General features: G+C 71.7%; 761 protein-coding genes, 15 tRNA genes, 3 rRNA genes, 2 other RNA genes, 12 pseudogenes and 3 riboswitches (1 of these 796 only partly in view). Of the genes and pseudogenes, 428 read left to right on the top strand and 365 right to left on the bottom strand.

Going from position 1 to position 922,746, the window contains the following annotated elements:
• Positions 1-67 precede the first annotated feature (67 nt).
• The gene (locus QT196_RS15935) at positions 68-1,162 is read left to right on the top strand and encodes a MurR/RpiR family transcriptional regulator (protein ID WP_168479517.1); all 1,095 of its coding nucleotides are present in this window, start codon (positions 68-70) and stop codon (positions 1,160-1,162) included.
• Positions 1,163-1,469: 307 nt separating this feature from the next.
• On the opposite strand, the gene QT196_RS15930 is transcribed toward QT196_RS15935, so the two are convergent.
• The 5 genes from QT196_RS15930 to QT196_RS15910 all read right to left on the bottom strand — a co-directional run bounded on the left by QT196_RS15930 (position 1,470) and on the right by QT196_RS15910 (position 6,197).
• On the bottom strand, positions 1,470-2,807 hold the full coding sequence (locus tag QT196_RS15930) for a diaminopimelate decarboxylase (protein WP_168479515.1): 1,338 nt from the start codon (positions 2,805-2,807) through the stop codon (positions 1,470-1,472).
• Positions 2,808-3,323: 516 nt separating this feature from the next.
• Entirely contained in the window at positions 3,324-4,148 is an 825-nt protein-coding gene (locus QT196_RS15925; RefSeq protein ID WP_168483775.1) for an ABC transporter permease, read from the bottom strand.
• Positions 4,149-4,327: 179 nt separating this feature from the next.
• On the bottom strand, positions 4,328-5,209 hold the full coding sequence (locus QT196_RS15920; RefSeq protein WP_168483774.1) for an ABC transporter ATP-binding protein: 882 nt from the start codon (positions 5,207-5,209) through the stop codon (positions 4,328-4,330).
• A 98-nt stretch (positions 5,210-5,307) separates the two neighbouring features.
• On the bottom strand, positions 5,308-5,694 hold the full coding sequence (locus QT196_RS15915) for a transcriptional regulator (protein WP_168479513.1): 387 nt from the start codon (positions 5,692-5,694) through the stop codon (positions 5,308-5,310).
• Positions 5,691-6,197: a DUF1097 domain-containing protein gene (locus tag QT196_RS15910; protein ID WP_211117360.1), complete on the bottom strand. Its 507-nt coding sequence runs from the start codon at positions 6,195-6,197 to the stop codon at positions 5,691-5,693. The genes QT196_RS15915 and QT196_RS15910 overlap by 4 nt, the downstream gene beginning before the upstream one ends.
• 218 nt (positions 6,198-6,415) lie before the next feature.
• Between QT196_RS15910 and hutU the strand changes: the two genes are divergently transcribed.
• Genes hutU through hutI form a run of 4 tightly spaced genes read left to right on the top strand, consistent with a single transcriptional unit; the run spans position 6,416 to position 11,866 of the window.
• Complete coding sequence (gene hutU, locus QT196_RS15905; RefSeq protein ID WP_168479511.1) at positions 6,416-8,086, top strand: urocanate hydratase; 1,671 nt, start codon at positions 6,416-6,418, stop codon at positions 8,084-8,086.
• A 17-nt stretch (positions 8,087-8,103) separates the two neighbouring features.
• Entirely contained in the window at positions 8,104-9,321 is a 1,218-nt protein-coding gene (locus QT196_RS15900; RefSeq protein ID WP_248001612.1) for an allantoate amidohydrolase, read from the top strand.
• A complete protein-coding gene (locus tag QT196_RS15895; protein ID WP_168479507.1) occupies positions 9,312-10,667 on the top strand; it encodes a formimidoylglutamate deiminase in 1,356 nt (451 codons plus the stop codon). The genes QT196_RS15900 and QT196_RS15895 overlap by 10 nt, the downstream gene beginning before the upstream one ends.
• 17 nt (positions 10,668-10,684) lie before the next feature.
• Positions 10,685-11,866, top strand: a complete 1,182-nt coding sequence (gene hutI, locus QT196_RS15890; RefSeq protein ID WP_290355112.1) for an imidazolonepropionase — start codon at positions 10,685-10,687, stop codon at positions 11,864-11,866.
• A gap of 159 nt (positions 11,867-12,025) precedes the next feature.
• Here the strand turns inward: hutI and QT196_RS15885 are convergent, their stop codons facing one another.
• Positions 12,026-12,964 carry an RNA polymerase sigma factor SigF gene (locus QT196_RS15885; RefSeq protein WP_168483772.1) on the bottom strand — a complete coding sequence of 313 codons (939 nt, stop codon included), beginning with the start codon at positions 12,962-12,964 and terminating at the stop codon, positions 12,026-12,028.
• 261 nt (positions 12,965-13,225) lie between these two features.
• On the opposite strand from QT196_RS15885, the gene QT196_RS15880 reads away from it, so the two are divergent.
• The 6 genes from QT196_RS15880 (at position 13,226) to QT196_RS15855 (ending at position 19,015) form a co-directional block, all read left to right on the top strand.
• Positions 13,226-13,594, top strand: a complete 369-nt coding sequence (locus QT196_RS15880) for an STAS domain-containing protein (RefSeq protein ID WP_018093152.1) — start codon at positions 13,226-13,228, stop codon at positions 13,592-13,594.
• A 170-nt stretch (positions 13,595-13,764) separates the two neighbouring features.
• Positions 13,765-14,265 (top strand): ATP-binding protein, encoded by a 501-nt coding sequence (locus tag QT196_RS15875; RefSeq protein WP_168479503.1) that lies wholly within the window; start codon positions 13,765-13,767, stop codon positions 14,263-14,265.
• Between the two features lie 249 nt (positions 14,266-14,514).
• Entirely contained in the window at positions 14,515-15,228 is a 714-nt protein-coding gene (locus QT196_RS15870; protein WP_168479501.1) for an LPXTG cell wall anchor domain-containing protein, read from the top strand.
• A gap of 105 nt (positions 15,229-15,333) precedes the next feature.
• Complete coding sequence (locus QT196_RS15865; protein WP_266738858.1) at positions 15,334-16,320, top strand: hypothetical protein; 987 nt, start codon at positions 15,334-15,336, stop codon at positions 16,318-16,320.
• Positions 16,317-17,573, top strand: coding sequence for a hypothetical protein (locus QT196_RS15860; protein WP_290355110.1), 1,257 nt, complete (start codon positions 16,317-16,319; stop codon positions 17,571-17,573). Before QT196_RS15865 ends, QT196_RS15860 begins: the two co-directional genes overlap by 4 nt.
• On the top strand, positions 17,573-19,015 hold the full coding sequence (locus QT196_RS15855) for a hypothetical protein (RefSeq protein WP_290355109.1): 1,443 nt from the start codon (positions 17,573-17,575) through the stop codon (positions 19,013-19,015). Before QT196_RS15860 ends, QT196_RS15855 begins: the two co-directional genes overlap by 1 nt.
• A gap of 82 nt (positions 19,016-19,097) precedes the next feature.
• Here the strand turns inward: QT196_RS15855 and QT196_RS15850 are convergent, their stop codons facing one another.
• Positions 19,098-20,603, bottom strand: coding sequence for an oligopeptide:H+ symporter (locus tag QT196_RS15850; RefSeq protein ID WP_266738856.1), 1,506 nt, complete (start codon positions 20,601-20,603; stop codon positions 19,098-19,100).
• Between the two features lie 504 nt (positions 20,604-21,107).
• Here QT196_RS15850 and QT196_RS15845 point away from each other — a divergent pair.
• Positions 21,108-21,788 carry a response regulator transcription factor gene (locus QT196_RS15845; RefSeq protein WP_033266590.1) on the top strand — a complete coding sequence of 227 codons (681 nt, stop codon included), beginning with the start codon at positions 21,108-21,110 and terminating at the stop codon, positions 21,786-21,788.
• A gap of 16 nt (positions 21,789-21,804) precedes the next feature.
• Positions 21,805-23,052: an ATP-binding protein gene (locus QT196_RS15840; RefSeq protein WP_168479493.1), complete on the top strand. Its 1,248-nt coding sequence runs from the start codon at positions 21,805-21,807 to the stop codon at positions 23,050-23,052.
• 35 nt (positions 23,053-23,087) lie between these two features.
• On the opposite strand, the gene QT196_RS15835 is transcribed toward QT196_RS15840, so the two are convergent.
• Both QT196_RS15835 and QT196_RS15830 read right to left on the bottom strand, forming a co-directional pair.
• A complete protein-coding gene (locus QT196_RS15835; RefSeq protein ID WP_168479491.1) occupies positions 23,088-23,594 on the bottom strand; it encodes a GtrA family protein in 507 nt (168 codons plus the stop codon).
• A gap of 137 nt (positions 23,595-23,731) precedes the next feature.
• Positions 23,732-24,157 (bottom strand): hypothetical protein, encoded by a 426-nt coding sequence (locus QT196_RS15830; protein ID WP_248001166.1) that lies wholly within the window; start codon positions 24,155-24,157, stop codon positions 23,732-23,734.
• A gap of 165 nt (positions 24,158-24,322) precedes the next feature.
• Here QT196_RS15830 and QT196_RS15825 point away from each other — a divergent pair, with 165 nt between their 5' ends.
• From QT196_RS15825 to QT196_RS15815, 3 genes are read left to right on the top strand one after another with little or no spacing between them, the layout of a single operon-like run.
• Positions 24,323-25,462 carry a 5-(carboxyamino)imidazole ribonucleotide synthase gene (locus QT196_RS15825; protein WP_078885875.1) on the top strand — a complete coding sequence of 380 codons (1,140 nt, stop codon included), beginning with the start codon at positions 24,323-24,325 and terminating at the stop codon, positions 25,460-25,462.
• Positions 25,459-26,025, top strand: coding sequence for a 5-(carboxyamino)imidazole ribonucleotide mutase (gene purE / locus QT196_RS15820; RefSeq protein WP_168479489.1), 567 nt, complete (start codon positions 25,459-25,461; stop codon positions 26,023-26,025). Before QT196_RS15825 ends, purE begins: the two co-directional genes overlap by 4 nt.
• Positions 26,022-27,158: a dipeptidase gene (locus QT196_RS15815; RefSeq protein WP_266738855.1), complete on the top strand. Its 1,137-nt coding sequence runs from the start codon at positions 26,022-26,024 to the stop codon at positions 27,156-27,158. The genes purE and QT196_RS15815 overlap by 4 nt, the downstream gene beginning before the upstream one ends.
• Positions 27,159-27,476: 318 nt before the next feature.
• On the opposite strand, the gene QT196_RS15810 is transcribed toward QT196_RS15815, so the two are convergent.
• Positions 27,477-27,851, bottom strand: a complete 375-nt coding sequence (locus tag QT196_RS15810; RefSeq protein ID WP_168479485.1) for a VOC family protein — start codon at positions 27,849-27,851, stop codon at positions 27,477-27,479.
• Between the two features lie 74 nt (positions 27,852-27,925).
• Between QT196_RS15810 and QT196_RS15805 the strand changes: the two genes are divergently transcribed.
• A complete protein-coding gene (locus QT196_RS15805) occupies positions 27,926-28,480 on the top strand; it encodes a CGNR zinc finger domain-containing protein (protein WP_168479483.1) in 555 nt (184 codons plus the stop codon).
• A 10-nt stretch (positions 28,481-28,490) separates the two neighbouring features.
• Here the strand turns inward: QT196_RS15805 and QT196_RS15800 are convergent, their stop codons facing one another.
• Complete coding sequence (locus QT196_RS15800) at positions 28,491-29,831, bottom strand: UDP-glucose/GDP-mannose dehydrogenase family protein (RefSeq protein WP_266738854.1); 1,341 nt, start codon at positions 29,829-29,831, stop codon at positions 28,491-28,493.
• Positions 29,832-30,091: 260 nt separating this feature from the next.
• On the opposite strand from QT196_RS15800, the gene QT196_RS15795 reads away from it, so the two are divergent.
• Positions 30,092-31,267: an acyl-CoA dehydrogenase family protein gene (locus QT196_RS15795; protein ID WP_085927948.1), complete on the top strand. Its 1,176-nt coding sequence runs from the start codon at positions 30,092-30,094 to the stop codon at positions 31,265-31,267.
• A gap of 91 nt (positions 31,268-31,358) precedes the next feature.
• Here QT196_RS15795 and QT196_RS15790 read toward each other — a convergent pair whose 3' ends face one another.
• On the bottom strand, positions 31,359-32,693 hold the full coding sequence (locus QT196_RS15790; RefSeq protein ID WP_266738853.1) for an LCP family protein: 1,335 nt from the start codon (positions 32,691-32,693) through the stop codon (positions 31,359-31,361).
• Positions 32,694-32,965: 272 nt separating this feature from the next.
• Between QT196_RS15790 and QT196_RS15785 the strand changes: the two genes are divergently transcribed.
• Positions 32,966-33,520, top strand: a complete 555-nt coding sequence (locus QT196_RS15785) for an acyl-CoA thioesterase (protein WP_168479477.1) — start codon at positions 32,966-32,968, stop codon at positions 33,518-33,520.
• Here the strand turns inward: QT196_RS15785 and QT196_RS15780 are convergent.
• The 3 genes from QT196_RS15780 to QT196_RS15770 form a co-directional block, all read right to left on the bottom strand.
• Positions 33,471-34,052, bottom strand: coding sequence for a VanZ family protein (locus QT196_RS15780; protein WP_266738852.1), 582 nt, complete (start codon positions 34,050-34,052; stop codon positions 33,471-33,473). The two genes, QT196_RS15785 and QT196_RS15780, sit on opposite strands and share 50 nt — an antisense overlap.
• Before the next feature lie 56 nt (positions 34,053-34,108).
• On the bottom strand, positions 34,109-34,567 hold the full coding sequence (locus QT196_RS15775; protein WP_266738851.1) for a hypothetical protein: 459 nt from the start codon (positions 34,565-34,567) through the stop codon (positions 34,109-34,111).
• 94 nt (positions 34,568-34,661) lie between these two features.
• Positions 34,662-36,125 carry an LCP family protein gene (locus tag QT196_RS15770; protein WP_266738850.1) on the bottom strand — a complete coding sequence of 488 codons (1,464 nt, stop codon included), beginning with the start codon at positions 36,123-36,125 and terminating at the stop codon, positions 34,662-34,664.
• A 287-nt stretch (positions 36,126-36,412) separates the two neighbouring features.
• Here QT196_RS15770 and QT196_RS15765 point away from each other — a divergent pair, with 287 nt between their 5' ends.
• Complete coding sequence (locus QT196_RS15765) at positions 36,413-37,444, top strand: glycosyltransferase family 2 protein (protein ID WP_290355108.1); 1,032 nt, start codon at positions 36,413-36,415, stop codon at positions 37,442-37,444.
• A gap of 221 nt (positions 37,445-37,665) precedes the next feature.
• Here QT196_RS15765 and QT196_RS15760 read toward each other — a convergent pair whose 3' ends face one another.
• The 4 genes from QT196_RS15760 to QT196_RS15745 form a co-directional block, all read right to left on the bottom strand.
• The gene (locus tag QT196_RS15760; RefSeq protein WP_168479469.1) at positions 37,666-39,363 is read right to left on the bottom strand and encodes an LCP family protein; all 1,698 of its coding nucleotides are present in this window, start codon (positions 39,361-39,363) and stop codon (positions 37,666-37,668) included.
• Positions 39,364-39,429: 66 nt separating this feature from the next.
• Entirely contained in the window at positions 39,430-41,199 is a 1,770-nt protein-coding gene (locus QT196_RS15755; RefSeq protein WP_168479467.1) for an LCP family protein, read from the bottom strand.
• Positions 41,200-41,421: 222 nt separating this feature from the next.
• The gene (locus QT196_RS15750) at positions 41,422-42,663 is read right to left on the bottom strand and encodes an LCP family protein (protein WP_266738848.1); all 1,242 of its coding nucleotides are present in this window, start codon (positions 42,661-42,663) and stop codon (positions 41,422-41,424) included.
• 160 nt (positions 42,664-42,823) lie between these two features.
• Complete coding sequence (locus QT196_RS15745; protein ID WP_290355107.1) at positions 42,824-43,585, bottom strand: TIGR03089 family protein; 762 nt, start codon at positions 43,583-43,585, stop codon at positions 42,824-42,826.
• A 129-nt stretch (positions 43,586-43,714) separates the two neighbouring features.
• On the opposite strand from QT196_RS15745, the gene QT196_RS15740 reads away from it, so the two are divergent.
• The 3 genes from QT196_RS15740 to QT196_RS15730 all read left to right on the top strand — a co-directional run bounded on the left by QT196_RS15740 (position 43,715) and on the right by QT196_RS15730 (position 47,561).
• Positions 43,715-45,061 carry an N-acetylmuramoyl-L-alanine amidase gene (locus tag QT196_RS15740; protein ID WP_266738846.1) on the top strand — a complete coding sequence of 449 codons (1,347 nt, stop codon included), beginning with the start codon at positions 43,715-43,717 and terminating at the stop codon, positions 45,059-45,061.
• A 268-nt stretch (positions 45,062-45,329) separates the two neighbouring features.
• The gene (locus tag QT196_RS15735) at positions 45,330-46,412 is read left to right on the top strand and encodes an NDP-sugar synthase (protein ID WP_290355106.1); all 1,083 of its coding nucleotides are present in this window, start codon (positions 45,330-45,332) and stop codon (positions 46,410-46,412) included.
• 243 nt (positions 46,413-46,655) lie between these two features.
• A complete protein-coding gene (locus QT196_RS15730) occupies positions 46,656-47,561 on the top strand; it encodes a DNA-3-methyladenine glycosylase 2 family protein (RefSeq protein ID WP_266738844.1) in 906 nt (301 codons plus the stop codon).
• 44 nt (positions 47,562-47,605) lie between these two features.
• On the opposite strand, the gene QT196_RS15725 is transcribed toward QT196_RS15730, so the two are convergent.
• Genes QT196_RS15725 through QT196_RS15715 form a run of 3 tightly spaced genes read right to left on the bottom strand, consistent with a single transcriptional unit; the run spans position 47,606 to position 50,438 of the window.
• Positions 47,606-48,937 carry a coenzyme F420-0:L-glutamate ligase gene (locus QT196_RS15725; protein WP_266738843.1) on the bottom strand — a complete coding sequence of 444 codons (1,332 nt, stop codon included), beginning with the start codon at positions 48,935-48,937 and terminating at the stop codon, positions 47,606-47,608.
• On the bottom strand, positions 48,934-49,890 hold the full coding sequence (gene cofD, locus QT196_RS15720; protein WP_168479455.1) for a 2-phospho-L-lactate transferase: 957 nt from the start codon (positions 49,888-49,890) through the stop codon (positions 48,934-48,936). Before cofD ends, QT196_RS15725 begins: the two co-directional genes overlap by 4 nt.
• A 38-nt stretch (positions 49,891-49,928) precedes the next feature.
• Complete coding sequence (locus QT196_RS15715; RefSeq protein WP_168479453.1) at positions 49,929-50,438, bottom strand: cysteine dioxygenase family protein; 510 nt, start codon at positions 50,436-50,438, stop codon at positions 49,929-49,931.
• Positions 50,439-51,132: 694 nt separating this feature from the next.
• Between QT196_RS15715 and QT196_RS15710 the strand changes: the two genes are divergently transcribed.
• From QT196_RS15710 to QT196_RS15700, 3 genes are all read left to right on the top strand, one after another.
• On the top strand, positions 51,133-51,396 hold the full coding sequence (locus tag QT196_RS15710) for a WhiB family transcriptional regulator (protein WP_003983763.1): 264 nt from the start codon (positions 51,133-51,135) through the stop codon (positions 51,394-51,396).
• Between the two features lie 317 nt (positions 51,397-51,713).
• Positions 51,714-55,535, top strand: a complete 3,822-nt coding sequence (locus tag QT196_RS15705) for a glycosyltransferase (protein WP_290355105.1) — start codon at positions 51,714-51,716, stop codon at positions 55,533-55,535.
• A complete protein-coding gene (locus QT196_RS15700; protein WP_168479451.1) occupies positions 55,532-57,115 on the top strand; it encodes a DUF5719 family protein in 1,584 nt (527 codons plus the stop codon). The genes QT196_RS15705 and QT196_RS15700 overlap by 4 nt, the downstream gene beginning before the upstream one ends.
• A gap of 33 nt (positions 57,116-57,148) precedes the next feature.
• Here QT196_RS15700 and QT196_RS15695 read toward each other — a convergent pair whose 3' ends face one another.
• Positions 57,149-57,607: a metallopeptidase family protein gene (locus tag QT196_RS15695; protein ID WP_266738840.1), complete on the bottom strand. Its 459-nt coding sequence runs from the start codon at positions 57,605-57,607 to the stop codon at positions 57,149-57,151.
• A 259-nt stretch (positions 57,608-57,866) separates the two neighbouring features.
• Between QT196_RS15695 and QT196_RS15690 the strand changes: the two genes are divergently transcribed.
• The 6 genes from QT196_RS15690 (at position 57,867) to QT196_RS15665 (ending at position 63,924) form a co-directional block, all read left to right on the top strand.
• Complete coding sequence (locus QT196_RS15690) at positions 57,867-58,307, top strand: DUF3499 domain-containing protein (protein WP_168479449.1); 441 nt, start codon at positions 57,867-57,869, stop codon at positions 58,305-58,307.
• Between the two features lie 153 nt (positions 58,308-58,460).
• Positions 58,461-59,819, top strand: a complete 1,359-nt coding sequence (locus QT196_RS15685; protein ID WP_168479447.1) for a phosphomannomutase/phosphoglucomutase — start codon at positions 58,461-58,463, stop codon at positions 59,817-59,819.
• Positions 59,820-60,004: 185 nt separating this feature from the next.
• Positions 60,005-60,193, top strand: coding sequence for a Trm112 family protein (locus QT196_RS15680; RefSeq protein ID WP_042156554.1), 189 nt, complete (start codon positions 60,005-60,007; stop codon positions 60,191-60,193).
• A 76-nt stretch (positions 60,194-60,269) separates the two neighbouring features.
• The gene (locus QT196_RS15675) at positions 60,270-61,406 is read left to right on the top strand and encodes an SIS domain-containing protein (RefSeq protein WP_168479444.1); all 1,137 of its coding nucleotides are present in this window, start codon (positions 60,270-60,272) and stop codon (positions 61,404-61,406) included.
• A 118-nt stretch (positions 61,407-61,524) separates the two neighbouring features.
• Positions 61,525-62,742, top strand: coding sequence for a mannose-6-phosphate isomerase, class I (gene manA, locus QT196_RS15670; RefSeq protein WP_168479442.1), 1,218 nt, complete (start codon positions 61,525-61,527; stop codon positions 62,740-62,742).
• Between the two features lie 222 nt (positions 62,743-62,964).
• Positions 62,965-63,924 carry a cation diffusion facilitator family transporter gene (locus QT196_RS15665; RefSeq protein WP_168479440.1) on the top strand — a complete coding sequence of 320 codons (960 nt, stop codon included), beginning with the start codon at positions 62,965-62,967 and terminating at the stop codon, positions 63,922-63,924.
• Between the two features lie 674 nt (positions 63,925-64,598).
• Here the strand turns inward: QT196_RS15665 and QT196_RS15660 are convergent.
• The gene (locus tag QT196_RS15660) at positions 64,599-66,836 is read right to left on the bottom strand and encodes a fructose-specific PTS transporter subunit EIIC (RefSeq protein WP_290355104.1); all 2,238 of its coding nucleotides are present in this window, start codon (positions 66,834-66,836) and stop codon (positions 64,599-64,601) included.
• Positions 66,837-67,290: 454 nt separating this feature from the next.
• On the opposite strand from QT196_RS15660, the gene ahcY reads away from it, so the two are divergent.
• Positions 67,291-68,748, top strand: a complete 1,458-nt coding sequence (gene ahcY, locus QT196_RS15655; protein ID WP_168479436.1) for an adenosylhomocysteinase — start codon at positions 67,291-67,293, stop codon at positions 68,746-68,748.
• Between the two features lie 171 nt (positions 68,749-68,919).
• Positions 68,920-69,534 (top strand): hypothetical protein, encoded by a 615-nt coding sequence (locus QT196_RS15650; RefSeq protein ID WP_168479434.1) that lies wholly within the window; start codon positions 68,920-68,922, stop codon positions 69,532-69,534.
• Between the two features lie 567 nt (positions 69,535-70,101).
• On the opposite strand, the gene QT196_RS15645 is transcribed toward QT196_RS15650, so the two are convergent.
• Positions 70,102-71,229, bottom strand: coding sequence for an RDD family protein (locus tag QT196_RS15645; RefSeq protein ID WP_266738838.1), 1,128 nt, complete (start codon positions 71,227-71,229; stop codon positions 70,102-70,104).
• Between the two features lie 113 nt (positions 71,230-71,342).
• On the opposite strand from QT196_RS15645, the gene QT196_RS15640 reads away from it, so the two are divergent.
• From QT196_RS15640 to rrf, 4 genes are all read left to right on the top strand, one after another.
• Positions 71,343-72,350: a stage II sporulation protein M gene (locus tag QT196_RS15640; protein WP_168479430.1), complete on the top strand. Its 1,008-nt coding sequence runs from the start codon at positions 71,343-71,345 to the stop codon at positions 72,348-72,350.
• 758 nt (positions 72,351-73,108) lie between these two features.
• Positions 73,109-74,637 (top strand): 16S ribosomal RNA (locus tag QT196_RS15635).
• A 303-nt stretch (positions 74,638-74,940) separates the two neighbouring features.
• A 23S ribosomal RNA gene (locus QT196_RS15630) occupies positions 74,941-78,063 on the top strand.
• A gap of 74 nt (positions 78,064-78,137) precedes the next feature.
• A 5S ribosomal RNA gene (rrf, locus tag QT196_RS15625) occupies positions 78,138-78,254 on the top strand.
• The 16S, 23S and 5S rRNA genes sit together here, the layout of an rRNA operon.
• A 357-nt stretch (positions 78,255-78,611) precedes the next feature.
• On the opposite strand, the gene QT196_RS15620 is transcribed toward rrf, so the two are convergent.
• From QT196_RS15620 to QT196_RS15600, 5 genes are read right to left on the bottom strand one after another with little or no spacing between them, the layout of a single operon-like run.
• The gene (locus QT196_RS15620) at positions 78,612-79,922 is read right to left on the bottom strand and encodes a DUF58 domain-containing protein (RefSeq protein WP_290355103.1); all 1,311 of its coding nucleotides are present in this window, start codon (positions 79,920-79,922) and stop codon (positions 78,612-78,614) included.
• Between the two features lie 9 nt (positions 79,923-79,931).
• Complete coding sequence (locus tag QT196_RS15615) at positions 79,932-80,897, bottom strand: MoxR family ATPase (protein ID WP_168479426.1); 966 nt, start codon at positions 80,895-80,897, stop codon at positions 79,932-79,934.
• Positions 80,878-82,107 carry a DUF4350 domain-containing protein gene (locus QT196_RS15610; RefSeq protein WP_168479424.1) on the bottom strand — a complete coding sequence of 410 codons (1,230 nt, stop codon included), beginning with the start codon at positions 82,105-82,107 and terminating at the stop codon, positions 80,878-80,880. Before QT196_RS15610 ends, QT196_RS15615 begins: the two co-directional genes overlap by 20 nt.
• Positions 82,104-82,757, bottom strand: coding sequence for a DUF4129 domain-containing protein (locus QT196_RS15605; RefSeq protein WP_356948472.1), 654 nt, complete (start codon positions 82,755-82,757; stop codon positions 82,104-82,106). Before QT196_RS15605 ends, QT196_RS15610 begins: the two co-directional genes overlap by 4 nt.
• Positions 82,758-82,800: 43 nt before the next feature.
• A complete protein-coding gene (locus QT196_RS15600) occupies positions 82,801-84,387 on the bottom strand; it encodes a hypothetical protein (protein ID WP_168479420.1) in 1,587 nt (528 codons plus the stop codon).
• A 152-nt stretch (positions 84,388-84,539) separates the two neighbouring features.
• On the opposite strand from QT196_RS15600, the gene mtnA reads away from it, so the two are divergent.
• The 7 genes from mtnA to QT196_RS15565 all read left to right on the top strand — a co-directional run bounded on the left by mtnA (position 84,540) and on the right by QT196_RS15565 (position 93,243).
• The gene (gene mtnA, locus QT196_RS15595; RefSeq protein WP_168479418.1) at positions 84,540-85,709 is read left to right on the top strand and encodes an S-methyl-5-thioribose-1-phosphate isomerase; all 1,170 of its coding nucleotides are present in this window, start codon (positions 84,540-84,542) and stop codon (positions 85,707-85,709) included.
• Positions 85,706-86,383 carry a two-component system response regulator MtrA gene (gene mtrA, locus QT196_RS15590; protein ID WP_088797934.1) on the top strand — a complete coding sequence of 226 codons (678 nt, stop codon included), beginning with the start codon at positions 85,706-85,708 and terminating at the stop codon, positions 86,381-86,383. Before mtnA ends, mtrA begins: the two co-directional genes overlap by 4 nt.
• A 64-nt stretch (positions 86,384-86,447) precedes the next feature.
• Positions 86,448-88,499: an MtrAB system histidine kinase MtrB gene (mtrB, locus tag QT196_RS15585; RefSeq protein WP_248001164.1), complete on the top strand. Its 2,052-nt coding sequence runs from the start codon at positions 86,448-86,450 to the stop codon at positions 88,497-88,499.
• Entirely contained in the window at positions 88,489-90,372 is a 1,884-nt protein-coding gene (locus QT196_RS15580) for an LpqB family beta-propeller domain-containing protein (RefSeq protein ID WP_211117358.1), read from the top strand. The genes mtrB and QT196_RS15580 overlap by 11 nt, the downstream gene beginning before the upstream one ends.
• 166 nt (positions 90,373-90,538) lie before the next feature.
• Positions 90,539-91,267, top strand: a complete 729-nt coding sequence (locus QT196_RS15575) for a phosphoribosyltransferase family protein (RefSeq protein WP_168479416.1) — start codon at positions 90,539-90,541, stop codon at positions 91,265-91,267.
• A gap of 294 nt (positions 91,268-91,561) precedes the next feature.
• Positions 91,562-92,248 (top strand): ribosome-associated translation inhibitor RaiA, encoded by a 687-nt coding sequence (raiA, locus tag QT196_RS15570; RefSeq protein WP_042155330.1) that lies wholly within the window; start codon positions 91,562-91,564, stop codon positions 92,246-92,248.
• 233 nt (positions 92,249-92,481) lie between these two features.
• The gene (locus QT196_RS15565; protein WP_168479414.1) at positions 92,482-93,243 is read left to right on the top strand and encodes a response regulator transcription factor; all 762 of its coding nucleotides are present in this window, start codon (positions 92,482-92,484) and stop codon (positions 93,241-93,243) included.
• 50 nt (positions 93,244-93,293) lie between these two features.
• Here QT196_RS15565 and QT196_RS15560 read toward each other — a convergent pair whose 3' ends face one another.
• Entirely contained in the window at positions 93,294-94,520 is a 1,227-nt protein-coding gene (locus QT196_RS15560) for a crosslink repair DNA glycosylase YcaQ family protein (RefSeq protein ID WP_168479412.1), read from the bottom strand.
• Between the two features lie 135 nt (positions 94,521-94,655).
• Positions 94,656-95,297 (bottom strand): GNAT family N-acetyltransferase, encoded by a 642-nt coding sequence (locus tag QT196_RS15555; protein ID WP_168479410.1) that lies wholly within the window; start codon positions 95,295-95,297, stop codon positions 94,656-94,658.
• 250 nt (positions 95,298-95,547) lie between these two features.
• On the opposite strand from QT196_RS15555, the gene secA reads away from it, so the two are divergent.
• Positions 95,548-98,379 (top strand): preprotein translocase subunit SecA, encoded by a 2,832-nt coding sequence (gene secA, locus QT196_RS15550; RefSeq protein WP_290355102.1) that lies wholly within the window; start codon positions 95,548-95,550, stop codon positions 98,377-98,379.
• 95 nt (positions 98,380-98,474) lie between these two features.
• Here the strand turns inward: secA and QT196_RS15545 are convergent, their stop codons facing one another.
• Positions 98,475-99,350 (bottom strand): Rv3235 family protein, encoded by an 876-nt coding sequence (locus tag QT196_RS15545; RefSeq protein WP_290355101.1) that lies wholly within the window; start codon positions 99,348-99,350, stop codon positions 98,475-98,477.
• 297 nt (positions 99,351-99,647) lie between these two features.
• On the opposite strand from QT196_RS15545, the gene QT196_RS15540 reads away from it, so the two are divergent.
• The 3 genes from QT196_RS15540 to QT196_RS15530 all read left to right on the top strand — a co-directional run bounded on the left by QT196_RS15540 (position 99,648) and on the right by QT196_RS15530 (position 106,337).
• Positions 99,648-100,154: a hypothetical protein gene (locus tag QT196_RS15540; protein ID WP_235468197.1), complete on the top strand. Its 507-nt coding sequence runs from the start codon at positions 99,648-99,650 to the stop codon at positions 100,152-100,154.
• Positions 100,155-100,212: 58 nt separating this feature from the next.
• On the top strand, positions 100,213-100,911 hold the full coding sequence (locus tag QT196_RS15535; protein WP_248001161.1) for an HAD family hydrolase: 699 nt from the start codon (positions 100,213-100,215) through the stop codon (positions 100,909-100,911).
• 464 nt (positions 100,912-101,375) lie between these two features.
• Entirely contained in the window at positions 101,376-106,337 is a 4,962-nt protein-coding gene (locus QT196_RS15530) for an NAD-glutamate dehydrogenase (RefSeq protein WP_168479404.1), read from the top strand.
• A gap of 93 nt (positions 106,338-106,430) precedes the next feature.
• Here QT196_RS15530 and QT196_RS15525 read toward each other — a convergent pair whose 3' ends face one another.
• Both QT196_RS15525 and QT196_RS15520 read right to left on the bottom strand, forming a co-directional pair.
• Positions 106,431-107,240 (bottom strand): ABC transporter ATP-binding protein, encoded by an 810-nt coding sequence (locus tag QT196_RS15525; protein ID WP_168479402.1) that lies wholly within the window; start codon positions 107,238-107,240, stop codon positions 106,431-106,433.
• Positions 107,227-108,162, bottom strand: a complete 936-nt coding sequence (locus QT196_RS15520) for an ABC transporter permease (protein WP_168479400.1) — start codon at positions 108,160-108,162, stop codon at positions 107,227-107,229. The genes QT196_RS15525 and QT196_RS15520 overlap by 14 nt, the downstream gene beginning before the upstream one ends.
• A 138-nt stretch (positions 108,163-108,300) precedes the next feature.
• Here QT196_RS15520 and QT196_RS15515 point away from each other — a divergent pair, with 138 nt between their 5' ends.
• Positions 108,301-108,924, top strand: a complete 624-nt coding sequence (locus QT196_RS15515; protein WP_168479398.1) for a TetR/AcrR family transcriptional regulator — start codon at positions 108,301-108,303, stop codon at positions 108,922-108,924.
• A 212-nt stretch (positions 108,925-109,136) separates the two neighbouring features.
• Here the strand turns inward: QT196_RS15515 and QT196_RS15510 are convergent, their stop codons facing one another.
• Positions 109,137-111,536 (bottom strand): bifunctional glycosyltransferase/CDP-glycerol:glycerophosphate glycerophosphotransferase, encoded by a 2,400-nt coding sequence (locus QT196_RS15510; RefSeq protein ID WP_290355100.1) that lies wholly within the window; start codon positions 111,534-111,536, stop codon positions 109,137-109,139.
• A gap of 402 nt (positions 111,537-111,938) precedes the next feature.
• Between QT196_RS15510 and QT196_RS15505 the strand changes: the two genes are divergently transcribed.
• From QT196_RS15505 to QT196_RS15490, 4 genes are all read left to right on the top strand, one after another.
• Positions 111,939-113,933, top strand: a complete 1,995-nt coding sequence (locus tag QT196_RS15505; RefSeq protein WP_290355099.1) for a glycosyltransferase — start codon at positions 111,939-111,941, stop codon at positions 113,931-113,933.
• A gap of 197 nt (positions 113,934-114,130) precedes the next feature.
• Positions 114,131-114,511, top strand: a complete 381-nt coding sequence (locus QT196_RS15500; protein ID WP_168479394.1) for a hypothetical protein — start codon at positions 114,131-114,133, stop codon at positions 114,509-114,511.
• A gap of 122 nt (positions 114,512-114,633) precedes the next feature.
• The gene (locus QT196_RS15495; RefSeq protein WP_211117357.1) at positions 114,634-114,906 is read left to right on the top strand and encodes a DUF1876 domain-containing protein; all 273 of its coding nucleotides are present in this window, start codon (positions 114,634-114,636) and stop codon (positions 114,904-114,906) included.
• Positions 114,907-114,961: 55 nt separating this feature from the next.
• Positions 114,962-115,621 (top strand): class I SAM-dependent methyltransferase, encoded by a 660-nt coding sequence (locus tag QT196_RS15490; RefSeq protein WP_168479390.1) that lies wholly within the window; start codon positions 114,962-114,964, stop codon positions 115,619-115,621.
• A gap of 118 nt (positions 115,622-115,739) precedes the next feature.
• Here QT196_RS15490 and galE read toward each other — a convergent pair whose 3' ends face one another.
• The 3 genes from galE to QT196_RS15475 all read right to left on the bottom strand — a co-directional run bounded on the left by galE (position 115,740) and on the right by QT196_RS15475 (position 122,301).
• Positions 115,740-116,717 carry a UDP-glucose 4-epimerase GalE gene (gene galE, locus QT196_RS15485; RefSeq protein ID WP_168479388.1) on the bottom strand — a complete coding sequence of 326 codons (978 nt, stop codon included), beginning with the start codon at positions 116,715-116,717 and terminating at the stop codon, positions 115,740-115,742.
• 51 nt (positions 116,718-116,768) lie between these two features.
• The gene (locus QT196_RS15480) at positions 116,769-118,421 is read right to left on the bottom strand and encodes a glycosyltransferase family 2 protein (RefSeq protein WP_290356661.1); all 1,653 of its coding nucleotides are present in this window, start codon (positions 118,419-118,421) and stop codon (positions 116,769-116,771) included.
• A 265-nt stretch (positions 118,422-118,686) separates the two neighbouring features.
• A complete protein-coding gene (locus QT196_RS15475) occupies positions 118,687-122,301 on the bottom strand; it encodes a CDP-glycerol:glycerophosphate glycerophosphotransferase (RefSeq protein ID WP_290355098.1) in 3,615 nt (1,204 codons plus the stop codon).
• Between the two features lie 248 nt (positions 122,302-122,549).
• On the opposite strand from QT196_RS15475, the gene QT196_RS15470 reads away from it, so the two are divergent.
• Positions 122,550-123,236, top strand: coding sequence for a class I SAM-dependent methyltransferase (locus QT196_RS15470; protein WP_266731363.1), 687 nt, complete (start codon positions 122,550-122,552; stop codon positions 123,234-123,236).
• Positions 123,237-123,284: 48 nt separating this feature from the next.
• Here the strand turns inward: QT196_RS15470 and QT196_RS15465 are convergent, their stop codons facing one another.
• From QT196_RS15465 to QT196_RS15445, 5 genes are all read right to left on the bottom strand, one after another.
• Complete coding sequence (locus QT196_RS15465; protein ID WP_290355097.1) at positions 123,285-124,229, bottom strand: class I SAM-dependent methyltransferase; 945 nt, start codon at positions 124,227-124,229, stop codon at positions 123,285-123,287.
• Positions 124,230-124,614: 385 nt separating this feature from the next.
• Positions 124,615-125,526, bottom strand: a complete 912-nt coding sequence (locus QT196_RS15460) for a carbohydrate ABC transporter permease (RefSeq protein ID WP_290355096.1) — start codon at positions 125,524-125,526, stop codon at positions 124,615-124,617.
• Positions 125,523-126,884, bottom strand: coding sequence for a sugar ABC transporter permease (locus QT196_RS15455; RefSeq protein ID WP_248001158.1), 1,362 nt, complete (start codon positions 126,882-126,884; stop codon positions 125,523-125,525). Before QT196_RS15455 ends, QT196_RS15460 begins: the two co-directional genes overlap by 4 nt.
• Positions 126,885-127,038: 154 nt before the next feature.
• Positions 127,039-128,343, bottom strand: a complete 1,305-nt coding sequence (locus QT196_RS15450) for an ABC transporter substrate-binding protein (RefSeq protein WP_290355095.1) — start codon at positions 128,341-128,343, stop codon at positions 127,039-127,041.
• A gap of 550 nt (positions 128,344-128,893) precedes the next feature.
• Complete coding sequence (locus tag QT196_RS15445) at positions 128,894-132,565, bottom strand: FHA domain-containing protein (RefSeq protein WP_290356660.1); 3,672 nt, start codon at positions 132,563-132,565, stop codon at positions 128,894-128,896.
• Between the two features lie 515 nt (positions 132,566-133,080).
• Between QT196_RS15445 and QT196_RS15440 the strand changes: the two genes are divergently transcribed.
• The 4 genes from QT196_RS15440 (at position 133,081) to QT196_RS15425 (ending at position 138,673) form a co-directional block, all read left to right on the top strand.
• Complete coding sequence (locus QT196_RS15440; protein WP_266731356.1) at positions 133,081-134,736, top strand: serine/threonine-protein kinase; 1,656 nt, start codon at positions 133,081-133,083, stop codon at positions 134,734-134,736.
• A gap of 239 nt (positions 134,737-134,975) precedes the next feature.
• Positions 134,976-136,244 carry a serine/threonine-protein kinase gene (locus QT196_RS15435; protein ID WP_085926707.1) on the top strand — a complete coding sequence of 423 codons (1,269 nt, stop codon included), beginning with the start codon at positions 134,976-134,978 and terminating at the stop codon, positions 136,242-136,244.
• Positions 136,245-136,400: 156 nt separating this feature from the next.
• Entirely contained in the window at positions 136,401-137,507 is a 1,107-nt protein-coding gene (prfB, locus tag QT196_RS15430; RefSeq protein WP_168479376.1) for a peptide chain release factor 2, read from the top strand.
• A 323-nt stretch (positions 137,508-137,830) separates the two neighbouring features.
• The gene (locus tag QT196_RS15425; protein ID WP_290355094.1) at positions 137,831-138,673 is read left to right on the top strand and encodes a hypothetical protein; all 843 of its coding nucleotides are present in this window, start codon (positions 137,831-137,833) and stop codon (positions 138,671-138,673) included.
• Positions 138,674-138,772: 99 nt separating this feature from the next.
• Here QT196_RS15425 and QT196_RS15420 read toward each other — a convergent pair whose 3' ends face one another.
• Complete coding sequence (locus tag QT196_RS15420; protein ID WP_042155281.1) at positions 138,773-138,967, bottom strand: hypothetical protein; 195 nt, start codon at positions 138,965-138,967, stop codon at positions 138,773-138,775.
• Positions 138,968-139,216: 249 nt separating this feature from the next.
• Between QT196_RS15420 and ftsE the strand changes: the two genes are divergently transcribed.
• The 5 genes from ftsE to ssrA all read left to right on the top strand — a co-directional run bounded on the left by ftsE (position 139,217) and on the right by ssrA (position 143,146).
• The gene (ftsE, locus tag QT196_RS15415; RefSeq protein WP_168479372.1) at positions 139,217-139,906 is read left to right on the top strand and encodes a cell division ATP-binding protein FtsE; all 690 of its coding nucleotides are present in this window, start codon (positions 139,217-139,219) and stop codon (positions 139,904-139,906) included.
• A 32-nt stretch (positions 139,907-139,938) separates the two neighbouring features.
• Positions 139,939-140,850, top strand: a complete 912-nt coding sequence (gene ftsX, locus QT196_RS15410) for a permease-like cell division protein FtsX (RefSeq protein WP_168479370.1) — start codon at positions 139,939-139,941, stop codon at positions 140,848-140,850.
• 68 nt (positions 140,851-140,918) lie between these two features.
• Positions 140,919-142,136, top strand: coding sequence for a S41 family peptidase (locus QT196_RS15405; protein ID WP_290355093.1), 1,218 nt, complete (start codon positions 140,919-140,921; stop codon positions 142,134-142,136).
• An 18-nt stretch (positions 142,137-142,154) separates the two neighbouring features.
• Positions 142,155-142,652, top strand: coding sequence for an SsrA-binding protein SmpB (smpB, locus tag QT196_RS15400; protein ID WP_085926712.1), 498 nt, complete (start codon positions 142,155-142,157; stop codon positions 142,650-142,652).
• 124 nt (positions 142,653-142,776) lie between these two features.
• Positions 142,777-143,146, top strand: a transfer-messenger RNA (tmRNA) gene (ssrA, locus tag QT196_RS15395).
• Between the two features lie 93 nt (positions 143,147-143,239).
• Here ssrA and QT196_RS15390 read toward each other — a convergent pair.
• Positions 143,240-144,538, bottom strand: coding sequence for an MFS transporter (locus tag QT196_RS15390; protein WP_290355092.1), 1,299 nt, complete (start codon positions 144,536-144,538; stop codon positions 143,240-143,242).
• A 121-nt stretch (positions 144,539-144,659) separates the two neighbouring features.
• On the opposite strand from QT196_RS15390, the gene QT196_RS15385 reads away from it, so the two are divergent.
• Together QT196_RS15385 and QT196_RS15380 are read left to right on the top strand one after the other, a co-directional pair.
• The gene (locus QT196_RS15385) at positions 144,660-145,634 is read left to right on the top strand and encodes a LysR family transcriptional regulator (protein WP_290355091.1); all 975 of its coding nucleotides are present in this window, start codon (positions 144,660-144,662) and stop codon (positions 145,632-145,634) included.
• Positions 145,635-145,843: 209 nt separating this feature from the next.
• Complete coding sequence (locus QT196_RS15380) at positions 145,844-146,293, top strand: DUF4232 domain-containing protein (RefSeq protein ID WP_290355090.1); 450 nt, start codon at positions 145,844-145,846, stop codon at positions 146,291-146,293.
• Between the two features lie 6 nt (positions 146,294-146,299).
• Here the strand turns inward: QT196_RS15380 and QT196_RS15375 are convergent, their stop codons facing one another.
• Together QT196_RS15375 and QT196_RS15370 are read right to left on the bottom strand one after the other, a co-directional pair.
• Entirely contained in the window at positions 146,300-146,626 is a 327-nt protein-coding gene (locus tag QT196_RS15375; RefSeq protein WP_266731338.1) for a DUF397 domain-containing protein, read from the bottom strand.
• Positions 146,623-147,450, bottom strand: coding sequence for a helix-turn-helix transcriptional regulator (locus QT196_RS15370; protein ID WP_290355089.1), 828 nt, complete (start codon positions 147,448-147,450; stop codon positions 146,623-146,625). The genes QT196_RS15375 and QT196_RS15370 overlap by 4 nt, the downstream gene beginning before the upstream one ends.
• 270 nt (positions 147,451-147,720) lie before the next feature.
• Here QT196_RS15370 and QT196_RS15365 point away from each other — a divergent pair, with 270 nt between their 5' ends.
• Together QT196_RS15365 and QT196_RS15360 are read left to right on the top strand one after the other, a co-directional pair.
• Positions 147,721-149,148 carry a nitrate/nitrite transporter gene (locus QT196_RS15365; protein ID WP_290355088.1) on the top strand — a complete coding sequence of 476 codons (1,428 nt, stop codon included), beginning with the start codon at positions 147,721-147,723 and terminating at the stop codon, positions 149,146-149,148.
• A gap of 196 nt (positions 149,149-149,344) precedes the next feature.
• On the top strand, positions 149,345-150,541 hold the full coding sequence (locus QT196_RS15360; protein ID WP_168479357.1) for a uroporphyrinogen-III synthase: 1,197 nt from the start codon (positions 149,345-149,347) through the stop codon (positions 150,539-150,541).
• Between the two features lie 157 nt (positions 150,542-150,698).
• Here the strand turns inward: QT196_RS15360 and QT196_RS15355 are convergent, their stop codons facing one another.
• Positions 150,699-151,475: a class I SAM-dependent methyltransferase gene (locus QT196_RS15355; protein WP_168479355.1), complete on the bottom strand. Its 777-nt coding sequence runs from the start codon at positions 151,473-151,475 to the stop codon at positions 150,699-150,701.
• A gap of 262 nt (positions 151,476-151,737) precedes the next feature.
• On the opposite strand from QT196_RS15355, the gene QT196_RS15350 reads away from it, so the two are divergent.
• The 7 genes and pseudogenes from QT196_RS15350 (at position 151,738) to QT196_RS15320 (ending at position 159,817) form a co-directional block, all read left to right on the top strand.
• Positions 151,738-152,391 (top strand): ABATE domain-containing protein, encoded by a 654-nt coding sequence (locus tag QT196_RS15350; protein ID WP_290355087.1) that lies wholly within the window; start codon positions 151,738-151,740, stop codon positions 152,389-152,391.
• A gap of 118 nt (positions 152,392-152,509) precedes the next feature.
• A complete protein-coding gene (locus QT196_RS15345) occupies positions 152,510-153,031 on the top strand; it encodes a sigma-70 family RNA polymerase sigma factor (protein ID WP_042155262.1) in 522 nt (173 codons plus the stop codon).
• Entirely contained in the window at positions 153,028-153,768 is a 741-nt protein-coding gene (locus QT196_RS15340) for a zf-HC2 domain-containing protein (RefSeq protein ID WP_168479351.1), read from the top strand. The genes QT196_RS15345 and QT196_RS15340 overlap by 4 nt, the downstream gene beginning before the upstream one ends.
• A gap of 254 nt (positions 153,769-154,022) precedes the next feature.
• Positions 154,023-156,587 (top strand): UvrD-helicase domain-containing protein, encoded by a 2,565-nt coding sequence (locus tag QT196_RS15335; protein WP_290355086.1) that lies wholly within the window; start codon positions 154,023-154,025, stop codon positions 156,585-156,587.
• Between the two features lie 428 nt (positions 156,588-157,015).
• Positions 157,016-158,449: an NAD-dependent malic enzyme gene (locus tag QT196_RS15330; protein ID WP_290355085.1), complete on the top strand. Its 1,434-nt coding sequence runs from the start codon at positions 157,016-157,018 to the stop codon at positions 158,447-158,449.
• A 307-nt stretch (positions 158,450-158,756) separates the two neighbouring features.
• Entirely contained in the window at positions 158,757-159,038 is a 282-nt protein-coding gene (locus tag QT196_RS15325; RefSeq protein ID WP_006605312.1) for an HU family DNA-binding protein, read from the top strand.
• A 312-nt stretch (positions 159,039-159,350) separates the two neighbouring features.
• A pseudogene (locus tag QT196_RS15320) lies at positions 159,351-159,817 on the top strand (maleylpyruvate isomerase N-terminal domain-containing protein).
• Between the two features lie 150 nt (positions 159,818-159,967).
• Here the strand turns inward: QT196_RS15320 and murA are convergent.
• Positions 159,968-161,314, bottom strand: a complete 1,347-nt coding sequence (gene murA / locus QT196_RS15315; protein ID WP_168479347.1) for a UDP-N-acetylglucosamine 1-carboxyvinyltransferase — start codon at positions 161,312-161,314, stop codon at positions 159,968-159,970.
• 296 nt (positions 161,315-161,610) lie between these two features.
• On the opposite strand from murA, the gene QT196_RS15310 reads away from it, so the two are divergent.
• The 9 genes from QT196_RS15310 (at position 161,611) to QT196_RS15270 (ending at position 175,931) form a co-directional block, all read left to right on the top strand.
• The gene (locus QT196_RS15310; RefSeq protein ID WP_168479345.1) at positions 161,611-162,282 is read left to right on the top strand and encodes a YqgE/AlgH family protein; all 672 of its coding nucleotides are present in this window, start codon (positions 161,611-161,613) and stop codon (positions 162,280-162,282) included.
• A gap of 201 nt (positions 162,283-162,483) precedes the next feature.
• The gene (locus tag QT196_RS15305) at positions 162,484-163,164 is read left to right on the top strand and encodes a hypothetical protein (protein ID WP_290355084.1); all 681 of its coding nucleotides are present in this window, start codon (positions 162,484-162,486) and stop codon (positions 163,162-163,164) included.
• Positions 163,165-163,301: 137 nt separating this feature from the next.
• Positions 163,302-163,595 (top strand): DUF3039 domain-containing protein, encoded by a 294-nt coding sequence (locus QT196_RS15300; protein WP_078568732.1) that lies wholly within the window; start codon positions 163,302-163,304, stop codon positions 163,593-163,595.
• Between the two features lie 389 nt (positions 163,596-163,984).
• Complete coding sequence (locus tag QT196_RS15295; RefSeq protein ID WP_266731314.1) at positions 163,985-165,640, top strand: beta-N-acetylhexosaminidase; 1,656 nt, start codon at positions 163,985-163,987, stop codon at positions 165,638-165,640.
• A gap of 325 nt (positions 165,641-165,965) precedes the next feature.
• Positions 165,966-166,862, top strand: a complete 897-nt coding sequence (locus QT196_RS15290; RefSeq protein ID WP_085928300.1) for an FAD binding domain-containing protein — start codon at positions 165,966-165,968, stop codon at positions 166,860-166,862.
• A 100-nt stretch (positions 166,863-166,962) separates the two neighbouring features.
• Entirely contained in the window at positions 166,963-169,176 is a 2,214-nt protein-coding gene (locus tag QT196_RS15285) for a 2Fe-2S iron-sulfur cluster-binding protein (RefSeq protein ID WP_266731311.1), read from the top strand.
• 100 nt (positions 169,177-169,276) lie between these two features.
• Positions 169,277-171,607: a xanthine dehydrogenase family protein molybdopterin-binding subunit gene (locus QT196_RS15280; RefSeq protein WP_168479338.1), complete on the top strand. Its 2,331-nt coding sequence runs from the start codon at positions 169,277-169,279 to the stop codon at positions 171,605-171,607.
• 713 nt (positions 171,608-172,320) lie between these two features.
• Positions 172,321-174,405: an ATP-binding protein gene (locus QT196_RS15275; RefSeq protein WP_290355080.1), complete on the top strand. Its 2,085-nt coding sequence runs from the start codon at positions 172,321-172,323 to the stop codon at positions 174,403-174,405.
• Entirely contained in the window at positions 174,402-175,931 is a 1,530-nt protein-coding gene (locus QT196_RS15270; RefSeq protein WP_290355079.1) for an ABC transporter substrate-binding protein, read from the top strand. Before QT196_RS15275 ends, QT196_RS15270 begins: the two co-directional genes overlap by 4 nt.
• 152 nt (positions 175,932-176,083) lie before the next feature.
• Here QT196_RS15270 and QT196_RS15265 read toward each other — a convergent pair.
• Positions 176,084-176,158: transfer RNA gene (locus QT196_RS15265), tRNA-Cys, on the bottom strand.
• Between the two features lie 225 nt (positions 176,159-176,383).
• Complete coding sequence (locus QT196_RS15260) at positions 176,384-177,247, bottom strand: alpha/beta hydrolase (RefSeq protein ID WP_168479334.1); 864 nt, start codon at positions 177,245-177,247, stop codon at positions 176,384-176,386.
• 138 nt (positions 177,248-177,385) lie between these two features.
• Here QT196_RS15260 and QT196_RS15255 point away from each other — a divergent pair, with 138 nt between their 5' ends.
• From QT196_RS15255 to QT196_RS15240, 4 genes are all read left to right on the top strand, one after another.
• Positions 177,386-179,128: an MFS transporter gene (locus QT196_RS15255; RefSeq protein ID WP_290355078.1), complete on the top strand. Its 1,743-nt coding sequence runs from the start codon at positions 177,386-177,388 to the stop codon at positions 179,126-179,128.
• A gap of 619 nt (positions 179,129-179,747) precedes the next feature.
• Positions 179,748-181,544 carry a DEAD/DEAH box helicase gene (locus QT196_RS15250; RefSeq protein WP_290355077.1) on the top strand — a complete coding sequence of 599 codons (1,797 nt, stop codon included), beginning with the start codon at positions 179,748-179,750 and terminating at the stop codon, positions 181,542-181,544.
• 387 nt (positions 181,545-181,931) lie between these two features.
• Positions 181,932-182,573, top strand: a complete 642-nt coding sequence (locus tag QT196_RS15245; RefSeq protein WP_168479332.1) for a helix-turn-helix domain-containing protein — start codon at positions 181,932-181,934, stop codon at positions 182,571-182,573.
• Positions 182,574-182,680: 107 nt separating this feature from the next.
• The gene (locus QT196_RS15240; protein ID WP_290355076.1) at positions 182,681-183,460 is read left to right on the top strand and encodes a S16 family serine protease; all 780 of its coding nucleotides are present in this window, start codon (positions 182,681-182,683) and stop codon (positions 183,458-183,460) included.
• A 23-nt stretch (positions 183,461-183,483) separates the two neighbouring features.
• Here QT196_RS15240 and QT196_RS15235 read toward each other — a convergent pair whose 3' ends face one another.
• The 5 genes from QT196_RS15235 to QT196_RS15215 form a co-directional block, all read right to left on the bottom strand.
• Complete coding sequence (locus tag QT196_RS15235) at positions 183,484-184,377, bottom strand: glycine betaine ABC transporter substrate-binding protein (RefSeq protein ID WP_248001609.1); 894 nt, start codon at positions 184,375-184,377, stop codon at positions 183,484-183,486.
• A gap of 113 nt (positions 184,378-184,490) precedes the next feature.
• Entirely contained in the window at positions 184,491-185,288 is a 798-nt protein-coding gene (locus QT196_RS15230) for an ABC transporter permease (protein ID WP_290356659.1), read from the bottom strand.
• A gap of 89 nt (positions 185,289-185,377) precedes the next feature.
• A complete protein-coding gene (locus QT196_RS15225) occupies positions 185,378-186,652 on the bottom strand; it encodes a betaine/proline/choline family ABC transporter ATP-binding protein (protein WP_290355075.1) in 1,275 nt (424 codons plus the stop codon).
• A complete protein-coding gene (locus tag QT196_RS15220; protein WP_290355074.1) occupies positions 186,645-187,292 on the bottom strand; it encodes an ABC transporter permease in 648 nt (215 codons plus the stop codon). Before QT196_RS15220 ends, QT196_RS15225 begins: the two co-directional genes overlap by 8 nt.
• A gap of 14 nt (positions 187,293-187,306) precedes the next feature.
• Positions 187,307-187,774, bottom strand: a complete 468-nt coding sequence (locus QT196_RS15215) for an Lrp/AsnC family transcriptional regulator (protein WP_018091280.1) — start codon at positions 187,772-187,774, stop codon at positions 187,307-187,309.
• Positions 187,775-187,903: 129 nt separating this feature from the next.
• Between QT196_RS15215 and hppD the strand changes: the two genes are divergently transcribed.
• The 8 genes from hppD (at position 187,904) to QT196_RS15175 (ending at position 197,555) form a co-directional block, all read left to right on the top strand.
• The gene (gene hppD, locus QT196_RS15210; protein ID WP_211117356.1) at positions 187,904-189,058 is read left to right on the top strand and encodes a 4-hydroxyphenylpyruvate dioxygenase; all 1,155 of its coding nucleotides are present in this window, start codon (positions 187,904-187,906) and stop codon (positions 189,056-189,058) included.
• Between the two features lie 77 nt (positions 189,059-189,135).
• Positions 189,136-190,500 carry an FAD-linked oxidase C-terminal domain-containing protein gene (locus QT196_RS15205; protein ID WP_168479321.1) on the top strand — a complete coding sequence of 455 codons (1,365 nt, stop codon included), beginning with the start codon at positions 189,136-189,138 and terminating at the stop codon, positions 190,498-190,500.
• Between the two features lie 315 nt (positions 190,501-190,815).
• Positions 190,816-191,643 carry an FAD binding domain-containing protein gene (locus QT196_RS15200; protein WP_290355073.1) on the top strand — a complete coding sequence of 276 codons (828 nt, stop codon included), beginning with the start codon at positions 190,816-190,818 and terminating at the stop codon, positions 191,641-191,643.
• A complete protein-coding gene (locus tag QT196_RS15195; protein WP_290355072.1) occupies positions 191,640-194,366 on the top strand; it encodes a molybdopterin-dependent oxidoreductase in 2,727 nt (908 codons plus the stop codon). Before QT196_RS15200 ends, QT196_RS15195 begins: the two co-directional genes overlap by 4 nt.
• Positions 194,363-195,334 (top strand): antibiotic biosynthesis monooxygenase, encoded by a 972-nt coding sequence (locus QT196_RS15190; protein ID WP_168479315.1) that lies wholly within the window; start codon positions 194,363-194,365, stop codon positions 195,332-195,334. The genes QT196_RS15195 and QT196_RS15190 overlap by 4 nt, the downstream gene beginning before the upstream one ends.
• Before the next feature lie 66 nt (positions 195,335-195,400).
• Positions 195,401-195,724, top strand: coding sequence for a hypothetical protein (locus QT196_RS15185; protein WP_168479313.1), 324 nt, complete (start codon positions 195,401-195,403; stop codon positions 195,722-195,724).
• Positions 195,725-195,733: 9 nt separating this feature from the next.
• Complete coding sequence (locus QT196_RS15180; protein WP_290355071.1) at positions 195,734-196,027, top strand: ribosomal protein L7/L12; 294 nt, start codon at positions 195,734-195,736, stop codon at positions 196,025-196,027.
• Between the two features lie 82 nt (positions 196,028-196,109).
• Positions 196,110-197,555 (top strand): NAD(P)/FAD-dependent oxidoreductase, encoded by a 1,446-nt coding sequence (locus QT196_RS15175; RefSeq protein ID WP_168479311.1) that lies wholly within the window; start codon positions 196,110-196,112, stop codon positions 197,553-197,555.
• A gap of 108 nt (positions 197,556-197,663) precedes the next feature.
• Here QT196_RS15175 and QT196_RS15170 read toward each other — a convergent pair whose 3' ends face one another.
• Positions 197,664-198,140 carry an SsgA family sporulation/cell division regulator gene (locus QT196_RS15170; RefSeq protein ID WP_168479309.1) on the bottom strand — a complete coding sequence of 159 codons (477 nt, stop codon included), beginning with the start codon at positions 198,138-198,140 and terminating at the stop codon, positions 197,664-197,666.
• Positions 198,141-198,375: 235 nt separating this feature from the next.
• On the opposite strand from QT196_RS15170, the gene QT196_RS15165 reads away from it, so the two are divergent.
• Entirely contained in the window at positions 198,376-199,965 is a 1,590-nt protein-coding gene (locus tag QT196_RS15165) for an RDD family protein (RefSeq protein ID WP_168479307.1), read from the top strand.
• Between the two features lie 90 nt (positions 199,966-200,055).
• Complete coding sequence (locus tag QT196_RS15160; RefSeq protein ID WP_266731280.1) at positions 200,056-200,901, top strand: RDD family protein; 846 nt, start codon at positions 200,056-200,058, stop codon at positions 200,899-200,901.
• On the opposite strand, the gene QT196_RS15155 is transcribed toward QT196_RS15160, so the two are convergent.
• Complete coding sequence (locus QT196_RS15155) at positions 200,893-201,231, bottom strand: hypothetical protein (RefSeq protein WP_168479305.1); 339 nt, start codon at positions 201,229-201,231, stop codon at positions 200,893-200,895. The genes QT196_RS15160 and QT196_RS15155 overlap by 9 nt on opposite strands.
• 397 nt (positions 201,232-201,628) lie before the next feature.
• Here QT196_RS15155 and QT196_RS15150 point away from each other — a divergent pair, with 397 nt between their 5' ends.
• Both QT196_RS15150 and QT196_RS15145 read left to right on the top strand, forming a co-directional pair.
• Complete coding sequence (locus QT196_RS15150) at positions 201,629-204,019, top strand: immune inhibitor A domain-containing protein (protein ID WP_290355070.1); 2,391 nt, start codon at positions 201,629-201,631, stop codon at positions 204,017-204,019.
• Between the two features lie 122 nt (positions 204,020-204,141).
• A complete protein-coding gene (locus QT196_RS15145) occupies positions 204,142-204,525 on the top strand; it encodes a hypothetical protein (RefSeq protein WP_248001151.1) in 384 nt (127 codons plus the stop codon).
• A gap of 8 nt (positions 204,526-204,533) precedes the next feature.
• Here QT196_RS15145 and QT196_RS15140 read toward each other — a convergent pair whose 3' ends face one another.
• Positions 204,534-205,130: an isochorismatase family protein gene (locus QT196_RS15140; RefSeq protein WP_290355069.1), complete on the bottom strand. Its 597-nt coding sequence runs from the start codon at positions 205,128-205,130 to the stop codon at positions 204,534-204,536.
• 171 nt (positions 205,131-205,301) lie between these two features.
• Entirely contained in the window at positions 205,302-206,630 is a 1,329-nt protein-coding gene (locus QT196_RS15135; RefSeq protein WP_168479297.1) for a nicotinate phosphoribosyltransferase, read from the bottom strand.
• A gap of 152 nt (positions 206,631-206,782) precedes the next feature.
• Here QT196_RS15135 and clpS point away from each other — a divergent pair, with 152 nt between their 5' ends.
• From clpS to QT196_RS15095, 8 genes are all read left to right on the top strand, one after another.
• Positions 206,783-207,136 carry an ATP-dependent Clp protease adapter ClpS gene (clpS, locus tag QT196_RS15130; RefSeq protein ID WP_018091297.1) on the top strand — a complete coding sequence of 118 codons (354 nt, stop codon included), beginning with the start codon at positions 206,783-206,785 and terminating at the stop codon, positions 207,134-207,136.
• Positions 207,133-207,726 carry a DUF2017 domain-containing protein gene (locus tag QT196_RS15125; RefSeq protein WP_168479295.1) on the top strand — a complete coding sequence of 198 codons (594 nt, stop codon included), beginning with the start codon at positions 207,133-207,135 and terminating at the stop codon, positions 207,724-207,726. Before clpS ends, QT196_RS15125 begins: the two co-directional genes overlap by 4 nt.
• 321 nt (positions 207,727-208,047) lie before the next feature.
• Complete coding sequence (locus tag QT196_RS15120; protein ID WP_168479293.1) at positions 208,048-209,487, top strand: amino acid permease; 1,440 nt, start codon at positions 208,048-208,050, stop codon at positions 209,485-209,487.
• A gap of 102 nt (positions 209,488-209,589) precedes the next feature.
• The gene (locus QT196_RS15115; RefSeq protein WP_168479291.1) at positions 209,590-210,015 is read left to right on the top strand and encodes a M67 family metallopeptidase; all 426 of its coding nucleotides are present in this window, start codon (positions 209,590-209,592) and stop codon (positions 210,013-210,015) included.
• Positions 210,016-210,099: 84 nt separating this feature from the next.
• The gene (locus tag QT196_RS15110; RefSeq protein WP_318297597.1) at positions 210,100-210,276 is read left to right on the top strand and encodes a putative leader peptide; all 177 of its coding nucleotides are present in this window, start codon (positions 210,100-210,102) and stop codon (positions 210,274-210,276) included.
• Between the two features lie 132 nt (positions 210,277-210,408).
• Positions 210,409-210,741: a MoaD/ThiS family protein gene (locus QT196_RS15105; protein ID WP_290355068.1), complete on the top strand. Its 333-nt coding sequence runs from the start codon at positions 210,409-210,411 to the stop codon at positions 210,739-210,741.
• Positions 210,741-211,691: a cysteine synthase gene (locus tag QT196_RS15100; RefSeq protein ID WP_235468591.1), complete on the top strand. Its 951-nt coding sequence runs from the start codon at positions 210,741-210,743 to the stop codon at positions 211,689-211,691. Before QT196_RS15105 ends, QT196_RS15100 begins: the two co-directional genes overlap by 1 nt.
• A gap of 345 nt (positions 211,692-212,036) precedes the next feature.
• Positions 212,037-212,789 carry an MBL fold metallo-hydrolase gene (locus QT196_RS15095; protein ID WP_168479284.1) on the top strand — a complete coding sequence of 251 codons (753 nt, stop codon included), beginning with the start codon at positions 212,037-212,039 and terminating at the stop codon, positions 212,787-212,789.
• A 92-nt stretch (positions 212,790-212,881) separates the two neighbouring features.
• Here QT196_RS15095 and QT196_RS15090 read toward each other — a convergent pair whose 3' ends face one another.
• Positions 212,882-214,153: a PTS transporter subunit EIIC gene (locus QT196_RS15090; protein ID WP_168479283.1), complete on the bottom strand. Its 1,272-nt coding sequence runs from the start codon at positions 214,151-214,153 to the stop codon at positions 212,882-212,884.
• A 270-nt stretch (positions 214,154-214,423) separates the two neighbouring features.
• Entirely contained in the window at positions 214,424-215,734 is a 1,311-nt protein-coding gene (locus QT196_RS15085; protein ID WP_290355067.1) for a PTS transporter subunit EIIC, read from the bottom strand.
• A 239-nt stretch (positions 215,735-215,973) separates the two neighbouring features.
• Here QT196_RS15085 and QT196_RS15080 point away from each other — a divergent pair, with 239 nt between their 5' ends.
• From QT196_RS15080 to rdgB, 5 genes are all read left to right on the top strand, one after another.
• Positions 215,974-216,207: a PTS glucose/sucrose transporter subunit IIB gene (locus QT196_RS15080; protein ID WP_018091307.1), complete on the top strand. Its 234-nt coding sequence runs from the start codon at positions 215,974-215,976 to the stop codon at positions 216,205-216,207.
• 87 nt (positions 216,208-216,294) lie between these two features.
• On the top strand, positions 216,295-217,026 hold the full coding sequence (gene rph / locus QT196_RS15075) for a ribonuclease PH (protein ID WP_168479281.1): 732 nt from the start codon (positions 216,295-216,297) through the stop codon (positions 217,024-217,026).
• Between the two features lie 185 nt (positions 217,027-217,211).
• Positions 217,212-217,349: an SCO1431 family membrane protein gene (locus QT196_RS15070; protein ID WP_107429536.1), complete on the top strand. Its 138-nt coding sequence runs from the start codon at positions 217,212-217,214 to the stop codon at positions 217,347-217,349.
• A 129-nt stretch (positions 217,350-217,478) separates the two neighbouring features.
• Positions 217,479-217,886, top strand: coding sequence for a hypothetical protein (locus QT196_RS15065; protein WP_168479280.1), 408 nt, complete (start codon positions 217,479-217,481; stop codon positions 217,884-217,886).
• A 27-nt stretch (positions 217,887-217,913) separates the two neighbouring features.
• Positions 217,914-218,549, top strand: coding sequence for an RdgB/HAM1 family non-canonical purine NTP pyrophosphatase (gene rdgB / locus QT196_RS15060; protein ID WP_266731256.1), 636 nt, complete (start codon positions 217,914-217,916; stop codon positions 218,547-218,549).
• Positions 218,550-218,621: 72 nt separating this feature from the next.
• On the opposite strand, the gene QT196_RS15055 is transcribed toward rdgB, so the two are convergent.
• The 4 genes from QT196_RS15055 to QT196_RS15040 all read right to left on the bottom strand — a co-directional run bounded on the left by QT196_RS15055 (position 218,622) and on the right by QT196_RS15040 (position 221,780).
• Positions 218,622-218,705: transfer RNA gene (locus QT196_RS15055), tRNA-Leu, on the bottom strand.
• 43 nt (positions 218,706-218,748) lie between these two features.
• Positions 218,749-219,411: an HNH endonuclease gene (locus QT196_RS15050; protein ID WP_290355066.1), complete on the bottom strand. Its 663-nt coding sequence runs from the start codon at positions 219,409-219,411 to the stop codon at positions 218,749-218,751.
• The gene (locus QT196_RS15045) at positions 219,408-220,070 is read right to left on the bottom strand and encodes an HNH endonuclease signature motif containing protein (protein ID WP_168479277.1); all 663 of its coding nucleotides are present in this window, start codon (positions 220,068-220,070) and stop codon (positions 219,408-219,410) included. The genes QT196_RS15050 and QT196_RS15045 overlap by 4 nt, the downstream gene beginning before the upstream one ends.
• A 171-nt stretch (positions 220,071-220,241) precedes the next feature.
• Positions 220,242-221,780 carry an MFS transporter gene (locus QT196_RS15040; RefSeq protein WP_290355065.1) on the bottom strand — a complete coding sequence of 513 codons (1,539 nt, stop codon included), beginning with the start codon at positions 221,778-221,780 and terminating at the stop codon, positions 220,242-220,244.
• Positions 221,781-222,121: 341 nt separating this feature from the next.
• Here QT196_RS15040 and QT196_RS15035 point away from each other — a divergent pair, with 341 nt between their 5' ends.
• Positions 222,122-222,628 (top strand): hypothetical protein, encoded by a 507-nt coding sequence (locus QT196_RS15035; protein ID WP_168479275.1) that lies wholly within the window; start codon positions 222,122-222,124, stop codon positions 222,626-222,628.
• Positions 222,628-223,899, top strand: coding sequence for a HAMP domain-containing sensor histidine kinase (locus tag QT196_RS15030; protein ID WP_168479274.1), 1,272 nt, complete (start codon positions 222,628-222,630; stop codon positions 223,897-223,899). Before QT196_RS15035 ends, QT196_RS15030 begins: the two co-directional genes overlap by 1 nt.
• 164 nt (positions 223,900-224,063) lie before the next feature.
• Here QT196_RS15030 and bcp read toward each other — a convergent pair whose 3' ends face one another.
• Positions 224,064-224,531 (bottom strand): thioredoxin-dependent thiol peroxidase, encoded by a 468-nt coding sequence (gene bcp / locus QT196_RS15025; protein ID WP_168479273.1) that lies wholly within the window; start codon positions 224,529-224,531, stop codon positions 224,064-224,066.
• Between the two features lie 304 nt (positions 224,532-224,835).
• On the opposite strand from bcp, the gene QT196_RS15020 reads away from it, so the two are divergent.
• From QT196_RS15020 to QT196_RS15010, 3 genes are all read left to right on the top strand, one after another.
• Positions 224,836-225,153 carry a DUF3618 domain-containing protein gene (locus QT196_RS15020; protein WP_168479272.1) on the top strand — a complete coding sequence of 106 codons (318 nt, stop codon included), beginning with the start codon at positions 224,836-224,838 and terminating at the stop codon, positions 225,151-225,153.
• Positions 225,154-225,260: 107 nt separating this feature from the next.
• The gene (locus QT196_RS15015; protein ID WP_042155576.1) at positions 225,261-225,563 is read left to right on the top strand and encodes a co-chaperone GroES; all 303 of its coding nucleotides are present in this window, start codon (positions 225,261-225,263) and stop codon (positions 225,561-225,563) included.
• A 66-nt stretch (positions 225,564-225,629) separates the two neighbouring features.
• Positions 225,630-225,695, top strand: a riboswitch (guanidine-III (ykkC-III) riboswitch).
• A gap of 31 nt (positions 225,696-225,726) precedes the next feature.
• Positions 225,727-226,047, top strand: a complete 321-nt coding sequence (locus QT196_RS15010; protein WP_168479271.1) for a multidrug efflux SMR transporter — start codon at positions 225,727-225,729, stop codon at positions 226,045-226,047.
• Positions 226,048-226,085: 38 nt separating this feature from the next.
• Here QT196_RS15010 and QT196_RS15005 read toward each other — a convergent pair whose 3' ends face one another.
• Positions 226,086-228,287, bottom strand: coding sequence for a transglycosylase domain-containing protein (locus tag QT196_RS15005; protein ID WP_266731245.1), 2,202 nt, complete (start codon positions 228,285-228,287; stop codon positions 226,086-226,088).
• A gap of 292 nt (positions 228,288-228,579) precedes the next feature.
• Between QT196_RS15005 and QT196_RS15000 the strand changes: the two genes are divergently transcribed.
• The 4 genes from QT196_RS15000 (at position 228,580) to QT196_RS14985 (ending at position 231,995) form a co-directional block, all read left to right on the top strand.
• Entirely contained in the window at positions 228,580-229,377 is a 798-nt protein-coding gene (locus QT196_RS15000; protein ID WP_266731243.1) for an ABC-2 family transporter protein, read from the top strand.
• A gap of 88 nt (positions 229,378-229,465) precedes the next feature.
• On the top strand, positions 229,466-230,230 hold the full coding sequence (locus QT196_RS14995; RefSeq protein ID WP_248001606.1) for an ABC transporter permease: 765 nt from the start codon (positions 229,466-229,468) through the stop codon (positions 230,228-230,230).
• Between the two features lie 49 nt (positions 230,231-230,279).
• Positions 230,280-231,305 carry an ATP-binding cassette domain-containing protein gene (locus QT196_RS14990; RefSeq protein ID WP_168479268.1) on the top strand — a complete coding sequence of 342 codons (1,026 nt, stop codon included), beginning with the start codon at positions 230,280-230,282 and terminating at the stop codon, positions 231,303-231,305.
• A gap of 9 nt (positions 231,306-231,314) precedes the next feature.
• Positions 231,315-231,995, top strand: coding sequence for a DUF1707 domain-containing protein (locus tag QT196_RS14985; RefSeq protein ID WP_168479267.1), 681 nt, complete (start codon positions 231,315-231,317; stop codon positions 231,993-231,995).
• A gap of 83 nt (positions 231,996-232,078) precedes the next feature.
• Here QT196_RS14985 and QT196_RS14980 read toward each other — a convergent pair whose 3' ends face one another.
• Positions 232,079-233,389, bottom strand: coding sequence for an SGNH/GDSL hydrolase family protein (locus QT196_RS14980; RefSeq protein ID WP_168479266.1), 1,311 nt, complete (start codon positions 233,387-233,389; stop codon positions 232,079-232,081).
• 281 nt (positions 233,390-233,670) lie between these two features.
• Here QT196_RS14980 and QT196_RS14975 point away from each other — a divergent pair, with 281 nt between their 5' ends.
• The 4 genes from QT196_RS14975 to QT196_RS14960 all read left to right on the top strand — a co-directional run bounded on the left by QT196_RS14975 (position 233,671) and on the right by QT196_RS14960 (position 237,724).
• Complete coding sequence (locus tag QT196_RS14975) at positions 233,671-235,017, top strand: DUF445 domain-containing protein (RefSeq protein WP_248001150.1); 1,347 nt, start codon at positions 233,671-233,673, stop codon at positions 235,015-235,017.
• A gap of 66 nt (positions 235,018-235,083) precedes the next feature.
• Positions 235,084-235,872 (top strand): class E sortase, encoded by a 789-nt coding sequence (locus QT196_RS14970; protein ID WP_290355064.1) that lies wholly within the window; start codon positions 235,084-235,086, stop codon positions 235,870-235,872.
• Positions 235,873-235,904: 32 nt separating this feature from the next.
• Positions 235,905-236,138, top strand: a complete 234-nt coding sequence (locus tag QT196_RS14965; RefSeq protein ID WP_266731236.1) for a DUF3311 domain-containing protein — start codon at positions 235,905-235,907, stop codon at positions 236,136-236,138.
• Positions 236,135-237,724 carry a sodium:solute symporter family protein gene (locus QT196_RS14960; RefSeq protein ID WP_168479265.1) on the top strand — a complete coding sequence of 530 codons (1,590 nt, stop codon included), beginning with the start codon at positions 236,135-236,137 and terminating at the stop codon, positions 237,722-237,724. The genes QT196_RS14965 and QT196_RS14960 overlap by 4 nt, the downstream gene beginning before the upstream one ends.
• Here the strand turns inward: QT196_RS14960 and QT196_RS14955 are convergent.
• The 3 genes from QT196_RS14955 to QT196_RS14945 form a co-directional block, all read right to left on the bottom strand.
• Entirely contained in the window at positions 237,702-238,670 is a 969-nt protein-coding gene (locus tag QT196_RS14955) for an SCO0930 family lipoprotein (RefSeq protein WP_290355063.1), read from the bottom strand. The genes QT196_RS14960 and QT196_RS14955 overlap by 23 nt on opposite strands.
• Positions 238,671-238,860: 190 nt before the next feature.
• Positions 238,861-240,405, bottom strand: a complete 1,545-nt coding sequence (locus QT196_RS14950; protein ID WP_168479263.1) for an NADH-quinone oxidoreductase subunit NuoF family protein — start codon at positions 240,403-240,405, stop codon at positions 238,861-238,863.
• Positions 240,402-241,154 carry a hypothetical protein gene (locus QT196_RS14945; RefSeq protein WP_168479262.1) on the bottom strand — a complete coding sequence of 251 codons (753 nt, stop codon included), beginning with the start codon at positions 241,152-241,154 and terminating at the stop codon, positions 240,402-240,404. Before QT196_RS14945 ends, QT196_RS14950 begins: the two co-directional genes overlap by 4 nt.
• 578 nt (positions 241,155-241,732) lie before the next feature.
• Between QT196_RS14945 and QT196_RS14940 the strand changes: the two genes are divergently transcribed.
• Positions 241,733-242,533 carry a helix-turn-helix domain-containing protein gene (locus QT196_RS14940; RefSeq protein WP_085925429.1) on the top strand — a complete coding sequence of 267 codons (801 nt, stop codon included), beginning with the start codon at positions 241,733-241,735 and terminating at the stop codon, positions 242,531-242,533.
• 258 nt (positions 242,534-242,791) lie between these two features.
• Here the strand turns inward: QT196_RS14940 and QT196_RS14935 are convergent, their stop codons facing one another.
• The 3 genes from QT196_RS14935 to QT196_RS14925 all read right to left on the bottom strand — a co-directional run bounded on the left by QT196_RS14935 (position 242,792) and on the right by QT196_RS14925 (position 247,276).
• A complete protein-coding gene (locus QT196_RS14935) occupies positions 242,792-244,267 on the bottom strand; it encodes a DUF1996 domain-containing protein (RefSeq protein WP_290356658.1) in 1,476 nt (491 codons plus the stop codon).
• 250 nt (positions 244,268-244,517) lie between these two features.
• Positions 244,518-245,165, bottom strand: a complete 648-nt coding sequence (locus tag QT196_RS14930) for a DUF4142 domain-containing protein (protein ID WP_168479261.1) — start codon at positions 245,163-245,165, stop codon at positions 244,518-244,520.
• Positions 245,166-245,377: 212 nt separating this feature from the next.
• Positions 245,378-247,276 carry an AMP-dependent synthetase/ligase gene (locus tag QT196_RS14925; RefSeq protein ID WP_168479260.1) on the bottom strand — a complete coding sequence of 633 codons (1,899 nt, stop codon included), beginning with the start codon at positions 247,274-247,276 and terminating at the stop codon, positions 245,378-245,380.
• A 165-nt stretch (positions 247,277-247,441) separates the two neighbouring features.
• Between QT196_RS14925 and QT196_RS14920 the strand changes: the two genes are divergently transcribed.
• The 3 genes from QT196_RS14920 to QT196_RS14910 all read left to right on the top strand — a co-directional run bounded on the left by QT196_RS14920 (position 247,442) and on the right by QT196_RS14910 (position 249,960).
• Complete coding sequence (locus QT196_RS14920) at positions 247,442-247,747, top strand: DUF6412 domain-containing protein (protein ID WP_168479259.1); 306 nt, start codon at positions 247,442-247,444, stop codon at positions 247,745-247,747.
• A gap of 99 nt (positions 247,748-247,846) precedes the next feature.
• Positions 247,847-248,965, top strand: coding sequence for a YidC/Oxa1 family membrane protein insertase (locus QT196_RS14915; RefSeq protein WP_290355062.1), 1,119 nt, complete (start codon positions 247,847-247,849; stop codon positions 248,963-248,965).
• A gap of 137 nt (positions 248,966-249,102) precedes the next feature.
• On the top strand, positions 249,103-249,960 hold the full coding sequence (locus QT196_RS14910; protein WP_290355061.1) for a fumarylacetoacetate hydrolase family protein: 858 nt from the start codon (positions 249,103-249,105) through the stop codon (positions 249,958-249,960).
• Here QT196_RS14910 and QT196_RS14905 read toward each other — a convergent pair.
• The 4 genes and pseudogenes from QT196_RS14905 to QT196_RS14890 form a co-directional block, all read right to left on the bottom strand.
• Entirely contained in the window at positions 249,947-250,324 is a 378-nt protein-coding gene (locus tag QT196_RS14905) for a hypothetical protein (protein ID WP_266731224.1), read from the bottom strand. The genes QT196_RS14910 and QT196_RS14905 overlap by 14 nt on opposite strands.
• Positions 250,325-250,562: 238 nt before the next feature.
• The gene (locus QT196_RS14900) at positions 250,563-251,759 is read right to left on the bottom strand and encodes a helix-turn-helix transcriptional regulator (protein ID WP_266731222.1); all 1,197 of its coding nucleotides are present in this window, start codon (positions 251,757-251,759) and stop codon (positions 250,563-250,565) included.
• A gap of 70 nt (positions 251,760-251,829) precedes the next feature.
• A pseudogene (locus tag QT196_RS14895) lies at positions 251,830-252,072 on the bottom strand (heme-binding protein); the annotation flags it as partial.
• Between the two features lie 17 nt (positions 252,073-252,089).
• Complete coding sequence (locus tag QT196_RS14890; protein ID WP_290355060.1) at positions 252,090-253,214, bottom strand: Gfo/Idh/MocA family oxidoreductase; 1,125 nt, start codon at positions 253,212-253,214, stop codon at positions 252,090-252,092.
• Between the two features lie 173 nt (positions 253,215-253,387).
• On the opposite strand from QT196_RS14890, the gene QT196_RS14885 reads away from it, so the two are divergent.
• From QT196_RS14885 to QT196_RS14805, 17 genes and pseudogenes are all read left to right on the top strand, one after another.
• Positions 253,388-254,557, top strand: coding sequence for an ROK family transcriptional regulator (locus QT196_RS14885; RefSeq protein ID WP_290356657.1), 1,170 nt, complete (start codon positions 253,388-253,390; stop codon positions 254,555-254,557).
• Between the two features lie 682 nt (positions 254,558-255,239).
• Entirely contained in the window at positions 255,240-256,007 is a 768-nt protein-coding gene (locus QT196_RS14880; RefSeq protein ID WP_290355059.1) for a GntR family transcriptional regulator, read from the top strand.
• An 87-nt stretch (positions 256,008-256,094) separates the two neighbouring features.
• A pseudogene (locus QT196_RS14875) lies at positions 256,095-256,481 on the top strand (DUF4158 domain-containing protein); the annotation flags it as partial.
• Between the two features lie 454 nt (positions 256,482-256,935).
• Positions 256,936-257,457: a Tn3 family transposase gene (locus QT196_RS14870; protein ID WP_290355058.1), complete on the top strand. Its 522-nt coding sequence runs from the start codon at positions 256,936-256,938 to the stop codon at positions 257,455-257,457.
• 212 nt (positions 257,458-257,669) lie between these two features.
• Positions 257,670-259,079, top strand: coding sequence for a hypothetical protein (locus QT196_RS14865; RefSeq protein WP_290355057.1), 1,410 nt, complete (start codon positions 257,670-257,672; stop codon positions 259,077-259,079).
• Between the two features lie 22 nt (positions 259,080-259,101).
• Positions 259,102-259,329: an ArsR family transcriptional regulator gene (locus QT196_RS14860; RefSeq protein ID WP_290355056.1), complete on the top strand. Its 228-nt coding sequence runs from the start codon at positions 259,102-259,104 to the stop codon at positions 259,327-259,329.
• A gap of 209 nt (positions 259,330-259,538) precedes the next feature.
• Positions 259,539-260,687 (top strand): TIGR03364 family FAD-dependent oxidoreductase, encoded by a 1,149-nt coding sequence (locus QT196_RS14855; RefSeq protein WP_290355055.1) that lies wholly within the window; start codon positions 259,539-259,541, stop codon positions 260,685-260,687.
• Between the two features lie 92 nt (positions 260,688-260,779).
• Entirely contained in the window at positions 260,780-261,448 is a 669-nt protein-coding gene (locus tag QT196_RS14850) for a phosphonatase-like hydrolase (protein ID WP_290356656.1), read from the top strand.
• Position 261,449: 1 nt separating this feature from the next.
• Positions 261,450-262,619, top strand: a complete 1,170-nt coding sequence (locus QT196_RS14845; RefSeq protein WP_290355054.1) for an ABC transporter ATP-binding protein — start codon at positions 261,450-261,452, stop codon at positions 262,617-262,619.
• Positions 262,612-263,664, top strand: a complete 1,053-nt coding sequence (locus QT196_RS14840) for a 2-aminoethylphosphonate ABC transporter permease subunit (RefSeq protein ID WP_290355053.1) — start codon at positions 262,612-262,614, stop codon at positions 263,662-263,664. The genes QT196_RS14845 and QT196_RS14840 overlap by 8 nt, the downstream gene beginning before the upstream one ends.
• Positions 263,651-264,448, top strand: a complete 798-nt coding sequence (locus tag QT196_RS14835; RefSeq protein WP_290355052.1) for an ABC transporter permease subunit — start codon at positions 263,651-263,653, stop codon at positions 264,446-264,448. Before QT196_RS14840 ends, QT196_RS14835 begins: the two co-directional genes overlap by 14 nt.
• Before the next feature lie 40 nt (positions 264,449-264,488).
• Complete coding sequence (locus tag QT196_RS14830; protein ID WP_290355051.1) at positions 264,489-265,562, top strand: 2-aminoethylphosphonate ABC transporter substrate-binding protein; 1,074 nt, start codon at positions 264,489-264,491, stop codon at positions 265,560-265,562.
• Positions 265,563-265,602: 40 nt separating this feature from the next.
• Complete coding sequence (locus QT196_RS14825; RefSeq protein WP_290355050.1) at positions 265,603-265,935, top strand: hypothetical protein; 333 nt, start codon at positions 265,603-265,605, stop codon at positions 265,933-265,935.
• Positions 265,936-266,049: 114 nt separating this feature from the next.
• Positions 266,050-266,829: an HAD-IIA family hydrolase gene (locus QT196_RS14820; RefSeq protein ID WP_168479255.1), complete on the top strand. Its 780-nt coding sequence runs from the start codon at positions 266,050-266,052 to the stop codon at positions 266,827-266,829.
• Between the two features lie 219 nt (positions 266,830-267,048).
• Positions 267,049-267,528 (top strand): hypothetical protein, encoded by a 480-nt coding sequence (locus tag QT196_RS14815; RefSeq protein ID WP_168479254.1) that lies wholly within the window; start codon positions 267,049-267,051, stop codon positions 267,526-267,528.
• Positions 267,518-268,492: a hypothetical protein gene (locus tag QT196_RS14810; RefSeq protein WP_266731211.1), complete on the top strand. Its 975-nt coding sequence runs from the start codon at positions 267,518-267,520 to the stop codon at positions 268,490-268,492. Before QT196_RS14815 ends, QT196_RS14810 begins: the two co-directional genes overlap by 11 nt.
• Positions 268,493-268,715: 223 nt before the next feature.
• Positions 268,716-269,792 carry a glycoside hydrolase family 6 protein gene (locus tag QT196_RS14805; RefSeq protein WP_266731209.1) on the top strand — a complete coding sequence of 359 codons (1,077 nt, stop codon included), beginning with the start codon at positions 268,716-268,718 and terminating at the stop codon, positions 269,790-269,792.
• A gap of 61 nt (positions 269,793-269,853) precedes the next feature.
• On the opposite strand, the gene QT196_RS14800 is transcribed toward QT196_RS14805, so the two are convergent.
• The 3 genes from QT196_RS14800 to QT196_RS14790 form a co-directional block, all read right to left on the bottom strand.
• Positions 269,854-271,806 (bottom strand): kelch motif-containing protein, encoded by a 1,953-nt coding sequence (locus QT196_RS14800; protein WP_168479251.1) that lies wholly within the window; start codon positions 271,804-271,806, stop codon positions 269,854-269,856.
• Positions 271,803-273,833 (bottom strand): cellulose synthase catalytic subunit, encoded by a 2,031-nt coding sequence (locus QT196_RS14795; RefSeq protein WP_168479250.1) that lies wholly within the window; start codon positions 273,831-273,833, stop codon positions 271,803-271,805. The genes QT196_RS14800 and QT196_RS14795 overlap by 4 nt, the downstream gene beginning before the upstream one ends.
• Positions 273,834-274,906: 1,073 nt before the next feature.
• Positions 274,907-274,980: transfer RNA gene (locus tag QT196_RS14790), tRNA-Lys, on the bottom strand.
• A 457-nt stretch (positions 274,981-275,437) separates the two neighbouring features.
• On the opposite strand from QT196_RS14790, the gene QT196_RS14785 reads away from it, so the two are divergent.
• The 3 genes from QT196_RS14785 to QT196_RS14775 all read left to right on the top strand — a co-directional run bounded on the left by QT196_RS14785 (position 275,438) and on the right by QT196_RS14775 (position 278,313).
• Positions 275,438-275,857 (top strand): SsgA family sporulation/cell division regulator, encoded by a 420-nt coding sequence (locus tag QT196_RS14785; RefSeq protein WP_248001149.1) that lies wholly within the window; start codon positions 275,438-275,440, stop codon positions 275,855-275,857.
• Positions 275,857-277,446 (top strand): hypothetical protein, encoded by a 1,590-nt coding sequence (locus QT196_RS14780; protein WP_290355049.1) that lies wholly within the window; start codon positions 275,857-275,859, stop codon positions 277,444-277,446. Before QT196_RS14785 ends, QT196_RS14780 begins: the two co-directional genes overlap by 1 nt.
• 273 nt (positions 277,447-277,719) lie before the next feature.
• Positions 277,720-278,313, top strand: coding sequence for a lytic polysaccharide monooxygenase auxiliary activity family 9 protein (locus QT196_RS14775; protein ID WP_168479249.1), 594 nt, complete (start codon positions 277,720-277,722; stop codon positions 278,311-278,313).
• A gap of 128 nt (positions 278,314-278,441) precedes the next feature.
• Here the strand turns inward: QT196_RS14775 and QT196_RS14770 are convergent.
• The 6 genes from QT196_RS14770 to ehuB all read right to left on the bottom strand — a co-directional run bounded on the left by QT196_RS14770 (position 278,442) and on the right by ehuB (position 282,786).
• Positions 278,442-278,515: transfer RNA gene (locus QT196_RS14770), tRNA-Lys, on the bottom strand.
• A gap of 108 nt (positions 278,516-278,623) precedes the next feature.
• Positions 278,624-279,382, bottom strand: a complete 759-nt coding sequence (locus tag QT196_RS14765; protein ID WP_150522342.1) for an IclR family transcriptional regulator C-terminal domain-containing protein — start codon at positions 279,380-279,382, stop codon at positions 278,624-278,626.
• Positions 279,383-279,691: 309 nt separating this feature from the next.
• Positions 279,692-280,507 carry an ectoine/hydroxyectoine ABC transporter ATP-binding protein EhuA gene (gene ehuA, locus QT196_RS14760; RefSeq protein WP_167536099.1) on the bottom strand — a complete coding sequence of 272 codons (816 nt, stop codon included), beginning with the start codon at positions 280,505-280,507 and terminating at the stop codon, positions 279,692-279,694.
• Positions 280,497-281,114, bottom strand: a complete 618-nt coding sequence (gene ehuD / locus QT196_RS14755) for an ectoine/hydroxyectoine ABC transporter permease subunit EhuD (protein WP_229894353.1) — start codon at positions 281,112-281,114, stop codon at positions 280,497-280,499. Before ehuD ends, ehuA begins: the two co-directional genes overlap by 11 nt.
• Before the next feature lie 32 nt (positions 281,115-281,146).
• The gene (ehuC, locus tag QT196_RS14750; RefSeq protein ID WP_290355047.1) at positions 281,147-281,878 is read right to left on the bottom strand and encodes an ectoine/hydroxyectoine ABC transporter permease subunit EhuC; all 732 of its coding nucleotides are present in this window, start codon (positions 281,876-281,878) and stop codon (positions 281,147-281,149) included.
• A complete protein-coding gene (gene ehuB / locus QT196_RS14745) occupies positions 281,875-282,786 on the bottom strand; it encodes an ectoine/hydroxyectoine ABC transporter substrate-binding protein EhuB (protein WP_290355046.1) in 912 nt (303 codons plus the stop codon). The genes ehuC and ehuB overlap by 4 nt, the downstream gene beginning before the upstream one ends.
• A 137-nt stretch (positions 282,787-282,923) precedes the next feature.
• On the opposite strand from ehuB, the gene QT196_RS14740 reads away from it, so the two are divergent.
• The gene (locus QT196_RS14740) at positions 282,924-283,424 is read left to right on the top strand and encodes a DUF3830 family protein (RefSeq protein WP_168479246.1); all 501 of its coding nucleotides are present in this window, start codon (positions 282,924-282,926) and stop codon (positions 283,422-283,424) included.
• Here QT196_RS14740 and QT196_RS14735 read toward each other — a convergent pair.
• Both QT196_RS14735 and QT196_RS14730 read right to left on the bottom strand, forming a co-directional pair.
• On the bottom strand, positions 283,421-284,836 hold the full coding sequence (locus QT196_RS14735) for an amidase (protein ID WP_168479245.1): 1,416 nt from the start codon (positions 284,834-284,836) through the stop codon (positions 283,421-283,423). The genes QT196_RS14740 and QT196_RS14735 overlap by 4 nt on opposite strands.
• A gap of 83 nt (positions 284,837-284,919) precedes the next feature.
• The gene (locus QT196_RS14730) at positions 284,920-285,885 is read right to left on the bottom strand and encodes a D-2-hydroxyacid dehydrogenase (RefSeq protein WP_168479244.1); all 966 of its coding nucleotides are present in this window, start codon (positions 285,883-285,885) and stop codon (positions 284,920-284,922) included.
• A gap of 210 nt (positions 285,886-286,095) precedes the next feature.
• Between QT196_RS14730 and QT196_RS14725 the strand changes: the two genes are divergently transcribed.
• The 3 genes from QT196_RS14725 (at position 286,096) to QT196_RS14715 (ending at position 289,149) form a co-directional block, all read left to right on the top strand.
• Positions 286,096-287,007 (top strand): decarboxylase, encoded by a 912-nt coding sequence (locus tag QT196_RS14725; RefSeq protein ID WP_168479243.1) that lies wholly within the window; start codon positions 286,096-286,098, stop codon positions 287,005-287,007.
• Between the two features lie 146 nt (positions 287,008-287,153).
• Positions 287,154-287,879: a decarboxylase gene (locus tag QT196_RS14720; protein WP_290355045.1), complete on the top strand. Its 726-nt coding sequence runs from the start codon at positions 287,154-287,156 to the stop codon at positions 287,877-287,879.
• Between the two features lie 145 nt (positions 287,880-288,024).
• Positions 288,025-289,149: an LLM class flavin-dependent oxidoreductase gene (locus QT196_RS14715; protein WP_211117354.1), complete on the top strand. Its 1,125-nt coding sequence runs from the start codon at positions 288,025-288,027 to the stop codon at positions 289,147-289,149.
• 12 nt (positions 289,150-289,161) lie between these two features.
• Here the strand turns inward: QT196_RS14715 and QT196_RS14710 are convergent, their stop codons facing one another.
• On the bottom strand, positions 289,162-290,976 hold the full coding sequence (locus QT196_RS14710; RefSeq protein ID WP_290355044.1) for an EAL domain-containing protein: 1,815 nt from the start codon (positions 290,974-290,976) through the stop codon (positions 289,162-289,164).
• Between the two features lie 359 nt (positions 290,977-291,335).
• On the opposite strand from QT196_RS14710, the gene QT196_RS14705 reads away from it, so the two are divergent.
• Positions 291,336-292,577, top strand: coding sequence for a M6 family metalloprotease domain-containing protein (locus QT196_RS14705; RefSeq protein ID WP_266731191.1), 1,242 nt, complete (start codon positions 291,336-291,338; stop codon positions 292,575-292,577).
• A 59-nt stretch (positions 292,578-292,636) separates the two neighbouring features.
• On the opposite strand, the gene QT196_RS14700 is transcribed toward QT196_RS14705, so the two are convergent.
• The 6 genes from QT196_RS14700 to QT196_RS14675 form a co-directional block, all read right to left on the bottom strand.
• A tRNA-Lys gene (locus QT196_RS14700) sits at positions 292,637-292,710 on the bottom strand.
• Positions 292,711-292,766: 56 nt separating this feature from the next.
• On the bottom strand, positions 292,767-293,402 hold the full coding sequence (locus tag QT196_RS14695; RefSeq protein ID WP_290355043.1) for a bifunctional DNA primase/polymerase: 636 nt from the start codon (positions 293,400-293,402) through the stop codon (positions 292,767-292,769).
• Positions 293,403-293,585: 183 nt separating this feature from the next.
• Positions 293,586-293,969, bottom strand: coding sequence for a hypothetical protein (locus tag QT196_RS14690; protein ID WP_211117353.1), 384 nt, complete (start codon positions 293,967-293,969; stop codon positions 293,586-293,588).
• A 104-nt stretch (positions 293,970-294,073) separates the two neighbouring features.
• Positions 294,074-295,459, bottom strand: coding sequence for an AAA domain-containing protein (locus tag QT196_RS14685; protein WP_266731187.1), 1,386 nt, complete (start codon positions 295,457-295,459; stop codon positions 294,074-294,076).
• Positions 295,460-295,499: 40 nt separating this feature from the next.
• On the bottom strand, positions 295,500-297,044 hold the full coding sequence (locus QT196_RS14680; RefSeq protein ID WP_290355042.1) for a hypothetical protein: 1,545 nt from the start codon (positions 297,042-297,044) through the stop codon (positions 295,500-295,502).
• Positions 297,035-298,291 carry a hypothetical protein gene (locus QT196_RS14675; protein WP_266731183.1) on the bottom strand — a complete coding sequence of 419 codons (1,257 nt, stop codon included), beginning with the start codon at positions 298,289-298,291 and terminating at the stop codon, positions 297,035-297,037. The genes QT196_RS14680 and QT196_RS14675 overlap by 10 nt, the downstream gene beginning before the upstream one ends.
• A 242-nt stretch (positions 298,292-298,533) precedes the next feature.
• On the opposite strand from QT196_RS14675, the gene QT196_RS14670 reads away from it, so the two are divergent.
• Positions 298,534-299,127: a histidine phosphatase family protein gene (locus QT196_RS14670; protein ID WP_168479238.1), complete on the top strand. Its 594-nt coding sequence runs from the start codon at positions 298,534-298,536 to the stop codon at positions 299,125-299,127.
• 69 nt (positions 299,128-299,196) lie between these two features.
• Here the strand turns inward: QT196_RS14670 and QT196_RS14665 are convergent, their stop codons facing one another.
• Positions 299,197-300,639: a tetratricopeptide repeat protein gene (locus tag QT196_RS14665; protein WP_290355041.1), complete on the bottom strand. Its 1,443-nt coding sequence runs from the start codon at positions 300,637-300,639 to the stop codon at positions 299,197-299,199.
• A 245-nt stretch (positions 300,640-300,884) separates the two neighbouring features.
• On the opposite strand from QT196_RS14665, the gene QT196_RS14660 reads away from it, so the two are divergent.
• Positions 300,885-301,352, top strand: coding sequence for a hypothetical protein (locus tag QT196_RS14660; RefSeq protein ID WP_168479236.1), 468 nt, complete (start codon positions 300,885-300,887; stop codon positions 301,350-301,352).
• Between the two features lie 158 nt (positions 301,353-301,510).
• Here the strand turns inward: QT196_RS14660 and QT196_RS14655 are convergent, their stop codons facing one another.
• The 4 genes from QT196_RS14655 to QT196_RS14640 all read right to left on the bottom strand — a co-directional run bounded on the left by QT196_RS14655 (position 301,511) and on the right by QT196_RS14640 (position 305,836).
• Positions 301,511-302,764, bottom strand: coding sequence for an NAD(P)-binding domain-containing protein (locus QT196_RS14655; RefSeq protein ID WP_290355040.1), 1,254 nt, complete (start codon positions 302,762-302,764; stop codon positions 301,511-301,513).
• A gap of 377 nt (positions 302,765-303,141) precedes the next feature.
• Positions 303,142-304,416 (bottom strand): glycosyltransferase, encoded by a 1,275-nt coding sequence (locus QT196_RS14650; protein WP_266731178.1) that lies wholly within the window; start codon positions 304,414-304,416, stop codon positions 303,142-303,144.
• Positions 304,413-304,604 carry a hypothetical protein gene (locus QT196_RS14645; protein ID WP_168479233.1) on the bottom strand — a complete coding sequence of 64 codons (192 nt, stop codon included), beginning with the start codon at positions 304,602-304,604 and terminating at the stop codon, positions 304,413-304,415. Before QT196_RS14645 ends, QT196_RS14650 begins: the two co-directional genes overlap by 4 nt.
• Entirely contained in the window at positions 304,601-305,836 is a 1,236-nt protein-coding gene (locus tag QT196_RS14640) for an exopolysaccharide biosynthesis polyprenyl glycosylphosphotransferase (RefSeq protein WP_356948501.1), read from the bottom strand. The genes QT196_RS14645 and QT196_RS14640 overlap by 4 nt, the downstream gene beginning before the upstream one ends.
• Between QT196_RS14640 and QT196_RS39380 the strand changes: the two genes are divergently transcribed.
• Entirely contained in the window at positions 305,828-306,106 is a 279-nt protein-coding gene (locus QT196_RS39380) for a hypothetical protein (RefSeq protein WP_356948471.1), read from the top strand. The genes QT196_RS14640 and QT196_RS39380 overlap by 9 nt on opposite strands.
• A gap of 41 nt (positions 306,107-306,147) precedes the next feature.
• On the opposite strand, the gene QT196_RS14635 is transcribed toward QT196_RS39380, so the two are convergent.
• On the bottom strand, positions 306,148-307,233 hold the full coding sequence (locus QT196_RS14635) for a hypothetical protein (protein ID WP_290355039.1): 1,086 nt from the start codon (positions 307,231-307,233) through the stop codon (positions 306,148-306,150).
• Positions 307,234-307,478: 245 nt separating this feature from the next.
• Between QT196_RS14635 and QT196_RS14630 the strand changes: the two genes are divergently transcribed.
• The gene (locus tag QT196_RS14630; RefSeq protein ID WP_168479231.1) at positions 307,479-307,796 is read left to right on the top strand and encodes a chaplin; all 318 of its coding nucleotides are present in this window, start codon (positions 307,479-307,481) and stop codon (positions 307,794-307,796) included.
• A gap of 187 nt (positions 307,797-307,983) precedes the next feature.
• Complete coding sequence (locus QT196_RS14625) at positions 307,984-308,844, top strand: fused MFS/spermidine synthase (RefSeq protein ID WP_168479230.1); 861 nt, start codon at positions 307,984-307,986, stop codon at positions 308,842-308,844.
• Positions 308,845-308,868: 24 nt separating this feature from the next.
• Here QT196_RS14625 and QT196_RS14620 read toward each other — a convergent pair whose 3' ends face one another.
• Entirely contained in the window at positions 308,869-309,423 is a 555-nt protein-coding gene (locus tag QT196_RS14620) for a hypothetical protein (protein ID WP_290355038.1), read from the bottom strand.
• Between the two features lie 120 nt (positions 309,424-309,543).
• Between QT196_RS14620 and QT196_RS14615 the strand changes: the two genes are divergently transcribed.
• From QT196_RS14615 to QT196_RS14605, 3 genes and pseudogenes are all read left to right on the top strand, one after another.
• Entirely contained in the window at positions 309,544-310,230 is a 687-nt protein-coding gene (locus tag QT196_RS14615; RefSeq protein WP_168479228.1) for a response regulator transcription factor, read from the top strand.
• Positions 310,227-311,660 carry a HAMP domain-containing sensor histidine kinase gene (locus QT196_RS14610; RefSeq protein WP_290355037.1) on the top strand — a complete coding sequence of 478 codons (1,434 nt, stop codon included), beginning with the start codon at positions 310,227-310,229 and terminating at the stop codon, positions 311,658-311,660. Before QT196_RS14615 ends, QT196_RS14610 begins: the two co-directional genes overlap by 4 nt.
• A 347-nt stretch (positions 311,661-312,007) precedes the next feature.
• Positions 312,008-312,904 (top strand): annotated as a pseudogene (locus tag QT196_RS14605) (chitinase); the annotation flags it as partial.
• Positions 312,905-313,226: 322 nt separating this feature from the next.
• On the opposite strand, the gene QT196_RS14600 reads toward QT196_RS14605, so the two are convergent.
• The 4 genes from QT196_RS14600 to QT196_RS14585 form a co-directional block, all read right to left on the bottom strand.
• A tRNA-His gene (locus QT196_RS14600) sits at positions 313,227-313,302 on the bottom strand.
• Positions 313,303-313,464: 162 nt separating this feature from the next.
• Positions 313,465-314,082, bottom strand: a complete 618-nt coding sequence (gene orn, locus QT196_RS14595) for an oligoribonuclease (protein ID WP_085928481.1) — start codon at positions 314,080-314,082, stop codon at positions 313,465-313,467.
• Between the two features lie 5 nt (positions 314,083-314,087).
• A complete protein-coding gene (locus QT196_RS14590) occupies positions 314,088-315,368 on the bottom strand; it encodes a helix-turn-helix domain-containing protein (protein ID WP_266731164.1) in 1,281 nt (426 codons plus the stop codon).
• A gap of 370 nt (positions 315,369-315,738) precedes the next feature.
• The gene (locus tag QT196_RS14585; RefSeq protein WP_168483749.1) at positions 315,739-315,990 is read right to left on the bottom strand and encodes a hypothetical protein; all 252 of its coding nucleotides are present in this window, start codon (positions 315,988-315,990) and stop codon (positions 315,739-315,741) included.
• 398 nt (positions 315,991-316,388) lie between these two features.
• On the opposite strand from QT196_RS14585, the gene QT196_RS14580 reads away from it, so the two are divergent.
• A complete protein-coding gene (locus QT196_RS14580) occupies positions 316,389-316,910 on the top strand; it encodes a universal stress protein (RefSeq protein WP_093646379.1) in 522 nt (173 codons plus the stop codon).
• Positions 316,911-317,267: 357 nt separating this feature from the next.
• Here QT196_RS14580 and glmS read toward each other — a convergent pair whose 3' ends face one another.
• Together glmS and QT196_RS14570 are read right to left on the bottom strand one after the other, a co-directional pair.
• Entirely contained in the window at positions 317,268-319,097 is a 1,830-nt protein-coding gene (glmS, locus tag QT196_RS14575) for a glutamine--fructose-6-phosphate transaminase (isomerizing) (RefSeq protein WP_168479226.1), read from the bottom strand.
• 66 nt (positions 319,098-319,163) lie between these two features.
• Entirely contained in the window at positions 319,164-319,454 is a 291-nt protein-coding gene (locus QT196_RS14570; protein WP_168479225.1) for a hypothetical protein, read from the bottom strand.
• Positions 319,455-319,643: 189 nt separating this feature from the next.
• Here QT196_RS14570 and QT196_RS14565 point away from each other — a divergent pair, with 189 nt between their 5' ends.
• Positions 319,644-321,248: a beta-N-acetylhexosaminidase gene (locus QT196_RS14565; RefSeq protein ID WP_168479224.1), complete on the top strand. Its 1,605-nt coding sequence runs from the start codon at positions 319,644-319,646 to the stop codon at positions 321,246-321,248.
• Positions 321,249-321,297: 49 nt separating this feature from the next.
• On the opposite strand, the gene QT196_RS14560 is transcribed toward QT196_RS14565, so the two are convergent.
• The 7 genes from QT196_RS14560 to QT196_RS14530 form a co-directional block, all read right to left on the bottom strand.
• Positions 321,298-322,173, bottom strand: coding sequence for a geranyl diphosphate 2-C-methyltransferase (locus tag QT196_RS14560; RefSeq protein ID WP_168479223.1), 876 nt, complete (start codon positions 322,171-322,173; stop codon positions 321,298-321,300).
• 32 nt (positions 322,174-322,205) lie between these two features.
• Positions 322,206-323,267 carry a family 2 encapsulin nanocompartment cargo protein terpene cyclase gene (locus tag QT196_RS14555; protein WP_290355036.1) on the bottom strand — a complete coding sequence of 354 codons (1,062 nt, stop codon included), beginning with the start codon at positions 323,265-323,267 and terminating at the stop codon, positions 322,206-322,208.
• A gap of 19 nt (positions 323,268-323,286) precedes the next feature.
• The gene (locus QT196_RS14550; RefSeq protein ID WP_290355035.1) at positions 323,287-324,729 is read right to left on the bottom strand and encodes a family 2B encapsulin nanocompartment shell protein; all 1,443 of its coding nucleotides are present in this window, start codon (positions 324,727-324,729) and stop codon (positions 323,287-323,289) included.
• A gap of 400 nt (positions 324,730-325,129) precedes the next feature.
• On the bottom strand, positions 325,130-326,287 hold the full coding sequence (locus tag QT196_RS14545; protein WP_266731160.1) for an acyl-CoA dehydrogenase family protein: 1,158 nt from the start codon (positions 326,285-326,287) through the stop codon (positions 325,130-325,132).
• A gap of 5 nt (positions 326,288-326,292) precedes the next feature.
• Complete coding sequence (locus tag QT196_RS14540; protein ID WP_168479220.1) at positions 326,293-327,234, bottom strand: hydroxymethylglutaryl-CoA lyase; 942 nt, start codon at positions 327,232-327,234, stop codon at positions 326,293-326,295.
• Positions 327,234-329,243: an acetyl-CoA carboxylase biotin carboxylase subunit gene (locus QT196_RS14535; protein WP_290356655.1), complete on the bottom strand. Its 2,010-nt coding sequence runs from the start codon at positions 329,241-329,243 to the stop codon at positions 327,234-327,236. Before QT196_RS14535 ends, QT196_RS14540 begins: the two co-directional genes overlap by 1 nt.
• 17 nt (positions 329,244-329,260) lie before the next feature.
• Entirely contained in the window at positions 329,261-330,892 is a 1,632-nt protein-coding gene (locus QT196_RS14530) for a carboxyl transferase domain-containing protein (RefSeq protein WP_168479219.1), read from the bottom strand.
• Positions 330,893-331,026: 134 nt separating this feature from the next.
• Between QT196_RS14530 and QT196_RS14525 the strand changes: the two genes are divergently transcribed.
• The 3 genes from QT196_RS14525 (at position 331,027) to QT196_RS14515 (ending at position 333,866) form a co-directional block, all read left to right on the top strand.
• The gene (locus tag QT196_RS14525) at positions 331,027-331,668 is read left to right on the top strand and encodes a TetR/AcrR family transcriptional regulator (RefSeq protein ID WP_168479218.1); all 642 of its coding nucleotides are present in this window, start codon (positions 331,027-331,029) and stop codon (positions 331,666-331,668) included.
• A gap of 129 nt (positions 331,669-331,797) precedes the next feature.
• On the top strand, positions 331,798-332,955 hold the full coding sequence (locus QT196_RS14520) for an acyl-CoA dehydrogenase family protein (protein ID WP_168479217.1): 1,158 nt from the start codon (positions 331,798-331,800) through the stop codon (positions 332,953-332,955).
• 20 nt (positions 332,956-332,975) lie between these two features.
• On the top strand, positions 332,976-333,866 hold the full coding sequence (locus tag QT196_RS14515) for an acyl-CoA thioesterase II (protein ID WP_290355034.1): 891 nt from the start codon (positions 332,976-332,978) through the stop codon (positions 333,864-333,866).
• 222 nt (positions 333,867-334,088) lie between these two features.
• On the opposite strand, the gene QT196_RS14510 is transcribed toward QT196_RS14515, so the two are convergent.
• Together QT196_RS14510 and QT196_RS14505 are read right to left on the bottom strand one after the other, a co-directional pair.
• Positions 334,089-334,286 carry a hypothetical protein gene (locus QT196_RS14510; protein WP_190840585.1) on the bottom strand — a complete coding sequence of 66 codons (198 nt, stop codon included), beginning with the start codon at positions 334,284-334,286 and terminating at the stop codon, positions 334,089-334,091.
• Positions 334,283-334,477, bottom strand: coding sequence for a hypothetical protein (locus QT196_RS14505; RefSeq protein WP_290355033.1), 195 nt, complete (start codon positions 334,475-334,477; stop codon positions 334,283-334,285). Before QT196_RS14505 ends, QT196_RS14510 begins: the two co-directional genes overlap by 4 nt.
• A gap of 442 nt (positions 334,478-334,919) precedes the next feature.
• On the opposite strand from QT196_RS14505, the gene QT196_RS14500 reads away from it, so the two are divergent.
• From QT196_RS14500 to QT196_RS14490, 3 genes are all read left to right on the top strand, one after another.
• Entirely contained in the window at positions 334,920-336,203 is a 1,284-nt protein-coding gene (locus QT196_RS14500; protein WP_290355032.1) for an XRE family transcriptional regulator, read from the top strand.
• On the top strand, positions 336,194-336,733 hold the full coding sequence (locus QT196_RS14495; protein WP_290356654.1) for a GNAT family N-acetyltransferase: 540 nt from the start codon (positions 336,194-336,196) through the stop codon (positions 336,731-336,733). Before QT196_RS14500 ends, QT196_RS14495 begins: the two co-directional genes overlap by 10 nt.
• Before the next feature lie 164 nt (positions 336,734-336,897).
• Positions 336,898-337,218 carry a hypothetical protein gene (locus tag QT196_RS14490; protein ID WP_290356653.1) on the top strand — a complete coding sequence of 107 codons (321 nt, stop codon included), beginning with the start codon at positions 336,898-336,900 and terminating at the stop codon, positions 337,216-337,218.
• Between the two features lie 80 nt (positions 337,219-337,298).
• Here QT196_RS14490 and QT196_RS14485 read toward each other — a convergent pair whose 3' ends face one another.
• On the bottom strand, positions 337,299-338,096 hold the full coding sequence (locus tag QT196_RS14485; protein WP_290355031.1) for a phosphatase: 798 nt from the start codon (positions 338,094-338,096) through the stop codon (positions 337,299-337,301).
• Positions 338,097-338,356: 260 nt separating this feature from the next.
• Here QT196_RS14485 and speB point away from each other — a divergent pair, with 260 nt between their 5' ends.
• Positions 338,357-339,343: an agmatinase gene (speB, locus tag QT196_RS14480; protein WP_266731151.1), complete on the top strand. Its 987-nt coding sequence runs from the start codon at positions 338,357-338,359 to the stop codon at positions 339,341-339,343.
• 155 nt (positions 339,344-339,498) lie between these two features.
• Here the strand turns inward: speB and QT196_RS14475 are convergent.
• Positions 339,499-340,059, bottom strand: a pseudogene (locus tag QT196_RS14475) (SDR family oxidoreductase); the annotation flags it as partial.
• On the opposite strand from QT196_RS14475, the gene QT196_RS14470 reads away from it, so the two are divergent.
• Entirely contained in the window at positions 340,060-340,761 is a 702-nt protein-coding gene (locus QT196_RS14470) for a helix-turn-helix transcriptional regulator (protein WP_290355030.1), read from the top strand.
• Between the two features lie 15 nt (positions 340,762-340,776).
• On the opposite strand, the gene QT196_RS14465 is transcribed toward QT196_RS14470, so the two are convergent.
• The 5 genes from QT196_RS14465 to QT196_RS14445 form a co-directional block, all read right to left on the bottom strand.
• Entirely contained in the window at positions 340,777-342,981 is a 2,205-nt protein-coding gene (locus tag QT196_RS14465) for an SUKH-4 family immunity protein (protein WP_290355029.1), read from the bottom strand.
• 216 nt (positions 342,982-343,197) lie between these two features.
• On the bottom strand, positions 343,198-345,339 hold the full coding sequence (locus QT196_RS14460; protein ID WP_290355028.1) for an SUKH-4 family immunity protein: 2,142 nt from the start codon (positions 345,337-345,339) through the stop codon (positions 343,198-343,200).
• 314 nt (positions 345,340-345,653) lie between these two features.
• On the bottom strand, positions 345,654-347,936 hold the full coding sequence (locus QT196_RS14455) for an SUKH-4 family immunity protein (protein ID WP_168479206.1): 2,283 nt from the start codon (positions 347,934-347,936) through the stop codon (positions 345,654-345,656).
• A 13-nt stretch (positions 347,937-347,949) separates the two neighbouring features.
• Entirely contained in the window at positions 347,950-353,505 is a 5,556-nt protein-coding gene (locus QT196_RS14450; RefSeq protein ID WP_290355027.1) for a toxin glutamine deamidase domain-containing protein, read from the bottom strand.
• 69 nt (positions 353,506-353,574) lie between these two features.
• Positions 353,575-353,958, bottom strand: coding sequence for a hypothetical protein (locus tag QT196_RS14445; protein ID WP_168479205.1), 384 nt, complete (start codon positions 353,956-353,958; stop codon positions 353,575-353,577).
• A gap of 312 nt (positions 353,959-354,270) precedes the next feature.
• Between QT196_RS14445 and QT196_RS14440 the strand changes: the two are divergent.
• Positions 354,271-354,550 (top strand): annotated as a pseudogene (locus QT196_RS14440) (thiamine pyrophosphate-dependent enzyme); the annotation flags it as partial.
• Between the two features lie 25 nt (positions 354,551-354,575).
• On the opposite strand, the gene QT196_RS14435 reads toward QT196_RS14440, so the two are convergent.
• Genes QT196_RS14435 through QT196_RS14425 form a run of 3 tightly spaced genes read right to left on the bottom strand, consistent with a single transcriptional unit; the run spans position 354,576 to position 358,109 of the window.
• A complete protein-coding gene (locus QT196_RS14435; RefSeq protein WP_266731140.1) occupies positions 354,576-355,256 on the bottom strand; it encodes a TetR/AcrR family transcriptional regulator in 681 nt (226 codons plus the stop codon).
• Positions 355,253-357,331 carry a YhgE/Pip domain-containing protein gene (locus tag QT196_RS14430; RefSeq protein ID WP_168479204.1) on the bottom strand — a complete coding sequence of 693 codons (2,079 nt, stop codon included), beginning with the start codon at positions 357,329-357,331 and terminating at the stop codon, positions 355,253-355,255. The genes QT196_RS14435 and QT196_RS14430 overlap by 4 nt, the downstream gene beginning before the upstream one ends.
• On the bottom strand, positions 357,303-358,109 hold the full coding sequence (locus QT196_RS14425) for an ATP-binding cassette domain-containing protein (RefSeq protein ID WP_290355026.1): 807 nt from the start codon (positions 358,107-358,109) through the stop codon (positions 357,303-357,305). Before QT196_RS14425 ends, QT196_RS14430 begins: the two co-directional genes overlap by 29 nt.
• A 221-nt stretch (positions 358,110-358,330) precedes the next feature.
• On the opposite strand from QT196_RS14425, the gene QT196_RS14420 reads away from it, so the two are divergent.
• The 3 genes from QT196_RS14420 to QT196_RS14410 all read left to right on the top strand — a co-directional run bounded on the left by QT196_RS14420 (position 358,331) and on the right by QT196_RS14410 (position 366,959).
• Entirely contained in the window at positions 358,331-361,243 is a 2,913-nt protein-coding gene (locus QT196_RS14420; protein WP_290355025.1) for a discoidin domain-containing protein, read from the top strand.
• Between the two features lie 191 nt (positions 361,244-361,434).
• Complete coding sequence (locus tag QT196_RS14415; protein ID WP_290355024.1) at positions 361,435-365,364, top strand: ABC transporter ATP-binding protein; 3,930 nt, start codon at positions 361,435-361,437, stop codon at positions 365,362-365,364.
• A 176-nt stretch (positions 365,365-365,540) separates the two neighbouring features.
• Positions 365,541-366,959 (top strand): S28 family serine protease, encoded by a 1,419-nt coding sequence (locus QT196_RS14410; RefSeq protein WP_168479202.1) that lies wholly within the window; start codon positions 365,541-365,543, stop codon positions 366,957-366,959.
• A gap of 107 nt (positions 366,960-367,066) precedes the next feature.
• On the opposite strand, the gene QT196_RS14405 is transcribed toward QT196_RS14410, so the two are convergent.
• The 3 genes from QT196_RS14405 to QT196_RS14395 all read right to left on the bottom strand — a co-directional run bounded on the left by QT196_RS14405 (position 367,067) and on the right by QT196_RS14395 (position 371,308).
• Positions 367,067-368,908: a glycoside hydrolase family 3 protein gene (locus QT196_RS14405; protein ID WP_266731131.1), complete on the bottom strand. Its 1,842-nt coding sequence runs from the start codon at positions 368,906-368,908 to the stop codon at positions 367,067-367,069.
• 442 nt (positions 368,909-369,350) lie between these two features.
• Positions 369,351-370,217, bottom strand: coding sequence for a sugar phosphate isomerase/epimerase (locus QT196_RS14400; protein WP_168483744.1), 867 nt, complete (start codon positions 370,215-370,217; stop codon positions 369,351-369,353).
• 110 nt (positions 370,218-370,327) lie between these two features.
• Positions 370,328-371,308 carry a helix-turn-helix domain-containing GNAT family N-acetyltransferase gene (locus QT196_RS14395; protein WP_290355022.1) on the bottom strand — a complete coding sequence of 327 codons (981 nt, stop codon included), beginning with the start codon at positions 371,306-371,308 and terminating at the stop codon, positions 370,328-370,330.
• 165 nt (positions 371,309-371,473) lie between these two features.
• Here QT196_RS14395 and QT196_RS14390 point away from each other — a divergent pair, with 165 nt between their 5' ends.
• The 5 genes from QT196_RS14390 (at position 371,474) to QT196_RS14370 (ending at position 378,551) form a co-directional block, all read left to right on the top strand.
• Positions 371,474-372,625 (top strand): Gfo/Idh/MocA family oxidoreductase, encoded by a 1,152-nt coding sequence (locus tag QT196_RS14390; RefSeq protein ID WP_168479199.1) that lies wholly within the window; start codon positions 371,474-371,476, stop codon positions 372,623-372,625.
• A gap of 68 nt (positions 372,626-372,693) precedes the next feature.
• Complete coding sequence (locus QT196_RS14385; RefSeq protein ID WP_290355021.1) at positions 372,694-373,767, top strand: dihydrodipicolinate synthase family protein; 1,074 nt, start codon at positions 372,694-372,696, stop codon at positions 373,765-373,767.
• Positions 373,764-374,624, top strand: coding sequence for a sugar phosphate isomerase/epimerase family protein (locus QT196_RS14380; protein ID WP_290355020.1), 861 nt, complete (start codon positions 373,764-373,766; stop codon positions 374,622-374,624). Before QT196_RS14385 ends, QT196_RS14380 begins: the two co-directional genes overlap by 4 nt.
• A gap of 247 nt (positions 374,625-374,871) precedes the next feature.
• Positions 374,872-377,085, top strand: a complete 2,214-nt coding sequence (locus tag QT196_RS14375) for an ATP-dependent RecD-like DNA helicase (RefSeq protein WP_290355019.1) — start codon at positions 374,872-374,874, stop codon at positions 377,083-377,085.
• A 176-nt stretch (positions 377,086-377,261) separates the two neighbouring features.
• Positions 377,262-378,551, top strand: a complete 1,290-nt coding sequence (locus tag QT196_RS14370; RefSeq protein WP_168479195.1) for a citrate synthase — start codon at positions 377,262-377,264, stop codon at positions 378,549-378,551.
• A gap of 425 nt (positions 378,552-378,976) precedes the next feature.
• On the opposite strand, the gene QT196_RS14365 is transcribed toward QT196_RS14370, so the two are convergent.
• Positions 378,977-381,259 (bottom strand): heavy metal translocating P-type ATPase, encoded by a 2,283-nt coding sequence (locus QT196_RS14365; protein ID WP_290355018.1) that lies wholly within the window; start codon positions 381,257-381,259, stop codon positions 378,977-378,979.
• A gap of 4 nt (positions 381,260-381,263) precedes the next feature.
• Entirely contained in the window at positions 381,264-381,551 is a 288-nt protein-coding gene (locus QT196_RS14360) for a heavy-metal-associated domain-containing protein (RefSeq protein WP_168479193.1), read from the bottom strand.
• 256 nt (positions 381,552-381,807) lie between these two features.
• Between QT196_RS14360 and QT196_RS14355 the strand changes: the two genes are divergently transcribed.
• Positions 381,808-382,458 carry a VTT domain-containing protein gene (locus tag QT196_RS14355; RefSeq protein ID WP_168479192.1) on the top strand — a complete coding sequence of 217 codons (651 nt, stop codon included), beginning with the start codon at positions 381,808-381,810 and terminating at the stop codon, positions 382,456-382,458.
• A gap of 45 nt (positions 382,459-382,503) precedes the next feature.
• Here QT196_RS14355 and QT196_RS14350 read toward each other — a convergent pair whose 3' ends face one another.
• Positions 382,504-383,535 carry a Gfo/Idh/MocA family oxidoreductase gene (locus tag QT196_RS14350; protein ID WP_168479191.1) on the bottom strand — a complete coding sequence of 344 codons (1,032 nt, stop codon included), beginning with the start codon at positions 383,533-383,535 and terminating at the stop codon, positions 382,504-382,506.
• Between the two features lie 236 nt (positions 383,536-383,771).
• Here QT196_RS14350 and QT196_RS14345 point away from each other — a divergent pair, with 236 nt between their 5' ends.
• Positions 383,772-384,914 (top strand): LacI family DNA-binding transcriptional regulator, encoded by a 1,143-nt coding sequence (locus QT196_RS14345; protein ID WP_168479190.1) that lies wholly within the window; start codon positions 383,772-383,774, stop codon positions 384,912-384,914.
• An 86-nt stretch (positions 384,915-385,000) separates the two neighbouring features.
• On the opposite strand, the gene QT196_RS14340 is transcribed toward QT196_RS14345, so the two are convergent.
• The 5 genes from QT196_RS14340 to QT196_RS14320 form a co-directional block, all read right to left on the bottom strand.
• A complete protein-coding gene (locus QT196_RS14340) occupies positions 385,001-385,195 on the bottom strand; it encodes a MerR family transcriptional regulator (protein WP_018093041.1) in 195 nt (64 codons plus the stop codon).
• Between the two features lie 424 nt (positions 385,196-385,619).
• Positions 385,620-385,988: a peptidoglycan-binding domain-containing protein gene (locus QT196_RS14335; protein WP_248001143.1), complete on the bottom strand. Its 369-nt coding sequence runs from the start codon at positions 385,986-385,988 to the stop codon at positions 385,620-385,622.
• 177 nt (positions 385,989-386,165) lie between these two features.
• Positions 386,166-387,587 (bottom strand): sugar porter family MFS transporter, encoded by a 1,422-nt coding sequence (locus QT196_RS14330; protein ID WP_290356652.1) that lies wholly within the window; start codon positions 387,585-387,587, stop codon positions 386,166-386,168.
• A 245-nt stretch (positions 387,588-387,832) separates the two neighbouring features.
• The gene (locus QT196_RS14325; protein ID WP_290355017.1) at positions 387,833-388,852 is read right to left on the bottom strand and encodes a Gfo/Idh/MocA family oxidoreductase; all 1,020 of its coding nucleotides are present in this window, start codon (positions 388,850-388,852) and stop codon (positions 387,833-387,835) included.
• Positions 388,853-388,982: 130 nt separating this feature from the next.
• Positions 388,983-389,903: a sugar phosphate isomerase/epimerase gene (locus QT196_RS14320; protein ID WP_168479187.1), complete on the bottom strand. Its 921-nt coding sequence runs from the start codon at positions 389,901-389,903 to the stop codon at positions 388,983-388,985.
• A 455-nt stretch (positions 389,904-390,358) separates the two neighbouring features.
• On the opposite strand from QT196_RS14320, the gene iolC reads away from it, so the two are divergent.
• The 10 genes and pseudogenes from iolC (at position 390,359) to QT196_RS14270 (ending at position 404,118) form a co-directional block, all read left to right on the top strand.
• The gene (iolC, locus tag QT196_RS14315) at positions 390,359-391,351 is read left to right on the top strand and encodes a 5-dehydro-2-deoxygluconokinase (RefSeq protein ID WP_168479186.1); all 993 of its coding nucleotides are present in this window, start codon (positions 390,359-390,361) and stop codon (positions 391,349-391,351) included.
• Between the two features lie 95 nt (positions 391,352-391,446).
• Positions 391,447-392,334, top strand: a complete 888-nt coding sequence (locus QT196_RS14310) for a deoxyribose-phosphate aldolase (protein WP_167536097.1) — start codon at positions 391,447-391,449, stop codon at positions 392,332-392,334.
• 30 nt (positions 392,335-392,364) lie between these two features.
• Complete coding sequence (gene iolB / locus QT196_RS14305; RefSeq protein ID WP_290355016.1) at positions 392,365-393,258, top strand: 5-deoxy-glucuronate isomerase; 894 nt, start codon at positions 392,365-392,367, stop codon at positions 393,256-393,258.
• On the top strand, positions 393,255-395,171 hold the full coding sequence (gene iolD / locus QT196_RS14300) for a 3D-(3,5/4)-trihydroxycyclohexane-1,2-dione acylhydrolase (decyclizing) (RefSeq protein WP_168479184.1): 1,917 nt from the start codon (positions 393,255-393,257) through the stop codon (positions 395,169-395,171). The genes iolB and iolD overlap by 4 nt, the downstream gene beginning before the upstream one ends.
• A 37-nt stretch (positions 395,172-395,208) precedes the next feature.
• Positions 395,209-396,702 carry a CoA-acylating methylmalonate-semialdehyde dehydrogenase gene (locus QT196_RS14295; protein ID WP_168479183.1) on the top strand — a complete coding sequence of 498 codons (1,494 nt, stop codon included), beginning with the start codon at positions 395,209-395,211 and terminating at the stop codon, positions 396,700-396,702.
• A 135-nt stretch (positions 396,703-396,837) separates the two neighbouring features.
• Positions 396,838-398,028, top strand: a complete 1,191-nt coding sequence (locus QT196_RS14290; protein ID WP_290355015.1) for a hypothetical protein — start codon at positions 396,838-396,840, stop codon at positions 398,026-398,028.
• A 346-nt stretch (positions 398,029-398,374) separates the two neighbouring features.
• Positions 398,375-398,872, top strand: coding sequence for a GNAT family N-acetyltransferase (locus QT196_RS14285; protein WP_290356651.1), 498 nt, complete (start codon positions 398,375-398,377; stop codon positions 398,870-398,872).
• A 398-nt stretch (positions 398,873-399,270) separates the two neighbouring features.
• Positions 399,271-400,382: pseudogene (locus tag QT196_RS14280) on the top strand (HAMP domain-containing sensor histidine kinase).
• A 179-nt stretch (positions 400,383-400,561) separates the two neighbouring features.
• Positions 400,562-403,261: an alpha/beta fold hydrolase gene (locus QT196_RS14275; protein WP_290355014.1), complete on the top strand. Its 2,700-nt coding sequence runs from the start codon at positions 400,562-400,564 to the stop codon at positions 403,259-403,261.
• Complete coding sequence (locus QT196_RS14270; protein WP_290355013.1) at positions 403,258-404,118, top strand: ABC transporter permease; 861 nt, start codon at positions 403,258-403,260, stop codon at positions 404,116-404,118. The genes QT196_RS14275 and QT196_RS14270 overlap by 4 nt, the downstream gene beginning before the upstream one ends.
• Positions 404,119-404,203: 85 nt before the next feature.
• Here QT196_RS14270 and QT196_RS14265 read toward each other — a convergent pair whose 3' ends face one another.
• The gene (locus QT196_RS14265; RefSeq protein WP_290355012.1) at positions 404,204-405,223 is read right to left on the bottom strand and encodes an alpha/beta hydrolase-fold protein; all 1,020 of its coding nucleotides are present in this window, start codon (positions 405,221-405,223) and stop codon (positions 404,204-404,206) included.
• Positions 405,224-405,491: 268 nt separating this feature from the next.
• Here QT196_RS14265 and QT196_RS14260 point away from each other — a divergent pair, with 268 nt between their 5' ends.
• The 3 genes from QT196_RS14260 to QT196_RS14250 all read left to right on the top strand — a co-directional run bounded on the left by QT196_RS14260 (position 405,492) and on the right by QT196_RS14250 (position 410,072).
• A complete protein-coding gene (locus tag QT196_RS14260; protein ID WP_290355011.1) occupies positions 405,492-407,606 on the top strand; it encodes an FUSC family protein in 2,115 nt (704 codons plus the stop codon).
• 153 nt (positions 407,607-407,759) lie between these two features.
• Positions 407,760-408,839, top strand: a complete 1,080-nt coding sequence (locus tag QT196_RS14255; protein WP_266731104.1) for a rod shape-determining protein — start codon at positions 407,760-407,762, stop codon at positions 408,837-408,839.
• Positions 408,840-409,016: 177 nt separating this feature from the next.
• Positions 409,017-410,072 (top strand): alpha/beta hydrolase, encoded by a 1,056-nt coding sequence (locus QT196_RS14250; protein WP_290355010.1) that lies wholly within the window; start codon positions 409,017-409,019, stop codon positions 410,070-410,072.
• A gap of 114 nt (positions 410,073-410,186) precedes the next feature.
• Here the strand turns inward: QT196_RS14250 and QT196_RS14245 are convergent, their stop codons facing one another.
• Positions 410,187-410,972, bottom strand: a complete 786-nt coding sequence (locus QT196_RS14245; RefSeq protein ID WP_290355009.1) for a TetR/AcrR family transcriptional regulator C-terminal domain-containing protein — start codon at positions 410,970-410,972, stop codon at positions 410,187-410,189.
• Positions 410,973-411,068: 96 nt separating this feature from the next.
• Between QT196_RS14245 and QT196_RS14240 the strand changes: the two genes are divergently transcribed.
• Positions 411,069-412,397, top strand: coding sequence for an FAD-dependent monooxygenase (locus QT196_RS14240; RefSeq protein WP_290355008.1), 1,329 nt, complete (start codon positions 411,069-411,071; stop codon positions 412,395-412,397).
• 444 nt (positions 412,398-412,841) lie between these two features.
• Positions 412,842-413,660, top strand: coding sequence for an IPT/TIG domain-containing protein (locus QT196_RS14235; protein WP_168479174.1), 819 nt, complete (start codon positions 412,842-412,844; stop codon positions 413,658-413,660).
• 95 nt (positions 413,661-413,755) lie between these two features.
• Here the strand turns inward: QT196_RS14235 and QT196_RS14230 are convergent, their stop codons facing one another.
• Positions 413,756-414,805, bottom strand: coding sequence for a tyrosine-type recombinase/integrase (locus QT196_RS14230; protein WP_266731098.1), 1,050 nt, complete (start codon positions 414,803-414,805; stop codon positions 413,756-413,758).
• A gap of 766 nt (positions 414,806-415,571) precedes the next feature.
• On the opposite strand from QT196_RS14230, the gene QT196_RS14225 reads away from it, so the two are divergent.
• The 5 genes from QT196_RS14225 to QT196_RS14205 all read left to right on the top strand — a co-directional run bounded on the left by QT196_RS14225 (position 415,572) and on the right by QT196_RS14205 (position 425,376).
• Positions 415,572-416,165 carry a hypothetical protein gene (locus tag QT196_RS14225; protein ID WP_290355007.1) on the top strand — a complete coding sequence of 198 codons (594 nt, stop codon included), beginning with the start codon at positions 415,572-415,574 and terminating at the stop codon, positions 416,163-416,165.
• A 256-nt stretch (positions 416,166-416,421) separates the two neighbouring features.
• Entirely contained in the window at positions 416,422-416,628 is a 207-nt protein-coding gene (locus QT196_RS14220) for a DUF5988 family protein (RefSeq protein ID WP_235468172.1), read from the top strand.
• Between the two features lie 79 nt (positions 416,629-416,707).
• Positions 416,708-418,042, top strand: coding sequence for a beta-ketoacyl synthase N-terminal-like domain-containing protein (locus QT196_RS14215; RefSeq protein WP_168479172.1), 1,335 nt, complete (start codon positions 416,708-416,710; stop codon positions 418,040-418,042).
• A gap of 36 nt (positions 418,043-418,078) precedes the next feature.
• Positions 418,079-424,423, top strand: a complete 6,345-nt coding sequence (locus QT196_RS14210) for a type I polyketide synthase (RefSeq protein ID WP_290355006.1) — start codon at positions 418,079-418,081, stop codon at positions 424,421-424,423.
• A gap of 428 nt (positions 424,424-424,851) precedes the next feature.
• Positions 424,852-425,376, top strand: a complete 525-nt coding sequence (locus QT196_RS14205) for an ATP-binding protein (protein WP_248001138.1) — start codon at positions 424,852-424,854, stop codon at positions 425,374-425,376.
• 184 nt (positions 425,377-425,560) lie between these two features.
• On the opposite strand, the gene QT196_RS14200 is transcribed toward QT196_RS14205, so the two are convergent.
• Together QT196_RS14200 and QT196_RS14195 are read right to left on the bottom strand one after the other, a co-directional pair.
• Positions 425,561-426,955, bottom strand: a complete 1,395-nt coding sequence (locus QT196_RS14200; protein WP_290355005.1) for a transcriptional regulator — start codon at positions 426,953-426,955, stop codon at positions 425,561-425,563.
• A gap of 313 nt (positions 426,956-427,268) precedes the next feature.
• A complete protein-coding gene (locus QT196_RS14195) occupies positions 427,269-428,768 on the bottom strand; it encodes a glutamate synthase subunit beta (protein WP_168479170.1) in 1,500 nt (499 codons plus the stop codon).
• A 545-nt stretch (positions 428,769-429,313) separates the two neighbouring features.
• On the opposite strand from QT196_RS14195, the gene QT196_RS14190 reads away from it, so the two are divergent.
• Positions 429,314-430,786, top strand: coding sequence for an amino acid permease (locus QT196_RS14190; RefSeq protein WP_168479169.1), 1,473 nt, complete (start codon positions 429,314-429,316; stop codon positions 430,784-430,786).
• A 109-nt stretch (positions 430,787-430,895) separates the two neighbouring features.
• On the opposite strand, the gene QT196_RS14185 is transcribed toward QT196_RS14190, so the two are convergent.
• Positions 430,896-432,119, bottom strand: coding sequence for an MFS transporter (locus QT196_RS14185; RefSeq protein WP_266731086.1), 1,224 nt, complete (start codon positions 432,117-432,119; stop codon positions 430,896-430,898).
• Between the two features lie 157 nt (positions 432,120-432,276).
• Between QT196_RS14185 and QT196_RS14180 the strand changes: the two genes are divergently transcribed.
• Positions 432,277-433,098: a helix-turn-helix transcriptional regulator gene (locus tag QT196_RS14180; protein ID WP_266731084.1), complete on the top strand. Its 822-nt coding sequence runs from the start codon at positions 432,277-432,279 to the stop codon at positions 433,096-433,098.
• Between the two features lie 139 nt (positions 433,099-433,237).
• Here the strand turns inward: QT196_RS14180 and QT196_RS14175 are convergent, their stop codons facing one another.
• The 3 genes from QT196_RS14175 to QT196_RS14165 all read right to left on the bottom strand — a co-directional run bounded on the left by QT196_RS14175 (position 433,238) and on the right by QT196_RS14165 (position 435,962).
• Positions 433,238-434,344 (bottom strand): zinc-binding dehydrogenase, encoded by a 1,107-nt coding sequence (locus QT196_RS14175; RefSeq protein ID WP_168479166.1) that lies wholly within the window; start codon positions 434,342-434,344, stop codon positions 433,238-433,240.
• On the bottom strand, positions 434,341-435,153 hold the full coding sequence (locus tag QT196_RS14170; protein ID WP_168479165.1) for a phytanoyl-CoA dioxygenase family protein: 813 nt from the start codon (positions 435,151-435,153) through the stop codon (positions 434,341-434,343). Before QT196_RS14170 ends, QT196_RS14175 begins: the two co-directional genes overlap by 4 nt.
• A 74-nt stretch (positions 435,154-435,227) precedes the next feature.
• A complete protein-coding gene (locus QT196_RS14165) occupies positions 435,228-435,962 on the bottom strand; it encodes an SDR family oxidoreductase (RefSeq protein WP_168479164.1) in 735 nt (244 codons plus the stop codon).
• Between the two features lie 182 nt (positions 435,963-436,144).
• Between QT196_RS14165 and QT196_RS14160 the strand changes: the two are divergent.
• A pseudogene (locus tag QT196_RS14160) lies at positions 436,145-437,345 on the top strand (transposase); the annotation flags it as partial.
• A 98-nt stretch (positions 437,346-437,443) separates the two neighbouring features.
• Here QT196_RS14160 and panD read toward each other — a convergent pair.
• The 7 genes from panD to QT196_RS14125 form a co-directional block, all read right to left on the bottom strand.
• Entirely contained in the window at positions 437,444-437,860 is a 417-nt protein-coding gene (gene panD / locus QT196_RS14155; RefSeq protein ID WP_266731082.1) for an aspartate 1-decarboxylase, read from the bottom strand.
• An 80-nt stretch (positions 437,861-437,940) separates the two neighbouring features.
• Entirely contained in the window at positions 437,941-438,459 is a 519-nt protein-coding gene (locus tag QT196_RS14150) for a flavin reductase family protein (protein WP_168479161.1), read from the bottom strand.
• Positions 438,453-439,643: an acyl-CoA dehydrogenase family protein gene (locus QT196_RS14145; RefSeq protein ID WP_168479160.1), complete on the bottom strand. Its 1,191-nt coding sequence runs from the start codon at positions 439,641-439,643 to the stop codon at positions 438,453-438,455. The genes QT196_RS14150 and QT196_RS14145 overlap by 7 nt, the downstream gene beginning before the upstream one ends.
• 45 nt (positions 439,644-439,688) lie before the next feature.
• Complete coding sequence (locus QT196_RS14140) at positions 439,689-440,849, bottom strand: acyl-CoA dehydrogenase (RefSeq protein ID WP_168479159.1); 1,161 nt, start codon at positions 440,847-440,849, stop codon at positions 439,689-439,691.
• Entirely contained in the window at positions 440,846-441,109 is a 264-nt protein-coding gene (locus tag QT196_RS14135; protein ID WP_052718961.1) for an acyl carrier protein, read from the bottom strand. Before QT196_RS14135 ends, QT196_RS14140 begins: the two co-directional genes overlap by 4 nt.
• Positions 441,106-442,680 (bottom strand): amino acid adenylation domain-containing protein, encoded by a 1,575-nt coding sequence (locus tag QT196_RS14130; protein WP_290355004.1) that lies wholly within the window; start codon positions 442,678-442,680, stop codon positions 441,106-441,108. Before QT196_RS14130 ends, QT196_RS14135 begins: the two co-directional genes overlap by 4 nt.
• Entirely contained in the window at positions 442,677-443,450 is a 774-nt protein-coding gene (locus QT196_RS14125) for an alpha/beta hydrolase (protein WP_290355003.1), read from the bottom strand. The genes QT196_RS14130 and QT196_RS14125 overlap by 4 nt, the downstream gene beginning before the upstream one ends.
• Positions 443,451-444,052: 602 nt before the next feature.
• Here QT196_RS14125 and QT196_RS14120 point away from each other — a divergent pair.
• A complete protein-coding gene (locus tag QT196_RS14120) occupies positions 444,053-444,907 on the top strand; it encodes a LysR family transcriptional regulator (RefSeq protein WP_290355002.1) in 855 nt (284 codons plus the stop codon).
• A 116-nt stretch (positions 444,908-445,023) separates the two neighbouring features.
• Here QT196_RS14120 and QT196_RS14115 read toward each other — a convergent pair whose 3' ends face one another.
• Genes QT196_RS14115 through QT196_RS14100 form a run of 4 tightly spaced genes read right to left on the bottom strand, consistent with a single transcriptional unit; the run spans position 445,024 to position 447,768 of the window.
• A complete protein-coding gene (locus tag QT196_RS14115) occupies positions 445,024-445,857 on the bottom strand; it encodes an HAD family hydrolase (protein WP_168479155.1) in 834 nt (277 codons plus the stop codon).
• On the bottom strand, positions 445,854-446,348 hold the full coding sequence (locus QT196_RS14110) for a hypothetical protein (RefSeq protein WP_290355001.1): 495 nt from the start codon (positions 446,346-446,348) through the stop codon (positions 445,854-445,856). Before QT196_RS14110 ends, QT196_RS14115 begins: the two co-directional genes overlap by 4 nt.
• Positions 446,349-446,359: 11 nt before the next feature.
• Positions 446,360-447,073, bottom strand: coding sequence for an SDR family NAD(P)-dependent oxidoreductase (locus tag QT196_RS14105; RefSeq protein WP_290355000.1), 714 nt, complete (start codon positions 447,071-447,073; stop codon positions 446,360-446,362).
• Entirely contained in the window at positions 447,070-447,768 is a 699-nt protein-coding gene (locus tag QT196_RS14100) for a phosphoribosylaminoimidazolesuccinocarboxamide synthase (RefSeq protein ID WP_168479152.1), read from the bottom strand. The genes QT196_RS14105 and QT196_RS14100 overlap by 4 nt, the downstream gene beginning before the upstream one ends.
• A 199-nt stretch (positions 447,769-447,967) precedes the next feature.
• Between QT196_RS14100 and QT196_RS14095 the strand changes: the two genes are divergently transcribed.
• The 5 genes from QT196_RS14095 to QT196_RS14075 all read left to right on the top strand — a co-directional run bounded on the left by QT196_RS14095 (position 447,968) and on the right by QT196_RS14075 (position 452,352).
• Entirely contained in the window at positions 447,968-448,372 is a 405-nt protein-coding gene (locus tag QT196_RS14095) for a cupin domain-containing protein (protein ID WP_168479151.1), read from the top strand.
• Between the two features lie 32 nt (positions 448,373-448,404).
• Positions 448,405-448,941, top strand: coding sequence for a GTP cyclohydrolase I (locus QT196_RS14090; protein ID WP_168479150.1), 537 nt, complete (start codon positions 448,405-448,407; stop codon positions 448,939-448,941).
• 119 nt (positions 448,942-449,060) lie between these two features.
• Positions 449,061-449,678 carry an NUDIX hydrolase gene (locus QT196_RS14085; protein ID WP_266731071.1) on the top strand — a complete coding sequence of 206 codons (618 nt, stop codon included), beginning with the start codon at positions 449,061-449,063 and terminating at the stop codon, positions 449,676-449,678.
• 110 nt (positions 449,679-449,788) lie between these two features.
• Positions 449,789-451,372 (top strand): MFS transporter, encoded by a 1,584-nt coding sequence (locus QT196_RS14080; RefSeq protein WP_290354999.1) that lies wholly within the window; start codon positions 449,789-449,791, stop codon positions 451,370-451,372.
• Positions 451,373-451,503: 131 nt separating this feature from the next.
• On the top strand, positions 451,504-452,352 hold the full coding sequence (locus QT196_RS14075) for an AfsR/SARP family transcriptional regulator (protein WP_290354998.1): 849 nt from the start codon (positions 451,504-451,506) through the stop codon (positions 452,350-452,352).
• A 151-nt stretch (positions 452,353-452,503) separates the two neighbouring features.
• On the opposite strand, the gene QT196_RS14070 is transcribed toward QT196_RS14075, so the two are convergent.
• From QT196_RS14070 to QT196_RS14055, 3 genes are all read right to left on the bottom strand, one after another.
• Positions 452,504-453,652, bottom strand: coding sequence for an alpha/beta fold hydrolase (locus QT196_RS14070; RefSeq protein WP_356948470.1), 1,149 nt, complete (start codon positions 453,650-453,652; stop codon positions 452,504-452,506).
• A 160-nt stretch (positions 453,653-453,812) separates the two neighbouring features.
• On the bottom strand, positions 453,813-454,718 hold the full coding sequence (locus tag QT196_RS14060) for an NADP-dependent oxidoreductase (protein ID WP_168479147.1): 906 nt from the start codon (positions 454,716-454,718) through the stop codon (positions 453,813-453,815).
• 87 nt (positions 454,719-454,805) lie between these two features.
• The gene (locus tag QT196_RS14055; RefSeq protein ID WP_290354997.1) at positions 454,806-455,885 is read right to left on the bottom strand and encodes an alkene reductase; all 1,080 of its coding nucleotides are present in this window, start codon (positions 455,883-455,885) and stop codon (positions 454,806-454,808) included.
• Between the two features lie 249 nt (positions 455,886-456,134).
• On the opposite strand from QT196_RS14055, the gene QT196_RS14050 reads away from it, so the two are divergent.
• Complete coding sequence (locus QT196_RS14050) at positions 456,135-456,677, top strand: MarR family transcriptional regulator (RefSeq protein WP_266731064.1); 543 nt, start codon at positions 456,135-456,137, stop codon at positions 456,675-456,677.
• A 345-nt stretch (positions 456,678-457,022) separates the two neighbouring features.
• Here the strand turns inward: QT196_RS14050 and QT196_RS14045 are convergent.
• A tRNA-Arg gene (locus QT196_RS14045) sits at positions 457,023-457,098 on the bottom strand.
• Between the two features lie 302 nt (positions 457,099-457,400).
• Between QT196_RS14045 and QT196_RS14040 the strand changes: the two genes are divergently transcribed.
• From QT196_RS14040 to QT196_RS14010, 7 genes are all read left to right on the top strand, one after another.
• Positions 457,401-459,455: a GTPase domain-containing protein gene (locus QT196_RS14040; protein ID WP_290354996.1), complete on the top strand. Its 2,055-nt coding sequence runs from the start codon at positions 457,401-457,403 to the stop codon at positions 459,453-459,455.
• Between the two features lie 761 nt (positions 459,456-460,216).
• On the top strand, positions 460,217-462,292 hold the full coding sequence (locus QT196_RS14035) for a YfjP family GTPase (protein WP_290356649.1): 2,076 nt from the start codon (positions 460,217-460,219) through the stop codon (positions 462,290-462,292).
• A 306-nt stretch (positions 462,293-462,598) separates the two neighbouring features.
• Complete coding sequence (locus QT196_RS39375; protein ID WP_323139123.1) at positions 462,599-463,618, top strand: single-stranded DNA-binding protein; 1,020 nt, start codon at positions 462,599-462,601, stop codon at positions 463,616-463,618.
• A 226-nt stretch (positions 463,619-463,844) separates the two neighbouring features.
• Complete coding sequence (locus tag QT196_RS14025) at positions 463,845-465,242, top strand: LAETG motif-containing sortase-dependent surface protein (RefSeq protein ID WP_168479144.1); 1,398 nt, start codon at positions 463,845-463,847, stop codon at positions 465,240-465,242.
• Between the two features lie 534 nt (positions 465,243-465,776).
• Positions 465,777-467,441 carry an energy-dependent translational throttle protein EttA gene (gene ettA, locus QT196_RS14020; protein WP_266731057.1) on the top strand — a complete coding sequence of 555 codons (1,665 nt, stop codon included), beginning with the start codon at positions 465,777-465,779 and terminating at the stop codon, positions 467,439-467,441.
• Positions 467,442-467,446: 5 nt separating this feature from the next.
• A complete protein-coding gene (locus QT196_RS14015; protein WP_327226550.1) occupies positions 467,447-467,881 on the top strand; it encodes a thioesterase family protein in 435 nt (144 codons plus the stop codon).
• Complete coding sequence (locus QT196_RS14010) at positions 467,878-468,609, top strand: hypothetical protein (protein ID WP_290354995.1); 732 nt, start codon at positions 467,878-467,880, stop codon at positions 468,607-468,609. Before QT196_RS14015 ends, QT196_RS14010 begins: the two co-directional genes overlap by 4 nt.
• Before the next feature lie 22 nt (positions 468,610-468,631).
• Here QT196_RS14010 and QT196_RS14005 read toward each other — a convergent pair.
• The 10 genes and pseudogenes from QT196_RS14005 to QT196_RS13960 all read right to left on the bottom strand — a co-directional run.
• Positions 468,632-468,757 (bottom strand): annotated as a pseudogene (locus tag QT196_RS14005) (ABC transporter ATP-binding protein); the annotation flags it as partial.
• Between the two features lie 148 nt (positions 468,758-468,905).
• Positions 468,906-470,159 (bottom strand): hypothetical protein, encoded by a 1,254-nt coding sequence (locus QT196_RS14000; RefSeq protein ID WP_356948469.1) that lies wholly within the window; start codon positions 470,157-470,159, stop codon positions 468,906-468,908.
• A gap of 137 nt (positions 470,160-470,296) precedes the next feature.
• A complete protein-coding gene (locus QT196_RS13995) occupies positions 470,297-470,701 on the bottom strand; it encodes a globin (RefSeq protein ID WP_168479142.1) in 405 nt (134 codons plus the stop codon).
• Between the two features lie 116 nt (positions 470,702-470,817).
• The gene (locus QT196_RS13990) at positions 470,818-472,521 is read right to left on the bottom strand and encodes an FHA domain-containing protein (protein ID WP_266731051.1); all 1,704 of its coding nucleotides are present in this window, start codon (positions 472,519-472,521) and stop codon (positions 470,818-470,820) included.
• Between the two features lie 60 nt (positions 472,522-472,581).
• Positions 472,582-473,931, bottom strand: a complete 1,350-nt coding sequence (locus QT196_RS13985) for a VWA domain-containing protein (protein ID WP_168479141.1) — start codon at positions 473,929-473,931, stop codon at positions 472,582-472,584.
• A gap of 138 nt (positions 473,932-474,069) precedes the next feature.
• Positions 474,070-475,536 (bottom strand): PP2C family serine/threonine-protein phosphatase, encoded by a 1,467-nt coding sequence (locus QT196_RS13980; protein ID WP_266731047.1) that lies wholly within the window; start codon positions 475,534-475,536, stop codon positions 474,070-474,072.
• A gap of 1 nt (position 475,537) precedes the next feature.
• Entirely contained in the window at positions 475,538-478,162 is a 2,625-nt protein-coding gene (locus QT196_RS13975; RefSeq protein ID WP_290354994.1) for a serine/threonine-protein kinase, read from the bottom strand.
• Entirely contained in the window at positions 478,159-479,484 is a 1,326-nt protein-coding gene (locus tag QT196_RS13970; RefSeq protein ID WP_290354993.1) for a hypothetical protein, read from the bottom strand. The genes QT196_RS13975 and QT196_RS13970 overlap by 4 nt, the downstream gene beginning before the upstream one ends.
• A gap of 149 nt (positions 479,485-479,633) precedes the next feature.
• Positions 479,634-480,647 (bottom strand): glutamate ABC transporter substrate-binding protein, encoded by a 1,014-nt coding sequence (locus tag QT196_RS13965; protein WP_168479139.1) that lies wholly within the window; start codon positions 480,645-480,647, stop codon positions 479,634-479,636.
• 26 nt (positions 480,648-480,673) lie between these two features.
• Positions 480,674-482,047 (bottom strand): hypothetical protein, encoded by a 1,374-nt coding sequence (locus QT196_RS13960; RefSeq protein WP_290354992.1) that lies wholly within the window; start codon positions 482,045-482,047, stop codon positions 480,674-480,676.
• Positions 482,048-482,347: 300 nt separating this feature from the next.
• Here QT196_RS13960 and QT196_RS13955 point away from each other — a divergent pair, with 300 nt between their 5' ends.
• Entirely contained in the window at positions 482,348-483,007 is a 660-nt protein-coding gene (locus QT196_RS13955) for an FCD domain-containing protein (RefSeq protein ID WP_248001134.1), read from the top strand.
• Positions 483,008-483,883: 876 nt separating this feature from the next.
• Here the strand turns inward: QT196_RS13955 and QT196_RS13950 are convergent.
• From QT196_RS13950 to QT196_RS13935, 4 genes are all read right to left on the bottom strand, one after another.
• Positions 483,884-484,981, bottom strand: coding sequence for a BadF/BadG/BcrA/BcrD ATPase family protein (locus QT196_RS13950; RefSeq protein ID WP_290354991.1), 1,098 nt, complete (start codon positions 484,979-484,981; stop codon positions 483,884-483,886).
• Positions 484,972-486,291, bottom strand: a complete 1,320-nt coding sequence (locus tag QT196_RS13945; RefSeq protein ID WP_211117346.1) for a 6-phospho-beta-glucosidase — start codon at positions 486,289-486,291, stop codon at positions 484,972-484,974. The genes QT196_RS13950 and QT196_RS13945 overlap by 10 nt, the downstream gene beginning before the upstream one ends.
• A 322-nt stretch (positions 486,292-486,613) precedes the next feature.
• Complete coding sequence (locus QT196_RS13940; RefSeq protein ID WP_290356647.1) at positions 486,614-487,750, bottom strand: ROK family protein; 1,137 nt, start codon at positions 487,748-487,750, stop codon at positions 486,614-486,616.
• A gap of 325 nt (positions 487,751-488,075) precedes the next feature.
• Positions 488,076-489,164: a mechanosensitive ion channel family protein gene (locus QT196_RS13935; RefSeq protein ID WP_211117345.1), complete on the bottom strand. Its 1,089-nt coding sequence runs from the start codon at positions 489,162-489,164 to the stop codon at positions 488,076-488,078.
• A 290-nt stretch (positions 489,165-489,454) separates the two neighbouring features.
• Between QT196_RS13935 and QT196_RS13930 the strand changes: the two genes are divergently transcribed.
• Positions 489,455-489,991 carry an HNH endonuclease gene (locus QT196_RS13930; RefSeq protein WP_018538909.1) on the top strand — a complete coding sequence of 179 codons (537 nt, stop codon included), beginning with the start codon at positions 489,455-489,457 and terminating at the stop codon, positions 489,989-489,991.
• Positions 489,992-490,063: 72 nt separating this feature from the next.
• Here the strand turns inward: QT196_RS13930 and QT196_RS13925 are convergent, their stop codons facing one another.
• Positions 490,064-493,129 (bottom strand): beta-N-acetylglucosaminidase domain-containing protein, encoded by a 3,066-nt coding sequence (locus QT196_RS13925; RefSeq protein WP_266731478.1) that lies wholly within the window; start codon positions 493,127-493,129, stop codon positions 490,064-490,066.
• 467 nt (positions 493,130-493,596) lie between these two features.
• Between QT196_RS13925 and QT196_RS13920 the strand changes: the two genes are divergently transcribed.
• The 6 genes from QT196_RS13920 to alc all read left to right on the top strand — a co-directional run bounded on the left by QT196_RS13920 (position 493,597) and on the right by alc (position 500,022).
• Complete coding sequence (locus QT196_RS13920) at positions 493,597-493,866, top strand: hypothetical protein (protein ID WP_042154838.1); 270 nt, start codon at positions 493,597-493,599, stop codon at positions 493,864-493,866.
• Between the two features lie 6 nt (positions 493,867-493,872).
• Positions 493,873-496,098 carry a 4-alpha-glucanotransferase gene (malQ, locus tag QT196_RS13915; protein WP_266731031.1) on the top strand — a complete coding sequence of 742 codons (2,226 nt, stop codon included), beginning with the start codon at positions 493,873-493,875 and terminating at the stop codon, positions 496,096-496,098.
• Positions 496,099-496,271: 173 nt separating this feature from the next.
• Positions 496,272-496,520, top strand: coding sequence for a hypothetical protein (locus tag QT196_RS13910; RefSeq protein WP_042154835.1), 249 nt, complete (start codon positions 496,272-496,274; stop codon positions 496,518-496,520).
• Between the two features lie 237 nt (positions 496,521-496,757).
• The gene (locus tag QT196_RS13905; protein ID WP_168479134.1) at positions 496,758-497,735 is read left to right on the top strand and encodes an acyl-ACP desaturase; all 978 of its coding nucleotides are present in this window, start codon (positions 496,758-496,760) and stop codon (positions 497,733-497,735) included.
• Positions 497,736-497,806: 71 nt separating this feature from the next.
• The gene (locus QT196_RS13900; RefSeq protein ID WP_266731028.1) at positions 497,807-498,769 is read left to right on the top strand and encodes a LysR family transcriptional regulator; all 963 of its coding nucleotides are present in this window, start codon (positions 497,807-497,809) and stop codon (positions 498,767-498,769) included.
• Positions 498,770-498,876: 107 nt separating this feature from the next.
• The gene (gene alc, locus QT196_RS13895) at positions 498,877-500,022 is read left to right on the top strand and encodes an allantoicase (RefSeq protein ID WP_168479133.1); all 1,146 of its coding nucleotides are present in this window, start codon (positions 498,877-498,879) and stop codon (positions 500,020-500,022) included.
• 135 nt (positions 500,023-500,157) lie between these two features.
• Here the strand turns inward: alc and pepN (QT196_RS13890) are convergent, their stop codons facing one another.
• The gene (pepN, locus tag QT196_RS13890) at positions 500,158-502,758 is read right to left on the bottom strand and encodes an aminopeptidase N (RefSeq protein WP_266731025.1); all 2,601 of its coding nucleotides are present in this window, start codon (positions 502,756-502,758) and stop codon (positions 500,158-500,160) included.
• A gap of 197 nt (positions 502,759-502,955) precedes the next feature.
• Here pepN (QT196_RS13890) and QT196_RS13885 point away from each other — a divergent pair, with 197 nt between their 5' ends.
• Entirely contained in the window at positions 502,956-503,477 is a 522-nt protein-coding gene (locus QT196_RS13885; protein ID WP_266731023.1) for a DUF1203 domain-containing protein, read from the top strand.
• Between the two features lie 73 nt (positions 503,478-503,550).
• Here the strand turns inward: QT196_RS13885 and QT196_RS13880 are convergent, their stop codons facing one another.
• Both QT196_RS13880 and QT196_RS13875 read right to left on the bottom strand, forming a co-directional pair.
• The gene (locus QT196_RS13880; protein WP_168479130.1) at positions 503,551-504,582 is read right to left on the bottom strand and encodes an aspartate-semialdehyde dehydrogenase; all 1,032 of its coding nucleotides are present in this window, start codon (positions 504,580-504,582) and stop codon (positions 503,551-503,553) included.
• A 141-nt stretch (positions 504,583-504,723) separates the two neighbouring features.
• Positions 504,724-505,326 carry a TetR/AcrR family transcriptional regulator gene (locus tag QT196_RS13875; RefSeq protein ID WP_266731020.1) on the bottom strand — a complete coding sequence of 201 codons (603 nt, stop codon included), beginning with the start codon at positions 505,324-505,326 and terminating at the stop codon, positions 504,724-504,726.
• Between the two features lie 149 nt (positions 505,327-505,475).
• Here QT196_RS13875 and QT196_RS13870 point away from each other — a divergent pair, with 149 nt between their 5' ends.
• Positions 505,476-505,730 (top strand): hypothetical protein, encoded by a 255-nt coding sequence (locus QT196_RS13870; RefSeq protein WP_248001132.1) that lies wholly within the window; start codon positions 505,476-505,478, stop codon positions 505,728-505,730.
• Between the two features lie 299 nt (positions 505,731-506,029).
• Positions 506,030-507,769, top strand: coding sequence for a TIGR03767 family metallophosphoesterase (locus QT196_RS13865; RefSeq protein ID WP_168479129.1), 1,740 nt, complete (start codon positions 506,030-506,032; stop codon positions 507,767-507,769).
• Positions 507,770-507,785: 16 nt separating this feature from the next.
• On the opposite strand, the gene QT196_RS13860 is transcribed toward QT196_RS13865, so the two are convergent.
• Positions 507,786-508,808 (bottom strand): hypothetical protein, encoded by a 1,023-nt coding sequence (locus QT196_RS13860; protein ID WP_266731017.1) that lies wholly within the window; start codon positions 508,806-508,808, stop codon positions 507,786-507,788.
• A 124-nt stretch (positions 508,809-508,932) separates the two neighbouring features.
• Positions 508,933-511,521, bottom strand: coding sequence for an aminopeptidase N (gene pepN / locus QT196_RS13855; protein ID WP_266731015.1), 2,589 nt, complete (start codon positions 511,519-511,521; stop codon positions 508,933-508,935).
• Between the two features lie 124 nt (positions 511,522-511,645).
• On the opposite strand from pepN (QT196_RS13855), the gene QT196_RS13850 reads away from it, so the two are divergent.
• Positions 511,646-512,281, top strand: a complete 636-nt coding sequence (locus QT196_RS13850) for a DsbA family protein (RefSeq protein ID WP_168479126.1) — start codon at positions 511,646-511,648, stop codon at positions 512,279-512,281.
• 143 nt (positions 512,282-512,424) lie between these two features.
• Here QT196_RS13850 and QT196_RS13845 read toward each other — a convergent pair whose 3' ends face one another.
• The 3 genes from QT196_RS13845 to QT196_RS13835 form a co-directional block, all read right to left on the bottom strand.
• Positions 512,425-513,066 carry a superoxide dismutase gene (locus QT196_RS13845; RefSeq protein WP_266731012.1) on the bottom strand — a complete coding sequence of 214 codons (642 nt, stop codon included), beginning with the start codon at positions 513,064-513,066 and terminating at the stop codon, positions 512,425-512,427.
• A 174-nt stretch (positions 513,067-513,240) separates the two neighbouring features.
• Positions 513,241-514,683, bottom strand: coding sequence for an amino acid permease (locus QT196_RS13840; RefSeq protein WP_290354989.1), 1,443 nt, complete (start codon positions 514,681-514,683; stop codon positions 513,241-513,243).
• Positions 514,684-514,980: 297 nt separating this feature from the next.
• Positions 514,981-516,393 carry an amino acid permease gene (locus QT196_RS13835; RefSeq protein WP_168479123.1) on the bottom strand — a complete coding sequence of 471 codons (1,413 nt, stop codon included), beginning with the start codon at positions 516,391-516,393 and terminating at the stop codon, positions 514,981-514,983.
• Between the two features lie 330 nt (positions 516,394-516,723).
• Here QT196_RS13835 and QT196_RS13830 point away from each other — a divergent pair, with 330 nt between their 5' ends.
• Positions 516,724-517,308 carry a biotin transporter BioY gene (locus QT196_RS13830; RefSeq protein ID WP_168479122.1) on the top strand — a complete coding sequence of 195 codons (585 nt, stop codon included), beginning with the start codon at positions 516,724-516,726 and terminating at the stop codon, positions 517,306-517,308.
• Positions 517,309-517,456: 148 nt separating this feature from the next.
• On the opposite strand, the gene QT196_RS13825 is transcribed toward QT196_RS13830, so the two are convergent.
• Complete coding sequence (locus tag QT196_RS13825) at positions 517,457-518,911, bottom strand: amino acid permease (RefSeq protein WP_168479121.1); 1,455 nt, start codon at positions 518,909-518,911, stop codon at positions 517,457-517,459.
• Between the two features lie 211 nt (positions 518,912-519,122).
• Here QT196_RS13825 and QT196_RS13820 point away from each other — a divergent pair, with 211 nt between their 5' ends.
• Complete coding sequence (locus tag QT196_RS13820) at positions 519,123-519,608, top strand: ribose-5-phosphate isomerase (RefSeq protein ID WP_042154804.1); 486 nt, start codon at positions 519,123-519,125, stop codon at positions 519,606-519,608.
• A gap of 70 nt (positions 519,609-519,678) precedes the next feature.
• Positions 519,679-520,500: an Fpg/Nei family DNA glycosylase gene (locus tag QT196_RS13815; RefSeq protein WP_168479120.1), complete on the top strand. Its 822-nt coding sequence runs from the start codon at positions 519,679-519,681 to the stop codon at positions 520,498-520,500.
• 41 nt (positions 520,501-520,541) lie between these two features.
• On the opposite strand, the gene QT196_RS13810 is transcribed toward QT196_RS13815, so the two are convergent.
• Positions 520,542-521,771, bottom strand: coding sequence for a GNAT family N-acetyltransferase (locus QT196_RS13810; protein WP_168479119.1), 1,230 nt, complete (start codon positions 521,769-521,771; stop codon positions 520,542-520,544).
• A 126-nt stretch (positions 521,772-521,897) separates the two neighbouring features.
• Between QT196_RS13810 and QT196_RS13805 the strand changes: the two genes are divergently transcribed.
• On the top strand, positions 521,898-523,043 hold the full coding sequence (locus tag QT196_RS13805; RefSeq protein ID WP_266730982.1) for a PP2C family protein-serine/threonine phosphatase: 1,146 nt from the start codon (positions 521,898-521,900) through the stop codon (positions 523,041-523,043).
• 174 nt (positions 523,044-523,217) lie between these two features.
• Here QT196_RS13805 and QT196_RS13800 read toward each other — a convergent pair whose 3' ends face one another.
• Positions 523,218-524,381, bottom strand: a complete 1,164-nt coding sequence (locus tag QT196_RS13800) for an acyltransferase family protein (protein ID WP_290354988.1) — start codon at positions 524,379-524,381, stop codon at positions 523,218-523,220.
• Between the two features lie 595 nt (positions 524,382-524,976).
• On the opposite strand from QT196_RS13800, the gene QT196_RS13795 reads away from it, so the two are divergent.
• A complete protein-coding gene (locus QT196_RS13795) occupies positions 524,977-525,171 on the top strand; it encodes a hypothetical protein (RefSeq protein WP_042154793.1) in 195 nt (64 codons plus the stop codon).
• Positions 525,172-525,215: 44 nt separating this feature from the next.
• Here the strand turns inward: QT196_RS13795 and QT196_RS13790 are convergent, their stop codons facing one another.
• Together QT196_RS13790 and QT196_RS13785 are read right to left on the bottom strand one after the other, a co-directional pair.
• Entirely contained in the window at positions 525,216-525,593 is a 378-nt protein-coding gene (locus tag QT196_RS13790) for an arsenate reductase family protein (protein WP_085925661.1), read from the bottom strand.
• 112 nt (positions 525,594-525,705) lie between these two features.
• A tRNA-Gly gene (locus tag QT196_RS13785) sits at positions 525,706-525,776 on the bottom strand.
• Positions 525,777-525,958: 182 nt separating this feature from the next.
• Between QT196_RS13785 and QT196_RS13780 the strand changes: the two genes are divergently transcribed.
• The 5 genes from QT196_RS13780 to clpX all read left to right on the top strand — a co-directional run bounded on the left by QT196_RS13780 (position 525,959) and on the right by clpX (position 530,769).
• Positions 525,959-526,035: transfer RNA gene (locus tag QT196_RS13780), tRNA-Pro, on the top strand.
• A 234-nt stretch (positions 526,036-526,269) separates the two neighbouring features.
• On the top strand, positions 526,270-527,682 hold the full coding sequence (gene tig, locus QT196_RS13775) for a trigger factor (protein WP_266730977.1): 1,413 nt from the start codon (positions 526,270-526,272) through the stop codon (positions 527,680-527,682).
• 288 nt (positions 527,683-527,970) lie between these two features.
• Positions 527,971-528,573: an ATP-dependent Clp protease proteolytic subunit gene (locus QT196_RS13770; protein WP_030283915.1), complete on the top strand. Its 603-nt coding sequence runs from the start codon at positions 527,971-527,973 to the stop codon at positions 528,571-528,573.
• 64 nt (positions 528,574-528,637) lie between these two features.
• On the top strand, positions 528,638-529,315 hold the full coding sequence (locus tag QT196_RS13765; RefSeq protein ID WP_168479116.1) for an ATP-dependent Clp protease proteolytic subunit: 678 nt from the start codon (positions 528,638-528,640) through the stop codon (positions 529,313-529,315).
• A 170-nt stretch (positions 529,316-529,485) separates the two neighbouring features.
• Complete coding sequence (clpX, locus tag QT196_RS13760; RefSeq protein ID WP_168479115.1) at positions 529,486-530,769, top strand: ATP-dependent Clp protease ATP-binding subunit ClpX; 1,284 nt, start codon at positions 529,486-529,488, stop codon at positions 530,767-530,769.
• Between the two features lie 93 nt (positions 530,770-530,862).
• Here clpX and QT196_RS13755 read toward each other — a convergent pair whose 3' ends face one another.
• Positions 530,863-531,867, bottom strand: coding sequence for a hypothetical protein (locus QT196_RS13755; RefSeq protein ID WP_290354987.1), 1,005 nt, complete (start codon positions 531,865-531,867; stop codon positions 530,863-530,865).
• A gap of 164 nt (positions 531,868-532,031) precedes the next feature.
• Between QT196_RS13755 and QT196_RS13750 the strand changes: the two genes are divergently transcribed.
• The 10 genes from QT196_RS13750 to rodA all read left to right on the top strand — a co-directional run bounded on the left by QT196_RS13750 (position 532,032) and on the right by rodA (position 545,575).
• Positions 532,032-534,680 (top strand): valine--tRNA ligase, encoded by a 2,649-nt coding sequence (locus QT196_RS13750; RefSeq protein WP_168479113.1) that lies wholly within the window; start codon positions 532,032-532,034, stop codon positions 534,678-534,680.
• A 234-nt stretch (positions 534,681-534,914) separates the two neighbouring features.
• Positions 534,915-536,372, top strand: coding sequence for a penicillin-binding transpeptidase domain-containing protein (locus QT196_RS13745; protein ID WP_266730971.1), 1,458 nt, complete (start codon positions 534,915-534,917; stop codon positions 536,370-536,372).
• 142 nt (positions 536,373-536,514) lie between these two features.
• Positions 536,515-538,068 carry a folylpolyglutamate synthase/dihydrofolate synthase family protein gene (locus QT196_RS13740; RefSeq protein WP_266730969.1) on the top strand — a complete coding sequence of 518 codons (1,554 nt, stop codon included), beginning with the start codon at positions 536,515-536,517 and terminating at the stop codon, positions 538,066-538,068.
• A 2-nt stretch (positions 538,069-538,070) separates the two neighbouring features.
• Complete coding sequence (locus tag QT196_RS13735; RefSeq protein WP_168479110.1) at positions 538,071-538,436, top strand: DUF4233 domain-containing protein; 366 nt, start codon at positions 538,071-538,073, stop codon at positions 538,434-538,436.
• Positions 538,437-538,547: 111 nt separating this feature from the next.
• The gene (gene ndk / locus QT196_RS13730; protein ID WP_085925624.1) at positions 538,548-538,961 is read left to right on the top strand and encodes a nucleoside-diphosphate kinase; all 414 of its coding nucleotides are present in this window, start codon (positions 538,548-538,550) and stop codon (positions 538,959-538,961) included.
• A 294-nt stretch (positions 538,962-539,255) separates the two neighbouring features.
• Positions 539,256-540,275, top strand: coding sequence for a rod shape-determining protein (locus tag QT196_RS13725; RefSeq protein ID WP_003985182.1), 1,020 nt, complete (start codon positions 539,256-539,258; stop codon positions 540,273-540,275).
• Between the two features lie 243 nt (positions 540,276-540,518).
• Entirely contained in the window at positions 540,519-541,451 is a 933-nt protein-coding gene (gene mreC / locus QT196_RS13720) for a rod shape-determining protein MreC (RefSeq protein ID WP_168479109.1), read from the top strand.
• A gap of 3 nt (positions 541,452-541,454) precedes the next feature.
• Positions 541,455-542,165, top strand: coding sequence for a rod shape-determining protein MreD (gene mreD, locus QT196_RS13715; protein ID WP_168479108.1), 711 nt, complete (start codon positions 541,455-541,457; stop codon positions 542,163-542,165).
• Positions 542,166-542,213: 48 nt separating this feature from the next.
• Positions 542,214-544,364, top strand: a complete 2,151-nt coding sequence (gene mrdA, locus QT196_RS13710) for a penicillin-binding protein 2 (RefSeq protein WP_168479107.1) — start codon at positions 542,214-542,216, stop codon at positions 544,362-544,364.
• On the top strand, positions 544,361-545,575 hold the full coding sequence (gene rodA / locus QT196_RS13705; protein ID WP_168479106.1) for a rod shape-determining protein RodA: 1,215 nt from the start codon (positions 544,361-544,363) through the stop codon (positions 545,573-545,575). Before mrdA ends, rodA begins: the two co-directional genes overlap by 4 nt.
• 7 nt (positions 545,576-545,582) lie before the next feature.
• On the opposite strand, the gene QT196_RS13700 is transcribed toward rodA, so the two are convergent.
• Complete coding sequence (locus QT196_RS13700; RefSeq protein WP_168479105.1) at positions 545,583-546,029, bottom strand: ATP-binding protein; 447 nt, start codon at positions 546,027-546,029, stop codon at positions 545,583-545,585.
• Positions 546,030-546,211: 182 nt separating this feature from the next.
• Between QT196_RS13700 and QT196_RS13695 the strand changes: the two genes are divergently transcribed.
• The 9 genes from QT196_RS13695 (at position 546,212) to obgE (ending at position 559,194) form a co-directional block, all read left to right on the top strand.
• Positions 546,212-547,840: a CYTH and CHAD domain-containing protein gene (locus QT196_RS13695; RefSeq protein WP_290354986.1), complete on the top strand. Its 1,629-nt coding sequence runs from the start codon at positions 546,212-546,214 to the stop codon at positions 547,838-547,840.
• A gap of 191 nt (positions 547,841-548,031) precedes the next feature.
• Entirely contained in the window at positions 548,032-549,957 is a 1,926-nt protein-coding gene (locus tag QT196_RS13690; RefSeq protein ID WP_290354985.1) for a TIGR03960 family B12-binding radical SAM protein, read from the top strand.
• An 81-nt stretch (positions 549,958-550,038) separates the two neighbouring features.
• Entirely contained in the window at positions 550,039-550,599 is a 561-nt protein-coding gene (locus tag QT196_RS13685; protein ID WP_168479103.1) for a GNAT family N-acetyltransferase, read from the top strand.
• 40 nt (positions 550,600-550,639) lie between these two features.
• Positions 550,640-551,866, top strand: coding sequence for a hypothetical protein (locus QT196_RS13680; RefSeq protein WP_290354984.1), 1,227 nt, complete (start codon positions 550,640-550,642; stop codon positions 551,864-551,866).
• A 48-nt stretch (positions 551,867-551,914) separates the two neighbouring features.
• Positions 551,915-552,715: a TIGR03936 family radical SAM-associated protein gene (locus QT196_RS13675; protein WP_168479102.1), complete on the top strand. Its 801-nt coding sequence runs from the start codon at positions 551,915-551,917 to the stop codon at positions 552,713-552,715.
• A gap of 219 nt (positions 552,716-552,934) precedes the next feature.
• On the top strand, positions 552,935-556,729 hold the full coding sequence (locus QT196_RS13670; protein ID WP_290354983.1) for an Rne/Rng family ribonuclease: 3,795 nt from the start codon (positions 552,935-552,937) through the stop codon (positions 556,727-556,729).
• 276 nt (positions 556,730-557,005) lie between these two features.
• Entirely contained in the window at positions 557,006-557,326 is a 321-nt protein-coding gene (rplU, locus tag QT196_RS13665; protein ID WP_085925634.1) for a 50S ribosomal protein L21, read from the top strand.
• Positions 557,327-557,340: 14 nt separating this feature from the next.
• A complete protein-coding gene (gene rpmA, locus QT196_RS13660) occupies positions 557,341-557,598 on the top strand; it encodes a 50S ribosomal protein L27 (RefSeq protein ID WP_085925635.1) in 258 nt (85 codons plus the stop codon).
• A 159-nt stretch (positions 557,599-557,757) separates the two neighbouring features.
• On the top strand, positions 557,758-559,194 hold the full coding sequence (gene obgE / locus QT196_RS13655) for a GTPase ObgE (protein WP_168479099.1): 1,437 nt from the start codon (positions 557,758-557,760) through the stop codon (positions 559,192-559,194).
• 130 nt (positions 559,195-559,324) lie between these two features.
• Here the strand turns inward: obgE and QT196_RS13650 are convergent, their stop codons facing one another.
• A complete protein-coding gene (locus QT196_RS13650; RefSeq protein ID WP_266730950.1) occupies positions 559,325-561,412 on the bottom strand; it encodes a hypothetical protein in 2,088 nt (695 codons plus the stop codon).
• A gap of 433 nt (positions 561,413-561,845) precedes the next feature.
• Here QT196_RS13650 and proB point away from each other — a divergent pair, with 433 nt between their 5' ends.
• From proB to QT196_RS13625, 5 genes are all read left to right on the top strand, one after another.
• Entirely contained in the window at positions 561,846-562,964 is a 1,119-nt protein-coding gene (gene proB, locus QT196_RS13645) for a glutamate 5-kinase (protein ID WP_085925666.1), read from the top strand.
• 240 nt (positions 562,965-563,204) lie between these two features.
• Positions 563,205-563,696: a hypothetical protein gene (locus QT196_RS13640; RefSeq protein ID WP_168479097.1), complete on the top strand. Its 492-nt coding sequence runs from the start codon at positions 563,205-563,207 to the stop codon at positions 563,694-563,696.
• A 72-nt stretch (positions 563,697-563,768) separates the two neighbouring features.
• Complete coding sequence (locus tag QT196_RS13635; protein ID WP_290354982.1) at positions 563,769-565,037, top strand: glutamate-5-semialdehyde dehydrogenase; 1,269 nt, start codon at positions 563,769-563,771, stop codon at positions 565,035-565,037.
• Between the two features lie 61 nt (positions 565,038-565,098).
• Positions 565,099-565,749: a hypothetical protein gene (locus QT196_RS13630; RefSeq protein WP_168479095.1), complete on the top strand. Its 651-nt coding sequence runs from the start codon at positions 565,099-565,101 to the stop codon at positions 565,747-565,749.
• A 107-nt stretch (positions 565,750-565,856) separates the two neighbouring features.
• Positions 565,857-566,981 carry a hypothetical protein gene (locus QT196_RS13625; protein ID WP_168479094.1) on the top strand — a complete coding sequence of 375 codons (1,125 nt, stop codon included), beginning with the start codon at positions 565,857-565,859 and terminating at the stop codon, positions 566,979-566,981.
• A 29-nt stretch (positions 566,982-567,010) separates the two neighbouring features.
• Here the strand turns inward: QT196_RS13625 and QT196_RS13620 are convergent, their stop codons facing one another.
• Complete coding sequence (locus QT196_RS13620; RefSeq protein ID WP_168479093.1) at positions 567,011-568,102, bottom strand: M48 family metallopeptidase; 1,092 nt, start codon at positions 568,100-568,102, stop codon at positions 567,011-567,013.
• A gap of 151 nt (positions 568,103-568,253) precedes the next feature.
• On the opposite strand from QT196_RS13620, the gene QT196_RS13615 reads away from it, so the two are divergent.
• From QT196_RS13615 to QT196_RS13575, 9 genes are all read left to right on the top strand, one after another.
• Positions 568,254-568,403, top strand: coding sequence for a hypothetical protein (locus QT196_RS13615; RefSeq protein ID WP_167536093.1), 150 nt, complete (start codon positions 568,254-568,256; stop codon positions 568,401-568,403).
• A 120-nt stretch (positions 568,404-568,523) separates the two neighbouring features.
• On the top strand, positions 568,524-568,685 hold the full coding sequence (locus QT196_RS13610; protein ID WP_085925667.1) for a hypothetical protein: 162 nt from the start codon (positions 568,524-568,526) through the stop codon (positions 568,683-568,685).
• 52 nt (positions 568,686-568,737) lie between these two features.
• Entirely contained in the window at positions 568,738-569,349 is a 612-nt protein-coding gene (gene nadD / locus QT196_RS13605; protein WP_168479092.1) for a nicotinate-nucleotide adenylyltransferase, read from the top strand.
• A gap of 26 nt (positions 569,350-569,375) precedes the next feature.
• Positions 569,376-571,217 (top strand): LytR C-terminal domain-containing protein, encoded by a 1,842-nt coding sequence (locus QT196_RS13600; RefSeq protein ID WP_290354981.1) that lies wholly within the window; start codon positions 569,376-569,378, stop codon positions 571,215-571,217.
• A 254-nt stretch (positions 571,218-571,471) separates the two neighbouring features.
• Complete coding sequence (gene rsfS, locus QT196_RS13595) at positions 571,472-571,906, top strand: ribosome silencing factor (protein WP_168479090.1); 435 nt, start codon at positions 571,472-571,474, stop codon at positions 571,904-571,906.
• Positions 571,903-572,556 (top strand): histidine phosphatase family protein, encoded by a 654-nt coding sequence (locus QT196_RS13590; RefSeq protein WP_190842543.1) that lies wholly within the window; start codon positions 571,903-571,905, stop codon positions 572,554-572,556. Before rsfS ends, QT196_RS13590 begins: the two co-directional genes overlap by 4 nt.
• A gap of 113 nt (positions 572,557-572,669) precedes the next feature.
• A tRNA-Ala gene (locus QT196_RS13585) sits at positions 572,670-572,742 on the top strand.
• Between the two features lie 200 nt (positions 572,743-572,942).
• On the top strand, positions 572,943-573,188 hold the full coding sequence (locus tag QT196_RS13580; RefSeq protein WP_168479089.1) for an NADH pyrophosphatase zinc ribbon domain-containing protein: 246 nt from the start codon (positions 572,943-572,945) through the stop codon (positions 573,186-573,188).
• A 3-nt stretch (positions 573,189-573,191) separates the two neighbouring features.
• Positions 573,192-573,425: a hypothetical protein gene (locus QT196_RS13575; protein ID WP_030413843.1), complete on the top strand. Its 234-nt coding sequence runs from the start codon at positions 573,192-573,194 to the stop codon at positions 573,423-573,425.
• A gap of 185 nt (positions 573,426-573,610) precedes the next feature.
• Here the strand turns inward: QT196_RS13575 and QT196_RS13570 are convergent, their stop codons facing one another.
• A complete protein-coding gene (locus QT196_RS13570; protein ID WP_266730939.1) occupies positions 573,611-574,954 on the bottom strand; it encodes a glycosyltransferase 87 family protein in 1,344 nt (447 codons plus the stop codon).
• 183 nt (positions 574,955-575,137) lie between these two features.
• Between QT196_RS13570 and QT196_RS13565 the strand changes: the two genes are divergently transcribed.
• The 9 genes from QT196_RS13565 to QT196_RS13525 all read left to right on the top strand — a co-directional run bounded on the left by QT196_RS13565 (position 575,138) and on the right by QT196_RS13525 (position 588,829).
• Positions 575,138-575,210 (top strand) — tRNA-Ala (locus tag QT196_RS13565).
• Positions 575,211-575,567: 357 nt separating this feature from the next.
• Positions 575,568-577,526 (top strand): S53 family peptidase, encoded by a 1,959-nt coding sequence (locus QT196_RS13560; protein ID WP_168479087.1) that lies wholly within the window; start codon positions 575,568-575,570, stop codon positions 577,524-577,526.
• A 312-nt stretch (positions 577,527-577,838) separates the two neighbouring features.
• Positions 577,839-580,760: a class I tRNA ligase family protein gene (locus QT196_RS13555; protein WP_290354979.1), complete on the top strand. Its 2,922-nt coding sequence runs from the start codon at positions 577,839-577,841 to the stop codon at positions 580,758-580,760.
• Positions 580,761-581,019: 259 nt separating this feature from the next.
• Positions 581,020-581,826: a hypothetical protein gene (locus QT196_RS13550; RefSeq protein ID WP_290354978.1), complete on the top strand. Its 807-nt coding sequence runs from the start codon at positions 581,020-581,022 to the stop codon at positions 581,824-581,826.
• 303 nt (positions 581,827-582,129) lie between these two features.
• The gene (locus tag QT196_RS13545; RefSeq protein WP_290354977.1) at positions 582,130-582,975 is read left to right on the top strand and encodes a DegV family protein; all 846 of its coding nucleotides are present in this window, start codon (positions 582,130-582,132) and stop codon (positions 582,973-582,975) included.
• A gap of 628 nt (positions 582,976-583,603) precedes the next feature.
• On the top strand, positions 583,604-584,317 hold the full coding sequence (locus QT196_RS13540) for a ComEA family DNA-binding protein (protein ID WP_323139121.1): 714 nt from the start codon (positions 583,604-583,606) through the stop codon (positions 584,315-584,317).
• Positions 584,314-587,538 carry a ComEC/Rec2 family competence protein gene (locus QT196_RS13535; RefSeq protein WP_290354975.1) on the top strand — a complete coding sequence of 1,075 codons (3,225 nt, stop codon included), beginning with the start codon at positions 584,314-584,316 and terminating at the stop codon, positions 587,536-587,538. Before QT196_RS13540 ends, QT196_RS13535 begins: the two co-directional genes overlap by 4 nt.
• Positions 587,535-588,020 carry an Rrf2 family transcriptional regulator gene (locus tag QT196_RS13530; RefSeq protein WP_168479083.1) on the top strand — a complete coding sequence of 162 codons (486 nt, stop codon included), beginning with the start codon at positions 587,535-587,537 and terminating at the stop codon, positions 588,018-588,020. Before QT196_RS13535 ends, QT196_RS13530 begins: the two co-directional genes overlap by 4 nt.
• Complete coding sequence (locus QT196_RS13525; RefSeq protein ID WP_290354974.1) at positions 588,020-588,829, top strand: arylamine N-acetyltransferase; 810 nt, start codon at positions 588,020-588,022, stop codon at positions 588,827-588,829. Before QT196_RS13530 ends, QT196_RS13525 begins: the two co-directional genes overlap by 1 nt.
• A 96-nt stretch (positions 588,830-588,925) precedes the next feature.
• Here the strand turns inward: QT196_RS13525 and QT196_RS13520 are convergent, their stop codons facing one another.
• Positions 588,926-589,201, bottom strand: a complete 276-nt coding sequence (locus QT196_RS13520; protein ID WP_266730928.1) for a hypothetical protein — start codon at positions 589,199-589,201, stop codon at positions 588,926-588,928.
• 97 nt (positions 589,202-589,298) lie between these two features.
• On the opposite strand from QT196_RS13520, the gene holA reads away from it, so the two are divergent.
• Positions 589,299-590,282 (top strand): DNA polymerase III subunit delta, encoded by a 984-nt coding sequence (holA, locus tag QT196_RS13515; protein ID WP_168479081.1) that lies wholly within the window; start codon positions 589,299-589,301, stop codon positions 590,280-590,282.
• 283 nt (positions 590,283-590,565) lie between these two features.
• On the opposite strand, the gene QT196_RS13510 is transcribed toward holA, so the two are convergent.
• Both QT196_RS13510 and rpsT read right to left on the bottom strand, forming a co-directional pair.
• The gene (locus tag QT196_RS13510) at positions 590,566-591,447 is read right to left on the bottom strand and encodes a hypothetical protein (protein ID WP_248001128.1); all 882 of its coding nucleotides are present in this window, start codon (positions 591,445-591,447) and stop codon (positions 590,566-590,568) included.
• A gap of 489 nt (positions 591,448-591,936) precedes the next feature.
• A complete protein-coding gene (gene rpsT, locus QT196_RS13505; RefSeq protein ID WP_085925657.1) occupies positions 591,937-592,203 on the bottom strand; it encodes a 30S ribosomal protein S20 in 267 nt (88 codons plus the stop codon).
• A 393-nt stretch (positions 592,204-592,596) separates the two neighbouring features.
• On the opposite strand from rpsT, the gene lepA reads away from it, so the two are divergent.
• From lepA to QT196_RS13480, 5 genes are all read left to right on the top strand, one after another.
• Positions 592,597-594,471 (top strand): translation elongation factor 4, encoded by a 1,875-nt coding sequence (lepA, locus tag QT196_RS13500; protein WP_168479080.1) that lies wholly within the window; start codon positions 592,597-592,599, stop codon positions 594,469-594,471.
• 338 nt (positions 594,472-594,809) lie between these two features.
• Positions 594,810-596,699: a long-chain fatty acid--CoA ligase gene (locus QT196_RS13495; protein ID WP_266730921.1), complete on the top strand. Its 1,890-nt coding sequence runs from the start codon at positions 594,810-594,812 to the stop codon at positions 596,697-596,699.
• Between the two features lie 269 nt (positions 596,700-596,968).
• Positions 596,969-599,071 (top strand): ATP-binding SpoIIE family protein phosphatase, encoded by a 2,103-nt coding sequence (locus QT196_RS13490; RefSeq protein WP_290354973.1) that lies wholly within the window; start codon positions 596,969-596,971, stop codon positions 599,069-599,071.
• A gap of 52 nt (positions 599,072-599,123) precedes the next feature.
• Complete coding sequence (gene hemW, locus QT196_RS13485) at positions 599,124-600,356, top strand: radical SAM family heme chaperone HemW (protein ID WP_290354972.1); 1,233 nt, start codon at positions 599,124-599,126, stop codon at positions 600,354-600,356.
• A gap of 110 nt (positions 600,357-600,466) precedes the next feature.
• The gene (locus tag QT196_RS13480) at positions 600,467-601,045 is read left to right on the top strand and encodes a Uma2 family endonuclease (RefSeq protein ID WP_290354971.1); all 579 of its coding nucleotides are present in this window, start codon (positions 600,467-600,469) and stop codon (positions 601,043-601,045) included.
• On the opposite strand, the gene QT196_RS13475 is transcribed toward QT196_RS13480, so the two are convergent.
• Complete coding sequence (locus QT196_RS13475) at positions 601,023-601,856, bottom strand: DUF3097 domain-containing protein (RefSeq protein WP_168479075.1); 834 nt, start codon at positions 601,854-601,856, stop codon at positions 601,023-601,025. The genes QT196_RS13480 and QT196_RS13475 overlap by 23 nt on opposite strands.
• A gap of 35 nt (positions 601,857-601,891) precedes the next feature.
• On the bottom strand, positions 601,892-602,626 hold the full coding sequence (locus QT196_RS13470) for an MBL fold metallo-hydrolase (RefSeq protein ID WP_266730917.1): 735 nt from the start codon (positions 602,624-602,626) through the stop codon (positions 601,892-601,894).
• 194 nt (positions 602,627-602,820) lie between these two features.
• On the opposite strand from QT196_RS13470, the gene hrcA reads away from it, so the two are divergent.
• The 4 genes from hrcA to QT196_RS13450 all read left to right on the top strand — a co-directional run bounded on the left by hrcA (position 602,821) and on the right by QT196_RS13450 (position 606,900).
• A complete protein-coding gene (hrcA, locus tag QT196_RS13465; protein ID WP_168479074.1) occupies positions 602,821-603,837 on the top strand; it encodes a heat-inducible transcriptional repressor HrcA in 1,017 nt (338 codons plus the stop codon).
• Positions 603,838-604,974 (top strand): molecular chaperone DnaJ, encoded by a 1,137-nt coding sequence (dnaJ, locus tag QT196_RS13460; RefSeq protein WP_168479073.1) that lies wholly within the window; start codon positions 603,838-603,840, stop codon positions 604,972-604,974.
• 97 nt (positions 604,975-605,071) lie between these two features.
• Positions 605,072-606,160: a nitronate monooxygenase gene (locus QT196_RS13455; protein ID WP_168479072.1), complete on the top strand. Its 1,089-nt coding sequence runs from the start codon at positions 605,072-605,074 to the stop codon at positions 606,158-606,160.
• Complete coding sequence (locus tag QT196_RS13450; protein WP_168479071.1) at positions 606,157-606,900, top strand: 16S rRNA (uracil(1498)-N(3))-methyltransferase; 744 nt, start codon at positions 606,157-606,159, stop codon at positions 606,898-606,900. The genes QT196_RS13455 and QT196_RS13450 overlap by 4 nt, the downstream gene beginning before the upstream one ends.
• A gap of 322 nt (positions 606,901-607,222) precedes the next feature.
• On the opposite strand, the gene QT196_RS13445 is transcribed toward QT196_RS13450, so the two are convergent.
• Positions 607,223-609,700, bottom strand: coding sequence for a hypothetical protein (locus QT196_RS13445; RefSeq protein WP_290354970.1), 2,478 nt, complete (start codon positions 609,698-609,700; stop codon positions 607,223-607,225).
• Between the two features lie 180 nt (positions 609,701-609,880).
• Positions 609,881-610,309 carry an OsmC family protein gene (locus tag QT196_RS13440; RefSeq protein ID WP_042155497.1) on the bottom strand — a complete coding sequence of 143 codons (429 nt, stop codon included), beginning with the start codon at positions 610,307-610,309 and terminating at the stop codon, positions 609,881-609,883.
• A gap of 221 nt (positions 610,310-610,530) precedes the next feature.
• Here QT196_RS13440 and QT196_RS13435 point away from each other — a divergent pair, with 221 nt between their 5' ends.
• Both QT196_RS13435 and QT196_RS13430 read left to right on the top strand, forming a co-directional pair.
• Entirely contained in the window at positions 610,531-610,890 is a 360-nt protein-coding gene (locus QT196_RS13435) for a histidine triad nucleotide-binding protein (RefSeq protein WP_290354969.1), read from the top strand.
• 6 nt (positions 610,891-610,896) lie between these two features.
• Positions 610,897-611,802 (top strand): ribonuclease Z, encoded by a 906-nt coding sequence (locus QT196_RS13430; protein WP_168479069.1) that lies wholly within the window; start codon positions 610,897-610,899, stop codon positions 611,800-611,802.
• Positions 611,803-611,869: 67 nt separating this feature from the next.
• Here the strand turns inward: QT196_RS13430 and QT196_RS13425 are convergent, their stop codons facing one another.
• Positions 611,870-612,685 (bottom strand): HAD family acid phosphatase, encoded by an 816-nt coding sequence (locus tag QT196_RS13425; RefSeq protein ID WP_168479068.1) that lies wholly within the window; start codon positions 612,683-612,685, stop codon positions 611,870-611,872.
• A 205-nt stretch (positions 612,686-612,890) separates the two neighbouring features.
• On the opposite strand from QT196_RS13425, the gene QT196_RS13420 reads away from it, so the two are divergent.
• The 3 genes from QT196_RS13420 to QT196_RS13410 all read left to right on the top strand — a co-directional run bounded on the left by QT196_RS13420 (position 612,891) and on the right by QT196_RS13410 (position 616,098).
• Positions 612,891-614,228, top strand: a complete 1,338-nt coding sequence (locus tag QT196_RS13420) for a glucarate dehydratase family protein (protein ID WP_290354968.1) — start codon at positions 612,891-612,893, stop codon at positions 614,226-614,228.
• Between the two features lie 155 nt (positions 614,229-614,383).
• The gene (locus QT196_RS13415) at positions 614,384-615,469 is read left to right on the top strand and encodes an S-(hydroxymethyl)mycothiol dehydrogenase (RefSeq protein WP_290354967.1); all 1,086 of its coding nucleotides are present in this window, start codon (positions 614,384-614,386) and stop codon (positions 615,467-615,469) included.
• Complete coding sequence (locus QT196_RS13410; protein WP_168479065.1) at positions 615,469-616,098, top strand: MBL fold metallo-hydrolase; 630 nt, start codon at positions 615,469-615,471, stop codon at positions 616,096-616,098. Before QT196_RS13415 ends, QT196_RS13410 begins: the two co-directional genes overlap by 1 nt.
• Positions 616,099-616,222: 124 nt before the next feature.
• Here the strand turns inward: QT196_RS13410 and QT196_RS13405 are convergent, their stop codons facing one another.
• Both QT196_RS13405 and QT196_RS13400 read right to left on the bottom strand, forming a co-directional pair.
• A complete protein-coding gene (locus QT196_RS13405) occupies positions 616,223-616,471 on the bottom strand; it encodes a hypothetical protein (protein ID WP_168479064.1) in 249 nt (82 codons plus the stop codon).
• An 85-nt stretch (positions 616,472-616,556) separates the two neighbouring features.
• Positions 616,557-617,291, bottom strand: a complete 735-nt coding sequence (locus QT196_RS13400) for a DUF4232 domain-containing protein (protein ID WP_168479063.1) — start codon at positions 617,289-617,291, stop codon at positions 616,557-616,559.
• Positions 617,292-617,786: 495 nt separating this feature from the next.
• On the opposite strand from QT196_RS13400, the gene QT196_RS13395 reads away from it, so the two are divergent.
• Positions 617,787-618,107: a hypothetical protein gene (locus QT196_RS13395; RefSeq protein WP_168479062.1), complete on the top strand. Its 321-nt coding sequence runs from the start codon at positions 617,787-617,789 to the stop codon at positions 618,105-618,107.
• 68 nt (positions 618,108-618,175) lie between these two features.
• On the opposite strand, the gene QT196_RS13390 is transcribed toward QT196_RS13395, so the two are convergent.
• Entirely contained in the window at positions 618,176-619,498 is a 1,323-nt protein-coding gene (locus tag QT196_RS13390) for a 6-phospho-beta-glucosidase (protein ID WP_290354966.1), read from the bottom strand.
• Between the two features lie 66 nt (positions 619,499-619,564).
• On the opposite strand from QT196_RS13390, the gene QT196_RS13385 reads away from it, so the two are divergent.
• From QT196_RS13385 to QT196_RS13370, 4 genes are all read left to right on the top strand, one after another.
• Positions 619,565-620,710 (top strand): PfkB family carbohydrate kinase, encoded by a 1,146-nt coding sequence (locus QT196_RS13385; protein WP_168479060.1) that lies wholly within the window; start codon positions 619,565-619,567, stop codon positions 620,708-620,710.
• 195 nt (positions 620,711-620,905) lie between these two features.
• A complete protein-coding gene (locus tag QT196_RS13380; RefSeq protein ID WP_168479059.1) occupies positions 620,906-621,910 on the top strand; it encodes a PhoH family protein in 1,005 nt (334 codons plus the stop codon).
• A 94-nt stretch (positions 621,911-622,004) separates the two neighbouring features.
• Entirely contained in the window at positions 622,005-622,502 is a 498-nt protein-coding gene (ybeY, locus tag QT196_RS13375; RefSeq protein ID WP_085927059.1) for an rRNA maturation RNase YbeY, read from the top strand.
• Positions 622,503-622,513: 11 nt separating this feature from the next.
• On the top strand, positions 622,514-623,857 hold the full coding sequence (locus tag QT196_RS13370; protein ID WP_168479058.1) for a hemolysin family protein: 1,344 nt from the start codon (positions 622,514-622,516) through the stop codon (positions 623,855-623,857).
• 245 nt (positions 623,858-624,102) lie between these two features.
• On the opposite strand, the gene QT196_RS13365 is transcribed toward QT196_RS13370, so the two are convergent.
• Positions 624,103-625,596 (bottom strand): MFS transporter, encoded by a 1,494-nt coding sequence (locus QT196_RS13365; RefSeq protein ID WP_290354965.1) that lies wholly within the window; start codon positions 625,594-625,596, stop codon positions 624,103-624,105.
• Positions 625,597-625,686: 90 nt separating this feature from the next.
• On the opposite strand from QT196_RS13365, the gene QT196_RS13360 reads away from it, so the two are divergent.
• The 3 genes from QT196_RS13360 to era all read left to right on the top strand — a co-directional run bounded on the left by QT196_RS13360 (position 625,687) and on the right by era (position 628,136).
• Positions 625,687-626,577 (top strand): helix-turn-helix transcriptional regulator, encoded by an 891-nt coding sequence (locus QT196_RS13360; protein ID WP_168479056.1) that lies wholly within the window; start codon positions 625,687-625,689, stop codon positions 626,575-626,577.
• Positions 626,578-626,695: 118 nt separating this feature from the next.
• Positions 626,696-627,061, top strand: a complete 366-nt coding sequence (locus tag QT196_RS13355; protein WP_168479055.1) for a cytidine deaminase — start codon at positions 626,696-626,698, stop codon at positions 627,059-627,061.
• A gap of 136 nt (positions 627,062-627,197) precedes the next feature.
• The gene (gene era / locus QT196_RS13350) at positions 627,198-628,136 is read left to right on the top strand and encodes a GTPase Era (RefSeq protein ID WP_026169382.1); all 939 of its coding nucleotides are present in this window, start codon (positions 627,198-627,200) and stop codon (positions 628,134-628,136) included.
• Positions 628,137-628,200: 64 nt separating this feature from the next.
• Here era and QT196_RS13345 read toward each other — a convergent pair whose 3' ends face one another.
• From QT196_RS13345 to QT196_RS13330, 4 genes are all read right to left on the bottom strand, one after another.
• The gene (locus tag QT196_RS13345; RefSeq protein WP_290354964.1) at positions 628,201-629,451 is read right to left on the bottom strand and encodes an MFS transporter; all 1,251 of its coding nucleotides are present in this window, start codon (positions 629,449-629,451) and stop codon (positions 628,201-628,203) included.
• Entirely contained in the window at positions 629,448-630,821 is a 1,374-nt protein-coding gene (locus QT196_RS13340) for a GH1 family beta-glucosidase (RefSeq protein WP_168479053.1), read from the bottom strand. The genes QT196_RS13345 and QT196_RS13340 overlap by 4 nt, the downstream gene beginning before the upstream one ends.
• 102 nt (positions 630,822-630,923) lie before the next feature.
• Entirely contained in the window at positions 630,924-631,190 is a 267-nt protein-coding gene (locus QT196_RS13335; RefSeq protein WP_168479052.1) for a protealysin inhibitor emfourin, read from the bottom strand.
• 108 nt (positions 631,191-631,298) lie between these two features.
• A complete protein-coding gene (locus QT196_RS13330; protein WP_290354963.1) occupies positions 631,299-632,387 on the bottom strand; it encodes a M4 family metallopeptidase in 1,089 nt (362 codons plus the stop codon).
• A gap of 326 nt (positions 632,388-632,713) precedes the next feature.
• On the opposite strand from QT196_RS13330, the gene leuA reads away from it, so the two are divergent.
• The 3 genes from leuA to QT196_RS13315 all read left to right on the top strand — a co-directional run bounded on the left by leuA (position 632,714) and on the right by QT196_RS13315 (position 636,766).
• Complete coding sequence (leuA, locus tag QT196_RS13325) at positions 632,714-634,492, top strand: 2-isopropylmalate synthase (protein WP_168479050.1); 1,779 nt, start codon at positions 632,714-632,716, stop codon at positions 634,490-634,492.
• A gap of 190 nt (positions 634,493-634,682) precedes the next feature.
• Positions 634,683-635,711, top strand: coding sequence for an SGNH/GDSL hydrolase family protein (locus QT196_RS13320; protein ID WP_290354962.1), 1,029 nt, complete (start codon positions 634,683-634,685; stop codon positions 635,709-635,711).
• 347 nt (positions 635,712-636,058) lie between these two features.
• Positions 636,059-636,766 (top strand): TerB family tellurite resistance protein, encoded by a 708-nt coding sequence (locus QT196_RS13315; RefSeq protein ID WP_168483722.1) that lies wholly within the window; start codon positions 636,059-636,061, stop codon positions 636,764-636,766.
• 145 nt (positions 636,767-636,911) lie between these two features.
• On the opposite strand, the gene QT196_RS13310 is transcribed toward QT196_RS13315, so the two are convergent.
• From QT196_RS13310 to QT196_RS13275, 8 genes are all read right to left on the bottom strand, one after another.
• Positions 636,912-638,147, bottom strand: a complete 1,236-nt coding sequence (locus tag QT196_RS13310) for a cytochrome P450 (RefSeq protein ID WP_290354961.1) — start codon at positions 638,145-638,147, stop codon at positions 636,912-636,914.
• Positions 638,063-639,439 carry a cytochrome P450 gene (locus QT196_RS13305; protein WP_290354960.1) on the bottom strand — a complete coding sequence of 459 codons (1,377 nt, stop codon included), beginning with the start codon at positions 639,437-639,439 and terminating at the stop codon, positions 638,063-638,065. The genes QT196_RS13310 and QT196_RS13305 overlap by 85 nt, the downstream gene beginning before the upstream one ends.
• Positions 639,436-640,014, bottom strand: a complete 579-nt coding sequence (locus tag QT196_RS13300) for an ATP/GTP-binding protein (RefSeq protein WP_290356643.1) — start codon at positions 640,012-640,014, stop codon at positions 639,436-639,438. The genes QT196_RS13305 and QT196_RS13300 overlap by 4 nt, the downstream gene beginning before the upstream one ends.
• Positions 640,015-640,042: 28 nt before the next feature.
• On the bottom strand, positions 640,043-640,405 hold the full coding sequence (locus tag QT196_RS13295) for a DUF742 domain-containing protein (protein ID WP_085927072.1): 363 nt from the start codon (positions 640,403-640,405) through the stop codon (positions 640,043-640,045).
• Positions 640,402-640,830 (bottom strand): roadblock/LC7 domain-containing protein, encoded by a 429-nt coding sequence (locus QT196_RS13290; RefSeq protein WP_042154637.1) that lies wholly within the window; start codon positions 640,828-640,830, stop codon positions 640,402-640,404. The genes QT196_RS13295 and QT196_RS13290 overlap by 4 nt, the downstream gene beginning before the upstream one ends.
• A 2-nt stretch (positions 640,831-640,832) precedes the next feature.
• On the bottom strand, positions 640,833-642,278 hold the full coding sequence (locus tag QT196_RS13285) for an ATP-binding protein (protein ID WP_290354959.1): 1,446 nt from the start codon (positions 642,276-642,278) through the stop codon (positions 640,833-640,835).
• Positions 642,279-642,520: 242 nt separating this feature from the next.
• Positions 642,521-642,811: a DUF397 domain-containing protein gene (locus tag QT196_RS13280; RefSeq protein WP_290354958.1), complete on the bottom strand. Its 291-nt coding sequence runs from the start codon at positions 642,809-642,811 to the stop codon at positions 642,521-642,523.
• On the bottom strand, positions 642,793-643,626 hold the full coding sequence (locus QT196_RS13275) for a helix-turn-helix transcriptional regulator (RefSeq protein ID WP_290354957.1): 834 nt from the start codon (positions 643,624-643,626) through the stop codon (positions 642,793-642,795). Before QT196_RS13275 ends, QT196_RS13280 begins: the two co-directional genes overlap by 19 nt.
• Before the next feature lie 118 nt (positions 643,627-643,744).
• Here QT196_RS13275 and QT196_RS13270 point away from each other — a divergent pair, with 118 nt between their 5' ends.
• The 3 genes from QT196_RS13270 to QT196_RS13260 all read left to right on the top strand — a co-directional run bounded on the left by QT196_RS13270 (position 643,745) and on the right by QT196_RS13260 (position 645,670).
• Entirely contained in the window at positions 643,745-643,957 is a 213-nt protein-coding gene (locus QT196_RS13270; RefSeq protein WP_290356642.1) for a hypothetical protein, read from the top strand.
• Positions 643,958-644,048: 91 nt separating this feature from the next.
• Complete coding sequence (gene recO, locus QT196_RS13265) at positions 644,049-644,795, top strand: DNA repair protein RecO (RefSeq protein ID WP_168479043.1); 747 nt, start codon at positions 644,049-644,051, stop codon at positions 644,793-644,795.
• A 56-nt stretch (positions 644,796-644,851) separates the two neighbouring features.
• Positions 644,852-645,670, top strand: coding sequence for an isoprenyl transferase (locus tag QT196_RS13260; protein ID WP_168479042.1), 819 nt, complete (start codon positions 644,852-644,854; stop codon positions 645,668-645,670).
• Positions 645,671-645,744: 74 nt separating this feature from the next.
• On the opposite strand, the gene QT196_RS13255 is transcribed toward QT196_RS13260, so the two are convergent.
• The 4 genes from QT196_RS13255 to QT196_RS13240 all read right to left on the bottom strand — a co-directional run bounded on the left by QT196_RS13255 (position 645,745) and on the right by QT196_RS13240 (position 648,998).
• Entirely contained in the window at positions 645,745-646,173 is a 429-nt protein-coding gene (locus QT196_RS13255) for a transcriptional repressor (protein ID WP_168479041.1), read from the bottom strand.
• Positions 646,174-646,324: 151 nt separating this feature from the next.
• Positions 646,325-647,224 carry a metal ABC transporter permease gene (locus QT196_RS13250; RefSeq protein WP_168479040.1) on the bottom strand — a complete coding sequence of 300 codons (900 nt, stop codon included), beginning with the start codon at positions 647,222-647,224 and terminating at the stop codon, positions 646,325-646,327.
• Entirely contained in the window at positions 647,224-648,003 is a 780-nt protein-coding gene (locus QT196_RS13245) for a metal ABC transporter ATP-binding protein (RefSeq protein ID WP_168479039.1), read from the bottom strand. The genes QT196_RS13250 and QT196_RS13245 overlap by 1 nt, the downstream gene beginning before the upstream one ends.
• 32 nt (positions 648,004-648,035) lie before the next feature.
• A complete protein-coding gene (locus tag QT196_RS13240) occupies positions 648,036-648,998 on the bottom strand; it encodes a metal ABC transporter substrate-binding protein (protein ID WP_168479038.1) in 963 nt (320 codons plus the stop codon).
• A gap of 210 nt (positions 648,999-649,208) precedes the next feature.
• Between QT196_RS13240 and QT196_RS13235 the strand changes: the two genes are divergently transcribed.
• Entirely contained in the window at positions 649,209-650,591 is a 1,383-nt protein-coding gene (locus QT196_RS13235; RefSeq protein ID WP_168479037.1) for a glycine--tRNA ligase, read from the top strand.
• 244 nt (positions 650,592-650,835) lie between these two features.
• Here QT196_RS13235 and QT196_RS13230 read toward each other — a convergent pair whose 3' ends face one another.
• Complete coding sequence (locus QT196_RS13230; RefSeq protein WP_266730886.1) at positions 650,836-651,273, bottom strand: hypothetical protein; 438 nt, start codon at positions 651,271-651,273, stop codon at positions 650,836-650,838.
• A 176-nt stretch (positions 651,274-651,449) separates the two neighbouring features.
• On the opposite strand from QT196_RS13230, the gene QT196_RS13225 reads away from it, so the two are divergent.
• Both QT196_RS13225 and QT196_RS13220 read left to right on the top strand, forming a co-directional pair.
• Positions 651,450-652,676, top strand: coding sequence for a sensor histidine kinase (locus QT196_RS13225; protein ID WP_290354956.1), 1,227 nt, complete (start codon positions 651,450-651,452; stop codon positions 652,674-652,676).
• An 8-nt stretch (positions 652,677-652,684) separates the two neighbouring features.
• Positions 652,685-653,323, top strand: coding sequence for a response regulator transcription factor (locus tag QT196_RS13220; protein ID WP_168483719.1), 639 nt, complete (start codon positions 652,685-652,687; stop codon positions 653,321-653,323).
• A 137-nt stretch (positions 653,324-653,460) separates the two neighbouring features.
• Here the strand turns inward: QT196_RS13220 and QT196_RS13215 are convergent, their stop codons facing one another.
• Positions 653,461-653,916, bottom strand: a complete 456-nt coding sequence (locus tag QT196_RS13215; RefSeq protein WP_290354955.1) for a nuclear transport factor 2 family protein — start codon at positions 653,914-653,916, stop codon at positions 653,461-653,463.
• A 228-nt stretch (positions 653,917-654,144) separates the two neighbouring features.
• Here QT196_RS13215 and QT196_RS13210 point away from each other — a divergent pair, with 228 nt between their 5' ends.
• The 3 genes from QT196_RS13210 (at position 654,145) to QT196_RS13200 (ending at position 655,426) form a co-directional block, all read left to right on the top strand.
• A complete protein-coding gene (locus QT196_RS13210; protein WP_042154618.1) occupies positions 654,145-654,348 on the top strand; it encodes an SCO3870 family protein in 204 nt (67 codons plus the stop codon).
• A gap of 98 nt (positions 654,349-654,446) precedes the next feature.
• Positions 654,447-654,809, top strand: coding sequence for a helix-turn-helix domain-containing protein (locus QT196_RS13205; RefSeq protein ID WP_290354954.1), 363 nt, complete (start codon positions 654,447-654,449; stop codon positions 654,807-654,809).
• 116 nt (positions 654,810-654,925) lie between these two features.
• A complete protein-coding gene (locus QT196_RS13200; RefSeq protein WP_290354953.1) occupies positions 654,926-655,426 on the top strand; it encodes an anthrone oxygenase family protein in 501 nt (166 codons plus the stop codon).
• 104 nt (positions 655,427-655,530) lie between these two features.
• On the opposite strand, the gene QT196_RS13195 is transcribed toward QT196_RS13200, so the two are convergent.
• The 3 genes from QT196_RS13195 to QT196_RS13185 all read right to left on the bottom strand — a co-directional run bounded on the left by QT196_RS13195 (position 655,531) and on the right by QT196_RS13185 (position 659,189).
• On the bottom strand, positions 655,531-656,118 hold the full coding sequence (locus tag QT196_RS13195; protein WP_085927086.1) for a TetR family transcriptional regulator: 588 nt from the start codon (positions 656,116-656,118) through the stop codon (positions 655,531-655,533).
• Between the two features lie 368 nt (positions 656,119-656,486).
• Positions 656,487-657,491: an aldo/keto reductase gene (locus QT196_RS13190; RefSeq protein ID WP_290354952.1), complete on the bottom strand. Its 1,005-nt coding sequence runs from the start codon at positions 657,489-657,491 to the stop codon at positions 656,487-656,489.
• Between the two features lie 186 nt (positions 657,492-657,677).
• Positions 657,678-659,189 (bottom strand): MFS transporter, encoded by a 1,512-nt coding sequence (locus QT196_RS13185; RefSeq protein WP_168479029.1) that lies wholly within the window; start codon positions 659,187-659,189, stop codon positions 657,678-657,680.
• Between the two features lie 122 nt (positions 659,190-659,311).
• Here QT196_RS13185 and QT196_RS13180 point away from each other — a divergent pair, with 122 nt between their 5' ends.
• The 3 genes from QT196_RS13180 (at position 659,312) to QT196_RS13170 (ending at position 661,518) form a co-directional block, all read left to right on the top strand.
• Positions 659,312-660,235: a helix-turn-helix transcriptional regulator gene (locus QT196_RS13180; protein ID WP_248001126.1), complete on the top strand. Its 924-nt coding sequence runs from the start codon at positions 659,312-659,314 to the stop codon at positions 660,233-660,235.
• A gap of 195 nt (positions 660,236-660,430) precedes the next feature.
• Positions 660,431-661,156, top strand: a complete 726-nt coding sequence (locus tag QT196_RS13175; RefSeq protein WP_290354951.1) for a DUF6232 family protein — start codon at positions 660,431-660,433, stop codon at positions 661,154-661,156.
• Positions 661,156-661,518 (top strand): hypothetical protein, encoded by a 363-nt coding sequence (locus QT196_RS13170; protein ID WP_168479028.1) that lies wholly within the window; start codon positions 661,156-661,158, stop codon positions 661,516-661,518. Before QT196_RS13175 ends, QT196_RS13170 begins: the two co-directional genes overlap by 1 nt.
• Before the next feature lie 49 nt (positions 661,519-661,567).
• Here the strand turns inward: QT196_RS13170 and QT196_RS13165 are convergent, their stop codons facing one another.
• The gene (locus QT196_RS13165; protein WP_168479027.1) at positions 661,568-663,022 is read right to left on the bottom strand and encodes an MFS transporter; all 1,455 of its coding nucleotides are present in this window, start codon (positions 663,020-663,022) and stop codon (positions 661,568-661,570) included.
• A 154-nt stretch (positions 663,023-663,176) separates the two neighbouring features.
• On the opposite strand from QT196_RS13165, the gene dusB reads away from it, so the two are divergent.
• Together dusB and QT196_RS13155 are read left to right on the top strand one after the other, a co-directional pair.
• Entirely contained in the window at positions 663,177-664,304 is a 1,128-nt protein-coding gene (gene dusB, locus QT196_RS13160; RefSeq protein ID WP_168479026.1) for a tRNA dihydrouridine synthase DusB, read from the top strand.
• A gap of 280 nt (positions 664,305-664,584) precedes the next feature.
• Positions 664,585-665,157: a MarR family winged helix-turn-helix transcriptional regulator gene (locus QT196_RS13155; protein WP_168479025.1), complete on the top strand. Its 573-nt coding sequence runs from the start codon at positions 664,585-664,587 to the stop codon at positions 665,155-665,157.
• 85 nt (positions 665,158-665,242) lie between these two features.
• Here the strand turns inward: QT196_RS13155 and QT196_RS13150 are convergent, their stop codons facing one another.
• On the bottom strand, positions 665,243-666,154 hold the full coding sequence (locus QT196_RS13150) for a helix-turn-helix transcriptional regulator (protein ID WP_266730876.1): 912 nt from the start codon (positions 666,152-666,154) through the stop codon (positions 665,243-665,245).
• Positions 666,155-666,256: 102 nt separating this feature from the next.
• Here QT196_RS13150 and QT196_RS13145 point away from each other — a divergent pair, with 102 nt between their 5' ends.
• The 3 genes from QT196_RS13145 (at position 666,257) to ppdK (ending at position 671,713) form a co-directional block, all read left to right on the top strand.
• Positions 666,257-667,774 carry an MFS transporter gene (locus QT196_RS13145; protein WP_290354950.1) on the top strand — a complete coding sequence of 506 codons (1,518 nt, stop codon included), beginning with the start codon at positions 666,257-666,259 and terminating at the stop codon, positions 667,772-667,774.
• 146 nt (positions 667,775-667,920) lie between these two features.
• Entirely contained in the window at positions 667,921-668,625 is a 705-nt protein-coding gene (locus QT196_RS13140; protein WP_290354949.1) for a gamma-glutamyl-gamma-aminobutyrate hydrolase family protein, read from the top strand.
• 394 nt (positions 668,626-669,019) lie between these two features.
• Positions 669,020-671,713, top strand: a complete 2,694-nt coding sequence (gene ppdK, locus QT196_RS13135) for a pyruvate, phosphate dikinase (RefSeq protein ID WP_290354948.1) — start codon at positions 669,020-669,022, stop codon at positions 671,711-671,713.
• A 148-nt stretch (positions 671,714-671,861) separates the two neighbouring features.
• Here the strand turns inward: ppdK and QT196_RS13130 are convergent, their stop codons facing one another.
• Positions 671,862-672,071 carry a hypothetical protein gene (locus QT196_RS13130; RefSeq protein WP_018088149.1) on the bottom strand — a complete coding sequence of 70 codons (210 nt, stop codon included), beginning with the start codon at positions 672,069-672,071 and terminating at the stop codon, positions 671,862-671,864.
• Between the two features lie 558 nt (positions 672,072-672,629).
• On the opposite strand from QT196_RS13130, the gene QT196_RS13125 reads away from it, so the two are divergent.
• The gene (locus QT196_RS13125; protein ID WP_168479022.1) at positions 672,630-673,475 is read left to right on the top strand and encodes a winged helix-turn-helix domain-containing protein; all 846 of its coding nucleotides are present in this window, start codon (positions 672,630-672,632) and stop codon (positions 673,473-673,475) included.
• A gap of 87 nt (positions 673,476-673,562) precedes the next feature.
• On the opposite strand, the gene QT196_RS13120 is transcribed toward QT196_RS13125, so the two are convergent.
• From QT196_RS13120 to QT196_RS13095, 6 genes are all read right to left on the bottom strand, one after another.
• Positions 673,563-674,528 (bottom strand): TauD/TfdA family dioxygenase, encoded by a 966-nt coding sequence (locus tag QT196_RS13120; RefSeq protein ID WP_168479021.1) that lies wholly within the window; start codon positions 674,526-674,528, stop codon positions 673,563-673,565.
• A gap of 124 nt (positions 674,529-674,652) precedes the next feature.
• On the bottom strand, positions 674,653-674,793 hold the full coding sequence (locus QT196_RS13115) for a hypothetical protein (RefSeq protein ID WP_158092687.1): 141 nt from the start codon (positions 674,791-674,793) through the stop codon (positions 674,653-674,655).
• A 40-nt stretch (positions 674,794-674,833) separates the two neighbouring features.
• Complete coding sequence (locus QT196_RS13110; RefSeq protein ID WP_168483716.1) at positions 674,834-675,670, bottom strand: carbohydrate ABC transporter permease; 837 nt, start codon at positions 675,668-675,670, stop codon at positions 674,834-674,836.
• Positions 675,671-675,699: 29 nt separating this feature from the next.
• Positions 675,700-676,662 carry a sugar ABC transporter permease gene (locus tag QT196_RS13105; RefSeq protein ID WP_290354947.1) on the bottom strand — a complete coding sequence of 321 codons (963 nt, stop codon included), beginning with the start codon at positions 676,660-676,662 and terminating at the stop codon, positions 675,700-675,702.
• Between the two features lie 98 nt (positions 676,663-676,760).
• A complete protein-coding gene (locus QT196_RS13100) occupies positions 676,761-678,020 on the bottom strand; it encodes a sugar ABC transporter substrate-binding protein (RefSeq protein ID WP_211117343.1) in 1,260 nt (419 codons plus the stop codon).
• 198 nt (positions 678,021-678,218) lie between these two features.
• Positions 678,219-678,560, bottom strand: coding sequence for a hypothetical protein (locus tag QT196_RS13095; RefSeq protein ID WP_290354946.1), 342 nt, complete (start codon positions 678,558-678,560; stop codon positions 678,219-678,221).
• A 171-nt stretch (positions 678,561-678,731) separates the two neighbouring features.
• Here QT196_RS13095 and aac(6') point away from each other — a divergent pair, with 171 nt between their 5' ends.
• Positions 678,732-679,253 carry an aminoglycoside 6'-N-acetyltransferase gene (gene aac(6') / locus QT196_RS13090; RefSeq protein ID WP_266730867.1) on the top strand — a complete coding sequence of 174 codons (522 nt, stop codon included), beginning with the start codon at positions 678,732-678,734 and terminating at the stop codon, positions 679,251-679,253.
• A 103-nt stretch (positions 679,254-679,356) separates the two neighbouring features.
• Here the strand turns inward: aac(6') and QT196_RS13085 are convergent, their stop codons facing one another.
• The 15 genes from QT196_RS13085 to QT196_RS13015 all read right to left on the bottom strand — a co-directional run bounded on the left by QT196_RS13085 (position 679,357) and on the right by QT196_RS13015 (position 702,520).
• The gene (locus QT196_RS13085; RefSeq protein ID WP_248001123.1) at positions 679,357-679,677 is read right to left on the bottom strand and encodes a hypothetical protein; all 321 of its coding nucleotides are present in this window, start codon (positions 679,675-679,677) and stop codon (positions 679,357-679,359) included.
• Between the two features lie 14 nt (positions 679,678-679,691).
• Entirely contained in the window at positions 679,692-680,003 is a 312-nt protein-coding gene (locus tag QT196_RS13080) for a hypothetical protein (protein ID WP_168479018.1), read from the bottom strand.
• 127 nt (positions 680,004-680,130) lie between these two features.
• Positions 680,131-680,481 carry a hypothetical protein gene (locus QT196_RS13075; protein ID WP_168479017.1) on the bottom strand — a complete coding sequence of 117 codons (351 nt, stop codon included), beginning with the start codon at positions 680,479-680,481 and terminating at the stop codon, positions 680,131-680,133.
• Between the two features lie 2 nt (positions 680,482-680,483).
• Complete coding sequence (locus QT196_RS13070; RefSeq protein ID WP_290354945.1) at positions 680,484-690,011, bottom strand: toxin glutamine deamidase domain-containing protein; 9,528 nt, start codon at positions 690,009-690,011, stop codon at positions 680,484-680,486.
• Between the two features lie 117 nt (positions 690,012-690,128).
• The gene (locus tag QT196_RS13065; RefSeq protein ID WP_248001122.1) at positions 690,129-690,623 is read right to left on the bottom strand and encodes a hypothetical protein; all 495 of its coding nucleotides are present in this window, start codon (positions 690,621-690,623) and stop codon (positions 690,129-690,131) included.
• Positions 690,624-690,746: 123 nt separating this feature from the next.
• Positions 690,747-691,115 (bottom strand): hypothetical protein, encoded by a 369-nt coding sequence (locus QT196_RS13060; RefSeq protein ID WP_168479015.1) that lies wholly within the window; start codon positions 691,113-691,115, stop codon positions 690,747-690,749.
• A gap of 201 nt (positions 691,116-691,316) precedes the next feature.
• Positions 691,317-692,114 (bottom strand): maleylpyruvate isomerase family mycothiol-dependent enzyme, encoded by a 798-nt coding sequence (locus tag QT196_RS13055; protein ID WP_266730861.1) that lies wholly within the window; start codon positions 692,112-692,114, stop codon positions 691,317-691,319.
• A 36-nt stretch (positions 692,115-692,150) separates the two neighbouring features.
• A complete protein-coding gene (locus QT196_RS13050) occupies positions 692,151-694,130 on the bottom strand; it encodes an APC family permease (protein ID WP_290354944.1) in 1,980 nt (659 codons plus the stop codon).
• 205 nt (positions 694,131-694,335) lie between these two features.
• Positions 694,336-695,067, bottom strand: coding sequence for an RDD family protein (locus tag QT196_RS13045; protein ID WP_168479012.1), 732 nt, complete (start codon positions 695,065-695,067; stop codon positions 694,336-694,338).
• Positions 695,068-695,094: 27 nt separating this feature from the next.
• The gene (locus QT196_RS13040) at positions 695,095-696,039 is read right to left on the bottom strand and encodes an oxidoreductase (RefSeq protein ID WP_266730854.1); all 945 of its coding nucleotides are present in this window, start codon (positions 696,037-696,039) and stop codon (positions 695,095-695,097) included.
• Positions 696,040-696,284: 245 nt separating this feature from the next.
• Complete coding sequence (locus QT196_RS13035) at positions 696,285-696,590, bottom strand: metalloregulator ArsR/SmtB family transcription factor (RefSeq protein ID WP_168479010.1); 306 nt, start codon at positions 696,588-696,590, stop codon at positions 696,285-696,287.
• A gap of 110 nt (positions 696,591-696,700) precedes the next feature.
• Complete coding sequence (locus tag QT196_RS13030) at positions 696,701-697,180, bottom strand: SRPBCC family protein (RefSeq protein ID WP_168479009.1); 480 nt, start codon at positions 697,178-697,180, stop codon at positions 696,701-696,703.
• A gap of 119 nt (positions 697,181-697,299) precedes the next feature.
• Positions 697,300-697,701, bottom strand: a complete 402-nt coding sequence (gene nirD / locus QT196_RS13025) for a nitrite reductase small subunit NirD (protein WP_168479008.1) — start codon at positions 697,699-697,701, stop codon at positions 697,300-697,302.
• Positions 697,701-700,355, bottom strand: coding sequence for a nitrite reductase large subunit NirB (gene nirB, locus QT196_RS13020; RefSeq protein ID WP_290354943.1), 2,655 nt, complete (start codon positions 700,353-700,355; stop codon positions 697,701-697,703). Before nirB ends, nirD begins: the two co-directional genes overlap by 1 nt.
• Positions 700,356-700,504: 149 nt before the next feature.
• Positions 700,505-702,520: a glycoside hydrolase gene (locus QT196_RS13015; protein WP_290354942.1), complete on the bottom strand. Its 2,016-nt coding sequence runs from the start codon at positions 702,518-702,520 to the stop codon at positions 700,505-700,507.
• 377 nt (positions 702,521-702,897) lie between these two features.
• On the opposite strand from QT196_RS13015, the gene QT196_RS13010 reads away from it, so the two are divergent.
• Entirely contained in the window at positions 702,898-703,605 is a 708-nt protein-coding gene (locus tag QT196_RS13010; protein WP_168479006.1) for a hypothetical protein, read from the top strand.
• A gap of 134 nt (positions 703,606-703,739) precedes the next feature.
• Here QT196_RS13010 and QT196_RS13005 read toward each other — a convergent pair whose 3' ends face one another.
• The 6 genes from QT196_RS13005 to QT196_RS12980 form a co-directional block, all read right to left on the bottom strand.
• Complete coding sequence (locus tag QT196_RS13005; protein ID WP_290354941.1) at positions 703,740-704,420, bottom strand: DUF899 family protein; 681 nt, start codon at positions 704,418-704,420, stop codon at positions 703,740-703,742.
• 119 nt (positions 704,421-704,539) lie between these two features.
• Positions 704,540-704,827 (bottom strand): DUF1360 domain-containing protein, encoded by a 288-nt coding sequence (locus tag QT196_RS13000; RefSeq protein ID WP_168479004.1) that lies wholly within the window; start codon positions 704,825-704,827, stop codon positions 704,540-704,542.
• A 56-nt stretch (positions 704,828-704,883) separates the two neighbouring features.
• Positions 704,884-705,042 carry a hypothetical protein gene (locus QT196_RS12995; RefSeq protein WP_168479003.1) on the bottom strand — a complete coding sequence of 53 codons (159 nt, stop codon included), beginning with the start codon at positions 705,040-705,042 and terminating at the stop codon, positions 704,884-704,886.
• 520 nt (positions 705,043-705,562) lie between these two features.
• The gene (locus QT196_RS12990; RefSeq protein WP_282189750.1) at positions 705,563-705,685 is read right to left on the bottom strand and encodes a hypothetical protein; all 123 of its coding nucleotides are present in this window, start codon (positions 705,683-705,685) and stop codon (positions 705,563-705,565) included.
• A gap of 39 nt (positions 705,686-705,724) precedes the next feature.
• Complete coding sequence (locus tag QT196_RS12985; protein WP_168479002.1) at positions 705,725-706,078, bottom strand: DUF397 domain-containing protein; 354 nt, start codon at positions 706,076-706,078, stop codon at positions 705,725-705,727.
• Positions 706,075-706,911 carry a helix-turn-helix transcriptional regulator gene (locus QT196_RS12980; protein ID WP_168479001.1) on the bottom strand — a complete coding sequence of 279 codons (837 nt, stop codon included), beginning with the start codon at positions 706,909-706,911 and terminating at the stop codon, positions 706,075-706,077. The genes QT196_RS12985 and QT196_RS12980 overlap by 4 nt, the downstream gene beginning before the upstream one ends.
• A 152-nt stretch (positions 706,912-707,063) precedes the next feature.
• Between QT196_RS12980 and QT196_RS12975 the strand changes: the two genes are divergently transcribed.
• Together QT196_RS12975 and QT196_RS12970 are read left to right on the top strand one after the other, a co-directional pair.
• Positions 707,064-707,351: a hypothetical protein gene (locus QT196_RS12975; protein WP_168479000.1), complete on the top strand. Its 288-nt coding sequence runs from the start codon at positions 707,064-707,066 to the stop codon at positions 707,349-707,351.
• Positions 707,352-707,503: 152 nt separating this feature from the next.
• Positions 707,504-708,292 (top strand): TSUP family transporter, encoded by a 789-nt coding sequence (locus QT196_RS12970; protein ID WP_290354940.1) that lies wholly within the window; start codon positions 707,504-707,506, stop codon positions 708,290-708,292.
• Positions 708,293-708,375: 83 nt separating this feature from the next.
• On the opposite strand, the gene QT196_RS12965 is transcribed toward QT196_RS12970, so the two are convergent.
• A complete protein-coding gene (locus tag QT196_RS12965; protein WP_168478998.1) occupies positions 708,376-708,741 on the bottom strand; it encodes a cupin in 366 nt (121 codons plus the stop codon).
• Between the two features lie 325 nt (positions 708,742-709,066).
• Here QT196_RS12965 and cutA point away from each other — a divergent pair, with 325 nt between their 5' ends.
• The gene (cutA, locus tag QT196_RS12960) at positions 709,067-709,432 is read left to right on the top strand and encodes a divalent-cation tolerance protein CutA (protein ID WP_290354939.1); all 366 of its coding nucleotides are present in this window, start codon (positions 709,067-709,069) and stop codon (positions 709,430-709,432) included.
• 1 nt (position 709,433) lies between these two features.
• Complete coding sequence (locus QT196_RS12955) at positions 709,434-710,474, top strand: hypothetical protein (protein WP_168478997.1); 1,041 nt, start codon at positions 709,434-709,436, stop codon at positions 710,472-710,474.
• Positions 710,475-710,490: 16 nt separating this feature from the next.
• Here the strand turns inward: QT196_RS12955 and QT196_RS12950 are convergent, their stop codons facing one another.
• Entirely contained in the window at positions 710,491-711,195 is a 705-nt protein-coding gene (locus QT196_RS12950) for an ElyC/SanA/YdcF family protein (protein ID WP_248001120.1), read from the bottom strand.
• Positions 711,196-711,345: 150 nt separating this feature from the next.
• Here QT196_RS12950 and QT196_RS12945 point away from each other — a divergent pair, with 150 nt between their 5' ends.
• From QT196_RS12945 to QT196_RS12910, 8 genes are all read left to right on the top strand, one after another.
• On the top strand, positions 711,346-711,786 hold the full coding sequence (locus QT196_RS12945) for a gamma-glutamylcyclotransferase family protein (RefSeq protein WP_168483709.1): 441 nt from the start codon (positions 711,346-711,348) through the stop codon (positions 711,784-711,786).
• Positions 711,787-711,937: 151 nt separating this feature from the next.
• Entirely contained in the window at positions 711,938-712,963 is a 1,026-nt protein-coding gene (locus QT196_RS12940) for an adenosine deaminase (protein ID WP_211117342.1), read from the top strand.
• Between the two features lie 125 nt (positions 712,964-713,088).
• Positions 713,089-713,970 (top strand): CbiX/SirB N-terminal domain-containing protein, encoded by an 882-nt coding sequence (locus QT196_RS12935; protein ID WP_290354938.1) that lies wholly within the window; start codon positions 713,089-713,091, stop codon positions 713,968-713,970.
• A complete protein-coding gene (locus QT196_RS12930; protein ID WP_168478995.1) occupies positions 713,967-715,280 on the top strand; it encodes a deoxyguanosinetriphosphate triphosphohydrolase in 1,314 nt (437 codons plus the stop codon). The genes QT196_RS12935 and QT196_RS12930 overlap by 4 nt, the downstream gene beginning before the upstream one ends.
• A gap of 302 nt (positions 715,281-715,582) precedes the next feature.
• Complete coding sequence (locus tag QT196_RS12925) at positions 715,583-716,848, top strand: FAD-dependent oxidoreductase (protein ID WP_266730830.1); 1,266 nt, start codon at positions 715,583-715,585, stop codon at positions 716,846-716,848.
• A gap of 9 nt (positions 716,849-716,857) precedes the next feature.
• A complete protein-coding gene (locus QT196_RS12920) occupies positions 716,858-717,862 on the top strand; it encodes a pyridoxal-phosphate dependent enzyme (RefSeq protein ID WP_290354937.1) in 1,005 nt (334 codons plus the stop codon).
• 67 nt (positions 717,863-717,929) lie between these two features.
• On the top strand, positions 717,930-719,846 hold the full coding sequence (gene dnaG, locus QT196_RS12915) for a DNA primase (RefSeq protein WP_168478993.1): 1,917 nt from the start codon (positions 717,930-717,932) through the stop codon (positions 719,844-719,846).
• 143 nt (positions 719,847-719,989) lie between these two features.
• On the top strand, positions 719,990-721,213 hold the full coding sequence (locus QT196_RS12910; protein WP_290354936.1) for a sigma-70 family RNA polymerase sigma factor: 1,224 nt from the start codon (positions 719,990-719,992) through the stop codon (positions 721,211-721,213).
• A gap of 96 nt (positions 721,214-721,309) precedes the next feature.
• Here the strand turns inward: QT196_RS12910 and QT196_RS12905 are convergent, their stop codons facing one another.
• The gene (locus tag QT196_RS12905) at positions 721,310-722,791 is read right to left on the bottom strand and encodes an FGGY family carbohydrate kinase (protein ID WP_168478991.1); all 1,482 of its coding nucleotides are present in this window, start codon (positions 722,789-722,791) and stop codon (positions 721,310-721,312) included.
• A 61-nt stretch (positions 722,792-722,852) separates the two neighbouring features.
• Positions 722,853-723,152 carry a YtxH domain-containing protein gene (locus tag QT196_RS12900; protein WP_168478990.1) on the bottom strand — a complete coding sequence of 100 codons (300 nt, stop codon included), beginning with the start codon at positions 723,150-723,152 and terminating at the stop codon, positions 722,853-722,855.
• A 219-nt stretch (positions 723,153-723,371) separates the two neighbouring features.
• Between QT196_RS12900 and QT196_RS12895 the strand changes: the two genes are divergently transcribed.
• The 3 genes from QT196_RS12895 (at position 723,372) to QT196_RS12885 (ending at position 723,775) form a co-directional block, all read left to right on the top strand.
• Positions 723,372-723,444, top strand: a tRNA-Asn gene (locus QT196_RS12895).
• A gap of 5 nt (positions 723,445-723,449) precedes the next feature.
• Positions 723,450-723,522 (top strand) — tRNA-Asn (locus QT196_RS12890).
• A 179-nt stretch (positions 723,523-723,701) separates the two neighbouring features.
• A tRNA-Ile gene (locus tag QT196_RS12885) sits at positions 723,702-723,775 on the top strand.
• 1,125 nt (positions 723,776-724,900) lie between these two features.
• Here QT196_RS12885 and QT196_RS12880 read toward each other — a convergent pair.
• Entirely contained in the window at positions 724,901-726,220 is a 1,320-nt protein-coding gene (locus QT196_RS12880) for a VanZ family protein (protein WP_168478988.1), read from the bottom strand.
• A 1,137-nt stretch (positions 726,221-727,357) separates the two neighbouring features.
• Between QT196_RS12880 and QT196_RS12875 the strand changes: the two genes are divergently transcribed.
• Positions 727,358-728,311 (top strand): DUF5996 family protein, encoded by a 954-nt coding sequence (locus QT196_RS12875; RefSeq protein WP_266730822.1) that lies wholly within the window; start codon positions 727,358-727,360, stop codon positions 728,309-728,311.
• Positions 728,312-728,478: 167 nt separating this feature from the next.
• Here QT196_RS12875 and QT196_RS12870 read toward each other — a convergent pair whose 3' ends face one another.
• A complete protein-coding gene (locus tag QT196_RS12870) occupies positions 728,479-729,354 on the bottom strand; it encodes a glycosyltransferase family 2 protein (protein ID WP_168478986.1) in 876 nt (291 codons plus the stop codon).
• Between the two features lie 221 nt (positions 729,355-729,575).
• Here QT196_RS12870 and QT196_RS12865 point away from each other — a divergent pair, with 221 nt between their 5' ends.
• From QT196_RS12865 to QT196_RS12855, 3 genes are all read left to right on the top strand, one after another.
• Positions 729,576-729,932: a cupin domain-containing protein gene (locus QT196_RS12865; protein ID WP_168478985.1), complete on the top strand. Its 357-nt coding sequence runs from the start codon at positions 729,576-729,578 to the stop codon at positions 729,930-729,932.
• Between the two features lie 269 nt (positions 729,933-730,201).
• Positions 730,202-730,609, top strand: coding sequence for a thioredoxin (trxA, locus tag QT196_RS12860; RefSeq protein WP_168478984.1), 408 nt, complete (start codon positions 730,202-730,204; stop codon positions 730,607-730,609).
• Positions 730,606-731,202, top strand: coding sequence for a histidine phosphatase family protein (locus tag QT196_RS12855; protein ID WP_266730818.1), 597 nt, complete (start codon positions 730,606-730,608; stop codon positions 731,200-731,202). Before trxA ends, QT196_RS12855 begins: the two co-directional genes overlap by 4 nt.
• 152 nt (positions 731,203-731,354) lie before the next feature.
• Here QT196_RS12855 and QT196_RS12850 read toward each other — a convergent pair whose 3' ends face one another.
• The 11 genes and pseudogenes from QT196_RS12850 to QT196_RS12800 form a co-directional block, all read right to left on the bottom strand.
• Positions 731,355-732,386, bottom strand: a complete 1,032-nt coding sequence (locus tag QT196_RS12850) for a rod shape-determining protein (protein WP_290354935.1) — start codon at positions 732,384-732,386, stop codon at positions 731,355-731,357.
• A 188-nt stretch (positions 732,387-732,574) separates the two neighbouring features.
• The gene (locus QT196_RS12845) at positions 732,575-733,186 is read right to left on the bottom strand and encodes a hypothetical protein (protein ID WP_290354934.1); all 612 of its coding nucleotides are present in this window, start codon (positions 733,184-733,186) and stop codon (positions 732,575-732,577) included.
• A complete protein-coding gene (locus QT196_RS12840) occupies positions 733,164-733,979 on the bottom strand; it encodes an FkbM family methyltransferase (protein ID WP_266730814.1) in 816 nt (271 codons plus the stop codon). Before QT196_RS12840 ends, QT196_RS12845 begins: the two co-directional genes overlap by 23 nt.
• The gene (locus QT196_RS12835) at positions 733,976-734,200 is read right to left on the bottom strand and encodes a Trm112 family protein (RefSeq protein WP_168478980.1); all 225 of its coding nucleotides are present in this window, start codon (positions 734,198-734,200) and stop codon (positions 733,976-733,978) included. Before QT196_RS12835 ends, QT196_RS12840 begins: the two co-directional genes overlap by 4 nt.
• Positions 734,187-735,146, bottom strand: coding sequence for a DMT family transporter (locus tag QT196_RS12830; protein WP_266730812.1), 960 nt, complete (start codon positions 735,144-735,146; stop codon positions 734,187-734,189). The genes QT196_RS12835 and QT196_RS12830 overlap by 14 nt, the downstream gene beginning before the upstream one ends.
• Positions 735,124-735,861, bottom strand: a complete 738-nt coding sequence (locus tag QT196_RS12825; RefSeq protein WP_266730810.1) for a class I SAM-dependent methyltransferase — start codon at positions 735,859-735,861, stop codon at positions 735,124-735,126. The genes QT196_RS12830 and QT196_RS12825 overlap by 23 nt, the downstream gene beginning before the upstream one ends.
• Positions 735,858-737,425: pseudogene (locus QT196_RS12820) on the bottom strand (condensation protein). Before QT196_RS12820 ends, QT196_RS12825 begins: the two are co-directional and overlap by 4 nt.
• A 275-nt stretch (positions 737,426-737,700) precedes the next feature.
• A complete protein-coding gene (locus QT196_RS12815; RefSeq protein WP_290354933.1) occupies positions 737,701-742,125 on the bottom strand; it encodes an alpha-(1->3)-arabinofuranosyltransferase family protein in 4,425 nt (1,474 codons plus the stop codon).
• Positions 742,122-742,847 carry a class I SAM-dependent methyltransferase gene (locus tag QT196_RS12810; protein WP_168478979.1) on the bottom strand — a complete coding sequence of 242 codons (726 nt, stop codon included), beginning with the start codon at positions 742,845-742,847 and terminating at the stop codon, positions 742,122-742,124. The genes QT196_RS12815 and QT196_RS12810 overlap by 4 nt, the downstream gene beginning before the upstream one ends.
• Before the next feature lie 7 nt (positions 742,848-742,854).
• Positions 742,855-744,042, bottom strand: a complete 1,188-nt coding sequence (locus QT196_RS12805) for a glycosyltransferase family 4 protein (protein ID WP_290354932.1) — start codon at positions 744,040-744,042, stop codon at positions 742,855-742,857.
• Between the two features lie 402 nt (positions 744,043-744,444).
• Positions 744,445-745,434: a DUF3068 domain-containing protein gene (locus QT196_RS12800; RefSeq protein ID WP_290354931.1), complete on the bottom strand. Its 990-nt coding sequence runs from the start codon at positions 745,432-745,434 to the stop codon at positions 744,445-744,447.
• 247 nt (positions 745,435-745,681) lie between these two features.
• On the opposite strand from QT196_RS12800, the gene QT196_RS12795 reads away from it, so the two are divergent.
• Complete coding sequence (locus tag QT196_RS12795) at positions 745,682-745,828, top strand: hypothetical protein (protein WP_168478977.1); 147 nt, start codon at positions 745,682-745,684, stop codon at positions 745,826-745,828.
• A gap of 42 nt (positions 745,829-745,870) precedes the next feature.
• The gene (locus tag QT196_RS12790) at positions 745,871-747,103 is read left to right on the top strand and encodes a helix-turn-helix domain-containing protein (protein WP_290354930.1); all 1,233 of its coding nucleotides are present in this window, start codon (positions 745,871-745,873) and stop codon (positions 747,101-747,103) included.
• Here QT196_RS12790 and QT196_RS12785 read toward each other — a convergent pair.
• Positions 747,096-748,052 carry a GntR family transcriptional regulator gene (locus QT196_RS12785; RefSeq protein ID WP_290354929.1) on the bottom strand — a complete coding sequence of 319 codons (957 nt, stop codon included), beginning with the start codon at positions 748,050-748,052 and terminating at the stop codon, positions 747,096-747,098. The two genes, QT196_RS12790 and QT196_RS12785, sit on opposite strands and share 8 nt — an antisense overlap.
• Positions 748,053-748,222: 170 nt before the next feature.
• Between QT196_RS12785 and QT196_RS12780 the strand changes: the two genes are divergently transcribed.
• A complete protein-coding gene (locus tag QT196_RS12780) occupies positions 748,223-749,860 on the top strand; it encodes an MFS transporter (protein WP_290354928.1) in 1,638 nt (545 codons plus the stop codon).
• Here the strand turns inward: QT196_RS12780 and QT196_RS12775 are convergent.
• Complete coding sequence (locus tag QT196_RS12775) at positions 749,830-750,261, bottom strand: MarR family transcriptional regulator (protein WP_168478974.1); 432 nt, start codon at positions 750,259-750,261, stop codon at positions 749,830-749,832. The two genes, QT196_RS12780 and QT196_RS12775, sit on opposite strands and share 31 nt — an antisense overlap.
• Before the next feature lie 88 nt (positions 750,262-750,349).
• Between QT196_RS12775 and QT196_RS12770 the strand changes: the two genes are divergently transcribed.
• The 7 genes and pseudogenes from QT196_RS12770 (at position 750,350) to QT196_RS12740 (ending at position 758,643) form a co-directional block, all read left to right on the top strand.
• On the top strand, positions 750,350-751,369 hold the full coding sequence (locus QT196_RS12770; protein WP_290354927.1) for an NADP-dependent oxidoreductase: 1,020 nt from the start codon (positions 750,350-750,352) through the stop codon (positions 751,367-751,369).
• Positions 751,370-751,652: 283 nt separating this feature from the next.
• Positions 751,653-752,081, top strand: a complete 429-nt coding sequence (locus tag QT196_RS12765; protein ID WP_168478972.1) for an organic hydroperoxide resistance protein — start codon at positions 751,653-751,655, stop codon at positions 752,079-752,081.
• Between the two features lie 328 nt (positions 752,082-752,409).
• On the top strand, positions 752,410-752,535 hold the full coding sequence (locus QT196_RS12760) for a hypothetical protein (RefSeq protein WP_018088072.1): 126 nt from the start codon (positions 752,410-752,412) through the stop codon (positions 752,533-752,535).
• A gap of 331 nt (positions 752,536-752,866) precedes the next feature.
• Positions 752,867-753,868 carry a LacI family DNA-binding transcriptional regulator gene (locus QT196_RS12755; protein ID WP_168478971.1) on the top strand — a complete coding sequence of 334 codons (1,002 nt, stop codon included), beginning with the start codon at positions 752,867-752,869 and terminating at the stop codon, positions 753,866-753,868.
• 148 nt (positions 753,869-754,016) lie between these two features.
• Complete coding sequence (locus QT196_RS12750) at positions 754,017-755,675, top strand: sugar ABC transporter ATP-binding protein (RefSeq protein ID WP_266730790.1); 1,659 nt, start codon at positions 754,017-754,019, stop codon at positions 755,673-755,675.
• Positions 755,665-757,652: pseudogene (locus QT196_RS12745) on the top strand (substrate-binding domain-containing protein). Before QT196_RS12750 ends, QT196_RS12745 begins: the two are co-directional and overlap by 11 nt.
• A gap of 70 nt (positions 757,653-757,722) precedes the next feature.
• Positions 757,723-758,643, top strand: coding sequence for a ribokinase (locus QT196_RS12740; protein ID WP_290354926.1), 921 nt, complete (start codon positions 757,723-757,725; stop codon positions 758,641-758,643).
• A gap of 72 nt (positions 758,644-758,715) precedes the next feature.
• Here the strand turns inward: QT196_RS12740 and QT196_RS12735 are convergent, their stop codons facing one another.
• Both QT196_RS12735 and QT196_RS12730 read right to left on the bottom strand, forming a co-directional pair.
• Complete coding sequence (locus QT196_RS12735; RefSeq protein ID WP_290354925.1) at positions 758,716-760,110, bottom strand: nitrilase-related carbon-nitrogen hydrolase; 1,395 nt, start codon at positions 760,108-760,110, stop codon at positions 758,716-758,718.
• A gap of 121 nt (positions 760,111-760,231) precedes the next feature.
• Positions 760,232-761,533, bottom strand: coding sequence for a pyroglutamyl peptidase (locus tag QT196_RS12730; protein WP_290354924.1), 1,302 nt, complete (start codon positions 761,531-761,533; stop codon positions 760,232-760,234).
• Positions 761,534-761,729: 196 nt separating this feature from the next.
• On the opposite strand from QT196_RS12730, the gene QT196_RS12725 reads away from it, so the two are divergent.
• Positions 761,730-762,596: a hypothetical protein gene (locus tag QT196_RS12725; protein ID WP_290354923.1), complete on the top strand. Its 867-nt coding sequence runs from the start codon at positions 761,730-761,732 to the stop codon at positions 762,594-762,596.
• A 64-nt stretch (positions 762,597-762,660) separates the two neighbouring features.
• On the opposite strand, the gene QT196_RS12720 is transcribed toward QT196_RS12725, so the two are convergent.
• Positions 762,661-763,404: a TetR/AcrR family transcriptional regulator gene (locus QT196_RS12720; protein WP_248001118.1), complete on the bottom strand. Its 744-nt coding sequence runs from the start codon at positions 763,402-763,404 to the stop codon at positions 762,661-762,663.
• 140 nt (positions 763,405-763,544) lie between these two features.
• Here QT196_RS12720 and QT196_RS12715 point away from each other — a divergent pair, with 140 nt between their 5' ends.
• On the top strand, positions 763,545-766,073 hold the full coding sequence (locus QT196_RS12715; RefSeq protein ID WP_290354922.1) for a glycoside hydrolase family 3 C-terminal domain-containing protein: 2,529 nt from the start codon (positions 763,545-763,547) through the stop codon (positions 766,071-766,073).
• 88 nt (positions 766,074-766,161) lie between these two features.
• On the opposite strand, the gene QT196_RS12710 is transcribed toward QT196_RS12715, so the two are convergent.
• The 3 genes from QT196_RS12710 to QT196_RS12700 form a co-directional block, all read right to left on the bottom strand.
• Positions 766,162-766,857 (bottom strand): DUF4097 family beta strand repeat-containing protein, encoded by a 696-nt coding sequence (locus QT196_RS12710; RefSeq protein WP_168478964.1) that lies wholly within the window; start codon positions 766,855-766,857, stop codon positions 766,162-766,164.
• Positions 766,858-766,986: 129 nt separating this feature from the next.
• Complete coding sequence (locus tag QT196_RS12705) at positions 766,987-768,033, bottom strand: aldose epimerase family protein (RefSeq protein ID WP_168478963.1); 1,047 nt, start codon at positions 768,031-768,033, stop codon at positions 766,987-766,989.
• A 50-nt stretch (positions 768,034-768,083) separates the two neighbouring features.
• Positions 768,084-768,998 carry an SGNH/GDSL hydrolase family protein gene (locus tag QT196_RS12700; protein ID WP_168478962.1) on the bottom strand — a complete coding sequence of 305 codons (915 nt, stop codon included), beginning with the start codon at positions 768,996-768,998 and terminating at the stop codon, positions 768,084-768,086.
• Positions 768,999-769,320: 322 nt separating this feature from the next.
• Between QT196_RS12700 and QT196_RS12695 the strand changes: the two genes are divergently transcribed.
• Together QT196_RS12695 and QT196_RS12690 are read left to right on the top strand one after the other, a co-directional pair.
• Entirely contained in the window at positions 769,321-769,815 is a 495-nt protein-coding gene (locus tag QT196_RS12695) for a DUF3145 domain-containing protein (protein ID WP_085926170.1), read from the top strand.
• Positions 769,816-769,884: 69 nt separating this feature from the next.
• On the top strand, positions 769,885-770,775 hold the full coding sequence (locus QT196_RS12690) for an NAD(P)-dependent oxidoreductase (protein WP_290354921.1): 891 nt from the start codon (positions 769,885-769,887) through the stop codon (positions 770,773-770,775).
• A 65-nt stretch (positions 770,776-770,840) separates the two neighbouring features.
• Here QT196_RS12690 and fabF read toward each other — a convergent pair whose 3' ends face one another.
• From fabF to QT196_RS12665, 5 genes are all read right to left on the bottom strand, one after another.
• A complete protein-coding gene (gene fabF / locus QT196_RS12685) occupies positions 770,841-772,106 on the bottom strand; it encodes a beta-ketoacyl-ACP synthase II (RefSeq protein WP_168478960.1) in 1,266 nt (421 codons plus the stop codon).
• Positions 772,107-772,182: 76 nt separating this feature from the next.
• Positions 772,183-772,431 (bottom strand): acyl carrier protein, encoded by a 249-nt coding sequence (locus tag QT196_RS12680; protein WP_030991425.1) that lies wholly within the window; start codon positions 772,429-772,431, stop codon positions 772,183-772,185.
• Positions 772,432-772,536: 105 nt separating this feature from the next.
• Entirely contained in the window at positions 772,537-773,583 is a 1,047-nt protein-coding gene (locus QT196_RS12675; RefSeq protein WP_168478959.1) for a ketoacyl-ACP synthase III, read from the bottom strand.
• Positions 773,584-773,596: 13 nt separating this feature from the next.
• Entirely contained in the window at positions 773,597-774,538 is a 942-nt protein-coding gene (locus tag QT196_RS12670) for an ACP S-malonyltransferase (protein ID WP_168478958.1), read from the bottom strand.
• 89 nt (positions 774,539-774,627) lie between these two features.
• Positions 774,628-775,812 carry a helix-turn-helix domain-containing protein gene (locus QT196_RS12665; protein WP_168478957.1) on the bottom strand — a complete coding sequence of 395 codons (1,185 nt, stop codon included), beginning with the start codon at positions 775,810-775,812 and terminating at the stop codon, positions 774,628-774,630.
• 57 nt (positions 775,813-775,869) lie between these two features.
• Here QT196_RS12665 and QT196_RS12660 point away from each other — a divergent pair, with 57 nt between their 5' ends.
• The gene (locus QT196_RS12660) at positions 775,870-776,541 is read left to right on the top strand and encodes a pirin family protein (protein WP_211117340.1); all 672 of its coding nucleotides are present in this window, start codon (positions 775,870-775,872) and stop codon (positions 776,539-776,541) included.
• Positions 776,542-776,589: 48 nt separating this feature from the next.
• On the opposite strand, the gene QT196_RS12655 is transcribed toward QT196_RS12660, so the two are convergent.
• Positions 776,590-777,411: a serine hydrolase domain-containing protein gene (locus QT196_RS12655; RefSeq protein ID WP_266730769.1), complete on the bottom strand. Its 822-nt coding sequence runs from the start codon at positions 777,409-777,411 to the stop codon at positions 776,590-776,592.
• Positions 777,412-777,558: 147 nt separating this feature from the next.
• On the opposite strand from QT196_RS12655, the gene QT196_RS12650 reads away from it, so the two are divergent.
• Positions 777,559-778,047, top strand: a complete 489-nt coding sequence (locus tag QT196_RS12650) for a MerR family transcriptional regulator (protein ID WP_168478954.1) — start codon at positions 777,559-777,561, stop codon at positions 778,045-778,047.
• Between the two features lie 6 nt (positions 778,048-778,053).
• Positions 778,054-779,070 carry an aldo/keto reductase gene (locus QT196_RS12645; RefSeq protein WP_168478953.1) on the top strand — a complete coding sequence of 339 codons (1,017 nt, stop codon included), beginning with the start codon at positions 778,054-778,056 and terminating at the stop codon, positions 779,068-779,070.
• A 59-nt stretch (positions 779,071-779,129) separates the two neighbouring features.
• On the opposite strand, the gene QT196_RS12640 is transcribed toward QT196_RS12645, so the two are convergent.
• The 6 genes from QT196_RS12640 to QT196_RS12615 all read right to left on the bottom strand — a co-directional run bounded on the left by QT196_RS12640 (position 779,130) and on the right by QT196_RS12615 (position 785,951).
• Positions 779,130-780,380: an acyltransferase gene (locus QT196_RS12640; RefSeq protein ID WP_290354920.1), complete on the bottom strand. Its 1,251-nt coding sequence runs from the start codon at positions 780,378-780,380 to the stop codon at positions 779,130-779,132.
• Positions 780,381-780,538: 158 nt separating this feature from the next.
• A complete protein-coding gene (locus QT196_RS12635) occupies positions 780,539-781,219 on the bottom strand; it encodes a response regulator transcription factor (RefSeq protein ID WP_042154348.1) in 681 nt (226 codons plus the stop codon).
• Positions 781,216-782,607, bottom strand: a complete 1,392-nt coding sequence (locus tag QT196_RS12630) for a sensor histidine kinase (protein WP_168478952.1) — start codon at positions 782,605-782,607, stop codon at positions 781,216-781,218. Before QT196_RS12630 ends, QT196_RS12635 begins: the two co-directional genes overlap by 4 nt.
• Before the next feature lie 130 nt (positions 782,608-782,737).
• Positions 782,738-783,619 (bottom strand): DUF4429 domain-containing protein, encoded by an 882-nt coding sequence (locus tag QT196_RS12625; RefSeq protein ID WP_290354919.1) that lies wholly within the window; start codon positions 783,617-783,619, stop codon positions 782,738-782,740.
• A gap of 207 nt (positions 783,620-783,826) precedes the next feature.
• On the bottom strand, positions 783,827-785,041 hold the full coding sequence (locus QT196_RS12620) for an alpha/beta hydrolase (protein ID WP_290354918.1): 1,215 nt from the start codon (positions 785,039-785,041) through the stop codon (positions 783,827-783,829).
• Between the two features lie 256 nt (positions 785,042-785,297).
• Entirely contained in the window at positions 785,298-785,951 is a 654-nt protein-coding gene (locus QT196_RS12615; protein ID WP_290354917.1) for a TetR/AcrR family transcriptional regulator, read from the bottom strand.
• A 115-nt stretch (positions 785,952-786,066) separates the two neighbouring features.
• Here QT196_RS12615 and QT196_RS12610 point away from each other — a divergent pair, with 115 nt between their 5' ends.
• Both QT196_RS12610 and QT196_RS12605 read left to right on the top strand, forming a co-directional pair.
• Positions 786,067-787,668 carry an MFS transporter gene (locus tag QT196_RS12610; RefSeq protein WP_290354916.1) on the top strand — a complete coding sequence of 534 codons (1,602 nt, stop codon included), beginning with the start codon at positions 786,067-786,069 and terminating at the stop codon, positions 787,666-787,668.
• A 553-nt stretch (positions 787,669-788,221) separates the two neighbouring features.
• Positions 788,222-788,635: a peptidase inhibitor family I36 protein gene (locus QT196_RS12605; protein WP_266730755.1), complete on the top strand. Its 414-nt coding sequence runs from the start codon at positions 788,222-788,224 to the stop codon at positions 788,633-788,635.
• Positions 788,636-788,760: 125 nt separating this feature from the next.
• On the opposite strand, the gene aceE is transcribed toward QT196_RS12605, so the two are convergent.
• Positions 788,761-791,493: a pyruvate dehydrogenase (acetyl-transferring), homodimeric type gene (aceE, locus tag QT196_RS12600; protein WP_168478946.1), complete on the bottom strand. Its 2,733-nt coding sequence runs from the start codon at positions 791,491-791,493 to the stop codon at positions 788,761-788,763.
• 515 nt (positions 791,494-792,008) lie between these two features.
• Here aceE and QT196_RS12595 point away from each other — a divergent pair.
• The 6 genes from QT196_RS12595 (at position 792,009) to QT196_RS12570 (ending at position 796,583) form a co-directional block, all read left to right on the top strand.
• A complete protein-coding gene (locus QT196_RS12595) occupies positions 792,009-792,440 on the top strand; it encodes a DUF3052 domain-containing protein (protein WP_006605843.1) in 432 nt (143 codons plus the stop codon).
• Positions 792,441-792,587: 147 nt separating this feature from the next.
• Positions 792,588-793,046 (top strand): peroxiredoxin, encoded by a 459-nt coding sequence (locus QT196_RS12590; protein ID WP_085926184.1) that lies wholly within the window; start codon positions 792,588-792,590, stop codon positions 793,044-793,046.
• A 162-nt stretch (positions 793,047-793,208) separates the two neighbouring features.
• Positions 793,209-793,784, top strand: coding sequence for a TerD family protein (locus tag QT196_RS12585; RefSeq protein WP_085926185.1), 576 nt, complete (start codon positions 793,209-793,211; stop codon positions 793,782-793,784).
• A gap of 191 nt (positions 793,785-793,975) precedes the next feature.
• A complete protein-coding gene (locus tag QT196_RS12580; RefSeq protein ID WP_085926186.1) occupies positions 793,976-794,551 on the top strand; it encodes a TerD family protein in 576 nt (191 codons plus the stop codon).
• Positions 794,552-794,604: 53 nt separating this feature from the next.
• Entirely contained in the window at positions 794,605-795,741 is a 1,137-nt protein-coding gene (locus tag QT196_RS12575) for a DUF475 domain-containing protein (protein WP_168478945.1), read from the top strand.
• Between the two features lie 83 nt (positions 795,742-795,824).
• A complete protein-coding gene (locus QT196_RS12570; protein ID WP_211117339.1) occupies positions 795,825-796,583 on the top strand; it encodes a Tellurium resistance in 759 nt (252 codons plus the stop codon).
• Between the two features lie 110 nt (positions 796,584-796,693).
• Here QT196_RS12570 and QT196_RS12565 read toward each other — a convergent pair whose 3' ends face one another.
• Positions 796,694-797,779: a TerD family protein gene (locus QT196_RS12565; protein ID WP_290354915.1), complete on the bottom strand. Its 1,086-nt coding sequence runs from the start codon at positions 797,777-797,779 to the stop codon at positions 796,694-796,696.
• 217 nt (positions 797,780-797,996) lie between these two features.
• Between QT196_RS12565 and QT196_RS12560 the strand changes: the two genes are divergently transcribed.
• Genes QT196_RS12560 through QT196_RS12550 form a run of 3 tightly spaced genes read left to right on the top strand, consistent with a single transcriptional unit; the run spans position 797,997 to position 802,639 of the window.
• A complete protein-coding gene (locus QT196_RS12560) occupies positions 797,997-799,169 on the top strand; it encodes an HpcH/HpaI aldolase/citrate lyase family protein (protein WP_168478941.1) in 1,173 nt (390 codons plus the stop codon).
• A 15-nt stretch (positions 799,170-799,184) separates the two neighbouring features.
• The gene (locus tag QT196_RS12555) at positions 799,185-801,818 is read left to right on the top strand and encodes a phosphoribosyltransferase (RefSeq protein WP_290354914.1); all 2,634 of its coding nucleotides are present in this window, start codon (positions 799,185-799,187) and stop codon (positions 801,816-801,818) included.
• Complete coding sequence (locus tag QT196_RS12550) at positions 801,818-802,639, top strand: HAD family hydrolase (RefSeq protein WP_290354913.1); 822 nt, start codon at positions 801,818-801,820, stop codon at positions 802,637-802,639. The genes QT196_RS12555 and QT196_RS12550 overlap by 1 nt, the downstream gene beginning before the upstream one ends.
• Here QT196_RS12550 and QT196_RS12545 read toward each other — a convergent pair.
• Complete coding sequence (locus tag QT196_RS12545; RefSeq protein ID WP_290354912.1) at positions 802,602-803,240, bottom strand: DedA family protein; 639 nt, start codon at positions 803,238-803,240, stop codon at positions 802,602-802,604. The genes QT196_RS12550 and QT196_RS12545 overlap by 38 nt on opposite strands.
• Before the next feature lie 108 nt (positions 803,241-803,348).
• Here QT196_RS12545 and QT196_RS12540 point away from each other — a divergent pair, with 108 nt between their 5' ends.
• The 3 genes from QT196_RS12540 (at position 803,349) to QT196_RS12530 (ending at position 805,909) form a co-directional block, all read left to right on the top strand.
• Positions 803,349-804,488 carry a histidine kinase gene (locus QT196_RS12540; protein ID WP_168478937.1) on the top strand — a complete coding sequence of 380 codons (1,140 nt, stop codon included), beginning with the start codon at positions 803,349-803,351 and terminating at the stop codon, positions 804,486-804,488.
• A complete protein-coding gene (locus tag QT196_RS12535; protein ID WP_168478936.1) occupies positions 804,479-805,138 on the top strand; it encodes a response regulator transcription factor in 660 nt (219 codons plus the stop codon). The genes QT196_RS12540 and QT196_RS12535 overlap by 10 nt, the downstream gene beginning before the upstream one ends.
• A 147-nt stretch (positions 805,139-805,285) precedes the next feature.
• Positions 805,286-805,909 carry an O-methyltransferase gene (locus tag QT196_RS12530; protein ID WP_190142065.1) on the top strand — a complete coding sequence of 208 codons (624 nt, stop codon included), beginning with the start codon at positions 805,286-805,288 and terminating at the stop codon, positions 805,907-805,909.
• 67 nt (positions 805,910-805,976) lie between these two features.
• On the opposite strand, the gene QT196_RS12525 is transcribed toward QT196_RS12530, so the two are convergent.
• The 7 genes from QT196_RS12525 to QT196_RS12495 form a co-directional block, all read right to left on the bottom strand.
• Entirely contained in the window at positions 805,977-806,201 is a 225-nt protein-coding gene (locus QT196_RS12525) for a zinc ribbon domain-containing protein (protein WP_290354911.1), read from the bottom strand.
• A 25-nt stretch (positions 806,202-806,226) separates the two neighbouring features.
• Entirely contained in the window at positions 806,227-807,339 is a 1,113-nt protein-coding gene (locus tag QT196_RS12520; protein WP_168478934.1) for a sugar kinase, read from the bottom strand.
• Positions 807,336-807,956, bottom strand: coding sequence for a bifunctional 4-hydroxy-2-oxoglutarate aldolase/2-dehydro-3-deoxy-phosphogluconate aldolase (locus tag QT196_RS12515; protein ID WP_168478933.1), 621 nt, complete (start codon positions 807,954-807,956; stop codon positions 807,336-807,338). Before QT196_RS12515 ends, QT196_RS12520 begins: the two co-directional genes overlap by 4 nt.
• A 159-nt stretch (positions 807,957-808,115) precedes the next feature.
• Positions 808,116-809,261, bottom strand: a complete 1,146-nt coding sequence (dgoD, locus tag QT196_RS12510) for a galactonate dehydratase (protein WP_290354910.1) — start codon at positions 809,259-809,261, stop codon at positions 808,116-808,118.
• Positions 809,262-809,541: 280 nt separating this feature from the next.
• Positions 809,542-810,243 (bottom strand): FadR/GntR family transcriptional regulator, encoded by a 702-nt coding sequence (locus tag QT196_RS12505; RefSeq protein ID WP_168478931.1) that lies wholly within the window; start codon positions 810,241-810,243, stop codon positions 809,542-809,544.
• A 125-nt stretch (positions 810,244-810,368) separates the two neighbouring features.
• On the bottom strand, positions 810,369-811,100 hold the full coding sequence (locus QT196_RS12500) for a DUF4383 domain-containing protein (protein ID WP_266730727.1): 732 nt from the start codon (positions 811,098-811,100) through the stop codon (positions 810,369-810,371).
• Positions 811,101-811,295: 195 nt separating this feature from the next.
• Positions 811,296-812,675: a hypothetical protein gene (locus QT196_RS12495; RefSeq protein ID WP_356948468.1), complete on the bottom strand. Its 1,380-nt coding sequence runs from the start codon at positions 812,673-812,675 to the stop codon at positions 811,296-811,298.
• A gap of 143 nt (positions 812,676-812,818) precedes the next feature.
• Between QT196_RS12495 and QT196_RS12490 the strand changes: the two genes are divergently transcribed.
• A tRNA-Val gene (locus tag QT196_RS12490) sits at positions 812,819-812,890 on the top strand.
• Between the two features lie 246 nt (positions 812,891-813,136).
• On the opposite strand, the gene QT196_RS12485 is transcribed toward QT196_RS12490, so the two are convergent.
• Positions 813,137-813,766, bottom strand: coding sequence for a hypothetical protein (locus tag QT196_RS12485; protein ID WP_168478930.1), 630 nt, complete (start codon positions 813,764-813,766; stop codon positions 813,137-813,139).
• Positions 813,767-814,037: 271 nt separating this feature from the next.
• Positions 814,038-814,937, bottom strand: coding sequence for a LysR family transcriptional regulator (locus QT196_RS12480; RefSeq protein WP_168478929.1), 900 nt, complete (start codon positions 814,935-814,937; stop codon positions 814,038-814,040).
• A gap of 240 nt (positions 814,938-815,177) precedes the next feature.
• Here QT196_RS12480 and QT196_RS12475 point away from each other — a divergent pair, with 240 nt between their 5' ends.
• The 7 genes from QT196_RS12475 (at position 815,178) to QT196_RS12445 (ending at position 822,053) form a co-directional block, all read left to right on the top strand.
• Complete coding sequence (locus tag QT196_RS12475) at positions 815,178-815,624, top strand: ATP-binding protein (protein WP_290354908.1); 447 nt, start codon at positions 815,178-815,180, stop codon at positions 815,622-815,624.
• Between the two features lie 190 nt (positions 815,625-815,814).
• On the top strand, positions 815,815-817,119 hold the full coding sequence (locus tag QT196_RS12470; protein WP_290354907.1) for an MFS transporter: 1,305 nt from the start codon (positions 815,815-815,817) through the stop codon (positions 817,117-817,119).
• Positions 817,120-817,205: 86 nt separating this feature from the next.
• Positions 817,206-818,576 carry a M20/M25/M40 family metallo-hydrolase gene (locus QT196_RS12465; RefSeq protein WP_168478927.1) on the top strand — a complete coding sequence of 457 codons (1,371 nt, stop codon included), beginning with the start codon at positions 817,206-817,208 and terminating at the stop codon, positions 818,574-818,576.
• A gap of 48 nt (positions 818,577-818,624) precedes the next feature.
• Positions 818,625-819,851: a CoA transferase gene (locus QT196_RS12460; RefSeq protein WP_168478926.1), complete on the top strand. Its 1,227-nt coding sequence runs from the start codon at positions 818,625-818,627 to the stop codon at positions 819,849-819,851.
• The gene (locus QT196_RS12455) at positions 819,848-820,642 is read left to right on the top strand and encodes an enoyl-CoA hydratase/isomerase family protein (protein WP_266730717.1); all 795 of its coding nucleotides are present in this window, start codon (positions 819,848-819,850) and stop codon (positions 820,640-820,642) included. The genes QT196_RS12460 and QT196_RS12455 overlap by 4 nt, the downstream gene beginning before the upstream one ends.
• Before the next feature lie 165 nt (positions 820,643-820,807).
• The gene (locus tag QT196_RS12450) at positions 820,808-821,359 is read left to right on the top strand and encodes a DoxX family protein (protein WP_290354906.1); all 552 of its coding nucleotides are present in this window, start codon (positions 820,808-820,810) and stop codon (positions 821,357-821,359) included.
• Between the two features lie 193 nt (positions 821,360-821,552).
• Positions 821,553-822,053, top strand: coding sequence for a VOC family protein (locus tag QT196_RS12445; RefSeq protein ID WP_085928497.1), 501 nt, complete (start codon positions 821,553-821,555; stop codon positions 822,051-822,053).
• A 124-nt stretch (positions 822,054-822,177) separates the two neighbouring features.
• On the opposite strand, the gene QT196_RS12440 is transcribed toward QT196_RS12445, so the two are convergent.
• The 3 genes from QT196_RS12440 to QT196_RS12430 all read right to left on the bottom strand — a co-directional run bounded on the left by QT196_RS12440 (position 822,178) and on the right by QT196_RS12430 (position 825,189).
• A complete protein-coding gene (locus QT196_RS12440; protein WP_290354905.1) occupies positions 822,178-823,326 on the bottom strand; it encodes a HoxN/HupN/NixA family nickel/cobalt transporter in 1,149 nt (382 codons plus the stop codon).
• A gap of 19 nt (positions 823,327-823,345) precedes the next feature.
• Positions 823,346-823,594: riboswitch (cobalamin riboswitch) on the bottom strand.
• A gap of 114 nt (positions 823,595-823,708) precedes the next feature.
• Entirely contained in the window at positions 823,709-824,557 is an 849-nt protein-coding gene (locus QT196_RS12435; RefSeq protein ID WP_266730708.1) for an alpha/beta hydrolase, read from the bottom strand.
• The gene (locus tag QT196_RS12430) at positions 824,554-825,189 is read right to left on the bottom strand and encodes a MarR family transcriptional regulator (RefSeq protein ID WP_168478921.1); all 636 of its coding nucleotides are present in this window, start codon (positions 825,187-825,189) and stop codon (positions 824,554-824,556) included. Before QT196_RS12430 ends, QT196_RS12435 begins: the two co-directional genes overlap by 4 nt.
• Positions 825,190-825,414: 225 nt before the next feature.
• Between QT196_RS12430 and QT196_RS12425 the strand changes: the two genes are divergently transcribed.
• The gene (locus tag QT196_RS12425) at positions 825,415-825,828 is read left to right on the top strand and encodes a hypothetical protein (RefSeq protein ID WP_168478920.1); all 414 of its coding nucleotides are present in this window, start codon (positions 825,415-825,417) and stop codon (positions 825,826-825,828) included.
• Here QT196_RS12425 and QT196_RS12420 read toward each other — a convergent pair.
• On the bottom strand, positions 825,791-826,447 hold the full coding sequence (locus QT196_RS12420; protein ID WP_190840807.1) for a nucleoside/nucleotide kinase family protein: 657 nt from the start codon (positions 826,445-826,447) through the stop codon (positions 825,791-825,793). The genes QT196_RS12425 and QT196_RS12420 overlap by 38 nt on opposite strands.
• Positions 826,448-826,599: 152 nt before the next feature.
• Complete coding sequence (locus QT196_RS12415) at positions 826,600-827,058, bottom strand: cupin domain-containing protein (protein ID WP_290354904.1); 459 nt, start codon at positions 827,056-827,058, stop codon at positions 826,600-826,602.
• A 141-nt stretch (positions 827,059-827,199) separates the two neighbouring features.
• Between QT196_RS12415 and QT196_RS12410 the strand changes: the two genes are divergently transcribed.
• A complete protein-coding gene (locus QT196_RS12410; RefSeq protein ID WP_290354903.1) occupies positions 827,200-827,775 on the top strand; it encodes a TetR/AcrR family transcriptional regulator in 576 nt (191 codons plus the stop codon).
• Between the two features lie 15 nt (positions 827,776-827,790).
• On the opposite strand, the gene QT196_RS12405 is transcribed toward QT196_RS12410, so the two are convergent.
• The 7 genes from QT196_RS12405 to QT196_RS12375 all read right to left on the bottom strand — a co-directional run bounded on the left by QT196_RS12405 (position 827,791) and on the right by QT196_RS12375 (position 836,113).
• Entirely contained in the window at positions 827,791-828,984 is a 1,194-nt protein-coding gene (locus QT196_RS12405) for a class I SAM-dependent methyltransferase (RefSeq protein WP_290354902.1), read from the bottom strand.
• A 194-nt stretch (positions 828,985-829,178) separates the two neighbouring features.
• Positions 829,179-829,763, bottom strand: a complete 585-nt coding sequence (locus QT196_RS12400; RefSeq protein ID WP_356948467.1) for an N-acetyltransferase — start codon at positions 829,761-829,763, stop codon at positions 829,179-829,181.
• A 91-nt stretch (positions 829,764-829,854) separates the two neighbouring features.
• A complete protein-coding gene (locus tag QT196_RS12395; RefSeq protein ID WP_290354901.1) occupies positions 829,855-830,508 on the bottom strand; it encodes a VTT domain-containing protein in 654 nt (217 codons plus the stop codon).
• A 309-nt stretch (positions 830,509-830,817) separates the two neighbouring features.
• Entirely contained in the window at positions 830,818-831,282 is a 465-nt protein-coding gene (locus tag QT196_RS12390) for a DoxX family protein (protein ID WP_290354900.1), read from the bottom strand.
• Between the two features lie 60 nt (positions 831,283-831,342).
• Positions 831,343-833,385, bottom strand: coding sequence for an FAD/NAD(P)-binding protein (locus QT196_RS12385; RefSeq protein ID WP_290354899.1), 2,043 nt, complete (start codon positions 833,383-833,385; stop codon positions 831,343-831,345).
• Positions 833,386-833,642: 257 nt separating this feature from the next.
• A complete protein-coding gene (locus QT196_RS12380) occupies positions 833,643-835,337 on the bottom strand; it encodes an alkaline phosphatase D family protein (protein ID WP_290354898.1) in 1,695 nt (564 codons plus the stop codon).
• Positions 835,338-835,468: 131 nt separating this feature from the next.
• Positions 835,469-836,113, bottom strand: a complete 645-nt coding sequence (locus tag QT196_RS12375) for an HNH endonuclease family protein (RefSeq protein ID WP_085928508.1) — start codon at positions 836,111-836,113, stop codon at positions 835,469-835,471.
• Between the two features lie 208 nt (positions 836,114-836,321).
• On the opposite strand from QT196_RS12375, the gene QT196_RS12370 reads away from it, so the two are divergent.
• Positions 836,322-837,080 (top strand): ABC transporter permease, encoded by a 759-nt coding sequence (locus QT196_RS12370; protein ID WP_168478913.1) that lies wholly within the window; start codon positions 836,322-836,324, stop codon positions 837,078-837,080.
• Positions 837,081-837,306: 226 nt separating this feature from the next.
• On the top strand, positions 837,307-837,888 hold the full coding sequence (locus QT196_RS12365; RefSeq protein ID WP_290354897.1) for a TMEM165/GDT1 family protein: 582 nt from the start codon (positions 837,307-837,309) through the stop codon (positions 837,886-837,888).
• A 165-nt stretch (positions 837,889-838,053) separates the two neighbouring features.
• On the opposite strand, the gene QT196_RS12360 is transcribed toward QT196_RS12365, so the two are convergent.
• Together QT196_RS12360 and QT196_RS12355 are read right to left on the bottom strand one after the other, a co-directional pair.
• Entirely contained in the window at positions 838,054-838,716 is a 663-nt protein-coding gene (locus QT196_RS12360; RefSeq protein WP_290354896.1) for an HAD-IA family hydrolase, read from the bottom strand.
• A 248-nt stretch (positions 838,717-838,964) separates the two neighbouring features.
• Positions 838,965-840,101, bottom strand: coding sequence for a peptidoglycan-binding protein (locus QT196_RS12355; protein ID WP_290354895.1), 1,137 nt, complete (start codon positions 840,099-840,101; stop codon positions 838,965-838,967).
• Between QT196_RS12355 and QT196_RS12350 the strand changes: the two genes are divergently transcribed.
• A complete protein-coding gene (locus QT196_RS12350) occupies positions 840,092-842,485 on the top strand; it encodes an MFS transporter (RefSeq protein WP_356948466.1) in 2,394 nt (797 codons plus the stop codon). The two genes, QT196_RS12355 and QT196_RS12350, sit on opposite strands and share 10 nt — an antisense overlap.
• Positions 842,486-842,525: 40 nt before the next feature.
• Here QT196_RS12350 and QT196_RS12345 read toward each other — a convergent pair whose 3' ends face one another.
• From QT196_RS12345 to QT196_RS12325, 5 genes are all read right to left on the bottom strand, one after another.
• On the bottom strand, positions 842,526-843,050 hold the full coding sequence (locus tag QT196_RS12345) for a GNAT family N-acetyltransferase (RefSeq protein WP_168478907.1): 525 nt from the start codon (positions 843,048-843,050) through the stop codon (positions 842,526-842,528).
• A 66-nt stretch (positions 843,051-843,116) separates the two neighbouring features.
• Positions 843,117-843,449 (bottom strand): antibiotic biosynthesis monooxygenase, encoded by a 333-nt coding sequence (locus QT196_RS12340; protein ID WP_235470819.1) that lies wholly within the window; start codon positions 843,447-843,449, stop codon positions 843,117-843,119.
• 149 nt (positions 843,450-843,598) lie between these two features.
• A complete protein-coding gene (gene proP, locus QT196_RS12335; protein WP_168478899.1) occupies positions 843,599-845,098 on the bottom strand; it encodes a glycine betaine/L-proline transporter ProP in 1,500 nt (499 codons plus the stop codon).
• 448 nt (positions 845,099-845,546) lie between these two features.
• Positions 845,547-846,578: a CU044_5270 family protein gene (locus tag QT196_RS12330; protein WP_168478898.1), complete on the bottom strand. Its 1,032-nt coding sequence runs from the start codon at positions 846,576-846,578 to the stop codon at positions 845,547-845,549.
• Entirely contained in the window at positions 846,571-847,209 is a 639-nt protein-coding gene (locus QT196_RS12325; protein ID WP_266730666.1) for a sigma-70 family RNA polymerase sigma factor, read from the bottom strand. Before QT196_RS12325 ends, QT196_RS12330 begins: the two co-directional genes overlap by 8 nt.
• Positions 847,210-847,324: 115 nt before the next feature.
• On the opposite strand from QT196_RS12325, the gene ctaD reads away from it, so the two are divergent.
• Together ctaD and QT196_RS12315 are read left to right on the top strand one after the other, a co-directional pair.
• Complete coding sequence (ctaD, locus tag QT196_RS12320) at positions 847,325-848,971, top strand: cytochrome c oxidase subunit I (RefSeq protein ID WP_266730664.1); 1,647 nt, start codon at positions 847,325-847,327, stop codon at positions 848,969-848,971.
• Positions 848,972-849,051: 80 nt separating this feature from the next.
• Entirely contained in the window at positions 849,052-849,387 is a 336-nt protein-coding gene (locus tag QT196_RS12315; protein WP_168478896.1) for a hypothetical protein, read from the top strand.
• Between the two features lie 51 nt (positions 849,388-849,438).
• Here the strand turns inward: QT196_RS12315 and QT196_RS12310 are convergent, their stop codons facing one another.
• The 4 genes from QT196_RS12310 to QT196_RS12295 all read right to left on the bottom strand — a co-directional run bounded on the left by QT196_RS12310 (position 849,439) and on the right by QT196_RS12295 (position 852,968).
• Positions 849,439-850,137 (bottom strand): hypothetical protein, encoded by a 699-nt coding sequence (locus QT196_RS12310; protein WP_266730660.1) that lies wholly within the window; start codon positions 850,135-850,137, stop codon positions 849,439-849,441.
• Between the two features lie 134 nt (positions 850,138-850,271).
• Positions 850,272-850,679, bottom strand: coding sequence for a DUF6114 domain-containing protein (locus tag QT196_RS12305; protein WP_266730658.1), 408 nt, complete (start codon positions 850,677-850,679; stop codon positions 850,272-850,274).
• A complete protein-coding gene (locus QT196_RS12300) occupies positions 850,670-851,290 on the bottom strand; it encodes a DUF6230 family protein (RefSeq protein ID WP_290354894.1) in 621 nt (206 codons plus the stop codon). Before QT196_RS12300 ends, QT196_RS12305 begins: the two co-directional genes overlap by 10 nt.
• Positions 851,291-851,735: 445 nt before the next feature.
• On the bottom strand, positions 851,736-852,968 hold the full coding sequence (locus tag QT196_RS12295; protein ID WP_168478892.1) for a cytochrome P450: 1,233 nt from the start codon (positions 852,966-852,968) through the stop codon (positions 851,736-851,738).
• 239 nt (positions 852,969-853,207) lie between these two features.
• Between QT196_RS12295 and QT196_RS12290 the strand changes: the two genes are divergently transcribed.
• Both QT196_RS12290 and QT196_RS12285 read left to right on the top strand, forming a co-directional pair.
• Positions 853,208-854,377 (top strand): steroid 3-ketoacyl-CoA thiolase, encoded by a 1,170-nt coding sequence (locus QT196_RS12290; protein ID WP_168478891.1) that lies wholly within the window; start codon positions 853,208-853,210, stop codon positions 854,375-854,377.
• 344 nt (positions 854,378-854,721) lie between these two features.
• Positions 854,722-855,963: an alpha/beta hydrolase gene (locus tag QT196_RS12285; protein WP_266730652.1), complete on the top strand. Its 1,242-nt coding sequence runs from the start codon at positions 854,722-854,724 to the stop codon at positions 855,961-855,963.
• Between the two features lie 146 nt (positions 855,964-856,109).
• Here the strand turns inward: QT196_RS12285 and QT196_RS12280 are convergent, their stop codons facing one another.
• The 6 genes from QT196_RS12280 to QT196_RS12255 form a co-directional block, all read right to left on the bottom strand.
• Entirely contained in the window at positions 856,110-857,003 is an 894-nt protein-coding gene (locus QT196_RS12280; protein WP_290354893.1) for an ECF transporter S component, read from the bottom strand.
• On the bottom strand, positions 857,000-858,628 hold the full coding sequence (locus tag QT196_RS12275; protein ID WP_290354892.1) for an ABC transporter ATP-binding protein: 1,629 nt from the start codon (positions 858,626-858,628) through the stop codon (positions 857,000-857,002). The genes QT196_RS12280 and QT196_RS12275 overlap by 4 nt, the downstream gene beginning before the upstream one ends.
• Complete coding sequence (locus tag QT196_RS12270; RefSeq protein WP_290354891.1) at positions 858,625-859,791, bottom strand: CbiQ family ECF transporter T component; 1,167 nt, start codon at positions 859,789-859,791, stop codon at positions 858,625-858,627. The genes QT196_RS12275 and QT196_RS12270 overlap by 4 nt, the downstream gene beginning before the upstream one ends.
• Positions 859,788-860,486 carry an SCO2322 family protein gene (locus tag QT196_RS12265; protein ID WP_168478889.1) on the bottom strand — a complete coding sequence of 233 codons (699 nt, stop codon included), beginning with the start codon at positions 860,484-860,486 and terminating at the stop codon, positions 859,788-859,790. Before QT196_RS12265 ends, QT196_RS12270 begins: the two co-directional genes overlap by 4 nt.
• Entirely contained in the window at positions 860,486-861,775 is a 1,290-nt protein-coding gene (locus QT196_RS12260) for a prenyltransferase/squalene oxidase repeat-containing protein (protein WP_266730643.1), read from the bottom strand. Before QT196_RS12260 ends, QT196_RS12265 begins: the two co-directional genes overlap by 1 nt.
• Positions 861,776-861,963: 188 nt before the next feature.
• A riboswitch (cobalamin riboswitch) is annotated at positions 861,964-862,123 on the bottom strand.
• A 115-nt stretch (positions 862,124-862,238) separates the two neighbouring features.
• The gene (locus tag QT196_RS12255) at positions 862,239-863,330 is read right to left on the bottom strand and encodes an MBL fold metallo-hydrolase (RefSeq protein WP_290354890.1); all 1,092 of its coding nucleotides are present in this window, start codon (positions 863,328-863,330) and stop codon (positions 862,239-862,241) included.
• 299 nt (positions 863,331-863,629) lie between these two features.
• Between QT196_RS12255 and QT196_RS12250 the strand changes: the two genes are divergently transcribed.
• Entirely contained in the window at positions 863,630-865,081 is a 1,452-nt protein-coding gene (locus QT196_RS12250; protein ID WP_290354889.1) for an aldehyde dehydrogenase, read from the top strand.
• Positions 865,081-865,314, top strand: a complete 234-nt coding sequence (locus tag QT196_RS12245) for a ferredoxin (protein ID WP_168478885.1) — start codon at positions 865,081-865,083, stop codon at positions 865,312-865,314. The genes QT196_RS12250 and QT196_RS12245 overlap by 1 nt, the downstream gene beginning before the upstream one ends.
• 216 nt (positions 865,315-865,530) lie before the next feature.
• Here the strand turns inward: QT196_RS12245 and QT196_RS12240 are convergent, their stop codons facing one another.
• Positions 865,531-866,163 (bottom strand): TetR family transcriptional regulator, encoded by a 633-nt coding sequence (locus QT196_RS12240; RefSeq protein WP_168478884.1) that lies wholly within the window; start codon positions 866,161-866,163, stop codon positions 865,531-865,533.
• A 239-nt stretch (positions 866,164-866,402) separates the two neighbouring features.
• Between QT196_RS12240 and QT196_RS12235 the strand changes: the two genes are divergently transcribed.
• From QT196_RS12235 to QT196_RS12220, 4 genes are all read left to right on the top strand, one after another.
• Entirely contained in the window at positions 866,403-867,803 is a 1,401-nt protein-coding gene (locus QT196_RS12235) for a glycosyltransferase family 4 protein (RefSeq protein WP_290354888.1), read from the top strand.
• Positions 867,804-867,873: 70 nt separating this feature from the next.
• A complete protein-coding gene (locus QT196_RS12230) occupies positions 867,874-868,797 on the top strand; it encodes a class I SAM-dependent methyltransferase (RefSeq protein ID WP_290354887.1) in 924 nt (307 codons plus the stop codon).
• A complete protein-coding gene (locus QT196_RS12225; protein WP_266730635.1) occupies positions 868,794-869,864 on the top strand; it encodes a prenyltransferase/squalene oxidase repeat-containing protein in 1,071 nt (356 codons plus the stop codon). Before QT196_RS12230 ends, QT196_RS12225 begins: the two co-directional genes overlap by 4 nt.
• A 194-nt stretch (positions 869,865-870,058) precedes the next feature.
• On the top strand, positions 870,059-870,862 hold the full coding sequence (locus QT196_RS12220) for a maleylpyruvate isomerase family mycothiol-dependent enzyme (protein ID WP_168478880.1): 804 nt from the start codon (positions 870,059-870,061) through the stop codon (positions 870,860-870,862).
• Positions 870,863-870,876: 14 nt separating this feature from the next.
• Here QT196_RS12220 and QT196_RS12215 read toward each other — a convergent pair whose 3' ends face one another.
• The 4 genes from QT196_RS12215 to QT196_RS12200 form a co-directional block, all read right to left on the bottom strand.
• Positions 870,877-871,887, bottom strand: coding sequence for an LLM class F420-dependent oxidoreductase (locus QT196_RS12215; RefSeq protein ID WP_168478879.1), 1,011 nt, complete (start codon positions 871,885-871,887; stop codon positions 870,877-870,879).
• 153 nt (positions 871,888-872,040) lie between these two features.
• Entirely contained in the window at positions 872,041-872,901 is an 861-nt protein-coding gene (locus tag QT196_RS12210; RefSeq protein ID WP_168478878.1) for a DUF5336 domain-containing protein, read from the bottom strand.
• A gap of 200 nt (positions 872,902-873,101) precedes the next feature.
• Positions 873,102-874,016, bottom strand: coding sequence for an N-acetylmuramoyl-L-alanine amidase (locus QT196_RS12205; protein ID WP_168478877.1), 915 nt, complete (start codon positions 874,014-874,016; stop codon positions 873,102-873,104).
• 19 nt (positions 874,017-874,035) lie between these two features.
• On the bottom strand, positions 874,036-874,695 hold the full coding sequence (locus tag QT196_RS12200) for a class I SAM-dependent methyltransferase (RefSeq protein WP_290354886.1): 660 nt from the start codon (positions 874,693-874,695) through the stop codon (positions 874,036-874,038).
• Positions 874,696-875,255: 560 nt separating this feature from the next.
• Here QT196_RS12200 and QT196_RS12195 point away from each other — a divergent pair.
• The 3 genes from QT196_RS12195 (at position 875,256) to QT196_RS12185 (ending at position 880,488) form a co-directional block, all read left to right on the top strand.
• A complete protein-coding gene (locus QT196_RS12195; RefSeq protein WP_290354885.1) occupies positions 875,256-877,460 on the top strand; it encodes an acyl-CoA dehydrogenase in 2,205 nt (734 codons plus the stop codon).
• Between the two features lie 34 nt (positions 877,461-877,494).
• On the top strand, positions 877,495-878,688 hold the full coding sequence (locus QT196_RS12190) for a lipid-transfer protein (protein ID WP_168478875.1): 1,194 nt from the start codon (positions 877,495-877,497) through the stop codon (positions 878,686-878,688).
• Positions 878,689-879,048: 360 nt separating this feature from the next.
• Entirely contained in the window at positions 879,049-880,488 is a 1,440-nt protein-coding gene (locus QT196_RS12185; RefSeq protein WP_248001597.1) for an MFS transporter, read from the top strand.
• 102 nt (positions 880,489-880,590) lie between these two features.
• Here QT196_RS12185 and QT196_RS12180 read toward each other — a convergent pair whose 3' ends face one another.
• Genes QT196_RS12180 through QT196_RS12165 form a run of 4 tightly spaced genes read right to left on the bottom strand, consistent with a single transcriptional unit; the run spans position 880,591 to position 884,434 of the window.
• Complete coding sequence (locus QT196_RS12180; RefSeq protein WP_168478873.1) at positions 880,591-881,196, bottom strand: response regulator transcription factor; 606 nt, start codon at positions 881,194-881,196, stop codon at positions 880,591-880,593.
• The gene (locus tag QT196_RS12175) at positions 881,193-882,716 is read right to left on the bottom strand and encodes a histidine kinase (RefSeq protein WP_290354884.1); all 1,524 of its coding nucleotides are present in this window, start codon (positions 882,714-882,716) and stop codon (positions 881,193-881,195) included. The genes QT196_RS12180 and QT196_RS12175 overlap by 4 nt, the downstream gene beginning before the upstream one ends.
• A gap of 6 nt (positions 882,717-882,722) precedes the next feature.
• Complete coding sequence (locus QT196_RS12170; RefSeq protein ID WP_168478872.1) at positions 882,723-883,451, bottom strand: ABC transporter permease; 729 nt, start codon at positions 883,449-883,451, stop codon at positions 882,723-882,725.
• Positions 883,451-884,434, bottom strand: a complete 984-nt coding sequence (locus tag QT196_RS12165) for an ABC transporter ATP-binding protein (RefSeq protein ID WP_266730621.1) — start codon at positions 884,432-884,434, stop codon at positions 883,451-883,453. The genes QT196_RS12170 and QT196_RS12165 overlap by 1 nt, the downstream gene beginning before the upstream one ends.
• 457 nt (positions 884,435-884,891) lie before the next feature.
• Between QT196_RS12165 and QT196_RS12160 the strand changes: the two genes are divergently transcribed.
• From QT196_RS12160 to QT196_RS12150, 3 genes are all read left to right on the top strand, one after another.
• A complete protein-coding gene (locus QT196_RS12160) occupies positions 884,892-885,767 on the top strand; it encodes a MaoC/PaaZ C-terminal domain-containing protein (protein ID WP_168478870.1) in 876 nt (291 codons plus the stop codon).
• 79 nt (positions 885,768-885,846) lie between these two features.
• Positions 885,847-886,923, top strand: a complete 1,077-nt coding sequence (locus QT196_RS12155) for a Zn-dependent alcohol dehydrogenase (protein WP_266730619.1) — start codon at positions 885,847-885,849, stop codon at positions 886,921-886,923.
• A 63-nt stretch (positions 886,924-886,986) separates the two neighbouring features.
• Positions 886,987-887,928, top strand: coding sequence for a 3-oxoacyl-ACP reductase (locus QT196_RS12150; RefSeq protein WP_266730617.1), 942 nt, complete (start codon positions 886,987-886,989; stop codon positions 887,926-887,928).
• Positions 887,929-888,018: 90 nt separating this feature from the next.
• Here QT196_RS12150 and QT196_RS12145 read toward each other — a convergent pair whose 3' ends face one another.
• Entirely contained in the window at positions 888,019-888,186 is a 168-nt protein-coding gene (locus QT196_RS12145) for a hypothetical protein (RefSeq protein WP_168478867.1), read from the bottom strand.
• Positions 888,187-888,284: 98 nt separating this feature from the next.
• The gene (locus tag QT196_RS12140) at positions 888,285-889,814 is read right to left on the bottom strand and encodes a hypothetical protein (protein ID WP_290354883.1); all 1,530 of its coding nucleotides are present in this window, start codon (positions 889,812-889,814) and stop codon (positions 888,285-888,287) included.
• 264 nt (positions 889,815-890,078) lie between these two features.
• Here QT196_RS12140 and QT196_RS12135 point away from each other — a divergent pair, with 264 nt between their 5' ends.
• The 3 genes from QT196_RS12135 to QT196_RS12125 are packed head-to-tail and all read left to right on the top strand — an operon-like array spanning position 890,079 to position 892,885.
• On the top strand, positions 890,079-890,945 hold the full coding sequence (locus QT196_RS12135) for a Nif3-like dinuclear metal center hexameric protein (protein WP_190145400.1): 867 nt from the start codon (positions 890,079-890,081) through the stop codon (positions 890,943-890,945).
• Complete coding sequence (locus QT196_RS12130; RefSeq protein WP_211117581.1) at positions 890,942-891,685, top strand: C4-type zinc ribbon domain-containing protein; 744 nt, start codon at positions 890,942-890,944, stop codon at positions 891,683-891,685. The genes QT196_RS12135 and QT196_RS12130 overlap by 4 nt, the downstream gene beginning before the upstream one ends.
• Positions 891,686-891,688: 3 nt before the next feature.
• A complete protein-coding gene (locus QT196_RS12125; RefSeq protein ID WP_266730609.1) occupies positions 891,689-892,885 on the top strand; it encodes a bifunctional RNase H/acid phosphatase in 1,197 nt (398 codons plus the stop codon).
• 95 nt (positions 892,886-892,980) lie between these two features.
• Here QT196_RS12125 and eda read toward each other — a convergent pair whose 3' ends face one another.
• Positions 892,981-893,640: a bifunctional 4-hydroxy-2-oxoglutarate aldolase/2-dehydro-3-deoxy-phosphogluconate aldolase gene (gene eda / locus QT196_RS12120; protein ID WP_266731451.1), complete on the bottom strand. Its 660-nt coding sequence runs from the start codon at positions 893,638-893,640 to the stop codon at positions 892,981-892,983.
• A 90-nt stretch (positions 893,641-893,730) separates the two neighbouring features.
• Positions 893,731-894,528: a peroxide stress protein YaaA gene (gene yaaA / locus QT196_RS12115; RefSeq protein WP_168478863.1), complete on the bottom strand. Its 798-nt coding sequence runs from the start codon at positions 894,526-894,528 to the stop codon at positions 893,731-893,733.
• Between the two features lie 194 nt (positions 894,529-894,722).
• On the opposite strand from yaaA, the gene QT196_RS12110 reads away from it, so the two are divergent.
• Positions 894,723-896,228 carry an RNB domain-containing ribonuclease gene (locus QT196_RS12110; protein ID WP_168478862.1) on the top strand — a complete coding sequence of 502 codons (1,506 nt, stop codon included), beginning with the start codon at positions 894,723-894,725 and terminating at the stop codon, positions 896,226-896,228.
• Here the strand turns inward: QT196_RS12110 and QT196_RS12105 are convergent.
• Positions 896,215-896,847: a hypothetical protein gene (locus QT196_RS12105; RefSeq protein ID WP_168478861.1), complete on the bottom strand. Its 633-nt coding sequence runs from the start codon at positions 896,845-896,847 to the stop codon at positions 896,215-896,217. The two genes, QT196_RS12110 and QT196_RS12105, sit on opposite strands and share 14 nt — an antisense overlap.
• Positions 896,844-897,656: a MerR family transcriptional regulator gene (locus QT196_RS12100; protein ID WP_168478860.1), complete on the bottom strand. Its 813-nt coding sequence runs from the start codon at positions 897,654-897,656 to the stop codon at positions 896,844-896,846. Before QT196_RS12100 ends, QT196_RS12105 begins: the two co-directional genes overlap by 4 nt.
• 120 nt (positions 897,657-897,776) lie before the next feature.
• Between QT196_RS12100 and rnpB the strand changes: the two genes are divergently transcribed.
• Positions 897,777-898,178, top strand: an RNA gene (rnpB, locus tag QT196_RS12095) — RNase P RNA component class A.
• Between the two features lie 69 nt (positions 898,179-898,247).
• Here the strand turns inward: rnpB and QT196_RS12090 are convergent.
• Together QT196_RS12090 and QT196_RS12085 are read right to left on the bottom strand one after the other, a co-directional pair.
• On the bottom strand, positions 898,248-899,015 hold the full coding sequence (locus tag QT196_RS12090; RefSeq protein WP_168478859.1) for an SDR family oxidoreductase: 768 nt from the start codon (positions 899,013-899,015) through the stop codon (positions 898,248-898,250).
• Between the two features lie 144 nt (positions 899,016-899,159).
• A complete protein-coding gene (locus tag QT196_RS12085) occupies positions 899,160-899,942 on the bottom strand; it encodes an SDR family NAD(P)-dependent oxidoreductase (RefSeq protein ID WP_168478858.1) in 783 nt (260 codons plus the stop codon).
• A gap of 197 nt (positions 899,943-900,139) precedes the next feature.
• Here QT196_RS12085 and QT196_RS12080 point away from each other — a divergent pair, with 197 nt between their 5' ends.
• Positions 900,140-900,574, top strand: a complete 435-nt coding sequence (locus QT196_RS12080; protein ID WP_168478857.1) for a nuclear transport factor 2 family protein — start codon at positions 900,140-900,142, stop codon at positions 900,572-900,574.
• 33 nt (positions 900,575-900,607) lie between these two features.
• Here the strand turns inward: QT196_RS12080 and QT196_RS12075 are convergent, their stop codons facing one another.
• Positions 900,608-901,555, bottom strand: coding sequence for an aromatase/cyclase (locus QT196_RS12075; RefSeq protein ID WP_168478856.1), 948 nt, complete (start codon positions 901,553-901,555; stop codon positions 900,608-900,610).
• A 177-nt stretch (positions 901,556-901,732) separates the two neighbouring features.
• Complete coding sequence (locus tag QT196_RS12070) at positions 901,733-903,286, bottom strand: FAD-binding protein (protein WP_290354882.1); 1,554 nt, start codon at positions 903,284-903,286, stop codon at positions 901,733-901,735.
• Between the two features lie 314 nt (positions 903,287-903,600).
• Between QT196_RS12070 and QT196_RS12065 the strand changes: the two genes are divergently transcribed.
• A complete protein-coding gene (locus QT196_RS12065) occupies positions 903,601-904,347 on the top strand; it encodes a cyclase family protein (protein WP_168478854.1) in 747 nt (248 codons plus the stop codon).
• A 70-nt stretch (positions 904,348-904,417) separates the two neighbouring features.
• On the opposite strand, the gene QT196_RS12060 is transcribed toward QT196_RS12065, so the two are convergent.
• Positions 904,418-905,110: an AfsR/SARP family transcriptional regulator gene (locus QT196_RS12060; RefSeq protein WP_248001105.1), complete on the bottom strand. Its 693-nt coding sequence runs from the start codon at positions 905,108-905,110 to the stop codon at positions 904,418-904,420.
• A 559-nt stretch (positions 905,111-905,669) separates the two neighbouring features.
• Between QT196_RS12060 and QT196_RS12055 the strand changes: the two genes are divergently transcribed.
• Positions 905,670-906,248 carry a flavodoxin family protein gene (locus QT196_RS12055; protein ID WP_168478852.1) on the top strand — a complete coding sequence of 193 codons (579 nt, stop codon included), beginning with the start codon at positions 905,670-905,672 and terminating at the stop codon, positions 906,246-906,248.
• Positions 906,249-906,371: 123 nt separating this feature from the next.
• On the opposite strand, the gene QT196_RS12050 is transcribed toward QT196_RS12055, so the two are convergent.
• Positions 906,372-907,298, bottom strand: a complete 927-nt coding sequence (locus tag QT196_RS12050) for an alpha/beta hydrolase (protein WP_266730598.1) — start codon at positions 907,296-907,298, stop codon at positions 906,372-906,374.
• Positions 907,295-907,735, bottom strand: coding sequence for a lipocalin-like domain-containing protein (locus QT196_RS12045; protein ID WP_290354881.1), 441 nt, complete (start codon positions 907,733-907,735; stop codon positions 907,295-907,297). Before QT196_RS12045 ends, QT196_RS12050 begins: the two co-directional genes overlap by 4 nt.
• A 182-nt stretch (positions 907,736-907,917) precedes the next feature.
• Here QT196_RS12045 and QT196_RS12040 point away from each other — a divergent pair.
• Positions 907,918-909,141, top strand: a pseudogene (locus QT196_RS12040) (transposase); the annotation flags it as partial.
• 171 nt (positions 909,142-909,312) lie between these two features.
• Here the strand turns inward: QT196_RS12040 and QT196_RS12035 are convergent.
• Positions 909,313-910,461, bottom strand: a complete 1,149-nt coding sequence (locus QT196_RS12035; protein ID WP_290354880.1) for an acyl-CoA dehydrogenase family protein — start codon at positions 910,459-910,461, stop codon at positions 909,313-909,315.
• 300 nt (positions 910,462-910,761) lie between these two features.
• Here QT196_RS12035 and QT196_RS12030 point away from each other — a divergent pair, with 300 nt between their 5' ends.
• From QT196_RS12030 to QT196_RS11990, 9 genes are all read left to right on the top strand, one after another.
• Complete coding sequence (locus QT196_RS12030) at positions 910,762-912,030, top strand: beta-ketoacyl-[acyl-carrier-protein] synthase family protein (RefSeq protein WP_168478849.1); 1,269 nt, start codon at positions 910,762-910,764, stop codon at positions 912,028-912,030.
• Positions 912,027-913,262 carry a ketosynthase chain-length factor gene (locus tag QT196_RS12025; protein WP_168478848.1) on the top strand — a complete coding sequence of 412 codons (1,236 nt, stop codon included), beginning with the start codon at positions 912,027-912,029 and terminating at the stop codon, positions 913,260-913,262. The genes QT196_RS12030 and QT196_RS12025 overlap by 4 nt, the downstream gene beginning before the upstream one ends.
• Positions 913,263-913,321: 59 nt before the next feature.
• A complete protein-coding gene (locus QT196_RS12020; protein WP_266730590.1) occupies positions 913,322-913,579 on the top strand; it encodes an acyl carrier protein in 258 nt (85 codons plus the stop codon).
• Positions 913,580-913,595: 16 nt separating this feature from the next.
• Positions 913,596-914,075, top strand: a complete 480-nt coding sequence (locus QT196_RS12015) for a flavin reductase family protein (protein ID WP_168478846.1) — start codon at positions 913,596-913,598, stop codon at positions 914,073-914,075.
• 24 nt (positions 914,076-914,099) lie between these two features.
• The gene (locus QT196_RS12010; RefSeq protein WP_168478845.1) at positions 914,100-916,025 is read left to right on the top strand and encodes an NAD(P)/FAD-dependent oxidoreductase; all 1,926 of its coding nucleotides are present in this window, start codon (positions 914,100-914,102) and stop codon (positions 916,023-916,025) included.
• A 107-nt stretch (positions 916,026-916,132) separates the two neighbouring features.
• Complete coding sequence (locus tag QT196_RS12005) at positions 916,133-917,293, top strand: acyl-CoA dehydrogenase family protein (RefSeq protein WP_168478844.1); 1,161 nt, start codon at positions 916,133-916,135, stop codon at positions 917,291-917,293.
• Positions 917,290-918,315, top strand: coding sequence for a methyltransferase (locus QT196_RS12000; protein WP_290354879.1), 1,026 nt, complete (start codon positions 917,290-917,292; stop codon positions 918,313-918,315). Before QT196_RS12005 ends, QT196_RS12000 begins: the two co-directional genes overlap by 4 nt.
• A 29-nt stretch (positions 918,316-918,344) precedes the next feature.
• Positions 918,345-918,743 (top strand): nuclear transport factor 2 family protein, encoded by a 399-nt coding sequence (locus tag QT196_RS11995; RefSeq protein ID WP_168478842.1) that lies wholly within the window; start codon positions 918,345-918,347, stop codon positions 918,741-918,743.
• An 11-nt stretch (positions 918,744-918,754) separates the two neighbouring features.
• Positions 918,755-919,687, top strand: coding sequence for an NADP-dependent oxidoreductase (locus tag QT196_RS11990; RefSeq protein WP_168483692.1), 933 nt, complete (start codon positions 918,755-918,757; stop codon positions 919,685-919,687).
• Positions 919,688-919,810: 123 nt separating this feature from the next.
• On the opposite strand, the gene QT196_RS11985 is transcribed toward QT196_RS11990, so the two are convergent.
• From QT196_RS11985 to QT196_RS11975, 3 genes are all read right to left on the bottom strand, one after another.
• Complete coding sequence (locus tag QT196_RS11985) at positions 919,811-921,109, bottom strand: LuxR C-terminal-related transcriptional regulator (protein ID WP_290354878.1); 1,299 nt, start codon at positions 921,107-921,109, stop codon at positions 919,811-919,813.
• 63 nt (positions 921,110-921,172) lie between these two features.
• Entirely contained in the window at positions 921,173-922,207 is a 1,035-nt protein-coding gene (locus QT196_RS11980) for a peptidase (RefSeq protein WP_290354877.1), read from the bottom strand.
• 221 nt (positions 922,208-922,428) lie between these two features.
• Positions 922,429-922,746, bottom strand: the 3' portion of a protein-coding gene (locus QT196_RS11975) for an SDR family oxidoreductase (RefSeq protein WP_266731450.1). It continues 573 nt past the right edge of the window; only the last 318 of its 891 coding nucleotides appear in the window; its start codon lies off the right edge, out of view — the gene reads right to left on this strand; it ends in the stop codon at positions 922,429-922,431.

Raw genomic sequence — 922,746 nt, 5'->3', positions numbered from 1 at the left:
GGCCAGGAATTCCGTACAGTCGGTCGACACAGGACAAGGCCCCCGACCGGGCCGGGAAGAAGAGGCGATGAGCGGGGACGCGGACAACGGCGGCGGCATCGGCGGAGCGGCCGGCGACGGGCCGCGGGACCGGGCCGGTACGACGCGGGGCACGCGGGCGGACGCGGGTGCGGATGCCGGGCGGGACGCCGGTGTGGAGAGCGGGCAGAACCCGGGTGCGGACGGTGGACGCGATGCCGGTGCGGGCGTCGGGCGGGATGCCGGTGCGGCCCCTGGCGTGGATGCGGGCGTGGCCCCTGGTGTGCAGGCCGGTGCGGAGACCGGTACGGACACCGGCACCGCCGCCCGGCTCCAGAAGCTCTTCGAGGGGCACCGGCTGACCCCCACCCAGCGGCGGATCGCCCACTGCATGGTGCGCCGGGCCGCCGACGCGCCCTTCCTCTCCAGCGTCGAACTGGCCGAACTGGCCGGTGTCAGCCAGCCGTCCGTCACCCGCTTCGCCGTCGCCCTCGGCTTCGACGGCTACCCGGCGCTCCGCCGCCATCTGCGCGAGGTCGCCCCCACGGACAAGCCCGACGACACCGGCTCCTACAACGAGTACCAGCAGGCCGTGCAGGCCGAGATCGACAACCTCCGCCATCTCGCCGCCGCCCTCGCCGACCCGTCCCCGGTGATCGAGGCCGGCCGCCTCTTCGCCGCCTCCCGCCCGCTCCCCGTCCTCGGCCTGCGCGCCGCCACCGCCCAGGCCGCCGGCTTCAGCTACTTCGCCCGCAAGGTCCACCCCGACGTCCGGCTGCTCGACGAGGGCGGCACCATGCTCACCGACCGCATCGACGCCGCCGTACGCGCCGGGGCGAGCGCCCTCCTCTGCTTCGCCCTGCCCCGCCATCCCCGCGAGGTCGTCGACGCGCTGGAGTACGCCCGCACCGCCGGTCTGACCGTCGTCACCGTCGCCGACAGCGCCTTCGCCCCCGTCGCCCACCACACCGACCTCCTCCTCCCGGCCCCCGTCGGCACCGGCCTGGCCTTCGACACGGCCTGCGCCCCCATGCTCCTGGGCCGCGTCCTCCTGGAAGCCATGTGCGACGCCCTGCCCGACGCCCAGGCCCGCCTGGAACAGTTCGACGCGAGGGCGGCGGCCCGGGGGTTGTTCGTGGAGTGAGGTAGGGGAGTGGGCGGGGCCGGGCGGGGCCGGGCTCACCCGTTTCGGTGGCGTCCCGTGGGGTGTGGGTGCTGTCCCCGATCCTGGATGTTGCCGGGTACGCCGCTCCCGGAAGCGGCTCCGGAACGTTGCTCCCGGACGGCAACCGCTGCTGGTCGGCGGGTGCCCGGCGTCGGCCTCCGGCCTCGGTCCCTGGGCCTCAGATCCCGGCTCTCGCTCCCCGGCTTTCGGTCCTGTCTCCCGGTCACGCCTCTCGGCGGCGACCCTTGGCCGTGGCTCCCTACCGTCCCTGCCGCCAGGGGCTCGGCTACGGCCGTCGGCCGAGGTCGTCGAGGGCTGCCGCGTGGTCCGAGCCGCTCTCCGTCGTGAGTTCCTCCAGGGTCTGCGGGGTGCGGATGGTCGCGAAGCGGATGGCGCCGTCGGAGTCCGGGGCGTAGCCGTAAATCCCGGGGCGGGGGAGGGAGTTGTAGGCGAAGTGGGTGGAGAAGTAGTACGCGCCGGTGTCCAGGAGGGCGGCGTGGTCGCCGGCCTCCAGGAGGGGGAGCGGCCGGTTCTCGGCGACCAGGTCACCCGCGAAGCAGCACGGCCCCGCGATGTCCTGGCCGACCGGAGTGCCCGTCTTGGGGCGCCCCTCGGCGTCGTAACCGGCGACCCGGATCGGCCAGGCCTCGGGGACGAAGACCGTACGGGTGGCGACCTGCGCGCCGGCGTGGGTGACCGCGATCGGCCGGCCGCCGGCCGACTTCGCGTACTCGACGCGGGCGAGGACCGTGCCGTGCTTGGCCAGCAGTGAGCGGCCGAACTCGGTGACGAGGCCGTAGCGTCCGGACAGCAGCCCCGGCACGGCCGAGTGCAGCAGCGCGGCGTACTCGCGGTAGGTCGGCGTCTGGGCGTCCGAGGAGAAATTCACCGGCAGACCGCCGCCGATGTCGAGGGTGTCGATCTGGCGCCGGCCGGCCTTCTCGTTGATCTCTTCGGCCAGCAGGTACAGAGCCCGTACGCCCGCGGTCATCAGCTCCAGCGGCATGCCCTGGGAGCCGACATGGGCGTGCAGCCGGGTCAGCCAGGGGCGGGCGAGGAAGGCGTTGACGACCCACTCGCGGGCGCCCTCGTCACGCAGCGCGACCCCGAATTTGGAGGTGTCGGTGGCGGTGCTCATCGCCCCGATGGTGCCGCCGCCGATCTGCGGATTGACCCGCACGCCGATGGGCGCGGAGCTCGGCGCGGAGGCCATCAGCGCGTCGATCCGCGCCAGTTCCTCCGGGTTGTCGGCATTGACGGCGATCCCGAGGGCCAGCGCCTCACGCAGCTCGGCGAGGGTCTTGGCGGGTGAGTCCAGGACGGTCCGCGCGACCGGCACCCCGGCGGCACGGGCCAGCGCCAGCTCACCGGGACTGGCTACCTCGCAGCCCAGCCCTTCCTGCGCGAGCAGCTTCAGTACGGGCACGAGCGAGGCGGCCTTCACCGCGAAGGCGTGCAGGACCGGGGTGCCCGGTGCGGTGAACTCCTCGAACGCGGCGCGGAGTTCACCTGCCGAACGCCGGATCCCGGCAATGTCCAGCAGCCCGGCCACGGGCTCCCCGGCCCCCACCAGCCCCCGCGCAACGGCTGCCTCTACGGCTCGGTCCCGGTCCGTGAACGTCATGACTCAACTCCATCATTGGCTGGGGGTACGACGCCAACGCACACCGGTGTCCTGCCAGCGGCGCCGGAGAAGACGCTGGTCAGGCCACTCCCGAGCCTCCGCGCGGGCCGCCGCCTCCGGCTTCGGTCCGGGCCCTGCCCCACCCGGCACCACTCCGGACCCGCCCGGCGTCCGCCTGTCTGGCCCCGGGAGCGCGCTGGGGCCGCCTGGCCAGGACCTGGCCGTCCGGGTCTCCGGAGCCGGTTCTGGCTGCGAGGAGGCGGCCCGGGCCCCAGCCACCCCGGCGCCAGGCTCCCGGCCCCGGGCTTCCGCCGCCCATCCCCCGCTCGGCCGCCCAAGCCACCGCTGAGACCGTCCGCCCCCCGTACGGACGGTCCCCGAGCCGCCCAGGCCGCCAGGCAGCCGCCGAGACCGTCCGCTCCCCCCCCCGTGCAGACAGTCCCCGCGCCGCCCAGGCGCCCGCAGCCTCGGTCGCAGGCCGCCCGGTCGGCGACACGGTCTGGGTGGGCGCTCTCCTCAGGCCCCCCGCCCCCCGCTCAGCGACGCCTTGCGGTGGCGTTCGGCGAGGCGGGAGCCGGATTCGCGGCGGGCGGCGCGGCGGAGGAGGGGGATGGCGAGGAGGAAGCCGAGGACGGCCCAGGCGGTGAGTATCAGGGCCACGGTCGGGAGTTCCCAGGAGCCGGCTGGTTCCGCGGCGCGGGCGGCGTCCGGCAGGAGGGCCGAGCGCAGGCCCTGCGCCATCCACTTCAGCGGGAAGACGGAGGCGATCTTCTGGACCGTCTCGGGCAGCGCGCTGAGCGGGAACATCGCCCCGGAGGTGATCAGCAGTGTCATGACGGGCAGCATGATCAGGGCAAGCGCCTCACGGGGGTTCGGGAGCACGGCGCCGATGGCCGCTCCCAGCGGCACCACGGCGAGCAGGCCGAGCACACTGACCCAGAGCAGCGTCAGCCAGCCTCCCGGCCCGTGCGGCAGCGGGCCGTCCACCAGCAGTGCGGCCGTTCCCAGCAGCAGGACCAGCGTGCCGAACGCCATCGCGACCACCAGCAGAGACTTGGCGACGAGGTAGGCCGGGATGCCGCCGGGGGTGGCACGCAGCCGCAGCAGCGCGCCCTCCTCGCGCTCGGTCACCAGGATCTGCGGGAGGTTGACCAGCCCGATCTGGAACAGCAGATAGGCGGCGAAGCCCGAGAGCGTCAGATGGGCCATCGGGACCTGGGTACCGGGCACCTTGTCGCTGAGGTAGCCGGCGAGCACCAGGGCCACGACGACATTGACCAGATGGCCGCTCAACTCCTTGGGGTTGCGCAGGAGATGGCGCAGCTCGATGCCGCCGCGCAGGACGCCGGCGCGCCAGTAGCGTCGGCGGGGGCGCGGGGCGGCGGCGTCCCCGGGCGCCGCCGCAGTCGGGCGGGCCGGGCCGGTGGTGCCCGCCGGGGGCGTGGTGCGTGTGGTGCCGGCCCCCTCGGTCGTGCCTGTCGTTGCTGTCGTGTCCGTCCCGGCTGTCACGTCGGTCCCCCTCATGCGGCTCGCTTCTCCCCGTCCGAGGCCCCGGCCTCGCTCGCGTCCGTGGTCCCGGTGCCGTCCCCGGCGTCCCGGTGGACCATGTGCAGATAGGTGTCCTCCAGCGTCGGCCGCCGGACCTCAAGGTCGGCGACCGGTCCCCCCGTCTCCTGGTGGAGTTCCCAGACCAGCTGGGACGGGTCCTCGGTGCGTTCGCGCCGGGCCGTACCGTCGGGTGCCGTCCAGCGGACCTCGGCCTGGGCGGCGGCCCTGCGGGCCAGTTCCGACGGCGTGCCGTGGGCCCGGATCCGGCCGTTGACCAGCATCGCTATCCGGTCGGCCAGCCGCTCGGCCTCGGCCAGATCGTGCGTGGTGAGCAGGATGGTGACGCCCTCGTCGCGGGCGAGCCGTTCGACCAGATCGTGGAAGTCGCGCCGGGCCTCGGGGTCGAAGCCGGTCGTCGGCTCGTCCAGGAAGAGGAGTTCGGGGCGGCCGACGATGGCGAGTGCGACGTCCAGACGGCGGCGCTGGCCGCCGGAGAGCCGGTCGACCTGCTGGCGGGCCTGCTCGGTGAGGCCCACCAGGGCGAGGAGTTCGGCCGGGTCGCGCGGCTGCGGGTAGTAGGTGGCGAAGTGCGTCAGCAGCTCGGCGACCTGCCAGCGGCGGTGGTCGCGCCAGGACTGGAGGACCAGGCCGATCCGCGCCCGCCAGGCGTCGTCGCCGCGCGCCGGGTCCGTGCCCAGGACGGCGACCTCGCCGGCGGAGCGCTGCCGGAAGCCCTCCAGGATCTCGACGGTGGTGGTCTTCCCGGCGCCGTTGGGGCCGAGCAGCGCGAAGATCTCGCCGCGGTGGATGTCCAGGTCGATGCCGTGCAGGACATGCGCGCCGCCGTACGACATCCGCAAGTCGCGTACCCGGATGACGGGTTGGGGGGTGGGTGAGCCCGTGGGCGCCGGAGTCGTCACGGCCTGGTCTGCGGGCTGGTGGTCGGTCGTCGTCATCGGCCCGCCTTCGCGTGGTGTTGCCGTTGCTGGGTGGTTGCTGCCGTCGCGTCGGCGGCCTGCGGCGTCTGCCCGGCAGCGGCGGCGGGCCCGGCGCCCTCGACGATGGCGCGGAGCGCGGCCACATGTCCCTCGAAGGCGGTCCGGCCGCGGCTCGTCAGCCGTACCTTGGTGCGGCGTTTGCGGCCGCCGCCCTCCTTGCGGATCTCCAGATATCCGGCTTCTTCCAGCGTGTGCAGCTGCTTGGAGAGCGCGGAGTCGCTGAGCGAGAGGCTGTCGCGGATGAAGGGGAAGTCGGCCCATTCCGTGGCGGCGAGCAGCGCCACCACGGACAGCCGGGTGGAGGGGTGGATCAGTTCGTCGAAGCCGCTCGGGGTGCTCATCGGACCCCCTTCTCGTGGGTGGCTCTGCCGGCCCGGTCGCGGAGCGTGCTGACCGCCCAGCGGTTCGCCGGGCCAATGAAGAGCAGGAAGGTGGCCGCCGAGACCGTGGCCTGGATCAGGCTGCCGAACGGCAGCGCCAGCCACTCGACCAAAAGGCCGGAGAGCAGGATGGCCACGAGAGTCACCACCATGCCCGCGAAGAAGGTCGCGAACGACCGCCAGCTGTGGCGCGAGCGGTGCAGCCGGATCCGCGTGCGGCGGTTGTAGACCACCGCCAGGGTGCCCAGCACGGCGACATAGGCGGTCAGCGTCAGCCAGAACGCCCACCCGGGCAGATCCAGGCCGGAGACGGCGAGGAACACCCACATGATGGCGGCGGTGGTGTACGACGCCCTGGTGTCGTCCTGGGCGGTTCTCTCGATTTCGTCGTACACCCGCTCCTGCGGCACCCGGATGCGCTGTAGATCCTGCCAAGCCTGTTCGGCATCCACGGTCGTGGTCATGGTCATCGCCTCCCCAAGGCGGTCGAGCCTTCCCCGTTAACTTGCCCACTAGGAAAGTTAACGCAGACTTTCCCGGTGGGCAAGTCGAAAATCTCGGACGGCTCGGCCGGTTCGCGCCGGTCGCCGGGAGTGGCGCGCCGCGCCCTGTTGACTAGCGCTATTCATCGACCCCAGTATGTGAATAGCTCAATCCAATCGACGTCAGGGAGGCACGGCCCATGTCGGGACCGCGACCCGTGCGGGCACCGCGCGGTACGGAGCTGAGTGCTCTGGGATGGCAGCAGGAAGCCGCGCTGCGCATGCTTCAGAACAACCTCGATCCGGAGGTGGCCGAACACCCGGACCAGCTCGTCGTCTACGGCGGCACCGGCAAGGCCGCGCGTGACTGGCGCTCCTTCGACGCGATGGTGCGCACGCTCACCACGCTCAAGCAGGACGAGACGATGCTCGTCCAGTCCGGCCGGCCGGTCGGCGTGATGCAGACGCACGAATGGGCCCCGCGGGTGCTCATCGCCAACTCCAACCTCGTCGGCGACTGGGCCAACTGGGAGGAGTTCCGCCGCCTGGAGGCCCTCGGCCTGACCATGTACGGGCAGATGACCGCCGGTTCGTGGATCTACATCGGCACCCAGGGGATCTTGCAGGGCACCTACGAGACCTTCTCGGCCGTCGCGGCGAAGAAGTTCGGCGGCACGCTGGCCGGGACGATCACCCTCACCGCCGGCCTCGGCGGCATGGGCGGCGCCCAGCCGCTCGCCGTCACCATGAACGACGGCGTCGCGATCTGCGTCGACGTCGACCCGCGCGCCATCGAGCGCCGGATCGAGCACCGCTACCTGGACGTGAAGGCGGACAGCCTCCAGCACGCCCTCCAGCTCGCCGTCGAGGCCCGTGACCAGCGCAAGCCGCTGTCCATCGGTCTGCTCGGCAACGCCGCCGAGCTGCTGCCGCAGATGCTCGCCGAGGGCGCGCCGATCGACATCGTCACCGACCAGACCAGCGCCCACGACCCGCTGGCCTATCTGCCGGTCGGTATCGACTTCGACGACATGGCCGCCTACGCGGCGGAGAAGCCCGCGGACTTCACCCAGCGGGCGCGCGAGTCGATGGCCCGGCACGTCGAGGCCATGGTCGGCTTCATGGACGCCGGCGCCGAGGTCTTCGACTACGGCAACTCGATCCGCGGCGAGGCCCAACTCGCCGGATACGGGCGGGCCTTCGACTTCCCCGGCTTCGTCCCCGCCTACATCCGGCCGCTGTTCGCCGAGGGCAAGGGCCCGTTCCGCTGGGCCGCGCTGTCCGGCGACGCCCGGGACATCGCCGCCACCGACAAGGCGATCCTGGACCTCTTCCCGGAGAACGAGTCGCTGGCCCGCTGGATGAAGATGGCCGGGGAGCGGGTCCACTTCCAGGGCCTGCCCGCCCGGATCTGCTGGCTCGGCTACGGCGAGCGCGACAAGGCCGGCGAGCGCTTCAACGAGATGGTCGCCGACGGCACCCTGCGCGCCCCGCTGGCCATCGGCCGCGACCACCTCGACTGCGGCTCCGTCGCCTCGCCCTACCGCGAGACCGAGGCCATGAAGGACGGCTCGGACGCGATCGCCGACTGGCCGCTGCTCAATGCCATGGTCAACGTCGCCTCCGGCGCCTCCTGGGTCTCGCTGCACCACGGCGGCGGCGTCGGCATGGGCCGCTCGATCCACGCCGGGCAGGTCACCGTCGCCGACGGCACCCCGCTGGCCGGCGAGAAGATCCGCCGGGTGCTCACCAACGACCCCGGCATGGGCGTCATCCGGCATGTCGACGCGGGCTACGAGCGCGCCGACGAGGTGGCCGCCGAGCGCGGCGTCCGCATCCCGATGCGCGAGGGCGAAGGCGAGGGCGCGTGACCTCCTCGTTCCACGAGATGTGGGAGGAGCTGCGGCCCCTGGGCCGTGACTCCTCCTCCGGGGGCTACCGCCGCTACGCCTGGACCGGCGCCGACGCCGACTGCCGCGCGTGGTTCCGGGCCCAGGCCGAGGCCCGCGGGCTCAGCTACGAACTGGACCGCAACGGCAACCAGTGGGCCTGGCTCGGCGCCGCCGGCTACCAGGACGTGGCCCCCGGCGACGCCGTCGTCACCGGCTCCCACCTGGACTCCGTACCGGACGGCGGCGCCTACGACGGCCCGCTCGGTGTTGTCTCCTCCTTCGCCGCGCTGGACGAACTGCGCGGCAGGGGAGCGGAGTTCGACAAGCCGCTGGCCATCGTCAACTTCGGCGACGAGGAAGGCGCCCGCTTCGGCCTGGCCTGCGTCGGCTCCCGGCTCGCCGCCGGGGCGCTGACCACCGAGGCCGCCCACCAACTGCGGGACGGCGACGGCACCACCCTCCCGCAGGCCATGGAGCGCGCCGGATACGACCCCGAGGCCATCGGCCCGGACCCCGAACGGCTCGCCCGGATCGGCGCGTTCGTCGAACTCCACGTCGAGCAGGGCCGCGCCCTGGACCTGTCCGGCGACCCGGTCGGCATCGCCTCCGCCATCTGGCCGCACGGCCGCTGGCGGTTCGACTTCCGGGGCGAGGCCAACCACGCCGGCACCACCCGGCTGGAGGACCGCCGGGACCCGATGCTCAGCTATGCCGCGACCGTGCTCGCCGCCCGCGAACAGGCCCGGCTGGCCGGGGCGCTGGCCACCTTCGGGAAGATCAGCGTGGAGCCGAACGGCGTCAACGCCATCCCCTCGCTGGTCCGCGGCTGGCTCGACTCCCGCGCCGCCGACCAGGAGACCCTCGACACGGTGATCACCGGTATCGAGCGGGCCGCCGCCGAGCGCGCCGCCCGCGACGGGGTGGACCTGACCGTCGTCCGGGAATCCTTCACCCCCGTCGTGGAGTTCCAGCACGCCCTGCGGGACGAGCTGAGCGCCATCCTCGGCAAGACGGGGGAGCGGGCCGTGCCCGTCCTGGGCACCGGCGCCGGGCACGACGCCGGTATTTTGTCCGGCACCGTCCCCACCGCGATGCTCTTCGTCCGCAACCCCACCGGGGTCTCGCACTCGCCCGCCGAAGCGGCCGACGAGGACGACTGCGTCGCCGGGGTCACCGCACTCGCCGACGTACTGGAGGGGCTGGCGTGCCACTGACGCCGCAGGCAACACCGACGACGTACTGGCTCGAACACGCCTGGCTCGGCACCCATGTCGAGCCGGGCGTGGCCGTGGACACCGCGGACGGACGGATCACCGCCGTCCGCACCGGGGTGGACACCCCGCCGCCCGGCGCCACCGCGCTGCGCGGCCTGACCCTCCCCGGTCTCGCCAACGCCCACTCGCACGCCTTCCACCGCGCCCTGCGGGGCACCGTCCAGGTCGGCACCGGGACCTTCTGGACCTGGCGCGAGATCATGTACAGCGTCGCCGACCGGCTGACCCCCGACACCTATTTCGCCCTCGCCCGCGCCGCCTACGCCGAGATGGCGCTGGCCGGCATCACCTGCGTCGGCGAATTCCACTACCTGCACCACGCGCCCGGCGGCACCCGCTACAGCGACCCCAACGCCATGGGCGAGGCGCTGCTCGCCGCCGCCGCCGAGGCCGGTATCCGCATCACCCTCCTCGACACCGCCTATCTCTCGGCCGGCTTCGGGGCCGCGCCCAACCACCACCAGCTGCGCTTCTCCGACGGCACCGCCGACCGCTGGGCCGAGCGGGCCGACGCGCTCAAGGAGCGCCCGCACGCCCGGATCGGCGCCGCCATCCACTCCGTACGCGCCGTCCCCGCCGGGCAGCTGGACACCGTCGCGGACTGGGCCCGCGGACGGCAGGCGCCGCTGCACGTCCACCTCTCGGAGCAGACCGCCGAGAACGACGCCTGCCGCGACGCCCACGGCGTCACCCCCACGCAACTGCTGGCCGACCACGGCGCGCTGGGCCCCCGCACCACCGCCGTGCACGCCACCCACCTCACCGATGAGGACATCGCGCTCCTCGGCGGCTCCCACACCGGCGTGTGTATGTGCCCCACCACCGAACGCGACCTCGCCGACGGCATCGGCCCGGCCGTCCGCGTCCAGCAGCAGGGCAGCCCGCTCTCCCTCGGCAGTGACAGCCACGCCGTCATCGACCTGCTCGAAGAGGCCCGCGCCATGGAGCTGGACGAACGGCTGCGCACCCGCACCCGCGGGCACTGGACGGCCGCCGCCCTGCTGCGCGCCGCGACCGCCGACGGTCACGCCGCCCTGGGCTGGGACGACGCCGGAAGCCTCGAAGCCGGGTCGCTCGCCGACCTCACCACGATCGCGCTGGACTCCGTACGCACCGCCGGGCCACCGCCCCGGCTGGCCGCCGAGACGGCAGTATTCGCCGCCTCCGCGGCGGACGTACGACACACCATCGTCGGCGGGCGGCAGATCGTCCGGGACGGTGTGCACACTCTTGTCCCCGACGTACCCACCGCCCTCGCCGCATCCATCGCCGCCGTACGCGGCTGAAGGAGAACACCCCCGCGATGACGACGACCTCCGCGCCCACCACCGCCATCACCCACATCGCCCAGCTCGTCACCAACGACCCCTCCCTCGGCGAAGGCCCCCTCGGTCTGATCCAGGACGCGGCGGTCGTCATCGACGGCGACCGCATCGCCTGGGTCGGTCCCTCCAGCAAAGCACCCGCCACCGACAACGCCGTCGACGCCGGCGGCCGGGCAGGCATCCCCGGTTTCGTCGACTCCCACTCCCACCTGGTCTTCGCCGGTGACCGTACCGCGGAGTTCAACGCCCGGATGTCCGGCCGCCCTTACTCCGCCGGCGGCATCCGCACCACCGTCGCCGCCACCCGCGCCGCCACCGACGAGGCCCTGCACGCGAACATCGCCCGCTACCTCGCCGAGGCGCTCCGCCAGGGCACCACCACCCAGGAGACCAAGTCCGGCTACGGGCTCACCGTCGACGACGAGGCCCGCGCACTGCGTATCGCCGCCGAGCACACCGACGAGGTCACCTTCCTCGGCGCGCACATCGTCTCGCCCGACTACGCCGACGACCCGGCCGGCTATGTCGACCTGGTCACCGGCCCGATGCTGGACGCCTGCGCCCCGCACGCCCGCTGGGTCGACGTCTTCTGCGAGAAGGGCGCCTTCGACGGCGACCAGGCCCGCGCCGTCCTCACCGCGGGCCGGGCCAAGGGCCTGGTGCCGCGGGTGCACGCCAACCAGCTCGGCCACGGCCCCGGCGTCCAGCTCGCCGTCGAACTCGGCGCCGCCTCCGCCGACCACTGCACCCACCTCAGCGCGGCCGACATCGACGCCCTCGCGCAGTCCGACACCGTCGCCACCCTGCTGCCGGGCGCCGAGTTCTCCACCCGCGCCCAGTGGCCCGACGCCCGTCCGCTCCTGGACGCCGGCGCCACCGTCGCGCTGTCCACGGACTGCAACCCCGGCTCGTCCTTCACGAGTTCGATGCCGTTCTGCATCGCGCTGGCCGTCCGCGACATGGGAATGATCCCCGACGAGGCCGTGTGGGCGGCCACCGCGGGCGGCGCACGCGCACTGCGCCGCACGGACGTCGGCCGGATCACTCCCGGCGCCCGCGCCGACCTCGCCCTCCTGGACGCGCCCTCGCACGTCCACCTCGCCTACCGGCCGGGCGTCCCGCTCGTATCGGCCGTGTGGCACAAGGGAGTGCGCGTCTGACGCCCTCGCAGCCCGTATGACGTCCGCCCCGGCTGCCACCAGCCGGGGCGGACGTCGTGCGGGCACCAGCAAAGGAGGGCCCGTCCCGAGTACCCCGGGGCAGGCCCTCCTCTGCGCGGGCGACTGCCGGCCGCGTGGGCCGGCAGGGACCGCGGTCCCTCACTCGTCGATCATCAGCCCCTTGCGGAGCCGGACGAGGGTGCGGGAGAGCAGACGGGAGACGTGCATCTGGGAGATGCCCAGCTCCTCGCCGATCTCGGACTGCGTCATATTGGCGACGAAGCGCAGCGAGAGGATCTTCCGGTCGCGCGGCGGCAGTTCGGCGATCAGCGGCTTGAGGGACTCCACGTACTCGATGCCCTCGAGCCCGTGGTCCTCGTAGCCGATGCGGTCCGCCAGCGCGCCCTCGCTGTCGTCCTCCTCGGGCTGGGCGTCCAGCGAGCTCGCGGTGTACGCGTTGCTCGCGGCCATCCCCTCGACGACCTCGTCACGGCTGATGTCGAGGCGCGTGGCGAGCTCGTGCACCGTGGGGGCGCGGTCCAGCTTCTGCGCGAGTTCATCGCCGGCCTTGGCGAGGTCCAGCCGCAGTTCCTGAAGCCGCCTCGGTACCCGCACCGACCAGCTGGTGTCGCGGAAGAAGCGCTTGATCTCGCCGACGATGGTCGGCATCGCGAACGTCGGGAACTCGACGCCACGGCTGAGTTCGAAGCGGTCGATCGCCTTGATCAGGCCGATCGTGCCGACCTGGACGATGTCCTCCATGGGCTCACTGCGGGAGCGGAACCGGGAGGCCGCGAACTTCACCAGCGCGAGGTTGAGCTCGACCAGGGTGTTGCGGACGTACGCGAATTCGTGGGTGCCTTCCTCGAGCGTTTCGAGTCGCTCGAAGAGGGTCTTGGACAGAGCCCTCGCGTCCACCGGGCCCACCTCGTCGAACGGCGGGATCTCGGGCAGATCATCGATCTCAGTCAGTCCTGCCAGATCTGATTCGGCAGGCTGCGGCTGGGAAGGGATCTGTCCGGTCGGGTCGGACGGGGGTGTCGACGATGCGGACTGCCGGGTGTCGTCGGTGCGCAATTCGTCGAGCCGGGGTGACATGGTCTCCTCCATCGTTCTCGGCATATGGCTGCCGATGCCTCTACGCGAAGCTGCGGTGTGCGGCGCCTCCAAAGCCGGCCGTTTCGAATGTGTGCTTCTACGCCTACCTGGCTTTGGCTGAAGATGGCAAGTGCGTGTTGTCCGTATATTGAGCAATATGCGGATTGTTCGGCTACCGAGGGGCGTCGGGAAGGCGTAGGGTTCGACGGAGCGCAGTCGGTAAGCAAACAGTCGTCTAGACAGCAAGAGGGGTGCGCGCGCATGGACCGCGGGACGGTCGGCAGTGCAAGCCGGGGCCGGCTTCACGTCGAGATCCGCCATCACGGCGCCAGCGCGGTGGTGACGGTCTCCGGTGAGCTGGATCACCATACGGCTGATCTGTTGCGTGAGTCACTGGAAGGCTGTGTGGACGACGGCTACGCACGCCTGGTGGTGGACTGCTCACCCCTTGAGTTCATGGACTCCACCGGTCTCAATGTGCTGCTCGGCGCGCGCCTGAAGGCGGAGGCCGAGGGGGGCGGGGTGCATTTGGCGGGGATGCAGCCGGTGGTGGCCCGGGTCTTCGAGATCACGGGCGCCGAGGCGGTCTTCACGGTGCACGACTCGCTCGACGCGGCGCTGGCCGACTGACGTGACAGCGGAGCCCGGAACGTTGCATTCCGGGCACGTAGTACGTGTCACAACTTCCGTACCCAAGAAGTGGGTGTTCTCACCGCCCGGTCGGGCAGGAGACATCTGAATCCTTGAATCAGTCAGTATCTGTTTTCCGTGAACAGGCGAATCGGTGAGGTGAAGCGCTGATGAGCACCACCCGGCCGTACCCGCCGGGCGATCTCGGCCCGGAGCCGGGCGGCGCCGGCGCTTCCGCCGCCCCGGCAGCAGCCCTTCCGGCGGGCCAGATCCGCCGGCTGCGCCTGGCGGGCGCCCGAGGGGCCGTGGCGCGCGGCCGTGACTTCGCCCGGCAGGCCCTGCACGACTGGGGCTGGCTGCCGGCGGCCGGTGCGGACCGGCGGGCCGCGGCGGAGGATGTGCTGCTCGTCGTCTCGGAGCTGGTCACCAACGCCTGTCTGCACGCCGAGGGGCCCGAGGAGCTGCGGCTGCGCTGCACCGGCAAAGTGCTGCGCTTGGAGGTCAGTGACCTCGGCGCGGGCCAGCCTGCGCCGCGCAGCCCCCACCGTCCGGGCCGTCCGGGCGGTCACGGCATGTTCATCGTGCAGCGGCTGTGTCTGGACTGGGGCGTGGTGCGCCACGCCGACGGTGCGGGCAAGACCGTATGGGCGGAGCTCGCCGCGCCGTCCTGAAGGGGCGGCTTCGCCGAGGAAGAGTTGAGCGCGGGCCGGTGGGCCCGCGCTTCGTCGTGTGCGGAATCCTCCGTTCGGCACCTCCGGGCCGCCGCGCTCCGGGCCGGTTTTCCCCGCCGCCCCGGCCCCGCGCCGATCGGGGCTGCGCATTGCCTTCCCTCGGCAAGGTCCCCGGCGTACCTTGAGCGCCCAATCTGATGTGCCGTCAGTTTCCTCCGGCGGCGCGCTCACGGGAGAAGGGGAACCGAGGTGGCCCGCTTCTACGAACAGCACGGCAGGCGCCCGGGCCGGGCGGCCGGTCTCGCGGTGGCCGTGGCGATGGCGGCGGGGTCCGCGGTGATGCTCACCGCACCGGCCGCCCATGCCCAGGTCGTCGACGTCAACTACCAGTGCAAAACGCCGATCGGCAACAAGGGCGCGGTCTCGCCCATCGACATCAAGAGCACCGCGAGCGGCGGCGCGTACAAGCTCGTCATGTCCTTCCAGAAGGGCGTCTCCTCCAGCCCGGTCGAGCTGGGCAAGGGCGCCATGAAGCCGACCGCGCTGATCCAGCTGGGCGGCGCGGAGAGCGGTACGGTGCCGGTCTCCGGGCCGCCGAACGACCAGGCCATTCCGGCCAACACCCCCATCAAGATCAGTGACTTGAGCGGCACCTACACGCCCAAGGGCAGCGGGAAGGTCACCTTCACGGCGTCCACCCTCACCATCAAGGCGCTGGGCACCACCACGACCTGTACGCCCAGCAACCATCCCCAGCCCGCGCTGAGCCTGGACGTGAAGGGGTCCGGCGGCGCCTCGGGGAGCACCGGCGGTTCCGCCACCGGCGGCGCCTCCGCCGGCGGGCAGCTGCCGCAGACCGGACCCGCGGACTCCGCCGTCGCGCTGGGCACCCTCGGCGGCACGGTGCTGCTGGCCGGTGCGGCCGGTGCGCTCTGGCTGACCCGCCGTCACCAGCGGGTGTGACCCGCCGCGCGGGAGGCCAGGACCCGCGCGGTGCCCCGCCGTTCCCCGTACGCCCCGCTTCCCCGGCCGGCACGGGGAGGTACCCCCTCGTACCAGGAGCCGCCGATGCCGTTCCGTACCCGCACAGCGGTCAGCGGTGCGATCCTCGCGACCGCCGCCGTGCTGCTGTGCCCCGCCGCGGCCCGGCCGGCCGCCGCACCGGGGGCGCCGCCGGGCTGGTCCGCCGCGCCCGCGCCCGCCGACGGCGCCGCACCGAGCGCCCGGGACCGCCCGTACTTCTACCTGGCGGGCGCGCCGGGCACCGTCATGAACGACCGGGTGTCCCTGCGCAACCCCGGCGGCCGGGCCGTCACGGTACGGCTGCGCGGCTCCGGCGGATGGCTCGCGTTCGCCGCCAAGGAGGTGACGGTCCCGCCGCGCACCCGGGCGACCGTCCCGTTCACGGTGACCGTGCCGCCGGACGCGGCCCCCGGTGAGCACTCCGCCGCGCTGGTCGCGACCGCGGGCGGCACGGGGCGCGGCGCGGCCGGGCGGGACACCGTACCGGTGCATCTGCGGGTGACCGGGCCGATGCTGGCCGCGCTGACCGTGGAGAACGTGGTGGTGCGCGGCCGGGGCGGGGCGGCGGTCATCCGGTACACGCTGGTCAACCGCGGCAACACGGTGCTCACCCCACGGCTCGCGGTGCGCGCCGACGGGTTCTTCGGCCCGGTGCTGCGGCGGGCCGCCCGCACCCTGCCGCACCGGCTGGCCCCCGGGCAGAGCGCCGATCTGACGGAGACCTGGGCCGATCCGCCCGGGCTGGACGCGGTGACGGTGCGGCTCACGGTGACCGCGGGCGGCGGTGCGCACGGGTCCGCCACCGCCTCGTACACCGCGCTCCCCTGGGGCGTCGTCGCCGGGCCGGTGTTCCTCCTGGCGGGCGCGGGTGGCTTGGTGGTCGTCCGCCGCCGACGCCGTGCCAAGGGGACGGGCGACGGGCAGGGCGGCGAACCCGTGGGCAGCGGGGACGGCGCGGCGCGGCCGCCCGCAGGAGAAGCGGCGGGCCCGGCAGCGGAGTTGGCGAGCAGCGGATCAGGAGCGCGCGCGTGAACGGTGAGACGGGTACGGGCAGGTGGGCGGGCAGCGGCGGGGCCCGTGTGGGGGCGCTCCGGGCGGCGGGGCGTGTCATACCGTTGGGGAGACGGCGGGCCGCGGCCGCGCTGGTGCTGGGTCTGGCCCTCGCCCCCGCCCTGCTGCCGGCCGCCGCGGCGCAGGCCGCCCCGTACGCCACCGCCGACGCCCGGTATGCGTCCGCCCAAGTCCCGTATGCCTCCGCCCCGTACGCCAGCGCCGCCGATGCCAAACCCAGCGTCCGGCTCTCCGCCAAGGAGGCGGGCAAGGGCGGCAGCGTCACCGTCACCGGCCGCGGCTGGCGGCCCAAGGCGCTGCTCACGCTGCTGATCTGCGGACAGAACATGATCGGCGGCACCAACGCCTGCGCCAACGGCGAGGGGCGGGCCGTCACCACCGATGCGCATGGCGCGTTCCGCCGGAAGCTTCCGGTCGCCGAACCGCCCAAGCCCTGCCCCTGTGTGGTGCATGTGGCGACCGTGACCGGTGCGGCGGCCGACGCGGAGGCGCCGTTCACCGTGGCCGGCCACCCGGTGGCGCCGCTGCCCAAGGAGCCCACCGGTGGCCGGCTGGCGGTCGTCGCCCAGCCCCGGCTGACGGGCAGCAGCAACCTGCTGACCTGGTTCGGCGCCCCGGCGCAGCGCGAGTTGCGGTTCACCGTCGGCAATCTCGGCCCGGCGCCGGCCAAGGACCCGGTCTTCCAGGTCGGCACCTCCCACGGGGTCTTCGCGCCCCAGTGGGCGGAGCAGCAGTGGCGGGGGACCGTCCCCGCCGGGAAGAAGGCCGAGGTCAGGCTGCCGGTCGAGCTGCCTGCCGGTGCGCACGGGGACTATCTGGTCTCCCTCAAATACGGCGGCAAGGTCCTGGTCGAGCAGCCCTGGGGGGCCGGCAGGCCCTGGGGCGTGACGCTGTTCTGGGTGCTGCTCTGCGTGGTGGTCCCGACGGCGGTGTTCCGCATCGGGATGGCCGTCGTGGACCGGGTCCGCCCGCACCTGCCGGGCCGGGACCACGGGTGCTCCGCGGGCCGGCCGCGGAGCGCCGGACGCACCCATGCCGCCGGCCGGCCGCCCGGCGCGGCCGGAAAACGCATCAGGAACCGAACCGCGCGGGAGCGCGCCGGGGACGGCACCGGTACGCCGGACGACTCCGCCGCGCTGCCGTGGTTCACCCCGGACACCGCACCGTCCACCACCACATCAACCGAACGACCTACGTCGAAAGGTTCTGCGTGATGAGGCAACGGAGGAGAGCCGCGGTGGCCGCGACGGCCGCGCTGGTGCTCGCGGGTGCGGGCATCATGACCGCGGCCGGGACCGCCCAGGCCGCGGAGGTGTCGTACAAGACGGAGTGTCTGCCGCCGCCGATATCCGGGCTGCCGCCGATCCAGGGCACCACGAAGGTGGCGGTCAGCGCGCCGGCGACGGCGAAGGTCGGCGAGGAGATCGAGGTGGTCTGGAAGACCGTCGAGGGGGCCTCCAAGAACCCCGACATCCTCGATCTGGGGGAGAACACCGTCCAGCCGACCGGCACGATCAAGGTGGCCGGGGCCCAGACCGGCGATCTGGCGATGCAGGGACCGCGGGAGAATCCGCCGATCCCCAAGGGCGGCGCGATGAAGCTGTCCGACATGAAGGGCAAGCTCAAGCTGGCGAAGCCGGGTGAGGTCACCCTGACGCCCGGCTTCTACAACATCAACGTCAACCAGCCGATCTCGACGGACACCAAGTGCTCGCCCAAGGAGACGGTGCAGCCCGCGGTGACCATCAAGGTGACCGACGGCGGGGGCGGTTCCGGCGGCACGACCGGCGGCAGCACGTCCGGGACCACGTCCGGCACCACGTCGGGCACCACCGGCGGCAGCACGACGGGGACGACCGGCGGCACCACGGGCGGCACCACCACGGGCGGCGGTTCGGCCGGGACGTCCTCCGGGGGCGGCACCGACGGCGGTACGTCCGCCGGCTCGTCCGGCGGTTCGACCTCCGGAGGCTCCGGCGGCGACCCCGACGGCACCGCGTACCAGGGCAAGGAGGTCGAGGTCCCCTACGCCTGCAAGACGCCGATCGGCGACAAGAAGGCGACCTCACCGGTCCGGATCAACGCCGTGAAGAAGGGCGGCGGTTACGACCTGACGGTCAAGTTCAGCAAGTCCGTCATGGACAGCCCGGCGGACATCCCCAAGGGCTCGGTCAAACCGTCGATGGCCGTCAAGGTCGGCGGCGCGGACAAGGGGTCGGTGAAGGTCGAGGGGCCGACGAACGCCGGGCCCATCAAGTCGGGCCAGCCGATCGAGATCCCTGACCTGAAGGGCACCTACAAGCCGGGGGCCACCGGCAAGGCCACGCTCACGCCGGGCGTGCTCACCGTCAACGCCCTCGGGACGACCACTACCTGCACCCCGGAAAAGGACCCGGGCGTCTCACTCGCCCTGGACACCTCGGCGCAGCCGGGCGGTACGTCCGGCGGTTCGGCGGGCGGCGCCGGCGGCGCGGCGGCCGCCGGCGGCAGCGCCGGACCGGCCAGTGTCTCGGGCGGCAGCAGCGGCGGCCTCGCCGAGACCGGTGCGAGTGACCACGGCGCGCTCACCGCGCTCGGTCTCGTCGCCGGCACCGTGATCCTGCTGGGCGGCGCGGTGTTCACGTTCCTGCCGCGGCGCCGGACACAGGTCCGCTGACCCGGTACCTCCACGGCACGCACGAAGGGGGCGCCGCACCGGTGGTGCGACGCCCCCTTCCGTTGTGCGGGGCCGGCCGGCGTCAGTTGACGCTGCCCATCATCTGCTTGACCCGCTTACGGGACGTCCAGATGCCGACGCCGGCGAGGACCGCGAGGCAGGCCTCCACGGCGACCGAGAACGAGGTGTTGAGGTCGACGTTCAGCTGCGGCGAGGTCAGCAGACCCGCCACCGAGTCGCCCGCGGTGACCGCGAGGAACCAGACACCCATCATCTGCGAGCCGTACTTGGCGGGCGCCATCTTCGTGGTGACCGACAGGCCGACCGGGGAGAGGCACAGCTCACCGACGGTCTGGACGAAGTAGATCGCCACCAGCCACATCGGGCTGACCTTGCCGCCGTTGGCAGCGGTGTCGATCAGCGGGATGAGGAAGACGCCGAACGAGACGCCGATCAGCGCGAGGCTGGACGCGAACTTGACGGCGGTGCTCGGCTCATTGCCGCGCTTGTTCAGCCACAGCCACGCCGAGGCGACCAGCGGGGCCAGCGCCATGATGAAGACCGGGTTCAGCGACTGGTACCAGGACGTCGGGAAGTGGAAGCCCAGCAGGTCGTTCGTCGTGGATTTCTCACCGAAGATCGACAGCGTCGAGCCGTTCTGGTCGTAGATCATCCAGAAGACGGCGGCGACCACGAAGAACCAGATGTAGCCCGAGAGCTTGGACTGTTCGAGGTCCGTGAGCTCCTTGTCGCGCTTCATACGGGCCAGCACCGCGACCGGGATGACCAGACCGGCGATGGTGATCGGCATCAGCGCCCAGTTGGCGAAGTTCCCGGTCAGCGCGAGCGCGGTGTAGAACACGGCCGCGACGATCAGCCAGATCAGGCCCTTGCGCAGTGCGGACGCCCGCTCCTGGGGCGTCGCGGGCTGGGCGACGACGCTGCTCTCCGCGCTCAGATGGCGGGTGCCGAGCAGGAACTGGGCGAGGCCGAGTGCCATGCCGACGGCGGCAAGCGTGAACCCGAAGTGCCAGTTGACCTTCTCGCCGACGGTGCCGATGCTCAGCGGGGCCAGGAAGGCGCCGAGGTTGATGCCGATGTAGAAGAGCGTGAAGCCACCGTCACGGCGCGGGTCCTCCGGGCCGTCATAGAGGTGGCCGACCATCGTGGAGATGTTCGCCTTCAGCAGGCCGGAGCCCAGCGCGACCAGTATGAGACCGGCGAAGAAGCTCGCCGAGGTGGGCAGGGCCAGCGTGATGTGGCCCGCGATGACCACACCGGCGCCGATGGCGACCGTCTTGCGCGGTCCCCAGAAGCGGTCGGCCATCCAACCGCCGGGCATGGCCAGCAGATAGACCATCGCCATGTACACGGAGTAGATCGCGGTGGCCGTGGTGGCCGGCATATGCATGCCGCCGGGCGCGATCAGATACAGCGGGAGGAGTGCTTTCATGCCGTAGAAGCTGAAGCGCTCCCACATCTCGGTCATGAAGAGAGTGGCCAGTCCGCGGGGGTGGCCGAAGAAGGTTTTGCCGCCCTGCGCAGGGTTCCCCTGCTGAGCAGCGTCCTTCGTCAGGCTGGACGCCATGGATGCTTCCTTGCTGCTACGGGACGCGTTCGCAGGGCGATACGCGCCCGGGTGGGGGGTGACCGGCACCGGGTAGTCCCGCCCGCCTCCACGTCCGGGAGGTTCGGCACCCTCAAGGGCCGGCAGGACGGTCATACCCCAGAATCCACGCCCCCGTGGGGCAAGCGCGCCGGACCCGGTCGGCAGGTCGATCACTGTGTGACGGGGCCGTTGGTGGCGGTCCCGGACACAACGAGGGACCGATGACGTCAGTTGAGAGTCAAAGGTCCCGGAATGTGCGACGGACGTTCATCCACCATACGACTCGTTGTGTCAGGGAGGGGCCGCGTGAGACAACGGTCACACCGCCCCGGGGAACCATCGGCGCCGGCCGTTCGCTCACGCGCTCTCGCGCGCGCCCGGGGCTTGTGCAGCTCAGGGCGCTATCGGTGCAGGAACGGTCCGTCGTCGGCCATCCGCGCTGGTCCGCCCCTCGGCGCCGGTGCATCGGACTACCATCGGGCCATGACCCGTGTACTGCTCGCCGAGGATGACGCGTCCATCTCGGAGCCGCTCGCCCGCGCACTGCGCCGCGAGGGTTACGAAGTCGAGGTGCGTGAGGACGGCCCGACCGCCCTCGACGCCGGTCTCCAGGGGAACATCGACCTCGTCGTCCTGGACCTGGGGCTGCCCGGAATGGACGGCCTGGAGGTCGCCCGCCGGCTGCGCAACGAAGGCCACTCCTTCCCCATCCTGGTGCTGACCGCCCGCGCCGACGAGGTGGACACCGTGGTGGGCCTGGACGCCGGCGCCGACGACTACGTCACCAAGCCCTTCCGGCTCGCCGAACTCCTCGCCCGCGTACGGGCCCTGCTGCGCCGCGGCTCCACCGCCGAGCCCCAGCAGCCGCCGGCCACCCACGGGGTGCGGATCGACGTCGAGTCGCACCGCGCCTGGATGGGCGAGGAGGAACTCCAGCTCACGGCCAAGGAGTTCGACCTGCTGCGGGTCCTGGTGCGGGACGCCGGCCGGGTCGTCACCCGCGACCAGCTGATGCGCGAGGTCTGGGACACCACCTGGTGGTCCTCCACCAAGACGCTCGACATGCATATCTCCTGGCTGCGCAAGAAGCTCGGGGACGACGCCGCCAACCCCCGCTACATCGCCACCGTCCGCGGGGTCGGCTTCCGCTTCGAAAAAAGCTGAAAAGAGCCGCTGACCCGTGCGCCGCCGCCTGATCAACTCCACGCTCGCCGTGGTGCTCGTCGTGATCGCCGTCTTCGGTGTCTCGCTCGTCATCGTCGAGACCCGCACCATCGAGGCCGGTGCGCAGGAGAGCGTCGCGTCCGAGGCGATCCGGCTCGTCGGGATAGTGGAGAGCCGGCTGGGCAGCGGCGAGAAGATCACCCCGGACATCCTCTCCGAGCAGATCACCGCCAAGCGGTACGCGCGGATCTCGGTGCCCGGCAAGGCGCCGATCGAGATCGGGAAGCGGCCCTCGGGCGATGTCATCGAGTCCCGGGTGCGCGGCGACCGCGGTGAGTCCGTCGCGGTCCAGGAGTCCCGCTCCATGGTCAGCGCGGAGATCGGCCGGACGTTGCTGGTCATTCTCGCCGTGGCGCTGCTGGCGATCATCGCGGCGGTGATCCTGGCCGTCCGCCAGGGCCGCCGGCTGACCGCGCCGCTCACCGACCTCGCGGAGACCGCCGAGCGGCTGGGCTCCGGCGACCCCCGCCCGCGCCACCGCCGCTACGGCGTCCAGGAACTGGACCGGGTCGCCGATGTGCTGGACGCCAGCGCGGAGCGGATCGCCCGGATGCTGACCGCCGAGCGGCGGCTGGCCGCGGACGCCTCCCACCAGCTGCGGACGCCGCTGACCGCGCTGTCCATGCGGCTGGAGGAGATCACCCTCACCGACGATCCGGACACCGTGAAGGAAGAGGCCACCATCGCGCTGGCGCAGGTGGAGCGGCTGACGGATGTCGTCCAGCGGCTGCTGACCAACTCCCGGGACCCGCGCAGCGGCTCGGCGGTCGCCTTCGACCTGGACGAGGTGGTCAAGCAGCAGATCGAGGAGTGGCGGCCGGCCTACCGCAGCGCGGGACGGGCCATCGTGCGCTCCGGCAAGAAGGGGCTGCGGGCCGTCGGCACCCCCGGCGCGGTCGCCCAGGTACTGGCCACCCTGATCGAGAATTCCCTGATGCACGGCGACGGGACGGTCGCGCTGCGGACCCGGGTCACCGGCAACCAGGCGGTCGTCGAGGTCACCGACGCCGGGCCCGGAGTGCCGGCGGACCTCGGCTCGCGGGTCTTCGAGCGGACCGTGTCCGGCCGCAACTCCACCGGGCTGGGACTGGCCGTCGCACGGGATCTGGCCGAGGCGGACGGCGGCCGGCTGGAGCTGCTCCAGCAGCATCCGCCGGTCTTCGCGCTGTTCCTGGCCCGGGAGGCGGAGCCCACCGAGGAGTGAGCGGCGGGCGCGCGGCCGGGCCGGAGCGCGCCGGGCTACTTGCGGGAGGGGCTGCGCGGGCGCCGGGAGCCGTCGGCGAGGAAGGACTCGGCCGTCTCTATGGCCTCGCGCGCGGGCAGCGTACGGAAGACCCAGGTGCGGTAGGACCAGAAGCGGAAGAGCGTGGCGACGCCGATGCCGAGGAACTTGAAGACGTTGTTCTGAAGCGGGCTGTCCCAGTGGAAGCCGTAGGTCGCGACGTAGAGCAGGCCGTTCTCGATCACCAGGCCGATCGCGCTGAACAGCAGGAAGAGCGTCAGCTCCTTGGTGCGGCCCCGCTTGTCGCGGTCGCGGTAGGTGAAGTAGCGGTAGCCGAGGTAGTTGGTGCCGGTCGCCACGACCGTCGCGATGATGCTGGCCCGGACGACGGGCACCTCGGTCAGCTGCCGTACGAGGTTGAACACCGCGAAGTTGACCACGACCCCCGCGCCGCCGACCGCGCCGAACTTCACCAGTTCACGAGTGAGCGCCTCCAGCCGCGACCGCAGTGCCCGTTCACTCATGGTGATCGTTCAGCTCCCCGTCGTATGCGGTCTCCGCGGGCCGTCGACCCGGGTCCGCTCCCTCATGCTAACCACGCCCCGAGGCGGGCGCCTGCCACACGACGGGCCTGTGGACAACTCCCCGAGGGCCGTCCGGGTCAGCCGACGGTGACGCGGAAATTGAGGCTCCGGGCGCCCGCCTCGTCGGCCGCGCCGGGGCCGCAGCGCCGGCAGCGCAGCAGCCGTAAGTCCGTACGGCCCGCACGGACGGCCTCGAAGGCCAGGTAGCGGGCGGGCCCGGCGGGCGGCGGACCGCCGGTGGCCAGGTGTCCGCCGGTGGCCTTGAGGACGGCCGGGTCGGGGCGCGGCTCGGCGATGATCCAGCGGTAGCCGCCGGACGGGTCGTCGGTGACCCGCACGCTGAAGCGGTCACCGGGGGAGACCGCGATCTCGGTGTCGTCCGCGTCATAGACCTCCGGCGCGGACAACTGGCTGAAAACGGAGTGCAGGGCGATCAGCAGCGCGGTGATCGCGACGACGATCACCAGCGTCCTGGTGCCCCTCGGTATGCCGCTGTGCTCCATCCGGCCTCCCCTTGTGCCGGGCCCGCTCCGGGCGCCGGTCCCGCACCCCGGCACGGGCGCCGGGGCCGGTGTCGATCTTCCATCGACCCGCTTCGAACGCGCGAACTCAGAGGATCATCCAAGCCGGTATCGGGGCGGCGGAGCCGGGCGGATACCCTGGGGGGCGTGACATTCCCGGTAGTCGGCATGGTCGGCGGCGGTCAGCTCGCCCGTATGACCCACGAGGCGGGTATCCCCCTCGGCATCAAGTTCAAGCTCCTCAGCGACACTCCGCAGGATTCCGCGGCTCAGGTGGTCGGTGATGTCGTCATTGGCGACTACCGCGATCTGGACACGCTGCGCGCCTTCGCCCGTGGTTGCGATGTGATCACCTTTGATCACGAGCACGTTCCCACCGAGCATTTGCGGGCACTGGAGGCCGACGGCATCCCCGTCCGGCCCGGTCCCGACGCGCTGGTGCACGCCCAGGACAAGGGGGTGATGCGGGCGAAGCTGGACGCGATCGACGTGCCCTGCCCACGGCACCGCATCGTCTCCGACCCGGCGGATGTGGAGCGCTTCGCGGCCGAGGGTGACGGCTTCCCCGTGATCCTCAAGACCGTGCGCGGCGGCTATGACGGCAAGGGGGTCTGGGTCGTACGATCCTCTAAGGACGCCGCCGAGCCGTTCCGTGCCGGGGTGCCCGTCCTCGCGGAGGAAAAGGTCGATTTCGTCCGCGAACTGGCGGCCAACATCGTCCGCTCCCCGCACGGCCAGGCCGTCGCCTACCCGGTCGTGGAGTCCATCCAGGTCGACGGCGTCTGCGACACCGTGATCGCGCCCGCCCCCGGCCTCGACTCCGAGCTGGCCGGCCAGGCCCAGGAGCTGGCGCTGCGCATCGCCCAGGAGCTGGGAGTCGTCGGTCATCTGGCCGTCGAGCTCTTCGAGACCGCCGACGGCCGGATCCTCGTCAACGAGCTCGCCATGCGCCCGCACAATTCCGGCCACTGGACCCAGGACGGCGCGATCACCTCGCAGTTCGCCAACCACGTCCGGGCCGTGCTCGACCTCCCGCTCGGCGATCCGCGCCCCCGCGCCCGCTGGACGGTGATGGCCAACGTCCTCGGCGGCGACTACCCCGACATGTATTACGCGTACCTCCATTGCATGGCGCGGGACCCGCAGTTGAAGATCCATATGTACGGCAAGGACGTGAAGCCCGGCCGCAAGGTCGGACACGTCAACACCTACGGCGACGACCTGGCCGACGTGCGCGAGCGCGCCGCTCATGCCGCCGGCTACCTGCGAGGAACAATCACCGAATGACCTCCAGCCCCTCGCCCGAGACCCGCCCCACCGACCCGTCCCCCGTGGTCGGCATCGTCATGGGCTCCGACTCCGACTGGCCCGTCATGGAGGCCGCCGCCCAGGCCCTCGCCGAGTTCGAGATCCCCTACGAGGTCGATGTCGTCTCCGCGCACCGGATGCCGCGCGAGATGATCGCGTACGGCGAGGAGGCGGCCGGGCGCGGCCTGAAGGCGATCATCGCGGGCGCCGGGGGTGCGGCCCACCTCCCCGGGATGCTCGCCTCGGTCACCCCGCTGCCGGTCATCGGCGTCCCCGTCCCGCTCAAGTACCTGGACGGCATGGACTCCCTCCTCTCCATCGTCCAGATGCCGGCCGGCGTCCCGGTCGCCACCGTCTCGGTCGGCGGAGCCCGCAACGCCGGACTGCTGGCCGCCCGGATCCTCGCCACCCAGGACGCCGAACTCACGGCCCGGATGCGGGAGTTCCAGCAGGAGCTGAACGACCAGGCCACCGAGAAGGGCAAGCGGCTGCGCAGCAAGGTCGCCACCCCGAGCGGGTTCGGCTTCGGCGGCGCCAAGTGAGCTCCTCCCAGGAGGCGGCACGGGACCTGCTCGCCCGCTGGCCCGTCGTCGACGGTCACAACGACCTGCCCTGGGCACTGCGCGAGCAGGTCAGCTACGACCTCGACCAGCGCGATATCGCCACCGACCAGTCCGCGCACCTGCACACCGATCTGCCGCGGCTGCGGGCCGGCGGCGTCGGCGCGCAGTTCTGGTCCGTCTACGTCCGCTCCGACTACGCGGGCGACAAGGCCGTCACCGCCACCCTCGAACAGATCGACGTGGTCCGGCAGCTGGTCGCCCGCTACCCCGACGCGCTGCGGCTCGCCCGCACCGCCGACGACATGGAGGCGGCCCGCGCCGAAGGCCGGATCGCCTCCCTCATGGGCGCCGAGGGCGGCCACTCCATCAACAACTCGCTGGGCACCCTGCGCACGCTCCACGAGCTGGGCGTGCGCTACATGACGCTCACCCACAACGACACCATCGACTGGGCGGACTCCGCGACCGACGAGCCGCGCCACCACGGCCTCTCGCCCTTCGGCGAAGAGGTCGTCCGGGAGATGAACCGCTGCGGGATGCTGGTCGACCTCTCGCACGTCTCGGCCGACACCATGCGGGACGCGCTGCGCGTCAGCACCGCGCCGGTGATCTTCTCGCACTCCTCCGCGCGTGCGGTCTGCGACCACCCGCGCAACATCCCCGACGACGTGCTGGCCCAGCTGCCCGCCAACGGCGGCGTCGCGATGGCCACCTTCGTGCCGAAGTTCGTGCTGCCCGCCGCCGGTGAGTGGACGCTGCGCGCCGACGAGAACATGCGCGCCCACGGGCTGCACCACCTCGACACCACCGCGGCGGGCATGGCCGTCCAGCGGGCCTTCGAGGCGGCCAACCCCCGCCCGAAGGCCACCGCGGCGACCGTCGCGGACCACCTCGACCACATGCGGGAGGTCGCCGGCGTCGACCACCTCGGCATCGGCGGCGACTTCGACGGCACCGCGTTCACGCCTGACGGCCTGGCCGATGTCGCGGGCTACCCGAACTTGATCGCCGAACTCTTGGACCGGAAGTGGTCCGAGGAGGATCTGGCGAAGCTGACTTGGCGGAACGCGGTGCGGGTGGTGCGGGCGGCGGAAGCGGTAACCCTCGGCTGATTCCCACGTTTTTGGCTTTCCCGCCAGTCCGCTGCGCTTTGCCTACGGCCCACGTTTTCGGCTGTCCCGCCGTGGTGGTTTCTCGCCGTTGCGCCTGCGGCGGGCGGGTGGTTGTCGGGTGCGGTGACGGGCCTCCGGGGCCTGGTGTGTGGACTGCTTCGCTTTACGTCCACACACCAGGCCCCTCCGGCCCGTCCCCTCCCGTTGGGGGAAGTGTGACGGTGGGTGGGGGCTGGCCGCCGTGAGCTGTTTCGGTACGACCGCGAGGCAAGCTCGGCCACCTACGGGTCCCGAAGGCAAACGGCGGCGCCGGTGGGGTTACTTAAGGCAAAGACAGAACGGGTGCCCCGCCGGGTCCAGGTACACCCGCCAGTCGCGTCCCTCCGCGTCCCCCTGGACAAGCTTCGCGCCCAGGGCGACCACCTTGCGCTCGGCCTCGTCGATGTCTGCGCGGCGGACGTCGAAGTCGAGATGGAACTGCTGCGGCATCTCCTGGCCGGGCCACTGCGGTGGGCGGTAGTCCGCCTCCGGTACCTGCTGGAAGGCGAGGGTGCGACCCGTGGGGCCGGCGATTTCGATCCACTCGTCGTCGCCGCCGGTCACCTGCCAGTCGAGCACCTGGGCGTAGAAGTTGGCGAGTGCCCGGGGGTCGGGGCAGTCCAGTGCGACGACGCCCAGCTTGATCAGGCCCATGGCGTTACCTCCTCATCGACTCAACCGGTAACTTTGTTACCGCATGATGGCCGCGTATCGGTAACGTGGCAAGGGTGGCATCCCGAACAGCTCCGGATTTCCTGCGGTGTGTGCAGGATCTGGTGAACACCCTCGACATCGAGACCGGTGCGGACGCGCTGAGCGCGGACGGCGGTCCCGGCGCCCTGCTGCGTGCGTACGGGGTGGACGAACCCGGGCCGGGGGAGGGGGAGTTGGAAGCGCTCCAGGAGTTGCGGGAGGCGCTCCGGGAGGTGTGTCTGGCGCATACCGCCGGCACCGGCGTGCCGGAGCGGACGGCGCGGACGCTGGAGCGGCTGTTCGCCGCCGCGCCGCTGGTTCTGGCGGTGCGTCCCGAGGGCGGCGCCGCGCTGCGGCCGGCTCCGGGGCTCGGTGGCGCCGGGCAGTTCACCGCCCGGATCGCGGCGGGCATCGCGAGCGCGGTCGCGGACGGCACCTGGACGCGGCTCAAGGCCTGTGAAGCCCATGACTGCCGCTGGGTCTTCTACGACCGGAGCCCGGCCGGCCGCAGCCGCTGGTGCACCATGGCGGTCTGCGGCAGCCGGGCGAAGATGCGGACCTACCGCGCCCGGCGCGCGGAGTCCGAATAGGCGGGGCCGCTTACGCCTGGGGGCGGCCCAGTGCGCGGTACGTCCAGCCGGCCTTGCGCCACAGCGCCGGGTCCAGGGCGTTGCGGCCGTCCAGGATGCGGCGCTCGGCGACCACCTCGCCCAGGGCCGCCGGGTCCAGCTCACGGAACTCGCGCCACTCCGTCAGATGCAGCACGACGTCCGCGCCGCGCACCGCCTCCAGCGCGGTGTCCGCGTACGCCAGCGTCGGGAAGAGCCGCCGGGCGTTCTCCATGCCCTTGGGGTCGTAGACGGTGACCTGGCCGCCCTGGAGGTGGATCTGGCCGGCGACGTTGAGGGCGGGGGAGTCGCGGACGTCGTCCGAGTCCGGCTTGAAGGTCGCGCCCAGTACGGCGACCCGCTTGCCGAGGAAGCCGCCGCCGACCGCGTCCCGGGTCAGCTCGACCATGTGGCCGCGGCGCCGCATGTTGATGGAGTCGATCTCGCGGAGGAAGGTCAGGGCCTGGTCGGCGCCCAGCTCACCGGCGCGGGCCATGAACGCCCGCAGATCCTTGGGCAGGCAGCCGCCGCCGAAGCCGATACCGGCCCGGAGGAACTTCTTGCCGATCCGGTCGTCGTGCCCGATGGCCTCGGCCAGCTTCACCACATCGCCGTCGGCGGCCTCGCAGATCTCCGCCATCGCGTTGATGAAGGAGATCTTGGTCGCCAGGAAGGAGTTGGCGGAGGTCTTCACCAGCTCGGACGTCGGGTAGTCCATGACGATGAACGGCGAGCCCTCGGCGATCGGCTTGGCGTACACCTCCCGCAGCAGCCCCTCGGCCCGCTCCCCGGCCACACCGGCGACGATCCGGTCGGGGTGCAGGGTGTCCTTGACGGCCAGGCCCTCGCGCAGGAACTCCGGGTTCCAGGCCAGCTCGGCGGCCTCGCCCGCGGGGGCGGCCGCGGCCAGCCGCGCGGCGAGCCGGGCCGCGCTGCCCACCGGCACCGTGGACTTGCCGACCACCAGCGTGGGCCGGGTCAGATGCGGCGCCAGCGCGTCGAAGGCGCTCTCCACGTACGACATGTCGCAGGCGTACTCGCCGTGCTTCTGCGGGGTGTTCACGCAGACGAAGTGCACATCGCCGAAGGCCCCGGCCTCCTCGTAGGAGGTGGTGAAGCGCAGCCGGCCGCTGGACCCCTCGAACCCGGCGACATGGCGGCGCAGCAGATCCTCCAGACCGGGCTCGTACATGGGGACCTCGCCCCGCTGAAGCATCTCGATCTTCTCGGGGACCACGTCGAGACCCAGCACCTCGAAGCCCAGTTCGGCCATGGCCGCGGCGTGGGTGGCGCCGAGGTAGCCGGTGCCGATCACGGTGATCTTGAGGGGCATGGAGGCTCCAAACAGGGGGTGCGGCGCGAAGCGCCGGCGTTGAGGGGTGGTGGTCGGGCGACGGGCAGGCGGGAAAACGGCGCTGACCGAGCATAGTCGGGAGGGGAATGGCCTACTCCAGCCGCTTGCGGGCTGCGTGCGTAACTGTCGGCAACCTCACGTATCCGCAGCCGGGATCGGCGCCTAGAATCCGGAGAGGAATACGGGTTACTTAACGGTAGTTAGCACTAGTAGTTCAGCTCACAGGGGAGTGAGAAACCTTGGCGGGAACCGCTGATTTCGATCTGTACCGGCCGTCGGAGGAGCACGACATGCTCCGCGAGTCGGTGCGCTCGCTCGCCGAGGCGAAGATCGCGCCGTTTGCCGCCGCGGTGGACGAGGAGGCGCGCTTCCCGCAGGAGGCGCTCGACGCGCTGGTCGCCAACGACCTGCACGCCGTCCACGTACCGGAGACCTACGGCGGGGCCGGCGCCGACGCGCTGGCGACCGTCATCGTCATCGAGGAGGTCGCCCGCGTCTGTGCGTCGTCCTCCCTCATCCCGGCGGTCAACAAGCTCGGCTCGCTGCCGGTGATCCTCTCCGGCTCCGAGGAGCTGAAGGCGAAGTACCTGGGCCCGCTGGCCAAGGGCGACGCGATGTTCTCGTACTGCCTGAGCGAGCCGGACGCCGGTTCGGACGCGGCCGGGATGAAGACCAAGGCCGTCCGCGACGGCGACCACTACATCCTCAACGGCGTCAAGCGCTGGATCACCAACGCCGGCGTCAGCGAGTACTACACGGTGATGGCCGTCACCGACCCGGAGAAGCGCTCCAAGGGCATCTCGGCCTTCGTCGTCGAGAAGGGCGACGAGGGCGTCTCCTTCGGCGCCCCGGAGAAGAAGCTCGGCATCAAGGGCTCCCCGACCCGCGAGGTCTACCTCGACAACGTCCGGATCCCCGCCGACCGCATGATCGGCGCGGAGGGCACCGGCTTCGCCACCGCCATGAAGACCCTGGACCACACCCGCATCACCATCGCGGCCCAGGCGCTCGGCATCGCCCAGGGCGCCCTGGACTACGCCAAGGGCTACGTCCAGGAGCGCAAGCAGTTCGGCAAGCCGATCGGTGACTTCCAGGGCGTGCAGTTCATGCTCGCCGACATGGCCATGAAGGTCGAGGCGGCCCGTCAGCTGACCTACGCCGCGGCCGCCCGCTCGGAGCGGATATCGGCCGGCGGCAAGGGCGAGGACCTGACGTTCTTCGGCGCGGCGGCCAAGTGCTACGCCTCGGACGCGGCCATGGAGATCACCACGGACGCCGTCCAGCTGCTCGGCGGCTACGGCTACACCCGTGACTACCCGGTCGAGCGGATGATGCGGGACGCCAAGATCACCCAGATCTACGAGGGCACCAACCAGGTCCAGCGGATCGTGATGGCGCGCAACCTGCCGCAGTAGGCACACGGACAGGCAGAAGGGCCCCGGACCGCTACGGCGGTCCGGGGCCCCTTTGTCTCGCAGCCTCCGCGGTCTCCGTGGCCGGCCGTGGTCAGTTGCTGCTGACCGTGACCTTCTCGTCGTTGTTGAGCTGCTGCACCAGCTGGCGGAGCTTGGTCTTGTCCCAGACCAGGTTGCCGCCGTTGCTGCCGGAGACCGGCATGTTCATGGACTTGCCCTCGCCGCCGGTGACGCCCTTCATCGCGAAGAACATGTTGCCCAGGGACCACAGGCCCATGTCCTTGTCGACGATGAGCGTGTCCAGGCCGGCGCCCATCGTCGGGTAGAGCTTGAAGGGGTTGAGGACCGTGGCGGGGGTGGCGGTCTGGCTCGCCAGCGTCGCCAGGAACTTCTGCTGGTTCTTCGTCCGGTCCAGGTCCTGCTGGGCGAAGGCGTGCCGGGTGCGGACGTAGGCGAGCGCCTGCTGGCCGTTGAGGGTCTGCTTGCCGGCCGGGAAGTCGGCGCCGGAGTCCTTGTCCTTGATCGCCTTGGGGAGGTCCATCTCGACCCCACCGATGGCGTCCACGATGTTGGCGAAGCCGGCGAAGCCGATCTCGACGTAGTGGTCGATGTGCAGCTTGGTGTTGTACTCGATGGTGCGCACCAGCAGCTCCGGGCCGTCCTCGGCATAGGCCGCGTTGAGCTTGGTGTGCCGCCCGGTGCCCGGGTACTTCTTGCCGGAGTCGGAGCCGACGTAGGTGGGTATCTCCACGTCCGAGTCACGCGGCAGGGATATCAGCGTCGGGCCGTTGCTGCCGTCGTGCAGGATCATCATCGAGTCGGTGCGCTTGCCCTCGGCGGAGCCGGTGTGCAGCTTGCGCTTCTGCTCTGCGGTCATGCCCGCGCGGCTGTCCGAGCCGACGATCAGGTAGTTCGTGCCGTCGCCGGTCTCCGGGCGGTCGATGACCTTGCTCAGGTCGACCTTGCGGCGGAGCTTGCCGTCGGCCCAGAAGTAGGTGGCGACCGAGGTGACCGCCAGCACCGCGACCAGGGTGATGACCGTCCACTTGATGCGCTTGCCCCAGCGGGGGCGCGGCCGGCCGCGGTCGCCCGGGCCGTAGCCGTCGTCGTAGCCGCCACCGCCGCCGCGGCCGCCGCCGTAGACCTGGCCGGTGTTGTAGCCGTCGTCGTATGAATCGTCGTAGCCCTGGGACTGCTGCGGCGGTACGGACGCCCCCCTGCGCGGGGACATCGACGACGGCATCGGAGGCTCGTGCCGCTGATAGCCGGGGCCTGCGTCACGCCGCACCTGGGGCATGGCGCGCGCACCCTCCGGCTCGGCACTGCCGCTGCCGTATCCGTACCGGTTGCCGCTCTGGTCGCCGGACCACCCGCCCCCGTTCTCGGCTCCGCTCGAACGGGAGGTACCCCCTTGCCACTGATTCATAGGAGGAAGTGTGCACGCCGCAGGGGGGTGCTCCATAGGGCGGGTGCCGGATCGGGCCATTGCTGTTGCAGAGCTGATGCAAAGCTACGGCGGCCTTCCGCCGCATACCGCAAGCGCCCATGACCATTCCGACCTGCACTAATGGAAGCAACCATTCCGGATGGATTCCGGCGGCGGCCATGAGACCTGTGTCACGGACCTGCGCATATGGCGAGACCAGTCTCACGACGGGGGCGGGGTGGGGTCCTGTGGGTGCCGCTTAGGCTGGTTCCATGACCGAACTCGTCACCGACAACCCCGAGGACGAGGTGGTGGGCAAGCCCACTTCCGTGTCCCGCATCACACTCAGCCACATCATGACGGCCGGGGACACGAACCTCCTGGGAACGGTGCACGGCGGCGTGATCATGAAGCTCGTCGACGACGCGGCGGGCGCGGTGGCCGGCCGGCACTCCGGCGGGCCGGCCGTGACCGCCTCCATGGACGAGATGGCCTTCCTCGAACCGGTCCGGATCGGCGACCTCGTGCATGTCCGCGCCCAGGTCAACTGGACCGGGCGCTCCTCGATGGAGGTCGGCGTACGGGTCCTGGCCGAGCGCTGGAACGAATCCATCCCGGCCCAGCAGGTCGGCTCCGCCTACCTCGTCTTCGCCGCCGTCGACGAGCAGGGCAAGCCGCGCCGGGTGCCGCCGGTGCTCCCCGAGACCGAGCGTGACAAGCGCCGCTACCAGGAGGCTCAGATCCGCCGGACGCACCGCCTCGCCCGCCGGCGCGCGATCATGGAGCTGCGCGAACGGCGCGCCGCGGAAGGCCTCGACGACGCATAGCGGCGACCCCGAGCTGCGCCGCCAGCGCCAGCCCCGTACCGATGACGGTGCCGGCCGCCGCGCAGATCACATCGTCGATATCGGCGATCCGCCCGGCCCGCATCAGCAGCTGAGCCGTCTCGATGACCAGGCACAGCCCCACGCCCAGCAGGAACGTCCCGGCGGCCGACGTGCGGGGCGCGGCGAACCGCAGCAGCAGCGGTGCGGGCACGAACAGCGCGGCATTGGCGATCTGCCGCCGCACCAGCATCGCCAGCTCCCCGGGCTCCAGCTGGGCGCCCAGGTCGAACAGCCCCTCACCGGGCCGCCACCACACCGTCGCGTCCCCGGAGCCGACTGGCTGGCTCGGCGCGAGCGTCGCCAGCAGGAACAGCAGCAGCCAGCCGGCCAGCAGCGCGCGGGCTGTGGTCCGCGGTGCGCCGCTGTCGGGGGCGAGCGCCGTCCACAGGGCGAGCGCCACCGCGGCTGCCAGCGCCAGGACCAGGAAGAGCGCCACCGTGGTGGGGGTGATGCCCAGCACAACCTGCCACACAGTGCGCCCCTTTCAGGCAATCCCGTACATCGCATGCATCTCGCACGTCACGGGCATCAATCGCAGGTCCATTTTGTGACGTAGAGCGTCTCTCCCCGCTCCATGACGCCCCGGATGCACTCCTGCGCGAGCATCTCCACCCGGCCGCTCAGCCCGACCGCGCCGCCCTGGGTCCGCCGGGTGCCGAACCAGCCGGGGAAGGCGGTGATCCGGTCGTTCTTGCGCTGGTAGCCGAGCCGCACGGCGATCTCGCCGAGACCGGCCGCCGACCCGTTCCGCCGGTAGGTCGCCGTATACATCCCGTCGGCCCCCACCGGCCCCTGGAGACACAGCTGGCCGCGCACCAGCTCCCCGCAGCCGGTCGGCGCGGGGGGCGCCGGCGGCGCCGCGGCGGCGGTGGCCGCGACCAGGCACAGCGCGGCGGTGGCCACCGTGACCCGGCGGGCGCGGCGGCGGGCGGCCGGGCGGCGCACGGGCGGCCGGGGCGCGGTACGGCGGGGCGCGGGGACACTCATGCCGGACCCTCGCTTCGCCCGGCCCCGCAGGCGCGAGGCACGCACCCTCTGCTGACGGTCCCCCGGCCCGGGGGGACCCCCGTGCTCCGCTCATTCATGGGCACACCGCCTCGTCCCCGGTGATCGCCGAGATCCGGCCCGGCTTCTGCGGCGGCTCCTCGGCCCGCACCCGCTGCACCGCCCCCTGGCCTTGGCCCACCGTCACCTGCATCACCGGACCCCGCCCGGCCGCAGGGCGCAGCTCCGCGCCGGGCAGCGCGGCGGCCAGCGAGCGGGCCGAGCGGTCCCAGCGCGGGTCGTAGACGATGACGGTCCGGGGCACCGTGCCGTGGGCGGCGTTGCCGGGCACGCCGGTGGTGGCGAAGCCGGTGGCGTGCAGCTCCGTCGCCACCGTGGCGGCGAGACCGGTCCGGTCACTGCCGTTGTCGACCCGCACCTGGACCTGGCCCGGCGGGATGTCCACGACCCTGGCCCGCGGCTCGTCCCGGTCCCGGGGCACCGTGATCGGCTGGTCCTCGCGGATCGCCCGGAACAGCTTCGGCGCCTGCACCGGGTCCCAGCGCACGGTCGAGCCGACCCCCGGCACCGGCTGGGCCACATCGCCCAGCGGCACGGACGTGAACTCCGAGGACGACGGGGTGAAACCGCGCATCGCCTGCCCGAGGTCGACCAGGTCGTTGGCCCCGAAGCCCGAATCGGCCCGTACGGACCGGAGCATCGTGTCGGCGACGTCCCTGAAGCGGATGGGGTTCATCAGCACTCCGGAGGAGGTGATCTTGTGGATGAGAGCGGCCAGGAAGCGCTGCTGGCGCTGCATCCGGCCGAGGTCGGCGGAGCCGTCGACATGCCGCGAGCGCACGTACTGAAGCGCCTGGCCGCCGTTGAGCCGCGACTTGCCGACCGGCAGATCCAGCCCCGTGAAGCTGTCGCGCAGCGGCCGTACGGTGCAGATCTCCACCCCGCCGACCGCGTCCACGCTGCGCATGAAGCTGGTGAAGTCGACCTCCAGGTAGTGGTCGATATGCACCCCCGTCATGTGCTCGACGGTCCGCACGGTGAGGCTGGGGCCGCCCTCGGCATAGGCCGCGTTCAGCTTGATGGGGTGCTTGGCGCGCTGGCGGCCGGTGACGGCGTCCGTATGTGCGGGGACCTCGGCGTAGGAGTCGCGGGGCAGGCTGATCACGCTGGCGCGGTCCCGGTCGGCGGAGAGGTGCACCAGCATCAGAGTGTCGGTGCAGTGACAGGGCGCCCCGCCCAGGTGGTACTTCTGCTTCTCCGCGGCGCTGAGCCGGTCGCGCCCGTCCGTGCCGACGACCAGGAAGTTCAGCCCGTCGCCGCCCCCGGGCCGGTTGCTCATGCCCTTGAAGGCGTCCACCCGGCCGATACCGCTCTCCACCCCGGTGACCACGGCGTGCCCGACGCCGCTCGCGGCCAGCAGCAGCACGGACACGACCGCGCCGATCCGCGGCCCCCAGCGCGGGCCCGGCGGGCGCCGGCGCGTACCGGGCCGGGCGGCCCGGCGCCGGGCCGGACGGGGGGAGCGGAACGGCGCGGTCACGGGGGACACCTCCGCGGCTGGACGGCGTGAGCGGGGCCCGGCGGGGAGCGGGGCCGCACGGGAACGGGGCAGCAGGGGAGCGGGGCAAGCCGGGATCAATCGGACGAGGACACCGTAGGTCCATATGATCGGCTGCAAAGCACCACACGCCGGGCATCCGGCATCCGGCCACCCGGCTGCGTCCGAGGGCACCCCCCATTCGCGGTAACGTGGGCGCGATTCTGCAGTCTCCCGGCGGGCGCTGCCGTCGCTGGCGGCTCCGCCGCGGGCCGTACCCCCGAGGAACCATGCCGCAGCAGCAGCCCCCGGCCGTCTCCGTGATCATGCCGGTGCTCAATGAGGAACGTCACCTGCGCAATTCGGTCCGGCACATCCTGGAGCAGGAGTACGCCGGTGAGATGGAGGTGGTGATCGCCCTCGGCCCGTCCACGGACCGTACGGACGAGATCGCCGCCGAGCTCGTCGCCGAGGACGCCCGGGTGCACACGGTGCCCAACCCCACCGGCCGCACGCCCGCCGCGCTGAACGCCGCGATCAAGGCCTCCCGGCACCCGGTCGTGGTGCGCGTCGACGGCCACGGCATGCTCTCGCCGAATTACATCGCCACCGCCGTGCGCCTCCTGGAGGAGACCGGCGCCGCGAACGTCGGCGGCATCATGCACGCCGAGGGCGAGAACGCCTGGGAGGACGCGGTCGCCGCGGCGATGACCTCCAAGATCGGCGTGGGCAACGCCGCCTTCCACACGGGCGGGCAGGCCGGTCCCGCCGAGACCGTCTTCCTCGGCGTCTTCCGCCGCGAGGTGCTGGAGCAGCAGGGCGGCTACAACGAGGAGTTCATCCGCGCCCAGGACTGGGAGCTGAACTTCCGCATCCGGGAGGCCGGCGGCGCGATCTGGTTCTCGCCCGAGCTGAAGGTCCAGTACCGTCCGCGGCCGAGCGTCAAGGCGCTGGCCAAGCAGTACAAGGACTACGGCAAGTGGCGCCATGTCGTCGCCCGCTACCACGCCGGTTCGATCAACCTGCGCTACCTCGCGCCGCCGGCCGCGGTGTGCGCCATCGCGGCGGGCCTGGTGGTCGGCGCGGCCGTCACCCCCTGGGGCCTGGTCGTCCCGGCCGGCTATCTCGCCGCCATCACCGCGGGCTCGGTGCCGGCCGGCAAGGGACTGTCGCTCAAGGCCCGCGTCCAGATCCCGGTCGCCCTGGCCACCATGCACATGGCCTGGGGCGCGGGCTTCCTGACCAGCCCCCGCTCCCTCGCCAAGCGGGTCATCGCCAGCCGCCGCCCGGCGGTCATGGCCCCGGTGGCGGAAGCCGAGTAAGCGAGCATCTCGCACGGGGCGCCTGCCCTTTGCGGGGCCTGCGCCTCAGGCGACTGTGCTCCAGCGAGCCCAGCCCCAGGGGCTGCGCTTCGGCGCACCCCTGCCCTCTACACCCGCCCACCCCCCGAAGGGGGGTGGGCGGCGGGGAAAAAACCAACTGGGCCGCCGCGCAACGCCGACCGAGGCAGACCCGCCCCCGGCCTGGAAGCGGCCGCCCCCGCCTAGAAGGCGTACGACGGATTCACCTTCATACAGGCCTTGGTGTCCTCGCCGTTGAGCGCGTCGGCGCTGTCGGGGGCCTTGTCCGTGCCCTTCTCGTCGCCCGGCTGCTCCGGGTACGCCGAGCCGGTGCGCCAGTCGTTGCCGACGACCAGTCGCATGCCGGTGGCCGAACTCGACTCCCGGACCGCGTCCTTGGGGAGTCCGAGCGCCTTCGCCAGGGCCAGGGCGTCGCCCCGCTGGGCCTTGTCCCGGTACGTGACCGTGGTGTCGGCCTGGGTGGTGAGCGCGGAGTCGGTGCCGGCCGCGGTGTAGCCCAGCCCGGACAGCTGCTGCTGAAGGGCCGACGCGCGGCCGGAGACCGGGCCGTTCACGGTGCTGTTGGTGCCGTTCTGCACGACAACCTTCAGCTGGTCCTTGGGAGTTGACGGCTTGGGGGCCGGGGCGGCTTTCTTCTTCTTGTCCTTGCCGTCCAGCGCGGTGTCGTTGCGCAGCAGCCCGAAGGTCGCCTCCGCGTCGCCGGGCTTGGGCATGACATACGACTCGCCGGGGCCGTACTGCCAGGGCATGGTGACCATCGTGATGCGCTTGGTCGGCACCCGGCTGAGATCGCCGCCGAGGTCGTAGAGCTTCTTGACGGTGTCGAGCCCGTCGTCGACGGTCAGCGCGTTGGTCGCCGCCTCCGCCAGATCGCGCAGCTCCCCGGGGTTGGTGAGCTTGGCGTCCTTCTTCAGCTGACGGACCATCGAGTTCATGTACATGTGCTGGGCCTTGGCCCGGCCGATGTCGGTGTTGTCCTCGAAGCCGTAGCGGGTGCGCAGCCACTGGAGGGCCTGGACGCCCTTGACGGAGTGCGTGCCCTTGGTGAGCTTCAGCCCGCTGCCGTGGCCCTTGCTGTCGTGCGAGTAGACGTTCCCGTCGACGCAGACCGGTACGCCGCCGATGGCGTCCGCCATCTCCACCACGCCGCCGAAGTCGACCATCATGAAGTGGTCGATGTAGATGCCGGTCAGCTCCTGCCAGGTGGCGAGGGTGCAGCCCGGACCGCCGTGCTGGAGCGACTGGTTGATGGCCGCGGAGGTCTGCGGAAAGACCTCGTGGGTCTTCGGGTCGGTGCACCGGGGGATCGTCACCCGGGTGTCCCGCGGGATGGAGATCACCGACATGTTGCTGCGGTCCGCCGAGACGTGCAGCAGCATCTGCACATCGGCGAGCGGCTTGCGGTCCGCGTCCTGGCGGGCGCCGCCCAGCTCTATGTTCTTGGCGTTGTTCCGGCCGTCGGAGCCCAGCAGCAGGATGTTCAGCGGGCTCTGCCCGAAGGCGTTGGGGTCCGGCTTCTGCAGACCGCCGCCGCCCAGGGACCGCGGCGCCTTGCGGAGGTTGGCGTTGAGGTGCTCGTAGTACCAGTAGCCGGCACCCGCGCCGCCCACTATCAGGACGGCGAGGGTGAGGGCGGTCCACCGCAGCACCTTGCGGCCCTTGCGGCGCGGCTGTCCCCCTCCGCGGTGCCCGCCGCCGTCGGCGGGCACGTCCCCGTCCCCGTCCGCGGCGGGCACGGCGCCGCCTTCGGGCGGCGTCCAGCCGGGTGCGTCCGGGGGCAGCCCCTGGTCCTGGTAGCCGCCGTCGTCCCGGCCGGTCTCCGCTGCTTCCGGCCTGCGTCTCCGACGCGACCGGTCCCCGCGCACACTGCTCTGCCCCATTCGGCCCTCTCCCCGTTGTCAGTCGTGCGCTCGGCGCCTCGGCGGGGCGGCCGGATCCTGCTCAGATCACTTTGCGCAGACGTTCTTGTCATCTGCATTGACGTTCTGTACCCCGTCCGGGGTTTCGGTCGGCGCCTCGATCGGTGAACCCGGTGCCTTGAAGTCCTTGCCGAGGACCAGCTTCATCGGCTGGCGGTCACCGGCGTTCTGCCCGGACTTCTTCAGCGCGCTCTTGGGCAGCCCCATCCAGTCGGCCAGAGTGGATGCCTGGTCGGCCTGGTTGGGAGCGTATTCGAGGCGGGTGGCGGCCAGCTTCGCCGGCGCGTTGCCGGCGTTGGTGGAGAGCTTGGCGGCCTTGGTGTTCTGGAGCCAGTCGACGGTTTCCTGGGCCGAGCCGATCGGTCCGCCGCCGTTGGTGACATCGACCCGCACCTGCTCGGGCGGGGCCTTCTTCACCGGCGCGGACTTCTTGCCCTTGCCCTTCTTGCCCTTGGCCAGGGTGTGGTCCGCCCGCACCATCGCGAACAGCGGGTCCGCCGCGGTCTTGTTGAGGATGACGGTGGCCGGGTCCTTGGGGTTGTCCAGCACCGGCACCGTGGCGAAGGTGATCTTGTCGATGTCGACCTTCTTGAGGTCGTTGCCGAAGTCCAGCAGCTTGCCCGCCGTGCCGATACCGGTGTCGACGGTGAGCGCCTTGGTCGCCGCCTGGCTGACGTCGTAGAGCTTGCCCGGGCTGCTGAACGCGCTGGACTTCAGCTTGCGGATCAGCGAGCTGAGGAACTGCTGCTGCATCTTGATCCGGTCCAGGTCGCTGCCGAATCCGATGGCGTGCCGGGTACGGACGAACGCCAGCGCCTGCTCACCCTTGACGGTGTGCCGGCCGGCCTTCAACTTCAGGTGCGACTTGGGGTCGTTGAGGTCCTTGGCCGCGCACACCTCGACGCCGTCCACCGCGGTGGACAGCTCCTTGACGGCGTTGAAGTCGGCCATCATGAAGTGGTTGATCTTCAGCCCGGTCATCTTCTCGACGGTGCGCCAGGTGCAGCCGGGGTCCCGGCCCTCCTGGCCCAGGCTGGTGTTGAAGCGCACCTGGCTCTCGGCCCGGATGGTCTTCTTCGAGCCGTCCTTCTGCGTCGTGGGGCAGTTGGGGATGTCGGTGATCATGTCGCGCGGGATGCTCAGCGCGGTGGCGTTCGTCCGGTCCTTGGAGATGTGCATCAGGATCGTGGTGTCCGCGTGCCCCACGCTGCCCGCGTCGCCGTAGCCGTCGTTGCCCTTCCCGGAGCGGGAGTCGGTGCCGATGATCAGGAGGTTCACCGGGCCTTCGGACACCGCGTCGTTCTCCACGCCGACATCGACCTTGGAGATGTTGCCGTCCAGCTCTTGGTAGACGTAGTACGCGGCGCCGCAGCCGGCGACGAGCACGAAGCCCACCACACCGGCGGTCCAGTGCAGCGCCCGCTTCTTCCCCGACTTCTTCGGCTTGCGCTTCCGGCGGCCCGCCGGGCCCGCCTCCGCCGCCGTCGCTGTCGCCGTGCGGGCCGCGGCAGCACGGCGCGCCGCCCGGCCGCCGGCCGGGCGCTCACCGTCCCCGTCCGCGGCACTCTCGTCCCGGCGGCTGCGCTGGGTCGGCAGCGGCCGGGTGTCGGTGTCGCCGACCTCGGCGGCCCGCTTACGGGCGGCGCGTCTGCCGGCCGCAGTGCGGTCGGAGGGCCGAGCGGCGGCTTGACCAGGGTCAAGCCGCAGTTCGTAGTTGCCGGTGTCCGGATCGAACACCCACTGATCGGCGGGATCGACGTTGTTGTCGCCCGCCCGCCCACGGCCTTGCGCGTCCACGGTGCCTTGAGTCCTCCGTCGGTGCCACGCGGCGCCATCCCCTCAAGGCGCTCGGTAGGTCGATCGAGATTGCTGGTTCATCGGTCGGCTTGGTCGAGCGACCGGATCGCTCACACTATCCGCCCAGTTCAGCGCCCCGCGACGCTCGTGACAAATTCCACTTACCTACAACTGGGCAATCCGCCCAATCCATTCGAGTCGTCGGCTTGTTTTGCGGCCTCTTTATTCGCAGACCCCGTGTTCCGCCGTCGTCCCCGGAAACGCCGGACCCGAACTCGGCGCGGGCGCGGACGGGGAGTCCGGCCGGCCGTCCGATGATCCGTTTCCGGTGCGGACCGGTTCCTCCCCGGTGTCCTGCGGGGGCGTCACGGTCACCCGGAGATCCCTGTGCAGCCGCGCGAAGAGCCGCTCGGCGTCCGGCTGCCGCAGCTCATCGCGATTCGGGTCCAGGTGGTACTCCTGCCGCGGCACGGTCATGAACTGAACCCGGTCGGTAGGAATGCGGCGGGTGCTGCGCACCAATTCGTACAGCCCCCTCAGGGAAGCGAGCCCGCTGTCCGTGGTCAGTGAACTCGTCGCGGCATCCAGCACCGGATACAGCCGCGTCGGATTGAGTAGGACACCATTGCTCTGCACTTTCTTCACGAGTGCGCCAAGAAATCGCTGTTGCCTCTCCATGCGCTGGGTATCGCTGCCGTTGCCCAGACTCTTTCGTGCCCGTACGTAACCGAGCGCATCCTCACCGTGCAGGGTCTGCCGGCCCGCGGGCAGGGTGAGCTGCGCCTCGGGATCGTGCACCGGATGCGGCAGGCAGACCTCGACGCCGTCCACCGCGTCCACCATCTTCGTGAAACCGACGAAGTCGATGATCAAGTAGTGGTCGATCCGGATCCCGGTCAGCTTCTCGACCGTACGGATCGTGCAGGCCGGGCCGCCCGCCGCGAACGCCTCGTTGAACGGGGCCGGCAGGGGTGCGGTCTCCGTGCCGTTCGGGCGCTTGCAGTGCGGCAGCTCGACCATCAGATCGCGCGGGATGCTCACCGCGGTGGCGCTCTGCCGGTCCGCCGCGAGATGCAGCAGCATCGTGGTGTCCGAGCGCTGGCCGCGGCTGTGGCCGTAGCGGACATTGCCGCCGGTGCGGCTGTCGGAGCCGATCAGCAGCACGTTCCCGGCGTTCGGCGGGCCGGCCGGCGGCCGCTCGGACTCCCACTTCCGCAGCTCCCGCTCGGTGGCGCTGTCGGTGTGGATATTGCCGTTGAGCTTGGCGTACACCGCCCAGCCCGTGCCGGCCCCGGCCAGCACGAAACCGGCGATCCCGAGCGCGGCCCAGCGGCGCCAGTGCCACCGGTGCGGCGGGATGCGCGGCGGCCCCGGCCCGTCCGCTCCCCGGCGGCCCCCGGCCGGGCGCGCGGCCCAGCCGGTGAACCTGGGGGGTTCGGGGGTCTCGGTCACCTGTGCGTCCATCCCTCACGGAGTCGGCGTCGCGCCCGCACGCAGGCTCGGACGGAACAAGAGACGGACGAAACCCGCGCATGGTTGTACGTACTCAAGATCCTGGCCTGAAACGGACGTACCGGCCCGCCCTGAGGGCGTCCGGTCCGCCGGACGGGGGAGCTCCGCTTCCTCAGTGCGGCAGCGGCACCCGGAACGTGATCTTCTCGCTGTTCTCCCGGTCGGCCATGGCCTCGGCGCCCAGCCGGTCCAGGTGGCGGCACAGCACCACGGAGCCGCCCGTCGCCAGCGGCGCGTACAGCCCGTACGTCAGGCCCTGCCAGGTGTCGTAGCCCAGCCCCGACAGCACCCGCGGTGCCGCCGGCAGCCCGGCCGCTTCCGCGTCCGCCAGCGCGCGGGCCACCGTCCCGGCCCCGGTCAGCTCCTCGCCGCCGACGGCAAGCGCCGCGGCACCCGCGTCCACCGGCGCGAACGGCGCGAACCGGTCACCCTGGCCCGGCACCTCGACGGCGTAGTCCGCGAAACCCGCCGGCGGCTGCGGGAAGCGGCCGCCCAGCGGACGCAGCGCCAGCGCGACCCGCTCCCCGGAACAGGCCAGCGCCGCGTCCAGCCGGTCCGGCCCGGCGACCACGAGATCGGCGGCGGCCGTATCGCCGTCCACCTCCGCCACCACGCCCACGGACGAACAGGCCAGCAGCCAGACGGCGGTCTGCCAGTGCGCGGGCAGCAGCAGCGCGAGCCGGTCACCGGGCTCGGCGGCCAGATCGCCCTGGAGGTAGTTGGCGGTCTTGGCCACCCAATTGGCGAAGGTCGCGACGGACAGTTCCACGCGTTCGCCGGTGGCGTCGTCGTAGAAGGTCACCAGCGGGCGGGCCGGGTCCGCGGCGAGCGCGGAACTCAGCAGGTCGGCGGGGGTGCGATCGGTGGCGTTCATCGCGGCCAGGGTACGCGCGGCGGCGGTTTGCGGCGGGCCGGGCCCGGCGGGCCCGCGCCACCGGATCGGCCGATGCCCCGTCAGATCACCGTTGGCGCGTTCGGTCCGGACATGTCCAGGATTTTGACCATGCGCCCCTTCCTTGCGACCTGTCTCGGAGCCGTGTGCACCGCCGCCCTCGCCCTGCCCCTCGTGCCGGTGGCCGGTGCGAGCGCCGCCCCCGCCGCCGCGCCGCGCCCCACCCGCTCCGGTGAGCTGCCGGGCAGCACCCAGTCCCTGCCGGTGGCGGCGCTCGGCGCACCCGCCCCGAGCCCCGACGCCCGGGACGCCACCCCGGCGCCCACGCCCCAGTCGCTCGGCCTGCCGGCCCGCACCGTACGGCCGTTCTCGCTCCTCGGGGTCGTCTGGGACGACGCCGCCGCCGAACTACGGGGCCGGGTCCAGGTCCGCGCCCGCGCCACCGGCAGCGGCGACTGGTCCGGCTGGCAGGACGTCCAGGTCCACAACGACGACGCCCCCGACCTCGGCTCCGCCGAGCGGCGCGACAGCGCGGTACGCGGCAGCACCGCACCGCTGTGGGTCGGCGACTCCGACGCCGTCCAACTGCGCATCACCCCCGAGACCCGCCACCGCGCCCGGGCCACCCTCCCCGGCGGACTGCGGCTGGAACTCGTCGACCCCGGCAGGCCCCCGCGCGCCGTCCGCGGCGCACACGCCGACCCCCCGGCCCCGCTCACTCCCGAGGCCACCGCCGCCTCCGCCGCCAACACCAAGCTCGCCCCGCTCGGCGCCACCGAGATCCCGGCCCTCGACCAGGCCGCCTCCCAGGGCGATATCGACGCGGTGGACGGGTCGCCGCCGGCCCACACCTACGTCGGGCCGCGCCCCCGCATCGTCACCCGGGCCGGCTGGGGCGCCGACGAGCAGCTGCGCGAAAAGGCCTTCACCTACACCCGTACCGTCCGCGCCGCCTTCGTCCACCACAGCGGCTCGGGCAACAACTACGACTGCGCCCAGGCCCCTTCACTGATCCGCGCCATGTACCGCTTCCACGTCAAGAGCAACCACTGGCGCGACATCGGCTACAACTTCCTCATCGACAAGTGCGGAACGGTCTACGAGGGCCGCGCGGGCGGCGTCGCCAAAGCCGTCATGGGCGCCCACACCCTCGGCTTCAACACCGACAGCACCGGAATCGCCGTCCTCGGGACCTTCACCGACGACGAGCCGCCGCAGCCCGCCGTCGAGGCCATCGCCCGTCTGACGGCCTGGAAGCTCGGCCTCTACAGCGTCGATCCGCGCGCCACCACCCAGCTGCTGTCCGGCGGCGGCAACCGCTTCCCCAAGGGCACCAAGGTCCCGCTGCACGTCATTTCCGGCCACCGGGACGGCTTCACCACCGACTGCCCCGGCGTCCACCTCTACGACAAGCTGGCCGCCACCCGCCTCGCCGCGGCCGGACTTCAGGGCCGCTGAGCCGCTTCCCGTCCGGACACGACGGCATCTTCGACACCTTCGGCATCTTCCGGGTTTGCGCGGGTCTGTCACGGTGCAGGCTGCGGGGACCACTCAACCGTTCCCGCGGCCGGCTCGTCCCAGCTGCCACGACGTCCGCCCTCCCGGCCCGCGAGCCCCCGTGGCCTGAACGGCACGGGAGCGTCCCACCACCGGGGCCGCCCGGGAGCCCGTCTGCCTACACTGGTCCGCCGATCGGCCGACCCCAGCAGGAAGCAGAGAAGACAAGGTGACTGAAGCGATCCTCCTGGTCGGCGGCAAGGGCACCCGGCTGCGCCCGCTGACGGTGCATACGCCCAAGCCCATGGTCCCGGCGGCGGGCGTGCCGTTCCTCACCCACCAACTGGCCCGTGCCAGGGCGGCCGGTGTCGAGCACATCGTCCTCGCCACCTCCTACCTGGCCGAGGTCTTCGAGCCGTATTTCGGCGACGGCTCGGCGCTCGGCCTGCACCTGGAGTACGTCACCGAAGAGGAGCCGCTGGGCACCGGCGGCGCCATCCGCAATGTCGCCTCGCGGCTGCACTCCGCGCCCGACGACCCGGTGCTGATCTTCAACGGCGACATCCTCACCGGCCTGGACATCGCCGCCCTCGTCGGCACCCACCGCACCTCCGGCGCCGATGTCTCCCTGCACCTCACCCGGGTCGAGGACCCGCGCGCCTTCGGTCTGGTGCCCACCGACGACACCGGCCGGGTCACCGCCTTCCTGGAGAAGCCGCAGACCGCCGAGGAGATCGTCACCGACCAGATCAACGCCGGTGCCTATGTCTTCAACCGGTCGGTCATCGACACCATCCCGGCCGGCCGCCCGGTCTCCGTGGAACGCGAGACCTTCCCCGGCCTGCTCGCCGACGGCGCCCACCTCCAGGGCATGGTCGACTCCACCTACTGGCTCGACCTCGGCACCCCGCAGGCCTTCGTCCGCGGCTCCGCCGACCTGGTCCTCGGCCGCGCCCCGTCCCCGGCGGTGCCCGGCCGCTGCGGGGACCGCCTGATCCTGGAGACGGCCGAGGTCGCCACCGACGCCAAGCTCACCGGCGGCACCGTCGCCGGTCCGCGCACCGTCATCGGCGCCGGCGCCGAGATCGACGGCAGCGCCGTCCTCGACGGCGCGGTCATCGCACCGGGCGCCCGCATCCGTGACTCGCTGATCGGCGCCGGCGCACACATCGGGGCCCGCACGGTCCTGGACGGCGCGGTCATCGGCGACGGCGCCCGGATCGGCCCCGACAACGAACTGCGCGACGGCATCCGCATCTGGTGCGACGCCGACCTCCCCGCCGCCTCGGTGCGCTTCTCGTCGGACCAGTAGGCAGCTCCGGTCTTCCGGCCAGTGGGCGGCGTCCGGTGGCTCCGGGCGCGCCGTCACTCGTGGCGCGCGCCCCTCCGGCCCCGTCGCTCCTGCCGCACCCGCGGAGCACCACCCCCCCCGGGAATACCTCCCCACCCCACCCCGTTGTCGGCCCCGAGGGGGCGCTCCGTACCCCTACGGGATGTGTTCGCCCACCCCCTACGGCCCGCCCCCGCTGTCACCCCCATCGCCTAACCTGGCCGCATGCCCGCCCGTACCTGGGACCCGCCCGGCCCGCTCGACCTGCACCGCACGCTCGGTGTGCTCCAGCGCGGCCCGGGCGACCCCGCGTTCGGGGTGCGCGACGGTGAGTTGTGGCGCGCCTGCCGTACGCCCGAGGGGCCCGGCACGCTCCGTGTCGCGGCCCGTCCGGCCGCCGGCCAGGTCGAGGCCGAGGCCTGGGGGCCGGGCGCCGACTGGCTGCTGGACCGCCTCCCCGAGCTGCTGGGGGAGTCCGACGATCCGGCGCGGCTGACCGCCCGGCACCGCATCGTCCATGAGGCCCGCCGCCGCCACCCCGGCGTCCGGCTGGCGCGGACCGGCCTGGTCCTGGAGTCGCTGATCCCCTCGATCCTGGAGCAGAAGGTCACCAGCGACGAGGCCTACCGCGCCTGGCGCCTGCTGCTCCAGCGGCACGGCGAGCCCGCCCCCGGCCCCTGGGAGCGGATGCGGGTGATGCCGGATCCGCGCGGCTGGGCGCTGATCCCCTCCTGGGAGTGGCACCGCGCGGGCGTCGACGCCAAGCGCTCGTCCGCGATCCTGCGCGCCGTACGGGCCGCCCGCCGGATGGAGGAGGCCGCGCGGATGGACCTCGCGGACGCCACCCGACGGCTCATGGCGCTGCCCGGCATCGGCCCCTGGACCGCCGCGGAGACGCTTCAGCGCACCCTCGGCGCCCCGGACGCGATCACGGTCGGCGATCTGCATCTGCCGAAGATCATCGGCTATGCCCTCACCGGCCGCCGCGGCACCACCGACGAGGAGATGCTCGAACTCCTCGCGCCCTACGAGGGCCAGCGGCACCGCGCCGCCCGGCTGATCCTGCTGTCCGGCCGCACGCCTCCGCGCCGCGCCCCGCGCTTCCCCGTAGGGGACATAGCCCGGCTGTGACCGGGGCGCGGGGGCGCGGAGCCGCGGGGTCGTGGGGCCGTGCGTCAGCGCACCACGACGAAGTCGTCGGCGGCCCGCGCCGGGCGCGGCGGCGGTGCGGTCGCCGGACGCCCGATGGCCACCGCCCCCATCGGCTCCCACTCCGCCGGCAGCCCGAGCACGTCCCTGACCACCTCCCGGCAGAACATCGTCGACGACACCCAGGCGGAGCCGAGCCGTTCGCCGGCCAGCGCGACCAGGAAGTTCTGAATCCCCGCGCCGTGGGCCACCAGGAACATCTCGCGTTCCGCCGTGCTCCGCCGCGCGTCGGGGTAGGGGTGCGAGCCGTCCGTCACCATGCACGGCACCGCCAGATACGGCGCGGCCCGCAGCACATCGCCGCGCCGGATCCGCTTGGCGATGGACTCCTCCGACTTGCCGTCCCGGCGCAGATCCGCGATCCAGGCGTCCCGCATCGCGTCCAGCAGCCGCTCCCGCGCCTCCGGTGTCTCCAGGAGCACGAACCGCCAGGGCGTGGTGTGGTGCGGCGCCGGCGCGGTGACCGCCGCCGCCACCGCGCGCCGGACCGCCCCCGGATCAACGGGGTCGTCGGTGAAGGCACGCACCGTACGCCGCGCCGTGACCGCTTCCCGTACGGCCTCCGAGGTGCCCAGCCGGAACATGTCGTCCTCGGGGCTGCGCACCATGACGCGCGCCCCGTCGCTCCCGCCGGTCTCCCCGACGACATGACCGAGCCCCCGCACCACCGCGACCGGCAGTCCGGCGGCCTTGCCCTTCACCAGGTCGCCCGCGGCGGCCAGTTCATCGGCGGTGGCCACCACCGTCGCGCTGAGCGGATTGCCGTACGCGTCCGTGCCGCCGCGCAGATCGTCCAGCACCCGCACCCCGGCCGCGCCGATGGCGACATCGGTGAGCCCGTTGCGCCAGGGCCGGCCGAAGGTGTCGCTGATGACGACGCCGACGTCGACGCCGAGCGCGCTGCGCAGGCCCGCGCGCAGGGCCCGCGCCGAGGCGTCCGGGTCCTCCGGCAGCAACAGCACCGTCCCCGAGGGGGTGTTGGAGGCATCGACACCGGCCGCGGCCATCACCAGCCCCTGCCGGTTCTGCACGATCCGCAGGGTGCCGCGGCGCGCCACCACCCGCACCGTCTCCTGATCGATCGCCGCCTCCCGGTCGGCGGCCTCGACCACCCGGCCCTCGGCCTTGCTGACGATCTTCGACGTCACCAACAGCACGTCGCCGTCGACGAGTTGGGGCACTCCGTCGGCGCTCACCGCGGCCACGATCAGCTTGACGAGGTCGTCGCCGGGCCGCACCTCGGGGACCCCCGGCAGCGCCCACACCCGGTAGGCGGGCGCCCCGTCGGCGTCGTTCACGCCCGGACCTCCGCGGCCAGCTCCAGCGCCTCGCGCACCATCGCGGCCGTGGCGTCCAGGTCCGTCATCATCAGCGGCACGGCCCGGCAGCGGATTCCGGCCGCCTCGACCTCGGCCACCGCCGCCGCGTCGACGGAGTCGACCAGCCAGCCGTCCAGCAGCCCGGACCCGTAGTGGCGGGCGACGGCCGCGGCGGTCGCCTCCACCCCTACGGCCGCCAGCACCTTGTCGGCCATACCGCGGACGGGGGCGTCACCGACGATCGGCGAGAGCCCGACCACCGGCACCCCGGCCTCCGCGATGGCCTCCCGGATACCCGGCACCGCCAGGATCGTGCCGATACTGACCACCGGATTGGACGGCGGGAACAGCACCACATCCGCCTCGGCGATGGCCTCCAGCACGCCCGGCGCGGGCTCGGCCTGATCGGCGCCGACCGGCACCACGGCATGGGCGGGCACCGAGGCCCGCAGCCGCACCCAGTACTCCTGGAAGTGGACCGCCCTGCGCTCGCCCTCCTCGTCGACGGCCACATGGGTCTCGACCCGGTCGTCGGACATCGGCAGCAGCCGCACACCGGGCTTCCAGCGCGCGCACAGCGCCTCGGTGACGGCGCTGAGCGGATACCCGGCGCCGAGCATCTGGGTTCGCACGATGTGGGTGGCGAAGTCCCGGTCGCCGAGGCCGAACCAGTCGGGGCCGACGCCGTAGGCGGCCAACTCCTCCTTCACCCGGAAGGTTTCGTCGGTGCGGCCCCAGCCCTGCTCCTCGTTGATGCCGCCGCCGAGCGTGTACATCACGGTGTCGAGGTCGGGGCACACCTTGAGCCCGAACAGATGGATGTCGTCACCGGTGTTCCCGATGACGGTGATGTCCGCGTCCGGAGCCGCTGCCTTGAGTCCCCGCAGAAAGCGGGCGCCGCCGATACCGCCGGCCAGAACCACGATTCGCATGGCCCCAGCATGGCAGGGCGGTGCGGGGCGGCGTGGCGTCAGGGGGCCGGTACCCCGGGCGGGGTGGTGGCGGCCCCGGCGTCCGTGGCCTGGCTGGGGTGCATCGGCATATCGGTCAGCCCCGGGAAGTACACATGCAGGCTGACGGCCGGTGTCAGGGCGTCGTTGACAACCTCGTGGACGTAGCCGGGGGCGAACACCCGCTGGGCGCCGGCCGTGAGCGTACGGGGCCCGCCCCCGACGTGCTCGGTCAACTCGCCTTCCAGGACGGTCAGCACACCGGAGGACGCCCCGTGGTCGTGCCGGCCGCTGCCCTGCCCGGGCACCCAGCTCAGCAGCCACACCTCGTAGCCCGGCCCGGTGCGGAGCCGGTGGTACCAGCGGGTGGTGGCGTCGTAGCGGACCAGCGGGGCCCAGGCGGCGCGGTCGGCGGCGATCGAGCGGGCCAGTCCCGCGAAGCCGGCGACGGTGGCCGGGTGGGCGGGGACGGGCGGCAGCAGGTGGGGGATGGCGAGCGGGTCGCCGGCGATCTGGACGTCGCTGTTCATGGCGTTTCGGTTCCTCGGCAAAAGTGCTGGGGTGACGCGGGGGAGGGCTGCGGCGCGGCGCGGGCTCTCCCTGTGGGGGGCACGGCGCGGCGGCGCGGAGCAGGGGCGCTGCGGGGTGGTGCGAGCGAAAAGGCTGGAGCTCAGTGGCTTCGACAGCTGGAACAGCGACAGCGGGCCTGCGCAGCGCAGAGCAACCCGTAGGCACGGGTCAGTCGGAGCGCGGCAGTCACTGGCATGGGGTCAAGGAGACCGGGTCGACGACGCGATGTCAACCGGATGTCTGGTTTGACGTAAATCTTTCACCTCATCCGGTTACTCCGCCCGGCGAAAGGTTTGTGCAGCTTCCGGCGCGGAGACATCGACCGGCAACCGCGCTTTCAAACGCCGTTGCGGTGCCGTGATCCGTCTGTGATCTCCCCCGCTTCGGCGGCGTGCGGTGCAACGTGAACGCCGCCTGGTCGCGTCTTGGTGAGTGAAGAGGACGTGCCGGGTGGCACGCCCGGGAAAGTGTCCTGGTTTTTACTGATTTGAACACTTTCTGCATCCGCTTGGTTCCGCCGAGTGAATAAGAGGCTCAATAGCAGATCTCGGCTTGACTGGCCCGGATCACCACACTTGTAATTTCACTCGTGTCGTTCAGCCGAAATCGATCACGGCTTGATCACGGGGACGTAAAGACAGACGAGGGGCGCACATGACCGAGCTGTTCCAGGAATTGCTGGTCGAGGAGGCGGATGAGGAGCTCGGCTGGCAGGAGCGCGCACTGTGCGCCCAGACCGACCCCGAGTCCTTCTTCCCGGAGAAGGGTGGCTCCACCCGCGAGGCCAAGAAGGTCTGTCTCGCCTGCGAAGTCCGGTCCGAATGCCTTGAGTACGCGCTCGCCAATGACGAGCGCTTCGGTATTTGGGGCGGGCTGTCCGAGCGCGAGCGGCGCCGGCTGAAGAAGGCCGCCGTCTGACGATGACAGCGCAGCCGGCCGGACCGACGGCGGGCGGCTCCGTGGACCACGCCGCCGCACCCCCTCAACTCCCCATATCCCCCTATAGCGAACACTCCGCCTCCTGCGACCCGCTCGCCGGAGGCGGACTGCTGTGTACGGACCCGGTCGGGGCACCGGCGCGAACCATTAGTGTGGGGCCCCGTCCGAGATGCGCCGCCGCCCCGCAGGCCGCGCGCGTCGCCTCGTAGTCCGTCGCAGTGTCTTCCGGGGGCGGGGGCCCAGCGCGACTTCGCCGCGGGCCTTCGAACTCCCGGGTCCGGAGGGCCCGTACCTCGATGTCCGTGCACAGCCAGTCGGCGGCCCAGGCCGCCTCATCCGCAGCCGCAGCCCCAGAGTTCCCACGGCACGTCGTCACCGCCGTGATCGTCTCCCACGACGGTGCCCGCTGGCTGCCCGACGCGCTCACCGGCCTGCTCGGCCAGGAGCGCCCGGTGCAGAACGTCATCGGCGCCGACACCGGCAGCGCGGACCACTCCGCCCAGCTGCTCGCCGAGGCCATCGGGGACCAGCGGGTGCTGCACCTCGCCCGCCGGTCCGGATTCGGCACCGCCGTCGACGAAGCGGTCCGCACGGCCCCCGTGCTCACCCCCGACGATCTTCCGTATCTGCGCCGGCCCAGCGGCTGGGACCCGGTCACCCGCACCTGGCGCGACGAGGCGTACGAGATGCCGGAGTTGCCGCACGGCGAACCGGTCCAGTGGCTGTGGCTGCTGCACGACGACTGCGCGCCCGAGCCGGACGCGCTCGCCGAGCTGCTGCGGGTCGCCGACGCCAGCCCCTCCACCGTCATCGTCGGCGCCAAGCTGCGCAGCTGGTACGACCGCCGGCAACTCCTGGAGGCCGGGGTCAGCATCGCGCGCAGCGGCCGCCGTTGGACCGGCCTGGACCGCCGCGAACAGGACCAGGGCCAGCACGACCAGGTGCGCTCGGTGCTGTCCGTCTCCACCGCCGGCATGCTCATCCGCCGTGACGTCTACGAGGAGTTGGGCGGCTTCGACCGCAGGCTGCCCCTGATGCGGGACGACGTCGACCTGTGCTGGCGCGCCCAGGCCGCCGGCCACCAGGTCCTGATCGCGCCCGAGGCCATCCTGCGGCACGCCGAGGCCTCCGCCCGCGAACGCCGCCCCATCGACTGCGTCGGCCGCTCGGTCGCCAACCCGCACCGCGTCGACAAGGCCGGCGCGGTCTACACCCTGCTCGCCAACACCCGCGGCGCGACCCTCCCGTACGTCCTGCTGCGGCTGCTGATCGGCACCTTCCTGCGGGTGCTCGCCTACCTCGTCGGCAAGGTCCCGGGCCAGGCGCTGGACGAACTCGCCGGACTCTTCGGCACGCTGCTGCGCCCCGGCAAGATCCTCGCCGCGCGCAAACGGAGAGGCCGGCCCGCGGTCGACGCGAGTGAGCTGCGGCCGCTGTTCCCGCCACCCGGCGCCACCGTCCGGGCCACCGTCGAGCAGGTCGCCGGCAACCTCGCCGGGCGGGCCGCACCGGATGTCGCGTCGGCCGGCCGGCACGGCGCGGTCGAGTCCGGGCCCGGCGGCGATGACGCCGACTTCCTGGAGATCGAGCAGTTCGCCCGGCTCAAGCGGATCGCCCGCAAACCGGCCCCGCTGCTCTTCCTCCTGCTGCTGGTGGTCTCGCTGGTCGCCTGCCGCGGACTGCTCGGCGCCGGCGCGCTGACCGGCGGGGCGATGCTGCCCGCGCCCGGCAGCGTGTCCGACCTGTGGTCGGCGTACCTCGACAGCTGGCATGCGGTCGGCGTCGGCGGCAGCGCCTCCGCGCCCCCCTACCTGGCGATCGTCGCCCTGGTGTCGAGCATCTTCTTCGGCAGCACCGGCTTCGCCGTCACCCTGCTGCTGGTCTGCTCCGTCCCACTGGCCGGACTCACCGCCTACTTCGCCTCCCGCCCGCTCGTCGCCTCCCGGCTGCTGCGGGCCTGGGGCAGCATCGCCTACGCCTTCCTGCCCGCGGCCGCCGGCGCGCTGGCGGGCGGCCGGCTGGGCACCGCGGTGCTCGCCGTCCTGCTGCCGCTGATGGCGCGTGCCGCGCTCGCCGCGAGCGGACTGCGGCTGCCCGTGGGCACCCGGCCCAGCTGGCGCGCCACCTGGGCGTATGCGCTGCTGATCACCTTCACCATGGCCTTCACCCCGGTCGTCTGGCCGATCGCGGTGCTGCTCGGCATCGGTCTGCTGGTGCTGCGCCTCCTGGATGGCAGCCGCGACCAACTGCTCGCCTACGGGCTGCGCTTCCTCGTCGTGGCCGTGGTGCCGTTCGTGGTGCTCGCGCCCTGGTCGCTGTCGTTGCTGAGCCGGCCGTCCGCCTTCTTCCAGGAGGCCGGGCTCGACTACGGCGCCGGATCCGCCTCCGTGCTCGACCTCATCGGGCTCAGCCCCGGCGGTCCCAAGGCCGCCGGCGGCGTGCTGCTCTTCGGCGTCGTCCTGGCCGCGCTCGCCGCGACACTGCGCGACGAGCGGCAGCGCGCGATCCGTACCGCCTGGGCGGTGGCGCTGACCGGGCTGCTGTTCGCGGCGCTGGGCAACGGCTCCGGCTGGACCGGGCCCGCGATGCTGGTCTACGGGCTGGCGCTGCTGTGTGCCGCGGCGATCGGCGCGGAGGGCATCCGGACCCGGATGGCCAGCCTCGGCTTCGGCTGGAAGCAGCCGGTCGCGGTGCTGATCGCGCTGGCGTCCGTGCTCGCCCCGCTCTACGCCGCGGTCAGCTGGATGATCACCGGCGCGTCCGGCCCGCTGGAGCGGCGTGACCCGGAGCAGGTCCCGGCGTTCGTCGCCGAGGAGTCCGGCTCCGCCGACCGGCCCCGCACCCTGGTCCTCGACGGCTCGCCCGGCCATGTCGACTACACCCTCGTCCGCGGCTCCGGCGCCCGGCTCGGCGACGCCGATCTGGCCGCCGCGGCGGGCGAGGACAAGCGGCTCGGCGGCATCGTCGCCCACCTGGTGGCCGGCTCCGGCGCCGACCAGTCCAACCAGCTCGGCGGCTATGCGGTCCGCTACGTCCTGGTCAGGGACGGGGCGCCGCGCGAAATGGGCCGGGTGCTGGACGCGACGCCGGGCCTGACCCGGCTCAGCCAGGACGACGGCAGCGCCCTGTGGCGCGTCGACCGCCGGGTCTCGCGGGTCTCCATCGTCCCGGGCGCGGCCAAGGACGGCACCAGCGCGGGCGAGGCCGCCGCGCCCATCGCCGTCCCCTCCGGCCCCGTCGAGGCGCACACCAAGGTGCCCGGCGGCGACAACGGCCGGGTGCTGCGCCTCGCGGACACCGCCGACGAGGGCTGGCAGGCCACCGTCGACGGCACCCCGCTCAAGCCGGTGACCGTCGACGGCTGGGCGCAGGGCTTCGCGCTCCCCGCGGGCGGCGGCACCCTCGACCTCACCCACGAGAACCCGATCGGCCACACCCTCTGGATGTGGGCCCAGGGCCTGCTCGCCGTTGTCCTGGTGGTGCTGGCGCTGCCCGGCCGCCGCCGGGAGATCGACGACGACCTGCCGGAGGACACGGCCGCCGCGCAGGCCGCCGCGGTGTCCGGCGACGGCCGCCGGGCGCGGCGCCTGCGGGCCCAGGCCGAGGCGGCCGGTGCCCCCGAGGCGGCCGGGCCCGGCGCCCCCGCCGCGCGCTCCGGCGAGCAGCCGTTCGACCCGGCCGACGACCCGGCGGCCGCACCGGTCCCCGGCCGGGACGCGGTCCAGGGCGCCGTCCCCGCCGCTCCCGGCGACCCGTATGCGGCGGTGCCGCAGCAGCCGTCCTACGAGGAGTGGCAGGCCGCCCAGCAGGGCGTACCGGACGGCACCGTGCCCCCGGGCGACCCCGGCGGACAGCAGCCCTACGCCCCCGCCGACCCGTTCCAGGCCGGGCAGTACGGCCAGCCGTACCCGCCGGCCGATCCCTACCAGGCCGCCGACCCGTACGCGGACCCCTACCAGGCGGGCGTCTACGACCCGTACGGGTACGGGCAGCAGCAGCAGCAGCAGTACGGCGACGGCGGGCCGCAGCACCAGCAGCCCTACGACGACGGCACCGAGTACCCGGGGTACTCCGGCTCCTACCCCGAGCCGCGCCGTGACGGGAGCGACCAGCAGTGAAGCGCACCATGATGTCCCTGATCGGCGTGGCCGTCGCGCTGGCCGCGGTCTCCGGCGTCGCCGCCGTGGCCGCCCCGGACGACGGCGGCCGGGACGCCCCGCGCGGCAGCAGCCGGCTGCCCGTCCAGCGCTCCGCGCTGCTCTGCCCGGCCCCGACCTCCTCCGAGGTCGGCGAGACCGCCTACACCGCCTTCGTTCCCAAGGGCGCGGCGGCCGGTGCGGACGGCAAGAAGGGCACCGCCGAGCTGCGGCCCGCCGGGACCGTGCGGGCCGCCGGCGACGGGGCCGGCGGCAAGGGCGGGAAGAAGGGCAAGGACAAGGGCAAGGGCGCCGCGGACGCCGCGGCCGGGCAGACCGTCGCCCCCCGCGACACCAAGCCCGTGGTGCCCCTCCAGGAGCCCGGCAAGCCGGTCGTCGCGACCACCGACAAGCCCGACGCCCCCGCCCTCGTGGGCTCCGCGGACGGCATGTTCGCGCCCGGCTGGACCGTGCAGCAGACCACTTCCGTCGCCGCCGGCGCGGGCCGCGGCCTCCTCGGGCTGAGCTGCACCACCCCCGACACCACGTTCTGGTTCCCCGGTGTCAGCACCGCCGCCGAACGCCAGGACTACGTCCACCTCACCAACCCCGACGGGGTCCCGGCCGTCGTGGACCTCGAACTCCACGGCAAGGACGGATCGTTGGCGGGCTCGGCGGGGGAGGACATCTCCGTACCGCCGCACACCACGGTCCCGGTGCTGCTCTCCACGCTGACCACCACCCCCACCACCAACGCCTCGCTGCATGTCGTCGCGCGGGAGGGCCGGGTCGGCGCCGCCGTCCAGGCGAGCGACGGCAAGCTCGGCAGCGACTGGCTGCCGCCCGCCGCCGACCCTGCGCCGAGCGTGGTGCTGCCCGGCATCCCGAAGGACGCCACCTCCGTGCGGCTGGTCGCCCTCGCGCCCGGTGAGTCCGACGCCGATCTGAAGGTCCAACTGGCCACCCCGACCGGGCTGATCACGCCCGCCGGGCTGGAGAGCCTGCACCTCAAGAGCGGGATGACCACCGCCGTGGACCTCAAGGACCTCACCAAGGGCGAGGCCGGTTCGCTGGTGCTCACGCCCTCCGACGGTGACTCCAGGGCCCCGGTCACGGCCGCGCTGCGGGTCACCCGCGGCAAGGGCGCCAAGCAGGAGATGGCGTTCATCCCCGCGACCCGGCCGGTCGAGAAGCGCGCCACCGCGGCCGACAACCGCGACCGCGGCAGCACCCTCTCGCTGGTCGCGCCGGAGAAGGGCAAGGACGCCAAGGTGAAGGTCACCGCCTCGGCGGGCAGCGGCGGCGGCACCCCGGTCAGCAAGACCTACATGGTCAAGGGCGGCCGCAGCCTCGATGTCGAGCCGCCCCGCCCGCAGGGCCTGAAGGGGACCTACGCCCTGACCGTGGAGCCGGAGCCCGGCAGCGGTCCCGTCTACGCGGCCCGGATGCTGGCCCGCCCCCAGGGCGGCGTGCCCGCGTTCACCGTCCAGCCGCTGCCCGACGACCGCGGCTCGGTCCTCGTCCCGGCCGCGGGCCAGGATCTGTCGCTGCTCACGGACTGAACCGCGCACCGCCCCCGGACCCGCGCGGCGGCCTCACTCCTGGCCGTAGCGCGGGTCCACCGACTCCGGGGACAGCCCCAGGAGTTCGGCGACCTGCTCGACCACGACCTCATGGACGAGCAGCGCCCGCTCGTCGCGGCCCTTCGTACGGATCTCCACAGGCCTGCGGTAGATCACGATCCGGTCGCGATGTCCGCCCGCGGCCGGCAGCATCCGCCCCAGCGGCACGGTCTCCGCGTCGGCGGTCGCGTCCGGCCCGTCGTCCGGGCCGAAACCGGGCACCTCCAGGATCAGGAAGTCGACCTGGGAGAGCTGCGGCCAGCGGCGCTCCAGCCGGTCCCGGGAGTCATACACAAGATCCACGAAGGCCTCGGCCCGGGTCACCGACAGCGGCACCTGGGGCGGCGCGATCGGGCCGCGCATGCCGCGGCCGTGGCGGTCGCGGCGGCGGAGCCGCGGCTCCGGCGGTCGGGGAGGTACAGGGCTGTCCATCAGCATCGAGCGTAGCCGTCACGGACCCGCGGGCACCGGGGAGCGCGGCAAGACGTGGCATGTCGTCGGCTGACCGTACCTGTCCGCGATGTGTTCGTTTGCATCCCTGCATGAGATCGCAGATCGACGCCGGAATGGCAGGAAATGCATCGAGTCGTGACGGGTTTCCGCGCCGCACACGGTCCGTCCCGGACCGGCCGGTCCAGGTCAGGTCGAGCGGGTGCAGGTCAGACGCATCGGACGAAGCGGGACGACACGGTTGGGTGAGCCGGGGGAGAGTCGTCGCGGCCCGCTCAAGAGTGCGGTACCGTCCAACGTCGTGAGCCCTGTACGTCGCTGTTCGCGCACTGCGTGCGGCCGCCCCGCCGTCGCAACGCTGACGTACGTCTATGCGGATTCGACCGCTGTGCTCGGTCCGCTCGCCACCTACGCCGAGCCGCACTGCTACGACCTGTGCGCCGAGCACTCCGAGCGGCTGACCGCGCCCCGCGGCTGGGAAGTCGTCCGCCTCGCCCTCGACTCCGGACCGGCCCGCCCCAGCGGCGACGATCTCGAAGCCCTGGCGAACGCCGTACGCGAAGCCGCCCGCCCCCAGGAACGTGCCGCCGGCGGTACCCACACCCCCGGCGACCGCGACACCCATCCCATGGAGGTCGCCCGCCGCGGCCACCTCCGGGTGCTGCGCTCACCGGATTCCTGAACCGCCCCGGCAGTCCCCGGCCCGTCACCGCACCCGCCCGCCGCATCCGGCCAACTACGGCGCCGCGGCGGCGTGCACACGGGGACAGCGGGCCACCGCACAGGGCCGCCCGGTAGGTTGGGAGGACATAGAGACTCTCCAGGAGGGCTGGCTGTGACTGATCTGTCGCAGATCGTGAAGGCGTACGACGTACGCGGTGTCGTCCCCGCCCAGTGGGACGAACCCCTGGCCGAGCTGTTCGGGGCGGCCTTCGTCGAGGTCACCGCCGCGGACGCGATCGTGATCGGACACGACATGCGGCCCTCCTCGCCCGGCCTGTCGGACGCCTTCGCCCGCGGTGCGGCGGCCCGCGGCGCGGACGTCACCCAGATCGGCCTCTGCTCGACCGACGAGCTGTACTTCGCCAGCGGCTCCCTCGGGCTGCCCGGCGCCATGTTCACCGCCTCGCACAACCCGGCCCAGTACAACGGCATCAAGATGTGCCGGGCCGGCGCGGCCCCCGTCGGCCAGGACACCGGCCTCGCCGACATCCGCGCACGGGTCGAGCGCTGGTCGGACGAGGGCGCCCCGGAACCGGCCGCCGCGCCCGGAACCATCACCCAGCGCGATGTCCTCGGCGACTACACCGCCCACCTGCGCGGCCTGGTGGACCTCAGCGGCATCCGCCCGCTCAAGGTCGTCGTCGACGCGGGCAACGGCATGGGCGGCCACACCGTACCGACCGTCTTCGCGGGCCTGCCCCTCGAACTCGACGCGATGTACTTCGAGTTGGACGGCTCCTTCCCCAACCACGAAGCCAACCCGCTGGACCCCAAGAACATCGTCGACCTCCAGGCCCGCGTCCGCGAGACCGGCGCCGACCTCGGCCTCGCCTTCGACGGCGACGCCGACCGCTGCTTCGTCGTCGACGAGAACGGCGACCCGGTCTCCCCGTCCGCGATCACCGCCCTGGTCGCGGCCCGCGAACTGGCCAAGCACCCCGGCGGCACGGTCATCCACAACCTGATCACCTCGTGGTCGGTACCGGAGGTCGTCAGGGAGAACGGCGGCGAGCCCGTCCGGACCCGCGTCGGGCACTCCTTCATCAAGGAGGAGATGGCCACCACCGGCGCCATCTTCGGCGGCGAGCACTCCGCGCACTACTACTTCCGCGACTTCTGGAACGCCGACACCGGCATGCTCGCCGCCATGCACGTCCTGGCGGCCCTCGGCGGCCAGCAGGGCCCGCTGTCGCAGCTGGTCGCGCAGTACGACCGGTACGCCGCCTCCGGCGAGATCAACAGCACCGTCGACGACCAGACCGGCCGGCTCGCCGCGATCAAGACCGCCTACCAGGGCCGCGACGGCGTCACCCTCGACGAGCTGGACGGGCTGACCGTCACCGCCGACAACTGGTGGTTCAACGTCCGCGCCTCCAACACCGAGCCGCTGCTCCGGCTGAACGTCGAGGCCCGCGACACCGCCACCGCCGACCGGATCCGCGACGAGGCCCTGGCGATCATCCGCGGCTGAGCCCCCGTGCCCGCCGCACAAAGGCCGCGGCGGGTGTCGGAGCACGTCGCCGAGGGGGCGGGCGGCAGCGGCATCCCCGCCGCCCGCACCCCCGTGCACCACCCGGAATCACCGCCGAGCACGCCTCCTGCCCCCGCCCGGCGGTACGCTGGCCAAGCCGCAACCGCCCCGAAGGAGCAGCCTCCATGCCGGTCGAAGCCAGCTTGATCCAGATCCTTGCCTGCCCGGCATGCCATGCCCCCCTCCAGGACCGGACCGCGGACTCCGCGTCCGACCCCGAGCTGATCTGCACCTCCGGCGACTGCGGCCTCGCCTACCCCGTCCGGGACGGCATCCCCGTACTCCTCGTCGACGAAGCACGCCGCCCCGCCTGACCGGTGCCGCCGGGCCCGCCCCGGCGCCACCCGGCACACCCCCGCCCGATCCGGCGATTCGGAGGCCGCGCCCACCATGCTCGACGAGTCACTCCTCGACACCCCTGACGCGCTGGCCGGAGCCGACCGCTTCGGCCTGCTGCGCGGCGTCGCCGAATCCGGCGCCCGGGTGCGCACCGCCGCCCGCAGCGCCGCCGAATCCGGCATCCCCGAGCTGACCCCCGACGGGCGGCCGCGCGCCGTCCTCGTCGCCGGCCCCGGCCCCGCCGCGGCCGGTGTGGCGGACCTCCTCAGGGCGCTCGGCGGCGGCAACTGCCCCGTCACCCTCATCCAGCCCACCGGCGTCGCCCCGCTGCCCGGCGCGCTGCGCTGGGCGCTGCCCGGCTGGGCCGGACCCCTGGACCTGCTGCTGCTCCCCGGCCCCGACGCCGCCGACCCCGGCCTCGCCGAGCTGGTCGAGCAGGCCTCCCGCCGCGGCTGCGCCGTCGTCGCCGTCACCCCCGCCGGCGGCCCGCTCGCCGACGCCGTCACCCAGGCCCGCGGCCTCGCCATCCCCCTGGCGACCACCCCCTACGACGCCGAATTCGACGTCGAGGGCGCGCCGCCGGCCGCCCCCGGCACCCTCTGGTCGGTGCTCATCCCGCTGCTCTCGCTCGCCGACCGGATCGGCCTGCTGAGCGCCCCGCCGGAGGCCCTGGGCAAGCTCGCCGACCGCCTCGACCAGCTCGCTGAGCGCTGCGGCCCTGCTATCCCCACGTACACCAACCCCGGCAAGACCCTGGCCGCCGACCTCGCCGACTCGCTCCCGCTGATCTGGACCGAAGGCACCATCGCCGGCGCCGTCGGCCGGCACTTCGCCACCGAGCTGGCCGGGCTGGCCGGCCGCCCCGCGCTCGCCGCCGAGCTGCCCGAGGCGCTCGCCACCCACCGCACCCTGCTGGCCGGCGCCCTGGCCGCCGGCGCCGACCCGGACGACTTCTTCCGCGACCGGGTCGAGCAGCCCGCCGCGATGCACGCCAGGGTCGTGCTGCTGCGCGAGGACGAGCCGGGGGCGCTGTCCGCCACCCGCGCCGCCCAGGCGCTCGCCGAGGAGCGCGACACCGCCGTCAGCGAGCTGGAGGCCGACACCGGCAGCGACCTGGAGAAGGCCGCTGAACTACTCGCCATCGTGGATTTCGCCGCCGTTTACCTGGCGCTCGCCGGGACCGAGTGATCTTTGACGGTCGGGCCCGCAGCCGCGGGCCCCTGGGAGTGAGCGCCGAGCCCCGCCCGGCTCGCGACGCCCCGGCCCCACCCCGCAGCACGTACCACCGTCAGGAAGCAGCCGCCCCATGGACCGCCTCGCCAATACCGTGCGCCCCTACGCCTGGGGCTCCACCACCGCCCTCCCGGAGCTCCTGGGCACCGCGCCGACCGGCGAACCCCAGGCCGAGATGTGGCTGGGCGCCCACCCCGGCGCCCCCTCCCGTATCGACCGCGGCGCCGGCCCCGTCTCCCTGGCCGAGGTCATCGACGCCGCCCCCGAGGCCGAACTGGGCGCCGACGCCGTCCGCGCCTTCGGCCCCCGGCTGCCCTTCCTGCTCAAGCTGCTCGCGGCCGGCTCCCCGCTCTCCCTCCAGGTCCACCCCGACCGGGCGCAGGCCGCCGAAGGCTTCGCCGACGAGGAGCGGCGCGGCATCCCGATCGACGCCGGCCACCGCAACTACAAGGACGCCAACCACAAGCCCGAACTGATCGTCGCGCTCACCCTCTTCGACGGTCTGTGCGGCTTCCGGCACCCGGCGCAGGCCGCGGACCTCCTGGCGGGCCTGGGCGTCGACGACCTCAAGCCGTACGTCGACATCCTGCGCGCCAGCCCCGAGGAGGACGCCCTGCGCGAGGTGCTCACCGCCGTCCTGAGCGCCGAGCACCACGCGATCGCCGGCACCGTCGAGCGCGCCGCCGTCGCCGCCGACCAGCTGGCCGCCCAGGGCGGACCGCACGCCGACGCCTACGCCGCCTACGCCGTCCTCGCCCACCACTACCCGGGCGACCCCGGCGTCCTCGCCGCCATGCTGCTCAACCACGTCCAACTCCAGCCCGGCGAGGCACTGTTCCTCGGCGCCGGCATCCCGCACGCCTACCTCGGCGGGCTCGGGGTCGAGCTGATGGCCAACTCCGACAACGTGCTGCGCTGCGGACTCACCCCCAAGCACGTGGACGTCCCGGAACTGCTGCGGGTGGTCCGCTTCGAGGCCGGTGACGCGGGCGTGCTGCGCCCCGAGGATGTCAACGGCGAGGAGGTCTACGAGACCCCCATCGACGAGTTCCGCCTCTCCCGCTTCGTGACGGCCCCCGGCGCCGCACCCCACGCACTCCCGTCCCGGACGCCGCAGATCCTGCTGTGCACGGGGGGCAGGGTGTGGCTGCGGGAGGCCGAAGGGGAGGCGGAGGCCGGTGACGTTGACGGGCTGGCTCTGGCGCCTGGCGAGTCCGTGTTCGTACCGGCCGGGGAGCGGATCACGCTCTCCGGAGACGGCACGCTGTTCCGCGCGACGGTGGTCGCGTAGCGGTCTCGGCAAGACCCCGTCCAGCTGGCGCCGCTCGCGCCCCGGTCCTCGGTCACGGTGCGGAGGCCGGGATAGCGCCACCGGCGGGCTCGTTTCTGGCGGCCGGAAACCGTCCGCCAGGTGGCCTCCTGGTCGCCGCCCCGGGCAGGGCTGCAACAATGACCGCCGCACAGCATTAAAGGGGCGGTAAAGCCCGGACGACGGAAGGGGTATGCGGCACCTATGAGCGCATCAGGCGGGACAAAGGCGATCGTTGCGGCGCTGGGCGCCAACCTGGCGATCGCCGCAGCGAAGTTCGTGGCCTTCGCCTTCAGCGGCTCGTCCTCGATGCTGGCGGAAGGCGTGCACTCCATCGCGGACTCCGGCAACCAGGGCCTGCTGCTGCTCGGCGGCAAGAAGGCGAAGCGCGCGGCGACCGCCGAGCACCCCTTCGGCTACGGCCGTGAGCGCTACATCTACGGCTTCCTGGTCTCCATCGTCCTCTTCACCATCGGCGGCGTCTTCGCGCTCTACGAGGGCTACGAGAAGATCCACGAACCGCATGAGCTGGACAACTGGTACTGGCCGGTCGGCGTCCTCGTCTTCGCGATCATCGCCGAGGGCTTCTCCTTCCGTACGGCCATCAAGGAGTCCAACGAGCTGCGCGGCCAGCAGACCTGGGCCCAGTTCGTCCGCCGCGCCAAGGCCCCCGAGCTGCCGGTCGTGCTGCTGGAGGACTTCGGCGCCCTGGTCGGTCTGGTCCTGGCGCTGGGCGGCGTCGGCCTGACCATGGCCACCGGCGACGGCGTCTGGGACGGCATCGGCACCATGTGCATCGGCGCGCTGCTGGTGCTGATCGCCCTGGTCCTGGCCGCGGAGACCAAGTCGCTGCTGCTGGGCGAGGCGGCCGGCCCCGAGCAGATCGCCAAGATCCGCGCCGCGGTCGTCGACGGCACGGTCGTCACCCGCGTCATCCACATGCGCACGCTCCACCTCGGCCCCGACGAACTGCTGGTCGCCGCCAAGATCGCGGTACAGCACGACGACACCGCCACCGAGATCGCCAACGCCATCAACGCCGCCGAGGCCCGCATCCGCGAGGCCGTCCCGATCGCCCGCGTCATCTACCTGGAACCGGACATCTACAACGAGGCCACAGCGGCCGCGGGGGCGGACCCGTCGAAGACACCGGGCGGGGAGTGAGCTGACCCGGCTTCCGGCCGGGGGCGCGGGCCGGGTAGTCCGGGTGACCGGTCACCGGTGGCCGGGTGGACTGCCGGGCGGCTGAGCCTCGGGCCCACGGGACGGCTGAGGCCCCAGCCTTACGGGACCGCAGGTCTCCAGCCCCACCGGACCACCGGACCCGCCGCAGGCCCACCCGCCCCCACCGCCACAGAGCGCGGCAAGGCCCCCACACTCCCCAGGAGTATGGGGGCCTTCGCTGTACGCCCCACGAGTACGGAGACCGACGCTGCACTCCGGGGGTATGTGGGGCCTCCGCCGTACTCCTGGGGCGCGTAGGGCCCTCGCCGCACGAGCCGAGCCTCACCAAGCTGCCCGGCCCCGTCCCGCCGATCACGCTGCGAGCCCCCGGGATCTCGGTGCCCCAGGGAGTCTCGGCGCCACGGAGGGGCTAGGTGCGGCGGGCAATCTGGGCGCCAAGGGGAATCTGGGCGTCCCGGGGAACTGGGGCGTCAGAGGGACCAGGGATGCCACGGGTACCGCGAGTGCCACGGGAATACCGCCCCCGGCCACCACACGGGAATACCGCCTCGGCCCACCACGTTGTGGGCCCCGAGAGGGCCCGCGCCACCCCTACGGGATGCGTTCGCCCCCGCCCTACTGGATCCCCCCGGTAACTACCGGATTCACGGCAACTACCGGATCTCCCCGAGAACGCGCAGAATCCCCAACTCGCCCTCCGCCCCCTGAAGCCGGGCCCGGAAGTCCGCGTCCATCAGCTTCCGCGACAGCAGCGCCAGGATGCGCAGATGCTCGTCCCCGGCCGCAGCCTCGGGCACCGCGATCAGGAAGACCAGCCGGGTACGTGTGCCGTCGAGCGAACCCCAGTCGATACCGTCCGCCGACCGTGCGAAGCCGACCAACGGAGCGGTCACCGCGTCCGTCTTGGCGTGCGGGATGGCGATCTCCTCACCGAGCCCGGTCGTGCCCTGCGCTTCACGGGCCAGCGCCACCCGGACCAGCTCGTCGACATCCGCCACCTTGCCGGTAGCGGCCACCAACTCGGCCATCTCCCGGATCGCCGCCTCCTTCTCGTGGGCGACGAGCTGGGTCTTGACGGTCTGCCCGGTGAGGTAGCCGGAGAGCACCTCAGGGCCGGGGTCCTCGTCGTGGCTGGCATCGCCGCCACCGCCGTCAACGCTGCCCTCGGCATCGACGTCGTCCCCGCCCGCACCCGCGTCCCGCCCCGGACCACCATCGGCCGCACGAACGGAACCCGCCGCCGCACCCGCACGCGACCCCACCCCGGCACCGCCACCACCGGCACCGCCGCCAACACCGACACCACCACCCACACCAACCCCAGCCACGACCGCCTCCACACCAGCGCCCACAACCGACCCCCCAGCGGCGGCAGCACCCGCACCCCCACCGGCACCCGGTTGCCCACCGCCCTTGCGCCGCTCCGCGACATCCACCAGCATCACCGTCGTCAGCGCCGTGACCACCGATCCCGCCACTACGGCGAGGAAGAACGCCGGCACCCCGCCGACGGCGCCCAGCACCGCCACGATCGGCCCGCCGTGCGGCACCGCGTCCGTGACCCCGATCGTCCCCGCGAGCGCACCGGCCACCGCACCGCCGAGCATGTTCGCCGGTATGACCTGCGCGGGCCGCGCCGCGGCGAACGGAATCGCGCCCTCCGAGATCCCGAAGAGCCCCATGAACAGCGCCGCCATGCCCGTCTCCCGCTCCTGCTCGGAATACAGGCGGCGGCGGACCAGCGTGGCCAGCCCCTGACCGAGCGGCATCACCGGGATCGCCGCGGCGCACATGCCCATCACCGTCTGGTTGCCGGACGCGATCAGCCCCGCACCGAACAGGAACGCGGTCTTGTTGACCGGACCTCCCATATCGAACGCGATCATGAGGCCGAGGAGCGCGCCGAGCAGAATCGCGCTGGACCCGGTCATCCCGCCGAGCCAGTCGGTGAGATGGGTGAACACCCAGGAGATGGGCTTGCCGATCACGTAGATGAAGAACAGCCCGAGCGCTGTCGTCGCCACGATCGGGATCACGATGATCGGCATGATCGGCCGGGCGAACCTGGGGACCTCCACCTTCTTGATCCACAGCACCAGATAGCCGGCCAGGAACCCGGTGACGATCGCGCCGATGAAGCCCGCGCCCGCCTTGGAGTCGTACAGCGAGCCGGTGTTGGCGATCCAGCCGCCGATCATGCCCGGCACCAGCGCGGGCCGGTCGCCGATCGCGTAGGCGATATAGCCGGACAGGATCGGCACCATCAGCGTGAAGCCGATGACGCCGATGTCGTTGACGTGCTTCCAGAACGAGCCGTCGGGGATGACCAGACCGCCGTCCGCCTGCGGATTCCCGCCCAGCGCCAGCGAGATCGCGATCAGCAGACCGCCGACGACCACGAACGGGATCATGTAACTGACGCCGTTCATCAGCGCCTTGTAGGCGACGCTGCGTTCCTTGCCGCCACCGGAGCCCCCGGGAGCCGGCGTGCCCTCGGAACCCGTACCGGCCCCGTCGCCCTCCGCGCGCCCGTACACCGGTGCGCTCCGCGCCCGTTCCATCAGCTGCTCGGGGTGGCGAATGCCCTCCGCGACCCCGACCGCCAGGACCCGCTTGCCGACGAACCGGCTGCGGTCGACGTCCTTGTCCGCGGCGATGATGATGGCGTCCGCGTCTCTGACATCGTTGTCAGAGAGGAGATTCTCAGCCCCGATGGAGCCCTGCGTCTCCACCTTGATCTCGTGCCCGAGGGACCGGGCCGCCTCGGTCAGCTTCTCCGCGGCCATGTACGTGTGGGCGATGCCGGTCGGGCAGGCGGTCACTGCGAGCAGCTTCAGCCCCTGCCCGCTCGTCCCCGCGTCCTTGAGGGGCTCAGCTGGACTGGTGGTCACGTGGCTCTCCTTCTGAACGTATGCGCGGTCGTGCCGGTGGTCCGCGCTCCCGGCATCCTGCATGACGGCACGGCGCCCGCAAAGCCCTCCGACGACGCCCTCCACGGCACCCGGAACGCCGGTCGCGGGGCCGCCGGACCCCAAGAATCACGTGCCGTCCCCGCGCCCCTCCGTGGCCGGGACCGCACTGGACCAGCCCCTCCGGGCTGTGGTGCACGGGGCTGATCGGTGTAGATTCGTGACCAGTGCCAGACGTCGCTGCTGATGGCGGTCGGGCGGCCCGCACCGCGGACCGGCCGAGGGAGAGAGGGCCTCCGACGGACTGCGCTGCGGCCGGGGGGAGAGGTGCGTCCGCTTCCGCGTACGCTCGATCTCGTCCAGTGGTAGCTGGGAGACCCCAGCCCGCGCCGCAGACTGCCCGCCCATCCACCTCGACGCTCGAGGAGCAGCCCGCATGACGACAGCAGCCACCGGTCAGGACTTCAAGGTCGCCGACCTGTCCCTCGCCGCTTTCGGCCGCAAGGAGATCACCCTCGCCGAGCACGAGATGCCCGGTCTGATGGCGATCCGCAAGGAGTACGCCGCCACCCAGCCGCTGGCCGGTGCCCGAGTCACCGGTTCTCTGCACATGACCGTGCAGACCGCGGTCCTGATCGAGACCCTGGCCGCGCTGGGTGCCGAGGTCCGCTGGGCCTCCTGCAACATCTTCTCCACCCAGGACCACGCCGCCGCGGCCATCGCGGTGGGCCCGAACGGCACGCCCGACGCGCCCCAGGGCATCCCGGTCTTCGCCTGGAAGGGCGAGTCCCTGGAGGAGTACTGGTGGTGCACGGAGCAGGCGCTGACCTGGCCCAACTCGCCCACCGGCGGCCCGAACATGATCCTCGACGACGGTGGCGACGCCACCCTCCTGGTCCACAAGGGCGTTGAGTACGAGAAGGCCGGCAAGGTCCCCGCGATCGAGACCGCGGAGAGCGACGAGCACCGCGCGATCCTGGAGCTGCTCACCCGCACGCTGGGCGAGGCGCCGCAGAAGTGGACGAACCTGGCCTCCGAGATCCGCGGTGTCACCGAGGAGACCACCACCGGCGTGCACCGTCTCTACGAGATGCACCGCGACGGCGACCTGCTCTTCCCGGCGATCAACGTGAACGACGCCGTGACGAAGTCGAAGTTCGACAACAAGTACGGCTGCCGCCACTCCCTGATCGACGGCATCAACCGCGCCACCGACGTTCTCATCGGCGGTAAGACCGCCGTGGTCTGCGGCTACGGCGACGTCGGCAAGGGCTGCGCCGAGTCGCTGCGCGGCCAGGGCGCCCGCGTCATCGTCACCGAGGTCGACCCGATCTGCGCCCTCCAGGCGGCGATGGACGGCTACCAGGTCACCACCCTGGAGGACGTCGTCGAGACCGCCGACATCTTCATCACCACCACGGGCAACAAGGACATCATCATGGCGTCCGACATGGCCCGGATGAAGCACCAGGCGATCGTCGGCAACATCGGTCACTTCGACAACGAGATCGACATGGCCGGTCTGGCCCAGCTCGACGGCATCGTCAAGGACGAGGTCAAGCCGCAGGTGCACACCTGGACCCACCCGGACGGCAAGGTCCTGATCGTGCTGTCCGAGGGCCGTCTGCTCAACCTGGGCAACGCCACCGGTCACCCCTCCTTCGTGATGTCCAACTCGTTCGCGGACCAGACGCTGGCCCAGATCGAGCTGTTCACCAAGCCCGCGGAGTACCCGACCGACGTCTATGTGCTCCCCAAGCACCTCGACGAGAAGGTCGCCCGGCTCCACCTCGACGCGCTCGGCGTCAAGCTCACCGAGCTGCGCCCCGAGCAGGCCGCCTACATCGGCGTCGAGGTCGAGGGCCCGTACAAGCCCGACCACTACCGCTACTGATCCAGCGGCGATCACCGGCCGGTCAGCTCCCCTGACCAGCTGGTGCTCACCCACAGCAGTCGGTGACACCAGGCCCTCGCCCTCCACGGCGGGGGCCTGGCCCATAAGGTCTCCATACAGCCCCGCCATCCCCAACGCACCGGCCCGTCGCCGGCCGAAGGACTGCCCCCGATGCCCCGCGGCCACTACTCCCTCCACGACCCGCACGATCACACCCCCCTGGGTGAAGAGCACTTCCACTGCGCCACCGGCCCCTCCGGCTGGCGCTATGTCTCCCAGATCGTCAACCCCGCCGGCGACCACACCGGCTCCGTCGACCTCACCCTCGACGAACTCGGCCGCCCCATCCGCCTCGAACTGCACGCCTCCGCCTGGCAGGTCCGCGGCGCCGCCCTGGACGGCGTCACCTGGGTACGCACCGACCCGACCGGTGAACACGCCACCGAAGGCAACGTCCCCGCCCACGCCTTCACCGGCGCGTCCCCCGCGTTCCTCATCGCCACCGCCCGCCTGCTGCGCCCCGCCCTCGGCGCCGGCGCCGTCCGCACCCGCCTCGTCGCCTTCACACCCCCCGTCCTCGCCCCCCGCACGCTCGACCAGTCCTGGGCCCTGCTGAAAAGCACACCACACGCCACTGACAACGCCCCGCTCGTCGCCGACGAATACCAGGTCAACGACCTGGAAACCGGCGAACAGCACACCGTCCACATCGCCGGCGACGTGGTTCTGTCCGCCCCAGGCATCGAACTCGAATCCCTCGAGTCCCCGCCGTCGACGTTCTCCTGACCCACTCCGGCCGGTCGGTCGGCCGCACCTGCCCGCGCGCAGCGTCATGCAGCGGGGCCAACGCCGACACCTAAGGGCGCGCAGGGTTAGTGCCGGGGCAGTGTCCCCAGCCGCGCGGGCAACAAGTCCGGCACCGCCGCCAGCGCACTCTGGCCGCACGGGCCTGTACGTCACGGCCACCCGGGGCCCGTACGGATCGGAGCAATCCCTGCACGGGACCTCTGATCCCGAAGCGTCACGCCACCGTTCCCCGACGCATCGCCCGCTGCCAGGTCCCAGCCGCCGTCCGCACCGCCACCCGCCGAGCATGGGACGGTCACCGCGGCGGAGGCCGACACTCGGCGCCCCACTGCCACGGGCCTACGTGGATGCCCCACGACTGCCATGACCCCGACGCCTACCCCGTCTCACGATCCGCTGCACCCACACCTCGTGGCTCCACCGCAACGCACGCCGGGGACACAGCGCCGCACACGCTCACTGACGGCACGGAGCGGGAGCCGGACCGGCCCCTCACCGCAAGCCGAGCCCAGCACACCCCGCGTCACACGCCCGCCCCCGGCCACCTCACACCGGCGGCGCAAACCCCGTACGCGGCGGCCGCCCTCCGCCACCGTCCCCCGCATCACCCGCACGCCCCTGCACCCCCACTGCCCCGGCACCGTCACCACGCGTCCTCCCGGCACCGGCCCCGGCCTCAGGAGCTCCGGCCCCACCCCCGGGCGAAGCCCAAGCCCCGCCCGCCGACGGCGCGTCATGATGCCCGCCCCCGGAGGTCACGACATCCCCCGCTGTCTCCACAGGCCGGTGCGACGTCCACGACCCGCCAGCCCCGGCCCCACCGCCACCGGCGCCAGGTTGCCCACCGGGAGCCCCCTCTCCCCACCCCACAGGCGCCGCCCCGACAGCTCCGATCAGCCCAGCCCCCGCCGACGACGGCGCCGAAGCCCCGAACGCCCGCTGCGACTCCCGCGCCTGCCGTTCCCCGGCCACCGCCGCCAGATACGCCGCCGGATGCACCCCCGCAGGCGCCGGCACCCCGGTGAACCCGCGCAGATCCTCCGCCAGCCGCCCTGCCATCGCCCCACCAACTTGCGGATCCAGCTGTCCCATCCGTGCCAGGTACTGCCGCACCGTCAGCCACCACCCATCGGGCACCCGCGAAAGGTCCAGCGCCCCGAGCTCCGCCACCAGCCACGGAGGCGGTGGCGGCAGCGCCGCCCCGGCCTCCGCCACGGGCATCCGCTCCCGTATGACCAGCGTCCCGGCGAACACGTCACCCAGCCGACGCCCTCGCGCCGACACCAGCGACGCAATGGCCGCCACCACCCCCATCGTCATCACGATCTCGATGGCACCCATCGCCCCGCGCACCAACGCATGCCGGAACCGGATCGGCCCGCCGTCCTCCCGCACGACGCGCAGTCCACAGACCAGCTTTCCCAGCGACCGGCCCTGACTCAGCGTCTCGATGACGATCGGGATCCCGACCTGCACCAGCACGAACGCCGCCACCGACACGGCTGCCACCGCCGCACTGTCCATGGACGAGGTCGCGCTGACCAGGATCAGCGAGATGCCGATGTAGGTCACCCAGGCCACGGCCACATCGACCGCCACCGCCAGCCCCCGGCTCGGCAGCCTGGCCGGCCGCAGCCCGAGCACCACCGCTTCACCCGTGACGAGTTCACTCACGCCGGGCCCCACTCCCTCTCGATCCCCGAAATCCCGCCCACCCCACGCCGGACACGGCCAGTCTGCCAAGCTGACCCGGCACTCACCCACGGCGCTGCGAGGAGCGACACCCTATGGACCTCGATGTCTTCATCACGGCCCACAGCGCCGAATGGGATCGTCTCGAAACACTGCTGGGCCGCAAACGCCGCCTCACGGGAGCCGAGGCCGACGAACTGGTCGCCCTCTACCAACGCACCACCACGCACCTCTCCCTGCTCCTCTCCAGCGCTCCCGACCCCGCGCTGACCAGCCGCCTCACATCCCTCGTGGCCCGCGCCCGCAGTACGGTCACCGGCGCCCGCAAAGCCTCCTGGCGCGACACCGCCCGCTTCTTCACCACGGCCTTCCCGGCAGCCGTCTACCGCCTGCGCCACTGGTGGATCCCCACCGCGATCCTCTCCACCGCGGTAGCTGCCCTCATGGGCTGGTGGATAGCCGCACACCCCGAGGTCCAGGCAGCCATCGGCGCCCCGGAGGACCTCCGCGACATGACCCGCCCCGGCGGCCAGTACGAGACCTACTACTCCAGCCACCCCGCCGCGTCCTTCGCCGCCCAGGTATGGACGAACAACGCCCAGGCCGTCGCCCTGTGCCTCGTCCTCGGGGCCTTCGCCGGCCTCCCCGTCCTGTGGGTCCTCTTCCAGAACATGCTCAACCTCGGTGTCGGCATCGGGCTGATGTCCTCCGCGGGCCGCCTCGACACCTTCCTCGGCTTGATCCTCCCGCACGGCCTCCTCGAACTGACCGCCGTCTTTGTCGCCGCCGGCATCGGCCTCCGCCTGGGCTGGACCCTCATCGACCCCGGCCCGCGCACCCGCCGTACGGCCCTCGCCGAGGAAGGCCGCTCCGCCCTCGGCGTCGCCGTCGGACTCGCCGCCGTCCTCTTCATATCCGGCGCTCTCGAAGGCTTCGTCACCCCTTCCGGCCTCCCCACCTGGGCCCGCATCGGCATCGGAATCGCCGCCGAACTGGCCTTCCTCCTGTACGTCTACGTCCTGGGCGGCCGCGCCGTCCGCGCCGGAGCAACCGGCGATGTCGACCTCGCCGATCGCGAAGCCGCCCTGCCGACCGCCGCGTGATGTGCATCGAGCCCTGCTGACCTGCTAATCTCCTCTTCGCCCCCAAAACCCGTTGACACGGGCAGCAGGGGGAGGTAGATTTGAACGGTTGCAGCGAACTGGACAAGTTCATCCGCGACGGTTAGTCTCTTCTCCGCTTCGGCCGGAATTTCAATTCGGCGAAGCGCAACCGACCACTTATCGGAAGCCCCGGCCGATCAATTCGGCCGAACGCCTTCTGATAAAGTCGGAAAAGCCAAAAGGCAAACCCCCTCCGACGGGATTCGGAAACGAATTCGGACCGGCAACGGACCGAATCGGATCTGATAGAGTCGGAAAGGCCGGAAAGCGAAAGCCGAACGGCCAGCCCGCTCCAACAGGGCGCCAGAGACGGAAACGGATCTGGTAAGGTTGGAAACGCGAAGAAGCCGAAAGGCGGAAACGCACCGGCGAAAATCGGGCCCGCAAGGATCTGATAGAGTCGGAAACGCAAGACCGAAGGGAAGCGCCCGGAGAGCCCGGTACTGAGCAATCAGAACCGATAAGGCACAAAGGAAGCGTCCGTTCCTTGAGAACTCAACAGCGTGCCAAAAGTCAACGCCAGATATGTTGATACCCCGTCCACCGGAAACACTTCCGGAGGATGAGGTTCCTTTGAAAAGCCCACCACGGCCCATGCGGTCGGGGTGGCACACACAGCGAGGACGCTGTGAACGACCGGACCTATTCCGTCTGGTCGTTCCGCTCTCGTGTGTGTTTCACCGGATTACCGGTAAACATTCACGGAGAGTTTGATCCTGGCTCAGGACGAACGCTGGCGGCGTGCTTAACACATGCAAGTCGAACGATGAACCTCCTTCGGGAGGGGATTAGTGGCGAACGGGTGAGTAACACGTGGGCAATCTGCCCTTCACTCTGGGACAAGCCCTGGAAACGGGGTCTAATACCGGATACGACCACCGACCGCATGGTCTGGTGGTGGAAAGCTCCGGCGGTGAAGGATGAGCCCGCGGCCTATCAGCTTGTTGGTGGGGTGATGGCCTACCAAGGCGACGACGGGTAGCCGGCCTGAGAGGGCGACCGGCCACACTGGGACTGAGACACGGCCCAGACTCCTACGGGAGGCAGCAGTGGGGAATATTGCACAATGGGCGAAAGCCTGATGCAGCGACGCCGCGTGAGGGATGACGGCCTTCGGGTTGTAAACCTCTTTCAGCAGGGAAGAAGCGAGAGTGACGGTACCTGCAGAAGAAGCGCCGGCTAACTACGTGCCAGCAGCCGCGGTAATACGTAGGGCGCAAGCGTTGTCCGGAATTATTGGGCGTAAAGAGCTCGTAGGCGGCTTGTCACGTCGGATGTGAAAGCCCGGGGCTTAACCCCGGGTCTGCATTCGATACGGGCAGGCTAGAGTTCGGTAGGGGAGATCGGAATTCCTGGTGTAGCGGTGAAATGCGCAGATATCAGGAGGAACACCGGTGGCGAAGGCGGATCTCTGGGCCGATACTGACGCTGAGGAGCGAAAGCGTGGGGAGCGAACAGGATTAGATACCCTGGTAGTCCACGCCGTAAACGTTGGGAACTAGGTGTGGGCGACATTCCACGTCGTCCGTGCCGCAGCTAACGCATTAAGTTCCCCGCCTGGGGAGTACGGCCGCAAGGCTAAAACTCAAAGGAATTGACGGGGGCCCGCACAAGCAGCGGAGCATGTGGCTTAATTCGACGCAACGCGAAGAACCTTACCAAGGCTTGACATACACCGGAAACGTCTGGAGACAGGCGCCCCCTTGTGGTCGGTGTACAGGTGGTGCATGGCTGTCGTCAGCTCGTGTCGTGAGATGTTGGGTTAAGTCCCGCAACGAGCGCAACCCTTGTTCTGTGTTGCCAGCATGCCCTTCGGGGTGATGGGGACTCACAGGAGACTGCCGGGGTCAACTCGGAGGAAGGTGGGGACGACGTCAAGTCATCATGCCCCTTATGTCTTGGGCTGCACACGTGCTACAATGGCCGGTACAATGAGCTGCGATACCGCGAGGTGGAGCGAATCTCAAAAAGCCGGTCTCAGTTCGGATTGGGGTCTGCAACTCGACCCCATGAAGTCGGAGTTGCTAGTAATCGCAGATCAGCATTGCTGCGGTGAATACGTTCCCGGGCCTTGTACACACCGCCCGTCACGTCACGAAAGTCGGTAACACCCGAAGCCGGTGGCCCAACCCCTTGTGGGAGGGAATCGTCGAAGGTGGGACTGGCGATTGGGACGAAGTCGTAACAAGGTAGCCGTACCGGAAGGTGCGGCTGGATCACCTCCTTTCTAAGGAGCACTTCTTACCGACTTCGGTTGGTCAGAGGCCAGTACATCAGCGAATGTCTGATGCTGGTTGCTCATGGGTGGAACGTTGACTATTCGGCGCACTTGATTGGTTGTCACTAGTACTGCTTCGGCGTGGAACGTGAGGACGAGTGAAGTGGGCCGGGCACGTTGTTGGGTATCTGAGGGTACGGACCGTTGAGTCTGGACCTTCGCGATGCCGGCCCCAGTGAACTCAGCCTTCGGGTTGGGGTGGTGGGTGGCTGGTCGTTGCTTGAGAACTGCACAGTGGACGCGAGCATCTGTGGCCAAGTTTTTAAGGGCGCACGGTGGATGCCTTGGCACCAGGAACCGATGAAGGACGTGGGAGGCCACGATAGGCCCCGGGGAGCTGTCAACCGAGCTTTGATCCGGGGGTGTCCGAATGGGGAAACCCGGCAGTCGTCATGGGCTGTCACCCGCTGCTGAACACATAGGCAGTGTGGAGGGAACGCGGGGAAGTGAAACATCTCAGTACCCGCAGGAAGAGAAAACAACCGTGATTCCGGGAGTAGTGGCGAGCGAAACCGGATGAGGCCAAACCAGTCACGTGTGATACCCGGCAGGGGTTGCGTGGTTGGGGTTGTGGGATCTCTCTTTTACAGTCTGCCGGCTGTGAGACGAGTCAGAAACCGTTGATGTAGGCGAAGGACATGCGAAAGGTCCGGCGTAGAGGGTAAGACCCCCGTAGCTGAAACATTAGCGGCTCGTTTGAGAGACACCCAAGTAGCACGGGGCCCGAGAAATCCCGTGTGAATCTGGCGGGACCACCCGTTAAGCCTAAATATTCCCTGGTGACCGATAGCGGATAGTACCGTGAGGGAATGGTGAAAAGTACCGCGGGAGCGGAGTGAAATAGTACCTGAAACCGTGTGCCTACAAGCCGTGGGAGCGTCGCTGTATGTGCTTGCACATGCAGTCGTGACTGCGTGCCTTTTGAAGAATGAGCCTGCGAGTTTGCGGTATGTTGCGAGGTTAACCCGTGTGGGGAAGCCGTAGCGAAAGCGAGTCCGAATAGGGCGTTGAGTAGCGTGCCCAAGACCCGAAGCGGAGTGATCTAGCCATGGGCAGGTTGAAGCGGAGGTAAGACTTCGTGGAGGACCGAACCCACCAGGGTTGAAAACCTGGGGGATGACCTGTGGTTAGGGGTGAAAGGCCAATCAAACTCCGTGATAGCTGGTTCTCCCCGAAATGCATTTAGGTGCAGCGTCGTGTGTTTCTTGCCGGAGGTAGAGCACTGGATAGGCGATGGGCCCTACCGGGTTACTGACCTTAGCCAAACTCCGAATGCCGGTAAGTGAGAGCGCGGCAGTGAGACTGTGGGGGATAAGCTCCATGGTCGAGAGGGAAACAGCCCAGAGCATCGACTAAGGCCCCTAAGCGTGTGCTAAGTGGGAAAGGATGTGGAGTCGCAGAGACAACCAGGAGGTTGGCTTAGAAGCAGCCATCCTTGAAAGAGTGCGTAATAGCTCACTGGTCAAGTGATTCCGCGCCGACAATGTAGCGGGGCTCAAGCACACCGCCGAAGTCATGTCATTGCAGCAATACTCCCAACGGAGGCTGTGATGGGTAGGGGAGCGTCGTGTGCCGGGTGAAGCAGCCGTGGAAACGAGTTGTGGACGGTTCACGAGTGAGAATGCAGGCATGAGTAGCGATACACACGTGGGAAACGTGTGCGCCGATTGACTAAGGGTTCCTGGGTCAAGCTGATCTGCCCAGGGTAAGTCGGGACCTAAGGCGAGGCCGACAGGCGTAGTCGATGGACAACCGGTTGATATTCCGGTACCCGCTTTGAAACGCCCAATATCGAATCCATTAATGCTAAGGCCGTGAAGCCGGCCTGGAGTCTTCGGACAAAGGGACGTGGTGGAGCCGCCGATCCAAGGTGGTAGTAGGTAAGCGATGGGGTGACGCAGGAAGGTAGTCCAGCCCGGGCGGTGGTTGTCCCGGGGTAAGGGTGTAGCCCGTCATCTAGGCAAATCCGGATGACGTTAAGGGTGAGACCTGATGCCGAGCCGATTGTGGTGAAGTGGATGATCCTATGCTGTCGAGAAAAGCCTCTAGCGAGTTTCATGGCGGCCCGTACCCTAAACCGACTCAGGTGGTCAGGTAGAGAATACCGAGGCGTTCGGGTAAACTATGGTTAAGGAACTCGGCAAAATGCCCCCGTAACTTCGGGAGAAGGGGGGCCATTGCTGGTGATGGAATTTACTTCCTGAGCTGGTGGTGGCCGCAGAGACCAGCGAGAAGCGACTGTTTACTAAAAACACAGGTCCGTGCGAAGCCGTAAGGCGATGTATACGGACTGACGCCTGCCCGGTGCTGGAACGTTAAGGGGACCGGTTAGTCACATTTCGGTGTGGCGAAGCTGAGAACTTAAGCGCCAGTAAACGGCGGTGGTAACTATAACCATCCTAAGGTAGCGAAATTCCTTGTCGGGTAAGTTCCGACCTGCACGAATGGCGTAACGACTTCTCGACTGTCTCAACCATAGGCCCGGTGAAATTGCATTACGAGTAAAGATGCTCGTTTCGCGCAGCAGGACGGAAAGACCCCGGGACCTTTACTATAGCTTGATATTGGTGTTCGGTTCGGCTTGTGTAGGATAGGTGGGAGACTTTGAAGCGGCCACGCCAGTGGTTGTGGAGTCATTGTTGAAATACCACTCTGGTCGTGCTGGATGTCTAACCTGGGTCCGTGATCCGGATCAGGGACAGTGTCTGGTGGGTAGTTTAACTGGGGCGGTTGCCTCCTAAAGAGTAACGGAGGCGCCCAAAGGTTCCCTCAGCCTGGTTGGCAATCAGGTGTTGAGTGTAAGTGCACAAGGGAGCTTGACTGTGAGACTGACGGGTCGAGCAGGTACGAAAGTAGGGACTAGTGATCCGGCGGTGGCTTGTGGAAGCGCCGTCGCTCAACGGATAAAAGGTACCCCGGGGATAACAGGCTGATCTTCCCCAAGAGTCCATATCGACGGGATGGTTTGGCACCTCGATGTCGGCTCGTCGCATCCTGGGGCTGGAGTCGGTCCCAAGGGTTGGGCTGTTCGCCCATTAAAGCGGTACGCGAGCTGGGTTTAGAACGTCGTGAGACAGTTCGGTCCCTATCCGCTGTGCGCGTAGGAGTATTGAGAAGGGCTGTCCCTAGTACGAGAGGACCGGGACGGACGAACCTCTGGTGTGCCAGTTGTCCTGCCAAGGGCATGGCTGGTTGGCTACGTTCGGAAAGGATAACCGCTGAAAGCATCTAAGCGGGAAGCCTGCTTCGAGATGAGTACTCCCACCCCCTTTGAGGGGTTAAGGCTCCCAGTAGACGACTGGGTTGATAGGCCAGATATGGAAGCCTGGTAACGGGTGGAGTTGACTGGTACTAATAGGCCGAGGGCTTGTCCTCAGTTGCTCGCGTCCACTGTGTAGGTTCTGAAGTAACGACCTGTGTTTATGCCGGGTTGGTTAACTTCATAGTGTTTCGGTGGTCATAGCGTTAGGGAAACGCCCGGTTACATTTCGAACCCGGAAGCTAAGCCTTTCAGCGCCGATGGTACTGCAGGGGGGACCCTGTGGGAGAGTAGGACGCCGCCGAACAAATTTTGTTAAAGCCCCTCGGGAACGAAAGTTCCCGAGGGGCTTTTTCGCGTTTCCGGAGGGGCGAAAAGCGACCGATCGATGGGGTGGGGTTGCTTGTTGGCCCGGCTTGATCAGCGTGGTCGGGTGCTGGCAGAGAGGCCTTGTTGACGCCTTCTCCCGGTGACAGCCCTTCCCTTAGCACTGCTTAGGAGAGCATTCTTCCCAGGCCCGTAGTGCGGCCTTGAGGAGGTGCTCGCCCCCTGTAGCGCGGCGTCGCCAACCATATGACGGCATGCCCTTGCCATGCCACGTGTCCGGCGGATGTTTCTGCGGGCTCAGCCTCGGCCTACGTCCGAGGCTAGGAACGACCCGGTCCTACAGACGGCCGGAGGACTTCAGGGTGAGGTAGGCGTCGGCCAGGTCGGGGGCGAGATGGGCCGGGGTGGAGTCGATGACCGTGATGCCGTGGTGGCGGAGGCGGTCGGCGGTGTGGCGGCGGGCGGCGCGGGTTTGCTCCGCGGCGGCGGCTGCGTAGACGGCCTGGGGGGTGTGGCGGCCGGCGGCCATTTCCTCGATGCGGGGGTCCGCCACGGCCGCGACGATGAGTTCGTTGCGTTGGGTGAGGCTGGGAAGGACGGGCAGGAGAGCTTCCTCCACGGGGGCCGCGTCCAGGCCGGTGAAGAGCACGATCAGGGACCGGCGCGGGGTGCGGCGGTGGATGGTGGCGGCCAGGCCGCGGGCATCCGCCTCGATCAGTTCGGATTCGAGGGGAGCCAGGGCGTCGGTCAAGGCCGGGAGGAGGTCGCGGGCCGTGCGGCCCTGGACCGAGGCGCGTACGCGGCGGTCGTAGGCGAGCAGGTCCACGCGGTCACCGGCGCGGGCGGCAAGAGTGCCGAGCAGCAGGGCGGCGTCCATGGAGGCGTCGAGGCGGGGGATGTCGCCGACGCGGCCAGCTGAGGTACGGCCGGTCTCCAGGACGAGCAGGATGCGGCGGTCCCGCTCAGGGCGCCAGGTGCGGACGGCGAGGTTCTGCCGGCGGGCGGTGGCGCGCCAGTCGATGGAGCGGGTGTCGTCGCCGGGGGTGTAGTCGCGGAGGCTGTCGAACTCGGTGCCCTCGCCGCGGGTCAGGATGCTGGTGCGGCCATCGAGTTCTCGGAGCCGCGCGAGCTTGGCGGGGAGGTGCTTGCGGCTGGTGAAGGGGGGAAGGACGCGCAGCGTCCAGGGGACGTGGTGGCTTCCTTGCCGGGCTGCCAGGCCGAGTGGGCCGTAGGAGCGGACGGTGACGCGGACCGCGTGGTGGTCGCCGCGGCGGGTGGGGTGGAGCGTGGTGGTGAGGCGGCGGCGTTCGGCGGCGGGGATGCGCACGGTGTGGCGGGACGCGGGGATGTCCGAACCGGGGCGGAAGGAGCTCGGGGGCCAGGCGTCGCGGATCTGGGCGCGCAGGGTGCGGCGGCTCGGATTGGTGAGCGTGAGGTGGGTGTGGGCTTCGCCTGTTAGTCGAACTGTTGTGTCACCGGTTCGGGTGAAATGGAGCTTTCGCACTGGCGCGGCGAGCGCGAGATCGCACAAGATTGCTATCAGCAGGGCGAGTTGGACGAAGAGGATGCCGAACCAGCTGGGCAGCACGAAGCCGACGAAGAGGGCTCCGCATGCGGAGATGAGGGCGGTGCGTCCGGTGAGGGCCACGGTGTCGTCTCAGCGGGGGACGGGGAGATGAGCGAGCACGGCGTTGATCACGGAGTCCGCGGTGACCCCCTCCATCTCCGCTTCGGGGCGGAGCTGGACGCGATGTCGGAGCGTGGGAAGAGCAAGCGCCTTGACGTCGTCGGGGGTGACATAGTCCCGGCCGGTGAGCCAGGCCCAGGCTCGTGATGTGGAGAGCAGGGCGGTGGCGCCTCGGGGGGAGACGCCGAGAGAGAGCGAGGGGGATTCGCGGGTGGCACGGCAGATATCGACGATATAGCCGGTGACTTCGGGGGAGACGGCGGTCTTGGCGACCGCGTCTCGCGCGGCGTCGAGGTCAGCGGTGGAGGCGACAGGGCGCAGTCCTGCGGCACCGAGATCGCGGGGGCTGAAGCCGGCCGCGTGCCGGGTGAGGATGTCGATCTCGTCATGGCGGGCGGGGAGCGGCATGGTCAGCTTCAGCAGGAAGCGGTCGAGCTGGGCCTCGGGGAGCGGGTAAGTGCCCTCGTACTCCACAGGGTTCTGGGTGGCGGCCACCAGGAACGGCTCGGGGAGGGGACGGGCTGTGCCGTCGACGGTCACCTGGCGCTCTTCCATCGCTTCGAGCAGGGATGCCTGGGTTTTGGGAGGCGTGCGGTTGATCTCGTCGGCGAGCAGCAGGTTGGTGAAGACGGGACCGGGCTGGAAGGAGAACTCTGCGCTGCGGGCGTCGTAGACCAGCGAACCGGTGACATCGCTCGGCATCAGGTCAGGGGTGAACTGGACGCGCTTGGTGTCGAGTTCGAGAGCGGCTGACAAGGCGCGAACGAGCAGGGTCTTGGCGACTCCGGGGGCGCCTTCGAGGAGCACATGACCGCGGCAGAGGAGGGCGACGACCAAGCCGGTGACGGCGGGGTCCTGGCCTACAACGGCCTTGGCTATCTCGGTGCGCAGGTCCTCCAGGGAGGCTCGGGCGCTGTCAGCGGTCGGGGTGCTCACGGGGGGCGTGCCTCTCTTGGGAAACGATCGAGGTTTCGAGTGCGTCGAGTTGGTCGGCCAGGTGGACCAGGGCCTTGTCGTCCGCGGGGGACGCGCCGAAGAGCAGGTGGTGAAGGTCTGCGTCGACGCCGGGGGTGGAGGTCAAGTGGGCGTGCAGGGCTGGGAGAAGGACGTCGGGGGTGTGGGCGTGTGTCGGGGACACGCCGATGAGGGGGGCGAGTCGGGTGCGGGTCGCGGAGCGCAGCACGGCCGAGGCCCGGTCGCGGGCGTTGGCCTGCTCGTAGAGGCGGGCGTGGCCCTCGGTGGTTTCGGCGGCAGGGACGGTGACCGGGAGCTTTTCCGGTACCAGCGGGCCGAGGCGACGGGCGCGCCACACGGCCGCGAGGACGGCGGCGAAGGCGAGTTGGAGCAGGGCCCAGTACCAGCCGGACGGGATGAGATCGAGGAAGCCGCGTTCATTGTCCTGAGCGGCGGACGGGTCGCTCAGGGAGGGGAGGTACCAGACCAGATGCTTGTGCGCACCGAGGAGTTGAAGGGCCAGCGAGGCGTTGCCGTGCTCAGCAAGGTGGTGGTTGTAGAGGAAGTCGGGGGAGCCGAGGACCACGGTGTCGCGGCCGGTGCGGGGGGCCGGCAGACGCAGCAGGGTGGGCTGGTCGCCGTTGAGGTAGCAGCGATCGGCGCCTTGGACGGATGTGGTGTAACTGCGGCCGCCCAGCAAGGCGTTACCCGCGCGCCGGGCCTCCGGCAGGGAACAGGCGGGCCGGCGGGCCGAGAGGCCGGCCGGGGAATCCGTCCGGACGCCGGGGGCGAAGGTTTCGAGGGACGAGGCGTCGGGGGTGATGAGGACGGTGCGACCGGGGGTGTGGGTGGTCGCGGTGTGCAGACCCGTCAGCTGATCTTGCGTCAGCATGTCGGGACGGGTGACGAGGAGTGTGGTGCCGGGGCCGGCCGCCGCGGCGGCTTCCTCGGAGGTGGTCACGACCTGGGTGGAGACACCGTGAGAGGCCAGGAGTTGGGCGAGGGCCCGGCTACCGGTCCGGTCGGCGGATCGGGGGTCGAGCCGCCCGTGCTGTTCGCCGGACTGAAGGGCCGCGATCACCATGCCGCTGATGACGAGCAGCAGGAGCGCGAGCAGCGGTCCGCGGGACCGGGTCCACAGGCTGCGAACGGTGGGCGGGAGCGCGGAGGCGTCCGGGGCTGCCGTGGTCATCCGCGGCTCCTGGTCGGGGTGCCGGCCAGGTCGGGCTTGGCGTGTTGCAGGTCGGTGTCGAGGCTGGTCAGAAGGGCGTACGCCGGTTCCGTGCCGGGGCGGCCGCCGTATGTGACGTCGTCAAAGGTGCGGGCCGCGGTACGCAGCCGGTCGGCGTATGCAGGGAGGGCCCAACCCGCCTCGGTGGCCGCCTCGTCGGCGGTGCGGCCTGGGCCGGGGGTGAGCAGGGCCCGTTCTTCGAGGGCGAGGACGAGGGCGCGCATGCGGTCCTGGATCGCCTGGTTCCAGAGGCCCTCGGCGGCGTGCCGGTCGGCGGCCGCCCGGTGTGCGGCGGCGGTGCGGGGGGCGTCGGAGAAGAGCGCGCCGCTGGTGGTCGGCGTGCGCCGTACCGCCCCGAGCCGGAGCCGGAGGGCGACCAGGAGCAGCAGGACGCATGCCGCGATGACGAGAATCCCGATCCAGCCGCCCGGTGTGGCGTCGGCGGCCGCGTTGAAGAGTTCGTTGACGCGTTGCCAGAGCCAGTCGAGGGCACGCTGGATCGGGTTGGGGTCGTGCTGGTGGTACCGCGGATCGGACAGCTCGCGCTCGGCCGCCTCCCGGGCGGGGAGGCGCGGAGTCCGCACCGGTATGTCGTCATCGGGGCGCGCCATGAGTCGTCCGAGCGCGGCCCCGTTCCCCCCTGTGGTCACCGCATCAGCTTCCCGGAGTGGCGTTATCGGGGTCTTGCCCGGTGCCGTCGGCCGGAGTGGCCTTCGCCTGGGCGTCCTTGGCGGCCGTGGGCGCGGTGCCTGGCTCGGAGGTCTCCGTGCTGGCGCTCCCCGTCTCCGAGCCTGCTGTCGCGGTGTTGTCCGTGGTGGAGCTGCCGGCCGGTGCGCTGTCTGCCGGTGCCGGTGTGTCAGTGGCGGTCGGGCTGGCCGCCGCCGGTGCGTAACCCTGGGCCGGACCCGTGCCTGCGGGAGCGTGGGGCGCCGAGTGCGGGGCGTCGGCGCCGTAGCCGGGGAGGCCTGCGGCGCGGGCGAGTTCGAGGTCGAGCGCCTCGCGGCGGATGCGCTGGTCCATGTACAGGAGCGCGGTGATGCCGGCGCTGATCGGGAAGGTGATGGTGGAGCTGATGACGGCTCCGACGCCCAGCACGATCAGGAACGACCAGCCGGTGGTGCCGCTGGTGCCGTTCGCCCAGTCCATGAGGCTCTCGCCACCGACCACGAAGGCGACCAGGGTGGCCGGGATCTGGATGATGAACTCGACGATGCCGATCAGGAGGTAGGTGAGGAGCTGGGTGCCCAGCACTCGCCACCAGGCGCCCCGTACGAGCTTCGCGGACCGGCGCAGCGCGGTGATGACGCCCTGCTTCTCCAGCATCAGCGCGGGGGAGGCGAGGCTGTAGCGGACCCACAGCCAGACGGTCACCACGGTGGCGGCCAGCCCGCCGAACAGGGTGAGGAGCAGGCCCACCTCCGCGGAGCCCGAGGCGACGAGGAGAACGCCGGGCGCCACACCGACCGCGAGGATGGCCATGAGGAGCAGGGGGAACAGAACGAGCAGGCCGAGCAGGCGCGGGAGCTGGGGGCGGGCGTCGCGCCAGGCTTCCCCGGCGGTCACCGAGCGGCCCAGGACGGCCCGGCTCACGACCATGGTGAGCAGTCCCGTGGCGATGAGGGTGGCGAGCAGTCCGATCACCGAGGTGATACCGGTGACGGCGAGCGAATTGCCCATCTGTTGCATGGATTCGCGGAGCGGCGGCAGGTTGTCGCTCGACAGGGCGGGCTCGCGGCCGGCGTCCTGGAACCACAGTCCGGTAACCACGGTGACGGCGGTCTGCGCGACCACCGCGACGATCAGCGAGATGCCGAGGACGGTCCGCCAGTGGGCGCGCATGGTGGCGACCGCGCCGTCGAGTATTTCGCCGACGGCGAGCGGGCGCAGCGGGATGACGCCGGGCTTGGCGGCCTGGGGCGGCGGGGCCCAGGCGCCGCCCCAGGGAGGCTGCGTGCCCGGTCCCGGAGCGCCGCCCCAGCCGGGCCCGCCGTAGCCGGGCGCCGTGGCGCGGGTGCGGTCGCCCGCGCCCTGGTCAGGCCGTCCGTGCGGGCCGCTCTGTGCGGGGATGCCGGCGGGGGCCGACCACTGGCCGGCGGGCGGCTGTTCCTTGGACCAGTTCGGTGGGGAGGACTGCCCGGCCGGGCCGGTCGGGTCTGCCTGGGTGGGCTGCTCCTGGGTGCCGCGGGCCGGCTCGTCAGAGGGAGTGGATCCGGGCGAGGCCCAGCCCGGAGAGTTGTTCATCGTCGCTCCTTCTTGCTGCCCGTCCGCCGGGGCGGCGGGTGTCCGGGGTCCGCGGTGGCAGTCATCGTGTCATGGCCACCGGTGTTGTGTACCGGTGCCCGGAGTACGAGGGGACCTTCTGTTCGAGGGTCGATCGACGGCAGACTGAGTGAATGGGCGATCAGGACGAGGTATCAGAGACGGGCGCCGGGGCGCTCACGATTCCGTCGTTGCGTTGGGAGGAGCCGCCCGATGGGCCCGTATTGGTCCTGCTTGATCAGACGCGGCTGCCGGCGGAGGAGGTCGAGCTGGTCTGCACGGACGTTCCGGCCCTGGTGCAGGCGATCCGGACGCTGGCCGTGCGCGGGGCGCCGCTGCTGGGCATCGCGGGTGCGTATGGCGTCGCGCTGGCCGCGGCACGCGGCTTCGACGTGGAGGAGGCGGTGGAGGCGCTGGCGCAGGCCCGGCCGACCGCGGTCAATCTGGGGTACGGCGTGCGGCGGGCGGCTGCCGCGTACCGCCCGGCGTTCGCGGAGGGCGGGGCTCGGGCCGGCGCGGCCGCGGCGCTGGCCGAGGCGCGGGCCGTGCACGCCGAGGACATCGAGGCCAGCACCCGGATGGCGCAGCACGGGCTGGCGCTGCTGGGCGAGCTGCTGCCGGGCGGCGGTCACCGCATCCTCACGCACTGCAATACGGGTGCCCTGGTGTCGGGCGGCGAGGGCACCGCCCTGGCGGTGGCGCTGGCGGCACACCGGTCCGGCGAGCTGCGCCGGCTGTGGGTGGATGAGACGCGGCCGCTGTTGCAGGGCGCGCGGCTGACCGCCTACGAAGCGGCGCGGACGGGTATGGCGTACACGGTGCTCTCGGACGGTGCGGCAGGTTCGCTCTTCGCCGGGGGTGAGGTGGACGCGGTGCTGATCGGCGCGGACCGGATCGCGGCGGACGGGTCGGTGGCCAACAAGGTCGGCAGCTATCCGCTGGCGGTGCTGGCGCGGTACCACCACGTTCCGTTCGTGGTGGTGGCACCGACCAGCACGGTGGATCTGGAGACCGAGGAGGGGGCGGATATCGAGGTGGAGCAGCGTCCGGGCCAGGAAGTGACGGAGTTCTCGTTGCCGTTTGTTCAGGGGCCCGGGGCGGAGGCCGGCACCGGCATACCGGTGGCGCCGCTGGGCGCGCAGGCCTACAACCCGGCCTTCGACGTCACTCCGCCGGAGCTGGTGACGGCGATCGTCACGGAGGCGGGAGTGGTGTCTCCGGTGACCCGGGACGGGCTGGCAGAGGTGTGTTCCACGTCACGATGGAGTAAGTCACGATCAGGTAATGGGATGATGGCCGAATGAAGGGACGCGTCCTGGTCGTCGACGACGACACCGCACTGGCAGAGATGCTCGGCATCGTGCTGCGCGGCGAAGGTTTTGAGCCGTCGTTCGTGTCGGACGGTGACAAGGCCCTTGCGGCCTTCCGCGAGACCAAGCCCGATCTTGTGCTGCTGGACCTGATGCTGCCCGGACGGGACGGTATCGAGGTCTGCCGGCTGATCCGGGCCGAGTCCGGGGTGCCGATCGTCATGCTGACCGCCAAGAGCGACACGGTGGATGTGGTGGTCGGGCTCGAGTCGGGCGCGGACGACTACATCGTCAAGCCGTTCAAGCCCAAGGAGCTGGTGGCCCGGATCCGGGCGCGGCTGCGGCGTTCGGAGGAGCCCACGCCCGAGCAGCTGGCGATCGGTGACCTGGTCATCGACGTGGCCGGCCACTCGGTGAAGCGGGAAGGGCAGTCGATCGCGCTGACCCCGCTGGAGTTCGATCTGCTGGTGGCGCTGGCGCGTAAGCCGTGGCAGGTGTTCACGCGTGAGGTGCTGCTCGAGCAGGTCTGGGGCTATCGGCATGCCGCCGACACCCGGCTGGTCAATGTCCATGTGCAGCGGCTGCGCTCCAAGGTCGAGAAGGACCCGGAGCGGCCGGAGATCGTGGTGACCGTGCGCGGGGTCGGCTACAAGGCCGGGCCCAGCTGAGATGACCCGGGACGGTTCGGCCCCGGAGGGAAAGCGGGGGCGCACCGTCGACCCGGCGGGTGATATGTCCTTTTCGGGCAGGTTGTCGGCCTGGTTGCTGCGCGGTGGGCAGTTGCTGCCCGACGGCGCGGTGAGCGGGCCGGTCCACCCCCTGCTGCGGCTCTTCAGCCGCTGGGTGCGGCGGCCACTGCTGCCCGCCCTGCGGCTGTGGCGCCGCAATATCCAGCTGCGCGTGGTGGCGACCACCCTGCTGATGTCGCTCGCCGTGGTGCTGCTGCTCGGTGTCGTGGTCGTCGGGCAGGTCCGTAACGGCCTGCTCACGGCCAAGGCCCAGGCCGCGCAGAGTCAGGCCGTGGGCGGCTTCAGCGTCGCCCAGAAGATGGCGGACGGCGCCGACGACACCCGACCGGACGAAGGGGCCCGTACCGGGAACCGCGGCACCCAGGACTCCGCGACCTGGCTGACCGGCCTGGTCGAGCAGCTCGCCAGTGGTGGCCAGGGCGTCTTCTCCGTCGTGGCGCTCAGCTCCGACTCCGACGAACCGTTCGGAGACTCCAGCCCCGGCACTCGCGGGCCGCGCGCCTCCGGCGATGTCGACCCCGAGCGGAGCGTGCCCGCCGACCTGCGGCGGAAGCTCGACACCAAGGCCGGGACGTTCCGCCAGTACACCCAGATCAAGCGCATCGGGTCGGACGACGGTGTGTCGGCGCTCATCATCGGCAAGCGGCTCAACGACGCGAACAGCAATCAGTACCAGCTCTATTACCTCTTCCCGTTCACCCAGGAGGAGGAGTCGCTCAAGCTCGTGACGGGGACCCTCGCGACCGCCGGGGTGTTCGTCGTGATCCTGCTCGGCGCGATCGCCTGGCTGGTGGTGCGGCAGGTCGTCACGCCCGTACGGATGGCCGCCGGGATCTCCGAGCGGCTGGCCGCCGGCCTGCTCCAGGAACGGATGAAGGTCACCGGCGAGGACGACATCGCCCGGCTCGGTGAGTCCTTCAACAAGATGGCGCAGAACCTCCAGGTCAAGATCCAGCAGCTGGAGGAGCTGTCCCGGATGCAGCGCCGCTTCGTCTCCGACGTCTCGCACGAGCTGCGGACGCCGCTGACGACCGTACGGATGGCCGCAGACGTCATCCATGACGCACGGGACGAGTTCGATCCCGCCACCGCGCGCTCCGCCGAGCTGCTGTGGGGCCAGCTCGACCGCTTCGAATCGCTGCTCGCGGAGCTGCTGGAGATCAGCCGCTTCGACGCGGGTGCGGCCGCGCTGGAGGCCGAGCCGGTCGACCTGCGCGATGTGGTGCACCGCGTCATCGAGGGCGCCGAGCCGCTCGCCGAGCGCAAGGGCACCCGCATCGTGGTGCGCGGCGCCGAGCAGCCCGTCATCGCCGAGGCCGACCCCCGACGGGTGGAGCGGGTGCTGCGCAATCTCGTCGTCAACGCCGTCGAGCACGGCGAGGGCCGCGATGTGGTCGTGCGGCTGGCGTCCGCGGGCGGCAAGAGCGGCGGCGCGGTGGCCGTCGCGGTGCGTGACTACGGCGTCGGACTCAAGCCCGGCGAGGCCACCCGGGTCTTCAACCGTTTCTGGCGCGCGGACCCGGCCCGGGCCCGTACGACCGGCGGTACCGGACTCGGCCTGTCCATCGCCGTCGAGGACGCCCGGCTGCACGGCGGCTGGCTTCAGGCCTGGGGAGAGCCGGGCGGCGGCTCGCAGTTCCGGCTGACGCTGCCGCGGACGGCCGGTGAGACGCTGCGCGGGTCCCCGATCCCCCTGGAGCCGGAGGACTCGCGGCGCCATCGCGGACTGGACGAGACCGGGCAGCCGCGTGCCGGGGCGGGCCGCAAGGCGTCCACGATCCCCGTGCAGGCGCGCGCCGCGCAGGCGGGTGACGCGGCCTCCCCCGTACCGGAGCCGAAGGTGGCCCGCCCGGAGGCCGATCCGACGGCGCTGCCCGGCAGTGGTGCCCGTGTGGTGCCGCAGACCGGGGGCGTACGGAGCGAAGCGGCGGCGCGTGGCGACAGCGCGCGCACCGACGAGCCGGTCCGCGGGAGCGGGGCCGAGCAGGAAGCCGGACAGGGCGTGGAGCGGGAAGGCGGGCTGCGTGGACACTGAGCGCGGAGGCGAGCGCGGGGAGGGGACCGGATCCCGCCCCCGTGCGCGCAGGGGTGCCCGGCCGGCGCGGAAGTTTCTGCTGCTCGGCTGTGCGGCCGTGCTGCTGGCCGGCTGCGCGTCGATGCCGGACGGCGGGGAGGTCACCTCGGTCGACCAGTCGCCGCGCTCCGAAGGGGAGTCGCAGGTACGGGTCTACGGCGTGCCCCCGCAGGACGGTGCCCAGCCCACCAACATCGTGCGCAGCTTCCTCGACGCGACCACCAGCGACGAGGCGGATTTCCGTACGGCCACCCAGTATCTGGCCAAGTCGGCGAAGCGGACCTGGCGGCCGTTCCAGGCCACCAATGTGCTCCAGGAGCGTCCGAAGGCCGAGCCGAAGACGCAGCCCAACCGCGAGGACGCCAACGGCTACACGGTCACGCTCTCCGGCAGCCAGGTGGCGACGGTGGACGACAGCCACGCCTACACCCCGGAGGAGAAGCCGTACCGCCGGACGATCCACCTCATCAAGGAGGGCGGCCAGTGGCGTATCGACCGGCTGCCCAACGGGCTGGTGCTCGGGCTGTCCGACTTCCAGCGCATCTACCGCTCGGTCAACAAGTACTACTTCGCGTCCTACCACTCGGAGTCGCAGGAGCCGAAGGCGAACCGGAACGCGCTCGTCGCGGACCCGATCTATCTGCGGCAGCGGATAAAGCCGATCACGGCCAGTGTGGAGGCGCTGCTGTCCGGGCCCACCAACTGGCTGAATCAGGTGACGACTTCGGCGTTCCCGTCCGGCACCCGGCTCGCCGCAAGCGATCTGGCGCTGGACGACTCCAACGCGCTGCGGGTCAGGCTCAGCAAGCAGGCGGTGAGCACGGACACCGCCCAGTGCAAGCGGATGGCAGCTCAGCTCTTCTTCACCGTCCAGGACATGACGCGGGCTTCGAAGGTCAGCGAGGTGGAGCTCCAGGACAACAGTGGCAACTCGCTGTGTGAGCTGTCCCAGGAGCAGGCCGAGAGCGACTTCGCCCCGTCCCCGGGCACCGGGCGCGCCGCCAGGGAGTACTTCATCGACGCCGACCACAAGGTCGTCGCCATGTCGGACTCCGCGACCGAACCGACGCCGGTGCGCGGGCCGTTCGGAACGGGCCACACCCCGCTGCGTTCGATCGCCATCTCGCGGGGTGAGGACACCGCGGCCGGGGTGTCGAGCGACGGCCGGTCGCTGTATGTGGCCGGCATGGAGGACGAGGTCAAACGCGGTGAGCCGCTGCTGACCAGCTCCGGCCCGGCCAAGGGCGCCGACGGCGGGCTGACCGCGCCGAGCTGGGACGGGCTGGGCGATCTGTGGATCGCGGACGGCGCCGCACACGGTTCGCGGCTGCTGCGGATGCGCGAGGGCAAGGGCGACCCCGAAGAGGTGGCGGTGCCCGGCCTCGACGGGCGGCGGATCAAGGCGATCAAGGTGGCCGCGGACGGGATCCGGATCGCGCTCCTGGTGGAGGACAAGGGGCGTACGACGCTCCAGCTCGGCCGGGTGGAGCGGGGCGGAAGTTCGGCGCACCCGAAGCTGTCGGTGCAGGAACTGCGGCCGATCGCGCCCCAGTTGGAGGACGTGGTGGCCGCGTCCTGGGCGGGCGGCAGCCGGCTGGTGGTGGTCGGACGGGAGTCCGGCGGGGTGCAGCAGATGCAGTTCATGGAGACCGACGGTTCGGCGTCCAACGCGCAGACGCTGCCCGGCGTCAACGGTGTCAAGTCGGTGGCCGCCTCGGAGGACGAGACCAGGCCGCTGATCGCCGACGCCACGGAGGGCATCGTGCGGCTGCCGCCGGACGCGAACTGGAAGACCGTGGCGAAGGACGGGACGGCGCCGGTCTATCCCGGGTGACGCGGAGGGCGCGGTCGCTGCTACGCCTATGAGGTGAGCGCGGCGCCGGAGAGGGTGGCAGGTCCGGCCTGCCGTGATGCCCCCCCCGTGCGGCTGATCCACACGACCGCGGGCGCGGTTATCCACAGGGGTGGTGGCCGGGCGGGAACGGCGGGACAGTGGAGTCATGCAGGGGGTGTGGCGCGAACTGGCCGGTCTCGTGCTGCCGGTCGACTGCGCGGGGTGTGGTCGGCCGCGCACGGAACTGTGTGCCGAATGCCGTCGGGTGCTGGCGCGGGACGGGCGCGGGGCGCGGCGGGTACGACCGTGGCCGGAACCCGTGGGACTGCCCCGGGTGTGGGCGGGGACGCCGTACGCCGACGAGGCACGGGCGGTGCTGCTGGCTCACAAGGAGCGCGGTGCCCTGCGGCTGGCCGGGCCGCTGGGGGCGGTGCTGGCCGGGGCCGTGCGGGGGCTGCGGCCCGGCGGCGGGCCGCAGCTGCTGGTGCCCGTGCCGTCGGCACGAAGATCGGTGGCCGGGCGCGGGCACGATCCGGTGCGCAGGATCGCGCTGGCGGCGGCCGGGGAGCTGCGGCGGGCGGGACGGGGTGCCCGGGTGCTGGCGGTGCTGCGGCAGCGTCGGGCGGTGGCCGACCAGGCGGGGCTGAGCGCCCGGGAGCGGCTGGCGAATGTCGCCGGTGCACTGGAGGTGCGGCCCGGGGCGGGGAGGCTGCTGACGGCGCAGCCAGCGGTGCTGGTGGACGACCTGGTGACGACGGGGGCCACGCTCGCCGAGGCGGCGCGGGCGATCACGGCGGCCGGCGGACGGGTGGCCGGAGCCGCGGTGGTGGCGGCGCCGAGCAGTGCTTTCGCGTTCAACGGCGCGCGAAGCGGGGTTTTACCACGTCGCATGTAGCCGAGGAGGAAAAGTCACCCAAATGGAGCCGACGCCTCCGAGGGGGTGCCGACATCCGTCCGGGAGAGCTATGTTCGGTTGTGAGGACTTGGCGAGTGTTTTGCCTCGAATGTCGCGCTCAATGCGTTCAGGGGCGTTTTCGGCGACCCTGAAAACGGGGGGAATGGAGAGCTTGTCGTCGGGGGAGGAGGAGGTGAAAGTCGCCAAGTCCGAGGCTTCGGCAACCACCGGAGCCTGGTGCAAGAAGGAATTGCTCCGCTTGAAGAGCGGAGCGATCCGGGAACGGAGTTCTGCGTGGACATCGTCGTCAAGGGCCGCAAGACCGAGGTGCCCGAGCGGTTCCGCAAGCACGTGGCCGAGAAGCTGAAGCTGGACAAAGTCCAGAAGCTCGACGCCAAGGTGATCAGCCTGGACGTCGAGGTGTCCAAGGAGCCCAACCCGCGGCAGGCCGACCGTTCCGACCGAGTGGAGATCACCCTCCGCTCCCGTGGCCCGGTGGTCCGGGCCGAGGCGGCCGCAGCCGATCCGTACGCCGCGCTGGATCTGGCAACCGCCAAGCTCGAGGCGCGTCTGCGGAAGCAGCACGACAAGCGCTACTCGCGTCGCGGCAACGGCCGCATTCCGGCGAGTGAAGTCGCGGTCACCGTGCCCGACGCCGCAAGTCTGAACACCAACGGCGAACTCGCCGCCGAGGCCGAGCAGAAGGTGCCGACCACCAGGATGGGGTCGATCGACGTCCAGGGTGAAGGGCCCCTGATCGTCCGCGAGAAGACCCACTCGGCCGCGCCGATGCATCTCGACCAGGCGCTCAACGAGATGGAGTTGGTCGGACACGACTTCTACCTCTTCGTCGACGCCGACACCAAGCTGCCGAGCGTCGTCTACCGGCGGCACGCATACGACTACGGAGTCATCCACTTGAACCCCGACTTGTTCGGGGAGGAGGAGCCCGGCGGCGCAGGCGGCGCGCTGGGCGGCTGAACCCCACCCGCTCGGTGCCCCCGGCGTACGCCGGGGGCACCATCGTGCCCGGAGAGAGCAGGAGTTGAAGCCGTATAGTGTTTGTGCCGGTCAGGGAGTATGGGGACGCGAAACGGCGACGAGCCGGGGAGACAGTCGTATGGCATTGATCGGGCCGGCCGCAGGGGGCTGCTGTCAACCAGCCTTATTTCCAAGCTCCGGCCTCTCGGCCGAGTAGTTGACGGGGAGGATCAATGGGGGACAGTTTCGGGCCCGTGCGCGCCGACGCGGATGATGACCACCGCGGTGCCGGGGGTGATGACGGGGCCGGCCGGGGCGTGAGCGTGCCGCGCAAGGAGCCGATCCGGGTCCTGGTCGTGGATGATCACGCACTCTTCCGGCGGGGCCTGGAGATCGTGCTGGCCCAGGAGGAGGACATCCAGGTCGTCGGCGAGGCGGGGGACGGCGCGGAGGCGGTCGACAAGGCCGCGGATCTGCTGCCCGACATCGTGCTGATGGACGTCCGGATGCCCAAGCGCGGCGGTATCGAGGCCTGCACCTCCATCAAGGAAGTGGCCCCCAGCGCCAAGATCATCATGCTCACGATCAGCGACGAAGAGGCCGATCTCTACGACGCGATCAAGGCCGGCGCCACCGGCTACCTCCTCAAGGAGATCTCCACCGACGAGGTGGCGACCGCGATCCGCGCCGTCGCGGACGGCCAGTCGCAGATCAGCCCGTCGATGGCGTCCAAGCTCCTGACGGAGTTCAAGTCGATGATCCAGCGCACGGACGAGCGCAGGCTGGTGCCCGCGCCCAGGCTCACCGACCGTGAGCTGGAGGTCCTCAAGCTGGTCGCCACGGGCATGAACAACCGCGATATCGCCAAGGAACTCTTCATCTCCGAGAACACTGTGAAGAACCACGTCCGCAACATCCTGGAGAAGCTTCAGCTGCACTCCCGGATGGAGGCGGTGGTCTACGCGATGCGGGAGAAGATCCTCGAGATCCGGTGAGCGGCCGGCCGGGGGCGGTGTGCGCCCCCGGTACCGTCGTCCGGCGGTATCTACTCACTCATGTGGGTGAGTTCTGAGCGCAGGGCGGCGGCCAGCTTCCCATCGTCGCAGCGGTCGACGCGTACGGCGTCGCAGCCGACCCAGTCCGCGGCCTCCCGGAGGGCCCGGGCCATCGGGGCGACCGCTTTGGGGCCCTGCATCGAGACCTGGCGGGCCACGAGGGTGGTGCCCTCGCGGGCCGGGTCCACCCGGCCCATCAGCCGGCCGCCCGCCAGCAGGGGCATCGCGAAATAGCCGTGTATCCGCCGGGGACGCGGGACGTACGCCTCCAGGCGGTGGGTGAAGCCGAAGATCCGTTCCGTCCGCGGCCGGTCCCAGATCAGGGAGTCGAAGGGCGAGAGCAGGGTCGTGCGGTGCCGGCCGCGGGGCGGGTCGGACAGTGCGGCGGGGTCGGCCCAGGCGGGCTTGCCCCAGCCCTCGACCTCGACCGGGACCAGTCCGGAGTCCGCGACGACGGCATCGACCTGCTCGGCCTTGAGGCGGTGGTAGTCCGCCAGGTCGGCGCGGGTGGCGACGCCCATGGCGGCCCCGGCCTGGGCGACCAGGCGGCGGAGGCACTCGGCGTCGTCCAGATCGTCGTGGAGCAGGGCCTCCGGGACGGCGCGCTCGGCGAGGTCGTAGACCCGCTTCCAGGCGCGGCGTTCCGTACAGACCACCTGGCCGGTGTCGAGCAGCCACTCCACGGCGATCTTGGTCTCGGACCAGTCCCACCACTCGCCGCCGTTGCGGCCGCCGCCCAGCTCCGAAGTGGTCAGCGGGCCGTCGGCCTTCAGCCGGTCCACGACGGCGGCGCAGGAGCGGTCGGAGTCCTCCATGACGTGCCAGCGGTGGCCCTTGGCCCGCCGGGCGCGGCGGCGGAAGGCGAAGTGCGGCCACTCCTCGATGGGCAGGATGCAGGCGGCGTGCGACCAGTACTCGAAGCTGTGGGGTCGTGGCGCAGGAGCGTCAGAAGGCGCCGTGCCCCAGTAGGCGCTCTCGACGGCGGGGCGGCCCACGGCGCCGAGCCGGGCGTACGGCACCAGCTCATGGGAGCGGGCCAGCACCGAGATCGTGTCGAGCTGCACCGCGCCCAGGTGCCGCAGCACCCCGCGTACCCCCGCCCGGCGGTCCGGGGCGCCGAGCAGGCCCTGGGCCCGCAGCGCCATACGCCGGGCGTCGTCGCGGGAGAGGGTGGTCACGGGCGGGGGCTGGGGTGCTCGCTGCGTCACGGCGGTCATGCGGGAAAGCGTAGGGGCGGGCACTGACAACGGCCCCTGACCTGCGAGGACTGGTGATGGTGACGGTGGTTCGGCCCGGCTGAGGGGGCGCGGCGGGGTGCGGAGGGCGTGGTGCGGCCCGTGCCCGGACGGTGCTCAGCCCGGATACGGCAGATACGGCGTCGTGTCCCGGGCGGCCGGGCCCCGGGAGCCGGACGGGCCGGGCTGCCCGGTCAGGTCGGCGAGGTCGGCCAGGTCGGACGGGAGCAGGGAGCCGATCCAGACGTCCCGGCGGGTGCCTCCGCGCACCAGATGGGCACGCAGGGTGCCCTCCATATGGAAGCCGAGTCTGCGGGCCACCGCCCGGGAGCCTTCGTTGCCGGCCTCCGTGTGCCACTCCAGGCGCTCCACCCCCAGCTCGCGGAAGGCCCAGCGCAGCACCGCGCGGCCCGCTTCGACGGTGTACCCGCGGCCGCGCTGCTCCTTGGCGGTCCAGTAGCCCAGCTCGGCCTGCCGTTCAGGGGTGTGGAGCCGGCCGAGGCGTACCAGGCCCATCGCGCCCACCAGGGAGCCGTCCGCCCGGGAGACCACGGCGAAGTGGTAGGTGGTGTTGTCGCGCCAGCCGTCGGGCACGATCGTGCCGACGAAGTGTTCCGCATCCGCGACGCCGTACGGTGAGGGGACACCCGTCCAGCGCGGGATATCGGGCTCCTGGCACGCCGCGTGCACCGCCGACGCGTCGGAGGGTTCGAAAGAGCGCAGCACGAGGCGCTCGGTGGTGAGGGTGGCGGGCTCCATGACGTGAGTCTGCTGGCTCGCCGAAGCCATGGCGACGGGTTTTCGGCGTGATTCCGGCACCCGTCCGGCACCTTCTCGCGGCGTCGTGCGTTCACGTGGGGAAGGGACAGCGGCGTTCGCTGCGGCGTACCTCCCGGCCCGGCAGCGTCCTCCTTTACGATGGCCGTTGCGGCGGGGCCTGCCCCCTTGGAAAAATGCCGCGCCCGCGCACTCGACCGTGCAGGCCCGACCGGCAAGGAGACCAGCCCAAGTGTCCGTCTTGACGAAGATCATGCGTGCAGGCGAAGGAAAGATCCTGCGCAAACTGCACCGCATCGCGGGCCAGGTCAACTCCATCGAGGAGGACTTCGCGGTGCTCTCCGACGCGGAGCTGCGCGCCCTTACGGATGAGTACAAGGAGCGCTTCGCGGACGGCGAGAGCCTCGACGACCTGCTGCCCGAGGCGTTCGCCACGGTCCGAGAGGCCGCCCGGCGGGTGCTCGGCCAGCGTCCCTACGACGTCCAGCTGATGGGTGGCGCGGCCCTCCACATGGGGTTCGTCGCCGAGATGAAGACCGGTGAGGGCAAGACCCTGGTCGGCACCCTTCCGACGTATCTCAACGCGCTGTCCGGCAAGGGCGTCCACCTGATCACGGTGAACGACTACCTGGCCGAGCGCGACTCGGAGATGATGGGCCGGATCCACAAGTTCCTGGGTCTGACGGTCGGTTGCATCCTCGCCGACATGACGCCGGCCCAGCGCCGTGAGCAGTACAACTGCGATATCACCTACGGCACGAACAACGAGTTCGGCTTCGACTACCTGCGCGACAACATGGCCTGGTCGCAGGACGAACTCGTGCAGCGGGGCCACAACTTCGCGGTGGTCGACGAGGTCGACTCGATCCTCGTCGACGAGGCCCGTACGCCGCTGATCATCTCCGGCCCCGCCGACTCCGCCACCAAGTGGTACGGCGACTTCGCCAAGTTGGTGAAGCGTCTGAAGCGGGGCGAGACCGCCAACCCGCAGCGCGGCATCGAGGAGACCGGCGACTACGACGTCGACGAGAAGAAGCGCACCGTCGGCATCCATGAGTCCGGTGTCAGCAAGGTCGAGGACTGGCTGGGGATCGACAACCTGTACGAGTCGGTGAACACCCCGCTCGTCGGTTACCTCAACAACGCGATCAAGGCCAAGGAGCTCTTCAAGAACGACAAGGACTATGTCGTCATCGACGGCGAAGTCATGATCGTCGACGAGCACACCGGCCGTATCCTCGCCGGCCGCCGCTACAACGAGGGCATGCACCAGGCCATCGAGGCGAAGGAAGGAGTGGAGATCAAGGACGAGAACCAGACGCTCGCCACGATCACCCTCCAGAACTTCTTCCGTCTCTACGACAAGCTCTCCGGCATGACCGGTACGGCCATGACCGAGGCCGCCGAGTTCCACCAGATCTACAAGCTCGGCGTCGTCCCGATCCCGACCAACCGCCCGATGGTCCGGATGGACCAGGCGGACCTGATCTACCGCACCGAGACCGCGAAGTTCGACGCGGTCGTCGAGGACATCGTCGAGAAGCACGGGAAGGGCCAGCCGATCCTGGTCGGCACCACCTCGGTCGAGAAGTCCGAGTACCTCTCCCAGCAGCTCAACAAGCGCGGTGTCGCCCATGAGGTGCTCAACGCCAAGCAGCACGACCGTGAGGCGCCGATCATCGCGCAGGCCGGCCGCAAGGGCGCGGTGACGGTCGCCACGAACATGGCCGGCCGTGGTACGGACATCAAGCTCGGCGGCAACCCCGACGACCTGGCCGAGGCGGAGCTGCGCCAGCGCGGCCTGGACCCGGTCGAGCACGTCGAGGAGTGGGCGGCCGCGCTGCCCGCCGCCCTGGAGCGCGCCGAGGCCGCGGTCAAGGCGGAGTTCGAAGAGGTCAAGGAGCTCGGCGGGCTCTACGTCCTGGGCACCGAGCGGCATGAGTCGCGGCGGATCGACAACCAGCTGCGCGGTCGTTCCGGCCGTCAGGGTGACCCCGGCGAGTCGCGGTTCTACCTGTCCCTGGGCGACGACCTGATGCGGCTGTTCAAGGCGCAGATGGTCGAGCGGGTCATGGCGATGGCCAACGTCCCCGACGACGTGCCGATCGAGAACAAGATGGTGACCCGGGCGATCGCCTCCGCCCAGTCGCAGGTCGAGCAGCAGAACTTCGAGACGCGAAAGAACGTCCTGAAGTACGACGAGGTGCTCAACCGCCAGCGTGAGGTCATCTACGGCGAGCGCCGCCGCGTCCTGGAGGGCGAGGACTTGCAGGAGCAGGTCACGCACTTCATGGAGGGCACGATCGACGCCTACATCCACGCGGAGACCGTCGAGGGCTTCGCCGAGGAGTGGGACCTGGACCGCCTGTGGGGCGCGTTCAAGCAGCTCTACCCGGTCAAGGTGACCATCGAGGAGCTGGAGGAGGAGGCCGGCGACCGCGCGGGCATCACCTCCGACTTCATCGCCGAGGCCGTCAAGGACGACATCCACGAGCAGTACGCCGCCCGCGAGGAGCAGCTCAGCTCGGATGTGATGCGGGAGCTGGAGCGCCGGGTCGTGCTGTCCGTCCTGGACCGCAAGTGGCGTGAGCACCTCTACGAGATGGACTACCTCCAGGAGGGCATCGGCCTGCGGGCGATGGCCCAGAAGGACCCGCTGGTCGAGTACCAGCGCGAGGGCTTCGACATGTTCACCGCGATGATGGAGGGCATCAAGGAGGAGTCCGTCGGCTACCTGTTCAACCTGGAGGTCCAGGTCGAGCAGCAGGTCGAGGAGGTCCCGGTGCAGGAAGCGGTGGAGCCGACCTCGCTGGACAAGGGTGTGCAGGAGGCCGTGCCGGCCGCCGCGGGACGCCCGGAGATCCACGCCAAGGGCCTGGAGGCGCCGCAGCGTCCGGATCGGCTGCACTTCACCGCGCCCAAGGTGGACGGTGACGGCAGCGTCATCGAGGGCGACTTCATCAGCGACGAGGAGGCGGGCCCGGCCCGTTCCGAGGCGGACGGTCTGACCCGCGCCGAGCGGCGCAAGGCCCAGAAGAGCGCCGGGCGCCGCCGCAAGAAGTAAGAGAGCGCCGACGCGGCTCGGGCACGGGGTGCCCGGGTCGCGGCGCGGAGGGCGCCCCGGCCGGAGGACGGCCGGGGCGCCCTTCTGTGTGCCCGTCATGAGGCCGCGCACCGGAGGGCGGGGGTCGGACCGATGTCGAGGGCGGCGCAGCGCCAGCGGGAGTCGGCGCCCAGCTCCAGCCGGAAGGCCAGCGCCCGCAGCCGTTCGCCCGCCGCGATCCTGGCGAAGGCCTCGATGACCCCGCGGCGCGGCCGGCACAGTCCGCAGTCGCGCACCGTGGGGGCCGGGCCGCGCCGCCCGGGACCCGTGGCAGGCCGCAGCGGTGCCTGCGGGGCGAGCTCCGCCAGCCGGTCGTAGGCGGCGGGCAGCGCATGCCCCAGCAGGGCGTGTACGGGGCGCTGCCCGCTGAGCGCGAGCACCAGCTGCTGGGCGAACCAGTGGTGCGGCCGGCTCTCGTGGGCCCGCTGCCGGGCGCCGGCGGTCGGCAGGGGGGTACCGGCCGCGTCGACGGGGGTGCCGGTGCGGATCCGGCGGCTCTCGGCGGCGGCCGCCGCGGCGGAGGGGTGGGCGAGGCGTGGTGTGGTCCGGGTGGGGCCACGGCCGGCGGGGCCGGGGCCCCGGCCACCCGAGCTGCCTCGGCCGGCGGGACCCGCGGGGCCGCTCCGGCCGGACGATGCGGGGCCCCGCCCGGACGCGCCCGGACCGCTGCCGGCCGGGCCGAGGGGGCGGCGGTCGGCGGGGGACCGTCGCGGCCGGGGAACGGCCGGGACCGTGCCCGGGGCGACGGCGGGACTGGGGCGCGGGCCGCTGTCGGCCGTGGTGCCGTCGGGTGCCGAGAGTGGCGAGAGTGCCGAGAGTGCCGGGGGTGCCTGGGGCGTCGGGGGCGCGGTGGACCGGGTGATGCGCCCCGTGGCCGTGGCGGCGATGGGTGTGGACGTGGTGGGTGCCGGAGTGTGGTCGGTTCCGGTCATGCTGGTGATCGCCCCCGTGGTGCCGGGCCCGTGAATTACTGGGCGGTAGCTTTTTGTGGTGGGGATCTTCTATCGGCGGGGCCGGGACGGCAGCAAGGCGCGGAGGGGCCGGAATCAGGGGTGCGCAGAGTTCACCCGTCCGTGGCGCGGGCCCGGGATCAAGCCGTGGGAGCGGGGCGGTGGAGGGTCCCTGGGCGGACGGCGCGGGGGGCGCGGGGGCGCCACGATGGGGGACGCACGCCCGTATGCTGGCGGGACAATCTTCGGAGTCGAGTGAATCGAGCGGAAGCGGCTGCCATGCGCGTCTATGTCCCCCTGACCCTTTCCGGTCTCGCAGAGGCGCACAAGAACGGCGAGTTGGGCCCCGGCCCCCTCGACGCGTACGCCGTCACCCCGGCGCTGCGCGAGTGGTACGTCTCGGACGACATCGAGGAACTGGAGTACGCGGCACTCGGCCGCGCCGCCCAGGCGTCGCTGCGCCTGCTCGCCGGACACCCCGAGGCCGCGCGGCGGCGGGTCGTGGTGGCCGTGGACGTGCCGGACGGCGCCGCGGTGGCCGACCCGGACCGCGGGCTCGACCCGTCGGCGCTGGGTGAGGTGCGGGTCGCCGGGCCGGTGCCGCTGTCGAAGGCCGCGGCGGTGCATGTGGACGCCGACGACGCGGAGGCGGACATCGCGGCGGCCGCGGCGGCGCTCGGCGCGGCGGACCAGGGCGATGACGACGCCCGGTTCACGGTGGACGGTGCCGAGGACCACGACCTGATGTGGTTCGGGGTGCAGGAGATCCCGCAGCTGCTCGGCTGAACGGCGGGACGCGGGCCGGTCCGGACGCGTTGTCGGTGGGTGCGGGTACTTTTTCTTCATGGGGAAGCGCACCGGAACCGAGCTGGGGGACCGCATGGGGCAGCACGCCACGCACATCGTCTGGGACTGGAACGGCACGCTGTTCCACGACATCGACGCCGTCATCGGCGCGACGAACTCGGCCTTCGCGGAGATCGGGCTGGAGCCGATCACGCTGGATACGTACCGGGAGCTGTACTGCGTGCCCGTGCCGCGGTTCTACGAGCGGCTGATGGGGCGGCTGCCGACGGACGCGGAGTGGCTGGTGATGGACGAGGCGTTCCACCGCCACTACAGCACGCACCGGCTGGGCTGTGAGCTCGCCGAGGGGGTGCACGCGCTGCTGGAGGGGTGGCAGTCGGCCGGGCGCAGCCAGTCGATCCTCAGCATGTACGGGCACGACGAGCTGATACCGATCGTCCGCGACTTCGGGATCGCGTCGCGGTTCGTGCGGGTGCAGGGCCGGACCGGGCCGTCCGGGGGCACCAAGAGCGCGCACATGGTGCGGCATCTGGCGGCGATGGAGAGCGTCGATCCGGGCCGTACGGTCGTGATCGGTGACGCCGTGGACGATGCGGTGGCGGCGCAGGACGCGGGTGCGTACGCGGTGCTCTACACGGGCGGCTCGCACAGCCGCGGGAGCCTGGAGACCGCCGGGGTGCCGGTGGTGGACACGCTCGCCGAGGCGGTCGGGCTGGCGGGAGAGATCGTCCTCTAGGGCGGAAGACACCCCGGGCCGCTGGGTGTCTCCTGGCACGGCTTTCCCACACACCGGTCGTCCGGTGGTCCGCCGGGCATCCGGGCGCGGTGACGGCACGCACACCCCACCCCGGCGTTTCCTTGTCCAGAAGGTCTAAGTTCGGGCCGCGGATTTGTTCCCCCAAGGCCCATGACGGCACCCCTGTGGGGAGCGATAGCCTTGCACCGTGATCAGCGCGATAACCCGCGGGGGCATCGAGGCCCCTGCCGTGCGCCCGGGGCACCACCGTGACCGGGCGGTCGCTGGTCGTTGCGGCCATCCACCCGTGTCGGCATTGTCAAAGATTGCCGATAACGGCGCGGCCTTCTCTCCACGCGGCATAGCGTCGAAAGCGACGGGACACCCCACGTCGCGGCGTTGTGCGGCTTCCACCACGTTCTTCCACAACGTCACGCAACGGCGCGCGACAGGAGCCAGAGGACATGCAGAACAAGCTGGATGAAGCCAAAACCGAGCTGCTCGCCAGGGCCGCCCGGGTCGTTGAAAGCAGCCAGGCCGGGGGGAAGCACCCCGGACGCGGCCTCGACCCGGACACCCTTTCGGGATACCTCCAGCGTTACTACCTGCACACCGCCCCCGAGGACCTCACCGACCGTGACCCGGTGGATGTCGTCGGCGCCGCGCTCTCGCACTACCGCCTCGCGGAAATGCGCCCCCAGGGCACCGCGAACGTCCGGGTGCACACCCCGACCGTCGAGGAGAACGGCTGGACGTGCAGCCACTCCGTCGTCGAGGTCGTCACCGACGACATGCCCTTCCTGGTCGACTCGGTCACCAATGAGCTCTCCCGGCAGGGCCGCGGCATCCATGTCGTGATCCACCCGCAGGTGATCGTCCGCCGTGATGTGACCGGCAAGCTCATCGAGGTCTTCGACTCCAACTGCGACGCCCACGGCAAGTCCGGCAAGGGCAAGGCCACGAAGCTGCCGCACGACGCGGTGACCGAGTCCTGGATCCATGTCGAGATGGACCGCGAGACCGACCGCGAGGACCTCCAGCAGATCACCGCCGATCTGCTGCGGGTGCTGTCCGACGTCCGTGAGGCCGTCGAGGACTGGGAGAAGATGCGGGCCGCCGCCGGCCGCATCGCCGACGAGCTGCCCGCCGAGCCGGTCGCCGACGATCTGGGTGCCCAGGAGATCGAGGAGGCCCAGGAGCTGCTGCGGTGGCTGTCCGCCGACCACTTCACCTTCCTCGGCTACCGCGAGTACGAGCTGACCACCGCGCCCGGTGAGGGCGGCGCCGACGAGGACGTGCTGACCGCCGTGCCCGGCACCGGTCTGGGCATACTGCGCGCCGACCCGACGCACCGCGAGACCGCCGACGGCCACCCCGTCTCGCCGTCCTTCAACCGGCTGCCCGCCGACGCCCGCGCCAAGGCCCGTGAGCACAAGCTGCTCATCCTGACCAAGGCCAACAGCCGTGCCACCGTCCACCGCCCCTCCTACCTCGACTACGTCGGCGTCAAGAAGTTCGACGCCAAGGGCAATGTCGTCGGTGAGCGGCGCTTCCTGGGCCTGTTCTCCTCGGCCGCGTACACCGAGTCCGTGCGCCGGGTGCCGGTCATCCGCCGCAAGGTCGCCGAGGTCCTGGAAGGCGCGGGCTTCAGCGCCGACAGCCACGACGGCCGCGACCTGCTCCAGATCCTGGAGACGTACCCGCGCGACGAGCTGTTCCAGACGCCGGTCGACGAACTGCGGTCCATCGCCACCAGTGTCCTCTACCTGCAAGAGCGCCGCCGGCTGCGGCTCTACCTGCGCCAGGACGAGTACGGCCGCTACTACAGCGCGCTGGTCTACCTCCCGCGCGACCGCTACACCACCGGTGTGCGGCTGCGCCTGATCGACATCCTCAAGGAGGAACTGGGCGGCACCAGCGTCGACTTCACCGCCTGGAACACCGAGTCGATCCTCTCCCGGCTGCACTTCGTCATCCGCGTCGAGCCCGGCGCCAGCCTGCCCGAGCTCACCGACGCCGACGCCGACCGCCTGGAGAGCCGGCTGGTGGAGGCCGCCCGCTCCTGGGCCGACGGCTTCTCCGAGGCCCTCAACGCAGAGGTCGGCGAGGAGCGCGCAGCCGAGCTGCTGCGCCGTTACGGCCATGCCTTCCCCGAGGGCTACAAGGCCGACAACAGCCCGCGCAGCGCCGTCGCCGACGTCCAGCATCTGGAGAAGCTCACCGGCGAGCCCGGCCGCGACTTCTCCGTCAGCCTCTACGAGCCGGTCGACGCGGGCCCCGGCGAGCGCCGCTTCAAGATCTACCGCAGGGGCGAGCCGGTCTCGCTGTCCCGGGTGCTGCCCGGCCTGAACCGCCTGGGCGTCGAGGTCGTCGACGAGCGCCCGCACGAGCTGCGCTGCGCCGACGCCACCATCGCCTGGGTCTACGACTTCGGGCTGCGGATGCCGGAGCACGTCAAGGGCGACGACGCCCGCGAGCGCTTCCAGGACGCCTTCAGCGCCGTGTGGACCGGCGCCGCCGAGAGCGACAACTTCAATACGCTGGTGCTGTGCGCCGGCCTCAACTGGCGCCAGGCGATGGTGCTGCGGGCCTACGCCAAGTACCTGCGGCAGGCCGGTGCGACCTTCAGCCAGACGTACATGGAGGAGACGCTCGCCAACAACGTCCACACCACCCGGCTGCTGGTCTCGCTGTTCGAGGCGCGGATGTCCCCGGACCGGCAGCGGGCCGGCACGGAGCTGACCGACGGGCTGCTGGAGGAACTGGAAGGCGCGCTCGACCAGGTCGCCTCCCTGGACGAGGACCGGATCCTGCGGTCCTTCCTCACGGTCATCAAGGCCACGCTGCGCACCAACCACTACCAGAAGAACAGCCAGGGCAGCCCGCACAGCTACCTGTCCATGAAGCTGGACCCGCAGGCCATCCCCGACCTGCCCGCGCCCCGCCCGGCGTACGAGATCTGGGTGTACTCCCCGCAGGTCGAGGGCGTCCACCTGCGCTTCGGCAAGGTCGCCCGTGGTGGTCTGCGCTGGTCGGACCGCCGGGAGGACTTCCGTACGGAGATCCTCGGCCTGGTCAAGGCCCAGATGGTCAAGAACACCGTCATCGTGCCGGTCGGCGCGAAGGGCGGCTTCGTCGGCAAGCAGCTGCCGGACCCGTCGCAGGACCGCGACGCCTGGCTCGCCGAGGGCATCGCCTGCTACAAGACCTTCATCTCCGGTCTGCTGGACATCACCGACAACCTGGTCGGCGGCGAGGTCGAGCACCCCAAGGACGTCGTCCGGCACGACGAGGACGACACCTACCTCGTCGTCGCGGCCGACAAGGGCACCGCGACCTTCTCCGACATCGCCAACGAGGTCGCCGAGTCGTACGGCTTCTGGCTGGGCGACGCCTTCGCCTCCGGCGGCAGCGCCGGCTACGACCACAAGGGCATGGGCATCACCGCACGCGGCGCCTGGGAGTCGGTCAAGCGGCACTTCCGCGAGCTGGGCGTGGACACCCAGTCCGAGGACTTCACCGTCGTCGGCGTCGGCGACATGTCCGGTGACGTCTTCGGCAACGGCATGCTGCTCAGCGAGCACATCCGGCTGGTCGCCGCCTTCGACCACCGGCACATCTTCCTCGACCCGAACCCGGACGCGGCGACCTCGTACGCCGAGCGCCGCCGGCTCTTCGAGCTGAACCGCTCGTCCTGGGCGGACTACAACACCGAGCTGCTCTCGCAGGGCGGCGGCATCCACCCGCGCTCGGCCAAGTCCATCCAGATCAACGCGCAGGTCCGGGCCGCCCTCGGCATCGAGGCCGGGGTGAAGAAGATGACGCCCGCCGATCTGATGCAGGCCATCCTCAAGGCGCCGGTCGACCTGCTGTGGAACGGCGGCATCGGCACGTATGTGAAGTCCTCGGCGGAGTCCAACGCCGATGTGGGGGACAAGTCCAACGACGCCATCCGGGTCAACGGCGAGGACCTGCGGGTCAAGGCCGTCGGCGAGGGCGGCAACCTGGGCCTGACCCAGCTGGGCCGGATCGAGTTCGCCACCGCCGGCGGGAAGATCAACAACGACGCGATCGACAACAGCGCCGGTGTGGACACCTCCGACCACGAGGTGAACATCAAGATCCTGCTCAACGCCGTGGTCGGGGACGGCGACATGACGGTCAAGCAGCGCAACAAGCTGCTGGCCGAGATGACCGACGAGGTCGGCGCGCTGGTGCTGCGCAACAACTACGCGCAGAACACCGCACTGGCACTGGCCCTCGCCCAGTCCTCCAGCATGCTCAACGCCCAGCAGCGCTTCATGCGCCGCCTGGTGCGCGACGGCGATCTCAACCGGGCGCTGGAGTTCCTGCCCACCGACCGGCAGATCCGTGAGCGGCTGAACGCCGGCCGCGGGCTGACCCAGCCCGAGACCGCGGTGCTCCTCGCGTACACCAAGATCACGGTCTCCGAAGCGCTGATCCAGACCGGGCTGCCGGACGACGCCTACCTCCAGCGGCTGCTGCACGCCTACTTCCCCTCGGCGCTGCACGACCGGTTCCCCGAGCAGGTCGACGGGCATGCGCTGCGCCGCGAGATCGTCACGACGGTGCTGGTCAACGACACCGTCAACACCGGCGGTACGAGCTTCCTGCACCGCATGCGGGAGGAGACCGGCGCCTCCCTCGAAGAAGTCGTCCGGGCGCACACCGCGGCCCGCGTCATCTTCCGGCTCAACCAGGTCTGGGACGACGTCGAGGCGCTCGACAATGTCGTCGCGGCCGACGTCCAGACCCGGATCCGGCTGCACTCGCGGCGGCTGGTCGAGCGCGGCACCCGCTGGCTGCTCAACAACCGCCCGCAGCCGCTGGAGCTGTCCGAGACCATCGACTTCTTCGCGGACCGGGTCGCGCAGGTGTGGTCCGAGCTGCCGAAGCTGCTCCAGGGCGGCGACCTGGAGTGGTTCCAGGCGATCCTGGAGGAGCTGACCGACGCGGGCGTGCCCGAGCAGCTGGCCGTCCAGGTCTCCGGCTTCTCCTCGGTCTTCCCGGCGCTGGACATCGTCGCGGTCGCCGACCGGCTCGACAAGGAGCCGCTGGATGTCGCCGAGGTCTACTACGACCTGGGTGACCGGCTGCGGATCAACCAGCTCCTCGACCGCATCCTGGAGCTGCCGCGCAACGACCGCTGGCAGTCGATGGCCCGCGCCTCGATCCGCGAGGACCTCTTCGCCGCCCACGCGGCACTGACCTCGGACGTGCTGTCGGTGGGCAACGGCTCCTCGACGCCGGAGCAGCGGTTCAAGGCCTGGGAGCAGGCCAACGCGGCGATCCTCAGCCGCGCCCGCGCGACGCTGGAGGAGATCCACGGGTCGGAAGGCTTCGATCTGGCGAACCTGTCCGTGGCCATGCGGACGATGCGTACGCTGCTGCGCACGCACAACTGACGGAGCCGGGCCGCCCCGTGCGGCCCGGGTTCCGGTCACGGCAAAGGGGCGCACCCCTCACGGGTGCGCCCCTCCGTCGTGTCCGGGTGCGGACTACTTGCCCGTCTGCTTCTCGTACGCCGCGACGACCTCGTCCGTCGGGCCGTCCATGATCAGCTCACCGCGCTCCAGCCACAGGACGCGTTCGCAGGTGTTGCGGATGGACCTGTTGTTGTGGCTGACGAGGAAGACGGTGCCGGCTTCCTTGCGGAGTTCGCGGATGCGGGCCTCGGAGCGCTTCTGGAAGCTGCGGTCACCGGTGGCCAGCGCCTCATCGATCATCAGCACATCGTGGTCCTTGGCCGCGGCGATGGAGAACTTCAGCCGGGCCGACATGCCGGAGGAGTAGGTGCGCATCGGCAGCGAGATGAAGTCGCCCTTCTCGTTGATGCCGGAGAAGTCGACGATGCCGTCGTAGCGGTCCCGGACCTGGTCACGGGACATGCCCATCGCCAGGCCGCCGAGAAGGACGTTCTTCTCGCCGGTCAGATCGTTCATCAGGGCCGCGTTGACGCCCAGCAGCGAGGGCTGGCCGTGCGTGTAGACCTTGCCGCGCTCGGCGGGCAGCAGCCCGGCGACCGCCTTGAGCAGCGTCGACTTGCCCGAGCCGTTGGAACCGATCAGCCCGATCGACTCACCCCGGTACGCGGTGAAGGAGACGCCCTTGACCGCGTGCACCTCGCGCACGCCCGAGGAGGGCTTGCGGCGCACGATGCGGTTGAGGGCCGCGGTGGCGGTGCCCTTGCCCGCGCCGGTGCCGTAGACGCGGTAGACGATGTGCAGATCGTCCGCGATCACCGTCGGGATGCGGGCCCCGGCCGCCTCGGTGGCGCGGACGCCGTTGTTCTGCTCAGCCACGTCCATACCGCTCCTCAGCCTTCCAGAAGTACACAAAGCCCACGACACCCATCACCAGCGCCCAGCCCCCGGCGAGCGCCCACACATGCGGGGGCAGCTGCTGCGCGTGGAAGCTGTCGATCAGCGCGAACCGCATCAGGTCGATGTAGACGGCCGCCGGATTGAGGTCCAGCAGGACCTGGACGACGGTGGGCACGTGCTTGCCCGCGGTGACCGCGCTCATGCTGTACATGACGCCGGAGGCATACATCCACGTCCGCATGATGAACGGCATCAGCTGCGCCAGGTCCGGGGTCTTCGAACCCAGCCGCGCCATCACCATCGCCAGCCCCGTGTTGAACACGAACTGGAGCACCAGCGCCGGCACGACCAGCAGCCACGACCAGCCCGGCAGCTGGCCGGACGCCAGCAGGATGGCGATGAGGACGCCCATCGACATCAGCAGCTGCTGGAGCTGCATCAGGCAGAACGAGATCGGCAGACAGGCCCGCGGGAAGTGCAGTGCCCGCACCAGACCGAGGTTGCCGGAGACCGCCCGCGTACCGGCCATCACCGAGCTCTGCGTGAAGGTGAAGATGAAGACGCCGGTCACCAGGAACGGGATGTAGTCGTCCACGTTCCGGTTGGTGCCGATCAGCAGACCGAAGATCAAGTAGTAGACCAGCGCGTTGAGCAGCGGGGTCACCACCTGCCACAGCTGGCCCAGCTTCGCCTGGCTGTACTGCGCGGTGAGCTTGGCGCCGGCGAACGACCTGATGAAGTGCCGCCGCTGCCACAGCCGGCGGACGTACTCGGGCAGTGAGGGGCGGGCGCCGCTCACCGTGAGTCCATGGCGCTCGGCCAGGGCGCGCAGCTCCGGGTCGGGGGCCGCGCCGGGGGTGGCGGCCCCGGTGGGCGCCGGGGCCGGGGGAGCGAGGGTCTGGGGCATGGGGCCGCTTTCGCTGGCGTGACGGGGGAAGCGGAACGGAGTACGACGACGGGACGGGTCCGTATCGTCGCGACGCCGACACTAAAGGGAGCTCGCGTCGAAACGCAACCGTAGCGTCGTAACGGTAGGCTCCAGCCCATGGCAGAAGACGGCAGCGGGAGCGAACCCGCGGCGGCGCGCCGGACCCCGGCGGGCGCCGCCGTATTGCGCGAGGACAAGACCGCGGCGATCCGTGCCGCGGTCTTCGAGGAGCTGGCCGCGGCGGGCTTCGCCCGGATGTCGATCGAGGGCATCGCGCGGCGGGCGGGCGTCGGCAAGACCGCCGTCTACCGGCGGTGGCGCTCCAAGCTGCACCTCGTCCTGGACGTGGTCTCCGCGGTGGCCGCGGCAGGGATGCCGACGCCGGACACCGGGTCGCTGGCCGGTGACGTACGGATGCTGCTGGAGGTCGCGGCGCGGGCGCTGCGGCACCCGATGGCCTCGCAGATCATCCCGGACCTGCTGGCGGAGGCGGCCCGCAGCCCCGAACTGGCGCAGGCGCTCAAGGCGGCGCTGCACGACAGCCAGGAGGGCGTCGCGGCCGCGGTGGTGGCCCGGGCGGTGGAGCGCGGCGAGCTGCCGCAGGACGTGGACGCCCGCCTCGCCCTGGACCTGCTGACCGGGCCGCTGTACTGGCGGCTCCTGGTCGCCCGCGACGAACTGCCCAAGGGGTACCTCGACGCACTGACGTGCTCGGTGGTGGCGGCGCTCGGGGCGAAGTGAGGCGGGGCGGTAGGTAGGGCGTGCCCCTAGGGCGGGGGCGAACGGATCCCGTAGGGGGTGCGCGGGCCCCCTGCGAGGCCACAACGGGGCGGGGTGGGGCGGGTATTCCCGTCTGAGGTGGGACAGGCGTTCCCGTCTGGGGTGGGGCGGGTGTTCCTGTCGCCCCCGCCGGAATCCGGCCGGGGGCGGCAGTGTGCGCGCCGACTGACCGATCAGCCCGCCATCTCCACATCCGAGGTGCCCGACGTCCCCGCCGTCCCCGAGGTGCCGGACGTGCCCGGCGCCCCCGAAGCCCCCGCCATCCTCACCCCATCGTGCGCGCCCCTCCGAGGAGCCGGCAGCGCCACCAGACCGACCGCCGCGGCCGCGGCGCGCGGGCTTGGGGCGACCGTGCGCTCCTCCGGCGGCAGCGGCTCCGGGGTCGCCTCCTGGTCCAGGAAGACGCGGCGGACCACGCGCTCGGCGGCGTGGCCGTCGTCCCAGGGGCAGAAGCGGGCGCGGAACGCGGCGCGCAGTGCGGTGGCCTGTTCGTCGTCCCAGCGGCCGGTGCGGAACGCCTCGATCAGTTCGTCCTCCGTGGTGGCGAGCACGCCGGGGGTGTCGCCGGGGAGGCCCGAGAGCAGGTCGAAGGTGACGCCGCGGGAGCGGACGTAGGTGTCCCAGTCGTCGGCGTAGTTGATGATCGGCCGGTCGAGGTTGGCGTAGTCGAACATGATCGACGAATAGTCGGTGACCAGGGCGTCGGCGGCCAGGCACAGCTCCTCGACGACCGGGTGGCCGGACACGTCGATCAGCGCACCGCGCTCCTGGAGCTTCTGGAGGGCGGGGTCCCGGTCGTAGAAGTAGTGGGTGCGCACCAGCAGGACGAAGTGCTCGCCCAGGGCGCGGGAGATCCGCTCCAGGTCGAGCCGCGGGACATAGCCGACCTGGTAGTCGCGCATCGTCGGCGCGTACAGAACCGCCGTCTTACCGGGGGCGATGCCGAGGCGTTCACGGATGTCCAGGACGTCCTGGGCGGTGGCCCGGTAGTAGACGTCGTTACGGGGGTAACCGGCGTCCACCGAGGCGAAGTCGCAGGGGTAGACGCGTTCCCACTGCTCGGTGGTGTGCCGGTTGGCGGAGAGCGAGAAGTCCCAGCGGTCGGCGCGGGCCAGCAGCTTGCGGAAGCTCATGCCCTTGGCGGCGGCCGGGTAGCGCTTCTGGTCGGTGCCCATCGACTTCAGCGGGGTGCCGTGGTGGGTCTGGAGGTGGATCTGGCCCTCGCGCTTGACCACGTTGTCGGCGAAGTTGACGTTGTTGACGAGGTACTTGGCGCGGGCCATCACCTCCCAGTAGCGCGGGGAGTTCAGCACGACATGGTCGATACCGGCCGGGACCGTATCGGCGAGCTGCTTCTTGACGACCCAGACGCCGTGCACATCCGGCGCCAGCTCCCTGGCCTTCTCGTAGACCGCCAGCGGGTTGCAGGACGGCAGCCGGTTCCAGTACGCGGAGTAGACCGCGAGGTTCTCGTCCAGCGGCTGCCGCAGCAACGCCTGGTAACGCAGGTCCATGGCCTTGCGCTTGGCCTGCCGGACCCGCTTGCCGGCGTGCCTGCGCACCGTGCGCCGCACCTTGCCGGCGACCTTCAGAGCGGCCAGCGCCGGGTAGGCGTCCCTGGCGAGCAGCGCGTACTTGCCGCCCGCCACACCGGAGGGGCGGACGAAGCCGGCCGGCAGCCGACGGCGGTAGTCGCGGGCGGCGCGGTGGAAGAACTCGGCGGTGGCGTCGCGCGGCAACCGGCCGGGCTTGTCCAGGACGGTCAGATAGTGGTCCACCATCTTGCGGAACATGTGCACGCGCCAGTGCGCCAGTTCGGGGTGCGCGTCCAGGTAGGCGAAGACCCGGGCGTACTGGTCGAAGACGTCGAAGTGCTTGCGGCTGGTGGTGCGCAGGATGTTGCCGCCCTGCCGGCGCTGGCGGTAGTGCAGGCAGACCCGGTCGAGGACCGCGATCCGCGGTGCGGTGATCAGCGTGCAGAACGTCCAGGGGGCGTCCTCGTAGTAGCCCGGCGGGAAGGTGAAACCGTGCTCCTCGACGAAGTCGCGGCGGTAGGCCTTGTTCCAGACGATCTGGAGCAGGTCGAGGAGCCGGGGCCGTTCGGTGAGCGGGAAGGACGGTGCGCCGGACTCGTCGAGCAGTGCGGACAGGGTGTTGCGGCGGGTGGTGCCGTCCCAGTACGTCCGGGCGTAGTCGAAGAGCAGGATCTCGGGGTGCGCGGTGGCGGCCAGCCGTTCGGCGAGGGCGCCGAGCGCGCCGGGCACGAGGGTGTCATCGCTGTCGAGGAAGAGGAGGTAGTCGCCGGTGGCGCGGGCCAGGCCGGCGTTGCGGGCGGGGCCCAGGCCGGCGTTCTCCGGGAGGTGCAGGACCTGGACGCGGTCGTCGCGCGCGGCGTACTCGTCCAGGATGGCGCCGCTGCCGTCGGGCGAGCAGTCGTCGACGGCGAGCAGCTCGAAGTCCGGGAAATCCTGCGCCAGCACCGAGTCCAGGCACGCGCGCAGGAAGCCCCGCACGCGGAACACGGGCACGATGATGCTGAAGCGGGGTCCGGCGCCGGGGCCTGTCTCGGACATGTGGTGCTACTCCTCGTGGCGAGCTGCGTACAGAACACGGAAAAAGGCCTGAAGGGGCCTCCTGTGGTGTCAGCTTTCTGACCACTGTTCACCCGAAAAGGTTGTTGTCCGTTCACCGAAAATTTCTGTGCCGCTCCTCACAGATCTCGTCAAGTGGTGAATTTTCGGGCGGTGCTCTCCGCTGGGGCATTGATGCCGTGTGGTCGCGTAGGTGTGGAAAGGGGCGCGGACGCGCAACCTCCGGGGGCCGGACCGCCTCTAGGGGTGTGGCGGGCCCGGAGTCACCGGCAGTCCGCCGCCACGATCGGCGAACCTTCACCCCGCGTTATATGTCTGAGGAGTCCTCTCCGCCCCGCCGCGGCGCCGGGCGGTCCGGGGGACTGCCGAAAGAACGGAGGCACGGTGCCCGTCCCAGACGACCCCGAGGCCGAGGTCCCCACCGGATCCCGCGCCCCGGCGCCGACCGTCTCCGTGATCGTGCCGGTGCACAACACCCGGCGCTACCTCGACCGCAGCCTCGGCTCCGTCTTCGCCCAGACGCTGGACCGGCGCCACATCGAGGTGATCGCGGTCGACGACGGCTCCACCGACGGCAGCGCCGAGTGGCTGGCCGAACAGGCCCGCCGCCACCCCCATCTGACGGTGCTCCGCCAGGAGGCCTCCGGCGGCGCCGGCAAGCCGCGCAACGCCGGACTGGCCCGCGCCACCGGCGACTACGTCTTCTTCCTCGACTCCGACGACCGCCTCGACCCCGAAGCGCTGTTCTGGCTCACCCGGACGGCCCAGCAGTGCCGCTCGGACATCGTCTACGGCCGGATCGCCGGCGCCGACGGCCGCGCCGCCCCCGTCGACCTGCGCACCACCAGCGCACGCGTCTCCGTCTTCGACTCCCCGGTCTACTGGTCCCTGGCCGCCTACAAACTCTTCCGCCGGTCCTTCGTCGAACGCCACCGGCTGCGCTTCGTCGAGGGCCGGCTGCTCGCCGAGGACCTGCCGTTCGGCATCACCGCCCTGCTGCGCGCCGACGTCGTCTCCGTCTTCGCCGACCGCACCTGCTACTACCTGCACGGACGCGAGGACAACAGCAACGCCACCCGCCAGGACACCGACTGGTGCGAATACCTCGGCTACATCGGCACCGTCCTCGACCGGGTCGCCGCCGAGGTCCCGCCCGGCGCCGACCGCGACAAGCTGATGGTCCGGCACTTCCACGGCGAGATACTCATGCCCTTCGGGGCCCCCTACCTCGCCCGCGACCCGGCGGGCCGCACCGCGATGGCGGCCGCCGCCCGCCCACTCGTCGAGCGCCACCTCACCGACCGGGTACTGACCGCCCTGCCGCCCGGGCTCCGGCTGCGCGCCCACTGCCTGCGCGCCGGACTCGACGACGAACTGACCGCCGTCGTCCGCGCCGACACCGCGACCCGCCCGGACCCGCCGCACCTCGGCGGCGACGGCCGCGTCTACGCCGGCTACCCGTACTTCCGCGACCCGCGGCACGCCCTCCCCGACGCCTGCTACGACCTCACCGACCGTGTGGTGCTGCGCCAGCGGCTGCTCCGGCAGCACTGGGTGGGCGGCGTGCTGCACCTGCGGGGCACCGCCACCCTCCCCGACCTGGGCGGCGACACCGTCGAGATCCTGCTGCGCCGCAACGGCACCACCCACCGCGTCCCCGCCCGGTACGCGGACGGGGCCTGGCGGGCCGCCGTCGACCCGGCGACCGCGGCGGACGGCGGGCCGGTACCCGACGGCGTCTGGGGCCTCAAGATCGCGGTCACCGCGTACGGCCCGGGCGGCGCCGCGGGGCCCGCCCTGCGCCGCGAGGCCTGGCTGGTGCCGGACGGCGACGCGGAGGACGCGGGCGACCCCGGCTTCGTCCCGCGGATCGCCGGCCGGGGCGCGGCCGGCCCGGCCGTCGCCGCGCTCTTCCGCTCCCGGCCGCACGGCCATCTGAACCTCGACCTGGACGGCGACGGGGCGCGCCGGCCCCTCGGCGGTGATCTGCGCGGCACGGCGGGCCGCACCCGCTCCGGACGGGCCACCGTCACCGCCCGGCTCACCCTCCCCGGCTGCCCCGTGGACGCCGGACTGCGGCTGGTCCTCCAGGACGCGACCCGCACGGTGGCACTGCGCACCACGGCCGAGCGGGCCGCCGGCGACCGCTACACCGTGCGCTCCGTGCTGCGCGGCGGCCCGCCGGGCACCTGGCGGGTGGCGCTGCGGGTGACCGCGGGCCCGTTCCGCGGCGAGCTGCCGGTCCTCACGGCCGGGCACGGGGGCGGTGGGCCCACGCCGCTGACCCTCACCGTGCCGGGCGGCGGCTTCCGGGCGGGTCTCCGGCGGCGGGCGCGGCGGCTGCGCCGGGCGGGTCTCCTGCGCCGGGTGCGCCGCTGACCCTGCCGTACGCCCCCGCTTCCGCCCCCATTCCGCCCCGCGGCCCCAACTCCCGGCCCCGCGCGCCCCTTTCGGTGAGAGCCGAATGCCGTTGCCCGGCCCGCCCCCGCTGCCACAGGCTGACCGACTATCAGGCACCGGCCACGGTGCCCCCGCGAGCGAGAGCCTCGCGGGACCGTATGACAGGGGGAACAGATATGTCCGTCATCAAGCGCGCCGGGATAGCGGCCGCGGCCGTCGCGGCGCTGATCGTCCCGGCCGGCACGGTCGTCGCCACCGCCGGACCCGCCGCCGCCAAGGCCGCCACCACTCAGGGATGCCCCTACGGCGCGGTCTGCATCTACCCGCAGAACGCCGGCTGGAACGGCGGCCACCCGTCGCACTTCTACTACAGCTACGGGGCCCACAACCTCAGCAACATGGTCGGGACGCACCGCATCTACAACAACCAGTCCGGCGGCGCGACCATGCGGACCTGCACGGGCTACAACGGCACCGGCTGCCAGGGCTACCTGCCGGCCAACAACTACATCGACAAGAACATGACGCCGATCAACTCGATCACCCTCCAGCCGTAGCCGTGCGGCACCCCTAAGGGGCGCCGGGGCCGGGTCTCCCACCGGAGGCCCGGCCCCGGCACACCGTGCGGCGGACGGCAAGCGGGCGCACCCTGGAAACAGCGGCTCCGGAGGTGATCGTCATGTTGCAGACCGCTGTCGGATGGCATGTCGAGCTGGAATTCGAGGAGGACAAGCACCGCACTCGCGCCGCCGCCCTGGTACGGCTCCCCGACGGGACCGAGGTGCGGGCCCACGGGTACGCCAGCCGCCACCCCGTCGACTCCAACCAGCCGAGGGTCGGCGAAGAGGTCGCGGGCGCCAGAGCGCTCAACGAACTGGCGATGAAACTGCTGACCAAGGCCCACGACGAGATCGACGAGGCGTCCGGCCGGACGTCCCACCCGCTGAGCTGAGCGGCATCCGCCGCGCCCGGCCGGCGGCCCGGCGCCTGGAGTAGGGTGCCCGTCCGTGACCGAACCGGACTTCCTGCACACCACCCGGGCGTTCTACGACGCCATCGCCACCGACTACGACGCGCACTTCGGCGAGCACCTCGCGGCCCGGCCGATGGACCGGGCGGTACTCGCCGGATTCGCCGAACTCGTGCGGGCCGCGGACGCCGGACCGGTCGCCGACCTCGGCTGCGGCCCCGGCCGGGTGACGGCACACCTCGCCGGTCTGGGCCTGCCCGTCTTCGGCGTCGATCTCTCGCCGCAGATGGTGGCGCTGGCCCGGCGGACACATCCGCAGGTCCGGTTCGAGGTGGGGGCGATGACCGGCCTGGAGCTGCCGGACGGTGCCCTCGGCGCGATCGTGGCCTGGTACTCGATCATCCACACCCCGCAGGAGCGGCTGCCGGAGCTGTTCGCCGCGTTCCACCGGCTGCTGGCCCCGGGAGGCACGCTGCTGCTCGCCTTCCAGGTCGGGGACGAGCCGCTGCACGTGGCGCAGCCGTTCGGCCACCCCGTGGCGCTCGACTTCCGGCGGCGCCGGCCGGACCGGATCGCCGGGCTGCTGACCGCGGCCGGACTGGAGGTACGGACCCGGATGCTGCGGGAGCCGGACGAGGAGCTGGGGGAGTCCACCCCGCAGGGCTTTCTCCTGGCCCGCAAACCGGCCGGGGCCTGAGCCGGGACCGGAGGCCGGGGCCTGAGGCTGCCCCCCCATCGGATGCCCCCCCGCACGACGCGGCCGCCGGTACCGCTGAGCGCGGTGCCGGCGGCCGTACGCGGGGTACGCGGCCCTGTCAGGCCTGCGGGTGGTGGTACCGCCAGCCCTCCCAGGCCGAGGTGATCATGTCGCGGACGTCGTGCCGGGCCTTCCAGCCCAGCTCGTCGGCGATCCGGTCGGCGGACGCCACCACCCGGGCCGGGTCGCCCGCCCGGCGCGGGGTGACCTCGGCGGTGACGTCCTGATGCCCGGTGATTCCGGCGATCAGATCCACCATCTCGCGCACCGACACCCCCTCGCCCCGCCCGATGTTCAGCGTCAGATCGCGCACCGGACCCGGCTCGGCGAGCTTCCGGGCGGCCGCCACATGGGCCTCGGCGAGATCGGCGACATGGATGTAGTCGCGGATGCAGGTGCCGTCCGGGGTGTCGTAGTCATCGCCGAAGATGCGGGGCGCGGCGCCCGCGGTGAGCCGCTCGAAGACCATCGGGACGATGTTGTAGACCCCGGTGTCGGCCAGCTCCGGCGTGGCCGTCCCGGCGACGTTGAAGTAGCGCAGGCAGGCCGTGCTGATGCCGTGCGCCCGGCCCGCCGCACGGGCCATCCACTCGCCGACCAGCTTGGTCTCGCCGTACGGATTGATCGGCGTGCAAGGGGTGTCCTCGGTGACCAGGTCGACGTCCGGCATGCCGTAGACGGCGGCCGAGGAGGAGAACACCAGCCGGCCGACGCCGCCCGCGGCCATCGCCTCCAGCAGCGTCTGGAGACCGTGCACATTCTCGCGGTAGTAGAGCAGCGGCATCTCGACGGACTCGCCGACCTGCTTCTTTGCCGCCAGGTGGATGACATCGGTGATGCCGTGCTCGGCGAAGGTGGTGTCGAGCAGCTCACGGTTGAGGGTGGAGCCGACGACCAGCGGAACGTCCTCGGGGACCCGGGCGGGCACCCCCGTCGTCACGTCGTCGAGCACGACGACCGTCTCGCCCGCCTGGCGCAGGGCCCGTACGACATGGGAGCCGATGTAGCCGGCACCACCCGTGATCAAGTAAGACATGGCATCAATCCTAGGCTCGGGGACGAAGCGGATGGGAGTGGTCCGGGGCGGTCAGCTGTGCAGCCGCCGGGCGGCGATCCGCCAGACGCTGCGCAGACCCGACGCGACCCGCAGGGACAGCGCGCCGCCGGTCGTCGCATACGGCTGCACCAGCAGCAGGACATGGCGGCGGCTGGGCAGCACCCGGCGGCGCAGCCCCGGCCCGATGGCCCGCAGCGCGGCCCGGAAACCGGCCCCGTCCGCGCAGCTGACCCGCGCCATCAGATCCCACGGCTCGGGGTCGGCACGGTGCGCGCCGTCCCGCTCGACCAGCGCACCGAGATCCAGCACGATCTCCGCGGTCCAGCAGGTCTCCGAGCCGCCGGTGGCCGGGGCCGGGGTGAGCGCGGCGGTGTGCACCGGGCCGCGCCGGTCGTCCCGGCGGCGCCGCAGCTCGATATCGATGCTCTCCGGCCCGGCCGCGGCCAGCCGCCCGTACAGATCGTGCACCCGCAGCCGCAGCACACCGGGGCTGCTGACGGCGGGCTCCGCGTCTATCGTCACCGGCAGCCGGTGCATCGGCTTGGTGCCGAGCGCGTCCAGCTCCACCTCCGGCAGGTCCCCGGACCACACCGCGCGGCCCTCGGCCTCCGCGTACGGCGGCAGCAGCCGGCCGGGCCGGGCCGCCAGCTGGGTCAGCCGCCCCAGGTCCCGCGGGGCCGGCGAGGCCAGCACCACCCGGGCCAGCCAGCGCGCCGGAGCGCGCGCCGCCCGCAGATCGGGCTCCTCGAAACCGGCCAGATACTCCCGGGTCAGCCGCCACCACTCGGCGCGGTAGTCGGCGCCGCGGGTGTGCAGCTCCCGGACGTACATCCGCAGATCGTGGTCGAGGAACTTGGTGCGCGCGGCATGCGCCAGCGCCTGGTGCCCGGCCTCCTGGAAGATCTGCACACTGGCCCGGTGCGCCGCGATCCGCGCCTGCCAGTTGGCGACGTCCTTGCGGTCCAGCGAGATCGACTGCCGGGCGGCCGAGCGGCGCACATGCCAGACGTAGACCCGGTCGGGAATGGTGGCGAGCCGCGGGGCGGCGGCCAGCACCCGCGCGGTGAACACGAAGTCCTCGTAGGTGAAACGGCCCTCGGGGAAAGAGATCGCGTGCTTGTCGAGAAACGCCCGCTCGTAGAGCTTGTTGACGCACAACGTGTCCCGCACCAGCTGCGGGCCGGCCTCGGGCAAGTCATGGACGGCCGGCTCGCGGTAGAGGCCGGGCTGCCAGGGGACATCGCGGTGCGCGGGCAGCTCACGGCGGACACAGGCACCGGCCACGACCGGGGCGTCATGCTCCAGCGCGGCGGCCAGCAGCGCGCGGGCCGCACCCGGCGGCAGCACATCGTCGCTGTCGAGGAACATCACGAACCGCCCGGTGGCGGCCCGCAGCCCGTCATTGCGGGGGGTGCCGCAGCCGCCGCTGTTCTCGTCGCGGTGGATGACCCGCAGCCGCGGTTCGGTACGGGCGAGGGCATCCAGGGCGGCGCCGGTGCCGTCGGTGGACGCGTCGTTCACCGCGATCACTTCGGTGACCGTTTCACCGGGCGTTCCCTGCGCGAGGGCGGAGCGCACCGCCTCGCCGACATGGCCGACATCGTTGAAGGCGATGACGACGATGCTGACCTGCGCGGATGGCGTGATGGTGGGCCCCGGCAGTGGCTCAAGGGCTTCTTTCACAGTCACTGAAATCTACATTTCGTGTCGACAGCATCTCTTGGCGCGAGCGGGAATTCCGAACCCATTTCCGATGATTCAGAGGGCGAAATCCGTCGCACGGTTGCACCCGTCGCTCCGCTTTTCCGCCCTCTTGCCGTCTTCTTACCGGGCGGGAGCCGGGCTCGGGGTGTGCCGGGCCCGTAAGGGCACCTGCACATGCTGTAACGACGTGAGTGCCGCAGGATGCCGATCCAGCCACCCTCATCTTGCGGCGGACCGGCTCCGGTCACCGCTCCATCAGGTCCGCGACCCGGCCCGCCGCACCGCCGTCGTCCCGGTGGCAGAAGGCCGCCCGGAAATCCGCGTACGCGTCCGCGCCCGCCGCCACGATCGCCGTCAAGTCGCCCAGCGCGTCGATCAGTTCACCGGTCGAGCCGAGCAGCGGCCCCGGCACCCGGGCCTCGAAGTCCAGGGTGAAGCCCCGCAGGGTGTCCCGGTAATGCGGCAGATCGGGGGTCAGGAACAGCATCGGGCGGCCGGTGTTGGCGAAGTCCACGGCCAGCGACGAATAGTCGGTGACCAGCACATCCGCCGCCAGCAGCAGCTCGGTGGCGTCCGGGTGCGCGGACACATCGCGGGCGAACGGCGCATGGTGCGCCGGCAGCCGGTCGGCCACCAGCGGATGGCCGCGGACCAGCAGCACATGGTCCCCCTCCAGCTCCCGCCGCGCCAGGTCCAGATCGAGCGGCAGATGCAGCCGGTGGTGGCCCGCGTCGTACGCCAGATCGTCCCGCGGCGTCGGCGCGTACAGCACGACCTTCCTGCCCGGCTCGATGCCCAGCCGCTCCCGCACCGCGGCCGCCGTCAGCTCGCGGTCGGGCGCGAACAGGGCGTCGGTGCGCGGCAGTCCGGTCTCCACCAGCCGGCCGGAGTAGCCCAGCGCGGACCGCAGCACCGGGGTGCTGTGCGCGTTGGGCGACAGCAGCACACTCCACTGCCGGCTCACCCGCGGCCGCGGCGCCAGATGCGCCAGGCCCGCGCACAGCGTGCCCGCCAGATCGGCGCCGATCCGCTTGAGCGGGGTGCCGTGCCAGGTCTGGATGATCCGCTGGCCGCCCCGGCGGGTGAACCACCGCGGCAGATGCGTGTTGGTGACCACCCAGCGGCTGTGCGCCAGCGCCCCGTGCCACTCCGCGCTGCCCACCAGTACCGCACGGGCCGTCGCCGGCACCGCGGTCTGCGCGTCCCGCACCGCCCACAGATGCTCCACCTCCGTGCCCCGGCGGACCAGCTCCTCGTGCACCGCCCGCGGCGAATCCCCGTACGCGCGGCCGCCGAAGCTGCTGTAGAGGACGGTGTCGCGCAGCGGCCGGGAGCGGTGCAGCGAGTAATGCTGCTCGCGCAGCAGCCGGCGCCGGTACGGGCCGCGGTCGGTGGCCGGCAGCGCGGGCCCCGCCACCACGAGCGCCTCGTCGTGCCGGTGCCGGTCCAGGCTGAACGGCTTGCCGCGGACCGTACGGGTCGCCGGCAGCCCGTCGAGGACCGACGGCGCACAGCGGACCGGGGCGTCCAACGGGGAGCCGGGCGCGCCCCGTTCGCGCAGATGCAGCGTCCAGCGGCCCTCGCGCAGCGGCACCGCCCCGGCCAGCGAGGGCAGCCCGCCCAGCGGCAGCGTGCCGTGGAACCGGCCCTCGTCATGAGTGGTGGGGAAGGCCAGCTCGGTGGCGTGCGCCCCGTGCTTGAGGACCAGTTCGGTGGCGTGCGGCGCGGCGGCCGGCAGCCCGCCCGACAGGAGCAGGGTGCCGTCCGCGCGCCACAACAGCCGGTCCAGATACGGCTGCGGGACCCGGTCGTGCAGCACGAGCTGCCCGGCCGGGGTCGCGGCCACCACCAGCTCACGGCCGTGCGGCAGCGGATACGGCACCGGCGTCAGCCCGGGCGCGCAGGCGATCGGATCGGTGCCGCCGCCGGGCAGCACCAGCTCCGGCGCCCAGCTCTCGGTGTGCGCGGGCGGCACCGCCCGGGGCGCGCCGTCCCGGGTGGGCCGTGCGGCGGCGAGGGCGTCGAGCCGGATACGGAAGGTGTGCGGCGACGGCGGGCCGCCGGGCGCACCGCCGGACATCTCGCCCGCCTCCCCGGGCAGCGCCGTCTCCACCGGGAACGACACCACCGTGCCGGTCCCCTGGTGGGTCAGCCGCAGCGCGGCGGGCGGCGGGCCGGGCACGCCGACGGTCAGGTCCAGGTCACCGGCCGCGGCGGCACGGTGCCCGGCCAGCCGCCGGGTGCGCCGGTGCACCGACAGCCGCAGCCGCCCGCCCGCGTACCAGGGCGTGACCCGCAGCCCGTCGTCCGTGCCGTCCCCGGCCACGTCGTGGGTGCGCGGCGCGGCCCCCGAACCGGTGTCCGGTGCGTACAGCGCCCCGGCCCGCACCACGCCCGCCGACGCCAGCAGCACCCCGACCGTCCAGTCGCCCTCCTCCCAGCGGCCCCCCTTGCGCAGCCGCGCCGGATCGAGCCGCAGCTCGAAGCCCGACCAGTCGTAACAGTGCAGCTCCTGACCGGACTCGGCGGTCGCCTCCGGCATCGGGACCGGGCGCAGCGGCAGCAGGACCCGGCGCCGTCCGCACGACAGCACGGCCGTCCGCAGGTAACGGTGCCGGGCCGCGGCGTCCAGATTGCGGAGATAGGCGTACCCGCGCAGCACCAGCACCCCGCCCCGCCACACCGCCTCCCGCACCCGCGCCACCACGGGGAAGTCCGCCCGGTCCAGCCGGGTCACACCCGGCGGCAGCTCCAGCGGCGGAGTCAGCGGCAGCACCGCCCGCTTGCGCAGCGGCGGCCCGGCGACCGTGAACCCCGCCGGGTTACGGGCCTCATGGGTGAGCAGCGCCAGCAGATCCGCCAGCCGCCCGGCGCGGATCAGATACCAGCGCATCCGCAGCTCCACGGGCAGCGTGGCGAACAGCCGCGGATCCACGCCGGACAGGAAGTTGCGGGCGCAGTCCAGGAAAGCGGTCCGGCACTCCGGGGCGGCCCCCGGCAGCGCCTCCACCAGGTCGAGCAGCCCCTCGGTGAGCTGCGCGCGGTCGTAGTCGCGCCGGTGGCCGCTCAGCCCCGCGCGGGCCGGGTCGGCGAGGAACCGCCGGATACCGGCCACCGCCGCGAACCGGTCCCGTACGCCCCGGGCATCGAGCTGCCGTTGCCGGCCGGGCCCCTCCGGCAGCCGCCGGTAACAGACGTACTCGTGCAGCACATCGACCGCGTCGGCGAGAAAGAACGCGGGCAGCGTCACCGCCGCGTCATGGCACCACTCGCCCTCCGGGAAGGCCAGGGCGTGCCGGTCCCAGAAGGCGCGGCGGAAGACCTTGTTGCGGGCGACATGGTCGGACAGCAGCGTCAGATCGTCGCCGATCCGGGTCCGCAGCGCGGTCTCCCGGCCCGCCGGATGGTGGGCGGACTGGCTGCGGCCGGCCGTGCCCAGCCGGTAGACGTTGCCGGTCGCCAGATCCGACCCGGACCGGTCCAGCAGACCGACGAGATCCTCGTAGGCGCGCGGCAGCAGCACATCCTCCCCGGCGTCGAGGAAGGCGAGGTAGCCGGTGTGCGGATAGGCGTGCCGGGCACCGGTGTTGCGGGCCGCGCCACAGCCGGCGGCCGGGCCGCCCTCCTGGTGGTGGACGATCCGGAACCGCGGGTCACGGGCGGCGAACCGCCGGGCGAGAGCGGCGGGACCGGCCTCCGGGGCGGCGTCCCCGGACCCCGCCCCGGGTGGACCGGCCACCAGCACCACATCCAGCTCGGTCAGCGTCTGGGCCGCGACCGACTCCAGGCACTCCTCCACATTCCGCTCGGACCCCTCGGTGTGATGGACCGGGACGACGACGGTGAGCCGTGGCTTCATACGCGGACCAAGCCTTTCCGGACTGGCGATGCACAAGACCGGTCCGTTCAACTCGCCCACGGCGGCACGGTCACCGGATCTGCGCTGAAAGGGTGAGACGCGTCATCGACACTGCGTGTTCACATGATTACGCTCGGTGTGCGAAGTCGGCGCGCCGTAGCGCCGGGCCGCGCCCGATGCCGTAGACCCGTTGCACAGCTTCACGACGCCCCGCGCCGTGTCTCCCCAGGGAAGGTGACCGCGTCCCGATGCCCGGCCGAACCGACAGCTCCGCCGCCACCGACAGCCCCGACGCCGGGCCGCCCGGCAGCGACATCCGGACCGCTCGGCCCGCGCCCCCCGCGGGCACCGCCCCGTCCGCCTCCACCGCCCGGCTGCCGGTCGAACGCGGACGCCGCGGACCGGCCCGGCTGCTGCCCGCCCGGTCCCCGTTCCGCAGCCAGCTGCGGCGGATCGGCGGCGGACGGGTCCTGGAGATCGGCTGCGGCACCGGCGACACCCTCGCCGACTGCGCGCCCGGCAGCGTCGGCGTGGACCACGACCCGCGGTCCGTGGCGCACTGCCGGGAGCGCGGACTGACCGCCTACACGGCCGACACCTTCCTCGCGAGCCCGCACGCCCGCCCCGGCGCCTTCGACGCGCTGCTGACCGCACACGTCCTGGAGCACCTGGACGACGAACAGGTCGAGGGCCTGCTGCGGGCCTATGTGCCGTACGTACGGCCCGGCGGCGGGGTGCTGCTGATCACCGCGCAGGAGGCCGGACACCGGGCCGGCCCCGCCCCGGTGCGCTTCACCGATTTCCCGCTGCTGCGCGCCTTCGCCGAGTCCGCGGGGCTCACCGTGCGGCGCACGTACTCCCATCCGCTGCCCCGCCCCGCCGGGATGCTGCTGCGCGCCAACGCGTTCGTCCTGCTGGGGCAGGTGCCGCGCTAGGAGGGGCCCGGTGCGGACGGGTGCCGCCCCAGGCCCCGCGCGGTGCGATCAGTGCGTACGGGCCCGCTTGCGGGCGTTCACGACCGCCCGGGTGATGACCGGCGGCAGCACGTCCAGGGCCACCCGGCGCAGCGTGCCGCGGCGCGGGCCAGGACGGGCCGCGGCGGCCTCCGGCGCCCGGGCCGCGGCCGGCCGCTGCGGGGCGCGGACGCCCGAGGACCGGTGCCGGGACACCGGATGGGCGGGCTCCTTGGCGCCCTTGGCGCTCAGCCGGACCAGCGGGGCGTCGTTGACGTACTGCACCTCGTGCCAGATGTCGCCACGAGCCTTGATCCACTCGATCAGGGCCTGCTGGAGCGGCTCCGGATCGCCCCAGGTCCCGTAGAACTTGGTGCCGGTGATGCAGACCGGACGCAGCCCCTCGTTCGCGACGGCCTGCCAGGTGGCGGCGGCCACCCCCGGACAGTGCTCGGCCCGGTAGTCGTCCATCACCACGACACCGTTACCGGTGAGCAGTTCACGCACCGCGAGGATGTCGCCGTGCACATGCTCGTACAGATGCGAGGCGTCGATATGGGCGAAGCGCACCGAACCCTCGTCGACATGCTCACTGACCAGCGAACTCAGGCCCTGGACAATGGTGGGCAACTCCTCATGGAACGCCAGGTAGTTCGCCTCGAAAGCGCGCCGCGTCAACGTCGCGTAGGACTTCTGCATCTCCTGCGAGTTGGAGGAGTCCTCGGCGGGGGAGTCGAAGAGATCGCAGACCGTGAAGCGCTCGCCGGCCCGCTGCCGCGCACCGAGGAAGATGGCGCTCTTGCCCATATACGCCCCCAGTTCGAGCAGATCACCCGGCTCCGCACGCTCCTTCTGGCGGGTCAGGAACCAGTCGAAAAGCAGCTGGTCCGCGGTGAAGAACCAGCCCTTGACCTCGGACAGCCGGGTGGGGCGCGGGAGTTGTGCGGCACTCTGGTCTGCGATGGGGGCAGTCATGTGCGGTCCGTCTCCAGACGGTCGGGAACGTAGGGCGTAAGACGACACGTGCGTGGGGGAGCTGCGATATGTGCCGGCGCTGGCTGCCGTGGATGTACCGGGGAAACGCGGGGAGAGAGCTGCGGCCTGCGGTGATGCGTCTCCGCGGTGATGCGTCTCTGTAGTTGTGGGCGCGCGCGGCGCCGGAGCCGCTGCACAGGAGCGCGGCCCGGCAGGGGCCGGGGCGCCACGCCCCGGGGCACGGGACGTGCGGGCGCGGCTCAGGCAGTCGCCAGGACGGAGCCCGGCCGCACCGTGCGTGGCACGGCAGCGGCCACATCGTAGGCGGACGAAAATGAACGGAAGATGGCGTGCGGCCCCGCCGCACCGGGCCCCCGTGCGCAGATCACTTCACCGCGCCCGCCATCACCCCGGACACGAACTGGCGCTGGAAGGCGAAGAAGACGATCAGCGGCACCACCATCGACAGAAACGCGCCGGGCGCCAGCACATCGATGTTGTTGCCGAACTGCCGCACCTCCTGCTGAAGGGCCACGGTGACCGGCGGATTCCCGCTGTCCGCGAAGATCAGCGCGATCAGCATGTCGTTCCACACCCACAGGAACTGGAAGATCGCCAGCGACGCGATCGCCGGACCGCCCAGCGGCAGCACGACCCGGGTGAACAGCCGCAGCTCGCCCGCCCCGTCCAGCCGGGCCGCCTCCAGCAGCTCCCGCGGGATCTCCGCGAAGAAATTCCGCAGCAGGAAGACCGCGAACGGCAGCCCGAACGCCGTATGGAAAAGGATCACCCCGGCCGTCGTCTCGAAGAGCCCGACCGCACCGAACAGCTTCGCCACCGGGATCAGCGCCACCTGCACGGGCACCACCAGCAGCCCCACCACGGCCAGGAACCAGCCGTCCCGGCCGGGGAAATCCATCCAGGCGAACGCGTAACCGGCCAGCGAGCCGATGACGACGACCAGCACCGTCGCCGGCACCGTGATCGCCGCCGTGGTCAGCAGCGAACCCATCACCTTCTCGTTCGACAGCAGCCGGCCGTAGTTGTCCCAGGTGATCTGGGCCGGCTCACTGAAGACCTGCCACCAGCCGGACTCGGCGATCTGCTGCGGGCTGCGCAGCGACGACAGCAGCAGCCCCACCGACGGCATCAGCCAGAACAGCGCCACCAGCACCAGGAAGACCCGCATCGCGCCGCTGCCGGTCCGCGCCGCGATCCGCGCGGCGAGCGGCCACCGGGCCCGTACGGCACCGGCGCCGGAGCGCCCCGCCGGGACGACCCCCTCCACCGTCGTCATCGGCGACGCTCCTTCCGCAGACGCCGGAGATTGACGTACATCACCGGCAGCACCAGCAACAGCAGGAACACGGCGATCGCGCTGCCCAGACCCTCGTCGACATCCGTGCCGAACGACGACTGGAAGAGCTGGAGCGCCAGCACATTCGCGGACCGGACGCTGGAGCCCGGCGCGATGATGTAGACCAGATCGAAGATCTTCAGCACATTGATCATCAGCGTGACCAGCACGACCACCAGCACCGGCGCCAGCAGCGGCACCGTGATCCGGCGGAAGACCTGCCACTCGCCCGCCCCGTCCACCCGCGCCGCCTCCAGCAGCTCCCGCGGCACACCCGCCAGACCCGCCGCGATCAGCACCATCGCGAAACCGGCCCACATCCACACATAGGAGCCGATGATGGCCGGGGTGACCAGCGCCGGACCGAGCCAGTCGACCCCGCGATACGCCTCGGCGAAATTCGCCGCGGGCAGCCGCAGCCGGGCACCGTCGGCCCGGCCGGCCGGCAGCGCGAAACTGCCGTCGGCCGCCGTCGTCGCCGAGGCGACCACCCTGCCGCCCCGGACCGCCTCGACCCGCAGACCGGCCAGCGCCTTCTCGTTGCCGTCGATCGCCTTCGGCCGGCCGCCACCGCCCCGGGTGAAGTCCAGCCACGCGGTACCGGTCACCTTGCCCGGCTGCGACTGGGCGACGGCCGCCACCCGCGCACCGCGCAGATCGCCCGGCTGGACGGCGACCAGCGGCAGCAGCACCGGAGACCCCGCCCGCACCGCCGACCCGGTGGTGAAGGCGCCGCCCCCCGACGCCTCCAGACCGGCACGCGGCCGCGGCTTGGCACCGGGGAACGGCGCCGGGTCGGCGAACGTGTCATGGACACCGACCCACACCGCGTTGGCGACCCCGCGCTCCGGCGCCTGGTCGTAGACCAGCCGGAAGATGATCCCGGCCGCCAGCATCGAGATCGCCATCGGCATGAACACCACCAGCTTGAAGGCGGTGCCCCAGCGGATCCGCTCGGTCAGCACCGCGAAGACCAGCCCCAGCACGGTCGACACCGTCGGCGCCACCACCACCCAGATGACGTTGTTCCGCAGCGCCGTACGGATGCCCTCGTCCGAGAACATCGCACCGTAGTTGTCCAGCCCCACAAAGCCGTCACCGGACGCGTCGAACAGGCTGCGCACGACGGAGAACACGATCGGATAGCCGACCAGCGCACCGAGCAGTACCAGCGCCGGCAGCAGAAACACCCCGGCGAGCCACCGGCGGCCACCCCGCACCCGAACCCGCCCGCGGCCCGCGCCCCCGGCACCCCTCCGGCGCCGCCCACCGGCCCCGCTGACCTGTACGTCGCTCATCGTGACGATCCCCCGGTCCCGCTCGACACGGACGGCGGCACCTACGCAGTGCCCGAACGCCTACGCGCACGCAACGCCTACGCGCACGCAACGCCTACGCGCACTCACCGACTACGCGCACTCACCGACTACGCGCACTGAACGTCCACACGTCTCAGTGCCCGAACGACTTCGCGGCATCCTTCTCCAACTGCGCCTGCGTGCCCGCGACATCCTTCGGGTTCTTCAGGAAGTCCTGAAGGTCCTTCCACTCACCCTGACCCGGCTTACCGCCGAACGAGGCGGGCGCCTGATCGGACATGTCGAAGCGGAAGTCATCACCCGCCGCCACCAGCGCCTTGGCGATCTCCCGCATCACCCCATCGGCATACGCCGCCTGATCGAGCTCCTTGTTGGGCGAGATGAACCCGCCCGCCTGCGCCCAGATCTTCGCGGCATCCGTCGACGCCAGGAACGTCAGCAGCGCCTGCGACGCCTTGCCGTCCTTGAGGGCCACCGCCACATCCCCGCCGGTCACCACCGGCGACCTGGCGCCCACCGCCGGGAACGGGAAGACCTTGGCGTCCGTACCGACCTTCGCCTTGGTCTGAGTGATGTTGGCGGCGGCGAAGTCCGCCGACGAGACCATCGCGGCCTTGGGGGCGTCACCACCGCTGAAGGTCTGGGTCACCGACGTCGGGAAATCCGTCTGCAACGCACCGGAGTTGCCACCCGCCAGCAGATCTTTCCGGCCGAAGAGCTGCCCGAGCGTGGTCAGCGCCTGCTTGACCGTCGGATCCGTCCACTTGATCCGGTGCTTCGCCAACTGGTCGTACTTCCCGGGCCCCGCCTGCGAGAGATAGATGTTCTCGAACCAGTCGGTCAGCGTCCAGCCGTCCGCACCGCCCACCGACACCGGCTCCACACCCGACTCGGCGATGACCTCCGCCGCCTTGACGAAGTCCGGCCAGGTCTTCGGCTCCTTGGCACCGGCATCGTCGAACGCCCGGGCGTTGTACCAGACCAGCGACTTGTTACTGGCCTTGAAGTAGACCCCGTACGGCGTGCCCTTGTGGGCGCCGAGATCCTGCCAGCCCTTCGCATAGTTCTTCGCGAGCTGCGCCTTGGCACCGGCCCCGAGCGGCTTGAGCCACCCCTTCCGGGCGAACTCATTGAGCACACCGACCTGTTGGAGCATCGCCACATCCGGCGGCCCACCACCGGCGATCTTGGACCCGATGAACCCGGCCATGTCATCACCACTGGGCACGAAGTCCACCGTGGCCCCGGTGCGCTTCTCGAACTCCTCCAGCACCTTCTGGAAGTTGTCCCGCTCCGGCCCCGTCCACACAGCGGTGACCTGAAGCCTCTCCCCCTTCAACGAAGGAAGCCGCACGGTAGGAGCAGTACTCCCCCCTTTCCCGCCACTCCCCTCATCCCCCTTGGCCCCGCCCCCACTCCCACACCCGGCCAACACCAAGGCAAGCGCCGCAACCACCCCGACCCCGACCCCGGCCCGCCCAGCCACCCCGCCGGCCCGATCGCGCCCCGTACGGTCACGGCCAGTCCGGTCACGCCCCATACGGTCAAGTCCTCTGCCCATCCCCGTAGCCCCCTATCCCTGCGCCTGCCGTGCCAACTGCCAAGCGCCACGAGCTGTCGCGCTCCGCGGCGTCCTTGCATTGCGGGTGGTGCGCTGCTGTGCGGTGGTGCGGTGCGGGTGGTGCCGAGTGGTGGTGCGGCCGCGTGGTGCGGTGCGTCGGCCGTGGGGCGCGTCGCTCAGTGCGTCGCGCAGTGCGGTGCCGGCCGTCGTGCGTCGTGTGCCGTGCCGCGCCTCATACGGTGCCGTGCGGTGTGCGACAGTCCTACGCCCTGGCCACGGGGTCCGCAATACCGCCTTCCGCGTCAACCGGCCTTTCGTGACGGGGCTGTTATGGGTGACGCATGCGTCTCGGAGCGCGTACGCGTCTCACGGCACTTCCGTGCCTCCCGGCACGTCCGCGTCTCACCGCACGTGGCCCGTCCGCGCCTCACAGCAGCGGCGGGGTGGCCGCCGCGCCCAAGGACTGGGCGGCCCGCTGTAGTGCGCTGGCGAGCAGGGCCAGGTCCGTCGGGCCGTTGCCCAGCTCGCGCAGCGGGCGGCGGGCCGGCGGGTCGCCCATCCGCTGCCACTCCAGCGGGACGACCGTCGGCCGGAGGGTGGACGTACGGGGTATCCGGCCCGTGACGCGGCCTGCCTGGAACGGCGTCGAGGAGCCGTCCGCCGCGCGGTACAGCCGTCCGCGGCCCGTGGGTACCGGCTCGGACGGATCGGTGGCGGCGCCCAACTGGACGCGCAGATCGGCCCGTTCGCTGGTCGCGGTCTCCGCCGTGCGGTCCGGGTGGCCGGTCGCGGCTATCAGGTGCACGCCGAGCGCCGCTCCGTCCCGGGCCACCGACTCCAGGGCGCGCACCACGGATCCGGCGGCCGGGCGGCCCGTGCTGCCCAGGGCCGGGGCGACCAGGGCGTCGAAGTCGTCGACCAGCACGAAGAGTCGGGGCATCGGGACCGCGGGCTCGGGCGCGGGGTCCTCGGTGGGGGATCCGCCGCGGGGGCGGAGTCGTAGGGTGCCGGTCGTTGACGGGTCCGCCGGGGTGCTGCCTTCTTCCTCCTTGTTACGGCAACGATTACGGAGAGTGATTGGTTCCTGCTCTCCGTGACCGCCCTCGGTGGAGCGTCGCGGGGCGACGATCCGTGGCGCGGGCAGGTGTTTGCTGCGCCACTCGGTGAACGGGGTGCCGGCGAGTATCTCCGCGCGGCGCTTCAGTTCCGAGGACAGGGCCTGGGCGAACTCCCGCATCCGGACCGGGTCCGAGGCGGCGAGATACGTCGTGACATGCGGCAGGTCCGTACACACCCGCAGGCCCTCGCCGCGCTCGCTGCCGCCGCCGTCCACCAGCACCATCGACAGCAGATCCGGCCGGTCGGCGGCGGCCAGTGAGGCGGCCAGCGAACGCAGCAGTTCCGTCTTACCGGTGGCCGCCGCGCCCTCCAGGAGGAGGTGTGAGCCGTCGGCGGCGAGATCGGTGCACAGCGGGCCGTGCGGGCCGGCGCCGAGGACCGCGGCGGCGCCGGGCCGGTCGGTGTCCAGGGCGGCGGCCCAACGGGCCATCAGGGACGCCGGGGTGGCGCGGGCCAGCCCCAACTCGTCCAGCAGGCGCGACGAATCGGGCAGCGGGACGGCCACCCGCACCGCCGCACCGCCCCCGGCCGCCGCGGCCGTCGCGTCGGTCTCGCGCAGTGGTGCCAGCGCCCGGGCGAAGCGTTCGGCCCAGGCGCCGGAGACCGCGTCCACCGTCGCGACGGTGCCGTTGGGCCCCGAGCCCGGCTGGACGACGCGCAGCGCGGTGGCGACATCGCCGCTGAGTACCGCGACAGCACCGCACTCCCCGAAGGCGGGCGACGCCGACCGGGCCGCTTCGTACGTCGCGGACAGCGGGAAGGCGGGGGAGGAGGCCGGGGTCTCGGCCAGGCACAGCAGATGGATGCCGGCCGCCGCCCCGCCCGCCGCGAGCCGGGCGGTGGTCTCGCGCAGTGCGGAGGTACCGGGGTCGCCGTCCACGACCACGAGGGTGAACGGGCCCTGGTGGCGGGCCGCGGCGGCGGCGATCTCCGCCCGCTCGGCGTCGGCCCAGCCGGGGCCCAGGGGGCTGTCGTCGAGCCGGCGCACCAGTTCGGACGTGCGGGCCAGCGCCTGATCCGGGTCGTACGCGAGCAGCAGCCGGCAGTCCTGGCCGCGCTCCGGGCGGACCTGCGGCAGCCAGCCGAGCCAGGACCAGTCCGCCACCCGCTCCTCGGCCGGGCGCGCCCGGTCCGTGCTGATCAGCACGATGTCGAGGGTGCCGGGGGAGTGCAGGGCGGCGAGCTGGGCGAGGGCGCAGCGGGCAAGTCCGGTCAGCCGCGCCCGCGGTCCGGCGAGGCCGAGGGAGCCCGCCCGGCGCAGCTCGACGGTGACCGGCAGGGCGGTACGGCCGCCGCTGCGGGCGGCCGTACCCAGCCGGACGGTCAGTGCGTCGGGGTGATCCGGGCCGCGCTCCCAGAGCCGCGGCCCCGGGCCCAGCGCGGTGAGCAGGATCGCGGCGGCGTCCGGCCAGCGTTCCTCGGCGGCGGGCCCGGCGAGCACCTCCGGGCTCGGGGCGGCGTCCAGGACGTCCGTATCGGCGGCCGTGGGGGCACCGACCGGTTCGTACGCCGCCGGGCGGCCCTCGTCCGGCCGCTCCACGGCTATCCGGCCGCCGGCCAGCCGCCGCGCCCAGGCCCCGATACCGCCGCGCCGCCCGCCCTTACGGGGGCCTTCGTCGGCCGGTGCCAAAGACTGCTGCCCGCCGTGCGTCCGCTGCTGGCCGGTGGCCGGGAAACCGTCGGCCGGCTCCCGGACGCCGGGCCCCCAGCCGGCTGACGGGCTGCCGCCGTCGGTGGTGCGGTCGTAGACGTGGCCGGTGGAGGTGTCCGGGTACGGGGCGACGGCGGGGCGGGAGCCGTCGGGGCCGGGGGCCGGTGCGCCGTATGCGGCCGGGTTGGGGTAACTGGCCGGGGTGCCGCGCAGGGGAGTGTCCCGGCGGCCCGGCGCGGCCTGCGGCTGCTGCGAGGCCGCGGCCGGTGAGTGGGGGGATCCGGCCGGTGCGTGTGCGGACCCGGGCGCTGCGTAGGCGGCTCCGCCCCGTGTCTGCGCGGCTCCCGGTGCGTCCGCGGACCTGCCCGCTGCCTGCCCGGCTCCGCCCGATGCGTGCGCGGACCCGGCTGAAGCGCGTGCGGCCCCGCCCGATCCCTGCACGGCTCTGCCCGATGGGTGCGCGGAGCCGCCCGACAGATGCCCGGCCGCTGACCCCCCAACCGAAGCAGCCGCCCCACCCGCCACCCGTTCATACGCCCCGGCCCCGCCATACGCAGACGCTCCCGCCCCCGCATAAGCCCCACCCACAGCCACAGTGGCCCCGTGCGGACCAGCCGCCCCGTACTCCTGCGCCCGTCCTCCCGCGACCGTTCCCGCGGCACCTGGGGTGATCCGCAAATGACCCTCACCGTCCGGTGTGGTCGGCAGGGCAGGGTCCGGTGCGTCCGGCGCGGACTGGAGGCGGAGGGCGGATTCGCCGAGGCGCAGGAGGGCGCCGGGGGGCAGGGGGGTGGGGTGTTCGTCGAGGTCGGTGCCGTCCACGGCGGTGCCGTTGGTGGAGCGGAGGTCGGCGACGGAGACCGAGCCGTCCGGTTCGACCGTGACGGTGCAGTGCAGCCGGGAGACATCGGGGTCGTCCAGGGGGACATCGGCGTCGGCGGAGCGGCCGATGCGGATCTGGCCGCCGTGCAGGAGATGCACGCCGCCGGCATCGGGCCCGGAGACGACGCGGAGCCGCGCGGAGCCGTGCGGCAGGCCGTGTGCGGGGGCGGGGCCGGGGCTCTGGACGGAGAGCACCGCGCCGTCGATCAGCGGGGGCTCGCCGATGGCCGCGCGCTGCGGATCGAGGCGTTCGGACCCGGCGTACAGGACGACGGGGCCGCTGCCACCGCCCGCACCGCCGACATCCGCACCCGAGCCCGCCACGGAGGCGGCGAGCGAGCCGGCCACTGCTGCCAGCGCGGTCCCGGAAGGGGCCGTGACCAGCACATCGCAGGCCCGGGTGGAGTGGCCGCTGCGCGGCCCGAGGACGGTCAGCCGGATCTGCATCGCCGTCAACGGTCCCTTCTGCCGAGGTCCGGCAGGGGGCCTGCTCGCTCCCCCCACCGCACCCGAGCACGTCGGCACGTACAAGTCCCAAGTGCACGTCGCGACAAGGGCCGCGCGCCCCCACCGCATCGTGCTGGATGCATCCTCGCACCTGCCACTGACAACGCGCCCGCCGACCGCCGTTCAGTGATCTTGATTGGTCTTCTAAGGGCGAAAAAGTGCCTGCTTGCGCGCCGTGCCCGGCCGGATTTCGACCGCCGTGGTCAGCTCGGAAGGTCTCCGGCCGGACCGCGCGCGGGCACCGTCCGCACCGTCCGGGGGCGGCGGACGGCCCTCCCGGGGGCAGCAGGCAACCATCCGTCCCGAACCCGCGTCTTTCCCACAAGCCCGCACTGGGCCGCCGGACCGAAAAGATTGTGCGACGGCACTACAGTGGGTCGGACGGGCCGCGCGGAGATGATCAGCTGACCCAGCGGGCCGGGCAAGGGATTCACCACGACCAGGGAGCGCATGACGTGCGGCCGGTAGGCAGCAAGTACCTGCTCGAGGAGCCGCTGGGACGCGGCGCCACGGGCACCGTCTGGCGTGCCCGCCAGCGGGAGGCGGCGGGCGCCGAGGCCGCCGTGGCAGGAGAGCCCGGTGAGACGGTCGCGATCAAGGTTCTCAAGGAGGAGCTGGCGCACGACGCGGATGTGGTGATGCGCTTTCTGCGGGAGCGCTCCGTCCTGCTGCGCCTGACCCACCCCAACATCGTCCGCACCCGCGACCTCGTCGTCGAGGGCGATCTGCTCGCCCTGGTCATGGACCTGGTCGACGGCCCCGACCTGCACCGCTATCTGCGCGACAACGGGGCCCTCAGCCCGGTGGCCGCCGCGCTGCTCACCGCCCAGATCGCCGACGCGCTGGCCGCGAGCCACGCCGACGGTGTGGTGCACCGCGACCTCAAGCCCGCCAACGTCCTGCTGGCCGGGTCGGACGGCAGCGGCGAGATGCACCCGATGCTGACCGACTTCGGCATCGCCCGCCTCGCCGATTCCCCGGGGCTGACCCGCACCCACGAGTTCGTCGGCACGCCCGCCTATGTGGCGCCGGAGTCCGCCGAGGGCCGCCCGCAGACCTCCGCGGTGGACATCTACGGCGCCGGCATCCTGCTGTACGAGCTGGTCACCGGCCGTCCGCCGTTCGCCGGGTCGACCGCGCTGGAGGTGTTGCACCGCCACCTCAGCGAGGAGCCGCAGCGCCCCGGCTCGCTCCCCGAGCCGTTGTGGACGGTCATCGAGCGCTGTCTGCGCAAGCGGCCCGAGGAGCGGCCGAGTGCCGAGAACCTCGCCAGGGCGCTGCGCACCGTCGCGGCCGGTATCGGGGTGCACGCCCGGCCCGCCGAGGCCGAGGCGGCGCTCGGTGTGGCCGCGCTGCTCGCCCCCGACCCCGCGCCCGCCACGGTCCCCGGGACGGGCGCCGACGGCCAGGCCGGCGGCGGCGACGCCGACCCCACCCAGGTGCTCCCGTCGGGCGCCGGTTCGTACGACCCGGCCGCGGCGACCAGCGTGCTGCCCTCCACCGGCGGACCGGGTGGCCCCGGGGCGCAGGGCGATCCGACGCGGGCGATGCCGCCGATGCCCATGGGCGCACCGGCCGGCGGGCCGCAGGAGCCCGAGGGGCCCCACCCGTGGGAGTCCCAGCTGCGCGCCGCCCGTGACCGCAACGACCAGACCCAGGTGCAGTACCTGGACCCCAGCGAGGACCCGCTGCGCCGCCGTCCGCAGCGGCAGGCCGCCCCGCAGCAGCCGCCGCAGCGTCCGCAGCAGCCCCAGTACCGGCAGCAGCCCGCTCCGGTGCCGTACGCCCAGCAGGCCCCCCAGCAGCAGCCGCCGGCTCCGCAGCGGCGCCGGGAGCCGCCGCCGCAGCGTTACGAGCCGCAGCGGCCGCCCGCGCCGGAGCCGAGGCCCCGGCGCGAGCCCCGTCAGCGCAGCGCCAACCCGATGAAGATCCCGGGCCTGGGCTGCCTCAAGGGCTGTCTGTTCACGCTGATACTCCTGTTCGTGGCGGCCTGGCTCATCTGGGAGCTGACCCCGCTCCAGGAGTGGATCGGCACGACCCGGGGCTTCTTCTCGCAGGTCGGGCACGTCTTCAATGAAGTGCAGCGGTTCGTCGAGAAAATCGGCCGCTGACCGCCCGCCGCCCGCGCGCTCCCCGGAGCCCGCGGGCGGCGCGCTGTTGTGGGCGGCGCCGATCCGCTGACGCGCCGTAAGACCCACTCAGTGGATTTGTCGACTTCCGGCGGAGAATTTCGCTCACAGAAGTGAAGGTTGCCACCGTCCGGGGCATTGAACCCCCTGGCACCCGCGTAGCTTTGACGCCAACCTCAGCCCCCGCAGGACGCTCGGGGGCCCGACACGTCGGAGCAGTCTTGGCACGGAAGATCGGCAGCCGGTACACCGCCCACCAGATCCTGGGGCGCGGCAGTGCCGGCACGGTATGGCTGGGCGAGGGTCCCGAAGGGGCCGTGGCCATCAAGCTGTTGCGTGAGGAGCTCGCGTCCGACCAGGAGCTCGTCGGCCGCTTCGTACAGGAGCGGGCGGCCCTGCTGGGTCTGGACCATCCCCATGTCGTCGGTGTCCGCGATCTCGTCGTCGACGGCAATGACCTGGCGCTGGTCATGGAGCTCGTACGGGGCACCGATCTGCGGACCCGTCTGGAGCGCGAACGCCGGCTGGCCCCGGAGGCCGCCGTCGCGATCGCCGCAGATGTGGCCGACGGGCTGGCCGCCGCGCACGCCGCCCGGATCGTGCACCGCGACGTCAAGCCCGAGAACGTCCTGCTGAACATGCAGGGCCCGCTCGGCCCCGGTGGCGCGCACCCCGCGCTGCTCACCGACTTCGGTATCGCCCGGCTCGTCGACTCCCCGCGCCGGACCAAGGCGACCAAGGTCATCGGCACCCCCGACTACCTCGCCCCGGAGATCATCGAGGGCCTGCCGCCGCGGGCCTCCGTGGACGTCTACGCGCTGGCGACCGTCCTGTACGAGCTGCTCGCCGGATTCACGCCCTTCGGGGGCGGCCACCCCGGCGCGGTGCTGCGCCGCCATGTGACCGAGAGCGTGGCGCCGCTGCCCGGTATCCCCGACGAGCTGTGGCAGCTGCTGCTCCAGTGCCTGGCCAAGGCGCCGGCCTCCCGGCTGCGCGCCCCGGAGCTGGCCGCCCGGTTGCGTGAGCTGCTGCCCGGTCTGGCGGGTATGCCGCCGCTGGACATCGACGAGCCGGACGACGAGGAGCCGGAGGGCGAGCAGGAGGGCCCCGGCTCCCGCGAGGAGGCGTACTACCCGTCGGCGGCACCGGCCGAGGCCACCCCGCCGCGCGGCGCGGTCCCGTTGGTCCAGGGCGCGGTCCCCGACTCCAACCGGGACACGCACACCAGCATGCGGGTCCCCGGCCCGGACGAGCTGGCGGGCGGCGCCCACGGCACCGCCCGGGCCCCGCGCGCCGCCGGTGAGCGCCGCGCGGGCTCGGCCCGGCACCGTGCGGCGCCGGAGGCGGTGCGCCGCCGCCGGATCAGGCTGGGCGCGGCGGCCGCCGCGGCGCTGGTGGCGGCCGGTCTGGGCGGCTGGCTGGCCTCGGGTGACGACGAGCCGGACGGCGCCACACCGGGCGTCCACCAGTCGGAACCCGACACTCCGTAACGCACCCCGGGCCCGCGGCGGCCGCACCGGGCCCCGGCGGTGACCGGCGCGGTGACCGGCATCCGGGCCGCCGTGGGCCCGGAGGTGTGGGCTCCGGGCGGGTCCGGCCTGCCGGGGCCGGGTCACGCTGACGGTGGCAGCCGTTAGGCTGGGTGCGTGGCAGTCGTCGATGTATCCGAAGAGCTGAAGTCCCTCTCCTCGACCATGGGGTCGATCGAGGCCGTCCTGGACCTCGACAAGATGAGGGCCGATGTCGCCGTGCTCGAGGAGCAGGCCGCGGCGCCGTCCCTGTGGGACGACCCGGAGAACGCACAGAAGATCACCAGTCGGCTGTCCTACCTCCAGGGCCAGCTGCGCAAGGCCGAGGACCTGCGTGGCCGGGTCGACGACCTCGAGGTGCTCTTCGAGCTCGCCGAGGCCGAGGGCGATGAGGACGCCCGGGCGGAGGCCGAGGACGAGCTGACCGCCGTCCGCAAGGCCGTCGACGAGCTGGAGGTCCGCACCCTCCTGTCCGGCGAGTACGACTCCCGGGAGGCGCTCGTCAACATCCGCGCCGAGGCCGGTGGCGTCGACGCCGCCGACTTTGCCGAGAAGCTCCAGCGGATGTATCTGCGCTGGGCCGAGCGGCACGGCTACAAGACCGAGCTCTACGAGACCTCGTACGCGGAAGAGGCCGGCATCAAGTCGACCACCTTCGCCGTGCAGGTGCCGTACGCCTACGGCACGCTCTCCGTCGAGCAGGGCACGCACCGCCTGGTGCGCATCTCGCCGTTCGACAACCAGGGCCGCCGCCAGACGTCGTTCGCCGGTGTCGAGGTGCTGCCCGTCGTCGAGAAGACCGACCACATCGAGATCGACGAGTCCGATCTGCGGATTGATGTGTACCGCTCTTCGGGCCCCGGCGGCCAGGGCGTCAACACCACCGACTCCGCGGTCCGGCTGACGCACCTCCCGACCGGCATCGTCGTCTCCTGCCAGAACGAACGCTCGCAGATCCAGAACAAGGCGTCTGCGATGAACGTCCTCCAGGCCAAGCTCCTTGAACGCCGCCGCCAGGAGGAGCAGGCCAAGATGGACGCCCTCAAGGGTGACGGCGGCAATTCCTGGGGCAACCAGATGCGTTCGTACGTCCTGCACCCGTACCAGATGGTCAAGGACCTGCGGACCGAGTTCGAGGTCGGCAACCCCACCGGTGTGCTGGACGGCGACATCGACGGCTTCCTGGAGGCCGGAATCCGCTGGCGCAAGCAGCAGGAGAAGTAACGGGGCACCCCGTCTGAAGGCGAAACAACTACCTCCCCCGGGGAGGTAGTTGTTTTTGCTGTGGGGGTTTGGTCACAGTCGTATGTCCATGTACCGCCCAACGCTTGGCAATTCGGGCATCCGGCCTTTAATCGACCTTGACGATAGTCACGGAACTGGGAAGGCTGAGCGCGGCATGCGTATGTCTGGGGCGCGTGCAGTAACGGGGATGGGGGCGGATCGCCCCATGGCGCGGAGCTGACACTCGCGTACCCCGGGTATCGGCTCGTCGCCCCGTACAGCGGTGCTCCAATGACGAGTTCAGCTACTGGGGGTAGCAGTACATGACGAAGAAGACGCGGCTGCGCGTAGCGCGCATTGCGGCCGGTGCGGTGATTGCGGCCGGTGCGTCGCTCACCGCCGCCGGCGCTGCTTCCGCGGCCAGCCCGGGTGAGACCCCGGGCCAGGACGGCGGGATCATCGGCGGCATTATCGGCGGGATCATCGGCGGCGGCGACTCGGGTGGCGAGACCACCGGCAGCACCGACGGTGGCGAGACCACCGGCCAGGTCGGCGGCGACGACAGCACCGGCGGCGAGATCGGCGGTGAGGACAGCTCCGGCAGCATCGGCGGCGACGACAGCACCGGTGGTGACGACAGCACCGGCGGCATCGGTGGTGACGACAGCACCGGCGGTATCGGCGGCGACGACAGCACCGGCGGTGAGGACACCGGCAGCACCGGCAGCACCGGCAGCACCGGTGACCAGAACACCGGCGGTACCGGCAACTCCGGCAGCACCGGTGACCAGAACACCGGCGGCACCGGCAACTCCGGCAGCACCGGCAGCACCGGTGACCAGAACACCGGCGGCACCGGCAATTCCGGTGGCACCGGCAACTCCGGCGGCACCGGCGACGGCAGCTCCATCGGTGACACCGACGGCACCGGCCCGGACAACGAGGGCTCCAAGCCGATCGAGCAGCCCGGCCAGGGCAAGGAGCAGATCGCTGACACCCCCGGCCAGGCCAAGCAGCAGGCCAAGGGCGGCGAGCTGGCGGAGACCGGTTCCTCCGGTACCACCGTCCTGCTCATCGGTGCGGCCACGATGATCGCGGGCGGTGTGGGCTTCCGTCTGCTGCCCCGCCTGATCAACAAGAACGGCGGCGGCGCCGCGGCGGCCTGATCGCCCGCACGTCACAGCTGGAGGGGCCCGGGACACGTTCGCGTCCCGGGCCCCTCGGCGTCCGCGCTCCCGCGTCCGCCGGGGAAGCTGCTATCGGTCTCAGACGGCCTGGTGGAGCAGTAGGCCCACCGCGATCAGCAGGATCATCAGCGCCACCAGCATCGCGGGGCTGAGCTGGGCGAACAGTCCGCCCGCTTGCTGCTGAAGCCGTTCCCTGCTGGCCCGGCACACGGGGCAGCGGCCCTCGCTCACAGGGGCCGCGCAATTGGCGCACACCAGTCGGTCGTACGTCATGCGACCTCCTTCTCCACTGCACCAACGCGCCGGAAGGCGCATTGGTTCCCTCCTCCACTGTGCCAGCTCGCCGCCGGAACGGCGCGTCCCGCGGGATTGTGCGCCTTTTGTCCCGTAGGTGCCGTGAATAAACGCACCAAGCGCCTACGGCGACTGCGCCGTCCTGCGAGGTTCGCGTATGGTCACGCACACCGACGGGAGCCGCAACTCGGCAACCCGTGCCCCTATCCAGGTCACCGTGGTGCATCAGTGATCCGATTCGACAACGTCTCCAAGACCTACCCGAAGCAGAACCGCCCTGCACTCAGGGACGTCTCGCTCGAGATCGAGCGCGGCGAGTTCGTCTTCCTGGTGGGCTCCTCGGGCTCCGGCAAGTCCACCTTCCTGCGGCTGCTGCTGCGGGAGGAGCGGACCAGTCATGGCCACGTACACGTTCTGGGCAAGGACCTCGGCAAGCTCTCCAACTGGAAGGTTCCGCAGATGCGGCGCCAGGTGGGGACGGTCTTCCAGGACTTCCGGCTGCTCCCCAACAAGACCGTGGGGGAGAACGTCGCCTTCGCCCTGGAGGTCATCGGCAAGCCGCGCGGCCAGATCCGCAAGACGGTTCCCGAGGTCCTCGAACTCGTCGGCCTCGGCGGCAAAGAGGACCGTATGCCGGGTGAGCTCTCCGGTGGTGAGCAGCAGCGCGTCGCCATCGCGCGGGCGTTCGTCAACCGCCCGATGCTGCTCATCGCGGACGAGCCCACCGGCAACCTCGACCCGCAGACCTCGGTCGGCATCATGAAGCTGCTGGACCGGATCAACCGGACCGGTACGACGGTGGTCATGGCCACCCACGACCAGCAGATCGTCGACCAGATGCGCAAGCGGGTCATGGAACTCGAAAAGGGCCGGCTCGTACGCGACCAGTCGCGCGGCGTGTACGGCTACCAGCACTAAGCGTGTACGGCCCCCAGTACTGAAAGGACGCCATGCGCGCCCAGTTCGTCCTGTCGGAGATCGGCGTCGGTCTCCGCCGAAACCTCACGATGACGTTCGCCGTCATCGTCTCCGTAGCCCTCTCGCTCGGTCTGTTCGGCGCCTCGCTGCTGATGCGCGACCAGGTCAGCACCATGAAGGGCTACTGGTACGACAAGGTCAACGTCTCGATCTTCTTCTGCAACAAGAATGACGCCGACTCCGGTGCCAACTGTGCCAAGGGTGCGGCCACCCAGCAGCAGAAGGACGACATCAAGGCCGAGCTCGGCCGGCTGCCGATCGTCCAGGACGTGACGTACGAGTCCAGCGACCAGGCCTACAAGCACTACAAGGAGCAGTTCGGGGACACCCCCGTCGCCGGGCTGGTGACGCCCGACCAGCTTCCGGAGTCCTACCGCGTCAAGCTCAAGGACCCCACGAAGTTCACGGTCATCAAGTCGGCGTTCTCCGAGCGGCCCGGCGTCATGGAGGTGCAGGACCAACGGGACACCGTTGAGCCGCTGTTCAACCTCCTGAACGGCATGAATATCGCGGCGCTCGTCGTGATGGGGCTGATGCTGGTCGTTGCGCTGATGCTGATCGTCAACACCGTGCGGGTGTCGGCGTTCAGCAGGCGGCGGGAGACCGGGATCATGCGGCTGGTGGGAGCGTCCAGCTTCTATATCCAGATGCCGTTCATCCTGGAGGCGGCCATCGCGGGCCTGCTCGGCGCCGCCTTCGCCTGTGTGTTGATCGTCGGCGGCAAGTACGTCCTCGTCAACAACTGGCTGGCGAAGAAGATCCAGGTGATCAACTTCATCGGCTGGGACTCGGTGGTGACGGTCCTCCCGCTGGTCCTTCTGATCGGGCTGCTGATGCCTGCGCTCGCCGCGTTCTTCGCGTTGCGCAAGTACCTCAAGGTGTGAGCTTTGCCAAGGGGCGCCGTACGGCAACTTGCCGTACGGCGCCTTTTTTGTCCCCTAGACTCACCGGCATGTCGGGCCCGTGTTCGTACGACCGGCCCCGCCGCATTCGCCGCGGGGCGGCCCTGACGTTGTTCCTCGCGAGCGTGCTCGCCACCGGTGTGGTGACGGGGACCTGGAGCGATGCGGCGGAGGGCGCCGCCGGGCGCACCGACCCGGACCGGCTGTCCGCCGGATCGCACACCCGGGAGTCCGCCCTCGCGGACCGCGCCGCCGTCGAACGGGCCGCTTCCGACGCCGTCGAGGACGGCAAGTCCGGTGCGCAGGCCGCCGCCGAGGTCGTCAGCCGTAGTGGCGACCGCTGGTCGACGATCTATACCCCCGGCGAGTACGAGGATTTCCAGGAGCAGTTGGGCGGCGGCTATGTCGGCGTCGGGCTCTGGGTGCGGCCGGCGGACGGCGGCCGGATCGCGGTGTCCCGGGTCCAGCCCGGCAGTCCCGCCGCGCGGGCCGGTGTCGCGGTGGGCGACCGGCTGCGTGCCGTCGACGGCCGCAGCACCCGGCACGCCCCGGTCACCGAGGTCGTCGCCCGGCTGCGCGGTGCCGCTTCCGGTGGCGCCCATGGTTCCGCCGTGGCCGGCAGCCCGGTGACCCTGGACCTCCAGCGCGGCGACCGCCGCTGGACCGAGACCCTGCACCGCACCCGGCTCAGAACCCGCAATGTCGTCGTCGACCGGCCGGCCGGTGGCCACGGCCCGACCCGCGTCAAGGTCGCCGCGTTCACCAAGGGCACCGGCGCCGCGGTCCGCCGTGCGGTGCGCGAGACCTCGGCGGACGACGGTCTGCTGCTCGACCTGCGGGGCAACACCGGCGGCCTGGTCACCGAGGCCGTCGCCACCGCCTCGGCCTTCCTGGACGGCGGCCTGGTCGCGACGTACGACGTCCGCGGCGAGCAGCGCGCCCTGTACGCCAAGCGCGGCGGGAATACGCGCCATCCGCTGGTCGTCCTCGTCGATGGGGGCACGATGAGCGCCGCCGAGCTGCTGGCCGGCGCCCTCCAGGACCGTGGCCGGGCGGTGCTGGTCGGCTCGCCGACCTTCGGCAAGGGCGCGGTGCAGATGCCCAGCGAGCTGCCGGACGGCTCGGTCGCCGAGCTGACCGTCGGCCACTACCGCACCCCGTCGGGCCGGACCGTCGACGAGTCCGGCCTCACGCCCGACCTGGTCGTGGGGAGCGGCGCCGAGAAACGGGCCCGCACGGTATTGAGTGGCCTCGGGGGCGGGTCTTAGTGCGAAAATGGCCGCACTATGGCTAAGGACAAGGGCAAGGACAAGGATCCCGGGCGCAAGCTCGTGGCGCAGCACAAGAAGGCGCGGCACGACTACCACATTCTGGACACCTATGAGTGTGGTCTGGTGCTGTCCGGCACCGAGGTGAAGTCGCTGCGGCAGGGCCGGGCGTCGCTGGTGGACGGTTTCGTCCAGATCGACAACAACGAGGCCTGGCTGCACAACGTACATATTCCGGAATACGCTCAGGGGACCTGGACGAATCACAGTGCGCGGCGCAAGCGGAAGCTGCTGATGCACCGCGTCGAGATCGACAAGCTGGAGTCCAAGAGCCAGGAGTCGGGCCACACGATCGTGCCGCTCGCCCTCTATTTCAAGGATGGCCGGGCCAAGGTCGAGATCGCGCTGGCCAAGGGCAAGAAGGAGTACGACAAGCGGCAGACGCTCCGCGAGCAGCAGGACCGCCGTGAGACCGACCGGGCGATCTCGGCGGCCCGGCGGCGGCAGCGGGCCTGATCTGCCCCGATGGGCCGGTCCTGGTGGGCCTGCCGGGGAATACGCTGGCACCCGCGGGCGTTGTTCCCGTACGATGGCTGCACACCCCACGAGGGGTGTGGGTACCACCTTGATAAATCAACATGGGGATGATCGGTTTCGACAGCGGATGTCGAAGCAGGGGAAGCGAGTCGAGGAAGCGGCAATGATCTCGTTAACCATATGTCGCAACCAATAATCGCCAAGCCCAACAGCGATTCCTTCGCCCTCGCTGCCTAAGTAGCGACTTGCGAAGTGTCAGCCCGGGGGTGTTCCCGACCCGGATCCTGGCATCATCTAGGGGACTAAACTTCTGGACCCGGTCACGGGGTGCAGAAGGAAATTAAACAGTGACTGGGCCCGTCGGAGACTTGTTCGCGTGATCTCCGGGGCCGAGAAAATCGCAGCGAACTGCACTCGGAGAAGCCCTGATTCCGCACCGTTGGACGCGGGTTCGATTCCCGCCATCTCCACCAAACGGAGAGCCGGGGGGCATGCCCCCCGGACCCCGTCATCCCATGTAGGCCCAGGCCCCGTCTGTCCGTGAGGACAGCGGGGCCTGAGTCGTTTCACGGGCGGTGCGGGCGGCGGCCCGTGAGCAGGGTGACCGCCAGCGCGAGGGCGGCCGCCGCCGCGGGCACCCCGTAGGCCGCGCCCGGACCGGCCAGGTGGTCGACCGCCCAGCCGCCGCCCGCCGAGCCGGCCGCGATACCGCCGAGCAGGGCGGTCACGGCGAGGGTCATGCCCTCGTTCAGCTGACCCGGCGGCGTCCGCGACTGGACGAGGCCCATGCCGGTGACCATGGTCGGCGCGGTCGCCATACCGGCCAGGAGGAGCGCGGCGGCCAGTGCCGCCGGGCTTCCGGTCGAGGCGGCGAGGAGCGGGAGCAGCATCAGGGACGCCATGGCGGCGAGGCAGCGGACGAAGCGGCGGCCGGGGTGGGCCGTCGGCCGCAGCAGCCCGCAGAGCAGGCCGGCCGCGCCGGAGCCGGCTGCCTGGAGGGCCAGCAGGGCGCCTCCGGCGGAGCGGATGCCGTGGGTGTCGGCGTAGGCGAGGGCGACCACCTCCAGGGAGCCGAAGATCGCGCCGGTGCAGAGGAAGGTGCTGAGGAGGGGCGGTAGGCCGGGGAGGCGCAGGGGAGAGCGGGTGGGGGTGTGGCCTCCGGTGCGGGCGGCGGCCGGGGGTTCGGTGCGGCGCTGGGCCGCGAAGAGCAGTACGCCGGTGAGCAGTAGTGCCGCGGCCACCGCTGTGCCCGCCTCCGGGAAGAGGGTGGTGCACAGCAGTGTGGCGAGCAGCGGTCCGAGCAGGAAGCACAGTTCGTCCGCGGCCTGTTCGAAGGAGTTGGCGGTGTGCCGGGCGGCCGGGTCGTCGCGGAAGAGGTGCGCCCAGCGGGCGCGGGACATGCCGCCGGTGTTGGGGGTGGTCGCGGTGGCGGCGTACGAGGCGAAGAGGGTCCAGTCGGGTGCGCCGTAGTGGACGCAGAAGAGGAGGGAGAGGGAGCCGAGGGTGGCGAGTGCGGTGGCCGGGACCGCGATGCGGGACTGGCCGTAGCGGTCGATCAGCCGGGCGGTCCAGGGTCCGGCCAGCGCCGTGGCCGCCAGCCCGGTGGCGGTGACCGCCCCGGCCAGTGCGTAGGAGCCGCGCGAGCCGGCGATCATCAGGACCGCGCTGATGCTGAGCATCCCCATGGGCAGCCGGGCCAGCAGGTTGGCGGCCGTGAAGGCGCGGGTGCCGGGGACGGCGAAGATCCGCCGGTAGGGCGCGAGCGGGCGGAGGCGTGCGAGCGGGCGGAAGCGTGCGCGGCGGCGGCGCGGGGCCGGGCGTACGGGAGGGGCCGTGACCGGGCGGGCGGCGAGGAAGAGGATCATGTTCTCTACGGTCGCGGCCGCGGTCCCCGTCCGTCCAACACCTGGTCAGCGCCCATTTACGCGGCTGGGTTGTGAATGGGGCGGAGGGGGCCGGCGCCGCTGGTCCTGCCAGGATGGGCCGATGCCGTACGACATCGATCCGCGACTGCTGCGCGCGTTCACCGCCGTCGCCGAGGAGCTGCACTTCACCCGGGCCGCCGCCCGGCTGTACGTCGCCCAGCAGGCGCTGAGCCGCGATATCCGGCGGCTGGAGCGGGAGTTGGGCGCCACGCTGTTCGTACGGAGCACCCGCCGGGTCGCGCTGACGGCGGACGGGGAGCGGCTGCTGCCGTACGCGCGGCGGGTGCTGACCGCGCAGGACGAGCTGGCCGCCGCGTTCCGGTCCGCGCCCGAGCGGCCGCTGCTGGTCGATGTGAGCGTGCCGATCGGTACCGCCCACGGGGTGCTGGAGGCGGCCAGGGGCCGGGTGCCGGACGACTGTGAGCTGGTCGCCCGTTTCCACAGCGGGCTGACGGGGGCGGCGGCCGAGATGGCGGCCGGGCGGCTCGATGTCTCCTTCGGCCGGTACGCGGCGCTGCCCGCCGACGTACGCGCCGGACTCGACCATCAGCCGGTCCGGCTGGAGCCGATGGCGGTCCTGCTGCGCGACGATCATCCGCTGGCCGCCCGGCCCGCCGTCCCGCTCGCGGAGCTGTCCGGGGAGACGCTCTACGCGGCCGCCGGGAATCCGCAGACCGTGGAGTGGACGGACCTGGCCGAGCGACTGTTCGCGGGGCGCGGGATCGCGACGGCCGCGCCGTTCCCGGAGATCGAGGGCTCGCAGGAGTTCGTCCGGGTGGTGCGCAAGCGGGGGTGGTCGGTGCTGGCGAGTGTGGAGTTCATGGAGGTGCCGGGGATGGTGCTGCGGCCGCTCGTCGAGCCCGTACCGCTGTCGCCGGTGTCGATGGTGTGGCGGCGCGGGCTGCGGCATCCGGGGCTGGACGCGTTGCGCGCTGCCGCACGGGACTTGGGGGCGCGGCACGCCTGGCTGGCGCCGCCCGGGGCCGCATGGTGGCTCCCGGAGGCGGACGCGCGGGCGATGGGCGTGGACGGGTGACGGACCGGCGCTGCGCCACGTACGCAGAAAGTAGCCATGCACAGGCAACCGCGGGCGCGGGAAAACCTTTCCTTAACGGCAGGAAATCGTCCGTGGAACGAACAGGAGGAGCGGCCGTGCGACGGCGTTCACTTCTCGGGGCGGCCGCGGCCGCGCTGACCTTAACCGTCACGGCGGGCCCGGCCCTGACCGGCTGTGGCTCCCCGCGGATGGCGGCACTGCACGCCAACTGCACCACCAAGGGCCTCGGCTGGAAGGTCACCGTCCTCAAGAAGAAGCCGCACGCCGCGCAGCGCCAGGCCCGGCTGTCCGTCGTCAACAAGGGCACGGACCCGTGTGTGTTCAGCGGCTTCCCGGCCTTCGTGGTCCATCTCGGCAAGGGGCCGCAGTCCGACGCCCGGGGGCACGGCCGGGCCCTGCCGATAGACCTGCGGCGCGGCGGCAAGGTCACCGCCGGTCTGCGCTACCGGGACTGTCCGAAGGGCTCGCTGCTGAACGAGCCCGTGGCCGTCACCAATGACACCGCCGTGGTGTCCGCGCCGCACGACAAGGCGGGGGGCCGGGCGGTCGTGGCCCGGGACGAGAAGGGCAAGCGCCTGCGGATGAACATCTGCGCGGACACGATCTGGATGGACCCGCCGCGCGAAGCGGCCGAGTAGCCCTGTTTACGGGGCCGTTGTGGCGGTGGCGACGGTGGTGCGTGCCGCGAACGAGGTGAACGCGGCCCAGGCCCCCGGCGCGAAGTCGAGGTGCGGGCCCTGGGGGTCCTTGGAGTCGCGGACGTGGACGGTGGCGGGGTGGGCGGATACCTCTAGGCAGGCGCCGCCTTCGCTGCCGCTGTGGGTGGACTTTTGCCAGTCGTAGGCGACTTCTAGGCAGTTGCCGCCCTGTTCGCTGCTGTAGCTGGACTTGCGCCAGTCGTATGCCACTTCAAGGCAGGCGCCGCCTTCGTCGCTGCTGTAGCTGGACTTGAACCATGTCAGGTGGGTCATCGCTCTCCTAGCAGCCGGTCCAGCAGACCCATGGTCTCTTCGGCGTCGAGGGCCTGCATTCGCAGCATTCCATACTTCTGAGCGAGGATGCTGACCTCGTCCTCGTCCTCGATCAGCACACTGCTGCGCTGTGCCTCGGTGTAGGCCAGATGTTGATGATCGGCGGTTTCCAGCACCACGAACGGACCGGCGAGACCGGCGTGATGCTCGCGGCTCAGCGGCAGGATCTGAAGCGCGACCCCGTCGAGGTCCGCGCAGGCCCGCAGGTGGGAAAGCTGCTCCCGCATGACCTGCCGCCCCCCGAGGTTGCTCGCCACGATGGCCTCGGAGAAGACAAAGCTGGCGATGACGGGAACGGCCCTGTGCAGAATCTGCTGGCGTTCCAGCCGACCTGCGATCCGCCGTTCCACGGTCTCCTCGTCGACGTGCGGGATCTTGCTGCGGAACGTGGCGCGCGCGTATTCCTCGGTCTGGAGCAAGCCGGGAAGGACTCCCTGCTCGTACCAGCAGAGCGCGACAGCCTCCTTCTCATAAGCGATGAACTCCTCCGCCCAGATCGGGTACTTCTCCTTCGGCGGCAGCTTCGCGACCCCGACCGCCAACGCCCCGCCCGTATCCAGGAGTTGGTCGAACTCGGCGGCCAGGTGCGGCATCAGGGCGCGCCTGCCCTGTTCGACGGAGGCGATGGTCTCCTCGGAGGCGGTGGAGACTTCGCTGAGGCCGCGCTGGGTGAGTCCGGCCTTGATGCGGTACATCGCCAGCTGGGCGCCGATGATTTCCATTGCTGCGGAGTGCCGGTTCTTGGGCTTCTTTGGCGGCTGCATGGCGTTCCACTCCCCGTACTTCGACGCCTGTGACCGTGTGTGCGCCCGTACTCACCAGGAGTACGGGTTGCCTGGCGCGGCAGCATAGTTACGGAGCGCGACCGTCGCCGGGGGAATGCGCGGATCACCCCCGCACGGGCGGCCGGGCCGCCTCACCTGCCGCCGCCGCACCCGGTGAGCGCAAGGTTTCGTCCGTGTCACCGGGCGGCACGGCACGGAAATTTGGCCTCCCTAGCGTCGGTGAGCAGGACCTGACCCCTGGGAGGCGCGATGACGGCCGCGGCAGCAGAGACCCGTAACGAGAGCCCTGGCAAAGCGAGGCGAGGCGGCCGGTGGATCGAGCGCTGGGATCCGGAGGACGAGGGCTTCTGGCGGGAGACGGGGGAGCAGATCGCGCGGCGGAATCTGGTGTTCTCGGTGCTGTCCGAGCACATCGGGTTCTCCATTTGGAGCCTGTGGTCGGTGATGGTGCTGTTCATGGGGCCGGAGTACGGGATCGCGCCGGCCGAGAAGTTCTTCCTGGTGGCGATGCCGACGGCGGTGGGCGGGGTGCTGCGGGTGCCGTACACCTTCGCGGTGGCGCGGTTCGGCGGGCGCAACTGGACGGTGATCAGCGCCGTGATGCTGCTGGTGCCGACCTCGGTGGCCGCGGTGGTGCTGGAGCCGGGCACCTCGTACACGACGTTTCTGCTGGTCGCGGCGCTGGCGGGGGTCGGCGGCGGGAACTTCGCCTCGTCCATGACCAACATCAACTCCTTCTATCCGCTGCGGAAGAAGGGGTGGGCGCTGGGGATGAACGCCGGGGGCGGGAACATCGGGGTGCCGGTGATCCAGCTGCTGGGGCTGCTGGTGATCGGCACCGCGGGGGCGGCCCATCCGCGGATCGTGCTGGCCGTTTATGTGCCGCTGATCGTGGTCGCGGCAGTGTGTGCGGCGCTGTTCATGGACAACCTCGCGCCGGTCACGAACGACACCGGGGCGGCCCTCGACGCCGCCCGGGAGCCGCACACCTGGGTGATGTCGCTGCTGTACCTCGGCACCTTCGGGTCGTTCATCGGCTACAGCTTCGCCTTCGGCCTGGTGCTCCAGAACCAGTTCGCGCGGACGCCCCTCCAGGCGGCGTCGCTGACCTTCATCGGGCCGCTGCTGGGGTCGCTGATCCGGCCGGTGGGCGGGCGGCTGGCGGACCGGTTCGGCGGCGCCCGGATCACGCTGGGGAACTTCGTGGCGATGGGGCTGGCCACCGGGGTCGTCATCTATGCGTCGGCGGTGCGGTCGCTGGCCGTGTTTCTCGTCGGGTTCATCGCGCTGTTCGTGCTGACGGGGCTCGGCAACGGCTCCACGTACAAGATGATCCCGGGGATCTTCCAGGCCCAGGCGGTGCGGCGCGGGCTGGTGGGGGAGGAGGCCGCGGCCTACGGGCGGCGGCTGTCGGGGGCGGCGATGGGGCTGATCGGGGCGGTGGGCGCGCTGGGCGGGCTGGCCATCAACCTCGCCTTTCGCCAGTCGTTCCTGGAGGCGGGGTCGGGCACCCCGGCCTTTGTGTCGTTCCTCGGCTGCTATGTGGTGTGCGGCGCGGTGACCTGGACCGTATACCTGCGTCCGGCGGCCCGTGCGCGGCGTACGGCGCGGGCGGCGGAGGCGGCGGACGTGGCACCGGCGGACGAGGGGCGGCAGGCGGTGTACGCGGAGGTGTGAGCCGCCACCGAGCGCCTTCGCACCGCCCGGTCGTACGGGCCGGGCGTGCGGAGCGTCGTAACCCCAGGGAAATATGGGAGGACCGGGGCTGTCACGTGCTGTTGGCACGCTGGTGCCCTGGCACTCCGTGCCGCCCGAGCCGCGGCGGGACGGGAAGCACGAGGCACCACACCTCTCTGGGCGGAGCGGGACGACCATGTACGAGCAGCAGCAGGAGCACGGCGAACCGGAGCGGACGGCGCCGGAAGCGGGAGCGGAACCGGCCGTCCGGCCGCTGGAGGGGTTCACCGTCGGGGTGACCGCGGCCCGGCGGGCGGAGGAGCTGGGCGCGCTGCTGGAACGCCGCGGCGCCCAGGTGCTGCACGCGCCCGCCCTGCGGATCGTGCCGCTGCCCGATGACACCGAGCTGATGGCGGTGACCCGCGATCTGATCGAGCGCGCGCCGGACATCGTCATCGCCACCACGGCGATCGGCTTCCGCGGCTGGATCGAGGCCGCGGAGGGCTGGGGCCTGGGGGAGGCGCTGCTGGACCGGCTGACCGGGGTGGAGCTGCTGGCGCGTGGGCCGAAGGTGCGGGGGGCCATCCGGGCCGCCGGGCTGACCGAGAAGTGGTCACCGGCCTCCGAGTCGATGGCCGAGGTGCTGGACCGGCTGCTGGCGGAGGGTGTCGCCGGGCGCCGGGTGGCCCTCCAGCTGCACGGGGAGCCGCTGCCGGGGTTCGTGGAGGCGCTGCGGGCGGACGGCGCGGAGGTCGTCGGCGTCCCGGTGTACCGCTGGATGCCGCCGGAGGACATCGGGCCGGTCGACCGGCTGCTGGACGCGGTGACCGGGCGGGGGCTGGACGCGGTGACCTTCACCAGTGCGCCGGCCGCCGCGTCGCTGCTGCGCCGGGCCGGGGAGCGGGGGATCCGTGCGGAGGTGCTGGCGGCGCTGCGGCAGGACGTGCTGACGGTGTGCGTGGGGCCGGTGACCGCGCTGCCGCTGGAGGCGGAGGACGTGCCCACACTCCAGCCGGAGCGCTTCCGGCTGGGGCCGCTGGTGCAGCTGCTGTGCCGGGAACTCCCGGGCCGGGTGCGGCCGTTGCCGGTGGCCGGGCGGCGGCTGGAGATCCGGGGGCACGCCGTGGTGCTGGACGGTGTGCTGCGCCCGGTGCCGCCGGCCGGCATGGGGCTGCTGCGTGCGCTGGCCCGCCGTCCCGGCTGGGTGGTGTCCCGTGCGGACCTGCTGCGGGCGCTGCCGGGCGCGGGCCGGGACGAGCATGCGGTGGAGACCGCGATGGCCCGGCTGCGGGTGGCACTGGGTGCCCCCAAGCTGATCCAGACGGTCGTCAAGCGGGGCTACCGGCTGTCGTTGGACCCGCGTGCGGAGACGGACAAGTACGGCGGGGAGTGACGGGGAGTGAGGGGACGGGGGCGCGGCGGGCCGGTTCGCCATGATCCGTTGGCCGGATCCGTTCGGCCGGGATCGGCTCGGCGCGCTCCGTACTCTGTCCGCCGTGCGCCGCGCTCTGTCCGCCGCGCGTCGTGCCCCGTACGCCGGAAGCCCCGCCCTACGCCGGGTTGTTGACCCGGATCTTGGACTGGCCGTGCGGGCGCTTCTCCCAGTCGTCCATGAAGCGCGCCTCCAGTCCGTGCTTGCGGGCCAGCTTCAGCAGGGTCTCGGTCCGGTAGTAGAAGTCCTCGCGCAGCACCTGGTGTTCGGCGCCCTCGGTGCGGTCGAAGGTGAAGTCGAAGAAGCCGCCGGGGGCCAGGATCCGGCCGACATGGGCGAGGCACTCGTCGATGACATCGAGCGGTGAGTGCGAGAAGACGCTGTGCGCGTGGACGACGTCGAAGTGCGCGGACGGCAGGAACTCCAGCTTCAGGTCCTGCGTGATCGTCAGGTGCGGCAGCTTGTCCTGCAGCTCGTAGGTGGTCAGGGTCTGCTTCGCGGAGATCAGGATGTCCGGCGAGATGTCGATGCCGTAGTAGTTGCCGGTGTCCAGGTAGTCGATGAAGCGCCAGCCGGCGCGCAGATTGCCGCAGCCGATGTCCAGCATCCGGTGGCCGGGCTTCAGGCCGTGCTCGCCCAGGTAGTCGAACTGCATCTCGCCCAGCGCCAGCCAGCGGTCATGGCTGCGGCTGCCGACCGCGGCCTCCGGGTTGCGGCCGGTGTCGGAGGCCATCACCGCCCGGTAGTACGCGACGTGGTCGGGGTGCTTGAGGCGCAGCCAGGTGTCGCGGGCGGTGCGTTTGACGTACGGGGTGATCCGGGCCGGGTGGCGGAGCGCGTAGCCGACCTTGTGGGTGAGGCTGGCGCGGTTCGTGAGCAGGGACTTGCGCGACATGGAGACCTTCGTCCTGGAAGAGCTGAGGTACGGGGGGCCGGGCAGGTGGTGCGGGACACGCCCTCAGCATGCGGCGGACTGGTGCGGGCGGCCTGCGGAGTGCGTGCCGGGGACTATACATCAGGGGTATACACGCAGAGTCTACTGGCGGTGTCTACATGGCGCGGGTGCGCGGAGTGGCCGCCTCCGGAGGGTTCCGGCCGGACCGCGGGCCGGGCACTCTGGGAACACACACGTCCGGTCCCTAAGGAGTGACAGGAACATGGCGGCGCCTTGCGATCTGCGGTTCGACTGCGGGCGGATCTGCCTGGACCTGGCGGCGACCGCCGACGGCGCCCCCGCCGAACGCCTCACCGGCCCGGACCAGTTGCGGGCCTGGCTGACCGGCGCGGGCCTGGTGCCGCACGGCACCCCGCTGGACGGCGTCGACGTCGGCTGGCTCGGCCGCTTCCGCGCACTGCGGGAGCTGCTGGTCCGGGTGCTGCACGACGAGCTGCGGGGCGGGGCGGACGGGGCCGATCTGGCGCTGCTCAACTCCGCGGCCGCCGCCGGGCAGCCGCCCGCCCCCAGCGCGGTACGCGCCGCCGACGGCACCCTGGCCCGCGCCCTCACCGGCCCGCCCGAGTGCGCCGGACTGCTGGCCGCGGTGGCCCGGGACGCGATCGGGCTGCTCACCGACGCGGTGGCGCGCGGGCAGCTGCGGCAGTGCGAGGGCGAGAGCTGCACCCTGGTCTACCTGGACACCTCGCGGGGGCGGCGCCGCCGTTGGTGCTCCAGCGAAGTGTGCGGCAACCGGGAGCGGGTGGCACGGCACCGGCGGCGGACGATGGTGCGCCGGGAGGAGTCCGGGGGCGCCGCCGCGGACCCCGTCACGGGTCCCGTCACCACTGCGGAAAAATTTTCCGCCGGCCGCTGAACGCCCCGTCCGTCCCGTCCGTACTCCTCACCGCAAGTCCGATTCATGGCAGGGTCCCCGTCGATCTTGGGCGATCTGGGCTATCGACCCGGGAGTTGGAGTGCGTAAGGATGCCGTCGTGGCAGACAGGACGACACCTGAAGAGGAGCTCATGCGAGCCCTCTATGACGATCACGCGGGCCCGCTTCTCGCCTTCGTCCTGCGGCTGGTGGCGGGCGACCGGCATCGCGCCGAGGACGTGGTGCAGGAGACGCTGGTGCGCGCCTGGCGCAACGCCGACCAGCTCCAGCGGGCGACCGGCTCGATCCGCCCATGGCTGGTGACCGTCGCGCGGCGGATCGTGATCGACGGGCACCGCAGCCGTAAGGCGCGGCCCCAAGAGGTCGACGCGACCCCGCTGGAGACCATGCCCGCCGCCGATGTGATCGACCGGGCGCTGCGCCTGATGACGATCTCCGAGGCGCTGAGCGACCTGAGCCAGGCCCACCGAGAGGCCCTCGTCGAGACGTACTTCAAGGAACGTACGGTCAATGAGGCAGCGGAGGTGCTGCGCGTGCCGGCCGGAACCGTGCGGTCCCGGGTGTTCTACGCGCTGCGCTCCCTGAAGCTCTCGCTCGAGGAACGAGGAGTGACGGAGTGATCCCGCCCACGCAGCCGGACCGGCACAGCGACGTCGGCGCCTATGTGCTGGGCGTCCTGGACGCCGCCGACGCGGACCGGTTCGAGCGGCATCTCGTCGGCTGTGAACAGTGCGCGGCCGAACTCGAGGAGCTGATGGCCCTGACGCCGGTGCTCGCCGAGTTCAAGCAGTCCGCCCCCACCCCGGAGACGATCACGGCCGTCCCCGGCCGCCGGGTGCTGGACGGGCTGCTCGACGAGGTCGACGCCACCCGTCGCAGCCGCGGCCGCCGCCGGCTCTTCCTGGTCGCCGCGGCCGTCGTGCTGATCGTCGGCGGGCCGCTCGCCGCCGTCTCCCTCACGGGCGGCGGCGACAAGGAGCCGGCGCCGCCGCTGGCGAACGCCGTCCGGGCGCAGTACGCGGCGGGCGAGAAGGTGACCTCCGTCGACCCGGAGACCAAGGTCTCGGCGGGCGTCTCCATGGCCGCCCGGCCCTGGGGCACCCAGGTCGTCATGGAACTCGCCAACGTCAAGGGGCCGCAGACCTGCGACCTGGTCGCCGTCGGCAAGGACGGCAAGCGGCAGACCATCACCACCTGGGCGGTCCCCAAGGGCGGCTACGGCATGCCGGGCGGCGCCGAGAAGTGGAACCGCGAGCCCCTCTACGCGTCGGGCGGCGCGGCCCTCAACCGCGGCGACATCGACCACTTCGAGGTCAACACGCTGGATGGCAAGCGGCTGGCCACGATCAAGGCGTGAGCAGTGACCCCGCCGATCGATGCCTGAGAATCCGGGGTGCCCGGAACGGCGCCCCGGCCGCATGCAGGGCGGGGCGCCGGTCAAGGACTGCCGGGGCGCCGATCGCGAAAACCCCCGACCGGGCACACCCGACGTAGCCGTCCGAGTCGACATCCGACCAAACTCGCCCGTTTTTGTCCCTTTCACCAGGTGCGCAGCGTGCCTGGTTCGCGTACGGTTGACGGCTGCCCTACGCACAGCAGAAGGGGGCCTGGGTGGCCGCGCACAACGCCACGCACGCACCGGAGCACACCCCGGATTCCGTTCGCGACCGTGAGATCGAGACCGAACAGACGCATCTGGACGGTGTCTACCGGCGCCTTGAGGAGAAGATCCACGAGGCGGAATTCCTGATGGACGACGCCGCCAAGCGCGGCCAGGTCGGCACGCCCGGCGCGCTCGCCGAGCGGGACGCCCAGGTCTTCCAGGCCGGTGTCCATCTCCACCGCCTGAATTCCGAGTACGAGGACTTCCTCTTCGGCCGTATCGACCTGCTCCTCGGCAAGGACGGCAAGAAGGGCCCGGACGGCGCCTTCACCTCCGTCGAACCCGCCGACGGCGCGATCGAGAACAACCGCGCCACCATCGCCGAGACGCTGCACATCGGCCGGCTCGGCGTCCTCGACGCGGACTACTCCCCGCTGGTCATCGACTGGCGGGCACCGGCCGCCGCCCCGTTCTACCGGGCCACCCCGGTCGCCCCCGGCCGGGTCGTCCGCCGCCGGGTGATCCGCTCCAAGGGCCGTAAGGTCCTCGGCGTCGAGGACGATCTGATGCGCCCGGAGATCACCGCGACGCTGGACGGCGCGGAGCTCCCGGCGATCGGTGACGGCGCGCTGATGGCCGCGCTGGGCCGGGCCCGCAGCCACACCATGCGGGACATCGTCGCCTCCATCCAGGCCGAACAGGACAAGGTGATCCGGGCGCCCGCCGCCTCCGTCACCGAGGTCGAGGGCGGCCCCGGCACGGGCAAGACCGCGGTCGCCCTGCACCGCGCCGCCTACCTCCTCTACCAGGACCGCCGCCGCTACGCGGGCGGCATCCTGATCGTCTCCCCGACGCCGCTGCTGGTCGCCTACACCGAAGGCGTACTGCCGTCGCTGGGCGAGGAGGGCCAGGTCGCCATCCGGGCGCTCGGCTCCCTGGTGGACGGCGCCGAGGCGACGGCGTACGACTCGCCGGCGGTGGCCCGTATCAAGGGCTCCTCGCGGATGCAGAAGCTGCTGCGCAAGGCGGCCCGCGGCGCCCTGGAGCTGACCGCGCCGGGCCCGCGGCCGACGACCGGCCCGGCAGCCACTACGGCGGCCGCCAACGAGAACGGGGGCAAGGAAGGCGACGGCGACGGGGACGCCCAGCTGTCCCTGGACGACCTCTTCGGGGCGGCCGGGAACGAGGCGGACCGGGACCCGGCCGCCAACGGGACCCGCAGGAGACGCACCCGGGGCCCGCGCCCCGGCCCGGCCGCGCCCGACGCGGGCCCGCCCGCCCATCTGCGGGTCGTCGCGTTCGGCGGCCGGATCGAGCTGGACGCCGACGAGCTGCGCGCCATCCGGCATTCCGCGCTCGGCGGCACCGCGCCGGTCAACCTGCTGCGCCCGCGGGCCCGCCGGCTGATCCTGGACGCCCTGTGGAGAAAGTCGGGCGCCGCGCGCCGCTACACGGACCCCGAGCTCGCCGCCGAGGCCCGTGAGGGCTTCGACGAGGACATCACCACCGAGCCCGACTTCCAGGAGTTCCTGGACGCCTGGTGGCCCGAGCTGACCCCGCGCGGGGTCCTGGCCGCCATGGCCGACGAGCGGCTGCTCGGCCGCTGGGCGCGCCGGGTGCTCACCTCGCGCGAGGTGCGCCAACTGGCCCGTTCGCTCCAGCGGTTGGACCACACCGGTCACGGCCCGCTGTCGGTGCACGATGTCGCCCTGCTGGACGAGCTCCAGATGGTCCTCGGCGCCCCGATGCGCCCGGCCCGGCCGCGGGAGGCCGATCCGCTGGACCACCTGACCGGCCTGGAGGAGCTCACGACCTACAGCGACCGCAACGGCGGCGGCCGCAGCCGGCGCGAACGGCTGGACGAGGAGCGCACCGACTACGCGCATGTCATCGTCGACGAGGCGCAGGACCTGACGCCGATGCAGTGGCGGATGGTCGGCCGCCGCGGCCGGCACGCGACCTGGACGGTGGTCGGCGACCCCGCGCAGTCCTCCTGGTCCGACCCGGACGAGGCCGCCGTGGCCCGTGACGAGGCGCTCGGCACCCGCCCGCGCCGCCGCTTCACGCTCACCGTGAACTACCGCAACCCCGCGGAGATCGCCGAGCTGGCCGCCCGCGTCCTGGCGCTGGCGATGCCCGGTATGGCGTCCCCGAAGGCGGTCCGTTCCACGGGCCTGGAGCCCCGCTTCGCGCTCACGCCGGATGGGGAGGGCCCGGACCGGTCCGCCGGTGACGCGGCGCTGGCGCAGGCCACGGTGGCCGAGGCCGAGCGGCTGCTGGGCGAGGTGGACGGCACGGTCGGCGTCGTGGTGGCCATGAACCGCCGTGCGCAGGCCCGCCGTTGGCTGGCCCCGCTCGGCGACCGGGTGGTGGCGCTGGGCTCCCTGGAGGCCAAGGGGCTGGAGTACGACGCGACGCTGGTGGTCTCGCCGGCCGAGATCGCCGATGAGTCCCCGGCCGGACTGCGGGTCCTGTATGTGGCGCTGACCCGGGCGACCCAGCAGCTGACCGTACTGTCGGCCGAACGGGACGAACCGGACGCGGCGGGGGTGCCCGACCTGCTCCGGGACTGAAACCGCCGGCCGGGCCCGGGCCGGCACCCGTTCGGCGGCCTGCGCCCGGCGTGCGCGCCGCCGTCCGAGGGGTCTTGAAATCGGCCCCGCGGGACGGGATTCGCTTCCGGGGATGGTTTGTTAGCCTGGGTGACGGCACCGGCTCGATCCAAGCCCCCGGGCCCAACCATCGTCGCTACGAGCGACCACTTGCCGCGAGGCGAGCATGGCGGGTCGGTGCCGTTAACGTTCGAGAGGCCCACGTCACCCGGTGACGTGGGCCTCTTTGCCGTGGCTGCGACATCTCGTATGGTGGAAGTCGCTTTCCGAAGTAGCTGCCGCCCGCGAACAAAACGTTCTCAATGCCGGGCGGCTACCGCATACTCCGCGGTAGGTGCGACGATCGGACGGCAAATCCAGCCACACGGTGAAAGCAGAGGAAGTCGGCCATGGCAACGGCGCCCAGCGTCTCCTACTCGATGACGGTCCGGCTGGAGGTGCCCGCGAGCGGAACCGCGGTCTCCCAGCTCACCACGGCCGTCGAGTCCCACGGAGGCTCGGTGACCGGCCTCGACGTCACGGCATCCGGCCACGAGAAGCTCCGGATCGACGTCACCATCGCGGCGACCTCCACGGCCCACGCCGACGAGATCGTCCAGCAGCTGCGCACCATCGAGGGCGTCTCGCTCGGCAAGGTCTCCGACCGTACGTTCCTGATGCACCTCGGCGGCAAGATCGAGATGTCGTCGAAGCACCCCATCCGCAACCGTGACGACCTCTCGATGATCTACACCCCGGGTGTCGCCCGCGTCTGCCAGGCCATCGCCGACAACCCCGAGGACGCCCGCCGTCTGACCATCAAACGCAACAGCGTCGCGGTGGTCACCGACGGCTCCGCCGTCCTCGGCCTCGGCAACATCGGCCCCAAGGCCGCGCTGCCCGTCATGGAGGGCAAGGCGGCCCTCTTCAAGCGCTTCGCCGGCATCGACGCCTGGCCGCTGTGCCTGGACACCCAGGACACCGACGCCATCGTGGAGATCGTCAAGGCCATCGCCCCCGGCTTCGCGGGCATCAACCTGGAGGACATCTCCGCCCCCCGCTGCTTCGAGATCGAGGCGCGGCTGCGTGAGGCCCTGGACATCCCGGTCTTCCACGACGACCAGCACGGCACCGCCATCGTGGTGCTCGCCGCGCTCACCAACGCGCTGCGCGTCGTCGGCAAGAAGATCGAGGACGTCCGGGTCGTGATGTCCGGCGCCGGCGCGGCCGGTACCGCCATCCTCAAGCTGCTGATCGCGGCCGGTGTCCGGCACGCCGTCGTCGCCGACATCCACGGCGTCGTGCACGCCGGACGTACGGACCTGGTCGACGCCGACCCGGACTCGCCGCTGCGCTGGATCGCCGACAACACCAACCCCGAGGGCGTCACCGGCACCCTCAAGGAGGCCGTGGTCGGCGCCGACGTCTTCATCGGTGTCTCCGCGCCCAACGTCCTGGACGGCGACGATGTCGCGAGGATGGCCGAGGGCGCGATCGTGTTCGCACTCGCCAACCCGGACCCCGAGGTCGACCCCGCCATCGCCCGGCAGACCGCCGCCGTGGTGGCCACCGGCCGCTCCGACTTCCCCAACCAGATCAACAACGTCCTGGTGTTCCCCGGAGTCTTCCGCGGCCTCCTGGACGCCCACTCCCGTACGGTGAACACCGAGATGATGCTGGCCGCGGCCGGCGCCCTCGCGGACGTCGTCCTGGAGGACGAGGTCAACCCGAACTACATCATCCCCAGCGTCTTCAACGAGAAGGTCGCGGGCGCGGTCGCCGGTGCCGTCCGGGAGGCCGCGAAGAGCGGTGACCCGGCTGTGACGGCCGCCACGGCGGTCTGAGTACGGCGCGTCGCTGGACACGCCGTCGTTGGGGCCCCCATAGGGTGGCGGGCAGCAAGCGACCGCCGCCCTGTGGGGCCGGCCCGGAGCGGAAATATTACGGAGCGTCACCACTAACGAGGCAGTGGCGCTTTTCGTGTGACCCTCCTGGGTGCCGGATTGGCTTTACCGCCGCAGGTGGGGGCAGGATGCGTAATCGGGCGCGAGGGTCTGGCACCAGACCCGGGTCCGGGGACTGTCCGAGGACCCTGGCAGCATCGGCTTCGATCTCACGCCTCATTGGCAAGAAGAACACGGGAGTACAAACATGAACCGCAGTGAGCTGGTGGCCGCTCTGGCCGATCGCGCCGAGGTGACCCGCAAGGACGCCGACGCCGTTCTGGCCGCCCTCGCCGAGGTGACCGGCGAGGTCGTCGCCAAGGGCGACGAGAAGGTCACCATCCCCGGCTTCCTGACCTTCGAGCGCACCCACCGTGCCGCTCGCACCGCGCGCAACCCGCAGACCGGCGACCCGATCCAGATCCCGGCCGGCTACAGCGTGAAGGTCTCCGCGGGCTCCAAGCTCAAGGAAGCCGCCAAGGGTAAGTAAGACCCTCAGCACGGCATAACAGGGCGGCCATCCCCTTTGGGGGTGGCCGCCTTTCGTGTGCCAGCAGGGGCGGGCCGGGGCCGTACGGGGCGGCCGGTGCCCGCGAGGCGGCCTGTGCCCGCCTCGGAGGAGCTGGGCGGGGTGATCGGGAAGTCCGCGGGGCGTACGCCCGTCAGGCGGGCCGCCACGGCCGTACGGGGGGTGGGTACGCGGGGCGGCACGGTCGGCTGCGCGGGCGGGCGGTGTAAGAGTCCCCGGCCCGGTGCCGTAATGCGCTTGTCCGCCCTCGCGCCGCCGCTCTACGTTGCCGGGGTGGATCTCTTCTCACGCTCCTGGACGGCGCTGCGCGCGGCGGTCGCCGCACTCCGGGATGCGGACTTCGCCCAGCCGTCCGGCTGTACCGGCTGGCTCGTGCGGGATCTGGTGTGCCATCTGGTCACGGTGCCGCCGAACTCGCCGATCCGGACCGCCGGGTCGGCACCCGTGGCGAGGTCCTCACCACGGCCGACTACCTCTCCGCGTATGTCCTGGAGTGGACGCTGCACCACCTGGACCTGATCGCGGGTCTGCCGGACGCGGCGGAACCGCCCGCGGAGGGGCTCGCCCGGTCCCGCGCGATGCTGGAGCAGCTCGCCGGGGCCGCGTTCCCCGCGTCGTTCTCCGACCGGGACGCGCTGCTGGTCGGCACCGGACGGCGTACCCCGACCGGGACGGAGCGGGCCGAACTGGGCGCGCCGGCCGGGAAACTCCCGCTGTACCTCGGGTGCTCGCCCGAATAGGCGGAACGGTGGCCAGGAGCTGCCCTGCGGGGCGTGCCTGACCACCGTGTTCGGTGCAACTGCCGGACGGCGCCCGGCCGGGACCGCCGGGCGCACTCGTCCGCAGCCGAGGGGGCGGCACCCTTGCGGGCACCGCCCCCTCGGCGCGGCTCAGTTGGGCAGTGCGCCGTTCGGCAGCTCTACATCGGCGCCGAGTTCGACGAGCTTCTCCATGAAGTTCTCGTAGCCGCGGTTGATCAGGTCGATGCCGTGCACCCGGGACGTGCCCTGGGCCGCCAGCGCCGCGATCAGATACGAGAACCCGCCGCGCAGGTCGGGGATGACCAGGTCGGAGCCCTGGAGCTTGGTGGGCCCGGAGACGACCGCGGAGTGCAGGAAGTTGCGCTGCCCGAAGCGGCAGGCGGAGCCGCCCAGGCACTCGCGGTAGAGCTGGATGTGCGCGCCCATCTGGTTGAGCGCGGAGGTGAAGCCGAGCCGGGACTCGTAGACCGTCTCGTGCACGATCGACAGGCCCGAGGCCTGGGTCAGCGCGACGACCAGCGGCTGCTGCCAGTCGGTCTGGAAGCCGGGGTGGACGTCGGTCTCCAGGGCGATGGCGTTGAGCAGGCCGCCCGGGTGCCAGAAGCGGATGCCCTCGTCCTCGATCTGGAAGGCGCCGCCGACCTTGCGGAAGGTGTTGAGGAAGGTCATCATCGACCGCTGCTGGGCGCCGCGGACGTAGATGTTGCCCTCGGTGGCCAGCGCCGCGGACGCCCAGGAGGCCGCCTCCAGGCGGTCCGGGAGGGCGCGGTGGGTGTAGCCGTCGAGCTTGTCGACACCGGTGATCCGGATCGTCCGGTCGGTGTCCATGGAGATGATCGCGCCCATCTTCTGCAAGACGCAGATGAGGTCCTCGATCTCCGGTTCCACGGCGGCGTTCGACAGCTCGGTGACGCCCTCGGCCAGAACGGCGGTCAGCAGCACCTGTTCGGTCGAGCCGACCGACGGGTAGGGCAGCCGGATCTTGGTGCCGCGCAGCCGGTGCGGCGCCTCCAGGTACTGCCCGTCGTCGCGCTTCTCGATCGTCGCACCGAACTGGCGCAGCACGTCGAAGTGGAAGTCCACGGGCCGGCCGCCGATGTCGCAGCCGCCCAGGCCGGGGATGAAGGCGTGGCCGAGGCGGTGCAGCAGCGGGCCGCAGAACAGGATCGGGATCCGGGAGGAGCCCGCATGCGCATCGATGTCCGCGACGTTGGCGCTCTCCACGTGCGACGGGTCGAGGATCAGCTCGCCCGGCTCGTCACCGGGGCGCACCGTGACGCCGTGCAGCTGCAGCAGCCCGCGCACCACGCGTACGTCGCGGATATCGGGCACGTTGCGCAGTCGGCTGGGGCCGCTCCCGAGGAGGGCGGCGACCATGGCCTTGGGCACAAGGTTCTTCGCGCCGCGAACCCGGATCTCGCCCTCGAGCGGGGTGCCGCCGTGGACAAGCAGTACGTCGTCAGTAGAGACGGTCATGGATCTCGCGTTCCTGGAGACGGGCAGGGGCCAAGCTGAAATGGTAAGGGCGTCGGAGGGTGAGTCCGTAGGCCCGTGCACGCTTTGCACATGTAATGGCTTTGTCACAACACGCTCCGCTACGATCAGTCTTTGCTCTGTAATCGCCTTTTGGGGGAATTGCCGGGGAATGTCGTCAATGCGTGGTCCGGCGCGGACGGTGTGCGCCGGTGCTGCCGCCGTACGCCCTGCCCTGCTCTCACGCGGGTCCCGGCGTTGACTCCCCGCTCCGGGCAGAAGTGCGGGATCATGTGGCCATGACCGAGGTGTCCTCGCTCACAGGGCGGCTACTCGTCGCGACGCCCGCGCTCGCCGATCCGAACTTCGACCGCGCGGTGGTGCTGCTCCTCGACCACGACGAGGAGGGCTCCCTCGGCGTGGTCCTGAACCGCCCCACCCCGGTCGGGGTGGCGGACATCCTCGCGCCCTGGGCCGCACTGGCCGGGGAGCCAGGTGTGGTCTTCCAGGGCGGACCGGTGTCGCTGGACTCGGCGCTCGGGGTGGCCGTGGTGCCGGGCGGGCTGTCCGGTGAGGGCGGTATCCCGTCGGTGGACAGCGGCGCCCTGTCCCATGACGACGGCGTGGAGGTCGCGGGCGCACCGGCCGCGGACCGGGCGGGCGTCCAGTCGGGTGACGAGCCGCTGGGCTGGCGCAGGGTGCACGGCGCGATCGGTCTGGTCGATCTGGAGGCCCCTCCGGAACTGCTCGCGGCGGTGCTCGGCAGTCTGCGGATCTTCGCCGGGTACGCGGGCTGGGGTCCGGGCCAGTTGGAGGACGAACTGGTCGAGGGTGCCTGGTACGTGGTCGAGTCGGAGCCCGGCGATGTCTCCTCGCCCGACCCGGAGCAGCTGTGGCGCGCGGTGCTGCGGCGCCAACGCAATGAGCTGGCCATGGTGGCCACCTACCCGGACGATCCGTCGCTGAACTGATCGTCGCCGGGGCGGGACGGAACTCACCCGCCCGGGGCCACGGGCGGCCGGTGCCTCATGACCCCAAATTTTGTTGACGACTTGATTATTGTGACGGCTCCGTCATGGGGAATTGTCGGCGCCCGTCGCTATGGTGCGGGATGACAGGGGACGGTGCGCGGCCGCGTCGGCGGGGCCGCGCTGGACACACGGGGAGAGGCCATGCACAGGCCGAGCGTGCCCGAGGATCTGGACCACCCGGCGCGCCTGTGGGCGCGCGCCGCGACGCTGGCGGTAGTGGCGGCCGCCGTGGACGACGGGGACGAATTCTCCTGGAGCGACCAGGGATTGCAGTGCTGGAACGTCGGCGGAAGCTACTGGTGGCGGCTGAAGATGTTCGAGGGCGGCCGCGCCCTGCTGTGCGGCCAGGACTCCGACGGCAGTCACACGCACAGCGGAGGCCGGCAGATCGACTTTCTGGACGGCGGCCCCGCGTGGCTGCCCTGGGAGGAGCTGCGGGAGGACGCCGACGGCAGTCTCTTCGGCTTCGTCTACTGGTGGCAGGACGGCGCCTGGGCCCGCGCGCCGTACCCCGGGAAGATGCCGGACGACGGCCTGGAGACGGCCATGAGCTGGGTCGCGCCCGGTGACGACGCGGTCCGGGAGATCGCCGAGGACCTCGTGGCCCGTACGGAGACCGAGGTCGACGCGGTGGAAGTGGTGCGCGCCTTCCTCGCCGCCGCCGAGGCCCGCACGGTCGGCGCCCAGGACATCGCCACCCTGCTCGACACGGTCTGCGGCCAGGACGCCTGGTACGAGGTCCGCCCGGACGCCGCGCTGGCGTTCGCCACCGAGCTGGGGCTGACGGCCGGGGACCGGGGCGGGATGGCGGTGGCCTCCTAGCCACCCGGGGCGGGAGGGGCCGGCGCCGTACTGCCGGCCGGGGTGGCGGCCCGGGGTGGCGGCCGCGGGTCCGGCGCTCCAGCTGGCGGTGGGCCGACGCTCCCGGGTTGTCGCGCGCGTGAGTACCCTTGGCTGTTATGAGCACTGTTGAGCCCGAGCGCGGGGCAGGTACGGGGACCCTCGTAGAGCCGACACCGCAGGTGTCGCACGGCGACGGCGACCACGAGCGCTTCGCCCATTACGTCCAGAAAGACAAGATCATGGCGAGCGCGCTCGACGGTACCCCCGTCGTCGCGCTGTGCGGCAAGGTCTGGGTCCCGGGTCGCGACCCGAAGAAGTACCCGGTCTGCCCCATGTGCAAGGAGATCTTCGAGTCCATGGGCGCCGGTGGCGACAAGGACAAGGGCGGCAAGGACGGCGGCAAGAAGTAGCCGCGGCGGACCGTGCCCCCGGGCCGGTCCTGCCCCTCCGTCACGCAGGAGCACGGCCGCGCGCCCGGCCGTACGCGCTCAGCCCCCGCCATGGGCACAGCAGAGCCGCAGGACATGGTCCTCGTCCTGCGGCCGTGGCGCCCCGCCTCGGGTACGGGCCCGGATCCCTCGCGGACCGGGCCCGTCCGCATGCCCGGCCGCGCTTCCGGGTGAAACGGGGGCACGGTCCGCAACTGCGTCTTGGGCCGGGTGAACGGGCGACATCGCGGCGCCCCGGCGCACAACCGCCCGTGGGTGTCCCGGAATTGCCCGGCCCGGGTTTAGGTTTTCCGCGTACTCCTACAGCCGGAACGGTCCCCGGCCGCCCGGCACGGTGAAGGACGGACGCTATGCCGGATACGCACCCCACCCCCACGGCACCGGGCGGCGGCCTGGTCCCGGCACCGCTGAGCATCGACGGGCCCGGCCGCGGCACCGTCCGGCTGGGCGCGGACACCGCGTTGGCGGCCGGGCCCGGTACCGACGACACCGCGCGCTGGCTGCGCGACACCCTCGGCGCGGCCTTCGGCCTGCCGCTGCCGCCCGGCTCCGGCACGACGCCGGACACCCTCGCCCTCGCCGTCGACCCGGCCCTGCCCCCGGAGGGCTACCGGCTGGCGGCCGACGCCCGTTGGGGCGTGCGGATCACCGGCGGCGGCCCGGCCGGCGTCTTCTGGGGAGCGCAGACGCTGCGGCAGCTCCTCGGGCCGTACGCCTTCCGGCGGGCGCCGCTCGCACCGGGCCGCGCGGCCGTCCTGCCGGAACAGACCATCGAGGACGGTCCCCGTTTCGCCTGGCGCGGGATGCTGCTGGACGTCGCCCGGCACTTCCTGCCCAAGGACGGGGTGCTGCGCGCGCTCGACCTGCTCGCCGCCCACAAGCTCAATGTCCTGCACCTCCACCTCACCGACGACCAGGGCTGGCGGATCGAGATCAGGCGCTACCCGAAGCTGACCGAGGTGGGCGCCTGGCGGGAGCGCACCAAACTCGGGCACCGGGCCTCCCCGTTGTGGGACGAGCGCCCGCACGGCGGCTACTACACCCAGGACGACCTCCGCGAGATCGTCGCCTACGCCGCCCAGCGGCATATCACCGTCGTCCCCGAGATCGACATCCCCGGACACTCGCAGGCCGCCATCGCCGCGTACCCCGAACTCGGCAACACCGACGTCATCGACACCACCTCCCTGAAGGTCTGGGACACGTGGGGCGTCAACCCCAACGTACTGGCCCCCACCGACACCACCCTGCGGTTCTACGAGCACGTCCTGGACGAGGTCCTCGGCCTCTTCCCCTCGCCGTTCGTGCACATCGGCGGCGACGAGTGCCCCAAGGACCAGTGGCGGGCGTCCGCCACCGCCCAGGCGCGGATCGCCGAACTGTCACTGGCCGACGAGGACGCACTGCAGAGCTGGTTCATCCGGCACTTCGACCGCTGGCTCACCGAGCGCGGCCGGCGGCTGATCGGCTGGGACGAAATCCTGGAGGGCGGACTGGCCCCGGGCGCCGCGGTCTCCTCCTGGCGCGGCTACGCGGGCGGTATCGCAGCCGCGAAATCCGGCCATGACGTCGTCATGTGTCCCGAGCAGCAGGTGTATCTGGATCACCGTCAGCACGCCTCCCCGGACGAGCCGGTGCCGATCGGCTTCGTACGGACCCTGGAGGACGTCTACCGCTTCGAGCCGGTACCACCGGAGCTCACCGCCGAGCAGGCCGCGCACGTCCTCGGCACCCAGGCCAACGTCTGGACCGAGGTCATGGACGGTCAGCAGCGCCTCGACTACCAGGTCTTTCCCCGGCTGGCCGCGTTCGCCGAGGTCGCCTGGTCCCGGCTGCCCGCCCCGGCCGCGCGCGACTACCAGGACTTCACCCGGCGGATGGCTGCCCACTACACCCGCCTCGACTCCCTCGGCGTCGATTACCGGCCGCCCGGCGGCCCCCTCCCATGGCAGAAACGCCCCGGCGTGCTCGGACGCCCGATCGACGGGGCGCCCCCAAACGTGTGAGCCCGGTGGCAAGGCAGGCGCTCGTGCGGCCGGACCCTGGGACGGTGGTGCGGTACGGCGGTTCCCCCGCGCCGCCGCACCGCACCACCGCAACGACGACGGTGTGCGCCCCGCCGGACGCCTCCGCCGACGCACCGAAGCGCAGTTCCGCACCGCCGGCGGCGGACGAAACCGGACCAGCGGCCTGTTCGGGGACGGATCGTTCCTTCGTGGACCCTCGCGCCGGGGGCCCGGGAAGATGTGCCAGAGTTGCCACGTCCGGGCTGTGAGCACGTACCGTACGGCGGAGCGGAACTGCCGGGACACCGGGGAAGGGGCAGCTGGCTTGACCACGCACGCACCGCACGCGTCGCACACGGTGACGTTGCCGGACTCGCTCGACGAGGCGGTGGCGGCGCTCACCGCCATGCCCGCCGCCGTGCCCGTCGCGGGCGGCACCGATCTCATGGCGGCGGTCAACGCCGGACTCCTCAGACCCGCAGCCCTGGTGGGCCTCGGCCGGATCAGCGAGATCAGAGGCTGGCAGTACCTGGACGGCCATGCGCTGCTCGGCGCCGGCCTCACCCTCGCCCGTATGGGACGCCCCGACTTCGCCGCCCTGATCCCCGGACTGGCCGCCGCCGCCCGTGCGGCCGGCCCGCCGCAGGTCCGCAACGCCGGCACCCTCGGCGGCAACATCGTGACCTCCGCCCCCACGGGCGACACCCTCCCGGTGCTCGCCGCCCTGGAAGCCACGGTGATCATCGCCGGCCCCGGGGGCGGCCGCCGCGAGATCCCGGTCAGCCATCTGCTGGCCGGCCGGGAGATGCTGAGCCCCGGCGAACTCGTCGGCTTCGTACGGGTGCCGCTGCTGCACGCCCCGCAGGCCTTCCTCAAGGCGACCGGCCGCACCGGCCCCGGCCGGGCCACCGCCTCCGTCGCGCTCGTCCTGGACCCGGCCCGGCGCGGGGTGCGCTGCGCGGTGGGCGCGGTCGCCGCCATGCCGCTGCGGCCCCTGGAGGCCGAGCAGTGGGTGGCCTCGCTCATCGACTGGGACGGCGAACGCGGCCTGGTACCCGAGGCGCTGACGGCCTTCGGCGACTATGTCGCCGCCGCCTGCATCCCGGACCCGGCACCGCCCGAGGACGGTTCGGAACCGGCCACCCTGCCGCCCGCTGCCCTGCACCTTCGCCGTACGGTGGCAGCCTTGGCCCGCCGCGCACTCGGGAGGGCGCTCTCATGAGCGAGCGCAGTGCGGGGGCCGCCCCGGTCGGAGACCGGTGGATCGTCAGCGAAAGGTGCGCGCCTCGCGGATGCGAGGCCGGGCGAAGTGAGGGCTCGGCATGAGCGACGCAGACAACCGCCATCCGTACCAGCCGCACCCTGACCAGGGCTGGCAGCCGCTGCCCCAGGGCGGCGAGTACGAGTCGGAGGCGACGGCCTTCGTACAGCTCCCGGAGGGCTTCACCACCGGGGTCTACGGCGGTGGGTCGCCCCGGTACAACACCCCGGGCCCCGAGCCGCTCGCCGCACCCGGCCATGGCTACACCCCGCCGTCCTCCTTCGGCTCGCACCCCGCCAACCCGTCGCTCGAGGACCCGGGCGCCGACCCCGCGTCCACCGCCCAGTGGACGATGCCGTTCGCGGACCCCTCGGCCGGTTACGCGGACCCGGCCGCCGGATACCCGGCCCACACGGGACACGCACCCCACCACGACCCCTCCGCGGGCTACCAGGCCGGCGCCCCCGAGGGTGCCCAGCCATGGGGCGGCGACGCCGTGGACTGGCCCGTGGCGGGCAGCCCGGAGGCGGGTGCCACCGGCTCCTGGTCGGTCCCCGCTGCGGCCGACGACGGCCTGGAGGAATCCGGCGAGTACCTGGTCGGCGAGGACGGTCTGACGGGCCATACGGGACTTACGGGCGGCCACCCGGGCCTCCCCGGCCATTCGAGCCATCCCGGGCATCCGGGCCATCCGGGTGTTACGGGGCACGGTGCCGCCGACAGCTACCACGGTGGCGGATACCCGGGCGCCGATGCGTACGGCGACGCCGGGAACGCGGCGGACCCCGGCGAGTCCGCCCAGACCGGGCACTGGAACTTCACCGCCGGGCTGAGCGCCACGAGCGCGCCGGAGACGCACCCCGGGGAGGCGCAGGACGCCGCCCACGGCGGCGCGGTGCACCACGACCCCTTCAGCGGCCCCGCGGGCGACCCGTACGCGCACGAGAGCGGTCTCCCGGGCCACGGCGGCGAACTGCCCGCAGACGGCGGCCCGTCCACCGGCGACCCGTACGCCATGGGCGCGGGCGGCCGGAACGACGCGGCCGGCGACGCGACCGGACACTGGTCGCTGCCCGCCGACGCACTCGCCCAGTGGCCGCCGCCCGCGGAGACGGCGCAGCCGTCGCACGACGCGGCACCGCACCCGCAGGAGACCGCCGACCGTCCCGACGGGGCGGCGGACGCGACCGGCGGGGGCGGCTGGACGATCCCGGTGGCCGAGGACGAACCCCGGGAGCACTCCGGCGAGTTCACGCACGCCGACGCGGTCGGGCGGCCCGCCGCACCCGCCGCCCAGGAGGCCGACGGCCCGGCGGACGCTCCCACGGAGACCGCGGAGACTGCGGAGTCCGCTGCGCACCCCGGGCACGGCGAGCCCGCGGACCGCACCGGCATCACCGACCCGGTGGACGCCACCGGCGAGCGCGCGGAGCCGTACGACACCGCCGCCGACGCGGCCGGTTCCCCCGGCGCCGCCACAGCCGAGCACGATGCCGACCGGGCCCCCGCCGCTCCCGAGGAGCCCGCAGAGACCGGGGCAGCCACGGGGGCCGACGCGGGCGCCGAGGACCATGCCGGCCTCGTCGAGGGGCTCGCCGCCGCCGCGCAGACCTCCGACCTCGCGGCCGACCCCGGCTTCGACGACCACGACGAACACCCCGCCTCCTCCTACGTCCTGCGCGTGAACGGCATCGACCGGCCGGTCACCGACGCCTGGATCGGAGAGTCGCTGCTCTATGTGCTGCGCGAGCGGCTCGGATTGGCCGGCGCCAAGGACGGCTGCTCACAGGGCGAGTGCGGAGCCTGCTCCGTCCAGGTGGACGGCCGCCTGGTGGCGTCCTGCCTGGTGCCCGCGGCCACCACGGCGGGCAGCGAGGTCCGTACCGTCGAGGGGCTCGCGGACAACGGAGTGCCCTCCGACGTGCAGCGTGCGCTCGCCGCGTCCGGGGCGGTGCAGTGCGGCTTCTGCGTACCGGGGATGGCGATGACCGTCCACGACCTCCTGGAGGGCAACCACGCCCCCAGCGAGCTGGAGACCCGCAAGGCGCTGTGCGGCAACCTGTGCCGCTGCTCCGGCTACCGGGGCGTGCTGGACGCCGTCGGCGAGGTCGTCAAGTCCCGTGCGGAGGCCGCCGAGGCCGGCTATGCGCCCGTGGACGAACCGGACGGGGCGGCGCCCGCGGACACCGCCCGTATTCCCCACCAGGCGGGCCCCGCCGACGAAACGGGCCACGCCCCGCACGACCAGGACCGGCACACGGGAGGCTCCGCATGAGCGAGCGCAGCATGGGGGTCCCCCCGGCCGGAGGCTGGGGGAACATCGGGGAGCGGCGCGCGCCGAGCGCATGCGGGGCCGTGCGAAACGAGGTTTCGGCATGAGTGGCACGTCCGACGGCGCGGGCGCCGTCACCGCGACCCCCGCGGCGGGTGTCCCGATCCCCCTCGAGCCGCCGCCGCACGGCCTGGGCGTCTCGCTGCCGCCCGCCGACGCGCCGGCGAAGACCGAGGGCACCTTCCCGTACGCCGCCGACCTGTGGGCCGAAGGGCTGTTGTGGGCCGCGGTGCTGCGCTCGCCGCACCCGCGCGCGCGGATCCTGTCCATCGACACCAAGCACGCGGTGGAGATGCCGGGCGTCCGCGTCGTCGTCACGCACGAGGACGTCCCCGGTGACGCGGGGCACGGGCGGGGCACCGCCGACCGCCCGGTGTTCGCCAAGGACGAGGTCCGCCACCACGGTGAGCCGATCGCCGCGGTGGCCGCCGAGCACCCCGACACGGCACGGCTGGCCGCCGCCGCCATCGCCGTCGAATACGAGGTCCTGGACGCGGTCACCGACCCCCAACTGGCCTTCGAGGCCGAGCCGCTGCACCCGGACGGCAACCTCATCCGGCACATCCCGCTCCGCTTCGGCGACCCGGATGTCGTGGGCGAGGTGATGGTCGAGGGGCTCTACCGGATCGGCCGGCAGGACCCGGCGCCCATCGGGGCCGAGGCCGGGCTCGCGGTGCCGCGCCCCGATGGAGGCGTGGAGATCTACACCGCCTCCACGGACCCGCACACCGACCGCGATCTGGCCGCCGCCTCCTTCGGCCTCGAACCGGAGCAGGTCAAGGTCGTGGTGACCGGCGTCCCCGGCGCCACCGCCGACCGCGAGGACCCCGGCATCCAGCTCTCGCTCGGCCTGCTGGCGCTGCGTACGGGCTGCCCCGTCAAGCTCGCCGCCACCCGGGAGGAGTCCTTCCTCTCGCACGCCCACCGCCACCCCACGCTGCTGCGCTACCGCCACCACGCGGACGCCGACGGCAAGCTGGTCAAGGTGGAGGCGCAGATCCTCATGGACGCCGGCGCCTACGCCGACACCTCCGCCGACGCACTCGCCGCCGCGGTGTCCTTCTCCTGCGGCCCGTACGTCGTCCCGCACGCCGTCGTCGACGGCTGGGCGGTGCGCACCAACAACCCGCCGTCCGGTCATGTGCGCGGCGAGGGCGCGATGCAGGTCTGCGCCGCCTATGAGGGCCAGATGGACAAGCTGGCCGCCCAACTGGGCCTGGAGCCCGACGAGATCCGGCTGCGCAACGTCATGGCCACCGGCGATCTGCTCCCCACGGGGCAGACCGTGACCTGCCCCGCCCCGGTCGCCGAACTCCTGCACGCCGTCAAGGAAGCACCGCTCCCCGAGCTGCCCAAGGACGCGCCCGAAGCGGAATGGCTGCTGCCGGGCGGGCCCGAAGGAGCGGGCGAACCGGGCGCGGTACGCCGCGGCGTCGGCTACGGGCTGGGCATGGTGCACATGCTGGGCGCGGAGGGCACCGACGAGGTCTCCACCGCGACCGTCAAGGTCAGCGGCTCGGCCGCCACCGTCATCTGCGCCGCCGTCGAGACCGGCTCCGGGTTCTCCACGCTGGCCCGGCAGATCGTGCAGGAGACGCTCGGCATCGAGGACGTGCAGGTCGCGGGCGTCGACACCGACCAGCCGCCGGCCGGAGCGGCCTGCCACGGGCGGCACACCTGGGTCTCCGGCGGCGCCGTCGAGCGCGCCGCCAAGATGGTCCGCACCCAGCTGCTCCAGCCGCTGGCCCACAAGTTCGGGATGTCCACCGAACTGCTCCAGATCAACGACGGCAAGATCACCTCGTACGACGGCGTGCTCAGCACCACCGTCGCCGAGGCCCTGGACGGCAAGGAACTGTGGGCCACCGCCCAGTGCCGGCCGCATCCGACCGAGCCGCTGGACGAGAGCGGCCAGGGCGACGCGTTCGTCGGCCTCGCCTTCTGCGCGATCCGCTGCGTCGCCGATGTCGACATCGAGCTCGGCACCATCCGGGTCGTGGAGATGACCGTCGCCCAGGACGTGGGCCGGGTGCTCAACCCCCGCCAGCTGCGGGCCCGTATCGAGGCCGGCGTCACCCAGGGCATGGGCGCCGCCCTGATGGAGAACCTGCGCACCACCCGCGGTCAGGTCCGCCACCCCGACCTGACCGGCTACGCGCTGCCGACCGCCCTGGACGCCCCCGAGATCCGCATCGTCAAACTGGTCGAGGAGCGCGACGTGATCGCCCCCTTCGGCGCCAAGCCCGCCAGCGCGGTCCCGGTCGTCACCTCACCCGCCGCCGTGGCCTCCGCGGTCCGCGCCGCCACCGGCCGCCCCATCGGCCGCCTCCCGATCCGTCCTCAGGCGGCGGTGGCACAGGTGGCGCAGCAGTAGGAGCAGTAGGGCGGGGCGGGGCCGGCGGTTGGGGTCGCGCCCCGTTGGGGGATGTGGCTGTCGCCGGGTGGGCTTTGGTGGGGCTTTTTCCTGTTCGCTTGGTGGGCGGGTGGCTTCGGGGGATGTGACTGCCGGGCGGGCGTTGGCGGGCTCTGCTTGTTCGCTTGGTTGCGGGTGGCTTTGGGCTCTGCGGTGCGTCGCTCCGGCAGGTCGCCACGACCTGTGCCGCGTTCGAGGCTCGCGGCTCGCCCTTGGGTTTTTCCCCGCCGCCCACCCGCTGGTTTGGTTTTTCCCCGCCGCCCACCCCCCTTCGGGGGGTGGGCGGGTGTATGTGGGTCGGTTTCAGGTGGCGCGCGCGTGCGTGGGGGCTGGGGCGTGGCGGTGCGTGGGTGTGGCCGGGGCGTGGCGCGGATCGGTGTGAGTGAGCGGCTGCGTATTCGTTCGGGGGCTGGGTGGGTGCTCGTGCGTGCGTTCTCTGCGATCGGGGGATGACCTGGGGTTTCACGTTCCGTCACGGTGATTGTCAGTGGGGTCACTTAGAGTGATTTCCGGTGGGTGCGATGGCGACGCGTGAGGGGAGGGAAACGGCCTTGTGGGGGCAAAGTGCTTGCGGAGGACGGGAATTGGAGGATGCTGGGGCGGCCGGAGTGGGCGCCGGGCTGTCGTGGGGATCGCGGGGAGCGCAGGGGTTCGCGAGGTCGAGGGGGAGCGGGATGCCGCAGGAATGGGCGGGGGAGTCCGGGCGGGACCGGGCTGTGGAGCGGTACGTCCAGGAGTTGTTGGTGCGCCGGCCGGGCAGCCGGCCCGAGTTACCTGCCACGCTGCTGCTGGGGCCGCGGGGCAGCGGTAAGACGACGGTGCTGCGCCATCTGGCGGACTGGGCCCGGCGGGCGCCGGTGGCCCGGCTCGATCTGGCGGCGCTGGGCCAGGAGGGCCGTAAACCGATCGATGTGCTGGCCGCGTTGGTCTTCCAGCTCAACGAGAAGAAGAGGGACTTCGCCCGGCTGAGCTTCCCGGCGTTCGGGCTGCTGACGATCGCGGTCGCGGCGCGGATGGACGCGGCCGACCGGGACGCCGCCGTACGGCAGATGGAAGAAGCGCTGGTCGGGCCACCGGGCAGCCGCTCGGAGGTGATCAACCAGCTCGCCACGTACGCCGCGACGGTCCTGGGCGCCCCGACCGCGGTCACCGCCGCGCTGCCGCTGCTGCCGGAGTGGCGGCGCCACTGGGTGCGGCTGCGGGTGCGCTGGCAGCTGGCGCGTATCCGTCGCCGCAGCCGTGGCGGCGGTTCCGTCGACGGCTTTCTGGTCGACCTCAACCAGCGCTACGGCGACCGCGAGGCGGCCGAGCGGCAGCGGGCCGAGGCGGTGCTCTTCGACGCCTTCCTGGACGATCTGCGGCGGGCGTACGGCTCGCGGGGCGGCGACAAACGGCGTACGACGCAGTGTCTGGTGCTGCTGGACAACGTCGACAGTCCACTGGGCAACGACTTCCTCAAGGCGCTGCTGGATGCCCGGCGGAAGGCCGGGGCGGCCGATCCGCTGCTGGTGCTCGCCACCGCCGGGAGCTATCCGGCGGCGCTGGAGGGCTTTGCGTTCGGCGGGCCGCGCCGCCCCGGTGCGCTGCCCGGCCGGTGGCCCGCGCAGGAGGAGCGGTTCGTTCCGGAGCAGGTCGTGAAGGGGCTGGTGGTGGGCCGCTTGCGCGATCTGGTCCGGCACGAGGTCGAGCAGCAGGCCAAGGAGGCGCTGCGGTCGGCCGGCCGCCGGGTGCCGGTGCCGGCCGCCGACAACGGTGTGCAGTGGCTGGGCTGGGTGGTGCATGAAATCACCCGTGGCCATCCGGCGGGCACCGCACAGCTGTTGGCGGCCCTGCTGGAGTGTCCGGCGGACGCGGGCTGGGAGGCGCGGCTGCGGCAGGTCCTTCAGCCCTCCTCGGAGCTGGTCGACGCCCTGCTGGAGCGGTTGTTGCCGATCGATGCCAGCGGCGAGCTGATGCAGGCGCTGGCCCGGGGCGCGGCCGCCGTCGACCTGGCCCAGGCGCAGGCGGGCCGGGTCCTGTGGGACGAGTCGAGCGCCCGCGTCCAGGAGGAGTTCAACGACTTCTGCACGGACGTGCTGCGCACCATGCATCTCGACAGCGGCGACGAGGAGTTCGACGGCCGGACGGAAACGCCCCACCCGCTGCTGCGTCTGCTGTTGTTGCGACGGCTTGCCGCGGTCCCCGAGCCCGATGCCGCGACTGGTGGAGCGGCCGGGGGCGGTGACGGGGCGGCCGGTGCCCGGGGGCGGCGGGCGGTGCATGCCGCGCTGCGGGACCGGGCGGCCGCCGCGGGGGAGGAGGCCACCGCCGCCTATCACGCGCTGGCGGGCGGCGATCTCGCCGTGGCGGCCGCCTATCTGGACGACGCGTTCGGCCGGGTCGAGCCGGAGGAGTGGTGCGCGGAGCTGTGCCGGTTGCGGCGCGCCCCGCTCGCCGGGGCCGCACCGGTCCTCGACCAGCCGTTGTGGGAGCGCTACGAGCGGCTGGTGGAGCACCTCGGTGAGGGCGCCGTGGAGCAGCGGCTGCGCACCATCACCCGCCTGCTCGCGGCGGTCTGGATCGGCCCCGAGCCGCCGGACGATCCCCGTACGGACCGGGTCGGCGATCCGTATCGCGATCCGCTCGGCGACCCCGGGGCCGAGCTGTACGGCGAGATCCAGGCCCGCTTCCACACCCTCGCGGTGCATGCCGACAGCGTGCCGTGGACCTCGGCGCTGCTGCGGAAGGCGAAGCAGTACGGAAAGGAGCCGTGGCTGTGAGCACCCGTGTCTTCGAACCGCCCCGGCCGCCGCGCCGCTGGGGGCTGTGGATCATCTCGGTGCTGGTGGCAGCGGCGGTCGTGGTCACCGGCGTGGTGCAGATCGTCGAGACGAACGGACGGTGCGGGGAGGGCGTCCGCGAGACGGCCGACGGCGAATGCGTGGGTGTCACGGACGGTGCGTACGCGTTCGGGAACATGAAGGCGCTCAGCGGCAGGATCCGCGCCGAGAACACCAGGGTCGCCAAGTCCGGGGAACCGTCGGTCACCATCGCCTATCTGGAGGCCATGGCGGGCGGTTCCGCGGACCGCGGGCCGGAGGCCACCCGGCAGGCCGTCAGCGGCGCCTACCTCGCCCAGCGCACCCTGAACGCCGAACGCTCGACCCTCCCCAAGATACGACTGCTGCTCGCCAACACCGGCCGCGGCGACCGCCATTGGCGCCCGGTCGTCGACCAGCTCATCGCCATGAAGGGCAAGGAACATCTGGTCGCGGTGGCGGGCTTCGGGCAGAGCAACGACCGGACGATGAGCGCCGTGAAACGGCTGCGCGCCGCCGGGCTGCCGATGGTCGGGGCGACCGTGGCGGCGGACGGGCTGAGTTCCCGTACAGCCGGGTTCTACCGGGTCTCCTTCCCCAACCGCGACCAGACCGCGGCCGCCGCCGGCTACCTCAAGGAGCAGCAGCGCAAGCACCCCGGCTACCGCGTCCAGGTGATCCGGGACGGCAACGAGAAGGACGACTACAACACCTCGCTCTACGAGGACTTCTCGGCGGCGGCACGGCGCGCGGGCCTCGACGTGGACGACGAGGTCATCCCGTTCCGCTCCGGGGAGGACGAGGAGGCGACGGCGGGCAACGCGCTGTCCCTGGTCGCCGACAAGGTCTGCGGCGACCCGAAGCCGCCGGACGTGGTGTATTTCGCCGGGCGGGGACGGGAACTGCGCCGGTTCATCGAGGCAGCCGGCGAGGGCGGCCGGCACTGCCGTACGACGGTGCTCTCCGGCTCCAGTGCGCTGGGCGTCTACTTCGACACCGGAGGCGACCGGCACCGCGCCGAACTCGCCACCCTCGCCGAACGCTGGAAGGACAGCCAACTGACCGTCTACTACACCGCCTTCACCCACCCCGCGATATCCAAGGAGGTCTACGGCGGCGCCGGGAACGGCCCGTTCACGGACTTCGAGCGGGCCTACCGCGAAGAGGTCGGCGGCCCCACCACCGACCTCGCCAGCGGCCAGGCGATGCTCGGCCATGACGCCACGTACACCATCGGCAAGGCGGCCCGGAACGCCGTCGGCGTCTACGGCACCCGCCAGGTCACCGCCCGAATGGTCCTGGCCCTGCTGGAGCAGACCAACGGCAGGTCCCGGGTCCGTGGCATCAGCGGCTACATAGCCTTCGACCCGGACACCGGCGAGCCGGTGGAACGCCCACTGGCGCTGGTGGAACTACGCCGCCCCACGGCCACCGGCGAGGCCGGTGACATATACCGCTTCGTGGACGGGCTGTCCGTCGGCCGGTAGCGGCGAGGCATGGGGGCGGGGTGGAGCCGGAGGGCGGCGGAGCCGAGCGCGATGGGCGCGCCGGGCGCGTCCGGAGACGGTCCCCACGGGGGTTGGGGCCGCCTCCGGACGTCGCACGGGGTCCCGTGCGGGGCACGGGACCCTGCGGTGCGTGGAGGCCGTGGCGGGATTCGAACCCGCGTCACTCGCTTTGCAGGCGAGCCCCTGAACCACTCGGGCACACGGCCGGGGGTGTGGTGCTGTCCTGACTGTAGGCCGCGGGGTGGTGGGCCCGGCAAGGGTGTGGGGCGGGGTGCCATGAGGCTGCAATGTGGGGAAACGGGGCGCAACACGCGGCAATGTGAGGCAACGCGCGGCAGCGCGGACCGGTACGGGGCGGAGTGGGGCCGACGTGGGCGGTGTGGGGCCTTCGAGGGCCGTCGGGGGACGGGAGCTTGGCGGGGCGGGGGGGCTTACGTTGCGTGGAGGAAGGTCTCCACCAGTTCGGCGAACAGGGGTGGTTCGTCCACCCAGGGGTAGTGGCCCACGCCGTGCAGGGGGTGTACCTGTGCGTCGGGGAACGAGGCGGCGACCAGTTCGCCCGCTTGCATGCCGGTCACGCCGTCCCGGTCGCCGGTCACCACCAGCACCGGGCAGGTCACCTCACGCAGGCCGGTCAGCAGGGTCAGCCGCAGTTGCTCGTCCACGCCCTGCCAGAAGCCGGCCCGTGGCACCGGTCCCAACTGCTCGCCCTCCGTGGCGGCATGGGCCCGCTGGGGCTCGTCCCAGCGGCCGTAGGCGAGCGGTGCCGCGGCGAACAGCAGCTCCCGTACCTCGCTCAGGTCGGTCGCCTCGGTCAGCTGCTCCAGCGCCGCCGAGGCCTCCGGCCACCACTCCTCGTGGCGGCGGGCCTCGAAGATCTCCCGTGCGTCGTCGGGGAGTTCGCCCTGCAAACGGGAGCCGGGGCAGACCAGCGCCAGCCGGGTCAGCCGCTGCGGATACCCCGCCGCGTACGCCTGCGCGACCGCGGCCCCCGCGTCGTGCGCGAGCAGCGCGAACCGCTCCAGGCCCAGATGCGCCCGGAGCGCCTCCAGATCCTCGGCGAGCTGCGGGAAGGCATAGCGGGCCGGGTCGGCGGCGGCCGGGGAGTCGCCGGTGCCGCGGCTGTCGGGAACGATCAGCTGCCGGTGTGCGGCCAGGCCGCCGAGGTCGCCCAGATACGCGGCGTCCCGCCCGGGCCCGCCGGCCAGGCACACCAGGGGCGGCAGGGGGGAGTCGGCCGGGCCGAGCACGCGGTAGTGGAGCTCGACGTCGTCGTACGAAGGGAAGTGCGGCATACGGACAGCCTGCCCGATGTGTGGCGATGAAGGCGGGGCGGAGCGGTCCGGGTGGGCCGGCGGCGTAGGACCGATGACCGATCCGATCCCCGTCCTCCGCCAGGGGCGTCAGCGGCGTACGGCCCTTACGCTGGCCCGATGACTGCTGACCGCCCGCACGACTTCGGCACCGGCGCCGGCACGGGTACGGGTCCGGGTACGGGTTCTGGGACCGGCTCCCACCTTGGTACCGGCGAGGGCGCCGACCCTCACTTCGGCACCGATGGGGGCGTCGGCCCCCACCTCGGCACCGACGAGGGCTCCGGCATAGGCAATGGCGCCCACGAGGGCACCGGCATCGGGATCGGCACCGCCGAGGCCACCGACGCCGCACCCGACGGAGGGATCGCCACCCTCCCCGGCGCGGAGACCTTCGCCACCCCCGTCGCGGATACCACCGCCACCCCCGGCCACCCCGCCCGGCCCGTCGACGACAGGGGCGACGACGGGCCGGGCGGCGGCATTCTCGGCCGGGCCCATCGGGCGCTCACCCTTGGCATCATCTCCGTCGTCTCGCTCGTCGCCTTCGAGGCGAGTGCCGTGAACACCGCGATGCCGGTTGCCGCTCGCGCCCTGGACGGCATCGGGCTGTACGCCTTCGGCTTCTCCGCGTTCTTCACGGCGAGTCTGTTCGCGATGGCGCTCGCGGGGGAGTGGAGCGACCGGCGGGGGCCGCTCGGGCCGCTGTTCAGCGGGATCGCCGCGTTCGGGACGGGGCTGCTGATCGCGGGCGCCGCCGGGAGCATGGGGATGTTCATCGTGGGCCGCGGGGTGCAGGGCATCGGCGGCGGGCTGGTGGTGGTCTCGCTCTACGTCGTCGTCGGGCGCGCCTATCCCGAGCGGCTGCGGCCGTCGATCATGGCGTCGTTCTCGGCGGCCTGGGTGGTGCCGGTGATCGTCGGGCCGCTGGTCGCCGGGACCGTCACCGAACACCTCGGCTGGCGCTGGGTCTTCCTCGCCATCCCCGCCCTGATACTGCTGCCGCTCCTGGTGATGCTGCCCGCGCTGCGCACCCTGCCGCGGACCCGGCCGGCCCCGGCGGGCGGCGTACGGCAGGTGCTGGGCAGCCGGCGCTGTCTGCTCGCGCTGGCCGTCGCGGTGGGCGCCTGCCTGCTGCAATACGCGGGCCAGCACCCCGCCTGGCCCGCGCTGTTGCCCGCCGCCGTCGGACTGGCACTGCTGGCGCCCAGCATCGTCCGGCTGCTGCCCCGCGGTACGTTCCGGGCGGCGCGCGGCCTGCCGAGCGTGGTGCTGCTGCGCGGGCTGGCCGCCGGGGCGCTGGTCGCCGCCGAGAGCTTCATCCCGCTGATGCTGGTCACCCAGCGCGGACTCTCCGCCACCCTCGCCGGACTCTCGCTCACCGGCGGCGGCCTCACCTGGGCCCTCGGCTCCTACGTACAGAGCCGGCCGCGCCTGGAACCGCACCGGGAACGGCTGATGGTCCTCGGCATGGTGTTCCTGGCGCTGGCCATCGCGCTGGTGCCGCTGGCCTTGATCGACGGAGTACCGGCCGGGATCGTCGCGGCGGCCTGGACGATCGGCGGCTTCGGCATGGGCCTGAACATCTCCAGCGCCGGCGTCCTGCTCCTGAAACTGTCCCGCCCCGAGGAGGCCGGCAGTAACTCCGCGTCCCTCCAGATGTCGGACGCGCTGGGCAACGTGACGTTCGTCGGCCTGAGCGGTGTGTTGTTCGTCGCGTTCGGCGGCGGCGAGATTGCTGCGCATGCGTCTGCGGCTGCCGCCGCGGCTGGCCATTCCGCGGCCTCGGCCTTTGCCGTCGTGTTCGCGACGATGGCGTTGGTCGCGCTCGCCGGTTCGGTGGCGGCGACCCGCGTTAAGTAGCCGCCCCACGTTTTCGGCTGTCCCGCCGTGTGGGTTTCTCGCCGTTGCGCCTGCGGCGGGCCGGGTCCGCTGCGCGGGGCTGTTGGGTGCGGTGACGGACCTCCGGGGCCGGTGTGTGGGACTGCTTCGCTTTACGTCCCACACACCGGCCCCTCCGGCCCGTCCCCTCCCGTTGGGGGAGTGAGTGACGGTGAGTGGGGGCGGGCCACCCATGCCCATCCCTACGCCGATGCCCACGCCCGTGCTCGTGCCCACTCCCGCCCCCATGGCATGTGATCGACAAGGCGCACCGGACCACCAACATGCGCCCCCACCGGCCTTCTTCCCACCCCTCAACGGGAGGGGCGGGTCGGAGCGGGTGGGGGTTTCCGGACGTAAAGCGAAGCAGTCCGGAAACCCCCACCCGCGGAGGCCCGTCACCGCACCCCGACAGCCCCGCGCAGCGGACCCCGCCCGCCGCCAGGCGCAACGGCGGGACAGCCGAAAACGTCGGCCGAAGCAAAGCGCAGCGAAACGGCGGGGAGCCCCGCGGCGATAAAGCCGACTGCGTGGGAAGCGAGCCGAGTCGCAGCGATAGGGTGGCGCGGTTGCCGATCCCCGAGTCCAGCCGACGGAGACCGTGACTACCACCACCAGCGCCACCAATAACCATCACCTGTCCCCGGCCTTTCCGGGGCGGGCCCCTTGGGGTACCGCGAACAAGCTGCGTGCCTGGCAGCAGGCGGCCATGGACCGCTACATCCAGACGCAGCCGAGAGACTTTCTCGCCGTCGCGACGCCGGGCGCCGGCAAGACGACCTTCGCGCTCACGCTTGCCTCGTGGCTGCTGCATCATCACGTCGTGCAGCAGGTGACGGTCGTCGCACCGACCGAGCATCTGAAGAAGCAGTGGGCGGAGGCGGCGGCCCGGATAGGTATCAAGCTCGATCCGGAGTACAGCGCGGGGCCGCTGGGCCGCGAGTACCACGGTGTGGCGATCACCTATGCCGGTGTGGGTGTCCGGCCGATGCTGCACCGCAACCGGATCGAGCAGCGCAAGACGCTGGTGATTCTCGATGAGATCCATCACGCCGGTGACTCGAAGTCATGGGGCGAGGCGTGTCTGGAGGCGTTCGAGCCGGCGACCCGGCGGCTGGCGCTGACCGGTACGCCGTTCCGGTCCGACACGAACCCGATTCCGTTCGTGACGTATGAGGAGGGGAACGACGGCATCCGGCGTTCCTCGGCCGACTACACCTACGGCTACGGCAACGCGCTGGGCGACGGCGTGGTCCGGCCGGTCATCTTCCTCTCCTACAGCGGCAATATGCGCTGGCGGACGAAGGCGGGTGACGAGATCGCGGCGCGGCTGGGCGAGCCGATGACCAAGGACGCGGTCTCGCAGGCGTGGCGTACGGCGCTGGATCCGCGCGGTGAGTGGATGCCCAATGTGCTGCGCGCCGCCGACCGCCGGCTGAGCGAGGTCCGTAAGTCGATTCCGGATGCCGGGGCGCTGGTGATCGCCACCGACCAGGAGCAGGCGCGGGCGTACGCGAAGCTGATCCGGGAGATCACCGGGGAGGGCGCCACTCTGGTGCTGTCCGACGACTCCGGGGCCTCGCAGCGCATCGATGACTTCGCGCATTCCCAGGACCGCTGGATGGTCGCGGTCCGGATGGTGTCCGAGGGTGTCGACGTGCCGCGGCTGGCGGTCGGGGTGTATGCCACCACGATCTCGACGCCGCTGTTCTTCGCGCAGGCCGTGGGGCGTTTCGTGCGCTCCCGTAAGCGTGGTGAGACCGCCTCGGTCTTCCTGCCCACCGTCCCGAACCTGCTCGGCTTCGCCAATGAGATGGAGGTCGAGCGCGATCATGTGCTCGACAAGCCGAAGAAGGACGGGGAGGAAGACCCCTACGCCGAGTCCGAGAAGGAGATGGACGAGGTGAACAAGGAGCAGGACGAGGACACCGGCGAGCAGGAGCAGTTCTCGTTCGAGGCGCTGGAGTCGGAGGCGGTCTTCGACCGGGTGCTCTACGACGGTGCCGAGTTCGGTATGCAGGCGCACGCGGGCAGCGAGGAGGAGCAGGACTACCTCGGCATCCCCGGGCTGCTGGAGCCCGACCAGGTGCAGATGCTGTTGCAGAAGCGGCAGGCGCGGCAGATCGCGCACAGCAAGAAGCGGCCGGATGAGGAAGCCGATCTGCTGGAGCTGCCGGCCGAGCGGCGGCCGGTGGTCACGCACAAGGAGCTGCTGGAGCTGAGGAAGCAGCTGAACACGCTGGTCGGCGCGTATGTGCATCAGAGCGGGAAGCCGCACGGGGTGATCCACACCGAGCTGCGGCGGGTGTGCGGCGGGCCGCCGAGCGCGGAGGCCACGGCCGGGCAGCTCGGTGAGCGGATCAAGAAGGTCCGGGAGTGGGCGACGCGGATGCGGTGAGTCCGCGTCGGCCCGTGGGCGGGGCGGTGTGCCGTGGACGGTGCGCCGCCCTCTTGCGTACCCCCCGACGGGACCGCTGTGCGGTGCCGGGCACGTCCGCCCCATAGCACCCCGATAACGCCGTAGCCCTCCCTGAAACACCACACGGAGCACAACAGGACGCTCTGGGCGGACGTACAGGGATATTCCGGGCGCGGGCGACCGGATTCTGGACGGACTCTTCCGCTCACCGAACCGGCTCGCTACTGTCCCGGTCACGCACACGCCCCGTGGCAGCGCCGCCGCGGAGCGCAGCCGGTGCCATGCGGCCGGCGGCCTCTAGCGCGCGCTGCTCCGTGAACCGCAGCGCGTCGCGCCCGAGGGCCGCCACTCACCCAGGAGGGCGTCGTGACCGCAGAGACCTCCCAGACACTCGACCGAGGGCTGCGTGTCCTCAAACTCCTCGCCGACACGGATCACGGGCTGACCGTCACCGAGCTGTCCCACAAGCTCGGCGTCAACCGCACGGTGGTCTACCGCCTCCTGGCCACGCTGGAGCAGCACGCCCTGGTGCGCCGCGATCTCGGCGGCCGGGCCCGGGTGGGCCTGGGCGTGCTGCGCCTGGGCCGTCAGGTGCATCCGCTGGTCAGGGAGGCCGCGCTGCCCGCGCTGCGGTCGCTCGCCGAGGACGTGGGGGCCACCGCGCATCTCACCCTCGTCGACGGCACGGAGGCGCTGGCGGTGGCCGTGGTGGAGCCGACCTGGACCGATTACCACGTGGCCTACCGGGCCGGTTTCCGCCATCCGCTGGACCGGGGAGCCGCCGGGCGGGCGATACTCAAGGCCCGGCAGGGCCGCACCCAGGACGCCGGACTCGCCCTGACACACGGGGAGTTGGAGGCCGGCGCGAGCGGTGCGGCGGCTCCGCTGCTCGGGGTGAGCGGTATCGAGGGGAGCGTGGGCGTGGTGATGCTCGCCGACACGGTCTCCGAGCGGGTCGGACCGCGGGTGGTCGACGCGGCCCGGGAGGTGTCCGAGGCGCTCCGCTGAGGCCCTGGGTGCGGACGGGGTCGCGGGGTGTGAAGGGGCGGTGGCCGTGTCGTGAGGCGGCAGCGCCTTAAGGCCCTGGTGAGGCGGGGGTCATTTAGGGTGGCAAGGTGTCTGCACGCACCCGAGCCCTGGCGGTCTGCACCGCCCTCGTCCTCGCCCTCCTCGTCACCGCGGTCCTCGCCCCGCTGCCGTACGCGCTCGCGTACCCCGGCATGACGGCGAATGTCCTCGGTAACGACGAGGGCAAGCCGGTGATCACCATCAGCGGCGCGCGGACCCGGAAGACGAGCGGGCAGCTGCGGATGACCTCGATCGTGGCGACCGGCCCGGAGGCCACCGTCCATCTGCCGGACATCGTCAAGGGCTGGTTCCGTACGGACGAGGCCGTGATGCCGCGGGAGGCGGTCTACCCCGTAGGGGAGAACACCGAGGAGATCTCCGAGCACAACGCGCAGCAGATGCGGGAGTCCCAGGACAGCGCCACCAGCGCCGCGCTCGGGCAGCTCGGCAAGTCCGGACAGGACATCAAGGTCAAGCTGAGCCTCGCGGACGTCGGCGGGCCGAGCGCCGGGCTGATGTTCGCCCTGGGCATCGTCGACAAGCTGGACGGCGACGGCGCGGGCCATGACCTGACCGGCGGGCACACCATCGCCGGCACCGGGACGATCACGGCCGGCGGCAAGGTCGGCGCCGTCGGCGGCGTCCCGCTGAAGACGCAGGCGGCGCGGCGGGACGGCGCCACGGTCTTCCTCGTCCCGCGCAAGGAGTGCACGGACGCGCGGGCGGAGCTGCCGAAGGGGCTGCGGCTGATCCCGATCAGCACCCTCGACGGCGCGATGGACTCCCTGAAGGCGCTGCGGACCGGGGGCAAGGTCCCCAGCTGCTGAGGCGCCCCCCCCGGACGCGCCCCTCACCCCTCCTTGATGAACCCCTCCCGCACCAGCCAGTCCTTCGCGACCTCGTGCGGGTCCTCGCCGTCCACGTCGACCTTGCGGTTCAGCTCCTGGGCGACGGTGTTGTTGAGGGCCTTGGTGACCGGGGCCAGCACCTCGGCCATCGCCGGGTACTTCTTCAGGGCCTTGGCGTTGATCTCCGGGGCGACGTTGTAGTTGGGGAAGAAGTGCTTGTCATCGGCGAGGACGTGCAGATGCATCGCCTTGATCCGGCCGTCGGTGGTGAAGACCTCGCCGAACGCGCAGGTGCCCTTCTCCGTCTCGGTGTATACGACACCGCCGGTCATCTTGCGGATGTTGGCGGACGGGATGTTCATGCCGTAGGCGCGCGCCATGCCCGGCAGCCCGTCGTTGCGGGTGGCGAACTCGTTCTCCACGCACAGCGTCACGGCGCCGGGGTTCTTGTGGGACAGCGCCGCGACCTCCGAGAGGTTGTGCACCCCCAGCTTCTTGAAGTTCGCGGAGTTCAGCGCCAGCGCGTAGGTGTTGTTCAGCTTCGAGGCCGGGAGCCAGACGATGCCGTTCTTCCGGTCCTCGTCGCGGACCGCCTTCCACTGCTTGTAGGGGTTGACGATCGGCTTGGTGTGGCCGAGGTAGGTGATCCAACCGGTGCCGGTGTACTCGTACGCGGCGTCCGCCGTGCCGGTTTTGACGGCCTCCCGGGCGCCGATCGACCCCTGGATGCTGGTCTTGTCGAGGACCAGGGCGCCGGCCGCCTGGAAGGCCAGCCCCATGATCTGGCCGAGGACGATCTGCTCGGTGAACTCCTTCGAGGTCACGGTCAGATGCGCCCCGGTGAGCGGGCGGCCCGGATAGCCCGCCTTCGGGCCCGGCAGCACGTTGTCGGACATCGCACTGCCGCTGACCAGGCCGCACCCGCCGAGGACGGCGGCGGCCAGCAGGGCGACGGTGAACCGGGTGGCGGGGCGGCGCCGGGGGCGGAGTGCCGGGCGGGGGTGCCTGCTCATGCCGTCACCTCCAGACCGCGCGGGCGGAGCAGCAGTTCGGCCAGCGAGGCCAGCCATTCGACCAGCAGGGCGAGCGCCACGGTCAGTACGGAGCCGAGGATGAGGACGGGCATCCGCTGGGTGACGATCCCCGCCGAGATCAGGTCCCCGAGACCGCCGCCACCGCCGAAGGTCGCCAGCGTCGCGGTGCCGACGTTCAGCACCAGCGCGGTCCGGACACCGGCCAGGATCAGCGGTACGGCCAGCGGGAGCTCGACCTTGGTCAGCACGCCCGTGGGGGACATGCCGATGCCACGGGCGGACTCGGTCAGCGTCGGATCGATACCGCGCAGCCCGGCGATGGTGTTGGCGAGCACCGGCAGCACGGCGTAGATGACCATGCCGACGATCGCCGACCGGGCGCCGATGCCCAGCCAGATCACCAGCAGCACCAGCAGACCCAGGGCCGGCACCGCCTGCCCGAGGTTGGCGAAGGCCATCGCGACCGGGGTGGCCCGGCGGAGCTTGGACCGGGTCAGGGCGATGCCCAGCGGGATCGCGATGATCAGCACGAAGAAGGTGGAGATCGCGGTGAGCTTGATGTGCTGCTGCAACGCCAGCCACACCTTGCCGTTGTCCACCGCCTGATGGGCGATGGAGTCCAGCCGGGCGCCGCGGAACCACAGCCAGGTGGCGAGCAGCGCCAGCACCAGGAAGGCCGGCATGAAGGTCCACTTCTGCCAGCTGATCCGGCGCAGGCCGGCCCGTGCGGACGGGACGGGCGCCTCCCCGGTGGCCAGCTCCCGCTGGGACATCTCGACCTCGTCCTTGAAGGCCAGCGCCTCGTGATCGCTCGGGTGCCGCTCGCTCCGGCGCGGGCTGCCGTCGCTCCCGCCGCCGGTGCTCATACGACGCTCCCCGGACCGCCCTCGGGGCCGCCCGCCCCGGCCAGGCCCTCCTGCTCCATCTGGGTCTGGCGGGCGCGCCGCTCCTGGAGCTGGTGCTGATGCTCGATCGCTTCGAGGCGGTCCGCCTCCAGCAGTTCATGGACGTTGTTCATCAGCGTCGCCATGTCGACCACGCCGATGTACTCGCCGCGCCGCCCGGTGACCGCGGCCCGGCCCGCGCTGTCGGTGAGTACCGCCTCCAGTGCGTCGCGCAGCGTCGCGTCCCGGGACACCGTGTGCTGGACCAGGGTGCCGGCCCGGGCCAGTGATTCCCTGGCCCGGGCCAGGTCGCCGCGGCGCAGCCATTTGTACGGGCGGCCGTTGCGGTCCAGCAGCAGCAGTTCGTTGTGGGAGCCGGAGCGCAGCCGGTCGAAGATGCTCTCCAGGGGGTCGTCGAGGCCGGCGGTGGGGAATTCGACCACGCCCACGTCCCGTACGCGGGTCAGGTTCAGCCGCTTGAGTGCCGCCCCGGCGCCCACGAAACCGGAGACGAAGTCGTCCGTCGGGTTGGTGAGGATGGCTTCGGGGGTGTCGAACTGGGCGATGTGCGACTGCTCGCGGAGCACCGCGATGCGGTCGCCGAGCTTGATGGCCTCGTCGAAGTCGTGGGTGACGAAGCAGATGGTCTTGTGCAGCTCGTGCTGGAGCCGGATCAGCTCGTCCTGGAGGTGGTCGCGGGTGATCGGGTCGACGGCGCCGAACGGCTCGTCCATCAGCAGGACGGGCGGGTCGGCGGCCAGCGCGCGGGCCACGCCGACGCGCTGCTGCTGGCCGCCGGAGAGCTGGCGCGGATAGCGGCCGTGGAATTCGCGCGGGTCCAGGCCGACCAGGTCGAGCATCTCCTCGACCCGGTTGCGCACCCGGCTCTTGGACCAGCCGATCATCTTCGGGACCAGGCCGATGTTCTGGGCGACCGTCATGTGCGGGAAGAGGCCGGACGCCTGGATGGCGTAGCCCACCTTGCGGCGCAGCTTGACCGGGTCCATGTCGGTGACGTCCTCGTCGCCGATCCGGATCCGCCCGTGGGTCGGCTCGATCAGCCGGTTGATCATCTTCAGGCAGGTGGACTTGCCGCAGCCCGAGGGCCCCACGAAGATCACGATCTCGCCGGCCTTGACCTCCAGATTGACGTTGTCCACCGCGGGAGTGGGGTTCCCCGGGTAGATCTTCGTCAGGTTCTCCAGATGGATTCTGGCCCCGGAGGCCGGGGTGGTATCGGTCGTCTCAGGCACGGATCCCCCTGGAGATGGTCAGGCGTCCGATCAGGACGTACGCGGCGTCGAAGAGAAGAGCGAGGATGGCGATCCCGAGGGTGCCGGAGAGCACCTGGTTGAGGGAGTTGGCGCTGCCCAGCGAGGCGATCCCGCGGAAGATCTCGTTGCCCAGGCCGGGGCCGGAGGCGAAGGCGGCGATGGCGGCGATGCCCATCAGCATCTGGGTGGCGACCCGGATGCCGGTGAGGATGGGCGGCCAGGCCAGCGGCAGTTCGACGCGGAAGAGCTGGGCGGTGCGTGACATCCCGATGCCCCTGGCCGCGTCGACCAGATCCGGGTCCACCCCGCGCAGCCCGACGATGGCGTTACGGACCACCGGCAGCAGCCCGTACAGGGTCAGGGCGATCACCGTCGGGGGGACGCCGAGGCCGACGATCGGGATCAGCAGACCGATCAGGGCCAGGGAGGGGATGGTCAGGATGGTGGCGGTCGAGACGGTGGCGAGGTTGCCCGCCCACTCGCTGCGATAGGTCGCCACGGCGATCAGGACCCCCAGCAGGGTGGCGAGCACCATGCACTGGAAGACCGCGCTGGCGTGCTGATACGTATCCGTCAGCAGCTGGGCGTGCCGGGTGCCGACGTACTCCCAGAAGCTCACTCGGTCTCCTCGGTTCAGTCTCCCGATGCTTGTTTCACCAGCGGGATGATCCGCAACGGAACCGGATTTTCCATCACGATTGCCGTCGAGGCCCGCACGATGCCATCAAAGCCCACAACCCGGTCGATCACCCGCTGTAGATCGGCGTTGGAACGGGCCACGAGCCTGCACAGCATGTCCCCATGTCCCGTCGTTGTATGCAGTTCCAACACCTCGGGAACGGTCGTCAAGTGGGCGCGTACGTCATTCCCTTGCCCTTGTTTGATCTCCAACGTGGCAAAAGCGGTCACGGGATAGCCGAGCGCCGCCGGGTCCACCTCCGGTCCGAAGCCCCGGATCACTCCATTCGACTGAAGCCGGTCGAGCCGGGCCTGGACCGTCCCGCGCGCCACCCCCAGTCGCCGGGACGCCTCCAGCACCCCGATCCGCGGCTCCTCGGCGAGCAGCTCCAGCAGCGCCCCGTCCAAATGATCGATCGCCATCGGCTGTCCCTTCGCTTTTGATGGTCATCATGTACAGATAGCCCGACAATGGCGCCGTTTCGCTAGGCATAGTGCCCAGAGGAATCGCGAACTATTGCGCACCTTGTGGATCGGAGAGACTCTGCGGCCATGGCAGACACCACGATGCACCCTCAGACCACCACCCCCGGCGCGACCCGGCAGGCGGACCCCTTCCCGGTCAAGGGGATGGACGCGGTCGTCTTCGCCGTCGGGAACGCCAAGCAGGCCGCGCACTACTACTCGACCGCCTTCGGCATGAAGCGCGTCGCCTACTCCGGTCCGGAGAACGGCAGCCGGGAGACCGCGAGTTATGTGCTCGAATCCGGCGGCGCCCGGTTCGTGTTCACCTCCGTCATCAAGCCCACCACCGAGTGGGGCCACTTCCTCGCCGACCATGTCGCGGCCCACGGCGACGGCGTCATCGACCTCGCCATCGAGGTCCCGGACGCCCGCGCCGCCTACGAGCACGCCGTCGCCCAGGGCGCCACCGGCCTGATCGAGCCGCACGACATCAAGGACGAGCACGGCACCGTCGTCCTCGCGGCCATCGCCACCTACGGCAAGACCCGGCACACCCTCGTCGAGCGCACCGGCTACGACGGCCCCTACCTGCCCGGTTTCGCCGCCGTCGAGCCGCTGGTGGAGACCGGCCCGCGGCGCTTCCAGGCCATCGACCACTGCGTCGGCAACGTCGAACTCGGCAAGATGAACGAGTGGGTGGCCTTCTACAACAAGGTCATGGGCTTCACGAACATGAAGGAGTTCGTGGGCGACGACATCGCCACCGAGTACAGCGCGCTGATGTCCAAGGTCGTCGCCGACGGCACCCTCAAGGTCAAGTTCCCGATCAACGAGCCCGCGATCGCGAAGAAGAAGTCGCAGATCGACGAGTACCTGGAGTTCTTCGGCGGCCCCGGCGTCCAGCACATCGCGCTGGCCACCAACGACATCGTCGCCAGCGTCCGGGCGATGCGCGCCTCCGGCGTGGAATTCCTGGACACCCCCGACTCCTACTACGACACCCTCGGCGAGTGGGCCGGTGAGACCCGGGTGCCGGTGGAGACGCTCCGCGAGCTGAAGATCCTGGTCGACCGGGATGAGGACGGCTATCTGCTCCAGATCTTCACCAAGCCGGTCCAGGACCGGCCGACCGTGTTCTTCGAGATGATCGAGCGGCACGGCTCCATGGGCTTCGGCAAGGGCAACTTCAAGGCCCTCTTCGAGGCGATCGAGCGGGAGCAGGAGCGGCGCGGCAACCTCTGACCTCCTGCCGCACCGCACACCCCCGGCGGGCCGTACACGATCTTCCGTGTGCGGCCCGCGGATGCGAGGCTGAGGGTATGGACCTCATCGCACGTCTGCGCGCCGGGCTCCCGGGTGAAGCGATCCTGACCGACCCCGACATCACCGGCTCCTACGCCAACGACATGGCGAGCTTCTGCGAGGCCGGGACGCCCGCCGTGGTCGTGCTGCCGCGCACCGTCGAGCAGGTCCAGCACATCATGCGGACGGCCACCGAGCTGCGGGTCCCGGTCGTCCCGCAGGGCGCGCGTACGGGGCTGTCGGGTGCCGCCAACGCCTCCGACGGCTGCCTCGTGCTCTCGCTGGTCAAGATGGACCGGATCATCGAGATCAATCCCGTCGACCGGATCGCGGTGGTCGAACCCGGTGTCATCAACGCCGTGCTGTCCCGCGCGGTGAACGAGCACGGCCTCTACTACCCGCCGGATCCCTCCAGTTGGGAGGAGTGCTCCATCGGCGGGAACATCGGCACCGCCTCCGGCGGCCTGTGCTGCGTCAAATACGGCGTCACCGCCGAGTACGTCCTCGGCCTGGACATCGTCCTCGCCGACGGGCGGCTGCTGACCACCGGCCGGCGCACCGCCAAGGGCGTCGCGGGCTACGACCTCACCCGGCTGTTCGTCGGCTCCGAGGGCAGTCTGGGCATCGTCGTCCGCGCCGTCCTCGCGCTCAAGCCGGAGCCGCCGCAACAGCTAGCGCTGGCCGCCGAGTTCCCCTCCACCGCGGCGGCCTGCGAAGCCGTCTGCGAGATCATGGCCCGCGGCCACGCCCCGGCACTGCTGGAGCTGATGGACCGTACGAGCATCCGCGCGGTCAACGCCATGGCGCAGATGGGCCTGCCGGACAGCACCGAGGCGCTGCTGCTGGCCGCCTTCGACACCCCCGAGCCGGCCGCCGACCTCGCCGCCGTCGGCGCGCTGTGCACCGCGGCCGGCGCCACCGAGGTCGTGCCCGCCGAGACCGCCGCCGAGTCCGATCTGCTGCTCCAGGCCCGCCGGCTGACCCTGACCGCGCTGGAACAGGTCAAATCCGCCACGATGATCGACGATGTGTGCGTCCCGCGCTCCCGGCTCGCCGAGATGCTCGACGGCACCGCCGCCATCGCCGAGAAGTACGGCCTGACCATCGGTGTCTGCGCCCACGCGGGGGACGGCAACACCCACCCCACGGTCTGCTTCGACGCCGCCGACCCGGACGAGTCCCGCCGGGCCCGTGCCTCCTTCGACGACATCATGGCGCTCGGCCTCCAGCTGGGTGGCACCATCACCGGTGAGCACGGCGTCGGCGTCCTGAAGAAGGAGTGGCTGGCGCGCGAACTGGGGCCGGTGGGGCTGGAGTTGCAGCGCGGCATCAAGGACGTCTTCGACCCGCTGGGCATTCTCAACCCCGGCAAGCTTTTCTGAGGTCCACGGGAGGGCGTGCAGCGCACGGGAATTCGGCTCCTCTGAAGCGCACCGGCCCGGCGCCATTCCTTACCGTCCGGCCGCGTATTTTACCCGCGGTCGTCAGCACGCGCAGGAAGAGTGCGGTCCCGCCGAGTTCCTGACGTGGCGGGGTTACTGACATGGCGGGGTCGGGCCCCTCTGCCTATCCTGAACAAGAATTACGCGCCCGCCGGTCCTTGTCGTGAGAAGCCCGACCGCAGCGGCCAATACCGGGATTACGCCGCTCGATGGTGCCCGCGCGCACGATTTTCGTCGTGAGGGAGAGCAATTCCCATGGACCTCCACACCATCACCGAAGTCGTCCGGCGACCGGCCGCCCGGCCGGGCGCGGACTGGCACCCGGGCGATGCCTGGCTCGCCGGCGGCACCTGGCTGTACTCCGAGGAGCAGCCGGACCTGCACCGGCTGATCGACCTGACGACATTGCGCTGGGACTCCCTCGTCCCGAGCGAGGCGGGGCTCGGCATCGGCGCGACCTGCACCATCAGCGAGCTGTACGCCTATCAGCCGCCGGCGGAGTGGATCGCGGCCCCGCTTTTCACCAAGAGCTGTGAGGCGTTCCTGTCCTCGTTCAAGGTCTGGAGCGCGGCCACCGTCGGCGGCAATATCTGTATGTCCCTGCCGGCCGGTCCCATGATCACGCTGACGGTCGCCCTGGAGGCGCGGTACGAACTCTGGGCCGCCGACGGGTCCGCCCGCACCGTCGACGCCCTTTCCTTCGTGACCGGCGACAACGAGAACGTTCTGGCCCCCGGGGAAATCCTGCGGCGCATCGACATTCCCGCGCACGCCCTGCGGAAACGCACCGCGCACCGCCGCTTCTCGCTGACCCGCCTCGGCCGCTCGACGGTCTTCCTCATCGGTACGCAGACACCGGGAACGAGCGATCTGCTGCTCACCCTCACCGCCGGTACCACCCGGCCGGTACGTATCGGCTTCGACACCCTGCCCGATGACCGGATGCTGCGGCAGCGCATCGACGACCTCCCCGCCGATATCTGGTTCGACGATCCCAACGGAACACCCGGTCACCGCCATCACCTGACACAGCATTTCGCCGAGGAAATCCGTCGTGAACTCATGGCTGGGAGCCCGGGATGACCTACCGCGTGAACGGCAGGAGCTTCGACGAGGAACCGGACCCCGGTCAGTGCCTGCGCACCTTTCTCCGCGCGCTCGGCCACTTCGGCGTCAAAAAGGGCTGTGACGCGGGCGATTGCGGCGCCTGCACGGTATGGCTGGACGGCGCTCCCGTACACAGCTGCATCACCCCCGCCTTCCGCGCGGACGGCCGCGAGGTGACGACGATCGAAGGGCTCGGCGCACCCGGCAATCTGCATCCGGTGCAGCGGCAGTTCCGCGACGCCCCGGGATTCCAGTGCGGTTTCTGCACGGCGGGAATGATCATGACGTCGGCCACCTTCACCGAGGCCCAGAAAGCGGATCTGCCGCGGGCGCTGAAAGGCAATCTCTGCCGCTGCACCGGCTACCGGGGCATCGAGGACGCGGTGAAAGGCGTCGTCGGCGTGGCGAAGGCCGCACCGGGAAAAGCCGTCGGCACGAGCGTCAGCGCGCCCGCGGCCGAGGACGTGGTCACCGGCCGCGCCGCCTTCACGATGGACACCCACCTCGACGGCATGCTGCACCTCAAGGTGCTGCACTCGCCCCACGCACACGCCCGCATCGTCTCGATCGACAAGACCGCCGCACTCGCGGTCCCCGGCGTGCACCGGGTCTACACCTGGGAGGACGTGCCGCGCAGACGCTTCAGCACGGCGATCCACACCGACCATCTGGTGGATCCGGACGACACCTACCTCCTCGACCGCACGGTCCGCTTCGTCGGCCAGCGCGTCGTCGCGGTCCTGGCCGACACCGTCGGGGCGGCGGAGGAGGGCTGCCGCCGGGTCGCCGTGGAATACGAGGTGCTGCCCGCGGTATTCGACGCCGAAGAGGCGATGGCCGACGGGGCGCCACAACTGCACGGCCCGGTCGACCCGTTCGTCCTGGATCCCGTCCACAACATCCTGGTCGAGATCCATTCACAGATCGGCGATATCGACGCGGGATTCGCCGAGGCGGACGTGATGCACGAGGGCACGTACTTCTCCCCGCGTGTGCAGCATGCGCATCTGGAGACGCATGGCTCGATCGCCTGGATGGAGAACGGCCGGCTGAACGTCCGCACCAGTTCGCAGTCGCCGTCGATCGCCAAGGTCAAACTGGCCCGTCTGTTCGCGCTGCGCCCCGACCAGCTCCGGGTGTTCTGCGCACGCGTGGGCGGCGGCTTCGGCGGCAAACAGGAAGTGATCTCGGAGGATCTGGCCGCGCTCGCCACCCTCGACACCGGGCGGCCGGTCTGCTTCGAATACACCCGGGAAGAGGAATTCACCACCGCCTCGCCACGGCATCCGATGACGCTGACGGTCACGCTCGGCGCGACGGCGAACGGAAAGCTCACGGCCCTCCAGGTCCGCAATGTCTCGAACACCGGCGCCTACGGCAACCACGCCGGCCAAACGCTGTTCGCGGGCGGCGCCGCCGTCATGCTCTACCGCTGCCCCCACAAGAAGTACGACGCGTACTCCGTCTACACCAACACCGTGCCGAGCGGCGCTCTGCGCGGCTACGGCATGACCCAGCCGGCCTTCGCCGTGGAATGCGCGATGGACGAACTCGCCCTCGCCCTGCACATGGACCCGCTCGAACTGCGCCGCCGCAATATCGTGCGGCCGGGCGATCCTCTCGTCTCCATGGCGGAGGGCCCCGATGACGTGCTGTTCACCGAGGACGGGCTCGGCACGTGCATCGATCTGGTGGATCAGGCGATGGCCCGGAACGCCGGGGAGCCGTCCCCCGGGCCCGGTTGGCTGGTCGGGAACGGCGTCGCGAGTTCCCTGCACGAAACCGCGCCGCCGACTGAGCACCTTTCGGAGGCCTGGGTGACGCTCGGCGACGACCTCGTATACGAACTCGCCGTCGGTACCGTCGAATTCGGTGAGGGCACCTCGACCGCGCATGTCCAGATCGCGGCCCAACAGCTCGGCACGACACCGTCACGCATCCGCCTGGTGCAATCCGACACCGACCGCACGGGATTCGACACCGGCGCCTTCGCGAGCGCCGGACTCTTCGTCGCGGGCAACGCGGTACTCCGCGCCGCCAATGCCGTCCGCGACCGCATCCTGGAATTCGCCGCCGCCCACACCGGCGTCCATGTCGTGATGTGCTCGATGGATGACGAGGCCGTCGTCTGCGGTGACCGGCGGGTGCCACTGGCGGAAATCGTCGCCACGGCCCGAACGCGCGGTATCCGCTTCTCCGCCGCCCGTAAGGCCTATGGCTCACCGCGCAGCGTCACCTCCAACGCGCAGGGATTCCGTCTCGCTGTCCATCCGGTGACGGGCGAGATCCGCATCCTTTACAGCGTCCAGGCGACCGATGCCGCCGTCATCATCAACCCCGCGCAGGTCCGCGGACAGGTGGAAGGCGGGGTCGCCCAGGGCATCGGCTTCGCCCTGACCGAGCATCACCATGTCGGCGCCGACGGCGTCATGGTCAACCCGAACTTCCGCAATTACCGCATTCCCACCTACGCCGATATCCCCCGCACGGAGGTGCTGCTGGTGAACTCGTCGGATTCCGTCGGCCCGCTGCGGTCGAAGGGGATCGCGGAATGCTGCATCAACCCGGTGGCCCCCGCGCTGGCGAACGCGCTCCACGACGCCACGGGCGTCCGCTGCCGCGCACTGCCCCTGACACCGGAACGGCTCTACCGGCAGATCGGCGAAAGCCGGCCGGTGACGACGGGATCGCGCACATGACCACCGAAAAGCCCACCGGCACCGAGGCGACGGTCATCATCGGGCAGAAGATCCGCGCCGGACTGGAGCGGGAATTCGAGGCGTGGCAGGAGGACGTCAACGCCGCGGCCGCCGGCTACGCGGGATTCCTCGGCGCCGAGATCTCGCGGCCGACCTCCCTGCAACCCGACTGGGTGGTCGTCTACCGCTTCGACTCGATCGCCCATCTGCAAGCGTGGATCAACAGCGCCACCCGGCAGCGCCATCTCGACCGCGGCCGGAAATACCTCGACGGCCCCGCGACCCAGCAGGTTGTCAGCGGCGGCACCCAGACCCCGGACCCGCTGGTGACCGTCGTCGTCACCCACCGCGTCCACCCGGACCATGTCGACGCCTTCCTCGCCTGGCAGCACCGGATGGACGAGGAGGAGAGCAGCTTCGAAGGCTTTCGCGGCACCGAGCTGTTCCGTCCGATCGAGGGCCTCCAGGACGAATGGACCACGCTCTACCGCTTCGACAGCGCCGAGCACCTCGACGCCTGGCTGACCTCGGGCAAGCGGCAGGAAGTCCTCGCGGAGGGCCAGAAGTTCCACGACTTCCGCATGCGCACGATCGACAACTCGTTCGGCAGCTGGTTCGCCTTCGAGGAGAACGGCAGGGAAGCGCCGCCGCCCTCGGAGACCAAGACCTCCGTCGCGGTCTGGGTCGGCCTCTACCCGACCGTGGTGCTGCTGACGCTGGCGCTGTCCCCGCTGAAGCTCTCGCTGTGGCTGAACCTGCTCATCGGTAACCTGCTGTCGAGCTTCATCATGAGCTTCGTGACCATGCCCTTCTATGTGAACCCGCTGCTCAAACGGTGGCTGCGGCCCCGCCCGGAGGCACCCCGGGCGCGCACGAACCTGGTCGGACTCGGCCTCGTCACCGGCGTGATGGTGTTCTGGGCGGCGGTCTTCTTCCTCGTCACCACCCAGATCTGGCATCTGCCCTGACCAGACCCCCCGCCCGGACCGCGACCCGGATGTACACGGCAGGGGGAGGGACGGTTGACTGCCCCCATGACGATCAACGATCCGCACAGACCCGGCGAGGGAATGGTCACCTTCCGGGTGTCCGGCCAGGGCGTCGACGACATCACCTACGCCGTCCAGGCACCCGGGGACTCCGGCAGCGAAGAGCAGGTGACCCGGCCGGAGTTGCCGTGGTTCGTGGTGACCGACGCGCGCGGGGTGGGCGCCATGCCGATGCTCACCCTCACCCTCGACGGGCCGGACGCCTACGCCGAGTGCGAGATCCTCACGGACGGCGCACCGGCCGTCCGCGGCACCGTGCACGGCCCGGCCGCGACTGTCGTGTTCATGGCCCGTGCCGCCGCCTCATAGGGTGCCCCCATGGATTCCGTACTCCCCGTAGTCATCGCCCTTCTCGCGCTCGCCGCCGTCATGTTGATCTCGGCCACCGACCGCCGCGCCAAGACGCTGGAGCGCCGGCTCCACCGGCTGGAACACAAGGTGGACCTGCTGCTGGCGCACGCCGGCATCGAGGAGGCGCAGCCCACCGGGATGGCCGAGATCGACCAGCTGCTGTCGCAGGGCAAGAAGATCCAGGCGATCAAGGTGCACCGCGAGGTCACCGGCTCCGGACTCGCCGAGGCCAAGGAAGCGGTCGAACGCCGGATGCGCTGACGGCCCGTTGGGCTGAGGATGGCCAGAAGGACCCGCCGGGCCCCACCGGGCCACCTCATGCCCACGCAGGAAGCGAGAGCCGATGGCAGCGACCGGAGCCACCAAAGCCGCTGATGAGGCGTATGACGTCATTGTGCTGGGAGCGGGGCCGACCGGTGAGAACCTCGCCGACCGGGCGCATGCCGCCGGGCTGAGCGCGGTGATCGTGGAGAGTGAGCTGGTCGGCGGCGAGTGCTCCTACTGGGCGTGTATGCCCAGCAAGGCCCTGCTGCGCCCGGTCACCGCCCGCTCCGAGGGCCGCCGGGTGCCCGGCCTCAAGGACGCCGTCGACGTCCCCCTGGACGCCTCCGCCGTACTCGCCCATCGCGACGCCATCACCTCGTACTGGAAGGACGACGGCCAGGTCCGCTGGCTGGACTCGGCCGGTATCGACCTGGTGCGCGGCCAGGGGCGCCTGGCCGGGCCCCGCCGGGTGGTCGTCAACGGCGGCCGGGTGCTCACCGCCCGGCACGCGGTCGCGGTCTGCACCGGCAGCCGCGCGGTGCTGCCCCCGATCCCCGGGCTCGCCCAGGCCAGGCCCTGGACCAGCCGCGACGCCACCAGCGCCAAGAGCGTGCCGGGCCGGCTGGTGGTGGTCGGCGGCGGGGTCGTCGGCGTCGAGATGGCCACCGCCTGGCGGGCCCTGGGCGCCTCCGTGACGCTGCTGGTCCGCGGCGACGGGCTGCTGCCCCGGATGGAGCCGTTCGCCGGCCACCTCGTCGCGGAGTCGCTCGCCGAGGCCGGGGTCTTCCTGCGGACCGGCGTCGAGGTGCGCGAGGTACGCCGGGAAGCCCCGGGCGGCCCGGTCACCGTCCTGCTGGACTCCGGGGACGAGATCGTCGCCGATGAACTCCTGATCGCCACCGGCCGGGCCCCGCGCACCGAGGACATCGGCCTGGACACGGTCGGACTGCCGCACGGCTCCTGGCTGGACGTCGATGACAGCCTGCGGGTGAAGGGGGTCACCGGCGGCTGGCTCTACGGCGTCGGCGACGTCAACCACCGCGCCCTGCTCACCCACCAGGGCAAGTACCAGGCCAGGATCGCCGGGGCCGCGATCGCCGCGCGCGCCCGGGGCGTCCCGATCCTGGAGTCCGACCCCTGGGGCGCGCACGCCGCCACCGCGGACCTCCGAGCCGTCCCCCAGGTCGTCTTCAGCGATCCGGAGGCCGCCGCGGTGGGCCTGAGCGCCGCCGAGGCCGAGAAGGCCGGGTACCGCATCCGGGTGGTCGACCAGGACCTGTCGGCCGTGGCCGGGGCGTCCCTGTACGCGGACAACTACCGCGGCCGGGCCCGGATGATCGTCGACCTGGACCGGGAGGTGCTGCTCGGCGTCACCTTCGTCGGCTTCGGCGTCGGAGAGCTGCTGCACGCCGCGACGGTCGCGGTGGCCGGTGAGGTCCCCATCGAGCGGCTGTGGCACGCGGTGCCCTCCTACCCCACGATCAGCGAGGCGTGGCTGCGGCTGCTGGAGGCCTACCGGGGCTGAGCCGCCGCCGGGCCGTACGGCGCCGGGGCGGCCCGTCCGCGCCCGGCGCCGCGGCACGCCCCGGCCCGTCAACCCCCGTAATGCGGCGGCCCGTTCATCCGCCACCCCTTACGCCCCGGGCTCCGGGGCCTCGTCCACGGGCCAGGGGCCGCCCGGCCGCAGTTCGTCCCCGGACGCCATCGCGAACAGTGCGCTCAGCCCTTTGTCGAGGCCCAGATGCCGCTGCTCGGACCCCGGCGGGACCACCCGCAGGGTGCGCTCCAGCCACGCCGAGACCGCCGGGGCCGGCGCCTCCAGCAGGGCCTGCCCGTCCGGTGAGTCCAGCGCTATGCAGACCAGGCTGCGGCCGTCCAGCTTCGTCGGCCACACCCGCACATCGCCGTCGCCGCACGGCCGGAAAACGCCCTCGACCAGCAGTTCGCGGGCGAACGTCCAGCTGACCGGGGCGTCCGAACCGATGTGAAAGGTGACATGGACGGCGTACGGGTCATCGGTCAGGTACCTTAGCCGGGCCGGCACCGGAATGCTCCGCTCCGGCGACAGGACCAGGCCCAGCTCCAGCTCTCTTTCCACCACGGTGTGCATGGGGTCCGCCTCTCTTCGCTCCCTGCGGGCTCCGAGACCGGTCCCGCACGGAGAGAGAGCGGCCGGGCGCCGGACTCTTACACGACTTCGTACAACTTTTTTCCCGCGCCTCTTCCAGGTGGTCGTCGGCGGTCACCGCCCCGTGGGAACCCGGGGTCTGATAGATGTGGACGCCGCCTTGCGGCAGACTGCACCCCACACCCACCAGGCCGAGTACAGATACGGGACTTCGGATATGAGCGCCCCTACCTCAGGATCCGCCGGCGGTAGCCCCACGCCAGGCTTCTACCCGGACCCGTCCATCCCCGGCTACATCCGGTACTGGAACGGCGCCGCGTGGGTGCCGGGCACCAGCCGGCCCGCGCCCGCCGACGGTGAGGCGATGCCCGCCCCGCCGCCCGGTGTGGCTCCCTCCCCCGAGTTCTCGGCTCCGCTCGAACAGGGGGGACCCCCATCCGCCGTCGAGGAGACCGGCCCGGTCTTCTTCGACGAGGAGGAGGCGGCCGGCGGCTCCGCGGTGCCCGCCGTACGCCAGAGCGGTGACGTCGCCCCCGCGAGCTGGGACGACCCGGCCCGGCTGCACGGCACCAGCCCCGAATCGGCCGCCGCCTGGCAGGCCGATGCCTCCCGGCAGGCCGGTTTCGGCGGGGAGCCCGACCGCCGGATCTCCTGGGGTTCGCCGGACCAGGCCCCGCCCGGTACGCCGGCGGGCGCCGCCTCCTGGGGCGCGGTGCCGCCGCAGCGCGAGGGACAGGGGGCCGAGGCCGCGGCCGGCGAGGTGCCCGGCGCCGCCGCACAGGGCCCGGGGGTCCCGTCCGACGGGACGGTCACCATCCGCGCCGTGAACCCGGCCGCCCGCCGCGGCGGCAACTCCGGCGACCAGGGCACCACCGCGATCCGCGCGGTACGGCCCGAGGGCGGTAAGCCCGCCAAGGGCAACGAGACGATGGCGATCCGCGTCGCGGGCGGCGGCCGGGCCCCGTCCGCCGTGCCCGGTGACGCCTCCCCGCAGTCGCTGCCGACCGGCAACGACCAGCCGCAGAACCGTCCCGCCGCGCAGACTCCGGCGCAGCAGAGCCCCGCCCCGCAGACCCCGGCCCAGCAGAGCCCCGCGCCGCAGCGTCCCACCCCGCAGAATCCTGCCCCGCAGAACCCCGCCCCGCAGGCCCCGGTTCAGCAGCAGCCCGCCCCGCAGACGGCCGCACCCGCCGCCGGTGTGCCGCCGCAGGGCGGTGCCGCGGCGGCCCGGCCCGGTCCGCAGGGCGCCGACGCCGACGGGGTCATCCCCTGGAAGCCACCGGCCGCCGCCGACCCCTTCGCGGCCCTGGCAGAGGCCGCGCAGGGCCACCCGGCCGCGCTCGGCCGCAGGTTCGCGGCCCGGCTGATCGACACCCTGGTCCTGGGCGCGCTCACCGCCGCGGTCGCCGTCCCCATGTGGGGCACGGTCGCCGACCACCTCGACGCCAAGGTCGAGGCGGCCAAGCAGTCCGGCCGCCAGGTGACGGTCTATCTGGTCGACGGCACCACGATGCCGGTCTTCGCCACCATCCTGGCCGTCCTGCTGATCGGCGGTGCGCTCTACGAGGCGCTGCCGACCCTCAAGTGGGGCCGCACCCTGGGCAAGAAGCTGTGCGGCGTACGGGTCCTCGACATCGAGAGCCACGACACCCCGACCCTCGGCGCCGCGCTCAAGCGCTGGTTCCTCTACAGCGTGCTCGGCGTCCTCGTCATCGGCGTGCTGAACGTCGTCTGGTGCCTGTTCGACCGGCCGTGGCGCCAGTGCTGGCACGACAAGCTGGCCCGGACCTTCGTCGCCGCCGGCTGACCCCCGGCGCGGGGCGGTCCGCGCGGCAGCCGTTCCCCCGAACGGACCTCGCCGGATGCGGCGGGCCGCGAGATGGCGTCGACTCGGGCCATGAGTACCGACCAGCCCCGGCCCGGCCCCGGTGAGCCGCCGGAGAACGATCCGTTCCAGAAGCCGCAGGAGCCCCCGGCGGGCGGCGGCCCCCGCAACAGCGCGCCCCGGGAGAACGGCTCGCCCCGCAACAACGCGCCGCACAGCGGTGATTCGGGCGGCAGCGGTACGGGCGGTGAAGGCGGTGCGCCGCCACCCCCGGAGGGCACGCCGCCACCCGGTGGCACCCCGCCGTCCTGGGGCACCCCACCGCCCGGTGGCACCCCGCCGCCCGGTGCCGGCGGCCCTTACGGGGGCGGCCCGTCCGGCGGTGGCCCGTATGCCGGGGACCCCTACGGCGGGCAGTACGGAGTGGCCGACCCGCTGGCCGGGATGCCGCCGCTGGCGAACCGCGGCCGCCGGCTCGTGGCGCGCATCATCGACGCGGTCATCGTCGGGGTGCCGGTCTGGCTGATCATGACCGCGATCGTCGGCGGGGTGGACTTCTTCAGCACCGACGGCGAGATGGCCGGCCGGCAGTCCACGATCTCCGGCGTGACCCTGCTGGTGTATCTGATCTACGAGGGTCTGATGCTCAGCAGCCGCGGCCAGACCGTCGGCAAGATGGCGATGAAGATCCGGGTGGCGATGCTCGCGGACGGCTCGATCCCGCACGGCCAGCCGGGCTGGGTGCGGGCCGCGGTCTATTCGCTGCCGGAGATCGTGCCGTGCTGCGGTTTCATTTTCTGGCTGATCAACGTCTTGTGGTGTACCTGGGACAAGCCGTATCAGCAGTGTCTGCACGACAAGGCGGCGAAGACCGTGGTGGTGTCCACGGAGACGGGGCCGCGTACCGGCTCAGCGTGAGTGTTCGCCGATCCGGGCCTCACCGGCGCCGGCCGACCGGGCGAGGCCGCCCCAGGCGGCGGACCGGGGGCGCTCGGACGGTGTGCGAACGGCCTGCGACGGGGCGGGCTCGGCGGGCGGCCCGTTCCGTACGACATGCCGGCGGACCACCCGCGACACCCTGGGCATCGGCACCGTCATGGCGACCAGCAGTCCGAGCCCGAGCCCGGCGATGGCGATGACCGCGACCCCGATGCCGGTCTCCGTCTGGGAGAGCAGCAGCATCGCGAGGGTGGAGAAAAAGACGGTGGCCGAACCGTAGGCGAGCTGTGCGGCGGTCGGACGAGGCATGGCGGATCCGTCCTCGGGGGGTCGGCAGGGGGGTGTCGTTCAGGGCGCGCCGGCAAAGGAGCCTACGGTCCTTACTGCCCGAGCGGAACGCCGGGTAAGCGTGACCTAACCCACGGTTCGGGGCACAGGGGGCGCACAACGCGGTGGTGATTTTCCGGACGCCCTGACGTCATGGCTGCTGGGGGCGGGGGCGCATGCCCGGCGGGCATATACACCGGGCCCCTGCCCGGCGATTCCGCGCCCGGCGGCATGCCGCTGCCCGATGTCCGATAGCCGCAACTCGCGGACCGAGTAACGTACTTCGCTGACGTGCCCAAGTCAAGATCTGTCTTTTTCATCGTACTTCCGGTCGAATGCCCTCGAACAGTGACCGGTTCGATGGGGAGGACAGCGCCAAGTGAGAGACAGCAGACGGGTGTTCAGATCGGCCGCCCTGGCCACGGCAATCGCCGCGATCGGGGCGGCCGCTTTTTCTTCGGGGGTGGCGTCGGCCGACGCGCAGGGACCGTCGCCGGTCGCCAAGCGTCATGACCCGGCTCCCGAGCGGGCCGTGCAGCACGACCTCAAGGGCCCGTTCAGCGCCCGGCAGGCGGCCCAGCGCAAGGAAGCGCTCCAGCAGGTCATCTCCGGCGATGCCAAGGTGACCGAGCGGAACGGCTCCCGGGTCGTCAAGCTCGGCAAGAGCAAGTACGTCGAGCTGGCCCGGCAGAAGACCGACCGGATCTTCACCGTCCTCGTGGACTTCGGCGACAAGGTCGACGACACCACGATGTTCGACCCGGACGGCGACGGCCCCAAGCCCCCGGTGAAGAAGTACGGCGGCGATCCCGGCCCGGCGCACAACCGGATAGCCGAGCCGGACCGTGCCAAGGACAACAGCACGGCCTGGCAGAAGGACTTCAACCGGAAGCACTTCCAGGACCTCTACTTCTCGCACGACAAGAAGAAGCAGTCCCTGGCCAAGTACTACGAGAAGCAGTCCTCGGGCCGCTACTCCGTCCAGGGCGAGGTCTCCGACTGGGTCAAGGTCGACTGGAACGAGGCCCGTTACGGGTCCAACTACTGCGGCCAGACCAACTGCTCCAGCGCCTGGGACCTGATCCGCGACGGCGTCAACCAGTGGGCCAGGAACCAGAAGGCGGCCGGCCGCACCGACGCGCAGATCAAGACCGACCTCGCCAAGTACGACCAGTGGGACCGCAACGACCACGACGGCGACGGCAACTTCAACGAGCCCGACGGCTACATCGATCACTTCCAGATCGTGCACGCCGGTGAGGACGAGTCCGCCGGTGGCGGCGTCCAGAAGACCAACGCCATCTGGGCGCACCGCTGGTACGCGTACGGCTCGGACGCCGGCCGGACCGGCCCCGCGGCCAACAAGGCGGGCGGCACCCAGATCGGTGACACCGGCATCTGGGTCGGCGACTACACCATGCAGCCGGAGAACGGCGGGCTCGGTGTCTTCGCCCACGAGTACGGTCACGACCTGGGCCTGCCGGACGAGTACGACACCTCCGGCACCGGCGAGTCCTCGGTGGACTTCTGGTCGCTGATGTCGGGCGGCTCCTGGCTCGGCACCGGCAAGGACTCCATCGGTGACCTGCCCGGTGACATGAGCGCCTGGGACAAGCTCCAGCTGGGCTGGCTCAACTACGGCAAGGCGAAGGCCGCCAAGAAGTCCACCCACAAGCTGGGCGTCGCCGAGTACAACACCAAGAACAAGCAGGCGGTGGTCGTCGAGCTGCCGGCCAAGTCGGTCAAGACCGACATCGTGCAGCCCGCGGAAGGCTCCAAGCAGTGGTGGAGCAACATGGGCGACAACCTCAAGAACACCCTGTCCCGGCCGGTGGACCTCACTGGTAAGGCCAAGGCGTCGCTGACGCTCAAGGGCTGGTGGGACATCGAGAAGGACTACGACTACCTCTACGCCGAGGTCTCCGCCGACGGTGGCAGCAACTGGACGGCCCTGGACGGCACCGCGGCCGGCAAGGCCATCCCGCGCGACGGCAGCGACAAGCCCGCCCTGACCGGCACCGTGGCCGCCTACCAGGACCTCGCCTACCCGCTGGACGCCTACGCGGGCAAGAAGATCGACCTGCGCTTCCGCTACCAGACCGACGGCGGCGCGGCCCAGAAGGGCTTCGCGGCCGACACGGTCAGCGTGGTCGCCGACGGCAAGCCGCTGTTCAGCGACAACGCCGAGGGTGACGACAACGGCTGGACCGCCAAGGGCTTCTCGCGCCTCGGTGCGTCCTTCACCAAGGACTACCCGCAGTACTACATCGCGGAGAACCGCCAGTACGTGTCGTACGACAAGACCCTCAAGGTCGGCCCGTACAACTTCGGCTGGACCACCGCCAAGCCGGGCTGGGTGGAGCACTTCCCGTACCAGAACGGTGTACTGATCTGGCTGTGGGACACCTCGCAGGCGGACAACAACGTCGGCCTGCACCCGGGCCACGGGCAGATCCTGCCGGTCGACGCGCACCCCAAGGCCGAGCACTGGGCGGACGGCAAGCTGATGCGCAACCGCTTCCAGTCCTACGACTCGACCTTCACGCGGTTCCCGACCGACGCGCTGACCCTCCACCGGGACGGCAAACAGGTCAAGATCACTTCGAAGAAGGGCGTCACGCTCTTCGACGACCGGCACGGCGTCTACTACGACAAGGCGAACCCGACCGGTGCGGTGATCGTTCCTGACACCAACACCCGGATCAAGATCACCAAGGAGGCCCGGGACGGCTCCACGGTGACGCTGCGGGTCGGCTCCGCCGGTAAGTAAAAGGTAAATCCGCAGGTCAGATGCTGTTCGGCCGTCGCCCACTAGCGGGCGGCGGCCGATTAGCGTTTAGATGCGTTCTACAGTTCCTTGTTGACGCGAAGTCTCACGGGGGAGATATGAAGATGTCCGGTGGTGGTTTCATCAGGCTTCCCGGCGGAAGCGTGGTGGTCGCCCTCTCGCTGCCCAGGCCGCCGCACGGCGCCCGGGCCGGTCTCTACGACTGCGGTTGCCGGGTCCGGGTCCTGGTCCATGCCGTGAACCGCCAGCGCGCCCTGACCAGGCTGCGCAACCTCGGTCTGCGGTCCGTCTACCTGCGCGGCAACACCGAGCCGCCCACACCCGACGAGATCACGGCCGTGCTGCACCATCCCGACGGCCTGGTCTGGCGCGAGGCCCCCGAAGACGACACCGAGTCCTGGCATCCCATACGGGCGCTGCTGCGGCCCCAGCCGGCCCGCCCGTCGGCGGAGAACGAGCCGGCCGGGAACGAACGTCCGGCCGCCTGACGGCCCCCTCAGGCGCCGATGAGGACCGGTTTGCCGGTCAGCTCGGCGCCCGCCGCGCGCAGCTCCGCCAGCGCCCGCTCGGTGGTGTGCGCGGCGACCCCGGCGGTCAGATCCAGCAGGACATGGGTGCGCAGCCCGGCGCCGAGCGCGTCCAGGGCGGTGGCGCGGACACAGTGGTCGGTGGCGATACCGACCACATCGACCTCGCTGACGGAGTGCGCGCGCAGCCAGTCCGCCAGCGGGGTGCCGTTCTCGTCCGCGCCCTCGAAACCGCTGTACGCGCCGGCGTGGGCGCCCTTGTCGAAGACCGCGTCGATGGCGCCGGAGGCGAGCGCCGGGGCGAAGTTGGGGTGGAATCCGCTGCCCTCCGTGCCGGCGACACAGTGCACCGGCCAGGTGTGTTCGTAGTCCGGGGTGGTGGAGAAGTGATCACCGGGGTCGATGTGGTGGTCCCGGGTGGCCACGACATAGCGGTAGCAGCTGCCGGCCGTCTGGCCCACCAGATCGGTGATGGCCGCCGCGACATCCGCACCCCCCGCCACCGCGAGGCTGCCGCCCTCGCAGAAGTCGTTCTGTACGTCAACGACGATCAATGCCCGGTGCATGGTGCGTGCCTTCCGGCTGGGAATCGGGGAGGGGCGCGAGGGTGGTGTGACCGAGGGTAGCCACTGGACGGGGATTGCGGGAGTGGGGCGGAGCCCCCTGGGACGGCGGGTGCCGGGCACGGCGTACGGCGGCCGCCGCCCGGCACCCCGCGCCCCGTCGGCGGCGCCCGGTCAGACGTACTCGGTGGGCAGCACCGGCTCGCCGCGGGAGAGCTGGGTCGCCGACAGCGGCAGCGCGGCCCGCGCGGCGATGTGCCGGTCGCGGGCGGCGTCCAGCGGCTCACGGGCCACCACCCTGCCGGCGCTCACCAGCGGCACCAGCAGCTGCCGGTCGGCCAGCTCGGCGGGCACCGGCCCGGTGCCGATGACCTCGGCCTCGGCGACGCCGTCCGCGTCCGGCCGGCGCGCGGCCCACTTGCGGCCGCCCAGCGAGGTCTTGGCGCCCATCGACTTCTTCGCGACCGGCCGCAGCGGCGCGCCGGGCTCCTCGCTGTCGGCGCGGGCGACCAGCTTGTAGACCATCGAGCAGGTCGGGTGCCCGCTGCCGGTCACCAGCTGGGTGCCGACGCCGTACGCGTCCACCGGGGCGGCCGCCAGCGAGGCGATGGCGTACTCGTCCAGATCGCTGGTGACCACGATCCTGGTCTTGGTGGCGCCCAGCTCGTCCAGCTGCTGGCGCACCCGGTGGGCGATCAGCAGCAGATCGCCGGAGTCGATCCGGACGGCGCCGAGGTCCGGGCCGGCCACCTCCACGGCGGTGCGCACCGCCTCGGTGACGTCGAAGGTGTCCACGAGCAGGGTGGTCCCGCCGCCGAGGGTGTCGACCTGCGCGGTGAAGGCGTCCCGCTCGGTGTCGTGCAGCAGGGTGAAGGCGTGCGCGCTGGTGCCGACGGTGGGGATGTTGTAGCGGAAGCCGGCGGCCAGGTCGGAGGTGGTGTGGAAGCCGCCGACATAGGCGGCGCGGGACGCGGCCACCGCCGCCAGCTCATGGGTGCGGCGGGCGCCCATCTCCATCAGCGGGCGGCCGCCGGCCGCCACCGCCATCCGGGAGGCCGCCGCGGCCACCGCCGAGTCGTGGTTGAGGATCGAGAGGATCACCGTCTCCAGGAGGACCGCCTCGGCGAAGGTGCCCTCGACCCGCATGACGGGGGAGCCGGGGAAGTAGACCTCGCCCTCCGGGTAGCCCCAGATGTCGCCGCGGAAGCGGAAGTCCGCCAGCCACTCCAGGGTCGGCTCGTCGAGGATGCCGCGCTCGCGCAGGAAGCCGAGGATGGTCTCGTCGAAGCGGAAGTTCTCCACCGCGTCCAGCACCCGGCCGGTGCCGCCCACCACGCCGTAGCGGCGGCCCTCGGGCAGCCGGCGGGTGAAGACCTCGAAGACCGACCGCCGCTGCGCGGTGCCGGACCGCAACGCGGCCTGCAGCATGGTGAGTTCGTACTGGTCGGTGAAGAGCGCAGTCGACGGCACGGCCACCGGCAGCCCCAGGTCTGCTGTGTTCATGGGAGAGATGCTACCCCCATTACTCGTCACTTTGACGATAGTGGGTCGGGTGCCCGGCAACGGCTCCGGCGGCCGGGGTGTGCGGCTCGCCGACGCGGCCCGCGCGAGGGGCATTTGTGCGTCGTCCGCCCCCGGGTGGCAGCATGGGGCCTGTGAGCGCCCACCCGTCACCCACGACCACGCTCCGGCCGCATCGCTGCACGCTCAGTGTCCCGGTCGAGATCGAACGTCCCGAGTCGAGCGAGGCTCCCTTCGAGGTCCCCGAACCCGACGTCCCGTGGGTCACGATCGTCCACAACGACCCGGTCAATCTCATGAGCTATGTCTCGTACGTCTTCCAGTCGTACTTCGGCTACTCCAAGGACAAGGCGCACCAGTTGATGCTCGACGTCCATCACAAGGGACGCGCGGTGGTCTCCAGCGGCAGCCGCGAGGAAATGGAGCGCGACGTGCAGGCGATGCACGGCTACGGCCTGTGGGCGACCCTTCAGCAGGACCGCCGATGAGCGGGCACTTCGAGCCGCTGCCCGGCGGCGGCGCCGCCGTCCCGCTCGACGAGGTCGAGATCTCCATCCTGCGCAGCCTCGCGGTCCAGCTGATGGAGCTGATCGGTCCGGGCGAGGAGGCCGGGGAGAGCGAGAGCGACGATCTGCTGGCGTCGGTCTTCAACGACGGTCCCAGCGAGCCGCCCGCCGACCCGGTCCTGGCCCGCTTCTTCCCCGACGCCTACGGCGGGCCCGACCTCGTCCCCGATGACGACGTCCGCGCCGCCGCCGCCGAATTCCGCCGCTACACCGAGAACGATCTGCGCTCCCGCAAGCGCGCGGACGCGCTCGCGCTGATCCGTGCGCTGGACACCCTGGCGCCCGAGGGCGGCAGTGCGCAGCTGCGGCTGAAGCCCGCCGAGTGCCGGCAGTGGCTGGGGGCGCTCAATGACCTCCGGCTGGCCATCGGGACACGGCTTGAAGTCACCGACGAGGAGGACGGCGGCGAGCTGCTGCGGCTGCCGGACAGCGACCCGCGCAAGCCGATGGTGATGGCGTATCTCTGGCTCGGCGGGCTCCAGGAGACTCTCGTCGAGTCACTGATGGGCTGAAATTCGGGCGTACCACCCCGGGAATTCGCCGGGTGTTCGCTCAGCGGACGCTCAAATCCGGATAACGATCGCGTCACCGGTCCGGTGCGTCTTGCTGTCGTTTGCGGAACTTGTCCTCTTTTTCGGGTGGTTCGGTTCACGCCATCCCTAGTCGATCTTCGATGGCGCGTGTTAAATGTTCACGACCTGCCGTGAGCGACGCCACCCCTGTCGCCGCGGGAGCGCTGAGCCGGCCGACCGTCGGCGTGCAGGAACTCCATCCGGGGGGATCGGGACCCGATCCGGACAGACCGGGTCGGAATGGAGAAAGGCGCACCACTCATGACCTCTGTGCAGGTCGACAAGCAGCACGACGGCAGTGAGGCACCTGGGCAGGAGCCCGAGGAGGGCTACCAGCGGGGGCTGGGAAACCGTCAGATCCAGATGATCGCCATTGGTGGCGCCATCGGTACCGGCCTGTTCCTCGGGGCCGGCAAGGCGATCTCGATGGCCGGGCCGAGCATCGTCCTCGCCTACGCCATCGTCGGCCTCGTCATCTTCTTCATCATGCGGGCCCTGGGCGAACTGCTCATGTACCGGCCCGTCTCCGGCTCCTTCTCGGAGTACGGACGCGAATTCCTCGGCCCGTTCATCGGCTTCGTGACCGGCTGGACGTACTGGCTCTTCTGGGTCGTCACCGGGATCACCGAAGTGACCGCCGCCGCCACGTATGTGCAGTACTGGAACAAGGGCATACCGCAATGGGCCTCGGCACTCGTCTTCACGTGTGCGCTCTTCGGTATCAACCTGATCTCCGTGAAGATCTTCGGTGAGCTGGAATTCTGGTTCTCGATGGTCAAGGTCACCGCGATCATCGGCATGATCCTGATCGGCCTCGGCGTGATCACCCTCGGCTTCTCCGACGCCGGTGACACCGCCTCCTTCACGCTCCTGTGGTCCGAGGGCGGCTTCTTCCCCAAGGGCATCGGCGGCACGCTGATGACGCTTCAGATCGTGATGTTCGCCTTCCTCGCCGTCGAGCTCGTCGGCGTCACCGCGGGCGAGGCGACCGACCCCAAGAAGGTCCTGCCCAAGGCGATCAACACCGTGCCGTGGCGGATCGGCCTCTTCTACATCGGTGCGCTGATCATCATCCTGTCCGTCGTCAGCTGGACGGCCTTCAAGCCGGGCGTCAGCCCGTTCGTCGCCGCCTTCCAGCAGATCGGCCTGCCGGCCGGCGCGGGCATCGTCAACTTCGTCGTGCTGACCGCCGCGCTCTCCTCGGCGAACTCGGGCATGTACTCCACCGGCCGGATGCTGCGCGACCTCGCGCTCAACGGCCAGGGCCCGAAGTTCTTCACCAAGCTCAGCAAGAACGGCCTGCCCACCTGGGGTACCGGCGTCTCGGTCGCGATGATGCTGTTCGGCGTCTACATCAACTACCAGTGGCCCGGTGAGGCGTTCAACTACGTCGTCTCCTTCGCCACCATCTCCGGTATGTGGGCGTGGATCGTCATCCTGGCCTCGCAGCTGCGCTACCGCGCCAAGGCGAACCGCGGCGAGCTGCCGCAGTCCGAGTTCAAGGCTCCCGGCAGCCCCTTCACCTCGATCTTCGCGCTGGCCTTCATCGGCATGGTGATCGTGATGATGGGCGTCGACAAGGACGCCCGGATCTCCCTCTACGCGGCTCCCGTGTGGGCGCTCATCCTGGGCGTCGGCTACCTCTGCATCAAGCGGCGGGACGCGGCGCTCGCGGCGGCCGGCGCGGACACCAAGAGCTGAGGCAACACCCCGGACGGCGGCGAAACCGCCCGGCTGTCCAGCATGCGGGCCCGTATGTACCACTCTTCGGTACGTACGGGCCCGCTGGCTATTCTTGGCGCCATGCTGACCCTCACCAAGGCCCTCTACGACCAGATCGTCGAGCACTCCCGCCAGGACCACCCCGACGAGGCCTGTGGCGTGGTCGCGGGCCCGGCGGGCAGCGGCCGGCCCGAGCGGTTCATCCCGATGCTGAACGCCGCCCGCTCACCCACCTTCTACGAGTTCGACTCCTCCGACCTGCTCAAGCTCTACCGCGAGCTGGACGACCGGGACGAGGAGCCGGTGATCATCTACCACTCGCACACCGCCACCGAGGCCTACCCCTCGCGTACCGACATCTCGTACGCGAACGAGCCCGGTGCCCACTATGTCCTGGTTTCCACCGCCGACGCCGATGACGCCGGACCCTTCCAGTTCCGCTCGTTCAGGATCGTGAACGGCGAGGTCACGGAGGAAGAGGTCGAGGTCGTGGCGGAGTACTCCTGAGCGCGTCCCACCTGGCGTACACCGATCGTCCGCATCATGGGACAAGGTTCCAATACCCGGACCGGGAATCGATACGATGCTCGCATGGTTGACCACGACGTGAGCGAGAAGAAGAGGCCGGGCATGCTGCTGCTCGCTCCGCTCGCCACGCGTCGCTCCGCATCCGCGCTGCTCGGCGCGTTCGGCTGCGGAGCCGCACGGCTGCACGTGGACCTGTGCCGCCTTTCCAGCGCCATCTGTCCGCGCTGCGCCGGCGCCTGACCCGGCCCGTACGGGCGCACGCCCCGCGCGACCCCCGCACCTCCCGCGTCACCCGACGCCCTCCCGGCCTGCCGACCGCCGTGCACCCGGGACGCACCGCATCCGCCACCGCACTCCCACAGGAGCACTCCCATGGCCATCGAGGTCCGAATCCCGACCATCCTGCGCACCTACACCGACGGCCAGAAGGCCGTCGAGGGCAGCGGAGACACCCTCGCCGACCTCTTCACCGACCTGGAGAGCCGGCACACGGGCATCCGCGAGCGCCTGGTCGACGGCGAGCAGCTGCGCCGCTTCGTGAACGTCTACCTCAACGACGAGGACGTCCGCTTCCTGGAGGGCATCTCCACCAGGCTCGCCGACGGCGACAACGTGACGATCCTCCCGGCGGTAGCAGGAGGTGCCGGGGCGCAGCCCCGTCCGGCAGGGGCGGTGGTCGGGCGGCGGGCGGGAGGCATGCGCTGATGCGTTACGACTCCCCGCTGGCGGCGGTCGGGAACACCCCTCTCGTCCGCCTCCCGCGCCTGTCACCCTCCGAGGACGTCCGTATCTGGGCGAAGCTGGAGGACCGCAACCCCACGGGCTCGGTCAAGGACCGGCCCGCGCTGCACATGATCGAACAGGCCGAGAAGGACGGCCGGCTCACCCCCGGCTGCACCATCCTCGAACCGACCAGCGGCAACACCGGCATCTCGCTCGCCATGGCGGCCAAGCTCAAGGGCTACCGCATCGTGTGCGTGATGCCGGAGAACACCTCCTCCGAGCGGCGCGAGCTGCTCGCCATGTGGGGCGCCGAGATCATCTCCTCACCCGCGGCCGGCGGCTCCAACACGGCCGTCAGGGTCGCCAAGGAGCTGTCCGCCGAGCACCCCGACTGGGTGATGCTCTACCAGTACGGGAACCCCGACAACGCCGGTGCGCACTACGCCACCACCGGCCCGGAGATCCTCGCCGACCTCCCCTCCGTGACCCATTTCGTGGCCGGTCTGGGCACCACCGGCACGCTCATGGGCGTCGGCCGCTATCTGCGCGAGCAGGTCCCCGGCGTCCAGATCGTCGCCGCCGAACCGCGCTACGACGATGTCGTCTACGGCCTGCGCAACCTCGACGAGGGCTTCATTCCCGAGCTCTACGACGAGTCCGTGCTCACCACCCGCTTCTCGGTCGGCTCCGAGGACGCGGTCCGCCGCACCCGCGAACTCCTCGCCGAGGAAGGCATCTTCGCGGGCATCTCCACCGGCGCGGCACTGCACGCCGCGATCGGCGTCGCCAAGAAGGCGGTCAAGGCGGGGCAGCCCGCCGACGTCGTCTTCGTGGTCGCCGACGGCGGCTGGAAGTACCTCTCCACCGGCGTCTACACCGCCGAATCGACCGAGGCCGCCATTGCCACCCTCCACGGCCAGCTCTGGGCGTAATACGGGGCGGAATTCCGGGATGCCCCCGGGTGAAGACCGGGGGCACTCCGCGGGAGGCGGCGGGCCGGCATCCGGCCGCGGCGGCACCGGTCCGTGCGTACGGGCGTACGGGCGTACGGGGCGACAGCCCAGACTGGTGATTCCGCCCACAGCTCGCCCCGCTGGAGGCACCACAGGACCTTTTGCGGCTTACGCTCGTGGGCACCGCACAGACCGCCAAGGATCCGGCACCATCCCGGCAGGGCCCGCCGGGACACCCGCACGGACCTTCCCCGAGCGCTCAACTGGGTTCGAGCAGGGGGAGGCTCCTGACCGCCGCCCCCGCCCACGGAGGTTCACGCCCGTATGAAGCTCACTGTCGTCGGATGCTCGGGGTCGTTCCCTTCCATGGAATCGGCCTGCTCGAGCTACCTCCTGGAGGCCGACGGCTTCAGGCTGCTTATCGACATGGGCAATGGCGCCCTGGGCGAGTTGCAGCGCCACTCCGGCCTCTATGACCTGGATGCCGTGCTCCTGTCGCATCTGCATGCGGACCACTGCATTGATTTGTGCGGCTATTTCGTCGTCCGCTACTACCGCCCGGACGGCGGGCGTTGTGCGCCGATGCCGGTCTACGGGCCGGCCGGCACCGAGCAGCGGCTGACCGCCGCACACGCCGATGTGCCGCACGACGGCGCGATGAGCGAGGTCTTCGGCTTCCGTACGCTGACCCCCGGCACCTTCACCATCGGCCCGTTCACGATCCGCACGGAACACGTCAGGCACCCGGTCGAGGCCTTCGGCTTCCGCATCGAGCACGGCGGCCGCACCCTGACGTACTCCGGCGACACCGGCCCCTGCGCGGCACTGGAGTCGCTCGCCGAGGGCGCCGACTTCTTCCTGTGCGAGGCGTCCTTCACGTACGGCAAGGAAGACATCCCGGACCTGCACCTCAACGGCCGGGAAGCAGGCGAGACCGCCCGGCGGGCCGGCGTCGGCCGCCTGGTGCTGACCCACATCCCGCCGTGGACCGACCCGGACATCAGCATCCGCGACGCCCAGAAGGTCTACGACGGCCCGGTCGAGGCGGCCAAGGCGGGCGCAATCTACGAGATCTGAGCGGCCCGGCGGGTGTGACCCGCCGCCCATGGCGAAGGCCCCCGGAATCGCAGGGATTCCGGGGGCCTCAGTTATGCCCAGGCGGTGGCGGCTCAGCCCTTGTACTGGGCCTTGTCCTCCGCGGCGATCTCCTCCTCGGGCTCGCGGCCCGGGGTCGGGAGGTTGAACTTGACGATCGCGAACCGGAACACGGTGTAGTACAGCGCCGCGAAGACCAGTCCCGTGAGGGCGAGCAGCCACGGCTTGGTGGCGATGCCGAGGTTCAGCGCGAAGTCGATGGCTCCGGCCGAGAAGCCGAAGCCGTCCTTCATCCCCAGCGCCCAGGTCAGCGCCATCGAGACACCGGTCAGCACCGCGTGGATGGCGTACAGCACCGGGGCGATGAACATGAACGTGAACTCGATCGGCTCGGTGACGCCGGTGATGAAGGCGGTCAGCGCGATGGAGAACATCATGCCGCCGACGACCTTGCGCCGCTCGGGCCGCGCGCAGTGCACGATCGCCAGGCAGGCGGCCGGCAGCGCGAACATCATGATCGGGAAGAAGCCGGTCATGAACTGTCCGGCCGAGGGGTCGTGGGCCAGGAAGCGGGCGATGTCGCCGTGCTTGCCGTCGTAGTCACCGGCCTGGAACCACGGGAAGGAGTTGAGCAGGTGGTGCATGCCGACCGGGATCAGCGCACGGTTGGCGACACCGAAGATGCCGGCGCCCACCGCGCCCGAACCGACGAGCCAGGCGCCGAAGCTGTGCAGCCCGGAACCGAGAACGGGCCAGATGTAGCCGAAGACGATGCCGATGACCAGACCGGCGAAGGCCGAGAGGATCGGCACCAGACGGCGCCCGCCGAAGAAGCCGAGCCAGTCCGGCAGCTTCTTGCGGCTGTAGCGCTGGTAGAGCAGCGCGACCACGATGCCCATCACGACGCCGCCCAGCACACCGGCGTCCACCGGCGGGGCGACGTTGGCTATCTTGCCGTCGACGACCTCCTGGACGGTGGGGAGGTTGGCGTCCTTGAAGGTGCCCAGCACCTGCTTGAAGACCAGGTAGCCGACGACCGCGGCCAGACCGGTGGAGCCGTCGGACTTCTTGGCGAAGCCGATCGCGATGCCCACGGCGAAGAGCATCGGCATGTTGTCGAGCAGGGCGCCGCCACCGGCCGCCATGAACTCGGCGATCTTGTTCAGGAAGGCGGGGAGGGACTCCCGGCCGAGCATGTCGGGCTGGCCGAGCCGCACCATCAGCGCCGCCGCCGGGAGCGTGGCGATCGGCAGCATCAGGCTGCGGCCGATGCGTTGGGCCACTGCCATGGCGCGGGAGCCGCGACCCTTTTTGTCGGGGGCCGCCGTAGCGGTGGCCGAACTCATCGGATTCCTCCTGGTGAGGCGGGCGCTCGAAGGGGGGTGGCCCGCGCTTGGTCTACGCCTTGGTCTACACCACTAGTGGTGTAGACCATTCTTAGCACGTAGTCCTGACATAAAGGAATCCATTCTTCCAAGTGGTGTGGACCACATGGCGACCGGCCCCTGGTCATCGGACACAGGGGCCGGCAAAGGCGTTCCGCGGGGCCGGGCGGCGGCCCATGTGCGGCCGCTTCCGGTGGCGTTCCGGTGGTGTTCCGGCGGGTTCCGGTGGTGCTACTTCACGTTGTCCCGCTCCATCGCGTCCCCCACCTCATCCGGCTCGCGGCCGGGCGTCGCCAGGTTGAATCTGGTGATCAGGAAGCGGAAGAGGGCGTAGTAGACCACCGCGAAACACAGGCCGATGGGAATGATCAGCCAGGGTTTGGTGGCCAGGCCCCAGTTGATGACGTAGTCGATCAGTCCCGCCGAGAAGCTGAAGCTGTCGTGGACCCCCAGCGCCCAGCTCACGCCCATCGACACACCCGTCAGCAGCGCGTGCAGTACATACAGCAGCGGCGCGACGAACAGGAACGAGTACTCGATCGGCTCGGTCACGCCCGTCACGAACGACGTCAGACCGACCGACAGCATCATGCCCGCGATCTCCTTGCGGCGATGCGGTTTGGCGCAGTGCGCGATCGCCAGCGCCGCGGCCGGCAGCGCGAACATCATGATCGGGAAGAACCCGGTGGTGAACTGGCCCGCATCCGGGTCGCCCGCCAGGAACCGGTTGATGTCACCGTGGACGACCGTGCCGTCCGGCTTGGTGAAGCTGCCGAACTGGAACCAGACGAAGGTGTTCAGGAACTGGTGCAGACCGATCACCAGCAGGGCGCGGTTGGCGACGCCGAAGATCCCGGAGCCCCATGCCCCCAGGCCCGACAGCCACTCACTGAAGCTCGTCAGCGCATCGCCGATCGGCTGCCACACGAACAGGCACAGCACCGCGAAGACCAGCCCGACGAAGGCCATGATGATCGGGACCAGCCGGCGGCCGTTGAAGAACCCCAGCCAGTCGACCAGCTTCACACGGTGGAAGCGCTGCCAGAGCCACGCGGTCAGGAATCCCATGACGATGCCGCCGAAGACCCCGGGGTTCTGGAAGGCGGCCTGGGTCACCGTATTGGTCTCGTCGAGGCACACCCCGCTCCACAGGCCCGCCTGGGTGTACGTCTGGCCCGCGGAGCAGCCCTGCGGGAACGCGTGCAGCACCGAGAAGTAGACGAGGAAACCGGTCACCGCCGCCAGCGCCGTCGACCCGTCCGACTTCTTGGCCATCCCGATCGCCACACCGACACAGAACAGCAGCGGCAGCCCGAGTCCGGAATCCAGCAGCGCACCGCCGGCGGCCGCGAACACCTTGCCGACCGCGTCCCAGCCCAGCCCGTCCGCGCCGAACACATCCGGCTGGCCAAGACGGTTGAGAATCCCCGCGGCGGGCAGGACGGCAATCGGCAGCTGGAGACTGCGCCCCATCTTCTGCAGGCCCTGGAAGAGGTTCGACGCCCAGTTCCTCCTCGGCGCCGCCGCTGCGTTCGCACTCATCCCTGTCCTCCCGGCGGCCGGCCCGCCGACAGCCGGCCCGGTGCTTGCCGCATACTGGTGGTGTAGACCACTTTCAGGGGGCGCGCCGCCGTCGGACTTCCGGCTGCCGGCGCGCACTCCGGTGATCGCCATCCTTCGTCAGACAGCGGACAAACGCCCACATAGTTGGGCTGAACGTGCGTTACGGTGTGAAAACCGCACGGCGGCACCGCCGGCGGCCGAGACAAGCAGGAGTGGACATGGCCAGCAAGGCTGAGAAGATCGTCGCCGGGCTCGGCGGACTCGACAACATCGAAGAGGTCGAGGGCTGCATCACCCGCCTCCGCACCGAGGTCGTGGACTCCTCCCTCGTCGACGAGGCCGCCCTGAAGGCCGCCGGCGCCCACGGCGTCGTCAAGATGGGCACCGCGATCCAGGTCGTCATCGGCACCGACGCGGACCCCATCGCCGCCGAGATCGAAGACATGATGTGAGCTGACCCCCGCTCACTCCCGAAGGCCCCGCCCCGGACACCACCGCCCCGGAGTGGGGCCCTCGCCGTTCCCGATAGGGTCTACGGCATGTCTCGCATCGACGGCCGCACCCCCGAACAGCTCCGCCCGGTCACCATCGAACGCGGCTGGAGCAAGCACGCCGAAGGCTCCGTCCTCATCTCCTTCGGCGACACCAAAGTCTTCTGCACCGCCTCCGTCACCGAAGGCGTCCCGCGCTGGCGCAAGGGCACCGGCGAAGGCTGGGTCACCGCCGAGTACTCGATGCTGCCCCGCTCCACCAACACCCGCGGCGACCGGGAATCCGTACGCGGCAAGATCGGTGGCCGCACCCACGAGATCAGCCGCCTCATCGGCCGCTCCCTGCGCGCCGTCATCGACTACAAGGCCCTCGGCGAGAACACCATCGTCCTGGACTGCGACGTCCTCCAGGCCGACGGCGGCACCCGCACCGCAGCCATCACCGGCGCCTACGTCGCCCTCGCCGACGCCATCACCTGGGCCCAGGACAAGAAGCTCATCCGCCACGGCCGCAAGCCCCTCACCGGCACCCTCTCCGCCGTCAGCGTCGGCATCGTCGACGGCACCCCCCTCCTCGACCTCTGCTACGAAGAGGACGTCCGCGCCGAGACCGACATGAACGTCGTCTGCACCGGCGACGGCCGCTTCGTCGAGGTCCAGGGCACCGCCGAGGCCGAGCCCTTCGCCCGCGACGAACTCAACGCCCTCCTCGACCTCGCTGTCGCCGGCTGCGCCGAACTCGACGGCGCCCAGCGAGCGGCACTGGCCCGCACGCTCTGAACGACCGCAGTGGTGCCACCGGCCCGCGCTCCGGGGAACCGGGGGGCGGGCCGGTGTGCGTTCCGTCTGGAGGGCGGGCCGCGCGAGGCCACGCCTCATGGGCCGGCTCCCGGAACCCCTGTGACCCTTTTCTCATGGAGTCTCCGGGTCTGGAAAAGCCACCGCGGCGCCCGCACTGTGGAGCCATGTCCACCACCGCTGCCACCGCGTCCCGCGCCCGCACCGGCGGGCCCAAGGACGACTCCCGGCTCCTGGAGCACGTCCTCGGCTGGACCCTGGTCGTCGTCCTCGCCATGCTGCTCACCCAGACCGGCCTCCTCTGACGGAGGGCCGCCGGGGGAGGGGCCGCGCCGCCGCCCGCTGACGGATGTCGCCCCTGGGCGCAACCAAAACAACCCCGCCCCGCGTTTCTTCCTTTGCCCGCACATTGCCAAGGGAAGGAAACCCGCGCCATGGCCCCCCGCACGCTCCCGCAGCGCCGCCGCGCCACCACCGCAGTCGCCGCGCTGGCGGCCGCCACCCTCGCGATACCGCTGCTCTCCGCCTGCGGAGCGGTCCAGAAGGCCATGGACTGCGCCAACACCGCCTCCTCCGTCGTCGACGCCGTCGACAAGCTCCAGCAGGCCGCGGACACCGCCGTCAGCGAGCCGCAGAAGACCCAGCAGGCCCTCGACGACATCGACAAGAACCTGCGCAAGCTCAGCAAGGAGACAAGCGACCCCGACCTGTCCAAGGCCATCGACAAGACGAACGACGGCATCAAGGCCGCGCGCAAGGACCTCGACAACAACAAGGCCCCCGACATCCAGCCGATCGTCGACGGCACCGGCCAGATGACCAAGATCTGCACCCCGGGGTAGTCGGCACAGCCGGGATAATCGGGTCCCATGCAGACTCACACCGACGGACCCTCCGCACGCCCCCGCCGCCTCATCCTCGCCACCCGTAACGCCGGCAAGGTCACGGAGCTCCGCGCGATCCTGGAGGCGGCCGACCTCGACATCGAACTCGTCGGCGCCGATGCCTACCCCGACGTTCCCGACGTCAAGGAAACCGGCGTCACCTTCGCCGAGAACGCCCTCCTGAAGGCCCACGCCCTCGCCCGGGCCACCGGCCACCCCGCCGTCGCCGACGACTCCGGCCTCTGTGTCGACGTCCTCGGCGGCGCGCCCGGCATCTTCTCCGCCCGCTGGGCCGGTACCCACGGCGACGACCAGGCCAACCTCGCCCTGCTCCTGGCCCAGCTCGGCGACATCGCCGACGAGCACCGCGGTGCCCACTTCGCCTGCGCCGCCGCCCTCGCCCTCCCCGACGGCACCGAACGCGTCGTCGAGGGCACCCTCGACGGCACCCTCCGCCACACCCCCACCGGCACCGGCGGCTTCGGCTACGACCCCATCCTCCAGCCCCTCGGCGACACCCGTACCTGCGCCGAACTGACCCCCACCGAAAAGAACGCGATTAGCCACCGCGGCCAGGCCTTCCGCGCGTTGGCCCCGGTGGTGCGGGAGCTGCTGGGCTGAGGCCGGCCCGTACATGAATGGCGAAGGCCCGGCCCCGCGCTTCGGCGGGGCCGGGCCTTCGAATCCGAGGTGTGCGGCCGGAGGGACTCGAACCCTCACGGGTGTTACCCCACTGGCACCTAAAGCCAGCATGACTGCCAATTCCATCACGGCCGCTTGCCACGGCCATGGTACTTGTTGGTCGGACGCAGCGTGAGGTCTACCGCTGGTGTCGGCCGCCCCGGCACCAAGTGTCGGTGACCGCGTGGCAGTTGGGGCAGAGAAACCGCAAATTCTCCTGACGGTCGTCACGCCAGTCGCCGTTGATGTGGTCGATCTCCAGAGTTATGGGCTTGCCATGCCATGCGGGGCCTGTCCCGCACTCGGCGCATCCCTCCGGCACGCCGACCTGCCGCAGCGCTCGCCGTAGCATCACGGTTCTTGTCCGGCGTTTCCCGCAGTGCTTCACGAGTATCTGCTCAGGACCCTTGACCGGGGTGGTCCCCGGCTTCCCGCGCATATGTGCCTGTCCCAGGAAGTGACTCGTGTCGATGCCGTGGTCGGATACCCACTGATGGAACAGCGCGCGACCGCGAGAGTTATCGGGCCTCTCCAGATACCGCAGGGCAGCGGCGATGGAAGAAGAGGCGCTGACGGCTTTCTGGAGGTCGTCCCGGCTGGGCCGGCGAAGATGAGTGGCGCGCCGTGCGACGGGCTTGAAGTGCGATACATCGATTCCGAAGTGCTCGAAGCGCCTGAACAGATGCCGCCGCAGCTGATGGTAGGAGTGGCCGCCGCAGAACGCGATGACTTCGTCAATGTCTGTGCAACGTCTTGCGGCCTCGGTCAACAGCGCCCGGGTGTAGCGGATGCGGTCGCTCATTGCGGCGCTCCGGTGTCCCGGGGGCAGACGCCCTTGTTGCGCCCCCGGTAGGTATCCGTGGCCGAGTGGCAGTTGGGGCACAGAAACCGAAGATTCTCCCGACAGTTGTTACGCCAGTTTCCGTCGATGTGATCGACCTCCAGCGGCAGCGGGCGATTACGCCAGACGGGCCCGGTACGGCAGACGGTGCAGCGCTCGTCCGCCCCGAGCGCGAGCATGGCAGCTTTGAGCCGGTGGCTCGGCATTCGTCGACCGGGGTTTTCTGCGTGCACGAGCAGCTCCTCGGGGCTGCACCGCCGACGAGCCTTGGTTTTCCTCCGGCCGACCGGAGAAAAGTGCGACGTATCGATCCCCAGGTTCTTGATGCGTCGGCTGATGTGGGTGTGCTGACCGCCTACGGGGTCGAGACCGAGCCGTCGTAAGACCTCGCACATGTTCGTCGACAGTGCCACCGCATCCTCGAGGCGCTCCTTGGCCCAGCGCGTTCCTTCACGCTCGAAGTGCGAAGTATCTACGCCCATCGACCTCATTCGGTCACGGAGGTACCGCCGCGAGGTCCCCTTCGGATCCACCCCGAGTTTGCGTAACGCCTCCGACATCGTCCGCGAGGAGGCGGCCGCCTCCTCCAGTCGCTCCCGGGTGTACGGACTGGCCGGCATGCTCCCCCCGTTCCGCGCACCGGGCCCACCCGTGCGCTCGTCGAACTGCACAACGATCGAACGCAGGGCCGGTTTCGCCGCGTCGGAAGGGGGTTCGGGAAAGAGGTTCGGAAAAGAGGCGAGGGCCCCGGGGAGAGATTCCCCGGGGCCCTCGGTGTCCTGTGCCGCAGGTCAGAAGCGGGGTTCCGCCGTCTGGGCCTCGATGAGTTCGACGGCTTCTTCCTTGGTGGCCACGGAGGGCGGGGAGCCTTCGAGGGGCTGTTGGGCGGTTTCCTTCATGCAGGCGACGGCGATGACGCCGACGAGGGCGGCGCCCATCGTGTAGTACGCGGGGACCATCACGTTCTGGTCGAAGACGTCCATCAGGGCGGTGATCACCAGGGGGGTGGTGCCGCCGAAGAGGGAGACGGCCAGGTTGTAGCCGATGGAGAGGGAGCCGTAGCGGACGTTGGTGGGGAAGAGGGCGGGGAGGGCGGCGGACATGGTGCCCAGGAGGCAGACCAGGGAGAGGCCGAGGAGGGCCATACCGGCACAGACCGCGGGGACGCTGCCCTGCTTGACGAGGAGGAAGGCCGGGATCGCGACGACGAAGAAGCCGACCATGCCGGTCATCAGCAGGGGCTTGCGGCCGTAGTGGTCGCTGAGCTTGCCGACGGTGCTGAGGATGCACATCAGGACGGCCATGGTGCCGAGGAGGATCAGCAGGCCGTGGGACTCCTCGTAGTGGAGGGTGTCCGTCAGGTAGGTCGGCATGTACGACAGCAGCATGTAGTCGGTGATGTTGTACGCGCCGACCAGGGCGATGCAGAGGATGAGGGTGGGCCACTGCTGGGAGAAGATCTCGCTGATCTTCTTCTTGGGGGCGTTCTCCGAGAGGTGGGAGAACTCGGCCTCGGCCTCGACGACCGAGCCGCCGGCGCTGTGGGTGTGCGCGGCCTCGAACTTCTGGAAGGCCGGGGTCTCGTCGAGCCTGACCCGGAGGTAGAGGCCCACCAGGCCGAGCGGACCGGCGATCAGGAACGGCAGGCGCCAGCCCCAGCTGAGCATGGCCTCGTCGCCGAGGGTGGTGTTGAGCAGCAGCACGATGCCGGCGGCGCCGGTGTAGCCGATGAGGGTGCCCATCTCCAGGAAGCTGCCGAAGTATCCGCGCTTCTTGTCGGGGGCGTACTCGGCGATGAAGGTGGAGGCGCCGCCGTACTCACCGCCGGTGGAGAAGCCCTGGATCAGGCGGAAGAGGATGAGCAGGGCGGGCGACCAGAAGCCGATGGTGGTGTAGGACGGGATCAGGCCGATGCAGAGGGTGCCCGCCGCCATCATGATCATGGTGAGGGCGAGGACCTTCTTGCGGCCGATGCGGTCGCCGAGCGGGCCGAAGTAGGCGCCGCCGAGGGGGCGTACGAGGAAGGCCACGGCGAAGGTCGCGAAGGACGACAGCAGGCTGGTGGTGTCGCTGCCGCCGGGGAAGAAGACCCTGCCGATGGTGACCGCGAGATAGCTGTAGATCCCGAAGTCGAACCACTCCATGGCGTTGCCGAGGGCGGCGGCTTTCACGGCGCGCCTGACGACGCGTTCGTCGGTGACGGTGATGTCGGTGCGCCGCAGTTTGGGGTTCTTGCGCCGGGCGACGGCACGGAAGAGCACCCGGTGGCGCTTGAGCGCTTCCCGGTCCTGCTCGGGAGCGGGGTCGGCTTCGGTGCTGCCGGTCGGCACGAGGCGGTCCTCTCGGTCGGTCAGCGCGGGGTGCGCGGTGGGATACGACAGGTGCGCCTGCGCAGTGGAGCGCGAATCAAACCACTCTGGCCGGAGGAATTGCGGTACGTCCTGCGCGGCTGGGCCGTCCGGAGCACCGGGGGCGGGGCGGTTGCGGGGCCGCGGCGGGGAGGCGCCAGGGGTGCGACGGGCCTTGTTACAGGACTGGTACACAGCCGAGTGGTCACCGCAGCGTTCAGGCAATCAGCCTGTGTGGCGGGGACGGGAGAGTGGCAACGCCGGGCGCGGCATTCGTGTTTGCTGTGGGGGGTACGGGGCGTCGTCCCCGGGAGGAGAGCGTGATGACGGACCGCGAAGGGGCCCGCTGGGTTCGGGGGCGTACCGCACTGGCGGCCTTTGTCGTGGTGACGGCGCTGGCGGCCGGCGGGGTGTGGTGCGTGCAGTCGTCGGGCCGGGCGTCGGCGGTGGACGCCGCGCCGAAGACGTCGGCGGTGCAGGACGTGAAGGATGACGGCCCGTCGTCCGGGGGGCTGCCGGGGGTCCGGGACTGCGGGCGCGGCAAGCCGGCGACCAAACCGCATGTGATCACGCTGACCTGCGAGGATGCCGAGATGGTGGCGACCGCGATCACGTGGAAGTACTACGGTGCGCGGGAGGCCCTGGGGGTGGGTGTGGTGCAGGTGGAGAAGTCGGACGCCGCGGCGGGCACGGAGGCCGGGTTCCCGGCGACCTTCCGCCTGCGGGACCCGGAGCGGGTCGGCGGGGAGCTGGCCTTCACCGGCCTGGAGGTCACGTACGAGGGGTCCACACCGCTCGGTGACACGACGGAGATGTACACCCTCGCGTGATGGGCATTCGAGGCCGGATCGCGCTGGCCATTTCCTGTATGACCGCGCTGGCCGTGGTGGTGCTCGGGTTTGCCGTGCACCACATAGCGGATGCGGAGCGGGAGCGGTCGGCGCGGGCCTATCAGGACGACCGGCTGAGTTCGGCGCTTCAGATCTACGAGCGGGACCGCACGCTGGCGCTGGGGGCGCAGCTGGACGCCGAGGCCCTGCCGTCGCCGTTGCGGGAGGCGGTGTTCCGGAACCAGTCGGGGACGTATGTCAGCGGTGGTGAGGATCCGCGGGTGTGGGCGGCGACCGGGGTCGGCGGCGGCGACGGGCGCAGGCCGACGCGGTCGCTGTCCGTCTCGGCGGCGTATCCGGATGACGATCCGGCGCAGCTGGCGCTGGACCGGGCGCTGCTGATCGCGGGGTGCGGCACGGTCACGCTGATGGCGGGGGTGTCGTGGTTCGTGGCGCAGCGGCTGTCGCGACGGCTGCGGCTGAGCGCGGCGGCGGCGCGGCGGATCGCGGCGGGTGCGGCGCCGGACGCGGACGCGCTGGCGAGCAACGGCCGGGACGAGGTGGCCGAGTTGGGCCGCAGTGTGCACCACATGGCGACGTCGCTGGCGGCGCGGGTGGAGGCGGAGCGGGAGTTCACCGCCGACGTGGCGCATGAGCTGCGGACGCCGGTGGCCGGGCTGGTGGCGGCGGCGGAACTGCTGCCGCAGCCGCGGGCGGTGGAGCTGGTGCGGGACCGGGCGCAGGCGATGCGGCGGCTGGTGGAGGACCTGCTGGAGGTGTCCCGGCTGGACGCGGGCGTGGAGCGGGCGGATGTGGACGCCTGCGAGCTGCCGTCACTGGTGCGCGGGATCGTCAAGCGGGCGGCGCGGCAGCGTGGGGTGGACGAGGTGTCGGTGACCGTGGAGGGGGAGCCGCGGATCGTGGAGACGGACCGGCGCCGGGTGGAGCGGGTGCTGGTGAATCTGCTGGCGAACGCGGCCAAGCACGGCAAGCCGCCGATCGAGGTGGTGGTGGCCGGTGCGCGGATCGTGGTGCGCGATCACGGTCCGGGCTATCCGGCGGAGTTGTGTGCCGAGGGGCCGCGGCGCTTCCGTACGGCCGCGCCGGAGCGGGGGACCGGGCACGGTCTGGGGTTGACGATCGCGGCCGGCCAGGCGGAGGTGCTGGGTGCGCGGCTGGACTTCGGCGCCGCCGCGGACGGCGGCGCCGAGGCCGTGCTGGAACTGCCGGACCGAGCGGTGGCACCGGCTCCCGAGGGCGCGTGTCCCTAAGGGCGGCCCCGTAGGGGACGGGCGGGCCCCCTCGGGGCCGTAACGCGGTGGCGGCAGGTGATGTTCCCGGCCGTGGCGCGTGGCGCGTGGCGCGTGGCGCGTGGCGCGTGGCGCGTGGCGCGTGGCGCGTGGCGCGTGGCGCGTGGCCACGGCCACAGTGGTGGCTACAGTCCCAGATCCTTGATGATCTTGGCGACGTGGCCGGTGGCCTTGACGTTGTAGAGGGCGCGCTCGACCTTGCCGTCCTCGTCGAGGATGACGGTGGAGCGGATGACGCCGGTGACGGTCTTGCCGTAGAGCTTCTTCTCGCCGAAGGCGCCGTAGGACTCCAGGACCGACTTGTCGGGGTCGCCGAGGAGGGTGACCTTGAGCTCTTCCTTCTCGCGGAACTTGGCGAGCTTCTCCGGCTTGTCGGGGGAGATGCCGATGACGTCGTAGCCGTGGCCGGCGAGGAAGTCGAGGTTGTCGGTGAAGTCGCAGGCCTGCTTGGTGCAGCCGGGGGTCAGGGCGGCCGGGTAGAAGTAGACAATGACCTTGCGGCCCTTGTGGTCGGCGAGCGAGACCTGCTTGCCGTCCGCGTCGGGCAGGGTGAAGGCCGGTGCGGTGTCGCCGGGCTGAAGTCGCTCGCTCATGCGCCCGCCTCACTTCGCTCGGCGCGCACGCATTCGCGATGCGCGCACCTTTCCATGATTCGCTCACTTCGCTCGCTCATGGTTCTCCTTCGCGTGGGTCCGTACGCCCCGACATTAGCCAGCCGGGGGACGGCATGGTGCCGGGGGCGTCCCGGCGCTGCGAAACGGGGGTGCTGTGGGGCGTGTGGGGGGCCGAGCTGACAGACTGTCCATGACGAATCGGCAGTCAGTGGTGTGGCCGGTTCCGTACGGGACCTCCAGTCCGGCCCCGTACGTACCGGCGCGAGACGACGGAGGCAGCGCGGTGGCGGAAGCCAGGACCCCGGCGCAGATCGAGGCGGACATCGTCCGCAGGCGGCAGGAGCTCGCCGTCACGCTCGACGAGATCGGTGTGCGGCTGCACCCGAAGACGATCATGGATGACGCGAAGGCCAGGGCGTCGGCCGCCGTGGACCGTACGGCGGGGCGGGCCTATGTGGCTGCCAACCGCGCGGTGACGGATGTGCGGGCGCAGCTGGTGTCGGAGGACGGGGCGCCGCGGCTGGAGCGGATCATTCCGGTGGCGATGATCGGCGTGGCCGTGGTGGGCCTGCTGACGCTGCGCGTCCGGCGGCGTCGCTAAGGCGCGTCCCGGGCGCCCGCGGTGCGTGCCGGGCGGCGCCGGGCAGGTACGGTCATGCCGTGAGCCCGAATAACACCAAGGACACCCACGACAAGCTGCCGATCCGGATGCTGCACGACCGTGTGCTGGTCCGGACGGACATCCCCGAGGGCGAGCGCCGCTCGACCGGGGGCATCGTCATTCCCGCGACCGCGGCGGTCGGCCGCCGGCTGGCCTGGGCCGAGGTGGTCGCGGTCGGGCAGAACGTGCGGACCGTGGAGGTCGGGGACCGGGTGCTGTACGACCCCGAGGACCGGGCCGAGGTCGAGGTGCGCGGGGTGGCCTACGTGCTGATGCGGGAGCGCGATCTGCACGCGGTGGCCGCGGAGCGGCTGGAGGGCGCGGAGGACTCGACCGGGCTGTATCTGTAGCCGGTCGGCCCCGGCCAGGGGTTCGTTCGTGCGGGCGGTGACCGGGGTCACCGCCCGTTTCGCTGCCTTTTGCTAGCCTCGGAAGCCACCCGACGAGACGCGCCGTACCGGGTCAGGACAAGACGACGCACCCCTGTTGAAGCTCTTTCGCGGAGGTGCCGTCATGGCCTGGATTCTGATCGTGGTCGCCGGTCTGCTGGAGGTCGGCTGGTCGGTGGGGATGAAGTACACCGACGGCTTCACCCGGCTGTGGCCCAGTGTGTTCACCGGCGCGGGCATCGTCGCCAGCATGCTGCTGCTCTCGTACGCCGCCCGGACCCTGCCGATCGGCACCGCCTACGGCGTGTGGGTCGGCATCGGGGCCGCCGGGGCGGCGGTGGTCGGCATGATGGTGCTCGGCGAGCCGGCCACCGCGGCCCGGATCTTCTTCATCTGTCTGCTGCTGGTCGCGGTGGTCGGGCTCAAGGCGACGTCGGGGCACTGACGCCCGGCCGGTCCGCGGACCGCTCCGGGCCCGTGCCGCTATCCGTCCCACCCCCACCCCATCTGCCGCTCCAGGACATCGCTCTGGGGCTGGACCGTGGGGAAGTCGTTGGTCGGGGGTGTGGTCGGTTCGGGCTCGGTGGGGGCGGTCGGGGTGGGCGGAGTGACCGTCGGCCGGGTGGGGCCGGTGGTGGGCGGCACGGGGCCGCCGGTGGGGGAGTCCGTCGGGTCGGTGGACGGGCTGTCCGAGGCGCCGGGCGACAGTGAATCGCTGCTGGAGGGCTCGGGCGAGGACGGCTCCGCGCCCGCCTCCAGCTGGAGATCGAAGTCGCGTACCGGGCGGCCTTCCAGTGCGGCCGCGGTGTAGTCGGCCCAGATCTGGGCGGGGTAGTCGCCGCCGTTGACCCGTGACAGGCCGCCCGCGCCGTACAGGGGCTCCTGTGCGGCGCTCTCCGGGTTCTGGCCCAGCACCGCGACGACGGTGGCGAGTTCGGGCGTGTAGCCCGCGAACCAGGCCGCCTTGTCCTCCTCGGCCGTGCCGGTCTTGCCGGCCGCGGGCCGCCCGGCGCCCTGGGCGGCGGTGCCGGTGCCGCCGTCGACGACGCCGCGCAGGATCGCGGTGGTGGTGTCGGCTGCGGCCCTGGGGACGGCCCGGGTCTCCTCGCGCTCGGGCAGTTCGATCTCCTCCTCGCTCTTGGTGACCTTGTCGACCAGGGTGTACGGCCGGTGGCTGCCGTGGTGGGCGAGGGTGGCGTAGACCTGGGTCATGTCCAGGACGCTGGGGGTGGCGGTGCCGAGAGAGACGGCGCCCTGGGAGGAGGCGAGGCTGGGGGTCCGGGCGGGGATGCCCAGGTCCACGGCGGTGGCCTTGACCTTGTCCGGGCCGACGTCGATACCCATCTGGGCGTAGACGGCGTTGACGGACTTGTCGGTGGCCTCGGTGACGGTGATCGGGCCGTAGGAGCGGTCGTCCTCGTTGGCGGGCGCGAAGCCGGTGGAGCGGCCGTGACTGACCGTCATCCGCTTGTTGGTGCCGTCGTAGACCGTGTTCGGGGTGATCCGGGTGCCGTCCTGGGTGGTGGAGCCGTGCGCCACGGCGGCGGCGAAGACGAGCGGCTTGAAGGTGGAGCCGACCTGGTAGTCCCGGCGGGTGGCGCCGTTGACGTACTGCTTGGCGTAGTCGATACCGCCGTAGAGGGCCACCACCCGGCCGCTCGCGGGGTCGATGGAGGCGCCGCCGGCCCGGACGTAGCGGTCGACCTTGCGGGAGTCGTCGAGCCGGTCCATCACCCGGGTGTTGACCGCCTTGACGAAGGCGTTCTGGCGCTTTCTGCCGATGGTGGTGGTGATGCGGTAGCCGCCGCCGCGCAGGGTGTCCTCGTCGAGGATGTGATGGTCGGAGAGGTAGTTCTTGACGGCCTCGACGAGGTAGCCGCGCTGCCCGGACAGTCCGGGGGACGCCTTGGCGCGCTTGGTCGAGGGGAACTCCAGCGCGTCCCGCTCGGCGCGGGTGAGCCACTTCTTCTTGACCATGCCGTCCAGCACGTAGTGCCAACGCGCCAGCACCCGCGGCCGGTTCTCGGGGTGGGAGGTGAGGTCGTAGGCGCTGGGGGCGTTGAGGAGGGACGCGAGATAGGCGCCCTGGGCGGTGGTCAGCTGCTCCGCGTCGCGGCCGTAGTAGGAGCGGGCGGCGGCCTGGATGCCGTAGGCGTTGCGGCCGTAGTAGCTGGAGTTGAGGTAGCCCTCCAGGATGTTGTCCTTGCTCACCTCGCGGTCCAGCTTGATGGCGATGAAGAACTCCTTGGCCTTGCGGGTGAGGGTCTGTTCCTGGCCGAGGTAGTAGTTCTTCACGTACTGCTGGGTGATGGTGGAGCCGGACTGCTTGCCCTTGCCGGTCAGGGTGTTCCAGGCGGCCCGGACCATCGCGGCGGGGTCGACCGCGGATTCGGAGTAGAAGTCGCGGTCCTCGGCGGCGAGTACGGCCTGCTGGACGGACCTGGGGATCTGGCTGAGGGTGACGTTCTGCCGGTTGACCTCACCGTCGTGGGCCAGCTCGGAGCCGTCGGAGTAGAGGTAGATGTTGCTCTGGGCCTTGGCGGCGCTGTTCGCCGGCGGGATGCCGACGAGCAGATAGCCGGCGATCATCCCGCCGACGACGAGCAGCAGGAACAGCAGCCCGCTGCCCAGCACCGTGCGCCAGGTGGGGAGGGCACGGCGCCAGCCCGTGCGTGGTCCGCTCATGTCGGTATGGACTCCTCGGCCGCCGCCGGAGGTTGTACTGCGGCGGACGGTGTCGTGTCGGGGGATTGCGCGCGGTACGCCGGGAGAGCAACTGCCGCCCGCGGGGAAACTCTCGCATCATGCGTCCCGGTCAGCGGACGTGGCGCGCACCGGAGACCGCCACCTGACCGGCTGAATGGCGCCCACGGCTCACCCGAAGCGGTGATAATTCGATGGTGCCCGCCGTGCCCACGACTTAGGCTCCGGTGCTTTGCGCGTCCGACGAGAACGGGGCTGGGGGGGGGAACGCGGCGTGGTATACGCGGCGGTGGCGGCCGGCAGCTTCCGGCGGTACGCCACCTATCGGATCGCCACCGTGGCGGGGGTGTTCACCAACACCGTCTTCGGCTTCATCGTCGCCTACACGTATATCGCGCTGTGGGACGAGCGGCCGCATCTGGGCGGCTACGACCAGGCGCAGGCGCTGACCTTCGTGTGGACCGCGCAGGCGCTGCTGGCCACCGCGGCGCTGATGGGCGGCGGCGGGCTGGACGAGCTCCAGGAGCGGATCCGTACGGGCGATATCGCGGTGGACCTCTACCGGCCCGCGGATCTCCAGCTGTGGTGGCTGGCCGCGGATCTGGGGCGGGCCGGGCTCCAGCTGCTCGGCCGCGGGGTGGCGCCGATGGCGGTGGGCGCCATGGTCTTCCCGCTGGCGCTGCCCGGTGACGCGCTGACCTGGGGCTGCTTTCTGCTGTCGGTGCTGTTCGGGGTGCTGGTGAGTTTCGCGCTGCGGTATCTCGTGGCGCTGGCCTCGTTCTGGCTCCTCGACGGTTCGGGGCTGGCCCTGATCAGTGGGCTGGCCTGCATGTTCTTCACGGGGATGGTGCTGCCGCTGCGGGTCTTCCCGGGCGGGCTCGGGGAGGTCGTCCAGCTGCTGCCGTGGGCGGCGATCCTTCAGGTGCCGGCCGATGTGCTGATGGGTGTCCGCAGCGGCGACGGGCTGGTACGGGGGCTGGTGTTCCAGGCGGGGTGGGCGGGGGCGCTGCTGGCGCTGGGCCGGCTGGTGCAGTCGGCGGCGACCCGCAAGGTGGTGGTGCACGGTGGCTAGCGGGCGGACGGCGGTGGAGCCCCGGGCCGGGCGCGGGCGGGCGGCGGAGGTGGCGCGGGGGCTGGCCGCCTACGGGCTGATCGTCCGGATGTGGGTGCGCTCCACCCTCGCCTACCGGACCTCGTTCGTGATGATGACGGTCGGCAACTTCGCCGCCAACGGCCTCGACTTCGTCGCGATCATGCTGATGTTCTCGCAGATCAAGTCCCTCGGCGGCTTCACCCTGCCCGAAGTGGCCTTCCTCTACGGGACGTCCGGGATCGCGCTGGGTCTGGCGGATCTGCTGCTGGGCAGCATCGAGGGGCTGGGCCGGCGGATCCGGGACGGCACCCTCGACACGCTGCTGCTACGCCCCGTACCGGTGTTCGCGCAGATCGCGGCGGACCGCTTCGCGCTGCGCCGGGCGGGCCGGATCACCCAGGCGCTGCTGGTGCTCGGCTGGGCGCTGCCCCGTATCGAGGTGGACTGGACGGTGGGGCGGGTGCTGATGGTGCCGCTGATGGCGGTGTGCGGCACGGCCATCTTCGCGGCGGTCTTCACCGCCGGGGCCGCCTTCCAGTTCTGGGCGCAGGACGCGGCCGAGGTGCAGAACTCCTTCACCTACGGCGGCAACGCGCTGCTCCAGTACCCGCCGACGGTGTTCGCCAAGGAGCTGGTGCGCGGGGTCACCTACCTCGTGCCGCTGGCCTTTGTGAACTGGCTGCCCGCGCTGCGGCTGCTGGGCCACCCCGACCCGCTGGGGCTGCCGGGCTGGGTGGACTTCCTGGGGCCGGTGGTGGCGGCGCTGATGTGTACGGGGGCCGGGCTGGCGTGGCGGCTGGGGCTGCGGGGGTACCGGAGCACCGGCAGCTGAGGGCGCCTCACGGGGCGGACCGCGAACGGACGACGAAGGAGTGGGTGGGATGAGCGGTGCTGCCGCCGCGGAGCAGCTGATCGAGGTCGACGGCGTCGAGAAGGTCTTCTCGGTGCGGCGCAAGGCGGGCCGGCTGCGGCGGGTGCGGCAGGAGGTCCGGGCCGTGGACGGTATCTCCTTCCGGGTGCCGCGCGGCGAGATGGTCGGCTACATCGGGCCGAACGGCGCCGGGAAGTCCACCACCATCAAGATGCTGACGGGCATCCTCGTCCCCAGCGGCGGCCGGCTGCGGATCGCCGGTATCGACCCCGCGCGGGAGCGGACCCGGCTCGCCCGCCGGATCGGGGTGGTCTTCGGGCAGCGCACCACGCTGTGGTGGGACCTGCCGCTGAAGGACTCCTACGAGCTGGTGCGGCGGATGTACCGGGTCCCGGACTCCACCTACCGCGCCAACCTGGAGCGCTGTGTCGACCTGCTGGACCTGGGCCCGCTGCTGACCGTGCCCGTACGGCAGTTGTCGCTGGGGCAGCGGATGCGCGGCGATATCGCGGCGGCGCTGCTGCACGACCCCGAGGTGCTGTATCTGGACGAGCCGACCATCGGCCTCGATGTGATCAGCAAGGCGAAGGTGCGGGAGTTCCTGCGCGAGGTGAACACCGAGCGGGGCACCACGGTCCTGCTGACCACCCATGACCTCACCGACATCGAGCAGTTGTGCCGCCGGGTGATGGTCATCGACCACGGCCGTCTGGTGTACGACGGCGGTCTCGACGGGCTGCGGGCGGCCGGTGACGGCGAGCGGACGCTGGTGGTGGACCTGGCGCGGGAACTGCCGCCGATCGACGGCGTACCGGGCGCCCGTACGGTCCGGGTGGACGGGCCCCGGCAGTGGCTGGCGTTCCCGGCGTCGCAGAGCGCGGCGCCGCTGGTCGCGGCGGTCGCTGCACGCTATCCCCTGGTGGATCTGTCGGTGCGGGAGCCGGACATCGAGACCCTGATCGCCGAGCTGTACGCGAACGGCGGGACCCGGTGGGATGTCGCGGAGGACGGGGGCAAGGCGGGTGACGCCCTCTAATGTGTCCGTATGACTGAAGACCTCCCGGAATTGCGCGCTTCCGACACCGACCGTGAGCGGGTCGCCGAGATCCTGCGGGACGCCGTGGCGGAGGGGCGGCTGGCGATGGAGGAGTTCGACGAGCGGCTGGACGCGGCCTACAAGGCCCGCACCTACGGCGAGTTGGAGCCGCTGACCGCCGACCTCCCGGTGACCGGGGCGGCCCCGGCGCCGCTGTCGCTGCGCAAGGAGAGCGGGGCGCCGGCGCGGTGGTCGGAGCGGATCGTGAGCGGCACGGACGGTTCCGCGGTGGGCGTCGGCATCATGGGCGGCTTCCAGCGCAAGGGCCGGTGGACGATCGGGCGGCACTTCACGGCCGTCGGCGTCATGGGCGGCGGGGAGATCGACCTGCGCGAGGCGAACTTCGCCGGCCCGGAGATCGTGATCACCTGCTGGGCGCTCATGGGCGGGGTGCACATCGTGGTGCCGCCGGGCGTCGGTCTCGACGTCCGCGGGCTGGGCATCATGGGTGGCTTCGACGCGCGGGAGGACGGGGAACCGGCCGAGCCCGGCGCGCCCCGGGTGGTCGTCAGGGGGCTGGCGCTGATGGGCGGCGTCGCGGTGGAGCGCAAGCTGCCCAGGGCCGAGCGCCGCCGGCTGAAGGAGGAGCGGCGCCGCCTCAAGGAGGACGGGCGCAAGGAGCTGGACTAGCGCGGGCTCCGGTGCGAGGCCCCGGGCCCGCCGCCCCGCCGCCCCTCGGGCCGGATTCGGGGCGGCGGTCTGCTCCGTCGGGGTTACAGCGCGGCGGCGGCCGACTGCTTGAGGTGGGTGAGGTTCACGGCGTAGGCCATTGCCCGGAAGCCCTCGTCGCTCGGGTGGAGGTGGTCACCGGAGTCGTACTCGGGGCGCAGCCGCCCCGGCGACGCCGGGTCCCGCAGCGCCTTGTCGAAGTCCACGACCTCGTCGTAGACGGTGCCGGAGCGGATGATGCGGTTGACCTGTTCGCGGACCGAATTCAGCTGCGTGGAGTAGCCGCGGTGTCCCCCGAACGGCGTCAGGGTGCTGCCGGTGACGCGCAGCCCGCGGGCGTGCGCCTCATTAACGATCTGCCGCATCCCGCCGACGATCTTCTCCGGGTCGAGCTGGCGCGGGGTCTTGAACAGGTCGTTGAGCCCGATCTCGACGATCACCGCCTTCACGCCGGTACGCGACAGCGCATCGCGCTCCAGCCGGGACAGCACACTGGGCCCGTTGTTGGGCGAGAACCGGCTGCCGTTCACCAGCAGCCGGTTGCCGCTGATGCCCTGGTTCAGGACGCCGTAGCGGGGCGCGCCGGGCTCGGTGCGCAGCCGGGCGGCGAGGAAGTCCGTCCAGCGGTGGTTGGCGCCGGCGGTGGAGGTGATGCCGTCGGTGATCGAGTCGCCGATGGCGACGACCGCGCCGCGGGCCTGGGTGCTCCACACGTCCACGCCCGTCAGATACCGCCAGTACGGGCTCTGCTCGGTGTAGGCGGCGCCGGTGGCGTCCTCGGCGCGGTCGCCGCGCGCCAGGTAGGAGGTCTGCCGGGCGTACGGGTGGTAGGTGGCGGGGCCCGAGGGGGACGGCGAGTACGTGGTGACCAGCAGGTCCGCGTCGCCGGGCACCTTCAGCCGGGCCGGGTCGCTGGTGACCGCGCCGCCCGCCGGGATGGTCACCGCGGGCTTGCCGCCGAACGACAGCCGCCGCATGGTGCCGCTCGCGGCGGTCGGGTTGCTGGGGGCCGCGGCCAGCGCCAGCGTGGCGTGGCTGACCACCAGCGGCCGGGTGCCGTAGAGGTTGGAGAGCTGGATGCGGACGCCGGAGCCGCCGACGCTGGTGTGCACGACATTGCGTATCGACATGCCCGCGTAGCCGTTCAGGGTGCCCGGCTCGGCCGCCGCGGCGGCCGCCGACCAGGTGCCGACCCACTGTCCGGAGACGGCGGGGGCCGCGGGGTCGCGTGGCTTGTGCGGGGAAGTACCCGGACCGCCGTCCTCGCCGCCGAAGCCGACGAATATCGCGGTCGAGATCAGTACCACCACTGCTGCCAGACCGGCGAGCAGGGAGTAACCCACACTTTTCTTCATGCGGGAGAGGTCTCCTGGGTAAAGCGGAGCAGCACGCTCCGGGCGGGCAAGGGCAGCGGATGATCAGCGGCACCGTTGCGGTCCGATCGGTCCTTCATGATCCCACGGACCTCGGGGGCACCGCCCGGCGCCCCATTCGATGCCTCCACGGCATGGACGCGGGGAACTCGTGGTTCGTTCCAGGAGTAGGTCACAGTGGGACTACGGCCGGAACGGTGGCCGACGTGCGGAGCAGGATAGGCCGTAGGGACGGCGGGGGCACGGTGGGAGCGGTGGAGCGGATGGAACGGACAGAAGCGGACACGGCGCCGGAGGCGGAGCGGGCGCCGGTGGCGGGCGCGGCGACGCCCGCCGGGCCGGCCGGCGGGTTCACCCTCGGTGTCGCCGACGAGGAGCGCCGGCGCGGAGTGCGCCGGATGAAGACGCTGGCCACCGGCCTGTTGCTGGCCGTCGCCGTGGTCTACGCACTGGCGAAATGGGCCGAATCCGCCGGGGCGGGTGGCTGGACCGGGTTTGTCGCGGCGGCCGCGGAGGCCGGGATGGTCGGTGCGCTGGCCGACTGGTTCGCGGTCACCGCGCTGTTCAAACGGCCGATGGGGCTGCCTATTCCGCATACCGCGATCATTCCCACGAAAAAGGACCAACTGGGTCAGAGTCTGGGGGATTTCGTCGGGGAGAACTTCCTCTCCGCCGACGTCGTCCGCCGCCGGCTGCGCTCCGTCGGCATCGGCCGGCGGCTCGGCGGCTGGCTCGCCGAGCCCCGCAACGCCGACCGGGTCACCGAGGAAGTGTCCACCGCGCTGCGCGGCGCGCTGACCGTGCTGCGCGACTCCGATGTGCAGGCGGTGGTCGGTGAGGCGATCACCCGCCGGGCGCACGCCCAGGAGATCGCGCCCGGCGTCGGCACCTTGCTGGACAAGGTCGTCGCGGAGGGCGGCCACCGGCGGGTGGTGGATCTGGTCGTCGCCCGCGCCCACGACTGGCTGGTCCTGCACGCCGACTCCGTGATGAGCGCGGTCTCCGGCGGCGCACCGGGATGGACCCCGCGGTTCGTCGACCGCAAGGTGGGCGACCGGGTCTACAAGGAACTGCTGCGCTTCGTCACCGAGATGCGGGACATGCCCGAGCATCCGGCGCGCGGGGCGATCGACCGTTTCCTGCGGGACTTCGCGGACGATCTGAAGTCCGACCCGCAGACCCGGGCCAAGGTCGAGCGGCTCAAGTCCGAGGTGCTGGGGCGCAGCGAGGTGCAGGACCTGATCGCGTCGGCCTGGGGCTCGGTCCGCGCGATGATCGTCGCCGCCGCCGAGGACGAGCGCAGCGAACTCCGGCTGCGGGTACGGGCCGCGCTGCTGTCCCTGGGCCGGCGGCTGGCCGGTGAGGAGCGGCTCCAGGAGAAGGTGGACGGCTGGCTGGAGGGCGCGGCCGTCTACGTGGTGACGACCTATCAGGACGAGATCACCTCCCTGATCACGGACACCGTCGCCGGCTGGGACGCCGAGCACACCTCCCGCAAGATCGAGGCGCACATCGGCCGGGACCTCCAGTTCATCCGCATCAACGGCACCGTCGTCGGCGCGCTGGCCGGACTGTGCATCTACGCCGTCTCGCAGGCCTTCGGCGGCTGACCCGCGCCGCCCGCCGGGCCGTGCGCGCCTCTGGAGACCTGCGCCCGCAGGGCTTACGGTGCCCGCGTGCGGGAGCGGATACCGGTAGTCGTGCAGGGGCGGCGCCCCCGTCGCTCCCGTGCCGTGCGGGCGCTGTGGACGGGGGCGGAGCTGGCGGTGACGCTCGGCGCCGTTCTGCTGCTGTTCGTCGTCCACCAGCTGTGGTGGACCAACCGTCAGGCGCAGCACGCGGCGCGGGACCAGGTGGGCCGGCTGGAGCGGCAGTGGGACGCCCGGCCGCCGGCACCCGGCGGCCCGGCCCCGGCCCCGGAAGACGGCCGCACGGGCGGCGCACGGGCCGCGCAGAGCGCCCCGCCGACCGGTACGCGCGGCCGCGCCGGGAGCCGCACACCGGCACCGTCGGAGGACCTGGCGTACGCCGTGCTGCGCATCCCGCGTATCGGGCTCACCGCCCCCATCGCCCAGGGCGTCGGCAAGGCCGCGGTCCTCAACCGGGGCTATGTCGGCCACTATCCGCACAGCGCGCAGCCCGGCGGGGCCGGCAACGCCGCGCTGGCCGGGCACCGCAACACCCACGGCGAGCCGTTCCGCCACCTCGACCGGCTGCGGCCGGGCGACACCGTCCTCGTCGACACCGCCGGGGCCCGCTACACCTATGCCGTGGAACGCACCCTGCCGCGGACCACCCCCGGCGACGGCACGGTCCTCGCCGCGGTCCCGTACAGCAGCGTGCACCCCGCCTACCGCTTCACCGCGCCGGGCGCCTATCTGACGCTGACGACCTGTACGCCGGAGTACACGTCCACCTACCGGCTGGTGGTCTGGGCCGTGTTGCGGTCGACACAGTCCCGGTGAGCGGGGCCGGGCGTCCCCTAGGCTCTCGCCTCGTGCGAAACCAGACTTCCGGCGGCCGGTCCCCGGGTTCGAGAAGGCGTCCCGCGCTGCTGTGGCTGCTGCTGCCGTATGCGTTGTTCCTGGGGGTGCTGCCGCTGGTGAACCGGGTGACGCCGACCGTGCTCGGGCTGCCGTTCCTGTTCTTCTGGATGCTGCTGGCGACGCTGGCCACCCCGCTCGCGGTGTGGCTGGCCCGGCGCGGTGACCGGGCGCGGGGCCGGATATGAACGCCGCCGTCGCGACCTCCGTCTTCGGCGCCTTCATGGTGCTCACCGTCGCCCTCGGCCTGCTCGCGGTGCGGCGCAAGGGCACGGAGAAGGGGCGGCCCGCCGGGCTCTCGGAGTGGTCGGTGGGCGGCCGGAGCCTGGGCACGGTCTTCATCTGGGTGCTGATGGCCGGTGAGAGCTATACGAGCTTCAGCTACCTCGGCGCGGCCGGCTGGGGCTACAACTCCGGTGCCCCGGTGCTCTATGTGGTGGCCTACATGTCCTGCGGCTATGCGCTGGGGTACGTCGTCGGGCCGATGCTGTGGGCCTACGCCCGCCGGCACGGCCTGGTCGGGATCACCGACATGATCGCGCACCGCTACCGCGCGCCCTGGCTCGGGGCCGCCGTCGCCCTGCTCGCCACGGTCTGTCTGCTGCCGTACATACAGCTCCAGATCACCGGCATGGGTGTGGTCGTCTCCACCATTTCCTACGGTGCCATCAGCATCAACTGGGCCTATTTCCTCAGCTTCGCGGTCACCACCGGCTTCGTGGTGATCAGCGGGCTGCGCGGCAGTGCCTGGGTCTCGGTGCTCAAGGACGTCCTCGTCATCGGCACTCTCGGTTTCCTCGCGGTCTATGTGCCGCTGCACTACTTCGACGGCTACGGGCCCTTCCTGGACCGGCTCGTCGCCGAGAAGCCGCAGTGGCTGACCTTCCCCGGGCACGACTCGGGCGGACTGGGTCAGGTCTGGTTCGTCACCACCACGCTCGTCAACTCCCTGACAGTGGTGATCTTTCCGACGACGGTGGCCGGCTATCTCGGTGCCCGTAACGCCGAGGCACTGCGCCGCAACGCCCTCTACCTCCCGTTCTACAACGTGCTGTTGTTCGTACCGATGCTGCTGGGGATGGCGGCGCTGTTCGTGGTGCCCGGCCTGACCGGTGCGGACTCCAATCTCGCGCTGTTCAAGATGGTGGTGGACTCCCTTCCGGCCTGGGCCGTGGGGCTGGTCGGGGTGGCCGCCGCCCTCTCCTCCATCGTGCCGATGGCCGTGTTCATGCTGGTCATCGGCACGATGTGGGGGAGGAGTGTGCTGGGCGCGATCCCCCGGCTCAACAAGGGGGCGGCCGGGGCGGCTTCCGGGGACGGCGGGGGAGAGGCGGCGGGCGGACGGCAGAAGCTGTGGTCGCAGCTGGTCGTGGTGGTGGCCGGGGCGCTGGCGCTGCTGCTGACCTACACCGCCCCCGACACCCTCGTGCGGCTGTCCCTGATTTCGTACGAGGGCATGGCACAGCTCGTGCCGATGCTGCTGCTGGGGCTGGTGTGGCGGCGGCTGACGCTGCACGCCGCGGTGAGCGGCCTGGTGGCGGGCTTCACGCTGGTCTGTGTCCTGGTCTTCGGGGGACACGACCCGGTGTGGGGGATGAACGCGGGGATCGTCGGGCTCGCCGTGAATGTGGCGGTGGCGCTCGCGGTCACCTGGCTGGGGCCGCGCGCCGCGGACGGGCGGCCGGATGCCGAGGTGCTGGCGCTGGACGACGAGTTCCCGCGGGACGGGGTGCCGTCGCGGGGCGCCCCGGTCAGCCCTCCGGCGTCGTCGTGATCTTCTTGCCCTCCTTGGAGACCGCGAACCACAGGCCCATCTTGCCCTGGCCGTTGATGTCACCGGGCTGCTCGTCGCCGGTGAACCAGTAGACGGGCCAGCAGTCGACGGCCAGCTGGCGGGTGCCGTCGGGGCGGGTGACGGTGCTGATGAGCTTGGGGGCGATGCCGTTGAGCTTGGAGCGGTCGGCGGGCTTGGCGGGCTTCCAGGTCTCCAGGCAGGCGTCGTTGCAGCCGAACTTCATCGGCCAGGCGCTGTCCTTGTTGAAGCGGTAGAGGGTGCGGCCCTTGCCGTCGACGAGGATGCCGCCGAGGTCGGGGTGGTTGAACACCGAGACGTCGCTGGGCTCCTGGGCGCCGGCCTTCTTGCCGTCGGGGGCCAGCGCGTTCCAGGTGCCGCCGACGCCCTGGCCCTTGGTGTCACCGGCCTTGGTGTCCTTGATGTAGCGGTAGGCGGGCCAGCCGGCGATGGTGAGCTGCTTGACGCCGTCGGCGCGGGTGACCGAGCCCAGCTTGCTCTTGTCGATGCCGGACGGGGCGGTGGCGCCGTCGGCGGGGACCGGCGGCCAGGTGGTGGCGCAGGACCCGTTGCAGTTGGACTTGGCGGGGTCGGGGGTGTCCTTGTCGAAGCGGTAGAGGGTCATGCCCTTGGAGTCGGCGACCACCGTGCCGATCTTGGCGTCCTGGTGCAGGGCCAGCTCCCCGGCGGGCGCGGCCTTGGGGGCCTTGCCGGCGGCGGTGTCGGTGCCGCCCGCCTGGCCGCCGGAGCCCGAGCCGCCGCCGGAGGAGCCGTAGCCGTAGTCGCTGGTGCCCTGGCCGGCGGGCTGGACGTTGTCCGCGTCGGTGGTGCCCGGGGCGCTCTGGGTGCCGCTGCTGCCGCAGGCGGTGGTCAGCGCCAGGGTGGCGACCGCCGCGGCCGCGAACGCCGCACGACGTCGATTGATCATGATGTCTCCTCTGCCGGTGGGTGGTTCCGTCGTTGCTGAGGTGGTGACCGCGTTGCTCATCCGGTCGCCCGTTCCGTTTCCGGTCCGGGCGACGGCGGGTGCCGTCGCCCGGGGAATACGCGCTCCGGGGTGCCGGGCGTTCAATGGCGCCGAAGAATTTTCTCCAAGCGCAAAAGCCCTGCCCCGTACGTCAGTTGCCGCCCTGCACCCGCATCGCCAGCGCGGGGCAGCGGCGCACCGCGAGCTGGGCGCGGCGCCGCATCCGGGCCGGCAGCGGCATGCTGGCGGACTGCGGATAGCCGTCCGCGCCGAGCTTCACGACGCCGGGCACGACATCGGCGCACAGGCCGTGGCCGCGGCACAGCGTCCAGTCGATCAGCAGCCGTTCCTGCGGCGGCGCGGCCGGCCGCACCGGGACGGGCGCGGGAGCGGTGACCGCCAGCGGCGGGTTCCCGGTGACCGGCAGCGCACCGGTCACCGGGCGGCCGCAGCCGAACCCCTGCGCGTGCCGCTCGAACTCCTCGGGGAAGGACCGCAGGGCCGAGGCGACGAAGCGTGAGGTGCCGTCAGGGTGGCTGCAGGCGCCGCGCTTCTCCACGGCCCGCATCCGGGTCTGTACGGCCTCCAGGGCGGCCTCCCCGCCGCCCCGTACGGCACGGTCGAGCTGGTCGGCGAGCGCGGGCAGGCCGAGCACACAGGGGCCGCACTGGCCGGCCGACTCGGCGGCCATCCACTGGGCGACGCGGACCGTCTCGCCCGCCGGACAGGTGTCGTACGGGATCGGCAGCACCGCCCCGGCGCCGAGCACCGCGTTGTACTCGGCCAGCGACTCCTTCGACAGGTTCGCGGTCAGCGCGTCGGCCGGGGACACGAAGGTGCCGTGATAGCCGCCGATCAGCACGCCCTGCCCCTGGTCCATCCCGCACAGCGCCAGGACCCGGGCCAGTGAGACCCCGTAGGGGACCTCCACCACCCGGCTGCCGGCGACCGTCAGCAGCAGCGTGCCGGGCTCGGTGGGCAGGCCCGCGGTGCGGTAGCCGAGCGCGCCGAGGCGGGCGGCCACGGCGAGCTGGGCGTAGGTCTCGGTGTTCGACAGCAGGGTCGGCACACCGTTCAGCCCGCGCTCGCTGGAGCGGATCTTGCGGCCGGAGGGCAGCCCGGGGCCGCCGCTCAGCCCGTTCGTCATGGCCGAGCCCTCGCCGGTGACGAACCGTTCGGTGAGCAGGGTGACCCGTAACGTCGGCCGGACCGGACCGCGTTCGTCGATGGCCCGCTGCACGGAGCTCAGCACATCCGTCCGGGTCACCCCCAGGGCGACCTCCTGCGCGCCGAGCGCGTCGGCGGCCAGCAGCGCGCCGTCCAGCACCAGATGCGGGGCGTGCAGCAGCATCGCGGTGTCCTTGAGGCAACTGGGCTCGCCCTCGCTGCCGTTGACGACCACCGCGCCCTTGCCGTCCGCGCGCTTCATCCCGTCGATGACGGCGGTCAGCTTGCGGGCGAAGGGGAAGCCCGCACCGCCGCGGCCGCGCAGATCGATGTCCTCGGCCAGCGCCACCAGCTCCTGAGGGGTGAGCTGGGGGAGACTGCCGTGCCGGGACAGGTGGGCCACCCGGTCCATGCGGGGTATCTCGTCGAGGCCGGCCAGCAGCCGCGGCGGCCCGAAGGACGCCAGCGTCGGTACGGGCTCCGTCTCGGCGAGAGCCGGCAGCAGTTGGGTGGGAGCGGGGGCGGTCATGGGAGTTCTCCTGTGTTCCTGCGTGCGTCGCGCAGCCGCAGGGCGAGTCGTACGGCCACCGCCGTGAGGCAGATGGCGTATCCGGCGACGGCCCAGCCGGCCGCCGCGCGCCCGGACTTGAGGCCGTGCACCAGGGCCAGGCCCCAGGCGAGGTAGGCGCACATGTGCAGCGCCCGCCACCAGCGGGCTCCGGACAGGCCGGTGAAGGCGGCGCGTACCGCGCCGGTCACCGCGACGGCGATGAACGTGTAGGCGGCGAGGGTGCCGAGGCCGATGAGCCCGGGACGGGCGCCGTCGGTGAACGGGATCGCGGCGGCCGCGGCGCCGGTGTGGCCCTCGGCGATCTTCACCCAGATGTGCAGGCCGAGGAAGCCGAGTCCGGCGACCGCGGTGCCGCGGTGCACGGCCTGGGCGAGCAGCCGGTGCCCGGAGTGCAGCACCATGCGGTCGGTGGCGGCCAGGCCCCACAGCACGGTGACCGACAGCGAGACCAGCGCGAGGACTCCGGCGCCGAAGTCCAGGAAGCGCATCAGGGTGTCCGCCGCGCCGGAGTGCAGCGTGACGGCGAGGAAGAGCAGCAGTGCGGCCGGAAGCGCCGGACGGAGTACGGCAGTTCCGGCGAAACCGCCTCCGGGGGCCCGCCGGTCCGGCGGGCCGGGTTCGTTCGGAGGGCGGCGGGGGCGGGGCACTGAAGGCGAGGGCCGGGCACGGTGTGCGGCGCGGCGGCTCTGCAAACGCGGTGCGGACATCGGACCTCCCGGTGTCGGGGCACGGGTGCGGGATGCGAATTTCTATGAAATCTCCCGGGGGCGTAATTTGCCCGGGGCTTTTGTTCGGGTGACCCCCGGTAACACTAAACATTCTGTAACCGGCTGGATACACAGGGCCGTAATCCGGATGTGCAAAAGCATCTCCGAACGTGTTCAGGCTTTCGTAAGGTTTATCGCGCTGTGACAAATTCCTGCACTGGCATCGCGGTCGCGCGGGGGGACTCCGGATGATGCCGACTCAGGCGCACGGGGGGGCGCCAATCCCTTGTACCAACCGCATCCCCGCCAGGATCGAGGTAGCGATGTGTGATCTCCTGAACCGCATCTGGTCGCGTCCCCGCGGCGAGTGGAACCGGGTAGTGAGAAATGAACTCCCGGATCTCGCCGAGAAGTTGGTCGCGGAGTTGCAACGCGGATTTCCCGCATTGTCCGCACTTCTCGGGGATACTCCCGTAGAAGACGCACATTGGGCGCTTGAACAGGCCTTGCTGACAGTTCTGGGGTACCAAAAAGAGTCGGAAAGTAAACCTCCGGCAGTACCCTCAGTTGTCACTCCGATGCCGGTGGCCCGGGCCCGCCAGGACCTGTTCGACGTGCTCGCCGGCCAACGCGACGTCCCCGAGGACGGGTTGCACGAACTGGCCCGCGCCGCGGGCTGGCCGGTGCCCGACACCCTCCAGGCCGTCGTGCTCGCCACCCCCGCCGAGGCGGCCCAACTCGCCGCGGCACTGGGGCATGCCCTCATCGGCAATGTCGAGGGCTACACCTGTCTGTTCGTCCCCGACCCGGCCACCCAGACCCGGGCCCGCCTGGAGGCGGCGCTCAAGGGTCGTCCGGCGGCGGTCGGGCACGTGGTGCCGGCCACCGACACGGCGTCCTCGCTGCGGTGGGCCCGGTATCTGCTGACGCTGGCCCCGAGCCGGGTCGGCCCGGAGTCGCGGCCCGCGTTCGTCGACGACCATCTGTCGGCGCTGCTGCTGCTCCAGGACGAGTCGCTGGCGGACGCGCTGACGTCCCGCTGGCTCGGCCCGCTGGAGGAGCTGACACCCCGGCAGAGCGAACGGCTCGAAGTCACGCTGCTGGCGTGGCTGGAGGGCGGCGGAGCACCGGAGGCCGCCAAGCTGTTGCATGTGCACCCGCAGACGGTCCGGTACCGCCTGCGCCAGATCGAGAAGCTCTTCGGGCCGGTGCTGCGTGATCCGCGTACCCGCTTCGAGCTGGAGATGGCGCTGCGCAGCCGGCGTCTGATGGCCCATGTCCGCAGCTACCGCGCCCGGGCCGGCCGCCGCGCCCGCGCCGTCGCGTCCTCCATACGTCCCCTCGGCATGGCCCGTGAGGCCCGCGTCAACGGTCTTTGAGGAACCGACGGATGAACCACCGCGCCCCTTGAGCTGATGGCCGGCCGGTCCGACGGAGTACCGCCGGCACCACCACAGCACCTCGGCGCAGAACAGTGGCCCCGCCCCGGGAATCCGGGTCGGGGCCACTGCGTTGTCCGGTCCAGGGGGCCCAGCGGCCCCTTAGGGGACGTCTCCCCTAAGGGGCCTGGGGCCGGGGCCGGGAGCCTGGGGCCAGGAGCCTGGGGCCGGGGCCGAGGGCCCCGGCCGGAGGGCCCGTCAGGTGCAGTTGCGGCCGCCGTTGATGCAGTCGACCGCCTTGCTCATCAGGTCGTCCGGCATCACGTTGATGAAGTCACCGTGGTCGGTCACCGGTTTGTGCAGCTGTTCGGGGAAGCTGTCCACCGCGAAGCTCTGGCCCTGCGGGACGTCGTAGGTGATCCGCTGGACGAGCTGCGGGACCGCCTCGAAGCCTTGCGGGCAGTTGCCGTTCTGGTCGGAGAACGCCATGTGGTCGCGGTGGTTGCCGCTGTCGATGTCGCGGCCGTTCCAGCAGTTCTGGAAGGCGAAGGTGCGCACGACCTGCGAGCCCTGGGGGCACAGCGGGTACTTGTCCTTCAGCTGCCGGTCCTCGAAGCCGGTGCAGCTCCAGGAGGCGTTGGCGTTCTTGGTGCCGTTGGTGAACGCCTTGGCGTCGCCGGTGATGATCTTCAGGAAGCGCGGCATCGCCCGGACCTCGCCGGACTGGCTGCCCCGGAAGGTCAGCTTCACCGTCGCCGGCGTCAGCGTGGTGCCGACGTTGGCGTCCTGCGCGGCACCCGGCTTCTGCTCGGCGTTGCCGTCGAGCTTGCGCAGCACCGGCCAGTAGTGGGTGGACTGGTCGCCGTTGTCGCAGGTGGTGTCGGAGGCGGCGAGCTTGTTGTCGTCGGCGAAGGCGTCGGTGGCCTTGTTGCCGACGTAGTCGTGGGTGTGGTGGGCGCCGTTGCTGACGCCCGGCGTCACGATGACGTTGTCGGAGTTGAAGTGGCCGTCCTCATTGCGGCCGCACTCGGTGACGAAGGTGCCGGTCGAGGCGTTGCCGCCCTGGGGAGCGGCGAACGGCGGGGCGTCCGCGTTCGGCTGGACGTTGTTGATGTCGACGAAGTCGTCGGCGACCGGGCCGCCCGGCTGGCCCTGCTGCTGGCCGCCGTTCTGGTCCTGCTGTCCGCCGTCCTGGGCCTGGCCGCCGACCTGGCCGCCCTGCACCTGACCGGGGTCCTGGGTCTGGCCCTGCGTCTGCCCCTGGGTCTGGGCCTGGCCCTGATACCAGCCGTCCTGCACGGACTTCGTGGAGTCGTTGCCGCCCGCGCCCGCGCCCTCGTTGACCGGCTTCATGGTGCAGCCGCTCATCTTGAGCAGGTAGCCGGGCCGTTTCGCGTCCTTGGAGATCGCGGTGACCATCATCCTGATGGTCTTCGCGCGCTGCGTCTTCAGCCCGGTGAGGACGCTGTCGCCGGTGCCGCCCATCATCTTGTGGTAGGCGTCGTGCACCTGCTTGTCGAGCGAGGACAGCCCCTTGGAGACCGGGAGCTTGGCGCTGCGGGGTACCTGGCGCAGCCGCTCGCCCACATCGGGGCAGGAGAGGGTGAAGGCGCTCGCGGTGTGCTGGGCATGGCCGGCCGCCGCGTCCGGTGTGTTGTTGCCGGCCAGCGCCGTGGTGGCGTAGACGGCCAGACCACCGCCGCCCAGCAGCAGGGCGGTGGCGCCGATCAGCATTCTGTTCGTCAAACGCGAGCGTTTATGGGCTTGTTGCCGTTGCCTCATGAGATCACTTCGCTTCGTCCGGTGTGAGGGGTGTCGGTTGGGTGCGGGTGTCGTTTCTTCCGGGTCGCGGGTGGTGGTGGGCGCGGGGCGTCCCCCGCGGCGGGCGGGGGAGTGCGCCGCCGTCCGGGCCGCCGGCCGCGCCGCCGTGACATGCCGGGGCTCCGTGGCCTGGGTGGTGTCTTGCCGCTCACGCCGGGCTCACCTAGCTGCTGTGCAGCGTGTCGAAGTCGACGCCACCGGTCTTCTCCAGCGCCGTGATGTGCGACAGGACGACGACGTTGGCCCGGTTCGCCAGGGCGCGCACCATCGAGTTCTTGGTCTGGTCGCGGACCAGGGCCACCAGGCCGAAGACCTTGCCGTGGGCGCGGCGCAGCAGCTCGGCGAACGTCGGGGCGAAGTCGTCGCCCTGGGCGGCGTTCATCTGCGCCAGCCAGCCCTGCTGATCGGCGTTGGGCTGGTTGGGCAGCGAGACGCCCAGTGCCCGCCCGGCCTCGATGGACCGCCGGTCCAGCTCGGTGTGCCCGGCGACGAGGATGGCGCCCGCCGAGCGCACCGCCGCGGTCTGCCCGCGTTCCTGCGCCTGGCGGCCCGCGGGCAGTTCCCACAGGCCGGCCAGTCTGACCTTGCGCACGAAGTCCCGGTCCATGGCGGTCAGCGGACCGTACCGGGTACTCACCGTGCCGCCGCCGTCATCGTCGTAGGTGACGGTGTTGGTCGCCGCGGACGCGGTCTCACCGAAGAGCTGGACGGGCAGCAGCAGCGCCGCGAGCGTGGCCACGAGCGCGGCCACGACCAGTCCGGTGGCGATGGTCCGCCCGGATGTTGCGGAATTGCTGAGGATGGACCGCACACGGCCTCCCGGTTCGTCACTACTGGAACGCCACCGGACGCTAAGTGCCGTGACGGGCCCGCGGTCGTGGGTCCTCACCCCTGGACAAATAAAGGCCGGGCCCGCCGCGGCACTGCTACGGTGCCGCGGGCGGGCCCGGCCGGATACGGGTGACGTGCGCCGGCTGCCGTATGCCCGGCCGGGCCCGTCCAGAAGCGGCCTGCCCTGCGCTCTCAGCGCGCGTAGAGGCCCGCCGCCGCCCATCTGCGCCGCTCCTGGCGGGTCTCGGGCTCCTCACGCCGTCCCTGGGCGTACAGCGCGTCGATCTCGGCCGCGTACCGCCCCACGATCGCCGCCCGCCGCAGCTTCAGCGACGGCGTCACCAGCCCGGCCTCCTGGCTGAACTCGCCCGGCAGCACCCGGAACGCGCGGATCGACTCGGCCCGGGACACCGACGCGTTCGCCCGTGCCACCGCCCGCCGCACCTCCGCCTGGAGCTGCTCCTCGGGCGTCGGCGCCTCGCTGCCGGTGCCCGGCTCCTCGCGCAGGTGGTGCCAGTGCTCCAGGGCCTCCGGGTCCAGCGTGATCAGCGCGGTCACATACGGCCGGTTGTCGCCGACCACCACACACTGCGAGATCAGCGGATGGGAGCACAGCCGCTGCTCCAGCCCCTGCGGGGCCACGCTCTTGCCGTTGCTGGTGATGATGATGTCCTTCTTGCGGCCGGTGATGACGAGATAGCCGTCCTCGTCCAGGTGCCCGAGGTCGCCGGTCGCCAGCCAGCCGTCGTACAGCCCGCTGTCCGGGGCATCCGTCTCGTCGAGATAGCCGGCGAAAACCACCGCGCCGCGCACCCACACCTCGCCGTCCAGCGCCAGATGCACCGCGCTGCCCGGCAGCGGCAGGCCCACCGTCCCGAAGCGCACCCGGCCGGGCGGCTGCACGGTGATCGCGCCGCTGGTCTCCGTCAGGCCGTAGCCGTCGTAGACGGTGATCCCGGCGCCGGCGAACAGCAGGCCCAGCTCCCGCAGCAGCGGTGAGCCGCCGGAGACCGCGGTGCGCACCCGGCCGCCCAGCAGCTCCCGGATGCGGGAGTACACCAGCCGGTCGTAGAGCGCGTGCCGGGCCCGCAGGAACGGGTCGGGGCCGCGCCCGGTGCCCTGCGCCTCCGCCGCGAGGGCCTCCGCGTAGCGCACCGCCACCGTCATCGCCGCGTCGAACGTCCGCCGCCGGCCCGCCTGTTCCGCGGCCTGCCGGGCGCGGGCGCAGATCTTCTCGAAGACGTACGGCACCGCGAACAGGAACGTCGGACGGAACGAGGCGAGCGCCGGCAGCAGTTCGTCCGAGGTGGCATCGGGCTGATGGGCGAGCTTCACCCCGCCGCGCAGACACGCCACCTGCACCATCAGCCCGTAGATGTGCGCGAACGGCAGGAAGGCCAGCAGCGACGGGCGTTCGCCGGGCGCGGCCAGCAGCCCGCCCCAGCCCGCGTAGAGGGTGTCGCACCCCGCGGCGAGGTTGGCGTGGGTGATCACACAGCCGCGCGGCCGGCCGGTGGTCCCCGACGTGTACACGATCGCCGCGATGTCGCCCGGGCCGACCGCGTGCCGCAGCCGGTGCACATCGGCCTCGGTCAGCCGGGTGCCCTCCTCCGTCAGCCGCCGGACGCAGTCCAGGTCCAGCTGCCACAGCCGGCGCAGCATGGCCCGGGTGCCGCAGGCCTCCGCGACGGTCATCGCCTGTGCCTCGTTCTCCACGACGATCGCGGTGACCTTCGCCCCGGAGAGGATGGCGCGCAGCTGCTCGGCCGAGGCGGTCGGATAGACCGGGACGAGCTGCCCGCCGATCGCCCACAGCGCATAACTGAACAAGGTCCACTCGTAGCGCGTACGGGACATCAGCGCGACCCGGGTACCGGGCCGTATCCCGTCCGCCAGCAGCCCCCTGGCCAGGGCCATGACCTCGTCACGGAATTCCGCCGCCGACACCTCCTGCCAGTCGCCGGGTGTGTGGTCGTCGCGGCGGGCGAGCTGAGCGAAATCCGGCTGGTGGGCGGCGGTGTCGAAGACGGAGTCGGCAAGACCGCCGCTCCGTAGTGGAGCCGCCAGGGCCGGGACGCTGATGTCGCGCACAGCACCTCCTAGGTGTTCCCCCTTGATTGCCCCCTGCTCCCCGCCGCCCCCGACGGCAGAGAGGGCGCAAGCTACCCACCGGCCTCCCGGCTGCCCAGAGATGTGGCTACTCTTGAGCGGAAGACGACAAGTCTTGACGACCGGACAACCTGAGGAGGGCGCCGGATGTACCGCATCGTCGATGCCTGGCGCCTGCACACCTCGGCACTGTTCTTCGTCCTGGCCGGCTTCCTGGTCACCCAGACCGGTCTGACCACGGCCCTGACCGCCGCCGCGACCACCACCGCGCTGCTGCTCCTGTGCCGCGCCTTCCTGATCGCGGCCTGCGCGCGGCCGGTACCCCCGGGCCGGATCCGTACGGCCATCCGCGACCGCGAGCGGCGCACGGCGTTCCTGCCCCAACGTGATCCCGACGCGGCCGGCCGCCCGCGTCCCCGGGCACCGGGCCGTCCCCTCCCGACGGCCGCGTAGGCGCACCGGTCCGGTCCCCGTACCGCTCTTTCTGCGTCCGCGCGGCTCGTCACGCCGAATCCACATCCCGGCACGACGAGACCCGTGGAGGGCTCCCGCATGTCCATGTTCGGCTTCCTCGGCGATGCGCTGGCGCACGGCGCCCAGGCGATCGCCCCGCTCTTCGGCCCCGCGGCCATGGCCGCCGCCATCGTTCTGTTCACCCTGGGGGTACGCGCCGCGCTGCACCCCCTCGCCCGCGCCGCGGCCCGCGGCGAGAAGGCGCGTACGGCGCTCGCCCCGCAGCTCGCCGAACTCCAGCGCAAGCACAAGGGCAACCCCGAGCGGCTCCAGAAGGCGATGGCCGACCTCTACGCCGAGACCGGCTCCTCGCCCCTCGCCGGCTGTCTGCCGACGCTGCTGCAACTGCCCGTCTTCTTCGTGATGTACCACCTGTTCTCGACCGGCGGCGGCGACCTCCTCGATCACACGCTGCTGGGTGCGCCGCTCGGCGGCCACTGGACCGAGGCGCTCGCCCACGGCGGCGTCCTCGGCCCGCAGGGGCTGGTCTACGCCGGACTCTTCGTGCTGGTCGCCGCGGTCGCCACCTGGAACTACCGGCGGGCCCGCGCCACGATGGCCAAGGCCCCCCAGCCGGCCGGGGGCGGCGCCGCGATGCCCGGGATGTCCTCCATGGCCAAGGTGATGCCGCTGCTGTCCTTCGGCACGCTGATCACGGTGGCGGTGGTGCCGCTGGCCGCCGGGCTCTACATGGTCACGACGACGACCTGGACGGCGTGCGAGCGGGCGCTGCTGCACCGGGAGCGCGGGCGCGGGCGCGGCGCGGCGGAGGCGGGCGCGGTGGCCGCCGCGGGGAAGGGGAAGACGGCTGCGGTGAAGGCGGCCGCGGGGAAGGGGAAGGCGGCTGCGGTGAAGGCGGCTGCGGTGAAGGGGAAGGCGGCCTCCACCGTGGGGCAGCCGTCCACGGCGGCGGCAGCGGCGCCGGGGTCCGCCGCGGCTGATGAGGCGTCGGGCGAGGGTGCCCCGCGGCAGCCTGCGGCGCAGCAGCGGGCCGACCGGCGTACGCCGAAGAGCCGCGCGGCCCGGCAGCGGGCGGCCCGCGCCCGGGCCAACTCCCGGACGAGGGGCACCTCCGGGGCCGGATCCCGCCCGGCGGATGACGCGGCCCCGCACTCCGGCGGCACCGCACCCGACCCCCTCGCCACTACCCCTCGGTAACGGTCCAGTCCGTGAACGGGGTCTTGCGGACCGGACCCCGTTCTTGGACGATCAGCCAAATCGCTCGATGGCCGTCCCCCATCGGACGGCCCGGGAGATCCCTTCCGGGCCGACCTTCGACCACGGGAGTGGAACCGATGAAGCTGCTGCGAGTCGGACCGGTGGGGACGGAACGCCCGGCGCTGCTCGACGATTCCGGGACGCTGCGGGACCTGTCGGGCCTGGTGCCGGACATCGACGGAGCGCTCCTCGCCGACGAGGGAGAGCTGGCGCGGATCCGTACCGCCGCCGCCTCCGGGGAGCTGCCGCGACTCGACGGGGCCGGGCTGCGTACCGGCCCGCCGGTGGCCCGGATCGGCAAGATCGTGTGCATCGGGCTGAACTACCACGACCACGCCCGGGAGACCGGCGCCGCGACCCCGGCGGAGCCGATCCTCTTCATGAAGGCCCCGGACACCGTCGTCGGCCCCGAAGACACCGTGCTGGTCCCGCGGGACAGCGTGAAGACCGACTGGGAGGTGGAGCTGGCGGTCGTCATCGGCCGGACCGCCCGCTACCTGGAGACCGACGCCCAGGCACTGGCCGCGGTGGCCGGTTACGCCGTGGCGCACGACGTCTCCGAACGCGCCTTCCAGATCGAACGCGGCGGCCAGTGGGACAAGGGCAAGAACTGCGAGACCTTCAACCCCCTGGGCCCCTGGCTGGTGACCGCCGACGAGGTGCCCGACCCACAGAACCTCGGCCTGCGGCTGTGGGTCAACGGCGAACGGAAGCAGGACGGCACCACCGCCGAGCAGATCTTCCCGGTGGCCGAAGTGGTCCGCTACGTCAGCCGGTTCATGACCCTCTACCCGGGCGACATCATCAACACCGGCACCCCGGCCGGCGTCGCCATGGGCCACCCGGATCCCAAGCCGTACCTACGGGCCGGCGATGTCGTGGAACTGGAGATCGACGGGCTGGGGCGCCAGCGCCAGGTACTCAAGGACGCCTGAGGGGCGGGGCCCCGTCGGTCTCGGCTGTGCCGCTTTGGTCCGTGTAGGTCTCGTCGAATCGTCCGCCGTCACCGGTCGGCGAGGGCAGGCGCTCGCCCCGGCTCTCCGCGATCCTCTTCACCTCACGCAGCGACTCGGTCAACTGAAGGGCCAGTAGGTGGATTTCGCCAGCGGTCCAGGCACGCGCGATGAGTATGCGCGTTGCCTGATCGAGGAGCTCTGAGGCCAAGTCCAGTTGGGCGAGCTCGGTGTCGTCGGCGATGCGGGAGAGAAAGCCGGTGCCGTCCCCGATGAGATAGCACGGCTTGCCCCCCGCCCCTGCCCAGGGGAGCAGCCGCGCTGGCTCCGGCGGTCCGCTGGTCATGCGGTCACCGTCCTCTCGCACCTTGCCGACCGGTGGCGGCCTGGTGGCGGAAGTAACCGGCGCAGCAGCGATGCGCAGATCCGGGCGATACCGTGCGGCACGTCGACGCTCCAATCAGCGTGGGCCTTGCCCCCAGCCGTTCGCGCGGTCGCGGCGGGGTTTGACTACACGTCAGGTTGCCGACGAATGGAGGCGGGAAGTTGCATCGATGCGTGCAACTTCCCGCCTGTGGGAGGTGCTAGAGGCCGATCCACTCCGCGTACTGCGCCAAGCCCCCGCTTCGCGTCCGCTCGCGCCGCTTGAGGGCGAGCACGGTTTCTCGCACCGTGGGGTGGTACCGCGTCTGCTGTGGAGCGGCCCGTCGGGCACGTTGCAGACAGTCCAATGCCTGCGCCGGATGGCCTGCCCAGGTGTGCGCTCTGGCAAGGTCCATCCAGTGGTGACCGGCCCGGGACCGGGTCCAGCCGCGCGGGATACGCACGTCCTCGGCAAGTTCCACCGCGCGGCCGAACTCGTTCAGTTCTGAGGCGATGGCCACTGCATGCACTCCGACATTCGTCGGGCCCCAGGTGACCCCGTAATCGGGCACCTCGCCTGTCTCCTGGGCGAGGGCGCGGGCTCGGGCAAGACGGGCGTCTGCATGGCCCTGGTCTTTCCTCCTGCCCGCGATCACGGCAGCCCGCAGGTGCATGACCCCCTGCATGGCCTTGATGCCTGCCGGACGGCGCGCGCTCTGACCGTCAAGATCCCGTAGCGCCCCGTCAATCACGCGCATACCAATGTCGTACCGGGCTGACGACATCGTGGTCTGTGCGCGGAGGTAGGCGTGCATGGCGACCAAGCCGGGCTCGTCCGCACGCGGTGCGGTCCAGGCGAGACGGTCCAGCGCAACCGTGGCGAGGTCGACATATCCAAAGTTCCAGGCCACGGTGAACACGCAGCGGAAAGTCCCAGCAAGGCACTCGTAGGCTTGCCGCTGTTCCTCACCCGAGGCGGTGTGCACGGCCTGGACAGACTCGTCGATCAGTCCGGGCAGGTCACGGACCATGTCCCTGTATTCCGCCTGTCGGCGCTGCACAAGTGCGCGCTGTACGTCGGCCCGAAGGAGAGGGACCGCACGCGGAGCTGTCCCCCAGTCGAGGGGGATGTCCCAGTTCTCCATCCCTTCGCGAATGGGCTGTATCAGCTCATCCATCCGGTCCCGGCGCAACTCATCGGCGTAGGGCTGCCCCAGCAGGTCTGAGGTGGAGACGCTGAGCGCGCGGGCGCACGCCGCGACGAAGGCCGGGGAGGCCGGCTTCTGTCCGCATTCGACTTTCGACAGCAGGGACTTGGAGACATTGGCGCGCAGGGCCAGTCCTTGTTGCAGCAGGCCGCGCTGCTTGCGGTATCGGGCGATCCGTGTGCCGGTGTGCTCTTCGTTGCTCGGTGGCACGATGAACTCCGTTCTGCGGTAGCACTCAGAACGTACCCACAAGCGGGCGTTCCGCGCCCCCGCATCCGCCTCACCCCGTCGCCAGAAACCGCTCCAGGGCTTCCACCACCAGTGCGTGGTCGTCGGCCTGGGGGAGGCCGGAGACCGCGACCACGCCGATGACGCCCGTGCCGCGCAGGCGGATCGGGAAGGCGCCGCCGTGGGCCGCGTACCGGTCCGGGTCCAGGCGCGAACTCTCCTCGAAGGCGCGGCCCTTGGCGCGGGATCTGGCGCCGACCAGGTAGGAGGACTCGGCGTAGCGTTCGACGCCCCGGTCCGGGGCGGACGGGCTCACGCGCGGGCCTCGATGCGGACCGTGCGGCCTTCGGTGGCGGAGAGCTTGGCGGCCTCCAGGACGCGCAGGGCGGCCGCGGCCTCGGAGGCGGTGACCGGGGGGCGGCCGCCCTCGCGGAGCGCACGGGCGATCGCGGCGTAATACGCGGGGTAGTCGCCCGGCAGGGTCGGTACGGGCTCGCCGCCGCCGGTCTGCGGGGACGAACCGGCGCCGAGCCGGCCCCGGCAGGACTCCGGCTCCACGCCCCACTCCACGCCCTCGGTGCCGGGCCGCAGGCCCTCGCGCAGTGCGGCCTCCTGCGGGTCCAGGCCGTGCTTCACATAGCCCGCCCGGCTGCCCAGCACCCGGAAGCGCGGGCCCAGCATGGCGGTGGTGGCGCTCACCCACAGATGGGAGCGGACGCCGCTCGCGTGGGTGAGGGCGAGGAAGGTGTCGTCGTCGGCCTCCGCGCCCGGCCGCCGGATGTCGGACTCGGCGTAGACCGAGACGACCGGGCCGAACAGGGTCAGCGCCTGGTCGACGAGGTGGCTGCCGAGGTCGTAGAGCAGCCCGCCGATCTCCGCCGGGTCGCCGGACTCGCGCCAGCCGCCCTTGGGCTGCGGGCGCCAGCGCTCGAAGCGGGACTCGAAGCGCTGGATGTCGCCGAGCGTGCCCTCCTCGATCAGCTTGCGGACGGTGCGGAAGTCGTTGTCCCAGCGGCGGTTCTGGAAAACGGAGAGCAGCAGACCGCGGTCGTCGGCGAGCGCGGCGAGCTTCTCGGCCTCGGCGGCGGTCGCGGCCAGCGGCTTGTCGACGACCACCGGCAGCCCGGCCTCCAACGCGGCGGTGGCGAGCGGCACATGGGTCTTGTTCGGCGACGCCAGCACGATCAGATCGAGGTCCGCGGCGCGGTCCAGCACCGCCTGGGGGGTGTCGACCGTACGGACCTGCGGATGCTCGGCGCGGGCCTGCGCCTGCCGCTCGGGATCGGAGGTCGAGACGGTGTCGAGCCGCAGGCCGTCGGTGGCCGCGATCAGGGGGGCGTGGAAGACCGAGCCGGCCAGGCCGTAGCCGATGAGGCCGACGCGGAGCGGGCCGTGGGGGGCGGCGGTGCCGGTGGGGTCGCTCGTCTCGCTGCTCATGAGCTCCACTTAAGCAACGCTGTTGCCAAAGTGCAAGCGATGCGGACAATGGGTGGGTGAGCAGCGATGACATCGACCGGGGACAGGCCGGAAAGCGGGCCAGCGGCGGCACTCCGGGCGCGGCAGCGGCCGGGCGTCCGTACGCCACCGGCAACCTGGCCGTCACCGGCAACCTGGCCGCCACCGGTAACCCGGCCGTCACCGGCACCCCGGCCGCCTCCGGAAATCCCGGCGCCAACCTCCCCGCCCTGCGTGGCCACAACGCCGCGCTGGTGCTCGGGCTGCTCCGGGCGGCCGGTGAGCGGGGGCTCAGCCGGCTGGAGCTCGCCGCGCGGACCGGGCTGACTCCCCAAGCCGTCAGCAAGATCACCGCGCGGCTGCGGGCCGAGGGGCTGGCCGTCGAGGCGGGGCGCCGCGCCTCCACGGGCGGGAAGCCCGCCACCGTCCTGCGGCTGGTGCCCGGCGCCCGGCACGCCGTCGGGCTGCACCTGGACCGCGATGAGCTCATCGCCGTACTCGCCGATCTCACCGGCGCCGCCGTCGCCGTACGCCGCGCCCCGCTCGCCTTCGAGGCGGGTGCCGGTCCGGTGCTCGACACCGCCGCACGGGAGGTCGCGGCGCTGCGCGCGGAGGCCGGCGGGCCGCCGGTGCTGGGCGCCGGGGTGGCCTGCCCGGGGCCGCTGGACCACACCGCCGGGGTGCTGCACCGGGTCACCGGCGCGCCCCGGTGGGACGGCTTCCCGCTGCGGGACGCGCTCGCCGAACGCCTCGGCCTGCCCGTCGTCCTCGACAAGGACACCAACGCGGCCGCGCTCGGCCTGGCCCAGGGGATGCCGGCCGGCGCCGGCTCGTTCGGCTATCTGCATCTGGGCACCGGCCTGGGCGCAGGGCTCGTCCTGGGCGGCAGCCTCTACCGCGGCCCGCGTACCGGCGCCGGGGAGTTCGGGCACCAGACCGTGCAGTGGGACGGGCCGCGCTGCGGCTGCGGACGGCGCGGCTGTATCGAGGCGCTGTGTCTGGCGGCGGTGGCCCGCGGTGATCTGCCGGGCGCGGCCGCGGTGTTGGGGGCGGGCGCCGCCAACCTCGTCGAGCTGCTGGACATCGACCGGGTGCTGCTCGGAGGGCGCACCGTACTGGAGAACCCCGACGGGTTCCGGACGGGGGTGGCCCAGGCGCTCGGCGGCCAGGCGCGGGCCCGTGGCAGGGCCCCGGTTCCGGTGGCGCTGGCCCGGGGCGGCGCGCAGGTGGTCGCGGACGGGGCGGCGGAGCTGGTGCTGGCGCCGCTGTTCGGGGCGCGGGGGGCCTCGCTCGGGGCCGCCGTCACTCCTTCTGCCGGGGCGTGAGGGGGACCGTCCAGCCGGATGCACTCGGCCCTGAAGGGGCGCCGCCCGGGACCGTCTCCCGGACGGCGCCCGCACTCGGACCGCCCCTCCCCGTAAGGGTGTTCCCTTGCAGTAGGGCCGTGCTGTCGGACGAGCAGGCCACGAGGTGGCTCGACTTGCCGTCCGTGCTTGTTGGCCGGGTCGCCGTTTGCGCCCTGGCCCGGACTCGCTTCGAGGAAGAGGCTGCCGTTCCCGTAGCAGTCCTGGTAGACGTCGTTTCGCCGGGGTTCTTCCGGCGTTCCGCCCACCAGGGATCGACACCCTTGACGGACTTGATCTCACCGATGTCAAAGGTGGGGCAGCCGGTTTGCACGCAGGAGATTTCGGCGGCGTGTGCCTCTCCTGTCCCCGGCGGCGCCAGCGCGATTCCCACGGCCAAGAGGCCGGTGGTCGCGAGCACAGCGGGAATGCGGAAAGGCGCTCCGGGTTCGGCAGCTGTCACGGGGAGATTCCCTTCGGGCATGCTGTTCAGGATTTTCACCGGGTCCGGGACCGTTGCGCACAGCACCGTCCGCCGTCGCCAAAAACCGGATCGGAAAGGGAAGTCGGCGGATCGGGGATCACCGGAAGCCGTGCACCGAACATAGGCGGGGCGACGCGGCTCGGTATCCGCCACCTGGCGGAGCAGTGCGAGGATCACGCCGTGGACTTCCCTTACGGCCAGCACCCTGGCGCACCCATCCGGTCCGGCATCCCCGAGCACGGACGCATTCCCAAGTACTACGCGGCCAAGGTCGACATCGCCGCGCTGCTGGACGAGCTGGGCGAGGGGGAGCTGCTGCCCACCGAGCGGGAGCTGGCGCTGCGCTTCGAGGTCTCCCGCGAGACGCTGCGGCAGGCGCTGCGGGAGCTGATCCTGGAGGGACGGCTGCGGCGGCTGGGGCGTGGCACGGTCGTCGCGGGACCCAAGATGGAGCAGCCGCTGTCGCTCGCGAGCTATACGGAGGGCGTACGGGGCCAGGGGCGCAGGCCCGGCCGGCATCTCGTCAGCCTCGACCGCTTCCCGTGCCCGCCGCGGCTCGCCGGTGATCTGGGGCTCGAAGTCGGCGACGCCGTATGGCACATGGAGCGGGTGCTGCTCGCCGATGACGAGCGGGTCGGGCTGGAGAGCACCTATGTCGCGGTCGGGCGGGTCCCGGACCTGGACACCGACTTCACGCCGGACTCGTCCTTCTACGCCTACCTGCGCGAGCGGCTCGGTATCGGCTTCGGCGACGCGGACGAGCGGCTGGAGACCGTGCTGGCCACGCCGCGCGAGGCGCTGCTGATCGGTGCGCCGGGCGCGCTGCCGATGCTGCTGATCCACCGGCTGTCGCGGGACACCGAGGGCCGCCCCCTGGAGCGGGTGCGTTCGCTCTACCGGGGCGACCGGTTCTCCTTCACCACCCATCTGGGCCCCGGACTAAAGTAGCTGCCGCGTCTTCTGGAGCCCCGTTTCCTCGCAGCCAGACGCTTCGTCAGGCCGCCCGTGTGAACGGCGAGGGGCAGGGGAGCGGACATGCGCCGGGAGTGGTCACCGGAGGATGTCGTGGCGTGCTGGACGCCCGTGGGAAGTGACTGGGACCTGGTCGCGAACAAGACCGGCCCGACCCGGCTCGGCTTCGTGCTGATGCTGAAGTTTTTCGAGCTGGAGGGCCGCTTCCCCCAGCTCGTCGAGGAGTTCCCACAGGCCGCCGTCGACTACGTGGCGGACGTGGTGAAGGTGCCTGCGGAGGACCTGGCGAAGTACGACCTGTCGTCCCGGTCGGCCAAGGGGCACCGTACTCAGATCCGCGACGCCCTCGGCTTCCGCCCGGCGACCCGTGCCGACGAAGAACGGCTGACGGCCTGGCTTGCAGATGAGGTCTGTCCGGTTGAGCTGGTTGAGGGCCGGTTGAGCGAGGCCCTGTTCGTGCAGTGCCGCGCCGACCGCATTGAGCCCCCGGGCCGGGTCGAGCGGATCGTGACTGCCGCTCGGGCACGGGCGGAGCGGGCTTTCTGCTCACGGACCGTCGCGCGCCTGGGCGAGGTGTGCGCGGAGCGCCTGCTGGCGTTGGTGGCCGAGGACAATGAGGACGGCACCGCCCTGTTGGCCTCGCTCGAACGCGACCCGTGTGCGGTCGGGCTGGACTCACTGCTGACCGAGATCATCAAGTTGAACAGCGTGCGCAAGCTCGGGTTGCCCGAGGGGTTGTTCATGAACTGCTCGGAGAAGCTGGTGGCCGCGCGGCGGGCGCGGGCGATCAAGATGTATCCGTCGGACTTCCGCGACACGAACGAGGACGTACGGATCACGTTGCTCGCGGCGCAGTGCTCCTCCCGGCAGGCGGAGATCACTGACACGCTGGTGGAACTGCTTGTTGCCCTGGTCCAGCGAGAAGGTGTTCAAGGCCAAGGTCCGCACCACCCTGCGGTCGTCGTACAGCTCGTACTACCGGCAGATGCTGCCGCCACTGCTGAAGACCTTGGGCTTCCGCTGCAACAACACTGCCTACCGGCCGGCGATGGACGCGCTCGCGCTGCTGGAGAAGTATGCCGAGGTCGACGGCAAGACCCGCTTCTACGACGCCGGCGACACGGTGCCGACCGGTCCGGACAAGGAACACGCCGAGGCGTCGATGCTCGCACTGCATCTGCTCCAGTCCGCGCTCGTGCACGTCAACACGCTGCTGCTTCAGCAGGTCCTCGCCGAACCGGCCTGGGCGAAGAAACTCACAGACGAGGACCGGCGCGGGCTGACCGCGCTGTTCTGGTCGAACATCAACCCGTACGGCACCTTCCGACTGGAGATGGACAAGCAGCTCGACCTGGGGCTGCCGGCCGCCGTACCTCGCCCCCGGAGCACTGGAGCCCGGACAGTTTCTACGGCCTCCCTCGCGTGAGCCTGCGGGAGGCCCGTAGAACCGTCCGGCTGCGGCTATGCAGCGGTCCGTGTCCAGGATTCGGGGTCGCCCCCACCCGGCCTCAACCGTTGGGCCGGGTCGACGGTGCATCGCTGATAGCGTGCCGTCCTGATCACGATCACTTGCACACACCGTCCACCGGGGGGAGACGGCTGAGTTGCCTCATCGCCCCACGCATCGAGAGGGCTTGAATGAGGATCGGGAAGAACGTCACGGCCGCGCTGCTGGCGGGCGCGCTGATCGGCACCGTGTCGGGGTGCAGCTCCGGCGGCTCCAAGGACGATGCGGCCAAGAAGCCCACCGACGTCGCACTGAAGAGCAAGATCACACCTCCCGCTGCCTTCGCGAGCGAGAAGGGGTGGGAGGTCAGGGCCGACTGGATGCCCGAAGGCCAGCCCTACCCCTACGCACTCTCGGCGAAGGGCGACACTCTCGCGTACCTCGACAAGAGCGAGCAGGGCTACGTACTGAAGGTCCGCGAGGCGGTGTCCGGCCGCCTGCTGTCGACGAGCAAGCCCTGGAAGGCACCGGAGCCCACCGAGGAGCAGACCGAAGACCCGGACGGGCTGCTGACGGTCCCGCGCGTATCCCTGATCACGGGCGGCGAACGCGAGTACTTCGCCGTATGGGCATACGGCAAGAAGAGCAAGGACCAGCTCCACAGCGCCAAGGAGGTCATCTCCGCGGCCTTCTACCCGGCCGACGCCTCCGGGGACATCGCCCCATCCGGCACCGCGGATGTCGAGGCGTCGGCCGAGGACGGCGCCACCGACGTCAACGTGTTCCCGGGAGCGCGGGGCCTGCTGGTCATACCGAGGTCCGAAGACGCCGTGCTGCTGTCCCCTGACGGCAAGGTCACCCAAGGCATTTCCCAGGTGAAGCTCGACGGGAAACCCTCTGACCTGGACATCAACAGCGCCTTCCCGGGTCCGGACGGCCTGGTGACCAACGGCAAACTGGAGCAGGGCGGCAGTGACTCCGGCGGCTTCGGCGTCGACGGCGGCTGGCACAGCGCAACGGTGACTCCGCCCGGCGTCGACGCGGTGCGCAAGGGGGAATCTGCCAGTACAGGCCCCTGGGAGACGCCAAACGGCCGGATCAACAGCGCCACGGGCAACTACCTGATCGCCGGCTGGTACACCACCTCCGACAACCCCATCTCCGCCGTACACGATCTGGCGACCGGCAAGCTCCGGGCAACTGCCCCGTGCGGGAACATCGGCACCCCCTACGACCTGCGCACACCCAAGCGGCCCGATCGCTACGAGACCCCTGCGGGCCTGTCCCCCAACGGTGACTACCTGGTCAAGGGCGGCAGCGTTTTCGACCTGAAGACGGGCAAGGGCCACTGCGTCGGCGAAGGGAAGGACGCCAAGGAGATCACCCTCGTCTCCGTCGGCGACGACGGCACCGCCTATGGTCTGACCGAGCGGGAGGGCACCGAAGGGAACATGCCCGTCTCCGTCTCGGCCAAGACTGGGGCCGCAAAGCCGCTGCCGGTGGCGACTACGACGCCGGACGCCGTTGCCAAGGGCGCGGGTGTGTTCATCACCTACGCCAGTCAGTACATACGCCTGATCGTTCTCAACGCTCGGAACTGAGGCCCGAATCAAGAGCATTTCCGTGTGTCCGAGTGTCGGCAAACGACCGTCTGCCGACACTCGGGCCACTGATCACGAACCCACCGAAGACCAGGCCGCGCTCGCCCAACAGCTCTACGACGCACGAGAGAAGACGGTCCAACAGATCGCCGACTCGTTCGGGATGCCGCGGTCCACGGTGTACGGCCACCTCGACAAGACCAAGACCGTCCCCCGCCAGCCCAAGACGAGCACGGCCACGAAGCCCTGACCTCTACTTTGCACCTGAGGTCAGAGATGGGAGTCCGGGGCCATCTGGGGACCCCGGCGAGGGGCTGAGGCGCCCGGTACCGGACCGAGCCCGACGCCCCCGAAAGATCACGAGAAGATAACGGGTCTAGGCCAAGCTTGCCGCCCCGTTCACCCGCGCGTCGCCGGGCCACCTCCAACGGGACACCCACCGCCGCGACCGTCTGGGGCATGCGAGTCATAGTGGTCGGAGCCGGGGTGCTGGGAACCATGCACGCCTGGCAGGCAGTCGAGCGGGGCCATGAGGTCCTGCACATCGAGCGGGAGGCCGAGGCCCGTGGCGCCTCGGTCCGTAACTTCGGACAGATCTGGGTCAGCGGCCGGGCCGGCGGCGAGGAGCTGGACACCGCGCTGCGCGCCCGGGAGCTGTGGGAGGGCATCGGCGCCCGTGTCCCGGGCATCGGTTTCCGGGCCATCGGCTCGCTGACCGTCGTCAAGAACGCCGCCGAGCGGGCGGTCGCCGAGGCCGCGGCCCGCCGCCCGGACGCCGCCGCCCGCGGCTACCGGCTGCTGGACGCCGAGGAGGCCCGCACCCGCAACCCCGCCCTGCGCGGCGAGTTCGCCGGCGCCCTGTGGTGTGAACGGGACGCCGCCGTCGAACCGCGGGTCGCCCAGCGCGCCCTGAAGGCGGCGCTGCTGGAGTCCGGCCGGTACCGCTACCTCGGGGGCCGGGAGGTCCGCGAAGTGGTCGGGGAGCGCGCCGTACGCGACGATCACGGCGAGGTCCACCACGGGGACGCCGTCGTCCTGTGCACCGGCGCCTGGCTCGGCGGTCTGGTCCGGGAGCTGCTGCCCGATCTGCCGGTGCGCCGGGTGCGGCTCCAGATGATGCAGACCGACCCGCTCGGCGAACCGCTGACCACCTCCGTCGCCGACGCCGACAGCTTCCGCTACTACCCGGCGTACCGGAGCGAGGCTCTGGACGCGCTCAACGCCCACCAGGCCCAGGCGCCGACCGCCGCCGCGCACAAGATGCAGCTGCTGATGGTCCAGCGCGCCGACGGCGGACTGACCATCGGTGACACCCACGAATACGAGGCGCCGTTCGCCTTCGACACCGTCGAGGAGCCGTACGAGCATCTGACCGGCGTCGTCGAGTCCGTCCTGGGCCGCCCGCTGCCCCGTATCCGCCACCGCTGGGCCGGGGTCTACGCCCAGTGCACCGACACTCCCCCTGGCTCCGCCGGGGGTGCCCCCACCCGTGTCGTGCACCGGGAGCAGGCCCGCGACGGCGTCTGGCTGGTCACCGGGCCCGGCGGGCGCGGGATGACCTGCGCCCCGGCCATCGCTGAGACCACCGCGAACGAACTGGGCTGGTGAGGAAGTTGACACACCCCGACCTGACATCCGACCCCCGCGCCGAGCGCGCCGAGAGCGCCGCTGACGGGGCGCCCGATCCCCGTGACAGCCGGCTGATCGTCCTCGACATGGCCGGCACCACCGTCGCCGACGGCGGGCTGGTCGAGCAGGCCTTCGGCGTCGCCGCCCGCCACCTGGGCGTCGAACCGGGCAGCGCCGATCACGCCGAGAAGCTCGCCTACGTACGGGCCACCATGGGCGAGTCCAAGATCTCCGTGTTCCGCCATCTCTTCGGTGACGAGGCCGCCGCCCGGCGCGCCAACACCGCCTTCGAGACGGCGTACGGGGAGCTGGTCGACGGCGGCCGGATCGCGCCGGTCCCCGGTGCCCGGGAGGCGATCGAGGCGCTGCGGGCCGCCGGGCGCACCGTCGTCCTCAGCACCGGCTTCGCCCGGGTCACCCAGGACGCCATCCTCGACGCGCTCGGCTGGCAGGACCTGGTCCCGCTCACCCTCTGCCCGGCCGACGCGGGCGGCCGGGGCCGCCCGTACCCCGACATGGTCCTCACCGCGCTGCTGCGCACCCGCGCCACCGACTCCGTGCGGCGGATCGCGGTGGCCGGCGACACCTCGTACGACATGCTCTCCGGACGGCGGGCCGGCGCCTCGGTCGTCGCGGGGGTGCTGACCGGTGCGCACGACCGGGCGCAGCTGGAGTCGGCAGGCGCCACCCATGTCCTCGGCTCGGTCGCCGAACTGCCCGCGCTGCTGGGAGTGGTGTGAGATGCCCGCCTCAGCCGCCACCGCACCCGCCACCGCACCCGCCCGGACCGCCGCCCGGCCCGCGGCCCCGGCCCCGGCCGCGTCGGGCATCCGTTTCGACCAGGTCTCCGTGGCCTACGGCAGGCACGGCGAGCACACCGTCCTGGACTCCTTCGACCTGACCGTCGAACCGGGCGAGGTGATGGCCCTGCTCGGCCCGTCCGGCTCCGGCAAGACCACCGCGTTGCGGGCGGTCGCCGGCTTCGTGCAGCCCGCCTCGGGACGGGTGCTGATCGGCGGCCGGGACATGACCGGACTGCCGCCCCACAAGCGCGGTATCGGCATGGTCGTCCAGCAGTACGCGCTGTTCCCGCACATGAAGGTCGCCGAGAACGTCGCCTTCGGCCTCAAGGCGCAGAAGACACCGCGCGCCGAGATCCCCGGCCGGGTCGCCGAGGCGCTGGAGATGACCGGTATGGCCGCCTACGCCGGGCGGCATCCCAGGGAGCTGTCCGGCGGGCAGCAGCAGCGGGTCGCCCTCGCCCGGGCGCTCGCCATCCGCCCCGGGGTGCTGCTGCTGGACGAACCGCTGTCCGCGCTCGACGCCCAGCTGCGCTCCGGCATGCTCGCCGAACTCGCCCGGCTGCACCGCGAGTTGCCCGATGTCTCGATCCTCTATGTCACCCACGACCAGATCGAGGCGCTGACCCTGGCCGACCGGATCGCGGTGCTGGACCGGGCCCGGCTACAGGACTGCGGCACCCCGCAGCAGCTCTACCGGCGCCCGCGCACCGAGTTCACCGCGTCCTTCGTCGGCACCGCCAATCTGCTGCCGGTGACGGTGCGCGGCGACGGCGTCGACTTCGGCGGCCGGCCGCTGACCGTACCCGTCGGCGACGAGGTGGCCGAGGGCGCCGCCGCGACCCTCTGTGTGCGCCCGCACCTGGTCGGCCTCGGCGAGAGCCCGCGGCCCGGCGGCGGCAACACGCTGCGCGGCACCCTCACCGAAGTGCAGTGGCGCGGCGCGACCCACCGGCTGTACGTGGCGGTCGACGGACACCGCGTGCTGGCCGACGTCCGCGAACTGCGCACGACCCCCGCGCTGGGCGACGAGGTCGCACTGCACTTCGCGCCCGAGGACGCGGTGCTCATGCCGGCGGGGCTCACCGAGGGCGGTGCTCCCGATGCCTAGGACGGATACGGCGCCGGCCACCGGGACGACGGGCAGGACACCGGCCGCCGGGACGGACGAGGCGACGGACGCCGGGACGGACGAGGCGACGGACGCCGAGACGGGCAGGGCGACGGACGCCGCGACGGCCGCATCGGGCGGCTCCGGTGCCCCGGCGCCGAACCGCCCGTCCCGTCCCCGCCGCGCCGGGGCCGCCCTCTGGACCCTGCCCCCCGTCGCCGCCCTCGGCCTGGTCTTCCTCTACCCGCTGGCCCTGGTGGTGTGGCAGTCCTTCACCCCGGAAGACGGGGGCCACTCCACCGCCCCCTATGCCACGGTCCTCGCCGAGGCGTCCTTCCGTACGGCGCTGACGAACACCGTGCTGATCGCCGTCGGCGCCACCGTCGGTGCCCTGCTCCTCGGGCTGGTGCTCTCCCTCGTGATCGCCTTCGTCCCGTTCCCCGGGGGCCGGGCGCTCAGCCGCTTCATCGACCTCTTCCTCGCCTTCCCCTCCTTCCTGATCACCCTCGCCCTGCTGTTCCTCTACGGCACCGTCGGCATGGCCAACGGCCTCTGGACGGATCTGACCGGCGCCGCCCATGGACCGCTGGACTTCCTGCACACCCCCTGGGGCGTCCTGCTGGCCGAGGTCACCTACTTCACGCCGTTCGTGATGCGCCCGCTGCTCGCCGCCTTCTCCCAGCTGGAGACCGGGCAGCTGGAGGCCGCCGCCTCCCTGGGCGCCCGGCCGTGGCGGATCGTCCGGACGGTGATCCTGCCGGAGGCTCTGCCCGCGCTCGCGGCGGGCGGCGCGCTGGTCCTCGTGCTCTGCCTCAACGAGTTCGGCATCGTCCTCTTCACCGGCGCCAAGGACGTCGTCACCCTCCCGATGCTCGTCTACACCAAGGCCCTTCTCGACGGCGACTACACGGGAGCCTGCGTCGTCGCCGTCGTCAACATCGCGCTGTCCGTCGCGCTCTACGCCCTCTACCGGACCGTGATGGCCCGTACGGGCGGCGGCGCCGGGCCGCGCTCAGGAGGTGTGCCCCACCGTGCTGGTGCCTAGCAGGTCCGCCCGCCGGGCCCTCCACCTCCTCTTCCTCGTCCTCTTCCTCCCGGTCTTCGCGCTGCCGCTGCTGGTGATCGTCGCCGCGTCCTTCGCGACCAGCTGGAGCGGCGCCCTGCCCTCCGGCCCGTCCCTGGCCCACTACCAGGGCCTCGCCCACGGTGGGGCGCCGCAGGCCCTGCTCACCAGCGTCCTGACCGCGCTCGCCGCGAGCCTCGCCGCGCTCACCATCGGCACCTGGGCCGCGCTGGCCGCCGAGAAGCTGGGCCGGCGCACCCGCCGCCTCCTCGACGCCCTCTTCCTGCTCCCCGTCGCCGTCCCCTCCGTGGTCGTCGGCCTGTCCCTCCTGGTGGCCTTCTCCCGGCCCCCGTTCCTGCTCAACGGCACCCCGCAGATCGTGATCCTGGCCCACACCGTGCTGGTCACCGCGTTCGCCTACCAGTCCGTGACGGCCGCGCTGGCCCGCCTCGACCCGGCCTACGAACAGAGCGCGGCCGGCCTCGGTGCCCGCCCCGCCTACGTCCTGTGGCGGGTCAAGCTGCCCCTGCTGCTGCCGTCGCTCACCGCGGCGGCGGGCCTGTGCTTCGCGCTTTCCATGGGCGAGCTGAGCGCCACGATGATGCTCTATCCCCCCGACTGGCTGCCGCTGCCGGTGCAGATCTTCGCGGCCACCGACCGCGGCGCGCTCTTCGCCGGCGCCGCCCTGGCGGTGACCCTGATGGCCGCCACCCTCCTCGTCCTCCTGGGCGTCTCCCGTATCCGCACCAAGGCCACCTACCGCTGACCCCCGCAACCACCGTGTCTTCCTTAGGAGTTATCTCGCCATGTCCCGCTTCCGCCCCGTCCGCAAGCCGCTCGCCGCCTGCTGCGGCGCCCTCACCCTCGGCCTCCCGCTCACCGCCTGCGGCGGCGCCTCCACCGCCGACCCGCACGCCAAGGAGGTCACCGTCTACAGCGCCGACGGCCTCAAGAGCGAGCAGGGCGACGGGTTCTACGACACGGTCTTCAAGGACTTCGAGAAGAAGACCGGCATCAAGGTCAACTACGTCGAGAGCGGCTCCGGCGCGGCCGTCCAGCGCCTGGCCCGCGAACGCGCCAACACCAAGGCGGATGTGCTGGTCACCCTCCCGCCGTTCATCCAGCAGGCCGAGGGCAAGGGCCTCCTGGACACCTACCGCCCCCAGGGCGCCGACCAGGTCGCCGCCGCGGACAAGGCACCCTCCGGCAAGTGGACCTCGATCGTCAACAACTACTTCTGCTTCATCTACAACAAGAAGGAGCTCAAGCGGGCCCCCGCCACCTGGCAGGACCTGCTGGACGCCAAGTTCACGAACAAGCTCCAGTACTCCACCCCGGGCGTCGCCGGCGACGGCACCGCCGTCCTGATCCAGGCCCTGCACGACTTCGGCGGCCGCCGCCCCGCGATGGACTTCCTCAAGAAGCTCCAGACCAACAACGTCGGCCCCTCTTCCTCCACCGGCCAGCTCGCCCCCAAGACGGACAAGGGCGAACTCCTGGTGGCCAACGGCGATGTCCAGATGAACTACGCCAACCTGAAGTCCCTGCCGAACCAGGGCATCTTCTTCCCCGCCGCCAAGCCCGGCAGCCGGCCCACCACCTTCGCCCTCCCGTACGCGGCCGGCCTGGTCAAGCAGGCCCCCCACTCCGCCAACGCCAAGAAGCTCCTCGACTACCTGCTCTCCGCCCCCGTCCAGCGCCAGGTCTCCGCAGTGGGCGGCGGCTTCACCGCCCGCAAGGACATCAAGGCCACCGACACCCACGCCACCGAACTCGCCAAGATCATGAAGAACGTCGACATCTTCCACCCCGACTGGAACGACCTCGACAAGAACCTGGACTCCTACGTGGAGGCTTGGCGGGAGGCCACGGGGAGTTGAGCGGACCGCGCCCGCCCGCGCCCCTCACCGGCGCGGGCGCATGTACTTCCCTCACCGGCAGCAGGCCCGATTGCTTCCGTGGTCCAGTCCCGGGGGCAAGCCCTGCTACGTCATAGGCGACGGAAACGGTCCCGTGTCGCGCCTCGCCGACGAGGTGGAGGCGGTGCAGCTCGGGATGGCGGCCGCGTTACTCGGGCACGCCGGAGCCATGCTCGACGACCGCCGGGTCTCGAATGGCGAGCTGCGCTTCCTGGTCGAGCGGCTGACCGAGGCGCTGCGCGATGTGCTGCGGATCGCCGAGAGCCGGGGTGCGGGCGCTGCCCGGCCGGCAGAAGACCGGGGGGATCACCAGGGTCAGGGGCACGGGGGCTGACTTAGGGTGGGGGCGTCGGCCGTACGTACGACGCGTGGGGTACCCCGTGTGGTCCGCGGCGCGTGCGGGAGGCGGTCGGCGCCCCTGGTCCTCACGCACGGCAGGAGTCCGGCAGTGGCAGAGCGCAAGCCGATCGAGTCATGGCTCACCGACATGGACGGCGTCCTGATGCACGAGGGCATTCCGGTTCCCGGGGCGGACGCCTTCATCAAGCGGCTGCGCGAATCGGGCAAACCCTTCCTCGTCCTGACCAACAACTCCATCTACACCCCGCGTGATCTGCACGCCCGGCTGAACCGCATCGGCCTGGACGTCCCATGGGAGTCCATCTGGACCTCCGCGCTGGCCACCGCCCAGTTCCTGGACGACCAGCGGCCCGGCGGCACCGCCTACTGCATCGGCGAGGCGGGCCTGACCACCGCCCTGCACGACATCGGCTACGTGCTGACCGACCACTCCCCGGATTACGTGGTCCTCGGTGAGACCCGCACCTACAGCTTCGAGGCCCTGACGAAGGCGATCCGGCTGATCAACGACGGCGCCCGGTTCATCGCCACCAACCCCGACGAGACCGGCCCCTCCCCGCAGGGCGCGCTGCCCGCCACCGGTTCGGTGGCCGCGCTGATCACCAAGGCGACGGGCATCGACCCGTACTTCGTCGGCAAGCCCAACCCGCTGATGATGCGGCACGGGCTGAACGTCATCGGCGCCCATTCCGAGACCTCCGCGATGATCGGCGACCGGATGGACACCGATGTGCTGGCCGGCCTGGAGGCGGGCATGGAGACCTTCCTCGTCCTGACCGGCCTCACCCGCCCCGAGGAAGTCGACCGGCACCCGTTCCGGCCCTCCCGCGTGGTGGACTCGATCGCGGATCTCATCGACTTGGTGTGACGGGGGGTGCCCGTGAGCGGGCTGGTGGTGGTCTGACCCGTGGCCCGGGCCGGGCCACTGCCCGGTTCGGCCCGGCGTGGCCTGCTGCCCGGTCCGCGGCCTGATCCGGCCACGGGCCGCCGGTGGCCCAGGGGCCCCACCCGAACGGCGCAGCCTCGGACCGCACCGGATGCGGCCGGGCTCACGTAGGCGGACCTTCGGAGTTATCGGAGGTTCACCATGCGCTCACGGCAACTTGCTCTCTGTGCCGCGGTCGCGGCGTGCGCGGTGACGACGGCGCCGGCACCCGCGTACGGCGCGGACGATCGCGCCACCGGAACCGCAACGGTCCAGGCCACCCCCGCCTCCCGCGGCGCCGACACAGGCACGGGCGGCGATGCCGGGCGGGCCCTCGTGCGATCCGTGGCCGTCTATGAGGGGGCGCCGCGCAGCCGGGCTCTCGCTCCGGCCGCCGAGACCGGCGGAGCAGGCGCCGCTGCGTACGCGGTCAAGGAGGCCGGGGCCACCCGAGCCGCCAACGCCACCAAGGAATCCCACCCCACCAAAGAATCCAAAGCCGCATCGAGCCGTGAGCTGAGCAGCACCTCGGCTGTGGGCCTGGTGCTGGCCGGTGGCGCCATCCTGGTCATCGCGGGGCAGCTGCTCCGGCTCCGGCTGAGACTGCGCCGCGAGCGGCGGGGCGACGCCGATGAGCGCTGACGAGGACGGGCGGGCGAGCGCGGTCGGGGTGACCGCCAGACCCGGCGTATCCGCCCCGGACGGCAACGCAGGCGGCACGAGGACCGTGGCAGCCGCGCCCGGAGGGCGGGGAGCCTCCCACGCATCCGGCACCCCTGACACCCGTAGGGGGCTCAACGCCCTTGCCCTACCCGGCACCCATGCCTTCCCCGGCCCCGGCGCCAATACGGTCACGGGCCCCGGCCCCGGCTCAACCCACCGCCCCGGGCGCCTGCTCGGCGGCGTGGCCTGGGCGGTGTTGCTGCTGGGGCTGTGGCTGTGGGGCCGGGATCTGGCGGACGAGGTGGCCGCGCAGCTCGCCACGACCGGTGATGTGGCCGCCGCCGGACGCCCGTTGGGCCGCCAGGCGCCTCCGCATGCGCACGCCCCGGTACCTGCAGCGACCACCGCACGGCCCGTTGGAATCACCATCGACGCGCTCGGCGTACGGGAGGCCGGCATCACCGAACGCGGCCTCGACGGCGACGGCCTCCTCACCCCGCCCCCGTACACCTCCCCGCAGCCCGTCGGCTGGTACCCCGAGGGGCCGCAACCCGGCGAGGCGGGCGCGGCACTGCTCGTGGCCCGTGCGGACGCCGGAGGCCCGGAAGGCGACCGCCCGGGCATCCACGACCCTGATGACGCCCAACGGGCCGGATTCCACCGCCTGTCCCACCTCAAGCCGGGGGAGCAGGTGGACATCCGGCGCGCCGACGGCAGCACCGCACGCTTCACCATCGAGGACGTCCAGCTCTACGACCGCCACCGCTTCGACCCGCGCCGGGCCTACGCCGCCCACGACCGCGGCCGCTCCGAACTCCGCCTGATCACCGAGGACATCAGCCGCGCCGATGCCACCGGCCGGCAGGACGGCGGCGAGCCGACCCACGTGATCGTGGTGGTCTCCGCCTACCTGACGTCCTACCAGGAGCATCGCGCACCTTAGGGGCGCGGGGAATTGCGCGACCGGCCACGACGCAGCCGCCCCCACACCCGCAGCCGCACCCGCACGACACCAACGCTCGGCCCCCCTCGGCACCACCCCGCGCAGCGCTCGGTGCGCGGCTCGTCCACAGGCCGACCCGGGCAAGTCGGGGTGTGCCACGATGGATGCGGCCGGTGGTCCCCTGCCGACCGTGTTCCGTGTTCATGCTCCGAGGGGGGAGTGGATGTACGGCAATCTGCGACGGATGGCCGCGGTCGGTTCGCCGGGCGGATCCCGCGACGGCCGGCGGCGCTCCGCACCTGCCGGTGCGACGCCGTCGAGGGCGGTGGTGGGGGCACTGGCTCTGCTGCTGCTCGCCGGCTGCTCCGACAGCGACAGTGACGGCAGCGTGCCGGACAGACCCGGCCAACGCCCCAAGTCCGTCGCCCCGTTCTGGGTCAACCCGGACAGCAAGGCGGCCCGTCAGGTGTCCGCGTACGGCAAGGACGGCAAGTCCGGCGACGCCCGCCTGGTCAACAAGATCGCGACGCAGCCGGTCGCCGAATGGATAGGCGTCGACGACCCGCAGGGCGAGGCCCAGGGCTTCACCGAGGCGGCCGCCAAGGCCGACCGCGAGGCGCTGCTGGTGCTCTACAACATCCCGCACCGCGACTGCGGCAGCTACTCCAAGGGCGGCGCCGCCGACGGCAACGCGTACCGCGCCTGGCTGGACGGTGTACTCAAGGGCATCGGCAACCGCGCCACCACCGTCATCCTGGAGCCCGACGCCCTGCCGCACATCGCGGACAAGTGCACCCCGGGGCAGTTCCACGAGGAGCGCTACGCCCTGCTGACGGAGGCGGTCGGCAAGCTCAAGGCGCTGCCGCGCACCAAGGTCTATCTGGACGCCGGCAACCCCCACTGGATCAAGGACCCGGGCCGGATGGTCGAGCCGCTCAAGCGGGCCGGTATCGACCGTGCCGACGGCTTCGCGCTGAACATCTCCAACTACCAGACCACCGCGGAGAACACGAAGTACGGCAAGAAGCTGTCCGCCATGGTCGACGGCAAGCGCTTCGTCATCGACACCAGCCGTAACGGCAACGGCCCGGCACCCGGCGGCGACGACCCGGAAAACTGGTGCAACCCGCCCGGCCGCGCCCTGGGCGCGGCACCCACCACCAAGACCGACGACCCCCAGATAGCCGCCTACCTGTGGATCAAGCGTCCCGGCGAGTCGGACGGCACCTGCAAGGGCGGCCCCAAGGCGGGCACCTGGTGGCCCAAGTACGCCCTCGGCCTGGCCCACGGCGCGAAGTAACCACCGCGCCCAGCGCCTGCCGTGACGGCGACCACCCGGTCGCCGTCACGGCAGCCGATCCCTACTGCCGCTCGGGCGCGACCTTCACCCACACCGCCTTCGACGGAGTCCCCTCACCGTCCACCGCGTTGATCATGTACCACCCGGGCGGCACCAGCGAGGGATCCTTCGGCAGGGTGACCGTGACCCCCTTCCCGTCCTTCGTCGCCGTGAAGTCCAGCGCGATGGAGCGCTGTTCGACATTGGTGACATGGGTGAACGAGCCGGGCCGCAGCAGCCGCATTTTCTTGATGCCGGCGGCGTGCGGGGCGCCGTAGGTCGCGCTCTGGCCGAGCGAGAGCGTCTTGGTCGCCCCGCCCGTCAGCTTCGGGCGCGACTTCCCGTAGAGATACGGCGGGGTGTAGAGGTCGATCTGCTGCTGGAAGACGCCCGGCTTGGTGTTGTCCTTGTCGGCGTAGAGGGAGTCCGAGCCGAAGGTCATCACCCGGCCGTCGGGCAGCAGCAGCCCGCCGGAGTGGTAGTTGCGGCCCACCAGCGGATCGGCCACCTCCCGGGCGGTGTTGGCCGCCGGGTCGTACAGCTCCGCCTTGAGCACGTTGGAGGCGCTGCGCCCGCGGTAGTCACCGGAGCCGTTCGTGGTCAGCACGGAGTCGTCCGGCAGGATCACGCTGCTGGGGTAGCGGGCCTTCGCGTACAGCGGCGGACCGTCCTTGAAGCGCGGCGACGGTGCGTGCAGATCCACGATCCGGGTCTTGTCCGTGGCCTTCGGGTCCTCGCCGACGCCGCCGCCGCCCAGCACCATGTACCGCTGTTCCTGGGCCGGCGGCAGCAGCACCGACATCGAGGTCTCCAGGATCTTCGGGTCACTCATCCCCGGCACGACCTGGAACTTGTTGGACTTCAGGTCCCAGATGCCGGGCGTGCGGCCGATGTTGTCGGGGCCGTAGCCGGCGTTGGAGCCGGTGTAGAAGATCCGTCCCTGGTCGGTGAGGAAGAGCGCCGGGTAGGTCGGGAAGAAGCGCCGCTTGGGCAGATAGCGCCACTTCTTCGTCTTCGGGTCGTAGATCTCCTGCTTGCCGGGGACCACCTGCCCGATCTCGTCCAGCCCGGAGACGGACAGCACCTTGCCGTCCTGAAGCGTGGTGAGTGTCGGGTACCAGCGGGCCTCGTTCATCGGGTCGACCGGCATATAGCGCTCGGCCACCGGGTCGAACTCGAAGCTGTCCTTGATCCCCTGGAAGTCCTTCTTGTCGAAGGACAGCTTCTGTGCGATGCCGTAGTAGTTACGGGCGTCCGCGCCGGTCAGGCCGTGGATGCGGTAGTTGTCCTGGGTGCCCGTGGAGTGCGACCGGCCGTCCTTGAGGGCCTCGACATAGACCCGGGCCTCGCTGTGCACCACGGTGACCTTGCCGGTCGCCCGGTCGGTGACCTTCTTCGCCCGGGGCACCACGACCGGGTCCTTGGCGGCGAAGGTCTTGCCGTTCTCCTTGCCGGTGAAGAGCGTGCCGGCCGGGAACGTCTTCGGGCCGTCCGGGTCCTCGTTGTAGATGATCATGAGGCCGCCGGCCTTCTTCACATCGCCGTTCAGCTTCTCGTAGCGCTGGGTGCCGCCGGCCACCAGCAGCTTGCCGTCCGGGAGCTGGGTGTGCCCGGAGCAGAAGAGGTCCTTGGGGGTGGGGATGTTCTTGAAGGTGTTCTTCTCCGGATCCCACAGGACCGTACGGAACGACTTGGCCTTGAAATTCGCCGCGTTGTTGCCGGAGCCCGCGACCAGCAGCACCTTTCCGGTGTGCAGCAGGGCCGCGTGGATGGTGTTGATGCGGTACTTCTGCGGGACGTCGAGAACGTCCCAGTGACCGTTCTTCGCCTTGTACTCCGGCTTGTTGATCACGTACTGGTGGTACTGCTCCGAGGCGAAGCCATAGAGAGCCGGCCCGTTCATCCCGGCCAGCGCGAGCACCACCGCCGTTGCTATCGCCACTCTGCGGGTGCGACGGCTCGGACGGTACTTCATGTGTGACGTCCCCCAAGGGCGATCTGCATGGTCTGTTCAGTGGTGGCGGCCGGGTCGGTGGCACGGCCGTCGGCCGGAGCGGCGGCCTGGCCGTCGGCCGTCGCGGGCGAGCCTTCGCCGTCGGCCGTCGCGGAAGAACCCTCGTCGTCGGCCGTGGCGGAAGAGCCACCGCCGGCCGGGCCCGCAGGACTCCCGCCGCCCCCCGAGGTATCGGAGCCCGTGGCGGCCGCACTCCGCTTCCGCTTCTCGTCGCTCACGCTCCGCCGCCAGGCGAAGATCGGCGCTGCGGTGATCAGCATCGCGAGGACGGCCCAGATGACCATCGCCGGATGGCTGTGCCCCAGCACGAACGAGGCGATCAGCGAGCCGCCGAAGACGAGCAGGAAGAACAGATGCACCCGGAACGTCCCGAACAGCGTGTCCGGGCTGGATGAGTCGCCCTTCGGCGTGACCACGAACTTGCTCTTGCGGCGCAGTGCCGCATCGAACAGCGACCGGGCGTAGATCGGCGCGGACAGCGCGGACATCACCATGCCGGCGACACCGCCGGAGCCCTCCGGCTCGTGGGGGGAGACATTGTGCCGCCGGTTCCAGATGTACAGGCCGATCTGGAGCGCCGAGGCGTTGCCGTACAGCATCATCCACACCGTCGGATCGATCTCCACACCCGAGGCGCCGAGACCCAGGAACAGCGCACAACTCAGCGCCGCCAGAATCCAGTTCAGCGCCGACATCGGGTAGAAGATCACCATCATGGTGTAGTTGACCAGCCGGCCGAACGGCAGGGTGAACGGCGCCTTCCAGAACTGCTTGAGGATCGTCTCGTACGTCCCGCGGGACCAGCGCAGCTGCTGGGTGAAGAAGTCCGTCCAGGCCGTGGGACCCTCGCCGACCGCGAGCACGTCCGGGGTGTAGACCGAGCGCCACTTCTTCCCGGTCTGCGGATTGCGGTGCCGGTGGATCTCGAACCCGGTCGCCATGTCCTCGGTGATTGAGTCGTACAGCCCGCCGATCTGCTTGAGCGCGCTGATGCGCACGGCATTGGAGGTGCCGACGAACATCGGCGCGCCGTAGCGGTTGCCGGCCCGCTGGATCAGCGCGTGGAAGAGGAACTGCTGGGACTCGGCGGCTTTGGTGACGAAGGTGTCGTAATTCCCGTACACCTGGGGGCCGATGACGAAGCCCACGTCCGGGTCGCGGAAGAAGCCCAGCATCCGCTCCAGGTAGTTGGGCAGCGGGACATGGTCGGTGTCGACGGAGGCGAAGTAGTCGTAGTCGTCGCCGTGCGCCGCCAGCCAGGCGTTGTAGTTGCCGTGCTTGGTCTTGGCGCGGTGCGGCCCCTTGGGCTGGTTCCACTCCGGGATGCCCTTACGGGAGAAGTGGTGCACGCCCAGACGTTGGCAGACCTCTTTGACCTCGGGGTCGTCGCCCTCGTCCAGCAGCCAGATGTGCAGCAGCCCGCGGTGACGGATCTTGACCGCCGCCTCCAGCGTCTTCGTGACCATGGCCAGCGGTTCCTTGCCCGGCACGAAGGAGGTCAGGAAGGCGACGCGGGTGCCGCTCTCGGGTATGACGGGTATGGGGTCGCGGGCGACGAGGGTGGCATGCGCGTTGGACAGCACGTTCATGCACCGGAAGAACTCGATCAGCCCGATCGCGACCAGCATGACGCCGTCCAGCACCGGCAGGAACTCGTAGGCGGGGTAGTCGCGTTCGGTCCAGTGGCTCGGCTGCATCAACCAGATCAGCAGCCCGAACGAGAGCAGCGGCGCGGCACCGAGCAGCAGCGCGGCCCGGATACGGTGCGGCTCGTCGGCGAGCAGCGAGCGATAGCGGACCTTGTACGGCTTGTCCGGGTCGGGCTGGGTGAGCGGCCCGGCGAGTCTGCTGTAGTGCTCGTAGTCGTAGCGCGGCAGCGGCTTGCGCGGGGTGCGCCGCTGCCGGTGCTGACGTGGCAACCGCAGGCGCGCGGTGGCGGACGAATCGTACGTGTGCTGCGGCCGGGCACCCTCAGGTGGCGACGTCATGGGCCCATCCCCCCGCACGCAACTGGCTGCGTGCCGTGTGCTGATAGCCCGATTTCCCGGTCCCCTCGACCGTCTCGGGCTCACTGGTCTCGGCCGTCCGTACCGTAGCGACGGTGACGGCCATGTTCCGGTGGTGTGAGGAACGCCCCGTAATCCTGCCAAGCAGTGGGGTCCCCGCGTTCACATCACGCCAACCGGCGTATCCCTTTCTTCCCAATCCTGGGAACCCCGCCCGCATTTAGACCGAGTTCCCAGGTCAGAGTGCCGAACGGTCCAGCCGATTGCAAGATGCAACACAAGGTACGGACACCGGAAGAGGCAATATCCGGACGCCATATGGCGCCGGGAGCAGTGCTTTGACCTGGAACGGCAGCTGATTTCCGGCTTGTTGACAGTTGGTGTCTCAATAACTGGAATAGCATGCTCCGTAAGCACAGAGTTACCCTTCCGGTAAAGGCGACGCCGCTCGTTCGTAAAACTCCGTCGGCAACTGGCAATGCAATAGGGAGAGTCGGCGGATTCGGGCGCGCAGGGCGGCACGATTTGCGCTTCGAGGCGGCGCGGAGGTAGAGGCCGGCAGGCACCTTTGTGGCCCTGCGTGCGATTTGGAACAGTATCTGAAGGAATTCACCCGCAAAACAGGGGATGGGCAGATCCGCGCCGGATTCGGCATGAACCGCCGAGTCCCCATAAGTGACTTGCCAGTACGGGGAATTGGCTGAACGTCAGGCCCAGCACCCCCGGCATCCGCGCCACCCCTCGACAGCGCGGCGGGTCCGGTGGCACGGTGTCCGGCTTCGCGTGGGGGGTGGGCGCGACGCGGTGATGCGGCCGGTGGCGTCGCCGGGTGGCCCCTAGGGGGCGGTCGCGGCCTCCAGGGGGAGTGGCTCGTCGCGTCATGCGTCATGCGTCATGCGTCATGCGGCGTCCGGTGCGTGGTGTGCGGTATGCGCGTACGACGTCAGCGCACCTCGTACAAACGTTCCACCCCGGAGAGTGATCGTGCGCCTCGGCCCCATATGGCCGGACAAACGACTGAGGCCCCTCGCATGGCGAGGGGCCTCAGTGTGTCGTGCGCCGCCAGGGACTCGAACCCCGGACCCGCTGATTAAGAGTCAGCTGCTCTAACCAACTGAGCTAGCGGCGCGTGCTGACCTGAAGAACTTTACACGAACTCGAAGGGTGCTCCGTACCCGCGGCCGCCCCGCTCACGCGCCCACCCGATGTGATCCCTGCCACTCGCGACGCCCTCCCGCTCACTCCTCCCGCCCCGGGCGAGATCTCCGGCATACAGAACAAAAGCCACTTGATCTTGAGATCTTTCCTCGCCGGCCGCCCGGATTGTTCAGCAAAGTACCGTTCTACGCCTTCCATCCCATATCCCACCAGTTGCCCCGTCAACATGCGGTATCTCCTGGCGGTTGAGAGGCTGAGGCGAGCGCCGGGACGCAAGAACTGAACATTGCCCAGAGGGCGTCGGCCATGGCGTCCGTCACTCCTCTTGCGCCTGCCGCAACCCCACCCTCCACAGCAACGTCTGCCAGGACGCGCAGCCCCGGACCGGGTCCCCGGGACTCGCCCCTCCGTCGGAAAGGTTGATCGTCGTGGTGTCGACAGCCAAGCGCACCCTTGAGATGCGGCTCCTCCTCGGGCCGGACGAAGCAGTTCCGGTGGCCGGCCGGTTCAGCTACCGCAGTGACCGCCCGTACGAGGTCGAGGTCGCCTTCCTCAGCCGCGGCCAGACGGTCGCCACCTGGCTGTTCGCCCGCGAGCTCCTGCTGGCCGGGCTGCATGACGAGGCGGGGGAGGGAGATGTGCGGGTGTGGTCCTTCCGCCGGCCGGGCGAATCGCGCCGCGTACATATCGAGCTGTCCACCGACGACAGCGTCTGCGAGCTCTCGGTGCGCGCGACGGAGCTGACCGCCTGGCTGGAGCAGACCGCGGCGATCGTGCCGCCCGGTCATGAGGGTGGCTACCTCGACATGGACGCCCACCTGGCCCGGCTGTTCGCGGGGAAATGCTGATGGGGGACACGGCAATCACGAAGACGACCACGGCCGGGCCGGTCACGGCGGCCGGAACGGTGACGACGGCCGAGCCGGTGAGGGCGACCGGACCGGTGACGCTGACGACGGCCGAGGCGGCGACGACCGCTGGGCCCGGCTCGCCCGGCCCCGCTCACCCGGCCCACGCGGCGGCCCTCCCCGTGGCGAGCCCCGGCACAGCGCCCGCCACCACGGAGCCCGCCCCCGGTGTACCGCCCGGCGCCCGCATACCGTCCCCGGGCGGCATACCGTCCGGCCTCGATACGCCACCGGGCCCCGGCATGCCGTCCGGCCCCGATACCCCGCCGGGTCCCTGCAGACCATCCGCCACCGGCACCCCGTCCCCCACCCCGGCTCACGCCGCCACCCCCGCCTCCCCGCTACCGACCCCGCGCCGCGCCACCGGCCCGGCCCGGGCGGAGGAGACCACGCCTCCGGCCGCCCGGGAAGGCAAGGGCCAGTCGGCCGCCTCCCGGCCAGGCCGTGCCGACGGGGACCCGGACGGGTCCGCCGACGCCGCCACGATCACCCCGCACGACCCCTGTGCGCACGGCTTTCTGCCCGAGCGGCCGCCCGTCCGTTCGCTGATCGGCACCTGGACCCGGCTGGACGCCATGGCCCGCGCGGCCGCGGTCGCGCCCGACCGGGAGGCCGCTGTCGCGCTCGTCGAACGGGCGCGCCGCGCCGAGGAGTTGGCCGCCCTCCGGCAGCGCGTCTCCCGGCTCTCGCTGCGCAACGCGGAGGCCGCCGCCATGCGGATCGCGGTCATCGCGGTGTCCTGCGGCTGGTGCGGGATCGACCCCCAGGCGCCGGCCGCACGGGAGGTCGCCGACGAGGCATTCCTGGACCTCTGGGCGGCGATCGCGCACCGTATCGGCCACGATCAGTTCGTCGCGCTGCCCACCCTCGCGCTCCACAACTGGGCCCCGGAACGCAAACCCCGCCGCCATATCCCCATCGACCAACTGGCCCGCACCGAAACGCTCGTACCGATCGTCCGCTGGGCCCCGGAAGGCCAGCCGCTGAGCCGGCTGGACCGGTTGATGCTGGCCGCGACCCGCCTGGAGGCGCACGGGATCTGGCTCTTCCGGCTCGCCGAGACCCTGGCGGGCCGGTCGCCCGATGACTCCTCCACTCCTACGGCGCTGCGCCGGATGGTCCGGGTCCAGCACGCGCTGCGCGCCCAGCTCCTCGCCGAGGCGGCGGAACTGTCGGCCGCACCGGCCACCCCGCAGCAGCGCGCGGTGCTCGGTGCGCTCGCCGGACAGGGCGCCCTGGAGCCACCGGTGCTCCAGGCGGCCGACGCCGTACTGGGCATCGGTGCCCGGCGCCTGCGCGAGGGCCGCCGCCAGCTGCTGCGCCGCCATCTCCCGGTGCAGCACCGTGCCTGGCTCAGCGCGATGGACCGCCACTGCGCCCCGGTGCGTACCCTCGCCCACCGCGGCGGCCCCGACGCCGCCGTCTACCGCGAGGCCCAGGAGTCCCTGATCGCCCTCCGCCGCACCTATACGGCCCTGGTGCAGGCCGCGGCCCGCCCCACGGAGGCCCCCCTCACGAGGGCGGCCTGAACCCGCAGCCCTCCTCCCGCCCGCGCCGCCGCCCCCGTGCCGTGCGCCAAAACGGCCGCCGCCGGTGCGGCCCTCACCCCTGCGCTCACCCCTGCCCTCGGTCCTGCACTTGCCCTCGGCCCTCCACTCACTCCCGCCCCGTTCCCGGACATTGGTCCGGACCTTGGTATGGACATGCCGAGACGTCCCCGCTTAACCTGCTCTTTGGTCTAGACCGCACTGCCTCTCCCGCTCGGATCATGGAACTCCCCCCACGTTCTTCAGGAGCGAAGCATGCGCAAAAAGATCAGTGCTGCCGTGATCGGCCTCGGCGTCCTCGGTGTCTCCCTCCTCTCGACGAGCAGCGCCGCCGGCCACGGCTACAGCGACGCACCCCCCAGCCGCCAGGCGCTCTGCGCCAACGGCACCGTCAAGGACTGCGGCGCCATCCAGTACGAACCGCAGAGCGTCGAGGCCCCCAAGGGCTTCCCGGCCGCAGGTCCCGCGGACGGCAAGATCTGCTCCGGTGGCCATGAGAACTTCGCCGAACTCGACGATCCGCGCGGCGGCGGCTGGCCCGGCACCAAACTCTCCGCGGGGCAGGGGTACACCTTCACCTGGCGGCTGACGGCCCGTCACTCCACCACGGACTTCCAGTACTTCATCACCAAGGACGGCTACGACCCCGGTAAGCCGCTCACCCGCGCCGATCTCGAACCCGAGCCGTTCATGACGGTCCCCATGGGCGGTGCGCAGCCGGACGCGACCGTCCAGCACCAGGGCACCGTCCCCACCCAGAAGTCCGGCCGCCACCTCATCCTCGGCGTCTGGAACATCGCCGACACGGGCAACGCCTTCTACGCCTGCTCGGACGTCGACCTCTCCTGAGGGGCTCTGCGGGGGCCGCCGGCGGGCCGTGCCGGAAGAGACCGGCCGCCGCGCCGGCGCTCCTGTCCGTATCCCCGGACACAACGAAGTGGGCGTTTCCGGAGAACCGGAAACGCCCACTCGATACGTGCGCCGCCAGGGACTCGAACCCCGGACCCGCTGATTAAGAGTCAGCTGCTCTAACCAACTGAGCTAGCGGCGCGCGCTGACGAAAGAAATACTACCTGGTCGAGAGGGGTGCTCAGAACCATGGCCGCGGAGCGGGGCCCTCCGGAACCGCCGCCCGGGCCGACACGGCCCGCCCCCCGGTTCAGATCGCCAGGGACAGCAGGACCGGGGCGGCCTGGCGGTTGAGGGTGTCGGCCGCCTGGCGCAGCCGGTGGGCGTGTTCGAGCGGCATGGACAGCGCGAGGCAGCCGACCGTGGCACCGGCGGTGATCGGGACCGCCGCGCAGACCGTGCCCACGGCGTACTCCTGGAGATCGAGCACGGGGACCGTGGGCGGCTGGCTGTCGAGCTTGTGGAACAGGACCTTCTCGTTGGTGATCGTCCGCGAGGTGAGCCGGGCGGTCTTGTGACGGGAGAGGTGGTCCTTGCGGCCGTCGTGGTCGAGCTGCGCGAGCAGGCATTTGCCGACCGCGCTGGCGTGCGCCGTGCGGTGGAATTCGGCCCACTCGTTGACCTTGGGCGCCAGCGGTCCGTCGGCGTAGTGGAGGATCTTGACCTCGCCGTCGATGTACCGGCTGATGTAGACCGCCGCGCCGACCGAGTCGCGCAGCTGGTCGAGGGTGCGCTGGAGCTTGTCGCGCAACGCCTGGTCGCGGTCGCCGCCGGAGCCGAGGAGCAGCAGCGAGTCGCCGATGACATACGCGCCGTCGGTGACCTGCTCGACGTAGCCCTCGCGGCGGAGCATCGCCAGCATGTGGCCGAGGTGGCCCGGGGACAGGCCCGTCTCGCGGGCGATCTGCGCATCGGTCACGCCCTCGGCGTGCCTGGAGACCGTTTCGAGCACGCGAAGGGCGTACTGCACCGAATGGAACGGCGCGGTCGGCTCGGGCTTCAGCGCCACGGTGTCCCCCTAGCAGGTTGTTACCGCTTGCGTCGTGACCGCCGTCGGTGGTCACGGCCGGGCTGGCGCGGCCGCTCCCGGGCAACGGGGCTGCCCTCACGATAGCGGCCAACGGCCTTCGAAGGAGAGGGTCTTGACTGAAAAGAAGCGTGCCCGGCTCAGCTGTATTGGGGCGCGCGACGTTGGCATATGCCAAGGTCGCGGTGTCGGGCCCGGAGGCGGCGCGCCGTGCGGTCGCCGGCCGTCCGGCGAAGGGTGGTGAACCCGGCGAGGGCCCACCACCCGAACTCACTGCCCGCTGGGTGCCGTTCAGAGCACGGCGCTCAGGAATTCCCGGGTGCGCTCGTGCTCCGGCTCCGTGAAGATCTTCTCCGGGGAGCCGGATTCGATGACCCGCCCGGCGTCGAACATCAGGACGTCGTCGGAGATGTCCCGGGCGAAGTTCATCTCATGGGTGACGCAGAGCATGGTGATGTCCGTGGTGTGCGCGATGTCCCGCAGGACGTCGAGCACCCCGGCCACCAGCTCGGGGTCGAGCGCCGAGGTCACCTCGTCCAGCAGCAGCACCTGCGGCCGCATCGCCAGCGCGCGGGCGATGGCGACCCGCTGCTGCTGGCCGCCGGAGAGCTGGGTCGGGTACTTGTCGAGGTGCTCGGTCAGGCCCACCAGGTCCAGGAGTTCGCGGGCCCGCTCCTCGGCGGCGTCCTTCTCCATCCCCAGGACGTGCACCGGCGCCTCGGTGATGTTCCGCAGCACCTTCATGTTGGGGAAGAGGTTGAACTGCTGGAACACCATGCCGATGTTCTTGCGCACCTCGCGGATGTGCTTCTCCCCGGCCGGTACGAGCTTGCCGCCCTTCTCCTCGTGCGTGAGATAGGCGCCGCCGACCTTGATGGTGCCCTCGTCGGGCTTCAGCAGCGTCATCAGCAGCCGCAGGATCGTGGTCTTGCCGGAGCCGGACGGGCCGATGAGGGTGACGTGCTTGCCCGAGGAGACGGTGAAGTCCAGGGAATCCAGGACGGTGTTGGTCCCGAACCGCTTGGTGACATGGTCGAAGCGGATCAGCTCGGCTCCGTCCACCGCCGGGTTGGCCGTTTCTTTCGAGGGGGTGCTGTCAGCGGACAAGGCGACGCTCCAGGGCTCGCAGGAGGAGAGAAGTGGGGTAGGAGATGACCACGAAGAGGATGCCGACGACGGTGATCGGCTCCAGGTAGTCGAAGGTGGTGGCGCTGATGCTGTTCGCCTGGAAGAGCATGTCGGCCACGGTGATACCGGCCAGCAGCGGCGTGTCCTTGAACATCGCGATGACGTAGTTGCCGAGCGCGGGCACCACCCGGCGGAACGCCTGCGGCAGGATCACCGCGATCCAGGTGCGCCGGCGCGGCAGGTTCAGCGCCGTGGCGGCCTCCCACTGGCCGGGCGGCACCCCGTCGATACCGGCGCGGTAGACCTCGGAGGTGTACGTCGAGTAGTGCAGGCCCAGGCCGATGACGCCGGTGGTCAGCGGCGCGAAGGTGAGCCCCCAGCCGGGCAGCACGAAGAACAGGAAGAACAGCTGCACCAGCAGCGGGGTGTTGCGGACGAACTCGACGAAGACGCTGACCGGCCAGGTCACCCAGCGGCTCCGCGAGCGCAGGGCCATCGCCCAGACCAGCCCGAGCGCGAAGGACACCAGCGAGCCGTAGATGGTCGCCTGGATGGTGATCCACAGCCCTTTGAGGATCTCGGGCATGATCTCCCCGATGTAGCTCCATGACCAGTTGTTCACGGCTTTCCTCCGGTGGCCAGTGCCTCGGGGCCCTGCTTCTCGACGGGCAGTTTGCGGGAGAACCAGCCCTCACCCTTGGGTACCGACCGGCCGACCGAAGCCTTGGCGCGGCGCTCCAGCACCCGCATGATCCGGGTCATCACGAACGCGACCGCGAAGTACAGGACGAGGATGATTCCGTAGATCTCGGCGCTCTGGCCGGTCGACAGCCGGGCCAGCTTGGCCTGGAAGGTGAGTTCGCCGATGGACAGCAGCGACGCCAGCGCGGTGCCCTTGAGCAGCTCGATCAGCAGGTTGTTGAACGGCGGCATCATCTCGGGGACGGCCTGCGGCAGGATCACCTTCCGCAGCCGCTGCCAGGGCGAGAAGCTCAGCGCGATGGCCGCCTCCCGCTGGGCGGGGGCCACCGCCTGGAGCGCGCCGCGGACGACCTCGGAGCCGTACGCGCCGTACGACAGCCCCAGTGCCAGGGTGCCCGCCCAGATGCCGACCAGCTGCCAGCCCAGCAGCGGCAGCGCGAAGAACAGCCAGAACATCAGGACCAGTGCCGAGGTGCCGCGGAAGAACTCCACATAGACACCCGACAGGAAGCGCACGATCCAGAACCGCGAGGTGCGTGACAGGCCGATGCCGAAGGCGACGACAGCGGCCAGGGCGGCGCTGTAGACCATCAGCTGGATAGTGATCCACAGACCTTCGAAGAAGAGTCCCCACAGTGCTCCGGTCACTTTTTGCAGAGCTCCTTCGCCGTGAGGTCGGTCATGAACTCCTTGGTGAAGCCGTACGGCTTGGCGATACGCAGGAGTTCGCCGCTCTTCTTCATCTTCTGCAGCTCGTTGTTGAAGGCGTCGCGGAGCTTGGTCTCGCCGAGCCGGAAGCCGTAACCGCCGCCGTCCCGCTGGGGTTTCCCGTCGACCTCCGGCGTGAACGGACTGGTCATCTGCACCTTGGGGTGCCCACCGGTCTTCAGTGCCTCGATCATGGTCAGCGCGGTGCCGGCGAAGACGTCGATACGGCCCGCTTCCAGGGCCTCCATCCCGGCGATCTGGTCACCGTAGGTCTGGATGTCGTCCTTCTTGACGCCGTTGCCGACCGCGTAGTCGATCTCCGCATAGCCGATACCGGAACCCATCCGGTATTTCCCCTTGGCGATGTCCGCATAGGAGTGGATGTTGTCCGGGTTTCCCTTTCGTACGAGGAAGGCGTCCTTGCTCTCGTAATCCGGGTCGGAGAAGAGGACGGCCGCACAGCGGGCCTTGTTGATGAACATGCCCGCGACGATCACGTCGTACTGGAAGGAATGCAGACCGGGCACCAGGGCACCGAATTCGACCGGTACCGGCTCGAAATTCTTGATCCCCAGCCGCCGGAAGATCGTCTTGGCGACGGCCGGGGCCTCGCCGGTCAGCTCGCCCTTGCTGTTGATCGAGGCGTAGGGCGGTTCGCTGGCGATGCCCATGCGGACGGTGCCCTTTTTCCGCAGATCCTCGAGGAGATGTCCGCCGCCGGTCGCGCCCGAGACATCGACCTGGGAACAGCCCGTGACCGCTCCCATCGCACCCGATGCGCCGAGCGCCGCTACCCCCGCGAGCAGCGAGCGGCGGCGGATGCCGCTTGCCAATTTTCTCTTGATCATTTTGGTGTTCTCCTGTGGTGGAGCCATGGGCGCGCGGCTACCCGAACGCCTCATACATATGCCGATCGTTTCCAGCCCTTGATAGAAGAGCCTCGGACTTGTTCCGTACGCCGGTATTGCCCACCTACGATCGGGGCATGACCGATCGCTTCATCGAAGTCTCCCTGGACAAGCGCGGCGTGAGCTGCACGGCCAAGTTGCTCGACGACCGCGCGCCGATCACCTGCAATGCCGTATGGGACGCCCTCCCACTCGGCGGCGACGTCTACCACGCCAAGTACGCCCGCAATGAGATCTACGCCCTGCTGGAGCCGTTCGCTCCGGAGGAGCCGCCGCTGGAGAATCCGACGATCACTCCGATCCCCGGCGATCTCTGCTACTTCACCTTCACCGACACCCAACTCGGCACCAAGTCCTACGGTTACGAGAGCCGGGCCGCACACCAGGGCCGCGCCACCGTCGTCGATCTCGCGCTGTTCTACGAGCGCAACAATCTACTGATCAACGGTGACGCGGGCTGGGTGCCGGGCATCGTGTGGGGCGGTGTCGTCGACGGTCTGGACCGGATGGCCGATGCCTGCCAGGACCTCTGGCGGGCCGGCGCCCTGGGCGAGACCCTCAGCTTCCGGCGCGCCTAGACGGCAGGCGGCGCGGGGATCTCCGCGGTCCCCGCCTCGTAGAGGGCATGCGCGGCGCGCAGCACCAGCGCGTCCGCGTGCCGCGCGCCGACCAGCTGGACGCCGATCGGCAGGCCGTCCGCGTCCACCCCGCAGGGCAGCGTCGCGGCCGGCTGCTGGGTGAGGTTGAAGGGGTAGGTGAACGGCGTCCAGCCCGTCCAGCGGGTGTGCGCGGAGCCGGGCGGGACCTCGGTGCCCGCCGCGAAGGCGGTGATCGGCTCGGTCGGCGTCACCAGCAGGTCGTAGGCGCTGTGGAAGCGGCCCATCGCCTGGCCGAGCGCCATCCGGGTATCGACCGCGGCCAGATAGTCCAGCGCGCTGTAGCGGGCGCCCTGCTCGCAGATCTCCCGCAGCCCCGGGTCGAGCAGCGCCCGGTCCGCGTCGTCCAGATGCTGCACGACCCGCGCCGCGCCGCTGAACCACAGCGTGTGGAAGGCCTCCACCGGGTCGGCGATGCCGGGGTCGATCTCCTCGACGACCGCGCCGAGCCCGGCGAGCGTGTCGACGGCCGACCGGACCGCCGCGGCGACCTCCGGCGCCACCGGCACGTCCCAGCCGAGCGACGGGCTGAAGGCGACCCGCAGCCCGGAGACCGGACCGGCCAGCGCCTCCCGGAACGAGCCGGCGGCCGGACCGAGCTGGGACCAGTCCCGCCAGTCCGCGCCGCAGATCACCTCCATCATCAGCGCCGCGTCCGCCGCGTCCCGGGTCATCGGCCCGACATGCGCCAGGGTCCCGAAGGGGCTCGCCGGATAGAGCGGCACCCGCCCGTAGGTCGCCTTGAGCGCGAAGATCCCGCAGAACGACGCCGGGATCCGCACCGAGCCGCCGCCGTCCGTGCCCAGGCTCAGCGGGCCCGCGCCCAGCGCGACCGCCGCCGCGCTGCCGCCGCTGGAGCCGCCCGCGGTGCGCGCCGGGTCGTACGGATTGCCCGTCACCCCGTGCCGCGGACTGTCGGTGACGCCCTTCCAGCCGAACTCGGGAGTGGTGGTCTTGCCGACGAACACCGCACCGGACTCCCGCAGCCGGGCGACCGACGGGGCGTCCTCCGGCCACGGCCCCTCGGCCCGTACGGTGCGCGAGCCCCGCAGCGTCGGGGTGCCCCGGGTGAGGATCAGGTCCTTGACGGTGACCGGCACCCCGTCCACCGGCCCGGCCGGCTCCTTGGCCCGCCAGCGCTCCGCCGACTCCTTGGCGCCGGACAGCGCCTCGTCCGCGTCGATCCGGGTGAAGCAGTTCGTCGCGGCCTGCGCGGCCTCGGCGCGTTCCAGCACCGCCCGGACCGCCTCGACGGGGGAGAACTCGCCGGCCGCGTACCCGGCCGTGAGCCGGGTGGCGCCGAGGTCGGCGAGGTGGGTCGGTTCGGTGGTCATGCGTCCTCCGAGCGTTGGCCGCCCCGGGCGGGACGGCGGCGGGGGAGCGCGGCTGCCGCGCCGGGGCCCGGCAGCCGGCCCCGTCACTGCACCGGCACGTACCCGAGCCGCTTGTCGACGAGGTTGTCCAGCGGCTCGCCCGCCGACCACCGATCGAAGTTGTCCTGGAACTGCTCGGCGAGGGCGTCCCGCCAGCCCAGGGTGTCGCCGCTCATGTGGGGCGAGACGATCAGATGCGGGACGTCCCACAGGGGGTTGTCCGGGGTGAGCGGCTCCTCCTCGAAGACGTCCAGCGCCGCCGCCGCGATCCGCCACTCGCGCAGCGCCGCGATCAGCGCGTCCTCGACCACCAGCGGGCCGCGTCCGACGTTGATGAACCGGGCCCGCGGCGGCATCCTGGCGAACGCCGCCGTGTCGAAGAGGCCGCGGGTGGCCTCGGTCAGGGGCGCCGCGCAGATCACCCAATCCGCCTGGGTCAGCAGGTCGTTCAGCGCGTCACTCGCGTGTACGAGGCCGAACCGCGGATCATCCGGGCGCGCCCGGCGGCCGACCAGATCGACCTTGACACCCAGTGCCAGGAGGGTGCTGCCGATGGCCCGGCCGATCGGCCCGGAGCCCACCACGACGGCCCGGCTGCCGGCCAGCCGCAGGGTCTCGCGGTGCTGCCAGCGCCGCTGCCGCTGGAGCTCCCAACTTCCGTAGAAGTCCTTGGCCATGGCGATCACCAGGCCGGCGACGTACTCTGCGATCGGCTGCTCGAAGACCCCGCGGGCGTTGGTCACCAGGGTGTCGTCGGCGACCAGTGCCGGGCACAGGAGCTGATCCACACCGGCGCTCGCGGTGTGCACCCAGCCGGGCCTGGGGCCCTTCTCCGGCCAGGCTCTGCGGATCGCATCGGAAGTGAAGTCCCAGGCCAACAGTACGTCGGCGGTGGGCAGTCGGTCGGCGAGCGAGTCCTCATCGGTGAAGATCACCCGAGCCCGGCCGGTGAGCCGGTCCAGCTTCGGCGGCGGGTCGGATCCGAGGACGAGGACGGTGCGTTCGGACATAGGCCAGAAACCGTTCTGAAACGTGAGCCCCTTTCACTGAAAAAAGGGGCGCCGACAGATGCCTGAGATGCGAGGATTGACCACGCTAGGAAGTCGTATCTACCGTGTCAACAACGGCTCTGTACCGACGTCCCGGCTTGATCCGGTTGCACCTCATCCTCCGGCCACTGGCCTGGCCATTCCAGCCCTTCGTTTCTTCTAGGGGCCTTCATGGACGTCTCTTTTCTGGGTGGCCCACAGCCGCAGCTCGGCGTGGGTGTCGTCGCTCCCTTCGACTTCGCGCTCGACCGAGAGCTCTGGCGCTGGGTGCCCGACGACGTGTCCCTCCACCTCACCCGCACCCCTTTTGTGCCCGTCGAGGTCAGCCTCGACCTGGCCCGAATGGTGAGCGAGCACGAAACGCTGGACGCTGCCGTCCAGGCTCTGTGCGCGGTATCTCCGCAGGTCATCTCCTATGCCTGCACCTCCGGCAGCTTTGTCGGGGGTGTGGCGGGGGAGCGGGCCATGTGTGCCGCCATGGTCCAGGCGGGGGAGGTTCCCTCCCTCACCACCTCGGGCGCACTGATCGAAGCGCTGCGCGAGATCGGCGCGCGGCGCATCGCCGTGGTCACGCCCTATACGAAATCGGTCACCGACTCCCTGGAGGACTTTCTCGGTGAGGCCGGCATCACGGTCACCGGCCGGGCCTACCTCGGGCTGACCCGGCACATCTGGAAAGTGCCGTACCGCGATGTCGTCGACATGGCCCGCGCGGCCGTCGTCGGCGCCACCGATGCCCTCTTCATCAGCTGTACGAACCTGCCGACGTACGACGTCATCCCGCAGCTGGAGGCCGAGCTGCGGATGCCGGTGCTGTCCGCCAACCAGGTCACGATGTGGGCCGCACTGCGCGCCATCGGGGCCCAGGCGGTGGGCCCGTACCAGGCGCTGCTCGACCCGGTGGCGCGGCGCGGTCCGGCCGCGATGACCGGATCGGCGGGCGGACCCGCGGACGGTGTGCCGGGGCCGACCCCCGAGGCGGCCTTCGCCGGGCCCCCCGCCCCACCGGAGGGGGAGCCCCTCGACGGCCTTGATCCGCCGCCGTATCCGCCCGAGGACACGGGTGGTCTGCCCCCGGTTTGAGGCCGGTCCGAACCCGACCCCCACCCCGGATGCTGCCGGCGTCGTCCCGTTCGCCGGCAGCGCTCCTTGCCCGCGTCACCGCACCACCCGTGAGCGCACCCGCGCCCACGCACACCCCCGCAGCCGTACACGCAAGGGAGAACTGCATGGCATCGGTCGGCTTCCTCTACCCCGGCCACTCCGCGGAGGACGACTACCCCCGGCTCGAAGCGCTCCTGGGCGGCACGGTCCGCCTGCCGCTGGTCCACACCGACATCGGCGAGGACGCCCACCGCGTCGACGCGCTGCTGGAGATGGGTTCCGCCGGGCGGCTGGCGGCCGGCGTCGACGAGCTCAAGGAGCGCGGCGCCGAGGCCGTCGTCTGGGCCTGTACGAGCGCCAGCTTCGTCTTCGGCTGGGAGGGCGCGCGCGTTCAGGTCAGGGAGCTGTCCGCCACCGCCGGTCTGCCCGCCTCCAGTACGTCGTTCGCCTTCGCCCATGCCGTCCAGGCGCTCGGCGCCCGGCGGGTCGCGATCGCCGCCACCTACCCCGACGACGTGGCCGAGCGTTTCCACGCCTTCCTGAAGTCCGCCGGGGCGGAGGTCGTCTCGACCCGCGGCAGCGGCATCATCACCGCCGCCGAGGTCGGGACCTGGGGCGTCGAGGAGGTACTGGCGCTGGCCCGCGCCGGTGACCATCCGGACGCCGAGGTGGTGCTGCTGCCCGATACGGCGCTGCACACCGCCGAACATCTGCTGGCCCTCGAAGCGGAGCTGCGCAAGCCGGTGCTCACCGCCAATCAGGTGACGGCCTGGGAGGGGCTCCGGCTGCTCGACCGGACGATCAGCTGTCCGGCGCTCGGCACCCTCTTCTCGCGGACCGCGCACTCCTAGGAGGCGCTCGGCCGAGGGGCCCGGACGAGGGAGGCCCGGTGCCCCGCCGACCGCGGTGCGGTGCCGGGCATCTGACCCGGGAATAAGTGGAGAACGTCTCCGGTTACCCTCCTCGCAGACCACCGACGCGAGGAGGAACCGCACCGTGAGCGGCGAAGACGAGGAGATCCGGGCCGGCGGCGAGACGGCCGGCGACGGGATACGGGGCACCGCCCGGGGCACCGCACCCGTCCCGCTGTCGGTACTCGACCTGGTGACGGTCGGAGCCGGCAGCACCGCCTCCCGCGCGGTGCGCACGGCCGTCGACATCGCCCGTACGGCCGAACGCCGCGGCTTCCACCGCTACTGGGTCGCCGAGCACCACTCCATGCCCGGCGTCGCCTCGTCCTCGCCCGCGGTCCTGCTCGCCCACCTCGCCGCCCACACCGAGCGCATCCGCCTCGGCTCCGGCGGCGTCATGCTGCCCAACCACGCCCCGCTGGTGATCGCCGAGCAGTTCGGCACCCTGGAGGCGATGGCCCCCGGCCGGGTCGACCTGGGCCTGGGCCGCGCACCGGGCACCGACGGCGCCACCGCGGCCGCGCTGCGACGCACCGAGCGGCTGCACGAGGGCGCGGACGAATTTCCGCAGCAGCTGGCCGAGTTGACCCGCTTCCTGGACGACTCCTTCCCCGACGGCCATCCGTACGCCAAGATCCACGCGGTCCCCGGCCCGGTCCAGGCCACCTCGCCGGGCGGGGTCCAGGACCCGCACCGCCCGCCCCTGTGGCTGCTGGGCTCCTCCGGCTTCAGCGCCCGGCTGGCCGGCTCCCTCGGCCTGCCGTTCGCCTTCGCGCACCACTTCTCCGCGGCCAACACCCTCCCCGCGCTGGACCTCTACCGCGCCTCCTTCCGCCCCTCCGAGACGCTGGCGGAGCCGTACGCCCTGATCGGGGTCGCGGCGCTGGCCGCCGATACGGAGCAGGAGGCCCGCCGCCAGGTGATGACCGGCGCGCTGTCCATGGTCCGGCTGCGCACCGGCCGCCCCGGTCTGGTCCCGAGCCCCGAGGAGGCCGAGGCGTACCGCTTCAACGAGTTGGAGCGGGGCTTCGTCGACAGCTGGCTCGGCAATGTCATCCACGGCACCCCGGACGCCGTCCGCCAGGGCCTGGACGACCTCGCCAAGCGCACCGGCGCCGACGAGCTGATGATCACCGCCAACGCACACGGCGGCCCGGCCCGGCTGCACTCGTACGAGCTGATCGCGGACGCGTACGGCCTGCCGGGGTAGGGCCTGGCCCCCTCAGGCCCCCGTGTGCCGGCCCGCGTCGAGGAGGGCCTCGACGCGGTCGGGGGCGACGGGGCGGGAGTAGAGCCAGCCCTGGCCGGTGTCGCAGCCGATCCGGCGGAGCCGTTCGGCCTGCTCGGCGCTCTCCACGCACTCGGCGGTGACCGTGAGGCCGAGCCGGTGCGCCAGCGCCACCAGCGCCTCCACGATCATCTCGTCCGCCGGGTTGGGATGCTCCTGCGAGCGGAAGCCGCGGACGAAGGACCCGTCCAGCTTCAGTACGGACACCGGGAGACGGCTGAGGTAGGCGAGGTTGGAGTAGCCGGTGCCGAAGTCGTCGATGGCGATCCGTACGCCCATGTCGCTCAGCGCCTGGAGGGCCTGGAGCGGGCGGCCGGCCGAGCCCATCACCGCCGACTCGGTCAGCTCCAGCTGGAGCAGCTCCGGCGGCAGCCCGGTCTCGGCGAGGATCCCGGCGACATCGGCGACCAGGTCGGAGTCCCACACCTGACGTACGGCCACATTGACGCTGACGAACAGCGGCTCGCCGGGGTGGGCCAGCTGCCAGGCGCGCGCCTGATAGCAGGCCCGCTCCAGGACCCAGCGGCCCAGCTCGACGATCGCGCCGTTCTCCTCCGCCAGGGCGATGAACCGATTCGGCGACAGCGTCCCGAACTGCGGATGCCGCCAGCGCACCAGCGCCTCGACGCCTTGCGCGCGGCCGTCGCCCAGCCCGACCAGCGGCTGGTACTCCAGGGTGAATTCGCCGCGGTCCACGGCCGGGCGCAGGGTGCTGGAGAGCGCCTGCCGGGTCATCCGGTGGGCGTTGCGCTCCGGGTCGAAGAGCGTCCAGCGGGCCTTGCCGTCCTCCTTGGCCCAGTACAGCGTGGTGTCCGCGGCCTGCATCAGTCCGGTCGCGGTGGTGCCGGTGGCGGTCCGCTCCACGACGCCGATGCTCGCCGAGACCGACAGCCGCTGCCCGGCCAGGTCGAACGGGCGCTGCAGCGCGTCCAGCACACTCTGGGCCAGCTCGGCGAGCTGGTCGGTGCCGGTGGAGTCCTCCACCAAAAGAGCGAACTCGTCACCGCCGAGCCGGGCGACCAGGTGCCCGCCGCGGCCCGGCCCGCGGTCCTCCGCCGCCTCCGCGCAGCGCGTCAGCCGCTGCGCCACCGCGCTCAGCAGCCGGTCGCCGACGCGGTGCCCGAGGGTGTCGTTGACGGCCTTGAAGCCGTCCAGGTCGAGGTAGCAGAGCCCGATGCGACCGGTGCCGGACGGGGCGAAGGAGGCGGTCTCCAGGGCGGCGGCGAGCCGCTCGAAGAACAGCGCCCGGTTGGGCAGCCGGGTCACCGGATCGTGCATCTGGAGATGCCGCAGCCGGGCCAGCAGGTCGTGCCGGTCGCTGATGTCCGCCACCGACAGCAGCATCCGCTCCTCACCGCTGAGCGGCTCCGGGGTGAGCGGCTCGACGGTCACCTCCAGCCAGACGGAGTGCCCTTCGGGGTGTTTGAGGCGGCGGGTGCAGCGCATCCGGTCGCTGCGGCCGCACAGCACCTCGCGGTAGGCGGTCCACACCCGCGGGTCGGCGCCGAGGTCGGTGAGGTCGGCCGCGGTGGCGGCGACCAGCTCGGCCGGGTCGGTGCCGACCAGCTCGCCGAAGGCCGGGTTGGCGGCGAGGACCAGGCCGTCGCGGTTGAGGACGGCCATTGCCACCCGCGCCGCGTAGAAGGTGGCGCGGTAGTCGCCGAGCGAGGCGGCGGTGTCGTCGCCGGGTCCGCTCGGGGCCGGCCGGGCCTCGGTGGATTCTTTGGCCGCATCCTCACGCTCCGTCACTGAGGGGAGCGTCGCTCCGGGCATGCGGCCCGGGCTGTCGGGGTGTCCGCTCACTGCTCGCTCCCGCATGGCGCTGTCTCGTGATGGAGGGGGGTCTCGCGCTGGAAAGTGTGGCGATCATAGAGGCTGGCACGACGGCCGATCCAGCGACGCAGCCGTGATCGCCCGCCCGCGTGACGGAACTTCAGCCATTTCTGCCCGGCTCTGTTCGTACGGAATGCCCCCTTGGTCGTTTGTGACTTTCCGTTACGGGAGGGCCAAGACGCGCCGGTCACTCGTCCGGGCCTTCAAAACAGGACGAATAGCATTAAATCGCCACAGGGTAGATGAGGTCTCCGAATCCGTCCCTGGAGGTATGTGTGCCGCGCGCCCAGACACTCGACGGGGTGGAGCGCCGCAGCCTGCGGCGCGTCGCGGCCGTCGTCACCTCTCTGAGCGCCCTCATCGCGACCTCCATCGTCGCCGGGCCCGCCACCGCCTCCGAGGCCGTGCTCCCGTGCGCCCTGGGACGCACCGACGCGCACCACTCCGAGGGCGTCGACAGCTGGAACGGGTCCTATCCGCGCCCGGACCGCCCGCTCAACGCCGTCATGATCTATCTGTCCTTCCCGGACGCCCGGCCCCTCTCGGCGCCGCAGCAGCTGTCCCGCGCCTACTTCCCCGCCACCTCCGGCTTCTTCGAGCGCGCCTCCTACGGGAAGTTCCGGCTGCGCCCGCACATCCACCGCCACTGGGTGCGGATGCCGCGCCCGTCCGCCGCCTACGGGATACGGCGCGACTGGGACGCCGCCCGGCGCTCGTCCTACCTGCGCGACGCGGTCACCGCCGCCGACCCGACCATCGACTTCAGCCGCTACGACGTGGTCTATTTCGTCGCCGACCCGGACGCCCCCGGCGTCGACTCGGACGCCACCAAGGTCGTCAACCTCGACCGCCCGATGCACGCCGACGACCACGATCTGCGCCGGTTCGTCACCGTCTTCGAGCAGAGCACGCCGGACCGCAACGTCCTCGCCCACGAGACCGGGCACGTCTTCGACCTGCCGGACCTCTATCACCGGCCGGAGGACGGCAAGGGCGACTGGGACACCTACGTCGGCGACTGGGACCTCATGGGAAGCCAGTTCGGACTGGCCCCGGACCCGTTCGCCTGGCACAAGTGGAAGCTCGGCTGGATCGCCGACAGCCAGGTGGACTGCGTCGATCCGGCCGGGCCCGCCATGCACTCCCTGCGGCCGCTGTCCGCCCCCAAGGAGCCCCGCGCCCAGCGCCGCCCGCGGCTGCTGGTGGTCCGTACGGGCCCCGACAGCGCACTCGCCATCGAGGCACGCGGTGCCAGGGGCAATGACCGCGCCCTGTGCACCGAGGGCGTCCTGGTCTACCGCGTACGCAGCCGGACGGCCTCCGGATCGGGCCCCGTGCAGGTGCTCGACGGGCATCCGGCCACCTCGGCCTGCTGGGGTACCTCGGTCTATCCGCCGCTCGCGGACGCGCCGCTGGGCGTGGGGGAGAGCCTGGACGACGCCGAGGACGGCGTCCGCATCCAGGTGGAGGGCCGGACGGCCGACGGGGACTGGGCCGTGAAGGTGAACCGCGGCTGACCGGGCCGTACGCCGCAACGACGAAGGCCCCCACCGGAGTGGAGGCCTTCGACTGTCTGTGCGCCGCCAGGGACTCGAACCCCGGACCCGCTGATTAAGAGTCAGCTGCTCTAACCAACTGAGCTAGCGGCGCCTGCTGACGGGGAAAACATTAGCATCATGGTCGGGGAGGACAAAAATCGGTTTGCCTCAGCCCGCGGTCAGCAGCGAAACAGGGTGCTGAGCTGCGGCTTCAGGCGCCGGGCCGGCCATCGAGCGGGCCGCGCGGACACAGGCCCAGAGCAGTACGTCGGGGCCGGGCAGCCAGGGGTTGCGGACATCGGGTGCCACCAGCCAGCGGGAGGCGGACGGGCCGGCCGGATCCTCGCCGGCCGGGGCGCCGGGGCCCGCGGTCCGGTCCACGGCGGGGCTCCGGCGGGGGTGCAGCGGCGGGATGGTGACCGCGTCACCGCTGCCGTGGCACAGCAGCGGCGGGACGGCGGTGGCCCACTCCTCCCAGACGAGCAGCGCCGGCAGCCGCTGGGCCGTGCCCGGGGCGGCGAACAGCAGGATGCGGCCGCGGTGCGCCGCCACCGGCCCCGAGCCGGGGCCGGTGGACCATAAGCGGTCCACCATGCGCCGCCCGAAGAGCGCCGGGGCGTTGATCACGTCGAAGGCGGTGCCGCAGGGCAGTGCGCTGGGCGCGGCGGGCCGGGTGGCCCACAGGGCGTGCATCTCGTCCGGGTGGGGGCTGGCCGAGGCGAGCCAGTCGGCGCCCGCGAGGGTGACATAAGCCGCGGTCGGAAAGGCCAGGGTGCGGGGGGTCTCAGGCAGCCAGTCGCTCATGGGAACAGGTCTACCCAGCCGGCACACGGTACTTGGCGGATTGGCGGAAAACGGGACGGGACGGTGGGGGAGCCGGTATCTTTCCCCCCTTGCATATGCCAGCGGCCCATGGTCATGGACCATGGGCCGCTGGTGAGGCGGGTCGGACGGGTGGGTTCCCGGGGGCCGTCGGGGCCGGTGCGGTCAGTCCATGTCGCCCGGCAGGGTGCCGCCGCTGCGCATCAGGCTGCGGCCGAACTCGATCATCTTCTGCGCGTAGTCCTCGGTCCACTCCGCCTGCTCGGCGAGCGTGGCCAGCGGCAGCCGGTCGAACCGGCTGGGGTCGGACAGCTGGGCGGCGGCCAGCGCCTGGAACTCCGTGGCGCGGTCGGCGGCGGCGCGGAAGGCCAGGGTCAGCTCCGTGGCGCGGCCGAGCAGCTCGTGCGGGTCCTCCATCGACTCCAGGCCGAAGAAGTGCTCGGGGTCGGCGACGGCCTCGGGCGGCTCGAAAAGCAGCTGCGCGGGCTTCATCCGCCGTGGTCCGGGCGCCGTACCACGCGGGTCGGGAGCCGGTCGCGGCTCGGACATGTACCTACCTCCAGATCGTGTGCCGCATTCCATTGTCCCGCTGCGCGCAAGTGGGCCCCGGGGAGTGGCCGTACGCACGGCGCGGGGCCGTCCGGGTGACCCCGCTAAGGGCGCCAGGCCACCCGGTGTTCCGCGAGATGGGCGAGGACGGCGTGGTTGGCTTCCCAGCCGTCCGGGAACTTGACCGTGACGCCGAGCTGGACCGGCTCGGTCGCGGGGTGTTCGTCCAGCAGGTCGGCGACGCCCGCGCGGCACACCACGATGCAGGCGTGCCGGTGGCGGGAGGCGAGCACACACAGCCGGCCGGTCTCCAGATGGAAGGCGGTGGCGTCGGGCCGGCCGGACAGCGGATGCAGGACGACCGTGACATCGAACTCGCGGCCCTGGAGACGGTTGGCGGTGTCCACCGCGACGCCGGTCACCCCCAGCTCGGCGAGCGCGGCGCGGACGGCCGCCGCCTGGTCACGGTGGGCGGTGCCGACCGCGATCCGGCCGGCGGTCAGCGGTGCCGGGGCGGGCGCGGCCCCCTCCGCGGCCCCGTGCGCCTCGCTGGTCGTGGCGCCGCCGCGGTCGAGGAGCCGGCGCACGACATGGGCCACCGCGCGGACCGCCTCCGGGTCCGTACGCGGCGTATGGCGGGCAGGAAGCTCCAGCAGGCCCCAGCCGGACTCGGCGGCCTCGTCCAGCACCCGGTCCACGCCCGAGCCATCGCCCGGCACCCCGAACGCCAGCCGGCGGTCGCCGTGGCCGGTGCCGCTGCGGAACGGGGTGTACGGATAGAACGCGGCGGAGACCAGCGGTGCCGCCGAGGCGGGCAGCCGCCAGGAGACCGGCAGCCGGTGCTGCGGCAGGTCGGGGTTGTGCGCCAGGAGGGTGGAGACCGCGCTGGACGACGGGTCGTAGGCCAGCCCCGCCCACTGCTCCGCGCCGACCACGCTGAAGGGGTCCAGCTGGCCCGGGTCGCCGACGAACAGCGCCCGCTCGAAGAGCCCGGCGACGCTCAGCAGCGCATCGGAGCGCATCTGATAGGCCTCGTCCACGATGGCGTGCCGCCATGGCTCGGCGACCTTGGTGTACGCCCATTTCGCGGCCGTCGAGACCACGATGTCCAGCCCGGCCAGATCGGCGATCTTCGCGGACGTACGGACCGCGGGCAGCTCGGCCAGCGCCGGGTCGAACGCGCCGGGCTCACTGCTGTGCAGCCGGCCGACCGGCAGCTGCGGATCCTTCTCGGCGAGCCGCAGCACCAGATCGTCGACCTGGGCGTTGGTCTGCGCGACCACCATCAACGGGCGTCCGGCGGCGGCCAGTTCGCGGGCCGCCCGCACCACGAGGGTGGACTTGCCGGCGCCGGGCGGGGAGTCCACGACCACACCGCGCCGGGTGCCGTGCAGGGTGTCCCGCAGGATCGCGTCGGTCGCCGCGGCGGCCGCGGCGGCGGGGTCGAAGGGACCGTCCGTGCTGGGGTGCGGATCCTGAAGGGCCGTCATACGGGAGCGTTCTCCAGTGCGGTCGAGGGCCGGGCGCGGGTCACAGGAAGTCCTCCGCTGTCACGGGGTCGGGGGCGGGGTGCGGCAGGTCCGCGGCGCCGGGCGGCGGGCCGCCATGGGTCCACGGGGTGTCCTCGGGGTCCGGGAGCTCCGGGCCGCCGCGCGGGGCGTGCTCGAACAGCGTCCAGCACACCGCGTCGTCCGGCTCCGGCACCGAACCGGGCTCCGGCGTCTTCCCGCGCCCCATCCCGCCGGTCAGCCGGACCACCAGGGCGCCCGGCTCCCCGGCCGCCACGTATTCGGCGGTCTGTGTCCTGCCGTCCGCCAGGGGGCGGTAGAGCTTGCCGCCCCCGGACAGCTGCGGCCGGTCGGCGGTCCGGAGCGTGACCAGCGGGCGGGGCATCGGCCGCTTGCCCTCGGAGAAGGCCATCTCGACGGCGGTGACCGTGCCCTGGAACGCCTCGCCGGCCAGCCGTCGCCCGGCCATCACCAACGGGTCGTCCAGGGCTTCCTGGGCGTCCAGTTGGGCCTGGGCGGTCTCCCGCGCGGACAGCTTCTGCGCCGCGGTGACCGCGTCGTCCTGCTTGGGCTGCGGGGGCTCCCCGGCGCGGATCCGGTCCCGGTGGGCGGTGTACGACCAGCGGTCGCGCTTCCAGCGGTCGGGGACCCGGGCGCCCGCGGGAAGCGTCCGCAGCAGGTCGATGCCCTGCCAGACGGCGTCCCAGGTCGGCCGCAGCTGCCCCTCGACGAGGGTGCGGAGCGCCTCCTCGGCGCCCGGCAGCCCGGCGTCGTAGCGGGCCATCGCGGGGGCGAGCAGCCGGTTGTCGAACGCCGGGTCGGTGGCCGGACCGGCCGGCGGGCACCGCAGCTGCCCGTCCGCGTCCCGCGCCGACTCCGCGTACTCGGCCGCCGCCCGGCCCGACATCCCCGGCGGCGGGTCGATCCAGGAGAGCAGCGCGCCCAGGTGCTGGTCCTCCAGCACGCTCTGGCCCGTCGCCCAATGGCGGGTCAGCAGGCCCGTCATGGGCAGCAGCAGGCTCGCGCCCGGGACCCGCGCCCGCTCGCCCAGGTGGGTCAGCCAGCGGCCCAGCAGCGGGACATGCGGAGGCGCGGGATACGGCGCCTCGGGCTCCTGCTCGGCCGTCCGCCGGAACCGCATCGAGCGGCCCAGCAGCCGGACGAACTCGATACCGGCGGCGCTCGGCACGATCAACTGCGGGGCGTCCGCGCACAGTTCGACCTGCACCGGGACCTTCTTGCCGGTCTCCGGGTCGGTCTCCTTGCGCTCCTCCCATTCGATGGTGTCCGCGAAGCCGTCCACATACGGCAGCACCGTCTCCGCCAGCTCGGCGAGGAAGGCGAACCGGAGATCGCGGTCGCGCGGCTGCGGCACGGCCAGCAGGGCAGGCTTCTCGCGGTCCGTGCCGACCAGCGCGCCCAGTGGGGCACCGGCCTCGCCCGCGGTGGTCAACGGCACGAACACCAGCGGGCGTTCGGACAGATGGCGGTGCCGGACCGTGCACCGCGTCTGGGCGCGGCCCGCCGCCACCGCCTCCATCCGGGCCAGCGTCTCGATCAGTGACATCCCGGCTCCTCCGCTCGCGGTCCCGGCACGGTGGGGCGGGCCAGCGCCGCGTCCCGCAGCGCGGCGGCCCGCCGCAGCGCGACGACGGCCGGGTCGTCCGGCCCGTCGTCGGCGGGTGGCTCCGGCTCCTGGGGACGGGCCGCCGCCAGCACCTCCTCGATGGTGCGCAGCCCGCCCAACTCGCCCCGGACGCCGCGCCCCAGCGCCTCCACCCCGCCGTCCTCACGGGACCGCGTGCGGCAGTGGAAGGCAAGCTCGCACGCGGCCAGGCACTCGGGGGCGTAGGCCGCGCCGACCACCTCGACGGCCTCGGCCAGCTCCGCGGGCCTGCGGGTCGCCGTCTTCCCGTCGTCCGCCAGCCGCAGATCGAAGGTGGTCTCCGGGGGGAGGGCCGCGGCGATCTCCTCGACCCGGGTGAGCCGGGACAGCTGCCGCCGGGTCGTGGCCAGCTGCTTGCGGACGTCGACGACGGCGGCCGTGGCGAGGTTGGAGAAGTCCTTCGGGCACACCAGCAGCACCCGGTCGCGGACCCGGACCGCGCGGCCGGTGTGCGCGGCGACATGACCGGCGACCGGCTCCAGGGCCAGTGCGTACACGGCCGCCTGACGCGCGGCGGCGCCCACCTTGGCGGCGTCCGCCGAACCGTCGATCATCGGGAAGGACTTGATCTCGACGACCGTCCAGCTGCCGTCCGGATGCACCACCACCGCGTCCGGCTCCACATAGGCCGGCGAACCGGCCACCTCGACGACCAGCATCGGATGGTCGAGCAGCGCCCAGCCGCCGGCCGCCGTCGCCTCCCGCAGCGCCAGCGCCGTACGCGCCGCCCGGCCCTCCGGCCCGGCCGCGGACAGCTCGGGGGTGGCGACCTCCTCCGGCACGGGCGGCGGGGTGCCGGGCGCCAGCCGCTCGTGCAGCAGCCGCAGCAGCTCCGTGCCGCCGTCGGCCTTCACCCGGGCCTCGAAGGCATTGCCGCGGACGATCGCGAACTGGGACCGGCCGTACGCCGCCGGGGAGCCCAGCGCCTGGGCCAGCGCGCCCTTGTCGATGCCCGCGCCGTCCAGCAGCGCGCGGCGCCGGCAGCCGGGGTTGGCGGCCAGCGCGGCGAGCGCGCGGGCGTCGAGCGAGCGGGGGCGGACGCCGGGGCCGCGCAGCTCGGCGAGCCTCTGTCGCAGGCTCGGCGTTGCCGTCGGCTGCTCCGCCGCAGGGGCGGCCGACGCGGATCGACTGTCGCGCGAAACGTTCACCCGCGGAAGTCTCGCATCCGGCACCGACATGCGGGGCGCTCGCCCGCCGGCCGGCCACCGCCGGATGCCGCTCCCCGCCCCCTGCGCCGTATCCGACAGGGCCCCGGGGAGCCCGCCTCCGGGCGGGACGGCCTCCCCGGCCAGGGACAAATCGACCTGATGCGCGATGATGGAAAGCCCGCGGTCACCGCCGCCCGCACCGAGCAACGAGTCAGCCGAGCGATCGGCGAGAGGTACGACCCATGGCAGCGCGCATATTCCTGGCCAGACACGGGCAGACCGAGTGGTCCCTGACCGGCAGGCACACCGGCCGTACGGACGTCCCGCTGCTGGACGAGGGCCGGCGCGGCGCCGAGCTGCTGGGTGAGCGGCTGCACCGCGCCCCCTGGGACGGCCTGCCGGACGTCGAGGTCCGCACCAGCCCCCTGGTGCGCGCCAAGGAGACCTGTGAGCTGGCCGGATTCGGTGACCGGGCGCAGCCGTGGGACGCGCTGATGGAGGTCGACTACGGCGCGTACGAGGGCCTGACCCCGGCCGAGATCAAGTCCGGCCGGCCGGACTGGCTCCTCTGGCGCGACGGGGTGCCGGAGGGGGAGACGCTCGCCGGGGTGGCCGCGCGGGCGGACGAGGTCGTCAGCTGGGCACGGTCCGCCGACCGCGATGTGCTGGTCTTCGCGCACGGCCACATCCTGCGCACCCTCGGCGCCCGCTGGCTGGGCCTGGACATCTCCTTCGGCGCCCGGATCCGGCTGGAGCCGACGTCCCTGTCGGTGCTCGGCTGGGCCTACGGGGAACCGGCGATCGAGCGCTGGAACGACACCGGACATCTGGGCTGAACGACGGCCGCCCGGCAGGGGGCGGCGCACCGCGGTCGCCTGACGGCCCGTCGGACGTCCGGCGGGCCGTCAGCCGGCGGAGTCCCCGGCCGGCGTCCCGCCACCGGACCCGGCCGAGGCCGCGTGCCGCTCCAGGAAGTCGGCGACCACACCGCCGTCCCGGTAGGCCCACAGCGTCCCGGCCGTGCCGTCGAGCATCGTCCGGATACGGGCCGAACGGACCTCCTCCAGCAGGGACAGCACCCGGACCCCGGCCGCCGCGGCCTCCTCGGGCTCACCGCTGTCCGCGAGATCGCCCGCGAGCTCCGCGGTGAACAGCGCGATATTGCGGGTGAAATGGGAATCCTGAAGCCCCACCGCCCGGCGCGCGTGCTCCACCGCGCGCCCCGCGTCACCCAGGGCCGACCAGCACTGCGCCTCCAGGCCCGCCAGTTCGGCCTCCCCGTAGAACGTCATCCACTCCGGGTCGCCGTCCCGCGGCCCGCCCGCGAACAGCCGCTCGGCCCGCGCCAGCGCCTGCTCACAGCCGGCCCGGTCGGCCAGCCCCGCCCAGCCGCCCGCCTCCCGCAGCGCCAGCAGCGACAGCAGCCGCGGCGAGGCCAGCTGCTTGGCGGCCTGCTGCGCCGCCTGCGCGGCCCGCACCGCCTCCCGCGGCCGGCCGGCGTCGCGGGCGAGGAAGGCCGTATTGCAGAACGCGTGTGCCTCCAGGGCGGCATCACCGCAGACCCGGGCGGTGGCCAGGGCCTCCGCGTAGTGCGAGCGGGCATCGCCGAAGCGGCCCGAGTCATGCGCCAGCCAGCCCACGGTGATGGCGAGTTCCCCCGCCCCGGCGTGCAGCCGGTCGGAGACCGATCTGCGCTGTACGCCCGCGTCCAGCAACTCGTAGGCGGCGCGCAGCGGCTGGGTGGCGCGGCGGTAGATGCCCTCCGCGCCGTGCCGGTCGTCCAGCAGCCGGATGTGGCGGACGGCCTCCTCGACGGCGGCGGCCTCGGCGGCGCCGGGCCGCCCGGTGACGGGCACACGCGGGCCCGGCACACGGGCGGACGCGGCAGCGGCCTCGATGGGATGCAGGGCGGCGAAGCCCAGGGCTGCTGCCGGGCCGCCGGTGATGAACGCGCGACGCAGCACGTCGCTCTCCTCGCAGATCTGGATACGGGTATCGCGGTGGTCGGGGTCGGTTGCCAGGGGCGCGGCGCCGACCGCCGCCGTACGCGCCCCCCGTCCGCGTACCGCCTCGCGCGGCGCGAAGCCCATGTCGGGCAGCGTCAGCCCGGGGAACATGTGCCGGAACACCCGCTCGTAGGCGTAGTTCGGACACCGGATCTCCCCGGACTCGACGCGGCCCACATAGCGGGCGTCGCACGAGACCTGTTCGCCGATCTCACGGGCGGACCGTCGGACCGCCGCCGCGAACTCGCCCGGTGACAGCCGGCCGCGCAGCTGTCGGAAAGCGAGGTTCGGGCGGGCGGGTACGGTGCGGGACGACGCTGAACTAGCTGCTGGCGACGCCATGGCGGACCCTCTCCGTGCCCTCTCCGTGCCATCAGGTGGCGTTGCCGCCTCCTGGCGGTGCGGCGGGTTGACCGTACCGGCTGTGATGGCTCCGATACGCACAGTTTGGCTACAAATCGGATATCTCGCGCGCGATCTGCCATGAACTGCCATCCTTTGCAGCGTTACGCCGCCGTAGCTGTTGACACGTCCGGCCGTTGAAGTCGGTGTAAAGGGTCGGGTACGTGCAGGAGGAGGGGTTCTCCGTGTGGGAGACCGGCGTGAGCAGGGTCGGCAAGGGGTCCGCGGGCCGGGCCGGCGGCGGGCGGGGTCCGGCCGCCGTGGCCGGGACACCGGCCGTACCGGCCCAGGCGTGTGACCTCGTCACGGTGCCCGCCCGGCAGGGTCTGGAAGCCGTCGACATCCTCCGGCTGCGGGACGGGGTCGGCCCCGTCCTGCACGACGGCGCCTGCGACACCCTCGGCTTCCTCGTGCCGGCGGGCACCGCGGACGGCTGGGACGTGCCGGGCAGTGCCTGCACCCAGACCTCCGGGCGGGGGATCGCCCTGGGCGCGCTGTGCGACGAAGGCGCCCCGGAGGAGCCGCCGGTGACCGGCACCGGCTGGCTGGTGCCGCCGGAGGGCGCGGGCGCCGCCGCCACCGATCCGGCCGTCCTGCGCGCGGCACTCGGCGAGGCGGCCCGCACGATCGAGGCCGTCGACCGCTGCCAGTGACCCGCTGCCGGTAACCGTCGCCGGACCGTACGCGAGAGGGGCCGCCCGGGCACTGCCGGACGGCCCCTTCGGGCGGGTGGCCACCAGGAGGCCGGTCGGCGGACGGGCGGTCTCGGGGCGGGCGGGCTTCGGACGGGTGGACTTCGGGTGGGCGCCCGCTAGTGCGCGGCCGGGGTGCTGTCCCGTGCCGGGCGGGGGATGGTGGTGGCGCCGCGGCGGTCGCCGAGGCGGCGCTGTACGCCGCGCAGCAACCGCGCCGCGGTGAAGGACGCGCCGTACACGAAGCGCGTCGACGGGCCGAACGACGGCGCGGACAGCAGCCCCGCGAAGAACAGTCCGGGCCAGGACGATTCGAAACCGGCGCTCAGTTCGGGCGCCCGGCTGCCGCCCACCGTCCGCAGGGTGGTGCGCACCCGGGGGTGCAGCAGCCGCAGCCGCCCGAGGTCCGGGGTGAAGCCGGTGGCCGCCACCACGTGATCGGTGTCGACGGTCTCGGAACCGCCGTCCGTATGGGTGAGTTGGAGCCGCACCCCGTCCTCGTGGGGCGTCGCCGCCCGGATCCGGTGGCCCAGCAGGACCGGCACCGCCGGTTCGAAACGCTCCCGCAGCCACCACGCGCCCGCCGGGCCCGGTACATGCTCCGCGAGATGCACCCGGGTCGCCGGGGGCAGCCGGCGCACCGCCCCGGGCAGCTCCGACCACAGCCAGCTCGACCAGCCGGTGCCGAGCCCGGAGTGCGGGTCGCGCAGCGCCCGCAGCCGTCCGCGTTCCAGTGGGGGCGGTGGGGCGTGCCAGCGCAGCTGGTCGGCCCGGGCCACGAGGCGGGGCCGGGCGCCCTGTTCGGCCAGCAGCGTCGCGGTCTCCAGCGCGGACTGCCCGGAGCCGATCACGGTGACGTCCTGGCCCGCGAAGCGGCGCAGATCGCGGTGGTCGCTGCTGTGCGAGGCGAGTTCCGGGGGGAGTTCGAGCAGTGGCCAGGGGCGGTTGGCGAACGGCAGCACCCCGACGGCGAGCACCACGGTCCGGGCCGCGATCTGCTCACCGGTGTCCGTCTCGACGTGGAAGCCGTCGCCGTCCGGGCGTACGGCGGTGACGGTGACCTCCTCGACCTGCGGCACCGCCTGTTCGCCGAACCAGCTGCCGTACGCGGCGAAGGTGCCGAGGGGCAGCGGGACGCCGTGCTCGGCGGTCAGCTCGTGGGCGGCGCAGTAGTCGGCCAGGGTGTGGCCGCCGGCCGGGGTGGAGAGGTCCGTGGACCAGGGCTCTGACGTGAGGAGTATGCCGTCGGGCATGTGAGCGCGCCACGAGGCCATCGGCCGGCCCAGGACCCGCAGCCGTAGTCCGGCCGCCGCCGCGTGCGCGGCGATCGAGAGTCCGTAGGGGCCGGCGCCCACCACGACGAGGTCGTACATGGAAGTTCCCTGCGCTTTCTCTTTGGGTGGTGCGGGGAGGTGGGTGTGGGCCTCGGGGGGCGGGGGCGGTTTACGGGCGTCGCGGTGGGTGGGGCGGCTTCCCTTGCCCGCGTTGTGTGGTGCGGCTCCCCCCACCCCCGAACCCACCCCCCGCCCTCTCCCCCGAAGGGGGAGAGGGGAAGGGGCGGGGGAGCGCCGGAGGCCGCTGACGCAGGCCCCGATCCCGGGTCGCCGAACCCGCCCCGATCCAGGGCCTCGGGCCGCCGTTCTCGCCCCGGGCCAAGGGCCGCCGCCCCGATCCCGGACCGAGGGCCTCTGCCCCGGCCCGTAGCAACGCCCCCCGGACCAAGCCCCCCACCCCACGCCAACGCCCCCACCTACCGATTCGAGATCGGCGACGGATCCGGCGACCGGGCCGGATCCGGCAGTGACACGCTCGCCGGAGGGAGCGCGGCCGCCCGTCCTTGGCGTGGTGGTACCGCTGTCGGGCTGCCGCGCCGGGCCGGGGTGTCGGCCAGGGCCTGCTCGTATACGGACAGCAGGGCCTCGGCGCTGCGGGTGATGTCGTAGCGCCGGACCACGGGCGGGACCGGGAGCCGGCCCGGGCCCTGGCGTCGTAGTTCCCGTAGGGCGGTGGCCAGTTCATGGACGTTGAGGCCGAAGTGGCGGGCGCCGGGGGCTTGGTCGGCGGGGAGTTCGTCGACGGCGGGGCAGCTGCCGTAGAGGACGTGCAGGCCGGATGCGAGCGCCTCCAGGACGGCCAGGCCGAACGCCTCGTCGGGGGAGGGCGAGACGAAGACGTCGATGGCCGAGAGCAGGCCGGGGATGTCCGGCCCGAAGCCCCCGGGGCCGTCGGCGGCGGCCCCAGGGACTGCCCCGTCGACCGCCCCGTCGCGCTCGCCCAGCAGATGGATCCGGTCGCCCGAGCCGAACTGCTCCGCCATCCGCCGCAGCATGTCCCGCTCCGGTCCCGCACCCGCCAACAGCAGGTGCACACCGGGTAGTTGGGTGACCGCCCGGACCAGTACGTCGAACCGTTTGCCGGGTACCAGCCGCCCGGCGCCGCCGACCACGAAGGCGTCGAGCGGCAGCCCCAGACGGGTCCGCACCAGGGCCCGCGCCGCCGGATCGAAGCCGAAGCGGTGTGCCTCGATGCCGTTGGGCACCACATGGATCCGCTGCTCCGGTACGCCCCAGCGGCGCAGCCGGGCGGCGACGGTGTCCGAGACGGCGACGGTGGCCGTCCCCAGCCGTTCGGTGGCCCGGTAGAGCGTGCGGACGCCCCGGGTCAGCCGGCGGCCCTCGATGACCGCGTCGCCCAGGGAGTGTTCGGTGGCGACCACGGCCCGTACGCCGGCCAGCCGGGCGGCGACCCGGCCGTAGACGCAGGCGCGGTAGAGGTGGGTGTGCACCAGGTCGTAGCCGCCGTCGCGGATCAGCCGGGTGAGGCGGGGGAGGGCGGTCAGGTCCCGGTTGCCGGTCATCCCGAGGTGGGTGACGGGGGTGCCGTCGGCCCGGATGCCCTCGGCGACCGGGCCCGGACTGGTCAGGGTGAGGACCTCGCAGGGCACGGGGAGCCGGCGCAGCAGCAGCCGCAGCTGCTGTTCGGCGCCGCCCACGTCGAGGTCTGTGATCACATGCAGAACCTTCACCGGATGCCTCCTGAGGTAGCGGCCGGGGTGGTGGTCCGGTCGGGGGGCAGGGCCCGGCGCCGCAGCGGATGCCGGGCGCGGTCACGGGGGCCGGGCCGGTCCCCGGCGTGGTCGCCCCGGGGGCTGCCGGGCAGGGCGGGCACCGCGGCGGTGCGGCCGGGGCGGGGCGACGGCGCGCCCGCGCTCATCTGCCCTCCAGCCGCACCACCGAGGCCACGGTGCGCAGCAGGATCAGCAGGTCCAGCCGCAGCGACCAGCTGTCGATGTAGAGGTTGTCGAAGCGGGCCCGGTCCTCGATGGAGGTGTCGCCGCGCAGCCCGTGCACCTGCGCCAGGCCGGTCATGCCCGCCGGCATCCGGTGCCGGGCGCCGTACCCGGGGCAGGTGCCGAGGAACTGCTCGACGAAGAAGGGGCGTTCCGGCCGCGGCCCGACCAGGCTCATCTCGCCGCGCAGCACGTTCCACAGCTGCGGCAGCTCGTCCAGCGAGGTGCGCCGCAGCAGCCGCCCGGTCCGGCTCATCCGGCGCTCGTCCGCCAGGCTCCAGCGCGTCGCCGCCTCGTGCGCGTCGGCCGGGTGCCAGGTGCGGAACTTCAGCAGGGTGAAGGTGCGGCCCCCGCGGCCGATCCGTTCCTGCCGGAAGAGCACGCCGGGCCCGTCGGCGAGCCGTACGGCGAGGGCGCAGCCCAGCAGCAGGGGCGCGGTGAGCACCAGCGCCGACGCGGCCAGCGTGAGGTCCAGCAGCCGCTTGCTCCGGCCGCCGTGCCGGGGCGGGGCGGTCTCCAGGCGCCGGCAGGCGAAGCCCCAGAGGTGGTCGGTGTCCGCATGCGGGGTCCGGCCCTCGTGGGCGGCCGCGGGACCGGCCAGCCAGACGGCCGAGCCCTGGTCGATGAAGCGGCGCAGCAGCGCGGCGGTGTGCGGATCGCCGTACGGCGGCAGGGTGAACACCACGTCCCGCACGGTGTGCTGGATGACGGCCCGGGTGATGTCGGCGGCGGCGCCGATCCGCGGCAGCAGCGGTCCGGCCGGGGTGAGCGCGTCCGCGGGCGCGGCGGGCGGCAGTGACGGCGGGGTGACCACCGCCACCGGGCGCAGCCCGGACTCCGGGCGGGCGTGCAGTACGGCGGCGAGCTGCCGGGCCGCCGGGTCGGTGCCGACGATCAGCGTGGCGCGCGGCCGGCGGCGGGCGGCCCGGCGGCGGGCCCGGTGGACCGCGGCCCGGCCGCCGCAGACCAGCGCGGTGTGCCCGGCCACCGCACCGGCCAGCAGGAGCGGCGGCAGCGCCTGCCCGGGGCGTACGGCGGCGAGCACCGCGGCCGCCGCGCACCAGCAGACGGCGGACCGGCCCAGCAGCGTCGGCAGTTCGGCCAGCGCCCGCGGGGCGGGGCCGGGGCGGTAGAGACCGGCGTGGGCGTGGAGCAGCAGCAGTCCCGCGAGGAGGAGAGCGAGTGCGGCCGGTGTGGCCGCGGTGCCGAGGATGAGCAGGGCGGTGGCGGCGGTGGCCAGCGTGTCGGCCGCCAGCAGCGGGGCGACGGTCCGCCGCCGTACGCCGCGGCCGGGCCGGGGCGGGGGCAGGGTCCCCGCCCCGGCCCGCGCGGCGGACGGACCGCGGCCGCCGCGCGGGGGACCGCCGGCGGGGGCGGGACCCGGGCGGCGCGGTGCGCGTCCGCGCTCTCCGTCGTCATCGGCTGATCCGCTCTCTGCTCTCCGGGCACGGCGGGAATTTCCGGGGCTCAGCGCCGGGTATCGGTCTGGACGAAGAGCGCGCCGAGCAGATATCCGGGGTCGCGGCTGGTGAAGCGGAAGGTGAGCCGGTCGCCGCCGAACCGCAGCGCGGGGGTGATGTCGAATACGTCGGAATCAAATCCGAGGGTGTTGCGGTAAGCGGGCCACCGCACCGCCGTCCGGCCGAAATCGGTGACCGTCGAATTCATCACGTCGGTCGCCGGATTGGCGGCGTCGCGCACCGTCTGCGCGGTGTGCCGGCCGGCCCGGACGGAGAGCGTGTCATTTCCGCGGCCGCGGTCGCCGTTGTATGCCACCACGCCGGCCAGGCCGTGTGAATTCGCCGGGATACGCGCTCCGGGCAGCCGCAGCGAAAGCTCCGGGCGGTCGGCGCCCAGCGCCTGGAAACCGTCCCACAGCGCGATGCTGCGCAGCGGCTGCTTTTTGTTCTCGTAAGCGGCCACCAAAGTCCAGCCGCCCCAGACACCGGTGGCGGAATGGCCCGTCGCCATATTGATCTGCGCCACGGTATAGGCGCCGCTGCTGCGCACCAGTCGGGTGACATCCGCGGACGCCTGGAATCCCTCGGCCGCGGAATGCGGGCGGTGCCCGGTCAGGGTGTCGGCGACCACCTGCCGGTACCGGCCGCCGGGCTCGGCGATCAGCACCCGGCCGTTGTTCCCGGCGGGCTGCTGGGGGCCGCCGCGCAGGCTGCCGCCCCAGTACAGCCGGGCGTAGCTCACCCGGGAACCGGCCGGGATGCGCAGGGTGGCGCTGCTGGAGTTGGCGGTGCGGGCGTCGGAGTCGACGTCGATGGCGGCCATCCGGTAGAGGCCGTTGCGGCCGGCGCCGCCCTGCTGGGCCACCGCACACGGGGTCGCGGTGCGGCCGGCCGCCGTCTTGCAGGTGACCGAGGAGTTGGCGGCGCGGGCGATACTGCCGTGCTGCGTGACGTGATAGCGCTCGGTGAAGGGAATTCGTGCGGATTCCCCGGGGCCCGGTGCGGCCACTGCCGAAGACAGTGCGGCCGACAATGCCAAGGACGCCAGCGCGCATACGACGCCGCGCCCGGTGCGGTCCATCGACTTCCGCATGTATTCCTCTCCGACTTCAATCAGTCAAACAGGAGAGCACTCTGACAGAAATCATGTTGGAAACCGTGGCAGGCACGCCGGGCCCCGGCCGGTGGCGGCCATTCAGGGGAATGCGGGAGTTCGCACCGTCCGGCTGTTACTGCCAGAAGGGCTAAGGATTTCCCGGAAGAGGGAACGCCCGCATCCCTGCCTCATTTCGCTCGTTGTGACCGGTTGCCCCATTCGCGAACTGAAAGGAGAATGGGATGAAGCGGTTTGTTACGACCGCCGCGATGACTGCGGCCAGCTGTGCCATGGTTCTGGGTGGCGCAGGCATCGCATCCGCAAACGGGGACCACGGCCGTCACGGCCGTGGCGACCACTTCAACCGTCACGACCACCGCGGGCTGTACAACCACCGCAGTGGTGCCAACGCGGCGGGCTTTGCGGCGGGTTCCCCGGGCATTCTCAGCGGCAACAATGTCCAGGTCCCGATCAACATCCCGATCAACATCTGCGGCAACAGCGTGAACGTTGCCGCGCTGCTGAACCCGGCATTCGGAAACGTCTGCCTCAATAGGTGACCCGCCCGCCGGTCCGGATGGACCTCGGACCGGCACGGGTCGTGAAGTGCAGTTGGCGGATCGCCCTGACCTCGGTCGTGGGTGGTCCGCCACTCTGCTCCGCGCCCCCGGCCCCTGGGCCTCCCGGGCGTCGCTATCGCGCTGACCAGCGGATACGGCCTCCCGGGCAGCGGCCATACTGGAGGGCATGGCGAAGAGCAGACGCGGGCGCGGCGGCCCGGAACCCGTCACCGGAACGGTGGACGGCGGGCATGCCGAGCTACGGCCCGACCGGGACCGGCCACGCGGCTGGACGCTGCTGATCGACGGCGCCCCCCAGTCCCATGTGGACCTCGACGACCCGGCATACCTGGACTTCCCCTATCAGCGGCGGCTCGGGCACATCGCCGATCTGGCCGGACCGGCCGGGAAACCGCTGCGCGTCGTCCATCTCGGCGGCGGCGCCCTGACCCTGGCCCGCTATGTCGCGGCGACCCGCGCGCGGTCCACCCAGCAGGTCGTGGAGATCGACACGGCCCTGGTCCAGCTCATCCGCCAACAGCTTCCGCTGGACAGCGGCTGGCGGATACGGGTGCGCGGCGGCGACGCCCGCGCCGGTCTCGCGAAGGTCCCGGACGGCTGGGCGGACCTGATCATCGCCGATGTCTTCGCCGGGGCCCGTACGCCCGCGCATCTGACCAGCACCGAATTCGTGACGGAGGTCCACCGGGCGCTGCGGCCCGGCGGGTTCTACGCGGCGAATCTCGCCGACGGGCCGCCGCTGCGGTTTCTGCGCGGCCAGATCGCCACCGTACGCACGGTCTTCCCCGAGCTGTGCCTGACCGCCGACCCGGCCGTCCTGCGCGGCAAGCGCTTCGGCAACGCCGTGCTGCTGGCCGCCGAGGCGGAGCTGCCCGTCGCCGAACTGACCCGGCGGGCGGCGACCGATCCCCAGTCCGGCCGGGTCGAACACGGCCGCGCGCTGCTGGACTTCACCGCCGGCGCGGCCCCGGTCACCGACGCCACCGCCACCGCCTCGCCCGCCCCGCCGGCCGACGTCTTCGACTGACGGCCTACGGGCCCGCGACTCGGCTCAGGTCGCCTGATCGCTGGTCTGCACCGTCGGCGGATGGCCGTTCCAGGTGCAGATCACGGACGTATGGGAGCCGCCGCCGGTGAAGTCGACCCGCAGCCACCCCACCTGCTTCCACACCTGCATCTCCCAGCCGGGGTTCGGCGTCGCCGACACCAGCTCGGCGGACCGCTCGTCCATGTCGAGGACCACCCGGCCGCCCGCCGTGGCGTAGCTCTTGACCTGGCCGTCGGAGGCCGGGGCGGTGCCGCCCGGCGGGCCGCTGTCCGGGTGCCGCGGGCGGGCGGAGCCGGAGTGCGACGGCGTGGCGGAATCGCCGGGCGGCGTACCGCGGGTGGGCGAGGAGGACGGTCTGGGGCGGTGCGTGGAGGAGACCCGTGGGGTGGCGCCGTCGTCCGGCTGCCGTTCCGAGGCCACTTGGCCGGTGAGTGGCAGGGCGCGCGGCGCGTCGTAGGCCGTACCGGACAGCACGGTGTGCACCCCGAACCACGACAGGGTGACCGCGGCGCCGGTCGCCAGCGTCCAGGCCGCCGCGTGAACCAGTCCTCGTTGCATCGGGCTCATAGTGCACCACCGTGCCGTCCGTGCGCAGCCCGCCCCCGGCACCGTGGACCGGATCGCTCCGCTGTCAACAACGGGCCGGGACCCGCCCTCGAATGGCGTACGGTGCCGCCCATGGCAAGTGTGCTCGTGGTCGAGGACGACCAGTTCGTACGCTCGGCCCTCATCCGGCATCTGACCGAGGCCTCCCACACGGTACGCAGTGTCGGTACCGCTCTGGAGGCGCTGCGCGAGGTGGCACACGTCGGCTTCGACGTCGTCATCCTCGACCTCGGGCTGCCCGATCTGGACGGGGGCGAGGCGCTCAAGATGCTTCGTGGCATCACCGACGTACCAGTGATCATCGCCACAGCCCGGGACGACGAGGCCGATATCGTCCGGCTGTTGAACGACGGCGCCGACGACTACCTCACCAAGCCGTTCTCCGTCGAGCATCTCTCGGCCCGGATGGCGGCCGTGCTGCGCCGCTCCCGGGCCACCGGCGCGGAACCGCCCTCACGGGTCATCCGGGTCGGCGGCCTGTCCATCGACCCGCTGCGCCGGCAGGCCGAACTGGACGGCGTCGTCCTCGACCTGACCCGCAGGGAGTTCGACCTGCTGGCCTTCCTCGCCGGCCGGCCGGGTGTCGTCGTGCCCCGCAGGGAACTCCTCGCCGAGGTCTGGCAGCAGTCCTACGGCGACGACCAGACCATCGACGTCCATCTGTCCTGGCTGCGCCGCAAACTGGGTGAAACCGCCGCGCGGCCCCGCTACTTGCACACCCTGCGGGGTGTCGGGGTGAAGCTGGAGCCGCCGCGGTGAGATGGGCCCTGGTCAAGGTGGCGCTGGCGGTCACCGCGATGGTCGTGGTCGCCTTCGCCGTCCCCCTCGGGCTGGTCGTCAAGGAACTGGCCCGCGACCGCGCCTACTCCAATGCCGAGCGGCAGGCCGCCACCATCGGCCCGGTCCTCGCCATCACCACCGACCGCACCCAGCTGGAGCGCGCCGTCGCCAGCGCCGAGACCGGCTCCGGCGGCCGGATCGGCGTCCACGTCCCGGCGAGCGGCAAGAACGGCCGGCCCGCCGAGATCGGCTCCCGGCGCGCCCCGCATGCCGATGTGGCGGCCGCCGCCAAGCTGGGCCGGGCGTCCATCTCACCGGTCTCCGGCGGCTCCTCGCTCCTCCAGCCGACCGCGGTCGCCGCCGGTATCGCCGTCGTCGAGGTGTTCGTCCCCGACGAGGCGCTGACCAGGGGCGTCGCCACCTCCTGGCTGGTGCTGGCCGGTGTCGGCCTGGCGCTGGTCATCGGCTCGGTCGCGGTCGCCGACCGGCTGGGCACCCGCATGGTGCGGCCCGCCGAACGGCTGGCCGGAGCCGCCCACGACCTCGGCAAGGGCAGGCTCGGCGTCCGCGTCCTGGAGGACGGCCCCAAGGAACTGCGGTCCGCGGCCAGCGCGTTCAACGCCATGGCCGATCAGGTCGTCCAACTGCTCGCCAACGAACGGGAGCTGGCCGCCGACCTCTCGCACCGGCTGCGCACCCCGCTGACCGTGCTGCGGCTCAACGCCGCCTCGCTCGGCGACTCCCCGGCCGCCGAGCAGACCCGGTCCGCCGTCGAGCAGCTGGAGCGCGAGGTCGACCAGATCATCCGCACCGCCCGCGAGCAGAAGGCCCAGACCCAGCAGGCGGCCGCCGCGGCCGGCTGTGACGCCGCCGAGGTGATCCACGAGCGGATGGCGTTCTGGTCGGCGCTCGCCGAGGACGAGGGCCGCACCGTACGCATCGCCGGCGCGGACCGCCCCGTACGCCTCCCCGTCGCCCGCCCCGACCTCGCCGCCGCCCTGGACGCGATGCTCGGCAACGTCTTCCGGCACACCCCCGAGGGCACCGCGTTCGCGGTCGACGTCCACAACGCGGAGGAGGCGGTGATCGTGCTGGTCTCGGACGCCGGGCCGGGCATCGCCGACCCGGACGCCGCACTGCGCCGCGGCTGGTCGGGCGGGGGCGGTTGGGGGCACCGCCCAGCGGTAGCTGGGGGAGGCTCGACCGGCCTCGGGCTGGACATCGTGCGCCGGCTGGCCGAGTCCACCGGTGGCGATGTCCGCATCGGCCGCTCGGTGCTCGGCGGTACCGAGGTACGCGTCTGGCTGGCCCTGGACGGCGGGCGCGCCCCGCACGGCGGACGGCGCGCCCACCGGCTGCGCCGCACGCTCCACACCCGGAGGCGCCGGGGCGCGCGCACCGGGACCTGAGCGGGGCACCGGCCGGGCGCCCCGCCGGGCATGTGCCAGGGGCTCTTAACCACCCCCTTCCGCTGCCTTAAGGCCGCCATAATTCCACCAACTGCCGGTCCATTCCCGGCATTTGTCCGTTTCGCTGTCGCTAGCGTGCGGGACGCACCACGGTGCACTCCCTCCCCCCTCATGTGACGACAGGCAGGCACGAGATGACTTCCTCGGTACACCGCCGGCGCAAGAGCCGCACCACCAAGCTGATCGTGACCGGTGCGGCCGCCGCGGTCGCGGCCGGCGGCGCCTTCGCCGTCGCCGGTTCCGCCCTGGCCGCCAAGGCACCGCGGACGGGCGGCCCCACCGCGAAGGCGGCGGCCGGCTTCGCCCCGTACGTCGACACCTCGCTCAGCCCCGCCTACGACCTGGTCGGCACCGCCAAGAAGACCGGCGTGAAGACCTTCACCCTGGCCTTCGTCACCTCCGGCGGCGGCTGTGTGCCGAAGTGGGGCGGCTCCGGCGAGCTGGGCGACGACGCGGTGGCCCGGCAGATCCCGGCGCTGCGCGCGGCCGGCGGCGACGTCCGGGTCTCCTTCGGCGGCGCCAACGGCTCCGAGCTCGGAGTGGCCTGCGGCTCCACGGGCGAGCTGGCCGCCGCCTACGGCAAGGTCATCGACCGGTTCAAGCTCACCAAGGCCGACTTCGACATCGAGGGCGGCGCCCTGCCGGACACCGCCGCCAACACCCGCCGCGCCCAGGCCATCAACCGGCTCCAGAAGAAGCACCCCGGCCTCGACGTCTCCTTCACCCTGCCGGTCATGCCCGAGGGCCTGACCCAGGACGGGGTGAACCTGCTCGCCGACGCCAAGAAGAACGGCGTCAAGATCTCCGCCGTCAACGTCATGGCGATGGACTACGGCCCCGCCTACAGCGGCGACATGGGCACCTACGCCACCCAGGCCGCCACCGCCACCCAGGGCCAGCTCAAGAAGGCCCTCGGCCTGAGCGACGCGGCCGCCTGGAAGACCGTGGCCGTGACCCCGATGATCGGCGTCAACGACGTCCAGAACGAGGTCTTCCGCCGCGGCGACGCCACCCAGCTGGTGAAGTTCGCCCGGACCAAGCACCTGGCCTGGCTGTCGATGTGGTCCTCGACCCGGGACCAGGCCTGCCCCGGCGGCACCGGCAACACCGCGCAGCCGACCTGTAGTTCCATCGAGCAGAAGCCGCTGGACTTCACCAGGGCCTTCGGCGCGTACAAGGGCTGACCCCCACCGGCGGTCCGCCCCCACGGACCGTCCGTCCCCAGGCCGGGGCGCAGCGGGCTCCCCCTACCCGCTGCGCCCCGCCGTCTTCTCCCTACGGCGCGCCCTCGGGGCTGTCATGCGCACGATCGGCCGCGTGAGGCAGGCGGCACTCTCGGCAACCTCGTGAAGATCATCGCGAGCCCTCAGCGCCCGAGTGCGATCACCGGCACCATCCTCGCCCCGGCCCCGGCCCCCGGCCCCCGGCCCCCGGCCCCTTATATGGGCGGCCGGCCGGCACCGGACAAACGCCAAGGCCCCCGACCTGAGGTCGGGGGCCTTGAAGTGGGGTGAGTAACGGGACTTGAACCCGCGACTTCCTGGACCACAACCAGGTGCTCTACCAGCTGAGCTATACCCACCATGACCGGTGCTGTGTGGTTCTTTTTCCCCACCGGCTGAGGAAAAGTGTACAGGGTCCGGAGGGGTGCTCGCGCCCAGGTTTTGTATCCCGGGCCCGAGGGCGTGTCGTGCGGGTCACGGTGGACCCGTGGGCACCCGCACGACACGCGCCCTGTGGCTCGCTACGGCGTGGACTGCGGCTCAGCGGGAAGGACGTGCTTGGCGGCGATGGCCTTCGCGGTGTCCGAGTCGGGGCCGGGCTGCGGCACGAAGACCGCCTCCCGGTAGTAGCGCAGTTCCGCGATGGATTCACGGATGTCCGCCAGCGCCCGGTGGTTGCCGTTTTTGTCCGGACTGTTGAAGTAGGCCCGCGGGAACCAGCGCCGGGCCAGTTCCTTCACGGACGAGACATCGACGATCCGGTAGTGGAGGTAGCTCTCCAGCGTCGGCATGTCGCGCAGCAGGAAGCCACGGTCGGTGCCCACGGAATTGCCGCACAGCGGCGCCTTCCCCGGGTCCGGCACATGCTGCTTGATGTACGCAAGCACCTGCGCCTCCGCCGCCTCCAGCGTCGTACCGCTGTCGAGCTCCTCCAGCAGCCCGGAGGCGGTGTGCATCTGGCGCACCACCTCCGGCATGGTGCCGAGCGCCTCGGCCGGAGGGCGGATCACCACATCCACCCCGTCGCCCAGCACATTCAGCTCCGAGTCGGTGACCAGGGCGGCCACCTCGATGAGCGCGTCATTCGCCAGCGAGAGTCCGGTCATCTCGCAGTCGATCCACACCATGCGATCGTTCATACATCTCACCCTACGGGGCGCTCCCGCTGTCCGGGCAGCACGGGGCGGCCCGGACCCCGGCCGACCGGGGATTCCGGCAGCCGGGAGGCGTAGACGTCCGACTGCGGTTTGCCCGCTTCGGCCGCTTCCGCGGTCGCCAGCCCGTGGCCGGCCAGCGCGGCGGCGGCGTACCGCTCCCCGCTGCCCGCGCCGAGCATCGCCCGCTCCCGCTCCGGCCGCTCGGCACGCTCCGGTCTGAGCGCGGGCTCGGGTCCCCCGTTCTGCGGCCGGCGCGCGCGGTAGGCCGCACGGTAGGCCGCGGGCGAGGCGCCCAGCTGCCGCCGGAAGTGGCCGCGCAGGGCGACCGGCGAGCGGAAGCCGCAGCGCCCGGCGACCTCGTCCACCGAATAGTCGGAGGTCTCCAGCAGCCGCTGGGCCTGGAGCACCCGCTGGGTGATCAGCCACTGGAGCGGGGCGCTGCCGGTCAGCGAGCGGAAGCGCCGGTCGAAGGTGCGCCGGCTCATGTACGCACGCGCGGCCAGCGTCTCCACGTCGAACTGCTCGTGGAGATGCTCCAGCGCCCAGGCGACGACCTCGGCGAGCGGGTCGGCGCCGATCTCTTCAGGTAATGACCTGTCCAGGTAGCGCTGGTGCCCCATGTCGGACGCGGTCCGGCGGGGCGGCACGACGAGCCGGCGGGCCAGCGCGTTCGCGGCGTCCGCGCCGTGGTCGGTGCGCACGATGTGCAGACACAGGTCGATACCGGCCGCCGTTCCCGCGGACGTGAGCACATCGCCGTCGTCGACGAAGAGCTCGCGGGGATCCACATGGACGGACGGGTAACGCTTGGCGAGCGTCGGTGCGTACATCCAGTGAGTGGTGGCCGGGCGGCCGTCGAGCAGTCCGGCCGCGGCGAGGACGAACGCCCCCGTGCACAGCCCGACGATTCTGGCCCCTTCTTCATGCGCGCGGCGCAGCGCGTCGAGCGCGGCGGGCGGCGGGGCCTGGGTGATGGATCGCCAGGCCGGTACGACGACCGTCCCGGCACGGGAGATCGCCTCCAGCCCGTAGGGGGCGGATAGTTCGAGCCCCCCGGTCGTGCGCAAAGGCGCATCTTCGCCCGCGCACACAAGCAGCCGGTACCGCGGAACGCCTGCGTCCTGTCGGTCGATGCCGAAGACCGAGAGCGGAATGGAGCTCTCGAAAATGGGGCCGCCGCTGAAGAGGAGCACCGCGACTATTTCGCGGCGTCGTCGGGCGGCGAGCTTGCGTGCGGCATCTGGTACGGCAGCGGAGTCCTGGCTCATGGCACTTAAGCCCCCCTCGGTCGTCTCGCCCTCTCGGTCCTGCACAGTTCCCCCGCCATTGCTACCAAGATCGAATCTACTGTGTTCCGTGAGGATGGAGTGCCAAGTTCACCACCCGCTGGTATGTCGATATGGCAACTTGGCGCGAAGCATTCGATCACGAAGCGTTCCACTCGTCGGGCCTACATGGGAAGTACGCGTCTCGGCTCTGCCCGTTCGCAGTAGGGCACAACCATGCCCAGCGGTCCTTTCCTCCCTGCTCACACCAGGGTTGAGGGGTGCCACGGGCAAGGTGTGGACCTCGGCCGGAAGTTGGCTGAAAACGGTCGCGCGCAGACTTGCAGGCGCCTCAATCGACCGGCGTACGCCCTTAGGAGTGCCGACCGCCCCCGTGCACTGTTGTCCCTGAACGTCCGTTTCTGTCCCGGTGCCGTCCGACCTCGCGCACGCGGACCCGGGCGGCGGTCCGTTCGGAATGCCGCAACAGCGCGCGACAGGCGCAGGTCACCGCGGCCAGACCGGCGGCGGCACCGGCCGCACCGGCCCAGGAGGCGCCGCTGAAGATCAGGACGAAGGGCACCAGGGCGCAGCTGAACGCGCCCCAGCGCACCACATCGGTCACTGGGTCGGGTGATCTGTCGGACGGCAACGGCACCGCGCACTCCCCTCGGACGGGCTGCTACTACAACGCGGCCGACGATCATGGGTCACCGCGAGGGGTACGTACGGGGGCAGGCCGGGGCATTGCCATCCGCGCCACGCTCCGGCATGCTCCGGGGAACGTTCGAGGCCCCACTCACCTCGCACGGGCGCTGCGCGTCCGTGGCGGGCTCTGGGCAGCGGGGGAGTGGCGCCGTACTCTTGGGGTATCGGGTTGGGAAGATGATTCCCAGTCGTATCGTTCCTCTTTGAACTATGGCTCCCGCACTTCGGGCGAGTCAGCTCAGTCAACTGCCGGATCAAGTCAATCGCCGTTCCCCGTTCGCCCCTCCGCAAGAGGACGTCCTCGCCGAGACACCAATGGCCGGTCACGAAATCCCCGAACCCGCGGACCGCAAGCAGGTCGCCGATCCCCTGGCGGACCTCGAAGCGGCGGAAAAGACACGCCACTCCTGCGACCCCGCCTTCCGGCACGGCGTCGTGGTCGGCTTCGACGGCTCCATGTCGAGCGAGCGCGCGTTGGCGTATGCAATCGGTATGGCCCGGCGCCTGGGCTCCGGTTTGATCATCGTCCATGTGGCCAACCGGCTGCCGACGACCGTCTGGGCGGGCTGTGAGCCCCCCGTCTTCGTGGACGTGCCGGATCACCGCACCGAAGTGCTCGGCCTGGAGCTGGCCTGCGCGGATCACCTCACCGAGGTGCCCTGGATCCTCGTCGAGCGCGGCGGGGACATCTGCCACGAGCTGGAGGAGGTCGGCCGGGAGTACGAGGCCGACGCGATCGTGGTCGGCTCCACGCACGGCATCGTCGGCCGGATCTTCGGCTCGGTGGCCGGCCGGCTGGCCCGCCGGGCACAGCGCCCGGTGATCGTGATTCCCTGACGCACCCTCGGTGCGGCCCCGTCCCGTGGTGGGCGCTCAACTCCCCGTGCTGCGCCGCCTCTTCACGCGATCTTTCTCCCCGTCATGCACACAGGTGCGGGGGCGGCATGAGGATTGTGCGCAGCCGCACTTCCGCTGCCGCGGCAAGGTGAATCGGGCGTCCGCGAGGGGTAGGAAAACGTCACGTGGGCGCGCCGCATCACGGGCCCGGCGGCCGCGCGCACGGCAATTTCGTGCTGCCGGCCGGGAGGTGACGGCTCCCGGGGCGGTGGCATCCCGCCGGCGTATGGGCGACGCCGGCGAAGGGGAGGCGGCGGCTCCGCGCGCTGGTGGCACGCGCGGAGCCGCCTGGGCGGGTTACTCCACCGTGACGGACTTCGCCAGGTTGCGCGGCTTGTCGATGTCGCGGCCCAGGGCCAAGGCCGTGTGGTAGGCGAGCAGTTGGAGCGGGATGCCCATCAGGATCGGGTCCAGCTCGGGCTCGTTCTTCGGCACGACGATGGTGTGGTCGGCCTTCTCCTGCTCCTGGTGCGCGACGGCCAGGATGCGGCCGCTGCGGGCCTTGATCTCCTCCAGCGCGGCGCGGTTCTTCTCCAGCAGGTCGTCGTCCGGGACGATCGCCACGGTCGGCATCGCGGGCTCGATGAGGGCCAGCGGGCCGTGCTTGAGCTCGGAGGCCGGGTAGGCCTCGGCGTGGATGTAGGAGACCTCCTTGAGCTTCAGGGAGGCCTCACGGGCCACGGGGTAGCCGCGCACCCGGCCGATGAACATCATCGACTTGGCGTCCGCGTAGGCGGCGGACAGCTTCTTGATGTCCTCCTCGCCCTTGAGGATCTCGTCGATCTGCGCGGGCAGCTTGCGCAGGCCCTCGATGATCCGCTTGCCGTCCGCGACCGACAGGTCACGGATCCGGCCCAGGTGCAGGGCGAGCAGCGCGAAGGACACCACCATGTTGGTGAAGCACTTGGTGGAGACCACGCAGACCTCGGGGCCGGCGTGCACGTAGATGCCGCCGTCGGTCTCCCGGGCGATCGCCGAGCCGACCACGTTCACCAGGCCCAGGACCCGGGCGCCCTTGCGCTTGAGCTCCTGGACGGCCGCCAGCACGTCGTAGGTCTCGCCGGACTGGGAGACCGCCACGTACAGCGTGTCGGGGTCCACGACCGGGTTGCGGTAGCGGAACTCGGAGGCCGGCTCGGCATCCGAGGGGATACGGGCCAGCTCCTCGATCATCTGCGCGCCGATCTGGCCCGCGTGGTACGAGGTGCCGCAGCCCAGGATCTTCACCCGGCGCACCCCGCGCGCCTCACGGGCGTCGAGGTTCAGGCCGCCGAGGTGCACCGTGGAGAAACGGTCGTCGATCCGGCCGCGCAGCGCGCGGTCCACCGCGTCCGCCTGCTCGGAGATCTCCTTGTGCATGTACGTGTCGTGGCCGCCCAGGTCGTACGACTCGGCCGCGTACTCGACGGTCTCCGGAGCGGACGTGGTCCGCGAGCCCTCGGTGGTGTACGTGCGGTAGTCGTCGGCCTTGAGGGTGGCCATCTCGCCGTCGTCGAGGGTGACGACCTGGCGGGTGTGCGAGACCAGCGCGGCGACGTCGGAGGAGACGAACATCTCGTGCTCGCCGATGCCGAGGACGACCGGGGAGCCGTTGCGGGCCACCACGATGCGGTCGGGGAAGTCGGCGTGCAGCACGGCGATGCCGTAGGTGCCCTCGATGTGCCGCAGCGCCTCGCGGACCCGCTCCTCCAGCTTCTCGGCCGTGGAGCGGCCGATGAGGTGGGCCAGCACCTCGGTGTCGGTCTCGGAAGCGAAGACGACGCCGTCGGCGGTCAGCCGGGCGCGCAGGTCGGAGGCGTTGTCGATGATGCCGTTGTGGACGACCGCGACCTTGCCCTCGGTGTCCCGGTGCGGGTGGGCGTTCTCGTCGGTCGGCGCGCCGTGGGTGGCCCAGCGGGTGTGCGCGATGCCGGTGGAGCCCGCGAAGCGCTTGGGCAGCCGGGACTCCAGCTCACGGACCCGGCCCTTGGCCTTGGCGGTCTTCAGGCCGCCCGTGGCCTTGCCGGTGCCCTTGGCGTGGATGGCGATGCCCGCGGAGTCGTAACCCCGGTACTCCAGGCGCTGAAGGCCCTCGAGGAGCAGCGGGGCGACATCACGTTTGCCGATGTATCCAACGATCCCGCACATACAGTGACCCTCCCAGTAAAGCGTTGTGGCAATGGTGCGTGCTGCCCGGCGTCCCGGGCGTGGCCGTCAGCCGTAGACGATGCGGCGCAGCTGGCGGGGCGAGAGCTCCGGCGGGGCCACGGCGCGGTGCGGCATCTCGTGGCCGATCCGTTCGAAGATCGCCTCGTTGCGCAGTCCCTGGGACTGGAGCTCCCGATGGCGGCGGCGGACGAATTCCTCCGTGGTCTCGTCGAAGTACGCGAGCACGTCCAGCACCACCCGGGCGGCCTCACCGCGCTGAAGCGGTGTGCTGCGCACCAGGTGGTCGACCAGGTCTTCGTGCGGCGCTTCAGCGCTGCGGTGACGGCGTTCGAGCACCCGTAGATACTGCGGGGCGGCGCGGGGAATGGCAAGAAATCTGCCCGCTATCGGGCACGTCCCCGATTTGGGGGCTCGAAAGTGGTCTGAACCTTGACCGGAATCGAGGCTCACGGTACGCATGGTCACCGTTCGGTCGCTCCATGCCATGCACCACGCCATGCACGAGGTTCGCCGAAGGGACCGTCGATGAGACGACGCAGACTGCTGTTCTCGCTGCTGCTGGTCGCGGCGGCGGGGCTGGGGACCGCCGCCGTACCGCCGCAGGGCGCCGCCGGGGCCGCTCCCCGGGCCGCCACCCCGCTGGACCGGGTGATCCCGGCGCCCGCGTCCGTACGCGGCGGCGGGGAGGCGTACACCCTCGGTGACCGCACCCGGATCCGGGTGCCCGGCGGCTCCGGGGAGGCCAAGCGGATCGCCGGCTATCTGGCGGGGCTGCTGCGGCCCGCCACCGGCCTCGCCCTCCCCGTCACGACCAAGGACGGCCGGGACGGCATCGTCCTGCGGCTCGGCGGCAGCGGCACCGGCGGGCTGGGCGCCGAGGGCTACCGGCTGACCTCCGACGGCCGTGCGGTCACCCTCAGCGCCGCCCGCCCCGCCGGGCTCTTCCACGGCGTGCAGACCCTGCGCCAGCTGCTGCCCGCCGACCTGGAGCAGCAGCGGGCCCGGCGCGGGCCCTGGCGGATCGCCGGGGGCACCATCGCCGACTCCCCGCGCTACGGCTACCGGGGCGCGATGCTCGATGTCTCCCGGCACTTCTTCACCGTGGCGCAGGTCAAGCGGTACATCGACCAGCTCGCCATGTACAAGATCAACAAGCTGCATCTGCATCTCTCGGACGACCAGGGCTGGCGGATCGCCATCAAGTCCTGGCCGCGCCTGGCGACCTACGGCGGCTCCACCCAGGTCGGCGGCGGACGCGGCGGCTACTACACCAAGGACGACTACCGCGAGATCGTCCGCTACGCCGCGGCCCGCTATCTGACCGTCGTCCCGGAGATCGACATGCCGGGCCACACCAACGCCGCGCTGGCCTCCTACGCCCCGCTCAACTGCAACGGCCAGGCACCGCCGCTCTATACCGGCACCCAGGTCGGCTTCAGCTCCCTGTGCGTGCCCAAGCAGGAGACCTACGACTTCGTGGACGACGTCATCCGCGAGCTCGCGGCCCTGACACCCGGCCGCTCCCTGCACATCGGGGGCGACGAGGCGCACTCCACCAGCCATGCGGACTATGTGGCCTTCATGGACAAGGTGCAGCCGGTGGTCGCCAAATACGGCAAGACCGTGGTCGGCTGGCACCAGCTGACCGGGGCGCACCCGGCCAAGGGCGCCGTCGCGCAGTACTGGGGCTACGACAAGACCGGCGCGGCGGAGCGGCAGCAGGTCGCCGACGCCGCCCGGAACGGCACCCGGCTGATCCTCTCGCCCGCCGACCGTGCCTACCTCGACATGAAGTACGACAAGGACACACCGCTGGGCCTGTCCTGGGCGGGCTATGTGGACGTCAGGCGCTCCTACGACTGGGACCCGGGCCGCTACCTCGACGGCGCGCCCGCGGGCTCCGTCCTCGGCGTGGAGGCGCCCCTGTGGTCCGAGACGCTCTCCACCTCCGCGCACATCGAGTACATGGCCTTCCCGCGGCTGCCCGGCATCGCCGAGCTGGGCTGGTCCCCGGCGAGCACCCATGACTGGGACGACTACAAGGTCCGGCTGGCCGCCCAGGGGCCGCGCTGGGACGCGCTGGGCATCAACTACTACCGCGCGCCGGAGGTGCCCTGGCCGGCGCGCTGACACGGCCGTGCCGGGCGTCGTGGGACGCCCGGCACGGACCGCGGAGTTCTCATACCCGGTCGGCGGCGATCATCAGGTACTGGAAGCTGCCGTTGCGGTACGCGGTCAGGAAGGTGTCCTCGATCCCCGTGACCAGGTGGTCGGCCTCCCGGCGCAGTTCCCAGTACGGGAGCGCGGCCGCCGTCAGGTCCTCGACGTGCACGGGGACCAGCCGGTTGCGGGCCATGGCGCGGAAGTATGCCGACCGCGGGTGGATATCGCAGATGTAGTGGGCGTTGATGAGGGACACCTCGCGGGAGGCGCGCCCGTAGGCGTCGTTGTAGCAGCCGGTGATCACCACATAGCGGCCACCGCGCCGCAGCAGCCGGGCGTGCTCGGCGAACAGCAGGTCCAGCTCGACGTACATGCTCGACTCGTTGTTCCAGGACGCCGCGTACGCGCCGGTGGTGAAGCCGGTGTCGAGCATATTGCGGTGGTGGTAGCGCACCTTGTCGTCGACACCGCGCTTGCGGGCCTGCGCGTTGGCGAAATCGGCCTGCTTGGCGGAGATGGTGGCGCCGTCGGTGTGGCAGCCGTAGCGCAGATTCGCGACCACGCTGCCGCCGCCGCGGCCGCACCCGGCGTCGAAGACGCGGTCGGTGGGGGAGACGTCGCCCAGGTGGGAGGCGAGCAGCTCGGCCTGGGCGTGTTCCAGGCGGTGCAGTTCACCGGTGACCCGGTCCCGGCGCCGGCCGGGGTCCGGCTCGTTCAGCACCGACCGGTCGGCGTCCCCGATGCCGTAGTGATGGTGGTACAGGTCGTCGATCTTGCCGAGTTCGAGGTTGACCGGGTTTTCCTCGGCGTTCCAGTAGTCCGCGACCCGGGACTGGTACGTGGACTGGGTCGGCACCGGGGTGCGGGCGGTGTCGGCGTGAGCGATGGTCAACGGTGGCTCCTTGCTCTGGTGCGCGGATCGGTCTACCAGTAGTTGGGCAGCTGGTAGCGGTCGGTGTTGGTGGCGTGCCACTCGTGGTTGCCGGACACCCAGTCGGCGAGGCTCCGGACGTAGCGTTCGAGGAGGGGCGAGGTGGCCGACAGCGGGGCCGACTCCGTCTCGAACGCCGCCATGACCTGGTTGTGGATCTCGACGCTCTTCAAGTAGGCGTCCTTCAGGCCGCGTTGGTCGTTCGCGGCCACCACTTGCGGCAGGTTCAGATGGTGCGGGTCACTCGCCAGCTCCCTGGTGAAGGAGTACAGGTCGTTGACGATGGTCGTGGCGTTGCACGCCAGAGCGGTGACCCGCTGGACCTCGGGGCGGGCGTAGAGCGCCTCGGGCAGTTCGTAGCCGTCCACCGCGTCGACGATGGACAGACAGGGGCGGAAGTTGTTGAACTGCCGCATGACGAGGTACTCCCAGACCCGCGGCGCATGCCGGGTCTCCGCCCAGGCGGCCTCGGCGAGATAGCCGAGGTGCAGCCGGGCGATGTCCTGGACGAACCGGTCGGTCTGGCTGGGGGTGGCGAGCGCCGCGTAGTCCTTCAGCGCCCAGTGGTACGAGCGCAGCGGCCCGTCGGCCTGCACACCGTGGCGCCACTCCTCCTCCAGCTCGGGGGTGGCGTGCAGCGGATCGAGGGCCGACTGGGCCATGATCAGGCGGCCGCCCAGGCCGCGGTGCGCGCCGCCCTTGCCCTCGTCCTCCTCGCAGTAGCAGTTGTCGACGATGTTCTCGGCCAGCAGCAGCTTGCCCGCGGCGGTGAGGCGTTCGAGGTCGGCGGCGCCGGGATGCTGGAGGACGACCGCCCGGCCGAACTGGAACTCCGTGAAGTCCCCGGTCCACTGCGCGGGGAACAGGTCCAGCCGGCGGGCCCAGGCCTCCAGCCTGCGGTCGATCTCCGCGGCCTTCTCCGGGTCGGCGGGGGCGGCGGGCCGGAACCGCAGCCCGGGGACGGCGCCTCCGGGGCGGCGGGTCCGCAGAGTGCGGGCGAGGTTCGGCGGGCCGGGCATCGACCACGTGGCGGCGGTGTTCGGGGGGGTGCTCATGGTGAGGGACTCCACCTGGTCAGTCGGCACTCCGGCCGATCTGGACGTTCTCCAGGACTCCGACGGCGTCGGGCACGAGGATGGCCAGCGAGTAGTAGGCGGTGACGAGGTAGTTGATGACCGCGGACGGGTCGATGCCCATGAACCGGACGTTCAGACCGGGCTGGTACTCCTCGGGGATGCCGGTCTGGTGCAGGCCGACGACTCCCTGGTCCGCCTCGCCGGTACGCAGCGCGAGGATGCTGCTGGTGTGGCTGTCGCTGATCGGGATCTTGCCGCAGGGGAAGATCGGGACCCCGCGCCAGGCGGGCACCTCGTGCCCGTCGACGTTCGCCGTGCCCGGCACCAGACCGCGCTTGTTGCACTGCCGGAAGAAGGCGGCGATCGCCTTCGGATGGGCCAGGAACAGCCGGGTCTTGCGGCGCATGGACAACAGCTCGTCCATGTCGTCGGGGGTGGGCGGGCCGGTGTAGGTGCTGATCCGCTGGCCGTAGTCGGCGTTGTGCAGCAGGCCGAACTCCCGGTTGTTGACCATCTCCCACTCCTGGCGCTCGCGGATCTCCTCCACGGTGAGCCGGAGTTGCTGCTGCGTCTGGTCCATGGGGTCGTTGTAGAGATCGGCGACCCGGCTGTGGACCCGCAGCACGGTCTGGGTCAGGGAGAGCTCGTACTCGCGCGGGGCGAGGTCGTAGTCGACGAAGCCGGACGACAGCGTCGGCTCGCCGACGTGCCCCGCCCGCACCGGCACCTCCGCCTCGCCCTTGCGGTTCATGGGGCGCTGCTGCTGCTCCGCGTACGCCGTCAGGTGGGCGGCCAGGGACGGCACCCGGTCGGTGAACTCCCGGACCACGTCCCAGGGCAGCACCATCAGCACGCCCGCCGTCTCGGCCCGGACCGAGCTCAGCCACCGCGGGTCGGGCCGGCCGATCGCCTCGTCCCCCATCTGGTCGCCGTCCGTGACGACGCCGATGACCTCCTCGTCGCCGTATTTGCCGGCCGTGTAGCGGGCGAAACGGCCGTGGACGACGAGATACGCCTCGGTGGTGGGCTGCCCGGCCTCGAAGAGCATCTGGCCGGCCCGGACCTCGCGGACCCGGAAGCGGCCGGCCAGCTCCTTGAGGACCTCGGTGTCGGGGTAGCCGCGCAGGGCGGGCAGTTCGGTGAGGGTCTGCGGGATGACTCTGATGTCGTCCGCGCCGTTCTGCTCGAACTGGACCCGGCCCCGGCCGACGCGGAGCTGGAGGCGCCGGTTGACCCGGTAGGCGCCGCCCTTGACGTCCACCCAGGGCAGCGTCTTCAGCAGCCACCGCGAGGTGATGGCCTGCATCTGGGGCTCGGACTTGGTGGTGGTCGCCAGTTGGCGCGCGGCCTGGGTGCCGAGGCTGGTGGGCGCGCTGTCGGCGGGTGGTGCGAGAGCGGGCTCTTCGGTGGTGGAACCGGTGACGCCGTCCGGTACGGACACTTTCCCTCCCGGGACATGAACAGACGTGAGCAAAGCGGCCGGTGGTGAGCAAAGCGGCCGCGTGCAGGAGCAAGCCAAACAGGAGGGACGGCTGTGGCGGTACGGCGTGAAAGGGGGCGACCTCGCATCCAAGAGGCATAAACCTCCAGGCGTTGCAGACGGATCATGGTTGTGCGCCCGCACGCCCTCCCGCCGCCGCATGCTCCGGACGCACCGGGGTACAGGCGCGGCCGCGCACAGCGGCGGCCGAGCGCCGGGCGGACGAGCGGTCGGACGGGGGCAGCGCCGGCGGGCGCCGGGGCGGGCGGGAACACCCGGCGCAGAAAAACGGCGGCCCGGTCGCCTGATGCGACCGGACCGCCCACCTCTCACGTCACCGGGCCATGCCCGGAAGGACGCTCTAGACCACGCCCAACTCCCGGGCGATCAGCATCCGCTGGACCTCGCTGGTGCCCTCGCCGATCTCCAGGATCTTGGCGTCCCGCCACATCCGGGCGACCGGGTACTCGTTCATGAAGCCGTAGCCGCCGTGGATCTGGGTGGCCTCGCGGGCGTTGTCCACCGCGATCTCGGACGAGTAGAGCTTGGCGAGCGCGGCCTCCTTCTTGAAGGGTTCGCCGTGCACCAGCTTGGACGCGGCATGGCGCCAGGACAGCCGGGAGGTGTGCGCGCGCATCTCCATGTCGGCGAGCTTGAACTGGATCGCCTGGTTGGTGCCGATGGCGCGGCCGAAGGCGTGCCGCTCCTTGGCGTAGCGCACCGACTCGTCCACACAGCCCTGCGCCAGGCCGGTGGCCAGCGCCGCGATGGCGATCCGGCCCTCGTCGAGGATCCGCAGGAACTGGGCGTAGCCGCGGCCCTCCTCGCCCAGCAGGTTGGCGGCCGGGACCCGGACGTCGGAGAACGACAGCTCGCGGGTGTCGGAGGCGTTCCAGCCGACCTTGGAGTACGGCGCGCCGACGGTGAAGCCCGGGGTGCCGGAGGGCACGATGATCGAGGAGATCAGCGGGGAGCCGTCGTCCTTGCGGCCGGTGACGGCGGTGACCGTGACCAGGCCGGTGATGTCCGTACCGGAGTTGGTGATGAAGCACTTGCTGCCGTTGATCACCCAGTCCCCGCCGTCGCGCACGGCGGTGGTGCGGGTCGCCCCGGCGTCCGAGCCGCCGTCCGGTTCGGTGAGGCCGAAGGCGCCGAGCATCTCACCGCTGCACAGCTTGGGCAGCCACGCGCGCTTCTGCTCCTCCGTACCGAAGTGGTAGACGGGCATGGCGCCCAGGGAGACGCCCGCCTCCAGGGTGATGGCCACCGAGGAGTCGACCCGGGCCAGCTCCTCCAGGGCGATGCCGAGGGCGAGGTAGTCGCCGCCCATCCCGCCGTACTCCTCGGGGAACGGCAGGCCGAACAGGCCCATCCGGCCCATTTCCTGCACGATCTCGTACGGGAACGCGTGCTGCTCGTAGTACTCGCCGATCTTGGGGGCGACGACGTCGTGTGCGAACGCCTCGACCGTGCGCCGGAGTTCTTCCAGCTCGTCGGGCAGGCGGTGGTCCAGGGACATGAGGGTCACTCCTTGTGGGAGAGGGCACGGAGGGTACGCGAGGGGCTCGGCCGGCCCAGGGCCTCGGCCATCCACACGCTGGTGGCGGTCAGACGGTCCAGGTCGACCCCGGTCTCGATGCCGAGGCCGTGCAGCATCCACACGAGGTCTTCGGTGGCGAGGTTTCCGGTGGCGCTCTTGGCATACGGGCAGCCGCCGAGGCCGCCCGCCGAGGCGTCGATGGTGGTGATGCCGTGCTGGAGCGCGGCGAAGGTGTTGGCGAGGGCCTGCCCGTAGGTGTCGTGGAAGTGCACGCCGATACGGGAGGTGGGCACCCCGGCCTCGTTGAGGGCGGCCAGCAGGGTCTGCACATGGCCGGGGGTGGCCACCCCGATGGTGTCGCCCAGGCTCAGTTCGTCGCAGCCCAGGTCGAGCAGCGCCCGGCAGACCCGGACGGTCTGCGCGACCGGCACCGGCCCCTCCCAGGGGTCGCCGAAGCACATCGAGAGATAGCCGCGGACCTCCACCCGGGCGCCCTTGGCCCGCGCGATGACCGGCGCGAACATCGCCAGCGCCTCGTCGACCGTGCGGTTGAGGTTGGCCTTGGCGAACGACTCGGTGGCGCTGCCGAACACCGCGATCCGGCGGGCGCCCAGCGCCAGCGCCCGGTCCAGCCCACGCTCGTTGGGGACCAGCACCGGCAGCCGCTGCGGATCGAGATCGTCCAGCAGCGGGAACAGCTGCTCGGCGTCGGCGAGTTGGGGCACCCACTTGGGGTGGACGAAGCTGGTGGCCTCCACGGTCGGCAGGCCCGCGGCGGCGAGCCGGTGGATGAACTCCGCCTTGACCTCCGTGGGGACGACGGTCCGCTCGTTCTGCAGGCCGTCGCGCGCGCCGACCTCATGGATCCGTACGCGGGTGGGCAGCCCCTCCGCGGGGACCTCCATCGGCAGTCCGGGTGCGGTCATCAGGCGCTCTCCTGCCCGTTCTCGGGTGCGGCCGGGGACGCGGCGGCCTCGTCGGGGCTCTCGTGCGGGGCGACCACGGCCAGGATCTGGTCCATGGCGACGGTCGAGCCCGCGGTGACGTCGAGTTCGGTGACGGTCCCGGCGTGCGGCGCGGAGATGACGTGCTCCATCTTCATCGCCTCCACCACCAGCAGGCCCTGGCCCGCGGTCACTTCGTCGCCGACGGCGACCTTGACGACGGTGACGGTGCCGGGCATCGGGGCGGCGAGGGTGTCCGCGCCGTGTGCCCCGGCGGCCCCGCGCAGCGCCGCGGCCACCGGGTCGTGGCTGGTCACCTGCCAGGAGTCGCCGTCCCGGCCGAGCCAGTCGCCGCTGTGGTGGAAGGTGTGCAGCACCCCGTCGACGGTGACCCGTACGCGGCCCGGCTCCAGCTGTCCGGCCGGGGCGCCGGGACGTACGTCGTGCGGCACCGGGTCGTGTCCCGGGATCCGCAGCCAGTGGCGGACCGGTGCGGGCTCGCCGCCGAGCCGGAAGCCGTTCGGTGCGGCGAACGGGTCGCGCCAGCCGCCGTCGGCCACCGCCGGCTCCAGGGCGGCCTGCCGCACCGCCGCGGCCGCCGCGTACACCTCCTCGGGCACCGTGCCGTCGACCAGACCGGCCGCCTCCCGCTCCACCAGGCCGGTGTCCAGCTCGCCGGAGACCACGTCCGGGTGGGCCAGCAGCCGCCGCAGGAACCCGGCGTTGGTGGTGACGCCGAGGGTGACGGTCTCGGCCAGCGCGGCCCGGAGCCGGCGCAGGGCGCTCGCCCGGTCCGGACCGTAGGCGATCACCTTGGACAGCATCGGGTCGTAGCGGCTGCCGACCTCCCCGCCCTGGGACAGGCCGGAGTCCGTGCGCAGCCCGTCGCCCTGCACCTCGTGCAGCGCCAGCACCGTGCCGCCGGTCGGCAGGAAGTCGCGGGCCGGGTCCTCGGCGCAGATCCGCGCCTCGATGGCGTGCCCGGTGAGGGTGATGTCCTCCTGGGCGTACGGGAGCACCTCGCCGGCCGCGACCCGCAGCTGCCACTCCACCAGGTCGAGCCCCGTGATCAGCTCGGTGACCGGGTGCTCCACCTGGAGGCGGGTGTTCATCTCCATGAAGTAGTAGGAGGCCGGGTCCTTGCCCGGGACGATGAACTCGACGGTGCCGGCGCCGCGGTAGCCGCAGGAGCGGGCCGCCTGCACGGCCGCCTCGCCCATCGCGGCGCGGGTGGCCTCGTCCAGCAGGACCGAGGGGGCCTCCTCGATGACCTTCTGGTGGCGGCGCTGGAGGGAGCACTCGCGCTCGCCGAGATGGATGACGTTGCCGTGGCCGTCCGCCAGCACCTGGATCTCGATGTGCCGGGGCCGGTCGATCCAGCGCTCGACGAGCAGGGTGTCATCGCCGAAGGAGGAGCGGGCCTCCCGGCGGGCGGACGCGATCTCGTCGGCCAGCAGCGTCTCGTCGCGGACCAGCCGCATGCCCTTGCCACCGCCGCCCGCGGACGGCTTGAGCAGCACCGGCATGCCGATCTCGCGGGCCGCGGCGGCCAGTTGACCGTCGTCCAGCCCGCTGCCCGAGGAGCCGGGGACGACCGGGACCCCGGCCTCCCGCACCGTCTCCTTGGCGCGGATCTTGTCGCCCATCAGCTCGATGGCGTCGGCGGACGGCCCGATGAAGACCAGCTCGGCGTCCGTGACGGCACGGGCGAAGGCGGCGTTCTCGGCGAGGAAGCCGTAGCCCGGGTGGACCGCCTGGGCGCCCGTACGGGCGGCCGCCTCCAGCAGCCGCTCCACGGACAGATAGCTCTCGGCGGCCGGCGCCGGACCGATCCGTACGGCCGTGTCGGCCTCCCGGACATGGCGGGCGTCGGCGTCCGCGTCGCTGTAGACGGCGACCGAGCGGATGCCGAGGGCGCGCAGCGTGCGGATGACACGGACCGCGATCTCGCCGCGGTTGGCGATGAGCACGGTGTCGAAGTTGGTGACCATTGCTGGGGACATCCCTCTCACATCCGGAAGACGCCGTAGCCGGGCGCGGTGCTGTCCTTCTCGGGGAGCGGCGCGTTGGCACAGGCCGTCAGCGCCAGCCCCAGCACCTGCCGGGTCTCCAGCGGGTCGATCACACCGTCGTCCCACAGTCGCGCGCTCGCGTAGTAGGCGCTGCCCTGGGTCTCGTACTGCTCGCGGACCGGCGCCTTGAAGGCGGCCTCGTCCTCGGCGCTCCACTCCTCGCCGTGCGCCTCCAGCTGGTCGCGCTTGACGGTGGCGAGGACGGAGGCGGCCTGTTCGCCGCCCATCACCGAGATCTTGGCGTTCGGCCACATCCACAGGAAGCGCGGCGAATAGGCCCGGCCGCACATGGAGTAGTTGCCCGCCCCGTAGGAGCCGCCGATGACGACCGTCAGCTTGGGCACGCGGGTGCAGGCCACCGCCGTCACCATCTTCGCGCCGTGCTTGGCGATCCCGCCGGCCTCGTACGAACGCCCCACCATGAAGCCGGAGATGTTCTGGAGGAAGAGCAGCGGGATACCGCGCTGGTCGCACAGCTCGATGAAGTGGGCGCCCTTCTGGGCGGATTCGGAGAACAGGATGCCGTTGTTGGCGACGATGCCGACCGGGTGGCCGTGGATATGGGCGAAGCCGGTGACCAGCGTCGTCCCGTACTCCGCCTTGAACTCCGCGAAGCGCGAGCCGTCCACGAGGCGGGCGATCACCTCCCGGACGTCATAGGGCGTACGGGAGTCCGCGGGCACCGCCCCGTACAGCCCGGCCGGGTCCGCCTTGGGCTCCTCGACGGTCCGCACGGTCCACGGGAGCGGCGCGCGCTCGCCGAGGGTGCCGACGATGGTGCGCACCAGGCGCAGCGCATGGGCGTCGTCCTCGGCGAGATGGTCGGTGACGCCGGAGGTCTTCGCGTGCACCTCGCCGCCGCCCAGCTCCTCGGCGGTGACCACCTCGCCGGTGGCGGCCTTCACCAGCGGCGGCCCGCCCAGGAAGATCGTGCCCTGGTTGCGGACGATCACGGCCTCGTCGCTCATGGCCGGGACGTAGGCGCCACCGGCCGTGCACGAGCCCAGCACCGCGGCGATCTGCGGAATCCCCGCACCCGACATCCGCGCCTGGTTGTAGAAGATCCGCCCGAAGTGCTCCCGGTCGGGGAAGACCTCGTCCTGCATCGGCAGGAAGGCGCCGCCGGAGTCGACGAGGTAAAGACAGGGGAGACGGTTCTCCAGGGCGATCTCCTGCGCCCGGAGATGCTTCTTGACCGTCATCGGGTAGTACGTGCCGCCCTTGACCGTGGCGTCATTGGCGACGATCACCGTCTCCCGGCCGGAGACCCGGCCGATCCCGGCGATCACGCCCGCGGCCGGGGCGGCCCCGCCGTACATCCCGTCCGCGGCCAGCGGCGCCAGCTCCAGGAACGGCGAGCCGGGGTCCAGCAGCGCGTCCACCCGGTCGCGGGGCAGCAGCTTGCCGCGTGCGGTGTGCCGCGCCCTGGCCTTCTCGCCGCCGCCCAGCCGGGCCGCCGCGAGCTTCTCGCGCAGCTGTGCGGCCAGCTCGCGGTGCGCGGCCTCATTGGCCCGCCAGGAGTCGGACGCCGGATCGGCGGTACTCCCCAGCACCGGTGCCTGCTCCATCGTTACGAGCCCCCTTGCTCGATCACCTGTCCCGGTGCCGCGGTCCGCGGCGGCCGGTCCATCCGGGTTAATGGGCGTTAACGTCACTGCCTTCAGGTTAACGAGCACTAACCCGGCTGTCTACAATCGACGGCATGAGTAATGCGCAGCCCGCCACCCCGACCAGCCGCCGCGAGCAGATCCTCAAGGAGGCCGCCCGGCTCTTCGCGGAGCGCGGCTTCCACGGCGTCGGCGTGGACGAGATAGGGGCGGCCGTGGGCATCTCCGGTCCGGGCCTCTACCGGCACTTCGCCGGCAAGGACGCGATGCTCGCCGAGCTGCTGGTCGGGATCAGCGAGCGGCTGCTCGCGGGCGGCCGGATGCGGGTCACGGAGGGCGGCGGCAGCCCCGAGGCGGTGCTGGACGCGCTGATCGACGGCCATATCGACTTCGCGCTGGACGACCGGCCGCTGATCACCCTGCACGACCGGGAGCTGGACCGGCTGCGGGAGGCCGACCGCAAGCGGGTCCGCCAGCTCCAGCGGCAGTACGTGGAGCTGTGGGTGGAGGTCGTCCGCCGGGTCCACCCGGGCCCCTCCGAGTCCCGGGCCCGCGCCGCCGTGCACGCCGTCTTCGGCCTGCTCAACTCCACCCCGCACCTCGGCCGCCCGGGCGCCCTCCCGGGCCGTACGGAGATGGCGGAGCTGCTGCACCGGCTCGCGCTGGGCGCGTTCGGCGCGGTGGCGGGGGAGCCGGAGTCGGGGGAGCCGATGGCGGCGTCGGTGCCGGGCGCCTAGGCGCAGGCCTGCCTGCTCGCACGGATTTTCGTTGACCTCTGGACAGCTTAGGTAACTGGCCGGTAGCTTTCGCTGAGCAAGCGCTTAGCCATGCGCTTGGACCGGCGACCTGGAGGAGGCGACGTAGCAATGCGCCGTACGGTGTTCAACGAGGATCATGAGGCGTTCCGCGAGACCATACGCGCCTTCATCGAGGCCGAGGTCGTGCCCGTGCACGACGAGTGGTTCGCCGCCGGCCAGGTCCCGCGCGAGTTCTACTACAAGCTCGCCGAGCTGGGCGTCTTCGGTATCCGCGTGCCCGAGGAGTTCGGCGGCGCCGGCATCGACTCGCACAAGTTCGAGGCCGTGATGTACGAGGAGACCTCCCGCGCGGGCGTCACCTTCGGCGGCTCCGGCGTGCATGTGCTGCTCGGCCTCCCGTACATCCAGATGCTCGCCACCGACGAGCAGAAGAAGCGCTTCCTGCCGAAGTTCGTCAGCGGCGAGGAGATGTGGGCGCTGGCGATGACCGAGCCGGGCACCGGCTCCGACCTCGCCGGCATGAAGTCCACCGCGAAGCTGTCGGAGGACGGCACGCACTACGTCCTCAACGGCGCCAAGACCTTCATCACCGGCGGTGTGCACGCCGACCGCGTGATCGTCTGCGCCCGCACCGCGGCCCCTCGCGAGGACGACCGCCGCTTCGGCATCTCGCTCTTCGCCGTGGACGCCAAGTCCGCCGGCTACTCCGTCGGCCGCAAGCTGGACAAGCTCGGCCTGAAGATCTCCGACACCGCCGAGCTGGCCTTCGTCGACGTCAAGGTCCCGGTCGAGGACCTGCTGGGCGAGGAGAACAAGGGCTTCGCCTACCTGGGCCTGAACCTCGCCTCCGAGCGCTGGGGCATCGCCTTCGGTGCGTACGCCCAGGCCAAGGCCGCCGTCCGGTTCGCCAAGGAGTACGTGCAGGAGCGCACGATCTTCGGCAAGACGGTCTCCTCCTTCCAGAACACCAAGTTCGAACTGGCCGCCTGCCAGGCCGAGGTGGACGCCGCCGAGGCCGTCGCCGACCGCGCCCTCGAAGCGCTGGACGCCGGCGAGCTGACCCCGGCCGAGGCCGCCTCCGCCAAGCTGTTCTGCACCGAGGTCGCGCACCGCGTCATCGACCGCTGCCTCCAGCTGCACGGCGGCTACGGCTTCATGAACGAGTACCCCATCGCCCGCCTCTACGCGGACAACCGCGTCAACCGCATCTACGGCGGCACCAGCGAGGTCATGAAGTCCATCATCGCCAAGTCCATGGGCCTCTAGGCCGTAAGGGCCCCGCGCACGTGAACGACGCACTCCGGTCCCTGCTCGATCTGCTCGCACTGGAGCGGATCGAGCAGGACATCTTCCGGGGCGAGAGCCGCGCCTCGGTCGTACCCCGGGTCTTCGGCGGCCAGGTCGCCGCCCAGGCCCTGGTCGCGGCCGGGCGCACGGTCCCCGCCGACCGGCCGCCGCACTCCCTGCACGCGTACTTCCTGCGCCCCGGGGACCCCGGCGCGCCCATCGTCTACACCGTCGACCGCATCCGCGACGGCCGCTCCTTCACCACCCGCCGGGTCGTCGCCGTCCAGCACGGCCAGCCGATCTTCCACCTCTCCGCCTCCTTCCAGACGGCCGAGGAAGGGCTGGAGCACCAGGAGCCGATGCCCCCGGCACCGGACCCCCTGGAGCTGCCCACCGCCGCCGAGATGCTCCCCCGGCACGCCGAGCGCTTCCTCGCCCCCGACGTCGCCGAACGCCTCCTGGAGGCCCGCGCCGCGATCGACCTCCGCTACGTGGACGAGCCGCCCTACGTCACCGTCGGCGAGCCCCGCGAGCCCCGCTCCCAGGTCTGGTTCCGCACCCAGGGCAAGCTCGACGACGACGGCGACATCCCCCGCCCCCTGCTGGACATCTGCCTGGTCACCTACGTCTCCGACATGACCCTGCTGGACTCGATCCTGCTCGCCCACGGCCGCGGCGGCTGGGCGGTAGGCGACGTCGTCGGCGCCAGCCTGGACCACGCGATGTGGTTCCACCGCCCCCTGCGCGCCGACGAATGGCTCCTGTACGACCAGGAGTCCCCCACCGCCCAAAGCGGCCGCGGCCTCGGCAAGGGCCGCATCTTCACGGCGGAGGGACAGCTGGCGGTGTCGGTGATCCAGGAGGGGGTTATCCGGGTTCCGCGCGACTAGGGTGCGGGGCGGCCCGGGGCATCGCGTCGTACGGCTCCCGGGTGCCATCGCCCATGGGTATGGCACCCCCGCCACCCACCGGCGAGGCGGAGCGCCCCAGCCGTGGGCCGGGACGCTCCGCCGATGTGCGTAGTGATCACCGGATGGTGACCTTGCGCCTCTCAGGAGCGGTTTTGGGGTCTCCCGATACGCGCGAGCAGGGTGAACCCGGGACTCCTTGCATCAACGGAAGTCGCCGGCCGCGAGCCGCTCGGCCCGAGTCCGCTTCACCGTCAACGTCGTCGGGTCCTGCACCGGCCATTCCTTGATCCCGGGACTTCGCAGGTAGGGGATGCCTTTGCGGATGTCGGTCAGGACAGCCAGCCGCCCGGGGGCGTATTCGACCTCATCGCCGACCTCCGGCAGCTTCCCGGGACTCACCGCGCGGCCTCCGCTTCCGTGGCGACACCGAGCAGGACGGCGCAGGGGCGGCAGGTGTGCCGGCCGTCCGGACCGGTGACCTTCTCCCGCGCCAGGCTGTAGAGGCAGTGGCAGCACGGGCACGCCTGGCCCGTGATCTCGTGGACCGTCCATTCCGTCAGGGCGGGAACGGCATCCCATCCCGTGGTCATGACGCGCCTCCGAGACCCAGGTAGGCGGCCCATTCGCCGGAGTCCCAGCCGACGGGGTCGCCGTGTCGGCGGCGGAACGCGCGAGCTTCGGGTGGAAGGGGTTCAGCGCGGGTCCGCACGGAGGGTGCAGACCGGGGATGCGCGGCGGCATCGGTGAGGGGGTGGCGAGCGGTTGATGCGGTGGGCATCTTGGTCAGTCCTCCAGTTCGCTGTGGACACGGGCCGCCCCGACGGGCACGCGAGGGCCGCAGAGCCGCTGCCGTCCCGGAATCCCGAGAAGGGTGTCGCGGCGCCGGAGCCTCGCGGTCGGCTCATGACCAGCTAACGGGGTGCCAGGGCAAGGCGATTAGGGAGATCGGACAACCTCTTCTCCACAACCCCTAGGGCGATTTGGCCACCCTTTTAGCTGACGATGCGGCGACTGCGGGGCTACCGTGCGTGCATGAGTGCTGTGCGAAACGCGACGCTCGAAGCATGGATGAAGGAAAATGGCTACAGCTCGAATTCACTTGCCGAGGCAGTGAATTCGGCGGTTGGGGACCTCACCGGGAAAGTCGGAGGGCTGGACGGCTCATCGGTCCGGGACTGGAAAGCGGGCCGGGTGCGGTGGCCGAAGTCGGCGACCCGGGTGGCGCTGGAGAAAGTCACCGGGCTGCCCGCCACCGCCTTAGGCTTCGTGCCGCGGGGCCGTGCCCCGTCGTCCGCCCCCGCACCACCGCCGGAGGACCCTGTGGAACGCCGTCGTTTCCTCACCGCCGGAACGGCCCTGGCCGCTGTCGCGGCCACGCCTTCGTCCGGTTCCGGCCGCCGGATCGGAAAGAGCGACGTTGACCGACTCCAACAACGTTTCACCGGGATCATCGCGAGCGACCACCGCCACGGCGGCCGGCTTGGTATCGAGCAGAAGGCCGTAGCGCTCGCCGACGAGGCCCTGGCCCTACAGAATTCCGGAAGTGCCAGTCAGCGCGTTCGTGCTTACGTGTACGCATGCGCGGCGGCATTCCGGTCCTCGGCGATGTGGGCCGCGATCGATGGACGGCGTTACGAAGACGCGATGGTCCATATGCGGGAAGCTCAAGCGCTCGCCGAATTGTCAGCCGACCCGGCCATCAAATTCCGCATCTGGTCACACGCCGGAACGCTGTACCGGCACATGGGGCGCCCCGTTGAAGCAATGGCTGCGAATGACGTTGCCCGAGGTCTCTCCATCACGCGCCGTGATCCGCTGTTCGCATCCCTCGGTCTTGCCAGGCAGGCAGCCATTCACGGCGTTGCCAGAAATGTCACGGCTGCCCGGCGCAGTTTCGCCCATGCTCAGGAAGCGATGGACCGTGCCGATCCGCGCGCAAACCGGCCCGTGTGGATGACCTCCTTCTATGACCAGGCGGAGCTGGATTCGCTCGCGCTCACCGGATACCTCGCTCTCGGAGACTATGAGACGGCGGAAGCGCACGCGCACCGATGCTTGGCGGCTCTCCGGCCCCACATGCAACGGTCAAAGGCCATCGCCACTACTCGGCTGGCGTGTGCTCAACTCGGCCAAGAGGATGTAGGGCCCGCGGTCGCCACCGCAATGTCGGTGCCCCTCGATGCTGCTGCCCATCACCCGCGGGTCGCCCGGATGCTCCGCAGCTTCCACGTCAAGATTCACACCGTGGCGCCGAACAGCCCGACCACCCGCATGTGGAATCAGTACGTGCACACCACCTGGAAGGAATCGGTATGACGCCCCCCATCGAGCTCCGCACGTTCCACTCGGTTGAACCGGCCCGGCAAGGCCTCCTGGACGTGTACGCCGATGTCCGTGCAGATCTCTTGCACCTTCCGAACTACGCGGTCACTGCCTTCGCTGAGCGCCTCGACCGTCATTCCAAGGAACCAGGTTGGGTAGCGATCCTTGCGTATGAGCAGGGCGAGCCCATCGGCTATGCGTACGCCAACACTGTTGACACCGAGGACCGTTGGTGGAAACGCGTCACACCCGCTCCGTCAGCTGAATACACCGACCGGCACGCCGTAGCCCTCAAAGAAATCGGCGTTCGCATCCCCTGGCGCGGCACCGGCATCGCCCGGCACATCCACGACGCCCTCCTTGCCGACCGCAACGAGCCGTACGTCACGCTCATGGTCAATCCGCTCGCCGGACACGGAAAGGTGCACCGCCTCTACGAGTCCTGGGGATACGAAGACATCGGCCAGAGCCAGCCCTCGCCCGCCTCGCCGGTCCTGACGGCGATGGTCAGGCCCATTCGCTGAGTTCGCCCCCGGCGCTCCCGTCTCCATTCGCGTACGCGTCGGGTGCAGCGCCCCAGTTGGCGGGGAGCCCCCCGCACTCATATCCCGTTGTGGAGCCCAGGGCACGGCCATAAAGTCGCCGCATGTCTTTGCGACTTCGTATGCGTCAGGCGTTGCCGGAAGCGATGCGTGCCCGGGACAAGGTTGCGGTGAGTGTGCTGCGGGCGACGCTGGCTGTGCTGGACAACGCTGAGGCGGTTCCCGTGGGGGAGGCCGGGCTTCGGGGTGTGGCTATTGAGCAGGCGCCGGTGGGTGTGGGTGTCACCGAGGTGGCGCGGTGTGAGCTGAGTGAGGGGCGGGTGGTGGAGGTCGTACGTGCCGAGGCGGACGAACGGCTGGAGGTCGCCGCGCAGTTGAGTGCGCCGGCGCATGCCGACCGGGCCGCGCGGCTCCGGGCGGAGGCCGAGGTGTTGATGCGCTTTCTCGACGGGTCCGGCGGCGCGTAGGACACGGTGCCGACGGCGCGCACGCCACGGTGCCGCGGCGTCGCCCCAGGGCCGCGGCGTCGCCCCAGAGGGCGCGCCCCTCAGCGCAGTCCCGCCGCGTCCAGCAGGTAGGTGGTGAGCGGGTCGTAGTGGCGGGGGCTCAGGACGTGGTCGTCCAGGGGGATCGTGACCTGGAGGGTGCCTTCGGCCTCGGCGAGGAACAGGGCCGGGTCGTTGCAGTCCGCGAAGCCCACCGCGTCGATACCGCGCTGGCCCGCGCAGCCCGCCCAGCCGTGGTCGGCCATCACCAGGTCCGGCAGCGGGCGGCCCTCGCGCTCCAGGCCGTCCAGGACGGCGGCCATCGGCTCGGGGGAGTGGGTGTGCCAGAGCGTCGCACCGCGCTCCAGCATCGCCACGTCGGCGAACTGGAAGACCATGCCGTCGTCCGCCCGCAGCCCGTCGGGGATGACGACGATCTCGCAGCCCGCCGTGCGCAGTGCCTCGGCGGTCGCCCGGTGCACATCGAGCAGGCCGCCCGGGTGGCCGGTCGCGAACAGCACCCGGTGCTGCCCGGCGGCCGCCTTGCGCAGCACCGCGGCGGTGCGGTCCAGCGCGTCGACCGTCAGCTCCGGGTCGATGGTGTCCTGCCCCTGCCGGTGGTGCGGGTCGTCGACGACGCCGCAGCGCTCCGCCATCACGGCCAGCACGTCCTGCTCGTCCACCCACCGGTCGCCGAACTCCAGGCCGAACCAGTAATGGCGCTCGCCGTTGGCGAGCCTGCGGTAGTGGGAGAGGTTGTTCTCGCGGGGGGTGGCGACCTCACCGGCGATCCGGGTCCGGACGAGATGATCGACGAGTTCGGCGCGCGAGGGGGCAGCGGCTGCGGAGGCTATCGGCATAGCGCCCATTGTGCCCGTACACCTGTTCCGGGGCCGGGGAGTTCCGCAGCCCGGACACCGGGGTGCGGATGCCGGAGCGGGGGTACCGCCCTGCGGACAGGGGTGGCGTCCTGCGGAGAGGGTGGCGGTGTGCCGCGGAAGCCAGGAATGCCTGGTCAGCGCCCTGTCGTCATCAGCCTGGACAAAATGTCGAACGACCCCGGCCCTAGTGACGCACATGTCCATGGGCCCGGCGCCCGGCGCTCCCTACCCTCACGGTCATGACCACCGCAGCCAGCGCATCCAACGGGCCCGTGGGCCCCGTCGACTCCTCCCGTGTCCCGCGCTACGCCGGGCCCGCGACGTTCGCCCGCCTGCCCCGCCTCGACGAGGTCGGCGGCCGGGCCGATGTGGCCGTCGTCGGTGTCCCGTTCGACACCGGCGTCTCCTACCGTCCCGGAGCCCGCTTCGGCGGCAACGCGATCCGTGAGGCGTCCCGGCTGCTGCGTCCGTACAACCCGGCCCAGGACGCGTCGCCGTTCGCGCTGGCGCAGGTCGCCGACGCCGGTGACATCGCCGCGAACCCGTTCAACATCAACGAGGCCGTGGAGACGGTCGAGGCCGCGGCCGACGGCCTGCTCGCCGGCGGCGCCCGGATGATGACGCTCGGCGGCGACCACACCATCGCGCTGCCCCTGCTGCGCTCGGTCGCCAAGAAGCACGGCCCGGTCGCGCTGCTGCACTTCGACGCGCACCTGGACACCTGGGACACGTACTTCGGCGCCGAATACACCCACGGCACCCCGTTCCGCCGCGCCGTCGAGGAAGGCATCCTCGACACCTCCGCGCTCTCCCACGTCGGCACCCGCGGTCCGCTCTACGGCAAGAAGGACCTCGACGAGGACGAGAAGATGGGCTTCGGCATCGTCACGTCGGCGGATGTCATGCGGCGCGGGGTGGACGAGGTCGCCGACCAGCTGCGGCAGCGCATCGGTGACCGTCCGCTGTACATCTCCATCGACATCGACGTGCTGGACCCGGCGCACGCCCCGGGCACCGGTACGCCGGAGGCGGGCGGCATGACCTCCCGCGAGCTCCTGGAGATCCTGCGCGGGCTCGCGTCCTGCAACCTGGTCTCGGCGGATGTCGTCGAGGTCGCGCCCGCGTACGACCACGCGGAGATCACCGCCGTCGCCGCCTCGCACACCGCGTACGAGCTGACGACGATCATGTCGCGGCAGATCGCGGCCTCCCGCCAGGGGGAGTAGGGCAGGCGGGCGTTGGCAGGGGCGGCGGCGTCCCGCACGGCGGGAGCGTGGCGGGAGCGCGGCAGGAGCGCGGCGGGGCAACTCCTGCTCTTCCGTACGGAGCTGCCCCGCCCCCGCCGTGGCGGTCGGCGCCCTGCAAGGACGCCCGTTCCGGCTCAGGCCCGCATGCCGCCGTCGACGCGGAGGACCGTGCCGGTGACGTAGGAGGAGCGGTCGCTCAGGAGCCAGGCGGCGGCCTGGGCGATCTCGTCCGGATCGGCGGCGCGGCCCAGCGGGGTCCGGGCGTTGAGCTGCTCGATCGTGCCGGGGGACTTCGCGTCCCACTCGTACAGCATCTCGGTGAGCGTGGTGCCGGGCGCGATGGCGTTGACGCGGATCCCCTCCGGGCCGTACGTGGCGGCCGCCGACGCGGTGAGGCTGTTGACCGCCGCCTTCGCCGCGCCGTACGCGGGCAGCGCGGGGCTGGCCATCAGGCTGCCGACGCTGGAGGTGTTGACGAGGGCTCCGCGCCGCGCGGTGGCACGGATGGCGGCGATCTCGGCGGTCATGGCCAGCCACGGGCCCTTGAGGTTGACGGCGCAGACCTGGTCGAAGTCGGCCTCCGACAGCTCATCCATCGGACCGGGCGGCTGGCCCGTCGCGCCGTTGTTGAAGGCCACGTCCAGCCGGCCGTACAGCTCCACGGACCGGTTGACGGCGGCCCGGACGCCGGCCGGGTGACCCGCCTGGAGCAGGCCCGCGCCCCGCACCCCTCCCGTGAGGTGGTGGCCCAACTCGCCCGCGCGCTGCGCCTGTCGGACGCCGAGCGCGACCACCTCCACCACCTCGCCGGCGCCCCGCCCGGACCGCCGCCAGGGCCCTCGCGGGAGATACGGCAGAGCATCGCCGACCTGCTGCGCCGGCTGCCGGAGGCCGCGGCGCTCGTGGTGTCGGCGACGTACGAGGTCATCGCCTGGAACGACCTGGCCGCCGCCCTGATGGAGGACTTCTCCGTCCTGTCGCGCCGGGACCGGAACCTCATCCGACGCGCCTTCCTCGGCCCGTACCGGAACGGCCGGCGGCTGTACGGCGTCTCGGACGCGGACAGGTTCGCCCGGAGCGCGACCCAGCAACTGCGCGCCGCCGCGGCCCGCTACCCCAACGCCCCGGAGGTGACCGGCCTGGTCGCCGAACTCCTGGACGGCAGCGCGGAGTTCGCCCGGCTCTGGGCCGCCCACGACGTGACCGACCGCCCCACCCTCTGCAAGACCTTCCAGCACCCCCTCGTCGGCCCCGTGTCCGTCAAGTGCGACGTCCTGGACATCGCCGACCGCGACCAGCGAGTCTTCCTTTACACCGCCGCCCCCGGCTCACCGTCGGAAGAGGCGCTGAGGCTGCTGTCGGTCGTGGGCACGCAGCGGATGGGAGTGGCGGGTTGAGGGGTCCCCGCCCCGTCAGTCGTTCTCGAAGATGTACATCCAGGCGCTGGACTCCGAGCCGGTGTCGTCGAGCATCCAGAGTTCGCCGCTGACGTGCTGGCGCAGGGCGTACTGTTCGTCGCTGTTGTCGACCGTTGCGGAGATGCGCAGGCCGATCAGCCACTGGGCGGTCATGGCGAGGAAGTTCTCCAGGGAGGACGCCACCAGGGCGCCGTCGACCGGGTCGTCCTCGTCGCCCACCCGGAAGACCTCGCCGCCGGTTCCGTCCAGGACCACGTCGGCGCCCATCCAGCGGCCGAGGTGGAAGAACGGCCCCTCGGTTTCGGGGGCTTCGGCCACGTCGTCCGGCCAGGTGAATTCGGTGAGGAAGGTGTCGTCGCCGGGGGCGAGGCGCAGGCCGCTCTCGTCGAAGGCGGGGATGCCGAGGCCGGTCAGCAGCTCGCGGGCGCCGTCCTCCGCCAGGCCCGCCGGCAGGTGGTCCTCCTTGACGGGGCGGAAGGCGGCCTCACCCACTACGGCGCGCAGGTCCGCCGTGCCGGGAGGCGTGGCGTGCTGCGGGGTGGTCGGGCCCGCGGCCGCGTACGGTCCGGTGAGCGGGGCACGGCCGGGGGTGCCGGCCGTTTCCTCCCAGCCCTTGGCGGGGGACAGGGCGAAGAGGCCGCCGGGGCCGCCCAGAATGGCCAGTTCGCCCACGGTCAGTACCGGGGCGGAGAGCAGGCTCGGGTGTGCCATGCCGGTGCCGGGGACGGCGGCTTCGAGTGCGTCGAGTGTGGTGATCGCGTCACCGGTGCCAGACTCGTCCGGCCGGGTCAGGGCGGTGTGGGCGTCCTCGGGGACGACGGAGTCCTCCGGCCAGGGGCCGGCCAGCGGTTCGCCGGTGTGCGCGTCCCAGATGGTGACGTCCACCTCCGGTGTGCCGAGCGCGGCCACGGCGGGCCGGCCGTGCCAGCGGACCTCGGCCGTCTCGCCGACCACGCCCGGCGCCAGGAACGACGCGTGGAAACCGCCCGGCGGACGCCAGCGGGTCCACACCGCCTTCCACGGGAGGCGGATCCCCGAGGAGAGGAGTCCGGCCACGAAGTCGTCGTCGCCGCGGGCGGTCGCCATCAGGTGCAGCCAGGCGGCCCAGGCGGGCTGGGTGGCCGGGACCACCCCGTAGTCCCAGAGGTACGCGGCGTCCGCAGCGGCGCTGTTGCCGCCGATGCCGCCGTAGTGCGCGCAGCGCGCGGCATCGAGCAGGGCCGTCTGCGGCAGATGGGCCACCAGCTCGCCCCGGGCGACCAGTTCGTCGAGGGTCTGCGTGGTCCACTTCTGCTCGTGGTCGGCCTGCGCCGCATGCATGGCCAGCCCCGCGGCCGCGTACGTGCCGAGCGCTCCGCTCGCCGTCCAGCCGTCGGGGTGGGCGAGTTCCGGGGCGAGCGTCCGCAGCCAGGCCGTCATATGGCGGTTCACCCGGGTGACGGTTTCCGGGGCGGTCTCGCGCCGCAGCGACTCGGCCACCGCCTCGTCGACGAAGCCGACACCGCCGTCGCGCCGCTCCAGCCACCGGTCGTGCCCGGCCAGCACGGCCTGCAGCGCGTCCTCGGTGACCGGGCGGTCGTCGTCCGCGCGCAGGCCCGCCACGAGCGCCGCCCAGGCGCGCGGCGGCACCGTACGCGGCTCGGCGAGCGCCAGGGCCCGCACCTCGTCCGGCCAGGCCGGCGGGGCGGGCGCCGGGTCCGCTCCGGCCGGCTCCAGCCGGAGGCCGGTGTCGCCGGAGCGCAGCAGACCGGGCGCGTCCACCTGGGCGATCACCTGAAGCCCGGTGCGCGCGCACAGCGCCTTCAGCGTCCCGGTCGGCAGCCGCTCCGCCTCGTACGAACGACGGGTACGGCCCATCCGGTGCACATGCGTGAGCAGCACCAGCCGCCGCTCCGGGAGGGCCCGCACCTCGGAGATCCACCTGCGGCCGCCGTACCGCCGGGACTCCAGCCCCAGCGCCGCCAGCACCTCCCCGAGCAGCTCCTCCGCGGTGCGCTCCGTGGCATCGACCAGGACACTCGACGCGACCTGCGCGCCCACCTCCCGCAGCACCTGCCCGCCGTCCGCCGCACCCTCGCCGACCAGGCTCAGCCAGCCCCCCGGCGCCAGCGGATCGGAGGTGTCCTGCCACCACCGCAGCAGCCGGTCGGCCGCCGCCCGCGCGGAAACGGCCTCCAGCACCGGGGTGTTACTGCTCATCGCTGCTCTCCTCGGCTACGGCTTCGGCTTCGGCAGCATATGCACCGCGTACGAGCTGACGACGATCATGTCGCGGCAGATCGCGGCGGGGCGGGGGAGAGAGTGGCCACGCCACCGGGCCGCCGGGCCTCCGCGTGCGTGACCGTCGTGCACGGCGTGGGAACCGCGGGAGACCAGGGCAGTTCCGTCACGCGGAACGAGCGGCCCGGGTGCGGTTCAGGCGGGCTTCAGGCCGGGCAGCTCCCAGCCGGCGGCGATCAGGTCGGATTCCAGGGAGCCGGAGAGGATCGCCTTCCAGGTGGCGCTGTCATCGACGATCGGGTCGACGTGGGCAGCCCACTTCCGTGCGCTGCGCTGCGCGTCACGTTCCTCGGCGGCGGTGGGGAAGGCGCTGAGTTGGGTAGCCCGGCAGAGCCACAGCAGGGAGACGTACTGGCGGAGGCTGCCGGCGATGACCGGTTCAGCGGATCCGCCGGAGAGGCCGTCCTGGATGACCCGGCCGGTGGCGCCGTCCAGGTAGGCGCCGGAGCCGACCCAGGTCCCGATGAGGAAGAAGGGGCCATTGCCGTTCGGGGGGATCGCGGCCTCGGCCGGCCAGTCGGCGGGGGACAGGCCCGTTTCGTCGATCGCCGCCAGTGTCGCGAAGTAGAGCCGGCCGTACAGGGCGGGCAGGCCGATGTCGGTGAGATAGCGGCGTGTGGTGTCGTCGAGGCCGGTCGGCAGGGCGTCGGCGGCGAGGGTACGGCAGGCGCTCGGGCCGAAGGCCTCGGCGAGGGCGGCGGGGGAGGGGCCGTGGGGAGCGGCGAGTTCGGCCGGGATGTTCCAGAGGGCGGATGTCGTGTGCGGGGCGACGAAGGGGGGCTTCCAGCGCGCCGGACCGGTGTTCTCGTCCGGTGTCGAGGCCGGTCGCAGGTCGTCGATGGCGAACAGGCCGCCGCGTCCGCCCAGTGCCCATCGGCGGGTATCCATGCGGCGATGGCAGAGCACGCTGCCGGGGAGGCGGAAGGTCGCGTGGGTATCGGCGGCGTCCACCAGCTCCTCCTCCGCCCGGACCCGGAACTCGCCGCGGCCCTCGACGCTTTCGACCTCGCCCTCGTCGTCGAAGAACAGGTCGACCACGGCCGGCGTGCCGAGTTCGGTACCGTCGGCCGCACTCCAGACGCGTTCGAGGACTCGTTCGTCGCCGTCCGGGGTGACGTATGCGCCGTCGTGGAATGCCGGGAGCACGCGTTGGCCGGCCACGGCTGTGGCGCCGCCGTGCGTGCCGGATTCCAGGTAGTCGACGTTGCCGGCCTCACCGGGGAGCGGGCCGAACGCGGCGTACGGGCGCCGGCGCGACCAGGCCGTTCGCCAGGGCAGGGCGATTCCGGCGGTGGCCAGCCCTTCCGCCGCTGCCGTGTCGCCACGGTTGAGCGCGGCCCAGTGCAGCCAGGAGACCCATTCGCCCTGTGCCGGGGGCGCGATTCCCTCGGCTTCGAGGTAGTGGATGTCCGAGGCGACTCCGCCCTGGGGGACGCCGTGCTTCCACTGGCGGGCCAGCGCTTGCAGGAGTGCGTAGCGGGTGGAACGGGCGAGGGCCGGTGCGTGGGCGAGCAGGCCGGGCAATTCGGTGCCGGACAAGGCGGCGTGCAGGGCCACGGTCTGCGCGGCGTAGGCATGGACCGGGTCGGGTGCGGCGCTGTCGGTGAGGCGGCCGAGCAATTCCTCGGTGAGGGCGCGTTGCCGGTCCGCGGTCGGGGGGTGGGCGGCACGGATGAGGTGCTTGATTCCGTCGGCGCGAAAGCCCACCAGCGTCTCTCGGGAGTCGTCCGCGGTGTGGCTTTCGAGCAGTTCGCCGGGGAGCGCATCGGAAAGCGCCGACAGCTCGGGGACGGTTGCGGAGACGCCCAGCGCTTGGGCGAGCAATGCCCATACAGGGAGGGGCACTTGACGGGTCTCCGCGGCGGCGAGGGCCCGCAGGGCGGGATGCGCGGTGAGCAGGCGATCGACCGGCTCTCCGGGCGTCGTCTCCGACTCCAGGAGGACGTCATTGCCGCGGGTGACGGCCACCCTTTCGCGGTCCGCGTCGGCTTCGGCCACCACGCGTACGCAGCCGCCGCTCTGTACGCCGAGTTTTCCGGCCAGTACGACGCCCACGCGGAAGGGCTCGTCGGAACTGAACAGCGGGCCGGCCCATTGGGCATTCGCCAGCAGGACGATCGACTCCCCGCGGTGCCGGGCGAGGGTGTCGATGAGCGGATCGCGGCCTCGTGCGGCAGTAACGTCCAGCCCGAGACCGTCGAGCGCGGCGGTGGCCACTTCGTCGGCGGTCCGGCCGCGGCAATCGATGGTGACGGCCGCCGGAAAGCGCTGCTGCACGTCGGCCAGGAGCCGCGTTTTCCCGGCTCCTGGCTGCCCCGCCACTTGCAGTACGAGGCCCTTCCGGCGTGGCTCCTCAAGCCACCCGGCGACTGTCTGAAGTGCCTCGGCGTACTGCACGTGCTGAACTCTCCGATTCCTGGGCAGCAAATGGACCCTTGCGGCTCCTCTTGGCTCGACGAGGCCGGCCGCCACGGAGGATCGTGGCGGGCCGGGCGTCTTCCGGGGCTGAAGACGAGGCGGCCGGGGGCTGCTCGATGAACCATCCGTCGTACGAAGCCAGGTCCCACATGGTGTCTTCGAAGGGATACCCCTTAGACGCGGTCAGAGAAGTCGGCGTCGCCGAAGACGCGCTGCCAGCAGTCCGATGCGAACGCCTCGGCGTCGGTGGTGGACAGCCACTCCTGGAGGGCCGGCTCCAGGTCGTCCACCGACCAGTCCGAGGCGAACCACCAGTAGTAGAGACGCACCATGAGGACGAAGTTCCGCAGGCTGGTGGCGGCCAGTGCGTCGGTGAGCCCCGAGGCGCCGTCTTGCAGGACCCTCCCGCTGCCGCCCTCCAGGAGCAGCCGCGCCCCTTGCCATTCACCGAGGCGGTAGTAGGGACCATGGGCCACGTCAGCTGTTCGGTGTGGTGACGCGGGGGAATCCATGTCCGCCCAGTCGGCTTCTTCCAGGGGTTCCGTGGACAGGTCCAGGACTGACAGTTCGAGGAACTCGCCCCGCAGGAACGGCAGTCCCGTCTCCGTCAGGAATGTCCGTGTCTCCGTGTGAGTGATGCCGTGGGGGACGGCGGTGGCGGGTACGCGCCGGAAGGTGCCGGCCGGCCACACCGAGGCGTACCAGGCCGGGGTCGGCCGCAACGCTTCCGGTGGGAAGGGGGCGGAGCCGGGCTTCGTCGTCGTACGGATCATGTTCTTGAGCACGCCCGGAGCCTGTTGCGTGGATTCCTCCGGGTCGATGTCAATCACGAAGACACTGTCCTCGGACGCCATCACCGCACGGTTTCCGCGGCGCGCCGCGCGGCGTACGAAGCGTGGCATACGAGGGATGTCCACCGCTCCTTCCGCCTCGCCGGCTGGTCGCCAGCCCGACAACCCCTGGTCCGCCAGGATCTGTCCCGCCGCGCTACGGTCCGTCTCCGGGGATGCCGGCAGTCGTTCGCCCCGCCCCATGCTCCAGACCTGGAGGTTGCCCTGCGGGCCCCAGGCGGCGGCGATCTCCCCGGCGGGCGTCTCGGCCACCTGAAGCCGGCGTACATGGGGGCGACGTACGAGGTGCCAGGTTGTCAGGGTGCCGGGCGCGGTCCCGTCTGCCCAGAGCGTGCGCCAGGGGGCCCGTATGCGGGGGGCTGCTGCCCAAAGCTGTGATGCGGCAGCGGGGCCGGCCTGATGACCGCGGCCGCCCCGGCCTTCGTCTTCAGCTGGTGCGGCGTTTACTTCGCCCTCTTCATCTCCTTCACTTCTGTCGCTTCCCTCGTTCTGTTCGGCTTTTTCCATCATCAGGGAGTGGTGAAGGAGTGCCAGCCATTCGCCCGGGGAGGAGGACACCACGCCCCGCTCGGTCAGGTAACGCAGCCGGAAGGAACGGCTGTTCATTGGAACGGGGCGCTGAAAATACACCGACTCGAATGCCTCGAAGAGCGTTCGGTGGTCCACCTGTGCCAGCAGGCGCAGATCGCCGAGCAGGTCATCGAAGAGGCCGGCGGCGGCCGCGTGACCGGGCAGCGCGGTGCGCGCGTAATTCCGCACGCTGTCGTGGTCTTCGGTTGCGGCGCTGAGCACGTCATAGATGCGGTGGTGCATCTCGCGGGCTTCGTCTGCCGGCAGGGAGCGGCGGTATTCGGCGGCCATTGGCTCGTGCCGAAGGGAGACGACTGAGGTGCCGAGATCGTCCTGATGGGTCTCGTACCAGGAAGAGCCGGTGGGGGCGTCGGCTGCGGTCAGCTCCCGTAGCTGCTGCTCCGTATGCGGATCTCCGGTCGCCGAGCACAGCAGGGACCACACGGGCAGTGGAACATCCCGTGCCTCGGCCAGAGCGAGGGCGCGGGCTGCTCCGGAGGCCGGGCGCTCCGGGGCGGGGCCGGTGTCCGCCGTACGGGCGAGGGTGAGATGACGTCCGGCGTACGAGGCGACCGCCGCCGGTGCATCCTCGACCTCAACCAGCAACCGGAGCGCCACGCCCGGCTTCGTATAGCGCCGTAGCAGATCGACCAACTGCCCCACGACACGTTGCGGTTCGACCGTCGTGCGCAGCCGTCCCGCCCACTGCGTATTCGCCAGCAGCACCACGAAACTCCGCGAGATATGACGGACCGCGTCCGCGAATCCGGTGTCGTAGCGCTGCGGCTGAGCGGCGCCGCAGCGCTCAGCCAGCTCTTGTGCGATTTCTTCCACGGGACGTCCGGCGCAGTCCACGAACACACTGTCCGCCGCGCGCCCGGCCACCGTGCGCAGCAACTCGGTTTTCCCCGTGCCGGGCTCTCCGCCGATCCACAGCCAAGCCGTGCGCTCGCGCGGTTTGTCGATCCACAACAGGCTTCTGCGCACGGCAACGTCCGGGGACACCGCTTGCGGCTCGGGTGCTGGGTTGCTCATGGCAGACATCACATCATGGCTGGGGCGGGGTGGGCGTCGGCAGCGAATATGCTTTGAGGATATCGGCAACCCGGTTCAGATGGTGCTGGGCGTCCGCATTCATCGCCTGCTGTGGTGAATTCACTCCCGGTCGGGGATCGCTGAACGGACTGTTCGCCTCGCCCTTCCGATAGCCGATGCCATATCCGATGGGCATGGTCTCGGGCATGTAGTGCGTGATATAACCCGAACAGTCCGCGTGGCCCTTTGAATGCTTCGGGTGGCCGCAGGGCTCGCGCTCGGTGTACATGTGGTCGATGTTGTAAGGCTCCTTTCCCTGTAGCCGGCGGTCCTCATTGATGCGTTCCATCCAGCCGCCGAGGTGTGGCTCCGAATGATCGGGGCGGGGGCCTGCGTGACTGAATGAGCTGTCCACCACGTAGTGCGTTTCGTTGGTGTGTGGATCGGTCACCTCGATCACCGCGTAGTTCCGCCCGGAGAAGTCCGGCCGCATATCGCGCGTGTTCTCCGCAATCTGGTGCGCCATGGTCTCGCCGTAGGCATCGTCCAGGTAACGGCGCGTACGCCTCGCGGGCGCACCGCTGGACGGTCCCGAGGGCTCCACGTCGGCAAAGGGAGTCTTCGCCTTCTGGCGTATATCGGCGGCACGGGAGTCGGTGCGACTCTCCACCCCGTCCCAGTTTTGCTGACGCAGCACATCCCGTTCCCGCAGTGCTTCCCGCTCGATCTGAGGCTGTTGGGGCTTGTGCTCCCCATCCTGCTCGTTCTCGTCGTGCTGGGGCTGGTCGGGCTCGTTCTGGTCGTGGTCGATTTCCCGCCACTTGTAGGGCGGGTAGTTTCCTTCGCGACGGTGCGGGCTCGCGGCAACGCCCTGCTGCATATGGAAATCGATGCTCAGCCGCGCAATGACACCGACCACGGCAGCCTGCTCGCTGCGGTTGAGGTCACGGAAGCCGGTGATCCGGTTCTCGAGATCCTTCTTGCTGAAGGTGGTTCCCGCCTCGCTCCCCTGGATCACCGACCGCAGTTCACTGTTTCGGTTGTTGGCCAGATCTTCCATGAAGCCATAGACCCGCTCCATGTCGATCTGATGCACATTATTACGGATACGCAGGTGCTGCTGTGCCTCGTCCGGCGGAATTCCGTAATGCTCGTGGTCTGCGTCCTGCCTCTCGTTGTACGGCGCTGAACCACGGGGAGGGGAAGCGGAGTCGTTGTTGTTGCCGTCGTTGTCATCGTCGGCGTCGGCCCATTCCTGATCCTGCGCCGCCTCTGCTTCGGTCGGCTGGTTCTGAGCGGAATCATGGGCGGACGGAGTATCGGAGGGGTGGTCCTCCGTCGATGCGTGCTCCGGGATGGAATTTTCGGTCTTCGATTTCTTCGCTTCGGGGCCGGAATTGTCGTCCTCGGCGGGGTGCTTGGTGCCCGAAGGGTCGGATGGCGGCAGGTTGTTGTCGGTACCTGAGGGGTTTACCGGGGTGTGGTGACCGGTGCCGTGGGGGCCGTTGGGCTGGGGATTCTGGCCCTGACCCTGACCTTGCCCCTGGCCGTGACCTTGCCCCTGGCCGTGACCTTGCCCCTGGCCCTGGCCCTGGCCCTGGTTCTGTCCCTGGCCCTGCTGCTGGGCGGTCGCGGGGTCGAAGGGCTTGCGGTCGGCGTCCAGGGTCAGGTGCCAGACGCCGTCGGCGTGGGTGTGGATGGGCTGTTGGCTGATCTCGCCGGTCTGGCTGTCGACCCAGACGACCCGGCCGTTGTGGTTGACGGCGTTGAAGACGTGGGCGCCGCCGCCGGAGCCGTCGGGGTTCTTGGGCCAGGTGACGAGGACGGCGGCCGCTGAGCCGTGGCCGGACTGACGGAGTTCGTCGGCGATGTGCTGGTAGCTGTCCTGGGCGTTCTGGCCGGAGTGGCGGAAGTTGGTGCCGGCCCAGTTCTGGATGTTGTTGGTGCCGTCGCGCTCACCGCTGACCCGGTCCAGGCCGCCGTGGCCGTCATTGTCGTAGGTACGGGGTGCCGAGACCTGCGGGTTGCCGTACCAGGACTCCATGAACGAGCGGGTGCAGTCGGCGCAGTTGTTGGAGCGGCCGGGGACGTTCGGGCCGCCGTCGTTCTGGAGCTGGGACCAGGGCTGGAAGGGGTCCGCATGACGCTGCGGGCTGCCGTCCGGATTGCGCGGGAACTGGTTCTCCAGCGCCTGCTGGTCGTGCGGGAACGGTGAATACAGGCCGCTGGGCTGGTGGTTGAGGCTTGCCCGGACGTCGCTGTGGCTCGGCCGCGGGGGGTTGCTGGGCGTCGCGGGCTGTTGCTGTTGCTGTTGGTGCTGGTGCGCCGGCTGCTGGGGCTGCTGGTTCTGGTTGTGGTGCTGCGTCGGGCCTTGGTGCTGCGGCTGCTGGTGCGGCTGCTGCTGTTGGTTTTGAGGCTGGTTCTGGTGCTGCGGGTTCTGTTGCTGTTGCTGCTGAGGGTGCTGCTGACTCGGCGGCTGCGACTGAGGCTGGTGGCTCTGGAGCGTCGGCTGCTGGCGCGGGTCCGGGCGATCCGGCTGCGGCTGGCGCGGGTCCGGACGAGGCGGCTGCTGCTGCGTCGACTGCTGTTGCTGCGGACGCTGCTGGTTCGGGTCGTGCGGTTGCTGCTGCGGAGGACGCTGGGTGCTGTCGGGACGCGGGGTGTCCGGACGGGTGGCGTCGGGCCGGGGGGTGTCCGGACGCGGCGGGGCCTGGTCGGGGCGCTGCTGCCGGGGGTCCGGGCGCCCGTTCTGGGGGTTGCGCGGGTCGTCCGGGCGGGTGGCGTCCGGGCGCGGACGTGACTGGTCCGGGCGCGACGCGTCGGGTCGGGTGGCGTCGGGCCGCGGCGTGTCCGGGCGGGTGGCGTCGGGTCGAGGGGTGTCCGGACGCTGGTTCTGGGGGTGTTGCTGGTCCGGCCGCACGGGCTGCGTCTGGTCCGGGTGCGGCTGGTTCTGGTCCGTGCGCGGGCTCTGCTGGTCCGGACGCGCCTGCTCCGGGCGCGGCCCCTGCTGGTTCTGCTGGGGTGCCTGGTTCTGGTTCTGGTTTTGGGGCGGGCGGCCGGACTGCTGGTCGTGTGGGGGCTGCTGGTTCTGGTCCGGGCGGGGGCCGTCGAGGCGTGGGTTGTAGGGGGGTGGTTCGGGGCGGCGCTGTTGGGTGGCGTCGTGGATGATCTGGGAGCCGTCGGCGCGGCGGTTCGGGCCCGGGGCGGTGGTGTTGGGGCGCGGGCCGTCGAGGCGCGGGTTGTACGGCGGGGGCTCGGGGCGGCGCTGCTGGGTGACGTCGCGGATCGCCTGGGAGCCGTCGGGGCGGCGGTTGGTGGGCCCGGGGGTGTTCCCGTTGGAGGGCGTGCCGCCGTGTGGGGCACCTGAGTTGGGGGTGGCCGGGCCGCCCTGGGAGGGCACGGCGGTGGGCATGCCCATCACCGGGCCGGAGGTCTGCGGGGTGTTCTGGGGGGACTGCTGGGGCGTGGACGGCGTGCCGGTGTCCGTCGTGTGCGCGGTCGGCGCGGGAGCGGTCAGCGTGTCGGCGGACTGCGTGGTGACCGTGGTGTCGTCGTCCTCGCGGACGTGCGGCATCGGGTCGCCGGGGGCCGGGTCCCGCTGCCCGACGGGCGGGCCGGACGAGCCGGAGTGCTGTACCGGAGCGCCCTGGGAGGGCACGCCCACGTGGGGTGTGGAGGGCCGTCCGCCGCCGGTGCCGCTCTGGGAGTTGTCGCCGTTGGAGGAGCCGTTGCTGCTGTTGTCGCCGTGGGATGCGGCGCCGTCGCCGGGCGGATTCCCGGATACCGGGTCGGGGGACGGCGGCGACTGCTGCGGGGACTGCTGCGGCGACTGTGCCGCGTCGGGGTGGGAAGGGCCGTCCGGCGAAGGCGAGTTGGACTGGGGCGACGAGCCCTGGTCCGGGGACGGGCCGGAGTCCGGCGATGGGGACGGGCCGGGGGACGGGGCCGACCCCGAGTCGGGGGTCGGGCCGGCGTCCGGGTGGACGGAGAGGCCAGGTGTCGGCTGGGTGTCGGCGGAGTCCGCGTGCGGGCGTGCCGCGTCCGGGGTGTTGTCGGGAGTCGGCTGGGTGCTGATGGCGTCCGGGCGCGCGCCGTCAGGGGTGTTGTCCGACGTGTTGTCCGGGGTGTTGTCCGGGGTGGGGTGGGTGCTCGCCGAGTCCGTGTCCGGGTCCGGGCGGGAGGTGTCCGGGGTGGGGCCGCCCGAGTCGGGAGTGGTGCCCGAGTCGGGGGTGGGCCCCGCGTCCGGGGTGGGGGAGTTCCCGTACGGGTTGTGGTGGTTGCCGCCCGTGTAGCCCTCGTCGAAGGCGGTGCGCTGGTCCGGGGGTGGCAGGGGCTGGGACTCGGGGGTGGCGCGGTTGCCGTCCGGGCCCGGGGTGCCGCTGTCGGAGGTGGTGGCGGGGCCGCTGTCGGAACCGTTGCTCGTGGATGTGTCGCCCGGGCGGGGGGAGTGCGAAGGGCCGCCGGAGTCGGAGCCGTTGCCCGACCCGTTCCCGTTCGCCCCGGACCCGGACCCGGACCCGGACCCGGACCCCGACCCACTGTCCGTGCCGGTCCCGCCGCCGTCGGAACCGGACCCACTGCCGGTACCGGAGTCACTTCCCGACCCCGACCCGGACCCCGACCCGGACCCGTTCCCGTCCGACCCGGACCCCGAGCCGCTTCCGGAATCACTCCCGGACCCCGACCCGCTGCCGGATCCTCCGCCGTCACCACTGCTGTTGCTGCTGTTGCCGTTGCCGGAACCGCTGCCGGAACCCGTGGACTCGCTGCCGCCCCCGTCGTTCCCGCCGCTGTCCTCGCCGCCGTCCTCGCTCCCGCCCCGTCCGGCGGCGTGTTCCAGGCCGTTGCGGGCGTGGTGGCCCGCTCGGCTGCCCGCACCGTCGCGCAGGGACTCGGCGAAGGTCTGGCCGGAGTTCTTGAGCGCCTCCACGCCCGCCTCGGCGCCGGTCTTGGCGCTGCGGCCGACGTCGAAGCCGTTCTGCGCCCCGAAGTGCATGTTCATGCCCTGCGCGATGGCGTCGGAGACCATCGCCTCCAGCGCCGAGACGGCCGGCTCCTTGACCGTCTCGACGATCGCCTCGACCAGCGCCTCACGCGCTTCCTTCAGGATGCGGCGCACGATCAGCCGGGTGGCCTGGGTGGCCGCGGCCGCGCCGATTTCGGACAGGCCGAAGGTGAAGGGCGCGGCCGCTTGAGCCGCGATGATCTCTGCCGCGAGGATCGCCAACTGGGCGATCACCGCGACTTTCATCCCGATGATGACCCCGGAGCCGGCGTCCATCGCGAACGCGATGAGTTCGGCGGCGCTACGGGCGTCGTCGAGGTATCCGGAGCCGTTGCCGGAGTACTTCTCCCAGGTCTTGCTGAAGCCGTCGATGCTGTCGCCGGAGTTGGCCGACAGCACATTGCCCGCCGCGGTGATGCCCTCGGACTGCAGCTGCTCGACCGCTTTCGCGAACTCCCGCCACTGGGTGGCGGAGTCGTTCATCTTGTCCTCGTCGCCCGTCGGCCAGTCGTAGCCGAGCATCTCAAGTACCCACTCGAGCCAGTCAGGAAGCATGAGCGACATGGCGGCAATCCCCCGGGAAGCGGTAAAGCTTGATCACGAAAGTGGCGACGCGGATGAGGAGATGAAGCGTCAGACGTGGGGCGACTTGAGGGCGACGATCTGCTGGCCCTCCGCCTCGGCGTTGGCGATGTGCTGCTTCATCAGGGAGTCGTTGAAGTCCTCGTCGGCCTGGTGGTTCTCGCCCATGGTGTTCAGGGCGCCGCCGATCTCCTGGAGCTTGGCGGCCAGATGTCCCATGGACTCGTACATGCCGTCGCGCAGGCCCTCGTAGACCACGCCGAACTTCTCGCCGATCTCGTCATCGCCCCACGGCGGAGTGTCCTTGCCCTCCAGGCCGGTCAGCGCGCTCTTCAGCTTCGTCACCGCGCTCTGATAGCGCCGGCCGACGCTGGTGAAGTCCTTGCCGCCGGACTTCAGTGACGGAATGTCGGCCTGTAGCCCATCTCCTGCCATGGCGTCCCCCGTTCCCTGGAAGCGTCGTCGTGACCGCACAACATTCAACGAGTCTAGTGGGGTATGCCCGTACTGCCTCAAGGAGTGTGCTGTCACAAGGGTGTCACTGATGGAGGGGGCACGTATCGCCGGGTGGGCCTGGATGGGTGGTACGTCAGGAGGTGCGGCATGCGCCCGGTTTGGCCGTACGGGCCCGGCGGAACGAACCCGCTCGTGCGGGAGCCGGGGGGACATCAGGCCGGGAGGCGTCAGGCCCGCGAGGCATCCGGTCCGCAGGGCGTCAGGTCCGTGAGGCGTCCCGGTCGAGTCGCGCTGCTGCTGGTCTCCACCGGGCCCGGTGCGCTGATGACGCTGGCCGCGCTCCAGGGGGCGGCGGTGAGTGAAGACCGACGCGTTCGGCGCGGCCACCGCCACCGAACTCGCCCGGCCGGACTTCGTGGCCCTGGCCGGATCGTTCGGCGTGCCCGCGGTCCGGACGAGCCCGGAGCGGCTGCGTACGGACCTGGCGGCGGCGCTGGCGGCCCCCGGGCCGTCGGTCGTCGTCCTCCCGGCCCGGCTGCGGATGTTCGCGCCCACCCACCTGGACGCCTGAGGCTCCTGGTGGGCGGGCCGCGTAACTACGGTCCCTCGGAGGGGTTCCGGCCTGCCCCCACCCGGCCCTGGAGCAGCCGGGACAGCGCCGCGTGGACGTCCTCGACCGAGCGGTCCGGCTGGAAGGACTGCCAGTCCAGGGCGGCCACCAGGACCATGCCGAGGAGGGCGGAGGCGGTGAGGGGGATGTCCAGCTCGTCGGAGAGTTCCCCGTTCCGAACGGCGTCCCGGAGGACGTCCTCGACGACGGCCTGGGCCCGGCCGCGTACGGACGTGAGGGTGTCGCGCCAGGTGCGGTTGGTGCGCCAGAGTTCGGCGACGTAGAGCTGGATCAGGGCGGGGGAGCAGGCGATGAAGTCCAGACCGGCCCGGATCATCGCGTCCAGGGCGTCGACCCGGGTGCCGCCGCGGGCCGCCGTGGCGTCGGCGGCCCGGCGCAGGGAGTCGGCGAGCAGGTCGATGCCGTCCCGCAGCAGCTCCTCGTAGAGGACGTTCTTGCTGGCGAAGTTGTAGTAGACGGTGCCCTTGGCGACGCCGGCGCGGTCGGCGATCTCGTCGACGGTGGTGGCGGAGAAGCCCTGTTCCGCGATGAGGGTGACGGCGGCGTCGAAGAGCCGGCGGCGCGTGGAGCTGCGCCGGGGGCCGGGGGCGGCCCCCGGGGCGGTGCCGTCGCCGGCACCGCCCCGGGAGACCGGGAGCACGTTCACAGGCTGAGCTCCGGATGCAGGTCCTTCATCCGGACGACCTGCCGGCTGCGCGCCGCGAGGGCGGTGAGCGCCAGCGCGCCGACGGTGAAGACCGCCAGGACCGCGCAGCCCTGCTGCACGATGGCGAGGTCGCCGCCGGTGATCAGCCGGCGCAGGCCGTCGACCACGTAACTCATCGGCAGGAAGGGGTGGATGGCGGCGAAGAACCCGGGGCTGGTCTGCACCGGGTAGGTGCCGCCCGCCGAGGTCAGCTGGAGCATCAGGACGACCAGGGTCAGCACCCGGCCGGCCGGGCCGAAGAACGCGCCCAGCAGCTGGATGATGGCGGTGAAGCAGGCCGTGGCCAGCAGCAGGAAGCCGACGGTGCCGGCCGTGCGGGCCATCTCCAGGCCGAGGCCCCAGTGGAGCACGGCCATCAGTGCGAGCACCTGGACGACGCCGATCGCGTAGGCCGGCAGCCAGGAGCCGAGGGCGATCCGCCAGCCCGGGGCGCCCGCGGCCAAGGCGCGCTTGCCCAGCGGCTGGAGCAGCATGAAGGCGACCATCGCGCCGACCCAGAGGGAGAGCGGGATGAAGTACGGCGCCAGGCCGGTGCCGTAGTTGGGCGCCTTGTGCAGCGACTTGGCGGCCAGCTCGACCGGGTCGGCCATCACCTCGGTGCGGGTGTCGCGGTCCTTCTTGTTGTAGTCCGGGATCTTGGAGACGCCGCTGTGCAGGCCGTCGGACAGCTGGTTGCTGCCGTCCTTGAGCTTGAACAGACCGCCGGTGAGCTTGTCGGCACCGTCCTTGGCGACACCCAGGCCGTCATGGAGCTTGCCGGCGCCGTCGGCGAGCGTGCCGATACCGTCGGCGAACAGCCCGGCGCCCTGGGAGACCTGGTGGGCACCCGCGTTGAGCTGGTTGATCTGGCCGATCGCCTTGTCCGCCCGGTTCGCGATGCCCGGTGCCTCATCGGCGACCATCGCGGCGCCGTGGTGCAGCTCCCGCACCTTGGTGCGCAGCTGGCCGAAGTCCGTGTGGGCGACGGTGTCGTTGACCTTCTCCGCCGCGTCGGCGGCGAGGGCGCTGCCGTCCGCGATCGCCTTCAGCTTGGGGCAGTCGGGGTCGGTGTCGACGAGGCCGTTGCAGCGGTCCTGGTAGAGCTCCGCGGCGTTGTCGGCGTTCTCCCGTGCCTGCCGGGCGGCCTTGGCGGAGTCCCCCGGCAGCTTGCCGAGGTCCTCGTCGAGCTTCTGGGTGAGGTCGGCGACGACCTGGGCCCGCTGCCCGATCTCCCGGCCGTGCTCCCTGAGGTAGGGGAGGTCCTTCCGGGCGATGCCGTGGACCTTGTCGGCGAGCTGCTGGGTGCCGTCCGAGACCTTGCGGGCGCCCAGGCTCAGCTGCCTGGCCTTCGTGGCGGCCTCCGCCGCGCCCTTGCTGATCCGGTCCGCGCCCTTGTCCAGCTTGCCGAGGCCGTCGGCGAGCTGGCCGGTCTTGTCCTTGGCGGTGCCGAGGCCGTCATCGAGCTTCCCGGCGCCGTCCGCCGCATCCGCTGTCTTGTCGTGCAGATCGGAGAACGAGATGAAGATCTTGTCGAGCATGGTCCGCGACGAGGCGGCCGAGGTCTTGGCACGGACCTCGGAGAACACCGTCTTGGAGATCGAGCCGACGACGTAGTTGTTGGCGTCGTTCGTCCGGACCTTGAGCGCGCCGGTCTGCGGGGTCTTCCCGGAGCTGGAGGCGATCCGCTTGCTGAAGTCCTTGGGGACGGTCAGCGAGAGGTAGTACGTGCCGTTCTCGACGCCCTTGGCGGCGTCGGCGGCGCTGACGTCCTCCCAGTGGAACTTCTTGCTGTCCTTGAGGTTCTCGGACAGCTCGTCGCCCACGTGGATCTCTTTGCCACCGGTGGTGGCGCCGCGGTCGTCGTTGACGAGGGCCACCGGGATCTTGTCCAGGCGGCTGTACGGGTCCCAGAACGAGCAGAGGTACAGGGCTCCGTAGAGCAGGGGGATCAGCGTCAGGGCCACCAGGCCCAGCCGGGGCAGCTTGCCCCGGCTGAACCGCCTGAGCTCAAGCGCGGCCAGCTTCGGCGAACGCATCCGCTGCCTCCTCCTCGGTGGTGTCGGCGTCGTCCTGGACGGGGGTGGGGGTGGGGTCGGCCTTGGCGGCCTCGGTGTCCGTGCGCGCCGTGCGGACGATCAGTGCGTCCTCCGGTGCGCCGTCCCCGGCGGCCACGACGGTGAGGCCCTCGCGGGTGAGGTCCCGCAGCAGCTGCCAGGCCTCGGTGCGCTCGGCGTCGGCGAGCTTGAGGTCCACGTCGTCGACGGCCAGCAGCTGCGGGCCGTGCATCAGCCCGAGCGCGACGGAGAGCCGCAGCGCCTCGATCCGCTCCAGATCGCGCACGGTCGTGCGCAGACCCTTGGGGAGGCTCTCGGGGTCGAGCCGGGCGGCCGCGAGAGCGGCGTCGACCCGGGCCCGGGTGGCCTCCTTGTGGCGCTTGCCCCAGGGGAGCGAAGCGAGCGGCGAGCCCTGGATACGGGGGCCCAGCAGGGCCCGCTCCTTGAGGTGTTCGCCGACTGTGAGGGCCGGTTCGAGGTCGGCGACGCCCGGCACATGGGCGAGCGCGGTACGGCTGCGCACCGACCCCATCCGCTTGGGCAGCGCGAGCCCGGCGACCGTCGCCTCCCCTTCCGTGATCCGCATCCGGCCGGTGAGGGCCAGCAGCAGACAGGTGCGGCCGGAGCCGGAGGGGCCCTGGACCGCGATCAGCGTGCCCGGTTCCGCGGCGATGTCGACCGCTCGGAAGGCCCATCCCCGTGGGCCCTCCACTCCGATTCCGCCGGCGTGGACCGCCGCCCCCTGGCGGGTGGTGTTCACCGACACCCCTCCCCTTTTGATCTGACTGGTCAGTCTAAAAGTCTGCCCTATGGAGGGTCTTGTTGACCAATCGGAGGGCCCGGGCCGAACCGGACCGCGTCGATCCCGTGACCCGAACGGCGCAGCCGCCCTAGGGTGCAGGGCAGGCGGGGGCCTGATGATGTCCATGGTGGGTCCGTATCGCGGGAGCGGTGCGGACCGCGCACAGACGACGGAGAACCATGCACCCTTCGGCACAGCACCCCGTGGAACGGCCGCCGCAGCGGTCCCCCCGCCCCGTGGCGCCGCGCTCCCGAAAACTGGTCGCCCCCCTGCTCGCCACCGCGCTGATCGCGGTCCTCGCACCCGTCTCGGCCTCCGCCGCGGCGCCCACCCCGGTGCCGGAACCGGCCGGTTCCGCGCAGGGGCCCTGTATGAAGGCCGACGGCTGGACCGCCACCGCCACCAGGATCGACCCGAAGGACAGTCACCACGCCTTTGTGGGCAACGGCTACCTCGGACAGCGGGTGCCGCCCAACGGCACCGGCTACGCGGCCCCCGGCGGAACGACCGGCTGGCCGCTCAAGACCCCCGAATACGACGGCTCGTTCGTCTCCGGGCTGTACGCCAAGGGACCCAAGGACCTCAAGGGCCGGCAGGCCATCGCCGCGATCCCCACCTGGACCACCCTCGACGTCGCCACCGGCGGCGCGCACCCCGACACCTTCTCCTCCGCCACCGCGCCCGGTCGCATCTCGCACTACCGTCAGACGCTCTCCCTGCGCTGCGGATTCGTCCGTACGTCGCTGACCTGGACCGCCGCCGACGGCCGCGTCACCGACCTGGTCTACGACGTGCTGGCCGACCGCACCGACGCCCACACCGGCGCCGTACGGCTGCGGATGACGCCCCATTGGAGCGGCTCGGCCACGGTCACCGACGGCCTCGACGGCCGCGGCGCCCGCCGGATGACACCGTCGGAGGGCGGGGCCACCACCGGGGGCAAGGAAGCCGGCGGCAAGGAGACCGGCGGTAAGGAGACGGGCGGCGAGGCGACCGCGGGCAAGGAGACCGGCGGCAAGGTGGGCGGCGGCGCGGGCAACGGCCGCACCATGGACGTCGGGTTCCGCACCGACGGGACGAAGACCGAGGGCGCGGTGGCCTCCACCCTGCGCACCGGGCCGGGCGTACGCGCCAACCCGCCCCGCCCGGCGGCGCAGGACAAGCTGAGCAACCGGCAGCAGGTGTCCTTCCCGGTCCGGAGCGGCCGCTCCTACGAGCTGACCAAGTACGTCGGCGTGGACACCGCACTCACCTCCCGCACCCCGCGCGCCGCCGCCGACGCCGCCTCGCGCCGGGCCGCCGACCGCGGCTGGGACGCCCTGTTCGCCCGGCACAGCGCCGCCTGGCAGCGGCTGTGGCGCAGCGACATCGAGGTCAAGGGCCGCCGGGACCTCCAGTCCTGGGTCCGCTCGGCGCAGTACGGCCTGCTGGCCAACACCCGCGCGGGCAACCGCAACAGCATCGGCCCCACCGGTCTGACCAGCGACAACTACGCCGGCGAGATCTTCTGGGACGCCGAGACCTGGATGTACCCGGGCCTGCTCGCCGCCCACCCCGCCCTCGCCAGGTCGGTCGTCGACTACCGCTACAAGACGCGGGCCGGGGCCGCCGCCAACGCCCGCAAGCTCGGCTACAAGGGGCTGTTCTACTCCTGGACCAGCGGCAGCAAGGGCGATCTGTGGACCGAGTGCCACAGCTGGGACCCGCCGCACTGCAGGACCCAGAACCACCTGATGGGCGATATCTCCCTGGCCACCTGGCAGTACTACCTCGCCACCAAGGACACCGCCTGGCTGCGGTCCCGCGGCTGGCCGGTCCTCAAGGGCATCGCCGAATTCTGGGCGTCCCGGGCCACCCGTAACACCGACGGCAGTTACTCCGTCAAGAACGTCGCCGGTCCCGACGAGTACAGCAACGGCGTCAACGACGCGGTGTTCACCAACGCCGGGGCCGCCACCGCGCTGCGGCACGCGGGCCGGGTCGCCGCGATCCTCGGCGAGAAGGCACCGGCCTCCTGGAAGACCCTCGCCGACAAGCTGCGCATCCCGTACGACAGCAAGAAGAAGATCTTCGAGCAGTACGCCGGGTACAAGGGCACGACCATCAAGCAGGCCGACACCGTGCTGCTGATGTACCCGCTGGAATGGCCGATGTCGCAGACCCAGGCGGCCCGCACGCTGGACTTCTACGCCGGGCACACCGACCCGGACGGTCCGGCCATGACCGACTCGGTGCACGCCATCGACGCGGCCGGTATCGGCGAGCCCGGCTGCGCCACGTACACCTATCTGCTGCGGTCCATCAAGCCGTTCGTCCGCGGGCCGTTCCAGCAGTTCTCCGAGGCGCGCGGTGAGAAGGCCGGTGCCTCCGACCCGCACGCCGGAAAGCCCGCCCAGGACTTCCTCACCGGCAAGGGCGGCTTCCTCCAGACCTTCACCCACGGGCTGACGGGGCTGCGGCTGCGCGAGGACCGGGTGCGGCTCGACCCGATGCTGCCGCCGCAGCTCTCCGACGGCGTCACGCTGCGCGGACTGCACTGGCAGGGCCGGACGTACGACATCGGGATCGGCGCGCACCAGACCACGGTGCGGCTGACCGCCGGTGCGCCGATGCGGATCGAGTCGCCGGAGGGCGAGAAGATCGTCAGCCGGGGTGTGCCCGCCGTCCTCAAGACCCGCCGCCCGGACCTGGCGGCAACTTCGAACGCGGCCCGGTGCACCTCGGCCGCCGCGACCTCGGAGGAGCCCGGTCTCTACGCGGGCGCCGCGGTGGACGGCAACGCCACCACGGCCTGGGTGCCCGACGCCGCGACCGGCACCCTCACCGTCGATCTCGGCCGGACCACCCGCGTCGGCCAGATCACCCCGCACTGGAACGGGACCCGGCCCACGTCCTACAACGTCCAGGTCTCCCGGGACGGCAAGCACTGGACGGGGACCGGATACGCGGGCCGCAGCCCGGCCCGGTACGTACGCGTCACGGTGCACGGTGACCGGAGCCCGTCGGCCGACGGCAAGCCCAAGCCGCATCCGGGGATCTCGGAGCTGACGGTGGAGCGGGTGCCGGACACGACGGGGGAGCGCGGGAAGTAGCCCGCCGCGCCACCTGAGTAACGGCCCCGCCGGGCGACGGCCCCGTTCCGGACCATCCGGAACGGGGCCGTCCGCCGTGCCGGGGGCCGGGCGCGCACAGAAGTTCGCGGCAGCGGGATGAAATCCGCGCCACGCGGTGTTGGCGCCCTCGAACAGTTCGAAAAAAAGTGTCGATGGGTGGGAGGCACCGGGTGGCGGGGACGGACACGGAACGAGCGGGCTGGGCGCGGCGGCTGGCCCGCGACTGCTGGCAGTACCGGAAAGACGTGCTGCTGGCCCTCGGCTCCTCGCTCGCCGGGATGGCCGTGCTGGCCCTGGTCCCGCTCGTACCGAAGCTGATCATCGACGATGTCATCGTCCGGCACTCCCGCCCCCTCGGCCCCTGGGCCGCCCTCATGGTCGTGGCCGCGCTCGTCGTCTACGTCCTCACCTACATCCGCCGCTTCTACGGCGGCCGGCTCGCCCTGGACCTCCAGCACGATCTGCGGACCCGGATGTTCGGCTCGATCGCCCGGCTCGACGGGCGGCGGCAGGACGAGCTGAGCACCGGCCAGGTGGTCGGCCGCGCCACCAGCGACCTCCAGCTGATCCAGAGCCTGCTGTTCATGCTCCCGATGATGATCGGGAACGTCCTGCTGTTCGCGGTCTCGCTGGCCGTGATGGCGGTGCTGTCGCCGCTGCTCACCGTCGTCGCGCTGGCCGTCGCCCCCGCCCTGTGGTTCATCGCCAAGCGGAGCCGCGCCCGCCTCTTCCCCGCCACCTGGTACGCCCAGGGACAGGCGGCCGCGGTGGCCGGTGTCGTGGACGGCGCGGTCGCCGGGGTGCGGGTCGTCAAGGGCTTCGGGCAGGAGGAGCAGGAGACCGGGAAGCTGCGCGAGGTCAGCCGCCGGCTGTTCGCCGGACGGCTGCGCACGGTCCGCCTCAACGCGCGCTACACCCCTGCCCTCCAGGCCGTCCCCGCGCTCGGCCAGGTCGCGATGCTGGCCCTCGGCGGCTGGATGGCCACCCAGGGACAGATCACCCTCGGCACCTTCGTCGCCTTCTCCACCTACCTGGCGCAGCTGGTCGGGCCGGTCCGGATGCTGGCGATGATGCTGACCGTCGGCCAGCAGGCCCGGGCCGGTGTGGAGCGGGTCTACGAGCTGATCGACACCGAGCCCACGCTCGCCGAGCGGCCGGACGCCCATGAGCTGCCCGCCGACGCCCCGGCCACCGTCGTCTTCGACCGGGTGACGTTCGGGTACGCGCCGCTGCACGGGGGCGCGGACGGGGACGCCAACAGGGGCGAGGGCACCGGCCCCGCCCCGGACGCTCCGGATGCCCCGGCCGCCGCCCGTCCCGTCCGCCCGGTCCTCGATGACTTCTCGCTGCGCATCGAGGCGGGAGAGACCGTCGCCGTGGTCGGCACGTCCGGCAGCGGCAAGTCCACCGTCTCGCTGCTGCTGCCGCGCTTCTACGACGTCTCCGCCGGCCGGGTCCTGGTCGGCGGCCACGATGTGCGCGAGCTGACCCTGGAGTCGCTGCGGGCCGCCATCGGTCTGGTCCCCGAGAGCAGCTTCCTGTTCTCCGACTCCGTACGCGACAACATCGCCTACGGCCATCCGGACGCCACCGATGAGCAGGTGCGCGCCGCGGCCCGCGCCGCCCAGGCCGACGGCTTCATATCCGAGCTCCCCGAGGGCTATGACACCAAGGTCGGCGAGCAGGGGCTGACCCTGTCCGGCGGCCAGCGCCAGCGCGTCGCGCTGGCCCGCGCCATCCTCACCGACCCCCGGCTGCTGGTCCTGGACGATGCGACCTCGGCGGTCGACGCCCGGGTCGAGCACGAGATCCATGAGGCGCTGCGCGGCGTCATGGCGGGCCGGACCACTTTGCTTATCGCGCACCGCGCCTCCACCCTGGCGCTCGCCGACCGGATCGCCGTCCTCGACGGCGGGCGGCTGGCCGACCTCGGCACCCAGGAGGAGCTGGCGGAACGCTGTCCCCTCTACCGCAGGCTGCTGACCGACCCGGAGGAGCTGGGCGGCGTCGAGCGGGACCCGGCCGGTGAGCTGGCCGGCGCCTTCGACGGCGAGTTCGCCGCCGACGGACAGCCGGACCCGGCGGCGGACGCCGACGGGCGCGACGGGGTACGGGACGGCGCGGCGGGCCGGGCCGGGGCGGACGGCACCATCACCCCCGAACTGTGGGTCCGCCGGGAGCAGGAGGCCGAGGCGGGCGGCGCCGGAATGGCGGCCCGCGCGGCCGCCGCCGCGGGGCCCGGCATCGGCGCCGCGATGGCCGGACTGCCCGCGACACCGGAGCTGCTCGCCCAGGTCGCCGCGCTGCCGCCCGCCACGGACACCCCGGACGTCGACGAGGACCGGGCCGTCCGCCCCGAGCGCTCCTACGGCCTGCGCCGGCTGCTGGACGGCTTCGGCGGACCGCTGGCCTTCGCGCTGGCGCTGGTCGCCGTGGACGCGCTCGCCGGGCTGCTGCTGCCGGTGCTGATCCGGCAGGGCATCGACGAGGGCGTCCGCCGCGGCGCGCTGATCGGTGTCTGGACGGCCGCCGCCATCGCCCTGGTCGTGGTCCTGGCCCAGTGGGCCGCGCAGATCGGCGGCAACCGCATGACCGGCCGCATCGGCGAGCGGACCCTCTACGCCCTCCGTCTCAAGATCTTCGCGCAGCTCCAGCGCCTCGGGCTCGACTACTACGAGCGGGAGCTGACCGGCAAGATCATGACCAGGATGACCACGGACGTGGACGCCCTGTCCACGTTCCTCCAGACCGGTCTGGTCACCGCCCTGGTCTCGATGCTGACCTTCTTCGGCATCTTCATCGCGCTGCTGGCCATCGACCTCCAGCTGGCCCTGCTCGTCTTCGCCACCCTCCCGCCGCTGATCATCGGCACGTACTTCTTCCGCAAGCAGAGCGTGAAGGCGTACGAGCTCGCCCGCGAGCGGATCAGCGTCGTCAACGGCGACCTCCAGGAGAGCGTGGCCGGACTGCGGATCGTGCAGGCGTTCCGGCGCGAGGGGCAGGGCGCGGAGCGGTTCGCCGCCCGCAGCGACGCCTACCGGCAGGCCCGGGTCCGCGGCCAGTTCCTGATATCCGTCTACTTCCCCTTCGTGCAGCTGCTGTCGTCCGTGGCGGCGGCGCTGGTGCTGATCGTCGGCGCCGGCCGGATCGGCTCCGAGACCCTCACCGCCGGGGCGCTGGTCGCCTACCTGCTCTACATCGACCTGTTCTTCGCCCCGGTCCAGCAGCTCTCCCAGGTCTTCGACGGCTACCAGCAGGCGTCCGTCTCGCTCGGCCGGATCCAGGAGCTGCTGCGCGAGCCGACCACCACCCCGGCCGTCGAGCGGCCCCGGGCGGTGCCCGCGCTGCGGGGTGCCATCACCTTCGACGATGTGCACTTCCGCTACGGCGGCGACGGTGAGGAGCCGGCGCTGGCCGGTATCGCGCTGACCATCCCGGCCGGCCAGACGGTCGCCTTCGTCGGTGAGACCGGCGCCGGTAAGTCCACGCTGGTCAAGTTGGTCGCGCGGTACTACGACCCGTCCTCGGGCGCTGTCCGGGTCGACGGCACCGATCTGCGCGAGCTGGACCTGACCGGCTACCGCCGCCGCCTCGGCGTGGTCCCCCAGGAGTCCTACCTCTTCGCCGGCACGGTCCGCGACGCCATCGCCTACGGCCGCCCGGACGCCACCGACGCCGAGGTGGAGGCCGCCGCCCGGGCCGTCGGCGCCCACGCGATGATCGCCACCCTCGACGGCGGCTACCTCCACGAGGTCGCCGAGCGCGGCCGCAACCTCTCGGCCGGCCAGCGGCAGCTGCTGGCCCTGGCCCGCGCCGAACTCGTCGACCCGGACGTGCTGTTGCTCGACGAGGCCACCGCGTCCCTGGACCTGGCCACCGAAGCGGTCGTCAACCAGGCCACCGACCGGCTCGTGGGGCGCCGTACGACCCTCGTGGTCGCCCACCGGCTGACCACCGCGGCCCGCGCGGACCGGGTGGTGCTGCTCGACCAGGGCCGGATAGTCGAGGACGGCAGCCACGGCCAGCTCCTCGCCCACGACGGCCGCTACGCGGAGCTGTGGCGCACCTTCACCGGCGAGGAGGAGGAACTGGCGGCCTGAGGGGCCGTTCGGGGGCCGCTCCGGGGCGGCCCCCGGCCCCGTCCGCGGCCGTTCCACCACGGCGCCGCGGCGGCCGTGCGCGAACGGCTGATCCACCGAACGGCGCCAAGGGCTGGTGGCACCCCCGCCGCGCCGATAGGTTCAGCCCGACCTTTGCTATCCCAAGGGGAGGGTGCATGCGCAAGGCCACCAGATGGCTGCTGTCGCTCGCGGTGCTCATAGGCACGGCGGGAGCCGGCAGCACGCCGGCCGGGGCGGCTACCGCCGCCGGGCCGCGGACCGAGGACATCAAGGACCGGATCCTGGCGATTCCGGGGATGAGCCTCATCGAGGAAAAGCCGGTCGACGGCTACCGCTACTTCGTTTTGAATTACACCCAGCCGGTTGACCACCGGCACCCCTCGAAGGGGACCTTCCAGCAGCGGCTGACCCTGCTGCACAAGTCGGTGGACCGGCCGACGGTGTTCTTCACCTCCGGGTACAACGTGAACACCACGCCGTCCCGCAGCGAACCCACCAAGATCATCGACGGCAACCAAGTCTCGATGGAATACCGGTACTTCACCCCGTCGCGGCCCACGCCCACCGACTGGAAGAAGCTGGACATCCGGCAGGCGGCCAACGACCAGCACCGCATCTTCCGGGCGCTGCACCGTATCTACGCCAAGAACTGGATCGACACCGGCGGCAGCAAGGGCGGCATGACCGCCACGTACTACCGCCGCTTCTTCCCGCACGACATGAACGGCACCGTCGCCTATGTCGCGCCCAACGACGTACGCAACGACGAGGACTCGGCGTACGACCGGTTCTTCCGCACCGTCGGGACCGCGCAGTGCCGCACCGCCCTCACCGCCATCGAGCGCGAGGCCCTGGTGCGCCGCGGGGAGATGGTCAAGCGCTTCCAGAAGTGGGCCGACAAGGAGAAGCAGACCTTCACCAAGGTCGGCAACGCGGACCGGGCCTATGAAGTCATGGTCACGGACCTGGTGTTCGGGTTCTGGCAGTACCAGCCGGCCGAGACCGCCTGCGCCGAGGTGCCCAAGCCGACCGTCTCCACCGACGACCTGTGGAAGTGGATGGACAACGTCGGCGGCTTCTCCAGCTACACCGACCAGGGCATGGAGCCGTACACGCCGTACTACTACCAGGCGGGCACCCAGCTCGGAGAGCCCGGCTACGGCTACCCGCAGCTGTCCGGCCTGCTGAAGTACCCCGGCATCAACAACTCCCGGTCGTTCGTGCCGAAGGACATCCCGATGCGCTTCGACCGGCGCGCGATGCCCGACGTCGACCGCTGGGTGCGCCACCACGCACAGCGGATGATGTTCGTCAACGGTGAGTACGACCCGTGGAGTTCGGAGCACTTCGAGGTCGGCAAGGGCGCCCGGGACTCCTACGTCTTCACCGTGCCCGGCGGCAACCACGGCTCGAACATCGCGAAGCTGAAGGAGGCCGACCGCACCAAGGCCACCGCCGAGCTTCTCGACTGGGCCGGCGTCCAGGCCCCGGCCGGCAAGCCCACCCCGCTGGCCCCGGACAACAAGAAGCTGGACAAGCAGGAGATCCGGCGGATGCCGCTGCTGCGGCCCTGAGTCCGCCACCCGCCGCGGGGCCGCCGCGCCCCGCGGCCGCGGTGCGGTGACCGACCGAACGGCGCGCTCCCCGAGGGACCGGGGGAGCGCGCCGTGTCCGGGTCGGCTCAGTACGTCAGCCCGTGGCCCATCTGGTAGAGCGCCCGGGTCGGGGCGTCGGCGCGCATTATCGGGACGGGCAGCCGGCCCGCCGGATTCCGCTGCCCGGCGATCACCCGGGCCGCCGCCCGCAGCTCCACATCCGTCCAGGAATAGCTCGCCAGGGCCGCCGTGACCCCGGTCAACTGGGCGATGTCATACGGGTTGCGGACCGCCAGCTGCACCACCGGCTTACCCGTCGCGAGGAGCGCCTCCACCAGCTTCCGCTGGCCCGAGGCCGCGGTCACGTTATAGGTGGCCACCACCACCGCGTCCCGCTCACGGAGCGCCGCCACCGCCTCGTCGATCCGCTGCTGGGTCGGCGTCTGGCCCGTGGACAGGGCGGTGGCCGTGAAGCCCAGCTCGGTCAGGGCCCGCGCCAGCACCGTGGTGGGCGGACCGCCGGTCCCGGAGGGCGCGGCGACGTCGACGCCCGCCACCAGCACCCGGCCCTCCCGGCGCCGGGACAGCGGCAGGATGCCGGTGTCGTTGCGCAGCAGCGTGGTGGTGCGGTCCGCGATCCGGTCGGCGGTGGCGAGGTGCGCGCGGGTGCCGACCACCCGGTCCACGGCCCGGTGGGTGGTGTACGGGTCCTTGAAGAGCCCGCGCCGCTCCTTGAGCAGCAGAATGCGCAGCAGCTTCGCGTCGAGATCCCGCTCTTGCAGCTCGCCCTCCTTCAGCGCGGCCAGGACGGCACCGTGCGCGACGGCCAGGTCCGGCGGGTTCAGCAGCTGGTCGACCCCGGCCTTCAGGGCCAGCACCGGCACCCGGGCGTCGCCGTACTTCACCCGTACGCCCTCCATGCCGAGGGAGTCGGTCACCACCACACCGTCGTAGCCGAGCCGTTCGCGCAGGATGCCGGTGAGGATCGGGCGGGAGAGGGTGGCCGGGTCCTCGCTCGGGTCGAAGGCGGGCACGACGATATGCGCCGTCATGATCGAATCGATACCGGCGGCGATCGCGGCCTTGAACGGCGGTGCGTCCAGCCGCTCCCACTCCTCGGCACTGTGGTGGATGTACGGCAGCCCGACATGGCTGTCGGTGTCGGTGTCGCCGTGCCCGGGGAAGTGCTTGGCGCACGAGGCGATCCCGGCGCCCTGATAGCCCTTCACCTCGGCGGCGACCATACGGGCCACGGCCTGCGGGTCCGCGCCGAAGGAGCGCACCCCGATGACCGGGTTGGCGGGGTTGACATTGACATCGGCGTCCGGCGCGTAGTCCTGCCGGATGCCCATGGCGAACAGCTCCTCGCCGGCGATCCGGGCCGCCGTACGGGCATCGTCGCGGGAGCCGCCCGCGCCGAGCGCCATCGCCCCGGGGAAGAGCGTCGCGGGCGCACCGACGCGGGCCACTATGCCGTGCTCCTGGTCGGTGGAGATCAGCACCGGCACGGGGACGCGCTGCGCGGCGGCGGCCTTCTGGATGCCGTTGGAGAGATCGGCGATCTGGTGCGGCTCACGGGTGTTGTGCGCCCAGCCGAAGTAGATGATGCCGCCGACGTGGTACTTGGCGATCAGCTCGGCGGCGTTGGCGACGCCGATCTCCTTCTGGTTCGCGGCGGCATCGGCCGGGTCGGGGTCGGTGGCGGAGTGCCCGTAGACCCGCATGACGAAGAGCTGGCCGACCTTTTCCTCCGGAGTCATACGGGAGATGAGGCGGCGCAGCCGGGCCCGGGTGGCGGCGGCCGGGGCGGGGTCGGCGGGCTGCTGTCCGACGGCGGGCGCCGTGCCGTGCGCGGGGGCGGCACCCGCGCCCGCGGCAGCGGCGGCCGCGGCGGCCGCGGTGGTCAGGACGGTACGTCTGGAGTGCATCTGCGCTCCTTCCGGAGGGCTTCCTCGACTCATTGAAGGAAACTTCCAAGGAGACACGGATAGCCGGAAAACTATTGTCGGTCAATGACGCGATCCGCAGTGGCGCCCAGCAATTGCGCGGCGGCGGGGGATGTGTGATGGGGGTGGGGGCGGGGCCCAGGGTGGGGCCGAGGCGCGAGGTGGGGCGGTGGAGGCGCGGGGTCGGTGGGCTCCGGCCTGTGGGGTGGCCGACGAAGACGCGGGGCAGGCGGGCGGCGGCGCGGGGGCCGGTGAAGGCGCGGGCCGGTGGGTGGCGGCCTGTGGGGGGGCGGCGACGGCGCGGCGCGGGGCGGGGCGGCCAGGGCGCGGGGCAGGCGGGCGGCGGCGTGTGGTCCGGGCCGGAGGCGCCCGTGAGGCGACCGGCCGGCCGCTTCCGGACCCGCCGCCCCGGCCGCATCCCTCCTCAGGACGCCGCAGGCCCGTCCTCCAGCAGCCGCTGGAGATGGGCGCGGCCCGGGCCCAGCAAGGCAGGGAGGTCGGCCGCGCCCGGGTACCAGCGCTTCTCGTACTCCCAGCACAGCCAGCCGCCCGCGCCCTGGTCGTAGGTGCCCTCGGGGGCCGGTACCGGGCCCCGGGCGTCGGCGGGGTCCTGGCCCAGGGTGCGCAGGGCGGCGGCCAGGGGGACGGTGCCGGCGCCGAGCGGGAGGGGGGTGCGGTCCTCGGCCGAGGCGACGTCCTTGACCTGGACATAGCCCAGATGCGGGGCGAGCGCGGCATGGGTGTCGGCCGGCTCCTCGCCACCCAGCCAGCTGTGCAGCACATCCCAGAGCGCCCCGATCTGACGGTGCCCCACGGGGCCCAGCACCCGGGCGGCGTCCGCGCCCGTACGGTGCGAGTCATGGGTCTCCAGCAGCACCCGGACGCCCCGTTCGGCCGCGAGCGGGGCCACCGCGGCGAGCCGGCGGGCGGCGTCCGCGTCCGCCTCGGCCGCCGGGCGCTCCCCGCCACCGGGGAAGACCCGGACATACGGCGCCCCCAGATCCGCGGCGAGCCACACCAGCTCGCTCAGCTCCTGGGCCAGCTCCTCCTCGCCCGCCGTGTCCCGGGCCGCGGCCACCTGGGCGTATCCGGCGACGGCCAGGATCTCGACCCCGGCGTCCGCGAACTGCTCGCGCACCGCGGCCCGTTCCCGCATCCCGATCAGCGGATGCACCGGTTCCTCCGGATGGGCCCGCAGCTCCACGCCCTGATACCCGGTGTCGGTGGCCAGCCGCAGGACGTCGGCCACCGGCATGCCGGGCACACCGAGTGTGGAGAAAGCGAAGCGCATCGCGGGGGCGGTGCCGTGTGCGTTGCCGGTGCTGACCATGCCTGGGCTCCTCCTTGTGGTTCACACCATCGTCGTCCGTCCCTTCCACCCTGCCCGCGATGCCCGCGCCATCACAGGACCATCCGCCAGTCCTGGCCGACCAGGTCCTGCCCGAAGCTGTGGTGCGCCGACTCGGCGACCAGCTCGAACCCGGCCCGCTGATAGATACGGCGGGCCGCGCCGAGGACGGAGTTGGTCCACAGCACCATCTCGCCGTACCCGGCCTCCCGGGCGAACTCCACGCAGGCGTCGACGAGTTGACGGCCCACGCCGTGCCCGCGGGCGTCCGGCTCCACCAGCAGCAGCCGCAGCCGGGCCACCCCGGGCCTCTCGTCCCGTACACACACCACCGAGCCCGCCCGGCGCCCGTCCAGCTCCGCTATCCAGGTGCGGTCCCACCGCGGGTCGAAGGCCTCGGCGTACTCCGCGATGATCCGGGCCACCAGCGCCTCATAGCTCAGATCGAAGCCGTACTCGGCGGCGTAGAGCGCGGCGTTGCGCTCGACCATCCAGCCCAGGTCCCCGGGGCGGGACGTACGCAGCGTCACCTCCGCCCGGTTCCCGGCCGGGTGCGCGGCGCCCTCGCCGAGCAGGGCGCGGATGGTCCGCATCGAGTCCACCAGCCGGGCCCGGTCCTCGTCCGGGAGCTGCTCCAGCAGCGACCCGGCGGCGTCCTGCGAGCGCTCCTCCAGCAGGCCGGCCGCCTCCCGGCCGCCGTCGGTCAGTGTGATGCGCTGCCGGCGGGGGTCCTGCTCGGACTTGCCGCGGGTGATCAGCTCGCGGTCCTCGAACTTGCCGAGCAGCCTGCTCAGATAGCCGGCGTCCAGCGACAGCGAGGCCCGCAGATCCGCGGCGTCCACCCGCTCGTGGTGCGCGACCTCGTAGAGCACCCGGGCCTCGGTGAGGGTGAACGGGGTGTAGAGATGCCGCCCGTAGTCGAGGGCGCCGATCAGGTTCGTGTAGAAGCGGTTGAATCTGCGCAGCTCGCGGACCTCGGGCGTGGCGTCGCGCGCCGCGCCGGAGGTCGTGTCGGATGCCGTCCCGGTTGTCATCATCGACCCCTCACCCTTGACTGAGTCAATGATAAGGGAAAGAGGTCCCACCGCGCACGGAAATTTCGCACCCTGTTGATGACCTCGCGCGCGGGCTAGCGTCCTCGCGGGAGAGCGCGCACCGCGGGACGCTCCCCACCCGCCGCGAGCGAGGGAGGCCGGGCCGTGACACACACGACCGTACGCATCGCCATGAACGGCGTGACCGGACGCATGGGACACCGCCAGCATCTGGTCCGCTCCGTCCTGGCCCTGCGCGACCAGGGCGGCCTGGAGCTCGCCGACGGCACCCGGATCCGGCCCGAGCCCGTCCTCGTCGGCCGCTCCGCGCACAAACTGCGGGCGCTGGCCGACCGCCACGGCGTGGAGCACTGGAGCTGTGACCTCGACTCCGTACTGGGCGACGACACCATCGACGTCTACTTCGACGCCCAGATCACCGCCGCCCGCGAGGAAGCGGTGGGCAAGGCGATCGCCGCCGGAAAGCATCTGTACGTCGAGAAACCCACCGCGAGCGGCCTCGCCGGAGCCCTGAGGCTGGCCCGGCTGGCCCAGGAGGCGGGCGTCAAGAACGGTGTCGTCCAGGACAAGCTCTTCCTGCCCGGCCTCCGCAAGCTCCGCCGCCTCGTCGAGAGCGGCTTCTTCGGCCGCATCCTGTCCGTACGGGGCGAGTTCGGCTACTGGGTCTTCGAAGGGGACACCCAGCCGGCCCAGCGCCCCTCCTGGAACTACCGCGCCGAGGACGGCGGCGGCATCGCGGCGGACATGTTCCCGCACTGGGAGTACCTCCTGCACGAACTGTTCGGGCCGGTCAGAAGCGTCCAGGCGCACCTCACCACCCACATCCCGCGCCGCTGGGACGAGTCGGGCGCCCCGTACGATGCCACCGCCGATGACGCCGCCTACGGCATCTTCGAACTGGCCGGCGGCATCGTCGCGCAGATCAACTCCTCCTGGGCGGTCCGGGTGCACCGCGACGAACTCGTGGAGTTCCAGGTGGACGGCACCGAGGGCTCGGCCGTCGCCGGGCTGCGCCACTGCCGCATCCAGCACCGCGCCGGCACCCCCAAGCCCGTCTGGAACCCCGATGTCCCGGCGTCCGAGCCGTTCCGCGCGCAGTGGCAGGAGGTCCCCGACAACGCCGACTTCGACAACGGGTTCAAGGTCCAGTGGGAGCTGTTCCTCCGGCATGTCGTACGCGACGAGCCCTGGCGCTGGGACCTGGCGGCGGGCGCCCGCGGCGTCCAGCTCGCCGAACTGGCGCGGCAGTCCTCGGCGGAGGGCCGCCGCCTGGACGTGCCGGAGCCGACCCGGTGAACGCCCCGGCGCACCCCTCCCGTTCCGCGCCGGGCCCCGTATCCCCGACCGCTCCCTCGCCGCCCTCCTTGCGCTCCCGCACGGTCTACGCCGCCGCCCATGTGGTCGCCGATCCGTACGCCGACACCACCCCGGACGGCCCGGCCGCCGTCGACTGGGACGCCACCCTCGCCTTCCGGCACCACCTGTGGGCGCACGGCCTGGGAGTGGCCGAGGCGATGGACACCGCGCAGCGCGGTGCGGGCCTGGACTGGGGCGCCGCCGCCGAACTGATCCGGCGCTCCGCCGCCGAGGCACGGTCGGTCGGCGGGCTGCTCGCCTGCGGCGCCGGAACCGACCAACTCCCCGCCCACGGGGCCTCCTTGGCCGAGGTCCGGCACGCGTACGAGGAACAGCTCGGCACCGTCGAGGCGGCCGGCGCCCGGCCCGTCCTGATGGCGTCCCGCCAGCTCGCCGCGGCCGCCACCGGCCCCGACGACTACCGGGAGCTCTACGGCCACCTGCTGCGCCAGACCACCCGCCCGGCGATCCTGCACTGGCTCGGCCCGATGTTCGACCCGGCACTGGCGGGCTACTGGGGCAGCGCGGATCCCGGCGCCGCCACCGAGACGCTCCTCGCGCTCGTCGCCGACCACCCCGGCAAGGTGGACGGCGTCAAGATCTCCCTGCTGGACCCCAACCGGGAGGTGGCGCTGCGCCGCCGGCTGCCCCCGGGCGTGCGCTGCTACACCGGCGACGACTTCCACTACCCGGAGCTGATCGCGGGCGACACACACTGCTTCAGCGATGCCCTGCTGGGCGTCTTCGACCCGCTCGCCCCCCTGGCCGCGGCGGCCGTCCGCCGCCTCGACACCGGGGACACCGCGGGATTCCGGGCCGCCCTGGACCCCACCGTCCCGCTCGCCCGGCACCTCTTCGCGGCACCCACCCGCCACTACAAGACCGGGGTGGTCCTGCTGGCCTGGCTGGCGGGCCACCAGCCGCACTTCACCATGGTCGGCGGCCTCCAGTCGGCCCGTTCGCTGCCGCATCTGCGGCGCGCCCACCAACTGGCCGACGGGCTCGGCCTGTTCCCGGACCCCGGGCTCGCCGCCCACCGGATGCGCACCCTGCTCGCGGTATACGGGGGAGGCGGCGCATGAGCCATGGCACCCCGTCACTCCTCGACCGCCTCAGCCTCAACCAGGAGACGATCCGCCAGTGGTCGCTGCCCGAACTGGCCGACGGCTGCGCACGGGCCGGCGTACGGGGCGTGGGCCTATGGCGCGCACCCGTCCGGCAGTACGGGGTGGCCGCGGCCGCCCGGCTGATACGGGACGCCGGGCTGCGGGTCAGCAGCCTGTGCCGGGGCGGTTTCTTCACCGCCCTGGAACCGGGCGAGCGGGCCGCCGCCCTGGACGACAACCGGGCGGCCCTCGACGAGGCGGCCGCCCTCGGGACCGACACCCTGGTCCTGGTATCCGGCGGACTGCCGCCCGGCAGCCGGGACCTGGCCGGCGCCCGGGAGCGGATCGCGGACGCCCTGGGCGAGTTGGCGCCGTACGCCGCCGAGCGGGGCGTCCGCCTGGCGCTCGAACCGCTGCACCCGATGTACGCCGCGGACCGGTGCGTGGTCTCCACGCTCGCGCAGGCCCTGGACCTCGCCGAACGGTTCCCCGCCGACCGGGTGGGGGTGGTCGTGGACACCTACCACCTGTGGTGGGACGACACCGTCGGCGCGCAGATCGGGCGCGCGGGCGGCACCGGCGGCGCGGCCACTTCCCGGATCGCCGGCTTCCAGCTCGCCGACTGGGTCACGCCACTGCCCGAAGGCGTCCTGCTGGGGCGCGGGCAACTCGGGGACGGGTCGGTGGATCTGCGGTGGTTCCGGGAGCGGGTCGAGGCGGCCGGTTACCGGGGCCCGGTCGAGGTGGAGATCTTCAACCCGGCGCTGTGGGCACGGGACGGCGCCGAGGTCCTGGCCGAGGTCGTCCGGCGCTTCCGTACGCACGTCGGATGACCGGGGAACCGCCCCTCGGCCGGGCGGGAAATAACTCCCCGGAAGAGTGCAACCGTTGGCCGCCCACAAAGGTCATAGCTGACGTTGGTCCCGAAATGGGGAGGGATCCGGGGGGATCCGGGGCCGGCATGGAGGGGGAATCGAGGGGCCCGACCATCGGACGGGCCCCTCGATGGGAACCCGGCGTTCCGGCCCGGCGCGACAGCGGACCCCGCGCGGTGTCAGACCCCGGCGGTACGGTCGGTGCATGGTCAACGCAGCCGTGATCGAAGGAGTCCTGGAGCGGATCACCTACGCCAATGAGGAGAACGGCTACACGGTCGCGCGGGTCGACACCGGCCGCGGCTCCGGCGATCTGCTGACCGTCGTCGGCGCGCTGCTCGGCGCCCAGCCGGGCGAGTCGCTGCGCATGGAGGGCCGCTGGGGCTCCCACCCGCAATTCGGCAAGCAGTTCATGGTCGAGAACTACACCACCGTCCTGCCCGCCACGATCCAGGGCATCCGCCGCTATCTGGGCTCCGGCCTCATCAAGGGCATCGGCCCGCGGATCGCCGACCGCATCGTCGAGCACTTCGGCACGGACACCCTCGACGTCATCGAGACCGAACCCGGCCGCCTCGTCGAGGTACCGGGCCTCGGTCCCAAGCGGACGAAGCTGATCGGCGCGGCCTGGGAGGAGCAGAAGGCCATCAAGGAGGTCATGGTCTTCCTCCAGGGCGTCGGGGTGTCCACCTCCATCGCGGTGCGGATCTACAAGAAGTACGGCGACGCCGCCATCTCCGTCACCCGCAACGAGCCCTACCGCCTGGCCGCCGACGTCTGGGGCATCGGCTTCCTGACCGCCGACCGCATCGCCCAGTCCGTGGGCATCCCGCACGACAGCCCGGACCGGGTCAAGGCGGGCCTCCAGTACGCCCTGTCGCAGTCCACCGACCAGGGCCACTGCTTCCTCCCCGAGGAGCAACTGATCGCCGACGCCGTGAAGTTGCTCCAGGTGGACACCGGCCTGGTCATCGACTGCCTGGGCGAGCTGGCCGCCGACCCGGAGGGCGTGGTCCGCGAGCAGGTACCGGGCGACGCGGACGGCGCGCCGCCGGTCACTGCCGTCTATCTGGTGCCGTTCCACCGCGCCGAGATCTCCCTGGCCGGGCGGCTGACCCGGCTGCTGCGCACGGACGAGGACCGGATGCCGGCCTTCCGGGATGTCGACTGGGACAAGGCACTGGCGTGGCTGGCGCGGCGTACGGGCGCCGAGCTGGCCCCCGAACAGCAGCAGGCGGTGCGGCTGGCGCTGACGCAGAAGGTCGCGGTGCTCACCGGCGGCCCCGGCTGCGGCAAGTCCTTCACGGTCCGCTCCGTCGTCGAGCTGGCCCGCGCCAAGAAGGCCACGGTCGTGCTGGCGGCGCCCACGGGCCGGGCGGCCAAGCGGCTCTCGGAGCTGACCGGGGCGGAGGCCTCCACGGTCCACCGCCTCCTGGAGCTCAAGCCGGGCGGGGACGCCGCCTATGACGCGGACCGGCCGCTGGACGCCGATCTGGTGGTCGTCGACGAGGCCTCGATGCTGGATCTGCTGCTCGCCAACAAGCTGGTCAAGGCGGTGCCGCCGGGCGCCCATCTGCTGCTCGTCGGGGACGTCGACCAGCTCCCGTCGGTGGGCGCGGGCGAGGTGCTGCGCGATCTGCTCGACGGCGCCGGCCCGGTGCCGGCCGTCCGGCTGACCCGGATCTTCCGCCAGGCCCAGCAGTCCGGCGTGGTCACCAACGCCCACCGCATCAACTCCGGCACCCCGCCCCTGACGTCCGGAATGACGGACTTCTTCCTGTTCGCCGAGGAGGACGCCGAAGAGGCCGCGCGGCTGACGGTGGATGTCGTGGCCCGCCGCATCCCGGCGAAGTTCGGCCTCGACCCGCGCCGGGACGTCCAGGTGCTCACCCCGATGCACCGCGGCCCGGCCGGTGCCGGCGCCCTGAACGGCCTGCTCCAGCAGGCCGTCACCCCCGCCCGCCCCGATCTGCCCGAGCGCCGCTTCGGCGGCCGGGTCTTCCGTGTCGGCGACAAGGTCACCCAGATCAGGAACAATTATGAAAAGGGCCGCAACGGCGTCTTCAACGGCACGGTCGGCGTGGTCACCGCACTGGACAGCGACGAGCAGCGGCTGACCGTGCGCACCGATGAGGACGAGGAGGTTCCCTACGACTTCGATGAACTCGACGAACTCGCCCACGCCTATGCGGTGACGATCCATCGTTCGCAGGGTAGTGAGTATCCAGCGGTGGTGATTCCGGTCACCACCAGTGCCTGGATGATGCTTCAGCGCAATCTGCTGTATACCGCCGTGACCCGGGCAAAGCGTTTGGTGGTGCTGGTCGGCTCCCGGAAAGCCCTGGGACAGGCCGTCCGCACGGTATCCGCCGGTCGGCGGTGTACGGCGCTCGATCACCGGCTCGCCGGTGCGATGTGATGTCACCCCTCTTTCCTATTCGGGGCGAAGAGGGGCAGGATGGGCGCTCAGACGGCACTGAGTGCCGCAGACAGGCCCTATGGCCGACCCCGAGTGCACATCCAAGGCCCAAATGGGGGAAGGTATAGGCAGTCAGGGCACCTCGAAGAAGAGGCACAACGTCGGTGAGGGATGACGTGAGCGACAACTCTGTAGTACTGCGTTACGGGGACGGCGAATACAGCTACCCGGTCGTCGACAGCACTGTTGGCGACAAGGGCTTCGATATCTCGAAGCTGCGCGGCCAGACCGGTCTGGTGACCCTGGATTCCGGTTACGGCAACACCGCGGCGTATAAATCCGCGATCACCTATCTCGACGGTGAGAACGGCATTCTTCGTTACCGCGGGTACCCGATCGAGCAGCTTGCAGAGCGCAGCACGTTCGTCGAGACCGCGTACCTCCTCATTCACGGTGAGCTGCCCACCGTCGATGAGCTGGCGAACTTCAAGCAGGACATCACCTTCCACACCCTGCTGCACGAGGACGTCAAGCGCTTCTACGACGGCTTCCCCCGGGACGCCCACCCGATGGCGATGCTGTCCTCGGTCGTCAGCGCGCTGTCGACCTTCTACCAGGACAGCCACAACCCGTTCGACGAGCAGCAGCGCCACATCTCCACGATCCGGCTGCTGGCCAAGCTCCCGACGATCGCGGCCTACGCGTTCAAGAAGTCGGTCGGCCACCCGGTCGTCTACCCGAGCAACGACCTCGGGTACGTCGAGAACTTCCTCCGTATGACCTTCTCGGTGCCGGCCGCGGACTACGACCTCGACCCGGTCGTGGTCAGCGCCCTCGACAAGCTGCTGATCCTGCACGCGGACCACGAGCAGAACTGCTCCACCTCCACGGTCCGTCTGGTGGGCTCCTCGCAGGCGAACCTCTTCGCCTCGATCTCGGCCGGTATCAACGCCCTGTGGGGCCCCCTGCACGGTGGCGCCAACCAGTCCGTGCTGGAGATGCTGGAAGGCATCCAGCGCGACGGCGGCGACGTCGACTCCTTCATCCGCAAGGTGAAGAACAAGGAAGACGGCGTGAAGCTCATGGGCTTCGGGCACCGCGTCTACAAGAACTTCGACCCCCGGGCGAAGATCATCAAGGCGGCGGCGCACGATGTCCTCTCCGCGCTCGGCAAGTCCGACGAGCTGCTGGACATCGCCCTCAAGCTGGAGGAGCACGCGCTCTCCGACGACTACTTCGTCTCGCGCAAGCTCTACCCGAACGTCGACTTCTACACCGGCCTGATCTACCGGGCCATGGGCTTCCCGACCGAGATGTTCACCGTGCTGTTCGCGCTCGGCCGGCTGCCCGGCTGGATCGCCCAGTGGCACGAGATGATCAAGGAGCCCGGCTCCCGTATCGGCCGTCCGCGGCAGATCTACACCGGTGTCGTCGAGCGCGACTTCGTGCCGGTCGAGGAGCGCTGACGGCCGCCTTTCGAGGCAGCCCGCAGGCATAAAAGAAGCGCCCCGCCTCCGGATCCCCCCACGGGTCCAGAGTGCGGGGCGCTTCCCGTGTCCCGGTTGGATTCCCCCCACGGGATCCGTCCGGGCGTTCCGGGTTGCACCGCGATCTGCCGGGACGCGCACGTTCGGGAGGGCCGCTCAAAGCTCCCCGGGCACGTCGCCCCGGCCACGCGTAGCCGGGCACGATCCCCCAAGATCAGCACGGCTGTTGCTGTGCAAGCCCCGCCGGGGTGCCTGCACTGCCCGGTTAGACTCACGACCCCCCTCAATGGTTACGTTCCGATGAGTGTGATCTGGGTCTCTTGCCATATGGGGGCGAATGCGGTCAAGGGCCCCCATCTGAAGATCGAGGCCCTGCGGTATGGGTGTTGTGTCAGTTGTAAGGGCTATGTGAAATTTCGTAGCCGCAGACTGTTCGCGACCACGAAGACCGACGAGAAGGCCATCGCCGCCCCCGCGATCATCGGGTTGAGCAGTCCGGCCGCGGTCAGCGGCAGCGCCGCGACGTTGTAGCCGAACGCCCAGAACAGATTCCCCTTGATCGTGCCGAGCGTGGCCCGCGCCAGCCGGATGGCGTCCGCCGCCACCCGCAGATCGCCCCGTACGAGGGTGAGATCCCCGGCCTCGATCGCCGCATCCGTGCCGGTCCCCATCGCCAGCCCCAGATCCGCGGTGGCCAGCGCCGCCGCGTCATTGACCCCGTCGCCGACCATCGCGACCGTACGGCCCCGGGCCCGCAGCCGCTCCACCACCGCGACCTTGTCCTCGGGCAGCACCTCGGCGATCACCTCGTCGATCCCGACCTCGGCGGCCACCGCCTGCGCGACGGCCTCGTGGTCACCGGTCAGCAGCACCGGGGCCAGCCCCAGCCGCCGCAGCTCCCGCACCGCCGCCGCGCTGCCCGGCTTCACCGCATCGGCGACCGCCAGCACCCCACGCGCCCGGCCGTCCCAGGCCACCACCACGGCCGTACGGCCCGCGGCCGCGGCGGCCTCCAGCGCCTCCCGCAGCTCCGGCGGCAGCACGACCCCGGCCTCCTCGGCCAGCCGCGCCCGCCCCGCCAGCACCCGGTGGCCGCCGACCGTCCCGCGCACCCCCAGCCCCGGCACGTTCGCGAAATCCGCCACGGCCGGCAGCGCCCCCACCCGACGGGCCGCACCCTCGGCGAGGGCGCGGGCCACCGGATGCTCCGAGGCGTGCTCCAGCGCCCCCGCCAGTCGCAGCAGCTCGTCCTCCGCGGCACCCGGGGCCGCCACGACCTCCTGGAGCCGCATCCGGCCGCTGGTGACCGTGCCGGTCTTGTCCAGCAGCACGGTGTCCACCCGGCGGGTCGACTCCAGCACCTCCGGGCCCTTGATCAGGATGCCGAGCTGGGCGCCGCGCCCGGTGCCGACCATCAGCGCGGTCGGCGTGGCCAGCCCCAGCGCGCACGGGCAGGCGATGATCAAAACCGCCACCGCGGCGGTGAACGACGCGGTCGCCTCCCCGGTCGCCAGCAGCCAGCCGCCCAGGGTGCCCACCGCGATCAGCAGCACCACCGGAACGAAGACCGCGGAGACCCGGTCGGCCAGCCGCTGCACCGCGGCCTTCCCGTTCTGGGCGTCCTCCACCAGCCGCGCCATACGGGCGAGCCGGGTGCCCGCACCGACCACCGTGGCCTCGATCTCCAGCCGCCCCGACGCGTTCACCGTCCCGCCCGTGACCCCGTCCCCGGGCGCGACCTCCACCGGGACGGACTCCCCGGTCAGCATCGACGTATCCACGGCGGACGCGCCCGCCGCCACCCGCCCGTCCGTGGCGATCTTCTCCCCGGGCCGGACCACGAAACGGTCGCCGACCGCCAGCTCCGCCACCGGAATCCGCACCTCACGCCCGTCCCGGAGGACGGCCACATCCTTGGCGCCCAACTCCAGCAGCGCCCGCAGCGCCGCCCCCGCCCGCCGCTTCGAGCGGGCCTCCAGATACCGGCCGAGCAGCAGAAACGCGGTCACGCCGGCCGCTGCCTCCAGATAGATCTGGGTGCCGGCGTCCGCACGGGACACGGTGAGATCGAAACCGTGCCGCATCCCCGGCATGCCCGCGTCGCCGAGGAACAGCGCCCACACCGACCAGCCGAAGGCGGCCAGTGTGCCGAGGGAGACCAGGGTGTCCATGGTGGCGGCGCCGTGCCGCAGATTCGTCCAGGCGGCCCGGTGGAACGGCAGCCCGCCCCAGACGACCACCGGCGCGGCGAGGGCCAGCGAAAGCCACTGCCAGTAGAGGAACTGGAGCGCGGGCACCATGGACAGCACGATCACCGGCACGGCCAGTACGGCCGAGACCGTCAGCCGCTGTCGCAGGGGGCGCAGATCCGCCTGCGGATCCGTGTAGAGGTCCGCGCCGTCGTCCTGCGCCGCATCGGTCGGACCGGCCGCCCCGGTCGGCCCGTTGGGCTCCGGCGGCGGCGCCGGGGGCCGCGCCGTGTAGCCGGTCCGCTCGACGGTGGCGATCAGATCCCCGACCGAGACCCCACCCCCGTACGAGACCTGCGCCTTCTCCGTCGCGTAGTTGACCGTGGCCACCACGCCGTCCAGGCGGTTGAGCTTCTTCTCGACCCGCGCGGCGCACGAGGCGCAGGTCATCCCGCCGATGGCGAGCTCGACCCGCGCCTGTGCGGTGGAACCGGACATGGGATCAGGCCGCCTGCCCCACGAGCTCGTAGCCGGCCTCGTCGACGGCCGCGCGGACGGCTTCCTCGTCCAGCGGGGCCTTCGACGTGACGGTCACCAGGCCGGTGGCCGCGACCGCCTGCACCGAGCCGACCCCGGCGATCTCGCCGATCTCGGCCGACACCGCACCCTCGCAGTGGCCGCAGGTCATGCCGGTGACGCGGTAGGTCGTGGTCACCGCCCCGACCTCGACATCGGTGCCGCCGGAGTGGCAGGAGCCTTCCGGGGTGCAGCAGGAGCTGTTCTCAGCCATGGGGACTCTCCTTGTGGTGCTGATGCGTTCCGTGTGGTGCAAGTGTCGGAGTGCCGAAGCGTGCCATGCGAGACCCCGGCAACCGCCACTGCCCCCGACCTTAAGCAGCTTATACCCCTAGGGGGTATCAATCCAAGCCGTCGGCGCTCCCCCACGCCTGAACGGCGCGGGGGGACCCCCATCCGCGTTGCCGTGCGCCCCACCACGCGTCAGCCTTGGGATACGGGCTCGGGGGCGGATCCGAGGAGGCGGCCGGATGGACGTAGATGCCCTCTACGGCCTGCTCGTGCTCACCACGCTGCCGCCGCTGGTCCCCAACTCCGCCCTGCTGGTCTCCGTCGGCGTGCTCGCCTCCCGCGGCGAACTGTTCCTCCCGCTGATCCTGCTGATCGTCGCCGGCAGCGCACTGCTCGGAGACCTGCTGATGTACCTGGCCGCGCGGCGGTTCGGCGGACCCGTACGGGACTGGATGCGGCGCAACCCCCGCCGCCGGGCACTACTGGACTGGACCTCCGGCCGGATCCAGCGCTACGGACTGCCGTTCGTGATCGCCGTACGGTTCCTGCCCAGCGGGCGGATCGCCGGCGCACTGGCCTCCGGCGTGCTGCGCTACCCGCTCCGCAAATACGCCCTCGGCGCCGGCATCGCCGAAGCCACCTGGGCCACCTACTCCGTCGGCCTCGGCTACCTCGGCACCGCCACCACCGGCCGCCCCCTGTACGCCGCCGCCATCGGCTTCGGCGTCTCCTGTGCGGTCGCCGCGGTCGGCGCCGCCATCCAATGGGCCGCCCGCCGCCGCGCCCTGCGCGAACCCTCGGAGAGCGGCGGCGAAGGCGAGGGCGGCGGCGCCCGCGACGGGGACGGCGAGGACCCCGGCGGACGGGCGTCCTCGGTGGCGGCTACATGAGGGGTTGACGGGTGGGCGGGGCCGCGGCGACGACCCCGCGCGTCCTCACGCCCCCGGACCGGCGCCGACCGCCGGGGCCCGGACGTCCGCCACGGCCACCGGCTCGCCGGTGCGCCGCGAGCGCTCGCACGCCTCGGCGACATAGAGCGCCTCCAGCGCCTCCGCCGGTGAACACGGGCTCGGTGTCCGGCCCGCCGCGACCTCGGCGAAGACGCCCAGCTCGGTGACGTAGGCGTCGTGGAAGCGCTCCATGAACGTGGCGTACGGATCGGCCGCCCGCCGCCACGACAGCGTCGCCTCGGCGGACGGCAGCGGCGCCCGGTCGTCGAGCCCGACGAAGCGGGCCCCCTCGGAGCCGCACACCTCCAGCCGGACGTCATGGCCCGCGCCGTTGTAGCGGGTCGCCGTCACGGTGGCCAGGGTGTCGTCGTCGAAGCGCAGCAGCGCCGCGCAGGTGTCGACATCGTCGCCGTCCGCGAAGAAGGACGCCCCGCGGTTGGCGCCCTGCGCGTAGACCGAGACCACCTCGCGGCCGGTGAGCCAGCGCAGGATGTCGAAGTCGTGGATGCTGCAATCCCGGAACAGCCCGCCGGAGGTGGGGATGTAGCCGGCGGGCGGCGGCGTCCGGTCGCTGGTGCAGGCGCGCAGGGTGTGCAGCCAGCCCAGCTCACCGGAGCGCAGCGCCTCGCGGGCGGCGCGATAGCCCGCGTCGAAGCGCCGCTGGAATCCGATCTGCACGGGCACGGTGCCGGCCTGCGCCCGCTCCACCACCCCGACCGTGCCGGGCACGTCCAGGGCGACCGGCTTCTCACAGAACACCGGCACCCCCGCGTCCAGCGCCTGCTGGATCAGCGGGGCGTGCGCGCTGGTCGCGGCGGTGATCACCACGCCGTCCAGACCGTCCGCGTACATCTCCTCGATGCCCGCGGCGGCGCGTACGCCGAGGGTGTCCGCCAACGCGGCGGCCCGCGCGGCGTCCAGGTCCGCGACGACGACGTCGGTGACGCCCGGGACGCTCCGGAGGGTGGTGGCGTGGAACGCGCCGATGCGCCCGGTGCCGATCAGACCGATCTTCATGCCTCGGGTCCTTTCCGGGGAGGGGAGAGGAAGGGGGCCGCCTACGGGGAGGGAGGGGGCGGAGTAGTGGCGGGCGGCGGACCGGCCTGGTGTGGCGCGGGGGGTTGGTGATTGGAACGGTCCAATGAGCCGCGGTACCCGCACCCTGCATGTCCTGATGTCCGCATGTCAACCACCTTGCAGGGTGGCATGGTTGTGCGTTGACGCCGACCTGCGCCGATGGAAGGATTTCGTCCATGGAACGGTCCAACGGGCGCCTCGACGAGCGGGCCGATGAGCAAGCCGACGAGCGAGCCGGGGGGCGGGCCGCCGAGCGGACGGGTACGGGTGGTGCGGACCGGCCGCCCACGATCCGCGGCGTAGCCGAGCGCGCGGGCGTCTCGAAATCGCTGGTCTCGCTGGTGCTTCAGGGCTCACCACGGGTCAGCGACACCAAGCGGCAGGCCGTTCTGGACGCCATCGAGGAGCTGGGCTACCGGCCGAACGCCGCCGCCCGCAGCCTGGTGGCGCGCCGTACGCACACCGTCGGAGTGCTGCTGAACGATATGCGCAACCCCTGGTTCGTCGAGGTGCTCGACGGGCTGAACTCGCTGCTTCAGGCGCACGGGCTGCGGATGCTGATGGCCGACGGGCGGCTGGACCGCCGTGCCGGCCAGGACTTCGCCCGCACCTTTCAGGAGCTGCGGGTCGACGGCCTCGTCGTCGTCGGCACCCTCCCGGACACCGACGGCCTCGCCGAGGTCGCCGCGCGGCTGCCGACCGTCATCGCGGGCAACCACGAACCCCGGCTGCCGCATACCGACCTCGTCGCCAACGACGACGAGCGCGGCGCCCGGCTCGCCACCGAGCACCTCATCGGTCTCGGCCACCGGCGGATCGCCCATATCGCCGGTCAGGGCCTGGTCGGTGAGCTGCGACGGCGGGGCTTCGAGTCGGCGATGCGCGCCCACGGCCTGGCCGAGAGCGCCGTCGTGACCAGCGGCGACGGCACCGAGGAAGGCGGCTACCGCGCCGCCGTCCGGCTCCTCACCCCACCGTCCGCCGCCGCACGCCCCGGTGCCCGGCCGCCGGCCGCCCAACGCCCCACCGCTGTCTTCGCGTTCAACGACATCTCCGGTGTCGGTGCGCTGTCCGCGGCCCAGGAACTGGGCCTGCGCATACCCGCCGACCTCTCCCTCGTCGGCTACGACAACACCTATCTCGCCCGCATCCGCCACCTCTGGCTCAACTCGGTGAACAACGCCAGCCACGAGGTCGGCCGACGCGCGGCGCGCTGCCTCCTGGACCGTATGGAGCGCCCCGACGCCCCGGCCGGGCAGCAACTCGTCGCCCCGGAACTGGAGATCAGGGGCTCGACGGCGGCGCCCCCGCCCGACTGACCCGCGGCGGCCGGGTGCGTCCGGCCGCAATGCGCCCCGGGCCCCGGTGCCGCCCGGGGCGCCGGAGCCGGGGCCGGTCCGGTGGCTCAGCGCCGGCCGCGTTGGCCCGGCCGCTGCGCCACCCACCTTCTGACGGTGTCGGCGAACCAGTAGGGTTTCCCGCCCTCCACCAGATCCGGTTCGGGCAGCAACCCGTGCTTGCGGTAGGAGCGGACGGTGTCCGGCTGCACCTGGATGTGCGCGGCGATCTCCTTGTACGACCAGAGCTTGCGGTCGGTCATCTCTGCCACCTCCTGAGTGCCGTACGCAGGGACGGCCCGGAGAGCCGGCAGGGGGCTGGGTACGGCCTGGTGATCACTCACCCTGTGCCTGGACAACGACACCGAGTAACCATCGGGGAGGGGCTGTTGAACGGCTGTGACGTAAGGCGCGCGTAACGGTGACAGCGGTGACGCGGGGCGGACGGCTGTAACGGGGGCGGGACGATCAGAGGCCAGGGCGGGACGCTCCGTACGGGGCGGGGGCGGGGTGTTGAGGGACGGGGCTCCCGGACGGGTCGGGGCTCCGGACGGGGCGGGGCCGTGGGCGCGGCCCCGGCGCCGTGGGCGTACAGCCGCGTGGCGTGGGCGTACAGCCGTGTGGCGGGCCGGTCCCCGGCTGGGGAACCGGCCCGCCACAAGGGAGTTGCCGACGGTCGGAAGCGGATCAGGCGTGGTACAGCGCGTACCAGGTCTTCTTGCCGACCTTGCCGTCAGCGGTCAGATGGTGCCGGGACTGGAACTTCTTCACCGCGGCCCGGGTCTTGGGGCCGAAGTACCCGGTCACGTCTCCCCAGGGGAGATAGCGGCGGTTCGCCAGCAGGCACTGCGCCTGCGAGACGCGGTCGCCGCGCTGACCGTAGACGGTGAGAGCGTTGCCGTTGTAGTAGGCGCAGGCGGCCAGGGTGTCGGCCCGTCCGCCGGCCGGAGCGTCCGCGGACGCCGGGCCGGTGAGCAGTCCCGCGGTCAGCAGGCCCGCGGTGGCGGTGAGGACGGCCGTGCGCCGGACGGTTCGGCTGAGTGCGTTGGTTTTCACGAATTCCACCGTTTCCCCCGTTGGATGTGATTCCACCCGCTGTGACGCCGGGAACGCGGTCCGTGGTTCCCGGCGTTTCCGAGTGACGTGGCGAACGGCCGGTGGCCTGGCGGTTCCGGTCCGCCGCAGCGGACGGGATCCGGCCCGCCGCCCTGCCGGATCCCGTCCGCCGCCCCGTCAGTTCGTGGCCGGTGCGGGCTCCGCCGCCTTCCGCAGCTCGTGCTCCAGATCCTCCAGCGCCAGCCCCTTCGTCTCCGGTGCGTACCGCCGGCAGAACACCAGGGACAGCACGCACATCACGCCGAAGAGCCAGAAGGTGGTGCCGGCACCGACCGCGTCGAGCAGCAGCGGAAAGGCCAGCGCCACCGCGAAGTTGACCAGCCACATCATGAACACCGCGGCGCCCATGGCCAGTCCACGCACCCTGAGCGGGAACATCTCGGCCAGCAGCAGCCAGACCCCGGTGTTGAGCGTGGCCTGCATGAACGCCATGTAGAGGACCATCAGGCCCAGGACCAGGATGCTGACCGCGGGGGAGTGCGGGAGGTGGAAGGCGGCCCCGAGCAGGGCGAGCGAGACGGTCATCCCGGCCAGGCCGGTCAGCAGCAGGGGCCGCCGGCCGACCCGGTCGATCAGGGCCATCCCGAGCGCGGTGGCGAGCACCGAGATCACACCGATCGCGATGGTGGCGGTGATCGAGGCACCGGTGCCCAGGCCCGTCGACGCCAGGATCTTCGGCGCGAAATACACCACGGCGTTGACGCCGGTGATCTGCTGCACGGCCGCCAGCCCGATACCGACCAGCAACAACCGCCGTATCCATGGGGTGCGCAGCTGCTGCCAGCCACCGCGCCGGGCGTCGGCCTCCAGGCTGCGGGCGTGATCGATCCGGGCCAGCTCGGCGGGCACGTCCCCGGTGAGCAGCGTACGGCGCAGCACCCGGGCCGCGTCGTCCTGCCGCCCCTTGCTGATGTACCAGCGCGGGGTGTCCGGCAGGAAGAACAGCCCGACGAACAGCGCCACGGCGGGCAGCGCCGCCAGGCCCAGCATCCAGCGCCAGGCCCCCCACTGCGCCAGGAAGGCATTGATGAGATAGGCGAGCAACTGGCCGCTGACGATCATCAGCGAATTGAACGAGACCAGCCGGCCCCGGATGTGCGGGGGCGCGATCTCGGAGAGATAGAGCGGGGTGATGACCGACGCGCTGCCGACGGCGAGGCCGAGAACAAACCGCGCCACGGTCATGAACGGCACATCCGGGGCGAGCGCCACGGCCAGTGCCCCGCCGATGAACACGGCGCCCGCCCACAGCAGCGAGTTGCGCCGGCCGAGCGCATCGGACATCCGCCCGCCGATCAGCGAGCCGAAGGCCGCGCCGATCAGCAGCGCGCTGGTGATGATGCCCTCGCCCAGGGACGTGAGGCCGAAGTGGCCCTCCATGAACGGGAGCGCGCCGGATATCACCCCGGTGTCGTAACCGAACAGGGCGCCGCCGAGTGCGGCGACGGCGGCGATGCCCACGATGAAGCGCCTGGCGCGGCGGGCCCGCACGCTCTCACACGGGCCGTCGACCGCCAACTGGCTGGTGGGGGCCGCCATCATCAGCCCCGGCTCGCGGGACGGGCGACCACCCCGGCGCCAGGAGCGGGGAATTGGCGCGGGGGGAGGGGAAACGGGAGGGGTGGTGCGGCGTGCATGGGATGGGGCCCTTTCGGTGGCTCGGGGCGTGGGCGCGCCGGCCCGGTGGCTCGGGGGTGGGCGCGGCGGCCCGGTGGAACGGGGATGGGCGCGATGGCCCGGTGGGCGGGGAGGGGCGTGACCCGGGGGAGGGGCGGCCGACCGCCTCACCGATACAGCGCAGGCCGCTCGACGAGTTCGACCGTGACCCGCTCGCCCGTCGTCTGGGCGCGTACCCCCGCCTCGCACACCGCCGCCGCGGCATAGCCGTCCCAGCAGCTGGGGCCCTCGATCTCGCCGCGCCGGGTGGCGTTCACCCAGCGCTGCACCTGCCGGTCGTAGGCCTCCTCGAAGCGCTCCACGAAACCGGGGGTGATCGCACCGCCCCAGCGGCCCGCGGTGTTGCTGAACACCCCGTGGTCGTCACCGATCCTGGCCGTGCCGCCCTCGCAGACCGCCTCACAGCTGACCTGATAGCCGAAGCCGCAGTTGACGAACAGCTCGGTGTCCACGACCTGGCCGCCCGCCGTCTCGAAGAGGACCAGCTGGGGGTCGCTGAGGCCCTCCGGGGCGTTGTCGGTGGGGGCCGGGCGCAGCACCCGCACCGCGGTGATCTCCTGGTCCAGCAGCCAGCGGGTCACATCGATCTCATGCACCAGCGAGTCGTTGACCATCATGGCGTTGGTGAAGCCGGGCGGGGAGCCGGGGTTGCGGTGCTTGTTGTGCAGCATCAGCGGACGGCCGTAAGTGCCCTGGTCCAGAAGGGACTTGAGGGTGCGGTAGTCGGCGTCGTAGCGGCGCATGAACCCGACCTGGACCCGGCGGTGCCCCAGTGCCTGTTCGGCCTCCAGCACCCGCAGCGCGGAGGCGGCGTCCGGCGTCAGCGGCTTCTCGCACAGCACGGGCAGATCCCGCGCGAAGGCGTCCAGCAGCGCCGCCTCGTGCGCGGGCCCCGGCGAGGCGATCAGTACGGCGTCCACCCCGGGGTCGTCCATGGCGGCGGCCGGGTCGGTGTAGGCGGTGCACCCTTCGATGCCGTCGGCGAGGTGCTTGACCCGCGCCGCGTCGATGTCGACCACCGCCGCCACCCGGGCGCCGCTGATCACCTCGTTGATCCGGCGTACGTGGTCGGCGCCCATCCGGCCGGTACCGATGACCGCCACACCCAGCGTTTCGTGCGAAGTCATGTCGTCCACAAGTCCTTACGTACTACGTAGTGTCAGGGATACCCTGGGCACGGAACTGATTACGCTCCGTAATCGTTGCCGGGGTAAGAGGAGGAGGCGTCGCGAGGCGGGCGGCTGACGCGCCGACGGCTCACGCGCCGCACGAGCGCAGGAAGCGCCGGGTGCGTTCGGCGATGGGGAAGGGCTGGTCGGGCGGGCAGGGGTACATGTCCTGCTCGACGATGGCGAAGAGGTCGATGTTCAGCTCCTGCGCGGCCTCCAGAACGGGCGGCAGCGCCGGTACGCCGAGCGGCGGTTCGCACATCACGCCCTGCTTGACCGCGGGCCCGAACGGCGTGCCCTTGGCGACGACATCGCCGAGGATGTCCGGGTCGACCTGCTTGAGGTGGAGGTAGCCGATCCGCTCGCCGTAGGTGCGGATCAGCTTGACGCTGTCGCCGCCGCAGTAGGCGTAATGGCCGGTGTCCAGGCAGAGGTTGACCAGGCTGGAGTCGGTCGCGTGCAGGAACCGTTCGACATGTTCCTCGGTGTCGATATGGGTGTCGGCGTGCGGGTGCACGACGATGTCCAGCCCGAACTCGTCGCGCACCTGCTTGCCCAGCCGCTCCATGCCGGTGGTCAGCTGCTTCCACTGCTCCGTGGTCAGCTCGCGCGGCTCGATCTCCTCGGCGGTCTTGTCGTCGCGCCAGAAGGAGGGGATGACGACGAGGTGCCGCGCGCCCATGGCCTGGGTGAGGGTGGCGACCTCGGAGACGTGCGCCCAGGTCTTGTCCCATACGGACGGGCCGTGGTGCAGCGAGGTGAAGATCGTGCCGGCCGAGACCCGCAGGCTGCGGCGGGCGATCTCGTCGTGCAGGACGGCGGGGTCGGTGGGCAGGTAGCCGTACGGGCCGAGTTCGATCCACTCGTAGCCCGCCTCGGTGACCTCGTCCAGGAAGCGCTGCCAGGGGACCTGCTGGTCGTCGTCGGGGAACCAGACTCCCCATGAGTCGGGTGCGGAACCGACGCGGATGCGGTCCAGGACGGGCTGGGCGGCATGGGGAACGGGCATGCTGCGGCTCTCCTCTCGCCGGTCGGCGGTGACCGGGAGGCGCTGGGGCGGGTTGTGGGGCACAGCCTCTCTGTCGCCCCGGGGAGTGTCAAGACTTCGTCCTGACATAAGGACTTAAGGACTTTGTGGGGTGGGGGTGGGCCGCCTGTCGTGGGTGCGAGGTGCGGGGCGGGGCGCATGTGGGGCGTGGGGGTGGTGGCATGGCTGGATGGGGGCTGGCGGTGATGCGGCTGGGTGTGGGGCTGGTGGCGGCGCGCCTGGGCGTGATGGTCGTGGTGACGCGCCTGGGGTGAGGGGTTGCTTGTTGTGGCTGCCCCTTTGTGGCCTGTTCAATGTTCTCCCTGACGTCAGTATGTAAGGACAAATTGTTGACAGGGTCTGGCTCTCCCCGTTAGACCTTTCCTCGGAGCCGAACCCGCCGAACCCGCCGCGACGGGTGACCCGAAGGGGCGCACATGACCCAGCCGTACGACCTGATCACCATGGGCCGCATCGGAGTCGACATCTACCCGTTGCAGACCGGGGTGCCGCTGGCGCAGGTCGAGACCTTCGGGAAGTTCCTCGGTGGCTCCGCCACCAATGTCGCGGTGGCCGCCGCCCGGCTCGGGCGCCGCAGTGCGGTCATCAGCCGTACCGGCCGCGACCCGTTCGGCGACTACGTCCACCAGGCGCTGCGTGACTTCGGGGTGGACGACCGCTGGGTGACCGCCGTTGACGCCTACCCGACGCCGGTCACCTTCTGCGAGATCTTTCCGCCGGATGACTTCCCGCTCTACTTCTACCGTCGGCCGAAGGCCCCTGACCTGGTCATCCGGCCCGAGGAACTGGATCAGGACGCCATCGCGGCGGCCCGGATCTTCTGGATCACCGGCACGGGGCTGTGCGAGGAGCCCAGCCGCAGCGCCACCCTTGCCGCGCTGGAGGCCCGCGCCAAGGTGGGCACCACCGTCTTCGACCTCGACTGGCGGCCTATGTTCTGGGGCGGTGAGGGCGGCGCCTCCGGGGACGGCGGGGCGACCGGGGCCGCGGCGAGGGCCACCGCCCGGCCGTATTACGAAGCGGCGCTGCGGCACGTCACCGTGGCGGTCGGCAATGTGGATGAGGCCGAGGTCGCCACCGGGCTGCGCGAGCCCAAGGCCTGCGCCGAGGCGCTGCTGGACATGGGCGTCGAACTCGCCGTCATCAAACAGGGCCCCAAGGGGGTGCTCGCCGTCCACCGCGACGGCCGCACCGCCGAGGTCCCGCCCACCCCCGTCGAGGTCGTCAACGGCCTGGGCGCCGGCGATTCGTTCGGCGGGGCGCTGTGCCACGGGCTGCTCGCCGGCTGGGAGCTGGCGCCGATGATGCGCTACGCCAACGCCGCGGGCGCCATCGTCGCCTCCCGCCTCGCCTGCTCCTCCGCGATGCCGACGGCCGACGAGGTCGACGCGTTCCTGGCCGGGCGGTGAGCGTCGTGGCCAGGCCCCCGATAACCCCCACGCCCGGCCCCCGCCCCGTCCGCCGCACCCCCTCCACCTGTGTACTCAAGAAGGTGAGTTGAGCCTTGACTCCTCGGATCAGTGACCTTGCGATGTTGCGGGCCCGGCATCCTGAAGCTGTCGCGGAGGCCGCCGCCCGTCGTGCCCGTCGGCCGCTGCTCGGTGACAGCGGGCGGCTGATGATCGTCGCCGCTGATCACCCGGCCCGTGGCGCGCTGGCCGTCGGTGACCGGCAGCTCGCCATGGCCAACCGCTTCGACCTGCTGGAGCGTCTGGTGCTGGCGCTGTCGCGGCCGGGTGTGGACGGGGTGCTGGCCACCGCCGACATACTGGAGGACCTGCTGCTGATCGGCGCCCTCGACGGCAAGGTCGTGATGGGTTCCATGAACCGCGGCGGGCTGGCGGGTGCCTCGTTCGAGATGGACGACCGGTTCACCGGCCACCGGCCCGAGGACCTCGCCCGGCTCCGTTTCGACGCCGGCAAACTGCTGCTGCGCATCGACTACCGCGACCCCGGTTCGCTGTCCACCCTGGAGGCCACCGCCCGCGCCATCGACGCGATGGCCGAGCGGCAGCTGCCCGTCTTCGTCGAGCCGTTCCTCTCCTCCCGGGCGGACGGCACGGTCCGCAACGACCTGAGCCCCGAAGCCGTCACCCGCTCCGTGGCCATCGCCTCCGGACTCGGCGGCACCTCCGCCTACACCTGGCTCAAACTGCCGGTCACCGACGACCCCGACGCCATGGCCCGGGTCTGCGAGACCACCACCCTGCCGACCGTGCTGCTCGGCGGCGATGTCGGCAGCACCGTGCAGGACCAGGAAGCCGCCTACGAGAAGTGGCGCAAGGCGCTGCGGCTGCCGACCGTGCAGGGCCTGGTCGTCGGCCGCTCCCTGCTCTACCCCGCCGACGGGGATGTCGCGGCCGCCGTGGACACCGCCGTGGGCCTGCTGTGAACGCCGCGTATTCCGCAGGAGACTCGATATATGAGCACTGAATTCCATCTGGGGGCCGGAGCCGCGGCAGCGGGCCCGTACGCCCTGGACATCGACCCGGAGCGGGCCGGCTGGGGCTACTCCTCGCTGCGTGTCCTGGAGCTGCCGCCCGGTGCCCACCACTCCTTCGCCACCGGCGACAGCGAATGGATCGTGCTGCCGCTGTCCGGCGGCTGCACGGTGCTGACCGACGACGGCGAGACCTTCGAACTGACCGGCCGGGAGAGCGTGTTCAGCGGGGTCACGGACTTCGCCTACGTCCCGCGCGACGCGCACGTCCGGATCGAGGCCGGGTCCGGTGGCCGCTTCGCGCTCACCGGCGCCCGCTGCGAGAACCGCCTGCCGGCCCGTTACGGCCCGGCGTCCGGCGTCCCCGTGGAGCTGCGCGGCACCGGCAACTGCTCCCGCCAGGTCAACAACTTCGGCGCGGCGGGCACCTTCGCGTGCGACCGGCTGATCGCGGTGGAGGTGCTCACCCCCGGCGGCAACTGGTCCTCGTACCCGCCGCACAAGCACGACGAGTGCCGCCCCGGTGAGGAGTCCGAGCTGGAGGAGATCTACTACTTCGAGATCGAGTCCGCGCACGGTACGGACGGCGTCGGATACCAGCGCGTGAGCCCCTCGGGGCAGGGCCGCGGCACCGATGTCCTGGCGGAGGTCCGCAGCGGGGACGCCGTCCTGATCCCCGACGGCTGGCACGGGCCGTCCATCGCCGCGCCCGGCCACGCCATGTACTACCTGAACGTGATGGCCGGCCCGGGGGAGACCCGTGAGTGGCTGATCTGCGATCACCCCGATCACGGCTGGATCCGCGGCACCTGGCCCGAGCAGCCCGTCGACCCCCGCCTCCCCCTCTACGAAGCGCCCGCAGGAGCCGCCCGATGAACGTTCCGACGACGCGCCGGCTCACGGTCGCGCAGGCCCTGGTCGAGTTCCTCGCCCACCAGTACACCGAGCGGGACGGCCGCCGGCACCGCCTGATCAGCGCCTGCTGGGGCATCTTCGGCCACGGCAATGTCGCCGGTCTCGGCCAGGCCCTGCTGGAGTCCGGGGCCGCGTCCCACCAGGGGGAGACCCCCGGACCCCCGGCGCTCCCGTACCTCCAGGGCCGCAACGAACAGGCCATGGTGCATGCCGCGGTCGGCTACGCCCGGCAGTGCGACCGGCTCTCCGCGCACGCCGTCACCACCTCCATCGGCCCCGGCGCCACCAACCTCGTCACCGGCGCCGCGCTCGCCACCGTCAACCGCCTGCCGGTCCTGCTGCTGCCCGGCGACACCTTCGCCACCCGGCCCGCCGACCCGGTGCTCCAGCAGCTGGAGGTGCCGCACGCGGGCGATGTGTCGGTCAATGACGCGCTGCGCCCGGTCTCCCGCTACTTCGACCGGGTCACCCGGCCCGAGGCGCTGATCCCGGCCGCCCTCCAGGCGATGCGGGTGCTCGCCGACCCCGTCGACACCGGTGCGGTGACCCTCGCGCTGCCGCAGGACGTGCAGGCCGAGGCGTACGACTGGCCGGAGGAGTTCTTCGCCGACCGGGTCTGGCGCGTCACCCGGCCGCTCCCCGACGCCGATGCCCTCGCGGCGGCCGTCGCGGCGATCCGCGGTGCCCGCCGGCCACTGCTGATCGCGGGCGGCGGGGTGCACCACTCCGAGGCCGAGGACGCGCTGTGCGCCTTCGCCGACGCCACCGGCATCCCGGTCGCGTCCACCCAGGCCGGCAAGGGCTCGCTGCGGTACGACCACCCCGCCGACATCGGCGGTATCGGTCACACCGGCACCGCCACCGCCGACGCCCTCGCCCGCGAGGCCGATCTGGTCATCGGTGTCGGCACCCGCTACACCGACTTCACCACCGCCTCCGCGACCCTGTTCGCCGCGCCCGGGGTGCGCTTCCTGAACCTCAACATCGCCCCGTTCGACGCCCATAAGCTCGGCGCCGCCTCGCTCGTCGCCGATGCCCGCGCCGGACTCGAAGCGCTCACCAAGGAGCTGTCCGGGCACCGCGTCGACGCGGCGTACGAGGCCGCCTACGGGGCGGACAAGGCGGCCTGGGAGCGGCGGGTGGACGCCGCGTTCGGCGCCGCGGACGACTCCGTACGGCCCTCCCAGACGCAGGTGCTCGGGGCACTGGACGCCCTCGTCGACGACACCGACATCATCCTCAACGCGGCCGGTTCCCTCCCCGGTGACCTGCACAAACTGTGGCGCGCCCGGTCCCGCCGGCAGTACCACCTGGAGTACGGGTACTCCTGCATGGGCTACGAGATCCCCGCCGCGATCGGCGTGCGGATGGCCGCCCCCGGCCGGCCGGTGTGGGCGCTGGTCGGCGACGGTACGTATCTGATGAACCCCACCGAAATCGTCACCGCGGTCCAGGAGGGCATCCCCATCACCCTCGTCCTCATCCAGAACCACGGCTACGCCTCGATCGGCGGGCTGTCCCAGGCGACCGGCGGTGAGCGGTTCGGCACCGACTACCGCTTCCGCGCCGCGGACGGCACGTACACCGGCGCGCCGCTGCCCGTCGATCTGGCGGCCAACGCCGCCTCGCTCGGTATGCGGGTGCTGCGCGCGGCCACCGTCGGTGAGCTGCGCGCCGCGCTCGCCGAGGCGCGTGGCGCGAACCGGCCCACATGTGTCTACGTCGAGACCGAAACGGCTGACACTGTGCCGGGCGCGCCGGAGGCGCAGGCCTGGTGGGATGTTCCTGTTGCCGAGACCGCGACACGTCCGGCGGCGGTGGCCGCACGCGAGGCGTACGACCGGCACGCCGCCGGACGGCGCCGCCACCTCTGACTCCCGCTCGAAGTCGTCACCCAGAAAGGCCCCTCGCATGAAGACCCTCAGCCACTGGATCGGCGGCAAGCCCGTCGAGGGCGTCTCCGGCAACTTCGGCCCGGTCTACAACCCGGCCACCGGCGCCCAGGAGAAGCAGGTCGCCTTCGCCTCGGCCGACGAGGTGGACGCGGCCGTCCGCGCGGCCAAGGAAGCCTTCCGGACCTGGGGCAGCAGCTCCCTGGCCAAGCGCACCTCGGTGCTGTTCAAGTACCGCGAGCTGCTCGACGCGCACCGCGAGGAGATCGCGCAGCTGATCACCGCCGAGCACGGCAAGGTGCACTCCGACGCGCTCGGCGAGGTCGCCCGCGGTCTGGAGATCGTGGAGCTGGCCTGCGGTATCCCCGAGAAGCTCAAGGGCGAGCTGTCCACCCAGGTCTCCACCCGGGTCGATGTCTCCTCGATCCGCCAGTCGCTCGGTGTGGTCGCCGGCATCACGCCGTTCAACTTCCCGGCGATGGTGCCGATGTGGATGTTCCCGCTGGCCATCGCCTGCGGTAACACCTTCGTCCTCAAGCCGAGCGAGAAGGTACCGAGCGCCGCCCTCAAGCTCGCCGAGCTGGCCGCCGAGGCGGGGCTGCCCGACGGTGTACTCAATGTCGTCAACGGCGACAAGGTGGCCGTCGACGCGATCCTGGCGCACCCGGACATCGCCGCGGTCTCCTTCGTCGGCTCCACCCCCATCGCCCGCTACATCCACACCACCGGCACCGCCAACGGCAAGCGGGTGCAGGCGCTGGGCGGCGCCAAGAACCACATGCTGGTCCTGCCGGACGCCGACCTGGACCTGGCCGCGGACTCCGCGATCAACGCCGCGTACGGTTCGGCCGGTGAGCGCTGCATGGCGATCTCCGTCGTGGTGGCCGTCGGCGAGACCGCCGACCCGCTGATCGGCAAGATCAAGGAGCGCGCCGACAAGCTGCGGATCGGCCCCGGCGACGACCCGGCCTCCGAGATGGGCCCGCTGATCACCAAGGTCCACCGCGACAAGGTCGCCTCGTACGTCACGGGTGCCGCGGCCCAGGGCGCCGATGTCGTCATCGACGGCAGCGGCTACACCGTCGAGGGCTACGAGGACGGCCACTGGATGGGGGTCTCCCTCCTGGACAACGTCACGCCCGAGATGGACGCCTACCGCGACGAGATCTTCGGCCCGGTGCTGTCCGTGGTCCGCGTCGAGACCTACGACGAGGCCATCGCCCTGATGAACAGCTCGCCGTGGGGCAACGGCACCGCGATCTTCACCCGGGACGGCGGCGCGGCCCGCCGCTTCCAGATGGAGGTCGAGGCCGGCATGGTCGGCGTGAACGTGCCGATCCCGGTGCCGGTCGGCTACCACTCCTTCGGTGGCTGGAAGGACTCGCTCTTCGGCGACCACCACATCTACGGCAACGACGGCGTGCACTTCTACACCCGCGGCAAGGTCGTCACCACCCGCTGGCCGGACCCGTCCGACGGTGGCATCAACCTGGGCTTCCCCAGCAACCACTGAGGACGTCCAGACGGACCCCCGGCCGGACCCCCGCCGGCCGGGGGTCCGGCATGTGCGGGCGATGGTGGTGTCCCCGGCCTGCCGGTGCGTTGTTACCGTGCTTCCTCGCGCAGCACGGACACAACGGGGGATGAGATGCAACAATCCATGGCGCTCGCCAAGGGCGCCCGTATCACCGGCGGGATTTTCTGCCTGCTGTTCTTCCTTTTCTTCGCCACCTGGATCGTCGTCGACCTCAGCCAGTTCGGCCTGGACGGCGTCTGGGAGAACTGGACCTACCAGAACGACGGCGGACTGAACCAGGTCACCACCCCGTTCCATTTCGGGCTGGCCCTGGTGCTGTTGGCGGCGGTCTTCACGGCGTTCGCGGGGCAGCGGGTGGCCGGCGGGCTGCTGGCCGTCGCCACCACCCTGACCTTCGGCACCGTGCTGCAGGCCCTCGTCAGCGTCGGCAGCCACACCAGCGACGACCGCTGGTTCCGGCATGCCGAAACGAGCACCGACACCTTCGACGGCGTCTTCCTGAGCAGCCTGGGGATGTTCCCGCTGTGTCTGGTCGCGGGCATCGTGCTGCTCGCCGGGATGCGTTCCTGGCCGCGCCAGAAGCCCAGTGACCCGCCGATGCGCCCGGTCAGGACGGCCGGTGTGGTGGCCGGTCTGATCCTCGGCGCGATGGTGCTGCTCCTCCTGGTCTGGCACGGCTACATGCTGGTGGAGGGCGGCAGCGAATTCTTCGCCATGTTCTACTTCGGCAAGGGCGGCGGTCTCGGCGCGTTGCTGGGAATGGCCTCCGGCTGGTCCGCCGTGTTCTTCCTCGTGCTGACCGCGCCGGCCGCGCTCAGCAGCCTGATGCGCGGCCCCGCGGCCCGCGGGCTGGCCATCGGGCTGTCGGTGGTGTCGCTGCCCGGCGCCCTGCTCGCGGTGATCGGAATGGCCGTCAACGGCAACCTGTTCGAGCTGTCCGGCGCCGTGCCGGGCATGGACTTCATCAACCGTCTCCAGCTGGCGCTGGACCTGTTCGGCTCGGTGGCCCTGCTGTTCCTGATGGGCCGCGGTGAGCCGGTCGCCGCCGCCTGGTATCCGCCGTCCCAGGCCCCGCAGTTCGCCGCCCCCGGCTTCGTACCGCCGCCCGGCCCGATGGCCCCGCCGGTCTGGCAGCCGCCCGCCGGGCAGGTGCCCCCGGTCAGCGGTCCGCCGATGCCGGCGCCCGGTGTCCCGCCGATGCCGGCGCCCGGTGTCCCGCCGATGCCGCCGCCCGGCGTCCCGCCGATGCAGCCCGGCACTCCGCCGCACCCGCAGGGCGGGTTCGGACCGCCGCAGTACTGACCCCGGGCTGCCGGTCCCGGCGGCCCGCCCGCGGAAAACAACTGGGGGCGGCCGCCCGCAGGTTGATACGGTGCGACGGCACGCGCCCGGAGCGCGATCACCGCCGGACGAGGGAGGTTGATGAATATGGCCCGCCAGACGCCTCATCAGCATGCCCTTGTCCGGGCCGCCGCCTGAGCGGGACGCCTGAGCGTCCGATGTCCTGAGCGCGGCCCGGTCGTCGACGAACGACCAGGAGTGACGCGTGTCTTCTTCTTTCCTTTCCTCCGATTCCTCCGATTCCTCCGATTCCGCTGATTCCCGTGATGCCGCGGCCTCCCCCGGCTCCCCGGACTCCGCCTTCGCGCTGAACGGTGCGGAACTGCGCACCGCCCGGCTGCTGCTGCGGCCCTGGACCGACGGTGAGCTCGCCGCCGTGCTCGACGGGACGCGGCAGCCGCACTGGGCGGCGGACTTCCCCGCCGACGTTGACCAGGTCATCGCCGGCTTCACCGCCGATAACCCCGACGCCCGTGGCGTGTACGGCCAGCGGCAGATCCTCGAACGGGACGGCGGCGCGGTGGTCGGCGCCATCGGGCTGTTCTGGCCGCCGCGCGACGGGGCGCTGGAGTTGGGCTACGGCGTCGTGCCGTCCCGGCAGGGTCGCGGCTATGCCACCGAGGCCGCCCGCGCCATGGCGGCGTTCGCGTGCACGGCGCCGGGTGTGCGCACGGTGTGCGCGGACGTGGAGCTGTCGAACCCGGCGTCCGGCCGGGTCCTGGAGAAGGCCGGGCTGGTGCGCTGGAGCAGCGATGACCGGCTCGCGCGCTACCGGCTGACGGTGCCGGAACCGGCCGCCGGCTAGTCCCCGTACGGCACGCCGCCGGGGCTCGTCCCACGGGCCCCGGCGGCATGCCCGGTGCGGAAAGGGCAGGTGGGGGCACGGCTGTGTGGCCGGGAGGTGAACCGTTGTTTACTGCCGGTTTATGACCCCTTTGTGCAGGATGGCACGTGCCTGGCAACTGTCCTGTGGCTTAAGGCATCTGAGGAAGGATCAGTCGTGCGTTTACCTCTTGCCCCGCTACCGGTCGCGATGCCCGCTTCGCCGGCTCCCCGGGGTTGAGCGCCTTGGCACCCGCTTCCCAGGCACCCGCGCCGCCGCGCCTGCCGCCGGCGCCCCCCACGGAGCCCGAGCCGCGGCGCCGCCCGCCGCCGTGGCTGCGCCCCACCATCCGGATACGGCTGACGCTGCTCTACGGCGGCATGTTCCTGGTGGCCGGGGTCGTCCTGCTCACGCTCATCTACATCCTGGTGGCCCAGACCCTCGCGGAGGGCACCCCGGAGTTCCGGATTTTCGGCACCGACCTCCGGGTGGGCATTGTCGGTTGTCCCGGTCTGTCGTCGCTCGGCACGGTCGGCGAGATCAACGCGGCGATCAGCGACTGCCTCCACGGCCAGCGTGCAGGGGCGCTGCACAGCTTCCTGAACCACTCGCTGACTGCTCTGCTCGGCCTGACGGTGGTGGCGTTCGCTTTTGGTTATGCGATGGCGGGGCGGGTGTTGTCGCCGTTGGGGCGGATTACGCGGACGGCGCAGCGGGTGGCGGGTTCGGATCTGCATCGTCGGATCGAGTTGGGGGGTCCGGATGATGAGTTGAAGGAGTTGGCGGACACGTTCGATCAGATGCTGGACCGGTTGGACCGGGCGTTTGAGTCGCAGCGGCGGTTTGTGGCGAATGCGTCGCATGAGTTGCGGACGCCGTTGGCGATCAATCGGACGTTGCTGGAGGTGCAGCTGGCGGATCCGGCGGCGTCGCCGGAGCTGGCGCAGTTGGGCAAGACGCTGTTGGCGACGAATGAGCGCAGTGAGCAGTTGGTGGAGGGGCTGTTGCTGCTGGCGCGGAGTGAGAACCGGGTGGTGGACAAGAAGCCGGTGGATGTGTCGGAGGTGGCGGCGCAGGCGGTGGATCAGACGCGGGAGGAGGCGCATGCCAAGGGGTGGTGTTGCGTGGGGCGCGTCAGCAGGTGTTTGTGCAGGGCAACGGGGTGTTGCTGGAGCGGATCGCGTTGAATCTGGTGCAGAACGCGGTGCGGTACAACGTGCCGGAGGGGGGCTGGGTGGAGGTGGTGACGGAGCCGCAGCCGGGGTGTGCGGTGTTGGTGGTGGCCAATACGGGGCCGGTGGTGCCGGCGTATGAGGTGGAGAATCTTTTTGAGCCGTTCCGGCGGCTGCGGACCGAGCGCACGGGCAGTGACAAGGGTGTGGGTCTGGGGTTGTCGATCGTGCGGTCGGTGGTGCGGGCGCACGACGGGAGCATCACGGCGCAGCCGCGGGAGGGCGGCGGGCTGATCATGCGGGTCGTCCTGCCGAGGTAGGCGGCCCTGCCCGGCACGGGCGCGCACCGCCGCCTCGGCCGGTCCCGGCGGGCCCCTGGCGGCCCCGCCCCGGTACAGCATCCGCGGTACGGGAGGGCGCACCCTACTCCCCAGGGAGGCTGCCGGGTTCCGCCCGGGGTACCGGCCGCCCGGTCCGGGTCCTCCCTAGGATTCACGGTATGGATCTCCGAGGTATCCGATTGCGCGGCCGGCGCTGGTACGCCGCCGCGGGCGCGCTGGCCGTCCTCATAGGAGGCGGCACCTGGGCGGCCGCCTCCTCGGACGCCGCGCCCGCCGTGCACCGTACGGACCGGCTGATGACGATGCCGGACAAGCCCGGCAGCGCGAAGAAGGTGCGGATCGACACCTCCTACTTCACCGCGGGGGGCGGCTCCGGGCGGCGGCCCGCGGTGCTGCTCGCTCACGGCTTCGGCGCCAGCAAGGCCAACCTCCGCCCCCAGGCCGAGCAGCTGGCCCGGGACGGTTACGCCGTGCTGACCTGGTCGGCGCGCGGCTTCGGGAAGTCCACCGGCAGGATCGGCCTGAACGCCGCGGAGGGTGAGGTCGCCGACGTCCGCCGGCTGATCGACTGGCTGGCCGAGCGCCCCGAGGTGCAGCTCGACAAGGTCGGCGACCCCCGGGTGGGGGTGGCCGGCGGCTCCTACGGCGGGGCGATCTCGCTGCTGGCGGCCGGCCACGACCGGCGGGTCGACGCCATCGCCCCGCAGATCACCTACTGGAACCTCGCCGACGCCCTCTTCCCGCACGGTGTGTTCAAGAAGCTGTGGGCCGGGATCTTCTTCACCACCGGCTCGGCCGGCACCGCCACCGGCTCGCCGGGGCCCGCGCCCACCACGTCCGGGGGCTGCGGGCGGTTCGAGCCCGAGCTGTGCCGGATGTACCAGCGGGTCGCCGTCCACGGCCGGCCGGACGACGCCGCCCGGAAGCTCCTGGCGGATCGCAGCCCGTCCGCCGTCGGCGACCGCATCAAGGTGCCGACCCTGATCATGCAGGGCCAGACCGACTCGCTGTTCCCGCTCGACCAGTCCGACGCCCTCTACAAGAAGCTCCGCGAGAACGGGGCACCGGTCGGCGTCGACTGGATCTCCGGCGGGCACGACGGCGGCGACCGGGAGGCCGCCCGCCTGGAGGCGCGGACGAAGACCTGGTTCGACCGCTATCTCAAGGGCGACAAGCACGCCGACACCGGGCCCGGGTTCCGTATCAGCCGCAGCGGGGGAGTGGACTCCACCAACGGCGCGGTGCGGCTGCGCGGCGCGCACGCGGACCGCTACGCCGGACTGGACCACGACCCGCGCCGGATCCGGCTGGCCGGCCGCACCCAGACCTTCAGCAACCCGCCCGGTGCCGGACCGCCGGCGATCTCCGCGGTGCCCGGCGTCGGCGCGCTCGGCAACCTCTCCTCGCTCGGCGCCGGCGGTCTGTCGCTGGACTTCTCCGGCCAGTACGCCCGCTTCGAATCGGCGCCGCTGCGCACCTCCGTCCATCTCACCGGCAGCCCCACCGCCACCGTCCATGTCCGCTCCGACAGACCGGACGCGGTGTTCTTCGCCAAGGTCTACGACGTCGGCCCGGACGGCCGCCGCCAGGTGCTGCCGTCCCAGCTCGTCACGCCGTACCGGATCAAGGACGCCGGCGAGGGCCGGACCGTGCGGCTCCGGATGCCCGCCGTCGACCATGACTTCGCGGCCGGCCACCGGATGCGGCTGGTGCTCTCCGCCACCGACCTGGGCTATGCCTCCCCAGCCGAACCCGCCACCTACACCGTCTCCCTGAAGGGCGATGCCCTCGACGTGCCCACCGCGCCCGAGGTGCGCAGCGCCGCCGCCCCGCTGCCCGCCTGGACCTGGGAGCTGCCGGCCGCTGCCGCGGTGGTGGCCGCGCTGCTGCTGCTCACCGCCCGCCGCCGGACCTCGGCGCCCGCGCCCGACGAGGCGCTCGCCGAGGTCCCGCTGGAGATCGGCGGGCTGAGCAAGCGGTACGCCAAGTCCACCGACAGGTATGCCGTACGGGAGCTGTCCTTCCGCGTCGAGAAGGGGCAGGTGCTGGGGCTGCTCGGGCCCAACGGCGCCGGCAAGACCACCACTCTGCGGATGCTGATGGGGCTGATCACGCCGGACGAGGGCGAGATCAGGATCTTCGGGCACGCCGTCCGGCCGGGCGCCCCGGTGCTGTCGCGGGTCGGCGCGTTCGTGGAGGGTCCCGGATTCCTGCCGCATCTGTCCGGCCGCGCCAACCTCGACCTCTACTGGGAGGCCACCGGCCGGCCCGCCGCCGACGCACACCTCGACGAGGCGCTGGAGATCGCCGGTCTCGGCGACGCCCTCCAGCGTGCCGTGCGCACCTACTCCCAGGGCATGCGCCAGCGCCTCGCTCTGGCCCAGGCCATGCTCGGCCTGCCCGATCTGCTGATCCTCGACGAGCCGACGAACGGGCTCGACCCGCCGCAGATCCGGGAGATGCGGGACGTGATGATCCGCTACGCCGCGGCCGGCCGCACCGTCATCGTCTCCAGCCATCTGCTGTCCGAGGTCGAGCAGAGCTGTACGCATCTGGTCGTCATGGACCGCGGCCGGCTGGTGCAGGCAGGTCCGGTCGCCGAGATCGTCGGCTCCGGCGACACCCTGCTGGTCGGGGTCGCGGAGGAAGTCGACGACGCCGTGGTGGAGAAGGTGGCCGCGCTGCCGGGTGTCGCCTCCGCCGTACGCGCCGAGGGCGGCCTGCTGGTACGGCTGGACGGCGCCGACACGCCCCAACTGCTCACCGAACTCCTCCGGCTGGGGGTGCCGGTGGACCGCGTCGGCCCGCACCGACGCCTGGAGGACGCCTTCCTCACCCTGATCGGAGGGGACCGATGACCGCGACCCCCATGGCGCGGGCGGCGGGCTACCGTCCGCGCCGCACCCTCCCGCTGCGCGTCGAGGCCCGCCGCCAGCTGCGGCGCCGCCGCACGCTGGTGAGCGCCGCCATCCTGACGGCGCTGCCGTTCGTGCTGGTCGCGGCGTTCGCGATCGGCGGCGACCCGGCCGGCCGGGGCAACGGCCGGATCACCCTGATGGACACCGCCACCGCGTCCGGCGGCAACTTCGCCGCCACCGCGCTCTTCGTCTCCGCGGGCTTTCTGCTGGTGGTGCCGGTGGCGCTGTTCTGCGGTGACACGGTCGCGTCGGAGGCGAGCTGGGCCTCGCTGCGCTATCTGCTCGCCGCGCCGGTCCCGCGGGCCCGGCTGCTGCTGAGCAAGCTCACCGTGGGGCTGCTGTTCAGCGCCGCCGCGATGCTGCTGCTGCCGCTGGTGGCGCTGGGTGTGGGCAGCGCCGCGTACGGCTGGGGCCCGCTGCAACTGCCCACCGGCGGCGCGCTGTCCGCGGGCGAGGCGGTGCCGCGGCTGGCCGTCGTGGTCGGCTATGTCTTCGTCAGCCAGCTGGTCACCGCGGCCCTGGCGTTCTGGCTGTCGACGGTGACCGACGCGCCGCTGGGCGCGGTCGGCGGCGCCGTCGGGCTGACCATCGTCGGCAATGTCCTCGACCAGGTCACCGCCCTGGGCACCTGGCGGAACGTGCTGCCCGCGCACTGGCAGTACTCCTGGGCGGACGCCCTCCAGCCCCGGATGGAGTGGTCCGGGATGATCCAGGGCTCGGCGGTCTCGGTGGCGTACGCCCTGGTGCTGTGCGCGCTGGCGTTCCGGGGGTTCGCGCGCAAGGACGTGGTGTCCTAGGGCGGGGACGGGGCGGCGGGACGGCGGGGCCGGGTGGGCGTGACGGTGGCCGCCCACCGCGGCGTCCGCCCCCGGGCCCGCCCCGTCAGGCCGTCGGCCCCTGCATGTGCGCGCTGACCCAGCGCATCGTGCCCTCGCCCAGGCCCCGTACGTAGGTGGCCGCGCTGTGGGTGCCGTCCGGCACTATCTGGAGGCGGGTGTGCAGCGGGCCGTGCCCGTATTGCGCGAGGAACTTCCGCACCTTCGGCAGCACCGTGTTCTCCCGGGAGCCGTCCTGGAAGGCGAGGTAGACGTCCGGTCCGCCGCGTGCCATCAGCCGGCGGGCCAGCACCTCCGGGTTGTTCTCCCGCTCCTCGCGGGCGTGGCCGTTCCACAGCGGTGAGTCGGGCACGATGTCCGGCCCGTTGGGTATCGCCACCTTGAACGTGTCCGGGTTCTGGAGCACGTTCTTCAGCGCCGCGAAGCCGCCCGACGAGGAGCCCATGACCGCCCAGGCGTCGCGTGTTTTGAGGGTGCGGAAGTTCTGTCGTACGAGGTCGGGCACGTCCTGGCTGAGCCAGGTGCCGATCTTCGGTTGGCCCGGTATGTCGCTGCCGTCGTAGTACTGCTTGTCGTCGGGGTTGAGCACCGGCATGACGACGATGAACGGCAGGCTGCTGCCGTTCTTCGACCAGCGGGCGAGGTTCTCCTGGAGCTTGAGGTCGGCGCCCTTCCAGTAGTTGACGGGGTAGCCGTACGAGCCGGGCAGCGCCTCCATCACCGGGAAGCCCTTGTGCGCGTTCCGCTTCTCGTAGTACTCCGGCGGGGCCCAGACCCAGACCTTCCCGGTGAAGCCCGACTTCGGGCCGTGCAGGGTGGTCACGCCGATCGGGGTGTTCCCGCCCGCCCCGCCGACCCGGCTCTCCTCGTCGAAGCTGATCGGCCGGGTGGGCCACTGCACCAGCGACCGCTTCCCGGGCGGGCCGGCGTGGACCGCGGCGTCGGCCTGGGTGCTTGCGAACCGGACGGGGGCGGCCTGGGAGGCGCTGGTGCCGCAGCCGGCCGTGGCGGCGAGGACGGTCAGGGCGATCAGTGCGATCACCGGGCGGAACAGGGCTCTGTGCACGGGTCTTTCTCCTTGCCGGACACCCGGGACTTGTCCCGGCTGGGGAGCAAGAGGGCGGCGGCCAGGCCCCCGGTTTCCTCACCGGGGTGTCGGCTTCCTCGCACCGCCCGTCCGGAATGCCGGCATCCCCTTGGTGACCTGGGATGTTGTCCACGGAGCGGGAAGGCGGTTTTACCGGGATTTTCCCGGTGCGCGGGCGGCGCGCGGGGACGCGGAGCCCGCTCGGGACATTCCGGAACCCCCGCCTCCGGCCCCGTATCCTCGCGCTATGACCTGGTCGCGTGCGCTCAAGGACGCCGCCCGCTCGGGGCTGACCATCGAGCGGACCAAGCTCACCCCCCTGATCGCGATCCGCGGCTCGGCCGGCGTCGCCATCGTCATCGGGCTGTGCCTGTGGCTGGGCGATCCGGCGCTGGCGGTCTCCTCCGCCTTCGGCGCGTTCTCCTCCGGCATCGTCACCTTCCAGCGCAGCATGCGGCCGCGGCCGGTGCTCGCGCTCGCCGTCGCGGGTGCGCTGGCGGTCTCCACCTTCCTCGGCTATCTGGCCGCCGCCCATGTCGTCGCGTTCGTCCTGCTGCTGGCCGGCTGGACCTTCCTGGCGGGCATGGCCTGGGCGATCGGCCCGGTCTCCGGGCTGGCCGGCACCCAGACCGTGGCGATCATGCTGGTCACCGTCACCCTGCCGACGTCCGTCCTCGGCGCGGCCGAACACGCCGCGCTGATCTTCTTCGGCGGCCTCGTCCAGGCCACCCTCATCGTGGTCTTCCCGGTCCGCCCCTGGGGCGTCCAGCGCGATGCGCTCGCCGACGCCCTGGCCGCCGAGGCCGACTACGCCCGGCGGCTGCGGCACGACCCGGTGGCCCCGTTCGACCCGGCACCCCTGATGGACGCCCGGCTCGCCTCCGCCGTGACCCCGCGTCAGGCCCGCCGCCGCCCCGTACAACTGCACGGCCCCCGCGGCCTCGCCGAACGCGTCCGGCCGGTCCTCGCCGCCCTCGCCGACCCGGTCGTCGGCGCCCCGACGGACGGCCCCGAACGCGACCGGGTCCGCAATCTGCTGGGCGCCGCGGCCACCGTCCTGGACGCCGTCGCCCATGCCGTACGGCACGCGAAGCCGGTCCGGCTGCCGCCCGAGGCGATGGCCACCCTCGAAGTCCCCGCGACCGGCCCGATGCTCCACGGGGCCGCCCGCCGCTCCGCCTACCGCCTGATCTCCCTGCTCGCCGACGCCGTCGAACTCACCGATGAGCCGGTCGAGGCCACCCGCCCCACCACCGAGGCCGAACGCGGCCATCTGCTGCGCCCCAGCGTCCCCCGGCTGGTACCGGGCGCCCTGCGCGCCCTGCACCGGGAGGCCCGCTGGACCTCGCACATCTTCCGGCACGCCCTCCGGGTCGCCGCGGTCGCCGCGGCCGGCTATCTGCTGGGCACCGCGCTCCCGTTCGGCCACGGCTACTGGGCGCCGCTCGCCTCCGTCATGGTGATGCGCCCCGACTTCGCCCAGACCTACTCGCGCGGGGTCGCCCGTTTCTGCGGCACGCTCGTCGGCGTCGGTATCGCCGGGGCGCTGATGGCGCTGGCGCATCCGAGCATGTACGTCAGCGCCGGGCTGGCCGTGGTCTGTGTCGCGCTGATGTATCTGCTGATGCGCACCGGCTTCTCGGTGACCTCGGCGTGTGTGGCCGCCTATGTCGTCTTCCTGCTGGGCATCGCCGGGGCGGGCTGGGAACAGACCGTCCAGGAGCGCGTCGTGCTCACCCTCCTCGGCGGGCTGCTGGCGATGCTGTCGTACGCGCTGTTCCCCGCCTGGGAGACACCCAGGCTCCGCGACGGTCTCGCCGCCTGGCTGGCCGCCAACGGGGACTACGCCCTGGCCGTGTTCGACCTGTACGCCACGCCCGCCGAACGCCGTCCCCGGCAGGTCCGCGACGCCCTGCTGGACTCCCGGGCCGCCCGCGCCGCCTGGGAGGAGAGCGAGGCCCGCGCCGAGAAGGAACCCGTACGCCACCGCGGTCTGTCGCCCGCCTCGGCGAAGGCGGCCGGTGCCGCGCTCGCCACCATGGGCCGGGTCACCATGATCCTGGAGGTTCACCTCCCCGAACGGGACGCCGCGTCCTCGCCGGGTGCCACCGCGTTCGCCTTCGAGCTGCGGGCCTCCCTGGAGGAGGCCACTCAGGCGGTCCGGGAACGGGGCGCATTGAACTGGACCGAGCTGCGGGCCGTATGGGAGAGATGGGACGCGGAGGACGAGAACCGTGGTGTCGCCCTGCGCGTCGCGGACCTGCTTCTCGACGCCCTCGACGACCTGGCCGAGGCACTGTCCAGGGAGCCGGACACCGACCGCGGGGAAGCCCGCGGCGCCGAGGAGAACAGCAGCCGGTGAGCGGAGAGAGGGGGCGGTACGGAGGGGAACCAATCGGCGTCCCCGGTAGTCTTAACAGTTGCCCGCAATGAACGCTATTGGTAGCCCATGGGGTTGTCTGAAGCGCAATGCCCCGGGAACCCACCCCGTCGCGAGAGAGCACACGAACCCCCCATGGCCTCCAGCACTTCGTCCGGTACGTACGACATAGGCATCGACCTCGGCACCGCCAACACCCTGGTGTACGCCCGCGGCAAGGGCGTGGTGCTGAACGAGCCGTCCGTCGTCGCGGTCAACGCCGCCGGTGCGGTGATCGCCGTGGGCCTGGAAGCCAAGCGGACCATCGGCCGCACCCCGTCCGGCATCACCGCGATGCGCCCGCTGCGCGAAGGCGTCATCGCCGACTTCGACGCCGCCGAGCAGATGCTCCGCGCCCTGATGAAGAAGGCCCTGCCCAGCCGCCGCTTCTCCCGGCCACGGGTCGTCATCTGCGTCCCCTCCGGCATCACCGGCGTCGAACGGCGCGCGGTCGTCGATTCCGCCCGGGGTGCCGGCGCCCGCGAAGTGCACCTCATCGAGGAGCCGATGGCCGCCGCGATCGGCGCCGGCCTCCCGGTGGACGAGCCGGTCGGCTGCATGGTGGTGGACATCGGCGGCGGCACCACCGAGGTCGCCGTCGTCTCCATGGGCGGCCTGGTCACCGCCCAGTCCGTACGGGTCGCCGGAGACGCCATGGACGCGGCCGTCAGCGCCTACATCAAGAAGAAGCACGCCCTGGACATCGGTGAGCGCACCGCCGAGGACATCAAGATCGCCATCGGCTCGGCGGTCTGGACGCCGGTCGACGTCGACGAGGACGGCGAACCGGACCGCCCGTCCACCTACACCGTCCGCGGCCGCGACCACGTCAACGGCCTGCCCCGCATCCAGGAGATCACCGAGGAGGAGATCCGCGAGGCGCTGGCCGAGCCCGTCGACGCGATCGTCCGCGCCGTCCACCGCACCCTCGACGACTGCCCGCCCGAGCTCTCCGGCGACATCGTCGAGCACGGCATCGCCCTCACCGGCGGCGGCGCTCTGCTCCGCGGCCTGGACCGGCGGCTGCGCCAGGAGATGGGCGTCCCGGTCCGGGTCGCCGACGAGCCCCTGGACTGCGTGGTCAACGGCACCGCCAAGTGCGTGGACGAATTCGCCTCCCTGCACGGCCTGTTGACGGGCGCGAAGCAGGGGCCGCGGAAATCGGTGCGGTTGTAGCAGGCGCAACCCGGCTTCCGCGAGGGGCGTTTGCCGTTCCGGCAAGAACCCTCGCGCCCGCCGGGCCGGCCGCGCCATGATCGTGGCGGAGCGGGCCGGGCCACGGCGGGGCATGACACCCCGCCGGCCCCGTCCACCGCCCTCATGAGCACGGCCGTACTCGCCCCAGGAGGAACCATGCCGCAGTCCGCCGAGACGACGCCCCCGCCCCCGGGAGAGACACCGGACCGGTCCGCCGCCGTCCCGCCGGCCACCCACCGCACGGTCGAGGTCCCCGGCGGCCGCATCCACCTGGTGGAGCAGGGCACCGGACCGCTCGTCCTGCTGGTCCACGGATTTCCCGAGTCGTGGTACTCGTGGCGCCACCAGCTCCCCGCCCTCGCCGCGGCGGGCTACCGGGCGGTCGCCCTCGACGTACGCGGCTACGGACGCTCCTCGAAGCCCCGCGAGGTGGCGGCCTACCGGATGCTGGCCCATGTCGCCGACAACGCCGCCGTGGTGCGCGCCCTCGGCGAGGAGACCGCCGTCATCGCGGGCCACGACTGGGGCTCACCCATCGCCGCCCACTCGGCGCTGCTGCGCCCCGACGTCTTCACCGCCGTGGCGCTGCTGAGCGTGCCGTACACGCCGCGCGGCGCGACCCGCCCCACCGAGGCCTTCGCGCGCATCGGCGGCGCCGAGGAGTTCTACATCAACTACTTCCAGGAGCCGGGCCGGGCGGAGGCGGAGATCGAACCCGATGTCCGCACCTGGCTCGCCGGCTTCTACGCCGGACTCTCGGGCGACGCCCCGCCCACCTCCGGCCCCGGCCTCTTCGCCATCCCCCCGGGCGGCAGGATGTCCGACCGCTTCCCCGCCGGACCGCCCCGGCCCCTCTCCTGGCTCACCGAGGCCGATCTCGACTTCTACGCCGCCGAGTTCGAGCGCACCGGCCTGACCGGCGGACTCAACCGCTACCGCAACGTCGACCGCGACTGGGAGGACCTCGCCGCCTGGACCGGCGCCCCGCTCACCCAGCCCGCCCTCTTCATCGGCGGCGAACACGACGCCACCACCCACTGGCTGGCCGACGCCATCAAGGCCTTCCCCCGCACCCTCCCCGGCCTCTCCGCCACCCACCTCCTCGACGGCTGCGGCCACTGGGTCCAGCAGGAACGCCCGGAGGAGGTCAACCGACTGCTGGTCGACTGGCTGCGGTCATTGCCGGAGGGTGGTGTGGGGGTGGCGTCTTAGGGGTGAGGGCAGTGGGCCGGGGGTTGGCCGCGGCCGGCGTGCCGCGGCCGGCGTGCCGCGCCCGGCGTGCCGCGCCCGGCGTGCCGCGCCCGGCGTGCCGGGGCCGGTCAGGCCCTAAGCGCCGCCCCGCACCCGGCTCATGTAGGCCGCCAGGCCGTCCAGGATCCGCTCCAGGCCGAACTCCCCGGCCCGGTCGCGGGAGGCACGGTCGGCCTCGGTGGCCGCGACGGCCGCGGCGACCGCGGGAAAGCGGTCGGCGCGGCCCGCGAGCAGTTCATTCAGCGCCGCGCTCATGACCTGCTCGGGCTCCTTGGCCCGAGCGCTGCCCAGCCCCATCGAGGTCGCGACCTGGGCGATGGCCCGGATGTGGCCGCTGACCACGACCACCGCGTCGAGTTGCTCGGCGCCGGTCAGCCCGGTGTCCGCGAGCGCGGCGAGCGCCCGCTCGGTCCAGCCGAGTTCATGCGGCCCCATGACCCGGGGGCCGACGGCCGCACCCAGCAGCCAGGGGTGCCGGTGGTAGACCTCCGCCAGCGCGTGCGCCCAGGCCCGCAGCTCCACCCGCCACGGCTCCTCGCCGCTCCGGCCGGCGGTGTCCGGTGACGGCGCGCCCGGCGGTTCCCCCATCGCCCGGTCGATCATCAGCGCGACCAGCTCACTCTTCCCCGGCACATAGCGGTACAGGGACATCTTGGTGAAGTCCAGTTCGGCCGCGACCCGTTGCATGGAGACCGCCCCGAGCCCGCCGGTGTCGGCGAGGTCGATGGCCGTCAGCGTGATCCGCTCCAGGCTCAGCGCCGGCTTGGGCCCCCGGCTGGGCCGCTCGCGCCCGCCCCACAGCAACTCGACGCTGCCCGCCTGATCCCCGAACACGCTGTGCTTCTCGTCGTCTCCAGCCATCCCCGCATCCTAAAACTGTGTCCGGGGTACACAAAACAGTGTCCGTCGGATACAGTTTCTCTTGTCGGTACGACCGATCGACGTGGGGAGCGTGCGATGACGTACGAAATGACAGCGGGGCACCCGGCCACGGACCGGCCCGACCGGGCGCGGGGAAAGCGAACGGCACCACCACAGCGCACAGTTCTGATCTCCGGCGCCAGCGTGGCCGGCCCGGCCCTGGCCTACTGGCTCGGCCGCTACGGCTACCGGACGACCGTGATCGAGCTGGCCCCGGCCCTGCGTGGTGGCGGCTTCGCGGTCGACTTCCGCGGCGCGGCACATCTGGCGGTCCTGGAGCGCATGGGCGTCCTGGATGCCATCCGACGGCACCGCACCGGCCCCGGCACCCCCATGACCTTCATCGACGGGCAGGGCCGCGACCTCGCCACGCTCCCGCCCGAATTCGCCGCCGGCGAGGTCGAGATACTCCGCTCCGAGCTGTCCCGCCTCCTCCACGAACACAGCCTGACCCCGCCCGACAGCGGCCCCGTCCCCGGCGCCCTCCCCGAGTACCTCTTCGGTGACTCCCTCACCTCACTCACCGAGACCGCCGACGGCGTCCACGCCACCTTCGAACGGGGCGCGCCACGCACCTTCGACCTCGTGATCGGCGCCGACGGTCTGCACTCCACCGTGCGCCGGCTCGCCTTCGCCCCCGAGGAGCGATGCGTCAGCCACCTCGGCTACTACTTCGCCGCATGGGACCTGCCCGCCGGCGCCGGAGACCTCGGCGCCCGCCCGGTCGGCTACGGCGAACCCGGCCGGCTGGCCACGGTCGGCCGCCTGCCCCGCCGCACCGGGGAGCCCGGCTACACCGGCGAAGCCTTCTGCGTCTTCGCCTCCGCGGACGAACTCCCCTACGACCGGCGGGACATCCGGTCCCGGAAGCGGTTGATAGCCCGCGCCTACGAAGGAGCCGGCTGGCGTACACCGGAACTGCTCGACACCCTGTGGCAGGCCGACGACCTCTACTTCGACGCCATCGCCCGCGTCGATGTGCCGCACTGGTCCACAGGACGCGTAGCCCTCCTCGGAGACGCCGCGTACGGCGCCACACTCGGCGGCATGGGCACCGGCTCGGCGATCGTCGGCGCCTATGTCCTCGCCGGCGAACTGGCCCTCGCCGGAGCCGACCACCGCATGGCCTTCACCCGCTACGAACAGAAGCTGCGCCCCTACGTCACCCGCTGCCAGGAAGGCGGCCGCGGGGCCGGCGAGTTCTTCGCCCCCACCACCCAGGAGGCAATCGACGCCCGCAACACCGCCCTGAACACCCCGTCCACCGTCACCGCCATGCTGGAACAGGGCCACGACATCTCGGCGGCGATCACGCTGGAGGACTACCCGTCGCTGGTCACGGGGGCGGCCTCGACTGTGGGGTGACGGGGGCGGCGGGGGGTGCTGGGGTGGGGAGGGGCAGGGGGAGCCCCCCCCGAAGCCCCCGCTGCGAACGCCCCGCCCCCCGGCCCCGGCCCCCGGCCCGTAGCGAATCCCCCCGCCTTCGCGCTCCGCCGATCGGGTGCTTCGGGGTCAACGCGATTGCCTGGTGGTAACTCTTCTGGGTTACTGGTGTGGCCTGTCGGTGGGCCGTCCATCCCCCTCGGGTTTCGGTAGTCGGCCCGCCCACCAGTCCTCTTCGCTGAGGGGCTGTGCAGGGCGGCCAGGAGCGCGATGGCCCCCCGCACCGCCCAGGTGTGCGCCGGCCATGTCTGCCCGTCTGCGTCGTCCTCCTGTGCGGCCGGCTGCTGCCAGCGCTCGGATTCCGGCTTGTGTGCCCTGTCTGGCACGAGCGGCCGAGCAACGAGCTCACACAGCAGGAGGACTTTCATGTCTACACCCACAGTTCAGCCGGGGCTCCCGGCCCTGCCGTTGGCGATCGGGCCGGTGCTGCTCGGCGTGGTGCCGGCGACGGGGCCGACCGCGGGCGGCAACACGGTGCAGCTGGTCGGTCTCGGCCTCGGCGGCGCCACCAGCGTCCTCTTCGGGGGAACGTCGGCGACCATCGTCGCGCAGGACCCGCTGGGGCTGACCGTCACCGTCGTGGCCCCGGCGCACGCCGCGGGTTCGGTGCAGGTCACCGTCACCAACGCCGCCGGTACCAGCAACCCGGCGTCGTACGCCTACGTCGTGGCGGGCGCTCCGGTGGCCGCGGACATCAGCCCCAACTCGGGGCCGACCGCGGGCGGCACGCCGTTCGCCGTCGTCGGTTCGAACCTTCAGGGTGCCACCGTCACCATCGGCGGCAACGCGGCGACCGTGCTGGGCACGGACCCCACCGGCTCGGTCCTGTCCGGTGTCACACCGGCCGGGCCGCCCGCCGGGGGCAATGTCCCGGTCGTGGTGACGACTCCGGGCGGCACCACGACCGTCCCGGGCGGCTACACCTACCTGCCGCTGCCTCCGACGGTCACCGGAACGGTGACGCCGTCCACCGGGTCCGCGGGAGGTACCTTCACCATCGTCGGAACCAACCTCTTCGGGGCGAGCGTGCTCTTCGGGGCCGCACCCGCAACGGGGGTGACGGTGAATGTGACCGGTACGACCGTGACCGGCACCGTCCCGCCGGGCACCAGTGGCACGACGGTGCAGGTGACCGTCCAGACCGCGGCCGGCAGCGTCAACGCCGGGTCGTTCACCTACCTGTGACGGCCCGCCCCTGTGGGGGACGGTCCGGGTCCCGGCACCTGAGGTCCGCCGCTCGCGCGGTTCCCCGCCGGGCCTGGCCGGGCGGCCCGGCACCGTCACTCCGCAGGGGGGCGCAGGGAAACGGTTCGGCCCCCGCCCGTACGCCGGGCGGGGGCCGAACTCGCCGGTGGCTCCCCGGGGCTCTGCGCGGGGACCCGAGGCCCGTCAGGGGGCAGATACCGCCGGGTGTCCTGCGGGGGCCGCCCGGCGGCGCCGCACAGCAGCGGCAGCGGGAGCCCGGCGTCCGCCATCCATGTCAGGCCGGTGTGGCGCAGGTCCTGGCGCCGGAGGTATTCATGGCCGAGCTCGTCCACCACGTCGTCCCAGTGGGTCGCGTCCCGCAGTGCCGCGGCCGTGAATCTGCTCCGGTGCGGGCCGGTGAACAGCCGGGCCTGCGGCCGGTGCCGGGCCGTCTCCAGCCGTCCGGCGGCCAGTTCGCGGGCGGCGGGGCGCAGTGGCACCACCCGGTGGTGTCTGCCTCGGCACGGGCGGTCGTGCAGGCCTTCCGGCTCGGACACGGTGAAGTGCTGGACCTGCCAGGTCCAGGTGCTCATATCGATGTCCTGGGCGCGGAGGGCGGACACCTCGCTGAAGCGGGTACCGGTCCAGGCGGCGAACCGGACGATGTCGCCCCAGCCCTCGTAGCCGTCGGACGCCCGCCGGACGAGGGTGGTCGCCAGCCGCTCCAGGGCGTCCGCGCCGGGCAGCGCCAGCGACCGCGGTGTGGTGCGCTCGGTCTGCGCGCGCTGGTACTCCTGCTGCCAGCCGGCCACCCGCGCCGGGTTGGCGTCCAGCACCCCGTCCCGGACGGCCTGTTCGAGGACGCGGACGAGGACGGCGAGGCTGTTCTTCACCGTGGACAGGCCGCATTCGTCGGCGATCCAGCAGTGCAGGGCGCGGTTGACGACCCGGCGGGTGACCTTGCGTACGAGGACGTGGCCGATGCTGGGGACGACGCGCAGCCGCCACCCGGCCTGGTAGGGGGACATGGTCAGGGTTTCCAGGCCGTGCATCGCTGCCTCCCACCTGTGTTCCCCGTAGGCGACGAGTGACATCGTGTGGGTGTCGGTACCGGGCGGAATCCGGCTCCCGGCGTTATCGTTCATTGTCGAATCACCCTTGTCTGCTGGGAAGTTATTCGGCCGGCCGGGGGCTCTTGGCGCGATGCGCTCCGGAGCGTGAAACCGAAGCCGGGAAATCGTGACCACATCGTGCCTGTGGGCGGTGCAAAAGGCCGGGCTCCACCGCACAGACGGTCCGCGCCGACGGCCCTCCCGTGGATCAACTCACCGGTACGGGAGTATTACGACGCACCTCCAACTCGCTTATGGACAACGGAAGATGCGGGACGGCGTAGGCTTTGCCGAAGTTGAACTGACTTCCATTGTCACCATCAGCGTCGGCCGGCGGCGGTCGGCTATTGACGGCGCGTCGGTTCCCGCTGTGTTCCACCACACACAAGAATGACAAGCGGTGAGCTTGCTGCTGCACACGGTTCTTCATCGCGATCAAGCCGTCGCAGTGCGCAATCCAACGCTGCATCAGTCATGAGTTGAATAAAGGCATCTTCAAAGGCCATTGCGCAAGTTGGTACGAGTTTCCACTTTTCGCGCTGCTCCGAACGGGTGGCCTTATCGGTTGACTGTTGTAGCCCGCCGAGCCGCATGGATAACTAGTCGCATCCAACCGGTGGGCCGCCCATCCTCTCCGGGGAGCGGCACCTGGCCTACCCGTTGGCCCGGCCCAGCGCCTGGTTGCGGTCAGACCGAGATGCCGTATGGGCGTCCCCGGTAGAGGGTTTTGGATCCGTCAGCCGGTGCCGGCACCTCGGCACCGGCTGATCGGCCCCCCACATTCGGATCAGGGGGCGTCATGCGAACCATTTCCACCATTCGCTGGGTCAACGGCGTAGGTGCCTTGATCCCGGCCCGCACCGCGACCGCACCGGAACCCGACCGGTCCGGCGGTGACCTGAGTCTCCCGATCCCGGTGCCCGGTGAGGAATCCGCGCGCATCTCCGCGGCCGGCCCGGCCCCCGCGTCCGGCACCGCCCTCCCGGCGCCGCACCGCGTCCACGCTCCGCACGACACCGGAAGCGCGCAGGCCACGCGCCGGCGCACCCCCACTGCGGATTCCCCGCCGGGACGGCGCCCCCTCCCCGTCCGCGGGGAATCCGCCCGGTGTTTCCGCACCCTCGTACCGGCCGGGGCCATCCCGGTCCCCGGCGCCGGCGGACGCCCCGTAACGGCCGCCCCCGGTGTCCGCGGCGACCGGCCGGAATTCCCTGGCACCGGTGGCCATATCGCCGGAATCGGGAGTATGGATTCCCCCATCTCGGCTTCGCCGGACGGGACTTTCCTGCTGCGCGGCATGAGCCGCTCCCTCGGCAACGGAAGCGTGACGATGACCGCCGCCCGCGTCACCGGCACCTGTCCCGCCGCTTTTCTCGCGGCGGAAATTCAGTAACAAGGCCTGAGCGGGACGGAATCCCGCAGCCTGCCCCGGGCGCCGCCGGACCGTGAACGGTCACCGTTTCCGCCGCGCCCGCACCGTCGTCGACGCCCCCCGACGTCGCCGTCGCCGCTCCATCCACCTTGACCGGTCCGGCAGTTGTCATCCCGCCGCCACCGGTCCCGCAGTGATCTGTCACCAGGTCCCCCCCACCTCAACCACTGAAGCCTGCCCCCCACAACCCACTGCGACAGAACATCGGGAGAACAGTATGGCGAAAAGAACAATGGTGATCCTCGTCGACGGGCCGGAGGGAAATGCCCTTCCGCAGCACATGCGCGACGACGCGGGCGACCCGATAAGGCTCCTGCGGGGCAACGGGTACGAGCGTTTCGAATTCTACGGCGAATACGCGGACCTGGGCGGACAACAGGTCCCGGTCTACCGCTGGTGTTACCGCACACGAATCGCCGAGTAGGCGCGATGCGGCCCGCAGCAGAAAGCAATGCGCAGAGGAGAACGACCATGTGGAACCTCGTGAAGGACGGAGCTCTGTCATGAACCAACGGTCCGGGAACTCCGGAGAACGAAACAAGAACCGCGATGTGGTGGTGACCGGCGTCGGATTCTGTCTGCCCGGTGCGGCGGAGCCGGTCTTCACCGCCGACGACATGTGGGCGGTGATCTCCAACGGCCGGTCCTGCCTCAAGCGGGACGAGGTCTACTACGGCTCGGTGGAGCTCACCCAGGAGATGTTCGACGAACGCCTCCCGGATGTGCCGCCGTTCTTCTCCCGCCACTACACCTCGGCGCACCGCTTCGGCCTGGTGTCGATGGCGGAGGCCACCACCGACGCCGGACTGACCACCTACGGCGGCGCCCTGAGCGAGGCCGCGATCCTGGTCGGCCGCGGTGGTGTCGACGCGAACATCGAGAGCTATCTCTCGGTGCTCAGCGCCGACCCCGGCAAGACCAGCGCACCGGACGCCATGGAGCTGTTCGTCGCGGCCGAACAGGCCGTGACACCCTCCGACGTCGCCCTGGTCCAGGCGGCCCTGACGCAGTCCAACGGCCCCTGCTACACCGTCTCGTGCGGCTGTGCCTCGTCCGCCGTACAGGTCGGCAACGCCCGGCGGATGATCGCCCAGGGCGAGGTCGAGGTGGCGGTCGTGACCGGCGTCGACGTCTTCAACGTCCACCTCATCCAGAACATCCAGCGGCTGCTGAGCGGGGCGCAGCAGACCTATGACGCCCTCCGCACCACCGACATGCCGGAGCTGCTGCCGTCCTTCAGCTCCCTCATGCGGCCCTACGACCGCCGGGCGGACTGCATCAACCACGGTGAGGGCGCCGCCACGGTGATCCTGGAGAGCCGTGAGCACGCCGCCCGGCGCGGTGCGCACATGTACGGCCAGGTGCTGGCCACCGCCATGACCCGGGACGGCCTGGCCAACCCGCTCGCGTCCGACGAGACCGGCGTGGAGCTGGTCGCCGCCGTCCGCCGCTGCCTCGGCGACCGGTGGCGGATCGACGATGTGCCGTACGTCCACGGCGGCAGCGACGGCAACATCGTCGTCACCGCCTTCGAGGCGGCCGCCATCCGGGAGCTGTACGGGCCCGAGAGCGATGTGCTGGTCACCTCCCAGGAGGGCTGCTTCGGCCACAACGGGGCGCCGGCCGGCTGCCTGGGCGTCGCCATGACGCTGATGATGATGGAGCGGGGGCAGGTCTGCCCCACCGCCAACTGCGAACAGCCGGCCGACGGGCTGCCCTTCGACCCCGTCCCCGGCGTGCGGCCCCGCCCGCTCGACTTCGACTACGCGCTGAGCTTCAACTACCAGGTCGGCGGTGTGAAGAACGCCATCCTCCTCGGCAGTCCGGAAGCCGTGTGACCACGGGCAGATCACCTCCCACATACGGAGACCCCGATGAGCAACGACATGCACGGCTCGCCAGCCGAGTCACGACCCATCCATGAGACAGAGCCCGTCGCCGTGATCGGCATGGGCTGCCGGCTCCCCGGCGACACCGATTCGCCCGCGGCCCTGTGGCGGCTGCTGGTCGACGGGCGCGATGCCGTCGGCGAGCTGCCCGCGGAGCGCCGGCGCCTGGTTCCCGAGGGCTCCCCGGGTCCGGGGAGCCGGGCACCGACGCCCCGTCAGGGCGGCTATCTACGCGAGGTGACCGGCTTCGACGCGGCCTTCTTCGGCGTCGCGGGCGGTGAGGCCGACGTCCTGGACCCCCAGCACCGCCTGCTGCTGGAGGTCACCTGGGAGGCCCTGGAACACGCCGGTCTCCCGCCGGACCGGATGAACGGCACCCGCACGGGCGTCTTCGCCGGGATCAGCTACAGCGACTACATGGACCAACTGGCCGGTCAGCCGCAGGAGTTGGAGGGCTCGATCCTGACCAACGGGCACTGTGTGGCGGCCGGCCGGATCTCCTACCTGCTCGGTCTGCACGGGCCGTGCGTGGCGCTGGACACCGCCTGCTCCTCCTCCCTGGTGGCCGTGCACATGGCCCGCCAGGCCCTGGCCGCCGGTGAGTGCGAGGTCGCGCTCGCCGGCGGCGTCACGCTGAGCTTCCAGCCGCGCATCACCCGGTCCTTCGCCCGTATGGGCATGCTGTCGGCCGGCGGCCGCTGCCGGACCTTCGACGCCGACGCCGACGGGTTCGTCCGCGGCGAGGGCTGCGGCGTCGTGGTGCTCAAGCGCCTCGCCGACGCGGAGCGGGACGGCGACCGGGTGCTGGCGGTGCTGCGCGGCTCGGCCACGAACCAGGACGGCTCGTCCGAGGGCCTGGCGGCGCCGTCGGTGACCGCCCAGCGGGCCCTGTATCTGGACGCCCTCGCCCAGGCCGGGGTCGACCCGCGGGACGTGGGCATGGTCGAAACCCACGGCACCGGCACCCCCGTGGGCGACCCGATCGAGTTCGCCAGCCTCGCCGAGGTCTACGGCTACGGGCCCGGCCGGTGCGCCCTGACGTCGGTGAAGACCAACGTGGGCCACCTGGAACCGGCCGCCGGGGTCACCGGGCTGATCAAGAGCGTGCTGTGCCTGCGGAGCGGCACCATCCCGGCGAATCTGCACTTCCGGCGCTGGAACCCGGCCATCACCCCCGGGGGCACCCGCTTCTTCGTCCCCACCGAACTGACCGCCTGGCCGCTGCGCACCGCCACCCGGCTGGCCGCCGTGTCCTCGTTCGGCTTCTCCGGGACCAACGCCCATGTCGTGCTCGAACAGGCCCCGGAACGGCGGCCCGCCCCGAGCCAGGACCTGGGCCGGCCGACCCGGACGACCTCCGATGTCTTCCTGGTGTCGGCCGGTTCCCCGGACGTACTGCCGACCGCCGCCACCCGGCTCGCGGACTGGATGGAGGGCGACGGCGCCAACGTGCCGCTCCGCGATATCGCGCACACCCTGGCCCTGCGGCGCTGCGCGGGCCGCGGCCGGATGGGCGTGGTGACCTCCGCACGCCGCGAACTCATCGGATCGCTGCGGGCCTTCGCGTCCGGGGAGCGGCACCCGGCGGTGGTGACCGGCTCCGTGGGCGCCGCGGTCGAGCGGCAACCGGTGTGGGTGTTCTCCGGCCAGGGCTCCCAGTGGCCCGGCATGGGACGCGGACTGCTGAAGACCGAACCGGCCTTCCTCGACGCGCTGACCGAGCTCGACGAGCTCATCAGGGCGCAGAGCGAGGTGTCGGTGCTCGACGTGGTGCGGCAGGGCAGACCCGTCCAGGGCTGCGGCACGGTACAGCCGGTGCTGTTCGCCCTCCAGGTGGCCCTCGCCGCCACCTGGCGCTCGTACGGCGTCGAACCCGCCGCGGTGATCGGCCACTCCATGGGCGAGGTCGCCGCGGCGGTGGTGGCCGGGGCGCTGACCCTGGCCGACGGGGTGCGGGTGATCTGCCGGCGCTCCGGACTGCTCAGCGATATCGCCGGCAGCGGCAGCATGCTCAGCGTCGCTCTGGACGCCGACACGGTGCGCGCCGAACTCGCCGACAGCGCGGCCGACACGGTGTCGGTCGCGGTCCTCTCGGCGCCCGACTCCACCGTCGTGGCCGGGCGGACCACCGAGGTGAGCCGGCTGGCCGCCGCCTGGGAGGCCCGGAAGATCCCGGTGTTCCCGATCGCGGTGGACGTCGCCTCGCACTGCCCGCTGGTGGACCCGGTGCTGCCGGCGCTGCGCTCGGCACTGGCCGGGCTCGCGCCGCGGCAGCCCAAGGTGCCGTTCTACTCGACGGTCGTCGACCCCGGGGAGACACCGGCCTTCGACGCCGACTACTGGTGCGACAACCTGCGCCGCCCGGTGCGGTTCGCCGAGGCGGTCGCCGCCGCCGCGGCCGACCGGCACGTGGTCTACGTCGAGGTCTCCCCGCACCCCGTGGTCACCCACTCCGTCGGCAGCAGCCTGGCCGGTCTCGTCGGGGACCCCGTGGTGCTGCCCACGCTGCGCCGCGACGAGGACGAGGGGTCCACGCTGCGGACCCAGCTCGCCGCGCTGCACTGCGCCGGGGTGCCGGTGAACTGGCGGCACCTCTACGCCGAGGGCGAGCTGGTGGACGTGCCCACCGTCACCTTCGACCGCCGCCACCACTGGGCCGACCCCCCGCAGCCCCCGGCCGTCGCCGAGGCCCCCCGGGCCCAGCTGCCCGGCCACCACACCGAATTTCCCGGCGAGCCCGTGCGGCACTGCTGGCGGGCCGACGCCGGTACCGGCGCGCTGCCCTGGCTCGCCGACCACCGGGTGCACGGCAACGCCGTCTTCCCCGGGGCCGCGCACTGCGGGCTGGCCCTCTCGGTGGCCTGCGAGGCGTTCGGCGCGGCACCGCACGAAGTGGAGGTCACCGAGATCCACTTCAAGCAGCTGCTGCGGCTGGAGGCGGACACCGAGGTCTCCACCGTCGTCACGATGACCGCACCGGACCGCGCCGAGTGCCAGATCCTCGCCCGCAACGAGAACGGCGACTGGGAGGCGCAGGCCGACGCGGTGCTGCACCGGCTCAGCGTCCGGCCCGAACTGCGGCCCCGGTCCGTCGAGGACATGAGCCGGCGCCACCCGCTGTCCGTCGAACCGGCCGACCTCTACGCCGGGCTGCGCCGGCGCGGCCTGGAACACGGCCCGGCCTTCACCGGCGTGCGCCGGCTGAACGCCGGCCGCCACAACGACAGTTTCTGGGCCGAGGTCGCGGTACCGCGCGAGGCCAGCAGCCCGCCCCCCGGGCTGCCGGTGCACCCCGTCCTGCTCGATGTCTGCGCCCAGCTCGCCGTGGCGCCCCTGATCAACGAGGACGACCAGGCGCTGGTGCTGCCGGTGGGCATGCAGGCACTGCGGCTGATCGGTGATCCCGCGACCGCCGTGTACTGCCACGCACACGTCAGCGAGATCACGCCGGAGACCATCGTGGCGAACGTGCGCCTCCTGGACGACAGCGGCGCCGTGGTGCTCGTCGTCAACGGACTGCGCTTCGCACGGCGCGCGGCCGCCCGCGGCACCCCGGCGGTCGACGACTGGCTGCTGGAGATCGGCTGGCGCGCCACCCCCCGCGCAGCCCCCGACGGCGGTCACGCGCCGGGCAGTTGGGTCGTCGTGGGCGAGGCGGACGGCTCGGCGCAGGCGCTGGCCGCCGCGCTGCGCACCCGCTGCGCCCGTACGGTCGTCTGGGACCGGGCGCTCGACGACACCTCCCTCGACACCTTCCGGGACGCCCTCACCGGGCGGCTGGCCGCCACCCTCGAAACCCCGCGCGGCGTGGTGCTGGTGTGCGGCCCGGCGGACGGCGGGGAGCCCACCGAGCAGTCCCTGCGGCGCACCCGCCGACTGCTCGGCGCCTTCCAGGCCCTCACCGCGACCACGGACACGCCACGGCTGTACGTCGTCACGCGCGGCGCCCGCGGCGTGGTGCCGGGCGACGAGGTCGACCTCGGCCAGAGCGCCCTGCGCGGACTGCTGCGGGTCGGCGCCCTGGAACACCCCGAGCTCCGGCCGGTGCTGGTCGACGCCGACCCGCACGACGCCGATCCCGAGGAGGTGTCCCTGGAACTGCTGGCGGACGCGGACGACGACGAGGTCGCGCTGCGCGCCGACGGCCGGTACGTGGCCCGCCTGGAGCACGCCGGGACCGGCGGCGGGCAGGAGGAGGCGGCCACCGCGTGCACCGTGCGCTACGGGGTGGACGGATTCCGGCTGCGGGCCGGCCGGCTGGGCGATCTGTCGAGCCTGGAGTACGCCGTCACCGAACGGCGCGCGCCCCGGCCCGGCGAGGTCGAGGTGCGGGTCACCGCCGCCGGCCTGAACTTCCGCGATGTGCTCACGGCCATGGGCCTGCTCCCCGGCGAGACGGACGTCCGCTACCGCATCGGCTTCGAATGCGCCGGCGTGGTGACCGCGGTCGGCGACGGGGTGGAGCGTCCGCAGGCCGGTGACGAGGTGATCGCGGTCGATCTCAGCGGCGGCGCCTTCGGGTCGTTCCTGACCGTGCCCGCCGACGCGGTGGCCCCGGTCCCGTTCGGTATCGAACCGGCCGTCGCGGCCGGGCTGCCGATCGCCTTCCTGACCGCCTGGTACGCGCTGCGCTCGGTCGCCCGGCTCTCCGCGGGGGAGCGGGTGCTGATCCACTCCGCCACCGGCGGCACCGGTATGGCGGCGATCGCGGTGGCCCGGATGCTGGGCGCCGAGGTGCTGGCCACGGCCGGCAGCGAGGACAAGCGCCGCTATCTGCGGGGCATGGGCATCCGCCACGTCATGGACTCCCGCACGCTGGAGTTCGGCGAACGCACCCGCGAGGCGACCCATGGCGAGGGCGTGGACGTGGTCCTCAACTCGCTGTCCGGAGCGGCCATCCGGACGGGACTGGAGACGCTGCGCCCGTTCGGCCGCTTCGTGGAGCTGGGGGTCCGCGACATCCTGGCGGACGCGCCGCTGGGCATGCTGCCGCTGCGGCACAACATCAGCCTGAGCACCGTCGACCTGATCGAGCTGCGGCGCAACCGCCCGGACACCTTTGCCACGGTGTGGCAGGAGGTCCTCGCCGCGTTCGAGGAGGGCCGGCTCAAGCCCCTGCACTGCACGGAGTATCCGCTGTCGGAGGCCACCACGGCGTTTCGCACGATGGCCGCCGCCGAGCATGTCGGCAAGCTGGTGCTGACCGTGCCCGACAGCGGCGAGGCCCCCGCGGTGCTGCCCGATATGGACCTGCCCGTACAGGAGGGCGGCGCCTATATCGTCACCGGCGGGCTGCGCGGGCTGGGGCTGGCCACGGCGAAATGGCTCGCGGGCCACGGCGCCGGGCACCTCGTGCTCAACGGCCGCTCCGCCCCGTCCCCCGAGGCCGCGCAGACCCTCGCCGCGGTGATCGGCAAGACCACCAAGGTGTCGGTGGTCCTCGGGGACATCGCCGAGCCGGACGTCGCCGCGCGGCTGGTGTCCACGGCGGTGGCCGACGGCTTCCGGCTGCACGGCGTGGTGCACTGCGCCATGGTGCTGGACGACGCGGTGATCGCCAACGTCGCCGAGGACCAGCTGGAGCGGGTCTGGACGCCGAAGGTCGCCGGCGCCTGGCAGCTCCACCGGGCCACGGACGGGCATCCGCTGGACTGGTTCGCGGTGTTCTCCTCGATGGCCTCACTGCTGGGCAATCCCGGCCAGGGCTCCTACGCCGCGGCGAACTCCTGGCTCGACGGGTTCGCGGCCTGGCGCTCGGGGCAGGGAATGCCGACGCTGGCCGTCAACTGGGGCCCGTGGGGCGAGATCGGGGTCGCCACCGACTTCAGCAGCCGCGGCTACCGCACCATCCCCACCGACCAGGGCCTGGCGGCGCTCCAGACGCTGCTGGCGCACCGGCGGGTGCAGACCGGGGTGCTTCCCGGCCCGCCGGACACCTGGCTGCCGCCCGCCGGCCGCCATCTCCCCTTCTTCAGCGGGCTGTCCGACGACGTCCCGGCGGAGGAGGCCGCCCCGGCGCCCGACGGCACCGAGGACATCCGGGCCCGGCTCACCGCGCTGCCGCCGGGCCTGGCCCGGCGGGCGGCGCTGGAGGAGCATCTGGCGGGCCATGTCCGCGACATCCTGCGGCTGGGCAAGAGCTCGCTCGATCCGCAGACCCCGCTGAAATCCCTGGGATTCGACTCGCTGCTGGCCATGGAGCTACGGGCCCGCATCGACCGCTCCTTCGACCTGAACCTCCCGCGGAACTTCGTGTGGGAGCACCCGACGCTGGCCGCCCTCACCGCCGGTATCGCCGAGCAGCTGGGCCTGGAACTGACGGCACCGTAATTCCCCGGTCATCGGGGGCACAGTACGCCCGGCGGGCAGCCGAAGCCCGCCGGGCGTCCGTCTGTTCACGGCGCCGTGGAAGCGGTAGCATTTCTTCCGCATTCTTGCCGCGCATTCCTTTCCGGCGCCCGCTCGATGGCTTTTCATCAATGGCATTGCCGCATAATGCGCAACGGTTTTCTTATGGTGATAGTATTTCGCGTCGGCGATATCCCCGGCCGCTACCAATGCCGCATCGTACGCCTTCCCGGGCGGCCGCTCACGCTGCTTGAATAAATACGGGAAAGAGGGCGGAAGCGGTCCGGTGCACACACCGGAGGCGCGGCGAACTCCCAAGGCCGCCAGGACGGACCCAGCGATGGCGCCGGCGTGCTTCATGAGGCGAGAGCGGCATCGGAGTCCATGAGGCAGGTACGAAAGGGGTAGTCATGTTACCCACCACAATGCATTCGGCCGAAGTCATGGTGACCGCCCGGCATATCGCCGGCTGGCCCGAGGAAAGAAACTCTCTGGTCCCCGCCGACTGCTGGGGTTCCGCGCAGCGCGTGGTGCTGCGTATGCCGGCGCTGAAACGGGCCGTACCGGTCTGCCGGAGCCTGGTGCGCTCCTGGCTCGACGGACAGCGGATACACGACGAGGACACCCGCTATCTGGTGCTGCTGGTCCTCTCGGAACTGTTCACCAATGCCATCCAGTATTCCGCCGGCCCGCGCGTCACCTGCCGGCTGTGGACGTCGGAGAACGAACTGCACATCGAGGTCCACGACCGCGGGGGAACGCCCTCGGTGCCCCGTATGCGTCACCCGGGGCCGAGCCAGGAACACGGCCGGGGACTGGAGCTGGTCGCCAAGTCCTCCTCGCAATGGGGCCGCAGGGTCGAGGCGGACCACAGCTGCACCGTGTGGGCCGCGGTGCCGCTGGCCCTCGGCGTACGGCACGGCGTGGCGCCGTAACGCCCCCGGGCGGCGGGCCGGATCGCTCCGGCGACCGGTACCCCTCCGCCACCGCCACCCTCGCGGGTGGCTCCCTACCGCCGACGGTCAGGCAGGCTCCGGCTCCGCATCCCCTCCCCGCGGGACGGTTCGGGCCCGCCGGCCGTCGGTGCCTCCTTACGGGCGGCCCGGCGCCGGGCGGGTGTCACCTGGGCACCCGTACACCGCTCTCCTGTACCAGGGCGTCGAATTCGCGCACGGGCGTCAGGTCGCCGAACGGCCGCAGTTCGTCCAGGAAGTGCAGCAAGTACCGTTCCCCCAGCGCCGACTTCAGCCCGCCGAGCAGCGCCACCGCCTGCACGGCGGCCTGGCACGCCTCCTCGACATCACCGGCCTGCGCTAAGACGGTGGCCAGCAGCAGCAGATCGATGGCCCGGCGCCGTACCCGGGTCCGCGGATGCCGGGCGAGCGCCTCCTCGGCCCGCCGGGCGGCCGGCCGCGGCTGCTTGAGATCCCGGTAGCAGTGGGCCAACTCGTCCGCCAGATAGGCACGGTCGAAGTGCCCGATCCACTCGGGCCCGTCCCCCGGAACGACCTGCGCCATCGCCTCGGTCGCCTTTTCCGCCAGTATTTTGCACATCCGCGCGTCCCCGAGCATGGCGTAGCCGCGGGCCTCGGTCGCGTAGAACATGGCCTGCGCGGCCGGCGGGGCCTGGCCCCGGGTGCCTTCCTGGGCGGCGCGGGCGAGCTGCACCGCCTCCCGGGAGCAGCCGGCGCCGACGGCCAGATGACTCAGCCCGGCCGCCAGCACATAGCCGCCGTAGCACCGGTCGTCCGCGGCCTGCGCGAGCCGCAGCGCCTGGATGTAGTACCGCTGCGCCAGCCCCGGCTGTCCGACGTCCAGCGCCGTGTACCCGGCGAGTTCCGTCAACCGGGCCGCCGCGGCGAACAGTTGCCGCCCGGTGGCCTCGCCGTAACTCCCGTCCATCAGGCCGGACAGCACACTGCTGAGGCAGGTGACGATGACCGGTCGCACATATCCGCTGCCGACCCGGTGATCGAGTTCGGCCAGCGCCCGGGTGGTCGAGCGGACCAGCTCCACATCGCTCGTCCCCACCCGCGGCCCCGGCCGCCCGTCGCGGGCCACCTGGGGGTCCGGGGAGCTGATCAGCCAGTCCCTGCTGGGCTCGACCAGTGCCGAGGCGGTCATCGCAGAACGCGACAAAAGCCCCCTGGACTCGGCGTCCATATGCCATAGTTCACGGACCTGTTCCAGCGCGTCCTCCACCGTGGCCGCGAAGTGGAGGCCGACCCCGCAGGTCACGCTGTTGCCGTTGGCCATGCCGATTTCTTCCGTCGAGACCGTGCGGCCGAGTTTGCCGCTCAGTGCCTCGGCAATGATGGCGGGCACCCGGCCGCGTGGCCGCTGACCGCTCAGCCACCGGCTCACGGAGGTCTTGTCGTACCGCAGATCGAGACCCTGCGCCTCTCCCAGGACGTTCACCTGCCGGGCCAGGGCGGAGTTGGACAGCGAGGCTTCCTGGATGAGCGACCGCAGCCGCTGGTTGGTCTGACGCGCGACGAGTGGTCGGGCGGCCATGGTGCGCCTCCAGCACATGCCGCCAACGATTCACGTTGGCATATCCAGAGAGAACGGGACAGGACAGTCAATACCCAACAAGCGGGACTGAATCGCCATGACCAAAGTCAAGTCGCCGCCTGGGCGTTGCGCCCAGTAGCAAAGGTGCATACGGGGGCTCCAGAAGCCCGCCCCTCGCCCGCGCCTGTCCTGCGCGCCCCTGCCGTCCCCTCCGGCGCCCGGCGCACCCCACCGCGCACAACCCGCCACCACCCGAGCGAGGCCCACGCGCCCGGGTGAGCCGTACGGAGCCGGCGCCCCGCACCCCGCGGCGTCACGCCACCAGCGGCCGGTCCGTCGCGGCGATGGGGGCCGGCAGCGCGGTGGCGCCGGTGAGATAGCGGTCGGTGGCCGCCGCGGCGGCCCGGCCCTCCGCGAGGGCCCACACCACCAGGGACTGCCCCCGCCCCGCGTCGCCCGCGACGAACACCCCGTCCGGCCCGGCCCCGCCAGGCCGCGCGTCCCGCACGGCCGCGAAACCGGCGTCCCGGGCGAAGTTCCCCCGGGTGTCCAGCGTGAGCCCCAGCTGCGTCATCAGCCCGGTGCCCCGTTCCGGGCCGGAGAAACCGAGAGCGATCAGCACCAGTTCCGCCGGGATCACCCGCTCGGTGTCCGGCCGCGGCGCTCTGGCCACCGGTTCCACCTCCGTCAGGCGCAGCGCGCACACCCGGCCGGCCGCGTCCGCCTCGAACCGGAGGGTGGCGGAGGAGAAGAACCGCGGATCCGTGCCCGCCCGGCCGCGGGCCTCTTCATGGGCGTGGGAGATCCGGTAGACCTTCGGGTAGACGGGCCAGGGCTCGGTGTCCGTCCGGGCGTCGCCGGGCTCGGGGTTGATGTCCAGCTGCACCACGGAGGCCGCGCCCTGCCGCAGCGCGGTGCCCAGACAGTCCGAGCCGGTGTCGCCGCCCCCGACGATCACCACATGCCTGCCCTCGGCGGTGACCGGCGTCGCGGCGAGATCGCCCTCGCCGACCCGGTTGGCGAGCGTCAGATACTCCATGGCCTGGTGGATGCCGCACAGTTCACGCCCGGGGACGGGAAGCTCGCGCCGCTCCATGGCCCCGACGGCCACCACGAGCGCGTCGTGCCGCCTGCTCAGCTCGATCGCGTCGACCGCGCCGCCGACGTCCATCCCCGTACGGAACTTGGTGCCCTCGGCCGTCATCTGTGCGATCCGGCGGTCCAGATACCGCTTCTCCAGCTTGAACGCGGGGATGCCGTAGCGCAGCAGTCCGCCGATGCGGTCGGCGCGCTCGTAGACGGCGACGGTGTGCCCGATACGGGTCAGCTGCTGTGCCGCGGCGAGCCCCGCGGGCCCGGAGCCGATGACCCCGACGCTCTTCCCGCTGAGCCGCTGCGGCGGGTGCGGGGACGTGAAGCCCTCTTCCCAGCTCCGGTCGGCGATGGTCTGCTCGACGTTCTTGATCGTCACCGGGTCGGCGTTGATGGCCAGTACACAGGCGTCCTCGCACGGCGCCGGGCACAGCCGCCCGGTGAACTCGGGGAAGTTGTTCGTGGCGTGCAGCCGCTCGGACGCGGCCCGCCAGTTGCCCCGCGTCGCGTACGCGTTCCACTCGGGGATGAGGTTCCCCAGCGGGCAGCCGCTGTGGCAGAACGGGATGCCGCAGTCCATGCAGCGCCCCGCCTGCTCGGCCACCAGGGGCAGCAGCGCCTGGCCCGCGTAGACCTCGTGCCAGTCGTTCAGCCGCTCCTCGACGGGGCGCGCCGGCACGGGCCGGCGGGGGGCCTTGAGGAAGCCGTGTGGGTCGGTCATGCACCGCCTCCATCGCTCACTCACGGTGCAATAAGGCGTTCTGCCAGCCTACGCCTGGTTTGGGTGGGTTTCCCGGGCCCATGGCGGCGATCGCCGGGCCGATCATGCGCCAGATCTCGCCACCGGACAGCCGCTCCGGGTGTCCGAGCGGCGGCTGTGGGTGGCGCTCGATGGTCGCGAGGGTCGACCTGTCACATGGCAATATCGGGCAAAGAGTGTGTACGGACGGCAACGAAGTATCTGCAAGGAGTGGACTTCGCCCCCGCGGGTTGCCTGTGGCAGGTATCGATTAGGTCACAGCGGACGGTGATTTGCCCTGTTCAGAGGATTTTGATCGATTCGATCCGTGATCTGGATCACGCTGGCTGAAATTCGCCCGTGGTACATCTTCTCGACCGCCTGACGGACGTCACCCATGTCCGCGTAGGGGGCGCTTGAGCCGGCCACCGCCGGCATGCAACTCCATCAGCATCCGGGGGGATCGAGACCCGATCCGTCGCCAAGTTTCGGCGCGGGTCGGCATGGAGCGGAAAGGCGCACCACACATGACCTCAAAGCAGGTCGGCACCAATCTCGGCGACGGCAGCGAAGCCACAGGCGACACGACGGAAGAGGGCTACGAGCGCGGTCTCGGCAGTCGTCAGGTCCAGATGATCGCCATCGGCGGCGCCATCGGCGTCGGCCTTTTCCTGGGCGCGGGCGCGAACATCGCGAAGGCCGGGCCCAGTCTCATCCTCATGTACGCCCTCGCCGGCGTGATCGTCTTCTTCATCATGCGGGCGCTCGGTGAGCTGCTCATGTACCGCCCCGTGTCGGGGTCCTTCTCGGAGTACGCCCGTGAGTTCCTCGGGCCGTTCTTCGGGTTCGTGACGGGCTGGACGTACTGGCTCATGTGGGTCGTCACCGGCATGGCCGAGCTGACGGCCGCCGCGATCTACGTCCATTTCTGGTTCCCGGACATTCCGCAATGGGTGACCGCTCTGGTCTTCCTGGTCCTGCTGTACGTGGCCAACCTGATCTCGGTGAAGCTCTTCGGTGAGATCGAGTTCTGGTTCTCGATGGTCAAGGTCACCGCGCTCATCGGCATGATCGTGATCGGTCTCGGCGTCGTCACCCTCGGCTTCAGCCAGGCCGGCGACACCGCCGCGGTCTCCAACATCTGGGCCCACGACGGGATCTTCCCCAACGGCATCGGCTCCAGCCTGATGACCCTCCAGGGCGTCATGTTCGCTTACCTCGCCGTCGAGCTGGTCGGTGTCACCGCGGGCGAGTCCGAGAACCCCGAGAAGACCCTGCCCAAGGCCATCAACACGCTGCCGTGGCGCATCATCGTCTTCTACGTCGGCGCACTCAGCGTGATCCTCATGGTCGTGAAGTGGACGGAGTTCCAGCCGGGCGTCAGCCCGTTCGTGGCCGCCTTCGCGAAGATCGGCATCCCGGCCGGTGCGGCGATCATCAACTTCGTGGTGCTGACCGCGGCGCTGTCGTCCTGTAACTCGGGTATGTACTCGACCGGCCGGATGCTCCGCGACCTCGCGGCCAACTCCGAGGCCCCGAAGGTCCTCGGCAAGCTGAGCTCCAGCAAGACCCCGGCCCTCGGCATCACCCTCTCCGTCGTCCTCATGGGCATCGGCGTGGTCCTCAACTACGTCGTCCCGGAGAAGGCGTTCGCCTACGTCACGTCCGTGGCCACCGCGGCCGGTATCTGGACCTGGCTGATGATCCTCATCAGCCATATCCTCTACCGCCGCCAGGTGGTCGCCGGCCGGCTGCCCGCCTCGTCCTTCCCGGCGCCCGGCGGCACCGTGTGCAGCTGGATCGCGGTGGCGTTCCTGCTCCTGGTGACCGGACTGATCGCCATCGACCCCGAGAGCCGGGTGTCGCTGTACGTCGGTGCCGGCTGGGCCGTGTGCCTGGCGGTCGGCTGGGCGGTCCTCAAGTCCCGCAACCCGCACATCGCGGCGCGGGCGAAGGGCCAGGACAAGCAGCTGGAGACCGCCGGGCAGCCCCGCGGCTGACCGGAGCGGCCTCTCAGGTCCCGGACAGACGGCCGTGACGCCGTCGAAGCCCTGACAGGGCGCCCAGGCACAGACAGCCCGGGCGCCCTGTCGGCGTGTTCCGGACCGGTCAGCTCCGGTACCGGGCGCGGCCCACGGCGGCGGCCACCGTCAGGGGAACGGTGAGCACCGCGGCGGTCAGGAACATCCCCCGGTAGGCGTGGTGTTCCGCCGGGCCCGCGGCGAGGGCGCTGGCCAGCGCGCTGCCGACGTAGAGGGCCACCCCGAACATCGCGACGCCGGTGGCGCGGGCCGCCGGGGACAGCGCGGTGGCCCAGGACTGGATCGTGGAGTGCATGAACGACCAGCCGCCACCGAGCAGCAGCGCGCACCCCACCAGCGCGGGCACCGACTGGCTCGCCGTGGCGAGGCCGAACGCCACCGCCATCTGCACCCCGCCGACCACGATCAGCCGCACCGGCGTCCAGCGCCCCACCAGCCGCTTGACCTGCTGCGCCGCGGCCATCGAGCCCACGCCGTACAGCGCGGACACCGCACCGGCCAGCGTCGCCGAGGCGCCCTGGGCCTCCAGGGCGGGTGCGAGGTAGGTCAGGAAGCCCAGCAGGACGGCGCCTTCGAGCATCGCGACGGCCATGACGTACCACTGCCAGCGGGACCGCAGCACGACCTTGAACGGGGCGAGCAGCGCACCGGGCGCCGCCCGCGGCGGCTCCGGCAGCCGCCGCAGGGCGACGATCAGGTAGGCGGCGATCACGCCGGGGAGGGCGAAGACCAGCCGCCAGCTGACGTAGTGCGCCAGCGCCCCGGCGACGACGGTGGCCACGGCGGTGCCCAGCGCGAACGCGGTCATCAGCTCGCTGAGCGGACGCTGGCGGACCGCGGCGGGCACGGTGTCCCCGACGTAGGTGATGGACGCGGCGATGGACGCGGCGAAGAACGCGCCGGCCGCCACGCGCGCCACGATCAGGACCGTCGCGCCGGGTGCGAGCACCGAGCAGAGGGCGGCGACGGCGGCCCCGGCCAGCGAGAGCCGCATCACCCGCACCCGGCCCAGCCGGTCGCTCAGCAGCCCCCAGACCGGCTGCATCAGGCCGTACGCGAGGAAGTAGCCACTGGCGGCGAGCATCACCGTGGTCAGCGGGACGCCGAGTTGGGTGCCGATGAGCAGCAGCATCGGGGTGATGCAGAAGCGGTCGAAGTTGCTGACGAAACCGGCGGTGCGCAGCAGGCGCAGCGAGGCGGCGGGTATCGGCGGGGCGGCCGGGCCGATGGCGGCGGCCGCGGCGGCCGGAGCGGGCGGGGGAGTGGTGCGGGGTGAGTCGGCGGTGTCCATGGGGCTCCTTGTGGCGTGCACTGCCGGTGTGGTCGGACCGGCGTGTCCAGCCCATCACCGCGGCCAGCCGGCGGGACCCCGCAGCCGATTACCCTTGCTCACACCCTGGGGCACGGCCGAGGCCCCGGCGGCAGCCGTGCGGGGGGGGGAGTGGGGCGTGAACGACGGCGGATCCGGCGGCCCGCGCCGCGAGCTGGGCGCGTTCCTGCGCTCCCGTCGCGAGCGGCTGGCGCCCGCCGACGTCGGGCTGCCCGGCTCACCGCGGCGCCGCACCCCGGGCCTGCGGCGCGAGGAGGTCGCCGAACTGGCCGGGGTCAGCAGCTCCTGGTACGCGTGGCTGGAGCAGGGGCGGGTCCGTACGTCGGAGCAGGTGCTGCGGTCCGTGGCGCGGGCGCTGCGGCTGAACGCGGACGAGACCGCGCATGTGCTGTCGTTCGGGGAGCACGCCGCACCGGCCGGGCAGGCGCCGGGATGGGTCTCGCGCAATCTGCTGTCGCTGGTGGAGAAGCTGGCGCCGAACCCCGCCGTGGTGCTCGACCCGCACTGGGACCTGCTGGCCTGGAACGCCGGGTACACGGCGCTGCTCACCGACCTGGCGCGGCTGGCGCCCAAGCAGCGCAATCTGCTGTGGCTGGTGTTCCGCTGGCCGCCGGCCCGGTCGCTGCTGGCCAGTTGGGAGCCGGAGGCGCGGAGTCTGCTGGGCCAGTTCCGGGCGAAGGCGGCCCGGCATCCGGAGGACGGCCGCTATGCGGAGATCACCGAGGAGCTGCTGGCCGACCCGGACGCGGCCGCCTGGTACGGCCGCCGGGAGACCTCGGCCTTCCATCCCGCCGTCCGCCACTTCCGGCACCCGGTGGCCGGGGATCTGCGGCTGCGGTACGTCAAGCTCGCCGCCGTGGACCAGCCGGGCCACCATCTGCTGGCCTACCTTCCCGACGACCCGGCGACCGAGGAGGCGCTGACGGCGCTCACCGGGTGAGCCGGTGCCGCTGCGTGCGACGGGTGCGGGCAGCACTGACGGCCCGGCCGCGCCGGAGGGCTGCGGCCGGGCCGTCACCCGCACCACCGGCGCACCGCGGGGGCCGGTGCGTCCGGAGGCGGGTGTCAGGGCCGCGGTGTCAGGACGTGAGCACCGCCTTCATCACCGACCCGTCGGCCACCGCGGTGAGCGCGTCGGCGTGCCGCTCCAGCGGGAACGGCGTCACCAGGCTCGCCAGGTCGAAGCGGGCGGTGAGGGCCGGCAGCAGCCGGACGTACTCGACGAGATGGGCGCCGGTGAAGGCCCAGGAGCCGACCACATCGAGCTGCCGGTGGACGATCTGGTGCGGGTTGATCAGGGTGTCCCCGGCGTCCGTGTACTGGCCGATGATCAGGTAGCTGCCGCCCCGGCGGGCCAGGGTGAGGCCCTGTCCGACGGCGGCCGGCACCCCGGCGCACTCGATCACCAGGTCGGCGCCGTCCCCTCCGGTGGCGGCCCGTACCTCGCGCAGGACCTTCCCGGGGTCGGCGGCGTCGGCGATGTTCAGGTGGACGTCACCAATACCGGCCGCCGCGGCCCGCTCCAGCCGCCCGGCCGGGCCGCCGACGACCACCACCTCGGCGGCCCCGGCCAGCTGCGCGAACGCGGCGGCCGCCAGCCCGACCGGGCCGCTGCCCTGCACCACGACGGTCTCCCCGAGCCGCACCGGCCGCCGCTCGTACAGCGCGTGTGCCACGGTGGGGCCGGCGCAGGCCAGCGACATGGCGGCGAGCGGGTCGGTGCCGTCGGGGACCTTGATCACGGTGGTGCCGGGTTGCAGCACGATGTGGTCGGCCCAGGCCCCGGAGAGTTCCGGCCCGTCGGCGAGGGCGCGGTTGACGCCGTAGGTGCGGCGCCGCTCGCACAGGGTCGGTTCGCGGTGCAGCCGGCAGGGCGGGCAGACCCCGCAGGCGAGGGAGGAGGCCCACATCACCGTGTCACCGGCCGCCAGCGGCGCTCCGGTGGCGTCCTGGTGGAGGCCGTCCCCCAACTCCCGTATGACACCGAGCCCTTCGTGCCCCAGGACCAGCGGGACGGGGATGTCCAGGTGGCCCTGCTGAAGGTGCAGATCGGTGCCGCAGATACCGCCGTAGCCGCAGGCCACGATCATCCCGCCGGCGGGGGCCGGGGGCAGCGGGAACTCCCGCAGTCGCGGCGGCCGGCCGAACTCCTCCAGGACGACGGCGCGTCCGGTGCGCCCGGTCATGCCGTCACCGCGCTCAGGCTCTGGGAGAACGGGGCCGCCAGCGGGCGCAGCGGCTCGGTGTCGCGGCACACCACATGCTCCGGGCGGGGTTCCCCCTGGGGCCGTGGCAGGTTGGCGGTGTCGTTGTAGGTGGCGATCAGCAGCCGGCGGGCGAACGGCGACATGTTGGGGGACGAGCCGTGCACGATCTCCGGGGAGAACAGCACGACGGAGCCGGCCGGGCCCTTGGGGCTGGTCATCCCGTGCCGGTCGACGAGTTCGGCGAGCTGCTGGGGCGACAGCGAGATGTCGTCGGGGTCGAGGTGCTGCTCGGACCGGGCGGCGGCCGTGCGGCCCTCGTGGACGAGGCCGTCCCGGTGCGAGCCGGGCAGGAAGATCACCGGCCCGTTGAACTCGGTGACGTCGTCGAGGAAGACACCGATGTTGACCTGGCGCGGGGCGGGCAGGTGGTCGGCCAGCCGCCAGGCGAGAAAGTCCTGGTGCCAGGCCCACTTGTCGCCGCCGAACGCCGGCTTCGCGTTGATCTTGAACTGGTAGACGTAGACGTCGTCGGTGAGCAGCTGCCGGACGGGCTCCAGGATGCGCGGGTCACGGATCAGCCCGGCGTACTCGGGCTGCCGCTGGTGCGAGGAGTAGACCGCGCGCACCTCCGTGCCGCCGTCCTCGGTCACCACCTGCGGTCCGGGCACCTTCGCATCGCGGGCGAAGGCGGCGCGGAGGGCCTCCACCTCCTGCGGGTCGAGGAGGGAGGGGAGCAGCAGGAACCCCTGCTCGTGGTATTGGTCGGCCTGTTGCTGGGTCAGTCGCATGCGGTTCTTCTCCTGAGAGGTGAGGGAATCCCGTCGGGGCGGACCGGTGGGCTGAGCGGACCGGGGGTGGGGGGTCAGCCCATGAAGTGCCCGCCGTCGACGACGAGTTGCTGTCCGGTGACATAGCCGCTGCGCGCGGTCACCAGGAATTCGAGGGCGTCGGCCATGTCGTCGGCCGTGCCGAGCCGGCGGCCGGGGATGGTGTCCAGGACGGCGGCCAGCCGCTCGGGGTCGTCGAGGCGGTAGCGCTCGGTGACCTCTTCGGTGTCGGTGAAGCCGGGCAGCAGGGCGTTCACCCGGATGTGCGGGGCGAGTTCGAGGGCCAGGCACTTGGTGAGCTGGAGCAGGCCCGCCTTGCTCGCGCAGTAGTTGGCGCCGTTCGCCCGGGGCCGGATCGCCGTGGTGGAGGCGACGTTGACGATGCTGCCGCCGCCGGCCGCCACCATCGCGGGCGCCAGGGCCCGGGTGAGGTGGAAGGGGCCGGAGAGGTTGGTGGCCAGCACCGTGTCCCAGTCCTCGTCGGCCATCGACAGGAACGGCCGGTCGCGGTTGACACCGGCGTTGTTGACGAGGACGGCGGGCGCGCCGTACCCCTCGGTGATCCGGGCGCCGACCGCCCGGATCTCCGCGGGCCGGGCGAGGTCGCAGCGCAGCGTCTCGATCCGGCCGTCGCCGGCCTTCGCGGTCTGCTGCGCGGCGGCGTCGTCACCGCGGTAGAGGGCGATCACCCGGTGGCCGAGGGCGGCGAGCCGGAGGCTCAGGGTCCGTCCGATGCCGCGGGTGCCGCCGCTGACCACGGAGAGCGTCATGACATCTCCTTCGTGGATACGCCCGGCTTTGGCCGGGTGAGGAAGGGAAGCTCCCGCGTGAGCGGGGCGGGGAAGGCCGATTCGCCGTCAGGGCGGATCGGCGTCGATCCGCAATGGTGGTGAGGCGGCGAACATGGGCCAGGAGCTCTCAACTGTCAGTCCCCCCAGGTAGGTTGCTGTTCATGGCGACGGAAGCGAAGACAGCAGGCGGCGGGCACGCCCGGTTCGCCTACCGGCTTCGTGTGTCGTCCACGGCCTGCGCTGCACTCGAAGCCGAGTGGGACCGGTGCCGGTGGCTGTGGAACGAGTGCGTGGCCAAGTCCAAGCAGGTCGGCGCCTGGAACAAGACCCGTCCCGAAGGCGCGGAGAAGCAGACGTGCGGGCCGGTGCAGCTCGCCGCGATGCTGACCGAAGCCCGCGCCCGTACCGAGTGGCTGCGTGAAGGCGCATGCGTCCCGCAGCAGCAGCTGATACGCGACTTCGGCAGGTCCCGCGCCAAAGCCCTCAAGGACATCAGGGCCCGGTTGCCGATGCGGCAGCGGGCGGGGATGCCGAAGTACAAGAGGAAGCGTGACGCGCTTCCCACCCTCGAGTACACCAGGCGGGGTTTTCGTCTCAGGGATGGCCGTCTGCACCTGGCGGGTGGCATCGTGGTGCGGGTGGTGTGGTCGCGGGACCTGCCCGAGCCGCCGTCGTCGGTGCGTGTGTACCGCGACAGTACCGGCGCCTGGTACGCCTCCTTCGTCGTGCCCGCCGTGCCCGAGGACCTGCCCGCCACTGGTCGTGTGATCGGGATCGACTGGGGCATCAGGGAGACCGCGACCACCACATCCGACGACCACGACCTTCCCCATCCGCAGTACGGGAAGAGCGCCGCCCAGCGCCTTGCGAAGTACCAGCGGATGATGGCCCGCCGCAGACCCGTGAAGGGGCAGGCCGCGTCGAAGGGTTACCGCGAAGCGAGGCGGCAGACCGCGAGACTCCACAAGAAGGTGGCCCGGCAGCGTCAGGACTCCGCTCGAAAGTGGGCCAAGCGCGTGGTCCGTGATCATGATGCTTTGGCTGTGGAGGACTTCAGGCCGAAGTTCCTTGCCAAGTCCTCGATGGCCCGCAAGGCCGCCGACGCCGCGATCGGCGCCACCAAGGCGGCGTTGGCCGAGATGGGCCGCAAGCACGGGCGGGCCGTGCATCTGGTGCACCCCGCGCACACCACGATGGACTGTGCACGGTGCGGAGCGAGAACCAAGCACGCACTACCTCTTTCCGAGAGAACCTATGCCTGCACCGCGTGCGGAGCGGTATCCCCCAGGGACAAGAACTCCGCCCGCGTGATGCTCGTCCGGGCTGGTCTTCAACCCGGCTGGTGCTGATCGTGTAAGACCTGTCGGCCCGCCGGGCCGCAGGCGACGTGAGCCAGGAATCCCCCTCGTTCACGAGGCGGAGGAGTCAAGACATCTCCCTGAAGTGGCGTGTGGGTGCGGTCAGTTGGCGACGAGGTCGCCGCGCCGGAGGCCCGAGCCCTCGGGCACCTCGGCCGGGTCGCCGCCCACGCCGCTGATGCCGTTGTGTGCGTCGACGAAGACCACGTTCGGGACGAAGGCGGCCGCCTCGTCGTCCGTCATGGCGGCGTAGGCGATGAGGATGACGAGGTCGCCGGGGCTGATGAGGCGGGCCGCGGCGCCGTTGATGCCGATGACGCCGGAGCCGGCCGGGCCCTCGATGACATAGGTGGACAGCCGGGCGCCGTTGTCGATGTCGACGATGTCGACCTTCTCGCCGGCCATCAGGTTCGCGGCCTTCATCAGGTCGGCGTCGACGGTCACCGAGCCGACGTAGTGCAGATCGGCCTGGGTGACGGTGGCGCGGTGGATCTTCGACTTCATCAGGGTGCGGTACATGCGGATTCCTCACGTGTGGTGGGAGGGGTGATGGCACGGCGCGGCCGCGGGTGGGGCCGGCCGGTGGGTCAACGGCCGGGTCAGACCGGCCAGGTGGCGTAGCGGCGCATGCCGTACAGCAGCGGCGCCTCGTCGGCGGCCGGGGTGTGCGTCCGGATGCCCAGCACCTCGCCGAGCACGATGGTGTGATCGCCGGCCGGGATGAGCCGGGCGACCCGGCACTCGGCGGTGGCATGGGCGTCCTCGGTCAGCGCCGGCAGACCGGTGACGGGCGCGGGCCGCCACGGGACGGTGCGGAAGCGCTCGGCGGCCGGTCCGGCGAACGCCTCGGCGGCCCGCCGCCCCGCGCCGTGCAGCAGGTTGACGGTGAAGGCCCCGCGGGCGGCGAGGACCGGCAGGGTGCTGCCGTTGTTGCCCGCGCACACCAGCAGCTGCGGCGGGTCGAGGGAGACCGAGCACAGGGCGGTGCAGGTGAAGCCGTACGGCGTGCCCCCGGCGTCGGCGGTGGTGATGACGGCGACACCGCTGGGGTGCGCGCTCATCAGGGCCCGGAACGCGTCCCGGGTCACCGCCAGTTCGTCCTGGACGGGGGTCACCATGCGAACGCCCGGGCGTCGTAGAGGTTGACCCCGACGGCGGCCTTGCCCAGGTACTCCAGGCACTCCTGCGGTTTGGCCGGCATCACATGGGCGAACTGCGCCTCGCGGATCAGCCGCTCCAGCGGATGGCTGCGGCTGATCGCGGCCGAACCGCACAGCCGCAGCGCGTCCTGCGCGAGCTGCGGGCCGACCTCGCCGACCACGTACTTGGCGGCGTGCACCATGGCGTTGGCCTCCAGGCTGCCGCGCTGCGCGGTGACGAGATCACCGGCCTCGTGCACCAGGGCGCGGGCGGCCCGCAGCCGGGCGGACATCCGGCCCAGCTCCTGCTGCACCACGGGCGAGTCCGCGCGGGCGGGGGAGGCGGTGACATGGTCGACGGTGTGCTGGAAGAGGGCCTCGGCGATGCCGAGATAGGCGCCGGTGTAGCCGGCGATCATCCAGTGCGGTTCGCGGACGACCTTGAACAGGGACATGCCCTCGACGCCGAGGTAGAGCCGGGAGCGGGGCACCGGGACCTCGTCCAGCGTCATCGGGGCGGTGCTGGTGCCGTACATCGCGGACAGCTGCGGCACGGTGCCGAAGCTGACGCCGGGGTCGTCGGCGGCGACGACGAAGTGCGAGGCCTCGCCGGTGTCCTCGCCGCCGTTGTCGGGGGCGGCCGCGACGACGTAGTAGTCGGCGGCGCCGGCCAGCGACACCATCGACTTCCGGCCGCTGAGGAGGTAGTGGCTGCCGTCGTCGGAGAGGCGGTAACGGGTCTGCATACCGCGGAGCTTGGCGCCGCGGCCGGTCTCGGAGGTGGCGGAGGCGAACAGCTTGCGGCCGTTCACGACCTCGTCCAGCATCCAGGCACGGAAGGCCTCGGCGGCCGGGGGCAGCCGGGTGCCGGCGGCATCGGCGAGCGCGCCGATGACGACATGGTGCATGTTGAAGCCGAGGGCGGCGGCGCCGTGGTGCACACCGAGTTCGGCCAGCACCCGCCAGTAGTCGCCGAAGCCGAGGCCGGCGCCGCCCGCCTCCCGGGGGGCGAGCAGGGCGAGCAGACCGGACTCGCGCAGGACGCGGTAGCTCTCGTGGCCGTTGTCGTGTCCGGCGTCGGTGTCCGCGGCGAGCGGGGCGAGCCGTTCGCCCGTCTCCGCGGCGAGTTTGAGGAGATCGTCGAGGGGGGTCGGCAGCGTCATCGAAGTCCTTCGGGTCGGTGGTCGGCCGGTCGGGTCATCGACCGGTCAGTTCTCGACGGGCAGGCCGAGTTGCCGGGCCACACCCACGCGCAGCAGGTCGTTCGGACCGGCGTAGGTGAGGGCGGCCATGGGGGCGGCAAGGTCGGCGGCGAGGTCGAAGCCGGGGAGGAAGGCCCGGACGCCGGACAGCGCGGTGGCGTGCTCGGTCATCCGTACGTAGTCCTCGGAGACGGAGATCTTGGTGAGGGCCGCCGCGGCGGCCAGCTGCCGGGCCGGCGTACCGGCGTCGAGCCGGGCGGCCATCGCGTAGAGCTGGACGCGGGAGCGGTGCAGCGCCAGCGCCATCTCGCTGATCCGCCCCGCGACCTGGTGGCTGGCGCCCATGCGGCGGCCGAAGTGGTCGCGCTCGGCGGCCCAGCCGGTGGTACGGGCCAGGAGGCGCCGCATCGGGCCGAGGGCGTAACCGAGGACGAGGGACCGCTCCCAGGCGGTGGTGGAGGCCATCACCGCCAGCCCGGAGCCCTCCTGGCCGAGCAGTGCGCCCGCCGGCAGCCGGGCGCCCTCGAAGAGGAGCTCGCCCATCGGCACGGTGGGCAGCGCCGTCTTGGTGAAGGTCTCACCGCGGCGGATCCCCGGCAGATCGAGCGGGAAGAGGAACGCGGACAGTGCGAACGGGGAGCGTCCCTCGGCGGTACGGGCGAAGACGATCGCCCGGTCGGCCACCGGCGCCGCGGTGATGAACGTCTTGGCGCCGTCGAGCACGAAGCCGTCCCCGTCCCGCCGGGCGCGGGTCTCCATGGAGAACGGGTCGCTGCCGCCGCCGCGTTCGGTCAGCGCGTGGCACAGCAGCTCCCGGCCCTCCTGGACCCCGGCGACCGCGCGCCAGGCGTCGGCGCCGAGGGCGTCCCGCAGCGGGAACTGCATCCCGAAGATCTGCGAGGCCAGCGCGTAGCACAGGCCCGGGTCGGCGCCGGCCAGCCCGATCCCCTCGATCATGGCGAGCGAGCGGGTGACCGGGCCGGGTGCCGTGGCGTCCGGCGCGGCGAGCCGGAGCACCCCGAGTTCGGCCATGGTCTGCCACTGTGCGCGGAAGTCCTGGCCGGCGAGCTGTTTCAGCACCGGAGTGGCCAGCTCCCGGTAGCTGTCGACGAACCCCTCGGTCTCCGGTGCGCCGGTGCACAGCGCCGCGGTGGCCGCCGCGCTCATTTGCCGCCCTCGGCGGAGAGCTTCTCGATGGCGGCCCACAGGGCCTTGGGGCTGCGGAAGTTGGCGGCGACGATCTCGGTGTCGGGCAGGCTGACACCGGCCTCCTTGTCGAGCGCCGCGACGATCTCCATGATCGCCAGCGAGTCGACCAGGCCCCGCTCCAGCAGCGGGGTGTCGGCGTCCAGGGAGCCGGCGTCCTCGCCGGGCCCCCAGGTGATCCGGCTGCCGATGAGGGTGCAGAGTTCTTCGACGCTGTTCATACGGTGATCTCCTCGGGGAGTGCGGGGGCCGCGGGGTGGCCGCCGGTGTCGCGCAGCGCGCGGCGGTCGACCTTCCCGCTGGTGGTGGTGGGCAGGGTGGCGAGCGGAACGATCCGGTCCGGCAGCATCCGCCGGGGCAGCACCTCGCGCAGCGCGGCCAGGACCTCCCGTTCGGTGGCGTCGGTCTGTGCGTAGGCCCAGATCTCGCCGGTGTGCGGGCCGTCCTTGGCGACGACCGCGGCGGTGCCGATCCGCGGCAGCTCCAGGACCGCGTTCTCCACGTCCATCAGGTCGATACGGTGACCGCGCCGCTTGACCTGGTTGTCGCGCCGGCCGCGCAGGAAGACCAGGCCGTCGGGGGTGATCCGGCCGAGGTCGCCACTGGCGTAGGCGCGGCGGGCCACGCCGTCGCGGCAGGTGACGGTGGTGGTGGGGTCGTCGGGGGCGCCGCCGCGCAGATAGCCCTGGAAGACGACGGGCCCGGCGATATGGATCTCGCCCTCGCCGTCGGTGGGCGCACCGTCCTCGTCGAGCACCTCGATGTGGACGCCGCCGATCCCGCGGCCGATGGGCAGCTCCCGGTCGGCGGTCCAGTCGGCGGGCACCCGGTAGTAGGTGCAGGCGTTGGTCTCGGTCGGCCCGTACAGGTTGTAGAACGGCACCCCGTTGAGCAGCCGCAGATAGCGCTCCAGCAGTTCGGGCGCGAACGCCTCCCCGCCGAAGGCCGCGATGCGCAGGGCGGGCGGCGGGGCGTCGGCGATACCGCCCTGCTGGAGCATGTTGTGGTAGAGCGACGGCACGGCCATGAAGGCGGTGATGCGCTGTTCGGTCAGCCAGCCCACGACATCGCGCGGGAAGGCCCGCAGCAGATCCGGCATCAGGACCGTACAGGCCCCCGCGGCGGCGGCACTGAACAGGTCGAAGGTGGTCAGGTCGAAGGTGAGCGCGGCCTGCGAGCCGATCCGGTCGTCCGGGGTGAGGCCGAACTCACCGGCGGCCCACAGCGCGTAGTGGGCGACGTTCTCGTGCGAGAGCAGCACGCCCTTGGGCCAGCCGGTGCTGCCGGAGGTGAACAGGAGGTAGCCGCCGGAGCCGGTCGGCGCGGGCAGCGGCGCGGGCCGCTCGGCGGGGGCGAGGATCCGCAGCCGGTGCAGACCGTGGCCGAGGGCGTCCTCCTGGGCCGGTGCGCCGTCGCGGGCGCGGGTGGCGGCCCGTTGGGCCCCGGTCAGCGCGCGGTCGACGGTCACCAGCAGGGACAGTCCCGCGTTGCGGATCATCCGGGCGGTGCGCTCCGGCGGGTCGGCGGTGTCCAGCGGCGCGGCCACCGCACCGGCCCGCAGCGCCGCGTACAGGGCGATGACGGTGGCCGGGGTCTTGGGGGCGTAGACACCGACCCGGTCGCCCGGTGCCACACCATCGGCGGTCAGCCGGTCCGCCAACGCGTCCACGGCGCGGTCGAGTTGGGCGTACGTCCAGCTCTCACCGGCCCCCTCCAGGGCGGTGCGGTCGGGGTGGGCCCGGGCCGAGCGGGCCAGCAGGGCGTCCAGGCGTACGGAGGCCGGTGCGCTCATCGGGCGGCCTCCACGGACTGCGCCTGCCCGGCGAGGAAGTCGCACACGGTGTCGGTGACGAGGTCGGGGCGGACCAGATGGGGGTAGTGGTCGCAGCCCTCGGGGACCAGGCGCCGGAACGGGCCGCTGACCGCGCGCTCGACGGCGTCGACCTGGGCCAGTGAGCCGTACTCGTCCGCGTCCCCCTGGATCATCAGCACCGGCGCGGTGACGTCGAGGTCGTCTTCCAGGGACCAGCTGCGGAAGGCGGGCGAGAGCCAGACCCCGCTCCAGCGGTCGAAGACGCCCCGGGGGTCGTCATGCACCATGGCCATCTTCCTGGCGAGCGGGCCCGCGTCGTAGGAGGCGCGGGCGTTCTCGATGCCGACGCGGTTCTCCTCCTCGAAGTACATGTGCGGGCCCATCCCGATGACGGCCTCGACGGGGTGCGCCGAGGCGTACAGCAGGGCCATGGACGCGCCGTCGCTGTGGCCGACCAGGACGGGGCGGTGCAGGCCCAGCGCGCCGAGCAGTTCGGGCAGCACGTCCTGGGCGTGCTCGTGCATATAGCGGGGGGTGCGCGGCAGCGGGTCGGGGCCGCTGCCGCCGTTGCCGTGGCGGGAGTAGACCAGGGCGCGGCGTCCGGTGGCGGCGGCCAGCCGGGCGGGGAAGCGTCCCCAGGCCGCGAGGCAGCCGAGTCCGCCGTGCAGGAAGACCAGGGGCGCCAGGTCCGGGTCACCGTCGATCAGGACGTGTTCCAGGGGACCGTTGCGCGTATCGATTACGGGCACAGCAAATCCTTCTCAGTGATTTACGGCAGCAGAAGGGGCATTTCGGAAAACGCAGCCGAGGGCATGCCGCGCCGATGGCGCGCCGCGGCAGCGTGCCGGGGCGCGGAGGAAGGCGAAGGTGAAGGTGAAGGGTGAAGGTGAACGAGCAGCCGGAAAAGCGGCAGCAAAGGTTAAGGAAAAAGACTTACCAGAGGGTGACGGTCATCAAGGCAGCGACGGTGAAAGGCCGGCGCATCGCATTAGGTCGAATCAATCAAGCCGAACCTCGCGCCGCCGAAGGGGCGGTGCGGTCCGGTAACAGAACTAGGAGGCGTTCGCAGCGGCAGCGAAGAAAGGAACTCCGAACGCGGACACCTGCGGGACGGCCCGACGGGCCAGGGACTCTTTTACTTTCACTTTGGCCGAATTTTGCGCCGTCGCACTTGACGGGTACACCAACGTCCTTGCACATAACCCCCGTTGAACGTGTGACTGCCCACCAGCGGCGTCGGCTACCGGCCCGGTGCTTCCCGGGGCGCTGTCCACTCGGCGGCACCAAGAACACTAGACACTGGGCAGGGGGTGGAGAAATGAAATTGCTGAACCGCCTATACGCTCAGCGAATGAACATCGACCTGCGTCATCTGCGCTGCTTTCTGGCCGTAGCCGAGGAAGGCGGCTTCACGGCCGCCGGCCGCCGCCTGCATCTCGCCCAGCCCACCCTGACCCGCAACATCAGGTCTCTTGAGGACTCCCTGGGCGTCCGGCTCTTCGAACGCAGCACCCGCAGAACGGAGCTGACCGACAAAGGGCAAACCCTGCGCGACACCGTGGCCCCGCTGCTGCGCCAACTCGATTCGGCGCTGCGGGATTTAGGGAAAGGGGAGAAACTGCGCATCGGGTTCAGTTGGGGACTTCCCCAGGGTTTGTCGCGACTCGCCTCCCGCTTCGGCGAGGAGGCCGGCGTCGGCGTCGAATTCATCCGCTGTGACACCCCCCAGGCCGGACTCGACACCGGCCAGGCCCACCTGGGCCTGCTGCGCGGCGAACCCCTGCCGAAGGGCCTGCGCACCGTCCTCCTCTACGAGGAGTCCCGCATCGCGGCGGTCCCCGCGAGCTGGCAGCTGGCCGAACGCACCGCGCTCGACTGGGCGGAGCTCGCCGACCTGCCACTGATCATCAACACCGTCAGCGGCACCACCTTCCCCGACATGTGGCCCGATGGCCGGCGCCCCGCGGTCGGCGCCGAATGCCGCAACATGGACGAGTGGCTGGAGCAGGTGGCCGTCGGCCTCGGCGTCGGCACCGCCCCGGTCTCCGCCGCCCGCCGCTACACCCACCCCTCCGTCCGCCTCATCCCCCTCACCGGCGCCCCCACCGTCCGCGCCTACCTCGCCCACCCCTCCCACGGCGCCCACCCCCAGGCCGCCCGCTTCGCCGACCTGGCCTGGCGGGCGGCCGAGGAACTACAGGAGTAGGGCGGGCAGGAGTGCCGATACCACCGGGCGACGGGGCCCCGACCACGCTCCGGCCGGGGCCCTCGCCTGTCCTGCCGGCGACCGCGGAGGAGAGTATGCGCGGGCACGCGGTGCCCTCAACGGCCTGCGTACGGGCTCTCCCGTCCCGCACCGCACACCATCATGATGAGGTCCGCCACTCCTTCCTCGTCGTTGCTGGGCACGATCAGATCGGCAGCCCGCCGGACGTCCCGGTGGGCGTTGGTCACGGCGGCGGCCAGGCCGGCAGCGCGCAGCATCGGCAGGTCGTTCGGCATGTCCCCGATCGCGGCGGTGGCGGTGATCCGGGTGCCGTAGTATCTGGCCAGCCAGCGCAGGGCCACGCCCTTGTCCACATTCCGCGGAGAGATCTCCAGGAAGTACGGGGTGGAACAGGTGGTCTTGAGGGCGTCATCCGGCCGGGTGAGCGGTTCGGCGAGCGCCGGTCCCGGCACGGCGGGGTGGACGGCCAGAATCTTGACCACCTGGTCGTCCCGGGCGAGTGCGGCGAGCGCATCGGGGACCCTCTGATGAGGCCAGCAGTCGGGCACCAGAGCGCCGAAGTCCGGTTCCAGGAACAGCCCCCGGAGTGTGTCGACCCCCAGCGCCACGCCCGGCAGCCGGGCCCGCAGCCGCCCGAGCACCGAACCGACCTCGGGCCCGGCGAAGCCCCGGCACCTCACGACCCGCCCGCTGTCCACCTCGGCGGTGACCGCTCCGTTGCTGCACACCACCAGGCCGCCGAGGCCGTGGTCGCGCGCCACGGCCAGGGCATCGCGCAGCGGCCTGCCGGTGACACCTGCCACCGGCAGGCCGCGGCTCGCCGCTCGGGCCAGAGCGCTCCGGGTCACCGGACCGATGGTCCCGGCCGTGTTCAGCAGTGTGCCGTCGAAATCGGTACAGATGAGCCGGACGCGGTCCGGTGCGGTCACGGCAGCGCCGCCCCGGCTCGGTCCGCGGCGCCGGCGACCGGTTCCCGGCTGGATGTCCCGGTGACCGGCACCCGCAGCTTCAGCTGGGTCGGTCTGTCGTCGGTGAGCCGCAGTTCCACATGGCCGTTTCGCTCGAGCCGTTGGGAGACGGGTGACCGGATCAGCTCGACCCAGATCCAGTCGCTGTCGGTGTCCAGCAGCCAGGGAATGCCACCCGCCGCTGCCGTCGCCGGGCCGGGTCCGGGATCCCCGCGCCGGGCCGGCGGCACGACACGCGCGATGATGGCCGGCGCATCGAGGATGTCGACGGACACCGGATTGCCGTTGCGGTCCAGGGAGATCCAGATCCGGGAGGAGAAGTTGATCCGTACGCTCGGGGAGCAGTCGCTCCCGGGCTCCGGGCCATCCGCCGCGATGGACAGCACTCCGACGCCGAAGTCCCAGCTCACTTCGGGCTGTTCGGTGTCACCGACAATGGTGTGCTCGCTCATGTTGCCTCCTGTCAGACGGCCTGAAGCCGGTCGAGACCGGAGACCGCCGGCCGGCCGGTCAGTCGTGCCGGCCTGAGCTCGATCTCACCGATCACGGTGTCATCCGGAGCCTCCAGCGCCCAGCGCACCGTCCGGGCCACGGAGAACATCCCCATTTTCAGCGGGGAGTCGTCCCCGGGCAGGTTGGCGATCGCTCCGGGGCTGACGAGCGTGGTGCACACGCCGTGCACCCGCTCCTCCAGCAGCAGCACCTCGGCGATCGCCTTCAGCGCCGACTTGGTCGCGCAGTACGCGGCTCCGCCTTCGAAGAACCGGCTGCCCGCGTGACTTCCCATCAGGACGATCCGGCCGCCGCCGGCCCGCAGGTGAGGAAGGGCCGCCTGGGTCAGCGCGAGCACCGATGTGAGGTTGACGTCGACCGCCTCCCGCCACTGGTCGAGAGGCAGCGACCCGACGGCGCCCAGGGACCGCACCACGCCGTTGGCCACCACTGCATCCAGGGTGCCCGCCTCCTCGGCGGCCTGGTTCACCGCCAGGCCGACCGTCTCCGGATACCGCAGGTCGCAATGGACATCCCGCAGCCAGTCAGGATCGGTCGGGGTGCGCCCCAGGGCCCACACACGCCAGCCCGCCGTATGCAGAGTCTCGGCGATGGCCCGGCCGGTGCCCCGGTTGGCGCCGGTCAGCACCACGGTGCGGCCGGCGCTCCGCTCCGCCGCGGTCATCCCCGGACCCTGTGCACCAGGTCGGTCCAGGCGTCGATGATGGCCGCCGGATCGGCCCCCTGGCGGAACAGGTCCTTGTCCAGCGGCCGTCCGGCTTCGTCGCGCAACCGCATGCAGTCCGGGGAGATCTCGGAGTTGATGACGGGCACCCCCTCCGCGCCAACCCCCATGATCAGGCAGAAGTCCCACAGATCGAGGGGCGCCAGCCAACTCCGCAGGCCCTCGTTGCACTCCAGCGCACACTGCCGGAACGCTTCGACGTCCCAGCCGCCGGCCCGCAGATAGTCCTCGCCGATCGGCTGGTCCTCCGGATCGGTCCGGTAGTCGAACTTCACCACCGGCGGGCTGAACCGGTAGCCCTCCGCGAACAGTCCGGGGTACTTGCGGACCGTGGATCCGGTAGCGATGTTCTTCACGATGACCTCATACGGAGGCGCGGGTACGTAATCAGCCCGGTAGCTGATGTCCCCGAGCCGTTCCCGGAATGCCGTACGTACTCCTATGCCGGCGAGTCGCCCGGCGGCCGCCTCATAGAAATCAAGACGTAATTTGGCGGTCTCCGGGATTATTCCGTCCCGGTCATACGTGTAGCTGTGCAGACTCGCGATGAGTTCTATGTCGCAGGTGCCGTCGCTGTTTCGCCACAGCTTCTTGCTTCGGCCTTCGATGTCGGGCTGGACCTTGTGGGTCGGCATGGTTGCCCCTTTGCAGATTTGTAGTTGCTGCGGGCCTTTCCGAGATCCCGGCCGAGGCTACCCGGACCGGAACGGAATGGTCCAGGCGCATTTGCGAATGTACGGAAGCTGTACCGATTCTGTATGTGCTCGGGAGAGCCTGTCTCAGGCGCAAGATCAAAGCCACGTTCAAAAACGCACCAGGAGGTGTCAGCCGGAAATGACCCAGATGGAGACCGGTAGCGGGCATGGCCGCGAGCACATCCCGGAGGAGCTCCGGGGCAAGGTGCCCGGCCGTCACTACGGGACCGCCGGTACGAAGCTGCTGTTCGAGGACGAACGTACCAGGGTCTGGCTCCTGGAATTGGAACCCGAGGACGCCAGCGAGTGGCACGAACACCCGTGGGACTACGTATTCGTCGTGGACACCCCCGGAAAGGTGCGACTTGAGTACGAGGACGGGGAGATAGAAGACCAGGACGACTTCCTCGGTGATGTGGTGCACCGCCGCCGAGGTAAGCCGCACCGGCTGGTCAACAGGGGTGACCATCCCTATCGGAACGTCGTGATCGAATTCATAGGGCAGCGGCCCCCGCAGAGCTGGCCGCCGGCGGAATCCGCTTGAGTAAGTCTCAGCCGACATCTCAGGAGAAAACCATGAGCAGCATTGCAGAGTGGCTCGAAGACAATGTCACGACCGACAAGCGTGCGCTGGACTGGTACCGGGAGCCGGAGTGCGAGCCGCGCATCGTGCGGGCCTACCGCGAACTGCTGAGCGGTTATGAAATCGACACCTCGAAGATCCTGAAGACCACGGTTGAGGTCGAGGGTGAGCACGCCGGTGTGGTCCGGGTGCACGACATCAACTACTACTCGATCTGTGCCCACCACTTCCTGCCCTTCTACGGCAAGGTCTCGGTCTCGTACGTGCCGGGCGACCGGATCCTGGGCCTGGGCAAGTTCCCCCGCCTGGTGCAGGCGTTCAGCCGCAGGTTCCAGATCCAGGAGCACCTGGTGAAGGACATTGCCGAGGAGATCATGAGCTCGGGTGGCGCCCGCGCGGCAAAGGTGATCTCCACCGGACGCCACATGTGCATGTGCAGCCGGGGCCCGTCCGACCAGACGGCGATCACCGACACCTCCTATGTCACCGGCGACAAGGAGCTGTTCACCCGGTTCGGTCTCGACGCCTGACTCCCGGCCGCCTGCCGGCGCACCGACTCCGTGCGGCAGACACGCCAAAGGGCTGTCTGTCGCACGGACCCTCGTCCGGGTAATGGCGAGGAAGGGCACGGAAGACAAGGGAGAAGAGGATGCGACTCGATTTTCTGCCACCGGACGTCACCGACGACGGCGCCACCCACCACTACTGCCTGCACTGCCACGGTGAAGCGGTCGAGTGGCGTACTGAGGACGGCAGACGGTACTGCCTGTGCCACGCCTGCGGACGGGTAGCCGACCGGGCGGTGGTGGTGGATCCGGCCATCAATTGGTGGACGGCCGACGACGGCGAGTACTGGCACGAAACGGCGGGCGTGTTCGTCCAGGACTTCCGGGGGCGCTTCCTCTTCTTCGACCGTACGGCGTTCCCGTTCGGCCTGACGGTGCCCGCCGGCCATATGGAGCGTGGCGAGTCCCCCGAACGCGCGGCGGCCAGGGAGCTTGTGGAGGAGACCGGTATCGCCGCCGGCCCACTGGAGCATCTGGCGACCACTCCGATTCCGGGAGACGGATGCCGCCGTGGCGCCGACGCCCATCTGTGGCACGTCTACCGCCTGTTGTCGGACAGCGGCGAGGACTTCGGGGTGACCCTCGGGCCGGAGGGCACCGAGGCTGTGTGGCTCACGCCAGGAGAGGCACTGTCCCGCTCGGTCACGTATGCGGTGCGCCGTCTGCTCGACGACTACGCGGACCAACTGGCCGCTCATTGATGGCTGGTTCGGATCTTCTTCCGTGCGAACGGGCAACCAGCATTCGTATGATCGCCCAGACCGCAAGGGGTCGGCTGTGACGGTCGGCCTGCGAACAGCAGGAGCTATCTGTGCGCGATGACATACCGATACGGGCCGGCCGAAGGGAGTGGATCGGGCTTGCCGTACTCGCCCTGCCCACCATCCTCATCGGCTTAGACATGACGGTGCTGCACCTCGCCGCACCGCAGCTGAGCGAGAGCCTGCAGCCGAGCAGCACCGAACTGCTCTGGATCGTCGACATCTACGGCTTCCTGGTCGCCGGCTTCCTCGCCACGATGGGCACTCTCGGCGACCGGATCGGCCGCCGCAGACTTCTGCTGATCGGTGCCGTCGCATTCGCCTGCGCGTCACTTGTCGCTGCCTATTCGGTGAATGTCGGCATGCTCATCGTGGCCCGCGCCCTGCTGGGCGTGGCCGGGGCCACCTTGATGCCCTCGACTCTCTCCCTGATCAGCAATATGTTCCGCGATGCCGGACAGCGCCGCTTCGCCATCGCGGTGTGGATGACCAACTTCAGCATCGGCGGAATGATCGGCCCGCTGATTGGCGGCGTGCTGCTGGAGCACTTCTGGTACGGCTCGGTTTTCCTCCTCGGTGTGCCGGTGGGTCTGGTTCTCCTGGTCGCCGGCCCGATACTGCTGCCGGAGTCCCGCAGCCCGAAGGCCGGGCGCCTGGATGCGGCCAGCGTGGTGCTGTCCATCGGCACGGTCCTGCCAGTGGTGTACGGGTTCAAACAACTCGCCCAGGACGGCGTCCAGGAAATGCCGTTCGTGGCTGTTGGCGCCGGGCTGGTCATCGGCGTGGTCTTCGTCCGCAGGCAGTTCCGGCTCACCGACCCGATGCTCGACCTCAAACTCTTCTCCCGTCCGGCATTCGGGCTGTCGCTGGGGGCACAGACCATGGGCCTCTTCGTGCTGACGGGCACCCAGTTCTTGATCATGCAGTACTTCCAGTTGGTGTTGGGACTGCCTCCACTGGAGGCCGGGTTGTGGGCGTTGCCTGCGATGACCGCAGGGGTCGTCGGCACCTTGCTGGCCCCGGCGGTGGCAAACCGGATCCGTCCCGGGTGGGTCATGGCAGGGGGTTTCGCGTTCTCGGTCGCCGGACTGGTGATGATCTCCCAGGTCACCGCCGAGTCCGGACTCGCCCTGGCGGCCATCGGGTTCTCGATCCCGGCCTTCGGCATCTCGGCGGCGCTTGCCCTGACGAACGACGTGATCATCAGCAGCGTGCCTCGCGAACGTGCGGGCAGTGCCTCGGGGATCGGGGAGACGGGCGCCGAACTCGGCAACGCTCTGGGCGTAGCCGTTGCCGGATCCGTCGCCGCGGCCGTCTACCGCTCCCAGATGGACACCGGCTCGCTCCCGTCCGGCATTCGTCCGGACCTGGTCGAGGCCGCTCGGTCAACTCTGGGCGGTGCCCACGGGGTGGCCCGGCAACTGCCCGGTGACCTCGGCGCCAAGCTGCTGGGTATGGCTCGGAGCGCGTTCACTCATGGGGTCAGGATGGCGGCGCTCGTCGAGATCGGCATTCTGGCCGTGCTGGTGCTCATGAGTCTTGCCCTGCTGCGCCGACAGGCCCCCGACCTTGACGAGGTCGAGTTGCTGCCACCACAGCCGGATCTCCCTGAGGCCGTACGGGAAGGCCGTTAGGCGCCTCTGAGGGGCCTTGCTCATTCCCCTGGCTTTTCCAAAATTCGCGATAGTCCGGGCAGATCGCGCCGGGAGACCTGTCGCGATCATTGAATACGAAGCGAAAAGAGCCAAAGAAAGGTACGGGGGCTGTGAAGTTCGGCATTCTTGGACCTGTTGTGATGGGTACGAATGATTCCCCTCTGCCAATTGGCGCTCCCCGGCAGCAGGTTGTACTCGCCACTCTTTTGCTGGGCGCCAACCACCTGGCGGCGACCGATTATCTGGTGGAGTGCGCTTGGTGGCAGGAGCCTCCGCCTTCGGCGACGGTCAATGTCCGGGGGCACATCGCGGGACTGCGCCGCCTGTTGCGCGACGCCGGTGAGCCCGAGGACCGGCTGACCACACATGCCGGTGGCTATGCCCTGCGGGTCGAAGCCGATGAACTGGATCTGTCCACGTTCATGGAGGAGTTACGACTGGGAGACCAGGCGCTGGCCCAGGGCGCAGTAGCGGAAGCAGCTGAGCGCTTCACGGCGGCACTGCAAGTCTGGCGGGGCAGGCCTCTGGAGGGACTGTCCCTGGGGGTGCCGCTCCGGGCGGAACTGGAGCGGCTGGGGGAACTGCGGCTGCTTGCCATCGAGCGCTACGCGCAGACTCAGCTCGATCTTGGCCAGCCGGACACCCTCGTCCCGGAACTACAGGCCCTCACCACTCAGCACCCCTTCCGCGAACGGCTCTGGGAGCTGTTGATCAAAGCACTGCACCGGACGGGACGGCAGGCAGAGGCGCTGGCCACGTACACACGTGTGCGCCGCATCCTGGCTGAGGAACTGGGCGTCGACCCGATGGAGCAGCTCCGACGGCTGGAGGAAATGATCCTGCGCGGCGACCCCGACCTCGGGGCACCCGCAGGCCCGGTCGAGCCCTTCTCGGCCTGCCAGGCGCGTCTGCCGGGGATCAGGGCCAAACGGGTCGCGTTCCCAGGAGGGCTCGGGTAGCGCCCGCCGGCCACGGACCACCTCATCTGCGTGTACCCCGGGCCACCGCGCCGAGAAGGTGAGACGTCGTCAAAGCCGGGTTCGCCGCAAGGTGGGCGCCCTGCGTGGGGCCGCACCGCCGTTGCCGGTGCGGCCCCACGCCTGTGGGTGCTCAGGCGCTGTGCTGCGTGAGGAAGTCGGTGATGAGCTGCCGCCATTCCTCGGGGCGTTCGACCATCGGCAGGTGGCCGGTGGCGATTTCCGCGAGCTGGGCGTCGGGGATGGTGTCGGCGAGCTGCCGGTGCAGGCGGGTGGAAGTGAACCAGTCCTGCGTGGTGGAGATGACCAGGGTGGGTGCCTGGATGCCCGGCAGGTCGTCGCGGACGTCGATCCGGGGGGCCAGCTCGGCGTGCTCGGGGGTGCCCTCGGCGATGCTGGCGGCGGTGAACCCTATGGCCTGCTGGAGCTGCTCGTCCGGCATCGCCTCCAGCGCGTCGGCGCCCAGGGCCATCATCGTCAGGTACTCGGCCAGCAGTTCGCGGTTGCCCGACTCGGCCAGCTTGCGCCAGATCGGCAGGGCGAGCACCAGCCGGTTGTCCCGGTGGGGGAAGGTCGCGGTCAGCACGAGGGCGGTGACGCGCTCGGGGTGGCGGGCGGCCGCACGGACGGCGACCGGGCCGCCGAGGGAGTAGCCGGACACCGCGAAGGTCTCCAGGCCCTCGGCGACGGCGGCGGCGACGAGCTGATCGGCCAGGTCGTCCAGCGACAGCGGCGTGGTGGAGCGGGGAGTGCCGCCGCTGCCGGGGTAGTCGACACCGACCACGGTGTGGTGGGCGGCCAGGCCGTCCAGGATCGGGCCGTAGGTGCCGGCGATGCTGCTGCCGGCACCGTGGGCCAGGGCCAGGCCGGGACCGGAGCCCACGACGGTACGGGCGAAGGTGGCTTCGGGCAGGGTGCGTGCGGACACGGGGGTTACCTTCCTTGCGGTGTAACAGAGCGTGCGGGTGCGCTGCCGCGACCAGGAGCGGATCTGCTCCAGGGCGGGCAGCAGGGCCCGGCCGTCGGCGGTGAGCGTGTAGATGGCGGGCCCGGGCGGGAGTTGGGTGTGCGTGACGAGCCCGGCCTCGACCAGTTCGCGCAGCCGGTCGGCGAGCAGCTTGGTGCTGATGCGCGCGATGGCGGTGCTCAGTTCGCCGTAACGGGCGGGGCGGGTGGCGAGGGTGTGGAGGATGATCCCGGTCCACTTCTGGCCGAGGACCTCGAACGCGGCGGTGAGGTCCGCGTCGGCCGTCAGCGGCACGGGGTGGGGCCGGGCTGCCATGGGTCTCGCGGTCCTGCGTCCTTGGTGAGGGGCATTCGATCGGTGGGTGTGCGGGTGGGTGGGCCGCAGCCGGCCGGGGGTGCCGACTGCGGCCCGGCCGCCTCGCCCGCTCCGGCGAGCGAAGCGGCGGCCAGGGGCCAGCCGGTCAGGGGCCAGCCGGTCAGGGAAGGAGCACGACCTTGCCCCGGTTGCGCCGGGCCTCGATGTCACCGTGTGCGGCGGCGGCCTGGCCGAGCGGATAGGCGCGCCATACGGGGAGATCGAGCTCGCCGGCGGCGGCCAGTCGCACCAGCTGCGACAGCGACTCGTCGGCCGGGTCGGCACTGCCGGCGCTGAAGCGGACGCCGTGCTGCGCGGCGGACATATCGGCGATGGTGATGACCTGTTGGCTGTCACCGGTCAGGGCCACGGAGTCGGCGAGCACACCGGCCCCGGAGGCGTCGAAGACGGCGTCGACTCCCTGAGGAGCCGCGGCCCGCACCCGCTCCACCCAGCCGTCGCCGTAGCGGACCGCGGTGGCCCCGAGCGCGGTGACACGCTCGATGTCGTGCTCACCGACCGTGCCGACGACGGTGATCCCGCGGGCGGCGGCCAGCTGCACCGCGACGGTCCCCACGCTGCCCCCGGCGCCGTGGACGAGCAGGGTCTGCCCCTCCTTCGCGCCCAGCTGCCGCAGCACCCGGAACGCGGTCCGGCCGACCGTGACCAGCGAGGCGGCGACCTCCCACGACAAGGCCCGCGGCTTGGCCACCGGCCGGTCGATCAGGGCGTATTCGCCGTAACTGCCGCCGACCGCGGCACCGAGCACCTCATCGCCCACGGCCGCGTCGGCCCCCTCGCCGACGGCATCGACGACACCGGCCGCATCCAGGCCGGGGATCACGGGAAAACGGGCCGGGGCGGCCTTGGCCATCAGACCGGACCGGATCTTGAGGTCAAGAGGGTTCACGGAGGCGGCCCGCACACGGATCCGGACCTGGCCCGGTCCCGGCTCCGGCGTGGTGACCTCCGACAGTCGCAGCACCTCGGGTGCGCCGTACGCGGAGAAGGTGATCGCTTGGGACATCGCAAACTCCCAGGTAGGGACGGGTGGTGGAGTGGGGAACCGCGCTCGGCGTCGCACATCGAGCGGCTGCCTCGGCGGGATCGCCGCTCAGGCGGGGAGAGCGGGAAGGGTGGGGTAGTCGGTGTAGCCGCGGTGATCGCCCCCGTAGAAGGTGGCCTTGTCGGCGGCGTTGAACGGACCGCCGGAGGCCAGACGCCGCGGCAGGTCGGGGTTGGCCAGGAACAGCGAGCCGTAGGCCACCATGTCCGCGCTGCCGTCCTCGATCAGCCCCAGCGCGTCGGGACCGGTGACGTTGGGGTACGTGAACGGGTTGAGGACGAACGTGCCGGGCCAGACCTTGCGCAGCCGCGGGGTCAGCTCGCGGTTCGGCCCCTCCATCAGGTGCAGGTAGGCCAGGTCCAGGCCGGCGAGCCGGTCCAGCAGCGCGAGATAGACCTCGTCCGGGTCGTCCTCGGAGATGTCGTTGAACTGGTTCCCGGGCGAGATCCGCAGGCCGACCCGGTCACTCCCGATGGCCTCGGCCACGGCGGTCACGACCTCGACGGCGAACCGGATCCGGCCCTCGGTGTCGCCGCCCCAGCCGTCGGTGCGGAGGTTGGTGTTGGGAGCGAGGAACTGGTGGATCAGGTAGCCGTTGGCACCGTGCAGCTCCACACCGTCGAACCCGGCCGCGACCGCGTTACGGGCCGCGACGGCGAACTCGTCGATCGTCTGCCGGATCTCCGCCTCGGTCATCTCCTTCGGCGTGACGAACTCCTTGGGCCCCTCATGGGTGAAGACCTGGCCCTTGGCGGTCACCGCCGACGGCCCCACCGGGACCAGCCCGTCGGGCAGCAGGCTGGGGTGGCCGATCCGGCCGGTGTGCATCAGCTGCGCGTAGATCGCACTGCCCTCACGGTGTACGGCGTCGGTCACCGTCCGCCACGCCCGCACCTGCCCGGCCGTGTGCAGACCCGGGGTGTCGGGGTATCCCTGGCCGAGCAGTGAGGGCTGGATGCCCTCGGTGACGATCAGCCCGGCGCCGGCCCGCTGCGCGTAGTACGTCGCCATCAGCTCGGTCGGCTCGGCGCCCGGCCCGTAGGCGCGGCTGCGGGTCATCGGCGCCATCACCAGGCGGTTCGCCAGGTGCTTGTCGCCCAGGACGATCGGATCGAAAGCAGTGGTCATGGTCTCTTCCTCGGGAGTCGTGATGTGCCGCGCCACGGGCGCTCGGGGAGCCCGCCGACGCGAATGCCTGTCTGAACAAGTAAATCACCTGTCCGAACAAGTAATGACCCCGATTCCCTTCCCGCTTTCTCATGTGAAGCACGCAACACGTTGCTACCTGCGCGTATGTGCCCTGGTGGCGACGTAGGCCTGATGGCCTAGGGCTAGGGAGGTAGGGTTACGCTGCCCAAACAGGAAAGTGAGATTCAGATGACGCAGTCCATGCCGGAAGCCGGGAAGGGCCCCGCGGGCATCGGGGAGGAAGCCACCGTCCCGGTACCGGCCGCGGCCAGTGGCGGACCGGTCAGTCACGCGATCTTCCGCCTGGCCCGTCTGCACCGCATGTTCGCCGGACAGCTCCTGCGCCGGATCGGCCTGCACCCCGGTCAGGAGCTCGTCATGATGCACCTGTGGGAACTCGGCCCCCAGCGGCAGACCGACCTGGTGCGCCTGATGGACTCCGACGCCGCCACCATGACCCGCACCGTCCGCCGCCTGGAACAGGCCGGCTTCGTCCGCCGCCGCCCCTCACCCACCGACAAACGCGCCTCCCTCATCGAACCCACAGCAGCCAGCCACGCCCTACGCCACCAGGTCGAACGGGTCTGGACTCACCTGGAGGCACTCTCGACGTCGGGCCTGACCGACGAGCAGCGGACGGAGGCCCTGCACACGCTGGAACGCCTGGAGCAGAACCTGGTCCGGGCAGCGGCTGAGGGCGCTGACGCGGCGGGTGAGGGCGGGGAGGGGTAGCGCTTCGGCGGTGGAGGAAGGGATCCCTCGGAGGGGCAGCCGTACGAGCTTTAGGGCAACGGGCGCTGCCAGGGGGCGGGGTCGTAGCCGCACGGCCGGACCAAGTGGCCTACAAGCTCGCACCTGTTCAGAGGTACGGCTCACGGGGCGCCCTCTTAGTCGCCCCTGCCGGCGCCCGGGAAACTTCTCCGCGCATTCACCGCAGCCACCCGCAGAACCCCGGTGGCAGCCGGACAGCACCGGACCCTCACCTTCGCGATCGCCGGGGTCGGTCCGGCTCTTTTGTGTGTGCGGCCACACCTGTCCTGACCAGCAAAAAGACCCTCCCGATGGGAGGGTCTGTCGTGGCGCCCCCGGCAGGACTCGAACCTGCGGCCAAGTGCTTAGAAGGCACCTGCTCTATCCACTGAGCTACGGGGGCCGGGTGTGGACGTGGATCACGGACCGCGGACAAGGATAGAGGTCCGGGTGCCTCGTCCCGGTTGCTTCACCTCCGTGGCACGTTGTGGAGGTTCGGTGAAGCGGTCCCGATAATCGCAGGCAGGTACGAATCCTGCACCGCTTTTGGCGCCTCGTGCGGCGGGTGTTGTGCACTCGTTATGCCTGCGCCTCACTTGTCGCGGACGTCTCGCGCGCCACTTATCCCGTTCTGTAGGGGTTCTTGCGGCGCGCACAAGGGGTTATACGCTTCAAAAACCCAACGAAATTGGGCATTCTGCACATGTGGCGACCTTGGACGTACGACCCCGGCTGATCGACGCACTGTCCGTTCTGCGCGACCGCGTCGACGCCGCACGCTTTCCACTGCCACTCCGGGGCGCTGCCCGCGCCCGGCGCAACCGGGCCGAGCTGCTCGCCCAGCTCGATGACTATGTGATTCCCCGTCTGCGCTCTCCTCAGGCCCCGCTGCTCGCGGTGATCGGCGGATCGACCGGTGCGGGCAAGTCCACGCTGGTCAATTCGCTGGTCGGGCGGCGGGTCTCGGAGGCCGGGGTGCTGCGCCCGACGACGCGTACGCCGGTGCTGGTCTGCCATCCAGACGACCTCCACTGGTTCGCCGGACCACGCGTCCTGCCGCAGCTCGCCCGGGTGTGGGTGCCCGAGCAGGATGACGGCGGCGAGGGCGCGTATGCGGCGGGTGGTGGGCGTGGGACGGGCGGCGGGCCCGGCGCCCGTATGGCGCATGGGTCCTGTGCGGGTCATACGCCTCACGGGGGACACCGGGAGGCACATGCGGGGCATGGGCCGGGTGCGGGCCCGGAGGGCCATGGTGGCGCGCATGGGGCGGTGGGCGTTTGTGGGGTGGGAGCGGAGCGTAAGGCGTCCGAGCTGTTTGTGGAGGAGGAGGCGGCGGGGGCCGCGGAGGGGCATGGATATGGGGCCGCGGTGGGTGAGGCCGCGGCTGGTGAGGGCTATGGGGCGTACGGCGGCGGGGGTGGCGGGAGCGGCGTAGGGCTCGGGAGGGACGGGGGCGGGGCCGAGGCGGGGATGCTGACGGTGCGGATCGAGACGGATCCGGCGCTGCCCAGTGGGCTGGCGCTGCTGGACGCGCCGGACATCGATTCGCTGGTCGCGCGGAACCGGGAACTGGCCGCCGAGCTGATCTGCGCGGCGGATGTGTGGGTGCTGGTCACCACGGCCGCCCGGTACGCGGACGCGGTGCCCTGGCATCTGCTGCGTACGGCCAAGGAGTACGACGTCACGCTGGTGACCGTCCTGGACCGGGTGCCGCATCAGATCGCCACCGACATCTCCGGGCGGTACGCCGAGCTTCTCCAGCGGGCCGGGCTCGGCCACGTCCCGCGGTTCACCATTCCCGAGCTGCCCGAATCGGCCGGCGGAGGGAGCGGGCTGCTGCCCGCCACGGCCGTCGCGGCGCTGCGGGGCTGGCTGGAGCGGCACGCCCAGGATCCCGTCGCCCGCGCCGCCGCGGCGGAGCGTACGGCCGCCGGGGTGATCGCCTCGCTGCGCAGCCGGATGCCCGCACTGGCCGGGGCCGCCGCCGCGCAGCACGCCGCGGCGCTGCGGTTGGCCGGCCGGGTCGAGGAGGCGTACGAGCGGGCCGCGGAGCGAGTACGTCGGGAGGTCGCGGCCGGTGAGGTGCTGTCCGGGGACGCGCGCGCCCACTGGCGTGACCATGGGCTCGACGGCCGGTCGGACGAGCTGCTCGACGCCCTGACCGACGGGCTCACCTCGTTGCTGACCTGCGCCGTGGACGAGGCCGACGAGCGGGCCGCGGAGGCCTGGCGGCGGGATCCCGCGGCGGCCGAGGTCTCGCTGACGGCCGCCGCGGGCGCCTCGGGTGCGGGCGGCCGGCTCGGGGTGATCGTCCGGCGCTGGCGGCGCTGCCTGGAGGAGCTGGCCGAGGAGGAGACCCGCGAGGCGCGCGCCGGACAGGCCGGGGAGCGTGCGGGGTCGGTGGAGCCGGAGGAGTCGGCGGCGCTGCTGGCCACCGCCCTGCTCGGCGGCCGTCGCGCCCGTACGGCGGGCGAGAACCTCGCCGACCTCTTGGGGGCGCAGACCGCGCTGCGGCTCTGTGAGCGGGGCGGCCGGCTCCTGGCCACGTATCTGGAGCGCGCGCTGGACGGTGAGCGCGAGCGGCGGCTGGCTCCCCTGGACCAGCTGACCGTGCCACTGGACCAACAGCCGGAGCTGATTGCGGCGCTGTCCGTATTGCAGAGGGAGAAGCAGCGGGAGACGGAGAACGAACCGCGGCAGGAGCAGCGGCAGACGGACGAGCGGGCGAGGGCGATGCAGAAAGAGGAGGTGTCGGGGTGAGCGATTCCGAGCTGGCTGGTTCCGGGGAGGGCGCGGGGAACAACGGGCGGGGGATGGCGGAGGGGAAGCCTGGCGGTGCGGTGGGGGAGGGCGTGATGCCGGGTGAGGGCGTGGTGTTGAGGACTGGGGTGGGGTCGGTGGCCGGTAGTGCGCCGGTGGTGGGTGAGTCGCTGGTGGCGGGTGGGGTGGCGGCTGGGGGAGAGCGGAGGCCGGGGGAGTCGCGGGCGATGGGGGCGGTGGTGACGGGGGTGTCTCCCGTGGAGGGGGAGGCAGTGGTGGGTGCAGGGGCTGAGGTTCCTGAGGCTTCTGAGATTCCGGTGTCTTCTGGGGAGTTGGTGGGGGCTGTGGAGCCGCGGGGGGCTCAGGGGGCCGTGGTGGTGGAGGCGGAGCAGGAGTCCGGAGTGGCTTCGGGGATGGCTGCGCAAGAGGCAATGGTGGGTGGGGCGTGGGATGACGGGTTGATTGCGCGGCGGGCGCGGGGTGCGGGTGTGCCCAGGCCAGGGACGCGAGGGGAGCCGTCTGCAGGGGCAGGTGTGGCGGCGGGTGTGGGTGCGGCGGCCGGTGCCTCGGTCGGGGCCGGTGCCGAGTCAGGTGTGCGGGCGGGCGGTGCGTCCTCCGCCGAGGGGGCCGGTGCCGGTGCTACCCGTACTGCGGAAGCCCGTATCGCGGAGGCCCGTACGGCGGCAGCTCATGGCAGGGGATCCCGTATGGAGAGGGCGCGTGGCGAGGGCGCGCGTGGCGCGTTCCGTGCCGATCCGCGTATGGAGGCGATGGTTCAGCCGCGTTTGCCGGCCGAGATGGAGAGCGGCGTTTGGGGCGCGTACCGGTGGGTCGCGGATGGGGGGCGGCGGGCCGCGGGGGGCGGGCTGCGTGGGCGGCTGGATGCGTTGCGGGAGTTGATCGCGCTGTCCCGGACCCGGCTGGACGGGCGGACGCTGGAGGGGGCGGGCCGGGTGCTCGAGACGGCGGACGAGCGGTACCGGCTGTCCGGTGAGCACACCGTTGTGGCCATCGCGGGGGCGACCGGCAGTGGTAAGTCGTCGCTGTTCAATGCGCTGGCCGGGGCGAATCGTTCACAGGTCGGGCCGCGGCGCCCGACGACCGCGGAGCCGGTGGCCTGCGTCTGGCCGGGCAGCCGGCCGGGCGCGGACGGGCTGCTGCACCGGCTCGGCGTGCCCGCCCACCGCCGGCACGTCCCGGCCGACGGCAGCACAGAGCTGCGCGGACTCATCCTGATCGATCTGCCCGACCACGACTCCTCGGCCACCGAGCACCGCGCCCAGGTGGACCGGATGCTGGAGCTGGTGGACGCGGTGATCTGGGTGGTGGACCCGGAGAAGTACGCGGACGCGGTGCTGCACGAGCGCTATCTGCGGCCGTTGGCGGGCTACGCCGAGGTCATGTTCGTGGTCCTCAACCAGGTGGACCGGTTGCCCGGGGACGCCGCCGACCAGGTGGTGGACGATCTGCGCCGGCTGCTGGACGAGGACGGGCTGGCGCTCGGCGAGCACGGGGAGCCCGGCGCGGCGGTGCTCGCGCTGTCCGCGGCGACCGGCCGTGGCGTGGGGGAACTACGGGAGGCGCTCGGCCAGTTCGTCGCGGAACGGGGTGCGGCGGACCGGCGGCTGGCGGCGGATGTGGACGCGGCGACCGAGCGGTTGCGTTCGGCGTACGTGGCACAGAACGGGGTCGGGCTGACCGAACGGGCCCGCGCGGAGTTCGACGACCGTTTGGCGGAGGCGGTGGGGGCGGTGGCCACCGGGCGGGCGGCGGAGCGCGATTGGCTGCGGTACGCGGAGCGCGCCTGCGGGTCTCCCTGGTCGCGGATGCGGCGGTGGCGGTGGCGCGGGAGTCGGCGGGGGCCTGGTGCCTTCGGGGCGGGGGCGAACGATGGATGGATGACGGGAGCGGGGGCGACTGGAGCGGGAACTACGGGGGCGGGGGTTGGCCGGGGAGGAGAGCGCGCAGGTGCCGGGCAGACGGGAGCCGGGCGGACCGATGAGGGGTGGATCGGTGCGGCGCGGGGCCGTAGGGGGCGGGCGGGAGCGAGGTGGAGCCGGGACGGGCGGGCCGCCATGGGGCAGGTCTGCGCGGGGCACGGGGAAGCCACAGGGACCGGCACGGGGTGGACGGGAACGGGGCGGGCCCGTCTTGGACGGAACGGTGAGGGGCCCGAGGGGCTGACGGCTTCCGGGCGGAGCGGCACGCGGCAGGGCCTGGTGGAGCGGCCGTGGGCGGCCGGGCATCCGGGGGCCGGCGAGGCCGGGGCCGGTGAGGTGGCTGCGTCGGCGGTGGACGGCCGGGCGGCGGCCCGCCCGGTGGTGGAGCACGCCGTCCGCACGGTGGCCGCCGAGGCGGCGCACGGATTGCCGGCGCCCTGGGCCCACGCGGTGCGGGAGGCGGCGGACCGCGGTGCCTACGGGCTGCCGGAGGCGCTGGACAAGGTGGCGGCGGATGCCGAAGAGGCCCTACGGGGCGGACCGGCCGTGAAGCCGCGTTGGTGGACGGTTGCCGCCTCGTTGCAGGGCATGTTGACCGTCCTCCAAGTCGTCGGTGTGCTGTGGCTGCTGGGCGCGATCACGGGCGTGGGCGATGCGACGGCCTGGATCTCCGGGCTGCTGCCCGCGGTTCTCGGGTCGGTGGGCGGGCCGGCGCTGGCATGGATGTGCCGGGTGGTGGCGCGCGGACCGGCCCGCCGTTACGGGCAGGACGCCGAGCGGCGGCTGCGGAGTACGGCGGCGGCGTGCGGGCGGGCACGGGTGCTGGAGCCGGTCGCCGCCGAGCTGCTGCGCTATCGCGAGGTGCGGGAGCAGTACGCGGTGGCCTCGGGCGTGTGACGGGGGAGGGAGCGGAGCAGCAGGGAGCGGCGCAATGGTCGGGGGGCGGGAGTTGGCGGCTGATGGGGGGATGGGGACGGCCGGGGGGCGGGGCGGTAGAAGACAGTGACCCCGGGCTGTGAACACCCCCGCCGTCGTCCCCTTCTCTCCCCCTTCCGGGTGGCCGAGTTGTCCACAGTCGGCCTGCCGTCCACACGCCGCCGCGGCGCTTGCCGGATCCGTGCAGCATGAGGTCAACGCAACGCGAGCGGTACGCGGCGAGAGCGACCGCCGGACACGGGGGAGGCGTAGCAGGTGAACGACACGATGGTGACGTTGGTGGGGAATGCCGCGACGGCGGTGGAGCACCGGCAGACGGTGGCGGGTGTGACGGTGGCGAGGTTCCGGCTGGCGGCGACGTCCCGCCGGTGGGACAAGGCACAGGAGCGCTGGACCGACGGCGAGACGAGCTTCTACACGGTCCGGTCGTGGCGTGGGCTCGCCGACAATGTGGCGGCGTCGGTGGCGGTGGGTGAACCACTCATCGTCCAGGGACGGTTACGGCTGCGGGAGGGGGAGCAGCCGCCCGAGAAGGGCGGGCAGCGCTGGTTCTCGGCGGAGGTCGACGCCGTGGCGATCGGCCACGATCTCACGCGGGGCACCGCCGCCTTCCGAAGGGTCCTCCGGGCGGTACGCACGGGGGCGGATGGCCCTTCCGCCCCGACTCAGCAACCCTCCACAGCGCAGGGGCCCTCTCCGGCGCCCGCTCCCTCTCCGCCGACAGGACCTTCCACAGCACCGGAACCCTCCCAGCCAGGGCAGTTGGCCCCGTCACCGCAATCGCCCCCGGCTCCGCATACCTCCCCGGCATCGGACTCGCTCTCGCCACCACCACCGCATCCATCTCAATCGCCCCCGTCTGCAACCGCGTCTCCGTCCCCCTCTTCACCCTCCCCGCAACGATCGCGACCGCCGCACCGCACTCCACCGGCGCAACAAGACTTATGGGAAGGCCCATTGCCCGAATCCGGTACGCGGACGACCCCTAAGGCACCGACTGCAGCCGACTCTCCAGCGGCAACCAGCACTCCAACCAACTCTCCAACCGACGCCGACCCGCCAACGGATGCCAAGGCGCGGACAGTCGGTGAAGCACGGCCGGCCTCCAGGCTCCGGACAGGCGCCAGAGAGCGGCGAGTTCTCAAGGAGCAGCGGGCCGCCGAGGGCTCCACGGCCGCCAAAACGCCTGCGACCAGCGGGATTGCAGCTGGCGCCGGGGGTTCGGGGGGCTCCGCCGTATCGTCTTCGTCCGTGCCTCATTCGCCGGGGAAGGTGACTGTGCCCTGAAAAGTTCTGGTGATTTGTCGACAATGTCAGGTCAGGGTGCTCGTGGTCGGTAACGATTGCGATTCGGATCGCTTATGGGATGCCATTACTGGGGACCCTGATGCACCTGCTCCATAAGATCCGACAAGTACTCACGGGGGCTGACGTGTTCGGCTGTTGAGTTCTTTGGGATCTTTCCGGCGAGGCAACCTCTCCCACTCGACCGCCTCGCCCAGAGGGGAATTTCATGCTTTCGATAAAGAGGCGGGGCGCAGCCCGCCTTGCCGCTGCGGTCATGGCCTCCGGCCTGGTCGCGGCGGGTGCGATAGCCACCGCGGGGCCTGCCGCGGCGGACGAGACGACCCCCGCCCATGGGGGTGCCACCGCCACGCTCGGCGGTCTGAAGACCTTCGACCAGGCGGTCGTGCACAACGACGGAGGGGACCAGCGCGTCGGCGCCGGCCTCTTCGAGATGGCAGTCGACAACGGCGGCACGCTCCAGACGTACTGCATCGACATCCACAACCCGACGCAGCAGCAGGCGAAGTACCAGGAAGTGCCCTGGAGCGCCTCGTCGCTGCACAACAACGGGGACGCGGGCAAGATCCGCTGGATTCTGCAGAACTCCTACCCGCAGGTGAACGACCTGGCCGCGCTCGCCACCAAGGCCGGCGCCGGGAACCTCACCGAGAAGACCGCCGCGGCCGGCACCCAGGTCGCGATCTGGCGCTTCTCCGACCACGCCAAGGTGGACGCGGTCGACCCGGCGGCTGAGAAGCTCGCCGACTACCTCGAGAAGAGTGCGCAGAACGTCGCCGAGCCCAAGGCCTCGCTGACGCTCGACCCGCCGGCCGTCTCCGGCAAGTCCGGCAGCAAGCTCGGCCCGGTCACCGTGCACACCAACGCCGACAGCGTCACGATCTCCCCGGCCGCCGGTGTGCCTGCCGGTGCCAAGGTCGTCGGCAAGGACGGCAAGCCGGTCACCAGCGCGACCGACGGCACCCAGCTGTTCTTCGACGTGCCCGCGGGCGCCGCGGACGGCAGCAGCTCGCTGACCGCGCAGGCCGCCACCAAGGTCCCGGTCGGCCGTGCCTTCACCGGCATCGGTGAGCACGCCAAGAGCCAGACCCAGATCCTGGCCGGCTCCAGCGAGTCCACGGTCTCCGCGGCCGCCTCGTTCTCGTGGAAGAAGCAGGGCGCCATCCCCGCGATCACCGCGGAGAAGAACTGCGCCAAGGGCGGCGTGGACGTCACGGCGAGCAACAAGGGCGATGAGGCGTTCCGCTTCCAGCTCTCCGGCAAGGACTACGAGATCGCGCCGGGCAAGTCGCAGACCGTGACCGTGCCGGTGGCCGAGGACCAGCCGTACGACATCACGATCAAGGGCGAGGGCGGCTTCAAGAAGTCGTTCTCCGGGGTCCTGGACTGCAAGACCGCCGGCAGCGGCGGCGGCAAGCCCTCCAGCCAGCCCAGCCCGGCCTCGGTCGGTGGCAGCACCGGCGGGGACAAGGGCGGCGACCTCGCCGAGACCGGTTCCAGCAACGCCACCCCGATGATCGCGGGCATCGCGGTCGTCCTCGTCGTGGTCGGCGGCGCGGCGGTGTTCTTCCTCCGTAAGAAGAAGGCCGGCACCCCCGCCCAGTAACACCCGGCGGCCGGTGACCCCCGGCGTCCGGTCATACCCGGTGACCACTCGGTGACCCGAGGGTGAGCCGCCGACGGCCCCGGAGCGCAGCAGCGCTCCGGGGCCGTCGGCGTTCGCGCAGGCGTCGGCACCCACCCCGCCTCCGGCCCCCGCTGCCCAGCAGCCGACGTACGGCGGGCACGGCCGGTCCGACGTATGAAGGGGTGGTCCGGGCGCGACACATCGCGGCCGGCCGATCAGCCGGGCTCACATACAGCGGGCGGGGCGTGTCCGGCATGCAGCCCGCACAGCCGGAGCCCGCCCCGGCCCCGGAGCCCGCCCCCAGGTCATCAACGCTGACAGACGGCGATGAAGTGGACACAGGGGTGTGGCAGGTCGGGGGCTGAGCAGGGGTGTGCTGACCTACTCGTTTCCGCCTGAGCGCAGGCGTACGGCAAGATGGGGTGTATCTGCCCTCCCACGGTTGCCGCGCACGATGGCCCGGGGGCGGTGCCGCACAGACCCTGATCGATCCAATCTGCCGGACGGTTTCTCTTGGCTGAGTACATCTACACGATGCGCAAGGCGCGCAAGGCGCACGGCGACAAGGTCATCCTCGATGACGTCTCGCTGAGCTTCCTGCCTGGCGCGAAGATCGGTGTCGTGGGTCCCAACGGCGCCGGTAAGTCCACGGTGCTGAAGATCATGGCCGGTCTTGAGCAGCCGTCGAACGGTGACGCGTTCATCACCCCGGGCTTCACCGTAGGCATGCTCCTCCAGGAGCCGCCGCTGGACGAGTCCAAGACGGTGCTCCAGAACGTCCAGGACGGCGCCGCCGAGATCATGGGCAAGCTCCACCGCTTCAACGAGGTCGCCGAGCTGATGGCGACCGACTACTCCGACGCGCTGATGGAGGAGATGGGCAAGCTCCAGGAGGACCTTGACCACGCCAACGCGTGGGACCTGGACACCCAGCTGGAGCAGGCCATGGACGCCCTGGGCTGCCCGCCCGGCGACTGGCCGGTCACCAACCTCTCCGGTGGTGAGCGCCGCCGCGTCGCGCTGTGCAAGCTGCTGCTGGAGGCCCCCGACCTGCTGCTCCTCGACGAGCCCACCAACCACCTGGACGCCGAGTCCGTGCAGTGGCTGGAGCAGCACCTCGCGAAGTACCCCGGCACCGTCGTCGCCGTCACCCACGACCGGTACTTCCTCGACCACGTCGCCCAGTGGATCTGTGAGGTCGACCGCGGCCGCCTGCACGGCTACGAGGGCAACTACTCCAAGTACCTGGAGACCAAGCAGACCCGTCTCAAGGTCGAGGGCCAGAAGGACGCCAAGCGCGCGAAGCGTCTGAAGGAAGAGCTGGAGTGGGTCCGCTCCAACGCCAAGGGGCGGCAGGCCAAGTCCAAGTCGCGTCTGGCGCGTTACGAGGAAATGGCCGCCGAGGCGGACAAGATGCGGAAGCTGGACTTCGAGGAGATCCAGATCCCGCCGGGCCCGCGTCTGGGCAATGTCGTCGTCGAGGTCGACAAGCTCAACAAGGCCTTCGGCGAGAAGGTCCTCATCGACGACCTGAGCTTCACCCTGCCGCGTAACGGCATCGTCGGCGTCATCGGCCCGAACGGCGCCGGCAAGACCACGCTGTTCAAGATGCTCCAGGGCCTGGAGACCCCGGACTCCGGCGACATCAAGGTCGGCGAGACCGTCAAGATCTCCTACGTCGACCAGAGCCGCGAGAACATCGACCCCAAGAAGACCCTGTGGGCCGTGGTCTCCGACGAGCTGGACTACATCAACGTCGGCCAGGTCGAGATGCCCTCGCGCGCCTACGTCTCCGCGTTCGGCTTCAAGGGCCCGGACCAGCAGAAGCCGGCCGGGGTGCTCTCCGGTGGTGAGCGCAACCGCCTCAACCTGGCGCTGACCCTCAAGCAGGGCGGCAACCTGCTGCTCCTCGACGAGCCGACCAACGACCTCGACGTCGAGACCCTGTCGTCGCTGGAGAACGCGCTCCTGGAGTTCCCGGGCTGCGCCGTGGTCGTCTCCCACGACCGCTGGTTCCTCGACCGAGTCGCCACGCACATCCTGGCGTACGAGGGCGAGTCCAAGTGGTTCTGGTTCGAGGGCAACTTCGAGTCGTACGAGAAGAACAAGGTCGAGCGCCTCGGTGCGGACGCGGCCCGTCCGCACCGCGCCACGTACAAGAAGCTCACCCGGGGCTGACCGGCGTGCGACACCTCTACTCCTGCCCCCTGCGCTGGTCGGACATGGACGCGTTCGGCCATGTCAACAACGCGGTATTCGTCCGCTACCTCGAAGAGGCGCGGATCGACTTCATGCGCCGGCTGGCGCCGGGGGACGGCAGCCCGTCGTTCACGGGCGGCTCGGTCGTCGCCCGGCACGAGATCGACTATGTGCGGCCGCTGGTCCACCGGCACGCGCCGGTGACCGTCGAGTTGTGGGTGAAGAAGATCAGCGCCGCGTCGATGACAGTCGGCTACGAGGTCAAGGACGAGGACACCCTCTACCTGCGGGCCTCGACCGTCGTCGTGCCGTACGACTTCACCGAGGAGCGTCCCCGCCGCCTCAGCGCGGAGGAGAAGGCGATCCTGAAGGAGTATCTGGACGACGCCGCGCATCAGGGGGGATCCGCCGCGGTATGACGGCGCTGCACCTGGCTGACGCGGGGGAGGCGGCGGATCTCGCCGCCTTCCTCGCCCGCCTGATCCACTACGACCGCGCTGCCGCGGTACGGCTCCAGGCCGGCGGCGGGGTGCTCGCCGTCTTCGGCCGTCCGCCGTCCTTCGAGGTGCTGGCGATCCGTACGGCCCGGCTCGCCGACGACACCGACCTGGACCGTACGGTCTCGGCCGGTGAACTCCTCGACGGCGTGGCCGAATCGACGGGTGTGCTGACCGTGCCCGCCGCCGTCACCGGTCCGCCGTGGACCGGGCTGCTGCCGCCGCGCGGCGGCTGGCAGCGGGTGCCGGGGCTGCCCGCGCCCGAGGCGCTGGTGCGTGCGGTGGCCGCCGCGGTCGCCGAATTCCGCGCCCGTGACGAGGCGTTGCCGCCGCAGCACCGCACCCGCACCGAACGGGACCGCATCGGCCGGGAGATCTGGTCGCGCACCCTCGGCGACACCCATCTCCCGCTGCGCGCCGCCCATGCCGCGCAGTCGCTGGGCTTTCTGCGGCCGGTACGGGCCGGGGCGCTGGCCGGCCGCGGCACCGCTCCGGGCGCCGGATCCCCGCAGCCCGAACACCGGCCGCTGAGCCTGCTGTCCACGGGCGGCTGGCTGCGGCTGAGCACCCCGTACGGGTCGATCGCCGTACGCACCGGCGGCCCGACGGGGCTGACCGGGCTGTCGGGCCTCACGGTCACGCCGCTCTGACGACGCCCCGCGCCCTGATGCCCTAACCCCCACCCCCACCCCCGTCCCCGACCTCGTCCCGCCCCCGGGCCGCCCCGTCCGCCGTGTGGTCCGGCCAGACCCCGATGTGGTCGCTTTCCAGTTCCAGCAGGACGCGGTGGGCCATGCCCGGACGATCCGTACCTTCAGCGGCCGGCCGTTGACCGGCACCTCGACGAGGGAGCCGGTCCGCGATCCGCTGTCGCGCAGGAACTTCTCGGTGGCGACGGCGGCGAGCGGCGGGCGGGCGGCGTGCGCGGCGGTGATCCGCACCGTCGTCACCGCGGCTCCCCAGTCGTCCAGCCTGGCGCCGGTGTCGTACGTCTGGGACAGCAGCCCGCCGCCGGGGACCTCTGCCCCGTCCGCCCGGGGTCCGGACGGCTCGCCCGCCGAGGTGCTCTCGTCGGTGATCCGCGTCTTCCAGGCAAGGGCGGCGGGCGCGGTGAGGGGCCGGGACGGACCGCGGCCGGGGCGGCCAGCAGCAGCGACTCGGCCAGGGCCAGTCCCGCGATCCGCCGCCGGGAGCCGCCACGGGCCCGCAGCAGCGCCGTCTCGCCCGCCCGCTCGGTGCGCAGCATCCGGGAGACCAGCAGCAGTGCGTAGCCCGCGAGCAGGATCAGTTGCAGCGCGACGATCAGGATCGTCGAACGGTTCACCAGCAGCGCCCGCCGTAACTTCCCCAGTGCGTCGGGCAGATCGGTGGTGACGGTGGCCCGGCCCGCGAACGCCGGATCCGCCATCAGCGCCTTGGGCGCCGGACCCGCCGCGGCGGCCAGCGGGGCCAGCCGGTCCGCGGTCAGCGAGCGGAAGTCGGCGGTGGCGAGCCAGCCCACCGTGTCCGGGGCCGGGGACCCGCCGCGGAACGCCGCCGGATCGGTGAGCAGCGGCCCGTACGTGGTGAACCCGGCGGTGCGCACCCCGCGCCCGCCGAGGTCGTCGAGCGTCCAGTACGGGTCGGTGCGGTCCTTGGGCCGGTAGACGCCGGTGACCTCGACGGCCAGCCGGGACGGGCCGGACAGCCGGTTGTCGAGGGTGAACGGCCGGCCGGGCGCGACCCCCAGCCGGGCCGCCGCGGCCTCCGGCAGCGCGACGGGCACCCGGCCGTGCGCGGCCGGGCCGGGCCAGTGGCCGGCGGTGAGGGTCAGACGGGAGCGGTCCAGGGCCGCGAGGTGGGTGAGATCCGGCTCACCCGTGCGCGCGCCCGGCGACCGCAGCGCGCGGGGGAGGGCGTACGGCCCGGAGCGGACCAGGGTGCGCACCGTGAACGGCAGCCCGTCGAAGGCCCGCCGGGCACCCCGGGCGACCGCACGGTCCGCCGGTCCCCTTGCGCTGGTGGGCAGTTGGGCCTTCACCTGTAACGCGGCGGCCGACGCGGCGCGGGTCCGCAGCGCCTGTCGCAGCCCCGCGTCCCCGATCGCGCCGGAGAAGGCGGCGAGCGTCGTCAGCACGGTCGTGGTGAGCAGCACCGAGAGCAGGGCCGCGGCCAGCAGCAGACGGTGCGCCCGCACCCGCAGAAGGACAAAGCCGGACACGGACCCCCCTTACCGCGCTCAGCACCACACAGATGAACGAATGGTGGCAGACGCGCGGCGCGGGCGGAGGGGGCTGTGGAAAACCCTGGCCGGATCATGACGGTGAAGGCCCGGCGCGGGGCGGTGTGAGGTGCTTCTCAGTCCGCGGCGTTGATCATCGAGGCGGCGGCGTAGGTGAGGTAGTCCCACAGCTGGGTCTCGTGCTTCTCGGACAGGCCGAGGGAATCCACCGCGTCCCGCATGTGCCGCAGCCAGGCGTCATGGGCGGCCCGGTCGACGGTGAACGGGGCGTGCCGCATCCGCAGCCGGGGGTGCCCGCGGCCGTCGCTGTACGTACGGGGGCCGCCCCAGTACTGCATGAGGAAGAGCGCGAGGCGCTCCTCGGCCGGACCCAGGTCCTCCTCCGGGTACATCGGCCGCAGCAGCGGGTCCTCGGCGACTCCCTGGTAGAAGCGGTGCACCAGGCGCCGGAAGGTCTCCTCGCCTCCGACCTGTTCGTAGAAGGTCTGCTCCTCGAGCGTGCCGCGTGGAATCTTGTTCACCCGTCCATGGTGGCAGACGCCCCGGCGGAGGACTCCGGTCGTAGGCCACGGCCGGAAATGCCGCCGGGGCGTGATCGGTTGATCACGCCCCGGGGTCGCTCACGACCGGTGGTGGCTCAGCCGCGGCGGACGGTCAGCGTCGTCCAGGCACCGACATGCACCCGGTCGCCCTCATGGAGCGGCACCGGCACATAGGGCTGGATCGGGTCCTCGGCGAGGTTGATCGTCGTGCCGTTGGTGGAGTTCTGGTCCACCACTGCCCAGCTGCCGTCCTGCTGCTGCACCAGCAGCGCGTGCTGGTGCGAGACGCCCGGATCCTCCGGCGCGCTGCCCAGATCGATGTCCGGGGACTCGCCGGTGCTGTTGCGGCGGCGGCCGACCGCGATCTGGCCGCTGGCGAGCGGCAGCACCTGCTCGGGGGAGTACGAGGGCAGGTTGAGTCCCGCCGCCTCCGGGCCGCTGCGGCCCATCATCGCCATGAAGTACTCACGGTCCGGTGCGACCGCCACTACCCAGCCGGCGCCGACGACCGGCGCCGGACCCTGCGGCGGTGCCGCGGGACCCTGGCCGGGACCGCCGTTCCACTGCTGGTCGGGGCCGGGCTGCTGCTGCATCTGCTGCTCGTACGGAGGCTGCTGTTGCTGCTGCTCATACGGGCCGGGCTGCTGCTGCTCGAACGGGGGCTGCTGCTCGTACGGCCCCGGCTGCTGCGGCGGGAACGGCGCGGGCGGCTGCTGCTGCTCGAACGGGGCCTGCGGGCCCGGGCCGGGCGGCGCGGGCGCCATCGGCGGGGGAGCGGCCTGGGCGCTCGGCGGGTTCAGCGTCCAGTCGTCGCCGCCCTGCTGCGGCGGGGGGCCGCCCTGCGGGCCGGGGCCGGGCATGCCGGGGGGCGGGCCGGGCGGGAAGCCGCCGGGGCCGGGACCGCCGGGCATGCCCTGCTGCTGCGGGGGCTGGGGCTGCTGGTGCTGGGGCGGCGGGAAGCCGTATCCACCCTGGCCGCCCTGCGGACCGGGGCCACCGAAGTCGCCGGGGCCGCCCTGCGGACCGGGGCCGCCGAAGTCGCCGTGACCGCCGGGGCCGCCCTGCGGGCCGGGGCCCGGCTGGGGCGGCGGGAACCCGTAGCCGCCCTGGCCGCCCTGGGTGCCGGGGCCGCCGTGGCCACCGAAGTCGGGGCCGGGGCCACCGGGCGGCGGGCCCGGCTGCTGGCCGGGCGGCGCGTAGGACATCGGGGAGTTGGTGAGGAAGTTGTAGCGGCACCCCTCACAGAACGGCGCCATCGCCTCACGCGGCGTACCGCACTGCGGGCAGGTCTCCGGCTGTCCACCGGGGCCGGGGCCGCCGGGCATGCCCTGCTGCTGCGGGGGCTGGGGCTGCTGGTGCTGGGGTGGCGGGAAGCCGTATCCGCCCTGGCCGCCCTGCGGGCCGGGGCCGGGCGCACCGGGGCCGCCGAAGTCGGGACCGGGAGCGCCGGGGCCACCCTGGGGGCCGGGTTGCGGCGGCGGGAAGCCATAGCCGCCCTGGGAGTCATGGCCGCCCTGCGGGCCGGGCTGCGCCGGGGGGAACCCGTAGCCGCCCTGGCCGCCCTGGGAGTCAGGACCGGGGCCACCGAAGTCGGGGCCGGGACCACCGGGCGGCGGACCGGGCTGTACCGGCGGCGGGCCGGGCTGACCCGGCGGAGGACCGGGCTGGCCGGGCGGCGGTGTGTTCAGGAAGCCGGCAGGCAAGGAGGGCGGCGGGGGGACAGCGCCCGCCATCCGCTGGCCGCACACCTCGCACCAGTCTTCGGCCACCGACTGGTGGCCGCTCGGGCAGGTCGGCATGTCGGTTCTTCCCCCTTCGTACCGATTTCATTCGGTGGTGCCGCTCGGTACTGTTCGTGGCTATTTCTTCATGCGAACGGTTTTCGTCGAGCGCGTTTCGAGAGTCATCTCGTCCGCCTCGGCGACCTTCGCCTTCAGTCGCACAGTACCGGTCGCCGTATCGACGACGTCCACCACCTTCGCAAGGAGTTTCGCACTCCCCTCGTTCCCCGAGGCACCGGCCAGTTGTACCGCGCGGCCCAGTTTCGCCGTGGCACCATCGGTATCGCCCGACTTGCGGGCATCGAGCCCCTGTTGGATGGCTTGGGCCAGTTCCGCCTGTCCCGTGTAGTGCGCCACCTGCGGATGGATCGCCGTGGCAGCGGCCATATCGTCCGTCCACACGGCCCGTACGAGGCCCTGCGACAGGGGCTGCGGCGGGCGCCCCGCGGGGTCGCCGTCCGGTGCGGAAGCGATCAACGAGACCCGGGCGGCCAGCATTTCCCGGCCGATCCCGGCGGCCGGTACCCGGAGGCAGAGGTGATAGTCGCGGGACTCGTCGCCCCAGGAGCCGGTCGGGTAGTCCGCCGACCGCGGACCGGACTCCCGGCACCGGCCGGTCAAATCCAGCACGGTGGGCGCCACTTGCCGGACGAAGACGGTCTCGGCGCCCAGCGGTGTCCACAGCCGCAGCCCGACGTCGGCGATCTCCTTGCCCATCGCCGCCTCCATCAGCCGCGTGAAGTCGGCGGCCAGCCCGGCCGGATCGGCGACGATATCGGCGGTGCCCAGCAGCGCCGAGGCGATGGCGGTGACCTCCTTGACCTCCCAGTCCGTGCCGACACCACGGGCATCGCAGGTGAACGCACCGGAGCAGGCGTCCAGGGCGGCCCGCAGCTCCCGCGGCGACTCGTGCTCGTTGCGGCCGTCGGTGAGCAGGAGGGCGTGCCGGATGCCGAGCTCGGCGGACGCCAGCAGCCGCCCGGTCAGCCGCAGCCAGCTGCCGATGGCCGTGCCGCCGCCCGCCGTCAGGGTGCGCAGCGCCTCCTTCGCCTGCGCACGGGTGGCGGCCGCGGCCACGGCCAGTCGGCCGCCGCCGGGGTAGACCTCGACGGCCCGGTGATTACCGGCCACCACCGCGAAGCGGACCCCGTCGCGCACGGTGTCGAGGGCGGCGGCCGTCGCCTCCCGGGCGCCGCGCAGCTTCGCCGGCGGATGGTCCATCGACCCGGAACGGTCCACCATGATCACCACTCCGGCGTCCGGCCCGCCGCCACCCGCCGCCGGTACCGGCCGGCCCCCGGTCGTGCCGCCCCCGGTCGCGGTGACCGTAATGATGGCGTGAACTTCCCGCCCGCCCTCGGGGAGATAGGGGTTCTGGTACACCTCGGCGGAGAAACGCGGCACCCGGGACTTGGCGAAATTGGCCATCCGTTCCGCTCCTTGAGACGCCGTAACCGGTCGGTCGGTACACGTGGTGCGTCGTACACGGCGCAGGGCGCGCGGCGGCATACGGGCGGGGGTGCGCCGCGCCGCGCACCCCCGCCCCGCTCACCGTCGGTGCGCCGGTCAGGCCGGGGCCGGCTGCCCCGCCGGTGCGGGGAACGGCACCAGCGCCACGGTGACGTTGTCGTGCCCGCCGCCGTCGAGGGCGTGGGTGACCAGGGTGCGGGCACCGTTCAGCGGCCTGGCGGGGGCGTCGTACGGCAGCACCGCGGCCATCTGCTCCGCGCTCTCGGCGTAGTTCCACAGCCCGTCGGTGCACACCACCACGATGCCGGGCCCGTCCGGCTTGAACGTCGCGGTGTGCGGCTCGACCTCGTACGCGTCCGCGCCGAGCCAGCCGGTGATGGCGTGCGCCCGCTCATCGGCGTTCGCCTCGGCCTCGGACATCAGGTTGTTGGCGACCATCTGGGCGGCCCAGGAGTCGTCCTCGGTGAGCCGGGCGGGCGGCGCCGTACGGTCGTTGGGGATCCAGTAGGCGCGGCTGTCGCCGACCCAGCCGACGGTCAGCAGGCCGCCGCCGACCACCGCACCGACGAAGGTGCAGGCCGGGGCGTTCTGCTGGCGGTGCTCGTCATGGGCCAGGGACGGGTCGTTGGCCAGCGCGTCGACCGCCGAGGAGGCCGCCAGGATGGCGTCGTGCATGGCCTGCGCGGGGTGCGTACCGCGCGGCAGGGATTCCCGCAGTGCCTCCCCGGCGGCCTCGGACGCCGCCGTGGACGCCTCGTCGGGGCGGGTCGCCGAGGAGACCCCGTCGCAGACCACGGCGACCACGGCGGGGGTGCCGTCCGGCAGCGCGGCGGTCCGCAGCGCGAAGAAGTCCTCGTTGCGGTGGTGCCGGTGGCCCCGGTCACTGACCGCCGCGATGCCTCCCACCTCGTCTTCCATGTGGTCGCGGGCGCGCGGGCGGGCGTGACCGCAGTGTGTGCAGTAGCCCTCGGCGTCCACGGCGCCGGACCGGCAGGCGGTGCAGACGACGGTGCCCCGGGCGGGCGTCCCGGCGGCGCCGGACGGGCCGTCTGACGCGGGGGGCGCCGCCGGCTCGGGGGCGGGCACACCGGGTTCCGCGGCGGGCGTCCCCGGGTCCGCGGCCGGTGCCACGGGCTCCGCGGCGGGCACCCCGGAGGGCGCGCCCGGCCCGGCAGCGGTCGCGGGTCCGGTCCCGGCGGCGGCCGCGTCGGCCACCGCCTCGTATCCGGCGACCCGCGGATCGGCGGACGGCGGAGTGTCGGCCACCGGCGGGTGGCCCGGCATCGGCGGTACGCCGGTGTCCCCGAACGGGAGCCGGGCCTGCGGGTCCGGAGGCGGCGGCCCGGCCGGACCGGTGCGCGCGGCCGGGGCGGGCGCCGGCGGCGGCCCGGGAGGCATCGGCGGCGGGGGCGGTGCGGCGGCCGCGCCGGGCGCGGGCGGAGCGCCGTACGCCGGCGGTGCGGCGGGCGCCGGAAGTCCGGCGCCGCACCGCCCGCAGAAATTGTCCCCCGCCTCAAGCGGTTCGTCACAGCCCGGACACCGGGACGGCCCAGTCACACCCATGTCACACCCACGTCCTGGGGCGGAAGCGGTTGGCCCGTTCCACCAGTTCGATCCTTTTCTCACCACGCTGTGCCAGCCGTGCCAGCAGCCGGTACGACTGCTCCAGGCCGAAGCGCAGACCGCGCTCCTCCAGCGGGCTGCCGAGCAGCGCCGGCCGCTCGGCGGCGGTCGCCGCGACGTCCGGCCCGGCACCGTGGCTACCGGAGATTACCCAGTCCAGGGCGCTGCCCAGTACCTCGGTGGTGAGTTGTTCCCGGCGCTCGGTGTCCAGACCGAAGTCCCCGAGCGCCTCGACCTGTTCGGCGGCCGCCCGCAGATCCACCAGCAGCGCATCGCGCGGCGGCCGCTGCCGCAGCCGGGCGCGGACCGCCGCGATCCGCGCCGCGATGTAGTGGATGGACGACTCCGGCACGGATTCCAGTGCCGCGACCGCGCCGCCCCGGTCGCCCGTCGCCAGCCGCACCCGGGCCAGCCCGAACGCGGCGCTGACATGGCTGCGGTCGGTCGCCCACACCAGGCGGTAGTACTCCAGCGCGTTGTCCAGCTGGCCCAGCAGCTCGGCGCAGATGCCCAGCGCCAGCTTCGGCGCCGGTTCCCCGGGAAAGGCGTCGTAGACGGCGTCGAAGGCCAGTGCGGCGTTCTCGCGGTCGTCGGTCGTCAGCGACACCAGGCCGCGGTGCCACACCACCCGCCAGTCCGCGCCCCACGTGGCGGGTTCGGCCCCGCCCCGCCCCGCGGCGGGCCACGGCCCGGCGGGCTCGGCCGCGATCGTCTCCAACACCTCTTGTGCCGCCGCGCCGTCCCCCGCCTCCAGACGGGCGCGCAGCTCCCGCAGCCGGAGCTCCAGGGAGTCGTCGGGCGCGGCGCGCAGCGCGGCGAGCAGTTCGGCGGGCCCGGCGGCCGGCAGCCCGGCCAGCAGCCCGGCGTTGGCGTCGCCCGGGTGGACCCGCGGCACCGGCAGCGCGAGGGCGGCGCCGGCCACGTCCAGGGGGCGCAGCAGCGGCCCGACGGCGGGCGCCGCCACCGCGCGCGCCGGAGTGGCGCCCCGCGCGCCCAGCAGCGAACTGTCACCGTCCGCCACGGGCACCAACTCCGTGTCTATCACCCGGAGTTCGGCCCCGAACAAGGTCGACGGGGCAGGGCGCGGCTCGCCCGACTGGAGCGCCACCACCTCCCGCAGTACCCCCGTCAGCTGCTCGGCCATCTCCTCCGCGGAGGCGAACCGGCGCGCCCGGTCCGGGTCCGTGGCGCGCACCAGCAGCCGGTAGAAGGACTCATAGGTGCGGAACACCTCGATGTTGTCCGGATCGGGCAGCGAGTCCGCGAAGATGTTCGTATAGCCCTGGAAGTCGAAGGTGAGGACGGCGAGGGTGCGCGCGACGGTGTAGAGGTCCGAGGAGACCGACGGGCCCAGCGCGGCGATCTCCGGCGCCTGATAGCCGATCGTGCCGTAGATCGGGCTCACATGGTCGTCCATCCTGCGCACCGCGCCCATGTCGATCAGCTTGAGCTGATCGTGCTGCTGGATGGCGTTGTCGACCTTGAAGTCGCAGTAGAGGTAGCCCCGGCTGTGCAGATGGCCGAGCGCCTCCAGCGCCTCGATGCCGTACGCGCAGGCCTGCTCCACGGGCAGCGGATCGCGCCTGCCCAGCGGGGTGCGCCGCTCGTTGGCGAGGTCCTTGAGCGACTTGCCGCCGACGTACTCCATGACGATGTAGCCGTCGCGGCTGCCCGTGGCCCGGTCGAGGTGCTCCACGAAGTTGTAGATCCGCACGATGTTGGCGTGCTCCAGCTCGGCGAGGAAGCGCCGCTCGGACACCGCCACCGCCAGCGCCTCCGCATCACCGGTGTCCAGCAGCCCCTTGAGCACCACCCACCGGTCGGAGACCGCATGGTCCGTCGCCAGATAGATCCAGCCGAGCCCGCCGTGCGCCAGACAGCCCACGACCTCGTACTGGTCGTGCACCATGTCACCGGGCCGCAGCTTGGGGACGAAGCTGTACGGATGGCCGCACTTGGCGCAGAACCCTTCCGTACGGCCCGGCTCCTCGGCGCGCGTGCGGCCCACCGGCGCCCCGCAGTCGGCGCGGCTACAGAACCGCTTGCGCTCCGGGACCTCCGGATGCTCCAGCACCGCCGTCCCCGGATCGGGCCGCGGCACCTCCGGCACCGCCACCAGACCGGCGCCCAGCCGCCCGCGCGACGGCCCGGAGGACGCACCGCTGCCCGGGCCGGGCCCCGAACCGCGCCCCGACACCGCCGAGACCCCGCGCGCCCGGCCCCCGTGGGAGCCCGCGCGCGAGAGCCGTCCGGACACCGACCGCCGGGACGCCGACGGGCGGGCCGACGGCGCACTGTCCCGGGAACCCCGTCCGGACGGCGCGCCGCCGTCGGGCGCGGGGGCGGGGGAGGGGACCGTCAGCAGCGCCCCGGCCGCCTCCCGCGCGGCTGTGCCGCCCGCCGACACCCGGCCCGTCAGGCCCGTGGGCGACGACGACAGCAGACCGCCCGGCGAGACCACCGGCGCCAGACCGCACAGATCGCAGTAGCGCTCCCCGCCGCCGACATCCTCGTAACCGCCCGCACAGTCCCGCCGCTGGCAGCGCTCGCCGGCCCGCTCCGTCACGACTCCCCCCGCCCCTCCAGCTGCTGCGGAACCAACGCCTCCGCGGCCGCCTGCTGATAACGCCACACCGCCTGCTCGGCCGCCCGCAGATCACACGGCGCGCTCCACAGCATCCGGCGCGCGAGGTCGTACCGCTCCGTCAGCAGCGGATCCCCCGCCAAGCCATGGCGGGCGACCTTCGCCCGGTACGCGTCCAGCCGGCCCCGCAGCTCGGCCCGCACCGCCAGCGGCGCGGTCACCGCCGTCAACGATTCGCGGGCCCGGTGGAGTTCGTCCTCCGCCCGCTCCTCCAGGCTGTCCAGCAGTGGGGAGAGCCGGTGCCACTGCGCCCGCCTGCGGTAGTCGGCCGCCGCTGCCAACTGCTCGTGCAGCGCCGTCGACGGGCCGCTGACCGCCGGCACCTCCGACGCGGCGATCTTCGCCAGCACCTCGCCCCGGGCCTGCCGCGCCTCGGTCAGCGTGCGGTCCGCCCGCGACAGCACGTCCCGCAGCTGCATCAGCCGCCGCTCCGCGTCCTGCCGCACGTCCAGCACCGCCGCCACCTCCCGCCGGATGTCCTCCAGCGCACGGGCCGCACGGTCATAGCGCCCGGTGTCCGGCCGCCCGCCGCCCGGCGCCGAACTCCCCGTCGACGACGACACCCAGAACGCCAGCGGATCCGCGATCACCCGCTCCCGCAGCCGCAACAGCTCCTCCGTGATCCGCTCCAGATCGTCCCCCGCCGGATGCTCCCCGGGCCGCACCCCCACCGAATGCGCCAGCGAACGCGTCCGCTGCAACTCGGCCGACAGGAGGTCTATACGGGCCGGCAGCGCCGACCAGACCGCGTCGGCGGTCACGATGACGTCCAGCGACCGCGCGTACAGCCCGTTGATCCGTGCGACGAGCGACTCCAGGCTGAACCGCTCGTCCGGCCGGGCCGGGCCGTCCTCCGGGGCACCGTCCGCCGCGGCCGCACCCGGGACCGTCACCCCCTCGCCGTGCAGCAGTTCCGTCAGCTCCGCCAGATCCTCCGGGGACGGCCAGCGGCGCCGCTCGCGCAGCTCACGCGCCGACTCCAGGGCGGCCGTGTACGCGTCGAACAGCGACCACAGGACCGTGATCGACCGTTCCGCGGCGGCCCAGCGTTCCTTGGTGGTACCGGACAGCTCGGCGCCCTCCAGCAGACGGCGCCCCGCGTGATCCTGCAACGCGAGCAGCGAGGTCTCGATCGCCTCGTACTCGGCACCGAGCCGCTCCAGAGCGCGATCCACCTCCTCCCGGTCCGGCACCGGGGCATCGGGCCTCCCCGGAGAGCCGGGGAAGGGTCCAGGGACCCCCATCGATCACCTCTCCAATACGCGTACGATGCACGGCGGTTGCGGCGACCCCGTAGTCGCTGGCGGTCTGCTCCTCCCGTCTCCACCTCCATAGTGACCTCATCCGGCCGCTCCATGGGGCGATCGGTCGCGCACACCGCTCCTTGGGGCGATCAGTCGCTGTACTCCGGCGACGGCGGCCCCGATATGCCCGGCAGATCGGCCTGCAGCCACTTGCGGTACGCCCGCATCCAGGGGCTGTCCGCGCCCCCGTCGCCCCGGTAGTCGTCCAGGACCTTGTTGACCCGCCGCACCAGATCCGTGTCGCCCCGGTTCATCGCCACGCCGTACGGCTCGTCCGTGAACGGCCGGCCCTTCAGCTCCACCGCCGGATCCTGTGCCGCCTGCGCCGCGGCCAGCGCGTTGTCCGTGACCACCGCATCCGCCTCACCCAGCTGAAGCCGCACCAGGCAGTCCAGCTGATTGGGCACCGTCAGCACCTTCGCGCCGTGCGGCCGCGCCGACAGCTCGCTCTCGCCCGTCGAACCCGCCGCCGTGCACACCCGCTTGCCCCGCAGCGAATCGTCGAACGTCGCGATCTTCGACGCCTTCGGGGCCAGCACCTGCTGTCCCCCCTGGAAGTACGCCGTGGAGAAGGCCACCTGTTCCTTGCGCGCACAGTTGATCGTCATCGTCCGCACCACCAGGTCGACCGTGCGCTTCTGGAGCGCCGGAATCCGCTGGCTGGTCGGCACCGCCTTGAAGACCACCTTGGGGTGCGGCCCCAGGATGTCCTCGGCGACCGCCCGGGCCAGATCGATGTCGAAGCCCGCCAGCTCACCGGTCACCGGATCGCGGTACCCCCACCGGTAGGTGTTCTGGTCGACCCCCACGACCAGCTGGCCCTTCTCCTTGATCCGCGACACCGCCGGACCGTCCTCCGGCGACGGCCGCAGACTCTCCGCGGCGTTCCGCGCCGTGCACTTCGCGACCGCCGGCGCGGCCCCCGGCCCGTACGCCCGGTGCGTCACCGCCGGGGCCGCCGCACCACCACGGCCGCGCCCGGCCTCCCCTGCGTGGCCGCCCAGCGCCGGTACCAGCACCGCCGCGGCCGTCGCCATCACACACATCCCCGCCGCGACCGGCGCCAGGACGGCACGCAGATTCAGCAGCCCTCGCGCGCGCATCCCCATGTCCCCCTCACCCGGCTCCCTCACCGGTACTCCGCCAGTCTGCGCCCGATGCCCAGCACCGCGCCCAGCGCCCCGAGCCCCGCCAGCACCCCGGCCCCCACCGGCAGCCCGCGCAGCGCCGCCCGCCCCCCGTCCGCCGCCGACCGGAACTCCGCCTGCTCATGGACCAGCGCCCGCTCCAGCCCGGCGGCCACCCGGTCGAAGGACTCCCCGGTGGACCCCCCCGCACCGATCACCTTGGCCAGCGCCCCCTCGTAGTCACCGCCCTCGTCCGCCGCCCGCGCCTGCGCGTGACGCCCCTGCCACTGCCGGACCTGCGTCAGCGCCGCCCGCACCGGACGCCGCCCCGCCTCGTCGTCGGCCAGCTCGAGCGCCGCTCCCAGCCTGCTCCGCGCCGCCGCCGCACCGTGGTCCCCCGCACCCGCCAGCTCCGTCATCCCCGCGCGGAAACCGGCCTCGTAGAAATCCTGCCGACCGTCCGTCAGCACCGCGCCCCGCGCCACCAGCGTCAGATTCTCGTCCCCCCGCGCCCGCAGCGCGGCGATCCGCGCCTCGTTGAGCACCCGCAACGACCGCGCACCGTGCTCATACGACCCCGTCAGCTCCGCACGCGCCACCGTATGCCCCGCCACCAGCCAGCCCAACACCACCAGGGACGCGGCCGTCGCCGCCAACAGGCCCCGGTTGAACACCCGGTTGGTCCGCCGGTAGTGCCGCCGCTGCGCCCACCCCAGCGCACCGAGCGCCACCACCCCGGCCGCCACGGCCCACCACGGCCGCGCCTCGGCCGTGGCGTAGTCCCCGGCCAGCCGGTCCGTCTCCGCGTCGTACAACGCCCGCGCCGCCGGGAGGAGTTCCGTCCGCATCTGCTCATGCGCATAGCGCAGATACGCGCCGCCCAGCGGCAGCCCCTGCCTGTTGTTGGCCCGCGCCGTCTCGACCAGTCCCGTATAGCGCGGCAGCCCGCCGTTGAGCTTCGCGATCTGCGCGCCCGCCCCGTCCGAACCCGCGCTGTTCGCCGACGCCTTGACCAGCAGCGCGGACGCCGTCCGGATATCGGCGGCATACCGGTCACGCGTCGCCCGGCTCTCCTCGCCCCCGGCCAGGAAGCCCGCCGCGGCCGTCGTGTCCGCATCCGCCAGCGAACGGTAGAGACTCGCCGCGTCCGCGGTCAGCGGCTGGCTGTGCTCCACGACATCGTCCGCGGCCGCCGCCCGGCCCGCCACCTGCCAGGCCGTGACCGCACCGAACAGCACCACCAGCAGCGCCAGTACGGCACCGATCACCCGCAGCCGGCCCGGCTCGGTCGTCGCCGCGGCACGCAGCTCGTCCAGCCCCTCGGCCCAGGCCGTCCGGCGCCCCGCGGCGGGCGGTGACACGCTGCTGATCGACACGGAACCTGAACCTCCCCCTGGGGCGCTGACGGCGGGACCGGCCCCCGCGCACAGCGCCCGGGAGCGCTCACGACATGGACTGGTGCACGGGCAGCAGTATGTCCGTAGCCACCGACACCCACACCGCTAATGCCCCGATCTTGTTCGGATCGCGATCCGCGAACGGGCCCGCCGCACCGCCGCGCCCCGCATTACAGTGGGCGGGAGAGTCATCAGACATCAGGTGTTACCGGACCCCGGGTGTCCCGCTGAAGGGGAAGTGATCTCGTGCAGTCGGTCCGCAAGGGCAGGGTGTCGCTCGTGGAGACCGCGACCGACGAGATCCGCGGCCAGATCGTGAACGGCACCTGGCCGGTGGGCAGCCGCATCCCGCCCGAAAGCGCCCTCTCCGAAACCCTCGGCGTCAGCCGCGCCTCGGTCCGCGAAGCCGTCCGCTCGCTGGTGCACGCCGGCCTCCTGGAGCCCCGGCAGGGCGACGGTACGTTCGTGATCTCCGACGACGACAGCGCGGTCGCCCTCCGCCGCCGCCTCGAACGCGCCGAACTCAGCCATGTCACCCAGGTCCGCCAGGGCCTCGACGTGGTCGCCGCCCGCCAGGCCGCCACACACCGTACGGACACCCAACTCGCCGGCATCGAAGCCGCACTGGCCCGCCGCAAGGCCGCCCTCGCCGCGCACGACAGCGAGGCGTTCACCACCGCCGACGCCGAGTTCCACGTCCTGGTCGCCGAGGCGAGTGACAACCCCGTCCTCGCCGACATCTACCGCTCCCTCAGCGCCGCCCTGCGCGAAGAACTCCGCCGCGCCGCCTGCCTGGACACCGCCACCGCGGCCCCCGCCGACCCGCACTCCCGCCTCGCCGACGCCATCCGCGCCCAGGACCCACAGGCCGCCGTGGACGCGGCCGTCCTCCTCCTCGCCGGTCATGTACGGGACCTCGCCCTTCCGCTGGAGGACTGACCCTGGCCGTCGGCTGGACGGCTGCCCCCCCCGGCCACTGGCTCGACGACTGACCCTGGCCACTGGCTGCGCGCGCCCGGCGGCGGCGCGCGTACCACCTTGTCGCGCCCCCCGGTTCACTCCCACGCGCCGCTGCGCCGCTCACCCACCTTTGGCTACGCTGAGTGACGAAGGTTGGTTCTCGTTCCAGCGGTCGGCACGGGGTGCGCCCGTGCTCGGCACGATCCGGAGGTAGCGGCATGCGACGCATGAAAAGGCTCCTCGGCGACCGAGCCGCCGGCAGGGTCGGCAGTGGCGTCACCTCGGACAACTCTCCTTCGGCCAGAGGCTTTCTGACCGTCGGCGGCACCACATATGTGGACCCCCACGGCAGCTATCCCCTCGCTCACGGCCTGGACGGCTCCGCCACGCTCATCGTCAACGACACGGATCAGTACGTCACGGTGGTTACGGAGCGCGGTCGTGATCGGGGGCACGGGCGCGGTCGTGATCATCGTGATCCACCTCTGATCGCGGTCCAGGATGCGCCTGTGTTGGGTGAGGTTGCTGCGGAGGCGGGGCGGGCGCCGGCATCGAGTCAGGATCCTGGGCTGGGCCTGGCCCCGGCATCGGGCCAGGCCTCTGCGCTGGGCCATGGTCCGGCGTCGGGCCAGGTCCCCGTACGGGAGCACGCCCTGGGTGGGGACCTCGTGCTTGCCCCCGGGGAGCGCGCGGAGACCTGGCGGGGGGACAGCGTGCGGGTGGGGTGAGGTGGGGACGGAGGCGGGGGCTGGGGAGGGGTGGGGGAGGGGGAGGGCCCCAAGGGGGGCGGGCCCAACGCCCAAGCCCCAACGGCCGCCTCCACCCACCCCGCCCCCATCCCCAACCCGGCACCCCTTACCCCCAAGCCCTCCGGACCCGCTCATAAGCCCCCGCCGTCGCTCCTGCTCGGTCCAGGGTGTCGAGGGCTGCGCCCAGTACGGGTGGGGCGGTCACCAGGTGGGGGAGGACCTTGGGGGCGTGGTCTGTGAGGAGTTGGGTGAGGTGGTTGTGGAGGAGGGGGTGGCGGGCGGTCAGGATGCCGCCGCCGAGGATGACGGGGGCGGGTTCGTCGAGGAGGCCGAGGCGTTCCAGGGCGACGCGGGCCAGCAGCGCGATCTCCTCGGCCTGGCGGGTCACGAGAGTGCGGGCGACGCGGTCTCCGGCGGTGGCGACGGCGAAGAGGACCGGGGGGAGTTCGTGGCGGCGGTGGCCGGGGATCTCGTGCAGGTGGAGAGCTTCGATCAGTTCCCGCATGGTGGTCAGGCCGAAGTGGGCGGGCAGTGCGCGGGCCAGCTCGGTCGGTGCGCCGCGGCCGTCCTCGGCTCGGGCCGCGCACCACAGCGCCTCGTCGGCGAGGTGGGCGCCGCCACCCCAGTCACCGGAGATCCGCCCGATGGCGGGGAAGCGCGCGGTGGCTCCGTCGCGTCCGACGCCGGCGCAGTTGATGCCGGCCCCGCATACGACGGCGACGCCCACCGGCTCCCCGTCGTCCGGCAGTCCGGCCCGTAGCAGGGCGAAGGTGTCATTGCGGACGGTCACCGTTCCCGCCCACCCGCGGCGCGTGATCTCGGCGGTCAACTGGGCCTCCTCGACGGGGAGGTCGGCGTTGGCGAGAAAGGCCGAGAGGTGGTCGACGGGCCCGGCTGCTCCTGCCACTTCGGCGGGCTCCGACACTCCTGCCGCTCCCAGGGGTGCCGCTGCTCCCACGAGCCCCGCCGCCCCGGCCGCCCCCGCCACCCCACCAGCCCCCGCCGCTCCGCCCACCCCCGCCTCGGCCAGTACAGACGCGACCAGCGGCGCCAGCACGTCGACCGCCCGCTCGACGCCCACAGCCGGCGGGCGGAAGCCGCCGCCACGGGCTGTGGCGAGGACGCGGCCGTCCGTGGCTACCAGGGCCACATCGGTCTTGCTGTTGCCTGCGTCGATGGCGAGGGCCATGCCGGTCAGGCCCATGGCAGGTGTTCCCGGTTGTGGGCGATCAGCTCGTCGGTGAGTCGGTCCGCGGGGGTGAGCTGGCCGATGAGGGGGTGGGCGAGGAGGGCGGAGTAGACGGCTCGGCGGCCCTCGGTGCGGCCGGTTTTGCGGCCGGTGGCGCTCAACAGGGCTGCTTCCAGGGCGAGCTGTTCGTAGGCGGTGACGTGGGCGATCAGTCCGGCGTACCGCGGTTCCAGGGGGCGTACGGGGAGGGGCGCGGGGCCGGTCGCGTGCACGGTCGCGGGGGCCTCGATCACCGCGTCGTCGGGGAGGAAGGGGAGGGTGCCGTCGTTGCGGGTGTTGACGATCTGGGTGTCGCCGGTGTCGCGCAGCAGCGACGCCGTCAGTGCCACCGCGGCTTCCGAGTAGTAGGCGCCGCCGCGCCGGGACAGCAGCTCCGGTTTCTCGTCGAGCGCCGGGTCGCCGTACAGGGAGAGCAGTTCCCGTTCGATGGCGGCGACCTCCGTGGCGCGGGACGGTTTGCTGCGCAACTCCCGTACGACCTCGTCGTGTTGGTAGTAGTAGCGCAGATAGTAGGAGGGGATGGCGCCGAGGTGGTCGAGGAGGGCGCGGGGCATCCGTAGTTTGGCGGCGAGGGCGTCGCCGTGTGCGGCCAGCAGGTCGGGGAGGACGTCCTCGCCCGCGACGCGTACGGACCGTTCCCAGGTGAGGTGGTTGAGGCCGATGTGCTCCAGGTCGACTTGGTCTGGGGCGACGCTCAGCAAGGTGGCGAAGGTGCGCTGGAAGCCGATGGCGACGTTGCACAGGCCGACCGCCCGATGGCCGTGGGTGAGCAGGGCCCGGGTGACGATGCCGACGGGGTTGGTGAAGTCGACGATCCAGGCTGCGGGGTTGCGGCGGCGGACCCGTTCGGCGATGTCGAGGACGACGGGGACGGTGCGCAGCGCCTTGGCGAGGCCGCCGGCGCCGGTGGTCTCCTGGCCGACGCAGCCGCACTCCAGCGGCCAGGTCTCGTCCTGGTTGCGGGCGGCCTGGCCGCCGATGCGCAGTTGCAGCAGGACGGCGTGGGCGCCGTCGATACCGGCGTCCAGGTCCCCGGTCCAGGAGATCCGTCCCGGGTGCCCCTGTTTGGCGAAAATGCGCCGGGCCAGTCCGCCCACCAACTCCAGCCGCTCCGTATCCGGGTCGATGAGGACGAGCTCCTCCAGCGGCAGCTGATCACGCAGCCGCGCGAAACCGTCGATGAGTTCGGGGGTGTAGGTGGAGCCGCCGCCGACCACGGCGAGCTTGATACGGGGGTGCGGGGTGCGTTCCTGGGGAGACGGCATACAGATCAGCCCTTCACTCCGGTGAGCGTGGCGCCTTCGGCGAAGGCCTTCGGAACGTGCGGCGCGGCACCGGCCGGGCACCACGGAAAGCCGGATACGTCGTCGTTACGTGTCCCTATGAGTGGCATGGCGGACTTCCTTCCCGATGGCAGCGGCGGGAGTTGGAGAGGTGTCGCGGGTCCTCCTCACGCGGTCGGCGGTCGGCGGTCGGCGGTCGGCGGTCGGCGGTTGGTCGGCCGTAGGCGGTGGGCACCCGGCGTTCAGGATCGACGGCCGTCGAGGCGCGATGGCCGCCCGGCCAACCCCGGCCTGGCACCGGCCCTCAGCCCGTCTGGAACACCGCGTCGCGCGCCGCGGCGAGGGCTGTCCGCAGGGCGCCGAGGAGGATCGGATTGCCGTCCAGGTGGCTGAGGCGCAGGGTGGGGCGGGGCAGTGCGAGCCCGGTGAATTCCTCCTCGACCAGGGCGCGCAGGGCCTCGCCACCGGCCCGGGCCACCTCGCCGGAGAGCACGATGAGTTGGGGGTCGACAACGGCCACCACGGCGGCCAGTCCGGTCGCCAGCCGCCGCGCCACCTCGGCGCGCACCACGTCGAGCGCCAGTGCTTCGGCGACCGTACGGACGTCGGAGGACCCGTACTCCCGGCCCAGTTCGATGACGCCCGGTGCGCCGACGAGTCGCTGGAAGCCGCCGCCCGCGTCCGGCCGGGCGGCCTCGCGTGCGCCGCCCCGGGACAGCGGGGCGCCGGGCAGCGGCATATAGCCGATCTCGCCCGCGCCGCCGGTGGCGCCGCGCAGCAGTCGCCCGCCCAGTACGAGGGCGGCGCCCACGCCCTTGTCGGCCCACACGAGCACGAAGTCGTCGAAGCCCTGGGCGGCCCCGTCGTGCTGTTCGGCGACCGCTGCAAGATTCACATCATTTTCGAGTGTGACCGGCATGCCCAGTGCCTCGGCCAACTCCTCCTTGAGCGCCCGCGCGTGCCAGTCCGGCAGGTGGGGTGCGTAGCGCAGCCGTCCGGTCCGCGGGTCCAGTGCGCCGGGCGTGCCGATGACCGCCCCGTGCAGCCGCTCGCGCTCCAGCCCGGCCTCGGCCAGCGCCCCGTCGACGGCCCGCGCGACCAACCCAGCGGTCCGGTCCGGGGCGTCCCCGTCGATCGCATCGCTGCCGACCCGTGTCTCGCCGAGCACCTGCCCGGTGATGTCGGCGACGGCGGCGGTGACGCCCAGCTGATCGACGGCCAGTGCGGCGACGTGGGCCGCGGCCGGGTTGATCTCGTACAGCTGCGCACTGGGGCCCGGCCGCCCGGTCTCGTTGCCGGTGGTCCGCACCAGCCCCGCGGCCGCCAGCCGGGCCAGCAGCTGGGAGGCGGTGGGCTTCGACAGCCCGGTCAGCTGTCCGATCCGGGTACGGGTCAACGGGCCCCGCGACACCAGCAGATCGAGCGCGGCCCGGTCGTTCATGGCCCGCAGGACCCGCGGCGTCCCGGGGATTCCCGGTACGGACTGCCCACCAGGCATGACCTGACCACCAGGCATGACCTCACCCCGTTCACCGGCGGCGGGCCGGGAGGAGCGACCCCCAGCCTCTGTTAGGAAACCTTCCCATCGATCCGACAGGAAGGTAGGCCGCGGCCGGTCGTAGCGTCAATGGGCCGAGCGGTCGCAACTCAAGGGCGGGCCGGGGCAGCCCGCGGCGACACAAATGACGAAGGGGCGTACCGACACGCTCGTCGGTACGCCCCTCCCGCTCGCAGAGGCCCTCAGGCGGTCGCCCCTCGGCTACCCCCTACTTCCCCAACTTGGACGGCGACGCGATCGGGTTCGTCGCCAGGGACTGGGGGGACAGCGGGTTGTTGAGGGCCGAGGGGGCGGCCATGCCGGCGGAGGCGTCGGTGGTCTCGGCTTCCTCGTCCTCGGGGAGCGGGCGCGGGGCGAGGTGGACGCCGGCCGCGTCCAGGGCGTGCTTGATGCGCCAGCGCAGTTCGCGCTCCACACCGAGGGCCTTGCCGGGCATGGTCTTGGCCGCGACGCTGATGGTGACCGTGTCGAGGTGCACCTCGCTGAGGCCGAGCACCTGCACCTGCTCCCACAGCTGCTCGTTCCAGGGCTCGGACTTCGACATCTCCGCACCGGCGGTGGTGATGGTCTCGCGGGCGCGCTGGAGGTCCTGGTCGGCGGCGAGCACCACGTCGACGGCGGCCGTGGACCAGCCCTGGCTGAGGTTGCCGATCCGCTTGACCTCGCCGTTGCGGATGTACCAGATGGCGCCGTTGGGGCCGCGCAGCTTGGTGACGCGCAGGCCGACCTCGATGACGGTGCCGGTGGCGACCCCGGCGTCGATCTCGTCGCCGACGCCGTACTGGTCCTCCAGGATCATGAAGACGCCGGAGAGGAAGTCGGTGACGAGGTTGCGGGCGCCGAAACCGATGGCCACACCGGCCACACCGGCGCTCGCCAGCAGCGGCGCCAGGTTGATCTTCAGGACGGAGAGCACCGTCAGGGCGGCCGTGCCCATGATCACGAAGGAGGCGACGCTGCGCAGCACCGAGCCGATGGCCTCGGAGCGCTGCCTGCGTCTCTCGGCGTTGACGAGCAGTCCGCCCAGCGCGGTGCCCTGGGCGGCGGCCGCGGTGCGGTTCATCCGCTCGATGAACTTGGTGATGGTGCGGCGAATCACATGCCGCAGCACCACCGCGATCACCAGGATCAGCACGATTTGCAGGCCGGACGTGAGCCACGTCCCCCAGTTCTCCTGCACCCAGCCGGCGGCGTTGGTGGCCTTCTCCGTGGCGTCGTCGAGCGAAGTCGGGCCGGAGGAGCCGGGTGTGGCGGCGCTCAGGTGCGCGGCAGCGGCCGGCGAAGCGGACCAGAACACAGTCGAACCTTCCGTGTGGGACAGCAGACCCGGGCCTCGGTGGGACCCCAGGGACCGGGCAGACCAACCACACTAACGGGGCAATGAGAACGGTCCGCGCTCTTGTTCGAACGGACAGGTTTTGCGCGGGCCGGAAAGAGCGGGATCCGGACAGCGGCGCGAGGGGTGTGGTGGAAAACACCTCCGGGCCGTTACTCGGTCATGGTGGCGCTCCGACCAGGCAGCGGGGGACACTGTGGGGAGATCGTCCCGGCGCGAGCCACGCGCCGCCGGCGTACAAGGAGGCACCCGTGCCGCATGTCCTGGTCCTCAACGCGTCGTACGAGCCGCTCGGCGTCGTACCGCTCCGCCGCGCGCTCATCCTCGTCCTCAATGAGAAGGCTGTCAGCCTTGAGGAGTCCGGCGCCCTGATGCACAGCGCAACCCGTGTCGTCCCCGCTCCGAGCGTGGTCCGCTTGAAGCGGTTCGTGCGGGTGCCCTTTCGCGGCCCCGTGCCCCTGACCCGCCGGGCGCTGTTCGCCCGTGACGGCGGGCGCTGTATGTACTGCGGTGGCGTCGCAACCAGCGTCGACCACGTCATCCCGCGCAGCCGCGGAGGTCAGCACACCTGGGAGAACGTCGTCGCCGCCTGCCGGCGCTGTAATCACGTCAAGGCCGACCGCCATGTCGCCGAGATCGGCTGGCGGCTCCGGCATCAGCCCGCCCCGCCGTCAGGACTGGCGTGGCGGATCATCGGTACGGGCCATCGTGACCCGCGCTGGCTGCCGTATTTGCAGCCGTACGGCGCGGATGACGCCCTGGCCCGGATCGACGCCGTATCGGCGTAGGTCCGGGTTTTTCCGTCCGGGGGCCGTGGGGACGGAGCCGTGTGCGCGGCTCCCCACGGCCCCCGGACGCGTTCAGTGCGCGTTGTTGCCTTGCGCGTTCTTGCCTCGTTCGTCCTTGTCTCGCTCGTCCTGACCGGGCTTGCCCTGGCCGCGCTCGTCCTGGCCGGGCTCGTCCTTGCCGTGCGGCTCCTGCACCGCGTACGCCTCCACCGACCACAGCGAGTAGCCGAAGCGGGTGGCCCGCTTGTCGCCCTGGATGCGGACGAAGCGGGCGTCCCTGGCGTCCATCCGGAGGGACTCCCGGCCGCCCTTGCCGTCCCGGACCGTGGCCGCCGTGCGCCAGGTGCGGCCGTCCGGGGAGACCTGGACGCGGTAGCCGCTGGCGTAGGCGTCCTGCCAGTGCAGGACGAGCCGGCCGAGGCGGGTCGGGTGGGCCAGCGCGAACTGGAGCCAGGCGCCGTCCTCGGCCGTGGACGACCAGCGGGTCCGCGGATCGCCGTCGGTGGCCGCCGACGCCGGGAAGTCGGGCGTCTCGTCCCCGGAGGAGGTGGCGACGGTGCCGCGCACGAGGTCCTTGCCGCCGGTGCGCGGATAGGTCCGCACCGTCAGCGTCTGCCGCGCGCCGCCGAAGTCCACCGGGATCTCGTACGTCCCGGAGGGGGCGTTCCGGGGGACGTCGACCGTGATGCGGACCGTGGCGGTGCCGCCGCGTGGTGCGGTGACCTCGTCGGGGGCGTGCACGGTGAAGCCCTTGGGTGCCTTGACCGTCAGCTTCCCGTGGACGTCGGCGGGGCGGCGGGAGTAGATCCGGGCGTCCACCGTGGTGCTGTCGCCGGGCTGGGCGTCGGCCTCCTTGCGGGACAGTTCGAGCCCGGCCGGTTCGGTGTCGTCGAACCAGGGGGTGAGCGCCTTCACGGACGGGGCTTCCGTGCCGTTCGCCCAGGTCAGCCGTACCGCGTCGGCGCGCAGCCGCGGGGTGTGCGACTCCGTCCAGCCGGTGGCGGAGAGCCGGCCCAGACGGCGCCAGCCCTCGCCGGGGACATGCGCCTCCAGGGACACGGCGCGGGCGGCGGCGCCCGGCTCGGTCAGGGCGGTGACCGCGGCCAGCCGGCGGGCCCGCTCGAAGGGGACGGTCAGGGACCTCGGGCCGGTGTCCTCGTCGGGCCGGGGGGTCTCGTGGCGGGCGCCGGTCCAGGCGTCGGCCTCGGTCATCGCCCGCTCCAGGAACGGTGCGAGCACCCCCTTGCCGACCGTCGCCGGGCTGCGCGCGATCTCCTTGCGCAGCCGCTGCGCCGTGCGCTGGGCGGACCATGCGGTGCCGCCGTCGTCGTGGGCCTGCGCCATCAGCGTGTCCACGGCGTGCGCGCCGGCGGTGCCGTAACGGGCCAGCTGGTCGGCCCACGGGCGGATCTCGGCGGCCAGATCCGGGTTCAGGTCGTCGGGTGCGCTGCTCATGGTCCGGAAGGCGTTCCGCAGCTTCCGGGCCGCCTTGGCGAGGTCGGCGTCCTGGCCGGGCCGGCCGTGGTTGGTCGCCGCCTCGCGGGCCGCCCAGAAGCGGTTGATCAGTACCCGCAGATACCGCGACTCGGTGCGGTCCAGCACCGAGGAGGAGTCGTTTCCGGCCAGCGCCCGCAGCGCGGCCCGGGAGCGCGGGTCGCTGCCCGCCAGATCGTCGACGGCCGCGTCCCAGGACTCCGCGGGGCGGTAGTCGCGGGGGTTCCAGGCGTAGTCGGCGGCGGTGAACAGCGGGATGCGGGAGGCGAGCGGCTGCTCCATGGCGTTGGCGAGCAGCGCCGAGGAGCCGGTGGCGACGGCCGGCTCCCGGCCCCGGTAGGGACCGAGGAAGATCCGGTCCTGGGCGTAGTCGTTGACCGGGTAGTTGTCCATGGTCACCAGCGGGTGGCCGAACGCCTGCTGGGCGGTGGACAGCTCCCCGCCGGTGATGGTCCGCGGGAGCACCCCGATCCCGGTCCAGGCCACCTCGACCCGGTCGCCGAGCGCGTCGGAGAGCGCGCTGCGGTACGTCGTCGAGCCGTCCTGGTAGTACTCGGTCGGCATCAGCGACAGCGGCGCGGCCTTTGGGTGCCGCTCCGCCAGGTGCGCGGCGAGCGCGTTGGCGATCTTGGCCTGCGCGGTGGCCGCGGCCCGCGGGCCGGAGCCGAAGGCGTCCTCGTCGGCGCCGCAGTGCCATTCGCTGTAACTGACGTCCTGGAACTGGAGCTGGAAGGAGCGCACGCCCAGCGCCCACATCGCGTCCACCTTGCGCCGCAGCGCCCGCAGATCGTCCTCGGACGAGTAGCACAGCGCCTGGCCGGGCGCGAGGGCCCAGCCGAGCGTGACATGGTTGGCGCGGGCCCGCTCGGCCAGCGCCCGGAAGTCGTCGCGCTCCGCGGCCGGGTAGGGCTCGCGCCACCGGGCCTGGCGGTACGGGTCGTCGCCGGGTGCGTACAGATAGTGGTTCTGCTTGGTGCGCCCCATGAAGTCCAGCTGGGCCAGCCGCTGCGGCCGGCTCCACGGCTGCCCGAAGAACCCCTCGGTGGTGCCGCGCACGGCCGTACCGGGCCAGTCCCGTACGGCGACCGACGCCAGCTGCCGCTTCCGGCCCGCACCCACGATGACCAGCTGCCGCAGTGTCTGCGCGGCGTGGAAGAGGCCGTCCGGGCCGACGCCGTCCAGGGCGACCGTGTCCCGGCCGGCGACCTGGCCCACGGCGAGCCGGTAGCCGCCGGACGGCAGGTCGCCGCGGGCCGGTGCCCGCAGCGCCCGCAGCGCGTCCGCGGCCTGCTCACCGCCGGCCCGGATCACCGGCCCGGCCGCGGGCAGCCGGTCGCCGGGCGCCAGGGTCCGCACGGTGTGCACCCCGGCGTCGCGCAGCAGCCCGCGCAGCACGTCCAGGGCGTAGGGGTCGGTGTCCGGCGCCGCCACCAGCGTCGCCTCGCCGCCCAGAGGCACCGGGGCGCCGAGCTCCTGCATCGACTGGGGGCGCGGCCAGACCGCGGGCGTGCGCCCCGCGCCGGCCGGGCGGTCCGGCTGCTCGGGCGTGCCGATGGCCGGGTCCGCGGGCGCGGCCTGGGCGCCGGGCGCCCCGCCGAGCAGCCCGCCGATGACGGCGGCGGCCAGTGCGGTGGTCCCCGCCACCCGTGCGCGGGTGCCCGCGCCGCTCGCCTTGCCGCCCCTACCGATTTTTCCGACGCTCCATACGCCCCGGCCTCGCACGGCTTCTCCTCGTCCCCGTCCATCGCTCGCCGGTCTGCACCGGCGCCCCATTTCCCCGCCGGTGCCCGTTCGGACGGACCTTCGGCCGTGAGCCCACCATTGTGGCGGTGAGGGTGTCAATAAGGCCATGGCGCCGTCCCCTACGACGGGATACGTACAGCTATCGCCGGGTGCCGTGGACGGGGCTTCGCGGGGCTCGCCGGTCCGCAGAACTTTCGTCGCGGGGTCCGCTTTCTCCGCGTTCTCTGCGCCTCCCGGTGTCCGGCGCAGTGAAATCGCCTGCGTGGGGGATAATGAGACGTGGGTCACGTTTCGTGAGCAGATACGTCTGCGAACGTATCGAGTGGGTAGGGCCCAGGTGTCCCACTACCGATGAACGGGAGGCCCTCGTGGCCGCATCCGCTCAGCTGCTCCTCGACGCTCTGTCCTCCAAACCGGGAGGTGCGACGATGGAGCCCGATCTCTTCGACGGGGTGTCCGACCCCGATTCCGGCCTCGACGGCTCCGGCTCCTACAGCTTCGTCGAGCCGCCACTGACCAGCGAGCCCCCGCTCGCCGACGCCGCACCACTGACCAGCGAGGTCCCGATCGCCGCCGAGCTGCCGCTGACCAGCGAGCCGACGGCCGCGGGCATGGGCACGGAGTCCATGGAGGTCTGAGGACCCATGGGCCGCGCGCGGCTCGCCCGGCTGCACGGCGTCGCCACGTCGTACGCACCCTCGCCGGGCACGAGCGTCCAGATCGCCGGCGACACCGTCGTCGCCGTGCTCGCCGCATTAGGAGTCGACGCTTCGACCCCGCACGCCGTACGCGCCGCCCTGGCCGCGTACGAGGACGACGCGCGCCGGGCCCTGCTTCCCCGCACCGTCGTCGCCCGGCCGGACCGGCCACCCGACCTCGCGCGTCTCCCCGAAGGCACCGTCCTCCGGGTCGAGACCGGGGCCGGGGAGACGGCGGACCTGGGCGCGCCCGATCCGGCGGCGCTCGCCCGGCTGCCCCTGGGTGTCCATGTCCTGGAGGCCCGGGCCCCCGGCGGCCGCACCGCCCGCGCCCCGCTGATCGTCGCGCCCGACCGGGTGCCCGCACCCCCCGGCCGCAGCCACGGCTTTCTGGTGCAGCTCTACTCGCTGCTGTCCCGGCGGTCCTGGGGCATGGGCGACCTGGGGGACCTCGCCGATCTCGCCGCCTGGTCCGGGCGCGCCCTGGGCACCGGCTTCCTCCAGCTCAACCCGCTGCACGCGGCCGTCCCCGGCCCGCCCACCGACCCGTCGCCGTACCGGCCCTCCTCGCGCCGCTTCCCCGACCCGGTCCATCTGCGCGTCGAGCACATCCCGGAGTACGCCCACCTCACCGGCGCCGCGCGCTTACGGGCCGACGAGCTGGCCGCCCGCGCCGATGCGCTCCGTTCCGAGGTGCTCGAACGAGGCGCGCTGATCGACCGGGACGCGGTCTGGGCGCTCAAGCGGGAGGCGCTGGAGCTGCTGTGGGCGGTGCCGCTCGGCCCGGGCCGGCGGGCCGCGTACTGCGACTTCCTCGCCGAGCAGGGCCAGGCGCTGGAGGACCACGCCACCTGGTGCGCGCTCGCCGAGCGGCACGGCACCGACTGGCGCGGCTGGCCCGCCGAGCTGCGCGATCCGCGGTCCCCGGGCACCGCCCGGCTGCGGCACCGGCTGCTGGACCGGATCGACTTCCACTGCCGGCTGGCCTGGCTCACCGACCAGCAGCTTTCTGCCGCGCAACGGGCCGCGCGGGACGCCGGGATGGCCGTCGGGCTGGTGCACGACCTCGCCGTCGGCGTCCACCCCTCCGGCGCCGACACCTGGGCGCAGCAGGACGCCTTCGCCGCCGGGATGTCCATCGGGGCGCCGCCGGACGCCTTCAACGCCCGCGGCCAGGACTGGGGCCTGCCGCCCTGGCGCCCCGACGCGCTGGCCGCCGCGGGCTACGCCCCCTACCGGGAGCTGCTGCGCGGCCTGCTGCGGCACGCCGGGGCGCTGCGGATCGACCATGTGATGGGGCTGTTCCGGCTGTGGTGGGTCCCGGAGGGCCGGCCGCCGACGGAGGGCGCCTATGTCCGCTATGACGGCGAGGCGATGCTCTCCGTACTGGCCCTGGAGGCGCAGCGGGCCGGGGCGGCGGTGATCGGGGAGGATCTGGGCACCGTCGAGCCGGGCGTCCGCGAGGCGCTCGCCGCGCGGGGTGTGCTGGGGACGTCGGTGCTGTGGTTCGAGCGGGACTACGGGAACGGGGAGCCAGACGCGGAGGATGGGGCGGACGGGGCGGACGCGGCGGCGCGGGCGGCCGACGGCCCCGGGGCGGCCCCGGCGCCGGAGGCGGTGGCCGAGGGCTCCGGCGCGGGCCCGGCGGGGGAGGACGAAGCCGCCCGGGAGGCCGCCCCCGCGTCGGGCGCCACGGCCCGCATCCTGGCGCCCGAGGAGTGGCGCGGCGCCTGTCTCGCCACCGTCACCACCCACGATCTGCCGACCACCGCGGCCCGGCTGACCGGCGAGGACGTCGCCCTGCGCGAACGGCTCGGGCTGCTCGCCGGACCGCCGGAGCGGGAGCGCTCCCGCGCCACCCAGGAACGCACCGAGTGGCTGCGGGAGTTGGTGCGGCGCGGGCTGCTGCCCGAGGGGCCGGGCGACGAGGAGGCCGCGGTCAAGGCCGTGCACCGCTTTCTGTTGCGCACCCCGGCGCGGATGGTCGGCGTCTGGCTGCCCGACGCGGTGGGGGACCGGCGCCCGCAGAACCTCCCCGGGACATGGGACGAATACCCGAACTGGCGCCTGCCGATCGCCGGCCCCGACGGCCGCCCGCACACCCTCGAAGAGCTGGCCGCCTCGCCCCGACTGCATGCCCTGATGCGGGAGTTGTGGGACGGGTATCGCTAGGCCGGGCGCCGGGCACGTCACCGTACGGGCGCGCAGCGGTGGCACCTGGAGGTCGCACGCGCGCGGCAGCACCCTCGGGCGCCGGCGGATTCTCGCGCTGCCGTGGGCGGTGAGGGCGCCGGTTGTGCCACCCCGGGCGCGCGGGGCGCCGGGGCGTCCGATACGTTGACTTCGTGAGCAACAAGGTCAATAAGAATGTCCTGCGCGCCGGAACCATCACCGCCGGCACCGCGCTGATGCTGCTGATGTCGTCCCCCGCGTTTGCGCTCACCCGCGACGATGGTGACGACCCGGGTCCGGGTCTGAGCGTGATCGAGACGCTCGGCCTCTACGTCGCTTTGCCCATCGTTCTCTTCCTGGTCATCGCCGGGCTGGTCATGGTGGGCGACAAGTCCCACAAGCAGGCCGGGTCCAAGGGCTGACACCGGGCACCAGTGACGCCGCAAGGGCGCCCATCGGTTACAAGAACCGATGGACGCCCTTTGTCGTACCCGGATATTTCCGCAGGTGAAAAAGGGGTTGCGAGGTGGCTATCGCGCGATTTTCGACCGGTTTGCGCGGGGCCGTATTTAACCGGCCCTAACCTACGATGACGTAACCTACGCAGCCGTAGGTCTAACCTACGGTCCCGTAGGTCATCGTCCCCAGGAGTTCCCCCCGTGACCATCGCCCCCGCCCGCCATAACGGAGAGCTCGGCCATGCCGCCTGGAGCGACGCCCAGTTGCTCTACGCGCTCGAAGAGGTCGTCGAGAAGGAACTCAACCGCCATCTGAAGGTCGCCAAGGACTGGATGCCCCACGAGTACGTGCCGTGGAGCGACGGGCGTAACTTCCCCGGGCCGCTGGACGGCGACGCCTGGGACCCCGAGCAGTCCAAGGTCAGCGACATCGGCCGGATCGCCCTGGTGGTGAACCTCCTCACCGAGGACAACCTCCCCAGCTACCACCACGAGATCGCCACCCTCTTCGGCCGCGACGGTGCCTGGGGCACCTGGGTGCACCGCTGGACCGCCGAGGAGGGCCGCCACGGCATCGTGATGCGCGACTACCTGCTCACCAGCCGAGCCGTCGACCCGGACGAGCTGGAGCGGTTCCGCATGGCCCACATGGCGGAGGGCTTCGAGTCCGACAACTCGCACAGCATGCTGCACTCCGTGGCGTACGTCGCCTTCCAGGAGCTGGCCACCCGGATCTCGCACCGCAACACCGGCCACCACTCCGGTGACCCGGTCTGCGACCGGATGCTGACCCGGATCGCCACCGACGAGAACCTCCACATGGTCTTCTACCGCAACCTTCTCGGTGCGGCCTTCGAGATGGCGCCCGACCAGACGATGTGCGCGGTCCGCGATGTCGTCACCGGCTTCCGGATGCCCGGCCACGGGATGCCCGGCTTCGAGCGGTCCGCCGCGCGGATGGCCATCGGCGGGATCTACAACATGCGGATCCACCACGACGATGTGCTCCAGCCGGTGCTGCGCTTCCTGAAGGTGCTGGAGATCGGCGGGCTGGGCCCGGCCGGGCTGGCGGCGCAGGAGGAGCTGGGGCTGTTCATGGACGGCCTCGACGGCCAGGCGCGGAAGTTCGACGAGCGCCAGGCGGCCATCCTCGCCCGCCGCAAGGCCAACCGCGGCTGACGCGGCACGGCCGCTCCGCGTCACCGCCCACGGCGGCGGTGACCGGGGCGGCGGGTGCGTACGCTGCCCGCATGGCCGACTGGGACCTCAAAAAGCTGCGCATCCTGCGCACCCTCCACGAGCTGGGCACGGTCACCGCGACCGCCGAGGCGCTGCACATGACGCCCTCGGCGGTCTCGCAGCAGCTGACCGGGCTGGCCAAGGCGCTCGGGGTGACGCTGCTGGAGGCGCAGGGCCGGCGGGTGCGGCTGACCGACGCCGCGGAGCTGGTGCTGCGGCACGCGGAGGCGGTCTTCGCCCAGCTGGAGCGCGCCGACGCGGAGCTGCTCGGCTACCTCCGGGGCGAGGCCGGCCAGGTGCGGGTAGGGGCCTTCTCCACCGCCATCCCCGCGCTGGTGGTCCCCGCCGTACAGGAGCTGCGCCGTACGCACCCGGGGCTGTCGGTCGTCGTACGGGAGGCGGAGGCGGAGGCCGCGTACGAGCTGCTGGCGGAGGGCAGCGTCGATCTGGCGCTGTCGCTGGCCGCGCACGCCCCCACCGCGCGCGACCCCAAGTTCAGCCGGGTCGCGCTGCTCGCCGACCCGCTGGACGTGGCGCTGCCGGCCGGCCACCGGCTGGCAGCCGAGCCGGGGCTGCGGCTGGCCGATCTGGCGGGCGAGCCCTGGATCTTCGGCAGCAGCGGGCCCTGGTCGCAGATCACCACGGCCGCCTGCGAGAGCGCCGGGTTCGTGCCCGAGCAGGCGCATGCCGCCGCCGACTGGAGCGCGATCTGGGCGATGGTCGCGGCGGGCATGGGGGTGGCGCTGGTGCCCCGGATGGCGATGGCGGGCGGCATCGGCGCCTTCGGGCGCGGGGGATCGCCGCCGGCCGGGCGCGGCGGCCATGAGGGGGTCGCGCTGCGGGTGCTGTCCGGTGACCAGCCGCGCCGTCATGTGATCGCCGCCGCCCGGCGGGGTTCCGAAGGGGCGCCGGGTCTGGCCCGGGTGCTGGCGGCGCTGCGGCAGGCGGCCGCCGCGCAGCCGCCGGAAGGGTAAACCGTTCAGTTCAGCTGAACGTATTCGTCGAAAACTTTCGATGGACCTGTGAGGTGCCGCGCTGCGACCGTGAAGTGGTCCGCACTTCCACCCCTCGAAGGGCAGCGATGACCGCCAACCCGGCCGCCGACAGCACCGATCCGCACGCCAACGACGCCAGCCCGTACGGCGGCGGAGACCCCTACGCCGACTACCGCGGCGGGGACTTCCCCTTCACCTCGCTCGTCGACCTCGCCGACCGGCGCCTCGGTGCCGGGGTGATCGCGGCGAACGACGAGTTCTTCGCCGAGCGCGAGAATCTGCTGACGCCGGCTCCGGCGGTCTTCGACCCCGAGCGCTTCGGTCACAAGGGCAAGATCATGGACGGCTGGGAGACCCGGCGCCGCCGCGGCACGGACGGCGACCACCCCTTCCCCACCGACGACGACCACGACTGGGCGCTGATCCGGCTGGCCGCCCCCGGCGTGATCCGCGGCATCATCGTCGACACCGCCCACTTCCGCGGCAACTACCCCCAGCAGGTCTCCGTCGAGGCCACCTCGCTGCCCGGCAGCCCCGGCGCCGAGGAGCTGCTCGCCGGGGATGTGAAGTGGGAGGAGCTGGTCCCGCGCACGCCCGTACGGGGCCACGCCGCCAACGGCTTCGAGGTCACCGCCGAGCGCCGCTTCACGCACCTGCGCCTCAAGCAGCACCCCGACGGCGGCATAGCCCGCCTCCGGGTGCACGGCGAGGTCGTGCCGGACCCGGCCTGGCTCGATGCGCTCGGCACCCTCGACCTGGCGTCCGTCCTGCACGGCGGCACCGTCGAGGACGCCTCGGACCGCTTCTACTCCTCGCCCACCCAGATCATCCGGCCCGACCTCTCCCGCAAGATGGACGACGGCTGGGAGAACCGCCGCCGCCGGGTCAAGGGCACCCACGACTGGGTGCGCTTCCGCCTCGCCGCGCAGGGCGAGATACGGGCGGTGGAGATCGACACCGCCTACCTCAAGGGCAACTCCGCGGGCTGGGCCGCCCTGTCCGGATGCGACGGTGACCCGGCCGACGAGGGCTCCTGGTTCGAGATCCTGCCGAAGACGAAGCTCCAGCCCGACACCCCGCACCGCTTCGCCCTGCCGGCGCCCGTCACCGCCACCCACATACGGCTGGACGTCTTCCCCGACGGCGGCCTCGCGCGGATGCGGCTGCACGGCGCCCTCACCGACGCCGGCCGGGCCGCACTGGGCCGCCGCTTCCACGCCCTCAACGGCTGAGCCGCGCCCCCGTTTCCGCCGGGCCCCGCGGGAGGGGGCGGGGCCCGGCGGACCCCGGCCCGCCCGGCGGACGGAGCGCACCGGGCGCCCGCCCGCCGGGCGTCACCACCGGCCGTGGCGGCCGGTGTGCGGCGGTCAGGCCGCCGCGTCGGCCTGCTGTGCCTTCAGCGCCCGCTCGATGCCGGCCCGCGACTCGGTCATCAGCCGGCGCAGCGCCGGAGTCGGCTCGGCCGAGGCCAGCCAGGCGTCCGTGGCGTCCAGGGTCTCCTGCGAGACCTGGAGCGCCGGGTAGTGGCCCACCACGATCTGCTGCGCCATCTCATGGCTGCGGGAGTTCCAGATGTCCTTCACCGCGGCGAAGTACTTCGCGGTGTACGGCGCCAGCAGCTCCCGCTGGTCCGGCTGGACGAAGCCGCCGATGACGGCCTCCTGAAGGGAGTTGGGGAGCTTGTCCGACTCCACGACCGAGGCCCAGGCCTCGGCCTTCGCCTCCGCCGTGGGACGCGCCGCGCGCGCCGTGGCGGCATGCCGCTCGCCCGCGGAGGTCTTGTCCCGCTCCAGCTCCGCCGCGATGGCCTTCTCGTCGGCCCGGCCGGCGGCCGCCAGCCGCTGGAGCAGCCCCCAGCGCAGCTCGGTGTCCACGGCCAGCCCGGAGATCTCCTCCGTACCGTCCAGCAGGCCCTGGAGCAGGTCCAGTTGCGCGTCCGTACGGGCCGAGGCGCCGAACGCGCGGGCCCACGCCAGCTGGTGGTCGCTGCCCGGCTCGGCGGCCCGCAGCTGCTCCAGCGCCGTCGCGGTCCAGGTCGCCAGACCCGTCTCGCGCCAGTCCGGCGCCGCGTACAGGTCCAGTGCCAGCTTCACCTGGCGGTGCAGCGACTGGACGACACCGATGTCCGACTCCTTGCCGATGCCCGACAGCACCAGCGAGAGGTAGTCCCGGGCGGGCAGTTCGGCGTCCCGCGTCATGTCCCAGGCCGACGCCCAGGACAGCGCGCGCGGCAGCGACTCGGTGAAGTCGCCGAGGTGCTCGGTGACGACCTTCAGCGACTCCTCGTCCATCCGGACCTTGGCGTACGACAGATCGTCGTCGTTGAGCAGGAGGACGGCCGGCCGCTGCTTGCCCACCAGCTGCGGTACGGCGGTCAGCGCACCGTCCACGTCCAGCTCGATCCGCTCGGTCCGTACGAGCTTGCCGTCCTGGAGTTCGTAGGCGCCGATCGCGATCCGGTGCGGCCGCAGCACCGGCTCGCCCTTGGCGCCGGCCGGCAGCGCCGGGGCCTCCTGCTTCACCGCGAAGGAGGTGATGACGCCCGCGGCGTCCACCTCGATCTCCGGCCGCAGGATGTTGATCCCGGCGGTCTCCAGCCACTTCTTCGACCAGGTCTTCAGGTCACGGCCGGAGGTCTCCTCCAGCGCGCCCAGCAGGTCCGACAGCCGGGTGTTCTTGTAGGCGTGCGCCTTGAAGTAGGACTGCACGCCCTGGAAGAACTCGTCCATGCCGACATAGGCGACCAGCTGCTTGAGGACGCTGGCGCCCTTGGCGTAGGTGATGCCGTCGAAGTTGACCAGGACGTCGTCGAGGTCATTGATCTCGGCCATGATCGGGTGGGTGGACGGCAGCTGGTCCTGCCGGTACGCCCAGGTCTTCATGGAGTTGGCGAACGTCGTCCAGGAGTGCGGCCACTTCGAGCCCGGGGCGTAGGCCTGGCAGGCGATCGAGGTGTAGGTGGCGAACGACTCGTTCAGCCACAGGTCGTTCCACCACTCCATGGTGACCAGGTCGCCGAACCACATGTGCGCCAGCTCGTGCAGGATCGTCTCCGCGCGCACCTCGTACGCCGCGTCGGTCACCTTGGACCGGAAGACGTACTGGTCGCGGATGGTCACCGCGCCCGCGTTCTCCATCGCGCCGGCGTTGAACTCCGGTACGAAGAGCTGGTCGTACTTCGCGAACGGGTAGGCGTAGTCGAACTTCTCCTGGAACCACTCGAAGCCCTGCCGGGTGACCGCGAAGATCTCGTCGGCGTCCAGGTGCTCGGCCAGCGACGGCCGGCAGTAGATGCCCAGCGGCACCGTCCGCCCGTCCTTCTCGTACGTGCTGTGCACGCTGTGGTACGGGCCGACGATCAGCGCGGTGATGTAGGTCGAGATCCGCGGGGTCGGCTCGAAGCGCCAGATGTTGTCGCTCGGCTCCGGCGTCGGCGAGTTGGAGATCACCGTCCAGCCCTGCGGGGCCTTCACGGTGAACTGGAACGTCGCCTTCAGGTCCGGCTGCTCGAAGGACGCGAACACCCGCCGGGCGTCCGGGACCTCGAACTGGGTGTACAGATAAGCTTGCTGGTCCACCGGGTCGACGAAACGGTGCAGTCCCTCACCGGTGTTGGTGTAGGCGCAGTCCGCCACGACCGTCAGCTCGTTGCGGCCGGCCGGCAGCCCCGCCAGCGCGATCCGGGAGTCCTTGAACACCTCGCCCGGGTCCAGCGCCTCGCCGTTGAGCAGGACTTCGTGCACGGCCGGCGCGACCAGATCGATGAAGGAGTCCGCGCCCGCCTCGGCGACGTCGAACCGCACCGTCGTCACGGACCGGTAGGTGCCTCCTGTGCTCCCGTCGTCGCCCGACCCGGAGGCGCCGCCCTCCTGTGCGCCGGAGAGGTCGAGGTCGATCTCATACGCGTCCACGGTCAGCAGGCGCGCCCGCTCCTGCGCCTCGTCGCGGGTCAGATTTGTGCCAGGCACCGGGCCATCTCCTTTGTATGGGGCATCACATCGGACTCTTCGGCCATCCTTCCATGCGGTCCGGCCCCCGCGGGGTGGTGATCGAAGGAGTGCGCAGCGGCCGTGCGGCGCCGTTTCCCGGACACTCCGGGGCGCGCGCCGATCACCGCGTCCGATTCCCGCCAGCGCACGCCCGCGGCGCGGACGACGCTGGTCCCATGACGACCTACACCGCACTTCCCCTCCCGCCCGCCGCCCACAAGGAGCTCTGCACGACCGACGACGCCGGCCGGCCCGCCGAGCCGTTCACCGCCCGCGAGGACGGGGCGCCGCAGGACGCCGTCGGGGCGCTGCTGCGCTGCTGTCTGCGCGACGCCCGGCCCGGCGAGCGGATCGCCCTGGTCGCGTACGCGCCGCTGCGCCGCTGGGCGGCCGCGACCGGGGCGGCGCCCGGGGCCTACGACGAGCAGGGCCCGGTGTTCGTGCACGCCGGACCGTGCGGCGGGCCGGACGCCGCGGGCGGCCGGTATCCGGCGGTGCGGGCGGGCGCGCTGCGGGTGCTGCGCCGCTACAACGCCCAGGGGCAGATCACCGGCGGCCGCTACCTGGAGGTTCCCGAGGACGCCGCGGCCGCGTTCGACGCCGCCCTCGGAGAGGCGTTCGCGGACCCGGAGACGGCGCTGGTGCACGTCCGGGCCGTGGAGTACGGCTGCTTCCAGTTCGAGGTCCGGCGGCCCTGACACCGCAAACGGCGGGTGCCCGTACGGAGACTCCGTACGGGCACCCGCCGTCGTGCGGTGCCGGGTGCTGCGGTCAGCCGCGCAGCTCCGCGGCGACCAGCTCCGCGATCTGCACGGCGTTCAGCGCCGCGCCCTTGCGGAGGTTGTCGTTGGAGACGAACAGCGCCAGACCGTTCTCCGCGGTCTCGTCCTCGCGGATCCGGCCCACGAAGGACGCGTCCTGGCCGGCGGCCTGGAGCGGGGTGGGCACGTCGGCGAGGGTGACGCCGGGGGCGCCGGCCAGCAGCTCCTGGGCCCGCGCGGGGCTGATCGGACGCGCGAAGCGGGCGTTGATCTGGAGCGAGTGGCCGGTGAAGACCGGGACGCGGACGCAGGTGCCGGACACCTTCAGGTCCGGGATCTCCAGGATCTTGCGGCTCTCGTTGCGGAGCTTCTGCTCCTCGTCGGTCTCGTTCAGCCCGTCGTCGACGATCGCGCCGGCCATCGGCAGCACGTTGAAGGCGATCGGGGCGACGTAGTTGTCCGGCTCCGGGAACTCCACGGCGGCGCCGTCGTGCGTCAGCTTGGTGGCGTCCTGCTCGATGACCTTGCGGACCTGGCCGTCCAGCTCCTCCACACCGGCCAGACCGCTGCCGGAGACCGCCTGGTAGGTGGCGACGACCAGCGAGACCAGCCCGGCCTCGTCGTGCAGCGGACGCAGCACCGGCATCGCGGCCATGGTCGTGCAGTTCGGGTTGGCGATGATGCCCTTGGGCCGGTCCGTGATGGCCTGCGGGTTGACCTCGGAGACGACCAGCGGGACCTGGGGGTCACGGCGCCAGGCCGAGGAGTTGTCGATCACGACCGGGCCGGCGGCGGCGACCTTCTCCGCCAGCGCCTTGGACGTGGCGCCACCGGCCGAGAAGAGCACGATGTCCAGCCCGGAGAAGTCCGCGGTGGCCGCGTCCTCGATGGTGATCTCGGTGTCCTGCCAGGGCAGGGTGCGTCCGGCGGACCGGGACGAAGCGAACAGCCGCAGCTGCTCGACCGGGAAGTTCCGCTCGGCGAGAATGCCTCGCATCACGCCGCCGACCTGTCCGGTGGCTCCGACGATTCCGATCCTCATGGGACTCCTTCTTTCTGGCCTGGCTCGGGTGTCTGCTCGGAACACCTGCTCAGTAGGGCCTCCATCATGTGTGTGATACCCGTCGCCTTGTCCAATCCGTTCCATTCCGTGGAGCGTGGCGGACGCCGGGGCCGCACTGTGTCAAGGGTGCGGGACCGCCGGCGGAATCAGGGCATCCAGGGCGCGGTCGAGGGCGCGCAGCAGTGTCTCCCGGTCGTCCGGTGCGTACAGCAGCCGCAGCGCCAGTCCGTCGGAGAGCGCGATCACGGCATCTGCGAGGGCCAGGCACTCGGCCTCCGGCTCCGGGCCGCGGCCGTGCCCGGCGGCCGCCAGCCACCCGCCGAGGGCCGCCCGGACGTCCCGGTCGACCTGCCGGCGGATCGCGCCGAGCCCGGGGTGGTGCGCCGCCCGGGTGGCGAAGGCCAGCTGAGCCGCGGCCTCGGCCCGGCGGTCGGCGTCCACGGGGAGGGTGGCGAGGACGAGGGCGCGCAGTGCCTCGCGTGGGGGCAGGCCGCTGTCGACGGCGGCCATCCGCTCCTCGAAGCGTTCCCCGGCCAGCTCGGCGGCGAAGGTCAGCATCTCGTCCTTGGTGCGGAAGTACTTCTGTACCGCGCCCGGTGAGCGGTCCGCGGCGGCGGCCACGGTGCGCACGCTGACCTCGTCCAGCCCCTGCTCGGCGGCCAGCCGCAGGACGGCGGCGCCGATCTGCCGGCGCTGTTCGGCACGGTCCACGGTCCTGGGCACGGTGTGCTGCTCCTCACTCCCGCCGGTCCGGCGGGCGCTCGTCGTTTGCCTGCACCTTCAGGATACGGGTGTATTCTTTTTTTGGATACGACCGTATTCTCAAGATGGCGCAGGCGTCGGAGGTGGCGCCTGCCCGAAGGGGGACAGTGATGGCCGAACGAAGTGATCACGCCGGGCGGATCGCGGACCGGGAGCGGGACCGCAGGGAGCTGCGGGAGTGGATCGAGGAGTGGCGCTACTGGCTCGGCGGCGCGGTGATCCTGTCGGCGGTCTGGGGCGTGCGCTGCTTCCAGAAGGACGAGCTGACGTTCTACTGGCCGCTGCTGCCGCTGGGCGTCTGGGCCGCCGTGCTGGTCGCGCTGGCGGTGTGGCCGCGCGGCAAGGAGGAGGCCGGTGGTTCCTGACGGGCGCGCGGGCCCGGGGGCGCCTCCCGGCGGTCGCCGGGGGAGCGCCGCGGGCCGGGCGGGACGTACCGGTCGCACCCCGGCCCGCCCGTCCGCCGGATGAACGTCCGGTGACCGGCTCTCACCGCCCGGCACAGCGCCCAGTGGCCGTCCGGTGACGCGGAGATCCCTGTCCGGTGATGGGTTCTCCGCGTTGCGGTGGCGTTCACGTACCGGTCACTCCGGGTGCCAACCATCCAAGGTGACAGGGCAGTTGTGCTGCCCGGCCGCCTTTGCGTTCGCACCCGGGGAGCCCGCGTATGTCCCGTATACGGTCCGCCGCCGCCACTCTCGACCGCCGTACGTTCCTCGCCGCCACCGGAGCCGTCGGTGCCGCCACCGGACTGGGGCTCGCCCTCGGCCCGGAACGGGCGGCGCAGGCCGCCACCGTCAGCCCCGGCCCGGCCCCGGCCGCGCCCGTACCGGTCGAGGCGCCCGCCGTCCCCCGCGTCCCCTATACCCGGGGCACCACCCTCGGCAGCGTGTCCGCGCCGCGCGGCAGCGGAGGCTACCGCCGGCTCGGCGACGGCCCCGCCTGGAACCGGGTGGTCCGCAGCGAGCTGGGCACCGCGCACGGCGGGCGGGACGGCCGGCGGACCGCACTGGCCTCGTTCGTGCAGTTCACCGACCTGCACCTGGTCGATGTGCAGAGCCCGCTGCGCTACGAGTACCTGCGCGCCGAGACCGCCAGCGCCTGGCGGCCGCAGGAGGCGCTGTCCGTGGCCGGGGTCGTCTCGCTGATCGAGCGGGTCAACGCACTGCCCGGCGGGCCCGCCACCGGCGCCCCGCTGTCCTTCGTGATGACCACCGGCGACAACACCGACAACAACTCCAAGCTGGAGCTGGAGTGGTACCTGACCGCCATGAGCGGCGGAAAGATCACCCCCAACTCCGGCGACCGGCGCCGCTACGAGGGCGTCCAGGACAGCGGGCTGAAGCTGTACTGGCAGCCGGACAGCGCGGTGCGCGACGCCGACAAGAAGCTGGGCTTCCCGCGGCTCGACGGGTTCCTGGAGGCGGCGATCCGGACCGTCCACAGCCCCGGCCTGCGGCTGCCCTGGTACTCCACGGTCGGCAACCACGACTCGCTGCCCGGCGGCTGCTACGCGCCCGGTGACCCCTTCTGGACGCAGATCGCCACCGGCGAGCGCAAGCTGGAGACGCTGCCCGCCGCCGAGGCGGCGAAGGTGTGGAAGGCGGTCAAGGAGGGCCTCGACCCCAAGGGGGAGGATTTCAAGCGGCTGCTGACGTCACATGCCAAGCAGTCCCGCAGGGTCACCCCCGACGAGCGGCGCGCCCCGTTCACCCGGACCGAATATCTGCGCGCCCACCTGGACCCGGCGCACACCGGCCCCGGCCCGCACGGCCACGGCTACACCGCCGCACACCTCGACGGGAACCGCCTCTACTACAGCTTCCGGATCTCCGACGACGTCCTCGGCATCAGCCTGGACACCACCGACCCCGGCGGCCACTACACCGGCTCGGTGGGCGACGCCCAGCTGCGCTGGCTGGAGCGGACCCTCAAGGACAACGAGAAGGGCGAGAAGGCCCATGTGCTGGTCTTCAGCCACCACACCAGCAAGACGATGAACAACACCCGCCCCGACCCGGCCCGGCCGCAGGAGAAGCGGCACACCGGAGCGGAGCTGGTCGAGGTGCTGGCCGCGCACCCCGGCGTCGTCGGCTGGATCAACGGCCACAGCCACAAGAACGAGATCATCGCGCACGACGGCTTCTGGGAGATCTCCACCGCCTCGCACATCGACTTCCCGCAACTGGCGCGGGTCATCGAGCTGGTGGACAACCACGACGGCACGCTGTCGCTGTTCACCACCCTGGTCGAGTCGGCCGCCCCGCACCGCACGGACTTCTCCGACCTCTCGCAGACCGGCCTGGCAGCGCTCTACCGCGAGCTGTCCTTCAACGCGCCCCAGGCCCGTACGGACCTGGCGGGCACGTCCGGGGACCGCAACGTCGAGCTGCTGCTCAAGCGCTGACGGACCCGCGGCCGTCCTAGCGCGGCAGCACCACCACATACGCACCCGGCTCCCGGTCCCCGGCGGCCATCAGGGCCGTACGGACCACCGCGGCCTGCTGCTCCGGGGACTGCCGCAGGGTGCGGGGCAGACAGCGGACGACGGTGATGCCCAGCCGCTCCAGATGCTCGCGCTTCTGGAAGAACGGGGAGTGCAGCGGGTCCTCCTCGGCGCGCGGCGCCCGGGTGTCGATCTCCAGGGCCACCGAGTGCTCCGGCCAGAAGGCGTCCACACCGCCCAGCTGCGGCCCGCCCGGCAGCCGCAGATCGACGTTCCACAGCGGGTCGGGCAGCCCGTGCGCACGCACCATGGCGTACAGCTGCTGCTCGGCCAGCGCCCGGCCCTCGGCCAGCAGGGTGTCCACCGCGTCGACCACATGCGGCCGGGTCAGCAGCCGGGCCCGGCTCAGCTCCCGTACGACCGCGCTCGCCTCGCAGTGGCCGCCGCGTACCGCCTCGGTCAGCAGTCGGCGCACCGTCGCCGCGTCGGTGAGCCCGCCGATCGCGTCGGCCAGCGCCCGCGGCACCGGCGCGACCGGCACCCCGGTGCGGTCCTGGGGGACGGGCAGTTCCACCGCCCGCAGGATCCGCGCGAAGCCGGTGGAGCGCAGCCGCCGGGTGCGGGAGACCAGCACCTCGATGCGGTTCAGGGCGAGCAGCGGGGGCGCCTCGGTGAAGCCGTGCAGGGCCAGCGCCGCCAGGCCCGTGATCATTGCCTCCGGGGCGTCCCCCGACGGGCCGGTTTGCCGGGGGACGCCCGGCCCCCGGTGACTGGCGTACAGCAGGACCGCGTGCAGCCGCTCCTCGCTGGTGGGCGGTCCCGGGTGCAGCAGATAGATGCCCGGGAGCACCTGCTGCCAGCCGCCGCCGGGGCGGCAGCGTTCGGTGGTCGCCGCCGCGGGGATGCCGTGCTCGCGCAGCTGACGGGTGGTCATCACCCGGCAGCGGGAGGCGGTCAGGTGCTGGAGGGGGAGGGGGGAGAGCGGGGTGTCGTGGTTCATGACGGGTCGATTCCCGTCCCCGCTCCGCCCCCTAACCGCTGTTACACGCCCGTACCACAAACCGGACAACCCTGTACTAAAGTACGGGCGTTCGACTGCCGAATGAGGCTGGTCGGCGCGGGGGTTACGGCCGCCCCCCGGCCGCCTCGTCACAAGCCTGTGCCCGCAGTGCACGGGCCAGATCGTCCCGCTCCTCCAGCACCAGCCGGCGCAGCGCCGGCGCCGCCTGCCCGTGCTCCGCCAGCCAGCGGTCCGCCGCCTCCAGCGTGGACGGCTCCACCAGCGAGGCCGGGAAGAGCCCGCGCACCACATCCATCGCGATCTCGATGGACCGCTCCCGCCACACCCGCTCGATCTCCGCGAAGTAGCGCGGGGCGTACGGGGCCAGCAGGTCCCGCTGCCCCGGCTGCGCGAATCCGGCGATCGACGCCTCCACCAGGGCGTTGGAGAGGGCATCGGAGTCCACCACGTCCGCCCACGCCTGCGCCTTGACCCCGGCCGAGGGGCGGGCGGCCAGACAGCGCACCTGGTGGCGCTTGCCGGACGCGGTGTCGTCCCGGGCCAGTTCGGCGGCGAGCGCCGCCTCGTCCGCGACGCCGTGGGCGGCCAGCGGCTCCAGCAGGGTCCAGCGCAGCTCCTGGTCCACGTCCAGGCCGTCGATCTTCGCCGTCCCGTCCAGCAGGCCCTGGAGCAGCTGGAGATCGGCGGGGGTGGTGGCGAGGGCGGTGAAGTGCCGGGCCCAGGTGAGCTGATGGCCGCTGCCGGGCTCCGCCAGCCGCAGCTCGTGCAGCGCGCCCTCGGCCAGTTCGCGCGCGGCGGGCTCCTTGCGGTCCGGCGCGGAGTAGTACTCCAGCGCCGTCTGGGCCTGCCCGTGCAGCGACTGGAGCACGCCGATGTCGGTCTCCTGGCCGGCGAACCGCCGCACCAGATCGAGGTAGTCGCGGGCCGGCATCAGCCCGTCCCGGGTCAGCCCCCACAGCGCGGCCCAGCACAGCGCCCGCGCCATCGGGTCGGCCAGGTCGCCGAGCCGGGCCCGCAGGGTGGCCAGCGACCCCTCGTCGAAACGGACCTTGCAGTACGTCAGATCGTCGTCGTTGACCAGGATCAGCTCGGGCCGCTCGGCCCCGGCCAGCTCCGGCACGGCCGTCCGCGGTCCGGAGACGTCCACCTCGGCACGGGCGTAGCGCACCAGCGCCGGGTCGGTGCCCTGGCGCCGGTAGAGCCCCACCGCGACCCGGTGCGGCCGCAGCTCCGGCCGCTCCTCGGTGGCCTCCTGGAGGATGCTCAGCTCGGTGATCCGGTCCTGGGCGTCATAAGTGACCTGCGGGGTGAGGGAGTTGACGCCCGCGGTCTCCAGCCAGGCACGCGACCAGCTCGCCAGGTCCCGCCCGGACGTCTCCTCCAGCACCGTCAGCAGATCCGTCAGCCGGGTGTTGCCGTAGGCGTGCCGCTTGAAGTAGCGCCGGGCGCCCTCCAGGAACGCGTCCTGCCCCACGTAGGCCACCAGCTGCTTGAGGACCGCGGCGCCCTTGGCGTAGGTGATGCCGTCGAAGTTGAGCTTGGCGTCCTCCAGGTCACGGATGTCGGCGGTGACCGGGTGGGTGGAGGGCAGCTGGTCGGCGCGGTAGGCCCAGGACTTGCGGCGGTTGGCGAAGGTGATCCAGCTGTCCCGGAAGCGCGTCGCCTCCGCCAGCGCGAAGGCCCCCATGAAGTCCGCGTAGGACTCCTTGAGCCACAGGTCGTCCCACCACTCCATGGTGACCAGATCGCCGAACCACATGTGCGCCATCTCGTGCAGGATGACGTTGGCCCGGCGCTCGTAGGACGCCTCCGTCACCTTCCCGCGGAAGATGAACTCCTCGCGGAAGGTGACACAGCCCGGGTTCTCCATCGCCCCGAGGTTGTACTCCGGGACGAACGCCTGGTCGTACTTCCCGAACGGGTACGGGAAGTCGAAGTGGTCGTGGAAGAAGTCCAGGCCCTGCTTGGTGACGGTGAAGACGTCGTCCGCGTCGAAGTGCTTCGCCAGCCCCTTGCGGCACAGCGCGCCCAGCGGAATCTCCAGCTCGCTGCCGTCCTCGAAGGTGCGGCGGTAGGTGTCGGAGACGGAGTGGTACGGGCCGGCGACCACGGCCGTGATGTACGTCGAGATCGGCTTCGTCGTCGCGAAACGGTGCCGGCCGCCCTCGGCCTCGCCCTCCTGGACGCCGTTGCTGACCACCGCCCAGCCCTCGGGGGCGGTCACCTCGAAGGTGAACGGGGCCTTCAGATCGGGCTGTTCGAAGTTGGCGAAGACCCGGCGGGAGTCGGCCGGCTCGTACTGCGTGTAGAGGTAGACCTCGCCGTCCTCGGGGTCCACGAAGCGGTGCAGGCCCTCACCGGTCCGGCTGTAGGCGCACCGGGCGTCGACGACGAGGGTGTTCTCGGCGGCCAGCCCGTCCAGCGTGATCCGGGTGCCGTCGAACACCGTCCGCGGGTCCAGCTCCCGGCCGTTGAGGGTGACCGAGGTGACCGAGGGTGCCAGCAGGTCCGCGAAGGTCGAGGCGCCGGGCTCGGCGCAGCGGAAGCGGAGCGTCGTACGGGAGCGGAAGGTCGCGGCCGACGCGTCACCGGCGACCGCTGAGCGGACATCCAGCGCCACGTCGTAGGCGTCGACGCTCAGTAGCCGGCCCCGCTCACGTGCTTCGTCCCGGGACAGATTCTCACCTGGCACGGCGTGACTCCTTCGTCCTCGTCTCGAATATCGAACACGGGGAATCATGGCACGCCCGCCGTTGGTTGAACCTTCGAGGAACAGCACCGTCGACCGACGTGCACAGCCGTGAAGAGGAGACCCCGTGTCCGAGACCGCGAAGACCCCCGCAGACTTCTGGTTCGACCCGCTGTGCCCGTGGGCGTGGATGACCTCCCGCTGGATGCTGGAGGTGGAGAAGGTGCGCCCGGTCGAGGTGCGCTGGCATGTGATGAGCCTGGCGGTGCTGAACGAGGACCGGCTCGACGAGCTGCCCGAGGAGTACCGCGAGCTGCTGAAGACCGCCTGGGGCCCGGTGCGGGTGTGCATCGCCGCCGAGCAGCAGCACGGCAGCGAGGTGCTCGGCCCCCTGTACACCGCGCTCGGTACCCGCTTCCACAACCGCGGCCTGGAGCGCACCCGCGAGACGATCGTGGACGCCCTTGAGGAGGCCGGCCTGCCCGCCGAGCTGGCCGACGCGGCGGACTCCGACGCCTATGACAAGCAGCTGCGCGCCTCCCACAAGGAAGGCATCGACCTGGTCGGCCAGGACGTCGGCACTCCGGTGATCGCCGTCCCCGGTCACGACGGCGAGCAGATCGCCTTCTTCGGCCCGGTCGTCACCCCGGCCCCCAAGGGCGAGGACGCCGCCAAGCTGTGGGACGGCACGCTGATGGTTGCCTCCATCCCCGGCTTCTACGAGATCAAGCGGACCCGGACCGAGGGCCCGATCTTCGACTGAGACCCGGTCTTCGACTGAGACCCGGTCCGCGGCCGGACACGGGCGAGGCCCCACGAGTCACGTCCTCGTGGGGCCTCGCCGTTTCTCCGCCCGCCCGGCGAAAGGTGAGAAGACGATCACGAGGCGGGACGTCTGTAACGGTGTTACGGAGCCAGCAGCAGGCTGTTCGCGCGCTGCTTGGCGGACGTGTAGCGCTTGGCGACGTCCTGCCAGTTCACGACCTGCCACATGGCCTCGATGAAGTCCACCTTCTGGTTCTTGTACTGGAGGTAGAAGGCGTGCTCCCAGGCGTCGAAGACCAGGATCGGGACCGAGCCCTGGCCGACGTTGCCCTGGTGGTCGTAGATCTGCTCGACGATCAGCCGGCCGCTGACCGGCTCATAGGCGAGGACGCCCCAGCCGGAACCCTGGGTGGTGGCGGAGGCCTTGGTCAGCTGGGCCTTGAACTTCGCGAACGACCCGAAGGACTCGGCGATCGCGTCGGCCAGCTCGCCCACACCGTCCTTGTCCAGCGGCTCGCCGCCACCCTCACCGGTCATGTTGTGCCAGTAGATGCTGTGCAGGATGTGGCCGGAGAGGTGGAACGCGAGGTTCTTCTCCAGGCCGTTGATGCTGCCCCACTGATCCTTGTCGCGCGCCTCGGCGAGCTGCTCCAGGGTGTCGTTCGCACCCTTCACATAGGCCGCGTGGTGCTTGTCGTGGTGCAGCTCGATGATCTCGGGGCTGATGACCGGTGCCAGTGCCGCGTAGTCGTAGGGGAGTTCCGGAAGTGTGTAGGTCGCCATGCCGATCCCGCCTCCAAGCTGCTCATAAGCAGTAGTTGCAAACAATGTGCAAGAGCACGCTATCAGCAGGAGTGATCACCGGCCGGTTGCGGTGACCGGCTCGGTCCCAAAGACGGAGGCGGGGCGGGACCTCGGAATGAGGTCCCGCCCCGCCTTGTGGGGAGTGGGGGAGTGCTACTCCTTGGCGAGGCCCGCGCCCCGGCCCAGCGCCCGCTGCCGGATCAGCCCGATCACCGTCAGCACCACGCCGAAGCCGCCGGTGAACAGCAGCTGGATGCGCTGGTTCTCATCGCGCAGCATCAGCAGCAGCACGGCGACGATGCCCGCCAGCGCCACCCAGGTCAGGACCGGGAAGGCCCACATCTTCACCACGAGCTTCTCGGGCGCCTCGCGCTCCAGCATCCGGCGCATCCGCAGCTGGGCGGTGGCGATGAAGCCCCACACCACCAGGACGGCCGCGCCGACCATGTTCAGCAGCCACTGGAAGAGCGTGTCCGGCCACAGGAAGCTCAGCACCACCGCGAAGAACCCGAAGGCGGCGCACAGCAGGACGGCGCGGCGCGGGACACCCCCGCTGACCTTGCCGAGGAAGGCCGGGCCCTGGCCGCGGGAGATCAGCGAGTACGCCATCCGGGAGGCGCCGTAGAGGTTGGCGTTCACCGCGGAGAGCAGGGCCACCAGGATGACGACGTTCATGACCTGGCCGGCCGCCGGGATCTTGAGGTAGTCCAGCACCGCCACGTACGGGCCGCTCTTGGCGATCGAGGGGGCGCTCCAGGGGATGACCGTGACGATGATGGCCATCGAGCCGACGTAGAAGAGGGCGATCCGCCACATCGCGGTGCGCACCGCGCTCGCCACACCGCGGACCGGGTCCTTGGACTCGGCGGCCGCGATGGTCACCGTCTCCAGACCGCCGTAGGCGAACACCGAGGCCAGCAGACCGACCATCAGGCCGTCGACGCCCTTGGGCAGGAAGCCGCCGTCACCGGTGAGGTGCGTGGTGCCGGGCGCCGAGGTGCCGGGCAGCAGACCGAAGATGGCCAGCAGGCCCAGGATCAGGAAGATGCCGATCGCCGCGACCTTCAGGGCGGCGAACCAGAACTCGAACTCACCGAAGTTGCTGACCGCGGCCAGGTTGGTCCCGGTGAAGATCACCATGAACAGCAGGACCCACATCCAGGGCTTGGAGCCCGGGAACCACTGGACCATGACATTCGCGGCACCCATCGCCTCGGCGGCCACCGCCACACACAGCAGCGCGGTGAACATCCAGCCGACCGTGAACCCGGCCCAGGAGCCTATGGAGCGCTCGGCGTGCACGGAGAAGGAGCCGGAGGCCGGATTGGCCGCGGCCATCTCACCGAGCATCCGCATGATCAGCATGACCAGGGCGCCGGAGACGGCGTAGGCCAGCACGATCGACGGACCGGCCGCCGCGATGCCGTCGCGCGAGCCGACGAACAGGCCCGCGCCGATCACCCCGCCCAGGGCGATCATCGAGAGGTGGCGCTGCTTGAGTCCGTTGGACAGCGTGGAGCCGCTGTCGGGGCCCGCGCCCTGACCCGCGTCGGTCTGCTCGCGCGCGGGGGCGGCGGACGAGGGTGTCCGATTCATGTCGTACCTGTCCCAGTAGGTGAGAGCGGAGCAAGGCGATACTGCGTTCTCCCGGGGCCGCGACCGGTGCGACGGTGCTGCCGGGCCCCCTGGACCCCCGCCGGGGCAGCAGGTCGCGAAGGGCCTGCCGACGGCACAACTCCGGGGTCCTCGGCAAAGCGGGCTCAGTTTGAGCGCCGGTGTCCGCTCAGGGCAACACTTGTGCAGCGAATGTTCGGTATTCAGACGTGATCGTGACGGTGTGTGTCTGATTCATCGTCGGATAAGACACGGCGTGACCGCCGGCGCCCGGTGGATTCAGCGCTGGGAGCGGCGCGCGCGGAGTTCCCGGACGCCCGCGACGAGCAGCACCGCGCCGGTCGCCCCGGCCGACCACAGCAGCTGCGGCCGGGCCGTGTCATCGGTCAGCATCAGCACCAGCACCCCGCCCATGGCGAGCAGCGCCGCCCAGGTCAGATACGGGAACGCCCACATCCGCAGGGTCAGCTTCCCGGGCTCCTCGCGTTCGATACGCGGACGCAGCCGCAGCTGGGAGACCGCGATCAGCCCCCAGACGAACAGCAGCACCGCGCCGACCGCGTTGAGCATGTACAGGAAGACCGAATCCGGCCATTTCAGATTCAGCAGTACGGAGACGAACCCGAAGGCCACCGACGCCAGCACGGCCCGGCGCGGCACCCCGCCGTTGGACACCTTCAGCAGCGCCCGCGGCGCCTCACCGCGCTCGGCGAGCGAGAACACCATCCGCGACGAGCCGTAGAGATTGGCGTTCAGCGCGGAGAGCAGCGCCACGAACACCACGATGTTCATGATCTGGCCGGCGCCCGGCACCCCGATGCTGTCCAGCACCGCGACGTACGGGCTCTTGCCCGGCTGCATCGACGACCAGGGCAGCAGCGTCACGATGACCAGCATCGAGCCGACGTAGAAGAACAGGATCCGCCAGACCGCGCTGCGCACCGCCCGGCCCACCGCGCGCGCCGGATCGTCCGACTCGGCCGCGGCGATGGTGACGACCTCCAGGCCGCCGAACGCGAACACCACCGCGAGGACACCGGAGATCACCCCGCTCCAGCCGTGCGGCAGTAGACCGCCGTGCCCGGTGAGGTTCGCCAGGCCGACCGGCTCGGTGTCCGGCAGCACGCCGAAGACCGCCAGCAGACTCAGCGTCAGGAACAGCACGATCGCGGTGACCTTCAGCGCCGCGAACCAGAACTCGAACTCACCGAAGTTCTTCACCGCGGACAGGTTGGCCACGGTGAAGACGAGCATGAAGAGCAGCACCCAGCCCCACTGCGGCACCGCCGGTACCCAGCCATGGGCGATCTGCGCCGCCCCGGTGGCCTCCACCGCGAGCACCACGACCAGCAGGAACCAGTACAGCCAGCCGACACTGAACCCGGCCCAGCGCCCCAGCGCCCGCTCCGCGTGCACCGAGAACGCACCGGAAGCCGGTATCGCCGCCGACATCTCGCCGAGCATCCGCATGACCAGCGTCGCCAGCGTGCCCGCGATCAGATACGACAGCACGATCCCCGGGCCGGCCACCGCGATCCCGGCGCCGGAGCCCACGAACAGGCCCGCGCCGATCACCCCGCCCAGGCCCAGCATCGTCAGATGGCGCTGCTTGAGCCCCGCGGACAGCGGCTCTTTCGCGCCGGTGCCCGCACCGAGGGCGGGCTCACCGGCTTGGGTCGTTGCGTCGTGCATGGACTCGTACTCTCGCAAGGGCCGAGGCGGCGGGGGCCGCCGGCGCGTTTGGGGGAACTCCACAGGTCACCGCGGGGCGGACCCAGTGTCACCGCACCCCGCGCGCTACCACAAAACCGGCCTCACAACGCGGCCAGGGCCGTGATGAGCATCACGTGACCTGCAAAGACGCCATGCGCCCCAACAGACCCGGGCAGGGTGGGAGTTGTTCGGAACTCTCCAAGCGGGCCGGTACGGCTTTGTCGCCGCCACACGATGATCGCCGGGCCCCCGCTGGACTAACGTCATCGCGTCCCGTCCCATATCCGTCCTCACACTCGCGGAGTCCCGATGAGCACTGCCGCTCTCACTCGTCCCGGCGTCCTGGCCGATCTGCTGCCGGCCGCCACCGCGTCCCGCGCCCGCGTCCGCGACGCCGCGCTGGTGCTCGGCGGAGCCGCGCTCACCGGCATCGCGGCCCAGATCGCCGTCCCGGTCCCCGGCTCCCCGGTCCCGGTCACCGGCCAGACCTTCGCCGCCCTGCTGGTCGGCGCCTCCCTCGGGGCGGGTCGCGGTCTGCTGTCGCTGGCGCTGTACGCCCTGGCGGGGATCGCGGGCATGCCGTGGTTCGCGGGCGGTGCCTCGGGCGCCGGCGGTGCGACCTTCGGCTACATCGTGGGCATGCTGCTGGCCGCCACCGCCGTGGGCGCGCTGGCCCGCCGCGGCGGCGACCGCGGGGTGCTGCGCACCGCCGCCACCATGGCCGCCGGTACGGCCCTGATCTACGCGGTCGGCGTCCCCTACCTGGCGCTGAGCACCGGGATGTCCCTCGGCCAGGCCGCCGCCGTCGGCATGGTCCCGTTCCTCATCGGCGACGCCCTCAAGGCCGCGCTGGCGATGGGCGCGCTGCCCACCGCCTGGAAGCTCGCGGGCTGATTTTGCGGCTAATCCGCCGCCGCTCTCGCGGAGGTGGCTGATCGCCGTCGGGGTTCCTCAATTGATGGTTGAGGTGCCCGATACGAAGAGGGCGGGGCCCGCACCGATCCGGTGTGGGCCCCGCCCTCTTCTCTGCCGCTGTACGGCGTTACGCGCCCCCGGCCTCGACCGCGTCCCGCTCCCGCGGCCGGCGCCGGTCCAGGATCAGGCCGATCGCCAGCACGACCACGGCCGCGATCACCGACAGCACCATCTGCTTGCGCCCGTCCGGGTCGTAGAACATGTAGCCGATGACGAAGAGGATCAGCCCGATCGTCGCGTACGTCAGCCACGGGTACAGCCACATCCGCACCGTCAGCCGCTCCGGCGTCTCCCGTTCGATGATCCGGCGCATCCGCAGCTGCGAGAGACAGATGACCAGCCAGACGAACAGCGCCACCGCGCCCGACGAATTCAGCAGGAACTCGAAGATGGTGTCCTTCGAGGTGTAGCTGAAGATCGTCGCGATGAAGCCGAAGGCGACCGAAGCGTAGATCGCGACCGCCGGGACGCCGCCCTTGTTGACGGTGGCGAACGACTTCGGCGCATCCCCGCGCTGGCCGAGCGAGAACGCCATCCGGGAGGCGGTGTAGAGCCCGGAGTTCAGACACGACAGCACCGCGGTCAGCACCACGACGTCCATCACGGTGCCCGCGTACGGGATGTCCAGCGACTCCAGCACGGCCACGTACGGGCTCTTCGCCACCGCCTTGGCGTCCCACGGCAGCAGCGTCACGATCACCGCGATCGAGCCGAGGTAGAAGAGCGCGATCCGCCAGATGACGCTGTTCACGGCCTTGCGGACGGCCTGCACGGGGTTCGGCGACTCGCTCGCCGCCAGCGTGACGATCTCGCTGCCCATGAAGGAGAAGACCACCAGCAGCATGCCGGAGAGGATCGCCCCCGGACCGTGCGGCAGGAAGCCGCCGTGCCCGGTCAGATTCTCCGTGCCGACCGGGTCACCGCCCGGCGGCAGCCCGAATATCGCCAGCGCACCGACCACGATGAAGACGACGATCGCGACGACCTTGATCCCGGCGAACCAGAACTCGAACTCACCGAACGAGCCGACCGAGACCAGGTTGGTGCCGGTCAGCACGATCATCACCAGCAGCGCCCAGGCCCACTGCGGGACGGCCGGCACCCAGCCGGTGAGGATCGCGGCGGCCGCGGTCGCCTCGACGGCCAGCACGACCGACCAGAAGAACCAGTACAGCCAGCCGATCGTGAAACCGGCCCAGCGGCCCAGCGCCCGGTCCGCGTAGGCGGAGAACGACCCCGACGTGGGAGAGGCCGCGGCCATCTCACCCAGCATCCGCATCACGAGCACGACCAGCAGGCCGGTCAGCGCGTACGAGAGCAGGATGCCCGGACCGGCGGCCGCGATCCCGGCGCCGGAGCCGACGAACAGACCGGCGCCGATGACCCCGCCGATGGCGATCATCGACAGATGGCGGTTCTTCAGTCCTGCTTGCAGCCCGTCCTGTGACTGCCCCCCGGTGGATCCGCTGCCGGGTTCGCCGGCGATGGGGACCGTTTTGGTGGTAGGCGGGTGCGCGCCCATGAGCACCGTCCTTCGTGGTTCGCGGATGGGATCTCTCGCATTAGATCTTCGTTAACCGTGGATTGGAAGGTCTGCAGCCGGATTGTTGAGGGAAACCCTGGATGGTTACGCGATCCCCTTGCGGACGGAAGGCGCGGGGGGCGTTCCGTACACGGACCCCTGGGCAGACCCAGCCGCGCCTACCCGGCGGCGGGCGTGTCACACTCATCGCATGCGCGTGTACCTCGGTTCCGACCATGCCGGTTTCGACCTCAAGAACCACCTCGTCGAGTGGCTCAAGGCCCACGGCCACGAGCCCGTCGACTGCGGACCCCACATCTACGACGCCCAGGACGACTACCCGCCGTTCTGCCTGCGCGCCGCGGAGAAGACCGCAGCCGACCCGGACAGCCTCGGCATCGTGATCGGCGGCTCCGGCAACGGCGAGCAGATCGCCGCCAACAAGGTCAAGGGCGTCCGGGCCGCGCTGGCCTGGAGCGAGGAGACCGCCAAGCTCGGCCGCGAGCACAACAACGCCAACGTCATCTCCGTGGGCGGCCGGATGCACACCGAGGAGGAGGCGACCAAGTTCATCGAGATCTTCCTCGCCACCCCGTACTCGGGTGAGGAGCGGCACACCCGCCGCATCGAGATGCTCTCGGCCTACGAGACCACCGGCGAGCTGCCCGCCATCCCGGCCCACCACCCGCAGGGCTGACCCCCGTTCACCCCGCCGCCCGCCCGCCCCGGCCGCCGGGGCGGGCGGGCGCGCCCACTGGAGGACCTCCGTGCCCGAGGGGCATACGATCCACCGCCTCGCCCTGGACCACCGCTCCCGCTTCGAGGGCGAACCGGTCCGGGTGAGCAGTCCGCAGGGCAAGTTCGCGGACGGTGCGGCCCTCATCGACGGCCAGGTCATGACCCGCGCCGAGGCGCACGGCAAGCACCTCTTCCTGGGCTTCGGCCCCGCCCGCTGGGTCCATGTCCACCTCGGCCTGTTCGGCAAGCTCGGCTTCGGCGCGGCCCCCGCCCCGCCGCCCACCGACACCGTGCGCCTGCGCCTGGTGAACCCCACCGCGTACGCCGACCTCCGCGGCCCCACCACCTGCGCACTGATCACCGACGCCGAGAAGCACGCGATACACGACCGGCTCGGCCCCGACCCGCTGCGCCCCGAGGACGACGGCACCCGCGCCTGGCAGCGGATCTCCCGCAGCCGGACGACCATCGCGGCGCTGCTGCTGGACCAGAAGGTGATCGCCGGCGTCGGCAACGTCTACCGCGCCGAGGTCCTCTTCCGTCATGGGATCGACCCCTACCGCGCCGGCCGTGACCTCACCCGCGCCGAATGGGACGCCCTCTGGGCCGACTTGGTGTTCCTGATGGCCGAGGGCGTCCGGCACAACCGGATCGACACCGTCCGCCCGGAGCATCTGCCGGAGGCCATGGGCCGCCCGCCCCGGGTCGACGATCACGGCGGCGAGGTCTACGTCTACCGCCGCGCCCGCCAGGGCTGCCACATCTGCGGCAGCGAGATCCGCACCGCCGGTCTCGCCGCCCGCAACCTCTTCTGGTGCCCGGGCTGTCAGCCGGGCACGGGCGGCGGCTGACGGTCCGTTGCCGCCCTGGCCGCCGCACCGGACGGGAAGCCTCAGAACCCGTGCGGCAACCAGGGCGCCACGTCCGACCCGAACGCCACCGAGGCCGCCGCCAGCGCACCCGGCCGCAGCTCCCGGACGGCGCCCGCCGCCGCCAGCGACACCAGGGGGAACCCGCCCAGATACGCCGACCCCAGCTCCCGTACGGACAGCGCCAGCTCGGCCGGGTCCGTGGTCCGCGCACAGACCGCCCCGGTCCCGTCGCCGGTCAGCCGCCAGCGCCCCTCGTTCCACGGGCAGAACGGGTCCGCGACCTCCAGCACCACATCCACCGGCGTCCGGTACGTCCGCGCCGCCAGCGCCGCGCCCACCTCCACCGGCCGGACGAACAGCGACTCCCGCAGCACGAGACCGCACCGCCGCATGTCCCCGACCAGATGCGGCAGCGCGTCGTCCACCGGCCGGGTGTGCACCGACACCGACGACGTCAGATCGATCCCGAAGAGAAAGCGCCACAGCGCCGCGTACACCACCGGGTCCAGTGCCTCCACGTGCCGCACCCGCACCACGCCCGCCGGCCCGGCGTCCTCCCAGACCACCTTGACGGCAAAGCGCGCATAGCCCCGCACCTCGCCGTCCACCTCGGCCAGCACACACTGGAGCTCCCCGGCCCCCGCCCGGTCGCCCGGAAGGTCCAGCACCGCGCGCCGGTCCCAGCCGGGCCGCCGCGCCAGCATCCCCGGCCGGGCGGGCACCAGCCGGGCATAGACCCGCTCGCACTCCGCCAGCGCGGCCGCCGGCTCCGCCAGCCGCAGCCGCACCTCGTCCATACCGGGCAGTTCGGGAGCGGGCAGCCGCACGGTGTCCACGGTCAGCTGCAGGTCCAGGGTCGCCGGACCGTAGCCGAACCGGCCGTAGATGGCCGGCTCCGACGCCGTCAGCACCGCCAGCGGCTCCCCGCGCTCCCGGACGTCCGCCAACTGGTGCCGCATCATGGCCCGCAGCAGCCCGCGGCGGCGGTGCGTCGGCCGCACACTGACCATCGTGACCCCGGCCACCGGCACTTCGGCGCCGCCCGGCACGGTGAGCCCGAAGGAGAACGCCCCCGCCGTGGCCACACAGTCCGCGCCGTCCCAGACGCCGAACGAGCGGCCGGTCTCGGTGAGCTCCCGCCGGAGAGCCCGCTGCTCAGGGCCCGGCGGCGGCTTGCCGAAAGCCCGGTTCAGCGTGTCCGACCAGGCGTCCCATTCGACATCCCGCAACATCCGTAATTCCGTGGCCATGGAACATCCCTAGCGCACACTCCATAGCGGCGCGACCGCATTTCGAACGGGGTTTCCCGGGAATTTTCCAGGCCGACGTGCGGCGAATCGACGCACCGCCGAACGGGTGGATAAGGTCCCAGAGCAATGACAAGCGGCCAGGGAACGGAAACCCTGACGGCCCGGATGCACAAAGGACTGCACCGGGCCCGCATCGGCGTGCGCAAGGCCGGTGTCGACTACTTCCGCGGTGAGGGCTCCGACCGGTTCGCGCTGGCCGCCCTGCTCATCGCCATACCCGCCATCGCCGCGGGCACACTCTGGTGGCCGGAATGGATCGCCCCGACGGCGCTGGTCCTCCCGGTCATCGCCGGCGGACTGCTGTTGCGGCCGGCCAACCTCCTCGTCCTGTACGGCGCTTCGGCGACCGCGCTGGTCGTCGAGTCCGCGCTGTTCGGCCCGTACGACGAAGGCCCGGAACGGATCACTCCGGGCACCGTCCTGGTCGTCGCCGCGGTCGGGCTCTTCGGGCTGCTCATCGCGCAGTTCCGCAGCCGGGTCGGGGTGCCCTGGCGGCGCGGCGGCACCATGCTCTTCGACCTGCGCGAACGCATCCGCGTCCAGAGCAAGCTGCCCAAGCTGCCGCAGGGCTGGCACCACGAGATGGCGCTGCGCCCGGCCGGCGGACAGTCCTTCTCCGGCGACTTCGTGGTGGCCTCCCGCACCCACGGCGGCACCATCCTCGAAGTGGTGCTGACCGATGTCTCCGGCAAGGGCATGGACGCGGCCTCCCGCGCCCTGCTGCTGTCCGGCGCCTTCGGAGGCCTGCTCGGCTCGCTGCCGCCGCACGGCTTCCTGCCCGCCGCCAACGGCTATCTGCTGCGCCAGGACTGGGACGAGGGGTTCGCGACCTCCATCCACCTCGTCCTCGACCTGGAATCCGGCGACTACGAACTCCTCTCCGCCGGACATCTGCCGGCCCTCCAGCTCAGCGCCGGCACCGGCCGCTGGGAGGAGAAGGCGGGGGACGGGCCGCTGCTCGGCGTCTACGACGGTGCCCAGTTCCACCCCGTCAAGGGCACGTTGCGGACCGGCGATGTGCTGATGCTGTTCACCGACGGCCTGGTCGAGGCCGCCGACCGCGATATCGCGGAGGGCATCGACCGGCTGACCGGCGAGGCCGACCGCTATGTCACCGGCGGTTTCGCGGGCGCCGCCTGGCATCTGATCGAGGCCGTCGCCAAGGACGTCAACGACGACCGGGCGCTGCTGCTGATCTGCCGGGACGCGTAATGGGGACGGCGCCGGAGGGGCGGCGGAGGGGCCGGCGGCCCGTCGGACGGCTCTCCCCGGGGGCGTACTTCAGCCGTTTCCGCGGCCGTCCGCAGGGCGCCGCGGGTGCCGGTGCACCGCCCACGCCATGGCGTGAACCGACCGCGTCACGCCCCGGCCGGAAAGCACGGGCGCTCAGGCGCTGACGCGGGCCCGTGCCGTATCGGCCGGGTCCTTCCGGAACGCCCAGGCCATCGTCGGCTCCATGGCGAAGCGGAACACCCGGCGGACCGGTGGGGTGCACAGGGCCGTCACGATGCCGCCCGCGATCAGCGTCACCGCGATCTCGCCGAGCGGGGTGTGCAGCCAGGCGTAGTCGTCGAACCAGCCCCAGAACCGCGAGCCCTTGGCCAGGAAGCCGTGCAGCAGATAGCCGTAGAGCGTCCCCGCGCCCAGCACCGTGAACCAGGTCTGCCGGGTCGGCACCCAGGCGAAGAAGCAGGCCACCATCACGATCGAGCAGCCGAAGAGCGCAAGCGTCATGACCGCGCCGATCCACCAGGTGGTGCCCAGTTCCTGGGCGCTGTCCCGGTGGTAGAACCACGCCGAGGACATCCGGGGCGCCGCCCAGTAGGCCATCACCAGCGCCGCGGCGAAGATCGGCAGCGAGGCGATCCGGACCGCCCGCCGCTGCACCAGCTTGAAGTGCTCCGGCCGCAGCGCCAGTCCCAGGACGAAGAACGGCAGGAACTGGAGCACCCGCTGGAGGTCCAGATCGTCGCCGATGTCCGGTGACACGGAGGCGAGTACGGCGATGGCCACCGCGAGCGGAATCGGCCAGCGCACGACCTGCCACAGCGGGGTGGTCAGCCGCCAGATGAACAGGGCCACCAGGAACCACGTCAGGAACCACGGGTCGAGCAGGCTGATGGGGTGCCCGGGGTCGTCGTCCGCCCAGCGCTTGAAGAAGGCATAGGCGGTCTCGAAGAGGATGTAGGGGACCGCGACCCCCGTGACCAGCCGCTGCAACCGGTCCTTGCGCATGTCGAAGCTGCGCGAGAAGTAACCGGAAATGATGATGAAGGCCGGCATGTGGAAGGTGTAGACGGTCATGTAGAACGCCTCGGCCGCCCGGCTCCCGTCGGTCAGCGGCTCCCATGCGTGCCCCATCGCCACCAGCACGATGGCCAGGTACTTCGCGTTGTCGAAGAACGGGTTACGGCCACCGCTCTTCGGAGCGGGCGCCGCCGCGCCCTCCGGCGCACCGGACGGCTGAGCCGTGGGCCCGGTCCGGTCCGTACCCGCCGCCCGCTGGGCAGGGGGCATGGCGCGTCGGGGTGTCGGGGCAGCGGGAAACATTTGACGCACGATAGCGGCGGTCGGCGGGCGCGTAAAACCGTGTGCGGCCCCTTCGTTATTTGGTTGGGTGCCGCTCCGGAGAGCACCCGGATAAAATCCGCAATCGCCGGGGCAGAACCGCCGCCAGGCTGTCCGCTTCGCCCTCTTTCATCCCGCCAAATCGGGTCGTATCCCCCGCAAACGACTCTGGGGGAATGTCCCATTCCTTAGTCTTATGTCCGAATGCTAATAAGCCTTCGAAGCGGCCCGTAAAGCAGTGACGGATGCCACGAATTCCCTATTCCCGCGGGCCGGGAAATGATCGGAATGCCGCGGGGGAATGATCGGCAGAAATTATCGACGCCGCGTCAGGCGGGGAAAATTTCCCGGCCTTGCGCCACAGCCGCCCCGGCCCCGCACCGTCGCCCGCTCGTCACCTGTAGGTCACCCCGCCGTGGCCCCTCAGCCACCAGCGGCCGGAATCGGGCAAAGCGTTGGCCGATGATTCGTCACCGGCCTGCGATGGGCATGGAGTTGGTGGCACGATGGGTGCAGGGGGGTGTGCGCGGCATGCCCCCGGGCCGGTGAGGCGTTCCGACCGAGGGTGTGATCAGTTGTGGCTCTTTCGCTGTCAGTTGTGCTGCTGTTGGGGATCATCCTGATCGTGCTGATCAGAGGAAAGTCGATCAAGGGAGGTCCGGCGCTCGTCGCCATACTGTTCGGCTTCTTCCTCGCCTCCACGGGCGTGGCGCCGTCGATCAACAAGTTCCTCAACTCCCTGGCGGACACCATCAACCACATCACCTTCTAGGTGGTCCGCCGGCCCTCCGTCAGGCGCCGCTCACGGTCCCCGTCCTACGAGGCCCCGCCCCCGGCCCGCGCCACCGCCTCGCGTACGGCGTCCTCGCTGCGTCCGACCAGCGCCGAACCGTCGTCCGCGGTGATGATCGGCCGCTGAATCAGCCGGGGGTGCGCCGCCAGCGCCGCGATCCACCGCTCACGCGCGGCGTCGGTGCGCTCCCAGTCCCCGATCCCCAGCTCCTTGGCCTCGGCCTCCTGGGTCCGGGTGATGTCCCAGGGCTCCAGACCCAGCCGCGTCAGCACGTCCCGCAGGTCACCGGCGCTCGGCGGGTCCTCCAGATATTTGCGCACGGTGTAGTCGGCGCCCGCCCCGTCGAGGATCTCCACGGCGGAACGGCACTTGGAACACGCGGGATTGAGCCAGATCTCCATGCCGACCACCTTATGGACCCGCGACCGCGGAGCGAAGAGGTGTGCCGGCATCCGGCGGCGCGCTCCGGAAAGCGGAAAACCCCAGGCCGCCGGCCTGGGGTTTCCTCATGCGAGCGGGCGACGGGAATCGAACCCGCGTAGCCAGTTTGGAAGACTGGGGCTCTACCATTGAGCTACGCCCGCAAGCGCCACAGATCGCACGGATCTCGGCACGCAGTGCATCCTAGCGGGTCGCGGCGGTGCGCCGCACGTCCCTTCCCGAGGACGGTGCGCGTCGCCGCGTACGCCCCCATGTCCCGCCACCGGACGCCCCGATAACTTGCAGCCGGAGCGCCGTCGGCCATGTACCCTACGTGTCGCACCGACGGGGTGTGGCGCAGCTTGGTAGCGCGTCCGCTTTGGGAGCGGAAGGTCGTCGGTTCGAATCCGGCCACCCCGACCAGTAGACAGGTCAGCCCGACGGCACCGTCGGGCGCCACCCCATCTCGCTCTCGCGGCGCCGCCTGATCCGGCCGCTGTTCAAGATCGCGTTGTGGGCGTCATCCTCCTTGCGGTTACTATGCAAGCTGCGTGCCCGTGTGTCTGTGTACCGGGCGTGATCGGCCGGTACCGGAACAGCCGGATACGGGCGGATCTCAAGCAGAACCCCAGAAGTCAGCCCCAAGGAGACCGAACCGTGAAGAGCGCCGTGGAGACCCTGAACCCGACTCGGGTTCGGCTCACTGTCGAGGTGCCCTTCGAGGAGCTCAAGCCCAGCCTCGACGCGGCGTACAAGAAGATCAACCAGCAGGTCACGGTGAAGGGCTTCCGCCAGGGCAAGATCCCGGCGCGCGTCATCGACCAGCGGTTCGGCCGCGGTGCCGTGCTGGAGGAGGCCGTCAACGACGCGCTCCCGAAGTTCTACACCGAGGCGGTCAACGAGGGTGAGCTCAACGTCCTCGGCCAGCCTGAGGTCGACATCACCGAGCTGAAGGACGGCGAGCTGCTGGCCTTCACCGCCGAGGTCGACATCCGTCCCGCCCTCGAGATCCCGGACTACTCCGGCATCGAGGTCGAGGTCGACGCCGTGGAGGTGTCGGACGAGGACATCGACAAGTCCGTCGAGCAGCTGCGGGAGCGTTTCGCCACGACCGCCCCGGTCGAGCGCGCCGCCCAGGACGGCGACGTCCTGACGCTGAACCTCGAGGCCAAGGTGGACGGCGAGGTCCTGGAGGACGGCGTCGCCGAGGGCGTCAGCTACACCGTCGGCTCCGGTGAGCTCCTCGACGGCATCGACGAGGCCGTCACCGGCGTCGCGGCCGGCGACTCCGCCACCTTCACCTCCGAGCTCAAGGGCGGCTCCGCCGAGGGCAAGGAGGCCGAGGTCAAGGTCGAGGTCACCGAGGTCAAGTCCCGCGAACTGCCCGAGCTGGACGATGACTTCGCGCAGCTGGCGAGCGAGTTCGACACCCTCGAGGACCTGCGCGCCGACAGCCGCAAGCGCCTTGCGCAGATGAAGAAGTACGACCAGGCCACCCAGGCGCAGGAGAAGGTCCTGGACGAGCTGCTCAAGCTCGTCGAGGTGCCGATGCCGGAGAAGCTGCTCGCGGACGAGATCGAGACCCGCAAGCACAACCTGGTCAACCACCAGCTCGGCCAGATGGGCCTCGACCTCGCGAAGTACCTGGAGATCCAGGGCAAGAGCGAGGAAGAGTTCGACGCCGAGACCAAGGAGCAGGCCGAGAAGGGCATCAAGACCCAGTTCATCCTGGACGAGCTGGTCAACAAGGAGAAGCTGAACGTCAGCCAGGAGGAGCTCACCGAGCACCTCATGCGCCGCGCGCAGTCCTCCGGTATGTCCCCCGACCAGTTCGCCCAGGCCGTCGTCGAGGGCGGCCAGGTGCCGATGCTCGTCGGTGAGGTCGCCCGCGGCAAGGCCCTCGCGGTCGTCGTCGAGGCCGCCACGGTCAAGGACAGCAACGGCGAGGTCATCGACCTCGACGACGAGGACGAGACCGCCGAGACCGTCGACGCCGAGACCGTCGACGCCGAGACCGTCGACGCCGAGGCCGCCGAGGCCGCGGACGCCGACGAGAAGCCCGAGGTCTGAGCCTCGGTCGCCTCGCGCGAAGACCGTTGATTACGGGCCCGAACACGCACGTCCGCGTGTTCGGGCCCGTACTCGTACCGGGCCGGTGAGCCTGCGCTCACAGCGAACAGTTATCGATGCGGGATGGCGTTGTCCGACCTGCGCGTTAGGGTCCGTAGATACGAGGGCAGGGGAGTCCCTGAAACCGCGCCGGGGCGACACACGGCGCCGATCCCCGCGCCCCAGAAGACGACGCTGAGACGGCCTGGAGCCGTCCGACAACGAGCAGGTGGACACGTGACGATCCCGATGCCTTCCGCCGCCGCTGAGCCGACCTTCGGTGGCCTCGGCGACCAGGTCTACAACCGGCTGCTCGGCGAGCGGATCATCTTCCTCGGCCAGCCGGTCGACGACGACATCGCCAACAAGATCACCGCGCAGCTGCTTCTCCTCGCCGCGGACCCGGACAAGGACATCTTCCTCTACATCAACTCCCCGGGCGGCTCGATCTCGGCCGGCTTGGCGATCTACGACACCATGCAGTACATCAAGAACGACGTGGTGACGATCGCGATGGGCCTCGCCGCCTCCATGGGACAGTTCCTGCTGAGCGCCGGCACCCCGGGCAAGCGCTTCGCGCTGCCGAATGCCGAGATCCTCATCCACCAGCCCTCCGCGGGCCTGGCCGGCTCCGCGTCGGACATCAAGATCCACGCCGAGCGGCTGCTGCACACCAAGAAGCGGATGGCGGAGCTGACGGCCTTCCACACCGGTCAGACCGTCGAGCGGATCACCCAGGACTCCGACCGCGACCGCTGGTTCTCCGCCGATGAGGCCAAGGAATACGGCCTGATCGACGATGTCATGACCTCCGCCGCCGGCGTTCCGGGCGGGGGCGGCACGGGCGCCTGAGCCCGTACCACTCGCCCTTCAGCCCCCAGCCCACTTGATCGCCACCAGGACGGTGAACACCACGATGAACAACTTCCCCGGCAGCCGCCTCTACGAGGGCGCCGAGTCCGAGTTTTCCGGCCCGCGCGCCGAGTCCCGCTACATCATCCCGCGCTTCGTCGAGCGCACCTCGCAGGGCGTGCGCGAGTACGACCCGTACGCGAAGCTGTTCGAAGAGCGCGTGATCTTCCTCGGCGTGCAGATCGACGACGCGTCGGCCAACGACGTCATGGCGCAGCTGCTGTGCCTGGAGTCGATGGACCCGGACCGGGACATCTCGATCTACATCAACTCCCCGGGCGGTTCCTTCACGGCGCTCACCGCCATTTACGACACGATGCAGTTCGTGAAGCCGGACATCCAGACGGTCTGCATGGGCCAGGCGGCCTCCGCCGCGGCCGTGCTGCTCGCCGCCGGCACCCCCGGCAAGCGGATGGCGCTGCCGAACGCCCGGGTCCTGATCCACCAGCCGTACAGCGAGACCGGCCGCGGTCAGGTCTCCGACCTGGAGATCGCCGCCAACGAGATCCTGCGGATGCGTTCGCAGCTGGAGGAGCTGCTGGCCAAGCACTCCACCACCCCGATCGAGAAGATCCGGGACGATATCGAGCGTGACAAGATCCTGACGGCCGAGGAGTCCCTGGCGTACGGTCTGGTCGACCAGATCGTCTCGACGCGGAAGTCGTCGGTCTCGATCGGCTAGCGATCTTTCGCGAAATGAGCCGGAGCGTTGCCCCCTTGGACCGGTTCGGGACGGAGTGAACCGAGTCCGTCCAAGGGGGGCCCGTACGGGGGGCCCGGCAAGGTACCGTCGATAGGCAAGCACCCGGGTCCGTGGAGCAATACGGATCCCAGGCGAAGGGGAAGCACCTCGTGGCACGCATCGGTGACGGCGGCGACCTGCTCAAGTGCTCATTCTGCGGGAAGAGCCAGAAGCAGGTGAAGAAGCTCATCGCGGGACCTGGTGTGTACATCTGCGACGAGTGCATCGACCTCTGCAACGAAATCATCGAGGAGGAGCTCGCCGAGACCTCCGAGGTGCGGTGGGAGGAGCTCCCCAAGCCGCGGGAGATCTACGAGTTCCTGAACGGCTATGTCGTCGGCCAGGACCCCGCCAAGAAGGCCCTGTCGGTCGCCGTCTACAACCACTACAAGCGGGTGCAGGCGGGCGAGAACGGCCCCGGCCGCGGCGAGGAGGGCATCGAGCTCGCCAAGTCCAACATCCTGCTGCTGGGCCCCACCGGCTCCGGCAAGACGCTGCTCGCCCAGACCCTCGCCCGGATGCTCAACGTCCCCTTCGCGTTCGCCGACGCCACGGCGCTGACGGAGGCCGGCTATGTCGGTGAGGACGTCGAGAACATCCTTCTCAAGCTGATCCAGGCCGCGGACTTCGACATCAAGAAGGCCGAGACCGGCATCATCTACATCGACGAGATCGACAAGGTCGCCCGGAAGAGCGAAAACCCGTCGATCACCCGCGATGTCTCCGGCGAGGGCGTCCAGCAGGCCCTGCTGAAGATCCTGGAGGGCACCACCGCCTCGGTCCCGCCCCAGGGCGGCCGCAAGCACCCGCACCAGGAATTCATCCAGATCGACACCACCAACGTGCTGTTCATCGTGGGCGGTGCCTTCGCCGGCCTGGAGAAGATCATCGAGTCCCGGTCCGGCGCCAAGGGCATCGGCTTCGGCGCCACGATCCGCTCCAAGCGCGAGATCGAGTCCAAGGACCAGCTCCAGGACGTGATGCCGGAGGACATGGTGAAGTTCGGGATGATCCCGGAGTTCATCGGCCGCCTCCCCGTCCTCACCTCGGTCCACAACCTCGACCGCGAGGCGCTGCTCCAGATCCTGGTCGAGCCGCGCAACGCGCTCGTCAAGCAGTACAAGCGCCTCTTCGAACTCGACGGCGTGGAGCTGGACTTCGACCGGCCGGCCCTGGAGGCCATCGCCGACCAGGCCATCCTCCGCGGCACCGGCGCCCGTGGTCTGCGCGCCATCATGGAGGAGGTCCTCCAGGCGGTGATGTACGAGATCCCGTCCCGCAAGGACGTGGCCCGCGTCGTCATCACCGAGGACGTCGTCCACTCGAACGTCAACCCGACCCTGGTCCCGCGCAGCCGCGGCGAGTCGGGCGAGCCGCAGGAGAAGAGCGCGTAGGACGCGCCCGCAGCTGATACCGAACCGCCCGGCAGCGGGAACGCTGCCGGGCGGTGGTGTGTGGGGGCGCCGCCGGACGCGCCCCCGGGGTGCCTACTTCTCCTTGCGGACCTCGTCGCGGAGCTTGGCCGTCTTCACGGAGAGCTGCTCGGCGGTCAGCGGCTGGGAGCCGGCGGCGCCGTTGGTCGCCGAGGCGGGCTGGGACTGCACGATGCCGATCGCGCTGCTGTCGCCCCAGATACAGACGGAGACCTGCTGGGACGCGGTGACGCCGCTCATCGTGACGGTCGCCTTCTGCACCTTGCACTTCATCACCGCGCCGTCGAAGCCGTCCGGCGAGAACTCGGTGACCGGCGTGACCGTCTCGATCTTGGCGCGGGAGGCGCTCGGGTTCTTCTTCTGGTTCTCCTCGAGCTTGGCGAACGTCTGGTCCACGGCGGTCTCCGGGTCGTTCACCGTGCCGTAGACGCCCACCACCGCGAGTACCTGCTTGGCGGCGTTGGCGTACCCGCCCTGGACGGCGGTGGCGTCCGTGATCCCCATCGCCCGCAGTTCCTTGTCATCGGAGAAGTCCTTCTGCGGGTTCGCGCCGGGGCTGTCCGGCACCTTGCTGTACTCCGCGTTCAGCAGCTTGTCCGGGAGGGAGATCGTGTAGGGGGCCACGTCTCCGCCCGAGCCGAAGACGAAGTACGCGCCCACGCCGATCGCCGCGACGACGGCGACCGCGCCGACGATCAGGCCGATCTTCTTCCCGTTGCCGCCGCTCTCCTCCGGGCCCTGCGGGATCACGCCGTAGGGGGTCTGCTGGCCGCCGTACGGGGCCTGCTGGCCGTAGGGCTGGCCGGCCTGCTGGGGGTAGCCGTAGCCCTGCTGAGGGGGCGCCTGGCCGGCCTGCTGGGGGTAGCCGTAGCCCTGCTGAGGGGGCGCCTGGCCGGCCTGCTGGGGGTAGCCGTAGCCCTGCTGAGGAGGCACCTGGCCGCCTTGCTGCGGGTAGCCGTAACCGGGCTGGGGGGCCGGTGGCTGCTGCGGCTGGCCGTACGGACCCGGCTGCGGGGGCTGCTGGCCGTACGGGCCGGGAGGCGGCTGGTTGAAGCTCATGGAGCGGTTCCCCTCGTGACAACTGAAATCAGTTGAGTGCTGCGTGTGAAGTTCTGGGTGCTGTTGATGCGCTGCCGACATCCTGTACGACGCCGCTGACAGCCGTTGCCCCGGGGGCGAAACCGATTCGAAGCTGCTACATCCGCGCCCGTACACTGTCCGGCGTGACCGAGAACTCTCAGCAGAGCAAGCACAGCGCCCCCGAACTGCCGACTCAGTACACGCCGGCCGATGTAGAGGGGCCGCTGTACGAGCGCTGGGTGGAGCGGGGTTACTTCGAGGCGGACGAGAAGAGCGACAAGCCGCCGTACACCATCGTCATCCCGCCGCCGAACGTCACCGGCTCCCTGCACCTGGGGCACGCCTTCGAGCACACCCTCATCGACGCGCTCACCCGCCGTAAGCGCATGCAGGGCTACGAGACGCTCTGGCAGCCGGGCATGGACCACGCCGGTATCGCCACCCAGAACGTCGTCGAGCGGGAACTCGCCAAGGAGGGCGTCTCCCGGCACGACCTGGGCCGTGAGGCGTTCGTCGAGCGGGTCTGGCAGTGGAAGGGCGAGTCCGGCGGCCAGATCTCCGGCCAGATGCGGCGCCTGGGCGACGGTGTCGCCTGGTCGCGCGAGCGGTTCACGATGGACGAGGGCCTGTCCAAGGCCGTCCAGACGATCTTCAAGCGGCTCCATGACGACGAGCTGATCTACCGCGCCGAGCGCATCATCAACTGGTGCCCGCGCTGTCTGACCGCCATCTCGGACATCGAGGTGGAGTACCAGGACGACGACGGCGAGCTGGTCTCCATCCGGTACGGGGAGGGCGACGCCTCGATCGTCGTCGCCACCACCCGGGCCGAGACGATGCTGGGTGACACCGCGGTCGCCGTCCACCCGGAGGACGAGCGGTACGCCCATCTCGTCGGCACCGAGATCGAGTTGCCGCTGACCGGCCGCCGGATCCCGGTCGTCGCCGACGAGCACGTCGACCCGGAGTTCGGCACCGGTGCGGTCAAGGTCACCCCGGCCCACGACCCGAACGACTTCGAGATCGGCCGCCGCCACGGGCTGCCCAACCTCGCCGTCCTCGACGAGCGCGGTGTCATCACGGCGCACGGCCCCTTCCAGGGCCTGGACCGCTTCGAGGCCCGCTCCGCGATCGTCGGTGCGCTGCGCGCCGACGGCCGGATCGTCGCCGAGAAGCGCCCGTACACCCACTCCGTCGGGCACTGCTCGCGCTGCAAGACCACCATCGAGCCGCGGCTGTCGATGCAGTGGTGGGTCAAGGTCGGCCCGCTGGCGCAGGCCGCGGGGGACGCGGTCCGCGACGGCAAGGTCAAGATCCACCCCAAGGAGATGGAGTCCCGCTACTTCGGCTGGGTCGACAACCTCCACGACTGGTGCATCTCGCGGCAGTTGTGGTGGGGCCACCGCATCCCGGTCTGGTACGGGCCGGAGGGTGAGGTCGTCTGCGTCGGACCGGACGAGGAGCCGCCGAGCGGCGAGGGCTGGCACCAGGACACCGACGTCCTGGACACCTGGTTCTCCTCCGGGCTGTGGCCGTTCTCCACGCTCGGCTGGCCCGAGCAGACCCCCAGTGTCGAGAAGTTCTATCCGAACTCGGTCCTGCTCACCGGCTACGACATCCTCTTCTTCTGGGTCGCCCGGATGATGATGTTCGGGCTGTACGCGATGGACGGCACCCCGCCGTTCCACACCATCGCGCTGCACGGCATGGTCCGCGACCAGTTCGGCAAGAAGATGTCCAAGTCCTTCGGGAACGCGGTCAACCCGCTGGACTGGATGGACTCCTACGGCTCGGACGCCGTCCGGTTCACGCTCGCCCGGGGCGCCAACCCCGGTGTCGACGTCCCGATCGGCGAGGACTGGGTCCAGGGCTCCCGTAACTTCGCCAACAAGATCTGGAACGCCACCCGCTTCGCGCTGATGAACGGTGCGACGGTGGAGGGCGAACTCCCGCCCGCCGAGCAGCTGTCGGCGACCGACCGGTGGATCCTGTCCCGGCTGAACTCGGTCGTCGCCGAGGTCGACGCCTACTACGACGACTACCAGTTCGCGAAGCTGTCGGACACCCTCTTCCACTTCGCGTGGGACGAGGTCTTCGACTGGTACGTCGAGCTGTCCAAGACGACGTTCATGGCGGGCGGCCCGGCCGCCGAGGTCTCGCGCCGGGTGCTGGGCGAGGTCCTGGACGTCACCCTGCGACTGCTGCACCCGATCGTCCCGTTCGTCACCGAGACCCTGTGGACGACGCTGACCGGCGGTGAGTCGGTCGTGATCGCCGAGTGGCCGAAGGCTGTGGTCATTCCTGGGGCCGAGGCCCCGGGCGGCTTCCGGGACGCGGCGGCGGAGCGGGAGATCGAGACCGTTCAGCAGGTCGTGACCGAGGTCCGCCGGTTCCGCTCCGACCAGGGGCTCCAGCCCGGCCAGAAGGTCCCGGCCCAGCTGGACCTGTCCGGTACGGCGCTGGCCGCGCACGAGGCCGCGATGCGCTCGCTGCTGCGGCTTCAGCCGGCCGGTGAGGAATTCAGCGCCACCGCCTCGCTGCCAGTCGCGGGCGCCACGGTCGCCCTGGACCTGTCCGGCACCATCGACGTCGAGGCGGAGCGCAAGCGCCTGACGAAGGACCTGGGCGCGGCCGAGAAGGAGAAGGCGCAGGCCACCGGCAAGCTCGGCAACGAGGCGTTCCTGGCCAAGGCGCCGGAGAAGGTCGTGGACAAGATCCGCGGCCGGCTGGAGGCCGCGGAGGCGGACATCGTCCGGATCACCGCGCAGCTGGCGGCCCTGCCGAAGGCGTAACCGCGGCAGACCCGGCAGGCCCCTCGTCCGTACGGGCGGGGGGCCTGCGCCGTTGCCGGGGCGGTCCGCGACGGGCCGGGGCCCCGGCGGGCAGGGGCCGGGCGGGGGGACGTGCGGCGGTGCGGGCGGCGGTCCGGGCGTTCTCATCGCGCTCTCATCTGGCCGAGGCACGGTGGACCGGAATGCCGTAGTGGCGGCAGCACCGCACGTCCCGTACCTGAGGAGCCGCGCCCGATGAACAAACCCCTGCGACGGGCCGCGGTCTTCTGTCTGGCCTTGATCGTGGCGCTGATGGGCTGGGTGACCTGGCTCCAGGGCGCCAAGGCGAGCGACTACAAGGAGGACCCGCACAATCCGCGGGTGACGATCGGCAAGTACTCCGCGCCGCTGGGCAACATCCTCGTCGGCGGGGAGCCGGTCACCGGCTCCGCCGCCACCTCCGACACGCTGAAGTACAAGCGCACCTACAAGGACGGCCCGCTGTACGCGCCGGTCACCGGCTTCACCTCGCAGATCTTCGGCAGCAACCAGCTGGAGAGCCTCTACGGCGACCTCCTGGACGGCTCCGACAGCCGGCTCCAGACCCCCGCCGACGCGCTCACCCGCGAGCGGGCCAAGGGCGGCGATGTGGCCACCACCATCGACGCCGCGGTGCAGAAGGCCGGCTACCGGGCGCTGGACGGCAAGAAGGGCGCCGCCGTCGCCATGGACCCGGCCACCGGGCGGATCCTGGGCATGGTCAGCACCCCGTCGTACGACCCGGGGACCTTCGCCGGGTCCGGCGGCGCCGACCAGAAGGCGTGGCGGAAGATGTCCGGCGACACCGAGGACCCCGAGGTCAACCGGGCGCTGCGGCAGCCGCTGCCGCCCGGCTCCACCTTCAAGCTGGTGGTCGCCGCGGCCGCCCTGGAGGACGGGCTGTACTCCTCGGTGGACGAGCCCACCCACAGCCCCGACCCGTACACCCTCCCGAACACCCACACCAAGCTCACCAACGAGAACGCCGCCGCGCCCTGCAAGAACGCGGACATCCGCACCGCGCTCCAGTACTCCTGCAACACCGTCTTCGCGAAGATGGCCGTTGACCTGGGCAAGGACAAGGTGAAGGCGCAGGCCGAGAAGTTCGGCTTCAACGACGGCAAGGTGGACACCCCGGTGCGGGCCGGCAAGAGCGTCTACCCCGGGAACATGGACGAGGCGCAGACCGCGCTGTCCGGGATCGGCCAGTTCGACGACCAGGCGACGCCGCTCCAGATGGCGATGGTCAGCTCGGCCATCGCGAACGGCGGCGAGCTGAAGACCCCGCAGCTGGTCGACAAGCTGACCGATGGCGGCGGCAACACCGTCCAGGACAACGAGCCGAAGACGTACGGCGACGACCAGGCCATGTCGGCGCGCACGGCCCAGCAGCTGCGGTCGGCGATGCAGACGGTCGTGGACAAGGGCACCGGCTCCGGCGCGAAGATCGACGGACTGACCGTCGGCGGCAAGACCGGCACCGCTCAGCACGGCGTCGACAACAGCGGGACGCCCTACGCCTGGTTCGTCTCGTACGCCGAGGACGGCAAGGGCCACCGGGTGGCGGTGGCCGTGATGGTCGAGGACGGGCACGCGGCCCGCAACGAGGTCTCCGGCAACGGGCTGGCGGGCCCGATCGCGCGGGCCATGATGAAGGCGGCGCTGCCGTCGTAGCCCGCCCGGCCCCGGTCCGCGGCCCCCGGCGCAGGGGCGCACGCCGGGGCGCGGGCCGGGCCGGCCGCCCCTGGCCGCGGCACGGTGCCGGGGAGGCCGACGCAGCGCACCGCTGTCACACGTGCCTCGTAGACTGGTCGGCGTGAGCGAGCGCCCCCAGAACGACGACCCCGACCCGAACGAAGCCTTCGACGAACTGGTCGAGGCGGAGACCGACCTTCCCCAAGATCTCGACTCCGCTCAATCAGGGGAGACCCCAACCCCCGATCTTGCGGTGATCGAGGCCGGCAGCCGGACCCTGCGTGCCCAGGCCGGGCCGCCGCAGGGCGACGGCGTCCCCGCCCGGCCGGCCGACCCCGAGGTCGACCGTGCGCTGCGCGCCGTCGAGGACGAGCTGGCCGGCCGCTGGGGCGAGACCAAGCTCGACCCGTCGGTCCAGCGCATCGCGGCGCTGCTGGACATCCTCGGCGAACCCCAGCGCGCCTACCCGTCCATCCACATCACCGGCACCAACGGCAAGACCAGCACCGCCCGCATGATCGAGGCCCTGCTGTCCGCCTTCGACCTGCGCACCGGCCGTTACACCAGCCCGCACGTCCAGTCGATCACCGAGCGGATCAGCCTGGACGGCGGCCCGATCTCCGCCGAGCAGTTCATCGAGACGTACCGGGACATCGCCCCGTACGTGGAGATGGTCGACGCCCAGCAGGAGTACCGCCTGTCGTTCTTCGAGGTGCTCACGGCCATGGCGTACGCCGCCTTCGCCGACAGCCCCGTGGACGTCGCGGTCGTCGAGGTCGGCATGGGCGGCACCTGGGACGCGACGAACGTGATCGACGGCGATGTCGCCGTGGTCACCCCGATCTCGCTGGACCACACCGACCGGCTGGGCGAGACGCCCGAGGAGATCGCCGGGGAGAAGTCCGGGATCATCAAGAAGGACGCCACGGTCGTGCTGGCCCAGCAGCCGGTGGACGCGGCGTCGGTGATGCTCAAGCGCGCGGTCGAGGTGGATGCCACGGTCGCCCGTGAGGGCATGGAGTTCGGGGTGCTCTCCCGTGAGGTGGCCGTCGGCGGGCAGATGCTGACGCTGCGCGGCCTGGGCGGTGAGTACCCGGAGATCTTCCTTCCGCTGTACGGCGCCCATCAGGCGCACAACGCCGCGGTGGCGCTCGCCGCGGTCGAGGCGTTCTTCGGCGTCGGCTCGGAGCACGCCCGCACGCTGGACATCGACACCCTCCGCTCCGCGTTCGCCGCCGTCACCTCGCCCGGCCGGATGGAGGTCGTGCGGCGCAGCCCGACGGTGGTGCTGGACGCGGCGCACAACCCGGCGGGCGCGCGGGCCGCGGCCGAGGCGGTCACCGAGGCCTTCGGCTTCAGCCGTCTGGTCGGTGTGGTCGGCGCCAGCGGGGACAAGGACGTCCGGGGCTTCCTGGAGGCCTTCGAGCCGCTCTTCGCCGAGGTCGTGGTGACCCGTAATTCCAGCCATCGTGCGATGGATCCGGACGAGCTTGCGGCCGTCGCCGTCGAGGTTTTCGGCGCCGAGCGGGTCCAGGTGGAGCCGCGGCTCGACGACGCGCTGGAAGCGGCGATCACCCTCGCCGAGGAAGAGGGCGAGTTCTCCGGCGCCGGTGTGCTGGTGACCGGCTCGGTGATCACGGTCGGCGAGGCCCGGCTGCTGATGGGGAGGGGCTGAACATGCGCACGCTCTGTGCCAGCACTCTGATAGGCGAATTCTTCGTGATCGGCTTCGCCGGTCTGGTCGCGACGCAGATGACCGGGCTGTCCGAGGTCACGATCTGGACGGTCAGCGGGATCGGGATGCTGCTGAGCCTGCTGCTGTGCGGGATGCTGACCCGTCCGGGCGGCGTCCAGCTCGGCTGGGCGCTCCAGGCCGCTCTGATCGCCGCCGGTTTCGTGGTGCCGACGATGTTCTTCCTGGGCGCGGTCTTCGCCGCCCTGTGGTGGGCGTCGGTGCACTTCGGCCGCAAGATCGATGAGGCGAAGGCCCGTTGGGCGGCGCAGTCCGAGGCGGCCGGCGAAGCGGCCGGCAAGCCCGCCTAGAGCCGGTCCACGGGGCGTCCCGGAGGCCGGGGGCTGCGCCCCGTGGCGGCGTGTCCCCCATGTAGCCTCAGTGCACCCGCTGACCATTGTTCATATCCAGGGAGTCCCTTCGTGAGCCAGCGCACCCTCGTCCTTCTCAAGCCTGACGCCGTCCAGCGCGGTCTGATCGGCGAGATCATCGGCCGGATCGAGAAGAAGGCCGGCTGGACGATCAGCGCGCTGGAGCTGCGCAGCCTGGACCGCGAGATCCTGGAGCAGCACTACGCCGAGCACGTCGGCAAGCCGTTCTACGAGCCGCTGGTCGGGTTCATGGCCTCCGGTCCGGTCGTTTCGATGATCGTCGAGGGCGAGCGGGTCATCGAGGGCGTACGGGCGCTGGCCGGTCCGACTGACCCGATTGCCGCGCCGAGTGGGTCCATTCGTGGGGACTTCGGAACGATCACCCGGGAGAATCTGATCCATGCGTCGGATTCCGAAGAGTCCGCCGAGCGTGAGATCAAGATTTTCTTCCCCGGCATTTCCTGACACTTCATCAGCTGTACACCCCTCGTGACCTGGGGCGACCGTAGAAATCACCGGTCGCCCCTTGGTGTATACGACACGATCGGGGGAACGCATCTCCGCGACACGACGTCACCATTGAGGGGGGCGGGTGCGTGTACGGCTGACAATGGCGGAACAGCCTCCCGACGTGTTCGAGTGGGCGCACTACGAACTACGATGGAGGCTTCCGCGCCTCACAGCGCATCACCTCCTGCCGACCTCCAGTAAGCATTCGCTCCAGTTGGGAAGGCCAGACGTATCCTCATGGGGAACAACATGTCGTTCATCGGCCGTGACATGGCTGTCGACCTCGGGACCGCCAACACGCTGGTGTACGTCAGGGGCCGCGGAATCGTCCTCAACGAGCCGTCGGTCGTGGCCATCAACACCAACACCGGCGGGATTCTCGCGGTGGGTGCTGAGGCGAAGAAGATGATCGGGCGCACGCCCGGCAACATCGTCGCCGTACGGCCCCTGAAAGACGGCGTGATCGCCGATTTCGAGATCACCGAGCGGATGCTCCGCTACTTCATCCTGAAGATTCACAAGCGGCGCTATCTGGCCCGCCCGCGGGTCGTCGTGTGCGTGCCCTCCGGCATCACCGGAGTGGAGCGCCGTGCGGTGATCGAGGCCTCGACCCAGGCCGGCGCGCGCCAGGTGCACATCATCGAGGAGCCGATGGCCGCCGCGATCGGGTCCGGTCTGCCGGTCCACGAGGCCACCGGCAACATGGTCGTGGACATCGGCGGCGGTACCACCGAGGTCGCGGTCATCTCGCTCGGCGGCATCGTCACCGCGCAGTCCATCCGGGTGGCCGGCGACGAGCTCGACAACGCGATCATCCAGCACATCAAGAAGGAGTACAGCCTTCTGCTGGGCGAGCGCACAGCCGAGAGCATCAAGATCACCATCGGTTCGGCGTACGACCTCGAGCAGGACGAGCACACCGAGATCCGCGGCCGGGACCTGGTCTCCGGTCTGCCGAAGACCGTGGTGATCTCGGCCGCCGAGGTGCGCAAGGCCATCGAGGAGCCGGTCAACTCCATTGTTGACGCGGTCAAGACGACCCTCGACAAGTGCCCGCCGGAGCTGTCCGGTGACGTCATGGACCGCGGCATCGTGCTCACGGGTGGCGGCGCCCTGCTCCGCGGCCTCGACGAGCGGCTGCGCCGCGAGACCGGTATGCCCATCCACATCGCCGAGGACCCGCTCGACTCCGTCGCGCTGGGCTCCGGCAAGTGCGTCGAGGAGTTCGAGGCGCTCCAGCAGGTCCTCGACTCCCAGCCGCGCAGGTAGCACGGCCGGGGAACCGACCCGCGCCGCGGCCGCCGCTCGGCGGCCGCGGGGGCCGGGCCCCCGGCACCAGCGGCCGGTCCGTCCGCCGGACCGGCCGGCACCCGGGCGCAACATCCCGACAGACACGGTGCACCGGCGCTTCACCGTCCGGCACCGTCACACAGGCACAACGCTCAACTCCCGAACGAGACCGGCGGGGCCCGCAGCCGGCCGGTCCTACGAGGAAGGACACGGCCGCCGCACGTGAGGGACACACGAGAGAGCCGGCTGCTGCTGGTGCTGCTGGTCGCGATCGCGTTCGCGCTGATCACGGTCGATATCCGCGGCGGCGAACAGTCCCCGCTCGATGGTGCCCGGCAAGCCGCCGCCTCCGCCTTCGGCCCGGTCGAAAGCGGTGTCGCCCGCGTCGTCGACCCGGTCGGCAACGCTGTTGGAGCCGTACGGGACTCCGGCCGGCGGCACAACCGGATCAGCACGCTGGAGCACGAGAACGAGGCGCTGAAGGCCAAACTCGGCTCCTCCGACCGGAACCGCAGCCGCGCCGCCGAGCTCGACAAGATCCTCAAGACCGCGGGCACCGGGCAGTACGCCATCAAGGGCGCCCAGGTCATCGCCATCGGCTCGGCCCAGGGCTTCTCCTGGACCGTCACCATCGACGCCGGCACCCGTGACGGCATCCGCCGCGATATGACCGTGCTCAACGGCGACGGTCTGGTCGGCCGGATCACCACCGTCGGCGCCGACACCTCCACCGTCCTGCTGGCCGCCGACCCCGACTTCACCGTCGGCACCCGCATGGAGAAGACCAACGAGATCGGCTTCGCCAACGGGCAGGGGGTCCGCTCGATGCGCGTTCAGCTTCTCAATGGCCGGGCCAACATCAAGAAGGGCGACCGGCTGGTCACCTTCGGCTCCAGCAAGGACAAGCCGTTCGTGCCCGGTGTGCCGGTCGGCAGGGTCGTCCGGGTCGAGCCGTTCAACGGGGATCTGACCCGCAACCTCCAGGTCCGGCCGTTCGTCGCCTTCTCCCAGCTCGACATCGTCGGCGTCGTCGTCCAGCCGCCGCGGGAGGACCCGCGCGACACCGTCCTGCCGCCCCAGCCCGCCAAGCCCAAGCCGACGCCGACGGTCACCGTCACGGCCACCCCCTCCGCGAGCGTCCCTCCCAGGAGCTGACCGATGCGCATCAACCGGATTCTGCTCTCGGCCCCGCTGGTGGTCGTCGCCCTCGTCATCCAGGTCACCATCCTCGCCAGACTCCAACTGCCCGGCGCCGTACCCGATCTGCTGCTGCTCGTGGTGGTCGGCCTGGCGCTGGTCTACGGCCATGTCGGCGGCGCGCTCGTCGGCTTCTTCGCCGGGCTGCTGGCCGACCTCGCCCCGCCGTCCGACCACGCCATCGGCCGCTATGCGCTGGTGCTGTGCGTCATCGGCTACGCGGCGGGTCTGACCAAACCGGAGTCCGGCCGGCACCGTTCGGCGACGCTGCCGCTGATCGTCGTCATCGGCGCCGCGATCGTCTCGACGCTGATGTACGCGGGCGTCGGCGCCCTGGTCGGCGACACCGCCGCCCGGCATGTCGGCATCGTCGGGCTGCTGCTCAGCGCCACCCTCTACGACCTGCTGCTGGCCCCCTTCGTGGTCCCCCTGGTGATGGCGCTGGCGCGCAGAACCGAGGGCGAGCCGCTGACCGGTGACGGCTCCAGCAGTCCGGGCGGCTCCGGCACCTCCGGATACGGCTGGCTCACCACCGGCACCGGCCTCAAGGCCAGCCGAGGCGCCATGAAGTCCGTGCGCTCGGGCGCCCGGATCGGCAGCCAGCGCGGCGGTCTGCTCGGCAAGTCGGCCCGCGACAAGGTGGGCCGCATCAAGGGGGTCAAGCGGCTGTGACGCTCCCTCGTCCTTCGACCACGACCCCTCATGGAGGCGCGGCGCGCCATGAGTAATCTCCCGGAAACCCGGACCTCCCGGGTCGGCGTCCGGCTCATCGCGATCCAGATCCTGGTCTTCTCGCTGTTGCTCACGCTCGGCGGCCGGCTCTGGTATCTACAGATCCGCAATGGCACGGAGTACGCCACCGAGGCCAGGAACAACCACGTCCAGCAGGTCATCGAGCCCGCCACCCGCGGCTCCATCCTCGACGCGCGCGGAGTGCCGCTGGCCGACAACCAGACCCGTCTGGTGGTGTCGGCCAGCCGTACCGAGCTGCTGAAGATGAAGGACGACGGCAAGGGCGTGCTCGGCCGGCTGGCCAAGGTGCTCGGCATGTCCGGGAAGGAGATCCGCAACAAGGTCCGCCTCTGCGACTCCAAGACGCCGCAGCCGTGCTGGAACGGCTCGCCGTACCAGCCGATCCCGATCACCGACGAGGCCACCACCCAGCAGGCCCTCCAGATCCGCGAGCGCTCCGAGGACTTCCCCGGCATCAGCGCCGAGCCGACCGCCGTCCGCCGCTACGCCGCCCCGGGCGACGCCAACACCGCCCAGGTCCTCGGCTATCTCTCGCCGGTCACCGACGGGGAGATCAAGAAGGCCGAGCACAGCCGGTCCCCGCTGCTGCGCTCGGACCAGATCGGCCGGTCCGGTCTGGAGCGGACGTACGACGACGCGCTGCGTGGCAAGGCCGCCGTCACCCGCTACGAGGTCGACAACCTCGGCCGGGTCATCGGCCAGGCGAAGAGCGAGAAGGGCAAGGCCGGCGCCAGCGTCGTCACCAGCATCGACGCCCGGGTGCAGGGCCTGGCGGAGAAGCAGCTGGACCAGGCCATGAAGGACGCCCGTAAGGAGCACGACAAGAACACGGGCACCAACTACAAGGCCGACTCGGGCGCCGTCGTCGTCATGGAGGCGAAGACCGGCCGGGTGGTGGCGATGGCCTCCAACCCCACCTACGACCCGAACGCCTGGGTCGGCGGGATCTCGGGCAAGGACTACGCCCACCTCACCGGCAAGGACTCCAACTACCCGCTGCTGAACCGCGCCATCCAGGGGCAGGCCGCCCCCGGCTCGATCTTCAAGGTCATCTCGACCGCGGCCGCGGTCAACGCGGGCTATGACTTCAACGGTCACTACCCCTGCACCAGCTCGTACAGCATCGGCGGCCAGACCTTCAAGAACTTCGAGTCGCAGAGCCATGGCGCGATCAGCCTCGGCCGGGCGCTGGAGGTCTCCTGCGACACCGTCTTCTACCGCCTCTCGCACGACGAGTGGCGGAAGGACGGCGGGGACAAGCCGAAGAAGGACGCCAAGAACTGGTTCTACAAGACGGCCCACCAGTTCGGGCTCGGCAAGGAGACCGGTATCGACCTCCCGAACGAGGTCACCGGCCGGGTCCCCGACCGCAAGTGGAAGAACGCCTTCTGGAAGGCCAACAAGGCGGGCTGGTGCGAACAGGCCAAGGCCTGGCCGAAGAAGAAGGACTTCGGCACCAAGCTCGCCCGGGAAGGCTGCCTGGAGGGCATGAAGCTGCACGCCTACGACTCGATCAACTACGCCATCGGGCAGGGCGACACCCTCGTCACCCCGATGCAGATGGCGACGATCTACGGCGCGATCAGCAACGGCGGCACGCTCTACAACCCCACCGTCGGCAAGGCCGTCATCAGCCCCGACGGCAAGCACATCCAGCGGGTCAAGCCCCGGTCGCACGGCCGGCTGCCGGTGACGCAGAAGACGCTCCACCAGATGGACGGCGCCCTCGCCGGTGTCGCCACCCGTGGTACCGCCGCCTGGCGGTTCGGCGGCTGGCCGCAGGACAAGATCCCGATGCACGCCAAGACCGGTACGGCCGAGGTCTACGGCAAGCAGACGACCTCGTGGTTCGCGACGTACACCAAGGACTACACGATCGTCATGACCATCGCCCAGGGTGGTACCGGCTCCGGCGCCTCCGGCCCCGCCGTGCGCAACATCTACAACGCGCTGTACGGAGTCGACGAGAAGGGCGGCATCGACCCCAAGGCCGCGCTGCTCCCGCGGCCGGAGGCCAAGCTGCCCAAGATCGAAAGTGATGGCGCCATCCAGTCCCAGCCCATCAAGCCGTATGCCCCGCCGTCGCCGTCGCCGTCCGCATCGGAGAGCCCACGATGACGACCAGCCACACCTCCCGGGCGTTCTCGATCCGGCGCTACACCCCTGAGCTCGGCACCTGGGGCAAGCTGACGGCGCGCGATTCGGTGCTGCGCAAGCTGGACTGGATACTGCTGCTGTCCTGCCTGGTGCTGTCGCTGATGGGCTCGCTGCTGGTCTTCTCGGCCACCCGTAACCGCACCGAGCTCAACCACGGCGACGAGTACTACTACTTCCTGCACCATCTGCTGAACCTCGGTATCGGCCTGGCGCTCGCCGGCGGCACGATCTGGCTCGGCCACCGCACGCTGCGCGGCGCCGTCCCGGTCCTCTACGCCCTCTCGGTCGTGCTGGCGCTGCTGGTGCTGACCCCGCTGGGCGCCACCATCAACGGCTCGCGGTCCTGGCTGGCGATCCCCGGCGGCTTCTCCCTCCAGCCCGCCGAGTTCGCGAAGATCACCATCACGCTGGGCATGGCGATGCTGCTGGCGTCCCGGGTCGACGCGGGGGACCGGCCGCACCCCGACCACCGCACCGTCGTCCAGGCCCTCGGGCTGGCCGCCGTCCCCGTCGCCGTCATCATGCTGATGCCCGACCTCGGCTCGGTGATGGTGCTCGGCGCCGTCATCCTCGGCGTGCTGCTCTCCTCCGGCGCCTCCAACCGCTGGATCCTCGGACTGGTCGGCACCGGCGTCGTCGGCTGTGTCGCGGTCTGGCAGCTCGGACTGCTCGACGACTACCAGATCGCCCGCTTCGCCGCCTTCGCCAACCCGAGCCTCGACCCGGCCGGTGTCGGCTACAACACCAACCAGGCCCGGATCGCGATCGGCGGCGGCGGGCTGACCGGATCCGGTCTCTTCCACGGCAGCCAGACCACCGGCCAGTTCGTCCCCGAACAGCAGACGGACTTCATCTTCACCGTCGCCGGTGAGGAACTCGGCTTCCTGGGCGCGGGCCTGATCATCGTCCTGCTCGGCGTGGTCCTGTGGCGCGCCTGCCGGATCGCCCGGGAGTCCACCGAGCTCTACGGCACGGTCGTGGCCGCCGGCATCATCGCGTGGTTCGCCTTCCAGGCCTTCGAGAACATCGGCATGACCCTCGGGATCATGCCGGTCACCGGTCTGCCGCTGCCGTTCGTCTCCTACGGCGGCACCTCGATGTTCGCGGTCTGGATCGCGATCGGGCTGCTCCAGTCGATCCGGGTGCAGCGCCCGCTCTCCGCCTCCCGCTGACGTCGCGTCAGTGCTTGAGGTGCAGTTCGAACCAGAGCGAGGGGGACCGCGGCAGCCCGCCGAACGGGGTGGTGCCCCAGTCGTCGGAGAGCTCGCCGGTCAGCAGCAGCCCGAGATCGGCGTCCCGCTCACCGGTCACCGCGGCCGGCCGGGGGATCCGGACCGGCGCCTCGTCGTGCACGCTGATCCGCAGGCCGTGCCCGGCGGTCAGCAGTCGCAGGAGGATGTCCGCGGACCGCGGCGTCCGCAGATGGGCGCTGGTCACCGCCTCCGAGGTGAGCAGCACCGCGGTGTCGGCGAGCGGGGCGAGCGGAGTGCGGCGCAGCACCGCGCGGACGAAGTCACGGGCCGCCTTCGGGGCGAAGGGGCTGCTCGGTGTGCTCAGGAGATGCGGGCGGGCGCCTGCCGCGACGCGGATGGCCGGCCGGGTGACGGGTGCGGTCTGGGGGTGCACGGGTGTCTCCCTCCCCGAAGGGGTCGAGTGCGCGCCCGTTACCACTCTGCGTGGCGGGCTAGTCACACACGGTAAGTCACGCCATACGGCGCGTGCTACCCGCTCCGGCGGTTTCCGGCCCCCTGACACCTTCCCGGCTCTGGCGGGTGGTCCCTTCCGGAGCAGGTGACTAGATTCGATGCATGGCGGACACCGTGCGGGAAATCGAGCGGAAGTACGAAGCCGAGGACGACACCCGGCTGCCCGACCTGGCCGGTATCGACCGGGTCACCGCCGTGGCGGAGGCGGGCACCGAGGATCTCGACGCCGTCTACTACGACACCGCCGACCAGCGCCTCGCCGCCGCCGGGATCACGCTGCGCAGGCGTACCGGCGGCCGGGACGCGGGCTGGCATCTGAAGCTGCCGGTCGCCCCCGGGGTGCGGGACGAGCTGCGGGCGCCGCTGTCCGCGACGCCGCCCCCGGAGCTGACCGCGCTCGTACGGTCCCGGGTGCTGGACGGCGAACTTGTCGCCGTCGTACGGCTGCGGACGCGGCGCACGGTCCGGGTGCTGAAGGACGCCGCGGGCACCCCGCTCGCGGAGGTGGCGGAGGACGCGGTGCGCGCCTGGCCGGCGGCCGGGGCCGTCGACGCCGGAACGGCCGACTCGGGGCGCCCCGGGGCCCGCTGGCGCGAGATCGAGGTGGAGCTGGTCGGGGACGGCGGCGCCGGGCTGCTGGACGAGGTCGGCCGGGCGCTGACCGCGGCGGGGGTGCGTCCCGCCTCCGCGGCGTCGAAGCTGGCGCGGGCGCTGGCCGAGACGGGCCAGAGCCGCGACGGGGCTGCGCCGCACACCGCCGGGCCGGACGAGCGGCTCATCCATGGCTCCGGCAAGGCCGCGGCCAAGACGAAGGGCAAGGGCGCCGGGAAACGCGGGAAGAAGCGGCCGACCGCCGGTGACGTCGTGCTGCGCTATGCCCGTGAGCAGGTGCGGGTGATCATCGAGCTGGACCCCGCGGTACGGCGGGATCTGCCCGACGCGGTGCACCGGATGCGGGTCGCCACCCGCCGGCTGCGCAGCGCCTTCCGCTCGTACACCAAGGTGCTCGACCGCGCCGCCACCCAGCCGATCGGCATCGAACTCAAATGGCTGGCGGCCGAGTTGGGGGTGGAGCGGGACCGCGAGGTGCTCACCGAGCGGCTGCGGGAGGGGCTGGGCGAGCTGCCCGGGACGCTACGGCTCGGCCCCGTGGACGCCCGGCTGCGCATCTGGTCCGAAAGGCGCCGGGCCGGTGCGCGGGACCGGCTGCTCGACGTCCTGGACGGGCCGCGCTACCTGGCGCTGCTGAAGACCCTGCACGCCTTCCTGGCGGAGCCGCCGCTGCGGAAGGCCGCCCGGCGCCCGGCGCCCGAGGTCGCGGCCGGGGCCGTGCTCAAGGACTACCGGCGGCTGGCCCGCCGTACGGAGGCCGCGCTGGCCGCCTCCGCCGGACGGGAGCGGGACGAGGCGCTGCACGGCGCCCGCAAGGCGGCCAAGCGCACCCGGTACGCGGCGGAGGCGGCCCGCCCGGCGCTCGGCCGGCCGGCGAAGAAGTTCGCCAAGCGCACCAAGCGGGTCCAGCAGCTGCTGGGGGACCACCAGGACAGCGTGGTGGCGCGCGGCGCTCTGCGCGAGCTGGCGACCCAGGCCCAGCGGGCCGGTGAGGGCGGCTTCACCTTCGGGCTGCTGTACGGGCGCGAGGAGGCCCTGGCGGCGGACCGGGAGCGGGCCCTGCCGGACGTGTGGCGGAAGGCCTCGCGCCGTAAGCACCGGGCCGCGCTGCGGCCGTGACCTGCCGGGTCGCGGCCGTTTGACCGGGGCGCGCAGCTCCGCCGATCCGATGGCGACCCCCGTGGACGCGTACGAAGCGCGCCGGCCCCTGTGCTCCCCGCCACCGCGGGGGTGCCCGGCCGCCGTCCTGGGTGGTGGTTCCGAGCGGTTACGCTTGAGAGTCGCCCCCTGCCAGCTCACAAAGGTTCGAGATGTCTGCCGAGTCGGTCTTCCCGCAGCTCGAGGCCCTGCTCCCGCATGTGCAGAAGCCCATTCAGTACGTCGGCGGTGAGCTGAACTCCACCGTCAAGGACTGGGACTCCTGTGACGTGCGGTGGTCGCTCATGTACCCGGACGCGTACGAGGTCGGTCTGCCCAACCAGGGCGTCATGATCCTCTACGAGGTCCTCAACGAGCGCGAGGGCGTGCTGGCCGAGCGCACGTACAGCGTGTGGCCGGACCTCGAAGCGCTGATGCGGGAGCACGGCGTCCCGCAGTTCACGGTCGACGCGCACCGCCCCGTCGGCGCCTTCGACGTCCTCGGCGTCTCCTTCTCGACCGAGCTGGGCTACACCAACCTGCTCACGGCGCTGGACCTGGCCGGCATCCCGATGGAGGCCAAGGACCGTACCGAGGACCACCCGATCATCCTCGCGGGCGGCCACGCGGCCTTCAACCCCGAGCCGGTCGCGGACTTCCTGGACTGCGCGGTCGTCGGCGACGGCGAGCAGGCGGTGCTGGAGATCACCGAGATCATCCGCGCATGGAAGAACGAGGGCCGCCCCGGCGGGCGCGACGAACTCCTCTTCCGCCTCGCGAGGACCGGCAGCGTCTACGTCCCCAAGTTCTACGACGTCGAGTATCTGGCCGACGGGCGGATCTCCCGCGTCGTACCGAACCGCTCCGGCGTCCCGTGGCGGGTGTCCAAGCACACCGTCATGGACCTCGACGAGTGGCCCTACCCCAAGCAGCCGCTCGTCCCCCTGGCCGAGACCGTCCATGAGCGGATGTCGGTCGAGATCTTCCGTGGCTGCACCCGCGGCTGCCGTTTCTGCCAGGCCGGCATGATCACGCGCCCCGTACGGGAGCGAAGCATCACCGGTATCGGCGACATGGTGGACAAGGGGCTGAAGGCCACGGGATTCGAGGAGGTCGGCCTGTTGTCGCTGTCCTCCGCGGACCACACCGAGATCGGCGACCTCGCGAAGGGGCTCGCCGACCGGTACGAGGAAGACAAGATCGGCCTGTCGCTCCCGTCGACCCGCGTCGACGCCTTCAACGTCGATCTTGCCAACGAGCTGACGCGCAACGGCCGTCGCTCGGGTCTGACCTTCGCGCCCGAGGGCGGCTCGGAGCGGATGCGCAAGGTCATCAACAAGATGGTCTCCGAAGAAGACCTGATCAGGACCGTCTCCACGGCCTACGGCAACGGCTGGCGGCAGGTGAAGCTCTACTTCATGTGCGGTCTGCCGACCGAGACCGACGAGGACGTGCTCCAGATCGGCGACATGGCCGTCAAGGTCATCGCCGAGGGCCGCAAGGTCTCCGGGCAGAACGACATCCGCTGCACGGTCTCCATCGGCGGCTTCGTCCCCAAGCCGCACACCCCGTTCCAGTGGGCGCCGCAGCTGTCGGCGGAGGAGACGGACGCCCGGCTCGAAAAGCTCCGCGACAAGATCCGCGGCGACAAGAAGTACGGCCGCTCCATCGGCTTCCGCTACCACGACGGCAAGCCCGGCATCGTCGAGGGCCTGCTCTCCCGCGGTGACCGCCGCGTCGGCTCGGTCATCCGCGCCGTCTACGAGGGCGGCGGCCGCTTCGACGGCTGGCGCGAGCACTTCTCCTACGACCGCTGGATGAAGGCCGCCGAGGAGACGCTGCCCGAGTTCGGCGTGGACGTCGCCTGGTACACCACCCGCGAGCGCGAGTACGAGGAGGTCCTGCCCTGGGACCACCTGGACTCCGGTCTCGACAAGGACTGGCTCTGGGAGGACTGGCAGGACTCGCTCGACGAGACCGAGGTCGAGGACTGCCGCTGGACCCCGTGCTTCGACTGCGGCGTTTGCCCGCAGCTCGATCTCGACATTCAAATCGGGCCGACGGGCAAGAAGTTGTTGCCGCTGACGGTGGTCAAGTAGCGCTTCCCGTACGCGCCTTCGGCCCGGCCCGGCCCCGCACCCGCGTGGCCGGGCCGCCGTACGTTCCCGCACAATGAGGCGATGACTCCCCGGCTCATCGCACCCACCGTCGCCGTCCACGCCTCCTTCCTCGCCGCGATGGACGAGTTCCGGGACGACGGCGCCGCGGCCGTGCCGCAATCCAACCTGGACCGGGAGCTGCGGACTTGGGGTGACCGCTGGGTGACCGCCGAGGGGTTCGCCGAGTACGTCGAGCTGACCGGCGGCGTCTCGGAGGAGCGGCGCGCCGACGGTGTGGTCCCGAAGACCACCCTGTGGTGGGTGGCGGACGGCAGCTACCTGGGGCGGGTCACCTTCCGGCACGCTCTCACCGAGTCGCTGCTCAACTACGGCGGACACCTCGGCTATGCCGTCCGTCCCGGTGCCCGCCGCCGTGGCCACGCCACCGCGATGCTGCGTGCCGCGCTGCCGGTCGCGCATCACGAGCTGGGTATCGACCCGGTGCTGGTCACCTGCGATGACACCAACACCGGTTCACGTAGGGTCATCGAGGCCTGCGGCGGGATCTTCGAGGATCAGCGGGGCGAAAGGCTGCGCTACTGGTTCCACCAGGCCGCGGCCACCGCCGGGCAGCGGCCGTAGCGGCGGATCTGTAGCGCCGAAGTACAAGGGGGAGGGCCACATGGAGCCCATGGACAAGGACCGGCGGGTGCCCGAGCGCTATGAGCCGGGTGAGGGCTGTCTGACCACTGCGGTCCGGCTTCCGGTGCGGATCGTGGTGCTGGTGCTCGTGGTGCCGGTGCGTCTGGTGTGGGATGCGGTGGCCGCCCTCGGGCGGGCCGTCCACCGGACCGCGCTGCGCCCCCTCGGCCGCGGTCTCGCCTGGCTGTGGCACACCTTCGTCGTGCTACCCGTCGCCTGGACCTGGCGCACGCTCGTCGTGGCCCCGTTGGCGTGGTTCTGGCGGTCCGTCCTGACGCCGGTCGGGCGCGGGATCGCTTTGCTGCTGCGTGGGCTGGGCGTGGGGTTGGTGTGGTTGGGCAAGGCGTTGTTCGTGTGGCCGTGGGTGGCGTTGTGGCGGTATGTGGTGGCGCCGGTGGGCCGGGGCGTCGCCGTGGTGGTGGCGTGGTTGGTGCGGTATCTGGTGGTGGTGCCTGCCCGGTGGCTGTATGTCTCGGTGCTGACGCCGGTCGGGCGGGGAATCGTCTGGCTGCTGCGTGGGCTGGGCGTGGGGTTGGTGTGGTTGGGCAAGGCGTTGTTCGTGTGGCCGTGGGTGGCGTTGTGGCGGTATGTGGTGGCGCCGGTGGGCCGGGGCATCGCGGCGGCGGTGGCGTGGTTGGTGCGGTATCTGGTGGTGGTGCCCGCCCGGTGGCTGTACGCGTCGGTGCTGACGCCCGTCGGGCGCGGGATCGTCTGGCTGGTGCGCGGAATCGGCACCGTACTCGCCACCCTCGTCCGGTGGATCCTGGTCGTGCCGCTGGTCGCCCTGTGGCGGTATGTGCTGCGGCCGGCCGGGCGGGCGCTGGCCGCCGTGGTGACGGTGGTCGTCCGCGAGGTCGCGGCGGCGTTCGGGCACTGCTGGCGGGTCGCCGGGATCATCTCCCGGGCCATCGGCCGGTTCCTCGGCACGGTGCTGCGGTGGGTCTTCGTCAAGCCGGTGCGCTGGGTCTACCGCACCGTGCTCACCCCGCTCGGCCACGTCATCCGGAACGGCATCTGGCGCCCCGCCCGGCAGGCGTTGCGCACCGCCCGCGAGACCGTCCGGCAGACCCGTCAGGAGCTCCGGCGGGCCCTGTTCGGCGCCCCCAGGGAGCCGCAGCGCGCGGCCGCCGTTCCGCCCCGCCGGGAACCGGGAGCCCCCGGGACACGTACTCTTGGTAGCAGTACGACCGCACTCACGAAGGACTGAACGACACTGGGCAAGCGACAGCCCGAAGGCCCGCCGCCCGCACCGGCGGTGCAGCGCATCCGACTGCGCTACACCAAGCGCGGCCGCCTCCGGTTCACCAGCCACCGCGACTTCCAGCGCGCTTTCGAGCGGGCGCTGCGCCGCGCCGAGGTCCCCATGGCCTATTCCGCGGGCTTCACCCCGCACCCCAAGGTGTCGTACGCCAACGCGGCCCCGACCGGTACGGGCAGCGAGGCCGAATATCTGGAGATCCAGCTCGCCGAGCGCCGCGATCCGGACAAGCTCCGCGAACTCCTCAACGAGTCGCTGCCGGACGGGCTCGATGTGATCGACGCCGTGGAGTCCCGCACCAGTGGCCTGGCCGACCGCCTGGAGGCCTCGGTGTGGGAGATCCGGCTCGACGGGGTCGAGCCGGAGACCGCCGGGCACGCCGTCGAGGCGTTCCTCGCCGCGGAAGAGGTGCAGGTCGAGCGCCGGACGAAAAACGGCATGCGGACCTTTGACGCACGGGCCGCGGTGGCGCGTCTGGAGGCCGCCGGTCGCGAGGGCGATAGGCCCGACGGCGATGCCTGTGCGATACTGCGGCTGGTTGTTCGGCATCTGACACCTGCCGTTCGACCCGACGACGTCCTGTCCGGCCTCCGAGCTACGGCCGACCTGGCGCCGCCGGTCCCCGCTGCGGTGACCAGGCTGGCGCAGGGGCTGCTCGATGAGGAGACCGGCGCGGTGACTGACCCGCTAGCGCCCGACCGCGACGCTGCCACGGCCGCCCCATCCACGGCCGCCGGGCTGAGTGCCGCGAAGGCGACAAGTGGGGCCTCCCCGGCAGCCGGGGAAGGTACTGCGTAGGACTGCCGTCGTCGCGTCGCCGATCAACCAGGGAGCCACCCCGGTCCGGCAGACGCACTGACCAGGAGACTTTCGCCGGTCCCGCCCTACCGGGGCCGACGAGCGAGACGACAGCTCCCGTGCGGCGCCCACGCCCCGGACAGCGGGACCGCGCTCATCACGCGGACCGCGACCGGAATCAGGCGCGGCGCCCGGGAGCGTGACGGGAGAACCGCCCGCATGCTCGAGCCCATTGAGCCCACCGGATCCACGCATTCCCAGGATCGCGGTGCTGACGACAACAACAACCACTCACCCAGTGACACGCTGCCGCCGCGCCGCCGGCGCCGCGCGGCATCCCGGCCGGCCGGTCCGCCGGCGGCCGGTGCCGCCGACGCGGCCGCGGTGGTGAGCACCGAGGCCACCGCCGCGCCCGCGGCGGACCCGGCCCTCGCCGAGGAGACCACCGCAGCCGCGGTGACCACCGGCGACGAGGCCAAGCCGGCCCGTACCCGCCGCCGGGCGACCCGTAAGGTCACCTCCCCGACCGGCGCCCCGCAGCCGGCCGCCGAGCCCGGGACCGCGGAGGAAGAGGCCGACGAGGCCGAGACGGCCGAGGCCCCGGCCGCCGCCGTCGAGACGCCTGCCGAGGCACCCCATGAGGACGCGGCACCGCGCCGCACCCGCCGCCGGGCGACCCGCAAGGTGACCGCCCCCGCCGGTACCCCGCAGACCGAGGCCGCCCCGGAGCCGGTGGTCGCCGAGGCGCCCGCGACCGGCGAGGCGCCGGCCTCTGCTGAGGCCGCCGTCGAGACGGCCGCTGAGGCGCCGCAGGACGAGGCGGCACCGCGCCGCACCCGCCGCCGGGCCACCCGTAAGGTCACCGCTCCGGCCGGTGCCCCCCAGACGAGCGCCGCCGAGGAGGCCCCCGCCGCGGACACGGCCCCCGCCGCCCCGGCCGCCGAGGACGAGGAGGCGGCACCCGCCCCCGTCGAGGAGGCCAAGCCCGCCCGGACGCGTCGCCGCGCCACCCGTAAGACCACCGCCGCCTCGGACGCGCCGCAGGCCGCCGAGCCGGCCGAGGAGCCCGCGGCAGCGGAGCCCGCGCCGGCACCGGCCGCCGAGGACGCGGCCGCCGAGGCGCCCCGCCGCCGGGCGCGCCGCCGTGGCGAGCGTGCCGCGGAGCCGGCCGCCGAGGCGCCCCGTGCCGAGGAGGAGCCCGCGACGGAGGCACCGCAGCGCGGCCGCCGCCGTGCGCAGCGCCCCCCGACGGCCGTCTTCCAGGCGCCGGTCTTCACCGAGCCGATGTTCCAGACGCCGGAGTCCGCGGCCGCCGCCGCTGCCGCGGCCCAGCAGGAGGAGGCCCCGGCCGAGCCGGCCGTGGAGGAGCAGCCCGCCGCGGGTGCGCGCCGCCGTCGCCGTCGTGGCGCCCCGGCCGAGCCCGAGCAGGTCGCCGCCGCCCCGGTGGAGGAGCCGGCGGCCGACGAAGCCGCAGCCGAAGCGGAGCCGGAGGCCGAGGAGGCCGAGCAGGCCGAGGGTGGCCGCGGCGAGGACGAGTCCGGCGACCGTCCCTCGCGCCGCCGCCGCCGTGGTGGCCGTCGCCGTCGTCGCGGTGATGCCGCCGACGGCGCCGACGAGCAGGCCGCCGACGAGCGGGAGGCCGCGGAGGCGGAGTCCGAGGAGGCCGAGGAGCAGGCCGCCGAAGAGCAGGACGAGGCCGAGGAGTCGGCCGGCGGTTCCAGCAGCAGCCGCCGTCGCCGCCGTCGCCGTCGCCGGACCGGTGAGCCCGCCGAGGCCGAGGCCGGCGGTGCCGACGACCCGGAGCGTACGGTCGTCAAGGTCCGTGAGCCCCGCAAGAAGGACGAGAGCACCAGCGCCGACGAGGTGCAGTCGATCAAGGGGTCGACGCGTCTGGAGGCCAAGAAGCAGCGCCGCCGTGAGGGGCGCGAGCAGGGCCGCCGCCGGGTGCCGATCATCACCGAGGCGGAGTTCCTGGCCCGCCGCGAGGCCGTCGAGCGGGTGATGGTCGTCCGCCAGAGCGGCGAGCGCACCCAGATCGGCGTCCTTGAGGACAACGTGCTCGTCGAGCACTTCGTCAACAAGGAGCAGGCGACCTCGTACGTCGGCAACGTCTACCTCGGCAAGGTGCAGAACGTCCTGCCGTCGATGGAGGCCGCGTTCGTCGACATCGGCAAGGGCCGCAACGCCGTGCTCTACGCCGGTGAGGTCAACTTCGAGGCGCTGGGCATGGCCAACGGCCCGCGCCGGATCGAGACCGCGCTGAAGTCCGGCCAGTCCGTGCTGGTGCAGGTCACCAAGGACCCGATCGGCCACAAGGGCGCCCGGCTCACCAGCCAGGTCTCGCTCCCCGGCCGCTACCTGGTCTACGTGCCCGAGGGCTCGATGACCGGCATCAGCCGCAAGCTGCCCGACACCGAGCGGGCGCGGCTGAAGCAGATCCTCAAGAAGATCGTCCCCGAGGACGCGGGCGTCATCGTGCGCACCGCCGCGGAGGGGGCGAGCGAGGACGAGCTGGCGCGCGACGTCCAGCGGCTCCAGGCCCAGTGGGAAGAGATCCAGAAGAAGGCCAAGAGCAACAGCGCCAGCGCGCCGACCCTGCTCTACGGCGAGCCGGACATGACCGTCCGGGTCGTCCGCGACATCTTCAACGAGGACTTCTCCAAGGTCATCGTCAGCGGTGACGACGCCTGGCAGACCATCCACGGCTATGTCGCGCATGTCGCCCCGGACCTCGTCGACCGGCTCCAGAAGTGGACCTCGGACGTCGATGTCTTCGCGACGTACCGCATCGACGAGCAGCTGATGAAGGCGCTGGACCGCAAGGTCTGGCTGCCCAGCGGCGGTTCGCTGGTGATCGACCGGACCGAGGCCATGATCGTGGTCGACGTCAACACCGGGAAGTTCACCGGCCAGGGCGGCAACCTGGAGGAGACGGTCACCAGGAACAACCTGGAGGCGGCCGAGGAGATCGTGCGTCAGCTGCGGCTGCGCGACCTCGGCGGCATCATCGTGATCGACTTCATCGACATGGTGCTGGAGTCCAACCGGGACCTGGTGCTGCGGCGCCTGCTGGAGTGCCTGGGCCGGGACCGGACCAAGCACCAGGTCGCCGAGGTCACCTCGCTCGGCCTGGTCCAGATGACCCGTAAGCGGGTCGGCCAGGGCCTGCTGGAGTCCTTCTCCGAGTCGTGTGTGCACTGCAACGGCCGTGGCGTCATCGTCCACATGGACCAGCCGACGACGGCCGGCGGCGGTGGCAAGCGTAAGAAGAAGGGCAAGGGCGAGAAGGCCGAGCCGCACGTCCACGAGGCCGAGGCCGGCGCGCCGACCCCGGACGGTGCCACGCCGGAGCTGGAGCCGGTCGCCGTGACGGAGGCCGAGCTGCAGCCCGCGGTGGCCGAGGCCGACGAGTGGTTCAGCAGCCCGGCCGAGGCCGAGGCAGCCGCCGGTCGTGGCCGTGGCCGCCGCCGGGTGAGCCGGAAGGCGTCCGCTCCGGCGGGTGCCCCGAAGGCCACGGAGCCCGCCGAGATCGTCGTGGCGGCCGAGCCGGTGGCGGCGCCCCAGCCGGAGCCCGCTCCGGAGCCGGCCGCGGAGGCACCGGTCGCGGAGCCCGCGCCGGCCCGTCCGCGCCGCCGGGTGACCCGTAAGGTGGCCGCCCCGCAGGTGTCCGACGACTCCACGGCGACCGTCGTGATCGCCGCCCCGGCGGCGGAGCCGGTCACCGAGCCGGCGCCGGCCGAGCCCGCGGAGCCCGCCGAGGGCGCCGAGGCCGAGGCGGAGCCCGCGGCCAAGAAGACCGCGAAGAAGGCGACGACGAAGAAGGCGGCGGCGAAGAAGACCACCACCGCGAAGAAGGCCACGGCCAAGAAGGCGGCGGCGAAGAAGACCACCACCGCGAAGAAGGCCACGGCGAAGAAGACCACCGCGAAGAAGACGACGACGAAGAAGGCGGCGGCCAAGAAGACCGCCGCCGCCGAGCAGCCCTCGGTGGCGCAGTCGGAAGGCGCGGCGTAAGCCGCTCCGGTGGAGCCGGTGCTTGCACCGGGCGCTTCCGCGGAGGACTGAGCAGTCGGCCGTGCCCCGGACCGCAGGTGGTCCGGGGCCGGTTTGACCCCCTGGTCAAGGCCCCGTAACCTTGACCGTCGGTGTCTGTGACACCAAACCCCTGAGCACACACCTCTCGGTCCGCCGAGGGAGGCCGCTCGTCCATTCGGATTCCACGGGCCCTATCCCGAGCCCGTGTGAGCGGCTGGCATCAGAGGATCCGTTCCTAGCGAAAGAGAGTTCCGCGTGTACGCGATCGTGCGCACCGGCGGACGCCAGCAGAAGGTTGCTGTTGGCGACGTCATCGAGATTGACCGCATCTCCACCAGCAAGGTCGGCGACACCGTCGAGCTCTCCACGCTGCTGGTCGTCGACGGTGACGCTGTCACCAGCGACCCGTGGGTCCTGGCCGGCGTGAAGGTCCAGGGCGAGGTCGTCGACCACCACAAGGGCGACAAGATCCGGATCCAGAAGTACAAGAACAAGACCGGTTACAAGAAGCGGATCGGCCACCGCCAGCTCCACACGGCGCTGAAGATCACCGGCATCGACGCTCCGGCGAAGTAAGGGACTGAGGAGACATGGCACATAAGAAGGGCGCATCGTCCACTCGGAACGGTCGCGATTCCAATGCTCAGCGGCTCGGCGTGAAGCGCTTCGGCGGTCAGGCCGTTCTCGCCGGTGAGATCCTGGTCCGCCAGCGTGGCACTCACTTCCACCCCGGCACGGGCGTCGGCCGTGGCGGCGACGACACCCTGTTCGCCCTTGCGTCCGGCGCGGTGCAGTTCGGCACCCACCGTGGCCGCAAGGTCGTGAACATCGTTCCGGTCGCCGAGTAATCACGGCCTGACCGAGCGATAGCTCAGCATCAGCATCACTCAGGGGCGGACCGCCTTCTCCCGCAATAGCGGGAAGGCCGGTCCGCCCTTGCGTGTTAGTACAGAGACATGCGCGCAAGTACAGCGACATACCCGTAGTTACCTGGAGGCACCCCCACCATGACCACCTTCGTGGACCGCGTCGAGCTGCACGTCGCCGCGGGTAACGGAGGCCACGGCGTGGCCTCCGTGATGCGGGAGAAGTTCAAGCCGCTGGGCGGCCCGGACGGCGGCAACGGCGGCCGCGGCGGCGATGTGATCCTGGTCGTCGACCAGGACGTCACCACACTTCTCGAATACCACCACCACCCGCACCGCAAGGCCACCAACGGCCAGCCGGGCGCGGGCGACAACCGCTCCGGCAAGAACGGTCAGGACCTGGTCCTGCCGGTCCCCGACGGCACCGTCGTCCTGGACCGCGCGGGCAATGTGCTCGCCGACCTCGTCGGCCAGGGCACCACCTTCGTCGCCGGCCAGGGCGGCCGCGGCGGCCTCGGCAACGCCGCGCTGGCTTCCGCCCGCCGCAAGGCCCCCGGTTTCGCGCTGCTCGGTGTGCCCGGTGAGGCCCGCGACATCGTGCTGGAGCTCAAGACCGTCGCGGACGTCGCGCTGGTCGGCTACCCGAGCGCCGGCAAGTCCTCGCTGATCTCGGTGCTCTCCGCCGCGAAGCCCAAGATCGCCGACTACCCCTTCACCACCCTGGTGCCCAACCTCGGTGTGGTGACGGCCGGTTCGACCGTCTACACGATCGCGGACGTCCCCGGTCTGATCCCCGGCGCGAGCCAGGGCAAGGGCCTGGGCCTGGAGTTCCTGCGGCACGTCGAGCGCTGCGAGGTGCTCGTACACGTCCTGGACACCGCGACCCTGGAGTCCGACCGTGACCCGGTCTCCGACCTCGACATGATCGAGGAGGAGCTCAAGCAGTACGGCGGTCTGGAGAACCGGCCCCGGATGGTCGTCCTCAACAAGATCGACGTCCCGGACGGCAAGGACCTCGCCGACATCATCCGCCCCGACCTGGAGGAGCGTGGCTACCACGTCTTCGAGGTCTCCGCGGTCGCCCATATGGGCCTGAAGGAGCTGTCCTTCGCGCTCGCCGACGTCGTCTCCAAGGCCCGCGCGGCCAGGCCCGTACAGGAGTCCACCCGTATCGTCATCCGGCCCCAGGCCGTGGACGACGCAGGCTTCACGGTCACGGAAGAGGGCGAGAACTTCTACCGCGTGCGCGGCGAGAAGCCCGAGCGCTGGGTCCGCCAGACCGACTTCAACAACGACGAGGCCGTCGGCTACCTCGCCGACCGCCTCAACCGCCTCGGCGTCGAGGACGCGCTGCGCAAGACGGGCGCGCGCGCGGGCGACGGCATCGCCATCGGCCCCGAGGACAACGCCGTCGTCTTCGACTGGGAGCCGATGATGGCGGCCGGGGCGGAGATGCTGGGCCGGCGTGGCGAGGACCACCGCATGGAGGCGCCCCGGCCGGCCGCGCAGCGCCGCAGGGACCGGGACGAGGCGCGGGACGAGGCCGACGAGGAGTACGACGGCTTCAAGCCCTTCTGACGGTCCGCCCGGAGGTCCGGGGCACGCACGGCAACGGGGAAGGCCCCCGGGAGTTCTCCTCCCGGGGGCCTTCCCCGTTTGCTGGGCCGCTCCGTCGCGCTCCGCGAAGCCGTGAGCGGCCCGCTGCGGCCTAGACGGCGGCCGTGGCGTCCGAGGCGCCGTTGTCCTGGTTCTCGGCCGTCTCGGAGGTGTCCACGTCCTCCTGCGAGCGCTGACCGGGGATACCGGACAGCCGGTTCTCCATCCGGATGCGCCGCTCGTCGGCCTTGGTGCACAGCGCCAGCGCCGCCTGGTTGAAGCGGACCGACGACGGCGGGTCCGACGGGCCCAGCAGATGCTCCTTGAGCTCGGCGCGCTCCGCGGCCAGGGTGTCCTTCTCCGGGTTGCGGACCGCGTCGAGGAGACCGGCCACCTCCGCCGCCTCCGGCGTGAGGATCGTCGCCGCCCGCACGGTCGGGAAGTTCACCCGGAAGTCGTCCTCGCTCATCCCCGAGGTGTTGGCGACCGCGTACGGCTTCTCGCTGGTCAGGTAGTCGGAGACGACGCTGGAGACATCGCTGATCAGTACGTCGGCCTCGTTGAAGCAGCTGAAGATGCCAGGACGGGCCGTGACGATGATGCGGTGCTCCCACTCGGGGAAGGAGTTCCAGTAGGCCTCTTCCCAGGCGGTGACGGCCGCCGCGACGGCCGCGGCGCGGCCCTCCTCCGGGGTGCCCTGGAGCCGCATCCGCTCCAGCTCGTCCGCGCTCTTGCGGAACGCGGAGGTGGTCAGCGCGTTCAGCTCCTCGGTGCAGCGGGCCAGTTCGGCGGCCGCCTCCGGGCCGGGCAGGGCTCCGCTGCGCCGGGTGTTCGCCTCCGTGATCATCGCCTGGATGCGGGTGTTGGCGGCGCCCGCCCGCGGGTCCACGGAACCGGTCATCGGGTGCGGCTTGTACAGCAGCCGCACGTTCTCGTCGGCGAGCAGCTCGCGGACGATGTTCTCGCCCGCCAGGATCACCGAGGTGTTGCCCGGGTTGCCGTCCCAGCCCTCCCAGGTCGGGGCGTACAGCACGGTCGTCAGCCGGCCGGCCGGGGCGCCCGTGTACGGCTTGATCGGGGCCAGCTGGGGGCGGCCGACCTCGATGACGTCCTTGTCCTCGACGCCGATGTCGGCGAGCTGGTAGCGGTCACGGGCCGCCGGGCCCGCCACCCACACCTCGTCGTACGCCTTCGCGTACGGGTTGCAGGACGACAGCTTGTCGCTCTCACCGTGGTTGGTGAAGGCGTGCTTGATGGACGGGATGCGCAGGATCTGCGAGGTCTTGCCGGAGTTCGCCGGGTGCAGCAGCATCTTGAGCGTGGAGTGCTCCAGCCGCATCAGGTTGGCGACCTTGGGGATGCAGACGATCGGCACGTCCGTGGCCTCGATCTTCTGCACCATGAAGCGCTCACGGAGCACGATGATCGGGTTGCCGTCCAGGTCGGCGAGCGTGCTCAGCCACATGTTGGCCTGGTAGGCGGACGAGGAACCGCCGGAGAAGTACATGCCGACCGTCGGCCGGTACTCCGTCAGCCAGTTGTCCAGCCACTCCAGGGCCTGCTTCTCGTTGGCCACCCGCTTCTTCGGCAGCAGCCAGGTGCCCAGGTAGAGCGTGCCGCCGGCGGACAGGGCCAGGGAGACGGCCAGGCCGATGCCGCCCCAGAACGCGTCGGTGGTGATCGCGGTGAGCATCATGCCGGTCGTGGTGGGCACCGAGAAGCGCAGCAGGCGCCGGCCCGTCTGGCGGGAGAGGATGCGCGGCGGGGCGTCGGTCAGGCGCAGCGCGCTCGCGTCGATGTTGCGGGTGACGAACGGCAGGCTGCGGGTCCGGCGGACCAGCACCGCGACGGCCTGGCACACGAAATGGGTGCCGTAGAAGAGGAGCAGCGTGATGGTGAGCGGCGCCTGCTCCTCGAGCGGGTTGATGCCGTCGATGTGCAGCAGGCCGACCAGTATCAGCATGTCGCGCAGCAACTGGCGCACCGTGACATCGAACCGGATCCGGCCGAGCACCGCGAGCAGGCCGGGCTGCTTGTGCTGGAGGACCAGGTCGAGACCCAGGTTGACCACGGATGCGGCGATGAACAGCGGGATGACGGGCAGCAGCGCACCGAGGAGCTGCGCGGTGAAGGCGACCATCATCGCGAAGAGGGCCGCGAGCTGTACGGCTCGGCGGGGGACGATTCCGGCGGAAGGCACGGGGGAGGGCTCCTGGCAGCACGAAAGGTCAGGGAGAGGCCGAGGGGGGCGGCCGGGTCCCGCGCTGCGACACCGCCGGAGCGGCGAAACGGGACCGATGGACACCCGACCGTATGACCTTGTTGGCCCTGGTGACAATCTGCTGTGGCTCTCATCACCGCGAAAGCGGATCAATCGAACGCAACCAGTTGGCCTCGGATTCTCTCTTAAGGAAAACCTCGCCGGTATGGGGCGAACGGGAAGCGCGGCCCCTATTCTGCGCCACTTCTGCACCCGCCGGGACCGCCCGCCCCCGTCTCACAGGCCGTCCGCCAGGCAATATCACGAAGCGCCCGCGGCCCGCTCTGCCGTAGATTGCGCCCGTAGGGCCGTGGTGCGGGCCGGGCAGAGTCCCCCGTACGGCGGTGGGATCGGCGAGTACAGGGGTATGCAGGTGGCAGGCGCAAGGCAGGACGTGAAGGACGCCCGCCGGATCGTGGTGAAGGTCGGCTCGTCCTCGCTGACCACGGCCGCGGGGGGACTGGACGCGGACCGCGTCGACGCCCTGGTGGATGTGCTGGCCAAGCACCAGGACAAGGAGATCGTGCTGGTCTCCTCCGGCGCCATCGCCGCCGGTCTGGCGCCCCTGGGGCTCGCGAAGCGGCCCCGCGACCTGGCCCGGCAGCAGGCCGCCGCCAGCGTCGGCCAGGGCCTGCTGGTCGCCCGCTACACCGCCTCCTTCGCCCGCTACGGCCGCCGCGTCGGCCAGGTCCTGCTGACCTCCGACGACACCAGCCGCCGGGCCCACTACCGCAACGCCTACCGGACCCTCGACCAGCTGCTGGCCATGGGCGCCGTACCGATCGTGAACGAGAACGACACCGTCGCCACCGACGAGATCCGGTTCGGCGACAACGACCGGCTGGCGGCCCTGGTCGCCCACCTCGTCCGCGCGGACCTGCTGATCCTGCTCTCGGACGTGGACGGCCTCTACGACGGCGATCCGGCCACCCCCGGCACCTCCCGGATAGCCGAGGTCCAGGGGCCCAAGGATCTGGAGGGCATCTCCATCGGCAGCGCGGGCAAGGCCGGTGTCGGCACCGGCGGCATGGTCACCAAGGTCGAGGCGGCCCGGATCGCGGCCGCGGCCGGTATCCCGGTCGTCCTGACCTCCGCCGTGCACGCCGCGGACGCCCTGGCCGGCGGCTCCACCGGCACCCACTTCCTGCGCACCGGCCGCCGCTCCGCCGACCGGCTGCTGTGGCTCGCGCACGCCTCCACCCCGCGCGGGGCGCTGATTCTGGACGACGGGGCCGTACGGGCCGTCGTCGAGCGCCGCTCCTCGCTGCTGCCGGCCGGCATCGCCTCCGTGGAGGGCGAGTTCTCCGCCGGCGACCCGGTCGAGCTGCGAGACGGCGAGGGCCGTGCGGTGGCCCGCGGCGTCGTCAATTTCGATGCCCGGGAAATCCCCCGATTGATGGGGCGTTCGACCCGCGATCTCGCCCGCGAGCTGGGCCCCGCCTATGAGCGGGAGGTCGTGCACCGCGACGATCTGGTGCTGCTGCACTCCTGAGGGCCCGTCCTGACGCGACGTCCCCCTGCGGCCGAAAACAGCCCCTCCGGCCTGGTGTGAAGACCGGCCTTTCCATGGAGACCTTGGGGAAAACGCCCCCGCGACGGGCCGCGGGCTGGTCAACTTTGTTGCGGGGGCGCCGTAGGGGAGCGGCGCCCGCAGCGCGCACGCGCACCCGCCGACGTACGACGACTCCGCACCCCCCAAGAGCGGAGCGATTCTCATCACAGGAGGCCGCCGGTGAGACGAGGGCGCCCAGGGGCACCGCCCCGAGGGACGGCGGAGCGCACACTGACCAGCGTCGGAACCGGTGAGGACGCGGTCCGCGAGGAGCAGAGTGCGGAGCGTCCAGGGGCCGCGCAGCAGGCACCGGAGGGCGGCCGCCGGGAGGCGTCCCGGCTGTGGCACATCACGCTCAGTGTCTCCGGCGCCAAGGCCCCGCTGAACGAGGTCCGGCGGGCGCTGGAACAGCTCGCCCACGACCATCCGTTCCTGCTGACCAGCCGCTACGCCACCGACCACGCCGAGATCCGCTACTGGGAGGAGGCGCGGGACCTGCACGACGCCGCCGCGGTCGCGCTGCGGCTGTGGGGCGAGCACCGCTCGACGGCCAAGCTGCCGCCGTGGGAGATCGTCGGCCTGGAAGTCATCGACCGTGAGACGTATCACCAGCGACTCGCGGAGGGGTACGGCCCGCCGCCGGCCTCCCCGGTCGGCGTCCACCCGTTCTGACCACCGGCCCTCCGCGTCCCGCGCTGTGAGATACGGCGTGGCCGCGGCCTGCCGCCCAGCTAGGCTGCGGCCATGACCAGCAGCGCATCGCACTCCTCGCCCGTCCTCGAGACCGCCCGCCGCGCGCGGGAGGCAGCCGCCGTTCTGGCGCCACTGCCGCGTACGGCCCGGGACGCGGCGCTGCTGGCCATCGCCGACGCCCTGGTGGAGCGGACCGAGGCGATCGTCACGGCCAACGCCCAGGACATCGCCAAGGCGCGGGCGGCGGGCACCGCCGAGTCGATCGTGGACCGGCTCACCCTCACCCCCGAGCGGATCGCGGCCATCGCCGCCGATGTCCGCCAGGTCGTGGCGCTGCCCGACCCGGTGGGCGAGGTGGTGCGCGGCTCGACCCTGGCCAACGGCCTCGACCTGCGGCAGGTCCGGGTCCCGCTCGGCGTGATCGGGATCATCTACGAGGCCCGGCCCAATGTGACGGTGGACGCCGCGGCCCTGTGCCTGAAGTCCGGCAACGCCGTCCTGCTGCGCGGCTCGTCCTCCGCGTACGCCTCCAACAGCGCCCTGGTGGACGTGCTGCGCGACGCCGTCCAGAGCGCCGGGCTGCCCGCCGACGCGGTGCAGCTGGTGCCCGGCGAGAGCCGTGACTCGGTACGCGAGCTGATGCGCGCCCGCGGCCTGGTCGACGTGCTGATCCCGCGCGGCGGCGCGTCCCTGATCCGTACGGTCGTCGAGGAGTCCACCGTCCCGGTCATCGAGACCGGTACCGGCAACTGCCACGTCTACGTCGACGAGGCCGCCGACCTCGACATGGCCGTCGACATCCTCGTCAACTCCAAGGCCCAGCGGCCCAGCGTCTGCAACGCCGCCGAGACGGTGCTGGTGCACACCGGGATCGCCGAGAAGTTCCTGCCGCGCGCCCTGGAGGCGCTGACCCAGGCCGGCGTGATCGTGCACGGCGACGCCGCCTGGCAGCAGGCCGGCCCCGGGCTGGTGGCCCCCGCCACCGACGAGGACTGGGCCACCGAATACCTCTCGTACGACATCGCGGCCGCCGTGGTGCCCGACCTGGACGCGGCGGTGGCGCACATCCGCCGCTGGACCTCCGGCCACACCGAGGCGATCGTCACCACCTCGCAGGCCGCCGCCCGCCGTTTCACCCAGTTGGTCGACTCGACCACCGTCGCGGTCAACGCCTCCACCCGCTTCACCGACGGCGGGGAGTTCGGCTTCGGTGCGGAGATCGGCATCTCGACGCAGAAGCTGCACGCCCGCGGCCCCATGGGACTGCCGGAACTGACCTCTACGAAGTACATCGTCACGGGCGACGGCCACACCCGCTGAAGGTCCCCCGGATTCCCCGTTCTCCCTGCCCAAAATGACCGGCCGGGGCTAACCTGGACGGGTGCCGGACGACGTGGGGGGCAAGCCGTTCCCGGACGGTGAAGAGCCCGACGAGCACCACCACGGGAGCCACGGAAACGCGGACGAAGAATTCGCCTCCGTGGTCTTCGACGAGGAATTCGTCCGGTCCGCCCGTATTCATGAGCCCTCCGCGGTCGAGCGGATGCTGGCCGCCGCCGAGGCGCGCGCCGAGGCCGAGGCGGCCCGCTCCGGGGCCGGTTTCGGACCCGAGGGCGACGACCCGGACGGGCGAGGCCGCCGCCGCAGCCGGGATACCGATGACTACGAGGGCTACGCCGATTACGGAGAGTACGGGGACGGCGAGTACGGCGACTATCCGCCGCATGACCCGTACGGCCCCTACGGCGGTGCGCTGCGTCCTTACCGGAGCAGCACCCGCTGGCACCGGCCGGTCGCCTGGGTGCTGGCCGTGGTGATGGGCATCGGACTGGTCGCGCTGGCCTTCAGCGCCGTCTACCGGGGCTCCGCCGGGCGGACCCAGAGCCCGGCCCCGGCACCCACCTCCAGCGGGGTGGACAGCCCTGTCACGGGCCGTACGGACAGCGTCGGGACGCCGCGCCCCGGCCTGCCGTCGCCGCCGGCCGCGGAGCCCCTGAGGCCGTCGTTCTCGGCGGTCCCCAGGCCGCACTGACGGCGTGGCACACTTCCCGCAAATCGGACGCCTGAAACCGTTTCGTCCGGTGAAGTTGCCCGGCGTCCCGGCGTTTACGTTCGGCCCCGCAGACCTACTCTTGTTGTATGACCGGGCCTGGTGACCCTCCGGAAGGGACGCCCAACGGCGCCCCGGGAGGCGGTGAGGACGAATACCGATCCGTCGTCTTCGACGAATCGTTTGTTCGGGCTGCGCGGCTTCAGGAGTTCTCCGCGGACGAGCGGCTCGGTGAGCATCATTCGCCCGCCGTCAAGACCCGGCACGCCTGGCGGCGGCTGGGCGGCTCCCGGCAGGCCATTCTGCTGGTGCTGCTGATCGTGCTCGCCTTCGGCACCGCCGTCTACATGGGCGTACGCCACCCCTACAAGACCCCGGAGACGGTCCGGGCGCAGACGCTGCGCTCGGCCGTGGTGCCGCTGGCGCCCTCCGGGCGGGTGCCCGGCGCGACACCGGAGGATCTCTTCGCGCACAGCCCCGCGGCGAATTACCGGATCGGCGCCGCGGGCGTCAATCTGCCCCCGGTCGCCCGCACCGAGCACTTCTCCGACGGCCAGATCGTCTCCGCGCTGACCATCGCGAAGGACTACCTCGTCCGCTCCTCGCTGGACCCGGCCACCCTCACCGGCGGCTCCGTACGGCCGGTGCGGCTGCTGCTCGACACCCGCCAACTCGACCAGTTCGACCGCAGCCTGGCGCACCCCGGCGACAACGGCCACGACGCCGCGACCGGTTGGCTGGTCCGCTTCGACCCGCGGCAGACCCGGCTCGCCGACCGGAACGTCCGGGTCGACGGCACGCTGTCCGCCTCGGAGTTGAGCCCGGACGCACTCGATGTGACCGCCGACTACACCTTCGTCTACGCGGTCCGGCCCGCCCCGGGGGCGCCGGCCACGGCATCGGGCCAGAACATCGGCAAGCCCACGGCGGGCGCCGCCTCGCTGGTCACCGTCCGCCGTGAGGTGCACTTCCGGCTGACCCGCGACAATCTCAGCGACCACCGCCTGGAGGTGCTCCAGAGCAGCCTTCAGGCCGGGCCGCTGACCTGCTCCTCGAAGCCGGCCGACGCGCTGCGCCCGCTGTTCGCGGGACAGCACGCCGGCAACGACCGGCCCACGGGCACCGACCCCTACGCCAGGGAGCGGATCAACCCCTCCCTCTGCGGTGAGCTGGCGCCCTCGGCCCAGCCGAAGCCGAGCCATCCGATGCGCTAGAACCCCGACCTGGATGCCCCAGGCCAGGTCTAGGCGTCCGAGCCGCCCGCTCCACCGCTTCCGTTGGCGCCGCCCGAGCCCTCGGGACGCCCGCCGCCGCGGAAGACCGTGTCGCGCAGCTTGCCGCCCAAGTCACCCGCGCCGCCCGCGATATCGCGCACCAGGCCCATCAGCGGGTCCTTGCTGTTGCGCATCGTGTCGGCGTAGTGGGAGGCGGAGTCCCGGAACGAGTCGGAGACCGAGGTGTCCTTGTCCTCGTCCCGCCGCGGGTAGTGGCCGTCCATGATCCGCTGGTAGTCGCGGCTGGCCGCCCACTTCTTGAGCTCGGCCGCCCGCACGGTCGTGAACGGGTGGCTGCGCGGCAGCAGGTTGAGGATCTTCAGCACGGAGTCGCGCAGATCGCCACCGGACTCGTACTCGTCCGCCTGCTTCAGGAAGGCGTCGACATTCATCTCGTGCAGATGATTGCCGCCGGCCAGCTTCATCAGACCGCGCATCGAGGCCTGGAGATCCTGGCCGACCAGCAGCCCGGCACGGTCCGCCGACAGCTCCGACTTGCGGAACCACTCGCGCAGCGCCGTCACGATCGCCATGATCGCGACGTTGCCGAGCGGGATCCAGGCGACCTTCATCGCCAGATTCGTCAGGAACAGCAGGATCGTGCGGTAGACCGCGTGCCCGGACAGCGCGTGCCCGACCTCGTGGCCGATGACCGCCCGCATCTCTTCCTCGTCCAGCAGCTCGACCAGGCCGGTCGTCACCACGATGATCGGCTCGTCGAGACCGATGCACATGGCGTTGGGCTGCGGGTCCTGATTCACATACATCGGCGGGACCTTCTCCAGGTCCAGGATGTAGCAGGCGTCGCGCAGCATGTCGTTGAGGTGCGCGAACTGCTGGTCGCCCACCCGCACCGAGTCCGACAGGAACAGCAGCCGCAGGCTGCGCTCCGGCAACAAGCCGCTGAGCGTCTTGAAGACGGTGTCGAACCCGCTCAGCTTGCGCAACGCCACCAGCGCCGAGCGGTCCGCCGGGTGCTCGTACGACCGCGACGAGATTCCGGGGAATCGCCGCCGGTCCCGGCTCGGTACGTTCGCGCTGCCGTCTGGGCTCTCCGTCATTGGGGCCTCCCCCTGTTCGACTGCGTGTGTTCAGAGTAGAGGACGCCACCGACAGGAGAATGGATGCTCGGGCGTACGCTGGCGATCGCACCAATACCCGCACGGGTTCGTACACATGGCCCACGGACCGCATCAGAGGGAGCGCATCGTCATGCCGTATCCGAGCGTGCTGCTCGCCGCAGCCCAGGAGACCGCCAGGGACGGCGGACCCGGATGGATCCTGCGCGCAGTGATCATCGTCGGCTTCGTGGGCGCCGCCCTGCTCGCCTGGTTCCTGCTGCGCGGCTACGGACAGGACTGACCCCTCCGCCGCCCGCCGGAGGTGCCTCCGCGCGGAGTCGCCGTGGGCACCCGGTGAGGCGACGCTTACGATGTGGTGGAAGTCTCCGCCCGACCCCAGCCCGGATTGGTCCTGCCGACGATGAGCCTGCACACCACCGCACAGTCCCTGGCCACCCTCGCCGCCGAACCCGGCCACGAGGGCGGGCACGCCAGCCTCAGCCCCTTCGTTACCGGCGGCGGCGCCCTGTTTGTCCTGCTCCTCCTGCTCTGGATCACCACCCGCTTCAACCGGGACCGCTGAGCCCCGGCACCCGGCACCCGGCATCGCGCGCCGCCCAGTAGGGTCTGCACGCATGGGAGAGCACACAGGGCCCGTGAAGCGGCGACTCGGAGTGATGGGCGGGACGTTCGACCCGATCCACCACGGACACCTGGTCGCCGCCAGCGAGGTGGCCAGCCAGTTCCACCTCGACGAGGTCATCTTCGTGCCGACGGGACAGCCGTGGCAGAAGAGCCACAAGACGGTGTCCCCGGCCGAGGACCGGTATCTGATGACGGTCATCGCGACCGCGTCGAATCCGCAGTTCTCCGTCAGCCGCATCGACATCGACCGCGGCGGCAAGACGTACACGATAGACACGCTGCGTGATCTGCGGACGGAGCACCGTGACGCGGATCTGTTCTTCATCACCGGCGCCGACGCGCTCAGCCAGATCCTGACCTGGCACGATGCCGCGGAGCTGGTCTCACTCGCCCACTTCATCGGGGTGACCCGGCCCGGCCATGTCCTCGCGGACCCCGGGCTGCCCGCGGGGGCGGTGTCCTTGGTCGAGGTGCCGGCGCTGGCCATCTCCTCGACCGACTGCCGGGAGCGCGTCGCCCAGGGGGATCCGGTCTGGTACCTGGTGCCGGACGGTGTGGTGCGCTACATCGACAAAAAGCAGCTGTACCGCAACGACGGCTGACGGGGCTGACGGAAAGGGGCACACCGGTGAGCGACCGACAGGATCCGTACGGGCCGCGGGACCCGTATGCCCACGACCCGTATGCCCAGGAGCAGCAAGGGCAGCACGGTCAGCAGGGCTACACCTACGACGCCTACGGGCAGCCGGTGTACCACGACGCCGCACAGCCGTCGTACCAGCAGCACTACGACGCGTACGGACAGCAGGCCGCCCCGTCCGCCTATGAGAGCTATGACCCGTACGGCGGCCAACAGGGCGCCGGCCAGGCCGCCCAGGGATACCAGGACGGCCACCAGCCCTACCAGGCGCAGCCGGAGTACGGCTACGACGCCTACGGCGGCGGCCAGGTGCAGGACCGGCCCGGCTATCCGCAGCAGTACGACCCGTACGGCAGCCCCCAGCAGGACCCGTCGCACCAGCAGGAGTGGATCCCGCAGCAGGCCCAGCAGTCCCCGTACGAGCAGGTCTCCTACGGGGAGCAGCCCCGCTACGAGGAGCCCGCCCCGCAGCGCCAGGACGGCCCGCCCCGGCCGCCGGCGCAGCGCCGCGCCCCGGTGGAGGAGAGCGGCGGACCGGACGCCGCGGGCGGCCCCGGCGTGCCCTCCGCCGACGGCCCCGATTACGGTACCGAGCAGTTCGACTTCATCGAGGAGCCCGACGAGGACTCCGAAGACGTCATCGACTGGCTGAAGTTCACCGAGAGCCGCACCGAGCGGCGCGAGGAGGCCAAGCGGCGCGGCCGCAGCCGGATCGTCGCGCTGTCCGTCGTGCTGGCCCTGCTGGTCGCCGGCGGTGTCGGCTATCTGTGGTGGGCGGGCAAGCTGCCGGGAGTGGCCGGTCCGGAGGCCGGCGCGGCGGCGGCCGCCGGGCAGAAGCGCGATGTCCTCGTCGTCCACCTGCGGGACACCAAGAGCGGGAACAGCTCGACGGCGCTGCTGGTGGACAACGAGACCACCCACAAGGGCACCACCGTCCTCCTGCCCAACAGCCTCCTCGTCCCCAAGGACGACGGCACCAGCACCACGCTCGGCAAGTCCGTCAAGGACGAGGGCACCGAGCCGACCCGGGACTCCCTCAACAGCCTCCTGGGTGCCGACCTCAAGGCCAGCTGGCGGCTGGACACCCCGTACCTGGAGAACCTCGTCGAGACGATCGGCGGGATCACCCTGGACACCGACGCCACCGTCCCCGGCGCCAAGAAGGGCGCCTCCCCGGTCGTCAAACAGGGCAGCGCCCAGGACCTCGGCGGCCAGGCCGCCGTCGCCTACGCCACGTACCTGAAGCCGGGCGAGCCGCAGACCAAGCAGCTCCAGCGGTTCGGCCAGGTCATGCAGGCGGCCCTGAAGAAGGTCTCCAGCGACGCCGACGGCGCCACCACCACGGTCAAGACGCTGCTCCAGGTGCTCGACCCGCCGCTCACCGAGGCCCAGCTGGGCAGCTCGCTGGCACAGCGGGCGGAGCTGGCGAAGACCGGCGCCTACCGCACCACCATGCTGCCCGTACAGGCGAATGGGACGCTCAGCCAGACCACCTCGGCCAGTGTGGTCAAGGACGTGCTCGGCGGCACGGTCAAGAAGACCACCCCTGACGCGACCGTCCGGGTCGCGGTCCGCAACGCCACCGGTAACAAGGCCGCCACCGGAAAGGCGCAGGTGTCGCTGCTCAACGGCGGCTACAGCTTCGTCGACGACGGCACCGCCGCCGCGGCCGGTACCGCGTCCCGGATCACCTACGCGGACGCCGTCCAGAAGGCCAAGGCCGCGGAGGTCGCCAAGACACTGGGGCTGCCGGCGGGCGCGGTCAGGCAGGGCAAGGGCGCCTCGAACGCCGATATCACCGTGGTGCTGGGACAGGACTACAAGGGCTGACGGGCCGGACGCGCCCGGCCCCCGGTATCGGCCGGGGGCCCGGGCGCCGGCCCCGGGGCTGACCGGCCCGTTCGCCGCGACTGACCGGTGGGTTCGAAAACACAGCCGGGAGTGTCGGCGGTCCGTGAGACCCTTGAGGGGTACCTGACCGCCGATCCGGTTGCCCATGGGGACTGCGGCGCGCGCCGCGGCTCCGCAGCGAGCCAGCGCCCCTGCCCGGCCGGAGAGGCTGCCCTCGAACCGGAAAGCCGCTTGTGACCGCCACGGACCGCTCCATCGAGCTCATCAACGCCGCCGCCCAGGCCGCGGCCGACAAGCTCGCGCACGACATCATCGCGTACGACGTCAGTGACGTCCTCTCGATCACCGACGCCTTCCTGCTGGCCTCGGCGCCCAGCGACCGCCAGGTCAAGTCGATCGTCGACGAGATCGAGGAACGCCTCAACAAGGACCTCGGTGCCAAGCCGGTCCGCCGCGAGGGCGACCGCGAGGCCCGCTGGGTGCTGCTCGACTACGTCGACATCGTGGTGCACGTCCAGCACAGCGAGGAGCGTGTCTTCTACGCGCTCGAGCGCCTGTGGAAGGACTGCCCCGAGATCGACCTCCCCGAGGAGGCCAAGGCCACCCGCGGCAAGGCCGCGGCGCACGCCGACGCCACGGCGGGCGAACAGGACGGTGAGCTGCTCTGAACGGCACCAGGAGCGGCCAGGGTCGCCGCATCGTCCTGTGGCGCCACGGCCAGACCGCCTGGAATCTGGAGCGCCGCTTCCAGGGCTCCACGGACATCGAGCTGACCGAGGCGGGCGTCGCCCAGGCGCGGCGTGCCGCCCGGCTGCTCGCCGCCCTCGGGCCGGACGCCATCATCGCCTCCGACCTCCAGCGGGCGGCGGCGACGGCGCGTGAGCTGGCCGCGCTGACCCGGCTCGACGTCACGCATGACGCGGCCCTGCGGGAGACCTACGCGGGCTCCTGGCAGGGGCTGACGCACGACGAGATCCTCGCGCGCCACGGCGAGCAGTACTCCGCCTGGAAGCGCGGTGAGCCGGTGCGCCGCGGCGGCGGCGAGCTGGAGACCGAGGTCGCCGACCGGGCCGCCCCCGTCGTCCTCAACCACGCCGACAAGCTTCCCGAGAACGGCACCCTGGTCGTGGTCAGCCACGGCGGCACGATCCGCACCACCATCGGGCGGCTGCTCGGCCTGGAGGCCCACCACTGGGAGGGCCTGGGCGGTCTGTCGAACTGCTGCTGGTCGGTGCTGGGCCGGGGCGCGCGCGGCTGGCGCCTGATGGAACACAACGCCGGCACCCTGCCGGAGCCGGTTCTCGGCGACGACGACTGAGCCCGCCGGGCGGCCCCGGCCGGACCGGATTTCACATCTGGGCAGGTCGCAGGCTAAAGTTCTTCTTGTTCGCGGCGCCGCCGGGGGAGACCCGGGGGAGCGGAACAAGACCCGGGGCTATAGCTCAGTTGGTAGAGCGCCTGCATGGCATGCAGGAGGTCAGGAGTTCAATTCTCCTTAGCTCCACAACCCGGATGATCCCGTCTCCTCACGGAGGCGGGATCTCTGCGTTATGCGAGTCCGCCGCGCGGCCGGGGCACTCCGCGCGCGGGCCGGTGGCCGTCGGTGCCGTCGGTGCCGTCGGCCAGGTGGCGCGAAGGCGGCCCTGACCCGGCCCGCGGTCCGTGGCAGAATCGGACGGCGCCGGCAGGGGAGGAGAGATCGCGATGCCCACGAGCATCCTCGAGGAGGTCAATGACCTGCTCGAAGTGGCCCAGGCGCAGGGCTATGACTGGCTGCCGGAATACGCGCTCCGTTTCACCTGCCCCGTCGACGGTCCCGCCGCTGTACGCAACCGCGACGGCACCGCTCTTCAGTGCCCCTCGTGCGGCTCCTCCCATGTCGCACAGGTGCTGGGCGACAACGGGGGCGCTTCCTTCGTTTGTACGGCCTGCGGCCACAGTTGGAGCTGATGGATGGGCGCGCACAGCAGGAAATGTGACTGGTGCGGCAGCGGTACGCCGATCGTCCGGGACATGGAACCCGTCAACACGGACTACCAGTACTGGTGCGAGGAATGCGCCCGCGCCCTGGTCATAAAAGGCGACCCCATCGAGACCTACCGGGAGCTCGACGGGGAGCCGATCTACGGGCGGCTGCTGGACGAGCACTGCACGCTGAAGCGCTTCTACTCGTTCGCCACGGCCTGAGCGGGCCGCCGCCCCCAAGGGGCCACTGACGGGCCGCGCCCCCTCCTTGACGGCGTCTCAGGCAGCTCCGGGCAGTTCCGGACGCTTTCGGACCCTTTCGGTCGGACGGAACTGCCGTCGGCGGCGGGGACGTTGGCGCGGATATGAGAGGGTCACCGCGCAATTCCGCAGTGCGGGCGCATGGTTCAGCTGCCGACGGCGAGGTCGGCGGACGGGCGTGCGCCGCTCTGTCCCGCCCGCCCCCGGAGCCGCCACAGCCGGGCCCCGGTCAGGGCCAACAGCGCGAGACCGGCGAGCGGATAGCTGCCGGAGAGCAGCATCTGCCCACCGTTCTGGTGCAGTTCCTCGTGGTGGTGCCAGCGGTGCGGCACCCACCACAGCGCGAACGAGCAGAAGAGCAGCCCCAGCGCACCGGTCGTCAGCCACCAGCGGCGGGCCGGGGTGCCCGTCCGGTGCAGCGCCTCGGAGCCGGCCAGGATCAGCATCGGTACGCACCACACCCAGTGGTGGGACCAGGAGATCGGGCTGACCAGGAGCGCGGTGGCGGCGCAGGCGACGGCCGCCCAGGCGCGCTGCCCGCGCAGCAGCGAGGCGACCGCCAGTGCCAGACCGAGGGCCCCGGTCAGGCCGGCGGCCACGAGCCAGGCGGCGCCCGGGTCGTGGGTGTGCAGCAGCCGGGCGAGGGCGCCGCGCAGCGACTGGTTCGCGGTGATCTCCACCTCGCCGACCCGGTCGGTGGCGTACACGATCTCGGTCCAGAAGCGGTACGCGTCGCGTGGCAGCGCGAGCGCGGAGAGGAGCGCGGTGGCCAGGAAGGTGGCGGTGGCGACGGCGGCCTGCCGCAGCCAGGGGTTCCAGGCGGCGCGGACCCCCGCGCCGGACCGCAGCAGCTGCCCGGCACGGACCAGGCCGGCCAGCGCGAGAAACACCGCGAACAGCGCCGGGGTCAGTTTGAGGCCGGCCGCGATGCCGATGCCGATGCCCGCGAGCCGCCGGGTGTCCGCGCGGGTCAGGTCCCACAGCACCAGCACCGCGATCAGCAGATTGATCTGGCCGTAGCGCAGCGTCGTCCAGACCGGCTCGCACCACACCAGCAGCGCGGAGACCGCGAACGCCGCGGCCGGCCGGGGGAGCCGCCGGGGCCGGCCGACCAGGCGCAGCGAGAGGTGGACGGCGCCGACGAGCAGCAGCAGGTTGCCGGCGGTGGCGACGGTCCGCATCGCCGGGACCCCGAGCAGGGTGAGCGGGGTGAACAGCAGGGCCGCGAAGGGCGGGTAGGTGTTGGGCAGATGCGCCGAGGTCGCCACCATGTCGTAGAGGGACTCGCCGTGGCGGACGGTGAAGCCCTCGGCGCGGTAGACCATCAGGTCGATCATCGTCACGTTCAGCAGGCGCTGCACGGTCCAGAAGACGGCGAAGGAGACCAGACAGCCGAGGGCCGCGGCAAGGGTCGGGTGCCGGCGGATGAGGCCCCTGCCGGGCTGGGTGCCGCCGGCGTCGGTGGACTGCTCCAGCTCCAGCGCGGTCACGGCGTACGGCTCCCCAGGACGAATCGGGCACAGATCGCCGACAGTACCGCGCGTCGCACCGAAGGGCCCCTGAGTTTCGCGCGTCGCGCTGTAGGGCCCCTGGCAGAACGATTTGGCAGAAGCCGGGGAGGTCCGTGTAATGTAGGCGATGCCGCAGCGGGGAACCGCATGGAAACAGAATACGGGGCTATAGCTCAGTTGGTAGAGCGCCTGCATGGCATGCAGGAGGTCAGGAGTTCAATTCTCCTTAGCTCCACAGTGAACGAAGCAGGTCATCCGATATGGATGGCCTGCTTCGTCGTGCGTCTGCGTACCGGGCGCCTCAGAGGCATAACCGGCGGGAGTTCTCCCGGAGTTGTGCTGATAACCGGTCAGTGACGTGGCCGCCAGGGCGAGTTGACCGTTCACTCCGTGTTCATTCCTGACCAGTCCTTGTCTTTCCTTGGGCTCATCTTGGTGATCGCATGCCCCTGACATGAACGGTTCACCGAAAGAGTGGCGCATCGCGTGAGCCTCACCTCTCACGCCTTCACCGCTCGTGCGGTGCCGCACACCGGCACACCGGCGCAGCGCGGCACCCCGCGGCGCACCACATCGCCACACAGGGGGTTCCATGAGATCAAGCCGCACCAGATCACCGCGCGCCCGCGCCGGTCTGGCCTGGGCAGCGACGCTGCCGCTGGTCGCCGGTGCGCTCGCGCTCGGCGCGCCCGCCGCCGACGCCGCGGGCCACGACGGCGGCCGGCACGCGCTGCCGGGCACCAAGCCGCTGTGGGCCACCCGGCAGGCCGACCAGGGCGCCACCTCCGCCTCCGCGGCCGTCACCGCCCGCGTCTACCTGGCCGGCCGCGACGCCAGGGGGCTCGCGGACCGCGCGAGGGCCGTTTCCGACCCGCACTCCGCCGCGTACGGGAAATATCTGAGCCCCGCCCAGGTGCGCGCCCACTACGGCGCCACGCACGACCAGATAGCCAAGGTGACCGGCTGGCTGAAGAAGTCCGGCCTGACGGTCACCGGCACCACCAACCGCTATCTGACGGTCAAGGGCGACGCGGCCGCCGCCGAGCGCGCCTTCGCCGTCGACCTGCACAATTACCGCAAGAGCGGGCACACTTACCACGCCCCGTCGGCCACCGCCTCCGCGCCCGCCGCCCTGGCCGACGCGGTGCTGACGGTCACCGGCCTGGACAACGCGCCGCGGCTCGCCAAGCACCACTCCAGCGAACTGCCGCCGCCGGAAGGCGTCTTCCGCAACTCCGGCCCGTTCTCCTCGTACTACGGCTCCAGGACCGACAAGAAGCTGCCGTCCGCCTACGGGAGCAAGGCGCCGTACGCGATCAAGGGCTACACCGGAAAGCAGCTCCGCGCCGCCTACGGGGCGAAGAAGTGGACCGGCAAGCACGTCACCGTCGCGATCACCGACGCGTACGCCTCGCCGACCATCGCCAAGGACGCGGACACCTACGCCGCCCGCAACGGGGACCCCCGATACCGCCGCGGCCAGCTCTCCCAGGTGCTTCCCGAGGACTACACGCACATCGAGGACTGCGGCGCGGCCGGCTGGTACGGCGAGGAGACCCTCGACGTCGAGGCCGTGCACGCCGTCGCCCCCGACTCCGACATCGTCTACGTCGGCGGCGCCTCCTGCATGGACGACGATCTGCTCGACTCACTCGGCAAGATCGTCGACGGGCACCTCGCCGACATCGTCTCCAACTCCTGGGGCGACATCGAGGCGAACGAGACCCCGGACGTGGCCGCCGCCTACGACCAGCTCTTCCAGCAGGGCGCGGTGCAGGGCATCGGCTTCTACTTCTCCTCCGGCGACAACGGTGACGAGGTCGACAACACCGGCACCAAGCAGGTCGACACCCCGGCGAACTCCGCCTGGGTGACCGCCGTCGGCGGCACCTCTCTGGCCGTCGGCAAGCACGATGCCTACCAGTGGGAGACCGGCTGGGGCACCCGGAAGGCGGTGCTCTCCAAGGACGGCAACGACTGGACCGGCTTCCCCGGCACCTTCAACGGCGGCGCCGGCGGTGGCACCAGCAAGACCATCGCGCAGCCCTTCTACCAGCGCGGAGTCGTCCCCGACGGGCTCGCGAAGGCGAACGGCGGCGGCGTGATGCGCACCGTCCCGGACATCGCCGCGGTCGCCGACCCCAACACCGGCTTCCTGGTCGGCCAGACCCAGACCCTGCCGGACGGCAAGCTCGGCTACGACGAGTACCGCATCGGCGGCACCTCACTGGCCGCCCCGGTGATCGCGGGCGTCCAGGCGCTCGCCCAGCAGGCCCGGCACGGCGTCGCCATCGGCTTCGCCAACCCCGGCATCTACCAGCGCTACGGCACCGCCGCGTACCACGACGTCACCGACCACCCGCTGGGCGCCGGCCGTGACCTGGCCGTCGTCCGCGTCGACTACGTCAACGGCGTGGACGCCGGCAAGGGCACCACGACCTCGCTGCGCAGCCTGGGCAAGGACAGCTCCCTGCGCGCGGTCGTCGGCTACGACGACGTCACCGGCGTCGGCACGCCGGGCGCCGGCTATGTGAGCTCCTACCGCCCCTGACACCAGGGCGCGGCCCCGCCTCCCCGCGCCGGCCGCGCCCCTGTGACGCGGCGGCAGGAGGACGGGTAACCGGGGGCGGGGCCCGCATGGGGGCAATCCCAGCGCGGGCCCCGGACGCCCTGCGGTACCCTGACGCCATGCGTGCCGTACGCCTTCTGCTTAGCGGGCCGCGCTGATCAGTACCGACGGATGACAGAACCCGTCGGAATCGGCGCGGCTTCCCCTCCTGTGCGAGGGGTCTTTTTGTTTCCGGCGTGCCGGGGATCTGGCGCGTTTCCGCTGGCAGAGACGATCGATGGAGCTTTGAGGACGATGAGCGAGACGACCAACTCCCCCGCTGCCGAAAGCGCGGGAGGTGCCGCCACCGAGACGACGGCGCCGCACCGCTACACGGCCGCGCTGGCCGCCGACATCGAGGCACGCTGGCAGGAATTCTGGGAGGCGAACGGGACCTACGAGGCCCCGAACCCCAAGGGCGACCTGGCCGGCGACGCCGGGGCGGTGGCCCGCCCCAAGAAGTTCATCATGGACATGTTCCCCTACCCGTCGGGCGCCGGCCTGCACGTCGGGCACCCGCTGGGCTTCATCGCCACCGACGTCTACGCCCGCCACCAGCGCATGACGGGCCACAACGTCCTGCACACCCTGGGCTTCGACGCCTTCGGCCTGCCCGCCGAGCAGTACGCGGTGCAGACCGGCACCCACCCGCGGGTCTCCACCGAGGCCAACATCGTGAACATGCGGCGCCAGCTGCGCCGCCTGGGCCTGGGCCACGACGGGCGCCGCTCGGTCGAGACGATCGACCCGGCGTACTACAAGTGGACCCAGTGGATCTTCCTCCAGATCTTCAACTCCTGGTACGACCCGGAGGCGGACGCCGCCCGCCCGATCGACACCCTGGTCGCGCAGTTCGAGGCCGGCGACCGCCCGACCCCCGACGGCCGGGCCTGGAGCGGGCTGAGCCCCCTGGAGCGGGCCAACGTCCTGGGCGAGTACCGCCTGGCGTACGCCTCGGACGCACCCGTCAACTGGTGCCCCGGCCTGGGCACGGTGCTGGCCAACGAGGAGGTCACCGCCGACGGCCGCTCCGAGCGCGGTAACTACCCGGTCTTCAAGGCCAAGCTGCGCCAGTGGAACATGCGCATCACCTCCTACGCCGACCGGCTGCTGAACGGCCTGGACGCGCTGGACTGGCCGGAGGCCATCAAGCTCCAGCAGCGCAACTGGATCGGCCGCTCCGAGGGCGCCCGGGTCGACTTCCCGGTGGGCGACGACAAGATCACCGTCTTCACCACCCGCCAGGACACCCTGTTCGGCGCCACGTACATGGTGCTGGCGCCCGAGCACCCGCTGGTCGCCGGCGCCGACAACGGCGACGGCACGGGCTCGATCGTCCCGGACGCCTGGCCCGAGGGCACCCACGACGTGTGGACCGGCGGCCACGCCACCCCCGGCGACGCCGTCGCCGCCTACCGCAAGCAGGCCGCCTCCAAGTCGGACGTCGAGCGGCAGGCCGAGGCCAAGGACAAGACCGGCGTCTTCACCGGCGCCTTCGCGACCAACCCGGTCAGCGGCGAGCAGGTCCCGGTCTTCATCGCCGACTACGTCCTGATGGGCTACGGCACCGGCGCGATCATGGCCGTCCCCGCCCACGACACTCGCGACTTCGCCTTCGCCCGCGCCTTCGAGCTGCCGATGCGCTGTGTCGTCGAGCCGTCGGACGACCGCGGCACCGACCCCTCGACCTGGGACGACGCCTTCGCCTCGTACGACGCCAAGATCGTGAACTCGTCCGGCGCGGACATCTCGCTGGACGGCCTGGGCGTCACGGAGGCCAAGGCCAAGATCACCGACTGGCTGGCCGGCCAGGGCATCGGCGCGGGCACCGTCAACTTCCGGCTGCGCGACTGGCTGTTCAGCCGGCAGCGCTACTGGGGCGAGCCCTTCCCGATCGTCTACGACGAGGACGGGGTGGCGCATGCCCTGCCCGAGTCGATGCTGCCGCTGGAGCTGCCCGAGGTCGAGGACTACTCCCCGCGGACCTTCGACCCGGACGACGCCGACACCCAGCCGGAGACCCCGCTGTCCCGTAACGGGGACTGGGTCCATGTCGACCTGGACCTGGGCGACGGCATCAGGCGGTACCGCCGCGAGACCAACACCATGCCCAACTGGGCGGGTTCGTGCTGGTACGAGATGCGCTACCTGGACCCCCACAACAGCGACGCGCTGGTCGACCCGGAGATCGAGCAGTACTGGATGGGCCCGCGCGAGGGGCAGCCGGCCGGCGGCGTCGACCTGTACGTGGGTGGCGCGGAGCACGCCGTACTGCACCTGCTGTACGCCCGCTTCTGGTCCCAGGTGCTGTTCGACCTGGGCCATGTCTCGTCCTCCGAGCCGTTCCACAAGCTGTACAACCAGGGCATGATCCAGGCCTTCGTCTACCGGGACAGCCGCGGTATCGCCGTCCCGGCCGCCGAGGTCGAGGAGCGGGACGGCGGCTACTACTACCAGGGCGAGAAGGTCAGCCGCGTCCTGGGCAAGATGGGCAAGTCCCTGAAGAACGCGGTCACTCCCGACGAGATCTGCGCCGAGTACGGCGCGGACACCCTGCGCCTGTACGAGATGGCGATGGGCCCGCTGGACGTGTCGCGCCCGTGGGACACCCGGGCCGTCGTCGGCCAGTACCGCTTGCTCCAGCGCCTGTGGCGCAATGTCGTCGACGAGGCGACCGGCGAGGTCACCGTCGTTGACAGCGAGCCGGACGAGGCCGCCCTGCGCGCCCTGCACAAGGCGATCGACGGCGTCAGCCAGGACATGGCGAACCTGCGCTTCAACACCGCCATCGCCAAGGTGACCGAGCTGAACAACCACCTGACCAAGGCGGGCACCCCCGTCCCGCGCACGGTCGCGGAGCAGCTGGTGCTGCTGATCGCCCCGCTGGCGCCGCACATCGCCGAGGAGCTGTGGCGCAAGCTGGGCCACAGCGACTCCGTGGTGCACGCGGACTTCCCGGTGGCCGACCCGGCGTATGTCGTTGACGAGACCGTGACCTGCGTCGTGCAGATCAAGGGCAAGGTCAAGGCGCGGCTGGAGGTCGCCCCGTCGATCTCCGACGCCGACCTGGAGGCGACGGCCCTGGCCGAGCCGGCCGTGGTCGCGGCGCTGGATGGCGCGGGCATCCGGAAGGTCATCGTCCGGGCGCCGAAGCTGGTGAACATCGTTCCGGCGTAACCGCCGGCGGGCGCCCGGGGCCGAACCCGGGCGCCCGGCAGCGGTGCTTCGGCACCGCCGCTGACGCCACATGCCACACCGGGCCGGTCGCGAGACGGCTTCGGCCCGCCCCGCCGGTGCTCCGTGAGCGCCATGGGTGGTTTCCCCTACGGGCAGGTTGGGGGTTCTTCCGGAACCCGCGGCCTGCCCTGGCCGTTTACCGTGGAGGTACAGGGCGCGGGCCGGAAACCGGCGCCGCCGACACATCTGGGGAGAGCCCATGGAAGCCGCCGTCGCCATCATCGGACTGCTTTTTGTGCTGTTCGTTCTGGCCGGGGTCTTCGTGACGGTCAAAGCGGTCAAGGCAGCCAAGCGCGGCGTGGACCGCACGGTCGCCCAGGCCCGCCGAACCGTCGAGGACACCACCCTCCGCGCTCGCCAGTTCGCCCAGCCCGGCGTGGTCGGCGAACTGGCACAGCTGCGGCTCTCGCTGCGCACCTCCATGCGCGCCACCCAGGACGTGCTGTACGGGGGCTCGCCGGACGACGCCTCCCTCAGCGAGGCGATCGGCCTCTTCGAGCGCCTCAGCGCCCACGGCCACGAGCTGGACGACGAACTCAAGCGGCTGGAACGCGAGCCCGATCGGGCCACCATCGGCACCCGCCTCCCGGACCTCCGGGAGCGCCTGGAGCAGATCACGCACTCCGCGGAGTCCCTGCGCTGGGCCGCACGCGACCGCGCCCGTAAGTTCGCCGACGACGATCTGGCCTCGCTCAGCGACCAGATCGACGTGGAGTCCGGGGCGCTGCGCCACTGGACCCGGGTCGAGGACGCCATGGATCCGCTGCGGGACCCGGTATCGGGGCGTCCGGAGAGTGCGGGACCTGGAGAGGCGACGGATTCCGGGCGTGGGCAGGCGACGGACGGGTCCGCACGGGCCGGTGCCGCCGCCGGTCCGTCGGAGGCCGCCGCCCGTTCTTGGGGCCCGGTCCCCGAGGACCCGCCGGCGATCACCGCACGGGACCCGCGCACCCAGCCGTCCTACCCGTGGCAGAAGGCCCCGCGGACGGAGGACACGACCAGGTGAGGGCGTGGCGACGGTAGGGGGAGCGGCGAGGGGTGGGGGAGGGGTGGGGCGGGGGCCGGGGGAAGAGGAAGATGGCGGTGAAGGGGCCGGCGGCTCCGGGCTTCATCTGGCTCCACCTCGCTTCTGCTCCTGATGGAAGTCGAGGACGCGGGGGGCCGGGGGTGTTGAGGCGGTCATCCCCGGGAAGCAGGGCCTCGGCGGGGCCTTTCGGTGGGCTCTTGGCAGAGCCTTGGGTAAACCTGGAGGATCTTGGGGAGGGGCCCGCACTGTGCGGCGTCCGGATCCCCGGATAACCTCCCTGTCATGTCCCGCCATGTCGCGATCGTCACCGATTCCACGGCCTACTTGCCGCGGGCGGCTATCGAGCGTCACCACATCACGGCCGTGCCACTGACCGTCGTCCTGGGGGACCAGGCCCTGGAAGAGGGCACCGAAATCTCCGCGAGATCCCTCGCCCAGGCGCTCCAGAAGCGCCGGCCCGTGACGACCTCCCGGCCCAGCCCCGCGACGTTCGCGGAGACCTACCGCAAGGTCGCGGCGACCGGTGCGAGCGGCATCGTCTCGCTCCACCTCTCCTCGGAATTCTCCGGCACCTACGACGCGGCGGTGCAGGCGGCCAAGGAAGCCCCGGTGCCCGTACGTGTCGTGGACACCGGGATGGTCGCCATGGCCCTCGGGTTCTGCGCCCTCGCGGCCGCGGAGACGGCGGAGGCCGGCGGGGACGTGGACGATGCGGTCGCCGCCGCGGAGAAGCGCGCAGCGGGTACCTCCGCCTACTTCTACGTCGACACCCTCGACTATCTGCGCCGCGGCGGCCGGATCGGCGCGGCCCAGGCGTTGCTCGGCTCCGCGCTCGCCGTCAAACCGCTGCTGCAACTGGCCGACGGGCGGATCGAGCTGCTGGAGAAGGTCCGTACGGCGTCCAAGGCCATCGCGCGGCTGGAGGAGATCGCCGCGGAGCGGGCGGGCGAGGGCCAGGTCGATATCGCGGTCCACCATCTCGCCGCGGCGGAGCGCGCGGACGCCCTGGCCCAGCGGCTCCGGGAGCGGGTGGCGGGGCTCAATGAGCTGCATGTGAGCGAGGTGGGCGCGGTGATCGGCGCGCATACGGGCCCCGGGCTGTTGGGGGTTGTGGTTTCGCCGCGGTGAGAGGGGCGGCGGGGCGTCCTGTGGGTGACGGAGTTATCCACAACTGGGGTGCCATCCACCGGAATTGAGGCTGCTCAGCGAGATCTGCGCGGGGTGCTTAGCGTCGGTCGGTATGAACTTGTCTCGGTCTGCGTCATGGGGGTTTCCGGCTTCGTCTGGGGGGTTGGGGCTGGGGTCGGGGGTGGCTTCGGTTTCCGCTTCGGATTCGTGGGCGGGGGCGGCTTCGGTTTCCGCCTCGGGGGCGGGGTCGGAGTCGGTGGGGGTGTCGGAGGCGTTATCGGGGGCGGGCCCTTCGTCTCATTCGGTTCCCTCGGCTCCTCTTGCCTCTTCGGCTCCTTCCGCCTCCTCCATTCCGTCCGGTTCATTGGGGGCGTCTGCTCCTTCTGTCTCCTCGCGAGCGTCGTCGGCGTCGGACTTCTCGGACCCGCCGGATGGGGTGGCGGTTCCATCCGGCGGGGCGGAGCGGCGGGAGTGGGAGCGTGAGAGGGTGCGGGCCCGGGTTGCGGCGATCTTCGGGGACGCAGGGAGTGCTGCCGAGGCCGGCCCGCCGCCTCCTGGGCATGATCCTCCGCGCGCACGCCGTGGGGAGCGGGCCTGGTGTGCCGTACGCGAACGGCTGCCGCTTTGGGTGCAGTCACGGTGTGGCACCGACCCCAAGGCGCTCGCTGCCCTGGTCGTGGTGCTTGTGGTGGCTGTGGGGTTTGCCGTGCAGCACTTCTGGGTGGGGCGCCCCGAGCCGGTACGGGCCCCAGCGGTGGAACGGGCCGGTGGGGCACCCGGCCCCGGCTCACGAGCACCGTCGCTGCCGTCGGCGTCATCGTCCGCCACTGCGGTGGCGAACGGCCCGCCGGGCAATGCGGGGCGCCAGCTGGTCGTCGATGTCACGGGCAAGGTCCGGCATCCCGGAATTCAGCGGATGCCACCGGGGTCGCGGGTGGTCGACGCCTTGCGGGCTGCGGGCGGCGTGCTGCACGGGGCGAACATCCGAGGGCTCAACCGGGCGCGGCTGCTGACCGACGGGGAACAGATCGTGGTCGGCGCGGCTGGTGCGGCCGGTGGCGGGGGTGGGGTCGGGGGTGGGGCCGGTTCCGCTGACGTGGGGGCCGGCGGGTCGGGGAGTGGGCCGCCGAGTGCCGGGGCTGGTCCGGGCGGTCCCGTCAGTCTCAGCACGGCGACCGAGCAGCAGCTCGACTCCCTTCCGGGAGTGGGCCCTGTCCTGGCCCGTCACATCGTCGAATTCCGCACCCAGCACGGTGGGTTCACTTCGGTGGACCAGCTCCGCCAGGTGACCGGTATCGGTGACCGCCGCTTCGCCGATCTGCGCCCCCTGGTGGTGCCATGACCAGCCCTCGCGCCACCGTGCACGCCACGGCGACATCGCCGCACGGTGCCTCGGACCCGCATCAGGAGGGCCCGGCCGATCTGCGGCTTGTCGCGCCCGCACTGGCGGCCTGGGCGGCCGCGGCGATCGGGCTGGGTGTCCCCGGCGGGGGCGTGGCGGTGGCCTGTGGCGTGGCCGTGGTGCTGGCGGTCTTCGCCTTACGGGGGGCGGTGGTTCGGCGCAGGACCGAACGTGAATCAGGGGTGGAGGAGCAGCCCGGTGTTGCTCCTCGTGTTGCTCCTCTGACCGACACCGGTCGGCGTGGCGCGGAGTCGCCCCTGCGTCGCTCGCCCCGCATCCGGTCGGTCGGCGCGTTGGTGGCCCTGGCTGCCGTGTTGCTGTGCGCCGCGGCGGGGGCTGCGTCCGCCGCGCTGCATGCCTCGGACCTGCGGCGTGGGCCACTCCCCGCCCTCGCGGAGCAGTATGCGCGGGCCACGGTGGAAGTGGAGGTAACCGGAGACCCACGGCTGACCCGCCCCAAGGTGCGTGGGTCCCAACGCACGCCCCCAGTCCTGGTCTTCACGGCCGACGCCGTCCGCGTCACGGCGCCGAATGGCGAGATCACAGCTGTCCGTACGCCGTCCCTGGTGGTCGTGCAGCAGCCGGGAGGGGGGAGCGGCGGCGCTCATCGGGGCATCGCGGCGGGGTGGCGGGAGCTGTTGCCGTCGACTCGGATCCGGGTGATGGCGCGTGTTGCGCCGCCGTTGTTGTCTGGCGATCAGGTGGCCGCCGTGCTGCGGGTGACGCCCGATGAGCCGCCACACAAGGTGGGCGCGCCGGACGCGCTCCAGCGGTTGGCGGGGAGCCTGCGTGCCGGGCTGCGGGAGGCCACCGACGGACTGCGTGCCGATGCCCGGGCGTTGTTGCCGGGACTTGTGGTGGGGGACACCTCGCGTGTGCCGCCGGATCTGGACGACGCGTTCCGTGCCACCGACCTGACGCATCTGCTCGCCGTGTCCGGCAGCAATCTGACGATTGTGCTGGCGCTGCTGATCGGCCCGCCGTATCTTGCGACGCGCGCCGAGCGCCGCGGGCTGGCGCCGCGCCTGGGGTTGTCGCTGCGCGGTACGGCGGTCATCGGCGGCGCTCTCGCCCTCGCCTTCGTCGTGGTGTGCCGCCCGGACCCGAGCGTGCTGCGGGCCGCCGCCTGCGGCCTGATCACGTTGCTGGCCATCGGTACCGGTCGACGTCGCTCACTGCTCCCCGCGCTCGCCGCCGCGGTCCTGCTGCTGGTGCTCTACGACCCTTGGCTCGCCCGCAGCTACGGCTTTCTGCTGTCCGTCCTGGCGACCGGCGCTCTGCTGCTGCTCGCACCGCGTTGGAGCGCCGCACTTCAACGGCGCCGGGTGCCGCCCCGTCTCGCCGAGGTGCTCGCCGCCGCGGCCGCCGCCCAGGCGGTCTGCGCACCCGTCGTCGCCGTGCTGGCGGCCCGGGTGGGCCTGGTCGCGGTGCCCTGCAATCTGCTGGCCGAACTGGCCGTGGGCCCCGCGACGGTTCTGGGCTTCGCGGCCCTCGCCCTCGCTCCGATCGTGCCGCCGGTCGCCCAGGCGCTGGCGTGGTGTGCGGGCTGGCCCGCCGAGTGGATCGCCGGGGTCGCCCGTACGGGAGCGGCGCTGCCGGGGGCGGAGTTCGCCTGGCCGGGCGGCTGGTTCGGCGGGTTGGCGCTGGCGGCCGCTGTGGTGGTCATGGTGCCGGTGAGCCGCTGGGCGCTGCGCCGCCGCTGGCTTTGTGTGCTCTGCGCGTTGGCGGTCATCCTGGCGGTGTGCCGCCCCGCACCGTTCACCCGCGTCCTCACCGGTTGGCCGCCGCCGGGTTGGCGAGCCGTGGTCTGTGACGTGGGGCAGGGCGACGGCCTGGTGCTGGCAGCCGGCGACGGTACCGCGCTGGTGGTGGACACCGGGCCCGAGCCCCAAGCCATCGACCGCTGCCTGACCGACCTGGGCGTCCGCCGCATCCCCCTGCTCGTTTTGACGCACTTCCACGCCGACCATGTGGACGGGCTCCCGGGCGCGCTCCGCGGGCGCTCGGTCGGCGCGATCGAGACCACCACCCTGCAAGAACCTCCGGGACAGGCGCAGTTCGTGCGCAGTACCGCTGCGGCGGCTCGGGTACCGGTCATCCGTGCGGCACCGGGGGAGCGCCGCCACCTGGGCCCGCTGACCTGGGAAGTCCTCTGGCCTCCCGCCTCGCCCACCCTTCCCGGCCCCAGCGTCCCCACCAACAACCTCGCCGCCCTTGGCGCTTCCACTCGCCCTCACGACGCCATCCACTCCGGCGGCTCCGCCGGCCCCGCCGTCCCCAACAGTCAGGGAGCCGGTCACGGTGGTGGCCCTTACAACCCCGGCAAGCCTGGTAGCCCTGGTGGCCCCGGCGGGCCCGGCACTCTTGGCAGCGCCGACGCTCCTGGCGGTCCCGGTGGCCCCGACATCCCTGGCAGCCCTCGTGCCCCCACCGACTCCACGGTGTTCGACGGCCCCAACGACGCCAGCGTCACTATGCTCGTCCGTACGGGAGGGCTGACCATCCTGCTGCTCGGCGACCTCGAACCACCCGCACAGCAGGGGCTGTTGGCGGCGCACCCCGAGCTTGGCGGTGTCGACGTCCTGAAGGTGGCACACCACGGCTCCGCCTACCAGGACCCGCCCTTGATACAGCGGCTGGCGCCGCGCCTGGCGCTGATCTCCTGTGGTGTCGACAACCCGTACGGCCACCCGGCGCCCCGCACCATCGCGGCCCTTCGCGCCCAGGGCGCCCGGGTGCTGCGTACGGACACCGACGGAGCCATCGCGATCCTCGGCACCACGGCCGGGCTGTCCGCCACGGTCACTGGCCACCGGGTCAAGATGCACCTGGCCGGCGGCCCGAGAATCCGGGGTCGTAGGCACCCGGGCGTGCGCCGGGCCGGTGTTCGTACGGCAGGCAGGCGTCGTTCAAGGGACTGTCCCCACCGCACGGCCCACCGCCACCTGATATGCAACCTCAGCGGCGCGCCGAGCCGCCCACCGAGTCCCCGAAAGCCCCCCCCGCGAGCCGCCTCCGAGCCGCCGCACGAGAGGCCGTCTGAGGCGGGACCTGAGCCGCCGCCCCCGCTACCCGCCCCGCGATCACCGCACCGGCCTCCGCGACGACCGGAGAAATGGAGAAAGGACCCGGAACCAGGATCAGTAGACTCCAGATTATGAGGATGAGTGAAGGCGTCGAGTGGGGCCTGCACTGTTGTGTGACGTTGGCCTGGCTCGAAGGGGACGGGCCCGTGTCCACCGCTCGGCTGGCGGCTTCCTTCGAGTTGCCTGCGGCCTACCTGAACAAGCGGCTTCAGGCGCTGGTGCGGGCCGGGATTCTGAGTTCCACGCCCGGCGCGCGGGGCGGGTTCCAGTTGGCACGGCCGCCGGAGCAGATCACCCTCATGGACGTCGTTGCGGCGATCGAGGGCGCCGACGATGTCTTCCGGTGTACCGAAATCCGTCGGCGCGGGGCAGGCGCCGCGGCGTCCGGCAGGGCGTTCGGCCGGCCCTGTGGCATCGCCACGGCGATGCGTAAGGCCGAGCTGGCCTGGCGGCGTGAGCTGGCCGGACAGACCCTTGCCGACGTGATGGCCGGTACGCCCGCCTCGGCGGCGGAACGGACCCGCCGCTGGTTCGCTGCGGAGAGGACGCACACCTGATGGACACCGCTGCCACTGACGCCTACCTGGAACGGATCGGCGCCGACCGCCCCGCTTCCCCCGATGCCGACGCGCTGCGGGCACTGCACCTCAGCCATCTGCGCACCGTCCCCTTCGAGAACCTCTCCATCCACCTCGGCGAGGAGATCGTGCTCGCGGAGCAGCCGGTGCTCGACAAGATCGTCGGTGCCCGGCGCGGAGGCTTCTGCTACGAGCTCAACGGTGCGTTCGCCATGCTGCTGGGCGCGCTGGGGTATGAGGTCGAGCTGATGGCCGCGCGCGTGTTCGGCGCCGAGGGGAAGGTCGGGATCCCGTATGACCACCTTGCGCTGCAGGTCCAGACGGCCGACGGGCCATGGCTCGCGGACGTCGGCTTCGGCCGGCACAGCCACTTTCCGCTGCGCTGGGACAGCCGCGCCGAGCAGGCCGATCCCGGCGGGGTGTTCCGGATCGAGGAGACGGCGGAGGGCGATCTCGATGTGGTGCGGGACGGCTCGCCGCAGTACCGCATCGAGCAACGTCCGCGTGCGTACACGGACTTCGAGGTCGGCTGCTGGTGGAACCGGACCTCGCCCGCGTCGCACTTCACCCAGTCCCTGGTGTGCTCACGGCTGACGGAGACCGGTCGGATCACGCTCTCCGGCCGTACGCTCGTGACCACCGCGGTGGACGGCGCACGCGACGAGCGCCAGGTTGCCGCTGACGAGATCCTCGCCGCCTACCGGGAGCACTTCGGGATCGTGCTGGACCGGGAGCCCGTGGTGGGCGAGGTGCCCCCGCCGGGGACCGGAGCTCAGGGGCGCTCGTAGCGGCCCGTCGCCCGGCCGTCGGGAGGGTGTGACCCGTCGCCCGGCCGTCGGGAGGGTGTGACCCGTCGCCCGGCCGGCGGGAGGCGTGGCCTGTCGTTACTCGGCCTCGCGCCAGCCCTCGTACTCCGCCGCGAGGTCGTGCAGCCGCGCGGGGTCGTGAGCGGCGTCCGGGTCCTCGACGACCACCAGCCACTGGGCGTCCTCGGCGTCGTCCTCACCGGCCAGCGCGTCCCGTACGAGCTGGGGCTCCTCGGCGACACCGAAACGTTCGGTCAGGGCTTCGGCGACCTCCTCGGCCGCGTCGCGGTCGGGCAGCACCAGTACGTGGCGCACCGGTCGTACATCGGGGTGGTGGGGGGCTGCGTCATTCACCCGGCCATTGTCCGACAGGGGGAGGGTGGCCGGGTCCGGCAGGGGGCGGAGTGCGGCCGGGCCGGGTTGTCAGTGGCACGTGGGATGCTGGACCGCGATGGCCAGGAAGACAGCTCACGATGACCCGCTTGCCCCCGTCACGATCGCGGTGGGCCAGGAAGACCTGCTGCTGGACCGCGCGGTGCAGCAGGTGGTGGCGGCCGCCCGGGCGTCCGATGCGGACACCGATGTGCGCGACCTCACCCCCGAGCAACTACAGCCCGGCACCCTCGCCGAGCTGACCAGTCCCTCGCTCTTCGCCGAGCGCAAGGTCGTCGTGGTGCGGGCCGCCCAGGACCTGTCCGCGGACACCATCAAGGACGTCAAGGCGTATCTCGGCTCGCCCGCCGAGGAGATCACGCTGGTGCTGCTGCATGCCGGCGGGGCCAAGGGGAAGGGCCTGCTGGACGCCGCGCGTAAGGCCGGGGCGCGGGAAGTGGCCTGCCCCAAGATGACCAAGCCGGCCGACCGGCTGGCCTTCGTACGGAGCGAGTTCCGTACGACGGGGCGTTCGGCGACGCCGGAGGCCTGTCAGTCGCTGGTGGACGCGATCGGCAGCGATCTGCGTGAGCTGGCATCGGCCTGTTCACAGCTGGCTGCCGATGTCGAGGGCACGATCGACGATGCCGTTGTCGCGCGCTACTACACCGGCCGGGCCGAGGCATCGAGCTTCACCGTCGCGGACCGTGCCGTCGAGGGCCGGGCCGCCGAGGCGCTGGAGGCACTGCGCTGGGCGATCGCCACCGGCGTCGCCCCCGTCATGATCACCAGCGCACTGGCCCAGGGCGTCCGCGCCATCGGCAAGCTCGCCTCCGCCCCTCGCGGCGCCCGCCCCGGCGACCTCGCCCGCGACCTCGGTATGCCGCCCTGGAAGATCGACCGGGTCCGGCAGCAGATGCGCGGCTGGTCGGCGGACGGTGTGGCCACGGCGCTGCGTGCGGTGGCAGCGGCCGACGCGGGAGTGAAGGGCGGCGGCGACGATCCCGAATACGCCCTGGAGAAGGCCGTCGTGACGATCGCCCGGGCGGCCCGGTCGCGGTGAGGCGGCGGCGGGGGCGGCGATCTGACGGGGGCCGGGGCGCGCCCGCGGTAGCGGTGAGGCGGCCGTTGGGGGCGCCTGGGGAAGGCATCCGGCGGGGCCGGGTGCTCTCACCGAGCCCGCCAGCTTCCTACGGGGGCCGCGAGCACCGACCCGAGCCCTGAGGACCCCGCGCGGGACTGCAAGCTGCCCACCGAGCCCACGAGCCCCTCACCGAGCCGCGGCTCTCCACCGGCCCGCAAGCTGCCCACCCAGCCCGAGCCCCCTCACCGACCCCCCAACCCCCTCACCTGGACCGCGAGTTCTGGAGCCGCTTGAGCGTCTCCGTGGCGCTGGTCTTCAGCATCGTTGCGGCCTCGTCGGCCGTTGGCTGCTTGGTGGAGCTGCTGCTTGAGGCGTAGTTCGACCAGGTCGACTGATAGGTCATCCAGCCGTCCCGGATGCCGAGGATCACATAGGAGCCGGAGCTTGTGCTGCCGTCGTCCTTGCGGGTTACCAGAAAGGCCTCGTCGCCGAGGCCCGGTACGGCCTCGACCCGGTAGCCGGTGGAGGCGTCCTGCTTCTCGTACGAGCGGTAGCTGTCGGCGAATTCGGGGCCGGGGTCGGTCTTCTTGTGCAGGGTGGCTGTGTTGGAGAGCCAGATCGAGGAATAGTCGGAGCTACTGGCGTTCTTCTTCTCCAGTGAGGTGTTGCACCACATGATGTCGAGAGAGGCATGTTGTGCGCCGCTGTGCTGCGGATTGGCGTCTTTCGAGGCCGTGCCGGTGCTCGCCTTGGCCTTGAGGTCGGCGTTCTCGAACGGGGTCATCGAGGTGTCCGCGCACAGATCACTGGTATAGCCGTAGCCCGCGAGGTCGGGGCTGGGCTCGGAGGAGAAGCCGCCGGTCGCGAACAACAGCGAGCCCCAGACCGCGGAGGCGGCGACGGCCCCGCCGATCGCCCAGAGCCAGCCGGACATGCCGCGGCCCGTGCCGTTCGGAGCACCGGGCGCCCCTAGGGGGGTACCGGCTGCCGGATAGCCGTAGCCACCGGCCGGCCCCTGCGGCGGGGGCTGCTGTGCGTAGGGATTCTGCTGTGCGGGCACCGGATTCTGCGGTGCGGGAACCTGGCCGTAGGGATGCGCCTGCGGCTGGCCGTAAGGATTGTTCTGATCCCCCGATATGGACATGGGCGCAGCGTAGCGGACCCCGCCGAAAGTGAACCCGGCCCGGCGTCGTGAATTCCCCCGACGGCGGGTAAGCCCGATCTTTCAGACCGAAGCAACCCTCCGCCGAGAAATGTCGCCCCCGTAACAAGAGCCCCTGGACATATTCCCCGTAACAATTACCGCTCGCTCAGCAAAAGCTCCGAAGCGGATCCCGTTAAAAAGCCCCGAAGTGCAGCCCCCACGACAAAAGGCCCCGCCTCATCCCTGGGGAAGGGGGAGGCGGGGCCTTCGTATCAAGCTGTTGCGGACTCGTCGGCGGTGGTGACCGCCGGGTGAGCCGGGTGCGCCGCACCCGCGTGGCGAACGCAGGCCGTGTGCGGCGCGGTGGTGCACCGGTCAGGGAGCGGAGAGAGGGGCCGCTGGGTCCCTGTCGGCAGGGTTACTGCTCGGGTGTTGCGGTGGGTCGAAGATCAGGCCCGAACGGGCCTGAGACCTTCTTCCGGAGGAAGGTCAGCCCTTGAGGGACGCGACCTTCTTCGCCAGCGCCGACTTCTTGTTGGCGGCGGCGTTCTTGTGGATGACACCCTTGCTGACTGCCTTGTCGAGCTTCTTGGCAGCCTCGGCCTGGGCGGTGGCGGCCTTCTGCAGGTCGCCGGCCTCCACGGCCTCGCGGGTGCGACGGATCGCGGTCTTCAGAGTGGACTTGACAGCCTTGTTGCGCTGACGAGCCTTCTCGTTGGTCTTGATCCGCTTCATCTGGGACTTGATGTTCGCCACGAAAGAGCCTTTTCAGGTTCGTTGGAGTTTCGAGTTGCGCCTCGTACGAGAGAGGGCACGAAGCACAGTGGACCAGGCTACCAGCAGGGTCCACGGCCTCCCAAACCGGGCCGGACCTGCCGTTCCAGAAGGCCCGCCGGACCCGTCCCCGAGCTGCTCAGGCAACCCGGCCCGGTCCCCGCAGCGCGCCCTGCCCGGCTCTCCCGGAGCCGCTCGAACGAACCGGGCAGGCCACTCGGCCTGCCCGCCGGAGAGGTCCCGCCGCCCCTCCCGGAACCGCAAGATCGCCCCCCGCCCCGCCCAAACCGGACCGAGCCCCTCGCTCATGGGACGATGGGGGGAGACGTCATATACCCGAGTCCCGCCTACCCGCGTTCACTGAATGGACCCTGCGTGCCCGCGACCCCTACGAACGTGCCGGAGCCGAGCCGTACCGATCCGGCCCTCCTCCGTAACTTCTGCATCATCGCGCACATCGACCACGGCAAGTCGACGCTCGCCGACCGGATGCTCCAGCTCACCGGTGTCGTCGACCAGCGGCAGATGCGCGCGCAGTACCTCGACCGCATGGACATCGAGCGCGAGCGCGGCATCACGATCAAGTCCCAGGCGGTCCGGCTGCCCTGGGACCCCACCGAGGGTGAAGAAGGAAGTGGCACGACCCACATCCTGAACATGATCGACACCCCGGGCCACGTCGACTTCACCTACGAGGTCTCGCGCTCGCTCGCCGCGTGCGAGGGCTGCATCCTCCTCGTCGACGCCGCCCAGGGCATCGAGGCCCAGACCCTCGCCAACCTGTACCTGGCGATGGAGCACGAGCTCACGATCATCCCCGTCCTCAACAAGATCGACCTGCCGGCCGCGCAGCCCGAGAAGTTCGCCGCCGAGCTGGCCAATCTGGTCGGCTGCGAGCCGGAGGACGTGCTGCGGGTCTCCGCCAAGACCGGCGTCGGCGTGGCCGAGCTGCTGGACAAGGTCGTCCGCGAGGTGCCGGCCCCGGTCGGCGTCAAGGACGCCCCCGCCCGCGCGATGATCTTCGACTCGGTCTACGACGCCTACCGCGGTGTCGTGACCTACGTGAAGGTCGTCGACGGCACGCTCAGGAAGCGCGAGCGCATCAGGATGATGTCGACCGGCGCGGCTCACGAGCTGCTGGAGATCGGTACGAACTCCCCGGAGATGAAGGCCGCCGACGGGCTGTCCGTCGGCGAGGTCGGCTATCTGATCACCGGTGTGAAGGACGTCCGGCAGTCCAAGGTGGGTGACACGATCACCCAGCTCACCAAGGGTGCCGATGTGCCGCTGGGCGGCTACAAGGACCCCAAGCCGATGGTGTTCTCGGGGCTGTATCCGCTGGACGGCTCCGACTACCCCGAGCTGCGCGACGCGCTCGACAAGCTCCAGCTCAACGACGCCGCGCTGGTCTACGAACCGGAGACCTCCGCGGCCCTGGGCTTCGGCTTCCGCGTCGGCTTCCTGGGCCTGCTGCACCTGGAGGTCGTCCGCGAGCGCCTGGAGCGCGAGTTCGGCCTCGAACTGATCGCCACCGCGCCGAACGTGGTCTACCGCGTCGACATGGAGGACGGGGCCGAGCACGAGGTCACCAACCCGAGCGAGTTCCCGACGGGCAAGGTCGACAAGGTGCACGAGCCGGTCGTCCGGGCCACGCTCCTGGCGCCGAGCGAGTTCATCGGCGCGATCATGGAGCTGTGCCAGAACCGCCGCGGCAACCTCCTCGGCATGGACTACCTCTCCGAGGACCGCGTCGAGATCCGCTACACCCTCCCGCTCGCCGAGGTCGTCTTCGACTTCTTCGACCAGCTCAAGTCCAAGACCCGTGGCTACGGCTCGCTGGACTACGAGCCCACCGGCGAGCAGGTCGCCGACCTGGTGAAGGTCGACATCCTGCTGCACGGCGACCAGGTCGATGCGTTCTCCGCGGTCTGCCACAAGGACAAGGCGTACGCGTACGGTGTGCGGCTGGTCGCCAAGCTGCGGGAGCTGATCCCGCGGCAGAGCTTCGAGGTGCCGATCCAGGCCGCCATCGGCAGCCGGGTCATCGCCCGTGAGACGGTCCGCGCCATCCGCAAGGACGTCCTCGCCAAGTGCTACGGCGGTGACATCTCCCGTAAGCGGAAGCTGCTGGAGAAGCAGAAGGAAGGCAAGAAGCGGATGAAGATGGTCGGCAGCGTGGAGGTCCCGCAGGAGGCCTTCATCGCGGTGCTGTCCTCGGACTCCGACGGTGACGCGAAGGCGAAGAAGTAGCGCGCAGCCGGTGACGGCGGCCGCTGAGCGGCGACGGCAGGGCGTCGGTCCCCATGGCGGGGCCGGCGCCCTGCCGGCTTTCCGGGCCGCTCAGGGGGAGGAAGGCCCGGGCGGGCGCCGGGGGTGGTGTGCTCCGGTCCGCCGGGTGTGATCTGGTGGCGGTGACCGGCGCGGCTCGCTATCGGGGCATTGCGCTTGCTACGTACACCTATCGCACCGGTCACATCGTGAACCAGTAGGTCGCAGCCCCTTACGTGGCGGCGGATCGCGCTCTAGTCTGATCACGCTCAAAGGTTACTCGCGAGTCACCAGCAACGAAGCGGGCCCCGGAGGACGCCGTGACGGACACCCACACGCTGATCGAAAACCGGCCGCCCTCGGTGGCCCACCTCTTCCTGGAACGGGTGGCGGCCACGCCCGACATCGAGGCCTATCGCCATCCCGTCCCCCCGGCCTCGGGCCAGGGGCCGGACGACTGGAAGGCGATCAGCTGGGCCCAGGCCGCGGAGCGGGTCTACGCCGTGGCCGCCGGGCTCATCGCCCTCGGCGTACGCCCCGAGGAGCGGGTGGCGCTGGCCTCGAACACCCGCGTCGAGTGGATCCTCGCCGACCTCGGCGTGCTCTGCTCCGGCGCCGCCACCACCACGGTCTACCCCAGCACCAACACCGAGGAGACCGCGTACATCCTGTCCGACTCGGGCAGCCGGGTGCTGATCGCGGAGGACGCCGGACAGCTCGCCAAGGCCCGCGAGCGGCGGGCGGAGCTGCCCGAGCTGGCGCATGTCGTCGTCATCGACGAGACGGGTGCGGAGCCCGCCGAGGGCGACCCGGAGGGCTGGGTGCTCACCCTCGCCGAGCTGGAGAAGCGCGGCACCGCCTATCTGGAGGAGCACCCGGAGTGCGTCAAGGAGCGGGTCGGCGCGCTGCGGGCCGACCAGCTGGCGACCCTCATCTACACCTCCGGGACCACCGGCCGCCCCAAGGGTGTCCGGCTGCCGCACGACTGCTGGTCGTACATGGCCCGTGCGATCCAGTCGACCGGCCTGGTCCATGAGGACGATGTGCAGTACCTCTGGCTGCCGCTGGCGCATGTCTTCGGCAAGGTGCTCACCGCCGGGCAGATCGCGACCGGCCAGGTGATCGCCGTGGACGGCCGGGTCGACAAGATCATCGACAATCTGCCGGTCGTCCGGCCCACGTACATGGCTGCCGTGCCGCGGATCTTCGAGAAGGTCTACAACGGGGTCGCGGCCAAGGCCCGCGCGGGCGGCGCCGCCAAGTACAAGATCTTCCAGTGGGCGGCCGAGGTGGCCCGCGAGTACGCCAAGGTCTCGCAGGACAACTTCCGCCGCACCGGCAGCGCCTCGGTGCCGTTCGCGCTCGGCGCCAAGCACAAGATCGCCGACGCCCTCGTCTACACCAAGCTCCGGGAGGCGTTCGGCGGGCAGCTGCGCGCCGCGGTCTCCGGATCGGCCGCGCTCTCCCCGGAGATCGGCTACTTCTTCTCCGGCGCCGGTATCCACATCCTGGAGGGCTACGGCCTGACGGAGTCCAGCGCCGCCAGCTTCGTCAACCCCGGCGAGGCCTACCGCACCGGAACGGTCGGCAAGCCGCTGCCCGGCACCGAGGTGCGGATCGCCGAGGACGGCGAGATCCTGCTGCGCGGCCCCGGCATCATGCAGGGCTACCACGGCCTGCCGGACAAGACCGCCGAGGTCCTGGAGGAGGACGGCTGGTTCCACACCGGCGACATCGGCGAGCTCTCCCCGGACGGCTATCTGCGGATCACCGACCGCAAGAAGGACCTGATCAAGACCTCGGGCGGCAAGTACATCGCGCCGGCCGAGGTGGAGGGCCAGTTCAAGGCGGTCTGTCCGTTCGTCTCCAATGTGCTGGTGCACGGCGCCAACCGGAACTTCTGCACCGCGCTGATCGCCCTCGACGAGCCGACCATCCTGACCTGGGCGGCGGAGCACGGTCTGGGCGGCAAGGGCTATGCCGAGGTCGTCGCCACCGACCAGGTCCGGGAGCTGATCGACGGCTATGTCGAGCGGGTCAACGAGGGGCTCCAGCGCTGGCAGCAGATCCGCAAGTTCCGGTTGCTGCCGCGTGACCTGGACATCGAGCACGGTGAGGTGACCCCGAGCCTCAAGATCAAGCGGCCCGTGGTGGAGCGGACCTTCAAGGACCTGCTCGACGACATGTACACGGGGGCGCGCGAGGCGTAGCCGTAGGGCACGGCCCTCGGGACAACGGCTATTCGGGACAGGGGTGCGGGACGGGCCGGTCGGCTCCGCCCCGTACCGCCGTGCCGGGGGCCGGCCCCGTGCCGCCGTGCCCACGACTCCGTTCCTGTCGGCCAACTCCCGCGGTACGTCAGCCGAATTGATGGCTTCGACCACCCACTTCTGTGACTCAGTGCTTATGGTTGCGCTCGTTCTGTCACTCTGTCGGTGGCGCATCCGGCGCTGTAGCGGAGCTGGTCGGGAGTTGCTCAATGAGGACGACAACTTCGTCTCCACGGGACGACGACGTCACGGCGGCGCGCGCGACGCGGACGGGCGGGTTCCCCGGCGGACCCGCCGACGGCCCCGCGGTCCGTTCCCGCCGGGCCAGCCTGCCCGGTGATCCGCAGGCCGCTGCCGCCGCCCGGCGCTTCGTCCGGGCCGTCTTCGCCGACTGGACCGGCCGGCGGCTGACCGGCGCGGAGGGCCTGACCGGCCGGCTCGCCGACGAAGCGGTCCTGCTGGTCAGCGAGTTGGTGACGAACGCCGTCGTGCACGCGGGCACCACCGTCGAACTGCGCTGCCGGCTGGACCCGGCGCCCGGCCGGGACGGGGGCGCGGAGCCGTACCGGGGCCGCGACCGGGAGCCGTACGAGGCGCCGCACCGGGAAGCGGCGGCCGCCCCGGGAGCCGACGACGCCTCCGGCCCCGGCGTCCTCATCGAGGTCTCCGACCACCACCCCACCCAGCCGGTCCGCGCCCGCGCGGAGAGCGCCGCGTCCGAGAACGGCGGGCACGGGCTCCAGCTGATCAGCGCGGTCGCCGAATCCTGGGGCGTCACCTACCGCCGGGCCATGAAGACCGTGTGGTTCCGGCTGCCCGTGGGGGCCGCGGACGGCACCGGCCGGCCCGAGCCCGATTTCACCCTCGACCACCAGCTGCTCCAGCGCGAGCTGCGGGCCGCCGAGCTCCTCGCCCCGGCCCCGCGCCGCGCCGCCCGGCAGGAACCCGGCAGCGGCCGGGCCGACAACGGCGCGCTGTCCTTCCTCGCCGAGGCCTCCGATCTGCTCTCCGGCCAGCTCGACGCCGACCAAGTCGCCGCGCTCGCCGCCCAGTTGATCGTGCCCCGGCTCGCCGAGTGGTGTGCGGTGTGGCTGTACGACAGCGACAGCGGCGCACCCGGCCGGGGCATCGCCCAGGCCGGTGACGAGCAGCGGCTCGCCGGCGTCTGGCACACCAGCGAGAGCCGGATCGACGCGCTGCGCACGGCGCTGGAGAAGCAGCCGCCGGAGCTTGCGGGCGGCGGCGCGTCCGTCGGCGCACCGGGCATCGTGCCCTGGCCCTGGCCGTACGAACCGGGCGGCTGTGGCCCCGGCGGCGGCGCCGCACTGGCCTGCCCCCTGGTCGCCGGCGGCCGGCGGTTCGGCACCCTGCTGCTCGGCCGGGCCGGGCTGCTGCATTTCCCCGACGCGGTGGTCGCGCTGATCGAGGACCTGTGCCGCCGGGTCGCCCGCGCGGTCGCCACCGCCCGCGCCTACAGCCGCCAGGAGCGCATCAGCCAGGTCCTTCAGCGCCGGCTGCTGCCCCGGGGGCGGGCGCGGGTGCCCGGCGTGGAGTCGGCGGTGGTCTACGAACCGCGCGAGGGCGCCTGGGCGGGCGGCGACTTCTGGGACCTGTTCGACGCCGGGGACGGCCGCTGGTGCTTCGCGCTCGGCGACGTCTGCGGCAGCGGCCCGGAGGCGGCCGCGGTGACCGGGCTGGCCCGGCCGGTGCTGCGGCTGCTGGCCCGCGACGGCTTCGGGGTCGCGGCGGTGCTAGACCGGCTCAACAAGACCATGGCGCGGGAGGCCGCGGACTCGGTCGCGGCGGTCGCGGCGGCGGTGGCGGCGGCCGGCGCCGGGGCGGAGGCGCCGGTCGAGATCCGCGAGGAGGGCGAACAGGCCCGCTTCCTGTCCCTGCTCTACGGCGAGATCGTCCCGTACCCCGGCGGCTCCGGCGGCGCCCGCTGCACCCTCGCCAGCGCCGGCCACCCGCTGCCGCTGGTGCTGGGCACGGACGGCGCGGTCCGGGTCGTCGCGGCGCCGCAGATGCTGCTGGGGGTGGTCGAGGACGCGGCGTACGTAAGCGAATCGTTTGACCTCTGCCCAGGGGAGACGCTGCTGTGCGTCACCGACGGGGTGACCGAGCGGCGCTCGGGGCGGCGGCTCTTCGACGACGAGGACGGCCTGGCGACGGCCCTCGCCGCGGGCGCCGGCCTGGGGGCCACCGCCCTCGCGGACCACATCCGCCGCACCGTGCACGCCTTCGGCCCCACCCCGCCCGACGACGACCTGGCCCTGCTGGTCCTCCAGGCCTCGGCCCCCGGGGTGTCCTGAGGCACAGCGGCGCCGGACCGGCGCGGCCCCGGCATGACGGACAATGGTTCCCATGCCTTCCGCACTGCCTGATGGTGAGCCGATGCCCGAGGACGGGGCGCTGCCCGGTCATACCGCGGCCGGGGCCGCCGGGCGCCCCCTCGGCTTCTATCTGCATGTGCCGTACTGCGCGACCCGCTGCGGCTACTGCGACTTCAACACCTACACCGCGAGCGAGCTGCGCGGCTCCGGCGGCGCCCTGGCCTCCCGGGACAACTACGCCGACACCGTCGTGGACGAGATCCGGCTGGCCCGCAAGGTGCTGGGCGACGACCCGCGCCCGGTCGAGACGGTCTTCGTCGGCGGCGGCACCCCGACCCTGCTGCCCGCCGCCGATCTCGGCCGGATGCTGGCCGCGATCCGCGAGGAATTCGGCCTCGCGCCCGGCGCGGAGATCACCACCGAGGCCAACCCGGAGTCCGTCGACCCCCGCTACCTGGACGAGCTGCGCGCGGGCGGCTTCAACCGCGTCTCCTTCGGCATGCAGAGCGCCCGCCAGCACGTCCTGAAGATCCTCGACCGTACGCACACCCCCGGCCGCCCCGAGGCCTGTGTCGCCGAGGCCCGCGCCGCCGGCTTCGACCACGTCAACCTCGATCTGATCTACGGCACCCCGGGCGAGACCGACGACGACTGGCGCGCCTCCCTCGACGCCGCGATCGGCGCCGGTCCCGACCATGTCTCCGCGTACGCCCTGATCGTCGAGGAGGGCACCCAGCTGGCCCGCCGGATCCGCCGCGGCGAGGTCCCGATGACCGACGACGATGTGCACGCCGACCGCTACCTGATCACCGAAGAACGCCTCGCCGCGGCCGGTTTCACCTGGTACGAGGTCTCCAACTGGGCCACCACCGACGCCGCCCGCTGCCGCCACAACGAGCTCTACTGGACCGGCGCCGACTGGTGGGGCGCCGGCCCCGGCGCCCACAGCCACGTCGGCGGCGTCCGCTGGTGGAACGTCAAACACCCCGGCGCCTACGCCCAGGCCCTCAGCGAAGGCCGCTCCCCGGGCGCCGGCCGCGAACTCCTCTCCGCCGAGGACCGCCGCGTCGAACGCATCCTCCTGGAACTGCGCCTGGTGGACGGCTGCCCCCTGGAAATCCTCGCCCCGGCAGGCGCACGGGCGGCGGCCCGGGCCCTGTCGGACGGCCTCCTGGAAGCCGCTCCGTACGAGGCCGGCCGGGCCGTGCTGACCCTCCGGGGGCGGCTGCTGGCGGATGCGGTGGTGCGGGATCTGGTGGACTGAGAAGCTGCTGTGCTCGAATGAGTGAACCAATGCGAGGGGCCTGCGGCCCCGCCTAGGCTGCTCCTAGCCTGTGCCGTAATACACGGCGACGGGAAACGGAGGCCATGGAGATGACCGCTGTGGATGAACGCCGGATGACGGAGCTCTTCGAGAACCTTGAGGTTCCCGAGGGGGTCAAAATTGAGCTCCTCCGGGGGGAAATCGTGATGATGGCGGGGCCGGATCTGGTCCGCAACCGGATCGTGCGGTCCGTGGCGTTGCAGCTTCCCAGCGACCGCTGGGAATGGCTGATGACCCAGGACATCGACATCCTGAGCGAGCAGAGCGAACCGGTGCCCGATCTCGTGGTGCTGAAAAGCGACGCCGGACCGGACTCCGGCCGGCTTCTGCCGTCAGGAGTGGTCACGATGCTTGTCGAAGTCGTCTCCAAGAACAGCGTCGACCGTGACTACGGAATCAAGCGCGGGATCTACGCGGCGGGCAAGGTGCCCGCGTACCTGATCATTGATCCCATCGTCGCCCACTGCGTCCTGCTCACCGAACCCGCCGGCGTCGGCGACGCGGCCGACTACGCGGTGCAGCGGATCACCAAATTCGGCGACCCTGTGCCGCTGGAGCTGCTCGGCATCGAGCTGGACACCAGCGAATTCGGGACCCTCCCCAACGTCAGGCCGCACCGCCGGCCGTGACGAAGTCGATCAGCTCCTCCACCCGCCCCAGCAGCGCCGGCTCCAGGTCCTTGTAGGAGCGCACGCAGGAGAGGATCCGCTGCCAGGCGGCGCCCGTGTTCTCCGGCCAGCCCAGGGACCGGCAGACGCCCGTCTTCCAGTCCTGGCCGCGCGGGACGGTCGGCCAGGCCGGGATGCCGACCGAGGACGGTTTCACGGCCTCCCAGATGTCGATGTACGGGTGGCCCACCACCAGCGCGTGGTCACCGGTCACCCCGGCCGCGATCCGGGACTCCTTCGAGCCGGGGACGAGATGGTCGACGAGGACGCCGAGGCGGGCGTCCGGGCCGGGGGAGAAGCTGCGGACGATCGCGGGGAGGTCGTCGACGCCCTCCAGGTACTCCACGACGACGCCCTCGATGCGCAGGTCGTCGCCCCACACCCGCTCCACCAGCTCGGCGTCGTGCCGGCCCTCCACGTAAATGCGCCCGGCGCGGGCGACCCGTGCGCGGGCGCCGGGGACGGCCAGGGAACCGGAGGCCGTACGCGCCGGAGTGGTGGCGGCCGGTCTGCCCTGGGGGCGTACGAGGGTGACCACCCGCCCCTCCAGGAGGAAGCCGCGCGGCTCCATGGGGAAGACGCGGTGCTTGCCGAAGCGGTCCTCCAGGGTGACCGTCGGGCCCTGGGCGGTCTTCTCGCAGCGGATCACGGCGCCGCAGAAACCCGAGGTGACCTCCTCGACGACCAGATCGGGATCGGCGGGCACCTCGGGCGCCGGGCGCTGCTTCTTCCAGGGTGGGGTGAGGTCGGGGCTGTAGTGCCTGTTCTGCATCGAGTGGGGCCTGTCCGTGGGTGAGCGGGCGGGGGTCAGGAGGGGGCGACGCCGAAGCGGGCGGCGAGGGCGGCGCGCTGGGCGCGGACGAAGGCGGCGTCCACCACGGCGCCGTGGCCGGGCACATACCGCGCGTCCTCGCCGCCGAGGGCCAGCAGCCGGTCCAGTGCGCCGGGCCAGCGCTGCGGCAGCGCGTCCGGGCCCGCCTGGGGTTCGCCGGACTCCTCGACCAGATCGCCGCAGAAGACGATCTCCGGGGACCCGCCCCGGCCCGGTACCAGGACCGCGAGATCGTGCGTCGAGTGCGCGGGGCCGACATTGGCGAGCAGCACCTGCCGGTCGCCGAGCTCGACGGTCAGCTGGTCGTGGACGTGGTGGTGCGGGGCGACCAGCAGATCGGCGGCCTCGGCGGCCGCGTCGCGGTCGACGCCGTGCCGGATCGCGTCGTGCCGCAGCGTGTCCTTGCCGCGGCGCAGCAGATCACCGAGACCGGCCGCGCCGAAGACCTTGACGCCCGCGAACGCGGCGGTGCCCAGGACGTGATCGAAATGCGGGTGGGTGAGCGCGACATGCGTCACGTCCCGGCCCAGCACCCCGCGGATCGCCCGTCGCAGATCCGCGCCGTCGCGCAGGGTCGCGCCGGTGTCGACGATCATGACGCCGGTGGTGCCCGCGATCACGCCGATCGTCTCGTCCCAGCCCGGCATCCGGCGCCTGGCGACACCGTCACCGAGCTGTTCCCAACCGGCCTCTTCCCAAGACGTATGCATACCGAGACGCTAGCGCCATCGCGATAGCGTTGCCCGACAGATCGGCCGAACACGGGCACCGGGCGGGTGCTGTGTGCGGCCGCCCTTGCCGTGTCCGTGCTACTCGGCCGTACACTGGCTCAAGGTCTGGCACTCGGCCCGTGTGAGTGCCAGGAGAGTCGAGACGGCGGACGGCCGGACTGGAGGTGCGCGGGATGCTCAGTGAACGCAGGCTCGAAGTGCTGCGCGCCATCGTCCAGGACTATGTCGGGACGGAGGAGCCGGTCGGCTCCAAGGCCCTGACCGAACGCCATCAGCTCGGTGTCTCCCCGGCCACCGTCCGCAACGACATGGCCGTCCTGGAGGACGAGGGTTTCATCGCCCAGCCGCACACGAGTGCCGGGCGCATCCCGACCGACAAGGGCTACCGCCTCTTCGTCGACAGGCTGGCCGGTGTGAAGCCGCTGTCCAGTCCGGAGCGGCGGGCGATCCAGAACTTCCTGGACGGCGCCGTCGACCTCGACGACGTGGTGGGCCGCACGGTCCGGCTGCTGGCGCAGCTGACCCGGCAGGTCGCGGTCGTGCAGTACCCGTCCCTGACCCGGTCCACGGTCCGGCACGTCGAGCTGCTGGCCCTGGCCCCGGCCCGGCTGATGCTGGTGCTGATCACGGACACCGGGCGGGTCGAGCAGCGGCTCATCGACTGCCAGGCACCGTTCGGCGAGACCTCGCTGGCGGATCTGCGGGCCCGGCTCAACAGCCGGGTCGTGGGGCGCCGGTTCGCGGATGTGCCGCAGTTGGTGCAGGATCTCCCGGAGTCCTTCGAGCAGGACGACCGCGGCACGGTCTCGACAGTGCTGTCGGTGTTGCTGGAAACTCTGGTGGAGGAGACCGAAGAGCGGCTGATGATCGGCGGCACCGCCAATCTCACGCGCTTCGGGCACGATTTCCCCCTGACCATCCGGCCGGTGCTGGAGGCCCTTGAGGAGCATGTGGTGATGCTCAAGCTGCTCGGGGAAGCCAAGGACTCGGGCATGACCGTACGTATCGGGCATGAGAATGCCCACGAAGGCCTGGCGTCCACATCGGTCGTCACGGTCGGCTACGGTTCGGGCGACGAGGCAGTCGCCAAACTCGGCGTGGTCGGACCGACCCGCATGGACTACCCCGGAACGATGGGAGCGGTACGCGCAGTGGCACGTTACGTCGGACAAATCCTCGCGGAGTCGTAAGTGGCCACGGATTACTACTCGGTCCTCGGTATCGGACGCGACGCCTCGCAGGACCAGATCAAGAAAGCCTTCCGCCGGCTGGCGCGCGAGCTGCACCCGGACGTGAACCCGGATCCGAAGACCCAGGAGCGGTTCAAGGAGATCAACGCCGCTTACGAGGTGCTCTCGGACCCGCAGAAGAAGCAGGTCTACGACCTCGGCGGCGACCCCCTCTCGCAGGCGGGCGGCGGCCAGGGCGCGGGCGGCTTCGGCGCGGGCTTCGGCAACTTCTCCGACATCATGGACGCGTTCTTCGGCACCGCGTCGCAGCGCGGGCCGCGCTCGCGCACCCGCCGCGGCCAGGACGCCATGATCCGGCTCGATGTCGAGCTGACCGAATCGGCCTTCGGCACGACCAAGGACATCCAGGTCGACACCGCCGTCGTCTGTACGACGTGCAGCGGCGAGGGCGCGGCGCCGGGTACCTCGGCGCAGACCTGTGACATGTGCCGCGGCCGCGGTGAGGTCTCGCAGGTCACCCGGTCGTTCCTGGGCCAGGTCATGACCTCGCGGCCGTGCCCGCAGTGCCAGGGCTTCGGCACGGTCGTCCCGACGCCGTGCCACGAGTGCGCGGGCGACGGGCGGATCCGCTCCCGCCGCACCCTGACCGTCAAGATCCCGGCCGGTGTCGACAACGGCACCCGCATCCAGCTCGCGGGCGAGGGCGAGGTCGGCCCCGGCGGCGGCCCCGCCGGTGATCTCTACGTGGAGATCCACGAGCTGCCGCACCCCACCTTCCAGCGGCGCGGCGACGATCTGCACTGCACGGTCACCATCCCGATGACGGCGGCGGCGCTGGGCACGAAGTGCCCGCTGGAGACGCTGGACGGGGTCGAGGAGATCGACGTCCGGCCCGGTACCCAGTCCGGCCAGTCGATCCCGCTGCACCAGCGCGGTGTGACCCATCTGCGCGGCGGTGGCCGCGGCGACCTCATCGTCCATGTCGAGGTGCAGACGCCCACCAAGCTCGAACCCGAGCAGGAGGAGGCGCTGCGGCGGCTGGCCAAGCTGCGCGGTGAGGAGCGGCCCACGGGGCAGTTCCAGCCGGGACAGCAGGGTCTGTTCTCGCGGCTGAAGGACGCTTTCAACGGGCGATAGCCCAGGTCGGCCCGGGGGTCCGCGGAGGTTCCCCGGGCCCGGTTGACAGCCACCGCCCCTGTTCGGGGCGGTGGGATGGGCGTGACACGATGTGCTCATGCCCACCGCACCAAGCGATCTCTGCCGCTACCCGATCGTGCAGGCCCCGATGGCGGGAGGCGGCTCCGGACCCGAGCTCGCCGCCGCCGTCTGCGAGGCCGGCGGTCTCGGCTTCCTCGCCGCCGGCTACAAAACCGCCGACGGGATGTACCAGGAGATCAAACAGCTGCGGTCGCTGACCGACCGGCCCTTCGGCGTCAACCTGTTCATGCCGCAGCCCTCCCTGGCCGACGGCTCCGTCGTCGAGGTCTACCGCGAACAGCTCGCCGGTGAGGCCACCTGGTACGAGACCGAACTCGGCGACACCGACGGGCCCATCGACGACGGCTACGAGGCCAAGCTCGCGATACTGCGCGAGGACCCGGTGCCGGTGGTGTCCTTCACCTTCGGCTGCCCCTCGCGCGCCGTCCTCGACGCATTCGCCAAGGTCGGTACGTACACCATCGTCACGGTCACCACCGCAGCCGAGGCACAGGCCGCGCAGTGGTCGGGCGCGGACGCGGTGTGTGTGCAGGGCGTGGAGGCCGGCGGCCACCAGGGCACCCACCGGGACGACCCGCATGCGGACGGGACCGGCGCGGGGCTCGGGCTGCTGGCGGCGCTCGGCCAGATCCGGGAGGCCGTACAGATCCCGATGATCGCCGCGGGCGGGCTGATGCGCGGGGCGCAGATCGCGGCGGTGCTGGCCGCCGGGGCGACCATGGCGCAGCTGGGCACCGCCTTCCTCGCCACCCCCGAGTCGGGCGCCAACCCGCTGCACAAGCAGGCACTGACCAACCCCCTGTTCACCCATACGGAGTTGACCCGGGCGTTCTCCGGGCGGCCGGCCCGCGGGCTGGTCAACCGCTTCCTGCGCGAACACGGCCCCTACGCACCGGCCGCCTACCCGGCCGTCCACTACCTCACCTCCACCGTGCGCAAGGCCGCCGCCAAGGCGGGCGACGCCCAGGGCATGAACCTGTGGGCGGGGCAGGGACACCGGCTGGCGCGGGAGCTGCCCGCCCGCCAGCTGGTGGAGGTGCTGGCGGCCGAACTGGACGCCGCGCGCGCCGCGTTGCAGCGCCCCGCCAACGGCGGCGCGGCATGACCGCGCCGGTGTTCCTCGTCGAGTCCCTCGCGGGCGTACGGGCCGGTGGCACCCTGATGCTGGACGGTCCCGAGGGCCGGCACGCGGTGTCGGTGCGCCGGCTGCGGGCCGGTGAAGAGGTCGTCCTGACGGATGGTCACGGCACCGGCGCCTACGGCACGGTCGCCGCTGTCGAGGGCAAGGACCGGCTCACCGTCGCGGTCACCGGACTGCGCACCGAGGACCCGCCCCGCCCCACGATCACCGTCGTCCAGGCGCTCCCCAAGGGCGACCGCGGGGAGTTGGCCGTCGAGACGATGACCGAGACCGGGGTGGACGCCATCGTGCCCTGGCCGGCGGCGCGTTGTGTCACCCAGTGGAAGGGCGAGCGGGCCGCCAAGGCGCTGGGCAAATGGCGGGCCACCGCCCGCGAGGCCGGCAAGCAGTCGCGCCGGCTGACCTTCCCCGAGGTCGCCGACCCGCTGACGACCAAGCAGGTGGCCGCGCTGCTCGCCGACGCCGACTTCGCGGCCGTCCTCCACGAGGAGGGCAGCGCACCGCTCGCCACCGCCGAACTCCCCGCCGAGGGCCGGATCGTGCTCGTCGTCGGCCCGGAAGGGGGAGTCTCCCCGGAGGAGCTCACCGCCTTCGCCGAGGCCGGCGCGAGGCCTTACCGGCTGGGGGCGAGCGTGCTGCGCACGTCGACGGCCGGGACGGCGGCCGTCGCGTTGCTGTTGGGGCGTACGGGGCGGTGGGCCTAACCGGTCCGCTGCGCTTTGCTTTTGCCCCACGTTTTTGGCTTTTTCGCCGTGGGGGTTGCTCGGCGTTTGTGGCCCGCTGACGCGGTGCCCTCGCCGTTTTTCGCCTGCGGCGGGCGGGTCCGCTGCGCGGGGCTGTTGGGTGCGGTGACGGGCCTGCGCGGGTGGGGGTGTCCGGACTGCTTCGCTTTACGTCCGGACACCCCCACCCGCTCCGGCCCGTCACCTCCCGTTGAGGGGTGGGGAGAGGCCGGCGGGGGGTTGGTGTGGGTGGTTCGGTGCCGCTGGTGGGTTTTGGGCACAGACGTGGCGGCTGCCTCCTGGGTCAGGCTGTTGGGCGTGTGATTGCGGCTGCTGTTGCGCACAGTTCTGGGAGGGTGCCGGCGAAGGTCGGGAGTAGCTGGAGAGCTACGGCCCAGGCTTCGGGGTCGGGGCCCAGGTGTGCGGTGGTCAGTGTGGCTGCTTGTGTGTGGAGTTGCCGGCGGTCGGGCTTTTGCTCTGCGGAGTTGAGGGCGTGGCGGAGGTGGGAGAGGGCCCGGCGTGCGGGGGCGGCGTGGGTCAGGATGTCTTCGGGGGTGAGTGTGCCGTTCCGGAGGGCGATTTGGGGCCATGCGGTGCTGTGGCGGTCCAGCTCCGGGGTGTTCGGCAGGAGGGCCAGCAGTAGTTCGCGTGGGCAGTCCGTGCGTTCCGCGAGGTCCTGGGCCACGCTGGGGGTCAGGCTGCCGGAGCGGTACGCCACGATCAGCTCGGGCCAGGGGAGCGGGATGCCGTCGCCGGTGAGTTTGTGCGGCTGGCTGCCGTCGTAGCCCGGCGCCTTGTTGAGGAACTCCAGCAGTTTCTCCGGGTCCTCCTCGGCGGCCAGGCGGGCGCGCAGCCGGTCGAGGCCGTCCGGGAGGTCGAGGAGCTTCTCGGTCTGCCGGCGGAGGGTGACCGGGAGGCGGTCCAGCGCCAGGATCTCGCGGACCGCGTCGGGGCCGCCGCGCTGCCATACGGCCACCAGGAGCCGCAGCCGGGCCGCGGGTATCCGCAGCTTCAGCCGCCCGATGAGCGTGCGCGCCACGCCCAGGTCACCGGAGTCCAGGCCGGCGATGAGCCAGTGACGGTAGTGGCCGAGGTTGGTCTCCCGCAGGACATGGAGCAGTTCGTCGGGGACGGGGCGGGTGCCGCCGCCGCGCAGCCGCCCGGCGAGCATCCGCACCCGTTCCTGCTGGTCGATGCGGCAGTGGAAGAACAGGTTGGCGTCCACCCGGGGTTCGTCGAGGTCGAGGAGGTACGCCAGCCTCTCGGGGGAGAGGGACGGGGTGGCGGCCTGGGCGGCCTGTGCCGCCACGCCGTGGGCGGCGATGACCGCCTCCCGGACGGCCGGTGCCGGATCGCCGTATACCAGGAGGTGCTGCACGGCGCGGGCGTCGAAGTGCGGGACGACGGCGATCTGGGCCTCTTCGGAGGCGCACTGGAACAGGTTCAGGAACGCGGCGCGGGACGCCTCGGGGGGAGTGGCCGGGAACACCGCCTCCAGGGGGCGTGGCCAGCTGGTGTTGCGCTTCTGGCGGGAGGCGGCCGAGGCGGCGTCGTCGATGAGCTCGGCGACACTGCCCCGGGCCCGGCCCATCCGGGCGTAGCAGGTCAGCCAGTTGACCGGGTCGGTGCCGAGCCGGTCGAGCAGCCCGGCGAGGGCCTTACGGGTCGGCTCGTGGTCGTAGGGCAGCGAGCCGAGCACCTCCACCGCCGGTGTCACCTCCGCCAGCAGGCGGTCCACCGGCAGCCGGCCCGTACGGAGACCGCGCCCGAGGGCGTCGTCGAAAGGCACCTTGCCGGCCGCCGCCTCGGGCCCCACCAGCGCCTCGAACGGCAGCTCGGCGGCGACCCGCGCGGTGGTCCAGGGGCTGGCGCGGAAGCACTCCATGACGAGGTCGTCCGGGCAGCCTTCCCACCGGGTGAGCTGCAGCAGGCGGTTGCCGTTGTGGCGGCCGTAGCCGTGCGACGGCTCGGTCTCGAAGGGCAGGCGGGCGTGCTCGCGGCGGACCAGTTCCCAGTCCAGGGCGGCGGGTCGGGGACCCGGGTGGCTGCCCTCACGGAGCATCATCAGGGCCCGCAGCGCGTCGGGGTCGGTCCATTCGCCGGCCGGCCGCCGCTCCCTCAGGAAGGACTCCGGGTCGTCGTCGGCCGCGGCCTCCCGCATCAGGTCCAGCAGCTCCGGGCGCCCGAGGTCGAAGTCCTCGATCCGCTCGACACCGTCGGCGAAGGCCAGCAGCCCCTTGGCGCCCGCGAGTTGCACCAGGGCGATACAGGCGTCGAGGGCGACCGGCATCGGGAGGAACCGGGCCACCTGGACCAGGGTGAAGGAGATCAGCTGGGGGAACGGGCCGGTCAGGACGGGAAGCAGCTCCATGCGGCCGGCCTCCTCCTGGAGCAGCGGGAGGAGACCGTCCTCGGCCTCCCAGCGCGGGTCCGTGGTGTCGGCGGCGCGCAGAATCGCCGGCAGCAGGTCCGGCAGGTCCCTCGCGCGCCTGGTCCGGTCCGGAGCGATGCGGTAGCGCGCCCGCCACACCGCGCGGGCGATCACCGGATCGCCGGTCTCCGCCGCCCGCAGCAAGAACGCCTCGGGATCGGCTTCCAGCGCGGCCCGCAGCGCCGCTCCGCCCGGCCCGGTCAGGGTCTCCACCATCTCCTCCGGCAGCCCGAACCGGTCGGTCAGCGCGGCCAGCAGCTCCGGGCGCAGCCGCTCGGCGAGCGCATCGGCGGTGTCCGGCGCGGCGAGCCGCAGGGCCGGACGGAGCTGGGTGGCGGAGCGGTGGTTCACGTGCGGGAGTCCCTTCGCGGGGCGGGCGGGCGGCCGTCCGCGGAACGGCACCGGGCCCTTCCGCAGCATGAAGATCGTGGCACGGCCCACTGACAACGCGACGGTGCGCCGGACGTGCCCCAGGGGCCGTCCGGCGCACCGCCGTTCACACTCGGAGGACCGGCCCGGCCGGCCGTCCCGTCAGATCAGCTCGGCTGCCAGCGTGATGTTCTTGACGCCCGCCAGCGCCTGGCTCACCGGGCAGTTGGCCTTGGCGTCCTGGGCCGCCGCCTGGAAGTCCTCCTCGGACAGGCCGGGGACACGGGCCTTGACGGTCAGGGCGATGCCGGTGATGCCCTCACCGGGCTGGAAGGTGACATCGGCCTGGGTGTCCAGGGCCTCGACGGTGTACCCCTTGCCGGCCAGGCCGTGCGAGAAGGCCATCGAGTAGCAGGAGGAGTGGGCCGCGGCGATCAGCTCCTCGGGGCTGGTGACGCCGTTGGGCTGCTCCGCGCGGGCGGGCCAGTTCACGTCGTACGTACCGACCTTGGAGGACTCCAGGGCGACGGTGCCCTTGCCCTCCAGGAGGTTGCCTTCCCAGTGGGTCTTGGCGGTGCGCGTGGTTGCCATGGTGCAGAACTCCCGGTTGTGGGCGAAAGGGATCACCGCCCAGCTTAATGATCCGGCGGCCCGGCGCCCGGCCGATCCGCGGGCGTGCCCGCCGCGGGGCCGGGCCCGGGCGGGCGCGGCCGCGCGGCGGGGGCCGGGTGGACGCTCCGGTGCGGCCCGCCCGGTAGCATCCGAGGCCGTGCGCACCGTGCGCCGGACGGATGACCTGGGAGGAGCCACCCGTGGCGGGAGAACCGCAGGCCGACTGCCTGTTCTGCAAGATCGTGGCGAGGGAGGTGCCGGCGACCATCGTCCGGGAGACGGAGACCACGGTCGCTTTCCGCGACATCAACCCCCAGGCGCCGACCCATGTCCTGATCGTCCCCAAGGTGCACTACCAGGACGCCGCGGCCCTCGCCGCCGCCGAACCGCAGATCATCGCCGACATACTGCGGGAATCCCGGGAGGTCGCCGCCGAGGAGAAGGTGGAGGACCGGGGCTACCGGGTCGTCTTCAACACCGGCGCGGGCGCGGGCCAGACCGTCTTCCACGCGCACCTGCACGTGCTCGGCGGCCGCGGCCTCCAGTGGCCTCCCGGATAACCGACCGTGTCCGTACGTGAATTGGTGGTCCTCGGCACCGCCAGCCAGGTGCCCACCCGGCACCGCAACCACAACGGCTATCTGCTGCGCTGGGACGGCCAGGGGCTGCTCTTCGACCCCGGCGAGGGCACCCAGCGCCAGATGCTGCGGGCCGGGGTCGCCGCGCACGACCTGAACCGGATCTGCATCACGCACTTCCACGGTGACCACTCGCTCGGCCTGGCCGGTGTGATCCAGCGGATCAACCTCGACCGGGTGCCGCACCCGGTCACCGCCCACTACCCGGCCAGCGGGCAGCACTTCTTCGACCGGCTGCGCTATGCCACCGCCTACCGGGAGACGGTCCGGCTGGTCCAGCGGCCGGTCGCCGTCGACGGTGAGCTGGAGCGCTCGCCGGCGTACGTCCTGGAGGCGCGCAAGCTCTCCCACCCGGTCGAGTCGTACGGCTACCGCCTCGTCGAGCCGGACACCCGCCGGATGCTGCCGGACCGGCTGGCGGAGCACGGTATCGCCGGGCCGGACATCGGGCGGCTCAAGCAGCTCGGTGAGCTGAACGGCGTCACCCTCGACGAGGTGAGCGAGCGGCGGCGGGGCCAGCGGTTCGCGTTCGTCATGGACACCCGGCTGTGCCCCGGGGTCCATGCGCTCGCCGAGGGGGCGGACATGCTCGTGATCGAGTCGACGTTCCTGGATGAGGACGTCCAGCTGGCCGTGGACCACGGGCATCTGACCGCCGGGCAGGCCGCGGAGGTGGCTACACAGGCCGGTGTGCGGCATCTCGTGCTGACGCACTTCTCGCAGCGCTACGACGACCCCACGGAGTTCGAGCGGCAGGCCCGCGCGGCGGGGTACACCGGCGAACTGACCATCGCCCAGGACCTGTCGCGGGTGCCGCTGCCCACACGGCGCTGAGGGCGGCGGGCCGGGGCGTGACGCCGCCCGGTCCGGCCCCCGTGGGACCGGAGCCGTGAGCCGCCGCCTACGGCAGGTAGTACATCGGGTTGGGCATCTTGAACGTCCGGTCCGCGGCACCGCCGCGCAGATCGCTGTACTGGTCCCCGAAGCTGGCGACGATGTTGTAGCCGAGGGACTCGATGTGCTTGCGGGTGCCCGACTTGTACTCGATGGTCGTGCAGGTGGAGCCGCAGGGCAGGTAGGCCGGCGGGTGCTCCTTGTCCTTCAGGTAGACGTGCCGCCGGTCCAGGGGCATGCCGTAGCCGACGTTCTTGAGGTTGCGGACGCTCCAGGCGCGCTGCGCCTCCTTGCGGCCGGTGAGGAAGAAGACCTCGGCACCCTTGTCGTGCGCCCAGTTGACCAGCCGGTCCATGCCGAAGACCGGGTCCATGTCGGTGCCGGCCAGGTACTTGTCCTGGCTCTCCTCGGTGAAGTGGAAGCCCACCTGGAGCTCGTAGTTGTAGGTGAGCAGGGTGGTGTCGTCGATGTCGAGCACGATGGCCGGCTTGGCCTTCTTGCCCGTACGGTCGTGCCGCGCGAGGGCCTTCGACAGATAGGTGCGGGCCTTGGCCTCGATGCCGCGGACCTGATGTGCGTAGTTGCTGCGCGGGGAGGCGTAGTGCTCGCCGTCCGCCGTCACCGTGTCGCCGTAGTACGCCTTGATCTTGTCCTGCACCTGCGTGAGGTTCGGGATCTCCTTGTCGGTGCGCGGTACGGAGTGTTCGGCGGTGGCCTGGCCGATGCCGAAGACGGCGGTGCCGGCGACGAGGGCGGCGACCGTGGTGGCGCCGAGGCGGGCCCTGCGGGAGAGGGCGGGGCGGAAACGGGCGGTACGGGGCATGCGCGGCTCCTCCGGGAGACATGAGCGGACCCCGTAGGTCTAACAGAGCCTCACATCCGTATCTACGCGCGCAGATTCAACCCTTGGTAAAAGCTGACCGCGGTGCGGGAATTGACGATCACTGTGCGGGATCCCTAACCTCCCACTCCATCCGTAGACGTCATCTACATAGGAAAACTGCCCTCGGCTTGGTAGGAGCTTCTGGATGACCGGTGCCCGGCACGGCCTCACCCTTACCGAGGTCCGGCTCACCCCGGTCCTGGTGGCCGATCCGCCGCTGCTGAACACGCAGGGCGTCCACCAGCCGTACACCCCACGGCTGATCATCGAGGTGACCACCGAGAGCGGCGCCACCGGGCTCGGCGAGACCTACGGGGACACCGCTTACCTGGCCCTGGCCCAGTCGCTGGCCGGTGCGCTGATCGGCCGGTCGGTCACGGATCTGAACGGACTGCCCGAGCTGGCCGCCGAGGTGTGCGGGGACCCGCCGGGCGCGACCGGCGCCGGGGCCGTGGACGTCGGCGGGCTGCGTGGCGTCCGGACCGCCGGAAAGCTGCGGCTCTCCGTCCTCTCCGGCTTCGAGGTCGCCTGCCTGGACGCCTGGGGCCGGGCCACCGGACTGCCCGTACACGCCCTGCTCGGCGGCAAGGTCCGCGACCGGGTGGAATTCAGCGCCTACCTCTTCTACCGCTGGGCCGAACACCCCGGCGGCCACGGCGAACACGACGACTGGGGCGCGGCGCTCGACCCCGCCGGTGTCGTCGCCCAGGCCCGCCGGTTCGCCGACACCCACGGCTTCACCTCCTTCAAGCTCAAGGGCGGCGTCTTCCCGCCCGACGAGGAGATCGCCGCGGTCCGGGCGCTGGCCGCCGAGTTCCCCGGACGGCCGCTGCGCCTGGACCCCAACGGCGCCTGGAGCGTGCCGACTTCCTGCCGGGTCGCGGACGAGCTGGCGGACGTCCTGGAGTATCTGGAGGACCCGACGAGCGGCACGGCAGGGATGGCGGAGGTGGCGGCCGCCCTGCGCGGAGCGGCCGCCACCTCCGGACGGGCGGGCCTCCCGCTGGCCACGAACATGTGCGTGACGACCTTCGACGAGATCGCCGAGGCGTTCGCCCGGGACGCCGTCCAGATCGTGCTCGCCGACCACCACTACTGGGGCGGGTTGCGTAACACCCGGGAACTCGCCGCCGTCTGCCGCACCTTCGGCGTCGGCCTGTCCATGCACTCCAACACCCACCTGGGCATCAGTCTCGCCGCGATGACCCAGGTCGCGGCGACCGTGCCGCACCTCGACCACGCCTGCGACAGCCACTACCCCTGGCAGACCGAGGACGTCCTCACCGAGCGGATCGGCTTCCGCGACGGCCGGGTGGACGTCAGCGACGCCCCCGGCCTCGGCATCACCCTCGACCGCGACCGGCTCGCCGCACTGCACCGCCGTTGGCAGGCCGACGACGGCGGACTGCACGACCGTGATGACGAGGCTGCCATGCGGCACGCGGACCCCGGCTGGGTCACCCCGGCCACGCCGCGCTGGTGACCCCGGGGGCCCGCGGCCGGCGCCCCCGGGGGCAGAGATCACGGACCCGGCCGTGGTCCTGTGCGCGGTGGCCCGGCACGCGTACGGTGAGGCACGGATCGGTGGCGGTGCGCCACAGTGGTCCCCGTAAGTGATCTTTGAAAGGGGCTGTCCCGATGGCACAGGAAGTGCGCGGCGTGATTGCGCCGGGGAAGAACGAACCGGTCCGGCTGGAGACCATCCTGGTGCCGGACCCGGGTCCCGGCGAGGCCGTGGTGGAGATCCAGACGTGCGGGGTGTGCCACACCGATCTGCACTACAAGCAGGGCGGCATCAACGACGACTTCCCGTTCCTGCTCGGGCACGAGGCGGCCGGTGTGGTGGAGTCGGTCGGCTCCGGCGTCACCGATGTGGCGCCCGGCGATTTCGTCATCCTCAACTGGCGGGCGGTGTGCGGACAGTGCCGGGCGTGTCTGCGCGGCCGCCCCCAGTACTGCTTCGACACCCACAACGCCCGGCAGAAGATGACGCTGAAGGACGGCACGGAGCTGAGTCCCGCGCTGGGCATCGGCGCCTTCGCCGACAAGACGCTGGTCGCCGCCGGACAGTGCACCAAGGTCAACCCCGAGATCGCGCCCGCGGCGGCCGGTCTGCTGGGCTGCGGCGTCATGGCGGGCATGGGCGCCGCGCTCAACACCGGCGGCGTCGCACGCGGCGACGCGGTCGCGGTCATCGGCTGCGGCGGGGTCGGCGACGCGGCCGTGATGGGCGCCCGGCTGGCCGGCGCGGCCAAGATCATCGCGGTGGACATCGACGACCGCAAGCTGGAGACCGCCCGCTCCATGGGCGCCACCCACACCGTCAACTCCCGCTCCACCGACCCCGTCGAGGCGATCCGCGAGCTGACCGGCGGCTTCGGCGCGGACGTCGTCATCGAGGCGGTCGGCCACCCGGAGACCTACCGGCAGGCGTTCTACGCCCGTGACCTGGCCGGAACCGTCGTCCTGGTGGGCGTCCCCACCCCGGAGATGACCCTGGAACTCCCCCTCCTGGACGTCTTCGGCCGCGGCGGCGCCCTCAAGTCCTCCTGGTACGGCGACTGCCTGCCCTCCCGCGACTTCCCGATGCTGGTCGATCTCCATCTCCAGGGCCGGATCGACCTGGGGGCGTTCGTCACCGAGACCATCGGCATCGAGGACGTCGAGCAGGCCTTCGCGCGGATGCACGCGGGCGACGTGCTGCGTTCGGTGGTGACCCTCTGATGGCGGCCCGCATCGACCACCTCGTCACCTCCGGCACCTTCTCCCTCGACGGCGGCACCTGGGACGTCGACAACAACGTCTGGATCGTCGGCGACGACGACGAGGCGATCGTCATCGACGCCGCCCATGACGCCGACGCCATCGTCGAGGCCCTCGGCGGCCGGACGCTGCGCGCCATCATCTGCACCCATGGGCACAACGACCACATCGACGCCGCCCCGGCGCTCGCCTCGCGCACCGGCGCCCGGATCCATCTGCACCCCGCCGACCTGCCGTTGTGGCAGCTGACCCACCCGGACACCCCACCGGACGCGGAGCTGGCGGACGGCCAGGTGCTGACCATCGCCGGTACGGACCTGACCGTGCTGCACACCCCGGGCCACGCCCCCGGCGGGGTCTGCCTCCACGCGCCCGACCTGGGCACCGTCTTCACCGGCGACACCCTCTTCCAGGGCGGCCCCGGCGCCACCGGCCGGTCCTTCTCGGACTTCCCGACGATCGTCGCCTCGATCCGGGACCGGCTGCTGACGCTGCCCCCGGAGACGGAGGTCCGCACCGGACACGGCGATCCGACGACCATCGGGGCGGAGGCCCCGCACCTGGAGGAGTGGATCAAACGGGGGCACTAGAACGGCGGGCCCCAGAGCGCGTCCGCAGGGATCGCGGGAAGGCCGCTGCCCCGGTGTGTCACACCGGGGCAGCGGCCTTCTTGACGCGAGGTCGGCGGGACGAGTCCTCGCCGGGGGAGAGCGGTCAGCGGTTGAAAATGGGCATGATGGCCTTGCTGTCGTCGCACCACACCTCGTGGTACCCGTTCGCCTGGGCGTACGGGAGTTCCTTCGCTTCGCACTCCGCCTTCGAGGGGTACTTCTCGGCGCCAATGGGGACCCAGCCATCGCCGGGGGGCGGGGCGGCGAAGGCGGCGGTGGAGGTCAGCGGGATGGCGACCGCTGCGGCACCGACCGCGAGACCGACACCGATTCGAGTACGCCACGACTTCATGGTGATCTCCTTACTTGTTTTGCACGTTCTGAGCTGGTCGGGCTCAGAGAGTTCCCGGCTGATGTCCAGGGCGGCGCCCAGGTGGTCAGCCGATGGGGTTCACGAAAGTGCCCGGGTGGGTGGCGCTGCGCTGGTCGACGAGCGTGCCCCAGGGCCACTTGATGGTGATCGACTTGGTCTCGTTGGGCGGCGTGACGTCCGCGAAGGCGGGCTGGTAGAAGCCCTCTTCTTCCTTCGTCAGGGCCACGTTGATGGTGAAGTCGGTGCTGTCGCCGGGCGCCAGGGTGATCGAGCTGTGCTTGGCCGACGAGCGGGCCAGCGACCAGCGCTCGCCGCCGTTCTCGGACTTGAGGTCCACGCCCGGGAAGCCGCCGATCTTGCAGGTGCGGCTGCCCTTGTTGGTCAGCACGACACTGGTGGTCGTCGAGCCGCCCGCGTCCGGGTCCGGGACCGCGTCCTCACCCGTCGCGAACGCCGCCTTCAGACCGGAGGTGTGACAGCGTTCGACGCCCGAGCCCGACCCGCCACTTCCGGCGGCGTTCGTGCCGGGCTTCTTGGCCCCGGCGCCCGCCTTGGCGTCGGTCTTGGCGTCCGTCTTGGCACCGGGGTCCGCCTGAGCGCCGGAGCCCTGCTCCTTGGCGTCGGAGCCCGTGCCGCTGGACTCGACGGCCATGCCCGAATCCGACTGGCCCGCGGGCCCCGTGTTGGCCTCCGAACCGGAGCAGGCGGTCAGCGTCAGGCCGGCGGCCGCGGTCAGGGCCGCCACGGCGATCCGCAGGCTTCGGCGACGGACGGTGCGGGCAGTGGTGTTGGCGCTCATTTCGGGTCCCCCAGGACGGTCGGTGTGTCGCTGTTTCCTCGGTACGACCACCACTCTGCTCGGGGCCACTAGCGCAAGGCTGCCGCCCCGCTAACGTCCGGCTAACTCGGGCGTGAGCAGGGGAAATGTCCCTGGGAGAGCCTGAAGAACGAGGCTGCGGCGGCTGGTTCGGAAACCGGGGACCGCTGGGGGGATGCCTTAGGGGAGGGGCGAACACTTCCCGTAGGGGGTGCGGGCGCCCCCTCGGGGCCACAACGCGGCGGGGGCCAGGGGTATTCCGTCGCTCATCCCTCCCCCGCAGCCCGCGGCGGTGGGGTGGAGGGGTGTTCCGCGATCCGCGTGCGCCCTCATGAAGGGTATTCGGGGGCCCGCCCACACCCCCCAATTCGATACACTGTTCGAGCCGCATGGCGCCGGACCAGCGTCATGTCGAGCCGTCAATTCCTGTCCGTGACCGGGCAGTTCGACTCAACTTCCTCTGGGGGAATGCACATCATGCGCGGAGTAAGCCGCTCGCTGGCCTTGGCCGTCACCACGGTCGCCGTCGCCGGGATCACGTTCGCCGGGGTCGCGCCGGCCGGTGCGGTGTCTGCCGGCGCCGCTGCCACGAGCGGGCGCAACTGCGAGAAGGAGTACCTGACGCCCGCCCGCAAGGCCGAGCGTCAGACCGACGAGTATCAGGTGGCCATCGCGAAGGAGCAGGCCAAGGCCCACCCGGACACGGTGAAGATCAGGCGGTACGACGCAATGGCGTCGGAGTCGGCCCGCAAGGCCGCGGTCCTCCGGGAGGAATACAAGCGGTGCACCAACTCCTGAGGTCTGCCCGGTCGTTCGGGTAACCCCTTCGGCTCCTGTCGTCGGCGGGGGAGGGGCAGGGGCCGTCCCTACCCCTCCCCGGCCGCCCGCTGCAGGATGCGGGCGGCCACCGTCGGGGAGTCCACCAGGGGGTGCAGGGCCAGGGCCCGTAGCGCGGCGGTGCGGTCCTTGAAGAGCGCGGCCTCCACCGTTGCCCGTTCCACCGCCTTGACCTGCAGCATCAGGCCCAGCTGGTCCTCCCGCAGCGGTGCGCAGGGCAGTGGCCGGGCGCCCTGTGCGGTCACCTCGCACACCGTCTCCACGATCGCGTCCGGCGCCAGTTGCGGCACGGTCGTCCCGTTGCGGACATTGAGGATCAGCCGGGTGCCGCCGCCGCCCAGGATGCCGTGCATCAGCGCCAGCGCCACCCGGTCGTAGCCGCCGCCCTCCAGATCGTGGCTGTCGCGCTGCCAGCCGCCACTGGCCTCCCGGCTGTGCGCCATATACGTCTCCTCGCGCTCCAGCCGGGTCCGCTCCCACAGGGCGTACACCGCGTCCGGGCCGCCGGCCGCCGCGGCCCGTTCGAAGAAGCCGCCCTGCTGCTGGTCGAGGAACTCGCCGCGGGTCTCCCTGGTGTCCTGTACGGAGTCGAGGGTCTCGCGGCGGAAGTAGTAGTAGTGCAGATACTCGTTCGGGAGCGCGCCCAGGGTCCGCAGCCAGTCCCCGCCGAACAGCCGGCCCTCCTCGAAGGAGCCCAGCGCGTCCTCGTCGGCGAGCAGCCCCGGCAGCAGATCCGTGCCGTCCAGCGTCAACGACCGCAGCCAGCCGAGGTGGTTGAGCCCCACATAGTCGTAACCGGTCCGGTCCGGGTCCGCGCCGGCCGCCCGCGCCGCGCGGCGCACCAGCCCCACCGGCGAATCGCAGATCCCGATGACGCGGTCGCCGAGCACCTGGGACATCGCCTCGGTGACCATGCCCGCGGGGTTGGTGAAGTTGATGACCCAGGCCTCCGGGGCGAGCGCCGCGACCCGCTCGGCGATGTGCAGCGCCACCGGGATCGTCCGCAGGCCGTAGAGGACACCGCCCGCGCCGACCGTCTCCTGGCCGAGCACGCCCTCGGACAGCGGGATGCGTTCGTCCCGCACCCGGCCCGCCGTGCCGCCCACCCGGATCGCCGAGAAGACGAAACCGGCGCCGGCCAGCGCCTCGTCCAGCCCCTCCGCGACCCGTACGGGCACCGGCGCCGGATGCCCCTGCGCCAGCCGCGCCAGGACCTCGGCGATCACCGCCACCCGGCGCGGATCGGTGTCGTGCAGCACCACCTCGGAGACGGCGCGTCCCGGGTCGTCCAGCAGGGCGCGGTAGACCAGCGGCACCCGGAAACCGCCCCCGCCCAGAATCGTGAGCCTCATGGGGCGGAACGTACCGCAGCATCAGGCACACTGGCGGCACGTGCAGATACGAGAGGGGAGAGCACGGTGAGCAGCCGACGCGATGACCTTCCGCCCGTGGGCCCGGCCGCCGTGCCCGCGGCCCTCGATCCGCTGGCCGGTGTGCGCGCCGACGGCGATCCGCGCACCGACGTCTACCTCACCGGCTCGGTCTTCCTGGACATCATCTTCACCGGCCTGGACTCCGCCCCGGTCCGCGGCACCGAGTCCTGGGCCCGCGGGATGGGCTCCAGTCCCGGCGGCGTCGCCAACATGGCCACCGCCCTGGCCCGGCTCGGGCTGCGCACCTCGCTCGCCGCGGCCTTCGGCGACGACCACTACGGCGAGTACTGCTGGGAGGTGCTCGAACAGGGCGAGGGCATCGACCTGGCGCTGTCCCGCACCGTCCCCGGCTGGCACTCCCCGGTCACCGTCTCCATGGCGTACGAGGGCGAACGCACGATGGTGTCGCACGGCCACGAGGCGCCGCCGCCCGATTTCGCCTTCGACGGCAAGCACGCCCCCGGCTGCCCGCCGCCGTCCCGCGCCTGCATCGCCTCGCTGGTTCCGGGCCGGCGGGAGCCCTGGCTGGGCTGCGCGGCGGGCCGCGGCAGCCGCATCTTCGCGGACGTGGGCTGGGACGACAGCGGCCGCTGGGACCCGGCCGACCTCGCCGACCTGGAGCACTGCGAGGCGTTCCTGCCCAACGCCGAGGAGGCGATGCGCTACACCCGCACGGACTGCCCGCGTGCCGCCGCCCGCGAGCTCGCCGACCGGGTGCCGCTCGCGGTGGTCACGCTGGGTTCGGAGGGCGCCTACGCGGTGGACGGCCGGACCGGCGAGAGCGCCGAGGTGCCCGCGATCGCCGTGGAGGCGCTGGACCCGACCGGCGCCGGCGATGTCTTCGTCGCCGGATTCGTCACCGGCACCCTCGCGGACTGGCCGCTCACCGACCGGCTCGCCTTCGCGGGGCTGTCCGCCGCGCTGTCCGTGCAGGAATTCGGCGGCTCGCTGTCCGCGCCGGGCTGGGCGGAGATCGCCGCCTGGTGGCAGCAGGTGCGGGCCTATGAGGCGGGCGCACCGGGTGTGCTGCGCCGCCAGTACGCCTTCCTGGACGAGGTGCTGCCCGCGGCGTACCGGCCGGCGCCACTGGCCCGCGCCGTCCCCACCATCGGCTTCCGCCGCCCGGCCTGAGCCGCCGCGGGGCAGGTCGGGCGCGGTCGGCCGCCGCACCGGGAACGGGCGGGGTGCCACCCCCGCCTGCCCCGGCGGGAAAAGCCCTCGGGCCTGTCAGTGCTCCGTCGTACTCTTGTATCCCAAGGAGTCGAGTGCAGGCAGGCACCTCTTATTAGCAAAGGATGGGGGTTGAGCAGGCCACCGAGCCGCCTTATGACTCAGACACCCACGCAACCGCAGGCGCGCGCCCAGTTCACCGTCCCGGCCAAGCACCCGATGGTGACGGTCCTGGGATCCGGTGACTCCCTTCTGCGCGTGATCGAAAGAGCTTTCCCGGCGACTGACATCCACGTCCGGGGCAATGAGGTCAGCGCTGTCGGTGACGCCCGGGAAGTGGCTCTCATCCAGCGCCTCTTCGACGAGATGATGCTGGTGCTCCGCACCGGACAACCGATGACGGAGGACGCTGTGGAACGGTCCATCGCCATGCTGCGCGCGGCGGAGGACGGCGAGGGCGCGGTGAGCGAGACCCCCGCCGAGGTGCTCACTCAGAACATCCTCTCCAACCGCGGCCGGACGATCCGGCCCAAGACCCTCAACCAGAAGCGCTATGTCGACGCCATCGACGAGCACACCGTCGTCTTCGGCATCGGCCCGGCCGGCACCGGCAAGACCTACCTCGCCATGGCGAAGGCCGTGCAGGCGCTCCAGGCCAAGCAGGTCAACCGCATCATCCTGACCCGCCCCGCGGTCGAGGCCGGTGAGCGGCTCGGCTTCCTGCCCGGCACGCTCTACGAGAAGATCGACCCCTATCTGCGCCCGCTCTACGACGCGCTGCACGACATGCTCGACCCCGACTCCATCCCGCGCCTGATGGCCGCCGGGACGATCGAGGTCGCGCCGCTGGCGTACATGCGCGGCCGGACCCTGAATGACGCCTTCATCATTCTCGACGAGGCGCAGAACACGAACCCCGAGCAGATGAAGATGTTCCTCACCCGCCTCGGCTTCGAATCGAAGATCGTCATCACCGGCGATGTCACCCAGGTCGACCTCCCGGGCGGCACGAAGAGCGGTCTGCGCCAGGTCCGGGACATCCTGGACGGCGTCGACGATGTGCATTTCTCCCTGCTCACCAGCAAGGACGTGGTCCGGCACAAGCTCGTTGGCCGTATCGTCGACGCCTACGAGAAGTACGACAGCCGCAACGGCACGTGAGCCCGCCGGCCGGCCACCCGGCCGGCCGGGGTACACGACCCGCGGTCCCAGCAACCATCGGGCCGGGCCCGAGAAGCGAGAAGCAACCCTCCCCATGTCCATCGACGTCAACAACGAGTCCGGCACCGAGATCGACGAGCAGGCCATCCTGGATGTCGCCCGCTATGCCGTCGCCCGGATGCGCATCCACCCGCTCTCCGAGCTGTCCGTGATCGTCGTCGACGCCGAGGCCATGGAGCAGCTCCACATCCAGTGGATGGACCTGCCGGGGCCGACCGATGTCATGTCCTTCCCCATGGACGAGCTGCGTCCGCCGGCCAAGGACGACGAGGAGCCCCCGCAGGGCCTCCTCGGTGACATCGTGCTCTGCCCGGAGGTCGCCAAGAAGCAGGGCGAGGAGGCGCCGACCGGGCACAGCATGGACGAGGAGCTCCAGCTGCTGACCGTCCACGGGGTCCTCCACCTCCTCGGCTACGACCACGAGGAGCCGGACGAGAAGGCCGAGATGTTCGGTCTCCAGGCGGCGATCGTTGACGGCTGGCGCGCCGAGCGGGGCCTGACCGGCCCCTCTCCGGCCCCCACCGTGACCTGACGGGACAGCCGATGACCACCCAGCTGATCGCGGTCGCGGTCCTGCTCGTCGTGATCGCCTGGCTCGCAGCCTGCGCGGAGGCCGGGCTGGCCCGGACGACCAGCTTCCGGGCCGAGGAAGCCGTCCGCTCCGGCCGCCGCGGCAGCGCCCGGCTCGCCGCCGTCGCCGCCGACCCCACCCGCTATCTCAATGTCGCCCTGCTGGTGCGGGTCGGCTGCGAGATGGCCGCCGGGGTCCTGGTGACGTACGCCTGTCTGCGTTCCTTCGACGCGACCTGGGAGGCGCTGACCGTCGCCATCGCGGTGATGGTGCTGGTCTCCTATGTCGCCGTCGGCGTCTCACCGCGGACGATCGGCCGCCAGCACCCGCTGAACACCGCGACCGCCGCCGCCTACGTCCTGCTGCCGCTGGCCCGCATCATGGGCCCCATCCCGCAGCTGCTGATCCTCCTCGGCAACGCCCTGACCCCCGGCAAGGGCTTCCGCAAGGGCCCGTTCGCCTCCGAGGCCGAGCTGCGCTCCCTGGTGGACCTCGCGGAGAAGGAGTCGCTGATCGAGGACGAGGAGCGCCGGATGGTGCACTCCGTCTTCCAGCTCGGCGACACCCTCGTCCGCGAGGTGATGGTGCCGCGTACGGATCTGGTCGCCGTCGAGCGGTTCAAGACCATCCGCCAGGCGCTGACCCTCGCCCTGCGCTCCGGCTTCTCCCGTATCCCGGTGACCGGCGAGAACGAGGACGACATCGTCGGCGTCGTCTACCTCAAGGACCTGGCCCGCAAGGTCCACATCAGCCGCGACGCGGAGTCCGAGCTGGTTTCCACGGCCATGCGCCCCGCCGTTTTCGTTCCCGACACCAAGAATGCCGGTGATCTGCTGCGGGAAATGCAGCAGGACCGCAATCATGTCGCGGTGGTGATCGATGAATACGGCGGCACCGCCGGCATTGTCACCATCGAGGACATTCTGGAAGAGATCGTCGGCGAGATCACCGATGAATACGACCGGGAACTGCCGCCCGTCGAGGATCTCGGCGACGGCCGCTATCGCGTCACCTCCCGGCTGGACATCGGCGACCTCGGTGAGCTGTACGGCCTGGCCGAGCTGGACGACGAGGACGTCGAAACCGTCGGCGGACTGCTCGCCAAGCTCCTCGGCCGGGTCCCGATCGCCGGTGCCACCGCCGAGGTCGACCTCTCCGGCGACGCCTCCGACCCGGCGCTGAAGGCGCTGCGGCTGACCGCGGAATCCCCGGCCGGCCGCCGCAACAAGATCATTACGGTGCTGTGCGAGCCGGTGCGGCCGGCGGGTGCGAGCGCCACCGAGGAATCGGCGGCGGGCGGTCGCACCGCCGGCTGAACATCCGCGGAATTCGCCGCGTAATTCCTGGTACTGCCGGGAATAAAACCCGCTGCCGCCTCCCGCGCGGCTACTTATCTCCAGTGCAGCAGAAATGTTCTGCAAGCCATATCCGGGGAAGCTGGATTCCGCGGCAGGCGCCATGGAAAGATCTTCAAGCGGTCGCCGACGGTGACCGCAATGCGTGAGAAATCCTGTAGCGCAGGTTGCCCCGGGGCGGGGGACCGGGGCAACCACCTTCTTCCTCAGCCGCGGCGCGCCGGACGCACCGTCCGCAGCCCGGCCGCCACCAGCAGCGCGACCACCGCGAGCAGCGCCGCGTCCAGGCCCAGCGCCAGCTTGATGCCGCCCAGAGTGGCCTGGGCGAAGCCGCTGCCGTCCGCCCGCAGTCCGGCGATATGCGCCGAGGCGACCGCGCTCAGCAGCGGAATGCCGAGGGTGATGCCCACCTGCTGCGAGCTGGTGACCAGCCCGGTGGCCAGGCCCTGTTCGGCGTCCGGCACCCCGGAGGTCGCGGTCACGCCGTACGAGATGATCGCCCACAGATGGCCGAGGCTGCCGAGGGCCACCCCGGTCAGGGCCAGCCACAGGCCCGTGCCGGCGCCCAGCCTCAGCAGCGCGGCCGTGAAACCCGCCTGGATCAGCAGCCCGGTCAGCAGGGTGCGGTGGGCACCGAACCGGCCGATGACCTTCGGGGCGACGAGGCCGGCGAACGCCGAGACCACGCCCTGCACCCCGAACACCAGGCCCGTGTGGAAGGGGGACAGCCGCAGCACTTCCTGGAGGTAGAGCGTCAGCAGGAAGACGACGGTGCTCATCATCGCGAAGGTCGTCAGGCCCGCCAGATTGCCCCAGGCCACGGTCCGGCGGCGCAGCATCGGCAGCGACACCAGCGGCTGCGCGGCCCGCGACTCCACCACCACGAACGCGGCCAGCAGCCCCACCCCCGCGAGCAGCGTCACCAGCACGTCCGGGCGGCCGAAGCCCTGCTCGGCGGCGGTCGACAGGCCGTAGATCAGCGACAGCAGCCCGCCGGTGACGGTGACCGCGCCGGGCACGTCGATCCGCGGCCGCTCGGGATGCCGCGACTCGGCCAGCAGCAGCGGCGCGCCCACCAGGACGGCCACCCCGGCCACGGACAGCAGGCCCATGGTGGAGCGCCAGCCCAGCGCATCGGTCAGCACCCCGCCCAGCACCATGCCGATGGTGAAGCCCATCGAGAGCACGGTGCCGCTGATGCCGAGCGCGCGTGCACGCTGCGGGCCCTCGGCGAAGGTGGTGGTGAGCAGCGACATCCCGGTGGGCACGATGACCGCCGCGCCCAGGCCCTGAAGCGCCCGCCCGGCCAGGAAGACCGCCGGGGACCAGGCCAGCGCGGCCAGCACCGAGGCCGCGGTGAACAGTCCGAGCCCGATGAGGAACAGCCGGCGCCGCCCGAAGAGATCGGCGATCCGGCCGGACAGCAGCAGGAAACCGCCCGAGGGCAGGGCGAACGCGGTGACCGCCCACTGGAGATCGGCCTGGTCCATCCCCAGGTCCCGGCCGAGCACCGGTAGCGCCACATTCAGGATGGAGAAGTCCAGCGCGATGATGAACTGCGCGCCGCACAGGAGCAGCAGGATGAGCTGGGCGCGCCGGGTCATCCGCGCGGCGGCGGGCGCGGCGTGCGGGGCGGCGACGGGCGCGGGGGCGGCGCCCGTCGGTGTATCAGGAGCAACGGTGCTGTCGGTTATCGGCATAGGACGAGGCTGCGGCCCCGGAACACCGCGTGGGGAGCGGGAACTTATCGTGGTGTCCGCACCACCAGCCACGCCGAACAGGGGGAGAACGTGGCCACGAACACAGCCAACCCGGACACCGCGCGCCGCCGCCAGGACCTGCGCGACTTCCTCCGCAGCCGTCGCGCCCGGGTCACCCCCGCCGAGGCGGGCCTGCCCGACGGCGGCCGCCGCCGCACCCCGGGCCTGCGCCGCGAGGAGGTCGCCGTCCTCGCCGGGGTCGGCGCGTCCTGGTACCAGTGGCTGGAGCAGGGCCGGGACATCACCGTCTCGCCGCAGGTGCTGGACTCGGTCGCCCGGGTCCTGCGGCTCAGCGGCGCCGAGCGCCGGCATCTGTACGTCCTGGCCGGGCTGAACCCCCCGTTGCGGCAGGACGCCGAGGAACTGGGCCGCACCGATGTGTCCGCGGGCCTCCAGCGGCTGATCGACGCCTGGATGCCGTCCCCGGCGCACATCATGGACCCCTACTGGAACGTCGTCTCCTACAACGACGCGGCGGGGCTGGTGCTCGGCCACGGCCGGCCCGGGGTCTCGCCGAACTGCCTGATCGCCTTCTTCACCGACCCCGTCTACCGTGCGCGGGCGGTGAGCTGGGAGGCGAACGCCCCCTCGGTGGTGGCGGAGTACCGCGCCGCGTGGTCGGCGCGGCCCGGCGACGAGGGCTTCGACGAGGTGGTCCGCGAGGCCACCGCGTGCAGCGAGGAGTTCGCCGCGCTGTGGGGGCGCGGCGATGTGCAGGACGGCGGCCAGCGGCAGAAGGAGCTGCACCATCCGCTGGTCGGGGCGCTGTTCTTCGAGGTCACCCAGCTGCGGCTGCCGGCCCGTCCCGATCTCAATGTCGTGCTGCACAATCCGCTTCCGGAGAAGGACACCGCGGACAAGATGGCGTGGCTCACCTCTCCGGAGGGCCGGCGCGGCGGGATGTCCTCGGTCGCGGGCTGACGGCCCGGGGCGGCCCGGGGAGCCCCGGGGAGCCCTGCCCGGGGCGGGCGCCCCTTGAGCGGACCGGCCCGTCGCCCCTTGCCACGGTCCTCCGACCGCCCCGCATATGCTCGCCCGTATGAGCGAAGCCGCACCGCTGGACCCCGAAGACCGCAAGATCATCACGCTCGCGCGCTCGGCGCGGGCCCGTAACGGCGTGCCCGAGGGCGCCGCCGTCCGCGACGAGACCGGCCGCACCTATGTCGCCGGCACCGTCGCCCTGGACTCGCTACAGCTCAGCGCGCTCCAGACCGCCGTCGCGATGGCCGTCGCCAGCGGGGCCACGTCCCTGGAGGCCGCGGCCGTGGTGACCGACGCCGAGCGCGCCAGCGACGCCGACCGCGCGGCCGTACGGGACCTCGGCGGCCCCGAGACGCCGGTGCTGCTCGCGGGCCTCGACGGCGCGCTGCGCAGCACCGTCCCGGCGGGCGGGACCCCGGCCTGAGCCGGTCAGCCGTACGACGGCGCGCGGGGCGGCCCACCGGCAGCGGAGGGCCGCCCCGCGCCGTTCGCGCCCCCCGTCGGCCGTCTCCGGACCGCGATGGTCGGAGGCGCGCCCGGGATCGGGGAGAATGGGCGCCATGAGCGTTCGTACCGAGTCCTCCGCCGCGCACCGTGCGGGCTTCGCCTGCTTCGTCGGCCGTCCCAATGCCGGCAAGTCGACCCTGACGAACGCGCTCGTCGGCACGAAGGTGGCCATCACCTCCAACCGCCCGCAGACCACCCGCCACACGGTCCGCGGCATCGTGCACCGCCCCGAGGCCCAGCTGGTCCTCGTCGACACCCCCGGTCTGCACAAGCCGCGCACGCTGCTGGGTGAGCGGCTGAACGATGTCGTGCGCACCACCTGGTCCGAGGTCGACGTGATCGGCTTCTGTCTGCCCGCCGATCAGAAGATCGGCCCCGGCGACCGCTACATCGCCGGTGAGCTGGCCGACATCAAGAAGACCCCCAAGGTCGCCATCGTCACCAAGACCGACCTGGTCGACTCCAAGGCGCTGGCCGCCCAGCTGATCGCCATCGACCAGCTCGGCAAGGAACTGGGCATCGAGTGGGCGGAGATCATCCCGGTCTCGGCGGTCGGTGACACCCAGGTGTCCCTGCTCGCCGACCTGCTGGTCCCGATGCTCCCGGAGAGCCCGCCGCTCTACCCCGAGGGCGACCTCACCGACGAGCCCGAGCAGGTCATGGTCGCCGAGCTGATCCGCGAGGCCGCGCTGGAAGGCGTCCGCGACGAGCTGCCGCACTCCATCGCGGTGGTCGTCGAGGAGATGCTGCCGCGCGAGGACCGCCCGGCCGACAAGCCGCTCCTGGACATTCACGCCAATGTCTACATCGAGCGCCCCAGCCAGAAGGGCATCATCATCGGCCCCAAGGGCAAGCGCCTGAAGGAGGTCGGCATGAAGTCCCGCAAGCACATCGAGGCGCTGCTGGGCACGCCCGTCTTCCTGGATCTGCACGTCAAGGTCGCCAAGGACTGGCAGCGCGACCCGAAGCAGCTGCGCAAGCTGGGCTTCTGACCCACTCCGGGCCAGGGCCCGGCCGACGGCCCTGTGCCAGGCACCGGATCCGGCGACCCGGCTCCTACGCCACGCCCCGGATCCGCCGCACCAGCAGCGCCCCCAGCAGTCCGATCGCCGCCGCGACGCCGTACAGCACCCGGTAGCCGCCGAGGTGCTGCACGATCGGCGCGGCCAGTACCGGGGCGGCCACCTGCGGCAGCGCGTTGGCGATATTGATGACGCCGAGGTCCTTGCCGCGGTCCGCTGCGGCCGGCAGCACCTGCGTCATCAGCGCGAAGTCGACGGACGTGAAGACCCCGAAGCCGACACCCAGCAGCGCCGCGGCACACAGTGCCCCCGGCCAGGTCTGCCACCCGGCCAGCAGCCCGGTCGCCACCGTCATGATCACCCCGGCCCACAGCACGAACGGCTGCCGTCGCCCGATCCGGTCCGACCAGAAGCCGCCGATCACGACCGTCCCGAGCAGGGTCACCGCGTTGACGGCGGTGAGCACCAGCACCCCGCCGTCCGGGTCCGGCCGGTGCAGCACATCCCGCAGGTAATACAGCAGGTACAGCAGGGCCAGCGCGTTGCCGAGGTTGATCAGGAACCGGGTCAGCCAGGCCCACGCCAGATCGGGGTGGCGGCGCGGGCTGATCCGGAACCCGGCGAGCAGGGCCCGCAGGCGCAGCGCCGGACGCCGCCCGGCCGGCAGCGCCGGGTCCCGGTGCAGCAGTACGTACGGGAGAGCGCCCAGCACCGTGAAGCCGGCACAGGCGAGATAGCCCGCGACCACGCCGCCCGCGACCGTCGCCAGCCCCGTCCCGGCCACCACCCCGAGGATCTGCGCGGCCCCCAGCCAGCCGCCCACCGCCCCGCGCTGGCCGTGCGGCACCCGGTCGGGCACCGCCGCCGTGATCGCCGCGAACGCCGCGTTGAGGGTGAGCTGCACCAGACACCACCCCAGCGCCATCCCGACGAGCGTGCCCGCCCCGGCCAGCAGCACCAGCGCCCCGGCCCCGCCCAGCACTCCCGCGAGGACCCACGGGGTGCGCCGCCCGAACCGCGAGGCCGTACGGTCCGACAGCGCCCCGAACAGCGGGTTGGCCACCATCGAGACGACGGCCCCGGCGCCCGTCACCCACGCCAGCACCGACTCCTTCGCGGTGCCCGGCGGCGCGAGTTCCGCGGCCTGGAGGGCGAGCAGGATCTGGAGCGGGCCGTACCAGCCGACCCAGATCGCCCCGTTGGCCAGCGACAGGGCGGCGGTCCACCCGCGTCCGGCCCGCTCCGTCGGCTCTGTGAGCGCCTCCGGAGCGGCGGGGCGGCTCATCCCCGGGCCTGCTCCCGGAGGGCGTCACGCAGCCAGCGGAACGACGCCTTGGGCGTCCGTGCCAGCGTCGCGTAGTCGACGTGCACCAGCCCGAAGCGCCGCGCGTACCCCTCCGCCCATTCGAAGTTGTCCATCAGCGACCACACGAAGTAGCCCCGGACGTCCACCCCGGCTGCCATGGCCTGGTGCAGCGCCCGCAGATGCCCGTCCAGGAACGCGATCCGCTCGCCGTCCTCGATGCCTTCGTAGGAGCACCCGTTCTCGGTGATCACGACGGGTGGCAGCCGGTCGCCGTACCGCTCCTGGAACGACACCAGCAGCTCGGTCAGCGCCTCCGGCACCACCGGCCAGCCGAAGTCGGTCCGCGGATACCCCTCGATCTCCTGGGGCGCGAAGGGCAGTTCGGGCGGCAGCCGGATCCCGCCGAAGTCGCCCGCCGCCGTCCCCTCGGCCCCCGGGGCGCCCACCAGCGTCGGCTGGTAGTAGTTGATCCCGTACCAGTCCAGCGGCTGCGCGATGACCTTCAGGTCCTCGGCGACCGGCCCCGGCAGCAGGGCCGCCAGGTCCTCGTCGGGATACCGCCCCAGCAGCACCGGCTCCGCGAACAGCCGGTTGAGCAGCAGGTCGTAGAGATCGGCCGCCGCGGTGTCCGCCTCCGACGCGCTCGCCGTCCAGGTCGGCCCGTGCGAATTGGCGATCCCGATGCTCGTCGCCCCGCGGGCCCGCAGCGCCTGTACGGCGAGGCCGTGCCCCAGCAGCTGGTGGTGGGCCGCCGGCAGCGCCTCGAACAGCAGCTGCCGCCCCGGCGCGTGCTGCCCCAGCCCGTAGCCCAGCAAGGTCAGTTCGGCCGGTTCGTTGAGGGTGATCCACCGCTCGACCCGGTCCCCGAGCCGCTCCGCCACCACGTCCGCGTACGCCGCGAACTTCTCGGCGGTCTCCCGGACGAGCCACCCGCCGCCCTCCTCCAGCGCCTGCGGAGTGTCCCAGTGGAACAGCGTCGGCACCGGTGCGACCCCGGCCGCCAGCAGCGCGTCCACCAGCCGGTCGTAGAAGTCCAGCCCGGCCTTGCTGACCGCCCCGCTCCCGTCCGGCACCACCCGCGGCCAGGCCACCGAGAAGCGGTACGCCCCGACCCCGAGCTCCTTCAGCAGCGCCACGTCCTCGGGGTACCGGCGGTAGTGATCGGTCGCCACCCGCGGATCCGACCCGTCCTTGATCCGCCCCGCCTCCGCCGCGAACACATCCCACGCGGACCGCCCCCGCCCCCCTTCCGTCACCGCCCCCTCGATCTGCGCGGCGGACGTGGACACCCCCCACACGAAGTCATGGGGGAAGCGGGGCAGGGCAGCGGGCACCGGCTCGGTCGTCATGGACCGGATCTTTGTTACCGCCGGTAACGGTGTCAAGGGGGTGGTGCGGTACGGGAGTTGAGGGGCGGCGGGCGCGGCCCCGCGGACGCCCCCGCGGCGGCGCTAGGCGCCTTCCTTCATCACCTTCGTGATCAGGGAGCGCTGTTCCTTGGTGAGGCGCGGGTCGGAGCAGTAGACCGTCCGGCCGTCGACCGTGATCTGGTAGCTGAAGCCGTCCGGGACCCCTACGGGGGGTTCGGTGCGGGCGGTGGCGACGGCCTCTTTGGCGAGGTCCTGCCAGTCATCGGCGTCGGGGCGGCCCGAGGTGTCGACCTCGGCGCGGCGGTCGACGCCCGCGAAGCCTCCGGTGCGATGGACATGAATGCGCATAACGGACTCCTCCGACGTCTTCGACGGACTCCTACCCCGTAAGGCCACGGTAATCGTGCGCGGGGCGGAAGGCGCTGCCGAAATCCTTCCGCCCCGCGCACCGTGCCGCTACTTCGCGGTGATGCCGACCTGGGTCCAGGCCTTGACCATCGCCTCGTGCTCGGCGCCGGCGCCGAAGCGGGCCTGGGCGGCCTTGATCGTGAGGGCGGCGAAGTCGGCGAAGGTGGCGGTGTGGGTGAGTTCGCCGCCGGTCAGCACGTCGTACCAGACCTGTCCGGCGCGCTCCCAGGCCTTGCCGCCGATGGCGGTGGCGGCCAGGTAGAAGGCGTGGTTGGGGATGCCGGAGTTGATGTGCACGCCGCCGTTGTCGTCGGTCGTCTTGACGTAGTCCTTCATGGCGGCGGGCTGCGGGTCCTTGCCGAGGACGTCGTCGTCGTAGGCGGTGCCCGGGGCCTTCATCGAGCGCAGGGCGGTGCCGGTGACGTTCGGGCCGAGCAGGTCGGCGCCGATCAGCCAGTCGGCCTGGTCGGCGGTGTGGTCGAGGGCGTACTGCTTGATCAGCACGCCGAAGACATCGGAGACCGACTCGTTGAGGGCGCCGGACTGGCCCTGGTAGTCGAGGTTGGCGGTGTACTGGGTGGCCCCGTGGGTGAGCTCGTGGCCGATCACGTCGACGGGGATGGTGAAGTCCTTGAACAGGTCGTTGTCCCCGTCGCCGAAGACCATCCGCTCGCCGTCCCAGAAGGCGTTGTCGTACCGGCGGCCGTAGTGGACGGTCGCGTTGAGCGGCAGGCCGGCGCCGTCGATGGACTTACGGCCGTAGACCTTGAGGTAGAGCGCGAAGGTGGCGCCCAGACCGGCGTGGGCGCGGTTGACGGAGGCGTCCTTGGAGGGACCGTCGGACTCGCTGCGGACCTTCTTGCCGGGCAGGTCCTCGTGGTGCCGGGCGTCGTAGATGGTGCGGTTCGGCTTGTCGGCGTCGGCGCCGGGCTCGCCGGGGGTGAGGCCGCCGCGGGCGGCGATCGCGCGGCGCTCGGTGCGTGCCGCGTGGTCGTGCTCCAGGGTGCGGCGGGCCGGCTCGTGCCGCTCCGGGTCGTCGGACTGGGCCAGGTTGTCGAGGATGTGCGGCGGGATGATCGTGCAGAAGACGGGCGTGTGGCCGGTGACGGGATCTGGCTGCGCGTCGTTGAGGTCCATGCACAAACGGTGGCACTGTGTAATGCGGCTGTCACTGCCTGCGCCCAAGATTCCCGTAAAAGTGTGGTTGGTCGCATTTAAGCCGTAACGTCCGTCCGGTCCCGCATACTGATACGCGACCGCCGGACAGGGCGTACCTCGGCTAGGGTGCTGTGCATCATGCGTTTCGGGCTGCTTCTCCTTAGCTGCCGCGGTGAGGGCCTGTAGTCGTAGGCCGACCCCCTCCCCGCGGAGTTCGGTGTTGCGATCTATCGCCCCGTCGGCCTCTCCCTCGCTCTTCCGGAGCAGGGGGACCCCCAGCGGACATACGAGGAGCCCTACGCACCATGACGAATCCGTCGAGCCCCGCAGGTCATGCCGTCGGCCGGCCCACCCCGGTCACCAACGCGACGCAGCACCAGCGGCCCTCCGGAATGCCGGTCCACAAGTACGGCCGCTACGAGGCGGTCGACATCCCCGACCGCACCTGGCCGGACAACCGCATCACCGTCGCGCCCCGCTGGCTCTCCACCGACCTGCGGGACGGCAACCAGGCGCTGATCGACCCGATGTCGCCGGCCCGTAAGCGCGAGATGTTCGACCTGCTGGTGCGCATGGGCTACAAGGAGATCGAGGTCGGGTTCCCGTCCTCCGGGGAGACGGACTTCGCGTTCGTCCGCTCGATCATCGAAGAGGGCGCGATCCCCGAGGACGTGACGATCTCCGTCCTGACGCAGGCCCGCGAGGAGCTGATCGAGCGGACGGTGGAGTCGCTGCGCGGCGCCCGCCGCGCCACGGTGCACCTGTACAACGCCACCGCCCCCACCTTCCGCCGGGTCGTCTTCCGCGGCTCGAAGGAGCAGGTCAAGCAGATCGCGGTGGACGGCACCCGGCTGGTCATGGAGTACGCCGACAAGATCCTGGGCGACGAGACGATCTTCGGCTACCAGTACAGCCCGGAGATCTTCACCGACACCGAGCTGGACTTCGCGCTGGAGGTCTGTGAGGCGGTCTGCGACGTCTGGCAGCCCGAAGAGGGCCGCGAGATCATCCTGAACCTGCCCGCCACCGTCGAGCGCTCCACGCCGTCCACGCACGCCGACCGCTTCGAGTGGATGTCGCGGAACCTGTCCCGGCGCGAGCACGTATGCCTGTCCGTCCACCCGCACAACGACCGGGGTACCGCCGTCGCCGCCGCCGAGCTGGCGATCATGGCGGGCGCCGACCGTATCGAGGGCTGTCTGTTCGGGCAGGGTGAGCGCACCGGCAATGTCGACCTGGTGACGCTGGGCATGAACCTGTTCTCCCAGGGCGTCGACCCGCAGATCGACTTCTCGCAGATCGACGAGATCCGTCGCACCAGCGAGTACTGCAACCAGATGGAGGTCCACCCGCGCCACCCCTACGCGGGCGATCTGGTCTACACCGCCTTCTCCGGCTCCCACCAGGACGCCATCAAGAAGGGCTTCGACGCCATGGAGGCCGAGGCGGCCGCCGCCGGCAAGACCGTGGACGACATCGAGTGGGCGGTCCCGTACCTGCCCATCGACCCCAAGGACGTCGGCCGCTCCTACGAGGCCGTCATCCGCGTCAACTCGCAGTCCGGCAAGGGCGGTATCGCCTACGTCCTGAAGAACGACCACAAGCTGGAACTGCCGCGCCGGATGCAGATCGAGTTCTCCCGGATCATCCAGGAGAAGACCGACGCCGAGGGCGGCGAGGTCACCCCGACCGCCATCTGGTCGGCCTTCCAGGACGAGTACCTGCCCAACGCCGGGAACCCGTGGGGCCGCATCCAGGTCAGGAACGGCCAGACCACCACCGACAAGGACGGCGTCGACACCCTCACCGTCGAGGCCGAGGTGGACGGTGCGGAGACGGTGCTGGTCGGTACCGGCAACGGCCCGATCTCCGCGTTCTTCGACGCGCTCCAGAGCATCGACATCGACGCCCGGCTGCTGGACTACCAGGAGCACACCATGAGCGAGGGCGCCTCCTCGCTGGCCGCCTCGTACATCGAGTGCGCGATCGGCGACAAGGTGCTGTGGGGCATCGGCATCGACGCGAACACCACCCGCGCCTCGCTGAAGGCCGTGGTCTCCGCCGTGAACCGCGCGGGCCGCTGACGCCCGGCAGCAACCGCCCCCTTGTGGCGCCCCCGTCGCTCTTTCCGAGCGGCGGGGGCGCCGTTGTGCGACCCCGCCACCTGAAGGTGGGGTTTGGACTCCATGCATATCACTGTGCGTAAGTAGCTCAGTACGTTTGGTGATGAGCGCTCGTCGGGCAGGCCGCGGCGCGGACATCAAGGACGTGCAGATGAGCAGATATGGCATGCCCGCCCTCTCCCGGCTGGCCGTCGCGGCGGTTGCCTCGCTCGCTGTGGTGGCCTCCGCGTTCGCCCCGGCGGCGTCCGGAGTCCCGGCCCGGACGGCGGACCGTCCGGAGTATGTGGCGCTCGGCGACTCCTACAGCGCCGGGGTCTTCGTCCGCCCCTGGGAGGCGCACGACGGCTGCGGCCGCTCCGGGCGCAACTACCCGCACCAGGTGGCCGGTCAGCTCGGATTCGCACTGACGGATGTGACCTGCGGGGCCGCCGAGGTGGTCGACGGGGTCCTCGGGCCCCAGCCGGCCGCCAAGATTCACGGGCCGCCGACCATCCCGCCCCCGGGCGGCTGGTCCGATCTGCCCGCGCAGGTCGAGGCGTTGTCCCCGGACACCGATTACGTGACCGTCGGCATCGGCGGCAACTCCCTCGGCTTCGGGGCCATCGTGGCCAAGTGCCTCGAACTGGGCATCACCAAGCCCCTTCAGCCGAAGCCCTGTACCGACCACTACAGCGACGGCGGCGCGGGCGAGGACTGGCTGGAGGGGCGGTTCACCCAGCTCGACACCGACTTCGCCCACATGATGACGGTGATCCACCGGCGCGCACCGCACGCCCGGGTCGCCGTCGTGGGCTATCCGGCCATCGTTCCGGACAACTCCGGCTGCACCTTCGGCCACTGGAACCAGCTCGGCAGCGTCAAGAAGGGCGATATGCCCTGGCTCGACGGCCTCGAACTGCGCCTGAACGCGCTGCTGGAGAAGCACGCCGCCTACCACGGCGCGAGTTACGTCGACACCTACGGGCCGAGCGCCACGCACGGGGTGTGCGCGAGCGGCGACGCGAAGTGGATGTACGGCATCAAGGACAACCTCACCGGTGACGGCAACCAGACCGACCCGCCGACCGAGCTGTGCCAGTCCTTCCCCGGTACCGGCGAGGCCTGCACCTTCGTCCATCCCAACGCCCGCGGCCTGGACAACCAGACCCGCCAGGTCACCCGGGCGCTGATGACCTCGTAAGGCCGATGTCCTCGTCAGGCCGATGACCCCGTAAGACTGACGGCGGTCCCGGCGCGGGCGCCGCCCGACCCCACCGATTTGGCCAAGCCGGACCGTCGTCACGAGCGGCCCCCGCAGCCGCCCCGCCCGTTGCCCGCCTCCCCATGGCCATGCTCTTCACGGCGTCCATAGGCCCCGCCCCCTACCTTCCGGAGGGGCGGGTCCTTCGTCATCCGGCCAGTTGTCCGGTACGAGGTGCTGACGCCGCATCACGTATGTGGCTAACATCACGTCCAATGCGACGAGGGGGCCATGGGGGAATCTCCCGCGTCCGGAGGGGCACGGGTGAGTTACGGAGGGCTGACGTGATGCACAAGATGTGTGTGATGGGCGTGCGCACGTCCTGGCGGACCGTCGCCGATGGCGAGTTCTTCTGCCCGGACTGCGGCGGGGACCGCAACTACCTCCGCCGGACTGGCCGTCGCCGGCTCACCCTCCTCGGCCTCCCGCTCCTCTCCCGCGGTGCCGCGGGACCTGTCCTGGAGTGCTCCGCCTGCCGCGGCCACTTCGGCCCGGACGCGCTGGACCACCCCACCACCCTCCGCTTCTCCGCGATGCTCCGGGACGCCGTCCACACCGTCACCCTCGCGCTGCTGGCCGCCGGCGGCACCTCCTCCCGCGCGGTCCGCGACACCGCCGTCGACACGGTCCGTGCGGCCGGCTTCGCGGACTGCTCCGAGGACGAGCTGCTGACCCTGCTCGCCGCCCTCGCCGCCGACACCGGCCGGCTGACCGGCACCTACGACGCGGTCACCGGCGGCCACTGCGGCCACCAGGGCCTGGACCCGTGCGGCACCGCGCTGGCCATAGAGCTCCACGAGGCGCTGGAGCCGCTCGCCCCGCACCTCGCCCCGGCGGGCCGGGAGGCGCTCCTCCTCCAGGGCGCCCGGATCGCCCTCGCCGACGGCTCCTACACCCCCGCGGAGCGCGAGGTGCTGAGCACCGTCGGCAGCGCCCTGACGCTGCGCCCCGCCGAGATCAACCGGCTGCTGGCGGCGGCGCGCACGCCGTCCTGAGGGCGGCAGCCGAAGACCCCGCCACCCGGGAAGGGTGACGGGGTCGGATGCCGGAGCGGTGGGCCGCCCAAAGGCCGCCTCAGGGCCGTCTCACTGCCGTTCCGGGCCCGCTTCAGGCTCGCCTCAGGCCCCGCTCAGGACGGGTTCACGCCGGAGTCAGGCGGACCGGCAGGCTCCGCAGACCGCCCGAGATGAAGCCACCCGTGGGCTCCAACTCCTCTGCCGCCGTGGCCAGTTGGAGGTCCGGGAAGCGGGCGAAGAGCGCCGGGAGGGCGATCCGGGCCTCCATACGGGCCAGCGGGGCACCGAGGCAGTGGTGGACACCGTGGCCGAACGCCAGATGCTCCTGGTGGGAGCGCCGGATGTCGAAGTCGGCGGCGGTGTCGCCATGGAACGCGGCGTCCCGGCCGGCCGCCGCGTACCCCGGGAGGATCGCCTCGCCCTTGCGGATGGTCGGGCCGTCCGCGATCTCGATGTCCTCCACGGCGAAGCGGAGAGGCAGGGCGGCGATGCTGGGGGCCCAGCGGAGGGTCTCCTCGACGACGTCGTTCCAGGAGACCTCGCCCGACCGCACCAGCGCGAGCTGCTCGGGATGGGTCAGCAGGGCGTGCACCGCGTTGCCCAGCAGATCGACGGTGGTCTCGTGACCGGCACCGATGACCAGGAGCAGGGTGTCCAGCAGCTCCTTCTCGGTCATCTGCCGGCCCTCGTCGTCCCGCGCGGTGACCAGCAGGCTGGTGAGGTCGTCCGCCGGGTTCTCCCGCTTGCTGCCGACCAGGTCGGCCAGCAGCGCGTAGACGGCCGCGCCGGTGGCACCCGCCTGCTCCGGGGTGGCCGTGGTGTCCATGATGGCCGTGACGAGGCGGGCGAGTTCGGCGCGCGCCCCGCCCTCGGGGAAGCCGAACAGCTCGCAGATGACCTGCATGGGCAGCGGGTGGTTGAACCGCTCCCGCAGGTCCAGCGGCTCGCCCGCCGGGTGCGCGGCGAGGCCGTCCAGCAGCGCCATGGTGATGCTCTCCACCCGCGGGCGGATGGCATCGGTACGGCGGGCCGTGAACGCCGGGGCGATCAGCTTGCGCAGCCGCCGGTGATCGGCGCCGTACGCCGTGAACATGTTGGTGACGCCGATCCAGTGCTGGAGCCAGCTGCTGCGGACCTCCTCGCGCTGCCACTCCGGCCAGTGGTCCCGGGGGTTCTTCGAGACCCGGTCGTCGGTCAGCAGCTGCTTGAGGAGGGTGTGGCTGGTGACCGTCCAGGCATCGACCCCGCCGGGCAGTTCGGTCCGGGCCACCGGGCCTAGTGCGCGGAGGCGGGCTGCCTCCCCGTGGATGTCGCTTCCGACCGGGTCGATGACGAAGGGCTGCTGTCCCTGTTGTGCCATGGAGTGGCTCCTGCCTGGTCGGGGGTGATCGGGGTGAAGCGGGCCGGGAGCCCGACGAGGGCCCGGTGGAACGCGCCGTTGCGCCACTGCAACGTGCTGGGGTCCACGGCGAGTTCGATGTCGGAGAGCCAGGCCGTGAGCCGCTCGATCGCCGTGGTGGCGATGAGCAGCGCATGCCGCTTCACGGGGCAGGCGTGCGGACCGGCAGCCCAGGCGAGGTGCGAGCCGCCGCCCGATCCGGGCGTCCCCAGCGACGTGGTGTCGAACTGGCTGTTGGCGGCCGCGTACGACACCATCACCAACTGCCCCTTACGCACCCAGGTCCCGTGGAAGAAGACGTCCCGGACCGGGAAGTGCGCGGAGTAGTTCGTCAGCGGCGGGTCGTTCCACAGCACCTCGTTGATGGCGTCGTGCGCGGTCAGCGCGCCACCGGAGAGGGTGTTGTAGTAGCGGTCGTCGGACAGCATCCGCGACAGCGCGTTGCCGATGAGGTTGGCGAGCGGTTCGTTGCCCGCGCCCATCGTGAGAAGGATGTTGTGGATCAGCTCCTCGTCGCTCAGCGCGTTGGGGTGATCCATGAACCAGGAGGTCAGGTCCAGCCCGCGCGCGGCCTTCTTCGAGCCCACCAGCTCCATGATGTAGTTGGTGAACGCCTCGTTGGCGGCCGCGGCCTCCTCGGGCGAGGTGCCGTCCAGCATCCCCGCGATGGCCTCGATGAGCCGGTCGCTGTAGGAGTCGGGCATCCCGAAGAGGTTGTTGAACATCAGCAGCGGGATCAGCCGCGCGTAGTCGGCGATCAGATCGACCTCGCCGTGCGCCCCGAAGCGCTGGATCAGACTGTCCGCGGCATGGTGGACCCGGGCCCGCAGCTCATGCGGCTCGACCAGCTTGAAGCTGTCGACGACGACGTCCCGGTAGCGGACGTGCGCCGGCCCGTCCGCGTAGAAGATGTTGGGACGCCACATCAGCATCGGCATGACCGGCGAGTCCGCCGGGACGGTGGTCATCCACTCGCGGGAGTCCTTGGACCAGGTCTGGTCGTCGTGCAGCAGGTCGAGGGCCGCCCGGTAGTCGGTGACCAGCATCGCGGTCACCTCCGGCGCGATCTCGACCGGCGCCAGCGCACCGTACTGGCGCAGCTGCGCGTAGATGCGGTGCGGGTCGGCGGCGAAGTCCGGCCCGTAGAGCTTCACCGGGGCATGGGCGTCGGCAGGTGCCTGCTGGTACGGGGCGCCGGCGTGCGCCGGGCAGCCCGGTGGCGGCGCGGCTCCCGGCTGGTGCGGGGAAGTCACGGGTTCGGGTTCTCCTCGGAGGTGTGGGCCAGGACGTGTCCGACGAGCGCGATCAGCGCGTCGACGGACTGCTCCCGGTCGCGGGCGTCACACAGCACCAGCGGCGTCTCGGGGTGCAGATCGAGCGCCTCGCGGAGCTTTTCGGCGTCGTACTCGGGCGCGTCGGGGAAGGTGTTGACCGCGACCGCGTAGCGCAGTCCGGCCTCCTCGACGATGTCCATGACCTCGAACGAGTCCGCCAGCCGGCGGGTGTCCGCGAGGACCAGGGCGCCCAGTGCGCCGCGGGCGATGTCCTGCCACAGGGGGCGGAAGCGCTTCTGCCCTGGCGTGCCGAACAGATACAGCGCCAGGTCCCCGGGCAGGGTCAGCCGCCCGAAGTCGATGGCGACGGTGGTGGTGGTCTTCTCCCGTACTCCGGCGAGGTCGTCGACGGAGGCACCGGTCTGGGTCATGACCTCTTCGGTGTGCAGCGGCGGAGTCTCCGACAGCGCACGGATCAGCGTCGTCTTGCCGACCCCGAACGGTCCCGCGATCAGCAGCTTGACCAGTGTCTGGTTCTCGCCGGAGAGATACATGTTGCCGGTGCTCGCGCCGGTGCCGGGGCTAGGACTTGAGAGAGCGGAGTCCATCGAGAACCCTCTCCAGGATGTGTCGGTCGAATTGCTCGGCTTCGGGGATGGGGGCACGGGCGTGCAGCCGCCCGGCGTCGACGAGATCGGCCACCAGCACCTTCACCACGCTCACAGGCAGGTGAAGGTGGGCGGCGACCTCGGCCAGAGACAGCGCCCCGGGCTGGAGCAGCTCCAGGATGCGGTGCTCCTCCGGGCGCACCTCGCTGGTGATCGGCATCCCCACGCTGTGCAGCAGGGTGAGCCGGTCCAGGGTGTTGCGGCTGGGCTGGGCGCGTCCGCCGGTCGCCAGATAGGCCGGTACGAGGCGCCTGCCGCTGCTCTGGCGGGGGGTCATACGGGGTTACCGAGGTCCCGCGCCCGGCTGTTCATGACCTTGTTGCCCAGGGTCGTCACCTGGACCTGCATATGGTGCGCGACCACACCCATGTTCACCTCCGGGCCGGCGAAGACGGCCAGGCAGGTGTTCTCGCCGGCCGGTATCGCGAAGACGAAGCCTTCATCGGACTCGATCACGGTCTGCCGCAGCCGGGTGTCGTCCTTCTCGGCGAACGCCGCGGTGACGGCCCGGCCCGCTCCCTGGAGCGCGGACATCATCGCGGCGACACCTTCGGCGGAGTCCCGCTTCAGGCCGGGTGAGGAGCCCTCGATGAATCCGTCGCCGGAGATGACGGCCGCGTGAATAACATGCGGCAGCTCCAAAAGAGGTGCCAGCACCCAGGACTTGTCCTCGGCAACACGGCGGCGGGTGGGGCTGTTCATGACTAAGCGTTCCCTTCGGGACTGCGAGGGGGTTCTGAATGGGCGGCGGCCCGGCCGGATTCGGTACCGCGCTGGAGCGCGGCCCAGCGGGTTCCGGTCTCTTCCGGGGAGCGCTCCGGAGCCGACTCGGTGCGCGCGGCACTCTCGTCGGCTTCGGACACGGGCTTACGGCGTCGGCGGCGCGGGAGTTCGCCCTCGGCCTGCTGGGCGGGCACCTCGTAGGAGGGGGCGGGCTGCCCGGTGGGGGCGGGCTGGGCGGCGGGTGCGGGCTGCGGAGCGGCGGCGGCCGGAGGCGGCGTCGCGGAACCGGTGGGCAGCACGGAGGCGGAACGATCCGGCACCGCGGAACGGTGCGGCAGAGGAGCCATCACGGACATCGGCTGGGTGCTCTCGTCGAGGACGGTGAGGAGGGGGTCACCCGGGATGTAGACGACCGCCCGCACACCGCCGTACGGCGACGGCTCGACATGCACCCCGTAGCCGTACTGGCGCACCAGCTGACCGGCCGCCGCGAAACCGGACCGCGGCGGGTCACCGAGCTGGGTGAGCAGCAGGTCCTCGTCACCCGACAGCAGCTCCATCGCCGCCTTGATCTCGTCGTCGTGCATCCCGACGCCGTAGTCGTCGACGATGACCGAGGCGCCGCGATTGCCCTGCTGGAGGGTGATGGTGACGGGAAGTTCGCGGTGCGAGTGGTGCAGCGCGTTGGCCAGCAGCTCGGTCACGGTGATCGCGATCGGCTCCACGGCCCGCGCGACCACGGCGATCGGGTCGCGCAGCTGATTGCTGATGTTCACCCGCTCATAGCCGCGCAGCCGGGAGGTGGCGCCGACGACCAGCTCGGCGAGGTAGGAGTCCTCGCGGGTCAGCCCCGGCCAGGCGCCGCACACGACGCCGGTGGCCTGAACGCGGCGCAGCGCCTGCTCGTTGAGGTAGTCGGCGTTGAGCAGATCCTGCGCGATGTTCGGGTCGTCGTAGCGGTGCTGCATCTCCTGGAGCGCCGTCTGGAGCTGGTAGAGCAGCGCCTGGATGGTGGTGGTTGCCCCGCGGAGGGTGGACTGCGCGGCGGCGTCGACCCGAGCCCGCTCCTTGGTGATCGCGTCGCTGACCTGCTCCAGTACGGCGTTCAGCGCCTGGTCGGTCTCCGACCCGGTGAACCGTGCGTCCAGCAGCCCCGGGACGGGCACATGGGGGTGAGCCAGAGCCAGCGTCAGATCGGGGAGCCGGGTACCGGCCAGATGCCGGATCTCGGCCTCGGTGGCGCGCAGCCGGGCCGTCAGCTCCGTATTGCTGTGGAGCGTGGCGCTGTTCTGTTCCTCAGCGGCGGACAGGCGCTTTCTCAGGTCCGCGCGTCGCCTGCCCGCACGGATCGAGAGCGCCGCCAGGACCACGGCGGCGGCCGTACCTGCGCTGAGGCACCACAACAGCGCCTCCGGTATGGATGTCATCGAGATCCTCATTTGGGTACTGACTGGATTCGGCGATGCCTTCACGGCGGAGTGTTGCCGAACTTCACGGGATGCTACCGGGCAGTTGACGAGCCGTGAGGGCCACTTCCACGGGGCGACTGAGAAGTGCGGAAGGTCGTCTTCCGCCCACGATGACCCGGACCATAACGTGATGTGGCCCCGTCATCCAGGGGGATGGCGGGGCCTTTGTGAGCCTGTTGTGTACAGCTGGTGAAAGGCGGTCAGGCGTCGGCGAAATGCGAGTTTTTGACGGCGTCGACGAATGTGGTCCATCCCGCAGCCGGGAAGACGAGCGCGGGGCCGTGGGGGGTCTTGCTGTCGCGGACGGGGACGACGCCGGGGTGGGCGTCGGAGACCTCAAGGCAGTTGTCCGGGTCGCCGCTGCTGTAGCTGCTCTTGCGCCAGGAGGCGGCGCCGGGGAAGTCGTGGGCGACCTCGACGCAATTGCCACCGTTGGTGTCGCTGTAGCTGCTTTTACGCCAGCGAGCGGCGCTCAGGTCGTACTCACGCATCGTCTGTGGTCCTCCGCCGCCGATTCGATCAGGGCCCGGGACGCCTCCGGCGACAGCGCGGCGGCCCTGAGCAGATCGTAGTCCTGCTGTACGCGCTTCACTACGGCCGGATCGTCCAGCAAGGTCCCCGAATACAGGCCTTCCGTATAGACGGTTGGCGGGGCGTCCTCGAACTCCATGAGTCGCAGTGATTTGCCGATCACTGGATGTGCCCCGGCCGCGAACGGGAGGACCTGCAACAGGATTTTTCGTTCGTGAGTGAGCCGCGCGATGTGCTCCAGCTGCTCAGTCATGACGCTCGGACTGCCTACCGGTACCCGCAGTGCAGCCTCGTGCAGAACAGCCCAATAGACAGGCCGTGAAGCGTCCTTGAGGATGACGGCCCGGTCCAGTCGGCCGCGTACCTTGTCCTCGATGTACTCGTCCGTCGCGAGCGGATTGCCTCCGAGCAGGAGCGATTGTGCGTACGACGGTGTCTGGAGCAGCCCTGGCACAATCATGGGCTCGAACTCGCAGATCTTCGTTGCCAGCGGTTCCAGCTCCGCCGCTCCCGCGAAATAATCCGGATACCGCTTGTCGTCGATCAGCTTTCGCCAGGTCCGCTCGAAAAAGCCATCGGTTTGCAGGACCTCATCGATGCGCACTGCCACGTCCAACTGCGGCTTTCTGATCGCCTGCTCGAACTGGCCGATGTAGCCGCCGGACACGAAGACGCGGCGGCCCAGGGCCTCCTGGGTTAACCCCGCGTCCTCCCGGCGGCGCTTCAGCTCCGTCCCCCAGAACTCCCAGGCGGCTTGCCGTGAAGCGTTGGCCATGACGTACGTCCTTTCTCTGCGCACCCGTTGCAGTGGCGGTGCCCTTGCCCAGCGTAGTTCCGTACCGTCACGCTCTGACTGCGAACAGTGAAACCCCTCACGGAAAGTGCGGATGCTCATGCAGCAGTTCAAGGAAGTGGAAGCCGTGACGTCGGAATTGCGCGAAGCCCTGGCCAGGGCCGGCGTCGTCCTGCCCTCGCTGCGCCCGGATCCCGTGTCGATCGCGCACCGTTACATCCCGCCGCTCGTCGAGCTCGGGCGCTGCTCGATGGAGGTCGCCCGGCAGCTCACCGACGCCCTGACGGAGCACTCCAGGGGCGCGCGGGACTGAGCGGGAGCGGCGGGACCGAGCGGGGCTGAGGGGGCAGCGGGCCTGAGGGGCACCCGGACCCGCCCGCTTCGCCATGGGCGAGAATGGCGCCATGAGTCTGTTCCGCGACGACGGCATCGTGCTGCGCACCCAGAAGCTGGGTGAGGCGGACCGGATCATCACGCTGCTCACCCGGGGGCACGGCCGGGTCCGTGCGGTGGCCCGTGGGGTGCGGCGGACGAAGTCGAAGTTCGGGGCGCGGCTGGAGCCGTTCTCGCATGTCGATGTGCAGTTCCACGCCCGCGGCAGCGAGCTGATCGGGCGCGGGCTGCCGCTGTGTACGCAGAGCGAGACGATCGCGGCGTACGGCGGCGGGATCGTCACCGACTACGGCCGCTACACGGCCGGGACGGCCATGCTGGAGACCGCCGAGCGGTTCACCGCGCACGAGGGCGAGCCCGCCGTACAGCAGTATCTGCTGCTGGTCGGCGGGCTGCGGACGCTGTCCCGCGGGGAGCACGAGCCGCATCTGGTGCTGGACGCCTTCCTGCTGCGCTCGCTCGCCGTCAACGGCTACGCGCCGAGCTTCGACAGCTGTGCGCGGTGCGGGCTGCCCGGCCCCAACCGGTTCTTCTCGGTCGCGTCGGGCGGGGTGACCTGTGGTGACTGCCGGGTGCCGGGGAGCGTCGTACCCTCCTCTGAGGCCATCGGGCTCCTCAGTGCGCTGCTGACCGGCGACTGGGAGACCGCGGACGCCTGCGAGGCCCGTCATGCCCGGGAGGGCAGTGGCCTTGTCACGGCGTATCTGCACTGGCATCTGGAGCGGGGCCTGCGCTCTCTCCGGTACGTAGAGAAATAGCGAACACGACCCTCAAGGCAATACGCCTCTCAAGACCTCTAGGAGAAGTGGGCCGCATGGCACGACGCGGGATTCTGGGCCGTAATCGACGTGAGTACCTCACGCCCGAGCCGCACCCTTCCGGTGCCCGGCCGCCGAAGATCCCCAGCGAGCTCGTCCCGAACCATGTGGCGGTCGTCATGGACGGCAACGGCCGGTGGGCCAAGGAGCGCGGGCTGCCGCGTACCGAGGGCCACAAGGTCGGCGAGGGCGTCGTCCTGGACGTCCTCAAGGGCTGCATCGAAATGGGCGTGAAGAATCTTTCGCTGTACGCCTTCTCGACGGAGAACTGGAAGCGGTCGCCCGACGAGGTCCGCTTCCTGATGAACTTCAACCGCGATGTGATCCGGCGGCGCCGTGACGAGATGGACGCGCTGGGTATCCGCATCCGCTGGGTCGGGCGGATGCCGAAGCTGTGGAAGTCGGTCGTACAGGAGCTCCAGATCGCCCAGGAGCAGACCAAGAACAATGACGCGATGACGCTGTATTTCTGCGTGAATTACGGCGGCCGGGCCGAGATCGCGGACGCCGCGGCGGCCATCGCGGCGGATGTGCGGGCCGGGAAGCTCGACCCGTCGAAGGTCAACGAGAAGACCATCGCGAAGTACATGTACTACCCGGACATGCCGGACGTGGACCTCTTCGTGCGGCCGTCGGGTGAGCAGCGGACCTCGAACTACCTGATCTGGCAGAGCGCGTACGCCGAGATGGTGTTCCAGGACATTCTGTGGCCGGACTTCGACCGTCGGAACCTGTGGGAGGCGTGCCTGGAGTACGCCAAGCGGGACCGCAGGTTCGGCGGCGCGCAGCTGTCGGACGGCGAGACCGCGACGTAAGGGCTGCGGGCAGACGCGAAAGGGCCGCCTCCGGTCGTCGGAGGCGGCCCTTTGCGGTGCTGTGCGGTCTGCCGCTACTGCTTCTCGGTGGCCCGCTCGGCGCACTCGCCGCAGGTCCCGAAGATCTCGATGGTGTGCGCGACGTCCTGGAAGCCGTGCTCCTGGGCGATCTGGTCGGCCCACTTCTCCACCGCGGGACCCTCGACCTCGACGGCTTTGCCGCAGGCCCGGCACACCAGGTGGTGGTGGTGATCGTCGGTGCTGCACCGGCGGTAGACCGCCTCGCCCTCGCTGGTGCGCAGCACATCGACCTCACCGGCATCGGCGAGGGACTGAAGCGTCCGGTAGACGGTGGTCAGCCCGACGGAGTCGCCCTTGTGCTTGAGCATGTCGTGCAGCTCCTGCGCACTGCGGAACTCGTCGACCTCGTCGAGTGCGGCCGACACCGCGGTCCGCTGCCGCGTCGACCGGCCGCGTACCGGAGATCCCGCGCTCGTCGCCACCGTTGCCTCCCTAGGACGTTACGACGTCAGGACTTCCCCCTGTACGTGCGTCCCGCCATTGTGCCAGGTGATGCCCCGCCCGCCGGGGAGACGCTTACCGATACACGTATCTGTCGCCGGCGGTGGTCCGCCGGCTTCCTGCCGCCCGTGCTCACCCGGCCACGCTGACATCGTCCGTCGCCGAGCGGTCGCCGGGTACCTCCAGAGTGCACCCCTTCGAGGCTTCTGCGGCAGCCCTTGCACGCTTTTTCGCGAGCGGCGCGGCGAGCCCGGTGAAGATCACGAACAGGCCGATGGCGAACAGCACGATCGTGGCGCCGGACGGGACGTCGACGTAGTACGAGGTGGTGGTGCCCGTCAGGGTGACCGCGACGCCGATCGCCACGGCCACCGAGAAGGTGACCGCGAAGCTGCGGCTGATCTGCTGGGCGGCCGCGACCGGGATCACCATCAGGGCGCTGACCAGCAGCAGGCCGACGACGCGCATGGCGACGGTGACGGTGACCGCGGCGGTGACGGCGACCAGCAGATTGAGCAGCCGCACCGGCAGGCCGGTGACCCGGGCGAACTCCTCGTCCTGGCACACCGCGAACAGCTGGCGGCGCAGTCCGATCGTGATCGCCAGCACCAGGGCGGCGAGCACGTAGATCGTCGTCATGTCCTGCGGCGAGACGGTGGTGATCGAGCCGAAGAGGTAGGTGCCGAGGTTGGCGTTGGAGCCCGCGTCGGAGAGGTTCATCAGCATCACACCGCCCGCCATACCGCCGTAGAACAGCATGGCCAGCGCGAGGTCGCCGCGGGTCTTGCCGTACCAGCGGATCAGCTCCATCACGACGGAGCCGGCGATGGCGACGGCGGTGGCCATCCAGATGGGGCTGGTGTTCAGCAGGAAGCCGAGGCCGACGCCGGTCAGCGCGACATGGCCGATGCCGTCGCCCATCAGGGCCTGGCGGCGCTGGACGAGGTAGATGCCGATGGCGGGGGCGGTGACGCCGACGATCAGGGCGGCGATCAGGGCCCGCTGCATGAAGGCGTAGTCGAGGATTTCCATCAGCTGAGCAGCCCCGTCCGGATCGGTTCCGCGGCCTGGTCGGCGTGCGGGTGGACATGGTCGTGGCCGGGCAGCGCGTGCTGGCCCACGGCCTCGGGCGGCGGGCCGTCGTGGACGACACAGCCGTCCCGCAGCACCACCGCGCGGTCGATCAGCGGCTCCAGCGGGCCCAGCTCGTGCAGTACGAGCAGGACCGTGGCGCCGCGGCCGACCTGTTCGCGCAGGGCGGCGGCGAGCACCTCCTGGCTGGCCAGGTCGACGCCGGCCATCGGCTCGTCCATGATCAGCAGTTCGGGTTCCCCGGCCAGCGCACGGGCGATCAGCACCCGCTGGTGCTGGCCGCCGGAGAGCGCGTTGACGGAGTCCTTGGCGCGGTCCGCCATGCCGACCAGCTCCAGCGCCCGGTGCACCGCGGCCCGGTCGGCCTTGCGCAGGATGCCCAGCTTCGTACGGGCCAGCCGGCCGGCCGTGACGACCTCGCGGACGGTGGCGGGCACGCCCCCGGCGGCTGTGGTGCGCTGTGGGACGTAGCCGACCCGGGCCCAGTCCCGGAACCGCCGGAACTCCGTGCCGAAGAGGGCCAGCTCACCGCCGGTGAGCGGGACCTGGCCGATCACGGAGCGGACGGCGGTGGACTTGCCGGAGCCGTTGGCGCCGAGCAGCGCGACGACCTCGCCGGAGTGCACGGTGAGATCGACACCGCGCAATACGGGGCGGGCGCCCAGCGAGGCGGTCGCCCCGCGCAGGTCGATCACCGGCTGGGTGGGCGGCTGGTTCATGGGAGCCTCCGTCACGTGCGGTGCGGTGTCCGTCACTTGCTGCCGAGCGCCTTCTGCAGCGCGGCGAGGTTGGCGCGCTGCACACCGAAGTAGTCCGTGCCGCGGGACTTGTCGTTGATCCCCTCCAGCGGGTCCAGGACATCCGTCTTCAGGTGGAGGTCGCCGGCCAGGGCCTTGGCGGTGGCGGGGTTGGCGATGGTCTCGAAGAAGACCGTGGAGACGTGGTGCTCCTTGGCGAGGGCGTGCAGGTCCTTGATGCGCTTGGCGCTGGGCTCGGACTCGGGGTCGAGTCCGCTGATGGCCTCCTCGGTGAGGCCGTAGCGCTCGGCGAGGTAGCCGAAGGCGGCGTGGGTGGTGAGGAAGGTGTCGGACGACCGCTTCTTCAGGCCGTCCTTGAACTCGGTGTTCAGCCCGTCCAGCTTCTTCACCAGGGCGTCGGTGTTCTTCTGGTAGTCGGCCTTGTTCTTCGGGTCGGCCTTGGCGAGGGTCTTGTTGACGCCCTTGGCGACCTCGGCGTACTTCACCGGGTCGAGCCAGATGTGCGGGTCCTTGCCGCCCTCGGACTCCGAGTGCGAGTGGTTGTCGCCGGTGGTGTGGTGGTGGCCGTCGACCTCGGTGCCGTGCGCTTCGAGGGAGGTGAAGGAGGCCGCGTCGGCGACATGCTTCGCGCCGGACTGCTCGACGGCGTCGTCCACGGCGGGCTGGAGGCCCTTGAGGTAGACGACCGCGCCGGACTCGCCGAGCTGGGCGGTCTGCTTCGGGGAGAGCTCCAGGTCGTGCGGCTCGACCCCCGGCTTGGTGAGGTCGGTCACCTCGACGTGCTTCCCGCCGATCTGCCGGGCGAGGAATTCCATGGGATAGAAGGACGCTGTCACCCGCAGCTTGCCGTCCTCGGTCCGGGCGCCACCCGAGGGGGAGCAGGCGGAGAGGGCCAGCAGGCCGAGCACCGAGACTCCGGCGAGGGTCGCGGTGGATATGGGACGGCGTATGTTCATGACACTCATTTTCAACAATATTGGAAACGATTGTCAACAGCGGATGGGGCGGTGTGAGCGGGGCGACAGTGGGCCGGAACCGATTTGATCCGGGGGGTACGGCCGCCGGTACCCTGAACTATTCGCCCGCCCGTCTTTTGACCAGCACCCCTCATTGAGACGCTAGGGCGCCGCCCATCCATCGTTCGTCGTCGTAATGAAGAGAGCACCGTGGCCGCCGACAAGATCGATACCATCGTCAGCCTGAGCAAGCGCCGTGGCTTCGTCTATCCGTGCAGTGAGATCTACGGCGGCTCCCGCGCTGCCTGGGACTACGGTCCGCTGGGCGTCGAGCTCAAGGAGAACATCAAGCGCCAGTGGTGGCGCGCCATGGTCACCTCGCGCGAAGACGTCGTCGGTATCGACTCCTCCGTGATCCTGGCCCCCGAGGTCTGGCAGGCGTCCGGCCACGTCGCCACCTTCACCGACCCGCTCACCGAGTGCACCTCCTGCCACAAGCGCTTCCGTGCCGACCACCTGGAAGAGGCGTACGAGGCGAAGCACGGCAAGCTGCCCGAGAACGGCATGGCCGACATCAACTGCCCGCACTGCGGCAACAAGGGCGGCTTCACCGAGCCCAAGCAGTTCTCCGGCCTGCTCTCCACCCACCTCGGCCCCTCGCAGGACACCGCCTCGGTCGCCTACCTGCGCCCCGAGACCGCCCAGGGCATCTTCACCAACTTCGCCCAGGTGCAGCAGACTTCCCGCAAGAAGCCGCCGTTCGGCATCGCGCAGATGGGCAAGTCCTTCCGCAACGAGATCACGCCCGGCAACTTCATCTTCCGGACCCGCGAGTTCGAGCAGATGGAGATGGAGTTCTTCGTCAAGCCGGGCGAGGACGAGCAGTGGCAGGAGTACTGGATGGCCGAGCGGTGGAACTGGTACCGCGACCTCGGCATCCGCGAGGAGAACATCCGCTGGTTCGAGCACCCGGCCGAGAAGCTCTCGCACTACTCCAAGCGCACCGCTGACATCGAGTACCGCTTCAACTTCGGCGGCACCGAGTTCTCCGAGCTGGAGGGCGTGGCCAACCGCACCGACTACGACCTCGGCGCGCACTCCAAGGCCTCCGGCCAGGACCTCTCCTACTTCGACCAGGAGGCCGGCGAGCGCTGGACCCCCTACGTCATCGAGCCGGCGGCCGGTGTGAACCGCGCGATGCTCGCCTTCATGCTCGACGCGTACATCGAGGACGAGGCGCCCAACGCCAAGGGCAAGATGGAGAAGCGCACCGTCATGCGCCTCGACCCGCGCCTGGCGCCGGTCAAGGTCGCGGTGCTGCCGCTGTCCCGCAACCCGCAGCTCTCGCCGAAGGCGAAGGGGCTGGCCACGGACCTGCGCAAGAACTGGAACATCGAGTTCGACGACGCGGGCGCCATCGGCCGCCGCTACCGCCGCCAGGACGAGATCGGCACCCCGTTCTGCGTCACCGTCGACTTCGACACCCTCGACGACAACGCGGTGACCGTCCGCGAGCGCGACACCATGAAGCAGGAGCGGGTCAGCCTGGACCAGATCCAGGCGTACCTGGGGGCGCGACTCCTCGGCTGCTAGTCCTGCGCGGGGCGGTGCCGTTCCCTTCTGGGACGGCGCCCCCTTGTGACCTCAAACGCCGGTCGGGCTCGGATTTCCGGGCCGGGCCGGCGCTTTTGTGTGCGGGGCGGGGCTGATTGCCGTGAGGACTGGGCGCCGTGGCGTCCTGGCGCCGGGGAGGGGCAGCGGGAATGCCTTGCGGTGCCCCCACGTTGTGGCCCGCAGGGGGGCCTCGTACCCCTTACGGGATCTGTTCGCCCGCCCCCTAGGCCCCTCGCGTCCGCCGCGATGCGAGCCAGGCACACAGGCCCGCCAGGGGCAGTTCCGCTCCGACAGCCATGGCGAGGGCGGTGGCCAGCTCCGTGCCGGGGGCGGCGGTGGCCAGGTCGAGGCAGGCGTCGGCGAGGAGCAGGACGGCCGCGGCGGCCGCGGGGGCGCGGTGGTGGGAGTCGCCGCGCAGCAGCCGGGTGCCGGCGGCGAGGAGGGCGGCGGCCTCCAGGGCGTCCAGCGCGACCCAGGCGGCGGCCTCGGCGGGCGGGAGGGTGCCCGCCAGGAAGCCGAGCCAGGGGAGGAGGGCGAGTCCGGCGCCGGTCAGGATCCGGCCCTGCCGGCGGCGGGCGGCACTGAGCGGCACCGGGCCGGTGGCGTCGCGACGGGCGTAACTTCCGTCGATGGCAGGGGCGTTGAAGGCGCTGAGGGACATGGAAAGGTCTCTTTCGGAAGTCGCGAACCCGGCCGTCGGGCTCGTGATCAACACTCCGGTTTCGGGGGCCTTCCGTCAGTAACGTCGCTGTCCGACTTGGGGTGGCACCAGCTACACCCCCGGTACGGACGCTGCTGTCATGGCCGCCGTATCAACCGTCCCCATACGGTTGGATCATGACTGTCCCGCCCCGGCTGCGCCGGGCTCTCGTACGTATGCGGCGCGACCTCGCCTTCGTCGCCGCGGGGGTGCCGCTGCATCTCGTCCCGGCGCTGCTGTCCTGGTGGGCGCTGTCCCTGCTGGCCGACACGGCGACCGGGACTTCCTCCGACGCCCCGGTGGTGCTGACGGCCCCGCTGACTCTGCTGGTCGTCGCCGGGTACGGCTTCACCGAGGCGCAGCGGTGGCGGTTCCGGGCGATATGCGGGGTGGAGCTGCCGCGGCTGCGGTTCGCGGAGGGAAAGCGGCAGTTGGGCTACAACTGGCTGGTGGGCCCGCTGCTCGGCGTGCTGGAAGTCCTGCTGCTGGGGCTGGTGTTGGTGGCGCTGGTCGCGGCGCTGGTCCTGGTGTGGGTGTGGCTCGTGCCGCCGCAATGGCGCCGCGGGTACCCCGGCTACACCACCACCGGCGCCTATCTCACCGTGCTGGGGCTGGTGGCGCTCGCCGCGGTGCCCCCGCTGGCCGCGGGGCTCGTCCGGCTGGAGATTCTGGTGGGGCGGGCGGTGCTGGGGGTGAGCCGGTCCGATGAGCTGGCGCGGCGGGTGGAGGACCTCACCGAGAGCCGGGCCGGTGCGGTGGACGCCGCCGATGCCGAACGGCGGCGCATCGAGCGGGACCTGCACGACGGCGCCCAGCAGCGGCTGGTGTCCCTCGCGCTGAACCTCGGGCTCGCCAAGGCCACCCTCACGGATCTGCCGCCGGAGGCGCAGGAGGTCATCGATGCCGCGCACCGCGAGGCGAAGGACGCGATCGAGGAGCTCAACAATCTGGTGCGCGGCCTCCACCCGGCCGTTCTGGACGAACTGGGGCTGGACGCCGCGCTGTCGGGGCTCGCGGCCCGCGCGCCGCTCCCCGTACGGCTGCGGGTGGATCTGCCGGCGGAGCTGCCGCAGCGGACCGCGCCGGCCATCGAAGCCGTCGCCTACTTCGTCGTCTCCGAGGCGCTGACGAATGTCGCCAAGCATGCGCGGGAGGCGACCCGGGCGGACGTGACGGTCACCCGGCTTGCCGAGATACTGCGGGTGGTGATCGCCGACGACGGTATGGGCGGCGCCGATCCGTCCAGGGGGAGCGGTCTGAAGGGGCTCGCCCAGCGCGTGCGCTCCGTGGACGGAACCTTCCGGATGAGCAGCCCCGTGGGGGGCCCGACCATGATGAGCGTGGAGCTGCCGTGCCCGATGTGAGGCGTGCCGTGATCGCCGAGGACTCCGTTCTGCTGCGGATCGGGCTGGTCAGGGTGGTGGAGATGGCCGGGTTCGAGGTGGCGGCCGAGGCGGGGGACGGACCGGAGCTGCTGGCGGCGGTCGAGGAGCACCGGCCGGATCTGGCGGTGGTGGATGTGCGGATGCCGCCCGGATTCACGGATGAGGGTGTGCGCGCCGCGCTGGCGATCCGTCAAAAGTGGCCCGATACAGCGGTGTTGATGCTTTCGCAGTACGTCGAGGAGCGGTACGCGGCCGATCTGCTGGCGACGAACACCAGCGGGGTGGGCTACCTGCTCAAACAGCGGGTCGCGGATGTCGAGGAGTTCATCGAGGCGCTGCGGAGGGTGGCGGGCGGCGGCACCGCGCTGGACCCGCAGGTCGTCGCGCAGTTGCTGGTGCGCCGGGCGAGCGATCCGCTGGAGCGGCTGACGGCCCGCGAACGGGACGTGCTCGCGCTGATGGCCGAGGGACGTTCCAACGCGGGCATCGCCGCACAACTGGTGGTGAGCGAGAGCGCGGTCGCCAAGCACATCAACAACATTCTGGCCAAGCTGGATCTGCCCAAGGCCGACGCCGATCACCGCCGGGTGCTGGCGGTGCTGCGGTTCCTGGGGGTGGCGGGCTAGGGCCTGTTGCGTGCCGGTGCTCCGTGGCGTGATGCGCCTGCACGGTACGGCCCGTGGCCGGGTCCATGACCTGTTCCGGCGCCGGCAGCGGGACGGTAACTGGTCCCGGATTGTCACCCGGCTCCCTCGTGAGTGGCTCAGTGGTCCTCGCTCGGGCCCTCCGCCTCGAATGCCTGGGCCACCGCGAGACTGTCTTCGTAGACGTGGTGTCGAGTGACAAGGCCGTGTTCGACTGTGAGGTGCAGGGCGAACCGTGCGCGGTAGGCGCGTCCGGTGGGCCGGGCGGTCTGGCGGATCTCGCCGAGCACGACCGCATCGTTGCCGTCTATGAGGGTGCGCTCGATCTCGGTGGCTGCGGCCCCGGGCACGTGGTGCTCGGCGAGCTCGCGGTAGTGGGCGGCGGCGTCGGCCCGGGTGGACCGGTGGCGGATCCACGGGGTAGCGGGGCGGCCGTGTTCGGCCTCCGGCCAGTCCAGCTTCCAGTCGCCTCGCTCGGCATACAGCTCGGCGATGCGCTCGGAGTCGCCTTCGCCGATCCGGCGCAGCAACTCCTCCACCGCAGCACGCGTGGTCGTGGGTGTGGTCGGTGCCATCGCTGATCCTCCAGTTCGGAACCCGCGTCCTGCGACGCGGTGATCACCATTCTTGCCAGCGCCGACAGCCCACGGCGATTACCTCTCAGGTAAGCGCGCACTCCAGCCGGTCAGGTGATGGGGCGTGCTCGGTGGTTGGCGTCGATCGCGACGCAACAACGCCTGGACGGGCGGTCGTTGCATAGACTTGATGATCAACCTGCCGGCTCCAGCTCAAAAGGAGATGACATGAGACAGCAGCCTCCGTTCGCTTCCCTGTCCGCCGCGCTCGCGGCGCTAGGGACGGTGCTGGGCGTCCTCGCGGTCCAGCTGCGCGCCAACGGTTACGAGCCGTACGTCGAGTCCGTGGCCACCACCAGCGTCCTGATGTGGACCACTGCGTGCCTGACGGTCGTGACGTGGGTCCGCTACCGCCAGCAGAGTTCGGACTGAGTTCCGCCGCTGCCGACGGGCGCCGGGGCAGCCGCCCCGGCGCCCGTCGCGTGCGATGATCGCCCTCACCGCGGGAACGTCCGGAGGAGGAACCGCCCATGGCATCGCCGACACCGGGACGGCCCGTACGCGGCTCGACCACGGGGCGGCCGCTCATGGCCGCGCTCGACCTCTTCGGCCGGCGGTGGACGCTGCGCGTCGTCTGGGAGCTGAAGGAAGGCTCCCTGGGCTTCCGCTCCCTTCAGCAACGGTGCGACAACATGTCGTCCAGCGTGCTGCGCCAACGTCTGCTCGAACTCGTCGACGCGTGCCTGGTGGAGCAGACACCGGACGGACAGTACGCCCTCACCGACCTCGGCAAGGACGCCTACCGGGCCCTTCGCCCTCTCGTCCGCTGGTCGGACGGGTGGGCCGCGGAGCTGGCCGAGCGCTCCCGCCCGGGCGCCGGGGAACAGACCTGATCGCAGCTCCTCCTGGTGGGTGGGACGGGCCCCGGGGATGTGCTCGGTAGGGTCGGCCCACGGATCGGACCGCGTATCGCACCACGTATCGCACACGTATCGCATGCGGAGGAGCCATGAGGGTCTTGCAGACCGCCACGCTGCTGGTCGCGACGCTCGGCGCGGGCCTGATGGCCGGACTGTTCGCCGCCTTCGCCTACGCGGTGATGCCCGGCCTCGCCCGCTCCGCCGACCGTACCTTCGTCCAGGCCATGCAGCACATCAACCGGGCCATCCTCAACGGCTGGTTCCTGGTCCCTTTTCTGTTGCCGATCCCTCTGCTGGTCCTCGCCACGGTTCTGGCCTGGAACGGCCAGGGGCGGGTGGCCCTGCCCTGGATCGTCGGCGCGCTGGTGCTCTACCTGGCGGGTTTCTTCGTCACCAGCGGCGTCAATGTCCCGCTCAACAACGCCTTGGACAAGGCCGATACGGGAGACGACAGCCGCGCGGAGGCCGCCCGGGCCGCCTTCGAGGGCCGCTGGGTCACCTTCAACACCGTCCGCGCCCTCCTGCACACCGCGGCCTTCGGCCTCCTCGCCTGGGCCCTCTTTCTGCACGGCACGGCGGGGGTGGGGTAGGGGCGGGGTGGGCGGACGGAATTCGGCAGGGGGCGCCCGGGCCCCAGGAGGGCCGGCACTGCATCTGACGTGTGCTGCCCCGTCAGCGCAGATGTTGCTCCTGTTCAGGCATCCGTGCGCAGGCCGCGCAGGACCAGGTCGCGGACGGCCTCGAAGTCGGTGGTGATCTCGGGGCGGGACCATTCGGGGGCGTAACACGGGTCGTGAAAGCGGCCGGTGGCGTCGAAGACGGCGCGGGCGGTGGTGGCGGGGGAGGGGGTGTGGAAGTCGCCCTGGCTCACACCGGCTTCGATGATGGAGGTGAGCTGGGATTCGAGGTCGGTGACATGGCGCTCGACCACGCCGCCGCTCTCGCCGATCAACGTCATGTAGGTGGCGAACAGTTCGGGATCGTCGCCGGCCTTGTGCCGCTTGGCCTCGAAGAGGGCGGTGAGCCAGCGGTCCAGCCGCTCCGGAGCAGGTCCTTCCGCCGTGACGATGACCGACAGTTCCTGGCTCGTACGGTCCAGCCAGCGTGCCGTGACCGCCTCCCGCAGCGCCGCCTTCGTACGGAAGTGGCGGTAGACGCTGCCATGGCTGACGCCCAGGGCCCGTGCCACATCGACGACCGTGGCCTTGGCCGGGCCGTAGCGGCGCAGCACCTCCTCGGTGGCTTCGAGGATGCGCTCGGGAGTCAACGTCTCGGGGGGCATGCGGCGGGTCGGCCTTTCGGGAGGGCGGGCGGTCACGCGGCGGCGACGGGGTGGGACCGGGCGGGACCGGGCGGGGACCGCGTGGGGGCGTTGTGGGGACGGTGATACGTACGGACGGTACCTGGCCGCGCCCCGTACCCGCTGCGGTGGCCGCATGGACGGTGGCTCGTAGGTAGGCCCGGTGGCCAGCATGCGCCGATGCGCCGATGCGCCGATGCGCCGATGCGCCGATGCGCCGATGCGCCGATGCGCCGATGCGCCGATGCGCCGATGCGCCGATGCGCCGATGCCCCGATGCCCCGATGCCCCGATGCCCCGATGCCCCGATGGTCCGCTGGCCCGCTGGGGCCGGTGTGTCTCCTCCTTCGTCAGTGCTCGCTGTCCAGGTGGGCCATCTGCTCGGTGGGGTAGCGGTCGCCGGCGGCGGCGCCGGGCGGGATGGCGTGCTCGATCGCGGACAGATCGTCGGCGTCCAGGGTGATGTCCAGGGCGCCGAGGGCCTCGGTCAGCCGGTCGCGGCGGCGGGCGCCGACCAGCGGGACGATGTCCGTGCCGCGGGAGAGCACCCAGGCGATGGCGGTCTGGGCGACCGAGACGCCCTTCTGGTCGGCGATCTTGCGCAGGGCGTCCACCAGGTCGAGATTGCGGTCGAGGTTCTCGCCCTGGAAGCGCGGGCTCATACCCCGGAAGTCATTCGCGGCGAGCTTGCGGTCGCGGGTGAAGTGGCCGCTGATCAGGCCGCGGGACAGGACCCCGTAGGCGGTGATGCCGATGCCCAGCTCCCGGGCGGTCGGCAGGATCGCCTCCTCGATGCCGCGGGAGAGGAGGGAGTACTCGATCTGGAGGTCGGAGATCGGGGCCACGGCCGCAGCCCGGCGCAGGGTCTGTGCGCCCACCTCGGACAGGCCGATGTGGCGGACATGACCGGCCTCGACCAGCTCGGCGATGGCGCCGACGGTCTCCTCGATCGGGACGTCCGGATCGACCCGGGCGATGCGGTAGATGTCGATGTGGTCGGTGCCCAGGCGCTGGAGGGAGTACGCGGCGAAGTTCTTCACCGCGTTCGGCCGGCCGTCGTAGCCGGTGAAGCCGCCCTCGATGGTGCGCAGGGCGCCGAACTTGACGCTGATCTGCGCCTTTTCGCGAGCCGCCGCGGGGGCGGTGCGCAGCGCCTCGTTGATCAGCAGTTCGTTGTGTCCCATGCCGTAGAAGTCGCCGGTGTCGAGCAGGGTGATGCCCGCGTCGAGGGCGGCGTGAACGGTGGCGAGGGATTCGCTGCGGTCACTGTCGCCGTAGAGGGCGGACATGCCCATGCAGCCGAGGCCGAGAGCGGAGGTCTGCGGGCCGGTGGTGCCCAGGGTGCGGGTCTGCACTGTGTGCTCCTGAAGGTGATGACGGGAGTGAGGGGTGAGGGGGAGGGAGGGGACGGGGAACGGCTGCCGTGCACTCAGCATGGCATGACGACTGACAGATTTCAATATCTGTCAGTCGTCATGTGTCGGTCGAGGGGTGCAGCGCTTCACCGCGCCTCACCTCACCTCAGTGCACCTCCCCGCACCTCACCGCACAGTGCGGGGCAGGCGCAGGGTGAGCAGCGTGGTGCCCGCGACGATCGCCAGTTGCGTCAGCAGGGCGGCGAGCAGGGCGTCGCGGATGCCGACGGACGGCAGCAGTGAGAGGAAGAGGGTGCCGAGGGTGGCCACGCCCAGGGCGAGGCCGGACTGCTGGGTGGTGACCATGACGCCGCCGCCCACGCCCGCCTGTGTCATCGGCAGTTCGCTCAGCACGATGCGCATCACCACCGGCATCACCATGCCCTGGCCGAAGCCCAGTACGGCCATGCTCGGCGCAAGGGTCGCCACCGATATCCCGGGCCAGCCGTCGTGCACGGTCAGCGCCAGCAGCGCCAGCCCGGTGCCCTGGATCAGGGAGCCGGCGACCACCACCCGCCGCCCGAACCGCAGCACCAGCCGCGGACCGGCGAGCGAGGCGAGGAAGAAGGCGGCGCACAGCGGTGCCAGGGACAGTCCGGCCGCGAACGGGCCGAAGTGCAGGCCGTTTTGGAGGGCGACCGCCACCACGAACATGAAGCCGCCGAAGCCCAGGGTGAACGGAACGAGCATGAGGAGTCCGCTGTTCACGGAGGGGATGCGGAGCAGCGAGGGCGGGACGAGCGGCGTCCGGCCGAGGCGCTCGGCCCGGCGCTCGACCAGCACGAACGCGGTGGCGGCAAAGGGGAAGACGGCCAGCAGGACCCAGGACCACAGGGGCCAGCCGGCCGCCCGCCCCTCGGTCAGCGGCAGCAGCAGGGTGATCAGCGTGGCGGCGAGCAGCGCGGTGCCGGGGCCGTCCACCCGGGCCGGGTGCGGGGAGCGGGTCTCGGGGACCGTACGGGCGGCCAGCAGCCAGGCCGCGGCGGCTATCGGGACGTTCACCAGGAAGACCGCGCGCCAGCCGGTGCCCGCCAGGTCGACGGAGACCAGCAGCCCGCCGAGTACCTGGCCGACGGCGCTGGACACCCCGGCCGTGCCGCCGTACAGGCTGACGGCCTTGGCGCGCCGCTTGCCGGTGGTCGCCGCCTGGATGGTGGCCAGTACCTGCGGCAGCAGCAGGGCGGCCGCGGCGCCCTGGGCGACCCGGGCGGCCACCAGCGTCCACGCGTCCGGCGCCAGACCGCAGGCCAGCGAGGTCAGCCCGAAGGCGGCCAGGCCCCACAGGAACATCCGGCGGCGGCCGATCATGTCGCCCAGCCGCCCGCCGACCACCAGCAGCATCGCGTAGGCGACGCCGTAACCGGCCACCACCATCTCCAGCATCGCCGGGCCCGCGTGCAGATCGTGGTCGATGGTCGGCAGGGCGACATTGACGATAAAGAAGTCGATCATGGGGAGGGCCGCGCCCAGCAGTACGGTCAGCAGGCCGAGCGGGGTCAGCACGGTCGAGGTCTGCTGCTGTCGGGCGGGGCCGGGTGCGGCCGGTGCCTCCGGGGTCGCCGGGGCGCCCGGGGACGCGGCCTCCGGGGCGGTGGCCAGGGTGCCGAGGCGCCCGGCCGGGGCTTCCGTGGTGGTCATCTGTGCTCGGGTATCGCTCACGGGGTCGACGATCGTCGACCGCTCAGCCGGGTACCAGAGTGTTCTTATCCTGGTACCAGTACTACCTGGCAACAGGATCGGGCCTGCGGCAGGCTGGACCCATGACCGTGGACCCGCTCCTGCCGCAGCCTGCCACAGGCCCCGGTGGCGCCGCCGCCCCGCCGTACGGCACCGCCCCGCGCGATGGCGCCGCCCGCCGGGCCGAGCTGGCCGCTTTTCTGCGCAGCCGACGGGAGCGGATCACGCCCGAGCAGGTCGGACTGCCGCGCGGCGCCCGCCGGCGTACGCCCGGACTGCGCCGCGAGGAGGTCGCGCACCTGGGCGCGGTCGGGGTCACCTGGTACACCTGGCTCGAACAGGCCCGGGACATCCATGTATCGCCGCAGGTCCTGGACGCGGTGGCCCGTGCGCTGCTGCTCGACCGCGCCGAGCGCAGCCATCTGTTCGCGCTCGCGGGGGCGGTCGATCCGATGCCCGGCAGGGAGTGCACGGGCGTCACCCGGGAGCTGTGGCAACTGCTGCACCAGCTCACGCCGTTCCCCGCGGTCGTCCAGAACAGCCGGTTCGACATCCTCGCCTACAACCGCACCTACGGCCGTCTGCTGTGCGATCTCGACGCGGTGCCCGAAGAGGACCGCAACTGTATGTGGCTGGCGTTCACCCACCCCGTGTGGCGGGCCGGCCTCGGCGACCTGGAGGCCACGCTGCGGGTGATGGCCGCCAAGTTCCGGGCGTCGATGGCCGAGCATCTCGCCGAGCCGGCCTGGAAGGCGCTGGTCGCGCGGCTGATGGAGGCCTCGCCGGAGTTCCGTGAGATCTGGGCGCAGCACGAGGTCCTGCGTCCCGTCAGCGCCGTGAAGATCTTCCGGCATCCGCGGGTGGGCCCCCTCCAGCTGACCGCCACCAGCCTGTGGACGGGGCCCAACCCCGGTCCCAAGCTGCTGTATTACACGCCCGTGGACGAGATGTCCCGGGAGCGGCTGGAGCAACTGGCAGCCGAGCCGGCGGCGCTCGCGGCGGTGTGACCGTACGGGCGAGGGCCTGAGGAGCCGAGGAAGACTGAGGGGGCGAGGGGCGTCCACGGATAACCAACTTCCGTCTGTGGCAACACGTCTGACACAGCGAATCCTCTTGCATGGTGCGGCACGGAGAGGGGAACAGCTCTCCTTGCCACGAGGTGACCGGATCTCACTCGCTGAGGTCTGACGAGGGGGACTCGTATGACATCAACAGACCCGGCGGAGCAGTCGTGGAACCCGCCGGCAGCGGACCGGGACACCCACGGGGGCCCGCCGCCCGCGGCCCCACCGCCGCCGCCCGCTGCCCCGCCGCAGCCACCGGTCGGTCCGTCGCCTGCCGCCGATCCCTACCCCGATGTGGCACCGGCGGCATCGGGACGGTCGATCATCGGGGTCGATCTGCGGGTCAGCAAGCGGCTGCTCTGGGTCGGTGACGCCTACTACCCGCTCCAGAACGTCGCGCGGGTGTACACGCTCACCATCCACCCCCGGCGCAAGGAAGCCGTCCTGCTCTTCGTGAAGCGGTTGCTGCTCCTCGGGGTGGCCACGGTTCTCCTCCTCCTGCTTGCCGCTACCAACAGCGGCTTCGGGGGCAGCAGCGACGATTCCGGCGGAGTCACCGTCCTCGTGGTGATCGCCGCGGGTGCCGCACTGGTCTACTCCCTGGTGAAGATGCTGAAGGTGCTCAGCGCGCTCCCGCACTTCGTCCTGGCCGTGGAGACGACGGGCTCCTCCAGCGCCGTGGTGTCCAGCCCCGACCCGGACCAACTGCGGCGGCTCGCCCACCAGATCGCGCACGCGATCGAGAACCCCGCGGCCGAGTTCACGGTGCGGGTGAACACCGTCGCTGTCAGCCCCAAGCACTACTATTTCGGGGACAACGTCAACATGTACGGCGGCACCGGCAACGTGGGGATGGCGAGCTGATGAGCGGCGGAGGTCAGCACTACTACTTCGGCAGCGGCGACCACGTCACCCTGCACGGCGGCTCCGGCAACGTCGGCATCGACAAGCGCGTCACCCCGGCCCCGGAGATGCCCCCGGCCGCCCAGGAGGCGCTGCGCGAACTCCTCGTCCTGGTGCAGGAGTTGCGCGGCCAGGTCCCGCAGGCGGGCGCCGAGGCCCTCGATGACTCGCTGCCCGCTCTCCGGGCCGAGGCGAATGTCCCGCAGCAGGAGCGGCACCGCGCGCTGTACGCCGTCGCGGGCATCGCCGGGACCTTGGGCGCGCTCGGCGTACCGATCGTCGAGGCCGTCAACAAGGTGCTGGGACTCCTGGGCGCGCAGTAAGTACCCGCGCACCACTCCTGCGCAGGGCGCCTGGAGCCGGACCGTACGTCTAGGACCGCGCGTCCGCCGGCCGGTACCCCGGGGCCTCCTCCTTGAAGAGTGCCGCCGTGCGGTCGGCGGTCGCCCGCGCCCAGCGGCCGGTGGTCAGTGCGCCGAGCAGCAGGACGGCCGCGCCGCAGCCGGCGATGATCCACCACGCCGGGCGGCCGGCCGCGAGGAAGGCGTCCGCGGTGGCGGAGGCATGCGCCCCGCTCGCCAGTACGGCGCCGATCACCGCGACGCCGAGTGACTGGCCGACCTGTCTGCTGGTGGAGGCGACCGCGGCGGCCACCCCGGCCTGGGTACGGGGCATCCCCGACACCGCGGTGTTCGTGATCGGCGCGTTGACCAGGCCGAACCCGATGCCGAACAGCACATAGCCGGTGAACATCAGCGGATCCGCCGACTGGGCGTCGAACGCCGCGAAGAGCAGCCCGCTGGCCCCCATCGCGGCCCCGGCCAGGAGCAGGGGGAGCCGGGGCCCGCGGCTGCCGACCAGCCGCCCCGACAGCGGCGCGAAGATCAGCGTCATCCCGGCCATGGGGAGCATGTAGAGACCGGCGTCCAAAGCGGACAGACCGCGGATGTTCTGGAGATACAGCGTATTGATGAAGAGGAAGCCGGCCAGCGCGGCAAAGGCGCAGACCGCCACGACCGTGGCCCCGCTGAACGGCGCGCTGTGGAAGAACCGCAGATCGATCAGGGGTTCCCGGCGGCGCCGCTCATAGCCGATCAGACCGGCCAGCGAGGCCAGCGCGAGCAGCACGAACGCCAGGATCTCCGGGGACGCCCAGCCGGCGTCCGGGGCCTCGATGATCGCGTACGTGAGGGAGCCGAGCAGCCCGATCACCAGCAGCTGGCCGACCGGGTCGACGCGGCGCGGCCTGGGGGCGCGCGATTCGGGGACATAGCGCAGGGTCAGGAAGAGCGCGAGGGCGCCGATCGGGACGTTGATCCAGAAGATCGAGCGCCAGCCGACGCTCTGCACCAGCAGCCCGCCGATCACCGGCCCGGCCGCCATGCTGATGCCGACGACACCGCCCCACACCCCGATCGCCCGGGCCCGCTCGCGCGGCTCGGTGAAGGTGTTGGTGATGATCGACATCGCGACGGGGTTGAGCATCGAGCCGCCGACCGCCTGCACCATCCGGAAGACCACCAGCCACTCCAGACTCGGCGCCAGGCTGCACAGCAGCGAGCCGGCCGCGAAGACCACCAGGCCGGTCACGAAGACCCGGCGCCGCCCGAGCCGGTCGGCGGTGGAGCCGGCCAGCATCAGCAGCGCCGCCAGCACCAGGGTGTAGGCGTCGATGGTCCACTGCATACCGGCGACCGTGGCGTGCAGGTCACGCTGTACGGAGGGCAGCGCGACATTGAGGATGGTGTTGTCGAGGCTGACGATCAGCAGGCTCATACAGCAGATCGCCAGCACCAGAAGACGCCGTCGACGACTGAGCTCAGGCATTCTTGAACGCTACAACGATCCGCCGTCTCCGGCCCCGGCAGGGCCACTCCCGTAGTGCGGGACAATGGGAGGTCGCAGCGGCCGGTGACCCGTACGGCCGCGGCCCGCCCGCCCTCGCCAACGGAAGCCGAAGAAAGCCGAAGGTATCGCCGTCATGACTCTGCTCCAGATCGGTCCGCACGCGGTGCAGCCGCCCGTGGTCCTCGCGCCCATGGCCGGGATCACCAATGCCCCGTTCCGGACGCTGTGCCGGGAGTTCAGCGGCGGCAAGGGCCTGTTCGTCAGCGAGATGATCACGACGCGGGCGCTGGTCGAGCGCAATGAGAAGACCATGCAGCTGATCCACTTCGACGAGACCGAGAAGCCGCGCTCGATCCAGCTGTACGGCGTCGACCCGGACACCGTCGGCAAGGCCGTCCGGATGATCGCGGACGAGGACCTCGCCGACCACATCGATCTGAACTTCGGCTGCCCGGTCCCGAAGGTGACCCGCAAGGGCGGTGGCTCGGCGCTCCCGTACAAGCGGAATCTGCTGCGCTCGATCCTGCGGGAAGCGGTCGCGAACGCGGGCGCGCTGCCGGTGACGATGAAGATGCGCAAGGGCATCGACGACGACCACATCACCTACCTCGACGCGGGGCGGACCGCGGCCGAGGAGGGCATCACGGCGATCGCGCTGCACGGGCGCACCGCGGCCCAGCACTACGGCGGCACCGCCGACTGGGACGCCATCGCCCGCCTCAAGGAGCACGTCCCGGAGATCCCGGTGCTCGGCAACGGCGACATCTGGTCGGCCGAGGACGCCCGCCGGATGATGCGGGAGACCGGCTGCGACGGCGTGGTCGTGGGGCGCGGCTGCCTGGGGCGGCCGTGGCTGTTCGGGGACCTGGTCGCCGCCTTCGAAGGCACCGGCACGTACGCCCAGCCGACGCTCAAGGAGGTCGCCGCCGTCATGGTGCGGCATGCCACCCTCCTCGGTGAGTGGATCGGCGACGAGGCGCGCGGTGTGATCGACTTCCGTAAGCATGTCGCCTGGTACACCAAGGGCTTCTCGATCGGCTCCGAGATGCGCCGCGGCCTCGCGGTGACCTCCTCCCTCGACGAGCTGGACGCGCTGCTGTCGGAGCTGGACCTGGACCAGCCGTGGCCGGCGGGCGCGGACGGCCCGCGCGGCCGTACGTCGGGCCGCAACCGCGTCGTGCTGCCGGACGGCTGGCTGGACGACCCGTACGACTGCGCGGGCGTGGACGCGGGCGCGGAGCTGGACACCTCGGGCGGCTGAGCCCGCCGGGCGCCGGCTCTGCTCCGGCTGCTCCGGTGCGTGGCTCCCCGCACGGGCCCCTTTGGCCAGGAGGCCGCCGTCCGGCATATACGGCACCCGTGTACCCGTGGGGCGTGTCGGCGCGCGAACCAGGCCCGGCGGGATCGGACCGAGCTATCGTTTGATCCCGTACGGGCGGTTTGCGGCAGCTCGTACGGCCGCCCACGAGGTCCGGCAGACGGCAGACGGCAGACGGCAGACGGTGGGCGGGACCGACGGACCGGCCGAGGGAGTCGCTGTGGTGAACGGGCACCGTTCCACCGGGGACGCGGAGAAGGACGTACAGGCCAAGCTCGGTGACACCCCCGTGCGCCACGAGCGGATGGCCGCGGTCGCGCACCTCTACCGCGCCGCGGCGGCCGTACGACAGCACTTCGAGAACTCCGTACTGCGCGGTGTCGAGCTGACCTGGACCTCCTTCGTCGTGCTGTGGGTGGTGTGGATCGGCGGCGAGCGGGAGACCCGCCGGGTCGCCGAGGACGCCGGGATCTCCAAGGGCACGCTCACCGGTGTCGCCCGCACCCTCCAGAGCCGCGGTCTCCTGGAGCGCAAGGACCATCCGACCGACGGACGCCTTGCCCTGCTCGCGCTGACGCCCGAGGGCGAGCGGCTGATGGCCCGGGTCTTCCCGGAGTTCCATGCCGAAGAAGTCTTCGTCACCGAGGGGCTGAGCGACGACGAGGCGCTGGACCTGGCGGAGCTGCTGGGCCGGATCGTGGCGCAGGTCGAGACCCGGGGCGAGGAGCGGCGGCTGGAGCTGCTGGACGGCCAGGACCCGCACCCGCGGCGGAGCGGACGCCGGGCGAAGCGGTAGGGGAGCGGGCCGGGGGCGTGGCTGCCGGGCGCACCGCCCCGGGCCGCGTCCACGGCCTTGGCTCCGCATCAAGCCCTTGCGGTGGTCAGCTCCCCGGGCCGCCCGCACCGGCGGCCACCAGCCCGGCGGCCCCGGACTCCCGGTAGCGGCCCAGGAGTTCACCGAGTACCCGGACGGCGTCCCCGTCGGCCGGCGTATAAATCCACATCTTGGCGTCCGGGACGGCAGTCGTCGTGAATCCGGTCGCCGTAATCGTTACCTCGCGGCCGTCGACCGTCCGGAATCGCTTGCGGTGGGTGACCGGTGCGGTGACTTCGTGCCGGTCCCACATGTCCACGAAAAGCGGGCTCGCCTCGGAGAGTTTCCGGATATACGCGCGCCAGTGCGGGTCATGGAGCCGGCGCCCGAATTCGGCGCGCAACTGGCCGACCATGAAGGAGACTTCGCGTTTCCAGTCGACGAGCGGCTGGCTTTTCTCGTCCGCGGTGAAAAGGCGCCACAGTACATTACGGTCGGCCGGCGGCAGCAGCACCATACGGGGATCGAGCGCCGCATAGGCGTCATTGAATGCCAGCACGTCATAACCGGCGGACACCAGGCCTGTCGGCAGGGGATTCAGGGAATCCAGAATGGTCTGCGCCTCGGGCGGCAGCGGCTGCCGCGCCGGGGTGCAGGCCGCGGCCCCGGGGACCCCGGCGAGACGGTGCAGATGCTCGCGTTCGGCCGGGCCGAGCAGCAGCGCGCGGGCGATCGCATCGAGCACCTGCACACTCGGGTTGATGGCCCGGCCCTGTTCGAGCCAGGTGTACCAGGCGATTCCGACACCGGCGCGCTGGGCGACCTCCTCGCGGCGCAGTCCCGGGGTGCGCCGCCGCGGGCCGCCGGGCAGCCCGACGTCCGCCGGGGTGATGCGCTCCCGGCGAAGCCGCAGAAACGTGGCGAGTTCACCGCGCCGGGCGGCCGCGGCGGCTGGGGAACGGGTGCTGGTGCTGGACACCGCACCATCATGCGGGACGCCGTGACCCCGTGCCAGATACCGCCGGTACCAGGATCACTGGATATCTGGTACCCGAATACCCCGGCCGTGATCATCGCTGCCATGAGTGAGATGACCCAGGACCGCCGCCCCGGATCCGGCCGGATATCCGCCGCCGAATCCGTGGACGACGGCACGGCGCACAGGAAGCACGTTGCCCCGAACGGAAAACGACCGCGGCACACCGGAATTCTTCTCGTCATTCTCGGCGCGGTCTTCATGGCGCTGCTGGATGCCACCGTGGTGAATGTCGCCACCCCGACCATGCGGACCGATCTCGACACCACCGGTTCCGCACTCCAGTTGATCGTCTCCGGCTATACGATTTCCTATGCGGCGCTGCTGATCACCGGCGCCCGGCTCGGTGCCCGGCACGGCTTCCGGACCGTCTTCCTGGCCGGTCTCGCCACCTTTACCCTCGCCTCGTTCGGCTGTGGTCTGGCGCCGGGGGCGGGGGCGCTGATCGCCGCCCGGGTGGTGCAGGGCATCGGGGCGGGGCTGATGGTCCCGCAGATCTACAGCCTGATCCAGCTGACCTTCGAAGGCCCCGCCAGGGCACGGGCGTTGAGCCTGTACGCGGCGGTGATCGCGGTCGCCGTGGTGGTCGGCCAGGTCGCCGGCGGACTGCTGGTCAGCGCGGATCTGTTCGGCACCGGCTGGCGCCCGGTCTTTCTGATCAATGTGCCGGTCGGGCTGGCGCTGCTGGCCGCCGCGGTACGGCTGCTGCCCGCCGGGGCGCCCCCGTCGGCCAAGGGCCTGGACCTGCCCGGCCTGGTCACCCTGACAGCCACGCTGCTGCTGCTCGTCGTCCCGCTGGTCCTGGGCCATGAGCAGCACTGGCCGCTGTGGACGGCGCTCTGTCTGAGCGCGGTGGTCCCGATGGCCGTGGTGTTCGTGCTGGTCGAGCGGGGGGTCGCACGGCGCGGCGGGGCTCCGCTGGTGCCCGGTCGGGTGCTGCGCTCGAAGGACCTGGTGTGCGGTGCGGCCGCGCTGTTCTTCGGCATGGCCGGTTACGCCGGCTTCCTCTTCTCTTTTTCCCAGCATCTTCAGTCGGGGCTCGGCGAGTCCGCGACCCGCGCCGGTCTGGCCTTCGCCCCGCTGGCCCTCGGCGTCGCCACCGGCAGCCTCACCTGGCAGAAGCTGCCCGCCCGCTGCCATCTGCCGATGATCGCCGCCGCCTGCGCCCTGACCGCGGCCGGCTACCTCGGCATCGGGTGGACCCTGCGCACCGGCGGCCACGGCGGTCCCGTCCTCCCGGCGCTCCAGCTCCTCTGGGGCCTTGGTCTCGGGTACACCACCAGCCCGCTGCTGACCCTCGCGCTGTCCCGGATCGCCCCCGCGGATGCCTCGGACGCCAGCGGGGTGCTCACCACCGTCCCGCAGCTCGCGCAGGTGGTCGGGGTCGCGGCGTACGGCAGCGTCTTCCTGGCCCTCGCGGACCGTCCCGGTACCGCCGGCGCCGCCGGTGCCCCGTCGGCCGTCGCCTCGGCGCAGGCTCTGTACGCGACCGCGCTGCCGGTGGCGGCCGGCGCCCTGCTGGGGGCGCTGGCGCTGCTCCCGCTGCTGCGCAACCGGCGCTGAGCGTGGCGCGGCGCCCCGCCGGCCCCCGGGACGTACGGCAGAGCCATCGCGCCGGGCGGCCTCCCGGGCGATACTGAAGTTTGAGCCCAAACGGAGTGTCTGTACCGGGGTCCCGGCGGCCCCGCCAACGGGAGGGGGTGACCGGTGTGCGTGCCTTGGTCATCGTTCACGACCATCTGTCCACCGCGGGTCACGTGGGCGAGCGGCTGGCCGAACGGGGCTATGAGCTCGACGAACTGCTCGTCGTGCCGGCCGAGCGGTATACAACTCCGGACGTCGACGTGGCGTTCCCGGCGGCCGAGGACTATGGCCTGATCCTGACGCTGGGTGCTCCGTGGTCGGTGGCGCGGAGGAACGCCTGGATCGAGGCGGAACTGGCCCTGCTGCGCTCGGCGCACCGGGCCGGGGTCCCGGTGCTCGGCATCTGCTTCGGCGGCCAGGCGCTGGCCACCGCGCTCGGCGGGGGCGTCGAGGCCGCCCCGCGCTTCGAACTGGGCTGGAGCCGCCTGACGACCGACGCACCGGAGCTGGTCGGGCCGGGCCCCTGGCTCCAGTTCCACGGGGAGCGCTGGCTGCTGCCGCCGGGCGCCCGGGAGCTGGCGCGCAACGACGTCGCCTCGCAGGCCTTCGTCTGCGGCCGCTCCTGGGGCGTGCAGTTCCATCCGGAGGTGACGCCGGAGGTGCTCCAGGCGTGGTTCGACGATGACGGGGCGGCGATCGCGGCCGAGGCGGGTGTCGACCCGGAGCGGCTGGTGGCCGAATTGCGGGCAGATCTCCCTGCCGTCCGCGCGCGAGCCCGCGCATTGGTGGACGCTTTCCTTGATCACATAGCCGCGAGCGGGTCCAAATGATGGAACCCGGTCACACATGAGCGCGTGATTCTCGCCACCCCTGATAGGGGTGGCGCTCAGATGAGCAGTAGAAGCGGGGCTCCACCTCTCCAATGGTGGCACCGGGTGCCATGCTTCATGTGTTCGACTCATTAACCCATTCGTTGCAGTGCGTAGCACAGATCCGCGTTTCTGCTACGTAGCGCAGTGATGCATTCAGGTAATGAAGTCTGACCCAAAGGCGTGATCACTTTCGATCTAGTGGCGGACGACTGGTTACGCAGGTATGTCGACCAAGTGGACGTACCCATACGCCTTCGATCTGGGTATGTTCCTCGCCGTCAGGGCAGCCCGTCGGCGAGGAGACAGTGCCGTGCCGGAAACACAAGATCCCCACGTAACCCAGCGTTCGTCCGTGAAGTTCGTCTATGACTTCACCGAGGGCAACAAGGACCTCAAGGACCTGCTCGGCGGCAAGGGTGCGAACCTCGCTGAGATGACCAACCTGGGACTTCCGGTCCCTCCCGGCTTCGTGATCACCACTGAAGCCTGCAAGGTCTACCTCGACAGCGGCACCGAGCCCGCGGCACTCCGTGCCGAGGTCTCCGAGCACCTCGACGCCCTTGAGCAGAAGATGGGCAAGAAGCTCGGCCAGGCCGATGACCCGCTGCTCGTATCGGTGCGTTCCGGTGCGAAGTTCTCCATGCCCGGCATGATGGACACCGTCCTCAACATCGGCCTCTCCGATGCGTCGGTTTCCGGCCTCGCCGCGCAGGCCGGCGACGAGCGCTTCGCGTGGGACTCCTACCGCCGCCTCATCCAGATGTTCGGCAAGACCGTGCTGGGCGTCGACGGCGAGCTCTTCGAGGAGGCGCTGGAGGAGGCCAAGCAGGCCAAGGGCATCCGCGTCGACATCGACCTGGACGCCGCCGACCTCCAGAGCCTGGTCGCGCACTTCAAGGACATCGTCGCCAAGGAGACCGGCCGCGACTTCCCGCAGGAGCCCCGCGAGCAGATGGACCTCGCGGTGCGCGCGGTCTTCGACTCGTGGAACACCGACCGCGCCAAGCTCTACCGCCGCCAGGAGCGCATCCCCGGCGACCTCGGCACCGCGGTCAACGTCTGCTCCATGGTCTTCGGCAACCTCGGCCCCGACTCCGGCACCGGTGTCGCCTTCACCCGCGACCCCGCCAGCGGCCACCAGGGCGTCTACGGCGACTACCTCCAGAACGCCCAGGGCGAGGACGTCGTCGCCGGTATCCGCAACACGGTCCCGCTCGCGGACCTGGAGCAGATCGACAAGGCGTCGTACGACCAGCTGATGCAGATCATGGAGACGCTCGAAACGCACTACAAGGACCTGTGCGACATCGAGTTCACCATTGAGCGCGGCAAGCTGTGGATGCTCCAGACCCGGGTCGGCAAGCGCACCGCCGGTGCCGCCTTCCGGATCGCCACCCAGCTCGTCGACCAGGGCCTGATCGACGAGGCCGAGGCCCTCCAGCGGGTCAACGGCGCGCAGCTGGCGCAGCTGATGTTCCCCCGCTTCGACCTCGGCGCGCGGTCCGAGATGATCGGCCGCGGTATCGCCGCCTCCCCGGGCGCGGCGGTCGGCAAGGCCGTCTTCGACTCGTACACCGCCGTCAAGTGGTCGCGTTCCGGCGAGAAGGTCATCCTGATCCGCCGGGAGACCAACCCCGACGACCTCAACGGCATGATCGCCGCCGAGGGCATCCTCACCTCCCGCGGCGGCAAGACCTCGCACGCCGCCGTCGTCGCCCGCGGTATGGGCAAGACCTGTGTCTGCGGCGCCGAGGAGCTGGAGGTCGACACCAAGTCCCGCCGGATGACGACCCAGGACGGGTTCGTCATCGAGGAGGGCGACGTCGTCTCCATCGACGGCTCCACCGGCAAGGTCTACGCCGGTCAGGTGCCGGTCGTGCCGTCCCCGGTCGTGGAGTACTTCGAGGGCCGGATGCACGCCGGTGCCGAGGACGCCGACGAGCTGGTCAAGGCCGTCCACCGGATCATGGCGTACGCGGACCGGGTGCGCCGGCTGCGCGTACGGGCCAACGCCGACAACGCCGAGGACGCCGCCCGCGCCCGCCGGTTCGGCGCCCAGGGCATCGGCCTGTGCCGCACCGAGCACATGTTCCTCGGTGAGCGCCGCGAGATGGTCGAGCGCCTCATCCTGGCCGACACCGAGACCGACCGGGACGCCGCGCTCAGCCAGCTGCTGCCGCTCCAGAAGGCCGACTTCATCGAGCTGTTCGAGTCGATGGACGGGCTGCCGGTGACCGTCCGGCTGCTGGACCCGCCGCTGCACGAGTTCCTGCCCGACATCACCGAGCTGTCGGTGCGGGTCGCGCTCGCCGAGGCCCGCCAGGACGCCAACGAGAACGATCTGCGGCTCCTCCAGGCCGTGCACAAGCTGCACGAGCAGAACCCGATGCTGGGTCTGCGCGGCGTACGCCTGGGCCTGGTCATCCCCGGTCTGTTCGCGATGCAGGTGCGCGCGATCGCCGAGGCGGCCGCCGAGCGCAAGAACGCCAAGGGCGACCCGCGTGCGGAGATCATGATTCCGCTGGTCGGCACCGTCCAGGAGCTGGAGATCGTCCGCGAGGAGGCCGAGCAGGTCATCGCCGAGGTCGAGAAGACCTACGGGGTCGACCTCAAGCTCACCCTCGGCACGATGATCGAGCTGCCCCGCGCCGCCCTCACGGCCGGTCAGATCGCGGAGTCCGCGGACTTCTTCTCCTTCGGTACGAACGACCTGACGCAGACGGTCTGGGGCTTCAGCCGCGACGACGTCGAGGCCAGCTTCTTCACCGCCTACCTGGAGAAGGGCATCTTCGGCGTCAGCCCGTTCGAGACCATCGACAAGGACGGCGTGGGCTCCCTGGTCCGCAACGCCGCCGCGGCCGGCCGCGCCACCCGACCCGACCTCAAGCTCGGGGTCTGCGGCGAGCACGGCGGTGACCCGGAGTCCGTCCACTTCTTCCACGAGGCCGGACTGGACTACGTCTCCTGCTCCCCGTTCCGCATCCCGGTCGCACGACTGGAGGCGGGCCGGGCGGCCGCCGAGTCCAAGGGCAGCGACAGCCGCTGACCCCACCGGGGCACCGCGGGCGCCCGGCGCGTCCGCGGCCCCCGGACAGCCCACCGGGGCCGGTGCCACGGCACCTCACCCTCACCGGCCTGACACCGGCTCCGGCACCCCGACGAGGGCGGCACCTGTGCGGAGGTGCCGCCCTTCGTCACATCCAGACGTTGTGGCCGCCGCCCCGCCATTCGATCAGGTCGTGGTCGTCGAGCGACACCACGTCGGTGTCCAGACCGGCCCGGCGCAGAAACTCCAGAAGATCGACGCTGCTGTACGCGAGGCCGAGGATCTCGCCCTCGATCGTGACGCGCCGGCCACCGGTGGGCGACGGCGGATGCACGATGACGGGCGGGTGCTCGGCCATGCCTCCAGCCTGCCCCCGTGTCCCCGAGGGTGCATCCGGTGGAGAGGGGCCGGACGACGGCCCGCGTGCTCCTGTCCGGTCCGACGAGGGCGGCACCTGTGCGGAGGTGCCGCCCTCGTTTTCTCCGGACTCCCCCCTCGGGAGCTGCCGCCACCCCGGTCGGCGCGGGAAGGCGGCCTTCAACGGGGCTGGCGAGCGGCCGGTGGTGTGCCCATCACCCCCCACGGGATCGAGCAACCCGGTCCGTTCGCACCGCCGTTGAATTGAGTACAGCATTCCTTCCGGCCCCCTGGTGGCGCGACCACTTTCAAGTCTGGCCAAAAGGGCATGGTGACCGCGCGTGTTGGCGTGCATACTCAGGCGTGCCGGGGGCCGACTGAGGAAACCAGGGGTGGGGGTTCGGTGTTACGCGTCCATTTCAGTGGACTCGATCTGGCCCGTGTGCGCATTGCGGCACGCCCGGACGCACTGTGGGAGACCGTCTTAAGCTTTCACCGGCTACGTGACAGACGGGACGATTCGGCGTTCGGCAAATGGCGATCGGAAACACGGGGAAGGTTGAATGGCGAAGCGCGGCTGCTGGCGCCGCTGGTGCCCACGCGCGGCTATTTTCCCGATTTCCTGACGCCCGCCGAAGGGCTCCTCGGGATGACCGACGCGCTCGCCGCCCTGCGGGAGACGCCCGCCTGCCGGCTGGGCGCCGAGCTGGCCCGGCTCTCCACTGCCGCCCGCCCGTTCCCGTCGTGGATACGGGCGATGGCCGACGGCGACACCCGTGCCCTCGGCCGGCTCGCCGGAATACTCCTGCGCTATTACGAGGCGGCCGTCGCCCCGTACTGGCCGCGCGTCCAGGGCCGTATAGAGGCCGACCGGGCGGCCCGCGGCCGGGCGCTGCTCGACGGCGGCGCGGACCGGCTGCTCGCCTCGCTCCCGCCGATGATGCGCTGGCGCCCGCCGGTCCTGGAGGCCGACTATCCGGTGGACCGCGATCTCCACCTCAACGGCCGGGGGCTGTTGCTGCTGCCGTCGTACTTCTGCCGCCGCACCCCCGTCACCTTCCACAACCCGGACCTGACGCCCGTCCTGGTCTACCCCGTGGAGCACCCCGCGCCCCGGCTCACGCCCCAGGTCCCGCCGGAGCGCTCCCTGGGCCGGCTGGTCGGCCAGACCCGCTCCGCGATACTCCAGCGGATCGGCGTCGGCTGCACCACCAGCGAACTCGCCCGCCGCGCCGATGTCTCGCTGGCCTCCGCCAGCCAGCACGCGACCGTGCTCCGCGATGCCGGTCTGCTGCTCACCCTGCGGCAGGGCAACGCCGTGCTGCACACCCTCACCCCGCTGGGCGCGGCCCTGCTGCAAGGCGCACGCCCGGCGGAGGAGGCGGCGTACGAGCGACTCCGGTGAGGAGCGCCGGGGACGGGTGCGGGGGCGCCGAGGGCGTCGTGCCGGGGCGGGAACTACGGACTTACGTCGGCGGTGGCGTCCCCGCGGTCAGTAGGGGCGGTCGCCCGCGATGGCGACCCGTTCGGCGACCCGGCGGTGCGTCCCGTAGTCGTTCACCGCGTAGTGCTGGGTGGCGCGGTTGTCCCAGAACGCGAGATCCCCCGGCTGCCAGCGCCAGCGCACCTGGTACTCCGGCACCTGCGCCTGCTGGAACAACAGCCGCAGCAACCGGTCGCTCGCCGCCCGGCCGAGACCCACTATGCGGGTGGTGAAGGACGCGTTGACGAACAGCATCCGCCGCCCTGTTTCGGGGTGCCGGCGCACCACCGGATGTGTGACCGGAGGGAACTCCTCCTGAAATGGCGCCAGTTGAGCGGGGGAGTAGAAGCGCGCGAAGCCCGGAAGATAGTCGTGCACCGCCCGCGCCTCATTGATCCGTGCCCGGATTTCCGGTGGCAAATTGTCGTATGCCGCGGCCATATCGGCCCACATGGTGTCCCCGCCCGCGGGCGGCACCGCCCGCAGCTGCAACACCGCGCCCATCGCCGGGCGTTCCCGGAACGTCACATCCGTGTGCCATACATTTTCGAACGTCGGGACCCCGCCGGCCGCCTTGTCGAAGCGCACCACGTCCTTCGAATCGCCCGGCGCCAGCAGCGGATTGGTCTCCAGCTCGCCCCAATTCCGGGCGAATTCCCGCTGCGCCGGGGAGCTGAGCCGCTGCCCGCGGAAGAACAGCACCTTCCACTCCAGCAGCGCCCGGTTCAGCTCCGTACGCAGCTCCGCGGACAGTGGCCGGGACAGGTCCAGCCCACGGATTTCGGCCCCGATGGTGGCCGCCTGCGGCAGGACCTCGAAGCGCTCGTAGGGCCGGTCGTCCCAGCCGTCGGGGGTCCGGCGCAGGAGGCGGGGCCCTTCGTACAGCCCGTCGGCGGGGATGCGGTGGGGGCGCAGGGCGGGAGTGGCGGAAGTGGTGCCCGGAGCGGGGGCGGCGGAGTCGGTGAGAGCCGTCAACTGATCCTCCTGGAAGGGAAGAGGGGAGGCAGGGCAGGGCGTGGTGGGGCGCGGGAGAGTCACTGGGGCGCCGACGGGCCCGGACCGCGGATGACCGGCGGCCGGACCTCAGCTCACGGAGCCGTCAGGACGTACAGGAACAGCCGGCCGGGGGAGAGCCCACCCGGCCGCGGCGGCGCAGAAAGCTCAGGCCGCGGGGCGCGCACTCGCCGTGGGGGCCGCGGTCGCGCGGCTCCGCCTCACGGACGTCCAGGTGCGTGCTCATGCCACGCACCGTACCCCCTCAGTCAGGCGTCCTCAATGCGTCAGTCATCGATCCCACTGCGCTCCACCCCCGCGACGATGTACCGCTGGAGCACCAGGAACACCACCACCAGCGGGGCGATCGAGACCGCCGCGGCCACGAACAGCTCATGCAGATTGAGGTTCTGCGCGGTGGTGAACGTCGACAGCGCCACCTGCACCGTCCAGGCCTCCTGGTCCTGCCCGATCACCAGCGGCCACAGGAACGCGTTCCAGGCGCCGATGAAGACGATCGTGCCGACGGCGGCGAAGACCGGACGGGCGTTGGGCACCACGATGCGCCAGTACGTCCGCCAGTAGCCGAGCCCGTCGACCCGCGCCGCGTCCTCCAGCTCCCGTGGGAAGCCCAGGAAGTACTGCCGGAAGATGAAGCAGGCGAACGCGCTGAACAGCGTCGGAATGACCAGCCCGCGCAGCGTGGAGATCCACCCGAGCGACGACACCAGCACAAAGCTCGGCACGAACGTCACGGCCGCCGGGACCATCAGCGTCCCCAGGATCGCGTAGAAGACGATATTGGCGTGCCGGTAGGGGATCCGGGCCAGGCCGTACCCGGCGAGCGAGGCCAGCAGCACCGTACCGGCGGTCGTCGACACCGCGATCAGCGTGGAGTTGAGCAGCGCCCGCCCCAGCGGCAGGTTCGGGTCCTGGAAGACCTCGGTCAGATTCGACCACTGAAACACCCGCGGGAAGAACGTCCAGTCGGGTGCGGTGATGTCCTGTTCGGTCGCCAGCCCGTTCCGCACCAGCAGATAGAACGGCACCAGGAACAGCAGCGCCAGGGCCACCACCAGCACCACCCGCAGCGCCCGCCCGGCCCTCGTCAGCGCGTCGTCCATCCCGCTCACTCTCACTTCTCCATCCCCGTTCACTCCTCCTTGCGGCCGAGGCCGAACCAGCGGGCCTGGACCACCGTCGCCACCGCGATGATCAGCGCCAGGATCACCGCGCCCGCGCTGCCCAGCCCGAGGTTCTGATCCCGGCCCAGCGCCGTGTAGTAGAGGTAGACCAACGGCGGCCGGGCGTACGGCGGATAGCCGCGCGCATCGCTCAGCAGGTTGTAGAACTCGTCGAACGCCTGGAACGCATTGATCACCAGCAGCAGCACCACCGCCACCGACGTGGCCCGCAACTGCGGAAAGGTGAGGTGCCGGAAGGTCTGCCAGCCGGGCCGCGCCCCGTCCACCGCCGCCGCCTCGTACAGCTGCGGCGGGATCCGCTGCAGCCCGGCCAGGAACAGGATCATGTAGAACCCGGCCTGCAACCACAGCCGTACGGTCACGATGACCAGCCAGTACCAGGGCGGATCGGTCGTCGACAGCCAGGCGGTCTGGTCCGCCCCGAACCACCCCAGCACGGTGTTGGCCAGCCCGAACCGCACCCCGTTGAAGATCGACAGCTTCCAGATCACCGCCGCGACGACATACGAGCAGGCCGTCGGCAGAAAGAACACCGACCGGAAGAACGCCTGGGCGAACCGCAGCCGGTTCACCATCAGCGCCAGTGCCAGCGACAGCACATACGTCGCCGGCACGATGAACGCCGTGAACAGCAGAAACGTCCCCAGACTGCCGAGGAAGGACGCATCGCCCAGCATCGCGCCGTAGTTGCCCAGCCCGACGAAGTCCGCGCCGGACGGGCTCACCGTGTTGTGCGCGTCGAAGAAGCTCAGATAGACGCTCCACGCCAACGGCACGTACGTGAACAGCCCCAGCCCGACGGCGAACGGCCCGACGAAGGCCCAGAACCACAGATTCCGCCGCTGCGGCCCGAGCAGCCGGACCCCGAGCGAAGGCCGCCCGGCAACCGGCGCGACCGCCGTCCGGCGCACCGGCTCGTCCGTGACCCCGACCGCCCCTCCGCTCCCTCTACTCCCTCCGCTCCCTCTACTCCCTCCGCTCCCTCTACTCCCTCCGCTCCCTCCCGCGGTCACTTCTTCCTGACCCGCTGAAGCTCGGCGTTGACCTTGCGCACCACGGTCCTCAGCTCACTCTCCGGGTTGGCGCCGTCCTTGATGATCCGGCTCAGCGCGTCCTGATAGGCGGTACGGTCCGCGGTCGTCCACAACAGCGGCTCCGCATAGCCGTACTCGGTGGCCAGGCGCACCGCCTCCGCCGCCGGCCCCTGCTGCAACTGCCGGGCCTTCTTCGCCAACGAGATCCGGGCCGGAATATGGAACCCGTACGACAGCGCGAAATCCTGCTGGAAATCGGTGCGTTCCACCCACAGCCACTTCGCGAAGGCCGTCGCCTCCGCCTTGCGCCTGCTCCGCGCACTGACCGCCGAGCCATAGGCACCCACCTGAACGGACGGCTTCCCGCCGCTGCCGTCCGCCGGGAACGGCAGCACCCCGAAGTCGTCCCCCAGCGCCTTCTTGATCTGCGGCAGCGCCCACAGCCCCGACCACTGCATCGCGGTCAGCCCCTGGATGAACGCGGCCGGATCGGACCAGTCCGTGGGCGCCCCCAGCAGCAACGACTTGTCCGCGTACAGCTGCCGGATCTTGCCCAGCGTCCGCGCCGCGGCCGGATCGTCGAACCCGGCCCTGCCGTCCGCACCGATCAGACTCAGCCCGGCGGCGAACAACGGCGTCCCGCCGAGCACCCCCACCCCGCCGTCATTCCCCAGGAACAGCCCCTTGGCCTTCTTGTTGCTGAGCTTCTTCGCCCCGTCCACCAGCTCATCGAGCGTCCGCGGCGGCCGGACCCCGGCCTCCCTCAGCAGGCTCTTGCGGTAATAGAGCAGCTGCATGTCCACGACCTGCGGGATGCCCCAGACCTTGTCCTGCCAGATCTTCGGCGCCAGCGCGGCCTGATGGAAGTCATCCTTGACCGGCTCGACGACCTCGGTCAGATCGACCACCTGCCCGCCCTGAATCTGCTCCAGCAGCGGCCCGTTGACCTCGAACACATCCGGCCCCGAGTCGGTCAGCAACGCCGCCGCCGTCTGCCGGTCGTAATCCCCCGGCCGCCACTGCACCGAGACGTTCGCCTTCCGGTACGCGGCGGCATACCGCTTCACGGCCCGCTCGGCCCCCGGCTCGCCGTATTGGTGGTACCACTGTCTGATCTCCGGCCCCGAACTGCCGCCGCCCCGCCCGGTGTTGGAACCGCACGCGGTCGTCAGGCCTGCGGCAAGGGCAGCCCCGGCACCGGCCGCTAACAGCCGCCGCCTGTTGATCTCCGTCATGGCACTTCGCCCCCTGCGCTCGTCACGTTTCGCACGACGCGTCGCCCCGTGCGGCTTGTCACGTCCCGGTTATGGTCGATCACCGACGGTGCGGTCGTCCATGGTGCCGTATGGGGGTGATGGGTGCATGCCGCCTGTGGAAAACAGGGCGGGATGGGGCGGTTTCCCGGTCCCCGACCGCCGCACGGCGCCTCCCGCCTACAGGGTCTCCGGCCGGTAGAACTTCCGATACAGCGCGATGGCGTCGGCCGTCGGCCGGTGGGGAACCCGACAGACCGCGCCGTCCCACTTGGAGACCACGACACAGGTGCCTCCGGGGCTCCTCATGGGCCGCCGTCGTCCATCCGGTGCCGTGACCGGCGGAAGCGGCGCCGGCTCCGCACAGACGAGATACCCGATATCGAACTCATGCACCCGCAGCGGCGCCGGCGACCCATCGGGCCACACGGGCACGTACTGCGTGCGAGCAATCTCCAGGGCTTCGTCGGCGTTGGCGGGTATCGGGCGGTTGTCGCCGCTCGACGACGGGCTGGGAGTCATGGATCCGGCCTCCCTGGGGTCGATTCTCTGGGGTCCCTGCGTCTGCGGCCGCATCCGCTCCTGCGCGATACGGGCCCCATCTTGGCCGAATTTCGTGCCACGGTCGGCTGTCCGAGCTTGCCCAGTCCTGTTCCCTCCTGCCCGAGCCTGCCCGCGCGGGACAATACGGAGATGAACTCGGACAGTGGCGACGACCGACGACAGGAATCGTGCGGGACACCAGGCGAACTGCGTGGCGCGGCGGTCGTGCTGCGGCCGACAACGGAAGCGGACTTCCCCACCCTCGACCGCATCGTCCGGGAGCCGGAAGTCGCGGCGTGGTGGTCGGTGCCCGACGACTACCGGGACATGCTCGCCATTCTCATCGACGACGAGGTCATCGGGGCGATCCAGTTCTCCGAGGAGACGGACCCTGAATTCCGGCACGCCGGCATCGACATCTTCCTCACCACGAACCGCCACGGCCAGGGCCTCGGCACGGACGCCGTCCGCACACTCGCCCATTGGCTGATCCAACGCGGCCACCACCGCCTGACCATCGACCCGGCCGCCGCCAACACCGCCGCCATCCGCAGCTACCGCAAGGTCGGCTTCAAATCGGTGGGAATCATGCGCGCTTACGGACGCGACTACCGCACGGGCGGGTGGGCGGACGGCTTGCTGATGGATCTGCTGGCGGATGAATTGACGTAAGGGGGCCGCGACCGGGAATGCCCTGAGCGAGACGGGACGGCGGACGCATCTGCTGCGCTCCCCTCCTGCCTTTCCGTACCGGCTGGGTTCGCCGACCGTGTGCTCAAGAGCTGGGGCGGCGGCGTGCGCGGTAGCGGGCGATCGCTGTATCCGGGGGGAAATTGGGCACGAAGGTCAGCGCGCCGTCAGTTTTGGAGATGACGAGGTGACTCCCACCGAAGGACCGCGGCTCGGTGGGCGGGAACGTGGCGTAGACGAGGTAGCCGATGTCGAATTCCTGCACGTGCAGAGAGGCGAGGCTGCCGTCGTGACAGCGCGGGCGGAAGTGGGCTCGGGCTCTGGTGAGCGCCTCGTCGACGGTCGTCGGGGCGGCGCTTCGGCCCTGCGGTGAATCGCTGGGCCCACTGGAATCGCTCTGCATCATGATGACGTGTCTGCTTACGCGCGAGACTGGCGCTGCTGCCGGTAGAGAGCAATGGCCGTCTCCGTGGGCAGGTTGGGCACGGTGACGGTTTCGCCGGTGTCCTTCGACACGATGATCGTTGCCCCGCCGGGCGGGGCTGGCTGGGGCTCGCCCGAGTCGTCGAGGCTGTCGGGGTACTCGGGGTACACGAGATAGCCGATGTCGAATTCCTCGACATGCATCGGAGCGGGAGAGCCGTCTGCCAGCTTGGGCTCGGCGTAGTGGCTACGAACGATGGCGAGGGCTTCCTCAGGGGTGGCCGGTGGGGTGGGGCTGCCCTCGGACATAGCCGCATTCTCCTGTCAGGGTGGTTTGTGGGCGAGAATCGCTCGCCCGTGCTTTGTCGCGCGATGTTCGGGTGGGTAGCTCGACTGTGGTGGGGGGAGGAGAGTTAGCCGGGCCGGGGTGGGCAGGTCAAGCAGTGTACGACTTGTCCACCGTGAGCTTCCCCTCCTTGTCCCATCGTTGGCGACGTACCCACCTTCCCTTCTCGTCGAAAACGTAGTGCTCGGCAAGTTGGCCATTCGGGTGCCATTTACGCCATTCCCCGACGGCCACTCCTCCTTCGGCTTGGCCTTCCCTCTTCTTTGATCCATCGGAATACCACTGGCTCTGCGGCCCGGACTGGATGCCCTCGGCGTAGTTTGCGAGGCCGATCACGCGGCCTTCGGTGTCCCGCGTGGTCATTTCTCCAGTGAAGAGCTCACCTTCATGGTAAACGCGCATGTGATCGTCCATGTAGGAGTCTTGTTCTTCGATATGCATGGCTACTCCAGTGCGGGAGGAATTCGCGTTTCGTCGATCCGGTAGTCCCCAGGTGGTACCTGAAGGCGACCGGTGTAGCTTGGTACGTCTCTCAGCATATTATGGCAGTTTGCGCAGGCGTCGGCCGGGTCGCCTGGCTCTCTGTTTCGAGCTTCGGTCCATCGCGCGTCAAAGCGCATATCTTCAAGCGCGTCGCGGCCAAGTGGAGGCGGAGCGGAATCGGGGTTGGTGGTACGCCAACCTTCCTCATGTTGGCGCTGGCGCGCCCACAGCAATTCGTTCACCGCCTTGACCTCGGCGTGTCGCAGTGGTTCGTCGAAATGAGGCTGCCCCTCGCGGACCAAGCTCTCCCACAGCAGTTCTCCGGAAGCGTCCTTTGCCTGCTTCTTCTTTTTTTGTCCCGGGAGCGGGTCGGCATACACGGGGGACCGGGCTGGTTGGTCCTCTCCTTCCATTACGGGATGTTTCCACATGGCCATGTCCATGTAGTTTTCCCGCAGTAGTGGATGGAGATTCTCAGGGGGAATCAGGTCGGTGAGTTGCCCGTTGATTCCCTCAGTGACGAGTCCCGTACGGCGGTCGATTGCGATTGCAGAACAGGGACCGTCCCGGTCCTGAAAATTTTCCGCATGAATGGCTGCGCGACTCCGAGCCAGAGCTTCTATATATTCTTTAATCGGCTTCTTGTCGATGGTCCGGATCAGGCCGTTTTCGTCCTTGGTGACGCGCTTGGGGTCATCCGGGTCGATTTTCTCGACAATTGCTCCCCGTTCCCTGTCTTCCTCGACGTCATCGGGAGCCGGACCGGGGTCTTCCGGGTCCGGGAAATGGGGCAGGCTGTCGGCGCGCTCCTCGCCTGCGGAAAACGGCTTGTGTCGCTCGTCCGGTTCTTCCTTCTCGTCGTGCTTCTCGCTGGCGTCGTCGCTACGAGCTTCGTCTGCGTCGTCGGTCGGTTGATCTGGCTCGGTCCCTGCCGGATCCTCGGGCGGCCGGCTTCCTTCCGGGTGGCTCGTGGCGTCGTGGCTGTCGTCGGAAGCGGAGCCCGGTGCTTGGGGGCCGGGGGGATTGCCACTGGGTGCGGCAGGATGCTGCTGACGCGCATTCTGGGCGTGGGAATTCTGTGCGGCCGTGGGGTTGTCGGGGGTTTCGGCGGGGGGCTGGCTGTAAAGCAGCGGGTTCTGGGCGTTGCGGAGCGCGTTGGCGATGTGCGAAGAGACGTCCGCGCCGCGGTTGCCGGGGGTGCTTTCGCGGTCGCTCGGGGGAGATGTCGTCTGGTTCTGATCGCTGGGGGTGTGCTCGGGCTCGGGGGTGGCCTGGTTGTCCTGGGGGGTGTGGTCGGGGTGGTCGGCCGGCGGCGTGGTGTCGGAGTCGACCGAGGGTGCCTGGTCGGAAGGCACGTCTGTGGGTGGGCTGTGGGGAGCGCGGTCGGGCCTAGTGTCGGTGGGGTCACCAGGGGTGCCGTCGGTCGGTGTATCGGTGTGCTGGGGCGTGCGGGAGGCGTCGGTGGTGTCGGTCTGCGGGGTGGGTGAAGCGTCGGGCTTGTTGTGTGGCTGTTCGGTGGGGGCGTAGTCCGGCTTGTCCTGCGCCTGGTCAGCGGGTGGGGTGTCCGACTTGGGCGGTGTCTGGGGATCGGAGTCGTTGTCGGGCTTGGCGACTGCCTGGCCTGCGTGCAGCGGCTGGCGGTTGGCGTCCAGCGGGATGTAGAAGGCGTGCGTTGCCTTGGAGATGTGGATCGGGTCGTGGCTGACCTGGCCGGTCTGGGTGTCGATCCAGACGATCTTGCCGTGGTGGTTCACGGCGTTGAAGGCATGGCCGCCACCCTGGGGCTTGGGCCAGTTGACCTGGACGATCGCTGCCGATCCGTGGCCGGCCTTCAGGAGGTCATTGGCGATACGGGCGGCGGTGTTCGGGTCCTTGCCCTCTCCGGCGTAGGAGTGCTTGGCGCCGCTCCAGCGGATCTGGTTCTCATTTGCCGCCCGCTCCGGGGACCAGGTGTCGGGCTTGCCGTCCTTGTCGGTGTCGGGCGTGCGGGGTGCGGAGACCTGCGGGCTGCCGAACCAGGTCTCCAGGAAGGAGCGGGAGCAGTCGGCGCAGTTGTTGCTGCGGCCAGGGACGGTGTTGCCGCCGTCGTTCTGGAGCTGGGCCCACGAGTCGAAGGGGTTGGCGAAGCGCTGCGGGGTGCCGTCCTCGTTGCGAGGCATGGCGTTCTCCAGCGCCTGCTGGTCCTGAGGGTTGGGAGAAAGCAGGCCCTCGGGGTGGTGGTCGAGATCATTGCGGATCGCGCCGTGGGTGGTGGGATTCTCCTGCTGCTGCTGCTGCTGCTGCTGCTGCGGAGGTGTGGCGTTCTCTTGGCTGACCGGCGGCTGCTCGTGGGGCGGCTGCTGTTGGTGGGGCTGTGACTGCGGGCTCTGCTGCTGGTGGGGCTGTGACTGCTGCTGCGGCGCCTGCTGCTGCGTGTGTGGTGCCTGCTGGTGAGGAGCTTGCTGCTGAGGCGTCGGTTGCTGTGGCGCCTGTTGCTGGGTGTGCGGTGCCTGCTGCTGCGGTGCCGGCTGCTGGTGGTGCGGGCTGGGCTGGTGTTGCGGTGCCTGCTGCTGCTGAACGTGCTGCTGCTGCTGTGGTGCTTGCTGCTGGTGAGGAGCTGGCTGGTGCGGTACCTGCTGCTGTGGCTGAGGCGTTGACTGCTGCGGTGCCTGCTGCTGAACGTGCTGCTGCTGTGGTGCCTGTTGCTGCTGGGGGCCGGGCTGGTGCTGCTGAAACGGGCCCGGTTGCTGCTGGGCATGGGGGTTGGGCTGCTGCTGCGGGACCGGCTGCTGGGTGTGCGGTGCCTGCTGCTGGTAGGGGTTCGGTTGCTGCGGCTGTTGCTGCGGCGTCGGCTGCTGGTTGTACGGGCTCGGCTGGTGCTGCTGGTACGGGTTGGGCTGTTGCTGTTGCGCGTAGGGATTCGGCTGCTGCGCCTGGGCGTGCTGTTGTGCCTGTGCCTGTGCTTGTGCTTGGGCTTGTTGCTGGGCCGCGGCAGGGAATGGCTGTCGGTTGGCGTCGAGGGTGAGGTGCCAGACTTTTGTGGCCTGGGTGTTGATGGGGTTTTTGCTGACTGCGCCGCTTTGGCTGTCGACCCAGACGACTTGGCCGTTGTGGTTGACGGCGTTGAAGACGTGTGAGCCGCCGGACTCGCCGTTGGGTTTGTTCGGCCAGTCGACCAGGACGGCTGCTGATGCGCCGTGGCCGGCTTGGCGGAGTTCGTCGGCTATGCGGGCGTAGCCGTCTTTGGAGTTGTTGCCGGAGGGGCGGAACCTGGTGCCCGCGAACTGCTCGATGTGGACGGCGCCGTCGCGTTCTCCGGTCCTGTTGTCGATGCCGCCCTGGCCGTCTGGGTCGAGGGTGCGGGGTGCGGAGACCTGGGGGTTGCCGTACCAGGAGTCCATGAAGGAGCGGGTGCAGTCGGCGCAGTTGTTGGAGCGGCCGTGGATGCCCATGCCGCCGTCGTTTTGCAGTTGGGCCCAGGGCTGGAACGGGTCGTTGAACGGTCGTGGAGTGCCGTCCTGGTTGCGCGGGAAGCTCGCTTCCAGGGTGCGCTGGTCGCGTGGGAACGGCAGATGCAGCCCGTGCGGGCGGTGGTTGAGTCCGCTCCGTACGTCGGAGTTCCTTCGGACGTGCGGGGGCTGCGGGACCGAAGCCTGGTGCCGGGGATCCTGGTTCGGCAGCTGCTGAGCGTGGTGAGGAGCCTGCTGGTGGTGCGGCGCCTGCTGCTGGTGGTGGGGCGCCTGCTGCTGCGGGACGGGCTGCTGCTGGTGAGGGGGCTGCTGGTGCTGGGGCGCCTGCTGCTGCGGGTGCTGCTGCTGAGGGGGCGTGTGACTCTGCAGAGTGGGCTGCTGCTGCGGGTGCTGCTGAGCGTAGGGGTTTGGCTGCGGCTGCTGGTTGTACGGGGTTTGCTGCGGCTGCGGCTGCGGCTGCGGCTGCTGGGTGTGCGGTGCCTGCTGCTGGTAGGGGTTCGGTTGCTGCGGCTGTTGCTGTGGCGTCGGCTGCTGGTTGTACGGGCTGGGCTGCTGCTGGGCGTACGGCTGCTGCTGATGCGGCTGTGCGTAGGGAGCGGGCTGCTGTTGCTGGTACGGGTTGGGCTGCTGTGGTGCCTGTTGCTGCTGCTGGGGGCCGGGCTGGTGCTGCGGGAACGGGCCCGGTTGCTGCTGCGGGAACGGCTGCTGGTGGTGCGGTGCCTGCTGCTGTGGCTGAGGCGTTGACTGCTGCGGTGCCTGCTGCTGGGCGTGCGGTGCCTGCTGTTGGGCGTGCGGTGCCTGCTGTTGGTGAGGAACTGGCTGCTGCTGAACGTGCTGCTGCGGTGCCTGTTGCTGTGGCGTCGGCTGCTGGTGGTACGGGCTGGGCTGCTGTTGCGGTGCCTGCTGCTGGTACGGGTTGGGCTGCTGGGCCTGGGCTTGCTGCTGGGCCTGCGCCTGGGCGTGCTGTTGTGCCTGTGCCTGTGCTTGTGCTTGGGCTTGTTGCTGGGCCGCGGCAGGGAATGGCTGTCGGTTGGCGTCGAGGGTGAGGTGCCAGACTTTTGTGGCCTGGGTGTTGATGGGGTTTTTGCTGACTGCGCCGCTTTGGCTGTCGACCCAGACGACTTGGCCGTTGTGGTTGACGGCGTTGAAGACGTGTGAGCCGCCGGACTCGCCGTTGGGTTTGTTCGGCCAGTCGACCAGGACGGCTGCTGATGCGCCGTGGCCGGCTTGGCGGAGTTCGTCGGCTATGCGGGCGTAGCCGTCTTTGGAGTTGTTGCCGGAGGGGCGGAACCTGGTGCCCGCGAACTGCTCGATGTGGACGGCGCCGTCGCGTTCTCCGGTCCTGTTGTCGATGCCGCCCTGGCCGTCTGGGTCGAGGGTGCGGGGTGCGGAGACCTGGGGGTTGCCGTACCAGGAGTCCATGAAGGAGCGGGTGCAGTCGGCGCAGTTGTTGGAGCGGCCGTGGATGCCCATGCCGCCGTCGTTTTGCAGTTGGGCCCAGGGCTGGAACGGGTCGTTGAACGGTCGTGGAGTGCCGTCCTGGTTGCGCGGGAAGCTCGCTTCCAGGGTGCGCTGGTCGCGTGGGAACGGCAGATGCAGCCCGTGCGGGCGGTGGTTGAGTCCGCTCCGTACGTCGGAGTTCCTTCGGACGTGCGGGGGCTGCGGGACCGAAGCCTGGTGCCGGGGATCCTGGTTCGGCAGCTGCTGAGCGTGGTGAGGAGCCTGCTGGTGGTGCGGCGCCTGCTGCTGGTGGTGGGGCGCCTGCTGCTGCGGGACGGGCTGCTGCTGGTGAGGGGGCTGCTGGTGCTGGGGCGCCTGCTGCTGCGGGTGCTGCTGCTGAGGGGGCGTGTGACTCTGCAGAGTGGGCTGCTGCTGCGGGTGCTGCTGAGCGTAGGGGTTTGGCTGCGGCTGCTGGTTGTACGGGGTTTGCTGCGGCTGCGGCTGCGGCTGCGGCTGCTGGGTGTGCGGTGCCTGCTGCTGGTAGGGGTTCGGTTGCTGCGGCTGTTGCTGTGGCGTCGGCTGCTGGTTGTACGGGCTGGGCTGCTGCTGGGCGTACGGCTGCTGCTGATGCGGCTGTGCGTAGGGAGCGGGCTGCTGTTGCTGGTACGGGTTGGGCTGCTGTGGTGCCTGTTGCTGCTGCTGGGGGCCGGGCTGGTGCTGCGGGAACGGGCCCGGTTGCTGCTGCGGGAACGGCTGCTGGTGGTGCGGTGCCTGCTGCTGTGGCTGAGGCGTTGACTGCTGCGGTGCCTGCTGCTGGGCGTGCGGTGCCTGCTGTTGGGCGTGCGGTGCCTGCTGTTGGTGAGGAACTGGCTGCTGCTGAACGTGCTGCTGCGGTGCCTGTTGCTGTGGCGTCGGCTGCTGGTGGTACGGGCTGGGCTGCTGTTGCGGTGCCTGCTGCTGGTACGGGTTGGGCTGCTGGGCCTGGGCTTGCTGCTGGGCCTGCGCCTGGGCGTGCTGTTGTGCCTGTGCCTGTGCTTGTGCTTGGGCTTGTTGCTGGGCCGCGGCAGGGAATGGCTGTCGGTTGGCGTCGAGGGTGAGGTGCCAGACTTTTGTGGCCTGGGTGTTGATGGGGTTTTTGCTGACTGCGCCGCTTTGGCTGTCGACCCAGACGACTTGGCCGTTGTGGTTGACGGCGTTGAAGACGTGTGAGCCGCCGGACTCGCCGTTGGGTTTGTTCGGCCAGTCGACCAGGACGGCTGCTGATGCGCCGTGGCCGGCTTGGCGGAGTTCGTCGGCTATGCGGGCGTAGCCGTCTTTGGAGTTGTTGCCGGAGGGGCGGAACCTGGTGCCCGCGAACTGCTCGATGTGGACGGCGCCGTCGCGTTCTCCGGTCCTGTTGTCGATGCCGCCCTGGCCGTCTGGGTCGAGGGTGCGGGGTGCGGAGACCTGGGGGTTGCCGTACCAGGAGTCCATGAAGGAGCGGGTGCAGTCGGCGCAGTTGTTGGAGCGGCCGTGGATGCCCATGCCGCCGTCGTTTTGCAGTTGGGCCCAGGGCTGGAACGGGTCGTTGAACGGTCGTGGAGTGCCGTCCTGGTTGCGCGGGAAGCTCGCTTCCAGGGTGCGCTGGTCGCGTGGGAACGGCAGATGCAGCCCGTGCGGGCGGTGGTTGAGTCCGCTCCGTACGTCGGAGTTCCTTCGGACGTGCGGGGGCTGCGGGACCGAAGCCTGGTGATGAGGGCCCTGGTTCGGCAGCTGCTGAGCGTGGTGAGGAGCCTGCTCGTGATGCGGCGCCTGCTGCTGCGGGACGGGCTGCTGCTGGTGAGGGGGCTGCTGGTGCTGGGGCCCGTGCTGCTGCGGGTGCTGCTGCTGAGGGGGCGTGTGACTCTGCAGAGTGGGCTGCTGCTGCGGGTGCTGCTGAGCGTACGGCTGCTGGTGGGGCTGCTGGTTCTGTATGTGCGGCTGCTGCTGGGCGTAGGGCTGCTGGTGCTGCGCGTACGGCTGCTGCTGCGGGTGGGGGAAGTTGGGGTTCGGGGCGCCGGGGTTTTGGGCGTCCGGGCGCGAAGGAGCCTGGCCGGGGCCGTCGGTCTGAGGCCGGTTCGTACCGGGCGAGTCCGGACGCTGGGCCGTGTCCGGGTGAGTGGTGTCACCGCTCGGGTCGGCAGGGGTATGCGGGCGGCTGTCGTCCTGGCCGGGTGAGTCCGGGCGATGCGGATCGGAGTTCTCGGGCCGGGAGCCGTCGTCGCGGGCGGGGCCGTCGAGACGGGGGTTGTGCGGGGGGCGTTCGGGGGTGGGCTGCTCGGTGTGGTCGCGGACGATCTGCGAGCCGTCGGGGCGGCGGTTGTTGCCGGGGGGCGTGGCGGGGGTGTCGCGGCGGGGGCCGTCGAGGCGCGGGTTGTGCGGCGGAGGCTCGGGACGGCGATGTTGGGTGGGGTCGTTGATGACCTGGGAGCCGTCGGGGCGGCGGTTGGGGGCCGCGGGAGCGTTCCCGTTCCGGTTGTTTCCGCTGTTGCCGTCGCTGCCGTTGTTGCGGGGCGGGGTGGCGCCGCGGGGCGGCGTGGTGGCGGGGCCGCCCTGGGGCGGGATGGCGCCCGTCATCATCGGGCCGTTGGGCTGAGGGGTGTTCGGCTGCGCCTGATGCGGGGTGGAGGTGGAGGGGGCGCCCGTGTCGGCGGTGTGCTGAGTGGGCGGGGGCATGGTGGCGGTGCCCGCGGACTGGGTGGTGACGGTGGTGTCGTCGGCGTCGTCCACGGTCGGCATGGGGTCGCCGGGGGCGGGGTCGCGCTGTTGGACGGGCTGGCCGGACGAAGGGGAGTGCTGTACGGGGGCGCCCTGGGGCGCGGAGCCGGCGTGCGGCATCGAGGCGCGGCCGCCACTGCCGCTGGTGGAGTCGTCCCTGTTGCCGGCGCTGTCGTGGGAGCCGGTGGAGCCGTCGTCGGCGGAGGGCGGGTTGCCGGCCACGGGACCCGGATCCGGGCCGGGCGACGGGGCCGGAGAGGGTTGGGACGCATCGGGATGCGACGGCTCGCTTGCCTGGGGCGCGTCGGGGCGGGCGGAGTCCGGGGTGTTGTCCGGGGCGGGCTGGGTGGTGACGTTGTCCGCGTCGGGACGTACGGCGTCCGGGGTGGTGTCCCGTGCGGGCTGGGTGCTGATGTTGTCCGGGTCCGGGCGGGCCGAGTCGGGGGTGTTGTCGGGGGCCGGTTGGGTGCTGACCGAGTCGGGGTCCGGGCGGGAGGCATCCGGGGCGGGGTTGCCCGAGTCCGGGGTGGGGCCGCCGTCCGGGGGCGAGCTGGAGTCGGGGGTGTGGGAGGCCCCGTAGGGGCTGTCGTTGCCGCCGGCGTAGCCCTCGTCGAAGGGGGAACGCTGGTCCGGCGGCGGGAGAGGCTGCGCGTCGGGGACGTGGGGCGTGGAGTCCGGGCTGTTGGGGGAGGCGTCGGAGGAGGGGCTGGAGGAGAGGCCGGGGTTGGTGCCCGCGCCGGCGTCCGGGCCGGTGCCGGAACCTGAGTCCGCGCCCGATCCCGTATCGGAATGCGTGCCGGAGCCGTTGCCGCCGTCCGCGCTCGCGGCCGAGCTCACGTTGTCCGAGGCGCGGGGGGAGTGACTGGTGCCGCCGCTGTCCGAGCCGCCGCTGTTGCCGTCGCCCGTACCGCTGTCTGCGGACCCATCGGACGCGTTGCTGGAACGACCACCGTCGGAGCTGCCCCCGTCGGAGTCGCCGGACCTGCTGCCGGACCCGCCGCCATCGGAGCCGCTGCTGGACCCGCTGTCCGAGCCGCCGCCATCCGAGCCGCTGCGTGAGCTGCCGGAACCGCCGTCGCTGCCGCTGCCGCCGGAGTCGCCGCCGTCCTCGCTCCCGTGCCCCGCGGCGCTTTCCAGGCCGCCGCGGGCACGGCGGCCGGCGCGGCTGCCGGCACCGTCGCGGAGGCTCTCGCCGAGGGTTTCGCCGGTGTTCTTGAGGGCGTCGGTGGCGGCCTTCTCGCCCTCCTTGGCGGTGCGGCCGAGGTCGTAGCCCTTCTGGGCACCGAACTTCTGGTTGACGGTCTGGGCGATGAGGTCGGAAGCCATGGCCTGAAGTGCGGAGATCACCGGCTCCTTGGCGGCCTCCATGATCGCTTGAAGGAGCTCATGGGCGACCTTCTTGAGGATCCTGCGGACCGCCTCACGTGTCGCCAGCGTGGCCGCCGCGCCTCCGATTTCGGACAGACCGAGCGTGAACGGGGCCGCGGCCTGCGCCGCGATGATCTCCGTGGCCAGAATCACCAGCTGGACGATCACGGCGACCTTCATGCCGAGGACGAGCATCGAGGCGGCCTCGAAGGTGAAGGCGATGATCTCGGCCGCCTCACGGGCATCGCTCAGATACCCCGAATTGCCGCCGAGCTTCTCCCACGTCTTGCTGAACCCCTCGATGGCATCACCGGAGTTCTCGCCGAGCACATTGCTCGCATAGGTCCTGCCGCGGGCCTGGTGCTCCGCGATCTCCGCCGCGAAATCACGCCAGACCTGCGCGCACTCCATCATCTTGTCTTCGTCTGCATGCGGCCAGTTGAAGCCGAGCATGTCCAGGACCCATTCAACGGCATCCGGTGGATTCAAAGACAAGGTGGAACTCCCCCGTGGAAAAAGTGCATTCAGGTGCGTACCGGACGTGGTCCGGGCAGGCCGCTACGGCAGAAACGCAGGCCACTGCCGCAGAAACCGTGGAGCGGCCGACGGAGGCTAGTGCCTCGCGGGCGTGATGGAGGTATGGACGTTGGGGTCGACCGTCGGGTCCTGCCAGGCCCTCTTGTTCTCGACGTGCTGCTTCATCAGCGATTCGTTGAAGTCCTCGTTCTCCGCATGGTTCTTGGACATCGACTTCAGCGCTTTGCCGATCTCCTGGAACTTTGCGACGAGGTGCCCCATCGACTCGTACATGCCGTCCCGTACGCCCTCGTAGACGACACCGAAGTTCTCGCCGAGTTCGTCATCGCCCCACGGCGGGGCGCCGTCCTTGCTGTTGAAGGTCAGCAGGCCGCTCAGGAACTGCTCGCCCTGCGACTTCTCCGGCGGCGGCTTCTCCTTGCCGTTGCTCGGAGGTCCCGCATTCAGCTTGTGCAGGCCATCCATCAGCCGCGCGACCGACGACGCGAAGTCATCGCCGAGCTTGGTGAGGTTCGCCCCCTCGGCCTTGAGGCTCTCCACATCCGTCTGGAACCCGCCGGCGCCAGCCACAACATCCCCCGTGCTCGTACTGGTTACTTCATGCGATTCAAATCAAAGTTTAACGGGCATCGTTGATCGCCCAGCAGGGCTCCCTCCCGCCAGGGCTCCTCTCGGCGGGCGACCCGTCCGGGCTCAGGAGCTGTTCGGGCGGTACACCCTGCGATAGATCTCCACCGCCGCCTCCTCGGGGAAGTTGGGCACGCTCGCCACCAGGCCGTCGATCTTGGAGATGACGATGTTGCTTCCCCCCGGGGACGAGGGAAGGCCAGTGGGGTCCTCGGCTGCCGGCCAGCCCGCATGGATGAGGTAGCCGATGTCGAATTCATGCACGTACAGCGAGCTCGGACCACCGGGTGAGCCGACCTCGGGGAAGTACTTTTGGCCGATCTCCAGCGCTTCTGCCTCATTCGTCGGCAGGGGCTCCGGCCCGAGCCGGGGACGGTACTCGGGCGGCGTGGAGGGCAGGCCGGCGGCACCGCCCTGCTGGTCGTATTCGGTCATCGTGCTGACTCCCTGTTGCTGATCCGGTGGACGGTGGTCAACCTAACTCACGCCGTGGTGGGCCGATTGGTTCACGTCCGGGCAGCAGCAGTCGGCAGGCGAACCCGTGCCTTCACCGCTCTCCTGTACAGCTCTTCAGGGGCTTCGGTCGGTAGAACGCGCGGACTCTGAGCGGGGCCGGAGTGCCGTCCGGCCGGCCCCTCACCCGAACAGCACCCGTGCCAGCCAGAATTCCAGCAGTTCCTGGTCGCCGGTGATGTCGAAGGTGTCGCGGTCGGCCGGGACGCGCCCGTAGATGAGGAGCAGGAGGTCCGTCAGGGGGGCGCGGACGGAGACGGTGGCCGGTTCCTGGGTGCGGCGCCAGGCGAGGGTGTTGCCGGTGAGGTCGACGAGCCAGTCGGCGGCTGCTTCCGGTGGGGTGTCGGAGGCGTGGAAGTGGAGGGTGCGGCCGGGGCCGAGGAGGGCGCGGCGGTCGGGGTGGTGGTCGAACATCTCGGGCAGGGAGCCCAGTTCCATCCATTCGTCGAGGCAGTCGAGGGCGACCCGCTGCTCGACGGTGAAGTCCGCGCCGAGGGCGAGCGCGGTGTCGGCCCGGTGCATGACCGTCTCGTGGGCCATGCGGCGGGCGAAGAAGCGCGGGGAGCCGGAGGGGAGCGGGGTCCAGATCCGGGCGTGGGGGCCGACGGCGCGGAGTGTGTCCGCGAGGAGCCGGGCGCCCTCGGTGAGCCAGGCGGCGAGGGCGGCCGGGGTCTCGGTGGTGTCGCGGGGGAGGTCCCGGAGTGCGGTCTCCGGCGGGGGCTCGATCGCCCGGGTCCGGACGAGGTCCTCGACCCAGCGGTGGGCCTCGCCCAGATGCCGGAGCAGCTGGGCGAGGTTCCAGTCGGGGCACGAGGGCACCGAGGCGGTCAGGGACGTGCTCGCGTCGAGCTGGGAGCTCAGCAGCTCGGCCTGGTGGACGATTTCGGCGCAGTGGTCGTCGTAATCCATGGTGGCGTCCATGGCGTCACGGTAGAGGCCGCCACGGACGATGCGCGGTCACCACGTGCGAGCGGGCGCCGCCAGGCGGAAGCGGAGCCGGCAGATCACCGCGTCGGTGTCGCGGCGGACCGCGTGCGCGACGACCGCGCCGCGCTGGTTCTGGAGCAGGCGCTGCCAGACGTGGGCGGGTTCGGCCTCCGGGATCAGCACGGTGATCCGGCTGCCCGGGTGCCGGGCCGACAGGTCGTTCACGTAGGCGGCGAGGGGGCGGCCGAGGGAGCGGGTGGCCGAGGGCAGTTCGAGGAGGTCCACGCCGGGGTTCCAGAGTTCCCAGTCGCGGCGGAGGGCCTCGGTGGCCGGGCGGTCCTCGGGGGTGTCGTGGGTGACGGTGACCGCCACCACCTCGTCGCCTAGGGATACCGCCGCGTTCAGCGCCTCGCCGGTGAGCCGGGAGAGGTGCGAGACGGGGACGACGACCAGGGAGCGGGCGCGGCGCGGGGGTTCCGGGAGGCGGCCCAGGCCCAGGCGGGCGCCGATCCGGGCATAGGCGCGGTGCACCGCCTCGAAGGCGAGGACGAGGAGGGGCAGGGCGAGGACGATCAGCCAGGCGCCCGCGGTGAATTTGGTGGCCGTGACGACGAGCGCCGAGACGCCGGTGAGCAGGGCGCCGACGCCGTTCAGCAGGGCCTTGCCGCGCCACCTGGGGGAGCGTGCGCGCCGCCAGTGACGGACCATGCCGATCTGGCAGAGGGTGAAGCCGACGAAGACCCCGAGGGCGAACAGCGGGACCAGGGTGTTCATGTCGCCGCCGGAGAAGACCAGCAGCGCGGCGGCGACGGCGGCCAGCGCCAGCACGCCGTGGCGGTGCACCTGGCGGTCCGCCTTGAGGCCGAAGACGTGCGGCAGGTGGTTGTCCCGGGCCAGCAGGCCCATCAGGACGGGCAGGCCGCCGAAGGAGGTGTTCGCGGCGAGGGCCAGCAGCACCATGGTGGCGAACTGGACGACGTAGAACGCCGCGTTGTGGCCGAGCGAGGCGTCCGCGAGCTGGGCGAGGACGGTGACGCCCGCGACCGGCTGGAGGTGGAAGCGGCCGATGAGGACGGACAGCCCGATCAGCATCACCCCGAGCAGCACGCCGAGCGCGACCTCGGTGTGCTGGGCGCGCCGGACCGCCGGGGCCCGGAAGGACGGCACCGCGTTGGCGACCGCCTCGACCCCGGTCAGCGCCGAGCAGCCGGACGCGAACGCCTTGAGCAGCAGCAGCGCACCGACCGCGGTGGCGTGGTCGGCGACGACCGAGGCGTGTCCGTCGGCGGTCACGGTGGCGGCGGGGGCGGTACGGAACAGTCCGACGGCGATCATCGTCAGGACGGCGCCGACGAAGACGGCGGTGGGAACGAGGAAGGCCCTGGCCGAGTCGGCGATGCCACGCAGGTTGAGGGCCGTGATGAGGGCGAGGACTGCCAGGCAGATGCCCACCCGGTCGTCGTGGAGGGCGGGGAAGGCCGAGGTCAGGGCCGCGACACCGGCCGTCACCGAGACCGCGACGTTCAGCACGTAGTCGAGGACGAGGGACGCGGCGGCGAACAGGGCGGTGCGGCGGCCGAGGTGTGTCTTGGCCACGGCGTAGGAGCCGCCGCCCTCGGGGAAGGCCGCGATCACCTGACGGTACGAGGCGACCAGGACGGCGAGCAGGGCGGCGATGGCGAGGGTGACGGGGAGCGTGAAACCGAGGCCGTGGCCGCCCGCCGCGGCCAGCACCAGCACGATCGCCTCGGGACCGTAGGCCACGGACGCCATGGCGTCGAGGGAGAGGGCGGCCAGACCCTGGAGGGCGGTGAGCCGGTGACGGGCGCCGGGGTCGGAATCCGGGGCGGCGTGGGGGGCGTTGGTGGGGGTGGTGGTGTTGGCGATGCCGGGGCCGGACCCGGAGCGGGGGCCGTTGCCGGTGCCGACCGGCCCGTAGGTGGGGACTGCGGCGGTGGCGGTATCCGGTGGTTCCTCCGGGCGGCCATCGGGTGGGGACACCTGCGGCATTGTTCGTCGTACCTCCGTGCGCACCGTGCGGGACCAGGCCAGCGTGCGGGGCGCGACGGCCGCCGCCCACGGCCTTGGCGGCACCTTGGCGGACGGCGGGCCGTTCTTCACGGGTTCTTGACGGGGGTGGGGTGAGGGGGGACGTGGCCCGGAGAGTGCGGCGGCCCTGCGCCGTGCCGCCGCACCCCGTCCCCCTCCGCCCCGTTCAGCGCCCGTATGCCGGAACGAGAACCCGGAGGTCCTTGTAGCGGACCAGGCGGACCCCGCAGAAGTCCTCGGGGTCGTCTTCCATCTCGAAGCAGGCGGCGATGATCCAGACCACCAGGAAGAGGTAGCCGCCCAGCCAGCGGCGGAACAGCCGGGGCAGCCGTGGGCGGCTGGCATCCGTTTCGCGGATGACGCGGGTACGGACCGCGAACTTGCCGAGGCTCGCGCCGGCGATGCGGGTCAGCAGGACGTGGTTGAGGAACGAGATGCCGAAGCCCGCGCCGGCGACGGCGTAGAAGGTCTGAAGGCCCGGCAGATCGGCGTGGCCGGCGGAGTTCAGGGCGATATAGGCGGCGGTCAGGGCCAGCAGCCCGTCGAGGAGGATCGCCCCGAACCGGCGCATGGTGTCCACCTCGTCGGGGATGCGCGGAGCCGTCGTGGGCGGACCGTACGGGGGCTGCGCAGCCGGCTGTGCGGCGTAGGGGTGCGCAGCGTGCGGGTGCGGCGGTCCCGGGTACGGCGTTGCCGGGTAGGGCTGTTGGGGAGGGCCCGGGTGCTGCGGTCCCTGATAGGGGTGCGCCGCCCCCTCGTACGGCTGCTGCTGGGGAGCCCCGTGCGGCGTGCCCTGATAGGGCTGCGGCGCCCCCTGATAGGGCTGCGGCGGGTAGGGCTGTGGGGGCGGCGGGCCCTGCGGGGAGGGGTGCTGCGGAGGGAAAGGTCGTTCGTACACGGGTCCGGATTTTTCCATGCCGTGCGGTCAGAATGCCGCGGCGGGCCGGGAGAAGTCGTAGCGGACACCGGTGAGTTGCTCCGAGGCGGCCCACAGGCGCTCGCCGTTCGCGTCCTTCTTGGTCCAGGGGGCGCGGAAGGACTGGGCGGGCGCGCCGCGCAGTCCGCTGCGCGGGCCGATGAAGGAGTCCGGGCGCATGTGCGGGGCGGTGGCCGCGCAGAGGGTGCCCAGGGCGCCGCCGTCGGGGGACTGGGCGAGCACCCGGTTGGCCCGCTCGACCATCCGCTCGGTGGAGGTGCGGCCCTCCATCCGGACGCCCGCGGTCGCGAGATTGGTGGCGGCGTACCCGGGGTGCGCGGCGGCCGCGACGACCTGCGAACCGGCCGCGGCCAGCCGCCGGGTCAGCTCGTGGACGAAGAGGAGGTTGGCGCTCTTCGAGCGGGCGTAGGCGATCCAGCGGCGGTAGGTGTGCTCGCTGTTGAGGTCGCTGTAGTCGAGGTCGGCGAGGGCGTGCAGCATGCTGGAGACGGTGACGACCCGGGCGCCGGGGGTGGTGAGGAGCTTGGGCAGCAGCAGCCCGGTCAGCGCGAAGTGGCCGAGGTGGTTGGTGCCGAACTGCATCTCGAAGCCGTCGGCGGTGGTGCGGTGCGGCAGGGCCATCACGCCGGCGTTGTTGATGAGCAGATCGAGGCGGTCGCCGTCGAAGTCGTCGAGGGCGGCGGCGAAGTCCCGTACGGAGGACAGATCGGCCAGGTCCAGGGCGCGGAACTCGGCCTCGGCGGTGGGGACTTCGGAACGCAGCCGGTCCAGCGCGGCGATCCCGCGCGTCTCGTTACGGCAGGCCAGCAGTACGCGGGCGCCCTGGCGGGCCAGTTCGCGGGCGGTGACATAGCCGATACCGCTGTTCGCGCCCGTGACCACCACCGAGCGGCCGGTCTGGTCGGGGATGTGGCTGGTGTTCCACCTGGTCACGCCTGCACTCCTCCGTAGGGGGCAACCAGGTTACGCCGCGGGGTGGGGCGGGTGAGGTTGGAGGGGTGGAGGTGACGGGTGCGGCGTGCGCGCCTGGGCACCGGCGGTCGGGGCCGGGTCGGTCCCGCTCGCCGCCGGGCCGGGCCGGTTCGCCCACCGACGCCGGGCCGGTGCGCCCCGTCGCCGCTGCACCGCCCCCGGCCACGTCACCGCGCCGGCCCGGACACGCCACCCCACCGCCCCCGTCACTCCCCTTCGGCGAGGCGCTTGATCGCGGAGAGGCGGGTGTCCCAGGTGGCGGCCACCCGGTCCATCCACCGGGCGGTGACCCCCAGCCGCTCCGGGATGACCCGGTAGCGGGCCTCCCTGCCCTCCCGGTGGCCGGCGACCAGACCGGCCCGGTCCAGGACGCCCAGATGTTTGACGATGGCCTGGCGGCTGACCGGCAGTTCCGCCGCCAGGACCGTGGCGGTCGCCTCGCCGTGGGCGGCGAGGGCGTCGAGTATCCGGCGCCGGGTCGGGTCCGCCAGCGCGGCGAACACCTCGGCCACGGCGTCCGCGCCCGCATCAGGATCCGCACCCGCGCCGGGGACAGGGCCGGTACCCGGCCCCCGCCCCGCTCCAGGCCGCCCCGTTCCCGCTCCCGTTCCCGCGTCCCTCGTCATGCCGCGAGCTGCTCCGTGTACCGCCGGATGTTCTCGACCTGGCCGGACCAGCCCTCGGAGTGGCTCTCGTAGCCGGCGGTCGGCTGCCGGTCCGCGGGGATGGTGAGCGCGGCGAAGCCGGTCTCCACGACGCGCAGCCGGGTGCCGTCGCCCTCCGGGGTGAGGGTGAACTCGACGAGGGTGGAGTTGCCCTCGGTCGCCACCTCGCCCGGGTAGGCGCTGGCCCAGCGGTACGCGAAGTAGCGCGGCGGGTCGACCGTCACGATGGTGGTCGGGAACTGGCCGTACTCGCCGTGGTCGAGCTGCATGATGCCGCCCGGCCGCAGATCGACCGGTGTCGGTGTGCCCTGCCCGAACCACGAGCCGACGTGCTCCGGTTCGGTGAGCACGGCCCATACCCGCTCCATGGGCGCGGCGATGCTGATCTCCCGCTCGATGCGGTCCCTGCCGCCGCCCGCGCTGCTGTCGGTGCTCATGGCGTGCGCCTCCTGCCGTTCTCGGATCGGCTGATGCCTTACGCGCTACCCAATGGTTGCACGTGGCGGCAGGAGGTGCAACCGATGGGTTGCGCGTGGCGCCCCGGCCGGGACCGGTCTCAGGAGGCGCGCTCCCCGCTCCCCGTCCGTACGCGGTACGCCGGGACGGAGACCGACGGATCGTCCAGGCAGCTCCCCGACGCCAGGTCGAAACGCTGCTTGAGCAGGGGCGAGGCCACGAACGGGCGGCCGTCGGCCGAGCCGGTCAGGCCGCGGGAGAGCACCTGGGCGCCGGTGAACGGGTCGCGGTTGGCGATCGCGTAGGGCTGCCCGGCGCGGTCGACGAACAGCGCGGCCTGGGTGCCGTCCGGGAGAAGCGCGGCGACCCCGCGCCCCGGGATGAGGTCGTCCAGGGTGCAGACCGCGACCCAGCCCTGGGGGCAGCGGATCTCGACCGTGGCGGTCCCGGCTGCCGTGGTGGCGGCCCCGGTGCGGGTGCGCGGCGCGGTGGCGGTGGTCATCAGACGGAGGTCCCTTCCAGGGTGCGAACGGGCAGGGTCGGGCCGGCCAGCAGCGTCAGGTCCGGCTTGACCTGGTCGCGCTCCGGCACGAAGCGGACGGACGGATCGGGCGCGTCGGGCGCGTTGACGAAGGAGACGAAGCGGGCCAGCCGCTCGGGGTCGGCGAGGGTCTCGGCCCATTCGTCGCGGTAGTGGGTGACATGGGCGGCCATCAGGGCCTCCAGCTCGTCGCACAGCCCCAGGGAGTCATGGACCACGACGTCCCGGACGTGGCCGAGGCCGCCCTCGATCCGCTCCAGCCAGGCGGAGGTGCGCTCCAGCCGGTCCGCGGTGCGGATGTAGAACATCAGGAACCGGTCGATCAGCCGGATCAGTTCGGCGTCGCTCAGGTCCTGGGCGAGCAGATCGGCGTGCCGCGGATCGGCGCCGCCGTTGCCGCCGACGTAGAGATTCCAGCCGTTGGAGGTGGCGATGACGCCGAAGTCCTTGCCGCGGGCCTCCGCGCACTCCCGGGCGCAGCCGGAGACCGCGGACTTGAGCTTGTGCGGGGAGCGGAGCCCCCGGTAGCGCAGCTCCAGATCGATGGCCATACGGACCGAGTCCTGCACCCCGTAGCGGCACCAGGTCTGCCCCACACAGGACTTCACGGTGCGCAGCGCCTTGCCGTATGCGTGCCCCGACTCGAAGCCGGCGTCCACCAACCGGGCCCACACCTGGGGGAGTTGGTCGACGCGGGCGCCGAACAGGTCGATCCGCTGGCCTCCGGTGATCTTGGTGTAGAGGCCGAAGTCGCGGGCCACCTCACCGATCACGATCAGCTTCTCCGGGGTGATCTCCCCGCCGGGGATGCGCGGCACGATCGAGTACGAGCCGTTGCGCTGGAGGTTGGCGAGGAAGTGGTCGTTGGTGTCCTGGAGGGCGGCCTGTTCCCCGTCGAGGACATAGCCGTCGGCGCCGACGCTGGGGGCGAGCGAGGCGATGATCGAGCCGACGGTGGGCTTGCAGATCTCACAGCCGTCGCCGTTCCGCGCCTCCGGGCGGCCGTGCGAGTCCAGCAGTTCGGCGAAGGTCGTCAGGCGCAGGGTGCGCACGATCTCGTACAGCTCGGCGCGGGTGTGCGGGAAGCAGCCGCACAGCCCGGTGTCGATGGTGGCGCCGGACGCGGCCAGCTCGTCGTTCATCACCGCGGTCAGCGACTTGACGCAACTGCCGCAGCCGGTACCGGCCTTGGTGCACTTCTTGACCTCGGGGAGGGTGCCGCAGGAGTGCTCGGTGACCGCCGCCCGGACCGTCCCCTTGGTCACGTTGTGGCAGTTGCACAGCACCGCGCTGTCCGGCAGCGCGGACGGGCCGAGCGCGGCGGCCCCGCCCTCGGCCCCGGCGGGCAGCACCAGCTGCTCGGGCGACACCGGCGGGACGCTGCCGGTCAGCGGGCGCAGCATGCCGTACGCCTCGGCGTCGCCGACCAGCACCCCGCCCAGCAGCTCGCCCGCTGCGCCGATCACCAGCTTCTTGTAGACACCGCTGCGGGCGTCGGAGTAGACCACGTCCAGACAGCCGTCGGTGGTGCCGTGCGCGTCACCGAACGAGGCGACGTCCACCCCGAGCAGCTTGAGCTTGGTGGACAGGTCCGCGCCGGTGAAGCCGTCGGCCGGTCCGGAGCCGGCGCCGAGTGCCTCGGCGATGGTGCCGGCGGCCGTACGGGCCATGTCGTAGCCGGGCGCGACCAGACCGTAGACCCGGCCGTCGGCGGCCAGCGCGCACTCGCCGATCGCGTACACGGCGGGATCGGCGGTGCGGCACCGCGCGTCGACGACGATGCCGCCGCGGTCGCCGACCGGCAGCCCGCAGTCCCGGGCGAGCTGGTCACGGGGCCGGACACCGGCCGAGAAGACGACCAGATCGGTCTCGACACGGGAGTCGTCCGACAGGCCCATGGCGGTCACCGCACCGTCCGCGTCCGCGACGATCTCCTTGCCGCCGACGCCGGTGTGCACCTCCAGGCCCATCTCCTCGACGGTACGGCGCAGCGCGCGGCCGCCGCCCTCGTCGACCTGGAGGGCCATCAGCCGCGGCGCGAACTCCACGATGTGGGTGCGCAGTCCCAGCCCCTTCAGCGCCCCGGCCGCCTCCAGCCCGAGCAGCCCGCCGCCGACCACCACACCGGTGCGGGCGTCCTCGGCGTACTCCTCGATGGCGAGCAGGTCCTCGATGGTGCGGTAGACGAAACAGCCCGCACTGTCCTTGCCGGGCACCGGCGGCACGAACGGGTACGAGCCGGTGGCCAGCACCAGGGCGTCGTAGCGGACGGTCAGGCCGGAGCGGGCGGTGACCGTACGGGCCGTGCGGTCGACGGCCGTGGCCGGGTCACCGAGGTGCAGTTCGATGCCGTGGCGGGCCATGAAGTCCGGATCGACCAGGCTCAGGTCGTCCGGGCTGCGGCCGGCGAAGTACGACGTCAGCTGGACGCGGTCGTAGGCCGGGCGGGGCTCCTCGCACAGCACGACCACCCGCGCCCGCCCGGTGACACCGCGGTCGGCCAGCTCCTCCAGGAAGCGCTGGCCGACCATGCCGTGGCCGACGAGGACGAGGGTGGGGGTGGTGCCAGGCGCGGCGGCTGGCGTGGCTTCCGGGTGCGGCGGCATCGAGGTCATGTTCCTCAGCCTGCGGTCCGGCTGTTACCCGCCCGCATCTGCTCTGTTTCCCGGGCGGAACGCTGCCCTCAGTGGCGGGCGGGCCGCCGTGTGAGGGCGGGCCTGCCCGCGCACCGACCCGCGGGGCCGCCCTCCGACTGACTGTCCGGTCAGCCTGTCGCCTGCGCCGGGCACAGCCGCCGCGGCTTGTCGTCGGTGCGCAGCTTGGCCTCCACACAGCCGCCCGGCAGACCCTCGTGCGCCCGGCTGCCGAAGTTGGCGGTAACGGTCAGCGTGCCGTCGCCGAAGACCGTGCGCTGCATGCTGCGGTCCCCGGTCAGCCACCGGAACGAGGTCAGCCGCTCGGTGCCGGCCGCCCGGTGCAGCGGCGAGAAGTACTTCTGGAGCGCCGCCATCTCGGGCCCCTTCTTCTCCAGCGTCGGCCCGTCGAGGACGTAGTTGAGCGGGGTGTTGTAGAGCATCGCCAGCAGCGCCCGGGTGGTCTTCTGCTCGGGCAGCTTCTCGTACGACAGCTCCCAGCGCTCGGTGTTGACCAGCGAGCCGTGCAGTGCGGTCTCGTAGAGGGGGACGCGGTACTTGGGGTCGTACATGGCCGTGGCCAGTTCGGCGGGTAGCTTCACCGGCTTGAAGAAGATCTTCGGGGCGTTCGCCGGGGCGTAGCCGCCCCACTTCTGCCTGTCGCGCTGCAGCTGCCACAGGGCGTCGGCGACCGGGGTGCCCGAGCCGTGGTCGAAGGCCAGCACCTGGTTGGCCCAGGGCTGGGCGGACTCCGAGCCGAGGACGAGATTCTCCGACAGCCGCCGCATCCGGGTGAGCCGCATCTCGCGGTCGCCCGCCTTGGTCATCTCATGGCCCTTGCCGTGGTCACGGAACACCTCACCCGTCGCATCCACATCGAGGAAGTAGCTGTCCGCGCCATTGGCGACCATCGTGCGGGTGCGGTCGGCGAGATAGTGCTTGCCCGGCTCGGCCTTCTCGAAGGCACGGGAACTGAGATAACAGCCGCGGCCCCCGAACCCGGTCACCGCGGTGCCGTCCGCCTTCCGTATACAGAAGTCGGGGTAGACCCGGCCCGGCCAGGCCGAGGTGGGGCTGTCGGCCTTCTTCGGGTCCTGCCCGTTGGCGAAGGTGTCGTACGGGCCGACGAGATAGCCCGCCTTCTTGGCGGCCGTCACCGCCGCGGCGTTCATCGGGTCCGGACCCGCGTCGTAACCGAGCCACATCCGGTCCACACCCAGCTGCTTCAGCCTGCCGACCCCGGAGGCGGTCCGGGCATCGCCCCACACATAGGCGTGGAACGCGCCGAGCAGCTTGCCGTTGGCCGGGTTCTGCCGGATCTTCCGGCGCAGGCTGCCGAGCTGTCCGCGCTGGGCGAGGTAGGAGCGGTAGTCGGCGGCGGGGGCGACCGGATTGCCGTCGGTCAGTTTGAAGGAGACCTCGTAGTCACGGGTGTCCTCCCCGGCGTCGAAGGCGTGCGCGGCGGTGGTGCGCAGCCGGCCTCCGGTGGAGGCGAAGCGCAGCGAGGTGCCGATGTCGGTGGGGGTGAGATAGCTGACGCCGGCCCCGCCGCCGGACCCGCCCTTACCGCCGCCCATGGAGTAGCCCCACAGCGGAAGCGAAAGCCCCTCGCTGACGTCGACGGTGCTGCCCGCCAGCCCGCCCTTCTCCGCGCCGGAGTTCCAGAACGCGTCCCGCACCGGCACGTCCAGGCCCTCGCCGCGCGGCAGTTGCAGGGCGGCCGCGGCCCGGTCGGTCCCGGTCACCGGCCAGCTGACCGACCCGTCGCGGTCCGCCCGCAGCGTGATCCGCAGCCGCCCGTGCTCCGAACTCGCCGTGACCTTCAGCCCCTTGGCGGGGTAGCTCCAGCGCGCCCCGTGGGCCGTCCGCGTCACCGGCCCCGGCTTCCCGAGCCCGCCGCCCGCCGGACCGGACAGCACCAGCGCCCGCCCGTGCGCAGTGCGCGCGTTCACCGCCAGCGAGGCGGTATCGACCACGGCCGTACCACCGGCCACGGGCAGTTCGAGCCGACTGCCCTCCAGCGTGCCGGCGGCGGCACTGTCACATCCGGCCACCCCGAAGGTGGTCGCGGTGAGGGCGAGGGAGGCGGCGAGCACCCGGGTCGTACGGCGGTGTCGCCCCGTGGTCCTGGGGAGGTGGGATTTCATAGGAGAGTGAATAGTCAGCGGGATTAAGAGAGTTCTAAGAGCCCGCCGTCGAGCTGCTCGATTGCCTTCTCCTGGTGACAGCCGGCGGAGGGCCGCCGCCGGTGCGCGCCAGAGGGTGTCCTGCGGATCAGGCCGGCGACGCCGCATGAGCGTGGTGTGAGCCGATCGTGAGCGACGTGGCCGAGCCTTCTCATATGCCGGTCGCGGAGGCAATTCGCTTCTGCTGCGTGGCCGGCGGCACTCCGTTCCCGGAGGGTTCGGAGCTGATGCACACCTCGCTCACCACGGGCTGCGCCTTCCCCGGACGGCATTGCCCGGAGTCGTGAACGGAATCGCAGACGCAATCCGCACTTCAGGTGGAAGGTAAGGGAAGCAAAATGAACAACAGAATACGCAATTGGCGGGTGAAGGCGGCCGCGGTGGGATCAGCGACCGTCGTGGCGGCACTGTGCCTGACCATCACCCCGGCGCAGGCCGACTCGCCTGGCGGCGGCGGCAGCCTTATGCCGAAGCCTGGGGTGGGAGTCGTCCCCCAGGACACTGACGACTGGAGCACTCCCGAGGGGCTCGCCAAGTACCTCTCTGGTTGCCCCGGTGACACGTGCACCTTCGTGCCCCTCGAAAAGATCGGGGAGCCGAGTTACGGTACGCCGACGAGGGTGGGGACGCCCAGCCAGAACTGCTCCGCCACCGAAACGGCTGCGCAGAAGTTCGAAGAGGCTGAGACCATCGGCGAAACGACCACAGTCGGCTTGTCGATCGCAGGCCTCGGGGCGACGGCGAAAGTCGATCAGAGCTGGTTCAAGCAGAACACCGTGAGCAATGCGCTCACCGGCACACTGAGCCCCCATCAAACTGGCTGGTTCGAGTCGGTCCCCGTCACCCAGAAGGCGAAGGGGACTTGGAAGATCGCAGGCGTCAGTGAGACAAACCCCTTCGGTCCGGCGAACAGGTACACCGCCGTTGGGCCGCGCGAATTCCATGACGTCGAGTCGGACGTCACTTACAAGCTCATCAGGTTCCAGTCCAAGAACATGACTGCCGACGAAGTCAAGAATCTGTGTGGCAAGGACGGCCCGGTCTAGTTCGGTTGGCGCACGGAGTGTGGTGACCACCGAAACGCCGTGAGCTGCCCGAAACGGGACGAGGGCCTTCTGGCTCGGTGCGGATCGCGAGATCTGCAACCGGTGACCAGGAGGCCCTCACTGCCTCTCCGAACCTAGTAGCGGAGCGCCGGGAACCACTCCCCGCGGCCCTTGGGCGTGAGGTCGAGAAGATGCCACACCGGCGTGAGCAGGTCGATGCCGCGCTGGTCGATGTCGTCGGCCATACGGGGGTGCACCGAGTAGAAGTGGCGCAGCGTCCCGGTGTCGTCGCGGGTGAACACCGACACCGTCGAGTCCTGGTTGCCGTCGGCGTCCTCGCTGCCCAGGTCGTACTTGAAGGTGTTCGCCCCGGCGCTGAGCAGCCGCAGGTTCGTCCACTGGCGGTCGCGCGCGTACGCCCGCAGCACCGGCAGTTCGGCCGCGGCGACGACGGCGAAGTCGGTGTTCTGGGTGAGGTGGTGGGCGATCCCGTTGAACCCGTCGATCCACATCGTGCACATGGGGCAGGCCTGCTTCTGCTGCTTGCCGAACATGAAGTGGTAGACGATCAGGTCGCGTCCGGGGCCGTTGAACAGCTCGCTGAGCCGTACGTTCCGCGCCGGGGCGTCCCCGGCGTGCAGATCCGCGGGGCCCTCCTCGAAGACGTAGTCGTCCACGACGGGGCCCGGTGGCAGCCCCCGGCGCAGTTCGGCGACCCGTTCGCGTCGGCGCATCAGCTCGATCTCGGCCTGCCGCAGCTCCTCGCGGGCGTCGGCGTATGCGGTCGACTCCCTCGTGAGTTGGGTCTGGCGCATTGCCACCTCCTGGACGACTACGGCGGGTAGCCGCGGTCCCTGGCCACCGTCTGCTCTGCCCCATTGTCGGCTCGTGCACCGCGCCCCGCCACGCGACGCGGGGCCGCGGAGGGGACGCCTCAGTCGAGCCACCGGGAAGCGAGCCCCGCGAGGTAGGAGAGCGACAGGGCCATTGTGGTGACCTGGAGTGCGGTGGTCCCGCCGGCCCAGTGCGTGAGCAGGGCCATGGCGGAGGCCACCCACACACTCGTACACCAGCTACAGCTGACCAGATAGGACGGTTTGGAGTCATCGCCGAAGCGGTCGGCCACCCAGGAGCGGAAGCCCGCCGCGAGCGTGTCCTTGGTGATGAATCTGGTGAGCCGGCACGTGGCGCCGAGGGAAAGAAGAAACTCCGGAAGGCTCATGTATTCCACCTCCATCTCCACCTCCACCTGTCACCGCGCGGGCGCCGGGCGGTGCCTTATTGATTGATGACGAGGATGGTGCCGATGCCGCCGGCCCGTTGATTGGCCGCGTCGGCCTCCTGCCAGGTGTAGTACCGGCGCACCGTGCCGTCCGGCAGAGTCAACTGGTAGAGGGTGACGCCCTGACGGGCACCGCCGCCGCAATTGCAGCCCATGGTCCGCTCCTTGTGTGACGTTTCGCGATGAGATGAGGGCGATACGGCCCCGGCCGGTGTGGGGAGGATGTCCCCGGGCCCGTCTTGGGCCCGCAGCCGTCCCCCGTATCTGCATTACGGGGGACGGCTGCTTCGCCGGCTTGGAAGGTCTGGCCCGCCAAGACGGTTGACGGGGTGAGTGTGAGAACGAGTGCCATGCTGGACAGCCCCTTTCGAAGGCTCCTATGAGGAGGTGGGGGCTGCGGCACGCCGGAGGGCAGGCAACTGTCCTGGCGTGCACACCTGTCGGGGGTGCCCTGAAGAATCGAAGACGGAACGGCATCACATCAGCAGCTGTCCGTGGTCCCCCGCCAGGGGATGGGCACCCCACCGTCGGTAGCACCGATTCAAGGGACCGCCCGCACGGCACGCCATAGTCGACGAACGGGTTAGCCCGGATGGCGCAGCGCGTATCGGCGGCGGGTACCGACCCTCGGCCTCAAGTGCGGTGCGCCGTCGCAGGCTTGTTCCGCAGGTGGCGCTATGCGTCGTGGCCAGGCGGCGGTCCGGACACGCGGGGGTCCAGGTAGGCGGGACCGGGCAGGCCCTTGCGGCGCATGGCCATACCGGTCAGCGCCTCGAAGACGGCCCGGCGGGCATTCATCGTGGTGGTGTAAGCGGTCCCCCCGCACGGGGACGCCCGTCAGGCGGTGAACTGCCCGCGCTTGACGGCCGTGACGAACGAGGACCAGCCGCCCGCCGGGAATATGAGCGCCGGGCCGTCCGGGTCCTTGCTGTCACGGACGGGGACGAGGCCGTGGGGTTCGGTGAGGGCGCGCGTGAACTCGACGCAGTCCCCACCGCTGCCGTCGCTGTGGGAGGACTTGACCCAGGTGAAGGTGCGGGAGAACTCGACGCAGTTCCCGCCGCTGGCGTCGCTGTGGGACGACTTGAGCCAGGTGAAGTCGCGCGTGAACTCGACGCAGTCCCCACCGTTGGCGTCACTGTAGGACGACTTGAGCCACTTGGCTCCGGCGAGATCCAAGTCGGCACTCATGCGCGGTACTCCTTCAGCAGAGTCTTGATCAGGGCCACTGATCGATCGGGGGACAACGCGTGTGCCCTGAGCAGATCGTAGTCATCCAGGGCGGCGTCGACCGTTTGTGCGGAGTCGTGCATCCTGCCTCCTACCCGGGTCTCCGTGTAGAGCACCGTGCGGGAGTCTGTGAAGCGGAGCACAGTGAAGGGCCTGGTGGACGCGGCCGGAGCACCTGCCGAGAACGGCATGACCTGAAGCTTGATGTGCGGTGATGTGGCGGCCGTCAGCAGATACTCAAGCTGTCCGGCCATGACCTCGGCGCCCCCTACGACCGTTCGTAGGCACGCTTCATGCACGATGGTCCACAGGGACGGCGGGGTGCTCAGCTCGAAGACCTCCTGCCGCCGTAGACGCGCGGCGACCTTGCCTTCGATCACCTCCGCTTCTTCCCGGGAGAAGTACGCCTCGAAGATGGCCTGCGCGTAGCCCTCCGTCTGGAGAAGGCCCTTCACGATATTCGTCGAGTAGTCCAGAATCCGCGACGCCTTCTTCTCCAGGTTCAGATACGGCACGAACCAGCTCGGGTGATCCCCTTCCTCGATCCTCCGCAGCAACCCCGCGAACAACTCCCCCGTCCCGAACGTGAGATCGCAGCCCTTGGCGAACTTCTCGCTGGGCCGGGGCAGCAGCGTTCCGGATTCGACCTTGCTGACGTAGCCCTCTGAGTAGCCCGTGGCCTTGCCTAATTGCTTCTGGGTGAGTTTGCGGGCCAGCCGTACCTGTTTGATGTCGCGACCGAAGCGCTGTAGCGGATTCAAGTGCTCGGGCGGGGTCGTTTCGTCCAACGCCATGACCTCTCGGCATATGGGTGCGTGCCGGTAGTGCGGCACGTCGCAGACTTGCGCACGGCCGCTTCAAGCACTCCGATGCTATTGCCCGCCCCGTTGTCCAGGTGACCAACTGGCTACATCCAGTGACCAAAGACAGCTTGGGAGTTCGCGAGATGACCGAATCCACCCCACGGCTCCTGCCCTGGTCGAGCCCCGACGGGAAGCCGTGCTACGTCGCAGGCGACGGGACCGGTTTCGTGTCCCGCACCGCCGACACCGTCGAGGCGACGCAGCTCGGTTCCGCCGCCGAACTCATCGGAGAGGCGCGGGCCGTGCTTGCCGGACGGCGCTGGACGCCGGGGGAAATCCACCTCCTGGCGGAGGACTTGACCGCCGCGCTCGCCGACGTGCACCGCGTCGCGGAGAGCCGGGGCGCCCGGCTGGCCGAGCTGTTGGGGTGAGAAGTCCGGCGCCCGGAGGTGCCCCGCGGAACCCGCGGTTCTTCACCCCCGGTCAGCGGATCCTCAAGGCCGCCGAGCGGGAAATCGGCCAACACGGGTTCCGCAGCCATGAATTCGGAGTCCGGGCGGCGACCGGTTCATAAGATCAGCCGGTGCCTCCTGATATATCGCTCTTCACCCTGACCCTGCTCTGCCTGGCCGCGCTCGCGGCGGGCTGGATTGACGCCGTGGTGGGCGGTGGCGGACTGCTGCTGCTCCCCGCGCTGCTCGTCGGTCTGCCGCACGCCCCGGTCGCGTACGTCCTGGGGACCAACAAGTCCACCGCCATCGTGGGCACCACCGCGGCCGCGGTCACCTACGTCCGCAAGGCCCCGGTCGATGTCCGGACCGCGCTGCGCATCGGCCTCGCCGCGGTCGCCGGTTCGCTGGCCGGGGCGTTCTTCGCGGCCGGGATCAACAGTGCGGTGCTGCGCCCGCTGATCATGGCCGTCCTGCTGGGGGTGCTGGTCTTCATCCTGTTCCGGCCCGCCTTCGGCACTGCCCCCGCGCCCTCGGGGCCCGTCTCCCGGCAGCGCGTCCTGGCGGCCGTCCTCATCGCGGGCCTGGGGATCGGCTTCTACGACGGGCTGATCGGGCCCGGGACCGGGGCGTTCCTGATCATCGCGCTCGCCGCGATCCTGCACATGGACCTGGTCACCGCCTCGGCCACCTCCAAGGTCATCAATTCCTGCACCAATATCGGCGCGCTGACGATGTTCGCGATCCAGGGCACCGTGCTGTGGCAACTGGGCGCCCTGCTCGCCCTGTTCAACTTCACCGGCGGCATGGTGGGCGCCCGGATGGCCCTCAAGCGCGGTGTCGGCTTCGTCCGCGGGGTGCTGGTGGTCGTGGTCATCGCGCTGCTGTGCAAGCTGGGCTACGACCAGTGGCTGGCGGCCTGAGGCGCGCGGTCCGGACCTCCGCTTAAGATTCGGAAAAATGTGAAGTCTCAGAATTCTGACGGGCCGGCTCCGGGGCACCCGCGCTATCTCCGGTCCACCCCCTCCAGGGCCGAGGGGCGCGCCCCGGCCGGTATCTCCGTGACGGCGGTCAGCAGGACCGCCGAGTCCTCCAGGGCCAGCAGACCGTGCCGCTCGCGCGGCGTCATGGTGACCTGACCGGTCATCAACTCCTGGCCGCCGCCCGCTCCGGTCAGCCGGACCCGCCCCCGCAGGACTTGCAGGCTCGCCGCCGGGGGTGCGTTGTGCTCATCCAGCGCGGCGCCCGCGACCAGTGCGATCACGGTCTGCCGCAGCCGGTCGTCGTGCAGGAAGAGCCGGGCACTGCGGCCGTGCGCGGAGGCCCTGGCCTCGTCGAGCTGCTGGCGGGCGAGCGCATCGAGATCGTCCATGATGCTGGCCTTTCGCGTACGGACCGGCGGCTGGGCTGCCCTTTCCATCGTTGCCGGTGCACGGGGGGACGCAACCGGGGAGCCCGCTCCGGGCCCCGGAGCCCGGCGGGCGGGGGCGGGCGGCGTCCGGGTGCATACCGCCGCGGGGCGGACCGGTCACTTACGAGATGATCATCCGGTCCGTACGATGCGAGGCGGTCCGTGGCGTCGCCGAGTCCGCTCGGCCACGCCACGGCCCCCTGCCGCCGGCCGGTCCTGCCCGGCCGAAGCGGCCCCACCGTCCCGTCCGTTCCCTCCCGCCCCCCACCGTGAAGGATGCGCACCCGTGGCCGATCCGAATGCCCCGAACAACCCGCCCGACCCCACCGGGCGGCAGGCCGGATTCCTGACCGTCATGACGACCACCGACAGCGAGACCAAGGCCCGGAAGCTGGCGCGCGGGGCGATCGAGGCCAGGCTCGCGGCCTGTGCGCAGATCAGCGCGCCGGTGACCTCGGTGTACCGCTGGGACGACGCGGTCGAGGCCAGCCAGGAGTGGCAGGTGTTGTTCAAGACGGCCGAGGCGCGCTACGACGCGCTGGCGGCCTATCTCCTCGACGCGCACGACTACGACACCCCCGAAATCATCGCCACCCCCATCACCCGCGGTGGCGCCGGCTATCTGTCCTGGGTCGCAGAGGAGACGAGCTGACATGGAGCGCGACAGCACCGAACGCGGCGCCACGAGGCGAGTTGACCGGGCGCGGCCGACCCGGAAGCGCTGGGTCAGGGCCGCGGCGGCGGTGGCCGGAGTGACGGTGTGCCTGGCCACCGCGTCCGTCGGCCACGCCGTCAACGAGGCCCGGCGCGCACCGAGCGACGCCGGCCCCAGTCCCAGCCCCGACGCGACCTGGACCAGCCGGGACGCCGCCGCCTACTGGACGCCCGACCGGATGGCGGCCGCCGCACCGGCCGGCAGCGACACCCCGGCCCGGCCCGAGGCCCCCACGCCGTCCACCGCCACGACCCGGTCAGCCGTGCCGAAGGCGACCGCCGCCGCGACCCGCGCCGCCCGCACCGCCCGGCACTTCAACGGCATCCCGTCCGTCGGCGTGCTGTTCTCCGTCGACGGGGACACCAAGGCACACCACTGCACCGCCAGCGTCGTGCACAGCCCGCACGGCAACCTCATCCTCACCGCCGGGCACTGCAATCCGGGGACCCGTGCCGCGTTTGTCCCGCAGTATCGTTCCGGCGCGACCACCCAGCCGCACGGGGTATGGGCGATCGAGGACACCTTCGCCTACCCCGGGCGCGGCACCAGCGGCGCCGGGGCCGACCTCGACTTCGCCTTCGCCACCGTCGCCCCCGACGAGGACGACCAGACCCTCGAAGAGGTCACCGGCGGCAACACCCTCTCCCCGACGCCCGGTTACACCAACGACGTCACCGTCATCGGCTACCCGAACGTCCGGAACGACCCCGAGGACCGGGCCGTACGCTGCGCGACCCGCACCGGCCGGCTGAGCGGCACCCATGAACTGCGCATGGAATGCGGCGGGTTCTACGGCGGCACCTCCGGCAGCCCCTGGCTGAGCGACTTCGACGACGACAGCGGGACCGGCCGGATCATCGGGGTGATCGGCGGCCTCAACGGCGGTGGCCCCAAGGGCCCGGACGCCGACCGGATCTCCTACAGCCCGTACTTCGGGACGAAGATCCTCAACCTGTACGCCCGCGCGGCCGAGAAGTGACCCCCTGACGGAGGCGCTAACCGGCGTCCGCCAGCGCCTCCGTCACCCCCTTCTCGTGCGGCCCGAGGAACTGCGGATCGGGCCGCAGCAGCGCGTCCGCCGCCGCCTTCCCGGCCGCGAAGATCTCCCGCACCCCGCCGTACGCCCAGGTCACATCGTGCTTCGCGGCCACCCCGACGCCGTCGGAATCGACCCCGGCCGCGTTGCACAGGGCCAGCGCACGCCGGATGTGGAAGCCCTGGCTGACCAGCACGGCCCGGTCCACCCCGAAGATCCGGCGGGCGCGGCTACAGGAGTCCCAGGTGTCGAAGCCCGCGTAGTCGCTGACGATCTTCTGTCCAGGGACGCCGTGCCGCAGCAGATAACCGCGCATCGCGTCCGGCTCGTCGTAATCGGTCCGGCTGTTGTCGCCGGTGACCAGGACCGCGCGGACGGTGCCCCGCTCGTACAGCGCGGCGGCCGCGTCCAGCCGGTGGGCGAGATACGGCGACGGCGCGCCGTTCCACAGGCCCGCGCCGAAGACGATGGCCACCGGCGCGGACGGGGCGTCCGCGACACCGTGCACCCGGGGCCCGGCGGTCGCGTTCATCCAGGTCGCGGGCGCCAGCGCGAGCACCGTCACCGCCACCACGGCCTGGAACCCACGGCGCCACCCCCGCCGGGTCCGCGGCAGCCGCAGCCGGCCCACCCCGCCCCGTATCCGTCGCACCAGTCCCGGCACCGGCCCACCCATCCCTGCCCCCGCCCGCTCGCGATCGATCTCGCAGGCTGCGACGCCGGGCGCACCCGTGCCGGTTGCAGCGGCGGGCCTGGCATCGTGGCAGAGAGCACCCCGCAGGAGAGCACCCCGCCCGGAGAGGACCGCACCACCATGACCCGCGAGCCCGAGCGGCTGCCGTTCTTCGTCTATGGGACGCTGCGGCCCGGCGAGGCCAACTACGGCCGGACCCTGCGCGGCCGGACCGCGGCCGAGGAACCGGCCCATATCGGCGGCGCGCTGCTGTACGACGGCCCGGGCTACCCGTACGCGACGACCGGGCCCGCCGGCGCGGTGGTGCACGGCGCCCTGGTCCGCCCCCGTGACACCGACTACGACGAGGTGTGCGCGGTCCTGGACCGGCTGGAGGGCTACGCCCCCGGTGACCCGCACAACCTCTACGAGCGGGTGGCCACCGAGGCGGTGTGCCCGGACGGCCGGACCGTACGGGCCTGGGTCTACCTGGCGGCCGGTCCGCTCGCCGCCCGGCTGCGTGCCACCGGCACCCCCCTCGCGGGCGGGGACTGGCCTGCCTCGCGGGCGGCGGCCGGCTGACCGGCGCCCCCGGCCGCGCACGCCACCCGGCCGCCCCCGGGCGCCGCCGTGGCGGCGGACCCCGCCCCGGCTAACCTGGACGACTCCTCGCGTACCGGGACTCCCACCCGTACCGAGGGCCCTTTCCGTACCGCAGAACAGGTGTGACCGCGTGGCTTCCTCCCCGTCCTCCCCCTCCGCCGCAACCGCCCACGAGCCGCTGCCCAAAGCGGAGCTGCATCTGCACATCGAGGGCACGCTGGAACCCGAGCTGGCCTTCGCGCTCGCCGAGCGGAACGGCGTCGAGCTGCCGTACGCCACCCAGGACGAACTGCGCCGCGCCTACTCCTTCGCCGATCTCCAGTCCTTCCTGAACCTCTACTACGCGCTGATGGCCGTGCTGCGCACCGAGGACGACTTCGCCGACCTCGCCCACGCCTACCTGGCCCGCGCCAAGGAGCAGGGCGTACGGCACGCCGAGATCTTCTTCGACCCGCAGGCGCACACCGCGCGCGGCGTCCCGATCGGCACCGTCATCAACGGCCTGGCCCGCGCCCTGGACAGCGCCCCCGAGACCTATGGCATCAGCACCCGCCTGATCATGTGCTTCCTGCGCGACGAGAGCGCCGAATCCGCCCTCGCGACCTTCGAGGCGGCCCGCCCCCACTTCGACCGGATCACCGCCGTCGGCCTGGACTCCGCCGAGGTCGGGCACCCGCCGTCGAAGTTCAAGGAGGTCTACGCGCTGGCGCGGGAGGCCGGCCTCAAGTGCGTGGCGCACGCGGGGGAGGAGGGGCCCCCGGCCTATGTGTGGGAGGCCCTGGACATCCTCGGCGTGGACCGGATCGACCACGGGGTGCGCTCCCTGGAGGACGAGCGGCTGGTGGCCCGGCTGGTGGCGGACCAGGTGCCGCTCACCGTCTGCCCGCTGTCCAACGTCCGGCTGCGGGTCATCGACGACCTCGCCGACCACCCGCTGCCCGCGATGCTGGACGCCGGGCTGCTGGTGACCGTCAACTCCGACGACCCGGCGTACTTCGGCGGCTACGCGGACGACAACTTCACCGCCGTACGCGACGCCCTCGGCCTCGACCAGGAGACCCTGCGCACCCTCGCCCGGAACTCCTTCCGCGCCTCCTTCCTCGACGAGGCGACCCGCGAGCGGTACCTCCGGGAAGTGGACGCCCACCAGGCGTAGGGCCGTGTGAGAGGCCCCCTGCCGCCCGGCCCTCCCCCGGGGCGCGGGGCGGGCGGCAGCGGACCGGAACACAACGTTCGCCCCGGGGAAACAGCACGGCAACGCCCGGCTGCCACGCTCAGGTCATGACGGCGCCGATACCGCACCTGCCCTCCGCGTCCCTGGCCCCCCTCGGTACCGGGGGCCTCGCCGCCGAGATCACCGCCCAGCTCAGCACGCAGCTCCGCCGCGTCCGGCTGCACGGCTTCCGCGCCCCGGAGACCCCGGCCCCCACCCTCGTCGCCGTCGCCCACGGCAGCCGCGACCCCCGCGCCCTGCCCACCGTCCGGGCCCTGCTCGACCGGGTCCGCGCCCTGCGCCCCGGCCTGGACGTACGGCTCGGGCACATCGAGCTGAACCGGCCGCTGCTCGCGGACACCCTTGACGGGCTGCACGGCGCCGCCGTCCTCGTACCGCTGCTGTTCGGCCGCGGCCACCACGTCACCCACGACCTGCCCGCCGCCCTGGCGGCCGCACCGCAGCTCACCGGCCGGGTCGCCGCCCCCCTCGGGCCGCACCCGCTGCTCGCCGAGGCGCTGCACGGCCGGCTGCTGGCCGCCGGCTTCCCCGAGGCCCCGTGCCCGCGCACCGCCGTCGTCCTCGCCGCCGCCGGCTCCCGCGCCCCGCGCTCCGCCCAGGACACCGCACGCACCGCACAACTGCTCTCGGCTCGGCTCGGCGGCACCCCCGTCCTGCCCGCCTACGCCTCCGCCGCCCGCCCGTCCGTCGCCGACGCGGTCCGTGCGCTGACCGCCCGCGGCCACGACCGGATCGCCGTGGCCGGCTGCTTCACCGCCCCCGGACGCTTCGCCACCCTGTGCGCGGCCGCCGCCCCCGGGCCCGCCGCCGAGCCCCTGGGCGACCACCCCGCCCTGGCCCGTCTCGTACTGCACCGCTACGACCAGGCCCTCCTGGCTCCGACCGGATCCGACCGGGAGGCCCGCCGGGCGGCTACCGTCGCGGTATGACGGGCACACCACCGACCATCCCCGGCTACACCGCCGCCGACCTCCAGCGCTGGGTCACCGAGCCCGACAAACGGCCGGGACGCACTGCCTTCCAGCGCGACCGCGCCCGGGTACTGCACTCCGCCGCGCTGCGCCGGCTGGCCGGCAAGACCCAGGTCGTCACCCCCGGCACGCACACCGCCGCCTGGGACGCCAGCCCGCGTACCCGGCTGACCCACTCCCTGGAGTGCGCCCAGGTCGGCCGGGAGCTCGGCGCCGCCCTCGGCTGCGACCCGGACCTGGTCGAGACCGCCTGCCTGGCGCACGATCTCGGCCACCCGCCCTTCGGGCACAACGGCGAGCAGACACTCAACGAAGTCGCCGCGCCCTGCGGCGGCTTCGAGGGCAACGCCCAGTCGCTGCGGCTGCTGGCCCGTCTGGAGCCCAAGCGGTTCGTGCCCGCCCCGGACGGCTCGACGGTCAGCGTCGGGCTGAACCTCAGCCGCGCCGCCCTCGACGCGGCCACCAAGTACCCGTGGGCGCGCGGCGGTCACCCCACCGACCCCGCCTCCCCGAAGTTCGGGGTCTACGCGGACGACGCACCGGTCTACGCGTGGTTCCGGCAGGGCGCCCCCGATGGCGCCCGGAGCTTCGAGGCGCAGGTCATGGACTGGTCCGACGATGTGGCGTACTCGGTGCACGACGTCGAGGACGGGCTGCACGCCGGACACCTCGACCCCAACCTCCTGCTCGCCGACGCCGAACGCGCCGAGATCTTCGCGGTCGCCGGCGAACGCTACGCGCCCGGCGCCGGCCCCGAGGAGCTGGCCGCGGCGCTGGACCGCCTCCTGGAGCAGGAGTGGTGGCCGCACGGCTACGACGGCTCCGCCCTCGCCCAGGCCCGCCTCAAGGACGCCACCAGCCAGCTGATCGGCCGCTTCTGTCTGGCCGCCGAGGGCGCGACGCGGGCCCGTTGGGGGACCGGACGGCTCACCCGCTACGGAGCGGAGCTGGTGGTTCCGGACGAAACCCGGCTGGAATGCGCCGTTTTGAAAGCCGTCGCCGACCGGTACGTCATGCAGCGCCCCGACCAGGAGGCACTCCGCGCCGACCAGCGCGTCGTCATCGCCGAACTGGCCGAGGTGTTGTTCGCCCGCGCCCCCGACGGCCTTGATCCACAGTTCCGTTCACTGTTCGACACGGCCCCCGACGACACCGCACGGATGCGCGCGGTCATCGACCAGATCGCCGCCCTGACCGACGCCTCCGCTCGCTCGCTGCACGCCCGTCTCACCCGTCGTCCCGGTCACGGCCGGGCCCACGGCGGGTGACCCTGGAGGAAAGCCCCTCTTCCCCCCTCACGCTCCGTGCGGGACGCTCGAACCCCACCGTTTTCGAACGGAGCACCCTGACAACAGCGAACAGCGAGCCCTGACAGGCACGGCGACCCCGTTCGGCAGACGACGACCGGCAATCCCGTTCGGCGGAGGGCGACCGGGAACCCCGATCGGCGGCGATCGGGAACCCTGACGCCGGCGAACGCATCAACGGGGGAGAGCACCGGGAGAGCACCGGGGGGTACATCGGGGCGTTCACGGACGCGGACGCAGGTACCGCAACGAGGAGGAAGCAAGTGGTCGACGCACACCAGACGTTCGTCATCGTCGGGGGTGGCCTGGCCGGGGCGAAGGCCGCGGAGACGCTCCGCGCGGAAGGCTTCACCGGCCGGGTGATCCTCATCTGTGACGAGCGCGACCACCCCTACGAGCGCCCCCCGCTCTCCAAGGGGTACCTGCTCGGCAAGGAAGAGCGCGACAGCGTCTTCGTCCATGAGCCCGCCTGGTACGCCCAGGCGCACATCGAACTCCACCTGGGCCAGCCCGCCGTCCACCTGGACCCCGCGGCCAAGACCGTCCGCCTCGGGGACGGCACCCTCATCGCCTACGACAAGCTGCTGCTGGCCACCGGCGCCGAACCGCGCCGCCTGGACATCCCCGGCACCGGCCTGGCCGGCGTGCACCACCTGCGCCGCCTCGCGCACGCGGAGCGGCTGCGCGGCGTGCTGGCCTCCCTCGGCCGCGACAACGGCCATCTGGTGATCGCCGGCGCCGGCTGGATCGGCCTGGAGGTCGCCGCCGCGGCCCGCTCCTACGGCGCCGAGGTCACCGTCGTCGAGCCCGCTCCCACCCCGCTGCACGGCATCCTGGGCCCCGAACTCGGCGGCCTGTTCGCCGATCTGCACCGCGAACACGGCGTCCGCTTCCACTTCGGCGCCCGCTTCACCGAGATCGTCGGCCAGGACGGCATGGTGCTCGCCGTGCGCACCGACGACGGCGAGGAACACCCCGCGCACGACGTGCTCGCCGCGATCGGCGCCGCCCCGCGCACCGCACTCGCCGAACAGGCCGGGCTGGACCTGGTCGACCGGGAGACCGGCGGCGGTATCGCGGTCGACGCGGCGCTGCGCACCTCCGACCCGTACATCTACGCCGCCGGCGATGTCGCCGCCGCCGACCATCCCGTCCTGGACGGCCGGCTGCGCGTCGAGCACTGGGCCAACGCCCTCAACGGCGGCCCGGCCGCCGCGCACGCCATGCTCGGCCAGGACGTCAGCTACGACCGCATCCCGTACTTCTTCTCCGACCAGTACGACGTCGGCATGGAGTACTCCGGCTACGCCCCGCCCGGCTCGTACGCGCAGGTCGTCTGCCGCGGTGACGTCGCCAAGCGGGAGTTCATCGCCTTCTGGCTCGCCGCGGACGGCCGGCTGCTCGCGGGGATGAACGTCAACGTCTGGGACGTCGCCGGGTCCATCCAGCAACTCATCCGCTCCGGGGCGTCGTTGGCGCCCGAGGCGCTGGCCGATCCGGAGGTTCCGCTGGCCTCGCTGCTCCCGTAGCGTGCCGGTATGACGCCTAGCCCCAGCGGTCCCACCGGTCCCGGCAGCACCGACGTCCCGGACGTCGTCACCCTCGACGACGTCCGGGACGCCGCCCGGCGGCTGGCGGGCGTGGCACACCGCACGCCCGTGCTGCGCTCCCGCACCCTCGACGCCCTGGTCGGCGCCGAGGTCCACCTCAAGTGCGAGAACTTCCAGCGGGTCGGCGCCTTCAAGTTCCGCGGCGCGTACAACGCGCTCTCCCGGCTGTCCCCGGAACAGCTGGCCCGTGGAGTCGCCGCCTACTCCTCCGGCAACCACGCCCAGGCGGTCGCGCTGGCCGCCCGGGAGCTGGGCAGCCGCGCCGTCATCGTGATGCCCGAGGACACCCCGAAGTCCAAGAAGGACGCCACCGCCGGCTACGGCGCCGAGATCGTCACCTACGACCGCTACACCGGCGACCGCGTCGCGATCGGCCGGCAGCTCGCCGATGAACGCGGCCTCGCACTGATCCCGCCGTACGAGCATCCGCACATCATCGCCGGCCAGGGCACCGCGGCCCTGGAACTGATCGAGGAGACCGGCCCGCTCGACGCGCTGCTGACGCCGGTCGGCGGCGGCGGCCTGATGGCCGGCTCGGCCACCGCCGCCACCGCCCTGGTCCCCGGCATCCGCATGATCGGCGTGGAGCCGGCGGCCGGCGACGACACCCTGCGCTCGCTGGCCGCCGGCCATCCCGTCACCATCCCGGTCCCGCGCACCATCGCCGACGGCCAGGCCGCCGAGCGCCCCGGCGAGCTGACCTTCGCCATCAACCGGCGGCTGCTCGACTCGGTCGCCCTGGTCACCGACGACGAGATCCGCACGGCCATGAAGTTCGCCTTCGAACGTCTCAAGATCGTCACCGAGCCGAGCGGCGCCAGCGGCCTGGCCGCCCTCCTCGCCGGACACGTCGCCCCGCTGCCGCCCCGCATCGGCGTGATCATTTCGGGGGGCAACGTGGGGGTGGAGCGCTTCCTGGAGCTGCTGGGGTGAGGGGGAGGGGCGCCGCTCCCGCCCACGCGTGGCCAGGGCTGTCCGACCCCGGCCGTAGAATTCACGCGTGGCAGGCAGGATCAACGATGACGATGTGAAGGCGGTGCGGGACGCGGTCCCGATCGACGCCGTCGTGTCCGAGTATCTCCAGCTCCGCAACGCCGGTGGCGGCAACCTCAAGGGCCTGTGCCCCTTCCACGACGAGAAGTCCCCGTCCTTCCACGTCAGCACGGCCAAGGGGCTCTACCACTGCTTCGGCTGCCAGGAGGGCGGCGACACCGTCGACTTCGTCATGAAGATCGACCACCTCTCCTTCGCCGAGACCATCGAGCGCCTCGCCTCCCAGGCCGGTATCACCCTGCGCTACGAGGAGGGCGGCTACACCCCCGGCCGCCAGCAGGGCGAACGCACCCGCCTGGTGGAGGCCCACAAGGCCGCCGCCCAGTTCTACGTCGAGCAGCTCGACAGCCCCGAGGCGGAGATCGCCCGCAAGTTCCTCGCCGAGCGCGGCTTCGACCAGGCCGCCGCCCAGCATTTCGGCGTCGGCTACAGCCCGGCCGGCTGGGACCACCTCACCCGCTTTCTGCGCGGCCGCCGCTTCAGCGACCAGGAGCTGGTCCTCTCGGGCCTTTCCCAGGAGGGCCGCCGCGGCCCCATCGACCGCTTCCGCGGCCGGCTGATGTGGCCGATCCGCGATATCGCCGGCGAGGTCGTCGGCTTCGGCGCCCGCAAGCTGCGCGACGACGACAACGGCCCCAAGTACCTCAACACCCCCGAGACCCCGATCTACCGCAAGTCCCAGGTCCTCTACGGCATCGACCTCGCCAAGAAGGAGATCGCCAAGACCAACCGGGCGGTCGTGGTCGAGGGCTACACGGACGTGATGGCCTGCCATCTGTCCGGGGTCACCACCGCCATCGCCACCTGCGGTACGTCCTTCGGCGAGGGCCACATCAAGATCCTCCGCCGCCTCCTGATGGACAACTCCGGCTCCGAGGTCGTCTTCACCTTCGACGGCGACGCCGCAGGCCAGAAGGCCGCCCTGCGCGCCTTCGAGGACGACCAGAAGTTCGCCGCCGAGACCTCCATCGCGATCACCCCGGGCGGTATGGACCCGTGCGATCTGCGGCTCGCCAAGGGCGATCAGGCCGTCGCCGACCTCGTCGAGGCGCGGACCCCGCTCTTCGAGTTCGCGCTGCGCCATCTCGTCTCCCGGCACAACCTCGACACCACCGTCGGCCGCGCCGCCGCCCTGGACGAGGCCGCCCCGATCGTCGCGCACATCAAGAACAGCTCCATCCAGCACGAGTCCGCCGTCCAGCTCGCCGGCATGCTCGGCATCCTGGACACCCAGTTCGTGGTCAAGCGCGTCTCCCAGCTCGCCCGCTGGGCCCGCGAACGGGGCCGGGACGGCGGCCCCGACCAGGGCCGTCAGCAGCGCCGCGGTCAGGCCCCGGCGCCCGCTGAGGCCCGCCCGGCGCCCGGCCCGCGCGGCCCGGCGCTCAACCTCCGCAGCCCCGCCCACCGCGTCGAGCGGGAGCTCCTCAAGCTGGCGCTCCAGCGCCCCGACCTGGTCTCCCCGGCCTTCGACGCCTACGGTGGCGACGAGTTCACCGCCCCGCCCTACGCCGTCGTCCGCCAGTGCATCGAGGACGCCGGCGGTGCCGCGGCCGGCGCCGCCGACCAGGGCTTCATCCCCCGGGTACGGGAGGCCGCCCCCGACGACACCGTCCGCGCCATGGTCACCGAGCTCGCCGTCGAACCGCTGCACACCCGCCGGGATCCCGACGCGGCCTACGCCGGCGTCCAGTTGGTCGCCGTCCGCCTCGCCGCCGTCAATCAGCGCGTCACCGAGATCCGCGGCACCCTCCAGCGCCTCGGCCCCCGCGCCGACCCCGAACACCTCGCGGCCGTCCAGAACGAACTCTGGGTCCTCCAGCAGTACGGCCAGTCCCTGCGCGAACGCGGCTACGCCGCCCTGTAGCCCCCGAGGGGCCCGCCCCGGGGAGCCGGCCCGCGCCGCCGGCCCGTAACACCCCGCGGTAGCCGTCCGGTCACGGACCGGACTCAAAAAGTGCACGCACGCCCCTCGTGGCGGGCGTGTGTCGTACTCCACACTGAGAAGCGGTGCCTGAGTCCTCGGTGCGCCGCGGGCCCGGTCGTACCGCACCGGAATCCCCCGCGGAACCACTTGTGACGTACGGGACGGACGGCGGCCCGGCCGCCACCGTGCCCGACCTTTCTGCCGCCTCAGCAGCGATCACCCTGGAGGTCGCCCCCGTGCAGACCCAGACCCTCGCCGACGCGCCGGCCGCCACGGAGCACGACCCGGACCCGGCCGCGGAGCCGCTCACCGTGCCGCAGCAGGCCGAACCACCCGCCGCCGAGATGATCGTCGAGGAGATCACCCCGGAGCCGGTGCCGCGCCCCGAGGCGGGCAGCCCGTCCGCCGATCTCTTCCGCCAGTACCTCCGCGAGATCGGCCGGATCCCGCTGCTCACCGCCGCCGAGGAAGTCGAGCTCGCCCGCCGCGTCGAGGCCGGTCTCTTCGCCGAGGAGAAGCTCACCAACACCCCCGACATCTCCTCCCAACTCGCCTTCGACCTCGACCAGTTGGTGGTCCTGGGGCGGATGGCCAAGCGCCGCCTGATCGAGGCGAACCTGCGGCTGGTGGTCTCCGTCGCCAAGCGCTACGTCGGCCGCGGGCTGACCATGCTCGACCTCGTCCAGGAGGGCAACCTCGGACTGATCCGCGCCGTCGAGAAGTTCGACTACGCCCGCGGCTACAAGTTCTCCACCTACGCCACCTGGTGGATCCGCCAGGCGATGTCCCGCGCCCTCGCCGACCAGGCCCGCACCATCCGCGTCCCGGTCCATGTCGTCGAGCTGATCAACCGCGTGGTGCGGGTCCAGCGCAGAATGCTCCAGGAGCGCGGCTACGAACCCACGCCCGAGGAGGTCGCCGCCCAGCTCGACCTGACCGGGGCACGCGTCAGCGAGGTGCTGCGGCTGGCCCAGGAGCCGGTCTCGCTGCACGCCCCCGTCGGCGAGGAGGAGGACGTCGCCCTCGGCGATCTCATCGAGGACGGCGACGCCGCCTCACCCGTCGAATCCGCCGCGTTCCTGCTGCTCCGCGAGCACCTCGACGCGGTGCTCTCCACTCTCGGCGAACGCGAGCGCAAGGTCGTCCAGCTCCGCTACGGCCTCGTCGACGGCCGCCCCCGCACGCTGGAGGAGATCGGCCGGATCTTCGGCGTCACCCGCGAGCGGATACGGCAGATCGAGTCCAAGACCCTCAACAAACTCCGCGACCACGCCTTCGCCGACCAGCTCCGCGGCTACCTCGACTGAGCCCGCCGGGCCCGGCCCGCACGCCCCGTACGCCCGGGATGCCCGTCCGGGATGCCCCGTCCGGGACGTCACGTCCGGTACGCCCCGTCCGGGACGTCACGCCTCCCGCTCGAACGCCCCCGGATACGCCTCGTCCCGCACCGCCGCGTACTGCTGGCGCACGGCCTGGCCGACCGCCAGCTCCTCACCCGGCTCGAAGACCTGGCTCGCGGCGGCCGGCCACTGCGGGGGATCGACCCAGGCGGACCCGCCGCCCGAACCGGACTCCGCACCACCGGCCGGGGTGAGCGTGCCGTGCGCCACACCCCAGGCCCAGGCTGCCTGCCGGGCCGCGCCCAGCGCCGCGTACTCCGCCGGCTGCGGCACCACGACCGGCACCCCGAACAGCGCCGGCGCCACCGCCTGCACCGCGAACAGCTCCGCCGCCGCGCCCAGCAGGAACACCCGGCGCACCGCCATGCCCCGCCCCCGCAGCACATCCAGCGCGTCCGCGAGCCCGCAGAGCATGCCCTCCACGGCCGCCCGCGCCAGATGCTCCGGCTTCATGCTGTCCCGCCGCAGCCCGTGCAACGACCCGGCGGTATGCGGCAGATGCGGGGTCCGCTCGCCCTCCAGATACGGCAGCAGCACCATGCCGTACGCACCGGGCGAGGAGTTCATCGCCAGCTCGGACACGCCCGCCAGATCCGTCCCCAGCATCTCCGCGGCACCGCGCAGCACCCGTACGGCGTTGCTGGTGTGCACCACCGGCAGATACCGGCCGGTGGCGTCCGCGAACGAGGTGATCGTGCCGCTCGGGTCCACCAGCGCCTCGTGATGAATCCCGAACACCGACCCCGAGGCGCCCAGCGACACCACCGCGTCGCCCTCCCCGACGCCGAGCCCGAAGGCGGCGGCCATCGTCTCGCCCGTACCGGCGGAGATCAGCAGCCCCTCCGGGGTGAACCCCGCCGTCCCCGACGGGCTCAGCAGCTCCGGCAGCCGCACCTGGTGGCCCAGCGCCAGCTCCACCAGATCCGGCCGGTACGACTCGGTCGCCGCCGACCAGAAACCCGTCGCCGAGGCCCCGCCCCGGTCCGTGGTCCGCCGGGCGGGCCGCCCCAGCAGCTGCCACGCCAGCCAGTCGTGCGGCTGCATGACCTCCGCGATCCGCGCCGCGTGCGCCGGCTCGGTACGCGCCAGCCAGCGCAGCTTGGTCACCGCATGGGTCGCCTGCGGCACCGCCCCGACGGCCTGCGCCCACGCGGTCCGCCCGCCGAGCGAGTCGATCAGATCCGCCGCCGCACTCTGCGCCCGCTTGTCATTGCCGACCAGCGCGGGCCGTACGAGATTCCCCTCGACGTCCAGCGGCAGCAGACCGTGCGGCTGCGCGGCGACGCCGATCGCCTGCACGCCTTCGAGCAGCCCCTGGCCCGCCGCCTCCCCGAGCGAGATCAGCCAGGCCTGTGGATCGACCTCGGGCCCCTTCTCGACGGGGTGCGGCGCGTACCCGCGCCTGATGACGGCGCCCGTGTCCGCATCGCAGACGACGATCTGTGTGCTCTCGGACGAACTGTCCAATCCGGCGACTATCCCCATGGCCTCAGATGATGCCCCATACGACGCATAGGAGCAGCGTCAGGGTTTACCCGGGGAACTCCTAGGTGTTGCTCGTGCCCCAGTCGTCCTCTTGGGAGCCGCGCTGGTCGCGCAGCGAGCGGACCCGGTCGGTGACGGAGGCCGGCAGCCGGTCCCCGACCTTGGCCGACACCGTCCCGAAGGCCTTCGACGCCGCCTCGCGCCCGGTCAGCGCGGCCGACTCGGCGGTGTTCCGGACCGCGGGATTCTGGGAGATCCGCTGGGCGGCCTTGCGGAGCTGCTCGTACCGTTCCCGGCCGGCCCGTGCGCCGATCACATACCCCGTGGCCAGTCCCGCGATGAACGTGAGCCGGTAGCGCATTGCTCCACCCTTCCTCTCGTCGGTCCCGTCCGGTGCCGGTACGCACCGGAGTGCCGGGCTGTGCCGCCCGCCTACCCTCCGGGGCCTCAGATCACCCGAGGTGACCTGAGGCGATACCGATTGGCGGAGCACCCCCCTGCTTGCGCTAATGTATGTGTCGCAGCGAGCGCGCGCCGTCCGGAAGACCGGGCAGCGGTGCATTCGAGGCACACAGAGCAATCCCCTGTAGCTCAATTGGCAGAGCAGCCGGCTGTTAACCGGCAGGTTACTGGTTCGAGTCCAGTCGGGGGAGCTCGGTCCCCTGTAGCTCAATTGGCAGAGCATTCGGCTGTTAACCGGAGGGTTACTGGTTCGAGTCCAGTCGGGGGAGCAGAGAGAACGAGGACCCCGGAAGGGGTCCTTTTTCTTGTGCCATGGAACCGAACGCCCCGTGACCGAAGTCCTCTTGGGCGTGCGTGGTCGCCGGACGGCAGCCCTCACGGGCAACAGATCGTATGAGCGGCTATGCTGCGGCAGACGGCGCGCACAAATGTGCGCGACGCGCCGTGGGGGGCGGTAGCTCAGCCGGTTAGAGCAGCGGACTCATAATCCGTCGGCCGTGGGTTCGAGTCCCACCCGCCCCACCGCACGGCATCCAGGTGACCTGCGGGAACCTCCCTTTCGGGGAGGTCTCGCAGAGCCACCACACCGCACAGACGCCACACGGCCCCTTGTGCGAGGGCATTCCCGGCTTCGATCACGACCGGCCCGCCTTCCCGTGCCGGACTCGGAGAAGTTCCGGGGCTCTGCTCATGCCTACGTGGGGCTGCTGGCGGATATATCCGCCCACGCCCGAACGAACTGCACGAAGTTCATTGATGGCCAGACGATTCTGCGGTTCGGGGGTGCTGTCAGTGTCCGGCAGCGGGGACAGGCTCACCCGCGGTCATGTCAGTCCGTGGGTCCTCGATCTCCGCAATGGCAGGCCCGCCCACTTCATCCCCCGGAGCCGGTGCGCCGAAGGCCATCGCCGGTCTCCATGGACTGCCCGGGGAGCATCCTCCCGTCAGCTGTGGACGCCGATCCGGCGTTGCGGGGGTTGATCCCTCGAGCATCACCCGCCTGCCCGGAGAAGGGCGCTGAGGACCACGAGGTGTTCCTCGACCCCGAGGTGTGCCGGCGCCCCGAAGGCGAAGAGTCATGCCGGCCCCTCGTGCTCACGCCGGATCAGGTTCAGGTGTTCCCAGCGGTGCCCGGTACGGGACGCGGGATGCTGATGCCGTTCTCTGCGACGACCGGCCGCGAGGTGATGCCCTCGCGCAGCAGCCCGGCAGTCCTTGGTTGCCAGGGATGTGGTCGGCCGAGTCGACGATGTCCGCGCTCATCGGCTTTCTGAGGGCGCGCCATGTCGGCGTAGCCCCCTCCGGGTGAAGACGTCCTTGCATGTGATGCCCAGCGGCCCCGCACGCACCCAGCCTGCTCCTGGCCGTCTCGGCGGCCGGTGGGTCTTGAGACGGCGAGTTGTCCCGGTGGTCGGTTGTTCGTGCCCAGAACGGCACGCGCAAACGCGCCCCCATGGCGCTCGAGCCGGTTTCCGCTCCTGCCTGGCAGGGACGCCCCTCGAAGTGAAGCTGCACTGAGGGCCTGGACGTGACTGCGACCCAGGCCCTCAGTGCACGCCAACCGTTGCCCTTGGCGGGGCCGGCGGGCTCGTGCTCGGCCGCACCGAGGAGCCCCACCGGCCGAGCCACCACTCCATTCCGGCGGAACTACGGAGCCGGGTGCTTCTCCTTCACCTCTACCGCGCCGGAGTGGGCGTTCACATGAGTAATCATGGAGGAGTCTTTACAGGTCACCAAGATGCGCCATACCGCATTCCAATTCGCCTTGTCTTGTACCGCGAGAAGTTCCCCCGCTTCCGCCTTTCGGCATCCCGGAGCGGAGTGCATGGCGCGCTGTGCGGCGTTTTCCTTGTTGACGCGAATGGAAGGGACGTCGACATCAGGGGATTTCCGGGTCGACAGCTGGGAAACATGTCCTGCGCGATCGATCTGAACATCCAGGCGCATCGGCATGAGGACACCATGGAGATGCTTACGCCAACTGACCATCCATCCCAGAGCGGCGTTGTCTCCCACGGGGGAGACTTCCGCCGTGCTCCCGGGGAGGGCCCATGGGAAGTGCTTCTCGGCGTATGCAGTTGCTACCTTTTTCGCTTCGTTGGACTTCTTTATGTGCGCCGGGGATCCAGGCACTGGAAAGCCGGACGCTTCTCCGCTGTCCGACATATCGAGGCTGGCCGTGATCTCATTGCCCTCCGGCCAGTTCACCTGAACGAAGCCGACCGGCAGGCTCGCCATGATCGTGCCACTGTCGGAGTCCGGCGAGGAGGAAAATTGCACATTACCGACCGTGTAGTGGTTGCCGAACGCTTGATGTACGGCGGAAATCGCCACCTCGCGTTGATTGCCGCCGGCGGATCCTACTGCCTCGGTGGACTTTACGGCGTGTGTCTGGATGGAGGTTGACCAGACGACACCAATGATCACGCTGAAGGCCACCCACGTGACAATTGCCCGGGGTGCGTTCAGCCGCCAGGCGGTCAATTCGCTTGGGCGGGTGCGCGTGATAAGAAAGGCCATGAGTGCACCCAGGAGGCCGCCGGCAGAATTAGCGAGTAGATCGCTGGTGTCGCACGCTCTGCCGATGACCGGAAGGGCGCCTTGAGCGGTCTCGATCGCCACAGAGAGCCCCATGCTGATCGCGAAGCCAGGCAGCAGCCTGCGCGTGACCAGCACGCCGAGGAAGCCCACCGGTGTGAACATGAGGCAGTTCAGCAGGCCCTGTTCCGTACCGAAGGGCTCCAGGAACTTCAGGTTGACCACGCACCTGCCGGATCCCTGACTTCCTCCGGTGGTCCACAGCGTCAAGAAGGAGACGCTCAACATGGAGGTGCACCACAAGGCAAGGTGGAACGGGCGATCCGTTCTCTTCTTCGCAGTGAGAAATGCAACGCTGAAGAAGGCCAGGGAAAGGGTGATCGCGGAAATGATGAATGCTGTGTGGCCTTTGAACACGGCTTCCAGCATGGGCAGCTCCCCTGAAGTGTTTCTGTGAATGTGCAGCGCCCCCTCGCGGTACGCCGCAAGGGGGCAGAAGGGACTCACACGTACAGTGCCGTGAAGCCCACAATGAACATGCCTACGAATAGGTCATATCCGGAAGTGGGAGCGCTAGCACTTCCTCGTGGGCGGAGTCTGGTAAGTGCTTCCACCCGAGTAGAGAAGGCCGACATCCGGGCTGCATGAGGCAGAAGGGGACCACTGCTTTGAAGCTATCAGCGACGTGCTGCACTTCTTGGTGGAACTCCAGTGGTTCGTGCCACTCCGGAGGTAGCCGACCTTGCAGGAGACCGAGCCTCCCGATTTCTTGTCGTACGAGACGTCGATGTAGGTGCCCTTGCCCGTCGAGTTCATGGGCAGAACACCATTACTGATCTCGGTGCACACGTCCCGTCTGTGCGGCACTTGCGCTGGCTGCGGTCACGAAAGGCATCAGGGCAGCGACTGATGCGATAGCAGTTGCTGCACGAAAGCGTGAATTCATGCGATCCCCCCTTGATCGTTCACATGGCCTTTACGGCGAGAGGAAATCTAACACAAGTTTGATCTTGGTGTGGGGGGATTTTGATACCACGTTCCTGCGGGTCCGGGGACGGCGAAGCATGCCGTCGTTGGTACGCCACCGAGTACGCCATTCCCTGGCTTCATGCCCCGGAGGAGTGGGGATGCCAGGACCACACCGCACGCGCATCCGCGGTCCGGGGTGTTTCGCCTTCCCGGCACGTCGGCCCCGGGGGAGTGGAGGCCAGGACGGGCCTTGCCTGCCTGCCACCGGCCTCATGCCCGTCCCCCAGGACTTCGGTTCGTGGTCTCCTCGGTACGTCACCCACTCTGACCGGGGCCGCTCTCGCGAAGCTGCCGCTCCGCTGACGTCCCGCTAACCCGGGTGTGAGCAGGGGAGGAAGGCCACGGAGGCTCGGGAGAACCGGGCTGTGGGGCCTGGGCGGGGAGCACGTGGCCGGTGGCGGGACCAGGGGTGCGTGCTGCGGGTGGTTGCGCCTCTTGGGTCCGAGGATGTGCCGTCCGGCTGCGGGTGTGGTCGTCTGGGCGTCCAGGCCCCGTTCGGTCGTCAGGAGTGCCGGGCGGGAAGGGCAGGTGATGACGATGGAGCTGTTTCCGCCGATCCCGTTTGCCGAGTGGCGGGACACCAAAGAGACGCTCCATCGCTTTGCGCAGGTCGTCGGGAAGGTTCGGCTTGCGGCCAGTGCCCGGCGGAACCACTGGTGGAACGTGCCGTTCCATCTGACTGGGCGGGGCATCACCACCCGTCCCATGGGGCAGCTCGACGGGAACCCGATCTTCACGATCGACTTCGACTTCGTCGGGCACCAACTGGTCGTCGCGACGCTGGACGGCCGGGAGGTGTCCTTCCCGCTCGTCGGCCGCTCGGTGGCGTCCTTCTACGCCGCCCTCATGGAGGCGCTGGCCGCGTTGGGCGTCCGGGTGGCGCTCGCCGTGCCGCGGCCGTTCGACCTGCCCGATGCCGGGCGGCCGTTCGCCGAGGACACCGAGCATGCGGCCTACGACGCCGGGCACGCCCAGCGCTACTGGCAGGTGCTGAGCCAGGTGGCGTCGGTGCTGGAGGAGTTCGCCGCGGACTATTCGGGGAAGGTCAGCCCGGTGCACCACTTCTGGCACACCTTCGACATCGCGCACACCCGGTTCTCCGACCGGCACGTCGACCAGCCCGGGCAGGTCGACCCGGTGACCCGGGAGGCGTACTCGGGGGAGGTCATCAGCTTCGGCTTCTGGTTCGGCGACGACTCCTTCGGCGCGCCCGCGTTCTACTCCTACACGGCTCCCGAGCCCGCGGGACTGGCCGACGAGCCGCTGCGGCCCGCGGCGGCGCAGTGGGCCGACCGGGGCGGCAGCCACTTGGCGGTGCTGCCCTACGACGAGGCCCGCACCGCCGCCGATCCGCGTGCGGCCGTGCTCGGCTTCTACGAGAGCGCGTATCAGGCCGGTGCCCGCCGTGCGGGGTGGGACAGTGAACGGCTCGTCTGTCCGGGCGGGGTGACGGACCCGTATCTGCTGGCGAAGGCGGGGCGGACCCGTTAGGCGACCGGCGGGCGGGCCCGGTCCGTCCGACGTTCGGTGGGCGGGCCGAGCCCGTTAGATGACCGGCAGGGGGTGCATCCGTTGGACGACCGGTGGGCGGGCCGAGCCCGTTGGGCCACCAGTGAGCAGGCCGTCCCCGATGGACAACCGGCCGCAGCCAGGTCTCCTCAGATGACCGGCGGCCGGCCCAGGCGGGTCATGCGCCATACGGTGCGCCAGCGCAGGGGGCGGCGTCGGCCGCAGGGGGTGCGTACTCCTTCGGCGAAACCGGCGGCCCAGGCGCGCAGGCCCGCTGCCGAGGGGCTGCGGACGGCGGTCAGGGCGGCCCAGACGCCGAGGTAGAGGGGGACCAGGACCGCGGGGAGGTGCCGCTTGGCGAGCCAGACGCGGTTTCTGGCGACCATGCGGTGGTAGACGGCGTGCCGGGTCGGTGAGGTGTACGGGTGCTGGAGCACCAGCTCCGGGGCGTAGCGGATGTGCCAGCCGTCGTCCAGGGCCCGCCAGGCCAGGTCGGTTTCCTCGTGGGCGTAGAAGAAGTCGTCGGGCCAGCCGCCGATCCGGTCCAGCATCGGTACGGACAGCGAGTGCCCGCCGCCCAGGAAGGTGGTGACCAGGCCGCCGCGCGTCGGGTCGCCGGCCCGCAGACGGGGGATGTGGCGGCGCTGGGTGCGGCCCCGCTCGTCGGCGATGCGGAAGCTGACGATCCCCAACTCCGGGTCGCGCGTGTGCAGTTCCGCCAGCCGGCTGAAGACGTCCGGGCTGATCAGCAGGCCGTCGTCGTCCAGGTCGACCACCACGTCGACGTCCCCGAGCTTGCGCAGCTCGTCCAGGGCGACATTGCGGCCGCCGGAGACTCCCAGGTTCTCGCTCAGCTCGACTCCGACGGCGCCGTGCGGCAGGGGGGGGAGCGGGGAGCCGTTTCCGATGACCACGATGTGGGCCGGCCGCAGGTCCTGCTTGGCGACCGAGTCCAGCAGCGCCCGCAGTTCGGCGGGACGGTTTCCCATGGTCAAGATGGCGACGCCTACGCGCAGATGACGCACAGAAGTTTGCTCCGTTCTTGGCGGTCTTGTCGGGATGCTAACCGCCGGGGGCGGCGACCGCGTGCCGCGGCGCTTCCCCGGCGACATCCGGCCGTTGAACGCTGGGGAACGTCCGCGCCGTGGGCCGGGAGCGCGCGGATGCCGGGTGTGCCGGACCGGCGCAGGATGGAAGGACCGGGGGTTTGCACGGTTGCCCAGGGGGGCGGATGGAGGAAGCCCTCATGATGGAAGTCAAGACGATCGACAAGCCGGATGAACGGCGCGACTTTCCCCGGGGTCACCTCGAAGCCCTGCACCTCACCGGACTGGACTTCGCCGTGGCCACCTTCGAGCCCGGCTGGCGCTGGTCGGAGTCGGTGGGCCCGATAGCCGGGACGGACAGCTGCGAGGTGCACCACAACTGCTTCGTGGTCCAGGGCCGGATGCGCATCAGGATGAACGACGGCGCGGAGTCCGAAGTGGGACCCGGCGATGTCTTCGTCCTCCCGCCCGGACACGATGCCTGGATCGTCGGGGACGAACAGTGCGTCCTGTACGACTTCGCGGGCCAGATGGCGAAGGAGTACGCGAAGGGTTAGGGCGAGCCGGGCAGGCGGAGGCAGGCAGTGACCGCGCGGGGCGGCGCTGTCTGACCGTCTGCGGAGCGAGGCCGGGGCGCGGTGGCCGGTTGCCGCGTCGGCCGGCCGGGTGGCGTGTGGTTCGCCACGTGAATCCGGATGTCTAGGAACGCGTTCGGTGGGCAGGGGTGCGGGCGGTCCGGCGTGCGGAATACGTCACGGGGTGATCCCGTTACCGCAGCCGGGGACCGACTGACAAGCGTCGACAGACCGGAAGCAGGGAATCAGGCATGAGCACCATTGAGCTCACCAAGGAAAACTTCGACGAAATCGTCTCCGGCAACGATTTCGTCCTGATCGACTTCTGGGCCGAGTGGTGCGGGCCGTGCAAGCAGTTCGGCCCGGTCTTCGAGAAGTCCTCCGAGACGCATGACGACCTGGTCTTCGCCAAGGTCGACACGGAGGCGCAGCCCGAGCTGGCGCAGGCCCTCCAGATCCAGTCCATCCCGACCGTGATGATCGTCCGGGAGAACATCGCCGTCTTCGCCCAGCCCGGCGCGCTGCCCGCGGAGGCCCTGGAGGACGTCATCGGCCAGGCCCGTGCGCTGGACATGGACGAGGTCCGGGCGTCGGTCACCGAGGCCCAGCAGACCGAGCAGGCGCAGGACGAACAGGGTCAGCAGGCGCAGGGCTCGTGAGCGACCTCCTTCTGGTCCGGCACGGCGAGACCGAGTGGAGCAGGGACGGCCGGCACACCAGCTGGACCGATCTGCCACTGACCGCCACGGGTGAGGAGCAGGCCCGCGCACTGCGGCCGCTGCTGTCGGACCGGAAGATCGGGGCGGTGTACGCCAGCCCGATGCAGCGGGCGCTGCGCACCGCCGAGCTGGCGGGTCTGGCCCGTCCGCAGATCGACGCCGACCTGCGGGAATGGGACTACGGCGGCTATGAGGGCATCGCCACCGCCGAGATCCACCGCGACCGGCCCGGCTGGTATCTGTTCTCCGACGGTGTCGCCGAGGGGCCCGCGGAGCATCCGGGCGAGTCGCCCGAGCAGGTCGGGGCGCGCGCCGACCGGGTGCTGGCCCGTATCGCGGCACAGCTCGCCGCCGACGACGGCGATGTGGCGCTGGTCGCGCATGCGCACTTCCTGCGGGTGCTGGCCGCCCGCAGGCTCGGGCTGCCGCCCGCAGCCGGGGGCCTCTTCACCTTCGAGACCGGGGCGGTCGGCGTCCTGGGGACCGAACACGACCGGCCCGCGGTGGTCGCCTGGAACGCCCGGAGTCTGTGAGGCGGGGCCTCGGCGGGCGGGGCCCTTGGCCGGTGAGCCTGCCGTGAGCCGTGAGCCGTGAGCTGTGAGTTCGGAGTCGCTTGGCCCGGAGCCCGGAGCCCGGAGCCCGGAGCCCGGAGCCCGGTTCCCGTGCGGGCGTGGCCGCCGGGCCGCTACGGGTCCATCGGGTCGAGATGCAACGACTGCACCTTGCCCTCGATCATGGCGCCGAGCCCCATGACGGCACAGGTGTCGGGGTGGTCCGCAGTGTGTACCGGCATGTTCGTGGCCTGGTGGATCATCGGCTCCAGACCGGGGATCAGGGCGCTGCCGCCCGCGAGCACGATGCCGCGTTCCCCGAGGTCGGCCACCAGATCCGGCGGGCAGCGGCGCAGCACGGCCCCGATGCCGTCGAGGATCGAGGTCAGCGGGGTGGTGATGGCGTCCCGTACCCGCTCGGTGTCGACATGCACGGAGCGCGCCATCCCGCTGATCACGTCCCGGCCGTGCACCTCGGTGGAGCCCGGGGTGACCCCGTCGCCACCGGAGAGGATCAGCTGAAGCGGGCGTACGGCCTGGCCCGCCAGCATCAGCTCGTGGTGCAGCCGCAGATGCTGGATGACCGCGTGGTCGATGGCGTTGCCGCCCACCGGCACGGTCTCGGCGGCGACGATCGAGCCGAGGGAGAGCACCGCGACCTGCGTGGTTCCGGCGCCGCACACCACGATCATGGTGGCCTCGGGCTGCTCCACCGGGAGCCCGCAGCCCACCGCCGCCGCGACGAGCGTGTCGACCAGCTCCACCCGCCGCGCCCCCAGCCCGGTGAGCGTCTCCACGGCGGCCCGCTGGGCCAGCGGTTCGCTGCCGTACGGGAGACAGACCGCGGCCCGCATCGTGGGCCGGCGCCGCCAGGTCTTGCGCAGTTTGTCGCCGACCAGGGTCCGCAGCAGCCGCTGGGCCATGTCGATATCGACGACGGTGCCGTTGGAGACCGGGCGCACCACCCGGATGTAGTCGGGGGTGCGGCCGTCCATCACCTCGGCCTGGGCGCCGACGGCCAGCAGTGCCCCGCTGCGGGTGTTGATGGCGGCGACGGTCGGTTCGTCGACGACCAGCCCCTGGTTCTTGACATACACCCTGGTCCGGGCCGCGCCGATGTCGATGGCGGCCGAACAGCGCCGCAATTGGGCGAGGCTGATGGTCATGGGTGATTCCTCCCCGATGGGCCGGTATGGGCGAAGCGGTCGCGCGGCCGGTTCGCAGGGACCGCTCGTGCGCCATCCTCCGGTCGTGCGGAGGCCGCCGCCTGCTGGAAAGGTCCGCTCGGGGGACGGGGGCGGGGCGGTTGCGGCGAAGGGGTGATGAGGCGGGGAGAGACCGGTGCGGCGGGCCCTCAGCCGGCCAGTCGCTGGTACAGCCCCCAGGTGAATTCGGGGACGATGTCCTGCGGGGTGCCGTCGGGGCCGGGCGCGGTGCACGCCAGCCGCCAGCGGGTGGGGGCGCTGCCCTCCATGGGGCGGGCCGGGGCGAAGGCGCGGGCGACCTCGTCGACGGTGCAGGACCAGGGCCGTAGATCCGTGGTGCTGCGCAGGTCAGGGGCGGTGGCGCCGGGTGCCCGGACGAGCCAGGCGTTCCAGACGGCGTCCCGGGCGCCGGTGAGGATCTCGAACCGCAGACCGGGCCAGAGCGGCACCGGCCAGGCCAGGGCCTCGCAGCGCAGATCGCCGATGCGGCGGGGCGTGATGGTTTCGGGGGCGCCGAGCAGCGCACGATACGGCCGGCTGCCGCCGGGCGCGCGCGGGGCGTGCATCCGCGCCTGCCAGCGGCGGTTGGCCTCACGCATCTCGGCGCGGGAGACGCCCAGGGTGCGCAGCGCCTCCTCGACCAGGCCGGGGTGGTGGTCGGCCATCCGGCGCAGCAGGACGACCTGGAAGGCGACCGGTCCGGGCAGCCCGTAGGGGGCGCCGGAGCCGCCGGCCGGGTCATTGTCCGTGGTGTGGTCCATGAGGGACATGGTGGTGGACGGCGCGGGCCACCGGCCGTCCGGGGCGCTCCCCGTAGGGGAGGAAGAGCACGGAGTTGACGTAGCGGCGGTGCGGGGCGAGGGAGCGGCGCAGCAGCCCGTGCTCGGCGACCTGGCAGGTGCGGGACTGATGGGTGGGCAGATCGAAATCGGCCAGCGGCAGCCAGCGGTCGTGCGGCAGCACCCAGCCGCGGTAGCCGTGGGCGGCCGTCCAGTCCAGTACGGGCCCGAGCGGCTGGATACGGGTCTCCAACTCGACGAACAGCGCCGGGAGTTGACGTTCGATGGTGTGCGCGGCGCCGCGCAGCACCGCCAGCTCCGCGCCCTCCGCGTCGATCTTGATGAGGGTGACCGACGCCAGCGCCAGCGCGTCCAGCGGGAGGCAGGGCACGTCGAGGGCGGCGGTGTGCAGCTCCCGGCGTACGAGCGAGGAGACCCCGCGGTCGCCGCGGCCGCCCGGGGGCAGCCAGAGGGTGGCGCAGCCCGTGTGGTCGGTGGCCGCGGCGGACACCACCTCGACATGCGGGGGAGTGACCGAGGAGAGCAGACGGGCCAGGTGGGGGACCGGTTCGAGAGTGATCACCCGGTCGGCGCGCCGGGCCAGCCGCCGGGTCCACGGGCCGTACCACCCGCCGATGTCGACGGCCGTGCCGCCGGGCGGGCAGAAGTCGGCGAGCCGCCGCAGCTCCGGTTCGAACCGCGGATAGAGCCCGGCCACCAGCGCCGACACCAGCCGGCCCGGCAGCCGGGGCGCCAGCCGCGCGGCGAGCGTCACGACCCCGCTTCCCGGTCCGCGAGCCGGCGCAGCGCGCGGGTGTGCTCGGCGTCGCTGAGCTGCTCGCCGGACGAGGGCAGGAGTTGGGGGATGCCGTCGAGGATCGGATAGCGGCGGTGCAGCCGGGGGTTGTAGAGGGCGTCACCGGGATCGAGCAGCGCCAGCGGGCCCTTGTCGAGCGGGCAGACGAGGATTTTCAGCAGCGGGTCATCGGGCTTCATCGGGCGGCTCCGGGGTTCCGGTGGGGGGTTCGGGGACGGGCGGGTCATGGCGGGGCAGCGCGAGCAGGACCGCCACGGCGACGGCGGTGCCGCCCAGCCGCAGCGCGCGCCGCAGCGGATCGGCGGGCAGCGGCTCACCGAACGCCACGGTGCCGCAGACGACGGTGAACACGCAGGTGACGGTGGTGCAGACGGGGACGATCACGGACGCCCGGCAGCGTTGCAGGGCGGTCTGGGACAGCACCAGACCGGCGGCTCCGGTGACGAGCAGGAGGTACGGGTAGGGCGAGCGGAGCAGCCGGCCCACGACGGCCGGGAGGTCGTGGGGAGCCAGCAGACCCGAGACGCCCTTGATGGCCAGCGAGCTGACCCCGTAGAGGAGGCCGACGGCCACCCCGTAGGGGACACCCGCCGTCGGCAGCCGGTGGCGGCGCCGGGCACGCCGTTCCGCCGAGCGGTACAGCAGCAGCCCGGCGGCCAGTGACGGCACCGCGATCAGCAGCAGGGTGGCGGGCGGCGCGGTGCGGGCGACGGCCCGTGCGTCCTCGCCCTGGAGGGAGGCGATGACCAGCACCAGCGCCACCAGGATCGCCACGATGCCCTGCCGCTCCCGGCCGCTGGTCCGCTCGCCCAGCACCACCGAGGACAGCAGCAGTAAAAGGACCAGGCCGGAGACGAACAAGCCCTGGGCGGCGGCCAGCGGCAGGGTGCGGTAGACGGCGAGCTGGGCGGCGAAACCGGCGGCCAGGGCGAGCGAGCCGGCCAGCCACAACGGGCTGGACAGCAGCCGGCCGACGACCCGTACGGGCTGCCGGGTGCTCAGCGCGGGCAGCCCCGACAGGGCACGCTTCTCCAGCACGAAACCGGTGCTGTACAGGACGTTGGCGAGCAGCGCGGACGCCACGCCCCACCACGGCACCGCGCTACCCCCCTGCCCGCCGGGCATGGGCGAGCAGGATCGAGGCCAGCGACGGCACCCGGCACGCGGCGCGGTCGAGGGGGCGCAGCGGCCGCGGCACATCGTGATACGGCGCACCGGCGATCCGTACGGCCTCGAAACCGGACGCCGCGAGGAAGCCGCGCAGGGCACGGGCCGTGTAGAGCCGCAGATGGCCGACGACCTGGGTGCCGGGGCGGCCGTGGATGCCCCGCATGCTCACCTCCGAGAAGACGGGCTGGACCCCGGCGAGCAGCAGCCCGCGGTTGTACCAGGCGGCGAGGTTCGGGGTGGAGAGCATCAGATGACCGCCGGGGCGCAGCACCCGGCGCAGTTCGTCCAGGGCGGCATCGGGGTCGACGAGATGCTCGATGACCTCGCTGAAGAGGACCGCGTCGGCGGAGCCGGTCGCGAACGGCAGCCCCCCATCGGCGAGTTCACCGCGCACCGCCCAGGGGATCCGGGCCCGGGCGCGGCGCAGGGCATCCTGCGACCAGTCGACGCCCACCAGGCGGTGGCCGGTCAGCACCTCCGCCGCGACGGCCGCCGCCGAACCGTCGCCGCACCCGATGTCCAGGATGGTGGCGGGCGGCGCCCCGGAGCGTACGGGCCCCAGGGCACGCGCCAGCAGCCGTGCCTGCCGCCTGCTGCGGTCGGCGCCGGACGCGACCGGCACGGCGGGGTTCTCGTAGAAGTCCCGCAGCGTGGCGGGGGGCCGGGTCACCGCGCCGCTCCGCCGGCCGGGGGCGGGGTCCAGGCGGTGGCTGCGAGGGAGGAGCGGAACAGGTCACCGAGCCGGGCGCCGGCCGCGTCGTCCAGGAGGGCCGGGGACCAGCGCAGCGCCAGCTGGATCCGGCCGGCCACGGAGACGGTGGTGACGGTGAGCCCGCGCGGCATCCGGGCCGGGGCGGAGAACCACACCGCGGCCGGCCGGCCGGCGTCCCCGAAGTCCAGCGGGTAGGCGATCCGGCCGATGTTGGACAGGAGAGTGGTGGAGGTCCACGGCGCGGCGGCGCGGCGCAGCGTACGGGTGACCGCGCCGCGCAGCCCGACGGGGAGGGCGGGTGAGGTCAACAACGTGGCGTAGAGCCCGAGTTGAGATCTCGGGGCGGCGGCCTTGAGCGCACGGGTGCGGGCGGCGGTGCGCCGCAGCAGCCGCGCCACCGCGTCCGGATCGGGCGGATCGGCGGTGAGCGGCCCGGCGTCCCGGTGCTCCTCGGGGCCAAAGCCGACCGACACCAGCCGGGTGCCGTTGCCGATGGGCATCCCGGCATCGCGCGGCCGGTCGTCGACGGGCATGGTGACGACGATGGGGGCGGCGGGCGCCGCGGATGGCGGGGCGGCTGTGCCGTGCGGGTGGGCCGGGGCGTGCAGTTGGTTCCAGCGGGCGACCATCAGCCAGGTGGCGACGAGGAGTTGATCGTTGACGGTGTAGGGCGCGGGCTGGGTGGGGGTGCGTGGGGGCGGGTTGGGATCGGGAGGTGCGTTAGGAGCATGCCGTTGCCGGGGTGGGTGGCGTTGGCGTTGGGGTTGCCGGGGTGGGTGGATTGGCTCGGCCTGTTGGGGCGGCTGGGCTGGCTGGGTTGGTCAGGCTGGTCGGGCCGGCTGGGCCTGTTGGGGTGGCTGGGTCTGCCGGGTTTGCCGTGTCGGGAAGTGTTGCTGGGAGCCGGAGCCGGAGCCGGAGCCGGAGCCGGAGCCGGAGCCGGAGCCGGGCCCGGGGCGCGGGTCAGGGTCGGGGCGGGGTCGGGGGCGATTCGTGCCGGGCGGGCGAGACGGGGGCCGGGGGCCGGGGGGCGGTCGGTGGGTGGTGGTGCCGGGCGGGGCCCGGGGGCGCGTACGGGCGCGGGGGCGGGGGAGTTGTCGGCGCCGCCGTAGAGCTCGGCGGCGGTGGCCAGCACCCGCAGACAGGCCGGTCCGTCCAGCGCGGTGTGGTGGAGGGTGAGCAGCAGCACGGTGCCGCCCTCCGCCTCCTCGATGACCTCCAGCCGTACGGGAGGTGAGGCGTCCAGCGGCGGACAGTGGTCGAGCGCGCGCTGCCGGGCGCGGGCCAGCGCACCGGGGCCGGGCGGCGGGAAGTCGACCGGGTCCACGTCCGGGGTGGCGGTGAGCTGCCAGCGGTAGCGGCGGTGCCACCAGCGGACCGGCGCCTGCCGCATCAGGATGCGCGGATGGCGGGCGAGCGCCTGGTGAAACGCGGTGCGCAGCCGTACGGGGTCGACCCGGCCGGGGAGATGCACCTCGATGTGTACGGTCTCCGGCTCGCCGTCATCCAGACAGTGCCGGGAGATCTCATCGACGACGGGGAAGGGGAGGCGGGCTACGACGCTGCCGCGGCTCTGCTCCCCCCCACCCCCGAACCCACCCCCCGCCCCCTCCCCCGAAGGGGGAGAGGGGGAGGGGGCGGGGGAGCGCTCGCCCCGGCCGTCGGGCGGGGCGAGCGGGCCGACGGATGGGGCGCCCGGGCCGACAGATGGTGCGACCTGGCCGTCGGCTGGTGTGCCACGGCTGTCGCGCGATGCGCCAGGTCCGTCGGGTGGTTCGTGCCGGGCCGGTTGCAGTGCGGTCATCGGCTGGTGTCCTCCCCGCTGTGGTCGGTCGGTGGTGCGGGATTGCTGGGTACGGGCGGTACGGGCCTGCTACCGGTCGGCCGTACGGGACTGACCGGCCGAATCCCCTGCCGCTCGGCCCAGTTCGGCCCCGCGCCCGGCGCCCGCCCCCGCACGCTGACCACCGCCGCAGCCAACGCCAGCAGCGCCAAAGCCTGCGCGGTGGCGCTGAACGCGCCCTTGCCGGCGGCGTGGGGTTCGCCCGCGCCGAGGGCCGCGACGGTTCCGGCGCTCACCATCGCCGCCAGGGCCAGGGGGACGAGGAGGTGTGGCCGGAAGTACGCCAGGAGTGCCAGGGCGGGCACGACCAGGGCGTAGGGGCCGGAGGCCAGGGCCAGTACCGCGGTCAGGGCCATCACTCCCAGGACCCAGGAGGGGGCGGGTGGCAGCGGTGCCGGAGGCGGCGGGGTCCGGGGCGTGCGGCGGACGAGGGCGGAGACGAGCAGGAGCACGACCCCTAGGGCGCCGCCGGCCAGGCCCAGGTCGTAGGCGACGGCCGGGGCGTAGGAGAGCTCCACGGTGCCGCCGGCGCCGGCCGGGACGAGGAAGGCCTGTTGCCAGCCGTCGATCCGGAGCGGGGTCAGCCGTCGGCCGTGGAGTGTGGCCTGCCAGCCGTCGTTGGCGTTCTCGTGCATCTGGAGGTAGACGGCCCGGCCGGCGCCGACCGCGACGCGGCGGCGGTCCCCCGACCAGTCCCCGGCGTCGGCCTTCCGCACCGGACCGGCGGATTCCCGCCCCGGCCCGACACTCGAGGCGGCCGATTGGCTCCCCGCCCGGTCGCCCGCGGTTTCCCGCTCCGGCCCGTCGACCGAGGCGGTTTCCTGCCCCGGCCCGACACCCGAGGCGGCCGATTCGTTCCCCTCTCCCGCGCCCCCGGCCCCCGTACGCCCCGAGCCACCCCGCCGCAGCGTCACATCCGTCAGCGCCAGCGGCCCTTGGTCGCCCGCCTCCACCCGGTGGCGGCCGGACGGCAGGTCCAGTTGGCCGTCACGGGCCGGGCCGGCGCACAAGCGCACGTCGACGGGGCGGCGTTCGGTGAGGTCACGGATGTAGCCGGTGGCCTTGGTGGCGTGCAGGACGCCGTCGACGGCGAGCATCGGGCCCTGGCCGCAGCCGAGCGAGAAGCGGGCGTCGGCGGCGGGCCGTGGGGTGCGGTAGGCGTCGAGTGCGGGGAGGTGGATCTCGCTGAGGCCGACCGGGAGTTGGAGCGCCTGGCCGGCGACCGGGTTGTGCAGGGTCAGGGGTTTGACCTTGCTGATGGTGACGTCGAGGCGGTCGGTGGTGAGGGGGTCGAAGCGGGCCTGGCCGTTCTCGTCGACGCCCGCGGTGGCCGCCCCGTACGGCGAGTTGATCAGGATCTGTTCGGGCCGGGTGGCGAGACCGCCGGCCGCGGCGAGCACGATCTGGTCGATCTTCTTCCGGCCGGGCCAGCGCAGATGCACGGTGGGCCGGTCACCGGCGATCCAGGCGGTGGTCAGATCGCCGTCGACGAGGTTGCGGGGGCTGAGCGACGGGCCGAAGCCGAAGGCGGTGGAGTCGGCGGTGGCGGTGATCCGGTCCCGCTGTTCCGGTGCGATGCGGTCCAGCAGCCGGTCGAGTGCGGGGCCGGGAACGGCCAGCGCCTTGCCGGAGATGCGGTACGCGGCGGCCGGGCCGGTGCGGAACTGGCGGTGCAGCCCGGCCTCGGCGGAGACCGGGGAGAGGCCGCCCGGGTCGCTGCCGCGGTGCAGCGAGACGACCTCGGCGGGCGCGCCGGAACGCTCGGCGTCGGTGGGGAGTTGCAGCAGCCGGGTGACCTGGACGCCGGGGACGGAGATCTCCCGGAAGCCGGCGCCGGAGAGCCCGGCGCGTGGGGTCTGCGAGCCGAGGATGGTCACCTTCAGCCAGGTCGCCCGGCCGGCCGGGGCCTTGACCCGCTGCGGCGTCCCGTCGGGGCGCAGGGTGTCCTCCGTGGTGCCGCGGTCGGTCTGCACCCTTACGGAGGTCGGGGCGGCCCGCAGTCCGTCTCCGGGCAGGGGCGTCAGGGACAGGGCGGACGGGAGGGTGACGGGCCGGGGGAAGGCGATCCGTACCCACTGGCCTACGGGGTTTCCGGCGCTGCCTTCCGCCCAGGCGGTGTCGGGGTCGCCGTCGAAGGCGTGGACCGGGTCGTACTGCGGCAGCTGGAAGAGCCAGTTGCCGCTGCTGGAGGCGGTGACCGAGGTCGCCCCGCGGAGGACGGCGGTGGTCTGGTGGCCGGGGCCGGTGGTCGGCAGGATCTGCCGGGGCGGGCGGCCGGGGTCCTGGACGCTGTCGGGGTGGTTTCGTTCGTCGGCTGTGTAGGTGTACGAGGTGTTGCTGTTGACCAGCCCGAAGCGGGTGTCGGCGCGGCGCAGGCCGTCAGCGGTGAGCTGGAGCGGCGGGGTGCCGAGGCCGGGGTGGCGGTCGCCGGTCAGCACGGTGGCGCGGCGGCGCAGGGCGGGGTCGGCGGACAGCTGGAGCAGGGCTTCGGTGCCGCCGCTGAGCTGCGCGGTGTCGGCGACGGCCCGGGTGGTGACCGGGCCGGGCTCGGGGGTGTCCTGCGGCCGGTAGATCTCGACGGCGCGCTGGCGCGGATAGAGGCCCTGGACCTGTAGGGGTGCCCCGGCGGGGATCCGGCCGCCGGTGGTCAGCGGGCCGAAGGCGGCCACCTTGCGGTAGCCGGACGCCTGGAGGGTGCGTTTGACGGTCTGCGGCGGGACGTAGCCGATCTGGTCCGGGTCGAGATCGTTGCGTACGACCACGTCGTGCAGTCCGGCCCGGCCCAAGTAGTCGCGCAGGCCCGGAACTTGGGCGCCGGTGAGCAGGGCCTGTTCCACGGCGTCCAGGGTGCGGCGGGCGCCCGGGGTGCCGAACGGGACGAAGTCGCGCTGGGCCCAGGGGGAGGTGGCGAGGACGTCGAGCGGCTCGTCGATGGGGGAGCCCCAGGTGTAGATGCCGTGCGCGGTCGCGGGGACGACCAGCGCGCGGCTGTGCGGGGAGTGCTTGTGGAGCCAGGCCGCGGCCCGTTCCCAGGAGGCGGGCAGTTCGGTGAAGGGGCCGGGCTGGAGCACGGTGCCGGTGAGGAAGGGCAGCGCGAGGGCGGGCAGCACGAGGAGCGCCGTCACCAGCGGGAGGCGCCGGCGGGCGGGGATCCGGCGGGTGCCGCGGCGTTCGGTGGCGACCGCGAGCAGGTGTGCCAGGCCCAGGGTGAGCGCCAGGGCCAGGCCCGGGGTGAATTTGTAGATGTTGCGGAACGGGCGCAGCCAGCCGTTGAGCCAGTCCTGCCACAGCGCGTGCAGCGGCCCGCCCAGCGCGCCGCCGTACCCGGCCAGCGCGATCAGCGCCACGGCCAGCACGGTCAGCAGCAGCCAGCGCCGCTCGGGCAGATCGCGGCGGGCCAGCCCGGCCAGGCCGAGCGCCGCGGCCAGCGCCGAGCCGAGTACCGCGAACGGCTGGGCCGTCAGGGTCCAGCCGGCCGGCAGCCAGGGTTCGCCGAAGTGGAGGTAGCCGACCCAGTTGCCGGCGCCGCGCAGCAGTTCGGTGGCGGACATGGTGGCGGTGGTGGTGTCGGCCTGCTCGATGTACGGCATGAAGTTCTCGCCGTGCAGGCCGAGCAGCAGCAGCGGGACCACCCACCAGGCGGTGGCCAGGACGACACCGGGCAGCCACCAGGCGAGCAGCTTCGGCCGACGCGGCCCCGTACGGGAGAGCAGGTACAGGCCGGCGGGCAGCAGCGCGGCCAGTGTCGAGGCCGCGTTGACCCCGCCCATGAAGGGGATCAGCAGCGCCGAACGGGTGGCCGCGATACGGGCGCTGACCCGCGTGTTGGTCAGCGGCAGCAGTACCCATGGGAGCAGCGCGCCGGGCAGTGCGGCGGCGGAGGTGGAGCCGATGACGAGGGTGAAGGTCGGCCACAGGGCGTAGCAGGCGGCGGCCAGGAGCCGGGCCGGCGGGGTGCCGACACGGAGCCGTTCGGCCAGCCGCAGCGCACCCCAGAACGCGGCCGTGACGATCAGCGACATCCACAGCCGCTCGGCCAGCCACACCGGGACATGGGCGAGATCGGCCAGGCCGTAGTAGGGGAGCGTGGGGAAGGCGTAGCCGACGTACTGGTCGGCGATGCCGCCGAGGCCCGCCCGGTCGTGCCATAACTGCCCGAGGTCGGCGAGGAACCGCCACGGGTCGGTCGTCACCCCCAGCTTGGTCTCGAACGTCATCTTCCCCGGCGAGGACGCCAGGAAGCCGGCCAGCGCGAGCGCCCAGAACGCGAACAGCCAGCGTCTGCGCCGGGGGAGGCCGGGCGGCGGGGCGGGGGTGGGCGTCGGCCGGCCCCCGCCGTCGGGCGATCCGGGGGACGGGAACGGCCTCAGGGTCTGGGTCATGGCAACCGCCGGAGGATGAGGAGGAGGTTCCAGGTGGCGACCTCCCGGACGCCCGGGAGGCGGGGGATGGCCTCGGCGAGGAACGGCGCATAGCGGGAGCGGGCGGTGACCACGGCGATGTCGTCACGGGCCCGGACCTGGCGCAGGGTGCGGCCGATGTGCACCGCGAACAGGTTGACACCCAGGGTGTGTTTGGCCGCCTGTCCGGTGCGCCGCCGGTAGCGGGCGCGGGCCCGTTCGGCGCCCAAGTAGTGCCAGGGCGCCATCTCGTGGCCGCCCCAGGGGGAGAACCAGTTGGTGAAGGCGACATAGATCAGCCCGCCGGGGCGGGTGACCCGGATCAGCTCGCTCAGGAAGGTCTGCGGGTCGGCGACATGCTCCAGGACGTTGGAGGAGAAGCAGAGGTCTACGGCGCCGTCGGCGAGCGGCAGCAAATAGCCGTCGGCGAGCACCGCGCCCTCGGACGGCGGGCCGTGTGCGGTCAGCTCCGCCGTATCGGGTTCGAAGAGCCAGCTCCGGGCGCCGCGGCGGCGGAACTCCGCGGTGAAGTAGCCGCTGCCGCCGCCGACATCGGCGACGATCGCGCCCCGCAGCGGGGCATACCGTTCGATCTGGTCGGCGGCGTCCCGGGCGAGCAGCCGGTAGCAGTGCCCGGGGTCGGTCCGCTCCCGCAGAAAGGCCCGGAAGAGGGCGGCGGACCTGCGCAGCGAGGGGTCGCGCACCGGGCCGTCACCGCCTGGGGAGCGGGTCGAGGGCGGCCTCCGCGGCGACCGCCCGGAAGCTCTGCACCGTATGGCTCCACCGGAAGCGGGCGGCGCGCCGTTCGGCGGCGCGGCCCAGGGCGTCGCGGCGCCGGGCGCTGAGCGCGAGGGTGCACCAGTGCGCGGCGAACGCGCTCTCACCGCGGGCCAGCAGCCCCGTCGTGCCGTCCTCGACGGAGTCCCGCAGGCCCGGGATGTCGAAGCCGACGGCCGGGGTGCGGCGGGCGGCGGCCTCCATCACCACCAGCCCCCAGCCCTCGACGAGTGAGGGGTGCAGCAACAGCCAGGCGGAGCACAGCAGTTGGTGCTTGCGCTCTTCGGAGACATGGCCGGTGAAGGTGACGCCGGGCCCGGCCATCGCGGCCAGCCGGGCGCGCTCCGGGCCGTCGCCGACGATCACCAGCCGGCCGCCGGTCACCGGCCGGACCCGCTCCCACAGCCGCAGCAGCAGATCGATGCGCTTGTACTCGACGAGCCGCCCCATGGCCAGGAACAGCGGCTCCGGCGCCTTGGGGGCCGGCGGGCCGGGCTCCGCCACGCCGTTGTACACCAGGCGGATCCGCCCCGCGTCGACCCCGAGGCCGCGCAGCGCGGACGCCGTCGAGCCGGAGACCGCCACCATCAGATCGCGGCGGTGCGCACCGGCCAGCGCCCAGTGCTCCAGGCGGCGGCCGAGCCGGGCTGCGGGCCCCGGGCAGCGCAGCCGCCACAGGTCCGTATGGACATGGTTGACCAGGCACAGTGTCGGACCGCGGTGCCACAGCGGCGCCAGGTACGGCATGCCGTTGCAGACCTCGACCAGCAGATCGCAGGGCCCGACCCGGCGCGCCAACTGGCGGGGCACACGCAGGAAATGACCGGCGTCGCCGCCCGCGGACACCACCCGGTAGCCGCGGGCGGGGGCACCGCCCTGGGCCGGGAGCCCGGCGGACGGCGGCCCGCCGCACAGCAGAGTGACCTGGTGCCCGTGGGCGCTGAGCCCCTCGGCGATCCGGTCCACCAGCAGTTCGGAGCCGCCGGCGGCGGGGTTGCCCAGATCGCGGCGGGCGAGGAAGACGATCCGGCGCGGCAGCGGTGGCGGCCCCGAGCCGGGTGGCCCGGACGCCGAGGGGGCGGGCGCTGCGGGGGGCGGGGACGGGTGTGCGTACGGGGGCATCTGCGATCCAACTCGTCTCAGGGTGCGGTACCGGCGGTGGGGGACGTACTGCGTACTGAGTCGTGCGGGCCGTGCTGCCTCATGCGGTGCCGGGTCGCACCGTGCGGGCGGGGACGATGGGGCTCGCGGTGCTGTGCTGCGGGGAAGCGGGGTGTGCTGCGGTGAAGTGGCGCTGTGCTGCGGGGAAGCGGGGGTGCGCTTTCGTGAAGTGGCGCTGTGCTGTGGCGAAGCGGGGTGCGCTGCGGTGCGGCGGACGGGCACCGCGGTGAAGCGGAGGTGCGCCGACCGGAAGGCCGGTCGTCCGCGTGTGGGGTGGACAGTTTTCGCCCGCCCCGTTACCCGCGGCTACTCACCGGGGTGACAAAAACGGCCCCGATTTGGTCTGACGGTTCATCACTTCGCTCAGGACCGGCCGGTCGCCCGCCGTCCGCGCACCACCCACACCACCCCGGCCGGTACGAGCACCGCGCCCGCCGCCCCGGCCGTGACCGGCAGCGTCCGGCCGACCAGCACCAGCTTGTCGCGGTCCGCCCTCGCCAGCCGCACCTGCGCCCGCTGCGTCGCGGGCGTGAACCGCAACCGCTCGCCGCGCAGCAGCGTCACCGCGGTACGCCGGGCACCGGGTGCGCGCAGCGTCTTGACCGGCGAGATCGCGGCATCCATGATCCGGCCGGTGTGCGGCTCGACGACCAGCTCGACAGCGGAGTTGGCGTACCACTCCTCGGCCTGGATCTGGCCCTGCTCCGGCCGTCCGACGAGCCGTCCGGGCACCTGCCGGCTGCCGGTCCGGGTGGGCGGCACGGTCCCGGTGAAGCGGTAGCCCTGGAAGCCCTGGACCGCCCGTGTACCGGCGAAGCGGAGCGGGACGGCGGCGCCCAGGGTGTTGTCCCACCAGCGATAGCCCGTCTTCCGCACATCGAAGGGGAACTTGAGGTAGGCATCGCCGTCGAACCGGGTCGGGGCCTCCCCGCAGCAGTGCGCCGGCGCATTGCTGTGCCGGTCGGTGACCCAGCGCTCGGTGGTCCACTGGAAGGCGCGGCGCGGGTCCTTCAGGGCGAGCGTCTGCGGGGTGTCGACCGTGGTGGAGACGTCCCACACCGCCCGCCCGCTCTTCTCGCTCGCCGCGACATCGCCCAGTACGTGGCGGGTGATGGTGATCCGACGGTGGTCCCTGGTCTTCAGCGCGGCGGTGTCGAAGTAGCTGCCGTCGCCGGTGAAGACGGTGGTGACATCGACATCGACCGGCGTGACCTTGGCCCGTGGCGTGACGTACCAGGCCAGCAGGGGCGCCAGGACCAGCAGAAAGACGCCGAGACCGAGGACGGCGAGCGACAGGGGCGGGGCGGCGGTGGCCGTGGTGGGGGAGGCGGCGGGCTTGCCGGATACGGGCATACGGGCACTCCTGGAAGCGGTGGGGGAATCACGCTCTGGTGCACGTGCGGGCGCCGCGCGGCGCCATGGGCCGGGAACGTAAGGGAACTCTTGACAGGGCGTCAATGCCCTTCCACACTCGGCAGGCACCACGACTCCGGTGGTGCCGCGCTGTGGGACGCGACGCCGGGCCGCCGTGCCGGGTGCCGCGCCAACCTCGACGGAGACCGCCGACGGGCTCCGGCATCGACGAAGGGCTCGCCGCGCCATGCACCGTACGCTCGCCGCCGCACTGACCGCGCTGACCGCCGCCGCCCTCGCCGCCGGCGTCGCGCTCGGCATCGTCGCCGCCCTGGACGCCACCCCTGAGCAGCCGAATGTGCCGCTGGTGACCTTCGACCGGAGCGGCGAGTAGCGGGCGGGCCGGGGAGGCGGGCGTGCTGAGGAGGTCCGGGTCATGGTGACGGCCGTCCGCTCGGCCTGGCGGGAGGTCCCGCCCTACCAGGTGCGGCAGTTCGCCGCCCGGGCGCTGGAGGAGGTGCCCGCCCTCGCCCAGGACATCCTCCGGGAGATCCGCCACGCCTACCCCCAGCTCCCGGTGGTCCCGGATGAGTTCGGGGAGCCCCGGGCGCTGGTGGGCATCCGCCAGTCGCTGGAGCACTTCGTCGCGCATCTGACGGCGGGCCCGGACCGGCCGCATATCCACCCGCGGGTCTTCCAGGAGTTCGGCCGCGGCGAGGGCCTCCAGGGCCGCAGCCTGGACGTCCTCCAGGCCGTCTACCGGCTGGGCGTCCGGCTGGCCTGGCGGCGGCTCGCCGAGATCGGCCAGCAGGTCGCGATCCCGGCACCCGCGATGTACGAGCTCGCCGAGTCCGGCTACGAGTACCTGGACGGGCTGGTCGCCGAATCCGTACGCGGCTACGCCGAGGCCGCCGCCCGCCAGGCCGGTGAACGGCTGCGGCTGCAACGGCGCCTGATGGAGCAGCTGTTCACGGGCCCGGCAAGACGGCGGCGCGGCGCGGGGACGGCGGACGGGGTGCCGCCGGCCCTCGCCGAGCGCGCCGCCGCCATCGGCTGGACGCTGCCCGCGCGGGTCGCGGTCGCGGTCCTGCTGCGCCCGGCCCGGGAGGCGGTCGCCCCCGCCGTCGCCCCGGACGTCCTGCTGGACATGGAGAGCGAACGGCCGCGGATGGTGGTGCCCGAGCCGGACGCCCCCGGACGGCGGGAGCTGCTGGCCCGCGCGGCGGCCGGCTGGTCCGGCGCGATCGGCCCCGCCGTACCGCTGCTGGACGCCGCCAAATCGCTGCGCTGGGCCGGGGCCGCGGTCGATCTGACCGAGCGCGGACTGCTGCCGGCGGGCGAGCTGCTCCAGTGCACCGAGCACACCGAGGCGCTGGTCCTGCTGCCGCCGGAGGAGCTGATCGAGGACCTCACCCGCCGCCGCCTCGCCCCCCTGGACAGCTGCGGCCCCGCCCACGGCCGGCGGCTCGCCGAGACCCTGCTCGCCTGGCTGGAGACCCGCGGCGGCGCCCCCGAGGTCGCCGCCCGGCTCGGCGTCCATCCGCAGACCGTGCGCTACCGGCTGCGCCAGATACGGGAGTTATGGGGCGCGGAGATCGACGACCCGGACCGCCGCTTCGAACTGGAGCTGGTCTTACGGGCCCGGCGGCTGCGCGGGGACCTCAGCTGACCCCGCCGGAGTCCGCCGCCCGGCCCTCCACCAGCGCCGCCATCCCGTCCAGCAGCCGGGCCAGCCCGAACTCGAACAGCGAGGTCAGCGTCACCGCGTCGTCGTCGTGCCCGGAGATCCCCCCGTACATGGGGTAGGAGCCCGAGGTGAGGATGCCCTCGAACACCGGCTCCATGGATGCCATCCACGCGTTCCGGTCCAGCCCGGTCTCCTGCTCGGCCTCCAGATCGTCCTCGAAGCCGGCGGCGGTGGCGCGCACGTAGTTGAGCAGCGTCACGGCCATATGGATCAGCGTCACCGGGTCCATGCCGGTCACCCGCGCCATGGTCCACTCGATGAGCGCCATCGCCCGCGGCATCGGCTGCGGCCGGGTGATCGACAGATAGTGCGCCAGCCACGGATGCCGCTGGTAGAGCTCCCATTGCAGCCGTGCGCCCGCCGCCATCCGCGCGCGCCAGTCGTCCGGCGCCGGGTCCGGGAGTTCGACGCCGCGGAACGCCGCGTCCGCCATCAGCACCACCAGCGCGTCCTTGTTGGCCACATGGCGGTAGAGCGCCATCGAGGACACCCCGAACTCGGCGGCGACCCGGCGCATCGACAGCGCCCGCAGCCCCTCGGCGTCAGCGATCTTGAGGCCGGCCCGTACGACGCTCTCCCGGCTCAGCCCGCGGTCCGTCTCGCGCGGCCGCCGCTCCCGCGGGAGTTCGGCGCGCGCGGCCCGCTGCGGCTGCGGCTCGGCCACCACCGTGCCCACGCCCGGCACGGCGCGGACCACGCCCTCCTGGCGCAGGGTGGTGAGGACCTTGGTGGCGGTCGCCATCGCCACCCCCCACTCCTGGGTGATCCGCCGGGTCGAGGGCACCCGGTCGCCCGGCGCGAGATCGCCGGAGTCGATACGGCACCGGATCGCGTCGACGATCCGGCGATAGGGCGGCGCCGACTGCTCCACGGGGTGACCTCCGTACTAGTGCACCAGGGGGATTTCGCTGCCCGTGAGCGTATCAGCGCCGGTCCCATCAGGGCATTGCACTAGCTCGGTGCACTAGTGTGATGCACCTCCAATTCCCTTATCTGGCCTGGTGTTTGCGCCGTAAGCCCGCGCTGCTTACGGTGTCACCTATGTCGTTTACCTCGTACACATCCCCGCCGCCGTCGCAGCCGGCACCGCCGTCGGCCGGCCGCCGGGAGTGGACCGCCCTCGCCGTCCTCCTGCTGCCCTGCCTGCTCGTCTCCATGGACGTCTCGGTGCTCTACTTCGCGGTCCCGTTCCTGACCGCGGAACTGGAGCCCAGCAGCGTCCAGCAACTGTGGATCCTCGACGTCTACGGCTTCGTCCTGGCCGGCCTGCTGATCACCATGGGCGCGCTCGGCGACCGCATCGGCCGCCGCAAGCTGCTCCTGTCCGGCGCCCTGCTCTTCGGCCTCGCCTCCGGGGTCGCCGCCTACGCGCAGAGCGCCGAGATGCTCATCGCCGCACGGGCGTTGCTCGGCATCGGCGGCGCGACCCTGATGCCGTCCACCCTCGCGCTGATCCGCAACCTCTTCCATGACGCCAAGCAGCGCGGCAAGGCCGTCGCGATCTGGTCGTCGGCGATGATGGGCGGGATCGCGGTCGGCCCGGTGCTCAGCGGGGCGCTGCTGGAACACTTCTGGTGGGGCTCGGTCTTCCTGATCAACGCCCCGGCGATGGTGCTGCTGCTGGTCTGCGGGCCGCTGCTGCTGCCGGAGTTCAAGAACCCGGCGGCCGGGCGCTTCGATCTGCCCGGCTCGCTGCTGTCCCTGCTCGCGATGCTGCCGACGGTCTACGGCATCAAGGAGATCGCCCGCGACGGCCTGGCGCTGCGGCCCGCCCTCGTCCTCGCGGCCGGGCTGCTGGCCGCCGCGGCCTTCGTGTACCGCCAGCGCACCGCCCGCCATCCGATGCTCGACCTGGAACTGTTCCGCCACCGCGGGTTCAGCGTCTCGGTGCTGATGAATCTGCTGGCGACGTTCGCGGTCGTCGGCTGCGCGGTCTTCTTCACCCAGTACCTCCAGACCGTACGGGGCATGGGCCCCATGGAGTCGGCACTGTGGAACCTGCTGCCGACCCTCGCGGTGGGCGGAATGGCACCGGCCGCGGCCGTGCTCGGCCGGCGCATGGACCGGGCGTATGTCATCGCCCTGGGGTTCGTCATCGCGGCCGGCGGTTTCGTCTGGCTGTCCTGGCTGGAACCGGGCTCGGCCCTGTGGTTCGTCCTGGTCGCCTCGTCGGTCTACGCCTCGGGCCTGGTGATGGTGATGTCCCTCGGCAACGAACTGGCCATCGGCGTCGCCCCGCCCGAGCGCGCCGGCTCCGCCTCGGCCCTGCTGGAGTCCGGCACCGAACTGGGCGGCGCCCTGGGCATGGCCATCCTGGGCAGCATCGGGAGCGCGGTCTACCGCGCGGACATGGCCGGTGCCCTGCCCGCCGGTCTCCCGTCGGGCGCCGCCGACGCGGCCCGCGAAACCCTGGCCGGCGCCGCCGCGGTGGCCGCCGAACTCCCGCTCCGCGCGGGCGAGTCACTGCTGACCGCGGCCCGCTCCGCCTTCACCGACAGCCTCCAGTCGGCCGTCCTCGTCGCCGCGGGGGTGATGGCCTGCGCCGCGGTGCTGGCCGTGCTGCTGCTGCGGGGACTGGGGAGACCGGGAGCGGAGGGGGAAGCGGGTGCCGTCGGGGCGGCCGGGATTCCGGAGGCCGCCCACCCGGCTCACTCCGGGGCGACGCCCAGCATCCGCTGAAGTAGCTCCTTCAGCAGTGTCCGCTCGGCGGCCGTCAGCCGGCCGAGGGGTTCGCGCGCGAAGTCCAGGGACGTCCGCAGGGCCCGGGCCAGGCGCGCCCCCTCCTCGGTCGGGGCGGCGAGCTTCACGCGGCGGTCGGCCGGATCGGGGCGGCGCTCGACCAGGCCGCGGGATTCCAGCCGGTCCACGATGCCGGTGATGTTCGACGGCTCGCACTTCAGGCGCTGGGCGACCTTGCGCATGGGCAGCGGCTCGATGGAGAGCAGGCTCAGCACCCGGGCCTGCGCGCCGGTCAGCGAATGCTCGGTCGCGGCCTGCTCGTACTCCTCGTAGTAGCGGGCCACGACGGTGCCGATGAGGTCGACGACCTCGACGGTCAGGGGGTCTGCGCGGGGGGTCATGCACACGAGGATACCCATTTACTTGACAATCTGAAATATCGAGGAGCATGGTTGTTTCAGTACCTGAAGCATTAGGAGGAACGCGCTTATGTCCGCACTGCCCACGACCAGCCGCGAATGGCACCTCGTCGCCCGCCCCCATGGCTGGCCCACCCCGGAGGACTTCGCGCTGCGCGAGGCCGCGGTGCCCGAGGTCGGCGAGGGCCAGATTCTGGTCCGCACCCAGCACTTCTCCGTCGACCCGTACATGCGCGGCCGGATGAACGATGTGAAGTCCTACGTCCCGCCCTTCCAGCTCGACCAGCCGATGGAGGGCGGTGCGGTCGGCGAGGTCCTCGCCTCGCGCGATGACTCCATCGCCGTCGGTGACCATGTCCTGCACGGCCTCGGCTGGCGCGAGTACGCGGTCCTGGACGCCAAGCGCGCCGCCAAGGTGGACCCGTCGCTGGCTCCGCTCACCGCCTACCTCGGCGTGCTGGGCATGCCCGGCCTGACCGCGTACGCGGGCCTGCTGGAGGTGGCGTCCTTCAAGGAGGGCGACGCCGTCTTCGTCTCCGGCGCGGCCGGTGCGGTGGGCAGCGAGGTCGGCCAGATAGCCAAGCTCAAGGGCGCCTCCCGGGTCATCGGCTCGGCCGGCTCCGACGAGAAGGTCAAGCTCCTGGTGGAGGAGTACGGCTTCGACGCCGCCTTCAACTACAAGAACGGCGACGTCGCCAAGCAGCTGAAGGAGGCCGCCCCGGACGGTATCGACGTCTACTTCGACAACGTCGGCGGCGACCACCTCGAAGCGGCCATCAGCTCCCTCAACGTTCATGGCCGTGCCGCCATTTGCGGCATGATCTCGATGTACAACGCCACGGAGCCGAGCCCCGCGCCCCGCAACCTCGCCATGGTGATCGGCAAGCGCCTGCGCCTCCAGGGCCTGCTGGTCAGCGACCACGCCGCCCTCCAGCCGAAGTTCGTCGAGGAGGTCTCCGCCTGGATCCGCTCCGGCGAACTGAAGTACGGCGAGACCAAGGTGTCCGGCATAGAGAACGGCGTCGAGGCCTTCCTGGGCCTGCTGCGCGGCGAGAACACGGGCAAGATGATCGTCAGCTTGGAGGGCTGAGACGCGCTGTCGGGGGCTGCCGCGGGCTGAGTTCTGAAGGCTCGCGGCTGGAGGGGAGTTGAGGGCTGGAGCATGGCCGGCAGGCCCGAGCCGTGGTGGGGGTGGGGTGGGGGAGGGGAAGCCGGAGGACTGTGTACCTCCCCCACCCCACCCCGCACTCCTCCGCGCCCCTACTCCTCCCGCCCCGTACTCCGCTCACCCCCTTGCGCTCGCCCGTTAGGCTCGGCGGCACGCCGTCGTGATCCGTGGGCGCGAGTCGCGGCGAACCACAGGAGGATTCGGTATGTCCATCCAGACCGTCGACGTCGTCTACACCGCCGTCGCCACCGCTGAGAACGGCCGTGACGGCCGCGTCGCCAGCGACGACGGCAAGCTCGACGTGGTCGTCAACCCGCCCAAGGAGCAGGGCGGCAGCGGCGCCGGCACCAACCCCGAGCAGCTCTTCGCCGCCGGTTACAGCGCCTGCTTCCAGGGCGCGCTCAGCGTCGTCGCCCGCCGGGAGAACGCCGATGTCTCCGGCTCCCGGGTGACCGCCAAGGTTGGCATCGGCAAGACCCCGGACGGGGGCTTCGGCCTCACGGTCGAGATCGCCGTCTCGATCCCGCAGGTCGACGCGGCCACCGCCCAGGACCTCGTGGAGAAGGCGCACCAGGTGTGCCCGTACTCCCACGCCACCCGCGGCAACATCGAGGTCAAGCTGACCGTCGCCTGACCCACGACGTCACCCGAGCACTTCCGCAAGGGCCGCATCCCGCGAAGGGGTGCGGCCCTTTGGGGTCTGCGGGTGTGGTGCAGCCCCCGCGTTCGTGGCAGGGGCGGGGCCCTTGGCCCGCTGCGGGGCCGCGCTTCCTCCCGCCCTGCGCTCCCGCTCTCCGCTCCCGTTCTCCGGTCCCGTTCCTCGGTCCCGCCTTCGGGCCTGCGTCGGCTCAACTCACGCTATTCTGGCGGCGCTTCACCACGTTCCTCCCCACAGCTCCGTCGGCGGTCGGCCGGCGGGGGCCCTGGCTTCCGGGGCCTGTCCGGAGGAGCGAGGAGGAGCGATGGACGATCAGGACACGGAGCAGGAGAGCGACCGGTGGGCGCCGTCTGACAGATGGCAGGTGGTCATCGGGGTGCTGGGCCTGCTGGTGGCGATCGTCGCTTGTGTGGGGCAGTTCGCCCGGTAACGCCGGGGCCGGCCCCACGGGGTCCGGACACGGCCGGTACCCGCCGTCGAGGCGGAACGGTCAACGGGGGAGTGCCCGGGCTCGACGCAGCCCGCGCAGCTCGCACCTCGCAACGCCCGCACCTCTCCCCGCCCCCCTGTGACGCACGCAACATTCCCCCTGTCTTGACGCACCCCCCGTGTAATCGATTTCGTAGCCCCCACGCATTTCTCGCGGAAACGATTACACGGCGATCAAGGCGAACCCGCGAACCGCCCCCTACGGGAGGCGCGAACAGCAACCAGCAACCAGCAACCAGCAACCAGCGGACAAACGGAACGGCGACGGTGCCATGGCGAACATCAAGGATGTGGCGGAGCGGGCAGGGGTTTCCGTGGCCACGGTTTCGCGGGTGCTCAATGGCCACAGCCCGGTTGCCGAGACCCGGGAGCGGGTGCTTGCCGCCGTAAGGGACCTGGGCTACCGGCCCAACAACGTCGCCCGCGCGCTGCGCACCGCGCGGACCGGCGCGCTCGGTCTGATCATCAGCGATCTCACCAACCCCTTCTTCACCGAGCTGGCCGACGCCGTCGAGGACGAGGCCCGCAGCCTCGGCTACAGCCTGGTGATCGGTAATGCCGGCGAGAGCCCCGAGCAGCAGGACGACTACATCCGCACGCTGCTCGACCGCCGGATCGACGGGCTGCTGGTCAGCTCGGCCGGTACCGGTTCGGCGATGCTCAGCGAGGTCGTGGCCTCCGGCACGCCGCTGGTGCTGCTGGACCGCACCGTGCCCGGTGTCGACGCCCCCTGCGTCCGCGCCGACGGCCGTACCGCGCTCACCGAGCTCGCCGCCCATCTCGCCGCCCACGGCCGCCGCCGCCCCGCGATCATCGTCGCCCCGGCCGGCACCCCCACCGGCGATGAGCGCCTCGGCTTCTTCCGTACGGCGCTCGGCGGGTACGGCCTCACCCTGCCCGACGAGCGGGTGGGTGCCACCCCCGACCTTCAGCACACCGGCGGCCGGCAGGTGATGAGCGCGTTCCTCGACCTCGCGGAGCCGCCGGACGCCGTGCTGGCCACCGACAACCTGATGGCGCTGGGCGCGATGGACGAACTCCGCGCCCGCGGGCTGCGGGTACCCGACGATGTGGCGCTGGTGGTGTACGACGACGTGCCGTGGTTCGCCCACACCGATCCGCCGCTGACCGCCATCGCCCAGCCCACCCGGGAACTGGGCCGGGCCGCCGTCCACACCCTGCTGGCACGGATCGAGGGCCGCCCGGCCGACTCGGTGCTGCTGCCGGCCCGGCTGGTCACCCGCCGCTCCTGCGGCGAAGTACCCGCCCCCTGAGCCGGCCCGCCCGGGTCCGGCCCGCCACCAGGGCCGGGCACCCCGTCCGGGCGGGCCACCCGAACGAGCCATCACCGCCCACCCAGGCCACGGCCCCCAACCCGAACCACCCACCACCCAAGCCACCCGAGGAAGAGAGGGGCAGCGCATGACCGGCGTCAATGACGACGTACCGGGCGGCCGCGAACTGCTGCGCGTGGAGGGGGTGACGAAGTCGTTCCCGGGTGTCCGCGCGCTCGACGGCGTGGACCTGACCCTGTGCGCCGGTGAGGTGCATGTCCTGCTCGGCGAGAACGGTGCGGGCAAGAGCACCCTCATCAAGATGCTCTCCGGCGCCCACCGCCCCGACGAGGGCCGCCTGCTCGTGGACGGCGAGGAGGTCACCGTCCGTTCGGCGCAGGACGCCGAACGGCTCGGCATCGCCACCATCTACCAGGAGTTCAACCTCGTCCCGGGGCTGACCGTCGCCGAGAACATCTTCCTGGGCCGCCAGCCGCGCACCCGCCTCGGTCTGGTCGACAAAAAGACCATGCGGGCCCGGGCCGCCGAACTGCTGCGGCGCGTACGGCTCGATGTCTCCCCGAACACCCCGGTCGCCGAACTGGGCATCGCCCGCCTCCAGATGGTGGAGATCGCCAAGGCGCTCAGTCTGGACGCCCGTGTCCTGATCATGGACGAGCCGACCGCGGTGCTGACCTCCGAGGAGGTCGAGACCCTCTTCGAGATCGTCCGCGAACTGCGCGACGCCGGTGTCGGCATCATCTTCATCACCCACCACCTGGACGAGATCGGCGCGCTCGGAGACCGGGTGACGGTCCTGCGGGACGGCCGCTCCGTCGCGGAGGTGCCGGCCTCGACGGACGAGGACGAGCTGATCCGCCTGATGGTGGGCCGGGACATCGCCGAGCAGTACCCGCGCCGCCGCCCCGACGAGCCGGGCGCGCCCCTGCTGCGCGTCCGCGGCCTGACCCGCAACGGCACCACCGCCGGACCGGTCTTCGAGGGCATCGGCTTCGAGGTGCGGGCCGGTGAGGTCGTGGGCCTGGCCGGGCTGGTCGGCGCGGGCCGTACGGAGGTGGTCCGGGCGATCTTCGGCGTGGACCGCTATGACGCGGGCACGGTCGAGATCGACGGCAAGGAGCTGGCCCGCGGCGATGTCCGGGCCGCGATGCGCGCCGGGCTCGGCCTCGTACCGGAGGACCGCAAGGGCCAGGGCCTGGTGCTGGACGCCTCCCTCCAGGACAACCTCACCCTCGCCCGGCTCGACCGCGACACCCGCGGCGGGCTGGTGGACCGGGGCGCGCAGCGGCGCGAAGCGGCCACCGCCGCCGAGCGGTTGAAGGTCCGGATGAGCGGCCTGGGCCAGAGCGCCCGCACCCTCTCCGGCGGCAACCAGCAGAAGATCGTCATCGGGAAGTGGCTGCTGACGGACACCCGGCTGCTGATCCTCGACGAGCCGACGCGCGGTATCGACGTCGGCGCCAAGGTCGAGATCTACCAGCTGATCAACGAGCTGACGGCGGCCGGCCGTGCGGTCCTGATGATCTCCAGTGATCTGCCCGAGGTCCTCGGGATGAGCGACCGGGTGCTGGTGATGTCACAGGGCCGGCTGGCCGGTGAGCTGTCGGCCGAAGAGGCCACCCAGGACGCCGTGATGGAACTGGCGCTCCAGGCCCCCGGTGCCGCTTCCGGGAACACGGACGGCACCGCCGAGGACACGACCGGCACCGCCAAGAAGACGAGCGGCACCGCCAAGAGCACGAAGCACCACGACAAGAGCGCGATGGAGGGCTCCGATGTCCACTGAGGTGAAGACAGGAGCCGCCGCCGAGGCGGTGGGACGGGCACCGGACCGGGACGGCCTCGGGCCGTGGTTCTCCCGGGCGGTCCTCAGGAACGGCCCGCTCGGCGGGCTGATCGCCCTGGTCGTCGTGATGGCGGCGCTGTCCAGGGACTTCCTCAACGGGCAGAACCTCCTCAACGTCGGCGTCCAGGCGTCGGTCACCGCGATCCTCGCCTTCGGCGTCACCTTCGTGATCGTCTCGGCGGGTATCGATCTGTCGGTCGGCTCGGTCGCCGCGCTCTCCGCCACCGTCGTGGCCTGGGCGGCCACCAACGAAGGACTGCCGGTCTGGATGGCGGTACTGGTCGGCCTGGCGGTCGGCGCGGCGGCCGGTCTGGTCTCCGGCACGCTGGTCGCCTACGGCAAACTGCCCGCCTTCATCGCCACTTTGGCGATGCTCTCGGTCGGCCGCGGCCTGGCCCTGGTCATCTCCGGCGGCTCGCCGATCCCCTTCCCCGGCTCGGTCAGCGCGCTCGGTGACACCCTCGGCGGCTGGCTGCCGGTGCCCGTGCTCGTCATGATCGCGATGGGGCTGATCGCCGCGCTGGTGCTGGCCCGTACGTACGCCGGCCGCGCGATGTTCGCGATCGGCGGCAACGAGGAGGCGGCCCGGCTCTCCGGCATCCACGTCAAGCGCCGCAAGCTCGCGATCTACGCGCTGTCCGGGGTGTTCGCCGCGGTCGCCGGCATCGTGCTGGCCGCCCGGCTCACCTCCGCCCAGCCGCAGGCCGCCACCGGCTACGAGCTGGACGCCATCGCCGCCGTCGTCATCGGCGGGGCCAGCCTCTCCGGCGGCTCCGGCAAGGCCTCCGGCACCCTCATCGGTGCGCTGATCCTCGCCGTGCTGCGCAACGGCCTGAACCTGCTGAGCGTCTCGGCGTTCTGGCAGCAGGTCGCCACCGGCCTGGTCATCGCGGTGGCGGTGCTCCTGGACACGCTGCGCCGCCGGAGCGCGCGATGAACCCCCGGCGGAACCCCCGGCGGAACGCCCCGAGGAACACCCGGCGGGACGCCTGGCAGACCACCCGGATCAAGGCGTCGCTGGCGGCCGGGCTGGCCGCGACCGCCGTCCTGGGCCTGGCCGGCTGCGACCGCGGCGGCAACACCGATCTGGGGCTCGCGCTGTCCACGATGAACAACCCGTTCTTCGTCGGCATCAAGGAGGGCGCGCAGGCCGAGGCGGACGCCCGCGGACTGCACCTCAACATCACCGACGCGCAGAACGACCCCACCCAGCAGATCAACCAGATGGAGACGTTCACCAGCCAGAACGTCAAGGCGGCCATCATCAACCCGGTCGACTCCGATGCCGCGGTCCCGGCCGTCGGCGTCGCCAACCGGGCGAAGGTGCCGGTCATCTCCATCGACCGGGGCGTCAACGGCGGCACGGTCGGCTCGACCATCGCCTCCGACAACGTCGCGGGCGGCCGGCTCGCCGCGAAGACCCTGGCCGAATCGCTCGGCGGCAAGGGCAAGGTGGCCTTCCTGGAGGGCCAGGCCGGCACCTCCGCCGCCCGCGAGCGCGGCAAGGGCTTCGAAGAGGGCATCAAGAAGTACCCCGGCATCAAGGTCGTCGCCCGGCAGCCCGCGGACTTCGACCGCACCAAGGGCATGGACGTGATGACCAATATGCTCCAGGCGCACCGCGACATCGGCGGGGTGTTCGCCGCCAACGACGAGATGGCGCTGGGCGCGTCCAAGGCGCTGGGCGGTCGGTCCGGCAAGGACGTCAAGGTGGTGGCGTTCGACGGCACCCCGGACGGGGTCAAGGCGGTCCGCGGCGGCAGCCTGACCGCGACCGTCGCCCAGCAGCCGGAACTCCTCGGCAAACAGGCCGTGGACTGGGCGCTGAAGGCCTCCCGAGGTGAGAAGCTGCCGCGGTCGGTCCGGGTGCCGGTGGTATTGGTGACCAGCGAGAACGCCGCGAAGTTCGACGACTGAGCGCGCGGCCCGGCGCGTCCGAGGGGGCCGCCGGGAATGACAGATGAGAAGAGAAGTGGGAGAGCGGTGCATGTATGACGTCCTGGTGGTCGGCTCGGCCAACGCGGATCTGACGGTACGGGTCGACCGGCGGCCCGGCGCGGGTGAGACGGTGCTCGGCACGGACCTGGTGGAATCGGCCGGCGGCAAAGGCGCCAACCAGGCGGCCGCCGCCGCCCGGATCGGCGGGCGCACCGCGCTGCTGGCGCGGGTCGGCGGCGATGCGTACGGGGAGCTGCTGCTCGGCGCCCAGCGCGCCGCGGGCACCGATGTCACCCCGGTCATCGTGGACGAGACGGCCCGCACCGGCACCGCGATGATCATCGTCGACCCGGACGGCGACAACAGCATCGTGGTCTCGCCGGGCGCCAACGCCGCGCTCACCCCGCAGGACGTGGCCGCCGCGAAGGACACCATCGCCGCCTCCGCCGTGGTCTCCCTCCAGCTGGAGATCCCCATGGAGTCCGTACGGGCCACCGCCGCGGCCGCCGAACAGGCCGGCAGCCGCGTCGTCCTCAACCCCTCCCCGGCCCCCACAGCGGCGCTGGCCCCCGAACTCCTCGCGGTGGCCGACCCGTTGGTGGTCAACGAGCACGAGGCGCGACAGCTCTCCGGGTTGACCGACGGCACCCCCGTCCAGTGGGCGCAGGCCCTGCGCGATCGGGGCGCCCGCTCCGTCGTGGTCACCCTCGGCGGCGACGGCGCGCTGGTCCTGGACGCCTCCGGAGCCGAGAACGTCCCGGGCGTACGCGTCAAGGCCGTGGACACCACCGGTGCCGGCGACGCCTTCACCGGCGCCCTCGCCACCCGCCTGGCCCGCGGCGACACACTGCCCGGCGCGGCACGCTTCGCCGTACGGGTCGGCGCCGCCGCCGTCACCAAGCCGGGCGCCCAGCCGTCCTACCCGACCCGGGCGGAGCTGGAGGTCCTGGCACCGGAGCAGCTGGAGTAGCCGGAGGGCTGAGGCCGGGGGGGCTGAGGCGGGAGCGGGACCGCCCGGCGTTGCCCGGCACCCGGCGTCACCTCACCGCCCCGCCAGCTCCTTCGGCCCGTACAGCGCGTGGTCCGCGCCGGTCGCCAGCGCCCAGTAGCGGTCGCCGTAGGACCAGTGCCACCACTCGGTCGGGTAGTTGACCAGACCGGCGGCGGTGAGCGCGGCGTTCAGCACGCGGCGGTGGGCGCGGGCGACGGGCGTCAGCTCCGGCGCGGCCGTGTAGCAGGCGCCGTCGCTCTCCTCGGGGGAGGCATTGATCGGCGTGCCCATGTCGACGGGTGCCCCCTCGGTGGTGACGAGGGTGAGGTCCACCGCGCCGCCCGCGCTGTGCGGTGCGATCTCGGGCGGCGACACATAGCGGCTGGCGGCCTGGTGGAGCCGGGCGGCGTCCCAGTCGGGGTGGGCGGCGCGCAGTTCGTCCGCGTACTCCTCGAAGTAGCGGCGCTGGAGCCCCGGCGGCCGGTAGCCCTCGACGAACTGCCACCGCAGCCCGTCCGGCAGTGACTTCTGCGCCGCCAGCAGCCGTTGGAGCACGCCCTCCCGCAGGAAGGCATAGGCGCCGAGCGGGTCGTTCCGGTCCTCGGCCACGAGCAGCGCGGGCGCCGCGGTCCGTACGTCCACCAGCGGCTCACCGCACTCCTCGACGGGGACCGCGGCCACCGCCGGGTCCGCCATCAGCGTGATCCGGTCGCGGACATCGGTGAACACCAGCTCCGCACCGTCCCCCGGCACCGGCCCGGTCCACTCGGCGGCCGCCGCAACCCGCTCGCCCGACGGCAGCCAGGCGCCGCTGAGACCGCACCCCGAAGCCGAGCCGCCGGTCCCCATGCCGTTGGCGAGCAGCACCTGCAGACCGTGGTCCCGCGCCTGCCGCGCATATCCCGCCACCCGCTCCGCCGAGCCGTGGAAGGAGCTGGCGAGCGACACCCGGCAGCCGTCCGCCGCGGCCCGCGCCGCCACCTCGGGGTCGCTGTTGTCGAAGCAGGTGGCCAGCGCGAACCGGATGCCGCCCAGGGTGCAGCGGCCCGGCGCGGTGCCCGGCGCGAACACGGTGTTCTCGTCCCCGAACAGATGGACCTTGTCGTAGCGGGTGACCAGGGCGCCGTCCGGGCCGATGACGAACGAGGAGATCGCCGGACGGGACCCGCCGCCGGTGGCGCGGCCCGCCGCGTTCACGACCGCCGCGGTCCCGGTCGCCCGGCAGGCCTCCCGTACGGGTGCCAGCCGGGCGTCGTCCGCCGTGACCGTCATGCCCACCGGGTCGGCGGCTATCAGGGCCAGGTCGTAGTGCGTCAGCGCGAGTTCGGGGAAGACCACCAGCCCCGCGCCGCGCCCGGCGGCCTCGGTGAGAAGCCCGGCCATCCGGGCGGCGTTGGCCTCGATATCGCCCGGCACCGGGAGGAATTGTGCGGCAGCAATGATCATGCGCCCATGATGCCGGGCGGGTCGGGGGGATGGGGCGGGTCGAGCCGATCGGGGTGGCCCGGGCGGTCCGTCGGCCTTCCCCGCCGCCGGACCGCCCGCGCCCTGAAGGACCCCGGTCCGGCTACTTCCGGTCCGCCGCCCGTGCTGCTGCTGTTGCCGCCTCCGACGCCGCCACCGTCACGACCGCCCGCACCTGCCCGGTGATCGCGATCCGGTTCCGTATGAAGACGGGGTCGGTGACCTGGCTGTTCGCCGGGTCCGTGTTGTCCGGGCCGAACTCCAGCACCGGCGTGTGCAGATGCCCGCCCGGGATCGCCGGCCGCACCGCGTCCCTCAGCAGCGTCGCCCGGTAGGCGATCTCATTGGACAGATAGTCGCCGCCGCCCCCGGCCCGCGCCGTGGAGCCCGGGGTCGGGCCGTCCGGCCGGTCGACGGGTGCGCCGCCGCCCGCCGGGATCTCGGTGACGGCGGTGTGGTCGACCACCGGGTACGGCCCGGTGCCGGCCGCCACGATCCGCGCGTACGGCAGGGTGGTGGTCGTCCACTGCGGCTGCGGCCGCACGGTCGGCACCCCCGCCGGAATCGGCACCGGCTCCGTCCGCGAGTCCCGCGCATTGTCCGGATAGCCGCCCCGCCAGGCGCCGTTGGTCCGCTCGACATCGAACCGGCCGGGCCGCCCCTGACTGACTGTCGTGAACAGATCGGCCTGCCGCGGCCCGCCCCGGAAGTGCGGCAGCAGGGTGCGCTCCACCGTGCCCGCCGCGAAGTCGGCCCACCGTACGGGGAAGACCGCGGTCTCGATCCGGGCGGGCTTCCCGGAGGCGGTCCGCACCGTCGTCCCGTCCAGCGCGAGCGCCGCCGCCCCCGACGGGTTGCTCCGCCGGGCATCGGCGTCCAGCTGGAACGGGTCGAAGCCGGTCACCACCACCCGCAGCACCTCCTTCCCGGCGGGCAGTGCGATCGAGTCCTGCCCGCGCGAACCCCGCTCCAGCGACCCGAGCAGGGCGTCACGCCGCTCCTCGGAAAGCCCGAACTCCGGCTTCCACTGCCGTAGTTCCTTCGTCATCCCGAGCCGCGCCCAATACAGCGGCCGGTCGTCGTCCCGGCTCAGATCGCCGCCGTCGGGCCCACGGCCCTGCGCCCGGTCCACGGCCCGCCGCCACAGCGCCCGCCCCTCGTCCGCGACATAGCGCCGGGCCTCCGGGTAGCTCGTCACCCGCGCCAGCCCGCCCGCGAACTCCCGCTCCCACACATCGAATCCACTGCGCCGCAGAATCTCCTGCGGCGCCGCCTGCGTCAGCCGGCCCTCCTCCACCGTGCCGGCCGCCGCGGGGGCCGCCGCGGCCGGCGCCGTCAGAGCCAGCGGAACGGCGGCCACCAGCGCGACACCGAGCGCGCCCATCCTGGTACGTATGCGTCTCATGGGGGCGAGTAAAGCGGTGTGGACGCGGGGGCGGTAGAGGCGCCGATCTCCCCGCTGTCCTGTTCCTGCCCTCGACTTGGGCCCTCGACCCGGCCCGGTGCGTGCCGGGTGACCGCGGATAGGGTTCCTGATCCGTCCCGTCCGGTCCGCTCAGCGGCCGCGTCGGGCGCACTCCACGAGACGCAGGGGGATCTCCGTGGCCACTCCGCCACCGCCGCACGGCCCGCACCCGTATGCCCAGCCGTACGGGCCACCGCCCGTGGGGTCCCACCCGCCACCACCCACGGCGCCCCACCCACAACAGCCCGCGGACGCCCACCCGCAGCCGCCCGTCGGCCCGTACGACCCCCGGCCGGGGCAGCCGCCCCCGTATCCGTACGACCGTCAACCGCCCCTGCACCCGCACCCGTACCCGCACCCACAGCCGTACGCCGCCGACCCGGGCTGCCGGCTCTGCGGGGCCCGGCCCGCCGTGCAGGCCACCGTGCGCGGGCACCAGGGCCTCTTCCTCCTGATGCGCTTCCTCAGCCGCAGCGGCATGTTCTGCCGCTCCTGCGGGCTGGCCACCTACCGGGAGATGTCCGCGAACACGCTGTGGCAGGGCTGGTGGAGCCCGCTGTCCGTGGCGATCACCCCGGTCACCCTGCTGATGAACCTCGGCCCTCGGAGCCGCTTCCGCAAACTGGCCGCCCCCGTAGGTGGCTTCGGCCCCTCGCTCGACCCGGGACGGTCGCTGCTGCGCCGGCCGGTGGCGCTGCTGTTCCTGGTGCCGATGGCGCTGGTGGTGCTGGCGATTCCCACGCTGTTCGTGCTCGGCGCGTTCGTCGAGGGCGCCGGTATCGGGCAGTCGCCCACCCTCGCGATCGGTGACTGTGTCCGCAACGAAGGCGACTGGAAGGACCAGGATCTGGAGATCGTGGACTGCGGTTCGGCCGACGCGGAGTACAAGGTGACCCGCCGGCTCAACACCTCCAAGGACGTGTGCGCCGACGGCGAGCTGCTCGCCGACCTCACCTACAGCCCGGACAGGATGACGATCTCCTGCCTCGCTCCGGCCCGGTAGCCGCACCCGGGCCCACGGGGTCTACGGGTTCGGCGGGGTCTACGAGGTTTGCGGGGCTCCGGCATCAGCCCTCGCCCGGCCCGTCGCCCGGACCTTCGCCCGGCTCCTCCGCGGCCCCGCCGGTCCGTCCCTCCCCGGGCCCTTCGCCCAACCCCTCCGCGCCCTCGTCGCCCCGCCCCTGCCCGCACCCGAGCAGCGCCAGGAAGTCCCGGAAGGCGGCCGGCATCTCCACGGCCTCCGGGTCCAGCAGCCACTGCAACTGGAGTCCGTCCATCACGGCGGCCAGCAGCGGAGCCGCCCGCTCCGGGGTCAGACCGCCGGGCAGGGTGTCGCCGCATTCGGTCCGCAGCACCTCGGCCATCGCGGCGCGGACGACACGGAAGCGGGTCTCGAAGAACTCGCGCGCGGGGTGGTCCTCGGTGACGCTGTCCGCGGCCAGCACCGTGTAGGTCCGGACGAGGCCGGGGCGGGTGGCGTTGTAGTCGACCAGTTGGGCGAGGGTGTCGGTGTGCCGGGTGCCGGCCGCCGCGGCGGCCGAGGCCAGATCCCAGCGGTCGCGCGTCTCCAGCACCCCCACCAGCAGCAGGTCCTTGGTGGGGAAGTGGTGCAGCAGGCCCTGCTGGGTCAGTCCGGCGCGTTCGGCGACGGCGGCGAGCGAGGTACGGCGGTAGCCGCGCTCGGCGATCAGCTCCATGGCGGCCTCCAGGATGGCCGCGCGCCGCTCCGCGCGCTGGGTCTCGCGCCCGCCGCCGGCGCGCCGCGCGCCCGGCCCGCCGCCGCGGGGTCCGTCCTGGTCTCGTGCACTCACCGGCCGAGCGTAACCCTCCCGTGGAGATCCCGTACGACTGATGTAACGGAAAAGTAACGGTACCTACCGGCTGACAGGTGAGCCGGTAAGAATCCGGACAGGGGGTCCGCACGTCCATTCAGGGAGCACCGGAGAGCCGCATGACCGACCACCATCCTCATGGCCCCGCCGCAGACGCCGCCCACCATCATGCCCGGGACCGCGCGCACGAGCACGCCGCCGCCGTCGAGCGGGCACTCGCCGCGCTCGACCTCGACGCCAAGACCCGGCTGCTGTCCGGCCAGGACATGTGGACGCTGCCGGCCGTGCCCGCGATCGGACTCCGGTCGCTGGTGATGTCGGACGGGCCGGTCGGGGTGCGGGGCCAGGACTGGAGCCCCGAGGACCCCTCGGTGGTGCTGCCCAGCCCCACGGCGCTGGCCGCCACCTGGGACCCCGAGCTGGCCCGCCGGACCGGTCACCTGCTCGCCCAGGAGGCCCGCCGCAAGGGCGTGCACGTCCTGCTGGCGCCGACCGTCAATCTGCACCGCTCACCGCTGGGCGGCCGGCACTTCGAGTGCTATGCGGAAGACCCGCTGCTCACCGGCGAGATCGGGGCCGGATATGTCCGTGGGGTGCAGGAGGGCGGCGTCGGGACGACCGTCAAGCACTTTGTGGGCAACGACGCCGAGACCGACCGGCTCACCGTCGACAACCGCATCGCCCCGCGCCCACTGCGCGAGCTCTATCTCACGCCCTTCGAGCACATCGTCGAAAACGCCCGCCCCTGGGGTGTGATGACCGCCTACAACCAGGTCAACGGCTCGACGATGACCGAACACCGGGCTCTGGTCCAGGACGTGCTCCGCGGCGCATGGGGTTTCGACGGCTGCACCGTCTCCGACTGGACGGCGGCCCGTGACACCGTGCGCGCCCTGCGCGGCGGCCTGGACGTGGCGATGCCGGGGCCCCGGACGGTCTACGGCGCGCGGCTCGCCGAGGCCGTCCGCGGCGGTGCGGTGACCGAGTCGGAGGTGGACGAGGCAGTGCGCCGGGTGCTGCTGCTCGCCGCCCGTACGGGTTGTCTGGACGGGGTGCCGGCCGCGGTCGACCCGGCCGGTGTCCCCCGGGGGATCGACGGCCGGGCGGTGACCCGTGAGGTCGCCCGGCGGGGGTGTGTCCTGCTGCGCAACGAGCCGGTGGCCGGTGCGCGGCGGGCGCTGCCGCTCGATGCCGCCGCGGTCCGCAGGGTCGCCGTCATCGGAGCGGCCGCGCGCGAGGCCCGGGTGCACGGCGGCGGGTCCGCGACCGTCTTTCCCGACGCGGTCGTCTCCCCGCTGGAGGGGCTGCGCGCCGCCCTGCCCGACGACGTCGAGATCGCCTTCGCGGCCGGCGCCGATCCGCGCTCCCGCGTCCCGCACGCCCGTGAGGGCTTCACCCTGCGCACCCGCTACCTGGCCGCGGACGGCCGGCTGCTCGCCGAGACCGCGCAGCGCGACGGCAAGGTGCAGGTGATGGGCCGCTTCCCCGAGGGCGTCACCCGGCAGAACCTGAGCGCCGTCGAACTGACCGGCAGCTTCACCCCGCGGCACACCGGCCGCCACACCCTCGCCGTCTCCGGCACCGGTGAGCTGCGGCTGACCGTCGGCGGCACGGTGCTCTTCGACGGCCACTGCGCACCCGAGGGCGGCGACCCCTTCGAGGCGTTCCTCAACCCCGTCGAGCGGCGGGTGACGGCGCAGCTGACGGCGGACGAGCGCGTCGATGTCACGCTGCGGTACGTGCCGGACCATCCGGGCGGTTCCGGGGAGGGGCCGGCCACGCTGCACTTCCTGCTCGGCCACCGGGCTCCGCAGGCCGACGCGGACACGCAGATCACCGAGGCGGTCCGCGCCGCGGCCGGGGCCGATGTGGCGATCGTCGTCGTCGCCACCACCGAGGAGACCGAGTCCGAGGGCTTCGACCGCGGCGATCTGCGGCTGCCGGGCCGCCAGGACGAGCTGGTCCGCCGGGTCGCCGCCGCCAACCCGCACACCGTGGTGGTCGTCAACTCCGGCTCTCCGGTGGAACTTCCATGGCGCGAGGAGGTCCCCGCCGTGCTGCTGAGCTGGTTCCCCGGGCAGGAGGCCGGGGCGGCGCTGGCGGATGTGCTGCTCGGCGCCCATGAGCCGGGCGGCCGGCTGCCCACCACCTGGCCGGCCCGCCTCGACGACGCCCCGGTCACCACCGTCACCCCGACCGACGGTCAACTCCACTATGCCGAGGGGGTGTTCGTCGGCTACCGCGCCTGGCAGCGGTCCGCCGTCGCGCCCGCCTACCCCTTCGGGCACGGCCTCGGCTACACCGACTGGGAGTACGAGTCGCTGGACACCACCCCGGACTCGGTACGGGTGCGCGTCCGCAACGCGGGCGACCGGCCCGGCCGCGAGGTCGTCCAGATCTATCTGGCGCCCACCGAGGACGCCGCCCCCGACGCTCCGGAGCGCCCGGCGCGCTGGCTGGCCGGCTTCGCCGTCGTCGAGGCCGGTCCCGGGGAGAGCACCGAGGCCGAGATCCCGCTGCCGGACCGGGCGTTCGCGGTCTGGGACGCGGAGGGCGGCGACTGGCAGCGGGTCAAGGGCGTCTATCGCGTCGAGGCGGCGCGCAGCGTCGACGACCGCAGGCTGACGGCGGAGGTCACCGTCGGCTGACGGGGCCGGAGGCGGGGGCGCTCCTCCCCAGGGACGCCCCCGCCGGCTCAGGCACGGGCCCGTCCGGACCCTCATCGCGACCGCCCCCTCATGACGGCATCACCGACACATCCCCGCCGCTCGACCGGGCCGTGACCTTGTGCGCGGAGCCCTTGTCCGTCGGGACGGAAACCTTGCTGTTCCCGCCGCTGGTCGTGGCCTCCACGGCGTAGGAGCCCTTGGGCAGCCGGATGGTGACATTGCCTCCGCTGGTGCGGCCCGACACGTTGTCGGGCGCCGTGGACAGCGCGAGATCCACATCGCCGCCGCTGGTCCGCGCCTTCGCGGTGCGGGCCGTGGAGTCCTTGACGGTGATGTTGCCGCCGCTGGTCTCCGCGGCGATGCCGCCGGTGGCGCCGCGGACCGTGATGTCCCCGCCACTGGTCCGCAGATCCACCGAGGCATCGCGCGGCAGCAGCACCCGGTAGGCCACCTCGCACCGGTGCCCCATGCCGCAGTCCTCGGCCTCCAGCGTCAGCCGGCCGTCCTTGACCCCGTGCGAGGGGCTCGGCTTCCGCTCGTTGTAGACATACTTCTCCGTCACCTTCACCTGGCCGCCGGCGTCGACCGGGACGACCTCGATGTTCCCGCCGTGCGTCGTCGCCGACAGCGCGGTGACCTTGCCGGGCACGGTGTACGTACGCTGCGCCTCCTTGTCCGGGCCGAATCCCAGGGAGCAGCCGGTCATCAGCACGCCCAACGCGGCACAGGACAGCACGAGAGGAGAGGTACGCAGGCGGGCCATGGTGAGAGGTCTCCCGAGGGCAGCAGTGAACGGAAACGGAACGGACCGGACAACCGATCGGTGCCATCGTTCCGCCCCGGCCCCCTCCGTGGCGTCGCCGCACAGGATGACCTTCGCGCGGCCGTGCCCTTAAGGGTGTCCCGCAGTCCGCGGCCGCACCGAGAAGCCGTACACGGTCTCCGAGCGATAGGTCTCGCCGGGCCGCAGCACCGTGCCGGGGTAGTCCGGGCGGTTCGGGGAGTCCGGGAAGTGCTGGGTTTCCAGGGCCAGTCCGGCCGCCGGTCCGTAGGGGACGCCCGAGGTGCCGGTCAGGGTGCCGTCGAGATGACCGGCGGTGTAGAGCTGGAGACCGGGCTCGGTGGTGGCCAGCGTCAGGGCCCGGCCGGAGCGCGGGTCGTACAACTCCGCGACGGTGCGCGGTGCGTGGCACACCCCGCCGTCCAGCGCGAAGTTGTGGTCGAAGGCACCGTCCACCGTGCGCGCCGTCCGGAAGTCGAAGCGGGTGCCGGCCACTTCGGCGGGTGCGCCGGGCAGCGGGATGCCGCCGGTGTCGCACGGTGTGTACCGGGACGCCGCCAGCCGCAGCTCGTGCCCGCTGGCGCTGCCGCTGCCGTCCCCGCCCAGATTGAGGTACGTGTGGTTGGTGAGGTTGACGACGGTCGGCGCGTCGGTCCGCGCGCGGGAGACGATGCGCAGCGCGCCGCCGGGGGAGAGGGTGTAGGTCACGCTGACGTCCAGGGCGCCCGGGAAGGCCTCCTCACCGTCCGGGGAGACCCGGTGCAGCCGCACCCCGCCATCGACCGGCCGGGCGTCCCACACCACCCGGGAGAAGTTCCGCGGTCCGCCGTGCAGGCTGTGGGGCCCGTTATTGGGCGTCAGTTCCCAGGTCCGGCCGTCGAGTCGGAACGACGCCCCGGCGATCCGGTTCGCATACCGCCCGACCAGCGCGCCGAAGTGCGACCCGCCGTGCGCGACATACGAGCCGAGGTCGGCGAAGCCCAGCGCCAGCTGTCCCCGCGCCCCGTCCCGGTCCGGGGCGTCCACTGTCTGGATGATTCCGCCGTAGGTCAGGACCCGGACCCGCACGCCGCCGGGCCCCGACTCCAGGGTCCAGCGGTCGACCGGCGTACCGTCCTCCAGCACGCCGAAGGCTTCCCTGCTGACCTGCGTCTTCATGGCAGCGACCCTATGCCCGCCGGCCACCGGGCGGGGCCGGGAGAGCGTGTTCAGCTGCCGCGGCCGGGCCGGGTGACCGTGCGGAACGCCAGCTCCGCCAGCTCCTTCTGGCCGCCGGTGCCGGGGTGGAACCAGTCCCAGGTGCTCAACTGCCGCCCCGTGAAGCGGTAGTCGAAGACCGACTTGTCGAACCGGCACAGCGGGTCGGTGCCGCACACCTCCGCCAGCGCCGTGTTGTACGCCATCACCCGGTCCTGGACGTCCGCCCGCCGGTCGTGCGCCGCCTTGGTCAGATCGTCCGGGTCGCGCAGCATGGACCCGCAGATGCCGAGCTTCCACACCTGTTTGCCGAGCGGGTTCTTGCGCCCTTCCGACCACAGCCGCAGCAGATCCGGCACCGCCGCGACATACACCTGGGTGTGCGGCAGTTTGCGCCGCAGGTACTTCATGGACCGCGCGAAGTCTGCGCGGAAGGCGCCCGCCGGGGTCATCGAGCGTACGTCGCGCCGGCAGGCGTCGTTGGCGCCGATCAGGACCGTGACCAGCTCGGGCTTCCGGTCGGCGGCCGCGGTGATCTGGTCCGGCAGATCCCTCATCAGCGCACCGGTCCGGGCGAGGTTCCAGCTGTGTGTGGCGGGGCGTTTGACCAGTCGTCGGGCGAGGCTGTCGACCTTGGGGTCGGTGCCGGTGGCCCAGGAGACCTGCGGGCAGTCGGAGAGGACGGTGCAGGCGTCGAAGCCGACGGTGATGGAGTCGCCGAGGGCGGCGATCGAGCGGGGGTTGGTGCGCCACACGGGCGCCTTGGCGGCCTTCCGCTTGCCCGCGGCGCCGGATTGCGGAGCGGAGCCGTCACCACTACAGGCGGTGAGGGCGATCACCAGTGCGGAACCGACGGCGACGGTGCGTGAGAAGCGGAGTCCGAAGCGGATGCGCCGGGGGCGAACAGGCCGATCGATCCGCGTCATCCCCTGTCCCCTCCGGCGTGCGAGTGATATCTCTTCGGGTACCGACGGTACGTCACCCCCTCGACCGGCACCGCGCGATAGCTTTGCCCCGTGCTTGCCGGGCGGTGACCCAAAGTGGCAAGTGCAGTCGGCGCAGACAAATTACATCACGTCATTTCCTGTCCCTTTTGCGGCAAATTCCGCCTAATGGTGTTTACTGTAGGTCACCAGCATGCTGGTGCCGAAGTGGTCACTGGGGCAGAATGACAACTGTCCCGGCCGCAACCGGAACGGGCACGAGGCCGCTGGGGAAGGCGAACCTCGAACCGCACTGGAGGTCCCGGTGACGACACGTGGAGTTCTGTACGTCCACTCCGCTCCGCGCGCGCTGTGCCCGCACGTCGAATGGGCCGTCGCGGGCGTCCTCGGTGTGCGCGTCAACCTCGACTGGATCCGCCAGCCGGCGTCCCCGGGCACCTGGAGAGCCGAGTTCTCCTGGCAGGGCGAGGCCGGCACGGCCTCCAAGCTGGCCTCCGCGCTGCGCGGCTGGCATCTGCTGCGCTTCGAGGTGACCGCGGAACCCTGCTCCACCGCGGAGGGCGAGCGCTACAGCTCCACCCCCGATCTGGGGATCTTTCACGCCGTCACGGGCATCCACGGCGACATCCTCATCCCCGAGGACCGGCTGCGCGCCGCGGTCGCCCGCTCGGCGACCGGCGAGACCGAGCTGGCCGCCGAGGTCGCCAAGCTCCTCGGCAAACCGTGGGACGACGAACTGGAGCCCTTCCGGTACGCGGGCGAGGGCGCCCCGGTCCGCTGGCTCCACCAGGTCGTCTGACCCTCCGGCACGCCCGCGACACGCGGCGGCGGTTGCCTTCGAGTGCGCTTCACGTCCTAGCGTGCGCTCATGGCCGACAACACGTCATCCGACACTCTTTCCGTAGCGGTGCTCGGCACCGGAATCATGGGCGCGGCGATGGCCCGCAACCTCGCGGCGGCCGGTCTGGACGTCCGCGCCTGGAACCGGACGCGCGCCCGTGCCCAGCCGCTGGCCGCCGACGGCGTCCGGGTCACCGGCAGCCCCGCCGAAGCGGTGGACGGCGCCGACGTGGTCCTCACGATGCTGCTCGACGGGGCGGCCGTCCTCGACGCGCTGCGGCAGGCCGCCGGCGCGCTGTCGCCAGGCGCCCTGTTTCTCCAGATGAGCACGGTCGGCACCGACGGGCTCGCCCCGCTCGCCCGGTTCGCCGACGAGCACCGCCTGCGCTTCGTCGACGCTCCCGTACTGGGCACCAAGGTGAACGCGGAGAAAGGCGGGTTGACGGTTCTGGCGGCCGGCCCGCAGGACGTACGGGAGCGCGCCGCGCGGGTCTTCGACATCGTCGGGAGCACCACCCGGTGGGTCGGCGAGGACGGTGCGAGCGGGGCCGCCAGCCGCCTCAAGCTCGTCATCAACAGCTGGGTGCTGACGGTCGTCAACGGCACCGGCGAGGCGCTGGCGCTCGCCGAAGGGCTCGGGGTGGACCCGCGCGACTTCCTCGCCGCGGTCGCCGGCGGCGCGCTCGACCTGCCCTATCTGCGGCTGAAATCCGAGCTGATCCTGGCCGATAACTACCCTGCGAGCTTCACCGTGTCCGCGGCCCGCAAGGACGCCCGGCTCATCACGGAGGCCGCCAGTGAGGCCGGGGTACGGATGGATCTGGTGGCCGCGGACGCGGAACGCCTGCGCCGGGCCGAGGAACAGGGCCATGGCCACAAGGACGCCGCGGCGGCGTACTTCGCCAGTTTCGACCGCTGAAACGGGCCGAGGGCCCGCCCGGTGGGTGTCCACCGGGCGGGCCCTCAGGGTGTGCTGGGCGTGCCTCAGACCGAACGGAAGGCCAGCACCACGTTGTGGCCGCCGAAGCCGAACGAGTCGTTCAGGGCCGCGATCCGGCCCTCGGCCGGCAGCTGCCGGGGCTCGCCGCGGACGATGTCGGCGTCGGCCTCCGGGTCGAGCTGGTCGATGTTGATCGTCGGCGGGGCGACCCGGTTCTTGAGCGCGAGCACCGTGGCCACCGTCTCGATACCGCCCGCGCCACCCAGGAGGTGACCGGTCATCGACTTGGTGCTGGTGATGGCCATGTGGTCGACGTCGTCACCGAACGCCTTGCGCAGCGCCCGGAGCTCGCCGACGTCACCGGCCGGCGTCGAGGTGGCGTGCGCGTTCACATGCACGATCTCGGCGGGCTGGAGGTCGGTGTTGTCGAGGAGGTTCTGAAGCGCCGCCGCGATGCCGTTGCCGGACGGCTCGGGCTGCGTGATGTGGTGCGCGTCGGCCGAGATGCCCTGGCCGACGGCCTCCGCGTAGATCTTGGCGCCGCGGGCCTTGGCGTGCTCCTCGGACTCCAGGACGATCACGCCCGCGCCCTCGCCGAGCACGAAGCCGTTGCGGTCGACGTCCCAGGGGCGGGAGGCGCCCTGCGGGTCGTCGTTGTTCTTGGACATCGCCATCATGTTGCCGAACGCGACGATCGGCAGCGGGTGGATGGCGGCCTCCGTGCCACCCGCGACGACGACGTCGGCGCGGCCGGAGCGGATCATCTCGATCGCGTAGCCGATGGCCTCGGCGCCCGACGCGCACGCCGAGACCGGCGTGTGCACCCCGGCGCGGGCGTTGAACTCGATGCCCACGTTCGCGGACGGCGAGTTCGGCATCAGCATCGGCACGGTGTGCGGGGAGACGCGGCGTACGCCCTTCTCCTTGAGCACGTCGTACTGGTCGAGCAGGGTCGTCACACCGCCGATACCGGAGGCGATGACGGCACCCAGACGGTCGGGGTTGACCGAGGTGTCCTCGCCCGCCTTGGCGGTGAAGCCCGCGTCCTTCCAGGCCTCCTGGGCCGCGACGAGCGCGAACTGCGCCGAGCGGTCCAGCTTGCGGGCCTGCGGCCGCGGAATGATCTCGGTGGGCTCCACGGCGATCTGCCCGGCGATACGCACCGGCAGATCGGCGGCCCAGTCCTGTTCGAGGGTGCTGACACCGGAGCGTCCGGCGAGCAGGGCCTCCCAGGTCGAAGCGGTGTCGCCACCCAGCGGTGTGGTTGCGCCGATACCGGTGACGACCACGGTGCGATTGGTCGCATTCACGGGAATTCTTACTCCACGGGTAGAGGGGTTGGAATCGACGGCGCCACCGCGGGGTGGCGACATACGCAGAGCTGGATCAGCTCTGGTGCTTGAGGATGTACTCGGTCGCGTCGCCGACCGTCTTGAGGTTCTTGACGTCGTCGTCCGGGATCTTCACGTCGAAGCGCTCTTCGGCGGCGACGACGACCTCGACCATGGACAGCGAGTCAACGTCCAGGTCGTCGGTGAAGGACTTGTCCACCTGGACGTCCTCGGTGGGGATCCCGGCGATCTCGTTCACGATCTCGGCGAGACCGGCGACGATCTCTTCCTGAGTGGCGGCCATGATGGCGCTCCTTCGGTCATTTTAAGGGGAAACTGCGTTACTTGCGGTGAAGATCCGTTCGGCGTCCGACACGTCCGAGGACGTACGGGGCTGCGCAGATCTTGCCTAGGGGAGGGTAACCACCGTCGCGGCATAGACGAGACCCGCCCCGAAGCCGATGACCAGTGCGGTGTCGCCGCTCTTGGCCTGTCCGGTCGCCAACAGCCGCTCCATGGCGAGCGGAATGGAGGCGGCCGAGGTGTTGCCGGTGGTCTCCACATCGCGGGCGACCGTCACGCTCTCCGGCAGCTTCAGAGTCTTCACCATCGAGTCGATGATCCGCATGTTGGCCTGGTGCGGAATGAAGACGTCCAGGTCGTCCGGGCTGACTCCGGCCGCGTCCAGCGCCTGCTGGGCGACCTTCGCCATCTCGAACACCGCCCACCGGAAGACCGCCTGGCCCTCCTGGGTGATGGCGGGGTAGCGGATCTCCTCCGGAGCGGGGCGGCCCTCGGGCGCGTCTCCGCCGGGGACCGGGGTGGGGCGGTAGACGTCCCAGCCGAGGGTCTGCTTGATGGTCTCGGCCTTGTCGCCCTCCGAACCCCAGACCGTCGGACCGATCTCGGGCTCGTTGGCCGGGCCGACGATCACCGCACCGGCGCCGTCACCGAAGAGGAAGGCCGTCGCGCGGTCCTCCAGGTCGGTGAGGTCCGAGAGCCGCTCCACGCCGAGGACGAGCACATACTCCGCCGAGCCCTCGGTCACCAGGCCCTTGGCCAGGGTCAGTCCGTAGCCGAAGCCCGCACAGCCCGCCGAGATGTCGAACGCGGCCGGCTTGCCGGCACCGATACGGTGCGCGATCTCGGTCGCGATCGCCGGGGTCTGCTTGAAGTGCGACACGGTGGAGACGATCACGGCGCCGATCTGCTCGGGCGTGATCCCGGCGTCGGCGATGGCCTTGCCGGACGCCTCGACCGACATGGTCGCCACGGTCTCCTCGGGGCCCGCCCAGTGGCGGGTCGCGATACCGGACCGCGAGCGGATCCACTCGTCGGACGAGTCGATGTGCTTGAGGATCTCTTCGTTCGGCACGACACGCGTCGGGCGGTAGCCGCCGACGCCCATGATCCGCGCGTACGGGGCGCCCTTCGAGGGCTTGATCTTCGAGGTCATGCGCTGCGGACTCCTATTCGGCCGGGGCGGATTGCTCGGCGATCAGCGTGCGGGCCGCGTCGAGGTCGTCGGGCGTCTTGAGGGCGAGGGTCCGCACGCCGGGCAGGGCGCGCTTGGCCAGGCCGGTGAGCGTGCCGCCGGGGGCCGCCTCGATGAGCGTGGTGACCCCGAGCTGCTTGAAGGTCTCCATGCACAGGTCCCAGCGCACGGGGTTGGCCACCTGGCCCACCAGCCGCTGCACCAGTTCCTGGCCGGAGGAGACCAGCGCGCCGTCCTTGTTGGAGACGTAGCGGGTGTGCGGATCGGCGACCGACAGCTGGGTGGTCGCGGATTCCAGGGCCGAGACGGCGGGTGCCATGTGGTGAGTATGGAACGCGCCGGCCACCTTCAGCGGTACGACCCGGCGAGTGCCTTCCGGCTTGTTCTCGACCAGCGCGGCGATCTGCTCGGCGGTGCCCGCGGCGACGATCTGGCCGGCGCCGTTCACATTCGCCGGCGTCAGGCCCAGCTGCTCCAGATGCGGGATGACCACGGCCTCGTCGCCGCCCAGCAGCGCGGCCATACCGGTCTCGGTGACGGCGGCGGCCTCGGCCATCGCCTGGCCACGGCGGCGCACCAGCTGCATCGCGTCCTCGTCGGACAGCGTGCCGGCCAGCGCGGCGGCGGCCAGCTCACCGACGCTGTGGCCGGCCACCGCGCCGGTCCGCGTGGCGACGTCGTCGGCCGTGGCGAAGAGCTGACGGGCGGAGAGCAGGGCGGCGGCCACCAGCAGCGGCTGCGCCACCGCGGTGTCACGGATCTCCTCCTCGTCCGCCTTCGTGCCGTAGTGGACCAGGTCCAGGTCGATGGCGGCCGACCAGGCGCGGAGCCGGTCCTCGACACCGGGGAGGTCGAGCCAGGGAGTCAGGAAGCCGGGCGTCTGAGCGCCTTGGCCGGGAGCGACGAGTACGAGCACCCTCACACTCTCTCTTGTGGGTGGTTCCGCCCGCCCGTGGGGACAAGGACGAAGAACCATCGGGGGAATTGTTGGTGTCCGACAAAAGTCTAGGGTTGGGCCTCACCGTCAGCCAGACGCCCCAGAATCAACGCGATACGGAGGGTGAACGCCGAGCGCACATCAGAGGGTGACCAGCCGGTGACGTCGGTCACACGTCGCAGCCGATAGCGCACGGTGTTGGGGTGCACGAAGAGCATCCTGGCGGCCCCCTCCAGACTGCTCGCCTGCTCCAGATAGACGCTCAGCGTCTCCAGCAGCGCCGACCCGGCTTCCTCCAGCGGTCTGTAGATCTCCTCCACCAACTGGTCGCGCGCGACCGGGTCCGAGGCCATCGCGCGCTCCGGCAGCAGATCGTCCGCGAGCACCGGCCGCGGGGCGTCCGGCCAGGCGGCACAGGCCCGCAGTCCGGCGGCGGCGGCCTGCGCCGAGCGGGTCGCGGCCAGCAGATCGGAGACCACCGGGCCGGCCACCACGGGCCCGGCGGCATACGGGCCGATCAGTGCCTTCGCGGCCTTCAGCGGATTGTCCGAACCGCCCGTGATCACCACCAGACGGGAGCCCAGCACACCGGTCAGGACCTGGAGCTTGGCGTGCCGGGCGGCCCGCCGGATCGCCTCCACGGTCAGTTCGCTGTCCCCGTCGGGCGCGGTGCCCAGCACCACACACACGTGCTCGGGGGAGTTCCAGCCCAGCGCCGCCGCACGGGAGACCGCGCCCTCGTCGGCCTCCCCCGACAGCACCGCGTTGACCACGAGGGACTCCAGCCGGGCGTCCCACGCGCCGCGGGCCTCGGCCGCCTGGGCGTAGACCTGGGCGGTGGCGAAGGCGATCTCCCGGGCGTAGACCAGCAGCGCCTCGCGCAGCACGGACTCATCGCCCGGGGCCGCGACCTCGTCGATCGCGGACTCCATGACCTCGATGGTCGTCCGGACCATCTCCACGGTCTGCCGCAGCGTGATCGCCCGGGTCAGCTCGCGCGGCGCCGTGCCGAAGACATCGGTGCTGATCGCCTGGGGGGTCTCCGGATGCCGGAACCATTCGGTGAACGCGGCGATACCGGCCTGCGCCACCAGGCCGATCCAGGAACGATTCTCCGGGGGCATCGCGCGGTACCACGGCAGGGTGGCGTCCATGCGGGCGATGGCGGCGGCCGCCAGCTTCCCGGACGAATTCTCCAGGCGCCGGAGGGTCGCGGAGTGCGGGTGCGCGTCGCGCGATGCGGGTTCAGACACGGGACAAGCCTGCACTATCGGGGCGGGGAGGTGAGGGGGCGGGGCTACCGTGGGCCCATGATTCAGGTGCGGAGAGGCCATGAACGGTATCCGGGCGGGGACGCGGAGGCCGGGATCGTGTCGTCGCACGCGTTCTCTTTCGGGCCCCATTTCGACCCGGAGAATCTGCGCTTCGGCGCGCTGGTCGCCTGCAACGAGGAGCGGCTGACGGCGGGCGCCGGATTCGACGAGCACCCGCACCGCGACACGGAGATCGTGACCTGGGTGGTCGAAGGAGAGCTGACCCACCGCGATTCGGCGGGCCACGAGACCACCGTACGCCCCGGTGATCTCCAGCGGCTCAGCTCGGCGGGCGGCGTCCGGCATGTGGAGCGCAACGACGGCGCCGGGCCGCTGTGCTTCGTGCAGATGTGGCTGACACCGCAGGAGGCCGGCGGGGAGCCGTCGTACGAGGTGGTGCGCGGCATCGCCGACGGCACTCCCTACGCGGTGCCGCGGGCCGGTGCCCTGCTGCATGTGCGCCGCCTCGCCGACGGGGAGCGCACCGCGGTGCCGGATGCCCGACGCGCCTATGTGCACGTGGTCCGCGGCGCCGTACAACTGGGCGACGCGCGCCTGGAGCCCGGCGACGCGGCGCGGATCACCGACGGGGAGGGGCTGGAGCTGCGGGGGCTGGCGGCGGCTGAGTGCCTGGTGTGGGAGATGGGGCCGGAGCCGGTGTACGGGTGAGCCGGAGCGGGACCGGGTGACCGGTACCGCGCGGCACATCCGGCCGGGTCAGGCGGTCTCCGCCAGCTCGGCGAGCACCGCGTCCGTCAGCGGCGGCCAGGCCTCGATCGCCCACGGCCCGAAGGCCCGGTCGGCCAGCGCCACACAGGCCGCACCGGCGTCCGGGTCCACCCACAGGAACGTCCCGGACTGTCCGAAGTGCCCGAACGTACGGGGCGAGGACGACGCGCCCGTCCAGTGCGGTGCCTTGCCGTCCCGGATCTCGAAGCCCAGCCCCCAGTCGTTGGGCTTCTGGTGCCCGTAGCCCGGCAGCACACCCGCCAGACCGGGGAAGACGACCTGCGTCGCGGCGGCCAGCGTCTGCGGGGCGAGCAGTCGGGGCGCCTGGAGTTCGGCCGCGAACCGGATCAGGTCGGCGACCGTGGAGATGCCGTCCTTGGCGGGCGAGCCGGCCAGCTCCGTCGCGGTCATCCCGAGCGGTGCGAGCACCGCCTCGTGCAGATACTGCGCGAAGGGGATGTCGGTGGCCTTGGCTATGTGGTCGCCCAGCGCCTCGAAACCGGCGTTGGAGTAGACCCGGCGGGTGCCGGGAGCGGCCATCGCGCGCTGTTCGTCGAAGGCCAGCCCCGAGGTGTGGGCGAGCAGATGACGGACCGTGGACCCCTCGGGCCCGGCCGGTTCGTCCAGCTCGACGGCGCCCTCCTCGACGGCCAGCAGCGCGGCGTAGGCGGCCAGCGGCTTGGTCACGGACGCCAGCGGGAAACGCTGCTCCAGGGGGCCGTACGCTCCGGCCACCGACCCATCGGCTCGTACGACGGCGGCGGCAGCGGTGGGCACCGGCCAGTTCTCGATCATCCGCAGGCTCTGCATGCCCACGAGCCTAACGTTCCCAAAATCCGGTCAAGTCTGGTCGTGATCGGTGCTTGCCTGGAGTGCACTCGAAGTCTCTAGCGTTGAAGCGGTCGAGAGGCTTCCGGCGAAATCGCCGGGCGACGTCCGACGTAGGGGAGACGGGGCATGACGGTAACGCAGAGCGAACCGGCAGTGAGCGAGGCGACCGCGACCGGGGGACTGGCGACGGCGGTACGCGACTGCGGCATCGCGCACGCGCATCCACGGCCCACCGGCCGTGACCAGTACACGATCAGCGAGGTGGCGGAGCACACCGGGCTCAGCGCGCACACCCTGCGCTGGTACGAGCGCATCGGCCTGATGCCGCACGTGGACCGCACCCACACCGGGCAGCGGCGCTTCAGCAACCGCGATCTGGACTGGCTGGACCTGGTGGCCAAGCTGCGGCTGACCGGTATGCCGGTCGCCGACATGGTCCGCTACGCCGAGCTGGTGCGCGCCGGTGAGCGCACGTTTCCCGAGCGGGAGCAGCTGCTGACCGCGCACCGCGAGGACGTACGGCAGCGCGTCGCCGAGCTCCAGAGCACGCTGGACGTACTCGACTACAAGATCGAAATCTATGCCGACGCCCGGCGGGCGTCCGAGAGGTTCTGAGGCTCCATGGGGAACGAGAAGATCGAGACGGTCGAGCTGGGCAGCGGCGGACCGCGGGTCGGGGTGCAGGGCCTCGGCTGTATGGGCATGAGCTTCGCCTACGGTCCGACGGACGCCGACGAGGCGCGGGCCACGCTGGAGCGCGCCCTGGAATTGGGCGTGACGCTCTTCGACACCGCCGATATGTACGGCATGGGGGAGAACGAGAAGTTCATCGCCCCGTTCATCCGGGCCCACCGCGACGAGGTCGTGCTGGCCACCAAGTTCGCGCTGGCCGTTGACCCGGACGACCCCACCAAGCGCGTCATACGCAACGACCGGGCCTACATCCGCCAGGCCGTCGAGGACAGCCTCCGGCGCCTGGGCGTGGACGAGATCGACCTGTACTACATGCACCGGCGCGAGGTGAACGTCCCGCTGGAGGAGTCGGTCGGCGCCATGGCCGAACTCGTCGCCGAGGGCAAGGTGAAGTACCTGGGGCTGAGCGAGGTGACCGGCGGCGAACTGCGCGCGGCGCAGGCCGTGCACCCGATCACGGCGGTCCAGTCCGAGTGGTCGCTGTTCAGCCGGGACATCGAGGACGGTGTGGTGCCGGCGGCGGCCGAGCTCGGCGTCGGGCTCGTGCCGTACTCACCGCTCGGCCGGGGCTTTCTGACCGGTGCGTTCGTGCAGGCCGACAAGGAGCTGGCCGCGGACGACTTCCGGCGTCAGCAGCCCCGCTTCACCGGCGACAACGCGGCCGCCAACGCCGCACTGCTGGAGCCGGTCCGCGCGATCGCCGAGGCCCATGGCGCCACGCCCGGCCAGATCGCGCTGGCCTGGCTTCAGCAGCAGGCCACGGCCCGCGGGCTCGCCGTCGTTCCGATCCCCGGCACCCGTAAGCGCAGCCGGGTCGAGGAGAACACCGCGGCGACCCGGATCCGGCTGACCGAGCAGGACCTGGCGCAGCTGGAGCCGATCGCCGGGCAGGTCGCGGGGGCGCGGTACGCGGACATGACGTTCACTTCGGCGGGACGGGAGTAGCGGGGGCGGGGCGGGGCCTTGGTGCCCCGCCCTTCGCCGTGCGCCCCAACGGGTGGGCGCTACGCCAGCCCCAGCGCGAACGCCCCGAATCCGGCGGCCAGGAGGGCGGCGGCGGCCCGGCGGGCCCCGGTGACACCGGTCCAGGGCGCCTCGAAGCGGCGGGTCGTCCGGCCGATGAGCAGCAGCGCGGCGGCGAACACCGGCAGCCAGGCGAGCCGGGCCAGGAGCCAGCCGAGGCCGTCGGGTGACGCCGTCAGCCCGGGGAACTGCCCCAGGAAGGACGCCGGTACGGCCAGCGAGAGCATCGCCGTCTGGTGCCAGCACAGGATCGTCAGCGCGGACAGGTTGACCAGCGCCACCGGGGCCCACAGGGCGGGCCGGCGCAGCAGCCGGGCGAGCCGGTCCCGGAGCAGCACCGCCGCACCGGACTGGGCCGCGGCCAGCGCCAGGACCAGCAGCGACGGCGGGTGGGAGTTCGTCCGGTGCTGCCCGGGGACGCCGACCATGCTCGTCGGATAGTGGAAGAACAGCAGCAGCGCGGCGAACACCGCGGCGCCGCCGAGCAGCAGCGACCAGGCGGCGCGCCGGCCGAGCCGCCGCTCGCCCCAGGAGACGCCGAGCTGATAGGCGAACATCCAGCCGGGCAGCAGGTTGAGCAGGCTCAGCCACGGCGGCATCGCCTCGGCGTACGGCCCGTAGCGCAGAAAGTCCACAACGGCCACGGACGCCGCCAGGGGGGCCGCGGCCCAGGCACCCATCCACCGGGCGGCGCGCACACAGCACGGCGTCAGCGCGGTGATCACCGCGTACACGCCGACGAACCACAGCGGCTGGATCACCAGCGTCGCCCCGGTCCGCAGCGTCGCCTCCGGCACGCCCAGTCCGTACAGGAGGGGCAGCAGCATCGCCCAGACGGCCGTCACCCCGAGCACCGGACGGCCCAGCCGCACCAGCCGGCCGCCCAGCCAGGACCGGGTGGACTCGCCCCGCCCGGTGGCGCGCCGCAACGACAGCACCGACGCGTGCCCGCCCACCAGGAAGAAGATGCCGAGCATCTGGAGGACCCAACTGGCGGGCGCGAGCCCGCCGACGGCGGTCAGCAGGCTGGCGTTGTGCAGCGCGCCCCCGCCGTCCAGGGTGAAGCCGCCGATCAGCCAGTGGCCGACGGGGACGGCGAGCAGTGCCAGCGCCCGCAGACCGTCCAGCGCACGGTCGCGGTCCGCGGGCGTACGGTCTGCCACGGCCACCGCGGACGCGCCCCCCAAGAGCGGGCGTCTGTGGCGCCGGGCAGTGGTGCGCAGCCAGGACATGGTGGGTCTCCCTCTCCCGTGGACGGTCCGGAGGGAAACGTAGGAAGAGGGGAGGTGACGAAGCGTCACACCGCGGAGCCGACTCCCGGGGGCTACGGGGGTAGGGGGCCCCGGCCGCGTTCGTCCTCAGGGAGGAGAGACGCGGGCGAGAGCGGGCGCTACCGCTCCCCGGGCGAGACCAGCCCCGACTCGTACGCGAAGATCACGGCTTGCGCGCGGTCCCGCAGATCCAACTTGGCGAGCACCCGGCTGACATGGGTCTTCACGGTCTGCTCGGCGACGATCAGCGCATCGGCGATCTCCAGGTTCGACAGCCCGCGGGCGATCAGCTCCAGGACCTCCGTCTCGCGCGGGGTGAGCCCGTTCAGCCGCAGCGCGGGCCGGCCCTTCCGCGCCACCGGCCCCGAGCGGGCGAAATCGGCGATCAGTCGCCGGGTCACCGACGGCGCGAGCAGCGCCTCACCGGCCGCCACCACCCGGACCGCGGAGATCAGATCGGCCGGCGGCGCGTCCTTGAGGAGAAAGCCGGACGCGCCCGCGCGCAGCGCCTCGTAGACATAGTCGTCGACATCGAACGTGGTCAGCATCAGCACCTTCGGGCGGTGGGTGACCCCGGCGGGCGGCGCGAGCAGCTGACGGGCCGCCTCCAGCCCGTCCATCTCCGGCATCCGCACATCCATCAGCACCACATCGGGGTGCGTCCGGCGGCTCAGGGCCACGCCCTGCACCCCGTCCGGGGCGTCGCCCACCACATCGATATCGCTCTGCGCGGCGAGCAGCGCGGCGAAACCCGCACGCACCATGGCCTGGTCGTCGACGATGATCACGCGCGTGGTCATACGGAGTGGGCATCCTTTGTTGTGGAGAGGGGCGCCTGAGAAGGCGGTGAGGTGAGGGGGAGCCGGGCGGCGACCCGGAAGCCGCCGTCGGGCAGCGGCCCGGTGTCGAGCGAACCGTCCACCAGCCGGACCCGCTCCCGCATACCGATGAGGCCATGGCCGGTGCCGGTGGTCTCCAGGGGCGCAAAGGGCGCGGACGGCGCGGAGTTGACGATCAGCACGGTCAGCCGTGCGCCGTCCGCGGCCACCGTCACCGACACCCGCGTCGGCGCCCCCGGGGCATGCCGCACCACATTGGCCAGCGCCTCCTGCACGATGCGGTACGCCGACAGATCCACCGCCGGTTCGAGCGCCACCGGCTCCTCCGGCAGTGCCAACTCGACCGGCACGCCCGCCCGTACGGTCCCCTCGACCAGCTTCGGCAGCATGCCGATCCCGGGCTGCGGGGTCTTCTCCGCGCCGCCCTGCTGCTCCGCCTCCTCGCTGCGCAGCACGCCCAGCAGCCGGCGCATCTCCGCCAGCGACTCCCGGGCGGTCGCCGCGATCGCCCCGAACTCCTCCTCGGCCTCCCCGGGCAGCCCGCTGATGCGGTACGGCGCGCTGGCCGCCTGGACGGTGATCACCGACATGTGGTGGGCGACGACATCGTGCAGCTCACGGGCGATCCGGGCGCGCTCCTCCAGCAGCGTCCGACGGGCACGCTCGGCCTCGCTGATGGTCTCCTGCTCGATCAACTTGCGCTGGGCGTCGCCGCGTTCGCGCAGTGTGGCGCCCATCATCAGCACCACACCGGTGAGCACGAACATCAGCACCCAGGTGTTGTTGCTGCCGTCGGGGGTGAACACCTGGGAGAGCAGGCCCGCCACCCCGGTCGTCAGCCAGACGGCGGTCAGGGTGCGCCGGCGCTCGCGCAGCGACAGCGCCAGCATCAGGGCGAGATAGCCGACGATCTCCATGGGCGGCCAGGGCCAGGCGCGGCCCGCGACACCGTCGGCGCCGATCAGCGCCACGGCACCGACCACATCCGCCGCGAAGATCACCCACCAGGCCTGGAGCGGCCGGGTCACCGCGAGCAGCAGCGGCACGGTCTGCGCGGTGGCGAGCGCACCGACCAGCCCGCCCTCCAGGCCGTAGTCGTTGCCGAGGACATTGATGCTGGTCGGCAGCAGGGACACCGCGAACCCGAACGCGACCACATAGGGCAGGCGGCGCAGCCAGGGACTCCGGACGCTGCCCAGCAGCGGGGTGCCGGGCTCGGTCGGGGTGCCGAGCTCCACGGCCAGGACACGCAGCGCCTGCCGTGCGGCGCGCAGCACCCGTTGCCGGGCCGGCTCACGCCCAGGGCGCGGAGCCGGCCCACGGTCGGGGGTGGAAGCTCGTGCAGTCATCGCGCCCTCCATCTAAGCGGAGCGCGACGGCCACGGCGTCATACCAGGGGCCGGACTTCCGCCCCGTACCACGGTATGAGTCCCTGCCTGGTCAACGGCCCGCGCTCGCACGCTGATCCGGACGAGAGGCCTACAACTCCGCCAGCAGTTCGGCCTTCTTCGTGCTGAACTCGTCGTCGGTCAGCAGACCGGCGCCGTGCAGTTCGCCGAGGTGCCGTATCCGGTCCGCGATATCCGCGGGATCGCGGCGCGTCTCCCCGGTCCGGTGGCGTACCGGCGCGCCCTCCGGTGTCTCCTGCAGCGGCTCGGCGGCGCGTACGGCCTGGAGCACCGAGGCCGCGAACGGCAGCGACTCGTGCACCGGGCCGTACCCCAGCCCGAACATCACGGCGGCCGGATCCTGGTCCGCCTCGCCCGTTTCCGGCTCGCGGGCCCCGCGCTCCAACAGGCGCAGATAGCCGTTGAGGATCTCCGGCGACCGCCATTCGACCCCGGCCAACTCGCCGACGGGGAAGGTCTGGTCGCCGCACTTCCACTTGGCCGAGGACGCACCTGTCCAGAACCACCGGAAGGCGACCGCGTGCCCGTCGAAGGACGCCTTGCCGTCATACGCCTTGAAGTGCAGCGGGGGCTGCGGCGCGGCCACCAGATGGCGGTCGGCGGGCTCCTTCGCATCGGGGCCGAGCACCGTGCGCAGCTCGTCGGCGTAGTACTCCGCCAGCGTCTCGCGTTCGGCCGGGAGCACCAGCCGATAGGGGTCGGCGTCCTCCTTGAGCTGCCCGTTCGCCGCTTCCATCAGGGGATCGGCACCGTGCCGGGGCATGGCGTGCAGCACCACCGTGCCACGTCTGCCCTCGGTCACCTCGACGGAACTCAGCGCCTCGTACGGAATACGTCGCTCGCCGAGCGCCTGGAACAGCTTCGGCCTGCGGATCCCCCGTTCGAAGCGGATGAGTACGGAGTCCGTGTCGAACTCCCAGACGGCATGAAAACCGGCCAGCACATCACCCATGCGGCTCATCGTATGCGGGCGGTTACCCACTCGTCCCCCTTCCTGACGCGTCGGGGGGCACCGGCGAAGCGGCGCGTATCACTCCGGTCACCCGCGCTGCCTCCCGTCCCGGTGGACGTCACGGCACTCCGGCGCAGTTCCCGCGGGCACCCCGTCCCCGGGCGCCGGGCCGTACCCGCGTCCTGCCGGCCGGTGCCTTCGCGGCCCTCAGACCAGCGCGGTGCGGCACTGCGGGTCGTCGGACGCGCAGTCGACGGTGTCCGTCGCGCCGACCCCGACCAGCGCGAAGTTGCGCAGGCTGCGGGTGCCCGGCGCGAAGTACCCGGCGTGGCCGACGGCGCCGTCGGCCGACAGGATCCGGGAGCCGAAGGACGGGTCGACCGGGTCGGCGCCGTGGCCGAGCCCGCCGACCTCCAGGTTGGGGATGTCCTGGATCCAGTCGTCGGAGTCCCGCATCGCCCAGACCCGGGCCTGGGTGCCCAGCCGGGCGCGGTTCTCGGCCCGCATACCGGGGCTGCCGGCCACCGCGATGTCCTCGACGTTGGACGGCAGCTCCCGGGCCGCGACCCCGCACACCACGGAGCCGTAGCTGTGGCAGAAGAGCGAGACGGTGTCGGACGAGGGCAGCGAGTTCACCAGGGCACGCAGCCGGATCGCACCGTCCGCGGCGAGCTTCCCGGTGGCGGCCTCGACGCCGATACCGGGCGGCGAGGTGAAGTCGGCCCAGGCGATCACGGCCGTACGGGCGCTCGGCCGGGCCGCCCGCTCGGCGCCGTAGAGGGCGCGTGCCATACCGACCGGGGCGGTGGTCGCCCGCGCGGTGCGCTCGAAGGTCGTCAGATTGGTGTCCACGCCGGGCACCACGACGGACACCCGGTGGGCCGCCGGGAGATTGCCGAAGACCTCGGCGGCCCGGCCGCCGCCGGCCGGATCGAAGGCCAGGATCTGCCGGTTGGGGCTCATCATCGAGGCGAGGCGGTGCATCAGCCGGCCCGCCTCCTGGCGGCCGACGGGGGTGAGCCGCTGGTCGTTCATCCGGCGTTTCTCGACGCGCCGGGCGTCGTCGATCGCCATCCGGTTGGCGCGGTAGCGCAGCTTCACGGGGGCGCCGCCCATATTGCCCACGACCAGCGGATAACGGTCGGAGAGCTGCTGCTTCTCGGCCCGGCTGAGGGTGGCGAAGAAGGCCCGGAGCGCGGCCGGCGGACCCTGGGGGTCGGGCAGCGGGCGTCCGAGGAAGGTGGCGTGCTGCCAGGAGTTCCTGGCGGTGGCCAGCGGGTTGGTGTCCTCCGTGCTGCCTCTGACCGCCGTCCAGCCCGTTATGGCGAGCATGACGAACACCACCGCCAGAGCGAGGGCGGCACGCCAGGCCGTGGACTGAAGGAAACCGGAGGAGGGGCCGAGACCCGAGAAGGAATTCACCGCGAGCCACCCTAGGAGACATGAGAGGGCGCTCGCTGTGACCGTGAGTGATATCACGTTTCACGGTGGGTATTTCGACCAAAACGGACACGATCCATAGATTTCCGGTGCTCAGCCGTGCAGGGGTGGTCTCATGAGGTGCCGATCATGATCGCTTAGCGAAGGCTTTTCCTCACGGAGAGTGGCGGAAGGTGGCATCGGCGGAGCCATCGGTTCCGCCCCGCCCGGTGCGTCCGCGGGCCCGTCGCCGGTGCGCTCAGCGCGCCCGCCAGTCGTCCTCCATCGCCGGCCCGATGTGGTCCAGATACGACGTGGTCAGCTCGTGGATCGATGCCACGCTGCATTCCTGGCCCTCGCCCCACACCTGGCCGGCCACCCGCATCACCCCGCCGAACGCGGCGACCAGCACCCGCGGCCGGGGATCGGCGTCCACATCCAGTCCCTCGCGCCGGGCGATCAGCCGCGCTATCTGCTCCTCCATTTCGGAGGAGCGCCGCAGATGCGCGGCAATCAGGGCGGGCGTCGACTCGATCATCCGGAACGAGCGCATGTACAGCTCCACCGGGATCACCGACTCGATGGCGTCGCCGATGTCGTCCCAGGCCGCCGTCACGGCGCTGCGCAGGGCGGTCAGCGGCGCCTCCGCCGCGGGCCGCCCGGCCAGTACTTCGAGGAAGCGCGCCTCGACCATCTCCTGGACGGCGAAGGCGACGTCCTGCTTGTTCGCGAAGTAGCGGAAGTACGTCCGCTGGGAGACATCCACCGCCTCCGCGATCTCGTCGATCGTCGTCGTCTCGTATCCCTGCTCCGTGAACAGTTCGAGCGCCGCGCGGATCAGCGCGTCGCGGGTGCGCTGCTTCTTGCGCTCCCGCAGGCCCGCGGGTGCCGAATGCGGCGTCGGGGTCGCCATCCTGAGCCGCCTTTCCGTGGTGTTCTCGCTGCTCAGGTTACCTGTGAGCGAGGTGACAGTTACCGACTCATGAAATGCTTTGTCAACTGTCAGTGGCTGACATTAGCCTCGTCGTATGAGTTCTCAGACCCCGGTCGCCGAAGCGGCGCCGGACCTTCCCGTACCGGCTCCCCCCAAGGGGCTGCGCGGTCATCCGTGGCTGACCCTCTTCTCCGTCGCCATCGGCGTCATGATGGTCGCCCTGGACGGCACGATCGTCGCCATCGCCAACCCGGCCATCAAGCAGGACCTCGGCGCCTCGCTCGCCGACGTGCAGTGGATCACCAACGGCTACATGCTCGCGCTGGCCATCGCGCTGATCACCGCGGGCAAGCTGGGTGACCGCTTCGGCCACCGCCAGACCTTCCTCATCGGCATCCTCGGCTTCGCCGCCGCCTCCGCCGCCATCGGGTTCTCCGAGGAGGTCGCGCTGGTCGTCACCTTCCGGGTGCTCCAGGGCCTGTTCGGCGCGCTGCTGATGCCCGCCGCGCTGGGGCTGCTGCGCGCCACCTTCCCGGCCGAGAAGCTCAACATGGCGATCGGCATCTGGGGCATGGTCATCGGCGCCTCCACCGCCGGCGGCCCGATAGTCGGCGGACTGCTGGTCGAGCACGTCAACTGGCAGTCCGTGTTCTTCATCAACGTCCCGGTCGGTGTGCTGGCCCTCGTCCTCGGCCTGGTGATCCTCAAGGACCACCGCGCGGAGAACGCCCCCCGCTCGTTCGACATCCCGGGCATCGTGCTGCTCTCCGGCGCGATGTTCTGCCTCATCTGGCCGCTGATCAAGGCCGGGGAGTGGCACTGGGACAGCATGAAGACCTGGGGCTTCCTGATCGCCTCCGTGGTCCTCTTCGCGCTGTTCGCCCTCCTGGAGAGCAAGGTCCGCGAACCGCTCATCCCGCTGCGGATGTTCCGCTCCCTGCCGCTGACCGCCGGCGCCGTCCTGATGGTGCTGATGGCCTTCGCCTTCATGGGCGGCCTGTTCTTCGTGACGTTCTACCTCCAGAACGTGCACGGCATGACGCCCGTCGACAGCGGTCTGCACCTGCTGCCGCTCACCGGCATGATGATCGTCGGCTCGCCGCTGGCCGGCGCCCTGATCACCAAGTTCGGCCCGCGCATCCCGCTGGTCGGCGGCATGGTCCTCACCGCCGTCGCCATGTACGGCATGTCCGGCCTCGACACCGGCACGGGCACCGGCCTGATGTCCCTCTGGTTCGCGCTCCTCGGCCTGGGCCTCGCGCCCGTCATGGTCGGCGCCACCGAGGTCATCGTCGGCAACGCCCCGCTGGAGCTCTCCGGTGTCGCCGGCGGCCTCCAGCAGGCCGCGATGCAGGTCGGTGGCAGCCTCGGTACGGCCGTGCTCGGCGCGGTGATGGCCTCCCGCGTCGACAACGACCTCCCGGACAACTGGCGGTCGGCCGGTCTCCCGCCGGTCCCGCCCGCCCAGTCGTCCCAGCTCTCCGACGCCGTCTCGGCCGGTATCGCCCCGATCCCGAAGGGCACCCCGCCGGAGTTCGCCCAGAAGATCACCTCGGTCGCCCACGACACCTTCGTCTCCGGCATGGCCCAGGCCTTCACGGTCGCCTGCGGTGTGGCGGTCGTCGCGGCGGTCGTCGCCTTCTTCACCAAGCGCGGCGCGAACGCCGAGGCGGGCGCCGGCGTCGGCCACATCTGACCGGCGGCCCCGGCGGTACGACGCCTGTCCTGCGGAGCGACGTACGGCCGGCCGGCCCGGCCCCCGGCGCGCGGTACGTACGAGGTTCCCTCCTCGTACGTACCGCGCGCCGCCGACCATTCCCGGCCCGCAGGACGGCCTCGCCGCACTCCGCCCGTCAACCGGCCGCCCCGGCCCGCCATCCGGCCCCATTCGCCAGGGCCCAGGTGGCAGTTGGCCCGGCCCGGTCAGCCGAATCCCTCATCCTGATGAGCCGGACCGGGAACCCCGTTCCTTCCCTACGGCGCGCGGCGCGCCACGTGCGGCCACCGCACCCCGGCAGACACCGGGCGGAACGGTTCCGCGGCCCGCCCGCGACGCCCCGCCGGACGTCAACCCCGCGCACCGGCCGCCGCGCCCCGGCTCCGTTGGCTGTCCACATACCTGATCCGGGTGGTGGCGCCGCCACGGCCTTGGCATCCGCACCCCGCCCTCGCGAAGCTCGATGACGAACCCGCCGCGGGCAACCGGCCCGCCGCGGGGCCTCAGCGTCGTACTCCACGGGGGAGATCTCATGCGCCTGCACACGTTCCGGACCACCGCGCTGCTCACCGGCCTGCTGGCCGCCCTGACCGCGGCACTCGCCGCTCCGCCCACCCTCGGCACCCCGGCCGCCCACGCGGCCACCGGCCGTCGCACGGCCGCCTCCGGCGCCTGCGGCGCGGGCCAGCTCTGCCTCTGGCCGAAGGCCGACTTCGGCGGCGGCCGGCGGACCTACGAGCTGTCCGGCACCGATATCGAGAGCTGCGTCCCCCTGCCCAAGGGGAGCGGCGCCGCCGCCCTCGCCAACCGCACCGGCCGGCCGGTGACCACCTACCAGAGCGGGGAGTGCGCCGAGACCGCCGAGTTCGACACCTATCCGGGCGGCGGCAGCTGGGTGCCCCGATCCCCGTACCGGGTAAGGGCGTTCAAGGTATGGGAGCGCTGACCCGGCCGCTCCTGGGCCCGCCGCCCGCCCGTACGCCCCGCCGCACAGCACCGCGCCCCCCGACCGGCGAAGGGCGCTGGTCGGGGGGCGCGGCGGAGGCGCTGCGGCGGCAGGCCGCGGAGAGGTCAGGCGTCGCCGCCGGCCTCACCCGCGTCGGCGGCCGTGACGTCCAGGAGCTGGTAGCGGTCGATCGCCTGCTTCAGCAGCGACCGGTCGACCTTGCCCTCCTTGGCGAGCTCGGTGAGCACGCCCAGGACGATGGACTGCGGGTCGATGTGGAAGAAGCGACGGGCCGCACCACGGGTGTCCGCGAAGCCGAAGCCGTCCGCACCCAGCGACTGGTACGTGCCGGGAACCCAGCGCGCGATCTGGTCCGGAACCGCACGCATCCAGTCCGACACCGCGACCTTCGGGCCCTCGGCGCCCTGGAGCTTCTGCGTCACGTACGGGACGCGCTGCTCCTCCTCCGGGTGCAGAAGGTTGTGCTCCTCGATCTCCACCGCGTCGCGGCGCAGCTCGTTCCAGGACGTCGCCGACCAGACATCGGCCTTGACGTTCCACTCGTCCGCGAGGATCTGCTGGGCCTCGATCGCCCACGGCACCGCCACACCCGAGGCGAGGATCTGGGCGGTGTGCTCGCCCTTCTCGCCGGGCTTGACGCGGTGCAGCCCCTTGAGGATGCCCTCGGCGTCGACCTCGGCCGGCTCCGCGGGGTGCTGGATCGGCTCGTTGTAGACGGTCAGGTAGTAGAAGATGTCCTCGGCGTTCTCGCCGTACATCCGTCGCAGACCGTCCTTGACGATGTGCGCGATCTCGTAACCGTAGGCCGGGTCGTAGGCGACACAGGCCGGGTTGGTCGAGGCCAGCAGCTGGGAGTGGCCGTCCGCGTGCTGGAGACCCTCACCGGTCAGCGTCGTACGTCCGGCGGTGGCGCCGAGCACGAAGCCGCGGGCGAGCTGGTCGGCCATCTGCCAGAACTGGTCACCGGTGCGCTGGAACCCGAACATCGAGTAGAAGACGTAGACCGGGATCAGCGGCTCGCCGTGCGTCGCATAGGCGGAACCCGCCGCGATCAGCGACGCCGTGCAGCCCGCCTCGGTGATGCCGTCGTGCAGCATCTGGCCGGTCGGCGACTCCTTGTAGGCAAGGAGAAGTTCGCGGTCGACCGACTCGTACTGCTGGCCCAGCGGGTTGTAGATCTTGGCCGACGGGAAGAACGCGTCCATACCGAAGGTGCGGTACTCGTCGGGCGCGATCGGCACGAAACGCTTGCCGATCTCCTTGTCCCGCATCAGGTCCTTCAGGACCCGGACGAACGCCATGGTCGTGGCGATCTTCTGCTGCCCCGAGCCCTTCTTGGCGCCCGCGTAGGCCTTGTCGTCCGGCAGCTTCAGCGGCTCGGCGCGCACGACGCGGGTGGGCACATAGCCGCCCAGGCCCTTGCGCCGGTCGTGCATGTACTGGATCTCTTCGGAATCGCGGCCCGGGTGGTAGTACGGCGGAAGGCCGTCCTCCAGGTCCTTGTCCGGGATCGGCAGGTGCAGCCGGTCACGGAAGCCCTTGAGGTCCTCGACCGTCAGCTTCTTCATCTGGTGGGTCGCGTTGCGGCCCTCGAAGTTCGGACCGAGCGTCCAGCCCTTGACGGTCTGCGCCAGGATCACCGTCGGCTGGCCCTTGTGGGCCTTGGCCGCCGCGTACGCCGCGTAGATCTTCTTGTGGTCGTGACCGCCACGGCCCAGGTGCAGGATCTGGTCGTCGGTCATGTTCTCGACCATCGCGCGCAGCCGGTGGTCGTCACCGAAGAAGTGCTCGCGGATGTACGAACCGGTCTCGGTGGCGTACGTCTGGAACTGGCCGTCGGGGGTGGTGTTGAGCTTGTTGACCAGGATGCCGTCGCGGTCCTGCGCGAGCAGCGGGTCCCAGCTGCGGTCCCACACCAGCTTGATGACGTTCCAGCCGGCGCCGCGGAACTGCGACTCCAGCTCCTGCATGATCTTGCCGTTACCGCGGACCGGGCCGTCGAGGCGCTGGAGGTTGCAGTTGACGACGAAGGTCAGGTTGTCCAGGCCCTCACGGGCGGCGATGGACAGCTGGCCGAGCGACTCGGGCTCGTCCATCTCGCCGTCGCCGAGGTACGCCCAGACGTGCGACTTGGAGGTGTCGGCGATGCCGCGCGCCTCCATGTAGCGGTTCATCCGCGCCTGGTAGATCGCGCCGAGCGGGCCGAGGCCCATGGAGACGGTCGGGAACTCCCAGAAGTCCGGCATCAGCCGCGGGTGCGGGTAGCTGGACAGCCCGTCCGGAGCCTTGGACTTCTCCTGCCGGAAGGCGTCGAGCTGGCCCTCGGACAGCCGGTCCAGGAGGTACGCGCGGGCGTAGACACCGGGCGAGGCATGGCCCTGGAAGAAGATCTGGTCGCCGCCGTCGCCCTGGTCCTTGCCCCGGAAGAAGTGGTTGAAGCCCACGTCGTAGAGGGAGGCCGAGGAGGCGAAGGTGGCGATGTGGCCGCCGACGCCGATGCCCGGACGCTGGGCGCGCGAGACCATCACGGCGGCGTTCCACCGGGTCGCGTTCAGGACCTTGCGCTCGATCTCCTCGTTGCCGGGGAAGAACGGCTCGTCCTTGGTCGCGATGGTGTTGACGTAGTCCGTGCTGCGCATCTCGGGCACGGCCACACGCTTCTCGCGGGCGCGCTCGATCAGGCGGAGCATGAGGTAGCGGGCACGTTCCCGGCCTCGCTCGTCGACGGCCGCGTCGAGCGAGTCGAGCCATTCCTGGGTTTCTTCGGGATCGAAGTCCGGGACCTGGCTGGGAAGGCCGCCAATGATGATCGGGTTTCGATCGGATCCGGAAGCCACGCTGTTCCTTCGTGTTCGGTTCGTGTCGTGCCCGGCAAGATTTTGATGCTGCGCACGGACGAATGCTGTCTCTGCCTTGGTGTCGCGCCGTCTTCCATCGTGTACCGAGCCACACGGATACGTCACCTCTACCGATGGGTAACCCATCCGTAGAGAGATGGCGCTGAAAAGGCCGATTTCTTTGGTCGGCCAAATCGCAACCATACGCCCATGTCGAAAGTGCTTCGCGTACGGACGTGCGGACCCCGAAATCAGGTCCGCGAGCCGCGGCCGCCCCCCGAAGGGACCAGTCCCGCGCCAGTACCCGATAAGCCCTGGAGAACGCTGTGGCGTGAATCACTTCGGCGTGTCCCGCTGGGGTCGTGGTTGCGGCGAGACGCGTCCAAACGTCACCGTTTCGGCGGTCTGGACCGCCGGGTACTTGCGCGATCCGCCCGGCCCGTGTGGACTACGCCCAATGCTCCGCGCACGCGCGGGGTCCCCGAGCATTTCCGAAACATGACAGGAGGCAATCCGTGAGCGCGACCGCGGACCACGCGGAGGAGCGGACCAACCCTGCCGCCAGGCTTGGGTTCGAGCCCGGACAGGTGGTCCAGGAGATCGGTTACGACGACGACGTCGATCAGGATCTCCGCGAAGGCATTGAGACCGTGATCGGCCAGGATCTCGTCGACGAGGACTACGACGACGTCTGCGACGTCGTTGTGCTGTGGTTCCGCGACGAGGACGGCGACCTCACGGACGCGCTGGTGGACGCCATCGGCCTGATCGACGAGGGCGGGCAGATCTGGCTGCTGACCCCGAAGACCGGCCGTGAGGGATACGTCGAGCCGAGCGACATCAATGAGGCCGCGCAGACCGCGGGTCTGTCCCAGACCAAGAGCATCAACGCGGCCAAGGACTGGACCGGCAGCCGCCTGGTCACACCCAAGTCCGGCAAGCGCTGAGCCACACCGACTCGACGTTCGCCACCGAGCCCCCTCCGCCTGTTCCGGAGGGGGCTCGGCCCTGTTCAGGAGGGGTTCCCCGGGCGTGCACGGCTGCGCGTAGGGTTGGTCGCGTCCTGTTGAGAGTGAGCGGAAGGGAAGCACCCCATGGCGATCGAGGTCGGCACGAAGGCTCCGGATTTCGAGCTGAAGAACCAGCACGGCGAGCTGGTCAAGCTCTCCGACTTCCGCGGCGAGAAGGCCGTCGTCCTCCTCTTCTACCCCTTCGCCTTCACCGGTGTGTGCACCGGCGAGCTCTGCGCACTCCGTGACGAGCTGCCGGCGTTCGTCAACGACGAGGTCCAGCTGCTGGCCGTCTCCAACGACTCCCCGTTCTCGCTGCGCGTCTTCGCCGAGCAGGAGGGTCTGGAGTACCCGCTGCTGTCCGACTTCTGGCCGCACGGCGAGGCCTCGCGGGCGTACGGCGTCTTCGACGAGGAGAAGGGCTGCGCGGTGCGCGGCACCTTCATCATCGACAAGGAGGGCGTGGTGCGCTGGACGGTCGTCAACGGCCTGCCCGACGCCCGCGACCTGAACGACTACGTCAAGGCGCTCGGCAACCTCTGAGCCGGCGCCTGCCCCGGCCGTCGCTGCGCCCACCGGGCCGACATCCGCAGGATCCAGGTGCGATATCTGCAATCGGTGGGAACCGGTCACTAGGATCAATTCGTTGATCCGATGCCATGCACGATGGGGGCGCAGGTACCCCTCGAATCTATGGGAGGACTCGTGGGAGTCAGCCTCAGCAAGGGCGGCAACGTCTCGCTGACGAAGGAAGCCCCCAATCTGACCGCCGTCATCGTCGGTCTGGGCTGGGACGCGCGTACCACCACCGGTACGGACTTCGACCTGGACGCCAGCGCCATGCTGACGAACGACCAGGGCAAGGTGGCCAACGACCAGAATTTCGTGTTCTTCAACAACCTGAAGAGCCCGGACGGTTCGGTCGAGCACACCGGTGACAACATCACCGGTGAGGGTGAGGGCGACGACGAGCAGATCAAGGTGAATCTGGCCGCTGTGCCGGCCGATGTCGCCAAGATCGTCTTCCCGGTGTCGATCTACGACGCCGAGACCCGCCAGCAGAGCTTCGGCCAGGTCCGCAACGCCTTCATCCGCGTCGTCAACCAGGCCGACAACAATGAGCTGGCGCGCTACGACCTGAGCGAGGACGCCTCGACCGAGACCGCCATGGTCTTCGGCGAGCTGTACCGCAACGGCGCCGAGTGGAAGTTCCGGGCCATCGGCCAGGGCTACGCCTCGGGCCTGCGCGGCATCGCCCAGGACTTCGGCGTCAACGTCTGACCGGCCGGATCCGAGGTCCGATCGTCGACGTCCGGCCGGGCAGCACCGCCGTAGCGGCTGCCCGGGCCAGGAACCACCGCGTCCGGCGCCGTACGTCCCTGTCCGGGGAGTGCGGCGCCGGACGCGCTTGAACGAGGGTTGCGGGCCGCGCGCCGGGCGGGCCCGCACCGACACCGGGGAGGAAGCGAACGATGAGCGTCACGCTTGCCAAGGGGGGCAATGTCTCCCTGTCCAAGGCCGCGCCCAATCTCACGCAGATCATGGTCGGCCTCGGCTGGGACGCGCGGTCCACGACCGGAGCGCCGTTCGACCTGGACGCCAGCGCGCTGCTGTGCGGGTCGGGCCGGGTGCTGGGGGACGAGTACTTCGTCTTCTACAACAACCTCAAGAGTCCCGAGGGCTCCGTCGAGCACACCGGGGACAACCTCACCGGCGAAGGTGAGGGCGACGACGAGTCGATTCTGGTGGATCTTTCCCAGGTGCCCGAGCAGGTCGACAAGATCGTCTTTCCGGTCTCGATCCATGAGGCCGATCTGCGCGGACAGAGCTTCGGCCAGGTCAGCAACGCTTTTATCCGTATCGTCAATCAGGCCGACGGCAGCGAACTCGCCCGCTACGACCTCAGCGAGGACGCCTCCGGCGAAACCGCGATGATCTTTGGCGAGGTGTATCGCTACAAGGGCGAATGGAAGTTCCGGGCGGTGGGGCAGGGGTACGCGTCGGGTCTCCGGGGCATCGCTCTAGACTTCGGGGTCAACGTTTCGTAAAGCGCCGCGCGCTGCGCGCGGGGGACCCCACACAGCGAGGGATTGGGTAGGCAGTGCTCCTGAAAACCTTTGGCTGGTCGTTCGCCGTCACGGCGCTCGGCCTCGCCTTGGCGGGCGTGCTCTGGGGGTGGCAGGGGCTGGCGATTGTCGGGATCCTGTCCGTCCTGGAGATCTCGGTCTCGTTCGACAACGCCGTCATCAACGCAGGCATTCTGCGCAAGATGAACGCCTTCTGGCAGAAGATCTTCCTCACCCTCGGCATCCTCATCGCCGTGTTCGGCATGCGGCTGGTGTTCCCGGTCGTCATTGTCGCGATCACCGCGAAGCTGGGGCCGATCGAGGCGGTCAACCTCGCCATCAATGACAAGGCGCAATACCAGGAACTGGTCACCAGCGCCCACCCGGCCATCGCGGCCTTCGGCGGAATCTTCCTGCTGATGATCTTCCTCGACTTCATATTCGAGGACCGCGATTACAAGTGGCTGGCCTGGATCGAAAAGCCCATGGCCAAGATGGGCAAGCTGGACACCCTGTCCGTGATCATCGCGCTGGTCGTCCTGCTGGTGACCGCGATGACGGTGGCCACCAGCGTCCCGCACGGCGGCGGTGACAAGAGCGCCACGGTGCTGCTGTCCGGCGTCGCGGGCCTCATCACCTACCTCGTCGTCGGCGGTATCTCCGGCTACTTCGAGGACAAGCTGGAGGATGAGGACGAGGGCGACGGGGAGGCCGGCGAGACCGCGGCGGCTCCCGCCACGCAGGGCACCGGCGCGGCCGTCGGCCTGGCCGGCAAGGCCGCGTTCTTCATGTTCCTCTACCTCGAGGTCATCGACGCGTCCTTCTCCTTCGACGGCGTCATCGGTGCCTTCGCGATCACCAACGACATCTTCATGATGGCGCTGGGCCTGGGCATCGGCGCGATGTACATCCGGTCGCTGACGGTCTTCCTGGTCCGCAAGGGCACCCTGGAGGACTACGTCTACCTGGAGCACGGCGCCCACTACGCGATCGGCGCGCTGGCCGTCATCCTGCTCATCACGATCAAGTACGAGATCAGCGAGGTCGTCACCGGCCTGGTCGGTGTCGTGCTGATCGGCCTCTCGTTCGCCTCCTCCGTGATCCGGAACCGGCGTGAGGGCAGGCCCGGAGACACCTCCGGAGACAAGGCGGAAGTCGCGTCCGGAGTGTGACGCGGCGCTGATTGAGGAACGCTCTCTGCGGGGCGGCTTGAGGTGCGGACCTCGGGCCGCCCCGCAGTAGTTGGGGCCGAGCAATGGGGTGGGGCAGGGTGTCGTTCCTGGGGAAGCTGTGGCGCGGTGGCGCGCAGAAGTTTGACTTCGACAGCGGCGGTGCGTCGTATGTCGTCGAGCTGACGAAACGGAATCCGGTCGTCTCGCTGACCAAGCAGGGGGCCGCCACCGGACATCTGCGGGTCAATCTGCACTGGCAGATGCGGACCTCGGACTTCCATGAGCGCGGCGGGCACGGCAAGGGCAGTCTGCTGCGGCATCCGGGCAAGCTGTTCAAGCCGGAGATCGTGCAGGCGCAGGGACCGGCCGTGGTCAATGTCGACCTCGACCTGGCCTGTCTGTACGAGCTCAAGGACGGCACCCGGGGCGTGGTGCAGCCGCTGGGGAACTTTCTGGGAGACCTCAACGGGCCGCCGTTCGTCAAGCTCAGCGGTGACGACCGCTTCGGTTCGGGATCCGGCGAGACGCTCTACATCAACTTGGACCACCGCGACGAGATCAAGCGGTTGCTGATCTTCGTCTACATCTACGACGGCACACCGGCGTTCGACCGTACGCATGCCGTCGTGACGCTCTACCCGAGCAGCGGACCGCGGGTGGACGTCAAGCTGGACGAGCGGGCGCCACAGGCCCGCTCCTGCGCCGTCTTCACGCTGGAGAACACCAAGGACGAGCTGACCGTGCGCCGCGAGGTGAAGTACGTCTACGGCTTCCAGGCGGAGCTCGACCGGCTGTACGGCTGGGGGCTCCAGTGGGGGCGGGGCTACAAGTCCAAGGTGTGAGCCGCGCCCCGTGCGGCGCGCCGACGGTGCGGCGTGCCGCCGGGGGCGCCGCTGGGTGCCGCGCCGCCGACGTGTGCGGTTGCCGGCGGGGCGGCCACGCCGACCTTCTGCTAACGGCGCTGGAACTGCGGCCCCTGGGGCGGCAGGACGAACGACGGGTCCGGTACGAACGGCTGCTGCATCGGGTAGCCGTACGTCGAGGCAGGCTGCGGCTGCGGAGCGCCGTACGCGGACGGTGGCTGCTGCGGGGGCTGGTACTGGGGCGGCGGCCCCGGGTAGCCGTAGGCGGGCTGGGCCGGGGGCTGCGTCGGCGGCGGCGGAACCTGCTGCGGGTAGCCGTAGCCGCCACTCGTGGGCGGAGGCCCCGCAGGGGGAGCGGCGGCCGGGGGCGGCGGTGCGGACGGGCCCGGCTCCGGCAGCGCATCCGCCACATGCTGGGTGACGGCATCGGGGTCCGACGTGGAGGGCGGGCCCGAGGCCTCTTCCGGCCAGGTGCTGGGCGGCGGGGTCACGGGGGAGTCGGAGGCGGCTGCGGCGGACGGGCCGGGCGCGTCCCCCGTGGACGGCTCGCCGGCCGGCGTGGGCTCCGGGGCGGGCGGCGCCGACACCGGTGCCTCCGAGGCCGTCGGGGCGGAGCGCCCGGCGGCCGCTTCGTTCTCGTCCACCGAGATCCCGAACTCGGTGGCCAGGCCGACCAGTCCGGTCTCGTAACCCTGCCCCAGCGCCCGGAACTTCCAGGTGTCGGCGCGGCGGTACAACTCCCCGCAGATCAGCGCCGTCTCATCGCCGGTCTCGGGCACCACGTCGAAGACTGCGAGCGGCTCGCCGTCGCTCGCCGCCGCGTCGTACAGCAGGACCTGGAGATCCGTGACGCCCGCGAACGCGCCGCCGTCCGAGGAGGCGGCCAGCACGACCCGGTCCACCGACGGTTCCAGCGCCGCCAGATCCGCCTCGATGGTGTCGGTCAGCTTGTCGGCGAGCTGGGTCTTGGGCAGATGCCGGACCAGGCCGCTGGGGTGGCGCGGTTGGTTGTAGAAGACGAAGTCCTCGTCGGAGCGCACGCTTCCCTCGGGGCTCACCAACAGGGCCGAGGCATCGACATCGGGAACACCGGCGCCGGGCGTCCAGCGCAGGACGGCCCGAACAGCCGTGGCATCGAGGGGTACGTTCGACCCTTTCAGCATCGCGTGCGTCATGCGGTAATCCTGCCTTCCCTGAGGTCGCAGCGACAACGCGGGGGCCCCGGAGGCGTGCGGGGATCGCGATTGCGGCCACCTGAGCGCCTCGTGGGGGTTACGTGATTTTCACGCACGCGGGAACTAACCAGGCCCCCACAGACGTACGATTACCGGCTGGATCCAGACAGCGAGACGCAGCGGGGTGCCCGGGTCCCGCAGGCAGACGGGGAGTTATATGCAGCATTTTGGGCATCTCGCGCCCGAGACTCGGAAGGCACTGTTCCACCAGGAGCCGGTGGAGTTCACCGCCGATTCTCCGGCTCGCACGCTCGCGGTCGCTCTGGGGGCCACGCTCTACAGCCCGGCCACCCGCCCGAGTCTCGCCGCCGACGTCCTCAAGCAGGCCGGGCGTGGCGTGCTGTCCATGGTGCTGTGTCTTGAGGACTCCATAGGGGACGGGGATGTCGAGGCCGGCGAGGAGAACCTCGTGCGGCAGCTCGGTCTCCTCGACGAGGCGGCCGCCGCCGGTACCGGCCTTCCGCTGCTGTTCGTCCGCGTCCGCACCCCCGGTCAAATACCGGACCTCGTGCGCCGCATGGGTAGCGCGGTCCACAGACTGTCTGGATTTGTACTTCCGAAATTCACCGAGGAACGTGGCGTCCCGTTCCTCGAGGCGCTGACCACGGCCGAGTCCGACTGCTCCCGCCGGCTCTTCGCCATGCCGGTGCTGGAATCTCCGCAGCTGCTGCATCTGGAGACCCGCGCCGAGACGCTTCAGGGCATCGCCAGGGCCGTCGACAAATACCGCGACCGGGTGCTGGCCCTGCGGCTCGGCGTCACGGACTTCTGCTCCGCCTACGGCCTGCGCAGACCGCCCGACATGACGGCCTACGACGTCCAGATCGTCGCCTCCGTGATCGCCGACGTGGTGAATGTGCTCGGACGGGCGGACGGCACGGGCTTCACGGTCACCGGCCCGGTGTGGGAGTACTTCCGGCTGCACGAGCGGATGTTCAAGCCGCAGCTGCGGCGCAGCCCCTTCCTCGGACGCGCCGAGGAACTCCGGACGGCACTGATCGAGCACGATATGGACGGCCTGCTGCGCGAGATCGAACTCGACCGCGCGAACGGCCTTCAGGGCAAGACCTGCATCCACCCCTCCCATGTCGCGCCGGTGCACGCCCTCTCGGTCGTCAGCCATGAGGAGTTCAGCGACGCGGTCGACATCCTCCGGCCCGAACGGGGCGACGGTGGGGTGTTGCGCTCCTCGTACACGAACAAGATGAACGAGGTGAAGCCGCATCGCGCCTGGGCCGAGCGGACCCTGCTGCGCGCCGAGGCGTTCGGGGTCGCCCGGGAGGGCATCGGCTTCGTGGAGCTGCTGACGGCGAGTGTTCCGCAGACCTGACCTGCGGTGATCGAGATGAACATGACGACGGAGGAGACGAAACGCGTGGTCTGGACAGGAGAATGGGTTGCCGGTCGGCTCGGGGTCTCGCTGAGCGGCGGGGACGAGCTGCCGGAACTGCTCGGGCTCGCGCTGCGGCGTAACCCCAAGCGGGCCCATCTGCTCGTGTCGAATGTGCTCGGCAAGCATGTGCCGCAGCGACCGGGCGTGGTCCATGGCGCCGGCTTCGGGCTGGGCCGCCGCGTGCGCAAGCTGCTGGGTGACGAGGCCGCCGCCCGCTCCGTCGTGCTGGGCTACGCCGAGACCGCCACCGGCCTCGGGCATTCGGTCGCCGACGGTCTGGCCCTCGCGCCGTATCTGCACTCCACCCGTCGCCCGGTGGCCGGCGTGGCGCAGGTGGGCGGATTCGAGGAGGAGCACAGCCATGCCACCTCCCATCTGCTGCTCCCCGAGGACCGCGCACTCCTGGCCGGAGACGGACCGCTGGTGCTCGTCGACGACGAGTTCTCCACCGGCCGGACCGTTCTGAACACCATCAAGGCGCTGCACGCGCACTTCCCGCGCGAGCGGTACGTGGTCGTCGCCCTGGTCGACATGCGCTCCGACGCGGACCGCAGCCGGCTGGAGAAGTTCGCGGCGGAACTGGGCGCCCGCGTCGACCTCATCGCACTGGCCGCGGGCGGCGTACGGCTGCCCGCGGACGTGCTGATCCGAGGCCAGGAACTCGTCGCCGCGCATGAGGCCGGTGCGGCGCACGAGGCCGGTGCCGCACAGGAGTCGGGGGCTGCGCCGGGGAGTACATCGGCTCCTATGGGCGGCGAGCAGACTGTGGCAGGTGCTCCGGAAGCGTCCGATGGCCGCGACGCTGACGTCGTACGGGTCGACCTCGGCTGGCCCGCCGGGCTGCCGGACGGCGGTCGGCACGGTTTCACGCCGGAACACCGGGCGCGCCTGGAGGCCGGGCTGCCGGGCATGGCGACCCGTATCGCGCGGCGACTGGATGGTGCCCGCCGCATCCTCGTCCTCGGTAGCGAGGAATTGATGTACGCACCGCTGCGGATCGCTGAGGCTCTGGACGCCCTCGTCGCGCGGGACAGCGCCGATGCGGCGGCGGCCGGTGACGGCACCGTGCCGGGGGGCGGTGTCCTTGCGCACGGGGGCGTCCAGCCGTCTGCCTCGACCGGAGGCACGGGTGTCTTCTTCTCCACCACCACCCGGTCGCCGGTGCTCGCCGTCGACGACCCCGGCTACGCGATACGGACCCGGCTGTCCTTCCCCGCTCACGACGATCCTGCCGACGGGGCGGGGGAGCGGTACGCCTACAACGTCGCGGCCGGTACCGACCCGGAGCGCCGCTTCGACGCCATCGTGGCCGTCGTGGATTCGCACGGCGACCTCCCCGAACTGCACGCCCCCGACGGTCTGCTGAGCCGGCTCGCCGCGCACACCGACCGACTGCTGCTCGCCGTCATCCCCTCGTACGCCCCGCAACCACAGGCCGGACCCATGCCGCTTCCCGAGCCGCTGCGCGGCCCCGCTTTCTCCTCCTACACCGCCGACGAGGTCGGCTGGCTGCTCCAGGATCTCTCCGAGGTCACCCTGGAAGCGCCGACCGAGGAGCGCGAGGAGGCGATTCAGCGCGGCGGCGCCCACTACGCGGAGTCGCTGCCCGTCGAATACCAGCCGAGCGAGGACTACCAGGCGCTCTTTCACAGTGCGCTGCGGACCTCCGCGAGCCGGATCGCGCGGGCCGTCGGGACGGTCACCGAGACCGTGCTCGCCGAACGCAGCCCACGTCCGGTGCTGGTGTCGCTGGCACGGGCGGGTACCCCCGTCGGGGTGCTGATGCGTCGCTGGGCGCAGCACGTGCACGGCTTGGACCTGCCGCACTACGCGGTCTCGATCGTCCGCGGCCGGGGCATCGACACCACCGCGCTCCGGTGGCTGGCCGCCCACCACGATCCGGCGGATGTCGTGTTCGTGGACGGCTGGACCGGCAAGGGCGCCATCACCCGCGAACTCGCCCAGGCCCTGGAGGACTTCCCGGGCTTCGACCCGCAGATCGCTGTGCTCGCCGACCCCGGCAACTGCGTCGAGACCTACGGCACCCGCGATGACTTCCTCATCCCGTCCGCCTGCCTCAACTCCACCGTCTCCGGCCTCATATCGCGCACCGTCCTGCGCGACGACCTCGTGGGCCCCGACGACTTCCACGGCGCGAAGTTCTACCGCGAGCTGGCCCCGACCGATGTATCGCGCGCCTTCCTGGACGCGGTCAGTGCGCGCTTCGACGAGGTCGCCCCGGACGTCGCCGAAGCGGTGAAGGAACTGGCGGCCGCCGACCGGGCTCCCACCTGGGAAGGCTGGGCGGCCGTCGAGCGGATCAGCGAGGAATACGGCATCGACGACGTGAACCTCGTGAAGCCCGGTGTCGGGGAGACCACCCGCGTACTGCTGCGCCGGGTCCCCTGGAAGATCCTGGCCCGGCGGGGTGCCGGAACCGATCTCGATCATGTGCGCCTCCTGGCTGAACAACGGGGCGTGCCCGTCGAAGAGGTCGACGAACTTCCCTATACCTGTGTGGGGTTGATCCACCCCCGCTTCACTCGCGGGGCCACCGGCGCTGACGGCAAGGCGGTGGCCTCCTGATGAGCGCGATCATCGCCAGCGACCTCGACCGCACCCTGATCTATTCGGCCGCCGCGCTGGGCCTCGCCATGCCCGACGCCGAGGCCCCCCGTCTCCTGTGCGTGGAGACATATGAGCGCAAGCCGCTGTCCTATATGACGGAGACGGCCGCCGGACTGCTCGCCGAACTGGCCGGCAGGACCACCTTTGTGCCGACCACCACCCGCACCCGCGAGCAGTACGGCCGCATCCATCTCCCGGGCCCGGCACCGGAGTTCGCCGTCTGCGCCAACGGCGGTCACCTGCTCGTACGGGGCGAGTCGGACCGGGACTGGCAGCGCACCGTCACCGAGCGGCTCGCCGCGCAATGCGCGCCCCTCGCTGAGATCCGCGCGCATCTCGTGCGCACCGCCGACCCGGCCTGGCTGCTCAAGGAGCGTGTCGCGGAGGACCTCTTCGCCTATCTCGTCGTGGAGCGGCCGCTGCTGCCGGACACCTGGGTGAAGGACCTCGCCGGCTGGGCGGGCGCACGCGGCTGGACCGTGTCGCTTCAGGGCCGCAAGATCTATGCCGTGCCGCAGCCGCTGACCAAGAGCGCAGCCGTGGCGGAAGTGGCGCGCCGCACCGGGGCGTCCGAGATCCTCGCGGCCGGCGATTCCCTCCTCGATGCCGATCTGCTGCTGGCCGCGGACCGCGGATGGCGGCCCGGGCACGGGGAACTGGCGGACTCCGGCTGGAGTGCTCCCCATGTCACGGCGCTCGAAGAGCGGGGTGTCGCCGCGGGCGAGGAAATCGTGCGGGCCTTCATCCGCGGCGCCGTGCCCCCGGGCCACGCCGGCTGACACGGACCATGACAAAGGCCGCCACCGCCAGCGCAGTTGCCGCCAGGACCACCTTCGAGTAGACGTCCACATACCCCGTCACCTCCTCCCAGCTGTCGCCGAGCAGATAGCCGGCGAAGACGAAGATCGCGTTCCAGATGAAGCTGCCTAGGGTGGTCAGGGCGAGAAAGGCCGGTATCGGCATGCGCTCGATTCCGGCGGGTATCGAGATGAAGCTGCGAAAGAGGGGAATCATCCGGCCGAAGAACACCGCCTTCGTCCCGTGCCGCCGGAACCAGCGCTCCGTCTTCTCGATGTCGGAGACCTTGACCAGCGGCAGCTTCGAGGCGAGCGCGACCGTACGCTCGTGCCCGAGCAACGCGCCCACGCCGTAGAGCGCCAGGGCGCCGATCACCGAGCCGAGGGTCGTCCACGCGAGGGCGGAGAACAGAGACATGCTGCCGCGGGCGGCCGCGAAGCCCGCCAGCGGCAGAATCACCTCGCTCGGCAGCGGCGGGAAGAGATTTTCGGCGGCGATGGCCAGACCCGCGCCGGGCGCGCCGAGCGTGTCCATGAGGTCGGTGATCCAGCCGGGTGCGGTGCTTCCGATGCTTTCGATCATGTTTCAACGCTAAGAATTCTCGCCTCGCGGCACATTGCGGTACACCGCACGAAAGACTGCGGTTTTCCGCAGTGTGCGCGGACGCACGATGCGGCTAGCGTTTTGATCATGTTGGGAATTGCGCGGCGCGGATTACGTCTGGCGACAGGTCTGGTGCTCGGTGCCGTACTCGCGGTGGCCGAGTTCCCCTTCGTCGTGCTCTCCGGCGTCTCCCTGCTGTGTGTGTTCGCCTGGCCGCGCGGCCGTCGCGTGGTCCTCAAGCCCCTGGCCGCCGCCGCGCGAGCCCTGACCGAGACCCATCGGCGCCGCCTCCGCGTCTATGTCGCTGCCGACACCTCGGACGCGTACGCGGATCACCGGGCCCTGCAATATCTCTCCCTGCGCTGGGGATTGGGTGTGCTGGGCGCTCTCGTCCTGGGCGCGGCGCTGATCGGAGTGGCGTACGGCATCTCTTGGATCTTCATCCTGCTGCTCACCGACGTCCGCCACCCCGGCAACCTCGCGCTCTCGAGCATCGGCGGCCTCTTCCTCCTCTTCCTCAGCCTCCAGGGCACCTTCGGGGTCGCCGGGCTGGAGACCCGGCTCGCGCGGTACTACCTCGGCCCCAGCCACCACGAGACGCTGGAGCGCCGCATCGAGGAACTGGCCGCCACCCGGGCCGGCGTCATCTTCGCGGTCAATGACGAGCGTCGCCGTATCGAACGCGATCTGCACGACGGTGTGCAGCAGCGGCTGGTCGCCCTGGGGATGCTGCTCGGCCGCGCGCTGCGCAGCCAGGACGCGCGCCGCGCCGAGCAACTCCTGCGCCAGGCCCACGAAGAGAGCGGCCAGGCCCTGACCGAGCTGCGCGAAGTGGCCTGGCGGGTCTATCCGACGGTGCTGGACGAAGCAGGGCTGCGTGCAGCCCTGGAAACGGTTGCCGAACGCTCGGCCATCCCCGTATGCCTCGACTACGCACTCGCCACCGAACCCGACACCGCCGTGGCCACGGTCGCCTACTTCGTGGTCTCCGAAGCCGTCACCAACGCCGTCAAGCATTCCGGCGCCGGACGGATAACGGTCCGCGTCGCCCCTGGCGAGGGCGCCGTGCTCGTGCATATCGAGGACGACGGACCGGGCGGCGCGGATTCCTCCGGCAGCGGCCTGTTCGGGCTGGCCCGCCGGGTCGCCGCCGTCGACGGCCGGTTCCGGGTGGACAGCCCGGCCGGCGGACCGACCACCATCACCGCGGAGTTGCCGTGCGCGTAGTGCTGGCCGACGATTCGATCCTGTTGCGCGAGGGCCTGGTGCGCCTGCTCGCCGAGGAGGGGCATGAGGTGACAGCCGCGGTCGGCGACGCCGATCAGCTGATCGCCGTGCTGGAGCAGGCGGGGGAGGAGGGCGAGAAGCCGGACGCGGTGGTCGTGGACGTCCGGATGCCGCCGACGCACACCGATGAGGGGCTGCGCGCCGCCATGCAGATCCGGGAGCGCTGGCCCGGTATCGGCGTCCTGGTGCTCTCGCAATATGTCGAGCGCCGCTATGCGACAGAGCTGCTGACCGATGACAGCGAGGGGGTGGGCTATCTGCTCAAGGACCGGGTGGTCCAGGTGGACGAGTTCCTGGACGCGCTGGAACGGGTGAGTACCGGAAAGGCGGCCTTCGACCCCGAAGTCGTACGGCAGCTGCTGATGCGCAGCCGTCGCACGGATCCGCTGGGGACGCTGACCGCACGCGAGCAGGAGGTGCTCCGGGAGATGGCGCAGGGCCACACCAACGCGGCCATCGCGGTCCGGCTGCACATCTCGCAGAGCGCCGTGGAGAAGCACATCAACGCGATCTTCGACAAGCTCGGTCTGACCGGGACCTCAGGTTATTCACGCCGGGTGCTGGCGGTTTTGCGGTACTTGGGGACATGAGACGGGGGATTGCCGCCGGTCGGGGATCAGCTCGACTAGTCTCGCCGGGGCGGTTGGCTGCACCGTCCGGTGACCGGCCGAGACCGCGATCCTTGATCAAGAGGAGAGCCAGTGGTGGAGTCCAAGAGCACGCCGATCACACCGGAGATGTACGAGTACGTCCTCGCCCACAATCCGCCGTTGAACGCCGCGCAGCGGGACATCGTGGAGCTCACACACCAGCAGTTCCCCGAGGCGGCGGGGATGCAGTCGGCCGAGGAACAGGGGCCGCTGCTCGCGTTCCTGGTGCGGCTGACCGGGGCCCGGCATGTCGTCGAGGTAGGGACGTTCACCGGCTTCTCGACGCTGTCCATGGCTCAGGCGATGCCCGCGGACGGCACGCTGATCGCCTGCGATGTCTCCGAGGAATGGACTGCCTACGGCCGGGAGTCCTGGGCGAAGGCCGGGGTCGCGGACCGTATCGACCTGCGGATCGCGCCCGCGCTGGAAACGCTGCGGGCGATGCCGGACGAGCCGCATATCGACCTCGTCTATCTCGACGCGGACAAGGGCGGCTACATCGCCTACTGGGAGGAGCTGGTACCCCGGCTGCGGCCGGGAGGCCTGATCGTCGCGGACAACGTCCTGTACCACGGGGAGGTCGCCGACCCGGCGGCCACCGGGAACGCCCTGGCGATCAGGGCGTTCAACGACCATGTGCTGGCGGACCCTCGGATGGAGGCGGTGATCCTCACCGTGGCGGACGGTGTGACGCTGGCGCGCAAGCGGTAGCGACCCTTGACCGCGCCGAGATGAGCGCGCCCCAGGGTGGCCAGGAAGCGGTGCAGCCCGGCGCCTCCTAGCCGCAGCAGCCGCCTCCGCAGCAACCGCCGCCTCCGCCGCCCCCACTGCTCGGGGCGCGGGCGGGGGCGGACGCGGAGCCGCCGACGGCGACCGTGGAGAGGAGCTTCACGGTGTCCTCGTGGCCCTCGGGGCAGACGGCCGGGGCGGAGGACTCGGCCATCGGCCGGTTCAGCTCGAAGGTGGAGCCACAGGGACGGCACCGGTATTCGTAACGAGGCACGGGCACAGGTTAGCCGCGGCATCACTCAGCGCACGACGGTGCCGGGCGGCGCGCCCAGCATGCTCAGCTCCGAGCGGGTCGGCGCGCCCTCCCAGTCACCGGGCGACGCGACCGCGAACGCCCCGGTGGTGACGGCGCGCTCCAGACGCCCGGCCGTTCCTTCGCCGTCCAGAACCGCTGACAGATAGCCCGCCACGAAGGCGTCGCCGGCGCCCACGGCATCCACGGCGCGTACTGATTTGGCGGGCCGGTGCAGGGAGCCGCTGGGGGTGAAGGCCGTCGCCCCCGCCGCGCCGAGTTTGACCACGATCTCCCCGACCCCCTGGTCCAGCAGGAGCCCGGTCTGCCTCGCCACGGCGGCCGCGGCGTCGTCGGCCGCGACTTCCTGAGGCGGGAGGGGCAGTGCCGAGCCCTCCCCGCCCCCGCCGCCGGGCAGGCACAGCGGCAGCTCGTCATCAGAGGCGATCAGGACATCCACCGCGGGAATCCACTCGCGGAGGACCTCGGCGGCCTCTTCGGCGGTCCACAGGCGAGCGCGGAAGTTGACATCGAGACAGACCAACGAGCCATGTTCCCGGGCCAGTTGCAGGGCGCACCGGGCCGCCGAGCGGGCGGTGGGGCTCAGGGCCGGAGTGATGCCCGTCAGATGCAGGACGCGGGGCGGAGCGGCGGAGAAGGCGCGCCGGATCACTTCCGCGGTGAGCCGGGAGCCGGCCGAACCTGCGCGGTAGTAGTGCACCCGGGTGACCTCGGGCAGCCGCGGCTCGAAGAGCAGCAGCCCGGTCGGGGCGCCGGAGTCGGTCGCGGCGCCGGATATCTCGACGCCCTCGGCACGCAGCGTACGCAGCACCAGCTGCCCGGCCTCGTCGTCGCCGACCGCACCCGCCCAGCGGACGTGGTGCCCGAGGCGGGCCAGGCCGATCGCGACATTGCTTTCCGCCCCGGCGATCGAGACGTTCATCGTGCCGCCGAGCTTCAGCGGGCCGCTGCCCCGTAGGGCGACCATGGTCTCCCCGAAGGTGAAGACGTCCGGGCGGCCGGGCTGCCCGGGAAGCAGCGCACGGCCGGTTGCCGCTCCGGGGAGGGGAGCGGTGGTGCCCCCGCCCTCGTCGCCCGCGGTGGTCGGCTGCCCCGTCATAGTGCGCAGGCCGCCTTGAACTCCGCCGCGCGCTTGCGCAGTCCGTCCAGGTCACCGCCGTCCGCCGCATCCCCGATCAGCGGCGAGCCGACGCCCACGGCGACCGCTCCGGCGGCGAAGTACGCCGGTGCGGCGGCCGCGTCCACCCCGCCGACCGGCACGAACGGCAGCTCGGGGAAGGGAGCGCGGAGCGCCTGGAGATACCCGGGCCCGCCGACCGACGCCGGGAACAGCTTCAGGGCCGAGACGCCCAGCGCATCGGCCGCGATCACCTCGGACGGCGTCAGCACCCCGGCGAGCGTCGAGAGCCCCTGCCGTACGGACTCCTCCAGACCGGCCCCCAGACCGGGTGTGACGATGAGATTGGCCCCGGCCTCGGCGGCGCGCCGGGCGTCAGCGGCGGTCAGGACGGTGCCGGCGCCGAGCCAGGCCGCATCGCCGAGCTCGGCACGCGCCCGTTGGATGACGGTGAGGGCGTCGTGTCCGCTGAGCGAGACCTCGAACAGCGGAAGGTCGGCCTCCGCAAGCGCCATGACCGTACGGAACGACGCCTCCGCATCGCTGCCCCGGATGATGGCGATCAGCCGCTCGGTCCGGAGCGCTGTGCTGAAGTCCATGGCGTTCCTGCTTTCTCCTGCACCCCGTCGCGTGCGTACTGCGCGACCGGGCCGTTCGGGCGCACGGGTGACACCGCTGATTATTCCGGCCGGGAGGGGCGGGATCGAGCCCCTGGACCGAGCCGGAGCGATCAGTGCTCCTCGCTCCCGCCCGCCCCCTCACCACTCGGCGAACGCACCGTCCTCATGGCGCCACACGGGATTCCGCCAGGCGTGCCCCCGGCGGTCCGCCGCCCGCACGGCGGCCTCGTCCACCTCCACGCCGAGGCCGGGGCGCTCGGTCCGCAGCAGCGAGCCGCCGTGGAAGCGGAACGGCTCCGGATCCGCGACATAGTCCAGCAGCTCGGCGCCCTGGTGATAGTGGATCCCGAGGGACTGTTCCTGGATGAGGAAGTTCGGGGTGGTGAAGGCGACTTGGAGGCTGGCGGCCAGCGCGACCGGGCCGAGGGGGCAGTGTGGCGCGAGCTGCGCCCCGTACGCCTCCGCGAGCGCGGCGATCCGGCGCAGCTCGGAGATGCCACCCGCATGCGAGATATCGGGCTGGAGGATCGCCACACCGGATTGCAGCGGAGCCAGGAACTCCTGCCGGGTGAAGAGACGTTCACCGAGTGCGAGGGGGATGGAAGAAGCGTTCACGAGGTCAGGGAGGGCATGCAGGTAGTCGCAGAGGACGGGCTCCTCGACGAACATCGGGGAGTATTCGGCCAGCAGGGGAAGGAGCCTGCGGGCGTTTGCGGGCGAGACCCGGCCGTGGAAGTCGAGGCCGAAGTCCCGTTCGTCGCCGAGGACTTCGCGCGCGATCTCGGCGCGCAGCAGACATGCCCGCACTTCGGCGCGGGTCGCCACCGGCGTCATCTTGCCGCAGCCGTTCATCTTGACAGCGGTGAAGCCCGCCTCGGTCTGCGCGGTGACCGCGTCGCGGATGGCCTGCGGCTCGTCGCCGCCCACCCACGCGTAGGCGCGGATCTTCTCGCGGACCGGCCCGCCGAGCAGCTGGTGGACGGGGACACCGTGCCGCCTCCCCTTGATGTCCCACAGCGCCTGGTCCAGGCCGGCGACGGCGGACGACAGGACGGGCCCGCCGCGATAGAAGCCGCCCTTGGTCATGACCTGCCAGTGGTCCTCGATACGCGCCGGATCCTGCCCCAGGAGGTACTCGGCCAGCACCTCCACGGCCGCCCGGACCGGCTCGGCCCGCCCCTCGACCACCGGCTCACCCCAGCCCACGACGCCCTCATCGGTCTCCACCCGTACGAACATCCAGCGCGGCGGGGCGAGGAACGTCTCGATGCGGCTGATCTTCATGGACCGGTCCGTCCTTTCGACGTGCGGCGGGTGGCCGGCGGCGGGCGGCGCGCGAACGTGGCGCGTGGCCTGTGCGGAGGAGCCGGAACGTACGGCCCGCGCCGACCGTTCGCCCCGGCCACGCATACGCCGACCCTTGTGTGCGGCCTCCTGCCCACCCACGTCGCCGCGGTAACCGAACACCGCTCCCCGGAACGCAACCGTCCGCCCCCGCCACATCCATCCCCGCCACATCTGTCCCCCACTACGACTGCTCCCGCAACTACGGGTCCTCCCACACCTACGGATGCTCCCGCGCGGACACATCGAGCAGTTCGAGCATCGCCATATAGGCCCCGTCGACGTCGCGGTTCCGTATGGCCTCGACGACCGCGGCATGGATCGCATGGGGGTGGTCGAACGCGCCGTGCTCGTCCAGCACCGCCCGGTCGCGCTGGACGAGCACCGGCACGATCACCCGGTGCATCTGCGCGTAGAAGCGATTGTTCGACGCGATCAGCATCGCCGTGTGGAAGGACGCGTCGGCCCGCACGAGCAGCACCGGGTCGTTGTCGGACGCGGCCATCTCGCTCAACGCGGCGTCCAGGGCCGCCAGATCCTCGTCGGTGCGGCGTTCCGCGGCGAGCCCGGCCGCCGCGGGCTCGATGGAACGGCGCAGTTCGAGCACATCGGCGAAGAAGTCGGATGAGACGCCGGCCGCCAGTTTCCACCGCAGTACGTCCGTGTCCAGGAGATTCCAGTCCTCCCGGGGGCGGACGAACGTGCCCCGCTTCTTGTCGGCCCCGAGGACACCCTTGGTGGCCAGCACCTTGATCGCCTCCCGCAGCACGGTCTGGCTCACGTCCAGCTCCGCCATCACCTCCGGCAGTACGAGGCTGTCCCCCTCCCCGTAGGTGCCCTTGAAGATCCGCTTGGCGAGCGTTTCGACCGCCCCGTGGTGAGCGCCGTGGCCTGAGGAGTCGGCGTGCCCCGAACGGCTCATGGTGCTGCTCCTGCTCCCACTCCAGTCATCCCACCCACCTCACTCGCCCCACTCCACCCAGCCATCAGGGCGTACCGAGCACCCCATTCCCACCTCGGTACGCCCTGAGGTCTCCGCGCCCCGGCTCAGGGCTTCTTGGTGTCGCCACCGGACCGGGTGCCGGGATCCAGGGCAGTGGTGTGCCTTCTGCTCCCGCTCGTGCCGGCGCCGAACGAACCGCGCCCGGCATGCGGGGAGCCCTGCATCTTGACCCGTGCCGCCTGCCGTGCGGCCGTCATGCCGGAGACGGGATGCAGCTGTCCGCGGTCGAACTGCTCCGCCTCCTCCGGGTGCCGGGCGCGCCAGTACGGATTGTCGTGGGAGAGGCCGCCGCTGACCCGCCCGTACATCCCGAAGACCAGCAGCATCAGCCCGACCAGGAAGCTGAACAGGACGTTCTGGAGCTGGAAGGCGAGGAAGTTGACGCCGGTGTCCAGCAGCGCCAGGTTCACAAATCCGCTCAGGAGGAAGAGGGCGCCGAGCACGATGTTGAGGGTCGAGGCGAAGTTCCCGCCGATCACCATGCCGACGACGAGGATGGCGCCGACGACGATCGAGAGCACGCTCAGCGTGCCGTTGGTGTTCAGCCCGGCAACGGTGTCGCCGCCGGTGTCGAAGTAGCCGATGTGGTGGGTCAGCCCGAGGATGCCGAATGCGATCAGTACCAGGCCCATCAGCCCGGCGCCGATGCGGTAGACCTTGCTGAGCCGGTGGTCCACGGGCAGATGCTCGTCGAGCCGTGTGTGGTGCCGCTGCTTCACCCGGTGGAGCGGGTTCGCGGGCCCGTGCAGGGTCTGGCCAGTAGCCCCAGTAGCCATGTCCGGCCTCCTTCGCGCAGGTGCCGACTGGGCCGTACTCCACTTCAGGATCCGCCCGGGTGGCAGTTCACGCCATCGCGCCCGGTGGCGAGGCAGCACAGAGCCGCCCTCCTGGCCCGCTGGGCTTCCGGCCCGGCGGCACAAGCTCGCACACCGGACCCGGCAAGGTCCCACCCCGAGGCCGGACCCGGAGTTTCAGCCGCCGGCCCCGCCCCTGGCGTCCCGGATCTCCTGCACCACCCGGGCCGCCGTCTCCCGTACCGCCTCGGTCTCCAGCAGAAAGTGCCACCAGTCCGGATGGCGCCCCTCCAGGCCCGCGACCGCACGGTCCAGCCGCGCCACCGCATCGTCCAGGGGACCGGCATGCCGCGGATCAGGGGTGCTGCGCCCGCTCATCGCCAGCCGCTGCGCGTCCCGTACGGCGAAGCGGGTCCGCTCGACCTCCTTCTGCCGGTCGAACGAGACCGCATCCAGCCGCTGTAGCCGGTCACCGGCCGCCGAGACCGCCTCATCGGTGGTGTCCAGCAGGGCGCGTACGGTCGCCAACCGGCTCGTGGCATCCGCCCAGCGCTGCTCGTCCCGCGCCTGCTGCGCCTCCCGCAGTTTGACCTCGGCCTGCTGGACGGACTGCGCGGCCTGCTCCGGCACCTGCTGGAGGTCCTGCCAGCACGCCGCGCTGTACCGCCGCCGCAGCTCGCTGAGGACCGGGTCGACCTTCCCGGCACGCGTCGTGATCGCCTGCGCCCGGGTCCGCAGCGACACCAGCCGCTTGTCGATCTCCGCAGCCTTTCCCGGCAGCCGCTCGGCCTCGGTCCGTACGCCCTCGGCCTGGCGCAGCACATCGTCGGCGCGCCGGATCGTCTCCTGTACGCCATGCTGCCCGGCGCCCTGATTGAGCTTGGTCAGCTCCGGCCCGAGCGCCGCCAGCCGGGCCGCGAGATCATCGGCCTTCAGACCCTGCGCACGGACCGCGTCCAGCGCATTGCTCGCCGCCAGCAGCGCCTGCCGGGCCCGCTCCACGGCCGGCGCCAGCCGCGCCAGCTGCGTCTCGGCGGACTGAAGCAGCGGCCCCAGCCCTTGCGCGAACCGGTCCAGCTCGCCCTTGACCCGGTCCAGCTCCTGCTTGGCACGGGTCAGATCGGCCCGCGCCCGCGCCATCGCGGCGCCGTCGAGGTCGTCCCGGTCCAGATCGTGGGAGTCGACCGCGGTGATGTACCCCTGACTCACCTCGTCGATCCGCCGGCCGAAGCCCTCGTACTCCTCTGCCGCCCTCCGCGCGGGCGGCGAGGTGTCGACGGCGGTGATCGTCTCTATGGAGATCCGCAGATCCCGGTGCGCGGTGTCCAGCTCGTAGAACGACGCCGCCGCGGCATCCTTCGCGGCCTGCGCATCGGCCCGCTGGCCTTCCCCCCGCCCGAACCAGCGACGGGTCCCGCCACCCGCGAACGACCACGGCGCCATCGCCACCACCAGCGGCAACGGCAGCAACATGAGCGCCACCACATCCCGGACCGGGCCCCCACGGGCGCGACGGCGTTCTCGCTGCTCATGCGGCTGAGTGTCTGTCGCCGTCACTTCCCTCTCCCGAATCGGATCGCCCCAGGACCGAATCTCATTCTCCCACTCACCGGAAACGAACACACCGGCCGGTAAGTTCGCCCTTCGAGCACTGGTTTGCAGTTCAGCCCCGGAGGCAAGGTAGTCTGTCGGCTCGGCAAGGGCGCATAGCTCAGCGGTAGAGCGCTGCTCTTACAAAGCAGATGTCACAGGTTCGAATCCTGTTGTGCCCACTCCTTGTGTGAAACGACAAAGGCCCAGGTCATCCGAGAGGAATTCGGATTCCTGGGCCTTGATCATTTTTCACCGTGGGGGCAGAGCGCCGATAAGCCGCTGCCTGTCGGAGCGCCTCCGCCGAGTCACGGCCGTACCGCTGTCGTCCCGCTGCACCTGCCGGATCCACCCCTCAGTCGTGATCGGCACGTGCATGGTCACGACTGACGGCACCGTGGCCATGGGGCGGCTGACGGGCCGGCGCCCTACGCCCCGGTCGGGATCGGCCGGCCCACGTAGGAGGCGATGCCGCCGTCGAGGTCCAGCACGATCCACAGCTTGCCGATCCGGGTGACCCCGTACGGTGTGGTGGCGCCGTGGGCTACCACGGAGCCGAGCATGCGCCCGCCGCGCGAGAACGCGGCCTTGTGGTGCTGGGCGCCGAGCTTGGTCACCTTGGCGACCGTTTCGCCGTCGGCGAGCTTCTCGGTGTGCGGCCCGCTGCCCTGAGAGGTCCGCTGGATCCAGGAGACGACGTTGCCGTTGTTGTCCAGTGCGGTGATCAGCCCGTTGAGGTTGCCCGCGGCGTAGGGGGCGGCCGGGCCGGCCTCGATGGAGCCGAACGAGGAGCCGTTGGCGAAGCCTTCCACGCGGTGGTGGTGATCACCGAGCTTGTAGATCTTTCCGATGGAGACGCCGTCGGCGAGCTTCACCGTACGGACATACTGGCCGCCCCCCTCGGGGTGGCCTGGGGGTCTGCTGTCGGACGCCGCGGGGTGCGGTGCTCCGGTGGCCGCAAGGGCTCCGGCGGCGGGGGCAAGCACCGCGAGGGCGGCCACTGCGGCGGTTGCGGCTGAGCGGAAGCTGTTACGGCGAGACGGTAACTGCATCAACATGCGGGGCTCCAAGGCTCTTTGAGTCAATCGGAGGATGCCGGTGACAACGCGAACTGTCTCCGCCGGGTGCGCGGGGCCGAGATTCTGTGCGTTTGTCAGGAGAGGGAGACTAAGAACCTTTTGTGCCCACCCATTGCCGGTCACGTAACGGAGAGCCCGCGGAGGGGTGTCGAACAGCCGTCAAGTGGAGGGGGATGGGCCGGTTCGGGTGTGCGAGGGAAACCCCGGTGCGGGGTGCGGGGGAGAGACGGGCGCGGCGCGGTTGCTGTTGCTACACCTCTGTTTCTCCTAGTTGATGGATGAGGTGGTCGGCGAACTCGGTCACCACCGCCGGGAGTTGGCGGCCGGCCATGGCCTGGATCTGGATGGTGCGGAGGTGCATTTCCGGGTTGAGGATGGTGATGGACTTCAGGCCCTCGACGCGCAGACGTTCATGGACACTGATGTGGCCGATCAGCGATACGGCGTTGGCCTCTTTGACGAAGGCCGACAGGACGCTGGAGCTGGAGCTGACCAGCAGGGGTTCGAAGGCGATTCCCTCGATCGAGCAGCAGAGGTCGAAGAGGCGCCGGTTCGTGGTGCCTTCTTCGGTGAGTGCGACCGGATAGGGGAGGAGCTCGTGCAGGTGGATCTCGTTGCGCGAGGCGAGGGGGTGGTCGGATCGGACCAGGGCCTGGATCGGGGCCCGCTGGGCGTGTATGACGCGGACGTCGGGAGCGGGGGCCAGGCTGAAGGTGACGGCCAGGTCGACCGAGCCGTCCTGGACCATTTGCGTGGCCAATGAGGGGGCTACCACGGGCAGATGGAACGTGGTGCCCGGATGGTCCTTACGGAAGGAGGCCATGGCGGACGGGAGGAACTCCTGCGCGGCACCATGTGAACTGGCCACCCGGACAATGGTCCCCAGCCGGCCGCGGCCGCGGATTTCCGCGAGTACCTGATCGGTTTCCAGTGCGGCGCGGCGCGCATAAGCGGCGAGGAGGGTGCCCGCTTCGCTCGGCACCATTCCGCGCGGGCGGCGCTCGAAGAGCGGCACCCCGATTTCCTGCTCGAGTTTGCCGATCTGCCGGCTGATGGCCGAGCCTGCGACCAGCAGTCGCCTGGACGCCTCGTTGACCGAGCCGGTGCGGACAACTTCGAGGAAGTACTCAAGAGCCGGACTGTTCAGCATGCCTTCAGCTTATGGCGGCATTGTCTTCTGGGCAACGATTTGTTCTATAAATTGCGATTGCGTGAATGGTCGGGCGGTGCCTACCTTCGTCATATGCCCTGCGGGCTCACCCGGCCGGGCGGACCGTAAGACGAAAAGCGCCCCCGCATACGGCGAATTCATCGATCAGCGGTCGGCCCAGGGACCCTTAGCCGCTCAGGTGTGCATCCTCCCCGCAGGCAGCCGAGGCAGGGGAAAACGATGAATGCGACAGCCCCCATTGAATACTCCGGCTCGCATGCGACGCCGCGGCGGGACGCGGAATTTCTCTTTCCGCTGCCGCACATCCCGGAGGCCGTAGGCCTGGTGCGCCGACGCGCGCAGACCGTACTGACCGGCTGGAATCTGCCTGCCGCCGCCATTGAGGACGCGGTCCTGGTGATCTCGGAACTGGTCACCAACGCGGTCACGCATGCGCTCCCTCCGGCCGTGCTACAGGTGTCGCGGACGGTGGCCGAGGGGCCTCGTGCGCTGCGGATCGAGGTCACCGACGCGGGTCCCGCCGGGTCCGTACCCCGGCCCGCCGACGGCCGGTACCCGGCGGAACACGGCCGTGGGAACGCCATCGTCACCGCCCTGTCCGCCCGGCACGGTATCCGTGTCGACCCCGGCGGGATCACGCGGTGGGCGGACCTTCCCGCAGTGTGAGGGCGTTCACGCGGCCGTTGCCTTTTGGGCAATCAGGTGTTCTAGAAGTTGCGATTGTGCGAACGATCCGGTGCCTCTAGCGTCATCGCTCAACGAGTCCACGGATCCATCTCTTCCGCTTCGGACGCGCCCATAGGGCGGTGCCACCCCGCGCGACAGTTCGCCTGCTCGACCCGAGGGAGTAACACTCATGACGACCGCTAGAGAGACAGGTCAGATGAATGTCGAGAAGCCCGTCACCAAGAGTCGGGCCAGGCGTGCCGTGCTCGCGGCCACGGCTGGGAACACACTCGAATGGTACGACCTGACCTCGTACGGATTCTTTGCGGCCTCGATCTCCAGGGCATTCTTCCCCACCAGTGATCCGACGGTGTCCCTGATGCTCGCCTTCGGCACGTTCGGGGTCTCATATCTGATCAGGCCGTTGGGCGCACTGGTCCTGGGAACGTACGCGGACCGCACCGGGCGGAAGGCCGCGCTGCTGATCACCATTCGGCTCATGATGATCGGCACTTTGCTGATCGCCGTGATGCCCACCTATGAATCCATCGGCATTGCCGCACCGCTACTGATTCTGCTGGCCCGTCTGCTCCAAGGCTTCTCGGCGGGTGGTGAGTTCGGCAGCGCGACGGCATTTCTGGCCGAACAGTCCGCCGACCGGCGGGGATTCATGGCGAGTTGGCAGTTCGCCTCGCAGGGCCTGGCGACACTGCTCGCTGCGACCTTCGGCACCGTACTGAGTCTGAGCCTCTCGGGAGCGCAGCTGGATTCCTGGGGCTGGCGCATTCCGTTCTTCGTCGGCCTGCTGATCGGCCCGGTGGGGTACATGATCCGCCGCCATGTCCCGGAGACCACCGAGTTCGTCGGCACCGCCGAAGCGGGAGAGGCCGAGACGACCCCGGTCCGCCAAGTACTCCGGACCCAGAAGCTGCCGGTGCTCCTCATGGTCGGCGCACTGGTGATGTCCACCGCGGTGACCTACGTGATCGTCTACATGCCGACCTACGCACACGAGGTCCTCGGTCTGCCGTCCTCCGCCGGCTTCATCGGGGCGGCGGTGTCCGGCGTGGCACTGACGACCGTCACTCCCCTGATCGGTCATCTCTCGGACCGGGTCGGCCGCATCAAGGTCATGCTCATTGCCGGGACCGCAATGATCCTCAGCATCTACCCGCTGTTCCTGTTGCTGTCCGGCAGCCCGTCGCTGCTGGTGATGGGCGCGGTGATGCTCATCCTCGGCATCTTGAAGGCTTGCTACTTCGGTGCGCTGCCCGCCTTGATGTCCGAGGCCTTCCCGACCGCGACCCGCGGCACCGGTCTGTCCCTCAGCTACAACATCGGCGTGATGTCCTTCGGCGGCTTCGCGCCCGTGATCATCACCTGGATGATCGCCGCCACCGGCAGCCACCTCTCGCCCAGCTTCTACATCATGGTGGCCGGCGTCCTGAGCATCGCCTCTCTGCTGGCCAGCCGCCGCTTCCTCGCCCTGCGCTGACGCACCGGCCGCACTCCGCACCGCCCGACGAACCCCGCCTGACGGGCGCCACGCCCGACAGTGCCCAGGAAAGAACGAGGTCAACGATGACGGACGCTTCCACGATCCGCGCCCAACTCCCCGCCACGCCGCGAGAACTCGTGCAGGACCGCCAGGACGAACTCATCGCCGGACTGATGGAGTACGTCAGCCAGCCCAGTGTGAGCGCGACCGGCGAGGGGTTCCCCGCCGCGACCGATGTCGCCGTCGAAGAGGTCAAGCGGGCCGGTCTGACTCCGTCGGTGCTCGTCGGCAAGGGCCGGCCACTGGTGGTCGGCCACCGTGCGGGGCCGGAGGGAGCGCCGCACGTCCTGCTCTACGGCCACTACGACGTCCAGCCGGCCGGGCCACGCGAGAAGTGGGACTCCGAACCCTTCACACCTGTCCTGCGGGACGGGCGGATCTGGGGGCGCGGCACCGGTGACAACAAGGGGCAGCACTATGCGCATCTGCAGGCGCTGCGCCTGTTCGACGAGCACCTCGGCGCGCTCCCCTGCACGGTCACGGTGCTGCTCGACGGCGAGGAGGAGATCGGCAGCCCCACACTGGCGGACACCCTGCGCGCGCACAAGGAGCTGTTCGACTGCGATCTCGTGGTCTGGAGCGACCGTTCGGTGCACGAGTCCGGTGAATGGTGTGTCTCGCACGGGGTCCGCGGCATGCTCCAGCTCCGGATCGGCGCGACCGGTGCGAGCCGTCCGCTGCATTCCGGCAACTTCGGCAATGTCGCGCCCAACCCGGCATGGCAGCTGGTGCAGGCGCTGGCCAGTCTCAAGGACACCAGCGGCCGGGTCCTCGTCGAGGGCTTCGACGACGGCCGGGAACCGCTGTCCGACGCTGACCGCGCCGCGTTCGCCGCCCTCCCGCTCGACCTCCAGGAAGTCCTCGGGGAAATCGGACTCACCGAGATGGACCCCGCGTTCAACGGACTGTCCTTCTACGAGCGGCTGGCCGACCGTCCCACGCTCACGATCAACGGGATCACCACGGGGGATGTGGACCGGACGATCATCCCCGACACCGCGGAGGCGGGCGTCGACATCCGGCTGACGGCGGGCCAGGATCCGCAGACCGTCTTCGAGCGGGTGGCCGCACATCTGCGGGCCCATGCCCCCGAGGTGACGGTCACCATGGCCGGTGGCGTACCGGCGTCCCGGACCTCGATCGACAACCCCCATACGCCCAGGGTGGCGCGTGCCATCTCCCGGGTGACCGGGCGTGACCCGCTGCTGATCCCCGCCTATGGCGGCACGCTTCCCGACTGGATCTTCACCGGGATCCTCGGCGTGCCCAGCATCGGCCTGCCGCTGGCCAACGCCGACCAGGCCAACCACGCGCCCAACGAGAACCTGCGCGTCGACTACTTCCTCGACGCCACCGCCATCTGCATGGAGCTCCTGCTCGAACTGGGCGCCTGACGTCCGGCCGCCCGGCGAAACCCACTGGAACAGAGGCGTGACACCGCAATGCGCACCACACCACAGCCCAAGCCCTGGCTCGTTCACGACGGAGCCCTCACCGGTCTGAAGGTCCTCGATCTGTCCCGCATCCTGTCGGGGCCGTTCTGCACCATGGTGCTGGCCGACCTGGGCGCTGATGTGATCAAGGTCGAGGACACCGTCTCCGGCGATGACACCCGTGCCTGGGGGCCGCCCTTCCAGGGCGAGGACGCGGCGTACTTCCACAGCGTCAACCGCAACAAGCGCGGTATCGCCGTCGACCTCAAGGACCCCGACTGCCTGCGCCTGATACGGGAGTTGGCCACCACCGCCGATGTCGTCGTGGAGAACTTCCGGCCCGGTACGGCGGCCCGCCTCGGCCTGGGCTACCAGGAGGTCCGCGAACGGAATCCGGCCGTGGTGTACGCCTCGGTCAGCGGCTACGGGCAGACCGGGCCGTACCGGAACGAGCCCGGCTACGACGCGATCGCGCAGGCGGTCAGCGGCGTCATGAGCGTGACCGGCGAACCCACCGGGCCGCCCGTGCGCTTCGGGGTGTCGCCGGCCGACCTGGCCGCCGGGATGTGGGCCGCCATCGGCATTCTCGCCGCCCTCCGCAACCGCGAGCACACCGGCACCGGCGACTGGGTCGATGTGTCGCTGCTGGACGGCCAGGTGGCCTGGCTGAGTTATGTCGCCGGTGGGTACTTCGCCTCCGGCAGCGTCCCGCAGCGCTACGGTTCGGCCCATCCCACGATCGTGCCCTACCAGGCGTTTCCCACCGCCGACGGTCACCTCATGGTCGCTGCCGGAAACGACGGGCTGTGGCGCCGCTTCGCCACCGCGATCGGGCTCGCCGCACTCGCTGACGACCCACGCTTCGCGACCAACCCGGACCGGGTCCGCCATCGCGAGGAGCTGCTCCCGCTCATCGAGCGCGCGCTGGGTGCCCGTGGTGCCAAGGAATGGGCCGTGCTGCTGACCGAGGCGGAGATACCCGTCGGGCCGATCAACACCGTCGACGAGGCCCTGCGGCACCCCCAGGTCGTCGCGCGCGGCATGGTCACCGAACTCGACCACCCCGACGCCGGCACCCTGCGCACCCTCGCCTCGCCCATCAAGCTGTCCGACCACCCCGCGACCGTGCGCACACCGCCACCGCGGCACGGGGAGCACACCGCACAGGTGCTGACCGCCATGGGTGTCGACCCGCAGAAGTGGTCCGACCTGTGTGCGCGAAAGGCCGCGAAATGACCGCCGTACCCGCCCCCGACGTCAGCATCGCGACGGTCCGGTCCGGGGCGGTCGCCGAGATCCGGATCGGTGACGGCAGCCGGCGCAACGCCCTCCCCGGCGAGGCCTGGGCGCGGCTGGCCCGGCAGGTCGGGGAACTCGGCGCCTGCCGGTCGCTGCGGGTGCTGGTGATCCGCGGGCACGGGGACACGTTCTGCGCGGGCTCCGACATGACCGACTGGGTGGACGCGGAACCCGGCTACGTCGAGGAGTCCTTCGCGCACATGGAAGAGGCGTTCTCCGCGATCGAGAACTGCCCCGTCCCGGTGATCGCCGAGATCCGCGGGGTCGCCGCCGGAGCGGGATGCCAGCTCGCCCTCGCCTGCGACCTGCGGCTGATGGCGGATTCCGCCCGGATCGGGATGCCGATCGCCCGGCTCGGCATCCTCGCCAGCCCCGCCTTCGCCGCCCGCATGGTGGCCCTGGCCGGACCGTCCGTGGCCCGGGAGTTGCTCTACACCGGCCGGCTGGTCGACGCCCGCACGGCGGTGGCGCTCGGACTGGCCGATCACCAGGTGCCCGAGGCGCAACTCACCGACCGCACCGGCCGGCTCACCGCTGCCATCGCCGAGCAGCCGCCGGCGGCGATCCACGCCGCCAAGCTGGCGGTCGGCGCCGTGCTGGGGCCGCAGCGGACGGCCACCGCCGTCAATCCGCGGCCCGCGGTGGCGCGGTCGTACTTCGGCCCGGCGATCGCCGCCTTCCTCGGGCCGTCCTCGACAGCCGCACCGGATCCGCCCCTCCCGCTCTGAGCAGGGAGGACGTGCGGCGGGCGGGAGGTGAGGGCCTCAGGCCCGCCGCAGGCGCTGTTGTTCGCCGTGGGGGTGCTGTGTATCGTCGGAACAGTGACTTGAAGTTTCAAGTAATTGTTCGCGGCCTCGCGGGGCCGGTCCCGACCTGCGAAAGAGCGGCTCCTGATGACGTCCCCCCTCGGCACTCTCGCGTCCTCCCGCCTCGACATCCCCACCCGCCACGCCCCCTCTCCGGCCGGCTACGACACTGGGCTCCTTCTGCTGCGCCTCGCGCTCGGACTGACCATGGCGGCCCACGGCGCCCAGAAGCTGTTCGGCTGGTTCGGCGGGCCGGGGCTGGACGGGACCGGGCAGTTCTTCACGATGAGCGGCTATCCGGCGGGCCGGATGATGGCCGTCGTCGCCGGGCTGAGCGAGACGCTCGGCGGGCTCGGGCTGGCGGTCGGGCTGCTCACGCCGCTGGCCGCGGCCGCGGTCGTCGGCACGATGATCAATGCCCTTGCGGTGAAGTGGGGCGGCGGCTTCTTCGTGCCCAAGGGCGTGGAGTACGAGCTGCTGCTGACCGCCGGTGCGGCGGCCCTGGCGCTGACCGGGCCCGGTCGCTACGCCGTAGACCGTCTGCTGCCGGTTCTGCGCTCCCATCGGACGGTCCACGGCGTGATCGCGCTGGTGCTGGGTGCGGTGCTGGCGGGCGGGGTGCTGCTGGTACGGAAGTGATGCCGGGGCGAGCCCCCGGAGATGGCCGCCTCGTCTCGTGTGCGCCGGAGGTGCGCTAGGGACGGGACGTCTGCCGACCGGATACCGGCCGGCAGGCCCTGGGCAGCGGCGGGGTGTGCGGGGTAGAGCAGAAGCAGGGGAGGGCGGCGGCGCCACGGCGGTGTCGCGGCCGGGAGATCGGAGAACAGGTTCCATGTCCGTACGACGTCTGAACCACGCGGTGCTCAACGTCCGCGATGTGACACGGTCGGTGGCGTTCTACACCGAGGCCCTCGGGCTGACGGTGGATGTCGAGATACCGGGGCGGGCCGCGTTCCTCAGCGCTCCCGGCTCGCTCAATGATCACGATCTGGGGCTGTTCGCGGTGGCCCCGGACGCGCCCGGGCCCGAGGCCGGGCGGGTCGGGCTGTACCACCTGGCCTGGGAGGTCGGCACGCTCCGCGAACTCGTCGCGGCCCGCACCCGGCTCGTCGAGCGCGGCGCCCTGGTGGGATCGACCGATCACCTCGTCGCCAAATCGCTGTACGCCAAGGACCCGGACGGCAACGAGTTCGAGGTGATGTGGCGGGTCCCGCGGGAGGACTGGCCGGGCCCGGACCAGCCGGACCGGCTGCTGCCCCTCGATCTGGCGGCGGCGCTGGAGCAGTGGGGGCCGGACCGGGAGACGGGTGCCGCGGCGGGCTCAGCGACCTGAGGCGCGGGACCGGCTCGGGCGGGCGAGGGACGGGGGCGGCTCGGGCGGTGGAGGGCGCCGGGCCGGCTCGGGCCCCCGGGAGGGCGCGGCCGGTGCGCGCGAGCCCGCACCGGGCCGCCGTTCCTCAGGTACCCGGAGCGGCCTGCTCCGGCGACTCTGCTCGCTCGGCTCGCGCCGCCCAGCGCTTTTCGACGCCGGCCAGACGCCAGTACGCCAGGGCTGCGGCCCACACCACCACGAAAAGGCCGACGATGACGAAGCCGACATTGTCGAGGTCGAGGCCGGAAATCCAGCCGGTCAGCGCGTCGTTGAGGCCGAGCTTGTCGTGCAGCACGGTCACCAGCTCGATGGTGCCGATGAAGAAGGCGACGGCGATCGACAGACCGGTGATGGTGAGGTTGTAGTAGACCTTGCGCACCGGGTTGGCGAACGCCCACTGGTAGGCGAAGTTCATGAAGGTGCCGTCCAGGGTGTCGAACAGGCTCATTCCGGCAGCGAACAGCAGCGGCAGACACAGGATCGCGTACCAGGGCAGGCCCGCCGCCGCACCGCTGCCCGCCATCACCATCAGGGTCACCTCGGTCGCGGTGTCGAAGCCGAGCCCGAAGAGGAAGCCGAGCGGGAACATCTGGCCGGGACGGGAGATGGAGCGGGTGAACCGCCCGAGGAAGCGGTTCATGAAGCCGCGCGCGTCGAGGCGCTGCTCCAGCTCGGCCTCGTCGTAGTGGCCGTCGCGCATCCCTCGGAAGACCCGCCAGATCCCGGCCAGCGCGATGAGGTTGAGGGCGGCGATGAGGTAGAGGAACGTGCCCGAGACCGTGGTGCCGACGGTGCCCAGGATCTGGTGCGTACGGGACTCGTCGTTGAGCAGTGTGCCGGCGAGCTGGGCGCCGCCGGCCACCAGGGCTGCCATCGCCACGACCACGCTGGAGTGGCCGAGGGCGAACCAGAAGCCGACCGACACCGGCCGCTTGCCGTCGGCCATCAGCTTGCGGGTGGTGTTGTCGATCGCGGCGATGTGGTCGGCGTCGAAGGCATGCCGCATACCGAGGGTGTACGCGGTGATGCCGAGCCCGACGCCGAAGGCCTGGCTTCCGACGGCGTAGTGGTTCGGGACCACGAGCAGGAAGAGCACGCCGAAGGCCACGATATGCAGCCCGGCTATGACGGCCATCAGGCCCGCAGTACGGACGGTGTCCTGCCGGCGCCAGCGGAACGTGGCGGGGGCAGGGGAGTTCGGGGTATCGGTGGACAGGGCCATCCGGGCGGTCACGCTCCAGCACCTCGTGGATCAGTTCGTGAGATGCCGTGGCCGGTCTCCTGGCTTGGGGGTACCACCCTGCTCCTTTAGAGCTTGGAGGAGGGTGTCCGCGTCCGCCCCCGCCTTCCCGGCCGCGGGCTGCGGTCAGTGGCGCCGCGGGCGCGCCAGGCGCCCGCGGAAGGGGTGGAAACTCCCCGATCACAGTGGCGAGGGCCGCTCCGGGCTGGGACCTCAATGGTCCGTCACCGGATTCCCGAACACCACGGCCCGGCCACTCTAGCCGCCACCCGCGCGGCGCGAGGTGTGTGGGGGTTTTCCGCCACCGGCGGGGGCACGGCCCGCGGCGGGCCGGTCACAGGGGGCCGGTCGCGGTAGGCGGCCCGGTCGCGGTGAGTCAGTAGTCCAACGACGAGAGGAACGCGTGCAGTTCGTGGTCGAAGAGCGGGGTGTTCTCCAGGTTGACCATATGGGCCGCACCCGGTATTCGGACCCTTCGGGCGCCCGGGACGGTCAGGGCTATCGCATGGGCGTTCGCGGAGATGTCCCGGCTGTCGAGATCGCCGTCGAATACGACCGTCGGCACCCGGATCTCCCCGAGGCGGTCGGCGGCGCCGACTTCGAGAGGCATGCCGGCGCCCATCCCGTCGGCATGGACCTCCACATTGGCCTCGGCCGAGGCACGCATCCGTTCGCGGAATCCCGGGTGCACCGCGGACGGCTCACGATGCGGCCCGTCCACCCATATCCGCAGGAAGTGTTCGACATACCGCTCCGCGCCGTCCGGTGCGCCGATCGCGGCCACCTGCTCCTTGATGTGCGCCAGGACGAAGGGGTCGGTGAAGGCGCGGCCGCTGATTCCCGGGGAGGCGAGCGCGAGGGCCGTCACCCGGCCGGGGTGGGCGAGGGCGGTGTCCAGCGCGACCCGCGCGCCGTGGGAAAGGCCGACGAGGACGGCGCTGGGGACATCGAGTGCGTCGAGCAGGGCACACAGGTCGTCGTGGTGGGCGAAGTCGCCGGTCACGGTGGAGGACAGGCCATGGCCTCGGGCGTCGTAACGGATCGCGCGCAGGCCGGAGTTGACCAGCCAGGTGAACTGCTCGTCCCACATGTGCTGGTCGAGCATGCCGCCGTGCAGCAGCACCACCGCGGGGCCCGAGCCGGCCGTCTCGTAGAACAGCTCGCCCTCGTCGACCGGCACGATGCCGTTGTCGATCTCGGACCAGGCGGTGATTCTCTGGGTCATTCTCCTGACCGTCCTTTGTGCATGAGAGGGGGCGGGGCGGGTCTGTCGTCGTGGCCTTCAGGGCTGCCGTTATTGCGGTTGCTGCTGTTACTGCCTTCACTGCGACGACTGTCCCGACTGCCCTGACTGTCGGTTTCCTCCCGTTGAACGCGCGAGCCGTTCGCCAGGTGCCGGAATTCCTCGCCGAGTCGGTCGAGTACGTGCAGCGTGGTGCGGACGTCCTCGGCGGGCAGGTCGGCGAGCCGCTGTCGCAGCTCCGTCGCCTCGAACTGCTGGACCCCGCGTATCGCCGCCGTGCCTTCGTTCGTGAGTCGGATCAGGGGGGAGCGACGGTGGGCGGGGTTCGGGGCCGTGACGACCAGGCCCAGCTCCGCGGCGTGGTTCACCCAGCGCTGCACCGGTTGGCGGTCGAGCCCCATCGAACGCGCCAACTGCGGGACGGTGCGGGGGCCTTCGGTGCGCAGGGCGTCCAGCAGTGCGTGTTCGCCGGCGGTCATGCCCGTGTCGGCGAGCTCGCGCTCCACCGCGCGCACGACCGTGCGGTGCAGGGGCCACAGGCGTCGGATGACGTCGTACAGCAGATCTTCGGTGGCGGCCGGCTCCCCGGCGCCCTCCCCCTCGGTATCCCTCACCGCAGCCCCCTCATGCCCTTCGGCGTCCCCGTTGGCGTCCCCACTGACGTCCTCATCGGCGTCCGTGTCGACCTCTTCATCGACATCCCCCTCAATGACACTTGTGATGTCATGATGACACCGCTGATGTCGTTTGGGAAGGGGCTTGCCGCGGAATGGAGTTGAGGGGGCGGATGGGTGGGATGAGGCTCGTGTGGTCGATGGGCGAGGAAAGGTGGACGGCGGATGAAGGTCGGTCTGTTGCGTGCGGTCGGGGTTGCCACGGCGGTCTACGGGGCGGCGGTGACCGCGGTGCCCGCTCTGCTGGCACGGCCCTCGGGGCTGGTCGATGCGGAGGGGCGGACCGGGCGGGCGACGCGCACCTCGCTGCGTCCGCTGGCCTGGCGGGATGCGGTGAGCGGGCTGGCGCTGGCAATGGCCCCGGAGGGCCCGGCGCTGCGCACGGCCGCGTATGTGCGGATCGCGGCCGACTTCGGGGACGCCGTTCTGCTCGGTGCGACGCTGCCCGGCCGCGACCGGAAGCTGGCGGCGCTGGCGGTGTCCGTGGGGTGGGGTGCGCTGTCGGTGGCCGGGCTGCTCGCCGGCGGGCGGCGGCGGGAGGTTATGAGCCTGCCGGCGGCGGGGCCTCTTCAGGTGTGAAGGTGATGACGAGGTCGGCGCGGTCGCGCGTGGCCGCCACCACCCGGGCGTTGGCCTCGTCCGAGGCGTGCACGAACCGCTCGGCGTCGGCGCGCGGACGCCCGAAGTGCTCATGGCGGTCGACCAGTCGCCGGACCCGCTCCGGGGTGTCCAGGTCCACGTACCAGACCTCGTCGAGCAGTGCCCGGACCCGCGACCAGGGGGCGGAGTCGAGGAGGAGGTAATTGCCCTCGGTCACGATGAGCGGGATGTGCGGTGCCACGGGGATGCTGCCGGCGACCGGCTCCTCGATACGGCGGTCGAACGCCGGGGCGTAGACGGCGCTGTCCGGCTCCGGTGCGCGCAGCCGCGCCAGCAGCGCCGCGTAACCGGCCGGATCGAAGGTGTCCGGCGCGCCCTTGCGGTCCGTACGGCCCAGGCGGCGCAACTCCGCCTCGGCCAGGTGGAAGCCGTCCATCGGGACGAGCGCCGCCTGCCCGGCCAGCTCCGCCACCACATGGGCGGCGAGGGTGGACTTACCGGCACCGGGCGGGCCGGTGATGCCGAGCAGCCGCCGCCGGGCGGGAGTCGCGGACTCGGCCAGCTGACGGGCGCGGGAGAAGAGGTGCCGGGGATCCATGGTGCCTCCATCGTGCCCGATCGGCGGCGCAGCGGCCGGAGGCGCTCCCGTTCGGCGGCCCGGCGCCGGGCCGGCCGCGTCGGCGGCGGCGGTGCTACCCCTCGCTCGCCGCCGCACTCCGCTCCTACGGCTCGCGCCCGCCGCCCCGTTTCTCAGCCGTGGTACTCCATCCCGTACTTGGCGCCGATCTCGTTGAGGCGGTCGAGGTCGGGCTGGCCGCCCTTCCTTATGGCCGGGCCGGCTTCGCACAGGTCCTCCACGAACTCCTCCCAGCCGCCCGGTGCCGAGATCTGTAGACACCGGGCGGGCGGCTGGGAGGCGTTGCGCAGGGCGTGCGGTATGCCGTGCGGCAGCAGGGCGCACATGCCGGGGGTGAGGCGGTGGGTGGTGCCGTCGACGTCGACCTCCATCGCGCCGTCGAGGACGTAGACGAACTCATCGGCGTGGTGGTGGATGTGCGGGGGGATGTCGACGTCGAGCTGGTTCTCCAGGATGGCGAGCCGGCCCTCCGTGTCGGCGGTGCGGGCCTTGACGTCGCATCCGGGCGGCAGGGGGACGCGCCCCGGCCGCCGTTCGCCGGGCTGAAGTACGAGAAAGCGTTCCTTGGGCATGGTGATCGCGGATCCTCTCCGGGCTGTCGGCCGTCGGCTGTCTGCCGGGCGGTCCGGGCCACCTGGGCGGCGGCCGGTGTGGCGACGATATGGAATCGGAATCCGATTCCGTTTTACGAGCCTAGCAGTAGCATCGGCCGTGTGGCACCCTCTTCGACCTCCTCCACGCCCGCGCGCAGACCGCGTGCCGACGCCGAGCGCAACCGCACCCGTGTCCTGGACGCCGCGCGGGAGGTGTTCCGCGCGCGCGGCGACGAGGCGCAGATGCCCGAGGTCGCCCGGGCCGCGGGGGTGGGAATCGGGACCGTCTACCGGCACTTCCCCAGCCGGGCGGCGCTGATCGCCGCCGTGGGGGAGCAACGCCAGGCGGAGATCGTCGAGTTCGGGCGCAGCAGCTGTCTGCCGAGCGCGGCGGCCGCCGACGGGCTGGCCGCGTATCTCGCGCACATCGGGGAGGTGCTCAGCGCCGAACGCGGGCTGTCCGCCTCGATCGAGGCGGCCTTCGGGTCCACCGAACCGACCGGCGAGGGGCGGGACCGGGCCGAGACGGTCGCGGCCCAGCTGCTCGCCCGTGCCAAGGAGGAGGGCACGGTGCGCGCGGATGCCGAGGTCGGTGATGTGGTGATGATCGTGTGCGGGCTGGCGGCGGTGATCCGCCACGACGCGGGGGACTGGCGCCGCTATGTACGCAATGCCTGTGCGGGACTGCGGGCCTGACCGTACGGCCGCAGGTCAGGAGGCGGAGGCGGTCCGGTCCGCGAGGCCCAGGCGCCACAGGGACGTGATCTCGGCGGCGCGGGCCACGTGGAGCGGGTCGGAGGTGTCCCGGGCGCGCGGATGGCGCGGGGTGACGTCGAGCCGGCCCAGGACCGTGAGGCCGGCCTCGGTGAAGGCGTCGAGGAGTTCGGTGTGCGGACGCAGGCCGAGGTGCTCCGCCAGGTCGGAGAGGACCAGCCAGCCCTCGCCGTCCGGTGTCAGATGGTCCGCGAGGCCGTTCAGGAAGCCGTGCAGCATGCGGTTGCCCGGGTCGTACACCGCGTACTCCACGGGGGAGGTCGGTTTCGCGGGCACCCATGGGGGGTTGCAGACGACCAGGGGGGCGCGGCCGGCCGGGAACAGATCGGCCTCGGTGACCTCCACCTGCCCGGCGACACCCAGGCGTTCGGTGTTCTCGCGGGCGCAGGCCAGCGCCCGCGGATCCTGGTCGGTGGCCACGATCCGGCGCACGCCGCGCCGGGCGAGCACCGAGGCCAGCACGCCGGTGCCGGTGCCGATGTCGAACGCCAGCTCCTCGGTGGGCAGCGGTGCCTCGGCCACCAGGTCGACGTATTCACCGCGGGCCGGGGAGAAGACGCCGTAGTGCGGATGGATGCGGTCGCCGCCGAGTGCCGGGATCTCGACGCCCTTCTTGCGCCATTCGTTGGCGCCGATCAGGGCGAGGAGTTCACGCAGCGAGACGAGGGTGGCGGTCGGGTCCGCGCTCTCCGTGGTGCCGGACGCCTCCGCGCCGGCGGGCTCGACGGGGCCGTACGCCCGGACGCAGGCCTCGCGGACATCCGGGGCGCGGTGCAGCGGGACGGCGAAGGTCGCGTCCAGGGGGACCAGCAGCATGCCCAGGATGCGGGCACGGTGATTCTGCGCGGCCCGGTGCAGATGGAACGCCTGGGTGACATCGGCGGGCGGCGTCTTACGGGGGCGCCGGTCGATCCGGCGGGCCATCGCCGTCAGCAGCTGACGGGCGTTGTGGAAGTCGCCGCGCCACAACAGCGCGGTGCCCTCACAGGCGAGCCGGTAGGCGTCGTCGGCCTTGGTCCGGTCGTCCGCGAGGACGATACGGCGCGGCGGCGGGGCGCCGTTCTCGGAGCGCCAACGGGCGGAGCGGGGCTGGTCGGCCTCGGTCCATTCGACGACCGGCGGGTGGTTCACCGAAGAGTGCCTCGTGTGTGTGGTGGGAGCCCTCCCAGGGGTGCCGCCCTTGGAGCGGCGCCGGTCCGGCGCCGGGGGAGCGGTGCTGCGCTCGCGGGACGGTGGGCGGGGTGGTGGGACCGTTGACTTTACTCCGTATTGGGGCCGCGCTCGGCCGCCCACCGGACCTGGGGCGGGCGGCACCGGGTTCGAGGTCAGTCGATGCCGAAGGCCCGGGCGTAGCGCACCGTGCCGCGCGGGGGTGTGGAGCCGTCCAGGGACAGCGCCATGAAGGCCTCGTCCGGCCAGGGCTGCGGCGGCAGAATACCGAACCGGGGGGCGGCCGGGGCGAACCCGAAGCGCGGGTAATACGGCGGGTGGCCGAGCACGATCGCGGTCCGCTCCCCGGCGGCCCGCGCCGCCTCCAGGAGCGCGCGGATCACCGCCTCGCCCGCCCCGCGCTGCTGGTACGCGGGCAGCACCGCACACGGCGCGAGCGCCACGGCGGGCACCTCGTCGATATGACAGCGGGTCAGCAGGGCATGGGCGGCCGGGGTGCCGTCCGGCGCGTCGGCCACATAGGACAGGCCCGGCAGCCAGGCCGACCGGTCGCGGCGCAGCGCGTCGACGAGATCGGCCTCCCCGGCCGTCCCGAAGGCGGCGAGGTGGATCCGGCGGACGGCCGCGGTGTCCGCGGCGGTCTCGGGGCGGGGGTGCCAGGTGGCGGGGTCCCCGGTCGGGCCCCCGGTGCCGCGGTCACTGGCCCCGTGCGAGCCGTGGGATGCGTGGATGCCGCTCATGCCGGTCATCGTCGCACCGGGCGCCGGCGCACGGCCAAGGGATTTCCGCCCCGCCGCCGGCCACCGGCCGTCGGCGTCCGCCACCGCCCCGTCAGTGCGCGGTGCGGCGCTCCGGGCGGCGCATCAGGAAGGCGGCGGCCGATCCGGCGGCGAAGAGGGCGACGACGGAGAGGGCCGTACTCATCCAGGAGGTGCCGAGCCACTGCCCGCCGAAGTAGCCGAGGCTCACGCTGTAGGTCGCCCAGACGAAGCCGGCCAGCGCGGACCACGGGAGGAACTCGCGGACCGTACGGTGCGCGACACCGGCGCCCAGGCTGACCACGGAGCGTCCGGCGGGGGCGAAGCGGGCCAGCACGACGATGCCGCCGCCGCCCCGCGTCAGCGCCGTACCGAGGCGTTCCTGGGCCGTGGCCAGTCGGCGGGAGCGGCCGATGGCGCGGTCGAAGCGGTCGCCGCCGCGCCGGGCGAGCCGGTAGGCGACCATGTCGCCGAGCACGGAGGCGGTGGCCGCGCACAACATCAGGGACAGCATTTCGGCCAGGTGCGCACCGCTGTGGACGGTGGCGGTGACGTCGGCGCCGCCGACCGCGTCCGCCGCCGTGCCGGTCCCGGCCGCCGTAGTGGCCGCGGCGATCACCAGGACCCCGCTGGGCAGGATCGGGACGAAGACGTCGAGAACGATCGAGACGCTGACGATCACGTACACCCAAGGGGTGCCGCTGAGGGACCCCAGGCTTTCCAGCAACGTCCTTCTCCCGGTCCGAACCCCGCCGCGACGTCGCTCGGTGCGGCAGGGGCGGCTCTGCAGCCATACAGCGTACGCCTGGCCGCGGTGGCCGAAAGAGTGGGGGTGGGATGCGTGGGAAGCGGCATTGTGTGTGCGACGCCCGGGACACGTGGCATGCCCCGTAAGGGATGGAATGGACCGCCTCGGGAGCGCCCGGCGTGTCCCGCCCGTGGACCGTGGGCCGCCTCCGGACGCGGCACGGCCCGTACGGCAGAGCTGCCGTACGGGCCGTGAGGGGCGGGCCGGGGTCCGCCGAAGCGTGGGGCGTCAGACGGTGGAGGGCTCCCGCTGAGCGGTCGGGGCCGCCTCCGCTCCGCGGTCGCCGAAGAAGACCCGGTCGAGGGCCCAGGCGCCGGGGCCGGTGAAGAAGATCAGCAGGAACGCCCAGCAGTACAGCGCGGAGGGCTCGCCGCCGTTCTGTATCGGGAACAGTCCCGAACCCTGGTGCGTGGAGAAGTACGCGTACGCCATCGAGCCGGAGCTGATGAACGCGGCGGCGCGGGTACCCAGGCCGAACATCACCAGGAGGCCGCCGGCCAGCTGGATCACGGCGGCGTACCAGCCCGGCCAGCTGCCGGCCGGGACGGTGCCGCCCTGGCCCATGGCGCCGCCGAGGACACCGAAGAGCGAGGACGCGCCGTGGCAGGCGAAGAGCAGGCCGATGACGATGCGGAAGAGCGCGAGCGCGTGCGGCGTGGATCTCTGGGTGAACGAGGTGAGCGGTGCGGACATGTGGGGACTCCTACGGTTTCTGGGGACGGCGTAACCGTGAAGGGCACAGGTTAGGGACACCTAATCTGTACTTGCAAGTTCAACCTCTGGCCATATGAGATCTTTGGCCGGAAGCGGCCGAACCTGCCCCGAAACCACTCCTGCCGCCGACGCCACGCCGGTAGCCGAGGTCACGCCCGCACTCATGGCGCCCCCCGCGGCCGGGTCCGCGTCCCCGACCGCCGCCCGCAGCGCCGCCCGCGCCACCGCATCCGTATCCGCCAACGTGACCGACCCCACCCCGGGGCGCGCCCCGGCCGCCGTCACCCAGTGCACCCCCTCCGTCGGCACCCCGACCGCGAACCGCCGCGGATGGCACCGCCCGTCGGCCCCGATGAGGTGGTACGGGCTCGGCGACACATCGAGCCCGCCGCTCTCGTAGCCGTCCACGGTGTGCGGGCGGCCGCCGCCCTCGGCCAGCAGCCGGGCCAGCAGCGGGTCCGCGGTACACCGGACATCCGGCTCCGGCAGCCGCGCCTCGACCAGGGCCGTCGCCGTGACCGTCGAGCCCGGCACGTCCGGCGAGTGCGCCGTGAAACCGGGCTCGCGGCCGTCCGCTGAGCCGGGCCGGACCGTCATCCGGGGCCCGACCACCTCCAGCACCCCGGCCTCGATCAGCGCGGCCATCTCCTCAATCCGGCGCCGCGGCGGCCCGATGGAGAGGAAGGCGTTCAGCGGGGTGTACCAGCGGTCCAGGTGGTCGCGGCGCGACGCACCGGCCAGCCCGCCGTGGTCGACGATCTGCCGCAACTCGTTGCGCAGATCCCGCAGCACGTCCAGGGCCGCCTTGACCGGGCCGGCCACATTGTCCTGGCGGGCGTGGGTGATGTCCGCCCGCAGATGGTCCAGCAGCCACTCCCGGAAGGCGGCGCGGCCGGCGAACGACCGCTCCGCGTGCGGCCGGGAGACCCGGTCCCAGTCCCAGCGCTCGCCCGGCGCGATCCCGAACGCGTCCAGGGTGGCGGCCTCTTCGGGGCTGCGGTGCGCGCTGCCCAGGAAGCGCCGCCGGAAGCGCTCCTGGAAGAGGGGGTCCGGCACCCCGTCCGCGTCCCGCCGCGCCAGCAGCGCCTCGTAGTAGACGGTCTCCACCTCCTTGGCCACCAGGGGCCAGACCTCCGCCAGGAAGTCGGGCAGCTCACCGGAGTCCGCGCGCTTGCGGAAGGCCGCTATCACGTCCTCGGTGAGCAGCAGCGGCAGATGACGGCCGTGCGCGCCCTTCGCGTTGTCACCGCGCGCGTGGTACGGAACGCCGCGCCGGGAGCCCGCGTACAGCCGGGGTTCGCGGCCGGACGGCAGATACGTCAGCGCCCCGTCGGTGCCGCGGACGAACCGGCCGCCCCGGACCGTCGTCAGCAGCGCCATGTGATCGAAGAAGTTGAGGCCGAGTCCGCGCAGCAGTACCGGGCGGCCCGGCGCCAGCGCCTCCAGGGCGGCGGAGAGATCGGCGGGATTGGCAGGCGGCAGATAGTGCAGCCCGTGCCCGGCGGCGTAGTCGGCCAGCCGCCGCTGCTCCGCGTCGGCGACGGCCGGCAGATGGCCCTGGGCGAGGACCACCGCCCCCAGACCGTGCAGCGTCCGGCCGTTGTCGAGGGTGAGGGACTGCGAGCCGTCGGGGGCCTCGGCCAGCCGCACCGCGCGGGCCGGGTGCGTCACCACCCGCACCCCTGCGGGCGCGGTGCGCACCGTGCGTCGGAAGAACCACTCCAGATAGCGCCCGTACAGCGCGCGCCCCGGATAGTCGTCCGGGCCGACCTCGCACCCCTCCCAGTCGTACAGGCTCGGCCCGGTCCGTATCGGGCCGGCGCACGCCACGCTGTCATCGGTGAACAGGGTGACCTGCGAGGCCACGGTGTTCATCAGGAGCTCGGGCGGCTGAGCGGTGCGCCACACCTGGCCGGCGCCGGGCGGGGCGGGATCGATGACATGGACGGTCAGCCGGGAGCCCGGGGTCAGTTCGGCGGCCGAGGCGCAGATCCGCTCCAGCACGCTCGTCCCGCGCGGCCCGGCGCCGACGAGCGCGAGGGCGGGCCGGGGGCGGTGGTCGGCGAAGTGGTCGGCGGCCAAAAGGGGCTCTCCCTGGGGCGGTGGACGGCCGGGCGGGGGGCGCGGCCGCCCGGGAAGTGCGGGCGACGAGCAGACGTGCGCCCCATCATCACTGCCCGGGCCGCCTGCGGAGGAGACGAGTGGGCAAATTAACGCGGCGGATTCGCAGGTCGCACACCAGGCCTCCGTACGGACGGAGCGTCACGGACGGCGGAACGCCCGCCTCATCCGGACTTCGGCCGATCGGTGCCCGCCGCCGGACCGCCCGTGACACCGGATTACCCGCCCCCATGTGTATCGGTCAGCGCAGCGCGCCAGACCGTGACGAGCCGGACGCCGCCCCGCTTCTCCCGGCGGGTCTGGTCCAGGGCCAGCCGCGCCGCACGGCCCGCCAGCGTCAGCGTCATCAGCTGATTGCCGAACCAGGGGCCGCCGGTGCGCCGCCACTTCACCGCCGGGCGGGGCAGCCGCCCGTGCCGGGCCAGCAGCTTGCCCAGCCAGCGGCCGGACCGGCTCCAGCCGAAGCGGAAACCGGCCTGGAGCGAGCCGGGGATGCTGTTGTGGACGGGGGAGCAGGTCAGCTGAAGCACCCGGCTCGTGGGGTGCGGACCGGCGCCGCGCCAGTGCGGCTCCGCCACATAGGCGTGGTGCACATCCCCGGACAGTACGCAGACCGTCGCCGGGGCATCGGGACCGGAGGCGGCCTCGCCGATCAGCTCGGTGAGCGCGGTGAACGAGCCGGGGAAGGCCGCCCAGTGCTCCAAGTCGGCGCGCTGGCGCAGCAGCTCGCTGCGGCGGGCCCAGCGGGGGCCGCGTTCACCGGCGCACAGCGCGGCGTTCCAGCCCTCCCCGGCGTGGATGAGATGCGGCAGGAGCCAGGGCAGCGAACTGCCGAGCAGCAGATGGTCGTAGCCGCCGCGCCCGTCCAGCACCGCCTGCCGCAGCCATTCGCCCTCGGTCTTGTCGAGCATCGCGCGGTGGCCCTCGTCCAGGACCCGGGTGGCCCGGGTGTCGATCATGACCAGGCGCACCCGGCCGAAGTCGCGCCGGTAGCTCCAGCGCGCGTGCGCCGGATCGTTGTCCGCCCCGGCCGCGAACTCCCGCACCAGCTCCGTCGCGTCCGGCACCGCCCGGACCTGCGCGTACAGCTCGTCGGCGGCCAGTTCAGCGGGTGAGAGATTGCCCAGATGCTGGTGGACCCAGTACGACATCAGGCCGCCGAGTATCCGCTCGCGCCACCACGGGGTCGCGCGCATACGGGCCAGCCAGGACGCCGAGGTGTTCCAGTCGTCGATCACATCGTGATCGTCGAAGATCATGCAGCTGGGGACCGTGGACAGCAGCCAGCGGACCTCCGGGTCGAGCCAGGACTCGTAGTAGAGGTAGGTGTATTCCTCGTAGTCGGCGACCTGCTTCCAGGGCGGCTCGGTGAGGTCGCGGCGGGCGGCCAGCGCCTGCGCGGTCGCCTCGGAGGTCTGGTCGGCGTAGACCTGGTCGCCCAGCAGGAGCAGCACGTCGGGGCGCTGCCGTCCGGAACCGGCGGCCAGGGTGGCGGCGAGGGTGTCCAGGGCGTCCGGGCCGACCGGGTCGTGCCCCGCGTTCGAGGGCGTCGCGGACCAGCGGCAGGAGCCGAAGGCGAAGTGCAGGGGCTCCTGTGCGGAGGAGGGGAGGGTACGGATCGTGCTCGCGGGGAAGCGGCTGCCGGGCAGCGGCCAGACCTCCTCCCGGCTACCGCCGGCCGGTGCCCCCGGGTCTTCCAGCAGGACCCGGTAGGGCGTCTCGCTGCCGGGCGCCAGACCGGTCACCGGGACCAGCGCGTAGTGGTGCCCGGCGACCTGCCAGGTGTGCTCCGCGGCGGCCGTCCCGTCGTCGCAGTGAACGTGCACCACGCACGGCCGGTCGGTCTCCACCCATACTGTCGCGCTGTCCGCGTCGACATACCGCAGCAGCGGCCCCAAGCGCAGTCCGGCCATCGGGTGCCCCTCTCGTCGTGGTCAGAGGATAGGAGCACAGCGGGCGCGGCGGGTGGCCGGGAGGGCGGCGCGCCCGCCGGCCGGTCATTTTCCGGCCGACGGGCGCAGGATCGGCGGCCCTGGAGCGGGGCTCAGCAGCCGTCGAGGATCTTCTTCAGCGCGGCCTTCTCGGCGGAGTCCGCGGTCATGTCGTACTCATGCTTCACCGACACCCACATCCGGGCGTACTCGCAGTGGTACGAGGTCTTGGGCGGCAGCCACTTCGCCGGGTCCTGGTCGCCCTTCTCCTGGTTGAGGTTGTCGGTGACCGCGATCAGCTGGGAGTGGGTGAGGTCGTTGGCCAGGTCCTTGCGGCGCTCGGTGGTCCACTGTGCGGCGCCCGACTTCCAGGCCTCGGACAGCGGGACGACATGGTCGATGTCGAGGTCGGCCGGGTCGGTCCAGGTCTTGTCGTCGTAGGCGGAGACCCACTTGCCGCTGGTCGCCTTGCAGCCGCTGTCCTGCTGTACGTCCGTGCCGTCGCGCTTGAGCACCACTTCGCGGGTGTTGCAGTTCTTGCCCTGGTCGATCCAGTGCGGGAACTTGTCGCGGCTGTAGCCGTCCTGCGGGCCCTCGGCCTGTTCCTTGATGTCGGCGAGGTACTTCCGAGCGGTCGCCGCGTCCGGCGGGCTGGGCGGTGCCGCCTGGGCGGACTGGCAGCTCAGCGCCAGCGTGCAGACCAGGGCCGCGGCCGAACCCGCGGCGACGGAAACTCGACGCGCGTAGACCTTTTTCATCGAAACTCCCGGAATGTGGGGGGAAGTTGACGTGCGGTGCGCGGCTCATGGTGTCGCTGTGGGGTTTCCGTGAGACGTGCACCAGGTAACAGGGTGACGACATGCCCACGTCAGTTCAAGGGCTGACGGGGCGCCATAAATGCACAACGGCGCTCCGGTTGTGTCGCTCCAGGCGTCCGCGCGCCCCCGGCGCCCCTACAGTGAGCGCGTGCTGCTGCCGGTCAACGTCACTCTCGGGATCGTCCTCGCCGTCCTGCTGATCGCCGCCGTGGCCGTCGCCGCAGTGGCCCGCCTCGGACACACCCGGGCGATCGCCGTCGCCGGACTGCGCGCCGCCGCCCAACTCGCCGCCGTCTCCTACCTCATCGGCTGGGTGGTGCACGCGCTGCCCCGGCTGCTGGGTTTCCTCCTGCTGATGTTCGCGGTCGCGACACGGACCGCGGGGCGCCGGATCACCCGGAACCGCAGCTGGTGGTGGGCCGCGCTGCCGATCGCCGTCGGGGTCGTCCCGGTCGTCGGGCTGCTGCTGCTCACCGGGCTGGTGCCGGCGCGCGGACTCACCCTGATCCCCGTCACCGGCATCCTGATCGGCGGCGCGCTGACCGCCACCGTCCTGGCCGGGCGGCGGGCGCTGGACGAGCTGGAGACCCGGCGCGGCGAGTTCGAGGCGGGCCTCGCGCTGGGGCTGCTCGACCGCGACGCACGGATGGAGGTCGCCCGGCCGGCCGCGTCGGACGCACTGCTGCCGGGGCTCGACCAGACCCGGACCGTGGGGTTGGTCACACTCCCCGGTGCGTTCGTCGGCATGCTGCTGGGCGGGGCCTCGCCCGTGCAGGCCGGTGCGGTGCAGCTGTTCGTGCTGGTGGCGCTGCTGGCGGTGCAGGCGACGGCCTGTGCGGTGGCGCTGGAGCTGGTCGCGCGCGGAAGGCTGCACCGCGTACCCTTGACGCCAGCAGAAGGGGAGTAGCTCTCTGCCGGACCGTCGACATACTGCCCTCCCGTCGCCCGACCACCACCCCTGGTGGAGCGCGTTCCGCGCGCTGTGACGACGGGCGAGCCGGCGCCCGGAGCGCGATACGAAGCCGTATCGCGCCAGCGAGACCTTCGGCCGCAGTGTTCGACGCTGCCGTGCCGAAGCGACCCCTTTCCCGGGCTCTTTTGGTGCGGCCCGACCGATCGAGGTATCCCACCCCGTGTTCAGCTTCACCATCGCCGCCGTCGTCTTCGGCGTCGTCTTCCTCGCCGAACTTCCCGACAAGACCGCCCTCGCCGGCCTGATGCTCGGCACCCGCTACCGCGCGTCCTATGTCTTCGCCGGAGTCGCCGCGGCCTTCCTGGTGCATGTCGCCCTGGCCATCGCCGCGGGCACCGTGCTGACCCTGCTCCCGCACCGCGTGGTGCAGGGCGTGGTCGGTGTCCTCTTCCTCGCGGGCGCCGCGGTGCTGCTGTTCCGCAAGGGCGACGACGAGGAAGAGGTGAAGAAGCCCGCCGACCAGAGCTTCTGGAAGGTCTCCGGGGCGGGCTTCATGATGATCCTGGTCGCCGAGTTCGGTGATCTGACCCAGATCATGACCGCCAACCTCGCGGCCCGTTACGACGACCCGCTCTCGGTCGGCGTCGGCGCCGTCCTGGCGCTGTGGGCGGTGGCGGGACTGGGCATCCTCGGCGGCCGCACGCTGATGAAGTATGTGCCGCTCACGCTCATCACCAAGATCGCGGCGGCCGTGATGCTGCTGCTGGCGGGCTTCAGCTTGTATGAGGCGATCACGGGCTGAGCTTTTTCCCGCCGCCCACCCCCTCGGGCTGATGTTTTTTCCCCGCCGCCCACCCCCCTTCGGGGGGTGGGCGGGTGTAGAGGGGAGGTTCGGCGCGGCCGGCCCGGTGTGGGCGGCGCTGTCCTGGACAGGGGCCGGCCTCCGGAGGCCCCGGCCGCCCGGCGGTCAGCCGCCGATATGCACCGAGATCACGCCGTCCGCCGACGCCTCGACGCGGACGTGGGTGAGGTCGGGTATCTGCACGGTGGGCCCGAACGCGGCGGCCCGGTCACCGACGCCGACCACCCGCATACCGGCCGACCGGCCCGCCTCGATGCCCGCCTCGGAGTCCTCGAACACCAGGCAGTCCTCGGGGGCGAAGCCCAGCTCGGCGGCGCCCTTGAGGAAGCCCTCCGGGTCCGGCTTGCTGGCGCTCACGCTCTCCGCGGTGATCCGCACGTCCGGCATCGGCAGCCCGGCCGCGCCCATCCGGGCGTCGGAGAGCGCGATATCGGCGGAGGTCACCAGGGCGTGCGGCAGCGCGGCGAGGGCGGCCATGAACGCGGGGGCGCCGGGGACCGGCACCACACCGTCCATGTCGGCGGTCTCCTGGGCCAGCATCCGGCGGTTGTCCGCCCGGTTGAGCTCCATCGGACGGTCCGGGAGCAGCGCGGCCATCGTGGCCCAGCCCTGCCGGCCGTGGACGACCTGGAGGATCTGGTCCCCGTCCAGCCCCTGCTCGACGGCCCAGCGGCGCCAGCAGCGCTCCACCACGGCCTCGGAGTTCACGATCGTGCTGTCCATGTCCAGCAGCAGGGCACGGGCGGTGAGCGTAGTGGTGGCCGTCATCGGCGGGCTCCTGGGCGCTACGGACGGTGCGGATCGCGCACGTACGGAAGACACGTAGGGAAGAAACAGAGCGGTCCCGCCCGCCGGTCAGGGAGTGCGGGCGGAACCACTTTGTTTCTTCACGATACAAAACGCAGCCGCTGGGGACAACTGGGCTGGTCAGCGACCTGTAGCCGGGTTGGTCAGTTCCCCGCCACCGGCTGGTCGGTGCCCTGCCACCGCGTTGGTCAGCGCCCTGCGCGCCGGAGCTACGGGGCCTGTGTCCGGGACTCCAGGGACGCGCGGGTCGGGGCGCCGTAGACGCCGACCGGATCGCCCGCCACCCCGTAGGTCCGCTGGTAGCGCGCCACGGCGTCCCGTACGTCCGCGTCGTAGCGGCCGTCCTCCGGGCCGGGATACACGGCCAGCTGCCGCAGTCGCTCCTGTAGCTCCACCACCTCCGGGCCGCCGGCCCCCTCCCGCAGCACGATCGGCCCGGTGGGCGGGGCACTGGGGCCGTGGGTGGCGGGGGAGTCCGAGACGCTGCCGGAGGCCTGGGTGGGGGCGGGGGGACGTGGTGCCGGGGTCCGGTGGTGCCGCACGGTGGCCCCGGGGGTGGTCGCGTCCGGTGACGGGGAGCGGGGCGCGGTGGGGGAGGTGGCGCCGCTGGGCGCGGTGGTGCCGACGGTGGGGAGGGCGACGTCGGGGGAGGCGGTGCGGTGGTCGGGCGCGGCCGCCCGGGTCTGGGTGCCGCCGGAGAGGGCGTCGGTGCCGATCAGTACGGCGGTGGCGGCCATGGCGGCCCCAGCGGTCAGCAGGACGGCCGGCAATACGGCCGGCAACGCGCGTCTCCGGCGCGGGGTGGTGGGGGAGCTGCCGCCGGTCGGCTCCTCCCCCTGCTTCTCCTCCGGCGCCTCCGAAGCGCTGCACGTCCGGGAGGCCGGACCGGCGGGGCAGCGCCGCATACGAGGTATCAAGGGGTCGGCGGGCCCCGCGCCCGGCGGACCGGTGGTCAGGGGCTGCCCGGGGGCCTGGGGCGAAACGGGGGCCGGCGGAGGCGCAAGGCCCTGAGGTGCCCCGGTGGCCGACGGTGCCCCGGTGGCCGACGACAACGGCCCGGTGCCTGACGACGACGGCCCATCGGCGAAGTGCACCGCCGCGTCCACCCCGGGTAAGTCGTCCAGCAGGTCACCCCGGCCGAGCGCCGTGCCGTCCGCCCCGCCGTCGCCGCGGTCCGCCTCCCCGTCCCCGTCCCGCTCTCCGTCCCCCTCCCCGTCGGGCAGTGACACGTACGGCCGAACGCGCAGCGGATCGAAGTCGTCCGCCCCGGCCGCCGCACACAGGCAGCCCGGCCGGCCGTGGCCGCGTACGGGGGCGAAGCAGTGCGGACAGGTCTGTGCCGTCACGGGTGTTCCCCTCCCTGGAGGCATCGAACCGGCAGCGATTATCCAGACGCCGCACCGGTCCGCGCAGGCGCTCGAAGACATCCGCCCGGCATACCCCGGGTGTTCTCCGGGAGACCCCCGATGCGGAGCGCCGCTCGGCGGGCCATATCCGGCGGAACCGCCCAGGATGGAAGAAGTTCGAAGGAGAGGCGGCACGGCAAGGGCGGCCGGCGGCGGCCCGGGACGGAACGGACGGCCCGGCATCGCACCGGCCGCTCGGGGTCCCCGGCACCGTACGGGGCGCTCCGGAACGGAGGAAGACGCTCATGGCGCAGGACACCGGCGCTCCGGCCGTGCCGGGCGAGGAACGGTCCCCGCGGACCGTCCTCGTCGCGATCGGCGCGCTGCTGCTCGGCCTGCTCATCGCGGCGCTCGACCAGACCATCGTCGCCACCGCGCTGCCCACCATCGTCAGCGACCTCGGCGGCCTCAACCACCTCTCCTGGGTCGTCACCGCCTACCTTCTGGCCGCGACGGCCGCGACGCCCCTCTGGGGCAAGCTCGGTGACCAGTACGGCCGCAAGAAGCTCTTCCAGACCGCCATCGTGATCTTCCTGATCGGCTCGGTGCTGTGCGGTATCGCGCAGAACATGGGCGAGCTGATCGCCTTCCGGGCCCTCCAGGGGCTGGGCGGCGGCGGGCTGATCGTGCTGTCGATGGCGATCGTCGGCGATATCGTGCCGCCCCGCGAACGGGGGAAGTACCAGGGCCTGTTCGGTGCCGTCTTCGGCGGTGCGAGCGTCCTCGGCCCGCTGCTCGGCGGGCTGTTCGTGGACCATCTCAGCTGGCGCTGGGTGTTCTACATCAACGTCCCCGTCGGCATCGTCGCGCTCGCCGTCATCGCCGCCGTGCTGCACATCCCGCGCCCGCGCACCCGCCACCGGATCGACTACCTGGGCACCGTGGTGATCGCCGCGGTCGCCGCCTGCTTCGTGCTGATGACCTCGTTCGGCGGCGTCACCTACCCCTGGGCCTCCTGGCAGGTCGTGGGCTGCGGCGTCCTCGGCCTCGTCCTGCTGGGCGCCTTCCTCGGCATCGAGCGGCGGGCCGCCGAACCCGTGCTGCCGCTGCGCCTGTTCCGGCTGCGCACCTTCTCGCTCACCGCCGTCATCGGCTTTGTCGTCGGCTTCGCGATGTTCGGCTCGATGACCTATCTGCCGACGTTCCTCCAGGTCGTCCAGGGCATCAGTCCGACCATGTCCGGGGTGCACATGCTGCCGATGGTGATCGGCATGCTGCTGGCCTCCACCGGCTCCGGGCAGATCGTCAGCCGCACCGGCCACTACAAGGTCTTCCCGATCGCCGGCACCGGTGTAGTGGCGATCGGTCTGCTGCTGTTGCACCAGCTGGACCCGAGCAGCGGAGTCGCCGGGATGAGCGCCTGCTTCTTCGTCTTCGGCTTCGGACTCGGCCTGGTGATGCAGGTGCTGGTGTTGATCGTGCAGAACGCGGTGCCCTACCAGGACCTGGGCGTGGCCACCTCCGGCGCCACGTTCTTCCGCTCCATCGGCGGCTCGTTCGGCGTCTCCCTCTTCGGCACGGTCTTCGCCGGCCACCTCGGCCCGCGGATCGCGGACGCCGTCGCCGGGCAGCGACTGCCGCCCGGCATCACCCCCTCCAGGATCGCCGAGGACCCGCGGACCGTGGGCCGGCTGCCGGCCGGGCTGCGGGCCGGTGTCCTGGACGCCTACGCCGTCTCGATCACCGATGTCTTCCTCTACGCCGTCCCGGTCGTCCTGGTGGCCTTCGCCCTGGCCTGGTTCCTCAAGGAGGAGCCGCTGCGCAGCAGTGTCACCGCGCCCGACACCAGCCAGGTGCTGTCCTCCAACCCCGTCGAGCGGTCCTCCCGCGACGAGGTCGCCCGCGCCCTGTCCACCCTCGGCAGCCGGGAAGGCCGTAAGCACATCTACGAGAAGATCGCCGCACGGGCCGGACTGGACCTCAAACCGGCCGCCGCCTGGCTGATCCTGCGCATCCACCGCTGCGGGTCGGTGGAACCTGCACTGCTCGCCGAACGCAGCACCGTGCCGCTGGGCGTGATCTCCGAGAGCGTCCGGCAGATGGAGGTACGCGGACTCGCCACCCGCGAGGGGCTGTTGCTGCTGCTCACCGGCCAGGGACGGGACGCGGCGGAGCGGCTCGCGGCGGCCCGTCAGGAGTCGCTCGCGGAGATGCTGGGTGACTGGTGGACCAGGGACCGGCCCACCGATCTCACCGAGCTCGTCCACGAGCTGACGGCGGAGCTGTGCGGTTCGGACGCGGAGGAGCCGCACAACGGCGACGCCCGGCCGCCGGTGCCGCGCACCCCGCCGCCCGCGTCCCAGCCGCCGGACCTGGCGAAGTGAGGCCGCCCGGCGGGCAGCTGGAAGCAGAGCGCCCGGACCGTCAACGGCCCCTGGCCAGCTGCTTCTCGAAGAAGATCTCCGCGTAGGGATCGTCGTGGTAGGGCTCGATCTCCTCGAACCCGTGCCGCCGGTAGAGCGCGACGGCCTCCACCAGATCCCGCCGGGTGTCGAGCCGCATGCGCTCCGCGCCCAGCCGCACCGCGGCCGTCTCGGCGGCCCGCAGCAGCACGCCCGCGCCACCCCGCCCACGCCAAGCGGCCCGCAGGAACATCTGCTTGAGCTCCGCGGTGTGCGCGTCCAGCAGCCGCACCCCGGCACAGCCCGCCACGTCCGTGCCGTACCGCGCCACCAGCAGCACCCCGCCCGGCGGTGCCAGATCCGCGCTGGGGTACTCCGCGAGCCCCTCGTCGATCTCCGCCGCCGTCGAGCGGCGGTCCTCATGGAGCACGAAGTAGCGGTCGGCCACCTCGGTGTAGTAGTCGCGCAGCAGCGCCGCGGCGTCCGGCGAGCCGACCGGTTCGGCCGCGACGGCCCACGGGAGACGGAGGATGGCGGCGTCACTCATGGCGCCATTGTCACGGCAGGGCCGGGGCCCCGCGCAACGCATTTCGGGCGACGCCGCCACTCACACTCAGCCCTGCTTCGGCCCGGTCTGCTGCACGACCTCGAAGGACCACAGCGTGGACCCGGACGCGGCCGGCTTGGGCCGCTCCCCGCCCTCGGCGCCGCTGCCCTTCTGGTGCGCGGCCTTCATCGGCCCCTCCATCCACGCCTGGAACGACTCCTCGTCCCGCCACCGGGTGTAGACGAGGTACTGGTCGGTGCCCTCCACGGGCCGCAGCAGCTCGAACCATTCAAAGCCGTCCGAGGAGTCCACGGTCCCTGCACGGGCGGCGAAACGCTGTTCCAGGACCTCGCGCTGCTCGGCGGGGACGGTCAGTACGTTGATCTTCACGATGCTCATAACGACCATCGTGCCGCACGGTGCCCGAGGGGTGCAGGTCAGGGCAGGGTGCCACGGCCGGGCGGCACCCCACGCGGTGGCATCGGCAGGCCGAAGGCCCGGCCGGAAGCATCCGGCCGGGCCTCGCTACGCGTGGGGCAGTCCGCGGATCAGACCGTCGCGTCGGCCTTGGCCGCGCTGCGGGCCGCGTGCCGGATTTCCTCGGCCTCGGCCTCGGTTTCGACGGCCGGCGGGGAGCCGGGGAGCGGCTTGCGGGCGCTTTCGGACATCAGCAGGACGGCGATACCGCCGATCACGGCCGCCGCCATCATGTAGTAGGCGGGCATCATCTTGTTGCCGGTCGCGCCGATCAGGGCGGTGACCACCAGCGGCGTCGTACCGCCGAAGAGCGACACGGAGACGTTGAAGCCGATCGACAGGGAGCCGTAGCGGACCTTGGTCGGGAACAGCGCGGGCAGCGTGGACGGCATCGCCGCGGTGAAGGTGACCAGCAGCAGGCCCAGTGCGGCCATGCCCAGCGCGATGGCGGCCAGCGATCCCTGCCGGATGAGCAGCAGGGCGGGGATGGACAGCAGCAGGAAGCCGAGGCAGCCCGCGCCGATGATCGGGCGGCGGCCGAAGCGGTCGGTGAGCCGGCCCGCGAACGGCTGGACCCCCATCATCAGGACCATGACGGCCAGCACCACCAGCAGCCCGTGCGTCTCGTCGTACTTGAGCTCCGAGGTCAGGTAGCTCGGCATGTACGACAGCAGCATGTAGTCGGTGACGTTGAAGACCAGGACCAGGCCGACGCACAGCAGCAGCGCCCGCCACTGGCCGAAGATCATCTCGCGGATGCCGATCCGCTTCTCGGCCTCGCGGCGCGCCTTCTCCTTCGTCCGCGCCTCCTTCTCCAACTGCGCGAAGGCCGGGGTCTCTTCGAGCCGCATCCGCAGGTAGAGGCCGATGATGCCCATGGGACCGGCGATCAGGAACGGGATCCGCCAGCCCCAGGACTGGAGGTCCTCGGTGGACAGCAGCGCGGTCATCAGCGTGACCAGGCCGGCGCCGCCGACGTAGCCGGCCAGGGTGCCGAACTCCAGCCAGCTGCCCAGGAATCCGCGCTTCTTGTCCGGCGCGTACTCGGCGATGAAGGTGGAGGCGCCACCGTATTCACCACCGGTGGAGAAGCCCTGTACCAGGCGGGCGACGAGCAGCAGGATCGGTGCGCCGACGCCGATGGAGGCGTAGGACGGGATCAGGCCGATGGCGAAGGTGCCCGCCGCCATCATGATCATGGTGATCGCGAGGATCTTCTGCCGGCCGATCCGGTCACCGAGCGGCCCGAAGACCATGCCGCCGATGGGTCGCACCAGGAACGCCGCCGCGAACGCTCCGAACGTCGACAGCAACTGCGCGGTCGGGTTCCCGGACGGGAAGAAGACATGTCCGAGGGTGACCGCGATGTAGCTGTACACGCCGAAGTCGAACCACTCCATCGCGTTGCCGAGCGCCGCGGCCGACACCGCGCGCTTGACCATCGCGGGGTCGACGACGGTCACCTCGCCCGATGTGTGCTGCGCGGAATCCGCGGCGCGGTCCTGCGGGGGGCCGGATGCCGCATCTGCTCGACTGCCGACGGGGGGTACAACGGGGGACTGCGTCGGCACGTGCTCGCTCGCCTGCGCTCTCTTGGACGACAACATGACATCGCCCGCCGTGGGGAGGCGGGCAGAACCCGTCTGACGCGACGGGCAAAGGTCGACCATAGGGGCAGACCGGATCATCACGGACGGTGCGCGGACGACCGCGCAGTCGGCCGTATACCCGCTCCTTGCAGGGGAAACTCCCTTTCGGGAAACACTTTGGGACACGTCTTGCTGTGATCCATATCGCGAAGATCCGCTGCAACCATCGGTCCGTTGTGACGTGCGCCACGCGCCGCGGCGGGGTGCGGCCGGACAGGAGAACGGCGCGGCGGGCCAGACCGCACCGCCGCGCCGAGGTGGATCGTCGCGTTCTCTCAAGGATCAGCCATGACCGCCCGCCCCGCCACTCGGGGGCGCCCCGGCCCGGTACTACGGCGCCCTGATCCGGGCCGCCGTGGCAACCGTCGCCTCACGGCATCCACGCCTCGTACGACATGACCTCCCCCGACTTGATCTTGAACTCCGGTTCGTCCTTGGTGAAGGTGATCTCCAGCCCCAGGAGGTCGCCGGTCCGCGGATCGAGGATCACCATCTGACGGGTGGAGTTCGTCGCGCCGTCCGGGCCGTCGTACACATACGCCTGCCCGCGCCGGCCCAGCCGGTCGGTGACCACCCCCGCCTGCCGCAGACCGTCCGCATCGGCCAGCATCCGGACGACGGCGGCCGTCTCCCGCGGCCCCGGCGTCCACTCCTGGCGGAACGAGGAGAGCGCCGACAGAAGTTGCGGCGTCGTGCTGGTGCCGTCCGCCCCGCCGTACAGCCAGGAGAGCTGTTCGCGCAGCTCCCCGGCGTCCGTCGCGGGCTTCGTCCGGGCGGCCAGCCCGCTGTGCTGAGCCTCCGAGCCCGCCGGGTAGGTCTTGCGGTGCAGCACCTTGCCGTCGCTGACGGTCTGCCACGTGCCGTCGTTGTCGTGGATCACCGGACGGCCCGGGTGCCGCGGGTCGGTCGCCACGACCAGCTCCGAGCCGCTGCCGTCGTCGTTCCAGCTGGTGATGCGCTCCTCGGGCACGGTAACGGGGGGCGCGGCCTCCGGGCCCGACTCCATGCTCATGTACCAGCTCTGGAGGTGACTGCCCCGCCGCGGCCCGTCCTCGCGGGCTGCCGCCCCTGCCCTCGCCTCCGCCCGGCGGGCCAGGGAGTCCAGTGACACGGACGGCGCGTCGCCGTGCAGAGGGAGGGCGGCGGGCGCGGCGACGGCCGGGCTGCTGCCGGCGCCGGAGAAGGTGAGCACCAGGGCCGCGGCGGCCGCCGCCGACACCGCGGTCAGGCCCATCAGCAGGGGGCGCCGACGCAGCGGACGCGGGCGGCCGCGCGGCTCGGCACCGGCCGTCAGCGCCGCCAGCCGGGCCTCGGCGCGTGCGGTCAGCGGGCGGTCGCGCCAGGGCCCCTCGTCGGCGGAGACGGGGTCGGCCTGGCGCAGCAGCTCCAGTTCCTCAGTCATGGCGGCGGCCTCCCGCTCGGGTCGGTACGGGGTGGGGAGTGAGGGGACGGGGGGCGGCCGCGCGCGGCGCCGGTCCCGGTGAGGGGGGCGCCTCGGGCCGTGGTGGGGGCGCGTCGGGCCGGGCGGTGCGCTGGCGCATCCGCTCGATCTGGGTACGGAGCCGGCCGCGCGCCCGGTGCAGCCGCATGGCCGCCGCGCTCTGACCACAGCCGAGGGTCACCGCCAGCTCCTCGATGGTCAGTTCCTCCCAGGCCGTCAGCCGCAGCACCTCCTGGTCGGCGGGGGAGAGGCGGGCCAGCGCCTCGTGCACCCAGGAGCCGGGCCGCTCGGCGTCCGGGCTGTCCACGGTCTGCCGGCGGTGCGCCGCCTCGTGACTGCCGAGCCGGTGCAGCAGCCGCCGGTAACGGCTCAGCCCCCGCACCGTGTTGGCCAGAGTGTTCCGGGCCACCCCGTACAGCCAGGGCAGCGGCGCGTCGGGGAGCTCGGTGCGGCGTCTCCAGGCTATGGAGAAGACCTCCGCCACCACTTCCTCGACCTCGTGTGCCTGCCCGTCCAGCCGGCGCGCCACAAAGCGGCTGACCGCCCAGTAGTGCGCGCGATAGGCCTCGGCGAAGGCGTCGTCCGTGCTCATGAACCCTTGGTGTCCGGCATGGCCCCGATCTTCACACCCTCTTCGGTGAGACTTGCCACCCCGTCTCGTCCCCCGCGCCAGTGAGGATCGCGACGGCTCCGGACACCTACCGGGCATGAAGTTTCCCGTGAAGTGGCTGACGACCACCGACCACAAGACGATCGGCACGCTCTACCTGGTCACCGCGTTCGCCTTCTTCTGCCTCGGCGGTCTGCTGGCCCTGCTCATGCGCGCCGAACTGGCCCGCCCCGGCCTCCAGATCATGTCGAACGAGCAGTTCAACCAGGCGTTCACGATGCACGGCACGATCATGCTGCTGATGTTCGCGACGCCGCTGTTCGCCGGATTCGCGAACTGGATCATGCCGCTCCAGATCGGTGCGCCCGATGTCGCCTTTCCCCGGCTGAACATGCTCGCGTACTGGCTCTATCTCTTCGGTTCGCTGATCGCCGTCGGAGGCTTTCTGACGCCGCAAGGGGCCGCGGATTTCGGCTGGTTCGCCTATGCGCCGCTCTCCGGCGCGGTGCATTCCCCCGGTATCGGCGCCGACATGTGGATCATGGGTCTGGCCTTCTCCGGCTTCGGCACGATCCTCGGTTCGGTCAATTTCATCACCACGATCATCTGCATGCGGGCGCCGGGCATGACGATGTTCCGGATGCCGATCTTCACCTGGAACGTGCTGCTGACCGGTGTGCTGGTCCTGCTCGCCTTCCCGGTGCTGGCGGCGGCGCTGTTCGCGCTGGAGGCGGACCGTAAATTCGGGGCGCATGTATTCGATGCGGCAAACGGTGGAGCACTGCTCTGGCAGCATCTCTTCTGGTTCTTCGGCCATCCAGAGGTGTACATCATCGCGCTGCCGTTCTTCGGCATCGTTTCCGAGGTCATTCCGGTCTTCTCCCGGAAGCCGATGTTCGGTTACATCGGTCTGATCGCGGCGACGATTTCCATCGCCGGTCTTTCGGTCACGGTCTGGGCGCACCACATGTATGTGACGGGCGGCGTGCTGTTGCCGTTCTTCTCCTTCATGACGTTCCTGATCGCGGTGCCGACGGGTGTGAAGTTCTTCAACTGGATCGGCACGATGTGGAAGGGCTCACTGTCCTTCGAGACGCCGATGCTGTGGACGATCGGCTTCCTGATCACCTTCACCTTCGGTGGTCTGACCGGTGTCATCCTGGCCTCGCCGCCGATGGACTTCCACGTCTCCGACTCGTACTTCGTCGTGGCGCACTTCCACTACGTGGTCTTCGGCACGGTCGTCTTCGCGATGTTCGCCGGCTTCCACTTCTGGTGGCCGAAGTTCACCGGCAAGATGCTGGACGAGCGGCTCGGCAAGATCACGTTCTGGACGCTGTTCGTGGGCTTCCACGGCACTTTCCTCGTCCAGCACTGGCTGGGCGCCGAGGGAATGGTGCGGCGTATCCCCGACTATCTCGCCGCCGATGGATTCACCGCCCTGAACACCGTCTCCAGCATCTTCTCCTTCCTCCTCGGCCTCTCTCTCCTGCCGTTCCTCTACAACGTCTGGAAGACCGCGAAGTACGGCGAGAAGATCGAGGTCGACGACCCCTGGGGCTACGGCCGTTCGCTGGAGTGGGCGACGTCCTGCCCGCCGCCGCGGCACAACTTCCTTACTCTGCCGCGAATTCGCTCCGAATCCCCGGCGTTCGATCTGCACCACCCGGAGATCGCGCACGAGATCGCCGCCATGGCGGACGCCGAGAACACCGCCGTCACCGAAACCGGGGCACGCACATGAGCGAGGGAACGCGGATGGGCGAGGGCATGCGGAAGGCCACCGGAACGGGACCTGGCGGAGGAATGCGGAGGGCCGCGGAAATGCCACTGGACCAGGCCGTCAACGAGATCGAGGGATTTCTCCTCTGGGAGGCGGAGAAGGACCGGACACGTACCCGCGCGGAGGCTTTCTGCGCCGGTCTGCCCTGGCTCACCGACACTCAGCGGCGGGAGGTGGAGCTGCGCTACTGCCAGGACCAGCGCGATACGTCCCAGGCCTACCTGGAGCGCATCGCGACCCGCAGCGCCGCTTTGCGGACCGAATACGAAGGCGTCTACCGGGCCCTGCGGCGACGTCTGATCACCGCGCTGCTGACCGGCACGGTGGCCGTGGCGGTGCTGGTGGCCATGACGGCCGTCGGGATGAGCACACGCTGAGAGGGTGACGCCCGCTGGGGGACGACCGCCACCCCTGGCTCAGCGGGGTGCTCAGCCGGTGACGGTGATCTGGGCGGCGGGATCGGTGGTGTCGCGCACCGTATAGGCGGCGTTGAACGTCGAGCTGGTTGAGCTGGTCGGGCAGCCGAAACCGCCCACCACCTTCACCGGCACCGACGCGTTGGTGAAGGTGAGGGTGGACGGTGCGCCGTTGGTCCAGCTGCCGTTCACCGTTGCCGCCGAGGTGGGTGCCGCGGTGACCGTGCAGGACGCCAGTCCGCTGGTCTTGAGCACGAACCCGCCGACCGGGATGGTCAGTCCGGCGGTCACCGGCGTCCCGTACTGCATGGCCACGCCCCAGGTGCCGGTCGTGGTGACGGTCGCGGCGACGCCCGGCATGCTCGTCGTGCAGGAGCCGTAGGTCGCCGGGGTGGTGGAACTGCTCACCGGCCCGGCCGGGTTCTGGTTACCGGGCGCGGCGGGGACCTGCCCACTGGAGACCGAGGTCTTACAGGTCACGGTCACCGAACCGGCCTTGAAGGTGGCCTTGCCGCTGAGCGTGGCGGTGAAGCCGTGACCGGCGGGGCTCACGGTCGTGGCCGGCGCGGCGGCGGACGGCGTTCCGGCCGGCTGGGCGGTCGCGGGGCTCGTCACGGCGAGCGCCAGGCCGAGCGCCGCGACGACTCCGGTTCCGGCGGTGCGTAAGGCGCGCTGACGGGGCGTACGGCGGGTGGGATGCGTCATCGTCATCGTGGTGCTCCTTCTGAGGGGTGAGGTGCCGGAGGAGAGATACGGGCAGCGGTCCGCCCCGTACGCGGACGAAGGCGTGGGGGTACGCGTACGGGCGGACGGTGTACGGGGCCGGGCCGTGCTTTGTGGGCGCCTCAGTGCTCGCAGGGCGCGGGCGCGGTTCCGGGGGCCTCGGGGGATTCGGGGGTTTCGGGTTCCGCCGGGGTGACCGGCTGCCAGGCGAAGATCATCGAGCCGCCGAGAATCCCGATGACGGTGCCGATCAGAAAGCCGCCGAGGTTGGACATCACCAGCGCGGCCGCCGCGCACAGCACGGTGAGCACGCCCGCGAGGCCCCGGTAATACGGCGCGAACCACGCCGAGAGCCCCATCACGATCATCACCAGCCCCATAAGGACCGATGGGATACCGGCGATCCCCTGTTGCAGCATGATCTTCAGCGGTGCCAGAGGGAGGGCGCAGATCTCGGCGCCGGCGACGACGGCCGCCAGACCGCCCCAGAAGGGCCGTCCCTGCCGCCAGCGCCGCCAGGTCAGAAGCATTCCTTCTTGCCCTCGGAGATCTTCATGCTCAGACCGGACAGCTTGAAGGTCCCCGCATTGGTGGCCCAGGCGGTCTGCCGCAGCTTGCTGATGCTGACGTCATCGGCCTGCTGGGCGAAGAGGTCCTGCATGCCCTGAGCGCTGTCCGGTCCCTTGTCGAGGGTGGAGGCGTCCCGGCCGATCTCGATCTGGTGGAAGGACGCGTTGCCGGAGAGCTGGGTGGCGTCCACGAACAGGTCGGTGGCCTCGACGGGCGTACTGCCCGTACCGGCGCTGAGGTTGAGCGAGATATCGCCGACGACGGGCAGGTGGGTGACGACCGACTGGCACAGATGGTCCAGCTGGGCGGTCTTGATGGCGGTGACGGCGACCGGCAGGAGATCTCCCCTGGCGTTCGCGTCCACGCTGCCGTACTGGGCGAAGCCGTCGCCCTTGAGGCTGTCCGCGGAGACCTTGAACTGCTGTCCCGAGACGGCGAATGACGCCGCCAGTGCCCCATTGGCCAGGGCGATGCCCAGGGCGGCGGTGCCGGCGAGCGCCGGGACGGACAGCACGGCGAACTTCCGCCAGCTGATGCGCCCCGTGACAGGTCTGCCGTGTGCGTCTTTCATGGTGGTATATCCCCTTCGAAGAGCGGTGGAGCGCACTTGTCGAAACGCGTGGGGGGATGCGTGGGCCGCAGGGTGGCGCGTGGTGCGGAAGGCGCGCGGAGGAGCCGGGGTGAGCGCAGGGGGGCGTGCGGCTCGGGCGCGGGCGGTGCGGAACGAGCGCGCGCCGGAGGGCGAACTGCCGAGTTGTTACTGGCGAGTTGAATGTAAGTCTGCCCATGACGACTGGCAAGGTTGAGGGAGGAACTGGTTTCGGACATACCGCTGGTCCGGCTTTCTCCGGCCCGGCTTCGCACGTACCGGGTGGCGGTCAGCGGGTACTACGGGCAGGCGTCGCCGCCCATGGGGCCACTCGTCGGCGGGACGCCCACCCGACGCGATCGGGGTGAGCGTCCCGCCCGTATGCCGGTCCGTCTCCGCTGTCGCCCCCTGCGCAGCGGCGCCGCCGTCAACCGTAGTGAACCTGGAGTTCCTTGACGCCGTTGAGCCAGGCCGAGCGGAGCCGGCGCGGGTCGCCCGCCAGGGTGATGCCGGGCATGGCGTCCGCTATGGCGCCGAAGATCAGGTTGATCTCCAGGACCGCGAGCGACTTGCCGAGGCAGAAGTGCGGGCCGCCGCCCCCGAATCCCAGATGGGGGTTGGGGTCCCGGGTGATGTCGAAGACCTCGGGGCGGTCGAACACCTCCGGGTCGTTGTTGGCCGAGGAGTAGAAGATCCCCACCCGCTGGCCCTTCTTGATCTCCGCGCCGCCCAGCTCGGTGTCCTGGGTGGCGGTGCGCTGGAAGGAGACCACCGGGGTCGCCCACCGCACGATCTCCTCGGCCGCCGTTTGGGGGCGCTCGCGCTTGTAGAGCTCCCACTGGTCGGGGTGGGTGAGGAAGGCGTGCATCCCGTGCGTGATCGCGTTGCGCGTGGTCTCGTTGCCGGCCACCGCCAGCAGCAGCACGAAGAAGCCGAACTCGTCGGAGCCCAGGTTCCCTTCGTTTTCCGCGGCCACCAGTTGGCTGACGATGTCCTTGGCCGGGCATTCCTTGCGCACCGCGGCGAGATTCATCGCGTACGAGATCAGCTCCGTGGCCGCGTTCAGGCCGACCTCTTCGGTGATGGCCAGTTCGGGATCGTCGTACGCGACCATTTTGTTCGACCAGTCGAAGATGCGCGCCCGGTCGTCCTGGGGGATGCCGATGAGTTCGGCGATCGCCTGGAGAGGGAGTTCGCAGGCGACATCGGTGACGAAGTCCCCGGAGCCGTTCCGGCGCGCCTCGGCGACGATCTGCGCCGCCCGGTGGCGCAGCGCGCCCTCCAGGGCCCGTATGGAGCGCGGGGTGAAGCCGCGCTGCACGATCTGCCGGACCCGGGTGTGCTCGGGCGGGTCCATGTTCAGCATGATGAGTTTCTGTACGTCTATCTGGTCACGGGTCATGGCCGCGTTGAACCGGATGATCGAGGTGTTGAGGCTCGCGGAGAAGATCTCCGGCTTGGTGGACACCTCTTTGACGTCCTGGTGACGGGTGACGACCCAATACCCGTCGTCACCGAAGCCGGCGATGCCGTGCGGCTGGGCGTTCCACCACACGGGCGCGGTCCGCCGCAGCTGGGCGAACTCGGGGAGCGGAACGCGGGACTGGTAGACGTCGGGGTCGGTGAAGTCGAACCCATCGGGCAGCGCGGGACATGGCATCGGCGACTCCTGGTCCATCCGGCGTCTGACGGCTCATCAGATATGGGTCGCGGCGAAGGTAATAACCAGTTCTACAAGTGGCAAGGGGTGTGGCGACTCCGGTTGTGGACAAGGGGCTTGCACGCCCCTTGCGCCCCGGGGGTCGCCTCATAAGACTGTTTGTAGAACTAGAACGGGTACTAGTTCTTCTTCCGTGGGTGCCGGGACATCCGCGGACGCGAGGAGAGGACGAGTCAGTCATGGCCGCGGAACCCGTCATCGTCGAAGCAGTACGCACCCCCATCGGTAAGCGCGGAGGCGCGCTCGCCAACCTTCATCCCGCCTACCTCCTGGGGGAGACCTACCGCGAACTCCTCGCCCGTACGGGCATCCAGCCGGACTGCGTCGAACAGATCGTGGGCGGCACCGTCACCCACGCCGGCGAACAGTCCATGAACCCGGCCCGCAACGCCTGGCTGACGATGGGCCTCCCGTACGAGACCGCCGCCACCACCGTGGACTGCCAGTGCGGATCCTCGCAACAGGCCAACCACATGGTCGCCAACATGATCGCGGCCGGGGTCATCGACATCGGCATCGGCTGCGGCGTCGAGGCGATGTCCCGGGTGCCGCTCGGCAGCGGCTCCAAGCACGGCCCCGGCAAGCCCTGGCCCGACGAGTGGAACGTCGACCTGCCCAACCAGTTCGAAGCGGCCGAACGCATCGCCCGCAACCGGGGGCTGACCCGCGAGAACGTCGACTCGCTCGGCCTCATCTCGCAGGAGCGGGCGGCCGCCGCCTGGGCCGAGGAGCGCTTCAAACGGGAGACCTTCGCCGTCCAGGTCCCCACCACCGAGGACGAACAGGCCACGGGGCAGGGCATGTGGCGGCTGGTCGACCACGACGAGGGGCTGCGCGACACCAGCATGGAGGCGCTCGGCGGCCTCAAGCCCGTGATGCCGACCGCCGTCCACACGGCGGGCAACTCCTCACAGATCTCCGACGGCGCCGCCGCGCTGATGTGGGCCTCCAAGCGCATGGCACGCGCCCTCAAACTCAAGCCACGGGCCCGCATCGTGGCCCAAGCGCTGGTCGGCGCCGATCCGCACTTCCATCTGGACGGTCCCATCGACGCCACCCGTGCGGTGCTCGGCAAGGCCGGTATGTCTCTCAAGGACATCGACCTCGTCGAGATCAACGAGGCCTTCGCCTCCGTCGTGCTCTCCTGGGCGCAGGTCTTCGAGCAGGACCTGGAGAAGGTGAATGTGAATGGCGGCGCCATCGCCCTCGGTCACCCGGTCGGCGCCACCGGTGCCCGGCTCCTCGCCACCGCACTCCACGAACTCGAACGCAGGGACAAGGAATTCGCCCTGATCACCATGTGCGCGGGCGGGGCGCTGGCGACGGGGACGATCATTCAGCGGCTGTAGCGGCTGTAGTGAAGTACCGGCGGCCGCACGCCCGACCGCTGTGCGAAGGGGAGGAGGGCGTTCCGGCGCCCCCTCCCCAACCTGAGGGAAACCACAGTTGAGTTGGGTGGAAAACCGCATTCTGCGAGTCGGGCGATCTCCGTACCGTCGACGACATGACGAACAGATCACCGCGGCAGCGCTCCTCTTCCTCCTCTTCCTCATCTTGCTCTTCCGCCTCCTTCCCTTTACCTCCGGCAGCGGTCGGTGCAGGGGGTGCCTCTGGGGAGTCGGGCGCATCCGGTGGGCCGGTGGGGACGGGAGCTTCGCGGAGGCCGCGAGGCGTCCCGCGGGGCCTGGCCGCCGTGGCCGCCCTCGTGCTGGCGGCGCTCACCACGGCCCCGGCCCTCGCGGCGCCGTCGGCATTCACGACGCCGTCGGCCGAGTCCGGACAGACAGTCCAGGCAGCCGCCACCACGCGGGATGGCCAGGGACGCGGGACACTCCTCTCGCTCAAGCCCCTCGGCCGGCTGAGCCGGGCCGAGGTCGTCACCCAGGCGCAGAAACAGGGCCTGGAGTCCGATACCGCCAGGCACGGTGTCGCCGCCTACCGTCTGACCTACCGCACGATCACCCCCGACGGCCGCCCCACCACCGCATCCGGCCTGCTCGCCCTCCCCACGGGCAGCGGCTCGCGCCCGCTCCCGCCCGTCGTCCACACCCACGGCACCCTCGCCTACCGCGGCTACGCCCCCTCGATGACGGACGGCCCCGACCGGGCGGTGTCGGTGCTGTACGCCTCGGCGGGCCGCGCCGCCATCGCCCCGGACTACCTCGGCCTCGGCACCGGCCCCGGACGCCATCCGTACATGGACGCCCGGTCCTCCGCCTCGGCCTCCCTCGACATGCTCCGGGCAGCACACACGGCCGCACGGGAACGGGGCACCACCCTCGGCCGCACGGTGTCCCTCACCGGCTTCTCCCAGGGCGGACAGGTGGCCATGGCACTGGGCCGTGAGCTGAACCGCGGCGCCGACCGCCGGTTCCGCCTCGGCATGCTCGCCCCGGTCGGCGGGCCGTTCGACCTCGTCCGTGCGGAACTCCCCGGCATGTTCGACGGCCGTATCGACCCCCGGGCCGCCGTCTTCTACCTCTCCTTCTTCCTCACCGCCCAGAACCGTCTGCACCCGCTCTACAACGACCCCGCCGAAGTGTTCCGCGCCCCGTACGCGAACCGGGTCGAGGACCTCTTCGACAGCGAGCATCCGGCGGAAGAGATCGCCGGCAAGCTGCCCGAACGCCTCGAAGACCTGCTGACGGACACCTGGCTCCAAAAGCTCCGGCACCCTTCCGGGGCTCTGCTGGAAATGCTCCGCGCCAATGACCGCACCTGCGACTGGAAGCCGGGCCGGGACGTGCGAATAACCCTCTACTCCGCCACCGGCGACCGGGACGTCGCCGTAGAGAACACCCGCAGCTGCGCCCGGCAGTTGGCCGACCACGGTGTCAGGGCCACGGTCATGGACCAGGGCGCCGACGCCGACCACTACAAGTCATTCCTGCGCTCGGCGCCGTCCATCGCCCGCGCACTGCCGGTCGCCCGCTGATACGGCTCCGGGGGTGCCAGTGGGCCTCCGGCGAGACGACTGACGATCACCCCAGGCGCAGGGCAGGGACAGGGGCATGGGCGTGAGCATGCGCCGGGGCAGAGGGGAGGCAGGGGCCGGAGCCGATCACCTCACCCGGGGCGACCTCACCGGGAGGCGGCTTCGCGGGGTGGATCGGGAGTGAAGGAGGCGGGGACGTCGAAGGCCGCGCGGCGGGTGGCACGGCGCAGCGCCCGGAGGACGGTGCCCCCGAGCGTGCAGGTGAGGATCACGGTGACCAGGGCTCGGGGGAGGTCCCAACCGAGGGAGGTGGCAAGGCAGTAGGCGAGATAGCGGGCGAGGTTCTGATCGAGCGGGTCGCCGGGGACGAAGGAGACCCCTGAGGTCAGCCCGCCGATATAGGGCCAGCCCTGGAGGTTCATGACCAGGCCGTAGAGGACGGCGGAGACGGCTCCGTAGGCGGCGAGCACGGCGAGTTCACCGCGGCCGCGCAGCCGGTCGGGCCCCGGCAGCAGGCCGGCACCCATCGACACCCACCCCATCGTCAGCATCTGGAACGGCATCCACGGGCCGACACCGCCGGTCAGCAGCGCCGACGCGAACATCGCCACCGAACCCAGTACGAACCCGAACCCGGGCCCGAGCACCCGACCCGACAACACCATCAGGAAGAACATCGGCTCGATACCGGCGGTCCCCGCGCCCAGCGGGCGCATCGCGGCCCCGGCCGCGGCCAGGACACCGAGCATGGCGATGGCCTTCGCGTCCAGGCCGGTGTCGGCGATGGTCGCCACGACAACGGCAAGCAGCATCGGCAGCAGCGCGGCGAACAGCCAGGGCGCGTCCTTGGAATGGGCGAGCCCCGAGGCGGAGTCGGCGAGCAGCGGCCAGCCGAAGGCCATCACGCCGATGGCCGAGATCAGGGCCAGCGCGGCGATGGAGCGGGGACCGAGCCGCACGGCACGGGTCTGGCGGGCGCCGGGGCGGCCGGGGCTGGCGGTCGGCCCGAGGCCCTCCGGGCGGGGTGGGGGCACGGTCATGCGAGGGCCTCCAGGGCACGGGCCACCTGGGGAACCGTCAGCCAGGGCAGCGGGGCAAGGACCTTGGCGACCTGCGGCGCGAAGGAAGGAGAGGAGACCACGACCTCGTCGGTGGGACCGTCGGCGACGATCTCGCCGTCGGCGAGGATGACGACGCGGTGCGCCAGTTCGGCGGCGAGTTCCACGTCATGGGTGGCCAGGACGATGGCGTGGCCCTCGGCAGCCAGAGTGCGCAGCACTTCGATCAGACGGGCCTTGGCGGCGTAGTCCAGGCCGCGGGTGGGCTCGTCGAGAAGGAGCAGGGGTGGACGGGCGGTCAGCACGACCGCGAGGGCGAGGGCGAGCCGCTGGCCCTCGGACAGATCACGGGGGTGAACGGAGTCCGGGACATCCGGCAGCAGCCGGGCGACCAGAGCCCGGCAGCTGTCGGCGGGGGCGCCCGCGTCCTGGTCGGCCGCGGTGCACTCGGCGGCGACGGTATCGGCGTAGAGGAGGTCACGAGGTTCCTGCGGGACCAGACCGACATGCCGCAGGAGGTCCCGGGGGCTGGTGCGGTGGGGGACGGCGCCACCGACCCGCACCGTGCCGGATGACGGCTGATGCATTCCGACGAGGGTGGTGAGCAGGGTGGACTTCCCCGCACCGTTACGTCCCATCAGGGCGACCGTCTCGCCGCCCCGCACGGTCAGATCCACGCCGTGCAGCACCTCGGCCCGCCCCCGACGCACACCGAGCCCCGAGACCTCCGCGGCAGCATCCGATGCTCCCGGCGCGGCCTTCGGGCTTCTCCCCGGCACCTGCGGCGGGACCCCGGTCAGCTGCTCGCGCAGGGGTGCGGCCTTGCGGCGGGCGTCGCGGACGGAGAGGGGGAGCGGGGACCACTCGGCGAGGCGGCCGAGGGCCACGACCGGGGGGTGGACGGGGGAGACGGCCATGATGTCGGCGGGGGTGCCCATGACCGGGGGCGCGCCCGGTGAGGGAAGGAGGATGACCTGGTCGGCGTACTGGACCACGCGCTCCAGCCGGTGTTCGGCCAGCAGGACCGTGGTGCCGAGGTCATGGACCAGCCGCTGGAGGACGGAGAGCACCTCTTCCGCGGCGGCGGGGTCGAGTGCGGAGGTCGGCTCGTCCAGGACCAGGACCTTGGGATGGGTGGTGAGGACCGAACCGATCGCCACCCGCTGCATCTGTCCGCCCGAGAGGGTGGTGATGGCGCGGTCGCGCAGCTCGGCCAGACCCAGCAGGTCGAGGGTCTCCTCGACACGGCGGCGCATCACCTCAGGGGGGAGGCCGAGCGATTCCATACCGTAGGCGAGCTCGTCCTCGACGGTGTCCGTGACGAAGTGCGCCAGTGGGTCCTGGCCCACGGTGCCGACGACATCAGCCAGTTCGCGCGGTTTGTGGGTGCGGGTGTCCCGGCCGTCGACGGTGACCCGGCCGTGCAGGGTGCCGCCGGTGAAGTGCGGGACGAGGCCGCAGACGGCGTTCAGGACGGTGGACTTGCCGACGCCGGAGGGGCCGACCAGGAGACACAGTTCGCCCTCGGGGACGGTCAGGTCGACGCCCTGGACGGCGGGCGCAGCGGCATCGCCGTAGGTGACCGAGACCTGCTCGAACCGGATCACGGGGTGGGCTCCTTCGTACACGGGTCGACATCAGAGGCACGGCGGCGCGCACCGGACGCCGCACGGGACCCGGCCCGGTCCGCGCTCGACGGGAGCGGGGCGACGAACGCGGGCAGCAGCCCCACGAGAACGGAAGCGGCCGGCCAGAGGGGGAGAACGGGGGTGGTGAGCGGGACGGCGGGCGGATGCAGCGCGGCCGGCGCATAGTCGTTCGCCCAGATCATCAGGGCGGCGACGGCCATGCCGGAGCCCGCGACCAGCCAGGCGCGGGCGCCCCAGCGCTCGGGCCGGTAGCGGCTGCGCACCGAGCGGCGGCCACCGAGCCACAGCCCGGCGAGCGCCGCAGTCAGCCCGGCGAGCAGCAGCGGCAGCCCGTAGCCGCCACCGGTGTCCCCCAACAGGCCGTAGGTTCCCGCGCATACGCCGAGCAGCCCGCCGAGGGTGAGCACGGACGTGAGGTGGCGTACGGCGGGCGGTACTTGGGCGCTGCGGCCGTAGCCGCGCGCGTCCATGGCCGCGGCCAGCGCCACCGAGCGTTCCAGCGCGCCTTCCAACACCGGCAGTCCGACCTGGAGGAGCGCCTTGAAGCCGCGGTCGGGGCGCCCGCGCAGCCGGCGGGCGGCGCGCAGCCGCTGGACGTCGGCGACGAGGTTCGGGGCGAAGGTCATCGCCACGACGACCGCGACGCCCGCCTCATAGAGCGCACCGGGCAGGGACTTCAGGAGCCGGGCCGGGTTGGCGAGCGCATTGGCGGCGCCCACACAGATGAGGAGAGTGGCCAGTTTGAGTCCGTCGTACAGGGCGAAGATCATGCCCTCCGCGGTGACCCGGCCGCCGATCCGGACGCCCTTCGCCCAGTCCGGCAGCGGCACTTCGGGCAACGTGACGAGGGTGTGGGTACCGGGGATCGGCGAGCCGAGGAAGAAGGCGAAGACCAGCCGGATGACGATCACGACCAGCCCGAGCTTGACGAACGCACCGTACGAGCGGGCCCACGGCGCGTCCGTACGACGCGCCGCGACGACATACCCGGCCACCCCCACCAGCAGCCCCAGCAGCAGCGGATCGGTGGTGCGGGAGGCCCCGGTGGCCAGGCCCAGCGCCCACAGCCACCAGGCGCCGGCGTGCAGCGCGGTGGTACGGGTCGCCTGCGGGGCGCTCATCCGCGTCGGCGGCGTGCCTGCCACACCGCCGCCGCACCCAGGGCGACGACGGCCGCGGCCCCGCCGAGCAGCCCGGCGGACGGCCCGCCGTCACCGCTTCCACTGCCCCCGTCGTCCCCGTCGGCACGGTCCTCCGCCGCTCCCGAGGACGGCGCAGCGGAGGACCCGGACCCCTTCGCCCCGTCCTTCGACCCGTTCACCGCGTCCGCGCATCCCGCCTTCGGATAGCCGCCGATGGCACACAGCAGGGCGTTGGCGTCATAGCGCAGCGGCCGGGCGACCGCCGCCAGCGCCTCGCCCGCCGAGGCGTCCTCCGGCACCTGCGCACACTCCGTCCTGGCCTTCGGCGGCCGCTCGCCGCCGGGCGCGTCCGCCGCGGTGCCGAAGTCCAGCACGAGGCCGATCCGCTTGCGGCCGTCCTTGGCGGGGGTGTCGCGGCAGATCGCGTCGAAGTCGGCGGCCGGGCGCGGCTTGCCCGCCCCGGCGGAGTCCGCGCCGACGGTGAAGCGGAAGCCCTCGACCGCGCCGTCGGCCGGCCGCTGGGTGGCCGGCCCCTCGGTGGCATACGCCCAGGAGCCGCCCTTGCCGTCCCAGAACGACCAGTAGCGGTACTCCTGCGCCTGCGCGGGCCCGGCGGCCAGGCCGGTGACCGTACCGGCCAGCAGCACGGCGCCGGCGATCCTGGTACGCCGCATCAGAGCTGATTCTTCTTACGGCTGCTCAGCAGGAACCCGATACCGGCGCCGATGGCGAGGCCGACGCCGATGACCCACCACACCCCGATGCCGCCACCGCCCGCGGCGTCGTCGGCGTCCCCGGTGTCCTTCTGCGCCGCGGCGGCCGGCTTGGGGCCGGTGGCGTTGAGCGCGGCCACCAGGTCGGTGCCGCCGAAGGAACGCGGGTCGGTGCCGGTGGCGTGCGCGGCCAGCACCAGCTGGGCGTAGGCGGCGGGCCCGTTCTGCTTGGCCCAGTCCGTGGCGTTCTTCTCCAGCCACTTCAGCGGCTTCGCGGCAGCGGCACCGTGCCCGCCGGCCGCCAGCGCCACCACGGCGTCGGCGGTGTTGCCGACATCGGGCTGCTTCTCGGCGCCCGGCATCGCGGAGAGCAGATGCTGTCCGTTCTTGTCGAGCTGCGCGACGAGGTAGGCGCTGCCGCCCGACGCGGCCCGCTCCGGATCGTCCTTCTTCGCGTCCCCGCCGTCCTTGCAGCTCAGCGGCTTGACCAGGGTGTCTGCCCGCTGGTCCGCGGGCGCGACGACGAAGCCCTTGCCGAGCGCTCCGGTCGCGGCCGCCGCGGTGGCGTCGGCGTTCGGGGCGGCGCCCTTGAGCTGGAAGGTGAACGCGCCGCGCTCGCCCTCCTTCGCGTCGCAGCCCAGCTGGAAGGTGAGCAGCCCGTCGTACGGGGTCTTGTCGCCCTTCTTCGAGGTCACCGACTGCGGCTTCTCGCCCGCCGCCGCGAGTGCGCCGATGACCACGGACGTGGAGTTGGCGTCGCTGGGCGAACCGGGCATCGAGCTCCAGCCGCCGTCATCGTTCTGCACCGACTTCAGCCAGCCGACGGCCTTCTTCACGGTGTCGCTGTGCCCGCCGAGCGCGGCCAGCGCCTGCACCGCGGCGGCCGTCTGGTTGGTGTCCCGCATGGTCTTGGCGTCACAGGGCTTGCCGGGCTCGGCGCGGAAGGCGGTGAACGCGCCGTCGGCGCACTGCTGCCCGACCAGCCAGCGCACGCCGGACGCGGCCGGCCGCACCCCCACGGTGTCCTGCGCCAGCAGCGCGAGCGACTGCCGCCACACCCCGTCGTACTGCGGGTCCTTGGTGCCGTACAGGCCGTCCGGCAGCTTCTTGGGGGACGCGGACGGGGCGGCGGCGTCGGCGTACGCGGCGGGGGCAGCGGCCGCGCCCAGCACCGCCGCGGCTGCCAGCGCCGTGGCGGCGCGGCGTGCCAGGAAGGCGACGGGGTGCGTCAGGGGGGCCTGGTGAGCCATGGAAGCCATGGGAGCCATCGGGTCGGTGCCTCTCGGGTCGGGTCGCGGCGATGTACGCAGCCGCGCTCGGCCGACCGCCCGCGCGACGATCCCTTTGGATCGCGGACGCGGTGGCACCGGGCTCAGCTCCGTATACCTCGACGGTGCCGCGCACCGGCCGTCCGTGCGGCGGACGGTTCCGGTGGCGGGAGCCTTGGTCGTGCCCCCTCGGGTGCTCCGGCTCGTACGGCCGTCCTGCCGGCCAGTCGGCGCGGTACGGGCGGGCCGTCCTCACGGTTGCGGGTCAGCGCCGGATTTCCACCGGCTTCCCCCGATCGGGTACGGATGAAGTTGTCCCGCACACCTTAACCGGCACCCGACGGGCGCTCGCTCGCACGTACGAGCCGACGAAATCCGGCACGAGCCGGGGCGGAGCGGCGCGCGAGCCGGGTACGGGACAGCGGCAAGACGAGAGGCCCGCCCCTCACACCGCCTGATACCGCACCGGATCCGACCCCGGCACCCACTCCGCCCGCCCCTGCTTCACCAGGCGGCGCAAATGGGCCTCGGCCTCCGAGACGGCGATGTTGCGAGAGCCGTAAGGGATCTGCTCCCACGGGCGGTTCCACTCCATGGCCACGGCGAGCTCCCAGACGGTGCGCGGCTCCTGGAGCAGGGCCCTGAGCTGGGCCAGCCGCTCTTCGTGGTGGGCGATGAGGTCGCGCACCCGGCCGCCCGCGTCGGTGAAGGCGTGCTGGTGGGCGGGCAGCACTTCGGCGGGGCCGAGCCGGCCGACGCGTTCGAGGGAGTCGAGGTAGTCGCCCAAGGGGTCGGCGTCCTCCCCGGAGCTCTCCATACCGTGCGGGCCGTGCGGGCCGGGCGGGCTCCCCTCCGCGTCCGGAGCTTCGTACAGGCCGATGTGCGGGGTGATGCCGGGCAGGAGGTGGTCGCCGGAGAACAGCCGGCCGAAGCCGGGCTTCCGCGCCGAGGGGTGCTCCTCCTCCAGGTGGAGGCACACATGGCCGGGGGTGTGGCCGGGCGTCCAGATGGCGCGTACCCGGCGTCCCGGCAGGTCGAGCAGTTCGCCGGGGTCGATGCCGCGGTCCGGCAGCGCGGCCCGTCGGCCGGGTGGTTTCCGGCCGTTCCCTGTGGCGCGGGCCTTCCGCAGCGGCGCCAGATGGTCGTCCGGTGCGCCCGCCGCCGTGAGTTTGGCGAGGAGGTAGTCGAGCCACTGGCCCGGTTCGGCCGCGCGGGTGCGGCGGACCACCGCGGTGTCGGCGGCGTGCATCGCGATCCAGGCGCCGGAGGCCTCCCGGACCTTGGCGGACAGGCCGTGGTGGTCGGGGTGGTGGTGGGTGATCAGGACGCCGTGGAGGTCGGTGAGGGCGAAGCCGCAGGCGGTGACGCCGGCGACGAGGGTGTCCCAGGAGTCCGGGTCGTCCCAGCCGGTGTCGATGAGCACCGGCCCGCGGTCGGTCTCCAGGAGGTGGACGAGGGTGTGGCCGAGCGGGTTGTCCGGGATGGGGACAGCGATGCTCCACACCCCGCCCTTGTGGTCGGTCACCTGCGCGGTCATCCCGGTCCCCTCTCGGTGTGGCATACACCCGGTACCCGGCCTCACTATAACTAGAACTGGTTTCAAAGCGGCTTGAAGTGCCCCTTCCGACAGGGCGAGTTGGGATTCGGTCGGCGCCGTGGACTCCTCCAACTAGAACTGGTATCAGTTCCTGAGGTGAGTGGCCTGATGCCTCGTCAACAAGTGCGCCCGAGGCACCTCGACAACGACAGCGAACCAGCAGCGTCAGCGAACCGGCAACGACAGTGAACCGGCAGGGACCGCCGGAACAGGCGGCCGACCCGCGGGAGGCGGCAGCGATGAGCGACCTCGTCGAGCACGGAAAGCTCTACATAGGCGGAGAGTGGGCCGATCCGGCCGGCCGGGACACGATCGAGGTCGTCTCGCCGCACACCGAACAGGTCATCGGCCGGGTGCCGCACGCCTCGCGGGCCGATGTCGACCGTGCGGTGGCCGCGGCCCGTACGTCCTTCGCGTCCGGGGTGTGGGCCAACGCCCCGCTGGCGGACCGGATCGCGGTGGTGACCCGTATCAAGGACGCCTTCGCGGCCCGCAGCGAGGAGATCGCCAAGGTCATCAGCGCGGAGAACGGCACCCCGTTCACCTCCGGCGTCATGGTGCAGTCGCTGGCCGCGATGCTGGTGTGGGACGCGGCGCTCACGGTGGCCCGCGACTTCCCGTTCGAGGAGCGGCGGGGCGGGGTGCTGGGCCCGCTGCTGGTGCGGCGGGAACCGGTCGGGGTGGTCGCGGCCGTGGTGCCGTGGAACGTCCCGCAGTTCACCGCCGCCGCCAAGCTCGCGCCGGCGCTGCTGGCCGGCTGCTCGGTGGTGCTGAAGGTGTCACCCGAGACCCCGCTGGACGCGTATCTGCTCGCGGAGATCGCGACGGAGGCCGGGCTGCCGGCGGGGGTGCTGTCGATCCTGCCGGCGGACCGCGAGGTGAGCGAGTACCTGGTCGGGCACCCCGGCGTGGACAAGGTGTCGTTCACCGGCTCGGTGGCGGCCGGCAAGCGGGTCATGGAGGTCGCGGCCCGCAACCTCAGCCGGGTCACGCTGGAGCTCGGCGGCAAGTCCGCGGCGGTGATCCTGCCGGACGCGGATCTGGACGCGGCGGTGGCCGGCATCGTGCCGTTCGCCTGGATGATCAACGGCCAGGCGTGTGTGGCCCAGACGCGGATCCTCGCCCCGCGCAGCCACTACGACGAGATCGCCGAGCGGTTCACCGCGGCCGCCTCGGCGCTCACCGTCGGCGACCCGCTGGATCCGGCCACCGAAATCGGCCCGCTGGTCGCCCGCCGTCAGCAGCAGCGCTCGCTGGACTACATCGCGCTCGGACAGCAGGAGGGCGCCAAGGTGCTGACCGGCGGCGGCCGCCCCAAGGGGCAGACCACCGGCTGGTACGTCGAGCCGACCCTCTTCGGCGAGGTCGCCAACTCCATGCGGATCGCCCGTGAGGAGATCTTCGGCCCGGTCATCTGTCTGCTGCCGTACGACGACGAGGCGGAGGCGGTGCGGATCGCCAACGACTCCGACTACGGGCTCTCCGGCTCGGTGTGGACGGCCGACGTCGACCACGGCATCGAGATCGCCCGGCAGGTGCGCACCGGCACGTACTCGGTGAACACCTTCAGCATCGACATGCTCGGCCCGTTCGGCGGCTACAAGAACTCCGGCATCGGGCGGGAGTTCGGGCCCGAGGGCTTCGGCGAATACCTGGAGCACAAGATGATCCATCTGCCGGCGGGTGCCTGATGGGGGACCGCTGGCAGGTGGTGGTGGACCGGAACGTCTGCATCGGGTCGGGGATGTGCGCCGCGGCCGCGCCGGACGGCTTCCGCCTCGACTCGGCGCGGCAGTCGCATCCGGCGGCACCGGAGACGGACGCCGCCGAGAGCGTGCTGGCCGCGGCCGAGGGGTGCCCCGTGGAAGCGATCACCCTCACCGTGGCCGACAGCGGCGAGGCGGTGTTCCCACCGGAGGAGTGAGCGAGGGCGGCACGGCCGGGGAGAGGCGAGCCGGGGCGCGGGGCGGGAGCCACGTGGCCGGGGCCCGTAGGGGGCGTGGGGCGGAGTCCCGTAGGGGTCCGGTGGGCCCCTTGCGGGCCAACTACCCACGGCAAAGGCGGGGTTAACGCGCGCGGGCCCGACAAGGCGGGGTGCGCGCGGGCCGACGGGGTGGCACGCGGCCCCCCGCCCCCGCCCTCAGCGTCCCCGTTCCCCCGAAGTGACCTCGATCAGGCGGCAGACCGTCTCGATGTCTATCTTCACCTGGGCGATCGAGGCGCGGCCCGAGAGCCAGGTGATCAGGGCCGAGTGCCAGGTGTGCTCGATGACGCGGACCGCGGAGAGCTGCTCGGGGGTGGCGGGGCCGTCCAGGCCCATCGCGTCGAGGATGATCGCGGTGGTCAGCCGGGAGACGGTGTCCACCTCGGGGCTGACGGAGCGGTCCGCGAAGGTCAGTGCGCGCACCATCGCGTCCGCGAGATGCGGCTCGCGCTGGAGTGCGCGGAACGCCCTCATCAGGGTCTGGGCCACCCGTGCGCCCGGATCCTGCTCCGACGGCGGGCGCTTGCGCAGCGTTTCGTGCATGTGCTGCAGCTGGTCCTGCATGGTGGCGACCAGCAGATGCACCTTGGAGGGGAAGTAGCGGTAGAGGGTGCCGAGCGCGACGCCCGAGGACTCGGCGACCTCGCGCATCTGCACGGCGTCGAAGCCACCACGGGACGCCAGCTTGGCGCTGGTGTGCAGGATGCGGCGGCGCCGGGCCTCCTGACGCTCGGTCAGGGGAGGACTCGCGGGAAGGGTCGGTCTGGCCGCCTTGGATTCCGTAGTCATATTTCCCATTCCGTGGCATTCCGTCCGCGATGCGGCGAGTGCCGGTGGTGTGCTCGGCACAGCATGGCAGGGGGGCGGGTGGTGGCGCGAATCACCTGGTGTGGCTCTTTTCGCTTCGTTCTCGGCCGGTAGATTCGAAGCTCGGTGAACTGATCAGTAGCCAATCAGTTCTGAAACTTGTTCTAGATTACCGCCAGCGGTTACGCTCCGGCGAAAGTCCAGTGAGAAGGGGGCCGAGCGTGACCGCAGAGGCCGTCCAGGCAGCCGCGCCTCGCCCCGCAGAGGGCTCCCCGGCCTCCGCCCCGACGAACGGCGAGCGTCCCCTGCGGATCGCGATGCTCACGTATAAGGGGAACCCGTTCTGCGGCGGACAGGGCGTCTACGTACGGCACCTCTCCCGCGAACTGGCCCGCCTCGGCCACTCCGTCGAGGTCATCGGCGCCCAGCCCTACCCCGTCGTCGACGACGGGGTGACCCTGACCGAGCTGCCCAGCCTGGACCTCTACCGTCAGCCGGACCCGTTCCGTACGCCGAAGCGCGGCGAGTACCGCGACTGGATCGACGCCCTCGAGGTCGGCACGATGTGGGCCGGCGGCTTTCCGGAGCCGCTGACGTTCTCGCTGCGGGCCCGGCGCCATCTCGCTGCCCGCAGCGGCCAGTTCGATGTCGTCCACGACAACCAGACCCTCGGCTACGGCCTGCTCGGCGGCCCCGGCGCCCTCGGCGCCCCGCTGGTCACCACCATCCACCACCCCATCACCGTCGACCGGCGGCTCGACCTGGCGGCCGCCGGCGGCTGGAAGCGCCGGGCCTCCGTCCGCCGCTGGTACGGCTTCACCCGGATGCAGAAGCGCGTCGCCCGCCGGCTGCCGTCCGTGCTGACCGTCTCCGGCTCCTCCCGCCAGGAGATCGTCGATGACCTCGGGGTGGCCGCCGACCGGATCCATGTGGTGCATATCGGCGCCGACACCGACCTGTTCTCACCGGATGCCTCGGTGCCCGAGGTGCCCGGCCGGATCGTCACCACCTCCAGCGCGGATGTCCCCCTCAAGGGGCTGATCCACCTCGTCGAGGCGCTCGCCAAGGTGCGCACCGAACAGCCCGACGCGCATCTGGTGGTCGTCGGCAAGCGTGCCGACGACGGGCCGGTCGCCGCCGCCATCGAGCGGCTCGGTCTGTCCGGTGCCATCGAGTTCGTCAAGGGCATCAGCGACGCCGAACTCGTCGACCTGGTGCGCAGCGCCCAGATCGCCTGTGTCCCCTCCCTCTACGAGGGCTTCTCGCTGCCCGCCGCCGAAGCGATGGCCACCGGCACGCCGTTGCTGGCCACCACCGGCGGCGCCATCCCCGAGGTCGCCGGCCCGGACGGCGAGACCTGTCTCGCGGTGCCCCCGGGCGACGCGGATGCGCTGGCGGGCGGACTGCTCCGCCTCCTGGGCGACGAGACGCTGCGCCGCCGGCTCGGCGCGGCCGGACGGGAGCGGGTGCTGGCCCGCTTCACCTGGCGGCAGGCCGCCCTCGGCACCGCCGAGCGCTACCGCGAGGCCATCGCACTCCAGAGAGGCCGGGCCGGCGCCCGCACCCTCCCCGGGGCGGCGTCCGGCACCGCGACCGCGCCGAGTGCCGCCGGGCACGCCTAGTGGCCCGACCGGCCCGTACCTCCTTCCGCAGCCATCACCGCCACCAACCGCCGGACGAAAGCAGAACGCCGTGCTGACCGTCGACTTTTCCCGCTTCCCGCTCGCTCCGGGCGACCGTGTGCTCGACCTGGGGTGCGGCGCCGGCCGGCATGCCTTCGAGTGCTACCGGCGCGGCGCGCAGGTCGTCGCCCTCGACCAGAACGGCGAGGAGATCCGCGAGGTCGCCAAGTGGTTCGCCGCGATGGAGGAGGCCGGTGAGGCCCCGGCGGGCGCCTCCGCCACCGCCATGGAAGGCGATGCGCTCAACCTGCCGTTCCCCGACGACAGTTTCGATGTCGTGATCATCTCCGAGGTGATGGAGCACATCCCGGACGACAAGGGTGTGCTCGCCGAGATGGTCCGGGTGCTGCGCCCCGGCGGCCGGATCGCGGTCACCGTGCCCCGTTACGGCCCCGAGAAGGTCTGCTGGACGCTCAGCGACGCCTACCACGAGGTCGAGGGCGGCCATATCCGCATCTACCGCGGCGACGAGCTGCTGGGCAAGATGCGGGAGGCCGGTCTGGAGCCGTACGGCACGCACCACGCGCACGGGCTGCACAGCCCCTACTGGTGGCTGAAGTGCGCCTTCGGGGTGGACAACGACAAGGCGCTGCCGGTGCAGGCGTACCACAAGCTGCTGGTCTGGGACATCATGAAGAAGCCGCTGGCCACCCGGCTCGCCGAGCGGGCGCTGAACCCCGTCATCGGCAAGAGCTTCGTCGTCTACGCCACGAAGCCGCATCTGCCAGAGGCGGCCGCCGCCGAGCCGGCCGCGGCCGAGGCGGGCGAGACCGCCGCCCCCGCCACCCCGGCCGCCGAGCCGGTGGCCGGAACCGCCGCGAAGGCCCGCAAGGCCGCACCGGGCACCAAGTCCGGGGCCAAGGCCCCCGCGAAGGCCCTCGCCAAGTCCGGCGCCAAGACCGCCGCCAAGCGCTCCTCCGGGGCCGCCAAGTGACAAGTCCCGGGCGTACCGAACGCCTCGTTCTGCCGGGGGTGCTCACCGCCGAGCAGGCCGCCCACACGGTGGCCGGCATCCTGGCGACCCAGCGGACGGATGGCGCGATCCCCTGGTTCCGGGGCCACCACCTCGATCCGTGGGACCACACCGAGGCCGCCATGGCCCTGGACGCGGCCGGCGAACACGAGCGCGCCGAGGCCGCGTACGACTGGCTGGCGCGGCATCAGAACCCGGACGGGTCCTGGTACGCGGCCTACGCCGACGGCGACGCCGAAGCGCCCACCGACCGTGGCCGGGAGACCAACTTCTGCGCCTATCTGGCGGTCGGCGTCTGGCACCACTTCCTGTCCACCGGCGACGAGACCTTCGTCGACCGCATGTGGCCCGCGGTGCATGCCGCGATCGAGTACGTCCTGGAGCTCCAGCAGCCCGGCGGCGAGATCGGCTGGAAGCGTGAGGACGACGGCACGCCCGTCAACGACGCGCTGCTGACCGGCTCGTCCTCCATCTACCAGGCGCTGCGCTGTGCGCTGGCGCTCGCCGAGCAGCGCGAGGAGCCGCAGCCCGACTGGGAGCTGGCCGTCGGCCGCCTCGGTCATGCGATACGCAGCCACCCCGAGCGGTTCCTGGACAAGTCCCGCTACTCCATGGACTGGTACTACCCGATCCTCGGCGGCGCGGTCCGCGGCGCGCAGGCCCGTGAGCGCATCGACGCGGACTGGGAGCGGTTCGTCGTGCCCGGTCTGGGCGTGCGCTGTGTGCTGCCCAACCCCTGGGTCACCGGCGGCGAGAGCGCGGAACTGGCGCTCGCCCTGTGGGCGATGGGGGAGTCCGAGCGGGCCGTACAGATCCTCAAGTGGATGCAGCACCTCCGCGCCGAGGACGGGATGTACTGGACCGGCTACGTCTTCGACGACGACGCGATCTGGCCAGAGGAACGCACCTCCTGGACCGCCGGTTCGCTGCTGCTCGCGGTGGCCGCCCTGGGCGGCGACGAGGCCACCACCACGGTCTTCGGGGGCGAGTATCTGCCGACGGGGCTCGATCCGGACTGCTGCCGGTAGGCCGGCGCCCGTCAGCGCACCCGGCCGGGCATCGGCAGCCGTCCCGTAAGGGCTGCTGCCGGTGGTCCCGCGGCCCGTACGGACCATCCCGTACGGGCCACCCGACGGCGCCCGCCGGAAGCCCCCGCCCGAAGCCCCGCCTCCGCGCGAAAATGCGGAGGCCGGGCCGGGGAACCGCCGCTACTGTGCGCCGCATGACTCTCCACGGCTCACTCAGCCATGACGCCTACTGCACCCATCTCCTGGACGAGACCACGAAGTTCCGGGAGATACTGCGCGATGCCGACCTGTCCGCGACCGTGCCCACCTGCCCCGACTGGACGCTGGGCGACCTCGCTCGGCACGTGGGCGGCGCACACCGCTGGGCCGGCACCCTCGTCGCCACCCGGTCCGCCACGGACATCGACGAGGACGACATCCCCGAGGGGGACGGGCCCGAGGGCGACGACGCGGCGGCGCTGGACGCCTGGCTCGCGGCCGGGGTGGAACAGGCCGTGGCGGCGCTGCGCGAGGCCGGCCCCGACACCGAGGTGTGGACCTGGTCGCCGGTGCAGCGGGCCGGCTTCTGGGCCCGCCGGATGACCCACGAGACCGTCATTCACCGTGCCGACGCCGCACTCACCGCCGGGGCGGCCTTCGACGTCCCGCCCGAGGTCGCCGCCGACTGCCTGGAGGAATGGCTCCAGTTGTGCGCCCTGCCCGAGGTCACGGCGGACCCCGCGGAGCGCGGCGAGCGGCTCTTCGGCCCCGGCCGCACCCTGCACTTCCACGCCACCGACACCCCGCCCGAGCTGAACGCCGAGTGGCTCGTGGACCTCACCGGCGAGCGGCTCGTCCACCGCCGCGCCCACGAGAAGGCCGCGGTCGCGGTGCGCGGCCCGCTCACCGACCTCCTCGCGGTGCTCTACCGCAGGCTGCCCGCCGACGGCGACCGGGTCGAGGTGCTGGGCGAGCGCGCACTGCTCGATGGGTGGCTGGAGTGGGCCTCGTTCCAGTGAGCCGCCCGCGGCCGTCAGGAGTTGAGCTCGGCCAGGACCCGTAGGGTGTCCGGATCGGGGGCGGTGACCAGCAGGTCGGTGACCGGTCCTGAGCGCCACAACTCCAGCCGCTCCGCGATCCGTTCGCGCGGCCCGACCAGCGAGATCTCGTCGGCGAAGGCGTCCGGAACGGCCTGCACCGCCTCCTGTCTGCGGCCTTCGAGGAAGAGCTGCTGCACCCGGCGGGCCTCCTCCTCGAAGCCCATCCTGGCCATCAGGTCGGCGTGGAAGTTCCGGGCCGCGTGCCCCATCCCGCCGATGTAGAAGCCGAGCATCGCCTTCACCGGAAGCAGCCCCTCGGCGAGGTCGTCGCACACCACGGCGCGGGCCATGGGGGCGATGAGAAAGCCGTCCGGGGCTTCGGACAGGGACGCCTGGTAGACGTCGGTGCGCTGTGGCGACCAGTACAGCGGCAGCCAGCCGTCGGCGATCCGGGTCGTCTGGGCGATGTTCTTGGGCCCCTCCGCGCCGAGCAGGAGGGGGAGTCCGGGGCGCAGCGGGTGGGTGATGGGCTTGAGCGGTTTGCCCAGGCCGGTGCCGTCGGCGCCGCGGTAGGGGTGCGGGTGGAAGGCCCCGTCCGACTCCACCGGCCCTTCCCGGCGCAGCACTTGGCGGATCACGTCCACGTATTCGCGGGTGGCGGTCAGCGGGCTCCTGGGGAACGGCCGGCCGTACCACCCCTCGACGACCTGCGGTCCGGACAGCCCCAGGCCCAGCAGCACCCGGCCGCCGGAGAGATGGTCGAGGGTGAGGGCGTGCATCGCGGTGGCGGTGGGGGTGCGGGCCGCCATCTGCGCGATCCCGGTGCCCAGTTTGATCCGGGTGGTGTGGGCGGCGATCCAGGTGAGCGTGGTGAAGGCGTCCGACCCCCAGGCCTCCGCGGTCCACACCGAGTCATAGCCCAGCCGCTCGGCCGCGCGGGCGAGTTCGAGGTGCCGGGGGTCCGGGCCGCGGCCCCAGTAGCCCAGTGCCAGTCCGAGTCGCATACCGATCGCCCCTCTCCGGCGGACGGTGACCCCTGCAAATCTGACGTCACGTCAGATCAGTGTCGGGGAACTGTACGGCCCGGCCGCCGGCAGCGCAACGGCCCCCCGCCCACAGGGGCGAGGGGCCGCGAAAGGACCGCTGTGCGTCCGGCGTCAGCCGCGCTGGATACCGGTGGTGTCCTGGAGGACGCCGCGCCGGCCGTCCTGGGTCTGCGCGATCAGAGCCGCACCGCGCTGCTCCACCGCCAGGTACCAGGTGCCGGGCGCCAGTTCGGCGATCGGCGCCGGGGCGCCGTCCTCGCCGTACAGCGGGCGCGCGACGGGCACCGCGAACCAGAACGGCGCGAATTCCGCCGGGGCACCGGCCGCCGCGGTGGCGCCCGCCGGGCCGCCGGCCGTGGCGTCCACCGGCGCCTGCTGGCTGTGCGCCTGCTGGCCGCCCTGGGGCTGCTGCTGGGCGCCCGGGTAGCCGTAGCCCTGGCTCGCCTGCTGCTGGGCGCCGGGGTAGCCGTAACCCGGGTTGGGGCCCGCCCCGTAGGGGGTGGCGGGCTGCGGCTTCGGGGCACCGATCAGGGCGGCCTTGAGCGGCGGCAGGAGCGGTGTGGCGACGGCGCCACCGGCCAGGATCAGGGCGGCGATCAGGCCGATGATCTGGCCCGCGCCGGCGCTCGGGGCGCCGATGAGGACCCAGAGCGCCGTCCACGCCACGAAGACGGTGAGGGCGACACCGAACTGGCCGAGGTCCAGACCGGCGACCTTGCGCACCTGCTGCTGCGGCAGCGCACGGCTGACGACGATGATCGCCGCGCCGATCACACCCGCCAGGTACACGCTCATCAGAGCCGCCACCGAGTCCCAGGCGTTGATGCTGCTGTAGCTCTGGGCTTCGCAGTACTTGGCGAGCGGTCCGGAGCAGTCCTGGCCGCCGGTGGAAGGGAGGAACGAGGCGATGAACAGCAACACCGCTGCTCCGATCACCACGCCGTCGCCTCGAGTGAGGGAGCGGATGTTCACGTAAGGGTCCTTTGTCGGTTTCGTGGGTCCGGTCGTCGCTGTCGCGGTGCGCGCAGTGCGAGGCACGGCGGTGGCCACCCATCGTAAAGGGGAACCGGTCGCCGAATCCGGCGGCCCGTCGTGTTCGTTTCCGCGCGCTATCCGTACGCCGTCCCGGATCCGGTATCGGAGGGGTTCCGGAGCCGGGTTCGACGGTCCGGTCAGTGCGTCAAGAAGTCCGTAATGCCCTCGGTGATCCCGCGGGCCGCTTTTTGCCGCCAGCGCGCATCGGTCAATTGCGCGGCGTCCTTCGGGTCGCGCATATTGCCGCACTCGATGAACACCTTCGGCACCGTGGAGAGGTTGAGGCCGCCGAGATCGGAGCGCTTGTCGAGCCCGCTGCCGTCGCCGATGTAATTCGACGCCGCACTTCCGGTGACCGAGCGGAACCGGCCGACCAGCCGCTCGCCCAACTGCCGCGAGGGCCCGACGATCTTGGCGGTGTCGGCCGGGCCCGCCGTGACGCGGGCGGGCAGGATGACATGGAAGCCGCGGTTGCCGGCGCCCGAACCATCGGCGTGCAGGGACAGTGCGGCATCGGCGTGCGCCTTGTTGCCGATCTCCGCGCGCTCGTCGACGCACGGCCCGTAGGGGCGGTCGCCGTTCTGGGTGAGGACGACCTTGGCGCCCTGCTCCTGGAGGAGCGTGCGGGCCCGGCGGGCGAGGTCCAGGGTGAAGGACGCCTCGGCGTATCCGTCGTTGGTGGCGGTGCCGGTGGTGTCGCACTCCTTGCGGTCGTTGCCGATGTCCACCTGCCGGGCGATCTCCCGGCCGTGCTCGCCGTTGTGCGGATTGTGGCCGGGGTCGAGCACCACGACCTTGCCCTTGAGGCTGCCGCGCGGGCTGTCGCCCTTGGAGTCGTTGCCGGGGGTGGGGCCGCCGCCGGACCCGGCCGCGCCCTCGGAGGCGCTCTCCGCCGGGCCGCCCGGTGCGGGCTGCCCGGCTCCGGGGCCGTCGTGGCCCGACGAGCGCCAGGCCAGCCAGCCGCCCAGGCCGGCGACCACTACGGCGGCCAGCACGACGAGGAGGGTGCCGCGCAGGCGGCGGTGCGAGGGGAGAGAACTGCCGTTCGACACGTCCGCGATCGTAGCTCGCTCAGATTCCCGCCCCGGTGCGCCGCAGGACATGCAGCGACCCATGGGACGAGATCTCGGTGAACGCGCCGGACTCCAGGGCCCTGCGGTAGATGCGGTACGGGGCCTGGCCGCCGTCCGCCGGGTCCGCGAAGACATCGTGGATGACCAGCAGCCCGCCGGGCGCGAGATGCGGCGCCCAGCCCTCGTAGTCGGCGGTGGCGTGCTCGTCGGTGTGCCCGCCGTCGATGAAGACCAGACCCACCGGGGCCTGCCATACGGCCGCGGCCTGCGGCGACCGGCCCACCAGGGCGAGCACATGCTCCTCCAGGCCCGCGGCGTGCAGGGTGCGGCGGAAGGTGGGCAGCGTGTCCATCCGGTCGACCACGGGGTCGACGACGGTCGCGTCGTGGTACTCCCACCCGGGCTGCTGCTCCTCGCTGCCCCGGTGGTGGTCGACGGTGACGGCGAGAACCCCGGCGCTGCGCGCGGCATCGGCAAGCAGAATCGTGGACCGGCCGCAGTACGTGCCGACCTCCACCAGCGGCAGCCCCAGGGCCGCCGCCCCGGCCGCCGCCGCATACAGGGCGAGGCCCTCGTCCACGGGCATGAAGCCCTTCGCCGCCTGAAAAGCGGCGAGTATCTCCGGCTGCGGAGCGGTCGGAGCCGTGGGAGCGGGCATGGGCTTCCTCCTGTGGTGCGGTCAGGGGCTCATCGTGCCGTACGGGGCGGCGCGGGTGGAGTGCGGGTGTCCCGGTGCGGAACATTCGGATATCGGAACGGCGGTTCGCATTTCCCGCATCGGGCGCCCCGGCTCTTCCTGCCGGTTCCTGCCGGGTTCCGGTCCGTTCCCCGACTGTTCCCGCCGATTTCCCGTCGCCGATTTCCGGGATGCCCGAAAGCGGTGAATTGGGGGGCGGGGAGTCGGTTGGGGGAAGGGGGGAGAGGGAGGGGTGAGGGGAAGGGGGTGGGAAATGAGTTTCGGGGCGGAATTCACCGGGGCGTTTGTGGTGCGCGTGAGAGCTGTCCCCTCGGGGGAATCCCTGCCGGGTCCCGCGCGTCCTGCATCCGCCGGTCGCTGCCGGGCGCGGGGCGGGCGGGGGTGGCCGCCGTACTGCGGGTGCGTGTGGGGCCGCCGCCCCAGGGGCCCGGACCGCCATCCGGCCGCCCCCTCAACCGCCCCTCCAACTAACCCTCTAGCTGACCTTCCGTCAGAATGAAACGTGTTCTAGCCTGCCCCGCATGGGCATCGGAATCACACCGGAACACCGTGACCTGGCCGAGGCGGCGGGCGGCTGGGCCGCGCGGGCCGTGCCGCCCGAAGCGGTGCGCAAGCTGCTCGACACCGCGCCCGCGCGCCCCGGGCGGCCCGCGTACTGGGATCAGCTCGCCGCTCAGGGCCTGCTCGGGCTCCATCTCCCCGAGGCCGACGGCGGCGGGGGCGGTGAACTGCTCGACCTCGCCGTCGTGCTGGAGGAACTGGGCCGCGCCGCGTTCCCCGGCCCCTATCTGCCCACCACCCTCGCCGCCGCCCTCCTGCACCGCGGCGGCGCCCCCACTCTCGTACGGGCCCTCGCCACCGGCGCACGCATCGGCGCCGTCGCGCTCGGCCCGGGCTCACTCACCGCCGTCGAGACCCCCGACGGCTATGTCCTGGACGGCACCGCGCCCCCGGTCCTGGCCGGCGCCGAAGCGGATCTCCTCGTGCTGGCCGCGGAGGTCACCACGGAAGCGGAAGGGGAAGCGGCAGCGGAAGTCTGGCTTGCGGTCGACGCCGGGGCGCTGACCGTACGGGGTCAGGAGAGCGCCGACCCGACCCGGCCGACCGCCGAGGTGAGTGCGCACGGTGTGCCGGTGCCCGCCGGGCGGCGGCTCGCCGTCGACAGTGACCTGGTCCGCGACCTGGCCGGGGTGCTGTGGGCCGCCGAGAGCTGCGGCACGGCCTCCTGGGCGCTGCGCACCGCCGCCGAACACGCTGCGGTCCGCGTGCAGTTCGGCCGCCCCATCGGCCAGTTCCAGGCGGTCAAACACCTCTGCGCCGACATGCTCGTACGCTGCGAGCAGGCCGCCGCCCTGGTCTGGGACGCGGCCCGGGCCCTGCACGAGCCGCCCGAGGTCCGCGGACTGGTCGCGGCGCTGGCCACCGCGACCGCCCTGGACGCCGCCGTCAGCTGCGCCAAGGACTGCATCCAGATCCTCGGCGGCACCGGCTTCACCTGGGAACACGACGCCCATCTCCACCTGCGGCGGGCGACCGTGGCGCGCCAGCTGCTCGGCAGCGGCGACACCCACCGGCTGCGGGCCGCCCGGCTCGCCGCCGACGGCGCCCGGCGACCGCTGCAACTGGAACTCCCCGCCGAGGCCACGGAGTTCCGTACCGAGGCCCGCACGGTCCTCGACGGCGTCCGCGGCCTCGACCCCGCCGCCGTACGCCGCGCCCTGGCCCCCACCGGCTACGCCGCACCGCACCTCCCCGCGCCCTACGGACTGGGCGCCGGCCCCGTACAACAGCTCGCGATCCAGCAGGAGCTGGCGGACGCCGGGCTCCGGATCAGCGATCTGGGCATCGCCACCTGGGTCGTCCCCTCGCTGATCGCCCACGGCACCCCGGAGCAGCAGGAGCGCTATCTGCTGCCGTCGCTGCGCGGTGAGCTGCTGTGGTGCCAGCTGTTCTCCGAACCCGAGGCCGGTTCGGACCTGGCCGCGCTGCGGACCCGCGCCGAGCGGACGGCGGACGGCGGCTGGCGGATCAACGGCCAGAAGGTGTGGACCTCGGCCGCGCAATGGGCGAGCCACGGCATCCTGCTGGCCCGTACCGACCCGGACGCGCCCAAGCACAAGGGGCTGACCTTCTTCCTCGTCGACATGGCGGCGCCGGGTATCGACATTCGCCCGCTGAAGGAGATCACCGGCGATTCGCTCTTCAACGAGGTCTACTTCGACGACGTGCTGCTGCCGCCCGGCGCGGTGGTCGGCGGGGTCGACAACGGCTGGAAGGTGGCCCGCACCACCCTGGACAACGAACGCGTCCACATGGCCGACCAGTTGACCTTCGACACCGGACTGGAAGCGCTCCTGGACCGCGCCGCCGTACTGGACGGCTCGGTGCGGGCGCGGGTGGGTGCGCTGGCCGCCGAGGCGCACGCGCTGGGCTGCATAGGGCTGCGCACCACGCTCCAGCAGGTGTCGGGGCTGGAGCCGGGCGCCGGTGCCAGCATCCGCAAGCTGGTGCAGACCCCGCACCAGCAGAAGGTCGCAGAGCTGGCGCTGGAACTGCTCGGCCCGGACGGCGCGGTGCGCGAGGGGGTCGGTGAACGGGCGCTGCACGGCTTCCTGATGTCGCGCTGTCTGACCATCGCCGGCGGCACCACCCAGGTGCAGCTCAATGTCGTCGCCGAGCGGCTGCTGGGTCTGCCCCGCGACCCGGAGCCGCGCCCCCTGATCTGACTCCCCGGACTCGGCCACCTCCAGGAGGACACGTATGGCTGGCAAGGCGTACATCGTCGGCGTCGGGATGACCCGCTTCGAGAAGCCCGAGACCCGCGAGTGGCAGTACTGGGACATGGCGAAGGAGGCGGGCGGCAAGGCGCTCGCGGACGCCGGGATCGGCTACGAGGCGGTCGAGCAGCTGCCGGTGGGCTACTGCTACCAGGCCTCGACGGCCGGCCAGCGCGCCGCCTACGAACTGGGTCTGACCGGCATTCCCGTCTACAACGTCAACAACAACTGTGCGACCGGCTCGACCGCGCTGATGATGGCCCGCCAGTTCGTCGAGTCCGGCCTCAACGACTGTGTCCTGGCCCTGGGCTTCGAGAAGATGAAACGGGGCGCGCTGGGCGGCGGGGCGGACAGCGGCGACTTCAGCACTTCGCCGGTGGCCCGCCACTACGGAGTGATGGCCGCCGCCCACGGCTTCGAGATGACCCCGCCCACCGCCCAGATCTTCGGCAACGCGGCCCGTGAGCACATGGAGCGCTACGGCACCACCGCCGAACAGCTCGCCGCCGTCGGCGCCAAGAACCACCGCCACTCCGCCCACAACCCGAACGCCCAGTTCCAGGACGTTTACACGGTCGAGGAGATCCTCGCCGCCAAGACAATCCACCGGCCGCTGACCAAGTTGCAGTGCTCGCCGACCTCCGACGGCGCGGCGGCTGCGGTGATCGTCTCCGAGCGGTTCGTACGGGAACACGGCCTGGCCGACCGGGCGGTGGAGATCGTCGCGCAGGCCATGACGACGGACACCGAGGAGAGTTTCGCGTCCGGCTCCTGCATCGATGTCGTCGGCAAACCGATGTCCCGGGCCGCGGCCCGCCAGGTGTACGCGGCCGGCGGCCTCGGCATCGAGGACATGGACGTCATCGAGCTGCACGACTGTTTCTCGGTCAATGAGCTGCTGACCTATGAGGCGCTGGGCATGTGCGCGGACGGGGAGTCGGGGAAGCTGGTCGCCGACGGCGCCACGACCTACGGCGGCCGCTGGGTGGTCAATCCCTCCGGCGGCCTCATCTCCAAGGGCCACCCGCTGGGCGCGACGGGCCTGGCCCAGGCCGCCGAACTCGTCTGGCAGCTCCGCGGCACCGCGGGCGACCGCCAGGTCCCCGGCGCCCGGGTGGGCCTGGCCCACAACATCGGCTTGGGCGGCGCGGCGGTGGTGACGGTGCTGCGGAGGTGAGGAGGTGGGGAGGTGGGGAGGTGGGGGAGCGGGGGAGTTAGGCCGGGCGGTGCGGGGAGGGGTGGGGCGGGGCCTGGGCCTGGGCCTGACCGGTCTCCTCGGCTGGTGCGGCGCATTGGCCGGGTCCCGACCGGTGCATCGCACCGCGCGTTAACTCGCCCCCGCTGGTGGGTAGTTGGCCCAGTGGGGGCCCGCTCATCCCCTAGGGGCCCGCCCCCCTCGCCCCGTAAGGCCCCACCCCGAAAAGCCCCGCCCCCAGCCCCCGTCCCCCTGCGACTTCCGGCCTAGGTCTTCTGTCAGGTGGCTCATGCACCGATATACCGATGCGGGATTCATACGACGAATGCAAGCATGGCTGGCATGCCGCCGATAGCCGCCTCCGCCACCCTGCCCAAGACCGCGCGCCGGAGGACGGCCCCGCCGGCCTGGCTGGTGATGCTGCTGGTTTGCTCCGGGCAGTTCCTGGTCATCCTGGACGTCTCCGTCGTGAATGTGGCGCTGCCCGCCATGCGGACCGGTCTGGGCCTGAGCGAGCTCGGTCTCCAATGGATCGTCAACGCCTACGTCATCACCTTCGCGGGCTTCATGCTGCTCGGTGGCCGGGCCGCCGATCTCTTCGGCCGTAAGCGGATCTTCGTCACGGGGCTGGCGCTGTTCACGGTCGCGAGCCTCGGGGGCGGGCTGGCGCAGGAGCCCTGGCAGCTGATCGCGGCCCGTACGGTGCAGGGCATCGGCGCGGCGGTCCTCTCACCGGCCACCCTCACCATTCTGACCACCTCGTTCCCGGCCGGCCCGGCCCGTACCCGCGCCATCGCCACCTGGACGGCGGTCGGCGCGGGCGGCGGCGCGGTGGGCGGCCTGGTGGGCGGCACGCTCACCGAATTCCTCTCGTGGCGCTGGGTGTTGCTGATCAATGTGCCGATCGGGGCACTGGTGCTGGGCGGCGCGGTGCTGTGGCTCACCGAGAGCCGGCAGGGGGCGGGTCGGCGGCTCGATGTGCCCGGCGCGCTCCTGGTGACGGCCGGGCTCGGGCTGGTGGCCTACGGGATCGTGCAGACCGAGACGGATGGCTGGGGGGCGCTGTCCGCGCTGCTGCCGCTGGCCGCCGGGCTGCTCGTGATCGCGGTCTTCCTCGCCGTCGAGGCGCGCGCCAAGGCCCCGTTGATGCCGCTGGGTCTCTTCCGCGTGCGCTCGGTCTCGGCGGCGAACGGGGCGATGATGCTGTCCGGCGCCGCGATGTTCTCCATGTGGTACTTCCTGTCCCTCTACGTGCAGAACGTGCTGGGCTACCGGCCGTTGGAGGCCGGGCTCTCCTTCATCCCGCACTCGCTGTCCATCGTCCTGGGTTCCAAGATCGCGCCACGGCTGATGAACCGGCTGGGCGCCAAGCCGCTGGCCATCGCCGGTGCGGTGATCTCCGCGTCCGGCATGGTCTGGCAGGGCACCATGGACGTCCACGGCACCTACCTCGGCACGATCCTCGGGCCCGGCATCCTCATGGCGCTGGGCGCGGGCCTGACCGCGACGCCGATCGCCTCCATCGCGACCTCCGGAGCCGACCCTGCCGACCAGGGCCTGGTCTCCGGCCTGATGAACACCTCCCGGCAAATGGGCGGCGCGCTGGGCCTGTCGGTCCTGTCCACGCTCGCCGCGGCCCGGATCGAGGCGGGCCACGGCCCCAAGGCCCTGGCGGACGGCTACGGGCTGGCCTTCCAGGTCGGCTCGGTGGTCCTGCTCGGCAGCATTCTGCTGATGGTCGTCGCGCTGCCCCAGCGCCGGGCGGACGCCGCCCACGGCTGACAGCCGTTGCCCTCGGCGCGTCGGTGGGTCTCGCCGGTGGCCGCGTGGGCTGGGTGGGCCGGGCGTCGCGAGCCAGACGTGACGGGACGCGACGCGCGCCCCCTACAGCCAGCCGTTCTGCCGTGCCGCCCGTACCGCTTCCATGCGGTTGCGGGTGCCGGTTTTGCCGATGGCCGCGGAGAGGTAGTTGCGGACGGTGGCCTGGGAGAGGTGGAGGCGGCCGGCGATGTCGGCGACCGTGGCGCCGTCCACGGCGGCGGTGAGGACATCGCGCTCCCGCTGGGTCAGCGGATTGGGGCCGGCGCTCAGGGCCGCCGCGGCGAGGCCGGGGTCGATGACCCGCTCACCCGCCAGCACCCGGCGGATCGCCGCCGCGAGTTCCTCCACCGGGCCGTCCTTCACCAGGAAACCGGACGCTCCGGCCTCCATGGCGCGGCGCAGATAGCCGGGGCGGCCGAAGGTCGTCACGATCAGCACCTTGCAGGACGGCAGCTGTTCGCGCAGCTCAGCCGCGGCGTCCAGACCGCTGCGGCCGGGCAGTTCGATGTCCAGGAGGGCGATATCGGGGCGGGCGTCGAGGGCGGCGGCGACGATCCGGTCGCCCGCCGCGACCTGTGCCACGACCTGCATATCCGCTTCCAGGTCGAGCAGCAGCGCGAGCGCGCCCCGCATCATTCCCTGGTCCTCCGCCAGCAGGACCTTGATCACTTGGTCCACTCCTCCGTATCCGCCCCGTCGCCCGTGCCGATCGGGAGCTCGGCCGTGACCCGGAAGCCGTTCCGGCCGTCCGCGCCACTGTGCAGTGTCCCGCCCGCCGCGGCCAGGCGCTCGGCCAGCCCCTTCAGCCCGGTGCCGCCCACCGGCCCCGACCGTCCGGGCAGCGCCGGGCCACCGTCGTCACCGATGGCCTCCACGGGGGACGCGCCGCCGCTGCCGCCCGTCCCGCGTATGCCGTACGCCTCCCGGCCGTTGCCCGTCTCCCGGCCACCGTCCGCGCCCCGGTCGCCGTAGGTCTCCCGGTCGCCCTCCGCCCCCCGGCCGCCATACGACTCCCCGCCGCCCTTCTCCCCATCCCCGCCCCCGTCGCCGCCGCGGCCCGGGACACGGTCGCGGAGCCAGGTGAGGCCGGGCGCCGCGGCAGCCCCGGAGCTCAGGGGCCCGCGGCCGTCGTCCGTGATCGTCAGGCGTACTCGTTCCGCGTCGGCGTGGACGGCGATCTCGCAGCGGGTGGCACCGCTGTGCCGGACGGTGTTGGTGACGCCCTCGCGGACCACCCAGCCCAGCAGGGCGCCGGCCTGTGGGGGCAGCGGTGGCCCGGCCTGCCGTACGACGGGCTCGATGCCGGCCGCCTCCAGTGCGGAACGGGCTGAGTCCAGCTCGGTGGTCAGACTGCCTTCGCGGTAGCCGCTGACGGCCTCGCGGATCTCGGTCAGTGCCTGCCGGCCGACCGCTTCGATATCGGTGGCCTGGGCGAGCGCGGCGTCCAGATCGCGGGGTGCGAGCCGGCGGACCGCCTCGGCCTTGACGACCACTACGGACAGGGTGTGCCCCAGCAGGTCGTGGAGATCGCGGGAGAAGCGCAGCCGCTCCTTCTCGACGGCGCTGCGGGCCAGTTCCTGGCGGGTGGTGTTCAGCTCCTGGATGGTGTCGAAGAGGCTGAGGACCGTGGCCGTCACCATGCCGGACAGGAAGGTGCCGTAGCCGATGCCGAACGCGCCCCACGGGTCGTCGTCGTGCCAGCCGGTCAGATAGCCCGCCGCGCCGCTGAGCGTGATCAGCCAGAGCGCGAGCTTCTTGCCGCGCAGCGCACGGACGGTGCCGGAGGCCAGCGACAGCAGCGGGAAGAACAGGAACCAGTTGCCGCCGAACCCGATCGCGACGGCGAAGGTGACGGCGGTCAGCATCCCCAGGGCGTACACGGGGCGGCGGGAGTCCCGCAGCCGTGGGGTGAAGGACGCCCAGATCACGCTGATGTAGAGGGAGTTGAAGGCGAGCAGCCCGAGACCGGCCAGCCAGGGGTTGCCCGACTTCCCCTGGATGACGTTGGAGAAGGCGCCCAGGCCCATCAGCAGCCAGGGCAGGAAGGCGTACTTGCCCGGCCCCTGGCCCGGCTGCCGGCCCCGCCGCCCGGGACGGCATGACTCGGTGCCGTCCGCGCCGCCGGGGCTCTTCCCGCCCGCGGTCCGTTGTTCCGTGTGCTGCACTGTCGCTTCCCAGGTCTGCGCCATCGCCGGTCACACCGTGCGTGCGGCCCGACGGTACGCGTACACCGCGTATCCGCCGAAGAGTGCCAGCCAGAAGGCCAGCACCGCCACTGAGGTCAGGTCCGGTGCGCTGCCGTGGGTGACGCTCCGGCCGAGCTCCGCGAAGCGGTTGCCGGGCGTCCACCCGGACAGCGAGCGGAGCCAGCCGGGGAACAGCTCGGGCGGGAACCACAGACCGCCGATGATCGACAGCAGCAGCACACAGCCCGTGTTGACCACGCCGGTGGACTGTGCGGACAGGCGGTAGCCGTTGCCGAGACCGAGCAGTGTGAAGGGCATGGTGCCGATCCACAGCAGCCCGGCCAGTGCGGCCCACTGCCAGGCAGGCATCCGGACGCCGTTGGCCAGGGCGCCCACCAGCAATACGGCGGCGAGGGCCGGCAGCACCGTCACCGAGCCGGTCAGCCCGCGGCCCACCACCGCCCGGAGGGGGCTCAGCGGCGTGATGCGCAGCTGGCGCAGCCAGCCCAGCTGCTTGTCCTCGGCGACGCCGGTGCCCGTGCCGACCGCCGAACCCAGCGCGCCGTACGCGGCCATGCCGACCATCGAAGCGATCTTCCACTCCGGGTCGGCGCCGCCCGGACCCACGCCGATATTGGTCATCAGCACATACATCAGCACCGGCATCCCGATACCGAAGATGACAAAGCCCCGGTCACGGAGGGTGCGGCGGACTTCGAGACGGACGTAGTCGAGCATCACGCGCTCTCCTTCACGGGCCGGGCGCCGGCGGTGTGTGCTTGGGCGTTGGGGGTGGCTTCGGCGGAGGTGAGCGCGAGGAACGCGTCCTCCAGGCTGGCGGGGGTGACCTGTAGTCCGCGGACGAGCCCGAGCCCGGCGAGCGCCAGGACCGTGGCGTCGGAGTCCGCCGTCCGCAGCCGCGCGCGGTCACCGCGCACCTCCACGGCGCTGACGCCGGGCAGCCCGGACAGCGGCCCGGTGGCGGCGCCCGCGAGGTCGAAGGAGACCTGTGAGCCGCCGGCCCGCCGCTTTATCGCGTCGCCGCTGCCGTCGGCCACCACCCGGCCGCGGTCGATCACCACGATCCGGTCGGCGTGCTCGTCGGCCTCCTCCAGATAGTGGGTGGAGAACAGGACGGTGTGGCCGCGGCGGGCATAGGCGCGCATCGAGCGCCAGAAGGCGCGGCGCGCCTCCACGTCCAGCGCCGCGGTCGGCTCGTCGAGCACCAGCAGCTCGGGGTTGCCGGCCAGCGCCACCGCGAAGCGGACCCGCTGGGCCTGCCCGCCGGACAGCCGGTCCACCCGCCGCCCGGCGAACTCGTCGAGGCCCGCCAGCTCCAGGGCCTCGGTGACGTCCATGGGGTGCGGGTAGGTGGCGGCAACGAAGGTGATCAGTTCGCGGACCGTGACCCGCGGGATGGCCTTGCCGTCCTGGAGCATGGCGCCCACCCGGCCCGCGAGCACCGCCGACTCCGGTGTGCCGCCGAACAGCCGGACCGTCCCCGTGCTGGGCGGCAGCAGCCCCAGCAGCATGTTGAGGGTGGTGGACTTGCCTGCGCCGTTGCGTCCCAGCAGCGCCACCGTCCCGCCCGCCGCGATCTCCAGGTCCAGTCCGTCCACGGCCCGCACCGCGCCATAACTCCGGGTCACCCCGGAGAATCCCACCGCCGCGGCGCCGCGCGCCCGCTCCGCCGTGCTGCCGGGCCTTGTCGTCCCTGCCATGCTCTCCCCCGCCTCTCGTCTGCTTGCCTTCGACGTTACGGAGCGTGAGCGGCTGGCGTTAGAGGCGAATGTGGATGAACTCCTCTGACAAATGTCACGGTTCCGCGCAGAGAAGGTGGGGACCGGCGCGACGAAAGGTGAGGGGGCGGTACGGCGTCACGTCCCGGCCCGTGCTGGGTGGGCCGGCGTGCGGGGTGCGGGCGGCGCCAGGCGGGAGCCCGTGGCCGGGGAGGTTCTCCGCCGTTCGCGGGACCTGTATCTGACAATCCGTCAGAGGGCTTCCGGGTGCCGGACGGATCGGCTATACATGAGGACCATCGGCTAGAACGCGTTCTAGAAGTGTGCCCTGTGCGCTGTCGGAGCGCGGCCGTGCCGACCAGATGCGACCCCGGCGCGGTCGACGGTGCGGACGGCCGGGCCGGGGTCTTCCCCTCGTGGTGAAGGAGCAAGCAGCCCCATGCCCATCGACGCCGCCAAGGCCACCTCCGCCGAGCCGCGGACCACCGAACTCGCCTGGGACCACAAGGACGTCCAGCTCTACCACCTCGGCATCGGCGCCGGTGCGGTCACTCCGGAGAAGGCGCACCCTGCCACCGACCCGGACGAACTGCGCTACACCCTGGAGAGCGCCCTGCACGTCCTGCCCAGCTTCGCCACCGTCGCCGGCGGCGGGATGGCGCTCGCCGGCGGGCTCTCCGCACCCGGCATCGACGTGGACCTCGCCGCGGTCCTGCACGGCGGCCAGACCGTCACCGTGCACCGTGCCCTCCCGGTGGGCGGCCGGGCCACCCAGACCTCGACCGTCCCCGCCGTGTACGACAAGGGCAAGGCCGCCGTCATCGTGCTGCGCTCCGAAGTGGCCGACGACGAGGGTCCCCTGTGGACCTGCGACACCCAGATCTTCGTCCGCGGCGAGGGCGGCTTCGGCGGTGAGCGCGGCCCCTCCGCCCGCCTCGAACTCCCCGACCGCGCCCCCGATCTGAGCACCGAACGCGTCATCCGCCCGGACCAGGCGCTGCTCTACCGCCTCTCCGGCGACTGGAATCCGCTGCACGCCGACCCCGAGTTCGCCAAGCTCGCCGGCTTCGACCGGCCGATCCTGCACGGGCTGTGCACCTACGGGGTCACGCTCAAGGCCGTCGTCGACACGGTGCTCGGCGGCGAGGTCGCCCGGGTGCGGTCCTACACGACCCGCTTCGCCGGTGTGGTCTTCCCCGGGGAGACGCTGCGCATCCGTTTGTGGCAGGAGCCCGGCCGGGTGCTGGTGTCGGTCACCGCGGCCGACCGGGACGAGGCGCCGGTGCTGGCCGACACCGTGGTGGAGCACAGCTGATCCGTCAGGCACGCCCCAGCCGGTCCGGTCCGGTCCGGACCGGGCCCGGACCGGCCGTCCGTACGAGAGGAGCCGTGACATGCGCGCAGCCGTACAGCACGAGACAGGGCAGGACAAGCTCGAAGTCCTCGACGACATCGAGGCGGTGGGCTTCGGCCCCGGCAAGGTCAGGATCCGTATCCGGGCGACCGGACTGTGCCACTCCGACCTCTCGGCGATGAACGGGGTGCTGCCGCAGCCCGCGCCCTTCGTCCCCGGTCACGAGGGCGCCGGCGAGATCCTCGACGTGGGCGACGGCGTCACCGGACTCGCGCAGGGGGACCGCGTCCTGATGTGCTGGCTGCCCGCCTGCGGCAGCTGTCCGTCCTGCCGGCGCGGCCAGACGCATCTGTGCCTGGCCGGGTTCATGAACGCCGGGACGCCCAACTTCCGTCGCCCCGGCGGGGATGTCTTCGGCTTCGCCGGCACCGGCACCTTCGCCGAGGAGGTCGTGGTCGCCGCCAACTGCGCGGTCCCGATCCCGGACGATGTCCCGTACGAGATCGCCGCGCTGATCGGCTGCGGTGTCACCACCGGGCTCGGAGCCGCCCTCAACACGGCCAAGGTGGAGGCCGCGTCCTCGGTCGCGGTGATCGGCTGCGGCGGCGTCGGCATCTCCGTCATCCAGGGGGCGAAGGCCTGCGGCGCGGCCCAGATCATCGCCGTCGACCCGGTGCCCGCCCGCCGGGAGGCCGCGCTGCGCTTCGGCGCCACCGAGGCCGTCGCCCCGGAGGAGTTCGCCGACGCCAAGGCCCGGATCACCGCGGGGGAGGGCTTCGACTACGTCTTCGAGGTGGTCGGCAAGTCCGCCACCGCCCGCACCGCCTATGAGATGACCCGGCGCGGCGGCACCCTGTGCGTGGTCGGCGCGGGCGCCATGGACGACACCTTCCAGGTCAATATGTTCGAGCTGTTCTTCGACGAGAAGCGGATCCTGCCGTCCCTGTACGGCGGTGCGGATGTGCTGCGCTCCTACGAGCGGGCCATCGCCCTGTGGCGGGCCGGCCGGATCGACCTGGAGGGCCTGATCACCCATCGCGTCCAGCTCGCCGAGATCAATGACGCACTCGACCAGATGCGCTCCGGCACCGCGCTGCGCACCTGCATAGAGCTCTGACGCCCACCGTTCACCCCTCGCAGCGCACCGCACCGCGTGCCGCGACCACTGGAGAGGACAGGAATGGCACAGCCACTGGAGGGCCTGACCGCGATCGTCACCGGTGCCGGGCGCGGTCTGGGCCGCGCCGAGGCCCTCGAACTCGCCCGTCTCGGCGCCCACGTCGTGGTCAACGACTACGGGCAGCCGGGCCGCGACGGCTCCGGAGAGGCGTCCTCGGCGCCCGCCGAGGACGTCGTCGCCGAGATCCGCACGGCGGGCGGCACCGCCGTCGCCCACCTCGGTGATGTCGCCGACCACGCCCAGGCCCGCGCACTGGTACGGCTGGCGGTCGAGACCTACGGGCAGCTCGACATCCTGGTCAACAACGCGGGCATTCTGCGCGACCGGATGGTGTTCTCGATGACCGAGGACGAGTGGGACGCGGTGATCCGCGTGCACCTCAAGGGCCACTTCAACACCACCCACTTCGCCGCGGTCCACTGGCGCGAGCGCGCCAAAGCGGCCGGCGGCCCGGTGCACGGCCGGATCGTCAACACCTCCTCCGAGGCGTTCCTCGCGGGCTCGGCGGGCCAGCCCAACTACGCAGCGGCCAAGGGCGGCATCGTCGGCCTGACGACCTCCACGGCGCTGGCACTCGGCAAATACGGTGTGACCGCCAACGCGATCTGCCCGCGTGCCCGCACCCGTATGACCGAGGACGTCTTCGCCGGCTTCCAGGAGCCGGCGGACGGCGCCCTGGACCCGCTCGCGCCCGAACATGTCGCACCGCTCGTCGGCTATCTCGCCTCACCGGCCGCGGCCCGGGTCAACGGCCAGCTGCTGGTCGTCCACGGCGGCATGGTCGCCATCGCCGAACGCCCGCGGATCGCCGCCAAGTTCGACACCGCGAAGGACGTCTTCAGCTACGCGGAGCTCGATGACCTGCTGACGCCGTACTACGCACAGCGCCCGCCGGACGAGACCTTCGCGGCGGCCGAGGTACTGGGCCTCAAACGCGGCTGACCACGACGCAGAACGCACCACGGCCGTGGCCACCGCCCGCTGTTCAGCGGTGCGGCGGTCACGGCTGTGGTGCGGTCCGCCGGTCCGGCGCTACGCGTCCTGCGTCTGCTTGTCCCGGCGGTGCCGGCCATGAGGGGTGGAGCCGGACTCCTCCGCGGCGGCCGGGCCACGGTGCTTGCCGGAGCTTGCGGCCTCGGCGGCCTGGGCGGATGCCTCCTGCGGGCGCGCCTGGGTCGTGTCGGTTCGGGCTTCGGACATGAAAAGGGTCACTCCGTCAGTTCGCTTACAGCTGTACGCGTCGGGACCTCGCCCGACGACCGCCACGGCTGCTCCCGAGCGGCACTGCCGGTGGCCGGTCAGCCGGCTGCGCAGCTCCCGCCCGAAATTCTAACGGGGCCGGAAATCACGCTCCACCGGGTCTGGCGGGCCGCCAGAGGTGCCTCTTGCAAGGGAACTGGCCTGCACGTTTGGGGATGTCCGGGGAGGTGCGCCGGTTCCGCGTCCATGGCCTGAGGTTGTGCAGATGCTGTGGAGCGGTTGTCGGCATCCCCCGCATCCGGGACAATCTCCGCGCCATTCGGGGCGCCATCCAGGGCGTCGTTCCCGGAGGGCGATGCCTCCTCGGGCTGCACGGCCCCCTCCGGCTTGACTGCCTCCTCCGGCGCGGCGGGCTCCACCGGGCGTGACGGTTCCACCGGCGGTGCCACAGGTGCTACCGGTGCGGGTGCCGCCGGCCGTGCCCTCCCTGTCGGCCCTGCCGCCCATGTCGGCGCCACCTGCCGCACCGGCCCCATGGGCCCCATGGGCCGCCCCGTCTCCCCAGGCCGTACCGGCTCCACCGCCCGGCCCCGCTCCACCGACTCCACGGCCACCCGCTCCGCCCCCAAGGCCAACCGCGCCACCCCGCACGGCTCCGCCTCCGTCGCGCACGGCAGCAGCAGGTCGCCGTCCGCCGTCCACAGGCCGGTCCCCGGCAGCCAGCCCTCCGGCGCCGGGTACTGCCGCAACTGCCGTCCCGAGGGCCGCCAGACGCCCAGCCAGGTGCCGTTCGGCCCGGCCATCCGGAACGCCACCGCACAGCTCTCCGGCGCCAGCATCTGTCCCGGTTGCACGGCGAACGGTGTGGCCGTCCCGTTGGCGGGCCGCAGGCACTCCGGGAACCGCACCGGCAGGCTGCTGCCCAGTACGCCCCAGCCCAGCCGGCCGTGCCCCGGCGCGTCCGAGTGCACGAGCAGCAGCCCGCTGTCCGGATCGGCCAGCAGCAGCCGGTCGTTGCTCTCCTCGGTGATCTGGAGCAGCAGACCGGTTTCGCCGCCCCGTTCCAGATCGACCACCACGGTCTTGGTCCGGCCGTCCAACTCCCGGTCCAGCGCGAGCAGTCGGCCGCTGCGGTCCAGCCACACGCCGCCCGTGCAGCGTCCCGGGATCCGGGTGACCGGCTCCGGCCCGTTCGCCCCGCCGTGCACCCGCCACAGCATGGTGTGGTCCGCCTCGGGCGCGACGGCGTACGCGAGGGTCCCGCCGGGGGCGGGCGGCAGCAGGGTCAGCCGGGGGGCCGCCAAGGCGCCCAGCAGGAGTTCGCCGGTGCCGGGTCCCGCCGGGTAGAGCAGCGAGGCGGCGAAGCGGTCGGCGACCCGGCGCAGGATCAGCACCCGCCCGTCCATGAGCGGCAGCAGGGCGCTGTCCGGCTCCTCGGGCTGGGTGCCCTGTAGCGGCACGGCGTACGGCTCGGGGCCGCTCAGCGTCCAGCGCTCCGGAAACCAGCTTCCGGCGTCGTCGTCGTGCCGGGCGAGCCGGGCGGCGTACGAGCCGTCGGCGGCGATCGTCAGGCGCCCGGCGAGCGGGCCGGCCGGCGCCATGGTGTCCTCAGTGGCACAGATCGTCATCGAGTGGTCACCTCCAGTCGGCAACCGAAGCTAGTTTTCGTACTCGCGGCCGAACGCTGCAAGTTGTGGCACTTCACGCATAAGAGTGGCAGTTGTCCGGTTCGCCGGTACCGGGCGGCGCGGTTGTGCTCCGGGTTCCCGCCCCGGGCCGGTGCGGGCGGGCGCGGGCCGTGCGTTCCCTCGTTCCCCTAAGGGGGAAGGTGGTGGGGGAACAGGGGTGGAGGACCGGACGCCATGTCACGGCCGGGGGGTAACCTTCCCTCCGTGCCCGTACTGTCTGAAGTCCTCACCGCGCTCGACGCCCTCTGGCCCCCCGAGCGGGCCGAAGGGTGGGACGCCGTCGGCACGGTCTGCGGAGACCCCGGCGCTGAGGTCAGCCGTGTGCTGTTCGCCGTCGACCCGGTCCAGGAGATCGTCGACGAGGCGGTGACGCTCGGCGCCGACCTCCTCGTCACCCACCACCCGCTCTATCTGCGCGGTACGACGACGGTCGCGGCCTCGACCTTCAAGGGCAAGGTCGTGCACACCCTCATCAAGCACGACATCGCCCTGCATGTCGCGCACACCAACGCGGACACCGCCGACCCCGGTGTCTCCGACGCCCTGGCCGGCGCCCTGGACCTGCGCATCGTCGGCCCCCTCGTCCCGGATCCGAGCGATCCGGCGGGCCGCCGCGGCCTCGGCCGGATCTGCGAGCTGCCGCATCCGATGACGCTGGCCGAGCTCGCCGCCCACGCCGCCGAGCGGCTGCCCGCCACCGCGCAGGGCATCCGGGCGGCCGGTGACCCGGACCGCGAGATCCGGACCCTGGCCGTCTCCGGCGGTTCCGGCGACAGCCTCTTCGATGACGTACGGGCGGCCGGTGTGGATGCGTTCCTCACAGCCGACCTGCGTCACCACCCGGCCTCCGAGGCCACCCAGAAGAGCCCGCTGGCGCTGCTCGACGCCGCCCACTGGGCGACCGAATGGCCGTGGTGCGAGCAGGCCGCGGCCCAGCTCGACGCGGTCTCCGACCGGCACGACTGGGGCCTGCGCACGCATGTCTCCCGTACGGTCACCGACCCCTGGACCGCCCACGCGGCGTCCACCCGACTCGTCACCCCGACGCACACCACAGGAGCCCCACGCTGAACGCCGCGCCCGCCGACCAGATCCGCCTTCTGGACATCCAGGCCCTGGATGTCCGGCTCACCCAGCTCGCCCACCGGCGCAACAACCTGCCCGAGCTGGCCGAGCTTCAGACCCTGGAGGCCGACCTCATCCAGCAGCGCGACCTGCTCGTCGCCGCGCAGACCGAGGAGAGCGACACCAGCCGCGAGCAGACCAAGGCCGAGCAGGACGTGGACCAGGTGCGCCAGCGCGCCGCCCGCGACCAGAAGCGCCTGGACTCCGGTGCCGTCACCTCCCCCAAGGACCTGGAGAACCTCCAGCGCGAACTGGTCTCGCTGGCCAAGCGCCAGGGCGACCTGGAGGACGTCGTCCTGGAGGTCATGGAGCGCCGGGAGGCCGCCCAGGAGCGGGTCACCGAGCTCACCGCCCGGGTCGAGGCCATCCAGGCCAAGGTCGACGACGCCGCCACCCGCCGGGACGCCGCGTACTCCGAGATCGACGCCGAGCGCGCGACGGTCTCCAAGGAGCGCGAGCTGACCGTCGCCGACATCCCGGCCGATCTGCTCAAGCTCTACGACAAGATCCGCACGAAGGAGGGCGGCGTCGGCGCGGCCCGCCTGTACCAGCGCCGCTGCGAGGGCTGCCGCCTGGAGCTGAACATCACCGAGGTCAACGACGTGCGCGCGGCCGCCGCCGACGCCGTCCTGCGCTGCGAGAACTGCACCCGCATCCTCGTCCGCACGCCCGACTCGGGTCTGTAGGCCGTGGCACGCACGCTGATCGTCGAGGCGGACGGCGGCTCCCGGGGCAACCCGGGGCCGGCCGGCTACGGCGCGGTCGTCCTCGACCCGGAGACCGGCGAGGCGCTGGCCGAGGCCGCCGAGTTCATCGGCACCGCGACCAACAACGTCGCCGAGTACAAGGGGCTGGTGGCCGGCCTGCGGGCGGCGCACGCCCTCGATCCGCAGGCGTGCGTCCAGGTGCGGATGGACTCCAAGCTCGTCGTCGAGCAGATGTCCGGGCGCTGGCAGATCAAGCACCCGGACATGAAGCCGCTGGCCGCCGAGGCCAGGTCGGTCTTCCCGGCCGGCCAGGTGACGTACGAGTGGATCCCCCGCGCGCAGAACAAGCACGCCGACCGGCTCGCCAACGAGGCGATGGACGCCGGCAAGATCGGCAAGCAGTGGGAGCCGGGCAACTCCAGGGCGGCCCTCGCCGCCACCGCCGCGCCCGCCCGTAGTGCCGCCGCCCGCGCCGCCGACGAGGCCGCCGAGTCGGCGGAGGCGGCGGACGCCGCCCCGAGTGCCCCGGCGGCCGGCTGGGGCGCGCCCGATCTCGGTCCGCCCGCGACCTTCGTCCTGCTGCGGCACGGCGAGACCGCGCTGACGCCCGAGAAACGGTTCTCCGGCAGCGGCGGCACCGACCCCGAGCTGTCCGCCGCCGGACGCCGGCAGGCCGAGGCGGCCGCCACCGCGCTCGCCGCCCGGGGCTCGGTCCAGGCCGTCGTCAGCTCACCGCTGCGGCGCTGCCGGGAGACCGCCCAGGCGGTCGCGGACCGGCTCGGCCTGGAGGTCCGTATCGAGGAGGGCCTGCGCGAGACCGACTTCGGGGCCTGGGAGGGGCTGACCTTCGCCGAGGTGCGCGAGCGCTTCCCCGAGGACCTCGACGCCTGGCTCGGCTCCGCCAAGGTGGCGCCCACCGGAGGCGGCGAGTCCTTCGCGACGGTCGCCCGCCGGGTCGCCGTCGCCCGCGACAAGCTCCTGGCCCGGTACGCGGGCAGGACGGTGCTGCTGGTCACGCATGTGACACCGGTCAAGACACTGGTCCGGCTGGCGCTGGGCGCCCCGCCGGAGTCGCTGTTCCGGATGGAGCTCTCCGCGGCATCGCTCTCCGCGGTCGCGTACTTCTCCGACGGCAACGCCTCGGTACGGCTGCTGAACGACACGTCCCATCTGCGGTAGCGGGGCGTCCCCTTAGGTCAGATACCCGCCGTACGCGCACGGGCCCGGTACCCCGGACGACGGGGGCGCCGGGCCCGTGCCCGTACGCACCGCCGTCAGGCCGCCAACGCCGCCGCCTCCTGGGCGAGTTGGCGCACCCGGTCCCAGTCCTTCGCGGCCAGCGCGTCGGCCGGCAGCATCCAGCTGCCGCCGACGCAGCCGACGTTGGGCAGCGCCAGATAGGACGGCGCCGACTCCCGGCCGATCCCGCCGGTCGGGCAGAAGCGGGCCTGGGGGAGGGGCGAGGCCAGGGAGTGCAGATACGGCGTGCCGCCCGCCGCCTCCGCCGGGAAGAACTTCATCTCGGTGACGCCCTCGTCCAGCAGCGTCACCACCTCCGAGGCCGTCGAGACGCCCGGCAGGAACGGCACCCCGGAGTCCTTCATCGCGCCCAGCAGCCGCGGCGACCAGCCGGGGCTCACCAGGAAGCGGGCGCCGGCCATCAGGGCGGACGCCACCTGCCCGGGGGTGAGCAGGGTGCCCGCGCCGATCACTGCTTCGGGGACCTCCTCGGCGACGGCCCGGATCCCGTCGAGCGCCGCGGGCGTCCGCAGCGTCACCTCGATCGCGGGGAGCCCGCCGGCGACGAGTGCGCGGGCGAGCGGTACGGCGTCGGCGGCATCGTGCAGCACGACGACCGGGATGACGGGGGCGAGCCCCAGAACGGAGGGGCCGGCGGGCGCGGGGGAGGAGGCGGCGCTGGTCACGTCGCTCATCGTGCGCCCGGTTGCCCACTCTCCGCAACGAGTGTTGCGCATGCTGCAACGGTAGGGGTGTGGGGCATGAGAAGGCCCCGCCCTCCCCGCCTACAGCTCCGTGACGATCACATCCACGGCCCAGGCCTTGCCGCCCTTCGCGGGGGCCTGTGCCTCCACCGCGTAACCCAGCTCGCGCAGCGCCGCCACCAGCTCCGCCGGGCCCGCCGGATCGAGCCCCGCCGACAGCAGATCCCGGACCAGCCGCCCCTTCGTCGCCTTGTTGAAGTGGCTGACCACCGTCCGCTTCTCCACACCGGCCACGATCTTCGACTGGAGCACCCGCACGGTCGCGGTCCGCCCGGCCACCTCGCCCTTGGGCTTCCACGCCGTCGCATACGCCGCGGACCGCAGGTCGAGCACCAGCCCCTCCCCGGCGGCCGCCGGCAGCACCTCGGCCATCGGCGCCCGCCAGTACGCGCCCAGCGCACCGAGGCCCGGCAGCTTCACGCCCATCGAGCAGCGGTACGACGGGATCCGGTCGCCGATCCGTACCGCGCCCCACAGCCCCGAGAACACCAGCAGCGACCGCTCGGCCCGCTTCCGCGCCGCCGCGTCGAGCGACGCCAGACCGAGCGCGTCGTAGAGCACCCCGGTGTAGATCTCCCCGGCCGGGCGGGTCCCCGCCGTCCGCAGCCCCGCGTTCTTGGCGATCTCGCCCTTGAGGCCGTCGCTGAGCCCGAGCACCTCCTGGGCCTTGGTCTCGTCCGCCGCGCACAGCTCGACGAGCTCCGCCAGCACCGTCTCGCGCGCCGCGGTCAGCCCCGGCAGCGACAGCGCCCCGGTGTCCAGCGGCGCCCCGGCCTCCGCGGAGGCCTTCCCTTCGGACGGCGGCAACAGCACGAGCACGGTGGTTCTCCTTCACGGCGGTACGGGCGGGGTGCGGCCCCGGGAAAGCGTAGAGCGTGCGGCGGGCGGGCGAAGACCGCGCCGGGCACCGGACCCGCCTCGCACCCGGGGCCGGGCGCCCGGACCCGGCCTCCCACCCGGGGCGGCACGCGCACGGCGCGCCGGGAGCGGCCGCCCGCCATACGCTCGGTGTCATGCCCCGTCTCCATATGCATGTGACCGACGCAGCCGAGGCCCCGCTGCGTGTCGCGCTGCATGAGCTGCGCGGCAAGCTGGAGATCCCGGACCACTTCCCGCCCACGGCACAGGCCGAGGCGGAGAGCGCGGCCCGCGCCCCGCGGATCCCGGCCGTCGACGGCGCCGTGGCGACCGAGCACACCCTGGAGGACGCCACCGACCTCCCCCTCTTCACCCTCGACCCGCCCGGCTCCCTCGACCTCGACCAGGCGATGTTCCTGTCCCGCCGCCCGGCACCGCCCGGATCGAAGGCCAGGGGCGGCTACCGCGTCCACTACGCCATCGCCGACGCCGCCTCCTTCGTGACTCCGGGCGGAGCCCTGGACGCCGAGGCGCACCACCGCGTGACCACCCTCTACTTCCCCGACGAGCGGATCCCGCTGCACCCGTACGTGCTGAGCGAGGGCGCCGCCAGCCTGCTGCCCGACCGGGACCGCCCGGCCGTCCTGTGGCAGCTCGACCTCGACGCGGACGGCGCCCTGACCAGCACCTCCGTACGCCGCGCGCTGGTCCGCTCGCGGGCCAAGCTGGACTACGAGGGCGTCCAGCGGATCCTCGACGACCGGACGGCCGAGGAACCCCTCGCCCTGCTGCGCGAGATCGGACAGCTGCGCGAGGAGCGGGAGGTCGCCCGGGGCGCGATATCCCTGAACGTCCCCGAGCAGGAGATCGTCGAGCGCGACGGCTGTTACACCCTCGAATACCGCGCCCCGCTCCCGGCCTACGCCTGGAATGCGCAGATCTCCCTGCTGACCGGTATCGCCGCGGCCGAGCTGATGCTGGCCTCCGGCACCGGCATCCTCCGCACGCTGCCCACCGCCCCCGACGGCTCGGTCGCCCGGCTCCGGCTGACCGCCCGCGCGCTCGGCGTCGACTGGCCCCATCACACCTCGTACGCGGCGCTGATCCGCACCCTCGACCCGCGCCGCGCCACCCACGCCGCCTTCCTCCAGGAGTGCACCGCCCTGCTGCGCGGCGCCGGCTACACCGTCTTCGACGGCACCCCGCCCGCTGCCTCCGACGCCCTGCACGCCGCCGTCGCCGCCCCGTACGCCCATGCCACCGCGCCGCTGCGGCGCCTGGTCGACCGCTACACCTCCGAGCTGTGCCTGGCGGCCTCGGCGGGCGCGGCACCGCCCGACTGGGTCCGTACGGCGCTGCCCGCGCTGCCCCGGGAGATGGAGCTGGGCACCCAGCGCGCCAACCAGGTGGAGCGGGCCTGTGTCGACCTCGTCGAGGCGGCGCTGCTGCGCGACCGGGTCGGCGAGATCTTCGAGGCCCTGGTCGTCGAGATCCAGGAGAAGGACCCCACCCACGGCACCGTCCACCTCTACGACCCGGCCGTCATCGGCACCGTCGAAACCGCCCCCGAAGGCCCCGCCCTCCCCCTCGGCCACCGCATCCCCGTCCGCCTCACCGAGGCCGAACCGGGACACCATCCGGTCCGCTTCACGCCTGCTTGACGGGGGTCCCGGCGATCCCGGCCCGCGCCGCCATCCCCTCCCGTACGGCCGTCACCGCCGCCCGTGCCTCATCGGCGTGGAACCGCACCGTACGGAGCGTCTCCCGCCGCCCCAACAGCCGGACGGCCACCACCGGTTCGGACAGTTCGACGGTGACCGAGGTCTGCCCCGCGACCGCCAGCTCGGCCACCTCGCCGCCGTCCTCCCGCTGCTCCCGCACGAACCGGAGGTCGTAGCGGACCGAGGCGATCCGCTCCAGCGGTATCCGTATCTCCCGGCGCGCGCCGTCCCGCAGCCGCAGCTCCGCCGCCCCCAGCACATGCGGCCGGGTGACCGCCGCCGCCTGAAGCCCCAGCACCGTCAGCACGGTGTACCCATCGATGAACAGCATCACCTCGTGCACCACCGGCTTCCCGGCGAGCAGCACCCCGATCCCGACCGTCTCCACCACGCAGACGAAGGCCAGCCCGTAGAGGATCGCCGCCTGCGCCCCCGCGTACCCCAGGGCCCGCTCACCGGGCGCGACCCCGATCCGCCGCCGGGCCACCCACCACCCCAGGCTCATCAGCCACCGCCCCTCGTGGGCGGCCAGCCGGCGCAGCGCGGTGCCCCGGCTCATCGCGCACGCTCCGCCACCAGCTGGATCGCCCGGCGTACGGCACGGGCCTGGGCGGGTGCGAAGTGCGCGTAGTACGCCGCCAGGAAGCCGCCGTCCGTCTCCGCGCCCGGCCCGGCCGCCCGCGCCCAGTCCTCCGCGCTGACCTCCGCGATCATCGGGTCCGGAATGCAGTCGGCGAGCGCCCGTGCGGCCTCTTCCACCCGCGGATCGTCCGTCCCGGCGTCCACCAGCGCATCGAGCAGCCCGTACACCTCGTACGCCCGCTCCATTGCCCCCGGCGCCGCGGTCGTCTGCCCGAGCAGCTCCACCATCCGCTTGTTCCCCTCCTCGCTTCCCATCGATTCGAGCAGCGCCAGCACCTCCCGCTCCTTCGACGCCACGGCGGGCTCCGGGCCCGGCCGCGCGGCCGAGGTACGCGCCATCTCCGCGAAGAGCGCCGCCAGTTCGTCCGACACGGGCCCCTCGGCGGGCAGCCCGCCGTGCTCCGCCGCCTGCCGCCGCACGGCGGCCAGCCGGGCCCGCCGCACCCGGAGCTCCTCCTCTTGCCGCGCCAGATCCGCGTCCAGCTCGTCCAGCACCTCGTGCAGCTCGCGCCCGGCGTCATCGGCGAGGACGTCCCGCACCTCGTCCAGCCCGAGCCCCAGCTCCGTCAGCCGGCGCACCCGCGCGAGCGCGACCGCGTCCCGCAGCCCGTAGTCCCGGTATCCGTTGGCCCGGCGCTCCGGCTCGGGCAGCAGCCCGAGATGGTGGTAGTGGCGTACGGCACGGGTGCTGATCCCGATCAGACCTGCAAGCTCACCGATTCTCATGCGCTCAGTAGAAACGTTGCCGCTGCGACAAGGTCAAGCACGGACGGCCCCGGTAGCGGCCAGGTAGCGGGTCTGGCAGGGGCGGGTGCCCCCTACGGGTAGCATGGTCGGCACGGCGGACGAGCCGGCCGGACGGCCGCGTGGGGATCTCAGGATCCTCCCGAGGAACGTCCGGGCTCCACAGGGCAGGGTGGTGGGTAACGCCCACCCGGGGTGACCCGCGGGACAGTGCCACAGAAAGCAAACCGCCGGAGGCTTCGGCCTCCGGTAAGGGTGAAACGGTGGTGTAAGAGACCACCAGCCTCCGAGGTGACTCGGAGGGCTAGGTAAACCCCACCCGGAGCAAGGTCAAGAGGGGGCATCGGCTGATGCCCCTGCGCGGACGACCGAGGGCTGCCCGCCCGAGTCCGCGGGTAGACCGCACGAGGCTGCCGGCAACGACAGCCCTAGATGGATGGCCGTCTCCCCCCGGCCCGCAAGGACCGGGGGCGACAGAACCCGGCGTACAGGCCGACTCGTCCGCCGCCTGTAGTTCCGCGCCTGGGAGGCCGCGGGCCGTCCCACCGCGCCGGACCGAGCGCCAACAGGCGGCTACCAGGGGACCGTTTCGTCCGCGGAGCCGTCCATGCTGCCGCGGAAGGTTCCGGTCGGGTCGTCCGGGCGCAGGAGGGCGAGCTGCACCGGGACGTCGGCGCCCTCCTCCGGGGTGCGGGTGCCGCGGCTGAAGGGGGAGCGGTCGTTGAGGTCGGTGGCGACCAGGCCGGGGTTGGCGGCGTTCACGCGGATGCCCGCCTCGCGCAGGGCGTTGGCGTACACCACCGTGATCGCGTTGAGCGCCGCCTTGGAGGCGCTGTACGGCAGCAGTCCGCGGGTGGAGATGGGGTGTTCCGGGTCGCTCAGGAAGGTCAGCGAGCCCAGCGGGCTGGACATGTTGACCACCCGGCCGGCGGGGGAGCGGCGCAGCAGCGGGAGGCAGGCCTGGGTCACCGCCACCGTGCCGAAGACGTTGACGTCGAAGGCCTGCCGCATATGCGCGGCGGTGACCTCCGGCACCGCGACTCCCCACTCCACGACGATGCCCGCGTTGTTGACCAGCACGTCCAGCCGGCTGCGCTCCGCCTCGATCCGCTGGACGGCGGCGTCGATCTGCGCCTGCACGGTCACGTCGAGGGGCACGAAGCGCACGTCCAGCCCCTCGTCGGCCAGCGCCTTTTCCGCCGCACGGCCGCGGGTCTCGTCACGCGCGCCGAGATAGACCGTCATCCCCTCGGCGGCCAGGCGGCGGGCGATCTGCCGGCCGATCCCCTTGTTGGCTCCGGTCACCAGCGCCGTCTCGCCGTGGTGCTGTCCGTTGGTCATGCTGCGCCTTTCGCCCTCGGTGGTGGTGCTGGGGGATGGTGCTCGGTGTGTTGTTGTGCCGGGTGGTGGTCCCCTGGTGGTTGCCGTACGGCGCCGGTCCCGGGTGGCGTCCGTTCGGTGCTCCGGCCAGGGTGACGGGTGAGGCTAGTAGTTGCCCAGACCGCCGCAGACGTTGAGGGCCTGGGCCGTCACCGCTCCGGCCCGGTCGCTGCTCAGGTACTCCACCATGGCGGCCACTTCGTCGGTCGCCACGTAGCGTCGCATCGGCACTCGGGTGGTGATGCGGTCGAACGCCTCGCTGGTCGTCACTCCCCAGATGTCCGCGTAGTGCTCCCGCACTCGTTCGGCCATCGGGGTCTCCACGAAACCGGGGCAGACGGCGTTGACGGTGATGCCGGTCGGGGCCAGCTCCAGGCCGAGCGCCTTGGTGAGGCCCACCACGCCGTGCTTCGAGGCCGAGTAGGGGGCGGCGTGCACCACGCCCTGCTTGCCGCCGGTCGAGGCGATGTTGATGATCCGGCCCCAGTCCCGGTCCTGCATCCCGCCGGTGGTCAGAGCGGCCTTGGTCATGAGGAACACGCTGTTGAGGTTGGTGTTGATGACGTCGAACCACAGGTCGTCGTCGATCTCCGCGGTGGCGCCGCCCCCGCTGCGCCCGGCGTTGTTGACCAGGATGCCCACCGGGCCGTACCGGTCGACGGCCGCCTCGACGAAGCGGCGGATCTGCTCCGGCGAGGTCACGTCGCAGGGGCTGCCGTCCACTTCCAGGCCCTTGTCCCGCAGCGAGGCGACGAGGTCGGCGAGGGCGTCCGCACTCCGCGCGCAGACGTAGACGGGGTGGCCCAGTTGCGCCAGCCGTTCGGTGAGGGTCAGGCCGATGCCGCTGGTGGCGCCGGTGACGATGACGTGCTGGTCGGTACGGGGCATGGTCGGTTCCTCCCGGTCGGGCCCCCGGGCCGTGTCCCGGGCGATGGGCGCCACCCTGGCCGGGGCCACTCGAAGACCGCTGGGACGTGTCTGGACGCCCGGGTCCCAGGGGGCTGCGGGCGATCCGCGAGCGAGTTGCGAGCCGCCCCGGCCAGGTTGGCGGCTGTCCCCGTGCCCCGTTTCCGGAGGAGAACCCGATGACAGCCACCCAGGACCTCACCGCCCTCTACGCCGAGATCCAGCACTTCTACGCCCGGCAGATGCAGCTGATGGACGGGCGCGACTTCGAGGGCTTCGCGGCCACCTTCACCGAGGACGGCGAGTTCAGCCACACACCGGGCCAACTGGCGCGGACGCGGGCCGGGATCGTCGCCGAGCTGCGGGAGTTCCACCGGCGCTTCGCGCAGGACCCGGTCGTCCGCCGGCACTGGTTCAACATGATCGTCGCCGAGCCGCAGCCGGACGGGTCGGTGCGCACCACCTACTACGCCCAGGTGATCAACACCCGGCCCGGCGCCGACGCCCAGGTGGGGCCCAGCTGTGTGGTGACCGATGTGCTGGTCCGCGCCGAGGGCGCACTGCTGAACAAGTCCCGGCAGGTCAGGCAGGACCGGCTGCTGTTCGCGCACTGACCGCCGCGCCGCCCCGGCCCGCGTCCGCCGTGCTCACCGGTGGGCGCGGGCCGTGTGCTGTGCGGCGTACGCCATGGTGGTGGCGCTGTTGCGGCCGAGCGCCGCACGCACCATGTCCCGGGCGTCGGCCAGGCCGTGGCCGGGGCCGAGCACCTCGGTGACCGCAGCGGGGTTCAGCAGAACCGTGTGCCGGGAGGTGAGTTCGGTGCCGCCGGAGCCCTCGGGGAAGGTCCACAGGCCGCTGTGGCCGAGCAGCAGCTTGGGCGTCACCTGCTGCTTGTAGGCGATCCATTCCCGGGAGCGGCACACCCGCACCGAGCGTGTGGTGTGGGCCGCCCCGTCCGCCGTCACCGTCTCCATCTCCAGTTCCTGGATGCCCTCGGCGGGCTCGGCCAGCCGCACGTGCGAGACGTGCGGCAGCCGCTCGGCCCACCGGTCGGCCCGCTCGATGAAGGCATAGGCGTCGGCGGGCGCGCCGGGCAGTTCGACGCTGTCGCTGAAGGAGAAGGCGAGGTCGGCGACCGGGTGGCCCAGCTCGGCGAGGCGGGCGAGAGCGGCCAGTTCCTGGGTGCTGTTGCGGTCCAGGGCGGCGAGTGCCCGCTCCACGGTCTCCCCGCCGGGTTCCGCCGGGGTGAAGGAGTGCCGCAGCACCACCTCGGTGTCCCCGCCCGGCAGTGCGCGGAAGAGCCACTCCCCGCCCATGGTGGCGAACGGCGGACGGCTCACCTCCTGGGCGAAGGTCACCCGGAGCCGGTCCGGGTCGAGGGTGCGGCGGGAGATCCAGCGGCTGACCGATCCGTTGACCGTGGCCCACATCTCGAAGCGCTCCGCGCGCTCGGACCGCTCCAGGTGCCGGACGTGGACGCACGGCCCGAAGAGGGCCGGCCACAGGGTGACGTCGGCCACCAGGCCGTGGAGCACGTCCGCCGGGGCGGCGACGATCTGGGTGTGCTCGGTGTGGTGTTCGTGTAGGGCTGCCATGCGCCCAACGTGGTCCGGTGGGCTCGAGGACCACTTGAGGTCGCGTCGGGCCGGACTCCGGGGCGGGCGAACGCCGATGACGGGTGGCCCTGGCGGCCCCGGGCCGGACGTGGTGAGCCGGTGGGGCGACGCCAACAGGCGCCGTCCCACCGGCTCGGCCCGGCTCGCGGGCGGGTGTCAGGCGGCCTTGACCGACATCGAGTGCCGGAAGGTGTCGGTCGGGTCCCAACGGGCCTTGGTGTGCTGGAGGCGGGGGTAGTTCTCGCCGAAGTAGAAGGCGTGCCAGGGCACTCCCGAGGTGTTGTGCGCGGGGTCGAGGATGTCGAGGTCGGGCGCGTTGATGTTGCATCCCTGGTAGCGGTCGCCGGGGACCGGGTAGCCGCCGGTCGAGGCGAAGACCTCGCCGTAGAGCTCGCGCAGCCACGCCAGGTGCCGGTCGTCCTCGGCCGGCTCCGTCCAGAAGGTCTCGAACAGCGCCACACACGCCGACCGGCGCTGGAACAGCGCGGTGTCGGAGGGCGCCGGTGCGTTCATCCGGCCGCCGGCCATGGCGCCCAGCTGGATGAGCGCCGAGCCGGGCGGGGTGTTGAGGTAGTCCCGGCGCGTCAGCTGCCGGTACATGGTGGCGCACTGCTCGTCGGTGAACGGCTCGCGCAGGAAGGCGTGCTTGATGGCGGCGCGCAGGGTGGCGTTGGTCTCGACCGTGGGGTTGCTGGTGTCGATGGTGACGGTGGAGGCCAGCCAGGGCAGGCGGCGGGACGGGAACGGCCCGGTGAGGCCGGTGTTGGCGGTCACCGCGCCGACGTAGCTCTCCAGCAGCTTCTCCGCGTCCGGTGCCGCGGCGTCGACCTGGGTGAGCAGACCGATCCCGCCGCTGGACACGTGCTGGAGGAACAGCAGGCCGCACAGCGCCTCGCCGGGTGACCCGGGCGCGCTGTTGTCGGCGTACCACTGGCACTGGTTGCGGACCAGGTGGGTGAAGGCGGTCTGGTCGAGCTGGTCCCACGAGGCGAAGACCGTGCCGATCAGTACCTCCCGCGGCGGCTGGGGGAGTTGGCGCTCCGGCTGGTGTCCGGACGCGTCGCGGGAGCGGAACCAGAACTTGGTGATGACGCCGAAGCTGCCGCCACCGCCTCCGGAGCAGGCCCACCACAGGTCGCGGAGGTCGCCGGTGTCCTTCCGTGACGCGATCACCGCGCGGGCCTTGCGGTGCCGGTCGACGACCACGATCTCCACGGCCTCGATGAGATCGCAGACATAGCCGAACTGACGGGAGAGCAGGCCGTGGCCGCCACCGGTCGCGTGCCCGCCGATGCCGACCGAGGGGCAGACCCCGCCGGGCAGGGTCACGCCCCAGCCGCGGAACAGCCGTTCGTAGATCTCCCCCAGCTGGGCGCCGCTCTGGACGGCGAACGCCTTGCGGTGCGGGTCGTAGGAGATGTCGTTCATCATCCCGAGGTCGACGATGATGTCGACGTCCTCGTGGTAGGTGAAGTCGCCGTAGGAGTGGCCGCCGCTGCGGATGGAGAGGCGCTTTCCGGTGTCGACGGCCTCCTGGACGGCCCGTACGACCTGCTCCGTGGAGCCGACCAGGCGAATGTGCTCGGGCGCGGCCTGCCAGCGCCGATTGAATCCGGAGACAAGATCCAGATAGCGCCGGTCGCCCGGTCCGACGCTCGCGGGTCCGAATTCCCGTGGCGTGGTGAACGCGTCTTCCTGATCGGCGTGCATGCCGATTCCCCCTCCGGTGTTCGCATTTCTCTGTTGAATCGTGCAGTTCCGGATCTTGCATTCCGGGCGCGCGGTTCCCCACCGTGCCCGCGCGTCGGGCGCATCTTTGCATATCTCGCGCCCTGCGGCCCTTCACCCGGTGAATTCGTCGGCATTTCTTTGGGGAGTGATGAATTCCGCCGGCGGGGTCCAGGCCATGTTCGAGCCGTATTCGATCCCGGCACCGGACACTGCCGCCCTCAGCCGCCCGAGGACAGGAGAACGCCCATGCGCACCACCGACGCACCGCGGCCGGCCCGTGAGGGGGGAGCGGAGTGAGCCGTTTCATCGACCTCAGCGTGGCGACGCAGGACACCGCCAGCGAGGCCACACCGGTGACGGTGGAGGTCCTCGGCCACGAGGCGGCCGCGACCGTCCTGGGCCTGACGCCCGAGGACTTCCCGGACGGCATGGCGATCTCGAACGAGACCGTCACGCTCACCACGCACACCGGCACCCACATGGACGCCCCGCTGCACTACGGCCCGCTCAGCGGCGGCCGCCCGGCCAAGAGCATCGACCGGGTGCCGCTGGAGTGGTGCTTCGGGCCCGGCGTCCGCCTCGACCTGCGCCATGTGCCCGCCGGAGAGGGCATCACCGCCGACGAGGTCCAGCGGGCGCTGGACGCGGCCCGCCATCAACTCCGGCCCGGCGACCTCGTCCTGCTGTGGACCGGGGCCGATGCGCTGTGGGGCTCGGCGCGCTACCTCACCGACTACGCCGGCCTCACCGGCGAGGCGACGCGGTACCTCGTCGAGCGCGGGGTGCGGGTCATCGGCATCGACGCCTGGGGACTGGACCGGCCGATGCGGTCGATGATCGAGGACTACCGGCGCACCGGCGACCGCGGCCACCTGTGGCCCGCCCACCTCTACGGCCGCACCCGGGAGTACCTCCAGCTCGAAAAGCTCGCACACCTCGGCGACCTGCCCGCGGCGACGGGCTTCACGGTCGCGTGCTTCCCGGTCGCCGTCGCCGGAGCGGGCGCCGGGTGGACGAGGGTGGTCGCCCTCCTCGACTGAGGCACCGGCGACGCGACCCGGTGCGGGGCGCCGGCCCGGCCACTTCGGCCGGGGCCGGCGCCGCCGCCGTTCAGCACCGGCCCGGCACCGCGCTCCCCTCGCTCAGCATGGCGTGCTGGAGGAGTTGCACCGCGGGCGCCGGCTCGACGCCCAGTTCGGCGTCGAGGGTCCGCCACAGGCTCTGGTACGCCTGGAGCGCCTCGGCCCGCCGTCCGCACTTGTGCAGCGACGTGATGAGCTGGGCGTGCAGCCGCTCGTTGAGCGGGTTCGCGGCGACCAGCAGCCGCAGTTGCGGGATGATCTCCTGGTGCCGCCCGAGGCGCTGGTTGGCCTCGATGCGCAGTTCGGTGGCCGCGAACCGGAGTTCGTTGAGGTAGGTGATGTGGGCGTCGAGGACGCTGCCGAGCATCATGCCGACGAGCACCGGCCCGCGCCACAGGCGCAGCGCCTCGTCGAGGCGGTCCAGCGCCGCCTCCGCGCGCCCGTCGTCCAGCAGGCGCCGGGACCGCTGGACGAGCCCCTCGAAGACGGCGGCGTCGATGGCGTCGTCGGGCACCTGGATGACGTAGCCGGCCGGCCTGGTGGCCAGCACCGCATGCCCGCCGGGCAGGTTCGCGAAGATCTTCCGCGCGTGGTAGACGTACGTCTGGAGCGTGGTCAGCGCGCTGCGCGGGACCTTCTCCCCCCATAGTTCCTCGATCAGCGTGTCCACGCCGACCGTCTCGCCGTTCTGGATCAGCAGCAGCCCGAGGACCTGACTCACCTTCGACCTGCTGAGTAAGCATGACCTGCCGTCACGCGAAACAATCTCGAATTGGCCGAGCAGATGGAACTTCACGGATTTCCCCCCTTAGTGATCAGCGAAATCCGGTGGAGGCGTGAATTCCGTGCCGTATGCCGGGCATCGGCAGTGGATCAACACGTCGCCGGACCGGCGCCGATCCTTACAACCCCCGTCACCGTCACCCGTGGATTGTGCCGGATGGCGGTGAATTACTTTCTGGGAAAGGTAACGGAGCCGGGGTCGCAGAACCACTATCACTGATGTGACCCCGGTCACAGTGCCCGGATTTCCATCGCATCTTCGCGGCGAACCTGCTCTTAGTGCCGGGCAACCCGGAATGCTTCCCTCCTATTCACTCGCGCCGCGGCGGGCAGTTCTTTCGGGCAGGTGGAACAGCTCGCTCGGCGAGTGCACCCGGCGCCGCGCGACTGCGAGGCTGAGCGCAGGGCGCCCGCCCCGTTTTCGGCCGGGCGTCGGGGAGGGACGTGTGCCTGCCAGGCGGGCACCGTTGACGCAGAACCACCAAGGGGGAAACCACATGTCCGACAGCTCGGTGTCCGTCGTCATCGCCTACCACAGCGGTTACGGACACACGACCAGGATGGCCGAGGCCGTCCGGGACGGTGCGGCGTCGGTGACGGGCACGACCGTCGAGCTGCTCCCGGTCGACGCGCTCACCGAGGAGCACTGGGCGAAACTGGACGCCGCGCACGCGATCGTCTTCGGCTCGCCCACCTACATGGGCTCGGCGAGCCCGGCGTTCCACACCTTCGCCCACGACACCAGCGGGCGGTGGTACACACAGGTCTGGAAGAACAAGGTGGCCGCGGGCTTCACCAGCTCCGGCGCGATGAGCGGGGACAAGCTCAACACCCTTCAGTACTTCACCGTCCTGGCCGCCCAGCACGGCATGCACTGGGTCAACCTCGACCTGCTGCCCGGCGGCGGTGAGGGCGAACTCAACCGGCTCGGCGGCTGGTTGGGCGCGATGGCGCAGTCGCCCGGCGACGGCGGCCCGGACATGATGCAGAAGTCCGATCTGCTCACCGCCGCCCACCTCGGGCAGCGGGTCGCCGAGCACACCCGGCTGCTGCACCGGGCCCGGTCGCTGTCCTGACCGCCGTCGGCCGCCGCGCCGGGGCACCGGCCCGGCGGCCGACGCGAAGCGCACGGCGGCCGGGTGCCCCGGACTCAACGGAGTCCGGGGCACCCGGCCGTGGCGCGTGGCGGGGACGGCGGTTCACGCCCCCAGGCCGCGCCGGAGCGCCTCGATCTGGTCGGCCGTCATCCGCCGGGAAACCGCGGCGTGCGCAATGCCCACGGAGGCGTGGAAGGTCCCCGGGTACTGCACCAGCTCGGCCCGCACCCCCGCCGCAACCAGCCGCCGGGCGAAGGCGATGCCCTCGTCCCGCAGCGGGTCGAACTCGCACACCCCGACGAAGGCCGGCGGCAGCCCGCGCAGTTCCGCCGCCCGGGCGGGCGCCGCGTACGGCGAGGGCTCGCCGCCGCCCAGGTAGTGCTGCCAGCTCAGGACCAGATTGCCGCGGTCGAGCATCGGGGTGTCCACGAAGGCCCGGGCGGAACCGGTCGCCAGCCGGTCGTCCAACTGCGGGAACAGCAGGTAGAGGAAGCGCACCGGCGGCCCGCCCCGGTCCCGCGAACGCAGCGCGAGACCGGCGGCGAGCCCGCCGCCGGCGCTGAAGCCGCCCACGCCGATCCGGGCGGGGTCCACCCCCAGCTCGTCGGCGTGGTCGGCGGTCCACTCCAGCGCGGCGGCACAGTCCTCGAAGCCGGCGGGGAACGGGTGCTCCGGCGCGAGGCGGTAGTCCGGTGACACCACCACCGCGCCCACCAGGTCGGCGATCCGGGTGGCGGCCGTCCGCGAGGTCTCCAGGTCGCCGGTGAGGAAGCCGCCCCAGTGCGGGAAGAGCAGCGCCGGCCGCGGACCGCGGCGGGCCGGCGGCCGGTACAGCCGTACGGTCACCCCGGGCCCGCCGGGCACCGGGACCGTCCGGTCCTCCACCGTCACGCGGGATTGCGGCCGGTACGCCGGCTGACGCGCCATCACCGCACGCAGCGCGGCCCGCGCCCCCGCCGGGTCGGCGTAGTCCAGCGGGGGCATCCGCGCGGCGAACGGGGCCAGTTCGGGGTCGAAGGCGTAACTCACGGCCGGCCTCCGCCCGCCCGCCGCCAGGTCAGTACGCGCTCCTGCGGCGGCCCGCCCGCGGCGCCCGCCGAACCGGACAGGGTCAACAGCGCGCCGTCGAACACCAGTCGGCGGGTCTGCCGGGAGCCGACCAGATAGCCGTGCGAACTCACCGTGACGTCATGGACGACCTGGCGCCCGGACAGCCGCCAGGTCCCGGCGTACCCCATGAACCGCGGCACCGGTCCCTCCCGGTCGGCCGCCGGTGGCGGGTCCCCCCGCATCATGCTCACCGACACCCGGCCGTCGGCGCTGTAGATCAACAGCCCCCGGGGGGCCGGGCCCAGGGGGCCCTCGCCGAGCGCGCCCCCCTCGTCGACGCTGACGTAGGAGGTGAGCTCCCACGCCCCGATCAACTCCTCCGGGCGGACCGCGGGCGGGCGGGTGGTGGTCGTCATTGAGACTCCTTCGTGGATACGCCCGGCTTCAGCCGGGTGAGGAAGGGAAGCTCCCGCGTGAGCGGGGCAGGGAAAGCCGATTCGCCGTCAGGGCGGATCGGCGTGCACCCGCAACGGTGGCGAGGCGCCGAGAATGGGCCAGGAGCTCTCAACTGTCAGTCCTCCCGGGTAGGTTGGTGTTCATGGCGGCGGAAGCGAAGGCAGCGGGTGGCGGGCACACGCGGTTCGCCTATCGTCTTCGTGTGTCGTCTACTGCCTGCGCCGTACTCGAAGCGGAGTGGGACCGGTGCCGGTGGCTGTGGAACGAGTGTGTGGCCAAGTCCAGGCAAGTCGGCGTGGAACAAGACCCGTCCCGAAGGCGCGGAGAAGCGTACGTGCGGGCCGGTGCAGCTCGCCGCGATGCTGACCGAGGCCCGCGCCCGTACCGAGTGGCTGCGTGAAGGCGCATGCGTTCCGCAGCTGGGGGCACCTCCCAGCGGTAGCTGGGGGACAGCTGATACGCGACTTCGGCAGGTCCCGCGCCAAAGCCCTCAAGGACATCAGGGCACGGCTTCCTATGCGGCAGCGCGCCGGGATGCCGAAGTACAAGAAGAAGCGTGACGCGCTCCCCACCCTCGAATACACCCGGCGCGGCTTCCGTTTGGAAGACGGCCGTTTGCACCTCGCTGGGGGCATCGTCGCGACGGTTGTGTGGTCGCGGGAGTTGCCCGAGCTGCCGTCCAGCGTGCGCCTCTGCCGCGACAGCATCGGACACTGGTACGCGTCCTTTGTCGTCCCCACCGTGACCCAGGCTCTGCCGGAGACCGGTGCGGTGATCGGCATCGACTGGGGCGTGACGCAGACCGCGACCACTACATCCGACGCCCACGACCTTCCCCACCCGCAGCACGGGAAGAAGGCTGCGCAGCGACTCGCGCACTACCAGCGGATGATGGCGCGCAGGAAGCCCAAGCGTGGGCAGCCCGCCTCGAAGGGCTACCAGGCCGCGAAGCATCAAGCGGCCAAGCTGCACAAGAAGGTGTCCCGGCAGCGTCAGGACACTGCCCGCAAGTGGGCCAAGCGCGTGGTCCGTGATCATGATGCTTTGGCGGTGGAGGACTTCAGGCCGAAGTTCCTTGCCAAGTCCTCGATGGCCCGTAAGGCTGCCGATGCCGCGGTCGCCGCGACCAAGGCGGCGCTGGTCGAGATGGGCCGCAAGCACGGCAGGGCCGTGCACCTGGTCCACCCCGCGCACACCACGATGGACTGTGCGCAGTGCGGAGCGAGAACCAAGCACGCGCTGCCTCTCTCAGAACGAACGTATACGTGCACCGCGTGCGGAGTGGTCTCGCCCAGAGACAAGAACTCCGCCCGTGTGATGCTCGTCCGGGCTGGTCTTCAACCCGGCTGGTGCTGATCGTGTAAGACCTGTCGGCCCGCCGGGCCGCAGGCGACGTGAGCTAGGAATCCCCCTGCTTCAGCTGGGGGAGGATTCAAGGCCATGGGGGCCCTTTCGCAGACGGGATGGGGTACGGGACGGGGCGGACCCGCCCCGGCGGGACGCCGGCGGTACGCGGCCGTCCGGCGACCGTCCGGGGTCAGTCCTCGATGACGGTCCGGGCGTACGCGGCCGCCGCGGACTCCAGTTGAAGCGCCTGGTGACCGGCCACCGAGTTCACATCGCGCCAGAAGCGCTGCACCGGGTTGGCGGTGGACTGGCCGCTGGTGCCCACACCGCGGAACAGCCGGTTCACCACGCCGACGAGGAGGTCGGTGGCCATGGCGCAGTCGCGCCACGCCCGCATGGTGTCCGGCACACCGATGCCGGGCCCCGAGTCCGCCGTCGCCGAGGCCCGTTCGAGCAGCAGACCGGTGGCGTCGATCTCGGTGGCGCTGCGGGTGAGGAGCATGTCGTAGGAGATGCGGTGGAACGCCGGCATACCGGCCGGCGGGGGCCCGGACCGGCCGGCCGCGGCCCGGATCTTCGATGTGGCGTGGCCGGTCCAGGACGCCAGCGCCCCCTTGGCGGCGCCGAGCGCGGGCGAGGCGAACATCATGGTCGTGGACTGCATCGGGACCGCGTGACACGCCGCCGCCGAGGCGGCGGCCCGGCCCGCGAACAGGTCCGCCCTGCTGACCGAGCGGGCCGCCGGGACCAGGACGTCCTCGACGATCACCGTATTGCTCCCGGTGGCGGCCATGCCCACGTTCTGCCAGCTGTCCACGGTCCGCCAGGCGGCGCGCGGCACCGCGAAGAGCCGCGGCTCGGGCCCGTCGCCGGTGCGCGTCATGGCGGCCAGCAGGCCCCAGTCCGCGTGGTCGATGGCGCTGACGAACGGCCAGGTGCCCGACAGCCGGTGGCCGCCGGGGACCGGTTCGGCCGTGCCGACCGGGGACAGGGCGGCGACCAGCAGGGCGTCCGGGCCGTCGGCCCAGATCTCGCGGTAGCCCTCGGCGGGCAGATGCGCGGCCATCCGGGAGACGTGCGCGGCCAGCGACGCGCACCAGGCGGTGGCGGTGCAGCCCGCCCCGACGGCGGTCACCGCGTGGTGCAGCTCCAGGAAGGTGCCCTCGCGCCCGCCGCACCCGGCCGGTACGAAGTGGCGCGGGAAGCCCGCCGCGACCAGGGCCTTGACCACGTCGGGGTCGAGCCGGCGGTCGGCCTCAGCGGCGGCCGCGTGGTGCGCCGCCGCGGCGGCGACGTCCCCGGCCGCCGCCAGCAGCGGGGTTGACGTCAGGTCGTCCATCCTCGTGCGCTCCTCGGCTCGTGTGGATCGGTCGGTGAGAACCGGTCGCCGCCACAACGGCGGGCCGGCGCCCGGCACGCTGGCGCCCGCCGTTCGCAGATGGCTCGACCCTCGCTCGAAGCCGTCCGGGGCGATCCGCGCACCACCGGCCTTCGAGTGAGGTCCGAGCCGCGGCCCGGAACCTGCCGAGCGTCTCGTTGCGCCGCGTTGCAGCGGGTCCTGCGCCGACGCTGTGCGCTTCCGACGAAAGGGGAACGTCATGAACGACTCGGCAGCCTCGAGGGTGACGGGGGGTGTGCGATGACCCGCCGCGTGGTGATCACCGGCATCGGGGTGCGGACCCCGGGCGGGGACGGGACCAAGGCGTTCTGGAAGCTGCTGACGTCCGGCCGCACCGCCACCCGCCGCCTGTCCTTCTTCGACCCGTCCCGCTACCGCTCCCAGGTCGCCGCCGAGGCCGACTTCGACCCGGTGCACGAGGGGCTCTCCCCGCTGGAGATCCGCCGCATGGACCGGGCGTCGCAGTTCGCCGTGGTGTGTGCGCGGGACGCGATCTCCGACAGCGGGCTGCAGTTCGAGACGTTCGACCCCGGCCGGGTCGGCGTCAGCCTGGGCAGCGCCGTGGCCGCGGCGACCAGCCTGGAACAGGAGTACCTCGTGCTGTCCGACAGCGGGCGCAACTGGCTGGTCGACCACGCCAGCCTGTCCCCGCACATGTTCGACTACCTGGCGCCGAGCGCGATGCCCGCCGAGGTGGCGTGGACGGTCGCCGCCGAGGGCCCGGTGACGATGGTCTCCAACGGCTGCACCTCGGGCATCGACTCGGTGGGCCACGCCTGCCAGGTGATCAGGGAGGGCAGCGCGGACGTCATGCTCGCCGGCGCGTCCGACACCCCGATCACCCCGATCGTGGTCGCCTCCTTCGACGCCATCAAGGCGACCACCGCCCGCAACGACGACCCCGAGCACGCCTCCCGGCCCTTCGACCGGACCCGCAACGGCTTCGTCCTGGCCGAGGGCGCCGCCATGTTCGTCCTGGAGGACCACGAGCACGCCCGCCGGCGCGGCGCGCACATCTACGCCGAGATCACCGGCTACGCCGCACGCTGCAACGCGTACCACATGACCGGTCTGAAGCCCGACGGCCGGGAGATGGCCGAGGCCATCCGCGTCGCCCTGGACGAATCCCGTATCGACCCCACCGACATCGACTACATCAACGCCCACGGCTCCGGGACCAAGCAGAACGACCGCCACGAGACGGCCGCCTACAAGCGCAGCCTGGGCGCACACGCCTACCGGGCGCCGGTCAGCTCCATCAAGTCCATGGTCGGGCACTCCCTCGGCGCCATCGGCTCGATCGAGATCGCCGCCTGCGCCCTGGCGATCGAGAACGGGGTGATCCCGCCGACCGCGAACCTGCACGAGCCCGACCCCGAGTGCGACCTCGACTACGTCCCCCGGACCGCCCGCGAGAAGCAGCTGCGCAGCGTGCTCACCGTGGGCAGCGGGTTCGGCGGCTTCCAGAGCGCGATGGTCCTGCGCCAGGCCGGGGGTGCCCGGGCATGACGCGCCAGCGTGAAGCGGTCCTGGTCACCGGCATCGGTCTGCTCGCGCCCAACGGCGCGGGACTGGAGCGGTACTGGGCGGCGGTCCTCGAAGGCCGCAGCGGCATCGGCGAGCTCACCCGGTTCGACGCCGCGCGCTACCCGGTCCGGCTGGCCGGGCAGATCGACGCCTTCGACGCGGCGGAGCACCTGCCCAGCCGGCTCCTGCCGCAGACCGACGTCTCGACCCGTTACGCCCTGGTCGCCGCGGACTGGGCGCTGGCCGACGCCAAGATCGGGCCCGACGACTTCGACGACTACGAGAAGGGCGTCGTCACCGCCAACGCCTCCGGCGGCTTCGAGTTCACCCACCGCGAGTTCCACAAACTCTGGTCACAGGGCCCCGGCGCGGTCAGCGTCTACGAGTCCTACGCGTGGTTCTACGCGGTGAACACCGGGCAGATCTCGCTCCGCAACGGACTGCGCGGCCCCGGCAGCGCACTCGTCGCCGAACAGGCCGGCGGACTGGACGCCCTGGGCCACGCCCGCCGGACCGTGCTGCGCGGTACCCCGATGGTCGTCACCGGCGGCGTCGACTCGGCACTGGACCCCTGGGGGTGGGTGGCACAGATCTCCGGCGGCCGCCTGAGCACCGCCACCGACCCGTCCCGCGCCTATCTGCCCTTCGACGCCCACGCCCGTGGCTATGTCCCCGGCGAGGGCGGCGCGATCCTCGTGGTGGAGTCCGCCGGGGCGGCGGCCCGCCGCGGTGCCCCGCACGTCTACGGCGAGATCGCCGGATACGCCACCACCTTCGACCCGCCCCCGGGCTCACCGCGCCCGCCCGGCCTGCGCCGCGCCGCGGAACTGGCGCTCGCCGACGCCGGGATGGCCCCGGACGACATCGACGTGGTGTTCGCCGACGCCTCCGGCGTACCGGACCTCGACCGGGCCGAAGCCGAGGCCGTCAGCGGTCTGTTCGGGCCCCGCGGGGTGCCGGTGACCGCGCCCAAGACGCTGACCGGACGCCTCTACGCCGGAGGCGGGCCGGTGGACGTCTGCGCGGCGCTGCTGTCCTTCCGCGACGCCGTGATCCCGCCGACCGCCGGCACCACCGAGGTGCCCGAGGACTACCGGATCGACCTGGTACGGGGCGCGCCCCGTCCCGGCCCGGTGTCGTCGGCCCTGGTCCTCGCCCGCGGCAAGTGGGGGTTCAACAGCGCGGTCGTCGTCCGCGCCGTCCCCGCACCGTGACCACCCGCCGCCCGGAACCGGCCGGCCCCGTACCACCGACACCTCTCAAGGAGCCCACCATGCCTCAGATGACCCTCGACGACCTCCGGCGCCTGCTGATCGAGTGCGCAGGGGAGACCGACGACAACAGCCTCTCCGGCGACATCCTCGACAAGGACTTCACCAGCCTCGGCTACGACTCGCTGGCCATGCTGGAGACCGCCGCCCGCATCACCACCGACTACGGCGTGCCCGTCCCCGACGACCGGATACCGGAGCTGACGACCCCGCGCGCGGTCCTGGACCTCGTCAACGCCGCCGCCAACACGTCGAGTTGACGGGGCGGTGCACGCGATGTCCCAGGAATTCAAGGACGCCATGGCCCGCTTCCCCACCGGGGTCGCCGTCGTCACGGCCTGCGACGAGACCGGCGCGCCGCACGGTCTGACCGTCAGCTCCCTGTGCTCGGTGTCCCTGGACCCGCCGCTGCTGCTGATCTGTGTCGCCAAGTCGGCGCGGTGTCACCCGGTGTTCGAACGCGGCGCGGAGTTCGCGGTCAGCCTGCTCCGCGGCCACCACACGGAACTGGCCCGGCGCTTCGCGACCAGCACGGCCGAGAAGTTCGCCGGCGGGGGATTCGCCCGGACACCGCGCGGGGGCGTGGTCGTCGAGGACGCGCTGGCCACCTTCGACTGCCTGGTCGACGGGCGGTACGACGCGGGGGACCACACCATCCTCGTCGGCAAGGTCGTCGACCACCTGCTCGCGGACGGCCACGGGACCCCCGCCGTCTACGTCGACCGGAAGTTCACCACGCCCAGCCCGGCACGCTGACCCACTGCGAAGGCGGATGTTCCCATGGCGATCCACCGGCCCGTCGCACCGTTCCCCGGTGACGCGGAGACCCTGCGCCGGCACCTGGCCGGGGCGGAGGTCCCCGCGCTGCTGATGACGCTCGCGCACCTGACCGGCGACACCTCCCTGCTGCGCGACGACCTCCGGGCTCCCGGCTGGCTGTTCGCGCCCCAGGGCGGCCTGTCCGAGGAGCGGCAGGCCGAGATCCGCGAGCGGGCCGTACAGGTCCTGCTGCGGCTGGGCGACCGCGACCCCGGCACCCCGCCCGGCCCGCCGGACCGGGAGCTGCTGCGCACGATCACGACCTGGGCCATGGGGGAGGGCACCGAGGACCTGCTGCCGCTGCTGGCGGAGGAGATCGTCCGCCCCGGTCAGGATCCCCGGGCCCCCGACTGGACCCTCGACGAGCTCGGTCCGGGCCGGGACTTCCACGTCGCCGTCATCGGTGCCGGCTTCAGCGGGCTGCTGGCCGGCCACCGCCTGGCGCAGGCCGGCATCCCGTTCGTGATCTACGACAAGAACCCCGACGTCGGCGGGACATGGCTGGAGAACACCTACCCCGGGTGCCGGACCGACGTGGCCAGCCACCTCTACAACTACTCCTTCGCCCCGAAGGCCGACTGGCCCGACCACTTCTGCACCCAGGACGTCGTCCTGGACTACCTCCGCACCTTCGCGAAGGAGGCCGGGCTGACCGACCACCTCCGCTTCGGCACCGAGGTCACCGCGCTGCGCTGGGACGAGACGGCGGCCCGCTGGCACCTCACCCTCCACGGACCGGAGGGCACCCGGACCGTCAGCCACCACGCCGTCATCAGCGCCGTGGGCCAGCTGAACCGGCCCCTGCTGCCGGACCTGCCCGGCCGGGACACCTTCGCCGGCCCCGCCTTCCACTCGGCCGCCTGGGACCACTCGGTCGACCTCACCGGGCGGCGGGTCGCCGTCGTCGGCACCGGCGCGAGCGCCTACCAGATCGTTCCCGAGATCGCCGGGACGGCCTCCGAGGTCGCCGTCTTCATGCGCAACCCGCCCTGGCTGCGGCCCACTCCGCACTACCGCCGCCCGATGCCCGACGGCGCCCGCTGGCTGTGCGAGCACCTGCCGTACTACGACCGGTGGTACCGCCTCTGGCTCCTCGCCCCGGGCCTGCGGGGCATCCTGGAGGGCTGGATCGTCGACCCCGGCCACCCGCCCACCGAGCGCGCGGTCTCCGCGCTCAACGAGGAGCTGCGCGGCAGCCTGCTGGCCTCGATGGCGGCTCAGCTGCCCGACGACCCCGAGCTGCTGAACGCGGTGACACCGGGCTACCCGGTCGGCGCCAAACGCGTGCTGCGGGACGACGGCCGCTGGCTGGCCACCCTCCAACGGGACGACGTCCGCCTGGTGACCGCACCGATCGACCGGGTCACACCGACCGGACTCACCGCCGGCGGCGTGGAATACGACGCCGATGTCGTCGTCTACGCCACCGGGTTCCAGGCCTCCCGTTTCCTGACCCCGATGACGGTGACCGGCCGGGACGGGGCCGACCTGCACACGAGCTGGCGCGGCGACCCGCGCGCCTACCTCGGCATCACGGTGCCCGGGTTCCCCAACCTGTTCTGCCTGTACGGGCCGAACACCAACCTCGTCGGCCAGGGCGGCAGCATCGTCTACTTCTCCGAGTGCGCGGTGACCCATGTCCTGGGCGTCCTGCGGATGCTGCTGGCGGGCGGGCACCGTTCCGCGGAGGTCCGCCCGGAGACCCATGACGCCTACAACCGCTGGGTCGACGCCGGGAACCGGCAGCGCGCCTGGGGCTGGTCCGCGGTGGGCGGCTGGTACAACGCCAACGGCCGCTCGGCGACCAACTGGCCCTACTCCGCGCAGGAGTACTGGCACCGCACCCGGACCGCCGACCCCGCCGACTACGTCCTCCGCCGCCCGTGACGCCCTGCCGCACCGGCACCGGCACCGGACCCGGCCCCCGCTCCCGCCGCCCCCGGCCCGTCGTGGCCGCCCGTAGCCCCTCGTCGACGCAACCAAGGATGATGAGAATGCACCCAGTGCGCGAGTCACTGCCGGCGGCCGCCGAAGCCGTCGCCGAACTGGCCTCCGGGCTGGTCGCCCAGATGGAACACGAGCGCCGGCTCAGCCCGGACGTGGTCAAGGCCCTGACCGGGGCCGGCTTCCTGCGGCACTTCGTCCCCACCGCGTTCGGCGGCAACGCCGGCACGTTCCGGGACCTGATGCGGGCCGTCACCACGCTCGGCGAGACCTGCGCGGCGACCGCCTGGTGCGCCTCCCTGTTCGCCAGCTCCCCCCGGTTCGTGTCCTTCTTCCCGTCCGAGGGCCGGCAGGAGATCTGGGCCGGGGGGCCCGACGCCGCCGTCGTCTGCTCGGTCATCCCGTTCGGCGAGGCGGTCGGCGAGCCGGGCGGACTGCGGGTCTCCGGGCGCTGGCCGTACATGAGCGGCATCGAGTGCGCCGACTGGGTCATCGTGTGTGCCAAGGAGCTGCTGGCCCGGGGCGGACCGCGGCTGACCCTGGTGGCCGTCCCCCGCGCGCAGTGCCGGACCGAGGACACCTGGCACAGCGTGGGCATGCAGGCCACCGGCAGCAACACCGTGGTCGTGGAGGACGTCTTCGTCCCCGCCCACCGGATCGGCGACCGGGCGGCCCTCTTCGCCGGCCGGCCCGCGGACCCCGACGGGCCGGGGGCAGCCGGGCTCGCCCCGCTGCCCGCCGTCAACGGCCTGACGTTCGTCGTCCCGGCCCTCGGCGCGGCCCGCGGCGCCCTCGCCCTGCTCACCGACCATCTCGGCCGCAAACTCCACCACGTCCCCGTACTGCCCGGCGTACCGGGGGCCCTGGACAACCAGACCACCTACGAGACCGTGCTCGCGCGCAGCGCCGCCGAGATCGATGCGGTCCAGCTGCTGCTGGAACGCATCGCCGACCTGGCCGACAGCGGCGAGCCGATCACACCGGAGCAGGTCGCCCGCAACGCGCGGGACAGCGCCTTCGCCGTCGACACGCTGGCCGGCACCGTGAACCGGATCTTCCGCACCGCCGGAACGAGCGGCCAGGCCGCCGACGGTCCCCTCCAGCGCATCTGGCGCGACGTCAACGCCATCGCCACCCACCAAGCCCTCCAGATCGAGCCGACGGCACGCGCCTACGCCCGGTCCCTGTTCACCCCGAGGAGCACGCCATGACCCGACCCGTCCCCACTCCCGACCGCCTGCTGGAACTCGGCATGGCCTTCCAGGCATCGAAAGCGCTGCTCAGCGCGATCGAACTCGGCGTCTTCACCGAACTCGCCAAGGGCCCGGCGGACGGCCCGGCCCTGCGCGAGCGGCTGGGCCTGCACCCCCGCGCGGCCGCGGACTTCTTCAACACGCTGGTGGCGCTGGGCGTGCTCCGGCGCGCCGACGGGGTCTACCGCAACGCCGACGACGCCGACGCCTTCCTCGACCGCGACAAGCCGGCCTACGCCCACCTCGGCGGGCTGCTGGAGATGGCCAACTCGCGGCTGTACGGCATCTACCACCACCTGACCGACACCCTGCGCACCGGACTGCCGCACGACGAGTCCAGCGCCAGCGAGCTGGACACCTACGACGCCCTCTACGCCGACCCCGCGCGGCTGAAGCAGTTCCTCGCGTCCATGACCGGAGTCAGCCACACCGCCAACCGCGCCATCGCCCGGCAGGTGTCCTGGCGGGACCACCGGACCGTGGCCGACATGGGCACCGCCCAGGGCGACCTGGCGGTGCAGGTCCTGCTGGCCAACCCGCACCTGACCGGCATCGGCTTCGACCTGCCGGCGGCCGGGCCGGTGTTCGAGGAGTACGCCCGGGCCCATGGCCTGAATGAGCGGCTGACGTTCGCCGGGGGCGACTTCTTCACCGATGATTTCCCCCGAGCCGATATCTTCACCTTCGGCCACATACTCCACAATTGGGACCTGGAGAAGAAGAAGCTGCTGCTCAAGAAGGCATGGCAGGCCCTGCCCACGGGCGGCGCGGTCGTCGTCTATGACTCGCTCATCGACGACGACCGGTCCGAGAACGCCTTCGCCCTGCTGATGAGCCTGACCATGCACGCGGTCACCGACGGCGGCTTCGGCTACACCGCACGGGAATGCCGGGACTGGATGACCGAGGCGGGGTTCGGCCGCACCTGGAGCGAACACCTCGCCGGCCCCGACTCGATCGTGGTCGGCATCAAGGAATGACAACGAGGCACGAGGAAGGAACCCCGCCGATGCAGACCGACTCCCTGAAGGCGAACAAGGAACTCGTCTCCGAGTTCATCCGCGTCTTCTACAACGACAAGGACTTCGACCGGGCGCGCACCATGCTCACCGAGGACTTCACCAACCACCACCCGGGCGCCGGGGTCGGCCCCGACCGGACCGTCGACAGCTTCCGGGAGCACGCCGCCACGCCCTTCCCCGACTTCTCCCTGACCGTCCAGCGCATGATCGCCGAGGACGACCAGGTGTGGACCCACGGCGTCGTCCGGGTCTCTCCGGACGCTCCGCCGGTGATCGTGGTGGACCTGTGGCGGATCGAGGACGGCAGGCTCGCCGAGCACTGGGACGTCGGACAGGCCGTCCCCGAAGGCTCCACCCTCGACGAGATGATCGCGGACACCCGGTGACCGCCGGGCGGATGCGCGCCGTCACCCAGCGGTCGTTCGGCGGACCGGACGTGCTGGAGCTGACCGAGACCGACCGACCGCGGCCGCTGCTCAACGAGGTCCTGGTGCGGGTGCGGGCGGCCGGGGTCAACCCCATCGACGCCCATGTCCGCTCCGGCGCCATCCCGCTCCTGGGCGAACCGCCGTTCGTCGTCGGCTGGGACGTCTCCGGCACGGTCGAGGAGGTCGCGTCCGGGGTGACCCGGTTCGCCGTCGGCGACGAGGTCTTCGGTATGCCGCTCATGCCGCGTGCCGCGGGCGGCTACGCCGACTACCTCACGGCGCCCTCCCGCCAACTGGCCCGCAAACCGGCGGCGTTGGACCACCCGCACGCCGCCGCCCTGCCGCTCGCGGGGCTGACCGCCTGGCAGGCGCTGGTGGACGCGGCCGGCGTCGGCGCGGGCCGGCGGGTCCTGGTCCACGCCGGCGGGGGCGGCGTCGGCCACCTCGCGATACAGATAGCCAAGGCCCGCGGGGCCGAGGTCCTCACCACCGCCAGCGCCGCCAAGGCCGGCTTCGTGCGCACACTGGGCGCCGACGAGGTGATCGACTACCGCAGCACGGACTTCGCGGACGCCGCCCGGGACGTGGACGTCGTCCTCGACACCGTGGGCGGTGACACCGCACTGCGTTCCCTGGGCGTCCTGCGGCCCGGCGGCACCCTGGTCACCATCGTCGAGATGCACAACGCGGCGCTGGCCCGGAAGGCGGCCGACCGCGGACTGCGGTGCCTGGGCGTCACCGCCGAGCCGGACCCCGTGGGCCTCGCGGCGCTGGCGGACCTGGCGGACACCGGCGCGCTGCGGGTCCATCTGGCGCACACCCTGCCGCTGTCCGACGCCGCGCAGGCCCACCGGCTCATCGACTCGGGCACGATCATGGGCAAGGTCGTCCTCACCACCTGAGCCCCCGGCGCCCCACCCGGCGCCGGGGCCTCGGAGGTCACGCGGCGGTGCCACAGCACGGCACCGCCGCGTGACACCGGCCGGTACGCTCCCGCGTCCGGCGCGCTCCGCACGCCCGGCGCCCTACTGCGTCAGGGACACCCCGGGCGGAAAGCCCGCCGCGCGGGCCAGCGCCGCCGCCTCGCCGCGGGACCGTACGTCGAGCTTCCTGAGGATCCGGCCCACATGGAACTTCACGGTGTGCTCGCTGATGTGCAGCGCGTCGGCGATCGCCCGGTTCCGGTGCCCGTGGACCAGGTGGCGCAGGACGTCCAGCTCCCGGGGGTGGAGGTCGCCCAGCGGATCGCTCCCGGGGACATCCGGCGCCGCCAGCGGCAGCCGCACGGTGACGATGGTGCCCCACGCCGGCACCGCGTCCACCGTCAGCGTCCCGCCCAGCGCGCCGACCCGGTCGGTGAGCCGGTGAACGGCCAGAGCCTCCGCGGCGAGCGTCCCCGGACCGTCGTCACGGATCACCGTGCGCAGTTCGGCGTCCTCGGCGTCCCAGCTCACGCGGATCCGCTCGACCCCGCCCTGCTCCAGCATCGTCAGCACGGTGCCGCGCGCGGTGGTGCGTGCGGCGCGCGCGATGTCCGAGGGAATCAGCCGCTGCGGACTGCCGGGCGCGGAGTACTCCAGCGCGACGTCGCCGTGCCGGGAAAGCAGGCTGAGCATGTCCCTCAGCCGCCCGAAGGCGTCCTGGAGGCTCTCCTCCGGCGGTAGTTGCGCGTCCTCGTCGGTGGCCCGCAGCTCCACCAGCGCGGCGACCGCGACATCGGTGGCGGTCCGCCGGGCGGCGTCGTCCGGCAGCGTACGGCTGCGCAGGACGCCGAGCAGGGCGGTGAGGGTGGCGGCGTGCGCATCGGTCACATCGGCCACGGCCCGGGCCCGCTCGCTCCGGGCGATCCACGGCGCGGCCATGTCGACCGGCACCGCCCCCGGCAGCAGCTCGACGACCCGCCCGGTGGCCAGGTCCCACAACTGCTGGACCAGTGCCAGCACATCCGGCCCCGGCGCACCCTCCGTCGAGACCACCACGGCCAACAGTGCCCCCGCCGACCCGGGCGGCGCCGACGCCACAGCCAGCACCGGCCGCACCGCCCCGGCCAGCGCGGCCTGCCCCCACCACGGCTTCCCGACATCGACATGGGTGGCCAGCGTCGCCAGCTCGGCGGTGGTGACCTCCCCGGTCAACTCCGCCTCCCCGTAACCCCAGTTAGCCGACTTGGGGCAGTCCCCCGTGAGCATCACCAGAGCCTCGTGCGGCACAAGATCGGCCAACGCGACCGACAACGTGGCCAGAACCTCCTTCAGAGGCGCCCGCACCAGCCCCTTCACCACAGCCAACGTGCGCTGCGGGTCCCCCCAGTCCGCATACACCATGGACGCATGGTAAGCGCCGGAGGGGGCTGCCCGGGCAGTGCCCGGACAGCCCCCCGTCGTGGGTCAGGACTTCTGCGCCTCGTTGTAGAGGTTCTTGGCGTCATCGCCGAAGTACGGGCCGAACATGGTGTTGGGCCAGAACTGGTAGCCGAAGCTGTTGACCGAGGACTGGAGGCCGGTGCCGGTTTTCTCGTCGAACGAGGTGAGCCAGGGGCCGCCGCTGGAGCCGCCGGTCATGTTGCAGGCCAGGCCGTGGTCCTGGGAGAACAGCGGGTCCTTGATGGTGGTGCCGCTGCAGTAGATGAGCTTGCTGCCGTCGTACGGGGCGGCCGCGGGGAAGCCGAAGGCGTACATCGCCTTGGTGTAGCCGGAGTTGAAGGACAGGCCCTGGCCGCCGACGACGTCGGTGAGTTTCTTGCCGTCGAGCGGGGCGACCACCGCGGCGCCGACGTCGTAGTTGATGTCCTCGCTCGCCGTCCACTGGGGGGTGGAGAGCGTCTTGGAGGCCGGCCACTTGCCGTACGGGGCCTCGCCGTCGTGGTAGCCGGGGACGAAGACCCAGTTGGTGTGCCAGGCGCCCTGGAGCTTGACGCAGTGCCCGGCGGTGATCACGGTGCTCTTGTTGCCGCTGGTGACCGCGTCGCCGGAGCAGGAGGCGTTGCGGCCCTGGTAGGTGAAGAACACCCGGCCGGTCGTTTTGACGACCGCGCCGCCGCCGGTCCACGGGCCGCCGGCCTGGGGGAGGGACCCGGGCAGTGGCCTGGTGGCCGCGGGGAGCCGGGGGAGGGTGGGGGACACCGTGTGCGGGGCGCTGCGCGGGACCGCGGCCGGGGCGGACCGCTTCGTGGGTGTGGCCAGATCCAGGGGAGCGGCGGCGCGCATTCGGGCGGCGGTCCAGAAGGCGACGGTCGTGGTCTGCGGGGTGGCGGTGCGGTGGCCGGGCTGCGGGGTGGCGGCGCCGGCCTGGCCGGTGGGGAGCAGGAGGGCGAGCAGCGTACCGGCGGCGGTCAGGGTGCCGAGGGCGGCCCGGGATCTGCCTGCGGGGCGCGGTGCCGGTATGCCGTGAACTGCCGGTATGCCGCGAGCGGTTCGTCTCACGCGGAACTCCTTCTGCGGGGGCCGCGTACGGCGGGCGTGCGCGGCCGCGGGGGACGGGCCGCACGAGGGCGGCCCGGCAGACGAGAGGTGCGGATTCGAGGAAGCGCCTGTCTTTGCACCCGGCCGGTCGGCCCGGCGGGGTGCGAAGGCAGGCTCTCAGGGTGCCACCGGAAGCGGAAAGTGGGCAGGGGTCGTACGGGGATTCGGCTTCCCGGTGCCCCTCAACCTCGCCCGATATACGGCATGTTGGTGGCCATCACGGTCGCGAACTGGACATTGGCCGCCAGCGGCAGGGCGGCCATGTGCACGACCGTGCGGGCGACATCCGTCGCGTCCATCACCGGCTCGACCGCTGTCCGGCCGTTCGCCTGGAGAATGCCGGTCTGCATGCGGCCGGTCATCTCGGTGGCCGCGTTGCCGATGTCGATCTGTCCGCAGGCGATGTGGTACGGACGGCCGTCCAGGGAGAGCGACTTGGTCAGGCCGGTCATCGCGTGCTTGGTGGCGGTGTAGGCGATGGAGTGCGGGCGCGGGGTGTG

Source organism: Streptomyces sp. P9-2B-2 (assembly GCF_030406865.1).
Lineage (GTDB): Bacteria > Actinomycetota > Actinomycetes > Streptomycetales > Streptomycetaceae > Streptomyces > Streptomyces platensis.
This window is presented reverse-complemented; position numbering and strand designations above follow the sequence as displayed.

Bases quoted from the DNA above. Each gene is read 5' to 3' on its own strand.
- QT196_RS15935 (WP_168479517.1), top strand. From the start codon at position 68: ATGAGCGGGGACGCGGACAACGGCGGCGGCATCGGCGGAGCGGCCGGC.
- QT196_RS15930 (WP_168479515.1), bottom strand. From the start codon at position 2,807: ATGACGTTCACGGACCGGGACCGAGCCGTAGAGGCAGCCGTTGCGCGG.
- QT196_RS15920 (WP_168483774.1), bottom strand. From the start codon at position 5,209: ATGTCGTACGGCGGCGCGCATGTCCTGCACGGCATCGACCTGGACATC.
- QT196_RS15915 (WP_168479513.1), bottom strand. From the start codon at position 5,694: ATGAGCACCCCGAGCGGCTTCGACGAACTGATCCACCCCTCCACCCGG.
- QT196_RS15910 (WP_211117360.1), bottom strand. From the start codon at position 6,197: ATGACCACGACCGTGGATGCCGAACAGGCTTGGCAGGATCTACAGCGC.
- hutU (WP_168479511.1), top strand. From the start codon at position 6,416: ATGTCGGGACCGCGACCCGTGCGGGCACCGCGCGGTACGGAGCTGAGT.
- QT196_RS15900 (WP_248001612.1), top strand. From the start codon at position 8,104: ATGTGGGAGGAGCTGCGGCCCCTGGGCCGTGACTCCTCCTCCGGGGGC.
- hutI (WP_290355112.1), top strand. From the start codon at position 10,685: ATGACGACGACCTCCGCGCCCACCACCGCCATCACCCACATCGCCCAG.
- QT196_RS15885 (WP_168483772.1), bottom strand. From the start codon at position 12,964: ATGTCACCCCGGCTCGACGAATTGCGCACCGACGACACCCGGCAGTCC.
- QT196_RS15880 (WP_018093152.1), top strand. From the start codon at position 13,226: ATGGACCGCGGGACGGTCGGCAGTGCAAGCCGGGGCCGGCTTCACGTC.
- QT196_RS15875 (WP_168479503.1), top strand. From the start codon at position 13,765: ATGAGCACCACCCGGCCGTACCCGCCGGGCGATCTCGGCCCGGAGCCG.
- QT196_RS15865 (WP_266738858.1), top strand. From the start codon at position 15,334: ATGCCGTTCCGTACCCGCACAGCGGTCAGCGGTGCGATCCTCGCGACC.
- QT196_RS15855 (WP_290355109.1), top strand. From the start codon at position 17,573: ATGAGGCAACGGAGGAGAGCCGCGGTGGCCGCGACGGCCGCGCTGGTG.
- QT196_RS15850 (WP_266738856.1), bottom strand. From the start codon at position 20,603: ATGGCGTCCAGCCTGACGAAGGACGCTGCTCAGCAGGGGAACCCTGCG.
- QT196_RS15845 (WP_033266590.1), top strand. From the start codon at position 21,108: ATGACCCGTGTACTGCTCGCCGAGGATGACGCGTCCATCTCGGAGCCG.
- QT196_RS15835 (WP_168479491.1), bottom strand. From the start codon at position 23,594: ATGAGTGAACGGGCACTGCGGTCGCGGCTGGAGGCGCTCACTCGTGAA.
- QT196_RS15830 (WP_248001166.1), bottom strand. From the start codon at position 24,157: ATGGAGCACAGCGGCATACCGAGGGGCACCAGGACGCTGGTGATCGTC.
- purE (WP_168479489.1), top strand. From the start codon at position 25,459: ATGACCTCCAGCCCCTCGCCCGAGACCCGCCCCACCGACCCGTCCCCC.
- QT196_RS15810 (WP_168479485.1), bottom strand. From the start codon at position 27,851: ATGGGCCTGATCAAGCTGGGCGTCGTCGCACTGGACTGCCCCGACCCC.
- QT196_RS15800 (WP_266738854.1), bottom strand. From the start codon at position 29,831: ATGCCCCTCAAGATCACCGTGATCGGCACCGGCTACCTCGGCGCCACC.
- QT196_RS15790 (WP_266738853.1), bottom strand. From the start codon at position 32,693: ATGAATCAGTGGCAAGGGGGTACCTCCCGTTCGAGCGGAGCCGAGAAC.
- QT196_RS15785 (WP_168479477.1), top strand. From the start codon at position 32,966: ATGACCGAACTCGTCACCGACAACCCCGAGGACGAGGTGGTGGGCAAG.
- QT196_RS15775 (WP_266738851.1), bottom strand. From the start codon at position 34,567: ATGAGTGTCCCCGCGCCCCGCCGTACCGCGCCCCGGCCGCCCGTGCGC.
- QT196_RS15765 (WP_290355108.1), top strand. From the start codon at position 36,413: ATGCCGCAGCAGCAGCCCCCGGCCGTCTCCGTGATCATGCCGGTGCTC.
- QT196_RS15760 (WP_168479469.1), bottom strand. From the start codon at position 39,363: ATGGGGCAGAGCAGTGTGCGCGGGGACCGGTCGCGTCGGAGACGCAGG.
- QT196_RS15750 (WP_266738848.1), bottom strand. From the start codon at position 42,663: ATGGACGCACAGGTGACCGAGACCCCCGAACCCCCCAGGTTCACCGGC.
- QT196_RS15745 (WP_290355107.1), bottom strand. From the start codon at position 43,585: ATGAACGCCACCGATCGCACCCCCGCCGACCTGCTGAGTTCCGCGCTC.
- QT196_RS15740 (WP_266738846.1), top strand. From the start codon at position 43,715: ATGCGCCCCTTCCTTGCGACCTGTCTCGGAGCCGTGTGCACCGCCGCC.
- QT196_RS15730 (WP_266738844.1), top strand. From the start codon at position 46,656: ATGCCCGCCCGTACCTGGGACCCGCCCGGCCCGCTCGACCTGCACCGC.
- cofD (WP_168479455.1), bottom strand. From the start codon at position 49,890: ATGCGAATCGTGGTTCTGGCCGGCGGTATCGGCGGCGCCCGCTTTCTG.
- QT196_RS15715 (WP_168479453.1), bottom strand. From the start codon at position 50,438: ATGAACAGCGACGTCCAGATCGCCGGCGACCCGCTCGCCATCCCCCAC.
- QT196_RS15710 (WP_003983763.1), top strand. From the start codon at position 51,133: ATGACCGAGCTGTTCCAGGAATTGCTGGTCGAGGAGGCGGATGAGGAG.
- QT196_RS15705 (WP_290355105.1), top strand. From the start codon at position 51,714: ATGTCCGTGCACAGCCAGTCGGCGGCCCAGGCCGCCTCATCCGCAGCC.
- QT196_RS15695 (WP_266738840.1), bottom strand. From the start codon at position 57,607: ATGGACAGCCCTGTACCTCCCCGACCGCCGGAGCCGCGGCTCCGCCGC.
- QT196_RS15680 (WP_042156554.1), top strand. From the start codon at position 60,005: ATGCCGGTCGAAGCCAGCTTGATCCAGATCCTTGCCTGCCCGGCATGC.
- QT196_RS15675 (WP_168479444.1), top strand. From the start codon at position 60,270: ATGCTCGACGAGTCACTCCTCGACACCCCTGACGCGCTGGCCGGAGCC.
- manA (WP_168479442.1), top strand. From the start codon at position 61,525: ATGGACCGCCTCGCCAATACCGTGCGCCCCTACGCCTGGGGCTCCACC.
- QT196_RS15665 (WP_168479440.1), top strand. From the start codon at position 62,965: ATGAGCGCATCAGGCGGGACAAAGGCGATCGTTGCGGCGCTGGGCGCC.
- ahcY (WP_168479436.1), top strand. From the start codon at position 67,291: ATGACGACAGCAGCCACCGGTCAGGACTTCAAGGTCGCCGACCTGTCC.
- QT196_RS15650 (WP_168479434.1), top strand. From the start codon at position 68,920: ATGCCCCGCGGCCACTACTCCCTCCACGACCCGCACGATCACACCCCC.
- QT196_RS15640 (WP_168479430.1), top strand. From the start codon at position 71,343: ATGGACCTCGATGTCTTCATCACGGCCCACAGCGCCGAATGGGATCGT.
- QT196_RS15610 (WP_168479424.1), bottom strand. From the start codon at position 82,107: ATGACCACGGCAGCCCCGGACGCCTCCGCGCTCCCGCCCACCGTTCGC.
- QT196_RS15605 (WP_356948472.1), bottom strand. From the start codon at position 82,757: ATGGCGCGCCCCGATGACGACATACCGGTGCGGACTCCGCGCCTCCCC.
- QT196_RS15600 (WP_168479420.1), bottom strand. From the start codon at position 84,387: ATGAACAACTCTCCGGGCTGGGCCTCGCCCGGATCCACTCCCTCTGAC.
- mtnA (WP_168479418.1), top strand. From the start codon at position 84,540: ATGGGCGATCAGGACGAGGTATCAGAGACGGGCGCCGGGGCGCTCACG.
- mtrA (WP_088797934.1), top strand. From the start codon at position 85,706: ATGAAGGGACGCGTCCTGGTCGTCGACGACGACACCGCACTGGCAGAG.
- mtrB (WP_248001164.1), top strand. From the start codon at position 86,448: ATGTCCTTTTCGGGCAGGTTGTCGGCCTGGTTGCTGCGCGGTGGGCAG.
- QT196_RS15575 (WP_168479416.1), top strand. From the start codon at position 90,539: ATGCAGGGGGTGTGGCGCGAACTGGCCGGTCTCGTGCTGCCGGTCGAC.
- QT196_RS15565 (WP_168479414.1), top strand. From the start codon at position 92,482: ATGGGGGACAGTTTCGGGCCCGTGCGCGCCGACGCGGATGATGACCAC.
- QT196_RS15560 (WP_168479412.1), bottom strand. From the start codon at position 94,520: ATGACCGCCGTGACGCAGCGAGCACCCCAGCCCCCGCCCGTGACCACC.
- QT196_RS15555 (WP_168479410.1), bottom strand. From the start codon at position 95,297: ATGGAGCCCGCCACCCTCACCACCGAGCGCCTCGTGCTGCGCTCTTTC.
- QT196_RS15545 (WP_290355101.1), bottom strand. From the start codon at position 99,350: ATGACCGGAACCGACCACACTCCGGCACCCACCACGTCCACACCCATC.
- QT196_RS15540 (WP_235468197.1), top strand. From the start codon at position 99,648: ATGCGCGTCTATGTCCCCCTGACCCTTTCCGGTCTCGCAGAGGCGCAC.
- QT196_RS15535 (WP_248001161.1), top strand. From the start codon at position 100,213: ATGGGGAAGCGCACCGGAACCGAGCTGGGGGACCGCATGGGGCAGCAC.
- QT196_RS15530 (WP_168479404.1), top strand. From the start codon at position 101,376: ATGCAGAACAAGCTGGATGAAGCCAAAACCGAGCTGCTCGCCAGGGCC.
- QT196_RS15525 (WP_168479402.1), bottom strand. From the start codon at position 107,240: ATGGACGTGGCTGAGCAGAACAACGGCGTCCGCGCCACCGAGGCGGCC.
- QT196_RS15520 (WP_168479400.1), bottom strand. From the start codon at position 108,162: ATGCCCCAGACCCTCGCTCCCCCGGCCCCGGCGCCCACCGGGGCCGCC.
- QT196_RS15515 (WP_168479398.1), top strand. From the start codon at position 108,301: ATGGCAGAAGACGGCAGCGGGAGCGAACCCGCGGCGGCGCGCCGGACC.
- QT196_RS15510 (WP_290355100.1), bottom strand. From the start codon at position 111,536: ATGTCCGAGACAGGCCCCGGCGCCGGACCCCGCTTCAGCATCATCGTG.
- QT196_RS15500 (WP_168479394.1), top strand. From the start codon at position 114,131: ATGTCCGTCATCAAGCGCGCCGGGATAGCGGCCGCGGCCGTCGCGGCG.
- QT196_RS15495 (WP_211117357.1), top strand. From the start codon at position 114,634: ATGTTGCAGACCGCTGTCGGATGGCATGTCGAGCTGGAATTCGAGGAG.
- galE (WP_168479388.1), bottom strand. From the start codon at position 116,717: ATGTCTTACTTGATCACGGGTGGTGCCGGCTACATCGGCTCCCATGTC.
- QT196_RS15475 (WP_290355098.1), bottom strand. From the start codon at position 122,301: ATGAAGCCACGGCTCACCGTCGTCGTCCCGGTCCATCACACCGAGGGG.
- QT196_RS15470 (WP_266731363.1), top strand. From the start codon at position 122,550: ATGCCCGGCCGAACCGACAGCTCCGCCGCCACCGACAGCCCCGACGCC.
- QT196_RS15465 (WP_290355097.1), bottom strand. From the start codon at position 124,229: ATGACTGCCCCCATCGCAGACCAGAGTGCCGCACAACTCCCGCGCCCC.
- QT196_RS15460 (WP_290355096.1), bottom strand. From the start codon at position 125,526: ATGACGACGGTGGAGGGGGTCGTCCCGGCGGGGCGCTCCGGCGCCGGT.
- QT196_RS15455 (WP_248001158.1), bottom strand. From the start codon at position 126,884: ATGAGCGACGTACAGGTCAGCGGGGCCGGTGGGCGGCGCCGGAGGGGT.
- QT196_RS15445 (WP_290356660.1), bottom strand. From the start codon at position 132,565: ATGCAGATCCGGCTGACCGTCCTCGGGCCGCGCAGCGGCCACTCCACC.
- QT196_RS15425 (WP_290355094.1), top strand. From the start codon at position 137,831: ATGACGAAGAAGACGCGGCTGCGCGTAGCGCGCATTGCGGCCGGTGCG.
- QT196_RS15420 (WP_042155281.1), bottom strand. From the start codon at position 138,967: ATGACGTACGACCGACTGGTGTGCGCCAATTGCGCGGCCCCTGTGAGC.
- ftsX (WP_168479370.1), top strand. From the start codon at position 139,939: ATGCGCGCCCAGTTCGTCCTGTCGGAGATCGGCGTCGGTCTCCGCCGA.
- QT196_RS15405 (WP_290355093.1), top strand. From the start codon at position 140,919: ATGTCGGGCCCGTGTTCGTACGACCGGCCCCGCCGCATTCGCCGCGGG.
- smpB (WP_085926712.1), top strand. From the start codon at position 142,155: ATGGCTAAGGACAAGGGCAAGGACAAGGATCCCGGGCGCAAGCTCGTG.
- QT196_RS15390 (WP_290355092.1), bottom strand. From the start codon at position 144,538: ATGATCCTCTTCCTCGCCGCCCGCCCGGTCACGGCCCCTCCCGTACGC.
- QT196_RS15385 (WP_290355091.1), top strand. From the start codon at position 144,660: ATGCCGTACGACATCGATCCGCGACTGCTGCGCGCGTTCACCGCCGTC.
- QT196_RS15380 (WP_290355090.1), top strand. From the start codon at position 145,844: ATGGCGGCACTGCACGCCAACTGCACCACCAAGGGCCTCGGCTGGAAG.
- QT196_RS15375 (WP_266731338.1), bottom strand. From the start codon at position 146,626: ATGACCCACCTGACATGGTTCAAGTCCAGCTACAGCAGCGACGAAGGC.
- QT196_RS15370 (WP_290355089.1), bottom strand. From the start codon at position 147,450: ATGCAGCCGCCAAAGAAGCCCAAGAACCGGCACTCCGCAGCAATGGAA.
- QT196_RS15365 (WP_290355088.1), top strand. From the start codon at position 147,721: ATGACGGCCGCGGCAGCAGAGACCCGTAACGAGAGCCCTGGCAAAGCG.
- QT196_RS15360 (WP_168479357.1), top strand. From the start codon at position 149,345: ATGTACGAGCAGCAGCAGGAGCACGGCGAACCGGAGCGGACGGCGCCG.
- QT196_RS15355 (WP_168479355.1), bottom strand. From the start codon at position 151,475: ATGTCGCGCAAGTCCCTGCTCACGAACCGCGCCAGCCTCACCCACAAG.
- QT196_RS15350 (WP_290355087.1), top strand. From the start codon at position 151,738: ATGGCGGCGCCTTGCGATCTGCGGTTCGACTGCGGGCGGATCTGCCTG.
- QT196_RS15330 (WP_290355085.1), top strand. From the start codon at position 157,016: ATGGCAACGGCGCCCAGCGTCTCCTACTCGATGACGGTCCGGCTGGAG.
- QT196_RS15325 (WP_006605312.1), top strand. From the start codon at position 158,757: ATGAACCGCAGTGAGCTGGTGGCCGCTCTGGCCGATCGCGCCGAGGTG.
- murA (WP_168479347.1), bottom strand. From the start codon at position 161,314: ATGACCGTCTCTACTGACGACGTACTGCTTGTCCACGGCGGCACCCCG.
- QT196_RS15310 (WP_168479345.1), top strand. From the start codon at position 161,611: ATGACCGAGGTGTCCTCGCTCACAGGGCGGCTACTCGTCGCGACGCCC.
- QT196_RS15305 (WP_290355084.1), top strand. From the start codon at position 162,484: ATGCACAGGCCGAGCGTGCCCGAGGATCTGGACCACCCGGCGCGCCTG.
- QT196_RS15300 (WP_078568732.1), top strand. From the start codon at position 163,302: ATGAGCACTGTTGAGCCCGAGCGCGGGGCAGGTACGGGGACCCTCGTA.
- QT196_RS15295 (WP_266731314.1), top strand. From the start codon at position 163,985: ATGCCGGATACGCACCCCACCCCCACGGCACCGGGCGGCGGCCTGGTC.
- QT196_RS15285 (WP_266731311.1), top strand. From the start codon at position 166,963: ATGAGCGACGCAGACAACCGCCATCCGTACCAGCCGCACCCTGACCAG.
- QT196_RS15280 (WP_168479338.1), top strand. From the start codon at position 169,277: ATGAGTGGCACGTCCGACGGCGCGGGCGCCGTCACCGCGACCCCCGCG.
- QT196_RS15275 (WP_290355080.1), top strand. From the start codon at position 172,321: ATGCCGCAGGAATGGGCGGGGGAGTCCGGGCGGGACCGGGCTGTGGAG.
- QT196_RS15260 (WP_168479334.1), bottom strand. From the start codon at position 177,247: ATGCCGCACTTCCCTTCGTACGACGACGTCGAGCTCCACTACCGCGTG.
- QT196_RS15255 (WP_290355078.1), top strand. From the start codon at position 177,386: ATGACTGCTGACCGCCCGCACGACTTCGGCACCGGCGCCGGCACGGGT.
- QT196_RS15235 (WP_248001609.1), bottom strand. From the start codon at position 184,377: ATGTCCGACAACGTGCTGCCGGGCCCGAAGGCGGGCTATCCGGGCCGC.
- QT196_RS15230 (WP_290356659.1), bottom strand. From the start codon at position 185,288: ATGTCCCAGCGGGAGCTGGCCACCGGGGAGGCGCCCGTCCCGTCCGCA.
- QT196_RS15215 (WP_018091280.1), bottom strand. From the start codon at position 187,774: ATGGCGATCGATCATTTGGACGGGGCGCTGCTGGAGCTGCTCGCCGAG.
- hppD (WP_211117356.1), top strand. From the start codon at position 187,904: ATGGCAGACACCACGATGCACCCTCAGACCACCACCCCCGGCGCGACC.
- QT196_RS15205 (WP_168479321.1), top strand. From the start codon at position 189,136: ATGGACCTCATCGCACGTCTGCGCGCCGGGCTCCCGGGTGAAGCGATC.
- QT196_RS15200 (WP_290355073.1), top strand. From the start codon at position 190,816: ATGGACCTCCACACCATCACCGAAGTCGTCCGGCGACCGGCCGCCCGG.
- QT196_RS15195 (WP_290355072.1), top strand. From the start codon at position 191,640: ATGACCTACCGCGTGAACGGCAGGAGCTTCGACGAGGAACCGGACCCC.
- QT196_RS15190 (WP_168479315.1), top strand. From the start codon at position 194,363: ATGACCACCGAAAAGCCCACCGGCACCGAGGCGACGGTCATCATCGGG.
- QT196_RS15185 (WP_168479313.1), top strand. From the start codon at position 195,401: ATGACGATCAACGATCCGCACAGACCCGGCGAGGGAATGGTCACCTTC.
- QT196_RS15180 (WP_290355071.1), top strand. From the start codon at position 195,734: ATGGATTCCGTACTCCCCGTAGTCATCGCCCTTCTCGCGCTCGCCGCC.
- QT196_RS15175 (WP_168479311.1), top strand. From the start codon at position 196,110: ATGGCAGCGACCGGAGCCACCAAAGCCGCTGATGAGGCGTATGACGTC.
- QT196_RS15170 (WP_168479309.1), bottom strand. From the start codon at position 198,140: ATGCACACCGTGGTGGAAAGAGAGCTGGAGCTGGGCCTGGTCCTGTCG.
- QT196_RS15165 (WP_168479307.1), top strand. From the start codon at position 198,376: ATGAGCGCCCCTACCTCAGGATCCGCCGGCGGTAGCCCCACGCCAGGC.
- QT196_RS15160 (WP_266731280.1), top strand. From the start codon at position 200,056: ATGAGTACCGACCAGCCCCGGCCCGGCCCCGGTGAGCCGCCGGAGAAC.
- QT196_RS15155 (WP_168479305.1), bottom strand. From the start codon at position 201,231: ATGCCTCGTCCGACCGCCGCACAGCTCGCCTACGGTTCGGCCACCGTC.
- QT196_RS15145 (WP_248001151.1), top strand. From the start codon at position 204,142: ATGTCCGGTGGTGGTTTCATCAGGCTTCCCGGCGGAAGCGTGGTGGTC.
- QT196_RS15140 (WP_290355069.1), bottom strand. From the start codon at position 205,130: ATGCACCGGGCATTGATCGTCGTTGACGTACAGAACGACTTCTGCGAG.
- QT196_RS15135 (WP_168479297.1), bottom strand. From the start codon at position 206,630: ATGAACACAGCAGACCTGGGGCTGCCGGTGGCCGTGCCGTCGACTGCG.
- QT196_RS15125 (WP_168479295.1), top strand. From the start codon at position 207,133: ATGAGCGGGCACTTCGAGCCGCTGCCCGGCGGCGGCGCCGCCGTCCCG.
- QT196_RS15120 (WP_168479293.1), top strand. From the start codon at position 208,048: ATGACCTCTGTGCAGGTCGACAAGCAGCACGACGGCAGTGAGGCACCT.
- QT196_RS15115 (WP_168479291.1), top strand. From the start codon at position 209,590: ATGCTGACCCTCACCAAGGCCCTCTACGACCAGATCGTCGAGCACTCC.
- QT196_RS15110 (WP_318297597.1), top strand. From the start codon at position 210,100: ATGGTTGACCACGACGTGAGCGAGAAGAAGAGGCCGGGCATGCTGCTG.
- QT196_RS15105 (WP_290355068.1), top strand. From the start codon at position 210,409: ATGGCCATCGAGGTCCGAATCCCGACCATCCTGCGCACCTACACCGAC.
- QT196_RS15100 (WP_235468591.1), top strand. From the start codon at position 210,741: ATGCGTTACGACTCCCCGCTGGCGGCGGTCGGGAACACCCCTCTCGTC.
- QT196_RS15095 (WP_168479284.1), top strand. From the start codon at position 212,037: ATGAAGCTCACTGTCGTCGGATGCTCGGGGTCGTTCCCTTCCATGGAA.
- QT196_RS15090 (WP_168479283.1), bottom strand. From the start codon at position 214,153: ATGAGTTCGGCCACCGCTACGGCGGCCCCCGACAAAAAGGGTCGCGGC.
- QT196_RS15085 (WP_290355067.1), bottom strand. From the start codon at position 215,734: ATGAGTGCGAACGCAGCGGCGGCGCCGAGGAGGAACTGGGCGTCGAAC.
- QT196_RS15080 (WP_018091307.1), top strand. From the start codon at position 215,974: ATGGCCAGCAAGGCTGAGAAGATCGTCGCCGGGCTCGGCGGACTCGAC.
- rph (WP_168479281.1), top strand. From the start codon at position 216,295: ATGTCTCGCATCGACGGCCGCACCCCCGAACAGCTCCGCCCGGTCACC.
- QT196_RS15070 (WP_107429536.1), top strand. From the start codon at position 217,212: ATGTCCACCACCGCTGCCACCGCGTCCCGCGCCCGCACCGGCGGGCCC.
- QT196_RS15065 (WP_168479280.1), top strand. From the start codon at position 217,479: ATGGCCCCCCGCACGCTCCCGCAGCGCCGCCGCGCCACCACCGCAGTC.
- rdgB (WP_266731256.1), top strand. From the start codon at position 217,914: ATGCAGACTCACACCGACGGACCCTCCGCACGCCCCCGCCGCCTCATC.
- QT196_RS15050 (WP_290355066.1), bottom strand. From the start codon at position 219,411: ATGAGCGACCGCATCCGCTACACCCGGGCGCTGTTGACCGAGGCCGCA.
- QT196_RS15045 (WP_168479277.1), bottom strand. From the start codon at position 220,070: ATGCCGGCCAGTCCGTACACCCGGGAGCGACTGGAGGAGGCGGCCGCC.
- QT196_RS15035 (WP_168479275.1), top strand. From the start codon at position 222,122: ATGACGGACCGCGAAGGGGCCCGCTGGGTTCGGGGGCGTACCGCACTG.
- QT196_RS15030 (WP_168479274.1), top strand. From the start codon at position 222,628: ATGGGCATTCGAGGCCGGATCGCGCTGGCCATTTCCTGTATGACCGCG.
- bcp (WP_168479273.1), bottom strand. From the start codon at position 224,531: ATGAGCGAGCGACTTCAGCCCGGCGACACCGCACCGGCCTTCACCCTG.
- QT196_RS15015 (WP_042155576.1), top strand. From the start codon at position 225,261: ATGCTGCACGACCGTGTGCTGGTCCGGACGGACATCCCCGAGGGCGAG.
- QT196_RS15010 (WP_168479271.1), top strand. From the start codon at position 225,727: ATGGCCTGGATTCTGATCGTGGTCGCCGGTCTGCTGGAGGTCGGCTGG.
- QT196_RS15005 (WP_266731245.1), bottom strand. From the start codon at position 228,287: ATGAGCGGACCACGCACGGGCTGGCGCCGTGCCCTCCCCACCTGGCGC.
- QT196_RS14995 (WP_248001606.1), top strand. From the start codon at position 229,466: ATGTGGGTGCGCTCCACCCTCGCCTACCGGACCTCGTTCGTGATGATG.
- QT196_RS14990 (WP_168479268.1), top strand. From the start codon at position 230,280: ATGAGCGGTGCTGCCGCCGCGGAGCAGCTGATCGAGGTCGACGGCGTC.
- QT196_RS14985 (WP_168479267.1), top strand. From the start codon at position 231,315: ATGACTGAAGACCTCCCGGAATTGCGCGCTTCCGACACCGACCGTGAG.
- QT196_RS14980 (WP_168479266.1), bottom strand. From the start codon at position 233,389: ATGAAGAAAAGTGTGGGTTACTCCCTGCTCGCCGGTCTGGCAGCAGTG.
- QT196_RS14975 (WP_248001150.1), top strand. From the start codon at position 233,671: ATGGAACGGACAGAAGCGGACACGGCGCCGGAGGCGGAGCGGGCGCCG.
- QT196_RS14960 (WP_168479265.1), top strand. From the start codon at position 236,135: ATGAACGCCGCCGTCGCGACCTCCGTCTTCGGCGCCTTCATGGTGCTC.
- QT196_RS14955 (WP_290355063.1), bottom strand. From the start codon at position 238,670: ATGATCAATCGACGTCGTGCGGCGTTCGCGGCCGCGGCGGTCGCCACC.
- QT196_RS14950 (WP_168479263.1), bottom strand. From the start codon at position 240,405: ATGACCGCCCCCGCTCCCACCCAACTGCTGCCGGCTCTCGCCGAGACG.
- QT196_RS14945 (WP_168479262.1), bottom strand. From the start codon at position 241,154: ATGTCCGCACCGCGTTTGCAGAGCCGCCGCGCCGCACACCGTGCCCGG.
- QT196_RS14940 (WP_085925429.1), top strand. From the start codon at position 241,733: ATGCCGGTGGCCCGGGCCCGCCAGGACCTGTTCGACGTGCTCGCCGGC.
- QT196_RS14935 (WP_290356658.1), bottom strand. From the start codon at position 244,267: ATGCTGATCGGCGCCACCGCCCTGCTGCTGGGCGGCGGTGGTCTGGCC.
- QT196_RS14920 (WP_168479259.1), top strand. From the start codon at position 247,442: ATGTACCGCATCGTCGATGCCTGGCGCCTGCACACCTCGGCACTGTTC.
- QT196_RS14915 (WP_290355062.1), top strand. From the start codon at position 247,847: ATGTCCATGTTCGGCTTCCTCGGCGATGCGCTGGCGCACGGCGCCCAG.
- QT196_RS14910 (WP_290355061.1), top strand. From the start codon at position 249,103: ATGAAGCTGCTGCGAGTCGGACCGGTGGGGACGGAACGCCCGGCGCTG.
- QT196_RS14905 (WP_266731224.1), bottom strand. From the start codon at position 250,324: ATGACCAGCGGACCGCCGGAGCCAGCGCGGCTGCTCCCCTGGGCAGGG.
- QT196_RS14890 (WP_290355060.1), bottom strand. From the start codon at position 253,214: ATGAGCAGCGAGACGAGCGACCCCACCGGCACCGCCGCCCCCCACGGC.
- QT196_RS14865 (WP_290355057.1), top strand. From the start codon at position 257,670: ATGAGGATCGGGAAGAACGTCACGGCCGCGCTGCTGGCGGGCGCGCTG.
- QT196_RS14855 (WP_290355055.1), top strand. From the start codon at position 259,539: ATGCGAGTCATAGTGGTCGGAGCCGGGGTGCTGGGAACCATGCACGCC.
- QT196_RS14845 (WP_290355054.1), top strand. From the start codon at position 261,450: ATGCCCGCCTCAGCCGCCACCGCACCCGCCACCGCACCCGCCCGGACC.
- QT196_RS14840 (WP_290355053.1), top strand. From the start codon at position 262,612: ATGCCTAGGACGGATACGGCGCCGGCCACCGGGACGACGGGCAGGACA.
- QT196_RS14830 (WP_290355051.1), top strand. From the start codon at position 264,489: ATGTCCCGCTTCCGCCCCGTCCGCAAGCCGCTCGCCGCCTGCTGCGGC.
- QT196_RS14825 (WP_290355050.1), top strand. From the start codon at position 265,603: ATGTACTTCCCTCACCGGCAGCAGGCCCGATTGCTTCCGTGGTCCAGT.
- QT196_RS14815 (WP_168479254.1), top strand. From the start codon at position 267,049: ATGCGCTCACGGCAACTTGCTCTCTGTGCCGCGGTCGCGGCGTGCGCG.
- QT196_RS14810 (WP_266731211.1), top strand. From the start codon at position 267,518: ATGAGCGCTGACGAGGACGGGCGGGCGAGCGCGGTCGGGGTGACCGCC.
- QT196_RS14805 (WP_266731209.1), top strand. From the start codon at position 268,716: ATGTACGGCAATCTGCGACGGATGGCCGCGGTCGGTTCGCCGGGCGGA.
- QT196_RS14800 (WP_168479251.1), bottom strand. From the start codon at position 271,806: ATGAAGTACCGTCCGAGCCGTCGCACCCGCAGAGTGGCGATAGCAACG.
- QT196_RS14795 (WP_168479250.1), bottom strand. From the start codon at position 273,833: ATGACGTCGCCACCTGAGGGTGCCCGGCCGCAGCACACGTACGATTCG.
- QT196_RS14780 (WP_290355049.1), top strand. From the start codon at position 275,857: ATGGGGGACACGGCAATCACGAAGACGACCACGGCCGGGCCGGTCACG.
- QT196_RS14775 (WP_168479249.1), top strand. From the start codon at position 277,720: ATGCGCAAAAAGATCAGTGCTGCCGTGATCGGCCTCGGCGTCCTCGGT.
- ehuD (WP_229894353.1), bottom strand. From the start codon at position 281,114: ATGCCCGAGATCCTCAAAGGGCTGTGGATCACCATCCAGGCGACCATC.
- ehuB (WP_290355046.1), bottom strand. From the start codon at position 282,786: ATGATCAAGAGAAAATTGGCAAGCGGCATCCGCCGCCGCTCGCTGCTC.
- QT196_RS14740 (WP_168479246.1), top strand. From the start codon at position 282,924: ATGACCGATCGCTTCATCGAAGTCTCCCTGGACAAGCGCGGCGTGAGC.
- QT196_RS14735 (WP_168479245.1), bottom strand. From the start codon at position 284,836: ATGACCACCGAACCGACCCACCTCGCCGACCTCGGCGCCACCCGGCTC.
- QT196_RS14730 (WP_168479244.1), bottom strand. From the start codon at position 285,885: ATGTCCGAACGCACCGTCCTCGTCCTCGGATCCGACCCGCCGCCGAAG.
- QT196_RS14725 (WP_168479243.1), top strand. From the start codon at position 286,096: ATGGACGTCTCTTTTCTGGGTGGCCCACAGCCGCAGCTCGGCGTGGGT.
- QT196_RS14720 (WP_290355045.1), top strand. From the start codon at position 287,154: ATGGCATCGGTCGGCTTCCTCTACCCCGGCCACTCCGCGGAGGACGAC.
- QT196_RS14695 (WP_290355043.1), bottom strand. From the start codon at position 293,402: ATGAGCGACTGGCTGCCTGAGACCCCCCGCACCCTGGCCTTTCCGACC.
- QT196_RS14690 (WP_211117353.1), bottom strand. From the start codon at position 293,969: ATGTCCGAGCCGCGACCGGCTCCCGACCCGCGTGGTACGGCGCCCGGA.
- QT196_RS14685 (WP_266731187.1), bottom strand. From the start codon at position 295,459: ATGACGGCCCTTCAGGATCCGCACCCCAGCACGGACGGTCCCTTCGAC.
- QT196_RS14680 (WP_290355042.1), bottom strand. From the start codon at position 297,044: ATGTCACTGATCGAGACGCTGGCCCGGATGGAGGCGGTGGCGGCGGGC.
- QT196_RS14670 (WP_168479238.1), top strand. From the start codon at position 298,534: ATGGCAGCGCGCATATTCCTGGCCAGACACGGGCAGACCGAGTGGTCC.
- QT196_RS14665 (WP_290355041.1), bottom strand. From the start codon at position 300,639: ATGGCGTCGCCAGCAGCTAGTTCAGCGTCGTCCCGCACCGTACCCGCC.
- QT196_RS14655 (WP_290355040.1), bottom strand. From the start codon at position 302,764: ATGTACGACCTCGTCGTGGTGGGCGCCGGCCCCTACGGACTCTCGATC.
- QT196_RS14645 (WP_168479233.1), bottom strand. From the start codon at position 304,604: ATGAGCGCGGGCGCGCCGTCGCCCCGCCCCGGCCGCACCGCCGCGGTG.
- QT196_RS14635 (WP_290355039.1), bottom strand. From the start codon at position 307,233: ATGCGGAAGTCGATGGACCGCACCGGGCGCGGCGTCGTATGCGCGCTG.
- QT196_RS14630 (WP_168479231.1), top strand. From the start codon at position 307,479: ATGAAGCGGTTTGTTACGACCGCCGCGATGACTGCGGCCAGCTGTGCC.
- QT196_RS14625 (WP_168479230.1), top strand. From the start codon at position 307,984: ATGGCGAAGAGCAGACGCGGGCGCGGCGGCCCGGAACCCGTCACCGGA.
- QT196_RS14620 (WP_290355038.1), bottom strand. From the start codon at position 309,423: ATGCAACGAGGACTGGTTCACGCGGCGGCCTGGACGCTGGCGACCGGC.
- QT196_RS14615 (WP_168479228.1), top strand. From the start codon at position 309,544: ATGGCAAGTGTGCTCGTGGTCGAGGACGACCAGTTCGTACGCTCGGCC.
- orn (WP_085928481.1), bottom strand. From the start codon at position 314,082: ATGAACGATCGCATGGTGTGGATCGACTGCGAGATGACCGGACTCTCG.
- QT196_RS14590 (WP_266731164.1), bottom strand. From the start codon at position 315,368: ATGAGCCAGGACTCCGCTGCCGTACCAGATGCCGCACGCAAGCTCGCC.
- QT196_RS14580 (WP_093646379.1), top strand. From the start codon at position 316,389: ATGGCCGGTCACGAAATCCCCGAACCCGCGGACCGCAAGCAGGTCGCC.
- glmS (WP_168479226.1), bottom strand. From the start codon at position 319,097: ATGTGCGGGATCGTTGGATACATCGGCAAACGTGATGTCGCCCCGCTG.
- QT196_RS14565 (WP_168479224.1), top strand. From the start codon at position 319,644: ATGAGACGACGCAGACTGCTGTTCTCGCTGCTGCTGGTCGCGGCGGCG.
- QT196_RS14555 (WP_290355036.1), bottom strand. From the start codon at position 323,267: ATGAGCACCCCCCCGAACACCGCCGCCACGTGGTCGATGCCCGGCCCG.
- QT196_RS14545 (WP_266731160.1), bottom strand. From the start codon at position 326,287: ATGTCCCTGGACCACCGCCTGCCCGACGAGCTGGAAGAACTCCGGCGC.
- QT196_RS14540 (WP_168479220.1), bottom strand. From the start codon at position 327,234: ATGACCGCACCCGGACTGCCGATGGAGGTCCCCGCGGAGGGGCTGCCC.
- QT196_RS14535 (WP_290356655.1), bottom strand. From the start codon at position 329,243: ATGGTCACCAACTTCGACACCGTGCTCATCGCCAACCGCGGCGAGATC.
- QT196_RS14530 (WP_168479219.1), bottom strand. From the start codon at position 330,892: ATGGAGCAGGCACCGGTGCTGGGGAGTACCGCCGATCCGGCGTCCGAC.
- QT196_RS14525 (WP_168479218.1), top strand. From the start codon at position 331,027: ATGAGTAATGCGCAGCCCGCCACCCCGACCAGCCGCCGCGAGCAGATC.
- QT196_RS14520 (WP_168479217.1), top strand. From the start codon at position 331,798: ATGCGCCGTACGGTGTTCAACGAGGATCATGAGGCGTTCCGCGAGACC.
- QT196_RS14505 (WP_290355033.1), bottom strand. From the start codon at position 334,477: ATGACCACGGGATGGGATGCCGTTCCCGCCCTGACGGAATGGACGGTC.
- QT196_RS14500 (WP_290355032.1), top strand. From the start codon at position 334,920: ATGAGTGCTGTGCGAAACGCGACGCTCGAAGCATGGATGAAGGAAAAT.
- QT196_RS14490 (WP_290356653.1), top strand. From the start codon at position 336,898: ATGCGTGCCCGGGACAAGGTTGCGGTGAGTGTGCTGCGGGCGACGCTG.
- QT196_RS14485 (WP_290355031.1), bottom strand. From the start codon at position 338,096: ATGCCGATAGCCTCCGCAGCCGCTGCCCCCTCGCGCGCCGAACTCGTC.
- speB (WP_266731151.1), top strand. From the start codon at position 338,357: ATGACCACCGCAGCCAGCGCATCCAACGGGCCCGTGGGCCCCGTCGAC.
- QT196_RS14465 (WP_290355029.1), bottom strand. From the start codon at position 342,981: ATGAGCAGTAACACCCCGGTGCTGGAGGCCGTTTCCGCGCGGGCGGCG.
- QT196_RS14455 (WP_168479206.1), bottom strand. From the start codon at position 347,936: ATGAGCAACCCAGCACCCGAGCCGCAAGCGGTGTCCCCGGACGTTGCC.
- QT196_RS14450 (WP_290355027.1), bottom strand. From the start codon at position 353,505: ATGTCGCTCATGCTTCCTGACTGGCTCGAGTGGGTACTTGAGATGCTC.
- QT196_RS14445 (WP_168479205.1), bottom strand. From the start codon at position 353,958: ATGGCAGGAGATGGGCTACAGGCCGACATTCCGTCACTGAAGTCCGGC.
- QT196_RS14430 (WP_168479204.1), bottom strand. From the start codon at position 357,331: ATGCGTTCGCCGAAGCTGGCCGCGCTTGAGCTCAGGCGGTTCAGCCGG.
- QT196_RS14420 (WP_290355025.1), top strand. From the start codon at position 358,331: ATGCACCCTTCGGCACAGCACCCCGTGGAACGGCCGCCGCAGCGGTCC.
- QT196_RS14410 (WP_168479202.1), top strand. From the start codon at position 365,541: ATGCGCAAGGCCACCAGATGGCTGCTGTCGCTCGCGGTGCTCATAGGC.
- QT196_RS14405 (WP_266731131.1), bottom strand. From the start codon at position 368,908: ATGCACTCCAGACGTACCGTCCTGACCACCGCGGCCGCCGCGGCCGCC.
- QT196_RS14400 (WP_168483744.1), bottom strand. From the start codon at position 370,217: ATGCGCTTCGCTTTCTCCACACTCGGTGTGCCCGGCATGCCGGTGGCC.
- QT196_RS14395 (WP_290355022.1), bottom strand. From the start codon at position 371,308: ATGACAACCGGGACGGCATCCGACACGACCTCCGGCGCGGCGCGCGAC.
- QT196_RS14380 (WP_290355020.1), top strand. From the start codon at position 373,764: ATGAGCCATGGCACCCCGTCACTCCTCGACCGCCTCAGCCTCAACCAG.
- QT196_RS14375 (WP_290355019.1), top strand. From the start codon at position 374,872: ATGGTCAACGCAGCCGTGATCGAAGGAGTCCTGGAGCGGATCACCTAC.
- QT196_RS14365 (WP_290355018.1), bottom strand. From the start codon at position 381,259: ATGTCCGGTTCCACCGCACAGGCGCGGGTCGAGCTCGCCATCGGCGGG.
- QT196_RS14360 (WP_168479193.1), bottom strand. From the start codon at position 381,551: ATGGCTGAGAACAGCTCCTGCTGCACCCCGGAAGGCTCCTGCCACTCC.
- QT196_RS14355 (WP_168479192.1), top strand. From the start codon at position 381,808: ATGGACGTAGATGCCCTCTACGGCCTGCTCGTGCTCACCACGCTGCCG.
- QT196_RS14350 (WP_168479191.1), bottom strand. From the start codon at position 383,535: ATGAAGATCGGTCTGATCGGCACCGGGCGCATCGGCGCGTTCCACGCC.
- QT196_RS14345 (WP_168479190.1), top strand. From the start codon at position 383,772: ATGGAACGGTCCAACGGGCGCCTCGACGAGCGGGCCGATGAGCAAGCC.
- QT196_RS14340 (WP_018093041.1), bottom strand. From the start codon at position 385,195: ATGACCGACCGCAAGCTCTGGTCGTACAAGGAGATCGCCGCGCACATC.
- QT196_RS14330 (WP_290356652.1), bottom strand. From the start codon at position 387,587: ATGGCGGCCCCCACCAGCCAGTTGGCGGTCGACGGCCCGTGTGAGAGC.
- QT196_RS14325 (WP_290355017.1), bottom strand. From the start codon at position 388,852: ATGACTTCGCACGAAACGCTGGGTGTGGCGGTCATCGGTACCGGCCGG.
- QT196_RS14320 (WP_168479187.1), bottom strand. From the start codon at position 389,903: ATGCCCGTTCCCCATGCCGCCCAGCCCGTCCTGGACCGCATCCGCGTC.
- iolC (WP_168479186.1), top strand. From the start codon at position 390,359: ATGACCCAGCCGTACGACCTGATCACCATGGGCCGCATCGGAGTCGAC.
- iolB (WP_290355016.1), top strand. From the start codon at position 392,365: ATGAGCACTGAATTCCATCTGGGGGCCGGAGCCGCGGCAGCGGGCCCG.
- iolD (WP_168479184.1), top strand. From the start codon at position 393,255: ATGAACGTTCCGACGACGCGCCGGCTCACGGTCGCGCAGGCCCTGGTC.
- QT196_RS14295 (WP_168479183.1), top strand. From the start codon at position 395,209: ATGAAGACCCTCAGCCACTGGATCGGCGGCAAGCCCGTCGAGGGCGTC.
- QT196_RS14290 (WP_290355015.1), top strand. From the start codon at position 396,838: ATGCAACAATCCATGGCGCTCGCCAAGGGCGCCCGTATCACCGGCGGG.
- QT196_RS14275 (WP_290355014.1), top strand. From the start codon at position 400,562: ATGGATCTCCGAGGTATCCGATTGCGCGGCCGGCGCTGGTACGCCGCC.
- QT196_RS14270 (WP_290355013.1), top strand. From the start codon at position 403,258: ATGACCGCGACCCCCATGGCGCGGGCGGCGGGCTACCGTCCGCGCCGC.
- QT196_RS14260 (WP_290355011.1), top strand. From the start codon at position 405,492: ATGACCTGGTCGCGTGCGCTCAAGGACGCCGCCCGCTCGGGGCTGACC.
- QT196_RS14255 (WP_266731104.1), top strand. From the start codon at position 407,760: ATGGCCTCCAGCACTTCGTCCGGTACGTACGACATAGGCATCGACCTC.
- QT196_RS14250 (WP_290355010.1), top strand. From the start codon at position 409,017: ATGCCGCAGTCCGCCGAGACGACGCCCCCGCCCCCGGGAGAGACACCG.
- QT196_RS14245 (WP_290355009.1), bottom strand. From the start codon at position 410,972: ATGGCTGGAGACGACGAGAAGCACAGCGTGTTCGGGGATCAGGCGGGC.
- QT196_RS14240 (WP_290355008.1), top strand. From the start codon at position 411,069: ATGACGTACGAAATGACAGCGGGGCACCCGGCCACGGACCGGCCCGAC.
- QT196_RS14235 (WP_168479174.1), top strand. From the start codon at position 412,842: ATGTCTACACCCACAGTTCAGCCGGGGCTCCCGGCCCTGCCGTTGGCG.
- QT196_RS14230 (WP_266731098.1), bottom strand. From the start codon at position 414,805: ATGAACGATAACGCCGGGAGCCGGATTCCGCCCGGTACCGACACCCAC.
- QT196_RS14225 (WP_290355007.1), top strand. From the start codon at position 415,572: ATGCGAACCATTTCCACCATTCGCTGGGTCAACGGCGTAGGTGCCTTG.
- QT196_RS14220 (WP_235468172.1), top strand. From the start codon at position 416,422: ATGGCGAAAAGAACAATGGTGATCCTCGTCGACGGGCCGGAGGGAAAT.
- QT196_RS14215 (WP_168479172.1), top strand. From the start codon at position 416,708: ATGAACCAACGGTCCGGGAACTCCGGAGAACGAAACAAGAACCGCGAT.
- QT196_RS14210 (WP_290355006.1), top strand. From the start codon at position 418,079: ATGAGCAACGACATGCACGGCTCGCCAGCCGAGTCACGACCCATCCAT.
- QT196_RS14205 (WP_248001138.1), top strand. From the start codon at position 424,852: ATGTTACCCACCACAATGCATTCGGCCGAAGTCATGGTGACCGCCCGG.
- QT196_RS14200 (WP_290355005.1), bottom strand. From the start codon at position 426,955: ATGGCCGCCCGACCACTCGTCGCGCGTCAGACCAACCAGCGGCTGCGG.
- QT196_RS14195 (WP_168479170.1), bottom strand. From the start codon at position 428,768: ATGACCGACCCACACGGCTTCCTCAAGGCCCCCCGCCGGCCCGTGCCG.
- QT196_RS14190 (WP_168479169.1), top strand. From the start codon at position 429,314: ATGACCTCAAAGCAGGTCGGCACCAATCTCGGCGACGGCAGCGAAGCC.
- QT196_RS14185 (WP_266731086.1), bottom strand. From the start codon at position 432,119: ATGGACACCGCCGACTCACCCCGCACCACTCCCCCGCCCGCTCCGGCC.
- QT196_RS14175 (WP_168479166.1), bottom strand. From the start codon at position 434,344: ATGACCGGGCGCACCGGACGCGCCGTCGTCCTGGAGGAGTTCGGCCGG.
- QT196_RS14170 (WP_168479165.1), bottom strand. From the start codon at position 435,153: ATGCGACTGACCCAGCAACAGGCCGACCAATACCACGAGCAGGGGTTC.
- QT196_RS14165 (WP_168479164.1), bottom strand. From the start codon at position 435,962: ATGACGCTCTCCGTGGTCAGCGGCGGCACCCGCGGCATCGGACGGACC.
- panD (WP_266731082.1), bottom strand. From the start codon at position 437,860: ATGTACCGCACCCTGATGAAGTCGAAGATCCACCGCGCCACCGTCACC.
- QT196_RS14150 (WP_168479161.1), bottom strand. From the start codon at position 438,459: ATGGTGACCCCCGTCCAGGACGAACTGGCGGTGACCCGGGACGCGTTC.
- QT196_RS14145 (WP_168479160.1), bottom strand. From the start codon at position 439,643: ATGACGCTGCCGACCCCCCTCGACGATCTCCTCAAACTCGCCGCGGAG.
- QT196_RS14140 (WP_168479159.1), bottom strand. From the start codon at position 440,849: ATGAGCGCGGCGGCCACCGCGGCGCTGTGCACCGGCGCACCGGAGACC.
- QT196_RS14135 (WP_052718961.1), bottom strand. From the start codon at position 441,109: ATGAACAGCGTCGAAGAACTCTGCACCCTCATCGGCAGCCGGATCACC.
- QT196_RS14130 (WP_290355004.1), bottom strand. From the start codon at position 442,680: ATGAGCGCACCGGCCTCCGTACGCCTGGACGCCCTGCTGGCCCGCTCG.
- QT196_RS14120 (WP_290355002.1), top strand. From the start codon at position 444,053: ATGAACATCGACCTGCGTCATCTGCGCTGCTTTCTGGCCGTAGCCGAG.
- QT196_RS14110 (WP_290355001.1), bottom strand. From the start codon at position 446,348: ATGAGCGAGCACACCATTGTCGGTGACACCGAACAGCCCGAAGTGAGC.
- QT196_RS14105 (WP_290355000.1), bottom strand. From the start codon at position 447,073: ATGACCGCGGCGGAGCGGAGCGCCGGCCGCACCGTGGTGCTGACCGGC.
- QT196_RS14100 (WP_168479152.1), bottom strand. From the start codon at position 447,768: ATGCCGACCCACAAGGTCCAGCCCGACATCGAAGGCCGAAGCAAGAAG.
- QT196_RS14095 (WP_168479151.1), top strand. From the start codon at position 447,968: ATGACCCAGATGGAGACCGGTAGCGGGCATGGCCGCGAGCACATCCCG.
- QT196_RS14090 (WP_168479150.1), top strand. From the start codon at position 448,405: ATGAGCAGCATTGCAGAGTGGCTCGAAGACAATGTCACGACCGACAAG.
- QT196_RS14085 (WP_266731071.1), top strand. From the start codon at position 449,061: ATGCGACTCGATTTTCTGCCACCGGACGTCACCGACGACGGCGCCACC.
- QT196_RS14070 (WP_356948470.1), bottom strand. From the start codon at position 453,652: ATGGCAGCCCGGCCCCACCCCGTGCCGCTGACGGCCGACGCGGACCTC.
- QT196_RS14060 (WP_168479147.1), bottom strand. From the start codon at position 454,718: ATGTCCCAAGCGATCACCTTCTCCGCGTACGGCGCACCCGAGGTGCTG.
- QT196_RS14055 (WP_290354997.1), bottom strand. From the start codon at position 455,885: ATGACCACTGCTTTCGATCCGATCGTCCTGGGCGACAAGCACCTGGCG.
- QT196_RS14050 (WP_266731064.1), top strand. From the start codon at position 456,135: ATGACGCAGTCCATGCCGGAAGCCGGGAAGGGCCCCGCGGGCATCGGG.
- QT196_RS14035 (WP_290356649.1), top strand. From the start codon at position 460,217: ATGGAGGCGATGGTTCAGCCGCGTTTGCCGGCCGAGATGGAGAGCGGC.
- QT196_RS39375 (WP_323139123.1), top strand. From the start codon at position 462,599: ATGGTGACGTTGGTGGGGAATGCCGCGACGGCGGTGGAGCACCGGCAG.
- QT196_RS14025 (WP_168479144.1), top strand. From the start codon at position 463,845: ATGCTTTCGATAAAGAGGCGGGGCGCAGCCCGCCTTGCCGCTGCGGTC.
- QT196_RS14010 (WP_290354995.1), top strand. From the start codon at position 467,878: ATGACGGCGCTGCACCTGGCTGACGCGGGGGAGGCGGCGGATCTCGCC.
- QT196_RS13990 (WP_266731051.1), bottom strand. From the start codon at position 472,521: ATGCCGACCTGCCCGAGCGGCCACCAGTCGGTGGCCGAAGACTGGTGC.
- QT196_RS13985 (WP_168479141.1), bottom strand. From the start codon at position 473,931: ATGGCCAATTTCGCCAAGTCCCGGGTGCCGCGTTTCTCCGCCGAGGTG.
- QT196_RS13980 (WP_266731047.1), bottom strand. From the start codon at position 475,536: ATGGGTGTGACTGGGCCGTCCCGGTGTCCGGGCTGTGACGAACCGCTT.
- QT196_RS13970 (WP_290354993.1), bottom strand. From the start codon at position 479,484: ATGGGGGTCCCTGGACCCTTCCCCGGCTCTCCGGGGAGGCCCGATGCC.
- QT196_RS13965 (WP_168479139.1), bottom strand. From the start codon at position 480,647: ATGCGCGCGCGAGGGCTGCTGAATCTGCGTGCCGTCCTGGCGCCGGTC.
- QT196_RS13950 (WP_290354991.1), bottom strand. From the start codon at position 484,981: ATGGGCCTGACCGGCATGGCCCTCGCCATCGACGCAGGCAACAGCAAG.
- QT196_RS13945 (WP_211117346.1), bottom strand. From the start codon at position 486,291: ATGCCGTCTCCCCAGGAACGCACCCCGCACCCCCGTATCAAGCTCGCC.
- QT196_RS13940 (WP_290356647.1), bottom strand. From the start codon at position 487,750: ATGAACGACCGGGCCGCGCTCGATCTGCTGGTGTCGCGGGGCCCGTTG.
- malQ (WP_266731031.1), top strand. From the start codon at position 493,873: ATGGGCCGCGCGCGGCTCGCCCGGCTGCACGGCGTCGCCACGTCGTAC.
- QT196_RS13900 (WP_266731028.1), top strand. From the start codon at position 497,807: ATGGCCGACTGGGACCTCAAAAAGCTGCGCATCCTGCGCACCCTCCAC.
- alc (WP_168479133.1), top strand. From the start codon at position 498,877: ATGACCGCCAACCCGGCCGCCGACAGCACCGATCCGCACGCCAACGAC.
- QT196_RS13885 (WP_266731023.1), top strand. From the start codon at position 502,956: ATGACGACCTACACCGCACTTCCCCTCCCGCCCGCCGCCCACAAGGAG.
- QT196_RS13880 (WP_168479130.1), bottom strand. From the start codon at position 504,582: ATGAGGATCGGAATCGTCGGAGCCACCGGACAGGTCGGCGGCGTGATG.
- QT196_RS13870 (WP_248001132.1), top strand. From the start codon at position 505,476: ATGGCCGAACGAAGTGATCACGCCGGGCGGATCGCGGACCGGGAGCGG.
- QT196_RS13865 (WP_168479129.1), top strand. From the start codon at position 506,030: ATGTCCCGTATACGGTCCGCCGCCGCCACTCTCGACCGCCGTACGTTC.
- QT196_RS13860 (WP_266731017.1), bottom strand. From the start codon at position 508,808: ATGAACCACGACACCCCGCTCTCCCCCCTCCCCCTCCAGCACCTGACC.
- QT196_RS13845 (WP_266731012.1), bottom strand. From the start codon at position 513,066: ATGGCGACCTACACACTTCCGGAACTCCCCTACGACTACGCGGCACTG.
- QT196_RS13840 (WP_290354989.1), bottom strand. From the start codon at position 514,683: ATGAATCGGACACCCTCGTCCGCCGCCCCCGCGCGCGAGCAGACCGAC.
- QT196_RS13835 (WP_168479123.1), bottom strand. From the start codon at position 516,393: ATGCACGACGCAACGACCCAAGCCGGTGAGCCCGCCCTCGGTGCGGGC.
- QT196_RS13830 (WP_168479122.1), top strand. From the start codon at position 516,724: ATGAGCACTGCCGCTCTCACTCGTCCCGGCGTCCTGGCCGATCTGCTG.
- QT196_RS13825 (WP_168479121.1), bottom strand. From the start codon at position 518,911: ATGGGCGCGCACCCGCCTACCACCAAAACGGTCCCCATCGCCGGCGAA.
- QT196_RS13820 (WP_042154804.1), top strand. From the start codon at position 519,123: ATGCGCGTGTACCTCGGTTCCGACCATGCCGGTTTCGACCTCAAGAAC.
- QT196_RS13810 (WP_168479119.1), bottom strand. From the start codon at position 521,771: ATGGCCACGGAATTACGGATGTTGCGGGATGTCGAATGGGACGCCTGG.
- QT196_RS13805 (WP_266730982.1), top strand. From the start codon at position 521,898: ATGACAAGCGGCCAGGGAACGGAAACCCTGACGGCCCGGATGCACAAA.
- QT196_RS13800 (WP_290354988.1), bottom strand. From the start codon at position 524,381: ATGTTTCCCGCTGCCCCGACACCCCGACGCGCCATGCCCCCTGCCCAG.
- QT196_RS13790 (WP_085925661.1), bottom strand. From the start codon at position 525,593: ATGGAGATCTGGCTCAATCCCGCGTGTTCCAAGTGCCGTTCCGCCGTG.
- QT196_RS13770 (WP_030283915.1), top strand. From the start codon at position 527,971: ATGCCTTCCGCCGCCGCTGAGCCGACCTTCGGTGGCCTCGGCGACCAG.
- QT196_RS13765 (WP_168479116.1), top strand. From the start codon at position 528,638: ATGAACAACTTCCCCGGCAGCCGCCTCTACGAGGGCGCCGAGTCCGAG.
- QT196_RS13755 (WP_290354987.1), bottom strand. From the start codon at position 531,867: ATGAGCTTCAACCAGCCGCCTCCCGGCCCGTACGGCCAGCAGCCCCCG.
- QT196_RS13745 (WP_266730971.1), top strand. From the start codon at position 534,915: ATGAACAAACCCCTGCGACGGGCCGCGGTCTTCTGTCTGGCCTTGATC.
- QT196_RS13735 (WP_168479110.1), top strand. From the start codon at position 538,071: ATGCGCACGCTCTGTGCCAGCACTCTGATAGGCGAATTCTTCGTGATC.
- QT196_RS13725 (WP_003985182.1), top strand. From the start codon at position 539,256: ATGTCGTTCATCGGCCGTGACATGGCTGTCGACCTCGGGACCGCCAAC.
- mreD (WP_168479108.1), top strand. From the start codon at position 541,455: ATGCGCATCAACCGGATTCTGCTCTCGGCCCCGCTGGTGGTCGTCGCC.
- mrdA (WP_168479107.1), top strand. From the start codon at position 542,214: ATGAGTAATCTCCCGGAAACCCGGACCTCCCGGGTCGGCGTCCGGCTC.
- rodA (WP_168479106.1), top strand. From the start codon at position 544,361: ATGACGACCAGCCACACCTCCCGGGCGTTCTCGATCCGGCGCTACACC.
- QT196_RS13695 (WP_290354986.1), top strand. From the start codon at position 546,212: ATGGCGGACACCGTGCGGGAAATCGAGCGGAAGTACGAAGCCGAGGAC.
- QT196_RS13690 (WP_290354985.1), top strand. From the start codon at position 548,032: ATGTCTGCCGAGTCGGTCTTCCCGCAGCTCGAGGCCCTGCTCCCGCAT.
- QT196_RS13685 (WP_168479103.1), top strand. From the start codon at position 550,039: ATGACTCCCCGGCTCATCGCACCCACCGTCGCCGTCCACGCCTCCTTC.
- QT196_RS13680 (WP_290354984.1), top strand. From the start codon at position 550,640: ATGGAGCCCATGGACAAGGACCGGCGGGTGCCCGAGCGCTATGAGCCG.
- QT196_RS13670 (WP_290354983.1), top strand. From the start codon at position 552,935: ATGCTCGAGCCCATTGAGCCCACCGGATCCACGCATTCCCAGGATCGC.
- rpmA (WP_085925635.1), top strand. From the start codon at position 557,341: ATGGCACATAAGAAGGGCGCATCGTCCACTCGGAACGGTCGCGATTCC.
- obgE (WP_168479099.1), top strand. From the start codon at position 557,758: ATGACCACCTTCGTGGACCGCGTCGAGCTGCACGTCGCCGCGGGTAAC.
- QT196_RS13635 (WP_290354982.1), top strand. From the start codon at position 563,769: ATGACCAGCAGCGCATCGCACTCCTCGCCCGTCCTCGAGACCGCCCGC.
- QT196_RS13625 (WP_168479094.1), top strand. From the start codon at position 565,857: ATGACCGGGCCTGGTGACCCTCCGGAAGGGACGCCCAACGGCGCCCCG.
- QT196_RS13620 (WP_168479093.1), bottom strand. From the start codon at position 568,102: ATGACGGAGAGCCCAGACGGCAGCGCGAACGTACCGAGCCGGGACCGG.
- QT196_RS13615 (WP_167536093.1), top strand. From the start codon at position 568,254: ATGCCGTATCCGAGCGTGCTGCTCGCCGCAGCCCAGGAGACCGCCAGG.
- QT196_RS13610 (WP_085925667.1), top strand. From the start codon at position 568,524: ATGAGCCTGCACACCACCGCACAGTCCCTGGCCACCCTCGCCGCCGAA.
- nadD (WP_168479092.1), top strand. From the start codon at position 568,738: ATGGGAGAGCACACAGGGCCCGTGAAGCGGCGACTCGGAGTGATGGGC.
- QT196_RS13580 (WP_168479089.1), top strand. From the start codon at position 572,943: ATGCCCACGAGCATCCTCGAGGAGGTCAATGACCTGCTCGAAGTGGCC.
- QT196_RS13575 (WP_030413843.1), top strand. From the start codon at position 573,192: ATGGGCGCGCACAGCAGGAAATGTGACTGGTGCGGCAGCGGTACGCCG.
- QT196_RS13560 (WP_168479087.1), top strand. From the start codon at position 575,568: ATGAGATCAAGCCGCACCAGATCACCGCGCGCCCGCGCCGGTCTGGCC.
- QT196_RS13555 (WP_290354979.1), top strand. From the start codon at position 577,839: ATGAGCGAGACGACCAACTCCCCCGCTGCCGAAAGCGCGGGAGGTGCC.
- QT196_RS13550 (WP_290354978.1), top strand. From the start codon at position 581,020: ATGGAAGCCGCCGTCGCCATCATCGGACTGCTTTTTGTGCTGTTCGTT.
- QT196_RS13545 (WP_290354977.1), top strand. From the start codon at position 582,130: ATGTCCCGCCATGTCGCGATCGTCACCGATTCCACGGCCTACTTGCCG.
- QT196_RS13535 (WP_290354975.1), top strand. From the start codon at position 584,314: ATGACCAGCCCTCGCGCCACCGTGCACGCCACGGCGACATCGCCGCAC.
- QT196_RS13530 (WP_168479083.1), top strand. From the start codon at position 587,535: ATGAGGATGAGTGAAGGCGTCGAGTGGGGCCTGCACTGTTGTGTGACG.
- QT196_RS13525 (WP_290354974.1), top strand. From the start codon at position 588,020: ATGGACACCGCTGCCACTGACGCCTACCTGGAACGGATCGGCGCCGAC.
- holA (WP_168479081.1), top strand. From the start codon at position 589,299: ATGGCCAGGAAGACAGCTCACGATGACCCGCTTGCCCCCGTCACGATC.
- QT196_RS13510 (WP_248001128.1), bottom strand. From the start codon at position 591,447: ATGTCCATATCGGGGGATCAGAACAATCCTTACGGCCAGCCGCAGGCG.
- QT196_RS13490 (WP_290354973.1), top strand. From the start codon at position 596,969: ATGAGGACGACAACTTCGTCTCCACGGGACGACGACGTCACGGCGGCG.
- hemW (WP_290354972.1), top strand. From the start codon at position 599,124: ATGCCTTCCGCACTGCCTGATGGTGAGCCGATGCCCGAGGACGGGGCG.
- QT196_RS13480 (WP_290354971.1), top strand. From the start codon at position 600,467: ATGACCGCTGTGGATGAACGCCGGATGACGGAGCTCTTCGAGAACCTT.
- QT196_RS13475 (WP_168479075.1), bottom strand. From the start codon at position 601,856: ATGCAGAACAGGCACTACAGCCCCGACCTCACCCCACCCTGGAAGAAG.
- QT196_RS13470 (WP_266730917.1), bottom strand. From the start codon at position 602,626: ATGCATACGTCTTGGGAAGAGGCCGGTTGGGAACAGCTCGGTGACGGT.
- hrcA (WP_168479074.1), top strand. From the start codon at position 602,821: ATGCTCAGTGAACGCAGGCTCGAAGTGCTGCGCGCCATCGTCCAGGAC.
- QT196_RS13455 (WP_168479072.1), top strand. From the start codon at position 605,072: ATGCCCACCGCACCAAGCGATCTCTGCCGCTACCCGATCGTGCAGGCC.
- QT196_RS13450 (WP_168479071.1), top strand. From the start codon at position 606,157: ATGACCGCGCCGGTGTTCCTCGTCGAGTCCCTCGCGGGCGTACGGGCC.
- QT196_RS13440 (WP_042155497.1), bottom strand. From the start codon at position 610,309: ATGGCAACCACGCGCACCGCCAAGACCCACTGGGAAGGCAACCTCCTG.
- QT196_RS13425 (WP_168479068.1), bottom strand. From the start codon at position 612,685: ATGCCCCGTACCGCCCGTTTCCGCCCCGCCCTCTCCCGCAGGGCCCGC.
- QT196_RS13420 (WP_290354968.1), top strand. From the start codon at position 612,891: ATGACCGGTGCCCGGCACGGCCTCACCCTTACCGAGGTCCGGCTCACC.
- QT196_RS13415 (WP_290354967.1), top strand. From the start codon at position 614,384: ATGGCACAGGAAGTGCGCGGCGTGATTGCGCCGGGGAAGAACGAACCG.
- QT196_RS13410 (WP_168479065.1), top strand. From the start codon at position 615,469: ATGGCGGCCCGCATCGACCACCTCGTCACCTCCGGCACCTTCTCCCTC.
- QT196_RS13405 (WP_168479064.1), bottom strand. From the start codon at position 616,471: ATGAAGTCGTGGCGTACTCGAATCGGTGTCGGTCTCGCGGTCGGTGCC.
- QT196_RS13400 (WP_168479063.1), bottom strand. From the start codon at position 617,291: ATGAGCGCCAACACCACTGCCCGCACCGTCCGTCGCCGAAGCCTGCGG.
- QT196_RS13395 (WP_168479062.1), top strand. From the start codon at position 617,787: ATGCGCGGAGTAAGCCGCTCGCTGGCCTTGGCCGTCACCACGGTCGCC.
- QT196_RS13390 (WP_290354966.1), bottom strand. From the start codon at position 619,498: ATGAGGCTCACGATTCTGGGCGGGGGCGGTTTCCGGGTGCCGCTGGTC.
- QT196_RS13380 (WP_168479059.1), top strand. From the start codon at position 620,906: ATGACTCAGACACCCACGCAACCGCAGGCGCGCGCCCAGTTCACCGTC.
- ybeY (WP_085927059.1), top strand. From the start codon at position 622,005: ATGTCCATCGACGTCAACAACGAGTCCGGCACCGAGATCGACGAGCAG.
- QT196_RS13370 (WP_168479058.1), top strand. From the start codon at position 622,514: ATGACCACCCAGCTGATCGCGGTCGCGGTCCTGCTCGTCGTGATCGCC.
- QT196_RS13365 (WP_290354965.1), bottom strand. From the start codon at position 625,596: ATGCCGATAACCGACAGCACCGTTGCTCCTGATACACCGACGGGCGCC.
- QT196_RS13355 (WP_168479055.1), top strand. From the start codon at position 626,696: ATGAGCGAAGCCGCACCGCTGGACCCCGAAGACCGCAAGATCATCACG.
- era (WP_026169382.1), top strand. From the start codon at position 627,198: ATGAGCGTTCGTACCGAGTCCTCCGCCGCGCACCGTGCGGGCTTCGCC.
- QT196_RS13345 (WP_290354964.1), bottom strand. From the start codon at position 629,451: ATGAGCCGCCCCGCCGCTCCGGAGGCGCTCACAGAGCCGACGGAGCGG.
- QT196_RS13340 (WP_168479053.1), bottom strand. From the start codon at position 630,821: ATGACGACCGAGCCGGTGCCCGCTGCCCTGCCCCGCTTCCCCCATGAC.
- QT196_RS13335 (WP_168479052.1), bottom strand. From the start codon at position 631,190: ATGCGCATTCATGTCCATCGCACCGGAGGCTTCGCGGGCGTCGACCGC.
- QT196_RS13330 (WP_290354963.1), bottom strand. From the start codon at position 632,387: ATGGACCTCAACGACGCGCAGCCAGATCCCGTCACCGGCCACACGCCC.
- leuA (WP_168479050.1), top strand. From the start codon at position 632,714: ATGACGAATCCGTCGAGCCCCGCAGGTCATGCCGTCGGCCGGCCCACC.
- QT196_RS13320 (WP_290354962.1), top strand. From the start codon at position 634,683: ATGAGCAGATATGGCATGCCCGCCCTCTCCCGGCTGGCCGTCGCGGCG.
- QT196_RS13315 (WP_168483722.1), top strand. From the start codon at position 636,059: ATGCACAAGATGTGTGTGATGGGCGTGCGCACGTCCTGGCGGACCGTC.
- QT196_RS13310 (WP_290354961.1), bottom strand. From the start codon at position 638,147: ATGGCACAACAGGGACAGCAGCCCTTCGTCATCGACCCGGTCGGAAGC.
- QT196_RS13300 (WP_290356643.1), bottom strand. From the start codon at position 640,014: ATGTATCTCTCCGGCGAGAACCAGACACTGGTCAAGCTGCTGATCGCG.
- QT196_RS13295 (WP_085927072.1), bottom strand. From the start codon at position 640,405: ATGACCCCCCGCCAGAGCAGCGGCAGGCGCCTCGTACCGGCCTATCTG.
- QT196_RS13290 (WP_042154637.1), bottom strand. From the start codon at position 640,830: ATGAACAGCCCCACCCGCCGCCGTGTTGCCGAGGACAAGTCCTGGGTG.
- QT196_RS13285 (WP_290354959.1), bottom strand. From the start codon at position 642,278: ATGACATCCATACCGGAGGCGCTGTTGTGGTGCCTCAGCGCAGGTACG.
- QT196_RS13280 (WP_290354958.1), bottom strand. From the start codon at position 642,811: ATGCGTGAGTACGACCTGAGCGCCGCTCGCTGGCGTAAAAGCAGCTAC.
- QT196_RS13275 (WP_290354957.1), bottom strand. From the start codon at position 643,626: ATGGCCAACGCTTCACGGCAAGCCGCCTGGGAGTTCTGGGGGACGGAG.
- QT196_RS13270 (WP_290356642.1), top strand. From the start codon at position 643,745: ATGCAGCAGTTCAAGGAAGTGGAAGCCGTGACGTCGGAATTGCGCGAA.
- recO (WP_168479043.1), top strand. From the start codon at position 644,049: ATGAGTCTGTTCCGCGACGACGGCATCGTGCTGCGCACCCAGAAGCTG.
- QT196_RS13260 (WP_168479042.1), top strand. From the start codon at position 644,852: ATGGCACGACGCGGGATTCTGGGCCGTAATCGACGTGAGTACCTCACG.
- QT196_RS13250 (WP_168479040.1), bottom strand. From the start codon at position 647,224: ATGGAAATCCTCGACTACGCCTTCATGCAGCGGGCCCTGATCGCCGCC.
- QT196_RS13245 (WP_168479039.1), bottom strand. From the start codon at position 648,003: ATGAACCAGCCGCCCACCCAGCCGGTGATCGACCTGCGCGGGGCGACC.
- QT196_RS13240 (WP_168479038.1), bottom strand. From the start codon at position 648,998: ATGAACATACGCCGTCCCATATCCACCGCGACCCTCGCCGGAGTCTCG.
- QT196_RS13230 (WP_266730886.1), bottom strand. From the start codon at position 651,273: ATGTCCCTCAGCGCCTTCAACGCCCCTGCCATCGACGGAAGTTACGCC.
- QT196_RS13225 (WP_290354956.1), top strand. From the start codon at position 651,450: ATGACTGTCCCGCCCCGGCTGCGCCGGGCTCTCGTACGTATGCGGCGC.
- QT196_RS13215 (WP_290354955.1), bottom strand. From the start codon at position 653,916: ATGGCACCGACCACACCCACGACCACGCGTGCTGCGGTGGAGGAGTTG.
- QT196_RS13210 (WP_042154618.1), top strand. From the start codon at position 654,145: ATGAGACAGCAGCCTCCGTTCGCTTCCCTGTCCGCCGCGCTCGCGGCG.
- QT196_RS13205 (WP_290354954.1), top strand. From the start codon at position 654,447: ATGGCATCGCCGACACCGGGACGGCCCGTACGCGGCTCGACCACGGGG.
- QT196_RS13200 (WP_290354953.1), top strand. From the start codon at position 654,926: ATGAGGGTCTTGCAGACCGCCACGCTGCTGGTCGCGACGCTCGGCGCG.
- QT196_RS13195 (WP_085927086.1), bottom strand. From the start codon at position 656,118: ATGCCCCCCGAGACGTTGACTCCCGAGCGCATCCTCGAAGCCACCGAG.
- QT196_RS13185 (WP_168479029.1), bottom strand. From the start codon at position 659,189: ATGACCACCACGGAAGCCCCGGCCGGGCGCCTCGGCACCCTGGCCACC.
- QT196_RS13180 (WP_248001126.1), top strand. From the start codon at position 659,312: ATGACCGTGGACCCGCTCCTGCCGCAGCCTGCCACAGGCCCCGGTGGC.
- QT196_RS13175 (WP_290354951.1), top strand. From the start codon at position 660,431: ATGACATCAACAGACCCGGCGGAGCAGTCGTGGAACCCGCCGGCAGCG.
- QT196_RS13170 (WP_168479028.1), top strand. From the start codon at position 661,156: ATGAGCGGCGGAGGTCAGCACTACTACTTCGGCAGCGGCGACCACGTC.
- QT196_RS13165 (WP_168479027.1), bottom strand. From the start codon at position 663,022: ATGCCTGAGCTCAGTCGTCGACGGCGTCTTCTGGTGCTGGCGATCTGC.
- dusB (WP_168479026.1), top strand. From the start codon at position 663,177: ATGACTCTGCTCCAGATCGGTCCGCACGCGGTGCAGCCGCCCGTGGTC.
- QT196_RS13145 (WP_290354950.1), top strand. From the start codon at position 666,257: ATGAGTGAGATGACCCAGGACCGCCGCCCCGGATCCGGCCGGATATCC.
- QT196_RS13130 (WP_018088149.1), bottom strand. From the start codon at position 672,071: ATGGCCGAGCACCCGCCCGTCATCGTGCATCCGCCGTCGCCCACCGGT.
- QT196_RS13115 (WP_158092687.1), bottom strand. From the start codon at position 674,793: ATGAGCACGCACCTGGACGTCCGTGAGGCGGAGCCGCGCGACCGCGGC.
- QT196_RS13110 (WP_168483716.1), bottom strand. From the start codon at position 675,670: ATGGACGACGCGCTGACGAGGGCCGGGCGGGCGCTGCGGGTGGTGCTG.
- QT196_RS13100 (WP_211117343.1), bottom strand. From the start codon at position 678,020: ATGACGGAGATCAACAGGCGGCGGCTGTTAGCGGCCGGTGCCGGGGCT.
- QT196_RS13095 (WP_290354946.1), bottom strand. From the start codon at position 678,560: ATGACTCCCAGCCCGTCGTCGAGCGGCGACAACCGCCCGATACCCGCC.
- QT196_RS13085 (WP_248001123.1), bottom strand. From the start codon at position 679,677: ATGATGCAGAGCGATTCCAGTGGGCCCAGCGATTCACCGCAGGGCCGA.
- QT196_RS13080 (WP_168479018.1), bottom strand. From the start codon at position 680,003: ATGTCCGAGGGCAGCCCCACCCCACCGGCCACCCCTGAGGAAGCCCTC.
- QT196_RS13075 (WP_168479017.1), bottom strand. From the start codon at position 680,481: ATGCATATCGAAGAACAAGACTCCTACATGGACGATCACATGCGCGTT.
- QT196_RS13060 (WP_168479015.1), bottom strand. From the start codon at position 691,115: ATGACCGAATACGACCAGCAGGGCGGTGCCGCCGGCCTGCCCTCCACG.
- QT196_RS13055 (WP_266730861.1), bottom strand. From the start codon at position 692,114: ATGGACGCCACCATGGATTACGACGACCACTGCGCCGAAATCGTCCAC.
- QT196_RS13050 (WP_290354944.1), bottom strand. From the start codon at position 694,130: ATGCCGCAGGTGTCCCCACCCGATGGCCGCCCGGAGGAACCACCGGAT.
- QT196_RS13030 (WP_168479009.1), bottom strand. From the start codon at position 697,180: ATGAGCACCGACAGCAGCGCGGGCGGCGGCAGGGACCGCATCGAGCGG.
- nirD (WP_168479008.1), bottom strand. From the start codon at position 697,701: ATGACCACCGCCACCGCGCCGCGCACCCGCACCGGGGCCGCCACCACG.
- nirB (WP_290354943.1), bottom strand. From the start codon at position 700,355: ATGACCTCGATGCCGCCGCACCCGGAAGCCACGCCAGCCGCCGCGCCT.
- QT196_RS13015 (WP_290354942.1), bottom strand. From the start codon at position 702,520: ATGAAATCCCACCTCCCCAGGACCACGGGGCGACACCGCCGTACGACC.
- QT196_RS13010 (WP_168479006.1), top strand. From the start codon at position 702,898: ATGAACAACAGAATACGCAATTGGCGGGTGAAGGCGGCCGCGGTGGGA.
- QT196_RS13005 (WP_290354941.1), bottom strand. From the start codon at position 704,420: ATGCGCCAGACCCAACTCACGAGGGAGTCGACCGCATACGCCGACGCC.
- QT196_RS13000 (WP_168479004.1), bottom strand. From the start codon at position 704,827: ATGAGCCTTCCGGAGTTTCTTCTTTCCCTCGGCGCCACGTGCCGGCTC.
- QT196_RS12995 (WP_168479003.1), bottom strand. From the start codon at position 705,042: ATGGGCTGCAATTGCGGCGGCGGTGCCCGTCAGGGCGTCACCCTCTAC.
- QT196_RS12990 (WP_282189750.1), bottom strand. From the start codon at position 705,685: ATGAATGCCCGCCGGGCCGTCTTCGAGGCGCTGACCGGTATGGCCATG.
- QT196_RS12985 (WP_168479002.1), bottom strand. From the start codon at position 706,078: ATGAGTGCCGACTTGGATCTCGCCGGAGCCAAGTGGCTCAAGTCGTCC.
- QT196_RS12980 (WP_168479001.1), bottom strand. From the start codon at position 706,911: ATGGCGTTGGACGAAACGACCCCGCCCGAGCACTTGAATCCGCTACAG.
- QT196_RS12975 (WP_168479000.1), top strand. From the start codon at position 707,064: ATGACCGAATCCACCCCACGGCTCCTGCCCTGGTCGAGCCCCGACGGG.
- QT196_RS12965 (WP_168478998.1), bottom strand. From the start codon at position 708,741: ATGGACGATCTCGATGCGCTCGCCCGCCAGCAGCTCGACGAGGCCAGG.
- QT196_RS12955 (WP_168478997.1), top strand. From the start codon at position 709,434: ATGGAGCGCGACAGCACCGAACGCGGCGCCACGAGGCGAGTTGACCGG.
- QT196_RS12945 (WP_168483709.1), top strand. From the start codon at position 711,346: ATGACCCGCGAGCCCGAGCGGCTGCCGTTCTTCGTCTATGGGACGCTG.
- QT196_RS12935 (WP_290354938.1), top strand. From the start codon at position 713,089: ATGACGGCGCCGATACCGCACCTGCCCTCCGCGTCCCTGGCCCCCCTC.
- QT196_RS12930 (WP_168478995.1), top strand. From the start codon at position 713,967: ATGACGGGCACACCACCGACCATCCCCGGCTACACCGCCGCCGACCTC.
- QT196_RS12920 (WP_290354937.1), top strand. From the start codon at position 716,858: ATGACGCCTAGCCCCAGCGGTCCCACCGGTCCCGGCAGCACCGACGTC.
- QT196_RS12905 (WP_168478991.1), bottom strand. From the start codon at position 722,791: ATGGGGATAGTCGCCGGATTGGACAGTTCGTCCGAGAGCACACAGATC.
- QT196_RS12900 (WP_168478990.1), bottom strand. From the start codon at position 723,152: ATGCGCTACCGGCTCACGTTCATCGCGGGACTGGCCACGGGGTATGTG.
- QT196_RS12880 (WP_168478988.1), bottom strand. From the start codon at position 726,220: ATGCTGGAAGCCGTGTTCAAAGGCCACACAGCATTCATCATTTCCGCG.
- QT196_RS12875 (WP_266730822.1), top strand. From the start codon at position 727,358: ATGGAGCTGTTTCCGCCGATCCCGTTTGCCGAGTGGCGGGACACCAAA.
- QT196_RS12865 (WP_168478985.1), top strand. From the start codon at position 729,576: ATGATGGAAGTCAAGACGATCGACAAGCCGGATGAACGGCGCGACTTT.
- trxA (WP_168478984.1), top strand. From the start codon at position 730,202: ATGAGCACCATTGAGCTCACCAAGGAAAACTTCGACGAAATCGTCTCC.
- QT196_RS12850 (WP_290354935.1), bottom strand. From the start codon at position 732,386: ATGACCATCAGCCTCGCCCAATTGCGGCGCTGTTCGGCCGCCATCGAC.
- QT196_RS12845 (WP_290354934.1), bottom strand. From the start codon at position 733,186: ATGGACCACACCACGGACAATGACCCGGCCGGCGGCTCCGGCGCCCCC.
- QT196_RS12835 (WP_168478980.1), bottom strand. From the start codon at position 734,200: ATGAAGCCCGATGACCCGCTGCTGAAAATCCTCGTCTGCCCGCTCGAC.
- QT196_RS12830 (WP_266730812.1), bottom strand. From the start codon at position 735,146: ATGCCCGGCGGGCAGGGGGGTAGCGCGGTGCCGTGGTGGGGCGTGGCG.
- QT196_RS12815 (WP_290354933.1), bottom strand. From the start codon at position 742,125: ATGACCCAGACCCTGAGGCCGTTCCCGTCCCCCGGATCGCCCGACGGC.
- QT196_RS12805 (WP_290354932.1), bottom strand. From the start codon at position 744,042: ATGCCCCCGTACGCACACCCGTCCCCGCCCCCCGCAGCGCCCGCCCCC.
- QT196_RS12800 (WP_290354931.1), bottom strand. From the start codon at position 745,434: ATGCCCGTATCCGGCAAGCCCGCCGCCTCCCCCACCACGGCCACCGCC.
- QT196_RS12795 (WP_168478977.1), top strand. From the start codon at position 745,682: ATGCACCGTACGCTCGCCGCCGCACTGACCGCGCTGACCGCCGCCGCC.
- QT196_RS12790 (WP_290354930.1), top strand. From the start codon at position 745,871: ATGGTGACGGCCGTCCGCTCGGCCTGGCGGGAGGTCCCGCCCTACCAG.
- QT196_RS12780 (WP_290354928.1), top strand. From the start codon at position 748,223: ATGTCGTTTACCTCGTACACATCCCCGCCGCCGTCGCAGCCGGCACCG.
- QT196_RS12775 (WP_168478974.1), bottom strand. From the start codon at position 750,261: ATGACCCCCCGCGCAGACCCCCTGACCGTCGAGGTCGTCGACCTCATC.
- QT196_RS12770 (WP_290354927.1), top strand. From the start codon at position 750,350: ATGTCCGCACTGCCCACGACCAGCCGCGAATGGCACCTCGTCGCCCGC.
- QT196_RS12765 (WP_168478972.1), top strand. From the start codon at position 751,653: ATGTCCATCCAGACCGTCGACGTCGTCTACACCGCCGTCGCCACCGCT.
- QT196_RS12760 (WP_018088072.1), top strand. From the start codon at position 752,410: ATGGACGATCAGGACACGGAGCAGGAGAGCGACCGGTGGGCGCCGTCT.
- QT196_RS12755 (WP_168478971.1), top strand. From the start codon at position 752,867: ATGGCGAACATCAAGGATGTGGCGGAGCGGGCAGGGGTTTCCGTGGCC.
- QT196_RS12750 (WP_266730790.1), top strand. From the start codon at position 754,017: ATGACCGGCGTCAATGACGACGTACCGGGCGGCCGCGAACTGCTGCGC.
- QT196_RS12740 (WP_290354926.1), top strand. From the start codon at position 757,723: ATGTATGACGTCCTGGTGGTCGGCTCGGCCAACGCGGATCTGACGGTA.
- QT196_RS12735 (WP_290354925.1), bottom strand. From the start codon at position 760,110: ATGATCATTGCTGCCGCACAATTCCTCCCGGTGCCGGGCGATATCGAG.
- QT196_RS12730 (WP_290354924.1), bottom strand. From the start codon at position 761,533: ATGAGACGCATACGTACCAGGATGGGCGCGCTCGGTGTCGCGCTGGTG.
- QT196_RS12715 (WP_290354922.1), top strand. From the start codon at position 763,545: ATGACCGACCACCATCCTCATGGCCCCGCCGCAGACGCCGCCCACCAT.
- QT196_RS12710 (WP_168478964.1), bottom strand. From the start codon at position 766,857: ATGGCCCGCCTGCGTACCTCTCCTCTCGTGCTGTCCTGTGCCGCGTTG.
- QT196_RS12705 (WP_168478963.1), bottom strand. From the start codon at position 768,033: ATGAAGACGCAGGTCAGCAGGGAAGCCTTCGGCGTGCTGGAGGACGGT.
- QT196_RS12700 (WP_168478962.1), bottom strand. From the start codon at position 768,998: ATGACGCGGATCGATCGGCCTGTTCGCCCCCGGCGCATCCGCTTCGGA.
- QT196_RS12690 (WP_290354921.1), top strand. From the start codon at position 769,885: ATGGCCGACAACACGTCATCCGACACTCTTTCCGTAGCGGTGCTCGGC.
- QT196_RS12680 (WP_030991425.1), bottom strand. From the start codon at position 772,431: ATGGCCGCCACTCAGGAAGAGATCGTCGCCGGTCTCGCCGAGATCGTG.
- QT196_RS12675 (WP_168478959.1), bottom strand. From the start codon at position 773,583: ATGACCTCGAAGATCAAGCCCTCGAAGGGCGCCCCGTACGCGCGGATC.
- QT196_RS12660 (WP_211117340.1), top strand. From the start codon at position 775,870: ATGATTCAGGTGCGGAGAGGCCATGAACGGTATCCGGGCGGGGACGCG.
- QT196_RS12655 (WP_266730769.1), bottom strand. From the start codon at position 777,411: ATGCAGAGCCTGCGGATGATCGAGAACTGGCCGGTGCCCACCGCTGCC.
- QT196_RS12650 (WP_168478954.1), top strand. From the start codon at position 777,559: ATGACGGTAACGCAGAGCGAACCGGCAGTGAGCGAGGCGACCGCGACC.
- QT196_RS12645 (WP_168478953.1), top strand. From the start codon at position 778,054: ATGGGGAACGAGAAGATCGAGACGGTCGAGCTGGGCAGCGGCGGACCG.
- QT196_RS12640 (WP_290354920.1), bottom strand. From the start codon at position 780,380: ATGTCCTGGCTGCGCACCACTGCCCGGCGCCACAGACGCCCGCTCTTG.
- QT196_RS12635 (WP_042154348.1), bottom strand. From the start codon at position 781,219: ATGACCACGCGCGTGATCATCGTCGACGACCAGGCCATGGTGCGTGCG.
- QT196_RS12630 (WP_168478952.1), bottom strand. From the start codon at position 782,607: ATGACTGCACGAGCTTCCACCCCCGACCGTGGGCCGGCTCCGCGCCCT.
- QT196_RS12625 (WP_290354919.1), bottom strand. From the start codon at position 783,619: ATGGGTGATGTGCTGGCCGGTTTTCATGCCGTCTGGGAGTTCGACACG.
- QT196_RS12615 (WP_290354917.1), bottom strand. From the start codon at position 785,951: ATGGCGACCCCGACGCCGCATTCGGCACCCGCGGGCCTGCGGGAGCGC.
- QT196_RS12610 (WP_290354916.1), top strand. From the start codon at position 786,067: ATGAGTTCTCAGACCCCGGTCGCCGAAGCGGCGCCGGACCTTCCCGTA.
- QT196_RS12605 (WP_266730755.1), top strand. From the start codon at position 788,222: ATGCGCCTGCACACGTTCCGGACCACCGCGCTGCTCACCGGCCTGCTG.
- QT196_RS12590 (WP_085926184.1), top strand. From the start codon at position 792,588: ATGGCGATCGAGGTCGGCACGAAGGCTCCGGATTTCGAGCTGAAGAAC.
- QT196_RS12580 (WP_085926186.1), top strand. From the start codon at position 793,976: ATGAGCGTCACGCTTGCCAAGGGGGGCAATGTCTCCCTGTCCAAGGCC.
- QT196_RS12570 (WP_211117339.1), top strand. From the start codon at position 795,825: ATGGGGTGGGGCAGGGTGTCGTTCCTGGGGAAGCTGTGGCGCGGTGGC.
- QT196_RS12565 (WP_290354915.1), bottom strand. From the start codon at position 797,779: ATGACGCACGCGATGCTGAAAGGGTCGAACGTACCCCTCGATGCCACG.
- QT196_RS12560 (WP_168478941.1), top strand. From the start codon at position 797,997: ATGCAGCATTTTGGGCATCTCGCGCCCGAGACTCGGAAGGCACTGTTC.
- QT196_RS12555 (WP_290354914.1), top strand. From the start codon at position 799,185: ATGAACATGACGACGGAGGAGACGAAACGCGTGGTCTGGACAGGAGAA.
- QT196_RS12550 (WP_290354913.1), top strand. From the start codon at position 801,818: ATGAGCGCGATCATCGCCAGCGACCTCGACCGCACCCTGATCTATTCG.
- QT196_RS12545 (WP_290354912.1), bottom strand. From the start codon at position 803,240: ATGATCGAAAGCATCGGAAGCACCGCACCCGGCTGGATCACCGACCTC.
- QT196_RS12540 (WP_168478937.1), top strand. From the start codon at position 803,349: ATGTTGGGAATTGCGCGGCGCGGATTACGTCTGGCGACAGGTCTGGTG.
- QT196_RS12530 (WP_190142065.1), top strand. From the start codon at position 805,286: ATGTACGAGTACGTCCTCGCCCACAATCCGCCGTTGAACGCCGCGCAG.
- QT196_RS12520 (WP_168478934.1), bottom strand. From the start codon at position 807,339: ATGACGGGGCAGCCGACCACCGCGGGCGACGAGGGCGGGGGCACCACC.
- QT196_RS12515 (WP_168478933.1), bottom strand. From the start codon at position 807,956: ATGGACTTCAGCACAGCGCTCCGGACCGAGCGGCTGATCGCCATCATC.
- dgoD (WP_290354910.1), bottom strand. From the start codon at position 809,261: ATGAAGATCAGCCGCATCGAGACGTTCCTCGCCCCGCCGCGCTGGATG.
- QT196_RS12505 (WP_168478931.1), bottom strand. From the start codon at position 810,243: ATGAGCCGTTCGGGGCACGCCGACTCCTCAGGCCACGGCGCTCACCAC.
- QT196_RS12500 (WP_266730727.1), bottom strand. From the start codon at position 811,100: ATGGCTACTGGGGCTACTGGCCAGACCCTGCACGGGCCCGCGAACCCG.
- QT196_RS12485 (WP_168478930.1), bottom strand. From the start codon at position 813,766: ATGTTGATGCAGTTACCGTCTCGCCGTAACAGCTTCCGCTCAGCCGCA.
- QT196_RS12480 (WP_168478929.1), bottom strand. From the start codon at position 814,937: ATGCTGAACAGTCCGGCTCTTGAGTACTTCCTCGAAGTTGTCCGCACC.
- QT196_RS12475 (WP_290354908.1), top strand. From the start codon at position 815,178: ATGAATGCGACAGCCCCCATTGAATACTCCGGCTCGCATGCGACGCCG.
- QT196_RS12470 (WP_290354907.1), top strand. From the start codon at position 815,815: ATGACGACCGCTAGAGAGACAGGTCAGATGAATGTCGAGAAGCCCGTC.
- QT196_RS12465 (WP_168478927.1), top strand. From the start codon at position 817,206: ATGACGGACGCTTCCACGATCCGCGCCCAACTCCCCGCCACGCCGCGA.
- QT196_RS12460 (WP_168478926.1), top strand. From the start codon at position 818,625: ATGCGCACCACACCACAGCCCAAGCCCTGGCTCGTTCACGACGGAGCC.
- QT196_RS12455 (WP_266730717.1), top strand. From the start codon at position 819,848: ATGACCGCCGTACCCGCCCCCGACGTCAGCATCGCGACGGTCCGGTCC.
- QT196_RS12450 (WP_290354906.1), top strand. From the start codon at position 820,808: ATGACGTCCCCCCTCGGCACTCTCGCGTCCTCCCGCCTCGACATCCCC.
- QT196_RS12445 (WP_085928497.1), top strand. From the start codon at position 821,553: ATGTCCGTACGACGTCTGAACCACGCGGTGCTCAACGTCCGCGATGTG.
- QT196_RS12435 (WP_266730708.1), bottom strand. From the start codon at position 824,557: ATGACCCAGAGAATCACCGCCTGGTCCGAGATCGACAACGGCATCGTG.
- QT196_RS12425 (WP_168478920.1), top strand. From the start codon at position 825,415: ATGAAGGTCGGTCTGTTGCGTGCGGTCGGGGTTGCCACGGCGGTCTAC.
- QT196_RS12420 (WP_190840807.1), bottom strand. From the start codon at position 826,447: ATGGATCCCCGGCACCTCTTCTCCCGCGCCCGTCAGCTGGCCGAGTCC.
- QT196_RS12415 (WP_290354904.1), bottom strand. From the start codon at position 827,058: ATGCCCAAGGAACGCTTTCTCGTACTTCAGCCCGGCGAACGGCGGCCG.
- QT196_RS12400 (WP_356948467.1), bottom strand. From the start codon at position 829,763: ATGAGCGGCATCCACGCATCCCACGGCTCGCACGGGGCCAGTGACCGC.
- QT196_RS12390 (WP_290354900.1), bottom strand. From the start codon at position 831,282: ATGTCCGCACCGCTCACCTCGTTCACCCAGAGATCCACGCCGCACGCG.
- QT196_RS12380 (WP_290354898.1), bottom strand. From the start codon at position 835,337: ATGGCCGGACTGCGCTTGGGGCCGCTGCTGCGGTATGTCGACGCGGAC.
- QT196_RS12375 (WP_085928508.1), bottom strand. From the start codon at position 836,113: ATGAAAAAGGTCTACGCGCGTCGAGTTTCCGTCGCCGCGGGTTCGGCC.
- QT196_RS12360 (WP_290354896.1), bottom strand. From the start codon at position 838,716: ATGACGGCCACCACTACGCTCACCGCCCGTGCCCTGCTGCTGGACATG.
- QT196_RS12345 (WP_168478907.1), bottom strand. From the start codon at position 843,050: ATGAGTGACGCCGCCATCCTCCGTCTCCCGTGGGCCGTCGCGGCCGAA.
- QT196_RS12340 (WP_235470819.1), bottom strand. From the start codon at position 843,449: ATGAGCATCGTGAAGATCAACGTACTGACCGTCCCCGCCGAGCAGCGC.
- QT196_RS12330 (WP_168478898.1), bottom strand. From the start codon at position 846,578: ATGACTGAGGAACTGGAGCTGCTGCGCCAGGCCGACCCCGTCTCCGCC.
- QT196_RS12325 (WP_266730666.1), bottom strand. From the start codon at position 847,209: ATGAGCACGGACGACGCCTTCGCCGAGGCCTATCGCGCGCACTACTGG.
- ctaD (WP_266730664.1), top strand. From the start codon at position 847,325: ATGAAGTTTCCCGTGAAGTGGCTGACGACCACCGACCACAAGACGATC.
- QT196_RS12315 (WP_168478896.1), top strand. From the start codon at position 849,052: ATGCCACTGGACCAGGCCGTCAACGAGATCGAGGGATTTCTCCTCTGG.
- QT196_RS12310 (WP_266730660.1), bottom strand. From the start codon at position 850,137: ATGACGATGACGCATCCCACCCGCCGTACGCCCCGTCAGCGCGCCTTA.
- QT196_RS12305 (WP_266730658.1), bottom strand. From the start codon at position 850,679: ATGCTTCTGACCTGGCGGCGCTGGCGGCAGGGACGGCCCTTCTGGGGC.
- QT196_RS12300 (WP_290354894.1), bottom strand. From the start codon at position 851,290: ATGAAAGACGCACACGGCAGACCTGTCACGGGGCGCATCAGCTGGCGG.
- QT196_RS12295 (WP_168478892.1), bottom strand. From the start codon at position 852,968: ATGCCATGTCCCGCGCTGCCCGATGGGTTCGACTTCACCGACCCCGAC.
- QT196_RS12290 (WP_168478891.1), top strand. From the start codon at position 853,208: ATGGCCGCGGAACCCGTCATCGTCGAAGCAGTACGCACCCCCATCGGT.
- QT196_RS12280 (WP_290354893.1), bottom strand. From the start codon at position 857,003: ATGACCGTGCCCCCACCCCGCCCGGAGGGCCTCGGGCCGACCGCCAGC.
- QT196_RS12270 (WP_290354891.1), bottom strand. From the start codon at position 859,791: ATGAGCGCCCCGCAGGCGACCCGTACCACCGCGCTGCACGCCGGCGCC.
- QT196_RS12265 (WP_168478889.1), bottom strand. From the start codon at position 860,486: ATGCGGCGTACCAGGATCGCCGGCGCCGTGCTGCTGGCCGGTACGGTC.
- QT196_RS12260 (WP_266730643.1), bottom strand. From the start codon at position 861,775: ATGGCTCACCAGGCCCCCCTGACGCACCCCGTCGCCTTCCTGGCACGC.
- QT196_RS12255 (WP_290354890.1), bottom strand. From the start codon at position 863,330: ATGACCGCGCAGGTGACCGACCACAAGGGCGGGGTGTGGAGCATCGCT.
- QT196_RS12250 (WP_290354889.1), top strand. From the start codon at position 863,630: ATGAGCGACCTCGTCGAGCACGGAAAGCTCTACATAGGCGGAGAGTGG.
- QT196_RS12245 (WP_168478885.1), top strand. From the start codon at position 865,081: ATGGGGGACCGCTGGCAGGTGGTGGTGGACCGGAACGTCTGCATCGGG.
- QT196_RS12240 (WP_168478884.1), bottom strand. From the start codon at position 866,163: ATGACTACGGAATCCAAGGCGGCCAGACCGACCCTTCCCGCGAGTCCT.
- QT196_RS12220 (WP_168478880.1), top strand. From the start codon at position 870,059: ATGACTCTCCACGGCTCACTCAGCCATGACGCCTACTGCACCCATCTC.
- QT196_RS12215 (WP_168478879.1), bottom strand. From the start codon at position 871,887: ATGCGACTCGGACTGGCACTGGGCTACTGGGGCCGCGGCCCGGACCCC.
- QT196_RS12200 (WP_290354886.1), bottom strand. From the start codon at position 874,695: ATGCCCGCTCCCACGGCTCCGACCGCTCCGCAGCCGGAGATACTCGCC.
- QT196_RS12195 (WP_290354885.1), top strand. From the start codon at position 875,256: ATGGGCATCGGAATCACACCGGAACACCGTGACCTGGCCGAGGCGGCG.
- QT196_RS12190 (WP_168478875.1), top strand. From the start codon at position 877,495: ATGGCTGGCAAGGCGTACATCGTCGGCGTCGGGATGACCCGCTTCGAG.
- QT196_RS12185 (WP_248001597.1), top strand. From the start codon at position 879,049: ATGCCGCCGATAGCCGCCTCCGCCACCCTGCCCAAGACCGCGCGCCGG.
- QT196_RS12175 (WP_290354884.1), bottom strand. From the start codon at position 882,716: ATGGCGCAGACCTGGGAAGCGACAGTGCAGCACACGGAACAACGGACC.
- QT196_RS12170 (WP_168478872.1), bottom strand. From the start codon at position 883,451: ATGCTCGACTACGTCCGTCTCGAAGTCCGCCGCACCCTCCGTGACCGG.
- QT196_RS12165 (WP_266730621.1), bottom strand. From the start codon at position 884,434: ATGGCAGGGACGACAAGGCCCGGCAGCACGGCGGAGCGGGCGCGCGGC.
- QT196_RS12160 (WP_168478870.1), top strand. From the start codon at position 884,892: ATGCCCATCGACGCCGCCAAGGCCACCTCCGCCGAGCCGCGGACCACC.
- QT196_RS12155 (WP_266730619.1), top strand. From the start codon at position 885,847: ATGCGCGCAGCCGTACAGCACGAGACAGGGCAGGACAAGCTCGAAGTC.
- QT196_RS12150 (WP_266730617.1), top strand. From the start codon at position 886,987: ATGGCACAGCCACTGGAGGGCCTGACCGCGATCGTCACCGGTGCCGGG.
- QT196_RS12145 (WP_168478867.1), bottom strand. From the start codon at position 888,186: ATGTCCGAAGCCCGAACCGACACGACCCAGGCGCGCCCGCAGGAGGCA.
- QT196_RS12140 (WP_290354883.1), bottom strand. From the start codon at position 889,814: ATGACGATCTGTGCCACTGAGGACACCATGGCGCCGGCCGGCCCGCTC.
- eda (WP_266731451.1), bottom strand. From the start codon at position 893,640: ATGAGCGACGTGACCAGCGCCGCCTCCTCCCCCGCGCCCGCCGGCCCC.
- QT196_RS12110 (WP_168478862.1), top strand. From the start codon at position 894,723: ATGCCCCGTCTCCATATGCATGTGACCGACGCAGCCGAGGCCCCGCTG.
- QT196_RS12105 (WP_168478861.1), bottom strand. From the start codon at position 896,847: ATGAGCCGGGGCACCGCGCTGCGCCGGCTGGCCGCCCACGAGGGGCGG.
- QT196_RS12100 (WP_168478860.1), bottom strand. From the start codon at position 897,656: ATGAGAATCGGTGAGCTTGCAGGTCTGATCGGGATCAGCACCCGTGCC.
- QT196_RS12090 (WP_168478859.1), bottom strand. From the start codon at position 899,015: ATGACCAACGGACAGCACCACGGCGAGACGGCGCTGGTGACCGGAGCC.
- QT196_RS12085 (WP_168478858.1), bottom strand. From the start codon at position 899,942: ATGCCCCGTACCGACCAGCACGTCATCGTCACCGGCGCCACCAGCGGC.
- QT196_RS12080 (WP_168478857.1), top strand. From the start codon at position 900,140: ATGACAGCCACCCAGGACCTCACCGCCCTCTACGCCGAGATCCAGCAC.
- QT196_RS12075 (WP_168478856.1), bottom strand. From the start codon at position 901,555: ATGGCAGCCCTACACGAACACCACACCGAGCACACCCAGATCGTCGCC.
- QT196_RS12070 (WP_290354882.1), bottom strand. From the start codon at position 903,286: ATGCACGCCGATCAGGAAGACGCGTTCACCACGCCACGGGAATTCGGA.
- QT196_RS12055 (WP_168478852.1), top strand. From the start codon at position 905,670: ATGTCCGACAGCTCGGTGTCCGTCGTCATCGCCTACCACAGCGGTTAC.
- QT196_RS12045 (WP_290354881.1), bottom strand. From the start codon at position 907,735: ATGACGACCACCACCCGCCCGCCCGCGGTCCGCCCGGAGGAGTTGATC.
- QT196_RS12035 (WP_290354880.1), bottom strand. From the start codon at position 910,461: ATGGACGACCTGACGTCAACCCCGCTGCTGGCGGCGGCCGGGGACGTC.
- QT196_RS12030 (WP_168478849.1), top strand. From the start codon at position 910,762: ATGACCCGCCGCGTGGTGATCACCGGCATCGGGGTGCGGACCCCGGGC.
- QT196_RS12025 (WP_168478848.1), top strand. From the start codon at position 912,027: ATGACGCGCCAGCGTGAAGCGGTCCTGGTCACCGGCATCGGTCTGCTC.
- QT196_RS12020 (WP_266730590.1), top strand. From the start codon at position 913,322: ATGCCTCAGATGACCCTCGACGACCTCCGGCGCCTGCTGATCGAGTGC.
- QT196_RS12015 (WP_168478846.1), top strand. From the start codon at position 913,596: ATGTCCCAGGAATTCAAGGACGCCATGGCCCGCTTCCCCACCGGGGTC.
- QT196_RS12010 (WP_168478845.1), top strand. From the start codon at position 914,100: ATGGCGATCCACCGGCCCGTCGCACCGTTCCCCGGTGACGCGGAGACC.
- QT196_RS12005 (WP_168478844.1), top strand. From the start codon at position 916,133: ATGCACCCAGTGCGCGAGTCACTGCCGGCGGCCGCCGAAGCCGTCGCC.
- QT196_RS12000 (WP_290354879.1), top strand. From the start codon at position 917,290: ATGACCCGACCCGTCCCCACTCCCGACCGCCTGCTGGAACTCGGCATG.
- QT196_RS11995 (WP_168478842.1), top strand. From the start codon at position 918,345: ATGCAGACCGACTCCCTGAAGGCGAACAAGGAACTCGTCTCCGAGTTC.
- QT196_RS11990 (WP_168483692.1), top strand. From the start codon at position 918,755: ATGCGCGCCGTCACCCAGCGGTCGTTCGGCGGACCGGACGTGCTGGAG.
- QT196_RS11985 (WP_290354878.1), bottom strand. From the start codon at position 921,109: ATGGTGTATGCGGACTGGGGGGACCCGCAGCGCACGTTGGCTGTGGTG.